This window comes from Micromonospora sp. HB375 (genome assembly GCF_017872985.1).
Lineage (GTDB): Bacteria > Actinomycetota > Actinomycetes > Mycobacteriales > Micromonosporaceae > Micromonospora > Micromonospora chalcea.
This window is the reverse complement of record NZ_JAGGJO010000001.1, coordinates 1816433-2710000: the sequence shown is the minus strand read 5'-3', so window position 1 is coordinate 2710000 and position 893568 is coordinate 1816433. Positions and strand designations below refer to the sequence as shown.

The window sequence follows — 893568 nt, the reverse complement described above, 5'->3', positions numbered from 1 at the left end:
GCTCTCCTTCGGGTCACCGATCTGGCCGGTGGCGCCGCCGACCAGCAGCAGCGGACGGTGCCCGGCGAGCTGGAGCCGGCGCGCGGTGAGGACCTGCATGAGGTGGCCGACGTGCAGGCTCGGGGCGGTCGGGTCGAAGCCCACATAGAACGTGGCCTGCCCGGCTCCGAGCAGGTCGCGCAGCTCGTCGAGGCCGGTCGAGTCCTGGATCAGGCCCCGCCACAGCAGGTCGTCGGTCAGGGAGTCCCGCCCCTGCGGGAGGTTGCTGTCGGTCACGGTCACCGATTCTCCCCCATTACCGGACCCGGGCCGTACCGGGTTTGCCGAGGTGCGGCCGACTAGGCTGGCGGCGCCGTCGAACGCGAGGAGGAACCGCGGTGGACATGCCGAACCTGACCGGTGGCTTCGTGGCCCTGCTTGGCCTGACGTTCGACGAGGTCAGCGGGGACCGGGTGGTGATCCGGTGGAAGGTGCGCCCGGAGCTGCACCAGCCGTACGGGATCCAGCACGGTGGCGTCTACTGCTCGGTGGTCGAGACGGCGGCCAGCATCGGCGGCGCGCTCTGGCTTGGCGACAAGGGCAACGTGGTCGGGGTGTCGAACCAGACCGACTTCCTGCGCGCGGTGCGCGACGGCGAGCTGACCGCCGTCGGCACGCCCGTGCACCGGGGCCGCAGCCAGCAGCTCTGGCTCGTGGAGATCACCGACGCGGACGGCCGGCTGGTGGCCCGCGGCCAGGTGCGCCTGCAAAACCTGACCGCCTCCTGACGCATTCGCCCGAAACCGGGCACTGACGCCGATATCGTCGCCTCGGTGAGATCGTCCGCTCCCGAACCGACGTGAGGAAGCTGTTCGCCGCCACGCTCGGCGTGCTGTCGGCCGTCGGCGGCTTCGTCGACATCGGTGACCTGGTGGCGGCCAGTCAGGCCGGCGCGCTGTTCGGCATGGCCCACACCTGGGTGCTGCTGGCCGGCGTGGTCGGCATCTGCGCGTACGCGGAAATGGCCGGCCGGATCGCGGCGGTGAGCGGGCGGGCGGTCTTCGACCTGGTCCGGGAGCGGCTCGGGCCGCGTGTGGCGCTGCTCAACCTGGTCGCGTCGTGGCTGGTCACGGTGGTCACGCTCGCCGCGGAGCTGGGCGGGGTGGCGCTGGCGCTGCAACTGGCCACCCGGGTGAGTCACCTGTTCTGGGTGCCGCTCGCCGCGCTGGCCGTCTGGCTGGTGCTGTGGCGGCTGCGCTTCGAGCTGATGGAACGGATCTTCGGCCTCGCCGGGCTGGCGCTGCTGGTGTTCGCGGTCGCGCTGGTGGCGCTGCCGACCGACTGGCCGGAACTAGGACAGGGCGCGTGGCAGATCAGCGCGGCCGGGCACGGCTGGCCGCTGTACTGGTTCGTGGCGGTGGCACTGTTCGCCTCGACGGTGAGCCCGTACGAGGTGTTCTTCTTCTCCTCCGGCGGCGTCGAGGAGCGCTGGAGCGCGGCGGACCTGGCGCGGGCCCGGTCGAACGTGCTGATCGGCTTTCCGGTGGGTGGGTTCCTGGCGTTGTCGCTGGTGGCCGTGGCGACGGTGGCCTACCACCCGTCCGGGGTGTCGCTCAGTACGCTCGACGAGGTGGCGCGGCCGGTGGCCACGGCGCTCGGTGGCGCCGGCCTGGCCACCGCCGTGCTGGCGTTCTTCGCGGTGACGTTCGGCGCGGCGCTGGAGACGGGCCTGTCGGCGGCGTACGCGGCGGCGCAGTACTTCGGCTGGCAGTGGGGCAAGCGTGTCCGCCCCCGGGAGGCGGCCCGGTTCCACAGCGTCCTGCTGGTCGGTCTGCTGCTCGGCGTGGTGATGCTGATGACGACCGTGGACCCGGTGCGGCTGACCGAGTACATGCTGGTGCTGAGCGCTGTGGTGCTGCCGCTGACGTACCTGCCGATCCTGGTGGTCGCGAACGACAGGGGGTACCTCGGCGACCGGGTCAACGGGCGCTGGATGAACCTGCTCGGCGCGGTGTTCCTGCTGCTCATCGTCGCGGCGTCGGTGGCCGCGATCCCACTGGCGATCATGACGGGGATGGGTCCATGAGGGTTCAGCTGGCCAAGCGGCTGCTCGACCGGCAGATCGTCGACGTGGACGGGCGGCTGGTCGGGCGGGTCGACGACATCGCGTTCGCCGTCGACGACGAGGGTTTCCCGTACGTGGACAGCCTGCTCACCGGGCAGGGCGCGCTCGGGGAGCGGATCGGCGGGCGGGTCGGTCGGCTGCTGGTGGCGGTGGCGGACCGGTTCACCGACGACCCGCCGGTGCCGCCGTTGCGCGTACCGCTGTCGCAGGTCGCCCACGTGGACAGCGCGGTGCGGCTGCGCTGCCGGGCGGCGGACCTGCCGCCGTCGCCGGTGGAGGCGTGGCTGCGCCGGCACCTGATCGAGCACATTCCCGGGTCCGGCCGTGCGAGCGGGTGAGCTGCTCGGCCGTACCGCCTACGACCTGCACGGGCGGCGGCTGGGCCGGGTGGTGGACGTGGTGGTGCGCGGCGGGTGGCCGCCGGACCGGCTGCGGATCACCGACGTGATCGTCGCCGGGCACTGGTGGACCCGGGTGATCAGCCGCCTGATCGGCCCGGAGCTGCACCCGTCCGGGCCGTGGCTGCTGCGGATGGTGGCCCGGCTGGTCGGGCGGAGCACCCGTCAGCTGCCCGCCGACGCGGTGCAGCTGCTTCCGCCGGTGCCCGGCTTCCCGTTCGGCCCGCCGACCGGACGCCGCTGAGGCCCGAGTTGCCGGACGCCGTCCGTCAGCGGCGCGCTTCGTCGAGTTCCGGGGCGTCGGCCGGCTCGCCGGCGTCGTCCGCGGCGTCGTCGTCCGGGGAGTCGTCGCCGCGGCCGCGCCGGCGGACCCGCACCTCGGTGATGGCCCGCTGGTCGACGTCGGCCACCGCCAGCTCCCAGCCGTCGACGGTGACCTGCTCCCCCGCCACCGTCGGAATGTGCCCGAGGCAGATCAGCACCAGCCCGGCGACGGTGGTGTAGTCGCCCGCCGGCCGGTTCGGCAGCTCCACGCCCAGGTCGGTCAGGTCGTGCACCGGGAACGTGCCGGGCAGCACCAGCGTGCCGTCCGGCTCGGTGCGCACGGAACGCAGGTCGCGGTCGGTCTCGTCGTAGATCTCGCCGACGATCTCCTCGAGGATGTCCTCCAGCGTGACGATCCCGTCGACCGCGCCGCGCTCGTCGACCACGAGCGCGATGTGCTGGCGTTCGGCCTTGAACTGGCGCAGCGCGTCGACCACCGGCAGCGAGTCGGGCAGCAGCATGGGCGGGCGGGCGATCTCGTCGACCGGCCGGTCGTCGGAGACGCCGACCAGGTCACGCAGGTGGATGACGCCGACCGCGTCGTCCAGGCCGCCGTGGCGGACCACCGGCGCCCGGGAGTGGCCGGTCGCCGCCAGGACCAGCCGCGCGGCCTCGGCGGTGGTGCCGCTGTCGAGCGTGAAGACCTGCAACCGGGGTACGAGCACAGCCCGCAACTGCCGGTCCGCGATCTCCACCGCACCGGCGATGATCGTGCGCTGTTCCTTGGTGAAGCCGTGGTTGCCGGCCACGATGTCGCGCAGCTCGTCCGGGCCGATCTCGTCCGGCTCGGCCTTCGGGTCCAGGCCGAACAGGCGTACCACCAGGTCGGTGGTGGCGCCCAGCAGCCAGACGGCGGGCCGGGTGATGCTGGAGAGCAGGTCCAGCGGGCGGGCCACCAGCAGCGCCCACCGCTCGGCCGACTGCATCGCGATCCGCTTCGGGGCCAGCTCGCCGAAGACCAGCGTGACGAACGTGAGCACCAGCGTTACCGCGACGATGGCGACGGTCTCGGCGGCGTTGCCGAACACGCTGAGCAGCGGCACCAGCGGCCGGGCCAGCGAGACCGCGGCGGCGGCGGACGCGAGGAACCCGGCGAGCGTGATGCCGATCTGGATCGTGGCCAGGAACCGGTTCGGATCCTTTGCCAGGCGGGCCAGTGTCCGTCCGCCCCGGCCGCTGCGCTCCAGCCGCTGCACCTGGCTGTCCCGCAGGGACACCAGGGCCATCTCGCTGCCGGCGAACGCCGCGTTGAGGATCACCAGCACACCGACCAGGGCCAGCTGGCTCCAGTAGCTCTGCACGACCGGTTATCTCCCTCGACCCGATCCGGGCCGGCCGACGGCCGACCCGCCGGCCGGCAGATCCGGTCGGCGTGGCCCCTCTGTGCCCCGCGGGCCCGCCGCTGAATCATGACCGGCCCCGGTGTCACCCGCCGGGGGCGGGGTTCAGGCCGGTACGGGCAGGTCGAGCACGTACGCGCCGCCCTCGGGCCGGAATCCGAGCCGGTGGTAGTAGGGGGCGACCATGCCGGGCGGGCTGACCACGCGGCGGAAGCCCCGGTCGGTGAACAGCCGGCTGCGCCGGTAGACGAACTCGCCCGGGGTGAAGTCCCGGAACGGCGGGGTCACGTAGTCCAGGTCGATCTGGGCCACGCCGCCCGGTTCGGCGTGCGAGAGCATCACGCCGACCACCTCGTCGGCGCGTACCACCAGGAACGCCGAGCGGTCGTCGGCGTCGGCGTCCCAGCGGAAGCCGGGGTTGAAGCGGGCGATGTCGGCGGCGTGCACCCGCAGCGTGTGCGCCAGGAAGGCGTCGCCGGTGCCCACCTCGACCACCTGGTAGGTCTGCTCGTCGTGCCGGGTGGCCAGCAGCTTGCGCAGGTACCAGACGTTGATCACGGCGAGCACCACGTTCAGCCCCACCATCGGCCAGACCTGCACGGCGGTGTTGTAGCCGATCAGGATGAGGCAGCCGACCAGGTTGAGCGCGCGCAGCCGCAGGATCCGGGTCTGCAGCAGGGACCAGACCAGCAGCGCGGAGCCGGCCCAGCCGACGAGTTCCAGCCAGTTCACCCGGGGAGACTAGCGGTCTGCCTGGTCAGGCCCCTCGGCGGGCAGCTCCAGCACGTACTCCTCGACCTCGGCGCCGCGCGCCGGGGCGTACCCGGAGTCCTCACCGACCACGACGAAGCCGCACTTGCGCAGCACCGCCAGCGAGGCGGCGTTGTCCTTCGCGGCGCGGGCGTGCAGCGGCCGGTGCGGCACCTCGCGCAGCAGCGCGCGCAGCGCCGCGGTGGCGTGGCCGCGCCCCCAGTACGCCGCGTCGATCCAGTAGCTGACCTCGGTCTGCTCGCCGACCGGGAACGCCGCCACCCGCCCGACCAGCCGGCCGTCGACGGTGACCGCGCGGTTCACGATGCGCGCGTCGGCGCGGATGCGCGCCCAGTGCGCCTCGAACGCGGCCCGGTCGGACGGATCCTTCGGGCCGAACGCGGCCATCCAGTTCGCCTGCGGGTCCTGCTCGTGGGCGAAGAAGGCGGGCAGGTCGTCGTCGCGCACCGGGCGGAGCAGCACCTCGTTCGTCACGGCCGGAACGATACGGGCCCCCTCCGACACGGTCGGGACCTCCGGCCCGGTGTGTGTCCCGTCCGGCCCTGCCGCACGGCCGGCCGGCCCGGTTACCAAGGAGGTGCAACGACGCAGTCGAGGAGGCCGGACCATGTCGAAGTACGTCTACGACTTCATCGAGGGTGACCGCAGCCAGGCCGACCTGCTCGGCGGCAAGGGCGCCAACCTCGCCGAGATGACCCGGCTCGGGTTGCCGGTGCCGCCCGGGTTCACCGTCACCACCGACGCGTGCCGGGCGTACCTGGCCACCGGGGCGCCGCCGGCCGGGCTGTACGAGGAGATAAACGCGCACCTGCGGGAGGTGGAGGCGCGGCTGGACCGGTGGCTGGGTGACCCGCATGACCCGCTGCTGCTGGCGGTGCGCTCCGGCGGGCGGTACTCGATGCCGGGGATGATGGAGACGATCCTCGACATCGGGCTCAACGACACCACCGTGGCGGGGCTGGCCGCCCGCACCGGCGACGAGCGGTTCGCGTGGGACTCGTACCGGCGGCTGATCCAGATGTTCGGCCGCACCGTGCACGGCATTCCGGGCGACGAGTTCGAGCACGAGCTGGCCGCGCTGCGGGCCACCGCCGGTCCGGGTGGGCCGGGCGCCGGGCAGCTGCGCGACCTGGTCGACACGTACAAGAAGATCTTCGCCCGGCACGTCGGGCACGACTTCCCGCAGGCCCCGCACGAGCAGCTGTTCCTGGCCGTGCGCGCGGTGTTCGAGTCCTGGCACTCGGAGCGGGCCCGGATCTACCGGCGGCAGGAGCGCATCCCGGACGACCTGGGCACCGCCGTCAACGTGATGGCGATGGTGTTCGGCAACCTCGGCCCGGACTCCGGCACCGGGGTGGCGTTCACCCGCGACCCGGCCACCGGCGCACCCGGCGTGTACGGCGACTACCTGAGCGACGCGCAGGGCGAGGACGTGGTGGCGGGCATCCGCAACACGGTGCCGCTGACCGAGCTGGCGAACCTCGACCCGGTGAGCTTCCACCGGCTGCGGGAGATCATGGCGACGCTGGAGCGGCACTACCGCGACCTGTGCGACGTCGAGTTCACCATCGAACGCGGGAAGCTGTGGATGCTCCAGACCCGGGTCGGCAAGCGCACCGCGGCGGCGGCGTTCGTGATCGCCGCGCAGCTGGCCGAGGAAGGGCTGATCACGGCCGACGAGGCGCTCACCCGGGTCACCGGCGCGCAGCTCGCCCAGCTGATGTTCCCGGCCTTCGACGTCGCCGGCGCGCCCGAGCCGCTCGCCGTCGGCGTCGGCGCCTCCCCCGGCGCCGCGGTCGGGCGGGTGGTCTTCGACTCGGCCGCCGCGGCGGCGTCCACCGGGCCGGTGATCCTGGTCCGGCCGGAGACCAACCCGGACGACCTGCCCGGCATGATCGCCGCGGTCGGGGTGCTCACCTCGCGCGGTGGGAAGACGTCGCACGCCGCCGTGGTGGCCCGCGGCATGGGCCGGACCTGCGTCTGCGGGGCCGAGGCGCTGACCATCGACGTGGAGCGCGGCGAGTTCACGGTGGGCGAGCAGGTGGTGCGCGCCGGCGAGGTGATCTCGATCGACGGCACCAGCGGGCGGATCTGGCGCGGCGAGGTGCCGGTGCAGCCGTCCCCGGTGGCCCGGTACCTGACCGGTGAGCTGCGGCCGGAGGCCGACCCGCTGGTCGCCGCCGTGCACCGGCTGCTCGGGCACGCCGACGCGGTACGCACGCTCGGCGTCCACGCCAACGCCGACACCCCGGACGACGCGCGCCGGGCCCGTGAGCTGGGCGCCAAAGGGATCGGTCTGTGCCGCACCGAGCACATGTTCCTCGGCGAGCGCCGGGAACTGGTCGAGCGGCTGATCCTGGCCGACGGTCCGGCCGAGGTCGGCGCGGCGCTGGACGCGCTGCTGCCGTTGCAGCGGGCCGACTTCGTCGGGCTGCTCACCGCGATGGACGGGCTTCCGGTCACGGTGCGGCTGCTCGACCCGCCGCTGCACGAGTTCCTGCCTCCGCTCGCCGAGCTGACCGCCCGGGTGGCGGGCGCGCAGGCGCGCGGCGAGGAACCGGGCCACGACGGCGTGCTGCTGGCGGCGGTACGGCGGATGCACGAGACGAACCCGATGCTGGGGCTGCGCGGCGTGCGGCTCGGGCTGGTGGTGCCGGGTCTGTTCGCGATGCAGGTGCGGGCGCTGGCCGAGGCGGCCGCGCAGCGGGTCCGGGCCGGCGGTGACCCGCGCCCGGAGATCATGGTGCCGCTGGTCGGTGACGTGCGGGAACTCGCCGCGGTGGCGGACGAGGCACGGCGGGTCCTGGCCGGGGTGCCTGACGCGCCGGAGATCCCGATCGGCACCATGATCGAGACGCCCCGGGCGGCGCTGACCGCCGGGGACATCGCCGCCGAGGCGCGCTTCTTCTCCTTCGGCACCAACGACCTGACGCAGATGACCTGGGCGTTCTCCCGGGACGACGTGGAGGGGGCGTTCTTCTCCACGTACCTGGAACGGGGGATCTTCCCGGTGTCGCCGTTCGAGAGCATCGACGCCACCGGCGTGGGGCGGCTGGTCCGCCTCGCCGTCGCCGAGGGGCGGGCGGCCCGGCCGGACCTGACCGTCGGGGTGTGCGGCGAGCACGGCGGCGACCCGGACTCGATCGGGTTCTTCGCCGCGGCCGGGCTCGACTACGTCTCCTGCTCGCCGTACCGGGTGCCGGTGGCGCGGCTGGCCGCCGGCCGGGCCGCCGTCGAGGCCCGTACCGAGAAGTCCGACTCCCGCTAGGAGGGCAGCGTCATGACCGCCATCTTCAACCCGACCGGTCCGGCGGTCGCGCCGGTCCCCCGGCCGGCGCCACCGCAGGCCGCGCCTCCGCCCGCGACGCCCACCCCCACCCCGGCCGGGCCGGTCGGCCCGGTGCTGGAGCTGCCCGGGGACGCCGCGCTGGTGCCGGTGAACCGCGACGGCCGTCCGGTCGGCGTGTTCGTCGCGGCCGGTGGCCGGGTCCGCTACCGGCGCGTGGTCGAACCGGACCAGCTCGTCGCCGCGGCCACCGGCGCGTTCGCGGTGGCCGCGCTCACCGCCGCCGTGGCGGTGTGGTCGCGGCGCCGTCCGCCGTCGGTCGGCACCGTCACCATGGGGCCGGGCGGCTGGGTCAGCCTGCGCGGCCTGCCGGCGCCCCGGCTGCGCCCGGACGACCGGCCATGGTGGGCGCGCGTGCTGCGGGCCCGCCGCCTCGTCGTCGACAGCTGAGCACCCAGGGGTACGGCCGCCGGTACGTCACCGGCGGCCGTACCGCCGTTCTCCCGTCGGCTCTCGGCGGAGGGGCCGTTGGTCCCGGGTCACGGCGGTCCTGCGCCCCTGCCCGGCGGCGCCCGGACCGACGACGCTGAGGGTGAGAACGAGACCGAGGGAGGCCCCCGATGCGCGCCAGTGTCGTCACCGCGTTCGACCGTCCGATGGAGATCACCGAGCGTCCCGTGCCGGAGGTCGGCCCGGGCGAGATCCTGGTCCGCGTCGAAGCCAGCGGACTCTGCCACACCGACATCCACGCCGCCCGCGGCGAGTGGCCGGTGAAGCCCACCCCGCCGTTCGTACCCGGTCACGAGGGCGTCGGCCTGGTCGAGCAGGTCGGCCCCGGCGTCACCGAGCACGCCGTCGGCGACCGGGTCGCGCTGCCCTGGCTCGGCTGGGCCTGCGGCACCTGCGCGTACTGCGTGACCGGCTGGGAGACGCTGTGCGAGTCGCAGCGCAACACCGGTTACAGCATCGACGGCGCGCACGCCGAGTACGCGGTGGCCTCGGCCCGCTACGCGGTCCGCGTGCCCGACGGCGTGGACCCGTTCGAGGCCGCGCCGCTGACCTGCGCGGGCGTCACCACGTACAAGGCCGTCAAGGTCGCCGGGGTACGGCCGGGCGAGCGGGTCGCGATCTTCGGCATCGGCGGTCTGGGTCACCTCGCCCAGCAGTACGCGCAGATCTTCGGCGCCGAGACGGTCGCGGTGGACGTGACCGCCGAGAAGCTGGAGCTGGCCACCTCGCTGGGCGCCGCGCACACTGTCGACGCCGCCACCACCGACCCGGTCGAGCGGATCACCGCGCTGGGCGGCGTGGACGTGGCGATCGTGCTGGCCGCCAGCCCCCGGGTGATCGAGCAGGCGCACCGCTCGCTGCGCCGTGGCGGCCGTCTGGTGCTGGTGTCGCTGCCCGCCGACAACGCGATCACCCTGCCCGTCTTCGAGACGGTGCTCAAGGGCATCACGGTGCTCGGCTCGATCGTCGGCACCCGCGCCGACCTGGCCGAGGTCTTCGCGCTGCACGCCGCCGGCCGCACCCGGGTCGTCTACGAGACCCGCAAGCTGGACGACATCAACGACGCGGTGGACGACGTCCTCGCCGGCCGGGTCGCCGCCCGGCTCGTGCTCCAGCCCTGACCCCCGCCCCCGGTCCCCGCACCCGCGGGGACCGGGGACACCGACGCCCGGAGAGGGACCGACATGACCGCCACCGAACCCCTGGCCCCCTGGCGCGGATTCCACGCCGGCGCGTGGCAGGAGACAGTCGACGTGGCCGACTTCGTCCGCCACAACCACGAGCCGTACACCGGGGACGCCTCGTTCCTGACCGGGCCGACGCCGCGCACGCTCGCGGTGTGGGACCGGCTGCGGGACATGTTCCCGGAGGAGCGGCGCCGCGGCGTGTACGACGTCGACGCGGCCACCCCGTCGACGATCACCTCGCACGCGCCCGGGTACATCGACCGGGAGCGGGAGCTGATCGTCGGGTTGCAGACCGACGCGCCGCTGCGGCGGGCGATCATGCCGGCCGGCGGGCTGCGGATGGTGGAGACGGCGCTGCGCGCGTACGGGCGTGAGCCGGACCCGCGCGTGCACGAGATCTTCACCCGGTACCGCCGCACGCACAACGACGCGGTGTTCGACGCGTACCCGGAGACCGTGCTCGCGGCCCGGCGCTCGCACATCATCACCGGCCTGCCCGACGCGTACGGACGCGGACGGATCATCGGCGACTACCGCCGGGTGGCGCTGTACGGCGTGGACCGGCTGATCGAGGAACGCCGCGCGCTCAAGGCGGCGCTGGACGACCGGCGCAGCACCGACGACGTGATCCGCGACCGGGAGGAACTGGCCGAGCAGATCCGCGCGCTCGGCGAGCTGAAGGAGATGGCCGCCTCGTACGGCTTCGACATCTCCCGCCCGGCCGTCACCGGCGCGCAGGCGATCCAGTGGCTCTACTTCGCCTACCTGGCCGCCACGAAGGAGCAGAACGGCGCCGCCATGTCGCTCGGCCGCACCGCCGGGTTCCTCGACGCCTACCTGCGGCGGGACATCGCCGAGGGGCGGCTGGACGAGAGCGGCGCGCAGGAGCTGATCGACGACTTCGTGATCAAGCTGCGGATCATCCGCTTCCTGCGCACCCCCGAGTACGACCAGCTCTTCTCCGGCGACCCCACCTGGGTCACCGAGTCGCTCGGCGGGATGGGCGCGGACGGCCGGCCGCTGGTCACCCGCACCACGTTCCGCTACCTGCAGACGCTGTACAACCTCGGCCCGGCGCCGGAGCCGAACCTGACGGTGCTCTGGTCGCCGCGGCTGCCCGAGGGGTTCAAGCGGTTCTGCGCCCAGGTGTCGCTGGACACCAGCGCCATCCAGTACGAGAACGACGAGCTGATCCGCCCGGCGTACGACGACGACACCGCGATCGCCTGCTGCGTGTCGGCCATGCGGGTCGGCCGGGACATGCAGTTCTTCGGCGCCCGGGCGAACCTGGCGAAGGCGCTGCTGTACGCGATCAACGGCGGCCGCGACGAGCTGTCCGGCGCGCAGGTCGCCCCGCCGGCCGCGCCGGTCGGCGGCGAGACGCTCGACTACGACGAGGTGCTGGCCGCGTACGACCGCACGCTGGACTGGCTGGCGCAGACGTACGTGGACGCGCTGAACGTGATCCACCACCAGCACGACAGGTACGCCTACGAGCGGCTGGAGATGGCGCTGCACGACCACCCGGTGCGCCGCTTCATGGCCACCGGCATCGCCGGCCTGTCGGTCGCCGTGGACAGCCTGTCGGCCATCCGGTACGGCCGGGTCAAGGTGCTGCGCGACGAGTCCGGGCTGGCGGTCGACTACGCGGTCGAGGGCGAGTTCCCGACGTACGGCAACGACGACGACCGGGCCGACGAGATCGCGGTGTGGCTGGTCGAGACGTTCGCGGAGAAGCTGCGCCGGCAGCGCACGTACCGCGACGCGGAGCTGACCATGTCGGTGCTCACCATCACCTCGAACGTGGTGTACGGCAAGCACACCGGCAACACGCCGGACGGGCGGCGCGCCGGTGAGCCGTTCGCGCCGGGGGCGAACCCGATGAACGGGCGGGACACGCACGGCCTGGTCGCGTCCGCGCTGTCGGTGGCGAAGCTGCCGTACGACGCGGCCCGCGACGGCATCTCGCTGACCGGCACCGTCACGCCGGACGGCCTGGGCCACACCCGCGACGAGCGGATCGCGAACCTGGCCGGGGTGCTCGACGGCTACGCCGACGCCGGCGGGTTCCACCTCAACGTCAACGTGCTGGACCGGGCCACGCTGCTGGACGCGATGGCGCACCCGGAGCGGTACCCGCAGCTCACCGTCCGGGTCTCCGGGTACGCGGTGAACTTCGTGCGGCTCACGCCGGAGCAGCAGCGCGACGTGGTGTCGCGGACCTTCCACGGGTCGCTGTGAACGGCCGCCCGCCCGCGCCGCCGCAGGTGACTGCGGCGGCGCCGGGGTGCGTCACCGGCGCGGTGCACTCCTGGGACACCTCGGTCGGGGTGGACGGGCCGGGCACCCGGTTCGTGGTCTTCCTGGCCGGTTGCCCGCTGCGCTGCCGCTACTGCCACAGCCCGGACACCTGGTACGGCCGCAGCGGCCGCCGCCGCAGCGTGGACGAGATGGTCGCGCTCGCCGGCCGGTACCGCCGGTTCATCCAGGTGGCCGGGGGCGGCGTCACGGTGAGCGGCGGGGAGCCGCTGCTGCAACCGGCGTTCACCCGGGAGCTGCTGCGGCGCTGTCACGTCGACCTGGGCCTGCACACCGCGCTGGACACCTCCGGCTTCCTCGGCGTCCGCGCCGACGACACGCTTCTGGACGCCACCGACCTGGTGCTGCTCGACGTGAAGGCGGGCAACCGGCAGACGTACCGCCGGGTCACCGGCACCGGCCGGCTCGCGCCGACGTTGCGGTTCGCGCAACGGCTGGCCGACCGGGGTACGCCGATGTGGATCCGGTACGTGCTGGTGCCCGGCCTGACCGACGCGGTCGACGAGGTGGAGCGGGTGGCCGACATCGCGGCCGGGCTGGCCACGCTGCAGCGCGTGGAGGTGCTGCCGTTCCACCGGCTCGGTGCGCACAAGTACGCCGAGCTGGGGCTGACGTTCCCGCTGGCGGACACCGAGCCGCCGGACGCCGACCTGCTGACCCGGGTACGCGGTCAGTTCGCCGCCCGGGGTCTCACCGTCACCTGACCGCGCGCCGGTTCAGCTGGCTGCGGCCGTCGGGTAGCCGTAGAGGTCGAGCAGCCGGACCCGGGACGCCTGGAGGCGGTCCACCACCACGCTCATGAACCGGCTGGTGAGCTGGCGGCCGAGCGTGTCGTCGGACTCCATCAGCCGGCGTACCCCGTCGGCGTCGAGTTCGACGGCGGTGCTGCGCTGGGTGGCGACCGCGCCGAACTGCCAGCGGTACGGCGGGAACAGCCAGGACCAGCCGAGCACGCCGCCCGGGCCGATCGTCTCGATGCCCACGTCGCCGCGGCCCGGCACCGGGAAGTCGAGCGCCACCTGGCCGCCGCGGACGAGCCAGAACCGGTCGGCCGGCGCGCCGGCGCGGAACAGCCGGTGCCCGGGGTGCCAGACCACCGGGCGGGCGTACCCGGTGAGCCGGGGCAGCCACTCGTCGGGCAGCCCGGCCAGGAAGGGGTGGACGCGGAGCATTTCCAGCGGGGTCATCGCGCCTCCAGGATCGACAGGAGGGAGCACTGGTTCCCATTCCACCTCGCGAACGGCCCGGCCGGTAGGGGCCGATGGTCCCGGCCGTGCCGGGCGGATCGACTCTGCCCAGGTGGGGGCCGTCGGCGCAGGCTGAGGGGGAACCGAAGGAGGACGTGATGACCGACAGGACCGGTGCCCCCGTCGTGGTGGGCGTGGACGGCTCCCCGTCCGCGCTGGACGCGGTACGGCTGGCCGCACGAGAGGCGGTGCTGCGGCACCGGCCGCTGCGGGTGGTGAACGCCTTCCTGTGGCCGCTGGTCGGCACGCCGCTGGGCATGGTCGCCCCGGTGCTGCCCGACATCGAGCTGCGCCAGGAGGCCGAGAAGCTGGTCGAGGAGGCGGTGGACGAGGCCCGCAAGGTCGACGCGGAGCTGGCGGTGACCGGCGCGGTGGTCGACGGCGGGCCGGTCGCGGTGCTGCTGCGGGAGAGCCGCGACGCCGCGCTGCTCGTGCTGGGCCACCGGGGCCTGGGCGGCTTCGCCGAACTCCTGGTCGGCTCGGCGGCGGTGCAGCTCTCCGCCCGCGCGGACTGCCCGGTGCTCGTCGCCCGGGGCGAGGCCCGCGCCGACGGCCCGGTGGTGGTCGGCGTGGACGGGTCCGCGCTGTCCGACGAGGCGGTCGGGTTCGCGTTCGCCGAGGCCGCGGCGCGCGACGCCGAGCTGGTGGTGGTGCACACCTGGCTGTACCCGCAGCCGGTGAGCTACCGCGAGGCGTTCGGCGACGTCCTGCCGCTGGCGTACGAGCCGGAGCAGTTGCGCGCCGACGAGCAGCGGGTGCTGGCCGAGGCGGTCGCCGGCTGGACCGAGCGCTACCCGGAGGTCACGGTGCGGCCGAAGCTGGTCGCCGCCGCCACGCCGGCCCGGGTGCTGGTCGAGGAGTCCGTCGGGGCGCAGCTGACGGTGGTCGGCGCGCACGGGCGGGGTAGCCTCGGCTCGCTGCTGCTCGGCTCGGTCAGCCACGCCGTGCTGCACCACTGCTACAGCCCGCTGGCCGTCGTCCGGCACCGCGGGGGCCGGGAACGCTGACCCCGGTTCGGCGGTCCCGGCGCCGCCGGGACCGCCACAATGGCCTGAGCCGACCGGAGGGAACAGACCTGATGAACCGACCCGTCGTGGTGGGAGTGGACGGATCGCCGTCCAGCCTGGCCGCCGCCGACCTGGCTGCCGCGACCGCCGTGGCACGTTCCCGGCCGCTGGTGCTGGTGCACGGCTACCTGCACCCGCTCGGCTACGGCGTGCCGCTCAACCCGTACGACCTGGGGGTGCCGGCGCCCACCGCGGAGGCGGAGAAGATGCTCGAGTCGGTCGCCGCCGACCTGACCGAGCGGCACCCGGGCCTGCGGGTGCAGGTGCGCCAGGTGGCCGGCGGTCCGGGCGCGACGATGGTCGAGGAGTCCCGCCGCGCCGAGCTGGTCGTGGTGGGCAGCCGGGGCGTGGGCGGTTTCGCCGGCCTGCTGCTCGGCTCGGTCAGCGGGCAGCTCGCGCAGCACGGGCACTGCCCGGTGCTGATCGTCCGCCCGGAGGAGCAGCCGATTCCGGTGGACGGGCCGGTGCTGGTCGGCGTGGACGGCTCCGACTCGGCCGCGTACGCGATCGAGCTGGCTGCCGACGAGGCCGAGCGGCGCGACGCGGAGCTGGTGCTGATGCACGTCCGGTCGCCGGAACGCGGCGCGGTGGCGCCCGAGGTCGCGGCGGAGGCGTCCACCGCCGAGCGGGCCGAGGCGGCGGGACTGCTGGCCGAGGCCGCGGACCGGGTCCGGTCGGCGCATCCGGGCCTGCGGGTGACGGAGCGGTCCGTCACCTCCCCCTCGCCGGAGACCGCGCTCGTCGAGGCCAGCGGCGAGGCGGCGCTCGTGGTGGTCGGCTCCCGGGGCCGGGGCGGCTTCGTCGGGCTGCTGCTCGGCTCGGTCAGCCAGGCAATGGTGCAGCACTCCCACTGCCCGGTGCTCGTCGCCCACCGGCCCGAGCCGGCCGACGACTGAGCCGCCTCGCGGGCGGCGGCCCCGCGCCGGCCCGGAGTCCGCCAGGCTGCTTCGGCCCGGTCGTGCATGGCCCTACGCTCGCGTGATCGATGTGGGCGTCTACGGCCGGGTGCTTCGTGGCGCGAGCGTCAGACGCCGCGGCGTCAGGCCGGGTCGCGGCCGGCGAGCAGGTCGGCGAAGTCGGTGGTGAGCGCGAACGGGTCGGCCGGGCCGGTCGCGGGCGGGCGGCGGTCCACCTGCTCGGCCAGCTCGCCGGCGGCCCGGCGGATCCGGGACCGCAACGCGCTGTCCCCGTCGTCACCGGCCCAGTCCTCCGGCGCGGCGAACACCGCCGTGGGCAGCGTCGCCGCCCGCAGGTACGTGAACATCGGCCGGACCGCGTGCTCCAGCGCGAGGGAGTGCCGGGCGGTGCCGCCGGTCGCCCCGATCAGCACCGGCTTGCCCGCGAGCGTGTCCCGGTCGATCACGTCGAAGAACGACTTGAACAGCCCGTTGTAGGACGCGTTGAAGATCGGCGTCACCGCGATCAGCGCGTCGGCGGCCGCCACGGCGTCGAGTGTCTGTCGCAGCGCGGCCGGCGCGAAGCCGGTGAGCAGGTGGTTCACCACGTCGTGGGCGTGCTCGCGCAGCTCCACGGTGCGCAGCTCCACCGTCGCGCCGCGCCCGGCCAGCTCGTCGCGGGCGGCCGCGGCGAGCTGGTCGGCGAGCAGGCGGGTGGACGACGGCTGGGCGAGCCCGGCCGAGACGACCGCCAGGGTACGACGGGTCATCGCTGCTCCCCGTCGGCCGGCGCGGCGTCGCGGGCGGCCAGCAGGCCGGCGTGGGTGGGCGCCTCGGGCACGTGCGCGGGACGCAGCGAGTCGAACTCCTTGCGCAGCACCGGGACCACCTCCTCGCCCAGCAGGTCGAGCTGCTCCAGCACCGTCTTCAGCGGCAGGCCGGCGTGGTCGATCAGGAACAGCTGCCGCTGGTAGTCGCCGACGTACTCGCGGAAGCCCAGCGTCCGGTCGATGACCTGCTGCGGGCTGCCCACCGTCAGCGGCGTCTCGCGGGTGAACTCCTCCAGCGACGGGCCGTGCCCGTAGACCGGGGCGTTGTCGAAGTAGGGGCGGAACTCGCGTACCGCGTCCTGGGAGTTGCGGCGCATGAAGGAGTAGATCCGTGACTCTGCATGAAAAGAAGCCCCACGGGCCAACATGCAAAGAAGTAGCCCTAGAGAATCTAGAACAGAGAAGTATCAGAGATTCGACCTACCGGAATTACCTACAGACACTAAAAGCCCTTGATTTGGAAGATGTTCCTTTCTCCGAAGCTTCGATCAGGTTCGTATCTCGCAGACTGCAAAGGATTCTGACCGAATCCACACGGCGTAAGCATGCAACTAATATCCGCTCCATGCTTGGCATCAAAGTTCCTTTGCCAAGAGCCAAGAGCAAGGCTTATGAGCTTCCCGACTTCCAAGAGGTTGTAGAAGCCTTCCGAGACAGCCGTTATGAGTTGCAGGCATTCTCTTCTCTGTTTGCCGGTATGAGGCTAGGGGAAGCCTGCGTACGGCAGAAGATTAAAGGAACAACAATCCTGATCGACAAGCAACGGACGCCAGATCACCAAATCCTTCCGGCAAAGTCATCAGGGCCGGTAATCGTTCCGTCTTGGTTTGCCGACATGTACCGAGAGGCAGACGACTTCTCCAAGCATCACGCGACGATTCATACCGGCATCAAACGCCGATCCCTTTACATGCTTGGCACGGAGCTTTCTCCGCACATGCTGCGTCATCTGTTTGCCTGTCATCTGGTAGACAACGGAGCTACGCCTAAGCAACTGCAAATGCAGATGCGGCATACAAAGGTGGAAACCTCGCTAACGTTCTACACACACGCAAGACAGCGGGATCTTTCGGATTTGATGAACAGGCTTGGCAACTGATATGGCAAAGCATCAGAGGGTATACGTTAATAAGCCGATGCTAGAAGCCCTTAAAAAGATGATGCTTCGTCAGGACTCTTGCCCTGTCTGCTCGGAAGCCCTAGACATGCATTCCTGGTTTCAGTTCACCAACACAGGAGAGCTAGCGGATTGCAGCAATTCTAAATAGCTATCTTCTTAGAGAATGCCCCGGCATTAGTCCGGGGCTTCTTTATGCCCTAACCGCCATTGCGCTAAGCGCTAAATCCTCTGATCCGTCATTAGTTCTCTATTTCTTGGTTAGCCGCACATTCGCGGCAATTAAACAACCAAAAGGAGGAACAATGATTATCAGATCAGAAAAGGTAGAGCCATTCGATAACCGCTATCGGAAGTGTGCCGATTGTGGGTTAACCCTTCACGTCTATCAGTACCCCTATGCGGACAGCAGCAGAACCGAACGGGATTACTCCTGCTGTCTGTCATGCCGGTATGAGCGTGCACTAGGGAGCGCACCTCGCAATCGGCCCTCAGAAGCCCGTAGAAGGGTTGGGGAGCATGGGGGGTAGTCCTACCCACCCTAGGCACTCTCAGCCTCTCCTAGGCTGTCTCTGGCTACCTCTCCCGAGGCGAGGATGTCTAGACCAGGAGGAAAGCTGCCCACAAGCGTCGGAGCTAGATCACTGGCACCAGGAGCAGCGTCACCGATCCGGCGGACATGAAGCGGATAGCGGTATTGGAACATCTCTGCCTCATAGCCGTAGCAATCTTTATGAAGCTGTGCATACAAGCGCTGCTCATAGTCAGAGGCATTAGCTACGTAGCCCGGGATCGCATGATCCCTATGCATCATCAGATGCGAGTATTCAATATCGCTCCATCTAGGCTTCTCCAAAATCATGGCAAGGCTCTTTAGACCCTTGGAGATATACGATGCCCCGTTAGGGATTTCCTTAACCGGGATACCGTCACGGTAATGCGACAGCAGGGCTTCCCGTTCACTGTCTCTCATCCTGTTATCGGCTAACGCTCGCAGGATCATCGGGTTAACGTTCGGCCATGCTTCAAGCTGAGTCTGTGCGTACCCCTTTAGTGCCGACTCCTTTTCGGCAGTCGAAATCCCTAACTTCTCCACCTCTGCGTTTACTCGCCTAGCTACTTCTAGCTTGAGATACTTTAGTGCGCTGTAATGCTTAGTCCTGTCGGGATACTTCCGACTGTAGTAATCCTCGCCTGCAATGCTCGCCTGTTCGGCGTGATGTTCGGCAATAGCTTCAGGATGCCAGTACGTACGATTCCCTTCCGTGTATTCCATCATCTGACGCTTAACGAGGTAATGAAGCTGTGCCTTGTCGGCACCTAATCGGTACCTAAAAAGTTCGGCAGAAATCATGTTGTCTAACCATGGGCCGATAGGCTCACCAGAAACTAGGCTCTGTTCATCTAACTGCATTACTCTCTCCAATAATCTCGTCTAATAGGTGTAGCGGCATACACAGGTAGCAGAACAGGGAATCCTCATGGAACAGGAAAGCTCCGAAGCTTTCCCTGCATCCTTCACACGTCCTGTATTCCTGCCGTTCGTCTTCACTCATCTTTTCTCTCCTAGATTTTCTGCATAGAAAAAGCCGGAAACCCTCTGAGGATTCCGGCTGATGTTGGGTTGTATGACGGGAGGCTTTTCCCGCCTCTCACGTATGAAGTAATAACTTGCCTAGACCTAGAGGATGCCTCTGTGACTAGCGTCACATACCTCTGCCCTGTGTCCTACCCTTCCGGAAGGTTGCACGCCTTATAAAGGGTGAGGGCAAAAGAAAGTTTCCAAACCTTCAAAGAAAATACTAAAACAAACAAATAATAGGCAACCCAAGAAAAAGGGTTGCCCTAGAAGATTAAACAAAACCGAAATCTACTTCGGCATGAGTATGTCTAAGAAGAATTTAGAGATTCTTCTCTTGGATAGTTGTTAGAGATAATGGCGTCTGCGACGCCAGGAGTATCTAGACTTCTGACTTTCAGATGCCGGTATTCCCTTTCATTCCTACCGGCAATAACTTCCCTAGAAATTCTCTGATTCTTTTAGAGGGAAAGCTCCCTTACGGTCGCAGGGTTCTACTTCTGAAATTCAGATGCCGATAAAGGCAGGGCTTGCCCTGCCCTATGGGGTTCCCGTCCTTCATTTCATTCTGCCGGAATCCCCTCCCTTTCTTCTGCCGATACCTGCACAGCTTCGGCTGTGCCTAAGAGTGTGTTCCGCTGTTACTGATGAGTAACTTATTTAGCCGAAAGAGACAGCTATGTCTAAACGATCGATCCTCAGAGATTACAGCTCAGCCCGAATCTCCACTAGAACTGCCGTTGATTGCCCTAAGTGTGGAGCACCGGCAGGAAAGCACTGCATGGGAGTGAATCAGCTTAGGAAGCGAAACCATCGGGAGAGATATCTCAGCCGCTAGCCGTATGTCCTAGATCCTGAAAACTCGCCCGCCTTATAGAGGGTGAGAGATTCAAACAGCTACCAAGGAAACCCACCATGATTGTTTACGCTATCGAACTAATCCCAGGACACGCCGAGATCGGCGTTACAGACAACCTTGCAAGCGTGGTTGATCGTGTCCGTAACGAAGTCTCTTCTACTCGTCCTAGACGTATCTATACCGATGACTTACCGGAAGCTCAGGCTTCCGAGGCTTTACGCCGGTTAGAAGCCGTAGCACAGGAGCATGGTTATCGTGCTACTTCCGGCCCATCCGCAGGGCCTAATCGCTGGTGCGTCGACATGATTGCCCTTCACACCTTCTACCGTCGGCTAGTTCCATGCCAGATGTTCGGAGCTAACCCGTGGGACAGTTTCGGCAACAAGCTTCCCGGGGTGCCCGAGAGGGAATGGGTTCCCTCCGTCCTCTGATTTGTCGGAGGCTAGTAATACAGATGTGAACGAGGTTAATCGTTCTTATCTCCTAAAGATGTTCTTGTAATGCCGGGGGTTGGCTTTCTTTTCCCACAAAGCTTTCGCTTTGCCTTACAGGCGAACGTTAGTTCGTGGTTCCTTTCACCAACCCCCCTTTAAACGTCCCGCAGGGCCTTTAAACCTGTGGTTTAGTTTCCGCCGAGTAAGCCCGGCGGATTAGAAGCCATGTAGACGGCTTCTCTCATGTAAGAAGTATTAGTATCGGAGATTGGGTCGGAGCGGCAGCCCGGCCCTTTCTCATTTCTTTCTCTTTTCGTCATTAACACAGTTAACCCTAATGGGCAAAGCAAGCAGCCTGAAAGGCTTAGAGACACTACGTGTCTTGCCTACGGCTCTAAGGGCTTTAGCCCTCTTTGCTTTGTGACCCACCTAATCCCTAAAGGGGGTTTGAAATGCACGACAGAATCGGTCCGTACCAGACTCCCGAGAGGGGAACCGATAATTACCTCAGACGTCTATATGTTCTAAAGGGCAATGGCGGAAGAGTCTCTATCGGTACGTGTGGGATTGATGAGATGGTAGACATTCTCAAGTCAACCTTCAGAGACAACGGCATGCACGAGACTGACTACTTCCTTTCGACTCCTGTTACCGACTCCCCTTCATACCTTGAAGAACTCCGTAGATACTGCGCAGAGCATGGCGAGGAAATCTCGCCCAACGTTTATGAAGCCGACTTTTTACAGGTCACGCTGTTTGCTAATTCTCTTATTCCTGGGGGTTGGCTATGAGCGCTCCAAAGGTTCCTCTCCCCGGGCCTGTTCCTAGCCCGGAGCAGATCCAGCAAAACCGCCTCCTGTAGTTCAGGGCAACGCCATTAATCCCTAGTCAGCGTTCCTGCTGGGGCAGTAACTACATAGCGGGGATGCTTGGGTTTACCCCGCCTAGCGACAAGCCCTCCCCCCTGGTGCTGACGCACAACCAGACCACACACCAACCAACACGCCTAGCACGTACGGCTAGCGTGCCTGAGAGCGCTTCTAACGGCCGTAGCGCTCTCTTCCCTGGTCCTGGTCTAGACGCAGCCTTTCAGGCTGTCTGAGGCTATCCGCAGAAGATCACAGATAAACACAAAGAATGATCACATAGAGCTAATGAGTTACGCATATAGTGGCGAATTCATTAGACAATAAACAAAACACGTCTGATGATCTCTCGTTTATATGTCTCATTGCATGAGCGTTCGGCATAAAGAATGTGCATTCTTTATTGCGTGGCTGAGTATGTGCGTGCATTCCTTCGGAGTTATTCCTGTGCGTGATGATGCATGGGTATAGGGGGGCAACCCCCTAGCGCTTTCTTCCCGCCCGGTGAAGGGGCTGCGGTTGGGTTTGCGTACGGCCTAGGGATAACGGGCCGTGCGGTGCAATTCCTGTCCTCTGAGCCTGAAACCAGGCTATCCAATCCGGCAATATCAGGAGGTGAAGTAATGGTGTCTCGGATCGCAGATCCTTTAGGGCAAAGCCCGCTAGACGCCCATAAGATCACGTCGTATGTGATTGCCGATTATTCAGGACTGGATTTTGATGCTGTCTTCTTTCAGCTAAAGCCGATCCTAGAAGAGTCTCAGGACGTAATGGATTCGATCGGTAAGCCCGTCGGCATGGCGCGGAAGATTTGCCACGTGATTTGCAGTCAGCAGAGGGCAGAGCTGTTGCACTCTCAGGATCAGTATTACTACCGGAAGTCTGAGGTTGCAGGGTTACTTGATTCTGTCTTCTCGGGACCGCTGGATGAGTCCGATATTCCAGATGACTACGAATCACTTCTAAAAGGCTCTGACGCTATGGATATGGCAGCCGATATCAAGGCTGCCTTTAGACAGCTACCTCTGCGCTATCGCGCGGCAATCTATAAGCAGTATGCGCTAGGCGAGAAGCCTGCTAATGCATCTTATGAGCGGAGGATTGTTGACAAGGCTGTTACCGCTCTGGTCGACACCATGAACGGAACGCCATACGTTCCGGCCCGTAAGCCCTACAGAAAGAAGAACTCATGAGGACTATCTACTTTCGTTGTGCCGATACGGCTAAGCCGTTAGCGGCTTTGCAGGTAGACGACAAGACTTTTAATGATGAGACTATCGATATCTTTACCGGACCAATGGCAAACGCAAAGGTTCATGGACGCCTAGAAGGCGTTACTCGCGTGCAAGTGGCAGAGTCGAGCGACGAATCTTGCAAGTTTGATGATCTGGACTGGATCGACCTACCAAGTTCTTACCTGTAGGCAATTCCTCTCTCTAATCGCTTTTACTGGCCGCGTCGGCAAAATCGTAGATTTTTAATGACCGAATGGTCAGGCCGGCTGAACTCTAGGTGACGGCTGGAAATCAAGCTTCCCTCTAATGCAGAGGGGTCGGCAACACAGTTGCCTCTAGGTCTTATGACCGTTAGGGAGTCCTGGCGACTCCCCTTTTCTACGCCATAGGCAGACGGGTCTTTTGGATCAGTCAACCCATCCTGTCTAAGGCAAAAGCATGTTCTTCCCGAATCTCGAAGATTCATAGCGAAGAAAACTCCTGGTGAGTAATCGACGGCATGGCTCTGTTCTTTGCCGTGCCGAAAAAGAAACTTTCGATTACTACATTAAGGATTTACACAAATGGCATATCTAAATGATTCACAGATGGTTAGCCGTTCTCAGAATACGGCAATTGAAATGCCGGAGCGCGTTGCTAACGATGTTGTTAAGGCTGCGGCTTCTGAGTCGGTTGTAATGCGCCTAGCGCGTAAGGTTCCGATGACTAGCAAGAAGTCTCGTCAGCCTCTAATCGCCGGTCTTCCCGAGGCGTATTGGGTTGATGGTGACACTGGTCTAAAGCAGACCACTACCGTTAAGTTCGATGGTGTCGAGCTGACTGCGGAAGCGCTTGCGACTCTGGTTATCGTTCCGGATGAGTTCTTTGATGACTCTCAGATCCCGATTTGGGAAGAGGTTAAGCCTCTTGTTGCTGAGGCAATGGGACGCAAGATTGATAACGCTGCTCTGTTCGGCGTGAACAAGCCTGCTTCCTGGAACACCTCGGTTTACGCATCCGCCGCCGCTGCTGGTAACTACGTCGAGCGTCCGGTTTCTAACCCGGATGACTTCGGAAAGCTAGTCGCAGATGCGGCAAAGCTAGTTGTTGCCGATGGTTTCTCAGTTAACGCTTTCGCTGTTCGCAACGGTCTAAAGTGGGACCTGCTTGGCGAGCGTGACGCTAATGGCGGACCGCTGTTCACTACCCTTGTCGGCGAGGATGGCGGAGACGGTCTTTACGGTCTTCCGGCTGTTGAAAGCACTAATGGTGCATGGGATCAGGACGTTTCCGTGATTGCCGGTGATTGGAACAAGGCACTTCTAGGCGTACGCCAGGACGTGACTTACACCGTTCACACCGACGCGGTTGTGACTGACAACAACGGTGCGGTTATCTTCAACGCGATGCAGCAGGACTCCAAGATTCTCCGTGTAGTTATGCGTGTTGGTTTTGGTATCGCAAACCCTGCGACTTACCAGAACACCACTACTGCCCGCTCTCCGTTCGCTCTGGTTGCTGCGGACAACACCGTAGGTAGCTAAGCCTTTCGAAGCCCTTAAAGGCTTCTAATGTTTCCTCGCTCCTGAGGTTTCGTTTGCAAAACACCCATATAAAAAAGACCCTCTCTCTAAAGTTCCAAGGAAAAAGCTTCGTGCCTAATCCAAGGTTCTCTAGGGAGAGGGTTCTTTTTTTTGTGCTCTTACCCAGCGGTTCGCTTTAACTCCAAATCTCGACGGGCCTTCCCATCGAAACGCTCAGCCGGTCTAGCCATGCGTCGAGATGATCCTCTGTCGTTTTGATGATCTGGGAAGCGTCTGAGTTGACCAGGATGACGAAATCAGGAGTAAAGAATGCGTGCCCTACGGCAACACCAGAAGAATGCAACACGAGAGACACGGGAGCGGTCCCGACTAGAACCGTGTCTAGATCATCAGTCTTCATAATGCCGCTCCCCTCTGTTGCGCCGGAAGGCGTGGCTAGCTCTCCACTCCGCAGCAGGCGTCATCAGCGGAGTCGTACGGATGATCTGTGTCGGCTCATCGAAGATCCTTCTGCCTGCCGTCGCACCGCCTCTGTGCGGGTAGTACGTAGCTGCCCTAGCCACCGGCACCTCCTGGTGCTGTTGACGGCGCAGAAGCCCTCTCAGCCGGTTTAGAAGCCCTCTCAGCTTCACTAGCCCTCACCCCTCCGTGTGGTTCCTGCCCTGACAGACGCCACCCTAGTAGCAGTGTTGACAGAGTGAGCAGTGTTGACACAAGAGACATTGCGGACAGTGCCGGATATAGGGAGTGATCTAATTTCCGTATGGAGGGATACGTACCGGCTTACCGCCGGATCATTAATTCAATCCGCTCAAGTGTTGAGTCCGGTCAGTTGAAAACCGGTGACAAGCTTCCTTCACTGCCTGAAATCGCGGATCAGTTCGACTGTTCTGTAGGGACGGCTCGCCGTGCGCTAGAGCGTTTGATGGTTTCCGGTGAGGTAGAAGGTAGGCAGGGTGTCGGCTACTTCATTACAGGCAAGAAGCCATAACGACAGAGGCACGAAAAAAGCCGGGGGTACCCTGAGGTACCTCCCGGTTATGTTCTCTCGTTACAGAGGCTCTGAAAGCCCTCTAAATAACTCCTAGGCAGACGCCTACTCTTCTTCATCCTTAACAACGATGAGATTTCCGTTAGCAGGGTTGTAGTAGATAGAGCAGACACCAGGAATCTCCCTGACTTCGTAGTCACTCATCTTCTTGTCACCATGCTTGGCTAAGAACTCGTCTGGACTCATCACACTTACTCGTAACATTGTTTTCTCCAATCAGTTAGCTAGCGCATATGCGCTTTGGTTTATCAAAATCATTGCTGGCACGAATGGCCATTTATCAGACTTGCCGAGATTGCAGCTAGCGCAAGACGGTCTGAGGTTTGCCAGGATATGAGCACCACCCTTAGATAAGGGCTTTACGTGGTCGATATGCTCCCAGGGTGCAACCCTGCAAATCCAGCACTTACCGCCGTAGTAGGCAATTCTCTGCTCTAGCTGTTCCTGCGTATGCCCTAGATAGAGGGCTTCCCGCTGAAGCGCCATGCGCTTGCGATTCCACTCTCTCCGCTTGTCTGGATTCGTTTCTTGGTAGTCTCGGACTTTTGCAATGCGGGCACTCCTATTCTTTGCATATGACACCCTACAGAACTCCCGGGCACGTGGCCGGTTCCTTTCTTTCGACTCTCTAGATGAAGCGTTCTTGCAGGTCCGGCAATAAGCAGCCATTCCGTCATTACGGCTCTTGTTCCTGCCAAAGTTTTCTACCGGTAGTACCTGACTGCATCTAGGGCAATACTTTCCCTCCATATTGTTTTACCCTCTGTTCAAGATCAACTTTTGCTCAAAAAAAATCCCGGGATTATTCCCGGGTTATCGGTACTGCTGTTTGGTTAGCTGACTTCCCTACGGATTAACTCGATTTGCTTACTTAGCCGGTCAATCCTGGCTTGGTAGTTCGCTCTGTCTCGTTCGCTATCCATGTCATAGAAACCAAGCGCTCTTTCTTTCTCAACTCCCCTGATCCGTTCCTGTAGAACGGCAATCCTCGCTTCTGGCGATTCCTCATGCCTGACTTCTGCTAGGAGCGTGTCTAGGTGACTTCTAGCCCTGTCGTAAGCCTCCTGAGGTACGGCATCAAAAACCCACATGGAAACCTGTAGCTGTAAAACGGCCTTGTGTGTGCCGCCTAGCTTTCCCTTGCCCGCTAGATATTCGGAGTCTCTGAAGAACTGATCTCGCAAGGGTTCTCTTTCTTCCCTGTGTTCATCTGTAGCCGTAGCAATCATCGGGAAGGCTCTGATGATTTCTGGGGTATCCATATCAGCAGTACCACTTATGAGAACACTTCTTAGGCCGTGGATCATGCTTCTTGACGTCTGTATCCGGCATGTCGATATCCGACGTAGGTTCGTCGGTCACAACCACAACGGGCGGAGCCTTGCGAGGTTCAGCACCAGGACTAGCTAGGCAGCTTCCAACCCCGAAACAAGCTAGGACTACGGCAATGATGATTAACGGAAGAAAGCCAGTCTTCTTCTTTGCCATGATTCTTTCTCTCCTGTCTTTTATGCATAGTGCATAGAAAAAGCCCCAGGGCCTAGCCCCAGGGCTTTACTAGTTGATTGCTGGATACGACTGCATGCGCAGTCGGCTATTTGATTAGAAAACTTCTGCCGACTCTCTCGGCTCTATCCATGACATGACAGGCTCACCGGCAATGTCAGTCACGGTTAGCTCTACCAGGCTTGTTCCGTCCGGAGTCTCTTTTACGATCTCTTCTGAGGTGATCTGAGCGAACGGGAAAGAGCATCCGCAGGGAAAAACGATTTCCTCATAGCTCCTAACAAGCCTGCCGTTTATCTCGGCGTATTCAGTTCTGATCGTGTAGCCGGTCACGGCCTGGTCGTGTTGGTTGCAGTGGATCATGTCTGCCCTTCCGGGCCGTGCCTCCCCAGGGGCACCAGGTAGCAACCCTACTGAGGTAGCTCTCAGGCAGCGCTCATGCGCTAGAACCGTTGCTGTGTAAGGGTTTCAGGGCTACAGGGCTTGCTGAGCAGCCCTGCTGATGGTGCGTGCCACACAGTATGCCTAGGGGTCCAACAAAAAAGGACTCCTTCCATTTGAAGGAATCCCGAGCCCCTAATCCTTATCCCTGATTCTTTTTGGTACTTCTTTATTCAGATTTGACAGGTGTGATATTATGCGCCTGTCATTGAGTAGATCCAAAACTCCGGGAACTCTAGGTGAGTGTCCGTTAATTGGGGCGGAACTCGCGTACCGCGTCCTGGGAGTTGCGGCGCATGAATACCTGCCCGCCGAGGCCGACGATGGCCTGGTCGGGTGAGCCGTGGCCGTAGTGCGCGAACCGCTCCCGGTAGAGGCCGACCATCCGCTGGGTGTGCTCCTTGGGCCAGAAGATGTGGTTGGCGAAGAAGCCGTCGCCGTAGTACGCGGCCTGTTCGGCGATCTCCGGGCTGCGGATCGAGCCGTGCCAGACGAACGGCGGCACGCCGTCGAGCGGGCGCGGGGTCGAGGTGAACGCCTGCAGCGGCGTACGGAACCGGCCCTTCCAGTCGACCACGTCCTCGCGCCAGAGCCGGCGCAGCAGGTCGTAGTTCTCGATGGCCAGGGGGATGCCGTTGCGGATGTCCTGGCCGAACCACGGGTAGACGGGCCCGGTGTTGCCGCGCCCCATCATCAGGTCCACCCGGCCGTCGGCGAGGTGCTGCAGCATCGCGTAGTCCTCGGCGATCTTCACCGGGTCGTTGGTGGTGATCAGCGTGGTCGCGGTGGACAGCAGCAGCCGTTCGGTGCGCGCGGCGATCCAGCCGAGCATGGTGGTCGGCGACGACGGCACGAACGGCGGATTGTGGTGCTCGCCGGTGGCGAAGACGTCCAGGCCGACCTCCTCGGCCTTGAGCGCGATGGCGGTCATGGCCTTGATCCGCTCACGCTCGGACGGCAGTCGCCCGTTTGTCGGGTCGGGGGTGACGTCACCGACGGTGAAGACTCCGAACTGCATGACCAGCTCCTCGCGTGGGGTCCGGACCGGTCGGCCCGGGATCGCTCCTCACAACATATTTGACGAGTCAACTATTCCGGTGGCCGCCCGCCCCGGCGTGGCCCGGATCACGCGCCTCCCACCGACTACCCTTGCCGCGATGACGTACCCCTGGCTCTCCGCGCCCGCCGCGCAGATCGCGCAGACCGCGCGGACGCTGCTCGGCTGGACCGTGTCGGCCGACGGCGTCACGGTACGCCTCACCGAGGTGGAGGCGTACGCGGGCACCGGCGAGGACCCGGCGTCGCACGCCCACCGCGGGCCGACGCCGCGCAACCAGGTCATGTTCGGGCCCGCCGGGCACGTCTACGTGTACTTCGTGTTCGGCATGCACTGGTGCGCGAACATCGTCTGCGGGCGCGACGGCGAGGCGGCGGCGGTGCTGCTGCGCGCGGGCGAGGTGGTCGGCGGCGTCGAGACCGCCCGCGAGCGCAGGCCGCGCGCCGCCGACCGGGATCTGGCCCGCGGGCCGGCCCGGCTGGTCACCGCGCTCGGGATCGGGCGGGACGCGAACGGCACCTCGGCTATCGACGGCAGCGGCCCGCTGCTGCTGACGCCACCGGCGATCCCGGTCGACCCGGCGCACATCGTCGCCGGGCCGCGTGTCGGGGTCGCCGCCGCGCACGACCTGCCGTGGCGGTTCTGGCTGGCGGACGAGCCGAGCGTGAGCGTCTACCGGCGGCACACCCCGCGTCGCCGGCCCGCTCCGGCCGCCCCGGTGCGGAACTCGCCGGCCTGAATCGGCCGTTCCGGGCAACCCGGGACACCCCGCGGCGCGTCTGTGGTGGCATGACGCGCCGACCCTTCACCATGCGTTGAGGTCACGGTGTTTTACACGAAGAGCTTTCAACGGGGTGTTGACAACGGGCCATTCTTGGGTGTGGGATGGACGACATGGTCACCGTGGACAACGACCCGTTCACCGCTCCGGATGCTGCCCAGGCACGGGCGCACCGCAACTACGCGGCGCTGCTGCGGATCGCCGAGCGGCACGCCGGCACCAACTCCCGCCGCCGTCGCTACGCCCACCCCGACGTGCCGGACGCCTACGAGGCGGCCACGCTGGTGATGGCGCTCGCCGGGGGCGCCGAGCTGGACGAGGGTGAGGAGCCGGTCGACCAGGCCGACCTGATGGCCGCGCTGACGCTCATCCCGCACGTGCGCTCCGAGGTGGACGCACTGGAGGCCGGGCTGCTCCAGGTGGCCCGCGGCCGGGGCATGACCTGGCAGGCGATCGCCTTCGGGCTGGGGCTGGGCAGCGCCCAGGCGGCCCGGCAGCGCTACGAGCGGCTCACCGTCCGCACCGGCACCGGCGACTGACCGGCGGCGCGCACTGTCACAGCCGCGGGCAAGACTGTGCCCGACGACGGCACGGGGAGGACGCGATGACGCGCGAGGAGATGCTCGCCTACTGCCTGGCCAAGCCGGGAGCCTGGCTCGACCGGCCGTGGGAGGGCGACGAGGTGGTGAAGGTGGGCAGCCGGATCTTCGCGTTCCTCGGCTCGCCCGACGGTGAGGCGCGGGTCGGGGTGAAGTGCGGGGCGTCCCGCGAGGTGGCCGACGAGTGGCTGCACCGGTTCCCGGCCGACGCGCGCCCCTCCCCCTACATCGGCCGGTCGGGCTGGAACACGCTGCGGCTCTCCGGCGGCATCCCCGACGACGAGCTGGTCGAGGCGGTCGACGGGTCGTACGACGCGGTGGTGGCGAAGCTCCCCAAGCGCGAGCGCCCCACCGGTTGACCGGTGTGATCCGGGGGCAGGCGGGTGCCTGCCCCCGGATCAGCCGCAGGTCAGCGGGGGACGACCCGCTCGGCGGCCCACTCGCGCCAGCCGGTCAGCTTGTCCGCCGCGGCGGCGAGCTGGTCGGCGACCGGGCCGGGCCCGGTGGAGCCGGGCGTGATGCGGGCGGCCAGCGCCGAACGCACCGACAGCACGTCGCGCACCGACGGGTCCAGGTGCTCGCTGACGGCGGCCAGGTCGGCGTCGGACACCTCGTCCAGCGCGCAGTCCCGGGCCGCGCAGAGCGCCACCAGCTTGCCGGTGATCTCGTGCGCGTCGCGGAACGGCACGTTGCGCCGGACCAGCCAGTCGGCGACCTCGGTGGCGAGCGAGAAACCCGACGGGGCGCTCGCCACCAGCCGGTCCACCCGGACCGTCATCGTGGAGATCATCCCGGCCAGCGCGGGCAGCAGCAGCTCCAGCGTGTCGACCGCGTCGAACGCCGGCTCCTTGTCCTCCTGCATGTCCCGGTCGTACGTCATGGGCAGGCCCTTGAGCATGGTGAGCACGCTCATCAGGCCGCCGACCAGGCGGCCGGACTTGCCCCGGGCCAGCTCGGCGATGTCCGCGTTCTTCTTCTGCGGCATGATCGACGAGCCGGTGGCAAACGCGTCGTCCAGCTCGACCCAGCCGAACTCCTGCGACGTCCAGAGCACCACCTCCTCGCCGAGGCGGGACAGGTGCACGCCGATCATCGCGGTGACGAACAGGAACTCGGCGACGAAGTCGCGGTCCGCGACCGCGTCCATCGAGTTGGCGAACGAGGTACGAAAGCCCAGCTCCTTGGCGACCGCCACCGGGTCCAGCGGCAGCCCCGACCCGGCCAGCGCGCCCGCGCCGAGCGGGCTGATCGCGGTCCGCTCGTCCCAGTCCCGCATCCGCTCCAGGTCGCGCAGCAGCGGCTGCACGTGGGCCAGCAGCCAGTGCCCGAACGTCACCGGCTGGGCGTGCTGCAGGTGCGTCATGCCCGGCGCGGCGGTGTCCACGTGCCGCTCCGCCTGCTCGACGAGGGCCTCGGCCAGCTCGACCAGCCGGGCCGCCACCCCGCGGGCGTGGTCACGCAGGTAGAGCCGCAGGTCGGTGGCCACCTGGTCGTTGCGGGACCGGCCGGCGCGCAGCTTGCCGCCGAGGCTGCCCAGCCGCTCCAGCAGGCCACGCTCCAGCGCGGTGTGCACGTCCTCGTCGTCGACGGTCGGGCGGAACGCGCCGGAGGCGCACGCCGCCTCCAGGTCGTCCAGCGCGGCAAGCATCCGGCCCAGTTCGTCCGGGTCGAGCAGGCCGGCGCCGGCCAGGACCCGGGCGTGCGCGCGGGAACCGGCGATGTCGTACGGGGCGAGGCGCCAGTCGAACTGGACACTCACCGACAGCCGCGCGAGCGCCTCGGCGGGGCCGCCGGCGAACCGGCCGCCCCAGAGGCTCGTCCGGTTGGCGGGGGCGCTGTTCTCGGTCAGGCTCTTGTCGTCCACCCCACCCATTGTGGTGCCCCCCATCAGACTCCTCCCATCCGGGCGTCCCGCGCCGCCGCCATCCGGCTGGGCAGGCCCCACAACTGCACGAAACCCTTCGCCAGCGACTGGTCGAACGTGTCACCGGTGTCGTACGTGGCGAGGCCGAAGTCGTACAGGCTCGCCTCGGAACGCCGGCCGGTCACCACGGCCCGGCCGCCGTGCAGCCGCAGCCGCACCTCGCCGCAGACGTGCCGCTGCGCGTCGTCGATGAACGCGTCCAGCGACCGCTTCAGCGGCGAGAACCAGAGCCCGTCGTAGACCAGCTCACCCCAGCGCTGGTCGACGCCGCGCTTGAACCGGGCCAGGTCCCGCTCGACTGTCACCGCCTCCAGCTCCTGGTGGGCGGTGATCAGCGCGACCGCGCCGGGTGCCTCGTACACCTCGCGGCTCTTGATGCCGACCAGCCGGTCCTCGACCATGTCGAGCCGGCCCACGCCGTGCGCCCCGGCGCGCCGGTTCAGCTCCCGGATCGCCTCGTACGGGGTGACCGTCTCGCCGTCGATCGCGACCGGGACGCCGGCGTCGAACGTGAGCACCACGTCGTCCGGGTCGCGTTCCGACGCCGGGTCGACGGTGTACGCGTAGAGGTCCTCGACCGGGGCGTTCCAGATGTCCTCCAGGAAGCCGGTCTCCACCGCGCGGCCCCACAGGTTCTGGTCGATCGAGTACGGCGACTTCGCCGACACGTCGATCGGCAGCCCCTTCTCCTCGGCGAACGCGATCGCCTTGTCCCGGGTCCAGGCGAAGTCCCGGGCCGGCGCGATCACCTTCAGGTCGGGCGCGAGCGCGCCCAGGCCGACCTCGAAGCGGACCTGGTCGTTGCCCTTGCCGGTGCAGCCGTGCGACACGATCGTGCCGCCGTGGGCGCGCGCCGCGGCGACCAGGTGCTTGACGATCAGCGGCCGGGACAGCGCGGACACCAGCGGGTACCGGTCCATGTAGAGGGCGTTGGCCCGGATGGCCGGCAGGCAGTAGTCGGCGGCGAACTCGTCGCGCGCGTCCACCACCTCGGCCTCGACCGCGCCGCAGTCGAGCGCGCGCTGCCGGATCACGGCCATGTCCTCGCCGCCCTGGCCGACGTCGACCGCCACCGCGATGATCTCCGCGCCGGTCTGCTCGGCCAGGTACGGAATGGCGACCGAGGTGTCCAGGCCCCCGGAGTACGCCAGCACGACCCGCTCGGTCACGTCGTGCTCCCTTCGACTGTGTCGTCCCGGCGGGCCCAGGCGGCGAGCCGCTCACCCAGCGCCGCCCCGCCGTCGGCCTCCCGGGCCACGACGAGGATGGTGTCGTCGCCGGCGATGGTGCCGACGATCTCGGTGAGGCCGGCCCGGTCCAGCGCGCTGGCGAGGTACTGGGCCGCGCCCGGCGGGGTGCGCAGCACCGCGATGTTGCCGCTGGAGTCGACGCCGTTGAGCAGCTCACGCAGCAGCCGGACCAGCCGGGCCGGCGCGCCCTCGGCGTCGCGCAGCGGCCGGTGCCCGTCCTCCGGGATCAGGTAGACGCCCCGCCCGTCACCGCCGCGCGCGGTCACCGCCCCCAGTTCCTTCAGGTCCCGCGACAGCGTGGCCTGGGTGACCTGGATGCCGTCCCCGGCGAGCAGGTCGGCCAGCTCGGTCTGCGAGTGGATCGGGGTGTCGCGGATCAGCTCGACGATGCGGGCGTGCCGCGCGGCGCGGGTCAGCGGAGCGGTCATGCGGATTCCTCCAGGAGAAACGTCAGCAGCGCCTTCTGGGCGTGCAGCCGATTCTCCGCCTGGTCGAACACCGCGCTGTGCGGGCCGTCGAGCGCCTCGTCGGTGATCTCCTCGCCCCGGTGGGCGGGCAGGCAGTGCAGCACGATCACGTCGGCGTCGGCGTGGCCGAGCAGCGCGGCGTTGACCTGGTACGGCAGGAACGGCGTGATCCGGTCCAGCCCGTCGGTCTCCTGTCCCATCGACGTCCAGGTGTCGGTGGCGACGACGTGCGCGCCGCGTACCGCCTCGGCCGGGTCGGTGAGCACCTGGACCGAGCCGCCGGTGGTGGCGGCGATCTTCTCCGCGCGGGCCACGATCTCCGGGTCCGGCTGGAACCCGGCCGGACCGGCGATCCGCACGTGCATCCCGGCGGTCGCGCCGGCCAGCAGGTACGAGTGGGCCATGTTGTTCGCCGCGTCGCCCACGTACGCGAGGATCCGCCCGGCGGTGCCGCCGAAGCGCTCGCGCACGGTGAGCAGGTCGGCCAGCATCTGGCAGGGGTGGTACGTGTCGGTGAGCGCGTTGACCACCGGCACCGTGGCGTGCTCGGCGACCTCGGCGATCCGGTCGTCGCCGTGGGTGCGCAGCACGATCGCGGCGACGTAGCGGGACAGCACCCGGCCGGCGTCGGCGAGCGTCTCGCCGCGGCCGAAGTGGGTGACCTGGGTGTCCACCACCAGCGGATGCCCGCCCAGTTCGGCGATGCCCACGTCGAACGAGATCCGGGTCCGCAGGCTCTGCTTGTCGAACAGCACCGCCACCGACTTCGGTCCGGCCAGCGGCTGGTGGCCGTACCGGTCGGTCTTCATCCGGGCGGCGAGGTCGAGCACGGCGGCCTGCTCGGCGGGCGTGAGGTCGTCGTCGCGCAGGAAGTGGCGGATCATGCGGGAGCCTCCGTCGGGGTCGTGGCGTCGGACGCGGCGTCGTCGGCGGTCGCTGCGGCGTCGGTGGAAGGGTGCGGCGCGGCGGCGGGCAGCGCGGCGGGCAGCGCGGCGACGAAGGCGTCGGCCTGCGCCACGGTGAGGATCAGCGGCGGGGCGAGCCGGATCACGTCCGGCTGCACCGGGTTCACCAGGAAACCCGCGTCGCGCAGCGCTGCCGCCGCGGCGGCGGAGACCGGCTGGTCGAGCACGATGCCGAGCAGCAGCCCGGCGCCGCGCACCTCGCGTACCAGCGGGTGACCGAGCGCCTCGACGCCGCGCCGCAGCCGCTCGCCGACGCGCTTGACGTGGTCGAGCAGGCCCTCGTGCGCGATCGTGGAGACGACCGCGAGCGCGGCGGCGCAGCTGATCGGGTTGCCGCCGAACGTGGTGCCGTGCGAGCCGGGGGTGAGCAGGTCGGCGGCCCGGCCGAAGGCCAGGCAGGCGCCCAGTGGCAGGCCGCCGCCGAGGCCCTTGGCGAGCGTGATGACGTCCGGCTCGACGCCGTCGGCCTGGTGGGCGAACCAGTGGCCGGTCCGGCCGATGCCGGTCTGCACCTCGTCCAGCACCAGCAGCGCGCCGTGCGCGGCGGTTATCCGCCGGGCCGCGGCGAGGTAGCCGGGCGGCGGGACGACCACGCCGTTCTCGCCCTGGATCGGCTCGATGATCAGCATGGCGGTGTCGTCGGTGACCGCCTCGGCCAGCGCGTCGGCGTCGCCGAACGGCACGTGCGTCACGTCGCCTGGTAGCGGGCGGAACGGGTCGGCCTTGGCGGGCTGCCCGGTCAGCGCCAGCGCGCCCATGGTCCGGCCGTGGAAGCCGCCGTGGGTGGCGACCACGTGCCGGCGGCCGGTGAGCCGGGACAGTTTGAACGCCGCCTCGTTGGCCTCCGCGCCGGAGTTGGCGAAGAACACCCGGCCGGGGCGGCCGGCCAGCGCCAGCAGCAGCTCGGCCAGCGCCACCGGCGGCTCGGCGACGAACAGGTTCGACACGTGCCCGAGCGTCGCGACCTGCTTGCTGACGGCGGCCACCACCGCCGGGTGGGCGTGGCCGAGCGCGTTGACGGCGATGCCGCCGAGCAGGTCGACGTACTCCCGGCCGGTCTCGTCGGTCACGACGGCGCCGGAGCCGGAGACGAGCGCCAGCGGCGGCGTGCCGTAGTTGTCCATCATGGTGGCGTTCCACCGCTGCACCAGCGTGCTCATGAGTCGATCACCATGGTTCCGAAGCCCTCCGACGTGAACACTTCCAGCAGCGTGGAGTGGGCGACCCGGCCGTCGACGACGTGCGCGGCGGGCACTCCCCCGCGCACCGCCCGCAGGCAGGCCTCCATCTTCGGGACCATGCCCGACTCCAGGGACGGCAGCAGCTTCGCCAGGTCGTCCGCGGTGATCTCGCTGACCAGGCTGGACGTGTCCGGCCAGTCGGCGTAAAGGCCCGGGACGTCGGTCAGCACGACCAGCTTGCGGGCGTCCAGCGCCACCGCGAGCGCGGCGGCGGCGGTGTCCGCGTTGAGGTTGTGCAGCACCCCGTCGGCGTCCGGCGCGACTGTCGAGATGACCGGGATCCGGCCGGCGGCGATCAGGTCGGTGACCGCCGAGACGTTCACCGACTCCACGTCGCCCACCTGGCCCACGTCGACCGCTTCGCCGTCCACGTACGCGGGACGGCGCACGGCGGTGAACAGCCCGGCGTCCTCGCCGGAGAGGCCGACCGCGTACGGGCCGTGCGCGTTGATCAGCCCGACCAGTTCCCGGCCGACCTGGCCGACCAGGACCATCCGGACCACGTCCATCGCCTCCGGGGTGGTGACCCGCAGGCCGCCCCGGAACTCGCTGGCGATGCCCAGCCGGCCGAGCATGGCGGAGATCTGCGGGCCGCCGCCGTGCACCACCACCGGCTTCAGGCCGGCGTAGCGCAGGAACACCATGTCGGCGGCAAACGCCCGCTGCAGTTCCGGGTCGACCATGGCGTTGCCGCCGTACTTGACCACGACGGTGGCGCCGGAGAAGCGGGCCAGCCAGGGCAGCGCCTCGATCAGCGTGGCGGCCTTGGCCTGGGCCCGGGTGAGGTCAGCACTCAAGTTCATGTGGAATAGGCCGAGTTCTCGTGTACGTACGCGTGGGACAGGTCGTTGGTCCAGATGGTGGCGGTGTCGACGCCGGCGTGCAGGTCGATCCGGACGGTGACGCCGCGGCCGGTGAGGTCCACCTTGGCGCGGTCCTCGGCGGCGGCGCCGCCCCGGCACACCCAGATGCCGTTGACCGCGACGTCGACGCCGTCCGGCTCGAACACGGCGGTGGTGGTGCCGACCGCGGCGAGGATGCGGCCCCAGTTCGGGTCGTTGCCGAACAGCGCGGTCTTGACCAGGTTGTTGCGGGCCACCGTACGGCCCACCTCGACCGCGTCGTCCTCGCTGGCCGCGCCGACCACCTCGATCGCGACCTCCTTGGTCGCGCCCTCGGCGTCGGCCAGGAGCTGCTGGGCCAGGTCGTGGCAGGCGGCGGTGACCGCGGCGGTCAGCTCCTCGGCGGTCGGCTCGATCCCGGACGCGCCGCTTGCCAGCAGCAGCACCGTGTCATTCGTGGACATGCAGCCGTCGGAGTCGATCCGGTCGAACGTGATCCGGGTGGCGGCGCGCAGCGCGGCGTCCAGGGCGTCCGGCCCGGCCACCGCGTCGGTGGTGAGCACGCAGAGCATGGTGGCCATGGCCGGGGCGAGCATGCCCGCGCCCTTGGCCATGCCGCCGACGGTCCAGCCCGTACCCTGCGCCACTGTCGTCTTGGGCCGGGTGTCGGTGGTCATGATGGCCTCGGCGGCCGCCGGGCCGCCGTCGCGGGACAGGCCGCGCACCGCGTCGCGTACGCCGGGAAGCAGCTTGTCCATCGGCAGCCGCTCGCCGATCAGGCCGGTCGAGCAGACCGCGACCTCGCCCGCGCCGACGATGAGCCGCGCGTTCGCCGCGGTGATCGCGGCGGCGGTGTGCTCGGCGGTGGCGTGGGTGTCCTGGAACCCGGCCGGGCCGGTGCAGGCGTTCGCGCCGCCGGAGTTGAGCACTACGGCGCGCACGACGCCGCCGTGCACGACCTGCTGGCTCCAGAGCACCGGCGCGGCCTTGACCCGGTTGGCGGTGAAGACACCGGCGACACCGGCGTCCGGGCCGTCGTTGATCACGAGGGCGACGTCGGGCGCGCCGGAGGACTTCAGCCCGGCCGCGACACCTGCGGCGCGGAACCCACGGGGGACGGTGACGCTCACGGGGCCACTCCAAACACGGACAGACCGGTGGTCTCCGGGAGACCCACCATCAGGTTGGCGTTCTGCACGGCCTGGCCGGCCGCGCCCTTGCCCAGGTTGTCGATCGCGCTGACCACGATCACCCGCCCCGAGTCGACGTCCACGGTCGCCTGGAGGTGGCAGGCGTTCGAGCCGGCGGTGGCGGCGGTGTGCGGCCACGCGCCCTCGGGCAGCACGTGCACGAACGGCGCGTCGGCGTAGGCGGCGGCCAGCACCGCGCGCGGGTCGGCGTCGCCGGTGGGCACGGCGGTGACGGTGGCCAGGATCCCCCGGGGCATCGGCGCGAGCACCGGGGTGAAGGACAGGCCGGTCGCGCCGGTGGCCTGCTTGATCTCCGGCACGTGCTGGTGCGCGCCCACCTTGTAGGGCGACAGGTCGCCCATCACCTCGCTGCCGAGCAGGTGGGTCTTGGCGGCCCGGCCCGCGCCGGAGGTGCCGGAGGCGGCGACCACCACCACGTCGTCGGGGCGTACCGCGCCGGCCGCGATCAGCGGCGCCAGCGCCAGCGTGGTCGCCACCGCGTAGCAGCCGGTGCTGGCCACCCGCGACGCGGCGGCGATCTCGGCCCGCTGGCCGGGCAGCTCGGGCAGCCCGTAGGTCCAGGCGCCGGCGTGCTCCCCGCCGTAGTAGCGGGACCAGGCGCCGGCGTCACGCAGCCGGTGGTCCGCGCCCAGGTCGACCACCTTGACCGTGTCGGGCAGCGCCGCGGCGAGCGCCGCGGACTGCCCGTGCGGCAGGGCCAGGAAGACCAGGTCCGCGTCGGCCAGGGTCGCCGGTTCGGTCGCGGCGAAGACCAGGTCCAGGCCGGCGAGCTGCGGGTGTACGGCGGTGACCGGCTGACCGGCCTGGGTGTGCGCGGTGGCGGCGATCAGCTCGAACTCGGGGTGACCGGCGAGCAGGCGCAGCAGTTCGCCCCCGGCGTATCCACTCGCCCCGGCCACCACTGTTCGAATGCCCATACCCACCTCCGCATGACTATGCAGAGAAGGGTACCGGTCGGGGCGACCTCATCGCAAGGTCATACGGCGCGCTGCATAGCCATGAGACGACGTTCACGGGCGGCTCGCGTGCGCGCGGTGTTAAAAGGGGCCCCCTCCTCTACCGGAGGCGTTAAGAGGGGGCCCCTCCTTTCAGGCGCCGCGCAGGGTGGCGCCGAAGCGCTCGGCGGCGACAGCGACCGCCGCGTCGCGCGCCGCCACCGCCTCCTCGCCCGCCAGGGTCCGGTCCGGGGCGCGGAACGTCAGCTTGTACGCCAGCGACTTGCGCCCCTCGCCGAGCTGCTCGGAGGTGTAGACGTCGAACAGGCGGACGTCCTCCAGCAGCGCGCCCGCGCCCTCGACCAGCGCCGCCCGCACCTCGGCGGCCGGCACCGCGTCGTCCACCACGAGCGCCACGTCGATCAGCGCCGGCGGGAACGTGGAGATGGTCGGGCCGGCCACCAGGGGGGCGGCGGGCAGCGCGTCCAGGTCCAGCTCCATGGCGCTGGTACGCCGGGGCAGCTCCAGCGCGGCCAGCACGGCCGGGTGCAGCTCACCGGCGTGGCCGACGACCACGTCGTCCACCACCAGTTCGGCGCAGCGGCCCGGGTGCCAGGGCGCACGCTCCCCGGCCCGTACCGTCACCCGGTCGGCGGGGATCCCGGCGGCGTCGAGCACGGCCCGGCCCGCCTCGATCGCGTCGGCCCAGCCGGCCGCGCGGCCCGCGCCCCACCAGCCGGCCGGCTCGATCTCACCGGTCAGCGCCACCGCGACGTGCCGCGGCTGGGCGGGCACCACCGCGTCGGCGGCGGCGAACTCCTCGTCGGTGGGCCGCCGGTCCACGCCCATCGCGGGCGGGGCGCCAGCGCCGGGGCGCGGGTGGAAGACGGTGCCGATCTCGTAGATCGCCACGTCCCGCTGGCCCCGTCCGACGTTGCGCCTGACGATGCCGAGCAGCGGGCCGAGCAGCGTGGTGCGCAGCAGCGGCTCCTCCTCCGACAGCGGGTTCGCCAGGCGTACCGCGGGGCGGCGCGGGTCGTCGGCGGGCAGGCCGAGCTGGTCGACCAGTTCCGGCGCGACGAACGGCTGCGCCAGCACCTCGACGTAGCCGCGCTCGGCGAGCGAGCGGGCGACGGCCCGGCGGCGCTGCTGCTGCCAGGTCAGGCCCCGGCCGGGCGGCGCGGTGGGCAGCACCGACGGCACCCGGTCGTAGCCGTCGAGGCGTACCACCTCCTCCACCAGGTCGGCCGGGTCGGTCAGGTCGGGCCGCCAGCTCGGCGGCGTCACGGTCAGCACCTCACCCGCGCCGGAGCCGACCCCGGCCGTGCCCGGGTCCTCGGCGAGCCGGTCCGCGCCGCGCGTGACTGTGCAACCGACCTGCTCCAGCAGCTCCACCACGCGGTCCGGCGAGTAGGACACGCCGACCCGCCGCGACGGCAGGTCCACCGGCAGCGTCACCGGCGTACGCGGCGCGACGTGGTCGATGTCGAGCACCTCCTCGCCTGCGGTACCGCCGGCGAGGTCGGTGAGCAGCCGGACCGCCTTCTCCAGCGCGACCAGCGGCAGCGCCGGGTCGACGCCCCGCTCCCACCGCTTCGCCGCCTCGCTGAACAGCTTGTGCCGCCGCGCGGTACGGCCGACCGTCGCCGGATCCCAGTGCGCCGCCTCGAACAGCACGTTCGTGGTGGAGGCGAGCACCTCGCTGGTCTCACCGCCCATCACCGCCGCCAGCGAGATCGGACCCGTGTCGTCGCAGATCACCAGGTCCTCGGCGGACAGCGTCCGGCTCACCCCGTCCAGCGTGGTCAGCTTCTCCCCCGCCTCGGCGCGGCGCACCACGAGCGGCCCGGCGATCCGGTCCGCGTCGAAGGCGTGCATCGGCTGGCCGAGTTCGAGCATCAGGTAGTTGGTGATGTCGACCGCGAGCGAGATGCTGCGCACGCCGGCCACGGTGAGCCGCTGCCGCATCCAGCCCGGCGTCTCCACAGTCGGGTCGACGCCGCGCACCATCCGCGCCGCGAACCGGTCGCAGCCGACCGGGTCACGGACCTCCACCGGGTACGCGGGCTCGGCGGTCGCGCCGGGCGCGGGCGCGTCGGCCGGGTCACGGAACGGCACGCCGAGCGCGTGCGACAGCTCCCGGGCGATGCCGCGCACGCTCAGCGCGTACCCGCGGTCCGGGGTGATCTCCATCTCGACCACGACGTCGTCCAGGCCGACGACGGGCCGGGCGTCGTCGCCGGGCTGGGCCTTGACGTCCTCGGGCAGCACGACGATGCCGGAGTGGTCGTCGCCCAGCCCCAGCTCCTGCGCCGAGCAGATCATGCCGTGGGAGTTGCGCCCGTACGTCTTGCGCGCGCCGATCGCGAACCCGCCGGGCAGCACGCCGCCGGGGAGGATCACCACTACCTTGTCGCCCTGGGCGAAGTTACGCGCCCCGCAGACGATCTCCTGCGGCTCGCCGGTGCCGTTCGCGGCCCCGACATCGACCCGGCAGAAGCGGATCGGCTTCTTGAAGCCGGTCAGCTCCTCGATCTCCAGGACCTCGCCGACGACCAGCGGGCCGCTCACCGACTCGCGCAGGTCCACCACGGACTCGACCTCGATGCCGAGGTCGACCAGCGCCTGCTCCAGGTCGCCGGTGGGCAGATCGGCCGGCAGGTCGACGTACTCCCGCAGCCAACTGACAGAAACTCGCATGACTGTTAAACCACCGTTCCCGTAGCTCAGGCGCCGAACGCGCGGGTGAACCGCACGTCGCCCTCGGCCATGTCCCGCATGTCGCTGACGCCGTGCCGGACCATCACGGTCCGGTCGATGCCCATGCCGAACGCGAATCCGGAGTAGACCTCCGGGTCGATGCCGCAGGCGCGCAGCACCCGCGGGTTGACCATGCCGCAGCCGCCCCACTCGACCCACTGCGGACCGTCCCGGTGCTCCGGGAACCAGACGTCGAACTCGGCCGACGGCTCGGTGAACGGGAAGTAGTGCGGCCGCCAGCGGGTCTTCGCGCCCTCGCCGAACATGGCCCGGGCGAAGTGGTCGAGCGTGCCGCGCAGGTGCGCCATGGTGATGCCCTTGTCCACCACCAGGCCCTCGACCTGGTGGAAGACCGGCGCGTGGGTGGCGTCCAGCTCGTCGGTGCGGTAGACCCGGCCGGGCACCACCACGTAGATGGGCGGCTTGCGGCTGAGCATGGTGCGCGCCTGCACCGGCGAGGTGTGGGTGCGCAGCACCAGGCCCGAGCCCTCGGGTGCGATGTGGAACGTGTCCATCAGACCGCGCGCCGGGTGGTCGGCCGGGATGTTCAGCGCGTCGAAGTTGGTCCACTCCAGCTCGACCTCGGGGCCCTCGGCCACCTCGTAGCCCATGCCGATGAACAGGTCGCTGATCTGCTCCATCAGCACGCTCAGCGGGTGGCGGGCGCCGCGCGGCCGGCGGTCGTACGGCAGGGTCACGTCGACCCGTTCCTCGACCAGCACCCGCTCCGCCTGCTCGCGCTCCAGGATCTCCTGCCGGGCGGCGTACGCGCTCTCGATGGCCCGGCGGGCCTCGTTGACCCGCTTGCCGGCGTCGGCCTTCGCGGCCGGCGGCAGCGCGCCGATCTCCCGGCGGGCGAGCGACACCGGGGACCGGTCACCGAGGTGCGCGGGGCGCAGCGCGGCGAGCGCGTCCGGGTCGGTGGCGTCGGCGAACGCCTTCTCGGCGTCGGCCACTGCCCCGGCCAGGGCGTCCGGGTCGAGCAGGGCGACCTGCTTCGGGTCGTACGGATCGTTGCGGTAGCTCATGGTGAACGGGCACTCCCTCACGGCGGCGCCGACCCTCGCGGGTGGCTAGGCGAGTCTACGGACGCGCGGCTTCGCCGCAGCCCGCCGGTGGGGAGTCGTGCAGGGGGAAGGTCAGGCCCGCCGCCCGCCGACACCGGCGGGCTGGCTAAACGAACGCCGTGGCGCGTTCATGACGAGGCGGACTCCCCTGCTGTCTCTCGCGCGCCCCGGGGGACACGCAGTGCTCTGGCGGAAGAATACAGGCAGACGGCGGCCGCCGCAGCCAGGTTCAGGCTCTCCGCGCGCCCGTGCAGCGGCACCCGGACCCGGGCGTCGGCGGCGGCGGTCAGCTCGTCGGGCAGGCCGTGCGCCTCCGATCCGAACAGCCACGCTGTCGGCGCGGCCAGCCTTCCCGCGTCGGCGAGGTCGTCCAGGTCGCTGTCGCCGTACCCGGTGGTGGCGAAGATCTTCAGGCCGGCGGTCCGCAGCGCCTCGACGGTCGCGAGCGGGTCGGCGGCGCGCACCACGTCGACGTGGAAGAGGCTGCCGGCGGAGGCCCGCACGCACTTGCCGTTGTAGGGGTCGACCGCCTCGCCCGCGAACACCACGGCGCCCGCGCCCGCCGCGTCGGCGGTGCGCAGCACGGTGCCGGCGTTGCCCGGGTCGCGGATTCCGGCGAGCACGGCGACCAGGCGCGGCCCGCGCGCCAGTGCCTGCTCCAGGGGTACGTCGAGGTGCCGGCAGAGGGCCACCAGGCCCTGCGGGGCGACGGTCTCGGCGAGCGCGACCAGCGCGTCGTCCGTCACCTCGGAGACCGGCACGTCGGCCCGGGCGGCGGTGGCGGCGAGGTCGGCGTACCTGTCGAGCGCCGCCGGGGTGCCGAACAGCTCGACCACCGTGCCGGCGCGGGCGAGCGCCTCCCGGACCGCCTGCGGCCCCTCGGCCAGGAACCGGCCGGCCTGGTCGCGGTCGCGCCGGCGATGCAGCCGGCGGGCCGCCACGACCCTGGGGGTACGCGGGGTGAACGGTCCGGGAACGGCGTCGAGGCGCCTCCCCTGCGACGGTGACTGCATGGGAGACGCCTCGATCTGCCGTACGGGGTGGGTCAGGCGGCCTGAGCCGCGGCGCCACCGGTGCCCTCGGCCGCCACGGCGGCGCGGGCCAGCTCGACGATCGCCGCGAACGAGGCGGCGTCGTTGACGGCCATGTCGGCCAGGATCTTCCGGTCGACCTCGATGCCGGCCAGGCGCAGGCCCTGGATCAGCCGGTTGTAGGTCAGGCCGTTGGCCCGGGCGCCGGCGTTGATCCGCTGGATCCAGAGCTGCCGGAAGTCGCCCTTGCGGTCGCGACGGTCCCGGTAGGAGTACTGCATCGAGTGCAGCACCTGCTCCTTGGCCTTGCGGTACAGCCGGGAGCGCTGACCGCGGTAACCGCTCGCGGTCTCCAGCAGGGTACGACGCTTCTTCTGGGCGTTCACAGCCCGCTTGACGCGTGCCATCTCAACTCCTTCTTCGGTTCAGGTGGCTCGCGTCAGCGGCCGAGCAGCTTCTTGATGCGCTTGACGTCGGCCTTGGCCAGCTCGACGGTGCCGGTCAGCCGACGGGTCTGGGTGCTGGGCTTCTTCTCCAGGTTGTGGCGAAGGCCGGCCTGCTGGGCAACGATCTTGCCCTTGCCGGTCACCTTGACCCGCTTGCCCATACCCGTGTGGCTCTTCATCTTCGGCATTGGAACGTCTTCTCCCCTGTTACTGGCCGCTGGTCTCAGCGGTCGTACCGGTCTCGCCGGCTGCTGCGGTGTCGCCGGCCGCCGGGGTCTCGCCGGCCGGAGCGGCCGGTTCCTCCGCGGCCCGGTCGCGCGGTCCACCGCGGGACGCCGTGGCGGCGACCGCGGAGGCCTTGACGGCCCGGTGCGGAGCGAGAACCATGATCATGTTTCGGCCGTCCTGCTTCGGCGCGGCCTCGACGTATCCCAGGTCCGTGATCTCGGACTCGAGCCGGCGCAGGAGCCGGTAACCCAGCTCCGGGCGGCTCTGCTCCCGACCGCGGAACATGATCGTCACCTTGACCTTGTCGCCGGCCTTGAGGAACCGCACCACGTGACCCTTCTTGGTCTCGTAGTCGTGCGGGTCGATCTTCGGCCGGAGCTTCATCTCCTTGATGACGGTCTGCTGCTGGTTACGCCGCGCTTCGCGCGCCTTGAGTGCGCTCTCGTACTTGAACTTGCCGAAGTCCATGAGCTTGCACACCGGCGGGCGCGCCATCGGCGCAACCTCGACCAGGTCCAGGTCGACGTCCGCGGCCAGCTGCAGGGCGCGCTCAAGCGGGACGATGCCCACCTGCTCACCCTCAGGGCCGACCAGTCGGACCTCACGTGCCCGGATCTGCTCGTTCACGCGTGGTTCGACGCTGATGGGGCCTCCTCGAGTCGAGTCTCCTACGGTGCCGACTCCGCGGGCTCCCGGGCGGGAGCCGACCCGGAAAGCAGAAGGCCCCGGCATATGCCAGGGCCCACTCGACCGGTCGGCACGATCACAGGATCGCGCATCCGGCGCCGGGACGTGCCCGAAACCGGGGACCGGACCCGGCCACCGTGGCGGCGACTCGGGTGGGAGCGGGCGCTCCGCTTCACGACCGCCCGCGCGTCAGGGACGGGGGCAGTCTGGTCGACTCCGCAACACTACACCCTCGGCCCAGGCCCGCCCAAACCGGGCTCGCTGGTCAGCGGGGTGCCGACTGGCCGGCGGACAGCGCCGCCAGGTGCGCCTGGTGCAGCCGGCGCAACGCGCGGACCGCCTCGACCGCGCTCTCCTTGTCGGCGGCCTGCAACGCGACCATCGGGAGCAGGTCGTCGTCGTGCAGCTCCAGGCTGGCCCACGGGGCGCCCCGGTCGAACCGGACCCCGCGGATCACCTCCCACGGCAGCTCGTACGAGCTGAACACGTTGCGCACCCGGACGCCCTTGGCGTCGGCGACCACGCGCGGGCGGGTGAACAGCAGGAAGCCGAGCGCACCGAACACGCCCAGGCCGATCATGGCGAACTGGTCGCCGCGCTGGAACGTGCCGTAGCCGTTGCCGGTGGCGCCCGTCAGCGACGTCGCGACGAGGCTGAACACGACGAACAGCGTGACGGCCGACACCCAGCACACGACCCGGACGCGGCGGGGTCGCACGGTCACCACGGAATCGCTCACCCGACCAGTCTGCCATCCGGTTCGCGCGCATCTTCGGCCGCCACACGGTCCGGGCCGCGCCGGCGCAGGCTGGTGACCACCACGGCGAGCAGCGTGAGCAGGGCGCCGGCCAGCACCGGCAGCCGCACGCCGGGCCCGCCGGGCAGGACCAGGTCCAGCAGCAGCGCGCCACCGAGCTGCCCGGCCACCAGCGCCAGGCCGGTGCGCAGCACCCCGGCGGCGCGTACGCCGACCAGCAGGGAGAGCACGATGCCGACGCCGAGCAGGCCGCCGACGTAGAGCCACCACTGGCCGGGCCAGCGGGGCTGGCTCGCGAGCGCGCCGGTCAGCGCCGCCACCGCGCCGATCACCACGGTGCTGACCGCGAAGTTGACGGCGAGCCCGGCGGCCGGGCCCACGGTGGCGGCGACCCGGCCGTTGAGCGCGGACTGCGTCGCCACCGCCAGCCCGCCCAGGACGCAGAGCAGCACCAGCCCGACCGCCAGTTCGCCGACCGGGCGGCCGAGCTGGGCGAGGGCGACCGCGCCGACGCCGAGCACCGCCCCGCCGACGCGGGGCACGGTGAGCGGCATTCGCCCGGTCGCGGCCAGCCCGGCCCGGTCCACCGCCAGGCCGCCGAGGCTGCCACCGGCCACCTGGGCGATGGTGAACACCGCCACCCCGAGCACGGGCACCACCACCGGCGCGACCAGCACGATCACCGCGCCGCCCACCCCGCCCAGGTAGGTCCACCAGGGCAGCCCGGAGCGGCGCAACGCGGCCAGCCCGGCGCGCATCGACGGCAGCGCCACGATCCCGGCCAGCACCAGCAGGCAGCCGCCGAGGTTGTTGACGACCGCGCCGAGGACCGGGGCGCCGGTCCGCTCCCCCATCTCGGCGTTGACCACGCCCTGGGCGGCGGAGGCCACGCCACCGGCCACGACCACCGCGAGCGCGGCCGGGAGCGGCAGCGGCCTCACAGGCGGCAGGCGTGGATGTTGGTGACCAGGATCGCGCGGGCGCCCAGCTCGTACAGCTCGTCCATGATCCGGTGCACGTCGTCGCGGAGCACCATCGCCTGCACCGCGACCCAGCCCTCCCGGTGCAGCGGCGAGACCGTCGGCGACTCGATGCCGGGGGTCAGCGAGCTGGCCCGGTCGAGCAGGCCGGCCGGCACGTCGTAGGCGAGCATCACGTAGCGCCGGGCGACCAGGACGCCGTGCAGCCGGCGCAGCAGCTGCTCGTGCTGGGTGCCGCCGGGCGTGCCGGCGCGGCGGACCAGCACCGCCGAGGAACGCAGCAGCGGCTCGCCGAACACCACCAGGCCGGCCTGGCGCAGCGTCGCGCCGGTCTCCACCACGTCGGCGACCACGTCGGCCACGCCGAGGCGGATGGCGTTCTCCACCGCGCCGTCCAGGCGGATCACGTCGGCCTTGACGCCCAGCTCGGCCAGGTGCCGCTCGACCAGACCCGGGTACGCGGTGGCGATCCGGTGCCCGCCCAGATCCCGGACGTCGTCCACGTCCTGCGGGCGGGCGGCGAACCGGAAGGTGGCCTGGGCGAAGGCGAGGTCCACCACCTCCTCGGCCGGAGCGCCGGAGTCGATCAGCAGGTCCCGCCCGGTGATGCCGACGTCGAGGTCACCGGAGCCGACGTAGGTGGCGATGTCCTTGGGGCGCAGGTAGAAGAACTCGATGTCGTTGGGCTCGTCCCGGCAGACCAGGTCCTTCGGGTCGGTGCGCTGGCGGTAGCCCGCCTCGCGCAGCATCTGGGCCGCCTTCTCGGCCAGGGCGCCCTTGTTGGGTACTGCGACACGCAGCATGGGAGTGCTCCTTCGTTCGATCGGATGATCAGCGGACGGGCACTCACAGATGTCGGTAGACGTCCTTCAGTTCCAGACCGGTCGCGAGCATCAGCACCTGCGCCTGGTAGAGCAGCTGGGAGATCTCCTCGGCGGCCCGCTCCGGGCCCTCGTGCTCGGCGGCCATCCACGACTCGGCCGCCTCCTCGACGACCTTCTTGCCGATGAAGTGCACGCCCTTCGCGAGCGCGTCGACCGTGCCCGAGCCCGGGGTGCCGGCGGCGGCCTTGGCCTGCAGCTCGGCGAACAACTCCTCGAACGTCTTCACGGAAGGCGATTCTTCCAGCCGCTGCTGGTGACGGGCCGGGTGGGTCAGGCGAAGCCGACGCGGTGGGCGGACTGGGCGTCCAGGCCGCGAATCGCGAGGGCGGCGTCCAGCGCGGCCACCGTCGCCGACCAGCCCTTGTCCTCGGCCGAGCCGGGCAGCCCGGCCCGGTCCCGGGCCTGCTCGACGGTGTCCACCGTCAGCACCCCGTGCGCCACCGGCTTGCCCTCGTCCAGCGCCACCCGGGTCAGCCCCTCGGTGACCGACTGGCAGACGTAGTCGAAATGCGCCGTCGCGCCGCGTACCACGACGCCGAGCGCGACCACCACGTCGAAGCGGCGGGCCATCGCCTGGGCCACCACCGGCAGCTCCACCGAGCCTGCCACCCGGGCCACCACGGCCCGCGCCCCGCACGCCTGCGCGGCGGCCACCGCCCGCTCGGTCATGTGGTCGGTCAGCTCGCCGTGCCAGCGGGCGGCCACCACGCCGACAGTCATGCCGGCGGCGTCCACCGCGCTCACGCCCGGCTCCCCGAAACCCGCCATCGCCCTACGCTCCGATCTCGTCACCGGCGACCGGGCGGCCCATCGGCGCCTCGGTCACCTCGTCCAGTCCGTCCAGCAGGTGACCCATCCGGTCCCGCTTGGTGCGCAGGTAGCGCACGTTCTCCGGGTTGGACCGCACGGGCAGCCCCTCCCGGCCGGTCACGGTGAGCCCGTACCCCTCCAGCCCGGCCCGCTTGGCCGGGTTGTTCGTCAGCAGCCGCATCGAGCGGACGCCCAGGTCGTAGAGGATCTGCGCGCCGGTGCCGTAGTCGCGGGCATCGGCCGGCAGGCCCAGGTCGAGGTTCGCGTCCACCGTGTCGCGGCCCTGGTCCTGGAGCTGGTACGCCTGCAGCTTGTGCAGCAGGCCGATGCCCCGGCCCTCGTGCCCGCGCACGTAGAGGACCACGCCGCGGCCCTCGGCCGCGACCCGGGCCAGCGCGGCCTGCAACTGCGGCCCGCAGTCGCAGCGCAGCGAGCCGAACACGTCGCCGGTGAGGCACTCGGAGTGCACCCGCACCAGCACTTCCCGCCCGTCGCCGAGGTCGCCCATGACCAGCGCGACGTGCTCGGCCGGGTCGTGCTCGGCGCGGTAGCCGAGCGCCTTGAACACGCCGTACGGGGTGGGCATGCGGGCCTCGGCGGCCAGCTCGACCTGCTTCTCGGTACGCCGCCGGTAGGCGATCAGGTCCGCGATGGTGACCAGCGTGAGGCCGTGCTCGGCGCAGAACTTCTCCAGGTCCGGCAGGCGCATCATGGTGCCGTCGTCGTTCACCAGCTCGCACAGCACCCCGGCCGGGCGCAGCCCGGCCATCCGGGTCAGGTCCACCGCCGCCTCGGTGTGCCCGGGTCGGCGCAGCACCCCGCCGGCGCGGGCGCGCAGCGGCACCACGTGGCCGGGCCGGGCCAGGTCGGTCGGGTCGGTGGCGGCGTCGGCGAGCAGCCGGATGGTGTGCGACCGGTCGGCGGCCGAGATGCCGGTGCTGACGCCCTCCCGGGCGTCCACCGTCACGGTGTACGCGGTGCCGCGCCGGTCCTGGTTGGTGTGGTGCATCGGCGGCAGGTCCAGCCGGTCGCACTCGTCCTCGGTCAGCGGCACGCAGATGTAGCCGGAGGTGTAGCGGACCATGAACGCGACCAGCTCCGGGGTGGCCAGCTCGGCCGCGAAGATCAGGTCGCCCTCGTTCTCGCGGTCCTCGTCGTCGACCACGACCACGGGGCGCCCGGCGGCGATGTCCGCCACCGCCTGCTCGATCGATCCGAAAGTGGTCATGCCACTGCCTCCGAGTACGTCGCCGGGATCGGGGCGGGCGCGGTCGCGACGGCCCGGGAGGTGCGCCACCAGCTGTACAGGCCGGCCGCGCAGAACGCGCCGTAGACCAGGTACATGGCGGCCGACGGGTAGAAGCCGCCGCGCAGCAGCAGCGGTACGCCGACCGCGTCGACGGCGATCCAGATCAGCCAGAACTCGACCCAGCCGCGGGCCATGCCGTACGTGGCGAGCAGGCTGCCGACCAGGATCCAGGCATCAGGCAGCGGCCCCCACGAGCCCAGCGCGGCGAGCACCGGGTACGCGGCGGCGGTGCCGACGACGGCGGCCACGAGCAGGCCGAGCCGCTCCGGCCAGGTGGCCCAGCGCGGCACCACGGCCGGCTCGTCCCCGCCACCGGCACGCCGGTTGCGCGACCAGCGCCACCAGCCGTACACGCTGACGGCGAAGAAGAAGACCTGCCGGCCGGCCTGGCCGTAGAGGTCGTGCGCCTGCGGGGTGACGAAGACGCCGCCGAGGAACACGGTGAGCAGCAGCGCGTTGCCGATCATGCCGACCGGCCAGGCCCACACCACCCGGCGCAGCCCGAGCAGCGCCGAGGCGAGCCCGAAGCCGTTGCCGACGATCTCCCGGACCAGCACCGGCGAGCCGGCCACGTGCACCTGGGCGTCGAGCAGCCAGCCGAGCGGGCCCATCACCGCACGCTTCCCGCGCCGCGGTCGCCGAGCAGCCGTTCGACGTACTTGGCCAGCACGTCGACCTCCAGGTTGACCGGGTCGCCGACCTGCTTCGTGCCGAGCACGGTGAGCTTGAGCGTGGTGGGGATCAGGCCGACCGAGAACCAGTCGTCGCCCGCCTCGGCGACGGTCAGCGACACGCCGTCGACGGTGATCGAGCCCTTCTCCACCACGTACCGGGCCAGCCCGTCGGGCAGCCGGAACCGGACGGTCTCCCACTGCGCGGCCGGCTCCCGGGCGACGATCTCGCCGACGCCGTCGACGTGGCCCTGCACCAGGTGCCCGCCGAGGCGGCTGTTGAGCGCGGCGGCGCGTTCCAGGTTGACCGGGTCGCCGGGGCGCAGCGCCCCCAGCGCGGTGCGGCGCAGCGTCTCGCCCATCACGTCGGCGGTGAACACACCGCCGTCGACGTCGACAACGGTCAGGCAGACGCCGTTCACCGCGATGGAGTCGCCGTGCCGGGCGTCCGAGGTGACGAGCGGGCCACGGATGGCGACCAGGGCGGAGTCGTCGCCGGTCTCGGTGCTCCGGACGATCTCGCCCAGTTCCTCGACGATGCCGGTGAACATGTCAGGCCTCCCTCTTCCGGGGCAGCGCGGTGATCCGCAGGTCGGGACCGACCCGCGTAACGTCGGTGATCTCCAGATCGATGGCGTCGGCGATGGTGCTCACGCCGGCGTCGAGCAGCGCGGTCGGTCCGGCGCCGAGCAGCTTCGGCGCGACGTACCCGACGATCTTGTCGACCAGGCCGGCGGCGAGGAACGCGCCGGCCAGCGTCGGCCCGCCCTCCAGCAACGCGGCCCGCACGCCGCGGTGGTGCAGCTCCGCGAGCAGCGCCGCCAGGTCGACCCGGCCGTCCGGCCCGGCGCCGACCTCCGCGGCGGTGGCCACCCAGGTGCGGGCGGCGCCGTCGCGGACCCGGGCCTCGGCCGGGGTACGCCCCGAGCTGTCCACCACGACCCGCAGCGGCTGCCGGATGGCCATGGTTCCGTCGCGCAGGTTGCGGGCGGTGAGCCGGGGGTCGTCGGTGAGCACGGTGCCCACCCCGGCGAGCACCGCGTCAACGGTGCCGCGCAGCGCGTGCACGTCGATCCGGGCCGCCTCGGAGGTGATCCACATGCTGGTGCCGTCGGCGGCGGCCGAGCGCCCGTCGAGCGTGGCCGCGTACTTCCAGATCAGGTACGGCCAGCCCCGGCGCATCGAGGTGAGCCAGGCGACGTTGCCGGCCTCGGCCTCCTGGGCGCGTACCCCGAGGGTCACCTGGACCCCGGCGGCGCGCAGCGTGGCCGCGCCGCCGGAGGCGACCGGGTTGGGGTCGGGCACGGCGACCACGACGCGGGCCACCCCGGCGGCGATGAGCGCGTGGCTGCAGGGGCCGGTGCGGCCGGTGTGGTCGCAGGGCTCCAGGGTGACCACAGCGGTGCCGCCGCGGGCGCGGGCGCCGGCCTGGGCCAGCGCGACGATCTCGGCGTGCGGGCCGCCGGCGTAGGCGTGGAAGCCCTCGCCGACGACCTCGCCGTCGGTGTCGAGCAGCACGCAGCCGACGACCGGGTTGGGGCTGGTGGCGCCGAGGCCGCGCGCGGCCAGTTCGATGGCACGACGCATCGCCTCGTCGACGGAGACGCTCGCCATGGCCGTCTGTCCTCCCGCTCGCCGGTCGCGCGCGGGCGGGTTCGGGAGCAGCGGCCACAAAGCCGCGGACACGCGGCGGCGGAGAACCCGGGGACGGCGTCGCCGACCCCGGGGAGCCCACGCGGCGGCTGAGGGTGCTCAGCGGCCGGCAGGGGCCTCCCCCGTTCCGCGCGCTGTCTCCCATCCGGACTGTCTGGGGGCGGACGAGCCGCACCCCAACCGTCGGCCCCGGATTCTCACCAGGTCCACCGTCCGGCCGAAGCCGTCCGGGTCGCGGGCTTACCACGGTCGGACCGTGGATCACCGCCGGTTCGGAATTTCACCGAGCCCCGCCAGCGCGTGGTGGGTATACGGGAAGTCTTACACGTTCCGGCCGGGTGCGCGCCACAGAGGCGAGCTACCTCACAGGAGCGCTCAGGTGACGCCGCGCCGGCGGTCCACCGCCACGTACGAGCCGGGCTGGCTCTTGGCCACCGTCTTCATCTCCGAGGCCACCGCGATGGCCTCCAGCGGGTCGGTGAACCGCTTGCCGGAATCGGACAGCGACACCCCGATGGAGAGCGTGACGAGCGCGGCGCGGCGGATGTTGCCGCGCCGGTCCTTCAGCTCGACGAAGCCGCGTTCCCGGTCGGTGGCGTCGTAGAGCGCGTCCGCGGCCTTCTCGAAGTCGACAACGGCCCGGCTGGTCAGCGGCCGGACCTGGCTGGGCGCGCAGACGATCACGAAGTCGTCGCCGCCGACGTGCCCGAGGAACGCCGGCGGCAGCCCGATCGACACCACCGCCCGGTGCAGGCTGCGGGCCAGCGCCGAGATGAACTCGTCGCCGCGCACGAAGCCGTACCGGTCGTTGACGCTCTTGAACCGGTCGATGTCGATGTAGCCCACGGCGTAGTCGACGCCGTTGCGGACCCGGTCGCTGATCTCCCGCCGGATCCGGCTGTTGCCGGGCAGGCCGGTCAGCGGCGAGACCTCGCGGAACTCCTTGTTGCGCCGCAGCGTGGAGTTGACCCGGGCCACCAGCTCCAGCGTGTCGAACGGCTTGACCAGGTAGTCGTCGGCGCCGACGCTGAGCCCGTTGACCTTGTCCTGGGTCATCCCCTTGGCGGTCAGCATGATCACCGGCAGCGCGGAGGTCATCGGGTCGGCGCGCAGCCGCCGGGTCAGCTCCAGGCCGTCGACGCGCGGCATCATCAGGTCCACCACCGCCAGGTCGGGCCGCTGCCGCTCGATGATCTCCAGCGCCTCCTGGCCGTCACTGGCGTGCAGCACCTCGAAACCGTGCAGGCGCAGGTTGAACTCGACGAAGCGGGCGATGTCCTCGTCGTCGTCGACGACCAGGATGACGTCGGGGCGCTCGCCGGCCGCGTCCATCTCAGGCCCCGGTCATCGCACGTTCCGCCAGGCCCCGCAGGCGGCGTACCGCCTCCGCGGGATCGTCGGCGCCGTAGACGGCGGTGCCCGCGACGAACGCGTCGGCCCCGGCCGCGGCGGCCTGCTCGATGGTGTCCGCGGCGATGCCGCCGTCGACCTCGATGCGCAGCTCCAGGTGGCCGCTGTCGACGTGCCGGCGGGCGGCGCGCACCTTGTCCAGCAGCTGCGGCAGGAACCGCTGGCCGCCGAAACCGGCCTTGATCGTCATGATCAGCAGCGTGTCGAAGCTCGGCAGCAGCTCCAGGTACGGCTCGATCGGGGTGTCCCGGTCGATCGCCAGGCCCGCCTTCGCCCCGGCCGAGCGCAGATCCTTGGCCAGCGCCACCGGGTCGTCGCACGCCTCGGCGTGGAACGTGACGTTGTACGCCCCGGCGTCGGCGTACCCGGGCGCCCAGCGGCGCGGATCGGTGATCATCAGATGCACGTCGAACGGAATCTCGGTCACGGCGCGCAGGCTCTGCACCACCGGCAGCCCGATGGTCAGGTTGGGCACGAAGTGGTTGTCCATGACGTCGACGTGCAGCCAGTCGGCGGCGGGCTCCACGGCACGGACCTCGTCGGCGAGGCGGGCGAAATCGGCGGCCAGGATGCTCGGCGCGACGATCGGCGGCGGTACGGTCACCGGGCCAGTGTACGAACGCGGTGATCCGGAGGTCGCGGCACGGCTCCCGGAGCGACAGGTGGTGAGCCTTCCGTCACCCGTGGTGCATCATCGGGCCGTCCGGAGCGGAAAACGGCACGAATAGTCGTCGGTGACTAGCCGATCGATTGAAAGATGACGAAACTCCTACAGGGACGGTCACGTATGCTGCACGCCCGGGCGCGGGGGACGCCGGTCGGGCCTATGGCGACTGGCTGCCATCTCTCCCGGAAGGGGCGGACGATGCGACGGTGGCTCCACGTGCTCGCGCTGGCCGGCGCCGCGACTGCGATGCTCGCCGGCTGCGCTCAGACACACCGGGCCGACGGCGACCTGATCGACGACTGGGCGGCGCTGCCGGCGCCGCGGCTGTTCGTACCGGCGACAGACGCGTGCCTGCCCCGGCTCACCACGGTGGTGGCCGCCGCCACGTACGAGACCGTCGACTGCGCGGGCAGCCACCTGGCCGAGACGGTGCACGTCGGCACGTTCACCGGGCCGGAGACGCTCGGCGACCGCCCGGAGCCGGGCACCCCGGCGCTGCGGACCGCGCGCGCCGAGTGCGACCGGAGCGCCCGGGAGATGATCGGCGGGGACTGGCACGCCGCCCGGCTCACGCTGAACATCGCGCTGCCGACTGTGGCCGCCTGGGGCGCCGGCGCGCGCTGGTTCCGCTGCGACCTGGCCGAGACCGACAGCATCGACAACACCCGTCCGATCAACCGGGTCGGCAGCCTGCGCGGCGCGCTCGTCGGCGACAACCCGCTCGTGCACAGGTGCTTCGACCCGAAGCTGATCGGCAAGAACCTCAACTACATGGCCCCGGTGCTCTGCACCGAGCCGCACCGCGCAGAGTTCGTCGGCGTGTACGAGGAACGCGACATGAGCTGGGCGGAGTTCACCAAGGGCGCGCCCGCCACGCACCGGCGCTGCATGACGCTGATCGCCCAGTTCGCCGAGGTGCCGGACAACGCCGAGCTGCCGTACCGGGCCGGGTCCATCTACTACCCACCGTCGCAGCGGGAGTGGGAGGAGGGCGACCGGGGGGTGCGCTGTTTCCTGTGGAGCGACGACCGCAAGCTCAACCGATCGGTGCGCGGCGCCGGTCCTGAGGGGCTCCCGGTGACCTGATCGGCTGCCGTATGCTGCACCGCCGAGGCGTACCGGGGGGCCGGTCGGCTCCGGACGCACGGGGAGGTCGGTCGCGATGCGGCGTTTGTGGGTGGCGGTCACCGTGTCAACGGTGGCGGCGCTGGCGCTCGGCGGCTGCGCCGCGCCGGCCGGAGTGGACCGCGACCTGACCGACGACTGGCCCGCGTTCGCCGCGCCGGTCGGCTTCGTGCCGAGCACCGGCGCCTGTCACCCCACCGTCGCCGACGTCGGCTACCTCAGCGGCTACCAGCCGGTCGACTGCGCCGCCACCCACCGCGCCGAGACGCTGCACGTCGGCACGATGAGCGGCCCGGAGGCGGAGCGCTCCGCCCCGCCGCGCACCGGCTCGGCCGGCATGCGCGCCGCGCACGGCGACTGCGCCCGCCAGGTCACCCAGGCCCTCGGCGGGGACTGGCGCTCCGGGCGGCTGCGGCTGTCGGTGGTCTTCCCCTCGGCGCTCGCCTGGTCCGGCGGGGCCCGCTGGTACCGCTGTGACGTCGCCGAGGTGACCGATCTGGACCAGGGCGACGTGGCCGAGCGCACCGGCAGCCTGCGGGGCGCGCTGAAGCCCGGCTCGAAGCTGGCGCTGGGCTGCTTCAACCCGAAGATGAGCAAGGACGACGTGCAGGAGATGCGGCCGGTGGCCTGCACCGCGAAGCACCACGCCGAGTTCGTCGGCGTCTACCAGGCTCCGGACATCAGCTACGCCGAGTTCGAGCGCACCCCGCTGCGTACGCACAAGGCGTGCCGCGGGCTGATCGCCAAGTACGCGAAGCTGCCCGACGACGGCAACATGCAGTACCGGGCCGGCACCATCATCTACCACCCGTACGCGGAGCAGTGGCGCGACGGCGACCGGGGCGTGCAGTGCTTCCTCTGGGTCTCCGACCGGACGCTGACCCGCTCGGTGAAGGGCGCGGGCGCCAAGGCGCTGCCGATCACCTGAGCCACGGGCGGGGCGGGCCGGCGCCCACCCCGCCCGTGTCCGCTCAGCCGACCTGCAGCGTCACGTCGTCCACGACGAAGCTGGTCTGCAACGAGGAGTCCTCGACCCCGGTCCACTTCAGCGTGACCGTCTGCCCGGCGTACGCGGCCAGGTTGAAGGTGCGCTGGGTGTAGCCGGTGGCCTTGTTCAGGTTCGAGTACGTGGCCAGCGTGGTCGAGCCGACCTGCACGGTGAGCTTGTCGTACGCGGTCGAGCTGGTCGTCTCGGCCGAGTCGATGTGCAGCCAGAACGAGAACGTGTAGCTGCTGCACCCGGACGGCAGCGTGACCGACTGGGACAGCGTGTCGGTACGCGAGGAGCCGTACCCGTTCAGCCACGCCTTGTACGACCCGGTGCGGGCCGCCTGGCTGGAGCTGTTGGTGATCACGCCGGAGCTGGCCGTCCACGGCGTGGTGCCGGACTCGAAGCTGCTGTTGCCGATGAGCTGGCCGCCGGTGCAGCCGCCGCTCCCGCCGGTCACGGTGATCGTGTAGCTGGCGGTGCGGGTGGCCGAGCCGGTGCCGGTCACGGTGAGCGTGAACGTGCCGGTGGTGGCCGTCGACGAGGCGCTGACGGTCATGGTGGACGAGCCGCCCGAGGTGACCGAGGACGGGCTGAAGCTCACCGACACGCCGCTCGGGGCGCCACTGGCGGACAGCGCCACGGTCTGCGCGCTGCCGGAGGTGGTGGCGGTGCTGACGGTGGCGGTGGTGGAGCCGCCCCGGGCGACGCTGCCGGAGGTGGGGCTCACCGAGACGGAGAAGTCGTTGGCGGGTGTGCCGCCGCCGACCGCGAGCGCCCAGATCGTGTACGCGACGCCGTCCGCGGCCCGGTTCAGGATGGTCGTGTTGATGTTGCTGGTGTTGTCGCAGGAGCGGTGGTAGCAGCCGTCGTACGCCGCGCCGGCGGTGCCGCCCCACTTGCCGGCCTGCGCCGACGTCTTGGTGTAGCTGGCGCCCGCCGCGTAGCCGGAGGTCTGGATGCCGGCGTTGGCGAACGAGTAGTCGTCGGAGCGGCCCTGACCCTCGGTGTTCTCCTCCGGCGAGATGCCGAACGAGTCCCAGTACGCCTTCAGCGGCGCCGCGGTGGCCGAGGTGATCCGGTTGATGAAGTAGCCGCCGTTCGGCGAGCCGACCATGTCGAAGTTGTAGTAGCCCTTGATGTAGCCGCGCTGGGTGGAGCTGAGCTGGTTGACGTAGTGCTTGGAGCCCTGCAGGCCCTGCTCCTCGCCGTTCCACCAGGCGAACCGGACTCGCTTGGTCATGGTCGGGTTCTGCGCGGCCAGCACCAGCGCGTTCTCCAGCAGCACCGACGAGCCGGAGGCGTTGTCGTTGATGCCCGGCCCGGCGGCCACGCCGTCCAGGTGCGCGCCGAACATGACGACCTGGTCCGACGGGCCCTGCGGCCACTCGGCGATCAGGTTGTTGCCCGGGTAGGTGCAGGTGGAGCAGTTCTGCTCGGTGACCGTGTAGCCGGCCGCCTGGAGCTTGCCCTTCACGTAGTTGACCGACGCGGTGTAGCCGGCCGAGCCGGCGCGCCGGTTGCCGCCGTTGCTGGTGGCGATGGAGTTGAACTGGGTGAGGTGGGCCTGGATGTTGCTGAGGGAGACGTCCGGCGCGGCGAGCGCGGCGACGGCCGGGGCGGGGGCGGCGGCCGGCGCGGGCGCGGCGGAGGCGGTGCCGGCCAGGCTCGCCGTCGTCAGGGTGGCGACGAGGGCGAGCGCGAGGCTCGTGGTCGGCGTTCTGCGTCTCATGGAGACTCCTCGTGGGGGTTCGGCGGGCGGGGTGCCGGGACCGGTGGTCGAAACAGTTACATGCATCGATCGGACAGTCAACGGGCTGTCACATCCCACCGGCCCCCTCCCCCCACCGGGATGCCGCACACGCTCCATCGCTCCCCATTTCTCCGCATGACGAGCAAGGAGTTCGTGTCCGGGCACGGCGGACACGAACTCCTTGGTCGACTGCGAGAGGTGGGTCAGTTCCGGCGCAGGACCGCCAGGAACATGGCGTCGGTGCCGTGACGGTGCGGCCACAGCTGCACCGTGGGGCCGTCCCCCAGGCCCGGCATGCCGGCCGGCAGCAGCGGCCGCGCGTCGACGAAATCGACGCCGAGGCCGCAGCGCCGGGCCGCCTCGGTCACCGTCACGTGCGTCTCCACCACGTGCGGCGAACACGTCACGTACGCAACCAGGCCACCCGGCCGGGCCGCCCGCAACGCGGCGGTCAGCAGCTCACGCTGCAACCGGGTCAGCGGCGGCAGGTCCGACGGCTGGCGACGCCATCGCGCCTCCGGCCGGCGGCGCAGCGCGCCCAGCCCGGTGCACGGCGCGTCGACGAGCACCCGGTCGAAGTGCCCCTCCGGCAGCTTCGGGTCGCTGCCCACGCTGCGCCCGTCGGTGTTCAGCACGGTCACCGGCAGCCCACGGGTGGCCTGCTCCACCAGCCGCGCCCGGTGCTCGGCCACCTCGACCGCCGTCAGCCGCGCGCCCCGCGTCGCGGCCAGCGCGCCGAGCAGACCGGACTTGCCGCCCGGGCCGGCGCACAGATCCAGCCACCGGCCGTCCGGGCCGTCCAGCGGCGCCGCCGCCAGCGCGTCCGCCACCAGCTGGGAGCCCTCGTCCTGCACGTGCGCGCGGCCGTCGGCCACCGCCGCCAGGTCGCCCGGCGCGCCGCCGGGCAGATAGACCGCGTACGGCGAGAACGCGCCGGGCGCGCCGCCCACCTCGTCGGCCAGCGCCACCGGGTCGGCCAGGCCCGGCCGGGCGCACAGGTGCACCGGCGGGCGCTCGTTGTCCTCGATGAGCAGCCGGGTCGTCTCGCCCATGTCGCCGCCGAGCGCCTCGGCGAACGACCGCACGATCCACTGCGGATGGCTGTACGCCAGCGCGAGGTGCCCGACCGGGTCGGTCTCCTGCGCCGGGGCGAGCTTGGCCACCCAGGCGTCGGCGTCCCGGCTGGTGATCTCCCGCAGCACCGCGTTGGCGAACCCGGTCGCGCCCGGCCCCACCGACCGGACCAGGTCCACGGTGGACGACACCGCGGCGTGCGCGGGCACCCGCATGTGCAGGATCTGGTACGCCCCGAGCCGCAGCGCGTCGCGCACCGGCGGGTCGATGCGCTGCACGTCCCGCCCGGCCGCGTCGGTCACGATCGCGTCGAGCGTGCCGGTGTGCCGCAGCGTGCCGTAGGTCAGCTCGGTGGCGAACGCGGCGTCCCGGCCGGTCAGCCCCGCCTCGCGCAGCATCGCCGGGAGCACCAGGTTGGCGTACGCGTCGTCGCGGTGCACCGCCGCGATCGCCTCGTAGGCGACCTGCCGGGGCAGGTCCACGGCCGGACGGACGGGACGCCCGCCCCGTCGGTCGCCACCGAACCGGTCCCCGCCGCGCCGGTCGCCGCCGGGCCGCTCGGAGCGCTGCCGGTCGGAACGCTGCCGGTCGCCGAACCGCTCGTCGCCGCGCTGACGCTCGCCACCAGGCCGGTCACCGGCGCGCTGGCGGTCGCCGTACCCCCGCTGACGCTCGCCCTCGACGGGCCGGTCCGGACGCGACGGCCCCGTCACGCGAACACCTCGCCGGCGGTGACCCGGGCGCCGCGCGCCCAGTCGCCGGCGGGCATGGCCTTCTTGCCTGCGGCGCGCACCTCGCCGAGGCGCACCGGCGTGGTGGCGGTGCCGACGAGCACACCGGACTTCGCCACGTGCAGCTCCCCCGGCTTCAGCTCCGGGCCGTCGGCCACCGGCGTGACCGGACCGAGCTTGACCCGGTCGTCGCGGAACGTCGTCCACGGGCCGGGCGCGGGAGTGCAGGCGCGGACGCGCCGGTCCACCGCGAACGCGGGGTCGCCCCAGCGGACCCGGGCGTCCTCGACCGTCAGCTTCGGTGCGAGCGAGACGCCGTCGACCGGCTGCGGCACGGCGCGGGCGGTGCCGGCGCCGATCGCGTCGAGCACCGCGACCAGCAGCCCGGCGCCGGAGTGCGCGAGCCGCTCCAGCAGGTCGCCGGAGGTGTCGGCGGGGCGGATCTCGTCGGTGACCGTGCCGTAGACCGGGCCGGTGTCCAGCCCCTCCTCCAGCTCGAAGACGCTGGCCCCGGTCACCTCGTCGCCGTGCAGCACGGCGTGCTGCACCGGCGCGGCGCCGCGCCAGGCGGGCAGCAGCGAGAAGTGCAGGTTGATCCAGCCGTGCCGGGGGATCTCCAGCGCCACCGGCGGCACCAGCGCGCCGTAGGCGACCACCGGTACGCAGTCCGGCGCCAGCTCGCGCAGCCGGTCGAGGAACTCCGGCTCGCGCGGGCGGGCCGGGGTGAGCACCTCGACGCCGTGCGCGTCGGCCCACGCCCCGACGGGCGAGCGGACCAGCCCCCGGCCGCGCCCGGCCGGGGCGTCGGGGCGGGTGACCACGGCGAGCAGCTCGTGCCCGGAGGCGGCGATCGCGTCCAGGGCCGGTACCGCGACGGCCGGCGTGCCAGCGAAGACCAGGCGCATCCGGGTCACCGCCCCAGGCCGAACGGGTTGCCGGCGGCGTGCGGGCTGAGCTTGACCGTGGGCGGGGCGGCCTGGTCGTACCACTCGGCCTGCCGGATCGCCTTCATGGCCTCCTTGCGGCCGGCCGGGTCGAGCCGGTCGACGAAGAGCACGCCGTCGAGATGGTCGGTCTCGTGCTGCACGCAGCGGGCCATCAGGCCGGTGCCGACGATCTGCAACGGGTCGCCGTAGCCGTTGAAGCCCTTGGCGATCACGTTCTGCCGGCGCTTGGTGTCGAAGTAGAGCCCGGGGATGGACAGGCAGCCCTCCGGGCCGTCCTGCTCCTCTTCGTCGGGGAACTCCAGCACCGGGTTGACCAGGTGGCCGAGGACGTCGTCGACGTCGAAGGTGAACACCCGCAGGCCCACCCCGAGCTGCGGCGCGGCGAGGCCGGCGCCGCTCTGCTCGCGCATCGTGTCGGTCAGGTCGGCGATCAGCTTGCGCAGCTCGGCGTCGAAGTCGACGACCGGGTCGGCCGGCGTGCGCAGCACCGGATCGCCGAACAGACGGATGGGCTGGACGGTCACTCGGCGTGGCTCCTTGTCTGGGTCGAACGATGCGCGTCCAGTCTACGGAGTCGGCCCGGCCGCCCCGGGTGGCGTACCGGGAACGGTGACCGGGGACGCCTCCCGGCCGACGCGCACCGGCAGCGTGGCGTGACCACGAAGCGTGAGCCGGACGCGCCGCTCGGGCCGGCCCGCCACGGCGAGGCCGGGCAGCCGGCGCAGCAGCAGCGGGAACGCCACCTGCGCCTCCAGCCGGGCCAGCGCCGCGCCGAGGCAGTAGTGCGGCCCGGCGCCGAAGGACAGCGGGTGGACCTGCGGACGCCACGGGTCGAAGCGCGCCGGCTCCGGATAGCGGCGCGGATCACGGTTGGCCGCGCCGAGCATCACGATCACCCAGCTCTCCGGCGGCAGGTCGACGTCGCCGTACCGGGCCGGCGCGGTGCTCATCCGGGACGTGAGCTGCACCGGCGAGTCGTAGCGCAGCAGCTCGTCGACGTACCCGGGGGCGAACTCCGGGTGCTCGGCCAGCGTCGCCGCCGCGCGCGGGTGCTCCAGCAGCGCCACCAGGCCGTTGCCGAGCAGGTTGGTGGTGGTCTCGAAGCCGGCCACCAGCAGCACGATCAGGTTGGCCAGCAACTCGTCGCCGGAGAGCCGGTCACCGCCGTCGTGCGCCTGCACCAGCGCGCTGGTCAGGTCGTCGGCCGGCGCCCGGCGGCGCGCCGACACCAGCTCGGTGAAGTAGGCGCGCAACTCGCTCGCGCCCCGGTCGGCGACCGCCAGCTCCTCTTCGGTGATCTCCGGTTCCAGCACGCCGGTCAGGTCGGTGGCCCAGCGCCGGAACAACGGCCGGTCCGCCGCCGGCACGCCGAGCAGCGCGCAGATCACCCCGACCGGCAGCGGGTACGCGAACCCGGCCATGAAGTCGACCGGCCCCTCGGCGGCGAGCATCGCGTCGACCAGCTCGTCGGCCTGCGCCCGCACCACGTCGTGCATGGCGGCGATCCGGCGCGGGGTGAACGCGCCCGCCGCCAGCCGCCGCATCCGGCTGTGGTCGGGCGGGTTGGTGCGCAGCATCGACCGGGAGATCGACAGAATCGCCGGGCTCTGCCGCCAGCCGGGCATGAACTGGTCGCGCAGCGCGTCGTCCAGCACCCCGAACCGGGCGTCGCGCAGGATCGCGTCGGCCTCGGCGTACCCGGTGACCACGAAGAAGACCGGGCCGGCCTGGACCACCGGGCCGTGTGCGCGCAGCAGCTCGTACGTCGGGTAGGGGTCGACACGACCCTCGGGGGACATCAGCAGCGCGAGCACGTCGGCAGGATCCACGGTCCGCCTCCCCAGGCGTCGGAGACCCCCATCATGCTCCGCGCCGCCCGAGGGTGGTCAACCCGTCACGGCGAGACGGCGGTATCCACCGCGGTCAGGCGCCCGCGCCCGGCTCCCCGGCCAGCACCGGGCCGCCGTCGAGCAGCGCGTGCTCGGGCAGCGGCAGCGTGATGCCGTGGGCGTCCTCCCAGTCGTGGATCAGCCCCGGCCGGGCCTGCGTGGTGAAGAAGTCGACGGCGCTCATCCCGCCGACCACCGGCTCGTCCACCTCGGCGACCAGCCGGGCGGGGACCATCGGCAGGCCGGCGCGCACCGCCGAGCTGAGCCGCCGGTGCCCGTCGACGACGAAGAAGTACTCGCCGGTGTAGCCGATGCTCAGCGGCTCCGGCTCCTCGCCGCTCTCGGCCAGCTCGGCGGCGAGGTCGGCGTCCCACAGGCCCCGCAGCGCGGACACGTCCTCGGTGGGGTAGACCCGGGTCGGGTCGAGCAGCAGCAGCGGCTGACCGGCGCGCAGCACGTCCGCGCCGAGGCGGCCCTCGTAGACGTCGATGACGTGCTGGATGACCTGCTCCGGGTTGGCCCGGGTGGTGTCGCAGATCAGGTCGTAGTTGCGCAGGCGGGCCTTGTCGACGCCGTAGCGGACGATGAACCGGCCCCGCTCGCTCTCGCTGCGCTCGCGCAGCTTGGTCCGCGCCTCCTCCAGCGAGGTGTAGCTCTCGGCCGGGCCGGACGGGCGGGCCAGCACGCGCCGGGCCGCCTCGGTCGGCTCGGTGATCATGTGCACCTTGAGCGCGTCGGTGAAGAAGTGCCAGGCCAGGCGGGAGTCCATGACCAGCGACTCGCCGGAGGCGGCGATGTCGCGCTGGAGCTGGTCGACGTAGCCGTCGACCGCCTGGTCCAGCTCGGCGTGCAGGTTGAGCTGCAGAGCGGTCATCTGCCGCTCCTGGGCCATCTGGCGGTAGAGGTCGCCGACGCTGACCCGGCGCAGCCCCAGCCGCTTGGCGATCTCGACGGACACGGTGCTCTTGCCACTGCCGAGGTCACCGTTGAAGACGATCGACTGACGAACGGTCACGACTGGTCCACCCCTGCTCACCGGCTGACTGACGACATCGAGTGTCGGCCCGACGTGCTCTGGCACCCGCCGCGCCGCGTCCCGCGCGGGGAAACCGCGCGGCTGGGCATGACGGGCGATGCTATCACCGCCCGCTACCCAATTGCCGGACCAGGTGTGCGGCAAACCCCAGCTCACGACCGTGCGCGAGGGGCCGCGTGCGCAGTGTCACGCGGCGGCGGCCGGTCAGAACAGCACGAGCGGATCGACCTGCAGGCGTACCGGATCGGCCGCCTTGCGGGCGCTGCGCTGGCCGGCGGCGGCGTGCAGCGCCTCGGCCAGCGCGGCGGCCCGGGACCGGGGCACCCGCACGAGCATCCGCTCCCGGCCCTCGTCGGCCGGCACCGGCCCCAGCACCTCGGCGCCGTCCGGCAGCCGGGCGCCGTCCAGCAGGTCACTGACCGCCTCGGCGACGCCGGTGACGCTCGCCATCCGCACCGCCGGGGGGAAGCCCAGCTCGCGCCGCTCGGCCAGCTCGCGGGCGGCGAACCAGGCGGAGTCCCAGCGCAGCAACGCCTGCACCGGCGCGAGCGCGCCGTCCGCGACCACCACCACCCGCCCGCCGGCCGTACCGGGCCGGGCCAGCGCGGCGGCGGCCATCCACCGCCGCAGCGCCTCCTCACCGGCCCGCAGGTCGGCCCGGGTCAGCAGCGCCCACGAGTCGAGCAGCAACACCGCGCCGTAGCCGCCGTCGGCCACCGGCTCGGCGCCCGGCGTGGCGATCACCAGCCCGGCCCCGCCCGGCACCGTGGCGAGCACCTCCTCCCGCCCCGAGGTCCGCACCGGCACGCCCGGGAACGCCCGGCCCAGCTCCTCGGCCGTGCGCCGGGCGCCGGTGACCGAGGCGCGCAGCCGCCGCCCACCGCACTCCGGGCAGGCGTACGCGGCGGCCACCCGGCCGCACCAGCGGCAGGCGGGCGTGCCCTGCGCCGAGGGCAGCGCGAGCGGCCCGGCGCAGTGCGGGCAGCGGGCCGGGGTCCGGCAGTCGGCGCAGGCCACCGACGGCACGTAACCCCGGCGCGGCACCTGCACCAGCACCGGCAGGTCCGCGCGCAGCGCGTCCCGGGCGCTGGTCCAGGCCAGGCTCGGCAGCCGCGCCGAGGCCGCGCCGGGATCGCGGGCCAGTTGCGGGTCGTCGCCGGTGGGCGCCATGGCCGGGGTACGCGCGCGCACCACCGCCCGGTCGGCCACCACCTCCCGGGCCCAGGACGTCTCCACCAGCAGCTGCGCCTCGGCGCTGCGGGCGTACCCGCCGACCAGGGCGGCGGCGTCGCCGAGCTGCGCCCGGGTGAGCAGCACGTCCCGGGCGTGCGGGTAGGGCGCGCGGGGCTCGGCGTGCAGGTCGTCGCCGTCGTCCCAGATCGCCACCAGGCCGAGCCGCTCCACCGGGGCGAACATGGCCGCCCGGGTGCCGATCACCACTGCCACGTCGCCGCGCCGGGCCGCCAGGAACGCCCGGTAGCGGCGGGCCGGGCCGTCGGCGGCGGTGAGGCGCACGTGCCGCCCCGCGCCGAGCACGGCGGTCAGGGCGGCGTCGAGCCGGTCCAGGTCACGGGCGTCGGCCACCACGACCACTGCGCCCCGGCCACCGGCCACGGTGGCGGCCACTGCGTCGGCGTACCGGCCGGCCCAGTCCTCCCCCGGCAGCGCCGACCAGACCGCGCGGGCGGGCCGGCCGTCGGTGAGCGCCCGCAGCAGCGCCGGCCCGGCCGGGTAGTCCCGCCAGCCGCGCGGGTCCACCTCCGCCCGGCCACCCGGCCTGGCGTCCGCGTCCGCGGGCGCGTCGGGGTCGGCGGGCGCGTCCGCGTCGGCGGTGACGGCCTTCTCGGCGCGGGCGTGCCGGGGCGGCACCGCCAGCCTCAGCACGTCGGCGAGGCTGCCCGCGTACCGGTCGGCGACCGCGCGGGCCAGCCGGGCCACCTCCGGGGAGAGCACCGGCACCGGCGAGACGACCTTCTCCAGGTACGCCAGTTTCGGGTGCGCGGAGGACTCGGCGCGCTCCAGCAGCCAGCCGTCGACCAGCTGCCCGGCGAAGCGCACCTTCACCCGTACCCCCGGTTGCGCCTCGGCGTCGAGCGCCGCCGGCACCAGGTAGTCGAACGGGCGGTCCAGGTGCGGCAGGGGCACGTCCACGCAGACGCGCGCGACCGGCGACCCCTGCGCGGGTCGCCGGTCGCGGCGCGTGGCGGCGGTCAGGCTCCCGCGGCCGACTTGAGGTCGGCGGCCCGGTCGGTGCCCTCCCAGGTCAGGTCCGGCAGCTCCCGGCCGAAGTGGCCGTACGCGGCGGTCTGCTGGTAGATCGGGCGGAGCAGGTGCAGGTCCCGGATGATGGCGGCCGGGCGCAGGTCGAACACCTCGGCGACGGCCTTCTCGATCGAGGCGACCGGCACCGTCTCGGTGCCGAACGTCTCGATGAACAGGCTCACCGGGTGGGCCTTGCCGATCGCGTACGCGACCTGGGCCTCGCACCGCTCGGCCAGCCCGGCGGCGACCACGTTCTTGGCCACCCAGCGCATCGCGTACGCGGCAGAGCGGTCGACCTTCGAGGGGTCCTTGCCGGAGAACGCGCCGCCGCCGTGGCGCGCGTACCCGCCGTAGGTGTCCACGATGATCTTCCGGCCGGTCAGGCCGGCGTCACCCATCGGGCCGCCGATCTCAAAGCGCCCGGTCGGGTTGACCAGCAGCCGGTAGCCCTCGGTCTCCAGGCCGAGGCCCTCCAGCTCCGGGGTGATGACGTGGTCCCGGATGTCCGGGGTGAGCAGCGACTCCAGCGAGATGTCGGCCGCGTGCTGGCTGGACACGACGACGGTGTTGAGCCGGACCGGGCGCAGCCCGTCGTACTCGATGGTCACCTGGGTCTTGCCGTCCGGCCGCAGGTAGGGGATGGTGCCGTCCTTGCGGACCGTGGCGAGCCGGCGCGCCAGCCGGTGCGCCAGCGCGATCGGCAGCGGCATCAGCTCGGGCGTCTCGGAGCAGGCGAAGCCGAACATCATGCCCTGGTCACCGGCGCCCTGCGCGTCCAGCGCGCTCTCCGATCCGCCGGTACGCAGCTCGAAGGCGTTGTCGACGCCCTGGGCGATGTCCGGCGACTGGGCGCCGATGGACACGCTGACGCCGCAGGACGCGCCGTCGAAGCCCTTCTTCGACGAGTCGTAGCCGATGCCGAGGATGGTCTCCCGGACGATGGTGGGGATGTCGGCGTACGCCTTCGTGGTCACCTCACCGGCCACGTGCACCTGACCGGTGGTGATCAGCGTCTCCACCGCGACCCGGCTGTGCGGGTCCTGGGCGAGCAGCGCGTCGAGAATGCCGTCACTGATCTGGTCGGCGATCTTGTCCGGGTGGCCCTCCGTGACCGATTCGGACGTGAAGAGACGTGTCACGGCACTCCTAAGCATGTGAAGACTTTTAAAGGTCGCTCGGCGGCAGTTTAGCCATCCTCGTTCCGCCGCGACCCCCTGAACGCGGGCCGACCAACCGTCAGGAACGTGACGGCAACCGCGGACAGACGAGGTCCCAGACGGCGTCGGCCAGGGCCTCCTTGGGCTGCTCGGCCAGCCGGTGCACGGCGCCGTCGGCGCCGATCACGGTGGCCGCGTTGGTGTCGGCGCCGAAGACCTTGTCCACGCCGACCTCGTTGACGACGATCATGTCGGCTCCCTTGCGGGCCAGTTTGGCCCGGCCGTTGGCCTCCGCGTCGTCGGTCTCCGCGGCGAAGATCACCAGCACCTGGCCGGGGCGGCGGACGCGACCCAGCTCGGCGGCGATGTCCGGGTTGGTGACCAGCTCGATGGTCGGCGCGACACCGTCGTCCGACTTCTTGATCTTCCCGGTGGCGTAGCTGGCCGGCCGGAAGTCGGCGGGCGCGGCGGCCATCACCACGGCGTCCGCGTCGACGGCCGCCGCCAGCGTCGCCGTGCGCAGCTCCTCGGTGGTGCCCACCCGGACCAGGTCCACCCCGGCCGGGTCGGCCAGCGCCACGTTCGCCGCGACCAGCGTCACCCGGGCGCCCCGGGCCACGGCGGCGCGGGCGAACGCGTACCCCTGCTTGCCGGAGGACCGGTTGCCCAGGAACCGGACCGGGTCCAGCGGCTCGCGGGTGCCCCCGGCGGTGACCACCACGTGCCGGCCGGCCAGGTCGGCCTCGGCCTCGACGCCGCGGGCCAGGGCCCGGCGGGCCACCGCGAAGATCTCCGCCGGGTCGGGCAGCCGGCCCTTGCCGGTGTCCCGCCCGGTGAGCCGCCCCACGGCCGGCTCGATCACCCGGACGCCGCGCGAGCGCAGCGTGGCCACGTTCGCCACGGTCGCCGGGTGCTCCCACATCTCGGTGTGCATGGCCGGCGCCAGCAGCACCGGGCAGCGCGCGGTCAGCAGCGTGTTTGTGAGCAGGTCGTCGGCGAGGCCGTGGGCGGCCTTGGCGAGCAGGTCAGCGGTGGCCGGGGCGACCACGACCAGGTCGGCGTGCTGCCCGAGCCGCACGTGCGGCACCTCGTGCACGTCGGACCAGACGTCGTCGGCCACCGGCTGGCCGGACAGGGCCGCCCAGGTCGGCGCCCCGACGAAACGGAGCGCCGAGGCGGTCGGCACCACCCGGACCCGGTGACCCGACTCGGTGAAGAGCCGGAGCAGCTCACACGCCTTGTAGGCGGCGATGCCGCCGCCGACCCCGAGGACGATCTCGGCGGGCATCGGCGCGGGCGCGGTTACGGCTGGTCGGTCGGCTCAGCGGTGAGCAGGCCCGCGTTGATCTCGCGCATGGCGATGGAGAGCGGCTTCTCCTGCGGGGTGGTCTCCACCAGCGGGCCGACGTACTCCAGCAGGCCCTCACCGAGCTGGCTGTAGTAGGCGTTGACCTGACGGGCGCGCTTGGCGGCGAAGATGACCAGCGCGTACTTCGAGGTGGTCTTCTCGAGCAGCTCGTCGATCGGCGGGTTGGTGATGCCCTCGGGGTTGGTGGCGATGGATCCCACGAATTATACCTCTGCGTCTCGTGCGCCGCCCGCGGGCGGTCGGGCCGGAGCCAGGAAGGACGAACCGAGCAATCCTACCAGCTCCGCCGCGGCGCGCTCGGTGTGGTCGTGTGCCACGGCGTGGGCGAAGAGGGCCGCGACGTCCGGGTCGGCCCGGTACGCCGGCGGCGCGAGCAGCACCAGCCGGGCGCCGGGCGCCGCCGCCCGTACCGCGAGCGCGCCACCCAGGTCCAGCGGCAGCAGCACCGGCCGGCCCGCGGCGAGCCGCGCCCGTACCTCGGCCCGGGGCACCCCCCGGCGGTACGGCCCGATCCGGCACCACTCCAGCAGTTCCCCGGCGGCGATCAGCTGGTCGAAGGCGGGCGCGTCGAGGAAGACGCGGTCCACGCCGTCCCGCTCGTCGGGGCGCGGCGGCCGGGTGGTGGCGACCACCGGCACCCAGACAGACGCAAGGCGCGCCCGGACCGCCTCGACCACACTGCTCCGGCCGGCCCCGGAGGGACCGGACAGGACAGTGAGCCGAGCCGCCGAGCGCGCCTCGTCATCCGTGCTCACCGCTTGTTTCTACACGGCGGGCCGTTCAGTTCGCGGCGAACTCCCCGAGCAGAGCCTTGCGCTGCTGCTCGCCGAGGCCGCGCAGGCGACGGCTGTCCGCGATCTTGAGCTTCTCCATGATCTGGGTGGCCCGGATCTTGCCGATGCCCGGCATCGCCTGGAGCACGGCCGAAACCTTCAGCTTGCCCACGACGTCGTCGGACTCGGCCCGCTCGAGGACGGTGGCGAGGGTGGTCTTGCCCTGCTTGAGCTGCTCCTTCAGCTCAGCGCGGGCCTTGCGGATCTCCGCGGCCTTCTCCAGCGCGGCAGCGCGCTGTTCGGGGGTCAGTGACGGGAGCGGCACCAGTTCTCCTCAGGTCCCTAGTACGGCGGGCGGAGCGCCCCACCGCATCTGTGAAACGTGGTGTCGCTGGCAACCAAAGGGGTCCGTGGTTCCCAGCGCGGGGAAAACTAGCGGTCAACGGAGATTTCGGCAACGTGGGCGCGCGATGATCAACGGAAAGTGACCGAGCCGTCAGTCAGCCTACGGCGTCCAGGGCACTCCGGCACTCGGCCAGCGCCCGCTCGGCGGCGGCGCGCAGAGCGTCCGGGTCCGGTCCCGCGCCGAGCACCTCCCGGGAGTACGACGGGAGCACCGACGGCAGCGCGGCGCCGAAGACGGTGCGCAACCCGGCGGGCGTGCCGCCCTGCGCGCCCAGGCCCGGAGCGAGCAGCGGACCGTTCACCGAGCCGAGGTCGTGACCGGTCTCGCCGACCGTCGCGCCGACCACCAAACCGAAGCTTCCGAGCGGCTCCGCACCCCGGTTGAGCTGGGAAATCTCGTCGATCACGGTCTGCGCGACGGTGCGCCCGTCGGCCCCGACGGCACGCTGCACGGAGGCGCCCTCCGGGTTCGAGGTGAGGGCCAGGACGAAGACCCCGCCACCGTGCTCGGCTGCGGTGGAGAACATCGGCGCGAGTGAACCTACTCCCAGGTAGGGGCTCGCGGTCACCGCATCGACATACATCGGGCTGGATGGATCGAGGTACGCCGACGCGTACGCGGCCACCGTCGAGCCGATGTCGCCGCGCTTCACGTCAAGCAGAACGAGCGCTCCCAGATCTCGCAACTGTCGGATAGTTGACTCAAGCACCCCGACGCCGCGCGAGCCGAAGCGCTCGAAGAACGCCGACTGCGGCTTGACCACGGCCACCCGGTCCCCGATCGCCTCCACCACGGTGCGGCAGAACCGGTCGAGTCCGTCGACGTCGTCGGTCAGCCCCCAGTCGGCCAGCAACCCGGGGTGCGGATCGATCCCCACGCACAGCGGCCCTCGCTCCGCCACGGCCCGGTGCAGTCGGGCGCCGAACGTCTCCATCGCGTCTCTCCTCTCCCCGCGGCCCCGGGCCGCCTGGGCGTGTCCGGCGACGGCCTTCCCGTCGCGCCCTGTCGAACTCGGCCGGGCTCAGCCGGCCTTCACCGCCGCGGCCACCCCGGCCGCGATCCGCGCCACGTCCGCGGCGTCGCAGACGTACGGCGGCATGGTGTAGACGAGATCCCGGAACGGGCGCAGCCACACCCCCTGCGCCACCGCGGCGGCGGTCGCCCGGGGCAGGTCCACCTCGTGGTCGAGCTGCACCACCCCGATCGCGCCGAGCACCCGTACGTCGGCCACGCCGGGCGCGCCGCGCAACGGCGCCAGGCCGGCCCGCAGGCCCTCGGCGATCCCCGCCACCCGGCCGGCCCAGTCCCCGGCCCGCAGAAGCTCCAGGGAGGCGTTGGCGACCGCGCAGGCGAGCGGGTTGCCCATGAACGTCGGTCCGTGCGCCAGCACCCCGTCGGCGGAGATCGCCCGCGCCACCTCGGGCGTGCAGAGCGCCGCGGCCAGCGTCAGGTACCCGCCGGTGAGCGCCTTGCCGACGCAGAGCACGTCCGGGGCCACCCCGGCGTGCTCGGCGGCGAACATCTTCCCGGTCCGGCCGAAGCCGGTGGCGATCTCGTCGAAGACCAGCAGGATGCCGTGCTTCCGGGTCACCTCGCGCAGCACGCGCAGATAGTGCGGGTGGTGGAACCGCATCCCGCCGGCGCCCTGGACCACCGGCTCGACGATCACCGCGGCCAGCTCGTCGGCGTGCCGCTCCACGGCGTCCACCAGAGCCGCCTCGTACGCCGGGTCGGGCGGCGCGTCGAAGCCGGACGGCGGCGCCGGCGCGAACACCTGCCGGGGCAGCACGTCGCCCCAGAGGTGGTGCATGCCGCCCTCCGGGTCGCAGACGCTCATCGGATGGAACGTGTCACCGTGGTAGCCGCCCCGCCAGGTGCCCAGCCGGCGGCGCTGCGGGCGTCCCCGCGCCCGCTGGTACTGCAGGCACATCTTCACCGCGACCTCGACGCTCACCGAGCCGGAGTCGGCCAGGAAGACGTGTTCCAGGCCGTCCGGGGTCAGCTCGACGAGCGTGCGCGCCAGGCGTACCGCCGGCTCGTGGGTGAGCCCGCCGAACATCACGTGGCTCATCCGCCCGAGCTGGCCGGTCACCGCGGCGTCGAGCGCCGGGTGCCGGTAGCCGTGGATCGCCGCCCACCACGACGACATGCCGTCGACCAGCTCCCGCCCGTCCGCCAGCCGCAGCCGCACCCCTTGCGCGCTGTCCACGACGTACGGCGCGCCGGCGGAGGGCATCGCGGCGTACGGATGCCACACGTGCCGCCGGTCCGCGTCCAGAATCTCCTCAGGCGTCACGTCTCCTCCTTCACCCCTCCCCGCCGCCCCCTCTCTTCCCCCGCGATCTTGCGGTTGCTGCCCCTGCCGCGCCCGGAATGAGGGGGTGTGCCGGGGCCGCGAGTGCAAGATCGCGGGGAAGAGAGGGGTGGGTCAGGGGTGGGTGGTCCGGGTTATGGCTCTCGTCAGGGCGGGGCCGCGGTAGATGAAGCCGGTGTAGAGCTGGACCAGGGACGCGCCGGCGTCGAACATGCGCGTCGCGTCGTCCGGGTCGAGGATGCCGCCGACGCCGATCACCGGCAGCCGCCCGCCGGTCTCCCGGTGCACGAAGGCGACCATCTCCCGGGCCCGTACGGTCAGCGGCCGGCCGGACAGGCCGCCCGTCTCCGCGCCGCGCGCCCGGTCGGCCGGGGCCAGCCCGTCCCGGGCGAGCGTGGTGTTGGTGGCGATGACCCCGGCGGCGCCCCGGTCGAGGCAGACCTCCAGCAGCTCGGCCACGGCCGGCTCGGTGAGGTCCGGGGCGATCTTCACCAGCACCGGCTTCTCCCCCACCAGCGCGGCCAGCAGCGCGTCCAGGTGGGACCGGTCCTGAAGCGAGCGCAGCCCCGGGGTGTTCGGTGAGGACACGTTCACGGCGAAGTAGTCACCGTGTCCCTTGAGCGCCCGGTAGGAGTCGAGATAGTCCTCGACCGCCTGATCCAACGGGGTCACCTTGGACTTGCCGAGCGAGATGCCCAGCGGTACGCCGAGCGGGCGCGGCAACGCCGCCAGCCGGTCGGCGAGGGCCGCCGCGCCCGCGTTGTTGAAGCCCATCCGGTTGATCACCGCTTCGCTGTCGCGCAGCCGGAACAGCCGGGGCCGGGGATTGCCCGGCTGGGCGTGCGCGGTCACGGTGCCGACCTCGACGAAGCCGAAGCCGAGCGCTGGCCAGGCGGGCAACGCGAGTCCGTTCTTGTCCATCCCGGCGGCCAGCCCGACCGGGTTGGGGAAGCGCACCCCGAACACGGTGCGCGGCGCGGACCGGAAGTACGCCCGTCGCAGCGCCGCGAGAACGGCCGGCTGCCGCGACACCGCCGCGAGCCGTTCCAGGGTCCACTCGTGCGCCCCCTCGGCGTCCCCGCCCGCGAGCGAGAACAGCCGGGGCCGCACCACCTTCTCGAAGATCACGCCCCGGCCCCCCGCCCGCTCTCCCCGTTGATCATGAGGTTGACGGCGGATTTGGAGATCCACATCGCCGCCAACCTCATGATCGGCGCGGTCAGGCGCGGGGTCACTCGCCCGCCCGGAGGGCGGCGTGCAGGTCCTGCAGGGGGCGGACCTTCAGGTCGCCCCGGATGCGGGCCTCGATGCCCATGACCGCGGCTGCGGCGCCGGGGACCGTTGTCACGCAGGGGATGTCGACGCTCACCGCGGCGCTGCGGATCTCGTACCCGTCCGAGCGGGCGCTCGCGCCGGAGCCCTGCGGCGTGTTCACCACCAGCGCCACGTCCCCGCCGAGGATCAGCGAGACCGCGTCCGCACCCTCACCCGACTCGTAGTGCTTGCGGATCTGCTCGCAGGCGATGCCGTGCCGGCGCAGCACCTCGGCCGTGCCGGTGGTGGCCACGATCTCGAAGCCCAGGTCGGCCAGGCGCTTGATCGGGAAGATCATGCCGCGCTTGTCCCGGTTGGCGACCGAGACGAAGATCTTCCCGGCGGTGGGCAGCGACCCGTACGCGGCAGCCTGCGACTTGGCGAACGCCTGCCCGAAGCCGGTGTCGATGCCCATCACCTCGCCGGTGGACTTCATCTCCGGGCCGAGCAGCACGTCGATGCCCTTGCCGGAGGGGGTGCGGAACCGCTTGAACGGCAGCACCGCCTCCTTGACCGCGATCGGCGCGTCGGCCGGCATGGTGCCGCCGTCGCCGGTGGGCGGCAGCATCCCCTCGTCGCGCAGCTGCGCGATGGTGGCGCCGAGCGCGATCCGGGCCGCCGCCTTGGCCAGCGGCACCGCCGTGGCCTTCGAGACGAACGGCACAGTACGGGAGGCACGCGGGTTGGCCTCCAGCACGTAGAGCATGTCGCCCTGCAGCGCGTACTGGACGTTGAGCAGGCCGCGCACCCCGACGCCGCGGGCGATCTCCTCGGTGTAACGGCGCACCTGGGCCAGGTGCGAGCCGGCCAGGGTGATCGGCGGCAGCGCGCAGGACGAGTCGCCGGAGTGGATGCCGGCCTCCTCGATGTGCTCCATCACGCCGCCCAGGTAGACGTCGCCGTCGGCGTCCACGAGCGCGTCCACGTCGATCTCGATGGCGTCGTCCAGGAACCGGTCCACCAGCACCGGGCGGTCCGGCGAGATGGCGGTGGCCCGGCCGATGTAGTCGCGCAGCGTAGCGTCGTCGTACACGATCTCCATGCCGCGCCCGCCGAGCACGTACGAAGGACGGACCAGCACCGGGTACCCGATCTCGTCGGCGATCGCCTTCGCCTCGTCGTACGAGGTGGCCATGCCGTGCGCGGGCGCGCGCAGCCCGGCCCGGGACAGCACCGCGCCGAACGCGCCGCGCTCCTCGGCCAGGTGGATCGACTCCGGGGAGGTCCCGACGATCGGCACCCCGGCGTTCTTGAGCCGCTGGGCCAGGCCGAGCGGCGTCTGCCCGCCGAGCTGGACGATCACCCCGATCACGCCGGGGCCGCCGGCGGCCTTGCCGGAGGAGTCCTCGGCGTGCCAGACCTCCAGCACGTCCTCGAACGTCAGCGGCTCGAAGTAGAGCCGGTCGGCGGTGTCGTAGTCGGTGGAGACGGTCTCCGGGTTGCAGTTGACCATCACCGTCTCGTAGTCCACGGCCCGGAGCGCCTGGACCGCGTGCACGCACGAGTAGTCGAACTCGATGCCCTGACCGATCCGGTTCGGCCCGGAGCCCAGGATCAGCACCTTCGGCCGCGCCGAGGGCGCCACCTCGGTCTCCGAGTCGTAGGTCGAGTAGTGGTACGGCGTGGTCGCCTCGAACTCGGCCGCGCAGGTGTCCACCGTCTTGTAGACCGGCCGTACGCCGAGCCGGTGGCGCAGCGTGCGGACGCCGTCCTCGGCGGCCAGCTCGGGACGCAGCGCGGCGAGTTGCCGGTCGGACAGGCCGGCGCGCTTGGCCCGGCGCAGCAGACCGGCGTCGAGCACCGGCGCGGCCACGATCTCGGCGCGCAGCTCGACCAGCGAGGCGATCTGGTCCAGGAACCACGGGTCCATGCCGCCGGACGCCTCGGACACCTCGGCGATCGACGCGCCCAGGCGCAGCGCCCGCTCGACGGTGTAGAGCCGGCCGTCGTGCGGCGTCCGCAGCGCCGCGAGGGTGTTCTCCAACGTGGCGCCGTCCGGGTCCGGAGTGGTCCAGAAGCCCGACGCCTTGGTTTCCATCGAGCGCATCGCCTTGTTCAGCGCCTCGGTGAAGTTGCGGCCCAGGCTCATCGCCTCGCCCACCGACTTCATGGTGGTGGTCAGCTCCGGGTCGGCGCCGGGGAACTTCTCGAACGCGAACCGGGGGATCTTCACCACCACGTAGTCGAGCGTCGGCTCGAACGCCGCAGGCGTCTTGAGCGTGATGTCGTTCGGGATCTCGTCCAGCGTGTAGCCGATGGCCAGCTTCGCGGCGATCTTCGCGATCGGGAAGCCGGTGGCCTTCGACGCCAGCGCCGAGGAACGCGACACCCGGGGGTTCATCTCGATCACGACGATCCGGCCGTCGGCCGGGTTGACCGCGAACTGGATGTTGCAGCCGCCGGTGTCCACCCCGACCTCGCGCAGCACCGCGATGCCGAGGTCACGCAGCCGCTGGTACTCCCGGTCGGTGAGCGTCATCGACGGCGCGACGGTGACGCTGTCGCCGGTGTGCACGCCCATCGGGTCGACGTTCTCGATCGAGCAGACCACCACCACGTTGTCGTGGCGGTCGCGCATCAGTTCGAGCTCGTACTCCTTCCAGCCGAGCACGCTCTCCTCGATGAGCACCTCGTGCACCGGGCTGGCCGCGAGGCCCGAGCCGGCGATGCGCTCCAGGTCCTCGTCGGTGTGCGCCATGCCGGAACCGAGGCCGCCCATCGTGAACGACGGCCGGATGACCACCGGCAGGCCCAGCTCGGCGACCGTCTCGCGGACCTCGTCCATCGAGTGGCAGACCCGCGAGCGCGGCACCAGCGCGGACGGATCCTCCAGGCCCAGCCGTACGCCGGCCTTCGCGACGATCTCCTTGAACAGCTGCCGGTCCTCGCCCCGGTTGATCGCCTCGATGTTCGCGCCGATCAGCTCGACGCCGTACTTCTCCAGCACGCCGGCCTCGTGCAGCGCGACGGCGGTGTTCAGCGCGGTCTGCCCGCCCAGCGTCGGCAGCAGCGCGTCGGGGCGCTCCTTGGCGATGACCAGCTCGACGAACTCCGGGGTGATCGGCTCGACGTACGTGGCGTCGGCGAACTCCGGGTCGGTCATGATCGTCGCCGGGTTGGAGTTGACCAGGCTGACCCGGATCCCCTCGCTGCGCAGCACCCGGCAGGCCTGGGTGCCGGAGTAGTCGAACTCGCAGGCCTGTCCGATCACGATCGGCCCGGAGCCGATCACCAGGACGTGCTTGAGGTCGGTCCGCTTAGGCATTCTTGCGCCCCTCGATCAGCTCTGCGAAACGGTCGAAGAGGTAGTCCGCGTCGTGCGGGCCGGCCGCCGCCTCCGGGTGGTACTGGACGGTGAAAGCGGGGATGTCGACGCCCCGCAGCCCCTCGACCACGTTGTCATTGAGGCAGACGTGTGACACCTGGACACCGCCGAACTCGGTCTGGATCACCTGATCCGGCACCACCGCGCCAGCCCCGGCGCCCGGCACCTGCACCGCGAAGCCGTGGTTGTGGCTGGTCACCTCGACCTTGCCGGTGGCCCGGTCGAGCACCGGCTGGTTGATGCCGCGGTGGCCGTACCCCAGCTTGTAGGTGCCGAAGCCGAGCGCCCGGCCGAGGATCTGGCTGCCGAAGCAGATGCCGAACAGCGGGATCCGCCGGGCCAGCACCTCCCGGGCCAGCGCCACCGGACCGTCGGCGGTCGCCGGGTCGCCCGGGCCGGGCGAGAAGAAGACCGCGTCCGCGCCGGTGGCGAGCAGGTCCTCGATCGTCGACCCGGCGGGCAGCACGTGGGTGGTGACGCCGCGGGCGGCGAGCCGGCGCGGCACGTTGCGCTTGATGCCCAGGTCCACCGCGGCCACCGTGAACCGGTGCTCGCCCTCCGCCTCGACCACGTACGGCTTGGCGGTGGTCACCTCGTCGGACAGGTTCGCGCCGACCATCTGCGGCGAACGGCGCACCCGCTCCAGCAGCGCGGCCGGGTCGTCCTCGACGCTGGAGATGCCGACCCGCATCGCGCCGCGCTCGCGCAGGTGCCGGGTCAGCGCCCGGGTGTCCACCCCGCTGATGCCGACGACGCCCTCGGCGGCGAGCCGGTCCTCCAGCCCGCCGTCGGCGCGCCAGTTGGAGCTGATCCGGGCCGGGTCACGCACCACGTACCCGGCCACCCAGATCCGGTCGGACTCGTCGTCCTCACCGTTGACGCCGGTGTTGCCGATGTGCGGCGCGGTCTGCACCACCACCTGCCGGTGGTACGAGGGGTCGGTGAGCGTCTCCTGGTAGCCGGTCATGCCGGTGTTGAAGACCGCCTCGCCGAAGGTCTCCCCGACGCTGCCGTACGCCTCGCCGTGGAACGTGCGCCCGTCCTCGAGGACGAGAATCGCAGGACGTCTCTTCACTTAACTGCCTTTCCGTCCAGGACCGTCGGCTCGCCGCGCAGGAAGGTCGCCACGATGCGACCCGGCAGCGTCATGCGGGCGTACGGGGTGTTACGACTACGGCTGGCCAGCTCCGCCGGTTCGATGACGCGGCGGGCGGCGGGGTCGACAAGGGTCAGGTTGGCCGGCACGCCGGGCGCCGGGTCGACGCCGTGCCCGGTCAGCCCGGCGATGCGGGCCGGCGTGCGGGACATCCGCTCGGCGATCAGGTCCCAGCGGGGGCCGAACACGTCGAGCGCGATGGACAGGGCGGTCTCCAGGCCGAGCATGCCCGGCCGGGCGTACGCCCACTCGCACTCCTTGTCCTCCACGGCGTGCGGGGCGTGGTCGGTGGCGATGATGTCGATCACGCCCTCGGCCAGCGCCTCCCGCAGCGCGGCGATGTCCGCGGCGGTGCGCAGCGGCGGGTTGACCTTGAAGACCGGGTCGTAGCTCTCCGCCTTGGCGTCGGTCAGCAGCAGGTGGTGCGGCGTCACCTCGGCGGTGACCCGTACCCCGCGCGCCTTGGCCTGGCGCAGCACCTCGACGCTGCCGGCGGTGGAGACGTGGCAGACGTGCAGGCGGCTGCCCACGTGCTCGGCCAGCAGCACGTCCCGGGCGATGATCGCCTCCTCGGCGACGGCCGGCCAGCCGGTCAGCCCGAGGCGGGTGGACACCTCGCCCTCGTGCATCTGCGCGCCCTCGGTCAGCCGGGGCTCCTCGGCGTGCTGGGCGATCACGCCGTCGAACGCCTTGACGTACTCCAGCGCCCGGCGCATCAGCCGCGGGTCGGCCACGCAGTGCCCGTCGTCGGAGAAGATCCGCACCCCGGCGGCGGAGTCGGCCATCGCGCCCAGCTCGGCCAGGCGCTCGCCGGCCAGCCCGACGGTGACCGCGCCGATCGGCTGCACGTCGACCAGGCCGGCCTCCCGGCCGAGCCGCCACACCTGCTCGACCACGCCGGCGGTGTCGGCGACCGGCGAGGTGTTCGCCATCGCGCACACCGCCGTGTAGCCGCCGAGCGCCGCGGCCCGGGAACCGGACTCGACGGTCTCGGCGTCCTCCCGGCCGGGCTCGCGCAGGTGGGTGTGCAGGTCGACCAGGCCGGGCAGCGCGACCAGGCCGGTCGCGTCGACGACCGTGGCGTCGTCGGCGGCGAGTCCGTCGCCGACGGCGGCCACCACGCCGTCGCGGATGAGCAGGTCGGTCGGCTCGCCGCCGACCACACTGACGTTAGTGATGAGGTACGCGGTCACCGGTTGTTCCCTCCGAGCAGCAGGTAGAGCACGGCCATCCGCACGGAGACCCCGTTGGCGACCTGTTCGACGATGGTGGAGCGGGGCGAGTCGGCCACCTCGGGCGTGATCTCCATCCCCCGGTTCATCGGCCCGGGGTGCATGACGATCGCGTGCTCGGGCAGCCGGCGCATGCGCGGCCCGTCGAGCCCGTAGCGGCGGGCGTACTCGCGGGCCGACGGGAAGTAGGAGTCACCCATCCGTTCGCGCTGCACCCGCAGCATCATCACCACGTCCACATCTGGGAGAACGGCGTCGAGGTCGTAACAGACGTCGGTGCCGGGGGCCAGGGCGGCGGCGATGTCGACCGGGATGAGCGTGGGCGGGCCGATCAGGGTGACCTTCGCGCCGAGCGTGGACAGCAGCAGCACGTTGGAGCGGGCCACCCGGGAGTGCAGCACGTCGCCGACGATCGCCACGTGCAGGCCGTCGAGCCGGCCCAGCCGGGACCGCATCGTGTACGCGTCGAGCAGCGCCTGGGTGGGGTGCTCGTGGGTGCCGTCACCGGCGTTGACCACCGACCCGTCGACCCACTCGGCCAGCCGGTGCGGCGCGCCCGAGGCGGGGTGCCGGACGACCACCGCGTCCGCGCCCATCGCCTGGAGCGTCAGAGCCGTGTCCTTCAGGCTCTCCCCCTTGGCCACGCTGGAACCCTTGGCAGAGAAGTTGATCACGTCGGCGCTGAGCCGCTTGGCGGCCGCCTCGAACGAGATCCGGGTCCGGGTGGAGTCCTCGTAGAAGAGGTTCACCACGGTGCGCCCGCGCAGCGCGGGCAGCTTCTTGACCTCGCGCCCGGCCACCGTCGCCATCTCCGCGGCGGTGTCCAGGACCAGGGTGGCGGTGGCGGCGTCCAGGTCGGCGCCGGAGAGCAGGTGCCGGATCATGCGGGAGAGCCTCCGTACAGCCGTACCTCGTCGGCGCCGTCGGTCTCGGCGAGGGTGACCTTCACGTTCTCGGCCAGCGCGGTGGGGATGTTCTTGCCGACGTAGTCGGCGCGGATCGGGAGCTGACGGTGACCGCGGTCGACCAGGACGGCGAGTTGCACCGAGGCCGGGCGGCCGACGTCGCTGAGCGCGTCGAGCGCGGCCCGTACGGTGCGGCCGGAGAACAGCACGTCGTCGACGAGGATCACCCGCTTGCCGTCGATCCCGCCGGACGGCAGGTCGGTCGGGCCGACCGCGCGGGTGGCGTGCCGGCGCAGGTCGTCGCGGTAGAGCGTGATGTCGAGCACGCCGACCGGGACGGTGACGTCCTCGAACGTGCTGATCCGGTCCGCGAGGCGGCGGGACAGCGGCACACCGCGGGTGGGGATGCCGAGCAGCACGGTGTCGGCGGCGCCCTGGGTCTTCTCCAGGATCTGGTGGGCGATGCGGTCGACCACCCGCGACACGTCCGCAGCGGCGAGGATCACCTTCACCGAGGGTTGTCGCGGCGGTGACGAATGGGCAGCCGGTGGGTAGGCCACGGCGGACCTCCTTCCCCGCCTCACGGGACGGGTCGTTAAAGGACGTCTGGGTCGGCTCCGGGGGCCCGCGCGGGGCCCGGACCGGGGCTTCACGCCACGTTACCAGCGGTCACCGGGCCGCCCGCCGCCGGTACTGACCTGCTGGTCAGCCCGGAGAAATGGGGACAAGCCACACGAGCGTCCTAGACGTCGTGGACAGCAACACTTGACCGCGTGTCGCAATCCCCGTACCGTCACGCTCCGTAGCGATAGCTGGGAGAACCCCGAGCAGCACTGGGAGTGTCCGAATGCCCTCTGAATACGCCAAGTCGCTGGGCGCCCGCCTGCGCTCCATCCGCCAGCAGCAGGGCCTGTCCCTGCAGGGGGTGGAGGAGAAGTCGAACGGGCGGTGGAAGGCCGTGGTGGTCGGCTCGTACGAGCGCGGCGACCGCGCCGTCACCGTGTCCCGCCTGGCGGAACTGGCCGACTTCTACCGCGTTCCCGTCTCGGAGCTGCTGCCCGACGGCAGCGGGGTGCGTCACGAGCCCACCAGCAAGATCGTGCTGGACCTGGAGCGGCTCTACGACGAGGCCTCCGAGGACCTGGCCTACGTCGCCCGCTACGCGCGCGCCATCCAGCAGCAGCGCGGCGACTACAACGGCCGGGTGCTCTCCATCCGCGCCGACGACCTGCGCGCCCTCGCGATCGTCTACGACGCCTCACCGTCGGGGCTGATCGAGCGGCTGACCGAGCACGGCGTGCTGGTCGCCGACCCGCGGGCGTTCTTCGCGTCCTGACATCCGCGTACGAGAAGGGCCCGTGCCGTCCGGCACGGGCCCTTTCGTCGTCGGAGCGCGGGGCTCAGCGGCTGGCGTACTCGGCGATCCGGCCGAGAATGCCGTTGAGGAACCGGGGCGAGTCGTCCGTCGACATCTGCCGGGCCAGCTCCACCGCCTCGCTGATCGCCACCGCGTCGTCGATCTCGTCGACGTAGAGCAGTTCGTACACGGCGATCCGGGCCAGGTTGCGGTCGACCACCGGCATCCGGTCCAGCGTCCACCCCTCGGCGTAGCTGGCGATCGTCTCGTCGATCCGGTCGAGGTGCGCCGCCACGCCCTCGACCAGCCCGACCGCGTAGCCGAGGTGGTCGGGGCGCGGCTGCTCGATCCGCTCCAGGTAGCCGGCGAGCACCTCGACCGGCGGGCGGTCCCGCAGGTCGGCCTCGAAGAGCACGTCCAGCGCCCGCTTGCGCGCCTTGCGACGCGCGGGCATCTGCTGCTTGGGACCCTCGGCCATCAGGCTCGGCCGAGGTAACGGCCGTCGCGGGTGTCGACCTTGATCTTCTCACCGGTGGTGATGAACAGCGGCACCTGCACTGTGGCGCCGGTCTCGACGGTGGCCGGCTTGTTGCCGCCGGTCGACCGGTCGCCCTGCAGGCCCGGCTCGGTGTAGGTGACCTCGAGCACGACCGAGGTCGGCAGCTCGATGTACAGCGGCACGCTCTCGTGGGTGGCGACGGTCGCCTCGGCCTCGGGGAGGAGGTAGTTGGCGGCCTCGCCGACGGTGCCGCCGGGGACGGTGATCTGGTCGAACGTCTCCAGATCCATGAAGACGTAGTCCTCGCCGTCGGCGTACAGGTACTGCATGGTGCGCTTGTCCACGGTCGCGGTCTCGACCTTGGTGCCCGCGTTGAAGGTCTTGTCGACCACCTTGCCGGACAGCACGTTCTTCAGCGTGGTGCGCACGAAGGCACCACCCTTACCGGGCTTGACGTGCTGGAACTCGACGACGGCCCACAGCTCGCCGTCCAGGTTGAGTACCAGGCCGTTCTTCAGGTCGTTGGTGGTGGCCATTTCCTGCCTTGATCATCAATTGGCGGACAGACCGTCCAAGTCTACTCGCCCTGTCGAATCGGACTCGCACGCTGAGCCAGATGCTGCAGCGCCAGCCGGTAGCCGTCCACGCCCAGCCCGCAGATCACCCCGGTCGCCACCGCGGAGACCACCGAGTGGCGCCGGAACTCCTCCCGGGCGTGGATGTTGGAGATGTGCACCTCGACCAGCGGGCCGCGCAGCATCGCGCAGGCGTCCCGCACCGCTACCGAGTAGTGCGTCCAGGCCGCCGGGTTGAGCACCACCGCCGCCTCCTCGTCGGCCGCCGCGTGCAGCCAGGCCAGCATCTCGTGCTCGGCGTCGGTCTGCCGGACCACCACGTCCAGCCCCAACTCCCGGCCGTGCCGCTCGCAGTCGGCCACCAGCTGGGCGTAGCTGGTCACCCCGTACACGTCGACCTGGCGGGTGCCGAGCCGGCCCAGGTTCGGCCCGTTGAGCACGTACACCCTCATGAGCTGATCTCCGCGTACGCGGCGGCGAGCAGGTCGTCCGGCGGCGCCTCCAGGATCGCCGGGCGGGCGATCCCGTCGAGCACCACGAACCGCAGCCGGCTGCCCCGGGCCTTCTTGTCCACCCGCATCGCGGCCAGCAGTTCCGGCCAGGCGTCGGCCCGGTAGCCGGTGGGCAGGTCGAGCGCGGTCAGCACCCGGCGATGCCGCTCGGCGTCGGCCGCGTCGAGCCGGCCGGCGAGCCGCGCGAGAGTGGCCGCGTAGACCAGGCCGACCGACACCGCGTGACCGTGCCGCCAGCGGTACCCCTCCACCTTCTCGATCGCGTGGGCGAGGGTGTGCCCGTAGTTGAGCACCTCGCGTACCCCGGATTCGCGCAGGTCACCGGCGACCACGTCGGCCTTCACGCGGACCGCGCGCTCGACCAGTTCCCGCAGCACCGGCCCGGCCGGGTCGAGCGCGGCGGCCGGGTCCCGCTCGACCAGGTCGAGGATGACCGGGTCGGCGATGAACCCGCACTTGACCACCTCGGCCATGCCGGCGGCCAGGTCGGCCGGGGGCAGGCTGTCCAGCGTCGCCAGGTCGGCCAGCACGCCGGCCGGCGGGTGGAACGCGCCGACCAGGTTCTTGCCGGCGGCGGTGTTGATGCCGGTCTTGCCGCCCACCGCGGCGTCGACCATGCCGAGCAGCGACGTCGCGACCGGCACCCAGCGCACGCCGCGCAGCCAGGTCGCGGCGACGAAACCGGCCAGGTCGGTGACCGCGCCGCCGCCCACCCCGACCACCGCGTCGGTACGGGTGAACCCGGCGTCGCCGAGCCGCTCCCAGCAGGCCGCCGCCACGTCGACGTGCTTGCCCGCCTCGGCGTCCGGCACCTCGATCAGCAGCGGCGTCACGCCGCCCTCGCGGACCGCGTCGGCGAGCCGGTCGGCGAGCGCCTTGAGCGGCGGCGCGTGCAGGAAGGCCACCCGCTCGGCGCCCGCCAGCAGCACCGGCGGCGGGTCCAGCAGGTCACGTCCCACCAGCACGTCGTACGGCCGCTCGCCGCCGACCGGGATCCGGGTCACCTCGTCCATCGCGGGCAGCCTAGTCCAGCGCGCCGCCCCCGCGCGGCCGTTGTCCACTGGCTGGGTGTTTGTCCGGCCACATCGCGGGTAGGGCGGCCGGAATGAGTGAGACGACGGCACACGCGACCCGACCGGAGTCCGCGACGAGCATCCGGCTGCCCGCCACGATCCTCGGCGTCGGGCTCGGCGGCTTCGTCGACGGCATCGTCCTGCACCAGGTCCTGCAGTGGCACCACATGCTCAGCAGCACCGGCAGCGACCGGATCGGCGTCCGCGAGTACCCGGTGGACACCGTGCCCGGGTTGCAGATGAACACGCTCTGGGACGGCCTGTTCCACGTGGTCACCTGGGTGGCGGTGCTGACCGGCCTGGCCCTGCTCTACTCCCGGGTCACACACTCGCGGGGCCGGCTGTGGCGCTCGCCGATGCTGTGGGGCTGGGCGCTGATCGGCTGGGGCCTGTTCAACCTGGTCGAGGGCGTCGTCGACCACCACCTGCTCGGCATCCACCACGTCCGCGGCGGCCCGAACCAGCTCTGGTGGGACCTCGGGTTCCTCGCGCTCGGCGTGGTGCTGATCGCTGTCGGCTGGACGATCCAGCGCCGGGCCCGCGCGGTGGACCTCTGCGCGCCGGAGCGCCGGTGAGCCTGGCTCACGCCGGGCACGCCGGCGGCGGCTTCCCGGCGATCGCGCTGATCCCGGCGGCGCTGTTCTGGGCGTACCTGGCCGCCGCGCTGCGGCTGCGGGACCCGGGCGGGCCCGGCTGGCCGCACGCCCGGACGGCGAGCTTCGGGCTGGGCGCGCTGCTGCTGGCGGGCGGGCTGGCGTGGCCGGCCGGCGACTTCGTCGGGCACATGTGGCAGCACCTGCTGATCGGCATGCTCGCGCCGCTGGCGCTGGTGCTCGGCGCCCCGGTCACGCTGCTGCTGCGCACGCTGGACCGGCGTACCGGCCGGGCACTGGTCCATCTGCTGCGGCATCCGACAGCACGGGTGCTCGGCCACCCGGTGACCGGCCTGCTGCTCACCGCGGGCGGGCTGTGGCTGCTCTACCTCACCCCGCTGTACCGGGCCACGCTGGACAGCCCGGCCCTGCACACGCTGGTGAACGTGCACTTCCTGCTCAGCGGCTGCCTGTTCGCCTGGTCGATCGCCGGTCCCGACCCGGGCCCGCACCGCCCGCGCGTACCGGTGCGGCTGGTGGTGATCGGGTTCGGGGTGGCCGCGCACGCCACCATCGCCCAACTGCTCTACGCCGGGCTGTTCGTGGACGTGCCGGCGACCGCCGCCGAGCTGCGGGCCGGCGCCACGCTCATGTACTACCTCGGTGACCTGGCCGAGATCGCGCTGGCGCTGGCGCTGCTCGCCACCTGGCGACCGGAGCGGAGCCCTCGCCGCAGGGCGGCCGGGGCCGTTGCGGCAAATACCTGACCGGCCCCTCCCGACACGTTTCCCACGCACCCATGGCGTTCCACCCACCGACGCCATCGACGCCGGCTGGAACGCCACGGGTGCCATAACGCTCGGGAGACACCCACGGCGTTCCACCCACCAACGTCATCCACGCCGGGTGGAACGTCATGGGTGCCACGACACCCCGGAGACACCCACCGCGTTCCACCGAGGGCGGGAGCCGGGCGCGGCAGTGCGGTTGTCAGGGCTTGAGCAGCGCGGCGATCTCCGCAGCCAACTCCTCCGGCGTACGCCCGTCCGTCACCACGGTCGCGGTCGCCACCTCGGCGTAGAGCGGGCGGCGCTGGTCCATCAGATGCTTGAGCGTGGCGCGCGGGTTCAGCGCGAGCAACGGACGCCCGGCGCCCAGACCGACCCGCTTGACCGCGTCCGGCAGCTCCACCGACAGGTGCACCACGGTGTGGCCGATCAGCGCGGCCCGGTTCTCCTCGGCCAGCACCGCGCCGCCGCCGATCGCGAGCACGCCCGCGTGCGACGCGAGCGCCGCCGCCACGGCGGCCCGTTCGAGGGTACGGAAGTGCTCCTCCCCCTCGTCCACGAAGATCTCCGGAATGGGCTTGCCGGCGAGGTTCTCGATGTCGGCGTCGGTGTCCCGGAAGTCGACGCCGAGCGCCTCGGCCAGCGCCGTGCCGACAGTGGTCTTGCCGGCACCGGGCGCACCGACCAGCACGCAGATCGGCCGGGTGCTCATCGTTGCCACCTCTCGTTCGCGACTGCGGGACTCCGCTGCGCTGCGTTCCTCGCGCTCACCGGATCACCAAGCTGTCGAGGTAACCGGTCAGGTTGCGGCGCATCTCGGCGACCGAGTCGCCGCCGAACTTCTCCACCGCCGCCTCGGCCAGCACGAGCGCGACCATCGCCTCGGCCACCACCGCAGCCGCCGGCACCGCGCACACGTCGGAGCGCTGGTTGATCGCGGTGGCCGGCTCGCCCGTGGTCACGTCGATCGTGGCCAGGGCCCGGTTCAGCGACGAGATGGGCTTCATGGCCGCCTTCACCCGCAGCGGCTCACCGGTGGTGATGCCACCCTCCAGGCCACCGGCCCGGTCGGTGATCCGCCGCACGCCGGTGGCGGTGGGCACGATCTCGTCGTGCGCCTCCGAGCCGCGCGAGCGGGCCTGCTGCCAGCCGTCGCCGATCTCCACGCCCTTGATCGCCTGGATCGACATGAGCGCGGTGGCGAGGCGCGCGTCGAGCTTGCGGTCCCACTGCACGTGGCTGCCCAGGCCCGGCGGCACCCCGTACGCGAGCACCTCGACCACGCCACCGAGCGTGTCGGCGGCCTTCTTCGCGGCGTCGACCTCGGCGACCATCCGGGCGCTGGCCTCGGCGTCGAGGCAGCGCAGCGGGTCGGCGTCGATGCGGGCGGCGTCCTCCGGGGTGGGCCGCAGGCCTGGCTTGACCGCCACCGGGCCCAGCTCGACCACGTGGGAGACGATCTCGACGCCGAGCGCCTGACGCACCAGCGCCTTGGCGACGGTGCCCACCGCGACCCGGGCGGCGGTCTCCCGGGCGCTGGCGCGCTCCAGGATCGGCCGGGCGTCGGTGTGCCCGTACTTCTGCATGCCGGCCAGGTCGGCGTGACCCGGGCGGGGACGGGTCAGCGGCGCGTTGCGGGCCTGGCTCGCCAGCTCCTCCGGGTCGACCGGGTCGGCGGCCATCACGGTGCGCCACTTGGGCCACTCGGAGTTGCCGACCCGGATCGCGACCGGGCTGCCGAGCGTCACGCCGTGCCGGAGCCCGCCGATGATCTCGACCTCGTCCTGCTCGAACGACATCCGGGCACCCCGGCCGTAGCCGAGCCGGCGCCGGGCCAGCTCGCCGGAGATCTCCGCCGTGGTCACCTCGATGCCGGCGGGTACGCCCTCCAGCATCGCGACGAGGGCGGGTCCGTGCGATTCACCTGCAGTCAGCCAGCGCAACACGACGGTCAGTGTGTCACGCCCGGTGGTCACCGGCGTACGCCGCCCGGCGCATCCCGCCCACCGGACAGGCCGCCTCCGCGCCGATCTGCCGCCTCGTGGGGCGAGGCGTTAACAAGGGGCCCTTCCTCTACCGGAGGAGTTAATAAGGGGCCCTTCCTTACACCGGCAGGGCAGCGCGCATCGCGGCGCGTGGGGCGGTGACGCCGGTGAAGTGCTCGAACTGGCCGTACGCCTGGGCCAGCAGCAGGTCCAGCCCGGAGACCACCCGGCACCCGGCTGTCAGCGCCGCCGCCGCGAGCGGCGTGGGCCACGGATCGTAGACGACGTCGAAGAAGACCGACTCCGGTCGCCAGTCGAAGTTGTCGGCGAGCGGGTCGGCCACGCCCTTCGGCACCGTGGAGATCACCAGGTCGGCGCGGGCGTGCGCGGGCGCGCCGTCCCACTCGGCCCCGGCCAGCGGCACGCCGGCCGCCGCCGCGACCGGGCGCAGCTCGTCGACCGCCTCCGGGCGGCGGGCCACCACAGTCACCTCGGCCGCCCCGATCCGGGCTGCCGCCGCGATGGCCGCCCGGGCGGTGCCACCGGCGCCGAGCACGGTGACGACCGCCCCGGCGACGCAGCCCGCGCCGGTGAGCACCTCGACCATGCCGGTGACGTCGGTGTTGTCCGCGTACCAGGTGCCGTCGGCGCGTCGTACCAGCGTGTTGGCGGCGCCGACGGCGGCGGCGGCCGGTGAGACCTCGTCGGCCAGCGCGAGCGCCGCCTCCTTGCCCGGCATGGTCACCGACAGCCCGGCCCATTCCGGGCCGAGGCCCGCGACCAGGCCGGGCAGGTCGTCGGCGCCGGCTTCGATCTGGGTGTACGACCAGCCGCTCAGCCCGGCCGCCGCGTACCCGGCGGTGTGGATCACCGGGGAGAGCGAGTGGGCGATCGGCTTGCCGACCACCGCGGCGCGGCGGGGATCGGCCATCAGATGATCCCGGCCTCGCGCGCCTTCTGCTCGTTGCGTTGGTGCTCGGCGTAGGTCTCGGCGAACGCGGAGCGCCCGTCCTTGCTGATCGCCACGAAGAAGAGCCACTTGCCCGGCGGCGGGCTGAGCGCGCCCTGCAGGGCGTCCTTGCCCGGGTTGTTGATCGGGGTGGGGATCAGGCCGCGCAGCTTGCGGTTGTACGGGTTCTTCGGGTCGTCCAGCTCGGCGGCGGTCATGTCCTTCGACGCCTTGGTCGGCCGCCCGGTCAACTCCAGGTAGTAGTTGACGGTGACGTCCATCTCCAGACAGCCGCAGTCGAAGTTGCCCTTGTAGACCCGGTTGTAGGCGACCTGAGCGACCTTGCCCAGGTCGACCTTGTTGCCGGCCTCGGCCTGCGCGAGCGAGGCGACGATCAGCGCCTCGTACGGGGTGATGCCACCGCGGTCCTGCTGCACCTTCTCGGCGTACTGCATGTTCGAGGTGACGGTGAGGAAGTTGTTCACCATCAGCTTGAGCACCGTCTCGGCGGTGGCCTTCGGCGGGATCTCGTAGGTGTCGGGGAACAGGAAGCCCTCGATCGACGGCTTGACCTTCTTGCCGTCGGAGCGCTTGAACCACCAGTCCGGTACGCCGAGCGCCTCCGGATCCTTCGCCGCCGCCTCGAAGTCCTTGACCGGGATGTCGGTCTTCTCGGAGAGCCGCTTGTAGACCGTCTTCGCGGTGAGCCCCTCGGGAATGGTGATCCCGTTCACGATCCGGTTCTTCAGGTCCAGCATCGCCGCGACCGCCGCGTCGCCGCTCATCTGCTTGCGCAGCTTGTACGTGCCGGGCTGGATGTTCTTGCTGCGCGAGTTCTCCTCGGCGGCCTCGATGAACGCCTTGGTGCTCTTCACCACGTCGGCGGCGACGAGCGCGTCGGCCATGTCGGCGAGCAGCGCGCCCTGCTTGATCTCGACGGTCACCTCGCCGGTGCCGGAGCCGTCGTAGTCGGGGGTGACGAAGTAGTTCTGGACCCGGTCGAAGCCGTAGAACGCGCCGCCGCCGATGCCGCCCAGCAGGATCAGCGCGAGCGCGAGGGCGAGCAGGGTCTTGCCCCGGCCGCCGCCGGACTTGCCCTGCCGTCGGCGTACCGCGCCGCGCCGGTGCCGGCCCTTCTCCCCCCTGTCCTGCTCGTCGAAGCCCAGATCAAGGTCGTCGATCATTGCGTCCGCCTCCGCTGTGCGTCCAGCCAGCTCTGCAGAATCTCCACCGCGGCGGCCTGGTCGACCACCGCCCGTTGGCGCTTTCCCCGGACGCCCCGTTCGGCCAGCCTACGACTCGCGACGACGGTAGACATCCTCTCGTCCGTCAGCGTCACCGGAATCGGCCTCATTACATCAGCCAATCGGCTGGCATAGGCTGATACGTTCACCGCTGCGGGGCCGTGCTTTCCGGCGAGGTTGACCGGTAGCCCGACGACGATTCCCACCGCCTCGTGCTCGGCGGCGAGCCGGACCAGCTCGGCCATGTCGGCGGGCACCGCGTCCGGTTCGGCGGTCAGGTCGCGGGCCAACGTGACCAGGGGCGTGGCGAGGATGCCGTGCGGATCACATCGGGCCACACCCACCCGGACCTGGCCCACGTCGACGCCCAGCCGGACGCCACGGGACAGCTCGGCCACTATCGGACACCTCCCCGCCGGTACGGGCCAGGGCGGACCGGGTGGTCCGCCCTGGCGTCGATCGGTGCGCTCATGCCGTATCGCCAGGCATGCGCTCACGGCCCTCGCTCCGCTCGGTGCGTTCACTCATGCCGTACCGGCGACCGCCTGCTCGACGGTGACCAGCAGGTTCGGCGCCTCCGCCGCGGGCAGGCCGCCGCCCTGGGCCAGGTCGTCGCTGCCGCCGCCCCGGCCGGAGAACGCCGCCTTCACGAGGTCCTTCGCGCTCAGGCTCCGCCCCCGGGCGGCCTGGTTGACGGCCACCACCAGGGACGCCTTGCCGTTGGCCCGGGCCGCCACCGCGACCACCGCCGGGCGGGCCGGGTCGATCCGGCCCCGGATCTCCTGGGCGAGGGTCCGCACGTCGTTCGCAGCCGCGCCCTCCGGCGCCTCGGTGCCGACGTACGCGACGCCGCGCACGTCCTTGGCCTGCGCGGCCAGGGCGCCGGCCCCGCCGAGCACGAGCTGGGCGCGCAGCTTCTCCAGCTCCTTCTCCGCGTCGCGAAGCTGGGTGACGGTCTGCTCCACCCGGTCGGCGACCTGCTCCCCCGGCACCCGGAACAGCTCCGCCAGCCGGGACACCAGCAGGTGCTCGCGGGCCAGGAAGCCGAACGCGTCCATGCCGACGAGCGCCTCGATCCGGCGTACCCCGGAGCCCACCGACGCCTCGGAGAGGATCTTCACCAGGCCGAGCTGGGCAGAGCGGGCCACGTGCGTGCCGCCGCACAACTCCCGGGCGTAGTCGCCGACCTCGACGACCCGGACCCGCTCGCCGTACTTCTCGCCGAACAGGGCCATCGCCCCGATCCGGCGCGCCTCCTCCTGGCTGGTGACGAACGCGTGCACTTCCAGGTCGGCCAGCAGCACCTCGTTGACCTGCTGCTCCACGTCGTGCAGCACGCTCGGCGCCACACCCGTCGGGGTGTTGAAGTCGAACCGCAGCCGGCCCGGCGCGTTCAGCGAACCCGCCTGGGTGGCCGACTCGCCGAGGAAGTTGCGCATCGTCTGGTGCACCAGGTGCGTCGCGGTGTGCGAGCGGGAGATCGCCCGGCGGCGGGACACGTCGATCTCGGCGTACCCGGTCTCCCCGGAGCGCACCTCGCCGCGCACCACCTTGGCCCGGTGCACGATCAGGCCGGGCACCGGCTGCTGCACGTCGAAGACCTCGACCTGGCCGCCGCCGACGGTGATGAGCCCCTGGTCGGGCTGCTGCCCGCCGCCCTCGGCGTAGAACGGGGTGGTGTCGAGCACCAGCTCGATCGTGTCGCCCTCGACCGCGGCGGAGATCGCGGCGCCACCGGACAGCAGCGCGCGGACCCGCGACTCACGGCTCAGCTCGGTGTAGCCGGTGAACTCCACCGGCCCGCCGCCGTCGAGCACCGACCGGTACGCCGACACGTCGGTGTGCCCGGTCTTGCGCGCCTGCGCGTCGGCCTTGGCCCGGCTGCGCTGGTCGGCCATCAGCCGGCGGAAGCCCTCCGCGTCGACCTGCAGCCCCTGCTCGGCCGCGATCTCCAGGGTCAGGTCGATCGGGAAGCCGTACGTGTCGTGCAGCTGGAACGCCTTGTCACCGGAGAGCGCCGCCTTGCCGGCCGACTTGGTCTCCGCGATCGCGGTGTCCAGGATCGTGGTGCCGGCGCGCAGCGTGGCCAGGAACGCGTCCTCCTCGGCGTACGCGTACTGGGAGATCCGGCCGAAGTCCTCGGCCAGCTCCGGGTACGACGGCGCCATGCAGTCGCGGGCCACCGGCAGCAGCTCCGGCAGCGCCCGGTCCTGGTAGCCCAGCAGCCGCACCGCCCGGATCGCCCGCCGCATGATCCGGCGCAGCACGTAGCCCCGGCCCTCGTTCGACGGGGTCACGCCGTCGCCGATGAGCATCAGCGAGGTGCGCACGTGGTCGGCGATGACCCGCAGCCGTACGTCGTCCGGGTGCGACTCGTTCGCCGCGTGACCGGAGTGCACGCCGTAGCGCTTGCCGGTCAGCTCGGCGGCCTTGTCGAGGATCGGGCGGACCTCGTCGATCTCGTAGAGGTTGTCCACGCCCTGCAGCAGCGAGGCCATCCGCTCCAGGCCCATGCCGGTGTCGATGTTCTTCGCCGGCAGGTCACCGAGGATCGGGAAGTCCTCCTTGCCGGTGCCCGGGCCGCGCTCGAACTGCATGAAGACGAGGTTCCAGAACTCCAGGTAACGGTCCTCGTCGACCTCCGGACCGCCCTCGCGGCCGTAGGCCGGGCCGCGGTCGTAGTACAGCTCGGAGCACGGGCCGCACGGGCCGGGGATGCCCATCGACCAGAAGTTGTCGGCCTTGCCGCGGCGCACGATCCGCTCGGCCGGCACGCCGGTGGCGCGCCAGATGTCGTACGCCTCGTCGTCGTCCAGGTAGACCGTGGCCCAGATCCGCTCCGGGTCCAGCCCGAAACCGCCCGCCTCGACCGACTTCGTCGCCAGGTCCCAGGCGAGCGGGATCGCCCCGGACTTGAAGTAGTCACCGAAGGAGAAGTTGCCGTTCATCTGGAAGAACGTGCCGTGCCGGCTGGTCTTGCCGACCTCGTCGATGTCAGGCGTACGGATGCACTTCTGCACGCTCGTCGCCCGCGCGTACGGCGGGGTCTGCTGGCCCAGGAAGTAGGGCACGAACTGCACCATGCCCGCGTTGATGAACAGCAGGTTCGGGTCGCTGATGGCGGGCAGCGGAGCGGACGGAACCACGGTGTGCCCGTTCGCCTCGAAGTGGGCGAGGAACCGCCGCTTGATCTCCGCCGTCTTCATCGCTGGTGGTCCTCCGGGAAAATCTCTCGGTCGCCGATCCGCGGGTCCTCCCGCAGCTCGGCGAACTGGTCGTCGTACACCTCGCCGCGGGCGAAGGCCTCGTGGATCTCCTGCTCACGCTCGGCCATGCCGACCCGGACGTCGTCCACGAACGCCCGCAGCGACTCGACCAGACCGCCGGCGGACTCGGACAGCCCGCTGGCGATGCCGGCCGGGGTGTACGCCTGCGCGGTCCGGGTGGCCTTGCGCACCACCAGGACGCCCACGGCCAGCCCGATGCCCAGCCAGAACAACCGCCTCATGCTCTCATCCTCCCGCGTACGCCGGTCGGGGTGTCAGCGGTTGCCGCGCTTGGCGGCGCGACGCTGCTGCTTGATGGTGTCGCGCACCTCGCGCTCGGTCTCGGCGTGCCGGCGCGCGGAGGCGGCGCGGCGCACGCCGTACCCGAACGCGGCCACCTTCACCAGCGGATTCGCGGCGGCGGCCGAGACCACGGTGGCCAGGTTCGCCACGTTCGCGGTGACGTTCTGCGCGTGGCTGGTCATGGTGTCCACCTTGGCGAGCTGCAGGTTCACCCCGTCCAGCGAGGTCTGCACCTGCTCCAGCGCCACGTTGACGTTCTTCACCGTGGTGTTCACGTCCCCGAGCAGCGGCGCGGTGCGGTCGTTGAGCTCGTTGATCATGCGGGTCGTCGCGTCCACGGTGTGCCGCAGCCGCAGGATCGGCACCGCCAGCACGAGCACCAGCATCAGGAACGCGCCGGCCAGGACCAGCCAAGCGACCTCGCTACCGTTCACGCGCACGTCCTCCTCAAGCAGTGTCCCGGAACCCGACGCCCCGGAACGCGCGACCGTACCTACCCACTTCGCGCCACGCCGACCCGGTCACCGGGCGCGGACGGGCGTGCCAGCCCCAGACCCTACCGTCCGTGATGAAAGTCGGCTCACGACGGTGAGGGAGTCGCCTCGCCCAGCGGGTCGTCGGTCAGCGTCGGGAACGGATCCTCACCGGTGAGTGACGGATCGGTGGTCGGCGTCGGCCCGGTGCGCTCGTCGTCGATCGCGTTGCGCACCTTCACCGACACCAACGAGCCGGTGCACGTCGCCGCTGCGGGCGCGGCCGGCGCGGAGGGCGCGGGCGCACCGTCGATCGGCGGCGGCGTGCAGGCCGGGTCGCGTACCCACAGGTCAAGCGTGAGTTCGTCGCGACGCCAGCAGGTGTAGCTGCCCTCGACCTTCTCCTCCGGGCAGCGTTCGACGCTCCACCGCCGCCAGCCGTCCTTGGCCAGCGCCTGCTCGTAGACGGCGACCGTCTGCTCCCATCCCTGCTCCGACTCGACCGCGCGTTCCCGCAGCCGGCAGTCCTGCAGGCACCAGCGGCTGCCGCTGACGTTGTCGACTGTCTTCTTCTCGGCCCAGGCGGGCACGTCGAGCGCGTCGAGGGTGTCGAAGACCGGATCGCGGCTGAGCGTCCGCATGCCGAAGTAGAGCGGTACCGCGCCCAGCAGCAGGAGGCTCACCAGCGCGAGGACACCCATCCGCAGGCGGCGCCGCTCGCGCATCTGCCGCCGCAGCTCGGACCGGGCGCCGCGCAGGCCACCGGCCTCCGCGTCGGTCTCGTCCACGCCGGGACCGGCGGGTCGCGGCGCGGGCATGCCGTCCGCGCCGGGCCGTGGCCCGGCAGCCTCCCCCGGGGGTACGACAGCAGCCGCCCGCGCCACCGCCGGAGCGCCCGGAGGCGGTGCCATGCCGGCCGGGTTGCCCGGTCCGCTGCGGTCCGGCTCCGGTCCGGGGCCGGTCGCCCGTCCGGTGGTCCGCTCGTCCGGTCCGACCGGTCGCGCCACACCGGCCGCCGCGCGGGCGGCAGGCGCCGGTCCGGCGGCCGCGCCCCGGGCGCCGGGCGCCACCGGTGGACGGGGTGTGCCACCGGGCGGAGGGGTCTCACCGGGCCGGACCGGGCCGGACCCGCCGGGCCCCTGCCGGGGCGGATGCGGGCCGGGACCGATACGGCCACCGTCGCCGCCGGGCGGACCGGCCGGACGCGGCGGGCCACCACCGGGACGGCCACCACCGATCGGCACACCACCCGTGCGCTCGACGTCGCTCTGCGGGCCGCCACCGGGTGGTACGCCGGGACGGGCGGCGCCCCGGGCCGGGCCGGGACGGGCGGGGTTCGCGGCCGGGGCGGGCATCGGAGGACCCGCCGGGGGCGCGATCGGGCCGGACTGATCGGGCCGGACCGGTGCAGCCGGAGGGCCTGCCGCCGCGCCACGCGCCGGCCCACCCGGCCCGGTCGGACCGGGCCGCCGCGACGGCGTACCCGGATCGGCCGGTTCGGGGCGGACCGGTGGGACGGCGGCGCCGGTACGGCCGGTCGGCTCGTCGGCCGGGCGGCGGGTCACCGGCATGGCGGGGTCGGTGTGTGGCGCGCGACCGGCCTGCCGCAACCATTCGCCCGGCCGCTGCGGGCGCGGGTCGCCGGTGTCGTCAGGCGCCGCGCGACGTCCGGGCCGCGCCGCCTCGGCCGCGGCGCCGGGTTCGGCCGGCCCGTCGGGAGCGGCCCTCCGGCCACCCGGCGCGGCGCGGCGCGGCGCGTTCGCCGGGCCGCCGGACACGGGCGCGCCGGGCAGGTCCGGCGCGTTTCCGCTGCGCGGCACCACCGGCGGGCGGTCCGGTTCCGGGGCGGCCCGGCGGCCACCCGCCGGGGGCACGACGCCCTCCGGCGCGGCGCGGCGACCGGCGCCGGAGACGGGGCGGGTGCCGGGCGGAACGTCGTCCGGCCGGGCACGACGGCCCGCGCCCGACACGGGCCGGACGCCGGGCGCTACGTCGTCCGGTCGCGCGCGACGGGGCCCGCCGGAGACCGGCTGGACGCCGGCGGTGTCGTCGGGCCGGGCCCGGCGGCCGCCGGGCGGCGAGGTGACGGGCGGGTTGGCCGCGGCCTGGTGCGCGCCCTCCGGCACGCCGGCGCCGTGCCGGCCGCGCGGTGTCGGGGGCCGGTGCTCGCCGTCGACGGGCGGGCGGCCCGGCTCGGCGGGTACCCGGCCGGGTGGCGGCCCGGCGGGCGCGCCGGGCGGCGGCGAGACGCCGGTGACCGGCGGCTGCTGGCCAGTGGGGCCGTCCGCGCCCCGGCGGGCGGGTGCTCCCGCCGGACGACGGGCCTCGGGCACGCCGGGCCAGGGACCGTCGACGGGCGGGCGCGGCGCGCCGGCCTCGGGACCGCCGGGGCGCACCGGCGGCGCGGCCGGGCCGAGCTGGTCGGGACCGCGCCGGGTCACCGGAGGACGCGGACCGGGCCGGCCGCCGGGCATCGGGGGCGGCGCGTCAGCCGGGCGGCCGGGTGGCATCTCCGGACCGGGCCGGGCGGCGCCCGCGTCCGCTGCGGAACGCCCGGCGACAGGTGGTACGTCCGCGCCGGGCCGGACGTGACCGGGCCCGGCCGGTCCTCCGCGGCCCACGCCCGGCGGGGACGCCGGGCCGCCACGACCGGAAACGGGCGGTTGCGTCGGGTCGGTGCGGCCGTCCGGCACCGGCCCGGCCGGTTGGGGACGGCCGGGGGGCGGGGCGGCGGGAGACGACGGACCGGGCCGGGCGGACGACGGAGGCGCCGCCGGGCCGGGCCGACCGGAGACGGGTGGCTGCGGACCCGGGTGACCGGACGCGGGCGGCTGCGGGCCCGGGTGACCGGACGCGGGCGGCTGCGGACCCGGCCGGCCGGGTGGTTGCGGGCCCGGCGCCGGGGGCCGCGGAGCGGACCGGGCGGGCATCCCCGGCCCGGCGGCGGGCGGAGGCATGCCGGGCCCGGCGGCCGGGCCCGGTGCTGCTCCCGGCCGGCCCGGCGCGGGCGCGGAGGAATCCCCCTCCGGTCCGAGTTCGCCGCCCTGCTGCTTGGCGGTACGCAGATCGTCGATCCAGCCGAGTTCCTCGCCGACGACGGTCGGGTCGAGCTCGGGCTCGGCCCGGCCGCGTCCCCACCGGCGGCCCTTGGCCCGCGGATCGCGCCGCTCGTCGGGGCCGTCCGCCGGCCGCTCCGGACCACGCGCCATCACTACTGACCCCCCTCGGCGGCGTCGCTGCCGCCCTCACTCGCCCCGCTGGCCTGCTCGCCGCCACCCACCCGGGCCCCGTTCACGGCGGCCGGGGCGCCGGCCTCCGCCCGGGTCGCCGGTGCCGGCAGCCCACGGACGATCCGGCGCAGCAGCGGCAGCCGGGTGGCCACCGCCCGCTCCGCGCCGTGCCCACTGGGCTGGTAGTAGTCGGTCCCGACGAGGTCGTCCGGAGCGTACTGCTGGGTGACCACCCCCCGGTGGTCGTCGTGCGGGTAGCGGTAGCCGGCCCCGTGCCCGAGTCCGCGCGCGCCGGAGTAGTGGGCGTCGCGCAGCCCGCGCGGCACCGGGCCGCCACGACCGGCGCGTACGTCGGCGACAGCGGCGCCGATCGCGGCGGTGGCCGAGTTCGACTTCGGCGCGGTGGCCAGGTGGATGACCGCCTGGGCCAGGTTGAGCTGCGCCTCCGGCAGGCCCACGTACTCGACCGCGTGGGCGGCGGCGGTGGCCACCGTCAGCGCGGTGGGATCGGCCATGCCGACGTCCTCGCTGGCGAAGATCACCAGCCGGCGGGCGATGAACCGGGCGTCCTCGCCGGCCACCAGCATCCGGGCCAGCCAGTGCAGCGCCGCGTCCACGTCGGAGCCGCGCATGCTCTTGATGAACGCGCTGGTCACGTCGTAGTGCGCGTCGCCGTCGCGGTCGTAGCGCACCGCCGCCACGTCGACCGCCTGCTCCGCCACGGCCAGGTCGATCCGGCCGGCGCCGAGCGCGGTCGCGGTGGCCGCCGCCGCCTCCAGCGCGGTGAGCGCCTTGCGTACGTCGCCCCCGGCGAGCCGGACCAGGTGGTCCTCCGCCTCCTCGGCCAGCACCAGCGCGCCGCCGAGGCCGCGCTCGTCGGCGACCGCGCGGCGCAGCAGCCCGCGTACGTCGTCGTCGTCGAGGGCCTGAAGGGTGAGCAGCACGCACCGCGACAACAAGGGCGAGATGACCGAGAAGTACGGGTTCTCCGTGGTCGCCGCCAGCAGCGTGACAGTACGGTCCTCGACGGCGGCGAGAAGCGAGTCCTGCTGGGTCTTGCTGAACCGGTGCACCTCGTCGATGAACAGCACCGTCGGCGGGCCGCCGGAACGCCGCTGCCGCCGCGCGGTCTCGATCACCGCGCGGACGTCCTTCACGCCGGCGGTCAGCGCGGACATCGCCACGAACCGCCGGTCGGTGGCCCGGGCCACGAGATGCGCGATCGTGGTCTTGCCGCTGCCCGGCGGCCCCCAGAGGATGACCGACATCGGCGCCGCGCCCTCGACCAGCTGACGCAGCGGCGCGCCCGGTGCGAGCAGGTGCTCCTGCCCGACCAGCTCGTCGATGCCGGCCGGCCGCATCCGCACCGGCAGGGGCGAGTCCGCCCGGGCGTCGGTGAAGCCGTCGGCGCCGCCCGCGCCCGCGGGTGCTCCGGCGGGCTCGCCGAGGGTGAAGAGGGCGTCCGATTCCATCACGAGAACAGTACCGGGCCGGGCCGACGGCGCCGGAATCGCGCCGCCGACCCGACCCGGGTGGTCGTTTCCGGTCAGCCGCGACCCGGCCGCCGGCCCCGGTACCAGCGGCCGCCACCGCCGCCGCGCGGGCCGGAGCCGACGCCGGCCAGGTAGAGCGAGAGCAGCAGGAAGCCGATGAGCATGAGCGTCGAGGTGCTGAACAGATCGGGCGCGCCGAGGTCGGTGTTCATGAAGTCGAGCAGCAGCGCGAAACCGAACACGATGGCCGCGAGAATGGCGAGCATGTCGTTCCTCCGGTGGGGGTTCCCAGCAGGTCGGCGACGGATGTACCCAATCGGTCTGTTCGTCAATCTCCACCCTGGAACAGGAGATGGCCGTCCTCCGATACGGGCTGCGGGTGCTCGTAGGCTGGCGCAATGATCACTGTCGACGAGGCGCTGACCGGGCGCGGGGCGCTGCTCGCCGCGGCCGGCGACCACCCGTACGCCCGGCACGCGCTGCGGGACGACCAGGCCGTACGCGGATGGCGGCACGGCGGCGCGGTCGGGTGGCTGCTCCCGCCGGGCGAGTGGTCGGCCGGCGGGGCGGTCGGCGCCCCCGGCCCGGCGATCGACGTCTTCGCCGCCCACCGGGCGGACGGGACGCTGCGAGCCGGTCAGTCGATCAACCTGCCCCACGCCGACCCGGACGAGGTGGCCGCGCGGCTGCCGGTGGCCCGGCTGATCGAGTGGGACTTCCTCTGGACCACCGCGCCGCCGCCGCACCAGCCGGAGCAGGAGCGGGTGGAGCGGCTCACCGCTGCCGACCACCCCGCCCTGACCGCGCTGATCGAGGAGGCGTTTCCGAGCACCACCTCCCGGCCGGGCGAGCCGGGCATCGTCGACTGGTACGGGATCCGCGACGGGGACCGCCTGCTCGCCTGCGGCGCGGATCGCAGCCGCGCCGACATCGGCTTCCTGGCCGGGTTGACCGTCGCGCCCGGGCTTCGCGGCCGGGGGCTGGGCGCGGCGCTGACCGCCGGCATGACTGACGCCCTGTTCGCCCGGTACGACACGGTGGCGCTGGGCGTCTACCCGGACAACCTGGGCGCGATCCGGCTCTACCGGCGGCTCGGCTTCACCGCCACCGAACGCCGCACCTCGATCAAGCTGGCCTGACGCTGCCGGCACCCGGCCAGGGCTGCGATCGGAAGTGGGCGCGTCGAACCGGTGAGTGGAACGTCATGGGTGTCAAACGGGAGCCGAGACACCCATGACGTTCCACCCGCGGGGCGGTGACCCGCACGGCGATGCCGGGAACGTTGCTGCCGACAACGCCGGCACCACTCGGCCGCCGCCGGGCGACGCCCGCCGTCGGGACGCCGGGACGCCGGGACGGCCCAACCACTGCCGGGCGACGCCCGCAGGACTCAGTCGCGGCCGGGTGACGCCGGCACGACCACCGGCCCGGGCCCGCCAGTGACGGCAGCCGCGTCCGCGCCGACGGCGGCGCCACGGTCCGCCGCGTCGAGGGGCGGCTCGGACGCCAGGCCGGCGTGGCCGGGGCCGCCGCCCGTCACCTCCGGCGTCACGTCGACCGCCGAGGGGGTACGGCGGGCGGCGCGCCAGGCCGGCAGGTAGAGCGGCGCGGCCACGGCGAGCACCACCCCGCCGACGATCATGGCGGTGCTGACGCTCGTGGCGTCGGCCAGCGCGGTGAGCGTGACCGCGCCGAGCGCGCCGGCCGGCTGGCCGGCCATCGAGTTGAGCGACAGCACGCTGGTGCGGTACGGCCCGTCGACCTGCCGGTGCAGCAGTCCCATGTGCAGCGGGTTCGACGCGCCGTGCACGGTGTAGCAGGCCAGGTACGCGATGAGGATGCCGACCGGCCCGGCCAGCAGGCCCATGCCGACCACTGTGACGCCCTGGAGGATCCGCATCAGCGCGGCGGCCGGGGCGGCGCCGAGGCGGCGCAGCAGGAACGGGGTGAGCGCGGCGCCGGCGGCGTTCGCGAGCCAGGCCGCCGTACCGGCGGGGCCGAGCAGCGCCGCGGCGCGGGCCGGGTCGTCGAGCACCTCGGCGAGGCGTACCGGCAGCAGCGACTCGAAGGTGACCATGCCGAAGCCCCAGAACAGCTCGACGGCGACCAGGGCCGCCAGCACCCGGTTTCGGCGCAGCAGCCCGACGGCCTGCCCGACCATCCGGGGCGCGTCGACCACGGAGGCGCGCAGCGCGGCCGGGCCGGACGCGGGCCGCCGCTCGGCCATCAGCGCGAGCAGCGCCACGATGGACACGGCCTGGAGCACGGCGGCGACGATCACCGGCAGCGCGAGGGCGCTGACCGGGCCGACCGGGCCGAGCGCGACGAGGCCGCCGCTGAGCAGGGCGCCGGCGCCGATGGCGACACCGATCACGGTGCCGGCCCAGCCGAGGCCGCGTTCGTACTCGGCTTTCGGGTCGGCGGCGAGCGTGGCGTCGACGTACCAGGATTCCATCGGGCCGCTGTCGAGCGCCCGGTAGACGCCCTGCAGCGCCCAGACCAGGAAGAACATCCAGAACGAGTCGGCCACCGCCATCAGCGCCAGCGAGCCGAGGCCGATGGCCCAGGCGGCGACCAGCACGGGTTTGCGGCCGAGCGCGTCGGCGAAGCCGCCGGTGGGCAGTTCCAGCGCCAGCACGACGAGGCCCTGCGCGGTGGCGACCAGGCCGATCTGGGACAGCGTGAGGCCGCGCTCCTGCATCAGCAGGACCATCACGGGCATGAGCAGGCCGCTCGGTAGCCAGCGCAGGCCGTACAGCGTGAGGTAGCGGATCCGGATCTGGCGTACGGACAGCGCGGTCACGGCTTCTCCTCGGCGGGTGGCGGGGTGGACCGGGGGAACGCCGCGTCCATCGGGAGGGCGGCGAGGTAGAGCTGCACCGTCTCGGCGTCGGGGTCGTCCGGGTCGGTCTCGTCGCGGTGCCGCTCGAAGACCGCGAAGACCTCCTCCTGGATCGCCTTGAGGCGGTCCACCGGAATCCGCATGAAGAAGTCGCCCATGCCGAACGCGTCACGCCAGGCCGGCGACCACCGGTGCCGCTGGGCGAACCAGCGTTCGGCGTGCCCGGCGAAGAAGCGGACGTAGTCCGCCTCGACCCACTCGATGGCCGCCCGCGAGTCGGGGTCGTCGTCGAAGTCGCTGGACTCCCAGCTGGTGACGTCGTGCGCGGCCCGCCAGTAGCGCTGCCGGCCGGTGCCGAGGCTCGGGTCCTCGACCACGAGGCCGACCTCGGCGAGTTGGCGCAGGTGGTAACTGGTCGCGCCGCTGTTGGTGCCGAGCGCCTCGGCGAGGGTGGTGGCGGTGGCCGGGCCCACCACGCGCAGCGCCCCGATCAGCCGCATGCGCAGCGGCTGGGCCAGCGCGCGGACCTGACGGTGGTCGATGCGTACGGTGCGCTTCTTCTCCTCCATGAGATGCACAATATCTGTGCACACTTTCCATGCACAAGATGCTTGCAAAGAATCTGTGCAACTAGCCGTACAGCTCGGTGATCCCCCGCAGCCGGGTCCGCAGCAGGCCCGCGGCGCGGGTGGAGTCCAGCACCACCTCGCCCGGTCGGCGCAGCCCGGCGGCGGCGATCGTGGTCGTCCGCAGCCCGCCCGTATCCACCCCGTCGTGCCGGGCCACCAGCAGCCCCAGCTCGGCGCGGCTCACCGCGTCCGGCCCGGCCACGTTCAGCAGCCCGGCATAGTCGCCCGGCACCAGCTCCAGCACCGCGCCGGCGAGGTCGGCGACGTGCACCGGGCAGCGCAGCTCGTCGGTGAACAGCGTGGCCCGCCCCGCGAGCGCCTCCCGGCAGAGCTGGATCTGCTTGCTGCCCTCCCCCACGATCAGCGAGGTACGCACCAGCGCCGCGCCCGGATCGACCGCCCGCACCGCCGTCTCCGCCGCCGCCTTCGCCGCCCCGTACGCGTGCAGCGGCGTGGGCACGTCCTCGTCCGCGTACGGCGCAGGCCGCCCGGCGTGCAGCGCGTCGCTGGACAGGTGCACCAGCCGGGCGCCCACCTCGGCGGCGGCTACCGCGATGTGGGCCGCCCCGTCCGCCGTGACCGCCCAGTCGTCGTACCGGTAGGGGGTGGCGACGACCGCGTCGGGGCGTACCCGGGTCAGCAGCTCCCGCACGGCGGCGCGGTCGGTCACGTCGAGCCGGTGCGGCGCGACGCCGGGCACCGCGACGGCGGCGCGGTGGTACGTGCCGGCGACCCGGTGCCCGGCGGCGACCGCCTGCCGGCACACCTCGGCGCCGAGGAAGCCGCTGGCTCCCACCACGAGCAGGTTCATGTCGTCTCCCCCGAAGATCGAAAAAGGCCCGCGTCATCATGACGCGGGCCAGTTCCGGAAAGCGAGGATCAGACGGGGTCGGCCACCGGGGCGGCCGGGCCGGCGGTGCCGGCGTGCGCACCGGCCGGGGCCTTCGGCTTGGCGTCGATGCCGGCCTCGGCGCGCTGCTGCCCGGTGATCGGGGTGGGCGCGCCGGTCAGCGGGTCGAAGCCGCCGCGGGTCTTCGGGAACGCGATGACCTCGCGGATCGAGTCGGCGCCGGCCAGCAGCATGCAGACCCGGTCCCAGCCGAACGCGATGCCGCCGTGCGGCGGGGCGCCGTACTTGAACGCCTCCAGCAGGAAGCCGAACTTGTCCTGCGCCTCGTCGGCGGTGATGCCGAGCAGGTCGAACACCCGCTGCTGCACGTCGCCGCGATGGATACGGATCGAGCCGCCGCCGATCTCGTTGCCGTTGCAGACGATGTCGTACGCGTACGCCAGCGCCCGGTCCGGCGCGTCCTCGAACCGGTCCACCCACTCGGCGTTCGGCGAGGTGAACGGGTGGTGCACGGCGGTCCAGCCGCCCTCGTCGGTGCGTTCGAACATCGGCGCGTCCACGACCCAGCAGAACGCCCAGGCGCTCTCGTCGATCAGGTTCGACCGCTTGGCGATCTCGATCCGGGCCGCGCCGAGCAGCTCCTGCGCCTCGCGGGTGTTCGTGCTCGCGGCGAAGAAGATCGCGTCGCCGGGCTTCGCGCCGACCGCGTCGGCCAGGCCGGACAGGTGCGCCTCGGACAGGTTCTTCGCCACCGGGCCGCGCGGCTCGCCGGTCTCGGCGTCCAGCACCACGTACGCCAGGCCGCGCGCGCCGCGCGCCTTGGCCCAGTCCTGCCAGCCGTCCAGCTCCTTGCGGGTCTGCGCCGCGCCGCCGGGCATGACCACAGCGCCCACGTAGCCGCCCGCGTCGATCGCGCCGGCGAACACCCGGAACTCGGTGCCGCGCAGGTACTCGGTCAGCTCGGTCAGCTCCACGCCGTAACGCAGGTCCGGCTTGTCCGAGCCGTAGCGGGACATGGCGTCGTGCCAGGTGATGCGTGGGATCGGCCGGGCGATCTCGTAGCCGGCGAGGTCCTTCCACAGCGCCGAGACGATCGCCTCGCCGAGGTCGATCACGTCGTCCTCGGTGACGAACGACATCTCGATGTCGAGCTGGGTGAACTCCGGCTGCCGGTCGGCACGGAAGTCCTCGTCGCGGTAGCAGCGGGCGATCTGGTAGTACCGCTCCATGCCGCCGACCATGAGCAGCTGCTTGAACAGCTGCGGCGACTGCGGCAGCGCGTACCAGCTGCCCGGCTGCAGCCGCACCGGCACCAGGAAGTCGCGCGCGCCCTCCGGGGTGGAGCGGGTGAGCGTCGGCGTCTCGATCTCCAGGAAGTCCCGCTCGTGCAGCACGCCACGGGCGATCTGGTTGGCCCGCGAGCGCAGCCGCATGGCCTTCGCCGGGCCGCCCCGGCGCAGGTCCAGGTAGCGGTACTTGAGCCGGATGTCGTCGCCGGCCTCGATCTGGTCGTCCACCGGCAGCGGCAGCGGCGCGGCCTCGGAGAGCACCTCCAGCGCGGACGCGGTCACCTCGACCTCGCCGGTGGGCAGGTCGGGGTTCTCGTTGCCCTCGGGGCGGCGGGTCACCTCGCCGGTGACCTTGACGCAGAACTCGTTGCGCAGCGCGTGCGCGTCCTCCTCGCGGAAGACCACCTGCACGACACCGGAGGCGTCCCGCAGGTCGACGAAGATGACACCGCCGTGGTCGCGCCGGCGGGCCACCCACCCGGCGAGCGTCACCGTCGAGCCGGCGTCCGCGGCGCGCAGGCTTCCGGCATTGTGGGTACGGATCACGGCTGGCGTCTCCTCAATCTGGTCCACTCACTGCTCCCCCGCATTCTGTCAGGGCGGGCGGGCCCGCTCCCGGGCACCCGTCGAGCCGGTCCGCCCCGGCGGTGGCGAAAGCGCCGTGCGGGCCGGGTCCGGCGGTCTACCGTGGCCGGGTGCGTGCCGTACCGAGCTGGGCCGTCGTCACCGCGGCCGCCGCGCCCGCGCTGCTGGTGGCGGGCTGGACGGTCGCGGGCGCCCGCCAGGGGCCGGGGTACGACCCGGTGCGGGACACGATCAGCGAGCTGGCCGGCGAGGGCGCGACCGATCCGTGGCTGATGGGTGGCGCGCTGGTGCTGCTCGGCTGCTGCTACGCCGCCACCGCCGCCGCGCTGCACGCCGCCGGGCTGCCCAGCCGCTTCCTGCTCGCGGTCGGCGGGGTGGCCACCGTCGCGCTGGTCGCGTTCCCCCGTCCGCAGGTTGGTGGCTCCCCGGCGCACGGCGTGGTCGCGACGGTGGCGGTGCTCGCGTTGTCGCTGTGGCCGGCCGGGACGGCGCTGCGGCTGCCCCGCAGAGTCCCGCGCGAGGTGGCCGCCTCCCCGGCCGGCACGCCGCCGTGGGCGTTCCGCCGGCCGGTGGCGCTGGCCGTGACGGCGGCGCTGCTGGCGTTGTTCGGCTGGTCGGTGGCGGAGGTGACCGGCGGCTCCCGGACCGGGCTGGCCGAGCGGGTGGCAGCGCTCGCGGTGACGCTCTGGCCGCTGGCGGCGGTGCTGTCGGCGCGGCGGGCCCACCGGCACTGGACGGCCCGGCCGTCGGACCCGCCCCGCCCGGACGGGCCGCCGATCGGCCCGGGCCGTCTTGGAGCGGGCGCCTGAGCGGGTACGCGGAACGGGCCGCCGGTCGCCCGGCGGCCCGTTGGATGCGATGCGTGGATCAGAAGACGCTCACGCCGTAGACGCTGAGCGGCTCGGTGACCGGCTGGAAGTAGGTGGTACCGCCGGAGGAGCAGTTGCCGCTGCCGCCGGAGGTGAGGCCCAGGGCGGTGGTGCCGGCGAACAGCGAGCCGCCGCTGTCGCCCGGCTCGGCGCAGACGGTGGTGCGGATGAGACCGGAGACGCTGCCCTCGGCGTAGTTCACGGTCGCGTTGAGCGCGGTCACGCTGCCGCTCTTCACGCCGGTGGTGCTGCCGGAACGGCGGACGGACTGGCCGACGTAGGCGTTGCCGGCCGAGGTGATGTCCTGGGTGCTGCCGTTGTAGAGCGAGACGTTACCGGCCGCGTTGGCCGAGTTGCTGTGCCGGACGATGCCGTAGTCGTTGCCCGGGAAGCTGGTGCCGGTCCGGGTGCCGAGCACGGTGGTACGGCTGGAGTTGGAGTACCAGGTCGAGCCGATGTTGGTGCAGTGCCCGGCGGTGAGGAAGTAGTACGTCGAGCCGCTGCGCACGTTGAAGCCGAGCGAGCAGCGTCCGCCGCCGGCGTAGATGGCCTGGCCGCCGGAGATCCGGGTGCTCAGCACGCCCGCCTCGGCCTCGATGCGGATCGCGCCGTTGTGCCGGGCGGCGGCCGCCTTGACCCGCTCCAGCTTGGCGCCGGTGACGGTGCTGTCGACGGAGACGACGACCTGGTTCGTGGCCGGGTCGGTCCACCAGGCGGTGCCGGGGATCTTGGCGGAGCGCTCCAGCTCGCCGGTGGCGGCGTTCAGCTTGTCCGCGCCGCGCGCCACGATCTTCGGGATGGCGCCGGCGTCGCGCACCTGGCGAGCGGTCGCGGTGTCGGTCACCGTGACGATCATCTTGCCGCTGGCGTCGGCGTACGTGCCGGCCGCGCGGGCGCCGAGCTTCTCGACGAGGGTGGCGGCGGCGTCCGGCGAGAGGGCCGCGGGGGCGGCCTGCGCGGGGGCGCTGAGCAGCGAGCCGGTGACCAGGGTGCCGGCAACGGCGACTGCGGCGGCGCGGCGGAGCGTGGACCTCGTGGGTCGCATGTAACAACCTCCGAATGGGGGTGAACGGGCGCTGTCATGGGGGCGCGCCCGAGGACAACCCGGGCGACCTGGGGAAACCGCCCGGGTGCCCAAAGTATTCACACATTTAAGATCGTAAACAAGACATGGCTTTGCCCGGATTCGCACCAGCGCCCGATGTAACGCCCCAGCAACAACATCGACTCAAGGTGTCAGAGCCGGGGATCGACCCACGTCGACGTGCTGGGGGCAGGCGCGGCGAACGGTCAGGCGCGCGGGGCGGTCAGGCGCGGCGGTGGGCGCCGGGGCCGGGACGGGGCAGCACGTCGCGCGCCTCGGCGATCTCGTGCCCCTCGGCGCAGCGCAGCTCGACCCGGACCTCGGCGCCACAGTCACGATGCGCCACGCTCAGCGGGGAGCCCTCCGGGTCGGCCAGGTAACGGTCACCCCAGCCGAGCACGGCGACGAGCACCGGCCACAGGTCCAGCCCCATCTCGGTGAGCCGGTACTCGTGACGCGGCCGGCTGCCCGGCTCCCGGTACGGCTCGCGACGCAGCACCCCGCGCTCGACGAGCATGGCGAGCCGGTTGGTCAGCACCTGGCGCGGGATGCCGGTACGCACCCGCATGTCGTCGAAGCGGCGTACGCCGTTGAAGACCTCGCGCAGCACGACCAGGGTCCACCGCTCGCCGAGGACCTCCATGGCGCGCGCGATGGTGCAGTTCTCCACCGACCAGTCCAGTGCCGCGGGTCTCATCCGACCAGGCTAGGTCTGATTGACAGACTCAGCAACGCGCTGCCAGGCTGAGTCCATGACGCAGACGCAGGAACGCTCGCGCACGTTCACCTGGTCCGACCCGGCCGCCGGGGCCGCCCACCTGGGCCGGCGCAGCGGCCTGGAACTGATGCGGGCGATGATCGCCGGCGAGCTGGCCGCCCCGCCGATCATGCACCTGATCGACATGTCCCGGATGGAGGCCGAAGAGGGGCGCGTCGCGGTCGAGCTGCTGCCGCAGGAGTTCCACTACAACCCGCTCGGCACGGTGCACGGCGGCGTCCTCTCCACGCTGCTGGACACCGCCGCGGCCTGCGCCGTGCACACCACGCTGCCGCCCGGGGTCGGCTACACGTCGCTCGACCTCAACGTGAAGTTCCTGCGCCCGGTAACAGTCGACACCGGCACGCTGCGCTGCGAGGGCACTGTGCTCCAGCGGGGCCGCCGCACCGCCCTGGCCGAGGCCCGCCTCACCGACCCCGCCGACCGCCTGGTGGCCCACGCCACCTCAACCTGCCTGATCTTCCCCCTCCCCTGACCACCGCACCCCGCGCCCCCGCCGCGCCCGGCGATCTTGCGGTTGCGGCCCCCGCAGCGCCGGTTTCGCGGCATTCGCGGGGGCCGTGAGTGCAAGATCGCGCGGGAGAGAGGGGGGCGGGGTCAGCGGGTTGCGGCCAGGCGGGCTGCTCGGGCTGCGCGCTTCTCCTCGAAGCGGGACGCCTGGGTCTCCAGCATGTCCAGGTGGGCGGCGATCTGGTCGCGGGCGGCCTCGCCGTCGGCGTTCAGGCCGGTCACGTCGAACAGGTTCCACTGACGCAGCACCGGCATCACCACCTCGTCACGGTGCTGGCGCAGGTCGTAGATGCCGGCCAGCGCGATCGCCACCGACTTGCGGGCGAAGCCGTCGATGCCCACGCCCGGCATCTGGAAGTTGGCCAGCACGTCGGCGACCGCCCGCATGGCCTGCGACGGGGCCAGCTCGAACGCCGCGCCGAGCAGGTTGCGGTAGAAGACCATGTGCAGGTTCTCGTCCGCCGCCACCCGGGCCAGCAGCGCCTCGCACGTCGGGTCGCCGGTGGCCCGGCCGGTGTTGCGGTGCGAGATGCGGGTCGCCAGCTCCTGGAACGACACGTACGCCAGCGAGTGCAGCATCTCCTGGTCGTGGACGTTCTGGTAGCCCGCCGACATGTGCACCATGCGGGCCCGCTCCAGCGCCACCGGGTCCACCGCCCGGGTCACCGTCAGGTAGTCGCGGATCGCCGTGCCGTGCCGCCCCTCCTCGGCGGTCCACCGGTGCACCCAGGTGCCCCACGCGCCGTCGCGCCCGAACAGGGTGGCGATCTCGTGGTGGTACGAGGGCAGGTTGTCCTCGGTGAGCAGGTTGACGATCAGCGCCGTCCGGGCCACGTCGGGCAGCGTCGAGTCCTCCGGCGACCAGGCCTCGCCGCCCAGCGGGCCGTCGAAGGTGCGGCCCTCGCTCCACGGCACGTACTCGTGCGGGAACCACTCCTTGGCCAGCGACAGGTGGCGGTCGAGGTTCTTCTCGACCACCGGCTCGAGTTCGGTGAGCAGAGCGGTCTGGCTGAGCACGGTCACGACGTTCTCCCTACGGTGGCGTAACTTACGCCACCGTAGGTCCAAACGCCTTCAGACGCCAGTGCCGGCCGGGCCGACCAGCGGCTTCAGGTCCGCCCGGGGCGGCGTCCACTCGCCCGCCGAAGCGGCCACCTGCTCACCGGAACGGATGTCCTTGACCTCGTCGCCGTCCGCGCCGGGGAACCAGACGTACGGGATGCCGCGCCGCTCGGCGTACCGGATCTGCTTGCCGAACTTGGCCGCCGACGGGGACACCTCGGTCGGCACACCGCGCGACCGCAGCGCCGCCGCGACCGCGTCACTGGCCGCCCGGTCCTCCTCGGCGGTGACCGCCACCAGCACACAGGTCGGCACCGAACGGGACACCGACAGCGCCTCGGCGCCGAAGAGCAGGCCGAGCAGCCGGGTCACCCCGATCGAGATGCCCACCCCGGGGAACCGGACGTTGCCGGAACTGGCCAGGTTGTCGTACCGGCCGCCGGAGCAGATCGACCCGAACCGCTCGTAGCCGATCATCTGCGTCTCGTAGACCGTACCCGTGTAGTAGTCCAGGCCCCGCGCGATGCGCAGGTCGGCCACGCAGAGGCCGGGCGCGTGCGCGGCGGCGGTCTCCACCACGGCGGCCAGCTCCGCGACGCCCTCGTCCAGCAGCGGATCGCTCACCCCGAGGCCGCGCACCGCGTCGGCGAAGGAGGCGTCCGGCGCGGAGATCTCGGCCAGCGACAGCACGGCCTTGGCCTGCGCCTCACTCGCCCCGGCGGTGCTCGCCAGCAGCTCCGTCACCCCGGCCGGGCCGATCTTGTCGAGCTTGTCCACGGCGCGCAGCGCCGCCTCCGTGTCGGTCAGCCCGATGCCCCGGTAGAAGCCCTCGCAGATCTTGCGGTTGTTGACCTGGATACGCACCGGCGGGATCGGCAGCGACCGCAGCGCGTCACCGATGACCAGCGGCATCTCCGCCTCGTAGTGCGCCGGCAGCGTGTCCCGGTCGACGATGTCGATGTCGGCCTGGAGGAACTCCCGGTAGCGGCCCTCCTGCGGGCGCTCACCCCGCCACACCTTCTGGATCTGGTAGCGGCGGAACGGGAACTGCAGCTTGCCGGCGTTCTCCAGCACGTAGCGGGCGAACGGCACGGTCAGGTCGAAGTGCAGGCCGAGCGCGTCGTCACCGGCCGGCCCGTCGGCGTCGGCCTGCAACCGGCGCAGCAGGTACACCTCCTTGGAGGTCTCCCCCTTGCGCAGGAGCTGGTCCAGCGGCTCCACCGAGCGGGTCTCCAGCGGCGCGAAGCCGTACAGCTCGAACGTGGCGCGGATCCGGTCGAGCACGAACTGCTCGATCATCCGCTGCGCCGGCGTCCACTCGGGGAAGCCGGAAATGGGCGTGGGCTTGCTCATCACGAACTCCTTGAGAACCCGCGCGGGCGCGGGTGAGGGTCTAGAGGCCTCGGGTGGGCGCGGCCGGGCGCGCGCCGCCGGTGCCCGCCACCTCGACGAGGTACGGGTTGGTCGCGCGCTCGCGGCCGATAGTGGTCGCGGGGCCGTGGCCGGGCAGGACGACTGTGTCGTCGGCCAGCGGGAGCACCTTGTCCCGCAGGCTGGACAGCATCCGGGGCATGCTGCCGCCCGGCAGGTCGGTACGGCCGATCGAGCCGGCGAACAGCACGTCACCGGAGAGGCAGATCTGCTCCGCCTCCCAGGGCGAGCCGGCGCCGGGCAACCGGAACAGCACCGACCCGCCGGTATGGCCGGGGGCGTGGTCGACGGTGATCTCCAACCCGGCCAGCGACAGCGTCGCGCCGTCGGTCAGCTCGGCCACGTCGTCCGGCTCGGCGTACGGCAGCCGGCCGCCGAACAGCTGGGTCAGGTCCATCGACAGCGCCTTGCTCGGGTCGGCCAGCAGCTCCCGGTCGTCCGGGTGGACGTAGGCGGGGATGCCCCGCGCGCCGCAGACCGGGGCGACGGAGAACGTGTGGTCCAGGTGGCCGTGGGTGAGCAGCACGGCGGCCGGGTGCAGGCGATGCTCGGCGAGCACGGCGTCGAGCCGGTCGAGCACCCCGATGCCGGGGTCGACCACCACGCACTGCTCCCCCGGAGCGGTCGCCACCACGTAGCAGTTGGTGCCGAAGGCGTCCGCGGGAAAGCCGGCCACGAGCACGTCGCTCCCCTTTCCGTCCGGTCGTCGTCTGCTTGCAGCCTAGTCGTAGCGGCGAGCGAGTTCCGCCCGCCACCGGGCCCGTCCGCCCCGGCCGGGCTGAGATGACGGGACCTCGTACACGACATTCACAGTCGCTACCCGTACACTCTGGCGGGCGTGTGGCGTGGCGCACCCCGACCGGAACGGCGGCCGGCGCCCGGCGCCGGCGGCGATTCAGGCAGAGGAAGGGGAGCGCACGTGGCTTCCAGCAGGGACCGGCAGCGCAAACTGGCGCGGGCCAAGCTCGACCGGCAGCTCGCCCGGCGGGCGGCGGCCGCGAAGCGCCGCCGGCAGATCCGGGCCGGTGTGGGCGCCGCGGTGGTGCTCGTGCTGATCGTGGCCGGTTCCGCCTGGGCGCTCGGCGCGTTCGACTCGGAGCCGGAGAAGCAGGCCGCCGAGGACGTCTGCCTCTGGACCGCGCAGGACGGCGCCGTCAACACCAACCTCAAGGACGTCGGCGAGCCGCCCACCACGGGCCTGCCCACCTCGGGCACCCGGCCGATGACGATCACCACCAACCAGGGTGGCCCGATCACCGTCGAGCTGGACCAGACCGACGCGCCGTGCGGCGCGGCGAGCCTGAGCTACCTGGCCGGCCGCTCGTTCTTCGACAACACCACGTGCCACGAGATCACCGCCGAGGGCGCGCTGCGCTGCGGCGACCCGACCGGCACCGGGCTCGGCGGACCGACCTACTCGTTCTTCGACGAGAACCTGCCGGCCGCGCCGGAGCCCAGCCCGTCGGCCTCCCCGGCCCCGGGGCAGCCGGCGACGTACCCGAAGGGCACGGTCGCCATGATCGGCACCCCGCCGGGTAGCAACGGCAGCCAGTTCCTGATCTTCTTCAAGGACGCCAGCCCGGAGAAGCCGGCCTACTCCGTGGTCGGCAAGGTCACCGGCGGGCTCGACGTGGTGGAGAAGATCGGCGCCATGCCGACGGAGGACAATGGCAACGGCGCCAAGGTCAAGCCCAAGACGCAGATCCTGGTGCAGAGCGTCACCGTCGGCGAGCCGGGCGCGGCTCCGGCCGACAGTCCCGCGCCCTCGCCGAGCGCCAGCGCGGGCTGACCGACCCAGAGCCGGCGGCAGCCCGCCGGCTCACCCACACGTGACCGGCGGCGCGCGCGCCGACCCCAAACGCAGCAGGTGAGGAGTGACCGTGACGTCCACCAGAGACCGCCAGCGCGCGGCGGCGCGGGCCAAGCTCGAGCGGGAGATGGCGGAGCGCGCCGGCAAGGCCCGCAAGCGCCGGCAGACCCAGGCGATCGTCGGCGCCGCGGCCGTGCTGGTGCTCGTCGTTGCCGGCACGGTGTGGCTGGCCACCTCGCTCGGCGGCGACGACGACGAGCAGACGGGCGGCACGACCACTGCCGACGCCGTGCAGTGCGCGTACACGGAGGTGCCCAAGGAGGGCCGGCCGCCGCAGATCAAGGACGTCGGGCTGCCGCCGACCCAGCAGGCCGGCAAGGGCTCCCAGACGATGACCATCGACACCAACCTGGGCCCGATCACCGCCAAGATCGACCGTGCCGCCGTGCCCTGCACCGCGGGCAGCTTCACGCACCTCGCCAGCAAGGGCTTCTTCGACAACACCAAGTGCCACCGCCTGGTGACCGAGGGCATCAAGGTGCTCCAGTGCGGCGACCCGAGCGCCACCGGCAAGGGCTGGCGGGACACCGACGGCACCGGCGGGCCCAGCTACAACCTGGCCGAGGAGAACCTCCCCACCAACAAGCGCCCGCCGTACCCGGAGGGTGTCATCGCGATGGCCAACTCCGGGCAGCCGGGCAGCACCGGCAGCCAGTTCTTCATCGTGTACGGCGACTCGCCGCTCGACCCGAACTACACGGTGCTGGGCACCATCACCGGTGGCATGGACGTGGTGAAGCAGGTCGCCGCGGCCGGTGACGACGGCGCGTTCGCCAAGCAGGCCGGCGGTGGTCACCCGAAGAAGGAGATCACCATGACCAAGGTGACGATGAGCCCGGTCGAGGGCGGCTGACCGCACCGGTACGACGACGAAGCGCCCGCCGGCTGATCGCAGCCGGCGGGCGCTTTCGCGTACGTGGTGGCTCAGGCCCCGGAGGTGACCCGGTACGCGTCGAACACGCCGTCGACCTTGCGGACCGCGGCCAGCAGGTGGCCCAGGTGCTTCGGGTCGGCCATCTCGAAGCTGAACCGGCTCACCGCCACCCGGTCCCGCGTGGTGGTGACGGTCGCGGAGAGGATGTTCACCCGCTCCTCGGACAGCACCCGGGTCACGTCGGCGAGCAGCTTGTGCCGATCCAGCGCCTCGACCTGGATGGCGACCAGGAACGTGGACGCCGAGGTGAGCTTCCAGCTGACCTCGACCACCCGCTCGGGCTGGGCGCGCAGGTCCTCGGCGTTGGCGCAGTCGTCCCGGTGCACGCTGACCCCGCCGGAGCGGGTGACGAAACCGAACACCGAGTCCGGCGGCACCGGCGTGCAGCAGCGGGCCAGCTTGATCCAGACGTCGCTGACGCCGCGGACCACCACGCCGGGGTCGGCGCTGCTCTGCCGGCTGCGCGGCGGCCGGGTGGCGACGGCGGTCTCGGCGATGTCCTCCGCCGCGCCCTCCTCGCCGCCGTAGGAGGCCATCAGCTTCTGCACGACCGACTGCGCGGAGACCTGGCTGTCGCCGACCGCCGCGTACAGCGAGGCCACGTCGGCGAGGTGCAGGTCCCGCGCGATCGCCATCAGCGCGTCCGAGGTGAGCATCCGCTGCAGCGGCATGCCCTGCTTGCGCATCGCCTTGACGATCGCGTCCTTGCCGGCCTCGATCGCCTCCTCGCGCCGCTCCTTGTTGAAGTACTGGCGGATCTTCGTACGCGCGCGCGGGCTCTTCACGAAGCCGAGCCAGTCCTGGGTGGGGCCGGCCGTGTCGGACTTCGACGTGAAGATCTCGATCACGTCGCCGTTGGAGAGCGTCGACTCCAGCGGCACCAGCTTGCCGTTCACCCGCGCGCCGATGCACTTGTGCCCGACCTCGGTGTGCACCGCGTACGCGAAGTCCACCGGCGTCGACCCGGTCGGCAGCGGGATGACGTCGCCCTTGGGGGTGAAGACGTACACCTCCTGGCTGGACAGGTCGAACCGCAGCGCGTCCAGGAACTCGCTCGGGTCCGCCGCCTCGCGCTGCCAGTCCAGCAGCTGCCGCAGCCAGGTCATCTCGTCGATGTGCGCCGGCGGGCCCACCACCGGCGTGCCCTTGTGCTCCTTGTACTTCCAGTGCGCGGCGATGCCGAACTCGGCCGTGCGGTGCATCGCGTACGTGCGGATCTGCATCTCCACCGGCTTGCCGGTGGGCCCGATGACAGTCGTGTGCAGCGACTGGTACATGTTGAACTTGGGCATGGCGATGTAGTCCTTGAACCGGCCCGGCACCGGCTGCCAGTTGGCGTGGATGACTCCCAGCGCCGCGTAGCAGTCGCGCACCGTGTCGACCAGGATCCGCACACCCACCAGGTCGTAGATGTCGTTGAAGTCGCGCCCCCGCACGATCATCTTCTGGTAGATCGAGTAGAGGTGCTTGGGCCGCCCGGTCGTCTCCGCCTTGATCTTGGCGGCCTTCAGGTCGGTGGACACCTTCTGGGTCACCTGGCGCAGCAGCGCCTCGCGCTGCGGCTGGTGCTCCCCGATCAGCCGGTTGATCTCCTCGAACCGCTTCGGGAACAGCGTGCCGAAGGCGAGATCCTCCAGCTCCCACTTGATCGTGTTCATACCGAGGCGGTGCGCCAGCGGCGCCAGGATCTCCAGCGTCTCCTTGGCCTTCTGCTCCTGCTTGGGGCGCGGCAGGAAGGTCAGGGTCCGCATGTTGTGCAGCCGGTCGGCCAGCTTGATCACCAGGACCCGGGGGTCCTTCGCCATCGCGACGACCATCTTGCGGATGGTCTCGGCCTTGGCCGCGTCGCCGAGCTTGACCTTGTCGAGCTTGGTGACGCCGTCGACGAGCAGCGCGACCTCGCCGCCGAAGTCGGCGCGCATCGCGTCGAGCGTGTATTCGGTGTCCTCGATGGTGTCGTGCAGCAGCGCCGCGACCAGCGTGGTGGTGTCCATGCCCAGGTTCGCCAGGATGGTCGCCACCGCGAGCGGGTGCGTGATGTAGGGGTCGCCGGACTTGCGGTACTGCCCCGAATGCCACCGCGCGGCCGTGTCGAAGGCGCGCTGCAGCAGCCGCGCGTCGGCCTTGGGGTGGTTCTCCCGGTGCGTCGCGATCAGCGGCTCCAGCACCTCACTGACCTGCGATGTCTGCCAGGGCGCGTTGAACCGGGCCAGCCGGGCGCGTACCCGCCGGCCGGTGGGCGCGTTGGAGAGCGCGAACCCGCCGCTGGTCGCCGCGTCGGCGGCAGCCTCGGTCGGGAACGGCACCACGACCGCCCCGCCGTCGGCCGTCGCGTCGGGCGCGCCGCCGGTGGCGCCGGTCGCCCGGGCCTGCGGGTTGCCGCTGCGCTCGGTCACCGAGCCGTCCGCGTCGCCTGTCGGGTGCACCGTGCCCTCCACCGGAGGGACGACATCGTGGGACACCGGCCTCCTCACCGCTCGCCGGGATGCGCCGGCCGTTCGGCCGACGTCTGGTTCAACCGGCCCGGGGGCCGGTGTTGTTCCGCGCGGTCACCGGGGCCGGGCCCCGGCGCCTTCGCCGCCCCGGACACCTCGGCCGGGTCGGGCAAAGCGCAATGCTACCCGTACGCAGGGTACGCCACCGCTCCCCCGGACGGTCGGCGCCGACCGGCCCGACGGCCGGGGCCGGGTCAAACGGTCAACAGGGCGTGGACCGGACGCGGCGCGAGCCGCTTGCGGCCTTCCAGGAAGCCCAGCTCCAGCAGCACGGTGAACCCGGTCACCGTGCCACCGGCCCGCTCCACCAGGTCCAGCGTCGCCTCGGCGGTGCCGCCGGTGGCGAGCACGTCGTCGAGCACCAGCACGCGGTGGCCGGCGGTGAAGGCGTCCTGGTGCACCTCCAGCGTCGCCTCGCCGTACTCCAGCGCGTAGGAGGCGGAGTGCGTGGCCCGGGGCAGCTTGCCGGCCTTGCGCACCGGCACCACGCCGACCCCGGTGGCGTACGCGACGGCCGCGGCGAGCACGAACCCACGCGCCTCGATACCGGCGACGGCGTCGAACGAGTCGCGCCCGTGGTACGCGATGATGCCGTCGATCACCTCACGGAACGCCGTACCGTCGGCGAACAGCGGCATCAGGTCCTTGAACACGACACCCGGCTTGGGGAAGTCCGGCACGTCCAGCAACCGGCTGGCGACGAGCTGGGCGACCTCCGGGCCGCTGTCTCCGCGTACGCCCGTGGTGTGGGTCTCCGTCACAGTGCGTCCCATGTCCTCTCGAAACGACGACGGCGTCCGTCATGCCGTGACATCAGCATGACGGACGCCGTCGTCGCGACTACGTCCGGGCCCGTGGTTCAGCGGCGCTTGCCGCCGGGCCGGTTGCCGCCACCCCCGGCGGGCCGCCCGCCGCGGGCGCCGCTGGGACGCTTGCCGGCCGGGCGGGCGCCGACCTTGGGGGCGGCGCCGGCGAGCGCGGCGGCCTCCGGGTCGATCGGCGCGTCGGCGTCGGCAGCCGGGGCGGCGCGCGAGGCGCCCTTCGGCGTGATCTCGCCCCGGGCCAGCGCGGCCCGGCGCGACAGCACCCGCTTGTTGTGCGCGCTGATCCGCGGGTCCATGTTCTTCAGCAGCACCAACAGCGGGGTGGCCAGCACGATCGAGGTCAGGAACGCCACCGCCATACCGACGAACAGCACCAGGCCGAGGTCCTTCAGCGTGCCCGCGCCGAGCAGGCCGGCGCCGATGAAGAGCAGGCCGCCGACCGGCAGCAGCGCCACCACCGAGGTGTTCAGCGACCGCATGAGGCTCTGGTTGAGCGCCAGGTTGGACGCCTCGCCGTAGGTGACGTTGTTGTTCGCGGTGATGCCGCGTGTGTTCTCCTGCACCTTGTCGAAGACCACCACCACGTCGTAGAGCGCGAAGCCCAGGATCGTGAGGAAGCCGATGATCGTCGACGGGGTGACCTCGAAGCCGACCAGCGAGTAGATGCCGGCGGTGAGGACCAGGTTGGTCAGCAGCGAGGTGATCGCCGCGACCGCCATCCGCCACTCGAAGCGCAGCACCAGGTAGATCGACACCACCGCGATGAAGATCAGCAGACCGAGGAAGGCGCGGGAGGTGACCTGGCTGCCCCACGCCTCGGAGACCTGGCTGCCGCTGATCTGGTCGGCCTGGATGCCGAACTCCTCCGCCATCGCGGCCTTGGCCGCGTTGGCCTGCTCGGCGCTGAGCTGCCCGGTGCGCATCTCGTAGAACTCGCCGCTGGTGCTGCCGACCTTCTGCGCGCTCACCACCTCGACGCCGGGCGCCTCGTCGGCCAGCACTTCGTCGACGGTCTGCTCGGCCCGGTCCAGCGTGCCGACGCTGGCCGGCACCTGGAACGTGTTGCCGCCGGCGAACTCGATGCCGAGCTTGAAGCCGCTGATCGCGAAGCTGAGCACCGCGATCAGGACGAGGACGCCCGCCACGCCGAACCACAGGTTGCGGCGGCCGACGATGTTGAGATCCGCCTCGCCCCGGTAGAGCCGGGCGGCCAGACCGTTCTTAGCCATCTCAGGCCTCCTTGACACGCGGGTTGCGGGCGGTGCCCGACTCGGCCGACCGGGCCGGCAGAGCCCGGCCCAGACCGCTGACCCGCGGCGACAGGAACGCCCGGGTGCGGGCGAACATCGTCATGATCGGGTGGCGGAAGAGGAACACGACGACCAGGTCGAGCACTGTCGCCAGGCCGAGCGCGAAGGCGAAGCCCTTCACCGCGCCGACCGACACGATGTAGAGCACCACCGCCGACATCAGCGTGATCGCGTTCGCCGAGATGATCGTCCGGCGGGCCCGGATCCAGGCGCGCGGCACCGCGCTGCGTGGGCTGCGGCCCTCCCGGATCTCGTCCTTCAATCGTTCGAAGTAGATGACGAACGAGTCCGCCGCGACGCCCAGTGAGACGATCATGCCGGCGATGCCGGCGAGCGTGAGCGTGAAGCCGATCGAACGGCCGAGCACCACGAGCGCGCCGAAGACCAGCAGCGCGGAGAGCACCAGGCTCAGGAAGATGACCGAGCCGAGCAGCCGGTAGTAGAAGAACGAGTAGATGATGACCAGCAGCATGCCGATGCCGGCGGCCAGCAGACCCGCCTTGAGGTGGCTGTCGCCGAGCGTCGCGGTGACGTTCTGCTGCTCCTGCGGCTCGAACGTGACCGGCAGCGCGCCGTAGCGGAGCTGGCTGGCGAGCGCGTTCGCGGTCTTGTTGTCGAAGCTGCCGGTGATCTGCGAGTCACCGGTCAGCACGCCCTGGATCTCCGGGGACGAGACGATCTCGTTGTCCAGGACCACGGCGACCCGGCACTTGCCGTCCTGACCGAGCGCGGTCTGGTCGCAGGCCTGGCCCTCGTTGTTGAACGCCTCGCGGGTCAGCGCGGTCCACTTCTCCTGGCCCTTGCCGGTGAAGTTGAGGCTGACCACCCAGGAGCTGGTCTGGTCGAGCTGGGCGGAGGCGTTCTTGACGTCGGTGCCGAGCACCTTCGCCACGTCGAGGAGGTATTTCGCGCCGGACTCGCAGGCGACCGCCTTCTGCTTCTCGTCCTTGATCGAGGCGGCCGGGCGCTTGTCGAGCTGGGCGCAGGTGATGGTCGGGACGTTGAACTGCATCTCGACCGGCAGGACCGCGACCTCCTGCGGAGTGAGCGTGCCGAACGGCTTGAGCTTGTCGGCGAGCGTCGGGTCGGTGGTGAGGTCGGCCGGGGCCTGCAGGCCCGAGGCGGCGGCCCAGGCGGCCGCGCCGACCTTCTGCTCGACGGCCTTGCGCTGCTGCTCGATGCTCTGCGGCACCGGCTCGGCGCTGGCGCTGGCGCTGGGGGACGCGGCGCTCGGCGAGGCCGACGGGGTGGCCGAGGCGCTGGCGCTCGGGTTCGGGGCCATGCCGCCCTGTCCGCCGGCGCTCGGCGACCCGCTGACCTTGGGGCTCGTGGTCGCCTGCGGCGACGCGCTGCCCGACGGCGCCGGGCTGGCGGTACCGGACGGAGCGACGCTCGGGGTCGGCGCGGGCGCGGCGGCGGCGCCGCTGCCGTCGGTGGCCTTGAGGACCTTGCGGAAGCGCAGCTCGGCGGCGCTGCCCACGTCGGTCAGGTCCCGGTTCTGGCCGGGCAGGGAGATGACGATGTTGCGGTTGCCCTCGGTGACCACCTCGGCCTCGGCCACGCCGTAGGCGTTGACCCGGCTCTCGATGATCTGGCGCGCCTCCTCGAGGTTGCCGGCGGTCGGCGGCTTGCCGTCCACGGTGTTTGTGGCCTCGAGCGTCAGCCGGGTGCCGCCGACGAGGTCCAGGCCGAGCCGGGGCTCCAGCCGGTCCTTCCAGCCACCGCTGGCGCCGCCCGAGAAGAACACCAAAAGATAGAGGACGACGAAGATGAGCCCGAGCACGGCGAGCTGCCGTCCGGGCCGCATCTGTCCCTGAGGTGGTGCCACGGCTGTCCTGTCTCCCTGTACGGTCGCGCCGCTTCCGCGGCGGCGACAACTGTCGGGCCGGGGGTGTCCGCCCGACTGCTCCGGCGGATCGGCACCGGCCGACGGCACGCCGACCGGGGCACGGCGCGGGGGCGCCGCACGGCCTGGCCGGGTGCCGGCGCCGGGCGCCGACCCCAACTATCCACTTGTACCGATGATTCCGCTGCCCCGTCCGGGGCGGCAGTCACTCCTTGACCGGCTCGGCTTCCTCGCTGATCGTCTCGGCGGCCGGCGCCTCGGCGCGCTTGATCACGCGGGCCACGGCGGGGCGGGCATACCGGGTCTGCACCCCCGGGGCCACCTCCAGCAGGACGGTCTCGTCCTCGACCGCGGTGACAGTGCCGTGCAGGCCGCCGATGGTGACCACCTCGTCGCCCGGGGCCAGGGCGGACTGCATCTGCTCGGCCTCGCGGCGGCGCTTCTGCTGCGGTCGGATCATCATGAAGTACATGACGACGAAGAGCAGAGCGATCATCAGGATCGGCGTCAGACCGCCGGCTCCCCCGCCACTCGCTGCTGCGTAAAGCACGGTGTAGACCTTCCGGTTGGCCTCCGTCCCGGCGCCGGAGGGCGCCGCAGCGGAAGCGGATTTTCACGTCCTGTACAAACCGCGGCGAAGTCTAGTCCCTGCTCCTGAGAAGACCGAATGCGGCACAGATCACGAACGGATCACGGCTGGTCGGTCTGTACCGAGAAGAGATCGGGCCCCGAAGAGGTATCCGCACCAAATGTACCATTCGGCGGGTTGCGGCCCAGATGCCGCCAAGCGGCCTCCGTCGCCACCCGCCCCCGCGGCGTACGCGCCAGCAGGCCGGCCCGCACCAGGAACGGCTCGCAGACCTCCTCGACCGTGTCCGGCTGCTCCCCCACCGCGACCGCCAGCGTGGACAGGCCCACCGGGCCGCCCCGGAACGAGTCGACGAGCGCGGTCAGCACCGCCCGGTCGAGCCGGTCCAGGCCGAGCGCGTCCACGTCGTAGACGGTCAGCGCGGCCCGGGCGGTCTCCAGCGTGACCACGCCGTCGGCCCGCACCTCGGCGTAGTCGCGCACCCGGCGCAGCAGCCGGTTGGCGATACGCGGGGTGCCGCGGGACCGGCCGGCGATCTCCGCCGCGCCGTCAGCGGTGATCGGCACGCCGAGGATCCGGGCCGACCGGTGCAGCAGCGTCTCCAGGTCGGCCGGGGCGTAGAAGTCGAGGTGCGCGACGAAGCCGAAGCGGTCGCGCATCGGCCCGGTCAGCAGGCCGGACCGGGTGGTGGCGCCGACCAGCGTGAACGGCTCCACGTCGAGTGGGATGGCCGTCGCGCCCGGGCCCTTGCCGACCACCACGTCGACGCGGAAGTCCTCCATGGCGCTGTAGAGCAGTTCCTCGGCCGGCTTGGCGATCCGGTGGATCTCGTCGATGAACAGCACGTCGCCCTCGGCGAGGCTGGTCAGGATCGCGGCCAGGTCGCCGGAGCGCTCGATGGCCGGGCCGCTGGTCACCCGGATCCCCGCGCCCAGCTCGGCGGCGACGATGTTGGCCAGGCTGGTCTTGCCCAGGCCGGGCGGACCGGACAGCAGGATGTGGTCCGGCGGCGAGCCACGCCGCATCGCGCCCTGCAGCAGCAGGTCGAGCTGGTCCCGGACGCGGTCCTGGGCGATGAACTCGGCCAGCCGCTTCGGCCGGACGCTCGCCTCCGCGTCCCGCTCGGCGTCGTCGACGTACGCCGAGACCAGGTTCTCCCCGCTCATCGGGTCCGGCCCAGGAGGCGGATCGCCTGCTTGAGCAGGACCGGCACCGGCGGCGTCTCACCGTCCACGGTCTCCGCCACCGCGGCCACCGCCTGCTCGGCCTGGGCGGCCGTCCAGCCCAGCCCGACGAGGGCCTGGCGGACCTGCTCCGGCCAGGCGCCGGCGGTCACCCCGGCCGCGCCGTCGGCGCCCACCGGCACCGGGCCGATCCGGTCGCGCAACTCCAGCACCAGCCGCTCGGCGCCCTTCTTGCCGATGCCCGGCACCCGGGTCAGCGCCGCGGTGTCGGCGTTGGCGATGGCCTTGCGGACCGCATCCGGCGTGTGCACGGCGAGCACCGCCTGGGCCAGCCGGGGACCGACCCCGCTGGCGGTCTGGAGCAGCTCGAACAGCTGCTTGGCGTCGTCGTCGGCGAAGCCGTAGAGGGTGAGCGAGTCCTCCCGGACGACCAGGCTGGTCGCCAGCCGGGCCGGCTGGCCCACGCGCAGCTCGGCGATCGTGCCGGGGGCGCACTGCACGGCCAGGCCGATGCCGCCCACCTCCACCACCGCGTGATCCGGGCCGGTGGCGGTCACCGTGCCGCGTACGCTCGCGATCATCGCGTCCCTCCTCGTCGGGCCCGCTGCGCGGCCTCGGCCAGCTTGGACCGGGTGCCGCCGCGCCACACGTGACAGATGGCCAGCGCCAGCGCGTCGGCGGCGTCGGCCGGTTTCGGCGGCTCGGGCAGCCGCAGCAGCCGGGTGACCATCGCCGTCATCTGCGCCTTGTCGGCCTGGCCGGAGCCGGTCACCGCCGCCTTCACCTCGCTCGGCGTGTACGTCGTCACCGGCAGCCCGGCCCGGGCCCCGGCGAGCACCGCGACGCCGCTGGCCTGCGCGGTGCCCATCACGGTGCGGACGTTGTGCTGGCTGAACACGCGCTCCACGGCGACCGCGTCCGGGCGGTGCTCGGCGACCAGGTCGGTGAGCGAGCGGTCCAGGTGCAGCAGGCGCAGCGGCAGGTCGTCGGCCGGGTCGGTGTAGACCACGTAGTAGGCCACGAGCGTGCAGGGGCGGCCCGGCACGCCCTCGACCACGCCGACCCCGCACCGGGTCAGCCCCGGGTCGACGCCCAGCACGCGCACGCCGCCTCCTCCCCGAGCCGCCAGCAGTACGTGTGTTCGACACACCCTACTGGTGCCCGCCGACGGCGGGTCGGCCGGACACGCCGGGCGCGGCCGGTGACGCGGCGCACCACACACCCGGGCGGTGGAGTATGTGTCGCCGCCCCATGTGCCAGGGGGCACCCGGCTCGTACGTTCATGCGCCATGACGGCAGAACCCGTGGTGGTCCCCCACGTCGTACACGTCGACCTGACCGGCCGTACCGCGCTGGTCACCGGCGGCGGCAGCGGCATCGGACGCGCCTGCGCCCTGCGCCTGGCGGCGGCCGGCGCGACAGTGGTGGTGCTGGACCGCGACGAGGCGGCGGCCGGGGCGGTGGCCGCCGAGGCCGGTGGCCGGGCGGTCGGGATCGACCTCGCCGACCCGGCGGCGGTGGACCGCCTCGACGTCGACGCCGACATCGTGGTCAACAACGCCGGCCTGCAGCACGTCTCGCCGGTGCAGGACTTCCCGGTCGAGCGCTTCGAGTACATCCAGCGGGTGATGGTCGAGGCGCCGTTCCTGCTCGTGCGCCGGGCGCTGCCCCGGATGTACGCGAACGGCTGGGGCCGGATCGTCAACATCTCCTCGGTGCACGGGCTGCGCGCCTCGCCGTTCAAGGCCGCGTACGTCTCGGCCAAGCACGCGCTGGAGGGCCTGTCCAAGGTGGTCGCGCTGGAGGGCGCCGCGCACGGCGTCACCGCCAACTGCATCAACCCGGCGTACGTGCGGACCGCGCTGGTGGAGAGCCAGATCGCCGACCAGGCGGCCACGCACGGCATCGGCGAGGACGAGGTGGTCGAGAAGATCATGCTGGCCCGGGCGGCGATCAAGCGGCTGATCGAGCCGGAGGAGGTGGCCGAGCTGCTGGCGTACCTGTGCTCCCCGCCGGCCGCGTTCCTCACCGGCGCCTCGATCGCCCTCGACGGGGGCTGGACGGCGAACTAGTGGCGCCGCGCACAATGTCGGTCATGTCGTCGCCGGTGGAGTTCCTGGAGTTGCTGGCGCGCGAGGCCGCGGCGGTCGAGTTCGAGGGTCCGCTGGTGGCCGCGCGCGCCGCCGGGCTGCCCGCCGACCGGCTGGCCGAGCTGGAGCAGGCGAAGGTGGTGGCGCTGCGGGTACGGGCGCTGCTGGCCCGGCGGCGGCGCCGGGAGACCGAGCTGTCCGGCCTGTACGACACCGCGAGCGACCTGGCCGGGCTGCGCGACCTGGACGACGTGCTGCACGCGATCGTGCACCGGGCGCGGATCCTGCTCGGCACCGACGTGGCGTACATGACGCTCAACGACGAGGAGCGCGGCGACACGTACATGCGGGTGACCGACGGCTCGATCTCGGCCCGGTTCCAGCGGCTGCGGCTGGAGCTGGGCGACGGCCTGGGCGGCCTGGTGGCGCAGACCGGCACGCCGTACGTCACCTCGAACTACCAGGAGGACGAGCGGTTCCGGCACACCGGGGAGATCGACGGCGGGGTGGGCGAGGAGGGCCTGGTGGCCATCCTGGGCGTGCCGCTGCGGCTGGGCTCCAGCGTGATCGGCGTGCTGTACGCGGCGAACCGCTCGGCCCGGCCGTTCGCCCGCGAGGAGGTGTCGCTGCTGGTGTCGCTGGCGGCGCACGCGGCGGTGGCGATCGACACCGCGCGGCTGCTGGCCGAGACGCGGGCGGCGCTGGCCGAGCTGTCGGCGGCGAACAGCACGATCCGGGCGCACAGCAGCTCGGTGGAGCGCGCCGCCGCCGCGCACGACCGGATGACCGCGCTGGTGGTGCGCGGCGGCGGGATGGAGGACGTGGCCGCGGCGGTCACCGAGGTTCTCGGCGGCGCGCTGCTGGCGCTTGATGCCGAGGGCCGGCGGCTGGCCCGGGTGGGCGAGATCGAGGAGCCGGACCGGGCGGACATCGTGGAGGCGGTCGCCGCGTCGCGTACCGAGGGGCGCAGCGTGCGCCGGGGTCCGCTCTGGTACGCCGCGGTGGTGGCCGGCGCGGAGAACCTGGGCGCGCTGGTGCTGCGCCCGGACGACGAGCTGGTCGACGCCGACCAGCGCATCCTGGAGCGGGCCGCGCTGGTGACCGCGTTGCTGCTGCTGTTCCGCCGCACGGTGGCCGAGGCGGAGGGGCGCGTGCGCGGCGAGCTGCTGGACGACCTGATCGCCCGGCCGCTGCGCGACGCGGACGCGCTGCGGGCGCGGGCCCGCCGCATCGGGGTGGACCTGGACGCGCCGCACGTGCTGGTGGCGGTCGGCGACGACGCGTTCGCCGAGACCGGCTCGGCCCGGCAGCGGGTGCTGTCCTGGGCCACCACGTACGCCTCGACCCGGGGCGGCCTGGCGGCGGCGCGCGACGGGCGGGTGGTGCTGATGCTGCCGGGCCGGGACGCGGGCGGCGCGGCCCGGGCGGTGGCCCGGGACCTGTCGCGGGTGACCGGGCGGCCGGTGACGGCGGGGGCGAGCGGCCCCTCGACCGGGCCGGCGTCGCTCGCAGTCACGTTCGCCGAGGCGGAGCGCTGCCTGTCCGCGCTGGGCGCGCTGGGGCGGGCCGGGCAGGGGGCGAGCACCGCCGAGCTGGGCTTCGTCGGGCTGCTGCTGGGCGCGGTGGGCGACGCCGGGGACCGGGACGTGGCCGGGTTCCTCACCGCGACAGTGGGTCCGGTGGTGGACTACGACGCCCGGCGGGGCACGGCGCTGGTGAAGACGCTGGAGGCGTACTTCGGGGTGGGCGGCAGCCTGGCCCGGGCCGCCGAGCAGCTGCACGTGCACGTGAACACGGTCACCCAGCGGCTGGAACGGGTCGGGCAGCTGCTCGGCGCGGACTGGCAGCGCCCGGATCGGGCGCTGGAGGTGCAGCTCGCGCTGCGCCTGCACCGGCTGCGCACGCCCACTCGCTGAGCGGCCGGGCACTGCGACCCGGTCTCAGCGGACGCGCAGGCCGTCCAGGACGGTGTCCACGATCCGCTCGGGCACCACCCGCTCGTCCCCGGCGTGCCAGTGCAGCATCCGCTGGGTGAGCATCGGCGCGGTGAGCAGCGCCATGGTCACCTCGATGTCGATGTCGGCGCGGAGTTCGCCGCGCTCGATCGCGCGGCGCAGCACCTCGCGCAACGCCTCGCGGCGCGGCTCGACGATCGCCTCGTACGCCTGCCGGTGCGCCGAGCTGCGGTTCACCTCGGGCACCAGGCACGGCATGATCTTGCGGGCCCGGGGGTCGGCGTGCTGGCCGACGGCGCCGACGAGCAGCACCAGGTCGTCGCGGACGGAACGGCCGGCGCAGTGGGGCGCGGGCCCCTTGAGCGTGCGCAGCGCGTCCAGCAGCAGCGCGTCCTTACCCGGCCAGCGGCGGTAGATGGTGGCCTTGCCGACTCCGGCGCGGGCCGCGATCGCCTCGATGCTCAGCGACTCGACGCTGTTGCCCTCGGCCAGCAGGTCGAGTGTGGCGTCCACGATCGCCTCGTCCGCGCGGGTGCTCCGCGGTCGTCCGGGCGACCGCGGAGCATCCGCCGTGGAAGTCATGTCAGACATTGTCCACGAACCTACGCGGCCCCGGCCAGCTCCCGGTCCGTGGCGGGGGTCGCACCACCGGCGGCGGCGACCGGCCGGCCGGGCATCCAGCGCAGCACGATGACGAGGCCGAGCGCGGCCACCACCGCCGAGACGCCGGCGGCCCAGTGCATGGCCGAGACGAAGGAGTCGTTCGCCGCGTCGATGAGTCGCGGCGCGGCCGGGCCGAGCCGGTCGGCGACCGCGTACGCCCCGGAGACCGACTCGCGGGCCGCGTCGCGTACCGGCGCGGGCAGGGCGGCCACCGCCGGGGCGACCTGGTCGCGGTAGACGGCGGAGAGCACCGAGCCGAGCACCGCCACGCCGAGCGCGCCGGCGACCTGCCGCACGGTGTTGCTGACCGCCGACCCGACACCGGCCTTCTCCCGGGGCAGCGACGACATGATCGACTCGGTGGCCGGGGGCATGATGTTGGCCATGCCGGCGCCCTGGAGGAAGCCGAGCGCCGAGAAGATCCAGATCGGGGTGTCCGCGTCGATGAAGACGAACGCGCCCAGCGCGGTGGCGGTGAGCAGCAGTCCGACCGCCGCCACCGACCGGCCGCCGTAGCGGCGGACCATCGCCGCGCTGCGCGGGGCGAAGATCAGCTGGGCCACCGCGAACGGCAGGAACAGCAGGCCGCTCTCCAGCGGGCTGTAGCCGCGGACCAGCTGCAGGTAGAACGCGCCGAAGAACATCACGCCCATGGCGGCGAAGAAGACCAGCCCGACCAGCGCCACCGGGGCGGCGAAGCGGGGCACCCGGAACAGCCGTACGTCCAGCGACGGGTGGTCGCTGCGCAGCTCGTGGGCGATGAACCAGCCGAGCACCGCGAGACCGCCCAGCACCGCTACCCACACCTGCGGCCGGTCGAAGCCGTGCTCGCCGCCGTCGATGATGCCGTACGTGAGCGCGACCAGGCCGACCACCGACAGCAGCACTCCGGGCACGTCGACCCGGCCGGGCTTCGGGTCGCGGGACTCCGGCACCAGGGCCGCGACCAGCACCACGCCGAGCGCCACCACCGGCACGTTGATCAGGAAGACCGAGCCCCACCAGAAGCGCTCCAGCAGCGCGCCGCCGAGCACCGGGCCGATCGCCACGCCGAGGCCGACCGCGCCGGCCCAGACGCCGATCGCCTTGGCCCGCTCACGCGGGTCGAAGACGTTGGAGATGATCGAGAGCGTCACCGGCATGATGGCCGCGCCGCCGACGCCCATGAGCGCGCGGGCCGCGATGAGCTGGGCCGGGTCCTGCGCGTACGCGGACAGCAGCGAGGCCAGCCCGAACAGCGCCAGGCCCAGGATCAGGAAGCGGCGGCGGCCGAGCCGGTCACCGAGCACGCCGAAGGTGAACAGCAGCCCGGCGAAGACGAGCGTGTAGGAGTTGATCGCCCATTCCAGCTCGCCCTGGGTGGCGCCGAGGCCGTGCACCGGGTCGGCGAGGGTGCGCAGCGCGACGTTGAGGATGGTGTTGTCGAGGACGACCACGAGGAGGCTGATCACCAGCACCCCGAGGATCGCCCACCTCCTCGGGTGTCCGGTGTTCCCGTGTGGCTCCACTGCAGGTTCTCCCCCCGGCTCCCCCGCGTCGAAATACGATACGGGTCAGACTCGTAACGGTGACGAGCGTAGGCGCGAGGATTTCGATACGGAACCGGTTCGTATCGAATGTGTGCCAGGTCACTTCTCGGCGTCAGGCGGCGCTACGCAGGCAGGCCAGCGTGGCCTCGCCGAGCGTGGTGAGGCGCTGCGGCACGGCCGAGGTGGGCGGGAACGGCTCGATCCAACCCGGGCCGGCGGCGAGCACCCGTACCCCCGGCAGGTCCCGCCGCAGCCGGACCAGGCGGTACGCGCGGCCGGTCACCGGGGTCTGCGACCAGACCACCACCACCCGCGGACGGACCCGCGCCGCCGCGCTGGCCAGCGCCGACCAGGGCAGGGCCGGGCCGAGGTGCAGCGCGCCGCGCCCGCGCTCGCGCAGCGCCGCGGCGAGCGCGTGCAGCCCGAGGCAGTGTGTCTCGTGCTCGGCGCCGGCCAGCAGCACGCCCTGGGCGGGCAGCGGCCGGGTCGGCTCGCGGCCGAACACGTCCAGCCCGACCCGCAGCCCCTCGGAGAGGGCGTGCTCCATCGCGATCTCGGCGGCGCTGTCGCCGCGCAGCGAGCCGAGCAGCGGCAGGCAGACCTGTTCCCAGGCGGGCACCACGCCGGCCTCGGCGGCCAGGTCGAGCAGCAGCCCGGCGACCTGGTTGTCGTCCAGGTCCTCGGCGGCGGCGGTCAGCCGTTTGCGGGCCGTCTCGGCGGCCCCGGCCGGCATGTTCTCGGTCAGCAACGGACGTACCCCCGGGTAGCTCTCCTACCCAGGGGTTCGCTCGCACCGGCCGATCCGGATGCGCCGACGGCGGATCCGGATCGGCCGGTCAGTCCGGGAAGGTCACCACCCAGCGGGCGCCCTCGCCACGGGACAGCCGCGAGAGTGCCTCGGGCGCCTCCGCCAGCGGCACCGTGCCGCTCACCAGCGGGCCGAGGTCGAGATCACCGGCGGCGAGCGCGGCGGCCAGCTCCGGCACCTCCCGGTCCGGGTCGGTCGAGCCGTACACCGAGGAGCGCAGCGTGCGGGCGGAGTGGAAGATGTCCAGCGCGGAGAGGCTGAGCATGTCGTCCTTGCCGCCCATGCCGACCACTGTGACCGCTCCCCCGCGCCGCGTCGCCCGCCAGGCGGCGCGGATGGTGGCGGACCGGCCGACGCACTCGAAGGCGTGGTCCACGCCGCGCCCGTCGGTGCGCGCCCGGATCTGCTTGCCCAGCGTGTCGTCGGAGCGCAGGAAGTCGGTGGCCCCGGCCGCGAGCGCCAGGTCCCGCTTGGCCTCCACCACGTCGACGGCGAGGATCGGCGACGCGCCGGCCCGCCGCGCGGCGGTCAGCACGGCCAGGCCCACCCCGCCGAGCCCGATCACCGCTACCGACTCGCCGGGCGCGACCCGCGCGGTGTTGCGGACCGCGCCGACGCCGGTGAGCACCGCGCAGCCCAGCACCGCGGCCTGCTCCGGCGGCAGCCCGGCCGGCACCGGTACGGCGGCGCGCTGCGGCACCACCACCTCCTCGGCGAGCGCGCCGAGCCCGAGCGTGACCGCGAGGGGCTCACCGGCGGCCGTCTCACCCCGGGGTGTCGACGGGTTGGGATTGGCCGCGCAGAGCCACGGCTCACCGTGCCGGCAGTGCCAGCAGTCCCGGCAGGCCGGCGCCCAGTTGAGCACCACTGGCGTGCCGACCGCGATCGTCGTGTCCGGCCCGGCCTCGGCCACCACGCCGGTCGCCTCATGGCCCAGCACCAGCGGGTACGCGGGCGCCAGCGTGCCGTCCACCATGGCCAGGTCGGAGTGGCAGATGCCGGCGGCGCGGATGCGTACCCGCAGCTCGCCCGGGCCGGGCGCGGGCAGGCGTACCTCCTCGACCGCCGGGGTCTCGCCCCGGCCGCGTACCACCAGCGCCCTCACCGCTGGATCGCCTTCAGCTCGGTGAACTCCTCCACGCCGTACGCGCCCAGTTCCCGGCCGAGGCCGGACTGCTTGTAGCCGCCGAACGGGGCGAGCGGGTTGAACGCGCCGCCGTTGACGTCCACCTGACCGGTACGCATCCGCCGGGCCACCGCCAGCGCCGCGTCGGGGTCGGCGGACCAGACCGCGCCGGCCAGCCCGTACCGGGAGTTGTTGGCGATGGCGACCGCCTCGTCGGTGTCGGCGAACGGGATCACCGCGAGCACCGGGCCGAACACCTCCTCCTGGGCGAGCGCGCTGTCCGGGTGCACGTCGGCGAAGACGGTGGGCGCGACGAAGTGCCCCTGCGGCGGCAGCGGCGCGTCCGGTCCGCCGGCGACGAGCCGGGCGCCGTCGGCGAGCGCCCGGTCCACGTGGTCGCGTACCCGCCGGGCCTGCGCGGCGGAGGCGAGCGGGCCCAGCCGGGTGGCCGGGTCGAAGGGGTCGCCGAGCCGGTAGCCGGCCACCGCCGCCGCGACCAGGTCCAGGGCCTCGTCGTAGCGGTCGCGGTGTACGAGCATCCGGGTCCAGGCGGTGCAGGTCTGCCCGGAGTTGAGCAGCGCGTTGCCGACGCCGACCTTGACCGCGGTGGGCAGATCGGCGTCGGCCAGGACGATGTTCGCGGACTTGCCGCCGAGTTCCAGCGACACCCGGGCGATCCGCTCGGCGGCCAGGTGGGCGATGCGCCGGCCGGTGGCGGTGGAGCCGGTGAACGAGACCAGGTCGACGTCGGGGTGCGCGGCCAGCGCCTCGCCGACCACCGGGCCGGTGCCGGGCACCAGGTTCACCACGCCGGGCGGCAGGCCGGCGTCGGTGATCGCGTCGAACAGCAGGTACGCGGTGAGCGGCGTCAACTCGCTGGGCTTGAGCACCACTGTGCACCCGGCGGCGAGCGCGGGCGCGACCTTCGCGACCACCTGGTGCAGCGGGTAGTTCCACGGGGTGATCGCGCCGACCACCCCGACCGGCTCGCGGACGACGAGCGAGTTGCCGACCGTGTGCTCGGCGGCCGGGCGGGCGGCCAGGTCGACCATGCTCCGCAGCACTTTGAGCGGCAGCCCGGCCTGGACGCGGGTGGCGAGCTTGAGCGGGGTACCCAGCTCGGTGGCCACGGTGCGGGCGATCTCGTCGGCGCGCGCGGCGAGCGCGGTGTGCAGCCGGTCCAGGTGCGCGGCCCGCTGCTCGGGGGCGGTTGCGGCCCAGCCGGGGAACGCGGCGCGGGCGGCGGCGACCGCGCGGTCCACGTCGGCCGGCGTACCGGCCGGCACCTCGCCGATGATGCTCGCGGTGGCCGGGTTCTCCACCGGGACGGTGTCGTCCGACGACGGGTCGGCCCAGTCACCGGCGATGTGCAGGTGGCGGCGCGTCAGCAGGGCGGGCGGGGCGGCGGCGAGATCCATGGCGTCCTTCGGGGGCGGCGGTGGAAACTAGCGGTGGGAGTTTGGACGCTACTCCGGACCGCCGACCCGTTCCAGCGGGGCGACGGTGGCCGCGTACTCGGCGGCGAGGCCGTGCAGCAGCGCGTCCAGGCCGAGCGCGAACGCCCCCTCGTCCACGCTGCGCTGGTGGCCGGCGAGGCGGTGCGCCTGGTTGAGGTGCGGGTGCGCGGCGTAGAGCGAGGGGTCCTCGACGAAGCCGCGGGCGAACGAGCCGAGCGCGGACCCGGCCACGAAGTAGCGCATCGCGGCCCCGATGTGGGTGGCCCGCGCGGGCGGCCAGCCGGCCCGGACCAGCGCGCCGTAGACCGCGTCGGCCATGGCGAGCGCGGCCGGACGGCGGCCCGGCCCCTGCGCCAGGTACGGCACGATGTTCGGGTGCGCGGCCAGCGCGGCCCGGTACGAGCGCGCCCAGCGGCCGAGCGCGTCGAGCCACTCGTACTCGTCGAAGACGCCGATGTCCACGGTCGCCGCGACGCCGTCGGCCACCGCGTCGAGGATCTCCTCCTTGGTGGCGAAGTGGTTGTAGAGCGAGGGGCCGCGTACGCCCAGCGCGGCGGCGAGCCGCCGGGTGGAGAGCGCGTCCAGCCCGTCGGCGTCGATCAGCGCCAGCGCGGTCTCGACGATCCGGTCGCGGGTGAGCAGGGCCTGTCGGGGTCGGGGCACCTGATCATCATCCTCCTTTCGACATCGGGTCTGGACGCGGGAAAACTTCCAGCGCTAGTTTATAGCCAGTCGACCTGAGGGGGAACCGTGGACTTCGCACTGTCCGACGAGGAACGCGCGATCCGGGACACCGTTCGCACGTTCGTCACCCGCGAGGTGATGCCGCTGGAGGCGGAGGTGCTGCGCCGCGAGCGCGCCCACCAGCCCGGCCTCGACCGCTCCGAGCTGCGCGAACTGCAGCTCAAGGCGAAGAAGTTCGGCTTCTGGGGGCTGGCCACCCCGGAGGAGTACGGCGGCATGGCGCTGCCGGCGGTCATGCAGTCGCTGATCTGGACCGAGCTGGGCCGCACCTTCGTGCCGTTCCGGTTCGGCGGCGAAGCCGACAACATCCTGTTCCACGCCACCGAGGAGCAGAAGCGCGAGTTCCTCATCCCCACCATCGAGGGGGAACGGATCTCCTGCTTCGCCATCACCGAGCCCGGCGCGGGCTCCGACGCGGCGAACATCAAGCTGCGCGCCCGCCGCGACGGCGACGACTGGATCCTCGACGGCGAGAAGACGTTCATCACCAACGGCAACGACGCCGACTTCGCCATCGTGGTCGCCGTGACCGACCCGGAGAAGGGCGCCCGCCGCGGCGGCGCCACCGCCTTCCTGGTGGACCGCGCGATGGGCTGGCGCTCGGAGTTCATCCAGACCATGGGCGAGGGCGGCCCGGCCTCGCTGATCTTCGACGGCGTACGGGTGCCGCACCGCAACATCCTCGGCGAGATCGGGCAGGGCTTCACGCTCGGCATGGAGTGGATCGGCAAGGGCCGCTACACCATCCCGTCGCACGCCGTCGGCATCGCCGAACGAGTCCTCCAGATGGCGATCGACCACGCCAACACGCGGGAGACGTTCGGCGCGCCGATCGCCACCAACCAGGCCATCCAGTGGATGATCGCCGACTCGGAGACCGAACTGGAGGCGGCCCGCTGGCTGATCCTGCGCTCGGCCTGGACGGTCGACCAGGGCCTCGACCCCCGGCACGCCTCCTCGATGGGCAAGCTCTACGGCGCCGGCATGGTCAACCGGGTGGTGGACCGGGCGCTGCAGATCCACGGCGGCATGGGCTACACCCGCGAGCTGCCGATCGAACGCTGGTACCGGCAGGTCCGGCTGTACCGGATCTTCGAGGGCACCGACGAGATGCAGCGGCTGATCATCTCCCGGGACCTGCTACGCGGCTACACGAAGATCGGCGGCCACCTGGCCTGAGTGGCCTGGGCGGCCTGAGTGGCCTGGGCGGTCGCCGGGCGGAGCCGTCAGCCGGTCAGCGCCTCGACCGCCCGGTCCACGTCCTCCTCGGTCGTGTACAGGTGGAACGAGGCGCGGACCCGGCCCGCCCGGACCGCCGCGCGCACCCCGGCGCGGGCCAGCCGTTCCTGCGCGTCCGGCACGTCCACGGAGACGATCGCGCTGTCGCCGGGCGGGCGGCCCAGCCCGGTCAGGAACCGGTTGGCCAGCCCCACGTCGTACGCGCGCACCTCCTCCGGATCGAGGTCGGCGAGCAGCTCCAGCGCGGGCGCGGCCCCGACGTAGCACAGCCAGGACGGGGAGATGTCGAAGCGCCGGGCGTCGTCGGCCAGGCGCAGCGGCAGTCCGTAGTAGGAGGCGTGCGGGTCCTTGCCCGCGAACCACCCGGCCGCGTCCGGGCGAATCCGCTCGCGCAGCTCCGGCGCCAGGTAGGCGAAGGCCGCGCCGCGCGGCGCCATCAACCACTTGTACGCACCGACCACCACCGCGTCCGCCCGGTCCGCGGCGAACGGCAGCCACCCGCACGCCTGCGTGGCGTCGACCACCACGACGGCGCCGTGCGCGCGGGCCGCCGCGACGATCTCGTCGTACGGGGCCACGACGCCGTCGGCGGACTGCACCACGCTGAACGCCACCAGGTCGGTGCCGGCGTCGATCGCGTCGACCAGGCCGGCCAGCGGCACGGTGCGGACCCGCACCCCGCGCTCCTGCTGGACGAGCCAGGGGAACAGGATCGAGGTGAACTCGCTCTCGGGCACCACCACAGTCGCACCCTCCGGCAGGCTCGCCGCGATCGGCGCGACCAGCTGCGACACGGCGGAACCGATGCTCACGTCGGCGGCGTCCACGCCGGTCAGCCGGGCGAACGCGGCCCGGGACCGGTCCACCGACTCGTCCCACACCTCGAACGACACCCGTCCGCCCCGCCAGTCGGCGAGCACCCGCTGCACGGCGTCCCACACCGGCTCGGGCGGCAGCCCGTAGGTGGCGGTGTTCAACCAGCCCGGTTCCGGCTGCCACAACTTCCGTGCCTGCTCCAGCTCCATGCCCCCGACGCTAACCACCCCCACCCCACCCCCGACACCACCAATCCCACCCCCGTGGCCCCCGCACCGCCCACCCCGCCCGCCCCCGCCCCCGCCCCCGCGCGGCCCGCCCGACCCCGGCGATCTTGCACTTTCGGCCCCGGCGAATCGGGGCAAACAGGCCCTCGGTGGGGCCGAAGCTGCAAGATCGCGGCAGAACGAGGGCGTTGGGGACGGCGAGATGTACAAAATCGCGCGGCGGAACGAGGGCGAGGGGCGGAACGTGCAAGATCACGGGGCCAGGCGGGAGCACCAACGCGCCAACTCCCCGTCCCGTCGATCATGAAGTTGGCGGCGACAAATCGGACGTCAGGTGCCGTCAACTTCATGATCGACGCGGTGGGGTGGGGAGGGTCAGGGGGGTGGGGGGAGGTCGGGGAGTGCGGCAGTGAGCTCCTCGCGGACCCGGGGCAGGGGCCAGGTGGCCAGGTCTCGCAGGGAGTGGTGGCGGCGCAGGTGTCGTACCACGGTCAGGCCGACCAGGTAGCCGCACCGCTTGGGCAGGCCGTCGGCCAGCGGCGAGTCCCGCATCAGGAAGTACGGGGCGTGGTGCTCGACGTCGGTGGCGTCGAAGTCGGCGCGGACCCGGCGCAGGATCTCCGGCCACCGGCGGCGGCACTCGTCGAGCCACTGCCGGTGGCCGGGCCGGCCGAACCAGAGGTACTCCTCGTCCGGCCGCCCGGGGTCCAGCTCCGCCGTCACCTGGGTGGCGAGCCCTTCGGTGAACAGGGCGTTCGCCACCCCGTACTCGGGCCAGTCGCGGATCGCGGCGCCGCGGTCGTGCACCACGTGCGCGGCCTCGTGCCGCACCAGCAGGTCGAGATCCTCGGGCGGGCCGAGCTGTTCCACGGCGAGGAAGAGCGCGTACCTGCCGTTCAGCTCACCGGCCCAGCCGTTGGCCCGGTTGCGCCCGACCAGCACCACGCACTCGACCGGCCCGCCGTCGCCGGACCAGCCCAGCGCGTCCGCCACCGCCGCGACGCCGCCGGGCAGCAGCGCGCGTACCGTCTCGGCTCGTGCCGCCAGCTCGGTGGCGCGGTCGCGGAGCCCGTCCAGGGCGGCGGCCACGCCGGCGGCGTCGGACCAGCCGCCGTCGCGGCGCAGCGCCCGGACCACGTCCGGGTGCCCGGCCAGGTAGCGGGAGGTCCACGGCTCCGGCGGGCCGGACCGTTCGGCGCAGGCCAGGAAGTCGGGCACCAGGTCACGGACGAGCAGCAGGTCGGTGGGCGGCATCCGCACGATGCTGCCCGGCCGCGGCGCGGCGGGCAAGACCGCGACGGTACGGGGACAGCTCCGCATCTGAAGGAAGTCTTCACGAAACCGCCCTTCGACGCAAGGTATCGACATAGACGAACGTCACGCTATAAGGTGCGGCGAACCGACGACGGGAGCCAGTCGCCCCATGCAGTCGACGAGGAGTGACGTGACAGTTCGGAGACCCTCGCGCCGGGTGAGCCACCTGCTCGGCGGCGCCGTGATCCTCATGATCGGCCTGACCGGCCAGCCGGCCCACGCCGCGCCTGCGCACGGCGCTCAGCCGCTCGCCGCGCCACCGCTCGCCGCGGCCTTCGACCGGGCCGCCGCCGGCTCCGACGTGCCGCGCGACCTGCTCGCCGCGCTCGGGTACGCCGAGACTCGCCTGGACGGTCACGGCGGGCAGCCCAGCGCCTCCGGCGGATACGGCGTGATGCACCTGACCAGCAACCCGAAGGTACGGACGCTGGACGAGGCCGCACGCCGGACCCGGCTGGACCGGGCCGAGCTGCGTACCCGGGACGCGGCGAACGTGGCCGGCGCGGCGGCCGTGCTGCGCTCCTACGCCGACGAGGCCGGGCTGACCGCGGCGCAGCGCGACGACGTCAACCAGTGGTACGTCCCGATCGCCCGCTACGGCGGCTCGACGGACGCGGCCACCGCCCGGCTGTACGCGGACGCCGTGTACGACCTGCTCGCCCGGGGCTTCATCGCTACCACCGCCGGCGGCGAGGTCAGCGTGGACGGCCGTCCGGTCGCGCCGCAGCGGGGCCGGTACGCCGACGTGGCGCCGCTGGGCACCGGCGACTTCGGCACCCTGAGCACCGACTACGGCCCGGCCGCATGGGTGCCCGCCAACTCGTCCAACTACACGGTCTCCAGCCGCGAGTCGGCGTACCCGATCAACTACATCGTCATCCACACCATGCAGGGCAGCTACGCCGGCTCGATCAGCTGGTTCCAGAACGCCGCCGCCGGCACCAGCGCGCACTACCTGCTCCGCTCCTCCGACGGCGCGGTGACCCAGATGGTGCGGGACAAGGACATCGCCTGGCACGCCGGCAACTGGACCTACAACACCCAGTCGATCGGCATCGAGCACGAGGGGTACGTCGACAACGCCTCCTGGTACACCGACGCGATGTACCGGTCGTCGGCGGCGCTGACCCGGTACCTGTGCGACAAGTACGGCATCCCGAAGACCCGCACCAACATCATCGGGCACAACCAGGTGCCGGGCGCCACGCACACCGACCCGGGGTCGAACTGGAACTGGACCTACTACATGCAGCTCGTCACCGGCGGCACCACTCCCCCGCCGACCGCCTGGTCGACGATCGTGGACAACACCACCGCCGGCCGGTTCACCGCGAGCGCCAACTGGGGCACCTCGACGTACTCGGCGCAGCGCTACGGTGCCGACTACCGGTACGCCAACCCCGTCGCGGCCAGCGACACCGCCTGGTACAAGGTGAACATCCCGGCGACGGCCACCTACCGGGTGGAGGTCTGGTATCCGGCCGTCGCCGGCTACAACACCTCCACGCCGTACATCGTCGCGACGACGAGCGGCAACCAGACGGTAGCGGTGAACCAGGGCGCCAACGGCGGTGCGTGGCGGTCACTGGGCACCTTCACCCTGGCCGCCGGTGACGCCGACAAGGTCGGTGTCAGCAGGTGGTCCGGCAGCACCGGGTACGTGATCGCCGACGCCGTCCGCGTCACCCGCGTCTAGCCGGCACGTCCCCGCTCGGCCCGGTCAGCTCACGTTGGCCGGGCCGAGCACGCTCTTCAGGTCACCCATCAACGCAGTGGTCGGCGCGACCCGGAACGGGCCGAGGCGCAGCGTGGTGACCTTGCCGCCGTTGAGCAGCTTGACGTGCACCTCGGTGTCGCCGGGATGCAGCACCAGCGTCTCCTTGAGCCGTTCCACCAGCGGCGGCGTGCAGCGGTGCACCGGGATGGTGAGCGTGACCGGCTTGTTCGCCGGGTTGCTGGTGACGTCCGGCATGGACATGTCCATCGCCATGATGCGCGGGGTGTCGTCGCGCCGGTCCACCCGGCCCTTGACCACCACGATCGCGTCCTCGGCGATGTACTGGCCGATCACCTCGTACGTGTTCGGGAAGAACAGCGTCTCCACGCCGCCGGCCAGGTCCTCCAGGGTGGCCGACGCCCACGCCCGGCCCTGCTTGGTGACCCGGCGCTGCACGCCGGAGAGGATGCCGGCCAGGGTGACCACCGCGCCGTCGGGCACCGTGCCCTCCTCCGACAGCGCGGCGATGGTGGTGTCCGCCGCCGCGCCGAGCACGTGTTCCAGACCGAACAGCGGGTGGTCGGAGACGTACAGGCCGAGCATCTCGCGCTCGAACGCGAGCTTGTCGCGCTTGTCCCACTCCCCCTCGCCGATGACCGGCATGACGGTGGTGGTGCCGCCGGTCTCGGACTCGCCGAAGCCCGCGCCGAACAGGTCGTACTGGCCGACCGCCTCCTTGCGCTTGACGTCGGCGTACGCGTCGATGGCGTCGGCGTGCACTGCGAGCAGGCCCTTGCGCGGGTGGCCGAGCGCGTCGAACGCCCCGGCCTTGATCAGCGATTCGATTGTCTTCTTGTTGCAGACCACGGCGTCGACCTTGGACAGGAAGTCGTAGAAGTCGGCGTAGTCGCCCTTCTCCTCGCGGCACCGCATGATCGAGGCGACCACGTTCGCGCCGACGTTGCGTACCGCGCCGAGACCGAAGCGGATCTCCTCGCCGACCGGGGTGAACGGCCCGGCCGAGGTGTTGACGTCCGGCGGCAGCACCTGGATGCGCATCCGGCGGCACTCGGACAGGTACATCGCCATCTTGTCCTTGTCGTCACCGACGGAGGTGAGCAGGGCGGCCATGTACTCGGCCGGGTAGTGCGCCTTGAGGTACGCGGTCCAGTAGGAGACCAGGCCGTACGCGGCGGAGTGGGCCTTGTTGAAGGCGTAGCCGGCGAACGGCACCAGCACGTCCCACACGGCCTGGATGGCCTCGTCGGAGTAGCCGCGCTCGCGGCAGCCGTCCCGGAACGGGATGAACTCCTTGTCCAGGATCTCCTTCTTCTTCTTGCCCATCGCCCGGCGCAGCAGGTCGGCCTGGCCGAGCGTGTAGCCGGCGAGGATCTGCGCGGCGCGCTGCACCTGCTCCTGGTAGACGATCAGGCCGTAGGTGGGCGCGAGGATCTCGCGCAGCGGCTCCTCCAGCTCCGGGTGGATCGGGGTGATCTCCTGGAGGCCGTTCTTGCGCAGCGCGTAGTTGGTGTGCGAGTCCACGCCCATCGGGCCGGGCCGGTAGAGCGCCAGGACGGCGGAGATGTCCTCGAAGTTGTCCGGCTTCATCAGCCGCAGCAGCGAGCGCATCGGCCCGCCGTCGAGCTGGAACACGCCGAGCGTGTCGCCGCGGGCCAGCAGCTCGTACGCCTGCTTGTCATCAAGCGGCAGGCCGAGCAGGTCCAGCTCCCGGCCGTGGTTGAGCTGGATGTTCTTCACCGCGTCGTCGATGATCGTCAGGTTGCGCAGGCCGAGGAAGTCCATCTTCAGCAGCCCGAGCGACTCGCAGGTCGGGTAGTCGAACTGCGTGATGATGACGCCGTCGGAGTCGCGCCGCATGAGCGGGATGTGCTCGATGATCGGCTCGGCGGACATGATGACGCCGGCGGCGTGCACACCTGTCTGCCGGATCAGGCCCTCGATGCCCTTGGCGGTCTCGATGACCTTCTTGACGTCCGGGTCGGACTCGTAGAGGCCACGGATCTCGCCCGCCTCGGCGTAGCGGGGGTGCTTCGGGTCGAAGATGCCGGACAGCGGGATGTCCTTGCCCATCACCGCCGGGGGCATGGCCTTGGTGATCCGGTCGCCGACCGCGTACGGGTAGCCGAGCACCCGGGCCGAGTCCTTGATCGCGGCCTTCGCCTTGATCGTGCCGAACGTGGCGATCTGCGCGACCTTGTCCTCGCCCCACTTGTCGGTCACGTACTTGATGACCTCACCGCGCCGGCGCTCGTCGAAGTCGATGTCGACATCGGGCATGGAGACGCGCTCGGGGTTGAGGAACCGCTCGAAGATCAGGCCGTGCGGGATCGGGTCGAGGTCGGTGATGCCGAGCGCGTACGCCACGAGCGAGCCGGCCGCCGAGCCACGCCCGGGGCCGACCGCGATGCCCTGGCTCTTGGCCCACTGGATGAAGTCGGCGACCACGAGGAAGTACGACGGGAAGCCCATCTGGATGATGACGCCCAGCTCGTACTCGGCCTGGACGACGTGGCCCTCGGGGATGCCGTTGGGGAAGCGGCGCTTCAGCCCGGCGAACGTCTCCTTGCGGAACCAGGACTCCTCGGTCTCGCCCTCGGGGATCGGGAACCGCGGCATCAGGTTGTGGAACGTGAACATGCCGGCCGGGTCGACCTTCTCGGCCACCAGCAGCGTGTTGCGGCAGCCCTGCTGCCACAGCTCGGATGAGTCGACCGCGCGCATCTGGTCGGCGGACTTGACGAAGTAGCCGCCGCCCTCGAAGCGGAACCGGTTGGGGTCGGCGACGTTGCTGCCGGTCTGTACGCAGAGCAGCACGTCGTGCGCCTCGGCCTGCGCCTCGTGGGTGTAGTGCGAGTCGTTCGTGACCACCGGCGGGATGTCGAGCTTGCGGGCGATCTCGGTGAGCCCCTCGCGGACCCGACGCTCGATGTCGAGGCCGTGGTCCATGATCTCCAGGAAGTAGTTGTCCTTGCCGAAGATGTCCTGGTACGCGGCGGCGACCTTGAGCGCCTCGTCGAACTGGCCGAGCCGCAGCCGGGTCTGCACCGCGCCGGACGGGCAGCCGGTGGTGGCCATGATGCCCTGGGCGTGCTCGGCGATCAGCTCCATGTCCATCCGGGGCCACTTCACGTAGTGGCCCTCCATGGAGGCGCGGGAGTTGAGCTTGAACAGGTTGTGCAGGCCGTCGCGGTTCTTCGCCCACATGGTCATGTGGGTGATCGCGCCGTTGCCGGAGACGTCGTCGCTCTTCTGCTCGGGGCGCCCCCACTTGACCCGGGCCTTGTGGAAGCGCGACTCCGGCGCGACGTACGCCTCGACGCCGAGGATGGGCTTGACCCCGGCGTCCATGGCCTGCTTGTAGAAGTCGTTCGCGCCGTGCATGTTGCCGTGGTCGGTGATCGCCACCGCCGGCATGCCGAGCCGCGCCGCCTCGGCGAAGAGGTCCTTGAGCCGGGCCGCCCCGTCGAGCATCGAGTACTCGGTGTGTACGTGCAGATGCGCGAACGAATCGCCCATGCGTGGCGCCCCCCGGGTTGTGGATCAAGCTGCGTCGGAGTCGACCGACCCACCCTACCGAGGTGATCGTGCGGGCTCCACCGTCCGCGCCGAGGGTGGCCCGGGTCTCTCCGGCGGGCCGGTGTGCGGCACGCGATGTTCTTCTCTATTGCAATGGTGTGTGGCACACACTATCGTGTTGGACATGGTCAGCGAAGAGGTCCTCCGGACCCACCTCCAGGAGCTACGGCGCGGCACTGTCGTGGTGGCCAGCCTGGTCGCCCTGCGCCGCCCCGACTACGGATACGCCCTGCTGCAACGGCTGGCCGCGCACGGCTTCGCGGTCGACGCCAACACGCTCTACCCGCTGCTGCGCCGGCTGGAGGACCAGGGCCTGCTGACCAGCGAGTGGAACACCGAGGAGAGCCGGCCGCGCAAGTTCTACCGGACCAGCGACGACGGCGAGGCCGTCCTGAACCGCCTGCTCGACGACATGACCGCGGTGCGGGCGTCCGTCACCGACCTGATCGAAGGAGCGGAACGATGAGTTCCCTGACCGACCGTTACGTCGCCGCCACCATGCGGGCCGTGCCCGCGCAGCGCCGCCTGGAACTCGCCGAGGAACTGCGCGGCTCCATCGCCGACATGATCGACGACCGGACCTCGGGCGGGCAGGACCACGCCTCCGCCGAGCGGGAGGTGCTCACCGAGCTGGGCCACCCGGAGAAGCTCGCGGCCCGCTACAGCGACCGCACGCTGCAACTCATCGGCCCGCGCTACTACCTGACCTGGTGGCGGCTGCTGCGGCTGTTGCTCACCTGGATCCCGGCGATCGTCGGCGTGCTCTCCGGCCTCACCAAGGCGCTCGTCGACGGCGAGCCGGGCGCGGCGATCGGCACGGCGGTCGTGGCCGCGATGCAGACCGCGGTGCAGATCGCGTTCTGGGTGACGCTGGTGTTCGCCGTGCTGGAACGCACCCGCACGCCGCTCGGCCTGCCCGAGTGGACAGTCGAACAGCTTCCCGAGGAGACCCGGGAACGGCAGATCAGCCACTCCGACAGCATCGCCTCGGTGGTGTTCCTGCTCGCCACCATCGGCCTCCTGATCGGCCAGCACTTCCAGCGCTGGACCACCGACGACGGCACCCGGCTGCCGGCGCTCGACCCGGCGCTCTGGAGCTTCTGGCTGCCCGCCCTGATCGTGGTGCTGCTGGCCACCGTCGGCCTGGAGATCGCCAAGTACCGGTCCGGCCGGTGGACCTGGCCGCTGGTGGCGGTCAACGCGGTGCTCAACGTCGCCTTCGCCGCCCCGGTGCTCTGGCTGCTCGCCACCGACCGGCTGCTCAACCCGGAGCTGGTCGAGCGGTTCGCCTGGCTGCGCGACGGCGGCACCGTCGAGTTCGCCCGGGTGGCGGGCGCGGTGGTCGTGCTGGTCGCGATCTGGGACGTGATCGACAGCGCGGTCAAGGCCGCCCGCGCCACCTGAGCCACGCCCGGCCCGGCACGCCCCGTCGAGGGCGTGCCGGGCCCTTCCGGGTACGCGGGCAGTCAGGCCGCCGCCCGCCACTCCCGGGCCAGCAGCGCGTAGACCACCTCGTCGGTCCACTCCCCCTTGACGAACTCGTTCTCCCGCAGGTGCGCCTCCCGGCGCATGCCGAGCCGCTCCAGCAACCGGGCCGAGGCGGTGTTGCGGGCGTCCAGCCGGCCGACGATCCGGTGCAGGCCCAGCCCGTCGAAGCCGATCCGCAGCAGTTCCCGGGCCGCCTCGGTGACGTACCCGCGGCCGGTGTGCGCGGGATGCGCCACGTACCCGATCTCGCCCTGCCGGTGCTCCCCGCTGGTCCAGCTCAGCAGCACGTCGCCGACGAACTCGCCGGTGTCCGCGACCGTCACGGCGAGGTTGAGCACGTCGCCGGGGGCGCGCAGCGCGGTCCGCCGGACCAGCCGCTCGATCGCGGCCCGGGCGGCGCCGTCGTCGTACGGCTCGTGGTAGAGGTAGCGGGTGACCTCCGGGCGGCCCCGGTAGTCCCGGACCACGGCGAGGTCGGCGGCGGTGAAGGCGCGCAGCAGCAGACGCTCGGTACGCAACGGCAGATCAGGCACGAACACCCCGGCAGGCTACGTCGGCACTGTCGTCCGGCCCACCCGATTACGCCCCGGCCACCGCGACGGCCCGGTCGGTGGCATGGTCGTACGGTGAGCACCGCACCCACCACCGCCTGGCGCCGGCCGGCTCCCACGGCGGCGCAGTTCCGCGCCGACCTCTGGGTCGGGCTCGCGGTCACCGTGCTGGCCCTGTTCGAGCTGACCCTGGCGTACAGCACCGGGGCGTTCCTGCTCGGGCCGCCGCCGAGCGTCGCCGAGCAGGTCTGGTGGACCGTCGCGGTGACCGCCCCGCTGGCCGTACGGCGGCGCTGGCCCGCCACCGTCGCGGTGATCGTGGCCGTCGCCTTCGTCGCCGGGCAGGCCCGGGCGGTCCCGCTGGCCCAGATCCCGTCGGGCGCGCTGTTCGCCGCCCTGTTCACGCTCGGCGCGTGGGGCACCGACCGGCGGCTGGCCGGGCGGCTGCGGGCCGGCATCATCGTCGCGATGTTCGCGTGGCTCTGGCTGTCCCTCGCGTTGCGGGCCGACCAGATCTCCGCTGCCTCCTTCGCCGACGCCGCCGGCCCGGTGCCGCCGGTTCTCGCCGCAGTGGTGAACGGTGTGCTCTACAACGTGCTGTTCTTCGGCTTCGCCTACTACTCCGGGCAGACCGCCTGGGTGGCCGCGCGCCGCCGGCACGAGCTACGCGAACAGGCCGAGCAGCTGCGCCGCTCCCAGGCGGAGGCGCGCGAGCGCGCGGTGATGGGCGAGCGGGTCCGCATCGCCCGCGAACTGCACGACGTGGTCGCCCACCACGTGTCGGTGATGGGCGTGCAGGCCGCCGCGTGCCGGCGCGTGTTCGACCGGGACCGGGACAAGGCGCGTACCGCGCTGGCCGCCATCGAGCAGACGGCCCGCACCTCCGTCGACGAGCTGCGCCGGATGCTCGGCGTGCTGCGCGACCCGGACGCCGCGGCCGGCGCGGTCACCGCGCCGGAGGACACCGCCGGCATCGACCAGGTCCGCGCGCTCGTCGACCGGGCCCGGGAGACCGGGCTACGGGCCGACCTCGGGGTGTACGGGGAGCCGGTGCCGCTGCCGCGCTCGGTGTCGCAGGCCGCGTACCGGATCGTCCAGGAGGCGGTGACGAACGTGGTCAAGCACGCCCACGCCACCACGCTGGACGTGCGCATCCGCTATCTGGCGAGGGAGTTGGAGATCGACGTGAGCGACGACGGGCAGGGCGGCGCGCCGGCGGCCGGGACCGGGCTCGGCCTGATCGGCATGCGGGAGCGGGTCGCCGCCCACGGCGGTGAGGTGGAGGCCGGGCCGCGCCCCGGCGGCGGGTTCCGGGTCCGGGCCCGCATGCCGCTGCCGGTCGAGGCCGCCGGGCGGGCGGCGTGAACGCGCCGGTACGGGTGCTGCTCGTCGACGACCAGCACCTGGTCCGGACCGGTTTCCGGGTCATCCTGGAGGTCGAGGACGACATCGAGGTGGTCGGCGAGGCCGCCGACGGGCAGCGCGCCGTGTCGATGGCGTCCGCGCTGCGGCCGGACGTGGTGCTGATGGACGTGGAGATGCCGGTGCTCGACGGGCTGGAGGCCACGCGCCGGATCACCGCCGACTCGACGCCGGGCGGCCCGGCGGTGCTGATCCTCACCACGTTCGACCGGGACGACTACCTGTTCGCGGCGCTGCGCGCCGGGGCGAGCGGCTTCCTGCTGAAGAACGGCACCCCGGAGGACCTGGTCGAGGCGGTGCGGGTGGTGGCGCGCGGCGAAGGGCTGATCGCGCCGGCGCTGACCCGGCGGGTGATCTCCACGTTCGCCCGGCCCGGCGGGGCGCCGCCGGACCCCCGGCACGACGCGGCGACGGCGGACCTGACCCCGCGCGAGCGGGAGGTGCTGGAGCTGGTCGCGAGCGGCGCCAGCAACGCCGAGATCGCGGACGTGCTGCGCGTCGGCGAGGCGACGGTGAAGACCCACGTCAGCCGCGTCCTGGCCAAGCTGGGGCTGCGTGACCGGGTGCAGGCGGTGGTGTTCGCGTACGAGCACGGGGTGGTCCGGCCCGGCGGATGACGCCGATCCGCCGCAGGGCGGACCACGTGATCGTTCCGCGGTGGGACGACGGGTGCGGGCGCCGGCCGTAGCGTCGGGATCATGACCAGCGTGCTCCGCCTCGACGGCGTCGACCGCAGCTTCGGCGGCCGTCAGGTGCTCAAAGACGTCTCCTTCGACGTGACCGCCGGGCGCATGACCGGGTTCGTCGGCGGCAACGGCGCCGGCAAGACCACCACCATGCGCATCATCCTCGGCGTGCTCGCCCCGGACGCCGGGCAGGTCACCTGGCGGGGACACCGGCTCACCCGGGAGGACCGGGCCCGGTTCGGCTACATGCCCGAGGAACGCGGCCTCTACCCGAAGATGACGCCCCGCGAGCAGGTGGTCCACCTCGGCCGCCTGTACGGGCTGGACGCCGCCGGGGCGCGCCGCCGCACCGACGCGCTGCTGGAGCGGGTCGGTCTCGGCGAGCGGGCCGACGACCTGCTGGAGACGCTGTCGCTGGGCAACCAGCAGCGCGCGCAGATCGCCGCCGCGCTGGTGCACGACCCGGAGGTGCTGATCCTGGACGAGCCGTTCTCCGGGCTCGACCCGCTCGCCGTCGACATGGTGGTCGCGGTGCTGCGGGAACGTGCCGCCGCCGGAGCGCCGGTGCTGTTCTCCAGCCACCAGCTCGACGTGGTGGAGCGGCTCTGCGACGACCTGGTGCTCATCGCCGGCGGGACGATCCGGGCCGCCGGCGCCCGCGAGGAGCTGCGCGCCGCGTACACGTTGCCCCGGTTCTCGCTCGTGGTGGACGGCGACGCCGGCTGGCTGCGGGACCAGCCCGGCGTGCGGCTGGTCGACCTCGACGGCGCGCGCGCCGTGTTCGAGGTGGACCCGCCCGCCGACGACCAGGCGGTGCTGCGCGCGGCGCTGGAACGCGGCCCGGTACGCGCGTTCGGCCCGGTCACCCCGTCCCTCGCCGAGATCTTCCGAGAGGTCAACCAGTGAACACGTTCCAGGCCACCCGGCTGGTCGCGGCCCGCGAGATCAAGGTCAAGGTCCGCGACAAGACGTTCCTCTACAGCACGCTGATCTTCCTGCTGCTCGCCGTCGTGGCCACCGTGGTGCCGGCGATGCTGAGCAGCGGCCCGTCCACGGTGGCGGTGACCGCGGCCGGCGCCGAACCGCTGCGCGCGGCCGGGCTGGACGTCCTGCTGGTCGCCGACGACGGCGCCGCCGAGCAGGCGGTACGCGACGGCGACGCGGACGCCGCGGTGGTGGCCGGTCCGGTGGTGGTCGCCGACGAGCGGGCCCCGGACGACGTGGTCGCCGCGCTCAGCGCGGCCCCGCAGGTGAAGCTGCTGGACCCGGACGCGGTGGATCCACTCGTCGCGTACCTGGTGCCGTTCGCCTTCGCGTTCGTCTTCTTCTTCATGTCCCAGACGTTCGGGTTGCAGATCGCGCAGAGCGTCACCGAGGAGAAGCAGACCCGGATCGTGGAGATCCTGGTGGCCGCCGTGCCGGCCCGGGCGCTGCTGGCCGGCAAGATCCTCGCCGCGGGCGCGCTGGCGCTGGGGCAGATCACGCTGATCGCGGCGGTCGCGCTGATCGGGATGCGCCTGACCGACGGCGGTGACCTGCTGGGCCTGATCGCGCCCGCGATCGGCTGGTTCGTGCCGTTCTTCCTGTGCGGCTTCCTGCTGCTGGCGGCGATGTGGGCGGCGGCCGGTGCGCTGGTGAACCGGCAGGAGGACATCGCCGGGGCGTCCACCCCGGTGCAGCTCGCCGTGATGGCGCCGTTCTTCGCGGTGGTGTTCCTCAACGACAACGCCACCGCGATGCGGGTCCTGTCGTACCTGCCGATCTCCGCGCCCACAGCGATGCCGGTACGGCTGTTCACCGGTGACGCGGCGACGTGGGAGCCGTTCGTGTCGCTGGCGCTGCTGCTGCTCGCGGCGGCCGGGTTCCTGCTCGCCGGGGCCCGGGTCTACGAGGGCTCGCTGCTGCGCACCAACGGGCGGACCTCGGTGCGGGCGGCGTGGCGGCAGCGCGAGCCGATCGGCTGACGACGGCATACGCCGAGCGCCGGCCACCCCGCAGCGGGGAGCCGGCGCTCGGCACGTCGGACCGGGGTCAGCCGACCGCGGCCATCACCTCGTCGGACACGTCGAAGTTGGCGTAGACGTTCTGCACGTCGTCGCAGTCCTCCAGCACGTCGATCAGCTTGAAGATCTTGCGCGCGCCCTCCTCGTCCAGCGGCACGTTCACGCTGGGGATGAGGGAGGACTCGGCCGACTCGTACTCGATGCCGGCGTCCTGCAGCGCGGTGCGGACCGCGATCAGGTCGCCCGGCTCGGACACCACCTCGTACGCCTCGCCGAGGTCGTTGACCTCCTCCGCGCCCGCGTCGAGCACTGCCATCATCACGTCGTCCTCGGTCGTGCCGCCCTTGGGGACGATCACCACGCCCTTGCGGGAGAACATGTACGACACCGAGCCGGCGTCGGCCAGCGAGCCGCCGTTGCGGGTCAGCGCGGTGCGCACCTCGGTGGCGGCACGGTTGCGGTTGTCGGTGAGGCACTCGATCAGCATCGCCACGCCGTTCGGGCCGTAACCCTCGTACATGATCGTCTGCCAGTCGGCGCCGCCGGCCTCCAGGCCGGAGCCGCGCTTGACCGCGCGGTCGATGTTGTCGTTCGGGACCGAGTTCTTCTTCGCCTTCTGGATGGCGTCGTAGAGAGTCGGGTTGCCGGCCGGGTCACCACCGCCGGTACGGGCGGCCACCTCGACGTTCTTGATCAGCTTGGCGAACATCTTGCCGCGCTTGGCGTCGATGACCGCCTTCTTGTGCTTGGTCGTCGCCCACTTTGAGTGGCCGGACATCTGTTACCTCCGTTGCTACCCGCCGTCTGCATCGACCGCACCACACGCCCCGCTCCCCCGCCGGCGCACGCCGACGCCGAGGTGCCGTGATCTCTGCTGGGAGCCGCGGCGGGCTGATGGCCCTGCCGAATCTCGGCAATCCTACCGGCGGGGGCCGGGTCACTGTCACGCGCCGCACGGCAGCGGCCCGCCCCGAGCCGCCCGAACCGGCACAATCAGGGACGGACCGGCCGCTCAGCGGCTCGCCCGGACCAGTTCCACGAAGTGGCGGTGCAGGCGCAGGTCGCCGGTCAGCTCCGGGTGGAACGAGGTGGCCAGCAGGTTGCCCTGCCGTACCGCGACGATCCGGTCCGCGGCCGGGCCGTCTGTCACCCGGCCGAGCACCTCGACGTCGGGGCCGACGCGCTCGACCCAGGGCGCCCTGATGAACACGGCGTGGAACGGGCCGCCGTCGACGCCGGTGAGCGCCACCGGCGCCTCGAACGAGTCGACCTGACGGCCGAACGCGTTGCGCCGCACCGTCATGTCGACGCCGGCGAAGCCGCGCTGGTCGGGGCGGCCGTCCAGCACCTCGACGGCCAGCATGATCATGCCGGCGCAGGAGCCGTAGACCGGCATGCCGGCGGCGATCCGCTTGTCGATCGGCTCGCGCATCTCGAAGATGTCCACCAGCTTGCTGATCGTGGTCGACTCGCCGCCGGGCACCACCAGGCCGTCGACCGCGTCCAGCTCGCCGGGGCGCCGCACCGGCCGGGCGTCGGCGCCCGCGCCGGTCAGCGCCGCGACGTGCTCGCGTACGTCGCCCTGCAGCGCGAGCACGCCGATCACCGGTACGGTCACGCCGCTCCTCCCGGGGTGTTAACAAGGGGCCCCGCCTCTACCGGAGGCGTTAACAGGGGGCCCTTCCTTTCGCTCACCAGCCGCGCTCGGCGAGGCGGTGCGGCTGCGGGATCTCGTCGACGTTGATGCCGACCATCGCCTCGCCCAGCCCGCGCGACACCTTGGCGAGCACGTCCGGGTCGTCGTGGAACGTGGTCGCCTTGACGATCGCGGCGGCCCGCTGCGCCGGGTTGCCGGACTTGAAGATGCCCGAGCCGACGAAGACGCCCTCCGCGCCGAGCTGCATCATCATGGCCGCGTCGGCGGGGGTCGCGATGCCGCCCGCGGTGAACAGCACGACCGGCAGCTTGCCCTGCTCGGCGACCTCCTTGACCAGCTCGTACGGGGCCTGCAGCTCCTTGGCCGCCACGTACAGCTCGTCGTCGGGCAGCGACTGGAGCCGGCGGATCTCCTGCCGGATCTTGCGCATGTGGGTGGTGGCGTTGGAGACGTCACCGGTGCCCGCCTCACCCTTCGAGCGGATCATCGCGGCGCCCTCGGTGATCCGGCGCAGCGCCTCGCCCAGGTTCGTCGCGCCGCACACGAACGGGACGGTGAACGCCCACTTGTCGATGTGGTTGGCGTAGTCGGCCGGGGTCAGCACCTCGGACTCGTCGACGTAGTCGACGCCGAGCGCCTGGAGGATCTGCGCCTCGACGAAGTGGCCGATCCGGGCCTTGGCCATCACCGGGATCGAGACGGCGGAGATGATGCCGTCGATCATGTCCGGGTCGCTCATCCGGGACACCCCGCCCTGCGCGCGGATGTCGGCCGGCACCCGCTCCAGCGCCATCACAGCCACCGCGCCGGCGTCCTCGGCGATCTTCGCCTGCTCGGGGGTGACCACGTCCATGATCACACCGCCCTTGAGCATCTCGGCCATGCCGCGCTTGACGCGGGCGGTGCCGACGGCGGTGGCGGGGGTCGGGGCTGCGGACTCAGACACGGGACATCGCTCCTCGGCGTGCTCGGGAGGTGACTGCGCAGGAATGCTACGACCGTCGCGACGCCGCTCCGAGCGCCAATCGAACCCCCGGTGGCCTGCCGTGTGGCCCCGGTCACGACCGGCGGTCAGCCAGTGGTCACGTCCGCCGGGGAGGCCAGCGTGGGATCGTCGATGTCGAAGTAGCGGGGCCACTCCCGCCCCCGCCCCATCCGGAACAGCCGCACCACCGGGCGGCTGCGCGCCGATCGGGCGTCCCGGACCAGGTCGGTGTGCACCTGCCGGGCCAGCGCCAGCCGGCGGCTCGCCGCGATCACCGCCGCGCAGCCCGGGTCGTCCGGATCCAGCCGCACCGCCCGCAACTGCCGGGTCAGGTCGTTCTCGGCCGCCTCGCGCTCCTCCGGGGCGGCGTCGAGCGCGATCCGGGCGGCGGCGTACAGCTCCACGCCGTACCGCTGCTCGGCCAGGACCGCGGCGGCGGCCGCGCGGCGCAGCAGGTGCGCCTCCAGCGCGCGGGCCGCCGAGTCCGCGCGGACCTGCAGCCGCTGCACCCGGCCGGAGGTCCAGATCAGGTACGCCGAGACCAGCCCGAGCACACCGACCGCGCCCACCACCCACCACATGCCCGGCATCGTAGTGCTGCTCCTCATCCCGCCCGCCCGGCGCGGGGCACCGGTCGACGCGCTCGTCACAGCGGCCGCAGCGGCCACCCCGGTCAGCCCAGTCCCGCCCACTCCTGGTCCATGACCCGGCCGTCGGTGGCCTCGATCGCGGCTGCGTATACCTCCAGAACACGGCGGGCAACCACGGGCCAGTCGAAATTCGCCACCACCTGGTCGCCGCAGGCGGTCAGCCCGGCGCGGCGGCCGGCGTCGTCGAGCAGCTCGGACAGCGCGCCGCCCAGCGCCGCCGCGTCGCCGGTCGGGAACAGCTGTCCGGCCCGGCCGCCGTCGAGCACCCGGCGGAACGCGTCCAGGTCGCTGGCGACCACAGTCGTCCCGGCGGCCAGCGCCTCGGTGAGGATCATCCCGAAGGATTCCCCGCCGGTGTTCGGTGCGACGTAGAGGTGCACGCTGCGCAACATGCGTGCCTTGTCCGCCTCGGAGACCAGGCCGAGGAACGTGACCCGGTCGCGCAGGGCGGCCGGGAACCGCCCGTACAGCTCGTCGGCGTCGCCCGGCCCGGCGACCAGCAGGCGCAGCCCGGGGCGGTGCGGCGCGAGCGCGACGAACGCGTCCCGCAGGATCGGGAAGCCCTTGCGCGGCTCGGTGAACCGGCCCAGGAAACCCAGCGTGCCGCCGGTGCCCGGCGCGCACTCCCCCGGCCAGCCGGGCAGCGGCGGCACCCCGGCGAACTTCGCCACCGCCACCCCGTTGGGGATCTCCACCGCGCCGCCGTCCATGTGCTCGACCTGCACCTTGCGGGCCAGCGCGCTCACCGCGATCCGGGCGGTGATCCGCTCCAGCACGATCTGCAGCGCGCCCTGCGCGGCCGACAGCACCCGGGAACGGGTCATCGCGGTGTGGAACGTGGCCACCACCGGGCCGCGGGCGCAGAGCACGGCCAGCATCGACAGGCTCGGCGTGAGCGGCTCGTGCACGTGCAGCACGTCGAAGTCGCCCCGGGTGATCCAACGCCGCACCCGGGCGGTGGAGACCGGGCCGAACGCGATCCGGGCCACCGAACCGTTGTACGGCAGCGGCACCGCCCGCCCGGCCGACACCACGTACGGCGGCAGCGCCGAGTCCTCGTCGGCCGGCGCCAGCACGCTCACCTCGTGGCCGAGCCCGAGCAGCGCCTCGGCCAGGTCCATGACGTGGTTCTGCACCCCGCCCGGCACGTCGAACGAGTACGGGCACACGATGCCGATACGCACTGCGCCCTCCCCCTAGACCGTCCCGGTGGTGGCCGGCGGCGCCGCCGACGTGGGCGTACCGTCCCGGCCCTGGTCCAGCCACATCCGCTGCAACATGTGCCAGTCTTGCGGATGCCGGGCGATGCCCGCCGCCAGACCGTCGGCAATCCGCTGCGTCACCGCGCGGACCCGCTCGTCCAGCGGGGCGCTGTCCGGGTCCGGCAGCGGCAGCGGGCCGTCGATCGACGCGCACGCCGCGTCCGGCTCGTACCACATCGAGGCCACGTAGAGCGGCGCGCCGGTGCGGATCGCCAGCAGCGCCGGCCCGGCCGGCATCCGGGTCCGGCCGCCGAAGAAGTCGACCTCCACGCCCCGGGCCGACAGGTCCCGGTCGGCCAGCAGCGGCACCACGTAGCCGGCGCGCAGGCGGTCCACCAGCACGTCGAACGCGGGACGCGGGCCGCCGGTGTTGGGCAGGATCTCCATGCCCAGCCCTTCCCGGAACCCGACGAACCGCTCGTAGACGCCGTCCGGGAGCCGCTCGGCCACCGTGGTCATCGGCCAGCCGGTGGCCGCCACCCAGGCGCCGGCCGCGTCCCAGTTGCCGGCGTGCGGCAGCGCCACCACCGCGCCCCGCCCGGCCGCCACGTCGGCGGCGAGCAGTTCCTGCCCGTCCAGGCGGAACCCGGCGAGGATCTGCGCCCGGCTCAGGCCGGGCAGCCGGAACGCCTCCATCCAGTACCGGGCGTACGAGCGCAAGCCCTCGCGCACCAGCGCGTCCAGCTCCGCGTCGGGCAGTTCCGGGCCGACCACCCGGCGCAGGTTGGCGCGCAGCCGGCGCGTACCCCCGCCGTCCTTGCGGTGGGCGCGGTCGGCGCCCGCCCGGAAGGCCGCGGCCGCGACGGGCCGGGGCAGCGCCCGGATCAGGCGCCAGCCCGCGACGAAGCCCGCCTCGGTGAGGTTCACTCGACGCCGACCCGCTGGGCCTGGCGGTACACGTGGGCCATCCGCTGCCCGACGGTGAAGATCGAGACGGCGGCGAGCAGCCAGAGCGCGATCTCCAGCGCCAGCGGTACGCCAAGACCGGTGAGCAGGCCGCCGACGCCGACGATGAGCAGCCGCTCGGTGCGTTCGGCGATGCCCACGTTGCAGGTCATCCCGAGGCCCTCGGCGCGGGCCTTGACGTAGGAGACCAGCCCGCCCGCGGCCAGGCAGATCAGCGCCGCCGCCACGCCCGAGTAGTCGTGCTCGGTGGCCAGCCAGTACGCGACCGCGCCGAACACCGCGCTGTCGGCGACCCGGTCCATGCTCGAGTCGAGGAACGCCCCGAACCGGGTGGACCCGCCGCTCATCCGCGCCATCGTGCCGTCGAGCAGGTCGGTGAGGGCGAAGACCGTGACGATCAGCGCGCCGGCGACCAGATGGCCGCGCGCGCCGAAGCCGAGCGCGCCGACGAGCACGCCGACGGTGCCGGTCACGGTGACCGCGTTGGGGGACACGCCCGCACGCAGCAGCGCACGGGCGATCGGCTCCACGACGCGGGTCATGCCCGCGCGGGCCGTCACTTGGAAGATCTTCGCCATGGCGGTCCCACGATAACGGCCCGCAACCGCCGGGGACACAGCCGGGCACACGACCCGCCCGACGGCCCTTGTGCCCGCACTCGCGCGGGTGTGAGATCGAGCCAGGAGGTGAGCCAGTTCACCGGATCACCGGTCCGCGTTCCCGGCCAGCAGGAGATCACCGGAAGATATCGCCGCGGCGCCCGTCCCGGGTCCGCTCCCCCGTCGCCCGCGGCGGTCGCCACCACCACCGGTTGAGGGAGGTGCGCCGCGATGGCGCAGAAGAACGAGAAGGGTGTCACCGGCGGCGCGCCGGTGGTGACCGAGCCCGGCAGGGTTCGCAACGTGGTGCTCGTCGGGCACTCCGGCGCCGGCAAGACGACTCTCGTCGAGGCGCTGCTGGCCGCCAGCGGCACGATCGGCCGGGCCGGCGCCGTCACCGAGGGCACCACCGTCTGCGACCACGACCCCGCCGCCGTACGGCAGCAGCGCTCGGTCAGCCTGGCCTGCGCGCCGCTGGTGCACCGCGACGTCAAGGTCAACCTGCTGGACACGCCGGGCTACGGCGACTTCGTCGGCGAGCTGCGCGCCGGGCTGCGCGCCGCCGACGCGGCGCTGTTCGTGGTCTCCGCCGTCGACGGCATGGACGCCGCCACGGCCGCCCTGTGGGAGGAGTGCGCCGCCGTCGACATGCCCCGCGCGGTGGCGGTCTCCCGGCTGGACCACCCGCGGGCCGACTTCGACGAGGCGGTGGCGCTGTGCCAGCGCGTCTTCGGCGACAACGTGCTCCCGCTCTACCTGCCGATGCTCGGCGACGACGGCGAGTCGGTGGCCGGCCTGATGGGCCTGATCACCCGCCGGGTGTACGACTACTCGGCCGGGCTGCCGCCGGAGGTACGCGAGCCGGACCCGGAGCACCTGCCGGCCATCCAGGAGTCCCGCAACGAGCTGATCGAGGGGATCATCGCGGAGAGCGAGGACGAGACCCTCATGGACCGCTACCTCGGCGGCGAGGAGATCGACCCCGAGGTGCTCATCACCGACCTGGAGACCGCTGTGGCCCGCGGCCACTTCTACCCGGTGGTGCCGGTCTGCGCGGAGACCGGCGTGGGCCTGGACGCGCTGCTCGACGGCCTGGTCGCGGCGTTCCCGTCGCCGCTGGAGCACGACCTGCCGCCGGTCACCGGCGTGGACGGCTCGCCCCGCCCGCCGCTGACCTGCGACCCGGACGGCCCGCTCGTCGCCGAGGTGGTCAAGACGACAGTCGACAGGCACGTCGGGCGGGTCTCGCTGGTGCGCGTCTTCTCCGGCACGCTCCGCCCCGACCAGGTCATCCACGTGTCCGGTCACGGCATGGCCGAGCGCGGCCACCCCGACCACGACGCCGACGAGCGGGTCGGCCACGTCTACACCCCGCTGGGCGCGACGCTGCGCGAGGTGGCCGCCTGCGTCGCCGGTGACCTGTGCGCGATCACCAAGTCGGGCAGCGCGGAGACCGGCGACACCATCTCGGCCAAGGACGACCCGCTGCTGGTCGCGCCCTGGGAGATGCCCGAGCCGCTGCTGCCGGTGGCGATCGTGGCGCGCAGCCGGGCCGACGAGGATGCGCTGGCCCGCAACCTGTCCCGGCTGGTCGCCGGTGACCCGACGCTGCGGCTGGAACGCAACGCGGAGACCCACCAGCTGGTGCTGTGGTGCATGGGCGAGGCGCACGCCGACGTGGTGCTCGACCGGCTGCGCGGCGGCGGCGTCGAGCTGGACACCGAACCGGTCCGGGTGCCGCTGCGCGAGACGTTCGGCGCCGCCGCGCGCGGGCACGGCCGGCACGTCAAGCAGTCCGGCGGCCACGGTCAGTACGCGGTCTGCGACATCGAGGTGGAGCCGCTGCCCCGGGGCGCCGGCTTCGAGTTCGTCGACCGGGTGGTCGGCGGCGCGGTCCCGCACAACTACATCCCGTCGGTGGAGAAGGGTGTACGGGCGCAGATGGAACGCGGTCTGGTCGCCGGCTACCCGGTGGTGGACCTGCGGGTGACGCTCGTGGACGGGAAGGCGCACAGCGTCGACTCCTCCGACGCCGCGTTCCAGACCGCCGGCGCGCTGGCGCTGCGTGACGCCGCCGAGAAGGGCCAGCCGACCCTGCTGGAGCCGGTCGACGAGATCACCGTGCGGGTGCCGGACTCGTCGGTCGGCGCGGTGATGGGCGACCTGTCCGGGCGGCGTGGCCGGGTGCTCGGCACCGAGCCGGACCCGGACGCCGAGGGCCGCACGCTGGTCCGCGCCGAGGTGCCCGCCACGGAGCTGCTGCGGTACGCGGTGGAGCTGCGCTCGATGACCGCCGGCACGGGAACGTTCCGCCGCGAGTTCGCCCGCCACGACCCCATGCCCGCCCACCTGGCCGACCAGGCCCGCAAGGAGTCCACCTCCCACTGACCCCGCCCGCCCCGCCCACCCGCCGCGGGGTCAGGGGCGGACGGCGGGGACCGGGGGCATCGGCCAGTGGGGGCGGTCGGCGTCCCGGAGGGCTGCCGAGCGTACCGCCGCCAGCTGCCGCTCCACCTCGGCGAAGTGGTCCGGGGCGAGCGGACCCCAGCTCAGCGCTGCCGCGTTCTCCTCGACCTGGGCGACGGTACGGGCGCCGGGGATCGGCACCGCGCGGCCGCTGCGCGCCCAGATCCACCCGATCGCCCCCTGGGCGAGGGTACGGCCGTCGGCGGTCAACGCGTCGCGTACGGCGGCGACCCGGCGCAGCCACTCCGGGGCGGGCCGGCCGCTGCGGAACCACTCCAGCCAGGTCGGCCCGAGTCCGCGTACGTCGTCGCGGGGCAGCGTCGACTCCGGCGTGTACTTGCCGGTGAGCAGCCCCATCCCGAGCGGTCCCCGGGCCAGGCTGGCCAGGTCGTGCTTGTCGCAGGCGTCGAGCATGGCCGGGGCGTCGCGGAGCACCGACAGCGCGTGCTGCACGGCGGCGGCGCCCCGGGCGACCTGGGCGAACGCGGCGGCCCGGTCGGCCCGGTCGGTACTCCAGCCGTACGCCCGGATCAGGCCGTCGTCCATCAGGTCGTCGAGCGTGCCGATGAGCGCCTCGGCCCGGGGCAGCGGCAGGTCACCGAGGTGCAGCTGATAAAGGTCGATGTGGTCGGTGCCCAGCCGGCGCAGCGAGTCGGTCACCGCCCGGCGCAGGTAGTGCGGCGAGGCGTTCTCCCCGGTGGCCTGCCGGGCGCTCTCGTCGAACGTGTAGCCGAACTTCGTGGCGATCACGGCCTCGCCGCGCCGCCCGGCGAGCGCCCGGCCGAGCACCCGCTCGCCGTGCCCGGCGCCGTACGTGTCGGCGGTGTCGAACAGCGTGACACCGAGGTCGAGCGCGCGGCGGATCGCGCGTACCGACTCGTCGTCGTCGACCTGGCCCCAGCCCAGCGGGCGGGCGCCCTCGGCCCAGGGGCCGCCGATGGCCCAGCACCCCATACCGAGGGCGCTCACCTCGATGCCGCTGCGCCCCAACTGTCGCTTGTCGACTGCCACCGCCGCATCCTGTCATCTTCCCGGCGATCGCGGGCCGGTTCGTAGCCGAAGAGTCCGGGCGCGATCACTCCGCGTGACGCCAGGCGGCGAACAGTCGCGGTGAACGCGATATGCCTGAGAGTCATGAATATGCCTCTGAGGCATATCGGTCCGAGGTCATCCCTCCCGATCCGGCTCTGCGGAGGAACGCCGCCGCCCGGCGAGCCGTCAGCGCGCGTAGACCAGCAGCACCGGCTCGTCCTGGCCCGGCCAGGAGCCGGTGAGCCCACCGGAGCCCGGCACCTCGGCCGGTACGGGCCGCCGGACCACCGCCAGCTCGACGTCCCCCACCCGGACCACCGTCACGCCGCCGTCACCCGAGCCGGTCGAAACCGAACCAGCCGACACCGAACCAGCCGACACCGAACCAGTCGAAGCCGGACCGGTCGGCACCGGGCGGCCGGTCCGGCTCCCGGTCAGCGTCATGCTCGCCGGCCGCATCTCACGCTTGCCGTCGACCTCGAAATACTCCTCGGCCTGGCCGGCGTCGGCGAGCACTGCGGCAGCAAGCAGCGGCGGGTACACCGGGTCGCCGCAGGCGTCGTACACCCAGCGGCGGCCGAGCACCGAGTGCTCGACGAGACCCACGAAGAAGTCGTCCGCCCCGGCCAGCGGCGCGCCCCGGTAGGTCAGCGGCACCTGGAGCACCGGGCCGTCACCGGCGCGCACGAGAAGCGTCTCGACGCCCACCTCACCGGCCGGATCGTCGAACCGGTACGCCGCGACGCGGCTGACCTCCGCGCCCGCCTCCCCGGCGAACCAGGACCGGCCGGGCAGCCAGGGTACGAGCAGCTCCAGTTTCGAGGGGCGCAGTTCCGCGCGGTGCAGGAGAGCCATGCGCAAGATCGTACTGTCGGAACGGGCCGGCGTCAGGCCGCCGCCCACGCCTTGGCGAGCAGCTCCCGGGTGTCGGCGAGCAGTTGCGGCAGCACCTTCGTCCGGCCGATCACCGGCATGAAGTTGGCGTCGCCGCCCCAGCGCGGCACCACGTGCTGGTGCAGGTGCGCGGCGATGCCCGCGCCCGCCACGCCACCCTGGTTCATGCCCAGGTTGAAGCCGTGCGCGCTGGAGACGTGCCGGACCACCCGCATGGCAGCCTTGGTGAACGCGGCCAGCTCGACCGTCTCCGGCTCGTCCAGCTCGGTGTAGTCGGCCACGTGCCGGTAGGGGCAGACCAGCAGGTGCCCGGGGTTGTACGGGTAGAGGTTGAGCACCGCGAAGACGTGCTCGCCCCGGGCCACCACCAGGGACTCCTCGGCCGGCAGCCCGGGCGCGAGGCAGAACGGGCAGCCGGCCGGCTTCTCGTACCCGCCCTCGGGCCGGTCCTCGCCGGAGATGTAGGTCATCCGGTGCGGCGTCCAGAGCCGGTCCAGCCCGTCCGCCAGACCGTTGTCGCCGCCGTACCCGGTGTCCCGCTCCGCCCCTGTCACACCGGCGATCCTACGATCCGGCCCGCTCGGCGGCAGGACCGGCGTTGGTGCGCGACTCCACCACCTCGCGCACGTGCGCGACCGCCTCGTCGATCGGCACGCCGTTGCGCTGCGAGCCGTCCCGGTAGCGGAACGAGACGGTGCCGGCGGCCACGTCGTCGTCCCCGGCGATCACCATGAACGGGATCTTCTGCTGCTGCGCGTTGCGGATCTTCTTCTGCATCCGGTCGTCGCCCAGGTCCACCTCGGCCCGGACGCCGTGCCGGCGCAGCGTCGCGGCGAAGTCGACCAGGTAGTCGCCGTGCTCCTCGCGGATCGGGATGCCGACCACCTGCACCGGCGCCAGCCAGGCCGGGAACGCGCCCGCGTAGTGCTCGGTGAGCACGCCGATGAACCGCTCGATCGACCCGAACTTGGCGCAGTGGATCATCACCGGCTGCTGCCGGGTGCCGTCGGCCGCCTGGTACTCCAGCCCGAAGCCCTTCGGCTGGTTGAAGTCGTATTGAATCGTCGACATCTGCCAGGTCCGGCCGATGGCGTCCTTGGCCTGCACGGAGATCTTCGGGCCGTAGAACGCCGCGCCGCCCGGGTCCGGCACCAGCTCCAGCCCGGTCTCCAGCGCGCACTGCTCCAGCACGGCGGTGGCGGTCGCCCAGTCCTCGTCGGACCCGACGAACTTGTCCGGCTTCGAGTCGTCGCGGGTGGACAGCTCCAGGTAGAAGTCGTCGATGCCGAAGTCGCGCAGCAGGCTGAGCACGAAGCCGAGCAGGTGCTTGATCTCCGACGGCGCCTGCTCGCGGGTGCAGTAGGAGTGCGAGTCGTCCTGGGTGAATCCGCGCACCCGGGTCAGGCCGTGGATGACGCCCGACTTCTCGTACCGGTAGACCGTGCCGAACTCGAACAGCCGCAGCGGCAGCTGCCGGTAGGACCGCCCGCGCGACCGGTAGATCAGGTTGTGCATCGGGCAGTTCATGGCCTTGAGGTAGTAGTCGCTGCCCTCCATCTCCATCGGCGGGAACATCGTGTCCTTGTAGTAGGGCAGGTGTCCCGACGTGTGGAAGAGACCTTCCTTGGAGATGTGCGGCGTACCGACGTAGTCGAAGCCCTCCTCGACGTGCCGCGCCCGGACGTAGTCCTCCATCACCCGCTTGAGCACGCCACCCTTGGGGTGGAAGACCGGCAGGCCGGAGCCGATCTCGTCGGGGAAGCTGAACAGGTCGAGGTCCGCGCCGAGCTTGCGGTGGTCGCGGCGGGCGGCCTCCTCCAGGAGCTTCAGGTACGCCTTGAGCTCGTCGCGGGTCGGCCACGCGGTGCCGTACACGCGCTGCAGCTGCGGGTTTTTCTCCGACCCGCGCCAGTACGCGGCGGCCGAGCGCATCAGCTTGAACGCGCCGATCAGCCGGGTGTTCGGCAGGTGCGGGCCGCGGCACAGGTCCGACCAGCAGACCTTGTCCTCGTTCGCGGCGAGGTTGTCGTAGATGGTCAGCTCGCCGCCGCCCACCTCCATCACCTCGGAGGAGTCCAGCCCCTCCCCCTTGACCTCGATCAGCTCCAGCTTGAACGGCTCGGCGGCCAGCTCGGACCGCGCCTCGTCCAGGTCGGCGAACCGGCGGCGGCGGAACCGCTGGCCGGACTTGACGATCTCCTGCATGCGCTTCTCGAGCTTGGCCAGGTCGTCCGGCTGGAACGGCTTGTCGACGCCGAAGTCGTAGTAGAAGCCGTTCTCGATCGGCGGGCCGATGCCGAGCTTCGCCTCCGGGAAGACGTCCTGCACCGCCTGGGCCAGCACGTGCGCGGTGGAGTGGCGCAGCACGTTCAGCCCGTCCGGGCTGTCCAGCGCGACGGGCTCGACCGCGACCTCCTCGGCCGGACGCCAGTCCAGGTCGCGCAGCTGGCCCTGCGGATCGCGGACCACCACGATCGCCTTCGGCCCGCTCATCGGCAGGCCGGCCGCGGCCACCGCGTCGGCCGCCGTGGTCCCGGCGGCGACGACGACGGGGTCGGCCACGACGGGGGTACGGGGTGCGGACACGGTGACTCCTAGTCGTCGACGGTACGGATCGGCCGGTGACCGGCCCCTGCGATGCTATCGGTCGCCCCGAGGCGTGCCGTCGCCGACGCCGCTGCCCGCCGGCAACGAGTTCGGCCCGCGTTGAACCTTTTCGCCCCGCCGCCCGAACTACCAGGTGGGGCCGGAGCCGGACCGGCCCCGGTCGAGATGGATGGGGGCCACGATGAGGATGATTCGTCAGGGCCGGTGGGCGGCGGCGCTGCTGGCCGCCGCGCTCGCCGGAGCGGTGAGCTGGCCGGGCGCGGCGAGCGCGGCCGGGGTCACGGTCACGACCTCACCCGCCGAGGTACGCCAGGGCGACGCGATCCAGCTGTCTGTGGTGGTGCCGGCGGACCGCCCCGGCACCCGCACCACGAAGATCGAACTGACCATGCCCCCGGACGCCCCGATCGGCGAGGTGTACCCGCTGTCGGTGCCGGACTGGGCGCCGACCATCACCACCCGCACCCTGGACCAGCCGGTCCCCGGCATGCACGCGGCCGAACTGAACCAGGTGACCCATTCGGTGACCTGGCTGCGGGTGCCCGGCACCGGCGCCGGAGCGGCCCGGCTGCCGCTCGGCATGGGTCCGATGCCCGCCACCGACCGGCTCACGTTCACAGTGGCCCAGACGTACGCCGACGGCACCGTCGTGCAGTGGGCCGACCCGGCGGGCGGCAAGCACCCGGCGCCGACCGTCGACCTGCTGCCGCCGCTGCCGGGCACCATGACGCACAACGGCGACCCCGGCGCGAACGGCGGCGCGCACGGCGGTCACGGCGCGGCGGGCGGAGCCCAGGGCGGGGTGCAGGGCGGTGCTCAGAACGGTGCCCCGAACGGCGCGCCGACGGCCGGCACGGCCGACGACGGGCCGAGCGCGGACCTGCTGCTCGGCGGCGGCCTGCTCGCCGGACTGGCCGGCGGCGCGGCGATCGGCTGGCTGCTCAGCCGCCGCCGGCGCGACGCCATGACCCTGCCGCTCGACGACACCACCGCGGCCCCCGAGCGCCGCACACCTCCCGACGCCACCGCGACCCAAGACAGCGTGCCCCGCGTCGGCAACGCAGCCCTTGAGAGCGCGACCTCCGAAGCCGTCACCGCCGGCACCGCCTCCACGCGCCCCTGACCGCCGCCCGCCCAGCAAGCGGGAGCACCGATGCGAGACCACAGTAGATCTTGGTACGGAACGGCCCCCAGGAGGGCCGTTCCGTACCAAGATCTCGGACTCCTACGGCGGCGGACCGCGAGCGCGGGTGCGGGTGGGACGGGTCAGGCGGGGGTGGTGACCCAGCCGGGAAGGGGCTCGCGCGCGGTCAGCCAGTCCTGCGGCACGCCGCCGGGCCCGCCGACCCCGGTGTACGCGGCAACGATCCCGCCCACGATCGCGGCTGTGGTGTCCACGTCGCCGCCCGCCTCCACGCAGACGCGGATCGCGGCGGGATAGTCGTGCAGCAGCGTGGCCGCCACCCAGAGCGTGAACGGCACGGTGTCCTGCGCGGTGACCCGGGATCCGTTGCCGAGCGCGTCGGCCGCCTCGGCGGCGGGACGACCGAGCAGCGTGGCGGCCCGGCGTACCCCCTGGTGCACCTCCCCGGCCGGGTCGAGCGCCCCGGCGACGGCGCTGAGCAGCCGGGCCGGCTCGGGCCGGCCGCCGTCGAGGCGGGCGCGGGCGGCGAGCGAGGCGGCCACCGCGACCGCCACCGCGCCGGCGACGCCCTCCGGGTGGGCGTGGGTCACCTCGGCCGACGCCCGGGCCTGCTCGGCGGCGCGCCGGGTGGAGTCGGCGTGCCAGGCGCCGAGCGGCGCGACCCGCATGGCCGCGCCGTTGCCGCAGGAGCCCTGCCCGTCGAACGCGGACGCGGCGGCCACCGGCCACGGCGTGCCGGTACGGATCAGCCGCAGCACCCTCACCGCGCCCGGCCCGTACCCCCGGTAGGGCTCGCAGCGCTGCGCGAACGCCAACGCCAGCCGGTCCCTGTCGATCCGTGCCCCGGCAGCCAGTTCGGCCACCACCGAGCAGGCCATCTCGGTGTCGTCGGTCCACTCCCACGGCGGGGCGGGCAGCCGGCCGGCGGCGAGGTCGTCCGGGCGCCGGCCGGGAACGAAGAACTGGGAGCCGAGGGCGTCGCCCACCGACAGGCCGGCCAGCGCGTCGCGGGCGAGCGTGAGGCGGGTGTCGGGGAAGAGCGTGAACGTCATCGCCGTCCCAGCTTGCCCGCTTCGCCGGACCGCCGCAACGCGACCGGCTTGCCACGACGAGTACGGTGCTGACGTGGCAACCGTCCTGCTGGTCGAAGACGACCACGTCGTGCGCGGCGCCATGCTGCGGTCGCTCACCGACCGGGGGCACGCGGTGCACGCCGTCGGCACCGCGCTCGACGCGCTGCGCCGGGTCGCCGCCGAGACACCGGATTTGGTGGTGCTCGATCTCGGTCTGCCCGACCTGGACGGCTCGGACGCGCTGCGCATGCTGCGCGGCATCACCGACGTGCCGATCATCATCGCCACCGCCCGCGACGACGAGCAGTCCGTGGTGCGTCTGCTGCGCGCCGGGGCGGACGACTACATGGTCAAGCCGTTCACCGGCGCGCACCTGGACGCCCGGATCACCACTGTGCTGCGGCGGGCCGGGCGGGCCAGCCGTACCGTCGCGCCGGCCGTGCACACGGTCGGCGGCCTGCGGGTCGACGTGGGTGAGCGCAGCGCGGTGCTGGACGGGGAGCCGCTGGCGCTGACCCGCAAGGAATTCGACCTGCTGGCGTATCTCGCCGCGCGTCCCGGCCGGGTAGTGTCCCGGCGGGAACTCTTGGAGGAGGTATGGCGGCAGCCATCGGTCGGCGAGGACCAGACCATCGACGTGCACCTGTACTGGCTCCGCCGCAAAATGGGCGAGTCCGCGGCGAAGCCGCGCTACCTGCGCACCGTGCGGGGGGTCGGCTTCCGGCTGGTGGCGCCGGACTGAGGCTGACGCTGGCCGGGCTCACCGCCGGCATGTGCGGCCTGATCGCGCTCGCCTTCCTCGTCCCGCTCGGGCTCACCCTCGCCGACCGGGCCCGGGAGGCGGAACTGGCCGACGCCGCGCGTCGCGCCGCGCTGGTGACCGGGGCCCTGGCGGTGAGCACCGACACCGCTGCTGTCGAGCGGGCGGTGGCCGCCGCGGCGGGCGACGACCCGGCGCTGCGCCCGGTGGTGCACGGCATCGGGGCGGACGAGTCCGCCGGCCGGGCCGACGCGGCAGCGCTCGCCGACGCCGCCGCGCAGCGGCGTTCGGTGGTGACCGAGGTGGACGGCGGGGTGCTGCGGCTGGACCCGGTGGTGCTCGGCGAGCGGGTCGCCGTGGTGGAGGTCTTCGTACCCGACGAGGCGCTCGACGAGGGCGGGGGCCGCTGGCTGTTGCTGCTCGGGATTGCGCTGGCGCTGGTCGGCGCGGCGGTGGTGGTGGTCGACCGGGTGGCGGCCCGGGCCGTGGACGCCACCGGCGACCTGGTCAAGGCGGCGCTCGCGGTGGGTGACGGCGAGCTGGGGGTACGGGTCGAGCCGACCGGACCGCGCGAGCTGGCCGAGGCCGGGCACGCGTTCAACCGGATGACGGAACGGCTGGTCGCGTTGCGTGCCGACGAGCACGAGCTGGTCGCCGACCTGTCGCACCGGCTGCGGACGCCGTTGACCGCGCTGCGGCTGGACGCCGAGGCGCTGGAGTCCGACGACACGAGCATCGGCACGTTCAGTGAGGCGGAGCTGGACCGGCGGCGTGGCATCCGGCGTATCCGGCAGGCGATCGTCACGCTGGAGGGCGAGGTCGACCAGCTGATCAAGACGACCCGCAAGGCGGTGAGCCAGGAGTCGGCGCCGGCGTCGTGCGACGTCAGCGAGGTGGTGCGGGACCGGATGGTGTTCTGGTCGGCGCTGGCCGGGGACCAGAACCGCCCGCACCGGGTGGTCGGTGCGCAGTTGCGCATCCCGGCGCCGGTGCCGCGCGCCGAGCTGGCCGCCGCGCTGGACGCGGTGATCGGCAACGTGTTCCGGTACACGCCGCAGGGCACCGCGTTCGAGGTGGCGGTGAGCCGCCGGGACGGCTGGGTGGCGATCCGGATCGACGACGCCGGGCCGGGCATCCCGAACCCGGACCGGGCGCTGCGCCGGGGCGAGAGCGACCAGGGCTCCACCGGGCTCGGGCTGGACATCGCCAAACGGGTCGCGTTGCAGGCCAACGGTTCGGTGAGCATCGACCGGGCCCGGCTGGGCGGGGCCAGCGTGGTCATGTTGCTGGCCGACCCGGACGCGGCGCCCCGGCCGGTGAACCGGTTCGGGCTGGTCGGACGGATGGCCCGGGACGCCCGCGAGCCGCGTGCCGGGCGGCGCTGGCCGCGTCCGCGCTGACGCCTTGACTGTGGGCCGGCGCAAGTTCTCCTTAAAGGTGGTTTAACGACGGCCGGGAAACCGCCGTGAACTGCCAGGATTACCGACAGAACCCATCAGTTCCGTCGGCCGGGACGCCCCGTAACACCTTTCGGCCGACGGATCGGTGCGCGCGGCGGGAGTTCGGTCCCCCCACACCTCGCTCCCGTCGCGCGCTCTCCCGTCGTTCCGGGCGAGGTGACCGTCATGACGCCGACCGTCGGCCGTCTGCTCCGCTGGGCCGCCGTGATCGGCCTGGGCATCGCCCTCACGCTCGCCTTCTGGCAGGACCCGGTGCTCGCCCACGGCCCGGTCCGGCCAGCGGCTGTCGCATCAGGTCCGGCCGCCGCGCTGTCCGCGCTGGCCCTGGCCGGGGTGATGCTGACCGCGCGGCGTCGGCCGCCCCGGGGCTCCCGGCGGCCGACGCCGGTACGGCCGCTCAGCGTGCCGCGCTCGCCCGGTACGCGTCGATCTCGGCGCTGATCCGGGCCTGCTCGGCCGGGGGCAGGAACGCAGCGGCGACCGCGTCGCGGGCCAGCGCGGCGACGCCGTCCGGGCCGAGTCGCAGCAGCCGGGCGGCCACCGCGTACTCGTCGTTGAGCGTGGTGCCGAACATCGGCGGGTCGTCGGAGTTGATGCTGACCGGCACGCCGGCCTCGACGATCCGGGGCAGCGGGTGCGCGTCGATGCTCGGCACGGCCCGGGTGCGCACGTTGGAGGTCGGGGAGATCTCCAGCGGGATCCGCCGCTCGGCCAGGTAGGTCAGCAGCGCCGGGTCCTGCACGGCGGAGATGCCGTGGCCGATCCGCTCGGCGCCCAGTTCGCGCAGCGCGTCCCAGATCGTCTCCGGGCCGGTGGTCTCACCGGCGTGCGGCACCGAGCGCAGCCCGGCCGCCCGCGCCTGGTCGAAGTACGGCTTGAACTGCGGCCGGGGCACGCCGATCTCGGGGCCACCGAGGCCGAAGCTGATCAGCCCGTCGGGTCGTTCGTCGAGCGCGATCCGCAGCGTCTGCTCGGCGGCGGGCAGGCCGGCCTCGCCGGGGATGTCGAAGCACCAGCGCAGCGCGATGCCGAAGTCGGCCTCGGCGCGTTTGCGGGCGTCCTCGATGGCCTCGCAGAACGCCGGCGCCGGGATGCCCCGGTTCACGTGCGAGTACGGCGTGACGGTCAGCTCGGCGTACCGGACCTGCTGGCGGGCCAGTTCCCGGGCGACCTCGTGGGTGAGCAGCCAGACGTCGTCGGCGTCGCGGATGAGGTCCACCACGCTGAGGTAGACCTCGATGAAGTGGGCGAAGTCGCGGAACGCGAAGTAGTCGGCGAGCGCCTCCGGGTCGGCCGGCACCGGGCTGCGCCCCTCGTGCCGGGCGGCCAGCTCGGCGACGATCCGGGGCGAGGCGGAGCCGACGTGGTGCACGTGCAGCTCCACCTTTGGTAGTCCGGCGATGAAGGTGGGCAGGTCGGTCACGAGTTCTCCTCTGCGCGGGCGCCGGTGCGGGCCACCATGAAGATCCGGCGGAACGGGAAGTACACCTGACCCTGCCGCACCGGGTACGCCTGCGCGAGCCGTACCCCCAGCTCGGCGCGGAAGGCGGCCCAGCCGGCGGCGTCCAGCGCGGCGCGGACCGGGCGCAGCGCCGTGCCCTCCATCCAGGCCAGCACCGGGTGGTCGGCGCCGGTGGCGGGCAGCAGATGCACGTACGTAGTCTCCCAGGCGTCGACCGCGCAGCCCGCGCCGGTCAGCAGCGTGGCGTAGCCGACGGGTTCGTCGACTGGCGCCTCGCGCAGCTTGCCGGCGAGCGCGTCGCGCCACGGTTCCCGCGCGGCGACGGAGCGCAGCAGCCGGTGCGACGGCGCGTCGAAGTTGCCCGGCACCTGGAACGCCATCCAGGCGCCCGCCGGCAGTGCGTGCGCCCAGCGACGGAGCAGGTCGCGGTGTTCCGGCACCCACTGGAGCACGGCGTTGCCGACCAGCACGTCGACGTCGGGCTCGGGCCGCCAGTCGCGGACGTCGGCGACGGCGTAGCCGACCGGTCCACTCTCGGCGCTCGCCCGGGCGATCATCTCCGGGGAGGAGTCGAGGCCGGTGACGCGGCTGCCGGGCCAGCGGCCGGCGAGCGTGGCGGTGAGCGTGCCGGGGCCGCAGCCGAGGTCGACCACGGCACGCGGGTACTCGGCGCCGACCCGGGCCAGCAGGTCGTGGAACGGCCGGGAGCGCTCGTCGCCGTAGCGCAGGTAGGTGCGCGGATCCCACATGACAGCCTCCAAACCGTACGTACGTCTTGTTAGACCGTACGGCCCGCCGCGCGCCACGGCAAGCGGCTCACTAGGCTCGACCGGGTGGAACAGCGCAGCTTCGACCGGCTCGGCCGGCACGTCGGCATCATCGGACTCGGCGCGTGGCAGCTCGGCGCGGACTGGGGCGAGGTCAGCGAGGACGCGGCGCTCGCCGTGCTCGCCGCGGCCGTCGACGCGGGCGTCACCTTCCTGGACACCGCCGACGTGTACGGCGACGGCCGCAGCGAGGCGCTGATCGGCCGGTTCCTGCGCTCCCGCCCCGGACACGGGCTCACCGTGGCCACCAAGATGGGCCGACGGGTGGAGCAGACGCCGGAGGCGTACACACTCGACAACTTCCGGGCCTGGACCGACAGGTCCCGCGCCAACCTCGGCGTCGACACGCTCGACCTGGTGCAGCTGCACTGCCCGCCCACCGCCGTCTTCGCCGACGACCGGGTCTTCGACGCCCTCGACACGCTCGTCGCCGAGGGGCGCGTGGCCGGGTACGGCGTCAGCGTGGAGACCTGCGACCAGGCGCTCACCGCCATCGCCCGGCCCGGGGTGGCGAGCGTGCAGATCATCCTCAACGCGGTCCGGCACAAGCCGCTGGAGCAGGTGCTGCCGGCCGCCGCTGCCGCCGGGGTCGGGATCATCGCCCGGGTGCCGCTGGCCAGCGGCCTGCTCTCCGGCCGCTACGACGAGAACACCACGTTCCCGGCGGACGACCACCGCACGTTCAACCGGCACGGTGAGTCGTTCGACGTCGGCGAGACGTTCTCCGGCGTCGACTACGACCTGGGCCTGGCCGCGGTGCGCCGGCTCGCGCCGCTGGTCGGCGACGACCGCACGATGGCGCAGTTCGCGCTGCGCTGGATCCTCGACCAGCCGGGCGTGACGGTGGTGATCCCCGGCGCCCGCTCCCCCGAGCAGGCGCGGCGCAACGCGGAGGCAGCCGGCCAGCCGGCACTGACCGACGTGGAGCTGGCCGCGGTGCGGGCCGCCTACGACGAGCTGATCCGCCCGCAGGTGCACGACCGGTGGTGAGCCGGCCGGTCGGCGCGGCGTCGCCGGCCGCCCGCGCCGCCGGGCATGCTGGAGCGGAACTGTCGTCGTCGGAGGGGGAACGATGAGGGGCTGGTTCCGGCTCACAGTGGGGCTGCTCGCCGTGGTGCTGGGTGCGCTGTGGACGGTGCTCGGGCTCGGGTATGTCGAGGGCAGCGCGCTGAGCGACGAGCGGCTCTGGGCGTACGTGGGCGCGGTGCTGATCCTGATCGGACTCGTCGGGCTGTGGTGGGGCATGCGTGCCCGCCGCTGAGGCGCCGGGCAAGGCGAAGCCCCGCCTCCCGTACGGGATGCGGGGCTTCCGGCACCGGCCGGCGCGGCCGGTGCGGTCAGCTCAGATGGGGCGGACCTGCTCGGCCTGCGGACCCTTCTGACCCTGGGCGATCTCGAACTCCACCCGCTGGTTCTCCTCCAGCGTGCGGTAGCCGCTGGTCTGGATGGCCGAGAAGTGGACGAACACGTCAGCACCCCCGCCGTCGACGGTGATGAAGCCGAAGCCCTTGTCAGCGTTGAACCACTTCACGGTTCCCTGCGCCATGTGTATCTCCTTCTAAAACTGGCGGCCGAGCACGCCGTGCGGCCGATTGGCCGTTTTCGAGCAGCGGCGCCTGAGGCGGCCCCCAGTACCGGAGACTTCTCTCAACCCACGCGTCTCTCAACAGCGTGAGACAGCAAACCACGTACGCAAAAACTTCGCACAGCCTAGCGGACGAAATTCTCCGACATGTGACCTGAAGGTCGCGCCGACGCCGCTGCGCGGCCCCGCCGGAGCCATGCGAAAGGCCCCTTTCCCGCGCTCGGGAAAGGGGCCTTTCCGGCCTTTCGTCAGTCCGGCCAGCGACCGGTCAACCGGCGCACGCCCACCGCTCCACCTCTGTCGACGGCGGCCCGCACCACCGAGAAGATGGCGCCCTGCAGGGCCGCGGCGGCGAGCACCTCGCCCCAGCGGCGGTCCTCGTCGGTGGCGCTCGGCGCCTCGCCGTCGCCCGCTGTCAACTTCCAGACCTGGCGGAAGATCACGCCGGCGACGGTACCGGCGGCCAGGCCGAGCAGCACCCCCACCGGTTTGTACGCCGCCTTGCCGATCTTCCCGCTCACCTGCGCCTCCCTCGGACGATCGCCAGCACCACCACCGTCACCAGGGCCCCGGCCGCGACGGCCGCCCACGGCAACGGGTTACGCCCGACCGCCTCACCCTTCTCGTACGCCTGCGCCCGGACCAGCCGGGCCCGCTCCGCCGCCCGCCCGCGCACCCGGGCCGCGGTCAGCGACGCCTGCTCGCGCATCCGCGCCTTCGCCGCCTCGGCGGAGTGCCGCACCAGCGCCTTCGGGTCGGCCCTGGCCGCGAGCAGCTCCATCGTCTCACCGAGTTCCACCCGGGTCCGGCGGATCTCCTCCCGGAGCGCCGCCACGTCCCCGGTTCCGTTGCCGGTCATGCCCGTCTCCCGTCCTTCACCGCGGCGGTGACCGTGTCGACGTCCGCCCGCACGCTACGGACGGCCGCCTCGGGCACCGGCGGGACGGCACGGCTGACCTGCTTCTTGCCCACGAGCGCCAGGATCCCGGCGAGCAGGAACAACGCCACCGCCACGATCAGGGCCGCCAGCCACGCCGGCATGACCAGCGCCAGCAGCAGGATCACGGTGGCGACCAGGGCGCCGGCGCCGTAGAGCGCCATCACCCCGCCGCCGCCGAACAGACCGATCCCGATCCCGGCGTGCTTGCCCTTCTGGGTCAGTTCCGCCCGGGCCAGCGCCAGCTCGTCCCGTACCAGACGGGTGACCTGCTCGGTGGCGCGCTGGACCAGTTCCGCGGTGGACGGCTCGTTCCCGGTCCGGGACGTGCTGCGACTCGCGACGTCAGCCATGCTGTCCTCCTTTCGTCATCACCGCGCTGTATGCCCGGAGTCGCCGCCCGTCAATCCTGCGCGGCGCGGCCGGTCCGCCCGGCCGCGCGCCGCCGGAACCCGGCGCCGTGAGCGCCGGATCCGGGGCGTGCGCACCACGTCCCCCGCAACCGTCCGGCCAAACCCGTCCGGCCGGAAAGCCGCCCGAACGCGGGAACCCCCGGCGCCGTGGGCAGCCGGGGTCCCCGATCGGGGGTACGGGGTCAGCGACGCGCCTCGGCGTGGTCCTCGCGGCCCACGAACACCTCGCTGCGCGCCTCGCCGTCGTCGCTGCCGCCGAAGACCCGCGCGTCGTCGGGCGCCTCGGTGCCGGCCGGGCGGCGGACCGGGCGGCGCGGCTGCGCCGCCTGCCAGGGCAGGGGGCCGGTGGCGTCGCCCACCTCGGCGCGCAGCCGGGGCAGGGCGGTCGGGCGCTGGTCGCGTACCCAGGTCACCAGGTGCTCACGGACCAGGCAGCGCAGGTCCCACAGGCTGCCCGCGTCGGCGGCGCTGACCAGCGCGCGGACCTTGACCATGCCGCCGGTCGCGTCGGTCACCTGGAGCACGCAGACCCGCCCGTCCCACAGCTCGGTGCCCTCGCACAGGCGGCGCAGCTCCTCCCGCATCGCCTGCACCGGGATGGCCCAGTCCAGGTCGAACTCGGCGGTGCCGAGCACCGCCGCCTCGGTCCGGGTCCAGTTCTGGAACGGCCGGCTGGTGAAGTACGAGGTGGGCAGGATCAGGCGGCGGTCGTCCCAGACCTGCACCACCACGTAGCTGAGCGTCAGCTCCTCGATCCGGCCCCACTCGCCCTCGACCACCACCACGTCGTCGAGCCGCACCGCGTCGCTGAACGCGAGCTGGAGACCGGCGAAGACGTTGCCGAGCAGGCTCTGCGCGGCCAGCGCGGCGACCGCGGCGATCACACCGGCGGAGGTCAGCACACCCGCGCCGACGCCGCGTACGGCCGGGAACGTCATCAGCATGACGCCGACGGTGAGGATCACGATCACCGCGATGGTCAGCCGGCGCAGCAGCACCACCTGGGTACGCACCCGGCGGGCGTGCCGGTTGTTCGGCACGTCCACCCGGAACCGGGCCAGCGCGGTGTCCTCCGCCACCACCAGCAGCGAGGCCACCAGCCAGGCGGTGGCGGCGATCATCGCCAGCACGAGCGTGTGCAGGACGAACTGCCGCCACGGGCTGCCGACCGCGTACAGGGTGGTGAACCGCACCGCGATCTGCACCGCGACCACTGTGGCGGCCACCTGGAACGCGCGGTGCGCGTGCTCGGTCAGCTCGGTCATCAGCAGCGAGCGGCGGCCCAGCCGGCGGGTGACCCGGTGCACCACCTGGGCCAGCACCAACGCGATCGCCGCCGCGGCGAGCGCGGCGGCGATGGTCACGACGTAACTCTGCACGAACTCTCTCTCCCTCCGACCGGGCGGAATCGGGCGCAAAGGCCCAATGGTGCCCGGCGGCCCGGGTATCGACCAGGATCAGACCTTGCGGTACCGGGACTGGAAGAAGCAGTAGACGCCGAACGCGGCGATGCCCAGCGCCATGAGCGCCAGCAGCCACGGCCCGTACGACTGGTCGCGCAGCGTCCGCAGCGCGGCGTCCAGGCCACGCGCCTTCTCCGGGTCGTAGTTGACCGCGGCGACCACGACGAGCACGCCGGCGATGGCGAACACGGTGCCCCGGGAGGCGTACCCGGCCATGCCGAGACGGCGGGTGAGCTGGCGGGTCTTCGGGCTCATCTCGCCGGTCTTGAGGTTGCGCTCGAACTTCTTCTTCAGGCCGTAGATCACCATGCCGACGCCGAGCGCGGCGAGCGCAAGTCCGGCCAGCCCGACCAGCCACCGGCCGCCGTCGGAGGCCATCAGCTTCTCGGAGAACTGCTGCTGCTGGTCCGAGGCGTTGGCGCTGGCGTCCTGGAAGACCTTGATCGCGGTCCAGCCCAGCCAGACGAACACGACGACCCGGACCGCCGAGGCGATCCGTTCGAACGTGCGTTCCTTGCCGGTCCGGGAGACGTGGCCGGAGATCGCCTCGAAGGCCTGCCAGATCGCCATGGCGAACAGGCCGACCGCCATCGCGATCAGGAGGAACTTCCCGAGCGGCTGTTCACCGAGGGTGCGCAGCGCGCCGTTCTGGTTCCCCTCCTCGCCGGACTTGCCGAAGGCGATCTGCAGCGCCAGCCAGGCGAGGAGAAGGTGCACGATTCCGTATCCGATGAAGCCGCCACGGGTCAACAGTTCGAGCCACCGGCTGTTTCGAGCCTGGGCGGCGGTGGCTCCGGCATTCCGGGTGAGAGACATGAGCCCTCAATCTCCCGGCGGGCGATTTTCCAAACGTCCGCGCCCGCCGGGAGCGGCCGAAACGGATCAGCCGGCGAGGTCGCGGGCGACCCGCAGCACCACCTGCTGGTCGGTGACGCTGTCCAGGCTGACCTGGAAGCCGGCGACCTCGGTGGCCTGCTGGCCCACGGTCAGGGAGAGCTGTTCCCCGGCCACCTCGACGGTGACCTGGTCGCCCTGGGCGCCGACGAGCTTCGCCTCGACGCCGAGGATCCGGGCGCTGGCTTCCACGCCGCGGTCGAAGGTGATCGTGCAGGCGTCGAGGCCGCAGTCGGTCTCGGCACCTTCGGAGCTGCATCCGGCGAGCAGCGCGGCGCCGAGGGCGAGGCCGGCGAGCAGACCGGCGGCACGGCGGGCGGGGGCGGAGGTGGCGCGTCGGATCGTCACCCGCCCAAGGATAGGCGGACTGCGCCAGCGCGCCGTCGCGCCCGGGGCCCGCGACGGCACGCCGGGCGGGGCGTCCGGGGTGCGCGCTAGGGTGCCGGAATGGCTTTCGACGTCGCCCGGGTCCGGGCCGCCTACCCCGCCCTGGCCGAGGGATTCGCCCACTTCGACGGCGCCGGGGGCACCCAGACCGCGGCCGGCGTGATCGAGGCGGTGACCGGCGCCATGCGCGCCGCCACCGGCAACCGCAGCGCCGCTTTCGTACCCGGCCGCCGGGCGCTGGAGCTGGTCGCCGGGGCGCGGGCGGCGGTCGCCGACCTGCTCGGCGCGCAGCCGTCGGGCGTGGTGCTCGGTCCGAGCGCGACCGCGCTGACGTACACCCTGGCCCGCACGCTCGGCGCCGGCTGGCGGCCGGGCGACGAGGTGGTGGTGTCCCGGCTGGACCACGACGCGAACGTCCGGCCCTGGGTGCAGGCCGCGCAGGCGGCCGGCGCCACGGTGCGCTGGGCCGAGTTCGATCCGGTGAGCGGCGAGCTGCCCGCCGGCCAGTACGCCGACCTGGTCACCGAGCGGACCCGGCTGGTCGCGGTGACCGCCGGCAGCAACGCGATCGGCACCGTGCCGGACGTGGCGGCGATCGCCAAGACCGCGCACGCGGCCGGCGCGCTGGTGTGCGTGGACGGCGTGCACTCGGTGCCGCACGGCCCGACCGATCTGGCCTCGCTCGGCGCGGACTTCCTGGTGACCAGCGCGTACAAGTGGTCCGGGCCGCACCTCGCGGCGATGGTGGCCGACCCGGCGCGCTGGGAGGCGCTGCGCCCGGCGAAGCTGCTTCCCTCCGCCGATTCGGTGCCGGACCGGTTCGAGTACGGCACGCCGAGCTTCCCGCTGCTGGCCGGGGTGACCGCCGCGGTGGACCACCTGGCCGGCCTGGATCCGGCCGCGACCGGCGACCGGCGGGAGCGGGTACGCGCCGGGCTGGCCGCCGCGCAGGCGCACGAGGAGGCGGTCTTCGAGCGGCTGCTCGCCGGGCTGACCGGCCGGTCGTTCGTGACCGTCTACGGCGCACCGGCCCGGCGCTGCCCGACGGTGTCGTTCCGGGTGGCCGGCCTGGCCCCGGCGCAGACGGCGGCGGCGCTGGGCGAGGCGGGGCTGTGCCTGTCGCACGGCGACTACTACGCCTACGAGTACTTCCGCACGATGGGCCTGCGCGCCGACGGCGGCGCGGTCCGGGCCAGCGTCTACCACTACAACACGGTCGAGGAGGTGGACCGGCTGCTGACCGAACTGGACCGGCTGGCCGGCCCCGGAGGGAGAATGGCCCGGTGAGCTTTCAGGTCGAGGACAACCCCGCCAAGCGTCGCTTCGAGATCCTGGTGGACGACGCGCTGGCCGGGTTCGCCGCGTACACCCCCGGCGACGGGGTGCTGGTCTTCACGCACACCGAGGTCGACGACCGGTTCCAGGGTCAGGGCGTCGGCGCGGCGCTGGTCCGGGGCGCGCTGGACGAGGTCCGCGCCCGGGGCGGCCGGATCGTGCCGAGCTGCCCGTTCGTGGCCGCGTTCGTCAAGCGTCACCCCGAGTACGCCGACCTGGTGGCCGACCCGGCGTGAGGCCCGGGCCGGCCGGGGGACCTCCCCGCCCGGCCGGCCCGGGAGTCAGCGGGCGCCGCTGAGCACCTCGGCGGCGGCGCGGGCCGCGGCGGCGGTGGCGCCGTGGGTGGCCAGGTGCACCGCGCCGGTGACCAGCTCGGGCACGCCCAGTTCGACCACCACCGCGTCCGGGCGCGCGGCGAGCGCCCGGCGCACCGCGTCCCGCATCCAGTCGTGCCGGTGCAGGTCGCGCACCACCAGCACGAGCGGCCGTCCGGCCGGCAGGTCGCCCGGGTCGGCCGGTACGGCGTCGGCGGCGTAGCGGGCGGTCGTGGTGCCCGGCGCCAGGCTGGCCAGGGGCGCGGCGATCCCCCACGGCGTCTCCTCGCCGATGGCGATGTTGCGCGGCGGCGCGAACTCCACCACGTGCGCCGGCCCGGCCAGCGGCAGCAGCGCGGCATCGCCGCTGACCCGGACCGCCCGGCGGGCGGCGGCCAGCCCGATCGGTGAGCCGTCGGCCGGTGGCGTGCCGGCGACCCGGCGGGCGCGGGCGGCGACGCTCCAGGCGGCGAGCTGACCGACGCGCTTGGCCGCCTCGGCGAGCCGCTCCTCGGGCAGCTGGCCGCTGATCACCGCGGCGACGATCGCGTCGCGCAGCTCGCGGGCGTCGGCCTCGGTGGCCCGTTCCCCGCCCACGCAGATCGCGTCCGCGCCGGCCACGAGCGCGCGTACCGCGGCGCCGGTGAAGCCGTACCGGTCGGCCACCGCCCGCATCTCCACCGCGTCGGTGACCACCACGCCGCCGAAGCCCATCTCCTCGCGCAGCAGCCCGCCCAGCACGCGCGGGCTGAGCGTGGCGGGCAGCTCCGGGTCCAGCGCCGGCACCAGCAGGTGGCCGGTCATCACCGCCTGCGCCCCGGCGGCCACGGCGGCCCGGAACGGGGCCAGCTCGACCGCGTCGAGGCGGGCCCGGTCGCCGCCGATGCGGGGCAGGTCGTGGTGCGAGTCGACCCGGGTGTCGCCGTGTCCGGGGAAGTGCTTGGCGCAGGCGGCGACGCCGCCGGACTGCAGGCCGCGTACCCAGGCGGCGGTGTGCCGGGCGACCAGGTCCGGGTCGGCGCCGAACGCGCGCACCCCGATCACCGGGTTGGCCGGGTTGGAGTTGACGTCGGCGTCCGGGGCGTAGTCCAGAGTGACGCCGACGGCTGCCAGTTCGGCGCCGAGGTCGCGGGCGACCTCCTCGGTCAGCGCCGGGTCGTCGATCGCGCCGAGCGCGTAGTTGCCGGGCCGGGAGCTGCCCCGGGCGGACTCGATCCGGGTGACGTCGCCGGCCTCCTCGTCGATCGCCACGATGACGTCCGGCCGCTCGGCCCGCAGGTTCGCGGTGAGCGTGGCGACCTGCTCGTGGTCGACGACGTTGCGGGCGAACAGGACGACCGAGCCGAGCCCTTCGCCGAGCCAGCGGCACACCCACGGCGGCGGCGTGGTGCCGACGAACCCCGGTTGCAGGACGGCGGCGGCGAGCGCCGCCAGATCTCCGGTCGATCCCTCGGTCCGCTCGCTCATGTGCTGTCGTACCCCCGTCTCCCCCACGGACCCGCCGGGGCCGGCGGGTGCTGACATGGTCACACCGCGCAGCTAAATAGTCAACAATCCTTACTGTTAGGCGGTGGCGTCCCGCGACCTCCCGTGGGAGAGTTCCCACATGTCCGCCCTGCCGCTCGCCGACGCCACCAGCGCCGCCGACATCCCCGGCGTACGGCTGCTCGGCCTGATCGTCGGCGGCCTGTTCCTGCTGATCGCCATCCGCGCCATGTTCCGCCGCTGATCCGCACCGGGCGGGTGAGCGGCGCAGGCGGTTTCGCGCGGGATCGCCGGGGGTAGCTGAGGCGCTTGATGAAACTGACCACTCACTCCTCCAGCCTGCGCCGGGCGGCACGGAACCTGTTCGGCTGGACCGCGCTGCGGCCCAACCAGCTCGCCGCCATGCGCGCCGTGATGAAGCGCCGCGACGCGCTGGTGGTGCTGCCCACCGGCGCCGGGAAGTCGGCGATCTACCAGATCCCGGCCAGCCTGATCCCCGGCCCCACGGTGGTGATCTCCCCGCTGCTGGCGTTGCAGCAGGACCAGATCGCCGCGCTCAACGAACGGCAGCGTCCGGAACTGCGCGCGGTACGGATCAGCTCGGACGAGAGCGCCGCCCAGCAGGCCGAGGCGATCGAGGACATCCGGGCCGGGCGGGCGGAGTTCCTGTTCATCACGCCGGAGGCGCTGAGCAACCCGGACCGGCTCGCCGAGGTCCGGGAGCTGAAGCCGGCGCTGGTGGCGATCGACGAGGCGCACTGCATCTCGGCGTGGGGCCACGACTTCCGCCCGGACTACCTGGCGCTGGGCCACCTGATCGACGGCCTGGGCCGCCCGCCGGTGGTGGCGCTCACCGCCACCGCCTCCCCGCCGGTACGCGACGACATCATCGCCCGGCTGCGGCTGCGCGAGCCCGAGGTGGTGGTCTCCGGGCTGGACCGGCCCAACCTCTTCCTCGAGGTGGCCCACTGCCCCACCGACGACTACCGGTGGCGGCGGCTGATCGCGCTGCTGCGCGACGACGAGCGGCCCGGCATCATCTACGTGCCGACCCGGCGGGCGGCCGAGGAGCTGGCCGAGCGGCTCACCGGCGCCGGTTTCCCGGCCGAGTTCTACCACGGCGGCATGCCCACCGCGGCCCGGCACGAGCTGCACGAGGCGTTCCTCGCCGACCGGGTGCCGATCATGGTGGCCACGTCGGCGTTCGGCATGGGCATCGACAAGCCGAACATCGCCTGGGTGGTGCACATGGCGCTGCCCGACTCGCCGGACAGCTACTTCCAGGAGATCGGCCGCGCCGGGCGCGACGGCTCACCGGCCCGGGTGCTGCTGCTGTGGCGCGCCGAGGACGTCGGCCTGCAGCGCTACTTCAGCGGCGGGCTGCCGGACGAAAAGGAGCTGACCGAGCTGGCCGCGGTGCTGCGCGGCAAGGCCCGCAACCGCAAGGAGCTGCGCGAGCTGACCGGGCTCGGCCCGCGCAAACTGGGCCAGTACCTGTCCCTGCTGGAGCAGGTCGGCGCCGCCGAGCCACGCGCCCGGCAGCGCATCGGCGCGCCCCGGTACGCCCCGGCGGCCGCCGAGTCCGGCCGGGCCGCGCTGGCCGAGGCGGAACGGCAGCAGACGGTGACCCGGTCGCGTACCGACATGATGCGCGCGTTCGCCGAGACCACCGGGTGCCGGGGCCAGGCCCTGCTGGCGTACTTCGGCGAGCAGATGCACGAGGTCTGCGGGCACTGCGACAACTGCCACGCCGGCACCAGCGTGGCCGGAGACGGCGCGGTCGGGCCGTTCCCCGTGCACAGCCAGGTGCGCCACCCGGAGTGGGGCGCCGGCCTGGTGCTCAGCTACGAGGAGGACCGGATGACTGTGCTCTTCGACGAGGTCGGTTACAAGACGCTCTCCGTGCCCGTGGTGTCCGAACAGGGACTGCTGGAACTCGACTAGCCTGACCCGGGCGCCGCGGCGGCGCCCGTCGACGAACGACGACCACGGCGAAAGGGGCCTGATCGTGATCGAGCAGCCGGCGTACACCCGGTTCGGCGTCTCCGACGAGGAGTGGGGGCTGCTGGTGGGGCTGCCGCAGTCGGTGCTCACCGCGGCGGCCGCCGCCGAGTCCGACGGCACCCGCCGCACCATGGCCGAGAACGCCGCCGGGCTGCAGACCATCGCCGCCGGCCGCGAGTCGGCGAGCCCGCTCGTCGCGGCGGTGGCCGGCGAGATCGTCGACCGGGTCGGCGACCCGGAGACCGGCGCGGAGCTTCCGGTGCTCACGCCGGAGGACCCGAAGGCGATGATCGAGGACGTGCTGGCCCGGGCCGGCCAGGCCGCCGCCCTGCTCGCCGCCCGGGTGGACGAGGGTCAGGCCGGGGCGTACCGGCACTGGCTGGTGGACATCGCCGAGCAGGTGGTGGGCGCGGCCTCCACCGGCGGCATCCTGGGCCTCGGCGGCGACACGGTGACCGACTCGGAGCGGCGGTTCCGGGACCGGCTGGCCCAGGTGCTGAACGACTGAACGGACTGCTAACAGAAGGCTCCCCGGTCCGTCAATGACGGACGTCACGGCCCCACGGGTGTCGCTTTTCGGCCCCGTGGGGCGTCCTGGTTCTAGCAGGTGTGACGAACCACGGGGGTCGGTTGATGGACGGGAAGCTGCGCCGGCAGGTGCTCGACACGGAGGATCTGCCACCACGCGAGCGCTTCGGCATGTGGCTGGACATGATGGCCAGCACCCCGACGCCACTGCGGGTGCACACCGCGCACGCCGACGACTTCGTCGCGCGGGCCGAGTTCGTCGAGCTGGGCCGGATGCGGCTCATCCGCTACCGCTACCCGTCGGTGGACTGCGTCCGCACCTCGAAGCTGATCCAGCGCTCCGACCCGGACTACTACCTGCTCGCGCTCACGCTCACCGGGACCAGCCAGGCCGACCAGGCGGGGCAGCGGGCCTGCTGCCGCCCCGGCGACCTCACCTTCTACGACTGCTCCCGCCCGCACGAGGTCAGCCACCACGCCGACCCGGCCGGGCCCGCGTACGCCCGCTCGATCGTGGCCCTGATGCCGTACGACGCGCTGCCGCTGCCGCGCCGCCGTCTCGCTCCCCTGTTCGCCGGGCGGATGTCCGGCTCCGAGGGCGTCGGCGGCCTGCTCGCCGACTTCCTCGTCCGGATCACCGCGCACCCCGAGCAGTACCACGCCGCCGACGCCGAGCGGCTGGGCGGGATCGGCCTGGACCTGGTCGCCACGCTGCTCGGCCGCAACCTGGTCTCCGAGGAGGCGGTCCCCACCGAGATCCGGCGGCGCGCCCTGCTCGCCCAGGTGCGCTCGTACGTGGAACAGCACCTCGGGGACGCCTCGCTGGACCCGGGCCGGATCGCCGACGCGCACCACATCTCGGTGCGCTCGCTGCACCGGCTCTTCGAGGACGAGGAGACCACCGTCGCGGCGTACATCAGGGACGAGCGGCTGGCCCGGTGCCGGCGCGACCTCGCCGACCCGGCGCTGAGCGACCGCTCGATCCAGCTCATCGCCGCCCGCTGGGGCTTCCGGGACAAGGCACACTTCAGCCGCGCCTTCCGGGCCGCGCACGCGGAGACACCGCAGGCATTCCGGGCCCGTCATCTGGAACCGGCACGGATCGTCAACACCACGGCATCCGCAGTCAACTCGGCGCGGACATACTGAACGCAGGGCTGAGACCGCTCCCAGCGGCGGCCCACTGGTATCGGGGGGCCGTGGCGTGGCGTCCGCGGCGGCCCGGCCGCGGGCGGCCGCCCCGGTGGCGGTCTCCCCGCATCCGCGCCGGACGAGGTTTCCGGCCCCGTCGCGCTTCCCCCCAGGACCGACGGGGCCGGTCAGCCGGCCTCCTCCTCCAGCAGCGCCAGCACCGACTTCTCCACCGCCTCGCGCGGCATCTCCGGCTGCACCGGCGCCAGCACCCCGTCGTGGTAGAGGTCGACCACCCGCGGGTCCACGTAGGAGGCCCGCGCCACCGTCGGGGTGTTGCCGAGCAACTCGGCCACCGACCGCATCACCCCGGCCACCGCCCGCCTGCGGGCGGTAGCGGAGCGCTGCGGGCCCACTGTCGCCAGCTCGGCCGCCGCCAGCACGGTGGCGTGCCAGGTACGGAAGTCCTTCGCGGTCATCTCCCCGCCGCTGGCGTCGCGCAGGTAGTCGTTCACCTCGTCGCTGCGCACGTCGCGCCAGGACCGGCCGTCCCAGTAGCCGAACAGCCGCTCCTGGGCCCGCCGCCGCCGGCGCAGGTTGAGCAGCACCCGGCACAGCTCCGCGTCCTCGATCCGGCGGACCTGCTCGATGCCGCCCTTGGCGGGGAACTCGAACACCACGCACCCGCCCCGGGAGCGGGTGTGCTCGGGGCGCAGCGTGGCCACCCCGAAGGTCGGGTCGTCGCCGGTGGCGTACTGGTCGCTGCCGACCCGGAAGGCGCCCATGTCGAGCAGCCGGGCGACGGTGGCGAGCACCCGCTCCCGGCGCAGGCCGCGCAGCGCCAGGTCCTGCGTGACCCGGTCCCGTAGCGCGGGCAGCCGGTGGGCCACCTCCAGCACGTGGTCGAACTTCGCCTCGTCGCGCTTGCGCCGCCAGCCCGGGTGGTAGAGGTACTGCTTGCGGCCCGCCGCGTCGATGCCGGTGGCCTGGATGTGACCGTTCGGGTACGGCGAGATCCACACGTCCTGCCAGGCGGGCGGGATGACCAGCTCGCGCAGCCGGGCCAGCTCCCCGGCGTCGCGCACCGGCTCGCCGGCCGGGTCGAGGAACAGCCAGCCCTTGCCGCGTCGCCGGCGCGCGTACCCCGGCCGGCCCGGATCGCTACGCCGCAACCGCACCGGAAACCCGTTCCACGTCGGCCACCGCGGCCACCACCTCGTCGATCCCGATGGCATTCAATGTCGGGTGGCTTCCTACCCCGCGTGACCCGGTCGAATCCGGGTTGACGTGCGTGGGCTCGATCGCACCGAGGGCGCGGTGGCGAGGCCGGTCCGCCGGTGGCCCCCAGTGCGCCGCCTGCACCGGCCCGAACAGCACCACCGAGGCGGTGCCGTAGCCGGTGGCCAGGTGCGCCACGCCGGTGTCCCCGCTGACCACCAGCCGCGCGCCCGCGACGAGCGCGGCCAGCTCGGCCAGCCCGGTCCGGCCGGCCAGCACCGCCTCCGGCGGCAGCCCCCCGTCGCGGGCGACCCGCTCGGCCAGCGCCCGCTCGCCGGCAGATCCGGTCACCGCCACCCGGTGACCGCGCGCGGTCAGCTCCCGGGCCAGCCCGGCGAACCGCCGCGCCGGCCAGCGCTTCGCCGGGATCTTGCTGCCCGGGTGCAGCAGCGTCAACCCGGCCGGTACGCCGCCCGCCGCCGGACGGCGCAGCGCGAGGTCTCCCGGGTCGGCCGGCAGGCCGTACGCGTGCAGCAGGCGGCACCAGCGGCGCACCTCGTGCTCGTCGTCGTCCCAGGCCGGGCCGTCCGGGTGCCCGGCGTCCGGGTTGCGGTGGGCGAGCAGCCGGCCGGGGCGTACCGCGGCCAGCGCCCGGTGCGACTGCGGCCCCCGGCCGTGCAGGTTGACCGCCACCTCCGGCGGCGGTCCGGTCCACGCGATCCGGTCCGGTCCGGTGGTGGGCAGTACCCGGTCGACCGCCCCGGTCAGCTCCGCCAGCGGCGCCAGCCAGTCCGGCGCGGCGAGCACCAGTTCCCGGCCCGGCAGGCCGGCGCGCAGGCCACGCAACGCCGGCACGGCGGTGACCAGGTCGCCGACGCCGAGCGCCCGCAGCACCAGGATCACGGGTACGAGGACTCCTGCGCGGCGCACACCACCATCTCGCGTACCGCGCAGCCGGCCGGCTGGGAGAGTGCGAACATGACCGCGGCGGCGGTGTCGGACGGCTCGTTGAGCACCGCGTCCGGGCCGGGGCGGTACTGCGCGTCCCGCTCGTCGAAGAACGCGGTCCGCATCCCGCCCGGGATCAGCAGCGTCACGCCCACAGTGCCGGCCAGCTCGGCGGCGAGCGCCCGGGTGAAGCCCACCACCCCGAACTTCGCCGCGCAGTACGCCGTCGCGTCGCTCACCGCCTTCACGCCCAGCGTCGAGGCCACCGTGACGATGTTGCCGCGGGACGCCTCCAGCCAGGGCAGCGCGGCCCGGATCACCGCGGCCGTGGCGAGCAGGTCCACAGTGACGATCCGTTCCCAGGTCTCCGCCGGGATGTCGGCCAGCTTCCCCGGCACGTCCATGCCGGCGGCGGTGACCACGGCGTCCAGCCCGCCGGAGCGTTCCGCGAGATCGCGCGTGGCGGCCTCGGCGGCTCGGGTGTCGGCCAGGTCGCACTCGGCCCAGGGCACACCGTCGGCGGGACGCTGCCGGTCCAGCACCAGCGGGCGTCCACCGGAGCGGGCCACCGCGGCGACCACCGCCGCGCCGAGCCCGCTCGACCCGCCGGTGACCAGGACCGCGGGCCCGGCGCCGGGAGCGGGGGCGTTCATGCCGCCGCCCGCGCGACCGCGCCGGATCGGATGCGTCGCTCGTTCATCGTGCTCCCTTCGCCGTGGACCGGACCACCGTCTGCGCGACGGCCTCCGCCGGGTCGAGCGTCGTGGCCGGCCAGCCGCCGCTGCCCCGTCCCGCCCGCGCGGCAGCGATCATGTCGGTGGTCGAGCGCCCGTCGAGGTACGGCACCACCACCGTGTGCCCGCCCCAGCGGGCCAGGATCTCCGACTCGGGCAACGTCTCGGCGCCGCCGCCGCTGGCGTAGTCGCCGCCCTTGACCCAGATGTCCGGACGCAGCCAGGACAGCGCCGCCTCCGGGGTCGGCTCGTCGAAGATCAGCACCGCGTCGACGCAGCCGAGCGCGGCGAGCAGCCGGCCCCGGTCGCCCTGCGGCACGACCGGGCGCTCCGGTCCCTTGAGCCCGGCCACGCTGGCGTCGGAGTTGAGGCAGACCACCAGGCAGTCGCCGAGTTGCCGGGCCGCCTGGAGCGTCGCCACGTGCCCGGCGTGCAGCAGGTCGAAGCAGCCGCCGGTGGCGACCACGGTGCCGCCGGCCGCGCGTACCCGGGCCACCACCTCACCGGCCGCCCCGGCGCCGACCCGGTCGCCGCCGCCGGTGACCACCGCCGGGGCCACCGCCCGTACCGGGGCCGGCAGCGCGGCGGCCACGCCACCCCCGGCCACGTACGCGGACGCCTGCGCGACCGCCTCCTGCACCGCCTCGGAGACCAGCGCCCCACGGGCCAGCGCGAGCGTCGCGGTGGACGCGAAGCGGTCCCCCGCCCCGCAGGTGTCCCCCTCGGCCGGTGGCGCCGGCACCACCAGGGGCGTGGATCCGGCGTGACAGAGCAACGCGCCGTCCCCGCCGAGCGTCACCGCGACCGCGCGCGCCTGCCAGCGCCGGCGCAGCGCCTGCGCGCTGCGGGACGCGGCCGCGAGGCGGGACCCGCCCGGCGGCGTCTTGGCCAGGTCGCGGGCCTCCGGCTCGTTCGGAGTCGCCAGGTGCACCCCGGGTACGGCGGCCGGACCGCGCGGATGCGGGTCCCAGACCACCGGCGCCCGGGTGGCGGCCAGCGCGGCGCGCAGCGCGGGATGCCCGGCCACGCCCCGGCCGTAGTCGCTCACCAGCACGGCGGACGCGTCGGCGATCAGCCGCAGCACGGCGTCGCTCGGCTGACCGGGCACACCGGCCGCGCCGCCCCGGTCGTGGCGCAGCAGCACCCGGCCGCGTACCCGCAGCCGGACCTTCTCCGGGGTGGCACCGGCCAGCGGCAGCGCGTACAACCGCACCCCCGCGGCGGCGAGCAGCGTGCCGATCCGGGCCCCGCCGGCGTCGTCGGCGACCGCGGTGACGAGCGCGACCTCGGCGCCCTGAGCGGCCGCGAACACCGCGGCCAGGCCGGCGCCGCCGGGACGGTCGACGGAGGAGGTCTCGTCCAGCACCGGCACCGGGGAGTCCGGGCAGAGCCGGTTCACCAGACCCTCGACGTCGCGGTCCAGCAGCGTGTCCCCGAGCACCACCACCGGCCCCCTCATGCCCGGCCTCCCGGTCCGGCGGGCGCCGCCGGGTCCGGGTCGCCGAGCACCACCTCGACGCCGGTACGCACCGGTTCGGCCGGCGCCGGGGCGGCGAGGGCCGCCGGCAGCGCCCGTTCGACGTACTCGCAGAGCACGTGCGAGGCCACCAGATGCAGCTCCTGCACCACCTGCCCGTCCGGCGAGTCGATCGCCAGGTGCTCGTGGCAGAGGTCGGCGAGGGGGTTGGGCGCGGGGCCGGTGAAGGCCCAGGTGCGCAGGCCGGTCTGGTGGGCGGCGTGGGCGGCGGTGAGGAGGTTGGTGCTGGTGCCGCTGGTGGTGAGGAGCAGGAGGATGTCGTGGGGTCGGCCGTGGGCGCGTACCTGTCGGGCGAAGGTTTCGTCGTAGCCGTAGTCGTTGGCGATGGCGGTGAGGGCGCTGGTTTCGGCGTGGAGGGCGATGGCGGACAGGGGTTGGCGGTCGTGGCGGAGTTTGCCGACGAGTTCGGCGGTGAGGTGCTGGGCTTCGGCGGCGCTGCCGCCGTTGCCGGCCACCAGCAGCCGCCCGCCGGCGGCGAGCCGCTGCGCCAGATCCTCACCCCAGCGGGCCAGCATCCGCTCCGACTCCCGCAGCGGCAGCAGCGCGGCGGCCAGCAGCGCCAGGTGGTCCTCCAGCAGCGTGCCGCCGGCGGCCGGCGGGGTCGCCGTCATCAGGCGACCACCCGGGTGGGACGGCCGACGCTGGCCACCTCGCCGTACAACTCGGTGAGGCGGTCGGCGGTGGTGGCCCACGAGTAACGGGTGCGGGCCCGTTCCAGCGCCGCGGTGGCGTAGGCGAACCGGCGGATCCGGTCACCGAGCAGACCCCGGATCGCCGCGCCGAGCGCCGCCGGATCGCGGGCCGGCACCAGGTCGCCGGTGCGGCCGGGCACCACCGTGTCGATGAGCCCGCCGACCGCGGTGCCGACCACCGGCACGCCGCACGCCATCGCCTCCAGCGGGGTGAGCCCGAACGGCTCGTACCAGGGTGCGGCGACGAGCACGTCGGCGGACCGGTACCAGCGGCCCATCTCCTCCCGGGGGACCGCGCCGACCAGCCGCACCCGGTCGGCGACGCCGAGCGAGCGGGCCAGCGTCCGCAGGCGCAGCGCGTACGGGTCGGTCTCCAGCAGTCCGGCCGGCGGGCCGCCGACCACCACGCACTCGGCGTCCGGCACCTCGGCGACGGCCCGGATGACGTCCTGGAAGCCCTTGCGCTCGACCAGCCGGCCGACGGTGAGGATGCGGGCCCGGCCGCCGTCACGGTCGGCGACCGGGCCGAGCGGGGCGAACGTGGACAGGTTCACCCCCGACGGCACGACTGTCATCCGGGAGCGGGGCACACCCATCCGGACCAGCTCGGCGACCTCGTCCTGGCACTGGGCGACCACCCGGTCCACCGAGCGGCCCAGCTTCCGCTCGTGCTCGACCCGGCCCGGCGGGCTGGTGTCCTGCGCGCCCTGGTGGCGGCGCTTGACGGTGCCGAGCGCGTGGTAGGTCTGCACCACCGGCACGCCCGCGCGGCGGGCCGCGGCGAGCCCGGCCAGCCCGCTCATCCAGAAGTGCGCGTGCACCACCTCGGGCTGCCAGTCGCCGGTGCGCCACCGGTCGGCCAGCCAGTTGCCGAACGCCGGCATGTACGGCAGCAGGTCGTCCTTGGCCACCGGCTCGGCCGGCCCGGCCGGTACGTGCACCACCTCGTACCCGTCCGGAGCACGCACGCTCACCGGCAGGTCCACCGCGTCGAGCCGGGTGTAGACCCGTACGTCGTGACCGGCGGCCGCGAGCGCGGCGGAGAGCTCCGCGACATGCGTGTTCTGGCCACCGGCGTCCTCCCCGCCGAGGACGGCGAGCGGGCTGGCGTGCTCCGAGATCATCGCGATGCGCATACTTCCTCCTCCAGCAGCCGGTCCCAGTCGGCGAGGAAACGCTCCAGGCCGTAGCGGCCCCGGGCGGCGGCCCGCGCCGCGGCGCCCGCCCGGCGGGCGGACTCCCTGTCGTCCAGCAGGCCACGGGCGGCCTCGACGAGCGTGTCGACCCGGGTGGACAGCGCGCCCGCCTCCGGCGGGACGGCTTCCACCGCTTCGGTGGTGGCCAGCGCCACCACCGGCATGCCCATGGTCATGGCCTCGACGAGGCTGAGGCCCAGTGAGGTCCAGCGGCACAGGTGCAGGTAGGCGCGCCGTTTGGCGAGTTCGGCGTGCATGGCGTGCTGGGGTACGTCGTCGTGGCTGGTCAGCCGGTCCTCGGGCAGTCCGAGGTGGGCGGCGAGACCGGCCACCTTCATGCCGTAGACGTCGAGCGGGGCGAGCGCGGCGAACCGGGCGAGCAGGTCGGTGCCGGTGACGCGCCAGCGGCGTACCGGCTCGTTGATGACCACGGCGAGGCGGTCGAGTTCGCCGGTCCATTCGACGGCGGGCGGTACGACGCCGTGGTCGACCACCGTGGTGCGGGTGCCGCCGTTGTCCCAGAACAGCTCGTTGAACGCGGTGACGTGGGTGAGCAGCAGGTCGTCGCGGTCGGCCATGGGATGACGGGTGTTCGGCACGTCGCCTTTCGGCGTGTTGTGCTCGACGTAGATCGCCGGGACGTCGCGTCCGGGGCGGCGGCCGAGCCACTCGGCGGCCAGGTCGAGTTCCTCCGGGCGCTGCAGGATCACCAGGTCCACGTCGGCGCCGCGCAGGTCTTGCGGCGTGACCTCGACCGCGCTGTCCGGCCACGGGTAGGTGCGCGCCCGGCCCAGCCCGTACGGGCTCCGGTCCGGCGTGACCGGCACCAGGTAGCGGTGCTTGCCGTGCACGAAGGACGTCGTCCACGACCCGTGGACGTGCCACAGCAGGATGTTCATCCGACCACCCCGCCCGCCACCGGCGCCGGCACGCCGAGCAGCCGCAACGCCTCCAGCACCCGGCCCGGCTCGACCGCCGACAAGCACGGGTGACCGGGCACCGGGCAGACGGTGGCGCGGGTGTCCCGGCAGGGCGCCGCCGCGTCACCGAGGCGCACTGTCGGCACCCGGTAGGGCCCCCACTGCCCGAACGGCACCGTGGGCGCGAACAGGCTCACCACCGGCACGCCGAGCGCGGCGGCCAGGTGCGCGGGGCCGGTGTTGCCGACCACCAGCGCGCCGGCGCCGGCGACCACAGCGGCCAGCTCCGCCAGCCCGGTACGCCCGCCGAGGTCGACGCCGCCCGCCGCCGCGACCCGGGCGGTCAGCTCCCGCTCGTCCGGCCCGCCGGTGACCACCACCCGGTGACCGGCCGCGCCGAGCACCCGGACCACTCGCGTGGCCAGTTCCTCCGGGCAGGCGCGGGTCTCCACCGAGGACCCGGGATGCAGCACCACGTAGCCGGGCGCCCCGGCCTCGGCCGCGGGTGGCGGAAGCCGGTCGGAGCGGATGCGCAGGGCGGGTTCGTCGTGGCCGGGCAGCGCGAATCCGGCGGCGGCGGCGAGGGACAGGGCGCGTTCCGGTTCGGGTACGCCGGCCGGGACGCGGTGGCGCACGTCGAGCAGGCTGCCCGGGTAGTCATCGCTGATCGCGCTGATCCGGGGCACCCCGGCCAGGCGCAGCAGCAGCGCCAGCGGCAGCGCGGACTGGTGGAAGGAGGTGAAGACGACGGCTTCGTCGGCGCGTACGGCCGCGAGCCGGTCGGTGAGCGCGCGCATGTCACCCGGGTCGACGGGCGGGGCGGGCGCGTCGATCCACGGCAGCGGCGCTTCGATGATCTCGTCCACGCCGGGCAGCAGTTCGGCCGCCGCCCGGCCGCGTGGCCCGCACAGCAGCACCACCCGCTGCGCGCCGGCCGCCACCGCGCGGATGCCGGGACCGGTCACCAGCACGTCACCGGCGGCGTCGCTGCGGACGACGAGGACCGTGCCCCGGCGGTTACGGCCCGCGCGTTGCGGCGCGGCCGTGAGGCGCATCCTGGCCAGCACTGTGCTCACCGCGTCCGGCAGGTCGGCGGCAACTGTGGGCGCGGCGGCCACCTCGGCAGCCCGGGTGGCCGGCGTGGGCACCATGATCGTGGCAGCGCCGGCCGCCGCGGCGGCGGCCGTGTCCGCGCCGATGTCGCCGATCAGCACGCACCGGGTCGGCGTGGTGCCGAGCGCGCGGGCTGCCTCGTGTACGAGCCCGGGCGCCGGCTTGCGGCAGGCGCACCCGTCGGCTTCCGCGTGCGGGCAGATCGCCCAGTGGTCGAAGGGCCCGAGCAGTTCCTCCACCCGGGCGTTGACCAGCCTCAGCTCGTCCGCGGTGAAGCAGCCGCGGGCCAGGCCGGACTGGTTCGTCACCACGGCGAGCCGCAACCCGGCCGCCCGCAACCGGTCCAGCGCCTCCCGGGCGCCCGGCACCGGCCGTACCTTCTCCGGGTCGCCGTTGTACGGCACGTCCTCGATCAGCGTGCCGTCCCGGTCCAGCAGCACCGCGTCGTAGAGGCCGGACGGGAACCGGTCAGCACCCGGGTCAACCCGGGCTGACCTGCACTGATCCCGCTCCTGGTCCCGTCGCACGGGCGGCGGGTTCCCGAGCCCCCGAGGAGTAAACGTCGACGTCGGCGCCAGGCGCGCCCCGCCGGTGCCGGCGCACACGTTGCCACGACCGTTCCGGTCCGGCGATACCCGCCGCCCCCGAGAAGCTAACCCGCATCGCCGTTAGCGGCGGCCCGGGGCGGGGTACCGGTTGGTGATGGCGGTTGTGGAGAAAGTGATCGACGCACCTCCGGAGCAGGTCTTCGAGGTGCTCGCGGACGGGTGGACGTACAGCGACTGGGTGGTGGGCACCGTGCACGTGCGGGACGTGGACGACACGTGGCCCCGGGTCGGCAGCAACCTGCACCACCGGGCCGGGCCCTGGCCGTTCTCGCTGCAGGACAAGTCCACCGTGCTGGAGTGCCAGGCGCCGCACCGGCTCGTGCTGCGCGCCGGGTTGTGGCCGGCCGGCGAGGCGACAGTGGCGTTCGCTCTGGAACCGCTGGAGGACGGCCGGACCCGGGTGACCATCGGCGAGGACTTCGCCGCCGGGCCGCTGCGGTGGGTCCGGACCAAGCTCAACGACCTGGTGCTGCATCTTCGCAACCGGGAGACGCTGGCCCGGCTGTCCGACATCGCGACCCGGCAGAAGCCGGAGCGGGATCGATCCCTCGGCGGGGCGTCTGTGCGGCCGCCGCACGGCCCACTGGATACCCTCTCAGATGAACCTGTCCGCTGACCGAGGATGTCCGTGATGATCGAACCCGTGCAGTTACCCTCCCCGTGGGGGGATGCGCGCCTGACCGTCGTCGTTCCGACCTACAACGAGGCGGGCAACCTCCCGGTGCTGGTCGAGCGCCTGCTCGCGCTGCCTCTGCCGGGGCTGAAGGTGCTGGTCGCGGACGACAACTCCCCGGACGGCACCGGTGAGGTCGCCGACAAGCTGGCCATCGAGCACCCGGACCGGGTGACGGTGGTGCACCGCCCGGGCAAGGAGGGCCTCGGCCGGGCGTACGTGGACGGCATCGGCCGGGCGCTCGACGACGGCGCGGACTTCGTCGCCCAGATGGACGCCGACCTGTCGCACCCGCCGGAGGCGCTGCCCGGCATGCTCGGCGCGCTGCTGTCCACGCAGGCTTCGGTGGTCATCGGCTCGCGGTACGTGCCCGGCGGTGAGCTGGACGAGAACTGGCCGCTGTACCGGCGCGCGCTCAGCGGCTGGGCCAACCTGTACGTGCACACGCTGCTGCGCGTGCGCATCCGTGACCTGACCGCCGGCTTCAAGATCTGGCAGGCCGAGGCGCTGCGCGCGATCGGGCTGGACCGGGTCCAGTCGAACGGCTACAGCTTCCAGGTGGAGATGCACTACCTCGCCACCAAGCTGGGCCACACCATCCTGGAGGTGCCGATCCGCTTCGAGGAGCGCCGCGACGGCGACTCGAAGATGACCACCGCCACCAAGATCGAGAGCGCGTTGATGCCGTTCAAGCTGCGCAGCCGGCACCGCAACCTCGACTCCTGATCCGCCCTGCCCTGCCGCGCGCCCGCAACGCGCCCTCACGCCGCTGTCACGGCGCGTGAGGGCGCGCTCGCCCCGCCATGTCCCGCACCCCGCGCCTTTGCTCTGCCGCCACCGGCGCAGCACCGCGTTGACCTGGGGCGCTCTCCCGGCGCCACGGCCCCACCCAGGCGCAATCAAGCACGCTGCGTAACCAACGCCGCATGCCTCACCGCTCCACCCCGCCACCCCGCCACCCCGCCACCCCGCCACCCCGCCACAGGCGCGATCTTGCAGTTTGGTGCCCGGCAAAGCCTGGCAAAACCGGCATCCCTCGGGCGCCAACTGCAAGATCACGCGGGACGGTGCCGCTTCCCGCCCTCATCTCGCCAAGTGAGATCAGCAACCCGCATCCCGGGAACTGGCGCAGATCTTGGTACGAAACGGCCCTCATGGGGGCCGTTTCGTACCAAGATCTGCGGGCCGCGCCTGTGCCCGGTGACGTACTGACTGCGGTTAGGTGCCTGATCGTCGCGCGGGTGTGTCAAGGGAGTGTTCGGCCAGCCTGCCCGTGCCGGGTCGCCGTGTTCCGAGGGGCGAGACCGCCAGGCCGCCCCTCGCCAGCCGCCACGCCGCACGCCCACCCGCCTGTCGGTGGGCGAGCTTCCGGTGCCAGGCGTCCTGCGGTTGGCGGAGTCGGGCGGTCAGCCGCAATGGGTGCGACCGGAGGTCAGCCAGGGCGAGCGGACGTCGGCGGAGGTCAGCCGCAGCGGGTGCGCTGACGCGGGCCGGACCCCACTGCCGCGAGGGCGCGGAGGACGGCAGCGGCGAGGGTGGTGCCGCGCAGACGCGGTCAGCGGTAGACGGCGCGGTGGGCGGCGGCGATCGTGCGGGCGTACACCGCGCCGGTGACGGCCCGGTCGCGGGCCAGCGCGGCCCGCGCCGCGTTCGCCCCCGGCGCGCCGTGCACACCGCCGCCGGGGTGGGCGGAGGCGCTGGCCAGGTAGAGCCGGTCCACCGGGGTGTCGGCGCGGCCCAGGCCGGGGATCGGCCGCAGGAACAACTGCTGGTACGCGGCGGCAGTGCCACCGCCGAGCGCGCCGCCCACCAGGCTCGGCTCGGCGGCCTCCAGGTCGGCCGGGGCGGCCACGTGCCGCCCGACGACCGAGGCCCGGAAGCCCGGCGCCGCCTCCTCCAGCACCTCCTCCATCCGCTCCACGTGCCCCGCGACGTCCTCGGCCCGCCAGTCCCGGCGGAACGGCAGGTGCGTGTAGGACCAGAGCGACTCGGTGCCCGGCGGCGAGTGGCTCGGGTCGGCCACCGACATCTGCCCGACCAGCAGGAACGGGTCCCGGGGCAGTTCGCCGCGGGCCAGTTCGGCCGCGTACGTGGTGAGCCCGTCGAGGTCCGCGCCCAGGTGCACGGTGCCGGCGCCGGCCAGTTCCCGGTTCTTCCACGGCACCGGCGCGGACAGCGCCCAGTCGACCTTGAGCGTGGAGCCGTCCCACTTGAAGTGCGCCAGGTCCTCGACCATCCGGGGCGGCAGCGCCGCCGCGCCGACCAGGTCGAGGAAGAGCGCCGGCGCGGGCACGTCGGCGAGCACCGCGCGGCGGGCCCGCCAGGAGGTTCCCCCGGCGGTACGGACGCCCATCGCGCGGCCCCGGGCGGTGAGCACCCGCTCGACCCGGGCGCCGTACTCGATCCGCCCGCCCCGCTCGACCAGCCGGGCCACCAGCGCGTCGGTGATCCGCTGGGCGCCGCCGACCGGCACCGGCCAGCCCACCTGCTGGCCGAGCATGGCGAGCAGCCAGCCGTACACGCCGGAGCCGGCCTCCTCCGGGGACAGGTCGGTGTGCAGGGCGCAGCCGGCCAGCAGGACCGTGCCGCCCTCGCCCTCAAACAGTTCCGCGCCGAGCTTGCGGACGGGCAGCAGGAGGCGGCGGGCCAGACGGAGCGCGCCACCGACCCGGAGTTGCCGCAGCAGGCCCAGCCCGCCGCGTACCGGCGGGAACGGGGTGGTGATGGTCTGCAGCATCGGCTCGGCCACCTGGCGCCAGTCGGCGTACGCGTGCCGCCAGCGCTCCCCGTCGCCGGGCGCGAACGCCTCCAGCGAGGCCGCTGTGGTGTCCAGGTCGCGGTTGACCACGGCGGCCCGGCCGTCCGGAAGCAGGTGCGCCAGCACGTCCGGGGCGTGCGTCCAGGACAGACCGTGCCGTTCCAGGCTCAGCCCGTCCAGGACCGGAGATGCGTACCCGAGCGGGTAGAAGGAGCTGTAGAGGTCGCTGAGGTAACCGGGCGCTGTCACGTACGCGGAGCGGACGGCCCCACCGGGCGCCTCGGTGGCCTCCAGGACGGTGACGTCCCAGCCGGCGTCCACCAGCAGGTTCGCGGCCACCAGCCCGTTGTGCCCGGCTCCGATGACGACGGCGTCGGCGGTCGAGGTCATCGGATCCGCCTACCCGGCCGGTCACCGGGCGAAACGCGTTTGCCCGGCCCAGGCCGGGGCAAGCAGGGCCGCATGTACACGGTTGCGCAGCTCATAGGTGGAGTGTGGGGTGCCGGCGGCGAGGGCGGCGAGCTTGTCGTCCACGATCCGGCGGACGGGTCGCCGGTGACCCGGACGCCGGTGGCGACCGCCGACGAGGTGGCCAAGGCGGTGGAGGCGGCCCGGGGCGTGGCGGCGGAATGGGCCGCGACCCCGACCGCGGAGCGGGCCGCGGCGCTGCACCGGGCCGCGGACGCGGTCGAGGCGGCGGCCGGAGAGCTGGCCGAGGCGACCACCGCGGAGATGGGCAAGCCCCTGGAGGACGCGCGGGGCGGGGTGGCGGCGGGCATCGGCACGCTGCGACAGTACGCCGAACTGGCGCCGGTCCGGGGCGGCCGGACGCTGCACGGCGCGCACGACGCGCTGGACTTCATGGCCCCCGAGCCACGCGGCGTGGTCGCCGCGATCACCCCGTGGAACGACCCGGTGGCGGTGTCGTGCGGCCTGCTCGGCGCGGCCCTGGTCACCGGCAACGTGGTGGTCCACAAGCCGAGCGAGCGTACCCCGGCCACCGGCTGGCTGCTCGCCCGCGCGCTGGACTCGGCGTTGCCGGCCGGGGTGCTGTCGCTGCTCAGCGGCGGCGGCGAGGTGGGGGCCGCGCTGTCCGGGCAGGACGTCGACGTCGTCGCCCACGTCGGTTCCACTGCGACCGGCCGGGCGATCGCCGCCGCGGGCGCCCGTACCGGCGCGAAGGTGCTGCTGGAGAACGGCGGCAGCGACCCGCTGGTGGTGGACGCGGACGTCGACCCGGTCTGGGCGGCCGAGCAGGCGGCGCTCGGGTGCTTCGCCAACGCCGGTCAGATCTGCGTTGCGGTGGAACGCGTCTACGTGCACCGGGACGTCGCCGAGGGCTTCCTGGACGCGCTCGTGGCGCGCGCCGAGGCGCTCACCGTGGGCCCCGGCCGTGACCCGGAAACGCAGCTCGGCCCGCTGGTGGACCGGCGGCACCGGGACCACGTGCACGGTCAGGTGACGGCCGCGCTCGCCGACGGCGCCCGGGTACGCGCCGGCGGTGTGCTGCCGGAGGGGCCGGGCGCGTTCTACCCGGCGACAGTGGTCGAGGGGTGCCGGCACGACATGGCGCTGGTCCGCGAGGAGACGTTCGGGCCGGTCGCCGCGGTGGTGGTGGTCGACTCGTTCAGCGAGGGGCTGCGCTGCGCGGCCGACTCCCCGTACGGCCTGGCCGCCACCGTGCTGACCGGCTCGATGAGCCACGCCCAGCGCGCCTGGCGGGAACTGCCGGTCGGCACCGTGAAGATCAATTCGGTGTTCGGCGGGGCACCGGGGGGCGCGGCCCAGCCGCGCCGGGGCAGCGGTCAGGGCTTCGGGTACGGCCCGGAACTGCTGGACGAGTTCAGCACCGTCAAGGCGGTGCACCTTCAGGCGCCGGGCGGCGGCCACTGGTGAGATGGCACGACACGAGCCCGGGACCGAGGCGGTCCCGGGCTCGACGCGTACCCCCAGGGGTCAGCGACCCCCGCGGGCCTTGCGGGTCGCGTTGTTGTTGGCCTTCTCGATCGCCTTGACCAGTTCCGGCTTGGTCATCCGGGACCGGCCGCGCACGTCCAGTTTCTTCGCCACCTCCATGAGGTGGTCCTTGCTGGCGTTCGCGTCCACCCCGCCGGCCGTCGGCGCGCGCCGGGCCGGGCCGCCGCCTTCGGCCTGCTCGTCGCTGGGCCCCTTGCGGCCCTTGGGCTCCCAGTGGTCGCCCACCTTCTCGAACTCGTGCTTGACCGCGGCGAAGGCGGTGCGGTGCGCCCGCTCCCCCTCGCCGTACGTCTCGACCGCCGAGTCGTGCGTCTTCTCCCAGGTCCGCTGCGCCTTCGCCGGGGAGCGCCGCAGCGTGCTGGGCAGTACCTCGCGCCCGGGCATCTCGTCCTCCTCCTGGAGTCTCGATCGGCTGCCTGGTGTGGTTCCCTCCCGTCCGGCGGGCAAACCGGCGCCCCGGTTTGTCGATTTCCCCCCGGGGGTACCGCCCCGCCACGCCCGGTGGCGGAGCCTGGAGGAGGCGGACATGACCGTGACGACACCACAGACGGTCGGCGGCCGGACGCGGTCCCGTCTCCCCCGCCGGATCCGCCAGCTCAACTGGCGTACCTGGCGGGGCGTGCTGGTGCGCAGCGGCAAGGGTTTCGTCACCGACAACTGCGCCGACTGGGCGGCGGCGCTCACCTACTACGGGGTGCTGGCGCTGTTCCCGTCCACGATCGTGGTGGTGGCGCTGGTCGGCCTGGTCTCCGACGGCCCGCGCACCGTCGACACCGTGATCGACCTGGCCGGGGAGATCGGCGCCGGCTCGGTGGTCGGCAACGACGCGTTCGTGGGTGTGGTGCGCAACGTGGTCGAGCAGCAGGGCTCGGCGAAGGTGCTGCTCAGCTTCGGTCTGCTCGGCGCGCTCTGGTCCGCGTCCGGGTTCATCGGCGCGTTTACCCGCGCCTCCAACGCGATCTACGGGGTGCGGGAGGGCCGTCCGTTCTACCGCCTGCGCCCGTTGCAGATCGGCATGGCCGCGGTGACGATCGTGCTGCTCGCGGTGGTGGCCACCGGGTTGATCGTCAGCGGCCCGGTCACCGACGCGGTGGGTGACCTGCTGCACGCCGGCGCGGTGGCCCGCACCACGTGGTCGGTGGCGAAGTGGCCGCTGCTCGCCGTGGTCGCCATGACGCTGCTGTCGCTGCTGTTCTGGATCGCGCCGAACGTGCAGCAGCCGCGGTTCCGCTGGCTCACCCCGGGCGGCGCGCTGGCGCTCGTGGCCTGGGTGCTCGCGTCCTTCGGCTTCGGCCTGTACGTGGCCAACTTCGGCTCGTACGACGTCACCTACGGCAGTCTCGGCGCGGTCATCGCGTTCCTGGTGTGGCTCTACCTGTCCAACTGCGCGTTGATGCTCGGCGTGCAGGTCAACGCCGAGCTGCAGCGCGGGCGGGCGATGCAGGCCGGGGTCGAGGAGCCGGACGACCCGGTGCTGCCGCCGCGCGCCCCGGCCGACGACGAGAAGGCGGACGGGCAGCGGCCGGCCGACCGGTTGCCGCCCGGATGACCGGCTCTCCCGGCCGGCGCCGGTTTACCGGCGGTCCCCCGGGGCATCTCCCAAGGCATGGAACGTGGCAGCAGCAAGCACTCGCCCAGGGTCGACGACCAGATGAGCAGCGAGGTCAGCGGTCTCGTCCAGAGCGCCGGCACCGGCGGTTCGCGGGCCGAGGAGTTCCGGATCCCGGAGCCCGCCGGCGAGGACCAGCCGGAGGCCACCACGGCGCCGGCCGGGGAGCTGCGCAGCGGCACGCCGCAGGGCATGAGCTCCGAGGACGTCGAGGCGCGCAGCCGTCTGGGGCGGTTCATCACGATGACCGCCCTGCCCGGCGACCGGGAGGCGCTGCTGGCGAACGCGCGGGAGAACGAGGCGCCGACGGACATCGTCGCCGCTCTGGAGACCCTGCCCGCGGACGCCCACTACCAGACGATCTCCGAGGTGTGGGCCGCACTCGGGCACAGGAACGAGACGACGCGCTGGTGAGCGGGCCGGCCCACGGCCCGTACGAGACACACACCGGCGGAACAGGAGGAACCCCGACATGAGTGGCGTTACCGAGCACGTGGACGTGGACGTCCCGATCCGGACCGCGTACGACCAGTGGACCCAGTTCGAGGAGTTCCCCCACTTCATGGACGGCGTGCAGGAGGTGCGGCAGCTCTCCGACACGATGACCCACTGGACCGTCGAGATCGCGGGCGTGAAGCGCGAGTTCGACGCCGAGATCACCGAGCAGCTGCCGGACGAGCGGGTGGCCTGGCGCTCCACCGGGGGCACCCAGCAGGCGGGCGTGGTGACCTTCCACCGCCTCGACGAGGGGCACACCCGGGTCACGCTGCAGATGGAGTTCGAGCCGCACGGCGCGGTCGAGCAGGCCGGCGACAAGCTCGGCGTGGTCGACCGGCGCGCCAAGGGCGACCTGGAGCGGTTCAAGCAGTTCATCGAGCGGCGCGGTCAGGAGACGGGCGCCTGGCGCGGTGCGGTCGACCGGCCCATCCCCTGAGGCAACCTCCCCCGCCCTCAGCGGTCCAACGCGGCAGCCAGCGCCTCGGGCCGGCTGAGGGCCAGCAGATGCCCGCCGGGCAGGCGCTCGGGCGTGACGCCGAGCCGCTGATGGGCCACCCGGGTCTGGAACTCGGCCGGGAAGAACCTGTCCGCGCCGCCGCTCAGGACCTCGGTCGGCACGTCGGGCCACGCATCAAGCGGCCAGGGCTGCGCGAACGGCGTGCCCGACTGCGGTGACCCACCCGCCATGGCCTGGTCGGTGATGTCCTGCGGCACGTCGTGGAAGAAGTACACCAGCGGATCGAACGGCCCGTCGGGAGAGCGGCCCTCGCGCCTGTCGCACTCCCGGCGGGCCTGGTCCTGCCCGGTGTTGGTCCACCAGTCGCCGCCGGTCTCACCGGGCGCCGGGATCATCGCGTTGACCAGGACCAGCCGTGAGACCGGCAGCCGACTGCAGACCAGTGGCGCGGTCAGGCCGCCCATCGACTGGGCCACCACCACCAGGTCCCCGCGGTCACCGGCCGCCTCGACCACTGTTTCCGCGTACTCCGGCAGTCCCGCGCTGTCGTCCGCGGCCGGGAGGTCGACGGCGATCGCCTCGTGGCCGCGCTGCTCCAGCAGGGGAACCAGGCGGTGCCAGTACCAGGCGTCGCCGCCGGCTCCCGGGATCAGGATGCACGTCGTCACGGTGCGAATTTAGCACCAGAGAGTGCTGTAGCGATACCATCAGCGGATGGCGCGCGCATACGACGATCCCTGCGGTCTGGCCCGGGCGCTCAACCTGGTCGGCGACAGATGGGCGTTGCTGATCGTCCGTGAGTTGCTGCTCGGACCGAAGCGCTTCACCGACCTGCGGCGCGGCCTGCCCGGCGCCAGTCAGAGCATGCTCACCGCCCGGCTCGCCGAGTTGGAGGAGGCGGGAGTGGTGCGCCGGCGGCGTCTCGGGCCACCGGCGGGCGTCCGGGCGTACGAGCTGACCGAATGGGGGCGGGACCTCGAACCCGCCCTGCTGGGGCTGGCCAGGTGGGGCAGCCGGGGTCCGCTGACCTCGTCGGCGCAGCTGAGCGTCGACGCGCTGGCCCTCGCCATGAAGACCACCTTCGACCCGGCCGCGGCGCGCGACTTCGCCGTACGGTGTCAGCTTCTTCTCGACGGCGACAGCCTGCTCGTCACCGTCGAGGACGGACGCGTCGACGTGGTACGCGCCGACGCCGCCGATCCCGACCTGGTGATCCGGGCCGGCGCCGGGACCTTCCGCTCGCTCATCTTCGGTGGCGTGCCGTTGCATGCCGCCGACGTCGCCGTCCGGGGCGACGGCGAGGTCGCGGCCCGCCTGCTGCGGCTGTTCCGGCGCCCCACGCCGGCCAATGGCCCACAGTGACGAAGCGAATGCTTTCAGCTACCTCTCAGGTGGCGTTGGTAGTCTCCCGGCGCGGCGTGATCCATTATGGACGCCGTTGATCTCGTTGCGGCACAAGGGTTCCAGGTGAATCTCTCCCCGGATCCCGGGTGCCGCACGTCCGGTGGCCGTCAAGGGAGATGTTCGTGGTGTTCAAGAGGATGCTGGGCGCGTTCGGGGTGGGCGGCCCCGCTGTCGACACGGTCCTGGCCAATCCGGGTACCCGCCCGGGGCTGATGCTGGGCGGGCAGGTGAACCTGACCGGCGGCAGCCACGACGTGGAGATCGACCACATCACCGTCGGGCTGGTCACCCGGGTGGAGATGGAGGGCGCCGAGCAGGAGTACGACGCACTCGTGGAGTTCCACCGGGTCCAGGTCGCCGGCGGTCTGCGCCTGTCCGAGGGACAGCAGATGTCGCTGCCGTTCCAGGTGGCGATGCCGTGGGAGGCGCCGGTGACCGACCTGTACGGGCAGCGCCTGCACGGCATGACGATGGGACTGCGCACCGAGGTGGCGATCCGCGGCGCCGTGGACAAGGGCGACCTCGACCCGGTGTACGTGCACCCGCTGCCGGTGCAGGAACGCATCCTGGAGGGCTTCGGCCGGCTCGGATTCCAGTTCAAGGGCGCCGACCTGGAACGCGGGCACATCTCGGGCCTGCGCCAGAGCCTGCCGTTCTACCAGGAGATCGAGTACTACGCCGCCCCGCAGTACGCCCACGCCGTCAACGAGGTCGAGCTGACCTTCGTCGCGAACGAGTACGGCGTCGACGTCGTGCTGGAGTTCGACAAGCGCGGTGGCCTGTTCTCCGGCGGCCATGACTCCTTCGGCCGCTACCACGTCGCGCACACCGACGCCGACCAGGTCGACTGGGCCGCTCAGGTCGACGCGTGGGTCCGCCAGGCCCTCGACGGCTACCAGAGCATGCACGCCGGCCACGGCTACGGGCAGCCCGCCTACGGCGCGCCCGGCTACGGACAGCCCGCCTACGGCGCGCCCGGCTACGGGCACGCCGCGTACGGCCACCACAAGGAGGAGCACCACGAGCGGCACGGCGGCCCGGGCATGGGTGCCGTCGCCGCGGGCGTGGTCGGCGGCGCCGCGCTCGGCTTCGCCGGCGGGATGCTCGCCGACGAGGTGTTCGACTCCTTCGGCGACGACGAGGGCGACGACGAGGAGTGAGCCCCGGGGATCCACAGTGGATCTCTTGTACCGCTTCATGATCTAATTCCGTCAGGTTTGTCCGCAACCGGTCGGATTGCCCGACCGGAAGTCGAAGGAGTGTGCATGCCCGTCACCGCCGACCTCACCAAGCTGGTCGACAAGGCCTACCAGGACAAGACCCTCACCGAGATCGTCGACGCCCCGGTGTCCGCCCTCGCCGGGGTCAGCGACGGCGACGCCAAGCTGCTCAAGGACGCCTTCAACATCACCACCGTCGGCGACCTCGGCCGCAACCCGTACTTCCGCACCGCCAACGCCCTGGTGGCCCTCACCGGCGCCAAGTAGCGCCATCGCCGATGCCCGGTGGCCCGGGAAGCGTTCCGGGCCACCGGGCATCGGGATCGAAACGAGCCGGGACCGCGGCTGTCGCCGTGCCCGGCCGTTTGCGATCATCCGGTCCGGGTACCGCAGGGGAATGACCGACAACGACCGCCACGTGTGGCGCGACGAGGACCGCACTCCCCTGCACGAGCTGGACCAGGCCATCGCCCGGTCGGCCACGGACGGCCAGGGCGACGACGTCACCGCCAACGACGCCGGCGAGGAGGCCGCGTTCGGGCACGGCCCGGAGGCGGTGGACCGGGGCGCCGGCCCGGAGGCCGAGCGGCGCGAGATGACCGATGCGGACCGGGCCTACCGGCCGTCGACGATCGGGCGGACCGGCCCGGACAGCATGTGATCCCCGGACGGCTGCGGGCACCCGCGCCGATGCCCGTGGCCGCCGGATTCATGCTCGGCCGATACGACAAAAAGTGCGGTACGGACAGCCAGGAAAACGGACAGCCCATCCAGAATCGGCCGAACGGCTGACGGCACTCCCCCTGTCGCGCGCAAGACTTTCGGGATGCAACAGGGCTCCGGTTTCCTCTCCAACCGTCAGCGCAAGCTCGCTTGGCTGGGCTTCCTGCTCGCCTCGATCCAGGCTCCGGTCTCCGCCCGGTTCACCGAGGACAGCTCCTGGCTGTTCAGCCTGGTGGTCGCGCTGATGGTCGCGACCGTGATCATCGCCGACGACGGCGCGCGCCGCCGTCCGGCCGACGCCCGCTCCTCCGACTGAGTCAGCGTGTGCCCGGGCGCGCCTCGTGCCCCGGCATCCCCCGGCTGCGGCGGCGTTCCTTCATCTCGGCCTCGTAGAGGTGCCGCCGGCCCTCGACCAGCTCGTCGCGGGCCTGCCGGTCCAGCTCCCGGAAGAGCGCGTAGTACCCGTCGTCGAAGTCCTCGACGATCTGGAACGTCCACCGCCCGGCGATGACGTTGCGCCCGAGCAGCTCCCGGTCGATCCGCTCGGCCAGGCCCGGGTGCCCGGCGCGGCGGAACATCTCCACGGCGTCGTCGAGCATCAGATCGGCGTGGCCGATCAGCTGATGCAGCTCGTAGAGGTGCCCGCGTGCCCGCTCGACGCACTCCAGGGCCTCGCTGAGCCTGCCCAGCGCCTCGACCGTGGCGTCACTCACCCCGTCGGGGCGGCGGTGCGCCCGGTCCGGGCCGTCGGCCAGATGTCCCATGGTGTCCCTCCGTGGGGCTGCTGCGTGCTCCTCGTGCCGGACTTCTGCCCCCGCACGGGCGACTCAATCCCCGCGGACGACGTGGCCGCTCTCCCGGACGACCCCGCAGTCCGCCGGTCGGCCGAGGTCGGTCCGCACCGGGCGGCGTTAGCCTCGGACACCATGCGCGTGCCGAACAACCGGGTCGCGACCCGCTCCGCGGCAGTGGCCGCGCGGTCGACCCTCACCACGCTGACCGCCGCCGTCGGCACCGCCGGCCTCGCCGCGGCCCACGCGAGCCCCGGGCTGCTCGCCGAGGTCGACCAGCACGCCGCCGGGGTACGCGACAGCCTCCACGGCGACCGCCACCCGCTCACCGTGGCGGCGCTCGCCGGATACGCCGAGGGGCTGCGCGACGCGGCGGCGGAGCACGGCTGGACGCCGCCGGCCGAGCCGGTGGACTGGTCCGCGCCGGACTGGGTGCTCACCCGCCTGCTGGCGGTCTGCCTGCTGGCCCGCGGACTCGACCCGCGTCACCTGGCCTGACCGGCAGCCGGCCGGACCCGGACACGGTTTCGGGGCGCCCGCCACCATCCCGCGGACACCCCGTCACCCGTTGCCGTCAGCCTCCCGGCCGGCGGAACTGCTGCGTCTCGTCGCCCATCTCGCCGGAGCGGTACGTACCCGCGCCCGACATCGACGACTGCGGCGCGGCCGGCGTCGGCTGCCCGCCCCGGTCGGCCATCTTGCGTTCGTAGTCGCCCCGGCCGGCCTGCTGCGCCTGCCGCTGCTGCCGGATCGCCCGGGACTCCTCGGCGGCCCGGTGCAGCCAGCCGTCCCAGCGGTCCTGCATCGGCTTGACCAGACCACCACCGACACCGACGATCAGGATGCCGGCCACGGTGGCGAGGAAGGCCACGAGCACCGGTGTGGTCACCGTGGTGGCGATACCCACCTGGTTCAGCGCGGCGATGATGCCGAGCGCCAGGATGAAGATCGCTGTCACGTCGGCCAGCACCCGGCCGTACGAGAGCCCGCCGAGCGCGCCGGAGACCAGGTCCCGGACGGCGTTGGCGATGGCGGCGGCGATCACCACGATCACGATCGCCACGAAGGCTCTCGGCAGCCAGGACACCACCCCGCGGATCAGGTCGCTGATCGCGTTCGGCCCCCACACCCCGAAGGCGAACTGCAGGGTGAACAGCAGGACCGCGTAGTAGGCCAGTTTGGCCAGGATGTCGCTGGCGTCGTACTTGGTGCGTTCCAGGGCCCGTTTGATACCGCCCCGTTCCACGGCGCGGTCGAACCCGACCCGTTCCAGTGCCGCGTCCACGATTTTGAGTACGGCTCTAGCGATGAGCCAACCCACGACGAGAATCGCGATGAACGCGATCGCCCGCGGTACGAAGAGCAGCACCGACCTCCAGAAGTCGGTCCAGGCCGCACCGATGTCGACCTGCCCGACCGCGAGGGTTTTCGGCATGATGTCCCTCCTGTCGCGTGAACTGCGCCGCCCGCATACCCGGTGACCTGGGCAGCACTCCGAGCCGGACCGGGCCAATTTCCCGACATGGGTGATCGAACCGGCCGTGACCTGCCCGAACGTCCGCGCCGCCGGAAGCCGGGACCCGCCACGAACGCATGATCGGAACCAGCCCGCCACGCTCCGGTTAGGCTGCGGTCATGCCAGGCACCGTCGGTCGGGTTCCCACACCGCCCGCCCCCGCACCGGGAGCGCCCGCCGATCCCGTCGTCCACGGGCCGCCCGCGCAGACCGGTCATCCGTGGGCCGGCACGCCGCTGGGCGCACCGCAGGGCTGGGATCCGGCGGTACGCGCCGTGATGGACGTGGTGCTCGCCTCCCCGGTGCCGATGGCGCTGCTCCTCGGCGACGACCTCGTCGTCTTCTACAACGACGGGTACGCCGAGCTGATCGGCGACCGGCACCCGCACGCGCTGGGCCGGCCGGCGGCCGAGGCGTTCGCCGAGGTGTGGCGTGATCCCGGCGCCGGCGAGGCGCTGGAGCGCGTCTACCGGCACGGTGAGCCGTTCCTGCAGCGGGAGGCGGTGCTGCCCGCCGACCGGCAGGGTCCGGCCGAGCCGGCCGTGTTCACCCGCGGGCACTGCGCGGTACGCGACTCCACCGGCCGGATCGTCGGCGTGCTCACCGTCTCGGCGCAGACCACCCAGCTGACCCAGCAGTTGCAGAGCCTGAGCGACTTCGCGGCGGCGCTGTCCGGCACGCTCACCCTGGACGACGTGGCCCGGGTGACGCTGCGCTACTGCCTGCACTCCTTCGACGCGGACCGGGTGTCGTTCGCGGTGGACGAGGGCAGCGCCTGGCGGTTGGTCCGCCGCATCCGCGGCGAACTGCTCGACGAGGCCGACGAGCGGCTGCCCCCGCTGTGGCGGCGGATGTCCGCCGAGTCGGCGCTGCCGGCGGTGGTGTCCGCGCGCAGCGGCGTGGCCTCGTTCACCGCCGACGGCCAGCCGCTGCGCGGCGTCGCGGCGGACCGGCACGACGAGAAGATCCGCGCGCTGGCGGCGCTGCCGCTGCGCACGAGTGTGGTCCGTGGCTCGCTCACCATCGGTTACCGGGAGCCGCGTCCGTGGTCCCCCGCGGAACGGGCGCTGCTCGCCGCGTCGGCGGAGCTGGTCGGCCAGGCCGCCGAGCGGGCCCGCCGCTTCGAGACCCAGCACGGCACCGCCCAGATGCTGCAACGCAGCATGCTGCCGGAGCGGCTGCCGGACCTGCCCCGGCTGCGTATCGCCGCCCGGTACGACCCGGGCGTGGACGGCAACGCCGCCGGCGGCGACTTCTACGACGCGTTCCTGCTGCCCACCGGCGCGCTCGGGGTGGTGCTGGGCGACGTGGCCGGGCACGACGTGCAGGCCGCCGCCCGGATGGGCCAGGTGCGCGCCGCGCTGCGCGCGCTCGCCCTGGTCGACCCTCGCCCGGACGCGGTGCTCGACGGTCTGGACCGGCTGGTCGCCAGCCTCGGCGTCGAGGGCGGCACCCAGGAGCTGTTCGTCACAGTGGTGTTCGGCGTGATCGACGCGGACCGGGAACTGGTCACGCTGGCCAGCGCCGGGCATCCCGCGCCGCTGATCCGGCGCGCCGGACCCGACGCGGCGGTGGCCGAGTTCGTCGACGTGCCGCCCGCTCCTCCGCTGGGCCTGGGCGGGCGGGCGCGTACCGCCACCGTGCCGTTCCGCCCCGGTGACACCCTGCTGCTCTACAGCGACGGCGTGGTGGAGCGCCGCTGGCAGGACGTGGCCGCCGGGATGGCGGGGCTGGGCGCGGCGGTGACGGGAGCGGCCGGCGGGGACCCGCGCGCGCTGTGCGCTGTCGCGACCGCCGCGGTGCCGGGCGCCACCGAGGACGACGTGGCGGTGCTCGCGGTGGAGTACGCGGTCCGGCCGAGCCGGTCGGCGAGCATGGAGGTGCCGGCCGAGCCGACCGCGCCGAGCCGGGTCCGGCACTGGATGACTGCGCAGCTCACCGAGTGGCAGGTGCCCGAGGCGGTGATCGGCGCGGCGGTGCTGTGCACGAGCGAGCTGACCACGAACGCGCTGCTGCACGCCGGCACCGCCGCCCGGGTCGAGGTCGACCTGTCCGCGGAGCGGCTGCTGGTGTCGGTGGCCGACTCGGGCACCCGGGGTCAGGTGACCCGCGCCCAGACCGACACGCTCAGCAGCCGGGGCCGTGGGCTCGGCCTGATCGAGGAGCTGAGCGACGCCTGGGGGACCGACCCGACCGTACGCGGATCGACTGTGTGGTTCGAGATCCTCATCCCGGCGGACGGACCGCGCGTCGGCGACGCCCCGGCCGGGTAGGAGCCGGACATGACCGACGACAAGCGCCGCGGTGTCCTCTTCGACGTGGACGGCACCCTGGTCGACACCACGTACCTGCACACGGTGAGCTGGTGGGAGGCGCTGCGCCAGGCCGACCACCGGGTGCCGATGGCGCGGATCCACAGGTCCATCGGCATGGGCTCGGACAAGCTCCTCGACCACCTGCTCGGCGCGGAGCGCGACCGGGACGCCGACGGCCGGCTGCGCGACGCCCACGACGCGCTCTACGGCGAGTACTGGGAGCGCCTCACGCCACTGCCCGGGGCGCGGGAGCTGCTGCGCGCCTGCGCGGAGCGCGGGCTGCGGGTGGTGCTCGCGACCTCGGCCGCCGAACACGAGGTGACCGCGCTACGGGCCGCGCTGGACGCCGACGACGTGATCGACTCGGTCACCTCGTCGGCCGACGCGCGGGAGAGCAAGCCGGCGCCGGACATCCTGGTCGCCGCGCTGGAGCAGTCGGGGCTGGCCGCCGAGCGGGTGGTGTTCGTCGGCGACTCGGTCTGGGACGTCGCCGCCGCCGGCAAGCTCGACATCCCCTGCATCGGGCTGACCTGCGGCGGCACCGGCCGCGCGGAGCTGGCCGGCGCGGGCGCGGTCGCGGTGTACGACGACCCGGCCGCGCTGCTGGACGCCCTGTCCGACAGCGCCATCGCCTCGCTCGGCTGAGCGGCGGTCAACCGGCGGGCGCGCGCAGGCTTAGCCGGGTCCGCTTCGGGGCACTGCTGGACTCCACCGCCCGGCCGCCGGGCGTCGGAAGGGTGGTGCCGTGGAACCGGTCGATGTCGCGTTCGCTCTGCTGGGCGTCGGTGCGCTGCTGGCCGGGGTGCTGCCCCGGGTGCTGGAGCGACGGCCGCTGTCGATGCCGATCGCGTTCCTCGGGCTCGGCATGCTCGTCTTCGTGCTGCCCACCGGTCTGCCCACACCGGATCCGCTGCGTTGGCCGGAGCTGACCACCCACCTCACCGAGGTCGGCGTGATCGTCGCGCTGATGGGCGCCGGCCTGAAGATCGACCGTCCGTTGAGCTGGGCCCGCTGGTCGTCGACGTGGCGGCTGCTGGCGATCGCCATGCCGCTGTGCATCGCCGCGGTGGCGCTGCTCGGCTGGTGGTGGGCCGGGCTGGTGCCGGCCGCGGCGCTGCTGCTCGGCGCGGCGCTCGCGCCCACCGACCCGGTGCTCGCCTCCGACGTGCAGGTGGGCGAACCGACCGATGTGGAGGACTCCGAGGACGAGGTGCGCTTCGCGCTCACCTCGGAGGCGGGCCTGAACGACGGGCTGGCCTTCCCGTTCGTGTACGCGGCCATCGCGATCGCCACCACCGGGCTCGCGCCGTCCGGCTGGCTCGGCGAGTGGTTCGCGGTGGACGTGCTCTACAAGCTCGCCGCCGGGGTGGGCGGCGGGCTGCTCGTCGGCTGGCTGCTCGGCAAGCTGTTCTTCCGCGCCCCGAGCAAGCTGCGGCTGGCCCGGCACTCCGAGGGGTTCCTCGCGCTGGCCGCGACGTTCCTCGCGTACGGGCTGGTCGAGGTGATCGGCGGGTACGGCTTCCTGGCCGTGTTCGTGGCCGCCCGGGCGATCCGGGCCGCCGAGCGCACCCACGAGTTCCACTCCGTGCTGCACGACTTCGCCGAGCAGGTGGAGCGGCTGCTCACCGTGCTGTTGCTGCTGCTGTTCGGCGGCGCGGTGATCGGCGGGCTGCTCGCGCCGCTGACCTGGCCGGCCGCGCTGGCCGGGTTGGCCCTGGTGCTGGTGATCCGGCCGCTGGCCGGGTGGCTGTCGCTGCGCGGCGCGCCCGGCAAGCCGGCCGAGCACTGGGTGATCTCGCTGTTCGGCATCCGCGGCGTCGGCTCGTTCTACTACCTGGCGTACGCCACCAGCAAGACCGACTTCCCGCAGGCGGAGCTGGTCTGGGCCACAGTCGGTCTCGTGGTGGTGGTCTCGGTGGTGGCGCACGGGATCGCCGCGACACCGGTCATGCAGTTGCTGGACCGGGAGGGTGAACGCACCGGCGAGGACACGCGGGCCGGGTCGGCGGCTCAGCCGGTGGGCGCCACCGGCTGAGCGCGCCCCGGTTCAGCCCAGCCGGGCGGCGAGCGCGCGGCCGAGGTCCCGGCCGGAGCGCCAGGCGGTCTGCACGCGCGGGCGGCCGAACGCGTCGCCGGCCAGGCCGATGCCGTCGTCGTCCAGGTGGAACGTGGCATCCCCGGCGTGCGCGGCCGGGGTCGCGTACGTCCAGCGGTGCACGTGGGTCGACAGCGCCGGCTCGGGCAGCCCGAGCAGGTCGCGTACCGCCTGCTCGATCGCCTCGCGGGCGGCGGTGGGCTGGAGCAGGTGCCGGGCGGCGAACCCGGCGGTGGTGTGCGCTACGAGCACCGGCGCGCCGTCGCCGCGCCGGTCGCCGTCGTCGCAGACCAGGCTGAGCACCGGGTGGTCGTTGACGAACGCGCCCCGGAAGTCCGCCCAGCGGCGGGCCGGGAAGTGCAGCACCCCGGTCAACGCGGACGACCACCGCTGCGCGGCCACCGCCCGGGTCGCCTCGGCCAGCGCCGGGTCCAGCAGCAGCGCGGCCTGCGGGCCGGGCATGGCGAGCACCACCGCCTCGGCCTCGGCGCCGTCGGCCCGGGGGCCCGGCTCGACTGTCATCACCAGCCGGTTGTGGGTCACCGGAAGGTCGCCGGCCAGGTGTTCGACGAGCGAGCGCAGCCCGCGTGGGGCGGCCCACCGCATCGGGCCGGTGACCTGCTCGCGTCCGCCCGGCCCGTACGCGGCGAGCGTGTCGGTCCACTCCCGCGCCAGCCCGGCCGCCCGCCACCGGTCCACCACGGCGGCGAAGTCCGGGTCGTCGACGGTGAAGTACGCGGCGCCCAGGTCGGCCGGGCGGCCGTCGAAACGCTTGCTGGCCATCCGCCCGCCGGTGACCCGGGCGCGCTCGCGCAGCCGTACCGGGATCCCGGCCCGCGCCAACTCGGTCGCGCACGCCACTCCGGCGATGCCCGCGCCGACCACCACCACGCCCGCCCGGTCCGTCGTCACCAGGTGATCGTAGGCGGCGGCCGGCATGAACCCGGCGGCCCGGGGGTAGTGGAACACCTGTTCGAGGAGAGGTGATGAGCATGGCCGACCGCGCCAGCACCAACGGCAGGAACGTGAACCCGGACGCCGCCGTCAAGGACCCGGACGACTGGGTCACCGGCGACGAGCCGCCCACCGCCGCCCAGGAGTCGTACCTGCACACGCTGGCGCAGGAGGCGGGCGAGCCGGTGCCGGAGGGCCTGACCAAGGCCGAGGCGTCCCGGCGGATCGACGAGTTGCAGGCGGAGACCGGCCGGGGCCGCTGAGCGGTCAGCGCGGGGGCAGGCGGTGCAGCTCGACCCGGTCGAGCCGCCCCGCCGCCACCCGCGCAGTCAGGTACGTCGCGTGCGGCTGCGCCCGCCGGTCGGTCGGCGAGCCGGGGTTGAGCAGCCGCAGGCCGCCCGGGGCGACGCTGTCCCAGGGGATGTGCGAGTGCCCGAAGACGAGCAGGTCGCAGTCGCCGTACGCGGCGGCGCAGCGCTCCTCGCGGCGGGCCTTCGGGCCGGTCTCGTGCACCACGGCGACGCGCAGGCCGTCCAGCTCGACCCGGGCCACCTCGGGCAGCCGGGCGCGCAGCTCCGGCCCGTCGTTGTTGCCGTACACGCCGACCAGCCGGCGCGACCGCGCCTCCAGCGCGTCCAGCAGCGCCACGTCCACCCAGTCCCCGGCGTGCACCACGACATCCGCGGCCTCCACGGCCGCCCACAGCGGCCCCGGAAGATCCCGCGCCCGCTTGGGCACGTGCGTGTCCGCCATGATCACCAGCTCCACCCCCTCATCCTCCCCCACCCCCCTCTTTCCCGCGCCGATCATGAGGTTGGCGGCACTCGGGGAGATCGACTACGCCGTCAACTTCATGATCAACGCGGAGAGGCGGCGCGGGCGGCGGCGTCGGTGATGCGGCCGGCGGCGGTGATCAGGCCGATGTGCGAGTACGCCTGCGGGAAGTTGCCCATCTGCTCGCCGGTGCCCGGGTCGATCTGCTCGGCGTACAGGCCGAGGTCGTTGGTGCGGGCCGCCAGGCGTTCGAACAGCCGCCGCGCCCGGTCCAGTTCCCCCGCCTCGGCCAGGCCGGCGGCCAGCCAGAACGAGCAGATCACGAACCCGGCCGGGTCGCCGTCGAAGCGGCGCAGCAGCCCGTCGCGCGACAGCCGCCGCTCCAGCAGGTCCATCGTGGCGCGCATCCGCCGGTCGCCCGCCGGCAGGAAGCCGACCAGCGGCATGACCAGCACCGAGGCGTCCAGGTCGTCGGAGCCGAACGCACCGGTGTACGCGCCGACCCGCTCGTTCCAGCCCCGGGCGAGCACCGCCGCCCGCACCTCGTCGCGCGCGGCGGCCCAGCGGGCCACGTCGGCCGGCTCGCCGATGCGCGAGCCGAACCGGACCGCCCGGTCCAGCGCGGTCCAGCACTCCACCTTGGAGGAGACGTAGTGCCGCTGCGGGCCGCGCGCCTCCCACATCCCGGCGTCGGGCCGGTGCCAGCCGCGCTCGGCCTGGTCGGCGAGCGTACGCAGCAGGTCACGCACCTCCGGTGACATGGGGTCGAGGTAGTAGCGCATCAGCCAGGCCGCATCCAGCACCTCGCCCAGCACGTCGTTCTGCCGCTGCCGCCAGGCGTCGTTGCCGACGAGCACCGGCCGGCTGCCGGCGTACCCGGCGAGGTGGTCGAGGTCGTGCTCGGTCAGGTCCCGCTCCCCCTCGACGCCGTACATGATCGGCACCGGCTCGTCACCGATCCGGCCCATCGCCCGCGCCACCCAGGTGAACTGCCGGTCCGCCTCGTCCGGGCAGGCGGCCCGCCAGAGCGCCTGGAGGGTGAGGCTGAAGTCGCGCAGCCAGACGTAGCGGTAGTCGTAGTTGCGGTCGCCGCCGAGCCGCTCCGGCACCGAGGTGGTGGCCGCCGCGACGACGGCGCCGCTGGGCGCGTACGTCATGCCCTGCACCGCGAGCGCGCTGCGCCGCACCTCGTCGCGGTACTCGCCCTGGTAGTCGTGCAGCGCCGACCAGGACCGCCACCCGGCCACCGTCTCGGCGATCACCTCGGCGGCGTCGGGCAGCGCCGGTTCGGCGCCGGCGTACGTCGGGGCGTACCCGAGGGTGAAGCGGTGCGTGCTGCCGGCGCGGGCGGTGAACCGCCCGGTGGCGGCTCCCCCGGCGATGGTGAGCGGGACGTCGGCGCGCAACTCCAGGCGGCAGGCGCCGGCGGTGGCGCGGATCACGCCGTCGCGTTCGGTCAGGTAGGCGCCGACGCGGCCGTACTCGAAGCGGGGCGCGTAGTCGACGCGCATCGTCACCTCGCCGGTGAGCCCTTCCACCAGCCGGGCCAGCACCCGCGGCGAGCGCATCCCGATGTCGTGACCGCGCGCGCCGGGCTCCAGCGCCAGCGCGTCGGTGACGGCCACCGTGCCGGTCGCGGTGGCGAAGACGGTACGCAGCACGAGCGCGTCGTCCAGGTAGGAGCGCGTGCTCGTCGACTCCCCCTCCGGGCGGATGCTCCAGTGCCCGGCGTCCTCGTCGAGCAGGCGGCCGAACACCGACGGCGCGTCGAACCGGGGCGGGCACCACCAGTCGACCGAGCCGTCGCGATCGACCAGGGCCGCGCTGCGCCCGTCGGCGAGGAAGCCGTGCTCGCTGATGTGTCGGGTCGGCACGGGTGTGGCTACCCGGCGCGGGGCGTCGGCATGCCTCGCCACATCGGTCCGGGCCGGTGCGTTACCGCTGCCCGGCGACGGGAACGCGGCGGGTTGACGAAGGAGGATGCTCATGACCAGACCCTCGACTCCGACCACGGCCTGGCAACCCGGCATGCCGGGCAGCGACAACCTCCCGTCCGGCCCGGGCGGTCGCCCGACGCCGCCGAGCGGGGACGGGCACGGACCGCAGGCCGGTTCGGCGACCGTCACAATCGGCTCGTACCCGGACTATCCGTCCGCCCAGCGGGTGGTGGACTATCTGGCCGACAACCGGTTCCCGGTGGAACGTACCTCGATCGTCGGTACGGACCTCACGCTCGTGGAGACCGTGATGGGACGGCTCACCACGGGCCGGGCGGCCCTGCTCGGGGCCGGCACCGGCGCCTGGTTCGGTTTGTTCATCGGGTTGCTCTTCGGCATCTTCACCGCCGGCAACTGGCTCGCGGTGATCCTGGTCGGCCTGGTGATCGGCGCGATCTGGGGTGCCGTGTTCGGCGCTGTCGCGCACGCGATGAGCGGCGGTCAGCGTGACTTCACGTCGGCCAGTTCGCTGCGGGCCGCCCAGTACGCGGTGACGGTGGACGCGGAGATGGCCGGGCAGGCCCAGCAGCTGCTCAGCCGGATGCACCTGACACCGACGGGCGCCACCGCCCGCTGACCGGCAGGGCGATGAGGGGAGGGCCGGGCGGCCCTCCCCTCATTCGTGGTACGCGCGCTCGCCGGCGCGCAGCGGCACGTCCACCCGGTTCTCCGGCGGGGCCAGCGGGCAGGCCCACCTGTCGTCGTAGGCGCAGCTGGGGTTGTAGAGGTAGTTGGCGTCCAGCCGGACCCGGTCGCCGGGCAGCACGGTCAGGCCGCGGCCGAACGTGCCCTTCACCGTGTCGGTGAGATACCGGCCCCCGCCGTACGACCCGTCGCCGCAGGTGGCGTCCCGTACCGGCAGGAAGAGTCCGCCCCCGTACGCCTCGATCCACCAGAGCGTGAGCGGTCCCCACGGCGTGTCGGCGACGGCCACCCGCCGGTACGCGACCACGCCGTCCGGGCCGCCGGTGTCGATGCGCAGCTCGCCGGAGGTGGCGCGCAGCGGCGCCTCGACCACTGCCGACGGGTCGGGCGGGCACCAGCGCAGTCCGGTGAAGCCGGGCCGGTCGGCGGGCGGCACCGGGCTGCTGGGGTGGGTGCGGAACAGCTCGTCGCGGGCGGCCCGGAAGCCGGCCAGGTCGAGGTCGGACAGGTAGAGCGCCGCCACCCGCTCCCGCCAGTCGAGCAGGTCGAGATCGTCCATTCCCCGACCCTAGCCGGGCGGCCCGTTCAGGTTTTAAGAAGCCCCCTAAGGCGCGCTGGTCCGCGCAAGCCAGGGCCACTTGTTTAAATTTTAAATAGTGCTACTCTCGGAGCCATGACGGAGAGCCTGGACGCCGAGCGGATGGCCTGCTGGCGCGCGTACATCGAGTCGAGCCAGCGGCTGTTCACCCGGCTCGAGGACGACCTGCGCGCCGACAGCGACCTGAGCTTCGCCGACTACCACGTGCTGGTGCTGCTCTCCGAGGCGCCCGGCCAGCGGCTGCGCATGGGGGAGCTGGCCGACCGGCTGGTGTTCTCGCCGAGCCGGCTGACCTACCAGATCACCACGATGCGCAAGCGCGGACTGGTGGCGAAGGAGGCGTGTCCGGCCGACCGGCGCGGCAGCGAGGCAGTGCTCACCGCGGCCGGCCTGTTCGCCCTTCGCGAGGCCGCGCCGCACCACCTGCGCTCCGTGCGCGCCCACCTGATCGACGACCTCGACGACGCCGAGGTCGCCTGCCTCACCCGGGTCTTCGAGCGGCTCGGCCGGCGCCTGCGCGCCGACCGCACCGCGTCGTCCGTCCCGGCCGACAAGTAAGGAGCCCCGCGATGCCCGCGATCACCGTCGACGACGTCCTCGTCCTGCCCCGCCTGCCGAAGCTCGGCGAGGCCACCGAATACCGCTCCGTCCGCCGGGTCACCACTGCCCCCAGCGGGTACGAGGGCGAGGGTTTCCCGGTCCGCCGGGCCTTCGCCGGCGTGCCGATGACCGAGCTGGACCCGTTCATCCACCTCGACCAGATGGGCGAGGTCGACTACGCGCCGGGCGAGCCGAAGGGTACCTCCTGGCACCCGCACCGCGGCTTCGAGACGGTGACCTACATGATCGACGGGATCATGGACCACCAGGACTCGACCGGTGGCGGCGGCACCATCACCGACGGCGACACTCAATGGATGACGGCCGGAAGTGGCCTGCTGCACATCGAGGCGCCGCCGGAGCACCTGGTGACGAGCGGCGGGCTGTTCCACGGCCTGCAGCTCTGGGTCAACCTGCCCAGCATCGCCAAGATGAGCGCGCCCCGCTACCAGGACATCCGCGGCCGGGAGTCGGCGCTGCTCACCACGCCCGACGGCGGCGGCCTGATCCGGGTCATCGCCGGGGAGGTCGCCGGGCACCAGGGTCCCGGCTCGACGCACACGCCGATCACCATCGCGCACGTCACGTTGCAGCCCGGCGCCGAGCTGAGCCTGCCGTGGCGGTCGGACTTCAACGCGCTGGTGTACGTGCTGGCCGGCCGCGGCACCGTCGGCACCGACCGGCGGCCGATCCACCTCGGCCAGCTCGCCGTGCACGGGCCCGGCGAGGCGCTGCGGATCACCGCCGACCGGACGCAGGACTCCAACGCCCCGGCGCTGGAGCTGTACCTGATGGGCGGCCAGCCGATCCGCGAGCCGGTGGCACACTACGGCCCATTCGTGATGAACACCCGCGCCGAGCTGATCCAGGCGGTCGAGGACTTCCAGGCCGGCCGGCTCGGGGTGATCCCGACCGGGCGGGTGCCGCACAGCGACGGCCAGGGCGACCGGCCCTGACCTGCCACGGGCGCCCCGGTCCGCCGGGGCGCCCGGCCGCGGTCTCAGGAGACGGCGAAGATCCCGGCCACGCCGAGGATCACCATCAACAGGACCGCCACCAGCGCACCCCGCTCCCCCTCCACCGCCTGGTCGCGGTCGTCGGTCACGGTGTTCGTCGTCTCGGCGGGCATGTCGGTGCCTCCTCGGTGTCGCGATCCAGGGGTCCGGCGTACCCCTGGCGCGCGGCACCCACGCGACCTGCTGCTCGCCGTGCGGGGTCCTGCCGGGGGTCCTACCGTGTGAGGACGTCGTCGACCTCGGGGGTGGAACGTGACTCTGCGGGACTGGTTCCTCACCGCACAGGAACGCGCCAACCCGGGGTCTGAGTTACCCGTCTGGACCGATGGAAACCTCGCCGAGCCGTTGATTCACGGAGCCGCGTACTTCGACCGCCTGGTCAGCGAGGTGGAATCGCTCACCGCGGGCGATCATCTGTTCTTCACCGACTGGCGCGGCGACCCGGACGAGCGGATGCGCCCGGACGGCCCGACGGTGGCGCAGTTGTTCGCGCGGGCCGCCCAGCGCGGGGTGATCGTCAAGGGCCTGGTCTGGCGCTCCCACCTCGACACGCTGTCCTACAGCGAGGCGGAGAACCGCGACCTCAGCGAGGCGATCCGGGCGGCCGGCGGCGAGGTGCTGCTCGACCAGCGGGTCCGGCGCGGTGGCTCGCACCACCAGAAGCTGGTGGTGCTGCGCCATCCGGGCGACCCGAGCCGGGACATCGCGTTCGCCGGCGGCATCGACCTGTGCCACAGCCGCCGCGACGACGCCGGCCACGCCGGCGACCCGCAGCCGATCGGCATGTCCCCCCGGTACGGCCCCACGCCGCCCTGGCACGACGTGCAGCTCGCGGTGCGCGGGCCGGTCGTCGGCGCGCTCGACACCACGTTCCGGGAGCGGTGGACCGACCCGATGCCGCTGGACTCGGAGAACCCGATGGCCTACCTGCGGGACCGGCTGCGCGGTTCCGACCTGCGCCCGGACCCGCTGCCCGAACAGCCCGCCGACCCGCCGCCCTGCGGGCCGCACCACGTGCAGGTGCTGCGCACCTACCCGGCGGTGCGGCCCCGCTACTCGTTCGCCCCGGACGGCGAGCGCACCGTGGCCCGCGGCTACACCAAGGCGGTACGCCGGGCCCGGCGGCTGATCTACCTGGAGGACCAGTACCTCTGGTCGACCGAGGTGGCCGAGCTGTTCGCGCAGGCGCTGCACGAGCATCCGGACCTGCACCTGGTGGCGGTCGTGCCCCGGCACCCGGACGTGGACGGCCGGCTCGCGCTGCCGCCGAACATGGTGGGCCGGGAGCAGGCGCTGTCGCTGTGCCACCGGGCCGCGCCGGAGCGGGTGCACGTGTTCGACGTGGAGAACCACGACGGCACGCCGGTCTACGTGCACGCCAAGATCTGCGTGGTGGACGACGTGTGGGCCAGCGTGGGCAGCGACAACTTCAACCGCCGCTCCTGGACGCACGACAGCGAGCTGTCCTGCGCGGTGCTCGACGACACCCGCGACACCCGCGCGCCGGCCGACCCGGCCGGGATGGGCGACGGCGCCCGGGTGTTCGCCCGCGACCTGCGGCTGCGACTGTGGCGCGAGCACCTGGACCGTGATCCCGGCGGCACGCAGGACGACGACCTGCTGGACCCGGCGGACGCGGTGGCCGCGATCACCGCGGCGGCCGACGAGCTGGACCGCTGGCACGCCGGGGGCCGGGCCGGTCCCCGCCCGCCGGGCCGGTTGCGGCCGCACCGCCCGGAGCGGCTGCCCTGGCGTACGCGGCTCTGGGCGCTGCCCGCGTACCGGCTGGTCTACGACCCGGACGGCAGGCCGCTGCGCGCCCGGCGGGCCGGCACCTGGTGACGGTCGCTCACCTCGTCGGGCACGTTCGGGCGGGCCGGATAGGCGAACGAGACCCGGGGCGAGTAGAAGCCCCAGCACACGTGCAGCGGGTTGGCCGGCCGCAGCGCGTGGACCGGATGCTCCGGCGCCGGGAACTCCACCGACTCGACCTCGAACGGTGACACCGGCTCGGCCACGTACGGGTAGTCGGTGACGATCAGCTCGCCGTCGCGGCCGGTGAGGTAGCGGTGGTGGCCGTTGTGGACCTCGGTGCCGGTGTGCCCGACCCGGGCGGTGACCCGGATCAGCACCGTGCCGTCGGCGGCCCGGGTCTCGGCGGTGAGCCGGTCGCCCCGCAGGTCCAGGCGCGTCTCCCCGGCGGCGGCGGGCGCGCCCCGTGCGGCGGCGTACCGCCGGACCCGCTCGCTGGAGGAGAAGTAGTGGGTCCACCAGCCACCCGGCGTCCCGCCGTCGGGCGGATCCATGTCCGTCAGTGAGACACCCAGGTAGGTGAGCGAGTACGCGCCGAAGCCGGAGGTCTGTGTCTCGTCGTCGACCACGTACTGGTTGACGAAGACCTGACGCTGCGGGTGCGGACGCAGACCGGCGGGCAGCAGGGTCTCGACCACGCCGGGATCCGCCGGGAGCCAGCTGAACAGCAGCGTCCGGGCGTTGATGACGAGTTGCGGCGCGGCGGGATCCAGCACGGTGCCTCCGTTGACGTGTCGCTACGGACGGTACGGGCGGTCCCGTCGGCGGGACAACGACAGAAAGGCGACACTTCGCCCACCTGTCGGATTCCGCGTTGACCGATCGGGGCGCGCTATGCCCGGAAAAACGAGGTCCATACCCCGCCACACCTTAAGTACATCGTACTTTCGGCTAGATTTCGGCAGCACGATCGGGCTATGGTGGCTCCCGAACGTACTACCGTCACCTAAACCTGAGCGTCACGTCTTTTTTCTTCCGCGGACGAGGTGCAGGGAGGACCACCCATGACCGCCCACACGATCAGCGCCCCGGCGACCACGCCGGCCGGCTCCGCGAAGCTCGACCCCCGCTCGCTCACCGACAGCGCCGCCGACCTGCTCGCCGCCATGGCCGCGCTGCCGGCCGGCCACCCCTCGCGGCCCGCGCTGCGCGACCGCGCCATCGAGGCGTGGCTGCCGCTGGCGAACCACCTGGCCCACCGCTACAGCGGCCGCGGCGAACCGAACGACGACCTGGCGCAGACCGCCGCGATCGGCCTGATCAAGGCGATCGACAAGTTCGACCCGTCGCGCGGCGTCGACTTCGCCGGCTACGCGATCCCCACCATCATCGGTGAGCTCAAGCGCCACTTCCGCGACCGCACCTGGGACATCCGCGTCCCCCGCCGGTTGCAGGAGCTGCGCCTGGCGATCTCCGACGCCAACAGCACGCTGCTCCAGACGCTCGGCCGCTCGCCGACGGTCGCCGACATCGCCGCCCACCTCAAGCTCACCGAGGAAGAGGTCCTCGAAGGCCTGGAGGGCGCCCGCGCCTACAACGCGGTGTCGCTGTCCACGCCGACCGGCGACGGCGAGCGGGCCACCGAGCTGGGCGACCTGCTCGGCGGCGAGGACGGCGAGTTCGAGCTGGCCGAGACGCGCGTCGCCCTCGGCCCGGCGCTGGCCACGCTCGACCAGCGCGAGCAGAAGATCCTCACGCTGCGCTTCTACGGCAACCTGACCCAGTCGCAGATCGCCGAGCAGATCGGCGTCTCGCAGATGCACGTGTCCCGGCTGCTGGCCCGGGCCCTGACCAAGCTGCGCGGTCAGCTCGACGGAACGTACTAGCAGGTGGCGGCGGCCGGGTCGGCGGACCCGGCGCAGCGGTCCACCCGGCCCGGTCGGCGGTGCGCCGGCCGGGCCGTTCCGTGTCCGCCCACCGGGGCCGGTGCGACAGCCCGCCGGGGGCGGGTGCGAGAGTGGGTCGGTGCTCGCCGACGTCGCCCTCGACCTGCCGGTCCGGCCGGTGCTGCCGGCACTCGTCGAAGCGCTGCGCGACCGGGGCGCCGCCGTGCTGGTGGCGCCGCCGGGCACCGGCAAGACCACCACCGCGCCACTCGCGGTCGCCGACGCCGTCGCCGGACGGGTGGTGATCGCCCAGCCCCGGCGGGTCGCCGCACGCGCCGCCGCGCACCGGATGGCCGCGCTGCTCGGCGAACGGGTCGGCGACCGGATCGGCTACGCGGTGCGCGGCGAGCGCCGGGCCGGGCCGCGTACCCGGATCGAGGTGGTCACCACCGGTCTGCTGGTGCGCCGTCTGCACCACGACCCGGAGCTGCCCGGCGTGGACGCGGTGCTGCTCGACGAATGCCACGAACGGCAGCTCGACGCCGACCTGGCGCTGGCGTTCAGCGTCGAGGCGCGCGGCACGCTGCGCCCGGACCTCTGGCTGCTGGCCATGTCGGCCACCCCGCAGGCGGACCGCTTCGCCGCGCTGCTCGGCGCGGGCGACCCCGCCCCCGTGGTACGCGCCGAGGCCGCCCTGCACCCGGTCGAGCGGGTGTGGGCGCCGCCGCCGCGCCCGGTGACGCCACCCGGCGGTGGCCGGGTCGATCCCGCGCTGCTGGACCACGTGGCCGCCACGGTCCGCCGGGCGCTGCGCGAACGCGAGGGCGACGTGCTGGTCTTCCTGCCCGGCGCGGGTGAGATCGGCGCCGTCGCGCGCCGCCTGGCCGACCTGCGCGACGTCACGGTGCTGCCGTTGCACGGACGGCTGCCCGGCCCGGCCCAGGACGCGGCGCTCACCCCCGCCGCCGGGCGGCGCGTGGTCCTCGCGACGGCGGTGGCGGAGAGCAGCCTGACCGTGCCGGGCGTCCGGGTCGTGGTGGACGCCGGCCTGAGCCGGGTGCCCCGCACCGACCTGGCCCGAGGGCTGGGTTCGCTGGTGACGGTGCCGGTGTCCCGGGCGGCGGCGACGCAGCGGGCGGGCCGGGCCGGGCGGGAGGCGCCGGGCGCGGTCTACCGCTGCTGGTCCGAGGCGGCACACGAGCGGCTCGCCCCGCAGCCCGAGCCGGACATCGCCACCGCCGACCTGACCGGGTTCGCGCTGGAGCTGGCGGCCTGGGGCACCCCGGACGGCGCCGGCCTGGCGCTGCCCGATCCGCCGCCACCGGCCGCGCTGGCCGTCGCGCGGGAGACCCTGGGCACGCTCGGCGCGGTGGACGACGACGGCCGGATCACCGCGCGCGGCCGGGCGGTCGCGGCGGCGGGCACGCATCCCCGGCTGGCGCGGGCTCTGCTGGACGGCGCGCCCCGGGTCGGCCCGGACCGGGCCGCCGAGGTGGTGGCGATCCTCGGCGAGGACACGCTGGGCGGGACGGGGGACGACCTGCCCGCCCGCTGGCGGCGGCTGCGCGACGGCGTCGACCCGGCCGCCACCGCGCGCTGGCGCACCGAGGTACGCCGCCTGCGCGCCGCTCTGCCCGCCGACGACGCCGAACGGGAGCGCCTGCCCGACGATCTGGCCGCGGGGCTGATCGCCGGACTCGCGTACCCGGAACGGCTGGCCCGGACGCGGCGGCCGGGCGGGTCCGCGTACCTGATGGCCGGCGGGACCGCCGCGGAGCTGACGCCCGGGTCGGGGCTGGCCGGAGCGGCGTGGCTGGCCGTCGCGGTGGCCGACCGCTCCCCCGGCGCGCCGGCCGCGCGGGTACGGCTGGCCGCGCCGATCGACGAGGCGACCGCCCGGGAGGCCGGGGCGGCGCTGCTATGTTCCGGGCGGGAGGTGGCCTGGACCGGCGGCGACGTGGTGGCCCGGGAGGTGGACCGGCTCGGCGCGATCGAGCTGCGCGAGCGGCAACTGACCGCGCCGGAACCGGAGCTGGTCGCGGCGGCGCTGCTGGACGGGCTGCGGCAGGAGGGGCCGGGACTGCTGCGCTGGACGCCGGAGGCGACCGGGCTGCGCCGCCGGATGGCGTTCTGCCGCCAGGCGCTCGGCGGGGACTGGCCGGACGTCTCCGACGCGGCGCTGCTCGACCGCGCCCCCGACTGGCTCGCGCCGGAGCTGGTCCGCGCCCGCCGCCGGGCCGACCTGAGCCGGGTGGACGTGGTGGCGGCGCTGCGCCGGCTGCTGGACTGGCGGCAGGCCGCCCGGCTGGACGAGCTGGCCCCGGAACGGCTCGCGGTGCCCAGCGGGTCGCGGGTACGTGTCGACTACGCCGATCCGGGCGCGCCGGTGCTGGCGGTGAAGCTCCAGGAGACGTTCGGCTGGCGGGACGTGCCGCGCATCGCCGACGGGCGGGTGCCGGTACTGCTGCACCTGCTCTCCCCCGCCGGGCGGCCGGTGGCGGTCACCGCCGACCTGGCGTCGTTCTGGCGCACCGGCTATCCGCAGGTGCGGGCGGAGCTGCGGGGCCGCTACCCGCGTCACCCATGGCCGGAGGACCCGACCACCGCCGAGCCGACCCGCCGGGCCGCTCCGCGCCGCCGGTGAGGGCTACTCCTCGACGACGTCGGCGATCACGACGGTGATGTTGTCCGGGCCGCCGGCCCGCAACGCCAGGTCGATCAGCCGGGCCGCGCAGGCGTCCCGCTCCATCTGCTCGTTGAGGACCTCGGTGAGCGTGTCCGCGCGGACGACGTTGGAGAGGCCGTCGCTGCACAGCAGCCAGCGGTCGCCCGCGCGGGGCACCATCGTCGCGTACGACGGGGAGACCTGGTCGCCCTGCAACGCCTGGGTGACCACGGCCCGCCGGGGGTGGCTGCTGGCCTGCTCGGCGGTGATCACGCCCTGGTCGACGAGCATCTGCACGAACGTGTCGTCGCGGGTGACCTGCTTGAGCACGCCCTCGCGGAACAGGTAGGCGCGGGAGTCGCCGACGTGCGCCAGCGCCAGGCAGCTGCCGGTACGGGCGAACAGCAGCGCGGTGAGCGTGGTCCCCATGCCCTGACGTTCCGGGTCCTCCTCCACCGCCTGGCGGATCCGCGCGGTGGCCAGCTCGATCGCGCCCTGGAGCGCGGCGACGAGCGCGTCCTCCGGCGTCTCCACGTCCAGCGGGGCGATCGCGTCGATCGCGATACGGCTGGCCAGGTCGCCGGCCGCCATGCCGCCCATGCCGTCGGCCACCGCGACCAGCCAGGGGCCCGCGTGCTGCGCGTCCTGGTTGCCGCTGCGGATCAGCCCACGGTCGCTCGCTCCGACGGAACGAAGCTTCAGGGTCATGGGTCGCAGCCTGCCAGGTCGAGGGCTCGGTTGTCTGTAGGAGATCACCGACATCGTACGTGGCGCGCCGGACCCCTCCGCGAGCGGGCGCTCGGCCGAGCATCGGGCCGGATCGATTGACAGCGACGGAACGCGGTGGAAACATCGGCCTGATATTGGGAGCGCTCCCAGTTCCCGGTCTCCCCCACCACCCCCGAGCACGGAAGGAACCTCCGTGACCCGATCCCGACGTCGGCTCGCCGCGCTCGCGGCCACCACGCTGGCGCTCACCGGCCTCACCGCCGGCCCGGCCCTTGCCGAGGTGCCGCCGGACGCCCCCGAACAACTCCGCAACGGCGACTTCAGCGCCGGTGTCTCCCCCTGGTTCTCCTACGGCACCGGCGACCTCGCTGTCGTCGACGGCCGGCTCTGCACCACCGTCGCGGCCGGCACCGCCAACCCGTGGGACGCCGGCATCGGCCAGGACGCGGTGCCGCTGATGCAGGGCGCCGAGTACGAGCTGTCCTTCGACGTCTCCGCCACCCCGGGCGCGGCCGTCAAGGCGGTGCTGCAGCTCGGCAGCGCCCCCTACACCACGTACGCGAGCGTCGACGCCACCGCCACCGGCACCTCGAAGCGCGTCACCACCACGTTCACCTCCCCGGCCGAGAACCCCACCGCCCAGCTGATCTTCCAGGTCGGCGGCAGCGCCGAGGCGCAGACGTTCTGCCTGGACAACGTGTCGCTGCGCGGCGGGGAGCCGGCGCCGCCGTACGAGCCGGACACCGGGCCCCGGGTCCGGGTCAACCAGGTCGGCTACCTGCCCGGCGGGCCGAAGCACGCGACTGTGGTCACCGAGGCCACCGACGCGCTGCCCTGGCAGCTGAAGTCGGGCAGCGGCGCGGTGGTCGCCAGCGGGAAGACCACGCCGCGCGGCACCGACGCCGCCTCCGGGCAGAACGTGCAGACCGTCGACTTCTCCGCGTACCGCAAGCCGGGCACCGGCTACACGCTCACCGTCGACGGCGAGACCAGCCACCCGTTCGACATCTCCGGCGCGCTCTACGACCGGCTGCGCGCCGACTCGCTGCAGTTCTTCTACGCCCAGCGCAGCGGCATCGAGATCGACGGCGACCTGATCGGCGAGGAGTACGCCCGCCCGGCCGGCCACCTCGGCGTCGCGCCGAACCAGGGCGACACCGACGTGCCGTGCCAGGCCGGCGTCTGCGACTACTCGCTGGACGTGCGCGGCGGCTGGTACGACGCGGGCGACCACGGCAAGTACGTGGTCAACGGCGGCATCGCCACCTACCAGCTCCTGAGCACCTTCGAGCGGACCAAGACCGCCGAGACCGCCGACGGCGGCGCCGCCCTGGGCGACTCCACGCTGCGGCTGCCCGAGCGCGGCAACGACGTGCCGGACGTGCTCGACGAGGCCCGCTGGGAGCTGGAGTTCCTGCTGCGCATGCAGGTGCCGGCCGGCAAGCCGCTGGCCGGGATGGTCCACCACAAGATCCACGACCGGAACTGGACCGGCCTGCCGCTGCAGCCCCAGGACGACCCGGAGCCGCGTGAGCTGCACGCGCCGTCCACCGCCGCCACGCTGAACCTGGCCGCCGTCGCCGCGCAGTGCCAGCGGCTGTACGCCCCGTACGACGCCGCCTTCGCCGCGCGCTGCGGCACCGCCGCGAAGACCGCGTACGCGGCGGCCAAGGAGCACCCGGCGATCTACGCCTCGGCCAGCGACGGCACCGGCGGCGGCGCGTACGACGACTCCAACGTCAGCGACGAGTTCTACTGGGCCGCGGTCGAGCTGTGGCTGACCACCGGCGACAAGGCGTACCTGGCCGACGTCACCGGCTCGCCGCTGCACACCGCCGACGTGTTCGCCCCGAACGGCGCGTTCGGCTGGCAGAGCGTGGCCGCGCTGGGCCGCCTGGACCTGGCCACCGTGCCGAACACGCTGCCCGCCGCGGAGAAGACCCGGATCCGCGAGTCGATCACCGCCGCCGCCGACAGCTACCTGGCCACGATCGCCGGTCAGGCGTACGGGCTGCCGTTCCCGGGCAGCGCCGACGCGTACGTCTGGGGCAGCAACAGCAACCTGGTGAACAACGCGATCGTGCTGGCCACCGCGTTCGACCTGAGCCGGGACGCGAAGTACCGGGACGGCGCGGTGCAGGCCGCCGACTACCTGTTCGGCCGCAACGCGCTGAACATGTCGTACGTGACCGGGTGGGGCGAGCAGCACGCCCGCAACCAGCACAGCCGGATCTTCGGCCACCAGCTGAACCCGGACCTGCCGCGCCCGCCGGCCGGCTCGCTCGCCGGTGGCCCGAACGCCGCGCTGCAGGACCCGTTCGCGGCGAACCTGCTCGCCGGATGCGCGCCGATGTTCTGCTACGTCGACGACATCAACTCGTACGCGACGAACGAGGTGGCGATCAACTGGAACTCGGCGCTGGCGTGGCTCGCGTCGTTCCTGGCCGACCAGGGTGACGCCGGCGCGGTGCCGGCGCCGTCCTGCGCGGTCACCTACACCACGCACGGGAGCTGGCCGTCCGGCTTCACCACCCAGGTGACGGTGCGCAACACCGGCACGACGGCGGTGAACGGGTGGAGCCTGCGGTGGGCGTTCCTCGGCGACCAGAAGGTGGACCACGCCTGGTCGGCGCAGCTCGGCCAGAGCGGCGCCACGGTCACCGCGAAGAACCTGTCCTGGAACGCGAAGCTGGCGCCGGGCGCGTCCACCACGTTCGGCTTCAACGGCACCGCGTCCCGGTTCCCGAACCCGGATCCGGGGCTGGTCACCCTGAACGGGAAGGCCTGCACGGTCTCCTGACCGAGCTGACCGGACGCCATCGCAGGACCGGGTACGGTCCTGCGATGGCGTACCTCTTCCTGCTCGGCGCGATCACCGCCGAGGTGATCGGCACCAGCCTGCTCAAGGCCACAGACGGTTTCACCCGGCTCTGGCCCACACTGGGCCTGGCGGTGGCGTACCTGTCCGCGTTCGGGCTGCTCTCGCTGGCGGTGAAGGACATCCCGGTCGGCGTCGCGTACGCCGTCTGGTCCGGCCTCGGCACCGCCGCCATCATGGCGATCGGCGCGGCGTTCCTGGGCGAGCCGCTGAGCGTGGCGAAGGTGATCGGAGCGGGGCTGGTGATCGCCGGGGTGGTGGTGCTCAACCTCGGCGGCGCGCACTGAGCGCCACCCGGCTCAGGCCGCCGCGCGCAGCAGCCGGAGCTGCCCGATCTCGGCCACGTTCTTCATCAGCTCGGCGTTCACCCACGCGGCCAGGTGCGTCACGGTGAGACCGGCGTCGGCGGGCCAGGGGTACGCGGACGGCCGGTCCAGGTCGGCCTCGGTCAGCCCGTCCAGCGTGTCCGTCCACTCCGACCGCAGCTCCCGCAGCCAGGCGACCGTCTCCGCGCCCGGTCCGGGCCAGCGGATGTCGTCGCGTTCCCGCGCCGGCCGCTGCCGCACGTGGTCGGCCGCGACCGACCACCACCAGCCGATGTGCCAGGTCAGCCACGCGATCGTGGGCACCGGCACCGGGTCCGGCTCGGTGTCGGCCCAGTCGGGACGCCACCCGCCGCCCGGGCCGGGGCGCATGGTCCAGCACAGCGCGGCCGGCTCCCAGAGGAAATCCGCCGGCTCCAGCCGGTCGAAGTGGTACTCGGCGAGCGCCCAGGTCAGGTCGAACTGCCGGCGCAGCAGGGCGGTCACGGAGGCGGGCACCGCGCGATCGTGGCACGGCAGGCGCCCGCGGTCGACCGGTTAACCCGCCGCGCGGGGTCGGCGTGCTGCCCTGGGTCGCCGTGTCGTCCCGGAAGAGAAGGGTTTCCCCTCCGGCGTTATGCCTCTCAGGCATATTCATGACTGAGAGGCATAGCGCTCAGAGCTCATCCTTCCAGCGGTGCCTGCCGACCGCGCGTCACCCCGCTTACGAGAATCCGGTGGACTCGCACACGCACGTGCGCGACCGTGACCTTCGTGGGCGGCGACGCGGAACGTCGGGTGTGGGCGGCAATGCCAGCCGGTAGCCGCAAGGCGCTCGCCGCGCTCCCGGCGGCGGACCTGCGAACACTGCTTCTCGGCGTCGCCCGGGACCGCGCCGGGGCCGTCCGTCCGGCGCAGGTGCTGCGGCGCTGGCAGGAGGACCGGTTCGTCCGGCCGTCCGCGGCCGACCCCCGTGCGCTGTCCCGGGTGGAGGGGCGGATCTGGTCGTTGTTACCGCCGGACGTGGCAGGGGTGGAGTTGTCGCCGGTGGCGCCACTCGGCACCTGCGCCGCCGTCGCACCGGTCAGCCAGCACCGGATCGTCTCCACGATGCGCGGCACGGAGGTGGTCAGCGACCCGACGAACGCCCTGGCGGTGGAAGCTGCGGCGCGCCGCAGCCAGGCCGACGAGGTGCACCTGGCCGCGATGCACAGGGTGCTGCGGGCACAGGACTTCGGTCCTGACGCCTCGGCCCACTTCCGGCTCTGCGCGCTCGTCTCCACCGCGCGGGACACCGGTTCGGGGCGCACCGAGGCCCGGCTGCTTCTTCGGCATCTCACCTTCTGGCGCACCGTGCTGGCCGAGCTGGCCCCGGCGGCCGCACCGCGATTGCACGTCACGGCCCTGGACCCGATCGTCGGCGAACGGCTCCACGACACCGTCCGGCCCGCGTTCGGCGACAGCCTTGTTTCCCTGCACGACGAGCCGGAGCGAAAACGCGGTCGCGGCTACTACCGGGGCGCCGCGCTGCGCGTCTCGCTGCACGACGACAAGCGGGATGTCGGTGACGGCGGCTTCACCGACTGGACCGCCCGACTGCTCGGCGACGCCAAGGAGCGCTGCCTGATCTCCTGCCTGGCGACCGAACGCCTCGCCGACTTGACACCTTGGTCCGACGGAGGCCGCTGAACGGCGCGCTCACCGGAGCGCGGGGATTGATCCGCGGGGTGAGCGGCATCGCTTTGTCCAGGGCAACGCGACAGCCGACCCGCGCCTAGCGTCGACCTCATGGCCCCGGCCGGACCTCGCTGATGGGACGCATCGCGCCGCTCCCGCCGCCCAGGGCGGTGGCTGGCCGGCGGCGCGCTCTACCTGGCCCGGAACGTGGGACTGGCTCGTACGAGACGGACGGGGTGGCGATCAACCGGAACGTGGCAACGCCCCGATGCCCGGTCGACGGATCAACCGCTCAGTCGGGTAGGCGTGCGGGGACGGGGCGGCGCATCGCGATCCGCTCGGCCGGGTCGAGGCCCAGCGCCGCCTCGGCGGCCAGCAGCTCGATCAGGCCGGGCGTCAACTCCGCGCCGCTCAGCTCGCGGAATCCGCACCGCACGTAGTAGGGCCCGTTCCACGGCACCGAGCGGAACGTGGTCAGCGTCAACGCCGGCAACCCCTGCGACGACGCCCACACCGCCACCCGGTCGAGCAGACGCCGCCCGATGCCACGGCGGGCGTACGCCGGATCGACGCTGAGCTGCTGCACGTGCGCCGCGCCGTCGACCAGATCGGCGAGCACGAACGCGATCGGCCGGTCGGCCGGGTCGGTCGCCACCCACAGCCGGCCGGCGCGCTGCCCGGCGGCCAGCGCCTCCACCGGCAGCGGCGGCATGTCGGCCACCAGGGTCATGCCGATCTCCCGGAACGGGGTGCCGGAAGCCACCTCGATCCGCTGCACCTCGGTCAGTTCCTCGGCCCTGGCGATCCTGCTGCGCTCCACGGCGCCGACCCTGGCAGAGCGGGGACTGGCAGGCGAGGGATTTCCCGCACCGCGCTCGCTCCGGATGTTTCGGCGGTGACCGGCGGCGGCGACGCCCGGCGGGCTCGCGGTGTGACAGGCGTCGCCCCGAGCGGGGCTCCGGGCCAGCCGGAACAGTCCTAGCGTCGACCCCATGGCCCTCGCCGGACCCCGCTGATGGGACGCGTCTCGCCGCTCCCGCCGCCCGGGCCGCTGCGCACCCTCGCGTACGCCACGCTGGTCAACACGGTCGGCGCGGGGCTGTGGCTGGCGGGCGGGGCGCTCTACCTGACCCGGGACGTGGGCCTCTCCGCCACCTCGGTGGGCGCCGGGCTCACCGTCGCCGGGCTGGTCGGGCTCAGCGCGAGCGTGCCGCTTGGCGCGCTGGCCGACAGGTCGGATCCGCGTACGCTCCGGGCCGTCCTCCAGGTGGGCCAGGCGGTCGCCGCGCTCGCGTACCTGCTGGTCGGCTCGTTCCCGGCGTTCCTGGCGGTGGCGGTGCCGGAGGCGCTGCTCGCGACCGGCAACCTGGCGGTACGGGCGGCGCTCGTGGCCGCGGTGGGCGGCCCGGACGGCCGGGTGCACGCCTTCGCCACGCTGCGCGCGGTGGCGAACCTGGGCATCACCGTCGGTACCGCGCTGGCCGGGATCGCGCTCGCGGTGGACACGCACCGGGCCTACCAGGTGCTCGTGGTCGGCAACGCGGCCACCTACCTGCTCTCGGCGGCACTGCTGCTGCGCCTGCCGCCGCAGCCGGCCGCCGACGCGCGCCGGGCCACGGCGGCGAGACCGGCACCCGACGCGGAGACGACGCCCGGAGCGATGACGACCGGCGGTGGCACCCGACGCGGACCGGGCGCGCGGCGGCGCGGCGGACCGCTGCGGGACGGACGATTCCTCGCGGTCAGCGGCGCGTCGGCGGTGCTGAGCACGCACGTGACGGTGCTCGTGCTCGTCGTACCGCTGTGGACCGTGGACCGGGCCGGCGCGCCGCCACCCGTGGTGTCGGCGGTGCTGCTGGCAAACACGGTGCTCACCGTGCTGCTCGCGGTCCGGCTGAGCCGGGGCGCCGAGCGGGCCGCGCCGGCCGCGCGGAAGCTGCGCCGGGCCGGGCTCGTGCTCGCGGCGGCCACACCGCTGTACGCGGCGACAGCCGCCATGCCGGTGCTCCCGGCGGTCGTCCTGCTGCTCGTCGCGACGGCGGTGTGGACGGTGGGCGACCTGTGGCACGGCGCGGCCGGGGCGGGCCTCGCCTACGACCTGGCCCCGCCCGGCGCGATCGGGGCCTACCAGGGCGCGGACGGCCTGCTCGCCGGGTTGGCCCAGGCGCTCGGCCGGGGCCTGCTCACGCTGCTGGTGCTCGGCAGCGGTCCGGTCGGCTGGCTGGTGCTCGGCGTGGTCTTCGCCGCCGCGGGGCTGGCCGCCCCGGCGCTGACCCGCCGGGCGGTGGCGCACCGGCCGGCGCCACGGGCGCGACCCGTCGGCGTGCCCGGCTGAGCGCGGTGTAGCAGCATGGCGGGATGACCGACCAGTCCTCCCTCACCATCCGCCCCGGCGGACCCGGCGACGCGCCCACGCTGCTGCGGCTGCTCGACAGCGCCACCGCCTGGCTGGCCGAACGCGGGCGTACCGACCAGTGGGGCACCGAGCCGGCGTCGATCGACCCGCGCCGCATCGCCCAGGCCGAGGAGTGGGCGGCCGGGGACGGCCTGTACCTGGCCGAGATCGACGCGACGGTGGCGGGCGCGCTGGTGGTGGGCGCGGCGACGGACTACGTGCCGCCGGCCACCGAACCGGAGCTGTACGTGAACCTGCTGGTCACCGACCGGGCGTACGCGGGGCGCGGGGTCGGTGCGGCGCTGCTGGCGTACGCGGCGGAGCTGGCCCGCGAACGCGGCGTGGGCCTGCTGCGGGTGGACTGCTTCCGCAGCCCCGACCGGGCGCTCGTCCGGTTCTACGAGAGCTGCGGGTTCACCGCCACCGAGCCGTTCACCGTGGAGCGGCCGGGCCGCCCGACGTGGACCGGGCAGGTGCTGGAGCGACGGGTCGGCTGAGTCAGCCGATCTCCTCGTCCACGAAGCACCAGCGCCACGACTCCCCCGGCTGGACCGACCGCATCACCGGATGCCCGGCCGACTCGAAGTGCTTCGTGGCGTGCTGGTACGGCGACGAGTCGCAGCAGCCCACGTGCCCGCAGGTCAGGCAGGCGCGCAGGTGCACCCAGTCCGGGTTGCCGATCGCCACGCAGTCCGGGCACTCGGTGGTGGTGGCGGGCTCGGCCGTGCCCGCCTCGGCCAGGTGCCGGCAGCTCATTCGACGACCTCCTGTCGCAGCAGTGACTCCTCCAGATCCAGGTCACGATAGGCGCGGGTGAGCACCTCCTCCGGGATCTGGCCGGAGTCGCGGGCGGCCCGGAACACCTCCCGCTCGGCGTCGATCATCTCCTGTCGCAGGCGCGCGTACGCCTGGGAGGGGGTTTCCCGTTCGGTGCCGCCGAGCCGTTCCCAGGCCAGGTTGGCCCGGGTGGTGGTCAGCCCGCGCAGGCGTTCCACCACCGCTTCCGGCGCGCCCTCGGCCAGTTCGTCGAGGCGTTCCCGGGCCGCCCGGCTGGCCCGCTGCTGCACCCCGGCGGCGGACAGCGCGTCCTGTACCGGGTCGTCCGGCGGCAGCCGCAGCCGCCGGGCCAGCCACGGCAGCGTGGCGCCCTGCCCGACCAGCGTCGCCACGATCACCGCGAACGCCAGCCAGATCAGCAGCGCGCGCGGGTACGGCGTGTCGCCGGCGAGGGTGAGCGGCAGACCCAGCGCGGCGGCCAGCGTCACCACGCCGCGCATGCCGGCCCAGCCGATGACGACCGGGAACTGCACCGGCGGCGCGGGATCGCGCCGGCGTACCCGCGGCACCAGCCGGGCCAGGTAGGTGGCCGGGAAGACCCAGACGAACCGGGCCAGGAAGACGGCGGCCAGCACCGCGGCGGTGATCGCGGCGATCGAGCCGAGCGGCTCCTCCAGGTCGCGTACCACCTCCGGCAGCTGCAGGCCCACCAGCAGGAACACCAGTCCTTCGAGGAGAAACCGGATCAGCCGCCAGAACGCCGTCACCTGCAGGCGGGAGGCGGCCGACATGAGCGTCGGCAGCTTGTGCCCGATGCCGAGGCCGGTCACCACCACCGCGACCACCCCGGAGGCGTGGATCTCCTCGGCGGCGAACACCACGGCGAACGGCACGATCAGCGACAGCGCGTTGTCCAGCACCGGGTCGGTGGCGCGTTTGTGCAGGAAGCCGAAGACCACCACGCCGAGCAGGCCGACCAGGACGCCGCCTCCGGCCGCGACCACCACCTCCCGGGCCACGTCGCCGAACCCGACGCCGCCGGTGGTGGCGGTCGCCGCGACGATCGCGACCCGCAGCAGCACCAGCGCGGTGGCGTCGTTGACCAGGCTCTCGCCCTCCAGGATGGTGACGATCCGCCGGGGCAGGCCGACCCGGCGGGCCACCGCGGTGGCGGCGACCGCGTCCGGCGGCGCCACCACCGCGCCCAGCGCCAGGCAGATCGCGTACGGCAGCTGGGGCAGGAACCAGTGCACGACGGTGCCCACCACGAACGCGGTGAAGATGACCAGCCCGACGGCGAGCAGCAGGATCGGCCGCAGGTTGAGCCGGAACGCCGGCACCGACGTCTCCACCGCCGCCACGTACAGCAGCGGCGGCAGGATGCCCACCAGCACCAGGTCCGGGTCCAGCCGCACGTGCGGGAAGAACGGCAGGAAGGACAGCGCGAGACCGAGCACCACGAGCAGGATCGGCGCGAGCAGGCCGAGCTTGCGGGCCAGCGCCGCGCCGAACGTGGCGATGGCCAGGAAGACCACTACCTCGAACAGAGCATCCACGAGCGTCGAGCCTATGCGCCGCGGCGTCGATGTGTGATCAGGCGGCGGAGCGCAGCTTCGGCAGCACCTCCGCGCCGAACGTGTCGATGAACGCGCGCTGCTCCTGCCCGACGTGGTGCAGCGCGATCTGGTCGAAGCCCAGCGCCACGTACTCCTCCAGCCAGCCGATGTGCCGGCCCAGGTCGGCGGAGACGTTCACGGTCTCGGCGACCGTCGACATCGGCACGTCGGCGCTCGCCACGTCGAAGTGCTCGGGGGTCTCCAGGTCCCAGCACACCGGCGGCGCGAACACGTTGCTGCGCCACTGGTCGTACGCGATCACCTCGGCCTCGGCCTGCTCGGGCGCCCAGCTCACGTGCACCTGCAGGTGCAGCGGGCCGCGTCCGCCCGCGCCCCGGTAGGCGTCGATCATCCGGCGCAGGTGCTCGACCGGCGCGTTGACGGTGATCAGCCCGTCCGCCCACTCGGCGCACCAGCGTGCGGTGGCGACGCTGACCGCGGCGCCGACCAGCGCGGGCGGCTCCTCCGGCCGGGTCCACAGCTTCGCCCGGTCCACTGTGACGAGGCCGTCGTGGCTGACCTCCTCGCCGGCCAGCAGCGCCCGGATCACGTCGACGCACTCGCGCAGCCGCGCGGAGCGGACGTCCTTGCGCGGCCAGACCTCGCCGGTGATGTGCTCGTTCGCCGCCTCGCCGGTGCCCAGCGCGGCCCAGAACCGGCCCGGGTACATGGCGCCGAGCGTGCCGATGGCCTGCGCGATGATCGCCGGGTGGTAGCGCTGGCCGGGCGCGTTCACCACGCCGAAGGACAGGTTCGTGGCCTGGAGCGCGGACCCGAGCCAGGACCAGGCGAACCCGGACTGGCCCTGCCGCTCGCTCCACGGCGAGAAGTGGTCGGAGCACATGGCCGCGTCGAAGCCGGCGCGCTCGGCGTGGATCACCGCCTCCAGCAGCCGGGCCGGGTGGATCTGCTCGTGGGATGCGTGGAAGCCGAACGCCGTCATGGTGGGCACTCCTACCCGTGACGGCGTCCGGCCAATCGCGTCTACTCGGAGTGCGCGCCGGCGCCCGCGCCGGCCTGGCCCTCGCCGATCCACACGGTCTTGGTGTTGCAGAACTCGCGCATGCCGGCGGCGGACAGCTCGCGGCCGTACCCGGAGTTCTTCACGCCGCCGAACGGCAGCTCCGGATAGGACGTGGTCATCCCGTTGACGAACACGTTGCCGGCGTCAAGGTCGACGGCGAAGCGCTCCTGCTCGGCCGGGTCGTTGGTCCAGGCGTTGGAGCCGAGGCCGAAGCTGGTGCCGTTGGCCACTTCGATCGCCTCGTCGTACGAGCCGACCCGGTAGAGCCCGGCGACCGGCCCGAACACCTCCTCGGACCACATCCGCATCTCCGGGCGCAGGTCGGTGACCACGGTCGGCGGGTAGTACCAGCCGTCGCCGGCCGGCTTCTCACCGCCGCAGAGCACCGTCGCGCCCTGGTCCACCGCGTCGGTGACCTGGGCGTGCACCTCGTCGCGGCCACGCTCGCTGGCCAGCGGGCCGACGTCGGTGCCGTCGTCCATCGGGTCGCCGACGCGCAGCGCCGCCATCCGGGCGGCGAACTTCTCGGCGAACGCGTCGAACACGTCGGTGTGCACGATGAACCGCTTCGCGGCGATGCAGGACTGACCGTTGTTCTGGCAGCGGGCGGTGGTGGCCACCTCGGCGGCGGTGTCCAGGTCGGCCGAGGGCATCACCACGAACGGGTCGCTGCCGCCCAGCTCCAGCACCGTCTTCTTGATCTCCCGCCCGGCGATCTGGGCGATGGACCGGCCGGCCGGCTCGCTGCCGGTGAGCGTGGCGGCGCGTACCCGGGGGTCGCTGAGGATCCGGTCGACCGAGTCGGAGCCGACCAGCAGCGTGGTGAACGCGCCCTCGGGGAACCCGGCCCGCCGGAACAGGTCCTCCAGGTAGAGCGCGGTCTGCGGCACGTTCGAGGCGTGCTTGAGCAGGCCGGTGTTGCCCGCCATCAGGGCCGGGGCGGCGAAGCGCATGACCTGCCACAGCGGGAAGTTCCACGGCATCACCGCGAGCACCGGGCCGATCGGCTGGTAGCGCACGTACGCCCGCCTGGCCTTGACCGCGACGGCGTCGGCCGGCTCGTCGGCGAGCATCGCCGGCGCGTTGTCGGCGTAGAAGCGGCAGGCGGCGGCGCACTTGGTGACCTCCGCCTTCGCGGCGGCGTACGTCTTGCCCATCTCGGTGGTCATCAGCCGGGCCGTCTCGTCGCGCTCGGCGTCGAGCCGGTCGGCGGCGGCGGTGAGCCACCGGGCCCGCTGCGCGATGGTGGTCTCACGCAACTGCCGGAAGGCCAGGTCGGCCCGCTCGATCGCGGCGTCGATCTGCTCGTCCGACATCGCGTCGTACGTCTTGAGCACCTGTCCGGTGGCGGGATTGGTGGTGGCGATGGGCATGTCGTCCTCCTGTCACTCGAACAGCGAGTGCCGCACGCCCGGCTCCTCCCGGCGGCGCGCGGCGCGGCGGCGCTGAATCACGACCAGGTCGACCACCGCCACCACGGCGAGCAGCGCGCAGACCACGCCCAGCCAGGCGATGCCGGCGGCGAATGCGAGCACCGCGAAGACGGTCATCACGACCAGACCGAACGTCGCCAGCACGAGCCGCAGGTTCAGGGCGCTGTTCGCGTGGCCGACCGTGCCGCGGGCGCGCCGGGGTTGTGATCGGGTCATTCCTGGGGCCTACCCCGGCACGGGCGGGGATAACCGGCCGGCGCGGGAACGCCGGTGATCCGGGACACCCGGCGGGCGGTCGCCGGATGCGCGCTGCGGGCGGGTGCGTTACTTCGGGGTGCCGGTTTCCGGCGGAGATCCCGCGGGCCGGTGGAGAGGATGGCATGACCACGACGCAGGCCGTACCCGTGACCGTCGCCGTGTCCCGGCGCGCCGACCCCGCGCGTACCGACGAGGTGGTGGCGTGGATGCGGGCCGGTACGGCGCTCGCGGAGAGCTTCCCGGGCTTCCTCGGCGCCGGTTTCGTCCGCAGCGCCCCCGGTTCCGGCGAGTGGCACGTGATGTACCGCTTCGCCGACGCGGACACGCTGCGCGGCTGGGAGGACTCGCCGCAGCGGCGCTGGTGGCTCAGCTCGGCGCAGGGCATCGTCGAGCACACCCGGGTCGAGCGGCGCACCGGCATCGAGGGCTGGTTCGACCCGCCGGTGGACCACGTGGTCGAGACGTTCGGCGAGCCGGAGCCGGCCGCGCCGCCGCGCTGGAAGCAGGCGGTCACGATCTGGCTGGCGTTCTTCCCGCTGAGCCTGGCCGCCACGCTGCTGACCGCCCGGTTCCTCGCCGACGTGCCGCTGGCCGGGCGGACGCTGCTGATGACGCTCGTGCTCACCCCGCTGATGACCTACCTGGTGCTGCCCCGGATCACCCGCCTGCTGCACCGGTGGCTGCACGGCCGGCCTGCGCCGACCCGACAGATGTGAACGACAGTGGTCTATGCCTGATAGCCGACAGAACCGCTTCCGGGACCCCGCCGGGGCATAGGGTCGACGCGCCCGTTGCCGCCGCCCGACGGGGGAACCCATGCCTCGACGCTGGATCGCCGCGCTGGCCTGCCTGGCGGCGCTCGTCGCGCTCGCCTGTGACGGCTCCGGCGAGGCGTCGCCCCGGCCCTCCGGCACGCCCCGCCCCGGCGAGCCCCGGGTGCTGGTCGCGCTCGGCGACTCGGTCAGCACCGGCTACGGCTCCTGCCTGGTGCTGGTGAGCTGCGAACGCAACTCCTGGTCGACCGGGGACGGCCTGCGGGTGGAGAGCGTCTACCGGCGGCTGCGCGCCGACGCGCCGGGGCTGCGGGCGTACAACCGGGCCGTGCCCGGGGCCCGCGCGTCCGCGCTGACCGGCCAGGCCCGGTCGGCGGTACGCGACAAGGCCGACCTGGTCACCGTGCTGATCGGCGCGAACGACGCCTGCCGGGGCGACGTCGACGACATGACGCCCGTCGCCACGTTCCGCGATCAGGTCGACGCGGCGCTCGGCGTGTTGCGCGAGGGCCGGCCGAAGGCCCGGGTGCTGATGGTCAGCATCCCGGACCTGCACCGGCTCTGGCAGATCGGGCACACCGAGCCCCGCGCCGTGCGGGCCTGGTCGCGTGGCGTCTGCCCGGCGCTGCTCGCAGACGCCACGTCGACCGCGCCCGCCGCGGTGGCCCGCCGGGCCCGCGTCCGGGACCGGATCGAGGCGTACGACGGACAACTGCGTGCCGCCTGCCGGGCGTACGGGTCACGCTGCCGCTGGGACGGCGGCGCGGTGCACCGTCACCGCTTCACGCTGGACCAGGTGAACGCGCTGGACTGGTTCCACCCGAACGCGGCCGGGCAGGGCCGGCTGGCCGAGGTGGCCTGGAACGCGTCCGGCTGGGCGAGCTGACCGGCGCGGGCCGGACGGACGGGCCCGGGGCCGAGGAGGGTCAGGGCTGACGCGGGCCGGGAAGCGGCCGGGGACCACCGGCCCGGTAGAGGGCGCGCGTACGGTCGGCCAGTTCCTTCGTGGCCGACGAGTTGGCCCAGGTGCCGAGCACGATCGCGGCGCCCGGCACGACCTTGGCGAACATCCGCTTGGCGGCGCGTACCCCGGCCATCCGGGCCAGCCGGACACCGAGCTGGAGCATCACCCGGCCCAGCGCCCGATCGGCGGCAGAGCCGAACAACGCGCCGGCCCGCTCCCGGCCGGCGGCCACCCCGAGCGCCAGGCGGGCGGTCTGGGCGGCCTTGTGCACCCGCTGGAGCACCAGCAGATCGGTGGCCCGGTCGACGTGCGTCGGGTCGGCGCCGTACGCGGCCGCCACGTGCAGCACCAGCCGGGCCTGGGTCCAGGCCAGCACGCCCACGTCGATCACCGCGCCGGGCAGCCCGGCGGCGCCGGAGACCGCGCCGGAGAGCCGGGCGTGGTTGACGAACTTGCGGACCGCCTGGTCCGCCAGCTGCTCGGGCGGCGCGTCCGGCCGCAGGGCGCGTTCCCGGGCCGCCCACTGCGCGGCCTCCGGCCCGAGCCGGCGTACCGCCTCCAGGGCCAGGTGCTCCGGGGCGTACTGCGGGTCCTCCCGCATCCGGTCCCAGAGCTTGGCCGGTGGCGCCTCGGGCGCGTCCACCGGCGGGGCGGGGGCGGCGGGGACGGCGTCGGGCTCCCCGACGGGGGCGGGGTCGGTCACGAAGGGCTCCGGGGGCTCGTGCGGCGGGGGTGACGCGGGTCAGCGCCGGCGCGACTGCAGCCGGGTCGCGATCTGCCGCAGCCGGGCCTGGTTCTCCGGCTTGGACATCTCACGCCGGCCGCGGTCGACCAACTGCTGGCCCCGCGGCGACCGCAGGAAGGCGGTGATCCGTTGCATCAGCGACATGGTGTCCTCCGTCCCGCGGTCCCCTTCATGTGTACCTGGGACCGGCAAGCCCCGTGATACCCGAATCGACCCTTCGGCAACCACTCGTCCGGCTCAGCCCAGGATCTCGGCCACCACCTCGCCGGCCCGCCACTCGTGCTGGGCGTACGCGTCCGGGAACGCCGAGATCTGCACCGCCTGGGCGGCCACCGACAGCGGCAGGTCCTGCCAGCCGGGGATCTCCTCCAACGCGGACAGGAACGCCTTCGTCGCGTACTCCGGGTCCATGAGCTGCTCGACCGTGCCCCAGCCGCTGCTCGGCCGCTGCTGGAACAGCCCGACCGAGTCGTGGTCCCAGCCGATGGCCTGGTGCGGGTAGTTCTGCGACTCGGGCAGCACGCCGCTGGCGTAGTTGAGCAGCGTGCTCTCCTGCATCGCGGTCGCCACCGCGATGACCAGGGCCCGGCGCGGCACGCCCATCTCCTTGCCGGCCTGCACGATCTTCTTGGCGTTGTTCATCTGGGTCCGGTCCAGGCCGGCGACCGGGACGATCTGCCGGACCGTCTTCGTGGGCTTCGGCTTGGGCTTGGCGGTCGCCTTCGGGCTCGCCGGCGCGGACGGGGCGGCGGTGGTCGGCGCGGTGGTCGGGCGGGCGCTCGCGCGGGAGGCGACGTCGGCCTCCGCGCGCTCGGCGACCTCCGCCGAGGGCGCCGGGGCGGCGGCGCGCTCCGGCGCGCCGAAGCCGGCCTGGCTGACGCCGACCAGGCCGAGGCAGCAGGCCGCGCCGGTGGCGACCGCGAGCCTGGTCCGGCCGGGCCGGGGGTTCATGGGGGCCCAGAAGCGGGTACGCCGGAAGAGTCCCTGGAGCCTCGTCGAACGGTTGGTGGAGGGGGTATCGTCCGAACGGTCAGCCGGGCGGCCGGGGCCGAACGGGTCGTCGAGGGTGCCGTCGCTACGCATCCGACGAGGCTAGGCAGGGCAAACCGGGATCACCCAGGCCTGTCGAGTGGCCCTCGCCACACTTCGGCCGACCCGGGCCGGACACTCGCGGCCTGCCGCGCCCAGCCGACGACAGACCTCGGGAACCCGGCGAATCACCCGCCGGCCACGCGCCGAAACTCTCCCGGCACGAACCTCGTAGATGTCCCGGTCCCGCCCGGTGATCGACTAACTCGTCCGTTCGGACGATCCGGATGTCGGCCGCCGGACCGGGGCGTAGCCGAATCGTGATCACCATCCGGGCATCAGAGGTGTCCGTAACGGAATGGACCACACCCCCCGGTACGTTTGCCGAACCGGGGAGACCGCACGTTCGGCGCTCCCCCGTACGCGTCGACAGGGAGGACCCCACCGGTGCTCGATCCACACGAGCTCTACGAACTCACCGACGAGCTGCCCGAGCTCGGCCAGCCGGTGCTGATCCAGGCGCTCACCGGCTTCGTCGACGCCGGCAACGCCACCCGGCTCGCCCGGGAACAGCTGCTCACCTCGCTCGACGCCCGGACGGTCGCCCGCTTCGACGTCGACCAGATCTTCGACTACCGCTCGCGCCGCCCGGTGATGACGTTCGTCGAGGACCACTGGGCCGACTACGACGCCCCGGCGCTGGAGCTGCACCTCCTGCGCGACGACGACGAGACCCCGTTCCTGCTGCTCACCGGCCCCGAGCCGGACCTGCAGTGGGAGCGTTTCGTGGCCGCCGTCGCCGGCCTCTGCGCCCGCCTCGACGTCCGGCTCACCGTCGGGCTCAACTCGATCCCGATGGCGGTGCCGCACACCCGGCCCAGCGGCGTCACCGCGCACGCCACGCGCAAGGACCTGATCGCCGGCCACGAGCCGTGGCTGCAGAAGGTGCAGGTGCCGGCCAGCGTCGGTCACCTGCTGGAGTACCGCCTCGGCGAGCAGGGCCGCGACGCCCTCGGGTTCGCCGCGCACGTGCCGCACTACGTGGCCCAGGCCGAGTACCCGGCCGCCGCCGAGGCGCTGCTGTCCGCCGTGTCCCGCAGCACCGGCCTGCTGCTGCCGGTCGAGGACCTGCGCACCGCCGCCGAGGCGGTCCGGGTGGAGATCGACCGCCAGGTCACCCAGACCGAGGAGGCGGCCACGCTGGTGCAGGCGCTGGAGGAGCAGTACGACGCGTTCGCCCGCGGCCGGGGCGAGAAGAGCCTGCTCGCCGGCGAGACCGGTCCGCTGCCCACGGCCGACGAGCTCGGCGCCGAGCTGGAGCGCTTCCTGGCCGAGCAGACCCGCCCCGGCGACACCCCGGAGCGCTGAGGCGGCGGGACGGGCGGCGATGCGGCAGGCTGGGGCCATGCGCCTGGCGACCTGGAACGTCAACTCGGTGAAGGCCCGCCTGCCCCGGCTGCTCGACTGGCTGGCCACCACGAAACCCGACGTCGTGTGCCTGCAGGAGACCAAGTGCCCCGACGGGGCGTTCCCGGTCGCCGAGGTGGGCGAGCTGGGCTACGAGGTGGCCAGCCACAGCGACGGCCGGTGGAACGGTGTCGCCGTCCTGTCCCGGGTCGGGCTCGCCGACGTGGCGGTCGGCTTCCCGGGCGAGCCCGGCTTCCCCGAGCCCGAGGCCCGCGCCATCTCGGCCACCTGCGACGGGCTGCGGGTCTGGTCGGTGTACGTGCCGAACGGCCGCACGCCGGACGACCCGCACTACGCGTACAAGCTGGCCTGGTTCGCGGCGCTGCGCGACGCCCTGGAACCGGAGGTCGCCGGGCCCCTGCCGGTGGCCGTCTGCGGCGACTTCAACGTCGCGCCCACCGACGCCGACGTCTGGGACCCCGCGCTGTTCGCCACCTCCACCCACGTCACCCCGGCCGAACGGGCCGCCCTGGCCGCGCTGCGTGACCTCGGGCTGGAGGACGTGGTGCCGACGCCGATGAAGGGGCCGCACCCGTTCACGTACTGGGACTACCGGGCCGGGATGTTCCACCAGAACAAGGGCATGCGGATCGACCTGGTGTACGCGAGCGCGCCGTTCGCCCGCGCGGTCCGCTCCGCGTACGTGGATCGGGAGGCCCGCAAGGGCAAGGGTCCCTCGGACCACGCCCCGGTGGTGGTCGACGCCGACCTGACGCCGGCCGTCGAGACGTTCTGAGTCCGAGGCTCGTTAGGGTGGACGTATGGCAGTCGTGAAGATCAACGCGATCGACGTCCCGCCCGGCGCCGGCGAGGAGCTGGAGAAGCGGTTCGCGGCCCGGGCCGGCGCGGTGGAGAACTCCCCCGGCTTCCTCGGCTTCGAGCTGCTGCGCCCGGTCGCCGGGGAGAGCCGCTACTTCGTGTACACCCGCTGGGAGAGCGAGGAGGCGTACCAGGCGTGGGCGCAGGGCCCGTCCCGGGCCGCGCACGCCGAGGGCGGCGAGCCGCGCAAGCCGGTCGCCACCGGCGCGAACCTGCTGGAGTTCGAGGTCGTCCAGCAGGTCCCCGCCAAGCCCTGACCCCTCCCCATCCCCCTTCTCCGTCGATCATGAAGTTAGCGGCGCTCGACGTCCGTTTTGTCACCGCCAACCTCATGATCGACCGGGGCGGTGGCCCGTCAGGATGCCAGGGACGCGAAGACGATCACGTTGTCCTGGTAGCCGGTGCGGCCGCCGACCCACTCGCCGCCGCAGGTGATCAGGCGCAGCTCGGCCGGACCTGAGTCGCCGTAGACCCGCGCGGCGGGCAGGTTCGACTTGTCGAAGTACTCGACGCTGTCCACCTTGAACGTCACCACGCTGCGGTCCGCGCGGGTCACCTGGATCCGGGCGCCCGGTTTGAGCGAGCGCAGCCGGTAGAACACGGCCGGGCCGCTCTTGGTGTCGACGTGGCCCACGATGATCGCCCGACCCGGGTCGCCGGGCACCGCTCCCCTGTCGTACCAGCCGGTCTGGTCGTGCTCGGTCAGCGGCGGTACGTCCACCGAGCCGTCCTTCGCCTGCCCGACCGGGGTGACCGGCGCGTTGACCTTGATGGCCGGCACCGCCAGGCGTACCGGCCGGCTCGCCGGCTTCCGGGCCGGAGCGGCAGCGCTCGCCGGGGCCGCCGCCGCGCCCGAACCGCCCGATCCGCTCGACTCGGTCGACGCGTCGGCGAAGTCGAACGGCCCGGCCGTGCGCCCCAGCCCGGCCCCGGTGGCGAACACACCGACCAGCACCAGAACCACTGCCAGCGGCTTCGACCAGGAGCCCCGGCCCCGGTCCCGCCCGCCCGGCGATGCCGGTGGCGGCCCGGCGGGGCGTGGGCGCAGGGCCGGCGGATCGGCCGACGGCGGATACCACGGTCGCGACGCGGCGGGCGGCGGCATCCACGGCCGCGCCCCGGAGACCGGCACGGCAGACGACCCGGTCCCGGCGGACGATCCGGTCCCGGCGGACGGACCTGTTTCGGCGGCAGACCCACTCCCCGAGCGCGGGCCGGTCCGGGGCGCGGCGGCCGGATCAGCCCTGGAGAACCGGGCGGCGTCGGCGGGCGGCCCGGCCCGGGACGGCCGGGCCGAGCCCGTGGGCGGCGCGGCGGGCGGGGGCAGAGCCACGAACGGCCAGCCGGAGCGCCGGGATGCGGCGGGCGGCGGGACGAAGTGCTCGGCCATGGCGGGCCTCAGCGTCCGGCGGCGCCACGGGCGTGGCGGCGGGACGCGGCCACACCGAGCCCGGCGCCGACCATGGTCACTGCCAGTCCGACCGGCACCAGCAGGCCGCCGAGGCCGGGACCGGCCGTGCCGCCGAACCCGGTCGCCGGGCCGCGGCTGGGCAGGTGACTGGGCGGGTGGGTCGGCTGCCGGGTGGGCTGCCCCTGCTTGACCACCTGGAGCATGGTGGAGGCGGTCTCCCCGCCCGGGCACTCCAGCTTGACCCGGTAGTTGCCGGGCCGGGTGCGCTCGTGCACCATCGGCGTGGCGGTGAGCAGGCCGCGCTGCGGCTGCACCTGGATCTTGCCGAACGCGTCCGAGGTGACGATCGCCGGCACGGTGTTGTTCCGGCAGCTCGCCCGGATGCCGACCAGGTAGCCGGGCGACACGGTGCCCGGGGTGACCTCCACGAAGATCACGTCGGCCGGGGGCTGTTCCGGCACCGGCTCGGCGGCGCGCGGCGCGGCCTGGGCGGGCAGCGCGCCGACCAGCGGGGCGGCGCACGCGGCGACCGCGACCAGCAGCGCCTCACGTACCCTGAACGACCCCATGACCCCTCCCGGCGTACGGGATGAATCCTCTCACCCCCGGCCGCACATCACATCCGATCCGGGCTAGGCTCGGCTCGTTGTGACCCTCACCGACCTTCCCGCCGCCCGCATCCGCACCTTCCATCCGCGTCGCGGGCGGATGAGCGACCGGCAGCGCGACGCGCTGGACCGGCTCTGGCCCGCGTACGGCCTCAGGATCGCCGCCCTCGACGGGCCGTGCGATCCGGCGGCGCTGTTCGGACGGCGGGCGCCGCTGGTGCTGGAGATCGGCTCCGGCATGGGCGACGCCACCGCCGCCATGGCGGCGGCCGACCGGGACCGACACTATCTGGCGGTCGAGGTCCATACGCCGGGAATCGCCAACCTGCTCGACCTGGTGGAACGCCACGGTCTGGACAACGTACGGGTGGCCGAGGGCGACGCCCTGGACCTGGTCCGGGCCATGCCGGAGGGCTGCCTGGACGCGGTGCACGTCTTCTTCCCGGACCCGTGGCCGAAGACACGCCACCACAAGCGGCGGATCATTCAGCCGGCGCACGTGGCGCTGCTGCGGTCCCGGCTGGCGCCGGGCGGCACGTTGCACTGCGCGACGGACTGGGCCGAGTACGCCGGGTCGATGCGCGAGACGCTCACCGCCGACCCGGAGCTGGTCGACGTACACGGCGGCTACGCGCCGCGTCCGGCGCACCGGCCGGTGACGAAGTTCGAGCGCCGCGCGCTGACCGCGGGCCGGGAGGTCTTCGACCTGATCCACCGGCGGCGCTGAACCCGTTGCGCTGAACCCGGTTGGCGCGGCGCGGTGTGATCCAGGCACGATGGGAGCCGCCATGACTCTCACCGCCGCGCTGCCGAAGACCGCCGATCCCGACACCCTCTACGACGCGTTCGCCTCCTGGGCGTCCGAGCGCGGCCTGAATCTCTATCCCCATCAGGAGGAGGCGGTCATCGAGATCGTCTCCGGCGCGAACGTGATCATGAATACGCCGACCGGCTCGGGCAAGAGCCTGGTGGCGATCGCGGCGCACTTCGCCGCGCTGGCCGACGATCGCACGACCTTCTACACCGCGCCGATCAAGGCGCTGGTCTCGGAGAAGTTCTTCGCGCTCTGCGAGGTCTTCGGCGCCGAGAACGTCGGCATGCTCACCGGCGACGCCAGCGTCAACGCGGACGCCCCGATCATCTGCTGCACCGCGGAGATCCTGGCCAACCTGGCGCTGCGCGAGGGCCGCCGCGCCGACGTCGGCCAGGTGGTCATGGACGAGTTCCACTTCTACGCCGAGCCGGACCGGGGCTGGGCGTGGCAGGTGCCGCTGATCGAGCTGCCGCAGGCCCAGTTCGTGCTGATGTCGGCCACGCTCGGCGACACCACCCGCTTCGTCGACGACCTGAGCCGGCGCACCGGGCGGCCGACCGCCGTCGTCCGCTCGGCCGAGCGGCCGGTCCCGCTCCTCTTCTCGTACGCGACCACGCCGCTGCACGAGACGCTCGAGGAGCTGCTGGAGACCAAGCAGGCCCCGGTGTACGTGGTGCATTTCACCCAGGCCGCCGCGCTGGAACGCGCCCAGGCGCTGATGAGCGTGAACGTCTGCACCCGCGCCGAGAAGGACATGATCGCGCAGGCGATCGGCAACTTCCGGTTCACCTCCGGCTTCGGCAAGACGCTGTCCCGGCTGGTCCGGCACGGCATCGGCGTGCACCACGCCGGCATGCTCCCGAAGTACCGCCGCCTGGTCGAGACGCTCGCCCAGGCCGGCCTGCTCAAGGTCATCTGCGGTACGGACACGCTCGGCGTCGGCATCAACGTGCCGATCCGTACCGTGCTGTTCACCGGCCTCTCGAAGTACGACGGGGTGCGGACGCGCCTGCTGAAGGCCCGCGAGTTCCACCAGATCGCCGGCCGGGCCGGGCGGGCCGGATTCGACACGCTGGGCCGGGTCGTGGTGCAGGCCCCCGAGCACGTGATCGAGAACGAGAAGGCCCTCGCGAAGGCCGGTGACGACCCGAAGAAGCGCCGCAAGGTGGTGAAGAAGAAGCCGCCGGAGGGCTCGATCGGCTGGGGTGAGCCGACGTTCCAGCGCCTGGTCGAGGCCGAGCCGGAGCCGCTCACGTCCAGCTTCCAGGTCAGCCACTCGATGCTGCTCAACGTGATCGGCCGCCCCGGCGACGCGTTCGCCTCGATGCGGCACCTGCTCACCGACAACCACGAGGACCCGGCCGCGCAGCGCCGGCACATCCGCCGGGCCATCGCCATCTACCGCGCGCTGCGCGCCGGCGGCGTGGTCGAGGAGCTGCCCGAGCCGGACGAGACCGGCCGCCGGGTACGCCTCACCGTCGACCTCCAGCTCGACTTCGCGCTCAACCAGCCGCTGTCACCGCTGGCGCTGGCCACCGTGGAACTGCTCGACCGGGAGTCGCCGTCGTACGCGCTCGACGTGCTCAGTGTGATCGAGTCGATCCTGGACGACCCGCGCCAGGTGCTGTCCGCGCAGCAGTTCAAGGCCCGCGGCGAGGCGGTCGCCGCGATGAAGGCCGAAGGCATCGAGTACGAGGCACGCCTCGAACTGCTCGACGAGGTGACCTGGCCCAAGCCGCTGGCGGAGCTGCTGGAGTCCGCGTACGAGATGTACCGGCAGGGCCACCCCTGGGTCGCCGACCACCAGCTCTCCCCCAAGTCGGTGGTCCGCGACATGTACGAGCGGGCCATGACGTTCCCCGAGTACGTCCAGTTCTACGGGCTGTCCCGTTCCGAGGGGCTGGTGCTGCGCTATCTCGCCGACGCGTACAAGACGCTGCGGCAGACCGTCCCCGAGGACGCGAAGACCGAGGAGCTGGTCGACCTCATCGAGTGGCTGGGCGAGCTGGTCCGCCAGGTCGACTCCAGCCTGATCGACGAGTGGGAGCGGCTGCGCAACCCGTCCGACGTGGCCGAGGTGGCCGCCTCGCTGGACGACCGGCCGCCGGCGGTCACCCGCAACGCGCGGGCGTTCCGGGTGCTGGTGCGCAACGCGATGTTCCGTCGCGTCGAGCTGGCCGCGCTGCGCCGCTGGGACCTGCTCGGCGAGCTGGACGCCGGCGACGGCTGGAACGCCGACGCCTGGGCCGACGCGCTGGAGCCGTACTTCGAGACGTACGACGCGATCGGGGTGGGGCCGGACGCGCGCGGGCCGGCGCTGCTGATGATCGAGCAGGGCCGCGAGAAGTGGACCGTACGGCAGATCCTGGACGACCCGGACGGCGACCACGACTGGGGCATCAGCGCCGAGATCGACCTCGCCGCCTCGGACGAGATCGGCGCGGCGGCGGTCCGGATCACCGACGTCGGCCAGCTGTAGGACTACGCGAAAAAGGGCCGCCCGGGATGTCCGGGCGGCCCTTTTCGTGCCCTGGGCGATTGTCAGACCCGTCGATTAGAATGTATGTACTAATCGAGCTGTTGACCTGGGAGGATGCTCGTGACTGCGCCCACCTCCGCGACCCCTGTCACCCCCTACGCCACCCTCCTCGGATTCACCCGGTACGTCGACCGCACCGGGCCCACCAAGGCCACCTTCGTCGGCGGGCTGCGCCGGCAGCGGGCCAGCCGGCACGGCTTCAACCCGCACGGCCAGTTCGTCAAGGCGCTCAAGGCCGACGTCGCGTTCCACACCGGCGGCACCCACCTCGCGCAGGTCGCCGATCTGGTCAAGCCGCGCTGGCGCCCGCTCTACGAGGCGCTGGTGCCGGGCGCGACCCGCTGGCTGCAGTCGCTGGGCGAGCCGGCCGGCGTCGACCTGGCGCAGACCCGCGACGCGCTGGCGATGCTGGGTGACCTGCCCGTGAAGATCAACCCGCAGTTCGGTGTGCGGTACGCCGACGGCCGGGCCGAGGCGATCCGGCTGCACTTCGACGAGGCGCCGCCGAGCGAGGAGGCGACGCTGGCCACGCTGCACCTGATGGCCCGGCACATGGACGCGGTGCTGCCGCACGCCGAGCCAGTCCTGGTCGACGTGCGGCGCGGCGAGGCGCATCGGATGCCCGCCGACGTCAAGCCCGAGCAGATCGAGCAGTGGCTGGCCGGTGAGGCGGCCGCGTTCCGCGCCATCTGGTCCACCGCCGCCTGACCGACCGATCCGATCCGGCTCACCGCCGCCCCACCGAACGGCCGTCCCGCACCCGGGACGGCCGTTCGGCGTGCTGCGCCCGGGGCGACCGACCGGGCCGGAGCAGCCGCTGCGGCGGGGCGACACCGTCCCTCGTATGCGCTTTCCCCTCCGTGCTCAGGTTAGTGGCATATGTGAGTAGTAGTCGGGAACAACCCGCCTGACTCCGCCTCGCCCCCGCCGGTCGTCGTCTCGTCCCGCCGCCCGTCGTCCGTCGAGGAGCACCAGTGGTAACAAACGACTCGCCTGTCGTACCCCCACTGCGGACCGCCCCCGCCCCGCGCCCGGTACGCGGACGCCTCATCCTGCTCGGGCCCGCGTTCGTAGCGGCGGTCGCCTACGTCGACCCCGGCAACTTCGCCACCAACTCCACCGCCGGGGCCCGGTACGGATATCTGCTGGTCTGGGTGGTGGTGGCGGCGAACCTGGCCGCCATGCTGGTGCAGACGCTCACCGCCAAGCTCGGCCTGGCCACCGGGCGCAGCCTGCCCGAACTGTGCCGGGAGCACCTGCCCCGGCCGCTGAACCGGGTCATGTGGGCGCAGGCCGAACTGGTCGCCATGGCCACCGACCTGGCCGAGGTGATCGGCGGGGCGGTCGCGCTGTACCTGCTGTTCGGCGTCCCGCTGCTGCCCGGCGGCCTGATCGTCGGCGCCGCCTCGTTCGCCATCCTGGCGCTGCGCTCCAGAGGTTTCCGGACGTTCGAGATCGCCATCGCGGTGCTGCTCGGGGTGATCGTGCTGGCGTTCGCGGTCAACCTGGTCACCGCGCAGCCGGACGTGTCCGACGCCGCGGCCGGCCTGCTGCCCCGCATGCAGGGCACCGACAGCATGCTGCTCGCCGCCGGCATCCTCGGCGCGACGGTGATGCCGCACGTCATCTACGTGCACTCGGCGCTGACGCCGAACCGCCTGCCCGCCGAGGGCGAGGCGCAGCGACGGGTGATCGCCAAGGGCCTGCGGGTCGACGTGCTGATCGCGCTCGGCGTCGCCGGGGCGGTCAACCTGGCCATGCTGCTGGTGGCGGCGAGCAGCTTCCACGGCACGTCGATCCCGGGCACCGACACCCTCGAAGGCGTGCACGCCGGGCTCGCCACCACGCTCGGTACGGCCGCGGCGGTCGGCTTCGCGGTCGCGCTGCTCCTGTCCGGCCTCGCCTCCACGAGCGTCGGCACGTACGCCGGCGAGATCATCATGCAGGGCTTCCTGCGCCGCCGGATCCCGCTGCTGATCCGCCGGATGATCACGCTGCTGCCCGCGCTGGCGGTGCTCGCGATCGGCGTCGACCCGACCCGGGCGCTGGTGCTGTCGCAGGTGGTGCTGAGCTTCGGCATCCCGTTCGCGCTGATCCCGGTGGTGATGTTCACCCGGCGCCGGGACCTGATGGGCAGCCTGGTCAACCGGCGGGCCACCACTGCGGCGGCGGTGGCGATCACGGCGTTCGTGGTGGCGCTCAACGCGTTCCTGCTCTGGCAGGTGGCCGCCTGAAACACGCCAGCGCCCGTCCGGCCCCGTGCGGCTGGACGGGCGCTGGTGATCGGGACTCAGGCGGCCAGGTACTTCTCCAGGTCGTCCAGGATCTTGTTGGCGGCGCCCACGCCGATGCCGGTCATCCAGATCTCGTCGGAGACCACGTGCGCCTTGCCGGCCTTGACCGCGGACAGGCCCTTCCACAGCGTGCCGCCGGTGACCTTGGCCTGCTCGGCGGCGGCCTTCTCGCCGTACGCGGTCACGAACACCACGTCGCCGTCGGCCTCGGCGATGCGCTCCGGGCTGACCCGGTCCATCCGCTTGTCCTCCTTGCCGGCGAGCATCTGCCGCTCGGGGCGGCCCAGGCCGGTGTCGCCGACGACGATGCCGGAGAACGAGTCCGGCCCGTACAGGCGGATCTCGGTCGGCATGAAGCGCACGATGGAGACCTTGCGGGACGCGGCGTCGCCGAGCTTCGCGCCGAAGTCCTTCGCCCGCTTCTCGTACTCGGCCAGCAGGTCCTTGGCCTGCTGCTCCTTGCCCAGCGCCGCGCCGTCGAGGAGGAAGTTCTCCTTCCAGGTGATGCCGACCTTCTCGGTGAAGACGGTCGGGGCGATCTTGGACAGCTCGTCGTAGAACTTCTCCTGGCGGAACTTGCTGCCCAGGATGAGGTCCGGGTTGAGCGCGTTGATCGCCTCCAGGTCCGGCTCGGTGAGCACGCCGACCTCGGTGATGCCGGCGAGCTTGTCCGCGCCGAAGTAGGTGGGCCAGCTCTTCGCCTCACCGGCGGTGGCCGCGCCGACCGGGGTGACGCCGAGCGACAGCGCGGTGTCGATCTTGTCGGTGTCGAGCACGACCACGCGCTTCGGCTCGGCGGGCACCTTCGTGGTGCCCATGGCGTGGGTGATCTCCCGGGTCTCCCCGGTGCCGGCGCCGCCGACGGGATCGCTCTCCCCGCAGGCGGTGAGACCGACGCCGAGGGCGAGCGCGGCGGTGAGTGCGACGGCGAGACGACGCATGGTGTTCCTTTCGGTGGTGCGGGTCGGCGCGCTCAGGCGTCGCCGACGGGGACGCCGGCCGTGGCCGGCGTGGCGGCCGGAACGGCCGAGGTCTGGGTGAGGGCCGGCACCACGAGCGGGGCGCCGCTGACCGGGCAGGGCACGACCACGCAGTCCAGCCCGAACACGTCGCGGACCAGGTCGGCGGTGAGGATCTCGCGCGGCTCGCCGGCGGCGACCACCGCGCCGTCGCGCATGGCGATCAGGTGACCGGCGTACCGGGCCGCCTGGTTGAGGTCGTGCAGCACGGCCACCACGGTCCGGCCCCGCTCGGCGCGCAGCCGGTGCAGCAGGTCCAGCACCTCCACCTGGTGGGCCAGGTCGAGGTACGTGGTGGGCTCGTCCAGTAGCAGCGCGTCGGTGTCCTGGGCCAGCGTCATGGCGATCCACACCCGCTGGCGCTGGCCGCCGGAGAGCGTGTCCACCGCCCGGTCGGCCAGCCCGGCGACATCGGCCAGCCGCATGGCTTCCTCGACCGCCCGGCCGTCCTCGGTCGACCACTGCCGCCACCAGCGCTGGTAGGGCTGCCGGCCGCGCCCGACCAGGTCGGCCACGGTGATCCCCTCGGGCACCAGCGGGCTCTGCGGCAGCACGCCGAGCCGCCGGGCCACGTCCCGGGTGGGCAGGTCCCGGATCGCCGCGCCGTCGAGCAGCACCGCGCCCCGCCGGGGCGTGAGCAGCCGGGCCATGGTGCGCAGCAGCGTCGACTTGCCGCAGGCGTTCGGGCCGACGATCACGGTGAACGTGTCGGCCGGCAGGTCGAGGTCCAGTCCGTCCAGCACGGTCCGGCCCTCGTAGCCGACGACCAGGTCGCGGGTGGACAGCAGCGCGGTCACGAGCGCCTCCCTCGGGTGCGCAGCAGCACGAAGATCAGGTACGGCCCGCCGATCGCCGCGGTCAGCACGCCGGCCGGCAGTTGGGTGGGCGCCAGCAGCCGCCGGGCGCCCAGGTCGGCGAGCACCAGCAGCAACGCGCCCAGCAGCGCGGCGCAGAGCAGCGGCGGTCGCTCGGTCCGGGCCAGCCGGCGGGCCACCTGCGGGGCGACGAGCGCCACGAAGTCCACCGCGCCCACCTGGGCGGTGACCATCGCGGCGGCCAGCACGCCGGTGCCGGCCAGGCCGATGCGCCGGGCCACCGGCCGCAGGCCGATCCCCCGCGCGGTGTCGTCGTCGAGCGTGCTGCTGCGTAGCGCCCAGCCGGCCCAGAGGAGCACCGGCAGCAGCCCGGCGAGCGTGCCGGCGATCCAGGCCGCCTCGCTCCACCCCTTGCCGGCGAGCGTGCCGATGAGCCAGATCTGCGCGCGCAGCCCGTCGATCGGGTCGGCGGTGAGCATGACGACCTCGATCAGCGCCCGGAACGCGAACGCCACCGCCACGCCGGCGAGCACGAACCGCTGGGCGGCCAGGCCGTGCCGGGCGCCGAGCGCGAACACCAGTACCGCCGCGGCCAGGCCGCCGAGCAGCGCCGCCGGCGCCACCAGCACCGCCGCCGCCCCGCTGGTCAGCGCGATCGTGGCGGCCAGCCCGGCGCCCTGGGTGACGCCGATGACGTCGGGGCTGGCCAGGGGGTTGCGGGCCACGCTCTGGATCAGCGTGCCGGCCACGCCGAAGGCCGCACCGGCGACCGCCGCGAGGACGGCGCGGGGCAGTCGCAGGTCGCGCACCACGAGGTCGTACGGGGTGCCCGCGCCGGAGAGCGACCGCACCACGTCGACGGGGGCCACGTACGGCGTCCCCAGCGACAGGCTGACCACCACCGCGAGGCAGAGCAGCACGAACAGCACCAGCGCCAGAACGACAGGACGCCACCGGAACGGCACCACCACCGCCGCCCCGACCCGCAGAACCCCGCGCCCGGCCCCCAGCGGCCCACGTCGTTGATCTTGCACTTGCTGCCCCGACCGCGCCGGGATCGCCCCTTTCGCCGGGGCGGCAAGTGCAAGATCGCGGGAGTCTGTGCAGGGGACCGGGGTGGTCATGTCGTCACCGTTTTGGCTCGGTGGACCAGGTAGGCCAGCAGCGGGGCGCCGAGCAGGGCGGTGATGATGCCCGCGGGGATCTCGCCGGGCGGGGCGACCAGGCGGCCCGTCACGTCGGCCGCCAGCACCAGCGCGGGGCCGAGCAGCGCGGCGACCAGCAGCGTCCACCTGTGGTCGGCGCCCACGAGCGCCCGGGCCAGGTGCGGCACCGCCAGCCCGACGAACGCGATCGGCCCGGCTGCGGCCACCGCGGCGCCGGTGAGCAGCACGCCACCGCCGCCGGCGGCGAGCCGGACCAGGGCGACCCGGTGGCCGAGCCCCCGGGCCACGTCGTCGCCGAGGGCGAGCGCGTCCAGGCCACGGGCGGCCAGCAGGGCCAGCAGCACGCCGGCCGCCACGAACGGGAGCACCTGACCGGCGACGCCGACGCCCCGGCCGGTCAGCCCGCCGACCACCCAGAAGCGGTACTCCTCGAACGTGCGGGCGTCGATGCTGAGCAGCGCGTACACGATGGCGCCGAGACCGGCGTCGAGGGCCGCGCCGACGAGCGCGAGGGTGACCGGGCTGGCGCCGTCGCGGGCGCGGTTGGCGACCGCGAACACGAGCAGCCCGGTGAGCAGCGCGCCGGCGATGCCGAACCAGACGTACCCGGCGAGCGTGCCGACCCCGAACACGGCGATGGCCAGCACCACGCCGAACGAGGCTCCGGCGCTGATGCCGAGGATGCGCGGCTCGGCCAGCGGATTGCGGGTTACCGCCTGGAACAGCACCCCGGCCAGCGCCAGCGCGAGGCCGACGACCAGCCCGAGGACGGTACGCGGCAGCCGCAGTTCCCGGACCACGGTGGTGGCGTCGCCGCCGTCCGGAGAGACGAGCGCGTGCCACACCTGGTCGACGGGGAAATGACGGCTGCCGAGCGCGAGACTGGCCAGCAGCGCCAGCAGGAGCAGGAGCGCCGCCGCCACGGTGACCGCGACGCGGCGGACGGTGCCGCGGCGGACGGGAGCCCCGGCCCGCGCGGGCCGGACGGCGACGGTGGTCACGGGGTGGCACGCCTTCCGGTTAGGTACGCCTCACCTTAGCTGACCTGGTAAGGCGCACCTAACCCGCCGGTGTCGATGCCCGGCAACCCCTAGCCTGAGGACATGCGATTCGACAGGCACACGGTGGTGCTCCTGGTCCGCCCGGACGACGCGCCGGACCTGCCGCAGGACGCGCTCGACCGGATCCAGGACGCCCACCTGGCCCACCAGGCCGGGCTGGTGGAGCAGGGCGCGGTGCTCGCGGCCGGGCCGTTCCTGGACGGCGACGACGGACGCGTCCGCGGTTTCGTGGTGCTGTCGGTGGACCCGCAGATGGCCCGCGAGCTGTACGCGAACGACCCGGCGGTCCGCGCGGGCCGGCTCGTCGCGCAGGTCAGCAGCTGGATGGTGCCGGAGGGGCAGGTCCGCTTCGAGCAGGTGCCGGTGCCCCGCTCGATGTTGGAGGCCGCGGCCGGCGACTGAGCGTCGTGCTCGGCCGGGGCGCGGGTCAGTCCTCGGCGGCCTGCCGGACGCCCGGCACCACCGGGGTCGGCCACAGCGGGGCACGCGGCCCGGCCGGCACCTCGACCTGCTGGTCGGACCAGACGTACGTCTCGGGCAGCAGGTCGGCGATCGGGACCGCGCGCAGCCCGTCGGGCGGGCCGACGATCACCTTGATCGCCGGGAAGTAGTCGAGCAGCACCTGACGGCAGCGCCCGCACGGCGGGATGACGCCCCGGCCCCGGTCCCCCACCGCGACGATCGTCTCCAGCTCGCCGGCGCCCTGGGTCGCGGCGGCCCCGATCGCCACCACCTCGGCGCACGGGCCGCCGGTGAAGTGGTAGACGTTGACGCCGCTGAACACCCGGCCGTCGGTGCTGCGTACGGCGGCGGCAACGGTGTGGTTGTCGCTGCGGCAGCGCAGCTTCGCCACGGCGGTGGCGGCCTGCACGAGCGCCCGGTCGGTGTCCCGCATGATCATCCCCGCCCCTCGTCGGCCCCGTCGGCCCCCGTCGGCGGCAACTTTATCCCCGCCGGGCGGCCCGCCGGTGACGGCGCGCCCGTCGCCGGTAACCCGGGGGCGGTCCGCCGCGCGGCTGCCTATCCTTGGCGACGACATGCAGAAGCCAGCCGTACCCGCCGCCCCTGACACCGCCCGCGACCTGCACCGCCGCCTCGCCCCGCTGATGTTCCGCGACCAGCGCCGCCTCCAGCGGCGGCTCGACGGCGTGCGGCGGCTGCGTGACCCGCAGCGGCGGGACGCGGCGCTGGCCGAGATCACGGCCGAGGTGACCCGGGCGGAGGCCCGGCTGGAGTCGCGTCGCGCGGCCGTGCCGGCGATCACCTATCCGGCGCAGTTGCCGGTGAGTGAGCGCAAGGACGACATCGCCGCCGCGATCCGCGACCACCAGGTGGTGATCGTGGCGGGTGAGACCGGCTCCGGCAAGACCACCCAGCTCCCCAAGATCTGCCTGGAGCTGGGGCGCGGGATCACCGGCCTGATCGGGCACACCCAGCCCCGCCGGCTGGCGGCCCGTACGGTCGCCGACCGGATCGCCGACGAGCTCGGCACCGAGCTGGGCGACGTGGTCGGCTACAAGGTGCGCTTCACCGACCAGGTGGGCGAGAACAGCCTGGTCAAGCTGATGACCGACGGCATCCTGCTGGCCGAGTTGCAGACCGACCGGATGCTGCGGCAGTACGACACGCTGATCATCGACGAGGCACACGAGCGCAGCCTCAACATCGACTTCATCCTCGGTTACCTCAGGCAGCTCCTGCCCCGCCGGCCCGACCTCAAGGTGGTCATCACCTCGGCGACCATCGAGACCGACCGGTTCGCGAAGCACTTCGCCGACGCCGAGGGCAACCCGGCGCCGGTGGTCGAGGTGTCCGGACGCACCTATCCGGTGGAGGTCCGCTACCGGCCGCTGGTCGAGGTGACCGAGGCCGAGGAGGAGGACGAGGCCGACGAGGAGAACGTCCGGGACCAGATCCAGGCCATCGGCGACGCGGTCGAGGAGCTGGCCGCCGAGGGGCCGGGCGACATCCTGGTGTTCCTCAGCGGCGAGCGGGAGATCCGCGACACCGCCGACGCGCTGGGCAAGCTGGTCCAGAAGAAGCGGTCGCTGCTCGGCGCCGAGATCCTGCCGCTGTACGCCCGGCTGTCCACCGCCGAGCAGCACCGGGTCTTCGCCGCGCACTCCAACCGCCGGGTGGTGCTGGCCACCAACGTCGCGGAGACCTCGCTGACCGTGCCGGGCATCAAGTACGTGGTGGACCCGGGCACCGCCCGGATCTCCCGCTACTCCAGCCGGCTGAAGGTGCAGCGGCTGCCGATCGAGCCGGTCTCGCAGGCCAGCGCCAACCAGCGCAAGGGCCGCTGCGGGCGTACCTCGGACGGCATCTGCATCCGCCTCTACGACGAGCAGGACTTCGACTCCCGCCCCGAGTTCACCGACCCGGAGATCCTGCGCACCAACCTGGCCTCGGTCATCCTGCAGATGACGGCGATCGGGCTCGGCGACGTCGCCGCGTTCCCGTTCATCGACCCGCCGGACCGGCGCAACATCACCGACGGCGTGAACCTGCTGCACGAGCTGGGCGCGCTCGACCCGGCCGAGACCGACCCGGCGAAACGGCTCACCGCGCTGGGCCGGCGGCTGGCACAGCTCCCGGTCGACCCCCGGCTGGCCCGGATGGTCCTGGAGGGCGAACGCAACGGCTGCGCCACCGAGGTGGTGGTGATCGCCGCCGCGCTGTCCATCCAGGACCCGCGCGAACGCCCGGCCGACAAGCAGGCCCAGGCCGACCAGGCGCACGCCCGGTTCGCCGACAAGGAATCCGACTTCGTCGCGTACCTGAACCTGTGGCGCTACCTGCGGGAGAAGCAGCGGGAGCTGTCCTCCAGCGCGTTCCGCCGGATGTGCAAGGCCGAATACCTCAACTACCTCCGGGTACGGGAGTGGCAGGACATCGTCAGCCAGTTGCGCCAGGTGCTGCGAACCTCGGACAAGGGTGAGGGCCGGCGCGGCGCCGGCGCCGACCTGCCGGAGGAGATCGACACCCCGAAGGTGCACCAGTCGCTGCTGCCCGGCCTGCTGTCGCACCTCGGCCTCAAGGACGCGCAGAAGCACGAATACCTGGGCGCGCGGGGCGCGAAGTTCGGGATCTTCCCCGGGTCGGCGCTGTTCAAGAAGCCGCCGCGCTGGGTGATGGCCGCCGAGCTGGTGGAGACGTCCCGGCTGTGGGGGCGGGTGGCCGGGCGGGTCGAGCCCGAGTGGGTCGAGCCGCTGGCCCAGCACCTGGTCAAGCGCAGCTACAGCGAGCCGCACTGGGAGAAGAAGCAGGCCGCGGTGATGGCCTACGAGAAGGTCACGCTGTACGGCATCCCGCTCGTCACCTCGCGCAAGGTGAACTTCGGGCGGATCGACCCGGTGCTCAGCCGGGAGCTGTTCATCAGGCACGCCCTGGTGGAGGGCGACTGGCAGACCCACCACCACTTCTGGCGGGACAACCAGAAGCTGCTGACCGAGATCGAGGAGCTGGAGAACCGGGCCCGGCGCCGCGACATCCTGGTCGACGACGAGACCATCTTCGCCTTCTACGACCAGCGCATCCCCGCCGACGTGGTCTCCGGCCGGCACTTCGACTCGTGGTGGAAGAAGACCCGCCGGGAGCGGCCGGACCTGCTCACGTTCACCCGCGAGCTGCTCGTCAACGACGGCCGGGGCGGGGTGGACGAGGAGGACTTCCCGGACGAGTGGCGGGCCGACGGCGTGACGCTGCCGCTGACGTACACGTTCGACCCGACCGCGCCGACCGACGGCGTCACTGTGGACATCCCGCTGCCGCTGCTCAACCAGGTGCCGGCGGAGAGCTTCGACTGGCAGGTGCCCGGGCTGCGCGAGGAGCTGGTGATCGCGCTGATCCGGTCGCTGCCCAAGCCGGTGCGGCGCAACTTCGTGCCGGTGCCCGACTACGCGCGCGCCGCGCTGGCCGCGATCACGCCGGGCGAGGAGCCGCTGCTGGCCGCGCTGACCCGGCAGCTGCGCCGGATGACCGGCGTGACAGTGCCGCCGGACGCCTGGGACCCGGGGAAGCTGCCGCCGCACCTGCGGGTCACGTTCCGGGTGCTCGGCGAGGACGACAAACCGGTCGCCGAGGGCAAGGACCTGCCGGCGCTGCAACGCGAGCTGCGCCAGGAGGTACGGCAGGTCGTGGCCGCCGCCGCGCCGGACGTGGCCCGTTCCGGGCTGACCGAGTGGTCGATCGGCGCGCTGCCGCGCACCATCGAGCAGGTCCGCGCCGGCTTCGCGGTGACCGCGTACCCGGCGCTGGTGGACGAGGGCGCCACCGTCGGGGTGAAGGTGTTCGACTCGGCCGCCGAGCAGGAGGCCGCGCACTGGGCGGGCACCCGGCGGCTGCTGCGGCTGACGCTGCCGTCGCCGGCGAAGTTCCTCCAGGGGCGGCTGAGCAACGAGGCGAAGCTGGCGCTGTCCCGCAACCCGCACGGCAGCGTGCCGGAGCTGATCGAGGACGCGGCCGGGGCGGCGATCGACAAGCTGATCGGCGACGCGGGCGGCCCGGCCTGGGACGCCGAGGGCTTCGCCGCGCTGCGCGACAAGGTGCGGGCCGACCTGGTGGACACCGTGGTCGAGGTGATGGACCGGGTCCGCCGGGTGCTGGCCGCCGCGTACACGGTGGAGCAGCGGCTCGGCGCGACCCGCAACTTGGCGGTGGTGGCCGCGCTGGCCGACATCCGTGCCCAGCTCACCGGCCTGGTGCACAAGGGCTTCATCACCGAGACCGGCTACGCGCGCCTGCCCGACCTGCTGCGCTACCTGACCGCGATCGAGCGGCGGCTGGACCGGCTGCCCGGCAACCCGCAGCGCGACAAACAGCAGCAGGACCGGATCGCGGTGGTGCAGAAGGAGTACCAGGACATGCTCGCCGCGCTGCCCCCGCCGCGGCGCGCGACCCCGGCGGCCCGCCAGATCCGCTGGATGATCGAGGAGCTGCGGGTGAACGTGTTCGCCCAGGCCCTCGGCACCCCCTACCCGGTCTCCGAGCAGCGCATCTACCGGGCCATGGACGACGCCGAGGGCCGCTGATCCGCCGCGCCGGCCGACGCCGGCGCGGCGGTCCGGTCAGCGGCGGATCACCGCGCCGAAGCCGAGCCAGCGACCGGCGTACGGCCCCTCCACGAGGCGGACGTGCTCGCGGCCGTTGAGCACCGAGCGGCCGTCGATGGCCACCGCGTCACCGACCCGGTAGGTGGTGGGCACCGACTTCATCAGCCCGGCGGCGTCGATCGAGTACGCCGGTGGCGCGTCGACGGCTATCGTGCCGGGCCGGTGCAGCTTGTAGCCGAACCCGGCGCAGATGCCGACCTGGTACCGGTAGGGCGAGTACTCCTGCACGTAGTAGCCGGCCAGGGTGCCGGCGGTGATCGCGTACCAGATCCCGGTCTGCCGCATGATCTTCACGCGGTCGCCGGAGGGCGCGGCGCTGGCGCGGGCCAGCGTCATCTTCGTCCGCGCGGTCACCGTGCCGGCGCTGTTGAACTTGTACGCGGTGTGCGTGCCGGAGGAGAACCGGATGTTGCCCTTCACGCCGTAGGGCGGGTAGTCGGTGTACCAGAGGTCGGCGAGCTGGGCCAGGTACGTGTCACCGGTGATGGCGTACTGCTGGACGAACTGGAACATGTGGGTGGAGTGGTACTGGCCGGCGTCGATGCCGTGGGTCAGGCAGTAGCGGCTGCGCCAGTGCCGCACCCGGGTCTTCTCCCACACGTCCCGGTAGGTGGTGATCGCGCCCTGCAGCATGAGTTTGGCGTCGGCGTTGCGGGTGAGCACCCAGTAGTCGTAGAGGCCGTACGCGGAGAACATGTGCCCGTTGTAGGTGCGGTCGCCGCGGACCGCCTTCGGGTGCGGGTACTCCTCCAGCCACAGCAGACCGTCCACCACGTACACGCCCCACGGCTGGCCGGCCACCGCGGGCAGCAGGTACGAGGCGAAGGTGGCGTCCGCGGCGCCCTTCCACTTCGTCTCGCCGGTGCGCTGGTAGAGCCGGGTGAACAGGCTCAGCGCCTGCCCCTGGGCCATCATCGAGTACCAGGGCGCCGGGTAGAGGTCGGGGCCGCCGTGCAGCCGGTGGTCGAACGGGTACGGATAGAACCACGCGCCGGAGCGCAGGGTGCGGCGGTCGATCAGGCGCTGCGCCTGCCGCTTCGCCCGGTCCAGGTATGTCAGGTTCCCGGTGATCCGGTGGGCCTCCATCAGGTGCAGGCCGTACTGCGCCTGCGCGACCGGGTGGTCGTAGAGCCGGCCGCCGAGGCGCACCATGCGCACCCCGGTGGAGTCGTGCACGCCGGGATCGACGAGCGGGACCGGCGAGGTCATGTGGTAGGGCTCGATGCCGATCGGCAGTTCCCGGATCTCGAAGTCGTCGTACCGGAACTGGAACGGCACCGACGCCGCGTCGGCGTACCGGCGGGTCGGTCCGCCGACCCGGCCGGCGCCCGGCGTGGACGCCGCGCGCGGGGCGAGCCGGGGCACGTCGCGGGCCGGGATCGCGGACAGGTTCGGCAGTGGCTCGACCGGCCCCGGCGGGCCGATCTCCAGGGCCGGGTCGATGACCGGGTCCGCCGGCACCAGGAGCGAGGTCGCCGGGGACGCCGCGGCCCAGGCGGCGCCGCCGCCGAGCAGCGGGACCGAGGCGGCGGCCAGGGAGCCGGCGACGACGGCGCGCCGGCTCAGCGCGGGTGTCGGGCCGGCGGCCCCGGACGGGTCTTGATGGCGCATGCGAACCTCCCGTGTCTTCACATGCTGGGCATCAGCCTTCCCATGCTGTTCCGGTCGGCCGGGACGAGCAAGGACATTCGTCGCGACATGTCGGAGATCCGTCAAATGGCGGCAAGCGGCTCGACACCGGCGGGGAGCTGGTCGGCGGCGGTGGCATCGTGGACGTACTCCAGGAGGATGCGGCGCAGCTCGCGCCCGGCATGGGTGGGGACCACGTCGCGGCGGCGGGCCACCGCGATGGTCCGGCGGACTCCGGGCGGCACGAGCCGGGTGACCCGGATGCCGGCGCGGCGGGCCACCACGATGCCCGGCACCAGCGCGACGCCGAGCCCGGCCTCGACGAAGCTGAGCACCGCGTCCATCTCTCCGCCGTCGACGGACAGGGTCGGCTCGAACCCGGCCGCCCGGCACGCCTGGAGCGTGGCGTCGCGCAGGTCGTAGCCCTCGCGGAACATGACCAGCGGCTGGTCGCGCAGGTCGGTGATGCGCAGCTCCCCGGCTTCCGAGGCGCCCGGCAGCGGGTCGACCGAGGCGACCACCAGGCTCTCGCGCAGGATCGGGTCGGCGCGCAGCCCCGGGTCGGTGCCGGCCGACGGCATGATGATCAGGGCGAGGTCGAGGTCGCCGCGGAGCAGGTCCCGGACGAGGTCCTGCGAGCCGCCCTCCTCCACGCGCAGGTCGATCGTGGGGTGCGCGTCGCGGAACCGGCGCAGCACCGGCGGGGCGAGCGAGGTGGCCAGGCTGGGCGTGGCGCCGAGCCGGACCCGACCCCGGCGCAGCCCCACCAGTTCCTGCACCTCGCGGGTGGCGGTCTCCACGTCGGCGAGGATCCGCTTGGCCAGCGGCAGCAGCACCTCGCCGGCCGCGGTGAGGGTGATGTTGCCCCTTACCCGTTCGAACAGCGGGGCCCCCAGGTCGGCCTCCAGCGCGTGAATTTGCTTACTCAACGAGGGCTGGGTTATGCCGACAAGATCGGCCGCCTGGGTGAAATGTCGTACTTCGGCGACCGCCACGAAGTACCGAAGCTGATGGAGCTGCATCTACATAGCCTACGGCTATCAACGCTGCGATTTCGATGCATTGGACGCCTGATCGAAGTGCTCCTAGCGTCGTTCGCGTGGTAATCACGAAAACTCGGTCGCCCATCCGCTCCAATGTCGGCCTCAAGGCCGTCATGGCGGTGACGGGCATCATTCTGGTGCTGTTCCTGATCGCGCACATGCTCGGCAACCTGAAGATCTTCACGGGCGAGACCTCGTTCGACCACTACGCGCACTGGCTGCGCGACATCGGCACGCCACTGCTGCCGACGACGTGGTTCCTGTGGATCCAGCGCACCGTGCTCACCGTCGCCGTGCTGGGGCACATCGGCGCGGCCACGCTGCTCGCGATGCGGTCCCGGGCCGCCCGCCCGGTGCGGTACGCGCACCGCCGCAAGATCCACGTGAACTACGCGGCCCGCACGATGCGCTGGGGTGGTGTGATCATCCTGCTCTTCGTGATCTACCACATCCTCGACCTGACCACGGGTCACCTGAACCCGCAGGGCGACCCGGCCAACCCGTACGGCAACGTCGTCGCCGACTTCGCGCCGGAGCGGTGGTACGTCACGCTCTTCTACACCCTCGCGCTGGTGACCCTCGGCTTCCACCTGCGCCACGGCGCGTTCAGCGCGTTCCGCAGCCTCGGCCAGCAGACCCCGAAGGGCGAGCGCCGGGCCAGGATCGCCGCGCTCGTCTTCGCCGTCGCCCTCGTCGGCGGCTACCTGCTGGTCCCGTTCGCCGTGATCACCGGATTGGTGTCCTGACATGGATCTGTACCGCGAAGGCGACCCGATCGCCGACACCCGGGCCCCGGACGGCCCGATCGAGACGCGGTGGGAGCGCCACCGCTTCGAGATGAAGCTGGTCAACCCGGCCAACCGCCGCAAGATGACGGTGATCGTGGTCGGCACCGGCCTGGCCGGCGGTTCCGCCGCCGCCACGCTGGCCGAGCAGGGCTACCAGGTGCGGTCCTACTGCTACCAGGACAGCCCGCGCCGGGCCCACTCGATCGCCGCGCAGGGCGGCATCAACGCCGCCAAGAACTACCGCAACGACGGCGACTCGGTGCACCGCCTCTTCTACGACACGGTCAAGGGCGGCGACTTCCGCTCCCGCGAGTCGAACGTGCACCGGCTGGCCGAGGTGTCGGTCAACATCATCGACCAGTGCGTGGCCCAGGGCGTGCCGTTCGCCCGCGAGTACGGCGGCCTGCTGGACACCCGCTCCTTCGGCGGCGCGCAGGTGCAGCGCACCTTCTACGCCCGGGGCCAGACGGGCCAGCAGCTGCTGCTCGGCGCGTACCAGGCGCTGGAGCGGCAGATCGGCCTGGGCAACGTGGAGATGAACGCCCGCCACGAGATGCTCGAACTGGTGATCGTCGACGGCCGGGCGCGCGGCATCGTGGTCCGCGACATGGTCACCGGCGAGATCAGCACCGAGATGGCCGACGCGGTGGTGCTCGCCACCGGCGGCTACGGCAACGTCTTCTACCTCTCCACGAACGCCAAGGGCTGCAACGTCACCGCCTCCTGGCGGGCGCACCGCAAGGGCGCGTACTTCGCCAACCCCTGCTACACGCAGATCCACCCGACCTGCATCCCGGTCTCCGGCGACCACCAGTCGAAGCTGACCCTGATGAGCGAGTCGCTGCGCAACGACGGCCGGGTGTGGGTGCCCAAGGCCAAGGGCGACCAGCGCAGCCCGCGGGAGATCCCCGAGGACGAGCGGGACTACTACCTGGAGCGGATCTACCCGTCCTTCGGCAACCTGGTCCCCCGCGACATCGCCTCCCGCGCCGCGAAGAACGTCTGTGACGAGGGACGCGGCGTCGGCCCGACCGGCCTCGGCGTCTACCTCGACTTCGCCGACGCGATCAACCGGCTCGGCCGCAAGGCCATCGAGGCCAAGTACGGCAACCTCTTCGAGATGTACGAGCGGATCACCGGCGAGGACCCGTACGAGGTCCCGATGCGGATCTACCCCGCCGTGCACTACACGATGGGTGGCCTCTGGGTCGACTACGACCTGCAGTCGAGCATCCCCGGCCTGTTCGTGATCGGTGAGGCCAACTTCTCCGACCACGGCGCGAACCGGCTCGGCGCCTCGGCGCTGATGCAGGGCCTCGCGGACGGCTACTTCGTGCTGCCGAACACGCTCGCCAACTACCTGGCCTCCTCCGGCCCGCTGGACAAGGTCGACGCGAGCCACCCCGAGGCGGTCGCGGCGCGTACCGACGTCGAGGACCGGATCAAGCGGCTGCTCGCGATCAACGGCGACCGCACCGTGGACTCGTTCCACCGTGAGCTGGGCCAGATCATGTGGGAGCACTGCGGCATGGAGCGCTCCGAGGCCGGGCTGCGCAAGGCGATCGACGAGATCCGCGCGCTGCGCGAGCAGTTCTGGCAGCGGGTGCGCGTGCCGGGCGACGGCGAGGGGCTCAACCAGTCGCTGGAGAAGGCCGGCCGGGTGGCCGACTTCTTCGAGCTGGCCGAGCTGATGTGCATCGACGCGCTGCACCGCGAGGAGTCCTGCGGCGGTCACTTCCGGGCCGAGCACCAGACGCCCGACGGCGAGGCGCAGCGCGACGACGACCGGTTCGCGTACGTGGCGGCCTGGGAGTACACCGGCACCGGTGAGCCCGTGCTGCACAAGGAAGACCTGACCTTCGAATACGTCCACCCCACGCAGCGGAGCTACAAGTGAACCTGACCCTGCGCATCTGGCGCCAGCACGGCCCCGAGGACAAGGGTCGGATGGTGACCTACCCGGTGCAGGACGTGTCCCCGGACATGTCCTTCCTGGAGATGCTCGACGTGCTCAACGAGCGGCTGATCCTCGACGGCGAGGAACCGGTCGCGTTCGACCACGACTGCCGCGAGGGCATCTGCGGCATGTGCAGCCTCATGATCAACGGTGAGGCGCACGGCCCGCAGCGCGGCACCACCGCCTGCCAGCTGCACATGCGGCAGTTCTCCGACGGCGACACGATCGACATCGAGCCGTGGCGGGCCCGGGCCTTCCCGGTCGTCAAGGACCTGGTGGTCAACCGCAACGCGTTCGACCAGATCATCGCCGCCGGCGGCTACGTCACCGCGCCGACCGGCAGCGCACCGGAGGCGCACTCGGTGCCGGTGCCGAAGGCCGACGCCGACGCCGCGTTCGAGTCGGCCGCCTGCATCGGCTGCGGCGCCTGCGTGGCGGCCTGCCCGAACGGCTCCGGCATGCTGTTCACCGCCGCGAAGATCACCCAGCTCTCGCTGCTGCCGCAGGGCCAGCCGGAGCGCTACACCCGGGTGATCGGCATGGTGGACGCGCACGACGAGGCCGGCTTCGGCGGCTGCACGAACATCGGCGAGTGCGCGGCGGCCTGCCCGAAGGGCATCCCGCTGAACACCATCGGCCGGCTCAACCGGGACTACCTGAAGGCGACCGCCAAGCGCGCCGGCTCCTGACCGGACACGGCACGACCCACGCGACCGCCGCACCCGCATCCAGGGGTGCGGCGGTCGCGCTCGTACGGGGGCCGCCGCCGATTCAAGCCGCCTCTCGCGGGTAGCAGTCCGATGGACGGCACCGGAGAGGGGACATACAGGCATGAAGGCACTGACCTGGCACGGCAAGCGGGACGTTCGCGTCGAGGACGTCCCGGACCCCCGGATCGAGGAGCCGACCGACGCGATCGTCCGGATCACCTCGACCGCCATCTGCGGTTCCGACCTGCACCTGTACGAGGTGCTCGGGCCGTACCTGAAGCCCGGCGACGTCCTCGGGCACGAGCCGATGGGCATCGTCGAGGAGGTCGGGCCCGGGGTGACCCGGCTCAAGAAGGGCGACCGGGTGGTCGTCCCGTTCAACATCTCCTGCGGCTCGTGCTGGATGTGCGAGCGGCAGCTCTACGCCCAGTGCGAGACCACGCAGGTCAAGAGCCAGGGCAAGGGCGCGTCCCTGTTCGGCTACACCTCGCTGTACGGCTCGATCCCCGGCGGCCAGGCCGAGTACCTGCGCGTGCCGCAGGCCCAGTTCGGCCCGATCACGATCCCGGACACCGGCCCGGACGAGCGCTGGCTCTACCTCTCCGACATCCTGCCCACCGCCTGGCAGGCGGTGAAGTACGCGGACGTCCCGCCCGGCGGCACGCTCGCCGTGTTCGGGCTCGGCCCGGTCGGGCAGTTCAGCGCCCGGATCGGCCGCCACCTCGGCGCGGGCCGGGTGATCGGGCTGGACCTGGTCCCCGAGCGGCTGGAGATGGCCCGCCGGCACGGCATCGAGGTGCTCGACGTCAGCCAGCTCGACGACGTGCCCGGCACGCTCATCGACCTGGTCGACGGGCGCGGCCCGGACGCGGTGATCGACGCGGTCGGCATGGAGGCGCACGGCGCGCCGCTGGGCAAGATGGCCCAGACCGCCGCCGGGCTGCTGCCGGACAAGCTGGCCCAGGCGATGACCGACAAGGCCGGCGTGGACCGGCTCGTGGTGCTGCACGCCGCGCTCAAGGCGGTACGGCGCGGCGGCACCGTGTCGATCTCCGGCGTGTACGGCGGCGAGCAGGACCCGATGCCGCTGATGGAGATGTTCGACAGGGGCATCCAGCTGCGCATGGGCCAGTGCCACGTACGCCGCTGGGTCGACGAGATCATCCCGCTGCTGGAGCGCGACGACGACCCGCTGGGCGTCGAGGACCTGCGGACCCACCGGCTGCCGCTGACCGACGCGCCGCGGGCGTACGAGATGTTCCAGAAGAAGGAGGACGGCTGCGTCAAGGTCGTGCTCGCGCCGTGACCCGGACGGTGGTCGTCACCGGCGCGACCAGCGGGATCGGCCGGGCGACCGCCCTGGAGCTGGCGGGCCGCGGGGACCGGCTGGTCCTCGCGGCCCGCTCCCCCGCCACGCTCGACGAGGTGCGCGACGAGTGCCGGGCCGCGGGCGCGCGGGCGATCGCCGTACCGATGGACGTGACCGAGCCCGGCGCGGTGGCCGCGCTGGCCGACGCGGCGCAGGCCGAGTACGGCCGCGTCGACGCCTGGGTGCACACCGCCGCGGTGATGTCCTACGGCCGTTTCGACGAGACGCCGGTCGAGGTGTTCGAGCAGGTGGTCCGCACCGACCTGCTGGCCGCCGCGGCGGTGGCCCGGGAGGCGCTGCTCCGGTTCCGGGCCGGCGGCGGCACGCTCGTGCTCACCGGCTCGGTGCTCGGGCACATCACCGCGCCCTACATGAGCGGCTACGTGGCCGCCAAGTGGGGCCTGCAAGGGCTGGCCCGCACGCTCCAGCAGGAGGCACGGGAGACGCCGGGCGTCGCGATCTGCCTGGTCAACCCGGGCAGCGTGGACACACCCGTCTACCGGCAGGCGGCCAACTACCTCGGCCGGGTCGGCCGTCCGCCGCCGCCGATCGCCTCGCCCGAACGGGTGGCGCGGGCCATCGCGCACTGTCTCGACCGGCCGCGCCGCGAGGTGTCGGTGGGGCGGCTCAACGTGGTCATGCGCTTCGGCTTCACCGCCCTGCCCGGGGTGTACGACGCGCTGGTCGGACCGCTGATGCGCCGGGCCGGGCTGACCCGGCAGCCGATCGCCGCCCACCGGGGCATCGTGTTCACGCCGAACCCGGCCGGTGAGGCGGTCCGGGGCGGGTGGCTGCCGGAGGTGTCCCAGGTGGTCCGGGCCGTGGGCGGACGCGCGGCGACTGTGGCGTCCGCGGTACGCCGCCGGCTGCCCTGACCGTGGCGTGGGTGGCCGGCGTGCGGGCGGACCGGGACGACTGTGGTTACCGTGTACGGCGGGACACGGCGGAGGGACGAGTATGCGGGAAGCAACGGGGCAGGAGCCGGACCGGACGCGCGGCGGGCGGGTGTGGACGCTCGCCGGGCTGGCCGCCGTCGCCGGGCTGGCCTGGGCGGCGCGGGACGTACCGGCGCAGCTCGGCGGACGGCTCACCGGCGCCCGGGCGGAACGGGCGGCCCGGTCACCGCGCTTCCGCGACGGCACCTTCCACAACCCGGCCGGCGCCAGCGCCACGATGGTCGCCGACCCGGGCCGCAACCTGCTCCGGGAGCTGGTCTTCGGCAAGCAGAAGCGGCGGCCGGGCAGCCCGGTGCCGCTGCTGCGCCCCGGCGCCGCGCCGGCCGCCGACCCGGCCCGCGAGCTGAACGTCGTCTGGTACGGCCACGCCTCCACGCTCGTCGAGATCGAGGGGCAGCGGGTGCTGCTCGACCCGGTGTGGAGCGACAGGTGCTCCCCGTCCGGGCTGGTCGGCCCGCGGCGCATCCACGAGCCGCCGGTCCGCCTCACCGACCTGCCCCCGCTCGACGCGGTGCTGATCTCACACGACCACTACGATCACCTCGACATGGAGACCGTCCGCACGCTGGCCGATCTCCAGTCCGCACCGTTCGTGGTGCCGCTCGGCGTCGGCGCCCACCTGGCCCGCTGGGGCGTACCCGAGCACCGGATCGTCGAGCTGGACTGGTCGGAGAGCCACCGGGCCGGCGGGCTTACGCTCACCGCCACCGCCGCGCAGCACTTCTCCGGGCGCGGACTGCGCCGCGACGGCACGCTGTGGAGCTCCTGGACGATCACCGGTACGCACCGGAAGGTCTTCTACACCGGCGACTCCGGCTACTTCGACGGATACGCCGCGATCGGCGCCGAGCACGGCCCGTTCGACGTGACGCTGATGCAGATCGGCGCGTACGACAGGGCGTGGCCGCACATCCACATGTTCCCGGAGGAGGCGGTCGCCGCCCACCTCGACGTACGCGGCGGACTGCTGGTGCCGGTGCACTGGGGCACGTTCAACCTGGCCCTGCACGACTGGTCCGAGCCGGTGGACCGGCTCTGGGCCGAGGCGAAGGCGCGCGACGTGCGGCTCGCAGTGCCGCGCCCCGGTGAGCGGGTGGTCGTGGACGAGCCGCCGGCGGTCGACGGCTGGTGGCAGTCGGTCGCCTGAGCCACGCCGAAAAATTCGGACAAGGCAATCTTCTGCGCATATTTGCGTACTCTGTTCGCTGACGAGTCAGCGGCCGGAGGACAGCATGCAGGTTCGCCTCTCCCCAGGCGTGGAAGAGCCCCGCACACCCACACCGCAGGCAGGCGTCGCCGCCACCGTCAAACGGGGTGTCGACGTCGTCGTCTCGGCGACCGCCCTGCTGGTGACGGCACCGATCCTGGCCGCGGTGGCGGTCGCGGTGCTGCTCGGCATGGGCCGCCCGGTCCTCTTCCGCCAGCAGCGCATCGGCCGGTACGGCGGGGAGTTCACCATCCTGAAGTTCCGGTCCATGGCGGGCGGCGGCGACGGCTTCTCCCCCGGCGACGACCAGGCACGGCTGACGCCCCTGGGGCGTTGGCTGCGGGCCACCAGCCTGGACGAGTTGCCCAGCCTCTGGAACATCCTGCGCGGCGACATGAGCCTGGTCGGCCCGCGCCCGTTCCCGACCAGCTACCGCGACCTCTACACGCCGGAGCAGTTCCGCCGGCACGACGTCCGGCCCGGCCTCACCGGGCTCGCGCAGGTCAACGGCCGCAACGAACTGGGCTGGGCGGAGCGTTTCGCCTACGACCTGCGCTACGTGGAGCACTGGAGCCTGCGGCTGGACGCCCGCATCCTGGCCCGGACCGCAGTCGCGGTGCTGCGGCGGCAGGGCATCAGCGCGCCCGGCGCCGCCACCGCGCACGAGTTCCGTGGCACCGCCGCGGAGGATCCGGTGGCGGCGACAGCGGGAAGCGGGTCCCGGTGACCCTCGACCTCGTCGTCGTCGGGTGCGGCGGCCACGGCCGGGAGATCGCCCAGATCGTGGCGGCGGTCAACGAGTCCGCCGCTCGACCGCCGTGGCGGCTGGCCGGCTTCGTCGACGACAACCCGTCCGAGCGGAACCGCAAACGCGCCGAGTCGTGTGGCGCGCCGTACCTGGGGACCGTGGCGGCGCTCGGGCAACTACCACCGCAGACCCACGTCGTCCTCGGCCTGGGCGACCCACGTGTCCGGCAGAAGGTGGGCGCGCGGGTCGACACGTACGGCAGGCCGGCGGCGAGTCTCGTCCACCCGGACGCCACCGTCGGCCCGGACCTGGTGTCGGCCGAGGGCCTGGTGGTGTTCGCCGGTGGCCGGATCACCACCAACGTCACCGCCGGGCGGCACCTGCACGTCAACCAGAACGCCACACTCGCGCACGACTGCGTGGTCGGCGACTACGTCTCCCTGCACCCGCTCGCGGCCGTGTCGGGCGACTGCCGCCTCGACACCGCCGCGCTGATCGGAGCGGGCGCGGTGGTGCTCCCCGGCCTGCGGGTCGGCGCCGGTGCGACGGTCGGCGCCGGCGCGTGCGTGGTGCGCGACGTGCCGCCGGAGATCGTGGTCAAGGGAGTACCGGCCCGCTGAGCGGTCCTCAGAGCACGAAGGCGTCGGTCCAGAGCGCGCCGGAACGGCCCGACAGCGCGTCCAGCATGGCCACCGCCTGACCGTCGGTGAGCTGCGCGACGAAGTCGACGATCGCCCGGCCCCGGGCCCGGCCGATCCGGTCCGGGGTACGCGGGTGCAGCTCCGCCTCGGCTAGCTCCACCAGGTCGTGCAGCCGTCGCGGCAGCCGGGACTCCTCGTCCGGGTCCAGCAGCCACTCCCAGAGCGCCTCCACCAGCGTGCCCAGCAGCCGGGCCTGGCCGCGCTGGTGCAGCGCCAGGTCCGGGCGGGCCAGCACGAACCGGTGGTGCACGAACTTGAGCACCTGCACCTCGTGCCACTGCGCCTTGGCCAGCAGCACGTACCCGGAGCGGACGTGCGGGTCCGGGGTCACCGTGATGGCGTCCACGAAGCGGGTGGACCAGCGGGCGGAGAACCGGGCGACGTACTGCTCCGCCTCGATCGAGCCGTCGAACGGCAGCGCCAGCAGCCCCTCCACCAGCTCCTCGCGGACGTGTTCGACTGCGGCGGCGAACGCCTCGTCGTCGGCGATCCAGCCGTCTTTGCGGTGCAGTTGCCGGCGCAGCCGCTCGATCGCCGCGCCGGGGCGCCGGCCCGCCGCATCCAGCGCGGACGCGGTGATCGACCGCAGGTGCCCGCACTCGCGCTGCCAGGCCATCAGCTCGGCCGCCACCGCGCCCTGCTGGAGCACCCCGACGCGGTAGAAGTCCTCCACGTCGTGGATCGCGTACGCGATGTCGTCGGCGGTGTCCATCACCGACGCCTCGGGCGTCTGCTGCCAGTCCGGGATGCGGCCGGCGAACGGCTCCCGCGCCTGACGCAGGTCGTCCAGCTCGGTGCGATAAGCGCCGAACTTCACCGACCCGCTCTCCGGGTCCTCCGGCGGGGCCGCCGCGCCGCGGGGCGCCGGGTCGAGGTGCCGGGGGTGCGGGTCGGGATGGTCCAGCCGGGTCCACGGGTACTTCAGCATGGCGGCCCGGACCGCCGCGGTCAGGTCCAGCCCGGTGGTCGCCGCGCCGCGGATCTCGGTGCTGGTGACGATCCGGTACGACTGGGCGTTGCCCTCGAAGCCGTCGGCCAGCCCGAGCCGCTGCCGGGCCAGCCGGTCCAGCACCCGCTCCCCCAGGTGCCCGAACGGCGGGTGGCCGAGGTCGTGCGCGAGCGCGGCGGCCTCCACCACCTCCGGGTCGCAGCCGCCGAGCTTGTCCAGCAGGTCCCGGTACGCCGGGTCGGCCATGAGCCGCTCGGCGATCGCCCGGGCCACCTGGGCGACCTTCAGGCTGTGGGTGAGCCGGTTGTGCACCAGAAGCCCCGACCCGCCGGGACTGATCACCTGGGTGACACCGTTCAGCCGGGCGAAGAACGGCGAGCCGACGATCCGGTCCCGGTCGGCCCGGAACGGGCCGGCCGCCAGGTCGCCGAGCGCCCGGGCGCTGCCCCCGAAGAGCCGCCGGGCCCGCGGATCCGCAGGTGCCTCCATGATCGCCACGCTAGCGCAGCGACTCGCCCGGCGCGCCGCGACCTGTGTCTAGGGCAGCGGGGGCGCGTCCCCCAGCACCAGCCCGGGGGCCGCCGGCAGCCAGTAGCCCAGGTAGGTGCCGGCGGTGACCTGGTAGCTCAGGCGGCCGTTCACCCAGGCACTGGCCCCCATCGGCGCGCCCGAGGTGCGCGGGAAGGTGACGGTCTTGGACCCGACCACCTGCCACCTGCTGTCGTAGGCGTATCCGGTGTAGGTGCCGGGCTCCACGGTCAGCAACCGGGTGGGCGCGTACGTGTGCTGGACGAACTTCCCGGCGAGCCACCGGTTCGCGGCGTCCTCCGCGACGAACATGCCGGCGAACACGCCGTTGGCCATGCGGTAGTAGACGCCCCGGCCGGTCACCCGGACGCGCTGGTCGGCGGTGGCGGTGGAGAAGCGGATCAGATTGATCGACTTCTGCGCGACGATCCGGCCGGCCGCATCGAACTGGTAGGCGACGTGGGAGCCGGGACCGAACCACACGATGCCGTCGACCGGTGGGTACGGATAGTCGGCGCGCAGCACGTCGGCGTACGCGGCGAACACGCCGGCATGGGTCAGCTGGTGCAGCGAGAGCATCTGCTGGGTGTGCACCTGGTGGTAGCTCGGGTAGGAACGCGCGCAGCCGACCGAGTACCGGCTGGCCCACTGCGGGATGCGCAATATGGCCGGCACGTACCGCCGCACCGTCGTGGCCGTCCCGTCCATCAGGCTCACCGCCCGGCTGTCCCGGGTGATCCGCCAGTAGTCGTACACGCCGTAGAACGCGTAGATCATGCCGTTGAGGACCCGTTCCCCGCGCACCCCCGGGCTGTCCGGGTATTCCTCCAGCCACAGGTAGCCGTCCGCGTCGGTCCAGCTGACCCAGGGCACGCCGAGCTGCGGTTCGAGCGTGAGGCTGAGGAACGTGCGGTCCGCCGCCGTACGCCACGTGGCGTCGCCGGTCACCTCGTACAGCCGGACGAACAGGCTGAGCAGCTCCCCCTGCGCCATGGCGCTGTACCAGGGCGCCTGGAGCACCAGCCCGGTGCACCGGGGCAGGTCGAAGGGGTACGAGTACCACCACGCCCCGCGGGACTCCACCTTGCGGTCCAGGTTCCGCCGGGCCTGCGCGATCGCCCGGTCCAGGAAGAAGCGGTCACCGGTGACCTGGTAGGCGTTGAGGTTGTCCAGCCCCCAGTCGGCCTGGACCACCGGGTGGTCGTAGAGGACGCCCTGCCAGTTGAAGAGCCGCACCCCGGAGGCGTCGTGCGCCAGCGGGTCGGTCCGCGGGACTGTCATCTGCCGCGAGGTCGGTGAGACCGAGCCGGGCAGCAGGCGCGGCAGGTAGCCGTCCCGGGCGTACGCGCTGAGCGTCGCGCTCCGCTCGGGGAGGGCGGCCGCCGCGCCGGTCACCGGCGTCCCCGCCAGGCCGAGGGCGAGCACCGCGGCCACCGGCGCGCGCCAGGACAGGCGGATCCTCATGGGACCTCCAAGGTCGGGATTGTGCCTCCCATCCCAGCAACCTCTTGTCGCTTTTGCCACCCTCGTTTCATCATGCGTGGAATAGACGCACATAACATGAATACTTCTGACTGTCAGGGATCCTCCGCCGGACGCGGACGGGCGCGGACGCCGGCGTCGCACCGGGACGGCAGAATGCACGGGAACCCACCCGAGAAGGCGGATCAGATCGTGACCCAGTCAGTGCACCAGCGGATCGCCGAGGAACTCGGCGTCGCCGAACGTCAGGTGCGGGCAGCAGTCGAGCTGCTCGACGGCGGCGCCACAGTGCCGTTCATCGCCCGCTACCGCAAGGAGGCCACCGGCCTGCTCGACGACGCGCAGCTGCGCACACTGGAGGAGCGCCTGCGCTACCTGCGCGAGCTGGACGAGCGGCGCGCGGCGGTGCTGGAGTCGATCCGCAGCCAGGGCAAGCTCGACGAGGCGCTGGAGGCGCAGATCCTCGCCGCCGACTCGAAGTCGCGCCTGGAGGACATCTACCTGCCCTACAAGCCGAAGCGGCGCACCCGCGCGCAGATCGCCCGCGAGGCCGGGCTGGAGCCGCTCGCGGACACGCTGCTCGCCGACCCGGCGCAGGACCCGAAGGCGGTAGCCGCCGGGTTCGCCGACCCGGACAAGGGCGTCGCGGACGCCGCCGCCGCGCTGGACGGCGCGCGGGCCATCCTGATCGAGCGCTTCGCCGAGGACGCCGACCTGATCGGCACGCTGCGCGAGCAGATGTGGTCGCGGGGCCGGCTGGTCTCCCGGGTACGCGAGGGTCAGGAAACCGCCGGGGCGAAGTTCGCCGACTACTTCGACTTCGCCGAGCCGTACCCGAAGCTGCCCTCGCACCGCATCCTCGCCATGTTCCGGGGCGAGAAGGAGGGCGTGCTGGAGCTGACCATGGATCCGGAGGCCGACGGGGACGCCGACGCGAACCCGGGCCCCAGCCGGTACGAGGCCGCCGTGGCGGGACGCTTCGGCGTCAGCGACCAGGGACGGCCCGCCGACAAGTGGCTGGCCGACACGGTGCGCTGGGCCTGGCGTACCCGGATCCTCATCCACCTCGGCGCGGACCTGCGGATGCGGCTGTGGCAGGCGGCCGAGGAGGAGGCCGTGCGGGTCTTCGCCACCAACCTGCGTGACCTGCTGCTGGCGGCGCCGGCCGGCGCGCGTCCCACCATGGGTCTGGACCCGGGCCTGCGCACCGGTGTGAAGGTGGCGGTGGTCGACGCCACCGGCAAGGTGGTCGCCACCGACACGATCTACCCGCACGAGCCGCGCCGGCAGTGGGACGCCTCGCTGCACACGCTCGCCACGCTCGCCGCCGCGCACGGCGTCGAGCTGGTCGCGATCGGCAACGGCACCGCCAGCCGGGAGACCGACAAGCTCGCCGCCGACCTGATCAAGCAGCACCCGGAGCTGAAGCTGACCAAGGTGGTGGTCTCCGAGGCGGGCGCGTCGGTCTACTCCGCCTCCGCGTACGCCTCGCAGGAGCTGCCCGGTCTGGACGTCTCGCTGCGCGGCGCGGTGTCGATCGCCCGCCGCCTCCAGGACCCGCTGGCCGAGCTGGTGAAGATCGACCCGCGGTCGATCGGCGTCGGGCAGTACCAGCACGACCTGTCCGAGGTGAAGCTGTCCCGCTCGCTCGACGCGGTGGTCGAGGACTGCGTCAACGCCGTCGGCGTGGACGTCAACACCGCCTCCGCGCCACTGCTCACCCGGGTCTCCGGCATCGGCGCCGGGCTGGCCGAGAACATCGTGCTGCACCGCGACGCCAACGGGCCGTTCCGCACCCGCGCCGAGTTGAAGAAGGTGCCCCGGCTCGGGCCGAAGGCGTTCGAACAGTGCGCGGGCTTCCTGCGCATCCCCGGCGGCGACGACCCGCTGGACTCCTCCAGCGTGCACCCCGAGGCGTACCCGGTGGTGCGTCGCATCCTCTCCTCCACCGGGCAGGACCTGCGCGCGCTGATCGGGAAGTCGGCGATCCTGCGCGGCCTGCGCGCGACCGACTTCGTCGACGACACGTTCGGCCTGCCCACCGTCACCGACATCCTGGCCGAGCTGGAGAAGCCGGGCCGCGACCCGCGCCCCGAGTTCCGCACCGCCACGTTCGTCGAGGGCGTGGAGAAGATCAGCGACCTGACGCCGGGCATGGTGCTCGAGGGCGTGGTCACGAACGTGGCCGCGTTCGGCGCGTTCGTCGACGTGGGCGTGCACCAGGACGGTCTGGTGCACGTCTCTGCCATGTCGCACACGTTCGTCAAGGACCCGCGCGACGTGGTGAAGTCCGGCGACGTGGTGAAGGTCCGGGTGCTCGACGTGGACGTGCCGCGCAAGCGGATCTCGCTGACGCTGCGGCTGGACGACGAGGCGCCGGCCGGCGGCGGGCGCCCGGCGGGCGGCGACGGCCGACGGGACCGGGGCGGTCAGGGCGGCGGGCCACGCGGCGGCGGCCAGGGACGCATCGGCGGCCAGCAGAACGGGCAGCGCGGTGGTGGCCAGCAGGGCGGCCAGCGCGGCGGCTCGGGCGGCGGGCAGAGCGGAGGCGGCCAACGCGGCGGCTCGGGCGGCGGCGGGCAACGCGGTGGCGGGCAGGGCGGCGGGTCGCGCGGTGGCCAGCAGCAGCGGCCCGGGCGCGGTGGCGGCGCCCCGCTCAACGACGCCATGGCGGAGGCGCTGCGCCGCGCCGGCCTGGCCTGACACGTCCCGCTGCCGGGCCGAGGTCACGAACGCCTCAGCCCGGCAGCCCCGCCGGGGAACAGCGACGCGCCGGCCCGTGTCGCGGTCAGGCGCCCCGGCAGGGCGACGGCCGCGGGGACGGGCCGAGGCACCGGCATCACACCCTTGATCAACACAATCTCGCCGAGGTGGTGGCATCAGAGGCTCCGCGACACCACCACTTCGGCGAGCTGGAGTTGATCACACCGGGCAGCGCGCCGGGATAGGGACGGGTCGCGCCTGCCGGAGCCGCGAACACCACTCACCAGGCGCGTTGTTGACCAAGGAGTTCGTGGCCTGTTCGGGGCGTTCGACTGACACAAACCCCTTGATCACCGCAGCCTCGGCGGTGCGCGCGCCGGGCCCGACGGCCTGTGCGCCGGGCGGGGCCGGTTCCGCGTACCCTCGCGGTCGTGGGCGGTGAGGACGACGAGCGGTGGCGGGAGCGGCGACGCCACGCGGTGCGGGCGCACGCGGAGGCCGCCGCCCGCGAACGCGAGGCCGAGCAGGCGGAGGCCGCGGAGCTGGTGGCCCGGTTCGCCGCCGAGGCGCTGCGGCGCGGGCTGCGCGCCGGCCGGCTGACCGCGACCGGGCACGACGGGCGCGGTCGCTACCGCACGCGGATCACCGGCTGGTACGTGGACCGGGCGCACAGCCGCGCGGTGGACACCGACGGGCGTTTCTACCTGCTCACCGTGCCGCCGGGCCTGCGGGCGCGGCTGCTCGGGGCGGACCCGCCGCCCAGCGTGCCGCCGCTCGTGGTCGGCCGAGGCGGCCGGGACGGCGAGTCGGTGCCGCTGGCGACCCTGCTCAGCCGTCGTCTCGACGCGGGCGACGACTGGCGCTGACCGGGGCCGGACGCCGGTCTGCCCGCTGCCGGGGCACCGCGTGCGCGGCCCGCCGGGCGACGTGCCGCCACCAGCACAGCTGGACCACGAGCGTGAGCAGCCCGGCGAGCACGATCGCGGCCAGGTTGATCACCAGTTGGAGGGCGGAGCCGACGGCCTCGTGCCACACACCGTACGCGGACGCGACGGCCACGTTCGCCGCCGCCGGCACGGTGGTCACCGAGATCAGCACACCCACGAGCGAGCCGGACTTCTTCGAGGTCAGTGACAGCATGCCGGCCACGCCGGCGAGCAGGCCCACCACCCAGGACAACGCGTCCGGCCGCCAGATGAAGTCGGTCATCGGCCGTTCCGCCAGCAGCATGTCCCGGCCGACCAGGCCGGCCGCGGTGAGCGCCCAGGTGCTCAGCACGGTGGCCGCCATGGCGACGAGGAAACCGACCGTCAGCGCCTTGACCGAGCGGCCGACCACGCGCGGCTGACGTCGCAGCAGCGCCACGCAGAGCGCGGCGAGCGGGCCGAACTCCGGGCCGACCACCATCGCGCCGACGATCAGGATGGGCTGGTCCAGCAGCACGCCGATCCCGGCGATCATGGTGGCCACCACGATCAGGGCGAGGAACGTGCCGGTGAGCACCGTCTGCTCGCCGGTCTTCGCGGCGATCTCGTCCCACACCACGGCGTCCTCCCCGTGGCCGGGGGCTTCTTCGGCGGCCCGGTCGGCCGCCTCGGACAGGGTCAGCTCGACGTCGTCGGCGGCGATCGCCCCGCGCGCCTCGACGCCGAGTTCCTGGAGCCGGCTCAGTACGCCGTCGGCGCTCTCCCGGACCACGTCGCAGGTGACGTAGTCACCCGCGGGCTGGCGGGCGGCGCCGGGCAGCACCACGAGGTGCGTGACGCCGGGGTCGGCGGCCAGCAGCTCCACGACCGCCGACGACTGGTCGCGCGGCGCGATCACCCTCAGGTGCAGCACTCGGGACTCCCGGATCGTTGATTCCTGGCGGGCCGCCGAACTCTACTCGTTCCCGGGCTCAGCGGTTCCCGGCTCGACGGCGTCGCGCGGCACGATCGTGTGCTTTTCGGCACGAACACGGCGTACGCCATCACTCCTTGCCGGTTGTCCCGTTTTACCGTCCGTGACCCTTCGCTGCCACGACCGTGATCCCGCTGCGGGGACGGAGGCTCGATGACCGGCCGGATCTACCTTTCTCCGCCCGATGTCGGGCCCCTGGAGGAGTCCTACGTGCTCCGCGCGATCCGCTCCGGTTGGGTCGCGCCGCTCGGCCCCGAGGTGGAGGCGTTCGAGCGGGAGGTCGCGGACCGCGTCGGGACGGCCGGCGCGCTGGCCCTGAACTCCGGCACGTCCGCGCTGCACCTCGCCCTGCTCGCCCTGGGGGCCGGGCCGGGAAGCGTGGTGGTAGCGCCGACGATGACGTTCGCGGCCACCGCCAACGCCGCGGTCTACACCGGCGCCGAACCCGTCTTCGTCGACTGCGACCCGGCGACCGGAAACATGGACGTGGCAGCGCTCGCCGAGATGCTCGGCGTGCTGCGCCGATCCGGCGAGAAGGTCGCCGCGGTACTGATCGCGGACATGTTCGGCACCTGCGCCGACTACGACGCGCTGCTGCCGGTGTGCGAGGCGGCGGGCGTACCGGTGGTCGAGGATGCCGCGCAGGCGCTCGGCGCGACCTACCGCGGGCGTCCGGCCGCCTCCTTCGGGCGGCTCAGCGCGCTGTCGTTCAACGGCAACAAGATCATCACAACGTCCGGTGGGGGCATGCTGCTCTCCGACGACGAGGCGTTGCTGGCCCGCTGCCGGCACCTGGCCACCCAGGCGCGCGAGCCCGTGCCGCACTACGAGCACGTCGACGTGGGCTACAACTACCGGCTCAGCAATCTGCTCGCCGCCCTCGGCCGCGCCCAGCTGCACCGGCTGGACGGGATGATGCGCCGGCGCCGCCTGGTGCGCGAACGGTACGCCAAGCTGTTCTCCGGCGTGCCCGGGGTCCGCCTGCTCGGGGACGGGGACGAAGGCTCGAACTGCTGGCTGACCAGCATCGTGGTCGACCCCGAACGGACCGGGTGGTCGGCGGCGCAACTCGGGGCCCACCTGGCCGCGCGGGACATCGAGACCCGGCACGTGTGGAAGCCGATGCACCGGCAGCCGGTCTTCTCCGGATGCCGGTCGGTTGTGACGGGCGCCTCGGACCGCCTGTTCGCCCAGGGCCTCACGCTACCCAGCGGCTCCGTCCTGGACGACGGCCGTCTGGCGCGGGTCATCGGCGCCGTCGAGCAGTTCCTGGACGCCCGGTGACGGCCGGCGCGGGCACGCGCCCGCTGCGGATCGCCGTCCTGCTCAAGACCGACCAGGGTGGACTCTGGATCGTCCCGCAGGTGGAGGAACTCCGCCGCCGCGGGCACGAGGTCGTGGCGATCCTGCCGCGCGAGACCGGGCGGCTCACGGGGGAGCTGCGGCGGCGAGGTGTCGAGGTGCACGACTCGCCGTTCGACTTCCGCTTCCGGCCGCGCCCGTCGACGCTGCGGGACCTGTGGCGGCTGCGCCGCCTGATCGGCCGGATCCGCCCGGACGTCCTGAAGTACCACCTGTACGCGTCAGCGCTCGCCGCCCGCTTCGCGAGCCTACGCATGCCGCTGCGGCGGGTGCACATGGTGGCCGGGCCGCTGTACCTGGAGTCTCCGCTGATCAAGCTGGTCGAGCGGGTGTTGTGGCGGCTCGACCACGTCACCATCTGCGGCACCGGCCACACCTCCGGCCTCTACGGCGCGCTCGGATGTCCCGCGCCCCGGCGCCCGGTGGTCACCTACGGCGCCCGGACCGCGCACTTCGCCGACCTGGAGGGCTCGACCGGCCGGCGAGAGGTACGGGCGAAGGCGCGCGCCGAACTCGGCATCGAGGAGGACGCATTCGTCGTCATCATGGTCGCCTACGTCTATCCACCCCGGAAGCTGGTCCACCAGGGCCGCGGCATCAAGGGACACGACGTGCTGCTGGCGGCGTGGCGCGAGTTCCGCGCCGCCCACCCGGACGCCCGGCTGCTCCTGGTGGGCGCCGGTTTCTCGGCGGCCGGCGAGGCGCACCGCCGCGAGTTGATCGGGCGTTTCGGGGTCGATCGCGATCCGAGCGTGACGTGGTTGACGTCGGTGTCGGACGTCCGGGCCTGCTACCGCGCCGCCGACGTGAGCGTCAGTCCCTCGCTGTCCGAGGGACACGGCGCCGCCTGTGAGGCGGGAGCCACCGGGGTGCCCAGCATCGTCAGCGACGCCGGCGGTCTGCCCGAGACGGTCGACGAGACGACCGGCTGGGTGGTGCCGCGCAACGACGTGGCCGCGCTGGTCGCCGGACTGGAGCAGGCCCACCGGGAGTTCACCGACGGACGGCTCCGCCTGCGCGGTGAGCGGGCCCAGCAGTTCGCCCTGCGGCACTTCGACAACCAGGTGGCGGCCGCCGACGTCGCCGACGTGGTGGAGGCCGTCTGCCGCACCGGTGGGAGATCCTGATGCGGGTCGTGGTGACGTCCGAGTCGCGCTTCACCCGGACTCCCGACGGCGCGGTGTGGGTCGAGGCCGGGCCGGACAACTCGATCTGGCGACGCTACCTGGTCGCCTTCGACCGGGTGCGCGTCGCCGCCCGGGTCCGGGACGTCGACCGACGGCCGGAGGCCGCGGCCCGGGTCGACGGGGACGGCGTCGAGGTGTGGGCGTTGCCGTACTACGTCGGGCCCCGGGGTTACCTGCTCGGGCGGCGGGCGATCGCCGCGGCGGTGAGCGCCGCTGCGGAACCAGCGGACGCCGTGGTGCTCCGGGTACCGTCACCGATCGGCTCACTGCTGGCCCGGGCGCGTAGCCGGGCGCGGCTCCCGTACGCGCTCGAAGTGATCGGCGATCCGTACGACGTGCTCGCCCCGGGAGTCGTCCGGCATCCGCTGCGGCCGCTGCTGCGCACGCTGTCCACCCGGACGCTGCGCGGGCAGTGCCGCGAGGCCGCCGCGGTGGCGTACGAGACGGAACGGCGCCTGCAACGCCGGTATCCCACGTTGCCGACCACGCCCACGGCCGGCATCTCCAGCGTCGACCTGCCGCCGGCGGCGTTCGTGCCGCGGGCCCGGCCGGTCCGGCGGCTCCCGGACGAGGCGACAGTGGTTTCCGTCGGCTCGCTCGAACAGCTCTACAAGGGGATCGACACGCTCGTCTCCGCGTTGGCGCTGATGCCCGCCGACGGTCCCCGGGCTCGGCTCGTGCATGTCGGCGTGGGCGCCTACCGCCCCCACCTGGAGCGGTTGGCCGACCGGTCGGGAGTGGCCGACCGGGTGAGGTTCACCGGTCCGCTGCCCGACGCCGACGCGGTCCGCCGCCAACTGGACGCGGCCGACCTGTTCGTGATGCCGTCCCGCACCGAGGGCCTGCCCCGGGCGCTCATCGAGGCGATGGCCCGGGCGCTCCCGGCGATCGGTTCGACCGCCGGGGGCATCCCGGAGTTGCTCGATCCGGAGTGCCTGGTTCCACCCGACGACCCGGCCGCTCTGGCCGGCGCCGTCACCGCGATGCTGGCCGACCCGCGCCGGCTCGCGGACGCCTCGGCCCGCAACCTGCGCCGGGCCCACGACTTCTCCGCCGAGACGCTGGACGCCCGCCGGGCGTCGTTCTACCGGACCGTCGCCGAGACCGCCGCCGGCCGGGTGGGCGGGCGGGTACCGGCCCCGCTTCCGTCCCGGCGCTGACGTCCGGTGCCCCGCGCCTGATGATGCGGGGCGCCGGACGTCAGCGGACGGGACGACGAGCAGGCTCGCCCGGTCCGGCGGCGTCCCGGAGGATGTCGAGGTAGCGGCCGAGCTGATCCTCCCGGAACAGTCCGTCCAGCGCGGTGGCCGGCACGGCCGGCACCCGCCCGGTCCGCTCCTTCACGGCCAGCCACTCCCGCAACTGGGACGCGATCGCGGCCGGTTCGTTCGCCACGACGCCCGCGCCGCGTTCGCGCAGCAGGCGTGCGGCCACGCCGTTCTCGTAACCGAGCAGCAGGACGGGGCGGCGGGCCTGGAGATAGTCGAAGATCTTGCCGGTCATCGTGCCGGCGTCCCGCGGATCGTTCCACATGAGCAGGACCAGCGCGTCCGCGTCGGCCTGGATCCGCCACGACTTCTCCGGCGAGACCGGGCCGAGCAGCGTGACGGAGTCGGCCACGCCGGCCCGCTCTGCGGCGGCGCGGGTGATGCCGTGGTCCTCCCCCGCGAAGATCACATGCACCCGAGCGGCGTCCGCGCCGAGCAGGGCGATCGCGTCGACGAGCGGGCCCGGGTCACGCCTGCCCGGATAGATGTAACCGGTGTGTGCGAGCGTCAGAGTGGCCGCCGACGCATCGACGCCGGCGGGAGTCGCGGCGGACTCCGCCGGCACCGGCCGACGGTCGATGCCGTTCATCACCACATGCGTCCGCACCCCGAACGTGTGGTGGATCGTGTCGGCCAGCGGCTCCGAGACCGTCACGCACGCCGCGACCGTCCGCAGCACTCGCCGCTCCAGCCTCTTGTCGACCGCTCGGCGTAGCGCTGTCCGGACCCAGTGGTCGTTGCCGACCGACCACAGATCCCGGTAGTCCGCGACCCAGGGCGCCCGGAACCGCCGGGCGAGCGTCGCGGCCACCACGAACCCGGAGAAGGGCGGGCCGGACGCCAGGATGACGTCCGGGCGCCAGCCCGCGGCGGCCCGGTCGAAGGTGCGCGCCGGTGGACGGATCCAGTTGAGCTGCGGGTCCGGCAGCAACAGCTCCATGCCGACCTTCACCAGGAGGCGATCTGCGCCGGCGCGGATCCGCCGGAGCCGGGATGGCGACGCTGTTCCGCCGACGGTCACCGCACCGCCCCCGCCTCGGCCGGGCCGTGGCAGCCGTGGTGACGGCGCGACCCGGATCAGGCGTTCCTCGGGCACCGGGACGGGAACCGTGCCCTGGTTCGCCCCGACCGCTGTCAGTACCCGGACGTCCCACCCCTGTCGTGCCGCGAACGCCGCGAGGGCCGCGGGACGACGGGCGCCGACGGTCTCCGCCGGTGGGAAGTGGTACGAGACGATCAGCAGGCGCGGTGCCGGCTCCGGATGCAGGTCGTTCGTCATGCAGGGATAAACGATTTCTTCCCGGACAAGAAATGATGAAAGGTGTCGAACGCCTCACCCGTGCGACACGAGTTGCGGCGCGGGGCGGGGACGACCGCGGTCCCGGCCGGCCGCCGTCACGACCCGCAGCGACATCAGCCACCCGACGCCGTACGCCAGCGCGCCGGACACCCCGAACGCCCACACCGCGGTCAGCGGTGACCCGTCGACCAGAGCCACCACGGACACGGCTCCCGCCACCAGCGCGACGCGGCCCGCGTCCCAGGCGAGCTGAAGACCCTGTCGTTCGAACACGACAAGCGTCTGCGACAGCGGAGAGACCACAAGTTGCGCCGCCATGAAGACGGCCAGGGCCTGGGCATAGGCGCCGCTGCTGTGCCACTGCGCGCCGAAGACCAGGCTGAAGGCCGCGGGCGCGCCGACCACCACGAGGAGCGCGCCGGGACCGGCGACCAGCGCCAGCCTCCGGCTGGCGCGCAGAAACGCGCGCCGGCCGCTCCGGGGCTGCTCCCTGGCGATCCGGGCGATCTCCCCCAGGTAGACCTGGGCCACCGCGGACGCCACGAGCGCGGCGGGCATGGCGAGCACCCGCTGGGTCAGTCCCAGCCAGCCGGCCACCGCCGAGCCGTACCAGTAGGCGATGAGCAGCACCGGCAACTGCGTGCCGAGGACGTTGAGCAGACCGGACGGGGCCAGGAGGAACGGGAACCGCCGGTACCGGCGTGCGACCGCCAGCAGGCGTGGCGGCCGCCGGCCGGCCCGGGCGGTCGCGCCGCGCCGACGGGCGTCCCGGAGCAGGACCGCGGCGGCCGCGACCTGACCGAACCCGAAGCCGAGCGCCAGGCCACCGGGGCGAAGTCCCGCCACTCCGGCCACGATCTGGGTGACCACCACCGCCACGGACTGGAAGAGGTTGCGCCGGCCGATCGCGCCGTAACGACGGTGCCGCACCGCGAACTGGTTCAGCACGAGGACGACACCCATCGCGGCGGCGGAGGGCGGCACCACCCAGAGCCAGCGGGCCAGTTCGGGCTGACCGAACCAGAGCGCCGCCCGGTCCCCCACCAGCAGGACGACCGCCGATGCCAGGATCGCCGTGCCGGCGGCCGCGACGAGGCCGAGCCGCACCAGCGCGCGTGCGTCCTCCTCCCGCTCGGGAAGCGGAACGGCCATCTCGAACCGGAGCGCGGCCACCGTGCCCACTGTGAGCACGAGCGCGGCGACCACGGCGAGCACGCCGAAGTCAGCCGGGCGGTAGAGCCTCGCGAGCAACGGGACCGCGGCCAGCGCCAGCAGTTGACCGCCGGCCGACCCGGCGGCGATGCCGAGCACTCCGCGCCGCCCGCTCGACATGGCGAGCCGCGCCCGCCACCTCACCCAGCGACCCCCGGGCGGTCGACCGGCCGCGCCCGCCCGCCGCGAGCCCGCACCCCGGCGGGCAGTGTCGCCCCGGCCAGCACGAGCACGCCGAGGGCCAACGCGGCGAAGAGCGGACGACCGGCGTTCACGTCCCCGGACGTCGACACCGCCACCACGTTGAAGGCCAGCACGGCCAGGACGAACCCAGCCACCGGATCACGCCTGGTCGCGCGCCAGAGCCCCGCCGCGACGACCACGGTGGCCAGGATGAAGGCCCCGCCCACCAGCCAGCCCGCCTCGGCCGGCAGCTCCAGCCACAGGTTGTGCGGATAGTTGTGCACGAGCATGCCGGAGTAGTCGCCCCAGTTGCCGTAGCCGACGCCGCCCGGATTCTCGGCGATCATCGGCACGCTGACCTCCCGCATCTCCGCTCGGGCGGTGCCGAACATCTCCTCGCTCGGATCGACCAGGAGCGCGTACACCCGGGGCGGCAGCAGCGACGGCAGGGCGAGGACGGCGAGCACCAGGCCGCCCATCAGGCCCAGACCTACCCACTCACGCCGGCCCCGCCGGATCTTCAGGCGGAACCCGGCCAGCACCAGGACGAAGAGGGCCACCACAGTGGCCAGCAGCGGTCCCCGGGAGCCGGTCGCCAGAAGACCGAGGCCGAGCAGCACCGCCAGGCCCGCCGCCCACCACGCCGGCACCCGTTTGCGCAGATAGAGCCAGGTGAGAGCGACGAGCGCACCGCCGATTGCCCGGGCCAGCCAGATCGGGTTGGAGCCGAAGCCGTCGGCCCGGCCGTCCTGCGGATCACCGTTGAGCGTGGCGATCGCGAGCACCACCCCCGACAGGACGAAGACGGCGGCGAACATCTCGACGTCACGCCGCCCGCGCAGCACCGCCACCGCCGCCGTGGCGAACACGGTCAGCGTCATGAGCAGCAGGAACTTCTGCCGGCCGTAGTCCGTCTCCGGCGGGTGCAGGATTCCCGGCAAGGCGAGGACGCCGAAGACCACGAGGGTCCAGAAGATCACTGTCCGGGACCGCGAGGCCGGACGGAGCAGCTCGTGCAGGAGCAACGGGACCGCGAGCACCACCGCGGCGATCAGGAACCCGCGGCCGACCATGCGCGGGAACTGGTCGAAGTTGAGCACCAGCACCACGGCGGTGGCGCGCAGCACCGTCGATACGACACCACCCGTGCGCCGTACCGGTGTCTCCGGTCCGGCGGGCCCACCGGGGCCGCGGACCGTGCCGATCGCCGACGACCGGCGGCTGTCCTGCATCACCATCACGTTCGAGCCTCCTGCGGCACCGAGCTTGGAACCCGTCACACCGCCCGGTCGGAGCGGTAACGCGCGAGATTGGCCGGATCGAGGAACCACTCGACTGTCGCCTTCAGCCCCTCGTCGATGCTCGTGACGGGCTGCCACCCGGTCCGCGACCGGAGCAGGCCGGCGTCGCCGAGCAGGCGTTCCACCTCGGACTCCGCCGGGCGGAGCCGGGACTCGGTGACCACCACCTCCGGCTGGGCGCCGAACATCGCGGCGATCTTGCGGACCAGGTCGCCGACCGAGGTCTCCCGGCCCGTCGCGGCCTGGAACACGCCGCCCACCACAGCGTCGTCGGGTGCCGTGCCGACGGCCTGGAACGCGGCCACGGTGTCCGTCACGTAGAGGAGGTCCCGGGTGGTACGCAGCGCGCCCAGCCGGATCACCCCGTCCTCCTTCGCCAGCTGGCTGATGATGGTGGGGATGACCGCCCGGGTGGACTGCCGGGGGCCGTACGTGTTGAACGGCCGCAGCGTGACCACCGGCAGGCCGAAACTGAGGTGGTAGCTCTCGGCCAGCTTGTCCGCGCCGATCTTGGAGGCGGAGTACGGCGACTGCCCGCGCAACCGGTGCTGCTCGGTCATCGGGACCGTGGTGGCCGTCCCGTACACCTCGCTCGTGGAGGTGACCACGACCCGGCCGACACCGGCCGTCCGCGCGCTCTCCAGCACGTTGAGCGTGCCGGTGATGTTGGTGTCCACGTAGGACTGCGGCGCGAGATACGAGTACGGGATGCCACCCAGCGCGGCCAGGTGATAGACGGTGGAGGCGCCGTCGACAAGCCGCTGCACCATCCCCCGGTCGCGGATGTCCCCCGCGACGACCTCGACGCCGGCCAACTGGTCCGGGCCGAAGGTGTCCAGCCAGCCGTGCGATCCGGCGCCGTTGTAGCGCACGAGGGCGCGTACCGGGTGGCCCGCGGCGACGAGGGCCTCCACCAGATGGGAGCCGATGAAGCCACCGGCTCCGGTCACCACCACCGGCCCGTCGGACGACTGTGCGGTCATGATTCGCTCCTCCTCTTCACCGGTCCGGCCGTACCGGTACCGGGTCGGCTCAACGAGCCGGCGCAGCCGCCGGAGCCGCCTGGCTCCACAGCGCGCCGACCGAGTCGTACAGGTCGTGTTCGGGCGTCCACCCCAGGACCGAGGCGGCCCGGCCGACGTCGGCGCGCATCCAGCCCACGTCGGCGGAGCGCGGGGACGGCGCATGGTCCTCCCGGACGCGGACCGGCCGGCCGGCCGCCGTGACCAGCAGGTGGACGGCGTCGCGCACCGGCACCGCCCGGCCGCTCGCCACGTTGAGGACACGGGCTCGCGGCGCCGTGACGGTCGCCGCCCGCCCGACCGCGGCGGCCACGTCCCGCACGTCCACGAAGTCCCGGTACGCGTCCAGCGGGCCGGTGCGCAGGTCCTCGCCGGGCGCGAGGCGCGACAGCAGCGCCGCCACCCGGCCGAGCAGCGTCGTGCGGGGCATGCCGGGGCCGACGGGGTTGAACACCCGAAGCACTACCGCGTCCACCCGGCCGGCTGCGGCCGACAGCTCCGTGAGGCGGGTCGCCGCGGCCTGACTCACGCCGTAGGCACTGACCGGCGCCGCTGGCAGGTCCTCGGCGGCCGCGGCGCCGAACGGAACGGGACCGTACTCGGCGGCGGAGCCGAGGCGGACCAGGCGGGCGCGGGGCGCGGCGACGGCGACGGCGTCGACCAGCTTGGCGGTCACCAGCGTGTTGGCCCGGACGAGGTCCTCGGCGGTGCCGCTCACCGCGCCGGCACAGTTGACCACCGCATCCGGCCGGACCGTGTCGAGCAGCGCACGCAGCGTCTCCGGCGCCGCGGTGACCAGGTCGCACTCGTCGCGCGACGGGCACGTGAGGTCCGCCGTGGCGGCCAGCTCCCGTCGTACGTGCGCGCCGATGAAGCCGGAGGCGCCGAAGAGGAGTACGCGCATCATGCCCCGGCCGGGGTGCCGGCGGGCAGGAGCAGGTCCCGGACCTCGGCGAAGCACCGGTTGGCCTCGTCGTAGTCCTCGGGGCGGCCGATGTCCAGCCAGTAGCCGTCGAACTCGTAGCCGGCCGGTGGTTCGCCCCGCCCCAGCAGGTCGAGCACCAGCTGGTCGAACCCGAACGGCTGCCCGACCGGGTAGCGGGCGATGGTGCTGCGGGAGAGTCCGTAGACGCCCATGCTCACCCGGTAGTGCAGGACCGGCTTCTCGGAGAAAGATGTGATCTTGTCGCCGGCCAGTTCAAGAACCCCGAAGTCGATCTTGACGGTACGCCGGTAGGTGGCCACCGTCAGCGGCGCGCCCGAGCGGGCGTGGGTGGCCAGGAGGTCGGCGTAGTCGAGGTCGGTGAGCACGTCGCCGTTCATCACCAGGAAGTGCTCGGGCAGGCGGTGCCGGATGCCGAAGAGCGGGCCGATGGTCGACAGCGGCCGGTCCTCCTCGACGTAGTCGACCGCCAGGCCGAACCGGGAGCCGTCACCGACGAAGGCCCGGATCAACGCGCCCAGGTGGTTGATCGCCAGGGTGACGTGGGTGAAGCCGCGATCGGCGAGCTGCCGCAGGACGATCTCGAGGATCGCGTAGCTCTCGCCGATGGGCACGAGCGGCTTGGGCAGGGTGGAGGTGTAGGGACGCAGCCGTACTCCCGCGCCGCCCGCCATGATCACGACATGCATCGACTCTCCACTCGTTCCCCCGCCCTACCTCGCGTCCAACGAACCGAACCCACCCGGGGGTACGGAAATCACCTGTTCGGGGGCGTTTCCCCGGCTTCGCGCCCGCGGGTGGGCCCGCCGCCGCGCGTCGCTGTGATGAGCTGTACCGGTGGCGGGAGATGTGCTGGGGCTGGTGCTGCACCCCACCCGGGACGTCTCCGAGGTGGTGCGGATCATCGTGGACTGGGCGGCCCGGCACCGGATCACCCTCGCCGTACGCGCCGAGGACCGTACGCGCGTGCCGGCCGCGGTGGAGGCGGTCGCCGCGGACGAGCTGGCCGACCGCTGCGCCGCGCTGATCAGCATCGGCGGCGACGGCACCATGCTGGGCGCGCTGCGGATGGCCGTACGCGACCCGAAGCCGGTGCTCGGCGTCCACCTGGGCCGGGTCGGCTTCCTGGTCGAGGTGGAGCCGCCGGACCTGCCCCGGGCGCTGGAGCGGCTGGTGGAGCACGACTTCACAGTCGAGTCGCACGCCTGCCTGGCCTGCGACGTCTGCGGTGACGACGTGGTGGCGTTCAACGACATCGCCCTGGTCCGGCAGCCCGGCGCCGGGTTCGTCACGGCCACGCTGGCGGTGGACGGCCAGCGGTACGGCTACTACCGCTGCGACGCGCTGGTGGTGAGCACGCCGACCGGCTCGACCGCGTACAGCTATGCCGCGGGCGGGCCGTTGATCTCACCGGCCACGGAGGCGATGGTGGTGACGCCATCGGCGCCGATGGCCGGGATCTCCCGCTCGGTGCTGCTCTCCGCGCACGAGACGGTGCACCTGGAGCTGCGCGCGGACTCGGCGCCGGTGGCGGTGGAGATGGACGGGCTGCTGATCCGGCAGGCGGCGACCGAGGGCTCGGTGCACATCCGGTACGTCAAGGACGCCGGCCGGGTGGTCCGCCTCGACCCGCGCCGCTACCAGGAGCGCAACCAGCTCAAGTTGAGCCTGCTGGACCTGCCGCTGCTGCCGGACCAGCTGCGCGAGCTGTTGCCGGACGGGTTGCGGGAGCAGCTCAACCGCCGGGAGCTGCCCCCGCCCCGGTGACCGTCAGGACGCCCCGAGCACCCCGTCGACGAGCGCCTTGGCCTCCTCCTGGATCCGGGCCAGGTGCTCCGGACCCTGGAACGACTCGGCGTAGATCTTGTAGACGTCCTCGGTGCCGGACGGGCGGGCGGCGAACCAGCCCGACTCGGTGGTCACCTTGAGGCCGCCGATCGCGGCGCCGTTGCCGGGCGCGGTGGTGAGGATCGCGGTGATCGGCTCACCGGCTAGCTCGGTGGCGGTGACCTGCTCCGGCGACAGCTTGGCCAGGACCGCCTTCTCCTCGCGCCCGGCCGGGGCATCGATGCGGGCGTACGCGGGCGCGCCGAAGCGGTCGGCCAGCTCGGCCCAGTGCTCGCTGGGCGTACGCCCGGTGGTGGCGATGATCTCGGCGGCGAGCAGGCAGAGCAGGATGCCGTCCTTGTCGGTGGTCCAGGTGCCGCCGTCGCGGCGCAGGAACGACGCGCCGGCGCTCTCCTCGCCGCCGAAACCGACGGCGCCGTCGAGCAGGCCGGGCACGAACCACTTGAACCCGACCGGCACCTCCAGCAGCGGGCGGCCGAGGTCGGCCGCGACCCGGTCGATCATCGAGGAGGAGACGAGCGTCTTGCCCACCGCCGCGGCCGGGCCCCACTGCTCCCGGGTACGGAACAGGTGGCCGATCGCCACGGCCAGGTAGTGGTTGGGGTTCATCAGGCCGCCATCGGGCGTGACGATGCCGTGCCGGTCGGCGTCGGCGTCGTTGCCGGTGGAGACCGCGTAGTCGCTCCGGGCGGCGATCAGCGAGGCCATCGCGTTCGGTGACGAGCAGTCCATCCGGATCTTGCCGTCGCCGTCGAGCGTCATGAACCGCCACGTCGGGTCCACCAGCGGGTTGATCACCGTCAGGTCGAGGCGGTGCCGGTCGGCGATCTCCCCCCAGTACGCCACGCTCGCCCCGCCCATCGGGTCCGCGCCGATGCGCACCCCGGCGTCGCGGATCGCGTCGATGTCCAGCGCGGCGGGCAGGTCGTCGACGTACCGGGCGAGGAAGTCGTACCCCCCGGTGGTGTCGGCGGCGCGCGCCCGCGCGTACGGGATGCGTCTCACCTCCTTGAGCCCGGCGGCGAGGATCGCGTTCGCGCGGTCCTGGATCCACTTCGTGGCGTCGGTGTCGGCGGGCCCGCCGTGCGTGGGGTTGTACTTGAAGCCGCCGTCGGACGGCGGGTTGTGCGACGGGGTGATCACGATGCCGTCGGCGAGGCCGCTGGTGCGGCCCCGGTTGTGGGTGAGGATGGCGTGCGAGACGGCGGGCGTCGGGGTGTAGCCGTCGCGGCTGTCGCGCAGCACGGTGACGCCGTTGGCGGCGAGCACCTCCAGCGCGTCGGCCTCGGCCGGCGCGGAGAGCGCGTGGGTGTCCCGGCCGAGGAACAGCGGCCCGTCGAGGCCCTGCTCACGCCGGTAGTCGCAGAGCGCCTGGGTGACGGCGACGATGTGGTCGGAGTTGAACGCGTGGCGCAGGCTGGACCCGCGGTGCCCGGAGGTGCCGAAGGAGACCTGCTGCGCCGGGTCGTCCGGGTCCGGGTGCTCGGCGTAGTAGGCGGTGACCAGCCGGGGCACGTCGACCAGATCGTCGGGCTGCGCGGGCTGGCCGGCACGGGGGTGGGCCACTGCGGGATCCTCCTCGGGTTGCGGTGGTGCTGCTCAGGGCTCGACGCGCTGGCCCTTGCCGATCACGACGATGCCGTTGTCGGACACGGTGTAGCGCTGGCGGTCCTTCTCCAGGTCGACGCCGATCTCGGCGCCCTCCGGGACGTGGACGTTCTTGTCCAGGATCGCGCGCCGGACGACCGCGTGGCGGCCGATCTGGACACCCTCCATCAGCACGGCGCCGTCGACGTGCGCCCACGAGTGGACCTTCACCTTCGGCGACACGATCGAGTTCTCCACCAGCGAGCCGGAGATCACCGAGCCGGGTGACACCATCGAGCTGACCGCGCGGCCGACCCGCTCGCCCCAGGCGTGCACGAACTTGGCCGGCGGGTACGGCGGCTGCTCGGTGTAGATCGGCCACTCGAAGTTGTAGAGGTTGAACACCGGGTGCACGTTGATCAGATCCATGTGCGCGTCGTAGAACGAGTCGAGCGTCCCCACGTCCCGCCAGTAGCCGCGGTCCCGGTCGGTGCTGCCCGGCACCTCGTTGTCCTTGAAGTCGTAGACGTTCGCCTCGCCGCGCTCGACCAGCATCGGGATGATGCTGCCGCCCATGTCGTGCTTGCTGGTCTTGTCCGCCGCGTCGCGCTCGACCGCCTCGCACAGCGCCTTCGTGGTGAACACGTAGTTGCCCATCGAGGCGTAGATCTGGTCCGGCGCGTCGGGCAGCCCCACCGCGTCGGTGGGCTTCTCCCGGAACGCGCGGATGCGCTTGCCGTCCTCGCCGACCTCGATCACGCCGAACTGGTCGGCCATCGACAGCGGCTGCCGGATGCCGGCGACCGTCACCCCGGCGCCGGAGGCGATGTGGTCGTCGACCATCTGCCGGGGGTCCATCCGGTAGATGTGGTCGGCGCCGAAGACGATCACGTAGTCGGGCTGCTCGTCGTTGATCAGGTTGAAGCTCTGGTAGATCGCGTCGGCCGAGCCGGCGAACCACCACGGGCCGCGGCGCTGCTGCGCCGGCACCGGCGTGACGTAGTTGCCGAGCAGCGTCGACATCCGCCAGGTCTTGGTGATGTGCCGGTCCAGCGAGTGCGACTTGTACTGGGTCAGCACGACGATCTTGAGGAAGCCGGCGTTCGCCAGGTTGGACAGGACGAAGTCGACCATGCGGTACATCCCGCCGAAGGGGACGGCGGGCTTCGCCCGGTCGGTCGTCAGGGGCATCAGGCGCTTGCCCTCCCCGCCGGCCAGGACGATCGCGAGCACCTTGGCAGCCATGCTCAGACGCTAACGACCCGGAACCGACTTCACCACTCGGACGCCCACACTTGCGCACCGCGTGCGACACGCCGCTCTGCACTAGGGTGCGGGCATGGCACCGATGCGCGTCGACCTGCTCACCCGCGAGTACCCGCCGGAGGTGTACGGCGGCGCCGGCGTGCACGTGGAATACCTCGCCCGCGAGCTGCGCCGGCTCGCCGACGTGCGGGTGCACTGCTTCGGCGCGCCGCGCGACGAGCCCGGCGTCACCGCGTACGCGGAGCCGGCCGCGTTGGCCGGCGCGAACGCCGCGCTGCGGGTCATGGGCGTCGACCTGGAGATGGCCGCCGGCACGGCCGGCACCGACGTGGTGCACAGCCACACCTGGTACGCGAACCTGGCCGGGCACACCGCGAAGCTGCTGCACGGGGTGCCGCACGTGGTCACCGCGCACAGTCTGGAGCCGCTGCGCCCGTGGAAGGCCGAGCAGCTCGGCGGCGGGTACGCGCTCTCCTCCTGGTGTGAGCGGACCGCGTTCGAGGCCGCCGACGCGATCATCGCGGTGAGCGCGGGCATGCGCCGCGACGTGCTCACCGCGTACCCGGCGGTTAACCCGGACCGGGTCCGCGTGGTCTACAACGGCATCGACACCGCGCAGTACGCCCCGGACCGGAACACCGACGTGCTCGACCGGCTCGGCATCGACCCGTCCCGGCCCAGCGTGGTCTACGTCGGGCGGATCACCAAGCAGAAGGGCCTGCCGTACCTGCTGCGCGCCGCCCGCGAGCTGCCCGCCGACGTCCAGCTGGTGCTGCTGGCCGGCGCACCTGACACGCCGGAGATCGGCGCGGAGGTCGAGGAGCTGGCCGCCGAGCTGCGCGCGAAGCGGTCGGGGGTCGTCTGGGTGGCGGCGATGCTGCCCAAGCACGAGGTGATCCAGGTGCTCACCCACGCCACGATCTTCGTCTGCCCGTCCGTGTACGAGCCGATGGGCATCGTCAACCTGGAGGCGATGGCCTGCGAGACGGCGGTGGTGGCGACCGCCACGGGCGGCATCCCGGAGGTGGTGGCAGACGGCGAGACCGGGCTGCTGGTGCCGATCGAGCAGGCCGGCGACGGCTCCGGCACGCCGCTGGACCCGGAGCGTTTCGTGGCCGACCTGGCCGCGCGCATGAACGAGCTGCTGGCCGACCCGGAGCGGATCGCCGCGTTCGGGGCGGCGGGGCGGCGGCGGGCCGTGGAGCACTTCTCCTGGGACGCGATCGCCCGCCAGACGCTCGAGGTGTACCGCTCGGTGGGCGTGTAAGGAAGGGCCCCTTCTTAACGCCTGCGGTAGAGGAAGGGCCCCTTCTCAACAGCCCGCCCCTCGCGGTCGGCGGCGGATACAGTCCCCGGATGCCGGATGCGATCTTCGCCCATCCTCGGCTCGCGCCGGTCTACGACGCGTTCGACGGCGACCGGGACGACCTGGACGCGTACCTCGCGATCGCCGACGAGCTGGACGCGCGCGTGGTGCTCGACCTCGGCTGCGGCACCGGGAACCTGGTCCTGCTGCTCGCCCGGCACGGCCGTACCGTCGTGGGGGTCGACCCGGCCAGGGCGTCCCTCGCCGTCGCCCGGTCGAAGGACCGCGAAGGCCGCGTGCGCTGGGTGCACGGCGACGCCACGACGCTGCCACCGCTGCGCGCCGACCTGGCCGTGATGACCGGCAACGTGGCGCAGGTGTTCTGCGCCGACGACGACTGGGCGCGCACCCTGCGGGGCGTCCACGCGGCGCTGCGGCCCGGCGGGCATCTCGTGTTCGAGACGCGGCGTCCCGAGCGCCGCGCGTGGGAGGAGTGGGCGGCGGACACCGCGCCGGTGACCCGGGACGTGCCGGGCGTCGGGCCGGTGGAACGACGTCTCGAGGTCACCGCTGTGGACCTGCCGTTCGTGTCCTTCCGGTTCACGTACCGGTTCCCGGCCGACGGCGCCGTCGTCACGTCGGACTCGACGCTGCGGTTCCGCGACCGGGACGAGGTCGAGGCGAGCCTGGCGGCCGCCGGCTACCGGGTGCTCGACGTGCGGGACGCGCCCGACCGCGCCGGCCGGGAGTTCGTCTTCGTCGCCCAGCGGTCGACCTGAACGTCGCCGTCGGCGGGCCAGAGCGCCCGCAGCCCGCCGACCCTGTGCCCGAGGCGCGGAAAGAGGCCGTTCGTGGCACGGGGCCGGCCGCCGGAAGTCCGCCACCCGTTCGGTGGAACGCCATGGGTGCCTCAGCGCCCTTTTGACACCCATAGCGTTCCACTCACCGCAGCCCACGCTCGTTCGGTGGAACGGCACGGGTGCCTCACCGGCACGAACTCGACGCCCTCGTGAGCGGGTTGAGGGCTCAGGTGAAGTCGCCGAGCGCGAGAGGATCTCGCGCAGTAGGTTGAGCGGGTGACTGGACGGTTCCCGATCGAAGACGTCTCCCCCGTCGTCTCCTGCGGTCGCTACCCGGCCAAGGCGGTGGTCGGCGAGGTCGTGCCGGTGTCGGCGCGGGCCTACCGCGAGGGCCACGACGCGCTCGGGTGCAACGTGGTCTGGCTCGGCCCGGACGGCGCGGCCCGCCCGTTCACCCGGATGCGCCCGGGCGAGCCCGGCCAGGACCGCTGGCACGCCACCATCCGCCCGGACGCGGTGGGCCTGTGGCGCTTCGCCGTGGAGGCGTTCCAGGATCCGTACTTAACCTGGCAGAACGCGGTCACCAAGAAGCTCGCCGCCGGCCAGGGCCCGGCCGAGCTGGCGAACGACCTGGCCGAGGGCGTACGGGTGCTGACCGCCGCGCTGGAGCTGGTGCCGAAGGCCGACCGGGATCGCGTACGCGAAGCCGCGCGGGCCCTGGCCGACGACGAGCGGGACCTGCCGCGGCGGGTGAGCGCGGCGCTGGACCTGGCCGACCTGCTCTGGGAGCACCCGGTGCGCGAGCTGGTCACCACCGGCGAGGAGCGCACGCTCTGGGTGGACCGGCCCCGGGCGCTCTTCTCCGCCTGGTACGAGTTCTTCCCCCGCTCCGAGGGCGCGGTCCCGGCCACCGTCGACGCGCCCGCCCGTTCCGGCACGTTCGCCACCGCCATGGAGCGGCTGCCGGGCGTCGCGGCGATGGGTTTCGACGTGCTCTACCTGCCGCCGATCCACCCGATCGGCCGGGTCAACCGCAAGGGCCGCAACAACGCGCTCACCGCCGGGCCGGACGACGTGGGCTCGCCGTGGGCGATCGGCGCGGCCGAGGGCGGCCACGACGCCATCCACCCCGACCTGGGTACGCCTGAAGACTTCCGCGACTTCGTCGCGGCCGCCGCCGAGCAGGGGCTGGAGGTGGCGATGGACCTGGCGTTGCAGTGCGCGCCGGACCACCCGTGGGTCACCGAGCACCCGGAGTGGTTCACCACCCGCGCCGACGGCAGCATCGCGTACGCGGAGAACCCGCCGAAGAAGTACCAGGACATCTATCCGCTGAACTTCGACAACGACCCCGAGGGCATCCGGGCCGAGGTGCTGCGGGTGGTGCTGCACTGGGTCGGCGAGGGCATCCGGATCTTCCGGGTGGACAACCCGCACACCAAGCCGTTCGACTTCTGGCACTGGCTGATCGCCGAGGTCAAGAAGGTCGACCCGGACGTGCTGTTCCTGGCCGAGGCGTTCACCCGGCCGGCGATCATGCACGGGCTCGGCAAGATCGGCTTCACCCAGTCGTACACCTATTTCACCTGGCGCACGACGGCGGCCGAGATGCGGGAGTACTGCGAGGAGCTGGTCGCCTCGGTCGACTGGATGCGGCCGAACTTCTGGCCGAACACGCCGGACATCCTGCACTCGTCGTTGCAGCACGGCGGCCCGCCGATGTTCAAGATCCGGGCGGTGCTGGCCGCGCTGCTGTCCCCCTCCTGGGGCATGTACGCGGGGTTCGAGCTGTTCGAGCACGTGGCCCGGCCGGGCGCCGAGGAGTACCTGGACAACGAGAAGTACGAGCTGCGGCCCCGGGACTGGGACGCCGCGCTGGCGCAGGGCCGGTCGCTGGCGCCGTTCATCACCACGCTGAACCGGGTACGCCGGGACAACCCCGCCCTGCACCAGCTGCGCAACCTGCGATTCCACGACATCGACAACCCGGCGCTGCTGTGCTGGTCGAAGCACGACCTCCAGACCGGCAACACGGTGATCGTGGTCTGCTCGTTCGACTCCCGCGAGGTGCAGTGGGGCAACGCCACGCTCGACATGCCGGCGCTCGGGCTGGACTGGCACGAGCGGTTCACCGTGCGCGACGAGCTGACCGGCGCCGAGTACGACTGGGGGCAGCGCAACGCGGTACGCCTCGACCCGTACCTGCAACCCGCGCACGTGCTCACCGTGCGCCGCCCGGCCGCACCGGCCCCCGCCGAACCGGAGCAGCCGGCCGCACCAGACCTGACAGTCGAAGACGTACCCGCCGACCTCTCCGGCGGCACCGCCCCGACCGCACCGGCCGACAAGGACGACGCCCGATGGACCAGCTGATCACCGGCGAGGTACACGACCCGCACGCCGTGCTCGGCGCGCACCCGGCCGGCGGGAGCACCACGATCCGGACGCTGCGCCGGGGCGCCGGCGAGGTGACGCTGCTCGTCGCCGGCGAGGCGCACCCGATGAAGCGGGTGCACGACGCCGGTGTCTTCGAGGCGGTGCTCCCCGGCGAGGTGCTCGACTACCGGGTCGAGGTGGACGGCACGACGCACGACGACCCGTACCGTTATCCGCCCACGCTCGGCGACCTCGACCTGCACCTGATCGGCGAGGGCCGGCACGAGCGGCTCTGGGCGGCGCTCGGCGCCCGGGTCTTCGACGAGGGCGTCGCGTTCACCGTCTGGGCGCCGAACGCCCGCGCGGTGCGGCTGATCGGCGACGTCACCGGCTGGGCGCCGGACGACGGCTGGCCGATGCGGTCGCTCGGGTCCAGCGGCGTGTGGGAGATCTTCGTGCCCGGCCTGCCGGTGGGCACCCGCTACAAGTACCGCATCCTGGGCGCCGACGGCAGGTGGCGGGACAAGGCCGACCCGATGGCCGCGCGCACCGAGGTGCCGCCGGCCACCGCGTCGGTGGTGCACGAGTCACGGTACGAGTGGGGCGACGCGGACTGGCTCGCGCGCCGGTCGCGGCAGGCGCCGCACCAGGAGCCGATGAGCGTGTACGAGGTGCACCTGGGCTCGTGGCGGCCCGGCCTGGGCTACCGGGAGCTGGCCGAGCAGCTCACCGCGTACGTGCTGGAGATGGGCTTCACCCACGTGGAGTTCCTGCCGGTGATGGAGCACCCGTTCGGCGGCTCGTGGGGTTACCAGGTCACCGGCTACTACGCGCCGACCGCCCGGTTCGGCGACCCGGACGACTTCCGCCACCTGGTGGACCGGCTGCACGCCGCCGGCATCGGCGTGCTCCTGGACTGGGTGCCGGCGCACTTCCCCAAGGACGAGTGGGCGCTCGCGCGCTTCGACGGCACCCCGCTGTACGAGCACCCCGACCCGCGTCGCGGCGAGCACCCCGACTGGGGCACGTACGTCTTCGACTTCGGCCGCAACGAGGTCCGCAACTTCCTGGTCGCCAACGCGCTGTACTGGCTCGACGAGTTCCACATCGACGGGCTGCGCGTGGACGCGGTGGCCTCGATGCTCTACCTGGACTACTCCCGTTCCGACGGGCAGTGGGCGCCGAACGTGCACGGCGGCCGGGAGAACCTGGAGGCGATCGCGTTCCTCCAGGAGGTCAACGCCACCGTCTACCGGCACCACCCGGGCGTGCTGATGATCGCCGAGGAGTCGACCGCCTGGCCCGGCGTCACGAAGCCCACCTCCGAGGGCGGGCTCGGGTTCGGGTTCAAGTGGAACATGGGCTGGATGCACGACACCCTGCTCTACACCTCGAAGGACCCGATCTACCGGCAGCACCACCACCATCAGCTCACGTTCTCGCTGGCGTACGCGTGGAGTGAGAACTACGTGCTGCCGATCAGCCACGACGAGGTGGTGCACGGCAAGGGCTCCCTGGCCGGCAAGATGCCCGGCGACACGTGGCAGCGGCTGGCGACGGTGCGGGCGCTGCTGGCGTACATGTGGGCGCATCCGGGCAAGCAGTTGCTCTTCATGGGCTGCGAGCTGGCCGACGACAGGGAGTGGAGCGAGGAGCGCGGCCTCGACTGGTACCTCACCCACGACCCGGCCCGCGCCGGTGTGCAGCGGCTGGTCGCCGACCTGAACCGCGTCTACCGGGCCAGCCCGGCGCTCTGGGCGCAGGACACCGACCCGGCCGGCTTCCGCTGGATCGCCGGGGACGACGTCGCCAACAACGCGGTGTCGTTCATCCGGATCGCCCCGGACGGGCAGACGCTGGTGTGCGTGGCGAACTTCTCCGCGCTGCCGCTGGACGACTACCGGATCGGCCTGCCGGCGGCCGGTACGTGGGCCGAGGCGCTGAACACCGACGCCCACCACTACGGCGGTTCCGGCGTGGGCAACCTGGGCGAGGTGCACGCGGAGAACGTGCCGTGGCACGGCCTGCCCGCGTCGGTCTCTCTGCGGGTCCCGCCGCTGGGCGTGCTCTGGCTCCTACCCGCAACTGCCTGAGTGCGAGTACCGCCAGAACAGCCACGGCGGCCGGCACTGAGACAGCGTCTTCGGTTGGGCGGGTTGGTTCAGCGCTCGTTCTGTTCCTGGAAGTCGATGATCGCTTCGCCATTGTCTCGAGCCCAGTCGGTCAGAACCTTGATCGGCTCGACCAGGGTCTGCCCGAGTGGAGTGAGGCTGTACTCGACGCGTGGGGGTGCCTCGGCGTAGGCGTGGCGTTCGACCAGGCCGTATGCCTGCAGGCGGCGCAGGGTCTGGGTGAGGACCTTGTGGGAGATGCCGCCGATGAGGTGGGCCAGCTCGCCGGGGCGCCGGGGTTGCAGGCTGAGTGCGAACAGCACGATCACCGCCCACTTCTCGGTGATGATCTCGACGGCCAGGCGGGTGGGGCAATCGGCGAGGAAGACCGGGCCCGGGGTGTCGTGCACAAAGTCGAAAGGTACCAGCGGGTTCCTATCGGCTCCGTAGCGTCTTGCGGCGAAGCCCTTCAGGAACGCAAGGAGCCATTCATGCCACGAGTAGTCGTGTTCGACGAGACCGGCGGTCCGGACGTTCTGCGCGTCGTCGACGAGCCGGTCGTCGAGCCCGCGGCCGGCGAGGTACGCGTACGGATCGAGGCCTTCGCGGTCAACCCGCTCGACCAGATGGTCCGGGCCGGGCAGTCCCCGCGGCCCGTGCCGTTGCCGCACGCGCGGCTGGGCGTCGAGGGGACCGGTGTGATCGACGCGCTCGGGTCCGGGGTGACCGGGCTGGCCGTCGGCGACCCGGTCATCCTCGGTGCGATACCCGACTTCGAGACCAGGGGTGCGTACGCCGAGTACACAGTGCTGCCGGCCGACCGGGTCGTGCCACGGCCCGCCGGGCTGGAGCCCGTCGCTGCGGCGGCGCTCTGGGTGTCGTACTTCACCGCCTACGGCGCGCTGGTGGACAGAGCCGGGATGCGGCCCGGGGACCAGGTCCTGATCACCGCGGCGTCGGGCGGTGTCGGGCGGGCCGCGATCCAGATCGCCAACCAGATCGGCGCCGTGCCGATCGCGGTCACCCGGCAGAGCGCCAAAGTGGAGAGCCTGTTGGCCGCCGGAGCCGCCGCGGTGATCGCCACCGACCGGGAGGACATCGGGGAGGCCACCCGGCGGCACACCGGTGGGGTGGGCGCCGACATCATCCTGGACGCTGTCATGGGCCCGGGCCTGGCCGAGCTGTCGCTGGCTGCGAAGCTCGGCGGCACCCTGGCCACGGTGGGCTGGCTGGACCCGCGCCCGGCGTCGTTCCCGGCGAATCCGTCACTGACCATCTATCGCTACATGAGTTTTGCGGACATGGTCGACCCGGTGACCGCCCGGCGCGTCGCCGCGTTCCTGGCCGCTGGTGTCCGCACCGGCGTGCTGCAACCGATGGTGGACCGGGTGTTCACGTTGAACGACATCGTCGAGGCGCACCGGTACCTGGAGAAGGGAACGGCGACGGGCAAGATCGTGGTGACGCCGTGACAGTCGGCCGCCGATCATGAGGTTGACGGCAGTTGTTGATCTCTACAAGGCGGTCAACCTCATGATCGACGCGAAGAGGAGGGGCCGGCGGTCAGACCAGGTCGGCTTCTCGGAGGAGCTTCCAGAGGCCGGCGCCGTCGGGGGCGCTCAGCCACTTCTGGCCGACCGGGCCGGACGACGGCCGTCCGGCGGGGGCGGGCAGGCTGCCGGCCAGCACCGACTGGGTCGGCGACAGCTGCCGGATCGCCACCCCTGCTACGTGGTCCGGGTGCGCGGCGGCGAACTCCCGGTAGATCTCCGGGTCGTGCTGCCCGTCGTCGCCGATCAGCAGCCACCGCACCTCGGGGAACTCCCGGGACAGCCGGGCCAGCGTGGCCCGCTTGTGCTCCCGGCCGCTGCGGAACCACCGGTCGGCGGTCGGCCCCCAGTCGGTGAGCAGCAGCGGCCCGGCCGGGTAGAGGTGGCGGGACAGGAACCGGGTGAGCGTCGGCGCGACGTTCCAGGCGCCGGTGGACAGGTAGAACACCGGCGCGCCCGGGTGGGCGGTGGCCAGCCGCTCGTACAGCACCGCCATGCCCGGCACCGCCGTGCGGGCGTGCTCGTCCAGCACGAACGTGTTCCACGCGGCCAGCAGCGGCCGGGGCAGCGCGGTCACCATGACGGTGTCGTCGATGTCGGAGAGGATGCCGAACCGGACGGCCGGGTCGAGCACGCGGACCAGCGCCTCCACCGGTTCGGCGTCGGCGACGCTGAGGCGTACGCAGCCCCAGCCGGGGGTGAAGTCGGCCTCGATCACGGTGTCGACGAACCCGCTGCGGTCGGCGGTCACCTCCTGGCGCACGCCGTCGGCCTCGATGGTCACCCGGATGTGCTTGGCGGGCAGCGTGGCGAAGCTGCGCCAGCCCCGCACCTTGTCCAGGCGGCCCCGCCGCCGGGTGTCCGGGCGGCCCAGCAGCACCCGGCAGAGCACCCGCGCCCAGCCCGGGGCGCCGTAGCCCGCGTACGCGATGATGTTGGGCTGCCACCCGGTGCGCCGCAACCGGCGCTCGACCAGGCCGTGCACGGCGTCCTCGAAGCGCGCGGCGCGGTGCAGTCGCGGTACGGCAAGCTGGTCCGGTGGTGTGGGTGGCACGCTGCAACACTGCCACACCCGGCCGGGCCCGGCCACGCGAGTGATCCACACCGATCGGCCCTCGGAGCCGCGTTCCGCCGTGACAGACTGCGGTCGGGGCGACGACGGGGGCGTTGGTCGTGTCGACGACGAAGCGGGACCGGGTGCGGCCGCGTCCGGACGCGCCGGCGCTGGTGGCGTTGCTGCTCGGTGTGGCCGGAGTCGGCTACCGCCTGGTGCTGACGCTGCTCACGGTGCCCGCGTCGAACAGCGACGAGGCCACGTTCGGGCTGGCCGCGCTGCACATCGCCGAGCGCGGTGAGCGGCCGGTCTTCCTCTACGGCCAGCGCTACATGGGCGTGCTGGAGTCCTACCTGGCCGCGCCGCTGGTCGGCTGGGCCGGGCCGAGCTGGCCGGTGCTGCGGCTGCCGCTGCTCGCGCTGTTCGCGGTGTTCCTGTGGCTGGCGTACCGGCTGACCCGCCGCCTGTTCTCCCCCTGGCTGGCGGTCGTCGTGGTGGGCCTGCTGGCGCTCGGCTCGGAGCGGGTGGTCCGCGACCAGCTCACAGTGGTCGGCGGCCGTCCCGAGGTGAAGCCGGCGGTGCTGGCGATGCTGCTGCTCGCGGTCGCGCTCGGCGAGGAGCGGGTCCGGCACCGCTGGCTGGCCACCGGCGCGTTCGGGCTGCTCGCCGGGCTGGCGCTCTGGTCGGACTGGCTGATCGCGCCGTACCTGCTGGTGGCGGGCGTGGTGCTGGTCCTGGCCATGCCCCGGGAGCTGATCGGCTGGCCGGGCGTGCTGCTGGTGGCGGGCTTCGCCGCCGGGATCGCGCCGATGGTGAAGGACAACATCGTCGCGCCGGCCGGACAGGACTCGCTGTCGGTGTTCCGGGAGATCAGCACCAAGGAGGGCGTCGCGCCGTCGCTCGCCGAACGGCTGCGCGGCGGACTGCTGGAGGGGGTGCCGCTGGCGTCGGGCATGTGCCCGATGGACGGCTGCGCGCGCTGGGCGCAGTGGTTCGGCGTGCTCTACCCGGTGCTGCTGGTGGCCGCCGCGGCGCTCGGGCTGGTCGCGTACCGCCGGGCCGCCGACCACGCCGCGCGGGTCCGGGCCGCGGCGATCCTCGCGCTGGTAGTGGGCGCGGCGTTGACCCTGCTGGCGTACGTGCGCAGCCCGCTCGCCGCGACCGACCCGCTGAGCAACTCCAGGTACCTGTCGGTGCTGCAGATCTCGCTGCCGGCCGTGCTGTGGCCGCTCTGGCTGGCCGCCGCGCACGCGCTGCGCAGAACCGCCGGTCCGGCCGCCCGGTTCGGCGGCGCCACGGCGGCGGTGGTGCTGGCCGGGCTGACCGCCGCCACGGTCGCCGGGACCGTGGCGTTCCTGCCCGGCGTGCCGGGCGTACGGGACGAGGAGCGCACGGCCCGCCGCCTGGCCGACACGGTGCGGGACGCCGGTCTGCACGAGGTGTACGGGGACTACTGGACCTGCAACCGGCTGATCTTCAACACCGGGGAGACGGTCGCGTGCGGCGTGCTCGACGGGGCGCTCACGCCCGGGCAGAACCGCTATCCGGCGTACTGGCAGCGGGTGGCGCGCGCGCAACGGCCCGGGTACGTGCTGGACGTCGGCTCCCCCGCCGAGCGCACGCTGCGGCGGCTGCTTGGTGACCGCGCCGACGCGGCGGTGGTGGCCGAGGTGGGCGGCAGTCGCGTGTACCACCCCGACCGTGCCGTGCGGCCGTGGCGCTGAGCCCGGCCCGTACGCTGTGCCGGTGCTCATCCTGCTGCCCCCGTCGGAGGGGAAGGCCGAGGCCGGCACCGGCCGCCGGCTGGACCTGTCCCGGCTGTCCCTGACCGAGCTGAGCCCGGCCCGGGAGGCGGTGCTGACCGCGCTCGTCGACCTGTGCGCCGGGCCGGACGAGGCGGCGGCCCTGGCCGCGCTGGGCCTCACCGAGGGGCAGCGCGGCGAGCTGCGCCGCAACGCCCGGCTGCGGGAGGCGGCGACCGCCCCGGCCGGGCGGCTCTACACCGGCGTGCTCTACGAGGCGCTGGGCCTGGACACACTGCCCCCCGACGCGCAGCGGGCGGCCCGCCGCCAGGTGCTGATCAGCTCCGGGCTGTGGGGCGCGGTACGCCTCGCCGACCGGATCCCGCCGTACCGCTGCCCGATCGGGGCGCGGCTGCCCGGGCTCGGGGCGCTGTCGGCGTACTGGCGTGGCGCGCTCGGGCCGGTGCTGGAGCCCGCCGCCGGACGCGGCCCGGTGCTGGACCTGCGCTCCGGCGCGTACGCGGCCACCTGGACGCCGCGCGGCGCGCTCGCCGAGCGGACGGTGACGGTGCGGGTGCTGCACGAGCGGACCGTGGACGGCACGCCGACCCGGTCGGTGGTGAGCCACTTCAACAAGGCGACGAAGGGGCGGCTGGTGCGGGATCTGCTGCTCGCCGACGCCCGGCCGCGTACCGCCGACGCGCTGGTGGGGGCGCTGCGGGAGCTGAAGTACACGGTCGAGGAGGCGCCCCGGGCGGCCGGGCGGCCCCGGCAGGTCGACCTGGTGGTCACCGAACTCTGACCGGCGGGCTTCCCGCAAATTTTGCTCAAGGCTCGGCCGCATCGGTTCCCGACCCGGCCGTTGGCGGCAACGGTAGAGGTACCCCGACTCTGACCGAGGAGCTGCGCCGATGCTCGCCGAGCCCACCTCGCTGCTCGACCGCCCCCGCCCGTCCCCGCCGCTGGACTGGCTGACCCTGACCGACGCCTTCGAGATCGCCTGCATGGTGCGCTGCACGCCGCCGCCGGCCGCCGACGTACGCCGCCTGGACCCCGGACCGCACCGGGGCGGGATCGCCGAGTTCAACCGCGAGGACGCGGCGCACCGGATGCGGCAGCTGCTGGGTCGACTCGACGTGCCGGTGCAGCACGAACTGACCACCGGTGGCCTGCGCCGCCGCTACGAGCTGCACCGGCTGGCGGTGCCGCCGCAGCACCGGGCGGCGTACGCGAATCTGCTCACCACCGGCTGGCGGCAGGGCCGCCGGGAGCTGCTCGGCGGGCCGTTCCCGGGCGCCTCGGCGGCGCGGCGGCTCTGGCGGCCCCGGCTGGCGGCGGCGGCCTGGCGGGCGGCGCTGCTCGCCGGCGGCCGGCACGTACGCCGGCACTGCCTCGGCATCCGGCTGGCCGACCGTGACCTGGCCGCGGTGCTGGTCCGCAGCGCGGCGCTGCTGGAGGTGCCGGCGGCGTTGCGGCCGGGCGCGGGCTGCTTCCTGGTGATCGTGCCCAACGGGGAGCACCGGACCCGGATCACCGAGAGCGCGGAGCTGGCCGCCGCCGGCTGACCGGCCCGGCGGCGGGCTTGCGCGGCGGCGGGTGTACGGCGCAGAGTGCAGCCCGTGAGCCGACACTGGCCTGTGCGCGCCGCCGCCCCGCTCGTGCTGGTGCTGCTGCTCGTCTCCGGCCTGGCCGGATGCCGGGACGAGCCGGCCGAGCCGACCCGGATCCGCATCGCCACCGGCAGCCCGACCGCCGTCTACCACGCCTTCGGCCAGTCGCTCGCCGCCGTGCTCAACCGGGAGCTACCCGGGGTACGGGCCGAGGTGGTGGTCACCGCCGCCTCGGCGCAGAACGTCCGGCTGGTCGGGTCCGGCGCGGCGGAACTGGGCTTCACCCAGGCCGACGTGCTCCCGGCACGTGAACCCGAGCATCCGTCCGTGCTCGCCGTGGCCCGCGTCTACGACGACCTGCTGCACCTGGTCACCCGCGCCGGCGGCCCGATCCGCACGCTCGCCGACCTGCGCGGCCGGCGGGTCTCGGTGGGCGCCGACGGGTCCGGCACCGAGATCACCGCCACCCGCCTGCTGGAGGTGGCCCAGCTCGACGGCGACCGGATCCGCCAGGAGCACCTCGGGCTGGACGACTCGATGGCCGCGCTGCGGGAGGACCGGATCGACGCGTTCTTCTTCTCCGGCGGACTGCCCGTACGCGGCGTCGCCGACCTGGCGGAGCGGACCTCGCTGCGGATCGTGGACCTGGGCGAGTGGACCGAGGCGCTGCGCCGCGGGTACGGGCAGGTCTACGTGACCCGGGACATCCCCCGCTCCATGTACCAGGCGGAGCCGGTCAGCACGGTGGCGAACCCGAACTACCTGATCGTCCGCGCCGACCTGCCCGCCGCGCTGGTGCGCGACGTGACCCGGCTGCTGATGGAGCGCCGGGCGGAACTGGCCGCCGCGCACCCGGCGGCGGGACGGATGAGCCAGCGGTCGGCGATCGTCACCACCCCGCTGCCGCTGCACCCGGGCGCGGCGCAGTGGTACCGCGCCGCGAAGCCCTGAGCCCGCGCGCGGTCAGCGGGTGGCCGGCTCGCCGTCGTGTCGCGGGCCCACCGGCTCGGCGGTCTCGGCCTCCCCGCCGGCCTCACCCGGATCGTCGGCGGGCGCCGGGAACCACAACTCGGCGACCAGGCCCCGGGGCTCGCCCCGGCGCATGGTGAGCCGGCCGTCCGAGGCGTCCACGAGCACCGCCGCGATGGTCAGCCCGAGTCCCGCGCCGTCCACGTTCTGCACGTCCGGCGCCCGCCAGAACCGTTCGGTGGCCTGGTCGAGCTGGCTGGCCGTCATGCCCGGGCCGGTGTCCCGGACGGTGAGCGTCGTACCGCCCTCGGCGGCGCGGACCGTCACCGTCACCTCTCCCCCGGCCCCGCTGAACTTCACCGCGTTGTCGATCAGGGCGTCCAGCGCCTGGTCGATGGCGGTGGGTACGGTGCGGGCGTACACCGGCTCGCCGTCCGCGTCCAGGCGCAGCGCGACGTCGCAGTGCCGGGCCAGCGGCAGCCAGGCGGACACCCGGGACGCGGCGGTGGCGGCGGCGTCCACGGTGACCCGCTGGTTCTCCTCCCGCTCGGCGCGGGCCAGGGTCAGCAGCGCGTCGAGCACGGTGGCCAGCCGGTCGGTCTCCTCCAGCGCCAGCCGGTGCTCGGCCCGCCCGTCCGCGTCGCTGAGGCTGGGACCCAGTTCCTCGACCCGCAGCCGCAGCGCGGTGAGCGGGTTGCGGAGCTGGTGGCTGGCGTGCGCGACGAAGGCGCGCTGCCGGTCCATCACGTCGGAGACCGCGTCGGCCATGTCGTTGAAGCTCGTCGCGAGCCGGCGCAGCTCGGGTGGGCCGAGCCGGGGGCGCACCCGCGCGGTCCGGCGGCCCTCGGCGATCTCGTGGGTCACCGCGTCCAGCTCGGTGACCGGGCGCAGGACCCAGCCGGCCAGCCCGAACGCGGTCGAGACGCAGGCCAGCACCGCGAGCAGGCCGATGCCGGCCAGCAGCAGCCACCACGCGCTGACGGTGCGGCGCACCCCGTCCGCCGGGCTGGTGGTCACCACCGCGCCGAGCACCTCGCCGCCGTCGTTGATCGGCACGGCCGTCACCACCGGCCCGCCGTCCCACGGCCAGACCGACTCGGGGCCGCTGAACTGCTGCCCGGACAGCGCGGTGTCGAGCGCCGCGCCGGTGCCCGCGCCCGGCTCCCAGGCCGACGAGGCGGCCACGGTACGGCGCTCCCGGTCCACCACCGCGGCACCGATGCCGTAGAGGGCGTCGTAGGCGGCCAGTTCCCCGTCGAGCGGACCGGGGCTGCCGCCGCGCAGCGCCGGGCCGGCGAGCGAGGCGAACCGGGTGGCGTCGGCGAGGCGGTCGGCGCGTACCCGGTCGGTCTCCCGGGAGGCCAGCGTGAACGCCAGCGGCGTCTCCAGGGCGATCAGGACGAGCACCATCAGCAGCAGGTAGCTGATCACCAGTCGGCGCCGCACGGGCCCCTCCTCACGCGCCGCGGAGCCGGTAACCGACCCCGCGCACGGTCTCCACCAGCGTCGCGTCGCCGAGCTTGCCGCGCAGCGACCCGACGTGCACCTCCACGGTGTGCCGGTCGGCCCAGGTGGTGCCCCACACGTCGAGCAGGATCCGCTCGCGCGGCACCGCCACCCCCGGCTGGCGGGCCAGCGAGAGCAGGATGTCGAACTCCTTGCGGGTGAGCGACACGTCCCGGCCGTCCACGCTCACCGTCCGGCCGCCGACGTCGATGCGCACCGGCCCGGCCTCGATGAGGTGACGCTCCGGGACGGTGTGCGCGGCGCGGCGCAGCACCGCCTCGATCCGCGCCTGCAACTCCACCATCGAGAACGGCTTGACCACGTAGTCGTCGGCGCCCAGCCGCAGGCCCAGCACCCGGTCGCGTTCCTCGCCACGGGCGGTCACCGCGATGATGCCGAGCTGGCTGCTGCGGCGGCGCAGCTCGCGGCACACCTCGGTGCCGTCGCCGTCGGGCAGCGTCAGGTCGAGCAGCACCAGGTCGCAGGGGGCGGCGGAGAGCGCCGCGGCGACTGTGGCGGCGTGTTCCACCTGGTAGCCGCGCCGGGTCAGCGCGGACGACAGCGCGGCGGCGACCCGACGGTCGTCCTCGACCAGGAGGATCCGCACCCGTTCCTCCCTCCGCTCGACGTGTGCCCTGCGAATGGTGGCAGACGCGCCGCCGGGACGCGAGGCCGCTCTAGGCTGCTGGCGTGATCTACAAGATTCTCTCCGACGACGAGTGGGCGCGGGCACGGGCGGACGGGCGGTTCGCCGGCACCGCGATGGACCGGCAGGACGGCTACGTCCACCTGTCCGCCGCCGAACAGGTGGTGGAGACCGCGCGGAGGTTCTTCGCCGGGGTCACCGGCCTGACCGTGCTCGCGGTGGACGAGTCCCGGCTCGGCGACGCGCTGCGCTGGGAGGAGTCCCGCGGCGGCGCGCTGTTCCCGCACCTGTACGCCGCGCTGCCGGTGGACGCTGTCGTCGCCGCGCATCCGCTGCCGGCCGACCGGCCCGCCGCCGACGCGGTGGCCGAACTGCTCGGGTGAGCGCTCGTTATGCTGCGTCGAGCCCGCCCGACGGCGCGACGCGCCCTGCCACGATGCGAGTTGAGATGACTGACAGCAACGACCGGTCCGCCTCCGTCTTCGTCCACCCGACGGCCGACGTGGAGGACGGCGCCAAGGTCGGCGACGGCACCAAGGTCTGGCACCTGGCGCACATCCGGTCGAGCGCGCAGGTCGGCGCCGGCTGCGTGATCGGCCGCAACGTCTACGTCGACGCGGGCGTCACGGTGGGCGACCTGGTGAAGATCCAGAACAACGTCTCGGTCTACCAGGGCGTGACCATCGAGGACGAGGTGTTCGTGGGTCCCTGCGCCGTGTTCACCAACGACTTCCGCCCGCGCGCACAGAATCCGGACTGGACGATCACGCCGACGCTGATCCGGCGTGGCGCCTCGATCGGCGCGAACGCCACGCTCGTCTGCGGCATCGAGGTGGGCGAGTACGCGATGATCGCCGCCGGTTCGGTGGTGACCCGCGACGTCAAGCCGTACCAGCTGGTGGCCGGCAACCCGGCCCGGCCGAAGGGCTGGGTCGACGCCAAGGGCGAGGTCGTCTCCCGCGACGTCGACAACCCGCCGCACCAGGGCTGACCAGGCGACGAGGGGCGACGACCAGGCCGGTCGTCGCCCCCGTCACGGTTACGCCTCAGCCGCAGAGCCGGCCGATCTCGTCCCGGAAGCGGTCCATCGGGTTCGACCCGGCCGGGCCGAGCAGGTACTCCTTCAGCTCCCGTCGCGCCCCGGTCATCGGGTCGTCGCCGGACCGCGTCACGTCGAGGATCTTCGCCAGCTCGCCGCAGTCCGCCGAGAGCAGGTACGCCGCGCGCGCGGTCGGGAACTGCCGGCGGAACTCGTCCTCGGACAGACCGGCCGGGTTCGCCACCACGTACGGCCGCTCGCTCTGCACGAAGTCGGAGACCACGCTGGACACGTCGCTGACCAGCAGGTCGGTGACGTTGAAGCAGTCGAACAGCCCCGGCGTGCGGCCGGTGACCACCAGGTGCGCGGTCCCGTCCAGCGAGGACGGATCGGTGTCGCCGCCGGCCGCCTTGATCCGGCCCACGATGCGCTCGTGCACGGCCCGCGCCTTCGCCGACCGGCTGCCGGTCAGCGGGTGCGGCTTGTAGATCACCCGCACGTCACCGGCGGCGAGCAGGCCGGAGACGATCCGCTCCCCCATCAGCACCAGCGAGGTGTGGTACGGGTCGTCGTCGAGCCAGCCCTCCCAGGTGGGCGCGTAGAGCACGGTGAAGCGGTGGTCGGCGGCGCCGGAGCCGAACGTGTGCACCCCGGCGAGCTGCGGCCGGCCGACCTCCACGATGTCGCGGTCCAGCACGCCGACGTCGGCGCGCGCGTACCGCTCCCGCCCGGCCGGCCCGGCCACCCAGACCTCGTCGTACACCTTGCTGTACGGATTCACGCTCGCCTGCTTGTCGCTGTCGCCGTGGCCGACGAAGACGTGCTTGACGCCCGGTTCCCGCAGCAGGTGGATGTTGGCGCCGACGTTCGCGGCGTACAGCGCCACGCGCAGCGAGCTGAGGTCGAGGTTCATGAAGTCGACGCCGGCCGGCACGCAGATGACCGGCAGCCGGGTGTCGGCGAGCTGCTCGAACGCGTCAGCGGCGCGCAGCAGAACCACCGCGCGGCGACCGGTCGCCTCCACCGGCGCGAGCCACATGTTGGCCTGGTAGACGTCCTTGGCCGGGCCGGCGAAGTAGAGCGCGACCTCGGGCCGTTCCCGGGCCATCCAGTCGTGCACGGCCGGCAGCACGCCCGGCTGGCTGCCCCGGCCGCGCAGCGCGGTCAGCGCCAGCACCGCGGCGGTGACCAGGCCGACGGCGAGCGTCACCAGGCCGGTGACCACCACCGGGGCGACCCGGTCGAGCGCGGCGGCCACCACCGCCGCCGGCACCAGCAGCACGTTGAGCAGCGGCATGTTCAGCCCAGCCAGCCACCGCGCCCAGGCCGGCGGCACCGGGACGCGCCGCAGCGCGCCGAGGTCGATGTTGCGGGTGTACGCCGGGGGGTCGACCCGCCCGTCGATCACCTTCGTCACCGCGTTCGTGGCTACCGCAACGGTCCAGAGCGCGGCGGGCAGCAGCAGCACCGCGATCGTGCCGGCCACGCCGGGGCGGGCCGAGACGACCACCAGCAGGACCACCGACAGATCCCGCACCAGCCGCCGGAAGGTCTCGCCGAGCCCGGCCTTGTCGAGCAGTTCGGCGGTCGGAGTGTGCCGCCCGGCCAGAGCCAGTTCACCGGCGAAGGCGACCACGGCGGCCACCGCGAACGGCACCACCAGGCCGAGTACTCCGGAGAGGACCATGACCGCGTAGCCGAGGAGCGTCGCGCCCACCGCGGCGAGACCCTGCTGGCTGCGAATTCTGCTCAACAACGACACGCTCCCTGTCTGCCCCGACGTCGGCCAGGTTCGATTCGGACCGCTGCGACCCTAAACGGGTCACATGACACAAGTATTGCCGGGGTGTCCGGCAGGTGAACGGCGGACGCCGATCGGCTGGTGGCGACACGCGACGGGCCCCGGCCGTGATCACGGCCGGGGCCCGGTACGCGCGTGTGCGGTCAGCCTCCGATGACCACCCGGCGCACGCCGGTCCAGCGCTCCGGGTCGGTGACCCGCCGGCCGTCCACGAGCACCGTCACGCCGGGCAGGTCGGCCGGGGAGAGCGTGCGGTACTCCGCGTGGTCGGCCTGGATCACCGCGGCGCCGAGCGGCTCGCCGTCGTAGCCGGGCAGGCCGTGCGCGGCAAGCTCCTCGTTGCTGTACATCGGGTCCGACACGTACGGCACCGCGCCCCGGCGGCGCAGCGCCTCGACGGTCGGGAAGACGCCGGAGAAGGCGGTCTCCTTGACGCCACCGCGGTAGGCGGCGCCGAGCACCAGCACGCCGACCCCGGTCAGGTCGCCGTACGCGGCGGCGAGCAGGTCGACCGCGTACTCCGGCATGGCCGCGTTGGCCTCGCGGGCCGAGCGCACCACGGTGGCGGCCGGGTCGTTCCACAGGTACATCCGCGGGTAGATCGGGATGCAGTGGCCGCCGACCGCGATGCCCGGCGAGTGGATGTGGCTGTACGGCTGCGTGTTGCACGCCTCGATGACCTTGGTGACGTCCACGCCCACGGTGTCGGCGAAGCGGGCGAACTGGTTCGCCAGGCCGATGTTCACGTCCCGGTAGGTCGTCTCGGCGAGCTTGGCCAGCTCGGACGCCTCGGCCGAGCCGAGGTCCCACACGCCGTTGGGGCGGTCCAGGTCGGGCCGCTCGTCGAAGTCGAGCACCGCCTCGTAGAACCGGACGCCGTGCGCGGCCGACGTCTCGTCGATGCCGCCGACCAGCTTCGGGTAGCGGCGCAGGTCGGCGAAGACCCGGCCGGTGAGCACCCGCTCGGGGCTGAACACGAGGTGGAAGTCGGTGCCGGCGGTGAGGCCGGAACCCTCGGCGAGCATCGGCGCCCAGCGGTCGCGGGTGGTGCCGACCGGCAGCGTGGTCTCGTAGCTGACCAGCGTGCCCGGCTTCAGCCCACGGGCGATGGCCCGGGTGGCGTCGTCCATCCAGCCGAAGTCCGGCACGCCCTCGGCGTCCACGAACAGCGGCACGACCACGACGACCGCCTCCGACTCGGCGACCGCGGCGGCGGTGTCGGTGGTGGCCGACAGCAGGCCGGCGGCGACCGTCTCCTTCAGCTTGACGTCCAGGTCGGCCTCGCCCGGGAAGGGCACCGCACCGTCGTTCACCAGCTGGACGACCCGCTCGGAGACGTCGGCGCCGATCACCCGGTGCCCCTTGGACGCGAACTGCACGGCCAGCGGCAGACCGATCTTGCCGAGCGCGACGACGCAGATGTTCATGAACTACTTTCCTCCTCGGGGGAGCCGGCGCCGAAGACGGGCCGCGACCCGGCGAAGCGTCACCGGCCAGACGGTGAACGCCAAGTGACCTTTGTGGTTGTTGTTGATCGTGACCAGATGCAGTCGGGTGCCGTCGCGGTACACCACCCGGTGGATCAGCGGCGGCCGGAACCCCCGCACCGGGACGGCGGCGCTGTCCGCCACCCGGACCCGGACCGCCCGGGTCGTTCCCGCCGGACCGAGGTCGGCGGCCAGATCCGGGAGCCGGAACGTGGCCTCCACAGTCGTGCCCATCGGGTCGGCCGGCAGCAGCCGCACGGCGGCCTCCGCCTCACCCACCCGCACGGACATGTCCCCGCCGACCAGGTCGGCGAGATCCGGCCGGGGACTGCGGGCGAGGATCTGCACCCGCCGGTCACCGTCGGGCCCGGTCACCGAGCGTACCGAAACCGCGGTCAGCGCGGCGAGCCACCGGCTCGCCGCCGGCTCCAACTCGTACCATTCGTCACTCAGGCCACCCGCCTCACCGAAGCCCGGGAACGCGGCGAACCAGCGCTGGTCGCGGACCACCGTCGAGGGCAGGCCGTCGGCGGCGGTCAGCCGGATGATCGCCACCAGGTCCTCCGGCCGGCCGTACGCGGCCGTGCCGACGAGCACGCGGGTGGCCGCGTCGAGCCGGTCGCGGATGCCGTCGGTGAGGTACTCCCGGACCAGCTTGCCGACCCGCGACCGGACCTGCTCCCGGGTCTCGGCGTCGAGCTTGAGGTAGTCGGGGCGGAACAGCTTCGCGATCTCCCAGGCGAAGTGGCGCCGCAGCACCGCGTCGCGCCGCTGCCCCGGTTCCACCATGTCGGCCACGAACCGGACGATGCGCTCCACGCACTCCAGCCGGGCGAGATGGTCGCTGCGGTAGGTGATGTTCGTAGAGTTGAGGCGCTTGACCGCGAAGTAGTAGTCGTAGTCGGCGAGCACCGAGATGCGGGCCGCCCGCAGGCACGCCTCCAACGTGAACGGCTGATCGCTGCCGACCGCCATGTCCTCCGGGAAGCGCAGGTGGTGACGCTCGATCAGGTCCCGCCGGAACAGCTTCGTGTTCGACAGCGAGAACGGCAGCGGCGAGTCGAACAGGTCGATGTCGGACCGGGTCCGGTCGTAGATCTCCTGGTGCACGTAGCGCTTGTTCACGCCGACCATGCGGCCGAGCACCACGTCCGAGCCCCACCGGTCGGCCGCCGACACCAGCCGCTCCAGCGCCTCGCGGCCCAGGTGGTCGTCGGCCCCGATGAAGAACACGTACCGGCCGGTGGCCAGGTCCAGCGCCCGGTTGCTGGGGGCGGCCGGCCCGCCGGAGTTGGGCTGGTGCACCACCCTCAGGACCGAGGGGTACGCCGCCGCGAACCGCTCCAGCTCCGCGCCGCTGCCGTCGGTGGAGCCGTCGTCGACCGCGACGATCTGCAGCCGGTCGTGCCCGATCGTCTGGTTGACGAGCGACTCGAGGCAGGTGGTGAGGTCCGGCATGGTGTTGTACACCGCGACGACGACCGTGACGTCCGGTCGGCTCACCGCCCGGCCGCCGTCCGGGCCGAGGTGTCGATCGTGACGGCGCCCCGTGCCGCGGCTGCCGCCCCCAGGTCCGCCGCAGAGACCGCCCCGTCAGAACCCATGCCCGTCCGTCTCCGTGTCAACCACTGTCGCACGTGCGACCCGAGCGAGTGTACGACAAGCGCGGCGCGGGAGGCCGATGCCCGGCCGTGCCGGGAAGCCGGTGTCGCCGTTGCTACCCTGCACCCGGCTCCCGGGCGAGCGCTCCCGCCGGTCGCCGACGCCCCGGACGCCGACGCCGGGGGCGAAGATCACTCGGACAGGACCACGCATGACCGCACCGACGCGCGGCCAACAGCCGCCCGCGGAGACGGTTTCCCAGCACCGGGCCTCCTTCGGGCACCGGCTGGCGACCGCCTTCCGCAACGCCCTGCCCGCGCTCGTCGGCTACGTCGCCGTGCGAGCGGTGGGGCTGGTCACGCTCTGGCTCTGGGCCCGCGCCACCGGGGCCCGGCCGGCCGCGCTGCTCACCGGGTCCGACGGCGTGTGGTACCTGCGGATCGCGCGCGACGGCTACGACGGCTACGCCCGGGTCCAGAGCGACATGGCCTTCTTCCCGCTCTATCCCCGCCTGGTCGGGGCGCTGGAGCCGTTGACCCCGCTCGGCGCGCGCGCCACCGCGCTGGCGGTCGCCGCGGTTGCCGCGCTCGCCGCCGCCTGGGGTCTGTTCGCGGTCGGCGAGCGGCTGTACGACCGCCGCGTCGGCATCCTGCTCGCCGTGCTCTGGGGCGTGCTGCCGCACAGCATCGTGCAGAACATGAGCTACAGCGAGGGGATCTTCACCGCGTTCGCCGCCTGGTCCCTGTACGCGCTGCTGCGCCGCTCGTGGCTGCTCGCCGCCGTGCTCAGCCTGTGCGCCGGACTGACCCGGCCGACCGGCTCCGCGTTGCTCGCCGTGGTCTGTCTCGCGGCGCTGATCGCGGCGCTGCGCCGCCGCGACGGCTGGCGCCCGTGGGCCGCGCTGGTGATCGCGCCGGCCGGCTGGGTCGGGTACCTGGCCTGGGTGGGTTGGCAGACCGGGCGGCCGGACGGCTGGTTCCACATCCAGGACGCCGGCTGGGGCACCACCTTCGACTTCGGCGCCGACACGGTCCGGGTGGCGCAGCGCGTACTGGCGCAGCCCACGGCGCTGACCATGTACGTGGTGACGCTCGTGGTGCTGATCGCGCTGGCGCTGTTCGTGCTCAGCGCCCTCGACCGGCAGCCCTGGCAGCTCCTGCTCTACAGCGGCCTGATCCTGCTCACCACGCTCGGCGCGGCCGGCTACTACCACGCGAAGGCGCGCTTCCTGCTGCCCGCGTTCCCGCTCCTGCTGCCGGTCGCCGTCGCGCTGGCCCGGGCCGGCTGGGCCCGGGCCGTCACCGTGCTGACCCCGCTGCTGATCGTCTCCGCCTACTTCGGCGGCTACGTCCTGATCATCTGGAACCGGTCGCCGTAGGCGCGCCGCTCAGTTGCTGAACGGCCGCACGTCCCAGAGCCACACGTCGTCGACCTGGCGGCCCGGCCCGTACAGGGCGTCGAGCACCACGCGCAGGTCTTCCTGCCGGCGGTGCTTGGGCAGCGCCACCGCGTCCGCACGCCAGTAGCGGGCGTCGGCGCGGGCCTGGGCGACCTCAGCCGGCGTCACGTCGGTGCCGCGCTTGCCCTCCGCGACCAGCGTGAGCAGCTTCGCCGTCGGCTGCGGCTCGACGCCCCACCGCCCGGTCGGGTCGTCCTTGGACGTAGGGGCGAGGAAGTAGCCCTGCGGGACCGCGAACTCGGCCAGCGCCGCCGAGCCCCAGTAGACCGAGGTCATGTTCGCCACCGGCACCGGCACCAGGGTGCGGCCGGGGGCCACGTGGTCACGCCAGGTGCCGGCGGTGACGAAGTCCGGCACCGCGGGACGGCCCTGGGCCGGCAGCGGGGTGGGCAGGATCGGCACCAGCGCGGCAGCCACCGCGACGACAGCGATCCGGGCCGGCAGCCGGTCCCCGTCACGCGCGAGACTCGCCACCCGGTCCAGAGCCAGCGCCAGCAGGACACCCACGGCCATGGTGGTGATGAACCCGAAGCGGGCCACCACCACGGCGTCGAAGACCGGAAGGTGCTGCAGCAACGCGAACGGCGCCGGGATCGTGGTCCGCTCGGTGCCCCACGTCCAGGTGGTGCCCATCGACAGCAGCGCGCACACCACGGCGACCAGGGTCAGCACCCGGACGGTGACCTCCCTGCGCAGCCACCACGCGGCGGCGACCGCCACCACCACCAGCGACCAGCCGAAGAAGCTGACCTGCTCGGTGGTGTTCGGGCCCCACCCGCCGGCGCTGGTCGGGCTGCCGGCGATCGACTCGGTCGCGTAGCGCACGTAGGAGCCGAGCTTCAGGGCGTAGACGTCGGGGCCGCCGGGGTGCCCCATCCGGTGCTGCGGCCCGAAGAACTGCATCCACAGCGGGTACGCGGTGACGACAGCGACCAGCGCGCCGGCCACCCCCAGCCCGCCCAGCAGCCGGGGGGCGCGCCGCAACGCGACCTTCGGCGCCAGCGCGAGATGGGCCAGCGCGGCGAGCAGGCAGCCGAGCGCGAGCAGGAAGAGGATCTCCACGCTGATGAAGAACTGTGCCGCGATCAGCGCGCCGAGCACCAGCCCGTCCCGCAGCACCCGGCCGCCCCGGGCCAGCGCCAGCACCCGCCAGCCGATCAGCGGCACCAGCCACTGCGCGGTCATGTGCGGGTGCCCGTTGCTGTGCGACACCAACGCCGGCGCGAACGCGCAGAACAGGCCGCCGACGAACGCGGCGGCACGGGACCGCACCACGTGCCGGGACAGCACGTGGTACCAGGCGTAGCCGGTGCCGACCAGGTTGAGCGTCATCAGCAGCACGTACGCCGTCGGGGCGCCGAACAGCAGCGTCACCGGCGACAGCAGGATCCCGGGCAGCTGCATGCCGACGTTGGTCATCAGGTTCACGCCGTCGGGGGCGTTCTGCGCGGTGGTGAAGAACGGGTTCTCCAGGTGCCGGACCGCGTGCGCCGCGTACGCCAGCATCCACTCGTTGAATCCCTGGTCGTCCGGGCGGCTGCCGAGCAGGCGTCCGTCCGGGTTGCGCCACCCGCGGGCGGTCACCAGGAGCGCCCAGGCCAGGTAGACCGCCGCGACGACGCCGTCCCACCGGCTCCACCGCCGGACCGGCCGCTCGCCGGTCCCGTCGCCGGCCTCGGTGCGGCCGCCGTCGTCCGTCCCGGTCTCCGCCGGCTCCGGCGCCCGGCGGACCTCCGTGTCGCCGGGCGAGGTGTCGCCGGGAGTGGCCGCAGCGGGGTCGGTGGGACGGGTGTCCGGAACGGTCATGAGGCAGGAGTTTACGGCTGCGCGGCGTCGTCGCCCGGCACCCCCCGGGCCGCCCGCCCGGCGCGTCTCCACGGCCTGGTCAGCGCCGCGTCGAGCGCCGCCACGGCCAGCACCACCAGGCTGATCCGCAGGTAGATCGCCTCCTGGATGCCGAACCGGCTGTACTCCCCGGCGGACAGCATGAGGCTGGCGAGCACACTGACCAGGCTCACCACCACACCGAGCACGCCGGCCAGGACGAGCCACGGCCGCCGGCGGACCGCGCCGGTGAGCACGCACGCCAGCACTGTCGCCACGACGGCGCCGGCGAGCAGAGGAAGCACCAGGTCGCGGCGCGGGTACCAGACCCTCTCGACCGCGTCCGGCAGCATCGACACCGGGCGGCCGTACGTGTGCAACTCGGTGCTGCCCAGCGCCATCGGCAGGATCCGGCCGACCATGATCTCGCGGTAGTGATCCGGCTCGGCCATCGCGTACCGGAAGCCGATTGCCATCTCGTGCTCCTCGGCCCACCGCTGCAGTTCGGGGCAGTTCGCGTACGCCTCGGAGAACTTGCGGACGTTCCACCGCCGGACCAGGCTCGGGTCCTCGATCGCCACGCACCGCGGCATGCCGAGCTCGCGGTGGTAGACCTGCCGAATCTCCGGGTCGCGCTGCACCTCGACCATCAGCCGGTAGAGGAACGTCTCGTCGGTCTGCGAGCGGCCCGACGCGCTCCACCTGGCGAACGTCTCGTCGGTGGGACCGAGCAGCGCCGCGTTCCAGCCCAGCCCGGCGCCGATCGCGACCAGCGCCACCACCGCCGCCCAGCGGTGCGGGCGGCTGCGCCACGCCAGCACCGCCAGCACCGCCGGCACCAGCGCGATGAACAGCAGCATGTCCTGCCGGACGAACATCCACCACACGGTCACCACGACCGTGGCGGCGAGCAGCGGCCACGAGCGCCGGCGTACCCAGAGCACCAGCAGGCCGAACGCGAGCAGGCCGAGGCTGATGGAGAGCGACTCGGCGGTCAGCGTGTGGTCCCACACGTAGACCGCGCGGGTCAGCGCCAGCACGAACAGCGCGACCCCGGCGCAGACCCGGGCGGTCGTGCCGCGCAGCATCGTCCAGAGCGCCAGCACGAGCACCACCCACGCCGCGGTGCTGATCAGGGCCTGCGCCCACGCGCGGGCCGGATCGCTGCCGGCGAGCGTGTAGAGCAGCGGCGTGCCCCACAGTCGCGGCGCGTGCCCGGTGAAGGAGAGCGTCGCGGTCGGGTTCGGCCCGTCGAGCAGCCCGGCGTACGACCGGGTGTCGAAGGTGCGGAACGCCTCGGCCCGCGCGGCGATACTCAGCCGCGCGGCGACGAACGCGACGACCAGGCCCGCGAGCACGAGCTGCGCGGGGCGCGGCCGGGGACGCGGCCGCCGGGCGGCGGGCGGCTCAGCCGGCTCCTGCGGGCGCTCTTGAACGACCGACGACTCGACCATGACGGGATTTCCTCGCGCTCGTGCCGGCCTTGTCGGCGTCCAGAAGCGGAATGCCCCGATGTTAGCCTGGATCGCCCGCGTGGGGGTTCCCCTCACCGGCCGGCGCAGCCGGTTCCGCGGGGCGCCCACGGACGCCGCCCCGGTCGGACGGACAGTCAATCGGAGGGATCACCCACATGAAGGTCGTCAGCATCGTTGGCGCCCGGCCCCAGCTGGTCAAACTCGCACCGATCGCCGCGGCGTTCGCCGCCACGGAGCACGAGCACGTCATCGTGCACACCGGGCAGCACTACGACGCCGACCTCTCCGACGTCTTCTTCTCCGGGCTCGGCATCCCCGACCCGGACGTGCACCTGGGCATCGGTTCCGGCAGCCACGGCGTGCAGACCGGCAAGACGCTGGCCGCCCTCGATCCGGTGCTCGCGGCCGAACGACCCGACTGGGTGCTGGTGTACGGCGACACCAACTCCACGCTGGCCGGCGCGCTGTCCGCGGTGAAGATGCACCTGCCGGTGGCCCACCTGGAGGCGGGGCTGCGTTCGTTCAACCGCCGGATGCCGGAGGAGCACAACCGCGTCCTCACCGACCACTGCGCCGACCTGCTGCTGGCGCCCACCGAGGAGGCGGTGCGCCACCTGTCCGCCGAGGGCCTGGCCGCCCGTTCCGTGCTGGTCGGCGACGTGATGGTCGACGTGTGCCTGCGGGTCCGTGACGCCGTGCTGGCCGGTGACCAGCCGCGTCCCGAGCTGCCGGCCGGCATCGACCCGGACGCCCCGTACCTGCTGGCCACGCTGCACCGGGCGGAGAACACCGACGACCCGGAGCGGCTGGCTGCGCTGGTGGGCGCGCTCGCCGAGCTGCCGGTGCCGGTCGCCCTGCTGGCGCACCCGCGCCTGCTGGCCCGCGCCGAGGAGCACGGCATCAAGCTGGGTGGCGGCGCGCTGCACGTGGGCCGGCCGCTGCCGTACGGCGGCATGGTGGCCGCGGTGCTCGGCTCCGTCGGTGTGGTGACCGACTCGGGCGGCCTGCAGAAGGAGGCGTACCTGCTGGACCGGCCCTGCACCACGCTGCGCCCGGAGACGGAGTGGGTGGAGACCCTCGCGGACGACTGGAACCGGCTGGTTCCGGACCCGTCCGCGCTGGGTGCCGACGGCTGGGTGCGGACCGCCACCCGGCCCCGGCCGGCCGCCGCGCGGGGCAACCCGTACGGTGACGGCCGCGCGGCCGAGAACGTGGTCCGGGTGCTCGCCGAGCACGCCCGCTGAAATCGGACCGGCCCGCCGGGCGCCGTCGCGATCGACGGTGCCGGCGGGCCGCTTCACGTGGTGCGGCAGGCGGCGTCAGGCCGCCGCGGTGAGCTGCGCCAACGGGGGCGGGTCGAGCGAGGTGGTGGCGACCACGTTCGGGAAGCGGCGGGCCAGCCGCCAGCCGAGCGTGATGGACAGCGCGTCGGAGGCCACGATCAGGTCGACCGGGTCGCGCTCCAGGTCCAGTTCGGACAGCCGCTTGTCGGCCAGCCGGGACAGCACCAGCGGGCGCACGTTCGAGTAGGCCTTCATGAACACTCGCTTGTGGAACGCCCGGCTCAGGCGCTCCTGCCGCCGGCTGAGGCCGCTCGCCGTGCCGCCGCCGGCCAGCCGGCTCAGCCCGCGTGCCACCCGCCGGGGCCCGCTGGTGACCACGATCCGTTCGGTACGCAGCAGCGGATGCCGCTTCTCGGCGGCGCCGAGGGTGAACAGCCGCACGTTGGGCCGGCCGGCCAGGTCCGCCCAGTTGGTGTCGCTGAGGACCACCACGTCCAGCCGGGCGCCCTCGTCGAGGAGCCGCTCGGCCAGCGCCACGACCTTCTCGTGCGGTTTGTGGTTGAACGCCAGCAGCAGCGCCCGCGGCGTGCGGGACGCGCCCGCGGTGGGCGGCTGGTTGCCGGCTGCGTCGTCGAACGTCACGATGCGATCCTTCCCGCCTCGATCTTGCGCCGCACCATCGAGCGCAGCCTGGCCTCCAGCGGCGCCGTGACCGCCTGCCGGGTGAACGTGTCGGCGTGCGCGCGCGCCTCGGCACGCTGCTTCGCCGACATGTCCCGGGCCGCCTTGCCGGCGGCGATCATCGACTCGGCGATGTCGTGCACGTCGAGGCTCTCCGGGTTGAACCAGAGGGGATAGCCGGCCAGCACGTCCTGCGCGGCGATGCCGGGCGCGTGCACCGAGACGATCGGGCTGCCGCTCGCCATGTACTCGAAGATCTTCCCGGAGGTGACGTACCGCGCGCCGCCGGCCAGGAAGACCAGCACGTCGCTGTCCTGGTAGACCTTGCCGACCTCGGTCTTGGAGACCGGGCCCCGGTAGTGGATGCCGTACTCGGGCAGCGCGTGCCCCTGCTCGCCCTCGACCAGGCCGAGCCGCGCGATGAGGTCGGTCTTACCCTGCTTGAAGTAGCCGAGGTGACCGTGGATGTTCAGCTCCGCGTCGGCCAGGTCGGGATGCCGCCGGGCGATCTGGAACGCCTCGGCCATCTGCTCCACCGGCTGGGTGCTGTTCATGGTGCCGAGGAAGGAGAAGCGCAGCGGGCGGTCACGGTCCGACTCGGACGGCGGCGTGGGCGCGTCGAGCTGGGTCAGCAGATCCGGGTCCCAGCCGTTGGGGACCACCATCATCCGGTCCGCGGCGTTCGGGTAGCGGTCGGCGTACCAGGCCAGCAGCGGCTGGTTGACGAAGATCGAGGCGGAGGCGTCGCGCAGGATCCGGCGCTCCCAGCGCCAGGCGGGGTGGCCCGGCTCGTACCCCGGCTCCTCGGTGAACATGTTGAGCGTCCAGGCGTCGCGGTAGTCGACGGCGAACGGCACGCCGGTGGCCTTGTGGATCATCCAGGCGGCGGCGAACGAGGCGAACGGGTTGCCGGTCGCGAGCACCACGTCGAAGCGCCGCCGGGCGTGCATCCGCAGCGCCTTGCGCACCGACGCCAGCGCCCAGGACAGGTAGTGCTCGGGGAAGAACTTCTTCAACCCGAAGTTGTAGAGGTTGCGGGCCAGGATCGGCGACATGCCCCGGAACCGGCCGTAGGCGTGCAGGTCACGTTCCCAGGCGAAGTGGCTGATGTTGGGCCGCTCCACCTGGACCGACGGGTGCACGGTCTCGGCCAGCTGCTCGTCGACCGAGCCGATCACGCGGTGCAGGAACGACAGCGGCGACGCGAAGGCGGTCACGTCCCAACCGTGCTCGGCCAGGTAGTTCGCGGTGGCCCGGGCCCGGTACACGCCGCTGGCCCGCGACGGCGGAAAGTAGAAGGACAGGTACAGGATGCGCGGTCGGCGCGTCGGGCGCGTCATGGATTGTCCCCCTGGGCGGAATCCGGGTCGGGTCGGTTCTGGCCATCGGTCGCCACTCCAGAGTAGTCGTAACTGAAGCAGACTCTCGGGCTCGCGTGACCGCGTCGGCGCTCCAGCAGGCGCACCGCGTACGGCATCGCCACCGGATCGGTGACGACGAGCACATCCACCGTGGGACGCGCGCAGGCCCGGGCGAGAAGCCGGTCACGCTGGTCGCCGCGCATCCGCACGAACGCCCGGTGCGCCGGGTCGGCGAGGCGCCGCTGGAACGCCCGCTCGGCCCGCTTCGACACCTTCCGCAGCGGACCGCGGCCGATGGTCCGCAGCAGCTTGCGGGGCGCCTTGTACAGCGCCGCCTGTTCGACCCGGTCGGCCGGCAGCCGACGTTGCAGGGCGGCCAGGTCGATCACCCGCACGCCGGTGGCGAACGTCTCACGACTCCAGGGGCCCATCTTGTCGACCACCACGGTGGCGGCGCCCCCGTCGGCGATCACCTGGCGGGACTCCTCCACGACCGCGCGCCGCCGGACCGACCCGACGGACAGGAAAAGGACGTGCATCTCACTCCATCAGCTGCGGCGCCCGGCGTCAGACCGCCGGGTCGGCCTCGTCGGAGAACCACAGGCGGCGGTGCGTCTCGGCGACGGCGGCGTAGCCGTACCGGTCGGCGAGCGCCTTACGGGCGTGGGCCGGTTCGAGGTCGTCGGGGAACCGGGACCGCAGCCGCCGGTATCCGGCGACGATCGTCTCCGGGTCGTCTGTCACGTCGATCATCTGACCGGCGGCGTCCTCGATGCCGGCCAGCGTCCGCTCCGGACCGCCGCAGCGGGTGACCAGGACGGGCAGCCCGGCCGCGATCGCCTCGATGACCGCCACCCCGAACGTCTCGCGGCGGCTCGGGTGCACCAGCAGGTCGTGCTCCCGCATCAGCTCCAGCGCCCGCTCGGGCGGGACCGCCCCGGTGAACGTGACCGCGTCGGCCACCCCGAGCTCGGCCGCCCGGGCGGTCAGGCTCGCCAGCAGCGCGCCCTCCCCCACCAGCGTCAGCGTCAGTGCCGGGTCGTCCTGCCGGCACCGCGCGAACGCCTCCAGCAGCAGCGGTACGCCTTTGAGCTCGGAGAGCGCGCCGACGAACAGCCACCGGCGCAGCGCGGTGATCGGCGTCGGGCGGGGCCGGTCGAAGGAGATCGGGTTGGCGATCGCGCCGATCCGGTCCGCGTGGTGCGGGAACGCCTCGACCAGCGGGGCCCGGACGCCCTCGCCCACGGCGAGGAAACCGGCGCACCGGTCGAGCACCTCGTCGTACATCTCCCGGCCGCGGGCGGTCTCGAGCACCTTGTCCAGGAAGCTGGCGTGCTCGGTCACGTAGACCCGGGTGTCCGGGCCGGCGTTGCGGATCGCCGCCCAGCCGCTGGGCAGCCCGACGTGGGCGTGCACGACCGGTGCGGTGAGCGGACGGCCGCCGAGGGCCGCGCGCAGCGCCTCGTCGTGCCGGTCGGCGATCTCCGCGTGCCCCAGCCCGCGGGGCACCGGCACCGGGACGTAGACCAGGTCGGCGCCGCCGACGGTCGGGGTGCGGTGCCGGGCGTGGCCGAGCAGGACGCGGTGGGCGTCCTTGACCCGGCGCTCAGCCGCCGGATCGAGGGCGGCCACCCAGGCGTCGCAGTGATAGACGGTCATCCGGTCGGAAACCGGTGCGGTCGCGTCGACCATCGCCTGGACGAACGAGCCGCGGAAGGGCAGTTCGCGGGTCGGGAACCAGGGCGTGAGGACGACGACGTCCCGTGCTGAAGTTGCCGGCACCCGAACCTTCCTCGCCGCAAGTAGGGACCGCGCCACGTTAACATGCACGAACCGCGCTCGCCGACCACGCGGGTCGGCGTTGCGGCGCCAGCCTCCGCGATCGGAAGGACCCAGCCCAGATGGGCAGCAAGCTCGCAGCCGGCGTGCTCCGTCGCGTCACCGCTCCCCGGGTGGTGCGTCACCGCGCGGCGGCCCGTCTGATCCACGGCCTGGCGGCCGCGCCGCTGCTGCCGGCCGGCGCGCGGTCGTCGCTGGCCCGCCGCCTGCGCGCCGGCATGGTCCGGGCCGGCTGGCCGGCGGCGGAGTCCCGGGCCGCGCTGGTCGCGGTGGCCGGTGGCGTGGGCCCGGCCGCCCGTGCCGACCTGCTCGCGCAGGAGGCCGCCGACGAGATCGCCGAGGGACGCACCCCGGCCCACCTGACTGCCGCCGTCGAGGCCGACCTGGCCGAGGCGGACCGGGCGTACGCCCGGGGTGACGGCGAGGCGGCGGCCCGGCGGCTGCACCGGGTGCTGCACACCCAGTTCCACCGGGTGATCCACTTCGACCAGCTCGACTCGCCGCTGGCGGACGATCCGGCGGCGTTCCTCGCGCCGCTGCACGGCAGCGCCGTGGGTCGGGCGCTGCTGACGCCGCGCGGCCGCCGGCAGCCGGCCGCGCCGCCGCCGACGGACCGGCCGCAACGGGTGCTGCTGCTGCTCAACGGAAGCGCGCACTTCGTGCAGGCGATCCGGGAGCGCTACGCCGCCCACCCCGATGTGGAGCTGCGTTACGTGCGGCTGGACGACGACCCGGTGGCCGGGCCGCTGATCCGGCAGTCCAGGCGCATGACCGCCGAGGCGCTGCTGCGCGACACCGAGTACGGCAGGCAGGTCGAGGCCTGGCTGCGCCCGCACCTGGACTGGGCCGACACGGTGTTCGTCGACTGGGCCGTGGCGACCGCTGTGATGGTCGGCCTGGTCGACCCCGGCGACACCCGGGTGGTGGTCCGGCTGCACAGCTACGAGGCGTTCGGCAGGTGGCCGAACCTGATCGACTTCAGCCGGGTGGACGACGTGGTCTTCGTCTCCGAGCACCTGCGTGACTTCACGCTCCGGGTGGCGCCCGGGCTCACCGGCGCGCACGCGCCGCGTACCCACGTGTTGTGCAACGCGATGGACCTGGCGCCGTTCGCGCGGCCGAAGGACTCCGCGGCCCGGTTCACGCTCGGCCTGGTGGGCACCAGCGCGGTCGCCAAGGACCCGCGGTGGGCGATCGAGGTGCTGCGGCTGCTGCGCGCCGCCGACGAGCGGTACCGCCTGCTGCTGGTCGGCGGGAGCATCGACACCGGGATGAGCCGGGCGGCGCGCGACTACGCGGCGGCGCTGGAGACGGAGCTGGCCGAGCTGGCGCCCTCCGGCGCGGTGACCCGGCTCGGCCACACCGACGACGTGCCGGGTGTGCTGACCGGCATCGGCGTGGTGCTCAGCAGCTCGGTGCGGGAGAGCTTCCACTGTGCCGTGGTGGAGGGCGCCGCGAGCGGGGCGGTGCCGGTGGTGCGGGACTGGCCGTTCTTCGCCGGCGGGGAACACGGCGCGCGTACCGTCTTCCCGGCCGACTGGGTGGTCGCGACGCCGGCCGAGGCCGCCGCCCGCGTCCGTGCGGTCACCGCGGACGAGCAGGTCTGGCGGGCCGCCGGCGAGGCCGCGGCCAAGCACGCCTCGGCCACCTGGGACTGGTCGGTGAACGCGGCGTGCTTCGACCGTCTGCTGGGGATCGACTGACCGGGCCGGCCGGGCGTCGGTGACGCCCGGCCGGGCCGGTGTCAGGCCGGGGTCGGCTGCAGGCCGCGCCCGTCCCGGTCGGCGGCGGCCGGGCCCACGGCCACGGTACGGCCGTCGGACGCGGACTCCAGCAGGGCGGCGGCGACCTGGACGGTACGCAGGCCCTGCCGCAGGGTGACGATGTCGCTCTGCTTGCCCTCCACCGCGTCGCGGAACCGCTCGTGCTCGACCAGCAGCGGCTCCCGCTTCGGGATGGCGTAACGGACCATGTCGCCCTCGGCCACGCCGCGGAACGCGCGCAGCGCCTCCCACTCGGTGTCGATGGCGGCGTTGGCGTAGAAGGTGAGGTCGGCGGTGAGCGTGTCGGCCACGAAGCAACCCTTGTCGCCGGTGACGACGGTGGACCGCTCCTTGAGCGGGCTCAGCCAGTTGACCAGGTGGTTGACCATGGTGCCGTCGGCGAGCTGGCCGACGACGGCGACCATGTCCTCGTGCAGCCGGCCGCTGCGCGAGACCGTGCGGGCGGAGACCGAGGTGTACTCCTGGCCGGTCACCCACGCGGTGAGGTCGATGTCGTGGGTGGCCAGGTCCATCACCACGCCGACGTCGGCGATCCGGTGCGGGAACGGGCCCTGGCGCCGGGTGACGACCTGGAACACCTCGCCCAGCTCCCCGGCCTCCAGGCGGGTGCGCAGGCTCTGCAGCGCCGGGTTGTAGCGCTCGATGTGGCCGACGCCGGCGACCAGGCCGGCGGCCTCGAACGCCTCGACCAGCCGGGTCGCCGCGTCGACGGACTGCGCGAGGGGCTTCTCGATCAGCGCACAGACGCCGTTGGCGGCCAGCTCCATGCCGATCGGCTCGTGCAGCGCCGTCGGGCAGGCCACCACCGCGTAGTCGACGCCGAGGGCGAGCAGGTCGCTCAGCTCGGGTACGACGGGCGCGCGCAGCGTCCCGGTCACGTCGCCGGCCGGGTCGACTACGCCGACCAGCTCGACGCCGTCGAGGTTGGACAGCACCCGGGCGTGGTTGCGCCCCATGGCGCCGAGGCCGATCAGACCGGCGCGCAGCTTGCGACCTTCACTCACTGAGCTGTCCTTCGTTCGCGACTGCGGGGCTCGCAAACCCGACTCACTCCTCGCGCTCACCGGGCACCACCGGCCAGGTTCGCGCCCTCGGCGATCCGCTCCAGGTCGGCCTGGCTCAGCGACGGGTGCACCGGCAGCGAGACGACCTCGGCGGCGGCCCGCTCGGTCTCCGGCAGGTCCCACGCGCCCGGCTTGCCGTCCACGAGGTACGGCTTGAGCCGGTGGATCGGAGTCGGGTAGTAGACCGCGTTGCCGATGCCCAGCTCGGTGAGGCGGGCCTGGGCGGCGTCCCGGTTGCCGGTGACGCGCACGGTGTACTGGTGGTAGACGTGCCGGGCACCGTCGGCGACCGGCGGGGTGACCATGCCGGTGATCGCCGAGTCGAGGAACTTGGCGTTGGCGCGGCGCTGCTCGGTCCACTCGCCGAGCTGGGTGAGCTGCACCCGGCCGATGGCGGCGGCCACGTCCGTCATCCGCATGTTGGCGCCGACGATCTCGTTGGCGTACCGCTGCTCCATGCCCTGGTTGCGCAGCAGCCGCAGGGTACGGGCCAGCTCGGCGTCGGCGGTGCTGATCATGCCGCCCTCCAGGGCGTGCATGTTCTTCGTCGGGTAGAAGCTGAAGCAGCCGGCGGTGCCGAACGCGCCGACCGGGGTGCCGTTCAGCTCGGCGCCGTGCGCCTGCGCGGCGTCCTCGACCACGGCGAGGCCGTGCTGCTGCGCGATCGTCATGATCCGGTCCATCGCGGCCGGGTGGCCGTAGAGGTGTACCGGCATGATCGCGACGGTCTTCGGCGTGACGGCGGCGGCGACCGCCTCCGGGTCGACGCAGAAGCTGCCCGGCTCGATGTCCACGAAGACCGGCTCGGCGCCGACCAGCCGCACCGCGTTGGCGCTCGCGGCGAAGGAGAACGAGGGCACGATGATCTCGTCGCCCGGGCCGAAGCCGAGCGCCATCAGCGTCAGCTGCAGCGCGGAGGTGCCGGAGTTGACGGCGACGCAGTGCCGGCCGCCGACCAGGTCGCCGAACTCCTCCTCGAACGCCGCGACCTCGGGGCCCTGCACGACCCGGCCGCTCCGCAGCACCCGGACGGCCGCCTCGATCTCGGCCTCGCCGATGATCGGCCGTGCGGGGGGAATGAACTCTGGATGCGGCCCGGCCATGGGGCTTCCTCCTGTCGACACGTGGTTCATGGGAGACATTTCGGGGGATGCTACCGCTCTGTCAGGAAAACAATCGGGTCGCGCTGATTGTCCGACTGGATGTGACGTTCTGTTCATGATCGACGACGGCCCTCCGGGGGCGACCCGGGTCAGACTTCCACCTCGTCGCGCACAGGCCCCACGCATGCTACCCGCAGGGCGGCGACGATCGCGGCCGCCATCCGGGGCACCTCGGCGGGCTCCAGCGGGGCCCGGGAGATCGCCATCCGCCAGTACACCGGCCCCACGATGAGATCGACGGCGGCGCGCCGGTCGGTGTCCGGGGACAGCTCGCCGCGCTCGACCGCCCGGCCGATCAGGATCCGCCCCACCGCCTGCTGGTAGTCGTCCAGGGCGGCCTGCAGCTTCTCCGCGATCTGCGGGTTGCGGGCCGCCTCGGCCAGCAGGTCCGGGATGATCTGCGCGGCCAGCCGGTGACGCAGCGCACGCGCCATCACGTGCAGCAGGATCTCCAGGTCACCGAGCAGGCTGCCGGTGTCCAGCAGCGGGATGTTGCGGCCCGCCACGGCGGAGACCATGTCCAGCACCAGGTCGAGCTTGGACCGCCAGCGGCGGTAGATGGCGGTCTTGCTCACACCGGCCCGGCGGGCCACCGCCTCGATGGAGAGGCGACCGTAGCCGACCTCGGCCAACTCCTGCATCACGGCGGTACGGATGGCGCTGGTGATCTCCCCGCGCAGCACCGCCGCGCCGGCCGGGGCACGCCTCTTCTCGGTCGTCACGTGGAACAATGTAGCGCAACGACGGTACGGTTGCGTCCCGACGTTCGGTGGACTACCTTCCATTCAGCAGCGAGGCGGCTCCTCCCCGCCGGGCCACGCTGGATCTGTTCACCGCACTGCTCCCCATCAGCACGAAAGATCGGAGCGCCTGATCATGGCCAACACCGCGGTGGCCGACCCCGAATCCGGACTGAGCCGGGCCGAACTGGCCCGGCGGTACGGGTTGCGGGTCGCCGGGGAACGACCACCACTGGGCGAGTACACCCGCCGGTTGTGGGCGTACCGGCACTTCATGACCGCGTACTCGCGGGCGAAGGTCGCGTCCTCGCTGAGCAACACCCAGCTCGGGCAGCTCTGGCAGGTGCTGACACCGCTCACCAACGCGGCGGTCTACTTCCTGATCTTCGGCGTGATCCTGTCGCAGAACCGGAACGTGTCGAACTTCATCGCGTACCTGTGCACCGGCGTGTTCATCTTCATGTTCACCCAGACCGCGGTGTCGAACGGCACCAGCGCGATCACCGGCAACCTGGGCCTGATCCGGGCGCTCCAGTTCCCCCGGGCCGCGCTGCCGATCACGGTCACGCTGGTGCAGCTCCAGCAGCTGCTCATGTCGATGGTGGTGCTGGGCGCGATCGTGCTGTTCACCGGCGAGCCGGTGACCTGGCGCTGGCTGCTGCTCGCCCCGACGCTGCTGCTCCAGACGGTCTTCAACATCGGCCTCACCATGATCATGGCCCGGATCGGCTCCAAGATCACCGACCTCAAGCAGATCATGCCGTTCGTGATGCGCACCTGGCTGTACGCCTCCGGCGTGCTCTACCCGGTGGCGCTGTTCCGCCAGCACCTGCCGCACTGGGCCGCGAGCCTCCTGGAGTGGAACCCGCCGCTGGTCTTCATCGAGCTGGCCCGCTTCTCGCTGCTCAACTCCCACCAGCCCGATCTGGTCAGCTCGCCGCCGAAGCTCTGGGCGCTGGGCCTGTTCTGGGCGGTCGTCATGGGCATCGGCGGGTTCGTCTACTTCTGGCGCGGAGAGAAGGAGTACGGCCGTGGCTGAGCAGACCCTGCCGCTGAACGCCGGTCCCGTGATCGACTCGGGTCGCGTGCCCACAGTCGTGGTGGACGACGTGCACGTGATCTATCGGATCCACAAGGGCGCGAGCGGCGGCACCACACCGGTCTCCGCGCTCAAGCGGATCGTCTCGCGCACCAAGGCGCCGAACATCCGCGAGGTGCACGCGGTCAAGGGCGTGAGCTTCACCGCGTACCAGGGTGAGGCGATCGGCCTGATCGGCAGCAACGGCTCCGGCAAGTCGACGCTGCTGCGGGCCATCGCCGGGCTGCTCCCGCCGGCCCGCGGCGCGGTCTACACCCAGGGCCAGCCGTCCCTGCTGGGCGTCAACGCCGCGCTGCTCAACGACCTGTCCGGCGAGCGCAACGTGGTGCTCGGCTGCCTCGCCATGGGCATGCAACCGGATCAGGTCAAGAAGATCGCCCCGGAGATCATCGAGTTCTCCGGCATCAACGAGCGCGGCGACTTCGCCTCGCTGCCGATGCGCACGTACTCCTCCGGCATGGGCGCCCGGCTGCGCTTCGCCATCTCGTCGGCGAAGAAGCACGACGTGCTGCTCATCGACGAGGCGCTGGCCACCGGTGACCGCAAGTTCCGGGTCCGCAGCGAACAGCGGGTCCGCGAGCTGCGCGACAGCGCCGGCACCGTGTTCCTGGTCAGCCACTCCATCGGCTCGATCCGGGACACCTGCGAGCGGACCATCTGGCTGGAGGGCGGCGTCCTGAGGATGGACGGCCCCACCAAGGAGGTCTGCGACGCGTACGAGGGCCAGAAGTAGCCCGCCGGAGCGCACCGGTCCCGGGATCGCCCGGATCGGTGCGCTCCGCCGTCCGCGTTAAGGTTTTCGGATCCATCCCCTTTCACCCAGAGTGAGGTACGGCAATGACGCAGGACCACACCACCGCACCGGACGCCGCGCCGGCGAGCCCGGCACCCTGGCGACCCGCGCGTACGGTGGCCGTGATCCTCGCCGGGGGGACCGGCACGCGCCTCGGGCTGGGCATCCCGAAGCAGCTCCTCAAGATCGCCGGTAAGCCGATCATCGAGCACACCCTGGCCGTCTTCGAGGCCGCGCCGGAGATCGACGAGATCATCGTGCTGATGGCCACCGGTCACGTCGACGACGCGCGGCGCATCGTCGCCGACGCCGGCTTCCGCAAGGTCACCAAGGTGATCGAGGGCGGCGAGACCCGCAACGACACCACCCGGATCGCGCTCGACGCGGTCGGCGAGGGCGACGTCAACATCCTCTTCCACGACGCGGTACGCCCGCTGGTCAGCGCCCGGATCGTGCGCGAGTGCGTGAACGCGCTCTGGACGTACTCGGCCGTCGACGTGGCCATCCCGTCCGCCGACACGATCATCCAGGTCGACGCGGACGACTGCATCACCGACATCCCGGTCCGCTCCCGGCTGCGCCGCGGCCAGACCCCGCAGGCGTTCCGCTCCGGCACCATCCGCGAGGCGTACCGCCGCGCCGAGGGCGACCCCGACTTCGCCGCCACCGACGACTGCGGCGTGGTGCTGCGCTACCTGCCCGGCACGCCGATCAAGGTGATCGACGGCTCGGACGAGAACATCAAGGTCACCCACCCGGTCGACGTGCACCTGGCCGACAAGCTGTTCCAGCTCGCCGCCGCCCAGGCGCCCCGGCTGACCCACCGCGGCTACGCCGAGGAGCTGACCGGCCGGACCATCGTGGTCTTCGGCGGCAGCTACGGCATCGGCCACGACCTCGCCGAGCTGGCCCGCGGCTACGGCGCGCAGGTCTTCCCGTTCAGCCGCTCCACCACCGGCACCCACGTCGAGCGCGCCGAGGACGTCACCGCCGCGCTGAAGACCGCGTTCGAGGCCACCGGCCGGATCGACCACGTGGTGGTCACCGCCGGCATCCTGGAGAAGGGCGCGCTCGCCGAGATGGACTCCGAGACGATGGACCGTCTCCTGCACGTCAACTTCGTCGGCCCGGTCACCATCGCGCGCCAGTCGCTGCCGTACCTGCAGCAGACCAAGGGCCAGCTGCTGCTCTACACGTCCAGCTCGTACACCCGGGGCCGGGCCCGCTACGCGCTCTACTCGGCCACCAAGGCAGCGCTGGTCAACCTCACCCAGGCGCTCGCCGACGAGTGGGCCGAGTTCGGCGTACGGGTCAACTGCGTCAACCCGGAGCGCACCGCCACCCCGATGCGGACGCGGGCGTTCGGCGAGGAGCCGGAGCACACGCTGCTCTCCTCCGAGGCGGTCGCGCAGGCGTCCCTGGACGTGCTGATCTCCGAACTGACCGGCCAGGTGGTCGACGTGCGCCGGTCCCCCGGCGAGCAGGTCGCCGCCGTACCGGCGCAGCCCGGCGCCGACCGGTCCGAGCTGTCCACCGGCGCCTGAGACCGACGGGACGTGCCAGATGCGTGGTGACCTGGTCCGCAAGTTGCTCGCCCGAGTACTGACCACCGGGCTGGCGGTGCTGGCCTTCCTGGTCGTGGCGCTCACCGGCGCCACCGGCTGGGGCCTGGCCCTGGCCGTCGCGGCGCTCGCCGCCACCGCCTGGGAACGCCGGGTCCGGCCGTCCGCCGACGGTCTCGCCGAGACGGTGCTCGTCGCCGCCGGCATCCTCGTCGGCTACGCCCGGCGCCTCGACGACGGCTTCGACCCGGCCCTCGCGGCCACCGCGCTGGTCCTGCTCGGCCTGGTGCTGCTGGTCGGCCCGCTGCGGCAGGCCGGCGCGCTGGAGATCCGGGCGGCGAACCTTCCGGTACGCACGTGGACGCCGCTGGTCGCCGCCCGGCTCGGTGACGCGCTGCTGGTGCTGCTCGCCGTGGTGGCGCTCGCCGCCGCGCTGGCGCTGCCCGCCTTCACGGCGCTCGCCGCCGCGCTGCTCGTCGGCGCCGGCTGCGGGGCGGTCGCGCTCGACCTCGCCCGGCGCCGGTTCCGGCCGCCCGCCGGCGGGGGCCCGGTCGGCCGCGCGCTGCGCCGCCACCAGCCCGAGTTCGTGCTGCACTTCTCCGCGCCGCCCGGCTCCGAGTACCAGGTCACCATGTGGCTGCCGTACCTGGAACGGATCGGCCGCCCGTTCATGGTGGTGCTGCGCGAGCCGGAGCTCCTGCCGGCCGTCGCCGCCGCCACCCGCGCCCCGGTGGTCCTCTGCCCCACCCTGAAGGCGCTCGACGAGGCGCTGGTGCCCAGCCTGCGCGTCGCCTTCTACGTCAACCACGGCGCGAAGAACGCCCACCTGATCCGGTTCAACCAGCTCACCCACGTGCAGCTGCACCACGGCGACAGCGACAAGGCCCCGAGCGCCAACCCGGTCTCGGCCATCTTCGACAAGATCTTCGTGGCCGGGCAGGCCGCGATCGACAGGTACGCCCGCGCCGGCGTGGAGATCCCCGCCGACAAGTTCGTCGTGGTCGGCCGGCCCCAGGTCGAGGCCATCGAGGTACGCCGGGAGCCGGTCGCCGCGTCGGCGCACCCGACGGTCCTCTACACCCCAACGTGGACCGGGCACCACGCCGACGCCAACTACTGCTCGCTGCCGGTGGCCGAGACGCTGATCCGCCGGCTGATCGACCGCGGGGCGGCGGTGATCCTGCGCGCCCACCCGTACACCGACAAGAACCCGGCCTCGGCCCGCCAGCTCGCCCGGCTCACCGAGCTGCTCGCCGCCGACCGGGCCAAGACCGGCCGCCCGCACCTGTTCGGCGCCGCCGCGGCCCGCGAGCTGACGCTCACCGAGTGCGTCAACCGCGCCGACGCGCTGGTCTCCGACGTCTCCGGCGTCATCTCCGACTGGCTCTACTCCGGCAAGCCGTACGCGGTCACCGACACCGGCGCCGACGGCGAGCACTTCGTCGAGCGGTTCCCGCTCGCGGCGTCCGGCTACGTGCTGCGGCGCGACATGTCCAACGTGGACCAGGTGATCACCGACCTGCTCGACGCCGACCCGAAGGCCGCGCAGCGCTGGGCGGCGCGCACCCGCTACCTGGGCGACTTCCCCGCCGACGCCTACGCCGAGGCGTTCCTCGCCGCCGCCCGCCGAGAGCTGGAGGCCGACTGGGCGGTCCCGGCGCAGCGCGCCGTCGTGTAGGCCCCGCTCTACAGGTACGCGTCGAGCAGGGCGAGCACGGCGGCCGGGTCCTCGACGTGCGCGTTGTGGCCCAGGCCGGGCAGGGTGGCCACCGGCACGCCCAGCTCCTTGAGCTGCGCGTCGCTCACCATCGGGTCCTGCTCGCCGCGGGCCAGCAGCACCGGCACGCCGGTCGCGGCCAGCTGGGCGGGCAGCCGAGGCTCGCCGACCGCGAACGCGGCCGGGTCCATCGCCAGCCGCCAGCGGCCGTCGACCCGCCGCAGCCCCGCCTCCACCACCGGGTGGTCCGGGGCGAACAGCCCGGCCAGCCCCGAGACGCGCAGGTAGCGGCGGGCCGCCTCGTCCCGGGTGGCGAACCAGGTGACCGGCCGGGCGGCCAGCTCGCTCGCCTTCGCCAGCTCGGCCGGGGACCAGACCGCCTTGATGCCGAGCCCCACCACCGCGTCCACCGGAAGAGCCCGCTGCCGGGCCGCGAGCGCCAGCGCCACCACCCCGCCGAGCGAGTGCCCGAGCAGCACCAGCCGGTCGTGCGGGCCCAGCCGGAGCGGACCGAGCCCGTCCGCGACGCGCTGGGCCAGGGCGTCGAACGAGTAGCCGTCGAGCGGCGGCGACCAGCCGTGGCCGGCCAGGTCGGGGGCGAGCCAGCGCCCGGGCCAGCGGCGCTCCAGCAGTGGCGCCCAGGGCAGCCACACCTCGCCGGTGGCGCCCATGCCGTGCAGGAGAATCAGGTGCCGGTTCCCCGTCGCATCGCCCATTGGCGCAGTCTGCCACCGCCCGCCCCGGACACGCGAGACCGAACCCGCCCCGCCCAAACCGCCCGCCCTCGCCCTCGCCGCCGATCTTGGAGTTGTGGTGCCTCCCATAGCGGGGCGAGCCGGGCATACCAGGCGCCACAAGTCCAAGATCGGCGCGCCGAGAGGGCGGCGGGCGAGGGGCGGGCGGGGACGGGGAAGGCCGGCGCCCCGGGACGGGGTGCCGGCCTTCGCAGGGTGCGGGGCGGTCAGGCGGAGTAGCCGCGGCTGGCGATCCAGTGCGCCAGGTCGATCGTGGTGAGCCAGTACGACGGCAGCGACGGGTCGGCCGAGTCGGCGATCCGGACGGTCCGGCCGTCGTCCTTGTAGCCGATCACCGCGACGTAGTGGCCGCCGGGGAACGAGTGCCAGCCGCCGTTGGTGTCGGTGGCGGTGCCGGCGACGTTCGCGACGACCCCCCGGCCGTTGCTGATCGCCTCGACCACGTCGGCCTGGAGCCGGTCCATCTGGGCCGGGCTGGCCGAGCCGGGAATCATCCGGGTCCGGTACGGGTTGCCCTTGACCTGCTGGTTGAGCACGCGCGTGGTGTCCTCGGCCGAGTTGGTGCCCATCTCGGTGGTGCCGAGCGGGCCGGCGAGGGCGTCCTGGCTGCGCTCGATGCCGGTGGCGCTGAGCGCGTTGCGCACGGCGGCCGGGCCGCAGTAGTAGTAGTTGATCTGCGCCTGGTAGTCGTAGTCCAGCGTCTTGCTCGACGGCGGCTTCGGCGCGGCCTTGGTGACGTCCGGGTCCGCCGCGGCCTTCTTCGCCGACGGGGAGGCGCTGGGCGACTTGCTGGGCTCGGCGCTCGGCGACGCCGGCGGGACGCCGATACGCGCCTCGCTGCGGCTGGCGGGCTCGCCGAGCCGTGCGCCGAGTTCGGCGACCGAGGCGGTGTTCTCCTGCTGGACCGGGGCGTCCTCACCGGCGGCGAGGGCGGTGCCGGCGCCGGCGGCCAGCACGAGCGCCGCGGCCGATCCGGCGATGATCTGGTACGGGCGTTCGGTGGCGATCCGCCGCAGCTGACGCTTCAGGTGGTGCTTCACGAAATCCTCCACGGGGGGCGTGATCGGCACACGCCGGCCCGGCACGTGGCGGGGTTCACACGTGCTGGCAGGCCGGATGGGCCGGGGGAACGGGTACGCCCGCGATGCCGGGCGCCCAGGGGCGGTTTGCCGGTCGCGTCAGGCGAGCGCGGGTACCGCGGAGCCGTGGAGGCGGGGGGACGATCGAGGGGTGGGCACGAGGATGGGACTCCTTCCGTGGCCGCCGACCGGGTTAGCTGACGGATTCGGGCGGGAAGTACGCCCTACCGCGGCAGTGGCCGCGGATTCACCCCGATGGTGCTCATGGTTCCCCGGTTCGTGATGACACGATTAGGCGGGTCGGCGCGGCGTCGCCTTCTGCGATCGGGTACCGCACCGGACGCGCCGACACTACCGGCGGGTACTGCCCCTGCCAAGCGCTCCCACCTGCGTAAACATGATCCCCGGTAACGGATTTCGGAACAGCCGGTTACTCACTTCACTCAATGGGACAAGCGGTGGTGACGGCGCCCGGGAGGCGAAAAGGGGACAGACGGCGGGCGCGTGACCGGCAATGGCGCGGCTCATTGGCCTGTTCTGCGCTCCACGCCCGTTTCGGCGCCGGGGGTGAGCCGGCTCACCACATTCCGGGTAACAATTCGGTCGCCTCAGCCGACCCGGGCCGGACGCCAGCGGGCGTTGCGGACGGACGCGCCGACCGGCAGGGGGATCGTCGCCACGCCGCGGGACACCGGGGCGGGCCGCACCGCCAGGGTGGCCGCGTACGCCTCGGCGGCGAGCGTACGGGCGGCCTCGGCGGCCAGTTCGGCGTCCCGCCACGCCTGCCGCTCCCGCTCGGCGGCGCTCTCCCAGCCGGTCCGGCGCCGGTCCCGTACGGCCCGGGCCAGCACGATCTCCTGCTCGGCCGGGTGCCGGCGCGGGTCCCACCCGTTGCGGCGCGCCAGCACGTCGGCGAGTTGCCGGGCGGACAGGTCGCCGCGCCAGTGCGCCGTCATGGCGGCGTGGTGCAGCCAGCGCTCCCGGGCCGCGTACTCCGCCGGGGTGCGCGGGGTGCGCGGGGCGGCCAGCGCGGCGGCCCCGGCCAGGCGGCGGGCGGCGCTGTCCGCCTCGTCGTACGCGGTCCAGGCGCGTTCCGCCTCGTCCTGCGCGGCCAGCCACCGTTCCCGGCGGCGACGGGCCGTCTGGGCGGCCCCGGCGGCGGCCACCGCCACCTCCTCGGCGTACCGGACGAGGTCGTCGCGGCGCGCGGCGTCCTGGTCCACCGGATCGGCGGCTACCTCGGCGACGCCGTCGCGCTCGGGCCGGGCCACCAGCGCGGCGAGCAGGCCGAACGCGAGCAGCATCAGGAAGGACCAGATGGCGGCGGCCTCGGGGACCGCGGTGAGGAAGTGGTAGAGAGCGGTCTGCGACATGGTCGGCACCTCACGGGAAGAACCTGGCGGGAGACTCCGCACGGCCGGTCGGGGCGCGGCGCGGGGGCGCCGGGCCGGCGAAGGGCGGGTGCGGGATGACGTTCGGTGGGTGCGGTGACGGGCGCGGCCCGTGGGCGGATCAGCGGGCGGGCGGGGCCCGCAGGCCGACCGGCGCGGTGATCCGGCCGGCCGGGACCGGCTGCGGGTCGTTCGGGAGCGTGTCGGTGGCCCGTGCGGCGGGCGCGGGTGCGCCGTCGGGACGGGCCTGCCGCTCGGCGGCGCGGTCGGATTCCGGTCGCGGGGCGGTCGGCGTGCTCACGTACGCCGGGCCGGCTGGCGCGGCCGGGGCGGCGGCGGCCGGCAGCGTGGCCGCGCCGAACGAACAGGCGACGACCACGGCGAGACTGGCGAGCATCCGGGCGGTCCAGCGCGCCACCCACCACACGGGGCAGGTGAGCGCGATCGGAAGCACGGGTACAAATTACCGCCGAAGCCCCAGTGACGCACCGCCGCACGGCGTGTCGCGGACCGACCGGCCGTCGTGTGCGCGTGTCAGTCCGGGCGACGCCGCCCGGCGTACTCGATGTCCTCGGCCGGACCGGAGACGGACCGCGCGCCGCCGTCGGCGGCCGCGCCCTCGGCGGGCCCGCGTGGAGCCGGCACGGCCGGTGCGCGCGACGCCGCGCGGGCCCGGCGGGTCGGGCCGAGCAGGCGCATCATCGGCACCTCCACCCAGCGGTGCAGCGCGGCGGCCAGCGCGAGCGTGAGCACCAGGAAGCCGAGCACCGCCAGCGGCCCCCGCCAGCCGGGCAGGCCGGTCCCCCAGTCCCCGGTCAGCCGCAGCACGGTGACCATGACCAGCACGTGCACCAGGTAGAAGGCGAACGAGACCTCACCGAGCCAGATCATCGGCCGGGACCGCCAGGGGGTGGGCCGGCCGTGCACGTCGGCGTCCGCCGCCGCGGCGATGACCAGCAGGTACGCCACGGCGAGCAGCGCCGCCCAGAACTCGGCCGGGATCCACAGCGCGGCGACCACCCAGGTGGTGACGAACAGGCCGGTGGCGACCGCGAGGTTCGGTCCGCGCCAGCGGTGGCGGCGCATCAGCTCGGCGGCGGCCACCCCCATCCAGAACTCCAGCGACCGGGTCACCGGGAAGATCTGGGTGAACCACCACCGCTGCTCCTCCGGCACGAGCTGCTGGCCCGGCCACAGCGCCAGGATGAGCAGCGGCGCCGCGACCAGCACGGTCCGGAGCACCCCGGTACGGGCCCGGCGCAGCCACGGCACCACCAGCGGCAGGCACAGGTAGAACGCCAGCTCGCAGGAGAGCGACCAGCTCACGTTGTTGACGCTGTAGAAGTAGCCGTTCAGCGGGATCCACGCCTGGACCAGGAAGAAGTTGCCGATCGCCGCCCACGGCAGGACCGGGTCGGCGAACCAGGCCGCGACCGCCAGCGCCGCCACGAACGTCACCACGTGGTTCGGGTAGATCTTGGCGAGCCGGCGGCGCAGGAACGTCCACGCCCGCTCCCCGTCCCGGTACGACCAGACCAGGACGAACCCGCTGAGGATGAAGAAGAACTCGACGCCGGACAGGCCGAGGCTGAACGCCTTGTCCACCACCGCCTTCAGGTGCGGCTCGGCGACGATCCCCATGGTCCCGGCGTGGAAACCGAAGACCAGCAGCGCGGCGATCCACCGCAATCCGGTCAGCGACGGCAGGCGCGGGGCACGGGTGACAGTCGGCGCGCTGGTCATTCCGGGCACCCTACCCCGGAGTACCGGGACGTTCCCGGCGAGCCGACGGCCGCCGGGTCACCCAGGGACGGCGGATAGGATTTCCGTTCCTGCACGCGCGGGCGACGCCCGCCGGCACGCCGTGCCGTACGGAAGGTGAGCGAACCGGATGCACCAGCGGATCCTGCTCCGCGCCCGCAAGGGCCCGTTCGACGTCCTCACGCCGGAGGAGACGTTCGCCGGCAACTGGATCGGGGACAACAGCGGAAACCTGGTCTTCAGCCACGCCGCGCACAAGCTGCTGGCCACCTCCGCGGCGGAGATCACCGCGACCCGCACCCCGGCCGACCCGCGCCTCGCCGACGAGATCAACGAGCGGTACGACGTGTTCGTCGTACCGCTGGCGAACGCCTTCCGTCGCAGCTTCGTGCACCGCCTCGCCCCGCTGACCCGGCTGATCGAACGGCTGAAGATCCCGGTGGTGGTGCTCGGTGTCGGCGTGCAGACGAACGTCGACGGCGACCGCGAGTACCTGCGCCCGATCGACGAGCCGGTGCGCGCGTTCTGCAAGGCCGTGCTGGACCGGTCGCACAGCATCGGCGTACGCGGCGAGGTGACCGCGAGCTACCTGAACACGCTCGGCTTCTCCGATGTGGAGCAGATCGGCTGCCCGTCGATGTTCCTGCACGGCGACACGTTCCAGCTGGCGAAGAAGCAGCCGGAGCTGACCGCCGAGTCGAAGGTCGCGCTCACCATCTCGCCGTACGTCCGCTCGATGGCCTCGGTGGTCCGCCACCACCACGAGCGCTACCCGAACCTGTGCTACGTGCCCCAGGACCTGCGGACGCTCGGCACCCTGCTCTACGGCGACGCGCCCGAGCACCGCGGCCAGAGCAGCGACATCCCGCTGCACACCTCGCACCCACTGTTCGTCGAGGACAAGGTGCGCATGTTCGTCGACCCGTGGACCTGGATGGACCACCTCTCCGGGTACGACTTCGCGTTCGGCACCCGCATCCACGGCACCATCACCGCGCTCGTCGCCGGCACGCCCGGCTACCTGTTCGCGCACGATTCGCGCACGCTGGAACTGGCCCGCTACTTCGACATCCCGCACCGGATCATGCGCGACGTGCCGGCCGACGTGGACGCCGCCGACCTCTACGCCGAGGCCGACTACACCGCGCTCACCGAGGGCCACAAGGCCCGCTTCGAGACCATCACCGCGTTCCTGCGCAAGCACGACCTCGGCATCTCGTTCGACGACGACGACAGCGCCGCCCGCTTCGACCAGCGGGTCCGCGAGACGGTGTTCCCGCCGGCCGTCCGGCCCGCTGCCGCCACCCCGCCGGCCGAGCTGCTGACCCGCATCGAGCGGCTGCGCGACGAGAACGCCAAGCTCACCGGGACCATCGACGCGCTGCGCTCGCAGCAGCTCCGGGAGCGGATCAAGCAGGCCGTCCCGGGCAAGGTCCGCCGGATGCTGCGGCGCTGATCGTCGTACGCCTGTTCTAAGCAGGGTACGATCGGCGGCGTGCCCGACGTCGCGTACCAGCCTTCGATGCTCGACCTGGCCGAGCAGGGCCCGACCCTGGGCCCGCTCGCCGGGGCGGTGCGCCGCCACGAGCTGAGCCGGGGCGCCTGGGTCGACCACCTGCCCGGCTGGGTCCGGGGCTCCGACGCGGTGCTCGACACGCTGCGCCACGACGTGCCCTGGCGGGCCGAACGCCGCACCATGTACGACACCGCTGTCGACGTGCCCCGGCTGCTCTGCTGGTACGCCGCCGGCCGGCCGCTGCCGCACCCGGTGCTCACCGCGGCCCGCGACGCGCTCACCCGGCACTACGCGCCCGAGCTGGGCGAGCCGTTCGTCACCGCCGGCATGTGCCTCTACCGCGACGGGCGCGACAGCGTGGCCTGGCACGGCGACACGCTGGGCCGCTCCGCGCACACCGACACCATGGTGGCGATCGTCTCGTTCGGCTCCCCGCGCGCGCTGCTGCTCCGCCCTCGCGGCGGAGGCGGCGGCAGCCTGCGGTTCCCGCTCGGCCACGGCGACCTCGTGGTGATGGGCGGCTCCTGCCAGCGCACCTGGGAACACGCGGTACCGAAGACCACCCGCCCGGTCGGCCCCCGCGTCAGCGTCCAGTTCCGTCCCACCGGCGTCGCCTGAGCCCGGGCCGGGCCCACATCGCCGCTGGGCACGTGCTAGAAACAACTCCCAGGGTCGATCACGCCCCCGTCACCCGATGACGCGAAGGGCGACCGATGACCCAGTCCCCCACCTCCCGCTGGTCCCCGTGGACGCTGCACGGCGACGGCCGCCAGGTACGCCCCGGCGACGTGGTCGCGCCCGACGAACGGCTCTCCTGGCCGCGCACCGTCGGCGTGGGCGTGCAGCACGTGGTCGCCATGTTCGGCGCCACCTTCACCGTCCCGCTGATCACCGGCTTCCCGCCCGCCACCACGCTGCTCTTCTCCGGGCTCGGCACACTGCTGTTCCTGCTGATCACCGGCAACCGGCTGCCCTCGTACCTCGGCTCGTCGTTCGCGTTCATCGCGCCGGTGCTCGCCGCGAAGACCGACGGCGGCATCGGCGCGGCCCTCGGCGGCATCGTCGTCGCGGGCGTCGCGCTCGCGCTCGTCGGCGTGGTGGTGCAGGTGGCCGGCTCCCGCTGGATCGACGCGCTGATGCCGCCCGTGGTCACCGGCGCGATCGTCATGCTGATCGGCCTCAACCTCGCGCCGGTGGCCTGGGACGGCGGCGGCGCCGGCACCGGCGTGAAGGCGCAGCCGCTGATCGCCGTGGTCACGCTCGTCGCGATCCTGCTCACCACTGTGCTGTTCCGGGGCTTCGTGGCGCGGCTGTCGATCCTCGTCGGCGTGGTGGTCGGCTGGGTGCTCGCCGCGCTGACCGGCAACCTCGACCAGCAGGCCGTACGCGGGCTGCGGCAGGCCGCCTGGGTCGGCTTCCCCGAGTTCCACACGCCGAGCTTCGACGCGCGCGCCGTCGTGCTGGTCATCCCGGTGATCCTGGTGCTGATCGCGGAGAACGCCGGGCACGTCAAGGCGGTCGCCGCGATGACCGGCCGCAACCTCGACCGCGACATGGGCCGGGCGCTGCTCGGTGACGGCGTCGCCACGGTGCTGGCCGGCTCCGGGGGCGGTTCCGGCACCACCACGTACGCGGAGAACATCGGCGTGATGGCGGCGACCCGCGTCTACTCCACCGCCGCGTACTGGATCGCCGGCGGCACGGCGATCCTGCTCGGCCTGTGCCCGAAGTTCGGCGCGCTGATCCTCACCGTCCCGGCCGGCGTGCTCGGCGGCGCCACCACCGCGCTGTACGGCCTGATCGCCATCCTGGGCGCCCGGATCTGGATCGAGAGCCGGGTCGACTTCCACGACCCGATCAACCTGTTCACCGCGGCGGTGGCGGTGATCATCGGCGCCGCCAACTACACGCTGACCGCCGGTGACCTGTCGTTCAACGGCATCGCGCTGGGCACGGCGGCCGCCCTGATCATCTACCACGGCATGCGCCTGATCGCGCGGCTGCGCGGCACCACGCCCGAGTCCCGCCAGTCCCCCGACCCCGAACTCTGACCCCGCCCACCCCTCCTCCCCTTCCGCCCGGCCCGGCTTCGTTGATCATGAAGTTAGCGGCGCAAATTGTCCGACTCACACCCGCCAACTTCATGATCAACGGACCATTTTGCGCGCGATTGAGGCCGGCCCACGCGAGCGGGACACCCAGAGGGCCCGAAGTGCAAGATCGCGCGGGTGCCCCAGCGGCCCGACGCCCTCGCAGCCAGGGCCAGCCAGCCCTCAACCACGTCGATCATGAGGTTAGCGGCGCCCGGTGTCCGTTTTGTCGCCGCTAACCTCATGATCGACCGTGCAGGGCCGAGGTCTTCCGCCAAAACACCCGGAATGTGCCCCATTACCCTAGGGCAGCCCTGCCCCCGGAGCGCCCGGGCGCGTTGATCAAGGAGTTTAGGGACTGCAGAGAGCGCGAAAAGGCCGCAAACTCCTTGATCAACGCGCGATGGGGGTGCAGCCGGGCACACGAGCGCACGGATCCCGTCAGCAGCTCCGGGTGCCCGGTCCGCTGACGCGCTCACCTCGGTGATCAAGGAGTTTAGGGACTGCAGAGGACGCGAAGAGTCCGCAAACTCCTTGATCAACGCGTCGGGGCGGGAGGGGGCGGTCTCCCGCCGCCCTCCCCCAGCCGGCTCGTCAGTCGCGGTCGATGTGGTGACCCACCACCGTCGGGCCCAGCATCACGGCGAAACCGGAGCCGTCCCGTCGCGGATCGGCCGGCGGCAGGTCCACCGGGTCGCCGGTGGCGGTCGCGCCCACCGGCCGCGGGCCGATCCAGGCCACCGACAGCTCCACCTCACCCTTGAGGAACCGCTGCGCGCGCACGCCGCCGGTCGCCCTGCCCTTCGCCGGGTATGCCTTGAACGGCGTCACCTTCACCGTGGCGCCGGTCGAGGTGACAACCATCGGCTCACCGTGCGCCGTGTCGTCGGTGCGGATCGCGCCGAAGAACACCGCCCGCGCCCCGGCGGGCAGGTTGATGCCGGCCATGCCGCCACCCTTGAGCCCCTGCGGGCGCACCACCGAGGCGGCGAAGCGCAGCAGCGACGCCTCCGAGGAGACGAACGCCAGTGTCTCGGCGCCGTCGGTCAGCCAGGTCGCGCCGATGACCTCGTCGCCGTCCCGCAACGAGATCACCTCGAACTCGTCGGAGCGGACCGGCCAGTCCGGCGCGCACACCTTGACCACGCCGGCCCGGGTGCCGAGCGCCAGCCCGGGGGACCCCTGCGCGGACGACCCCAGCGGGGCCAGCCCGACGACCGTCTCGCCCGGCTCCAGCGGCACCAGTTCCGCAGCCGACATGCCGCCACGCAGCGACACCGTGCCGGACTGCTCCGGCAGCACCGGCAACGGCAACACGTCGATCTTGAAGGCGCGACCGGCGCTGGTCACCAGCAGCACCCGGCCCCGCGCGGTGGAGTGCACGATCGCGCGTACCGCGTCGTGCTTGACCCGGCCGCTGCGCCGGCGCGCCTCGGCGGCCTCCTCCGACTCGGCCGCGGTCCGCGCCACCAGCCCGGTGGCGGAGAGGATCACCTGGCACGGGTCGTCGGCCACCTCCAGCGGGCCGGCCGGCACCGAGGCGGCGAGCACCTCCTTGAGGTCGCCGTCGACGAGCGTGGTGCGCCGCGGCGCGCCGAACTGCTTGACCACGGCGGCCAGTTCGTCGGAGACGACCTTCCGAAGCACCTTGTCATCGTCCAGGATCTTCGACAGCTCGGCGATCTCGCCGCGCAGCTTCTCCTGCTCGGCCTCCAGCTCCAGCCGGTCGTACTTGGTCAGGCGGCGCAGCGGAGTGTCCAGGATGTAGCTCGCCTGGATCTCGGAGAGCTTGAACTTCTGCATCAGGCCGTCCTTGGCGGCCTGGGCGTCCTCGCTGGCGCGGATCAGCTTGACCACCCGGTCGATGTCGAGCAGGGCGATCAGCAGGCCGTCGACCAGGTGCAGGCGTTCCTCCCGCTTGCGCTTGCGGTACGCGCTGCGCCGGGTCACCACCTCGTAGCGGTGCGCCAGGAACACGTCGAGCAGTTCCTTGAGCCCGAGCGTGCGCGGCTGCCCGTCCACGAGCACCAGGTTGTTCACGCCGAAGGACTGCTCCAACGGGGTGAGCCGGTAGAGGTCGGCCAGCAGCGCCTGCGGGTTCACGCCGACCTTGCACTCCACCACCAGCCGGGTGCCGTTCTCCCGGTCGGTGAGGTCCTTGACGTCGGCGATGCCGGTCAGCCGCTTGGTCTTGTTCACCTCGTTGGTGATGGCCGCGATGACCTTCTCGGCGCCGACGCCGTACGGCAGCTCGGTGACGGTGATGGCCTGCCGGCCGCGGCTGCCCTCCAGCGGGCCGATCTCCACCCGCCCGCGCATGCGCACCACGCCGCGCCCGGTCTCGTACGCACGGCGCACCTCGTCCAGGCCGAGCAGCAGCCCGCCGGTCGGCAAGTCGGGGCCGGGGACGAACTCCATGAGCTTGTCCAGCGTGGCGTCCGGGTGGTTGATCAGCCAGCGGGCGGCCTGGACGACCTCGCCGAGGTTGTGCGGGATCATGTTGGTGGCCATGCCGACCGCGATGCCGGACGCGCCGTTGACGAGCAGGTTCGGGAACGCCGCCGGCAGCACCGTGGGCTGGGTCAGCGAGCCGTCGTAGTTCGGCTCGACGTCGACGGTGTCCTCACCCAGTTCGCCGGTGAGCAGCATCGCCTCCCGGGACATCCGGGCCTCGGTGTTGTGGTTGACGAAGCCACCGGCCAGGAAGGAGTGGTCGGCGGATTCCACTCGAACGGAATAGACCTCCGCCGGCTCGTCGGGCGAGACCGCGACGACCTTCTCGTACCGATAGCCCGCATCCATCACGGGCAGGATCGTGGCAAGGATCTCGGTGTCCTTGATGCGGTCGATGATGCGGAGTCGTTCGGTTTCCCACCGCTCGACACGATCGAAGTTGTGGCTGGTGAGCCACTTGCGTCCGCTGCCCCGACGATCGAAGTCGATGCTGCTGCGCACGTAGTCGGCCACAAAGGGGACGTGGTCCTGACTAAGCCGATGCGGGCGCAGCGGCGCATGCCGCAGCATCTTGGCCAGCACCGCCTGCTTGGTACGGAGGAAGCCGACACGAGTTGCGAAAGCCCTGATGTTTCGCGTCCCGGAAACCACCAGGCGGTGCTCCACCGAGCCACTGGGCCGGGTGTAGTGGCGTCGACAGGCGATCACGCCGAACTCCGCGAGCAGTTCCTGGACCTCCCGAGTCAGACGCTCGCTGTAGCTGGTGTACTGGATGGTGAAGCTGCTGTTGGCGACGCGGACTCCGCCGTCGCCTTCGAAGAGGGCCATCAGGAAGGCCCGCTTGATGCCCCACCCCCCTGCCCAGACGAACTCCGGCACGAACTTGTCCCTCGCCTGGTGACCGATCAGCTCGGCGAGTGGGCTCGCCCGGAAGGCTTCCATCCCGCCGGCGACGTCCTGGACGTCAAGTTCGTGTATGCGGCGACGGTCTCGGCGCGTGTGCCGGTCGCTGACGTAGCGTCGTCCACCCACGACCTGGTCGTAGGCATGCAGGACCTCGCCGAAGAAATGCTCATCGGTATTGCTGAATCCTGCCCGCGACTCGCTCGCGAAGCCTTCAGAGACCCAGGCGCCACCGAGCACGCCGAGCATGTATTCGCGAGCGGTGGGGACGACCTGCTTCCATGCGTTCCGCGCGATACAGACCACCGAGCCCGGCGTCACCTCGTCGAGCCGACGCCACTGGAAGACAGGGACACCCACCGGAGCTTCGAGGCAGAGAACCAGATGATTCTCACTACCACGGAGGGAGAATCCGGTCTCAGTCGTGATCCGGAGCGTCGGGTGGACGCCCGAGTTGAAGACCTTGTTGACGCGAACCGCTTTGCCGTCCTTGTCGAGGACTTCGAAATCGGCCTCCGCCTCGCTGTTCGGCGGCAGGTCGACCACATCACCGATCCGTGGGCTGCTGCCATCGGCCAGGCGGATCCGGGTGTCACCCACGACGCAGTAGCGCGCCGCTGCCGGGCCGTCGTCCGGCGAGCCGAAGTTGCCGTGCCCGTCGATGAGCGGGACGTTGAGCGAGAAGTCCTGTGCCAGCCGCACCATCGCGTCGTAGATCGCAGTGTCGCCGTGCGGATGGTACTTTCCCATCACATCCCCGACAATTCGGGCACTCTTGACGTGGCCGCGGTCCGGCCGGTGGCCCTGCTCGTACATCGACCACAGGATCCGCCGGTGCACCGGCTTGAGCCCGTCGCGCGCGTCGGGCAGCGCGCGGGAGTGGATGACCGAGAACGCGTACTCCAGGTAGGAGTCCGAGACCTCGGTGACCAGCGGGTTGTCGAAGACGCGAGCGCCGGCCTGGTCGAAGGCGGCCAGATCCGCCTTCGCGCGGTCGTCCTTGCGGCGTGCCATGGTGCGGTTTCCTTCCGAGACGAACCCGTTGGTCAGGCGTCGATGGCGTCGCGGTCGACCCGGTCGGCGGAGTCGATCAGCCAGTTGCGGCGGGGCTCGACCTTCTCCCCCATGAGCAGTTCGAGGATCCGCTCGGCGGCGTCGACGTCGTCGAGCGTGATGCGGCGGACCGCCCGGGTGGCCGGGTTCATGGTGGTCTCCCACAGCTCGTCGGCGTCCATCTCACCGAGGCCCTTGAAGCGCGGGATCGGCGTGACGATCTGCTTGCCGGCCTTCTCCAGCTTGCGGACCGTCGCCTCCATCTCCGCCTGGGTGTAGGTGTAGACGGTCTGCGGGTTGCGCCCCTTCGTGGTGATCTTGTGCAGGGGCGGCATCGCCGCGAAGAGCCGCCCGGCCTCGATCAGCGGCCGCATGTAGCGGGCGAACAGCGTGATCAGCAGGGTACGGATGTGCGCGCCGTCGACGTCCGCGTCGGCCATGATGAGGACCCGGCCGTAGCGCAGGGAGGACAGGTCGAACGTGCGGCCGGAGCCGGCGCCGAGCACCTGCACGATCGCGGCGCACTCGGCGTTGTCCAGCACCTGCTGGAGGTTGGCCTTCTGCACGTTGAGGATCTTGCCGCGGATCGGCAGCAGCGCCTGGTATTCGGAGGACCGCGCGAGGCGCCCTGTACCGAGGGCGCTGTCCCCCTCCACGATGAACAGTTCGCTTCTCTCGATGCCCGCGGCCCGGCAGTCGACGAGCTTGGCCGGCATGGCCGCGCCCTCCAGCGCGGTCTTGCGGCGGGCTGCGTCCTTCTGCTGCTTCTGGGTGAGCCGTACCCGGGCCGCGTCGACGATCTTCTGGAGCACCGTCCGGGCCTCGGCCTTGGTGCGCCGGTCGTCCAGCCAGCTCTTGAGGTGCGCCTCGATCAGGCCCTGGAGCACCTTGGTGATGCCGGCGGTGGACAGTTCGTCCTTGGTCTGCGAGGTGAACTGCGGCTCCGGGATGCGCACGTGCACCACGGCGGTCATGCCCTCCAGGACGTCGTCCAGGGTGGGCGCGTCCTCCTTGGGCTTGAGCAGGCCGCGGGCGTTGCGGGCGGCGTCGGCGAGGGTACGCGCCAGCGCCCGCTCGAAGCCCTTGCGGTGGGTGCCGCCGTGGGCGTTGCGGATGGTGTTGGTGAAGCACTCGACGGTGCGCTCGTAGCCGGTGCCCCAGCGGAACGCCACCTCGACCTCGGCGCGGCGCTGCACGTTGGACTGCATGACGCCGTTGGCGTCGGCGGCGTTCTCCCGGTAGGTGCCCTCGCCGGTGACCAGCAGCGTGCCGGAGACCGGACGGTCGCCGGCCGGGGCGAGGTATTCCACCATGTCGGTCAGGCCGTTGGGGAAGTGGAAGCGTTCCTCGACCGGCTCCTCGCCGGTCTCGTCGCGCAGCCGGTAGGCCACGCCGGGGACGAGGAAGGCGGTGTTGCGCAGCTTGAGCCGGACCGCCTCGGTGTCGAGCGCGGCGCCGGTCTCGAAGTAGCGGGGGTCGTGCCACCAGCGGATCGAGGTGCCGGTGCGCTGGCCGCGCTTCATCGCGCCGACGATCTGCAGGCCGGGACCGGGGGTGAACGGCGCGTCGGGGCCGGCTCCGTCGAAGACGCCCGGCACGCCGTGGCGGAACGACATCGCGTGGATCTTGCCGCCGCGCCGGACGGTGACGTCGAAGCGGCGGGACAGGGCGTTGACCGCGGAGGCGCCGACGCCGTGCAGGCCGCCGGAGGTCTTGTAGCCGGAGCCACCGAACTTGCCGCCCGCGTGCAGGCGGGTGAGCACCAGCTCGACGCCGGAGATGCCGGACTTGGCGTGCACGTCGGTGGGGATGCCGCGGCCGTCGTCGTCGACCTGGACCGAGCCGTCGGCGTGCAGGATCACGTCGACAGTGGTGGCGTGACCCGCGACACCCTCGTCGGTCGAGTTGTCGAGGATCTCGTTGACGAGGTGACCCACGCCACGGCTGTCGGTCGAGCCGATGTACATGCCGGGGCGTTTGCGGACGGCGTCGAGGCCCTCCAGGTGCGTCAGGTCGTCGGCCCCGTAGAGGGTCTCAGGCTGTGCGGTCAACTGGTCGTACTCCCAGGTCTCGGCGGTGTGGTGCCGTTCACCGTGTGACTCCCCCACGATGATCGCCGGGCGCGGCGCGCCGGAGCGAGCCTAGCCGGATGCCCTGACAGGTCGGCGGTACCGGGGCGGTGCGTTGCGCGATCGGCCTCGCGGCCGGGTCCGCGCCGCCGCCGCGTACGGCGGTCCGGCGGGCGGACGGGGCGTCCAGGCGGCACAACGATCCGCACGCCCGATGTCTTCCCCGGCGACCCGTCACAGGTGTCAGGGCATTGACGCCCGTCACACGCGCGTGATCTGATCGCCATCCCAAAGAATCTTTCACGTTTCGATGTCTGGGAGGTCGGGCATGTCCGTGTTCCGTCGTTCCGCGCTCGCGGCGGCGCTGGCGCTCGCCGCGGTGGCGTTACCCGCCGCCGCGGCGCCCGCCCAGCCGGCTGCCGCCGCGCTGCCCACCGCCGCGGTGGCGCTGGGAGACAGCTTCATCAGCGGCGAGGGCGCCGGGGCGTACGCGCCGGTGGTGGACGTCAACGGGGTGGCCCAGGGCTTCCCCGGCTGGTCCGCCGCCAACGCCAACGCCTACTTCTGCCACCGATCGCCGAACGCCTCGCTGTTCCAGGCGAACCTGCCCGGCATCTCCGCGCGGTTCAACCTGGCCTGCTCGGGCGGCCAGCCGTACGACATCGCGAACGCCTCGTCGACGCGGGCCAAGGGACGGCAGGTGGCCGCCCAGCTCGACCAGCTCCGGTCGGTGGCCCGGACCCACGACATCGACCTGGTGCTCGTCGGCCTCGGCTCGAACAACAGCTCGTTCACCTTCGGCAGCGTGGCGGAGAAGTGCGCCAACCGGTTCATCGCCGACGCCTGGACCGGCTGGTGGGAGTTCTGGGCGTACCTGGGCGGGCCGGTGGAGCAGAAGCCGTGCACCGACGCCGACCTGGGCACCGCCGCGCAGTTCGCCGCCGCCACCGCGGAGACCACCACGGCGCTGCGGCAACTGCTCACCACGCTGGACGAGATCGACGCCGACGGCCAGCACCGGGTGGTGTTCCAGGACTACACCAACCCGCTGCCGTTCGAGCTGGAGCAGAGCTACTGGACCGAGGACAGCCGGGACGACACCCGGGACAAGTTCCGCGCGCTGGGCGCCGAGCGGTACGCGGCCGGGTGCCCGATCCACCGGGCCAGCCTGGCGCCCGGGCACCGTTTCTCGCAGGGGCTCGGCACGCTGGTCAGCTCGGTGCGCGGCACGCTCGCCAACGAGTTCCCGCAGGACGACCTGGTCTACCTGAACGTGCAGCGCGCGTTCGACGGGGCCCGGCTCTGCGAGTCGACCGGTAGCCCGGGCAACGCCCTGGCCACGCCGATCCGGCTGATGGACGGCCCGACCGGCACGTTCGTCACCAGTCTCTCCGGGTTCGACAAGCTCGACATTCAGCGGATCGCCAACGCCTGCGGCACGTACTTCCAGACCTGCCAGGAGTCGTGGCACCCGAACGCCGCCGGGCACAAGGTGCTCGGCCGGTGCCTGGCCGGGGCGGCGGCCACCGGCGCCCGTACCGTCTCCTGCGTCCGCGCCCCGGACGGCACGGTGAATGTGAGCTGAGCACGCCGGACCGGGCCGGGACGAACCGGCCCGGTCCGGCGTCAGGCCCGGATCGCGGCGCCGAGCACGTGCGGCGAGGCCGGGGCCGGCAGCCCGGTCGGCGGGAAGCGGAAGCGGTCCAGCGCGGTCACCTCGAAACCGGCGGCGCGGATCGCGGCCACCGTGTCCCGGGCGGTGTGGCAGCCGGCGCAGAACAGCGGCCAGAGCGTGGCGTCGGCCAGGCGCTGGGCCCGGCGCAGGCCGGGCGTGGCGGCCACCACGTGTTCGTAGAAGCGCAGCTCGCCGCCGGGCCGCAGCACCCGCCGCGCCTCGCGCAGCGCGACCGCCTGGTCCGGCACCGAGCAGAGCACCAGCGACACCACCACCGCGTCGGCGGCGCCGTCGGCGACCGGCAGTTCCTCGGCCAGCCCGGCGGCGACGGTGACCGGGACCGGGGCGCCCGGCGCGGCGGCGTGGGCCAGCGCGCGCAGGTGGGGTTCCGGCTCGACGGCGAGCACGCCGGTCACGCTCGCCGGGTAGTGCGCGAGGTTGCGCCCGTTGCCGGCGCCGACCTCGACCACCCGGCCGCGCAGCCCGGCGGCCAGGCGGGCCCGGTGCCCGGCCACGCCGGCCTGGTCCATGGCGACGCTGGCGCGGGCGAAGAGCCGGGCGAAGATCGGATGGGAGACGGCCATCAGCGACCGGCCGGTGGCGCGCCGAGGCTGAGCAGGAGCGGGCCGGCGGATCCGTCGACCAGGTCGCCGAGGCGTACGCCGTCGAGCACGGCGAGGAAGGCGGCCTGGGCGCGGCGCAGCTCGCCGCGCAGCCGGCACTCCGCGATGAGCGGGCAGACCGGCTGCGCGCAGTTGACCACCTCGCCGTCGCCCTCGAAGGCGCGGACCACCTGGCCGACGGTGAGGTCACCGGCGTGTTCGGCGAAGGCGACGCCGCCGGAGCGGCCTCTGATGGTGACCAGGACGCCGATGCGTTGCAGCCGCTGCACCACCTTGGCGACGTGGCTGTGGGGCAGCGCGAGCCGGGTGGCGAGTTCGTCGACTGTGGCCCGGACCGGGGACGCGGCGGTGAGCATGGCGATCCGCAGCGCCATGTCTGTCGACCGGTTGAGCCTCACGCACCGACCCTAGCCATTCGGTGCCCTCGGCGACACAGGCAGATTCACGGTGACCCATGCCACCGCACTCCCGGGACCTTCGACCCTAAAAGAGGAATCCAGAAATCCTGTTTCGTGGGGATCGACCTGTTCGAGCCCCGGAAGGAGATTCGGTAGTGCTCACGGAATCCTCAGCAGCGATCGTGACCGGCACCCTGCCCGTCGTGCGGGCACACGGCGAGGCCATCACCGGCCGCTTCTACCAGCGGATGTTCGACGCCCACCCGGACCTGCTGGACCTGTTCAACCGGGGCAACCAGGCCACCGGCGCGCAGAAGGCCGCGCTCGCCTCGGCGGTGGTCGCGTACGCGGCGCACCTGACCGGCGACGGCGGCATGCCGTGGGGGCCGGTCCTGGACCGGATCGCGCACAAGCACGCCTCCCTCGGCATCACCGCCACCCAGTACCCGATCGTCGGCCGGCACCTGCTCGCCGCCGTCGCCGAGGTGCTCGGCGACGGCGTCACCCCGGAGGTGGCCGCCGCCTGGGACGAGGTCTACTGGCTGCTGGCCTGCGAGCTGATCGCCCGCGAGGCGCGGCTCTACGCGGACGCCGGCGTACCGGAGGGCGGTCCGGTGTGGCGGGACTGGCGGGTCACCGGCCGGACCCGGGAGAGCGCCGACGTCGTCTCGCTCACCCTCGCGCCGGCCGGCGGCGGCGCCGCGCCCGGCTTCACCCCCGGCCGGTACGTCTCGGTCGCCGTCGACCTGGACGGCGGCCGGGGACAGCAGATCCGCCAGTACAGCCTCTCCGGCCGTCCCGGCGCCGACCAGTGGCGGATCACCGTGAAGCGGGTACGCGGCGAGGGCGGCGCGCCCGACGGAATGGTCTCCGGTCACCTGCACGACCGGGTCGCGGTCGGCGACACGCTGCGACTGAGCCCGGCGTTCGGCGAGGTTGACGCGGCCGGCGGCGACGGGCCGCTGCTGCTGGTCAGCGCCGGGATCGGGCTCACCCCGGCGATGGCGGCGCTGGCCCACCTGGCCGACCGGGATCCGGGACGCCGGGTGACGCTGGCGCACGCCGACCGCGCCGCCGAGGCGCACGCGCTGCGCCACGAACTGCCCGCGCTGCAGCAGCGGCTGCCGAACCTGGTCCTCCACCTCTGGTATCTCGACGCCGCCGGGGCCGACCTGCCCGGCCTGAAGGCCGAGGTGTCCGCCGGACTGATCGACCCGGACCGGCTCGCGCTGCCCGCCGGGGTGACCGCGCACCTGTGCGGCCCGGTGGCGTTCATGAACCTGGTCCGGGCCAACCTGCTGCGCCGGGGCGTGCCGGGCGAGCGGATCGCCTACGAGGTGTTCGGCCCGGGGATGCTGCCGGGCTGACGCCCGGCGGCGAAACAGGACCTCCGTGGACCCGTTCTTCGGTACGGGGGCACGCGTCGACGCCCTGGCCAGGGCCGCGAGCCTCCACAGCGGAGCGGGCGGCGCGCGGAGAAGTCGACGATCTCCTGGTTAGGGGCGCAAGCCGAGGGTACGGGTGCCTCCATGCGCGTCCCCGGCATCAACGCGATCTTCCGGCCCCCACGGAAGCGGTGGACGCCGTCCCACCGGAAGCCGGGGCGCCGGCCACCCGCGTCGACACGCTCGTGGAGGCGGCGCGCCGGCTGACCGAGGGCGCCGACGCCGCGTACCGACTCGGCGCACGGGCACGCGAGGTGGCGAGGAAGCGGTCCGGTCCGGACCGATTCCTCGCCGACTGGGACCGGATCCTGGAGGACGAGAACATGCGCATCGCGATGATTTCCCAGCACGCCAGCCCGCTCGCCGCGCCCGGCGCGGAGGACGCGGGCGGCCAGAACACGCATGTGGCGGAACTCGCGTCCGCGCTCACCGTCGCCGGCCACGACGTCCGCGTCTACACCCGTCGTGACTCCCCCGCGCTGCCCGAGGCGGTCGACGCGCCCGACGGCTATCAGGTGTGCCACGTGCCGGCCGGTCCCGCGCGGCGGGTGCCGAAGGCCGACCTGCTGCCGCACACGGGCGAGTTCGGGGGCCGGCTGGCCGACACCTGGCGGCGCGGCGGCTGGACCCCGGACGTGGCGCACGCGCACTTCTGGACGAGCGGGCTGGCCACCGTGCACGCGAGCCGTCGCACCGGCGTGCCGACCGTGTTGACGTACCACTCGCTCGGCACGGTCAAGCGTCGCCACCAGGGCGTGCCGGACACCGGTCCACCGGGGCGCGCCGGTTACGAGCGGGCGCTCGGCAGGGCCGTGGACCGGGTCGTCGTGCAGTGCTCCGACGAGGTCGCCGAACTGGTCCGGATGGGCGTACCCCGGTCCCGGATGGCCCTCGTGCCGTCCGGCGTCAACGAGGCGGTGTTCCGCCCGGACGGCCCGGTCGCGCCCCGCGACCCGGCCCGCCCGCGCATCCTCACCGTCGGGCGGATGGTCGAACGCAAGGGCTTCCTGGACGTGGTCCGGGCGCTACCAGCGGTGCCGGACGCGGAGTGCGTGGTGGTCGGCGGCCCGCCGGCCCACCTGCTGCCCGCCGACACGTTCGCCCGCCGGCTGTCCGCGCTCGCCGACTCGTGCGGCGTGGCCGACCGGGTACGGCTGCTCGGCGGCGTGCCGCGCGAGGAGATGGCCGCCTGGTACCGGTCGGCGGACGTGCTCGTGGCCGCACCCTGGTACGAGCCGTTCGGGCTCACCCCGCTGGAGGGCATGGCCTGCGGTGTGCCGGTGATCGGCACGAACGTGGGCGGCATCGCCGACAGCGTGGTGGACGGGCTCACCGGCGACCTGGTGCCGCCGCGTGACCCCCGCGCGCTGGGCACCGCGCTGCGGCGGCTGCTCGGCGACAACGTGCGCCGGTTCGCGTACGCCACCGCCGCGCTCGACCGCGTCCGCAGCCGGTACTCCTGGAGGCGCTGCGCGGAGCAGCTCGTCGCCGTCTACGGCGCGCTGACCACCGCGGCCCGGCCCGCACCGGCGGTGGCGTGAGGCGACCCCTTGCTACCCACCGGTAGGGTTCGGGCCGTACCCTGATCCGGGTGAGCGGGGACTACATCCAGGAGTTCGTGGACGTCGACGGCGCGCGCCTCGGCGTGCAGGTCTACCCGGAGCCGGCCGGTCCGCCCGGCGCGCCGGTGGTGCTGATCTGGCCCGCGATGGGTGTGCGCGCCCGCTACTACCGGCCGTTCGCCGCCGCGCTGCGCGAGGCCGGGCTGGCGGTGATCGTGGCCGACCTGCGCGGCACCGGCGAGAGCACCCCCGCGCCGTCGCGCGCCTGCCGGTACGGCTACCAGGAGATGGCCGCCGACGTCGGCGCCGTGCTCGACGCGCTCAAGCCCCGGCTGGACGGCCGCACCCGGCTGCTGCTCGGGCACTCCCTGGGCGGTCAGGTGGCGGTGCTGCACCAGGCGCTGGACGACGACGACCGGGTGGACGGGCTGGCCCTGGTGGCGGTGGGGCTGCCGTGGTGGCGGACGTACCCGGGTCTGCGCGGGTGGGGCGTGCTGCCGTACACCCAGGGGATCGCCGCGACGGCGCGGCTGCTCGGCGTCTGGCCCGGCTGGGGTTTCGGCGGCCGGCAGGCCGCCGGCGTGATCCGGGACTGGGCGCACACCGCCCGCACCGGCCGGTTCCCGGCGCTGGACGGGGTGGACACGGAGGCCGCCGTGCGGCGGATCCGCACGCCGGTGCTCGCGGTCAGCGTCGACGACGACCAGTACACGCCGCACGAGACGCTCGACCACCTCTGCGGGAAGCTGGCCGGCGCACCGGTGACGCGGCACCGCTACACGGTCGCCGAGGCGGGCGCGCCGCTCGACCACTTCACCTGGGTACGCGCGTCGGCGCCGCTGGCCGCCCGGATCGCCGCGTTCGCGGGCACGCTCCCCCGCCGCTGAGCCGAGCCGGCACGCTCCCCGCCGGTGAGCCACGCCCGGGCGTGAGTCGCCCGATCGTGGGTATGCCGCACCGCCCGAACACGGCGGAGGGGGATCTGATGTCAGAACGGCACACCACGCTGCGCTCGATGCACGACCTGGGCCTGGCGGCCTGGTTCGGCGGTTCCCTGATGGGGGCGCTGGGCGTGAACGGCGCGGCGGCGCGGATCAACGACACGACCGAACGGCTGCCGGTGGCCTCGGCCGGGTGGGCGCGGTGGACGCCGGTCAACGCGGCGGCGATCGGGGCGCACCTGGCCGGCGCGGTCGGTGAGCTGGTCACCGAGAGCCCGCGGATGGCCCGCCAGGCGGGCGTGGGGAAGATGAGCGCGGTGAAGACCGCGCTGACGGTCGGCGCGCTGGCGGTGACCGGTTACAGCCGGTTGGTCGGCAGGCGGCTGGAGCGGGCCGGCGGACCGCCGGTCGAGGGGACCACCGAGCCGAACCACCACACCCCGGCGAACGTCGCCGCCAGCCAGCGGCAGATGAAGCTGCTCCAGTGGGCGGTGCCGGCGATGACCGGCGCGCTGGTAGTGGTGTCGGCGTACATGGGCGAGCAGCAGAAGCCGGGCCAGGTGTTCCGGGGCATGCTGGACCGCGCGGGCGGGCTGATGGCCGCGCCGAAGAACATCGGCAAGGTCGCCGCCGTGGGCGCGGCCGGCCGTCACCTGGTCGGGGCGACCCGCTGACCACCGCGCGGCCGACGACCCACATCGGGGTGGGTCGCCGGCCGCGCGGTGCACCGGGACCGGACCGGCCACGCCGGTGGCCAGCAGCCAAGGTGAGGTGACCATGACCAGCAGGGACCGCCCGGGTACGGGCGACGGGCGCGGGCCGGAGTCGGCCGCGCCGTGGGGCAGCACCGGCGGCTTCGACGCCGACCCGCCGTGGGGCGCGGGCGACGACGACCCGATGGACGAGGGCAGCGAGGAGACGGCGGTGCCCGAGGGACGGCTCGGTGAACGCCGGGCGGCCGGGGCCGGACCGGGCGGCCCGAAGACGGGCCGGCACGGGTTCGGGACCATGGAACCGACCCGGACGCCGGAGGCCGGGCCGGGCGCGCCGCCGGACCCGGCCCCGTCGGCGCGGACGTTCCCGGACGACCGCGCGGACGGCGACCTCGGCGACAACGCGCTGGAGGAGGCGACCGGGATGCGTCCGGAGACGCGTCAGTGAGAGCTCAGGAGCCGGTGCCGTCCTCGTCCGGGCTGCCGAGCGCGGACGGCTCGTTGTCCGGCACCGGTGACTCGGCCACCGGGTGCCCGGTGTCGTCGACCAGGCTCGGCGCCATGCTGCCGCCGTGCGCCTCCTCGGCCTCCCGGGTCGCCCGCGGGTCCCGCTCGTCCTCGTCGCGCCGCTTCTCCACCGATCCCCCTTCGCGGTCGTCCACGAACCCGGCGGTACCCGCGAGGAAGCCGGGAAAACCTCAGGCGCGCGCGGCGGCGGGCGCGACGCCGAGCAGGTCGGCCAGGCTCGCGGCGTCGCGCTGGGCCTGGTCGCCGCAGCAGTTGTTCATCAGCACGTGCAGTTCGGCGCACTGGTCGGCCAGCTCGCGCAGCAGCACCGACCAGTGCCGCAGCTCCCGCTCGCCGTAGGCGTAGCGGAACCGCTCCTGCTTGTCGCCGCTCTCCCAGGCCGTGCTGTGCCCGTGGAACCGGATCACGGCCAGATCGGTGGTGGCGACCAGGACCGGCGGCACCGAGGAGACGTGCCCCTGCGGCATGTCCACGCAGGCGTACCCGAGGTCGTGCTCGCGCAGGAACGTCACCGTCTCGGCCATCGCGTCCCCGTCGAACCAGGAGGAGTGCCGCAGCTCGACGGTGACCGGCCAGGGCCGGCAGCGGCGCGCGGCGTCCAGGATCCGCCGCCGGGCCGCGTCGCCGCGGGCCAGCCACGGCGGGAACTGCAACAGCACGGCGCCGAGCCGGTCGGCCGCCGCGAGCGGCGCCAGCGCCGCGTGGAACCGGACCCACAACTCGTCGTACGCCCCGGCGGGCAGGTCGCGCCAGCGGATCCGGTTCGGGCCGCCGGCCGGGCGCAGATCCTTCGGCAGCGCGTCGATCGGGGTGTGGTGGCCGGTGAACAGGCGGAACGCCTTGACGTCGAAGGTGAATCCGTCCGGCGTCGCGGCCGCCCAGCCCGCCGTGGTCTCCGGCGCCGGCACCGCGTAGTACGACGTGTCCACCTCGACCAGTCCGAAGCGCTCGGCGTAGAAACCCAGCCGGCCGGCGGGCGTGTTGACGCCGCGCGGATACCACCCGGAGCGGACCAGCATCTGGTCGGCCCAGGAGGACGTGCCCACCTTGATGACACCCATGTAATTCAGTTCACCGCGACCGCCGGACATCGGCAACCGGAGATGCCGTGCGGGCCGTGACCGGCACCGGGGTGACCGGCCTCACCGGCGTTCCGCCGCGCCGAAGTGTGACGCGGGGCCGGGTGGCGGCGCTGAGGGTCACGAGATGGACGCATCCGGCCTGGACCAGGAAACCGTCGAGCGGCTGCTCGCCGGCCGCCCCGGCGACACGTCGTCCGCTCCGCCGGGGCTGGTGGCTGTACTGGCCGCGGTCCGGACCGCGCCCGGCACGGGCGAACTCGACGGGGAGGCGGCAGCCGTCGCGGGGTTCCGGGAGGCCCGGCGGGCACGCCGTCGCCGCCGCGTCCGCTTCGGCGTCCGGGTGGCCGTGTCCGCGCTCGCCGCGTCCCTCACCGGCGGCGTCGCGCTCGCCGCGACCGGGAACCTGCCGCACGTCGCGCGCCCGGCGGCGACGCCGGTCGACGCCGCGCCGCCCGTGCCGTCGGCCCGCCCCGCCCTGCCGGCCCTCTCACCGGCTACCCGGGCGGCGCAGCAGTCCGCGCCGCCCGGACTCTGCGTCGCGTACCGGGCCCTCGCCGAAGCGGACCGGGGACGCGCTCTGGAGACACCCGCGTTCAGCGACCTCGTCGCCGCGGCCGGGGGCCACGAGCGCGTGCCGGACTACTGCGCCGCGCTGCTGGGCGACGACGACCCGCCGGGGAAGGCCGACGGCGGGCGGGGCGGCGGCAGATCCGCTCATCCGGTCCAGCCGTCGGTCGGGCCGCCGGGGGCGGACGTCCTCCCGCCGGGGCAGGCGAAGCGGCCCGATGGCACCCCGCCCGGGCGGCGTACCGGCTGACGACCGGCTGGTAACTTGTGCCTCCGTGACCCCCCGGCGTCGCCGACCGGCGATCCTTCTCCGCCTCGCAGTGGTGCTCGCCGTGCTGGCCGGCATCGTGCTCACCGCGCTCGGCCCGGCCACGCTGACCGGCCTGCTGCCGTACTTCACCATCCAGAGCAACATGGCTGTCGGCGTCCTCGCCGGCTACGCCGCCTGGTGCGCGCTGCGCGGCCGGCCGGAGCCGCCGAGCGTCCTCAAGGGAGCGGTGACCCTCTACATCACCATCACCGGCACGGTCTACCACCTGGTGCTGGCCAACCCGGCCAGCCCGTTCGCCATGGCGCAGCCGGACCGGCAACCGGGCGAGTGGTGGGGCAACCAGTTCCTGCACACGGTGGTGCCGCTGCTGGCGATCGCCGACTGGGCGCTGTTCGACAGACGTGGCCGGTTGCGCCCGCGCTACGCCGCCTGGTGGCTGGCGTTCCCGCTGGCGTATCTCGGGTTCGCGCTGGTACGCGGACTGGTGGTGGACCGCTACCCGTACCCGTTCCTGGACGCGGGCCAACTCGGGCTACGACGGCGTGACGGTGAGCGCGATCGGGTTCGCCCTCGCGTTCTGGCTGCTGGGACTGCTGTTCGTGGGCGTGGACCGGCTGCTCGCCCGGGCCGGGACGGCGCAGTCCCCGCCGTCCGCGCCCGCGTCGGCCGACCCGCCGACGCCGGTCCGGCCCGCCTCGCGGGAACCCACCGGCTCGGGCTGACGGACGCCGGGCGGGTCAAGCGGCCCGCCGGGCGTCCACGCCCGCCCGCAGCCGCCGGCTCGTGCCGCGCTCCCGGCCGTAGGCGTCGGCCCGTCCCCACCGGCCCGGCACGTCCAGCAGCTCGATCCGCCCGTAACCGGCCGGGACCGCCGGGTTCACCAGCAGGTTGGGGCCGCAGGGGCGCAGCCCCAGCATGGTCGAGAGCAGCATCAGCAGGCCCCCGGCGGCCCACGACTGCGGCCGCCCGGCATCCGGCATCTGCACCGGGTATTTGGTGACCCCGCGGGGGTAGCCGGCGAAGGCCTCCGGGATCGAGCCGCCGAGCGTCTCCGCCGCCGCGAACATGCCGGCGGCGATGTCGCCCGCCTCCGCCTCGTAGCCGTACCGCCGCAGGCCCGCCGCGACTATCGCGTTGTCCCACGGCCAGACCGCGCCGAGATGCGCGCCCACCGGGTTGTACGGCGTCTGCCCCTGGGCGTAGGTGCGGATGCCCCAGCCGGAGTACAGGTCCGGCCCGCGCAGGTGCCCGGCCAGCGAGTCGGCGCGTTCCGGCTCGACGATGCCGCTCCACAGCAGGTGGCCGAGGTGGGAGGTGAGCGCGTCGACGGGCTCGCCGTCCGGGGTGAGGGCCAGCGCGTAGTAGCCCCGGTTCGGCAGCCAGAAGTCCCTGTCGAACCGCTCCCGCAGCCGTGCCGCGTCGGCCTCCAGCCGGTCGGCGTAGCCCGGGTCGCCCCAGAACTCCCGCGCCAGCCGGGCGCCGCGGATCCGCGCGTCGTACGCGTACCCCTGAAGCTCACAGGTGGCGCGCGGGTACGGCGGCACGACGCCGTGCCGGTCGACCACCGAGTCCGGGGAGTTGCGCCAGGTCTGGTTGGCCACTCCGCTCGCCGTGTTGCGCGGGTGGTAACGCAGGTAGCCGTCGCCGCACAGGTCGCCGTAGCGGGTCAGCCAGTCCAGCGCCATCCGGGCCGGATGACGCAGCTCGTGGATCAGGTCGACGTCACCGGTCCAGCGCTCGTACTCGTCGAGCAGGATCACGAACAGCGGCGTGGTGTCGGCCGCGCCGTAGTAGAGCGCGGTGGGCTGCTCGTCGAACGCGGCCGCCTCGCCGTACCGCAGCTCGGCGAGGATCTTGCCGGGCTCCTCCTCGCGCAGGTCGTCGAGCCGGCCGCCCTGCAGCATCGCCAGCATGTGCAGCGTGGCCGGGGTCAGCTCGGGCGTGAACGGGAGCGTCTGGAGGCAGGTGATCAGCGCGTCCCGCCCGTACAGCGTCATCGCCCAGGGCAGCCCGCCGACCGGTACCCGGTCGACGTACGCCAGCGGCGTGTACCGCAGCGCGGCCAGGTCGTTCAGCGCCTGCCGGTAGGCGGCGGTCAGCGCCGGGCGGTCGGAGACCAGTTGCGGGGCCTGGTCGAGCCACCGCCGCAGGTCGTCGCGCATGTCCTGCCGGACCTGCTGCCGGTGGGAGTCGATGCTCGCCCGCAGGTCCCGCCCCCGGGCCCCCTTGATGATCATCTCGACGTGCAGGTCGACGTGCCACGCGCCCTGCGGCTCGACGCGGATCCGGAAGGTCATCCCGCTCCGGTCCACCTGCGCCGGGGCCGAGCTGGAGACGCACGTCCCCCGGGAGAACCGCCCGCGCTCGTACCGGATCCACAACCGCTGCCCGGCCGGATCGGGGACGATCGTCGGCCGGCGCGGGCCGGGACGCAGGATCTCCGACGTGTCGGCGAAGTCGCTGCCCATCTCCAGCCGCACCGTGTACTCGGCGGGCTCGGGTGAGTGGTTGAGCACCGTGATGCTCTCGTGGTACGCCTCGTCGATGAGGCGGTGCCGGATCACCGACACGTCGGCGTCCACATAGTGGCTGGCTGCGCCGGGCACCAGCACGAAACGGGTCTCGAAGTAGGTCAGGTCGTCGCGGGACAACGCGTTCAGCCGCTCGCCGTCGACGGTGAGCACCCAGTGGCTCAGGAACCGGGTGTCGAAGGAGAAGAGACCGATCGGCGCGCTGGGGTCGATCTCCATGTCGCCCTGCGCGTCACTGACCGCAAAGGCGTTTCCGGCGAGGACGTGGACCAGCTCCTGCTTCATCGGGCCACCGCCTGCCCGGCCGCCTCCCGGGGATGCCGGGCGTCCGGGTGCCCGGGGAAGATCCGGCGCAGCACCATCAGCAGCTTGAGGTCGCCCTCGACGGCGATGTCGTTGCGCAGCAGCGCGGCGGCCGGATGCAGGAGGCCCGCCGCCATCCGGTCGAACACCTCCCGGTCCGCGCGGACCACCAGGTCGGCGTCCGCGGAGAGCCGGTCCACCCGGACGTCCTGACGGTCGACGGTCAGGTACCAGTGCTCGGTGCGGCCGTCGTCGTGCAGGTCCAGGCGAATGGTGCCGCAGGTGGTCTCGGGCAGGTCGGGGTTCCGGCCGGCGGCGGCCCGGGTCAGGTGTTCCGCGGCCGAGACGCTCATCGGGCCTCCTCGTCGGTCGTCGCGGCCACCCGCCTGACGGCGCCGCCCGTGCCGCGAGGATCCCCCCGCCCCGGGTGAGGCGAACTCACCCGGTCCGGGTGAGCCGCGGCGGTGACCCGGCAGCGGCCGGACGGGCCCGCTGGGACGGGGCCGGGCGGCGCTCAGCCCAGGATGAGCCCGCGCACGTAGGCGGCTTGGCCGACGTGCTGGAAGTCGTCGTCGAGCACGCTCACCAGCCGCACCCCGAGCGTCACCGGCGGATCCCAGTTCTCGTCCACCACCCGGTCCAGGTCGGCCGGGCGCAGCCCGCGCAGGTAGTCCAGGCTCCGGTCCACCACCGCCCGGTGGTAGTCCAGCAGCACGCCGCCGTTCTCCGGGCGTACCGCGGCGATCTGCTCCGGGCCGTGCCCGAAGCCGGTGTCGGCGCGGTCGGGCCGCAGACCGCACCGCGCCGCCCAGTCGCCGCCGGCCCAGAGCTGTGGCTCGCCCATCACGTCGGCGACGTGGTCGTCCTGGATCCGGGTCAGGTGCCAGACCAGCCAGCCGACCGGGTTCGCCCCGTCGGCCGGCGCCCGCCGCAGCTGGGCCGCGTCGAGCCCGTCGAGCGCCCCGGCGACCAGATCGGGCAACCGCCCGTACGCCTCGATCAGCACATCCGTCGCGTCCACGCGCACCTCACTCCCCTGCCGTCTCGTGCGTCTTCCCGGGCAGTACCGCCCAGCGTGCCCGGCAAACCTCGTCGCGGGACCCGACATCTACTGTGATCGGGTGGTCGCGGCGCTGGAGCTGTATCTCGACACCGACGCCACCCGGCGGATCCGGGTGCTGTGGGACCTGCTCGAGTCCGACGGGGTGCCGAGCCTGCGGTCACTGCTGGCGCAGCGGCACCGCCCGCACGTCTCGCTCGCGGTGGCGCCCCGCCTGGACCCGCACCGCGTCGCCGAGGCACTCGCCGGAACCGTGGTGGCCGCGCCGCTACGGCTGGAGTTCCAGCACGCCGGGCAGTTCGTCGGCCGGGTGCTCTGGCTCGGTCTCGCGCCGACGCCCGAGCTGCTGGCGCACCACGCCGAGGTGCACGACCGGCTGGCCCGGGCCGGCGTCGAGGTGGTGGAGCACTACCGGCCGGGACGCTGGGTGCCGCACTGCACGCTGTCCATGCGGGTGCCGAACCCGCTGATGGGGGCGGCGGTGCGCCGGTGCCTGGAGGTGCTGCCGCTGACCGCGACGGTGGTCGGCGCGGCGGTGGCCGACCACGCCCGAGACATCTCCCACCCCCTCCCCTGACGCACTCTCCCACCAAGATCGACACCATCTCGGCGAGCTGGCCGCATCAGACCACCGTTGATGCAGCCACCTCCCCGAACTGGTGTCGATCATCGGGGTCGACCGCGCGCGGCGGCCAGCACAGCTACGCGGACAACAACCAGACCGCACCAACCAGACCGGAGCGCAGCCCACCTCCGACAACTCCACCGACCTGCCGGATCCACGGAACATGATCCACACCAGCTCGGCGAAGTGGCGGCATCCCGATCCAAGATCGACACCAGGTCGGGGAAGTGGGGGCATCAGACCACCGTTGATGCAGCCACCTCCCCGAACCGGTGTCGATCTTGGGCGGGTCACTGCGGGGTGAGGTCGAGGAGGAACGTCGGGTGGTCCGGCTGTGGGCACGGGTCGCCCCGACGACCGAGCCGCTCGCAGGCGCTGTGGCCGATGCTGCGGGACATGGGCGTCGGCGACTCACCGCCGCAGGTCCACCGACGCGCACCGCACCGTACGCCTGCACGCCGGTACGGCGTTCCGGACCGGCGACGTGACGGGGTGGGCCGTTCCTTTTTCACGGCGGTGCGCCGCCGGGCCGGCGGCCGGGCGGTTCTGCAGGCCGGTACGCGCGTTCCCCGCACAGTGCCCGACATCGGTTCAGGATGCGGGCGCGACAGCGTGGCGGGACCGGGTTTCGCGCCATCTGCGGCTGCCCTGACGATCGCGGCAAAACCGACGCAAGCTGGTAAAAGCGCAGGTCAGAGCCATTCTGGCCACCCGAGGACGTGCGGCTGGAGCGGCAGCGAAACACGTCGAAGGAGAGCCTCATGGCCGCACCCGTCGTCCGTTCCGTCACCCCCGACCAGACCGTCCTGCTGCCCGGGCAGTCGACCACCGTACGGGTCGACGCCTACCACCCCGACTCGCGGCTGCTGACGCTCGCCGGCCGGGTCAGCGACCCCACCGGCGTCACCTGGGACAGCCCGGTCCGGGTGGATCTGAGCGTGCCACTGACCGTCCAGCTCGCCAGCGCGTCGCCGGGGGTGACGGTCACACCCAGCAGCGCCGAACCGGGCCGCTTCACAGTCACCGTGCTGGCCGGCCGGGGCACGGTGACGCTGACCGCGACGGCGCGTGACGGCGCCGGCCGCACCGGCACGGGCACCACCACGCTGACCGTGCCGCTGCTGGTCGGGATGAGCGCCGAGAAGGGCGCGCGGACCCAGCGGGCGGTGGCCGACTACCCGGGCATCCGTTACATGCGCGACTTCGGCACTGACGGTCCGGACGCGGACACGCTGCCGGAGCTGCCCGCGCTCAACGCCGGCAAGTTCGCCGACGCGCCGTCGGCCGTCATGCACGTCAGCTGGAAGGACGACGTCGAGCAGTTGGCGAGCTGGCTCGACGGCGTGAGCCGCCCGATCTACCTGACCTGGTACCACGAGCCGATGGGCGACGTGGCGCCGGCGACGTACCGGGCGACGGCGAGCCGGGTGACCCAGATCGTGGCCGCGCACCGCAACCGGCGGTGGGTGCTCGGGCACGGCCCGATCGTGACCCGCTACTGGCTGGACGAGGGACGCGGCAACCCGACCGACTGGGGTTATCCGGGCATGACCCACTACGGCGTGGACTGCTACTCGCGGGACACGGCCGCGTACTGGCCCGCCTCGCGGATGTTCGGGGTGGCCTTCGGCAAGGTGCGCGCCGCGTACCCGGGCATCCGGCTGCTGGTCCCCGAGTACGGGCTGACCCGCGTCGCCACCGACACCACCGGCGCGGGCCGGGCGCGCACGATCCGGGACCACGTCACCTGGCTGCGCCAGCAGAACGACGTGGACGCGATCGCGTACTGGAACAACTGGGCCGAGTTCGAGCTGGGCGACCCGCCGCCGGAGGCCACGGCCTGGCGCGATCTCCAGGTGGGCCCGGCATAGACTGGGCCGATGAGGCGGAGTCGGTGACCAGCGGGAGCGTGTCGTACCCGGGCTACACCCATGGCTGCCTCGCCTACGACGACCCGGCCGCGCTGCGCGCGCTGACGGTCGAGCAGGTCAGCGCCGGTCTCGCCGCCGGTGAGCAGGTCTGGGTGGTCTGTCCGGAGGATCGTGCCACTGTCACCGGCTGGCTGGCCTCGGTTCCCGGTCTCGACGCCGCGCGCCGGCGGGACGCGCTACGGCTGGTTCCCGTCGGCGAGGCGTACCGGCACGACGAGATCGTCGACCCCAACCGGCAGGTCGGGGCGTACGTGCGGGCCACCACCGAGGCGCTGACCGCCGGGCACACCGGCCTGCGGGTGCTGGCCGAGGCGACGAGCTTGGTCCGCACCCCGGCCCAGCGGGACGCCTTCGCCCGTTACGAGCACCGCATCGACCACTGGATGCGGCACCGGCCGATGTCGGCGATCTGCGCCTACGACCGCCGGCAGCTCGGCGACGCGGCAATCGCCGAGCTGGCCTGCCTGCACCCGGTGACGAACGCGGACGTGCTGTTCCGGCTGCACGCCGGCGACGGCGACTCGGTGGTGGCGCTGGCCGGCGAGCTGGACCCGACCAACCACCGGGACTTCGCCGCCGCGCTGGAGCGGGCCGACCCGCGGCCGGTGGCGGGCCGGGTCGTGTTCGACGCCGCCGAGCTGCGTTTCGTGGATCACCGCAGCCTGCTGCACCTGCGTGACCACGCCCGCCGCCACGACGCCGTCGCGGTGCTGCGCACCCCGCACCGGACCCCGGCCCGGCTGGTCGAGCTGCTCGGCCTGACCGGGGTACGGGTGGAGGTGCTCGGATGAGGAGCGGCGCGGCCTCCGGTCACGTGGGCTACTTCCACGAGGCGTTCGTCTACGACTCCGACGAGGAGCTGCTGGCGGTGGCGCTGCCGTTCCTGCTGGACGGGGTCGCGGCCGGCGAGCCGACGGCGGTGAATCTGGACGAGCGCAACGCGGAGCTGGTGCGCCGGGCGCTGCCCACCGGCGCCGAGGTCACGTTCCTGCCGGTCGGGGACCTCTACGCCCGGCCCAGCGTCGCGCTGCGCTCCTACCGGGAACTGCTCGCGTCTTACGTGGCGGCGGGCGCGGCGCAGATCCGGATGGTCGGCCAGCTGCCGCCGGTGCTGCTCGGCTCGACCTGGGACTGGTGGGCCCGCTACGAGTCGGCCATCAACCACGTCTACGACGACTTCCCGCTCTGGGGCATCTGCGCCTACGACCGCCGCAGCACCCCGTCGCACGTGCTGGCGGACGTGGCGCGTACCCACCCCCGGGTGGCGCGGCCGGACGGCGGGCACGAGACGGCCGATCTCTACACCGACCCGATGAGCTACCTGACCGAGCCCCGCCCGGTGCCGCTGGACCCGGTGCAGCGGACGACGCCGCTGGTCGAGCTGATCGACCCGACGCCGGCCCGGGCCCGGGCGGAGGTGCGCGCCGCCGACGACGGCCTGCTCGCGCCGGACAGCGCCGACGGGCTGGTCATCGCGGTGAGCGAGGTGGTGAGCAACGCGCTGCGGCACGGCGAGCCGCCGGTGCGGATGCGGCTGTGGCGCGCGCCCGACCGGATCGTGGTCACCGTCCACGACCGGGGCCCCGGGCCGAAGGATCCGTACGCCGGACTGTTGCCGGCCGGCGACGGCTCCGACGGCGGGTTGGGTCTCTGGATCAGCCACCAGAGTTGCGACCACGTGACGCACCACCGCGACGCGGGCGGCTTCACCATCCGTCTGACGGCGGGGAACCCGCACTTCCCGGTCTGACCGCGACGCCGGTCGGCCGGGCAGGGGCGGGGCGGGGCGAGACGCGCGCGCGGACGCGGTACCGTAGCGCCTCATCGTGCCCTGCGGGGCGGTCATCCGCCGGCCTGGCGCTGGCGAACCGACGGAGGATGGCGCATGTCCAACGGCGACGATCCGTTCGCACCCCACGACGACGTGTCCGCGCGCCCGCGCTTCGATCCGGCGCTGCGCGGCTACGACAAACGTCAGGTGGACCGGTACGTCGAGCAGGTCGACGCCGAGGTCAGCGCGCTCACCGCCGCGCGGGACCGGGCGTACGCGCAGGTGCGTGACCTGACCGCGCAGGCGCAGCGGGCGCAGGCCGAGGCGGCCGAGTTGCGCGAGCGTCCGGCGGCGGCGGTGGACCGGGCGTCCTTCCGGGACCTCGGCCCGATGGTCGACCAGATCCTGGACCTGGCCGAGAAGCAGGCCGGGCAGATCACCGACGTGGCCACCCGGCGCGCGGAGGAGTTCCAGGCGCAGGCGGAGAAGCTGCTGGCCGCGGCGCAGGAGCAGGCCGCTCGGGAGCGGCGCGAGCTGGACGAGGAACTGTCCGCGCGCCGGGCCGAGCAGGAGCGGGTGGACGAGGAGCGGCTGGCCGCGGCGCAGGCGGAGCTGGCCGCCGTGCGGGAGCTGGCGGAGAAGCTGCGCGTCGAGGGGCAGGCCGCGCACGACCGGGCCCAGCAGGAGGCGAAGCGGATCACCGAGCAGAGCGCGCAGCAGGTCGAGCAGGCGCGTTCGGCGTCCGAGGCGCTGGTGAAGGCCGCGCGGACGCAGATTCAGCAGGAGGTCCAGGCCAACCGCAGCAAGGCCCAGCAGGAGCTGGCCCAGTGGCAGGCCACGATGGCCAAGGAGCTGGACGAGCGGCGGGCCGCCGCCGAGCAGGAGCTGGCCGACCGGGCCGCCGCCGCGGAGAAGGACATCGCCGCGCTGGTCGCCGAGGCGCAGCAGTACGCCACGGAGGTCCGGGAGCGGGCCGACGAGGAGACGACGGCGCACCAGGAGCAGCTCGTCGGCGTGCAGCGGGAGATCCAGCAGCGGCAGGAGACGCTGACCGGGCTCAAGGCGGAGCTGGAGACGGTCTCCCGGAAGCTGGAGGAGACCCGCCGGGAGATCGGCACGATCGAGCGCAGCGGCGCGGAGCTGGAGGAGCGGCTGGTCGGCGTACGCCGGGAGCTGGCCGCCGAGAGCAGGCGGCTCGACGAGGCGCGGCGCGCGGCGGACCTGGCCGAGCAGCACGCCAAGGAGACCCGGGCCCGGGTGCAGCGGGAGGCCAAGCGGGTCGCCGACCTCGCCGCGGCGGCGGTCATGGCGGCGGCTGCGGGCGGCGGGGAGACCGCCGAGTACCCGCAGGTGTCGGCGCGTCCGGCGGTCACCGTCGCGCCCGACGCGGCGCCGCGGACCGGGGACGGGCGGACCGAGCCGGACGCGGCCGAGCCGGAGCAGCCCGTCGTGGAGCCGTTCGTCGAGCGGCTGGACGGGCCGAGCTTCGACGCGTTCGCGGTCCGCACGCCGGCTCCGCGCGGCGCGCCCGAGGTGGAGACCACGGGTACGGACAACGGCGTGCCGGCTACCGCCTGAGCGATCGGCGCCACCGGTCCGGGCCGGGCCGGTGGCGCCGCATCTTGCCCATCGACCTTGCTCTATGCAAATATTTGGATCGATCTGCTGGTGCATCTCGATCTTTATTCGGGGGTTGACGGGTATGCGGAAGATCTCCTCCATCGGCGCCGCCGTCGTCCTGACCGTCGCCACGGCGGGCGCCGTGGTGACCGGTACGGCCGGACCGGCGAGCGCCGGGTGCAGCCACTCGCACTCCAACGTCGACAGCAAGTTCGGCCAGCTGTTCAACGCGACGAACGTCAACATCCGCACCGGCCCGCACACCACCTGCGCCTCGCTCGGGTACGGGCAGCTCAACCACAACGTCGACTTCCACTGCTTCGCCAGCGGCGACCGGGTCACCGCCAACGGCAAGACCACCTACACGTGGACGTACCTGCGGGACGTCACCACAGGTGTCTCCGGCTGGGTCGCCGACGCGCTGCTGGACAACCTCGGCGGCAACGTCGCCTGCTGAAGACGGGCAGGTCGAGCCGTACGTCACCCACCGGATCCCGGTCGGTGACGGCCACGTCCTGTACGTGGAGGAGGTGGGCCGGCCGGACGGCGTACCCGTGGTGTTCCTGCACGGCGGGCCCGGCGGCGGGCTGGTGCCGGCCGCGCGCCGGTTCTTCGATCCGGAGCGCTACCGGGCCGTGCTGTTCGACCAGCGGGGGGCCGGCCGCAGCACCCCGCACGGCGAGGTGCGCGCCAACACCACCTGGCATCTGGTGGACGACCTGGAGACGATCCGGCGGCGGCTGGGCATCGGCTCGTGGCTGGTGTTCGGCGGGTCGTGGGGCACCACGCTCGGCCTGGCGTACGCGCAGGCGCACCCGCAGCGGGTCACCGGCCTGGTCCTGCGCGGCGTGCTGCTCCTGCGCCGCGCCGAGCGGGACTGGTTCTACCAGGGCGGACTGCGGCATCTCCAGCCCGAGGAGTGGGAACGGTTCGTCGCCCCGGTCCCGCCGGGCGAGCGCGACGACGTGCTGGCCGCGTACCACAGGCGGCTGCACGGCCCGGACGAGGCGCAGGCCCGGGTCTGGGCGCGGGCCTGGGGACGCTGGGAGGCGGTCAACTCGTCGCTGTGCCCCGACCCGGAGCTGCTCGCCCACTTCACCGCCGACGAGCACGCGCTGCCGGTGGCCCGGATCCTGTCGCACTACGCCGTGCACGGCGGCTTCCTCACCGAGGGCCAGCTGCTCGACGGCGTGGACCGGATCCGCCACCTGCCCGCGGTGATCGTCAACGGCCGGTACGACCTGTGCTGCCCGCCGGTGTCCGCGTACGACCTGGCCCGCCGGTGGCCGGAGGCGACGTTGCGGATCGTGCCCGGTGCCGGGCACTCCGCGGCCGAGCCGGCGATCGCCCGCGAGGTGCTGCGCGCGCTCGACGAGGTGACCGCGAGGGTCGAGAGCCCGGCCGGCGAGCCTGGTCATCCGGAAGCGCCGCTGGCAGGATCGGCCGGGTGACGGGTGGGCTGTACGCGGTCAGCGACCTCCATGTGTCGTACGCGGAGAACCGCGCGGTGGTGGACGGCCTGCGACCGGAGACGGCGGACGACTGGCTGATCGTGGCCGGCGACGTGGGCGAGGTCTTCGCCGACATCGAGCGGACGCTGCGGCTGCTGCGCGACCGGTTCGCGACAGTGGTGTGGGCGCCGGGCAACCACGAGCTGTGGACCCACCCCAACGACCCGGTGACGTTGCGCGGGGTGGCCCGCTACGACGCCCTCGTCGCGATGTGCCGCGAGCTGGGCGTGCTGACCCCGGAGGACGAGTACGCGGTGTGGCGGGGCGACGGCGGCCCGGTCACCGTGGCGCCGCTGTTCGTGCTCTACGACTACTCGTTCCGCGCGCCCGGCACCACCACCAAGGAGGAGTCGCTGCGCGGGGCGTACGACGCCGGTGTGGTGTGCACCGACGAGATGCTGCTGCACCCCGACCCGTACCCGGATCGGGAGTCCTGGTGCGCGGCGCGGCTGGAGCAGACGCGGCGGCGGCTGGAGGCCACCGACCCGGCGCTGCCGACGGTGCTGGTCAGCCACTGGCCGCTGGTGCGCCAGCCCACCGAGGTGCTCTGGTTCCCGGAGTTCGCGCAGTGGTGCGGCACCGACCGGACGGCCGACTGGCACGTCCGGCACCGCGCCGCCGTCGCCGTCTACGGCCACCTGCACATCCCGCGCACCACCCACTACGACGGGGTGCGGTTCGAGGAGGTGTCGCTGGGCTACCCGCGCGAGTGGCGGCGTCGCGGCGACGAGCCGGCGCCGATGAAGCGGATCCTCTGACGTCCTGGACGGCCGCTGGCTGCTCACCGGTGGGCTGCTGCTCACCGGCGTGACGGTGCCACGCCGGTCCTGACCAGTGATTCCGCGATTGTTCCGGTTTGCCCGCCCTCAGCTGGGGTACGGCCGAAGGGGCCTGGACATTTAGCTGTAGGAGGACAGGTCCTGATGGAATCCAGCAAGCCCGCCCAGATCGTCAAGGGTGTCGTCGAAGCCGCCGTCGAGAAGGTCGGCGACGCGCTGACTCCGGACGTGCCGGGCGCTCCCGGCAGCGCGCCACCACCGCTGGAGGAGCCGACCACGCCGCACGGGCCGCTGCCGCCCAAGGCCGAGCAGGGCGCGCCGGACACCCGGACCCCGACCGGCGCCGAGACCGGCGTACCGAAGATCGCCGAGGGGCAGCAGGGCGCGTACCTCACCACCGCCAACGGCGCCCGGCTGCGCGACACCGACCACTCGCTCAAGGCCGGTCCGCGCGGCCCGGTCCTGCTCCAGGACCACCACCTGCGGGAGAAGATCACCCACTTCGACCACGAGCGGATCCCGGAGCGGGTGGTGCACGCCCGGGGCGCGGGCGCGCACGGCACGTTCGTCGCCAACGGCGCCGCCGAGAAGGTCACCCGCGCCGGTTTCCTCAAGCAGGGGCGCGAGACGCCGGTGTTCGTCCGCTTCTCCACCGTGCTGGGCTCGCGCGGGTCGGCCGACACGGTCCGCGACACCCGCGGCTTCGCCACCAAGTTCTACACCGACGAGGGCACGTTCGACCTGGTCGGCAACAACATGCCGGTGTTCTTCATCCAGGACGCGATCAAGTTCCCGGACGTCATCCACGCCGGCAAGCCGCACCCGGACCGGGAGATCCCGCAGGCGCAGAGCGCGCACGACACGTTCTGGGACTTCGTCTCGCTGCACACCGAGGCCCAGCACCACACCATCTGGAACATGTCCGACCGGGGCATCCCGCGGTCCTACCGGACCATGGAGGGCTTCGGCGTGCACACGTTCCGCCTGGTCGACGAGGCCGGCGCGACCGTGCTGGCCAAGTTCCACTGGAAGCCGAAGCTCGGCGTGCACTCCCTCACCTGGGAAGAGGCCCAGATGATCAGCGGCATGGACCCGGACTTCCACCGCCGCGACCTGTACGACGCCATCGAGGCCGGCGCGTTCCCCGAGTGGGAGCTGGGCATCCAGGTCTTCCCGGACACCCCGGAGGAGACGTTCGCCGGGATCGACCTGCTCGACCCGACGAAGATCGTGCCGGAGGAGCTGGCGCCGGTGCAGGCGATCGGCACCCTCACCCTCAACAAGACGCCGCGCAACTTCTTCGCCGAGACCGAGCAGGTGGCGTTCCACGTCGGACACCTGCCGCCGGGCATCGACGTCACGAACGACCCGCTGATGCAGGGCCGCCTCTTCTCGTACGTGGACACGCAGCTCACCCGCCTGGGCGGGCCGAACTTCACCCAGATCCCGATCAACCGGCCGCACGCCGACGTCAACGACATGCTGCGGGACGGCTTCCACCAGCACGCGGTGCACGCGGGCGTGGCGCCGTACCGGCCGAACTCGCTCGACGGCGGCAACCCGTTCCCGGCCGGCGACCGGGAGCACGCGTTCGTGGACACGCCGGTGACGGTGGCCGAGGCGCCGAAGGTGCGGGCCGCGCCGGCTTCCTTCGACGACCACTACAGCCAGGTACGCCTGTTCTGGCAGAGCATGTCGCCGGTGGAGAAGGAGCACATCATCCGAGCGTACACGTTCGAGCTGGGCAAGTGCTACCACCAGGCGATCAAGGAGCGGCAGCTCCAGTGCCTGGCCAACGTCGACCCGGTGCTGTGCGAGCAGGTCGCGACCGGTCTGGGCCTGCCGGTGCCGCAGCCCACCGTGCCGCTCGCCGAGGTGCAGCCCAGCCCGGCGCTGTCCCAGGTGGGCCGGGAGTGGCCGGCCGACGGCCGGATGGTCGGCATCGTGGTCGACGCCCAGGCCGACCTGGGCGACGTGCACGAGGTACGCCGGGAGGTGTTCGCCGCCGGCATGGTGCCGCTGCTGATCGCCGCGCACGGCGGCACCGTCGACGGGCTGCCGGTGCAGCGCACGTTCGCCACCGGCCGCTCGGTCGAGTTCGACGCGGTGCTGCTGGCCGGCGCACCGGCCCCGGCGCCGGACGCGCTGCCGGCCCGCGACGCCAAGGCCGGCGCGGCGGGCTCGGCCACCGTCGACCCGCGGGTGCTGCTGCTGGTCGAGGAGGCGTGGCGGCACGCGAAGGTGATCGGCGCCTGGGGCGCGGGCGCCGAGGTGCTGAACCAGGCCGGTGTCACCGGCACGCCGGGCGTGGTCACCGGTGGCTCCGGCGCCGAGGTGCTCGCCGAGGCGCAGCGGCTGATGGCGGCCCACCGGGTCTGGGAGAGGTTCCCGGCCTCGGTCGCCTGACCTCGAAGTCGCGCGTGGGGCGGTCCCGGACGGGGCCGCCCCACACTGTGCGTACGGCCCGCCCGGCGGGGACCGGCCTCACCAGCGGTTGCGGGCCTCCTCGGCCCAGCCGACCAGGCCGTCCAGATCCACGCGCCCGCCGTCGTCGGTAGCGGCCCAACCGGTGAAGTGCCCGAAGCACTGGTGCGTCTCCCCGGCCAGCACGAGCAGGTTGGTACGCGCCACCCGCTCGTGGAACGGGTGGAACGTGACGTCCACCCGGTCGCCGGTGATCCGCCACGGCCGCAGCCAGTCGGCGCGGTCGTACTCCCAGGTCAGGTCCGCGCCGATCTTGTGCAGCCGCCCGTCGACGAAGACCGCGTTCTCGGTCGAGCCGGTGCCGTCGGTCCACTTGCCGCCGAGCTGGATCGACCGGCCCGGACCGCTGCCGGCCGCCCAGTTCCACCGCACCGCGTACCGCCACTTGCCCCGGCCGTGGTCGAGCGCCGCGTACGACCCCTCCCCCACCGGGTACGCCGTGCCGTCCACGGTGATCGTGCCGTGCACCGGACGGCCGATGTCCTTGACCGTGTACTGGAACCGGCGGGTGCTCCACGGCACCACCACGCCGAGCGACTCGTGGCCGGGCGGCAACGGCACGGTCAGGTCCACCTCGACGCCGGGCGCGCTGGCGCGCAGCGTACTGCCGTCGGGGCCCTGGTCCACGGCGATGGTGAGGTTCCCGCCGCGGGCCCGGACCGGGCCGTCGCCGCTGACCGGCGGCAGCACGGTGCCCCGGGCGAACGGCACCACCGCCTCCGCCGTGGTCTCCCGGCCGGTGCTCCGGTCGAGCAGGTAGAGGCTCTGCACCCCGGCGTAGTCCAGTGACGACGCGACCAGGCCGAGGATGTGCGTCGGCGTGACCACGCCCCAGTGCTCCCACCGCTTGGCCCGGCCCCAGCCGCGCAGGTTCGCCCGGTGCAGCGGCCGGCGGCTCCAGCCGACCGCGTCCGGGTTCAGCCGCCCGTCCGGCCGGCACAGGTCGACCGGCTCGGTGATCTCCCGCTCATGCGTCATCGCCGCAGGCTACCGGCGGCGACGCGGGCCCGGCGGGCGGTCTCGTCAGCCGTCCCGCCGGGCCGTCACGTCAGCGGCCCTGCTTGGCGCGGCAGATCTCCACCGGCACCGCCGGGGCGCCGTCGACCGGCGCCGGGTCCTCCGGGGTGGGCGCGATGCCGCCGGCCGAGATCCGGTCCAGCGTGGCCAGCCCGGCCGCGTCGACCTGACCGAACACCGTGTAGTTGGGGCGCAGCGCCGAGTCGGCCTGGACCAGGAAGAACTGGCTGCCGTTGGTGTCCGGGCCGGCGTTGGCCATGGCCAGCGTGCCGCGCGCGTACAGGCGGCGTACGCCGGTCGGGTCGGTCGGCGCGGGCGGCAGGTCGGTGGGCAGCTCGTCGCGGTAGCGGTAGCCCGGGCCGCCCTCGCCGGTGCCGGACGGGTCGCCGCACTGCAGCACGGTCAGCGTCGGGTACGCGGTGAGCCGGTGGCAGGGCGTCCGGTCGTAGAAGCGCTTACGGACCAGGTGCAGGAAGCTCTGCACCGTGCACGGCGCCTGCTCGCGGTCCAGCGTCAGCCCGATCGGCCCCTGGTTGGTGCGCAGCGTGACCCGCACGGTGCCCCGGTCCGGCGTGCGGCGCGGGTCCGGCGGCAGCGACACCGGACGGGCGGCCGGCTCGTCCGGCGTGGGCGTGTACGCGCACGGCCCCTTCGTCGGCGCCGGGTCGGCGGCGGGCGCCGCGGTCGCGGCGACACCAGCGGCGGCGACGATCGTCGCGGCGGCCACGCTCACCCCGGCGAGGCGGGCCAGCAGGGGTAATGCGGCGTGCGTTCGGGTTTCGCTCGACACGGTGGTCCTCCCTGGACTCGTGGTACCAGAACGACCGGAGTCTATGGATCGGGTGGGGTGATGTCGACGCGCACGCCTCACGGGTCGCCGGGAAAGTCGGTTGCCCGCCCGCGCCACCTCCGCGAGGCTGAGCGGCATGACGTTCTGACGGATCACACCCCGCCCGCAGGCGCCTCCTCGCCGCCTGCCGTTCCCCGGCCTCTCTCTTTCCGCAGAAACGAGCGTCTGTGTCCGCGTACCCCGCCGGGCGGGCCGTCGTGCCCGCCACCGTCTCCGTCTTCTCCTCCCCCGGCAGCTGGATCGAGTCCGCCGCGCTCGACCAGTGCCGTCAGGTCGCCGCCCTGGACGGCATGGCGCACGTCGCCGCCATGCCCGACCTGCACCCCGGCAAGGGCGCGCCGATCGGCGCGGCGATGTCCTCCACGGTGCTGTATCCGTTCCTGGTCGGCTCCGACATCGGGTGCGGCATCGCGGTGTTCCCGATCGCGCTGCGCCGGGTCGTACCGGAACGGCTCGCGGCCCGGTTCCCCGACCTGGACCGGGCGCTCGACCCGGACGCCGACGACCCGGCCTGGTCGGTGCTGGACGGCGACATCCCGGCCGGTCACCTCGACGGGCTCGGCACCGTCGGGCGCGGCAACCACTTCGTCGAGCTGGCCCGCGTCGGGCCGATCCTCGCGGCGGAGCACGCCACGCGGCTCGGGCTGGACGCCGGTGACCTGGTGCTCGTGGTGCACTCCGGATCACGTGGGCTGGGCGAACGGATCCTGCGCGAGCACACCGAGACGCACGGCGCCGGTCCCGCGCCCGACCCGGACGCCTACCTGGCCCGGCACGACGCGGCCGTGCGGTGGGGGTCGCTCAACCGGCGGCTGCTGGCCGCGCGGGTCGCGTACGCGCTCGGCGCCGAACCCACCGAGCCGGTCGTCGACCAGTGCCACAACCTGGTCGAGATCCGCGACGGGCGCTACCTGCACCGCAAGGGCGCGGCGCCGGGCGACGGGCGGGACGTGCTGATCGCCGGCACCCGTGGCACGCCCTCCTATCTGGTGGCCGCGCACGCCGGGCCGGACGCCGGCTACTCGGTGGCGCATGGCGCCGGGCGCAAGATGTCCCGCGCCGACGCGCTGCGCCGGGGCCGGGCCAAGCACACCGTCGAGGAGCTGCGGCGTACGCCGGTCGGCTCGATAGTGGTGTGCGGCGACCGGCAGCTGCTGTTCGAGGAGGCGCCCACCGCGTACAAGCGCATCGAGCAGGTCGTCGGCGACCTGGTGACGCACGACCTCGCCACCCCGGTCACCACGACGGTTCCGCTCGTCACCTACAAGACGCCGGACGTGGGCCGCAAGGGCCGCCGGTGACCGAGCTGCTGCTGTCCGCCGGACGCGGACCCGCCGAGTGCGCGTGGGCGCTCGCCCGGCTGCTGTCCCGTCTGGAGGCCGAGGCGGCCCGGCGGGGCCTGCGTACCGCGCGGGTCGAGACGGTGCCCGGCGACCGGGCCGGCACCTACCGGTCGGTGCTGGTCCGGATCAGCGGCGCCGGGGCGGAGGCGTTCGCGGCCGGGTGGACCGGCACGCTCTGCTGGCAGGCGCCCAGCCCGTACCGGACCGGCCACGGGCGCAAGAACTGGTACGTCACCGCGCGCCCGTGCCGGACCGACGTTGTGGTCACGCCGTTCCACGAGGCGGACGTCGAGTTCGTGCCGTGCCGCACCGGCGGGCCGGGCGGTCAGCACCGCAACAAGGCCAGCACCGCCGTCCGGGCCACGCACCGCCCGTCCGGCCGGACCGTGGTGGTGGACACCGAACGGCACCTGCACCTCAACCGCCGGATCGCGGTCGAGCTGCTGCGGCAGCGGATCGCCGCCGACGACGAGGCGGCCCGGCGCGCGGGCGTCGACGCCCGCTGGCGGATCCACGACGACCTCGTGCGCGGCGACCCGGTACGGGTGGAGCGGCCCTGACGCGGCCCGATCCGACGTCGCTGACCGGCCCGGCTACCGTGGTCGCGGCGACCGGGCGGCCCCGGCCCGCCGCGGCGCGAGCGCGAGGAGGACGGATGCGACGGAGAAGGACCGGTCTGACGGCGGCGCTGGCGACAGGGGTTCTCTCGCTCGCCGCCTGCGGCGGGGATGCCGGTACCGATCCCGAGACCTACCTCCGCGACGCGATGCGCGAGGCCGTGTCCGTCAAGCAGGAGACCGGGCAGTTCCCCCGGGGCGTGAGCGACCTGTCGGTCGGGGACTACGACGGCGTCGGCGTCGTCACGTTCGTCACCGACAACGACGCGTCGGCGCTCTGCGTGCAGCTGTCCGTGCCGGACGCCAAGCGCAGCGTGTACTCCTCCGACCCGGGGCAGGTCACCGACGGCGCCTGCGACATGGACCGCGTCCGGTGAGCCCGCTCGTGCGGCGCTTCCGCGCCGTGGTCGCCATGTGGATCTTCGTCGGCGCGGGCGGGTTCCTGCTGGCCGGGTTCCTCGGCCTGGCCCTGCTGACCCAGACGGGTCCGTTCGCGGCCGCGTCGACCTTCTCCGCCGCCGCCGAGTTCGCCCCCGGCGCCGAGATCAAGGTGCGGGACACCGGCGTACGCCCCGGCAACATCCTGATCCTCGCCACCCCGGCCACAGTCGACCCCGCCACCGTGCGGTGCACCGCGAAGAGCCGGGTCTACTCCACCGGCGAGCAGCGGACCAGGGAGCTGACCGGGGCCCGGCCCGAGGGGACCGCGGCGGTGATGCGCGACCGCGGCGACCCGCGGCAGTTCACTCCGGTGCTGGCCACCGACGGCATCGGCTGGATGGGCACCGACTTCGTGAGCTGCACCGGCGCCGGCGCGGAGGCGTTCGCGCTGACCACCGCCGAGGGCATCCAGAGCGACCGGTTCCGGCTCGGCGCCGGACTGCTGCTCATGCTGCTCGCCCCGGTGCTCGCCGGGCTCGGCTGCCTCGCGCTGTACTTCACCCGGAAATGGAACCGGGAGGCGGCGCTGCGCGGCGACTCGACGAGCTGGCCCTACCGGTGACCGGGCTGCGCCTGCACGTCGGCTGTGCCATGTGGACGCACAGGTCCTGGTCCGGCCGCTTCCTGCCGCATCCGCTGCCCGCGCACGAGCGGCTGCGCGCGTACGCCGGGTGGTGCGACGCCGTGGAGGGCAACACCACGTTCTACGCGACCCCGGCCCGGGAGACGGTGGCGTCCTGGGCCGAGCAGACCGGCCCGGCCTTCCGTTTCCTGCCGAAGCTGCCGAAGGCGGTGACGCACGAGCACCGGCTCACCGGCGGCGAGGCGGCGCTGCGCGCGTTCCTGCACGCGATGGAGCCGCTCGGGCCCCGGGCGGACGCGCTCTGGGTCCAGCTGCCCGGCTCGTTCGGCCCCGGCGACGTGCCCGACCTGGACCGGTTCCTGCGCACGCTGCCCGACACCCACAGGTACGCCGTCGAGGTCCGCCACCCCGCCTTCTTCACCGAGGACGGCGCGGTACGCGCGCTGGAGGCCACGCTGCACCGGCACGGCGCGGAGTGGGTGCCGTTCGACACCACCGCGTTCTTCCGTACGCCGCCCACCAGCGACGCGGAGCGGGAGGCGTGGACGCGCAAACCGCGCCTACCGCTGCGTACCCGGGCGCTGACCGACCGGCCGATCGTGCGCTACCTGGGCCGCGACGACCCGGCCCGCACGGTCGAGGGCTGGCAGCCGTGGCTGGACGTGGTCACCGGCTGGCTGCGGGAGGGCCGCTCGCCGACGGTGTTCGTGCACACACCGGACAACGCGGACGCGCCCGAGCTGGCCCGCCGCTTCCACGACCAGGTCCGCGAGCGGGTGCCCGGGCTCGCGCCGTTGCCGGAGCCGGAGCCGGTCGGCCCGGCCACGCTGTTCTGAGCGCCGCCGTGGGTCCGCCTGCGCGGCCGGGCTGCGCGTGCCCGGCCGCGCGGACCCGGACCTCAGCCCGGCCGGCCGCCCTCCGGCGGGGGCAGGCGGTCGTCGTACACGCCGGAGCGGCCCGCGTACCGCTCGCCACGCAGGAACGGCAGCGGGTTCGGGGTGCAGCCGTGCAGGCCGAGCGTCTGCTGCTGCATCACCGGCGCCGGGCGGCCCCGCCCCGGGCAGCGCTCGTGCCCGTGACCCAGGCGGTGGCCGACCTCGTGGTTGACCACGTACCGGCGGTACGCGGCGAGGTCGCTGCCGTACGCGGGCGCGCCGAGCACCCAGCGGGCCACGTTCACCACCACCCGGTTCCCGTTGCGGCAGGACGTGTACCGGTCCAGCCCGTCCCCGCACAGGTCGTCGCGCGTGCCGGGGGTGGCGAGGTAGACGGTGAAGTCGGCGGGCCCGTCGGCGCCGACGCGACGCAGGGCGATCCGCCCGTCGGTCGTCCAGCCACCCGGGCCGGCGAGGATGCCGGTGACCTGCGCCCCGAAGTCGGCCGCTGGCAGACCCGTGATGTCGCGCTCCACCGCCACCCGGTAGCGCAGCAGCCGGCCCGTACCCCCTGTGGTGGCCGGCTCGGCGGCGGCGAACCGCCACCGGTTGCCGCCCTCGGCGGGATAGCCGATCCGCGCCGGCCGGGGCCGGACGGGCGCCGCCGCCGACGCGGCCGGCGCGGCAGCGGACGGCCCGGCCGGCTCGGACGGCGCGACTGCGGGCTGGTCGGCCACTGCCGGTGTGCAGCCGGCCAGCGCCACCGCCAGCGCGAACACCGCCGCGCCGCCGCGTGTCCGGTCCACGGTCCTGGTCATCTCGTCTCCCCTCGGTGCCCGGTCGGGGGCACGGGGATGAGGACGGGTGGCCCGTCGCGAAAGTTGGTGCGGCGGGGACTCAACCTTTTCCGCTGCCCGCACGTCCCTACCGGGGTGAGAGGTGCAGAGGACCGGCATGGCCCGGGGTGACGCGGAGTTCGTCGAGTTCGCGCGGGCGTGCTCCGGGCGGCTGACGCACGCCGCCTTCCTCATGACCGGCAACCACCACCACGCCGAGGACGCCGCGCAGACCGCGCTCGTGCGCACGTACGCGTCCTGGTCCCGGATCCGCAACGGCGACCCGTACGGCTACGCCCGGTCGGTGCTGGTGAACCACCTCGTCGACACCTGGCGGCGGCCGATCCGCGAGTACCCGAGCGACGACCTCCCGGAGCGAAGCGGCGGCGACCTGGCCGAGGAGGTGGCGACGCGGCGGTGGCTGGTCACCGCGCTCGGCACGCTCACCGCGCGGGAACGTGCCGTCGTCGTCCTGCGTCACTACTTCGACCTGCCGGAGGCCCAGGTGGCCCGCGAACTCGACGTGTCCGTCGGCACCGTCAAGAGCACCTCGTCCCGGGCGCTGGAGAAGCTGCGTACCGCCGGCCTGTCCGCGCCCCGACCGCAGGAGACGTGCCGGTGACCGAGATGGACGAGCTGCGCCGGGCCATGCGGGCGACCGAGCGGGCCGGTGGTCTGGACCTCGACGACATCATGCGCCGGGGGCGGCGGCTGCGCCGGAGGCGGCGGGCCGGCGCAGCCGTGGCGGCGATGACGGCGGTGCTCGCCGTGGCGTTCGGCGTCGAGGCCGTGGCGACGCGGCCCGGCCCGCCGAACCTCCCGGGTGGGGAGCCGGCCGCCACCGCGTCCGCCGGCCCTCCAGCGCCCACGCCGACGGCCGCGCCGGCCCCGACCCAGTCGCCGCTACAACCGCTCGGGACCGTCGTGGACAGCGGCATCCGGTACGGCGCCGAGGCGCGCGTGTTCTTCATGGTCCCGATCGACGTGCCGGAACTGCCGCGTGTGACGATCGGCCTGGTCGCCGGCCGCCGCGCGCCGGACGGCCACCTGACCTCCGACTTCCTGCTCAACGACGTGTCCGGCAGCGACCGCCGGGCCGGGTTCCACGAGATCGGGTACGACCAGCAGCGGGCGCCCACCGACACGTCGATACCGACGTTCGGCTACTTCGTCGGGCCGGCGGCCCGCATCGTCGGGACAGTCGACGGCCGGCAGGTCGAGGCGAAGCTGGCCAGGTGGAGCGAGGACCCCCAGGTGGTGATCTTCTGGTTCGACCCGAAGACCCTGACTCCGGGAACCCGCCTGGACGGCATCATCGCCCGAGACCCCCAGGGCCACCGCCTGTAACCCACCCGCCCGCTCCCTCCCCCGCGTCTTGTGCGTTGATCAAGGAGTTTGCGGACTGGCACCGCCCCGACAAGGACACAAACTCCTTGATCACCGGGAAGGGAGGGGCCGGGCGTGAGAGCCCATCCCGCCCCGAGCTCCCTGGTTCGCCGACTCGAGCCGCCCCGCGCGCCCTCCCTCGCCTCGGCGCCCCGAGCCACCCGTAGATCTTGGTACGAAACGGCCCCCATGGGGGCGCTCTCGTACCAAGATCTACGACTGCTCCCGGGATACGGACCACGGATCTCGGGTCATGGGAGACCCGACGCGCCTGGGACGGGCAGGCGAGGCTGGCACCGGCCCTCGCCGGCGATCTTGCACTTTCCGCCCGGTCAGATGGGGCATTCAGGACATCTACCGGCCCGCAAGTGCAAGATCGCGGGAGCGGGGAGGGGGCGGGAGGGGGCGCGGGGTGGGGGTGTGAGGATCGGGGGCATGCGTGCTGTGGTGTTTGAGCGGTTCGGGGTGCGGCCGGAGGTTTGCCGGGTGGATGATCCGGTGCCGGCGGCGGACGGGGTGGTCGTCCGGGTCGGCGCGACCGGCCTGTGCCGCAGCGACTGGCACGGCTGGCAGGGCCACGACCCGGACATCCGTCTGCCGCACGTGCCGGGGCACGAGTTCGCCGGCGTCGTCGTGGCGGCCGGCGCGGACGTACGCGGCTGGCGGCCCGGCGACCGGGTCACCGCGCCGTTCGTCTGCGCGTGCGGGCGGTGCCCGTCGTGTCTCGCGGGCGACCAGCAGGTCTGCGAGCGGCAGACGCAGCCGGGCTTCACCGGCTGGGGCTCGTTCGCCGAGCTGGTCGCGGTACGGCACGCCGACGTGAACCTGGTCCGGCTGCCGGACGAGCTGGACGAGGCGGCCGCCGCCGCGCTCGGCTGCCGGTTCGCCACCGCGTTCCGGGCCGTGATCGCGCAGGGCCGGGTGGCCGCCGGTGAGTGGGTGGCGGTGCACGGCTGCGGCGGCGTCGGCCTGTCCGCCGTGATGATCGCGGCGGCGAGCGGGGCGCGGGTGGTGGCGGTGGACGTGTCGCCCGCCGCGCTGGAACTGGCCCGCCGCAGCGGCGCCGCTGTCTGCGTGGACGCGAGCACGCTGGGCGGTCCCGCCGAGGTGGCCGCCGCGATCCGGGACGCCACCGGCGGGGGCGCGCACCTGTCGCTGGACGCGCTGGGCGCTCACGCCACCTGCGTGGCGTCGATCGAGGGCCTGCGCCGGCGCGGCCGGCACGTGCAGGTCGGGCTGCTGCCCGCCGCGCAGGGACGCCCGGCGCTGCCGATGGACCTGGTGATCGCGTACGAGCTGGAGCTGCTCGGCAGCCACGGCATGCCGGCCCACGCGTACCCGGAGATGCTGCGGCTGGTCACCGCCGGGGTGCTGCGCCCGGCCGACCTGGTCACCCGCACCATCGACCTGGACGCCGCGCCGGACGCGCTGGCCACCATGGACCGGCCGGCCGTCGCCGGGATGTGCCTGATCCAGCCCTGAGAACGGGCACGGGCCGGCCCGGCGCCGGGAGACCCGGCGCGGACCGGCCCGCGAGGCCGTCCGGTCAGTCGGTGACGGTCACCGTGACGGTACGAGGCGGCTGCTGGTACTGCCCCCGGTTGTCCATACCGCGGATCGTCACCGTGTACGTGCCGGCCGGGATCACCGGCGACGTGTACGCGAAGTTCGACCCCGGCGAGCCCGGGCTGGTGAGGAACGTGGCGATCCACGGCCAACTGCTCGGCGCGCCCGCCCGGCCGAACGTGCCGGCCGAGTTCATGCCCTGCCCGGCGCTGTTGCCGATCTGCACCTCGACCTTCTGCATCCCGCCGTCGTCCACGGCCCGGCCGGTGATCACGATCCGGCCGCCGGTGTACGCCTGTCCCTCGACCGGCGTGATGCTCGGCTCCAGCGTCGGGTCGGTGTCACCCGGGTAGACCAGGTAGCGGGCGGTCGCGCCGCTTGTCGAGTTGTCCTGCTGGCCGGCGGTGTCCACGGCCCACGCCTCGACGCTGTACGTGCCCCGGGTGGGCAGGTCGATCGAGAGCGTGAACGCGGTGCTGGTCGCGCCGGGCGAGGCGAGCGTCGCGTCGACAGTGGCGAACGCGGCGGCCATGGTGCCGTTTGGCTGCACGTACCGGCCGGTGTCCAGGTCGCGCAGCGCGATCCGGACCGCCCGTACCCCCTTGTCGTCGGTGGCGGTGCCGGCCAGGTCCAGGTGCAGCTGGTCGATGTCCTGGTTGGTGCCGGTGAAGCTGAGCAACCCGTTGGGGAAGGCGTCGCCGGGCACCTGAGCGGTGACGGTGAGCCGGCCCATGTTGTTGCTGGAGGTGGTCAGGCCGAGCTTGTCGGTGGCGCGTACCCGGAAGTCGTAGACGCCCGGGGTCAGCGGCACGGTGGTGAACGACCAGTCGAACGTCGCGGCGTCGAGGTTGGCCGGGGAGATCCGATGGTAGCCGGCGACCGAGTCGGCGCCCCACGTGCCGTCGCTGGCCAGCGCCTCGCGGGTGGTGTTGTTGCGCAGGTAGATCTCCACCGACTTGAGCGCGTCGTCGTCGTTCGCCGTACCGGCGAACGTGATCGTGCCGCCGGGCGCGACGGTGAGCGGCGCCGGGTTGCCCGGCGGGGTCATCGCCACCGGCGAGGTGATCGCCACGGTCGGCGGTACGCCGTTGGCGGAGACGGTCCAGTCGCGGGTGTCGCCGCGCAGGTCGCTCTGCCCGGTGGTGTCGACGGCGGTGGCGGTCATCTTCCACTGCCCCTCGGTGGGCAGCGTGACCTCGTACTGCCAGGTGGTGGACGTCGCGCCGATCACGTCCGGCTCGCCGCGGAACGTGTTGTAGACGGCGGCGACGGTGCCGTCGTCCTGCAGGTACCTGTTGTCCGGCGTGCGGAACGAGTAGATCAGCGAGTTGACACCCTTGTCGTCGGTGGCGGTGCCGGAGGCCACGAACGTCTGCGTGGCGAGCAGGCCGGCCGACGGTGAGCTGATCCGGGTCGACGGCGGCAGGTCGTCGAAGCGGAACGTCTCGATCTTCTTGACCGCCTTTGTGGTGTCGCCGGCACCGTTGCGGTCGAACGTCTTGGCCTGCAACTGGTAGACGCCGGCCGGCAGCGTCACCGGCAGGCTCCACGTGGTGGAGGTGGCGTTCGGCGCGGCGAGCGTCGTGTTGATCGCCTTGAACGCGCCCCAGGTGGTCATGTCGGCCTGGAGGTACTTGCCACTGTTGCGGTCCTGGATCTCCAGCTGGACGCGGGCCACTCCGGCGGGGGCGAGCGCCTGGCCGCTGATGGTGAACTCCTCGCCGGCCGGCTTCACCGCGCCCTCGATCGGCGTGGTGACTGTGGTGTCCAGCGGCGCGGGCGCGGGTTCCTTGGAGAGGTCGAAGAAGGCCACCCGGCCGGTGGTCTTGCCGCCCTTGACGTTGCCGTCACCGCCGACGAGCAGGCCGCGCGAGGTGGCGAGCATCGCCTTCTCGCCCTCGTACGAGTTGGAGCCGGGGTTCCACTCCAGCGCGGTGCCGGTGAGCGGGTCCAGCGCGCCGAGGTGGTCGCGGCGGACCACCTGGTCGCCGAGGCCGTAGCCGCTGAGTCCCTGGCCGGTGCCGTAGCCGACGTTGTCCAGGCCGGGCCACGGCACGTTCGACGTGGGCGACTCCTGCCAGCTGAAGTGCCCGCCGACGTAGACGGCGGTGTCGGTGATCGCGACCGAGTAGATGCTGTCGAAGTGCCGGGAGATCCAGAGCGGCTCGACGTGGTCGTTCCCGGTCAGCGGGTACGCGATGGCGGTGTCGTTGATCGGCGGCCGGTCGCCGCCGGAGCCGCTGGTGACCACGAAGTACGAGTCGTCCGGCGCGATGTCACCGGCGAAGACGCGCTGGATGCCGCCGACGAAGGAGAGGTTGTCCTCCCACAGCCGGGTACGCCAGGGCAGCAGCGCCTTGCTGGCCGTACCGATCAGGGCCACGCCGTAGCGGTCCTGGCCGGCGATCTGGCGGCCGGTGTGCACGACGAGCAGCTTGCTGCGGTCGTGGGTGAGCTTGAGCTGCTGCACGGTGAGCATGCCGCCGACGCCGATGCCGCCGGTGAGCGGCAGGTTGAAGCCGGTGTCGACGGCGCCCGTGGTGGGGTTGAGGGCGGCCAGGCCGCTGCGGCTGACCCCGTTGACGGTCGCGAACTGACCGCCGACGTAGACCGCGTTGCCGCTCACCGCGAGCGCGGTGGCCCGCGCGTTGGCGGTGGCGGTGAACGCGGCGATCGGCGCGCCGGTGGTCGGGTTCAGCCGGGCGATCTTGCGCTTGGTGACGCCGTTGATCGTGTTGAACGTGCCGGCGATGTAGAGCGACGAGCCGTCCGGTGACGCCTCCACCGCGGCGACCGCCCCGTCGATGACCGGCTTGAACGCGGTGTCCACCTTGCCGGTGTCCAGGTTGTACGACGCCAGGGACTTCTGCGCGATCGCGGACCCGCCGACGTTCGCGATCGAGGTGAACGTGCCGGCGATGAAGACCCGGTTGCCGATCACCTCGATGTCGGTGATCTCGCCGTTGGTGATCCGCGGCGTGTCGGTGCGGGGCGTGGTCGGCATCAGCCGGGTGTCCCCGGGGGTGACCAGCGCCCGGGTGGCGGTGGTACGCGCGGCGCCGAGCGCGGCGCTGCTCCCGGTCGCCTGGGCGCCGGTCCGGCCGGCCGCGCCGGCGTCCCGCACGACGACGGTGCCGGCGAGCGCCGGTACGCCCACCACCACGACCGCGCCGGCGGCGATGACCGCCACCGCGCGACTCCAAACTCGCATCGAGATGACTCTCCCTGTCCGCCGGGACGGCCCCCCTCGGGTGATTCCCGGGTCCCTCCGTCCGCGTGCCGGACGCCACCGTAGGAGGCAAAGACATTTCGCGATACGTGCCGCACCGGTAATCGACCGGTCGCCATCAATTCCGGCCACACCGGCAGGCCCGCTCCTCCGATCGGGTCACCCGTGCCGCCGTCCGGCCGCCGCGGCGTTCAGTCGCCCCGCACCCGGGGGTGGCGGTGGTCGGTGAGCCGCAGGCCGACACCGCGTACCGCCGCGATGGTGACGCCGGTGCCCAGCTCGTCGAGCTTGCGTCGCAACCGCTTCACCAGGGACTGCACGTCGGCCCGGCCGTGCGTCGGCGCGTCGCGCCAGACCGCCCGGTGCAGCTCGGCGTAGCTCCACACCCGTACCGGCTCGGCGGTCAGGCAGGTCAGCAGGTCGCGCTCCAGCCGGGTCAGGGCGGTCTCGCGGTCGCCCCACCGGGCGGTGGAGCGCGCTGCGTCGATCACCAGCGCGCCGTCCGGCGCGGGCTTCGGCTCGGGTACGGGCGGACCCGGCGCGCCGGCCGGGTCCGGCGCGTCCGCTGTGATCAACTCGCGCAGCTCGTCCAGATCGGCGACCATCAACAGTGGCGCGACGCCGTCGAGCAGCTCGGTCAGCCGCAGCCGTTCGGCCGGGGACGACGTCACGCCGATGACGAGCGAGAAGGGCCGCTCCGGCGGCTCGGTGCCGGAGTTCGCCGCGTTCGTGCCGTCAGTCGTCACCGCGCCCCACCGTGACAAAAACTGTCAACAAGCCATCCGGTCCGGGGGCCTGTTGGTGACATGTTGCTCACGTACGGTCATTGATCGTTCCCTCATGTCGATCATAGTGTCCATTCAGGTGACCGGCGTAGACCCGCACGGACACCTAGGGGGCCTGGGGGGTTCTGGTAATACCGGTGCGACCAGTCGGGAGAGCGCGTCTCCTGGCCCTTCTGCCATGGCTCGATCATCAGCGGGTCATCGGAACAGGAGGCAGCACCGATGCTGAGACGTCCACACAGATGGGGCCCGGCCCGGCGGCTGGTGAGCGCGGGCGCCGCCCTGGTGCTCGCCGCGACCGCGCTGGCCGCCACCGGCACTGGAGCACAGGCCGGCACGGCTACCGGCGCGTCGGCCGGCGACAAGATCCGCCCCGAACTCACCCGGCAGCTGGAGGGCAAGAGCGAGGGCGACTTCTGGATCCACTTCTCGGGCAAGGCGGACCTGGGCAAGGCCGCCGCGATCAAGGACTGGAACGAGCGCGGCGCCGCCGTCGCGGCGGCGCTGAAGAAGACCGCCGCGGAGAGCCAGGCCAAGATCCGCGCCGAGCTGGACCGCTCGGGCACGAAGTACCAGAGCTTCTGGGCCACCAACGCCATCAAGGTCACCGACGGCTCGCTGACCATGGCGCAGAATTTCGCCGCCCACTCCGAGGTGGACGGCCTGTACGCGCCGATCGAGTACAAGCTCCCCGAGACCACCCCGGGCACCGACGAGAAGTCGGCGAACGCGCTGGAGTGGGGCATCGCCAACATCAACGCCGACGACGTCTGGTCCCAGTACGGCGTCAAGGGCGCCGGCATCACGGTGGCCAGCATCGACAGCGGCGTCCAGTTCGACCACCCGGCGCTGGTGAACTCGTACCGCGGCAACAACGGTGACGGCACCTTCGACCACAACTACAACTGGTTCGACGCGGCCGACGAGTGCGCCACCGCCCCGTGCGACTCCGACGGCCACGGCACGCACACCATGGGCACCATGGCCGGCGCCGACGGGGCCAACCAGATCGGTGTCGCCCCCGAGGTCAAGTGGATCGCCGCGAACGGGTGCTGCCCGTCCGACGCCGCGCTGGTCTCCTCCGGCCAGTGGATGCTGGAGCCCACCGACCTCAACGGGCAGAACCCGGACGCCAGCAAGCGGCCGAACATCATCAACAACTCGTGGGGCACCAGGACGCCGTCGAACGAGCCGTTCATGGAGGACGTCACGAACGCCTGGACCGCGTCCGGCATCTTCGGCGTCTGGTCCAACGGCAACAACGGCCCGTCCTGCCAGACCAGCGGCTCGCCGGGCAGCCTGGCCAGCAACTACTCGGCCGGCGCGTACGACGTCAACAACAACATCGCCAGCTTCTCGTCCCGGGGCACCGGGCAGAACGGCGAGATCAAGCCGAACATCTCGGCGCCCGGCGTCAACGTGCGCTCCAGCGTGCCGACCAACTCGTACGCCAGCATCAGCGGCACCTCGATGGCGGCGCCGCACCTGGCCGGCGCGATCGCGCTGCTCTGGTCGGCGGCGCCCACCCTGGTCGGCGACGTCCCGGCGACCCGCGCGCTGCTCGACGACGCGGCGATCGACAAGGGTGACACCCAGTGCGGCGGCACCACCGACGACAACAACGTCTACGGCGAGGGCCGGCTGGACGCGCTCGCGCTGCTCGCCGCCGCCCCGATCGGGGACAACGGCACGCTGGCCGGCAAGGTCACCGACGCCGCCACCGGCGCGGGCATCGCCGGCGCCACCGTCACGCTGTCCGGCGCGGCGGACCGCACGCTGACCACCGGCGCCGACGGCACGTACTCCTCGCTGCTGCCGGCCGGCGACTACCAGGTCGTCGTCTCCACCTTCGGGTACGCCACGCGCACGCTGTCCGCGACCGTCACCGCGAACACGACCACCACGCTTGACGTCGCGCTCACCGCGGTGCCGAGCGTGACGGTCAGCGGGCAGGTCACCGACGGGTCCGGGCACGGCTGGCCGCTGTACGCGAAGGTGAGCGTCGAGGGCACGCCGATCTCCGACTACACCACGCCCACCACCGGCCGCTACAGCCTGTCGCTGCCGTCCGGGGCGACCTACCGGCTCACTGTCGAGCCGCAGTACGCCGGCTACCTGACCACCACCAAGGAGGTCACCGTCGGCTCGGGCAACGCCGTCGCCAACATCGCGGTGCAGGCGAACCCGGAGGCGTGCACCACCGCCCCCGGCTACACCGTCAGCTCCGACGGCGAGTACGAGACGTTCGACGGCACCGGCGTGCCGGACGGCTGGACCGTGGTGGACAACGCCGGCACCGGCCAGGTCTGGGAGTTCACCGACGCCGGTGAGCGCGGCAACCTGACCGGCGGCAGCGGCAACTTCGCCATCATCGACAGCGACAACTACGGCAGCGGCGGGCAGCAGGACACCTCGCTGGTCAGCCCGGTCGTCGACCTCACCGGCGTGACCACGCCGGTGATCCGGTTCAACCAGGACTACAACTGGCTCAACAGCGACCGCGCGGACGTCGACCTGAGCCTCGACGGCGGCACCACGTGGAGCAACGTGCTCCGGCAGGCCGCCGACGTGCGCGGCCCGCGGGTGACCGAGGTGCCGATCCCGCAGGCGGCCGGTCAGTCGCAGGTGCGGGTGCGCTTCCACTACTACGAGGCCAGCTGGGAATGGTGGTGGCAGGTCGACAACGTCCTCATCGGCAGCACGCTCGTCTGCAAGCCGGTCAAGGGCGGCCTGGTGCTCGGCCACGTCCGCGACAAGAACGACAACAGCTACGTCAACGGCGCCACGGTGACCAGCAAGGACCGCCCGGCGGAGAAGGCCACCACGGTGGCCACGCCTGACGACACCGAACTGCCCGACGGCTTCTACTGGATGTTCTCGTCGCTGACCGGCAAGCACCCGTTCACCGCCGGCGCGGGCAACTACGTGAGCCAGACCAAGCAGGTCACGGTCGAGGAGGACTGGGCTACCGCGGCCAACTTCCAGCTCGCCGCCGGCCGGCTGTCGGTGAAGCCGGCCTCGATCACCGGCACGGTCCGGATGCCCAGCGGGAAGGTCAGCAAGACGTTCACCGTGACCAACACCGGCGGGGCGCCGGTCAACGCCGAGTTCAGCGAACGCGACGGCGGGTTCGTGCTGCAACGGGCCGACGGTTCCCAGTTGTCCCAGCAGGCGCTGCTCGGCTCGACCGGCGCGCCGGTCCAGCGGCTGACCGCCGCGACGTCGTTCGCGGCCCGCTCGTCCGGCAAGTCGTCCACCGCGATCGGCGCGGCGGCGGCCCCGCAGGCGGACCCGTGGACCACCATCCCGGGCTACCCGTCGAACGTGATGGACAACCGGGTCGTCAGCGTCGACGGCAAGGTCTACTCCATCGCCGGTGGCGACGGCACCACGTCGAGCGCCAAGAACTACCGGTACGACCCGATCGCCCAGGCGTGGACCGGCATCGCCGACCTGCCCGGCGCGCGTAACGCCATGACGGTCGGCGTGCTCGACGGGAAGATCGTCGCCACCGGTGGCTGGGGTGCCGCCGGACCGGACGCCGCCACCTTCTCGTACGACCCGGCGGCGAACACCTGGACCCGCAAGGCCGACAACCCGGCGCCGCGCTCGGCGGCTGGCCAGGCGGTCGCGGACGGCAAGTTGTACGCGATCGGCGGCTGCACCACCGCGAGCTGCACGCCGATGTCCAACTCGGTGGTCCGCTACGACCCGGGTGCGGACGCCTGGGAGACGCTGCCCGCGTACCCGAAGTCGGTGGCGTTCCTGTCCTGCGGCGGGATCGACGGCACCGTCTACTGCACCGGCGGCAACGACGGCACCACGTCGCAGAAGGCCGGGTACGCCTTCGACCCGTCCGCGAACGCCTGGACCGCCATCCCGGACGCGCCGGCCGACAGCTGGGCCTCCTCGTACGCGGTGGCGAACGGCAAGCTGCTGGTCGTCGGCGGGTCGCAGGGCGGCGCCATCACCAACGCCGGCTTCGCCTTCGACCCGGCGACCAACTCGTGGGCGAACCTGCCCAACGCCAACACCCCCCGTTACCGGGGCGGCGCGGCCTGCGGGTTCTACAAGATCGGCGGCTCGTCGGGCAGCTTCACGGCCACCAAGGACAGCGAGGTCCTGCCCGGCTTCTCCGAGTGCTCGGAGGCCGCCGCCGACGTGAGCTGGCTGACCGTCGACAAGTCGAAGGTCACGCTGGCGCCCGGTGAGAAGGTCACCGTCACCCTCACGATGACGGCGAACGTCGACCAGCCGGGCACGTACTCGGCGTCGGTGGCGATCAAGGAGGACACCCCGTACACCGTGGAGCCGGTGGCGGTGACCATGATCGCGCAGCCGCCGAACACCTGGGGCAAGCTGTCCGGCACGGTCTCCGGCAAGAGCTGCCAGGGCGCGACGGCGCCGCTGGCGGGCGTGACCGTGCAGGTCGACTCCTGGGCGAACTCCTACACCTTCACCACCGACGCCCAGGGCCGGTACGCCTACTGGATGGACCGGCGCAACAACCCGCTCACGTTGATCGTCGCGAAGGACGGCTGGAAGCCCCAGACGCGCCAAACGAAGATCAACAGCAGCACGCCCACGGTGGAGGACTTCACCCTCTCCCCCACCCGCTGCTGACCCGAAACACACATGAGTCGGCCCGCCCGGTGCCCCGCACCGGGCGGGCCGCCCCACGCCACCCCCCCTCTCCCCCGCGATCTTGCACTTACCGCCCGGGCAAGGCGCACAAAAGCCCCACCCGAGGGGCCGCAAGTGCAAGATCAGCGGCGCGAGCCACGGGCGGGGCGCGGGCAGGGTGGGGGAGGGCGGGGTCAGGGTGGGGTCAGGCGGAAGCCGACGCCTCGGACGGCGTGGATGGTGGCGGGGACGTTGAGGCGGGCGAGCTTGCGCCGGATGCGGCGTACCACCGAGTGCATGTCCGAGCCCCGCCCCAGGTGGTCGTTGCCCCAGACCGCGCGGTGCAGCCGGGCGTACGTCCACACCTGACCGGGCGTGCCGGCCAGGCAGACCAGCAGGTCGTGCTCCAGCGGCGTCAACCCGACCTCGCGCTCCCGCCAGCGCAGCACCCGCCGGTCGGAGTCGACACCCAGCTCCAGCCCGGACGACGGGACGGAGGACGCGCCGGACGACGGAGCGGGCGACTCACCGGCGGGTTGCGGCCGGGACGGCGGCGGGCCGGACGGACGACGGACCAGGTCGAGGAAGCGGCGGGCCTGGTGGACGCTGGAGACGATCAGGAACGCCTCGGTGCCGCCGAGCAACTGAGCAAGCTGCCGTCGCTCGGCCGACGAGGACGCGACGCCGATGACCAAGGACGGCATCCCTGTCATCCGTTCCCACCTTTCCGGCAGGTTGAACCGCAACGCCGGGTGATCGCCAGGCACGACGATGCGGGGGCACCTGGCTTGCGGAGTTCGACCCGAGGGGTGCGGGGAGCTGCGGTTTCGTGAGGCTTCGGGGTGAACTACCGGGATCATATAGCCGAGCACCGATGATTGGTATAGCAGTTAACGTCGATGTAACTGCACGCGGTTCGGCACGCGCGTACCGATGAGAGCCGGGACGTACGCCGGTCCAATGCGTGTGATCACGCACATGCTCTCCCTGGCCGGCGGGACGCCGACCCGCGCGGACATCGCCGCCCGCTGCGCCGAACTGGCCGAGGCGCTGCGCGGCCGAGACCGGGGCGTGGTGGTGTGCGACGTGTCCGCTGTCGCCGCGCCCGACCTGGTCACGGTCGAGGTGCTGGCGCGGCTGCGCCTGACCGCGCGCCGCTTCGGCTGGGGGCTGGAGGTACGCGGGGCGGGCGACGACCTACGCGAGCTGGCCGGCCTGCTCGGGCTGGCCGGCGCCCTCCTCCAGCCGGTCGGGCAGCCCGAACAGCGGGAACAGGCGGTCGACGTCGAGGAAGTTGTTGAGCGACGTGATCCGGCCGCCGGAGACGCCGATGACGATCAGCGCCCACGGCACATGTCCTGAGCCGTCGGGGTCACGCCGGTAGTGCCCGAACGCGGGCATTCCGTTGGCGGCCGTCGGCACCAGCCGGGACCCGCGGCAGCCGCTGCCGGTGCCGGCCATCCAGTCCGCGATGTGCGCGGGGCCGCGCAGCCACAGCGGCAGCGGCGGCATCGACAGCGTCGCGTCCTCGTGCAGCAGCGCGGTCAGCGCCGTCAGGTCGTACGCCTCGAACGCGCGCACGTAGCGGGCGAGCAGCGCCTGCTGCTCCTCGTCGAGCGGACGGCGCGCGTCGGCCTCGGTGTCGGCCGAGGCGATCGTGGCCCGCGCCCGCTGCAGCGCGCTGTTGACGCTCGCCACCGACGTGTCCAGCAGATCGGCGACCTCCTGGGCGGACCAGGCGAGCACCTCGCGCAGGATCAGCACGGCCCGCTGCTTCGGCGGCAGGTGCTGCAACGCCGCGACGAACGCCAGCCGCACCGACTCGCGGCCGGCGACCACCTCGGCCGGGTCGGCGACCTCGGGCAGCACCCGGTCGTCGGGCGCCGGGCCGACCCAGATCTGCTCCGGGCGCGGCTCGCCGGGATGGGTGGCCGTGCCGACGCCCGCCGGGCCGAGGTCCATCGGCCGGACCCGGCGCTGCGCGCTGGTGGCCATGCTGAGGCAGACGTTCGTGGCGATCCGGTAGAGCCAGGTCCGCAGCGCGGACCGCCCCTCGAACTTGTCGAAGTTGCGCCAGGCCCGGACGAAGGTGTCCTGCACCGCGTCCTCGGCTTCGAAGGCCGAACCCAGCATCCGGTAGCAGTAGCCGGTCAGCTCCGACCGGTACGCCTCTAGTTGTGCCTCGACGGGAACGCTCGCCACCTCGCTCACCCGGCTGAAACTAGCCCACATGCTGCATGAACGCGAGTACCCCGGGCGCGCGGCGATGAGTACGCCCCGTTCGCCCGGTCCACCGGTGGTCAGGTCAGCACATCCGAGGAGCACCGATGACCACCACGCAGCGCGACGAGACCCACGCCCCCGGGCGGTACGCCGACGTCAACGGCGTACGCCTCTACCACGAGACACACGGCAGCGGACGGCCGATGATCCTGCTGCACGGCGGCCTCACCTCGGGCGAGATGTTCGCGCCGATCCTGCCCGTGCTCACCGCGAAACACCAGGTCGTCGTGGTGGACCTGCAGGGGCACGGCCGCACCGCCGACGTGGACCGGCCGCTCGACATGGCGTTGATGGCCGACGACGTCGCCGCGCTGATCGACCACCTCGGGCTGGACCGGCCGGACGTGGTCGGCTTCTCCCTCGGCGGCGGCGTCGCCCTGCACGTCGGTTTCCGGCACCCGGAGAAGATCGGCCGGCTGGTCGCCGCGTCCGCGCACATCCGCCGCGACGCCGTCTACCCGGACATGCTGGCGCAGCAGGGCCAGGTCAACGGCGCGGCGGCCGAGTACCTGAAGGACACCCCGATGTACGAGCTGTACCAGCGGGTCGCGCCGCGTCCGGAGGACTTCCCCCGACTGCTCGACAAGATCGGCGAGGCGATGCGGAAGGACTTCGACCTCGCCGACCAGGTGCGTGCCCTGCGGGTGCCGACGCTCGTGGTCGCCGCCGACGCCGACATGGCCCCGCCGAGCCACTTCGTGGAGGTGTTCGAGCTGCTCGACGGCGGCCGGCGCGACGGCGGCTGGACCGGCGAGGGCCGCCCGGCGGGCGGGCACGCGCTGGCGATCCTGCCCGGCCTGACCCACTACGACATCGACCAGTCGCCGCTGTTCGCCGCGGTCACCCTGGACTTCCTCGACCGGGACCGCTGACCCGCGCGTGTGCCGCGTCCCGTACCGGGGTACCGCTTCCGGAGGAACACCGGTGAGGAGGACGAGATGACCGACCCCAGGTACGCACCGATCGGGCTGGCCACCGCCGGGCAACTGGTCCCCGACGACGGACAGACCGGCGGCGGTGAGGTCGTCGGCGCCGACGACGCGGCTGCCGACGCCGCCCGGGCCGGCGCCGACGTGGACCTGTCCGGGGCCGACCGCGACAGCGACGGCACCCCGGTGGGCGCCGCCGACGCCGAGGCCGACCGGCGGCGCGCCGCCGGCGAGTGACGCTCTCCGCCCCGCCGCCCGCACGAGGTGGCGGGGCGGAGCCGTCCCTCACCGGTCGACCGGCAGTTCGACGTCGGGCAGGTGCCCGAGCGCCCGGATCGCGGTGACGGCGGCGTACCCGTCGGCCAGCCAGGCGATGTCGGTGCCGGGGACCGCGCGGACCGCGTTCTCCTCCACCGCCGTACGCACGAACCCCTCGCCACGCTCGGCGACGGACACCTGCACCTGACCGAACGGCGCGAGTGTCGCCTGCCGCAGCCCGGCCACCTGATCGGCCGGCAGGTCGGGCACGTTGAGGTTGAGCACCGTGCCCGGGTCCGCCTCGGCCAGCCAGGGCAGCAGCGTCGCGGCCAGCTCGGCGGCGGTCGCCCAGTGGCGGGACTCGTCGTCCACGCTGTCCAGCACCGCTATCGCCGCGCCACCGCTGCCCGCGCTCGCCGCCGCCGGGGTGAGCACGTCGAGCGACACGGCCAGCGCGCGGATGCCGTTGTTGCCCGCGGTCAGAGCCGCGCCGACGGTGCCGGAGTGCAGGACCGCGTGGCCGGCGTTGGCGCCCCGGTTGATGCCGGACAGCAGCAGGTCCGGCACCGGCCCGAACACGCCGAGCCCGGCCAGCACCGCGATGTACGCGGGTGAGGCCGCCACCGCGTACGCGGGCACGTCGGGCAGGCCGTCCAGCTCCGTCTCGCCGAACACCAGCCGCCCGTCCTCGGTCACCGCGGACAGCGCCGCGCTCATCCCGCTCGCCTCGTGCCGCGGCGCGGCGACCACCACGTCCAACCCACGTTCGTACGCGGCCCGGGCCAGCGCGCGGATGCCGGGGGCGTGCACGCCGTCGTCGTTCGTCACCAGCACCCGGGGTGGCCGGTCAGCCGTCATCGTCGCCACCGTCTAGCGGGGTCAGCCGCACCCGGCCGGCCAGTTCCCGTACCGCCTCGGCCCGGCCGGTGCCCAGCCCGTGCCGGGTCACGTTGAGCGCGCCCGCGGCGGCGCCGACGTGCAGCGCCTCCCGCATGTCGCCGCCCCGGGCCAGCACCGCCGCCACCCCGGCGGTCATCGAGTCACCGGCGCCCCGGTGGTCGGCCAGCTCCAGCGGCGGGGCGTGCACCAGCAGCGCCTCGCCGTCCTCCGGCAGCGCCAGCGCGGGCTCCCCGGCCCGGCTGATCAGCACCGTCCGCGCGCCCCGATCCTGGCAGCGCCGGCCGGCGTCGCGCAGCGCCTCCACGCTGTCGTCCTTGGCCAGGCCGTCGTCGAGCAGTTCCTCGTGGCTGACCTTCAGCACGCTCACCCCGCCGTCGAGCACCGCCTCCAGGTACGGCCCGGACAGGTCGGCCACCACGGTTCCGCCGTTTGCGCTCAGGTCGGCGGCGAGCCGCCGGTAGATGTCCGGGTCCACCACACCCGGGTCGGCCGGTCCGCTGAGCACGCTCACCGGGGCACGCAGCCCTTCGGTGAGCGTCACCGTGTACAGCTCGTCGATGTCGTGCCGCACCATCGGCACGCCCGGGTTCTCGGCGATCTCGGTCCGCTCGCCGTCCCGCCGGTCGTGCACGTACCAGCCGGTGCCGGACTCGCGCCGCACCATCCGTACCGTGACGTCCTCGTCGTCGAGCAGCTTGCGGACCGCGTCGCCGACCTCGCCGCCGAGGCCCACGCACATGGTCACCGGCACGCCGAGCGCGGCGATCATCCGGCTCTGCCACACGCCCTGCCCGCCCGGGTGCAGATGCAGCTCGGTCGCTTCGCCCTGCTGCTCGATCGTCACCGTCAACAGCGGGGCCGGGGCGAACACCATCACCTTCTGATCCATCCGCCAGTGTTGCCCGCTGACCGGCCCCGGTAATCCCCCAGGTCAGCGCGGGCGCGCGACGGCGCGGCGACGCCGCAGGTACGGCAGCGCGAACAGGTAGAGGCCGCTGATCAGGAGCAGGGCGAGCGGCAGCAGCGGCACGTAGGAGACCCACACGATCGGGTCCTTCTGCGCCAGCGCCACGAAGGTGATCACGACGGTCACGGTGAAGGCGACAGAGAGCCAGCGGTGCAGTTGGCGGATGCGCGTATCCATTGATGCCTACCTCCCGGCGGTGGCCTCCCCGGCGGGGAGGCCCGTGCCGGAAACGCTAGGTCGGGGCGCCCGCCCAGGGCTTCTCGATTCCTGACCGGTCCGCGCCGCCGCGCGCACGGGACCCTTTGCCCGGCCGCCCTACCCTGCCGACAAGAGCAGCCGAGCCACGGGGGGCAGGCATGCAGATCATCGAACACAGCGTCATCGGCACCCGCTCGGCCGTGCTCCGGCTACGCCGGCCCGGCAGCCGGTCGGAGTTCCTGGTGTTCCCGATGCTCCACGTGGCGAGCCCGGCGTTCTACGCAGCGGTCACGAAGCGGCTCCGCGAATGCGACCTGCTCGTCGTCGAGGGCGTCAGCGGCCGGTCGGTGGTCGGCTCGGCGTTGACACTCACCTACCGGGCCATGCCGGCCAACCGGCGCTCCGGCCTGGTGACGGACCCCATTCCGTACGCGTCTCTCGGCGTCGAGGTGCTCAACCCGGACGTGTCGGCGGCGGAGTTCACCGAGGGCTGGCGGGCGATGCCGCTGCGGTACCGCCTCCAGATGTGGCTGGTGATCCCGTTCGTGACGGTGATGCAGTTCTTCGGCGGCACCCGACGTCTGCTCTCACCGGAGATCGAGGTGAACGACCTGCCGTCGGCCACCGACGAGCGGTACGCCGACCACGAGTTCACCGAGCACGCCGAGCGCGCGTTCGGCGGCGAACGCGACGAGCGGCTGCTCGCCGCGTTGTCCGAGCTGATCCGTACCCGGTCCTCCGAGCGCATCGACGTGGCGGTCGTGTACGGCGCCGGGCACGTGCCGGCGATCGTGCGCGGGCTCTTCGAGCTGCACGGATACCGGCCTCGCGCAGCCGAATGGCTCACCGTTCTGGAGCGGTGAGCCGGACGCTCAATCGGCGGCCAGCTCCGGCCGGTGCTCCTTGATCCACTCCTGGACGTCCGACTTCAACCAGACCTTGCCCTGCACGAGGTCGGCCACCGGCTCCGGGAAGTTGCGGTTACTGGTGATCACGTAGACCCGCTGCTTGCTGATGCCGCCCAGCATCACGCGAATCTCGGCTGCGCCCACCAGCTCCATACGCCGGACGCTAGACAGTTGACCTGGCTCCTTGACTCGGGTCAACGCCTCGGTCACCGTATGGGGTCTGCCGACATCCTCGCCGCCGGGCCGCCCGCCCAGAACGATCCGGCCGCACGTGGCGATCCGGCCGCTGTGGCTCTGCCGGGTCTGCGCCGGCCCGTGGCCGTGCCAGCCCGCGCGCCTGTTGTTGCTGCTGGAATACCGGCGGGACCGGGTGGCGCTGTCGATCTACATGGCGACATGCCTGTTCGACGCCGCCGCCGACCTGCTGAGACTCAACCCCGATCCGGGCCCACGTCCCGACGAACTGTTCCAGCGGTTCGTCGCGTGGACGAGGCACACCTGAGCGGACAGGTCACTCTCGTCCCGCCGGGCCCGCTGACCAGTCGTCCACCCGCATCCGCGACGGCGACCTCGCTGTCTCAGAGCGCCGCACGAACCCGGCGACGGCGAGCGCGCTCATCGTGGTGGCCACGGCAGCGGCCAGCACCAGGAGGGTGGTCTCCACCTGCACCGTACGCATGTACTCGCCGCCGTTCGCGGTGGCCGACGCGTAGCGCACGGCCGCGAGCGGGTTGAGCAGCACCGCGGCGATGCCGGCGGTCCAGGCCGCCCTCGGTAGCCGCTCGTCGCCGGGACTGACGGTCCGCCGGGCGGCCCAGCAGCCGAGGGCCGCGAACGTGACGAGCAGCGTGACCGGCAGCAGCCAGAGCACGGCGGGCAGCAGGTCGCGGAGGGGCACCACGGCGTCGAGCAGCTCCATCGGGAAACTGGCGCCGTCGTGGGTCACCACGCCGATCCGGTGGCGGTAGGCCGCGAGCGCGACCAGCGTGCAGCCGATGTGGACGGCGATCAGGGCGACGAGGGCGGACAGTGCGGCGCGGCGGGCGGACACCGGGCCGAGGCTACCGCCCGCGCGCTCCGGCGGGGGGCCGCCCGCACCGCGCGGTCAGACACTCAGGGCGAGATCGGCGACCTCGGCCGCGCAGCCCCAGGACAGCGTCACCCCGGCGCCGCCGTGGCCGTACGCGTGCACCAGCCGCCCGTCCGCCGGGTCGATCTCGACCCGGGGGCCGCCGTGCCGGGCCGGCCGCAGCCCGATCCGCTCCCCCAGCACCGGCGCGTCCGCGAGTTGCGGCACCAGCGCCACGCACCGGCGGCGGATCGCCGCCGCCTCCTCCGGGTCGGGGCGGGTGTGCCACACCCCCGCCTCGTAGGTGCCGCCGAGCACCACGTCGTGGCGGCGCGGATGCACGTACGTGATGCCGGCCGGGTCGCCCTCGTCGCGTACCGAGACGGTCAGGCCGGGGTTCGCCACCAGCACGACGTGCCCGCGCGCCGGGTACGCGGCCGGGTCGGCGGCGAGCCGCCCGGCGGCCAGGCCGGTCGCGTTCACCACGACCGGCGCGACCTCGTACGCCTCGGCGAGCGTGCCCAGCGCACGGCGGACGACCCGGCCGCCGCCCGACTCCAGGCGCTCCCGCAGCCAGCTGAGGTACGGGGTCATCTCCACCGACGGGGCGGTGAACCGCAGCAGCGCGGTGTACGGCGGCTCCGCCGGCTCGGCCGTCAGGTCGCCGCAGGCATCGGCCCACCAGGGCGGCCCGGCGTAGCGGTGGCGCAACCACATCCGGGTGGGCCGGTCGACCACCCCCGGCACGCCGTCGGCCGCCTGGCGGCGCAGCTCGGCGTGGGTGTCCCGGGCCCAGCGCAGCACCCGTGGGTCCTCGTCGGTGTGGCTCGGGTACCAGACGGCGGCGGCCACGGTGGACACCGTGTCGGCCGGGTCGTGGGCGGTCAGCACGGTGACCCGGGCACCCCGCCGCTGGAGCGTGAGCGCTGTCGTCAGCCCGACGACCCCGCCGCCGACCACCACCACGTCCGCCTCGGTCATGTTCCGCTCCCGTCGCCCGTACCCGTGTGTTCCTGCCGATGGTGGCCGCCCGGACGCCCGGTGTCCAAGACGGATCGGGCGGCGCACGGGACAAATCGCTTTGTCCGTCTCGGTTACGCTCGTGGCGTTTGGCCTTGGGGAGGTCTCATGAGTGCGGATCCTTCGATGAGCGGCGACTTCACCCGCATGCTCGACGCGACGATGGCGGCACTTCGGACGGTGGGTCCGCCGCCGGCGGACGAGCCGGAGACACCGGCGGTCGGCGAGGCCGCCGACGGGCAGGTCCGCGCCGAGATGGGACGCGACGGCAAGCTCCACGCGCTGCACGTCGAGCCGCGGCTGATGCGGCTCGGCTCCGAGGAGCTGACCGCGCACATCGTCAGCGCGGTGAACGCGGCGATCGACGGGCTGCGTACCGGCGAGAATCCGCAGGTCGCGGACATGTCGCAGTTGCGGGAGCAGTTGCAGGAGGTACGGGACACCGCCGTTCCCCGCCTCGGGTCGTTCCTCGATGCGCTGACCGAGGCGCAGGAGCGGATGGCACGCGGCGGGCAGCGATGAGCGGCGGCGGCTTCGAGGTGCACCCGCCGCTGATCCGGGCCGCCGGGCGGGGCGTCACCGACGCGGCCAAGCGGTTCACCGGCGAGCTGGAGGCGTTCGAGGCACGGATGCAGGGCTACGGCGAGCCGTGGGGCGCCGACGACATCGGGTCGCTCATCGGCATCGCCTACACCGAGGTGGCGAACTACATCTTCGACTGCGTCGGCATGGCCGCCGACGAGTTCACCGCAGCCGGCGCCGACATCGCCGGGATGGCCGACTCGTACGAGCGGGTCGACGAGGACGGCGCGGGCGCCATGCGTTCGCTGGCCGGCGGGCTGGGCTGAGCCGTGGGACTGCAACTACCGGGTGAGCTGGTCACCGCGCTCGGCTGGATCGGCTACACCTGGCCGGCCGCCGACGAGGAGAAGCTCTTCGAGATGGGCCAGGCGTGGCTGGAGTTCGGCGGCCGGATCGGGGCGGCGGCCGGCGCGGCGGACGCGGCTGCCGCGCAGGTGTGGACGCAGAACGTCGGTCCGGCGATCGCGGCGTTCCAGAAGTGGTGGGGCGGGGAGCAGAACGGGCCGGTCGTGCTGCACGACAGCATGCCCGCGGCGATGCTGCTCGGCGCCGGGCTGATCATCTGCGCGGCGATCGTCCTGGCGCTGAAGATCGCGGTGATCGTGCAGCTCGCCATCCTCGCGTTCGAGGTCGCCCAGGCGATCGCCACCGCCGTGGTCACGTTCGGCGCCTCGCTGGCCGAGATCCCGATCTTCCAGATCATCACCCGGGAGATCGTCGGCGCGCTCATCGACCAGGTCATCGGAAGACTGCTCGATGCCTAGCCCGAGGCGCGGCCGGGGCGCCGCCGCGAAACCGGCGGCCGGCAAGATCGTCCGCAAGGCGGTCGAGAAGCTGGAGAAGCCGATCGTCCGGGTCACCGGGCCCAACCGGAGCCTGCCGACGAAGGTCGTCCGGGTGCAGCGCCGGGACTTCCACGCCACCGCCCAGTTCCGGCGCAAGATGGCCGCGCTGAAGAAGCTCAGCGACGACGGCAAGCTCTACAAGGCCACCAACCCGGTGGCCCGCGACAAGAACCTCACCGACGGGTACAAGGACCGGATCCGCCAGAAGATCTGGGACAAGTACTGGCCGCACGACAAGGACCTCGCCAACCGGCTCAGTCAACGGCTCAGCGACTACCACCCCGACCACGTGTGGGAACTGCAGCTCGGCGGGCCGGACACCGTCGACAACCTCAAGCTGCTGCATGGTAGAACCAACACGGACATCGGCTCCCAGATCTGGGGGCAGATCCAGAATCTGCCGGACGGAACCCCGATCCGAATAGAGGTAGTGGATTGACTTCCGATCTCGCGCAGCTTCTCGCCGAACTCCGCGCCGACCTGGCCGCGGACGAGCCGGCCAGTCTCGCGTACGGGCAGATCGGCGACCCGGCCGACGAGGGCGACGTGCCGGCGGAGCTGCCGGACGTCGTCCGCGAGTTCCTGCTCGTGGCCGACGGGCTGCGGGCCGGCGCGTTCGAGCTGGCCTCGACCGGCCGGCTGCCCGGTGTCCAGTACTTCCTCGACTACGCGCCCGACTTCTCCCCCATCGGCCAGGACAAGGGCGGCTGGCTGGTCGTCGGCACACGCAGCGACGAGCCGATCTTCCTGGAGCGCGCCACCGGCGCGGTCTGGTACTTCCCGCCGACCGGCACCGAGTGGTTCATGGGCGACAGTTTCGAGGAACTGGCGCCCGACCTCGACTCGTTCGTGCACTACTACGTGCTCGGCCCCGGCTACGCCGAGCTGGTCACCGACGACGACGGGTGGTACGCGTTCCTCGACCGGCAGGGCCTGCTCGACGAGGCCGAAGCCGAGGACGAGGACGAGGCGCAGCCGTGACAGTCACCCGCGAGCAGCTCACCGCGCTGTGGGGTGAGCGGGGCGTCATCTACTTCCCCGACCAGCGTTTCGACGCGATCCTCGGGCCGCTCGGGCCGGAGGTGTTCCCGCCCGACGGCACGCTTCCGGTCGAGGTGCCGATCCTGTTCACAGTGGACGTCTCGGTCCCCGACGTCGAGCTGTTCTCCACGCTGTCGATCGAGCTGGGCGACCAGGGCCCCCGCCCGTACGTCGTGCTGGGCGCCTCGCCGGAGGACCCGGCGCTGCTGTTCTGCCTGGACGCGGGCACCGGCGCGGTGATCCTGCTCGACCTGGAGACACCGAACCTGGAGACGGTGAACAGCACGTTCGCCGCGTTCGTGGAGTTCCTCTACCGGCTCGGCCAGCTCATCGCCACCGACCCCGGCGGGCGGGAGCGGGCCGCGCGGGCGGCGGCGATCCGCGACGACCTGCGTCCGGTCGACCCGGTCGCGTTCGCCGAGCCGGAGTCGTGGTGGAACATGGCCTTCGACGAGCTGGAGTCGACCGCCTGAGGTCAACCGGCCGCCGGTGCGGCCCGGTCCGCGCCGGTCAGCCCGGCGACGAGCAGCAGGTACGCGGCCAACTCCACCGCCACCGTCAACGCCGCCACCGGTTGCGGCATCGCCAAGGTGGGCGGGATGGCGTACCAGGCGAACAGGGCGGTGCCGTCAGCCGAGACCGGCAGGTGCACGGCCTCGATGCCCGCGTCGAGCAGCGGCAACGCGAGCACCGCCAGCAGTGCCGCGCCGGTCGCGGCGAGCCGTCGGCCCCGCCCGGCCAGCAGCACGGCGAGCGCCAGCGCGGCGAGTGCGAGCGCCAGCGGCGGCAGCACCGCGAGGACGAGCGCGGGCACGACGTCGGCCTGGTCGTACCCCGAACCGTCCGCCCGGGTCAGCGTGGTCTCGGTGCGGATCTCCAGGCCCGGGGTGACGGCGGCGACGGCGACGCCGATGTCGGTGACCCGGACTGCCGCGTACCCGACGACGGGTGCGGCGGCGACCGCGGCGGCGATCAGGTGCCGGCGCCGTCCACGGCCCCGGCAGGCGACCAGCAGCACCGCCACTGCGACAAGCGCCGCCCAGCTCCCGGCGAGCGCCGCGTCGAAGCCGGCCGTCCGGTCGACGGCGCTGTCGCCGCTGCCGTACACCGTCCAGCCGAAGTCCCCCGCGCGCGGCCCGGCCAGCATGGTGCGGACCGCGTCCACGATCAGCGGTGCGAGCGCCGCCGGCACCGCCCAGCGCGGGGCGGGCAGTCCGGCGGCGACGGCGTACGCCAGTAGCAGCGCCAGGCTCAGCACCTCCGCGCCGCGCCAGAGCGGTGCGGCCACCAGGACGCCGACGACGTGGGCGACGGCGGCCACGGCCGCAGGGATCAGCAGCAGCGGAGCACGACGCACCGGCGGATCCTTTCACGGCACACCGGGCCGCCACCGCCCCGTGATCGTCAGCTGCCGGCCGGCACCTGGTCCTTGATGTCGTCGTACCCGGCCGCGCCCGGCGCCGGCGCCGGGGTGTAGATCACCCGGATCACGCCGGTCGGGTACGCCTCCGTCGCGGCCACCCGCAGGTGGTACGGCGCGTCGCCCTCGTCGAACAGCCGGCGGCCCTTGCGGGCGGCGACCGGGTGCACCAGCAGCCGCAGCTCGTCCACCAGGCCCGCGGCGAGCAGTTGCTGCACCACCGAGATCGAGCCGGGAATGAGGATGCCCTTGATGCCGGCGTCGGCCTTGAGCGCGCGCACGGCGTCGGTCAGGTCGCCCTGGATCAGCTCCGAGTTGCGCCAGGAGAACTCCAGCGGCTGGCGGGACACGACGACCTTGCGCATGTCGCCGAGCTGCTTGGCGAACGGCGCGTCCTCACCGCCGGCCGCCTCCCGGTCCGGCCAGGCGCCGGCGAAGCTGTCGTACGTCTCCCGGCCGATCAGCAGCACGTCGGAGGTGTCGTAGTCCTCGGTGACGGCGCGGCCCATGTTGTCGTCGAAGTACGGGAAGTGCCAGTCGGGGTCGATCTCGGCGACACCGTCGGCCGAGATGAACAGCGTGGAGATGACTTTGGCCATCGCGGTGCTCCTTCTCAGGTGGGTTCGACGGGTAGACCGCCGCACCGTGTCAAACTCATCGGCCCGCGACGACGTCACCGGGGTCGGAACGTGAAATCCGGCGGAGCGCCCTCGCCCGCCCGGCGCCGCCAGCGGGTCAGCCCGGGGTGAGGACGCAGAACTCGTTGCCCTCCGGGTCGACCAGCACCCGCCACGGGATGTCGGCCCCGCCCAGGTCCGCGTCGGTGGCGCCGAGCGTCCGCAGGCGGGCGGTCTCGGCGTCCAGGTCGTCCGACGGGTACGGGCGGACGTCGAGGTGGACGCGGTTCCATCCGGTCTTCGCGTCGGCGCTGCGGGCGAACCGCAGGTAGGGCCCGACGCCCTGAGCGGAGCGCAACACCGCCTGCTGGTCGGTCACCTCGTGCACGGTCCAGTCGGTGGCCCGGCCCCAGAAGCCGGCCATGGCGCGCGGGTCGGCGCAGTCGACAACCACCTCGCCGATCGGCCCGGTGTCCGCGCGCCGCGGGTCCGGCTCCCGTACGCAGAACTCGTTGCCCTCCGGGTCCGCCAGGACCGTCCACGGCACGTCGCCCTGGCCCACGTCTGCGGGGGTGGCGCCGAGCGCGGTCAGGCGCGCGACCAGCTCCGTGTGGTGCGCGGGCGAGGTGGTCGCGAGGTCGACGTGGACGCGGTTCTTCGCCGTCTTGGGCTCGGTGGAGACGACGAGGTCGACGTAGAGGGCGCGGGGGTCCGGGTAGGTGAGGCCCGCGGGTTCGAGGTTGGTCACGCCGGGCCCCTCGCTGGACATCTCCCAGCCGAGCACCTCCGCCCAGAAGCCGCCAAGCGCCACCTCGTCGTGTGCCTTCATGTTGATCTGTACGAGCCGGGTTGCCATGGCCGCGATGGTAGGTGCCGCGCCGGGTCGCCGTGGTCCCGGCAGGTGGTCAGGAATCGAGAAGCGGGCGCCCACCGCCGGGCCATAGCGTTGCTGCCAGGCGGTCGGCACCACGCGGACCGCGAGTCACGAGGGGGGATCGAGATGTCCGACGGGTTCACTGCCGAGGAACGCGCCGCGATGAAGGAGCGCGCGGCCGAGCTGCGCGCCGAGGGCAGGAAGGGCGCGAAGAAGGCCGACGACCTGCAGGCGGTGCTCGACCGGATCGCGCAGATGGCGCCGGAGGACCGCGAGCTGGCCGAGCGCGTGCACATGACGATCATGTCCGCCGCGCCGGAGCTGGCGCCGAAGACCTGGTACGGCATGCCCGCGTACGCCAACGCCGCCGGCAAGATCGTCGTGTTCTTCCAGGACGCGGGGAAGTTCAAGTACCGCTACTCGACGGTGGGCTTCCAGGAGGCGGCGAACCTCGACGACGGCGACATGTGGCCGGCGTCGTTCGCGCTGGTGCGGTGGAGCCCGGAGGTGGAGAAGAAGCTCGCCGAGCTGGTGCGTACCGCCGTGTCCTGACCGTGCCGTCAGGCGGACGGCGCGGCGCCGAGGGCGAGCGCGGCGGCGTCGCGGGCGCAGCCCCAGGACAGCATCACGCCGTTGCCCGCGTGGCCGTAGTTGTGCACGACGAGCGCGTCGCCGCGCCGCTGCGCCGCCACGCGCGGCGCCGCCCGGCCGGGACGCAGCCCGACTGTGTGTTCGAGGACCTCGGCGGCGGCCAGGGCGGGTTCGATCGCGACGCACCGGGCGAGGACGTCGGCCTCCTCGGCCGGATCGGGGGTGGTGTCGTCGCTGCGTCGCTGGCCGCCGCCGAGCACCACGTGGTCGCCGTGCGGGAAGATCGACGCCCAGGCCGGCGCCATCGGCGCCTCCATGAAGAACCGTTCCAGGCCGGGGTTGCGCACCACGATCCGGGGGCCGCGCACCGGGTACAGGCCGGTGTCGCCGGTCAGGGCCCGCGCCGCCAGCCCGGCGCAGTTGACCACCACCGGGGCCAGCGTCGCCGCCTCGTCCAGCGAGCCGACCGGCTCCTGGCGCACCTCGCCGCCGCCGTCGCGGAGTCGCTCCAGGAGGTACGCGAGGTAGACCGGCATGTCGACCAGCGGCAGGCGGACGGTGAACGCGGTGCCGAAGCCGGCCGGCCGCTCGTCGTCGCCGAGCTGCCGGAAGCCCGGCGTCTGCTCGGCGTACGGGGGCGTCGCCCCGGCCGGCCGGGCGGCGAGCGTGCCGTCGCGCCACACCACGCCCGGCATGGGCTCGGCGCCGAGCACCCGCAGCGTCTCGTCGGTCCAGGCGCGTTGCGGGTCGCCGGGTGGCGACAGGTTCGGGCCGACGAGCGCCGACGCCAGCGCCGAGGTGGTGCGGGCGGGCGGAGCCGCCGTGCGGACGAGCACCCGGGCGCCGCTCTCGGCCAGCCGGATGCCGGTGCTGAGCCCGCTCACGCCGGCTCCGAGGACGACGACGTCCGGATGTGCGGTCATGGCGGGCCCCCATCGCGTCGCGGCTGCGGTCGCCCGCCCATTCTGCCCGGCGATCCCGCTCCCGTTTGCCCCGTCCGGCCGCCGTCAGTCGCTCAGCGCTGCCAGGAGTCGAGGCCGCGGACCGCGGCGGCGGCGATGTCGTCGGACAGGCCGGGGTCGTTGCTGGTGCCCTCCCAGCCCTGGTCGTGCACGACGGTGACCGCGTCGGCGACCCGGATCACGATGATCTGGCTGGTGGCCTGCCCTTCGGCCGGGCTGCCGTCGAGGCCGGTAGCCGGTCGCGTCACCGTCACCAGCAGGGCTTCGTCGCCGGTCCGGGTCATCGGCTCGGACCGGACGGTGACGGTGCCGCCCGACTCCTGGAACGACCGGCAGGACTCCATCGCCCCGCGGACCCGGCGCAGGTAGTCGGCGGCGCCGGTGCCCTCGAACGCGAAGACGGTCTGGTGCAGCGTGCCGAAGGGGACGTTCTCCGGCGGGTCCGTCGGCTTCTTGTAGGCGCTCGTCATGGCGGCGCTCGCGGTGACCGACCGTCCGCCGCTGCGGAACTCCTGGTCGCACAACTCGGGCAGCGCGTCGGTGACCTCCATCGGCTGCGCCTCGGTCTTGCGTAGCTCCGGCGGCAGGTCGGCGAAGGCGGACGTCGGGATCGTCACGCGCCCGCCGGACGACTGCGACGTCTCCGGCGTCGCGGGGGCGGTGGCCGAGGTCGCGCTCGGGTCCGCGGCGCCGCCGTCGTCCCCACCGCCGTCGCCGCACGCGCCGGCCAGCAGCGCGGTGACGAGCAGGGGTACGCCAAGCATCCGCCTACGGCGACTCGGTGTCCTCATGTCGACCTCCGTCCCGTGCCCGTCCCGACGACGTTCCCGATGCCACGCCGCCCGAAACGGCGTGCCAGTCCCCTGCTCCCCCAACTGCCGGGCGCCCCGTGGCGTTCCGGCGCGCAGCCACCTCTTGACATGTCGTTAGGCACCTGACAATGTTGTCAGGTGCCTAACGACATGAACGCCTACGAGCTGGCCGCTCCGGGCGTCTGGGCGAAGAAATACTTCCTCGCCAGCCGGGCCCTGATGGAGTCCGTGCTGCGCCCCTACGATCTCGGGAACACCCAGTGGTACGTGTTGTACCGGCTGAGTGAGGGCCGGCCGGTCGGCCAGCGCACCCTCACCCGCGAACTGGAGGTCGAACGGGCGACCCTCAGCGCGGTGATCGCGGCGCTCGTCCGCAAAGGCCTGATCGAACAGGTGCCCGACCCGGACGACCAGCGTCAGAAACAGCTGCACATCACGCCGGCCGGCGTGAACCTGTGGAACTCGCTCCCCGATCCGATGGCGTTGATCGCGGAGGTCGCCTTCGGCGGGGTCGACCCCGCGGACATCGAGACCATGAATCGCGTCCTCAGCGGCGCGACCAGACGACTGATCGACTACCGGAAGGAGCACGGGTCATGACCGTTCTCGTGACCGGCGGAACGGGCCTGGTCGGCCCCCGCCTGCTCGGGCGACTCACCGCGGCGGGTATCGAGTGCCGCGCCCTCGTCCGTCCCGGAAAAGCAGTGCCCGACGGCGTACGGCGCGTCGAGGGTGACGTCCTCAGCCCCGAATCCCTGCCGGCAGCCGTGGAAGCGGTCACCGCGGTCATCCACCTGGCCGCCGTCTTCCGCACCCGCGACGACGAGCAGATCTGGGCCGTCAACCGTGACGGCACCCGCAACCTGATCGCCGCCGTCGAGAAGCACGCGCCGCAGGCCCGGTTCCTGCTGGCCAGCACCTCCCACGTCTACGGCGCCGTCAGCACGCACCCCGGGCGTGAGGACGACCCCGTCGCGCCGACGCTGGCCTACCCCGCCAGCAAGATCGAAGCCGAGCAGCTGCTTCGCGCCAGCGGGCTCACCTGGGGCATCCTGCGCCTTCCCTTCATCTACGGCGACCGGGACGGGCACCTCGAATCGTTGCCCGAACTCGCGGCCGGCATGGGGTGGCACCCGGCACAGAGGCTGAGCGTCTGCCACCACGCCGACATCGCCACGGCGTTCGCACTGGCCCTCACGGGCGCGTTCGACAACCGCACCGTCAACATCGCCGACGAGTCGCCCCTGAGCATCTACGAGATGTCCCAGCTCGTCGGCTACTCCTACGGCTCCTCCGCCGAACCGCTCCGTCAGCCGTGGCGGGGGCAGATGGACATCACCCTCGCCCGCAGCCTCGGCTTCACACCGACGATCAGCACCATCTACGAGGCCGTCCGCAGCGGCGCGCTCTGACCCGGCGCGAGCATAAACAAAGGGTTGTTTGCGCAAACCTGTGTTTGCGCTAGCGTGAGGGCATGCGCTCCGATCCGGACCTCGATCTCGCCTTCGCCGCGCTCGGCGACCCGGTCCGCCGCGCCCTGGTGACCCGCCTCGCGCGCGGGGAGGCCACCGTGGGCGAGCTGGGTGAGCCGTTCGACCTGACGCCGCAGGCGATCTCCCACCACGTCGGCGTGCTGCGCCGGTGCGGGCTGGTCGAGCAGCGGCGGGAGGGCACCCGGCGACCCTGCCGGCTGCGCGTCGACCAGCTCACCCGGCTCGGCTCGTGGATCGACGAGCAACGCCGCGCCTGGGACGACCGTCTCGACGCGCTGGAGACGCACCTCTCCGACCCGGAGGCGACCCGGTGAGGACGCGCGTCGAACGGCACGGCGACGAGCTGATCGCCCGGCGGCACCTGCCCGCCGCGCCGGACCGGGTCTGGGCGGCCTTCACCTCGCCGGCGAGCATCGCCGCGTTCTGGGGCGGGTCGCACGCCGACGTGCCGCCGGACTCGGTCACCGTCGACCTGCGGCCGGGCGGGGAGTTCGTCCTCGACACACGCGCGCCCGACGGCCGGACCGGGCGGCTCCGGTTCGTCTACGTCAGCGTGGACCCGCCGCGCGAGCTGGTCTTCGACGAGCCGGTCTCCGGCCTGCGTACGACCGTCACGCTCCGGCCCGCGCGCGACGGCACCGACCTGACGGTGCACCAGCGCAAGCTTCCGCCCGAGTTGCGTACCGACCAGGCCGCGGACGGGCTCGCCTCGATCCTCGACGCGCTCGCCGCCCACCTCCGACATCACGACGATGGAGACGACAGTGCCCCGAGCAACCCAGCGTGACCTGGTCGCGGAATACTTCGCCGGCTTCCGGGCGAGCGACCACGAGCGCATCCTCGCCACCCTCACCGACGACGTGGAGTGGGTCATCCACGGCCACCGCACCACCCGCGGCCGGGCCGAGTTCGACGGCGAGATCGAGAACCCTGCGTTCACCGGCAGTCCACGGCTCGACGTCGAGCGCGTGATCGAGGACGGGCCGGTCGTCGTGGTCACCGGCGAGGGCCGGGGCGCCACCGTCGCGCACGGGCCGTTCCGCTTCGCCTTCAACGACCTGTTCACGTTCCGGGACGGGCTCATCGCCCGCGTCGACTCCTACGTCGTCCCGCTGCCCGGGGCGTGAGCGCCGCCTGACGCCCCGGTGAAGGCCCGCCGGTACGCCGACGGCGAGGTCCGCATCGCGGCGGTGAAGTGGTGCCGGAACGTCACCGCCGTCTCGAACCCCACAGTGGCGGCGACCTCCTCGATCGGCGCGCTCGTCGTCTCCAGCAGCGGCAGGCTGGCCTGGACGCGCCGGTCGATCAGCCAGCGGATCGGCGTGGTGCCGGTGGCCCGCGCGAAGTGCCGCAGGTACGTGCGGGGCGACATGTGCGCCTGCCGGGCCAGCCGGGCCACGGTGATCTCGGCGGTCAGGTTCGCCAGCGCCCACGACATGCTCGCGGCGAGCCGGTCGTCGCCGGGGTCGGCCGGGACCGGCGCCTCGACGAACTGCGCCTGGCCGCCGTCGCGGTGCGGCGGCACGACCAGCCGGCGGGCGACCGCGTTGGCGATCGTCGGGCCGTGGTCGCGGCGTACCAGGTGGACGCAGAGGTCGAGACCGGCCGCGCTGCCGGCGCCGGTGAGGACGTCCCCGTGGTCCACGTACAGCACGTCCGGGTCGACGCGTACCGCCGGGTGCCGCCGGGCGAGCAGGTCGGCGTACCGCCAGTGGGTGGTGGCCCGGCGGCCGTCGAGCAGGCCCGCGCCGGCCAGGGCGAACGCGCCCGAGCAGATCGACACGATCCGGGCGCCCCGCCGGTGCGCGGCACGCAACGCGGCGGTCAGCCGGGGCGACGGGTCGGCGTGCACGTCGGCGACGCCGGGCACGATCAGCGTGCCGGCGCCGGCGAACACGTCGAGGCCGTGGTCGGTGTGCAGCGTGGCGCCGCCGACCAGCCGCACCGCGCCGGGTGTCTCCGCGCAGACGGTCAGCTCGTACCAGGGCACGTCGAACTCCGGGCGGGGCAGGCCGAAGACCTCGGTGACGATCCCGGTCTCGAACACCGACATGCCCTCGTACGCAAGCACCGACACGGTGGCACGGTTCATGGCGGGATGTTAGCGAAGGGCGGCGCTCACGCCACTGGGGCCACCGGACGGCGGTCGGCACGATGGGTGCCATGTCGAACGTCCTGCGCATTCCCGCCGCCCGCCCCGCCGACGCCGTCGCCCACTACGCGGCCCGGCTCTCCTTCCAGGCCGACGTCAGCGACGTGCACGCCGATCTGGAAGCGGGCGTGACCGGCCTGGTCGTGGTCGACTCGCGCAGCCTCGCGGCGTGGCGGCAGGGGCACATCCCCGGTGCCGTCCACCTGCCCACCGCGCAGATCGCCGACCGGGCCGCCGAGCTGATCCCGGCGGACGCCACGGTGGTCACCTACTGCTGGGGACCGGGCTGCGACGGCGCCACCCGTGCGGCGCTGGAGTTCGCCCGGCTCGGCCGGCCGGTCAAGGAGATGATCGGCGGATACGAGTACTGGGTGCGGGAGGGCTTCCCGGTACGCACCGACGCGGGGCTCGTCCGCCGGCCCGCCGACGACCTCACCGCGCCGGCCGGGGCGTCGTGCGGCTGCTGAGGGCGTGTCGGTTCCGTACAAGACACCGGGTGGCGGGCGTTCCTAGCATTGCCGCATGCGTGATCTTGTCTACACCGGATTCATGTCGCTCGACGGCGTGGTGGACTCCCCCGGCGGCGGCCCGGGCGAGGACCACCGCAGCGGCGGCTGGGTCGTCAAGGACGTCGAGTTCCTGCCCGAGGCGTTCTCCCTCAAGGGCGAGGAGCTGGAGCAGACCACGGCGCTGATGTTCGGGCGGCGCAGCTACGAGGCGTTCGCGCCGACCTGGCGCGACTCCGAGGACCACGCCGCCTACCGGGACCTGCCGAAGTACGTGGTGTCGTCCAGCCTGCCCGACGACGCGCTGGTCGACGGCTGGGGACCGACGACGATCCTGCGCTCCACCGCCGACGTGGCCGCGCTCAAGCGGGGCGACGGCGGCGACATCTTCATCCACGGCAGCGCGGAACTCGCCCGCCGTCTCGCCGAGGCGGACCTGATCGAGCGGTACCACCTGCTCGTCTTCCCGGTGCTGCTCGGCGCCGGCAAGGGCCTGTTCACCCGGGCGGACCGGGACCGGCAGACGCTGCGGCTGCGCGACAGCGCCGCCTACCCCAACGGCGTCGTCAAGCTGATCTACGACGTGACCCGCTGAGCCGGGTCCAGCGCGATCGCGCCACCGGCGCCCGCGCGCAGCTCACCGGCCGTCCGTCCGACGTACCGGCGCAGCGCGCGGGCCAGGTGCGGCTCGTCCACGTACCCGAAGGTGGTGACCGCGTCGGCGGGCGGGCCGCCCGCGGCCAGCAGCACGGCGGCCCGGCGCGCTCGGTCGATCTGCCGCACCGCGCCCCGGGTCAGCCCGGTCGCCGCCCGGAAGCGGCGTTCGAGGGTACGCGGTGACGCCGGTGGACGGCCGCCGCGCAGGGTCTCGGTGACGAGCGGGTCGCGGACCACCACGCCGGCCCGGACCAGCCGCTCGACCAGGGCCTCGGCGTCGTCCGGGCCGGGTGTCTCCCACCAACCGCCGTCGAGGCGGAACGTCCGGCGGCTCACGTCGGGCAGCTCGGCGCCGCTGTCCACAAGCTCAGGCGTGGGTACGAGCCGCAGCGAGGTGCCGACCGCGAACTCGATACCGACGAAGCTCGCGCCCTCGGGCACCGGCGCGGCGCCGGTGGCGGTCTCGGGGCCGGAGACGGCCGCGTAGGAGCGCCCGTCGCGCTGCCAGAACACGAGCCCCCAGCACGGCGTCGCCACCGAGGTCATCTCGTCGACCCGGTCGCTGACGCAGGTCCACACGGTGTCGATCCAGGCCGAGTCGGACGCGCGCGTGGTGAACCGCAGCTCCACGGCAGGAGCATACGGCGACCACGGGGTACGAGTAGTCGGGCGCCCGGGGAACGGCCGTTTTGGCTCTCCGACTCAGTCGCGCAAACCCATCGCCCGGCGGATCGGCTCGGCCATCGTCGGATCTGCCAACCTCATGACGCTGATGAAGCCGTTCCAGGTGGTCGCGCCGACGATCACACGCTCGTCCAGCGCCATCATGACGAAGCCGGGTCGCCCCGAAGGGCCTCCCAGGACACCCCAGTCCACGCCCTTGCCGATGACGTCCCATGCGTCGCGCAGCCGCACCCGGGCCCAGTGCGGCCTCGCTGACGGCTCTCCGTCGACCGGCCCGACCGAGACGAGAAAGCACCCCTCTTCGTCGAACAACCGGCCCGTGTACGCGAAGTCCCACCACGCCGCGTTGGCGCCCTCGATCAGGCGGGAGTCGTCGAACATGAACTCGACCTCCTCCCTGCCGTCCTCGGTGGAGCAGGCGGAGAGCATCCAGGCCGCGAAGGCCGGGAGCCCGGCGGAGTCCCAGTGGAAGTCGACCACCTCCACCCCGGCGGTATCCAGGGAGGCAATGATCATCCCCCGGTTCGGCATGCTTCTCACCCAGCCTTGTCGCCCGCACTACCGGGCGGCGGACTCCTGCCCGTTGCGCTCGTCGTCCCGGGCGGGGTAGCCGAGGATCTCCGCGAGGTCACCGGCCGCCTTCGTGTACGCGGCGTAGATGTCGTCGTCGAAGTGGTTACGCCAGTCGCCGGACGCGCCCTTGCGGTAGTGGGAGATCCGCCCGGGGGTCTCCTTCGACTTCTTCATCTTGGTGAAGCTGTAGCGGGCCAGCAGGGCCTCCAGCTCGGCCGACGGCAGCGTGATGCCGCAGTGCCGCAGGAGCTGGTCGACCTCGTCGGCCTGCCGCTCGCCGGTCAGGTCCTCGTAGCGGAACAGCCGGAACGTCTCGTCGCTCGGTGCGACCGCCCAGGAGCGCATCTGCCCGAACTGCTTCTTGTCGCGCAGGCGGTCGATGACGTAGAGCATGCCCTCCTTCTTCGGCAGTTCCTGGAGGGCCTTGCGCGCCTGCGGGATGTCGCCCATGGGGGCGTGCGAGTTGCGCAGCGAGAAGTAGCTGGACACGACGACGTCGCGCGGGTCGCGGATCACGAAGAACGCGCGGTATCTGCCGGCCTTGGGCACCGCCTCGAACCGCTTGTGGGAGAGGAAGATCGCCAGGCCGACGCGGCCGGCCGGCACCGGCGCGGTCGCGCCGCCGGAGTAGAAGCGCGGGTCGTAGGGCAGCAGCCCGCAGTGGCGGTAGACAGCCGGGTCACTGAACAACGCCTTGATCCACTGGCTGCCGGTCTTGCGGACGGTGCAGTGGAAGATGTTGTCGAACTCGCTGCGGGCCGCCACCGGAACGGTGAGTCGCATACGGGCGTTGCGCGCTTCCATCTGCGCCCGCCGGGCCTTGACGCGCAGAGAATTCGGCGAATTGTGCTTGGCGAATTCAACGGCCCGATTAATCATTTCCCAACCTCATCCGGACCCCGCGGAGCAGGGGCAGCACGAACACCTTTCCGCACGCCACGCAGGTGAAATCCGCAGACCTCGCCTGCTCCGCCCCGCGCCCCGACGCGCCGCTAGGAATATCCCCGACGGTCCGATTAATGTCAATCCCGGCCTGCTGGGAGAACGCTGAAAATCTACAATTTCTCTAGGAATTGCGGAATAAGGGCGAGGGTCAGGTCGCGGCGCGCAACACGTCCGCCATCGTCTGCTCATCGCGACGGCGGCCCGACCCGGCGGCCCTCGCCGGGCGCGGCGACCTGGCCGGGCGGGCTGTTCGCGGTGACGCTCGTGGCGCACGGGTCGGAGTTCGGCTGGAGGACGCCGTGGCGGGACCTGCTGACCGGGTTGCGCCGTCACCCGGACGCCGACGTGCGGGAGGCGGCGTACACGCTCGACATGAGCTGACCAGGCCGGACGTCGCCCTATGCTCGGGGCGTGACGCTTCAGCGGATGGACCACGTCAGCGTCGTGGTGGACGACCTGCCGGCCGCGATCGCCTTCTTCACCGAACTCGGCATGGAGGTGGAGGGCGAGATGCCGGTCGAGGGGGCCTGGGTGGACCGGGTCAACGGCATGGACGGCGTGCGTGTCGACATCGCGATGATGCGCACCCCGGACGGCCACGGCAAGCTCGAACTGACGCGGTTCCGGGCGCCGGCACTCGTCGCCGCCGAACCGCCGGCCGCGCCGCCGAACACGCTCGGGCTGCGGTCGGTCATGTTCGCCGTCGACGACGTCGACGACACGGTGGCCCGGCTGCGGGCCCACGGCGGTGAGCTGATCGGTGAGGTGGCGGACTACGGGGACATCTACCGGCTCTGCTACCTGCGCGGCCCCGCGGGCGTCATCGTGGCGCTGGCCGAGCAGCTGAGCTGACGCCTACCCCGCGTCGACCGGGGCCAGCACCGTCATCGCCTCGCGTTCGCGTACGGCCAGGTCGGCGAGGACCGCCGACGCGCGGGTCAGGTGGACCGCGTCGCCGGTCCGCCCGGCGGTGGCGATGTGGTCGGCGACGGCGGTCCACAGCGGCGCGATGTCGGCGTACATCAGCTGCGCCCGGCGCAGGTGGGCGTCGCCGGTGACGGTGGCGGCCTCGGCGAGGAAGTCCCGGTACATGGCGCGGAACAGCGCGCCGCCGGTGCCGCCGCGTTCCATCAGCGTCGCGGCGAGCGGCAGGTCGCGGGCCGGGTCGGCGGCGCGGTCCAGCCAGCGGGTCACCCGGGCGGCGGCGGTGGCGATCCCCCGGTGGCCGAGGTTGGCGATCGGCGGGTCGAGGAACGCCCCGGCGTTGGCGCGAACCGCCGCGCGGATCGCCGTGCCCAGGTCCGGCGGACCGCCGGGCGCGGTGAGCGTGTACGACAGGTGGCGCGCGGTCATCGGCCCCCGCGCGGCACGGGCCCGGGCCAGGCTGTCCAGCGTGGTGGTCACCGCGCCGCCCTGCTGGGCGGTGTCGACCAGGTAGGCGTGGGTGTCGTCGTAGCCATAGATCGCGACGGTGTGCCCACCGAAGTGGACCCGGGTGGTGAAGTAGTCCAGGTGGTACGAGTCCAGTTGCAGGCCGACCGGCTGCCCGGCGTCCAGCGCGTCGGTGACGTCGCGCCACGCCTTCGCCGCCGACGTCGTCTCCCGTACCCGAAGGTCCAGGCCGAGGCGGTCGGCGGCGGCGCGGGTCACGCACAGCGGCTTGGTGCGCCCGCCGAGGAACGGCACGTCCATGCTCTTGGCGTCCCAGTAGACGAAGCCGAGCCCCTCGCCGAGGCCGAACAGCATGGGCTCGGAGAGGTCCAGGCCCGCGTGCCGGGTCAGCACGCCGAGCGTGGTGGTCTCGCAGTGCACCCCGGGGCGAGGCGTCACGCCACTCAGGATCACGTAGCCTCCTGTTCCGCCGGCACGGCTGCGGCGTTCGCGCCGGGCGGGGACAGCAGCGGGCGCAGCGGCCCGTCGCCGGGGACGCCGGGCATCCGGCGGGCCACCCCGGCGAGCAGGTCGGCGGCCTGGACGCGCGGGTCGTCGCGCGAGTCGGTCATCACCAGCCCGGCCAGCGGCGACGGGCCGGCCGGGTCGCCCGCGGCCAGCGCCGCCTGGAGGCGGCGGAGCCGGTCCTCGGTGAGCGCGCTCTGCTCGTCGTGGATCACCAGCACCCGCCGCCGGCCGGCGCTCCAGTGCAGGACGGTCTCGGCCAGCGCCGGCAGCAGCGGCTCCAGCGGCGGCGGGATCGTCCGGTCGCCCGCGTACAACCGGGCCTGCACCGCTGCCACCCGGGCCGGGTCGAGCGCGTCGAGGACCGCGCCGGCCCGCGTGTCGTCGACGTGGCGCCGCAGCACGTCGCGCGCGGCGAAGAACCGCTCGACGCTCCGGTCGTCGGCCCGGTCCCGCCGCTTGGTGCGCAGCATCTCGACCACTGCGGCGAGGAAGGCCGCCCAGTCGGGCCCGGCCGCCCGCCCGGCCCGGTGCAGCGCCGCCGCGGCCGGACGCCGGTCACCGGCGAGGCGGGTGCCCGCCGCGTACGAGGGCTCGGCCAGCAGCAGGTCGACGACCCGGGTGGCGAGGAAGAACTCCTTGTCGACGAGGTGCACGTGCGCCCGGCCGCGCAGCGCGGACAGGAACCACTGCACCGCCTCGGCGGCTTCGCGGCGGCGCAGGAACTGCCGGGACTTGACCTCGTCGGGCGAGAACCGGAACCCGGACCGCAGCGTACGGATCAGCTCGGCGGCCTCGTCGCGGCCCAGGTCGACACTGGCGTGGACGATCACCGGGGTGGCCGGGTCGAGCAGGTTGGTGCCGGAGAAGCCGGACTCGTCGCAGGCGATCTCCCGCACCGTGCCGGTCAGCGCCTCGCCGGGTGGCAGCCCGCCCTGAAGCGGCAGCCTCGCACCCGTCGAACCGGCCATGCCGACATGCTCGCCGACCGGGCGTGCCGGGGCCAGCCGATTCGGCGACGCCGGGACGGGAGCAGCGCGGTCGGCGGCGTCGAGCGCCTCCCGGAACGTCTCCCGATCCACGGCGGGACCGTACGCCGGCCCACCGACAAGCTGTCAGCGGCCGTGTCAGCGCCGTGTCAGGGCGGTGGCGGTACGGCCGCCCATGGTGGTCGCATGACGAGTTCAGCGATAGCGGTCTCCGGGCTGCGCAAGGCGTACAAGGACAAGGTGGTGCTCGACGGCATCGACCTGGACGTCCCCGCCGGCACGGTCTTCTCCCTCCTCGGCCCGAACGGTGCCGGCAAGACCACGACCGTGAACATCCTGACCACGCTGATCCGCGCCGACGCCGGATCGGTGCGGGTCGCCGGGCACGACGTGGTCACCGAGGCCACGGCGGTACGCGCGGCGATCGGCGTGACCGGGCAGTTCGCGGCGGTGGACGAACTGCTCACCGGGCGGGAGAACCTGCAACTGATGGTCGACCTCGGGCCGCGCAACCGGGTGACCGGCAAGCGGGTCGTCGCCGAACTGCTGGAACGGTTCGACCTGGTCGAGGCCGCCGACAAGCTGGTGTCGACGTACTCCGGGGGCATGCGCCGCAAACTGGACCTCGCGATGACGCTGGTCGGCGAGCCGCGGATCATCTTCCTGGACGAGCCGACGACCGGACTGGACCCGCGCAGCCGCCGCACCATGTGGTCGATCATCAGGGAGCTGGTCGCCGGCGGCGTGACAGTCTTCCTCACCACCCAGTACCTCGACGAGGCCGACCGCCTCGCCGACCGGATCGCGGTGCTCGACCAGGGCCGGCTGGTCGCCCAGGGCACGCCGGAGGAGCTGAAGCGCCGGATCCCCGGCACGCACGTGCGGTTGCGGTTCGGCACCGGCGCCGAACTGGACGCGGCGGCGCTGGTGCTGCCCGAGGCGGTACGCGACGAGGAGGCGCTGGCCCTGCGCGTGCCCACCGACGGCGGAACGGCGGCGCTGCGCGCCCTGCTCGACCGGCTCGACGCGCACGCGATCAGCGCCGACGACCTGTCCGTGCAGTCTCCCGACCTCGACGACGTCTTCCTGGCCCTGACCGGCCGTACCCCGGAGGTGGCCGCCAAATGAGCCGCAACCATTCGGTCGTCATGCTGCGCCGCAACCTGACGCACCTGCGCCGCAACCCGACCTCGGTGTTCAACGCCGTGCTGATGCCGATCATCGTGATGCTGATGTTCGTGTACATGCTCGGCGACGCGTTCTCCGTCGGCGTCGACTACGTCGACTACGCGACGCCGGGCCTGATGCTGCTGGCGGTCTGCTACGGCCTCGGCGGCACCGCGACGTCGGTGAACTCCGACATGACGAAGGGCATCATCAACCGGTTCAAGGTCATGCACGTCTCTCGGGGCGCGGTGCTGACCGGCCACGTCGTCGCCACCGTGCTGACGAACGTCCTCGCGGTAGCGGCCCTGGTCGGGGTGGCGTTCCTGCTCGGCTTCCGCCCGGCCGGCGAGCCGCTGCACTGGCTCGGCGCGGCCGGCGTGGTGGTGCTGCTCAGCGTCGCGGTCAGCTGGTTCACCGTCGCGCTGGGCCTGTTCGCCAAGTCGCCGGAGTCGGCGGGCATGGCCTCCGTGCCGCTGATCCTGCTGCCGTTCTTCAGCAGCGCGATCGTGCCCGCCGACAAGATGGGGCCGGGCCTGCGGCAGTTCGCCGAGTACCAGCCGTTCACGCCGATCATCGAGACGCTGCGCGGCCTGCTCGAGGGCGCGCCGTCGGCCGGTGACGTGATCCCCGCGCTCGCCTGGTGCGCCGGCATCGCGGTGGTCGGCTACCTGTGGGCGCGGTCCACGTTCACGAAGCGAGCGTGACCTCGACCAAGTGCTCCCAGCCGGTCTCCCGGCCCTGTGCGACCGCCTCGGCGAACCCCGCGTCGCCGAGGCGGTCGCGCGCCGCCGCCTCGATCCGGGGCACGTCGGGGTGGGTGCGGTCGGGCTGGCCGCGTACCGCGGTGGCGGCGCCGAGCAGCCGCGCCGCCTGGTCCGGCCGGTCCAGCCGCACCGCCAGGTCCGCGACACCGACGAGCACCTGCGCGGTCAGCGGCGCGTAGCCCCCCTCGCGCGCCGCGCGGCACGCCGCCGCCCGATGGGTACGCGACAGCTCGACGTCCTCGGCCAGGTAACCCAGCAGATCCTGGGTGCCCGCCCGGACACTGGCCAGGTCCGCCTCGTCGCCGAGCAGCGCCGACACGGACCGCAGCTGCGCGTACGCCTCGTCCGCGTCACCGTCGTGGCGGGCCAGGTACGCCCGGACCAGCGCCAGTTCGGCCAGCGCCCCCGGCCAGGCGACCCCGGCGGCGAGCCGGTACGCCTCGGCCAGCGCGTCGGCGCTCGCCGCCTCGTCGCCGCCCAGCCGGTACAGCCAGGACAGCCGTGCCCGCATCCGGATCACGTCCTCGACGGCGCCGACCTCGGTGACCGCCGTGACCGCCTGCTCGTAGTAGTCGCAGGCGGCGGCGACGTCACCGCGCACGGCGATCAGCTCGGCCAGTTCGCTGAGCGCGAACGAGATCCCGAAGCGTTCGCCCACCGCCCGGAACTCGGCGAGCGCCTGCCGCAGGCACGCCTCCGCCTGCGCCGCCTCCATGCCGAGGATGACCCGCAGCTTGCCCAGGTGCAGCCGGGCCAGCGCGCGTACCCACGGATCGTCGTGGTCGAGCAGCGACTCCCAGGCGGGCAGCAGCGCGTCCGGTTCCCGCAGCATCCGCTCCATCGGCACGACCAGGGCCAGCTCCGGGTGGCCGCCGCGACCCTCCCCGCTCAGCCGGTACGCCTTGTGGATCCACTCGGCCGCGTGCTGCGCGTCGCCCGGCCCGGAGCTGAGGAACAGCACCACCAGTCCGTACACCACGGCCCGGGTGTCGTCGGGCACGTCGCCGGGCGCCTCGGTGGCCGCGATGATCAGTTCCATGCCCTCGGTGCGGTGTCCGCCGAGCCACCAGTACCAGCCGGCGCCGGCGGCGAGCCGCATCGCCTCGGGTCCCTCACCCGCGGCGAGCGCGCCACGCATCGCGGCGGTGATGTTGTCGTGTTCGGCGTCCAGCCGGGCGAGCCAGGTGAGCTGGTCGGCGCGGCGCAGCCGCGGCTCGGCGGTCTCGGCCAGCGCGGTGAAGTACGCCAGGTGCGCGCGTCGCGCGGTGTCCGCCTCCCCCGCCTCGGCGAGCCGCTGCGCGGCGTACTCCTTGATCGTGCCGAGCATCCGGTAGCGTGGCGCGACGTCGCCGGCGGCGACCAGCAGCGACTTCTCGGTCAGCGCGGTGAGCAGGTCGAGCACGTCGCCCGGCGCGACGGTGCCGCCGGCGCAGACCCGCTCGGCCGCGTCCAGGCCCGCCCCGCCGGAGAACACCGACAGCCGGCGCAGCACCGCGCGTTCGGCGTCGCTGAGCAGTTCCCAGCTCCAGTCGACCATTGCGCGCAGCGTCCGGTGCCGGGGCAGGGCGGTCCGGCTGCCGCCGGTGAGCAGCCGGAACCGGTCGTCGAGCCGGGTGGCGAGCTGGTCGACGGACATGGCGCGCAACCGTGCCGCCGCCAGCTCGATGGCCAGCGGCATGCCGTCGAGCGCGCGGCAGATCCGCGCCATGGTCGCCGACGTGTGGCCGTCGTACGCCAGGTCGCGGCGGACGGCGGCGGCCCGGTCCCGCAGCAGGCGCACGGCGGGCGACGACTCGACCTCGGCGGCAGTGGCGTCGCCGCCGGGCAGGCCCAGCGGCGCGACCGGCCACAACGCCTCCCCGGTGATGCCCAGCGGCTCCCGGCTGGTGGCCAGGATCCGCAGCCGCCGGCACTCGCCGAGCAGCCGGTACGCCAGCGCCGCCGCCGCCTCGACGACGTGTTCGCAGTTGTCCAGGATCAGCAGCATCTCCCGGTCCCGGATCGCCGCCACCAGCCGGTCGACCGGTTCCGCGCTGCCCGCGTCGCCGAGCAGCGCGTCCCGCAGGCCGAGCCCGGAGATCGTCGCCTGCACCACGTCCCCGTCGGCGCTGACGGCCGCGAACTCCACCAGCCACACGCCGTCCGGCAGGTCGCCGGTCAACCGGCGCCCGGTCTCGGTGGCCAGCCTGGTCTTCCCGGATCCGCCCGGGCCGGTGAGCGTGGTGAGCCGGTGCTCGGCCACCAGCGCACCGACCGCGGCGAGATCGGCGTCCCGCCCGACGAAGCTGGTCAGCTCGGCGCGCAGGTTGGTCCGGCGGGTGTCCTCCCGGCGTACCGTCTCGCCGCGCAGCAGCGCGACGTGCAGCGCCGACAGTTCCGGGGACGGGTCGGCGCCCAAGGCGTCGGCGAGCGCGTCGGCGGTGCGCCGGTAGACGAGCAGCGCCTCGGTGTCCCGGCCGGCCGCGACGAGCGCGCGCATCAGCGCCATGGCGAGCCGCTCGCGCACCGGATGGGCGGCCACCAGGTCGGTCAGCTCCGGGATCAGGTCGGGCCCGGTCTCCGCGTCGTACCGGTCCTCGGTTGCGGTCAGGCGCAGCCGTTCCAGCCGGGTGGCCGCCGCGTCGAGCGCCGGGCTGTCGGGCAGGCCGATGTCGCGCAGCGCGTCGCCGCGCCACAGGCCCAGCGCCTCGCGCAGCAGCCGGACCCGCTGCGGTCCGTCGCCGTCGCGGGCCCGCAGCAGCAGGCGTTCGAACCGTACGGCGTCGACGGCGTCGGGCTCGACGGCGAGCCGGTAGCCGTCGGGCAACCCGTCGACGACGCCCGCCGGCAGCGCCTTGCGCAGCCGGGAGACGAGGCGTTGCAGCGCGTTGGCGGCGTCGGCGGGCGGGTGCTCGCCCCAGATCCAGTCGACGAGCGTCGCCTTCGGAACCACCCGGCCGGGCTGGAGCGCGAGGGCGGCCAGCAGCCCGCGCAGCCGCGCGCCCGGCACATCGGCCGGGACGCCGCCGTCCGTGGTGACCTGGAACGGCCCGAGCAACCCGATCTGCACCCGCCGATCCTGCCACGCCCGGCGATTCGATCCGGTCCGCCGGGCGCGGGGGTCAGGTGGCCAGGCGCAGGTGCCGGCGCTGCCGCACCGCGGCGGCCCTCACCTGGTACGGGGCATCCCCGGGCGGCGGATCCTGATAAGTTGCGCGCTCCGCACGGGTTCGACGGGGGAATGCGCATGTCCGACACGGGGGCCGGATCCGATCAGGGAGCGGCGGGGGGCGCGGAACAGCGGGCCGAGACCGCCTGGATGCCGCCGGCCGGCGAGCCGTCGGCCGATCCCGGCCCGCCAACGCCGCCCACTGCGGCTCCAGGTTACGAGCCGCCCACGGCCGCTGTGGGTTACGGGCCGCCCACTGCGGGCCCGTCGTACGGACCGGCCACGCCGTACGGGCCGTACCCGCCGCCCGGTCCGCCGTCGACCGGCCGCAACCGTGGTCTGGTCATTGCCGTCGCGGCGCTGAGCGTGTTGCTGCTGGTGGCGTGCTCGGGCCTGGTCGGCGGCGCGTTCCTGCTGCGGTCCTCCGAGCGCCGGGCCGCCGAGCCGGAGCCGATCGCGCCGCCGGTGACGCCCTGGCGGTCGTCCGGCACGACGCCCACTCCGGGTGCGACAACGAGCGTGGAGCCCTCGACGCGCGGGCCGCAGCCCAGCGACTTCCCGGCGGCGCAGATCTCCGACCTCAACGACGTGTGCGACGGGGTCCTCTACTTTCCGCAGTCGCCGAAGCGCACCGGAGCGGCGCCGCACCCGGTGGCGCTGCTCGTCGGCACCGACGTGGGCACGCGGCGCCACGACCGGGTCTACTACTACGACGAGGGCCTGTCGAAGCGGGTGGAGCGGACATGGGCGTCGGAGGACCCGAAGGCCGTGCAGATGGTCGCCTGCCTGGACCGCACCAGCACCGGCGCGACGATCCGCAAGTGCCGCTACGACGACCCGAAGCCGGACACGCTGACGCTGCTCAAGGCCACATACCGCCTGCGGGTGTACGAGGTGGCGACCGGCCGCCGGCTGCTGGACAAGACCATGGGCGGCGACGACCAGCAGTGCCCGTATGTGGTTCTGTACGGACCGGACAAGAAGATCTATGCCGAGGTCAGCCACCGGTCGCTGCTGTCCGCGCTGCGCAACCTGGTCAAGCGGTAGGCCGCGTGCCCGGCCCGATCACGGGCCGGGCACGCGGTCACCGGTGGCCCGGCCGGTCAGCGGAAGGCCGCGTGACCGGTGAGCGTCTGCCCGATGATGAGCTGGTGCACCTCGGAGGTGCCCTCGTAGGTGAGCACCGACTCCAGGTTGTTCGCGTGCCGCAGCACCGGGTAGTCGAGCGTGATGCCGGCCGCGCCGAGGATCGTCCGGCACTCGCGGGCGATGGCGATGGCCTCCCGCACGCTGTTGAGCTTGCCCAGGCTGATCTGCCGGTGGTCCAGCGTGCCGGCGTCCTTCAGCGTGCCGATCTGCATCGCCAGCAGCATGCCCTTGCCCAGTTCCAGGGCCATGTCGGCGAGCTTGAGCTGGGTGGCCTGGTACGCGGCGAGCGGCTTGTCGAAGATCTGCCGGCTGCGGGCGTACGCCACTGTGGTCTGCAGGCAGTCGTGCGCGGCGCCGAGCGCGCCGAAGACGATGCCGAAGCGGGCCTCGTTGAGGCAGGTCAGCGGCCCGGACAGGCCGGCCGCGCCGGGCAGCATCGCGTCGGCGGGCAGCCGGACGTCGTCGAGGACCAGCTCTGAGGTCACCGACGCGCGCAGGGAGAGTTTGCGGGTGATCTCCGGCGCGGTGAACCCGGGCGTGCCGGCCGGTACGACGAAGCCGCGGATGCCCTCGTCGGTACGCGCCCAGACGACGGCGACGTCCGCGACCGAACCGTTGGTGATCCACATCTTGGTGCCGTTGAGCACCCAGTCGCCGCCGTCGCGGCGGGCCCGGGTGAGCATGCCGGCCGGGTCCGAGCCGAAGTCCGGTTCGGTCAGCCCGAAGCAGCCGATCGCCTCGCCGGCGGCCATCCGGGGCAGCCACTCGCGCTTCTGCTCCTCGGAGCCGAACCGCCAGATCGCGTACATGGCCAGCGAGCCCTGCACCGAGACCAGGGACCGCAGGCCCGAGTCGCCCGCCTCCAGTTCGAAACAGGCGAGGCCGTACGCGACGGCCGAGGTGCCGGCGCAGCCGTAGCCCTCCAGGTGCATCCCGAGCACGCCGAGTTCACCGAGTTCCCGGGCCAGTTCCCGTACCGGCAGCCGGCCCGCCTCGTACCAGCCGGCGATCTCCGGCCGGATCCGCCGGTCCACGAAGCCGCGCACGGCGGCCTGGAGTTCCCGGGTGTCGTCGTCGACGAGCGTGTCCACACCGAAGTAGTCGAGGGCGGACGCGGGGACGGTCAGTGTCACGTACGGGTTCCTTCCAGGTGGGCGAGGACGCCGCGCGCCACGGCGACGGCCATCGCGTCGAGCGCGTCGGTGGTCATCGCCGCCATGTGCGGGGTGGCGAGGACGCGGGGGTGGTGCAGCATCGGGTCGTCGGCGGCGGGCGGTTCGGGCGCGAACACGTCGACCGCGTAGCCGCGCAGCCGGCCGGCGTCGAGCGCGGCGAGCACCGCCGCGCCGTCGACCACGCCGGCCCGCGCGGTGTTGACGAGCAGCGCGTGCGGCCGCATCCGGGCCAGCGCGGCGGCGCCGATCAGGCCGGTGGTCTGCGGCGTCTGGGGCACGTGCAGGCTGACCACGTCCGATTCGGCGAGCAGCCGGTCCAGGTCCACCAGGTGTACGCCGTCCGGCGGCTCGGTGACCGCCACGTCGTACCCGAGGACCGTCATGCCCATCCCGCGGGCGCGGGCGGCGACGCCCCGGCCGATCGCGCCGAGGCCGACGAGTCCCAGCGTGCGGCCGGTGAGCATGGTGCCGGTCAGTCCGGCGGCGACGACCGAGCCGGGCAGTGACCGGCCGGGCGGGAAGCCGCCGGCGGCCAGCGTGGCCACGGCGGGGGTGAGCTGACGGGCGAGCGCGAGCGCGGCCAGCACGACGAACTCGGCCACCGACTCGGCGTTGGCGCCGGGCGTGCCGACGACCGGGACGCCGAGCCGTTGCGCGGCGGCCAGGTCGATGCCGTCCAGCCCGGCGCCGTGCCGCCCGACGACCTTGAGCCGGGGGGCGGACTCCAGCATCGCGGCGGTCACCGGTGAGGAGCGCACCACGAGCGCGTCGGCGGTGGCGAGCGGCCCGGCGGCGAGCGCGGCGGGGTCGGTGAGGTGGGCGACGCGTACCTCACCGGCGGCGTGCAGCAGCCGCATCCCGGCCTCGGCGATGGGCTCGGTGAGCAGGATCTGCGGGGACATTGCCGTCCTTACCAGCCGGTGTAGCAGGTCACCGGCACGCTGTAGAAGTCGCGGGCGTAGCCGCCCTGCTCGCGGGGGCCGTGGTTGGACGCCCCGGTGCCGCCGAACGGCAGGTGCAGTTCGGTGCCGGCGGTGGGCAGGTTGACGGTGACGATGCCGGCGCGGGCGTCGCGCTTGAACCGTTCGGCAGCAGACAGGGAGGTGGTGACGATCCCGGCGGACAGCCCGTAGTCGGTGTCGTTGGCCAGCTCGATCGCCTCGTCGAGGTTCTCGGCGCGGATCACGCAGGACACCGGGCCGAAGATCTCCTCCCGGGCCACCCGCATGTCGTTGTGCGCGCCGACGAGCAGGGTGGGCCGCATGAACTGCCCGTCGTGCGTACCGCCGGCCGCCACCGCCGCGCCCTCGTCGCGTCCGATCCGGACGTAGTCGAGGTTCTGGTCGAGCTGGCCGGCGCTGACCACCGGGCCGAGCTGGCTGTCCGGGTCGAGCGGGTCGCCGACCCGCAGCGCCTGCGTCGCCTCGGCCAGCGCCGCGACGAACCGGTCGTGGATGCCGGCCGTCACGATCAGCCGGCTGGACGCGGTGCAGCGCTGGCCGGTGCTGAAGAAGCTGCCGTCCAGCGCGCAGCGCACCGCCACGTCCAGGTCGGCGTCGTCGCAGATTACGAGCGGGTTCTTGCCGCCCATCTCCAGCTGGAACCGCTTGTTGCCGTGGGCGATGCAGCGCTGGGCGACGTGCGCGCCGGTGCGGGTGCCGCCGGTGAACGAGATGCCGTCGAGGCCGTCGCTGGTGAGCAGTTCCTCCCCGACCACCGAGCCGGCGCCGACGACCAGGTTGAACACGCCGGGCGGGACACCGGCGCCGGCGATGATCCGGGCGAGCTCCCCGGCGCTGGCGGGTACCAGCTCGGCGGGTTTGAGCACGACGGTGTTGCCGTACGCGAGCGCCGGCGCGACCTTCCACGCCGGAATCGCCAGCGGGTAGTTCCACGGCGTGATGATCCCGACCGCGCCCAGTGGACGGCGGCGGACCTCGGCGTGCACGTTCGGGCGGGTGGAGGCGTAGACCTCACCGGTGGGCTGGAGCAGCTGGTGGGCGTAGTAGCGGAACGTCTGGCCGGCGCGGACGACCTCGCCGCGGGCCTCGGCGAGCAGCTTGCCCTCCTCGCGGGCGAGCAGCGTGGCGAGGTCGTCGGCGCGGTCCAGGATGGTGGCGCCGATCCGGTCCAGCATCCGCATCCGGTCGCCGACGGGCAGCTTCGCCCATCCGGGACCGGCCCGGCGGGCCGCATCGACCGCCGCGCGGGCGGTGTCCCGGTCGGCGACCGCGTACTCGCTGACGACCTCGCCGGGGCGGGCCGGGTTGAGGTTCGGCCGGCGTTCGCCGTCGACCCACTCGCCGTCGACCAGGTTGCGGTGGTACGGAACGGACACGTCTACCGCCCCGCGCCGGCGGCGGCGAGCGGCTCGCCCCGCGGGTCGGTGTTCTCCGGGAAGTGGCAGGCGACCTGGTGCCCGGCGCCGGTGAGCTTCGGCGTCTCGGTCGCGCAGATGTCCTGCGCCTTCCAGCAGCGGGTCCGGAAGCGGCAGCCGGACGGCGGGTTCAGCGGGCTGGGCACGTCACCGCTGAGGATCACCCGCCGGCGCTCGGTCTCGACCAGGGGGTCGGGGATCGGCACCGCCGAAAGCAGGGCCTGGGTGTACGGGTGGCGCGGCCGGTCGTACATGTCCTCGCACTCCCCCACCTCCACGACCGAGCCGAGGTACATCACCGCGATGCGGTCGCAGAGGTGCCGGACGACGGCCAGGTCGTGGGCGATGAACATCATGGTCAGGCCCAGTTCCTCCTGGAGTTCCTCCAGCAGGTTGACGATCTGCGCCTGCACCGAGACGTCGAGCGCGGAGACCGGCTCGTCGGCGACGATGAACTGCGGGTTGCTGACCAGGGCGCGCGCGATGCCCACGCGCTGGCGCTGGCCACCGGAGAACTCGTGCGGGTACCTGTCGTGCCACTTCTCGCTGAGCCCGACCATCTGCATGGTCTGCAGCGCCTTGGCCCGCCGCCCGGCCGCCGGCAGGTCGGAGTGCACGAGCAGCGGCTCCTCGATCAGCTCGCCGACGGTCATCCGGGGGTTCAGCGAGGCGAACGGGTCCTGGAAGATCATCTGCATCTGCCGGCGCATGGCCCGCATCCGCCGCCGGTCCAGCGTGGTCAGTTCGGTGCCGTCGAACGTGACGGTGCCCTGGCTGGGCTTGAGCAGCTGGAGAATGGCGCGGCCGGTGGTGGACTTGCCGCAGCCGGACTCACCGACCACGCCGATGATCTCGCCGCGCCGGACGTCGAGGTCCACGCCGGAGACCGCGCGCAGCCGGGCCGGCAGCATCGAGCCGCGTACCGGCACCTTGAAGTCGACGGCCAGGTCACGCACGCGCAGCAGCGGGTCCGGGGCGGTGTCGGGGGCAGGGGTCGTCATCAGCGCACCTCCGCGCTCTGGTCGGCGAAGCGGTCCTCGGTGGTCAGCCAGCCGCCCTGGTCCGCCGGGCGCATGCCCCAGCAGCGGGTGAGCTGGTCGCGGGCCGGGACGGTGGTCAGGCCGGGCGCCTTGTCCTGGCAGACGTCGCGGGCGTGGACGCAGCGCGGCGCGAAGCGGCAGCCGGGTGGGATCTCCGACAGCTCCGGCGGGCGGCCGGCGATCGGGCGCAGCTTGCCGCCGCGGGCCTGGTCGAGGCGGGGCACCGAGCCGAGCAGACCCCAGGTGTACGGCATCTGCGGCTGGTGGAACAGGTCGACGGTCCCGGCGCGCTCGACGATCTGGCCGGCGTACATGACGTTGACGCGCTCGGCCATGCCGGCGACCACGCCGAGGTCGTGCGTGATGAACAGGACCGCGGTGCGCGTCTCCAGGGCCAGTTCCCGCAGCAGGTCCAGCACCTGCGCCTGGATGGTGACGTCGAGCGCGGTGGTGATCTCGTCGGCGAGGATCAGCCGCGGCCGGCAGGAGAGCGCCATGGCGATCATGACGCGCTGGCGCATGCCGCCGGAGAGCTGGTGCGGGTACGAGCTGAGCCGGGTCTCCGCCGCCGGGATCCGCACCATGTCCAGCAGCTCGACCGCCCGCTTGCGCGCGGCCCGGCGGCTCATCCCGAGGTGCAGTTCCAGCGCCTCGGTCATCTGCCGGCCCACGGTCAGCACCGGGTTCAGCGAGGTCATCGGATCCTGGAAGATCATCGAGATGCCCTTGCCGCGCACCGCGCGCAGGTCCCGCGCGGACAGTCGCAGCAGGTCCCGTCCCTCGAAGAGCACCTGGCCACCGGTCACCTGGCCGGCCGGCGGCACGATCAGGCCCATGATGGACTGAGCGGTCGCCGACTTCCCGCAGCCGGACTCGCCGACGAGGGCGACCATCTCCCCTGCGTCGACAGTGAACGACACCCCGTCCACCGCCGTCACCGAGCCCCGCGCGCCGCGGAATTCGGTGCGCAGATCCCGGACCTCCAACAAGGCCATCGATCCCCCTGAGTTAAACTCCCGAACGCCACCATTCGTCATCCGGGAGTGTTGCACAGACGATGTTCGTCGTCTAGGCTCCCGGCAGCGACGAATTCCGTCACTAAGAGTTGGAGCGAGATGGCATCCAAGAGCTCGATCGAGAAAGATCGCAGCATCATCCGGGAGCTCGTTCAGGATCCACGGCAGACGAACGTCGCGCTGGCGGCGAAGGTCGGCCTCTCCGAGGGATCCGTACGACGCCGGGTGGAACGGCTTGTCACCGAGGGTCAGCTGCAGTTCGCCGCGATTCCCAGCGCCGCCTTCATGGGGCGGCCGGTGCACACGCTGTTCGAGATCCAGAGCGCTCCGGGTGCCACAGAAAGGCTCATCGACAAGCTCGCCGGGATGCCGGAGATCGCGTACGTCTACCACGTGACCGGCCAGTTCGACATCATCGCCGTCGGCTACTTCGCCTCCAGCAACGCCATGCGGCGGTTCTGGACGGAGCGGCTGGGCAACCTCGACGGGGTGATGGAGAGCCGGTCGGTGATGGTGCTACGGGTCGCCAAGCGCGCGCACGAATGGGCGCGCGACATCGCCGTCACGGGGGACGAGGAAGCCGGCTGGGACGCGGAAGCCGACCCCGGCACACCCGGCGCTGACACCTGACCGACCGGAGAAACCCGCAATGCTGCGCATCACGTTGACCCGTCTCTTATCGGTTATTCCAGTCCTTTTCGGGATCTCGGTGATCTCATTCCTGGTCATCCGCATGATCCCCGGCGACGTGATCAGCTCGATCATGGGTCAGGACTTCGGCGACCCCGCGATCGAGGCGGAGATGCGCCGCTACTTCGGGCTCGACATGCCCGTGTACGAGCAGTTCCTGAGGTGGCTCGGCGCCCTGGTCCAGGGCGACTTCGGCACCTCGATGCGCACCGGCCAGCCGGTGCTCGAAGAGATCATGCAGCGCCTTCCGTCCACGCTGCTGCTGGCCGTGTCGGCGCTGCTGGTCTCGATCCTCATCTCCATCCCGCTCGGCGTGCTCAGCGCCACCAAGCGCAACGGGCTGCTGGACGCCACCACCCGGGTCGGCTCGCTGGTCGGGCTGTCGCTGCCGAACTTCTGGCTCGGCATCCTGCTGGTGTACGTCTTCTCGGTGTCGCTGGGCTGGCTGCCGTCCCAGGGCGCGGGTGAGGGTGAGGGCTTCTGGGGCACCCTGAAGCACCTCATCCTCCCCGCCGTGACGCTCGGCTCCAGCCTCGCCGCGATCAGCATGCGGATGACCCGCTCCAGCATGCTGGAGGTGCTCAACCAGGACTACGTACGCACCGCCCGGTCCAAGGGCCTCGGCGAGCGCGTGGTCATGACCCGGCACGCGCTGCGCAACTCGCTGATCCCGGTCGTGACGGTGCTGGGCATCCAGGCCGGCGCGCTGCTGGGCGGCACCGTCATCGTCGAGCAGGTGTTCGCCTGGCCGGGCCTGGGGACGATGGTCATCCGCGGCATCTCCCAGCGCGACTACCCGGTCGTCCAGGGCACCCTGCTCTTCCTGGCCTTCTTCTACGTCGTCGTCAACTTCCTCGTAGACCTCATCTACACCTACCTGGATCCGAGGTTGCGCAGTGGTCACTGACACCGCCCCCGACCGCCGCCCCGCCGAGGCGGCGTCCACTCGCCGGACCCCCCGCAGCCTGGAGTTGCTACGCCTGATCTGGCGCGACCGGGTGGGCGCCATCGGCCTGGTCATCGTGGTGCTGATGGTCGGCGCGGCGGCGCTGGCCCCGCTCATCGCCCCGTACGACCCGACCGCCATGTCCAACCAGCGGCTCGCCGCGCCCGGCGGCGACTTCCTGCTCGGCGCCGACGAGGCCGGCCGCGACCTGCTCAGCCGCGCCCTGTACGGCGCACGCACCTCGCTGACGGTCAGCCTGATCGTGGTGACCTGCGCGGGCGCGATCGGCGTCCTGCTCGGACTGCTCGCCGGCTTCTACCGGGGCTTCCTCGACGCGATCATCACCCCGGCCACCGACATCATGTTCGCCTTCCCCACGCTGCTGCTCGCGCTGGCGGTCGTCGCCGCCCGGGGCCCCGGCACCGAGAACCTGATCCTGGCCCTGATCCTCGTGTTCATCCCGAGCTTCGCCCGGGTCGTACGCGGCACGGCGATGTCGGTGCGCCGCGAGCCGTACGTGGAGTCCGGCCAGGCGGTCGGGCTCACCAACGCCCGGCTGATCTTCAAGTACATCCTGCCCAACTCGGTCGCCCCGATCGCGGTGCAGTTCACCACGAGCCTGGCCACCGCCATCCTGGTCGAGGCGTCCCTGGGCTACCTCGGGCTCGGCGTGCAGCCGCCCCAGCCGTCCTGGGGGTCGATGCTCTCCAGCGGCAAGGCGTTCATGGAGATGTCGATCTGGCCGTCGGTCGTCCCCGGCGTCTGCATCATGATCGCGGTGCTGGGCTTCAACCTGCTGGGCGACACCCTCCGCGACGTGCTCGACCCGCGACTGCGCGGCCGTTCCAGCCGCTGACCCCTCGCACCCCCGGCAAGGAGCAACGTGGAAACCATCGACGAACACCTGGTTCGTCAACTGTCGGAATGGTCGGCGGGCGCCGCGGCGCCCGCCGACCCGTCGCCGGACGTCGAGATCGACGCCGGCCTGCTGCTCGACTACTTCGACGCCCAGATCCAGAGCCGCCACCTCGACCTCGCGTTGCGCTGGCTGCAGTCGAAACGGGAGGGCTTCTACACGATCGGATCCAGCGGCCACGAGAGCAACGCCGCCGTCGCGCTGGCGCTGCGGCCGACCGATCCGGCGCTGCTGCACTACCGGTCCGGCGGCTTCTACGCCGCCCGGGCCGGGCAGGTCCCCGGCTCCACCCCGATCACCGACGTGCTGCACTCCGCCGCCGCGTCCCGGCGGGACCCGATCTCCGGCGGCCGGCACAAGGTGTTCGGGCACCGGGCGCTGAACGTCATCCCGCAGACCTCGACGATCGCCTCGCACCTGCCCCGCGCGATGGGCATGGCGTTCGCGCTGGAGCGGGGCGTCGGCGACACCGGTTACCCGGCCGACGCGGTGGTGGTGTGCAGCTTCGGCGACGCCTCGGCCAACCACTCCACCGCGGCGGGCGCGCTGAACGCCGTCGGGTGGGCCGCCCACCAGGGGCTCGGGATGCCGGTGCTGTTCGTCTGCGAGGACAACGGCATCGGCATCAGCACCCGGTCCCCGCACGGCTGGGTGGACCGGATGCTGTCCGCGCTACCAGCCCTGGACTACACCGCCGTCGACGGCGCCGATCCCGCGCGGCTGCTCGCCGTCGCGGGCGAGGTGGCCGATCGGGTACGCGCCGGACGCCGTCCCGCCGTGCTGCACCTGCGCACGGTCCGGTTCATGGGCCACGCCGGCTCCGACGCCGAGCTGGCGTACCGGTCCCGGTCGGAGATCCTCGCCGACTACGCCCGCGACCCGCTGCTGGCCACGGCGGCGGTGCTGGCCCGGCGCGGCATCCTCGCCCCGGCCGAGAGCCTGGCCCGCTACGAGCAGACCCGCAAGCTGGTCATGGACCAGGCCGAGGCGATGCTCGGGCGGGTCGAGCGGCTGCCCGACGCGGCGGCGGTGACCGCTCCGCTGACCGAACGCCGGACCGACCGGGTCAGCGCGGCCGCCGGACGGGCCGGCGCCGGACGGGAGAAGGTGTTCGGCGGCCGGCTCCCCGAGTCGCGCGGGCCGCTCACGCTCGCCCAGTCGGTCAACGCCGCGCTGCACGACGCGCTGCTCACCTGGCCGCAGGCGCAGGTCTTCGGCGAGGACGTGGCCCGCAAGGGCGGCGTCTACGGCGCCACCCGCGGGCTGCGCAAGGCGTTCGGCGCGAACCGCGTGTTCGACACGCTGCTGGACGAGCAGACCATCCTCGGGGTGGCGCTCGGCGGCGCGCTGGCCGGCACGCTGCCGATCCCGGAGATCCAGTACCTCGCCTACCTGCACAACGCCGAGGACCAGCTGCGCGGCGAGGCCGCGTCGCTGCGGTTCTTCTCCGACGGGCAGTACGGCAACGGCATGGTGGTCCGGATCGCCGGGCTGGCGTACCAGAAGGGGTTCGGCGGGCACTTCCACAACGACAACTCGGTGGCGGTGCTGCGGGACATCCCCGGCCTGGCGCTGGCTGTCGCCTCCCACCCGGCCACCGCGCCGGCGCTGCTGCGGCAGTGCCTCGCGCTGGCCGAGCAGGAGAAGCGGGTCTGCGTGTTCCTGGAGCCGATCGCGCTCTACCACACCCGTGACCTGCACAGCGACGGCGACGGCAGCTGGCTGGCCCGGTACGCCCCGCCGGACGAGTGGGCGGCCACCGAGGCGCCGCTCGGACAGGTCCGGACCGTACGCGACGGCGACGACCTGGCGCTCGTCACGTTCGGCAACGGCGTGCCGATGAGCCTGCGGGTGGCCGAGACGCTGGCCGCCGAGCGGGGCGCCGGCACCCGCGTCGTGGACCTGCAGTGGCTCGCGCCGCTGCCGGCCGCGAGCATGCTCGCCGCGCTCGACGGCGTACCCCGGGTGCTGGTGGTGGACGAGACCCGCGCCGGCGGCGGCGTCTCCGAGGCGGTGGTGGCCGCCCTGGTCGACGCCGGTTACCCGGGGCGGATCTCCCGCGTCAACAGCGTCGACAGCTACGTCCCGCTGGGCCCGGCGGCCGACCACGTCCTGCTCGGTGAACACGACGTGCTGACTGCGGCCCGCGCGCTGCTCGACTGACGTACGGCACGACGAAGGCGGCCCACCGGATCGATCCGGTGGGCCGCCTCTCGTTCGGCCGCCTCAGTACCCCAGGTCGGGCTGCCGCTTCAGGCCGGCCAGCTGCTCGCCGGCCAGGTAACGCTCCAGGTTGACGCAGAAGTCGGCGTAGAGCCGCTGGAGGTTGCCGGTGCCGCGGAACGACGTGTGCGGGGTGATGGTGGTGTTCGGCAGGTCCCACAGCCGGTGGTCGGCCGGCAGCGGCTCCTCCTCGAACACGTCCAGCACCGCGCCGGCGATCCGGCCGGACCGCATCGCGTCGACCAGGGCGTCCTCCACCACGAGCGCGCCCCGCCCGACGTTCACCAGCACCGCCGACTCCTTCATCGCCGCGAAGTGCTCGGCGTCGAAGAAGTAGCGGTTCTCGGTGGTCAGCGGCATGGCCAGGACCACCGAGTCGGCCTCCGGCAGCACGGCCATGTGCTCGGCGTACGGGATCACCCGGTCGAAGCCCTCGGCCGGAGTGCCGGAGCGGTTCACCCCGATCACGTCGACGCCGAGCGCGCGGGCCCGCCAGGCCACCTCGCCGCCGATGCCGCCGGTGCCGAAGACGAGCATCGTGCTGCCGATGAAGTCCCGGCCGGTGATCCGCACCCACTCCCGGCGCTCCTGCGCCTCCCGGTGCTCCGGGAACGCGCGGAAGCGCATCAGCACCGCGCCGATGGCGTACTCGGCGATCGGCACGTTGTAGGAGTTGGGCGACCGGGTGTAGAGCAGCCCTTCGGCGAGGCGGCGCTGCATCAGCTCGCCGCCCACCCAGTCGAACCCGGCCGCGGTGATCTGCACCCACCGCAGCCGGTCGCACTTGGCCAGCAGCTCGTCGAAGGTGTCCTCGTTCATCGCGCTGCGCAGGATCACCTCGGCGTCGAGCCACTCGTCGCGTACCGGCTCACCGTCCGGTACCGGGCTGAACCGGCACTGCGGGAACCGCTCCCGCAGTTGCGGGAGCAGGTCCGACAGGTTGGGGGTGAGCAGGATGTGCGGTCCCGCGGCGGCGCCGGTCACGAGGACTCCTGCGCACGCTTCCGGTTGTTGTACGTCACGCCGCCCTTGGCCCAGTTGTCGTACGACACCTCGTAGAGCAGGACGTGGGTGTTCTCGCGCGGCGAGCCGTACTTGACCAGCACGTCGGTCAGGTCGGCGATCATCGCTTCCTTGGTGGCCTGGTCCCGCTTGCCGATCTCGGCACGGATGATTGCCATCTCAGTTCTCCTTGCTCGTGGTCGCGAAGTCCGGGTTGCGCTCGTACTCGGCCTTGACGGCCAGGTACGCGAAGGCGTGCGTGACGCGGGTCTTCAGCACCCCGTCGAACACCTCACGCGCCTTGTCGACGTCACCGTTGTAGTAGTGCCAGTTACCGAGGCCGTACCCCTGGGTGACGGTCTTGAGGCTGTTGCCGTCGCACATCGCCCACAGCTCGTCCGGGCCGATCTCGCCGGTGTAGAGCTTCATCCGGCCCTCGTAGCCGACCAGGTGCGGCTCGTCGACCAGGTCGACAGTGCGGAACCGGTCGAGCACCTCCTCGGCCTCGGCGGTCCGGCCGAGGCGCCGCAGCGCCATGTACTGCCAGTCCTGCGACGCGACCAGGCCCTCCTGGTGCCGGGACGCCTTCTCCGACTCGGCGAAGCTGGGCAGGCAGCCCTCCAGGTCACCGGCGAGGTACTGGGCGACGCCCAGGTGGTACCAGACGGAGGCGTGCAGCGTGGTGTTGTAGCGGCCGAGGATCTCCGGGTTCGCGGCGGCGTCGGTGTTGCTGAGGTGCTGCGGGCGCACGTCCTCGGGCCGGCCGAGGATCAGGCTGACGACGTCCTTCTCCACCTCCGGCTGGTACATCTCGTACTCGTCCTCGACGCCGGCGAGCTGGTCGGCGGCGGCGCGCAGGTCCGCGATCGCGCCGGCGTAGTCACTGATGGAGATCCGCCGGTGGCCGCGGAAACGCAGCAGGCGCGGGCTGTCCGGTTCCAGTTCGAGCGCCTCGGTGAGCAGCGCCACGGACTCCTCGTGCTTGCCGAGGTAGCCCTTCAGCCGGGCGGCGATGACGTAGCGATGGGTCAGGGGTACGGCCGTCATGGATTGCCTTTCGTCGCGGTGCGGCGGAGGGGACGCCGTGGGCCGGCGTCCCCTCCGCGACTCGTCAGCGGTCGAGCCAGAGGTGCCGGTAGAAGCGGTAGGTCGGCGTGGGGTCACCCCGGTAACCCATGACGTCCTTCTGCACGACGTCGAAGTCGGCGTTCAGGAAGGTCATGGCCACCGGGCCCCGCTCGGCCAGGATCTTCTCGGCCTGCTGGTAGAGCTGGGCGCGCTTGTCCTTGTCCAGCTCGGAGCGGGCCTTGACGATCAGGTCCTCGTACTCCGGGTCGGACCAGTTGCCGTAGTTCAGGCCGCCGCCCTTGAGGAAGCTGGCGGTGAACCGCTCGTCCGGGTCGTAGGTCAGGCCGAAGCCGGACTGGTACATGTCGAAGTCCCCGGACTTCGTCTTGGTGTCGGCGATGGTGGACTCCACCGACTCCAGCGTCACCTTGATGCCGATCTTGGCGAGCTGCTGCTGCTCCACCTCCGCCGAGCGCACCTGGAACGCCGAGGTGGCGATCACCATGAGCTTGGCGTCGAAGCCGTTCGGGTAACCCGCCTCGGCCAGCAGCGCCTTGGCCTTCTCGATGTCGGGCTTGCCGTACACCGGCTCCTTCAGCGCGCCGAAGCGGTCCGGCGGCAGGTAGCCGGCGTTGAGCGCGGTGCCGAAGCCGGAGTTGGCGACGTTCAGGATCTCCTGCCGGTCCAGCGCCAGGTAGATGGCCTGCCGGACCTTGACGTTGTCGTACGGCGCCTTCGAGGTGTTCAGCCGCAGGTGCAGCGACAGCGAGCCGGAGCCGCCGTACCACTTGAGCTTCTCGTCGCGCTTGAGCGCGTCGATGAACTCCGGCGCGGGCCGCCACAGGAAGTCGACGGTGCCGCTGCGCACGGCGGCGGCGCGGGCGTTGTCGTCCGGGTTGAACGTGAAGTCCAGCCCGTCCAGGTACGGAACCCCGGACTCCCAGTACTTGTCGTGCTTGTCCAGCTTGATGGCCTGGCCGGTGGTCCGGGCGGCGAGCTTGAACGGCCCGCTGCCGCCGTCGACGCTGCCGTTGAGGTCGCCCTGCTTCTCGACCACGGTCCGGTCGACGATCGACGACGCGGCGGTGGACAGCAGGGTCAGGATGGCGGCGTTGGGCTTGGCCAGCTTCATCACGACGGTGCGCTCGTCGGGCGCCTCGACCGAGGTGATGCCCTCGTAGCTGCGGGCGCGCGGCGCCCGGGTGGCCGGGTCCTTGATCCGCTCGATCGAGTACTTCACGTCGGCGGCGGTCACCTTGCGGCCGCTGTGGAAGTACGCGTTGTCGCGCAGCTTGAACGTCACGGTCTGGCCGTCCGCGCTCAGCTCCCACGACTCGGCGATCGCCGGCTTGATCTCGCCCCGGTACGACTGCACGAGCGACTCGTAGATCTGCTCGTTGATGACGAAGGCCGAGGTCTCCGACATCCGGTGCGGGTCGAGTTCGTTGGCGTCCAGCCGGATCATGATCCGCAGGCGGCCACCGGACTTCGGCGTGCCGGCGGCCTGCGTCTCGTCCTCGAGCTTGACGTTGCTGGTGAGGCCGTCGCTGGCGTTGCCACCGGACTTGCCCGACGGCGGCTCGCCGCCTCCGCAGCCGGCCGCGAGCGTCGTCACGACGCCCACCGCCAGCGCTCTCATCAGAATTCGGGTACGCATCAGTCTCCTTGGCAGTGTCACGATTAGCGCTTCATCGCGCGGCCGGCTTCCATGCCTCCCCATAGACCCGAAGCCAGTTGCCGCCGAGGATCTTGATCACGTCCTCCGGCGAGAATCCGCCGGCCAGAAGCGCCTCGGTGATGTTGGGGAAGTCCGCGGCGTCGTCCATGCCGATCGCCCGGCGCTCCTCCCATCCGAAGTCACCGAGCAGGTTCTGGTGCTCCTTCGAGTTCGCCTGCGCGATGCTCTTGAGCTGCGCGATCCGCATCTCCTCGGTCCACGTCTCGTCGTAGTCGGTGGCGACGGCGACGTGGTCGACGCCGGCCACCTCCACCACACGGCAGACGTGCTCCACGAAGCGGGTCAGGTCCGGACGACGGGACGGGTCCTCCGGGTGGTACAGGAACCCCGACAGGGTGGTGATGCCCATGACGCCGCCCTGCTCGGCGAGGCGCCGCAGGTATCCGTCCGACTTGGCGCGGATGTGCGGCGACAGCGCGTCGCAGAAGGCGTGCGTGACGACGACCGGCTTGTCCGAGGCGTCCATCGCGTCCAGGCCGGTGCGCTCGCCGCTGTGCGAGACGTCGACCAGCACGCCCAGCTCGTTCATCGCCTTGACGAAGGCGCGGCCCCGGTGCGTCAGCCCCGAGTCGGTGTCCTCGCCGCAGCCCGCGCCGAGCAGGTTCTGCCGCTGGTAGGTCAGCTGAAGGATGCGGACGCCCAGGTCGTGGAACGTGCCGAGCAGGTCGAGGTCACCCCCGATCATCTCGGTGTCCTGCGGGCCGAGGATGACGGCCTCCTTGCCCTCGGCCTTGGCCCGGTGGATGTCGTCCACGGTCAGGGCGAGCAGCACCTCGTCCGGGTGTGCGTCGATCCACCTGCGGCAGCGGTTGACCTCGCGCAGGGCGGTGACGGTGTCCGCGTACGGCCGGGTGACCGTGTGGTTGACCGCGGTGACGCCTCCTCGCCGGATCCGGTCGAGGTGGGCGTCGCTCAGCTCGATGACCGTGCTTCCGTCCACCACTGTTGCGGCGGCGTGCAGGTCGGCGGCGGAACGAACGGGTTGGGCGGTGGCGGCAGTCTTCACGTCATCTCCAGATCATCGGAAGATGCCGAGACTCTACGAGCCACGCCAGTTGTTGTCCATGAAATCTCAGCAACTCGTCGGTAGATAGCTTTGAACCGACGAATTTCGTCGTTATAGCTCTAGCAAACCGATCGAGGGCGCCCGTCCGGCGCGAATCCACCAAAGCGCTAGAAGACCCTTATGGACGACAAGTAGGCACAGTCGCGACGGGCACTCGTGCCGGAGCGCGCACAGTGGACCGCAGCGGATGGCCGGCCGTACGACTGCGAACAGACGATCGCGCTGGACGCGACGGTGCCGGCACCACGGCTTCGCCGCCGCGGCGGACCGGAAATGCCGGCGCTCCACCCCTCGCACAAGTGCGGGCATGTTCGATAGGATCGAACATCCCGGGCGGATCCCCCCGCCACCGCAACAGGAGGTCCCCGTGCGGTCCATGGACAGTCAGCCGCCGTCGGAGCAGGCCGCCTCCGGCGGCCCCGCGGACGAGAGCACCCCGGCGGGGGTGGTCGGCGCCCGGATCCGGCGCTACCGCAAGGAGCGCGGGCTCACCCTGCGCGGCCTCGCCTCCCGCTCCGGCCTGTCGATCGGCTTCCTGTCCCAGGTCGAGCGCGGCATCTCCTCGATCGGCCTGACCGCGCTGGGCAGCGTCGCCAAGGCCCTCGACAAGTCGGTGGCCGACTTCTTCGACGCCGGCAACGGCACGTCCGACAGCAACGTCTCCCAGCTTCCCCGGCACTTCACGCTGACCAGGGCGGAGACGTCGGCAACGCAGTACGTGTCGGGGCAGCAGACCTACCGCATGCTCTCCGACCGGGGGCCGGACCTGGTGCTGGAGCCGATGCTCGTGCACATCGCGCCGGGCGGGCGGCGGGAGAACGCGTACGGCCACCGGGGCGAGGAGTTCGCCTACGTCATCTCCGGCGAGCTGCTCTACGAGGTCGAGGGCGTGGAGCACCGGCTGTGCCCGGGCGACAGCGTGCACCTGCGCTCGTCGGTGCCGCACCAGATGTACAACGACACCGACTCGGTCACCACAGTGGTCTCGGTGGTCACGCCCCGGCTGTTCTGACCGGCGCCACCAACCGCCCTCCGTGTTCACCTACGTGAACTCGGAGGGCGATTCGGTTGCGGGCGCGACGTCACCTACCGAGGCGGGCGTCCACTGCCGTCATGGTGTCCCGCCAGATGTCCGACGCCGGGTCGATGACGGCGAAGTGGTCCCCCGGCTGTTCCAGGTGGCGGATCTCGTCGCCCGCGGCTGCCGCCGCCGCGGCGTAACGCCGGTTGGCGTCGACGAGGTCGAGACTGTCCGCGGTCCCCTGCACGAGCAGCGTGGGCACCCCTGTCGGCAGCCGCAGCATCGGGTCGCTCTCGGCGTACCGGCGCGGGGCCGTGGCCGGTGAGCCGCCCAGCGCCGCGGCGATCGCGCCGTCACCGAGGAAGCGCCGCTCGCCCTCGGTGAGGTCGAGCACCCCGGCCAGCGACACCGCGAGCGCGACGCGCGGACCGCCCGTACGCGTGGCAAGGTCCGCCGCGGCGCGCAGCGCGAGCTGCCCGCCGGCCGAGTGGCCGAAGACGACGATCCGGTCCAGGTCCAGCGGCCGGTCGGCGGCGAGGTCCCGCAGCGCGGTGAGGCCGGCTTCGACGTCCTCCGTGGTGGCGTCCCAGCCGTGCCGGTCCGGGCGCCGGTACTCCAGGTTCCAGGATGCCCAGCCGCGGGCGGCCAGGTCGACGGCGAGCGCGTCCATCAGGTCCGCGCCCCAGACCGACCGCCAGAATCCGCCGTGCAGCAGCACCGCGACCGGCGCCGGCCCGGTGTGCGGGTCCGACGGCAGCCGCAGGTCACCCCACTGCTCCGGGCCGGGACCGTAGGCGATCCGATCGGCCGGCGCGCGGAAGCGGTGCACGGCGTGCCGGATCGCCCAGGTCACGCCCCACAGTCCCCGGCCGGCCAGGTGGACCGCGCCGGGGACCGGCGTCTCCACGGTGAGGTCGTACCAGACCGCGTGCGGCGGCTGCGCGCCGATCAGGGCGCGGGCCGGTGTGGTGGGGCCGGGCAGCACCACAGTCGGGCCCTGCGCCGCGGCGAGCAGCGAGCGCAGCTCGTCGGTCGAGGCGGCGGTGACGACCGTGCCGGTGCTGTCCAGCTCGGCGCTGCTGCTGGCGACGAGCGACGCCAGCAGTTCGGTGTCGGCCACCAGGCCGGGGCCGACCACGACGGTGAGCCGCACGGCGCTCACCTGCGCAGCAGGGGCAGGACGGCGGAGCCGAGCAGGTCCACGCCGCGCTCGTCGGTCAGGCCGTGCGGCGTACCGAACTCGACCCGGCGCACGCCCGCGTCGATGAGCGCCTGGGCCTGCGCGGCGACCTGCTCCGGGGTGCCGGAGAAGGCGAACCGGTCCAGCACGTCGTCCGGGATCAACCGGCCCGCCGCCTCGTCCTCGCCCGCGTCGACCAGGTCGCCGACGCGCTTCACCAGGTCGTCGGGGAGCACGACGGTCGGGTCCAGCTCCGCCACCACGGCCAGGTACATGGCCACCTCGGTACGGGCCTTGGCGCGGGCGGCCGCGCCGTCGGTGTCGACGACTGTCACCGCGCCGAGCACGATGCCGACGTCCGCGACGTCGCGCCCGGCCTTCTCCGCGCCGGTCCGCAGCCGCTCGCGGATCACCGGGACCATGTCCGGGTTGGCGCTGCCGCCCACCTTGATCTCGTCGGCGATCCGGCCGGCCAGCGCCGCGCCCTGCGGACCCCACGCGCCCAGGAGCAGCGGCGGGTCGGGCCGCTGCACGTCGTAGCGCAGCGCGGTGCCGGCCTCCAGCGAGAAGACCTTTCCGGTGAAGCCGCTGCGGTCGCCGCGCAGCAGGCGGTAGACGACCTGGACGGCCTCCTCGATGGTGGTCAGCGGCCGCGGCTGCGGCAGGCCGACCGAACCCAGCCAGGTCCCCCGGGCCAGGCCGAGGTAGGCCCGCCCGTGCGAGGCCAGGTCCAGGGCGGCGAGCTGACCGGCGATCTCGTACGGCGCCATCGAGTACGGGTTCAGGCAGGCCGCGCCGAGGCGTACCCGCTCGGTCGCCTGAGCCATCTCCAGCAGCGGGAAGATCGGCGGCTGGTACATCAGGTCGCCGAAGACGGTGAGCACGTCGAAGCCGTGCGCCTCGGCGGCGCGGGCCAGCCGGGCGTACGCGCCGGCCGGCTTGTCGCTCTGCAGGCCGAGTCCGATCTCGACGGTCATGTCAGGTCCGCCGAGTTCATCGTGCGCCGGCAGGTCCGTTCCACCTTCATGACGAGCCGCTCCTCCGGGTCGGGGCAGATGAAGTGGGAGTCCTGGGCCAGCCAGTCCCCCGGCGCCAGGTCACGCTGCTTGGCGGCGAGGAAGGGCAGCACGGACGCGAGCGCGTACACGCAGAAGTGCTTGCCCTCGGGCAGCCGCAGGTGGGCGCTGTTGGTCAGCTCGAAGGAGTCGCCCACGGCCATGCCGCACACCGACCGGCCCTCGATCCGGTCGACTGTCACCTTCAGGTCGTAGATCTCCATGTCGCCGTCGGCGGTGTCGCTCACGGCCCCTCCCCTTCGTCGATCCGTACGATGATCTTGCCGGTGGTCCGGCGTTCGGCCAGCTCGGTGAGCGCCGCGGGCGTCTCGTCCAGCGACACGACGCGGCTGACCGGCGGCCGGACCGCGCCGGAGGCGCACATGTCGAACAGTTCCTGGTAGGCGGCCTCGACCGCGGACGGGCGCTGCCACGGGTACTGCGAGCCCCAGGACAGGCCGACCAGCGTCGCGTTCGCCGCCATCAGCCGCAGCGGATCGACGGGCGGCGGCGCGCCACCGGCAGCGCCCACCGCGACCAGGCGGCCCTCGAAGGCGAGGCACTCCCAGGAGCGGGCGAACACGTCGCCGCCCACCGGGTCCACCACGACGTCCACGCCCCGCCCGCCGGTGGCCTCCCGCACGGCGGCCACGAAGTCCTCCGCCGTGTAGTCGATCGCCACCTCGGCGCCCTGGTCGCGGCAGATCGCCGTCTTGACCGGGCCGCCGGCGGTGGCGAGGACCCGGGCGCCGCGGGCGACCGCGAGCTGGATGACGGAGATGCCGACACCTCCCGCGCCGGCGTGCACCAGCACCGTCTGCCCGGCGGTGACGCCCGCCCGCTCCAGCGCGAACCACGCGGTCTGATAGGTGACCGGCAACGCCGCCGCGGTGACCGGGTCGACTGTGGACGGCCGCGGCACCACCACCGCGGCGTCCACTGTGACTGTGGTGCCGAGCGCGCCGCGCGGCAGCGCCGGGCAGGCCAGCACCTCCTGACCCAGCAGGTGCCCGGCCCCGTCGCCGGCGGCGACGACCCGCCCGGCCGCCTCCACCCCCGGCGTCATCGGCGGATCCGGACGCACCGGGTACTCGCCCCGGCAGAGCATGACGTCCAGGAAGTTCAGCCCGACCGTACGGACGGCGAGCCGCACCTGGCCGGGGCCGGGCGGCGGGTCGTCGGGCAGCTCGGCGACCGACAGCACGTCCGCCGGTTCACCGGTCCGCCCGGCGACCAGCCGCCGGATCATGCCGCGCCCACCGGTTCCCGGACCAGCTCGGCGTGGTGGTGCACGATCACCCAGCGGCCGTCGACCCGGCGCACCACGTCGGTGACCCGGGTGATCTCCGGCTCGTCGTCCGGGCCGAGCTGCGCGACCAGCTCGTACCGGGCCACGCCGAAGTCGTCCCACACGTCGATGCGCTTGCCCCGCGCGGCGAGCACCGCCAGCCGGGGCCGCTGACCGGCGGCGTCCCGCTGGGCGCGGTACTCGTCCAGCTCGGCCCGGGTCCGCAGCGGTCCCGGCAGGTGCGTCTCCCAGGTGGTCACCTCGGGGTCCAGGTGCGTGTCGAACCGCTGCTGGTCCCCGGCGAGGAACGCGTCGTACATGTCGTCGATGCCGGCGGCGATCTCCGCCGCGCCTGCCTGCGCGAAGGTCATCGCGTCTCCTCCTGGTTGCGGTCGTCGCGGGCGATCTGCCCGCCCTTCATCACCCACCGCACGTCCCGGAAGGCCGAGGTGTCGGCCAGCGGGTCGGCGTCCGTCGCGATCAGGTCGGCCAGCTTGCCGACCTCGACGGTGCCGAGGTCGGACTCCGCGCCGAGCCAACGGATCGGGCCGAGCGTGCCGGCGTGGATGGCCCGGGCGGCGCCGATCCGCTCGGACATGTACTCCAGCTCCCGGATCGAGGCGGTGGTGCCCTCGAACTCCCAGAACGGGGGCATGTCGCTGCCGAGCAGGACCTCCACCCCGGCGGCGATCGCCATGTCGAAGCTCTCCAGGTGCCGGGGGCCGGCGCCGAGCGAGCGGCACTGCATCCACTCCGGCACGCCCAGCTCGTCGAAGAACTCCTTGCAGCGGGTCACCAGCAGCGTCGGCACGAGCGCCGTGCCGCGCTCGGCCATCCGCGCCGCGACCTGCGGGGTGAGCTGGTAGCCGTGCTCCACGCAGTCCAGTCCCAGCTCGACCGCCGCGCCGATCACGTCGGCGGGCCCGGCGTGCGCGGTCACCTTGCGGCCCCACGCGTGCGCCGTCTCGATCACCGCCGTCATCTCGTCGGCGAACAACTGGGGCGTGTGGATGCTCTCGTGCTCACCGGCGATGCCGCCCGAGATCATCACCTTGATCAGGTCCGCGCCGGCCTTGATCTGGCTGCGCACGCCGTGGCGGAAGCCCACCGGGCCGTCGCACTCGAGCGTGTCGTTGCTCTCGTGCCCGTGCCCGCCGGTGCACACCAGCGCCCGGCCCGCGGTGTAGATGCGCGGACCGGGGACCCGCCCGGCGTTGATCGCCCGCCGCAGCGCGAAGTCCGCGTGGTCCTTCTCCGCGACGCAGCGCACGGTGGTCACGCCGGAGTGCAGCGTGCGCCGCGCCCCGTCGGCCATGTAGTGGGCGAGGTCGTACGCGCCCATCCCCTTGACGCCCTCGCCGGCGGAGCCGGGCAGCGACAACGAGAAGTGGGTGTGCATGTTGACCAGGCCGGGCGTCACGTAGGCACCGTCGAGGTCCACCTCGGTCAGCCGGCCGGCGGCCCGCGCCTGCTCGGCCACCTCGGCGTACGGCCCGACGGCGGCGATCCGGTCACCCCGGACCCACACCCCGGCGCCGGTCACCGGCGCCATGCCGTCCACCACGCGGGCGTCGAGCACTGTGCAGTTGCCGAGCAGCGTGCTCGGCTGCTCGGGCGAATAGGCGGCACTCACGCGATCACTCCATAAACGTCTCGGGCGGCCCGCGCGGAGACGTAGCCCTCGGCCACGTCCCGTCGCACCGCCTCCGGATCCCGACTCCCCGGGTCGCCGTGCCCGCCGCCACCGGCGGTCAGCAACGTCACCCGATCCCCCACCGCCACCGCGGTACGCCGTGTGCTCACCCGGTGCTCCCGGTCCGTGCCCGGGAAGACGATCACCTGGTTCGGCTCCGGCTGTGCGCCGCCGGCCAGCGCCCACGGCGCGCTCTTCGTCTTCTTGATCACGGTCAGGAACTCGCCGGGCGTCACGAACCGGATGTCCCGCCGCAGGCCGCAGCCGCCCCGGAACCGGCCCGCGCCACCGGAGTCGGTACGGATCTCCACCCGCTCGAAGAACATTCCCGTCTTCGACTCCAGCACCTCGACGGGCGTGTTGCGCGCCTGGGTCTGGCACAGGTGGTTCGCCGGCCCGATCCCGTCGTGCCCGGGCGTGCCGCCCCAGCCGACCGGGTCGTTGTTGCTGACCGCGAACATGTCGCCGGTGTCCGGGTGCCGGCCGACCATCATGAACCCGGGCACGTCGCCGCCGGAGGAGGCGGCCAGCCGGTCCGGCATGCCCTGGGCCAGCGCCTTGAGGATCAGCTCCAGTGCGACGGTGCCGGTCCACTGGGTGAACGTGGCGGCCGGGTACTGCGCGTGGAACAGCGTGCCGGGCTCGGCGCGTACCCGAAGGGGCGCGAAGTGCCCGGCGTTGGTCTGCTCGTGCGGCGTGGTGACGCCCTTGAACGCGACCCGGCAGGTGGCGATGGTGGCGCCCAGCGGCAGGTTCACCGGCCCGGGCACCGCCGGCGACGAGCCGGCGAAGTCCACTGTGAACTCGCCGTCGGCGACGGTGACGGTGACCCGCATGAGGATCGGGTCGTCGCTGACGCCGTCGTCGTCGAGCCAGTCCTCGGCGGTCCAGCTGCCCTGCGGCAGCGCGGCCACCGCCTCCCCGGCGCGCTGCGCGGCGACGTCGATCACCCGGTCGATCACCGCGTCGACCACTGCGGGGCCGTAGTCGCGGTACAGCTCGGTCACCCGCCGCTCGCCGGTACGCAGCGCGGCGATCTGCGCGTTGAGGTCACCGATGACCAGTTCCGGCATCCGCGAGTTGAAGCGGATCAGCTCGTGGATCTCGCGCACCGGCTCGCCCCGGTCGTACACCTTCGTGCCGGGGAAGATGATCCCCTCCTGGTGCATGTCCGTGGAGTCGAGCACGTACCCGGGGTCCTTGGCGCCCAGGTCCATCCAGTGCGCCCGGATACACAGGAAACCGATCAGCTCCTCGCTGCCGGGCAGGACGACCGGCGCGAACATCGTCGCGTCGTACGTGTGCGCCGCGTTCCAGTACGGGTAGTTCAGCAGCACCACGTCGCCGCGGCGCAGGTTCTCCCGGCCGACGTACTCCACGCCCTTGCGCAGCGAGTAGTCGTTGGCGCCGAGGAAGCGGGACAGCCCCGTGGACTCCGCGACCAGCCGCAGCTGCCGGTCGTAGATGGAGATGCCGAAGTCGTACACCTCGTAGATCACCGGGTTGAACGCGGTGCGCACGAGCGCGGCCCGCATCTCCTCGGCGGCCGAGGCGAGATGGCTGCGGACGACCTCGACGGTTGCCCCGTCGACCGTCGGCTCACCCATCGACGTCCACTCCGTAGACGTCCCGGGCGGCCTCCCGGGAGACGTAGCCCTCGGCCACGTCCCGCCGTACCGCCTCCGGGTCGCGGCTGCGCGGGTCGCCGTGCCCGCCGCCACCGGCGGTCAGCAGCGTGACCCGGTCGCCCGCGGCCACCACGGTGCGCTTGGTGCTCACCCGGTGCTCGCGGTCGGTGCCCGGGAAGACGACCACCTGGTTCGGCTCCGGCTGCTCGCCGCCGGCCAGCGCCCACGGCGCGCTCTTGGTCTTCTTGATCACGGTCAGGAACTCACCGGGCGTCACGAACCGGATGTCGCGGCGCAGGCCGCAGCCGCCCCGGAACCGGCCCGCGCCACCGGAGTCGGCGCGGATCTCCCAGCGCTCGAAGAACATCCCGGTCTTGGCCTCCATGACCTCGATCGGGGTACCCCGGCCGGTGCTGCCGGAGACGTGCGTGGCGGCGTCCATGCCGTCGTGCGTCGCGGTGCCGCCCCAGCCCACCAGGTCGTTGTTGCTGACCGCGAACATCTTCCCGGTGTCCGGGTGCAGGCCGACCATCATGAAGCCGGGCACGTCGCCGCCGGAGGAGGCGGGCAGCAGGTCCGGCATGCCCTGGGCCAGCGCCTTGAGGATCAGCTCCACCGCGACGATGCCGGTCCAGAGCGTGAACGTGGGCTGCGGGTAGACGGCGTGGAACAGGCTGCCCGGCTCGGCCCGCACCTCCAGCGGAGCCACGGTGCCGGCGTTCGACGGCTCGTCCCGCGACGTCAGCGACTTCAGCACGACCTTGCAGATCGCCTCGGTCGCGCCGAACGGCATGTTGATCGGGCCGCGGGTGGCCGGGGCCGAGCCGGCGAAGTCGACGATGAAGCGCCCGTCGTCGATGGTGACGGTGACGCGCATCTTCACCGGGTCGTCGGTGATGCCGTCGTCGTCCACCCAGTCCTCGGCGGTCCAGGTGCCCTGCGGCAGCGTCGCCAGCGCCGCGCGGGCGCGGGCCTCACCGTCGGCGATGATCCGGTCGATCGCCTGGTCCACGGTGTCCCGGCCGAACTTCTCGATGATCTCCAGCATCCGGCGCTCGCCGGTGCGCAGCGCGGCGATCTGCGCGTGCAGGTCACCGAGCACCGCGTCGGGCATCCGCGAGTTGAAGCGGATCAGCTCGTGGATCTCGCGCACCGGCTCGCCCCGGGACACGACCTTGGTGCCCGGGAAGATCAGCCCCTCCTGGTGCATGTCGGTCGAGTCCAGCACGTAGCCCGGGTCCTTGGCGCCCAGGTCCATCCAGTGCGCGCGGACGCAGAGGAAGCCGACCAGGTCGCCGTCCGCGTCCGGGTCCGCCTCGTCCGGCCGGAACACCGGGGCGAACAGCGTCGCGTCGTACGCGTGCGCCGCGTTCCAGTACGGGTAGTTGAGCAGCACCACGTCGCCGCGGTGCAGGTTCTCCCGGCCCACGTACTCCACGCCCTTGCGCAGCGAGAAGTCGTTCGCGCCGAGGAAGAACGTCAACCCGGTGGCCTCGGCGACCAGCCGCAGGTCGGCGTCGTACATCGACAGGCCGAAGTCGTGCACCTCGTAGATGACCGGGTTGAACGAGGTACGGATGAGGGTGGCCCGCATCTCCTCCGCGGCCGACAGCAGATAGCTGCGGACGACCTCGACCTGGGCTCCGTCCAGCGTGGTCATGCGGCTTCCTCCAGGGTGACGAGCAGGTATCCGTGGTCGTCGACGGTGACCCGCTGGCCGCTGGGCACCACAGTGGTGGAGGTGCCCTCGTCGATCAGCGCCGGTCCGTCGAAGGTGTCGCCCGGCTCCAGGCGGGCCCGGTCGTAGACCGCGAACGGCACCACCGCGTGCTGCCCGAAGTCGTAGGCGTCGCGGTGCGTCAGCAGCGCCTGCGACGGGTCGCCGTCGCCACGCGGCAGGGTCTGCAGCTCGGGCCGGTCGGTGCGCCCGATGCCGCGCACCCGCAGGTTGAGGATCTGCAGCGGGTTGCCCATGGTGTGGCCGTACCGGGCGCGGTGCGTCTCGTCGAACGCGGCGCGGATCGCGTCGCGGTCCAGCTCGCGCCCGACGGTGACCATCAGGCTGTGCTCCTGGCCCAGGTAGCGCAGCTCGAACTGCCGCTCCAGCACCGCCTCGCCGACCGGCACGCCCTGCGCCACCAGCGACGCGACCGCCTCGGCCTCGACGGCCTTGAACAGCTGCTCCAGCTCCGCCAGGTCGGCGTCGTCGAGCGTGGCCATCACGGTACGGCTGAAGTCGTTGACGATGTCGGCGGAGAGCATGCCCCAGGCGGAGAAGCCGGACGGCGCGAACGGCACGATGACCTCGCCGATGCCCATCTCGCGGGCCAGCAGCGGGGCCAGCAGCGGCCCGGCGCCGCCGAACGCGAGCAGCGCGAACTGCCGGGGGTCGTGACCCCGCTCGACGGTGATCTGGCGGACCGCGCCGACGGTGCGGGCCAGCAGCACGTCGAACACGCCGGCGGCCGCGTTCTCCACGGTGAGGCCGAGCGGCTCGGCGAGTTGCTCCTGAATTGCGGCGCGCGCCTCGGCGTCGCGCAGGCCCATGGTGCCGGCGAGGAAGCGCTCCGGGTCCATGTAGCCGAGCACCACCGCGGCGTCGGTGACCGTCGGCTTGGTGCCGCCCCGGCCGTAGCAGACCGGGCCGGGGTCGGCGCCGGCGCTCTGCGGGCCGACCTTGAGCAGGCCGTGGTCGAGCCAGGCGATCGAGCCGCCGCCGGCGCCGATGGTGCGGATGTCGTACGTGGGGATGAGCAGCGGGAAGTGCTCCAGCTGGGCCTCGTACGCGGCGACCGGGTTGCCGCGCTCGATCACGCAGGCGTCCAGCGAGGTGCCGCCGATGTCGAACGTGAGCACGTTGTCCCGGCCCAGCTCGGAGGCGACGTACGCGGCGCCGACGATGCCGCCGGCCGGTCCGGACAGCACGGTGTGCGTGGGGGCGGTCTTGGCGACCGCGCTGGTCATCGAGCCGCCGCCGGAGCGCATGATCAGGAAGCGCCCGGCGAAGCCGCGCTCGGCCAGGCCGGACTCCAGCTCGTCGACGTACCGCTCGAAGATCGGCCGGATGTACGCCTCCAGCACCGTGGTGCTGGTCCGCTCGTACTCCCGGTACTCGCGCACGATGTCCGTCGACAGCGACAGGCTGACGTCGGGGAACTCCTCGTGGATGAGGCGCGCGGCCTCCCGCTCGTGGCTCGGGTCGAGGAACGAGTACAGGAAGCAGATGGCGATCGAGGTGACCTGCTGGTCCACCACGAGCGTGCGCGCGGCCGCCCGGACGCTGTCCGGGTCCAGCGGCTCCACCACCCGGCCGCGGTAGTCGAGCCGGCCCCGCACCCCGGCGGTGAAGCGGCGCTGCACCAGGCTCTCCGGCCGCTGGTACTGGAAGTCGTACATGTGGTCGGAGGGCACGTTGCCGCGCCCGATCAGGAAGATGTCCCGGAAGCCCTCGTTGGTGATGATGCCGGTACGGCCACCGCGGCGCTCCAGCACCGCGTTGAGGCCGAGCGTGGTGCCGTGGATGAACAGCTCCACCTCGGACAGGTCGGTGCCGAGCGCGCTGATCGCGTTGAGGACACCGTCCGCGGGCCGGGCCGGGGTCGTCGCCGCCTTGCGGAAGCGGACCCGGTTGGTGCGCGTGTCGAGTTCCATGGCGTCCACGAAGGTCCCGCCGATGTCGACGGCGAGCCGGATGGGGCGACGGGTCATGGCGTGACAGCCTGCCTTCCGATGAGGGCGGGAAGCTCGGGAACGCGCCAGCAGGCGGCCCGGCTCTCGCCGTACGACTGAAGCTCCTGCTGCTCCGATCGGCACCGGTCGGTGACGAACGGGCACCGGGCGGCCAACGGGCACCCGGTTGCGGCGTCGGCTTCCTCCAGGTCCTTGACCAGCTCGACGGCCTCGCCGTCGGACCCGGCCGTCCCGCCGAGGCGGGGGGCGCTGCCCAGCAGCGCGCGGGTGTACGGGTGCCGGGGCGTGTCGAAGACGACGTCCACCGGCCCCTCCTCGACCACCCGGCCGAGGTAGAGCACCACGACGCGGTCGGCGAAACCGCGCACCGTGGCCAGGTCGTGGGAGATGAACACCGAGGCGCGGTCGGCGTCGGCGGCCACGTCGGCGATCACGTCGAGGATCTGCGCCTGGACGGTGACGTCCAGGGCCGAGGTGGGCTCGTCGAAGACGATCAGGTCCGGCTCGCCGACCAGCGCGCGGGCGATGCCGATGCGCTGGGCCTGGCCGCCGGACAGCTCGTGCGGGTACCGCTGCAGGATCGAGCGGTCCAGCTCCATCCGGTCCAGCACGGCGGCGACGCGCGCGGCGCGGTCCGCCGGGGACAGGCCCGCGGCCCGCAGCGGCTCGGCGATGGAGTCGCCGACGGTGCGGCGCGGGCTCAGCGAGCCGATCGGGTCCTGGAACACCAGCTGGGCGCGGGTGCGGGCCCGGCGCAGCGCCCGGCCGCGTGGGCGGGGCCGGCCCGGCTGCTTGACCAGGGCCTGACCGGCGACTGTGACGGTGCCGGACGTGGGCGCGACCAGGCCCATCACGAGCTTCGCGAGGGTGCTCTTGCCGCAGCCGCTCTCGCCCACCACGCCCAGCGTCTCACCCGGTGCGAGCCGCAGCGTGACGCCACGCAGCGCGTGGTGACCGCCGGAGCCGAACCGGCTGCGGTAGACGACGTGGGCGTCCTCGATCTCCAGCACGGCGGGCTTCGGGTCCGCAGCCGCCGGCTGGGCGCCGCCCGCGTCCGGTGTGTGCGACGTGGACGGCAGGTCGGCGTCGAGCGGCCGGGTCTGCGGGTGGAAGCAGGCCAGCGACCATTCGCGGCCGCCGGGAATCGGCTGGGTGCCGGGCCGCCGGGACGAGCAGGTGCGGTCGGCGTGCGCGCAGCGGGCGACGAACGGGCAGTTCTCCGGCGCCTGGGTGAGCAGGGGCATGGCGCCGGGGGTGGCGACGACCGGCCGGCCGCCGACGTCCGGCACCGACCGCAGCAGCGCCCGGGTGTACGGGTGCGCGGGCTCCCGCAGCACCTGCGCGGCCGGGCCGCTCTCCACCACCGTGCCGGCGTAGAGCACCACCACCCGGTCGCAGACCTCGGCGATCGAGGCGAGGTCGTGGGAGATCAGCAGCACGCCCCGGCCGTCGGTGTCGGCGGCGTGCCGGAACTGGCGCAGGATCTCCCGGGTCAGCGTCACGTCCAGGCCGGTGGTCGGCTCGTCGGCGATCAGCAGGTCCGGCGCGCAGCCGGTGGCCAGCGAGATCATCACCCGCTGGGCCATGCCGCCGGACAGCTCGTGGGCGTACGCGTCGAGCCGCCGCTGCGGGCTGCGGATGCCGACCGCCTCGAACAGCTCGCGCGCCGCCTCCCGGGCCCGGTCGCCGGACATGTCCTGGTGGGTGGCGAGCCGGTCGACGAGCTGCTTGCCGATGGTGCGGGTGGGGCTGAGCGCGCCGCGCGGGTTCTGGAAGCAGATCGCCACGCCGCGTCCGCGGTGTGCGGCGAGCGCGGCGTCGTCCATGCGCAGCACGTCCGAGTCGCCGAAGCGCACCCGGCCGGTGGCGTGCGAGCCGCCGGGCAGCAGCCCGACGATGGCGCGGGCCACCATGCTCTTGCCGCCGCCGCTCTCCCCGACCAGGCCGACGACCTCACCGGGGCGTACGGCGAAGGTGACGCCGCTGAGCGCGGCCACCTGCCGGCCGGGTCGCCGGATGGTCACCGAGAGGTTCTCGATCGACAGCATGGTCACCGCCGCTTCGCGTTGGCGCGGTCCTGCAGGCCTTCGCCGAGCAGGCTGAACCCGAGGACGCAGACGAACAGGGCCAGGCCGGGTGGGACGGAGGTCCACCAGCGGCCACCGACCACGTCCGCGGCGCCCAGGCTGATCATGGCCCCCCACTCCGCCTCGGGGATGCTCACGCCCAGGCCGAGGAAGGAGAGCCCGGCCAGGGTGAGCATCGCCCAGCCGCAGTTCAGCGGCGCGATCACCCGGACCGGGGTGAGGCTGTTGGGCAGCAGGTGCCGCCAGAGCACGCCCACCGGCGACGCCCCGGAGGTGATGGCGGCGTCCACGAACGGCAGTTCCCGCAGCGACCGCACCTCGGCGCGGACCAGCCGGGCGTACGCCGGCGCGTTCACGGCCGCGATCGTGATGATCAGGTTGATCGTGCCGTTGCCGAGCAGGGCGGCGACCGCCAGCGCCAGGATGAACGTGGGGAACGACTGGAAGATGTCGACCACCCGCATCAGCACGTCGTCGAGCCAGCCGCCGAAGTAGCCGGCGACCAGGCCGAGCAGCGTGCCCACGACCACCGCGAGCGCCACCGCGGCCAGGGCGATGCCCAGGTCGAGCCGGGCGGCGTAGAGCACCCGGCTCCAGATGTCCATGCCGTTGCCGTCGGTGCCGAGCAGGTGGTTGCCGCCCGGCGCCACCAGGGTGTTCGCCGGGTCGATCTCGGTCTCGCCCCACGGGCTCAGCAGCGGCGCGAACACCGCCACCAGCGCCACCACCGACAGGATGGTCGCACCGACGATGATCATGCGGCGGGCGAACCGGCTGTCCCGGTCGCCGCCGGCGACGACCACCGGCGTCTGTGCGGAGTCGCCGCTGACGGCGGCGCGCAACTCGGCCATCAGAGCCTCACTCTCGGGTCGAGGATCGCGTGGACCACGTCGGCGATGAGGAACACCAGCACGTAGCACAACGCGATGACCAGCACCGACGCCTGAACCACCGGGTAGTCCCGGTAGAGCAGGCCGCGCAGGGCCCACTGGCCGAAGCCCTGCCACGAGTACACGTACTCGACGAGCACGGTGGAGCCGATCGCCGTGCCGAAGACCAGCGCCGCCAATGACGGCAGCCGGACCAGCGTCGCCCGCAGCAGGTAGCCGTAGTGCAGCGTGCGGTCGCGCAGCCCGTGCGCCTTCGCCGCGGCGTACGACTCCGAGTGCAGCACCTCCAGCGCGGAGGCCCGGACGCTGCGCAGCAGCGGCGCGACCACGCCGACCACCAGGGTCAGCACGGGCAGCACCAGGTACGCCGCGGCGGAGGCGATCGCCGGGCCGTTGGCGGTGAGCACGGCGTCGACGAGATCGGCCCCGGTGAGCGGGGTCAGGTTCGTGTCCGGGTCGACCCGCCCGTTCGGCGCCGGGAACCAGCCGAGGATGCTGTAGCCGACCAGCACCAGCACCAGGCCGAGCCAGAACTCGGGGATCGAGTTGCCGACCAGGGCGAACATCCGCACGCTGTGGTCACCGACCCGGTTGGCCCGTTTGGCCGACCGGATGCCCAGGACCGTCGCCACGACGAGCGCGATGCTCACGGCGATGACGACGAGTTCCAGGGTGGGCCCCACCCGGAGCGCCATCTCCGATCCCACGGAGTTGCCGCTCTGGATGGAGGTCCCGAAGTCACCGGTGACCAGTCCCCTGAGGTAGTCGAGGAACTGCTGCCACAGCGACTGGTCCAGCCCGAAGCGGGCCCGGGCGGCGGCGGCGTCCTCCTCGGTGGCGTTCTGCCCCAGGATGCTGCGGACGGGGTCGCCCGGCAGCACCCGGACCAGGAGGAACGCCAGGACGACCACTCCGAGCAGAACGGGGATCAGCTGGAGCAGTCGCCTGACGACGAAGCGGAAGATTCGCATGGGCGGTTGACGTTCCTAGGCCGACGCGCTCAGGTAGCGCAGGCGGGCGAGGCCGTCCATCGGCTGCACCCAGCCGGCGACGGACTCCCGGACGGGCAGGTTGAAGTTGGGCTGGCAGATGACCACCCACGGCACGTCGGCGGCGAGGATCTCCTGGACCCGCTTCCAGAGCGCGTTGCGGGCGGCCGTGTCGACGGTGGTGTGCGACTTCTCGTAGATCTGCTCGATCTCCGGGTTGCTGTAGTTGGAGTAGTTGAGGTTGGCGCCCTTGACGAAGCTCGTCGCCAGCATGTACTCGACGTCGTCCACCCAGAGCTGCCCGGAGGTGATCTGCAGCGGGATGTTCTTCTTGGTCCGCCGCTCACCCAGGGTGGCCGGGTCCAGCGGGGTCAGCTTGAGCCGGATGCCCGCCTTCGCCGCCTCGCTCTGCACCTGGACGGCGATCTTCTGCTGCTCCTCGTTGTCGGCCTCGAAGACCAGCTCGGAGTCGAGCGACGACCGGCCGGCGGCGGCCATGGCGGCCTTCGCCTTGTCCAGGTCGTAGGTGAACGGGTAGCCGCTCTCGTCGTAGCCGGGCATGTCCAGCGGGACCGGGCTCTTGGCCGCGCGGGCGTCGCCGCCGTACACGTTGTTGATGATCTGCTCGTAGGGCACCGCGTACGCGAGCGCCTTGCGCACGTTCACGTCGTTGAACGGCGCGGCGGTCACCGACATCTGGATCGCGACCTGGCGGTTGCTGGCGGCCGAGATGACCTTGATGCCCGGGGCCTTCTTGAGGTCCTGGATGTCGCGCTGGCTGATGCCCAGCGCGATGTCGATGTCGCCGGCCTGCAGCTGCAGCCGCTGGTTGGACGCGGCCGGCACGACCGAGATCCGGATGGTCGGCGTCTTGGCCGGGTCCGGGCCCGGGTAGTCGGTGTTCGCGCTGAGTTCGATCTCCTGGCCCTGGGTGGCCTTGGCGACGTTGAAGTAGCCGCCGGTCGGCGGGTTCTTCGCGAACCACTCCTTGGCCCAGGGGTCGCTGGAGCTGGCGCGCTTCTTCGCCTCGACCGAGTCGAAGACGTACAGCGAGATCGCCTGGATCTGCCGGGTGAGCGCGCTGGGGAAGGCCTGGTGGAACTCCACCGTGTAGTCGTCGACGACCTTGACCTGGTCGGCGCTGGTCAGGCCGATGGTGCGGTAGACGCCGGCGACGTTGGCCTGGGCGGCGAACGCGCGGTCCTTCGACCACTTCACGTCCGCGGCCTTCATCTCGTTGCCGCTGGCGAACTTCACGCCGCGGCGCAGCTTGAGCGTCCACACCTTCTGTTCGGCGTCGGGCTCGAAGGACTCGGCGAACGTGGGGGTGATGTTCTGGGTGTCGAGGATCTGGCTGCCGCCGGCGTTGGTGACGCCGTAGTCGATCAGGTATGGGAAGACGTTCTTGTAGAGCATCAGCGCGGTCAGGTCGAAGCCGACGAAGTCCTGGTCCCAGCTCGACAGGTAGCTGGAGACGGCGATGCGCAGCGTCTTGGCGGCGGCGCCGCCGGACTTGCCGTCGGTGGACTTGTTGCCGCTGTCCGCGGCGCAGGCGCTGGTGGCGAGCAGGAGCGCGACGCCACCCCCAAGCTGCAGGACGCCGCGGCGGGAGAGCGCGGGCGAGGAGGCGCCCGGACGGGGTGAACGAGCCATGAGAAGTCCTCCTAGAAGCACGAGGCAGATGGCCCGAGCAGCGGACCTATCAGGAGTTCTACCGGATTTAGCAGCAGTGAACAATAGGGTGAACGGCGTTCACTGAGCCCTCATGGACTCGGCTTGATAACGCTCCCGAACTGCGAGACAACGCACGAAGCCGCGTTCACACAAGTTCACACGACCGTTACGCACGAGCCGTCCGCCATCGGCGTTGATCATGGAGTGCCGCCCCGCGAACCGGACGCGGAACGCCGATGACCCCGGGAGGGACACCCGGGGTCATCGTGCGCGCGGCCGGCCGCGCGGTTCAGGGGCGGGCGGTCTCCTCGGAGACGCCGGTGATCATCGAGACGATCTCGTTGCGGCTGGTCCCGGTGATGCCGCGGACGCCGACCTGGCGTCCCCGGCGCAGCACCGCCACCCGGTCCGCGATCCGGAACACCTGGTCCAGGTTGTGGCTGACGACGAGCACGGCGGCGCCCCGCTCCCGCAGCTTCAGGATCAGCTCCTCCACCTTGGCGGTCTCGGCCACGCCCAGCGCCGCTGTCGGCTCGTCCATCAGCACCAGGCCGCTGGCCCAGTGGGTGGCGCGGCAGATCGCCACCGCCTGCCGCTGGCCGCCGGACAGGTCCCGGATCGTCGCCTTCGCGCTGGGGATGCGCACGTCCAGCGCGTCCACCAGATCCTGGGTCTCCCGGGCCATCCGGCGCCGGTCGAGCAGGCGCAGCGGGCCACGGGTGAGTTCCCGACCCAGGAACATGTTCATGTAGACCGGCTGCGAGTCGGCCAGGGCCAGGTCCTGGTAGACCACCTCGACCCCCTGCCGGCGGGCGTCGGAGGCGTCCCGGAACGTCACCGGCCGCCCGTGCATCTCCAGCTCACCCTCGGTCGGCTGGTACACGCCGGAGATGATCTTCACGAGGGTGGACTTGCCGGCGCCGTTGTCGCCGACCAGGGCGGTGATCTCCCCGGCGGCCAGTTCCAGGTCGAAGCGCTCGATCGCCACGACGCCGCCGAACTGCTTGCGGATGCCGCGCAACCGCAGCGCCGGGGCGCCCGCCCGGGTCGCGTCGTCCTTGTGGGTGACGGTGCTCATCATGCCCTCCCTGCGCGGCGAGCCGCCTGGATGCCGGGGCCGTCGCCCGCGGCGGTGTCCTCCAACCCGATCGGCGCCGAGCCGTCGGCGGCGTACACCCCGGCCACGGCCGGCGCGCCGGACCGGATGCCGGTCACGCCGGCGGTCAGCGCCCGGGTGACGAACGCCTGCGGCCGGAAGCCGAACAGGACCGTGTCACCCGGGGCGCACCCCGGCGCCGCGCTGACGTCGGCCATCGCGTAGTAGTCGATCGCCTCCGGCGCGGGCATCTCCACGTCGACCAGGTACGCGTCGTCGAGACCACCGCCCCGGGGCACGATCAGCGCCCGGGTGCCGCCCAGGCCGAGCACCGGGTCGACGTAGAGGCCGCCACCGAAGACGTACGCCCGACCGTCCCACAGGTGCGACACCTCGCTGACGTAGAGCACGGCGGGCTCCTCGACCAGGTCGGTCACCGCGTGCCAGGGCGTCGTGCCGGTGAGCCCGTGGCCGGGCTCGACCTGCGTCACGCCGGCCTCGGCCAGCGTGGCCAGGATCGCCGCCGACGTCGTACCCGGGGCGTTGATCTCGACGTGCGACCGCCCGGCGGCGCGCAGCGCGGCGGCGGCGCGTCGCAGGGTGCCGAGGTTGGGCGTCGGCACGACCCGTCCGGCGGCCGTGTCGAACAACTGGGTCGGGAAGCTGGTGACACCCGCGAACCGGGCGCCGGGAAGGGCGTCGAGCCGGTCGGCGACCGCGACGATCTCGTCGGCCGCCCAGCCGCCCTCATGGCCCCGGTAGAAGCGGTCGCCGGGCGCGGCGATCCGGGCGAGCAGCGCCTGCTCCCGCCCGGCCGCCGCGCTCGCGCCCGCCGCCTCGGCGGCCTTGGCGTCGTTGAAGACCGTCCAGTACGCGGGCGCGAGCGCGGCGGCGACCGCCGCCTCGTGCCGGGGGATCTGCACCAGGTGACCGAGGTGACCGATGCCGAGCCCGCCGTGCCGGTCGGCGAGCGCGCACTGGAGGTCGACGCCGACCGCCTCGGTGATGCCCGCGTCGCGGACCGTCCGGCAGAAGTCGGGGTTGCGCCCGACCTGCTTGGTCATCGCGTAGACCGACAGACCGAAGCGGTCGGCCTCGCGGCGGATGGCGGCGGCGTTCGCCGCGACCGTGTCGAGGTCCAGCGCGTAGGAGTTCGCCGGCAGGTCACCGCTGTCGTGCAGGTGCGCGGCGGCGGCGAGCAGGCCCGGATTGCGGCGTCGCAGCAGGTCCAGAAACATGCGGTTGCTTCCTTCCGGGTCAGCTTCGCCGCTCGCGCAGCGAGAGGGAGACGGCCACCAGGATGATCGCGCCGCGCGCCATCATCTGCTGGGACACGGACAGGCCGGCCAGGATCAGGCCGTTGTTGAGCATGCCCATCAGCAGGCTGCCCAGCACCGCGCCGACGATCGAGCCCTTGCCGCCGAAGAGGCTGGTGCCGCCCACGATCACGGCGGCGATCACGGACATCAGGTCGGCCTCGCCGAGGGTGTACCGGGCGCCCTGGAGGCGTCCGGCGTACAGCAGCCCGGCCAGGGCGGCGCACATCGCGCTGCCCATCAGCACCATGATCTTGACGCGGATCACCTTGATGCCGCTGACCCGGGCCGCCGCCACGTTGTCGCCGATGGCGAGCGTGTGCGCGCCGTACCGGGTCTGGCGCAGCACCAGGTACCCGACCACCGCCGCCGCCACCGACCAGAGCACCAGCCCGGGGATGCCGAGGATCTCGCCCTGGCCGAAGAAGGAGAGGAACGCGTCGTTGCTGACCGGCACCGACTGCAGGCCGGTGACCTCGCGGGCCAGGCCCGCCACCGCGCCCATGGTGGCGAGCGTGACCAGGAAGGAGGGCAGCCGGACCAGGGTGACGAAGACGCCGTTCACCAGGCCGACCGCCGCGCCGGCGGCGAGACCGGCGGCCACGCCGAGCAGCATGCTGTCGGTCTCCCGCAGCGTCACCGCGCCGACCAGCGCGGAGAGCGCGACGACCGAGCCGATCGACAGGTCGATCTCGCCGGCGGCCAGCACGAAGACCAGCCCGACCGCCATGATCGTGATGGGCGCGGTCTGGATGACGATGTTTGTGAGGTTGCTCGTGGTCAGGAAGCCGTTGCTGCCCTGGGTGACGGCGAAGAACAGGAACACGACCGCGAAGCCGATGTAGACCACGTAGTCGCGCCAGTTGATCCGGCGCCAGGCCGGGGCGGCGCTGGTCTTCACCGCCGCATCGGTGTGGGTCATCTATCGTCCCTCCGCTGTCTGGAAAGAGGTGGTCGTGCCGTCGTGGACGCCGGCCTCCCGGCGGGCCACCGCGACGGCGCCGAGCAGGCCGGCCCGGTCGCCGAGCAGGCTGGTCTTGATCAACGGAACGCCCGTGCTCAGCGCGGCGACCCAGCGCCGGACCGGCTCGACGAGCTCGGTCCGGGAGCCGATGCCGCCGCCCAGGATCACCGCCTCCGGGTCCAGGACGGCGGTGACCGCGACGACCGCCAGGGCGATCAGCCGGGCCTCCTCGTCGATGGCCGCCAGCGCGACCGGATCGCCGGCGGCGGCCCGGTCGAAGACGTCGGGCACACTCGCCTGCTCGCCGGACACCGCCCGGTACCGGGCGGCGAGGGCGGCGCCGGCGACGGCCTCCTCCAGCGCGCCCTTCACCTGGTTGCCCGGGTCGAACGGGTCGGTGCCCAGCGGCAGGTAGGAGATCTCCCCCGCCGCGCCGCGCGCGCCCCGGACCAGCTCACCGTTCAGCACGATGCCCATGCCGACTCCGGTGCCGACCGCCACGAACACGAAGTGCCGGTGGGTACGCCCGCTGCCCAGCCACCGCTCCCCGGCGGCGGCCATGTTGACGTCGTTGTCCAGCACGACCGGGTGCCCCAGGCGGCGGGTCAGCTCGGCCCGCACGTCGAGCGCCTCGAGGTCGGAGACGTTCGGCGACAGCTCGATCGCGCCGGTCGCCGGGTCGGGCACGCCGGGCAGGCCGATCGCGCTGGCCCGCACGTCGGACCAGTCGACGCCGGCCCGGGCGGCCAGTTGGCGCAGCAGCGTGTCGATCTGCGCGGCCACCGCCGTGCCGCCCCGGGGGTCGGTCGGCTGCACCTGCTCGCTCACGACGAGACCGTCGAGGTCGGCCAGCGCGGCCCGCAGCTTGGTGCCGCCGAGGTCGACGCCGGCGACGTAGCCGGACGGACGCGGATGCGCGGCCATCAGCCGACCGTCAGGAGTCGGGCCGGGTTGGCCGCCAGCATCTGGTCGATCGCCTCCGGCGGCACACCGAGGCGGGTGAGACCCGGCACGATCTCCCGGCCGAGGTAGGAGTAGCCGAGCCGGCCGTGCGTACGCGGGTTCAGGTACGCCTCCGCGCCGGTCAGGTCCATCGAGAGCAGGATCCGGTCGGCGTAGCCGTCGCGGACCAGCCCGGCGAGCATGTCGAGCCGGGCGCGGTCGGGCCGGTGGTACGCCCGCTTGCCGAACTCGCCCTCCGGCGGGTTCTCCGGCAGCGGGGCGAGCACGAAGTCCCAGAACTGCTTGCCGAGCGTGTCGAAGGCGATGTTGACGCCGGTGGCCAGCACCGCCCGCAGGTAGTCCGGGTCGGGGTTGATGTCCAGGTGGCCGATGACGACGCGGGAGGGGTCCATCTTCTCCTCGCGCAGGATCTCGACCTGCTCCAGCGCCATGGTGCCGTGCGTGGTGTGCGTGTTCAGCGCCAGGCCGGTGGCGACGGCGGCGCGGGCGGCGGCACGCAGGCACTTCTCCTCGTGCGCGGTGATCTCGTTCAGCCCGGTGGCCTGCTCGCCGAAGATGCCGACCTTGATCCCGGTGTCCCCGACACCGACGGTGGCGTCGGCGACGAAGCGTTCCCGCATCTCGTCGACGCTCGCGCGCAGCGCCCAGCCGGGCGAGTACGGCTCCAGGTAGATCGCCGATCCGGCGACCACGTGCAGGCCGGTACGCAGTGCCACCTCGCGCAGCAGCGTCACGTCGTGACCGACCACCTCGTACGGGGACAGGTCCACGATCGTGCCGAAGCCCAGCTCGGGCAGGTCGCGTACCGCCCCGGCGGCGAGGTCCGCCCGGTCGTCGGCGGCGCCACCGGACAGCCACGGCCCGGGCACCAGCGCGCCGAGGTGCTCGTGACTCAGCACCCGGCCGAGCGACTCGGGAGGCACCGGTCCGAGGACTGTCTGGACGTACCCCATGTGCTTCTTCCTCTCGTCTCGCGGTGCTCGCGCACCCGGCGGTGGGCCGGGTCGCGCCCGGCGAGGTCCGGGGCCCGTTCGGGGAGGCCCCGGACCTCGCCGCCCGGCGTCAGTTGCCGAGCACCTCGGCCGGGGGCTCCTGGCCGTAGTCGTCGCGCCAGGCGTCGGCGATGTTGTCCTTGGTCGCGGCCATCGGCGATCCGACGACCAGCTCCGGGGCCTTCTTGCCGAGCAGGCCGTACGCGGCGACGACGCCCAGGTTCTGGCCGAGCCGGGTCGAGCCGTTGGCGACGATGCCGGCGACGTTGCCGCCCTTGACCATGTCGGCGGCGAGGTTCGCCTCCAGGTCGTTCGTGACGATCTTGACGTCGGTGCGGCCCTGCTGCCGGGTCGCGGCGAGCACGCCCTCGGCGGCGGTGGCCCAGGCGACGTAGACGCCCTTGAGGTCGGCGTGGCGGGTCAGCATCGCGGTGGCGATGTCCTCGGTGCGCGCCGGGTCGGAGAACCCGGCCTCCTCGACGATCTCGATGTCCGGGTAGAGGTAGCCCAGCCAGTCCTTGAACGCCTTGTCCCGCTGGTTGGTGAACCAGAAGTCGGCGTCGTGGTAGACGTAGCCGACCTTGCCCTTGCCGCCGAGCGCCTTGCCGAGCATCTCCGCGTTGGCCTTGCCGAACGCGGTCAGGTCGGCGGTGACGATGCCGACGATCTGCTGCCCGGACTTGTAGTCCTTCGGCGGGGTGGTCATCACGACGAGCTTGACGCCGGCGTCCACGGCGGGCTTGAAGGCGGCGGCCGCCGCGGTCGGGTCGACGGCGATGGTGACGATCAGGTCGGGCTTGAGCGCCAGCACGGTCTGCACGTTGTTGGCCTGCCGGGCGGCGTCGAACTCGGCGCTGGTGCTGGCGAGCACCTTGATGCCGAGCTGGTCGAACTCCTTGCGGACGCCGGACTCGACGGCCTTGGTCAGCGCGGAGCCCTCGTGCCAGACGAAGGCGGCGGAGTAGTTGCCGTCCTTGACCTTCTGCCGCTCCTCGTCGGTCAGCGAGAGCTGGTCGGCGGCGGTCGGCGTCTCGCCGCCGGGGCCGACGAACGACAGGCTGGGTTCGGTACGCGGGCCGCTCGACGCGCCGCCGCTCCCGGAGGTCTCGTTCGAGCAGGCGCCGACCATGAGCGCCAGGGCGCAGAGCGCGCCGAGGGCGGCGCCACGTCTACGGCTGAGAATCATTGCTCTTCCCTTCACAGCAACGGGGTCCGGAACCGGGATTCCGGACTGACACGGGGGTCCGATGCGACCGGCACGGCGCGTACGGGGGCACGCGCCGCCTCCCTGGGGCCGGCAACCTCTATTTCCGTTCAGGGTGAAAGTATTATCGCGGTCATCACAGTCCGTCAAGAGCGCTGGTCAGAGATTCGACCCACTCGGTTCAACCGTCACCACCGGCCTCACCTCGGAATTCAGTGGGATCCGTCGCCCGGGTGCGGGCCGGAAGACCACATGGTCCGGGTGGTTGCTCATCCAGCGGCGTGGCTTTAACATTCGGGCGGAAAGAAAATCGGCGGAGGTGGGCGTGGAATCTCGAGCACCACGGGCGGCGAACCGGTCCACAGTGCTGGCCCACGTGCTGACCCACGGCCCGGTGAGCCGCACGGCCATCGGCCACGAGACCGACCTCTCCCCCGCCACCGTGTCGCGGATCGTGGAACAGCTGCTCGACGAGGGGCTGCTGACCGAGACCGACGGCGCACCCACCACCAACCGGGGCCGCCGGGCGACCCAGGTCGCGATCGCCGCCGGACGCGGCGTGGTCTGCGGCGTCGACGTCGGCGGCTCCAACGTCCGGCTGGTGGTCGCCGATCTCGCCGCCCGGCCGCTGACCGGCCGGACCGTGCCCACACCCGCCGACTACGACGCGCCCCGGCTGGCCCAGTGGCTGGCCGACCTGATCATGCGGACCGTCGGCGCCGACCGGGAGCGGCTCGACTGCGTAGCGGTGGGCCTGCCCGGCGCCGTCCGGCAGGGAGACCGCGCCGTCTCCAACGCCCCGAACCTGCCCCAGGTGGAGGACCCGCTGTTCCTGCGGCTGCTGGAGAAGCACCTGGGCGCCGCGGTCGAGGTCGACAACGACTCCAACTACGCGCTGCTCGGGGAGCTGCGCTTCGGCGCCGCCCGGGACGCGCAGACAGCGGTGATGCTCACCATCGGGGCCGGACTCGGCGCCGGCGTCGCCATCGACCGCCGGCTGTTCCGGGGCCGCAGCGGCCTGGTCGGCGAGTTCGGCCACCTGCCGGCCGGCCCGCTCGGCGCGCCGCTCGAACGGATCATCAGCGGGTCCGGCATCCTCGCCCGCGCCCGCGAACTCGGCCTGTCGTTCGACAACGCGGCCGACGTGTTCCGCTCGGCCGACCCGCGACTGGCGCCGGTCAGGCAGTACGTCGAGCAGGCGCTGCTGGTGGTCCTCACCGCGGCGGTGGTCGCCTACGAACCGGAGGTGATCGTCCTCGGCGGCGGCGTCTCCCACGCGCTCACACCCGACCTGGTCCGGCTACGCGGCCGGCTGCACGAGATCGTGCCGGCCGCCGAGGCGGCAGTGCACGGCGCGGAACTCGGTGACCTCTCCGGCGCGCTGGGCGCCGTGGTCGCGGCGCTGCACACCGCGTACCGGCGGCTCGGGCTCGCCGAGGCGGACCTCGCCCGCGTTCCCCAGCCGGACGCCCTCGCCGGCTGCGACCTGCCGGCCCTGGCCGACCACGCCTGAGCAGGCGGCAGCGTCCCCGCCGGGCGCTGCTGTGAGCGTTCACCCGGCGGCCGGCCCGCTCCTTCTCCGGAACCGACCGGTTGAACATGTTATCGATAACCTGCTATGTTCCGGCACGGGAGCGAAGGGCACGCTCCCGTCACCCCCGCAATCGGCACGGCGCACGAGGGTCCCCTCGCCGTCCGGCCGATCGGTGACCAGTCCGGGCCGCTCCGCCGATGCACGCCGACGCAGGCGGCCACCGGACGACTTCGGCCCAGCCGCACGCACGGCTCCGCGCCCTCTTCGCAGGCGACGTCGGCATCGACGGACGGCCCGGCCTGCACCACCACCCAGGGCAAGGAGTCCAGCAATGGCGAAACGAACATCCCTTCTCACCTCCGTCGCCGCCGCGGCCGTGCTCCTCGCGGCGGCGGCCGGCGGCGCGCTCAGCGCCGACCTCGGCGAGACGGCGCAGGCGTCGACAAACGGCACGCTCGCGGCGACCGCCGGCTGCGGCAAGGCGCCGACGCTGTCCAGCGGCACGCGCACCATCTCCAGCGGCGGGCAGAACCGCAGCTACATCCTGCGCATCCCGGACGGGTACGACCGCAACCACCCGTACCGGCTGATCTTCGGGTTCCACTGGCTGAACGGCTCGGCCAACAACGTCGCCTCGGCCGGCTACTACGGCCTGCTGCCGCTGTCGAACAACAGCACGATCTTCGTCGCGCCGCAGGGCATCGACAACGGCTGGGCCAACACCAACGGCCGGGACCTGACGCTGTTCGACGACATCTCCCGGCAGATCGAGAACGACCTCTGCGTCGACACGTCCCAGCGGTTCGCGCTCGGCTGGAGCTACGGCGGGGCGATGAGCTACGCGGTGGCCTGCGCCCGGCCCAACGTCGTCCGCGCGGTCACCGTCATCTCCGGCGCGAACCTGAGCGGCTGCAACGGCGGCACCCAGCCGGTCGCCTACTTCGGCATCCACGGCATCTACGACAGCGTGCTGAACATCTCCATGGGCCGGTCACTGCGCGACACGTTCGTCCGGAACAACGGCTGCACCGCGCAGAGCCCGCGCGAGCCGAGCCGGGGCAGCCTCACCCACATCACCACCACGTACTCCGGCTGCCGCGAGGGCTACCCGGTGCAGTGGGCCGCGTTCGACGGCGACCACACCCCCAGCCCGGTCGACGGGTCGTCCAGCCCGAACGACTCCCGGACCTGGACCTCGGGGGAGATCTGGCGGTTCTTCAGCCAGTTCGCGTCCACCACGCCGCCGACCACGGCGCCGCCGACCTCCGTGCCGCCGACCACGCCGCCGGTGACCACCGCACCGCCCACGACTCCGCCGGTCACGACCCCGCCGCCTGGTGAGCCGGGCGCCTGCACCGCGACCTACCGGACCGTGAACACCTGGCCGGGCGGCTTCCAGGCCGAGGTCACCGTGGCCAACAACGGCGCCACCACGCTCAACGGCTGGACCGTACGCCTGACCCTGGCCTCCGGCCAGGCGATCAGCAGCCTCTGGAACGGCGTCAACACGGGCACCTCCGGCTCGGTGTCGGTCCGCAACGCCGACTACAACGGCACGGTCGGCGCGAACGGCTCGACCACGTTCGGGTTCACCGCCACCGGAAACGGGGCCACCGCGCCCAGCGGAGTCAGCTGCACCAGTCCCTGATCTCCGTACCGCCGAACCCCCGCACGGGGAGCCGGGCCGTGGGTGGCACGCCGCCGCCCTCGGCCCGGCACCGCCGGGACAACTGAGGTCCCGCCGGACGCCGGGATGTGCTCTAATTAACTCTGGTCGATGTTCGCGCTAACATTTACGACCCCACAGGCCACCACCACCGACATGTCGGGGCCGCCGCTACACCACTGTTAGCGCTTACACCGACGGCCATCCACAACTCGCGAGGCACCGTGCCGGACGGTCGGGTGCTCGCGCGTATCCGAGGAGCCGTCATGGTGATCCCCCGTCCCCGGTCCATCCGATCCGGACCACCGCGTATGACCATCTCCGCCCTGGTGCTCGTCCTGGCCGTCGCCGGCGCCGCCGTGGCCGCGCAGACCCGAAGCGCCGTGGCCGCCCCCGGGCCCGGCTCCATCGTGGGCGTGCAGTCCGGCCGCTGCGTCGACGTCCCCAACGGCAGCACCACGAACGGCACCCAGGTCCAGCTGTACGACTGCACCGGCGGCACGCCGCAGAGCTGGACGTACACGTCGGCGAAGCAGCTCACGGTGTACGGCAACAAATGCCTGGACGCCAACGGCCAGGGCACCAGCCCGGGCACGACGGTGATCATCTGGGACTGCAACGGCCAGGCCAACCAGCAGTGGAACATCACCTCGGCCGGCACCGTCACCGGTCAGCAGTCCGGGCTGTGCCTGGACGCGACGAACGCGGGCACCGCCAACGGCACCAGGATCATCCTGTGGACCTGCAACGGACAGGCAAACCAGCGGTGGAACGTCTCGACCACACCGTCGTCACCGCCGCCCACCTCGACGCCGCCGCCCGGCGGCCGGCCGTGCGACATCTACGCCGCGGGCGGCACCCCGTGCGTCGCGGCGCACAGCACCACCCGGGCGCTGTTCTCGGCGTACGGCGGCAACCTCTACCAGGTCCGCCGCTCCTCGGACAACGCCACCCGCAACATCGGACTGGTGAGCGCGGGCGGCTACGCCGACGCCGCTGCGCAGGACGCGTTCTGCTCCGGTACGAGCTGCGTGATCACCGCCGTGTTCGACCAGTCGGGACGCGGTAACGACCTGTGGTACCAGGGCTCCGCGCAGGTCCCCGGCTCCACCTCCAGCCGGCCCGCGAACGCGACGAGCGAGTCGCTGACGGTCGGCGGCGCCCGGGCGTATTCCCTCTACATCAACCCTGGGAACAGCTACTGGCGGGACGGCCACCTGACCGGCGTCCCCACCGGCTCCGCCCCCGAGGGCATGTACATGGTGACCAGCGGCACCCACGTCAACAGCGGCTGCTGCTTCGACTACGGCAACAGCGAGACCACCCGCAGCGCCGACGCGGCGGGGGCGATGGACGCGATCAACTTCAGCACCAGTTGCTGGTTCGGCGGCTGCTCCGGCAGCGGCCCCTGGGTGCAGGCCGACCTGGAGTGGGGTCTCTACCCGGGCGGCAGCCAGTCCTGGAACCCGAACCAGCGGGCGTTCACCAACCGGTTCGTCACCGCCACCCTGAAGAACAACGGCACCTCGCGGTTCGCCATCAAGGGCAGCAACGCCCAGTCCGGCGGCCTCTACACGCTCTACGACGGGTCGCTGCCGGCCGGTTACAGCCCGATGCGTAAGCAGGGCGCGATCATCCTGGGCAGCGGCGGCGACTGCTGCAAGCCCGGCGGCGGCGCGAACCTCAGCGCCGGCACCTTCTACGAGGGCGCCATGGTCGCGGGCTATCCGTCCGACGCGACCGAGAACGCCGTCCAGGCCGACATCGTCGCCGCCGGCTACCGCTGACCGGCGAGCCACTCGGCGACCACACTCCGCATCTCCCGAAAGGACTCGTCATGTCCGAGCCGAGATGGATACGCCGACTGCTGGCGGCGTTCGCCGTCACCGTCCTGGCCGCCGCCGGCGGCCTGATCCTCACCGCCGGCCCCGCACAGGCCGCCACCTCGATCACCGTCAACGGCGCCTCCGGCGGCCAGACGTTCGACGGGGTCGGCGCGGTCAGCGGCGGCGGCGGCAACAGCCGGCTGCTGATCGACTATCCGGAGCCGCAGCGCGGGCAGATCCTGGACTACCTGTTCAAGCCCGGATACGGCGCCGCGCTGCAGATCCTCAAGGTCGAGATGGGCGGCGACACCAACTCCACCAGCGGGTCCGAGCCGAGTCACGAGCACGTCCGGGGCGATCTCAACTGCAACCGCGGCTACCAGTGGTGGATCATGGAGCAGGCCAAGGCCCGCAACCCCGCCATCAAGCTGGCGGCCCTGCCGTGGGGCGCTCCCGGGTGGATCGGCAACGGCAACTTCATGTCCCAGGACATGATCAACTACTTCGTGGACTGGCTGGGCTGCGCGCGGCAGCACAACCTGACCATGGACTACATCACCGCCGCCCAGAACGAGAAGCGGACGGACGCGAACTGGACCATCAGCCTGCGCCAGGCGCTGAACGCCAACGGCTACAGCGGCGTGAAGATCATCTACGGGGACGACTACCCCGGTAGCTGGGGCCCGGCCAACGCCGTCGCCGGCAACGCCACGCTGCGCAACAGCATCGACGTGCTCAGCGGCCACTACCCGTGCGGCTACCTCAGCGCGCAGACCACCTGCACCGTGTCCTCGACAGCCACCTCCACCGGCAAGACGCTGTGGAACAGCGAGGGCGGCTCGCAGGACTACAACGACGGCGCCAAGCCGCTGGCCCGCGGCATCAACCGCGGCTACATCGACGGCCGGATGGTCGCCTACCTCAACTGGGACCTGATCGCCGCCATCACGCCGAACCTGCCCTGGTCCACGGTCGGGCTGATCCTGGCCAACCAGCCCTGGTCCGGCTGGTACTCGGTCGGCAAGAACACCTGGGCGCTGGCCCACACCACCCAGTTCACCGCACCCGGCTGGCGCTACCTGGACTCGGCCTCGGGCTACCTGGGCGGCAACCGCAACAACGGCAGCTACGTGTCGCTGCGCTCGCCCACCACCGGCGACTACAGCACCGTCATCGAGACCATGGACGCCACCGCGGCCCAGCAGGTCACCATGACCGTCACCGGCGGGCTGTCCACCGGCCAGGCGCACATCTGGGCCACGAACCTGAACTCGACAAACCCGAACGACTTCTTCGTCCGCACCGCGGACGTCACCCCGTCGGGCGGGTCGTTCACGTTCACCGCCCAGCCCGGCCACCTCTACACCGTCACCACCACGACCGGGCAGGGCAAGGGCACCGCCACCAGCCCGGCGCAGGGCTCGCTGGGCCTGCCGTACCGCGACGACTTCGACAGCTACGCCAGCGGGCGGTTCCCGAAGTACCTCCAGGACATGCAGGGCGCGTTCGAGATCGTCGGCTGCGGCGGCGGCCGGTCCGGCATGTGCCTGCGCCAGATGTCCGCGCAGGCGCCCATCACCTGGAAGACCCTCGCCGACCCGGCGACCTACGGCGGGAACCTGAGCTGGGGCAACTACACGGTCTCCGCCGACGTCCTGCTCGAACAGTCCGGCTACGCCCAGATCCAGGGCCGCGTCGGCAGCACCAACCTGGACCCGATCGGCCGCTACAACGCCTACTTCCTGCGGGTCACCGACGCCGGCGCGTGGTCCATCCTGCGCAACAACACCGCCGGGCAGCTCACCACGCTGCGCAGCGGGAACGTCGCGGCGCTCGGCACCAACCGCTGGCACAGCCTCGCGCTGGGCTTCGCCGGCACCACCATCACCGCCACCATCGACGGCGCCACCGTCGGCACGGCCACCGACTCCACCTTCGGCTCCGGCCAGGTCGGCTTCGGCACCAGCCAGGGCGAGACCGCGCAGTTCGACAACCTGTCGGTGGTCGCCGGCCCGGGTGGCAACCCCGGCGGTACGAGCGGCGCGTGGCTCAACCCCAACTCCAGCCGCTGCCTCGACGTGCCGAACCAGTCCCAGACCAACGGCACCCAGGTGACGTTGTGGGAGTGCAACGGCGGGACCAACCAGCAGTGGACGGCGACGTCGAGCCGGCAACTCCAGGTGTACGGGAGCAAGTGCCTGGACGCCGAGGGGCAGGGCACCTCGTCCGGCACCCGGGTGATCATCTGGGACTGCAACGGCGGCGCCAACCAGCAGTGGAACGTCAACACCGACGGCACGATCACCGGCGTCCAGTCCGGACTGTGCCTGAGCCCGAACGGCGGCGGGACCGGCAACGGCACCTCGATCATCCTGTCCGCCTGCACCGGCGCGAACAGCCAGAAGTGGAGCCGGGCGTGACGGCCCGACCCTCGCCGACCACACCATCCGCCGCGGCGCGGCCTACCCCGGGAGATGACCTGTGACGTCAACGCTATGGAGAACCGACCGCCGGACCAGACGATGGCTCGCTCTGGCGGTGACCATGCTCGCCCTGCTCGGGCTGGCCCCGGCCATCGCCGGCGGGCTGAGCCCGACCGCCGCCCGGGCGGACAACCCGATCGTGCAGACCATCTACACGGCCGACCCGGCCCCGCTCGTGTACAACAACCGGGTCTACCTGTACACCGGCCACGACGAGGACAACTCGACCTGGTTCACCATGAAGGAGTGGCGGGTCTACTCGTCCGACGACATGGTGAACTGGACCGACCACGGATCGCCGCTCAGCCTCGCCACGTTCAGCTGGGCCAAGCAGGACGCGTGGGCCGGCCAGGCGGTCCACCGCAACGGCAAGTTCTACTGGTACGTGCCGATGGTCGTGCGGGCCACCGGCCAGATGGGCATCGGGGTGGCGGTGGCGGACAGCCCCACCGGGCCGTTCCGGGACGCCATCGGGCGCCCGCTGGTGAGCAACGGTGAGATCGACCCGACCGTGTTCATCGACGACGACGGCCAGGCGTACCTGTACTGGGGCAACCCCCGCCTGTGGTACGTCAAGCTGAACGCGGACATGATCTCGTACTCGGGCAGCCCGACCCAGATCCCGCTGACCGCGGCGGGTTTCGGCGCACGGACCGGTGACGCGAACCGGCCGACCCTCTACGAGGAGGGTCCGTGGGTGTACAAGCGCAACGGCCTCTACTACATGGTCTTCGCGGCCAAGTGCTGCTCGGAGTTCATCGCCTACTCCACCGCGCCCGGGCCGCTGGGGCCGTGGACGTACCGCGGCACCGTCATGCCCACCCAGGGCAGCAGCTTCACCAACCACCCCGGCATCACCGACTACAAGGGCGGCTCGTACTTCTTCTACCACAACGGCGCGCTGCCCGGCGGCGGCGGTTTCACCAGGTCGGTGGCGGTGGAGAAGTTCTCCTACGGCGCTGACGGCTCGATCCCGACGATCAACATGACCACCACCGGCGCGCCGCAGATCGGCACGCTCAACCCGTACATCCGGCAGGAGGCCGAGACGAGCGCCTGGGCGTCCGGCGTGGAGACCGAGCCGGCCAGCGGCGGCGGGATGAACGTCGGCTTCATCGACAACGGCGACTACCTCAAGATCAAGGGCGTCGCCTTCGGGTCCGGCGCGACCTCGTACACCGCCCGGGTGGCCTCCGCGGGCAGCGGCGGCACCATCGAGCTGCGGCTGGACGGCACCAGCGGCCCGGTAGTGGGCACCTGCCGGGTGTCCGGCACCGGCGGCTGGCAGACCTGGGCCGACACGACCTGCGCGGTCAGCGGCGCCACCGGCACCCACGACCTCTACCTGCGGTTCACCGGCGGCAGCGGCTCGCTGTTCAACATCGACCACTGGCGGTTCACCCCCGCCGGGAGCACGCCGCCGCCCACCGACCCGCCGACCACCACGCCGCCGCCGATCGATCCCCCGCCGACCACTGCGCCGCCCACCACGCCGCCGGGCGGTGGCGCCTGCACCGCCACCTACCGCACCACGAACTCCTGGTCGGGCGGCTTCCAGGCCGAGGTGACAGTCACGGCCGGCACCGCGGCGCTCAACGGGTGGTCGGTGCGGTGGAACCTGGCCGGTGGCCAGAGCATCAGCCAGGTCTGGAGCGGCACGCTGAGCACCAGCGGCTCCACCGCGACCGTCAGCAACGCCGCGTACAACGGCTCCGTGCCCGCGTCCGGCTCCACCACGTTCGGCTTCATCGCCAACGGCTCGCCGACCACCCCGTCCCTGACCTGCACCACCCCGTGAAAGGAGCACACATGCGTACCACTGTGCGGAGATGGCTCACCGCGGGCGCCGCGCTCGCCGTGCTGGCCGCCGGTGTGCTGACGGCGACCGGACCGGCGGCCGCCGAGTCCAACGGCGGCACCCGCGTGATGCCGCTCGGTGACTCCATCACCGAGGGCACCCAGGTGCCGGGCGGCTACCGGATCGGCCTGTGGCAGCGGCTGGCCGGCGGCGGCTACCGGGTCGACCTGGTCGGCTCCCAGTTCAACGGGCCGGGCAACCTCGGCGACCACGACCACGAGGGCCACCCCGGCTGGCGCATCGACCAGATCGACGCCAACATCACCGGCTGGCTGAACGCCTACCAGCCGCGCACCGTCCTGCTGCACATCGGCACCAACGACATCCTGCAGAACTACAACGTCTCCACCGCGCCGAACCGGCTCTCCTCGCTCATCGACCGCATCACCAACACCGCGCCGAACGCGGACGTGTTCGTCGCGCAGATCATCCCGCTCGCCAACTCCGGCCAGGCGGCGGCGGTACGCACGTTCAACGCCGCGCTGCCCGGCATCGTGCAGTCGAAGGTGAACGCCGGCAAGCGCGTCCACCTGGTCGACCAGTACTCGGCGCTGACCACCGCCGACCTGATCGACGGCATCCACCCGACCGCCACCGGCTACGACAAGATGGCGGCGGTCTGGTACCGGGCGTTGCAGTCGGTGTCCGGCAGCATCGGCACCCCCGGCAGCGGCGGCGGCACGTACCAGAACGTGCAGCTCGTCGGCGCCGGCTCCGGCCGGTGCCTGGACGTGCCGAACGGCAGCACCACGAACGGCACCGCGGTGCAGCTGTACGACTGCTGGGGCGGCACCATGCAGCGCTGGACCTACACCTCGGACAAGCAGTTGCAGGTGCTCGGCAACAAGTGCCTCGACGCCAGCGGACGGGGCACCGCGAACGGCACCAGCGTGATCATCTGGGACTGCAACGGCCAGCCCAACCAGCAGTGGAACCTCAACGCCAACGGCACGATCAGCGGCGTCCAGTCCGGGCGCTGCCTGGACGCGGCGGGCTACGGCACCGCCAACGGGACGAGGATCAACCTCTGGGACTGCCACGGCGGCACCAACCAGCAGTGGAGCGCGCGAGCCTGACCGGCGTGCGACGGGCTCCCCGGCGGACGCCGCCGGGGAGCCCGTCCGGGCGGCGCCCGCCGCATGACCAGCGGCGGGCCCGGCGGGTACGTAGAGTGAGAGCCATGTCGAAGCCGCCGCTGCCCGAGCCCGCCGTCGCCATGCTGGGCAAGCCGAATCCCGCCGTCATCGCCACGCTTCGCGACGGCCAGCCGGTGTCCGCGGCCACCTGGTACCTCTGGGAGGACGGCCGCGTCCTGGTGAACATGGACGAGGGCCGCCGCCGGCTGGCACACCTGCGCAGCGATCCCCGGGTCTCCCTGACCGTGCTGGACGAGGGGAACTGGTACACCCACGTCAGCCTGATCGGGCGGGTGGTCGAGCTGCGCGACGACGAGGGCCTGGCGGACATCGACCGGATCTCGCAGCACTACACCGGGCGGCCGTACCCCCGGCGGGACCGCAAGCGGGTCAGCGCGTGGATCGAGATCGAGCGCTGGCACGGGTGGGGCGCGCACAAGGACAACAGCCAGACCGGCTGACGGCGCCCCCACGATGTCCGACCCATGCGGAAGAGTGTCGGGCATGAGTGAGCCGTACGACCCGAAGGCAGCGCTGCACCACTACCTGCGCGCGATCCGGGAGAATCTGATCTGGAAGCTCGACGGGCTGAGCGAACGCGAGGCCCGGCTTCCCCGCACCGCGACCGGCAACAACCTGCTGGGGGTGCTCAAGCACTGCCTGAACGTCGAGGCCGGCTACTTCGGGCCGACGTTCGGCCGCGAGTTCCCCACACCGGCGGAGCTGGTCGCCACCGAGACGTTCGACGCCGACCCGCAGGCCGACTGGTACGCCCGCGAGGACGAGACCAAGGACGGGCTGATCGACCTGTACCGCCGCGTCGCGGCGTTCGCGGACGAGACGATCGACATGCTGCCGCTGGACGCGCCGGGGCGGGTGCCGTGGTGGCTGCCCGGCCGGCAGGACGTGACGCTGCACCAGGTCCTCGTGCACGTCTGCGTCGACCTGGCCCGGCACGCCGGGCACGCCGACATCCTGCGCGAGCAGCACGACGCCGCGATCGGGCTGGGGCGGGAGAACCGGAACGTCCCCGAGGGCTACGACTGGCCGGCGTACGTCGACCGGCTGTCGGCGCTCGCCGACCGGTTCGCGTAGGCGGTTTTCCGGTAATGCGGCCGGAAGTTTCAACCACATTTCGGACAGTGGATCGACAGGACCAGCAGCATCGTGAAGCATCTATCCCATGAAGATCCGGCCCGCCGTCGCCCCGCCGACCGCTGAGGACACCGGTCCCGAGCAGCCTCCCGCCGACCGGCCCTCGGACGACCGCCCCTCCGACGAACGGCCTGTGGACGGCAGACGCCGATGGCGGCCGAACCCGGAGTGGACGCTGGCGATCCTGGGCAGCCTGCTGCTGGCGGTGGTGCTGACCTGGCCGACGATGCGGCACCCGGCGACCACCATCCCCGGCGACCTGGGCGACCCCACGTTGCAGGCGTGGCAGGTCGCCTGGTCGGGGCACGCCCTGCTCAACGACCCGGCCAACCTCTGGCACTCGAACACGTTCTTCCCGGAGCGCTACACCTACGCCTACAGCGACACGCTGCTCGGCTACGCGCCGTTCGGGATGGTCGGCTCCGGCTTCGAGGCCGCCGTGATCCGCTACAACGTGCTCTACGTGCTGCTGCACGCGCTGGCGTTCCTCGGGGCGTACGCGCTGGCCCGGCAGCTCGGCGCGAACCGCTGGGGCGGCGCGGTCGCCGGGATCGCGTGGGCGTACGCGCCCTGGCGGCTGGCGCACTCCGGCCACCTGAACATCCTGTCCAGCGGCGGGATCGCGCTGGCCCTGGCGATGCTGGCCCGGGGTCACGGCTGGTCGCTGCGCCACGGCTACCGGCCGGAGCGCCGCCGTCCCGGCTGGGCGGTGGCCGGGTGGCTCGTCGCCGCCTGGCAGGTCACGCTCGGCTTCGGCATCGGGCTGCCGCTCGTCTACTTCCTGCTGGCCGCCGTGCTGGTGGCGGCCGGCTGCTACGGCTGGTCCTGGTGGCGCAAGCGGGAGCGTCCGCCGTTCGGCCGCCGGCTGCTGATCGCGGACCTGGCCGGCGGCGCCGTGTTCGGCGCCGTGACGCTGCTGCTCGGCCTGGTCTACCTGCGCGTCGTCGACCTCAACCCGCAGGCCGTCCGCTCGCTGGACTGGACCAAGATGTTCTCCCCTCCGCTGATCGGGTTCATCACCGCGCCCGGCGACTCGTGGCTGTGGGGGGAACGGCACGCCGCCGCCCGGGAGCAGCTGACCTGGCCGCCGGAGATGGCGCTGCTGCCCGGGATGACGCTGATCGGGCTGGCCGCGGCGGGGCTGTTCGTCTCGTCGTTCCCGGTGCGGCACCGGGTCGCGCTGGGGCTCGGCGTGGTCGGCACTGTGCTGCTCGGTCTGGGCGCCACCCTCGGCGGGGACGGCGACCCCGGCTATCTGACGCTGTCCACGCTCCTGCCCGGCTGGGACGCGCTGCGCACGCCGGGCCGGATGATGCACTGGACCAGCCTGCTGCTGGCGGTGCTGGCCGCCGGGCTGGTCACGGCGCTCGCCGAGTCCTGGCACCGGCCCTCGGCCCACCGCTGGTCCCGGGCCGTGGCGCCGCTGGTCCTGCTGGTGCCGCTCGCGCTGGTGACGCTGGAGGGCGTCAACCGCACGCCGCACCCGGTCGTGCCGACGCCGCCGGCCGCGATGCGTACCGCGCCGGAGCCGATGCTGGTGCTGCCCGCCGGCGGGATCGGCGACCTGAACTACATGCTCTGGTCCACCGACGGGTTCCCCCGGATCACCAACGGGCTCGGCGGTTTCGAGCCGGTCACCCAGGCGCAGACCCGGGTCGCCGTGGCGACGTTCCCCGACGCGGGCAGCGTGGCGTACCTGCGCGGCATCGGCGTCCGGTCGGTCGTCGCGGTGCCGAGCCGCGCGGCGGGCACGCCGTGGGAGGGCATCGAGAACCGGCCCGTCGACGGATTGGGCATCACCCGGGAGGACCTCGATGGCACGCTCGTCTACCGGCTCTGACGCCGGCGGCGCCGGAGGCCCGCGCCCGGGCGCCGGGCCGGGCGGGACGACGCCGATGCGGCTGTCGGTGGTGGTGCCCTGCTTCAACGAGGAAGAGTCGGTGGAGCGGCTGCACGAGATGCTCAGCACCGCGCTCGCCGAGCTGCCCGACGTGGACGTCGAGGTGGTGTACGTCGACGACGGCAGCGAGGACGGCACGCTCGCGGCGCTGCGCCGGCTCGCCGCCGCCGACCCGACGGTCTGCTACACGTCGCTGAGCCGCAACTTCGGCAAGGAGGCGGCCATGCTCGCCGGGCTGCACCGGGCCACCGGCGACGCGGTCGTCATCATGGACGCCGACCTGCAGCATCCGCCGCGCCTGCTGCCCGAGATGGTCGCGCTCTACCGCCAGGGCTTCGACCAGGTGATCGCCCGCCGCGACCGGCGCGGCGACCGGTTCATCCGGATGGTCGCCTCACGCTCGTTCTACCGCCTGGTCAACTGGTGGATAGACGTCCGCCTGCTGGACGGCGCGGGTGACTTCCGCCTGCTGTCCCGGCTCGCGGTGAACGCGATCCTGGCGATGCCCGAGTACAACCGCTTCTCCAAGGGCCTGTTCTCGTGGATCGGCTTCCGCACCGTGGTGGTGGCGCACCGCAACGAGAGCAGGCAGGCGGGGCGGAGCCGGTGGACGTTCGGCAAGCTGTTCAACTACGCGTTCGACGGTCTGCTGTCGTTCAACAACCGGCCGCTGCGCCTGGCGATCTACGGCGGGCTCTTCCTCACGCTCATCGCGGTGGGCTACATGGCGTGGGTGGTCGCCGACGCCGTGGAGAAGGGCATCGACGTGCCCGGTTACACCACCATCATCGTCAGCGTGATCGGCCTCGGCGGGATTCAGATGATGATCCTGGGCGTGATCGGCGAGTACATCGGCCGGATCTACTACGAGACCAAACGCCGGCCGCACTATCTGGTGCAGGAGACCGAACGTCCGGTCCCGGAGACCGGCGGCCCGCCCCGGCTGCCGAACCAGCGCGCCGCGTGGTCCACCGACCGCGGTCCACGTGCGGCGCCGGCTTGGGAGGATCCGTCCCGAGATGCCTCCCGGCGTCACGGGGGCGGGGAATCGATGAGCGGCGACACCGGCTGAACGACGGCGATCGGTGAGCGCCGATCAGCGCACCATTGTTCTCTTTTCGCAGGTGGCGGGGGGTTGCTATCGTCGCCCGCGACGCCGGAGAACGGCGCCGAGGAAAGGGTTGCGATGGGGCTGATGGACAAGCTCCGGGGCGAGCTCATCGACATCGTCGAGTGGCTGGACGACAGCCGGGACACGATCGTCTGGCGGTTCCCCCGGTATCAGAACGAGATCAAGATGGGCGCCAAGCTGGTCGTCCGGGAGTCCCAGACGGCGGTGTTCGTCAACGAGGGGAAGATCGCCGACGTCTTCCCGCCGGGAACGTACACGCTGGAGACCCGCAACCTGCCGATCCTGTCCACCCTGAAGGGCTGGAAGTACGGCTTCAACTCGCCGTTCAAGGCCGAGGTGTACTTCGTCAACACCCGGCAGTTCACGGACATGAAGTGGGGCACCCAGAACCCGGTGATCCTGCGCGACGCCGAGTTCGGCGTGGTCCGGGTGCGGGCGTTCGGCGCCTTCGCGGCGCGGGTGGTCGACCCGGCGCAGCTGCTGCGTGAGCTGGTCGGCACCGACCCGCAGTTCCGCACCGAGGAGGTGCAGGAGTACCTGCGGCAGCTGATCGTGGGCCGTCTCGGCGGCGCGCTGGCCACGGCGGGCGTGCCGCTGCTGGACCTCGCCGCGCACCAGGACGCGATCGGCCGGCGGCTGGCCGCCGTGCTGACCGAGGAACTGGCCGAGGTCGGTATCGCGATCCCCAAGTTCGTCATCGAGAACGTGTCGGTGCCGCCGGAGGTCGAGCAGGCGCTGGACAAGCGGACCAGCATGGGCGCGGTCGGCGACCTGGACCGCTACACCCGCTTCCAGGCCGCGAACGCGATGGAGGCCGCGGCGAACAACCCGGGCGGCGAGGCGGGCGCGGGCATCGGCCTGGGCCTGGGCATGGCGATGGGCCAGCAGATGGCCCGGACGATGGGCGGCGGCGGGGCCACGCAGCCGGCGCCGGCCCCCGCGCAGCCGTCGGCCGCGCAGCCGGGCGCCGCCGAGCCGCCGCCGCTGCCGGGCCAGGCCCAGTGGTACGTCGGCGTCGGTGGCCAGCGGCAGGGCCCGTACGACCTCGGCGGGCTGGCCGAGCAGGCGGGCGCCGGCGCGCTCGGCCCGGACACGCTGGTCTGGCGTGCCGGGATGGCGCAGTGGCAGCCCGCCGGACAGGTGCCGGAGCTGGCGTCGGTGCTGGCCAGCGTCCCGCCGCCGCTGCCGCCGCAATGAACGCACGTCAGCGGGTGAGTCGTCCCCGCACCGGGCAGGTGCCGGCATGAGCGACACGACTGTCTCCCCGCCCTCGTACCGGTGCGGGGGTTGCGGGGCCAGGGTGGAGTTCGCGCCGGGCACGACGACGCTCAGTTGCCCGTACTGCGGGCACCGGCAGGAGATCGCCGGCGCGGGCCGCGAGGTGCGCGAGCACGCGTACGCGGATCTCGCGTCGCTGCCCCGCAAGCCGGTGGCGAGCGTCGGGGCGCACACGTTCGTCTGCCCGGGCTGCGGGGCCCGGACGGAGAGCGACGTGCTGGCGCAGCGCTGCCAGTTCTGCGCCACGCCGCTGGTGGCCGACGCCGCGGCGGGCGAGCTGATCGCGCCGGAGGCGGTGCTGCCGTTCGCGGTGGACCGCAACGGCGTACGGACGGCGCTGGGCCAGTGGTGCCGCAGCCGCTGGTTCGCGCCGGGGAGCCTGAAGAAGGTCAGCGAGGCGGAGACGCTGAAGGGCACGTACCTGCCGCACTGGACGTTCGACGCGCGGACCGTGTCGGACTACCGGGGTCAGCGGGGCGAGTACTACTACGTCACCGAGACGTACACGGTGACCGTCGACGGCAAGCAGGAGACGCGGACCCGGCAGGTGCGGCACACCCGGTGGCATCCGGCCGCCGGCACCGTCAGCCGGGACTTCGACGACGTGCTGGTGCCCGCCACCACCCACCTGCCCACCGAGCAGCTGGACAAGCTGGCGCCGTGGCCGCTGACCGAGGCGGCCGCGTACCACGGCGACTACCTGGCCGGATACCAGGCGCTGCGGTACGACACCGAGCCCGAGGCGGGCCTGACCGAGGCGAAGGCGCGGATGGCGCCGGTCATCGAGGGGGACTGCCGGTCGGACATCGGCGGTGACGAGCAACGGGTGTCCGCAGTGGACACCACGTACTCCGACGTGTCGTACAAGCTGATCCTGCTGCCGGTGTGGATCGCCGCGTACCTGCACGCCGGCCGCTCGTACCAGGTGCTGGTGAACGCGCGCACCGGCGAGGTGATCGGTGAGCGACCGTACAGCGCCGCGAAGATCGCGGCGGCGGTGTTCGCCGCGCTGGTGCTCGTCGCCGTAGTGGTGGCGCTCATGATGAACCGTTAGCGTCGCCGCGCTGTCGTACGCCCACGGGCCACCGGTATCCGTTACCGGTGGCCCGTGCGCATCGCGCGAGGAGTCTGACCGAGCGGCCGATTCGCCGCCGCGCCCATCCGCCGCAGAGTGAGGGAACGACCACCGGCCGAGCGGCGGAGGGCAGCCCCGATGGACTCACTGCGCAAGACGTCGCTGGTCGCGGGCGGGTTCTACCTGCTCACCTTCGTCTCGATCCCGACCCTCACGCTGTACGCCCCGATACGCGAGGCGGACTACATACTCGGCGGCACGCCGGACACCCCGGTCGTCGTCGGCGGCGTCCTGGAGGTGATCGTCGCCCTCGCCTGCATCGGCACCGCGATCGCGCTGCACCCGGTGCTCAAGCGGCAGGGTGAGGCGCGTGCGCTGGGCTTCGTCGCCGCCCGCGTGCTGGAGGCCGCCGGCATCTTCATCGGCGTCGCGAGCATCCTGACCCTGGTCGCCCTGCGGCGGGCCGGCGCCGAACCGGACGCGCTGGTCACCGGCCGGACACTCGTCGCCTTCTACGACTCGGTGTTCCTGCTCAGCCAGGCGCTCCTCCCGGCCGTGAACGCCCTGCTGCTGGGCTCCCTGCTCTACCAGTCCCGCCTGGTGCCGCGCATCCTGCCGGTGCTCGGGCTCGCCGGGGCGCCGCTGCTCGTCGCCTCCGATCTGGGCACGCTGTTCGGCGCCTGGGACCGGCTGTCCCCGGTGGCGGCGGTCGCCGCGCTGCCCATCGCGGTGTGGGAGTTCTCGCTCGGCGTCTACCTGGTCGTCAAGGGCTTCAAGCCGGTCACGGACGGCACGGTCGCGCCCCGGCCGGTCCAGGACGCCACCGTCTGAGCCGGTCAGGCCCGCGCGCCGCCGTCGACCCGCAGCACCGTACCGGTGACGAAGGAGGCGCGGTCGCTGAGCAGCCACGCGGCGGCCTGGGCGATCTCGTCGGGTTCGGCGGCCCGGCGCAACGGGCTGGCGGCGGCGAGCCGCTCGATGATCCCGGGTGACTCCGCGTCCCAGGCGCGCATCATCTCGGTGAGCGTGCTGCCCGGGGCGATCGCGTTGACCCGGATGCCCTCCGGGCCGTAGGTGATCGCCGCGGATTCGGTGAGGCTGTTCACCGCGCGCTTCATCGCGCCGTACGCGGGCAGCGCGGGGTTGCCCATCAGGCTGCCGACGCTGGAGTTGTTCACGATCGCGCCGGTGCCGGCGGTGGCCCGGATCGCGGCGACCTCGGCGACCATGGCGAGCCACGGTCCCTTGAGGTTGACGGTGTAGAGGTGGTCGAAGTCCTCTTCGCGCACCTGGTCCATCGGTCCGGGCGGCACGATCGTCGCGCCGTTGTTGAAGGCGACGTCGAGGCGGCCGTACACCTCGACGACGCGGTCCACGGCGGCGCGCACGCTCGCCGCGTCGGCCAGGTCGCAGACGACGTACTCGGCGGTGCCGCCGGCGGCCCGGACCTGTTCGGTGACCGCCTTCAACTGTTCCTCGGTCCGGGCGGCGAGCAGCACCCGGGCGCCCTCGGCGGCGAACAGCCGGGCCGCCGCGGCGCCGATGCCCCGCCCGGCGCCGGTGATGAACGCGACCTTGTCTGCGAGCAGGCCCTCAGTGGTTCGTGTGGTGTCCATGCGGCAAGCCTGCGGCCGGGCGCGGAGCCCATCCAGGCACCGGCGGTACCTGGCTACCAGCCGCCGCGCACGGGCACACTGGGGTCGTGGACCGACGTGAGCTGGCAGTGTTCCTGCGCAGCAGGCGGGAGCGGATCGCCCCGGCCGACGTGGGCCTGCCCGCCGGGCGGCGTCGTCGCACCCCGGGGCTGCGCCGCGAGGAGGCGGCGCGGCTGGCGTTCATCTCGACCGAGTACTACACCCGGCTGGAGCAGGGCCGGGCTCCGCGTCCGTCGCGGGAGGTGCTGGCCGGGCTGGCCCGCGCGCTGCGGCTGTCCGACGCCGAACGCGACCACCTCCACCACCTGGCCGGGGAGCCGCCCGCGCCGCCGCCCGGGCCACCCCGGGAGGTACGGCAGAGCGTGCTGGACCTGCTGCACCGGCTGCCGCAGGCGGCGGCGTTCGTGACCTCGGCGACGTTCGAGGTGATCGCCTGGAACGACCTCGCGGCGGCGCTCATGGAGGACTTCTCCGCGGTGTCCCGGCGGGATCGCAACCTGGTCCGTCGGGCGTTCCTCGGCCCGCACCTGATGTACGGCGTGTCGGACGCGAGCGAGTTCGCCCGCCACTCGGTCGGGCGGCTGCGCGCCGCCGCGGCCCGCTATCCGGACGACCCGGAGATGGCCGCGCTGATAGCGGACCTGCTCGCCGGCAGCGCGGAGTTCGCCCGCCTGTGGGCCTCCCACGACGTCGGCGGCGCGCGGACGCTGTGCAAGACGTTCCGGCACCCGCTGGTCGGGCCGGTGACTGTGAACTGCGACGTCCTCGACATCACCGACCGCGACCAGCAGGTGGTCATCTACACCGCCACGCCCGGCTCGCCCTCGGAGGAGGCGCTGCGGCTGCTCTCCGTGATCGGCACCCAGCGCATGACCGCCGAGCGCTGACCCCGCGCCGAGCCGGCCCTCCACGGGCCGCACCGGCTCGGGGCAACGGGCCTATCTCGGCGAGAATGCGGGATGCGCGTTCCGAATAGCGAGATGCGGGAAGATCTTGGTACGAGAGCGCCCCTACAGGGGCCGTTTCGTACCAAGATCTGGCCGTCGGGCTGCCGAACCACCCCGGTCCGGCTACGTCACCGGGACGAGATGGTGGGCGGCGGGTGGCGGGTGGTGGATCAGCAGCCGATGCGGGTGGCGCCCATCGCCACGTCGTCGTACCAGAGGGTGTCGGCCCCGCCGCCGTAGCTCTCCCAGCCCAGCTTCAGGTCGGTGAGCTGCGGTCGCCAGGTGCGGTTGTACCACTGGCCGTCGATGTCGTGCGTCGGTACGCCGTCGGCGGTCAGCCCGGTGACTGCGACGCCGTCCAGCCAGGTGCGGAGCTGACCGGCCGAGCCGTCCACCATGAACTCCAGGCAGGCCCAGCGGTTGGTGGGCAGCGGCACGCTCTGCGCCACCCCGGCCGGGCTCTGCTCGGGCAGCGTGGCGTCGTCGGAGGCGCGGTTCCACTGCAGGGCGCCGTTCTGGCCGCCCAGCCGCAGGTCGCGGTTGCCGTCGGCGGCGTCGGACATGGTGATCATCGTGGTGTGGTCGGTGGGCTGGGCGGTGGTGTGCCGCACCCAGATCCGGGCGTACCTGACGCTGCCCAGGGCGCTGAGGTTCTTCGTGGTCCGCACGAAGACGTGGTTGCAGTAGCCGGCGGCGCCGTTGATCCGGATCGCGCGGCTGCCGCTGTGCGTGGTGGACGTGTCGATGGTGGCCGTGCCGGCGCCGGAGCAGTCCGGGCTCACCACGCTCCAGTCGCCGGACGGCGTCGAGCCGGTCTGGTTCTCGAAGCCGTCGCAGAGCACCGCCCCGGCGCATCCGCTCGGCGGCGGGGTGGTCGGCGGCGCGGTGGTCGGCGGCGCCGTGGTGGGCGGAGCGGTGGTCGGGGGCGCGGTGGTCGGCGGGGCGGTGGTGGGTGGGGCGGTCGTCGGCGGGGCGGTCGTCGGAACCGCGGTGGTGGGCACCACTGTCGGCGACGGCGCGGCGCCGTTGCACGGCACGCCGTTGAGCGTGAACCCGCCCGGCGCGCCGCCGGCGGCGCTGAACGTGCCCTGCACGCCGAACTCGGTGGAACCGCCCGCCGGGATGCCGCCGTTGTACGACATGTTGCGGGCGGTGACCGTCGCGCCGGACTGGCTGACGGTGGCGTTCCAGCCGTTCGTGACGCGCTCGTCGCCGGCGTACGTCCAGGTGACCGTCCAGTCGGAGACGGCGGTGTCGCCGGGTGAGACCTTGACGCTCGCGGTGAACCCGCCGGGCCACTGGTTGGGTGTGTAGTCGACCCGGCAGCCCTGTGCCGCCGTTGCCGGGCCGGCGAGCAGGGCCGTCGCGGTGGCCGCCACGACGGCGGCCAGCGCGGTCACCGCCGCCAGGGCCGGGCCGGAACGGGTACGGAGAATCGTCATGGGAAGTCCTTCTGCGTCGGGCGGCGCGACGCGACGACGCGCGTCCGGACGGACGGCGGCGCGGCGACGCGCTCGGGTGGCGGCGCGTCGATGCGCCACTGTGAGAAGTCGGTGCGTACGACCGACGTGCCCGGCTCGGGACAAACCTGTCAGCCGCCGGCGGCCCGGTCGTGCGGACCTCGGCGGCGCCCGCCCTCAATCTATTGAGCGACGCCAATCAATTCAAGCGCGCCCCGGCGCGGCAGCAGTCTTCTTCCCGATTGCTCTGTTGCGCGGCGACGGCGCTGGTCGGCCGCCCGGCCGCCACGCGGGCCCTGTGCCGGGGCGGCACGCGGCACTAGTCTCCTCACCGCAACCCCCGGGCCGCCGCGCCACCGGCGCGGACGGCGGCACCCCGGCGACCGGAGGCGCGTGTGCCCGACGAGATCGACGACTCCTTCCTCGCTCTTCCGCTGGCCCGCCTCGCCGACGCCGCCCTGTCCCGGGCCCGGCAGCGGGGCGCGCGATACGCCGTGCTGCGGGTGCAGCGGGTCCGCTCCGGGCGCACCGTCGTACACGACGGGGCGCTGCGGGCGAGCGAGGAGGAGACCGAGACCGGCCTGGCGGTACGGGTGCTGCACCGGGGCGCGTGGGGCTTCGCCGCCACGCCCGAGCTGACGCCGGAGGCGGCGGTACGCGCCTGCGACGACGCGCTGGCGCTGGCCCGGGCCTGCGCCGACGTCGGCGGCGCGCCCGTCGCGCTCGCGCCCGAGCCCGCGTACCCGGCGGCGACCTGGCGCTCGCCGTACCGGATCAACCCGTTCGAGGTGCCGGAGAGCGAACGGGTGGAGCTGCTGAGCCACTGGTGCGCCGGGCTGCAGGCACACGAGTCGGTGGCGCACGTGCTGGCCCGCGCCACCGCCGCCCAGGAGAACACGTACTACGCCGACCTGGACGGCACCCGCGTCACCCAGCAGCGCGTCCGGGTGCACCCGCAGGTGCTGGCGGTGGGCCGGCGCCCGCGCGACGGCGGCGTCCAGACGCTGCGCACCGTCGGCCCGCCGGTGGCCCGCGGCTGGGAGTACCTGCACGGCGAGGGCTGGGACTGGGCCGGCGAGCTGGCCGAACTGCCGGCGCTGCTGGCCGAGAAGACGCAGGCGCCGGCGGTGCGGCCGGGCCGGTACGACCTGGTGATCGACCCGTCGCAGCTCTGGCTCACCATCCACGAGTCGGTCGGGCACGCCACCGAGTACGACCGGGCCCTGGGCCACGAGATGTCGTACGCGGGCGGCACCTTCGCCACGCCCGACGCCGCCGGGCGGCTCCGGTACGGCTCGGCGCTGATGAGCGTGGACGCCGACCGGTCGGCCCCGCACGGGCTGGCCACGGTCGGGTTCGACGACGAGGGGGTGGCCGCGCAGTCCTGGCCGCTGATCGAGGCGGGTGTGCTCGTCGGGTTCCAGCACGACCGGGCCTCGGCCGCGCGGGCCGGCCTGCCGCGCTCCGCCGGCTGCGCGTACGCCGAGTCGTACCGGCACACGCCGATGGCCCGGATGCCGAACGTGTCGCTGCGCCCGGCGGTGGACGGGCCGGACACCGCGGCCCTGATCGCGGGCGTGACGGACGGCTTCTACCTGGCCGGCTCGGACAGCTGGTCGATCGACATGCGGCGGCGGCAGTTCCAGTTCACCGCCCAGCGCTGGCACCGCATCCGCAACGGGCGGCTGGCCGGGCAGGTGTCCGGCGCCGCGTACCAGGCGGAGACCACCGCGTTCTGGTCCGCGCTGTGCGGGCTGGGCGGGGAGGGCACGTGGCTGCTCTCCGGCGCCGACATGTGCGGCAAGGGTCAGCCGGTGCAGGCGGCAGCGGCCAGCCACGGCTGCCCGTCCGCGGTGTTCCGTGGCATCGACGTCGTCGACACCGGAGGGCGGGACGGGTGAGCGGGATCCAGGACGCCCTGGAAGCGGCGCTGCGGCACCGGCGTGACGCCGACGAGCTGCTGCTGATCGCGGACGAGACGGCCGCCGCGCACCTGCGCTGGGCGGGCGACGCGCTGACCACGAACGGCAGCGTCCGGTCCCGCCGGGTGACAGCGGTGGCGGTACGCGACGGCGCGGCCGGCGTACACGTGGGGCTGGTCGGACACGGCGGCGCGCTCGGCGACGCGCTGCCCGGCCTGGTCCGCGCGGCCGAGCGGGCCGCCCGCGACGCGCCGCCCGCCGCCGACGCGGCGCGGCTGCCCGAGCCGTGGCGGACGCCGTCCTGGGCGGAACCGCCCGGCGGCACCTCGGTCGACGCGTTCGGAGACGTGCTGCCCGGCCTGGCCGACGCGTTCGCGGCGGCCGGGCAGCGGCGGCTCTACGGCTACACCGAGCACCGGGTGGTCACCACCTACCTCGCCGCGTCGACCGGCGCCCGCCTGCGGCACGCGCAGTCCACCGGCCTGTTCGACCTGAGCGTGCGCGACGGCGACGACTCGACGTGGGCCGGTGTGACGGCGCCCGACCTGACCGGACTGGACGTGCCGGCGCTCGCCGCCGAGCTGTCCGCCACGCTGGCGCGGCCCGGCCGCCGGGTCGAGCTGCCGCCGGGACGGTACGAGGTGCTGCTCACCCCGAACTGCGTGGCCGACCTGATGCTCCACCTCTACCTGGCCGCCGGGGCGCGCGGCGCGCTGGACGGGCGTACCGCGTTCAGCCGCCCGGACGGCCGGCTGCCGCTCGGCGAGCGCCTCACCGCGTTGCCGCTGACGCTGCGCAGCGACCCGGACCATCCGCTGCTGCCCTGCGCCCCGTTCACGGTCAGCCGGGGCACCGACGACCTGACCGCAGTGGTCGACAACGGGCTGCCGCTGCGGCCGACCCGCTGGATCGACGAGGGTGTGCTGACCGCGCTCGTGCAGACCCGGCACACCGCCGAGCAGACCGGCGCGCCGCTCACCCCGATGGTGGACAACCTGGTGCTGGAGGGCGGGCCGGACGCGCCGACGCTGCCCGAGATGGTGCGCTCCACCCGGCGCGGCCTGCTGCTCACCTCGCTGTGGTACCTGCGCGACGTCGACCCGGCGTCGCTGCTGCTGACCGGCCTCACCCGCGACGGCGTGCGGCTGGTGGAGGACGGCGAGATCGTCGGCACTGTGCACAACTTCCGGTTCAACGAGAGCCCGCTGTCGCTGCTGGCCCGGGCCACCGAGGCCGGGCGGCCGGTGCCGGCGCTGCCCCGGGAGTGGGGCGACTACTTCACCCGGATGGTGATGCCGCCGCTGCGGGTGCCCGACTTCCTGATGTCGGCGGTCAGCCCGGCGACGTGAACAGCGCGGCGAACCGGTCCAGGGTGCGCCGGTCGTACACGAGCTGTTTCTGCGGCGGGTACGGACGCCGTGGCGGCGGCACGTACCCGGGCTCGCCGCGCCGGGGCAGCGTCCCGTCCGGGCGGCGCAGGTGCGGCCCGTGGAAGAACCAGCAGAGCTGGCCGACCAGCTCGGCGAAGACCAGCGGGTGCAGGTCGGGCGGGTACATCGCGAGGTGGCAGCGGGTGGCCCGGAACTCGCCGCGCGGCCCGAACGTGTTGCCGAACAGGACGTGTCCGAAGACGTCGTGCACCGCCCGGAAGATGTCGTTGTGCAGCAGTTCCTCCCCGCCGGCCCGGACTCCGGCGGGGGCGCGCAGCGGATGGTCGCCGTCCGCGCCGGCCGGCCCGTGCCCGTGGCGGGTGAGGAAGACGTGCAGCAGGCCGGTGGCGCGGACCCGCGCGACCAGGTCCCGCGAGTCCCGGTACGGCTGCCCCGGCCCGGTCCACGGCAGCACCCGGATGCCCGCCTCGCCGATCAGCCGGAACTGCCGCAGGTTCTCCGCGGCCAGCCGGGCGTACCCGCGGGCCGTGCCGGCGGTGACCATCGGGGCGGCGTCGTAGCGGTCGGCCACCTCCCGGCAGAAGTCCTCGTCCAGGCGCAGCGGCTCGGCGGCCAGCCGGTCCAGCCGGACGGCGGGCACGCCCGCGCGCGCCGCTGCCCGGTCGGCGTGGGCCTGGGCCAGCTCGCCGAGACGTACGGTGAGACGGTGGTCGTCGCCGCTCATCGGCCCGGGCGTCAGTCCTCCCCCAGCCACAGGTTGGTCAGGTCGCCGTTGAGCACCGGGTACGGCAGCCAGTTGCGCACCCGGTGCCCGCGCAGCCAGTACTGGTGGGCGAAGAGGATCGGCACCACCGCGCAGTCGCGCAGCACCTCCCGCTCGGCGGCCCGCCAGTGCTCGTTCGCGGCCCTCTCGTCGGCGCAGCTCAGCGCCGCGTCGATGTGCTCGTTGACGACCTCGTTGTGGTAGTGGCCGAAGTTCGACCCCCAGTCGTCGTTGCCGGAGACGCCGGAGCTGTCGAAGAGGGCCTGGAGGTAGACGCGGGCGTTGTTGCCGTGCCAGTCCGGCTCCCAGCCGGACAGCGCCACGTCCCAGCGGCCCTCGCGGGCGCCGTCGGCCCGGCCCAGGTATGTGCCGAACAGCTCGGTGATGCCGGCCGGGACGAGGTCGAGGGTGATGCCGGCCCGGGCGGCGGCGGACCGGACCACCCGCGCGGTCTCCGGGTGGATGTCCCGGTCCCGGTAGACCAGCTTCAACGTGAGCCCGTCGGGGTAGCCGGCGTCGGCGAGCAGCCGGCGGGCCAGCTCCGGGTCGCCGGCGCCGTCGTTCGCCGCGTACGGCGCGAACGGCCGGTGCGCGCGGCACAGCGGCGGCAGGATCTGCTCGGCGATGTCGTTGAGGCGACGCCCGCCCCAGACCTCGGCCACGGCGGTCTTGTCGATCGCGTACTGCAACGCCTCCCGGACCTCCCGGCGGCCCAGCGCACCGCCCTCGTTCGGGCTGAGCACGTTGATCACCAGGTACGGGCTGAACAGACCGGCCGGGCAGACCTCCAGCCGGGGGTCCCCGGCGGCGAACATCTCCGGCAGCCGCTCGGTCAGCGGCTGGATGTCCCACAACATGTCGGCGTCACCGAGGATCACCATGTCGTGGCAGGTCTTCTCGTCCAGCCCCTGCCGCACCTCGATGCGGTCCACGTGGGCGGCACGGACCGGGTCGGTGGCCGGGTCCCAGGTGCGGCTGCGCTCCAGCGTGATCAGCCGGTCCGGCTCGTAGGCGGTGATCCGGTACGGCCCGATCGAGCCGAGTCGCTGGTCCAGCTCGGGGCTGCCGGGCACGAACCAGAGGTACTCCTCCGGCGCCGGGGAGGCGAACGGCAACGCCAGGAGGTTGAGGAAGTCGGAGGTGGGGCGGCGGGTGGTCAGCTCCACCGTCCGGTCGTCGAGCACCCGCAGCCCGGGCACCTCGGCGGCCTCCAGGTAGGGCGCCACCACGTTGAGGTCGCGGGGCAGGGTGAGCAGGTCGTCGCGGAACTCGGCGAGCCCTTCGACGGTGCTCAGGTAGTAGGGCAGGCCAGGGCTGGGCGCCATCGGGTGGGCCAGCCGCTTGATGCCGCGTACCACGTCGGCGGCGGTCAACGGCCGGGGTCCGTTGGGCAGGTCCCAGCGCAGCCCGTCGCGCAGCGTGAACCGGTAGCGGCGGCCCTCGGCGTCGTACGGCCCGTCCGCCGCCACCGCCAGGTCCGGCACCAGGTCCCCGGCCCGCCGGTGGTCGCGGGTCGACGGGTAGGTGACCAGCTGCCGGGTGTACGCGCGGACTATCCCCCGGGTCACCGTGTGGTACGCCAGCGCCGGGTCGAGGTGGTCGACGTCGCCCGCGCCGACCAGGGTGAGCGTGCCGCCGCGGCGCGGGCCGTCCGCGCCGGGGATCAGTCCGAGGTCCGTCGATGCGTCTGCCGTGGTCATGCGGACTCCTCCAGCCAGAGGTTGGACAGGTCGAACCAGCGGTCCACCGTGGGCATGGCGATCGCGTTGCGGACCCGCCGGCCCTTGCGGTGCGGGATGGTCGGGGCGTGCACGAGGATCGGCACGATCGCGGCGTCCCGCATGACGCACAGGTCGACCTGGTGCCACAGTTCGGTGGCGCGGGCCCGGTCGGTGGCGCCGAGCGCCTCCTCGATCAGCCGGTCGACCTCCGGATTGCTGTAACCGCCGTAGTTGCTGGTGCCGCGGGACGTGTTGGTCTGGAACATCGGCTGGACGTAGGTGCGCCCGTTCGGGCCGAACCAGTCGGGCGTCCAGGACGGGGCGGAGATGTCCCAGGCGCCGGCGCGGGCGTTGGCCGGGTCGCGCAGGAACTGGTAGTACTCGGCGTGGCCGAGCGAGACCAGACGGACGCTGATGCCGCCCTTCTCCAGGTCGGCGGCGTAGGAGCGGGCCACCTCCGGGTTGGCGTCCACGTCCCGGTGCACGGCGGTGAGGGTGAGCCCGTCCGGGTAGCCCGCCTCGGCCAGCAGCGCCCGGCAGCGCTCCGGGTCGCCCCGGTCCCCCGGTGTCGGGTACAGGTTGAAGTCGACGTGCCCGTCGTTGCCGGGCGGGATCGCCGTGTGCCCGGACAACATCACCGTCCCGGCCTCCAGGCCGTGGTAGATCTCGGCGATCGCCGCCTTGTCTATCGCGTACGCGATGGCCTGGCGCACCTTGAGCTTGCTCATCGCCCGGTCGGCGTTCGGGCTGAGCAGGTTGAACACCAGGTACGGGTTGAGCGCGTAGCCGAGGTCGTTGCCCGGGTCGGTGGGCGCCACGTCGTACGGCTCGGTGATCGGTGACGCCCAGGACAGGTCGGCGCGGCCACTGTCGATCACCTCCCCCACCTGCTGCGGGCTGGCGATCTCCATGGTCACCTCGACCCCGTCCAGGTACTGCTGGCGCACCGGGTCGGACGCCTTGCGCCACACCGGGTTGCGGTCCAGCCGCACCGACTCGCCGTGGGCGTAGTGGGTGATCCGGTACGGCCCGTTGGAGCGCACCCGCCGCCGGAACTCCGCGCTGTCGGGCAGCACCTCGTCGTACTCGACCGGGGCGGCGGAGGCGCACTGCAGCGCCAGGATGTGCAGGAAGTCCACCGCCGGGCGGATCAGGTCGAAGACGATCGTCCGGTCGTCGACCGCGCGGACGCCGGCGATCTCGTGGTTGTTCTGGAACGCGGCCAGCTCGGCGGCGGCCGGCTCGGCCGAGGTGATCGCGGCGGCGTACGCGTCGCAGTACTCGGCCATACCCCGGATGGTGCTGGTGAAGTAGCCGATCCCGCCGGCCTGCAACACCGGGTTGGCCATCCGCTTGAAGCCGCGCACGAAGTCCCCGGCGGTCACCTCGCGGGGCGGGTCGGTGTCCCAGTACACGCCGGGGCGCAGCCGGATCGTGTAGCGGGTGTGGTCGGCGCTGATGCCGCCGTTGTCCACTGTCGGCACCGCCTCGGCCACGTCGGGCACGGGCGTGACGGCCGACGGGTCGCGCAGGTCGGCGACCGGCCGGTAGGTGAACAGCTGGCGGGCGAAGAGCCGGATGATCTGCCCGCCGAGCATGTAGTAGGCGCAGGCCGGATCGAGATGGTCCATGCTGCCGGGCCCGTAGAGCCGCAGGATTCCCCCGTACCGGGGCTGGCCGCCGTTCATCGACACACACCTTTCGTCGTCTCTGCGGTCCCCGCCACGTCGGCGCGCAGCTGCGACGGCAGCAGCGGCTCCCGCAGCAGCGTGTCGAAGCGGTCGGCGAGGCTGGTGTCCGGCTCGCGGGCGGCCAGCCAGGCGTCGACCAGCCGGCCGCCCTCGGAGTAGGTGACTGAGTACGCGCGCCACAGCGGGTCGGCGGCGAACGTGACCATCTGCTCGGCCCGGTCGGGTGGCAGCAGCATCCACCGCCGCAGGTAGGCAAGTGCCTCCGCCCGGTCGCCGCCCTCGTCGTGCAGGAGCAGGGCGGCGTCGATGCGGGCCGGCAGCAGGCGCACGATCAGGCCGCGCATCCGCTCGACCCGCTCGCCCTCGACGTGGACGCCCTCCCCGGCCAGGATGCCGGCGGTCCACTCGCCCCAGCCGGGGCCGAGCACCGCGTCGACCGCCGCCTCGGCCAGGCCCTCGGTGACCAGGCACCGGGGTGTGTCGACCAGGGCGATGGTGTGCTCGTCCTGGCCGCCGTCGCGGACCAGGCCGGCCTCCTTCAGGCAGTGCTCGGTGTGGTGGCCGGGGTACGACTCGTGCGCCACGATGATCGGCAGCGCGGCCACCGACCGGCCGCTCGCCGCGTTCAGCGCCACGGCGGAGCGGAAGCCGCCCAGGTAGCTGTTGTACGCGTTCCACGGCGCGTCCCGGACCACCGTGTACTCGACACGCTCGGTCCCGGGCAGGCCGAACCGGTCCCGGGTCCGCTCGCGCAGCGCGTCGGAGACCGCCTGCACGCAGCGGTGCAGCCGTTCCGGCGGGACGGTGTTGCGCCGGTAGAACTCCTCCACCCGGTCCACGAGCGGTCCCGGCCCGGGCAGCAGCGCGTCGATCTCGTCGTGCACCGCCGCGTACCGCTCCGGCGGGGTGCGGGTCACGTCGACGTCGTAACAGGCGCGCACCTCCTCCCGGAACGACATCGGCGTGCCGGCGAGCCGGTCGGCGACCGCGCGCAGCGCGGCGAGCTGGGCGGTGAGGTACCGGCGGCGGGCCGGTTCGAGGTCGCTGTCGTCGAGGGCGGCGAGCGTCCGGCCGGCCTGGCGGGACAGCTCGCGGGGGTCGGGCGGCGGTTCGGCGGCGACCTGGTCGCGCAGCGCCGGGTCACCGTAGTAGCAGTCGACGAGCCCGTCGACCAGCCGGCCGAGGCGCAGGCCGAGCAGCAGGTAGTCGCGGACCAGCGGGTTCACTCGTCCACCCCCGGGCGTGCGGCGGTCAGGTCCACCGCGTACCCCTGCGGGGGCAGCGGCGTGATCCCGTCGACCCGGTCCGGTCGCCTCGGCGCGGCCACCGGCGCCCGGTGCAGGATCGGCACCACCGCCACGTCGGCGACCGCGCGCTCCGCGGCGGCCCGCCAGGCGGCGTCGGCCCGCCACGGCTCCGGCGCGTCGAGCGCCCGCTCGATCAGCGCGTCCACCTCGGGTGCGGCGTAGCCGCCGTGGTTGGCGCCGCCGGGCACCGGGGTCGCCTGGAGCATCGCCTGCGCGAAGACCCGCCCGTTGTGCTCCAGCCAGTCGGGTACGCGCGCCGCCACCGCGAGCTGCCAGCCGCCGGCGGTGGCGGGGGCGCGCAGCGCCTCGGTGTACGCGGCGTCGGCGAGCCCGACCGCCCGGGTCGGCAGGCCGGCCCGGGTGAGGTCGCTCGCGCAGGCGTGCGCCACCTCGGGTCCGAGGCCGGAGTGCGGGTGGATCAGGACCAGCGGCGTGCCGTCGGCGTGGCCCGCCGAGGCGAGCAGTTCACGGGCCCGCGCCGGATCACCGGTGGGGTACGGATCGGCCGTGTCGTGCCCGGCGTTGCCCGGCGGGATCAGCGAGCCCGCGATCCGTACCGGCACGCCGGGGCGGTGCCGCCGGTACAGGTCGGCCACCGCGGCCTTGTCCACGGCGAGCGCCACGGCCTGCCGTACCCGGGGGTCGGCCCAGACCGGGTCGCGCAGGTTGAGCAGGAGGTACGGGTCGAGCGCCCAGCCGAGCGCGCCGTCGCCGTCGACCGGCTCGGCGGCCGGCAGCCCGCCGACTGCGGGCGCGACCGGCACCTCGGCCGGCGCGTCGGTGGGCTCCGCGTCGGCGCGGCCGGCGCCGTCGCTCAGGCGCAGCTCCACCCGGTCGGCCTCGGCCCGCCGGTACGGGTCGGCGGCGGGCTCCCAGGCCGGGTTGCGGACCAGTTCGACCCATTCGCCGGGCCGGTGCCGCCGCACCCGGTACGGCCCGTTGGCGCGCAGGTGGGCGGCGGCCTCGGGGCTGCCGGGGACGAACGCGTCGTGCTCGACGGGCACCGCCGACGCCGCGGGCAGCGCGAGCATGTGCACGAAGTCCAGCGCCGGCCGGGCCAGCTCGATGACGAGCGTCTCGTCGTCGAGCGCGAAGACGCCGGGGATCTCGTGCGCGTTCTGGTACGCGGCCAGCGTCGCCGCGTCCCCGGCCCGGTGGGTGGCCTCCGCCGCCCAGGCGGTGGCGAAGTCGGCGAGGCCGCGCACGGTGCTCGCGAAGTACGCGAGCGACGGTGAGGGCCGGACCGGGTTGCACATCCGTTTGAAGCCGCGGACCACGTCGTGCGCGGTGACCGGACGCCGGTCGGGGGTGTCCCAGCGGACGCCGGGGCGCATGTGGAACACGTAGCTGCGGTGGCTGGCGCCGAGCCCGGCGTTCCAGGTGGAGGGGACCTCCAGGGCGAGGTCGGGCACCGGCGTGACGGCCTGCCAGTCGCGGACGTCCCGGGCGGTCTGCCAGGTGACGAGCTGCCGGGTGTGCAGCCGGACGAACGGGGCCGCCGACGCGGGGGCGCAGCTGGGGTCCAGCGGTGCGGCGTCGGTGGGCGCGACCACCCGCAGCACGCCGCCGCGCCGCCGCGCGGTGGCCGGCTCCGGCCGGTACGGGGCGACGGTCATGACAGCTCCCGGACGAGGTCGGCGATGGCGTCGACGGCGAGGTCGACCTCCTCGGCGGTGTTGTAGAGGTGGGTGCAGATCCGGGCGGCGTAGTGCTGGTGCGGTGAGCCGGCGACGTCGAACTCGGTCCACCGGGTCCAGATCCGGTGCCGGCTCTCCAGCTCGTCGACGAGGCGGGCGAATTTGGTGATGTTCCAGCCGTCGGCCCGGTCGGGGAACGGGTTGAACGCCACCAGCGGCGCGGTCAGCCGGTCGTCGGTGAGCGGTGAGTACAGCGACTCGACGCCGAACCGCTCGACGATCCGGGCGCGGGTGTGCGCGCCGAGCGCCACCGCGTGCCGCTCGATCCGGTCCCGGCCGATGCGGTCCCACAGCTCGCACGCCTTCGCCAGGGCGGCGCCCCGGGCGATGCTGGCACTGCCGGCGCTCTGCAGGTAGTCGCCCATGTTGTAGCTCTCCACCCGGGTGGTGGTACGCGGTGGCGGGGCGCCCATCATCGGGTACCAGGTGGAGATGACCGGCCAGAACGTCGGCAGCGGCAGCGGGTTGTGCTCGGGGTGGACCTTGTTGCGGACGTAGAGCAGCCCGGTGCCGAGCGGCCCGCACTGGAACTTCGAGCCGGAGCAGGTGACGAAGTCGGGTCCGAGCGCGCGCAGGTCGGTGTCGAACAGGCCGGGCAGCAGCGCGCCGTCGACCACTGTGGTCAGGCCGTGTTGCTGGGCCAGGTCGCAGAGCTGGCGCACCGGCATCCGGGTGCCGGTGAACAGCGTGACGGCGGCGAACGCCAGCACCTTCGTCCGCGGCGTGATCGCCCGGGCGAACATGTCGACGATCTCCTCGGCGGTGACGTCCGGCCCGACCGGCGGGGTCAGCACGGTGAGCGTGATCCGGTGCCGGTTGCGCAGCAGGTTGAAGTTGGACAGCACCGAGTAGCACTCGTGGCTGGTGGTGATGACCTCGTCGCCCTCGTGCAGGTCGAGCCCGTTGATGACGCGGGCCACCCCCTCGGTGGCGTTGTGGCAGATCACCATCTCGTCCTGGTCGACGCCGAACGCCCGGCCGATGGCGGCGCGGTGCTCGGGGTACATGCCGGGCGGGTAGACGTTGCGCAGTCCGCCGTTCCACTCCCGGGTCACCCGGTCGTTGACATCCAGCACCTCGTACGGCATCACGCCGATGGTGCCGGTGTTGAGGTGGACCGCGTCGGGCTCCATCGCGAACAGCGACCGCAGCTCCGCGAAGGAAGCGGCGCGCAGCGGGTCGGCCGGTGCGGGCGGCCCGCCGGTGCGGGAGGCCGTCGTGGTCGCGGGGTCGTCGGTCACGCTGACGCGCATGGCGTCCCTCCTGTCAGGAGCTGGCACCCGCCAGCGAATTTACCATATGATTCTCAAGTAAATAGTCGTCCCGCTGCCCGCCCCGTCCGACCGCGCCGGGCTCTCCGGCGCGTCCCACCGCAGAGCAGGGAGAAGCGATGATCGCGTGCCACACCGGCGGTTGGCCGGACACCGAAGATCCTCAGCGGACGGAGCCGGCTGCCTCCGGCTGCTCGTGCGGCTGCGCCGGCCGCTGCCGGCCGCCGTCCGCCGGCGCCGGCGGTGAGCGCGACCGCCGGCAGGAGCAGTTCGACGCGCGCGACCGGGTGCCCTGACGCCGGGCGGGTGGGGGCGGCCGGGCCGCCGCCCCCACCGGGCCGGTCAGCCGCCGAGCACGTCCGGCAGCCGGACCGCCTTGAACCGCCGGTCGGCGAAGTCGCAGTACCAGACCAGCTCGCCGTCCCAGGCCAGCCCGGTCGGATGCCCCGGCAGCCGCACCGTGGCGACCAGCCGGCCCGACTCCGCCTCGACCGCGTGCAGCAGGCCGTCCTCGAACTCGGCGTAGAGCACGTGACCCTCGGCGTACGTGAGGCCCGAGGGCGACCCCACGACCGGGTGCTCCCGCTGCACCGTCATGGTCTCGAAGTCCCGTAGCTGGATCACCGCGGGCGCGCGCAGGCAGAGCCAAACGCCCTCGGGCCCGGTCTCCATGCCGGTGACCCGGCCGTTGGAGGGCCGTACCGGCTTCGACCCGACGGTCTGGCCGGTGGCCGGGTCGATCAGCAGGATCCGCTTCGGCCGGCCGCCGATCTGGCACAGTTTTCCGTCCGCGTATCCCAGGTCGGCCCGCACGTCCGGGTACGCGAAGGACCGGCGTACCGCGCCGTCCGCCGGGTCGATCGCGAAGATCCGCGCGGCGTCCTGGTCGGAGTGCCAGAGCCAGGTGCCGTCCCAGGTCAGGCCGCACATGTAGCCGGCCGGGCCGGGCAGGCTGCGCACCACCTCGACGGGCGGTGCGATCGTCGAGCCGCTCACCGTCTCGTTCTCCCTTCGTTGGCTGACCCGGCCCGCGCCGGGCCGGCGGACCTGCGGGCGGCGTCAGTCGACGACCGCCACCGGGGCGTTCAGCCGGGCCGTCAGCGCGGCGATGTGCGCCGGCGACGCGCCGCAGCACCCGCCGGCCACGGCGAGCCGGTACTCCACCGCCCAGCCGGCGACCAGGTCGCCGAACTCGGCGGGGTCGAGCAGCGGGCGCGGCCCGGGCGCGCCGTCGCGGCGGTCCTCCAGGTTCGGGTACGCGCCGATCGGGCCGTCGTCGGCGTCGCGCAGCGCCCGCAGGCACCGCTCGGTCGCCTCCGGGGCGGTGCAGTTGACAAGCACCACCTCGGCCCCGGCGGCGCGCACCGCGCGGGCGGCGTCCACCAGGGAGTCGCCGGACAGCAGCCGGCCCTGGTCGTCGCAGACGAAGGCGGCCCAGGCCCGGGCGCCCACCTCGCGTACCTGCTCCACCGCGATGCGTGCCTCGCGGGCGGTGTTCATGGTCTCCACCAGCACCAGCTCCACCCCGGCCCGGACCAGCTCCACGGCCAGCCAGCGGTGCTCCTCACGCAGCTCGTCGTCGGCCGGCACCAGGTCCGGCCGGTAGCAGTCCTCCACCGGAGCCATCGACGCGGCGATCCGGGTGCCGGGCGCGCCGGCCGTGTTGCGGGCGGCGAGCGCGACGCCGACGGCCGCGTGCACCATCCAGCCGAGGCCGGCGTCCTCCAGTCCGGCGCGGCGCAGCGCCCGCAGGTTGCAGCGCAGCGTGTTCGCCGTGAGCACCTGCGCCCCGGCGGTCAGGAACCGCTCGTGGACGTCGCGCAGCACGCGCCGCCGGCTGTCCGCCAGCAACGCCGCGGTGCCCCACCACGGGGGCTGGTACGGCAGCCCGGCGCGCTGCAACTCGGTGGCGAGTCCTCCGTCGAGCACCACCGGGGCGCCGCCGGTCGTGAATGCGGACATGTCTCCTCCTTCGCGGGGCGGTAATGCCGGTCAGCGGGTCAGGCGCCGTCACGCAGCGCGGTGACCAGGTCCTCGACCAGGTCGGCCGGGTCCTCGATGCCGGGTGAGATCCGGATCAGCCGGTCGGTCAACCCGAGACGCCGGCGTACCTCGGGCGGCACCGGGCGGTGGGTCATCAGCGCCGGGCACTCGATCAGGGAGCGGACGCCGCCGAGGCTGACCGCGGCGGTGAACAGGCGTACCCGGTCGAGCAGCTTGGCCGGGTCGCCGCGGTACTCGAAGGCGGCGAGCGCGCCGGGCGCGGTCATCTGCCGGGCCGCCACCGCGTGCTGCGGATGCGTGGGCAGGCCCGGATAGCTGACCGTCGCGACGCTCGGCTCGGCCAGCAGCGCCGCCACCACCGCGCGGGTGTTCTCCACCTGCCGGGCGGTGCGCAGGGACAGCGTCTTCAGGCCGCGGTGGGTGAGATAGCAGTCGAAGCCGCCGGGGGCGTTGCCGGCCACCGTGCGGTAGGCCAGGAACCGCCGGTGCAGCTCCTCGTCCTGGTAGACGAGCGCGCCGCCGAGCACGTCGAGATGACCGGCGACGGACTTGGTGGTGCTGTAGAGCGTGATGTCCGCGCCGTGCGCGAGCGGTCGTTGCAGCACCGGCCCGGCCAGCGTGTTGTCCACCACCACCAGGGCGCCGTGCCGGTGCGCGAGGTCGGACACCGCGGCGATGTCGGCGACCTTGAGCAGCGGGTTGGTGGGCGTCTCCAGCCACGCCATGGCCAGCTCGGGACCGCATTCGGACAGCGCGCGGTCCCGCTCGGCCGGGTCGGCGAAGTCCACCGGCCGGACCGTCACGCCGCGCTCGGCGGCGGCGGCGAGCAGCTGGTGGGTGCCGCCGTACACGTCGTCGGAGGCGAGCACCAGCCGGCCCGGCGGCACCAGCGACAGCGCCGTCGTGGCGGCGGCCTGCCCGCTGGTGTAGACGGTTGCGTGCCGGGCGTCCTCCAGCGCGGCGAGGCACTCCTCCAGCGCCTCCCGGTTGGGCTGCTCGCCCCGGGCGTAGAAGTAGCGCGGCGGGTCCTGGGCGGTGCGGTCGTAGGTGGTGGCGAGGTGGATCGGCGGCACCACGTCGCCGGTGCCGGGCACTGGTCGCTGGCCGACGTGCACCAGCCGGGTGTCGAACCTCATGACGCTCCCTTCCGGGCGCTGCTCAGAGGAACCGGACGTCGGGGTGGTCGGCGGTCCAGGGACCCGGTCGTACGCCGGCGAGCAACTCGCCGACGAGGTCGATCTCGGCGGTGGTGTTGTAGACGCCGAAGGAGAGCCGGACCGTGCCGAGCAGGCCCATCTCGTCGAGGAAGGTGCTGGCGCAGTGCACGCCGCAGCGCACCGCCACGCCGTGCCGGTCCAGGTGCGCCCCGACGTCGTACGGGTGGATGCCCTCGACCACGAACGAGACGATGCCGCTGGGGTCGGCGGCCGGGTCACCGACCACCCGCACCCGGTCGATCGCGGCGAGCACGTCGACGGCGTGCCGGACCAGCGCCCGGTCGTGCCGGCGGATCGCGTCCCAGCCGAGGTCGCGCAGGTAGTCCAGGGCGGCGGCCAGCCCGACCGCGCCGGCCACGTGCGGCGTGCCGGCCTCCCACCGGGCCGGCCCGTCGAGGTAGCGGACCGGCTGGTCGGCCGCGACGCCCTTCACGGTGCCGCCGCCCACCTGGTACGGGGGCAGCCCGGCGAGCAGGTCCCGGCGGCCGTGCAGCACGCCGACGCCCATCGGCCCGTACGCCTTGTGCCCGGAGAAGCAGTAGAAGTCGGCGTCGAGGTCGCGCACGTCGACCGGCCGGTGCGGTACGGCCTGGGCGCCGTCGACCACCACCAGCGCGCCGGCCCGGCGGGCGGCGGCGGTCATCTCCCGTACCGGGTTGACGGTGCCGAGCACGTTCGAGACGTGGGTGACCGCCACCAGCGCGGTGTCCGGGCCGAGCGCGGCGGCGAACCGGTCGGCCCCGACCCGCCCGTCCGGTCCGGCCGGCACCACTGTGAGCGTGGCGCCCGTACGGTCGCAGAGCCGGCGCCACGGCAGCAGGTTGCTGTTGTGCTCCATGCCGGTCACCACGACCCGCCGGCCCGGCCCGGCCACCCGTTGCCCGGCGGTGTCCGCGACCAGGTTGACCGCGGCGGTGGTGCCGGCGGTGAAGAGCACCTCCTCCGGCTGCGCCGCGCCGATCGCCCGCGCGACGCTCTCGCGGGCCTGCTCGTACCGCTCGGTGGACTCCAGGCCGAGCCGGTGGTAGCCGCGCCCGACGTTGCTGTTCGCCCCGGTGTAGTAGTCGGTCATCGCGTCCAGGACGACGCGGGGCTTCTGCGTGGTGGCGGCGTTGTCCAGGTAGGCGACGAGGTCGCCGGCCCGGCGGGCCAGCAGGGGGAAGTCGTCCCGTACCGCCCTGGGCAGCGCCTCCGGATCGTGTCGCACCGTGTCCGTCATGCCGGCTCCTGTCGCTTGACGGCCGGTCGTCGGTGCCGGCGTACGCGCCGCGCGGGGTCGCCCCCGCGACGCGCACGGACGCCGTCAGGCGCTCGGGCGACGGAGGGCGGACCGGTCGTCCCCGTGGGACCACAGTGCTCGGGAGGTGCCGCACGGGCGCGGCGTGCCGGACGACGACGGGCCCCGACGAACGCCGAGGCTAGTTCAGAATAATATAGTGATCCGGTCCCGTCACCCCCTGGCGCGGGTCAGTGACCGGAGGTCGTCTGAGCGGCGGGCGCGGCGCCGGCGTCCAGGCCGAGCAGCTCGCAGCAGCGCAGCACCGCGTCGATGTCGCCCTCCAGCTTGAGCTGCCCGCCGACCATCGCCATCAGCGGCGTGACCCGCCCGGCGCCGATGCGCACGAACGTGGCCGCGTCGGTGGTCGCCACCATCGTCGGGTCGTCGGACGGCCCCTTCGCCACGCGCGGCACCCCGCCGGCGACGTCGATGCGGAAGACCTCGTCGTCGACCTGGAACTGGTAGCTCTCGTCGATCGGGGAGATCTTGTCCCACTGGAACATCGCTTCCACGGCGAGGAAGCCCCAGTGCGGGCGGACCGTGTCCTCGGCGTTCAGGTCACCGACGAACTCCAGGCCCCAGTGCGCGAGCCCGAGCACCATCGGCCGCAGCGCCTGCCCGGTCGGGGTCAGCTCGTAGGAGAGCCGGCCGCCGGTGCCGTGCACGTCGACCTGCCGCAGCACGCCCGAGTCGACGAGGAACTTGAGCCGGTCGGCGAGCAGGTTCGTGCCGATGCCGGGCAGGTCCGCGAGCAGTTCGCTGTAGCGCCGGGGACCCATCAGCAGCTCCCTGATGATCAGCAGCGTCCAGCGTTCGCCCAGCACGTCGAGCGCGGACGCGAGCCCGCAGTACTGGTGGTAGGAGCGCTTGCCGGCGAGGCCAGTCTGTGCCATTCCGCTATCGTATATTTTAGTCGGCTGTTTGCGCAGGTGGGGCCGCGCTGTCGAAGCGACCGGCCAGGCCCGGCGGACCGTTCGGCCAGCGGTCAGGCGGCGGCCCGGCGGCCGAAGAGCCCCCGCATCAGCACCGGCTTGGCCAGCTCCTGGAAGTCGAGGTCGGGGTCGAGCTCGCGTACCGTCCCCTCGATCACCAGCAGCGACAGCAGCGGGAAGATGAGTTCCGGCGCGGCGTGCACGCCGTAGCGGCGTTGCAGGTCGAACATCTCCGCGGCGAACGCGATCAGGCTGAACTCCCGGGCCGGCAGCCCGTGGCTGCGCTCCACCAGGTCGGCCATCCGGACCAGGAACGTCTCCACGTCGGCGTCCGGCCGCAGGCCGGTGCCGCTGCGCACCACGATCTCGGCGCAGTACCGGCCGCGCCCGATCGACATGTTCATGAAGAACTCCGCGAACAGCCGGCGCAGCTCCTCGGTGAGCTGCACGCTGAACCCGGCGTCGAGCACCACCACCTGGGCGCCCCGGGTGAAGTAGAGGTTGCCCGGGTGCATGTCGCAGTGGACGAATCCGTCCACGAAGAGCATGTGGTAGATCGCTGTCATCGCGGAGGCGGCGAACCGCTTTCGCACGGCGGCCGACATCGACCGCGCCACGTCCACGTCGAGGTCCGGCATGAACTCCATGACCAGGCAGCGCGGCCGGCAGGCGTCGTCGCGTACGCCGGGCACCCGGACCCGGGGCACCACGGCGAGGTTCTCCTTGAGCCGGCGCAGGTTCTCCGCCTCCCGGGCGAAGTCGAGCTGGCCGAACACCGCTCCGCACATGTTCTCGACCACCTCCCGCACCGGGACGCCGCGCAGCATCGGCAGCCGGGCCATCACCCGGGCGCCGTGCCGCATCAGCGCGAGGTCGAGGGCCATCGTCGACTCGATGCCGGGACGGCGCAGCTTGAGCGCCACCTCGGCGCCGTCGGGCATCCGGCCGCGGTAGACGCAGGCCACGCTGCCGCTGGCCACCGGCGTCGGGTCGATCTCCGCGAACTCCGCGGGCGCCTCGCTGCCGTACGCCTCGGCCAGCGCCCGGCTGGTCTGCTCGGGGGTCATCGGGTCGACCCGGTCCTGGAGCACCGACAGCTCGTCGCAGAGCGCGGCCGGCAGCACGTCGCGCCGGGTGCCGAGCACCTGCCCGGCCTTGACGAACGTCGGGCCGAGCCGCATCAGCAACGTGGTGAGACGGCGGTACAGCAGCCGGCGGGCCGCCGCCCGGTCACCTCGGACCGCCTTGACCAGCGCCGCCGGCAGCACCGGCAGCAGGTGGGCGGCGCCGACCGCGCCGATCCGGGTCGAGCGGGCCAGCAGAGCGCGCGTGGTCGCCATGGACGTCAACCCTTCGTGATGCCCGGCACCTCGATCGCCCGGAGCTGCAGGGTGGTGAAGTCGCAGTACCAGATGCGGCGGCCGTCCCAGGTGATGCCGGTCGGGTTGCCCGCGACCGAGTAGGCGGCCACCTCCCGGCGGGCCGCCACGTCGTACAGGTTGATGGTGGCCGCGTCGCGGTCGGAGTAGACGAGGTAGCTGTCGGAGACGGTCAGGCCGGCGATCGGCTGCCGGACCGGGAACGTGTCGATCAGCCCGAAACCGTCCGGGTCACGCAGGTCGACCTGGCGCAGGTCCTCGTAGCCCAGCCAGAGCCCGTGCCGGGTCGCCTCCAGCCCGCACAGCACGTTGCCGGGACGCGGGTTGCCGAACTCGCCGAGCAGCTCGCCGTCCTCGGGATCGACCAGCCGCAGCACGCGGTCGTCGCCCGCCACCTGCAGCAGCCGCCCGCCGATCGTGGTCAGGTCGGTGCGCACGCCGGGGCAGTCGAGCCGGCGGACCACCTTGCCGCTGATCGGGTCCAGGGAGGCGATCTGGCTGGAGACCGCCTCGGAGAACCAGAGGCACTCCGCGGACCAGGTCAGGCCGCAGAGCTTGAGAGCGCCACGGACGGGAATGTCGCGGACGGTACCCACCGCGAAGGGCATCAGGACCTCCTCTGCCGGGACAGGCCGCACTCCAGCCGCCAGCCGGTCACGGCGCGGACGTCGCGCCGGGCCGGCCGGCGCAGGGCGACGGACAGCTCGTCGCCCTCGGCCACGTCGGTGTGCCGCAGCGGCCACACCCAGACCGCCCAGTTGCATCCGGGGTACGACGGGAAGTTCGACAGCGTCACGTCGTCGGTGAAGTCGGCGGTGAAGAAGCCGAGCACGGCGTGCAGCCTCCCCGGCGCGATGACCGGCAGCCGCTGCCGCAGCGTCTGCCGGGACGGCGACCGGCCGTCGAGCGCCTGGTCGAGCACCACTGTGGGCTCGGTCAGCAGCTTCGGCGGACGCTGGAAGAAGTGCAGCTGGGCCGCCGGGGCCACGAGCTCCTGCACCGGGTCGAGCCGGTAGCCGTAGAAGTCGCCGCCCCACAGCCCCCAGCCCTCGTCGGCGAACTCGGCCGCGGCCAGCCAGGTCCGCAGCCGCCGGGGCACCACCCGGCCGCCGGGGCGCAGGTGGCGACGGGCGATCACGTGCAGCACCTCGGCCATCTCCTCCTCCGGGCCGAGGTTTCCCATCATCTCGGAGACCAGCACGTCCGCCTTGCGGGGCAGCCGGACCGTACGGGCGTCGCCGGTGACCAGGGTGAGCCGTCCCTTGAGGTCGTTGGCCTCGATGATGCGGGCCGCCGCCGCGGCGGTGGCCGGGTCGGCCTCGACCGCGTACACGTGCTCGGCGCCGTGCCGCAGCGCCAGCAGGGAGAGCGCGAGCAGCCCCGCGCCCACGTCGACCACCACGTCGCCGGGGGTGACGGCCTCCTCCAGCGCCCTGTCGTACGCCCGCAGCCGGGGCGCGTCGCCGAGCATCATCTGGTGCATGAGCAGCAGCCGCTGGTCCACGCGGTACCCCCTGAGCGCGCGTCCCTCCCGACCGCCGTAGCAGCCGGGAGGGACATCGTGACGGTACGTTGCTATTGGTTTTACTAGTAGAACCTCTGGCCGGCAGGCCCGTCAAGCGGACCCGTCGGTCAGGCGTTCACCGCGGCGTGCTCGCCGACCAGCGCGTCCCGCATCACCAGGTTGACGCCGGTGAGGCGAGCCTTCGGCTGCTCGTCCACGGTGACCAGGGCGGTGTCCGAGCCGTCCAGCTTGAGCTCGGTGCCGGTGGCCTCCATGCCGCGCATCTTGCCGTTGACGTGCACGGAGTTGGCGGCGTAGAGCGTCTCGTGCGGCGTGACCAGCTCGAACTCGGCGTCGATGTGCAGGTCGCCGGGGAACTTGAGCCGGCTAAGGCTGTCCTCGTTGCCCTCGCCCAGCGTGCCGCCGGAGACCCGCGGCCAGCTCGCCCGCAGCATGACCCGGCCACCCAGCTCCGGGCTGTGTCCGACGACCGCGACGCGGGCCAGCTGGGCGAGCACGCCCGGGCCCTCGTCGTGCTTGTCCGGGCCGAAGAGCAGCACCTCGGCACCGGCCGCCTTGCGGTAGTCCCCGGCCAGGTCGACCCGCACCGTCTTGCCGTTGACCTCGACCTCGATCTGCCCCTCCAGCGAGGTCTGCATGATCATGGACGGGTCGACCAGCATGGACATGCACGGGCCGGCGCTGGGCGCGAAGAACAGGTTCGGCGTGATCCCGACCGGCTGGTTCTCGTCGTTGGCCGGGTACCACGCCTCCGGCAGCGTGGTGCCCTTGACGACGTTCGGCGCGGCCATCACGTCGAAGGGACCGTCACCGCGCGGCTTGCCCAGGTAGGGCCCGGTCAGCGGCTTCTTGAACGGCGGGACGCTGTCGACCACGCCGTAGATGTCGATGACGTTGCGGTGGGCGAGCCGCAGCGTGCTCGACTCCAGGATGCCGAAGCGGCGGATGTAGAACTCGGCCGGGAAGTTCTTGCCCGGCACGATCTGCCGCACGTGCCCGCTGTTGGGCAGGAACGGGTTGGACAGGACCTGGATGCGGTCGTCCAACTCGTAGCTGAACCCCTTGATGCCCACCTCGGGCGCGCTGATCAGCTCGGTGGCGAACTGCGCGTAGCCGTTCTCGTCGACCTTGTGCTCGAAGCCCGGCATGGGCCACTTGTTGAGCTGCACGAAGCCGGACAGGTTGATCGTCTCGCGGCGGCCCGAGTAGTAGTCCTCGCCGAAGACCACGGTTGCCGCGGCGAGGATGTGCGGGCGGATCGGCTTGGGTTCGAGGTTCAGGGACTCGTAGGTCTCTCTGGTGCTCAAGCCAGACACCTCCAATGTCTGTCGGCAGGGGTCAGCGGCGGTCTGAGGGCCGCTGGTGGACCGGACCCGACCGGTCCCGCCGAACTTCAAGCTATGTGTTTTTAAAGCGTGCTGTCAATGCCTGAAGCATCGTCAGGTGTCATCGGCCTCCAGAACGCGACGGCCCGCTCCCCCGGCGGGGAGCGGGCCGTCGCGGCGGCCGCCGGTCAGTCCGGCACGGCCGCCGCGCCGGCCGGCAGCAACGGCCGGGACAGCGGCAGGGGCAGTTCGGCGGCGGGACTCGTCACGGCCCCCGGGGTGCCCGTCTCCAGCGCCAGCCGGCGCAGCAGGCCGAGCATCCGGTACCGGCCGCCGGTCGTCCCGACCGGCATCACCAGGGACTTGTCCACCAGGGCGGCGAGCACCACCCGCACGTCCGTGGGCCCGGACGGATGGGGCCGCCAGAACCGCTGGGCGGCCGCCAGGTCGAACACCCCCGGCAGCAACGCGACGCGCTGGAACAGACAACGCTCGGCCACGTCGAGGCGCTGGACGCTACGGTCGAGCATCGCCCGCAGCGACGTGTGGCGTGACTCCGGTCCGGCGGCGGGCGGGCGCAGTCCGTCCAGCGGTCCCTCCAGCTTGCGCAGCACCCCGTCCAGACTCTCGGTGGCCAGGCACGCCGCCGCCATCTCCAGGGCCAGCGGCAGGCCGTCGAGCCGGCGGCAGATCTCCACCGCGACCTCCGCGTCCCGCCGGTCGAGGCGGAACCCGGGGCGGGCCTGGGCCGCCCGTTCGGCGAGCAGCGCGACCGCCGGATTGGACAGGACCGACGGCCATCCGCCCGGCTGCGGCACCGGGAGCGGATGCAGGCGCTGGACCCGCTCGTACGGCAGCCCGAGCGGCTGACGCGAGCCGGTCAGCACCGCCACGTCCGGGCACGCCAGCAACAGCCGGTCGGCGACCACCGCACACGCGTCGACCAGGTGCTCGGCGTTGTCCAGCACCACGAGTGTCGGCTGGTCGCGCAGCAGTTCGACCGGATCCTCGGCGCCGTTGCCCCCGAGCATCCGGGCCAGTCGGCGTTCCAGCTGCCGCCGGTCACTGAGATCGAGCGTGTCCACCGTCAGGACCCCGCCGGTGAAGACGCGGGCGGCCTGGTGGGCGGCGCGCAGGGTCACCGCCGACTTGCCACAGCCGGGCGCGCCGGTGACGGTCACCGCGCGGTACTTCGCCAGCAGGGCCGCCAGGTCGGCGATGTCCCCGGCCCGCCAGTGCAGCGGCCCGGAGATCGGCCCGCAGCCGGGCCTGCGCCTTGCGGCCGGCACCGCCGGCGCCGGCCGGGGCACCGGTGGACGGCCGGCCGGGCGCACCAGCGCCCGGTGCACCGCCCGCAGTTCCTCCCCCGGGTCGACGCCCAGTTCGGTACGGAGCCGCTCGGTGATGTCGGCGTACCGGTGCAGGGCCACGGTCCGGTGCCCGCTGCTGCCGAGCACGGCCAGATAGTCGGCCTGGATCGCCTCGTGCAGGGGTTCCAGCCGGGCCAGCCGGGTGGCGGTGTCGAGCACCGCTGCGGCGCGTCCCAGCCGCAGCCCCAGACCGACGTAGCTGTGCGAGGTCGCCACCCAGGCCGCACCCAGGGCCTCCACCTCGATGTTGTCGTGCAGCAGCGAGCGCAGCTCACCGAGGGTCGGGCTGCGCCACAGGTCCAGCGCCTGCCCGAGCAGGTGGAACGCCTCCTCACGGCAGCCCTCGCCGATCCGCTTCTCGGCCTCGGCGACACAGCGGCGGAACCGCGCGACGTCCGTCTCGACGGTCTCGGCGCGCAGCGAGTACCCGGTGACGGTCGAGGCGATGACCCGTACCCGGCGCCGCGGCGGATGCTCCGGTTCGAGGACCTGGCGCAGCCGGGCCACGTACGTGTGCACGAGCGACCGGGCGCTCGGCGGGACTACGCCGCCCCAGACCGCCTCCTCCACCTCGCTCACCGGGACGCTGTCGCCCAGGCGTAACGCCAGAAGCGAGAGCACCGCCCGCTGCTTGGCCGGTCCGGGCTCCACCGGATGCCCCTTCCGCCGCACGCGCAGCGGACCCAACAGGTCGACCCGGTAACAGGCGCGACTCTCCATCATCTATCCCCCCAGGCTCAGCGTGAGCCCGAGACTGGCACATCCGGTTACCACGTCGCCACACTCAGCTATTGCTCAGGAAACTCGGCAGGCCAGGCCGCCAACCCGCCCGAGCAGCGTGATCACCGCCCGGGACGTGCGTAAAGGCCGCCGGGCGGAACGACGACGGCGGGGAGTTCTTTTTCATATGGCGAAGCTATTGATAGAAGTTGCGGGCCGTGCCGGGTTGCGTGACCCGGTTCCGACGAAGGCCCACCCTGAAAGGGATGCCGCCCACCTGGAGGCCCGTGTCGCGCATCCAGGATAGACAGAATGCTATATGAAATCTTAGTATTCTGGTGGCCGGATGACTCAGGTGAGGAGCACGAGGGCATGTTCGAGCGGTTCACCGACCGAGCGCGACGGGTTGTCGTCCTGGCCCAGGAAGAGGCCCGGATGCTCAACCACAACTACATCGGTACGGAGCACATCCTGCTGGGCCTGATCCATGAGGGTGAGGGTGTCGCGGCGAAGGCCCTGGAGAGCCTCGGCATCTCCCTGGAGGGCGTGCGTCAGCAGGTCGAGGAGATCATCGGCCAGGGTCAGCAGGCGCCGAGCGGGCACATCCCGTTCACGCCGCGGGCGAAGAAGGTGCTGGAGCTGTCGCTGCGCGAGGCGCTGCAGCTGGGCCACAACTACATCGGCACGGAGCACATCCTGTTGGGCCTGATCCGTGAGGGTGAGGGCGTCGCCGCCCAGGTCCTGGTGAAGCTGGGCGCTGACCTGAACCGGGTGCGTCAGCAGGTGATCCAGCTGCTCTCCGGCTACCAGGGTAAGGAGCCGGCCGCCGCCGGTGCGGCGCCGGGTGAGGCCGCGCCGTCGACCAGTCTGGTGCTGGACCAGTTCGGCCGGAACCTGACCCAGGCTGCCCGGGAGGGCAAGCTCGACCCGGTGATCGGGCGGGAGAAGGAGATCGAGCGGGTCATGCAGGTGCTGTCCCGCCGCACGAAGAACAACCCGGTGCTGATCGGCGAGCCCGGCGTCGGCAAGACCGCCGTGGTGGAGGGCCTGTCGCAGAAGATCATCAAGGGTGAGGTGCCGGAGACGCTGAAGGACAAGCAGCTCTACACGCTCGACCTCGGTGCGCTGGTCGCCGGTTCCCGCTACCGCGGTGATTTCGAGGAGCGTCTGAAGAAGGTGCTCAAGGAGATCCGCACCCGCGGCGACATCATCCTGTTCATCGACGAGATCCACACGCTCGTCGGTGCGGGCGCGGCCGAGGGCGCGATCGACGCCGCCAGCATTTTGAAGCCGATGCTGGCCCGTGGTGAGCTGCAGACCATCGGCGCCACCACGCTCGACGAGTACCGCAAGCATTTGGAGAAGGACGCCGCTCTGGAGCGTCGTTTCCAGCCGATCCAGGTGGGTGAGCCGTCGCTGGCGCACACCATCGAGATTTTGAAGGGTCTGCGGGACCGGTACGAGGCGCACCACCGCGTCTCCATCACCGACGCCGCCCTGGTCGCCGCCGCGACGCTGGCCGACCGGTACATCTCCGACCGGTTCCTGCCGGACAAGGCGATCGACCTGATCGACGAGGCGGGCGCTCGGATGCGGATCCGCCGGATGACCGCGCCGCCGGACCTGCGCGACTTCGACGAGCGGATCGCGCAGGTGCGCCGCGACAAGGAGTCCGCGATCGACGCGCAGGACTTCGAGCGGGCCGCGCAGCTGCGGGACACCGAGAAGCAGCTGCTCGGGCAGAAGGCGCAGCGGGAGAAGGAGTGGAAGGCCGGTGACCTGGACGTCGTCAGTGAGGTCGACGACGAGCAGATCGCCGAGGTCCTCGGCAACTGGACCGGCATCCCGGTCTACAAGCTGACCGAGGAGGAGACCTCGCGCCTGCTGCGCATGGAAGACGAGCTGCACAAGCGCGTCATCGGCCAGGAAGACGCGGTCAAGGCGGTCTCGAAGGCGATCCGGCGTACCCGGGCCGGGTTGAAGGACCCGAAGCGGCCGTCCGGGTCGTTCATCTTCGCCGGCCCGTCCGGCGTCGGTAAGACCGAGCTGTCCAAGGCCCTGGCGGAGTTCCTGTTCGGGTCCGAGGACGCGCTGATCCAGCTGGACATGTCGGAGTTCCACGACCGGTACACCGTGTCCCGGCTCGTCGGTGCCCCGCCCGGGTATGTCGGCTACGACGAGGGTGGGCAGCTGACCGAGAAGGTGCGTCGCCGGCCGTTCTCCGTGGTGTTGTTCGACGAGATCGAGAAGGCCCACCCGGACGTGTTCAACACGCTCCTGCAGATCCTGGAGGACGGGCGCCTCACCGACGGTCAGGGCCGGATCGTGGACTTCAAGAACACGGTCATCATCCTGACCACCAACCTCGGTACGCGTGACGTCGCCAAGGCGGTGTCGCTGGGCTTCCAGGCGTCGGAGGACTCCGAGTCGAACTACGACCGGATGAAGCAGAAGGTCAACGACGAACTCAAGCAGCACTTCCGGCCCGAGTTCCTCAACCGGATCGACGACACCATCGTCTTCCACCAGCTGCGCGAGACCGAGATCCTCTCCATCGTCGACATCATGATCCAGCGCATCGAGACCCAGCTGCGCAACAAGGACATGGGCCTGGAGCTGACCGACAACGCGAAGAAGTACCTCGCGAAGAAGGGCTTCGACCCGGTGCTGGGCGCGCGGCCACTGCGTCGCACGATCCAGCGCGACATCGAGGACAACCTGTCCGAGCGGATCCTGTTCAACGAACTGCACCCCGGCCAGATCGTCGTCGTGGACTGCGAGGGCGACCCCGACGACACCGACACGTCCACACTCGTCTTCCGGGCCGGCAAGCCGGTGCCGACGGGTCAGCCGTAGGCCCGCCGGCCCACCGCCATCAGATGATCACGCGTCGCGTCGTCGCAGAGCGCCCCGGCCACCCCGGCGGCGTACGCCCGCTCGGGCCCGAGCCCGAGACGCGCCGCCAACTCGTGCTCACGGCCCAGATCGGTACCGAACATCGCCGGGTCGTCGGTCCCGACCGAGCAGCGCAGACCGGCGGCGACGAGGCGGGGCAACGGATGCGCGGCCTCGGACTCCACCACCCGGGTCCGCAGGTTCGACGTGGGGCACACGTCCAGCACCACACCCCGGTCCCGCAGCTCGGCGAGCAGGTCGTCGTCCTCGGCGGCCCGGATGCCGTGCCGGATCCGGGCCGGAGCCAGCTCCAGCAGGTCGCGTACCGAATCCGGCCCGCCCGCCTCGCCGCCGTGCGGGACGAACGCCAGACCGCCGTCGCGGGCGATCGCCACCGCCCGGGCGAACGCCTTCGCCGGCGCGGCCAGCTCCGGCCCGCCCAGACCGAACCCGACCACGCCCCGGTCCCGGTACCGCACGGCCTGGCGGGCGCACTCCTCCGCGTCCGCCGGCGGCAACTCGCGGTCCACGTCGGGCGTCAGCAACACCCGTACGCCGTGCCGCTCGTACGCCTCGGCCGCGCCGTCGGCGTACCCCTCGAAGATGTCCGCCCAGCCGACGCCCCGGCGCACCCGCTCGGCCGGCGAGAAGATGCCCTCCAGGTAGACAGCGCCGTGCGTGGCCGCCTCGGCGGCGTACGCCACCACGATGCGCCGGAAGTCGTCGGCCGTACGCAGGCAGTTGGTGGTCAACACCCAGGTGCGGACGAAGTGGTCGAAGTCGGTGAACTCGTAGAGCTGACGCAGACCCTCGACCGTCTCCGCGGGCAGCCGCTGACCGTTGCGGCGGGCGATGACCAGGAGCGTCTCCGGCCGCACCGTCCCTTCGAAGTGGACGTGCAGCTCGATCTTCGGGGCCGGCACGGCCATCAGGCGGTTCGGAGCGCGCGCCGCTCGGCCATCACCGGCGTCCGCCCCCGCCAGCCGGCCTGCGACACGCCCAGCAGCCAGCGCAGCGGCGTGGCCGAGAGCAACGGCGGATCGGTGACCCGCACCTGCCGCACCGGCACCGTGAGCGTGGCCCGCGCGACGGTGATGCGCTGGGCGCTGCCCGTCTCGGCCGGTATCCGCAGGTCCGCGTCGCCGATCAGGAAGCTGTCCGGCGCGCCGTCGACGAGCGCCGAGGTGGCGTCCCGGTCCGGGCGCAGCAGCAGGACCCGGGCGCGGTGCTCGCCCGGCGGCACGGTGGCGGGCAGCGCGGCCGGCAGTGGACGCGGCGCGGCCGTCCACCATTCGTTGCGCCCCCCGTCGTGGGGCGCCACCGCGGCGAGCAGCAGCCCCGGCAGGTCCACGGTGTCGAGGTGCATCAGCGCCCGGGGGCCCTGGCCGGCGACTATCGCGCGGCTGCGGATCACCGGCAGCAGCGCCGCCACCGACACGCCCGCCAACTGCCGGGCGAGCTGGCGGAACCGCTCCGGGGGCAGACTCACCCAGCGCCGGAACTGGGTGGTGAACGTGCCGACGCTGGAGTACCCGACCTGGGCGCTGATCGCCGTGACGGTGAGCGAGGAACGCAGCAGCAGCCGTCGCGCCTCGGCCATCCGCAGGGCGGCCAGGAAACGTGCCGGTGTCATCGAGGTGGCCTGCTTGAACACGCGATGGAAATAGAAGGGGCTGAACGGGGCAAGGCGCGCCAGCGTTTCCAGCGGCAACGGCCTGCCGAGCTCTCTTTTCATGTGCTCAATCACCCGGACAATGGCGGCCGACCGGCCGTCATGTTCCTTGCAGTCGGCACCTGAAAACTGCCCCATGGCCCCTCCATCGCTACCCGGAAACCGTGACCAATAGTGCTGTGCGGCTCTTGAACGAGTCTTGATTTGCCGCACGCGGGCCGCTCGGGCGCCCTCGGCGGCAGGCGATACGTGCTGGCCGGAGCCGGTGCGGGACCCACTTCCAGGCTTGCGCGCACCCGGCTCCGCGCGCCCGCCGAAGCGGTGCCGACGGTCACCTGAGGCAACACAGCAACCTGCGAGAAGACAGTCGCCGAGGCGTTCCGCGAGTATTGGCCAGAGCGGGCACGCCAATCGAAGAACTTCTCTGCAGGCGAGCAGGATCCGCACGCGTACACCCACGGCGAATTGGACTTGCCATGGCCCGAATATTGTTGGCACTGCGACAACGAATCCTGACGCCGGATAAGCGCGAGGCGTTGTTTGACACACGCGGCTTCCATGTCAAGAACGACGCCGCGCGGCAGGCCCTGGAAAGCGCCGGGCAGAGTTTCATCGGCGGTTTCGGTGACGCCGCCGGGGCGCCGGAGCCCCGGGCCGCCGAGGAACTGCTGGAAAGCCGGCCGGCGCCGCTGCGCGGCTTCGCCTACGAGGGCGCCGCGATGGCGTACGCCCTGATGGACGGCCTCCGCCCCGGCGGCGGCCGGGGCATGGCGCGGTTCCTGGCCGGGCGCGGCGACGCGCACGTCTACATGGCCCACGTGGGCGCCGGCTGGGCCATGGCCCGGCTGCCCCGCTGGCGCCGGCCGGCGATCCTCCCGCCCGACCCGCTGCTGCGCTGGCTCGCCCTCGACGGCTACGGCTTCCACCAGGCCTACTTCCACACTGGCCGGTACGTCCACGCACGGCACCGCGACCCGGCGCACATCTGGCCGGCGGAGCTGCGGCACTACGCGCCGCACGCGGTGGACCAGGGCATCGGCCGGGCGCTGTGGTTCGTCGCCGGCGCCGACCCGGCCGAACTGGTCCGGCTGCTCCACCGGTTCCCCGCCGACCGGCACTCCGACCTGTGGAGCGGGGTCGGCCTGGCCGCCAGCTACGCCGGTGGCGCCGATCTGACGGAACTGCGAACGCTGCGCGAGGCGGCCGGCGAGCACCGGGCGGCGCTCGGCCAGGGCGCCGCGTTCGCGGCCAAGGCCCGGATGCGGGCCGGACACGTGCCGACGCACACCGCTGTCGCGGTCGGCGCGTTCTGCGTCACCAGCATCGAGCAGGCCGCCGCGATCACCGATGCCGCCCTGACCGATCTGACCGACTCGGCGTCGCTGCCCGCCTTCGCGGTGTGGCGTCAGCGGATCGCCGACCATCTCGTACTGCTGGGGAGGTGCTGACCGGGTGTCCATGATCCTGGGTTGGGGCCGACGTCATCTCGCCGGGCTGACCGCCCTGCTGCTGATCGTCGGCCTGTTCCTGATCGCCGAGCCGGCCACTGCTACCGACGAGGAACGGCGACGGGTGGCCGCGGGCTACCGGTTCACGCCGCTGTCGATCGCGATCCCGGGTGGTCTGCCGCAGCAGAGCATCCGCCGGGTCAACAAGGAGTACACGCACATCGACGCGTGGATCTCGTCGGTGGGCGCCGGGGTCGCCATGAACGACATCGACGGCGACGGCCTGGCCAACGACCTCTGCGTCACCGACCCGCGGATCGACCGGGTGGTGGTCACGCCGACGCCCGGGGCGCGCCAGGAGCGGTACCAGCCGTTCGTGCTCGACCCGGCGCCGCTGCCGATGGGGCCGCACATGGCGCCGATGGGCTGCGCGCCCGGCGATTTCAACGAGGACGGCCGCACCGACCTGCTGGTCTACTGGTGGGGCCGGACACCGGTGATCTTCCTGGCCCGCCCGGACGCCACCGGTCTGTCCGCGGCGGCGTTCCAGCCGGTCGAGCTGGTCCCCCGGCCCGCCGCCGCCGACGGCGGCTACACCGGGCCGCGGTGGAACACCAACACGGTGAGCGTGGCGGACTTCGACGGCGACGGTCACGAGGACGTGTTCGTCGGCAACTACTTCCCCGACGGCCCGGTGCTCGACCACACGGTCAGCGGCGGCGTGGCGATGAACAGGTCCATGTCGGCCGCGTACAACGGCGGGCGCGACCATGTCCTGCGCTGGACCGGCGCGACCGCCGACAGCGTCACCTTCGCCGACGTGCCGGACCTCTTCGACGACGACGTCTCCCGCGGCTGGGCACTCGCGTCGACCGCCACCGACCTCGACGGCGACCTGCTGCCCGAGCTGTACGTGGCGAACGACTTCGGCCCCGACCGGCTGCTGCACAACCGCTCCACGCCGGGCCGGGTGCGGCTGGCCCTGGTCGAGGGCGAGGGCAGCCGGCTCACCGTGCCCAAGTCGAAGATCCTCGGGCACGACTCCTTCAAGGGCATGGGCGTGGACGTCGGCGACCTGGACGGCGACGGCCTCTACGACATGTACGTCGGCAACATCACCACCTCGTTCGGCATCCAGGAGAGCAACTTCGCCTTCGTCAACCAGGCCCGGGACACCGACGACCTGCGGCAGCGGCTCGCCGACGGGCGGGCGCCGTTCGTCGACCGCAGCGCCCCGCTCAACCTCGCCTGGAGCGGCTGGAGCTGGGACGTCAAGATCGCCGACCTGACCAACAGCGGCCGGCCCGACATCGTGCAGACCAGCGGCTTCGTCAAGGGCGAGGTGAACCGGTGGGCGCAGCTGCAGGAGCTGGCCACCGCCAACGACACGCTGCTGGAGCACACCTCGGCGTGGCCACGGGTCCGGCAGGGCGACGACATCGCCGGCGGGCAGCCGCTGCGCCTGCACGCCCGGATGCCCGGCGGCGCCTACGCCGACATCGCCGGCCAGCTCGGCCTGGCGGTGCCCATCCCGACCCGGGGCATCGCGCTCGGCGACGCCGACGGCGACGGCCGGCTGGACATGGCGGTGGCCCGGCAGTGGGACGCGCCGGTGTTCTACCGCAACGACAGCCCCGGCACCGGATCGCAGCTGTCCCTGAAGCTGAACCGGCCGCCGGCCGGCGACGCCGCCACCGGCTCCCCGGTGATCGGCGCGGACGTCACCGTCCGCACCCCGGACGGCCGTGTGCTGCGCGGCCGGGTCGACGGCGGCAGCGGCCACTCCGGCCGGCGCAGCTTCGAGGTGCACATCGGCCTCGGCGACGTCACCGGGCCGGTCCAGGTCGACCTGGCCTGGCGGGACCGCACCGGCGCGCCACGCGCGCAGACGGTGACGCTCACCCCCGGCCGGCACGCGCTCACCCTCGGCACCCAGGCACAGGAGGCGAGTTCATGACGAAGCCACGCGACCCGCGAGTGACAGCGCTGCGCCGCTTCGCGATCTCGATCACCGTCCTCAACATCCTCGGCTACACGGTCCTCGGCTTCGAGCAGCCCGCGCTCTGGCCGGTGTATGCCGTGCTCACCGCGTACGCCGCCGAGCTGCTACTGGAGGCGGTGGGCGCCCGGGGTGAGGGCCGCGCCCCCCGGTACGCCGGCGGCGTGCGCAACCTGGTCGAGTTCCTCTTCCCCGCGCACATCACCGCGCTGGCGGTGAACATGCTGCTCTACACCAACGACCGGGTGCTGGTGATGCTCTTCGGCGTGCTGGTGGCGATCAGCGGCAAGTGGCTGCTGCGGGCGCCGGTCAACGGGCGGCTGCGGCACTTCATGAACCCGTCGAACTTCGGCATCGCGATCGTGCTGCTGCTGTTCCCGTGGGTCTCCATCGCGCCGCCGTACCACTTCACCGAGAACCTCTCCGGCCCCGCCGACTGGGCGATCGTGGCCGTGATCCTCGTCCTGGGCACGATGCTCAACGCGAAGCTCACCCGCCGGATGTGGCTGATCGCCGGCTGGCTGTCGATCTTCGTGGTGCAGTCGGTGGTCCGGGGCCTGGTGCTGGACACGTCGATCGTGGCCGCGCTGGCCACCATGACCGGTACCGCGTTCGTCCTGTTCACCAACTACATGATCACCGATCCGGGCACCACGCCGAGCCGGCCGGCCGCCCAGTTCGCGTTCGGTGGCGGCGTGGCGCTGGTGTACGGCGTGCTGACCGGCGCCTCGGTGACGTACGGGCTCTTCTTCGCCACCGCGATCGTCTGCCTGGTCCGCGGCACCTTCCTCTGGTCGCTGCACGCCTCGCGCCGCGAGCAGCGGCGCCGCGAGCAGGACCAACCCGTCTCGCCCGCAACGCCCGGGACACCGGCCACCGCCGGTCCCGTCTCCGCGGACAACGGCAAGCGGCCCGTGCCCGCCTGATCCGCGAATCGCACAACCCCAGGAGTGACGACATGAGCAGAATCGCGGTCGTCGGCATGAGCTGCCGCTACCCGGAAGCCGATTCGGTGGCCGACCTGTGGCGCAACGCCCTCAGCGGACGGCGCGCGTTCCGCCGGCTGCCGCCGGAGCGGATGAGCCTGGAGGACTACTGGGACGCCGACCCGGCCACCCCGGACCGGTTCTACAACCGGCACGCCGCCGTCATCGAGGGGTACACGTTCGACCGGATCCGGCACCGGATCGCCGGCAGCACCTACCGCTCCACCGACCTCACCCACTGGCTGGCGCTGGACGTGGCCGGCGAGGCGCTCGCCGACGCCGGCTGGCCGGACGGCGCCGGGCTGCCCCGGGACCGTACCGCCGTGGTGGTCGGCAACACCCTCACCGGCGAGTTCTCCCGCGCCAACGTGCTGCGGCTGCGCTGGCCGTACGTGCGCCGGGTGCTGGCCGCCGGGCTGCAGGAGCAGGGGTGGCCCGACCGGCGGATCGCGGAGTTCCTGGCGGTGACCGAGGAGCGGTACAAGAGCCCGTTCCCGCCGATCGACGAGGACACGCTCGCCGGTGGTCTCTCCAACACCATCGCCGGGCGGATCTGCAACCACTTCGACCTCGGTGGCGGCGGCTGGACGGTGGACGCCGCCTGCGCCTCCAGCCTGCTGTCCGTGGTCACCGCCGCGCGCGCCCTGGCCGACGGCGAGGTCGACGTGGCGGTGGCGGGCGGGGTGGACCTGTCCATCGACCCGTTCGAGATGGTCGGCTTCGCCAAGGCCGGCGCGCTGGCCCGCGACGAGATGCGGGTGTACGACGAGCGGTCGCAGGGCTTCTGGCCGGGCGAGGGCTGCGGCATGGTCGTGCTGATGCGTCACGACGACGCGGTGGCGCAGGGGCGCGTCGTGCACGCGACGATCGCCGGCTGGGGTGTCTCCTCCGACGGGCGCGGCGGGATGACCCGGCCCGAGGCGCACGGCTACCGGCTGGCGCTGGACCGGGCGTACCAGCGGGCCGGCTTCGGCATCGGCACGGTCCCGCTCTTCGAGGGGCACGGCACCGGCACCGCCGTCGGCGACGCCACCGAGCTGCGGGCCCTCTCCGCCGCCCGGCGCGACGCCGGGGCCACCGACCCGGCCGCCATCGGCTCGATCAAGGCGCTCATCGGGCACACCAAGGCCGCCGCCGGGGTCGCCGGGCTGATCAAGGCGACCATGGCGTTGCGGCACGCCATCGTCCCGCCCACCGCCGGGTGCGCCCGTCCCCGCGCGGAGCTGACCGCCGCGGACCGTACGCTGCGCGCCGCGCCGGTGGCCGAGCCGTGGCCGGACGGGGCGCCGCTGCGCGCCGGGGTCACCGCGATGGGCTTCGGCGGGATCAACACCCACCTGGTGCTGGAGGCCGGCCCGTCCGCCGTGCCGGAGCGTGTCCGGCGGCAGCAGCTGCGGCTGGCCCGGCACACCCAGGACGCCGAGCTGCTGCTGCTCGACGCGGCCGACCCGGTGGCGCTGCGGGAACGGGTGGTCGCGCTGCTCGATCCGCTGGCCCGGCTGTCGTATGGCGAGCTGACCGACCTGGCCGGCGCCCTGGCCGGTGAGGTACGCGACCGGGCGATGCGGCTGGCGGTGGTCGCCGCCTCCCCCGCCGAGGCGGTGGACCGGTTCGAGCGTGCCCTGGCGGCGCTCGACCGGGGCGAGGAGGAGTTGTTCGCCGACGGGCTGGCGTTGCGGCGCACGCTGCGGCCGGCCCGGCTCGGGTTCCTCTTCCCCGGTCAGGGCTCCGGCCGCGGCGTCGACGGCGGCGCGCTGGCCCGGCGCTTCCCGGCCGCCGCCGAGGTGCACCGCCTGGCGGCGCTGCCCGCCGACGCGGACCCGGTGGCCACGGAGGTGGCCCAGCCGCGCATCGCCGCGGGTTCCCTGGCCGGTCTGCGGGTGCTCACCGAACTGGGCGTCGAGGCGCGGGTGGCGGTCGGGCACAGCCTCGGCGAGATCACCGCGCTGCACTGGGCCGGCACCGTCGACGCGGAGGCGCTGCTGCGGATCGCCGCGGCGCGCGGCGCGGTCATGGCCGGCTGCCGGGAACCGGGGACCATGGCCGGCATCGCCGCCGACGACACCGTCACCGCCCGGCTGATCGGCGCCGAACCGGTGGTGGTGGCCGGCTACAACGGGCCCCGGCAAACCGTGGTCGCCGGTCCGTCCGACGCGGTCCGGCGGGTGTGCGAGCGGGCCACCGACGCCGGTGTGCACTGGGCGGACCTAGCCGTCTCGCACGCGTTCCACTCCCCGCTGATGGCGTCGGCCGCCCGCGAGTTCGGCGACTGGCTGGAAGGGGTCCGCCTGGCCCCGCCGCGCCGGCCGGTGGTCTCCACCGTCACCGGCGCGGAGCTGACCTCCGGCACCGACCTGGCGGCGCTGCTGCGCCGGCAGATCACCGAACCGGTGCGCTTCGCCGCGGCGGTCACCGAGGCCGGCCGGCGGGTGGACGCGCTGGTCGAGGTCGGTCCCGGCCAGGTGCTCGCCCGGATGGCCCGGGAACTGGTCGACGTGCCGGTGTTCGCCACCGGCACGGACGCGCCGACGCTCGCCGGGTTCCTCGGCACTGTCGGCGCGCTCTGGACGCTGGGCGCGCCCGTGGACCACGCCGCGCTGGTCAGCGACCGTCCGATCCGTCCGCTCGACCTGGCCGCGCGGCGGCGCTTCTTCGCCAACCCGTGCGAGGCCGCGCCCGCCGTGGCCGTGGCGGCGGCGTCCCCGACCGGGGCCACCCCGCAGGCCGCGGGCGGGCCGGTGACCGTCGACGAGACGGCCCCGGCCGGAGGCGGACCGGCGGCCGACCCGCTGGCGGTGCTGCGCCGGCTGGCCGCGTCCCGCGCGGAGCTGCCGCCCGAGAGCGTCGGCGCGGACACCCGGCTCCTCGACGGTCTGCACCTCAGCTCGATCGCGGTGGGACAGCTGGTGAACGAGGCCGCCCGGGAACTGGGCCTGCCCGCGGTGCAGGCGCCGACGAACTTCGCCACCGCCACGCTGCGGGAGATCGCCGACGCGCTGCGGGAACTGGACCCGGCCGCCCCGCCCGCCGACCGGCGGGTGGACGGCGTCGCCCCGTGGGTGCGCGGTTTCACAGTCGAGCTGGTCGAGGAACCGGTGGAGCCGGCCGGCGCCGGCCCCGGCGGCCCGGGTGCCTGGCAGTGGTACGCGCCGGCCGGGCACCCGTACGCGGAGGCGCTGCGCGACGCGCTCGCCGGTGCGGGCGTCGGCGGCGGCGTGCTGCTCTGCCCGGGCGAGGAGGTGGACCTGGACCTGGACCTCGCGTTGCGCGCCGTCCAGGCGGCGGTGGCCCAGCCTCCGGGTGCCCGCCTGGTGGTCGTCCAGCACGGCCGGGGCGTCGCCGGGCTGGCCCGTACCGCCCGGCTGGAGGGCTCGGGTCTGCACGTGACGCTGGTCGAGGCGGCCCCGGCCGACGACCTGGTGGACCGGGTGGTGCGCGAGGTGGCGGCCACCGACGGGTACGCCGAGTCGCACCTCGGCCCGGACGGCCGGCGGCGGGTCCCCCTGCTGCGGCCGCTGCCGCCGCCCGGCCCGGCACGCCCGGGTCCGGCCGGTCCGCCGCTGCGGCCGGACGACGTCCTGCTGGTGACCGGCGGCGGGAAGGGCATCACCGCCGAGTGCGCGCTCGCCGTGGCCCGGGACACCGGGGCGCGGCTGGCCCTGCTCGGCCGGGCCGACCCGGCCGCGGACCCGGAGCTGGCCGCGAACCTGACCCGGATGCGGGAGGCGGGGGTGCGCCTGCGGTACGTGCGCGCCGACGTCACCGACCCGGAGGCGGTACGCGCCGCGGTGGCGCAGGTACGCGCGCACCTGGGCCCGGTCGCCGGGGTCCTGCACGGCGCCGGGGTCAACCGGCCGGCCGCCCTCGGCGCGCTGGACCCGGACACCCTGCGCGCCACGCTGGCGCCAAAGGTGGACGGCCTGGCCAACGTCCTCGCCGCGGTAGAGCCGGACGAGCTGCGGCTGCTGGTGACGTTCGGCAGCGTGATCGGGCGCGGCGGCCTGCCCGGGGAGGCGCACTACGCGCTGGCCAACGACTGGCTGGCCCGGCTGACCGCCGAGGCCGGCCGGCGCTTCACCGGATGCCGCGCCGTCTGTCTGGAATGGTCGGTCTGGTCCGGCGTCGGCATGGGTGAACGGCTCTCCGCCGTCGAGTCGCTGCTGCGCGCCGGCATCACCCCCATCCCGCCGGACGAGGGCGTCCGGCTGCTGCGCCAGGTGCTGGCGCTGCCCCGGCTGCCCGCCTCGGTGGTGGTCACCGGCCGCACCGACGGGCTGGACACGCTGCGGCACGAGCGGCGGGAGCTGCCGCTGCTGCGCTTCCTGGAACGTCCGCTGGTGCAGTACGACGGCGTGGAGCTGGTGGTCGAGGCGGACCTGTCGGCCGAGAGCGACCCGTACCTCGCCGAGCACGACCTGGACGGCAACCTCCTGCTGCCCGCGGTGCTCGGCATGGAGGCGATGGCGCAGGTGGCCACCGCGCTCGCCGGCGCCACCGGCGTGCCCGTGCTGACCGGCGTCAGCTTCCCCCGGCCCGTGGTGGTGGCCCGCGGCGGGCGCGTCACCGTCCGGATCGCCGCGGTGCAGGCCGAGGCGGGCGTGGTGGAGGTGGCGATCCGCAGCGACGAGACGGGCTTCGCGGCCGACCACTTCCGGGGCACCGTCCGCTTCGAGCCGGACGAGGGCGACCGGGAGGCGCCGGGCGTGACCGGCGGGCTGCCGCCGGTGCCGCTGGAGCCGGGCCGGGACCTCTACGGTGACCTGCTCTTCCAGGGCGACCGGTTCCGCCGGCTGGTGCGCTACCACCGGGTCGCGTCCCGGCGGGCCGAGGCGGACGTCGCCACCACCGAGGACATGCGCTGGTTCCACGCGTTCCTGCCGCAGCGGCTGCTGCTCGGCGACGCGGGCGCGCGGGACGCCTTCCTGCACGGCATCCAGGTCTGCGTGCCGGACGCGACGCTGCTGCCGATCGCGGTGGACCGGGTGGAGCCGGCCGGGCCGAAGCTCGCCGCCACCGAGCAGGTCCGCTTCGTGGCGGTGGAGCGGGAGCACCGCGACGACACCTACCGGTACGACGTGACGGTCCTCGGCGCGGCCGGGACGGTGGTGGAACGCTGGCTCGGTCTGCGCCTGCGCGCGGTGCGCCACCGCCCGGCCGCCCTGCCGTGGCCGCCGGCGCTGCTCGGACCGGCGCTGGAGCGGCGGCTGGCCCGGCTGCTCGACGCCGACCTGGCGGTGGTGGTGGAACCGCGTCCGGACCGGACCGGCGGAGCACGCCGGGAGGTCACCGCCGTCGCCGTCGGACGGGCCGTGGGACGGCCGGTACGGCTGCGGTACCGGCCGGACGGGCGGCCCGAGGAGGTCAACGGCCGGCACGTCTCCGCCGCCCACAGCGAGGTCGCCAGCCTGCTGGTGGCCGGCGCCGGGCCGCTCGCCTGCGACCTGGAGGTGGTCCGGCCCCGGCCCGCCGAGGTGTGGGCCGACCTGCTCGGCCGGCACGCCGGGCTGGCCGGGCAGATCGCCGCCGACCTCGGCGAGGACGCCGACGTCGCCGCCACCCGGGTCTGGTGCGCCAAGGAGTGCCTGGTCAAGGCGGGGCTGCCGGTGGACGCCCCGCTGACGGTGGCCGGCGGCGACGGCGAGTGGGTGCTGGTGCGCAGCGGCCGGGTCACGGTGGCCACCGGCCCGGTCCGTCTGACCGGCGAGCCACAGCCGGTGGTCGTCGCCGTCCTCACCGCGACGGGGGTGTGACATGTCCGCCTGGTACGAGTACCGCCACGTGGTCGGGTTCGAGGAGACGAACCTCGTCGGCAACGTCTACTACGTCAACTACCTGCGCTGGCAGGGCCGCTGCCGGGAGATGTTCCTGCGCGAGCACGCCCCGGCGGTGGTCGACGACCTACGCGCCGGGTTGAAGCTGTTCACGCTGCGGGTGGACTGCGAGTACCTCGCCGAGCTCGACGCGTTCGACGAGCTGCGCATCCGGATGAGCCTGACCGAGCTGACCCAGACGCAGCTCGGCCTGGCCTTCGACTACCTGCGCGACGGCCCGGGCGGGCTGGTCCCGGTGGCCCGGGGCCACCAGCGGATCGCCTGCATGCGGGAGGTCGCGGGGCAGGTGGTGCCGACCCGCGTGCCGACGCCGCTGGTGCGGGCGCTGGCGCCGTACCGGGCGGCCGAGGGGGTGGCCGGCCGTGCCTGAGCGCGCCGTGGACACGCCGCCGGCCACCGCCGCGCTGCGTACGGTGCTCGGCGAGTTCGTCACCGGCGTCACGGTGCTGACGGTCGGTGGTCCGCTGCCGCACGGGATGACGGCGAACTCGTTCACCTCGGTCTCGCTGGACCCGCCGCTGGTGCTGCTCTGCGTGAGCCGGGACAGCCTGATGTCCGCCTGCCTGTCCGACGCGGACGGGTTCGGCATCTCCGTCCTGGCCGGGGGGCAGGAGCGCCTGGCCCGGCACTTCGCCGACCGGCGCCGGCGGCCCGGGCGCGCGCAGTTCGCCGCTGTCGGCTGGTCGCCGGGCGAGCGGACCGGCGCGCCGCTGCTGCACGGGGCGCTGGCCTGGCTGGAGTGCCGGCCGTGGCGCTGCCACGACGGCGGCGACCACGTGATCGTGGTGGGCCGGCTGGTGGCCGCGCGCACGGCTGCCGACAGCGACGCCCTGATCTTCCGGCGAGGCCGGTTCGACAGGTACGGGAACTCCCACCCGGCCGCCGGCCGCCGGCACGTCCAACCGCTCCTGAAGGAGGCGCAGTGACCCTGTCGGACAAGCGCGACGCGGGCGCTTCGGGGCTCGATCTGAACGGCAGCCGGCACCGGGCGGCCCTGCAGATCTTCCTCGTCGTCGTCATCGCCCACTGGGCCGAGCACCTGGTGCAGGCCGCGCAGATCTGGGTGTTCGGCTGGTCCCGGCCGGAGGCCCGGGGCGTACTCGGCATGCCGTTCCCGTGGCTGGTGGAGAGCGAGTGGCTGCACTACGGGTACGCGCTGGTCATGCTCGCCGGTTTCTGGCTGCTGCGCGGCGGCTTCGTCGGCCGCGCCCGGACCTGGTGGATGGCGGCGCTGCTGATCCAGGTGTGGCACCACCTGGAGCACCTGCTGCTGCTGGTGCAGTCGCTGACCGGCAGCAACCTGGCCGGGCAGCCGGTGCCGACGAGCCTGCTGCAACTGGTGGCGCCCCGGGTGGAGCTGCACCTGTTCTACAACGCGGTGGTGTTCCTGCCGATGGTGGTGGCGATGTACCTGCACCGCACGCCGCTCGCCGACGAACTGGCCCGGATGCGGTGCAGTTGCCGCCGGGTGGCCGAAGTCCGGTGAGGCGCGGGCCGGGGCTGAGGTGGCTGGCGGCGGGTCTGCTCACGCTGCTCGCGCTCGGCCTGGCCGGGCTGACCCTGGCGGCGCAGCTGCGGCCGGCGCGGTTGGTGACCACCGACCCGCCGGCCGGCGCCCGGCTGACCACGGCGCCGGCGGCGGTGACGCTCACCTTCAACGGCCCGCTCGACGCCGAGCGGACCCATGTCTGGTTGATCGGCCCGGGCGGCGCGTTCGGCGCGACGGGCGCGCCGCGCTACCGCGACAACGGCGTCGAGGTGCCGGTGACGGTCGTGGGTGACGGGCGCTACCGGGTCGGCTACCACGCCCAGCTCGCCACCGGGCAGACCGCCACCGGCGTGGTCCCGTTCACCGTCGCCGCCGGGCTCGGCGCGCCGCCGCGGGCCGCCCCGGCCGCGTCCCCGCCGGCCACCGCGCCGCCGGACGGGTCCGCCGGGGGCGGCCACCACGGGGGTACGGGCGGAGCGGCCGGCCTGGCCCTGCTGCTGGCGCCGGTGGTCACCGGAGCGGTCCTGCTCGTGCTGATGGCGCGGGGACGGCGTGACCGGCCCGCCGGCGGCACGCCCTCGTCGGCCGGTCCGGGGCCGGGCGGGCGACGGCGGGCCTGGGTGCTGCGGGAGCCGGAGGACGCCGGCGACCGGCCTGCCGACCGCGAACCGGCCCGGCCGGGCGGGTGACCTGACGGACCACAGGAGGGAAAGCGATGTCCGTATCGACAGATGCCGCCGCGGTGAAGGCCGAACAGCGGCGGACCTGGGACGCCGTCAGCGACGGCTGGACCCGCGAGTGGGAGACCTTCGAGCGGGGCGGCGCGGCGCTCACCGCGCGGCTGCTGGCCCTGGGTGGCGTACGGCCGGGGCACCGTGTCCTGGACGTCGCGACCGGTCCGGGGGAGCCGGCGCTCAGCGCCGCCGACATCGTCGGCCCGGCCGGCACGGTCACCGGCGTCGACCTCTCCCCCGCCATGCTCGCCGTGGCCCGCCGCCGGGCCGAGGGCCGGCGCAACGTCAACTTCCTCGTCGCCGACCTGGAGACGGTGGAGCTGCCGCCGCACGCGTTCGACGTGGTGCTCAGCCGGCTCGGCCTGATGTTCGCCGTCGACCCCGGCGCCGCGTTCGGCCGGATCGCTCGGCTGCTCGTCCCGGGCGGCGTGCTCGCCGCGGCGGTGTGGGCGCCACCGCCGCGGGTGCCGCTGATGTCGCTCGGGTACGGCGTGCTCGCGCGCCGGCTGGACCTGCCGTCCGGGCCACCGGACGCCCCCGGCCCGTACCGCCTGTGCGATCCGGAGGCGCTGGCGGCCGGGCTGACCGACGCCGGCCTGCGGGACGTGACAGTCGAGGAGTACCCGGTCCCGTTCCGGTTCCACGACCCGGCCGAGTACGCGCGGTTCACCCGGGCGGTGGCGCCGCCACCGGTACGCCGCCGGGTCGAGGCGCTCGATCCGGCCGGGCGGGACGCGCTCTGGGCGGAGGTGGCCGCCGCCGCCGAGGGACGCGCCGGCTCGGACGGACTGGTCGACCTGACCTCGACCGCGCTCACCGTCCGCGCGGTCGCCCCGGCCTGACCTCCATCCATCGCTACGAAAGGACCGAGATGACCACCGAACTGCAACGCCGCAAGCTGGAGAAGGTCTTCGCCTCGTACGACGCCGACGGGGACGGCGTCATCGACGGGCTGGACATCACCGCGATGGCCCAGATCTGGTGCGACACGTACGGCGTGGCGCCGTACTCGCCGGGCTGGCGGCGGATCCACGGCGCGGCGGCCCGGATGTGGCGCGGTATGCGCGGCAGCGACGGGCCCGACGGCGAGAAGCGGGTGACGGTCGCCGAGTGGGTGGCGTGGGCCGACAAGCCGGAGTTCCCGGAGTTCGTGACGAACGCGGCGGTGCCGTTCAGCCTGGCCGTGTTCGACGTGGCCGACGCGGACCGGGACGGGCGCATCAACCACGCGGAGATGTTCGCGGCGCAGAGCAAGAGCGGCATGCGCTCGGAGGACACGCAACGGATCTTCGACCGGCTCGACACCGACCGGGACGGCTACCTCACCAGCGAGGAGTACGGCCGGGCGGCGCACGAGTTCTACCTCAGCGCCGACCCGGACGCGCCGGGCAACGTGATCGCCGGGGAGCTCTGAGCGGCCGGACGCCCGGCCGCCGGTCCGTGTGGGCCGGTGGCCGGGCGTCGGTCGTTCAGCGGGTACGGCGGCGCGCGGTCATCGGCAGCGCGTCGACGGGCATGGTCATGGCCGGCACGGGCTTCGGCTCGTGGCCGGGCACCGGCTCCAGCCGCCAGCGGGCGGCGATGCTGGCCAGCGAGACGATCATCTCGGTCCAGGCGAACTGGTCGCCGATGCAGCCGTGCACGCCGGTGGCGAACGGCATGAACGCGCCGCGGGGCAGCGTCCGGGCCCGTTCCGGCAGCCACCGGTCCGGGTCGAAGAGCTCGGGCTCGGGGTAGATGCGCGGGTTGTGGTGCACGGCGTGGAAGCTGTAGAGCACGTCCGAGCCGGCCGGGATCAGGTAGCCGCCCAGTTCGGCGTCGCGGGCGGTGACCCGGTTGTTGAACAGGCCCTGGGTGCGCAGCCGTAGCGTCTCGGAGAGCACCTGGCGGGTGTACTCCAGCGCCGGCACGTCGGCGTAGCCGGCGGCCCGTCCGTCGAGCACCCGGTCGACCTCGGCGTGCAGCCGCCGCTGCACCTCGGGGTCCGCGCCGACGTGGTGCAGCGCCCAGCAGAGCGTGTTGGCGATGGTGTTGCTGCCGGCGATGAAGAACGTCATCACCTCGTCGTGGACCTGCTCGTCGCTCATCGCGGGCCGGCCGTCCTCGTCGCGGGCGAAGAGCATCATCGACAGCAGGTCGCCGTGGTCGGTGCCGGCCGCGCGGTACTCGGCGATGACCCGGCGGATGGTCGCCCGCAGGTACTCGGCCGCGGCGTCGTAGTCGCGGTTGGCCTGGGTGGGCAGGCGGGTCAGCACGCCCGTCACGTCGGTGATCCGGCGGAACAGTCCGCCCAGGACGGTGGTGGTCGCGGCCATGAACCGGGCTCGGTCCAGGCTTCGGTCACCGGCGAAGACGACCTCGACGACGTTGGTGAGGGCCAGCTCGTCCATCTCCTTCTCGACCGCGAGGCGCTGGCCGTCGCGCCAGGAGTCGAGCTTGCCGGCGACCGTCCGGCTCATCAGCTCGGTGTAGTGGATGACCTTGTTGCGGTGGAAGGCGGGCTGGATCAGCGCCCGCTGCCGGCGGTGGAACTCGCCCTCGGAGATGCCCAGGCCGTTGCCGAACATGGACCGGAAGCGCTCGGTCATCGGGCCGCCCCGGACGAAGGTGTCGCCGTCGCGCAGCAGCTCCCGCATCAGGGTCGGGTCGTTCACCACGTACGCCGGGCGCTTGCCGAGCGCGATGGTGACGACCGGCTCGCCGGACTGGAGTTCGAGCAGGAACTCGGCGGGTCGTCGTTTCATCTGCAGGCCGTGCCCGAGCACGGGCAGGCGGCCGGGCGCCGACGCGGGTGTGCGCAGGGTGGTGGTCATGGTGCGTTCCCTCGGTGTCGGGCCGCGCGGCTCGCCGCGTCGGCGGTGACGGGCCGGTCCGTCGTGCGGCGGCGGCCCGGTCGGGATCAGCGGGAGAGCAGCGCGCCGGTGGACGCGGGCCGCCCGGCGGCGTGCCAGACCCGCGACGAGCCGATGGTCTGGCCGTTGGCCAGGTCCTGAAGGGTGATCTGGACCCGCCAGGGGTCGAACTGGAGCACCTCGAAGCCGGCGTCGGCGGGGCCGTCGGGCCAGACCGCGTACGGGTCGAAGCCGCGCTGGGTCGCCTCGGCGGCGACGAGGTCCCAGACGTGGCGTTTGGTGTCGCCCGGCTCCAGCCAGGTGGCGCGGCAGTCGACGAAGACGGCGTCGTGCGCGGGTGTCCAGTAGCTGCACGAGACGTACGGGTTGCGGGCCAGGTGGGCGGTCTTGACCGGGGTGCGGGAGGTGCTGACCCAGCCGGTCGGGCCGGCGTCGCCGACCTCCCAGGAGACGTGCATGATCCGGCTGCGCGGCCGGTCGCGTCCGTCCACAGTGGCGACGGTGCACCAGCCGATCTCGGTGGTGAGCCGCAGGAAGTCGTCACGGAGGTCGGCGAAGTCGCCGACCGGGGTGCTGAACGTGGAAGGCTCCATGCCGAGATGGTAGATCCGCGCGAGCGCAGTTTGCTATATGATTCTCAATTCTTGCGGTGCCCGCTTCGGAGCGTCACCAGGCCCGCAGGATCGTGCGCAGCGCGTCGATCACCCGGGCCTGGACACCCTCGTCCAGCGACGGGTACATCGGCAGCGAGAAGATCTCCCCGGCCAGCCGCTCGGTGACCGGCAGTGACCCCTCGGTGTAGCCGAGGTGGGCGAAGCCGCGCATGGTGTGCACCGGCCAGCGGTAGCTGACGTTCAGCTCGATGCCGTGGCGGCGCAGCGCCGCCAGGATCTCGTCGCGCCGCGGGTGCCGCACCACGTAGAGGTAGTAGACGTGCTCGTTGCCGGGCGCGGTGACCGGCAGGCCCAGGCCGGTGCCGGCGAGCCCCTCGTCGTAGCGGCGGGCGATCGCGCGGCGGGCGGCGACGTAGCGGTCCAGCCGCCGCAGCTTGCGGCGCAGGATCTCCGCCTGCACCTCGTCCAGGCGGCTGTTGCGGCCGGGCGTCTCCTCGACGTAGTAGCGGTCCTCCATCCCGTAGTACCGCAGCCGGCGCAGGCGCCGCTCCACGTCCGGGTCGGCGGTGATCGTCGCGCCGCCGTCGCCGTACGCGCCGAGCACCTTGGTCGGATAGAAGGAGAAGGCGGCGGCGTCACCGAGCGACCCGGCCACGCGGCCGTGGTGGCGCGCGCCGTGCGCCTGCGCGCAGTCCTCCAGCACCGCGAGGCCGTGCGCGGCGGCGAGCGCCCGCAGCGGCGCCATCTCGACGCACTGCCCGTAGAGGTGCACCGGGAGCAGCACCCGGGTACGCGGCGTGATCACGTCGGCGACCCGGTCGACGCGCATCAGGCAGGTCGCCTCGTCCACGTCGACGAAGACCGGCACCGCGCCCACCGCGTCGATGGCGAGCACGGTCGGCGCGGCCGTGTTGGCGACGGTGACCACCTCGTCGCCGGGGCGTACGCCCAGCGCCCAGAGGGCCAGCGAGATGGCGTCGGTGCCGTTGGCCACCCCGACGCAGTGCGGCACGCCGTGGTAGGCGGCGAACTCCCGCTCGAAGCCGCGCACGCTCTCACCGAGCACCAGCCGGCCGGAGGAGAAGACCTGGTCCACCGCGCCGAGGACGTCCTCCCGCTCGCTCTCGTACTCGGCCAGGTAGTTCCAGACTCCGACGGTCATGGCGGCGGACCTCCCCGGGAGCGTCGTCGCCGCGGCGCCTCACCCCGGCATCACCACCCCGCATCCTAGTCGCCGCCCCCTCGGCTAGCTACACGTTCGTCAACCGACGTCGGTACCGGCGGCTCCCGGCCACTGGCCCGAACGGACGGAATCACCGTCGCCGCGACGCCGTCGCCGCGGACTTGGCACCAACCCTGCGGGGCGCGCGAACAGCCTTTCCCGGCAAGCCCTCAGGACCGAGCTGACCTGCCCCGACATCGGCCACTGTCGACCACCTCGGCACCTCCGGCAATCGATGGAAATTGCGCGCAGTGGATCTCCCTGCAGTCGACTTCCCGTCAATTGACAGTTGCAATTCGGATAGTAGGCTCGCTGCCGCGGGCGCCGCTCCCCGGCACTTCTCCGTCCCCCTCGACCGCGACGCCTGGCATGTTCCGGCCTCAATCCCGCACGTGACCAGGAGGACGTCCATGCCCCGTCCACAACTGCGCGGTCCGCTCCGGCGGGCCGCCCACATCGGAGTGATCGCGCTCGTCGCCGTCAGCAGCGGCCTGGTGCCACCCCCGGCCGCGGCCGGGGCGTCCGTGCGACGGGTAACCTCCACAGTGACCGGCAGCGACGGCCAGCCGTACCGGATCACCAACCACCTCACCCGCACGGCTCAGGCCGCCGAGCGTCCCGGCGCGCCCGCCCGCCAGTGGCTGCTGGTCTGGACCGGTGACGCCGCGCCCGGCCCCGACGGCAGGCCCGACCCCGACTTCCTCGCCGTCGTGGACGCCACCCCCGGCTCCCCCGACTACGGCCGGGTGGCGAACACCGTCACCGTCGACTCGGTCTTCGGCAACGAGCCGCACCACATGCAGTACACCTGGCGCAAGGGCGACAAGGTGTACGCGGGCGGCCTGCTCAGCGACACCGTCTACGTCTTCGACGTCAGCCGGCTGCCCCGGGTCTCGCTCAGCGGCGTGACGCTGCCGCACGACACCCCGTGCGGCTCGGTGCCGGACGCGTTCACGGTCCTGCGCGACGGCACCGCGTACGGGTCGTACATGGGCGGGCCCGACGTCGCCGGGCCCTGCACCTACTCCGACGGGCAGACCCGCGTCGGCAACGGCTTCGCCGGCTCCCCCGGCGAGGTGGTCCGGCTCGGCCCCGACGGCCGGGTGCTGGCCGAGATGCCGGCGGCGAAGAAGACCGCCGAGGACCCGGTCTCCTGCCCCAACCAGCCGGCGCTGCCGGTGCCGACCTGCGCCAACCCGCACGGCATCGCGCTGCGCGAGGACCTGAACCGGCTGGTCACCAGCGACTTCGTCGAGGTGCGGCACGTCGTCGCCGGCCTGGTGACCGACCCCAACCTGCAGCGCCGCACGGTCCGCACGTACGACATCAGCGACCGGAACCGGCCCCGCCTGCTCTCCCTGTCCTACCTGCCCGACGGGCCCCGGGTCGACGACGAGTACAGCCGCGAGGGTCTGCTGGCCATGGAGCCCGCGGTGACGCACCAGCCCCGGCACAAGGGAGCGTTCGTGGCCACCGGGATGGGCGCGGTCTACTACACGCCGGACATCACCAAGCGGGAGCTGACCTGGCGGCAGGTGTTCGACGACGCGACCGCCTTCCGCCGTATCTACCCGCGCGACACCCCGACCAGCGCGGCCGACGGCGGCAGCTGGCTGATGGTGAGCCCGGACGACCGTTTCCTGTTCCACACGGTGATGTTCGGCGGCAACAACTCACCGGCCGTCAACGCCGAGTCCGGCATGGTGTACGTGCTGGACATCCGCCGGCTCCTCGCCGCCGGCAGCCGGACCTCGTGCCGGATCGACACGATCGCGGAGACCGTACGCGGCGGTGCCGAGCCGGACTGTCCCGCTCTGGTCAGCGCGCTGCCCATCGTGGACACCACACTCGGTGGGCCGCACTGGGGCGCGATGGACACGTTCCGGCCGGTGGCGGGCGGGAAGCACTTCCGCCAGACCGACCAGGTCTCCCGGGTGGTCACCTCGAACTACTTCGTGGCGCCCACCGGACTCGACGGTGACGCCCGGATCTGCATGGCGCTGGTCGACCCGGCGGGCCGGCTCACCGAGGACCGCGCGTTCCGCGACGAGCACACCGGCCGGCGCTGCGTGAGCTTCGACCGGACGAGCTGGCCGCACGGCGACACCGGCAAGGCGAATCCGCACGGGCTGCTCTTCGCGGTGGCCGACGCGCAACTGCGCTGACCGCAACCGGCGGCGGGCGGCGACGAGCCGCCCGCCGCCGGGCTCACACCGCCGCGGTCAGCCGGGGCACCACCTCGGCCGGGGACGGCAGCGCCGCGATCTCGGCCCGCACCTCGCCGGTCACCCGGCCCAGCTCCGCGTCGGTGAGCAGCCGGCCGATCGCGGCGGCGTCCAGCTCGTCCACCGAGCCCAGCACGTGCGCCAGCCCCCGGGCGCGCAGCAGCTCGCCGGTGACCAGCTCGTCCGGCGAGCCGGGCAGCACCAGCTGGCGGACGCCGAGCGCGGCGCAGGTCAGCGTCGTGCCGTCGCCGCCGTGGTGGATCGCGGCGGCGCAGCCGCGCAGCAACTGGTTCAGCGGCACCCAGCCGGTGGTCCGCACGTTCGGCGGCAGGTCGGGCGGAGCGGCCGACTCCCCGATCGCCAGCACGAACTCGGCGTCCAGCCCGGGCGCGGCGGCGAGCACCCGCGCGATGCCGGCGGCGAACCGGTCCGGCCCGCCGAGCGTGCCGAACGTGACGGCGATCCGGGGCCGCGCGACCGGCTCCCGCAGCCACTCGGGCAGCACCCCGCCGCCGTTGTACGGCACGTAGCGCATGGAGATGTCGGCCGGTCCGCCCTCGACCAGGCTGGGCGGGGCGATGTCGACGGTCCGGATGCCCTCGGGCAGTGTCACCCCGTGCCGGCGCATCGCCACCGCGCCGGGCAGCTCGCGCAGCAGGTCGGGGGTGAACCGGGCCAGCCCGAGGCTGTGCGCCACCGCCGGCACCTTCAGCCGGGCGGCGACGACCGGGCCGACCGCGAAGATCGGGTCGTACACCACAAGGTCCGGCTGGACCCACTCGCCGAGCGCGACGTGGGCGTCGACGAACGGATCCCAGGCCGAGACGATGTACGGCTTGCGTTCCTCCATCTCCGCGATCGGGTCGGCGCCGATCGGCTCGAAGAGGCGCGGCACGTCGCGGATGAACTGCGCCTGCATGTCCGAGGTGGTGCGTCCGGGCACCGCGTCCAGGACCGGCAGCCCGGCCCGGGCCACCGCCAGCGCGTCACCGGCGGTGACGAAGACGACCTCGTGCCCGGCGGCGCGGAACGCCCACCCGAGCGGTACCAGCGGGAACGCGTGGCCGATGGCCGGACCCGGCATGAACAGTACGCGCATGACTCCTGCCCTCCCTGTCGTCGCGGCGGCACGGCCGACGCCGTACCGCCGAGCCGGTGACGCCGGTCGCGCCACCTGTCGATTCCCCGCCGGCGCTACGGCGCCCGCTGACGCGGCGGCCCCGCCGCCGCCGGCTCCCCGTCGCCGGAGTAGCGGCGCAGCTCGTCGTGCCAGAAGTCGGTGACCGCCCGGCGCAGGTCGCGGCGCGGCCGCCAGCCGAGGGCCGCCGCGGCGGGCGCCGGGTCGACGCACGACCACCGGGTCCCGGCCCGCCAGCCGGCCGGGCCGGCACGCTCCACCACTGTCGCCTGCACCCCGCTGACCTGCACCAGGAGCCGGACCAGCGTCCGCACCGGCACCGCCTCGCCGCGGCCGATGTCGAGGACGCGGCCGGTCACCGGGCGCCCGGCGGCGGCCAGCACGGCCTCGGCGGCGTCCCGGACGTCGACGAAGTCACGCCGGGCCTCCAGCGGGGCGAGCGTCACCCGCGCGGCGACGCCGGCCCGCGCGGCCGGCGCCAGCGCGGCGGCGACCCGGCCCAGCAGGCTGGTCGCGGGCAGCCCCGGGCCGAGCGCGTTCACCAGCCGCAGCACCACCGCGTCGACCTCACCGGCGTCGGCTGCCGCCAGTACGGCCCGGGTCGCGGCCAGTTTCGCCCGGCCGTACGCGGTGTCCGGCGCGGGCGTACCGCGCGGATCGGCCGGCGCGACCGGCTGCCCGTACTCCAGCACCGAGCCGAGATGGACCAGCCGGGGGCGGCAGGCGGCGCGGCGCAGCGCGTCGAGCAGCAGCGCGCTGAGCCGGGTGCAGCGCTCCGCCATCCGGCCGGGGTCCAGTCCCCAGCTGCTGCCGGTGGAGTCGACCACGGCGACCGGGTCCTCGGCGTCCAGCAGCCGCGCCAGCGTCCCCGGACCGGTGCCGCCGAGGTCGAGCGCGGTGAACCGGTGCCGGTCGCCGGCCGGGGCGCGGCGGGCCACCGTGAGCACGTCGTGGCCGGCGTCGGCGAAGGCGTCCGCGACATGGGCGCCGACGAACCCGGTGCCGCCGAGCACGACCACGCGTGGCCGGTCGCCGGTCACCGCGCACCTGCGGGCCGGGCGATCCACAGACCCCACCGGAACGGCGGCGCCGTGACGTGCGCGGCGGCGAGCCCGGCCCGGGCGAACGCGGCGGCGAAGTGCTGCGGCCGGAACAGCGTCAGATCGGTCGTCGCGGTGTCGTGCCGGATGCCGGCCTCCGGGTCGGCGTACGCCTGGTGCACTGTCATCCGGATCCGGTCGCGCGCGTCGTCGAGCCACGTCGAGTGGGACAGCCGGACCACCACCCGGTCCTGCTCCTGCACCATGTCGCGGGCCACGTAGCCGGGGACGAACGTCTCCGGCGTGTACCAGGGCTCGACCGCCAGCACGCCGCCCGGCGTCAGGTGGGCGGCCAGCCGCGCGACGGTCCGGTCCAGTTCGGCGGCGCCGCGCAGGTGCGGCACCGCGAAGAGGCAGACCACCACGTCGAAGGTGTCGGCCAGATCCAGGTCGCGCATGTCGCCCTCGTGCAGGGCCACGTCCGGCACCCGGGCGCCGGCTCGGGCCAGCATCTCCGCGGACAGGTCCACGCCGGTCACCGGGGCGAAGTGGGTCCGCAGGTGCTCCAGGTGCAGCCCGGTGCCGCAGGCCACGTCGAGCAGCGAGGCGGCGGCCGGGTTCCGGCGCCGGACCGTCCGGGCGAGCGTGGCGGCCTCGGCGATGTGGTCGCGGCCCCGGTGCCGCATCACCAGGTCGTAGATCTCCGGGTATCCGGCGCGGTAGAAGCCGCGCGCCACCGATGCCGTCACCGTACGCGCACGGTGGGCACGTAGTGGATCCACCGGCCGCCGGCGGCCCGGAAGCCGGTCTCCTTCGCCATGATCTCCTCGGCGTGGTTCCAGGCGAAGAGCACCGCGTAGTCCGGGTAGGGGTCGGCGAATGCCTCGGGCGGGCGGACCGGGATGTGCGCGCCCGGGGTCAGCCGGCCCTGCTTGGCCGGAGTGGTGTCGCAGACGTACGAGATCAGCTCCGGCCCGAGCCCGCAGTAGTTGGTGACGGTGGCGCTCTTCGCGGTGGCCCCGTAGGCCGCGACGGTGCGGCCCTCCTCTCTCAGCGAGCGCAGCAGCGCGACCAGCTCGGACCGGGTACGCGCGACGGCGGCGGCGAACCGGCGCAGCGCCGCCTCCCCGGTCACTCCCTGCTCCCGTTCCTGGCGCAGCAGGTCGGCGACGGCCGGGGACGGGGTACGCGCCCCGGCGCGGGCGAGCGTGTAGCGCACCTCGCCGCCGTGCACCGGGAGCCGCCGCACGTCCACGAGCTCCAGCCCGAAGCGGGCCGCGGCGGCCCGTACCGAGTGGGCGGTGAAGTAGTAGAAGTGCTCGTCGTAGATCTGGTCGAAGGCGGTCCGGGCGAGGATGTCGCCGAGGTACGGGTCCTCGAAGACGAGGACGCCGCCGGGGGCGAGCAGCAGCCGCGCGCCGCGCAGCACCGAGTCCAGGTAGGGCAGGTGGCAGATCGTGTTGGCGGCGTAGATGACGTCGGCCGGCCCGTCGGTGGCGAGCACGTCGGCGGCGGTCTCCTCCTCGAAGAAGTCGGTACGCACCCGTACGCCCTGCCCACGGGCCAGCTCGGCCACCCCGGCGGACGGCTCGAAGCCGAGGTGGCGTACGCCGGCCGCGGCCACGGTCCGCAGCATCACCCCGTCGTTGCAGCCCAGCTCGACGCAGAACGCGCCGGGCCGGGTCAGCTCGGTGGCGAGCAGTTCCCGGCCGGTGCCGGTGAAGTGCGCGCGCATCACCGACGACAGCGACGAGCGGTACGGGTAGTCGTGGTGGAACATCCGCTCGCGCGGCACCTCCTCGACGAGCTGGACCATCGTGCAGTCGGCGCACCGGCCCACCGCGAGGCGGTAGAAGAACTCGCCGTCGAGGTCGGCCGGGCGGAGGAACGCGTCGGAGAGGGGCTGGCGGCCGAGGTCGAGCATCTCGGTCACCGGGCCGCCGCAGATCCGGCAGCCGGTGACGGCGGGGGCGGTCATCTGCCTGCTCCTTCCGGTCACCGGTGCCGGGCGGGTCAGCGCGGCTTGTGGGCGGCGATGACGACGCAGCCGACCTTGGTCCGCAGGACGTCGAGCACGGCCGGCATCTCGGCGAGGAAGGCGTCGATCTTCTCGGCGCCGTGCGCGGCGGCGAGCGTGTCGCGCCGCTGCTGCACCCGCTCGTGGTACGCGGGGAACGAACGGCTGATCTTGTCGCCGCAGCTGAGGAACTCGTCCACCACGAATCCGGCGTCGCGGACCAGGTCGAACGCGGCCATCGGCGGGCCGGGCGGGGCGAGGGTGAAGTCGGTGAGGATCTGCCGGTCCCGCTCGGTGAGCGGGGCGTCCTCGGCGAGGTCGGTGAGCACGAGCCGGCCGCCGGGCTTGAGTACGCGGCGGATCTCGGCGAGCCACTGCCGGCGGTCCTGCGCGTGCACCAGGGACTCGAAGGCGAGCACCTTGTCGAAGGAGGCGTCCGGGTAGCTCAGTGCGGCGGCGTCGCCGAGCTCGAAGCGGACCTGGCCGCGCAGCCCGGACTCGTTGACCCGTTCCCGGGCCCGCTTGAGGTGCTCGGCGCTGTTGGTGATGCCGGTGATGTCGGCGTCGCTGCGCTGGCCGAGCCGGATGGCCGGCTCGCCGGCACCGCAGCCGACGTCCAGCAGCCGATCGCCGGGGCGCAGGCCGAGGCGGTCGCCGACGATGTCGGTGAACCGGTTGATTGCCTCCAGGAAGGGCGTGCGGTCGTCGTCGTCCTCCCACCATCCGAAGTGGATGTTTCCGCCGAGCACCTCGACGGCCCAGGCGCCGTCGTCGTAGATCTCCGCTACCTCGTCGATTTCGGTCAGCTCGCGTGTGGACACGTCCGCTCCTCCACTCTCGGCGGCAAGTTGCTGCTTGAGAATGTTATAGCTATCGACCGACGGGTGTCCATGCGACGATCACGTGGTGGCGGAACGCGCGCGACGCGCGGATCAAGAGGCGTGACCGGAGCGAAACGTCCTGCTACTATATGTTTGTGAACACAATGTCGCGTACGGCTGGGTTGTCCGCACAGCAGACCGACACTCCCGCCATCGAGATCACACGATTGCGCAAATCCTACGGCGAGGTGCGCGCGCTCGACGGGATCGATCTGCGCGTGTCGGCCGGAAGCGTGTTCGGCGTGCTCGGCCCCAACGGCGCCGGGAAGACGACGATCGTCCGCACCCTCGCCACGCTCGTCCCGCCCGACAGCGGCGAGGTCCGCGTGCTCGGCCACGACGTGGTGCGCGAGGCCGGGGCGATCCGCGACCGGATCGGGCTGACCGGGCAATACTCGTCGGTCGACGAGGAACTGTCCGGCCGGGACAATCTCGTCCTGCTCTCCCGGCTACGCGGCTTCTCCTGGAGCGCGGCCCGCCGCCGCGCCGAGGAGCTGCTCGCCACGTTCGGCCTGGAGGAGGCCGCCGCCCGGCTGGTGCGGACCTACTCCGGCGGCATGCGCCGTCGGCTCGACATCGCCAGCAGCATGATCGTGACACCCGACCTGATGTTCCTCGACGAGCCGACCACCGGGCTGGACCCGCACAGCCGCAACCAGGTGTGGGAACTCGTCCGGGGCATGGTCGGCGAGGGCGCCACCGTCCTGCTCACCACGCAGTATCTCGACGAGGCCGACCAGCTCGCCGACCGGATCGCGGTCGTCGACCACGGCCGGGTCATCGCCGAGGGCACGCCGGTGGAGCTGAAGCGGTCGATCGGTGCGAGCGTGCTGCGGGTGCGGTTGCGCGACGCCGGGCAGCGGGAGACGGCAGAGCGGATGCTGGCGGAGGCGCTGGGCACGGCGGTGCACGCCGGCGCCGACCGGATGGAGCTGACCGCGCAGGTCGCGGCCGAGGAGGAGGCCACCCGGGCGCTGGCCGCCCTCACCGGGGCCGGCGTCGGCCTGGCCGAGTACGCCTTCGGCCACGCCACCCTGGACCAGGTGTTCCTCGCCCTCACCGGGCACCGGGCGGACGGCTCGCGGACCGAGACCGAGGAGGCGGCGTGAGCAGCATGGTGGAGACCGGCACCGGCCGTGGCGCCTCGGCGCCGTCCGCGGCGCGGCCGGCACGTCCCGGCGCGCTGTCGTCCACGCTGACCTTCGCGTGGCGGGCGGTGCAGAAGGTGCGCCGGGACCCGACGCAGATCCTCGAGGCGCTCGGCGTGCCGGTCATGTTCACGCTCGTCTTCGGCTTCCTGTTCGGCGGCGCGCTGGCCGGTTCGACGTCGAGCTACATGCAGTTCTACATCCCGGGCATCGTGGTGTTCACCGGGATCATGATCAGCATGCGGATCGGCGCGGTGGTCAACCTGGACAACTCCCGGGAGGTGACCGACCGCTTCCGCGCGCTGGCCATCTGGCGGCCCGCCGCGATCGTCGGCACCCTGCTCGGCAACAACGTGCTCTACGTCGTCGGCTGCGCGGTCGCCGTGGCGGTCGGGCTCGCGGTCGGCTTCCGGCCCGACGGTGGCGTGCTCGGCGTCCTCGCCACGATCCTGATCACCCTGGTCTTCGTCTTCTCCTTCTCCTGGGTGTACGTGGTCTTCGGGCTCGCCCTGAAGTCACCGACCGCCGCCCTGAGCGCCTGCCAGGCGATCGTCTTCCCGGTGTCGTTCGTCAGCAACTTCTTCGTGCCGCAGGAGACGCTTCCCGGCTGGCTGCAGGCCGTGGTCGGCCTGAACCCGTTCGCGTTGACGGTCACCGCCGCGCGCGGCCTGGCCCACGGCACGGCGACCGCCGGTGAGGTAGGCGCGGCGCTGGTCGGCTGCGCGGCGCTGGTGGCCGTCTTCGCCCCGCTCTCCATGTTCCTGTACCGCCGGCGGGCCTGACCCCGCCACCGTTTGTACGCAGTGCCGATGACACGAGAAGGGAACACGGCTACCCCGTGGACAGCGACCGTTTGACTCAACCGCCTGCCGTCACCGCGCAGATGCTCATCCGCAGGCCCGCCGCCGAGGTCTTCGAGGCGTTCGCGGACCCGGCGGTGACCACGAAGTTCTGGTTCACCAAGAGCAGCGGCCGGCTCGAACCCGGCGCCACCGTCACCTGGGACTGGGAGATGTACGGCGTCTCCACCGTCGTCACGGTCAAGGACGTCGAGAAGAACAGCCGCATCCTGGCCGAGTGGGACCCGGAGTCCCCCACCCAGCTCGAATGGCGGTTCCTGCCGGGCGAGGGTGACACGACGCTGGTCCGGGTCACCGAGACCGGCTTCGCCGGCAGCGCCGACCAGGCCGTGGCGAAGGCGATCGACTCGATGGGCGGGTTCACCATGGTGCTCTGCGCCTGCAAGGCGCTGCTGGAGCAGGGTGTGCTGCTCAACGCGGTCGGCGACGCCCACCCGACCGGCTTCGGCGACTGACCGCCGTCGCGGCGGGCGGACCGGGCGTGACCCGGTCCGCCCGCTCAGCCGGCGTCCAGCAGCCCGCGCAGGCAGGCGATCAGGCTGCGGGCCGAGACGTTCACGTAGTTGCTGTGCCGCAGCAGTTCCGAGAGCTGGTGCAGCGTCACCCAGCGGTACTGGTCGCTCTCCAGGTCGACGTCGTCGGTCTCCACCACCAGATAGCTGCTACGAGCCCGGTAGAGCCGTCCGCCCTCCTCGGAGAGGAGCGCGCGGAACCGGACCCGCTCCGGCGGCGCGCCGAGCACCTGGTCCAGGAAGGGCGGACGCGCGGCGGCGGGCAGGTAGTCGAGCGTGGCGGGCGTGCACTGGACCGTCGGCGCCAGTTCCACCACGTCGACGAAGCCCGGTTCGACCCGGGCGTGCGCCAGCACGTGCAGCACACCGTCGAGACGGGTGGCCAGGAACGCCACCACCCCCTGGCCGCAGGGCCGCAGCATCGGCTGCGACCAGCTCGCCACCTCGCGCCCCTCGGCGTCCACGTCCACGCCGATGACCTCGAAGAACAGCCCACTGTCGTGTCGCAGAGAGACCTCGCCGAGATGCCACGCCGCCTGTCCGCGCAGCGCCGTCCGGTCGGCGTCCACCTCGGTCCGGCTGCGGACGTCGGTGATCCAGTGCAGCAGCTCGCCGGTGTGGTGCCGGCTGCCCGGCCCGGGCCGGCAGGAGCGGCGCAGCGCGGCCGTGAAGGCGTCCCCGGCCGGGCCGGCCGCCCGGGCCGTCAGCTCCGCCGGCAGGCACGAGAGCACGGTACGGATGTCCATGTTGACCAGGTCGTCGTGGCGCAGGAGCCGGTGCAGCTGGGCGAGGCTGAGCCAGCGGAACCCGGGCGGCGGCACGATGTCCTCGTCGGTGAGGACCACCATGTTGCGGTTGCGTTTGCGCAGGAACCAGGACCCGTGCTCGGACTGGCGGACGTCCACGAGCACCCGGCGCGGGTCCGGGTCGCGGAAGTGGTGCAGGAACGGCACCGGGCGGCCGCCGTGCACGCCGGTCCAGTTGCTCCGGGTGGCCTGGACGGTGGGCGCGAGCTGGTGGCCGTCCTGGTTGCCGGGCTCCGCCTTGGCCTGCACCAGCACCCGCAGCGTGTCGCCGTCGCGGCGGGCGAGCAGCCCGAGGATGCCCACCTCCGGCTGGTGCAGCACCGGCTGGTCCCAGCGGGGCACGGCCGCGCCCGGCACCTCGACGGAGAGCCCTTCCACCCGGAAGAACCGGCCGCTGCGGTGGGCCAGGACTCCGGTGTCGGCGTCCTGGCGCCAGCCGCGCAGGCCGGCCAGGGGCACGACGTCCACACGCATCGGGGCCTGGCGGCGCCAGTCGGCGAGCCACTCGTGGATGTCGGCGTCGGGGTCGGCGGTGGCGAACCGGCCGTGCTGCGGCAGCCCTGGTGGCGCGGTCGTCTCCGTCACGCGCGTACCCCCTTTGTCGACACCTACCCGTTGATCACTTCTATATCCTATAGCGAACGGCCGGCGTTAGCGCGGGTCGAGGAAGGACGAGAGGATGACCGAGGACGCGAGCGCGCCGGCGCTGCCGATGTGGCCGGACGGCGCCGACGCCGGATATGTGGCCGCGCGGCTGCGCCTCGCCGAGGCCGAACGCCGCCTGTGTGACCAGATCGAACAGGTCGCCGCCGCCCGGCGGGAGCTGCCGCTCGGCGCGCCGGTGGCCGACGTCGCGCTCACCGAGGGACCGGCCGACCTGACCGCGCCCGGCCCGTTGCACCCCGTCCGGCTGTCCGCGCTCTTCGGCGCGCACCGCACGCTCCTCGTCTACCACCTGATGTTCCACCCGGACGCCGACGCCGCCTGCCCGATGTGCTCGATGTGGGTGGACGGGTTCCACGGCGTCGCCCACCACCTCCAGCAGCACACCGCGTTCGTGGTGGTCGGCAAGGCCCCGGCGGAGAAGCTGCGCGCCTGGGGCGCCCGGCGCGGCTGGGCCGGCCTGCGGCTGCTCTCCAGCCACGGCACCGACTTCAACGCCGACCTGCGCGCCGAGCACCCGAACGGCGACCAGCGCCCGATGGTCAGCGTGCTGGTCCGCGACGGCGACGGCGTCCGGCACTTCTACAGCCAGCCGGCCAACTTCGTCGACGGCACCGAGCGCGGCATCGACCTGCTCTCCCCGGTGTGGAACGTGCTCGACCTGCTGCCGCGGGGCCGCGGCGACTGGTACGCCGCCAACACGTATCCCCCGGTTACCGACCCGGCCGATCGACCCGTGTGACAGCCGAGGAGACACGAGTGCCCGACCGCACCGCGACACCGCGTACCGCCGACGGTCGCCGGGGCGTACCCCGATCGGCCGGACGGCTCACCGGCGCGGCCCTCGCCGCAGTGGCGGCCACGCTGCTGGCGGCGGGGCCGGCCCACGCCGCGGACGGCGGCGGCGTCGCGCCGGCCGCCACCGGGTTCGCCGCGCTGCTCGCCCTCGCCGCGACGGCCACCACGGCCGGGCTTGTGCTGCTGCGACCGCTCGCCGCCCCGGCGCCCCGCCGCCTCACCGCCCCGGCGGTGACCGCCGCCGTCGCGCACCTGCTCACCCTCGGCCTGGGCGGGGACGCCCCCGCCGCCGGAACGCTCGTGCTCGCGGCGGCCTGCCTCGCCCTGCCCGGGTGCGCCGGGCGGCGCGCGGTCGGCGTACCCCTGGCTCTGCTCGTGTCCGCCGGGGCCGGCCTGCTGGCGCTGCCCACCGCGACAGTCGCGGAGGCGACGGCCGCCGCCGGGCACGGGCTCGCCGCCGCGGTGCTGCTGGGCGGCGTCGCCACAGTGCTCGGCGCGGACTCGGCCCGGCGGCGCGTCGCCCACCGGGCGGCGCCCTGGATGCTCGCCGCCGTCACCGCCGAGGCGGCGGCCGGCGCGGTGCGGCTCGGTACCGACCACGCCGCCCTCGGCCCGGAAGGCCCCGGATGGGCCGGCCCGGCGCGCTGGGTCTGCCTTGCGGTTGCCGTGGCCGGAGCCGTGGGCCTGGGCGCCGGCCTGCGACGCCGACGGCAGCCGGACCGGGCGTTGCTGCGGGGACAGGCGGTCGTGCTGCCCGCGGTCGTCATCGTCGCCGCCACCGCGACCGCCGTGGCGCTGCCCGCGCCGCCCGGCCGCCCCGGCGCGCCGCTGCTGGTCGCAGTGGACAACGGCGGCCGGGGCCTCCCGCTGGTGGTGGCACCGCAGCGGTCCGGCTGGAACCTCGTGCACGTCGGCGCGGAGGGAGTCTCGGTCGGGACGCGGGCGGACCGCCTCTCCCCCGCCGTCCGGCTGCCCGGTGCCACCAACGGCTGGGCCCTCGTACACCTTCCGCCCGGCCCGAGCCGGCTGCACGTCGCGTACGGCGGACGCCAGGCCGTGATACGGCTGGACGCCGGGGCGGCCGACGCGCCCGGTCCCGACCTGCGCGGTCCGGACGGGCCGGAGTGCGTCAGCGCGGCCCTCGGCGTGCTCCTGCGGGACGACCCGCAGCCGCTGTCGCGCTGCCCCGCGGACGCCCTCACCTCCGGTGACCGCGAGGACCTCGACGCCACAGTCGCCTTCCTCGCGCCCCGGGCCGAGGGCGCCCTCAGCGTCGTGGGCGACTCCTCGGCCCGCTCCGTCGCGGCGGTCGCCGCCGTCACCGACGCCGCGCGCCGCGCCGGACTGCGTGTCGTACCCCCGGGGTCCGGACGGCATCCGACGCTCGTGGTCACCGGCTGGGCCGGGGCGGAGGCGGCGCTGCGCGACGCCGCGCGGGGGCCGGGCGCGGCGGCCGGCACCTATCTGGCGCCCTGGCTGCTCACCGCCGCGGTGCTGCGCCCCGCGACCGGGCAGATGCTCGCGCTCCGGTTCGACCCGCGCGCGGAGCCGGTGTCCCGGTACGTCGCGGAGCTGGCCCGCCGTTTCCCCGGCGAACCCGCCACCGTCTCCGGCTACCTGGCCTGGCAGGGCGGCGCGCCCGCCGGGCCGGCCCGGATGTACGCGGCGGCCGCGGTCTCGCTGCCCGGCCCGGTGGCGCACGGCGGGCACGGCCGGTCCGGCTTCCTGCCCGGCGGCACGGTGACCGCGGTGACCGGCCCGCTCGGCTGAGCCGCGAGCGCGCTACCGCCCGGGCGGACTCCCGATGATCTTCGGACCGTCCTCGGCGGTGCGTCGCAAGTCCTGGTGGTAGTACGCCCGGAGTCCGGCCCGGGCGGCCGCCGGGGCCCCGAGCCAGCGGAGCAGGTTGCGGCCGTCACTGCGGGGCGAACTCCCCGGAACGAGGTTGCCCAGGCCGAGCAGCGCTCCGACGAACGCGGCGCTGAACAGCGCCAGGCGCGTCGACACCGTTGCCGTGTGCGTCGCCACGACGACGAGCGCCGCGGCGGCGCCCAGGTTCGCCACCGGGCCGCCGAGATGGAACAGCGCCATCCGCAGCGGCAACGCCGGCATCGACGCCGACGGCCGGACCGACACCTCGTTGCGCCATCCGGTGAAGGGCGCGATGTGGACCGCGACGACCGGCAGGCGCAGCAGCTTCGCCGCGACGAGGTGGCCGCCCTCGTGCAGGGCGAGGTGCAGCCACAACGACAGGCAGGTGAGGCCGGCGGCTGCGATCGCACCCGTCAGGGACTCGGTGACGAGCAGCGCGAGCGCCATCGTCTCCACCGCCAGCAGCAGAGACGCGGCGACGAGCCGGCGGCGCAGCTTCACCGGGCGATGGTACGGCCTGATCGACCCATTGGGCGGCCCCGGAAATCGGATGCCTGGCCCGATCCATGATCAGCAGAATGAGGGCGTCCACCGGCGACGGGAGGTGACCGGCATGCCAGAGAGGCGTTAGTCCCGCGCATGGTGCGCGGGCGGCCGGAAGGGCGGTCGTCACATGGCCCGTACCGACATCCACCGACCCGAGCGTGTGCAGCAGCGGGATCCGTACCTGCGCCGCTGGTTCACCGACATCCACCGACACCACCGGGGCGCCTGCGATCTGGCCGAGTTCCTCGCCTCGCCCGAGTGGATCCGCACCCGCTGCCACCGCGAGGTGTCGGCGCAGGCGCCCAACCTCTGCGGCTGCCGGCTCTGCACCTTCCAGGCCTGCCGCAGGCTCGGCCGCCGCCAGGAGCGCGTCGCCTGGCGTTCGATCCGCCGCCGACTGCTCGCCGAGCACCGGGGCGGCGAGCGCGATCTCGACGTGCCCCCGATCCGCGGCAAGGCCTGGTAGCGGTCCGCCGGATCACCGATGAGTTCACATGTCCTGTCCGGTCTCAGCTGGTGCATCCGTTCGGATGCACCAGCTGATTCTTCAGGAGGACGAGAGCCATGAGCGTTGTCGACACCACTCCCCCGCCCGTCGCCCGTGGGCTGCACCGCACGCTGTGGGTGCTCCAGGGCTTCCTCGGCGTCTTCTTCATCGTCGCCTCGGCCGGCCCCAAGTTGTTCGGCGAGACGAACACCGTCCAGTCCTTCGAGGACATGGGCGCCGCGCCCTGGTTCCGCTACTTCATCGGCCTGGTGGAGCTGGCCGGTGGCATCGGGCTGCTGGTGCCGCGGCTCGCCGGCCTGGCCGCCGTCGGGCTGGCGCTGCTCATGGTCGGCGCCGCCATCACCCAGGCGTTCATCCTGGACGGCGGCGCGCTGGTCATCACCCCGGTGGTGCTGTTCTTCCTGTTCGTGTTCATCGCCTGGGGCCGGCGCGACTCGATAGGCCGCCTCTTCAGGCGATGAGCAGGCGGGTGCACCCGGGGTGCGGCCGGCGGCCGGTCACGGCGTCCAGCGCACCCCCGGGTTCACCCGCCCGGACCAGTCGAAGACGGCCATGTTGTCCCAGCCGTTCCCGGTGCCGTTGATGTTCGCCGGGTCCCAGCCGTTGCCGGGGACGGCGTACCAGGTCGGCTCCCAGTAGAAGACCCCGATGGCGCCGGCGTTGCGGGCGGTGTTCTGGACCCAGTCGAACTGCTGGGCCTGCCCGGCCCAGGTCGCGCTGATGCCGTCGCAGGTGACGTCGCCGATGACGTTCGGCTGGCCGTCCGCGTCGTCCCGGGTGAACGGGTACGCGGTCTCCACGATCACCACCGGCTTCCCGTAGCGGTTCCGCAGGTCGACGATGTTGTTGTAGAGGTTCGCCAGGCTGCCGTGCCACATGCAGTAGTACGACAGCGCGGTCATGTCCCACTGCACGCCCTGGGCGCGGATGCCGTCGTAGAACCAGCGGGCGTTGGCGTTGCTGTCGGCGTTGGCGGTGTGGATCATGACCGGGATGCCGCCGCCGCAGGCCTTCACCGCGTTGTAGCCCTGCTTCAGCAGGCCGGCCAGCGGGGCGAAGTCGTTGTTGACGACCTTCCCCTCGTTCCACAGCATCCCGACGTTGATCTCGTTGCCGATCTGCACGCTGTCCGGCAGCGTGCCCTGCCCGCGCAGGGCGGCGCAGACGTCGTACGTGAAGGCGTACACGTCGTTGCGCAGCTGGTTCAGGCTGTGGCCGGCCCAGGCGGCCGGCTTGTACTGCTTGCCGGGGTCGGCCCAGGTGTCGGAGTAGTGGAAGTCGATGAGGACCTTGAGGCCCTTCGTCTTGGCCGCTCTCGCCTGGACCAGCACCTTGCTCTTGTTGTTGTAGCCGCTGGCCGGGTTGTTCCAGACGCGCAGCCGGACGTAGTTGACGCCGGCGGACCTGAGGATGTCCAGCGGGTCACGGGCGACCCCGCCCGCGTCGTAGTACTTCGCCCCCAGGTCCAGGCTGCGCTGCAACGACGAGACGTCCGCGCCCCGCATGCTCAGCGTGTTCGCGGCGGCGACGGGCGCCGGCGTACCCCCGATCGTGGTGGTGAGGGCGAGGACGACGGCCGTGACGGCCCCGGCCAGGGCGCGGCGGCGGTGGCGTGTGGTCACAGGACTTCCTCTCAGCCGACTGTGCAGGGGGCGCCGTTGAGCGAGAAGCCGGTCGGCGGCGCGTCGCTGGCGCCCCACCGTCCCTGGAAGCCGAAGGTCGCGGATCCGTCCGGGGCGATGACGCGGTTCCAGTCGACGTTGCGGGCGGTCACCGTGGCGCCGGCCTGCCCGACCGTGGCGTTCCACGCGTTGGTGATCTGCTGGTCGCCGGGGAAGCCGAACGTGACGATCCAGCCGTCGACCGCCGCCGTCCCGGTGTTCTGGACCGTCACCGTGGCCACGAAGCCGCCGGCCCACTCGGACTGGTTCCGGTAGGTCACCCGGCAGGTCGAGGGCGGCGGTGGTGGCGGAGTGGTCGTCGTGGGCACGGTGACGGTGTTGGAGGCGATCGACACGTTGCCGGCGGCGTCCCGGGCCCGCACGTAGTACAGGGTGCGCAGCGGCGTCGACGGGGGCAGCGGCCCGGTGTACGTGGTCCCCGGCACGGTGGCGACGAGCGTCGAGGTGAACCAGCCGTCGAACCGGTAGACGTTGTACCCGAGCACGCCGACGTTGTCGGTCGACGGTGCCCAGGACAGCGTGGCGGTGGAGCCGGTCACCTCGCCGACTGTGAGGTTCTGCGGCGCGCTCGGCGGGGTGGTGTCCGGGCCGGTGTCGGTCACCGGGGTGACCACAGTCAGCGCGTCGGTGGCGGCCGAGCGGCGGCCGTCGCCGTCGCGGGCCGACACCCGGAACGAGTACTGCCGGCCCGGCTGGATGTAGTTGGTGATCGTGGTGGTGGTGACGTCGCCGAGGCTGAGGCTGTAGATCACGTCGTCGAACGCCTGGTAGTAGGTGATGTCGTACCCGACGACCGGGCAGCAGCCGCGCGTGGCGGCCGTCCAGGTGAGGGTGACCGAGGTGGTCCGCACCTGGGTGGCGGTCAGGTTCGTGGGCGGGCTCGGCGGGAACGGCGTGGTACTGGGCGTGCTGGGCGTTGACGTGGGCGGCGAGACGGTCCCGGTCGGGTCCGCGACGGGCGCCGCGGCCCCGCCGGGCGCCGGTGCGACAGCGGGGTACGCGGCGCCGGCGCCCGCCGGCGGCACCGCGGTCAGGGCGGTGCCGAGCACCGCCGTGGACACCACGACGGCCGCCGGCAGACCCGGCCGCAGACGGCGCAGAAGTGAGGACGAGGAGACGGCAGCCATACGCCGACGATGCCGCCAACGCATCGATGATCGCCAACGTATCCCACGCCTCGGTCGGGACGGCAACCCGGCGACCAAGGCACCACCTTTGCCTGATTCGTCGTTTTGCGCCGCCTATCTGAGCAATCAGCCACAATCGGAGAGACAGGGTGAGCCGCTGCGGAACGGCCACCGCACACACGAAGGCTGGACGGGAATCGGCGATGGCCACCTTCGAGTACCGCTGCCCGCAGGACGGCAGCTTCGACGTCGTGATGCCCGTCGGCACCGCGGGCCCGTCGACGAGCTGCCCCCGATGTGACGGCCCGGCGACCCGGGTGTTCTCCGCGCCCCGGCTCACCCGCACGCCGGCGGCGCTGCGCGAGGCCATCGACCGGACCGAACGCAGCGCGGAACAGCCGGCGGTGGTCGGGCAGGTGCCCGGCCGTCGCCCGGCGCGCCGCTCGACGAACCCGGCCCACGCCCGCCTGCCCCGATGGTGACCACGAGAAGGGCTCAAGACCGTGCCTGAACTGCTGTTCCCCCTCGACTCCACGAAGAGGTTCACCGACCAGGAGAAGGTCGGGCACAACCGCTGGCATCCCGACATCCCGCCCGTGGCGACGGTACGGCCCGGACAGTCGTTCCGCGTCCACTGCCGCGAGTGGTTCGACGGCGCGATCCACAACGACGACTCCGCCGAGGACATCCGGGACGCTCCGCTGACCCGGGTCCACGCGCTCAGCGGCCCGTTCGCCGTCGAGGGCGCCGAGCCGGGCGACCTGCTCATGGTCGACATCCTCGACATGGGCCCGATCCCGCAGGAGTCCGGTCCGCTGGCCGGTCAGGGCTGGGGTTACACGGGCATCTTCCCCACCGGCAACGGCGGCGGCTTCCTCACCGAACAGTTCCCCGACGCGTACAAGGCGGTCTGGGACTTCACCGGCCGCAAGGCCACCTCCCGGCACATCCCCGGGGTCTCGTTCACCGGGATCGCCCACCCGGGACTGATGGGCACCGCCCCGTCCGCGTCGCTGCTCGCGACCTGGAACCAGCGGGAGGGGGCGCTGATCGCCACCGCACCCGACCGGGTGCCGCCCCTGGCCCTGCCCCCCGAGCCGCAGGACGCGATCCTCGGCAGCCTCACCGGCGCCGACTTCGACCGGGTGGCCGCGGAGGCGGCGCGAACCGCGCCGCCTCGGGAGAACGGCGGGAACCAGGACATCAAGAACTTCACCGTCGGCAGCCGGGTCTTCTACCCCGTGTACGTGCCGGGAGCCAACCTGTCCCTCGGCGACCTGCACTTCTCCCAGGGCGACGGAGAGATCACCTTCTGCGGCGCCATCGAGATGGGCGGCTTCGTCGACCTGCACGTCGACCTGATCAAGAACGGCATGCAGACGTACGGCGTCGCCGAGAACACGATCTTCATGCCGGGTGACACGCCGCCGCAGTACTCCCAGTGGCTGGCCTTCTCCGGGCTCTCGGTCACCCTCGACGGCGAACAGCGGTACCTCGACTCGCAGCTCGCCTACCAGCGCGCGTGCCTGCACGCCATCGACTACCTGACCCGCTTCGGCTACCAGCCGGAACAGGCGTACCTGCTGCTCGGCGCCGCACCGATCGAGGGCCGGCTCTCCGGCGTGGTGGACATCCCCAACTCCTGCGCGACCGTCTACCTGCCCACCGAGATCTTCGACTTCGACATCCGGCCCTCGGCCGCCGGTCCGACCCGGATCGACCCGGGCAAGGGCGCCCCGAAAGCCACCATGCCGTGAGCAGGTGACCCTCGTGCAGAAGTCATCCCTGACCGCACTGGCCCGCGAACAGCTCAAGCTCGCGCACGCCTCCTCCAGCGGCCGCAGCAGCTCCACCGTCTACGGCGGCCACGAGCACAGGCTCCGCCAGACGGTGATCGCGCTGACCGCCGGGCAGATGCTCGGCGAGCACGAGAACCCCGGCGAGGCCACCGTCCACGTGCTGCACGGCCGGGTCCGGCTCGGCGCCGGCGAGACGTCCTGGGACGGCGCACCCGGCGATCTGCTGATCGTGCCGGACCGCCGGCACACGCTGGAGGCGCTCGAGGACTCGGCGGTGCTGCTCACCGTCGCCAAGCGCTGACCGGCGAACCCGCCGTCCCCGCTGACCAGTACAGGCGGTCAGCGCTCCCGGATAATCGCTGTTACGTTGTCGTCGATGGACACCGATGATCACCCCACGGGGAACGGCGGCGCGGATCTCCCCGGCGTCGAAGCTCTACGCGCCGCCGAACGGCGTCTTCAACGTGCTCAACTGTCCTCCGACGTCGCGGCGCTGGATCGGTTGATCGATGACCGGCTCGTGTTCACCGGGCCGGACGGCCGCCTCTACTCCAAGCAGGACGACCTGCACGTGCACCGATCCGGGCAGCAGACGATGACCCGGGTGGACGAGGAGCACCTGGCGGTCCTCGTGGCCGGCGGCACCGGTGTGACGTGGTTCCTCGGCACCGTGGAGGGCACCCTCGCCGGCGAGCCGTTTCTCGCCCGGGTCCGCTACACGCGCACATGGATCCTCGACAAAAACGAGGGGTGGCGCCTGCTCGCGGCACACGTCGGTCCGGCCGACTGAGGCTGCCGTCAGGTCGCGGCGAGCGCCTTGGTGATGTTCCACTCGGCCAGGTCGAGCATCCACTTCCGGTCCGGGAAGTCGGTGTCCGCGATCCGCAGTGGCCCTTCGATCAAGGACAACGTCTGCGCGTACCGGTAGAGCTCCAGCCGGTGGGGATCGAGATCGACCGGACGCAGCGCCGAATACGCTTCGCCGAAGCGCATCTGCAGCCAGGCATGATCCCATTCGACATCGAAGTACGTCAGCCCCTCGAAATCGATCATGACGGCCTCGCCGGCCGGCGTGACGAGCACGTGATCCGGGCCGAGTTCACCGTGCACCAGCCCGTACTCCACGCGCGGGGTGACCGCGCTCCTGAGGTGGCGTACGTGGGCGGTGATCCGGTGATGGGCGTCGGCCAGCCGGGCGTCGCGGGCCGCTGCCGCGTCGAGGTGGCCGAGCGCCCGGTCGACGACAACGTCCTCCGTGCGCCGCGTCTGGGACGCCTCACCTCGCGCGACGGCCGCGACCTTGCCGTAGTGCGGTCCGAAGGCGGTGTGCATCCGGCGCAGGGCGTCACCGAGCGCGGCCAGCGGGGCGGCGGCGGTGGCCGGATCGTGTTCCAGCACCGCCTCCAGCCGCAGCGCGCCGGCGTCTTCGACAAGCGCGATGTCGGCCTCGAGGTAGCGGCCGTCCCGGTCGATCATCATAAGATGCGGGACACGCACTCCTGCCGCGGTGAGCGCCGCGTGACCGGCGGCGAAGAGATCCGCGCCCGACGCATCGGTGAACGGGTCGTCCGGGACGGTCGGTGACGGGGGCCAGTAGTTCTCGTCCGCGGCCCACACGTACAGCATCACTGTTGTCCGGTCGTCCAGCCGGAGCCGGTAGACGCCCTTCTTGGTGCCGCCCGTCAGCCGGTCCAGGGCAACGAGCCGCCGGTCGGAGCCGAACTGGTCCGACACGAGGTCGTGCAGATCGTCCGGCTGCAGGAAGGTCCGCGTCATGGCCGCCTCTCGTCAGATCGAGGCAGCCAGGCTGCCAGGCCGGGGCAGCGGCACACAACCGAGTTGACGCAGCGGACTTCGCGGACCGGCCCGCCCCGGCGCTGACCGTGTTCGCGCTGCTGATGCAGGTCGGCTTCATCGGTGGTGCCACCGAGCAGCCGGCGCTTCCGCAGATGTTGGAGCCGTCCGGCGGCAGGCCAGGCGGTGGCTGCGGGGATCCGCCCCGGCCGGCAGCTGGTGGACAGGACATGCCCAGGGTGTAGGCCGTCATGGACAACGAGCCGTAGGCGTAGCCGTCGACGAGGACCTCGGTGTCGGGGATGTCTCGCCCGGATCGGAGATCGAGTCTGCAGCCTGCCCATTCGGGCGGCTGCCGAGTGACTCCTTGCGATGGAATCATGATCAGGTGACGCCCTTCCACATCGATGTGCCCGAAGCCGTCCTGGACGACCTGCGGGCTCGGCTCTCGCGGACAAGGCTCGCGCCGGCCGCCCCAGGAGAGCCGTGGGCCGCCGGCACCGACCCTGGGTACCTGGCAGGTCTGGTGCGGTACTGGCTCGACGGATTCGACTGGCGTGCGGTCGAGCGTGCCCTCAATCGGCACCCTCAGTTCGTCACCACGGTCCGGGGCACGCCGGTCCACTTCGTTCATGTCCGCTCGGCATCGCCCGACGCCACGGCGCTGATCCTGACCCATGGCTGGCCCAGCACGTACACGGAGATGCTGCCCCTGGTGTCCCGGCTCGCAGACTTCGACCTCGTCATACCGAGCCTGCCGGGCTTCGTCTTCTCCGGACCACTCGCCGAGGGCCCGACGACCGAGGCGGCTGTCGCGGACGTGTGGGCTGAGCTGATGACCCGTCTGGGCTACGACCGCTTCGGCGCCTACGGTGGCGACATCGGGTCCGGCGTGTCGACGTGGCTCGGCGCCCGCCACGCAGATCGGGTCATCGGGGTCTTCTCGCAGCACATCAAGTTCCCGCCGGCGGACCGCAGGGGCGACCTCAGCCCAGCCGAGGAGGCGTTCGTCGCCATGCTCGACGCGAAGGCCCAGGATGACTGGGGCTACGGAATCATCCAGGAGACACGGCCCGACACCCTTGCGGCCGCGCTGAGCGACTCGCCGTCCGGACTGGCCGCATGGATCATCGAGAAGTACCAGCGCTGGAGCGACTGCGGCGGCGACATCTCCCGCCGGTTCGGCTTCGACGAACTGCTGACCACCGTGATGCTGTACTGGGTCACCAACTGCATCGGCACGTCCTTCCGGCCCTACCGTGACGACCGCCTGGCCCCACCACTGCCGATCGTCGCCGTGCCCGCCGGTATCACGGTCAGCGTGGAGGACGCTGGCCTGCCCCGGTCGTTCGCCGAACGCACCTACGCCAACCTCACCCACTGGCGCGAGCCCACCGTCGGCGGCCACTTCTTCGCCCAGGAAGAGCCCGACCTGCTCGCTGCCGACCTGCGCGCCTTCTTCAGCGCGCTGCGGTGATCCAGTAGCTCAACCGGCGGCACCGCCGACCCGGACCGGTACCTGGTGGTGCCAGCTGGCGCGCCGCAGGAGCCGGGTGGCCGCGATCGTCGCCGCCCACGTCGACCAGCTACCCGCCCGCCGCTCGGAGATGGCGCGCGGGCATGCTGCGGCAGCCGGCGCGGAAACGACCAAAGAGGCCGCCGCCTCCGTCCGCCCGAAGGCAGGTGGAGGCGGCGGCCTCATGGCGTACGGGGTTATCAGGAGCGTCACGCTGAAGCTCCTGCGTGGACACATGATCGACCAGACGCAATTTCCGCACTGAGGAGCTTCCTGCTGCCTCGTCCTGTCCAGTTGTCGCGCACGGGCGAAGGACCTGAATCTTGACTAAGGGAACCCGGCCTCGTACAGTGTCCAGACATCCAAAAATTTAAGACTATGTCTCTCAACGGGGGTTGGGTGTTCCATGGCTCGAAAAGAAGGCCGTAGTAGGTCAGTTGGCACCGTAATCGCATTAACCGCTTTGATGCCTGCGGTCGCTTTGATGCCGACGACGCCGTCGTTCGCTGCCGAGATTCCATGCAGCTCAACCTTGTCACCAAGCGAGATCAAGTCGGTCGGCACTTCTTGCCAATTGGCTTCGGACACCGTCGTCCGAGTCGCCGAGGGTCTCGAGGTTGCAGTTCCGGAGCCAGGCATGGTCGCCATCGTGCAGGTTCTGCGGACGCCCGGCTCGACGGGCCCGAGCGCTGCTTCTGTCTATCGGGCGACCGACGGTCAGCTGGCGTTGCAGATCGACGAGACGCCCGCGCTTGGATCCACTGCCACAGCGGGCGCTCTCAAGCGCATCCTCGCCAAACGCGCAGAACCAGCCACCAAGCACCCAGAACCAGCCGGGGCAGCGAAGACTCAGTCATCTGGGCTCGCAGCTGTGCCTGCGTACTGCGGAAGCTCCTACGAATACAACTTCAGCGGCGGCGTATGGCAGCAATCTGTGTTTCCGTGGACCTACAACAGCCGGTCGCAGCCGGCCTCGGACGCGCTTCAAGCCATCAAGTACGGCTTCCAATTCATAACTGACACTTCTTCCGCATGCGGCACGTACTACACGTTCGCCTTCGCCGACTATCGAGGGTCAACCACCCGCTACACGTGGGGAACGAGGGACAACGGAAATGTAGTCGGATGGGCCGGATTTGATCCGGACATCTTGGGAGCCACCTACTCGTGGGTCGACGGCTCCGGCCTCAGGGTAGAGGTCGACATAGCATTCAACAACCGGGTCACGAACTGGTTCACCGGCCTTTCCGGGACTGTCCCTGCGGGGCGTTTCGACCTCATCTCCGTTGCCACGCATGAGGCTGGGCACGGCTTTGGCTTGGCGCACTACACGGGCAGCTCTTATCCGGTGATGTTCCCGACGCTCGGCACGGGAGTGAATAAGCGAGTCAAGCGGAGCGGTGATCTTACCGGGATGGGCACCTTGTACTGACAGGCAAGCCGTAGTACTCCGGCGTCGCTCGACTTCGGCGTTGGGTGTGGCGAGCCATGAGGACGGCCACCGCACGTTCATCGATGGTCTGAGGACCGCCGATGAACGTGCGGTGGCCGTGTGCCACAGTCGGCTACAGATCCCTGCCGGCCGCCGTTGTGGACCACCCGCGAGTTGGTCAGGCTCGGGTGCGCTGCCGCTGCCGGGTCGACACGACCGCGACGACAGCCATCAGGACCGCGACGACCAGGGACGGCAGGGCGTCCGGCCGGCGCAGCAACTCCCCCGTCAACCCGCTGTTGTCCAACTGGTGGAGCGTACCCAGCAGGAGGGTGGGGACGACGGCGATCAGCAGCCGCTGGTCGGCCGTGGCCACCCACAGGAATGCGGCAATCCCGGCGACGACCATGACGGCGACGACGATCCGCGGACCGGCGTCGGCCATGCGGAGGCCGCCCGCGGGGATGAGATGCAGGGCGAGGATGCCGGCGGTGACCAGGACGGCGTTGGCCCGGGGCGCCGGCGGCACGTCCGCCGGACGCCGCAGCCCCAGCACGATCAGCGGCGTGGCGACGACCGGCGCCCACCACTGCGGCAGGCCGTTGAGGAACAGGTACTGCGAGATCACGGTCGGCACCACCGCCGCGGTCACCGCCAGAACGGCGGCGGTACGGGCGCGGCCCGCGACGAGCGCCACCAGCGCGGCGATCAGCACGATCTCGTGGATGCCCTGATTCCGCAGGACGGTCAGAGGGTCCGAGAGTCCGCCGAACTGGAACGCCTCGACGATGTCGTCCAGGCCGATGAGGACACCCAGCGCCAGCACCGCGAGGGCGCCGAGGTGGATGCCCTGCCAGAACAGCACGGCGGTGGGCCGGGGCGCGGTGCCGCCGCCGTACACCCGCAGGCCGCCCCGGACGAGCGAGGCAGCCTCCCGGGCGCTGGGCCAGCGGCGGGTGGTGGGTTCGTCGCCGATCAGCGTGTCGATCAGCTCGTCGGCGCGTTCGCGGCGGTAGTCGGCGGGGTAGGCCCGCAGCAGCATCCGGTAGCGCTTCTCCAGGACATCGGAACTCATGCTGGTCTGATCCTCGCGGTAGAAGGGTGACGGGCACTTGCCTGCGATTGGACCCGGCGCGGCAGGCGATCCATGACCACCCGGGCGGCCTGGGCGAGCCGGTCGGCCTCTTCGGTGAGTACGAGACAGCCCTCGTCGGTGAGCCGGTAGTAGCGACGGGCACGCCCGTTGACGATCTCCTCACCGTCGGCGGTGACGAGGCCCTCGCCGAGCAGCCGGTCGATCACGGAGTACAGCGACCCGGCGGCGAGGGTCACCCGCCCGTCGGACAGCTCTTTGACCCGCTTGATCACGGCATAGCCGTGGAGCGGCCCGCCGAGCAGAGCGGCGAGGACGAAGTACGACGGTTCCCGTAGCGCGGGACGCGAAGCCGATCCCATGAGCCGAATATACAACCAACTTGAGTATCCGTCCAAGGTGACTGTTCACAGTGACCCTTGCCCAAATTATCTTAATGATTAAGGTAATTGCATGAGCACATCGACGGACTTCTCGGTGGCGATCGCCGGCGCCGGCCTCTCCGGCCTCTGCCTCGCCCAGTACCTGACGCGCGCCGGCATCGACGTGCACGTCTACGAGCGGGACCCGGGCCCCTTCATCCGGCGGCAGGGTTACCGGATCATTCTCGACCGGTACGGGCTGGAGGCGCTTCGCGAGAGCCTGCCCCGCTCGCTCTACCACCTGGCGCTGGCCACCGGCGACGAGCCCGGCGGTCACCTGCGCTTCACCAACAGCCGGCTGCGGGACGCCTTCACCATCACGTTCAAGGACGAGCCGGGCGCGACCCGCCAGGTCGACCGGCTGACCCTGCGGTCGATCCTGCAGTCCGGGTTGAACGGGCGCATCCACTACGGCAAGGACGCCGTCGCGGTGGAGAGCGGCGGCCCGGCAGGGCTTCGACTGCGGTTCTCCGACGGCGAGGCCGCCGCGGCAACCGTCGTGGTGGGCGCGGACGGCGTCGGCTCGGCCCTGCGACCGCAGCTCATGCCGGACGCGGACCCGGCGAACACCTCGATGGCGGGGATCTACGGCCGCTCTCCCCTGCTGCGTAACGGCGAGAGCGTCATCCCCGACGCACTGCGTACCAGCGGGGTCCTGGCCATCGCCGACCGGCCCGGCAGCGCCTTCTTCTTCACCTCCATGCGGTTCGGCGAGAGCCCGCAGGCGGCGTTCGCACGCCTGGCCCCGGGCAACTACGCGCCCAGCGGCGACGACTACGTCATGTGGGGCCTGCTGCTCCGGCAGGAGGAACTGCCGGCCGACGTCCGCGGGAACCTGCTGGCGCTGTGGAAACTGGCCGACCGATTGAGTACGGACTTCCATCCGCTCATCCGGCGCCTGGTCGACACCGCCGAGCTGGACGCCACGGTGCTCAACCTCTTCGCCACCGGCCGACGGCCGCACCGGTGGGCGGTGCCACGGGCCACGATGATGGGTGACGCCGTACACGTCATGCCACCGTTCGGCGCCCACGGCGGCAACACCGCGCTCCGCGACGCCGCCCTGCTCGGCCGCCGGCTGGTCGAGGCGCGGGCGGGCGCCACCTCGGCGGAGGAGGCGATCGCCGCCTACCAGGACGAGATGACGGACTACGCCTTCCGCGCCGTCGACACCGCCTCCGGGCTGATGCGCCGCCTCACCGGGGGCGCGGCCGCGCCACACTGGGTGCTGACCCGCGTGCTACCTCGGCTGCACCGGGTCACCGTGCCGGAGGCATGATTGCCCGCATGTCCCACGATCCGGCCCGCGCCTCCGCGATCACCGACCTCATGCGCGCCGGGCGGGAGACGTCGCGGCTGTCCATGGTGTTCCGGTACGCCATCGCGGAGCGGCTGGGCCTCGCCGTGAGCGACCTGGAGTGCCTGGACTACCTGGCGGACATCGGCTCCGCCACCGCGGGGCAGATCGCCGAGCGGACCAGCCTCACCACCGGTGCGGTCACCAGCATGCTCCGCCGGCTCCAGCAGGCCGGTTACGTGACGGCCGAGCGCGACCCGGCAGACCGGCGGCGGGTCGTCGTCACCATACGGCCGGAGCGGATCGCCGACCTGGAGCGGCCGTACGAGCGTTTCGCCGAGCGGGCGGAACGGCTCGTCGAGGGCTACAGCGCCGAGGAGGTCCGGCTGCTGGTCCGGCACCACGACCGCCTGCAGGCAATGTACCTCGCCGAGTTGGACCACCTCCGCGACGGCGACACCGAGTAGCCCGGCCGTCGCCCGTGACGACGGCGCGCCGATGGGCTCCCTTGGGAAGTCGTCCAACCTGCCGGGGAGCGGCAGTCATTCCCTGTGAGGTGGGACGCTCTCCATTTGATTGCCGACGTAGACCTCCACCAACTCCCCCACCGTCCGGGGGAAGATCTCGTCCTCCAACGCGAGGAAGGGATCAAATCCCATCGACTGTTCGAGCCGCGTAACGAGGACGGCGAAGGCGAGACTGTCCAAGCCGCTGTCGGCCAGGCCGCTCTGCAGGCTGACGTCGCCGTCCTCGCCCCCTTCCTCTTTGATCAGCTTGACCACTTCACGAAGAACGATCTCCGCTACACGTTCCCGCTCGAGCACTGCGCCACCTTCCCTACGTGTTTGTCCGTCCACATTTCCGGTCCGGGCCTCATGCGGTGGAGCCGCCGTCCACGGTGATCAGCGTTCCGGTCACACCGGCGGCATCCGGGGAAAGAAGGTAGGTCACTGCGGCGGCTACTTCGTCGAGACGTGCGAACCGGCCGATCGGACTGCGCCCCTTGATGCGCGCCTGGCTCTCCGCCCCCAGGGCGCCGGTCATCTCGGTGTCAAGGAAGCCCGGCGCCACCGCATTGACCGTCACGCCGCGCCGCCCTACGTCGCGGGCCAGCGAACGGGTGAACCCCTCCAAACCCGCTTTCGCCGCCCCGTAGACGGACAGACCGCGGAATCCCGTCGAGGCAACGATCGAGGAGACGTTGACCACGCGTCCCCGGCCCGCTGAGATCATCGAGCGGACAAGATGCTTCGTCAGAACCATCGGCGACACAAGGTCGAGTTGCACTGTTTCCCAGATGGTTCTGTCCTTCACCAGCGGCAGGAGACCGTCGGTGCCGCGAGCGGCGTTGTTCACCAGCGCGTAGGGGGCGCCGTGCGCCTCCACGATTGCGCGTGCCAGGCCGGGCAAGGACTCCAGATCACTCAGGTCGGCACGGACGTGGACATAGCCCGGACCCACCTCCTCCGGCTCGACCTCGCGGCGGGCCAGGCCCACCACCCGGTATCCGTCGCTGCCGAGCCGCCGGGCCACCGCCCGCCCCAGGCCACTGCTGGTTCCGGTCACTACCGCATACGGACAGTCGCCGCGGGATTCCGCCTCGTTCACGCTCTGCTGACCTTTCCGGTGGGCGACAAGAAGAACTCGGTTACCGCGGTGATCGAGGCGGGAGTATGCGACCGGGGCAGATGGTCGGCGACGAATGACCGCAGGGCCGACTGCAGTTCGTCGGGGTCGAGCCCACTGCCGAGAGGCGAAGGCACAACCCGGGCGGTCAGGATCCAGCCCGTGATCGGGCTGCGCCTGGGCGTCACCACGGCATCATGTACTGCGGGATGCCGCCGGATCAGCTCCTCGACCCGCTCCGGCGAGACCTTGTCCCCTCCGACGTTCACCGTCTGCGACTTCCGGCCGACGAAGTAGACCCGGTCACCGCGAGGCTCGACGAGGTCGCCCGTGCAGACGAATCCGTCCGGCTGCGCCGTGCTGCTTCCCGGCGCCCGGACGAACAGGACGCCGTCGCGGATCTCCAGTGCCACACGGCCGGGAGCCGGCTCGAGAAGATGCCGGGGGAAACCTTCCCTGCCGTCGCTCACCGAGAAGGCGGCACCGGCCTCGGTGGACGCGTAGACATGCGTGACGCGCGCATCGAACCGCCGCCGCAACGCATTGATCAGCGACTGTGTCGCGATCTCACCACCCAGCGTGATCTGTTGCAGCCGGAGGTCGTCACAGGCCCTGCTGCGCAGAATCATCCGCCACATCGTCGGGGTCGCGGACAGTGCGTCGACGCCGGCTCCGGCGAACAGCTGGAGGCGCTCGTCGAGCCCGGCGGCGTGGTGGGCGTCCACCAGGGTGTCGCCGTGGATCGCCTGGAGGACGACCTGGATGCCCGCCATCCGGGTAGGAGAGAACAGGAGACCCCACCGCCGCTGCTCGCGGTCGCCGGGATTCCGCGCCGGGCGTACCGGGCGAATCCGCCGCGTCAGCGAGTCGAGACTGTGGTCGGTCGGGGTGGGCGTCCCCGTCGTGCCTGAGGAGAAGACACGCCAAAGGGTACGCATTTCGGTGCTCGCGTCCCCGGCCGACAGTTCGCCGTGGGATGCGTGGCCGGCAGCTGGGGCATCATCCCCGGCCTCGCGCAGGACCACCGCCTCCGCCGAGCCTACGGTCGGACTCAGGTCACCCACGAACTCGACCCGGGCGGCCCAGCCCTCGAGTGCGACGATGGCTGAGGCGACCAGGCGGGAACTCTGCCCCACCAGGGCCACGGTCGCACCCCGGGGTACGCGACGTCGCAGGCCGAGAACGTCAGCGTGCAGGTCGTGCGAGGTGAGCGGCGGAGACCGGCCGTCGATGACGACCGGACGACCGACGGCAGCGGCCCCCGCTCGGCCGCGCGTCCCGTCATGGTCTGCGACTTCCCCCTCAGGACCGTTCATCCTGCTCCCTCACTGCACCGCGGGCCCGGCGCCCGACCGGGGCGGATCGACCGGAGCGTGAACTCGTAGAAAATCCTGCCGTCTTCGGTGACGCACGGATGAGCCGCGAACATGCCCTCGCGACTCGCGCGACGTAGCACCCGGTTACTGCCGGACCCGCAGCAGAACGCCTTGTACTCGGGCGTGAAGAAGAGGTCGGACAACAGGGCCATGGCCGGGTCGAGAATCTTGACCTCCCCGTCGGTGTCCACGAGCCGTACCCAGGAATGCAGGCCCAGGCGTGCGCCTCCGAAGATGTAGCCCGACTCCTGCTCGGCCGCCACACCACGGTCCAGCAGTTCAGACATCAGTACCTGACACAGCGAGTCGCAGTCGCCGACGCCCCGGTGCCTGGTGCCGGCGACATCGGAGGACAGGGTCATGGGTGTGAAGTGGAAGCGGTACCGCCGCAGCAGGTCGTCCCAGACCTCCCGCACCCTCGGGTCTCGCACCGTGGCGGTGTTCCCGGTCAGTTCGACCCTGCCGCGCCACTCCGCCCTGCCGGCCTGGATCTCTTCATGCTGCCACTGCACGTCCGGTAGGACAGGCGCGCTCCACTCGGACGACGGGCAGTGCTCCGCGCGGGGACACTGGGCCCAGCCGACGATCTCGTAGGCCCGCGCGGAGACCCAGTCCGCGCCGTACGACTTCAGCATCCTCGCGAAGAAGATCATGATCCGCTCCGGACTGCTGCGTCCGGTGCCGCTGAGCAGGCCCACGTTCCACACGTCGCAGTAGTCGTGTCGGCCGTCCTCCTCCACGAGGCCGGCGGCAACCAGTTGCGCCAGTTCCTCAGGCGTACACCGCAAGGTGTCCAGCGCCTCGGCCCTGCTGATCCACACCCGGTGCTCGGGTGGAGTCGGCACGACGTCCCGCAGCCCTCCGAGGAGACTCATCCGAGGGCTCCGAGAGACTGGACGACGGAATCGGCGTGGCGGCCGATGTGTTCGCACATCAGTGACCGGAGCTTTCATATCGTGAGAGCCCGTACCGGAAGACGGTCGTCCCGATCCACAGGCAGTAGATGGCGACGACCGGCGTCAGCAGCCCCAGCCAACGAGCCGGCCCGTGCGCGAGGACAGCCGCGGCGGGGAAGAAGCTCATGAACGCATAGGGCAGGACGACGGTAAGGGTGATCCGGACCCCAAGGCCGTAGATGGTGACCGGAAAACGAGCCAGTTCCCCGAAGCTGTGCATGGAGAACGCGAACATGGAGTACGGGGAACGCAACCAGAAGGCGGCGCAGTTCGTGAGGAGGTTGAGCCCGATCTTCACACCGGCCGCCGCGACCACGAGCAGCAGCCCGAGCGCGACGCGACCGACGTTCCAACTGACGTCGACGTGCCGCACCGCGGCGATCAGCAGACCGGTGCCGAGGACGAGATTGCCCAGTCCGTTCATTCCCACCGCGGAGCTGAGCACCTGGAGGACCGGTGGATAGGGCCGCAACAGCATCGCGTCCAGCTGTCCGAAGTTGACAGTCACCGCGAGAGTCCAGGCTCCCTGCGCGACCAGCACGCTCAGCCCTTCCGCGACGACCACCAGCGCGTAGATGAGCACGACTTCCCAGAACTGCCAGCCGTTGATCTCCGGGATGCTCCGGAAGATCGCCCACAGGAAGACCACGCCGACGGCCTGCACGAGAACTGCCGACAGGCTCATGATCCAGAAGTCGGCCTCGTACTGGAGAGTGGCGCGCACCTGGGCACCGAGCAGACGGCGGTAGAGCCACAGCGCTCGTCGTACTTCAGCCACCATGGACCGTCAGCTTCCGAGCGGCGGCCGACCACATCAACCGCGCCAGCCACCACAGCGCGACCGCCCAGGCCGCCTGCACCAGCACGGCGGTCGTCGCGTCGCTGCCGTCCAGTGAGCCGGTGTAGAGCAGCGCCGGGGTCGACGCCATTCCGACGAACGGCAGGTACGTGGCGATGACCCGCATCCACTCGGGCAGGAAGGCCAGCGGTACGAGTGCCCCGGAGAACAGCGTGATCAGGGCGATCCGGGCGGCCTGCACACCCACGTAGTTCTGTGTCCAGAAGACGAGCAGACCGCTCAGGTACACGATTCCGAACCGCAGGGGCAGCACCAGCAAGGCGGACAGGATGAACAGCGGCAAGGTGTCCCGGTCCGGCGGCGACATGCCGCCGAAGATCGCGGCGGCTGCCAGGACGACCACGATCGCCGTGCCGGCTTCGTAGACGGCGAACCCGACGCTCTCGGCCAGGCGCGACCACTGGTAGTCGACCGGCCGAACCAGGTCCATGGCCACGTCGCCCTGCTGGATGCGGTTGGCCATTCGATAGTCGGTATAGCTGGACACCAGCGAACCGACGACGAACGCCACCAACAGGTACGCCTTCATCTGCGGCCAGTCGAATCCTTGCCGAGGGCCGGCGGCGAGTGCCGAGCGCCACAGGTACAGCATGGACAGGACGCCGAACGCCGAGGCCAGCATGCCGAAGAGGAAGCTCGTCTGATAGGCGAGAAGGCTCTTCAGCGCCATCCGGGCCATGCTCCGATAGGCACGTATCCGGCGTGATCGGGTATCAGCCGGCAACGGCACCGCACCGGCGGTCACGAATGTCATGACACGGTCTCCCGATCGACCCCGCCGCCGGGCTCGGGCCGCAACTGCCCCGCGTACACCTTCCGGACGACCGTCTCGATGGCCGGCTCGTCGATGTGCATGTCGACGATCTCCGCCTCGGCGAGCACTGCCGCCAGCACCTCTCGCGCGCCGAGCGTCATCCGGTCGAAGGTGACCGTGAGCTCGCGGTCGTCCGACCCCGCGCGGACCTGAGCGCCCGGCAGTCGCGCGGCGATCCGATCGACGCCCGCCAAGCCGGCGGCCAGCTCGAAGGACATCGACCGCTCGCGGACATGGGTGTCCTTCACCGACTGCAGGTCACCGTCGTACACCACACGTCCCGCGTCGATGATCACGATGCGCCGGCAGATGTCCTCGATGTCGGCGAGGTCGTGGGTGGTGAGCATGACCGTCGTCCCGTCCGCCACCAGCCGACGCACGAAGGAACGCACCCGGTCCTTCACCGCGATGTCCAAGCCGATCGTCGGCTCGTCCAGGTAGACGATCCGCGGTTCGTGGAGCAGCGCCGCGGCGAGGTCGGCCCGCATGCGTTGCCCCAGCGACAACTTACGGGCGACCACCGGGAGAAGGTCGGCCAAGCCGAGGACGTCGTCGAGGCGGGCCAGTGTCTCCCGGTACCGCGCGGCGCCCAGACCGTGCATGTCCCGCAGCAGTTCGAGCGAGTCACGTACGGGCAGGTCCCACCACAGCTGCGTTCGCTGCCCGAAGACGACGCCGACGCGTCGCGCGTTCTCCACCCTCGCCCGGTACGGCACCAAGCCGTCGACGAGGACCTGTCCAGCGGTCGGGACCAGGATCCCGGAAAGCATCTTCACCGTGGTGGACTTGCCGGCGCCGTTCGGACCGACGTAGGCCACTGCCTCGCCCTGTGCCACAGACAGATCGATGCCGTCCACAGCGACGTGCTCGGAGAATCTACGCTGGAGCAGGTGCCGGAGGGAACCGCGTAGCCCCGGCGCCTTCTCCGGCTTGCGGAAGACCTTACGCAGTCCTGCGACTTGGATCAATGTCACCGGACGAGCATGCACCATTTCCATCGCCGCGCCAACCACCTTGCCCCGCACGGATGCCAGCGATAGCCTTCGACGCAAGCCTCTCTCTGAATCGAATTGTTTTCGGTGTCCTGTTCAACGGAGAAGATGTCACTGCGGGACGGAGAAAAATTGGAAATTCGTTTTCGTGCGCCGTCCGGGCGAACCGCCGATCTGACCTGGGGACAGCAGAGGATGGCGCAACTGATGGCGGATCTCCAGCCGAACAACGCCTCACTCAACCTCAAGTTCGCTCACCGGATCAAGCCGGGTCTGAAAGCCGACGAGGTCGCGTCCGCCATCAGAGGAATGGTCGAGGCCTGCGAGTCCGCGCGAACCCTGTTCGAGCCGGACGCGCCCTCCGCACAGCAAAGGGTCACAACCGAGGGAGTCCTGCACGTCGCGGTGATCACCGCCGTGACAGCCACCTTCACATCGGCTCTCGAATCGGCAGCCGAGCTGGCGGGCACCCCGTTCGGGGCCGACGACCTCCCCGTTCGCGTGGGCATCCTGACCGATCGGAGTGGCCCGGCCTTCGTCCTGCTGGCCATCAACCATCTCGCGTCGGACTACCTCGGCGCTCACTGGATGACCTGGCACCTCCGCCACGTCCTCCAGGCTGACTTCTCCGCCGGCGAGCCGTCGGCGATCCACCCCGTCGATGTCAGCCACTGGGAGAGCAGTGAGGCCGGCCGGCGGGAAGGGGCCCGTGCGCTGCTCCGGCACGAACGGAGCCTTGCACGCATGCCTCAGAGCATGCTGCCCCGGCTCCCGGTCGAGCCGTTGCATCCCCGCTATCGGTACGTGGTGATGCAGACGTCAGCCGGCGCGTGGTGCCTGAGTCACCTGGCCAAGCGGCACGGGGTCAGCGAGACGGCGGTCGGCCACGCGGCCCTCTCCCTCGTGCTGGCCCACGTCAGCGGGCTGAGCCGGGCCCACCTCCAGGTGTGCGTCAGCAACCGGGCCGGTCGGGACACGGCTGCCGTGGTGGGTTGCCTCACCCAGGACGTTCCCACCTGCGTGGCGATCGACGACGCCGACTTCGACGCACTGCTGCGGCGATCCGCCGGCGCCATCCACCACGCGACACTGACCGGGCGCTTCCCGCACCGAGGCCTGATGGAGGTGCGCGAGCGCGTCGAGAAGCGGCGCGGCTTCCCGCTGGATCTCTCCTACTGGCTCAACAGCCGACTGTTCGTGCCGCTCCCCGCGGAGGCACCGAACGCCGCGCGGATACGGGAGGAAGCGGCCAGGACCTCCGTCCGGTGGCTGGGCGGCGACCAGTGCAGCACGAGCACCCTCTTCTGCTACCTGGACCGCCGCGACGACATACTCGAAGTGCTGATGCTCGTCGACACCGCCTATGTCGCTCCCGCCGAGGCGGAGCAGTGGTTGCGTGCGTTCGAGTCGATTCTCGTCACCGCGGTCCTGCGACCGGAGCTCAGCGCGGACGCTCTCGTCGCGGAGACCGGCGTCGTGTCGTTCCGCGCGACGGACGACTGGGTCAAGATCGACCACAGCTGGATCCACCTACCCACCACGGCGGCACGCCTGCATGCGGCGCTTCCGGGCATGACCCTACGACTTGCGGTTGAGACTCCCGGTGGTGAGGCTTCCCTGGTGGCGATGGTGGCCAGTCCTCGGAGCGGCCGCGAGACCAGCGCTCCTTCCGACGCCGTTGTCGTCGAGGCGCTTCGTGGCTGCCGGGTCGGCATGCGCCCGCACCGGTTCGTCTCGAGGGCAGGGGATGTACAGGACTGATCAGCGACGTGGACCGCCTCGCGGCCCGGGTGCCCGGGCACGCGACGACAGCAGGCCACAGTCGCTCTCGAACCGGTAGGCGGCGCCCAGGTCGCCATGGCCCTCTCACTCCCGGAAGTTACGGAAAGGCACCGAGAATCCCGGCGCGGCATTGATGCGGTTCCGCAGCTGCGCACGCGACACCGGGTCGCACGGCATGCCACCCGCGACCGCGTAGGTGACCCCCTGCCCTACACCACAGCGAGACCGACCGCCAAGCAGGGAAAAGAGCGTCGACGCATTGAATCCGAGAAATTTCCGGGTGCCACGGGGCACCTGTGCAAGCGGTCAGAAGCTACAGTTGCACATGCCGCGGGCCGCCAGAGCACTCAGGATCGGCCCATTACCAGCAGCATCACCGGAGCCCGAAATTTCCGACAAGTTGTTCTCTGATTTATCGGACCGGTTCCACTCACGAGAGGCGACGACTGAGCCCACGAAGAGCCGGTCAGCGAGGCATCAGCAGCTGTTCACGGGGAGGACAGGTTGATCGACGCCAACGATCCGCTGCAGGTTGTGGAGAGCTGGACCGAAGGAAGCCAGCAGGAGGCCGTATCGGTACCGATCCGGTCGCTCCTGCCCGGTCAGGGCCCCCGCCGGCACGGGGTCGACGAGACGCACGTACAGCTGTTGGCCCAGTCCGAACTCCAGCACCCGCCGATCCTGGTGCAGCGCAGCACCATGCGCGTCATCGACGGGATGCATCGTCTGCAGGCGGCACTGCTCCGTGGTGCGGACTCGATTCACGCGCTGATGCTCGACGACGACGACCAGATGGCCTTCCTGCGCAGCGTCACGAGCAACATCAAGCACGGCCTGCCGCTGACCCTGGCCGACCGCCGGGCGGCGGCCGAACGTCTGCTGGAGATGTTCGCGCATTGGTCGGACCGGTCACTCGGCCGCGCCACCGGGCTGTCGGCCAAGACGATCAGCACATTGAGGCAGCGCAGCGGCCAGCCGATGCCGGCCGAGCGGACCGGCCGGGACGGACGGGTCCGGCCGACAGACGCCGACGCCGGCCGGAAAGCTGTCGTCGCGCTCCTGGCCGAACGACCTGATGCTTCGCTGCGGGAAATCGCCCGGTTGGCGGGCGTCTCACCGAACACGGTCCGCACCATACGCCGCAAGCAGAACGAAGGTGCGGCGGGTTCACCGTCGCCGGCACGGGCACTGTCCGCGGTCAAGGAGGCGCCCGGCGCGCCCGAGCCGAGCCGGGACGTCACCGCGTTGGCGCTGGAGAACCTCGCCAAGGATCCGTCCGTGCGCTACACCGAGGCCGGGCGCACCCTGCTGCGCATGCTGCATCAACAACTCAGCCTCGTCTCCGACCACGACATCATCAACGCTCTTCCACCGCACTGCCTCCCGCTGGTGGCCCGCCTCAGTCGCGGACTGTCGCAGCAGTGGGAGCAACTCTCCGCGCGAGCGGCGATCCGCGTCCAGACCGAGGTGGGTTGAGCGGCCAAACCCGCCGACCGTCCACACGCTGCGATCGTCCGCCCCACCGCACCTCAGCCTTGGCACTTCTTCGGCCACTGCCCGGCGCCGGGCGGTGGCCGGACGCTCGCTCGTCGCGTCGACGTCGAGGCGCAAATATGTCCGGAAGAGCCAGGACTCCGCCCGCCGCAGCTGCACTCATTGACATAGCTAAATAGCCCTGTAATGCTTTTTGCATGATGACAACCACCGCGCAGGAAATGTCCGCGCAAAACGCAGAGGTCTCCCTCAACGAGACCGCCGAGGAATCGTCCATCGACAACATCGAGGGTCTCTTCGAGGAGGTCGACCTCTTCTCGACGGCCCTCATCCAGGGCGGCTGCACCGGCGGCTTCACGTCCCTGTGATCCAACTGTCGCGTGCTAACCGGCCGTCTTTCGGCCGGTTAGCACGCGCTTTCCTGTCATCGGGCAGCCGTATCCGGGAACGCCGACAGGATGTCAATCATTCAGGTTGTCCAGAAAGTCAACCGGTCGGAGCGTACAAGAGATAGGACCCTGCTTTGGAGACGCTAGCTGAGGCTGCCGCAGAAAACGGCACCGACGCCCGTTCCGCAACGTATCGCGCGCACCCTCTTGTGCGCATCGAGCCGGCGGCCAGTGACCTGTGGCTCATCAGCCGAGACGACAGGTTGAACGGACACAAGGTTCCCGCGTCGGCTGCGGGTCTGCTCGTTGCCGCCTTCGCTCCGGGAACCATCTATTCCCTGTCGGAGCCGATCATGGCGGCGATCGGCTCCGTGCGCAGGGCCGAGCTGATCGCCGAGTGGCTGGTCGCCCACGAGTACCTGGTGCGCGATGACGACGCCGAGGCGATCAAGACGCGGCGGTGGCTGGAGTCGTGGGCCGAGAATGGATGGCGGGCCGCCTCCCGCTATCACGCGCGTACTTACGGATACCCCTTCGAGTTCTACGAGGCTGACGGCAACTCCGCGGAGGACGTACGCCGGATGGTCGCGTACAACGCGCAGCAGCCCGACGTCGATCGGGCCCGGCCCCGGCTGCATGACCAGGAGAAGGTGTACGCACTGCCGGACCCCGCCCCGGAGTTGTTCCCCGCGACCGCTTCGGCGGCGACGAACCTTGCGGTAGCGGCGCAGCCGCTGGACTACGACCGCCTTGCGTCGCTGCTCTCCCTGCTGACCCGACCGATTCGTCAGGCCAGGATGCCGTTCGCGGAATCGGCCAACCTGCTGCGGAAGACGAGCCCTTCCGGCGGTAGTCGCCATCCGACGGAGTTCTCCGTCGTCACGCATGCCGTCGACGGGATCGACGACGGTGTCTACCAAGTCGCGACCGTCGACGGTGCGCTGGACCGCATGGATCACCTCGACGCCTCGTCACGCGACCTGGCGGACCTGTCGGGTATCGCCGACGACAACCGCCCCTACGCACTCATATTCTTCAACTCCTATTTCGCCCGGAACCGCTACCGCTACCGGGAACCAAGGACCTTCCGGACGGTGCACATGGATGTGGGCCACCTCATGGGTACTGCCGAGTACCTGAGCCGCGCGAACGGTTGGGCGGTCCGGCATGCCCAGCACCTCGACGGCAAAAAGGTCGCGGACGCGCTCGGCACCGACCACCGCGTCGAGGCGACAATCGCAGCGACTCTCGTACACGCAGCCGATCAGCCTGCAGAAAGCCGGGATTGATGTCCACGACATGGTCGCCACTCCTCGTCATCCGACCCGACCGGGACGCCGCCGTTCTCGAAGACTCCCAGTCGGCGCAGTCGGTCCGCTTCGACGCCGCCGAACTCGCCCGGAAAATCGTGTCGGACGCCCCCGAGGTCGGGGCCCGCGAACTGTCTCCGTCCGACGACCTCGATTCGATCTCGACCGATTGGGTCACGAACGGGTGGCGTCCGAGCCTCGACTACTTCAACTGGTCCGAGCAGATCTCGGAGAGCAGGCGGGAGGCCCGGTATCCGGCCCGCGGCAGTCAGGCTCAGCCGACGCGTCCAGCGACGTCGACGCCGCAGTGGAACTGGGCAGAAGAAGGCACTACGGCCGGCACCGGCGGGGTCAGCGTCGGTGAACTGCTGGTACGACGACGCACGGCCCGCCAATTCGAGCCGGAGCCCTTGTCGCGGGAGACCGTCGCCGCCATCTTCCGCTGCTTCTCCGCGCTCATGGCACCCTTCGAGCCGTCCGGCTCGCTGGCAGGCGTGCGTATGGCCGCCGTCGTGTACGCGATCAACGGCGTCGATTCGGGCATCTGGGCTCTCGACCTCGCCGGCGAGCGAGCCGATCAGCTGACCTCCGGCAGCTTCCGCCAGGAGATGGCCGATCTGATGTGCGGCATGCAGGCACCCATGACGGCAAGTGCCACGATCGTGCTGATCGTCGACTTCCCCCGCCGCCAGGAAATGTTCCCCTACGAGAGGGCCTTGCGCGAACTGTACGTCGAGGTAGGTCGAGTCGCGCAGAAATTCATCATCGCGGCGGAGTCGTACGACTGCGGCGCGCTGATCACCCCGGCGACAAACGACAACGTGCTGGCGGAGTTGCTCGGGCTCTCGGATGACGAGGCACCGGTCTACACCATCACCTTCGGTCGGAAGACCAGCAGGAAAGGCTGACCCACAAAAAATGGCACTCACCGCTGCGGTCGTCCGCGATGATTGGAAATGCCTCCGATTCACGAGCCCTTTCGACGGGCTCTTCGGCTCTGTCGTCGAGGCGGACGACGACGTGCTCGGCGTCGCGTGGGATCTTGACCCCGCACGGGCGGACGAGAGAGCACTGGGTGAGGCTGTCGAGCGCGCCGCGCTGCACGAGCCAGCCCTCGCACCTGTGCGTGCGTCCGCGAACGAGCTCGGCTCGAAGGCCATCCGTCTCGACGACCGGGCGACCTTCAGCCCGGAACAGTGCTCGCAAGAGCCGCTGCTCCGCCCGTTCGCATGGAACGCGCACTCCCAGAACACCTGGGTGACGATGCAGTCTCCGGACGGCGAGGTGTTCGTACCCGCCGACGTCGAGCGGATGCGGGTCCACGACTCGGATCCGACCCGCGTCAAACCGATGACCTCGATCGGCGCCGCGTGCGGGGTCGACTGGGACACGGCCCTCACCCGCGCGCTCACTGAGGTCGTGGAACGGCACGCCGTTGCGGCGGCCGTCTACTCCGGGCACCGCGCGGCCCGAGTCCGTCCCGGCGACGACCGGTACTCCGTTCACGACATCGCGGAAATTCTCGGCGGTGCGGCTGACGTGGTCGTCGGGCTGCTGCCCGGCAGCCATTTCGGATTGCAGGTCGCGCTGGCCGCCATCGTCGGCACCCGCGACGGACTGCCGGAGGTGGCCTTCGGGTCGGCCGCCCATGCGGACGCGGCGGACGCGATCCGCTCAGCGGCGATCGAAGCGGTGCACATCTTTCACCTCGGCTGGCGTCTGCTCCGCCGGGGAGACCCCGAGGAGCGGCCGGTGGGCATCAACACCCGGGCGCTGTGGTGGGCGAGGCACGGGCGCGCCCACCTGGGCGACTACTTCGTCGACCAGGTGGCCGAAGCCCAGGGCACGACCTCGGGCGGACGTACCTGGACCGAGATCGGCGATGCCATCTCCGCAGAGGGGTTCCGCTGGGCGTACAGCGACATCACCCCGGCATGGGCCGCCGGCGCCGTGGTCGCTCGCGCGGTGGTCCCTGCCCTGCTCCATCTCCAGATCAATCCGTTCCCGCTGCTTTACGCTCCGCGCTTCCCGTCCGAGGTAGAGGCGTTCCTCCGTCGCTCGGGTGGCGGGGTGAACAATGACCATCCGTTTGTCTAGTCCAGGAACTCCGGCGGAACCGGTGCCCCCGGTCGTCGAGGAGCGCCAGATCGCCGACGCGCCGTTCACCGGCGGCGGGGTGCCTGGCGCGTCGCGGCATGGCGGAGGCCGGCCGGTGCTGCCGACCGATCAGGCCGTCGTCGTCTTCGAGTCGGGTGGGTGGCGGTCATATCCCACGTCCGGCAGTGATCGGGCACCGTGGCAGCAGCACGGATGGGGCGCCGCCTTCGACCTCGTCAGCGACGCGATGAGGAACGGCTCGTCGCCGCGCACGCTGTCGATGCCCGAGGCGCTTCCCGACCCGTCGAACATGGGAGCGGTGGTCGAGCACTACCCGCCTGTCGTGAGCGGGGCACGTCTGTCGCCCGCAGAACTCTTCGGCGCGGTGGGTCGGTGCCGCCGGCGGTATGCGGCGAAGGGGGTCGGGTTCCACGTCGCGGTTGTCGACGCCGGCGAACTGGGTCCCGGGTGGTACAGCCCGGACGGGACCCTGCTGATCCCGAGAAGCCGGCACGACCTCGGCGAGGAGTTGTCCTACCTTCTTCCGGTCGCGTACGGCCGGGCGGAGTTCGACGTCGGCGCATCGGTCGTCGTATCAGTGTCCGTCGACGCCGAGCGGGGCGCTGCCGACGAGTACATGGAGCAACTCTGGATCGGAGGACTCGCGATAGGCGAGCTCGAAGGGTACGGCTCGGACCTGGGATGGGCGACGCGCGGCAACTATGCGGTGCTCGCCGGATTCCATGACGTCGTCGGGCTGGACTCCGGCAGACAGTTGGCTGTCGGTGCTGTCTGCTGGGCAGGGCTGTGACATGGGAGCCGCGTACACGTGGGCTGCGGGAACGACCATGGAGAACGAGGGCTCCGACACCATCCGGATCAGCGCACCGGCGCTGGGCCGGTCGTGGCGCCTGGGCGCGGGCCGCGTCGAGCGGCTTCTGCACCAGGTCGTCGCCGAGGAGTTCGATGACCCGGCCGTACAGCAGTTGATCCGCCTCGGTCTCCTGGTCGAACGCGAAGGTGCCGACGGCACGTCGTGGGGGCCGGTGCGCCGCTACCACGCCTGGAGCGGAATCGATCATTTTCGCGACGGAGCGGATTCGACTGGTGGCCTCCGGGCATCGGCGCTGCGGCTGTTCTCGCAAGACGACCTCGATGCCCTGCGCGAGCCGGCTGTCCCCCAGGGTCGCCGGGAGCAGATTCCCGAACCGTGGGCGGCGGTGGTCTGGACCGCTCTCACCCGGGTGCGCGCCAATCGCCGGCGGTTGCGCGAGGCGGTGCACCCGGCCGAGCTGCTCTACAGCTACGGAGCGGCCCACGGGCTACTGATCGTGTCGCGCGTGGACGGTCGCGTCCTGGTCACTGTGGCCGACCCCGCCTCGTACGGTTCAGGAGTCCGCCTGGCGTCCATGGACGCCGCGGCGGATCCGCGACTTGACGTCCTGGCTCCCCTCGCCATCGGGGTCTTCGGCGATCTCGCCGCCTACCGGAGACGCTATCGCCACGAAAAGGCGTTCCGCGGCTTCCTCGTCGACGGCGGACGGCTGAGCGCGGAAGTCGCTCGCGCTCTTCGGGCGAAGGGCGTCAGCTCGACCACCCGCACGGGCTTCACCGACCCCGCTCTTCTGTCAGCGCTCGGCCTCCAGCCGTTCGTCCATCACCTCGCGGCTGCCTACGTCGCGGACGAGGAGGGCGCCGGCCACCGATACGTCGCGACCCGGGTGGCACCGTGACGACGAGAGGGGCAGGTGGCGCGACGGACCGTTGCACGGGGACGTTCGGGCTGCTCGAGCGCGTCGCCGGGGAGGTTCCCGACCGCCTCGCGCTGGTCGAACCGTTCGTGCGTGGTCTCACCTTCGCGGAGTGGTTGCACGACTCGGTGGCGCTGGCCGCGCGCCTTTCCGAGGCAGGGATCACCAGTGGCATGCGTGTCGGTCTGCTGTTCGACCGCAGGCACTGGATCGATCTGTGCGTCGCCTACTTCGCGGTGCAACGGCTGGGCGCGGTCACTGTCACCGTCTCGGCGGGAGCTCCGGCGTCCGTCCGCGACTTCATCACCCAGGACGCCGGCATCTCCGCATGGATCGCTGCGGACCCGTCGCCGGTGGGGAACGGCCCGGGCGGCGATCCGTATCAGGTTCTTCCGGTCGAGCCTCCGCGCTGTGGGGACCGGGTTCCCCCGCCGGCGACGACCCGCCCCGAGCAGACGGCCGACATCCTCTACACGTCCGGCACGACCGGCCTGCCCAAGGCGGTCGTGACGCCGCACGCGCTCTTCACGGAGGTCTACGCCCGCCCGCCGTCCGCTCACGGCGGCATCGGCCCGCCGATCCTGCACGCCTTCCCGATCGGTACGGCGGCCGCGCTCATGATGTTGTACGCCCCGTTCCAGGGCATCGACGGGCCCGGGCTCACGCATCCCATCACCAGGGCGGTCGCGGCGCTGCCGGAGTTCAACACCAATGACGTGTGCAAGGCGGTCGCCGACTGTCAGGTCACCCTGTTGTTCCTGACGCCTGCCATGCTGGCACATCTCACGACGCTCACCTCGTCGCAACGTGAGATGCTCGCGTCTCTGGAGGTAATCCACTGCGGTTCGGCGCCGCTGAATCCGGCTCATGTGGAACGAATCCGCCGGATGCTGCCGTCCGTTCGGGTGGTCAACGCGTACGGAACCACCGAGGCTTGGCCCGCGATGGTGGAGATGCCGTCAGCGGGCGCGGATCCCGATGTCGTCGGGAGACCGGCACGAGGCACCCGGATCCGCATCAGGAGCCTGGAGACGGGGCTCGTCGTCGGCCCGGGCGTCCACGGCCGCGTGGAGATGTCCTGTCCGCGGTTCCGCGGACGCCGCTCCTACCTGCACGACTCAGTGCCCTCGAAAACCTTCCTTCCGGACGGCTGGACGGCGACCGGAGACATCGGTCATCTCGACGAGGAGGGCAACCTGCATCTGAGCGACCGCGTCTCTGACGTCCTCAACGTCGGCGGGGAGAAGCTCTCGGCACGCCCGGTCGAGATCGCCCTCCTCTCGCACCCGATGGTCGAGGCCGCGGCCGTGCTCGGACTCCCGCATCCCCGGCTGGGTGAGTACGTCGCCGCGGTCGTGGTGCTCCGGCCGGGCCGGACGAGCCTGGACGACATTCGCGTGCACCTGCTCGAGCGTCTGCCACCGAAGCAGATACCGCGCCGCGTGTTCGCTGTCGGATCGATGCCCGCGACCGAGAACGGCAAGATCCTGAAGAACGATTTAAAGAATTCGATCGCGCGCGGCGAGGGCACGCTTTCGGAGCTTCGCTGAGGAGAGCGACGTGGATTCGTCTGAGGTACTCGAAACAGTTAGCGGATTCTGGCGGGAACTGCTGGAGACGGATGCGGTGGACGTCGACCACGATTTCATCGCGGCGGGTGGAGACTCCCTCCTCGCAGTGGAGCTGTTGGCGCGGCTGGAAGGAACCTTCCCCGACGCCGGCTTCGACGACCCCGCGAACGTCGGCTGGCTGACGATACGAGCGACCGCCGAACAGATAGTGGCGAGGAGTTCCACCCGGTCGGCGATCGATGCCGGCTCCGGCGACTGAGCCGAGGCCGGTGCGCGCATGCCGCCGACCACTCACCTGACGGGGAAGGGAGCGCTGTGGACGATGCGCGACGTGCTGACGGCCCCGGTGGCTGACGGAAGAGGTGAACGGTGACAGCCGCGAAGCAGAAGCCCGTGTCCCGCGACCGCTGCGGCGGCGACCGTCACGTCGACATGCGGGCGGTGATGGGTGCGTTCGCCACGGGCGTCACGGTGGTGACGTCCGGGCGGGAACTCCCGCACGGCATGACCGCCAACGCGTTCACGTCGGTCTCGCTCGACCCGGCGATGGTGTTGGTGTGCGTGAAGCAGTCCGCCGCGATGCACAGCACAATTCTGGCGAACGGGATGTTCGCGGTGTCGATCCTCGCCGCAGGACAGGAAGAACTGGCGCGCTACTTCGCCAGTCCCAGCCGGCCGCGCGACGAGCGGGAGTTCCGTACCGTCGATTTCCGGCCCGGCGAGCACACCGGCTCCCCCATCATCGAGGGCAACCTCGGCTGGGTGGAGTGCGAGCTCGCCGCCGTGTACGAGGGCGGTGACCACTCCATATTCCTCGGCTCGGTGCTGGACATCGGCCACGGCGACCGCACCGACGCACTGGTGTTCCACACCGGGCGGTTCAGTGTTCTGGCCACGGACGTCCACGGGGTTCGCTGACCCGCCGCTCGGCCCGCCGCCGGCCGATACGAAGGGCCGGGGCCACGACGCACGGCCGAACGGGCGGCGTGCTCGTGGCCCCGGAGCTCCTCATGCCTTACGCAGCCAGAACGTCAGGCCGAGCGTCTCGTCGGTGAAGGACGTCGCGTCTGCCCACGTCGGCCGCCCGAGGGTGAAGTCCGTCGCGAGCACCTCGTCGGCCACCAGCTTCTGATGCTCCGTCAACGCCGTCAGGGTGTCAGCGGTCGCCTCGTAGCGGAGTTCGATGCGATCGGCGACCTCCAGGCCGGTGGACTTGCGGGCCTCCTGGATCTGGCGGATCACGTCCCGCGCGATCCCGGCGAGGCGGAGTTCCGGCGTGATGTCCAGATCCAGCGCCACCGTCGCACCTGCGTCGTTGGCGACCGCCCATCCGGCGCGTGGAGTCTCGGTGATGACGACCTCGTCCACCGTGACGACCACCGCCTCACCGTCCACGTCGACGGTCGCCTCACCTCTCGTACGGAGGGCGTTGGCGAGGGCGGTCGGCTCGGCCGCCATAATCGCTGCGGCGACGCCTTGGACCGCCTTGCCGAACCTCTTGCCCAGGGGGCGGAAGTTCGCCTTCACCGTCGTGTCCACGAGTGAACCGCTGGTGGCCGTGATGGGTGCCACCGAGACGACATTGAGCTCCGACGCGATCTCGGCGAGGAGTTCCGCCGGCAGGTCGGCGAAACCTGCCGCGGACACGACCGCGCGGGACAGCGGCTGGCGCGTCCTGATGCCGGAGTCGGCGCGGGCGGAGCGGCCGAGTTCGACGAGCCGACGCACGAGAAGCATCTGCGCCGACAGTTCCGGGTCGATCAGGGACAGGTCGCCGGTGGGGTATGCGGCGAGGTGCACGGACTCCGCCGCACCGGGCGTGACCGGAACCACCAGGTCCTGCCATACCCGCTCGGTCACAAACGGTGTGATCGGCGCGAGGAGGAGCGTCAGGGTGGACAACGTCTCGTGGAGCGTGGCCAGGGCGGCCGGGTCGCCGTGCCAGAAACGCCGGCGGCTGCGGCGAACGTACCAGTTGGAAAGATCGTCGATGAACGTGGACAGCAGCCGGCCGGCCTCGTGGGTGTCGAAGCGCTCCATCGCGGCGTCCACGTCGCGTACCAGGCTGTTGAGCTCCGACAACAGCCATCGGTCCAGCAGCGGGCGGCTACGGGGCGCGGGATCTGCCGCCGACGGCGACCAGCCGGCGGCACGGCCGTACAGCGCCCCGAAGGACACGGTGTTCCAGTAGGTCAGAAGAGTCTTGCGGACGACTTCCTGAAGCGTGTTGTGCCCGACGCGCCGGGCTGACCACGGGGAACCGACAGCGGCCATGAACCAGCGCACCGCGTCGGCACCGTGCTCGTCCATCAGCGGGATGGGTTCGAGGATGTTCCCCAGGTGTTTCGACATCTTGCGGCCGTCCTCGGCGAGGATGTGGCCCAGGCAGACGACCGTTTCGTAGGCCGACTTGTCGAAGATGAGGGTGCCCACCGCCATGAGGGTGTAGAACCATCCCCTGGTCTGGTCGATCGCCTCCGAGATGAAGTTCGCCGGGTACCGCTTCTCGAAGAGTTCGACGTTCTTGTGCGGATACCCGAATTGCGCGAAAGGCATCGAGCCCGAGTCGTACCACGCGTCGATGACTTCGGGCACCCGGCGCGCGGTGGCGCCGCATCGGCAGTCGAAGGTGACGTCATCGATATAGGGACGGTGGGGATCCAGCTCGGACAGGTCGGTCCCGGCCAGCTCGCTCAGCTCGGCCAGCGAGCCGACGCAGGTCAGGTGGTTGTCCGGGCAGCGCCAGATAGGCAACGGCGTGCCCCAGTACCGACTGCGGGACAACGCCCAGTCGACGTTGTTGTTCAGCCAGTCCCCGTAGCGGCCGTACTTGATGTTCTGCGGCTGCCAGGTCGTCGCCTCGTTCTCGCGCAGCAGCGCTTCCCGGATGGCCGTGGTGCGGATGTACCAGGACGGCTGCGCGTAGTACAACAGCGCCGTGTGACAACGCCAGCAGTGCGGGTAGCTGTGCTCGTACGCCTCCTCGCGGAAGAGCAGTCCACGCTCGGCGAGATCCGCCACCAGGACCGCGTCGGCACTCTTGAAGAACGTGCCGCCGACGAGCGCGAGGTCGGACTGGAACGTGCCGTCCGGACGGACGGGGTTGACCATCGGAAGACCATACGCACGGCACGCGGCGAGGTCGTCAGCGCCGAATGCCGGCGCCTGGTGCACCAGGCCGGTGCCGTCCTCGGTCGTCACGTACGTCCCGAGGATGACGAAGTTCGCGTCCTCGACCTGGACCAGGTCGAATGGCCGCCGGTAGGTCCAGCGTTCCATGTCCTTGCCACTGAAGGAGTCGCCGACGACGGTCCATCCCTCACCGAGTGCGCTGCCCGCCAGCGCCTCCGCGACAACGAGCTGCTCCTGGCCGTCGGTCATTACGACGTAGGTGACGTCGGGATTGACCGCGACCGCGACGTTGGAGACCAGCGTCCATGGGGTCGTGGTCCACACGAGCAGGGAAGCCTGGCCCGCCAGGGGGCCCGAGGTGAGTGGGAACCGCACGAACACCGACGGGTCGGTGACCACCTCGTACCCCTGGGCGAGCTCGTGATCGGACAGCCCCGTCCCGCAACGAGGACACCAGGGCGCCACGCGGAAGTCCTCGACGAGCAGCCCTTTTTCGAAGATCTGCTTCAGCGACCACCACACCGACTCGATGTATTCCGGGTCCATCGTCCGGTAGGCGTCGTCCATATCGACCCAGTAGCCCATGCGTTCGGTCAGCCGGGCGAACTCGTCGGTATGCCGGGTCACCGACTCGCGGCACCGGGCGTTGAACTCCGCGATACCGAAGGCCTCGATGTCGCGCTTACCGGAAAAGCCGAGTTCGCGCTCGACAGCCAGTTCCACCGGAAGTCCGTGGCAGTCCCAGCCGGCCTTCCGCGCGACATGGAAGCCCTTCATCGTCTTGTACCGGGGAAAGACGTCCTTGAACACTCTGGCTTCGATGTGGTGCGCCCCTGGCATACCGTTCGCCGTTGGGGGCCCCTCGTAGAAGACCCATTCCGGCCGCCCCTGCGATCTTTCCAGGCTGAGGGCGAAGACCTTACGATCACTCCAGAATTTGAGGATGCCGTGATCGATATCGGGAAAGCTCGCCTGCGCGGGCACAGCGCGGTACATGGATCCTCCAACGAAGCGGTTACCGAACTTCGGTGGAGGGACGAGGCCCGGGCCCCGCGGTACCACCCTCCTTGGCCACAGCGCGCGGCCCTCTCGTTAAGTTGTGGTCGGGTCTACTCGGCGTGACGCCTTTCTTCCGACGGCTCCAGGGTGATCTTCCCGCTGCGCACACCCCCGGGCTTCCACCATCCCCGGGTCTCTGCTGGCTGCGTGCAGTGGTACTCGTCCCTATCGACGCCTTTCCGGGCCAGTGTAGCCCATCGCGCCGTTCGGCCGATGGCGGCGGCAAGGAGGATGACGGACGCGAAAGTGGGTGGTGAACGTGCCTCACAGGCACGGCGCGCATCAACTGCCGACAGGTCGCACACCCTCGTGAACAAGCCACCCGAACGCTACGATCGGCGTCAATCTCAGCAATCAGTCGACGACGTCGAGGTGACCGCCCTTGTTCACGCCAGCTCAGCTAGGTCTGGACGATCCCGCTCGCTACGTCGAGGCAGAGGAACGGTTTTCCCGGACCGCTTCGGAATGCGCCGCTTCCGCGAATGTCGCCGGGGAGGGGCGAGCACTGCTCAACACGGCGTGGGCGGTGGAGAAGCAGGGCAGAGGGGCGGAGGCAATCAAGCTGGCGGAGACAGCGAGACATCTTCTCCGTGATTCGGAGGCCCTGTCGGCTCTCGCCGCATGTTGCCACTCCATCGGCGTATGGCGGTTTCACCACTTCGACGACGATCCGCCCGTGAACGACTTCCGCGAGGCGATCCAGGTGCGCCTCGGCACCGGAGATCTGATGGCTGCCGCCCAGTCGTGGCACAACATGGGATACGTCCAGTTGGCATCCGGTGACGTCGCGGGCGCCTGGTCCTCGTACGAGCACGCGACAGATCTCCTCCGTCAGGTTCGCGACGGCGGCGACACCGAACTCGCCTCGAAGGCGTTCCGCCAGTTCGGTTTCATCCTGTCGCACCAGGCGTTCGCTGCCGCACGTCACGACTCGGCCCGCGCCGCCCTTCAAGCGACAGGACGATACTTCGACCACGTTCGACTTACCGGCGCCCACCGTGAGCCGGTCTACGCCTACCTCGCGCCGGGAATCGCCCTAGCCGCTTCCCGCGAGGTGCCCGAGGACGAGGCGAACGCGCTCGAGGCGCTGGTGGGCATCGCTCCAGACCCGGAGTCATGGCTGCTCGCTGCCGTCCGTCAGGCGACCGACGCCATGACGTCGCCTGTGGATACGGGCACCGGCCGGCACGCCTACCTGGGCGCCCGGATCCTCGCGCTGGCAGAGCTGGCGCGCTGGCACCACATGGCCGGCCGCGGCCGGGAGGCGGACGAACTGGTGGACCTGGCCGTGAATCTGTCGCGCGCGCGGGGATGGCACGGAGAGGCAGTGCGCGCTGCCCGCGTCTTCGAAGGATCGTCGTGACGGCCACGCCGACCGCGGATTTCACCATTGCCGGCTGCACCGTCATCGATCCGGATTCCGGCACCACCACCCTCGGCTCGTTGTCGATCATCTCCGGTTCAGTCAGCACACGCACCACCGCAGATGCCGATCTCCCACACCTCGACGGCACCGGTTTGTTCGCCGTTCCCGGGCTCATCGACATGCACGTCCACGCGACCAGCGATCCTCATGGCCGGACCGCGTCGAGCTGGTCGGACATCTCGGCCACCACCATGACGCTGACGGCTGTCGCGAATCTGGCGACCGCGCTGCGCAGTGGGATCACGACGGTCCGCGACCTGGGTGCTCCGCGTGACCTCGGGTACTCCATCCGCAACGCCTGGGCCCGGGACTTGTTCGTCGGGGCCAGGCCGTTCGTCGCCGGTCCGGTCATCACCGCAGTCGGCGGGCACGGAAGCTGGCTCGGTGTCGAATCCGAAGGAGCCGGATCCATCGGCGCGCTCGTGCGTCGAAACGCCGCCGACGGCGCGGATGTGATCAAGCTGGTGATGCGCAGCGCGGCGCGCCGGATGGAACTCCGGCCGGAGGAACTGAGGGAGGCGGTCGCCGAGGCCCGTTGGCTGGACATCCCCGTAGCCGTACACGCGAACTTCTCGGAGCGTTCGATCGACGCGGCCGTGGAAGCCGGCTGCGACACCTTGGAGCACGGCTTCGCGATATCGGAGGCCGCTGCCGGTGCGATGTCGAAACAAGGCACCGCCCTCTGCTCCACCGCTGTAGCGCTCCAATCGATAGTGAGGCGGCCGCAGCTCTGGATCCGGCAGGGAGGCAAAAGTCTGGTGGAGATGGCCGTCAGGCAACTCCCGGAGGCACGACGCAGCTTCGAGCGAGCTCTGGCGGCCGGCGTCACACTCATCGCGGGGACGGACGCCGGAGCCGCCGGGGTGGGTTTCGACTCCCTGCCGTCCGAGCTGGAGGCCATGGTTGACTGGGGCGCCTCCCCGCACGAAGCGCTCGCGGCGGCGACGTGCAGGGCAGCCGAGGCCCTCCGTCGTCCGGATCTGGGCTCCCTGTGCGACGGCACGATGGCAGACGTCGTTCTGCTCCGCGCGAATCCGCTCGTCGACATATCCGCGTGCAGAGAGGTCGAAGCCGTGATCCAGGCCGGGCGTCTCGTTCGCCTGGACACACTGTCGCGGCTACACGGAATGGCGGTGTCCTCCGCTCCGGGCACAGTCCTTCCGCCCATCGGGTCGACCTCATGAGGCGCTGGGCCCCGGCAGCGGGGTGGAGCATCGAACCGGACGCCGACGGCCTCGCGTTGACCCACAGCGGCCGCCGGATGACCGTCCGCATGCCGCCCGAGGTCGGCAGGGAGATCGTCGCGGCCGTCGGCGGGCTGTCGTCCGCCCGGGAGCTCACCTCGCGAGGTGGCGAGGAGCTGGCCAAACTCGACGCCCGCGGCGTCCTCGGCGTAGAAGTCGTCCATGAACAGCACGTACTCGCGCGGCATGAACCGGGCACCCGCCGGGTCCGCCACTCCCCGCCGTCGCCGTACGTGCGGCCGGTTCGCGCCCTTCCGTCGGCCCACATGCGCTTCGGTCCCGACGGGCCGGAACTGGCCGGCGGGAACTCGGCAGATCGCGTCGTCCTGACCTCGACATGGGCCGTCGAGTTCGCCGCACGTCTGATCGCACGGGCGGATGTCGAGGTCGACTCTGCCCCGGAGAGCGAACTGCTCGACCTGCTGAGCCGGGCCGGCCTGTTGGTCACCGGGCGGAACCAGCATTCGGAGGAGTGGGAGTTTCACGACTCGCTCTTCCACGGGGCGACGCGCCTGGACACGAGCTTCGGGCTGTACGGTGCCAAGATCGGAACAACTCACTGGGAGATCGACAACCCGGTCAGGCGCCCGATGACAGCGGAGCGCATCGCTCTCGGCCACGACGACCGCTCACAGGAGGGCATGACGCTCCAGGAGGCGATTTCCGCCAGGTCATCGCTGCGCGACCATGGCGGTCCGCCCATCGGGAGCGCGGAGATCAGCGCCGTCCTCGATGCGTCACTTCGGATTCGCCGCTTGGAGCGTACCGTCGCGAGCGAGCGAGCGTGGCGTTCGATGCCGACCGGCGGGGCGCTGTCGGGGCTGTCCGCCGTCGTCATCGCGGCTTCGGCCCATGACCTGGAACGCGGGGCATATGAATACGACGCCGTGAGCCACGAACTCGCGCCGGCGTCAGGACCCGCGCCGGCGATCGACCGGTGGTTGGGCCTCGCCCATCGATTGACGGGCATCCCGCACACGTCGATTCAGGCGATGGTGCTGTTCGTGCTCGACTACGCCCGCCCCGCCCGTTCCTACGACTCCATAGTCTATGCGACCGCGTTGAAAGAGGTAGGTGCCGCGCTCCAGGCCATGGCCCTGGTGAGCGCCGATCGAGGGCTGTCCTTCTGCCCGATGGGTGGCGGCTTCGCGACGACCGCGGGACTGGGAGAGGGCATCCGAACCGGCGCCGTCATCGGTGAGGCAGTGCTGGGGCGGCCAAAAGGGACCGAACGAGCCGGCGAATGACGCCCCGGGAAGACCGGGCGTTCATTCGCCGGGCCGGGAGTCGGTCATCGGCGGAACGGCCCGGCTTCCCTGCGCGACGTCATCGATCACGACACGTGAGCCTGCCGTCCTGCGGCGAACGGAGCAGCCCTCCGACCGTCACCACGGCGGGGCTGGCGCGTACGCTGTAGCGTCGATGGCATGAGAACGATGCTGGTGTCGCTCGCGGTGATCGTGGTGGTGGTGCTCGCGCTCGTCGTCTTCGTCGCCCGCCGCGACCGGACGAGGCACCCGTCGGACGAGGATCCGGCCGCGGTTCGCCAGGCCGGCGCCGACCAGCACCGGCACGACGCACAGCGGCAGATCGCGTCGGGCCTCGCCGAGCGGCACCGCAACCCGCCGAGCACGTAGGCACGACCGGCGGTGCGGGCCGGTTTATCGGTGGCCCCGCGGCGACCCACCGTGCAGGATCACCCGGTGGTCCCACCCGACACGGTTCTCTCCGACCTCCGCGAGGCGTGGCGCCGCACGCTGACGGACGACCTTCTCGGCCTGTACCTGCACGGGTCGCTCGTGGCAGGCGACTTCGACATGAACCGCAGCGACCTCGACCTGCTCGCGGTGCTCGCGAGTGACCCGGACGGGAAGCTCCTCGGCGTCCTCGCCGAACTGCACGCGGACCTCGACCGGCGGCACCCGCTGTGGGCCGGCCGGATCGAGGTGGAATACGTGTCACTGGACGCGGTACGCCTCGTTCCCGGCCGGGACCACGTGATCGCCCGGATCAGTCCCGGGGAGTCGTTGCACCTGCTGCCCGCCACCACCCACCGCGTCGTGACCTGGGCCGCCGTGCACGACTACGGCCGTACGCTGCTGGGACCGCCGGCCGGCGAGCTGCTGCCCGCCGTCGAACCCGGCCTCGTGCGCGCCGCCCTGCGGGACCACGTGCGCGACTGGCCGGACTGGGTGCTCGACATGACCCCACCCGGAGCCCAGTCGTACGCGGTGCTCACGCTCTGCCGCGCCTACCAGCGCCTGTGCGACGGGCGGCAACTGTCCAAGCGGCAGGCCGCCCAGCAGACCGCCGGCGACCTGCCGCGATGGGCGGACCTGATCGTCTGGGCGCGCGACTGGTGGTACGACTCCGGCCACGACAGCGATCCCGGTCGGTTCGACGAGGTCCGGGCGTTCGTGCACGAGGTCAGCGCCACCGTCCTGGCCGAGGAACGCAAGGCGGAAGCAGCCGGCGGACACCTGTAGTTCGACGCCCTGACGATCAGGCTGCCGCACGTCCCGATGGACCTACTCCTTCAGGCCGATGTTGTCGATCGGCGGAGCGCCGAGCAGCCGCCGGACGGGCCACACCGTGCTCACCAGCGCCAGCAGTGCCGTACCGCCGAGCACCGCCGCCCACCCGAGCGGCGGCACGTACGGGATCGGGCTGCCGGTCAGTCCGTTGACGATCGCGGCCAGCGTCAGCACCGCGATCGTCGCGCCGATCAGCACCGCGGTGCCGAGCAACCCGGCCTGTTCGGCCCGGACCATTCCGCGGATCTGACGGCGGGTGACCCCGACGAGTTGCAGCAACGCCAGCTCGCGGCGGCGGGCCAGCGCCGCCATCACCATCGTGGTGGCCGCCGCCAGCGCCGCGTACCCGACCATCACGCCGATCAGCAGCCGGTTCAGCCAGGCGCCGAGCGCCAGATCGGTGCTGAGCAGGCGCGTACGGGTGGCGGCGTCGAGAATCTCGGTGCCGGGCCGCGCCGCCGCCCACGTGGCCAACGCGGTGCCGGCGTCCGGGCCGCCGCGGACCAGCACCTCGTCGACGGTGTTCGCCGCGGTGTGCCCGGCGACCGTCTCGGCGGCCACCGTGACGTCGCCGAAGCCGAGGCCACGGTCGTAGATCGCGATCACGTCCAACGTGACCGGGGCGCCGTCGCCCAGCCAGAGTTCCGCCTTGTCGCCGACGTCCCAGCCGGACGAGGACGCCTGCATCGTGGACAGTGCGACGGTACCGGCGCGCAGGTCAGCCAGGGCGCCCTTGCGCACGGTGAGGTCCATCGTCGACGTGAGGCCCTCCGGGTCGACCGCTTGCGCGCCGACCGGCTCGATGCCGCCGAGCGCCCGCACCACGACCTGGGTGCGGCGTACCCCGGTGGCAGCCTGCACCCCGGCCAGCTCGCGGATCTCCCGGGCCGCGTCCGCCGGCAGTCCGCCCGGAGCGGTGAGCACCCGCTCGGCGAGCGTTCCGGCGCTGCTCTGCGTGGCGGTCTGCCGTTCCAGGTTGTCCTGCAGGAACCAGACCGAGCCGCCGAACCCGACGGACAGCACGAGGGCGGTCAGGACGGTGGCCATGCCCTGCGCGTTGGCCCGCAGGTTGGCTGCGGCCAGGTAGCCGCCGGCCCGCCAGATGCGCGGCAGCACCGGGGTGAGCAGGCGTGCCGCGTAGGCGTTGATCATCGGTGCGAGCAGCGCCACCGCGATGACGAACAGGTAGAGCATGCCGACCGCGCCGGCCAACGCCCCGGCCGACCCGGCGCCGCCGAGCGTGAACGCCCCGGCGCTGCCGGCCGCCATCAGCGTCAGCACGCCGGCGATCATCCGTGCCGGGCCGCTGCGCCGGGGCTCGACGGCGATCTCGCCGAGCGCCTCGATCGGCTTGATGGCGGTGACCCGGCGCGCGGCGATCAGCGCGGCGACCACCGCCACCAGGACGGCCGTACCGATGGCGGCCGGCACCGCGAACAGACCGCCCGCCATCGGGAAGCCGGCCGGCACGAACCCGCGCCCGACCAGTTCGCCGTGCACCCAGCGGGCCGCCAGCAGGCCGGCCGGGCCGCCGATCGCGGAGCCGGCCAGGGCGAGCAGCGCGGCCTCGGCGACAAGCATGCGGCGCACCTGCCCCGGCGTGGCGGCGACCGCGCGCAGCAACGCCAGGTCACGTCGACGGTGCCGGACGGACAGCCCGATGGTGCCGGCCACCACGAACACGATCAGCAGGACGACGTACCCGCCGAAGGCCGCCCCGGCCCCGACCAGCAGGCTCTGGGCGGCCAGGTTCTCCGACTGCTCGGCTTTCCCGCGGTCCTTTCCGGCGTACGTCGTGGCGCCGGCCGCCGACGCGATCTCGCGCACCGCGCCGAGGTCGGCGCCGGGCGCCATCCGTACGCCGATCGCGTCCACCCGGCCCGGGTGGGCGGACAGGCGCGCGGCCTGCGCGTCGGTGAAGAACACCGCCGCCGTACCGGTCTCGGCGGTTCCGCTCACCCGGTACGACCGGTTGATTCCGCCGACGACCAGCTCGATGGAGTCGCCGGGCGACACCCCGAGCCGGGTGTCGGCCACCACCTCGTCGTCGGTCCGGGGCGCGGCGCCCGCGGCGAGGCGACGACCGGTGAAGACGTACGTGTCCCAGCCGTGTCCCACGGCTGCGGGTGAGCCGATCGGCACCCGGTCGTCGCCGGTGACGGCCACGACGCCCGGCACCCGGCGGATCCGGTCCACCAGGTCGGCGTCCACGGTGCCGCCCTCGGGCAGCGCCACGGTACTCGTGGTGGTGTCACCGTCGAACTCCCGGAACGTGTGGCTGATCGTGCGGTTGGCGACGACCACGTCGGCACTCGCCCAGAGCCGCGGCTCTGGGCGGAACCGCAGCCCCGATTCGACGAGCGTGCCCATCGCCACCAGGATCAGCACGCCGACGATCAGGGCCAGCAGGGTCGCGGCGGCGGGGCCGGTGCGGTGCCGCAGCAGGCGGGCGGCGAGGCCGGTCATCGGAGGACCCGCCCGTCCAGCGACGCCAGGTGCTCGGCGATCCGGACGGCGCCGAGCTGCGGGAGGTCGGCGACCATCGCGCCGTCGGCCAGCACGAGGACCCGGTCCGCGTACGACGCGGCGATCGGATCGTGGGTCACCATCACCACCGTCTGCCCGTGTTCGTCCACGACCGCGCGTAACAGCGTCAGCACCTCCGTCGCGGTACGCGAGTCGAGGGCGCCGGTGGGCTCGTCCGAGAAGATGACCTCGGGGCGGGTGGCCAGCGCCCGGGCGATCGCCACCCGCTGCTGCTGGCCGCCGGAGAGCGCCGCCGGCCGGTGGTGCAGCCGGTCGGCGAGGCCGACCCGCTCGACCACATGGGTCAGCCAGGCCCGGTCCGGACGGACGCCGGCCAGACGCAGGGGCAGCACGATGTTCTCCTCGACGGTGAGCGCGCCGATCAGGTTGAACGCCTGGAAGACGAACCCGATCCGGGTACGCCGCAGCTCGGTCAGGCGCGTCTCGGACAGCCCGGACAGGTCGGTGCCGCCGAGGACCACCCGGCCGTTCGTGGGGCGGTCGAGCCCGGCCGCGATCTGCAGCAGCGTGCTCTTGCCGGAGCCCGACGGTCCCATCACCGCGGTGAAGGTTCCCCGGCCGAAGCTGACGTCGACGCCCGCGAGCGCGGTCACCTGGTTGCGGCCGGCGCCGTACACGCGGGTGAGTTGTTCGACGCGTACCGCCGGTTCGACGGTCTGTCCCATTCTGGTGGCCTCTCTCCGTGTGCTCGGCAGGAACTGCGCGCACCAGAAACGCTATTGAGCTGGGGGAACGGCGACCATCCAGCGGGCTGCCCAGTCCGGGTACAGCAGGCACCACCTCCGACCCGTATCTCAGCGGGCCGGTGCCGGAAGGTGGAGGCGGCCGTCGTGGACCTCGGCGATCTGGTCGACGGTGGTGAGGTTCGTGCGGTCGTGGGTGACCAGGACGGTGGCGGTGGTCTGCTGGTGGGTGAGGCGGGTGATCAGGTCGATGACGGCGGCGCCGCGTTCGTGGTCGAGGGCGCTGGTGGGTTCGTCGACGAGCAGGACTGTGGGGTCGTTCATCAGGGCGCGGGCGATGTTGACGCGCTGGCGCTGGCCGCCGGAGAGCTGGTGCGGCCGGCGGTCGGCCTGACCGGCGAGGCCGACCGCGTCGAGGAGTTCCACGGCGCGGGTACGGGCTCCGGCCGGTGGACGGCCGTCGATCTGGGCCATCACCTGGAGCTGCTCGGCGGCGGTGAGGGAGGGCAGCAGGTTGGGCTGCTGGAAGACGATGCCGATCTTGTGGCGGCGCAGGTCGGCGAGTTCGCCCCGCGTCATTCCGGTGGTGGGGGTGCCGTCGATGGTGACGGTGCCGGAGTCGGGGGTGATGAGGGTCGCGGCGACCGCGAGGAGGCTGGACTTGCCGGAGCCGGAGGGGCCGATCACGGCGGTCAGGCTGCCCTTGGGTACGTCAAGGGTGACGCGGTCGAGGGCGGTCAGGCGGCCCTCGCCGTCGGGGTAGGTGAGGGTGACGTCGGTCAGGTTCAGGCTCATCGGGCGCTCCCCAGGGCGGTCAGCGGGTCGACGGAGGTGATGCGGCGGATGGCCAGAGCGGCGCCGAGGGCGCCGAGGACGACGATCACGGCCGCGGGAAGGAGGACGGTCACCGGGGTGAGGAGGAACGGCACCGTGGACCCGGCGACGAGGGCGCCGAGCGCGGCGGCGATGCCGGTGCCGAGCAGGGTGCCGCCGGTGAGCAGGACGACGGCTTGTCCGAGGGCGTCCTTGAGGAGGTTGGCGGTGGGGGCGCCGAGTGCCTTGAGCACTGCGACGTCGCCGCTGCGCTGGATGGTCCAGACGGTGAAGAAGGCACCGATGACGAGGGCGGAGATGGCGAACAGGAAGCCGCGCATCAGCTGCAGGGAGCCGTTCTCGGAGGTGTAGGAGCCGATCGCGGACAGCGAGTCGGCCACGGAGACCGTCCTGGTGCCCGCCTGCCGGTCGGTGGCTCCCAGGTCGGCGTCCGCGGTGGTGGTGAGGGCGACGACGGTGGCCGTCTGGCTGCCGTCACCGGTGCCGGTGGGAGGCGCGCTCTTCTGCCACACGTCCAGGCTGATCCACACCACGGGGGTGTGGCTGAAGGAGGCGTCGCCGCGTACGGCCGCCACTGTCAGTTGCTGCCCGGCCAGGGTGACGGAGTCGCCGGCCCGCACACCGAGGTCGTCGGCGGCCTTGGTGGACAGCACCGCCGAGCGGTCGTCGATCCGGCCGCTGTCGGGGGCCAGGCGGGAGCCGGGCCGGACGCCGAAGGCGGAGACCCCGACGCTCCGGTTTCCGGCGGTGGCCCTGGTCGTGGTGATGCCCAGCGGTTCGGCGCCGGTCACTCCGGGGGCCTCGGCCCACTGCTGCCACTGCCGCTCGGTGACAGTGGAGTTGGAGTAGGACACGTCCTGGCCGTCGCCGGGCGCCTGGAAGGCGATCCTGTCGGCGGGCAGGCCGGTGATGGCGGAAATGTTCTGCCGGCCCAGTCCGGCCGTCAGCCCGGACAGCAGCCCGACCAGCAGGGTGATCAGCACGATGACGGTCCCCATCAGGGCGAAGCGCCCCTTGGCGAACTTCAGGTCTCTCCAGGCGACGAACACGGCAGTGGCCTGTCCTTTCGGGCGGTGGAACGGTATGCATCCACGATCGCGGCCGGCGCCGGTGTGCGCGTCTGGCGTGGGACAGCACTTCGCGGGCCGAAAGGCGGCGCCCGGGTTCTAACTTTCGATAGAGGCCCCCGGGGCGCCGGCGTCGGTAACGTGGGACGCACTGTGAGCACCGCTGCCCCTGCCCTGACCCCGACCACCCGAGCCCTGGCCTGGTGCCTGCACCTGCTGATCATCGGCCTGCTCGTCCTGGCCGCGGGCCGGGCGGTGGCCGACGACCGGCCGCACGCCGGATCGATCGTGGCGGTGGCGGTGGCGTGCGGTCTGGCGTACGCCGTCGGGCCGCTCCTCCCCCGCATCCGGCGCTCGCGGCGGGCCGCCGCGTGGTGGCTGGCCGCTGTCGGCGCCGTGTGGCTGGTGTTGCTGGGCCTGTCCCCCGACGCGATCTGGGTGGCGTTCCCGCTGTACTTCCTCCAGCTCCACCTGTTGCCGCGCCGCGCCGGCCTGACCGCCGTGATCGTCACCGCCGTGGCGGCCGTCGCCGGGTTCGGCGCCCACACCGGCTCCTTCACCCCGGCCACGGTGATCGGTCCCGCGCTCGGCGCCGCCGTCGCCGTCGGGGTGGTGTGGGGATACCAGGCCCTGTACCGGGAGAGCGAACAGCGCCGGCAGCTGATCGAGGAACTCACCGCCACCCGGGCCGACCTGGCCCGGGCCGAGCACACCGCCGGCGTACTCGCCGAGCGCGAGCGTCTGGCCCGCGAGATCCACGACACCCTCGCCCAGGGCCTGTCCAGCATCCAGCTGCTGCTGCGCGCCGCCGAGCGCGCCCTGCCCGGCCGACCCGACGCCGCCTCCGGTCACGTCGACGCGGCCCGTCAGGTCGCCGTGGACAACCTCGCCGAGGCCCGCCGCTTCGTCGCCGCGCTCACCCCGCCCACCCTGGAAGGCACCACCCTGGCCGGGGCCCTGGAACGCCTGTGCAGCACCACCAGCGCCCGCCACCGCCTCACCGCCCGCTTCCACCTCACCGGCGACCCCGTGTCGCTGCCGACCGCCCACGAGGTGGCGCTCCTGCGTATCGCCCAGTCCACAGTCGCGAACACGGTCCGCCACGCCCGGGCCACGACGGCCGAGGTCACCCTCAGCTATCTCGGCGACCGCATCGCCCTGCACGTCGTCGACGACGGGCGCGGCTTCGACCCGGAACAGCTGCCCGCTCCCGACGTCGACGGCGGCGGCTTCGGCCTGGCGGCCATGCGCGCCCGCATGGCCGCCCTCGGCGGCACCCTGGCCGTCGCGTCCGCGCCCGGCCGGGGCACCGCCCTGACCGCCGAGCTTCCCCTCGCCCCGACCACCAGGACCGAGCCCGAGGGCCGACCGTGACCGACGACGTTCCCATCCGCCTCCTCCTGGCCGACGACCACCCGGTCGTACGGGCCGGACTGCGCGCCGTGCTGGAAACCGAACCCGACCTGGTCGTCGTGGCCGAAGCCGCCACCGCCGAGGAGGCCGTCACCCGCGCCGCCGCGGGCGACATCGACGTCGTGCTGATGGACCTGCAGTTCGGCAAGGGCATGGGCGGCGCCGAAGCGACCGCACGGATCACCGCCGGCCCGGAAGCGCCGCGCGTGCTGATCGTCACCACGTACGACTCCGACGCCGACACCCTGCCCGCCATCGAGGCGGGCGCCACCGGCTACCTCCTCAAGGACGCCCCACCCGAGGACCTGGCCGCCGCCGTCCGCACCGCCGCCGCCGGACGCACCACGCTGGCGCCCACCGTCGCGAACCGGTTGATGAACCGCCTGCGTACGCCGGGCACCGCCCTGACCCGGCGCGAGACCGAGGTCCTCGCCCTGGTCGCCGACGGTCTGTCGAACCACAGCATCGGCGCCCGCCTGCACCTGACCGAGGGCACCGTCAAGTCCCACCTGGCCCGCATCTACGCCAAGCTCGGCGTCGAGTCGCGTACCGCCGCCGTCGCCACCGCCACCGAACTCGGCCTCATCCGCCGCTGACCCCGGGCAGGTGCGGGTCGTCGGCCGCGCCGGCTACCGGCGTCAGCGATTGAGCAGGTCACAGCCGGGGTAGTGGGCCTCCTCGCGGAAGATCAATCGGCGGCCGGGTCCCGGCCTGTCCGGCGAGAGGGGTACGACCGGTGCGGAGCTGGGTACGCGACGCCGTCGCGCGGTTACGCGGCGACGGGATGACAGTGGTCGAGCTGACCGCCGCCGCTGTGGTCGCGTGGATCGTGGCGGCGGTGGTGATCCGTCACCCGGATCCGTTCTTCGCGCCGACCGCCGCGCTCGTCGTGCTCGGCGAGTCCCGCGGGCGACGGCTGCGGCAGACCGTCGAGATCCTGCTCGCCGTGGCAGCCGCCGTGCTCGTCGCGGAGCTGCTGGTGTACGCGCTGGGCCCGGGCACCGAGACGGTCCTGCTGGTGCTGCTGCTGACCACCACGACGCTCGTGGTGATCGGGGCCCGCCGTGCCCTGGTCGTGCAGGCCACCGTCTCGGCCATGTACCTGGTCGTGGTCTCCGCGCCGAACGGGACGCTGATGCCGTTCCGCTTCGTCGACGCGCTCATCGGCGGCGCCGTGGCGCTCGCCGCCAGCCAGCTGATGGCCGCCCGTGACCCGCTGGCACCACTGGTGGCCCAGGCCCGGCGCAGCTACACCGACCTGGCCGACCTGCTCGACCAGGTCAACGCGGCGCTGCGTGGCTGCGACGAGGACGCCGCCCGCGCCGCGCTGGACCGGGCGCGGCAGGTGGACGACTGCGTCGCCGAGATGCAGGCCGCCGTGCTCGCCACCGGCGAGACGCTGCGGCTGGGACTGCGCCGGCGGCACCTGGGCAAGCTCGTCGAGGTGGAGGCCACGCTGCGGCAGCTCGACTACGCCGCCCGCAACATCCGGGTGCTGGCCCGGGCCGGCGTGACCCTGACCCGCCGGCACACCGCCACGCCGCCGGAGCTGGCCGCCGCGATCGGCGCGCTGACCTCCGCCGTACGGTCGGCTGGTGAGGCCATGGCCCACGACCTCACCGGCGCCGACGCCGACCGGCACGCGCAGCGGGCCGACGCGGCGGCGCTGGAGGCGGTCCGGATCGCCGCGGGCCTGCTGCGGACCGATCCGCCGCTGCCGGTCACCATGATCGTCGGGCAGATCCGGGCGACCGCCATCGACCTGCTGCGCGGTGTCGGCCACGACGACGTGACGGTGCTGGACCGGGTGGACGAGGCGCTCGGCCTGAGCCGGGGGTGACACGTTCGCCGCTGGTCCGCTCAGTGGTGGTGGATCGGGGTGTCGAGGTCCGTCAGCCGCCGGCCGGACCCTCCGGCGGCCAGGGCGACGAACTCGGCGGCGATCGCCACGGCGGTCTCCTCCGGCGTCCGCGCCCTAAGGTCGAGTCCGATCGGTGAGGAGAGCCGGGCGAGGGCGGCCTCGTCCACGCCCGCCTCGCGCAGGCGGCGCAGCCGGTCGGTATGGGTGCGGCGGCTGCCCATCGCGCCGATGTAGCGGGCCCGGGTGCGCAGGGCGACCTCCAGCAGCGGGACGTCGAACTTCGGGTCGTGGGTGAGGACGCAGAGCACGGTGCGCTCGTCGACGGCCGTCGACTCCAGGTATTTGTGCGGCCACTGCACGACGAGGTCGTCGGCGTCGGGGAAGCGCTTGCGGGTGGCGAACACCGGCCGGGCGTCGCACACCGTGACGTGGTAGCCGAGGAAGCGGCCGATCCGGGCCACCGCGACGGCGAAGTCGATCGCGCCGAACACGATCATCCGTGGTGGCGGCAGGTACGACTGCACGAACACGGACAACTCGTCGTGCCGCTGCTGCCCGCGCGTACCGAGTCGAACGGTTCCGGTGGTGCCGAGGGCCAGCATCCCCTCGGCCTGCTGCGTCACCGCGCGGTCCAGGTCGGCGTCGCCGAGGGTGCCGGCCACCCGGTCGGGCCAGACCACCATCTGGGCCATTCCGGCGGACGCCGTCGCCACCGGCGTACCCGCGCGGATCGCGGCGAGCACCGCGTCGGGCTCGGTCAGCACGACGTCCGGCTGCACCAGGACCTCGATGGTGCCGCCGCAGGTCAGGCCCACCTCGAAGGCGTCGTCGTCGCCGACGCCGTACGTCTCGGTGCGCACCTGTCCGGTCCGTATCGCCTCCCGGCACAGCTCGTACACCGCGCCCTCGACGCACCCTCCGGAGATGCTGCCGACGACCTCACCGTCGGCGCAGACCGCCATGGCCGCGCCCGGCGGTCTGGGCGCCGACTTCCAGGTCCGCACCACTGTCGCGACGGCGAACCGGACGCCGGCGGCGCGCCACGCGCTCAACCCGTCGACGATGTCTCGCATTGCCGCACGATCCGTGAGCAGCAGCGGCACCGTCAACGCCGACCTAAGGACTTGCTTAGGTCGGCGTTGACTTCCGCGGGCACCGGCACCACATTGACGACTTCCGGAGGTGCGATATGCAGGTGCCGGCCCCGTTCGAGTACGAACGAGCAACCAGTGTGGACCACGCCATCAGCCTGATGGAACGGCTGGGCAGCACGTCACGGCTGATCGCCGGCGGGCACAGCCTGCTGCCGATGATGAAGCTGCGGCTGGCCAGTTTCGACTATCTCATCGACATCAACGATCTCCACGACGAGCTCGGCTACATCGAGGCGGGCCCGGACGAGCTACGCATCGGTGCGCTGACCCGGCATCGGGAGCTGCTGGAGTCCGCCACCCTGACGGCGGCCTTCCCGATCTTCGCCGACGCCGAACGGGTGATCGCCGATCCGGTGGTGCGCAACCGGGGCACACTGGGCGGCTCCCTGTGCCAGGCGGACCCGTCGGAGGACCTGTCCGCGGTCTGCACCGCCCTGGACGCGAGCTGCGTGATCCGTGGGCCCGGCGGCGCCGAACGGGTGGTGTCCATGGAGGAGTTCCACGTCGGGCCGTACGAGACGGCCGTCGGCGACGGGGAGATCCTGGTCGAGGTCCGGCTGCCGGTGCGGCCCGGCTGCGGCAGCGCCTACGAGAAGGTGGAACGCCGGGCCGGCGACTGGGCGGTGGTCTCGGCCGGCGCCGCGGTCTGGCTCGACGGCGACGTGATCTCCGACGCCCGGGTCGGGCTGGCCGCCGTAGGCCCGAACACCACAGGTATCCCGGAGGTCTCGGCGGCGCTGCGCGGGCAGACACCCAGCGAGAGCCTCTTCGCGCAGGCCGGCGCGATCGCCGCGCGCAGCTGCGATCCGGCCACCGATCAGCGGGGCAGCGCGGACTACAAGCGGCACCTGGCCGACGAGCTGACCAGACGGACCCTGCGCCGGGCCGTGGAACGGGCGAGGAGCTGAGCATGCAGGTCACCATGACCGTCAACGACGTCGAGGTCACCCGGGAGATCGAGGGTCGCCTGCTGCTTGTGCACTTCCTGCGCGACGTGCTGGGCCTGACCGGCACGCACTCGGGCTGCGACACCAGCAACTGCGGCACCTGCGTCGTCTGGCTCGACGGCGAACCGGTGAAGTCGTGCACCGTGCTGGCCGCGATGGCCGGCGGCCACCAGGTGCGTACCGTCGAGGGCCTGGCCAAGGGCGCGGAGCTCGACCCGGTCCAGCAGGGCTTCATGCAGTGCCACGGCCTGCAGTGCGGCTTCTGCACGCCCGGCATGATGATGACCGCTCGGGCGCTGCTCAACCGCAACCCGGACCCGACCGAGGCGGAGATCCGCGAAGCGATCTCCGGCCAGATCTGCCGCTGCACCGGCTACGCCACCATCGTGCGCTCGGTGCGCTGGGCCGCCGTGCACGAGGCGAACGCGGCCGCCGCGGTCACCGAGACCACCGAATCACCCGAAGCCGGCGAGATCGACAACGCCGGCCGGCCCGCCGGGAGCGTCGTATGACGACTGTGCACGAGCGCGTGGACACCTTCCACGACAACGACCAGAAGCCGGTGGGCTACGGCCGGATGCTGCGGAAAGAGGATCCGCGCTTCGTGCGCGGCCGGGGCCGGTTCGTCGACGACGTCCGGCTGCCCGGGCTGCTGCACCTGGCCATCCTCCGCTCGCCGGTGGCCCACGCGCGGATCCTGAGCATCGACACGAGCGCCGCCGAGGCATCCCCCGGCGTCAAGGCGGTAGTGACCGGGGCGATGCTGGCCGAGCAGGGTCTGGCCTGGATGCCGACGCTCTCCAACGACGTGCAGGCCGTCCTCGCCACCGACAAGGTGCGCTTCCAGGGCCAGGAGGTGGCGTTCGTCGTCGCCGAGGACCCGTACGCGGCGCGGGACGCGCTGGAGCTGATCGACGTCGAGTACGACGTCCTCGACCCGGTCGTCGACGCCCGCCGCGCGCTGGAACCGGACGCCCCGGTGATCCGCGACGACCTGGAGGGCAAGACCGACAACCACTGCTTCGACTGGGAGACCGGCGACGAGGCGGCCACCGCGGCGGTGTTCGCCCGGGCGGACGTCGTGGTCACCCAGGACCTGGTCTATCCGCGGGTGCACCCGGCGCCGATGGAGACGTGCGGCGCGGTCGCCGACTTCGACGCCGTCGAGGGCAAGCTGCGCCTCTGGTCCACCACGCAGGCGCCGCACGCGCACCGCACCCTCTACGCCCTGGTGGCGGGCATCCCCGAGCACAAGATCCAGGTGATCTCGCCGGACATCGGCGGTGGCTTCGGCAACAAGGTGCCGATCTATCCGGGGTACGTCTGCGCGATCGTCGCGTCGATCGTCACCGGGAAGCCGGTGAAGTGGATGGAGGACCGCTTCGAGAACCTGATCAGCACCGGCTTCGCCCGCGACTACATCATGCGTGGTGAGATCGCGGCGACCCGGGACGGCCGGATCCTGGCCATCCGCACCAACGTCCTCGCCGACCACGGCGCCTTCAACGGCACCGCCGCGCCGGTGAAGTACCCGGCTGGTTTCTTCGGCGTCTTCACCGGCAGCTACGACATCGAGGCCGCGTACTGCAAGATGACGGCGGTCTTCACCAACAAGGCGCCCGGCGGTGTGGCGTACGCCTGTTCGTTCCGCATCACCGAGGCCGTCTACCTCGTCGAGCGGATCGTCGACTGCCTCGCCGACGAACTGGGCATGGACCCGGCCGAGCTGCGGCTGAAGAACTTCATCCGGCCGGAGCAGTTCCCGTACACGACGAAGACGGGCTGGGTGTACGACTCCGGCGACTACGAGCCGACGATGCGGCTGGCGATGGAGATGGCCGGCTACGCCGACCTGCGGCGCGAGCAGCAGGAGAAGCGGGCCCGGGGCGAGCTGATGGGCATCGGCATCGCGTTCTTCACCGAGGCCGTCGGCGCCGGGCCGCGCAAGAACATGGACATCCTCGGCCTGGGCATGGCCGACGGTTGCGAGTTGCGCGTGCACCCGACCGGCAAGGCGGTGGTCCGGCTCAGCGTGCAGTCCCAGGGTCAGGGGCACGAGACGACGTTCGCGCAGATCGTCGCGGAGGAGATCGGCATTCCGCCGCACGACATCGACGTGCTGCACGGCGACACCGACAACACGCCGTTCGGCCTCGGCACGTACGGCAGCCGATCCACCCCCGTCTCCGGCGCCGCGGCGGCCCTGGTGGCCCGCAAGGTCCGCGACAAGGCCCGGATCATCGCCTCCGGCATGCTGGAGGTCTCGGTCGCCGACCTGGAGTGGGACAAGGGTTCCTTCCGGGTCAAGGGCGATCCGGGTAAGAGCGTGACGATCCAGGACATCGCGATGCGGGCCCACGGCGCCGGTGACCTGCCCGAGGGCGTCGAGGGCGGGTTGGAGGCGCAGATCTGCTACAACCCGTCGAACCTGACGTATCCGCACGGGGCGTACATCTGCGTGGTGGACATCGACCCCGGCACCGCGCAGGTCAAGGTGCGGCGGTTCATCGCCGTCGACGACTGCGGCACCCGGATCAACCCCATGATCATCGAGGGGCAGGTGCACGGCGGGCTGGCCGACGGGGTCGGCATGGCCCTGATGGAGATGATCGCGTTCGACGAGGACGGCAACTGCCTCGGCGCGTCGCTGATGGACTACCTGCTGCCCACCGCGCTGGAGGTGCCCGACTGGGAGACCGGCTTCACCGTCACCCCGTCCCCGCACCACCCGATCGGCGCGAAGGGTGTGGGCGAGTCCGCCACCGTCGGCTCCCCGCCCGCGATCGTCAACGCGATCGTCGACGCGCTCGAACCCTTCGGCGTACGGCATGCCGACATGCCGTTGACGCCGTCGCGCGTCTGGGACGCGATGCGCGGCAACGCCCGTCCGCCGATCTAGGGGAGGTGGCCATGACGACTATCGCCCGCCGTACGCAGGATCTGACCGTCTCGCGCGCGCCGTTCGTGCACGCCACGGTGGTCCGGGCGCAGGACCCGACGTCGGCCCGGCCCGGCGACGACGCGGTGATCCTGCCCGACGGCACCATCGAGGGTTTCGTCGGCGGGGTGTGCGCCGAGAACTCGGTGCGGGCGGCCGCCCTGGACACCCTCCGCGACGGCAAGGCGCTGCTGCTGCGGGTCCTGCCGGACGGCACGCCCGCCTTTCCCGAGACGCCGGGGGCACGGGTCGTGGTCAACCCGTGCCACTCGGGCGGGGCGCTGGAGATCTTCCTGCGCCCGGTGCTACCGGTACCCGTGCTGGGTCTGGTGGGCGACACGCCGATCAGCGCGGCGGTGGCCACCCTGGCGGCCTTCCTCGACTTCGAGGTGGCCATGTCCGGCGACTACGCCGGCGCGACAGCGGTCGTGGTGGCCAGCCTCGGCAAGGGCGAGCAGGACGCCATCCGCGCCGCGCTGGATGCCGGCGTGGGGCACATCGCGCTGGTCGCCAGCCGAAAGCGCGGGGCGGCGGTGCTCGACGAACTGGCGCTGTCCGACGCGGAGCGCGCCCGGGTCCGGACCCCGGCCGGGCTGGAGATCGGGGCGCGCTCACCACAGGAGATCGCACTGTCGATCATGGCCGAGGTGGTGCGGGCGCTGCGGGTGGACGGCCTCGCCTCCTCCCCCGCACCACCCGCGGCGCTCCCCCAGCAAGCAGTCGACCCGGTGTGCGGAATGACAGTCCTGATCGGACCGGACACCCCGCACGTGCGGATCGACGGCACCGACCACTGGTTCTGCTGCCCCGGCTGCCTCGACCGGCACGTGGCGGCGTAGCCGTGTTCGTGACCGGCCTGGTTCTGGCCGCCGGGGCCTCGGTACGCCTCGGCGAGGCCAAGCAGCTGCTGCCGTACCGCGGGCGGACGCTGCTCGACGCCACCCTCGACCTGGCCCGTTCGTGCGCCTTCGACCAGTTGCTGGTGACCCTCGGTGGCGCCGCCGACCTGGTCCGCGAACGGGTGGACCTGACCGGGGTCCGGGTCGTCGAGAACGCCGAGTTCAGCACTGGTTGCGGATCGTCGGTCCGCGCCGCGGCGCAGGCGGTGGACCCGCGCGCCGACGGGCTCGTGCTCCTGCTCGGCGACCAACCAGGCGTACGGGCCGCCGACGTACGCCGGGTCGTGGCGGCGACCACCCCGCTCGCGGTGTGCCGGTACGCCGACGGTCTGGGGCACCCGTTCTGGTTCGCCCGCGACGTCCTGCCGGAGCTGCGTGTCCTGCACGGGGACAAGGCGGTGTGGAAGCTGCTGCACTCCGGCCGGTACCCGGTCACGGAGATACCTGTGGACGGGCCGGCGCCGATCGACGTGGACACCCGCGCGGACTACCGGCGGCTACTCTCGGGCGAGGCGCGGTGAAGGACCCCCTGGCCGTTCGGCGCCGGCTCGATGCCGTCGACTACCTGGCCGACGACGGCATGGCGATGGCCGTCTTCCTCGCGCTCAAGCTGGGCAAGCCGCTGCTGCTCGAGGGCGAGCCCGGCGTCGGCAAGACGGCGGCGGCGAAGGCGCTGGCGCGGGCGCTGGACACGACGCTGATCCGGCTGCAGTGCTACGAGGGCCTGACCCCCGGCGAGGCGCTGTACGAATGGAACTACCAGCGGCAGTTGCTCGCCATCCGGCTGGCCGAGGCCCGGCACGCCTCGCTCACCGACGCCGACCTGTTCGCCGCGGAGTTCCTGCAGGAACGGCCGATCCTGCGGGCGGTACGCCACCCGGGGCCGGTCCCGCCGGTGCTGCTGATCGACGAGATCGACCGGGCCGACGACGAGTTCGAGGCGCTGCTGTTCGAGTTCCTCGGCGAGTCCGGGATCACCATCCCCGAGCTGGGCACGTTCACCGCGACCACGCCGCCGATCGTGGTGCTCACCTCCAACCGCAGCCGCGACCTGCACGACGCGCTGCGCCGCCGCTGCCTGTACCACTGGATCGACTTTCCGCAGATGGACCGGGCCACCGAGATCGTCCGGCGGGCCGTGCCGGGCGCCACCGAAGGGCTGATCCGCACGGCGACCGCCTTCGTCGGCGACGTACGTGCCCTCGGCCTGGACAAGGCGCCCGGCATGGCCGAGGCCATCGACTGGGTCGCCGCGCTGTCAGTGCTCGGCGCCGCCGACCTCTCCGCCGCCGACGTCGTCCGGACCATCGGCACCATCGCCAAGACCCCCGACGACCGCGCCGCCGTCGCCGCCGCGCTCGGCGCACACCAGGAGAGGCCGGCATGAAGATCACCAACGAGTTCACCGTCGACATTCCGATCGCGCAGGCGTGGGCGATCCTCACCGACCTGGAGGGCGTCGCGCCGTGCCTGCCGGGCGCCCAGTTGACCGGCGTCGACGGCGACGTCCACCAGGGCACGGTGAAGGTCAAGGTCGGCCCGGTCGTCTCCGAGTTCGCCGGCACCGCACGTTTCGTCGAGAAGGACGAGGAGCGCTACCGGGGGGTGATCGAGGCGAAGGGCCGCGACCGGCGGTCGGCGGCGAACGCGTCCGCCCTGGTCACCGCCGAGCTGCGGCCGGACGGTCAGCGCACAGTCGTCAACGTGGACACCGATCTGAAGATCTCGGGGCGGCTGGCCCAGTTCGGCAGCGGCATGATCAAGGAGGTGTCCGGCAAGCTGCTCGCCCAGTTCGTCGCCAACCTCGAAGCGAGGCTGGCGGCAGAGGAGACCGGCGACCCGCACGCGGCCACCGCGCCTGACGCATCCGAGCCCGCGCCGGCCGTCGCCGCCACGCCCGACCGCGCCACGTCCGCCGCGACCGGGCCCGACGCCTCCACGGCCCTGCCCCGTACCCTCGCGGCCGACGCGGACGCCACCCCGTCCGGGACCACCGTGGCCGGCACCCCCGTGGCCGTCTCGGCGCCCACCGGTCGACCGGATGCCGACGCCGACGCCGAACCGAAGACGCTGGACCTGCTCGACATCGCCGGTGGGGCCGTCGTCAAGCGCCTCGTGCCGGTGCTCGTCGGGATCGTCGTCGTCGGTGGGATGATCGCCTGGTGGGTCGCCCGCCGGTGAGCGGCGGTCTGCTGCGCGGCGTCGACCGCGCGGCGTTCGCGACGGCGTTCGCCGACCGGTTGCGGCGGGCCGGCGTACCCGCCGGGCTCACCGAGGCCGGTGACTTCGTCCGGGCGCTCGGCGTGTGGACGCCCGGGGAGACGACCGCGCTCTACTGGGCCGCCCGGATCAGCTTCGTGCGGCGGCACGCCGACCTCGCCGCCTTCGACCGCGTCTTCGCCGCTGTCTTCGCCGACGCGCCGCCGCTGCCGCTCACCCGGTCCGCGGCCCCGCCGGGCGCTCGTGACGACGTGCACCTGCCGGTGCCCGCCGACACCGACGACATCGGCGACGGTGGTGGGCTGCCGTGGGCGACGTTGCCGGCGCCCGTCGCCGAGGCGGAGCCCTCCGACGCCGGGGTGCGGCTGCCCGAGCGACGGCCCAGCGCCCTCGCCGGGCTCGCCGACCGGCCGTTCGAGGACCTCGACGCCGCCCAGCTCGCGCTGCTCGGCGACGCCTTGCGCGAGGCCGTCGCCCGCTGGCCGTCCCGGCGGACCAGGCGGCACGCCGTCGGTCCGGCCGGGCGGCGGGTCGCGCTGCGTCCGACGATCGCCCGGGCCCGTCGCACCGCGTGGGAGCCCGTCGAGGTCGTCCGCGAGCGACAGGTACGCCGACCACGCCGGGTGGTGCTGCTGTGCGACCTCAGCGAGTCGATGCGGGCCCAGGCCCACGCGTACCTGCACCTGCTGCGGGCCTTCGCGGTGAGCACCGACGCGGAGGTGTTCGCCTTCGCCACGACGCTCACCCGGCTCACCGTCGCGCTGCGGCACACGTCGGCGTCCGCGGCGATCGCGCACGCCGGCGCCGCCGTGACCGACCGGTTCGGGGGTACGCGCATCGCGACGAACCTGCGGGCACTGCTCGCGTCCCCGCACGGCGACGCGGTTCGCGGGGCGGTGGTGCTGATCGGCTCGGACGGCTGGGACAGCGACCCCCCGGACGAACTCGCCGCCGTGATGGCACGGCTGAGCCGCCGCGCCCACCGGATCGTCTGGCTGAACCCACGTGCCGGCGCCCCCGGCTTCGCTCCCCTGGTGGCGGGCATGGCCGCGGCCCTGCCCTACTGTGACCGGCTGCTGCCGGCCGCGACGTTCCGGGACCTGCTGGACGCCGCCGGTCAGCTCCAGAGCGTCACGTGCACCGAGGGCCGGAAGCGGTTCACCGCGACGCCCACGCCGCGCATCATCGCCTGAATCGCCCGGGGCGTCGACGCGAAGCGGCACAGTTCCGCTGCCACGGACGGTGTGCCGGGGGTGACGAGCACCAGCGAATGCCACACCGCCTCGGCCTTGGCGTGCGGCCCGGACAACGCCACGAGCTGGCCGCTGCGGAGATCCGGCGCGACGGTGAACGACAGCGCGGGCGCGATCCCCCGGCCGCGCTGCGCCTCACCCAGCGCCGCCGCGTGGCTCTGGAAGATCTGCTGCCGCTCCTCGGGTACGCCGAGCCGGCGCAGCATCGCCGGGACAGCGCCCACGGTGTCGGTAGCCGAAGGGCCGAGCAGCCAGGTCTGATCACGCAGCTGCCCCGGCGAGGCCGGCACACCGGACAGCGGATGATCCGGGCCGAGGACAGTCACCAGCCGGTAGTTCATCATCGGCCGGCCGGAGATCGCCGGATCAGCCACCGGCGGCAGCGGCCCCATCGCGACGTCCGCGGCCCGGGTCAGCAGCAGCGACTCGAAGGAGCCGGGGTCGCAGACGCTCAGCTCGATGTCGAGGTCGGCGGCGCGTCTGGCGAACAGCTCGATCAGTCTCGGCGCGGCGAACTCGGCGAACTCGCTGGAGGCGGCGACCCGCAGCATCCGGCGGCCGTGCGCCGCCGAACTGACCTCCAGGACCGTACGGTCCTGCAGGCCCAGCATCTCGGCCGCGCGGCTGGCGAGCCGCAGCCCGCCGGGGGTGAAGGCCAGCCCCGCCGCCGTCCGGGTGAACAACTGGTCTCCGAACTCCCGCCGGAGCTGGCCGATGAGCAGCGAGACCGCCGACTCGGAGACCTCCAGTTGCGCGGCGGCCTGCTTGACGGATCCCAGCCGGACGACAGCGACGTAGGCCCGTAGCTGCGTCGGAGTCATCGGCGTCGACCCGCCCTTCTGCTGCGCCGTGGACTGCTGCGGGCAGCCCGCGGTGTACCCCGATCATTCCCCGCCGATTGCCTCGTCGCCAGGGACAGCGCCTCCGGAGCGATCCGGCCGGTACGCGGGGTGAGTGCCCGATCAGGCGTCGGTGTCGGTGAGCAGCCGGGCGGCCAGGGCGCGTATCTCGTTCTTGAGTTCGTCCGGGCGCTCGATCGTGAACGACCAGCCGAGCCCGGCGAGCATCTGTGCCGCGCCGTCGAGCCGTTCCGCTCGGGCGGTGAGGCGCACTCCGCCGGGAACCTCGGTGAGCGTGCCGACCGAGGGCGGGATCCGTCGCTGCGCCTGCTCCGGGCTGGTATGCAGCACCACGGAGATGTCGTGCGCGTACGGCACTGCTGCCAGCCCGGTGAGTACCTGCGTGGTGGGATCGAAGCCGGCCGGGATGTCGAACCTGCCCGGGGTGGGGCGGGCGGTCCCGATGCGGTCGAGCCGGAACGTCCGTACGGCCCGGCGGTTGTGGTCGTGGCCGGTGACGTACCACCGGCCGGCGTGGAAGACCAGCCCGTACGGGTCGAGTCGGCGCTCGCCGGCCTCGCCACGCCAGGTGGTGTAGGTGATGTCCACCGGTTGCTGATGCCGGGCCGCTTCCGCGAGCACCAGCAGCACCTCGATGCCGGGCGGGGCGGACTTCCGGACCCGTGCGGTGAAGTCCACGGTCTCCAGCAGCGAATCGATCCGCCGGGCGAGAACCGCCGGCAACACCCGGCGGATCTTCGCGGTCGCGCTCTCGGCGGCCGCGCCTTCGGCGGTGACCAGCCCGGCCCGGCGGGCGGCGACGAGCCCGAGCATGACGGCGACCGCCTCCTCGTCGGTGAGCATGAGTGGCGGCAGCTTGTATCCGGGCGCGAGCCGGTATCCGCCGTAGCGGCCGCGCCGGGCCTCGACCGGGATGCCCAGGTCGGCGAGGTGCGCGGCGTAGCGGCGGACCGTGCGCTCGTCGACGCCCAGCCGACCGGCCAGGTCGGCGACGGTGAAGCCGCCGCCGGCCTGGAGGATCTCCAGCAACGCCAGTACGCGCGCGGTCGGCCGGGTCACGAATCCCCACTTCCAATCCGGGCGGAACCTGTCCGGTATTGATCGTAGCGTGTCAGGCATGACGACCTTCGTACTGGTTCCCGGGTTCTGGCTCGGCGCATGGGCCTGGCGCCCGGTCACCGCCGCCCTGCGCGGGCACGGCCACGAGGTGTACCCGCTGAGCCTGACCGGTCTGGGCGAGCGCGCCCACCTGGCCCGCCCGGACACCGACCTCGACGTCCACGTCACCGACGTGGTCAACCTGCTGCGCTACGAGGACCTGCACGACGTGGTGCTCGTCGGGCACAGCTACGCCGGCGCGGTCGTGACGACCGCCGTTGCCGACCGCATGACCGACCGCATCGCCCAACTGGTCTTCGTCGACACCGGCCCGCTGCCCGACGGGGCGGCGAACGAGGACTTCAGCCCGCCCCCGGAGCGTGACCGCAACGCGGCGATGGTGGCCGAACACGGCGACGGCTGGCGGCTGCCACCCCCGCCGTGGGCCGGGCTGGCGGCGAGCGCAGCAGACGTGGATGAGTCGGTCGTCGCGTTGCTCGATGAGCGGTCGGTGGCCCAGCCGTGGGCGACTGCCACCACCCCGGTGCGGCTCACCGGCGCGTGGGAGAAGCTGCCCCGCCTCGGCGTGCTGTCGAGCTTCACCGCCGAGCAGGCACGCGAGATGGCCGCCACCGTGCCGCTGTGCCGGCACATGGCCGGCGATTCGTGGCGGTACGAGGAACTGCCGACATGGCACTGGCCGATGCTCAGCCGACCGGCCGAGCTGGCCCGGATCCTGCACGAAGCCAGGCCGACGGTGTAGCCCGCGGTGCCCGGGCGACCGCGCCCCAGGTCACCCGGGCACAAACATGGGGAACCATCGAACACAGCCGGTGCTCAGATGTTGGAGCCGTCCGGCGGCAGCCCGGGCGGTGGCTGCGGGGATCCGCCCCGGCCGGCAGCCGGTGGACAGGACATGCCCAGGGTGTAGGCCGTCATGGACAACGAGCCGTAGGCGTAGCCGTCGACGAGGACCTCGGTGTCGGGAGTGTCCATGGCGGCGGCCAGACCGGCGAGATACAACGCCGGGATGAAGTGATCCGGTGTCGGTACCGCACGGCGGAAGTCCCCGTGCGCGTCGAGGGTCGCGTACTCGCCCGGATCGGTCAACATCCGGGCCTTGGCGTCCTCGTCGAAGCGTCGCGCCCAGTCGAAGCCGTCGTCGGTCAGCGTCCAGTCCATGCCGCGCAGGTTGTGCACGACGTTGCCGCTCGCCACGATCAGCACGCCGCGCCGACGCAGTGGAGCGAGCCGGGCGCCGAGTTGAAGGTGGTAGTCCATCGGCTTGTCGGCGTTGATGCTGAGCTGGACGACGGGAATCGTCGCGTCCGGAAAGGCGTGCATCAGCACCGACCAGGTGCCATGGTCGATGCCCCAGCTGTCGACGTCCGCCCCGACCCAGGTCGGATGGACGACGTCACTGACCTCCTCAGCCAACTCGGGCAGCCCCGGTGCCGGGTACTGCACCTCGAACAGCTCCTGCGGAAACCCGTAGAAGTCGTGGATGGTCCTCGGCCGGGGCATCGCGGTGACGGCCGTGGCGTTGATGTACCAATGGGCGCTGACCACCAGGATCGCGCGGGGACGCGGAACCGCGGCGCCGAAGGCTCTCCACGCGGAGGTGTACCGGTTGACCTCGAGGGCGTTCATCGGGTTGCCGTGGCCCAGGAACGCCGCGGGCATCAACACATCCCGGGCCGGATGTACGTCTGAAGGCACGTGGACTTCCCTCCGTGGAGGACCGGATCGTACGGCGCGGCCCGCCGGACCTGAATGTCACGATAGTGCCGACCGCGACGTGACGTGGGGTGATCAGGCGGTCGGATGGGAGAGCGCCACGGCGATGGCTGGTCCGATCGCGACGCTGAGCAGATAGGCGAGGTTGAACAGACCCAGTGCTTCGGCCCGGTGGGAGCCGGATACGACGCCGGCCGCGTGCAGGGCGAGTACGCCTTGGCCGGTCGCGGCGGCCAAGGAACCGAGCGTCATCGCCGCAAGCAGCAGCGGTACAGCGGTGGTGACCGTCGCCAGCAGCAGCGCGGCGGCGCCGGTGAGGAGCAACATGGCGACCGCGACGCGGCGTGGCACTCGCACGGATGCCGCGACCAGGAACCCGGAGCAGATGCCGCCGATCAGGTACGGCGCCAGCAGCACGAGCCCGCTCTGGGTGCCTGCCCATCCCGCGTGCTGTCGCAGCAGGTCCGGCGCGGCGTAGAGCAGGGCGAAGTTCCCCGCACCCAGCGCGAAGGCCAGCGCGCACGCCGCGAGGAACCGGCCGTTCCGTGCCACCGCAGCAGGCAGGAAGCCGTCCGGGCGGACCTTGGTCCAGGCCACCAGCAGAGGCAGCAGCACGACGGTGGCCGGGCCGGCCACCAGCGGCCGGTGCGGAATGAGGACGGCTGCGGTGACCAGCATGGCCAGGATGGTCATCCCGAAGAAGTCGAACGGCGCCGGCGCCGCGTCCGGTGCGGTGGTGCCGCGGCGAGTCGCGGGCACGGCGAGCACCGCCAGCAGCGGCAACGCCAGCGCCGCCTGCCACGAGGAGAGGTCGGCGATCAGTGCGCCGGTCAGCGGACCGGTGGCCCCGACGACCGCCAGCGACGCGGCGACCACGCCCATCTGCCGGGCCGAGTCGGCCAGTTTCATCGCGGTCACGGTGAGGCCGGCAGACCCCAGTCCCTGCACCGCCGCACCGGCCACCATCGCCGACACGCTCGGGATCAGCACGAGGATGAGCGTCCCCGCTGCCACCAGCGCGGACGCGACGGTCAGGGCCGCTCGTACGCCGCGACGGGCGAGCAGCGCCGCCAACAGCGGCGTCCCCAACGCGATCCCCCAGCCGAAGGCGGTCACACCGGCGGCCGCGGCCTGTTCCCCGCCACCCGTCGCGCGCGCCAGGTCGTCGAGCAGCAGTGCCGGTGCGGCAATCCCGAACGACAGCGGACCGGCCAGCAGGGCGAGCCAGGGTGTGGCCACCCGCCCCGGTGCGAGTTGCCTGTCGCGGCGAGCGGCTCGGCGCCGCTGTAGCTGATCCATGTCGTTCCTCCGGTGTCGGCTCGGTTCAGCCTTCCCGGGGCTCCTTACCGTCGGCTGATGGCCGGCTGACGTACGCGTCGGTGACCCCGCGCCGCTTCCCGCCGAGCAGACCGACGGCCGGCGGACCTTCGCGGGACGGGACAGCCGGCTGGCTAGTGTGAAGCGATGAGGTTCGGAGTGCTGGGCGACGTTGCGGTGTGGACGTCGGACGGCACACCTGTCGCCGTGCCCGGCCTCAAAGTGCGTGGTCTGCTGGCTGACCTGCTGGTTCACGAGGGGCGCCCGGTGACCGCCGACCGGCTGATCGAAGATCTCTGGGGTGACGAGGCGCCGGGCAACGCGCTCGGGGCGCTCCAGACCAAGGTGTCGCAGTTGCGGCGTGCCCTGGAGGCGGGCGAGGCGGGTGGCCGTGCGCTGGTCGAGTCCGGTGAGGCCGGCTACCGGCTGCGGACGTCGTCGGAATCGGTCGACGCCGGTCGCTTCGCCGCTCTGTTGCTACGTTCGGGCGCGCAGCGGGAGCCCGCTGTGCGGGCGGCGACGCTGACGGAGGCTCTGTCGCTGTGGCGCGGTTCCCCGTACGCCGACTTCAGTGACGAGCGATTCGTCCGCCAGGCGGTCGATCGGCTCAACGACCAGCGCCTGACCGCGCTGGAGGAACTGGCCGAGGCCCGGCTCGATCTTGGCCAGCACCACCTGCTCGCCGGGGAACTGACCGACCTGGTCGCAGGCCACCCGTGGCGTGAGCGACTACGGGCCGCGCACCTGCGCGCCCTGTACGGCTCGGGACGGCAGCATGAGGCGCTGTTCGCCTACGAGCAGTTCCGTCGGCAGGCGCGCGACGAACTCGGTGTCGATCCCGGCAGAGAGTTGGTCGAGCTGCACGGGGCGATCCTGCGCCAGGATCCCGCCCTCCAGCCGCCGGCACCGGCGTCGGCTCCGGCCCGAACCAACCTGCCGGCGCCTCTGTCGCCCGGTCCGTACGGCGGACTGATCGGGCGCGACGCGGCCGTCGAGGCGGTACGGGAACGGCTGACGAACGAGCGGCTGGTGACCCTGACCGGTCTGGGTGGGGTGGGAAAGAGCAGGTTGGCGATCGAGGCCGCTCGGGTGCTGGGTGACACGTTCCCCGCTGGAGTGTGGCTCGTCGAGCTGGCCGGCCGGCCGTACAGCGGCGACCACGCGACCCGCACCGAGATCGTCGACATGGTGGCGGCGACGCTCGAGATCCGAGACGACAGTCCGCCCGGCCTGCCCGGTGATCGACCACCCCGCGAGCCGATGGACCGGCTGGTCGCCGCGCTGCGAGGTCGGCGGATGCTGTTGCTGCTCGACAACTGCGAACACGTGGTGGCGTCAGTCGCTCAACTGACCGAGGAACTTCTCGGCGCCGCGGCCGACCTGCGCATCCTGGCGACGAGCCGCGAACCGCTCGGGATCCCCGGCGAAGTCGTCATTCCGGTGCCGCCGCTGGCCCTGCCGGAGCCCGGAGCCGGCGCGCGGCAGATCACCGAGGCTCCGGCGGTTCGGCTCTTCGTAGCCCGCGCCCGCGCCACCGAGCCGGGGTTCACCGTCGATCAGCGGAACACGGACGCGGTCGCCGTCATCTGCCGGCGGCTCGACGGCGTACCGCTGGCGCTGGAACTGGCCGCGTCCCGTCTGGCCGTTCTCGACCCGGACGAGCTGGCGGCACGGCTCGACGATCGCTTCCGGCTGCTGTCATCCGGCCGGCGCACCGCGCCCCCGCGTCAGCAGGGACTTCGCGCCGTGATCGACTGGAGTTGGGAGTTGCTGGCGCCTCCCGAACGCGCGGTGCTGCGCCGGCTCGCGGTCTTCGCCGACGGCGCCACCCTGGCCGCCGCCGAGCAGGTGTGCGCTGGCGGCCAGGTGGCAGCGGACGAGGTCCTCGATGTGCTGGCACGCCTGATCGACCGGTCGCTGGTCATGGTGCGGCACGGTGAGAGTCCGCGACGCTTTCGGCTGCCGGAGACGGTGGCTGCCTACGGTCTGGAACAGCTCGACAGCGCCGCCGAGCTGCCCGCAACTCGTCGCCGTTACGTCACGTGTTTCGCCCGTCTCGCCGAGCAGGCCGCCGGGCGGCTACGTGGTCACGATCAGAGCCGCGCGCTACGCGAGCTGGACGCCGAGAACGCGAACTTCCGGGCGGCGCTCGACGTCGCCGCCACTGACGGTCAGGCCCGCGTGGGCCTGGCGCTCGCCACCTCGTTGTCCTGGTACCGGCTGCTCCGGGGTCGGTTCGGAGAGGTGAGCCGGTCACTGCGAACGGCGCTGGACATCGTCCCGAGGAGCGAGGTCGACGTCGCACCGGACGGCCTGCGGCGGCATGCGGAGATGTGGCTGACCGCTCTCGCCACCCGGGACGGCGATCCGACCGCTCCCCGGCAGCGGATCCTGGAGAGCTACCAGGACCACGAGGGGCCGGAGAAGGCGTTCGCGCAGTGGTTGTTCGCCTCCATGATGCTCGGCTCCGGAGATCCGGGCGCGGCGGCCGTCCTGGTCGACGCGGCGCTGGCGGCGTTCCGCGCCGGCGGGGACCGGTGGGGCATCGCTGCCGCCTGCGCCATCCGAGCGGACCTCGCGCTCGTACTCCGCAGCGACCTGCCCGCGGCGCAGCGTGACTGCGAGACCAGCCGGGCGCTGTTCGAGCAACTGGGCGACCGCTGGGGCCAAGTACATCCGACGAGCCTGTTGGGAACCCTGGCCGAGATCCACGGCGACTACGATCGCGCCGCCACACGCTACCGGGAGGCGTTGCGCATCGCCGAACACCTGCGGCTGTGGACGTCGGTGTCCCGGCAGCTGGCATGCATCGGCCGGCTCGCCATTTTGAGAGGCGACCTCGACGAGGCCGTCGTCAGTCACGACCGCGCGCTACAGGTGGCCCAGGAACAGTCGAGCTCCTCCGCCGTCGCCTTCGCCGGCACGGGCCTGGCGATGATCGCGCGACGGCGGGGCGACCTCGACGCCGCCGAGACCCGGCAGCGGGACCTGCTCGACTGGAACCGCCGTGCCGGCTTCCTGCCGGGCTGCGCGCTCGCGCTGGCCGAGTTGGGGTTCATCGCGGAGCACCGCGGTGATGCTGTCCTCGCCGAGCGCCACCACCGTGAGTCGCTCGACGCGGCGCGCGCCACCGGTGATCAACGGGCGGTCGCCCTGGCTCTCGAGGGCCTGGCCGGGGCCATCAGCCTCGGCGGTGACAGTCGGCCCGCCGCGCGGCTGCTCGCCGCGGCACGGACGCTGCGCGAGGCCGCCGGCGCGCCGCTGCCTCCCAGCGAGCAACACGACGTCCAGCGCATCACCGCCCGCCTCCGGGAGGCGCTCGGCAGCGACGAACTCGCTGCCGAGATGAGCCGCGGCGCACAGCTCGACCTCGACGAACAGCCGTTCAGCGGCGTCGGTAAGGGGGTGGTCAGCGAACGGTAAGCCTGCTCGGCACGGTTGACCGAGTACCGAGCCGACCCAGGAGGCAGCATGCATACCGATGCCAGGATCGCCGTCATCTACTACTCCGCCACCGGCACCGTGCACCGGCTCGCGCAGGCATTTGTCGACGGAGCCGCGGACGCCGGCGCGGAGGTCCGCCTGCGCCGGGTGGCAGAGTTGGCGCCGGAGCACGTCATTGATGCCAAGCCGCAGTGGCGAGCCCACCTCGACGCCACTGGCGACATTCCGGTCGCCACCCTGGACGACCTCCGGTGGGCCAACGGGTACGCCTTCGGCACGCCGACCCGTTTCGGGAACATCTGCGCTCAGCTGCGCCAGTTTCTCGACACCACGACCGGCCCATGGCAGGCGGAGGAACTGGCCGACAAGCCGGCGACCGGTTTCACCGCCAGCTACGAGGAACACGGCGGCCAAGAGGCGACTCTGCTCAGCCTCTACCAGACCTTCCACCACTGGGGGTCGATCATCCTGCCTACGGGCTACCTGAACTACGACACCGCTCACGTCGCCGGCGGAAACCCGTACGGCGTCAGCCAGGTGGAGAGCCGCGCCAGCCGGGATCCCGAGTACGCCAGAGCTGTCCTCGAGACGGCCTGCTTCCAGGGCGCACGCCTGACCCGGATGGCAGCCGCTCTCGCCGCCGCCCGCGCGGACAGCAAGCTCGGGTAGGAGCCCGGCGGCGGGAGCAGTACGACACCGGGACGGAATCGTGAGTAGACGCGCGGGTCATGTCGAACATCGGCAGAAGGTGTACGGGGTGTCCGCGCTCAACCCGGTCACGTCATCGGGCACCTTTCGGGGCATGCGCCGAAGGCGATCGTGGGGAACTGATGCGGGGCGCCGCTTCCTCGCCTAAGCTGCATCCGAATACATCGATACTAATCGATAGCAGGTGTCGGCGGCCGGGGCCGGTCCAGGCAGCCACGGGCCTCGCATTCACCGACCCCGATTGGAGTACCCGATGACCTGGCGTCCAACCATCGCCGCACTCACCGGCCTGTGCCTCGCGCTCACCACCGCACCAGGCCCCGCCGGCGCCGCGCCCCCGGCACCTCGGCGCGCCGCTCATGTGAACGTTCACACCTACCCGCTCGCCGGGCCGCCCGGCGCGCCCCCCGGGGTCTGCCCGGCCGGCACCGGGTACGGCCCGCCGCTGCCGGCCGGCTCCGTGTCCGCGACGAAGATCCAGGGCGGGTTCTCGTTCCTCGAAGGACCGGTCTGGATCGCCGACGGCGGCTACCTGCTGATGTCCGACATGGCCGCGGGCACCGGGCCGTACAACGTGCAGCCCTCCACGATCCGCCGGTTCACCCCGCCTTCGACCTTCGACACCTTCATCGCCGACTCCGGCAGCAACGGCCTGGCACTCAGCCCCGACGCCCAGCAGATCATCGCCGCCACCCACGACCAGCGGAACGTCTCCACGTACCGGCTGAGCGACCGGACCCGCAGCACCGTCGCCGCCGACTACCAGGGCCGGGCGTTCAACTCACCGAACGACGTCACGGTCCGCTCCGACGGTGTCGTCTACTTCACCGACCCCAACTTCCAGCGCGGCAACCGACCCGACCAGATGAGCGGACGTACCAGTGTCTTCCGCGTCTCCGGCGGCCAGGTCTCGCTGGTGGACGACCGGCTGCGGCAACCCAACGGCATCGCGCTCTCCCCGGACGGCGGCACCCTCTACGTGGGTGCCTACTCCGAGAACAAGATCTACAAGTACGTCGTCCAGCCCGACGGCAGCACCGGCGCCCGCAGCGTCTTCGTCAACTACCTCGGCGGTCCCGACGGCGTCACCGTCGACTGCGCCGGCAACGTGTACTGGGCCTCCGGCTCGGACGGGCTGATCCACGTCTACTCGCCCTCAGGCGCGCAGCTCGGCACGATCCGCTCCGGCGGCGCCGGCACCACGAACGTGGCGTTCGGCGGACCCGACCGGCAGACCCTCTACATCACCTCCGGCCGGACGAACGACTCCGGCCTGTACAGCATCCGGCTCAACGTCCCCGGCTACCCGTACTGACCAAGAACCCCGGGAAGGAAAGCACCCGTGCGGACCCATCCTCACCAGCTCCGACACCGCGTACCGCTCGCCCTGCTGATCTGCGCCGGCACCGTCCTGGCCGGCGTACCCGCAAACGCCGCGGCGGCCGCGCCGGCGGCCGGCAGCCGGCCGGCGGCCCGGCTCGCCGCCGACACCAGCCCGCCCACCCGGCCGACCGGCCTGCGCAGCAGCCGGCTGACCTGCCAGTCCGTCACGCTTTCCTGGTACGCGTCCCGGGACAACGTCGGCGTCGCCTTCTACGACATCTACCACGACGGCCAGCTCGTCACCTCGGTCTCGGGACGGACGCTGACCGCCACGCTCAGCGTCGTGCAGGGTGTCACCTGGGGCTGGTACGTCAACGCCCGCGACGCCGCCGGCAACGTCTCGCAGGCCAGCTCCACGCTCTCGGTCACCCCGCCGTTCTGCCAGCAGGACACGACTCCGCCCAGCACGCCGACCAACCTGGCCGCGACGGTGAACGGCACAGCCGTGACCCTCACCTGGTCGGCCTCCACCGACAACGTCGCGGTCACCGGCTACACGATCCTGCGCAACGGTACGGCCGTCGGCTCCACCACCGGCACCGGCGGCAACCCACCGGCGACCACGTTCACCGACACCGGGCTGACGCCCGACACCGACTACCGGTACACGGTGACCGCCCGCGACGCCCAGGGCAATGTCTCGGGGACGAGCGCCGCGGTCACCGCGCACACCGGCACGGGGTGCACGAGCCCGGTGTGCGGCGCCACGGTGGTCACCACCGAGAAGGACCTGCCCTGGGGCCTTGTGCAACTGCCCGACGGCACGGTCCTCTACGGCCGGCGCGACCTGTTCGACATCGTCGCCATGAACCCGGACGGCACCGACAAACGCAGCATCGGCACCGTGCCGAACGTGGCCGGCACCAGCGGCGAGGGCGGCGTGCTCGGGCTGGCCGTCTCGGCCACCTTCACCACCGACCGCTGGCTGTACATCTACCACACCACCACGACCGACAACCGGATCGTGCGCATCCGCTACGACGGCACGCTGCAGACCGGCACCAGGCAGGTGCTCGTCACCGGGATCCCGCGCAACAAGTACCACAACGGCGGCCGGCTGCGCTTCGGCCCCGACGGCAAGCTCTACGCCGCCACCGGCGACGGACAGAACCCCGACGTGGCCCAGGACACCAACAATCTCGGCGGCAAGGTGCTGCGGCTCAACCCCGACGGCACGGTGCCGGCGGACAACCCCTTCGGCAACCACGTGTGGAGCTACGGCCACCGCAACCCGCAGGGCCTCGCCTTCGACTCCCAGGGCCGGCTCTTCGAGCAGGAGTTCGGCAACAACGTCATGGACGAGACCAACATCATCGTCAAGGGCGGCAACTACGGCTGGCCCGCCTGCGAAGGCACCTCCGGTGACTGCGCCAACCCGAGCTTCAGGGCCCCGATCCGGACGTACCCGGTGGCCGAGGCCTCGTGCAGCGGCATCGCGATCGTCCGGGACGTGCTCTACATCGCCTGCCTGCGTGGCAACCGGATGTACCGTGCGGAGATCAGCGGCGACACGCTCACCAACGTCCAGCAGTATTTCGTCGGGACGTACTTCCGGCTGCGCACCGTCGAACCGACCCTCGACGGCAACCTGTGGCTGACCACGAGCACCGGCGGGGACAAGGACAGCACCCCGAACAACAGCAACGAGAAGATCCTCAAGGTGACCCTCGGCGGGGCGGCGTCCAGCCCCACGAGCTGAGGGCGAGCCGGGAATCCGGCACCGCCGGCCCCGGAGGGTGCCCGCGTCGCGCGGGCACCCTCCGAGCGGTCCGGGCCAGTACTGCAGCGGACCGCCGCCGGAGTGTCGACGAGGTGGCAAGTCAGGTGACGCCGACGTTCAGGTAGAAGTGGCCGAGCTTGAGCGACAGAGAGGCGCCTCCGAAGTGGTGAATGACCAGGGCCAACAGGATGACGATCAAGATGCAGACGACGAGCCAGATCAGGGACCACACGAACCTCGGGATCCCGTAGCGACCGACGCGAGCCATTAGGCTCGCCCCCTCGGCGGTGGCGCTGCAGCAGGTGCCGCCACGCATGGCCTTGTCGGCTGTCGATAACTGCGCCCGACGCTAGCGGACGTCTCCATACCCCCTCCTTCATCGAGGTGTCCGCGAAACTTCCCTACCGAGGCTCGCGTCAAACTGGGACAGAGCTTGGCGTCCCGCGCATGGGCGAGGTCTCTTGCCGAACGGGCGGCGCTACGCCTGAGGGGTCCAAGTCTGATACGGCCAGGTGCCGGCGGCACGGGCCCGATCCACCAGCTCGGGCGCCCGGGTGCTGACCTCGATGGCGAGCTGTCCTGCGTATCCGGCCATCGCTTCCGGGTACGTCCGTAAGGCAACCAGCAGCCGCCCAGCTGCGCTGAGACGTTCGACGGCGATTCGCCAGTCCTGACGGTCGACGGCGAGCGCGGCGGTGAGCAGCAGTGTGTTCGCGTACTCCCAGGCTGCGCGCTGGTCCAGCACGGCCAGCTCATGACGGATCGCGTAGGCATGTTCGGCCAGGGGCGCCGCCGTCGCTGTCTGCCGGCGTTCGAGCAGCGCGGAGGCGAGATTGTGCAGGGCCGTGCCGAGGATTCGGCGCAGCCGTGGGTAGGCCGCCTCCGCGTCCGCGCAGCGGTCGATGACCTCCGACAGCAGCATGATCTGGTCTTCGTGACGTCCGGTGGCTTCCGCGACGACGGCGGCGTCGACCATGTGGGTGACCGCGTCAGCCAGCGCCTCCCGCTCGGTGGTGGTCCCGCGTAGCAGGCCCTCGTGCCGCCGGACGGCAACGACCACGGACAGCCAGGCAAGGTCCCAGGCGTCGTCGCAGTGGCCGATCCGGTGCCGGAGCATCGCCCGCTGGTAGAGGGCTGCGGACCAGAGGCGCCGGACGTCCCGCCGGGCCGGGTCCGACGTCGCCCCGTCGTACAGGCTCAACTCGTCGGCGAGCTCGGCGAGGACGCGGTCGGCTTCGATGATCTGATCCGCGTCGGCCAGAGAGATACCTTGATCGAGCCGGGCGGCACAATCGGCGATCACCGACGGGTCAGCGGGCGGGCGGTTGCCGGGTGCACGGCCGGTCACCCGCGACTCCGCCGCCAGCCGAGCCGCGAACCCGCCGGCGGTAACGCCGGATGGTGCGGGCTGGGCCAGCAGATCCAGGTAGGAGCGGCGGACCCGCCATGCGCCCGAGTCGGGCACCACCAGGTTTTCCGGCGCGGCTTGTTGCAGCTGCGCCAGCGACGCCTCGGTCCGTTCTAGTCGCTTCTGCGCTCCGGAACCCTGGAACATCTGTTCCAGTGAGTACTGTTCAGTCAGCGCCACCCGCATCAGGTCCGGCCGCCCCAGAGCGCTGGCGACCCGCGCGAAGATTCCAAGGGCGTCCGCCAGGTCGATCACGGCGGCCGCTTCGCCGGTGTCGCGGGCGAGCCCACGCTGCAGGTCGACCATCTCGGCGGCCAACGGTCCCAGGACGGATGGGTCCGTCTCGAGTCTCAGGGTGACCAGCCCAGTCAGTGCCGCGGTCCGAGCGCGGCGGGCGTCGAGGCCGTCGGCGGGCCGGGGCGCGACCAACCGCCACACCCGTTCGACGACATCGCGCCCGCGATCGACGAGCCCGATGCCGGCCAGGATCTGCCCCGCCTGCACGGTGCGGACCACGGCGTCGGCATGCCAGTCCGGATCGGAGAGCAGATCGCCGGCGAGCGCGATGACCTCCTCGGCCTGTTCCCGCAGATCAGTGACGTCACCGCCATCGGCGAGCCGTTCCTGAGAGAGGTTCAGAGTGGCGCGGCCGAGAGCATGCAGCAGACGCCCCGGATCGCCCAGACCACGGGCAGCGGCAACCGCCCGCTCAACGGCCGCCCGGGTGTCCGGGCCGAGACCGGCCCGCGCGGTGATCTCGTCGGCGGCGCTGAGCAGGCGATCGACCTCGGCAGGTTCGCTCATCACACCTCCAGTGCTGGACGACGAGTTGCCGTGACCAGCTGTGTGCCCGCACTGAGCACGTCGCGATCCGCTCTCATCCACCAGTGACGTGACACGCCGTGAGGGCATGTCGCACTTCTACCAGGAGCCAGAGGAAAGAAGAAGAAGGTCGATACGGTCTCGCGGATGCCATGAAGTTCTGCGAAGACGCAGATATAACGACATTCGACGCAATCGCAACGCCGATCCGCGCGTACAAGGCGGCGCTCATTCCCAGAAACACTGCGTCGCCGGTCCCCACGCATCCGCTCATCGGCCCCCTGTACGTCGTGCGTCAGATACCGTGGCCGCTTAGCCAAGCCGTCTTACGTTGACGCCAACGCCCGCTCAGCGACCGCTGGGCTCAACTGCTCCCGATCCGCTCCCACGGCCCGTTGCCTCGACCGGTGACGATCACGTCGGCGCCCCGCCAGCAGCGGCATGTATCCGCAGCAGGTGGCGGGCGGGCGTCTCGCGGCCGGTGTGGGAGTCGGGCGCCGCGTGCGCCGCAGGTGCCGGCGGTTCGGCCGCGACGGACCGGCCGGTCGGGCCACCCATGACGCCCAGCGCAGCCGCCGCCACGACGGTACGCAGGACGGCCCGCCACCTCGATCTTCGGCTCCGGAGCACCGACTCCACCGCAGCCGGTGAACGCCTCGCAAAACCCATGAAAATCCTGGTCTCTCGCCGGAAGTTGTTACCTGAACAGCACGGTGACATCCGGGACGGTTCGATCGAGACATCCGACCGGCACTTGACGGCATCCCGTGCCGCCGGCGCTTACCTCAGGCACCAATTCTGCGGCGCTGTCCGATCCTTTAAGGCTGCGCTGAAAGGAATTGCCGCGGCGCGTCGACGGAATTCACGATGCCTGTCGTACACATGTGCACTGCGGACGAAGGGAAGGAATCGTGCCTACCGATCGTCCTGACGTCGAGACGCCAACAGTCGGCGGCCTCGTCCGGCGAACCCTCCTCGGCGCGCTCGGTGCCGGTGTTGGGGCGGCAACCGTCCTGGCCACGCCACAACCCGCACGCGCCGGCGCCGCGACGTCCGACCGTGCCCCGGCTCCACGGACGTTAGCGACAAGGCCGCTGCGGAGCGGAACCGTTCGGCCTGGGTTCGACGCCCAGGTCGTTGCCCTGCGGTCGCCGGCCGGCTCGACGGCACGGTGGCGCTCCGCCGACCGGTCGGGGGCGTGGAGCCGGTGGGCCTCGGTGCCCGGCGGCTGCCCGGCCGGCGCGGGCGACGCCGCGCCCGCGACCGAGCAACTGGCCTTCGTCACCGTACCCAACGCTCCGGCCGTCGACCTCGACCTGCCGACCGGCAGCCGGGCGGTCGTCCTCAACGGCACCGACGGCCCGGCCCTGCGGCCCGCGTCCGCCGAGGTGTCAGAACGCTCCCGGCTGGCGGGGCTGCCCTTCCTGAGCCGTGCCGCCTGGGGCGCCGACGAGTCACTGCGGTTCGACGCCGCCGGCGTGGAAAAGTACCCACCCACGTTCTGGCCGGTGCAGACGTTCACCGTTCACCACACCGCCACCGGCAACGACGATCCTGATCCGGCTGCGCGGATGCGCGCCATATACCGCTACCAGGCGATCGACCTCGGCTACGGCGACTTCGGCTACCACTTCCTCGTCGACGAGGCAGGCCGGGTCTACGAAGGCCGGCGCTCCGGCGGGGACGTGCTGCCCGGTTTCGACCCGGCCGGTTGGATGGTGAACGGCTCGCACGTGGGCGGCTACAACGCGGGGAACGTGGGTGTCGTCCTGCTCGGGACCTTCGTGGCGCGCGAACCGACGGCGGCTGCGCGGCGCAGCCTCACCCTGTTGCTCGCCGCCCTGACCGGTTGGTGCCACGTCGATCCGCTGGCCAGCGTGACCTACGTCAATCCGATAAGCGGCCTCCGCCGCAGCGTACCCGCGATCGCGGGGCATCAGGACTGGGGGCCGACGGAGTGCCCGGGCGGAGTGCTCAGCGGGATACTGGGCGACCTGCGCCAGGAGATCGCGGCCGTGCTGGCCGACCCGCGTCGCTCCGCGTTCGTCGGCTGACGGCGGTGCCAGCGACCGCCGTGCGGCAACGCCAGCGAACCGGAGACGCGCCCGAGGTGACGTTTCGTGGCACGGTACCGAGACAATCACCTCGAAGGTAAACGAAGCGCGAATCGCACCCTGCGGTACGACAGTGGCGCGCTCCGATATTCCAAGGCTAAACTGCCGCGAGCTCACGGCATTTACATGCGTCTTCGGGAGCCTCGTTGCGCATCTATTTTACGGCGGAGGATCTCGGGCGGGTCCGCGTGGCCGCAGCACCCGATCCGATGTGGGAGACGGTCTTCAGCGTGTTCCGCCTCGACCGCCCGGGGCCGGCGGCGACCTTCGGGCGCTGGCGCCGGCGGGCCGTGCCAGCCATGCGACCCGCCGATCTGGAGATGCTCCGGCCCCTGGTGAACGGTGCCTACTATCCGGATTTCCTGACCCCGGCCGAAGGTGGGCTCGGTCTGCCGCACGCGATCGAGGCCCTGCTACGCACTCCGACGGCCCGGCTCCGCGCCGAAATGGAGCAGCTCGCCCGCCTTGGTGGGCCGCTGCCGTCCTGGATGCGGCGCCTCGCCGATGGCGACGGCGAGGTGCTCGGCCGCCTGGCCGGCGCGATGCGGTCACAGTTCGCGGTCGCGGTCGCCCCGTTCTGGGCAGAGGCACGGGCGCACGTGGACGCCGACCGGGCACGGCGGGCGCGGGTGCTGCTGGAGCACGGCGGTGAAGGGCTGCTGAAGAGCTTCCGGCCGATGATGCGCTGGGAGCCGCCGGCGCTCGTGGTCGATGTGCCGTCCACCCAGTCGATCCACCTCAACGGCCGCGGGCTGCTGCTCGTGCCGTCCTACCTGTCCTGGAAGACTCCCGACACGCTACGGGACCCGACCCTCACGCCGGTGCTGGTGTATCCGGTCGAACACGACCTGACCCGGCACCTGGACGCGGCGCGGCCCTCCGGGCCGGGCACCCTCGCCGCCCTCATCGGGCCGACCCGCGCGGACGTGCTGGAGGCCATAGGCGATGGCCGAACCACCTCCGAGCTGGCCAGACGCGTCGGAGTGAGCGCGGCATCGATCAGCCAGCACACCGCCGTGCTGCGCGACGCCCGGCTGATCAGGACCACCCGCATCGGCAAGGCGGTGCTGCACACGATCACCCCACTCGGCGCGGCGATGCTCGACGACCCCCCGCGTCGACGCGCGCCGATCGACGTCGACGCAGGTCCTGCGGCGTAGACTCCGCCCCCGCCGGTCACCGGGCGCGGACGTCCGTCGTTGAACGGTGCCGGCGCCGCCCGGGCGACGGCGGCCCCGGCACCGGAGTGTCGGGCTGATGCCGGTTGAGTGCCTCGATTCACGAAGTGACCGATGACAATGTTTTCTGCGGGCTGACCGGCCCCGAAGCAAGGCGATGATCGCCAAGACCATTGGACGTGGACTGGTCGGCCGGTCACGAAGGCGCTTGTCGTCGTCGCGGAACTGTGACCGTTCCGGTGGCCGCGCCGGCTACGGCACCGAGACCCGGGGCATCGTCTCGAACCTTCACTGGGCTATTGACCTTGCCGTCTGACGCATCCGAGACGCGCCGCGCATACCATTCGCGCTCGGGTTAAAGGTGTGGTCTGCCGCCGGCGTCCAGCCAGAACATGGTCCCTCCATTGTCTGCACTACGCCCGTAATGGACGGAGACCCGTGAAGATAGGAATGTTATTGACGCCTGGCAAGGCGGTGGTGGCCGCCGTGGCCGCCGTTGCGCTGCTTTCCGGCCCGGCACTGTCGGCAGTGGCCCGGGCCGAACCGGCGACGCCCCCGCCATCCGCGCCGGCGGCAACGGCAGCCCCGGCGGGCCCGGCCGGGCCTGCCGATCGCGTCGCACCCGGCGACCGGGACAGGATCCTGCCCAAGGGGTGGCGCGGCTCCGCGGACCGGGTCTGGACGACCTCCGGCGACGCCAACGGCTTCCACATTCTCACCGCCACGGCGGCCACCGGCTACACCTGGGAGACCACGGCCAGCCTCGCCGAGCCGGGCTTCGACGTCGACCTGTGGATCGGCAACGCCTGCGTGACCGGCTCGGGTCGCCGGCTGGTCGTGGTGTACGCACCCCGCACCTTCACCAACAAGGCGGAGCTGTTCGACCGCGGCGGGTTCACCGCGGTCGTCGACCTGAAGACGCGCCAGGTGACCAAGCTGCCGGTGCAGTCGTCGCTCGCCTACTTCAACCCCGGTTGTGGCGCGGGCGAGCAGGCGGTGCTCTCCCAACTCGGCGGTGAGAACCGCGAGGACCCGACGTCCGCCGCGCCGCGGAGCCGGCTGTTCACCGTGGATGCAGCGGCACGCACGCTGTCCAAGCCGATCCTGCTGAACACCGAGTTGAGCTCCCCCGTACCGGTCAAGGACGGCATCGTCGCGGCGGCCGCCGGCGGGCTGGTCTCGGTGGCGAGGACCGGCAAGGTGACCCGGTCCGTCGCGGCGACCGGGGTGCCATTCCGGCTGGCGCCCGACGCAGCCGGCGGCGTCATCTTCATGGACTCCGACGGCCAGCAGACCCGGGTGAAGCGGGCGGTCGGCCGGTCCGTGCGGGAGCTCGCGCGCGGCCACTCGGCCGATGTCGGCCTGGCCCGCGGTGACGGCGGCCGGACCTTCATCACCGGACGGCCGGCGCACATGTCCGCGCTGCCCGCCGCCGTGCGCCGGATCGCCGTTCCCCGCGACAGTGAGCTGTCCACCCGCGGCGAACTGGCGCTCACCCAGGTCAAGGCGGCCGGCACGGGCGACCCGCGAACCCAGGGCGGCGACCCGAGCGTGGCCCGCAACGTCGCTGTCACGGCGACGGTGACCAGGACCGGCAGGTCGCTCACCTTCGAGGTGAGCCCCGAGGTGGTCGGGCCAGAGGCGATCGCCGGCCGAGCCACCCATCCGAAGCTCGGCGCCGCGGCCGCAGCCACCATGCCCCGCTCCCGGATCGCGGCCGATGCCTCGGAAGAACCGGTCGAGGCGGACCGCTACTGCTCGGTGCCGCGCAACGACCCGGCGAACCAGGCCGTGCAGCCGAAGCCGCGCAACGTCGAGTGGGCGGTCGACCAGGCGGTCTTCGGCCGGCTCAATGACGCGGCCTCGCGCCCGGCGAACTGGAAGGGCTACGGCATGCCGGCGTACGAGCCGCAGACGCTGTTCCCGGCGCCACCACTGGCCGGCGGCGGCCGGGTGCCGGCGCAGATCATGCTGGGCATCATCACCCAGGAGTCCAACATGTGGCAGGCGTCGAAGTTCGCGCTGCCCGGCGTGCCGGCGAACCCATTGATGGGCAACTACTACGGGCGCGACATCTACAACGCCACCTCGCTGGACGACTGGGACATCGACTGGACGAAGGCCGACTGCGGCTACGGGCTCACCCAGGCGACCGACGGCATGCGCCTGGCGGGCCACGAGAAGACCGACGCCAACGGCAACAAGGTCGAGGTCTCGCTGCCGTTCCAGACCCAGCGGGCGGTCGCGCTCGACTTCACCGCGAACATCGCGTACGGGTTGAAGATCTTGCAGGAGAAGTGGAACCAGACCTACGCGGCAGGGCTGCGGGTGCACAACGCCGATCCGTCCGCGCTGGAGAACTGGTTCTACGCGGTGTGGGCGTACAACTCGGGCTTCTACCCGAAGAGGAACGACGCCGACCCATGGGGCGTCGGGTGGCTCAACAACCCGATCAACCCCAGGTACGACCCGCTCCGGCACCCGTTCATGACCTCGTACGACGACGCTCGCACACCGCAGAACTGGCCGTACCCGGAGAAGGTGCTCGGCTGGGCCGGCAATCCGATCTCCGCGACCGAGTCGCCGGGCGTCGAGCGGCCCGGCTTCAACTACGCCTGGTGGAACCTGAGCGAGGACAAGCCCAAGGTCAAGCCCCCGCTGAAGACCTTCTGTGACAGCACCAACCAATGCGATCCGTACGCCTCCGTGCAGCCGAACGATCCGGACGTCAGCAGCGAGAAGCCCGGTCCGTGTCTGCACAAGAACACCACGGGCCTGTACGACCTGAGGTGCTGGGCCCACTCCGCAGTCGGGTGGAAGGCGCCGCCGGGAGTCGTCTGCGACACCTGCGGCCACGAGCAGATCCGGTTCGACCCGGGCTACCCGTGGTGCACGACAGCCGGCCAGACGGCCTGCGAGAGCGACGGCATCAGCTACCCGCCGCACTGCCAGGACAGCGGCGGTGACCTCGCCGCCGGTGCCAAGGTGGTCGACAACGTTCCGCTCGGCTCGCCCTCGCCGCGGTCATGCCCCAGACAGCTGCAGAACCAGGGTACGTTCCGGCTCTCCTTCACGGGGGTGGCCAACGGCACCTACCCGTCCAAGATCGATTTCCACCAGGTCGGCGGCGGATACGGCGGCCACTACTGGCGAGCCAGCACCCGGACCCCGGCAGCCCAGGGCGGAAACCTCAAGGTCACTGGCACCTGGCGGCTAAACGACACCGGCACCGGCTGGCGGCGGGTCCAGGTGTTCGTGCCCGAGTTCGGCGCCTGGACGCAACAGGCGAAGTACACGATCGATCTGGGTAACGGCGAAACCCGGTACCGGGTGATCAACCAGACCTGGCAGCAGAACAAGTGGGTCGACCTGGGCACCTTCAACTTCCGGGGCCAGCCCTCGGTCTCGCTTACCACCGTGGCCAAGGACGGCACCGGAGACGACAGCATCATTTTCGACGCGGTGGCGTTCAGCTGGCCCAGCCCGTCGCCACCCGGCGTGCCCGAAGAGGTCGGCGGCATGCCCCGATACGTCGCGCTGGGCGACTCCTACTCGTCGGGCGAGGGCGTGGCGCCGTACGACCGCAACAGCGACCTCAGGCGAACCAACGGCACGAAGGGCTCCAACGTCGACGCCTGCCACCGGTCGACGGCCGGCGCGTACCCCCGCCTGGTGCATGATCCCGGCCGCGACTTCGTCCGGGACTTCCCGAACGACCACTACACCATCGAACAGATGTCGACGAAGTACAGCTGGGGCAGCTTCGGCTTCATCGCCTGCTCGGGCGCGACGACCGCGGCCGTCACCCGCGACGCGGTCAACGTTCCGCCGGCCGCCTCCGACACGGCGGGACACACCGACTGGGGACAGGTGGTCGACCGCTGGGGCGAGCTGACCCAGGTGGAGCAGGGCTGGCTGGACCCGGAGACCACGCACGTGTCGATCTCGATCGGCGGCAACGACGCCCGGTTCTCCGACGTGCTCACCGGGTGCATCGCCACTCTCAACGACTGCTCTGGGCCGAACTACCGGCTGACCCGGTCGAACGGGGTCGTCGATCCCGAACCGCTGCGCGACTACCAGACAAAGATCATTCGGGACTGGCTGCCGGCAAAGCTGAAGGCCACCTACCGGGCGATCCACACTGCCGCCCCGAACGCCCAGATCTTCGTCGTGGGCTACCCGCAGATGTTCCCCAACGAGGAAGGCAACAACGCCTGCTACAACATCAGCTCGCAGGCCCGGCTGTTCCTCAACGCGATGGCTGGTCGGATCTCCATCGCCATCGCGCGGGTCGTCGACGACCTGCGCGCCGAGGGCGTGGACATCCGCTACATCCACACCACGGCAGCGATCAGCGTCGGCAACAGCGGACAGAAGAAGTGGGCGTGCGGTGGCGACGACGGCTACCGGTGGCTGAACGCGGTCACCTCGACGTCCACCGACGGCAGCGGGGAGAAGACGCCGGGCACCGGCACCTTCCACCCGACCGCCCGCGGCCAGCAGGGCTTCGCCGACCTGCTCACCGCGGCCTTCGCGGACGCCCGGCGCCCGCGGGCGGACGACGTGGCGGCGATCAAGAAACGCATCCTCGACTATTCGGCGAAGCGCGCGCCGACCGACGACAAGGGCAGGTGGATCGTCACCGACCAACAGGCGAAACTCGCCGCCGAACGCTGCCTCGACCTGACCCGGCGCGGCGGGATCGTCGGCAACCCCTGCCTGTCCAAACCGATCTTGTTCCCCACCGCCTTCGACGCCCGCGGGGCAGCCCGCAACGACGACGCCGCGATCGACGCCAACCCGCCCTGGGTGCAGCTGCGCTACGTCAACGGCTCGACGGAGAAGCCCAAGGTGCTCAAGTCCCGTAGCTGGTTCATGAACGCACCGTACGGCCAGACCTCCTGCCCGACGACGCGGCCCGAAGACCAGTGCGACGAATATCCGTTCTACACCTCCGAGGAGGGTGGCGCCTGGGACTTCTTCACCGGCGGGGAGAATTCTCCGCTGAGCACCCGGCTGCTAATGATCCCCGCGGCCGAGAACCGGGCGGAGGGCAGCATGGTCGGTGCGATGTACAGCCACCAGGACTGCCGGATGCAGACCGGCACCTACGAACACATCGTCGGTAGCCCCGGCTATCAGAACCAGTTGCTGACCAGCGGCACGGAGTATCTGACCGTACCGCTGACCGACGAGGCGGCGTTCGTGGGCCAGAAAACCATGTACGTCTGCTGAACCGAGGCCCCGGCCGCCGTCAGGTGGCCGGGGCCCATCCCACCGGCTTATCCGCCGCGGGCCTGCGCGACCGTCGCCCGGCATCGGCATCGGCCCTCGCGACTCCGGATCCTCGGCAAGGGCACCGGCAGCCTCGGTCCACCCGAGCCGGGTGACCCCAGAACGACAGGCGGTACGGACGGCCTGAGGACCGGTGTCGGCGACGAGCAAGGTCGCAGGGTCCCAACCGCGCTCCTACGCGTACTCATATCCAGGTTTCCGCTTGCTTCGACCGTCGCCGGCCGTCACGACACCGCCAGCCGCACCTTGAAGGCAAGCCTGAAACGTCTGGCCGGCGCCTGCCGGGGCGTCTCAGGATGGCGTCATACGCGGTGCCGAGGCCCGCACCGTCCCGACCCGAGATGGAGTGCCGAAGATGCGTACCCGAAAGGTTTTCAAAGCCATTGCCGCCTGCCTCGTCGTGTTGGCGACCGTGTTCGCCATGCCCACGCCCGCCAGCGCAGCGGTCAACACGTACATCAGCGTGCTGCCGCAGAACGGCCCCAAGATGGTGCTCGACGTGCTGAACGGCAATGCCGCGAACGGGACCCCGGTCCAGTTGTGGCGACTGAACTACAACACCCAGCAGTACTGGACCATCCACCACGTCGCCTACTACAACGGCTTCGATGTCTACGAGTTCCACAGCAACATCGCCGACAAATGTCTCGACATGGCCACCGACGGTTCCGTGGGCAATGGCACCCGCGTGCAGACTTGGTCGTGCAGCCACGCGTCCAACCAGAGGTGGTACGCGGAGCCCGTCCAGGAGAACGCGAACTGGCGCCCGCTCCACAACATGCGGAACAAGGAGCTGTGCCTCGACGTCCTCAACGCTCAGTACAGCGACGGCGCGAGGCTGCAGGTCTTCACGTGCAACAACAAATGGAACCAGCGCTTCAACGTCTACTGACGAAGCCACTCCATATGAGGTCGGGCCCGAGGCGCATCAGCGGCCTCGGGCCTGTCTCGCTAACGGCACCTCTCTGTGTCAAGGCGTCGGCAGCAGAGGGGTTCCCCGTTCGCTGGTAATAGTCACGGCCCGGGGTCGCTCGTTGGCTGTTGCCATGGCGTGCGGGGCGTAGTTCAGATGCCGGTCGCCGGCGCGCGAAAGGCGGTGGCGTTGGACGTCACCGGATGATCCCCGCCGACGGGGCGTGCCTCGAGCGTCACACCGGGACCTGGGCGAGGTCGCGGCCGGCGGTGGCTCGAACGGCCCGGGGCCAGGTCCATGCGGTGCGCAGGATGAAGGCCAGGAGCAGCAGTTCGAGCCCGATGGAGAAGCCGTAGAAGTAGAGGTAGGCCCAGGACTCGCCGTCCGCGTTGTACGCCGTGACGGGGATGTAGAGCGTTGCCACGACGAGGTTGGTGGCGCGGTTGACACGGGCGGGGAGCGTCGTGGAGAGCAGGATCATGAGGATCGGGACGGCCATGAGTGTGAGCGCGAGGGCGACGAAGGTCGGGCCCGTGTCGAACCCGTGCACGGCGCCGGCCAGGATGTCGTCGATGAAGCCGGGCTTGTACAGGGCGAGGTAGTCGACGTAAATGTAGAGGAACATGAAGCTGGCCCAGGCCGCGGCGAGCTTCGCCTGGACCGGGAGGTGCGCTTCCTGGAGCGCACCGGCCCGTCTGTCGGTTCTGGTCATCACGTCTCCTGTCTGCTGGCGTCAGCCGGGTCGGCTCACTCGATGTCTCCACACTGACCAGCGTCGGCGGGCGTCACATCCGCTTGCGGGCTCGGGCTGTCCTGGCCCCGGGCGCGGGAAACTCGCCGTACTTTCGGCTGATCCGCCCGAGGGGCGGCCCCCTTACGTTCTCGGAAAAGGGGGAAGCATGCTTGCTGGGATCTGGGCTGAGCCTCGCCCCACAGGTGCGCCGGTACGTCTGTGGCGGGACTGGGCGCTGTCCTCGGCTCTTGTCGTGATCTCGGTCGTCGAGATGCTGCTGCGCGACGACAGGGCATGGGCGCCGCTGCTGGTCGGTGTCAGCGTCGTGGTCGCGGCGTGCCTGCTGTATCGACGCACGCGACCGCTGGCCGCGGTAAGCGTTGCCTTCGGAGCCGTTCTCCTCTTCGACATCGCGAGGATCGCGGTCATCGACGCCACCGGTCTGCTGGGCATCGCAGGGCTGCTCGTGTTGCCCTACGCCCTGCTGCGCTGGGGAGCAGGTCGTGAGGCTGCCCTCGGACTCGGCATCATCCTCATCTGGCTACCCGTCACCCTCGTCGCGGAGTCGACCTCACCCGCGGAGAAGGTCGCCGGTTACGGCTTCTTCCTGTGCTCTGCCGCGCTCGGAGCGGCAGTGCGCTACCGCACCAGAAGCCACGAGCGCGACGTCGAGCAGGTCCGGCTCCACCAGCGCAACGAACTCGCCCGCGAGCTGCACGACACGGTCGGCCATCACGTCTCGGCCATCGCCGTCCAGGCACAGGCAGGTCGCGCGCTGGCCGCCGCAGATCCGGAGCGCGCGCTGGCCACCCTGGTCACCATCGAGGAAGAGGCGTCCCGGACGCTCAGGGAGATGCGAGCCCTCGTGGGCGTGCTGCGCGACGGTACGGACGCCGATCTCACCCCTCGGCGAGGAGTGGCGGACATCGAGCGACTCACTCGTCCCGGCGGCGAGGTGCTGGGCGTCCGCGTGCAGGTCTCCGGTGACGCCGAGGCCGTTGAGCCGGCAGTCGGCACCGCCCTCTACCTGATCGCCGCCGAGGCGGTCACCAACGCGACCCGCCACGCCCGCGGCGCCACCGGAGTCACCGTCGACGTCACCGCATCCCGCGACCAGGTGCACCTGCGGGTACGCGATGACGGCGAGGCGACCACGACCAGCTCTTCGCACGCCGGCTACGGGCTGCGCGGCATGGCCGAGCGGGCGAGCCTGCTCGGCGGCACCCTCCGGGCGGGACCTGCCGCGGACGGCGGCTGGAGCGTCGACGCCTCGCTGCCTCGGACAGCGCGCACGTCATGACCATCCGCGTGCTGGTCGCTGACGACCAGGACATCGTCAGGGCAGGGCTCTGCATGATCCTGAACGCCCAACCGGGCATCGCCGTCGTCGGCGACGCCGCCGACGGCCGCCGGGCGATCTCCATGGCCCGTTCGCTGCGTCCCGATGTGTGCCTGCTGGACATCCGCATGCCCGAGGTCGACGGGATCGAAGCCACCCGCCGGCTCGCCGGGGCCGACGTCGCCGATCCTCTGGCCGTCGTCGTCATCACCACCTTCGACCTCGATGAGTACATCTACGGCGCGCTCAAGGCAGGCGCCCGCGGCTTCCTCCTCAAGGACGCCGGCGCCGAGATGCTCACCCAGGCCGTCCATGCCGCGGCCCGCGGCGACGCCCTGATCGCACCGAACATCACCGCGAGGCTCCTGTCCTCCTTCGCGAACAGCCGCCCGCGCTCGGTGCCACCTGAGCCTGTCGAGCCGCTGACCGCTCGCGAAGAACAGGTTCTGCTGGCTGCCGCTCGCGGGCGGACCAACAGCGAGATCGGCGATGAGCTGTCCATCAGCCTCAGCACCGTCAAGACCCACATCGCCGCCCTGATGCGCAAGCTCAACGCCCGCAACCGCGTCGAGATCGTGATGTGGGCCTACGAGACACGCCGCGTCGGCACCTGACCGACGCCCGCAGGCCCGGGTCGCGGAACCAACGCCGACCGCTTCGGTGTGAGCTGTCGGCACCAGTTCGACGGCACCACTCGCCCGGATGCCACGGCCTGCGCCCCGAGCGCAACCGCTTCGTCCGGCTGACCGGCGGCGACGAGAGCAAGTCCGAGGTCGAGGCCGCGCTCTCCCGTCACCGCGCGGATCCAGATCGGCCAGTACGGCCCGCGCCACCTGCGGCAAATTCGCCGCCAATCAAGGTCACGAGCAGCTCGCAGCTGAGCAGCCGCAGCATTTCGCTGCCGCAGGTCGATGTGAACCGTGGCCCGCAGCACCGCCGACCAACCGCCGGCAACCAACAGCCGACGCTGTTGAGCAACTGTTACCCGTCAGTGCAGCAACCGCACCACATAGGAGAGGTGCCGTCGCACCAACGGCAACAGATCCGCCGGGGCCATTGTCGGATAGGAGCTGGCGAGGTCGTCGACGCCCTGCTCGATCCGTTCGAGCATGTCGTTGCTGACATCACTGGCGGCGACTCTCGCCCGCAACTCGCCTGCCTCGACCGGCATGGTCGATCGGCGCATCCACCTGCCGAGCGAGCACTCCCCCGGCGTCAGGGATCCGGTCCAGGTGGCGGGCTGTGTCGACCGTCGGAGCTTTTAGCCCTGCCCTCCAACTTTGTGGAGATGGCTCTTGCTCCGGTGAGCGAGTTGCCCGAGAGACCGAAGCGACAGGCCACGCCGCTCCCGGCTCAAGGGGCCTGGCGAATCAGCCGGCCGCCACCCCATCGACGGTACCTAGACTCTTCACACGTGGATCTCCCATGCTCCTCACTTCTCGGTGAAGTGGCCTTGGACCTACCCCGGTCGACCTCGGACTCGTCACCGGTTCACCCCACTGACGCAGTGTGACGCGCGGGGCGGGGCGTGGGGTTCGGCCCGGCTGACTTTCCGCCCCGGCGCCGTGGGCAGCCGGGGTGGTCGCTTCATCCGTAATCGCATCGACGGCGACAGGTGCGGGCGGCACCTGCGCCGGGATGAAGACCTCGTCCACCTGGTCGAACTTCCAGCGGAACAGCGCTCGCCCGGCGACCGCGTCGAGTAGTGAAGGGCGGGCCGGCCCACAGCCGGTCCCGATGACCTCAGGCCGGCTCGTCCGGGAACCAGCCGGCCCGGCCGAGGGCACCCGGCAGGCTGGCCTTGCCGAGCCGGTCACCGATCCAGGCCGCCGTCTCGATCACCGCACGCGGGTCGAGGCCGGTCTGGTGGCCGGAGCGGTGCAGGGCGTAGACCAGGTCCTCCGTGGCGACGTTGCCGGTGGCCGCCGGGGCGAAGGGGCAGCCACCGATGCCGCCGACGCTCGCGTCGAGCACGCTCACGCCGGCCTCGACAGCAGCCAGAGCGTTGGCGATTGCGGTGTTGCGGGTGTCATGCAGGTGCAGGCGCAGCGGTACGCCCGGCGCGGCCGCGCCGGCTGCGGCCACCAGGTGCCGCACCTGGGCGGGCACTCCCACACCGATGGTGTCGGCCAGAGCGATCTCGTCCGGCTCGCCCTCAGCGAGCCGGGCGACGAGCTCACCGACCGTCGACGGGGCGACGTCGCCCTCGAAAGGGCAGCCGAACGCCGCAGCGACGGTGACGCTGGCCCGACGGCCGGCGGCGTGGGCGGCTGCGGCAATGTCGGACCAGGCCTGGACCATGGTGTCGACCGAGGCGCCCTGGTTTCGCCGGCTGAACGTCTCGGTGGCGACCACGACGCAGTTCACCTCGTCCACCCCGGCGGCGAGGGCACGGTCGAGCCCGCGTCGGTTGAGCACCAGACCGATGTACGATACGTCGCTGCGGCGCGGCACCTCGGCCATGACGGCTTCCGCGTCGGCCATCTGGGGCACCCGGTCGGCGCGGACGAACGACACCGCCTCGACCCGCCGCGCTCCGGCCTCGACGCAGCGCCGGATCAGCTCGATCTTGCTCGCTGTCGGGAGGACCTCGGACTCGTTCTGCAACCCGTCCCGGGGGGACACTTCCACCACGCGCACCATCATCTGTATACAATCTCAGAGCGGCAGGCGGTCGGCAAGGTACCGGTCGCGACATCGCTTCAGACCACGGAGGCACGGGTGACCAATGCCGGGCAGGACGCCTACGAGGCGTTGCGGAGCGCGATCCTGAACGGATCCATCCGCCCGGGGGAGCGGCTGGGCGAGGTGGAGTTGTCCTCGCAGTTCGGGGTGAGTCGGACCCCGATCCGGGAGGCCCTGCGCCGGCTCACCGCCGAGGGCCTGGTCGTCTTCCAGCCCAACCGGGGGGCCCGGGTGGCCGAGTGGTCGCTCAGCGATCTGGAGGACACCTACGAGATCCGGGCCCGGCTGGAGAGCTACGGCGCGGCCCTGGCCGCCCAGCGCATCGACGCCGACTGCCTGCCGAGGCTGAGCCTGCTCTGCGACGAGATGGATCAGCGGGCGCAGCGGATGACCCCGCAGGATCTGGACGACATCGCCGACCTCAACGCCGAACTGCACGGTCTGGTCATCGGCGCTGCCGACAGCCCTCGACTGACCTCCCTGCTCTCGGCGGTGGTGGAGGTCCCGCTCGTGGTTCGGGCGTTCCGTCTCTACACCCCGGAAGCGCTGGCCCGCAGCATGGCCCACCACCGTGACCTGGTGGCAGCCCTCCGCGCCCGCGACGCCGAATGGGCGTCGAGCACGATGCGCGCGCACGTGCTGGCCGCCCGGCGAGTGCTGCTGGACGCCATGTCCGACAACCCGGATCTCTGAGCGCTCGGGGCGCGCCGTTCCGACCGCGGTCCAGCCTCCGGGCCCGGTGGCCCGGAGGCTGGACGGGCCTCCGGGCCCGGTCAGCTCCCGGGTGCGCCCGGCTTGATGCAGGCCACCGCGCGGTCGGCGTCGAAGGGGGTCAGGCGCACCTCGTTTTGTACACACCGGTCCTCGCCGACCGGGCACCGACCGTAGAGGACGCAGCCGCTCACCTTCTCCGTCGGGCTCACCGGGTCGCCGACCAGGCGGGCCGGCGGCAGCTCCTGGTCGGGGTCGACGGGCAGCGCTGCGGCCAGCAGAGCGCGCGTGTAGGGGTGCTGCGGGTCGGCGAACACCCGCTCCGACGGGCCGGTCTCCACCACCCGTCCCCGGTACATGACCGCGATCCGGTCGCTGACGTAGCGAACGGTGTGGATGTCATGGGAGATGAACAGATACCCCATGCCGAGTTCGGTCTGCAGGTCGGCCAGGAGTTGCAGGATCTGGGCGCGGACCGACAGGTCGAGCGAGGAGGTGGGTTCGTCGAGGACGATCAGGGAGGGCTCGGTGACGATGGCCCGCGCGATGCCGACCCGTTGCTGCTGTCCCCCGCTGAGTTCACCGGGAAATCGGCGGGCCATCTCGGGTGCCAGCCCCACCTGCTCGATGACCCTGGCGACCCGGCTCCGGCGGTCGGCCGCCGGGGTCTTCGGCTGGTGGATGGCGAGTGGCTCGCCGACGATGTCGGCCACCCGCATACGCGGGTTCAGCGACTCGAACGGTTCCTGAAAGATGATCTGCGCCTTGGCGCGCAGCTGGCGCAGTCCGGCTGCGGGCAGCGCGAGCATGTCGGTGCCCTGGAAGTGCACCGAGCCCCGGGTCGGCTCGATCAGGCGTAGGGCCAGCCGGCCCAACGTCGACTTGCCCGACCCGCTCTCGCCGATGACGGCCAGTGTCTCGCCGGCGTTCACGGTCAGCGACACGTCGTCGAGGGCGTAGACCGTGGTGGTCCCGCCGACGGAGAACTCCTTGCTGACGTTGGTCAGCTCCAGCAGGCTCACCGAGCGGCCTCCCTCTCCTGCGACAGGTGACACCAGTACGTCCGGCCCGACGCAGAGGTCGTCGGCTCCGGGAACACCTGCCCGCAGGGCTCGAAGGCGTGCGGGCAGCGGGCCTGGAAGGGGCAGCCGGCCGGATAGTCGACGAGATCCGGCAGCCTCCCGGTGAGGTGCACCAACGGATGGCCCGGCCGGGGAACGGCCCGGACCAGCGCCTGCGTGTACGGGTGCTGCGGGCTGGTGAGCACGTCACGGACCGAGCCGTGCTCGATCACCTTGCCGGCATACATCACGACCACCCGGTCGCAGTACTGGGCCACCACGCCGAGGTCGTGGGTGACCAGCAGCATCGAACGGCCGTGCTGCTGGACCAGGCCCCGGATGAGGTCGAGGATCTGCCGTTGCACGGTCAGGTCGAGGCCCGTGGTCGGCTCGTCGGCGATGACGAAGGCCGGGTTGAGCAGCATGGCCATGGCGATGACGACGCGCTGGGCCATCCCGCCGCTGAGCTGGTGGGCGTAACCGTCGAGGACCCGGTCCGGGCCCGCGATGCCGACGTCGGCCAGCGCGTCGCGGGCCCGGTCCCGGGCGATGGCGTCGGAGCGGATGCCGTGCGCAGCGAGGATGTTGGCGAACTGCCGGTGGATGCGCATCACCGGATTCAGCGCGCTGAACGGGTTCTGCGCGATGAAGCCGATCTCGGCGCCGCGCAGCCGGCGCAGTTCGGCCGCACGCAGACCGAGCAGGTCGACCCCGTTGAATCGGGCGGTGCCCTCGACCACCCGCCCCGGGGGACGGACCAGGCCGAGAATCGACCGGATCGTCACCGACTTGCCGCATCCGCTTTCGCCGACCACACCGACGATCTCGGCCCGGTCGACGTGGAAGTCGACGCCGTTGACCGCGTGTACCAGCCCGTCGGGGGTGTCGAAGCGGGTGGTGAGGCCGCTGACCTCCAGCAGGCGGGGCTCCCGGTCCGCGCCCTGGCCGGTGTTGGTGGGGCGGCTCAGCGCCTGGCGGGGGGCGCTCATCGCTGCCTCGCCCGTCCGAAGGAGTCCTGCAGCTCGTCGCTGATGGCGTTGAAGCAGAGCACGGTCAGGAAGATGGCGAGTCCGGGGAAGACCGATACCCACCACTGGCCGGTCGTCATGTTCTGCGCTCCTGTCTGGATCATCGCTCCCCAGCTGGCGTCGGCGGCGTTGATGCCGATGCCGAGGAAGGACAGCGAGGCGATCACCACGATCGAGTGGGCCACCGCCAGCGACGCCTGGGCCAGGATGATGCCGGTCATGTTCGGCAGCACGTGACGGAACATGACCCGCGGCCCGGTCGCGCCGATGGCGTGGGCGGCCTCGACGTAGCGGCTCTCCCGGATGGTCAGCCCTTCGCTGCGGACCAGACGGACGAACCGGGGGACGTTGATGATGGCGATGGCCACCACGACGTTCTCGATGTTGTTGCCCATCAGGGCGACCAGTGCGATGGCCAGGACCAGCAGGGGGAAGGCCTGGAAGACGTCCAGCGCGCGGACCACGCGCTCTCCCCACGGCCCTCGGTGCAGGGCGGCCAGCCCGAGCAGTACGCCGACCACCAGCGAGATCAGCATGCCGGCGAGGGCCAGCGGGATGTCCACTCCGGCCGAGGCCACCAGGCGGCTGAAGACGTCGATGCCGAACTTGTCGGTGCCCATCCAGTGCTCGCCGTCGGGTGCGGCGAGGGTGTCGGGCAGCGGCTCGGCCGGGTCGTAGGGCAGCGGCGCGAGGTAGGCCGCCGCCAGCATGCCGGCGAGGATGCCGCTGGGCACCCACAGGCGCAGGCGGCGACGACCACGGCGGGGCTTGCGGCCCTTCGGCGCGGTGACCGTGGTGGGATCGGCGGCCAAGGTTTCAGTCATAGCGCACCCTCGGATCGAGCACCGCGACCAGGATGTCCAGTGCGGTGAAGGCCAACAGGGTTCCCAGGCCGGCGGCGAGGATGAAGCCCTGCACGGCCGGCATGTCGAGCTGGAGGATGGAGTCGATCGCCCACTCCCCGAAGCCACCCCACGAGAAGATCGTCTCGATGATCGCCGCACCGCCGAGCAGAGCGGCCAGCAGGATGCCGCCGTAGGTGAGGATCGGGGTGCGGGCCTGACGGAAGGCGTAGGCCAGCACGGTCCGCTCGGGCAGACCGCAGGCCCGGGCGAATTCGACCTGCTTGGACTCCAGGGCGGGCACCAGCGAGGCGTAGGTGCTGCGGGCGAAGTACGCCGAGTAGTAGATGCCCAGGGTCAGCACCGGCAGCATCGAGTGCGCCACCGCCGAACGGAAAACCGTCATGTCACCGGCGATCAGCGAGTCGACCAGCAGTGCCCCGGTCACCGCCGGCGGCGGCTCGTCCATCAGACCGAGCCGGCCGACCGGGGCGGGAGCCCACCCGGCGAGATAGAAGCAGAGGTAGATCAACAGGAGGGCGAGGAAGAAGTCGGGGATCGACTGGAAGGTGGTGACCACAAATCGGGAGCCCCGGTCGGCCAGCCTGCCCTTGTGGTACGCGCCCAGGGTGCCCAGGCCCACACCGAGCACCGCGGCCACGATGAGCGAGAGGATCACCAACTCCAGGGTGGCCGGGGCGAAGCGCAGGATCTCCGACAGGATCGGCCGGTCGGTGTAGTAGGACGATCCGAGGTCGCCGCGGACCAGGCCGCCGAGGTAGTCGACGAACCGCTCCCACAGTGGCCGGTCCAGACCGAGACGTCGCTCGATCTCGGCCAGTTCCTCCGGGCCGGCGGCCGGCCCGGCGATGACCCCGACCGGGTTGCCCGGCAACGCGTTGACCAGGAGGAAGGCCAGCACGACGACCGAGAGCAGCCCCACGGGCAGGAAGAGCACCCGCCGTCGGGCGTAGCCGAGGACCCGCATCACAAACCTCCCGGTCCGAGCAGCGCCGTGGCTTCGTCCAGAGCCAGCACTTCGGCGTACTTGGCGCCGAGGTCGAACAGGGCGGCCTGGTGCGGTCGCGGGTCGCGGTCCAGGCATGCCTCGGCGACGACGAGGGGGACGAAGCCGTGCTGCAGGGCGTCCACCGCACTGGCCCGGACACAGCCGCTGGTCGACGCGCCGCCGATGACGAGGGCGTCCACCCCCAGGACACGCAGGGTGCTGGCCAGGCTGGTGCCGAAGAAGGCGCTGGCGTACTGCTTGGTCACCACCGTCTCGCCGGGCGCCGGGGCCAGGCTCGGCGGGGCGTCGGCGAACGCGCTGCCGTGTTCGAAGACCCGCAGGGCGGGCACCTTGCGGGCGAAGAGGCCACCGTCTGCCCCGCCCGGGCTCAGTTCCACCCGGGTGTGGATCACCGGCACGCCGTGGCGGCGCGCGGTGTCGAGCAGTGCGGCGCAGGCCCGCAGGGCCGGTGGGTCGGTGTCGCCGGCGTAGAGCGGTGAGGCCGGGTCGAGGTAGGCCCGGACGAGGTCGACCAGGAGCAGAGCTCGACGTGATCCGCGACCCAGGTCCCCGCCGAAGCCGGCCCTGCGGTAATCGCCCTGGAGGTCATCCACCGTGTCCACCCCTAGATGACGCCGCTGGTTCGCAGCGCGTCGATCTCGGCGGACTCCAACCCGACGATGTCGGTGAGCACCTCGTCGGTGTGTTCCCCGAGCCGCGGCCCGGCCCACTTGATCCGCCCCGGGGTCGCCGACAGTCTCGGTACGACGTTCTGCATGGGGAACTCGCCGAACTCGGGGTGGGCGACCCGGACGATGGCTTCCCGGGCGGCGAAGTGCTCGTCCTCCAGCATCTCCGGGGCGCGGTAGACCCGGCCGACCGGGACGTCGTGCTTGACCATCGTGGCCATCAGGTGCTCGGTGTCGTGCTGCGCCGACCAGGTCGCGATGATGGCGTCCAGTTCGACCTGGTGGCGGCCCCGGGCGGAGTGCGTGGCGAAGCGCTCGTCGGTGCCGAGTTCGGCCATCTCCATGGCTGCGGCCAGCCGCCGGAAGACGGTGTCCTGGTTGGCCGCGATGAGCACCAGCCCGTCGTCGCGTGTGGGATAGACGTTGGAGGGGGCGATGTTGGGCAGGATGGCACCGGTGCGTTCGCGCACGTGACCGGCCAGGGCGTACTCCGGCAGCAGCGACTCCATCATCGCCAGCACCGCCTCGTAGATCGCCGAGTCGACCATCTGGCCCCGGCCGGTGCGGTCGCGGACCCGCAGCGCGAGCAGGGCCCCCAGGGCGGCGAAGGTGCCGGCCAGGGAGTCGCCGAGGCTGATGCCGACCCGGCTGGGCGGCGTCTGCGGGTCGCCGACGACGTAGCGCAGGCCACCCATGGCCTCGCCGACGGAGCCGTAGCCGGGGCGGGCGGAGTAGGGACCGTTCTGACCGAAGCCGGAGACCTGGACCATGACCAGCCCGGGATTGGTTTCGGACATCTGCTCGTAGCCCAGGCCCCAGCGCTGCATGGTGCCGGGCCGGAAGTTCTCCACCACCACGTCGCACTGGGCGATCAGCCGCTGGGCCACCGATTGGCCCTCGGGGGTGCGCAGGTCCACGGTGATGGACTTCTTGTTGCGCGCCACGATCGGCCACCACAGCGACTTGCCGTACGGCTTCTCCCGGCCCCACTCGCGCATCGGGTCGCCCTGGCGCGGGGGTTCGCACTTGATGACCTCGGCGCCGAAGTCGGCCAGGAGTTGGCTGCAGAACGGCCCCGCGAGCAGGGAGCCGAACTCGACCACGCGTACGCCGTGCAGCGGTCCCTCATGGTGCAGATCGCTAGACATGAACACCTCTCATAGCAGCCACTCAGTGGTCGTTGTATACAACAGGGAGTCGGGACTCGCTGTCAACAGCAGTTTGGGCCGATCAGCCGCGCGCACCGCGCTCACATTCCCACATTCCTGCATACAGAAGTGGTCCGGACGGCCCCGACGCCTGTCACGCCCGTGCGCCCAGCCGACGGCCGAGCAGCCGCCCGAACGCCAGCGCCGGCGTCACCGCCATCCCCCCGCAGAACGCCGCGCCACTGGTGGCCCCCATGCCGATGGCCTCACCGACGGCGTGCAGCCCGGGCACTATTGCGCCACCGGGCCGCCGGACCCGCAATTCGGTGTCCACATCCAGTCCGCCGAAGCTGCACAGCAGCGCGGCCACCGAGCGAAGCGCGTAGTAGGGCGGCCGGACCAGGGGATGCGCGGGAGCCCGGCGGCCCAGCGGGTCCACCCCTTGCCGCACCGCGAGGTTGTAGGACCGCACGGTGTCGACCAGCCCTTGCGCGTCGATGCCCGCCCGGCGGGCCAGTCCAGGAAGGTCGTCGGCGACCCAGGCCACGTCCCCCCGCTGCGCCTCGACCCGGAACCGCTCGTGCCCCCAGGCCGGTACCAGAGGCGGCCCCGCCGCCAGGGCTTCGGAGTCGCAGACGATCCAGAACTCGCCCCCCGGCTGCTCCTGCACGGCCCGCTCGTGTCCGGTGACGTCGTCGAGGTCCTCGGCGACGAACCGTTGCCCGGCCGCGTTGACCCAGATCTCGCGGGGCGGGCGCTCGACCGGTGCGAGGTGCGCCAACTCCGACCAGAAGTCCACCCGCCCCGGCTGGGAGCGGCGTTCGAGCAGGCCGAGCCGGGGCGTGTGCAGATCAGCGAAGCGGACCTCGGCCCCCAGGGGCCTGGCCATCTCGATCGCGGCGCCGGTGGAGGTCGGCACCGCGTTGGTCACCAGCCGAGGGCCGCCCGGGGTCAGCGCGCGGAACAGCTCCGGGTTGGCGCCGTACCCGCCGCAGGCCAGCACCGTGACCCCGGCGCGGACCTCGCGGGGGCCCTCGGGGGTGTCCAGGAGCGCGCCGGTGACCGTGCCTGCGGCGCTGGTCAGCCGGGTGGCCCGCGAGCGCAGCCGCAGGGCGACCCGGCCCGCGGCCACCTGCTTGTCCAGCAGTGGACGCAGCGTCTCTCGGATCGACCGACCGTGCCCGATCCCCCAGTAGGTCCGCGGCCGGGAGTACGGGGAGTGCCCGTGGTAGACCACAGGTGTGCCCGGGGCGAACGGGAAACCATGCTCGTCGAGCCAGTCCACGACGCCGGCCGCCTCGTCGACCGCCAGCCGGATCAGCGCCGGGTCGCCGCGGTGATGACCGATGCGCAGTACGTCGGCGTAGTGCCGGTCCGGGTCGTCGTCGATACCCGCCTGGCGCTGCCGGCGGGTGCCCGCGGCGCTCATGTGCCCGGCCGAGACGCTCAGCGTGCCACCGATGTCGGTGCCCCCGTCGACCAGCTCGACGCGGAGCCCGGCCCGCGCCGCCTCGATCGCGCAGGGCAGGCCGGCGGTGCCGGCCCCGATCACCAGCAGGTCGACCTCGCCGCTCATCGCGCGCTTGCCCGGTCGGATCCCAGCCGTCCCGTGGTGACGAAGGACGACAGCACCGCGGCGAACTCCTCGGGCACCCGCCAGGGCAACTGGCCGGTGGTGTCGGTCAGCCGCACGGCGACGGCGTCCGGACGGATTGCCTGCGCCAACGCGTCGCCGTCGGCCAACATGTCCCGGGCGGCGGTCAGCAGCAGCACCGGGCAGGGCAGGGCGCGCAGCGGCTCGGTCGGGTCGTAGGCGAACGCGGCCCGGTAGGCCCAGTTGTACCGTTCGAAGACCGAGGCGATGTTGGCCACCGCGAGGTTCACCAACTCCGGAGGCCCCTCCCAGATGTCGAGGTAGCGGGCCCAGAGATCCTGCAGGTGCCGGCCGACCGGGTCGATCGGCTTGTCCGGCGCCCAGGAGGCGCCAAGGCGCTCCCGCTCGGCCTGGTCCAGCACCAGCCCCGACAGGATGGCGTGAGTGACCCGGTCCGGCCCGGCGAGTTGGGCGACCGCCAGGGCCAGCGAGGCTCCGGTGTGCTGTCCGGCGACGGCGAACTCGGTGATACCGAGGGCGTCGACGGCGTCGAGCAGCAGGCGGGCGTAGCCGGGGATCTCCAGTGGGTCGCGGGGCGGGTCGGACAGCCCGTACCCGGGGGTGTCGAAGGCGAAGGCGCGCAGTGTGCGGCCGAGGGCGGGCAGGGCCGGGGCGAAGACGTTCGATGCCTGCGGCGACTCGTGGAACAGCACCAGGGCAGGCCCGCCGGTGCCGGCGGTGCGGTAGTGGATTTGCCCGCCGGGCGGGCCGACGTATCCGCGCATGTCACTTCCCTCGGGCTCGGGGGGCGGGGGGTTCGGGTGGTGGCTCGTACGGCCCGGCGGCGGGCGGACGCCGTTTCGGGGCGGTCGAGCGCGCGGCGCGCCGGGTGGGGCTCCCGCCGGCCTTTTCGGCCGATCGGCGGGCGGGCACGGTGGGCGGCGGCGCCGCGGCGGGTCCGGGCTCCAACTCGGCCCCGCCTGCGACGGACGGTGGAGCGGTGGCCGGTGGCTTCGGCGCCCCGCCTGTCCGGGGCTCGCGCAGCAGGTCCGTCGGCACGGTCGGTCGACCGATCACGGTCGTCACGACAGTCCCGCCGATCGCAGCCACGGCCTGCCGGGCGCTCTCCACCGCGGACGTGACCGAGGCCATGTCGCCGACGAGGGAGACCGTGACAATTCCATCGCCGATGCGTTGCACGCCGATCAGCCGTACCTCGGCCGCCTTGCCCATCACGTCGACGGCGACGATCGAGGCGGTCAGCCCTTGTGTCTCGACCATGCCGAGCGCACCCGCATCCCACAGATCCACGTCAGTCCTTCACGTAGTTGAGCCACGCCTCGGTCTCCAGCCGGTCGACGATCGCGACGATGCTGGAGTCCACGGGCGCCTGACCGGGTTGCCGCAGCGCCAGCCGCGCGGCGCCACCCGTGGCGACCAGGACGACCTCTCCCCTGCCGGCGCCGACGGTGTCGACGGCGACGTAGGGCTCCCCGGCGGGCGCATCGCCCAGCGGCGCGACGACGAGCAGCTTGGCCCCGGTCAGCGCCTCCGACTTGACGGTGCTGACCACCGAGCCGATCACGCGGGCGACACGCATGCCGACACCACCTCGTTTCTCTAGCGTCGGTGCGACCAGGGCTTCGTCTCGAACGCTCGACGGACCGCGTCGCGCGCCGCCTCCACCTCCGAGTGCAGTCCGGAGATCCACAACCTGCCGAACTGGCCCACGCCCCGGACGTCGATGATCTTCACACTGGCGGACTTCTCCACCTCGTTGCCGACAGCGGAGATGTAGGCGGCGGGCTGACACTCGACCACCAGCATCGACTCGCCGGCCACCAGCAGGGAGCCCTTGCGGGAACGGTTGACCAGCTGCGCCTGGTAGGCGTCGATGTTGGAGACGACCTTCGCCGAGACCAGCTCCGCCGGCTGCGCGTCGGCCTCGGTGATCCCGAGCAGGTCCAGGATGGTCTGACCGGCCTGGCGCACCGCGTCCTGCGACATCGAGTGCAACTCGGTCATGCCGTACTGCCGCTCGACGACCTGAGAGCCGGGGCGCACCCCGGTGGCCTTGACGGCGGCGTCGACCAGGGCGTACACGTCGCTGCCCGGGGAGATCTCCAGGTAGAGCTCGGACATGCCCTCGACCACCGGGTCACCCGACATCACGCTGCCGAGCAGGGCGGCCATCTGCGGTTGGAGTCGGTCGACGAACGCGAAGGTACGCAACTCGACATCGTTGTGGGCCATGTCAGCGCCGGCCCACGAGCAGCGCGAGGGTGCCGCTGCTGCGCCGCTCACCGCTCTGCAGCACCCGGCCGGTGGGGGTGGAGACCTCCTCGACGCACTCCCGCTTGCAGGACAGTTCGGTGCAGTCGCCGGTGAATCCGGCGTCCCGGGCGGCCTGGACCAGGTCCATGTCCCGCATCGGGCCCCAGAACGGCTCGTTGTTGTTCCAGGTGTCCCAGTCGATGAGGAACTGCACCAGCGGGTCCAACCCGGCGTAGCCCGGGAAATCCGCGTGGATCATCATCCCGCCCGGGGCGAGCAGCCGGTGGCATTCCCGCAGGACGGCGCGGACCGCCTCCGGTGGCATCTCGTGCAGCAGGATGTGCGAGACGACCAGGTCGAAGTGCCCCGACGGGAAGCCCGTGTCCTCGCCGTTGCGCTGCGCGAAGTGCACCTTGCGGCCCAGGGACTCCGCCCGGCCGTGGGCGTAGCGCAACAGAGCGGCACCGACGTCGATGCCGTGCACCTCCGCCTCCGGATAGGCGTCGACGTAGGGCAGCGTGGAGTTGCCGACTCCGCAGCCGATCTCCAGGATCCGCCTGGGGCGGAAGTCCTTGTGCACGGTCTTGAGGTAGTTGTTCACCACCGACTGGCCGTAGTCGTCGTTGAGCTCGCCCATCTGGCCCATGGCGTAGACGTAGACGCCGCGGTCGTAGAGCGCCCCGGCGGTGACGTCGCCGGGGACGTACTCGCCCCGGTAGCCGCCGGGCATGGCGTGGATGTCGATGCCCCAGAAATACCAGGGCAGGACGAAGTCGGGATCCAGCTCCAGCGAGCCGAGGGTACGGCCGGTCCGTTCCGCCCTGGCCCGCAGGTCGTCCAGTTGCCGGCCGATGCTGTCGGCCACCACGTTCCAGAGCAGGTCCTGGCTCGCCCGCCGCACCGAACTCCAGAGCTGGTAGTACGGCTCGGGCTCCATCGCCCGGCGGACCGTCTCCCGGTCCCGGGGCGGGACGCCCATCTCCTGCTGGTACCTGGGCAGGACGCGGTGCGCGTACAGCTCCCGTACCCCCGGGGTCACCTCGGTGGAGATGTGCGACTTCAGGGCCCGGACGAACGTCTCCCGGGCCAGTTCGTCGTGGTTCTCCGTCGGCAACAGGCCGTGTCGCTGCTGCTGTTTCACTTGTCCTCCCCCACCTGTGCGAAGGCCCGCCGGATGACCTCCCGGTAGGACTCCGGGGTCTCCTCCCGCACGATCTCCTCACGCCACTCGTAGAAGACCCGCAGCACCCGGGCGACGAACGCCGCCGCCTCGGCGTCTCTGGTCTCGGCGTCCTCGGCGGAGAGCGTGAAGCCGTCCACCGCGCCCCCCTCCACAACCCGCCGGTCGGCCAGCAGTTGTTCCAGGGTCATCACCCGCTCACGCAGCACCCACACCTCCGAGGTGAGGGTCACCATCGTCGAGACCAGGGCCTCCATGCCCGGCTCAGCGAAGAACTGAGGGCGGGCGCCCTTGGCCTTCTTGGGCAGCAACTGTCCGGGCAGCGGTTGGGCCTGCTCGGGGCTGCCCACCCCGGGCCCGCCGTAGGCGCCGAGCGCCCGCAGCGTCTCGGTGGCGACAGTGGAGGCGTCCGCGTCGGGGTTGGCCGACACGACCGCGGCGGCGATGGTACGGATGGTCCGCTCCGCCTCCTCCGCGGCCTCGCAGCCACACGAGCAGCCGTCGGCGTCGTCGCAGCCGCCCTGGGGCTCGCCCCCGCCGGGGCCGGCCCCGGCGGGGGCGGCCGGCGTCGGTGCCGCCGACCCGCGCCGGACGTCGATGCCCAGCCCTTGGGCGATGTCCTGGGCGTGCGGGGAGATCAGGTCGCCCGGGCCCAGCAGGACTTCGCGCGGTCCGTCCGACCGGGCGATGTCTTCGATATCGACTGCAGTCCACACCCGACTCATGTCTCAGCTCCTTCGATGAGCACGCGGGCTCCGGTCAGGACTTCGTTCCGCCTCGACTCGAACCGGTCGGCAGGATCGCCTCGACCTCGTTGTGCGGGCGCGGGATGACGTGCACCGAGACGACCTCACCGAGCCGGGAGGCGCTGGCCGCACCGGCGTCGGTGGCGGCCTTGACCGCGCCGACGTCGCCACGGACGACGACGGTGACCAGGCCACCGCCGATGTACTCGGTGCCCACCAGGACGACCGTGGCGGCCTTGACCATGGCGTCGGCGGCCTCGACCGCCGCGACCAGGCCCCGGGTCTCGATCATGCCCAGCGCGGACATCTGCAGGTCAGCCATGACAGTTCTCCTTTGCGAGTTGGTTGGCGTGCGGGTGCCCGCCGTTGCCCAGGACCGTGGTGGTCTGGAAGTGGGGTGGTCTCATCGCACGGTCACCTGCCGAGCGATGTGGTGCACGAGCGCCTCCAGCGGGGACTGCGCCGGTCGCTGGGCGCGGGCGGGCCGGTCGCTGCCGCCTGCGGGCCCGGCGTCGCGATGGCGGGCCGGCGTCGCACCGGGCCGTGGGCCGGGAGGCGCCGGCTCCGGCCGCGCCCCGGCGCCCGCCGGTTCCCGGGGTGGGGTCAGTCCGGTCTCGGCGAGGCAGCGCGCCCGGAGTTCCTCCACGGTGCCGCCCCGGTTGAAGCGGGGCAGGTCGCCTCGGCCGGCGGCGAGTTCCGCGCGCCGGGTCCGGGTGCGCTCGGCATCGACCCGGCCGTCGACCAGGACCACTCCGTAGCGCCGGGCGCCGTCGACGGTGACCAGGCCCCGCTCGACGTCGTGGCGGACCTGCTCCGGGTCGCGCTCGAGCGGGTCGCCCCAACCGCCGCCGCCCCAGGTGACGAAGTGCAGCAGGTCGCCGGGACGGACCGCGACGTGGTCACACTTGGCCGGTACCACCTGCCGGGAGCCGTCGGCGCGTTCCAGGATCTTCGTGCCGCGTTCGCCGGGCTCGCCGCCGAGCACGCCCCAGGGTTTGGTGAACCATCTGTCGTCGTGGATCGAGACCTCACCCGGTTCCAGGAACCGGTAGCCGACCCGGATGCCGTTGCCGCCCCGGTGCCTACCGATGCCCCCGGAGTCGGGGACCGTCTCGTAGGACTCGATACGCAGCGGGTAGTAGGCCTCCAGGTACTCGTTGGGCACGTTGGTGAACGAGGGCCACATGGAGTGCCCGTCGAACCCGTCACCGACCGGTCGGGCGGGCACACCGCCGAAACCGATCTGGTAGAGCTGGAACCACTTGCCGTGCCGATCCAGGCCGGAGTACATCAGGTGCGGGCTGGAGGAGAACCCGGCGGCGGCGAGGAAGTCCGGCTGACACTGCCCCAGCAGTCCGGCGAGCACGTCGAAGAGCCGACCCAGGGCGTGGGTACGACAGGAGACGGCCGCCGGGCGCCGGGGCTTGAGCAGGCTGCCCTCGGGGATGCGGACGTCGACCAGGGGGTAGAACCCGTCGTTGAAGAGGATCATCGGGTCCACGGCCATGATGGTGTAGACCCCGAAGAACATCCGTAGGACGTTCTCGTTGAGCAGGAAGTTGATCGACCCCTCGGCCTGCTCGCTGGTACCGGTGAAGTCCAGCACCACCCGGTCGCCCTCGCGCCACAGCGAGCAGCGGATGCGGAACGGTCCCTCGCCGCGTCCGTCGTCGTCGACGAAGTCCTCGAAGGTGACCGGCTGCTCGGGCACGACCTGGCGGAACAGCTTCGCCATCGCCTGCCGGTTGCGCTCCAGCAGCAGCTCCAGGGTGGACAGGTAGGTGTCAGCGCCGAAGCGCTCGCAGAGCTCACGGACCCGGGTCTCGGCGGTGCGGCAGGAGGCCAGGACCGCGTTCAGGTCGGCGCGGTTCCAGCTCGGCAGGCGCACCTGGTTGAGCACGGTGTCCAGGAGCTGTTGGTCGAGGGTGCCGCCGCGGAACAACTTCACCGGCGGGACGATGACGCCCTCCTCGTGGATGGACACCGCGTCGGTGGGCAGGCTGCCGGGCACCTTCCCGCCGACGTCGCTCATGTGACCGAACATCGCCGCCCAGCCGACCAGCGCCTTCTCGAAGTAGATCGGCAGCAGCACCAGCCAGTCGTTGGCGTGGCTGATGGCGCCGTCACAGGCGTACGGGTCGGAGGTGAAGAAGACGTCGCCCTCCTCGACCGTGCCGTCGTATGCGGAGAGGAAGCCGTCGATGAAGGAGCCGAACTGTCCGGCGACCATGCGCCCGCGCCGGTCGGCGATCAACGGGAAGGCGTCGTGCTGCTCGCGGATGCCCGGTGACATCGCGGTACGCATCACCACCGCGTCCATCTCGAAACGGGCGTTACGCAACGCGTTCTCGACGATGTCGAGCACCGCGGTCTCGACCTCGACGCCACGCTCCGGGCGTACTGTCTCGACGATGACCGCACTCATCGGTTCCCTCCCTGCTCGGCGGGCAGGATGAGCAGGTTGCCCAGCCTGTCGACGCGCGCGACACAGCCCGGCAGGACCAGGCTGGTGGAATCCATCTCGACCACGATCGCCGGCCCGGACAGCTCGTTGCCGGCCCGCAGGGCGGTGCGGTCGTAGAGGGTGGCCTCCTGCCAGCCGCCGTCGACGTAGACCTGCTGACGGCCGACGATCGCCTGCGCGGCGTCGCGGTCACCGGATTCGATTTCGACCGGGGTGATCCGTTCGGCGTGGGAGACCCCGACCGCCCGGATGTTGACGACCTCGTGCCGCTCATCCAGTGCGAAGCCGAACAGGCGCTGGTGGGCCTCGTCGAAGCCGCTGCGCAGGCCGGGGATCACAGCCATGCCTCGGCCCGCGTCGACCTCGACGGAGACCTCGAAGCCCTGGCCGTGGTAGCGGACGTCGGCCTCGTATCGCACCGACCGGGCGTCGCCTGGCACCCCGGCCCGGTCGAACTCGGTGTCGATCTGGGCGGCGAGGTCGGTGAACTCGCGCCGCAGCAGTTCCTCGTCGACGTCGTCGAGAGGGCGCACCAGGGACCGGTTGGCCTCGGCCCGCACACCTGTCGAAGCGTCACCGTAGGCGCAGAGCACCCCGGGCGACTGCGGGATCACCACCGGCCAGGAGCCGAGAAGCTTGGCGAGCGCGTTGACGTGCAACGGGCCGGCGCCGCCGAAGCCGAACAGCGCGAAGCGCCGGGGGTCGTAGCCGCGCTGCACCGAGACCAGCCGCAGCGCGCCGAGCATGTTCTCGTTGACGATGTCGATGATCGCGGCGGCGGCGGCCTCCACCGACACCCCCAGCCTGCTCGCAACGGTGCCGACCGCCGTGCGGGCCTTCTCCACGTCCAGCGGCATGGCGCCGCCGAGCAGGGCGTGCGGCAGGTAGCCGAGCACGACGTTGGCGTCGGTGACGGTGGGCAGTTCGCCGCCGCGTCCGTAGGTCGCCGGACCGGGCAGGGCACCCGCGCTGGCCGGGCCCACCCGCAACGCACCGGTCAGCTCGGGGACGTGGGCGATGGAGCCGCCGCCGGCGCCCACGGTCTGTACGTCGATCGACGGGGCGCGGACGGCGAGGTCGGCCACGGTCGTCTCGCGCCGGATGGCCGGGGTGCCGTTCTCGATCAGCGCTACGTCGGTGGAGGTACCCCCCATGTCCAGGGTGAGCAGGTCCGGGTGGCCGGCGGCCGGGCCCAGCGCCACGGCGGCGGCGACCCCGCCGGCGGGTCCGCTCATCAGCAGGCTGACCGGGATGTCCTCGGCCCGCTCGAAGGTCATCAGTCCGCCGTCGGAGCGCAGCACGCGGCGCTCGCCCAGGAGTCCCTCGGCGACCAGTTTCGCGCTGAGGTTGCTCAGGTAGGAGCTGACGCCGGGGCGGACGTAGGCGTTGGCGACGGTGGTCAGGGTCCGCTCGTACTCCCCGAGCTCGGGCAGGACCCCGGCGGAGGTGGAGACCGGCACACCAGGGGCCTCGGCGGCGGCGATCTCGGCGGCCCGCTGTTCGTGGGCGGGGTTGGCGTAGGAGTTGACGAAGCCGATGGCGAGGGCGTCCACGCCCTGGTCGACCAGCTGGCGGACCGCGCCCCGCACGGCCGCCTCGTCGAGGGGCTCGACCTGCTCGCCTCGGGCGTCCATGCGGCCCCGGACCTCGCGGACGTCTTCGAGCGCGACCATCTCGGCCGGCCGGTCCCAGACGATCCAGCCGCCCAGGCCGCCGGGAACGAACGAGCGGGCGATGTGCAGGATCTGCCGGTAGCCGACGGTCACCACCAGGCCCACCCGGGCGCCCCGGCGTTCCAGGACGGCGTTGGTGGCCACCGTCGTGCCGTGCAGGAACTGGCGGACGTCCGCGGCGCGGGCCCGGGCGTCGGTCAGCACCTGGGTTACGCCCTCGATGACGCCGACGGACTGGTCCTGAGGCGTCGAGGGCACCTTGGTCCGTCGGGTCTTCCCGGTCGCCTCCTCGATCAGAAGAACGTCCGTGAACGTGCCACCGACATCGACTCCTAGGCGGTACATCAGTGCACATCCTGCTTTCTCGAGTGCCGGCTCTTCTCGGGTTGCCGTTCTGCGTCGTCGCTGCGTGGTCCCCGGCCCCTGGGGTGCTGCCCACCGGGGCCGGGGATCACCGCGCCGGTGGGACGCCGGCGAGGTCAGGAGCCGCTGATGTCGTAATAGTTGACGTGGCCCTGGGAATAGCTGACGAACCCGGTCACGCCCTTCTTGAAGACGTAGTACTTCTGGGAATCGACCAGCGGGATGGCCGGCATGTCACCCACCAGGAAGTCGTTGACCTGCTTGATCAACGCGTCGCGGTCGGGACCCGGCTGGGTTTCCAGGATCTTCCGGGAGAGGTCGTCGAGGGTCGGCGAGCTGTAGTTCTGCAGGTTGGTCAGCCCACCCGTGGAGTAGAAGACCTGCAGGTAGTAGGCGGGGTCGGGCACCAGCGGGGTGCTGGTGGCCAGCCAGCTCTGCAGCTTGCCTTCACGCTTGGCGGTGTCGAAGTCCGCGCCGGAGGCGACGTTGTTGAGCTTGACCTGGATGCCCACCTTGGCCAGTTGCGAGCGCAGCAGGACGGCGACCTGCTCGCTGTGCGCTCCGACGTTGGCCGCGTTGTAGGCCAACTCCATCGGGAAGCCGTTTGGCAGGCCGGCCTCGGCCAGCAGTTGCTTGGCCCGGTCGAGGTTCTGGGCGAAGGGCTGGCTGGCCGCCGGGGCACCGAAGTCGTCGTGGATGAAGTCGTTCGAGGGCGCCGAGTAGCCCTGGTACGCGGAGTCGACGATCGCCTTGCGGTCGACGGCGTAGGAGATGGCCTCGCGGACCCGCTTGTCGTCGAAGGGCTTGGCCTTGAGGTTGGGCACCAGCACGTCGATGTTCGGGTAGAGCACACGCTCCAGCCGGGCCTGGTCGCTCTCCTCCAGCGAGGAGAGCTGGTCGAACGTCATCGCGGTGGCGACGTCGACCTGCCCGCTCTGGGCCAGCTGGAGCCGGTTGGAGGTGTCGGGGACGGCGCGGACCACCACGTCGGTGACCTTGGGCTTCCCGCGGAAGTAGTTCTCGTTGGCGGTGAGCCGGACCTCCTTGCCGGGGTCGAACGAGCGCACCTGGTACGCGCCGAAGGTGGCGGTGTTCTCCCCGAGCCACTTGTAGGCGTACGGATCGTCGGCGGTGGCGTGCTTCTTGGCCTCCACCGAGTCGTAGATGGTCATGAAGAAGGTGCTCAGGATCGACACGCTCACCGCGTTGGGCTTGGCGACGTTGATCGTGAACTTCTTGTCGTCCGTGACGGTGATCGGGTTGGCGGTGTCCCAGCCGCCGACGCCCATGAGGATCTTGGCGATCGGCACGCCGGTGCTGTTCACCATCCGGTCCACCGACCACTTCACGTCTTGCGAGGTGATCGGGTTGCCGAACTGGCTCTTGGCCTCGCGCAGCGTGAACGACATCTTCCTGCCGCCGTCGTCAAGCGTCCAGGACTCGGCGAGCTCGGGCTCGATCTGGTCCGGCGTCTGAAGTTTGGTAGCGCCGGCCTCGGGCTTCTTGAAGCGCACCAGGGTCCCGGCGGTGTTGGGGAGCAGGTCGATCGAGATGAAGCCCTGGTAGCGCTCGGAGTCGAGACTCGACAGCACCCCGGGCGCGGCGATGGTCAGCGCCTGGCCGGTGCCGGCGTCAGACTTCCCCGCATCGTCGGCGCCGCAGGCCGCGAGCGACACGCTCGCCACGGCGAGCACTGCCACGGCTCGCACCCGCACGGAACGTATTCCCATGCCGACACCTCCAAAATTGTGTGCAAGCTTGAATAGGTCTAGCGCAACAACCCAGGTAGGGCGACTAACACGAGCGATGCTTGTATACAAACTTGACCCTGTCAAGGCTCCGAGCAGTCAGATCCCGCAGCCAGCCGCGTCGACACTCACGCCCGGCGACGGGCCAGGAACCGACCGGCGTCCTGCCGGCCGACAAATCGTCCACGCTGGGCGATCAGCTCCCCGCGCAGATAAACCGCTTCGACCCGGCCGGGCACGTGCCACCGCTCGAACGGCGTGTAGTCACAGTTCTGCGTCATCGTCCGGGCGAGCACCACGGAGGCCGCCTCCGGGTCGAGCACGACCAGGTCGGCGTCGGCGCCCCGCCTGATGACCCCTTTTGTCGGGTACAGCCCGAACCGGCGGGCCGGCTCGGTGCAGGCCACCTCGACGAAGCGCGACAGACTCAGCCGCCCGGGGCGTACACCGTGGCCGTAGAGCAGGGGAACCCGGTGTTCGATGCCCGGCGCTCCGTTCGGGATCCGGCGAAAGTCCTCGGCTCCCAGGCTCTTCTGCCCGGACATGCAGAACGGGCAGTGATCCGAGCTGACGACACCGAGGATGCCTTCCCGCAGCCCTTGCCAGAGCGCCTCCCGGTGCTCGGCGGTGCGCAGCGGCGGGCTGACGACGTACTTGGCCGCCTCGAACCCGGGCTGGTGGTAGAGGTCGGCGTCGAGCAGGAGGTAGTGGGTGCACGTCTCGCCCGCGACCGGGCGGCCGGCCCGCTGGGCCTCGGCCACGGCGGCGACCGCCCCGGCGGTGGACAGGTGCACGAAGTACAGCGGGGCGTCGGCCAGGTCGGCGAGCGCGATCGCGCGGCGTACCGCCTCCACCTCGGTCTCGGGTGGCCGCGACAGCAGGTGCGCCAGCGGTCCGGTGCGGCCGGCCCGAACCAGCCGCTCGGCGAGGACGTCGATGACGTGACCGTTCTCGGCGTGCACGCAGAGTGTGGCGCCCAGGCGGGACGACTCGGTGAGGATGGAGAAGAGCTCTCCGTCGTCGAGCATGGCCAGCCCCTTGTAGGCCATGAACACCTTGAAGCTGGTCACGCCGTCGGCCACCACAAGCGCCATGTCAGCCACCATGCCCGGGTAGGGCGAAGTGACAGCCAGGTGGAAGCTGAAGTCGATGGCGGAACGACCGTTCGCCCGCCCGGCCCACCGGGCCAGCACCTCCGGCAGACGCTCACCGGCGCGCTGAAAGGCGTAGTCGACATACGTCGTGGTGCCGCCGACGGCAGCGGCCCGGCTGGCCGAGGCGTGGTCGTCGGAGGTGACCGTCCCCATGAAGGGCGTACCCATATGTGTATGCACATCGACGCCACCCGGAATGATGATCTTTCCTCGGGCGTCGACCTTCTCGACATCAGCCGATGGCGGAATCCGGCCGACACTTTCGATGCGGCCGGAGTCAACGAGCACGTCAGCGCGGTGGACACCGTCCTCGGCGACCACCGTGCCTCCGACAAGACCAATCCTTCGGGGCATCTCTTCCCCGTTCGCTGCAGATGAGGAAACGCGAGTGACAGGCGGGCTAGGCAGTGGACCGTATACAACTCGACGGGACGGCACAAGGAGTCGACTCAACCCCGACCCGACGCCGACCACCGGGAGGCAACTCCTGCCCGCAAGCCAGCCTTAGGCATTTTGCATACATTATGCCTCGATGAGGTCAGCGGCGGCGGCCGACTTTGCTGCTCAGACCCGAGTATTCACGACGACGCCCTAGACGAGCTGCGCCAGATTACATACAGTCTGGCGCAACCTGAAGGAGGTCGCCATGGCTCATTCCGGCAAGCGACGGGTCACCATCGAACAGGTACCCCAGCGGGTGTGGCGGGCATCGGGCCTGCCCTTCGGCCTACTCGTGCGGCAGATCAACGCCGACCCGGAGACCGGCGCGCAGACGCTCGTCGTCGACGTTCCACCCGGCTGGCAGATGCCCGAGCACTGGAACAGCGCCGACATCGAACTCCTGGTCCGCGACGGCGACCTGAGCATCGCCGGACGCCAGTGCCGGCGCGGGCACTACCTCTTCCTGCCCTCCGGCACCGAGATCGGCCCGGTCTCCTCGACCGAAGGCGCCACGTTGATCTTCTGGACGGACTCGCCGTTCGAGGTCCGCACTGACGAACGACCCCCGCCGTCGAAACCGCTCGGAGAGACCGTCGACCTGTTCGACCCGGCCAACTGGCGACCCGTCCAGGAGGCTTTCGCGGGAGTGACCGACACCAGCAGTCACGGCGACCTCGATGTGCCCACGCAGTGCATCCGGTTGCGCAAGGTGGAGGAGACCGGCAAGGACACCATCCTGTTCGTCCTGCCACGCAACTTCGCCAAGACCGCGTTGGAGTTCCACCACAGCACCGAGGAGATCTTCTTCCTCGGCGGCTGGTGCGCCACCGACCCGGAGCACGTCTACCGTGCCGGTGAGTACCTGTGCTGGGAGCCGGGCGTCATCCACGGCGTCGTGACCGGCTGGGAGGCCATTTGCCTGTCCAAGCATCACGGACCGCTGACCAGCCCACAGATCCCCCTCGGGGCGACAAGCGTGGACGCCGAGCGGTGACAGCATTGCCCGGCCGTGGACGCCGGATCGCCGCCGGGGACGCCGGGGCGGGCGCCGTACGCCCGGCGTTCGTCGTGCACCGCGACGAACTCGCCTACGAGCTGATCTCCAGCCTCAACCACAACACCGACGACGAAGGGCTGGTGCATCGCCTCGTCGACCGGCAGCTCACCGGCGACCCGGACTGCGAGTTCCTCAATGGGGTCTACCGCATGGAGCCCAGGATGACCCACCCGCTGCACCTGCACGCCGACTCGGCCGAGTTCTACTACGTGCTGTCCGGCACCGCGCTGTTCCGAGTGGCCGACGAGGAATTCGAGGCGGGCCCGGGCACCGCGATGTACATCCCCGCCGGTGTCGCCCACGCCATCACCACCGGCGGCGAGCACGCCATGGAGTTGCTCTACTCCTTCAGCACCCCGGACCTCAACGAGATCTGCACCAGGTGGCTGTAGCCGCCGACTGCGGATCGGCTCCCCCTGCCTACGTCCACCACTAAGGGACGCTGCAGAAGTAGAGCTCATCCGTCAGCATGCCGAGCGAACCGGTGACCGGCGTCGACGTCCAGCCGCCAGGGCCGTTCGCGTACAGAGTGAAGGTGCCGGTGCCGACAGCCAGCAGCGCGCCGGGAACGACGATCGAGGTGTCGTTTGGGCCGAGAGTGCCGCCTCCGGAGAAGCCGTCGCTCAGGGACCAGGTGAAGCCACTGCGGGCCAGGCCACCGGCGGGCAGGTTCCAGGTGAAGGTGGGCGGGGTGAGCTGGCCCGCAGTGCACGCCAGGTCGGTCGGTGGGTCGACCGTGCCGGCGGCGAGGGCAGTGCTGCCGTACTCGGTGTCGTTCCAGGCGGCCAGCGTCGACTGGGCAGGTGCGAGCGCCATGACATGGATCCAGAGCGAGAGGGCGAGGACACCCGCGAGCCGGCGTCGCCGGGCGTGGCTCTTACGTCGCCCGCTCGGCGTAGCGGGGATCCCTACGCGCCTCACGGCTGTTCCTGCCTGATCCGGTTCCTGCGCGTGGTGCCCACGAGCAGCAGACCGACGAGCAGGGCGCCCGCACCGGCGAGCATCGGCGTCCGCAGGTCGGTGCCGGTGCGTGGCAGCGTGTCGACCTTGCCGCCTGTCGCCGCCTTGTCGCCGAGCCCGGTCGCCGTGAGGATCAGGTCGGCCGAGCCCGCGGCCGTGGAGTTCGGGAGCAGGCTCGCGGTGACGAGTACCCAACGCTGTTCGTCGGAGCGCATCGTGCTGATGGGGACCGGGCGTTCGGCCAGTCTGGTGGCGGGGCCCTCGGCGAGAACCTGCTCTCCCCGCCCGCCGGGACAGGCGCCGTTCACCCAGCGGATGGCGCAGACGGCGGCCATGACCTGGAGTCCGTTCGGCGAGACCACGAGCGGGCCCAGCGCCGACAGCGTGATTGTCACCGTGCCCGGGTGCGGGGCGTGCGCGGTGACGCCCACCTGCCACGGCACCGGCTCCTTCGGTGTCATCGATGTCATGCGGGCCTCGTCGCGGATCGATATCAGGGTGAGGTACCTGCCCCGGATGACGTCCTCAGTCGGTTCTGCCCGTGCCTGACCGGGCGTGGCCAGGACCGCGGCGGCGACGCCCGGCAGCACGGCCACCATGACGAACAACCGCCGGGCGGTCGATTCGACGTGCGCCGCTGTCCGGCCCGGCGGGGCGCCGGCCTCGGGACCTGTTCCCGCCTCGTCAGGCGTCGGAGGGCCTGTTCGCCGTCGGCGCCACGCCGTACGCCGCCGGGTCGGCGGTTCCGTGGCGCGCGGCCAGAACGCCCAGGTGACGATCACGGCGGTCCCGACCGTGATCGCACTGGTCGCGTACGGGTTCGACACGGCCCGCACCGTGTACCCGAGCCCGGGCACCGACCAGGTGACGAGCCGTACGCGGGTCACCGCGTACGGCGCGGAGTCGTTGGAGTCGTTCGCGTCCCCGCGCAGGGTGAGCAGACGGGTGGGCCCGCCACCGTCGGCGATCTGAACGACCCGGTGGGTGATCGGTGGAAGCGGCGTGCGGTCGACGGTGACCACGTCGCCCACCTCGACCTCGGACGCGGGGATCTCACGCACCACCGCCAGCGACCCGGCGGGAATGGTGGGGCTCATCGATCCGGTCTTGAACAGGATGAGTGAGATGTCGAAGAAGAACGCCAGCGGGACGAGGACGACGCACACCGTCCCGCCGACGGCGAGCAGGGTCAGTGCCAGGTCTCCGACGCGGGCGATGACGCCTCGCCCTCGACGTGCTCGTCTCATCATGTGCAGGACCCTTACGTAGATGTGGCGGTGAATTCCCAGGTGACGGTGGCGCTCGTGCCCTGGTACGAGTTGTCTGCGCCGGCCTCGATCCGCACCTCGAAGCAGAACCGCACCTCTGGCGTCGCGCCGTCGGGAGTGGTGAGGACGGACGACACCGGTGAGCCTGGAACCGAGGTGACGTCCAGGTAGCCGGGGCCGGCGATCCACGTCGGCGCACCGGTGAAGGCGGTGGCGGAACAGGCGCTACCGGTGTCCGGGGTACGCACCGCGCGGTATTCGAGCACCGGAAGCAGGGCCCCGGAGCTGTCCGAGGAGCTCGTCAGCGCGACCGTACCGTCGACATTCGTCATCGTGGTCGTGCGGATGTCGATCCAGGCGTACGACGAGTCCGTGGGGGACATCGCGGTCGCGTTGAACGCCAGTGTCGCGGCGTTTCCCACCGGAGTGTGGCTTGCCCAGGCACTGGACGCGGTCTGCGACTCGGTACCGAAGACGCTTGCGGTGAACGACCCGGTGCCGTACTCGCTGTCGGTCCACGCCGCGAGCGTGGACGTCGTGCCCACGCCGAGGACGAGGGCGGCAGCGAGTACGGCACGGGTCCGGAGGAGCCGTGGTGATCCGGCCGGCACCCGGCGGTTGACCACGGCTGCCACCTACACGGACTCGGCGAGGAGCTGCCAGGTCTCCGTGACCGACGAGCCCTGCACCAGAGCGGCGTCCGCCGTCACGACGAAGCACAGGTACGCCGGAGCGCCAGGCGTCGTGGGAGGAGTGCCCTGCGTCAGGTTGAACGGCACCGCGCCGGCCACCGAGTCGAGCGCCGTGCCCTGCGCCACGATCCAGGTCGGGCTCGTGGGGGTCGCGCTGCAGTCCGCGAAGGTCGGCACGGTCGCGATCCCGTAGGTGAGCCCGGTGAAGGCGGGCAGGTCGGGAGTGGCCGAGCCCACCGTGACTGTCGCGTCATACGTGGTGGCTGCGGTCAGGCGGACGGCGAACGGTGCCGCGACCACGTCGCCGGGGCTGATGTTGTCGAAGCCGGTGCTGAAGGCCAGCGCCGCCGCCGTGCCGGACGTGGAGTGCTCCGCGTAGGTGGTGTCGTCCGTGCTGCCCTCGATGCTGAAGGAGCCGGCGGTGAACGTCCCCGTGGCGTACTCCGAGTCGTTCCAGGCGGCGAGGGAGATCGTCGCGCCGACGCCGAGGGCGAGCCCTCCGGCCAGGACGGCCTTGAGCTTGCGACGCCTTCCCGGGCTGCTCGATCCGCCCGATGTCAATCTTGTCGATCCAAACAACGTGTCCTCCTCGTGCGACGCTGTGGGCTGGCCTGGGGCCGGTGACAGCCGCGCGGTGGCGGTCCGGCCGGCTGGTGCCGTCGTGGAACCGCCGTGCGAACGGGATGACCCGGCTGGGCTGTCACGCAAGGAACACGATAGATCTCAAACCAGACAAAGCGGGCGAAAGCATCCAAATCACCTGGCGAACCGGGCCATGTTGGCCCGACGCGCGGCGCTGCACCTGGCCCCCGCCTTCCGGGCGGAACCTCATTGCGGTTCCCCTCGTAGCGTGGAGGCCAGAGCTTGAGGGATAGAGGTTCATGGCTGAGCCGAGACGCTAGTTCGATTCGGAGTTCCGGGCGGGCGCGGTGCCCTCTTCGGTGTGAACTGTCGGCGGCGGGCGAAAGGCCGGCCGGATCAGGCTCGACGCGAGGTCAGGGGGCCTGGTGAGGGCTCGTCTCGACCGGGTTCGGCTGGCACGGTTGCTGCACCTCCCTGCTGCACTACCGGCATGAGGTGGCCGCTTTCCCTGGTCCAGCCGAGGAAACGGCGGTGCAGCACGCCGGCCGGCATCCAGGGCATGTCCTCGGTGGCCTGGACGAGGTAGGCACCAAGGTAGAGGGCCAGCGACACCGGCGCATCCATGAACTCCGCCCGCAGCTCCCGCTTCCGGGTCGGGCAGGGCCAGGGCAGGTCGCAGCCACCGCAGCTCCAGACCGGCATGACCGGGCCGTGGGTCGTCACCGCACACCCTCCAGGAACCGCGCGGTGATCGCCCGCGCCTGCCGGCTGGTCGCCCATTCCACCTGCCAACAGGGGTACGGAGTCAGCCGCGCCCACCACGCCCGGCACCCGGCACACATGCCGTCGAGCCCTAGAATGTGTACCGCGAGGATCGCCTGTTCCTGCCCGCCGGTCACTGCTCGCCCTCCTGTGGCCAGTGGCCACGATTGATCGGTATCCGGTGCCGAGCGCGGCAGGGCAGGTCGGACCCACAGCGGCAGATACGCCGCCAGAGCCGCCACGACCACACCGGCCGGTGCCTGCGAGCAAGGGTCAGCGCGGTGGCAGAAAGGTATTCGTCATACGAGACGCGCCGCACGGACCCTCCCTCGCTCACGAACGAGGGCGGTCTCCTGCCCCCGAATCTGAGGGGGACGCGGCGACCAGGCGATACCCGCACCGCCCGCCGCATCCCGTAAGCAGGACGCTACGGTCGGTCGCGAGGCGGAACGGGTAGGGTTCCTACCCCTGGATCACGAGAGCAGCCCGACCTTGACCGCGAGGTCACGGGCGTCGTCACGGGTGGAGCGTGGGCCGTCGAGCAGGTCCAACGTGATCTGGCGGGCGTACCCGTTGAAGCGGATCGTCTCGGGGGCCGCCTCGTACGCCTGCCGCAGGGTCTTCACGGCCGCTTCCTTGTCGTCCTTGCCGTAGTGCGCCCGCGCGACCTCGATGAGATGGCGTGCCCGGCGCGGTCTCGACGGGATGGCCGCCGAGTCGTGGCGGCGTGCCTGGCGTACCGCTTCCCCGGACTTCTGCAACTCCACGGCCACTGTCACCGCGTGGGCGCCCATGATGACCCGGGAGAACGACGTCTGCGGCTGATAGAAGCCCTCCGGCAGACGCTGCGCCACCAGGTTTGCACGATCCCAGTACCGCCAGGCCCGGCCTTCCTCGCCGGCACGCGCGGCGGTGTAGGCGGCCTCGAAGTTGAGCGCACCCCACAACGCCAGCAGATTCGTGCCCGCGTCGGCCGCCCTCGGCTCCAGAGCCGACAGGACGTCGTGCGTTACCGCCATGGCGGTGTCCCAGTCCCCCGCGTCCCGATGCACCTGACACAGGAACCATGCCGCGAGGGCCACCGCCTCCGGGTCACCGGAGTCCTGCGCCGCCACCATCGCCCGGTCCGCGACCCGCCACAACAACTCGGCAGCCGGCTGGTACGCAAGGAACATCTGCGTCAGCCCGAACGTCTCCGCCAACAGCGACTGTGCATGCCGACGCTCAACGCCCTCATACAGCAGCGCGGCGCGCTGCACGTCGTGCAGAAGTCTCGGCAGCAGCCCACCGAGCACCGTCCGGTGATCCGACGCCTGATGACGCGCCCGCCACGCCACCGCAAGCCGCTCACGCAAACCGGCCAACGACTCCGGCTCAGCATCGTCAGCGAGCACGACACGGTTCACGGCGTCCCGCACCGACGCCAGCCCCGGGTGTTCCGGCCCGTTCACCACAGCGGACCGGTCGCTCAACTCGCCGGCCAGGGCAGACACGTCGACCTTGAGCGCACGCGCGATGCGATCCAGCATGTGAATGCGCGGAGGCAGGATCCGATCGGTCTCCACCGCCTTGACCCACTCGGCACTGCGACCGACCAGCCCACCCAGCACCGCGCGAGTCTTCCCGGACCGCTCCCGGTAGACCTTCAGCCGCTGCCCGAACGTCAGCTCCGGCAAGGATTCCATCCCGGACCTCCTCAAAGCGCGGGACGCGCCACCGGCCTCTCAGCCGCCGTGGCACCAACGCTACCGCCTAGGTGCGGCCGCATAACCCCACACACTGGCATGCTGTCCGGCTCCATCGTGCTGGCTCAGACCGGCTGACCAGGAGTCGGGCCAAGACGAGCGGTTCCACGTACGAACTGCGGGAGCACTTCGGCGCCTCTCTGTGTCAAGAGGGAGTCCCGAAGGAAGTGTTGGCGTCGTGGAGCAGGGTTCGATAGACCACGTCCGCGAGGCGGCGCTTCAAGCGGCGTAGCGTCTCGGTGGCTCTTCCCGGCATGTCGTTTGCGCTGGTAGGGCGAACGACGTCGCCGGAGGAGACTTCGATCGGGGCGACGCCGGCAAAGGACGCGAAGTGCGCTGAGGAGGCGAACCGGCTGACCGAGCCGGTGCGCGCGAGCACAATGGCGGCGACGATGTCGCCGACGCCGTAGAGGCGGGTCGGAGTGCTGCCGGCTGCGGCGACGGCAGCGGTGATGGCGTCACCGGCCGCGCTGATGCGCCGGTCCGGGCGCCGGATCTCGGCGACGAGGTCGACCGCGATCTGGCGCTGCGTGCGGGCCAGCATCTCGCGGGGACGCACGCACGGTTCGCAGCAGGGCCGCGGCGCTGTCAGCCGTGAGGTTGGCTGCGCCACCGGCGGGCAGCAACTGAGCGAGCAAGACGTGCAGCCGGTTAACGGTCTGAGTGCGGGTGCGCACCAGGTCCTCCCGGTGCTCGGTCAACGCCCACAGCGCCGCTGTGGTCTGGTCTGTCTCGACGCTACGCAGGCCTTGCGCGGTCAGCGCGGCGACCGCAACGGAGACGGCGTCCGCCCCGGTCGGTCTTACGGTTGTGGCCGGTGGACAACAGGCGCACCCGGGCAGCGAGTTTGGCCGGCACATCGACCGCCTGGACGTCATCGGCTGCCAGCCGCGTCACCAGCGGCGCACCCAGTCCACCAGCACCCTCGATCGCCCACACAGCACGAGGAAATCGGCGGGCGAAGCTGCGTAGTTGCCGGTAGCCGTCACGATTAACCTCTACACGCACCACAGGCACCACCCGCTGGGAGCTGTCCACCGCCGCCGCGGTCCAACTCGCCTTATGCGGATCGACGCCGATAACGACCTTGCCAGCCATCCGTATCCTCTCCTCGTCCACAACCTGTGACGAGCGAGGAGGGCACACTGACTTTCAGCACCACAGGCCCTTCTCAAACCACTCCCCGCCAGCGGCGATGGCCGGGACGCAGGCCGAAGAAAAGCCAGCCCACAGGCGGCAGGTGTGCAGCGAGCGACCCCGACCACCGCCTCGAAGATCCTGGCTGCAGACCGCGATCTCCGGCCACCATGAAACAAGTCGGTGTGAATGTTGATCGCGCCTGTCACCGGTTCACAACCGACACCGCGAGCTGACGTCGCGCGTGCTCCAAGCGTCGTCGGCGGTCGCCCCGTGATGGATGGCCACGGGAATTCTGCCGACTCTTTGCTGACACAGCGAAGAGCGGTCGAGCCCCGGCCGCACTAGGAAATGCCGCTGTCCAATTCTGCGGCTGCTTTCCGTGCCCGGCGCGGCCGAATGGTGCTCGCGGCCGTAGCAGAACTCCATGGCATGGAGCTGCCACCCACACTACGCACGAACCACTCAACGTCCCGCCGCTGTTGCACGCTGAGAAACCTGTCCGCGTCCTCCTCAGTAAAGGTTTTCAGGGCATGCCTCAACCATTTCGGAAGGTAACCATTCAGACCCTCCGAGCCTTGATGGGTTCGGACTTCCGACAGAATCACAGCAGATGCCAAGCTTGCATCCCTCCGCGCATGGGCAACCCTGAGTAGAGCGAGAAGGCAGGAAGGCCTATAGTAAAGCTGGTATATGGCAGGAGATGACGCCATAGCCCGCGCAATCACGCCGCCGGCAGTCCTGCCCCCCACTGAGCTGACTGAATAGGCGGCCAAGTACAACCCGAACGACATCCCTTGAGCAAGTCTATGTGAACTCGCACCAGTCAGGGCGGCGTCGACAACCGACCTAAGTCGCCGGCGAGTCGGAGACTGGCGGCTTCGCCTCAATAGAGCGCATACGAGATCGATCAATGAGTCTTGGGGAACGTGATCCAGACTCTCCCAAGACTCCAGCTTACCCGCCAAATTCTCGTCTGCCTGCTCTATTGCCTCGGCTCCTGAAGCATCACAAAGAAGGAAGAGCTCGACGCTAGCCTCGCAGCTCAATCTTGCCCGGACCACCTTCTTCAGCAAGCTATTAACGATAAGACTCAAGGGGGTATCTACATGCTGCACGCGGAGTTGACGAAGAATAGGGGCCAGAAAAGGCCTGCTAGAGTCGAAATCCAATTCACGCAGGTTGCGGGCGACGGCATCGAGCCAACGCGGCTCGAACTCTGACTTTGCGGAGACCACAACGTTTGCCTCATACCGGGAGAGGGTAGCTAGCCAACTGGTGCCATCTGGTCCCATTACGTGAGTATCACGTAGAACGCTCCCGGATAGCTTCTCGGACAAGATAACTTCGTAGGCGGCGAGCAGTGCCATCGGAAGCGGGCCCTGTCTACGCAGCCGGGCGTCGAGTACACGCATACGGGTGATTTCAAGCCAAGCGCCCCCCGGGGTGGTACCACTTTTCGCAGCCCTCGCGGAAGTCACCAAACTCAGATCCGCGCCCAGCTTCAGCTGATCCGTCCTCAGAGCGGAGATCTGTCTCGCGGATAGCCCATGTGCATCGGCGACCGCAAGAGCCGCTACTACATGGCTGACATCGTCGGCTAGCGCGAAAGACAGATTCGCCATCGCTTCAAGCTTCGATCTACTCGACGGTGATCCAAGACGCTCCCTAGCCGCGACGATAACGCGGTCAGACTGAGCCGTGCAGGCGATAATCGCAGCCACCCCGAGAAGCTCATCCAAAGAGAACCAAGATCGCCAGATATTAACCAAACTTATCCATGAGGTTTCATCGCTGGCAGGATCCGAATTTGTACTCTTAATCGTAAATTCATAACCATCCTTCGATATTAGAGCACCGAGCAGAACAAGGTTTAGGCTATATACGGCGAGGTGCCCAAGGTGACTGAAAGCGCCGAACGGAGCGTCGTGAATCTCGGCAGTAAACCAGCTCGGCGGCATCCTATTAATTACCTCGAAGAGCTGCCTGTCGATGATCAATCGAAGGCATTTGATCATCTCGTCTCTGGGCAGACCGTCTGCTTCGAGGCGGTGGGGAAGCCATTCCCTCATCATCTCGAATACAACTGGCCGCGTGTGGAGGCCGGTAAAGGACAAACATCCGAACCAAAAGTCGTGAGGCCTAGCGAGTTGCTCTCGCAGCTTTATCTCTAGGATCTCGGCCGAGTTGAAGGCTGAGGTAACCTGGGCTTCCTGCAGGAGTCTGCGGAGGATGAAGTCTGCGGCAAGGAACTCTCCAAAGGTGTTGTGCAGGAACTCGAATGCCGCCTGCACGCCCTGAGATGCGTCGTCCGGGTCTCCGGATTTACTTTTGGACTCGTGAATGAAGAAGAAGCTGCCCAGCAGAAGATCCGCTTGGGAAAGAAGTGCTCCGCTCATCGAAAGCACTTCCCGCCCCTCAGCAAAGTAGCTGATATCTGCCTCTAACTCGCTACGATGAGTATGCACGGTACGCCGGTTAAACATGCCAATGGCAGCGACCCCAAGCCTGGAGAGGTCGGCTTCAACGAGCTTCTTGCGCTCGTCGGGCCGCAGAGCCTTGAACAGTAGGCCGGCTTCTCCTTTGCTTCTTTCTCGCTCAATGAACCGACAGAGAAGGCTGTAATACAGCATCGTTTGGTCGAGGTCCGAATTGCCTAGCTCATTCTCACGAGAATCGTAGATGGCAAGCATGAGGAGCAATAGTGGCTGCTCTGCCAGGTGGAGAAGCCGACTGCCATCGGGGATGCTGAAGGATTTAACTCCACTGCCTGCGAAGTAGGCCGCGTTTGTCCTATTCCAAACTGATATCCACTTCTCCCGCCTAGATCGATCGAACTCCATCAGCCTTACGATCGTGGAGCCCAGCGGGATTGAGGCTTTGTCTATCAGCGTGATTCGGCTCGTTACTATGATCCGGACAGGACGCCTCATGAGCGCTTCGCGAGTCTGGAACCTCTGCACCGATTCCAGGTAGCTCGCGAACACCTTGCCTGTCGACTGCAAAAGTTCGTCGTACCCATCGAGAATGATTAAAGGTGGACTGTCGACCAGCCTGGACGAGTATGCGCTCCAGTTGATATCGCGGCCAGTGTCTGCCCTAATTTGATTTTCTATCTGGCTCTGAATGTCGGTATCAGGATCAATGTCGCGCAACTCAATGCGCACGGTGTTGAACGCGGGCGGAAGAAGACGTGCCGCGATCAGCTCCGTAAGCAGTGATTTCCCTGAGCCAGGATGCCCTAGGACGATCAGCGGCGACTGCGTGCTGTATGGCGACGAGAAGTAGCGGACGAGAAAGCTACCCAGGTCGTCCTTTGAGGGCAAACCTGACCAGGTCTGCTCGTCCTCCAGATTGCACTTCGAGTCAAGATACCGAACCGTCTTATAAGACTGGGGAACGAAAGCATCGGCCTTCGTCGGATATGTCAGAACCGGCGCATCGTTTGCTTCAGCGTAAACATCATTGATTACTCGTGCTGACACAGCTTCTTCGTGGACGAGAGCAAGCTCTTGCGCAACTTGCTCCAGTTCAGTGTGACTCTGCGCGCGGCTGTCTGAAATTGCCCTAATGGCCTCAGCGAGCCCTCGCATGCCTAGGTCGATGCCAGACGATGTCTGTTGGACGAGAGCAACGTGGGCGATTACGTCTTCCGCAGCGCCTGCCACCATCTCCTGCGTCTTCTGATGCTCATAAAGTGTCGCCCAGCCGAAAAAGTCTTTGAAGTCAAGCATAAGGTCAAGATACTGGGCAAAATAGTACTGTACGGCAAGATTTGGGAGGTTCTCAAAAGCTTCTTTCAGCTTTTTATCCTTCTTGCGCTTACCCCAAGATTCGAGCTCCATAAGCACGCGCATAAGATTCTTCGCCATGATGCCATAGGCCTGAAGGCGGGCATCTGCCTCTGCTTGGAAGGTTGCCGCAGGATGCGGTAGTGATACGGGCGGCAGGCTTCCGTAATCTCGTACATCAACTTCATCACTGACATCTTCGATCAGCACAGGCATGGAACTCGACTCACTGGAGCGGTAAAGAATTAGTTTACGCTCGCCAGACGTCAATCCGAGCTCATTGAATGCGTTACCCAAAGAATCAGAAGCCGCACTAAAGAAGGCGGTGTAGGTTATCAACCAATGCGCCGACGCAAGCGATTGGCTACGCGACAGGAAGTCCTCTCCTGAGCCTGCCACCTTCCGCGCTAAATCAGAGACGGTTTTCACCATATCGCTCTTCATGTCGAATAACGCCAAGAGCGGAACGGCAGCCTGCCCAAGAACTGCTGGAGAGAGGATTAAACCAACAGAGAAAAGCTTATCCACGAAGTTTATAAGCGGAGTTTCGCCACTGGCGCTCTTCACAATTTCGCGAACCATTGCGAAATCCGCGCCAATGTCCTTTACCTTTGCCACTGCAGGGCCCCTCGTTAAGGCTGAACCGGTGGAGAGATTCTTCCAGTAACCTTTTGTCACCACAAGGTCACAGCTTCTGTCCGATGGCTGGCCTCAACGAGAACAAGAGCGCCGTGCCCCGTCCTCGGTTGCCATCCCGATGCTCCTGTGGAGGTCAAGGGGTGAGGGCGGTGAAGTCGGCGCGTAGGGCGGTGTAGACGTCGCGGACGATGTAGCGCTTGAGGCAGCGGAGGATCTCTTGTTTGCTGAGGCCTTCGGTGATGCGTCGTTGCTGGTAGGCGCGGGTGCGTGGGTCATAGCGCAGGCGGCAGAGGGCGATGATGTGCAGGGCGTGGTTGGCGCCGCGGTCGCCTCCTCGGTGGAGGCGATGGCGGCGCACTCGTCCGGAGCTGGCGGGGACGGGTGCGGCTCCGCAGAGGTGGGCCAGGGCGGCTTCTGATCGGAGGCGGTCGGGGTTGTCGCCGGCGGTGGTGAGTAGTTGGGCTGCGACGTCGGTGCCGACACCGAACAGAGCGCTGGTGCGGGGTGCGGCCTGGCGGACCAGGGGTGCCAGCTGCCGGTCGAGGGTGGTGATCTCCTCGGTCAGGGCAGTGACCCGTCGGGCGAGTCCGGTGAGGGCGGTAGCGGTGGCCTGTTCGGGGTCGTTGAGATGCTCCGGGTCGATGTAGTGCGGCGCAGCGGCTGACCAGGAGGGCAGCGCTGAGCTTGGTCAACTGGGCTCGCAGACTTTCGGGGGCGGCGGCGACCAGGCCGCGCATCTGGTTGAGGGCGTCGGTGCGGGCCTTGACGGCTCCTTGGCGAGCCACTCGCGGGGCATGCCTGGGTCGGTGGCTGGCGGGATAGCATCCCCCCACCTCAAAACCACCCACCCGCCGGAAGCGTTCGGCAACTCCATCTCGGAGTCGTCTGGCCCCCGCCGGAGGCGCAGCTCTGACCCCGCCCATGCCTCACCCCCACCCCTCCCATCACCTTCCCCTCCTTCGGACTCCAGCGGCCAACCGCGGTCGTTCGGCAACTCGTCCACCCCGCGGCGACCCGGTCTTCGTGTGTCTCCGGACCGCCGGGAACGAAGCGGAGGGGAACTGGCGTCGGTGAGGCGGCCGAGCCGACCCGCTGGCACGACTGCAGATGCGGCTCATGCCTTGGCAAAGGGTTCGGCTGACCGTCCGCTGACGCCGCTGCTGTACGCAAGCAGAAAGGCCACCTCCCGAAGCCGGGAAGTGGCCTTTGACCTGCGTGGGCGATACTGGGATCGAACCAGTGACCTCTTCGGTGTGAAGCAGGACGCCGCACCGACTCTGACCTGCAACAACGAGAACCTGCAAGTCATTGTGGGTGCAGTTGAGCGCCGTTCAGTGCGGTTGGCGGCTGTTCAATGCCGTTCACTGCATCCGTCTGCTCCCAGCCTGCTCCCCCAATCTCCGGGCTCCGGGCCCCGCGCATCTTGTCGGCGGTCGCGGTCCATATCGCGCAGGACGGTGCCCGGGTTGATACTGGACGCGCGGTGCCGAGTCCTCAGCTGTGGCGCGGTTGCCGCCTCGATTGCACCGGGTCCCTCAGCTCCCAGACCGCTCCCTCCGGGCAATGGCCAGCCAGGCGCACCCGCTTAAACGGCACCCCAGCTCGCGCATGCCGAATCGCACGCCGAGTGTTGTTGCTGTGCCGAGTCCCTCGTCGACCGTTTGCGCTAGAGCTGTCGCCTGCAAGTTCTGAGCACGTCGGCCAGCGGGGCCGTCCGCGACCTTGGGCTACTGTCCGCGCCCGAGCCTGGCGACCCGCCTCGTCTGGACCGATTGCTGCAGCCGTCTACGTCGGTAGCCGTCACTGTCGAGAGCCGGCCAGGGCAACCAACGGGCACTCAACGACGTACGCCCGCTTTCCAGCTCGCGAGGTCCGCAAGCAGCTCCTCGTAGCGTTCTGATGCGAGAACCGTGCCGCCGTCGCGAAGGCGGTTTACGCCAGCGCGGCGCCTCCGGACCGGGGTCCGAACCTTTGTCCCGTCGCACAGCTGCAACCACAGCCGCTCCTGCACCAGCCAATCGGGACCGCTGTGGAACCCTCGAACCTGCTCCCACACGATCGTGCGCGTCCGCCACAGCCAGCGCACCCGAACCCCCGATCGACTGACCACGAGCGCAGTACGGTGAAACCGCCATGCGAAGGTGAGCCATACCGTCGCGAATCCAGCGAATGCCAACACCGCAGCCAACCGAACCTGCTGCCAGTGAGCGGCCGCCTGAAAAGCAACAAACGCGAAGAGCAACGTACCGAGCACCGCCAGTGTGCCGGTGAAGAGCCGCATCGGATCTTCATACGGCCGGGTCCAGGACAACACGTCGTCATCATGACAGCCCAATCCAGCCGCCCGACGCCTGACCGATACCGGCGCTCGCGCCGCCAGCAGGCCAAGGTTGACCGGAATCACCATGCCATCGGGGCTTGAACCCAGCAACGTCGGTTTGAAGCCGAGGTGGACTTACCACCAAGATTCACCTCGCCTGCGACGGCCTCGGCCGGACCCTGGCGTTTGTGCTCTCTGGGGCAACGTCGACGACTGAGGTGGTTGCAGTTGACGACCCCGCCCTCCTGGGGAGCGGGGCGCTGTCCGGCCCGCCACGTCACCGGACCTCGATACCGTCGCCGGCTTCGCCCGCGGGTCCGCCGGGCTGGTCCGCCACCAGGGCACCGAGCAGCACCTCGACACCTGGATCAACCGCGCCCGCCACGCCGGATGCCCCGAATCCCGCGGCTTCGCCACCCGCCTGGATCACCGCAACACCCTCCGACAGCTCTCGGCGCCTGCTCCGCCAGCGAAACCGGATGGCGACGTGTGGCGGTGCCCGCGCATCATGACCAGGTGAACGCCCGACGAGCGATCGCTCTGATCGATGACCTTCGGTCATTCGTCGATAGCCGCCGCGCGGAGGTGGCCCGTACGAGCGCTGCCGGAGTCGAGCTTCTTACCCGCTACCGAGATGGTCGGCTGGACGAGCTGTGGCTGGACCACGACCTGGGCGGCGACGACACCATCTGGCCAGTGGTAGAGGTCCTGGAACAGGCCGCCTTCGACGACCGCCCCTTCAACATCGGTGTGGTCGTCGTCCATTCCGCCAACCCGGGCGGTGCCGCGAGAATCGCGCTTGTCCTGAGGCGCTGGGGTTACCGGGTCCACGTCGCGTCGGGTTGCTCAGACGTCGGCTACGACAAAGGTCCTCCCGCGAGCTGATCGATCCGGCCACGCCGTCACGTACAGTCGTTCTTCGCCTGTGGCGGATCCGGAACACTTATCGAGCCTTGGATCTCAGCTACCGACACATCCAACCTGCGTGCCGGGTGACGCGGGCAGCACCGCGGTCGACGCACAGTTCGCTGGTCTCGTGATCGATCCAGTAGCTCTGCCCGGTGCCGATGAACGTGGGCTGCCGCAGGTAGAACCAGCAACCCACCACGTTAACGAGGATCAGCCGGCCGGCGTCCACGGCCGCCCCGGCGGCAAACCCACCTGGGGTCCACCCGCTCACGCCGCCCTGCAACGCCTCACCGCCACAATCCACTGACTCCGCGATCGCCTCGGGGTCGAACAGACGGCATGATCAACCACCCTCACATCGGCGGGGCGCGCACGCCCGACTCAGCGCACGTGCACGACGAGGGCTCGACTTGCGGCCAGAAGAGCGCGCCATGCCTGGCCCGGGTCCCCGACGGCATCAGCCGGACCACAATCATGCACACTGGTCACCAGAACAGCCCTTGGCTATTGGTGTTCTTCCCTAGACAAGAAGATCATCGACCAAGGGCTGTTCCGTGATCGTTCGGGGTACCCGCGGGACCTCAGGGGGTTAAAGATCAAGTTAGCGCTTCTCGAAGTAGCAGCCGACGCCGATCGAAACAACCGTACCCTTACCATCCAAGACAGCCGCCGCCTGCTGAGCATTTAGATCGTAGTTGTCAACCACCACCCTTTGAGACAACCGCGATACTACCGCAAAGCATTTGCCCCCGCCTACTCCAGAGAAGCCCACGTGTCCAATTTCCTGAAATAGCGAGCTTCCTTTATCTTCAATCAAGGGCGGTTCGATGCGAGCGTCGCGCGGGAGCACGATAGCAGCTTTTATATCCGCCTGAGAAGGGCCATAATAATAGTCCGTTTGAGATGGACGATCACTGGTCCCTTCGCAGCACATTGAAGACGTCTTGGCAAAGCCCTGCACGTAAACCTGAAGTGCAGACTCCTTGGTAGCTTTCTCGGCAGCGGAGGGTAGCAGCCAGGCCCGACCGAGGAAGACCGCCACGGAGGCAACCACCAGGAAAGCCAAGAGGGCAACAAGCACCCATCGCCCACGATTCATCGACATATGAAGTACCCCGACTTGCAGAACAAATTGTCAGCTCGCGCAAAGTTTTCATTATACCTGCCGATATAATCGGTGTCCATAGTCGACCCGCTCGCGGCGCTTTTCATGTTCACCGAACCGGCATTGTAGCCATAGGCCGCCATCTGGTCTTGACGGAAATTTCCACTAGCGTTCGCACTCCCCCCCTCCGGTAAAGTCTTCATGAGATCGCCAAGCAGCAAGGCCGTCGCGAGAAACGCAAGGTCGTCGTCGCCTTTCAGGTCAGACCATTCCGATCCACTCAACTCAGAGTGACGGCCGGCGAGTTCATTGAAGGTCGGCTCCTTCATCTGACCAATACCAATCGACGGCCCCATGCCATTCTTCCACTTGCCAGTGGCCTTCCACCAAATCGACTTCAAGAAGTCGCCCTCCATGCGCCACCCGGCACCATACTTGTACCACAAGCGACTCTCGGTCAGGATGATCGCCAGCAGAACTCGAGGATCGATTTTCGCCCGCCAGGCAGCCGCAATGATTGAATCCGAAAACATACCAATTCCCGCCAGGTCGTCCGTCCACTGACCTGTCTCTGAATTGCTACAAGGCACATTTGGATTGCGATCATCACACCCTTCCGGAAATGACTTAACTCGAGTTACGGGCCTGGATATTCTTTTGGAACCGGAGCACATCGGCCAACAAGCTTTGCGATCCTTTGCCTTTCTCGCACGATTACCCTTCTCGTCACCCATCCGGTAGTCAGGACAACTCGCCACTGTAAGGCAGTCCGGGTCGATGAGGCCCGAGGGGTCGCTTGAGGTTGCCGGGTTGTGGTGGGCGTAGGCATACCCATTCCACTGCTGCGGGTCTCTCGGGTTCAAGACCGGATCAACGCTGATAAAGCGGCCAATACTAGTGTCATATTCGCGTGCGCCGAGGTGCGTGAGGCCGGTGTTGTCTTTGGTTCCGCCGACGAAGCCTTTGTCCATGGTGGTAGGCCAGGTGCCGGTGGTGGTGCCGCGTTCGGTGCCGAAGGGGTGGCTGCGGCGCCGGCTGGCGGTGAGGTCGGTGCTGGTGATGGTGGTTTCGGCGGTGCCGTGGTGGTCGCTGGCGATCCAGTGGAGGGTGCCGGTGGAGGTGCGGGTGGCAATGGTGCCGCCGGGGCCGGTGTAGTAGCGGGTTGCGGTGGCGGCACCAGAAGTTGGTTTGCGGACCTCGGTCCCGCCGGGGAGGTAGAGGGTGGCGCCGGTGGGGTCTTTGCGGATGAGGCGATTGCCGTCGGCGTCGTAGAGGTAGCTGGTGGTGCCGGTGGTGTCTTGGGTGGTGGCGAGGTGGTTTTCCGGGTCCCAGGTGAGGGTTTGGGTCCCGGTGGGACCGGGTCGGGTTTTGGTGTTGCCGGTTTCGTCGTAGGTATAGGTGGCGGTGGTGGTGTTGGCGCCGCTGTTGGTGATGGTGGTGACGGCGTGGGGATGCGTGCCGGGCGCGCCGCCTTGTGCGGGGTAAGTGTAGGTGCGGGTGAGTGGGGTGGCGGTGTGTTGGGTTTCGGTGGCGCGGTTGTCGGTGCCGGGTTGGTAGGTGTAGCTGTGCCAGTAGGGCGCGGGTCCGCCGAGGTTGGCGGTGGTGCGTGAGGCGGGGGCGCAGTCGGCGTTGGTGGGGGTCCATGCCTCGGTGAGGCGGCGGAGGTAGTCGTAGGTGTAGCACTGGGTGTCGGTGCTACCGCCGGCGGGTGTGTCGTTGATTTTGGTGAGGTTGCCGGCGTTGTCGTAGGTGTAGCCGAGGTTGAAGATTTCTGGTTTGAGGGTGGGGATGGCGGAGGTGTTGGTGACGCGGCCGGTGTTCTCGTCGATGGTGCTGGTGATCTGGACCTGTTTGCCGACCTGGCCGAGGGTCTGCTGGGTGATCTGTCCGAGCTTGTTGTAGGTGATGGCGGTGTAGATCTGCGCTGCGGAGACGAGGCCGGTGATTTGGCCGATGTCGTTGTAGCCGTGAGCCACCTTTTCCTTGGCCAGGCCGGCGGCGGCGGGGTGTTCGACGTTGGTTACCTGGCCGTTGGGCCGGTACGCGGTGGCGTACTGGTAGCTGCAGGGGGTGAGGGTTCCGGAGGCGCAGAGGCCGCCTTCACTCGGAGGGATGGTGACCTGGGTGGTGAGGGGGCGGCCGGCGGGGTCGAGGGTGAGGGTTTCGTTGGTGTAGGCGTTGGTGCTGCCGGCGGGTTCGTAGCGGGTGGAGCTGGTGAGCTTGCCGATGCCGTAGGTCAGGGTGTCGTAGACCCACTTGGCTCGAATCGGGCCGGTAATGGAGCCGTCGCGGATGGTGGTCTTCCGGCCGAGGTCGTCGTAGGTGTAGGCGAGGATCGTCTGGCGGTGATCCTTGGTGGTGGTGAGCTGTCCGGCGGCGTCGTAGGTGTAGGTGGTGGTGCCGCGGTCGGGGTCGTCGTCGCGGATCTTGCGGCCGCGTTGGTCGTAGGTGTATCGCCAGGTGTTCGTCGCCGGGTCGATGAGTGAGGCGAGTTCGTCGCGGTCGGTGTAGGTGTAGCGGGCCTGCTCGAAGGTGGCGGCGGTGTCGCTGCCGACGTCGGCCGGGTTCTTGTACTGGCGCAGCGCGGTGGTGCGGCCGCGGGCGTCGGTGATCGTGGTGGTGGCGACTCCGCCGAGCGGTGGGGTGACGCTGGTCTTCTCGCCCTGATAGCGGGTAGTCGTGCGCCACTTTTCGTTGGTGGTCTCGTTGACGCCGACCTTGAAGATGGCATCGGTGAGGCGTCCGGCGCCGTCGTAGACGTTTTGGGTCAGGGCGGGCACGGCGGGGGTGCCGGCGCCGCCGTAGACGGTGGTGTCGGGGGCGGTGTTGGTTTTGTCGTAGTAGGGGGCGGTGAACCAGTCGAGCAGGCCGCGGGAGTCGTAGACGGTGTCGGTGAGTGTCCGTCCGCCGCCGGGTGCCTGAGTCTGCACTTGGCGGGCGCGCAGCAGGCCGTCGTAGAGGGTGATCGAGGTGGCGTAGTTGCTGGTGCCGAGCGGATTGTGGGTCTTGGTGGTGACGGCGGTGGCGGCGGTGTTGCGCAGCAGGTAGGTGTACTCGGTGCTCGGCGCGTTGGGATAGGTGGCCTTGTCGCGTCCGGGTAGCCACACCTTGGTGAGGTGGCCGAGTCCGTCGTAGGCGAGGTCGGTGCGGATGCCGTTCGCATCGACGATGGCGGTGGGCAGGTTCCACGCCGGGGCGTAGCTGGTGGTGGTGGTCTGATCGAGGGCGTTCTTGACCGAGACGCTGGTCACCGGGCCGGTGGCGGGGGTGTAGGTCGTAGCGGTCTTGCGGTCGAGAGCGTCGTAGCTGTCTTTTACCCGGCCGTAGGAGTCGTAGGTCCAGCGGCCGGTAGTGATCCAGGTGGGCGTGGTGCCGCTCCACCGGTCGATGGCCTCGGTTTTGGCGACGTTGCCGTAGACGGGGAGATCGGTGTCCCAGTTGTTGGCGGCGTTGTCGTAGGTGGTGCGGGTCGACGACAGCATGTCGGCGGGCAGCGTGGGGGTGGCGGCGCAGTCGACGCCGACGGCTTCGGTGCGCTTGGGTAGGCCGAGTAGCCAGGTGGATGGGTTGCGGGCGTACCAGGTGCGGGTGCAGCGGTCGTCCGCGGTGGTGGATTCGTCGCCGAGGTCGTCGACCTGGGTGGGCAGGTTGTCGCTGTTGTAGCTGGTGACGGTCTTGGTCCAGCGGGTGGCGCCGGTGGACAGCTTGAGCCGGCTGCGGGTGGTGCCGGTGTTGGTCATCCAGGCTTTGAGGTTGCCGGAGCTGGCGGTGGGGCCTTGCTTGACCGGGGTGGTGATGGTGCCGGAGATCCAGCTGCCGCCCACGCCGAGAAGGGTCGTTTCCTCGCGGATCATGCCGGCGTAGGCGTCGTGGTCCTCAACCGTGCCGTTCTGGGAGTCGGTGATCCACACATCGCGGGTGCCGGTGGGCTGTTTGTCGTCGTCCATGCCCCGGAAGTAGAGGTACTCGGTGGCGGACTGGACGCCGGATTCCAGGCCGGTGCGCACGCGGATCTTTCCCCAGCCGCGGAACTCGCTCCAGGTGCGCTTCTTCTCGTCGGTGAGCTCGGAGTTGTCGTAGTGCCAGGCGGGGGTGTCGAGGTAGTCGTAATTAATCTGTTCGTGGGTGAAGCCGCCGGTGTTGTCGTAGACGTCGATGCGGTCGACGCGGTACTTGTGGAACCAGTCCAGGGTGGGCTCTTCGCCCTTGGGCCCGTAGTACTGCGGGAAGCAGCGCTTGGTGTTGCTCGCCACGGCCGGCGTGTTGCCCCGCGTGCACTCGGGTTTTGAGTAGGTGATTCCGTACTGCGCGCCGGATTCGGTGGTCACGGTGTTGATGCGGTAACGGAACAGGTTGGAGCGTCCGTCGGCCGGCCCGTCCACGCGGTTGGCGAGGGGGTCGGCGCCGGGGTCGAAGACGATCTCGGGGACGGTGGCTTCGGCGCCGCCGGCGGTGGTGACCTTGCCGGTGCGGGTGATGCCCTTCAGCCACATCGGTGACGCGCCCACGTCACCGGACTGCAGGTAGGTGTGGCGCAGGGAGATCTCGTCGACGGTGCTGTAGGTGGCGCCGGTGCCGGACTGCACCTGTGTGGTGATCATGTTGAGTCGCTGGTTGGTCCAGAACGTCGGCGACAGTTGCTCGGTGCACGGCGCGGCGGTGCAGTACTGGTCCCAGGGGGTGTCGGGCCAGGACGCCTGGATGGCGGTGCTGCCCGACCAGCAGGAGCTGACACAGCGGTCGTCGTGGTCGAAGAGCACACGGGCGGCGGCGTAGGTGGTGACGGGTGCGTCGGTGCGGTTGCCGTATTCGACCTTGGTGAGGTAGCCGCCGCGGTCGTAGGTGGTGCGCTTGTTCTTGTCGCCTTCGCGGCCGTAGGCGCCGGGCTCCTTGCCGTAGAAATAGGTGATCGTGTTGCCGTGGGTGTCCACGACGTAGTCGAGGTTCCACCGCCAGGCTTCGGTGGCGCGGGATGCGGCGAATCCGCTGGTGTTGTAGCCGGGCTCGTCGGGGTGGTTGCCGTAGACGGGCACGGTCCAGGTGGAGTTCGTGGTCGTGGCGCCGGAGCTGCCACCGCCGCCGTGGTTGCGGCCGAAGTAGTACTGGGTGCCATCAGGTGTGGTCATCTTCCAGTACTCGTTGTTGTTGTCGTCGTTGCTGGTGTCGGTGGCCAGCTCGATCTTCGACCCGTCGTCGGTGACGCCCTTCCAAGTGTTGCCGCTGGACTTCACCAGTTCGGTGGCCTGGCCGTTGAGCGAGACGGTGGCATTGCCCTCCGGCTTGTACCAGCACAGGTCACCGCCGGACACGCTGCCGTTGTTGGCGTTCTTACCGCGGATCGGATCCTTGTCGTCGGCGCAGGCCTTGAACTTGCGTTCGATGTAGCCGGGCCACATGCTCCACCCGTCACCGATCCATGAACCCTGCGTGTTCGTGCCGCCGGTGAGTCCGTCCACCGCCGCCGACGAGTAGGACATGCTCAGGGCCGGCGCCAGGCCGCCGGGCACCGGCGGGACACTGACCGGGTACGACCAGGAGAACGCCCCGGTCTGCTCGGAGACCTGCCACGTGCTCGCCGCTGACAACGACGTCGCGGAGTAGTCACCGTTGTCGCCCGAGGCACCGGCTGCCAGCGCCACCCGCGCTGATGGTGACAGCGTGACGGTGGCGCTGACCGTCTTGGCGGCGGCGTCGTTGGTGCTGGGCAGCGGCGTACCGTCGGGCAGGGACACCAGCCGCAGCCGCGACGCCCAGTCACCGCCGCGATCGGCGGCGACATCACGGTAGGACACCGTCAGATCGACAGCGCCGCCGTCTCGGCGGCCGTCGGCGCGTCGCACGTCGAGCACGAGCCCCGACACCCCGGCGCTACGGGCGGCGGCCTTGTCCGCCAGGCTGACCGTCACTTGGCCGACCGCTTCCTCACCAGCGGCGGAGGCCCGTGCGCGTCCCGCGTGCGGGCTGACCCAGACCGGCAGCGCGCCGGCGCGCTGCCGGACTCCGGTGGTGAGGTCGACGGTCGCCGTGCCCGCCTGCGGCCAGCGAGCCGCCGTGCCCGCGGCGCGGACCTCACGCGCTCCGGCGGTCCAGGAGGGCCGCACCGTGTGCTTGAGCGGCTTGACCGCCACTCCCGTGACGTCCTTCGGCTTGGGAGGCTTCCACGGCGCCGCGCCTGCCGCATCAGCCGGGACCTGGGCGGTGGTCACCGCCATGATGATGGCCATCATCGCGGCGATCGGGGTGCGCGCCTGCGACAGCCGGCGTCGGGAGGCCGCTCGGAGAGCGGATGGGGAGGAGGTCACGGACGGTCCTTCCTGCGATGACCGGGCAGACGCGGGAAACCAGAGCGGATCACTGGAAAGCGAACTGGAGGACGTCGAATTCGTCCCACACGTACTGGCTGGCGTAGACGTGGTCGACATCGCCCAGCCACCGCTCCGTGCCGGTGAATCCACCGCCGAGCGTGAGCGGGCCGATCGCCGACCAGCCACCCACATAGGCGGCGGTGGCCTTCGTGCCGCCGATGAAATCGGGGCCGTTGACGTAAAGGGTGATCAGGCCGTTGGTGGGGTCCACCGAGCCGACGAGGCTGACCCAGTCCCCCGGGGCGACGTAATCGCCGGTGCACGCTCCTGTACGGCCGCTGGTCACCGAATCGCTGGTCGCGACCGTGAAGCACCACGCCGGATCGGGTGTGCCGTCGCCGGTGACGTCGCGGTCGGTGCGGTAGCCGAGAGTGAACATGCTCGTCGCCACCCCGTTCTGCGCCACCGCGGTGTGTGGCGCGGCCAGCGCCGTGTCGTCGGGGATCCTGACCCACGCGGCGACGGTGAAGCCGCTGACCGCGGAGGTGTTGAGCACCGGTGAGGCGGTGGTGAACACGCCGGTCCCGTCCAGGGTCGCCGCTGCCGCGTCAACCCGCCCCGGACGGGTGTGCGGGTCGGTGGTCCCGCTGTAGACGGCGGGGAAGCCCGCCGGAACCGAGGCGGCGTCCTTGCCCTGGTCGTCGTCGAAGGTCCAGGCCCAGGAGTTACTGCTCGGGGTGACCAGGAACTCGTAGACCCGGGGGTCGGAGGTGGCGCCGGCGGCGTTGCGGGACTGCACCTGCAACACGTTGAGCCCGTCACGCACCGGGGTGATCGACTCGACGGTGCTCGTGCCGGTCACCTCCCGCAGCGACAGGTCGTCCCAGAACACGGTCTTTCCCGAGCCCGGGGTCATGCCGTTGTAGAGGCGCACGAACGCCTCCGTCGCGGTGGACGGGACGGTGACCACGATCGACAGTTTCTGCCACGTGTCGGTCGCGGTCGGGCGGTTCGAGGCGAGGGTGGTGTAGCTGCCGGCGTTCATGTAGATCGGGACGATCGCCAACCCTCGCCAGTCGGTGACGGTCAGGCCCGTCGACGCCGGCACGTAGATCCACCCGGTGACCAGATAGCGTTTGCCGGGTTGCATGCCCAGCCGCAGACCGCCGTTGTCCCCGCCGACCGTGGCGTAGGTGAACGGCGCTCCCGCCGTGCCGCCGGTGGCCGTCGGGGTGATCTGCAGCGAGTCGGAGCTGTTGTGACCACGCGCTGTGGAACGGGCGATTGTGGCGTAGCCGCCGGCGGTGAAGCCGGTCAGGTTCGACGACACCTGTTGCTGGTTGGCGGTCAACTTCTCCGCCTGCGGGGCGCCGGCCGCCACCGTCACCGCGTTGCCCTGGTTGACCGAGTAGATGTACTCGCTGACGTCGCTGGCCGACCCCGGTCCGAAGGTGAACGAACCGGCCTGACCGGGGCCGCCGTTCCACGTGCCGGTGTCCTTCGGTGGATAGGTGGTCGCCGACACCGACGGCAGTGACGGATCCTGCGTGTTGACGGTGAACTGGAACCAACCCGTGGTGTCGCTGCACGTGGTCGCGTCGCAGGCTCGCACCCGCCAGAAGTAGACCCCGTCCGGCAGCGTCTTGCCCGACAAGGGCACGACCTTCCATGGCCTGGCCGTGCCTGACGCGACGCCGGTGACCGCCGTGCCGGACTTCGCCATCAACGTGCCCTTGGTGCTGTTGAACACCGCGTACTCCGCCCGCAGGGTGCCCCCGTCCGGGTCTGACACGGTGGCCGTGAGCTGTGGTGTCCCCGAGCGCACCACCGCCGGCGAACTACACGCCGAGTAGCAGGAATCGATCTTCGGACCGGTGGGCACGTTCGGCGTCCGGTTGTACACCAACGTCACGTACGGGGTGTTCGCCGACGCCTCCGACGAGTTGAACTTCTTCCAGCCGGCGCTGCTGGACTCGCTCGACGCCCGCAGCCCGATCAGCGCCCACTGCTGCTCCACCGAGTCGAAGGCGGCTTGGAAGGACTTCTTCACCGACACCGACACCCAGCCGTCGGCGCATCCCCCGTAGCCCTTGGTACCGGTGGAGGTGCCATCACGTTCCAGCCACGATGGCTGGTTCCCCCAGCGAGCTGACGAGTCAGCCCAACTGACCAGCCACGACTCCCAACCCGCCGGAGTGCAGGAGTAGGAGTGGTAGTTCCACAGGAACAGCTCCGCGCTGATCACCTGCGCGCCGTCGAGGCCACCCAGCCGCTGGAAGTTCATCAGCGTCCGCGCCTTACATCCCGAAGGGCAGCCCTCGTTCGCGTCGACGACGTACCCCAACTTCAGGGTCGTGTCGCCGGACTTGTCGGTATTCGCGATCGTGTCCTGCACATACCCGTCGAACGCCGGCCCCAGATTCACCGACGGATCGATCGTCACCGGGTACGTCACCTTCGGATCCTGATAGAAGACCGGGTCCGGAGTCATCACCAGATCGACGCCGCGACCGGTCGCCACCGCCGCGACCTTGACGTCCGCCCGGTGCTGCGGCTCGCCAGAGGACAACGTCCGCGCGTCCCACATCTCACCCTGCGACACCGTCACCGGCGCGCCACCGGCAGCCGTCACCGCCGAGCGCGCCGCCGCCGCACCAGCACCCACCGACCACGGCAGACTGATCGACGAGACAGACGCAGCCGCCGCCGGCGTCTTCACCCGGAACGAGTACGCGAAACCAGACCGGCGCGCCTCGACCATCAGATCGACGCCCGGCTTCACCTCGGCATAGGTGGCCGTCGTGCCGTCAAGGGTCGGCTCCGGCAACACACCACGCCACCCCAACGCCACCCGAGAGGCACCACTACCGGCCGCCACCAGCGCATCCGCATCCGCGGACCGCGCACCCGACAACCACAACCCACGCGCGTCCAACCTCGGAGCGACACTGCCGTCCGAACGCCGCTGCAACGCCAGGTCGAGATCCGCCCACTGCCCCGCGGCGTTCCTGGCCCGCACCGGCGCCGCAGACAACTCCGCGCGCACGGTTCCGTCCGGCTGCGCCCACGACCGCGACACCTCCGTCGTCGCGTCCGACACCAGCACCGGCTTACGGCTGCGATACGCCAACCGCATCGCCGACGCCTCATCCGCCGCCTGCAGCACACCGCTCTGCGCAGAGGCCGCCGCGGCGGAGCCGGCCTCCGCCGTCGCCGCCGACTGGTCGAAGATCACCGGCCCCGCAGATGTCGCCGCCAGAACAGCCGCCATCACCAGAGACGCACGTCTCCCAGCGAAGACACGCGCACGCGTACTGAACCGCCACCGCAACACATCGCCCCCCGTGATCATGCCGACCGGCGACGCAGACGCTAGAGATCGGCACCAGTCTCTGTAAAGAGCGGTTACAACTTGCCACCACGAAACGCCTATAAATACTCAGAACCACACGCCCTCCGGGGATGTCATGACATGACGTAACGAAGCAAGCGCCGACTGAAGCGCGATCGGCTCATCCCTCGACGCCGGCAGGATTCTGACAACCACCGGCACCGCGCCCACTGCCCACGATGAACCGGCACTCGGCGCCCTCCGGCTGCGATAGCCGTTCGGACCACTGTTCCGCTTATTCACGGCGGCGCAGCCACGGCACGGGCCCAGTCGCGTCGATGCTTGGCCGAACACCAACCGGACGCGGCCTCGCCCGACCACTTCAGCCCCACCGAAGGGGTCACCGCCCAGGAAGGCCTGACCAGATGGCTGCCAGTGGGACTCGAGTCTCAAGTGCCGGAATCCCTACCAACTCCCCGCCGTGGCGGATCTAGAGCCGCACGTCGATGCAGGATCGCCCCGGCGACCGGCGTCGGCGAGCCCAGGACGACAAGCCGACAACAGGCAGGCGGGGAGCAACCGGCGATGACCAATTCGGAGTTCTCTGGGAGGTCATACCTACTCGCTCGCTCACATCGTCGCAGGCCACGGCGTTGTTATCCGCTCGACGCCAGTGAGCACTTCGGACGCGCTGACCACTTCGCCAACCTGCACCCAGTCTGCACCCACCGGAAGGCCCGAACCGCGTTGCCGGAGAGGTCTGACCGGCAAGAAGATCACACGCCCTTGCTCGCCCTCTTCGCGCCGCTTGGCGCACCCGGCTCGGCTTCGACAGTTACTCCCTCACGAAGCCCCGCCGCCACTTCCCGTCTTCGCACCGCCTACCGGTGCCGTATCCCCATCACCAGCAGGACAACGCAGGCCACAGCGGTCAGACCACCACTGCCAGGCAACGCATGACGCCGCGCGTAGCACGTCGACCAGCGAGCCGTATGCTCTCCGCGCAGCAGCTGGCCTGTCCCCGATCAACCACGGACGTGACTGCAATGGCTAGGACTGAATCTCGGTGGCTCCCGACCACCACCATTGCCTCGCTGGTTGGAGCGGCCACCCTGTTACTGAGCACCGCATGTACCTCTCAGCCAACCACCACGCCGACCCAGACAATGTCCTCCCCTGCGGCCCGCAAGCTGCGTGCCCCGGAAACCCTGCTCGGCCTACCGAAGAGCATGGACCGGGAAGGGATCGGATTGGCCCAACGGCACCTGGACAAGCTCAAGCGGGAAGTCGGCCAACCAACCAGCGCCATCGGCTGGCCCTACGCGAACAAGGGACCGGACGCCGACGCTGTCTTGATCAGCGGCGCATCCGGCACCATCACCGATCAGCAGGGGGCCATCGAGCGCGCGCTGCAGCCGTACCGCATCGACTCCCACGAGGCGGTCGACGCCGGGGAACTGGGCGGCACCGCACGGTGCGGCCGTGGCCGACCCGACGAAGTCTTCCTAATCGTTTGTGCCTGGGCCGACGATCAGACGCTGGGCGTCGTAGTTTTCCTCTCGTCCCGACCGCAGGCCGACCGCACCACCCAATTTCTCGAAGTACGCAAGGCCGTCACGGAACCCTCCGCGTAAGCCACCCCGCAAACGCAGCCGGCGCCGGCAGCCAGTACTAACCTGCACCAACTCTCGGCCGATACCGATGCTGATGCGGCGGAGCAAGGGCTGCAGGTGCGCCAAGGCGTAGCCGCTACGAATAGCTCCAGGCTCTGCTCGCCAAGGGACAGAGCCTCCGGAAGGTCACCCGAGGACTCGGCCTGGCACAAGCGGGTGCTTCGATCACACGACCGGACCCGAGCAGACAGCCCCACGGCCAGCGGGCCCAGGGCGACGTCGGTTCCTTCGACCGCCCAAAGTCGCCGTGTGCCACGTTACCCCGACGTTGTGGCGGCAGGCCCGGGAGGACACCGGGAACGACTACAGACTCCAGCGTGACCAACTCGCATCCCCAAGCCGGCTCTTCGGAGAAGTCACTTCCCGGACCCGCCGAGACCCAGCTTAGAACCCCGCTCCCTGCGATGTCTTGACACAGAGGGGAGCCATGAGCGGACGTCGTCGGCCTGCGAAATCGAGCCACGGGTGCTGAAGCTTTCGGGCACGCCGAAGAGGTCACCGCCCAGGAAGCGCTGGTCAGCGCGTTGCTGGTGGGATTCGAGTCTCAGCCCTCGGAATCACATCGACGCGAGCACGGCGCGAGCCAGAGCCATACGTCGATACGGCAGGGCCCTCTCGACCGGCGCCAACGGATCCCCGACGGCAGTCGGCACCAGCAGGAAGGGGAACAGCGCACCCTGACCACTTCGGAGTTCTCTGGGAGGTCACGCCCAACCACTCGCCTGTATCGCCGGAGGTCAGGGCACCCGATTCGGCGCGGTCTCGATGAGCACTTCGGGCGCGGTGACCACTTCGCCAACGTGCACCCAATCTGCACCCACCTGCAAGGCATGAATGCTTCCGAGGACCTTACTTCCTTGACCTGCAGATACTCCCCTACCAGGCGACATAGAGTGCCGTTGACTGCTGTTCAGTGCCGTCACCGCCGCGCAGGCCAAAAGGGGGCACCGAATCCGATGACGGCCTCATCCCTCTCACCCTCGGCGAGGTCCGCCGTCTGCTGGCACGCCTGATCACCACCGTCCGCCCCTTCGACCACATCCATCGATGGTCACGATGGCGACGCCGACACCAATACCGCGCCAGAACAGCCCACTAACAGCGAAGACTCCGGCTCCACCAGGTGCGGCTGGAGTACTAGAGCGTCGCCGCCTGGCAGGTCAGTCTCGGCTTCGGCATCGGGCTGCGACTCGTCTACTTCTTGCTGGCCACGGTGCTGGTGACGGCCGCTTGCTACCGCTGGTCCTGGTGCCACAGGCGGGAATGCCCGCCGTTCGGCCGGCGGCTACTGCTCGCGGATCTGGCAGGCGGCACGGTGCCGGTGCTGCTCGGGCTGGTCTAGACGGTGAGCCAGTGTTCCTGAAGGGCCTCAACTGGCACGAGGAGACCGCCTGCAACGGCCGGTCGATGACCGGGAACGTCCAGCGGAGCCAGCTTCCGTTCGGTGGGGCGGGCCTGCGCGGCGGCGGGGACCACGATGGCCACCGTCAGCGCGGTCAGTACCGTGGCGGTGAGGGCGAGGGCATGGCGGAATCTTCGCGAGTGTCGTCTTTCGACATGCGGCCGGAAGCGGCGGGGTCGCCGGCGATCCACGGGATCGTGAGGTACTTTTGCGAACACCGTTCCAGGCACGGCTTGAGCAGTCTTGCCCGAACCTGGAATCCCGCCGCGGCGCCTACCAGTCGGCGGGGAGGGCGACGTACGTCGTTTCGAGGTACTCCTCGATCCCCTCGAAGCCACCCTCGCGGCCGAATCCCGACGCCTTCACCCCACCGAAGGGGGCGGCGGCGTTGGAGATGAGGCCGCTGTTGATGCCGACCATGCCGCACTCCAGCGACTCCGCCATCCGGATCGCGCGGGACAGGTCGCGGGTATAGACGTAGGCGGCCAGGCCGTACTCGGTCGCGTTGGCCCGGGCGACGGCCTCCTCCTCGCTGGTGAAGGTGATGATCGGAGCGACTGGACCGAAGATCTCCCGGCTGTTGATCTCCGACTCCGGCTGCACGTCGATCAGAACGGTGGGGCGGTAGAAGAAGCCCGGCCCGTCCGGCGCGGTGCCACCGGTGAGCACGCGGGCACCGTCGTGGACGGCGTCCGCGACGAGCTGGTGGACCGACCGAACGGCCTTCTCCTCGATGAGCGGGCCGACATCGACGCCAGCGTCCTGCCCACGGCCGACGACGAGTTTCCCCATCCGGGTGGCGAGCTTCTCGGCAAACTCCTGCGCCACGTCGGCGTGCACGAGGAAGCGGTTGGCGGCGGTACAGGCCTCGCCCATGTTGCGCATCTTCGCGACCATCGCGCCCTCGACGGCGGCATCGACGTCGGCGTCTTCGAAGAGGATGAACGGGGCGTTGCCGCCGAGTTCCATGCTGACCCGCTGCAACTGGTCCGCGGACTGCTTCACCAACTGGCGGCCCACCGCTGTGGATCCGGTGAAGGACACCTTGCGGAGCCGATCGTCAGCCATGAGGGCCTTCGAGATGTCGGCCGCGTGGGTCGTCGGGATCACGTTGAGGACGCCGTCGGGCAGGCCGGCCTCGGCGAGGATGCCCGCCAGCGCCAGCATGGCCAGCGGGGTGAGCTCGGCCGGCTTGACGACCATGGTGCAGCCGGCCGCGACGGCCGGACCGATCTTGCGCGTACCCATGGCGAGCGGGAAGTTCCAGGGCGTGAGGAAGAGGCACGGACCGACGGGTTTCTTGACGGTCAGCAGCCGGGAGGCGCCGGCGGGGTTCTGCATCCACCGGCCGTGGATTCGCACGGCCTCCTCGGAGAACCACCGGAAGAACTCGTTGCCGTAAGCCACCTCGCCCTTCGCCTCCGCGACGGTCTTGCCCATCTCGAGGCTCATCAGTTCGGCCAGGTCGTCGGCGCGCGCGTTGATCAGCTCGAACGCTCGGCGCAGGATCTCACTGCGATGGCGGGGCGCCGTACGCGCCCAGCCGGCCTGCGCGGCGACGGCTGCGTCGAGCGCATCCATCGCGTCGTCGACCGTTGCGTCCGCGACGTGCGCGAGCACCGAGCCGTCGGCCGGGTCGTGGACGGCGAACGTCCCGCCGCCCTCCGCCTCGTGCCAGCTACCGCCGATGAAGAGACCCTTCTGGTCCGGACCGAGGACGTCACGAGCGCTCATTGGACCTCCCGCAGGTGCACCGAGATCGACTGGACTTCCGTCATGCCCAGGAGCGCCTCACGCACCCCGAGACGACCCGATCCGCTGTCCGACCCCGGCCAGCCGCCGAACGGCATGTGCAACTCCCAGTAGTTGCTCGTGTCGTTCAGCACCACCTGGCCGTTGTTCAGGCGTTCGGCGAGCCGGATGGCCCGCGGGTAGTTCTCACTGAAGATCGCCGACGACAGCCCGAACCGGCTCATGGCCGCGGTCGCCAGTACGTCGGCGTCACCGTCGACCCGGATGACCGCCGCCAGCGGCCCGAAGGTCTCCTCGATGTTGACCCGGGCGTGCCGCGGCACCCCTGCGAGCACGGCCGGCGGCCGGAACAGGTCCGTGGCGGCCCCGGGAACGGATCCGTCGCCGAAGGCCAGGGTTGCGCCACCAGCGAGCGACTCGTCGATGTGGGCCTGGGTCTGGTCGTACACCGCGCGGGTGTGGCAGGGGCCCATGGTGGTGGCAGCCGCCAGGGGTGGCCCTACGACAACCCGTGCGGCCTCCACCGCGAGCGCGGCGACGAAGTCGTCGTAGACGCTGCTCTCGCACAGGATCCGGCCGGCGGCCGCGCACGACTGCCCGCTGTTCGCGTAGGCGGCCGCGGCGGACTGCTGCGCCGCGAGGGCGATGTCCGCCTCCCGCAGGACGATGACCGGACCGTTCCCGCCCAGTTCCAGGATCTTCCGCTTGTCGTACGCGATCCGGGCGATCTCGGCGCCGACGGCGCTCGAACCGGTGAAGCCGACGCCGATCGCCAGCCGGTGGGTGACCATCGTGCGGCCCAGCTCGGGCCGGCGTCCGGTCAGGAGGTTCACGATGCCCATCGGTACCTCCGCGGCCTCGATGCACCGCGCGAGCAGTACCGCGGTCCCCGCCGTCGTGGGAGCCGGCTTCCAGACGACCGTGTTCCCGGAGGCGATTGCCGGTCCCAGGTACTCGACCGGGATGTTCAGCGGGAAGTTCCAGGGGGTGATGACGGCGTAGACCCCGCACGGGCGGCGGTGGGTGAAGACTCGCTTGCGAGTGTCGTGCGTCGGGATCGTGTCGCCGCGCAGTGCGCGCGCCTCCTGGGCCGCGAGTCGGAAACCCTCCACCGCGGAGCCTGCCTCACCGAGCGCCTCCGCCAGCGGCTTGCCCTGCTCAAGGGAGATCGCGCGGGCGAGCGGTTCCCGCCGCGCCTCAAGCTGGTCGGCGATGCGTTCGCACCAGTCGGCGCGCTGGTAGGGCGAGACGCCCTGGTGTCGCTCGAATGCCGCCTGGGCTGCGGCGAACGCGTCGTCCACATCGGTGTCGACCGCCTCGGCGAGATTCCAGAGCACCTCGCCGGTCGCCGGGCTCGTCACGGTGAACCGGTCCGTCCCGGACGACGGCCGCCAGGTGCCGCCGATAAAGAGGCCCGTGACGTCTGCGACCGTGTTGCTCATGTTCATCTGCTTTCCTGCCTCGATGCCTGCTGTTGTCATCGGGTTCGCGCCCGGACGGGCAGGCGTTCGACGTCGCCGCCGCTGATCAGCAGGAAGTGGGAGAAGAGGTACGTCGCCGAGCAGCAGTGGTTGCTGACGATCTGTATCTGGTCACCGACCCGGGGCGGATCGGCATGGTCGGGTGACGACCACACCAGCACGGACGCCTCCTCGCTGACCCGCTCGACGACGAGCCCGCGGTATCCGAGGGCGATCCCGTATCCGACGGTGAGGGGAGACATGACCTCCTTCGGAAGCGCCTTCGAACCGGCGTCGATGACGATGCGTCCGTCAGCGGGGGCGCTCATCACCGTCGCACAGACGGTCTGGGCGCAGTCGGCGAGCGTGGCGGCGCCCAACGCGACCTGGGTGGCGTCGTTGAAGATGTACGTTCCGGGACGGATCTCGGTGATGCCCGGAATCGCCGCGACCGTCGCCGCGCTCGGCGTGGAGCCGATACTGACCACCGGCACCTCCCGGCCCGCCCGGCGGAGCAGTTCCGTGGTGTGCAGGACCAGTTCGGTCTCGGCGCGACTCACCGTTGCGACGTCACGGGCGTCCTCCACCGCGTAGGAACGCCCGTTGAAGGCCATCAGCCCGGCGAAGCTGGCGTGTGAATAGCGCTGGGCGTCGAGTAGCTCCGAGACGGTGGCCTCCCCGGCGCCGGAGCCGAATCGCGCAAAGCCGGCGTCCACTTCCCAGTAGTATCGGATCGGGCGGCTGACGGCGCGAGCGACGTCGTTGATCGCCGCGACGGCGTCGACGCTGTCCGCGCTGACGATGACGTCCGCCGCACGGGCCAGCGAGGCAAGCGTCCGCTGCCGCGCCGCGCCGATCGGCGGGCAGGCGATGAACACGTCGCGGTGACCGGCACCGACGAAATACTCGGCCTCCTGGTAGGTGGCGACTGTGAGCCCCTGGGCACCGGCGTCGCGTTGCCAGCCGGCCAGCACCTCCGACTTGTGTGTCTTGGCGTGTGGCCGCAGGTTGACGCCGTGCTCGCCGGCTAGGGCCGCGTAGGTGGCGACGTTGCGTCGGGCGATGTCCGCGTGGACGATCAACGCGGGGGTTGCGATCTCGCCGCTCACGCGTCCCAACGACTCCACCTGGGGCGGCTGCCCGGATGTGGTGACGGCTGCGGAGTTGGGCATCGGGTCCTTCTTTCCGTGCGTGGTCACGGCCGGCGGACAAGGACGTCACCGGCGAGCGCCGCGGAGGGCGTCTGCCGATTGACAGTGACCGCGCCGTTGACGATCACCATCTCGATGCCGTCCGCGAGCAGATCGGGCTCGTCGTGGGTGGCGCGGTCGCGGACGGCCGCCGGATTGAACAGCACAAGGTCCGCGCAGCGGCCCCCCTGGATCGCGCCGCGATCTCGCAGACCGAAGCGCTGAGCGGGAAGGGACGTCATCCGGCGGATCGCCTCGACGAGATCGAGCGGTCCGCCGGGCCGGACATACCGCCCCAGCACTCGCGGGAAGGTGCCGAACATGCGCGGATGCGTCCGGCCGCGCGGGTTGGGGAGGCCGTCGGAGCCGATCATGGCGAGCGGGCTCGCGAGGGCGGCGGCGACCGTGTCCGGGGACATCATCTCGATCACCGCGGTCACCGAGCCGTCGCGTTCGGCGATCCGGGTGACGGCCTGCTCCTGCGTGGTTCCCCACTCCTCGGCGAGATCGGCGAGATATCGACCCTCCAACTCCGGCAGCTCTGGAGCGGAGATGACGCGCACCGCCCGTGGGTCGGTGGCTGAACTCGTCGCGGCCCGTAGCGCTGGCTCCAGCGCTGTCGACCCCGAGGTGTAGGGATAGACGTCGAAGGTCACCGGGACGCCGGCCTCGGCGGCGGCGTGAATGTCGTCGAGTGCCCTGCGCATCCGGCCGATCCCGTCCAGCCCGGTGGTCTTCAGGTGACTGACGTGAACCTGGCATCCGGTGCTGCGCCCCAACGCGAGGACTTCGGAGATGCTCTCCAGCACGCGGGCGCCCTCGTCGCGGATGTGTGACGCGTATATTGCGCCCCGGGCGGCAAGAACCGCACACAGCCGCTCCAGTTCTCGGGTCTGCGCGTAGCGGCCCGGGTGGTAGACAAGTCCCGTCGACATGCCGACTGCACCCGCTTCCAGCGCCGCGGTGAGCAGTTCGCACATGGCGTCGATCTCCGCATCGTCGGCTGCCCGGGTCGCATCGCCCATCGCCGCGAGCCGCAGCGCACCGTGCGGGACGAGTCCCGCACGGTTCAGCGCACTGGGCGACTCGCGCAGAAGCCGCAGATACTCGCCGTACCCGGCGGGCTGCTTCGCGATCACGTAACCCAGGACCGCTGCAAACTCGCCGGCAAGGTGCCGGCCGAGCGCCGGACTGTGCGGCGCGATGCCGATCCCGCAGTTGCCGAGGACGACGGTGGTGACGCCCTGGCTCGTCTTGCAGAGCATCGTCGGATCCATCAGCACGGCGGCGTCGTCGTGTGTGTGTACGTCGATGAAGCCGGGAGACAGGATGCGCCCGTGCCCGTCGATCACATGGGGGCCGACGCCACCGGTCGCCGGTGACGAGGACGGGGCGTCGTCCGGGTCGGTGACCGCGGCGATGCGCCCGTCGACGACCAGGACATTGCGTCGCCGGACGGGCGTCCCCAGTCCGTCCACCACGCCGACGTTGGAGATGAACAGTGAGTCGGGCGTGCTCACCAGGAGGTCCAGCCGCCGTCGACTCGCAGCTCGGTGCCCGTCACGAAGCTCGCGGCGTCCGAGAGGAGGAAGAGAGTCGCGTCGGCGATCTCCTCGGGTCTGCCGAACCGCCCCATCGGCGTCTGTGCGGACAGCGCCCGCACCGTGGCCTCGTCCAAGGGTGCCCGGTCGTCGATGGTGATCATGCCAGGAGACAGGGTGTTGACCCGGATCTGCATCGGCGCAGCCGCGATTGCGAGTTCGCGTGACACCTGTAGCAATGCGCCCTTCGACGCCGAGTACGCGACGGCCCGAACCGGTCCCTGGTCCGTCTCCGCCGGGTAGGCCGTGTAGTAGGCGTTGTTCAGCCCCACCGAGGAGTAGACCGAGCCGATGTTGACCACCGCCCCTCCACCACCGTGGCGCATGATCGGCATCAGCGCGAACGATAGAAAGGCTGCGGCTTCCACGTTCAGGGCGAAGGTCTGACGCCAGCGCTTTAGATCCTGTGCGAACAGGCCGGCGGCGTACGAGCCACCCGCGTTGTTCACGAGCGCCGAGAGGCGCAGGCCGCTGGCGCGGACAGCCCGCTCGATCGCCTCCCGACCGTCGGTGGCCGTCACGTCGGCGGGCACCACGACGGCCTCGCCGCCGGCCTCCGCTATCAGACCGGCGGTATTGGCCAACCGCTCGGCTCGGCGCCCCACCAGCAGGCAGGCGTAGTCGGCGCGGGCGAGCCGGCAGGCGATCGCCTGCCCGATGCCGGAGCCGGCGCCGGTGATCACGGCGAGCTGTCCGGTGCTCACGCGGAATCCGGTGTCGTCGTCGGGTCCACCGGGTCACTCGGCGAGTCGCCCCGGGGGGTTTCGGCGAAGCGGCGGAGCACATTCTCGGTGACCCGGGAGACGGAGTTGTCGTAGCCGTGGGCGGACAGGCAGGCCCGCCAGCAAATGGCGCCCGCCGCGAACACGGCACCGCCGGCGGGGTATTCGAGGTAGGCCATGTCCGACCGGGCGAAGCGATGCGGTCGTCCCGGGACCTGCGGGTCGGCGGTGGACGCGCCGTCGCGGCCCTGGACGTACCAGAGCTGGTCGTCGAGCATTGCCCGGTGCGACTGGTTGAACCGGTTCGACGAGGCGAGGACGAGTGTCGTCGCCGGCGACCCGAGCTCCGTGTCGACCCGGTCGAACTCGTAGCCGGCGGCGCCCCACCTGACCTGGAGCGACGGCACGTCGCCGATGAGCTCGTCCGCACCCAGGCCGGCGAACACGAACTGGACGCGAGGGTCGTGGGAGTCGGGCATGCGCTGGTAGGGCGAACCACGGTCGAAGCCCGCACCGGCGGTTCCCATTCCGACCAGCGCGTGGGGTCCGCGGCCGCGATTGCGCCAGGTCCCGCCCTGCTCACCGGTGGTGCTGTGGCGACGTTCCGCGGGGGGCGACTCGAACGGCCAGCTGGTGCCCCAACGACGCACCTCGACGACGTGCGGCCGGTGCGGGTCCACGGAGACGACGCCGTAGAAGCTGTTGCCACCGAGGTACATGAGCCTGCCGCCCCCTTCCAGATAGGCGGAGAGGCCATCCATCATGGCCGTCGTCCAGTACTCGTGGTGCGAGCTGGAGATCACCACGTGGTACCGCTCAAGCAACGCGGCGCCTTCGGCGTGGAGGTCGTGGTCGGTGAGGTAGTCGACCTGGATTCCCCGTTGCTCCAGCCAGTCGACCAGGTATAGGTCGGCCCCCAACCGCACCGGAACGCCCATCGTGCGGTACCGGAACTTCGGCCGCAGGTTCAGGATCGGCTTCAGCTGCGACGCGTAGCAGACGCCCGACCCGTCGGCGTGGACGTCGTACGGGCCGTAGAGCGAGTTCTCGTCGATGTATTCGAAGACCTCGCGGAACAGCGACGGGTCGGCGAGCGGGTGCGTCAGCCCGTTGCCGACGAATCCGCTGTCCTCCCGCCACACACCCTTGCCGAGGTCGGTGAAGTTCTCGTAGACGAGGTAGGACATCGTCGAGATCAGCACCGCGATCCGGCTGTGCGCCACGCCGGATGAAGGTCGCACCACGAAGGGGATGTGGTCTTCGTCCTCCCCGGCCCGGAGCCACGCGGCATAGATGCCGCTGGGCAGGTCCGCCGGCACGGTGAACTCGAACTGCACGGGCCAACCGGCGTCGTCGAGGTCGTCCCGGTGGAAGTGGACAGCGCCGTACTCGGCGGGAGCCAGGCGGAAGTCGGTCTCCCCACCGGTGTGGTTGTAACCGGTGACCGCCCGGGTCGGCATGTTCACCAGGCGCCCGTGCCGGCCGTGTCGGGAGGCGTCGTACATCAGGTCGGTATGGACGTCCCGGCTCAGATCCCAGGCCGCCACGACGTCGGGGTCGGCGATGACCGCGTCCGGATCGGTCACGAGCTGCTCGATGTCGTCGGCGGCGACAACGCGGTCGAGCAGGCGTGGCCGGTCCAGGCGACCGTCGAGGTGGCGCGCCGTCGCGCCGTTGCCGTCCGCGGTCGCGGCGAGCAGCAGAGGCGCTTCCGTACGCGGTTCGCCGCCGCTGACGGCGAACACGCGGTGAGGAACGAGCACCGCGCCGGGAAGCTGCCGGACCGGACGGCACCACGCCGTGATCTGCGCCCCGGCGAGGCTCACTCCCACGTGGTACCAGTGCCACCGGGACAACGGCGGGCTGATCCGGTGGCGTTGGGGAACGCCGCCCTGGCCGATAACCGCCTCGAGGCAACCGTCGTCGTCGAGCGCGAGGGCCCATCCCGGTCCGCCCTCGTACGGCGTCCCTCGGCTGGCGATGACCTGCTCCCCCACCGCGGGATTCGTCGGTTGGAGGAACGTGGCGAAGGTGAAGCCGGGCCGGTCGGCGGGGGGCGCGGGTAGCTCGACCCGGGCGTACGAGCCGGTGTGGATCGACTCGCGCCGGCCGGGCCGTCGTCCGTCGATCGACGACGGGACCACCTCCTGGCGGAAGCCCGGCCCGGCGGGGTTCGTGTCCCCGTGGATCAGGCGGACCAGGCGGGTCTCGTAGTCGTCGTAGTCGCAGCTGACCATGAACTTGACCGTGTCCCCGGGACCGGCATTGAGACGGTCGCTGTAGCCGAGCAGACGGAGCATGGGTGCCGCCCTCAGCTCTGGGCTCGCGCGACGGCGGCTTCGAACGCCTCGACGAATCCTCGGGCGCCCTCCGCTGTCCGCGACGGGTGGATGGACAGGCGGATGAAGGGCCTGCCCCGCAGCACCCCGTAGCTGTGTCCCCAGCCGGCCTCCAACAGGTTCTCGTGAACGCGTTCCAGGTCGATCGAGGAGGAGACGAAGCCGACGACGGAGATGAACTTCGGCGCGGCCAACGACATCCCGGGGATGGCGGTCACCCCGTCGACGATGGTGTCGCGCAGCGCCAGCACGTGCCGAGTCGACTCCAGGTATCCCTCCCAGCCGAGATTGCGCAGCGCGGCCCAGGCGGCCGCCGCCCGGCTTCCCGGCTTGGTGGAGGAGGTGGTGTGGATGAGCGTCCGCTCGGTCGGAATCGCCTCGAACAGTTCGGCGTCCCGCGCGAGGAAGAAGCCGGTCGAGATCGGGAGGAGCCCCAGCTTGTGCCCGTCCGTCGAGATGGAGCTGACGCCGGGCAGCGAGAGGTCGAACCGCGGCACGTCGTAGCCGAGCTCCCGCATGAACGGGATGATGAAACCGCCGAATGCGGCGTCGACGTGGAGATAGAGCCCCTTGCGCCAGGCGAGGTCGGCGAATGCCTCGACCGGATCCATCGTGCCGAAGTTGCCCGCGGGGGCAGAGCAGGCGAGCCCGACCGTCCGCGGGGTGATGGCACGCTCGACGTCGGCGATGTCCGGCTGGAGGGTGTGGTCGTCGACGTCCACCTCCACCAGGTGAATGCCCATCAGCTCGGCGCCCAGCCGGAAGCTGAAGTGGATGGTGACCGGGACGATGAACTCCGGCGCGTCGCGCTTCCCGTTGTTCCTGGCCAGGCGCAGTGCGGCGAGGTTCGACTCGGTGCCACCGGTGGTGATGAAACCCGGCGCGTCCGGCTTTCCCAACAGGCCGGCCATCATGGCGACGGCCTCGCGCTCCATGGAGAGCGTCCCTGTCTCGGAGTGGGCCCATTCGACGAAGAACTCGCCGACCGCCAACTCCTCGACCTTGCGGGTGATCGCGGCCGGCATACCCGAGTAGCTGATGGCGAAGTTGCGGTCGTGACCGTAGTTGTTGCGGCCGAACCGCTCCGTCACCTCGGCGAGCACGTCCGCCTCGGCGATTCCCTGGGTGGGCAGTGCCGCGATCGCTACGGGTGGGACGTCGATGTGACTGGCTGGTAGATCAAACTCCGCTGCGACCATGCCTCAGACCTTACGAGCGGCGTCGTCCGCCGCGGGTGGGCAACCGCACATTGTTCGACCCCGGGATGACTGCACGCGCATGCGTGGAGCGGACCGGTGTTCGGCCGGGATGTCACGAGGCGCGGGCGACGCCGTCGGACGTGGCGGCGAACTCCGCCGGGTGCGTCTCCTGCAGCCTGGCCAGCGCGGTGACGACGTGCGCCAGGTCGGCCGGGGACGCCAGCGATCGTCCGATGACCGTCTCGATCCGGTCCAGGCGCTTGCGGACGGTGTTCCGGTGCAGGAACTTCCGGGTCGCGATCTCCCCGATCGACCCGTCGAAGCGCACGTAGGCGGACAACGTGTCGAGCAGTTGGCGTCGGACGTCGGCGGGCAGCTCGATGATCGGGCCCAGAACCTCGGCGACGAAGGCGTCCGAGACGACCGGGTCCGACTGCATCAACACGCTGAGCCATCGGTCCGACAGGTAGCGGATCCCGGCTGACTCCGTCGGCCACGACTCCGCGACGACACGCGCCAGGTGCAGACCTCGGCGCAGCTCACCGAGGTCTCCGCGCACCTCGGCGACGCCGAAACGCCCGCGATCGAGGCCGGACAGCAACTCGCGGATCTCGCCGGGCCTGAGCGCCGAGGCGTCCAGGACACCGCTGATCGCATCGAGGGATCCGCCGACGAAGCCGCCGACGCGGCGTTGCGCGAGGCGGGACACCAGCCGCCGCAGTGCCAGCCCCTCGTCCTCGGGCAGGCTGCCGGTCAGCACGATGAAGGTGCCGGCCTGGGGCAGCCCGAGGGCCCGGCCGCACCGCATCTGCACCGATATCGCGCCGGCCCCGTGCTCGAGCAGTTCGACGAACGCCATCTCGCGCGCGTCGGCCCGGCCGTCGATGTTCTCGCGCTGCCGCTCGCGGTACGCGTTGGCGACCTCCTCGGCGATCGACTCGACGATGCTCCAGACCTGCATGCACCCGTCGACCAACGCCTCACCGTCGCTCAGGTTCTCGTCCCTCGCCCGCTGGACGATGGCGGGCCACAGCACGCCGAAGTCGAGACGGAACGCGTGCTGGACCGCCGCGAGCGGGATCTCCTGGTCAGCGCGCAGCCTGCCGATGTCCACCGGCGCCGTCGCCGCAAACTCCGGCGCCGGGACGCCGGCGAGCCGCGCCAGCGAGAGCGTGAGGGTGCTTCGAGTGGCCCGACTGACCTCGCCGATGACGACTCCGGACGCCGCGTACACCGGTTCCATCTCGAAGATCTGCCGGGTCGAGACCTCCTGAAGCCGGTCGACGACGCCGTCCTCGAGCAGCCGGCGGGCCACCCAGGAGATCACCGCGTCCGGTGATTCGCACGTCCGTTCAGGCTGCGGCACGCGTGAATCTTAACGATGTCGGTGCCTTCTGCGGCAAGCCCCACAACCAGATATCTCCGAGCCGCTTTCAGGTCGCCGGCCGTTCACCAGTCCTCGGTCAGGATCGAGTCGAGGGTGTCGACGAGGATCTGGACATGACGCTTGCCGAAGATCAGCGGCGGCTTGATCTTCAAGATGTTGCCGAACCGACCGTTCGGGTAGATGAGGACGCCCTCTTCCCGCATGCGCTCGCTGACGTAGCGAGCCTCGGCGGCGGCCGGCTGCTTGGTCGCGCGGTCCTGGACCAGCTCGATGCCGGCGTAGACGCCTTCGCCGCGGACGTCCCCGATCAGGGCGTGCCGATCTGCCAAGCCACGGAGTTCGGACAGGAGATGTGCGCCCGTCGACGCCGCGCGCTCGACGAGCCCGTCGCGTTCGATGACGTCGAGCACCGCCAGACCCGCCGCGCAGCAGACCGGGTTACCGGCGAAGGTGTTGAAGTACCGCATACCCCGGTCGAACTCGTCGGCGATCTCCCTGGTGGTGGCGACCGCCGCTATCGGCATGCCGTTGCCGAGCGGTTTTCCCAGCGTCACGATGTCAGGAACAGCCCCGTGCGCCTCGAAACCCCACATCGTCCCGAGCCGTCCGATGCCGATCTGCACCTCGTCGGAGACGCAGAGCCCACCCGCCGTCCGTACCGCCTCGAACGCCGACGCGAGGTAGGTCGGCGGCAACGTGATCTGCCCGCCGGAGCCGATCAGGGCCTCGGTGAAGAAGGCAGCGGGGGCGCGCCCCTCGGCGCTCAGCCGTCGCGCCACGAGGTCGACGTCGGCGGCGTACTTCTGGGCCGCGAGCGGGTCGTCGTATCCGTACGGCCCGCGATAGCGATCAGGTTGCAGCACCACGTGCGTCGTGTCGGGTCGCCCGCCGCCGCCGGGACCGTCGTACCGGTCGGGGCTGATCCCCAGCACCGCGGTGGTGTTGCCGTGATAGGCACCGTCCACGACCATCACGTCGGTCCGGCCGGTGACCTGCCGCGCCATCCGCAGCGCGAGGTCGTTGGCTTCGCTGCCGGTACAGACGAAATACACCACCGCCAGCGGATCGGGCAGCAGGTTGGCCAGTCGTTCGGCGTATCGGCCGTACTCGGCGTACACGAATCGGCTGTTGGTGTTGAGGCGACGGACCTGACGGGAGACCGCGTCGGCGACGGTGGGGTCCGCGTGGCCGACGTGGGTGACGTTGTTGATCGCGTCCAGGTAGGCCAGGCCCTCAGTGTCACTCATCCATACGCCCTGGCTGCTGACGAGCGTCATCGGATCGTCGAAGTAGTACCGCTGGGCCCGGCCGGTGTACTTCTCGCGGACGGCGACCGCGTCCCGCGGGGGGTGGTCGTCGACCACGGCGCCGGAGGCAGGTCGCAGCGGCGACGGGCTCAGTGCCGCCCACACCGTCCGCAGCCAGGGCTGCACCCGGGCCGGAACCCGGGAAACGAGATCCGCTTCGAGCAGGACGGTGAGGCGAAACGACGCACGGTCGGTCTTCTCGTCCAGGCCGACACTCGCGACCTCTCCGACGGGACTGTCGTCACCGATCCGGGTGCCGGCGACAACGACGGGGGCGATATCCCGCCACACGGACCAGTACGGTGCCGAGCTGCCGTCGTGGCGAATGATGACCGTTTGTTCGTGGGAGTCAGCCGTTTCCACCAGGCCGCCGACCGGGGTGACGATCCGGGTCACGTCGGTGGGCTCGATCTCGATGCCAAGTTCGAGGGTGGCCGGTTGCGGGTCGGCCCGGTTCGGCGCCGGCGTACCCACCGGTGCGAGCGCGGGACGCGACGCGTCGCCGGTGAGCCGCGCGCCGAAGGTGGCCGCGACCTCCGTACGGGCGGCGGCGCCCCTCGGCCACGGGTCGAGGCCGGCCGCCTCGCGGAAGGTGGCTTCGGCCAGGGTCGACGGGACATCGCCGAGCATCGCCAGGAGATCCCACGAGTGCCGCGACCGGGCCCGCCCGTAGTCGACCGTCTCTTCCGCGGCGACGCGTCGGGTCCACGTCGTGGCGTTCACGCAGAGCCGGGCAGCCGCGAGTGGATAGATCACCCCGATCTCGTCCGGATCCAGCCGCGTCGTACGCGCGTACCCCCGCACGACCTCGGTGGCCGCGCGCAGCGGGTCACCGACCCCGAGCATGGCGTAGGCAACGGCCACGGAGAGCTCCGCGATCCGTGCCGTGTGCATCGCGTCGCCGACGTCCACCACGCCGCTCACCCGGTGGTGTCCGTGCGCGTCCCGACCGACGAGGATGTTGAAGTCGTTCAGGTCGTTGTGCACCACCGACTTCGGCAGCGACCGGATCCGGCCCCGGAGCGCCGCGTAGCGGGTCATCGCCTGGGTCACCAGGGCGACCCGGTCCGGGTCGGTGATGTGGTCCAGGCAGGAGGCGACCGCCTCGTCGGCACGGGTCAGGTCCCAGTGATGGCTCCTGACGGCCGGCGGTGGTGCCACGTCGTTGAGCGCCGTGACCAGCGTCGCCGCCGTCGCGCCGATCTCCTGGAGCAGTCTCGGTGGTCGCCTGTTGAGCGAGCTGAGCAGGCGGCCGGGAAGCCAGGACAGCACCTGGATGTGGTTGAGACGCCCGTCGCGGCGGAGGACACCGAGCGACTCGCCGCCGAGGGTGGGCCGCGGTCGAGGCACGGCCACGCCGATGGCCGACTCGCCCAGGTGCCGCAGCAGTTCCCCGCGCCAGGTGATTTCCACGGGATCCGCGGCGTCGCTGAAAACCTTGACGACATAGCGATTGCCGTCGTCAGCCTCGACCAACACGTTCTGGTCGATCTCGCCGCCGAGTTCCGAGATCTGTGCCACAGCAAGCCCGTAGCTCTCCTGGAGAACCTCGCGGAGTTCGGTGCAGGAGACCTCCGGTGCACCGTCGCTGATTCTCTGGAAGGCCGTTTCGAGGAATGGCCCGGTTCGGGACGGGGGGATGTTCACGCATCTGCCTTTGAACGGAGTTTAAGGTCGCGAATGCTGTACGAGCCCGTGAGTCGCTCGGGCGGCGCGGGCGCCCTGATCGCGAGCGCATCCCTAACCCTGCCGGTGCGACGGCGCATAGACGATGGGCACACGCCCTGACTTCCAGAATGGCGGATGTGCACGTTCGAGCGTCGGGGTCACCGCTCCTTGAGCGGGGAAACCGGCTGCTGCTCGGCGGTGGGGCCGATCGGCAGGTCGTGGGTCGGGTCCGACGGCACGTACCCGGATGCTCCCTGGGTCGACACACCGCGTCGGCGCCGCCGGCTCCCGATTCGCTGCAGGTCGGCGAGGGCGCGGGCGCGGGGATCGACGAGTACGCGAAGCCCGTCCCCGGCGAGGCTCAGGGCGGCAACAGCGATCACGATCGCCAGGCCCGGCGCGATCATGTACCACGGTGCGATCTCGAACGACGATTTCGCGTCGGCGACCATGTTTCCCCATGTCGGCGTCGGTGGTGCGATGCCGAGTCCGAGAAAGCCCAGTGCCGCGTCGGACAGCAGTGCCGAGGCGTAGACGAAGGTCGCCTGCACCACGATCGCGGGGAAGGCGTTCGGAGCAACGTGGCGGAGCAGAATCTTCACACCGCGAACGCCCGATGCCTTGGCGGCGGCGACGTAGCCGGTTCTGGCGAGAACGATTGTCCGGCTGCGGACGACGCGGGCGACGAGCGGCGTGTAGACGGCCGTCAGGGCGATGAGGATCCCGACCCCACTGGGGACCTTGTCGTTCAGCCCGACCGCGATGGCGATCGCCAGGATGATCACGGGGAACGACTGGAGCGCGTCGATGACCCGCAGCAGAACACCGGCCGACCGTTCGTAGAAGCCGGCGACCAGTCCGATGACCGACCCCAGGAGGAGCGCCGAGACCGTCACGGCGGCGCCGAGGCCGAGCGAGACGCGTCCCGCGGACACGACCCTGCTCAGGACGTCACGGCCGTAGTCGTCGGTGCCCAACCAGTGCGCCCCGGACGGCGCCTGCAGCTTTTCGGCGAGCTGCTGCGTGTTCGGCGGCTGCAGGAACAGTGGTCCGAAGGCCGACAACAGGATCAGTACGACGATCAGCCCGGTCCACAGGCACAGTCCTGGGCTTCTCCGCCAGTAGCTGGCGAGCTTCGATCGCAGTGGGCGTACTCCGATCCGCGTCATCTGCTCGACCTCACTCTCGGGTCCAGGACCGCATACAGCAGGTCGACAGTCAGATTTACCAGGATCGTGACCACCACCGTGAACAGGGTGATGCCCAGGACCAAGTTGTAGTCACGCGACCCGATGGCGGAGTTGAGCAGGTATCCCAGACCAGGAATCGAGAAGATCGTCTCAAGGATGATCACGCCGCCGAGCATGTGACTGAAGTTCGAGCCGAGCACCGTCAGCGTGGGCAGGAACCCGTTCCGCAGCAGGTGCCGATACATGACGTCGCGTTCGGTGCCGCCTTTGGCTCGCGCCGTCCGTGCGTACGCGTTGAGCAGTTCGCCGGCCAGGGACTCGCGCAGGGTGAGCACGAGCAGGGGAACCTGGTAGGCCAGCAACACCACCACGGCCAGGAACACGTGGTGGGTGAACGACCACAGGTCCTCGGTGGGAGCGACGTAGCCACTCACCGGGAACGCTCTGATCCTGACGGCGAAGAACAGGACGAGGACGAGCGCGAGCCAGAAGCCGGGAACGGCGAGCAGCGCCGAACTGAGGAAAAGCAGGACCCGCGACAGGAGCGCGCTGGGGTGCGACACCGTGCGAACGGCGAGGGGGACGGCGAGCAGGACGCTCAGCACCATCGCGATGGCTGCGACCAGCAGGGTGGGAACCATGAAGTCCGCGATCGCGCTTGCGACTCCCCTGGACTGGGACAGGGAGAAGCCCAGATCGCCGTGGAGCGCGTTCCAGAGCCAGGAGCCGTACTGCTCCCAGACCGGCTTGCCGAACCCCAACTGACGGTTCAGCTGCTCGATGGACTCCAGCGGGGCGTTCGTGCCGAGGATCGCGATGGCCGGGCTTCCCGGAATGGCGTGCAGCAGGAAGAACATCACGCTGGCTACGATGAATACCGTGATCACCATGTCACGAGCACGGCGTAGAACTACCAAGATTTCAGCCATCCCTCGGTCGGAGGTGGGGGCCGCGTCGTGCCTTGACGCGGCCCCCACCCATTCAGCGGCTAACCACTAAGCGATGCATTCCAGAGGATGTTCGTGTACGAGCTGCCCGTCACCAGCTTCTTGGAGTGCGGGTTGACGTCGCTGACCTGCCCGAGGATGAGGGCCGGCATCGTGTCGTAGAACAACTGCTGCAGTTGGTCGACGTACTGGAGCGCCTCGGTCTGGTCCTTTGCCGCCACATACTTCGTGAGCAGTCCGTCGATGCCGGTCTTGTACTCCGGCGTCGGAAAGGCACCGTACGGTTCGAGGCTGCCGTTGAACCACTCCATCTGGGTCGCATTGCCGTACGAGGCGAGGCAGAAGGTCGTCATCAGGTCCCACGAACCCGGGTCATCGATCGACTTGCCCACCATGGAGGGGTAGTCCAGCACCTCGATGTCCGCCTTCACCCCGATCGCTGAGAGCTGCCCCTGGATCGCCACCGCCCACTGGTACATGTAAGGGTAGGTCTTGGTCGTGAGGATCCTGATCGGCCGGGTGAGACCGGCCGAGGCGAAGAAGGACTTCGCCTTCTCGGTGTCCTGCTCGGCCCAGCGGTCCAGTCCTGCCTTGGAGTGAAGGTCGGGCACGCTCGGCGACACCAGCGCTCCAGTGAGCGGGGACCACAGCTTCTCCGGACCGAACATCGCCTTGGCGATCGCCTGCTTGTCGATCGCCGCATTGAGGGCCTGCCGCGCCGGCAGCGAGTGGAACACCGATCCCTGCCGACCGTTGAAGAACAGGACATTGAGGTTCCGGTCGACCGCGGGCTCGACGGCGAACGACCTATCGTTCGCCAGTGACTGCATCTGGTCGGTGTCGATCGTCTGGACCCAGTCGTACTGACCGGTCTTCAGACTGTTCAGGCGCTGCTGACTGTCGGCGACGAAGCTGTACACGATCTTGTCCGCGTAGGCGTTCTTGGCACCGGCGCGACCGCTCGGGTCCTCGGTCCGGCTCTGGTAGCCGTCGAAGCGGGCCAGGGTCAGGTTTCGCCCGGGGTTGTAGCTCTCCACCGTGTACGGGCCGGTGCCGACGATCTGGCCGGGTGCGATCGGCTTGTCACCGGCCGCCTTGGCGGTCGCCGCCGGGATGACGACGAACGGGCCCTGGATCCACGCCAGATCGGAGACCAGCGTGGAGCGCACCGACGTCAGGGTGATGACGAACGTCGAGTCGTCGGCCGCCTCGGAGGACTTGACCTGCGCCCTGACGTTCTTGCTGTTCGGGGACACGGCGAGCCAGCGATCGAAGCTGGCCTTCACGTCCGTGGCCGTCATCGTCGACCCGTCGTGGAACTTGACACCGGTACGCAGCTTGACGGTGTAGGTCAGTCCGTCGTCGGAGACGGTGTGGGAATCGGCGAGCATCGGCTGGGGGCGCAGTTCGGCATCGAGTGCGAACAGGCTCTCGAACACGTGCTGCATCGTGATCCGGGTGAGCCCACCGGCCATGCTCATGTCCAGCGTCTGGGGGTCACCGCCGAGCGCGGCGCGAATGGTGCCACCCCGCTTCGGTTCCCCGGTGGCCGTCCCGCTGCCCCCCGACTCCGAGGACGATCCCCCGCAGCCGGCAACCGCCGTGATGCTCATGACCACGAGAGCGGCGGTGCACCACCGAAATAGTCGTTTCATATGTAGACCTGCCCTTTGAGTAGTCACTTGCGACTGTGGTCTGACGGCGCATGCTGGCGAGATTTCGAAAGCTGATCTGTGACCTGGTTGCCGGCTCCGTCGGGCCGGGCATTATTTGTTATACGTGTGTGGACGACACCGCGCGGATGGGCGTGAGCCCCCGATCCTGGCACCGAAGTTGTGCGCGTTCACTCGGTGGCGTGGAACGCGCCCGCATTCGCCACCGACGGGGCGAACGGGTCGGGGTTCGCCGCCATGAGCGCCCGCGTGTACTCGTGCCGCGGTGGCGCTGACGCGGCCGTCGGGTCCAGGACTTCGACGAGCTCGCCACGCAACATGACCCCGATGCGATCGGCCACAGACGTCACGAGGCTCAGGTTGTGGGTGATGAAGATGTAGGTCAAGTCGAACTCGCGCTGCAGGTCCAGCAGCAGATTCATGACCTGACCCTGTACCGATACGTCCAGCGCGCTTGTCGGCTCGTCGGCGACGATCACGCTCGGCTGCGGCGCGACCGCCCGCGCGATCACGACCCGCTGGCGCTGGCCACCGGACAGTTCCGACGGATATCTCTTCTCCGCGTCCCGCGGCAGTCCGACATCGTCGAGAAGCTTACGGACGCGCTTCTGGATCGCGGCGCGATTCAATTCGGTCAGTGCCCGGATCGGCTCCGCAATGGACTCACCGATCGTTCTCCGCGGATCGAGACTGCCGCTCGGGTTCTGGAAAATCATCTGGACCTCGCGTCGGAGCTCGCGCTCGGCCGCCAGCCCTCGCCGATGCGACAGGTCGTGGCCGGCGACGGACAGAAGCGAGCCGGGATCGGCGCGCTCCAGGTCGACGATCAACTTGCCCAGTGTGGTCTTCCCCGAGCCCGTCTCGCCCACGATGCCGAAGAACTCGCCGCGGTGGATGGTCAGGGTCAGGTCCTGGACCGCGCGGTGCGCGGAGGCGAGGCGGCCCTGCGTCGGCACGCCGTGCTCGTGGATCGAATGATAATCCTTCTGCCGGGTGACGCCGTACGTTCTGTTGACGCCCTTCAGCTCGACGACGGGCTCTCGTCTCGCGGCGGCGTCGACCGGAGTGTTGCCGCCGTCGGCGGTGTAGCCGGTGAGACGGTTGACCGCCTCGTCGGTCCAGTGCGTGACCGGCGCCCACGCTCGGACCATGTGGGTCCGGTCCGGCGACCAGACCATCGGTGGCGGCTCAGTCAGATCACGTTCGGTGGCGAGCGCATTACGTGGAGCGAACCGGTCGCCCTTGGGCATTTTCCCGGGCTGCGGGGTCTGACCCGGAATGGTGCGCATCCGCCCGACCAGGCGTGTATTGGGACGTGGTACGCACTCCAGCAGGGCCTTGGTGTACGCGTGCTGGGGCGCTCGGAGCATCACCTCCCTCGGGCCGACCTCCAGGACCTGTCCGGCGTAGATCACCGCGATCCGGTCCGCGATGACGGACGCCACCCCCATGTCGTGGGTGACCAGAACGCAGGCGATGCCGCGGTCGCGTTGAAGCCGCCGGATCAGCTTGAGGATCTCGGCCTGAACCGTGACGTCCAGTGCCGTGGTCGGCTCGTCCGCGACGAGCAGATCGGGCTCACCGATCAATGCCATCGCGATCATGACCCGCTGCTGCATGCCACCGGAGAGCTGATGCGGGTAGAGCGGCAGCACTCGTTCGTCCAGGCCGACGTCGCGCAGCAGGCCGACCGCTGCGCTCAGGCCATCGCCCCGCCGGCTGTCACGCCGCCCCCGCACGCTGCGCATGTCGTGCGACAGCGCGTACGCCTCGGCGAGCTGGTGGGCGACGGTCTTGGTGGGGTTGAGGGCGTCCTGCGCCTCCTGGAACACCACGCCGACGCGTCGACCCCGGATCCGCGACATCTGACGTTGGCTCAGCCGGAGGAGCTCGTGCTCGCCGAGGCGGGCGCTGCCGAGCAGGTCGATCGGCGACGTGAACTCCATGAGGCGCAGCGCCGCCATCATGGTCACACTCTTACCGCTGCCCGACTCACCGACCACGCACAGGATCTCGCCGGCCGCGACGGACAGCGACACCGCATCCGTGAGCCCGAGCTGGCCGCCCTCCACGGAGAGATTCACCGTGAGATCCGACAGTTCGAAGATGGTCACGAAACTCCCTCCACAGGGCTACCTACTGTTACACAGCGTGAGCGAATGTCAATAGCTGCGGGTGAGGGTTCCTCACCATGCCGGGTCGGCCTGGTCGCAGCCCGGTCGGATGCCGACGCGGACGAGAATGACGAGGTGGAACGCGTTGACGAGCATGAGCGGGCCAGCGCCGCATCGGGCATGCTCGACCGCCGAGGCAAGCCCGGAGCCTTCCCCCGGGGCAGCTCTATGATCTTGATGTAGTAACGGAAGGTAGCGAAGAGAGTCGATCGGTCCAGGCGGTCGGGCCCGAACGGCCTGTGCACGACTTCGAGCAGTGCTCGCACAGCGTAGGACAACATCGGAACCGGGCCGGCGCGACGACTGCACAGTCGAAGATCCGCAGATGAGGGCCCGTGCACACTTGCCCGCGCCCCGGTGTCAGTTCTGGCCGTACCGGGTCACGAGGTCGAGTGCGACACGCACGATCGAGTCGGTGTCGATCCCGTGGTGGCGGTAGGTGGCGTACAGGTCGCCGGACTGCCCGAAGCTGGTCACGCCCAGGTGCGCTGACGGGACGCGGTTGATTGCGGCGAGGTGGGCCTGCGTGTGCGGGTGCCCGTCGAGCACCGTGATCATGGGGCGGGCACGGTCCGGCGGGAACACGGCGTCGAGGATCCAGTCCGGCGCCTCGGCCAGACCGGCGCGGGCCTGTACGGCCTGGAAGAGAAGGTCCGGACTCGTCACGACGACGACGTCCGCGGTCACTCCCGTCTCGGCGAGGCGATCGACGGCCTGGCACGCCTCGGTGACCATGGCTCCCATCGCGCAGATCGTGAGCGCCGGACGGTCGGCGCGGCGCAGCAGGTACGCCCCGGCGACGACATGGCGCCGGCGACGCTCGCGCGCGGCGGGATCGGACGGGATCTCGGCCATCGTCTGGTCGACGGGGCGCGTGGAGAGCCGCAGGTAGGCGGACCTGCCACCGGGACGGCCGAGTTGGCTCATCGCCGCGAGCAGGATCCACTCGGTGTCGATCGCGAACGCCGGTTCGTAGGCCACGACCCCCGGCTGCTCGACGCCGATCGACGGCGTCTTGATCGACTGATGGGCCCCACCCTCGGCGGCCAGGGTGACCCCGGACGGCGTCCCGACCAGAATGGACTGGCCGCCGGCGTAGACGCCGAACGACCACGGTTCGAGGGCACGTTCGACGAACGGATCGTACAGAATCCCGACCGGGATCAGCGGCTGTCCCCAGCGGCTCCACGTAGCGCCCAGCTCCCCCATGGCGCCCACCAGGTTGACCTCGGCGATCCCGAGTTCGACATGCTGCCCGGTCGGCCGCTCGCGCCAGTGCAGGATCGTCTCGGCGTCGTCGGCGAACCAGTCGGTGCCCTCATCGGGCGACCACACCCCGACCTTGTTGACCCAACCACCCAGGTTGGTGCTGGAGCTGACGTCCGGGCTGATCGTGACGATCCGGCGTCCCACGTCCGGGGCGGCGCGCAGGGTGTCGAGCAACGCGCGGCCGAGGGCCGCCTGGGTGGTGGCGACCCCGCCCGGAGTACGGCCGAAGTCGGTCGGTACGTCGTAGGTCGGCAGCGACGGTACGGGGGCACGCCGCAGCCGCGCCGCAGTCTCCGCGCACACGAGCGCCTCGGCGCTGCCGGCCGGGAAACCCGCCCAGCGATCGTCCATGCTCACGCCCAGCCGATCCGCGAGTTCGGCGAGCTGCGGACCGGTGAGCAGAGCCGAGTGGTTCTGCGGGTGGCCCTCCGTCGCCAGGCCGTACCCCTTGATGGTGTAGGCGAAGATGACCGTCGGCCGCGTGTCGTCGATGCCGCGGAAGGCCCGGTCCAGGGCCCGCAGGTCGTGCCCACCCAGGTTGCGCAGCGCGGCGAGCAGCACCTCGTCCGGGACGGTCCCGATGAGCCGCCGGACGGCGTCCGCGTCACCGCCGTTCCCGGGTAACCGCTCGCGCACCTGCGCCGCCGGGAGGCGCAGCAGTCGCTGGTACTCCCCGTTGCTCATCTCGTCGATGCGGCGGCGGAGCGCGTCCCCTCCCGGCCGGTCGAACAGCGCCGTCAACCGGTGGCCGTACGGGACCATGATCGTCTGCCAGCCGGCCGCCTCGAACATGCGCTCCAGGCGGCGTACCCGCAGACCGGGCACGATCCGGTCGAGCGACTGCCGGTTGACATCCACGATCCAGACGACCTCGCCCAACTCGGCCACCATGGGGTCGACGACCGCCTCCCAACAGGCACCCTCGTCGAGTTCGGCGTCCCCGATCAACGAGTACTGACGCCCGGAGCCGGCCGGGCCGAAATGCCCGGCGACGTAGCGGCGCGCCAGCGCGCCCCAGACCGGAGCCGTCGCGCCGAGCCCGACAGACCCGGTGGAATAGTCCGGAGCATCGGGATCCTTTGAGCGACTCGGATAGGCCTGCAGGCCACCGAACTCCCGCAGCCGGCTGAGGTACGGCCGGTCGAGCTCGCCGAGAAGATATTTGATCGCGTGCAGCACCGGTGAGGCATGCGGTTTGACCGACACCCGATCCTCCGGCCCCAGGTGCGAGAACCACAACGCCGTCATGACCGACGTTATCGATGCGCTTGACGCCTGGTGCCCGCCGACCTTCGGCCCCGCCGGATCGGCACGAAGCCGGTTGGCGTGATCGACCATCGCGGTGGACAGCCACAGAATCCGTTCCTCGATGGCACGAAGAACAGCGAACCGCGGCTCTTCCCCGCTCTCGATGTCGTCGGGCCATACGACGGAGGTAGTCATCCACAACCCTTCCTGATGGCACGCGTTTGCCAACATGGTGCGGCCAGGGGCGTACGAATGCGCAAGATGCAACAATGAATCTGAGCAATCTGCGCAACTGCCGTCCTGGTCCACCCTCGGGAGATGAGCAAAATGGCCGCCCTCGACCAACTCGACGCCCAACTGCTGCTGGCCCTCGCCGAACACCCCCGCGCAACCACACTCGCCCTGGCGCAGACGACCGGCGCGGCACGCAACACCGTCCAGGCCCGCCTCAACCGGTTCGAGACCGGCGGCATCCTGCGCTCGTTTGAGCGCCGGATCGACCCCGCCGCGCTCGGCTACCCCATGACCGCGTTCATCTCCATCACCGTGCACCAGCAGAGCCTCGACCAGGTCGGGGACGCACTCGCCCGGATACCCGAAGTCCTGGAGGTCTTCGGCCTCAGCGGAACCGTCGACCTGCTCGCCCGCGTGGTCGCGCGCGACGCCGATGACCTCTACCGCATCGCCGGACAGATCCTCGCCACACCCGGCATCGAACGAACCGAAGCCGCGCTCGCCATGCGCCACATGGTCGACTACCGCGTCTCACCCCTACTGACCCGGGTCGTCAGGTGACGCCGAGATCGGCAGACACCGCGTGACGCCTCGTCGCGTGTCGCTGTCCGGGATGGGTACATGTGCACCATGACGAAGCTCGGGCGTGCCGTGGCAGTCCCCGTTCGACGCGCCGCGGCGACTGCTGGCTCCGCCGGGTTGGACCGTTCAAGTGTGGGCCCGGGTGCCCGGTGTCCGGCTGCTGGCCTGGACCCCGGACGAGCGGTTGCTGGTCTCGCGGCCCCGGGCCGGTGACATCGTCGAGCTGGTGCCGGCAGGAGACGATGCCCCGCCAACCCAGCGCGACCTCGTCACCGGGCTGCACCAGCCGCACGGCTCGCTACAGTAGCGCGCGACGCCCCGGGCAGGACGGGGCTTGTAAGGACCAGGTCCAACGGCCCTGACTGCTCGAACTGGTGCGCGCGGCCGCACGAACGGTCCCCGCCGTGCCGCAGCCGATGCGCGCGTTCTTCGCGGCATGAGTGGATGTTCTCGCCGTTTCAGGCGCCAGCAACGTAGACCAGCGGACGGTACGGTCGCACGTCGTGGGAGATTCACCGTTCGGCGTACGGTTGTGGCGCCTGTTGTCGCAGCGGCGACCTACGTTCGACACATCAATCGAGCAGATGCGGGCCGCCCTGACCCGGGAGGCAGGTGTCCCGAGTGATGAGCTCGCCGCGGTCATCGACAACAATGCTGCGCCGAGACCAGACCTCGTCCGGAAACTGGCACCGGCACTCCGGATCCATACCGCCGACCTCTTCGTCATCGCTGGGATGCCAGTGCCGGATGACCTGGCCTCGGCCTGGCCAACGTCGCCGTGGAATGTGGGTTCGGTCGTCCGACACGCCGCCCGGATGGACGGGGACCAGCGGAGTCGGTTGGAGGCGCTGGTCAGGTCCCTGCCCGTGCAGCCGCCGGATGGGTCCCAGCCAGCCGACGACTACCCGGACACCCCTGGAGCTCTGCTGTTGCGCCTGCTGCGCAACCGCAACATTCGCCCACGCAACGCACAGATCCTCCAGGTTGTTGGAGATGGTCCGTACGTCTCCGACTCCACGGTGGCGATGCTGGGCCCAGGCAAGGTGGTCATCACCCCGCAGTACGTGACGGCGTTCGCGCACCTGCTCGGCTATCCGCCCGGCGACATGGTCGCGCTGACCGGGATCGGGCCGGTCGTCGAGGACGCGCGGGTACATCCAGCGAGCGCGGAGATCGCCGCGCTGGCCTGGCGCGCCCGGCTGCTCAGCAGTAAGCAGTTGAGCCAAGTGATTGAGACGGCCGATGCTATACGGCACGCCTGAATCCCCGCTGTGGACGCCCTCAACCTAACCTAACTCCACATCGACGCCGGCTGTCTGCGGCATGAGAGCGCCTGCGTGGCATGATCACGTCATCGGGTAAGTCCGTGCGGCAGACCGCTGAAAACTCGCTCGAAATCCGCCGTCATGGGCTTCCGACGTTGAAGCGGAACTCAGACCGGCCACCTCGCGACCTGCGTCAGCTCTACAGCGTGCTGGTCACGTCGCATCTCAGCTCGACGTCATTGGTGGCTGATTGCCGACCTTTTCACGCTGTTCTGCGCCCTGCGTGTGCCCGCGCCCAGGTGGTGGCGCTTCCTCCATCGGCGGATACCTGCCCTAGACATACCCCCGCCCACCGCGCCAAAAATGAACTCATTGAACGGTCCTGGCTGGTCGATGTATCTCATGGCTACCAGGAGCCCGGTCCCGCCACCATCACGCCTGCGGCCGCCAGCATGACGCACAGAAGGAGGCGGGCATGCATGTCACCCAGTAGAGCAGCCCGTCACAGCTCCCGCCAGCTCACACACGCGGTTGAGGAAGGCGGTTGCGCCCGCCCGGACGCCGGTCCCCTACCAGGACATACGCCCGATGCTCCAATCAGCCGCGGCCATGATCATCCCGCGCAAGATAGCTGTTGCGGCGTGCGATGAGGCGTTGCAGGTACGGACGCAGGATGACGCTGGCCACGAGACCACCAACCGGTCCCATCGGCGCAGTGAAGTCGATGACGTCGCGCATGAGGGTTGCCGAGGAGTCAGCCGGGTTCGGCCTGAAGCTGTGCTCGTGGTGCCATCGGCCGAAGTGCCTGGCCTCCAACGTGACGGCATCGCCGGCCTTCAACCGGCCGGTCGCTATACCGCCGACTGCCCGTTCGGCACTACTTCCCATGGACTCGGTGTGCATGTCGACATCGAGGCAAACGTCAAAGACGGTTTCCGGGACTGCCTGAACGACCGTAGTCAGCTCGATGCGCGGCATTCAGCCGCCGTAGGCCCCTGGCCGCGCCACGAGCGCAGCAGATTGAGCACTTGGCCGCCAGGTAATCAACACGGCTCGCTGACCTGCATTGCCCGGTTCGTTCAGGCTGCGAAGCCTTCCCACTGGCATCCGTAGACGTCCACCACCGCTCGTACCCGTGGTCACCCAGATAGTCACTCAGCATCGATGCCGTGACACGATCGATCATGCTCGTGCCTGCTTGCCGATTCTCCGTCCCGCTGTCATCGAGGAGCCGCCGATGAGTCCGCTTGGCAGCCTCATATGCATCGGCTTGCTCAACCTTGCAGCATCACTGGCCCTGCTCTGGGTCTGTATCCGCGTCCCTGAAAGCATCCAGCGATTGCGGCACCGTCTGGCCCGGAAGCGATCCTGCCGGCTACGAGATCATCCGTTGCTGCAGGCTCCGCCGGAGGTGGATCGCAGAGAAGAGACTCTATGGCGACCTGATCTCTACGACTAACGGTCAAGCTCGGTCGACGCCCGCGCGTCACGACGTGCGGGCGAAGCGGCGGTCGTGCACTACGGCATGCCCCGCAAGTGAGTGGACAGAAACCGCTGGTTCGGCGACGGGCGACCACGCTACGGTTCGCGGGTGAGCATGCCGCCCGGCGCGACGAGGCAATCGTTCGCGGGTCGCGATCTTCGGCACCGCACCCTCGATAGGCACTCGTTCACGTTGTGTGACTTCCGTGGCACCGACCTTCGAGGCGCGTCCCTTCGCGGTGCCAGCTTCGCCGGCTGCGATCTGCGCGACGCCGACCTGCGCGACACCGACCTGTCCTACGCCCGTTTCAGCTACGTCATGACGCACGATCCGGAGTACGGACGCACAGACGTCACCGGGGCACGGTGGAACGGAGCCAACCTTCGAGGCGTCACCGCCGAGCGCGTCATCGGGTGGACGCACGATCTCTCGCAATCCGCGGATACGTCCGGCTGACGTTGGACCAACCGACCTGGCACCGCGTTCACCCGCCTGTCCGCGCTACCCCAGCTAGTCACCTGCACCCGCCCCAGCCGCGACGAGCGCCGCACTGGAGGACGCCGCTTACCACGCCGGTGACCGGGCCGTCCTGCGCCACGTCGGGCACCGCCGGCCAATCAGCATGCCCGCACGTCCTGGCGGTCCACCGGACAGAGCAGCTGCCCTGGGCCACCGCTTCGATCAACAACTAGCGAAAGACGGAGGCTAACAGCGGTAGGTGCGGTCGCACCTGCGAATCTCTACCAGCTCCGCCATGGCAGATTTAGCGCGCCTCGGCGATGCAGGATCGTCCCGGCGACTGGAGTCGGGCCGGGCCACGAACCAGTTCAACTGCAACGTTGCGGCGTATCCGTCTCGTCCGGCGGCTCTGGCTAATTCCGGGATGGCAGTGGTGCGACCGGGCGGACCGCGGTGAACTGATCGTGCTCATACCGGGTGGCGGCGAGCAGCAGCAGCCATTCGTCGCAGCCCTGCCATGGGTAGAGGTCGGCGGCACCGCCGCGTACGGCCCTGGGCCCGTCACCGGTACGTGGGCGGGCATCCGCCGGGGCGCCCACGAAATCGGGAATCCACACGTCGGCGCAGATCTCGGCTGCCGAGCCCATCGCGGCCAGCCCGAACGCGTTCTCAGCGGCGGCTGTCCGCCGCTCATCGCCAAAGTCGTCGAGCAGTTGGTCCTCGCCGGGTTTCTCGTCGCCGCGGAAGGTCAAGGTGGTGGTGCCGGCTCGGGCTGCGTACTCCCACTCGGCCTCGCTGGGCAGCCGGAACGGCAGCGCGTCGAGCAGCTCGTCCAGGTCGCCCTCGAGCCGGGCCGTGCCGGAGTCCGCGTTGGCGTAGTCGTCCTCGTACTCGGGCAACCAGTGCTGGACCTGCGCGACCGTCAACGGGTGCCGAGCAATCAGGAACGGTTCGACCCGCACCTCACGTACCGGCTGGGCGTCCCCGGCATCGGCGAAGAACGACTCAAGAGTGTCCTCTACTCCCCCACTGCGCTCGATCGCACGCACCGCCGCCAGTTCCGCCTCGGACAGACCCATGCGAAAGGTCCCGCCCGGCACCGCCCGAAAGACCACGCCGGACGGGACATGCCGCCAGGCCGGCCGCCCGGCCACGATCTCTTCGGTCCACACGACGCCGAACGCTAGCAGCCCAGGCGCCACCAACCACACGGCCTCGGATGAGTACGAGCAGGCATGCCGCATCGACCGGACATGCGACCGCTACGCGTCTACGTCGACCAACTCATGGCAGGCAGGCAACATCCACCGCAACGTGCTCGGCTCTACACTGTCGCCGCCCACCTGTCCGGACTTCTCGGCGCGCTCGCCTTGGACCTCGGCGTGTTCGGCTTGGCGCACGCCTACGCCGCCGAAGCGTTCGACCTCGCGGAGGCCGCCCAGCAGCCCGAGGTGCAAGCCTGGACGCGGGCCACGCAAAGCCTGATCGCTTTCTACACCGGCGACTATCACGATGCGCTGGCCTACGCCCAGGACGGTCTGCAGCGCAGCGGCACCGGCGAACACCGCATCCGACTAACGATCAACGGGCAGGCCCGGGCACTCGCCCGCCTCGGTGACCGGTACGGCGTCGACCGCGCCGTGGACCGCGCATTCACCATGCTGTCCGACCGCCCGGCCAGCTCGGAGGTCAGCGCGAGTCTTGCCCTCGGGCCGTACTGCCAGGCAAGGACTGCGGCCAATGCGGCGACCGCCTACCTGGCGCTCGGCCGCACCGCAGGGGTCACCAGTCACCTCGCCATCGCCATCACGGCATTCGACACCGCAGAGCTCGCCGGCCCGCGAGCACTAAGCCGCCTAGACCTGGCCACTGCACACCTGCACGCCAGCGACCCCGATCCGGAGCAGGCCGCCGTGCTGGCAGAGGAAGCGCTCGCCCTCACCGCGGACCAGCGCTTCGAGTCGGTCCATCAACGAACCCGCCAGTTCCTCACAACCGCCCAGCCGTTCGCCCATCACCCGGCGTTGCGGCACGTCGCCGACATGCTCGTCGACCGCACACAGGTCGGTACCGCCGCCCGGCCCGCTCTACCATCGCTGCCATGAACAGCCGGGAGCTGGCCAACCTGCACGAGCGTTGGACCGCCTACCAGAACCTGCCCGAACTCACCAACCACTGGTACTGGCGCCCGGGCTGGCGAGCCGGCCGTCAGTTTTACACATGGCACCTCACCTTCGAACGTCAGCCTGAACTCCATCGCCTCGTCACCGACCTGCAACGCCAACTCACTTTGCCCGGACTAGACTTGGTGCCGCTCGACGGGCTGCACCTGACCATGCAAGGGCTCGGCTTCACCGACGAGGTCAACAACAGCGACATCGAGGCGATCGTCGCCGAAACCCAGCAACGCTGCACCAAACTGCCGCCTCTGGAGCTATCACTTTGCCCGGTCGACCCCGACGCGGAAGGAGTCGGCTTACTCGTGCGTCCCTGGCACCGCGTCGAACAACTCCGCACCACCATCCGCGAGGCCATCGGCGCGGTATGGCAGACCGTGCCGGAGGCCGCCGAAGGTTTCCGCCCCCACGTCACGATCGCCTACAGCGGCTCACAAGCACCGGCCGAACCGATCCGCGACCGCCTCAACGACCTCCGCCACCAGCAACCCGCCCGGGTTACCATCCGACAGGCAACGCTGATCGCGCTGCGCCGAGAACACCGCACCTACCAGTGGGCAACCGTGGCTGCCGCGCCCCTCACCGGACAGTGACCTGACTGACCAAGTCGTGACTATCGTCCTCGGCCTACTATCCGCCGGTCTGCCCCTGACGAGCCCCCTGCCGGGCTGTGCCCGATCGGCCTCCTTCTGAGCCTCGCCGTCCGGCGACGCGACGTGATCGAAGACTCGCCGCGCTTCGGTGTCAAACGCGATCGCGCCGGCTTGGTCGCCGCGCCCCGCCGCGACGTTGCGCGCCGGGCAATGAGGGCTTGGACGCGGCCGAGCGAGGGCCGGTCGGACAGGGTAGTACTCCAGCCGAGCCTGATGGAGTCGGAGTCTTCGCTGGTAGTGGGCCCTCCTGGCGCGGTACTGGTGTCGGCGTCGCCAACGTGACCATTGATGGATGTGGTCGAACGGTCGGGCGGCGGTGATCAGGTGTGCCAGGAGACGTCGGACCTCGCCGAGGGTGAGGGCATGAGGCCGTCGCCGGATTCGGTCAACCATCGGTGCCTTACCGATGTCTGTGGTCTGCGGGACAACGTGATCGGGGATGGTGCACCGGCGAGAAGGTCGACCAGCAGGGCCCGCCGCTGTATCAGCGGGGCGTCGAGCAGCGGCAACCCGGGCGGCGCGCTGAGCAGGTCGAAAGACGACGTAGTGGGCTGGGTTCCGGCGAGTCATGATCAGCAGCAGCGCGAAGTTCGTGCGTTCCCACTCCCAGACGACCAGCTCGCCGTCCAGGACCACCCTCGGCGGCACGGCAGCACGGATGGCTCGGGTGATGACCGGGAAGTACGTGGTGAGGTTGTGGCCAGCGCGGGACTGGACGTACACGCGGTCCGCGGTACGGAAGGCCAGCTTGTAGCGTCAGATGCCGCTGCTCCATGTCGTTGGTGTGGGTGACCGCACAGGGTCGCATTAGCGTCACGCGCGACGCTGCTTCGACGGCCACGCCTCGATCCTCGCGCTGCGGAGGACCAGCCAGCAGCCAGCCCTCGGAGTGTCCGGACATGTCGGTGAGCGGTCGCACAAGGGATGGGGCATCGGTTGTACGCTAGGGCGACGCGGGGCAGCGGTGGTGAAGCGGAGCTCGGCGGCTTGGCCGCGCAGTTCAAGGCTGGTCCTCGTACTCCGCCGCCGGCTCCCCTTGAGGGAGAGGCTCTCGCGCTCGCACTGGATCGCCGTTGTCTGTCCGCTGCCATTCCCGGCCGTTGAAATCGAAAAAGCGCAACGTAAGGGAGATGTCCGGCAGGAAGTTGTCGATCCCCATGCGGGTCAGCGGTGTAGGCGGAAGCAGCGCGTCGGGCAGTTCGAAAATCCGTGACCCCCCGCAGCTATCGTGCGGTTCAAGGATCTCCGCCACGAAAATCACCCAGACGTTGCGCGCGCGGGGGCACCGAGCCACCGCCATGACACGACGCGCTGGCTGTGGGCCGTAGTTGGTCACCTGGAAGTCAATCGAGAGGCGCGCGCCTCCACTCGGACTGCGCCACATCGTCCCGAACAGAGATGAGTATTGGACCGCGCGGGCTCCGACCCGCTCAGCCTCGACGCGAGCATCCCTGGCTTGCTGCCGCTCGTGCACCAGCAACCAACCTGCCGCCACCGCTGCCACAGCGCCAGCCAGCACGCCGGCCAAGCTTCCCCACCCCTGCATCCAGTCGGTTATCTTTGGCGGCTCCGTGCCGGGCGGTGGCTCGTACGTCACCGAAAGGCGAACGGCGATGACCGAAAGGGCGGTGAGCAAGCATACAGCGAAGACGGCCAGCAGCCAGGGCAGCCATGACTTTCGTTTCGGCTCCACCGACAGCAGGTTACCGACCTGGATCAATGATCCGGCATCGACCGCAGCGCGGCCTTGGCCGCGGCGAGTGCCGGAGTCCTGGATGGAGATCGCACTCACCGGCCCGGCCTCGACCCTTCGCTTGTAAGCTCTGCGCGCTGTGTCCGGCGAGGTTCGTCCACGTCCGTAACCTCGGGCAGCTGGTCGCGGCCCCTAGCCGACGCTGTTTCGTCCCGTGGGAGGTCGGGGTCGCCGTTGGCCTGATACAGCGCTCGGTCAACGTCGCGGAGGGACTTGCCGGTTCGGTCGCTGACGGCGCGGCACGCGAACAAGTAAGGCAGCCAAGTCAACCGGTCCTGGGACCCCGGCGGCACGTCGTTGTGGCCGATGGCCCTGATGGACTTAACAGCACGCACGTCGAGCACAGTCCATCGGAGCGGGTCCATCGTCATCAGGAGTGCGCTGCCGAGGGCGGGGCCGACCCGGCTGATCGCTTGTATCACGCTCATCGCTGCGCCGTCGTCAACGCATGCGCGGGCGGCAGCGGTGACGTCCAGGATGGCTTGGTCCCGTTCCTGGGCGAGACCTGCCCGAGCTCGTGCCCGGCGATGGGCCATGTTGCCGAACTTCCAGTCGATGACCATGAGCAATGCAGAGCGATCGAGAACTGTCGCTCCATGAAGCGGAGCAAGCACCTTGTCGTACTGAGCGGGGTAGCGCTGAGCCCACGCCGTTACCCAACGTGTGAGGTCGCCATCGTCGTCCACCGGCAGCAGCATATTGCGTCGTCCACGGGCTGCAGCATCGGTCGGGTGCCTGCAGCACTGCGCATGCCCACCGAGCCGGGGGTCTCGCACGTCGCCGTCGAGTAGGCCCGCCGGCTCAAACGACTCCCAACCCTGCTATCGCAGTCACCGGCGTCCGCGCCGTCGTACTGCTGCCACTTCATCGGCAGCCGCACCAACAGCGGCGGCCAGGACATCCTGGGGCAGCTCGCCGCCGTCACCGCGGAGGCCGCCGTCGAAGTCGCCTGCCTCAGGACTAGGCGGTCCTAGACAGGACGCCTGCGTCCAGGCGTCCCACCGAGAATATCGGCCGGCCGAGCACCGAAGTTCTCCTGGCCGACGACGCGGAAGCCGCACTGCCTGAAGAACATGATTCTCGCCGTCGGATCCGATGAGACGTCAATCGTGCTCGCAACGAAGGTGCAGCCACGCTCGACCGCTTCTGCTGCGTACGCCGAGATCAAGGCACTGCCGACACCCGCGTGCCGCACCGCCGAGTGCACGTGAATCCGATCAAGGAAGGCGTGCGGTGCGACTGGCAACTCGTACGACTCGAACGCCCCGCTCTCAGCGACGTTGGAATCAAACGATCCGGTCAGCATCCCCTCGATCGCGCCACCATGCACTGCCACGAACGTCGTGTAGAGGCTGCTCGGACGCCTGTGGCGCAACAGCACGTCGGGCGCTACATCGCCCGAGTCCTCGAGCATCCGACACATCGCCGGACGATCGACCTCCTCCAAGAACTCGATGCGAAGGGTATCCACCCTCCCAGCTCAACACACGAAGCGACGCTCGGCGGCCGCGGGTCAGGACAGTTGCGTCGCCGCCGCCGATACCAGGCAATAGAGTCTTGCCTCTATATAATGACCGCTACGACTACCATGCGAACCGCAACGCACAGGTCGACTGCATGATCACGTTCAATGGTGGGCGATATTGGGATCGAACCAGTGACCTCTTCGGCGTGAACATTGAGCCGTTTTCATCCTGAGTAGCGGCTGGTCTCGACGCGGTGCAGGACGAGGATGGCCTGCACGATCGCCGTAGCGCGGCGGGGACAGCAACGCAGCTTGGTCAGGATCTTCCAGGTCTTCAGCGTGGCGATGGCTCGTTCGCCGCGGGCGCGGAGCCGGGCATGACCACGGTTGACGGCCCGCTGGCGGCGGGACAGCTTCGGTCGGTAGCGGTGGCGCTTGAACGGCGTGCGCACGCTTCCGCCGGCTCCCTGATAGCCCTTGTCCGCGAAGGTCAGCACGTTTGCGCTGGTCAGCGCGTCGATCAGGCCGTGGGTGCGTGCGGCGGTGAGGTCGTGGACCGCGCCGGGCAGCGCGGCCGACGCCCAGACCAACCGCCCGGCCGGGTCGGCCAGGACCTGCACGTTCGCCCCGTGGCGCTTGTGCTTACCGGAGTAGTAGGGCCGCTGGTCAGCGACCCGGTCGATGGGAATCAGCGTGCCGTCGAGGATCGCGTACGCCAACCGGGCAGCCCGACGCATGGCGGCGGTGAGGTCGTCGGCGCAGGCGGCGAGCAGGTCGACGGCCTCGCGTAGGTACCGCCACACGGTGGCCACCGACACGGCGAAGCCGGCCGCGAGGCGGGTGAGGGTGTCGCCGTTGCGCAGATGGGCCAGGGCCATCAGCGCCTGCTGCTGCGCAGGCAGCCTCCGCCAGCGGCCGTCGAGCGCACGTCGGCGGTCGCGGATCAGCTCGGTCAGGCGGGTCAGGCTGCGCGTGGACAGCGGGATGCTGGCAGGATAGGTCAGCAACGAAGCTCCCGTGCTGGTGCAGTGCGTCTTGGTCGACTGCTGTCCTACCGGGAGCTTCGTCCTATCCGGACAATCGACACGCCGCCCCCGCCTACCTGGTCAACCGCCCTTGATCACGATGAAAAGAGCTCAATCTCTACTGTCGCGCCGTGGATGTGGACTGGAACGCAGAGCTGGTCGACCAACTTGAGTGGCACTGGCGGCATCAGCTTCGGCCACGGCTGGACGGGCTGACCGATGACGAGTATTTCTGGCAGCCGGTCCCGGGCTCCTGGACCCTCAGCCGACGCGGCCAGAGTTCTGCGCCGATCTCGATCGGCGTAGGCGAATTCACCTTGGACTACGCCAGCACGCCACACGACCGGGCGCCGGTCACCACGATCGCCTGGCGGCTGGCGCACCTCATTGACGTGTTCGGGCCACCGACCGCACCCCACTTCGACGGCTCGCTTGCTCGTCACCGGGCCGTCGCCTACCCGGGCACCGCCGAGGCAGCACTGCGACAGCTCGACGACGGGCACGATGCGTGGATCCGCGATGTCCGCCACCTCGGCACAGCCGGATTAGCTCAGCCCCAAGGCGCCATCTCACCGCCGGAGTACGCGGATGCACCGATGGCGAAGCTCGTCCTGCACGTACACCGCGAGGTCATTCACCACGGCGCCGAGATATCGCTGCTGCGGGACCTCTATCTATGGAAAGGCAGCGGAGGTCACCTCTGACGTCCCGTGGTCGTTCCAATCTGGTGCACGCTCATGCCGCTGATTAGGCGCGGCATGTCTGAGCTTGTCGGGTCGACAAGCGCGCCGTGGGAGCGGATCGGGAGCAGCTGAGGCCTAACGGTTGCTGAGCGGGCGTTGGCGTCACTAGGACGGCTTGAGCAAGCGGCCACAGTCTGACGAACGACGTGCAGGACGGTCCGGCACAGCCTGGAGGCATCAACCCGGTCGCGGGCCCGTGATCGGGGGAGCACGTTGGGAGCAACAGGGTGCCCTGAACGGCGCTGAACCACACCGAACGGCATTTGATCGCACCCAACTGCACCCACCCCTGCCTGGGGCTTCGCGTTTCCCCAGGTCAAAGTCCGTGCGGCGTCCTGCTTCACACCGAAGAGGTCACTGGTTCGATCCCAGTATCGCCCACGCAGGTCAAAGGCCACTTCCCGGCTTCGGGAGGTGGCCTTTCTGCTTGCGTACAGCAGCGGCGTCAGCAGATGGTCAGCGAACTCTTCGCCAAGGCGTAAGCCGCATCTGGAGTCATGCCAGCGGGTCGGCTCGGCCGTCTCGCCGACGCCAGTTCCCTCCGCTTCAGAATCGTCGCAGGCCCTGATGCGCTGTGGGCAGCGGCTACGGAGCTGCGGCTACGTAGCAATGGGCGGTCGATGACCTCCGCTTTGCCCTTCGCTTCCGTGCCGATTGTCTAGTCCCATCACATGCTTGGCCGACCCGTCTCAGCGCATGGTTTACACATCGACTAGTGCCTCGTCATGCAGCCTTGAACGGGTAATCCGGGTGGCGGATCTTGGATCCGGTGGCGAATCCGGTTTTCGGTCGGGCGCGTTGGTTGCGCCAGCGGATGTAGTCGCCGATGGCGGTGTCCTGTTCGGCGTGGCTGCGGTGGTCGGTGCCGTTGAGAGCGAAGTACCGCACGGCGGCGAACTCGGCCTCGATCCAGTTGAGCCAGGACGCGTAGGTCGGTAGGAACACCAGGTCGACCTGGATGGCCGCGCACCAGGCGCGGACCTCGGGGTGCTTGTGCGGGGAGAAGTTGTCCACGATCAGGTGGAGCCGCTGGTCGGGCCAGCGGCGGCGCAGGGTCTTGAGGAAGGACAGGAATTCGCGCCAGCGTTTGCGGTCACGGATGCGGTAGTGCAGGCGGCCCGGTGGCCAAATCGAGGGCGGCGATCATGTGCCGTACTCCCTGGTCACGGGTGTAGGTGGCCCGCAGCCGCACGGGCTGGCCCTGCGGGCGCCAGGCGTGGCCGGGGCGGGGTTGCAGGTTCAGCGGCCCGAACTCGTCCACACACAGGACCCGACCGTCGGCGGGAGGGTCGTCGTAGAGGTCCAGGATCCGGCGCATCTTCGACGTGAAGTCCGGGTCGGTGCTGGCCTTCCACGTCTTGGTGGCCTGCCAGGAGACCCCACGCTCGCGCAGGACCCGACGGATCGTCTCCACGCTGATGGTGCTCACGTAGCCGACGTCGATCAGGTAGTCGCGCAGCTTGGCAAGCGACCAGCAGGAGAACGGTTTGCCGAGGAAACGGGGGTCGCACCGGGCGATGACGCAGATCCAGTCGCGGGTCTGCTCATCGATCCGTCTCGGTGCGCCCCCGCTCCATTTTGGGTCCAGCGCGTCAAACCCCCGCTCGTTGAACGCGTGGATCACGTCGCGGACGTAGTCCTCACTGCTCTTGAGCGGGTGAGCGATATCCGGGGCCGGCTGCCCCTGGGCGGACATCAGCACCACGATCGCCCGGCGTAGCTTCACCGGGTCCTTCGCCGTTCGGCTGATCCGCTGCAACCGCTGCCCCTCAGCCATCGACACCTGCCGGACGAACACTTCCGGGCGTCGACCCACCCGGCACCACCTCCCATCAAGCGCTGGGAGACAGCCTGCCCGACACACCCTCAAAGCCGACGGATTACACGATCAACGTTCAAAGACGCGGCACCCTAGGAGGTGGGCAAGGGGCGCTGACCCTGCTGGCTCACGGCCCAGGGCGGCGTCCAGTTGGTGAGGCGGCATACCTCATCGAACGGTTCGCGAACCACCCAGAGCAGGCCGCCAGGCGCGTACAGGTCGTTTACCCGAATACCAAGAAGATCTTCGGGCGTTATCGCGGTCTCTGGAAGGCCCATGTCTTGGCGGGCAGCTAACACGAACTCCGCGTACAGCCGCAGGAAGACCGGAGCGGGCGCGTTAGTGTAAGACGCTTGCATGAAGTTCCGGAACGCTCGGAGCGCCTCGTCGGAGACGTAGATGCTTGCCCAAGCCGCGAAGTGCTGGAGACGCTCGGGAAGGTCGTCCTCCAGTTCTGCAACCCTCCGCCTGTCCAGCATCTTGGCGATCGTCTCGATCATCGGCTTGTAGATTTCGTACTTGCGGTCCGAAATTCGGGACTCAAGATCCCGGATCCGTTGCGCCTTGTTGTCGCTCGTCTTCAGTGTCCGGGCGTACAGGCCGGCAACGATCGCCGCGATCACGGCGGCGAGGCCGGGGATGGAGGCCACGGCGAACACTTGCCAGAGTGGCTGTCCCGATGGATCTGACGCAGCGGCAAGAAGCATGGGACCGACGGTAAGCGATCGGCACACGCCGCAAGCTGCCTGCCAGTGAGCGGAGGGGGCGTGCAGCGAACGTGCGACGAACGGCGGTGATCACGGGCTAGGTGCGGTAAATCACGGCCAACGGCGACGAGCGCGGCTGACGCACAAACAGCGAGCCCTTTTCATCCTGTGTAGCAGTTGGCTTCGACGTGGTGCAGGACGAGGATGGCCTGCACGATCGCGGTGGCGCGGTGCGGGCAGCAGCGCAGCTTGGCAGGATCTTCCAGGTCTTGAGCGTGGCGATGGCTCGTTCGCCACGAGCGCGGATTCTCGCGTGCGCCCGGTTGACCGCCTTCTGTCGGCGCGACAGCTTCGGTCGGAAGCGGCGCCGTTTGAACGGGGTGCGCACGCTGCCCCGAGCGCCCTGGTAGCCCCTGTCGGCGAAGGTCATCACGTCTGAGCTGGTAAGCGCGTCGATGATGCCGTGGCTGCGGGCGGCGGTGAGGTCGTGCGCCGATCCCGGTAGTGCCGGTGAGGCCCAGACGAGCCGGCCGGCGGCGTCGGCGATGACCTGCACGTTCACGCCATGGCGCTTGTGCTTGCCGGAGTAGTAAGGCCTCTGGTCGGCGATCCGGTCGATCGGGATCAGCGTGCCGTCCAGGATCGCGTACGCCAGGCGTCGGATGCGCCGCATCGCCGCGGTCAGGTCCTCGGCCACCGCGGCGAGTAGGGCGATCACTTCCTGCACGTAGCGCCAGGCGGTGGTGACACCGACGGCGAATCCGGCGGCGAGCCGGGTGTAGGTGTCACCGTTGCGCAGGTGGGCCAAGGCGAGTAGCGCCTGGGCCTGGCGTGAGGCGCCGCCACCGGGATCGATGCTGGTTACGGTGCGCTCGGATGCAGTCGGCGAGGTGGTTCAGCGCGCGGCTGTACAGCGGGATCGTGGAGGGGTAAGACAGCACAGGCGAGGCTCCCGGTCGGGGCATCGGATCTTGGTCGACTGCTGTCTTACCTGGAGCCTCGCCTTCATCGATCTCCGGGTTCGCCGTGCCTGCCCTGAGCTGCAAGTTCAGGTTGAATACGGCTCAGCAAGATCCCCACCGACGTTTCCGCTGGTGGGGATCTTTGTAGCCCGGCGAAAGGCTATGTGGCCAGGGGCGGGGTCGAACCGATTTTCAGTCGCTCTTACCAAGTGAGCTACTTCGCAAGGGCCTTACTCGCCAGCGAATCGCGTGAGCCGTGAAAGCAGGGTTTCAGGAGCCGATCAGCCTGCTGACGACAGGGTAGGCCCCGAGGCCTACAGCGATCGGAGCAACAGCGCCCGGATCGAGGTGGACGAGGGTTGCGATGCCTGCGCAGGCTGCGATGCAGGCGACCGTGCGGAGGCGGATGGGTACTGGTTCCGCGGTTGGTTGTGTGGTTGTAGTGCGCGTACTTGTCGGTACGCTTGCCATGAGGCCCTCCTTGCTGATGGATGACGGTGGGCTGAGAGCGGCGCCCGGGTCCAGCCGGTGCGCCGCTCGCTTTTGGGTGTCGGTGCCGCGCCGTTGTTTGCAATCGTGCAGGACGTTCTAGCCGCGCAGCAACGTCACGTAGCGACGTTGTACAGCCCTGTTATCCCAAGCTGTGATACAAGTCTTGACGGTCAATTTGACGCATGCATAACCTCTTTCCCAGGTCAACCCTGCCCCTTGATATCGATAAGGTGCGATGTCTGATCATAACGGACAAAGTCGCCACACTTTTTAGGTGGCTCTAGCGGCTTCCGCTCCTTATGTCGCCCAGTGATGCAGATCACGCTATTGATTTGGTCTGATCGGCGCCCCACTGTTTGGCCGTTGGAAGCGCGGAACCGGACGCGGTCGGCCGAGAATCAGCACGGTTGATCGCTGCGTCAGTAGTGTTGGCAAGCAATCCGGCGTTGTCCTGCGCCCGAGACGAAGGCCGGTGCAGCCATCCGTGCAACCGAGCCCGCCGACGAAGCCGGCCCGAGGCTGACGGCGGGCGACGCGGCGAGCAGGCTGGCGACGGTCACCGACGCCAGACGATAAGAGTCTTGATCTTTGCGAGATCGGGGCTACGTCAGCAGGAAGTCAGCAAGACGAGGCGCACTACCTAATGGCGGGCGACCCACGACGGCGTCCGGCCAGCAGTCGATGGCACGGGGCGACATCGGCCGAGCCTCGACCAGTGGGTAGATCAATGAGCTCTTTTCATCGTGATCAAGGGCGGTTGACCAGGTAGGCGGGGGCGGCGTGTCGATTGTCCGGATAGGACGAAGCTCCCGGTAGGACAGCAGTCGACCAAGACGCACTGCACCAGCACGGGAGCTTCGTTGCTGACCTATCCTGCCAGCATCCCGCTGTCCACGCGCAGCCTGACCCGCCTGACCGAGCTGATCCGCGACCGCCGACGTGCGCTCGACGGCCGCTGGCGGAGGCTGCCTGCGCAGCAGCAGGCGCTGATGGCCCTGGCCCATCTGCGCAACGGCGACACCCTCACCCGCCTCGCGGCCGGCTTCGCCGTGTCGGTGGCCACCGTGTGGCGGTACCTACGCGAGGCCGTCGACCTGCTCGCCGCCTGCGCCGACGACCTCACCGCCGCCATGCGTCGGGCTGCCCGGTTGGCGTACGCGATCCTCGACGGCACGCTGATTCCCATCGACCGGGTCGCTGACCAGCGGCCCTACTACTCCGGTAAGCACAAGCGCCACGGGGCGAACGTGCAGGTCCTGGCCGACCCGGCCGGGCGGTTGGTCTGGGCGTCGGCCGCGCTGCCCGGCGCGGTCCACGACCTCACCGCCGCACGCACCCACGGCCTGATCGACGCGCTGACCAGCGCAAACGTGCTGACCTTCGCGGACAAGGGCTATCAGGGAGCCGGCGGAAGCGTGCGCACGCCGTTCAAGCGCCACCGCTACCGACCGAAGCTGTCCCGCCGCCAGCGGGCCGTCAACCGTGGTCATGCCCGGCTCCGCGCCCGCGGCGAACGAGCCATCGCCACGCTGAAGACCTGGAAGATCCTGACCAAGCTGCGTTGCTGTCCCCGCCGCGCTACGGCGATCGTGCAGGCCATCCTCGTCCTGCACCGCGCCGAGACCAACCGCTACACAGGATGAAAACGGCTCATTGACAGGCGACCCGATCAAACCTACGACGAGACCCTCAGGGCTCCGAAGTAACCTACAAGGGCGCACCTTCCCGCTCCGGAGCAGCCGCGGACAGCCGCGACCAGCGGATTGCGGCAGATCGGGACACCTGGCCGGCCGCTGGTGTCTGTAGACGGTAGTGGCCTGCTCAGCGGGACTGGGCGTCGTCTTGCAAGCCGGCCGCTCGGCGCCAGCGGGTGACTTCGGCCTCGTGCGAACCGGTAGCGGTCGCGGCCGCGACTGCTGCCGGATCCGCCCCGCCGATCAGTAGGGCCAGGGGCCAGGCCGGCACTCCCCCCGCGCCGTCATAAGCGGTCCAGGTCCACGGGCCATCGAAGCGCCATGCACGACCAGCGGCATCGGCAACATCATCGCCGACCTCCAGGAAGGCATACGGCCTGAAGAGCAGTTCGAGCGTGAACGGAACACCGCCATCGGGCTCGATGCTCGTGCCCTGGAACTCCGCTGCCACATCCGGAGCCTCACCGGCGCGTAGGACGAGCAGACTCAGGCTCGGGCGGGGCAACCAGCCCGTCTCCTGCGGTGGTTCGTACTCGTGAACCTCGATGACGTGGATGATCCGCGCCGGGATGCCGACCCGGCAGGTATCGCCGGGGGCGAGGCGGGGCGAGGCCGGGTCGGTCATGTACAGCTCGTCCGGATCGGCGCGGCCCAGGGCCACCTCTCCGTTCCAGCGCACGCCTTCCGCGTCCGGGTCAATCTCCCACCACGGCCAGCGGACGCTGACGTACGCCTCGTCGACGCCGGTGACGACCGTCGGCGTGAACGGGCAGGAGATCCGCAGCACGTCCCCGACGCGGTAGATCATGCGCGGCAGACTAGCGCGCGACGCTCCGGGCAGGACGGGGCTTGTGGAGGGACCAGGTCAAACGGCCCCTGACTGCTCGAACTGGTGCGCGCGGCCGCACGAACGGTCCCCGCCGTGCCGCAGCCGATGCGCGCGTTCTTCGCGGCATGAGCGGATGTTCTCGCCGTTTCAGGCGCCAGCAACGTAGACCAGCGGACGGTACGGTCGCACGTCGTGGGAGATTCACCGTTCGGCGTGCGGTTGTGGCGCCTGTTGTCGCAGCGGCGACCTACGTTCGACACGTCGATCGAGCAGATACGGGCCGCAGCGACCCGCCCTTCGCGGGTTGGCGTCCGTCAGGCATCGCCGTAGCCGACGAGCCAGATCTCCTTGTCCTTCACCGGCGACCGATGCCGGCGGGGCTCCGCTCGACCCAATCAGGCTCTGGATGTCCGCCTCGAGTCGGGTCAGGTAGCGGGCAATGGCCAGGTACCCGTCGACGCGCGGCATCAGTGGCGTCCAGCTCGCCGCCTCGCACGTCGACACCGGTGCCGCCGATGCTCGCGACCGCGGTCGCCATGTAGTCGGAAATTCGCCTCGGTGATTTTGTCGCAGTCGAGGTGCAGGGGAATAGCCAGGAGCCCCGCGAGGCCCATCTCGGGATTGGTGTCTAGTGCCTTGACCACGAACGTTCGCGGTGTTGAGCGGACGGTAGCCTCGGCGCGGTGGTGGAGGATGACTTCATGATCGGGCTGAGCCGGGACGAGGCGTTGGTGTTCTCGGACTGGCTTCATCGGATGATGGGCACTGCCGATTTCGACGAGTTGGTCGATCGTGACCGGGCGGTGTGGTCACCGCTGTATCGCATCTCGGGTGCGCTGGAGACCTCGCTGGTGGAGGTGTTCGGGCCGGACTACCCGGTCCGGCTGCAGGAGGCGAGGCAGCGGTTACTGGATGCGCTTGGCGAGGTGGGGCGGCCAACCGGCGCGTGACGCTCAGGCAGCACGTGTGGTCGGCTGTCGCCAGACTTGTTGGCGTTCGCTGCGAATACGGGCGCGCTCGCGGCGTTGGGCGGCCATAACGTCGGGGTGGCGTGCGTTGGCGTTTCGCCAGCGCAGGTAGGCCTGCAGTTTGCGGGTCAGGGCGGTGTGATTCGGGTGGTCGGAGCCGGCGATCACGAAGGTCCGCAGCGGGCCGAACTGCGCTTCGATCGGGTTGGCCCAGGACGCATACGTCGGGGTGAAGCACAGTTCGACCTTGTTCCGAGCCGCCCACGCCCGGATCTTGGTGCCCTTGTGCGCGGACAGGTTGTCGAGGATGACGTAGATCCGCGCCCCGTCCGGACGTGCGGCCCGGATCGATTTGAGCGCGGCCAGGGTGTTCGTGGCGCTCTTGCGGACGTCTGACCACACCCCAAAGTTGGTCGTCACCGACGCTGTAGCAGCCGTGAAACTGCCGGACCCCATGCAATTTGTGGTAGTTCGCCGGCAGCCGCTGCGGATGCCCTGACGGCGCCCACCCGGCACCGGCCTGCGGACGGATGACCAGTGGCCCGAACTCGTCTAAGGCGAACACCCGCTGCGGGAAATGCGCGGTGACGTACTCGATGCGGGCCAGCTTGACATCCCGGTCGGGGTCGGTGGACTCCTTCCACGTCTTCGTCCGCTGGAACGTGATCCTGTGCTGATGCAGGATCTGTCGCAGCCGCTCCCGGCCGATCCGAACTCGGCGGGCGGCATGGCCGTTGAGGTAGTCGGCGAGCTTCCGCACTCTCCAGCGGGTGAACGGCCGCCCCAGTGCTTCCGGGCGGGCGCTGGCCGTCTCGACGATGAACGCTTCGTCATCGTCGCTGATCAGGCGGGGACGGCCACCCGCCCACTGAGGGTCCAGGCTGACCATGCCCATCTCGTTGAACCGGTGAATGACCTGCCGAACCGTGTCCTCATCCGCCTGCACCAGCCGGGCGATCGCCGGCGCGGTGTTCCCACCGGCTGAAGCGAGCACGACCATGGCCCGCCGTAATCGGACTGCCGAGCCGGTACCACGACGGGTGATCCTCAGCAGCTGCTGACCCTCCTGGTCGCTGAGCCGCCGGACACGCACGGGTTCTGCCACCGCCACAGCCTGATGGCCGCGATGCCGTCCGGCAGCCAGGCCGGACGGCGTGTCATCGAACACCGCGAACCTTCGTGGTCAGAGCACTAGCTACATACCGGCATGAACGGGCCGTGGGTGGTCACCGCGCAGTGATCGCCCGCGCCTGTCGGCTGATCGCCCATCCACCTACCAGCAGGGGTACGGCGTGAATCGCGCCCACCACGCCCGGCACCCGGCACGTGCCGTCGAGCCCGCGGGCGTGCACCGGGGGGATCGCCTGTTCCTGCCGTGTGCTCACCGCTCGCCCTCCCGTGGCCAGTGTCTACGATTGATCGGAATCCGGCGCCGGACACGGCACGGCAGGCGGGCTCCGCAGCGGCAGGCACGCCGCCAGAGCAGCCACGACCCCGCACTGGCACGAAGCGGCAGGGCCAGCCACGGACAGCCAGTACGCGTCACATAAAGAATCGCCACGAAGATTGCCGTATCGGATGCGACGGTGACCGCCCCCGACGTCGCCCTCGCAACCGGCGTGAGCAGCGGCGCGATCAACGCCCAGCGCACATAAGGCAGATCACCTAGATACCGCCGACACCGCCTGTTCCGCTCCCGCCACACCCGCTGCGAAGGATAACGACGGCAGCAACAGACTGCGTATCAACGGTCAGGTGCAACGTCATCAGAAAGCCCTCGGTTTGGAAGCGGTCGAGTCGATTTCAAACTTCTTCGGCGCGGTTGACCTGCTCCTGCAACATGATCATGGGAGCAAGGCGTGGTCGGACAGCCCTTTCATTCAAGGCATCAACCCCCGCGTTGACCGCAGTGCCGACGAAAGGTACGGGCAGAAACCCGGTCAATATATCCGTCGCTAAGCTGATTCCATGCATAGTGCGGGCCAGGCGCCGATCCCGTCGCCGCTCGGCGACTCGATACCCCTTTAGGGCCTTCGCGAATTCCCTGCTGTAAGTATCGCGAAAACTGCTGTCGATTTCCTCTTGATACTTGGTCTTCGTTGGCGAAATCTCGGCAGAAGATCCCGCTTCCAGGAAGTCGTGATTTAGTGCCTCTATTATCCGAGCAACTAATTGTCGGAACTTGAGGGCATACGTCTCGCTGGCAATCTGAGCGAATTTTTCATCGTCGATGGCAGTTAAGTGCTCCTCAGATATTCGTAGCGCCCGAGTAACCGAGAGCTCAACGAGCCGGGAGGTCATGGTCCGGTTGGAAGCAGTAGAAATGGAGAGGTCGCGGAACGCGCGTACCTAGCTCCTGGGCCCCGGTAGCGAAGAAGGCCACATTTATGCGACGCGCCAGACGGTCGGCAATCGCTTTTTTGCTCTCATCCACACTGAGTGGATTGAGAACTTCGGTCCGGATCCTGCCCAGCGGTGATGCCCCGGCCGCGACACATTCGACGATCCTAGTCTTGACGTCGTCGGCCAGGTCGGGCTCGTCGGCAAGAATCGCGTGGACGGCTATTAGAAACTGCTTACCGAGACCGGTTCTGTCGGGCCGCCCGAGGCGAAGGACCTGATACGGGTTTTGCTGGAAGAACTCCGCGCGCTTTTTAATTCCGTCGATGTCGGATGGATCAATCGGTCGGGACTGAAAGAAAGCCGGCCGTTCGTCGCCCTGCCTCCGGTAGGCGCGCTCCCACTTGACTGAATGATTCTCCAAGTCATCGTCATCGCCACGCATCACCGGCAAGATGAAACCCAGCCGGAGCAGGTCTCGATTGCGAGCGATGGCTTCGTACATCGCTGGCTCTTCGAAGACATTGCCCGGATGGACGAGCACGTGCGAGGAAAAGAGAATCGAGGAACGAATTTTTCGTGACAGGAAATCGCTGTCTGAAGTGCGGTGCTGGGACGTCATTCCGCCCTCGATCAGGTAGACTCCACTTGGGCCGTCAAGGCTTGAATGAGCTCTCGTTACGGGCATCGGCTTCGTTCATCCGATCTCATCTGTCGGCTTCGCTATAACGCCGATGGTAAGGATGGAGTCAAGCCCGGGCTAGTTATAATCCCATCGAAGTCCGCAAGTCGGAGTGTCGTGAACGTCGTTCGTCAGAGACCGTGGCCGTTTGCCCGGAGCCCTCCAATCTGACGTCAGCGGCCGTTGGCTCGGCTGCTCCCGACCCGCCCCCACGGCCTACTCGTCAACCATCGTGCTTACACATGCCGAGCCTCGGGCCCATCCGAGGAAGCGATGGTGCAGGTGGCCGGCGGGAACATGGGAGGTCCTGGGCGGCGTCGACGAGCTGGGCGGCGAGGTAGAGGCCCAGCGACACGGGGGCGCGATCATCTTCGGCTCGCAATTCGCGTCCTCGGGTTTGGCATGGCCACTCTCCCGCACAGCCGCCGCAGTTCCAGGTCGGTTTGATCGGTTGGTGGGTGGTCATCGCGGGCCGTTCTGGTTAGTACTCCAACGTCACTCCGCTTGTCTGCGCTGGTAGTGGGATCGACGGGCTCGGGGCCTGGGATGTTCGCCGCCAGAGCGACCTGTGCAGGGTGTGCGCTGGTGGTGGTGCTGTGGCGAGGACGAACGCGTTGAGGAGGCGGCGGATCTCAACGAAGATCAACGCGATGATCTCCGCATCAGCGTTGGGCTGCTGCGCGGTGGCGGCGAGGATGGTCAGGACTGAACCGGTGGGGGTCACCGGAATCTTGAAGGACGAGGAAGGCCCGGTCAGGTGTTAAGGGCTGGTTCCGAGCAGGTGCAGGAGCGCCGGCCTGCCGGTGGCACGCAATGCAGTCCTGTGACCGCGATCGGTGTGGTTCTCAGCCGATGGCGCCTTCGATCTTGTCGGTCAGCTCGAGGATGTCCGGAACGGCGTTCAACACGGTTACCTCGACCAAGGCGCCATCGCGGCCGTACCGGCGGCGGTACTCGGCGTAGGGGTAGTCGGCGATCGGCAGCCAGGATCGATGCCCCCGCAGGGGGTGGTTCTTCTGCGTCACGGCCCCGGAGTTGAGCCGGCAGAGTTCGATTCGTGGGCCATGTCGCTCGACAAGGGCGCGGGTGTCGACGTGCAGGACCACTTGGTCCTCGGTGCGGTACTCCTTCGCTTGACGCAGCCGGTCCAGCCGCTCAGCGCTGGCCCAGAAGAAGACCCGGGAGTTGATGGCCGCGAGGTACTCGGTCAGCGATGAGTTTGGATCAATCTTCTCCGCGACGAATTTCATCGGCTTCTGATCGCGGATCACGGCAGGCGGCAGGCCGGGCGCGCGCAGAACGGTGGACTGCTTGCGAGGGGCGCTCAGTAGTCGGTCACGCTCGGCGGCGTCGAGGTCGAACAAATCGATCAGTTGCTGCGTGGACAGAAGACCGTGTCGTTGCACCGATGGCCACGCGGTCGCCGACATCGTGTGGAAGACCTGCGGATGGCGCGCGATCAGTTCCTCGACGTCCATGACGGTCATCATGTCGGACGTTTGCGACTACGGGCCATCAGGGATCCGGCCGACGTCCTCCCCTCACCTGGTCGACGGATGGCCTGCAGCGCTGGCGCTCCTCGGCGCTACGCGCGTACGCCTGTCGAGACAACCCCACCCTTCGTAGTGACCGGATCGCGGCAGATTCGGATGCTGCTACAGCACGGTTGTCCGACTGTCCCCAATATCGCCTACGACGAGCATGAGCTGCAGCGGTAGCTCATTGTCGTAGTGGCCGACCTCGACGATGATGCCGCGGTCGCCAACATGCCAGACGTCGACCTCGCAGAACCAGCCGGCCAAGTAGTCGAAGAGCAAGCTGCCTGGCTCGTCATGCGGCGGATTGCCAGAGACGTACGGCATGAGATCTTTCGGCTGCGGCGACCCATACCGGATGGTGATGGCCTGCGCAAAGCGATCACGGTCCGCCTCGAACTCGGCGCAACGAGGTTCGTAGATCTCATCGCGAGTCTGGCAGTCCCAGAAGTCCTCGCTCACCCGCAGATCGACGTGATGCACGTCAGCGTCAGCCGGCAACTGCCTCACGAGAAGGTCGTCGAGCACCGAAAGCCATTGATCCACGGCAGCGACCTTACGCCTTCGGACCCATGGAAGGGTCTTGAAACTTGGAGCCCTCGACCTCGGCAGGCAGACCGTTCCGCTGGCGGAGCCGCTACGGATGGTAAGTGACACCGGCCAGCCCAGGCCCGCTCGGCGGCAGATCCGGACGGCGGATGAGGGGCGGCGAGTTGAGGGATGATGCGCCGATGGATGATCACCAGAGCTGCCGTCTTTCCGTCAGCGACGGCGAGCTGGAGCTTGCCGGCCCGCCAGCTGCCCTCCGTGCCCTCGGCCGGCTGCTACGGCAACATGCTGGGCATTTCGAGGTAGCGATCACGGGCGGGGTCGTCGCCCAGGAGAGGACCACCGGCCCACTGCTTGTCAGTCTGCAAGGCGAGACCACGCTGCATTTCTCCGGTGGCCGCGAGTATTTCGACATCATCTGGGATGCACTCGATGGTGTGGCCGAGCAAGCCGAGACCGCCGATGACCGGGCAGTCCACCGCCATCAGCACATCGAGTACCTTCCTGGGGACGACTACCGGTCGCCAGGCTCAGTCCCATTGATCATCGTGGCCGACTGGCCAGATGTTCCGCAGCAGACAATGCACTGATCTCGGCATGAGCGGACGTCGTCGGCCTATGAAGCGGAGCCGCCGGTGCTGACGCTTTTGGGCGCGCCGAAGATGTCACCGCCCAGGAAGCCCTGGTCAGATGGCTGCCAGTGGGATTCGAGTCTCAACTGCCGGAATCCCTACCAACTCCGCCGTCGCGGATCTAGAGCCGCACGTCGATGCAGGATCGTCCCGGCGACTGGCGTCAGCGAGCCCAGGACGACGAAGCCAACAGCAGGCAGGCGGGAAGCAACCGGAGATGACCACTTCGGGGTTCTCTAGGAGGTCACGCCGGAACCGCTTGCCACATCACCGCAGGTGAAAGCCCTCGGCTCTGCCCGGTGTCGGTGGGCACTTCGGGCGCGGTGACCACTTCGCCAACCTGCACCCAATCTGCACCCACCTGCAAGGCCAGGCCATCCAGCAGCTCCTTACCGCCGCGACCTGCGCACACTCTCCCGCCAGGCAACATAGAGCTATGTCGAACATTAGCTAGAAACGCCGAGCACTCCGCGGGAAACAGGACGGCACACCGAGTCTGACCTGCGAAAACGCGAAGCCGCAGGCAGGGGTGGGTGCAGTTAGGTGCGACCAGCTGCCGTTCGGTGCGATTCCGGGCCCTTCGGTGCACCCTGCTGCTCCCAACCTGCTCCCCCCGACCAGGGGCTCGCGACCGGGCTGCTGCGTCCAGCCAGCGTCGAACCGTCCTGCACGTCGTCCGTCAGACACTGTCGACACTTGCCCGAGCCGTCCTGGCTGACGCCGACGCCAGGTCAGCGACCGGTGGCTCAGCTGCTCCCGATCCACTCCCACGGTCCGGTTGTCAACCCGACATGCTCAGGTATGCTGCGGCCTATCAGCGGCGTAACAGTGCGTACAGGTACATTCGCTGGGACCGCCCCAGACGGCCTACTTCGATCCCCTGTCGTTCCGCCATATGATGTTTTTATCACCGGCGAGGTTGTCTCCCGCAATTCTCACATCCCCGAAATTCGTGATGCCGTTGATGGAAATTGCAGGAACTTCAATCGCGCGCTGCCGCAACTCTCGCTCCGCGCGGTGCCGCAAGAAAAATGCGAAGTACGGGTCGGATATATGTACGATTGACAGCGTAGTGTCGTAGTCGACCACCGGCTCACCCTCTAGGTGCTCCCTCGATATACGCGCCAACTCCTCTAGAACGCGAGTAACTTCATTACGCTGAGGTGGATCGGCTTCCATTGAATCCCGAAGGGAGTTCCGAAGCTCTTCGTATGTCAGGCTGGTTAGAGGTCCCGTCTTCCCAATTGCCAGCAAGACAGCACCATAGATGTCAACGACGAGGCCGTTCCGCATGGGCCGCAGCTTCCGATCCGTCCGCTGACGCGGGCCGCGTACTAGAACGTCAAAAGCACTCTTCGATGCCTCCAACGCCCTCTCTTCAAAGAAGATGGACCAAGAGGGCCGTTGAAGTGCAGTAGCTGGGTCCGCCTTACGACGAATTCCGTTGTATTTACATACATGCAAACAGAATTCCTGCATAAGATGTGGACTCGCGAAACTCTCCGACGCAAGGCGTGTCGCAATCTCGGCACCCTCGTCGACCGCCCCCAGGGCCGTGAACCCACGCTGAGCAATTTCCATCAGCTCGTCGTTTGACCAAAAGCCTACTGAAAGATGCTGGACCCGTCCGGTCATCTCCTTCTCGACCCGGACCACATCATACGCGCGATGCGGGACCGCGATTACGATGACCGGCACGCCGTCGAAAATCAAGTCCTTTAGGGCACGAACTATTTCTAGCTGGACACTTGTTGCTATATAGTGGAAGTCGTCGATGACCAAAACGTGACGCGTCGTGGCTAACGCGCGCTTGGCCGCCCTGCCTGTTGGCCGCTCTCGGGCCAATTTGTCGGTATGAGTCGCGGACATGGTTTCTTGACCTTGTCTTTGCCCCGCAATGAACCCCTTAATTCCCATTTCCAGGCCTGTGGTTCTGCCCGCCGAAGCGCCGTCTTGCCTTGTCGTTTCATGGGTTGTATTGACGGCGAGCTCGTCCGCGATTATCGCCCATAGGTCGGAGAGGGTCCGAATATCACCGCCAGCAACCCAAATGCTCGACTCCTTAGCGAGGGCGCGCCGCACAAGTACTGTTTTACCTGTCTTGGTCGGCCCCGAGACTGACAAGATCTTATGTCGCTCGTCGAGGTAGTCCGCCACCTTTTCCTCGAGGTGCAAACTGGGGCGGGGATTGTATGTGACTCGTGGCATCCCGCCTGCGACGAAGACGTCACCCAGGCGAACTCTGACCTGCCGCTCCATCTCGCAAGCATAGCCATCACCGTGACCGGCGCGAGGTGTCAGATTTTAGGCAGAATTTTGATTTCAATATACCATGAGCCGCGATCCTTGGTTTTGGGAGAGTTACTCACGTCGGCGTGTGCGGACGTCGCCCCTGAAGCGGAGTCACGGTTCTGACGCTTTTCGGGTCCGCCGAAGAGGAAGCCCTGCTCAGAGGTTTGCCGGTGGGATGCGGGTCTCAACTCGCGGGATCCATACCGACGCCGCCACGACAGCCCCCAGAGCCATGCATCGGTGCGGCATCGCTATCGTGATCGACGTTGGCCGGCCCCAGGCCGACAGCCGGCGCCAGCCAGGCGGGGAGCAGCGAACCCTGACCACTTCGGTCCGCTCTGGGAGGTCACGCCGGCCCGCTTGCCCACATCACCGCAGGTCAGAGCCCCTCGGCTCTGCCCGGTGTCGGTGAGCACTTCGGGCGCGGTGACCACTTCGCCAACCTGCACCCAATCTGCTCCCACTTGCAAGGCCAGGTGATTCAGCAGCTCCTTACCGCCGTGACCTGCGCACACTCCCCTACCAGGGGACATAGAGTGCTGTCGACTGATGCGCAAAACCGCGCAGCACTCCGTGTGAAGCAGGACGCCGCGCGGACTTTGACCTGCGGAAACGCAAAGCTGCAGGCAGGGGTGGGTGCAGTTGGGTGCGGTCAGATGCCGTTCGGTGCGGTTCGGCGCCGTTCAGGACGCCCTGTTGCTCCCAACCTGCTCCCCCGATCAGGGGCCCGCGACCGGGTTGATGCCTCCAGGCTGCCGGACCGTCCTGCACGTCGTTCGTCAGACGCCGTGGCCGCTTGCCCAAGCCGTCCTTGTGACGCCAACGCCCGCTCAGCAACCGTTGGGCTCAACTGCTCCCGATCCGCTCCCACGGCCCCAGTTGTCAACCCGACAAGCTCAGACTTGCCGAGCCTTATCAGCGGCAGATCAGTGCGGCTCCGCCTGCCGGCTGCGCGAGGCGGTTTCGTAAACCGTTCGGGCTAAGGTAGCCCGGTTCCTTCGACGTATGTCACGCTCCGGCGGTGACGATCACCAGGCCGACGGTTGCCGGAGCGGTCGTTGCCCTCACTGGGCACGGCCTTGCTGTTGGGTTCACGATTGCCCTGGCCACCGCCGCTGGTGGCGGCCCGAATTCGGACTTGGATGCCGGTGGGAGATTCGCGGCGCTCTTCTTCGGCGTACTCACGTACGGCATTGCGCAGCTGGTGTTGCTGGGCAGCTGCTTCGCGCTGTCCGGACGGCTCGGCCGTGGGTCATCGTCTGGCCTCGCGGCTGGCTGGATATTGGGACTGGCCGCGGGCCTGTACTACTTGTGCGGCGGGTTCGGTACCTAACGAACGCGCGGCAGCCCCGCCTGCTCACTGCACGGGCCGCTCGTCACGCGCCGTGACGCCCGGTCGGCGGCATGAGCGGATACTCGACGAGACGACAAGCAAGCCGCGTCGGCCACGAAGGGACGAGCGTGCAGGACGACTATCCGGCGACGGTTCGGGTCCGCGGTCTCGTTGTTCCTGACCTGCTACTCGTTCTCCTGCGGGAGGGCAGGTGGAACCATCCGGGCGAGCCTGCTGTCGCTCGGGTCTTGCCCTGGTTCCACGATCCGCTGGACTTTCTCGGCAGCATCGAGCAGATGGAGCGGGAGTCACAGTCGCTCGACCGCCTGATCCAGGATGACGAAACGGCGGAGCTGTTCCGATGCGCGCGAGAACCGACGGCAACCGGTGCGGTCGAACTCCCGTGGCTTGACGTTGACCGCGCCTTCTTCATCGCCGTGGCGCAGTACGCCGGTGACGACACCGCGATTGCGCTCGACTACCGAACGAGTTCGGCTGATCCACGAGTCGTTGCCAGCGATGTTTGGACCAGCTCTGCGCCTTACGCCTGGCGAACGGTCTCGGAAACCTTCTCCGAGTTCGTAGCCGAGCTGCGCCTCGACGGAGCGGACGCCGAGCCGGCGGCCGGCTGAACGTGGACAACGTTGGGCACCCGCAAACGCGCGGCGGGAATGAGAGCGACGAAGAGGGTTTCGCCGTCTACCGTCGCAGGCGATGACGCACGAAGAATCCGCACTGGTCAGCGACCGATGGTCGCGACTCGCAGCGGAACTTGCCGGCGCGCTTTGCGAAGCAGACGAGGACGACCCGGCGGGGCAGGTCGCCGACCTCCGAATCCTCCAGCAGTGTGACTGCCGCGACGCCTTCTGCCAGAGCTTCTACACGCAGCCTCCACCGGACGGCGCCTACGGCCCCGGCCACCGAAACGTCGGGCTCAGCCTGGACCGGCCGGGAATGCTCGTCCTCGATGTGGTCGACGACCTGATCATGTACGTCGAAGTCATCGACCGGCGACCCCTCAGCTGACACTTCGTGATCCCTGGCGCAACAGGCCCCGTAACCGCGCCTTATACGCGGCAGATCAGTGCGTTCGATCTGGGCGAGGCTCATCCGTCCCTGTCAGCGGTCCCGGACGGTTTCCCTGTCCGAATCGGCCCCTTCCGCCGGTCGCTCTTTCGCTCCGCGTACAAGGGCGCTCTTCTTGATGTCCGGCGCCGGTGGCAGGTCAGCGGCTGAGCGTGATCCAGTAGCGGCGGACCCGGACGTGCCCGGTGTCGAGGATTCCCTGGAGCACGCCGCCCTGGCTTTCGATGGTGCGTGCCGAGGCGAGGTTGTCCTCCAGGCAGGGGATGAGCACCCGGTGCAGACCCAGCACGGTGCGGGCCTCGCGGAGCATCTCGCCCAGGGCCCAGCTCGCCAGGCCGCGCCGGCGGGCGGAGGGACGTACGCCGTAGCCGATCTGGCCCAGGTCGTCGTCCTGCCAGTGCTGCATCGCGATCCCCCCGAGCACCTGCCCGTCCTCGAGGATCCATCGGCAGGAGGCGTGCCTCTCGTCGGGGCATGGCGCCCCGGCCCCGTGGTCGAGCCGGACACGTCGCCGCACCCAGTCGGCGAAGCCGTCGGGCGAGTCCAGGTCGTCTTCGGGGCCGATGCCGAAGCCGTCCTCGTGCAGACCGGGTCCCCAGTCGTCGCGGCAGTCCTGGAAGGCGGCATACAGGCTGCTGGTGGGCGATATCAGAGTTGGCATGCGGGCCAGCGTAGCCACGGTCGAGGCCTCCGACGATCCCCTCGAATCCGCTGTGGACCAGGCTCTCTCGGCCGCCTCTGCTGTCGGCGAGGCTGTTCGTTCAGGGGAGTACGTGTGTGCCCGCCCGGGCGACCATCGAGGGCCTCAGGGTGGGTAGCTAACTACTTGCGAGGCAGCACGCCCTCACCCGCGAGGGCTCAGCATAGCGAGGTGAGTGATATGCGTCACAAAGTGGTCGCGACACCGTCGGCGGGCGTCGCAGCAACACTGCTTTCACTCGCGTGTTCGGCGCTCCCCCACTGGGAACCACTGGCGGAGATCGGCCGGTTCCCCTGCCTCGCAGTTCCGCGGCCCGATCGGGCGAGCCGAGGAGACACACACCAGCGAGCAGGCCGTCGCCGACGACGTGACTGACCTCGCCGGCTAACCACCGACGCTCAGCGGCATGACCGCGCGCCCGCAGCACAACGTCTAGGGTGTCGCCGTGATCCCCTCGGATTGGTCGGATGTACCCGATCGCCTGGCCAGACTGTCGACGCACCCGTCTGCCAGCATGGTCTTCGGAGCCAACGGCCATCAGTGGCGACGCGAGCCTCCTCTGACCACGGATGAGCTGGCCGAGCTGGAATCACAGCTAGATGTCGAGCTACCCGCCGAGTACCGTTCCTTCCTCCTACAGGTCAGTCGCGGGGGTGCAGGCCCGGCGTACGGCCTCTTTCCCGCTCAACGGGTAGACGACCGCTGGCGTTGGGAAGGCGACGGTGCCGAACTCACCGACCTGAAGACGTTGAGCCGGCCGTTCCCGCACACCGATGCATTCAACCCCGCAGACGACCTGCCCGATCCCCCTGGCAAGGCGGACTTCGACTCCGAAGACAAGTTCAACAAGGCTGAAGACGCCTACTGGCAGCAGCACGAAGCTGTCGTCTTCTCGCCCGAACACTCCATCGGGCTGCTCTACCTCTGTCACCTCGGCTGCGCCTACCGCGAAGCCCTCGTCATCACCGGACCAACTCGCGGTCAGATGTGGGGCGACGACACCGCCAGCGACGGCGGGTTCCTGCCTCTGCACGAGCCCGACGGGAGCCCGACAGGCTTCACGCGCTGGTACCGAGGATGGCTCGAACAGGCCGAGAAGCAAACCCAGTCCCGATAAAGCCGGAACGCTCTGCAGCACGGAAGGCGGCCAGAAGCGGACGTGCCGGGAGTACTCTTTCCGCCATCCCGAATCGCTTCTACCGCCGTCGCTGGGCGGAGAACCGATGCGGGGAGTCCGCTGGCTGGGGCCACTCGGTCTGGTACTTCGAAGTGAGCGAGGGCCGCGGCTTGGCTCAGCCGGCCAGCCTCCGCCGGTGCCTGTGGCCGGGCACTGCGGTGATCAGCAGCCCGCCGACGACGGCAGCCGCGCCGAGGTAGGCCAGCGGCCGGAAGAGCATGAACGTATACCCGATCCAGGCCGGTCCTGCCGGCTGGTGCGGGGCAAAGTAGCTGGCGGCCAGCGCCAGGGCGCTCAGCGCGGTAGCGGGGAAGAGAGCGAGCAGTCCTACGCCGGCTACGACCACCGTGAGGGCCATCCGCGTTGGAGTGGCTTCCTGAATCCGCCGGAACGCCCAGGCCGCCATCAACCAACCGGCGGCAGCGCCGGCGATTAGCCCGGCCGTGGTCAGTGGGAGCACGGCGGCGGGCGTCGTACGGCTGACGGCTACTTGCAACCCATTGTGGGATTCGTCGAGGGCGCCCTCAGAGAAAACCTCCACCAGCCACCCATCCCGATAGACCGCTGACTCCGGACAGCAACCGGACAGATTCGTTTTGGCTGGCCGCCAACCGGCCGCCCGCATGCGTTGATCTGCCCCGTCAACCAACTGGCGCACCGGCCTGTCGTTGGGGTAGGTGAACTGGAAGAAGACCTTCCCCGCCCGGTACTCGTCGGTTCCGCCTATCAGGTACACCCATCGCGGATCGGTGTATTCGGGGTTGTCGTCGTAAATGAAGTCCCACCGTTGCGGCTCCGCCGATGTCCCCGGCGGTAACGCCGGCTCGACCATCCGCAGCGCGTCGGCGTTGCTCGGCAAGGGTTGCGCGGTCTGCCAACCCAGGTAGCCGCCGAGCGCGCCGAGTGCCACGGCCGTGACTATGGCAGCGCAGATCACGCCGACTATTCCGGCTGCTCCCCAGACCCGGAATCGGAATCGGAGACCACCGGTAAGCAGGTCGACGGCTTCGGCGCGGGTCGGCCAGGCCCTGTCGACTGGAGCGGCGTCCAGCAGTGTCGTCACGATCTCGGCGCCGCGTCGGCGTCGGTAGGACCGCGGGTAGGCCAGCAGCAGCCGTCGGTAGCGGCGGGTGAGCTTCACCCGAACGCGTTGTTCTGGCATCTGGACTCCTTGCCGTTACGTGAGCACTGCCGATCAGAGGGATCAGGACGGAAGGAGCCCGGGCCGCGATGTCCACCCGGCTAGACGCTTGACGGCGACCTCTGCATTGCTGCGTAGCCGGGCAGTCTCCTGCCGCAGCGCGGCACCGCCCTGTTCGGTCAGCCGGTAGTAGCGCCGCACCCGACCATCGACCGTCTCCTCGCGGTCGATGGCGATCAGCCCTTCGGCGGTCAAGCGGTCCAACGCCGCGTACAGCGTGCCGGCGCTCAGCTTCACCCGCCCCTCGGACAGGACCGCCACCTGGCGCATCACGCCGTATCCGTGCAACGGCGGACCGGCCAACGCGGCGAGGGTCAAGAAGGTGGGTTCCCGCATGGTCACACCGGCAATATACAGATGATCGATACAACCGAACATATCTAGCTGGCCACAGCAACCGATCCCAGCGAGCACGGTCGACTACGGACAAGGCCCTGGCCTGTGCTTTGCGCGCCTTCTTCCTGCTGAAGCCCGGCGTGGCGGCGTGCCTGCCGTGCACCGTGATGGGGCAGTTTCGGGCCGTGCCGCCCCTGAACAACAACGGTTTCCGGCGAGTGTGAGTAAGCCACTCGTGATGTCGCTCGGCATGAAGCCAGCCGATCATGGCTGGTCGATACAGACCAGTGCGACAGTCGTCGACGGCGGTCGGCCTGCTGGGTGAACCGGCGGCGCTGCAGAAACTACTGTTGTTCCGCATGAGCCACGCCGAGGTCGAGATCACTGCGGAGTTGGTCGCGGATCTGGTGCGTGACCAGCACCCCGACCTCGCCGATCGCCCGGTCCGGCTGGGCGCGCGTGGGTGGGACAACCAGTTGTGGCGGCTCGGTGACGACCTGGCCGTTCGGCTTCCCTGGGCGACCGCATCCGCGGACGCGCTGCTGCGCAAGGAGTACTCCTGGCTACCGGGGCTTGCCCCTCGTCTTCCGCTGCCGGTCCCCGTCCCGCAGCGACTCTCCGAACCGTCCGAACGGTTCCCTCGGCCGTGGCTCATCACCACCTGGGTGGCGGGCACGCCCGCCGACCGCGCCCCTGTCACGCGAGCCGCCGACTCGGCCACATCCTTGGCCACTTTCCTGACGGCTCTTCATCAACCCGCCCGCAGCGGCGCGCCCGCAGGCCGGGACCGCGGCGGGCCACTGGCCGACTTAACCGGCGGATTCGCCAAGGCGCTCACCTCCGCCATCGAACGAGGACTGATCGACGACCCGGACGCCGTCCGAGCCATCTGGCACGACGCGGTCACCGCGCCTCAATGGACAGGCCCGGCGCTATGGCTGCACGCCGACCTGCACCCCGCCAACGTGCTGACCGCCGGCGGCGCCATCTGCGGCGTGATCGACTTCGGTGACCTCTGCGCGGGCGACCCGGCGTACGACCTCGCCGCCGTGTGGCTCCTGCTACCCGAGGGCAGCACCGACCACTTCTACGCGGCCTACCAGCCCGCAGCGGACACCGCCACCATGCGCCGCGCCCGCGGATGGGCGATCGCACGCGCCCTCGGCGGCATCCTCATCGGCGACGCCGGCGTCCACGGCCGCCCCGGCGGCAAACCCACCTGGGGTCCACCCGCTCACGCCGCCCTGCAACGCCTCACCGCCACAATCCACTGACTCCGCGATCGCCTCGAGGTCGAACAGACGGCATGATCAACCACCCTCACATCGGCGGGGCGCGCACGCCCGGCTCAGCGCACGTGCACGACGAGGGCTCGACTTGCGGCCAGAAGAGCGCGCCACGCCTGGCCCGGCGAACTCGATGGCCCGACCGTTACGCCAGACGTCAAGATGCGTTTGTGGCCCATGATCCGTTGCTCACTCGCGCTCGAGCGGCCTGGGTCGACATGGCTGGCGTTCCGACGGCCTTCCACGACGAAGGCGGCGTCGAGGTAGCCGTCTCGACCAGCTCCCTGCTCTGCCCACCCGGCTGGGTTGGCATCGTCGCGTTGGGCGACACCGCCATCATCACCGCGCCGACAGGCAGCCAGGCCGCAACGGTACGCACAATGCTGCATGACATGCCCCTCGAGACACTGACCGACAGTGACCGGCTGCGCGCCATCCTTCCCATCGACGAGGTGCTGGGGCCGGCAAGCCTGGCGTACCTCGACGAGGGCGACTTCCAGCCAGCCGGACCCAATGACGTGGAAGTGGTCCTCGCCGGTCACGACGATCTCGCCACACTCCTGGCATCGGTAACGAAAGACGAAGCCGACGAATGCGGATTAGCCGACATCACCTCCCCCGCGTTCGTGGTCCGCCACGGCAAGCACGTCGTCGCAGCCGCCAGCTACCGCCGCTGGCCAGGCCTGCTGGCCCACATCGGCGTACTGACGAAGCCGGATCAACGCGCCCGCGGACTGGCGCGTGCCGCTGCCTCCGCAGCAGCTGCGGAGGCAATAGCGAACCGTCTGCTACCGCAGTGGCGGGCTCGACCGGAGCCCTCACGCCGAGTGGCGCGCGCGCTGGGGTTCCGCCAGCTCGGCGCCCAACTGAGCATCCGTCTCAAGACCTGAACCCACAACGCGCCATACCACGACCTTGCCAACGGCCATACCCAGCACTGAACCGCCCCGGATGTTGCAGAGCCCGTCGGCCATCCGATACCGAACCGCAGACGCTTCGGGCACGCCGAAGAGGTCGCCGCCCAGGAAGCGCTGGTCCGCGCGCTGCTCGTGGGATTCGAGTCTCAGCCCCCGGAATCACATCGACGCGAGCACGGCGCAAGACAGAGCCATGCGTCGATACGGCAGGCCCTCTCGACCGGCGTCAGCGGGTCCCGGCGGCAGCCGGCACCAGCAGGACGAGGAGCAGCGAACCCTGACCACTTCGGTCTTCTCTGGGAGGTTACGCCGCATCGCTCGACCGCATCACCGCAGGTCAAAGCGTTTCGCCCGGCGCCGTGCATGTGAGCACTTCGGACTCGTTGATCTCTTCGCCAACGTGCGCCCAATCTGCTCCTACTGGCCAGGCCAGCCCGTCCAGAAGCTCCTTACCGCGGCGACCTGCGCATACACCCCCGGCCAGGCAACATAGAGAGCCATCGACTGCCACCCAGAACGGCGGAGCACTCCACGTGAAGCAGAACGCTGCACCGACTCTGACCTGCGGAAACGAGAAGCCGCAGGCAGGGGTGGGTGCAGTTGCGCACCGTTGGGTGCCGTTCGGTGCGGTTGAGGGCCGTTCAGTGCACCCTTTTGCTCCCAACCTGCTCCCCGATCCCGGGCCCGTGACCGGGTTGCTGCAGCCAGGCTGGAACGGCGTCCTACAAGTCGTTCGTCAGAGATCGTGGCCGCTTACCCGAGCGGCCTTGGCTGGCGTCGGCGCCTGGCCAGCGACCGTGAGGCTCAGTCGCTCCTGACCCCCGCTCCTACGGTCCGCTCGTCAACCGGACGTGCTCAGGAATGCCGCGCCTTATCAGCGGCATGAGCGGATGCGGCGTCGGCTACCTCGGGAGGTGTTCGACCGCAGCCGCAGGCACAGTCGCGACTATATAATCCTCGGTCAGATCCGACTGCACGTCGATCATCGGGCCTCGGCCGGCGTAGCGTACGGTGAAGCTGATCTGCCGGAGCCACGTCTCGTCGTATCTCGAGAGAGCTTCCGGCAGTGCGCCCACGAGTCGGACCTCGTCGCCCGGCTTGAACGGAGCGTCTGCCGGGGCCTCGGTGCGGAGGACGGCCGAGATCGCGTGGATGAGGGACTCCAGCGGTTCAGTGTCTGCGCCGTAGTGGACGAGATGGCCGGCGTGGCCGAAAATTTGCTCGGCCTCGGCTCTGCTCAGATCGGCGAGCGCCTCGGCCGCGCCGCCGGACAGGGCCTGCCCCTCCGACAGGGCAAGTTGCGCAGCCAGCGCTGAAAGCAGCCGATCGATGACACCATCTGTAACGTCGGCCTCTACCACCCGGTGAGGATACGGCGAACAGCGGCACTTCTGTCGACCGGTATACGACGGGGCGCCGACATCCGCTCATCGGCATGAGCGGACGTCGTCGGCCTATGAAGCGGAGCCACCGGTGCTGACGCTTTCGGGCGCGCCGAAGATGTCACCGCCCAGGAAGCCCTGGTCAGATGGCTGCCAGTGGGATTCGAGTCTCAACTGCGGGAAGCCCCACCAACTCCGCTATGGCGGGTCTAGAGCCGCACGCCGATGCTGGTTCGTCGCGGCGACTGGCTTCGGCGGGGCGGGCGGCGGGCCCGGGACGACAAGACGGCAGTAGGCAGGCGGAGAGCAGCCAAGGCTGACCACTTCGGTGTTCTCTGGGAAGTCACGCCTATCCAGTCGTCTGTACCGCCGCAGGTCAGAGCACCCGACTCGGCGCGATCTCGATGAGCACTTCGGGCGCGGTGACCACTTCGCCAACGTGCACCCAATCTGCACCCACCTGCAAGGCATCAACGCTTCCGAGGGCCTTACTGATTTGACCTGCAGACACTCTCCTACCAGGAGACATAGAGTGCCGTTGACTGCTGTTCAGTGCCGTTGAGTGCAGTTGTGTGAAGCAGGACGCCGCACCGACTCTGACCTGCGGAAACGAGAAGCCGCAGGCAGGGGTGGGTGCAGTTGCGCACCGTTGGGTGCCGTTCGGTGCGGTTGAGGGCCGTTCAGTGCACCCTGTTGCTCCCAACCTGCTCCCCCAATCCCGGGCCCGTGACCGGGTTGCTGCAGCCAGGCTGGAACGGGCGTCCTACAGGTCGTTCGTCAGAGATCGTGGCCGCTTGCCCGAGCGGCCTTGGCTGGCGTCGGCGCCGGTTAGCCGCGCCCCGCGTACCGCTCAGACCACCGCGGGCTGGGCTCGGTCGCCACCCTGCCGACCAGCACGATCCGCTGCGGGTCGAGCAGGAGGCAGCACGTGACGAGCCAACGGGCCAGTTCGTCGACGCGCTGGCGAAACTGCTCGCCGGGCGTCCAGATCGCCTCGGTCGTGACCAGCGAGCCGTACACCGGTTACCGGATCGAGGTCAAGATCCCGTTCAGCGTGCTGCCCGACAACATCTACTCCGGAGGACGGGGGCGCGCCGGTCAGAGCGTCGCAAGCACCCCGGCCAGAACGACCAGGCAGCACCCGATCTCGATCATCCCGACCTGCACAGGGCGGAGCCGGCGTGCCGGCAGCAGCGCGGCCCGGAGCAGGAGCAGCAGGAAGACCGGACCGAGCAGCACATCCAGCAGCCAGACCACGGCGGCCAGGGCGAGCACGTGGTATCCGATGGAGAGACGGAGGAAGCGACTGTCACCGCGTTGCCGGATCATCGTCTTGACACAGAGGACAGTGCCGAACAAGTAGAGCAGGAGCACTGCGAAGGCCGGGGCGACCCGGGTGACGGACACACCGGCGATGGTCGCCGCGACGAAGACCAGCAGGCAGCTCTGCGCCACCGAGGCCAAGTCGTTGAGCAGTGCCCGTTCCCGGCGATGCCAGGCGTATCCGGCGTTGACCGCCAGCAGCGCGGCGTAGCCCGGGGCGTACCAGAGGACGGCGGGCCGGGCGAGCGCCACAGTCGCCGCGAGCGGCGCCGCCAACAGGCCGTACACCAGCAGCTGGGGGGTAAAGCGGCTCGGCCGACGGCTCTTGATCGCCTGGAAGGCGTAATACGACAGCAGGTAGCCGGTCAGCCAGGCGCCGAGCAGCGGCAGGTGCGGCCAGCGCGGGCCGGCCAAGGCCACCCCCACGGTGTACGGCAGCAGGAGCATCGCCCACGCGCCGTGCTGGGGTGGGACGAACTGGCGCACGCGGCGGCGGCGCGTTACCGGGCGGTCGGCTACGACAGCGGTGTTCATGGTGGTCACCGGACCTCGAACAGGCCACGGGCGCCGCGCTCGGCGTCGACCATGGCGTGACTGACGAACGGGTAGTGCCCGGCTGCGGGGAAGACCGTCTCCACGAAGCCGCCGCCGGCCGGGGTGAGGGACAGCACCTGTGCTCCACCGGGGTCGGTCGGCCGGTTCTCCCAGTGCCCCTCCCGGTAGACGGTGTCGAACTGGGCGCCGACGATGTGGAACGAGCTGTCTCGGTTGGGGCCGGCGTCGAGCAACCAGACTCGGACCCGTTCACCGGCCCGGGCGGGCAGCGGACGGTGCGCGTACTGGGCGGGGTAGCCGTTGAAGACGACGGCGTCGGGGCGCTCCGCCTGCATCGCGGCCAGGTCGCCGGGCTCGCCGTCCGGGCCGAGGTAGAGCTCGGACTGGACGAGCACGAACTCGCGATCGACGCGGGGCAGGTCGGGCGGGTCGACGATGACCGCACCGTACATCCCGTTGCCGATGTGGTGCAGCATCGGCATGGTCGAGCAGTGGTACATCCAGATGCCGGCGCGGGTCGCGGTGAACCGGTAGGTCAGCCGCTGCCCGGGGTCGATCGGGCGCATCACCTCGTCCGGGGCGACGGCACCGGCGTGGAAGTCGATGCCGTGGTCCAGGGTGCCGTCGTTGACCAGGGTGATCTCGAAGGTGTCGCCGACTCGGCCGCGCAACACCGGGCCGGGCACGGTTCCGTCGAAGGTCCACAGCCGCTGCCGTACCCCGGGCGCGACCTCCCGGACGACTTCCCGGACGTGCAGCTCACGCCGGTGCAGCCGGCCGGGCGGCACGGGCGGAGCGGTGGCGTCCCGGGCGACGAAGGCCGCGCCAGGGTCGGCCATGGCATCGAGGCGCGGCCTCGTTCCCTCCGTCGCCGCGGCCGTCCCTGTCGGAGCGGCCACAGTGGCCCCCGTCGGGACGATCCGCAGTGTCATGCCGGCCTGCCGGTGGGCGGGCAGGGAGCACCAGCCCTCCACCGTCGCCCCGATCACGCCGGCGTCCAGCCGGGCGTCGCCGCCCCGCGTCAGCAGCGGTGTCTTCGCCCCGGAGGCCAGGACGAGGTCGTGGCGGCGGTTGTCCCGGTTGGTCAGCTCGATGACCAGTCGATCACCCCGGGGCACGTCGATCCGGTCGGGGTGGAAACGCATGCCGTCGGCGACCACGGTGACCGTGGTGGTGTGCCCGGTCGGGGTGACGGCGGTGGCGGCGGCGGGGACGGGCGCGTCACCGGAGACGCGTTGGGCGGCGACCCCGACGAGGACGGCGACGAGGACGAGGGCGAGACCCGCGGCTGCTCCGCCGAGCGGGCGGGGCACGGGGGCGTCGGTGCGCGCGGACACGGGTTACCTCCGGGCGGTGAGCAGGACCCGCACGGCCGGCACGAGGAACTGCACCAGCGCGGCGAGGATCAGCAGTGAGGTGGTGATGCGGACGAACGGCGGGGTGGGCAGGACGAGGACCAGCAGGGCGGCGTTGGTCATCGCGACGCGCTGCGGGCCGTGCCGCTCCAGCAGCGCGGCGCGGCGGCGCACCGGCGCGGGTCCGCCGCCGAGCACCACGGGCAGCAGGTGGGTCAGGGCTCCGACGAGGACCTGGGCGACGAAGCCGACCAGCAGCGGGAGCAGCACCGCACCGAAGCGGTCGGCCGCGCCGGCCGGGTCCGCAGCGGGCAGCAGCGTCGCGGCGTCCACAGCGAGAGCGACCATCAGCCAGCCGCCGGCCGCGGCGAGCGACCAGGACGCGAACGCGTACGGGGGGCGAGTGCGCGCGACGGCCAGCGCGGGGCGCAGGGCGACCAGCGCGCCGAGGGCGAACAGGCTCAGCCCGGCCGCGGTGACGAGCCGCCACCAGGCGAGCAGGCCGACGCCCAGCAGGACCAGTCCGGTCGTCGCCACCGGCAGCGCGACGGTGGCGGCTCGGACCGCACCGTCGGCCATCCGGGTACGCAGCACGGTGGGCCAGAGTGTCAGCAGTGTCCCGAGGACGGTCAGCGTCACCCAACCGAGCAGGTTCACGTGGGCGTGGAACAGCAGCAGCCGGGGGCGCAGCGGGTCGTCGATCACCAGCATCCCGGCGCCGACCGGCACGCCGGCGAGCAGGGCCACGGTCGCCGCCAGGTAGTAGCGGACCGTGACGGAGAACCGGGCCGGCAGGGCGCGGCGCAGCCGGCGGGTGAGCGCGACGAGGTGGGCGGTCACCGCGACGAAGACCAGCGTGGCGCCCGCCACGCCCAGCCAGGGGCGGTCGGCCGTGCCGCCGGTCAGGACCGCCAGGACGCCCACGTTGAGCGCGGCCAGCCGGGCCGCCTCGGCGCGGCGGCGGTCCGGGGCGGGAGCACGCAGCACGGCGGCGGCGAAGTGGGCGCTCCACACCACGACGGCGTTGCTGACCGCACCGAGCAGCAGCAGGTGGATGGCCGTCCAGTGCCACGCGGGGAGGAACGGATGGACGAAGGCGAGCACGACCAGCCCGGCCAGGTAGGCCAACGGCAGCGCAGCGACCCGGCGGTGCCAGCCGGCCCGCCGAAGGCCCGCCGCCACGGCCGGAGCGGTCACCGGGCCGGGGGCCGGGGCGGCGGGACCGGCCGACGCGACTGCCGAGACGGTCGGCCCGGGCCTCGGGCCCGAGGGCGCGGTCGGGGCGGAGTCGCCGCGGGTGCCGGCCATCACCGCACCGCCGGCACGACCGGCGGGACGACCGCCGTCCGGGTCCGCCGCCGGGCGGCGCGGACCAACGCGGCCACCACTCCGCCGACGAAACCGAGCACCGCCAGGACGTTGCCGACGCCGCCCCAGCGCCACCCGGCCGGCACGCCGAGCACGTCGCCGACCAGGACCCGGATCGTCAGGGTGGTGTGCAGCAGGGCGAGCGGGGCGTACAGCCACGGTCCGTAGGGCAGTGGGCGGCGAAGCACAGCCGGCAGGATCACTGGAGCGTGCGCGAAGATCATCGACATGGTGAAGCCCAGGAAGACCAGGTGCAGGGTGGCGTCGTAACGGGAGCCGCCGGTGACCGGCCCGGCGCCGGCCCACAGCAGGCCGGCCAGCGCCAGCCAGGCGTACCCGGTGAGCAGGCCGACCGCGACGTAGCGGGGGAGGCCGACGGCGCGCACCGTGCGGCGGGCGACGTCGCAGACCACCAGCCAGGCCACCGTCGCGAGCAGGCCGACCCCGAAGAGGTACGCCCCGACGGCCGGCCAGAGCGCGGCGGCGGTGGCGCCGGCGGTCAGCGTGCCGAGGGCGGCGAGGAACCAGCCGACGCCGTGCCGGGGCAGCGTGAGGTGAGCGAGTTCCAGACGCTCCCCGGCGATGGTGGCCACCACGAAGGTGGCCAGCCAGGGCACGATCTCCGGCACGCTGAGGCCGGCGAGCCAGAGCAGGGTAGCGGCGTACCAGCTCAGCGCGCCGGTGACCTGGGCCAGCAGCGCCGGGCCGGGCTGCCGCCACCACAGCCGCTGGTAGATCAGCAGCAGCAGCACCGAGGCGAGCATGAGCAGCAGCCGGCCGGGCAGGCTCGGCCCGGTCAGCACCAGCAGCACCGCCCCGGCGCCGGAGCAGGCGGGTGCGAGCAGGGCCCACCGGGTGCCGAGGGCCACCGCGCGTTCCAGCGCCACCAGGGTGCCGACGAAGCCCAGCACCATCAGCGGGCCGTGCACCTGCTCCAGTGGGACGTGAGGCGCGGGCATCGGCAGGCCGAGCAGCAGCAGGGCGGCGTAGAGACCGCTCACCAGGGCGAAGCCGCCCGCGGCGAGGACGGGGAGACGCCATCGTACGGCGACCGGCCGTGGGTTCATGCCGGCTCTTCGGTGATGTTCGGCAGGGCCAGCCGCACCACGCAGGCGTCGGGTGCGCCGAAGGGTTCGAGCACGGCGCCGGCCGGTGAGGCACCGGCGTGTTCGAGCGTGCCGCGGACCACGCCGACGTGCAGGGCGCAGATCGCGTCGGGGTTGCGGTTGACCAGTTCCAGGAAGGGACAGGTGTGCAGGTGGATCTCGGTCGCCCCGTCGGCCGTCCGGTGTCGGCGGGGATTGAAGCCCAGCCCGCGCAGGACGTCGAGCAGCGTCTCGACGGGCTCCCTGCCGGGCGGGGTGGCGGCGGCGAGGTGGCGTCCCCAGGCCTGGCCGGCGCGGGTGGCCTCCGCCCGGACGTCTCCGTGGCCACGCCGCGACAGGTGGTCGAGCAGGGCGGCGGCGAGTGCCCGGTAGGGCGCGGGGGCCGGGGCCTCCGCGACGGCCCGGTAGCGCCACGCCGGCCGTCCGGGCTGGCCCCCACTGGCCCGCGCCTTGACCAACAGTCCGGCGTCGACCAGGCGGTCGAGGTGGGCGCGGGCGGTGGACAGGTGCAGGCCCGTCCGTTCCCCCACCTCGGCGATCGTCATGCCGACGCCGGCGGCGCGCACGAACTCCAGGATCGAGGCCCGGCTGGCGGTGCCGAGGGCCCGGTGGCGTTGCGGGTCGATGGTCTCGCCGGCCGGCCCTGTTCTCGGGGTTTCCACGTTAGATAACGTTACAACGTCGTTCACCCGCAAAACCCTGGAGGGCTCCATGTCCGCCTCACGCTCCCCGGCCGACCACGAGGCCGCGCAGGCCGTCGTCCGGCACCACGCCCAGCTCGCCGCCGACCTCGACCGGCACGTCGGAAACCTGCTGACCGCGGCCGACCAGGGTGACGCCGCCGGGGCGCTCCGGCACCGCGACGAACTGCTCCGATGGCTCCGCGACGAACTGCTGCCGCACGCGCACGCCGAGGAGGAATCCCTCTACGCCGCCGCCGGTGAGCGGGCCGAGGGTGAGCTGCTGGTCCGGGGCATGCTCGACGAGCACCAGGCGATCACCGGCCTGGTCGCCGAGCTGGAGACCGGCAACCGGCCGGTACGCCTCGCCGGCACCGCGCGCGCCCTCGCCGCGCTCCTCGCCGTCCACCTGGCCAAGGAGAACGACCTGGTCGTCCCGCTGCTGGTGGACGCGGCCGACGTCTCGCTGGCGAAGTTGCTGGAGGGGATGCATGATCTGCTCGGCTCCTCGGAAGGCTCGAAAGGCGGCGGTTGCGGCGGGGGTGGCTGCGGCTGCGGTGGTGACCGGGCACCGGCCGACGCGGCGGCACCGACCCTGACCATCGATCCCCGGCTGGACGTCCGGCAGCTCCCGCACGACCAGCGCCACGCGCGGGTGCAGGCGGCGCTGGAGGCGCTGCCGGCCGGTGGAGCGCTGGTGCTGGTCGCCCCGCACGCACCCCGCCCGCTGCTGGCCGAGGTCGCAGCCCGCTACGGCGACGGCATGACCAGCGAGTGGCTGCAGGACGGGCCGGACGTGTGGCAGATCCGGCTCTCCCGCCGGCCGTTGACGGTCTGAGCAGTCTGTCGGTGCCAGGGCGGCGGGGGTCAGGGCCCGCCGTCCCGGCGTACCGGGCCGTCCGGCCCTGCTGACGGAGGTTGCCGGTACGCACGATGGAGTCGCCCACCCTCGTGGTCAGGAGACGAAGTGTGCAACTACTGCGGCTGTCGGGAGTTCCCGCTGATCGGCCGGCTCTCGGCCGAGCACGAGGCGATCGCGAACGCGGCCGGCCTGCTGCGCGGCGCGGTGCGGGCCGGCGGCCCGGACGCTCTGGTGGCGCTGGACGCGCTGCTGGCGCTGCTGATGCCGCACACCGCCACCGAGGAGGACGGCCTCTTCGAGGAGCTGCGGGCCGAGGGCAGCCTGGCCGAGGCGGTGGCGAAGCTCTGCGCGGAGCACGACGACATCCACGGCGTGCTCGGCGGCGTCGACCGGGCCGCCCCGGACTGGCCCGCGGTGCTGGCCGCCCTGGACCGGCTCCACCGGCACATCGACAACGAGGAGCACGGTCTCTTCCCGGCCGCGGTGATCGCGCTGCCGATCCCGGCCTGGGACCGGATCACCCCGGCGGAGGCGGCGGCCGGGTGAGCCGGCCCGGATGCCGGCCGCTGCCGACGCCGCCCCGCGGCTACCGGCGGTGCGCCTCGGTGGTCTTGACCGGCACGGTCTCGCGGAGGTCGTAGAGGGCGTCGAGCACGTCCTCGGTCTGCCCGCGTCGAGGCCGCCCAGCGCGGCGCCCCACCCGACCGGCACCAGGAAGAACACGCTCCACAGTGGCCCCCGGTCCCGGACCTGCCCGGCGAGCGCCTCGCGGGTGAGGGTGGGCGTCCCGGACGGTGACGCCGAGACGGCCGGGCCCCGCTCCGTGCCCTGCCGGTGACCGCCCGACCGGGCCCGAAGTCCCGCCGCGAACCCGCAGATTCAAAGCCGATGATCTCGGGACCTTCGGCCCGGTTTCCCGAGGTTGTACGTCGGCACCATGGCCATTACGCCCTCGCTCGGGGTTGCACTCCGGCGCATCTGTCGAGAACGTGGGGCAGTACGGCCATCTATCGAAGGAATGAGGCGTATGTCGCGAGCCACCGATAGTGCGGGGCGGGCGCTGCTGGCGGTGGGCGGCCTGGTACGCCGGGCCGAGGTCTCCGCCGACCGCAGGACATTGCACCAGATCGGCGGCCGGGAGGCGGACGCCTTCTACCGGGATCGCTGGTCCTACGACAAGGTGGTGCGCTCCACACACGGAGTGAACTGCACCGGCTCGTGCTCCTGGAAGGTGTACGTCAAGGACGGCATCATCACCTGGGAGCAGCAGCAGACCGACTACCCGAGCGTCGGACCGGACCGGCCTGAGTACGAGCCTCGGGGCTGCCCCCGGGGTGCCGCCTTCTCCTGGTACACCTACTCCCCCACCCGGGTCCGCTACCCGTACGCGCGGGGCGTGCTGGTGGAGATGTACCGGGAGGCCAGGGGCCGCCTCGGTGATCCGGTGGCCGCGTGGGCGGACATCCAGGCCGACCCGGAACGACGCCGCCGCTACCAGAAGGCCCGCGGCAAGGGCGGCCTGGTGCGGATCACCTGGGACGAGGCCCAGGAGATGGTCGCCGCCGCGCACGTGCACGCGATCGCCGAGTACGGCCCGGACCGGGTCGCCGGCTTCTCCCCCATCCCGGCCATGTCGATGGTGTCGCACGCCGTCGGCGCCCGGTTCCTGTCCCTGCTCGGCGGCTCGATGCTGTCGTTCTACGACTGGTACGCCGACCTGCCGGTGGCCTCCCCGCAGGTCTTCGGCGACCAGACCGACGTGCCCGAGTCCGGGGACTGGTGGGACGCCTCCTACTTCGTCATGTGGGGCTCCAACGTCCCGGTGACCCGCACGCCGGACGCACACTGGATGGCCGAGGCGCGCTACCGGGGGCAGAAGGTCGTGGTGGTCAGCCCCGACTTCGCCGACAACGTCAAGTTCGCCGACGAGTGGATGCCCGCCCAGCCGGGCACCGACGGCGCCCTGGCGATGGCGATGGGGCACGTCATCCTCAAGGAGTTCTTCGTCGACCAGCGCACCCCGCGCTTCGTCGACTACGTCCGCAGGTTCACCGACCTGCCGTTCCTGGTCACCCTGGAGCCGGGTGCCGACGGGGCGTACCGGCCGGGCAAGTTCCTCACCGCCGACGACCTGGGCGAGACGGACAAGGAGGCGGCCTTCCGGACGGTGCTCTGGGACTCGGCCACCGACGCTCCCGCCGTGCCGCGGGGCAGCCTCGGCCACCGTTGGGGCGAGCAGCAGGGCCAGTGGAACCTGGACCTGGGCGACCTGGAGCCGGCGCTGACCTGCCTCGGGGCGGGCGACGCGGTGGAGGTGGAGCTGCCTCGGTTCGACACCGACACCCCGCAGACGCTGCGCCGGGGCGTGCCGACCCGCACGGTGCGGGGCCAGTTGGTGACCAGCGTCTTCGACCTGGTGCTGGCCCAGTACGGGGTGGGCCGCGACGGCCTGCCGGGCCAGTGGCCGACCGGGTACGACGACGTCGAGGCGCCGTACACGCCGGCGTGGCAGGAGCCGGTCACCGGCGTGCCGGCGGCGCAGGTGGCCCGGGTGGCGCGGGAGTTCGCCGACAACGCGGACCGCTCCGGCGGACGGTCGATGATCCTGCTCGGCGCCGGCACGAACCACTGGTTCCACTCCGACGCCACCTACCGGGCGATTCTGGCGCTGGTCACCCTCACCGGCTGCCAGGGGGTCAACGGCGGCGGTTGGGCGCACTACGTGGGGCAGGAGAAGTGCCGCCCGGCGACCGGCTGGGCGCAGCTCGCGTTCGGCCTGGACTGGGTCCGCCCGCCCCGGCAGATGATCGGCACCGCCTTCTGGTACGTGCACACCGACCAGTGGCGCTACGACACCTACTCCGCCGATGTGGTCTCCTCCCCCACCGGTACCGGCGCGTTCGCCGGCAAGCACACCATGGACCTGCTGGCCCAGTCGGCCCGCTCGGGGTGGATGCCGTCGATGCCCACCTTCGACCGCAGCCCGCTCGACCTGGCCGACGAGGCCCTCGCCGCCCGGCCGGACGACCCGGCGGGCTGGGTGGCCGAGCGGCTCGGCGAGGGCGACGTGACGTTCGCCTGCACCGACCCGGACGCGCCGGAGAACTGGCCACGGGTGCTGACCGTATGGCGGGCCAACCTGCTCGGCTCGTCGGCCAAGGGCAATGAGTACTTCCTGCGGCACCTGCTCGGCACCGACGCGAACCTGCGCGCCGAGGAGGCGCCGGAGGAGTTGCGGCCCAAGGACGTGACCTGGCGGGAGGAGGCCCCGGAGGGCAAGCTCGACCTGCTGCTGAGCCTGGACTTCCGGATGACCTCCACGACGCTCTTCTCCGACATCGTGCTGCCCGCTGCCACCTGGTACGAGAAGCACGACTTGAGCAGTACCGACATGCACCCGTTCGTGCACGCCTTCACCCCGGCGATCAACCCGCCGTGGCAGACCCGGACCGACTTCGACGCCTTCCACGGCATCGCGAAGGCGTTCTCCACTCTCGCCGGGCCGCGGCTGGGCGTACGCAAGGACCTGGTCGCGGCGCCGCTGCTGCACGACACCCCGGACGCGATGGCGACCCCGCACGGCCGGGTCCGCGACTGGGCGGCGACCGGGGAGACCCCGGTGCCGGGCCGGACCATGCCGAAACTGGTGGTGGTCGAGCGGGACTACGGCGCGATCGCCGACAAGATGGCCGCGCTCGGGCCGCTGATGGACACCCTCGGCACCACCGGCAAGGGCTTCTCGGTCGACGTGCGGCCGGAGGTCGAGTATCTGCGCCGCAAGAACGGTGAGGTGCGCGGCGGCGCCGCGGACGGGCGGCCGTCGCTGGCGAAGGACACGCACGCCTGCGAGGCGATCCTGGCGCTGTCGGGCACCACCAACGGGCGGGTCGCCACCGCGGGCTTCCGGGACGTGGAGAAGCGCACCGGGGTACGCCTGGCGGACCTGGCGGCCGAGCACGAGGGCAAGCAGATCACCTTCGCCGACACCCAGTCCCGCCCGGTGCCGGTGATCACCAGCCCGGAGTGGTCGGGCAGCGAGCACGGCGGCCGCCGCTACTCCCCGTTCACCATCAACACCGAGCGGCTCAAGCCCTGGCACACGCTCACCGGCCGGCAGCACTTCTTCCTCGACCACGACTGGATGCACGAGGCCGGCGAGGCGCTGCCGATCTTCCGGCCGCCGTTGGACATGCACAAGCTCTTCGGCGAACCGCGACTCGGCCGCAACGGGGAGCTGGAGATCACCGTCCGCTACCTCACCCCGCACTCGAAATGGTCCATCCACTCCGAGTACCAGGACAACCTGATCATGCTCACGCTGTCCCGGGGCGGACCGACGATGTGGATAAGCGAGGCCGACGCGGCGAAGATCGGCGTCCGGGACAACGAGTGGATCGAGGCGGTCAACCGCAACGGCGTGGTGGTCTGCCGGGCCGTGGTGACGCACAAGATGCCCGAGGGCACGGTCTACATGTACCACGCCCAGGAACGGGTGATCGACGTGCCCAAGTCGGAGACCAACGGCCGGCGCGGCGGCATCCACAACTCGCTGACCCGGCTGCTGGTCAAGCCCACCCACCTCATCGGCGGGTACGCGCAGCTGTCCTTCGCGTTCAACTACCTCGGCCCGACCGGCAACCAACGCGACGAGGTCACCGTGATCCGCCGCCGTTCCCAGGAGGTGCAGTACTGATGCGGGTCATGGCACAGATGGCGATGGTGATGAACCTCGACAAGTGCATCGGCTGCCACACCTGCTCGGTCACCTGCAAGCAGGCGTGGACCAACCGCTCCGGCGTCGAGTACGTCTGGTTCAACAACGTGGAGACCCGCCCCGGGCAGGGCTACCCGCGCACCTACGAGAACCAGGAGCGCTGGCAGGGCGGCTGGGTGCGGACCCGCTCCGGCAAGCTCAAGCCACGCTCCGGTGGCCGGGTGAAGAAGATGTTCAGCATCTTCGCCAACCCGAAGCTGCCATCCATGCAGGACTACTACGAGCCGTGGACGTACGACTACGAGCACCTGATCAACGCGCCGGTCGGCGAGGACACCCCGGTGGCCCGGCCGAAGTCGCTGCTCACCGGCCAGGATACGAAGATCACCTGGAGCGCCAACTGGGACGACTCGCTCGCCGGCGGCAACGAGATCGCCGCCGGTGACCCGGTGCTGGCGAAGGTCTCCGGCCAGGTGAAGCAGGAGTTCGAGAAGACCTTCATGTTCTTCCTGCCGCGCATCTGTGAGCACTGCCTCAACCCGTCCTGCGCTGCCTCCTGCCCGTCGGGGGCGATCTACAAGCGGGCCGAGGACGGCATCGTGCTGGTCGACCAGGACCGCTGCCGGGGCTGGCGGATGTGCGTGACCGGCTGCCCCTACAAGAAGGTCTACTTCAACCACCGCACCGGCAAGGCCGAGAAGTGCACCTTCTGCTTCCCGCGCATCGAGATCGGCCAGCCCACCATCTGCTCCGAGACCTGCGTGGGGCGGCTGCGCTACCTCGGGCTGATGCTCTACGACGCCGACCGCGTCGCCGAGGCCGCCGCCATCGCCGACGAACACGACCTGTACGACGCGCAGCGGTCGGTCTTCCTCGACCCGCACGACCCGGCCGTGGTCGACGCCGCCCGCGAGGCCGGCATCCCGGACGACTGGATCGACTCCGCGCAGCGCTCGCCGATCTGGGACCTGATCATGCGCTACGAGGTGGCGCTGCCGCTGCACCCGGAGTACCGGACCATGCCGATGGTCTGGTATATCCCGCCGCTGTCGCCGGTGGCCGACGTGCTGCGCGAGACCGGCCACGACGCGGAGGAGGCCGGCAACCTCTTCGGGGCCATCGACGCGCTGCGGATCCCGGTGGAGTACCTCGCCGAGCTCTTCACGGCCGGCGACCCGGAGCCGGTGCGCGGGGTGCTGAACCGGCTCGCCGCGATGCGCGCCTACCAGCGCCGGATCAACCTGGGCGAGGAGCGCGACGAGTCCATCGCCGCCGCGGTCGGCATGACCGGCGCGGAGATGGACGAGATGTACCGGCTGCTCGCCATCGCCAAGTACGAGCAGCGGTACGTCATCCCCGCCGCGCACGCCGAGGACGCGCACCGGCTGGAGAAGATCGCCACCGAGTGCAGCCTCGATTACGAGGGCGGCCCCGGGATGGGCGGCGGCGGCCCGTACGGCCAGGGGCCCTTCGGGGAGTCCTCCGGCACGCCGGTGCCGGTCCAGGTGGAGACCTTCCACATGCTGCGCGACCGGCAGACCGCGGAGGGCTTCACCGATCCGGGCGACGAACCCCGCCGGGTCAACCTGCTCAACTGGGACGGCAAGGGCAGCCCGAAGGGCCTCTTCCCGCCCCGCAGCCACGAATCCGCACCCGTCGACGGAGGTAACCGGTGAGCCAGCCGACCTGGCGGGCGGTGGCCGCCCGCGCGGCGTCCCTGCTGCTGCGCTATCCCGAAGAGGAAGTCCTCGCCGCGCTGCCCACCGTGCGGGCCGCGCTCGCCGGCCTGCCGGCCGAGGTCGCCCGGCCGCTGCGCGAGGTGGTCGCCCACCGGGAAGTCGCCGCGCCGGTCGACCTGCGGACCGCCTACGTGGAGGTGTTCGACTTCCGGCGCCGCTGCTGCCTGCACCTGACCTACTACACCTGCGGCGACACCCGTCGCCGGGGTGAGGCGCTGGTCGACTTCGCCGCCGCGTACAAGGCGGCCGGACTGACCGTCGTCGACGGCGAGCTGCCCGACTTCCTGCCCGCTGTCCTCGACCTGGCCGCCGCCGACGAGGACGGGTGGCGGCTGCTGCGGGAGAACCGCGTCGGCCTCGACCTGCTGGTCGAGGCGCTGGCGCGGGAGAAGTCGGTGTACCGGCAGGCCGTCGCCGCCGTCCGGGAGATGCTGCCGCCCGCCCAGCCCGGGGACATCGCCGCCGCCGCCCGGCTGGCCCGCATCGGGCCGCCGGTGGAGCAGGTCGGACTCGAACCATTCGGACTGGTCGACACGACTGGAGGACGCCGATGAACATCCTGCTGTGGGTGGTGTACCCGTACCTGTCGATCGCGATCCTCGTCGGCGGCCTGATCTGGCGCCACCGCTACGACAAGTTCGGCTGGACGACCCGATCCTCCCAGCTCTACGAGAGCAGCATCCTGCGGTGGGGCAGCCCACTGTTCCACTTCGGAGTACTCATGGTCCTGATCGGACACATCGGTGGCCTGTTGGTCCCGAAGTCCTGGACCGAGGCGGTCGGCGTCACCGAGCACACCTACCACCTCATGGCCGTGTTCATCGGCACGGTAGCCGGCTTCTGCACCCTGATCGGGCTGGGCATCCTGATCGCCCGCCGCCGGTTGACCGGGCCGGTCTTCGCCGCCACCACCCGCAACGACAAGGCGATGTACGTGGTGCTGGCGGGGGTGATCGTGCTGGGCCTCTGGGCCACGGTGCGGGCCAACGTCGCTGGCCCCGGCTACGACTACCGGGAGACCATCTCCCCGTGGTTCCGGTCGCTGTTCTACCTCCGCCCGGATCCGGGGATCATGGCCGACGTCCCGGTGGGCTTCCAGATCCACATCCTGGCCGCCTTCGCGCTCTTCGCGTTCTGGCCGTTCACCCGCCTCGTCCATGCGTTCAGCGCCCCGGTCGGCTATGCCACCCGCCCCTACGTCGTCTATCGCAGCCGCGACGACCGGCCCGGACTGCGGCCGACCCGCCCCGGATGGGAGGGGCCGCCCCGGCTGCCCACCCCGCGCGGCGGTCGGACCCGCTCGCGCCGGTGACCACCGCCGCCTCGACCGCCCGGAGACCACCACCGGCTGCCTCCGGGCGGACGGCAGCCCGACGTCCCGGCAGGGAGGAACCACCGGTGACCATCGCACCGCACCACACCGACAGTCACCATTCGTCCCGACCCGCGACGGAGTGGGCCGCGGCGCGGGCGCTGGCCCACCGGCTCCCCGCTCCCCTGCCCGCGGAGTCGGTACCGCTGGCCTCCGCCGCCGGCCGGACCCTCGCGGCGCCACTGGTCGCGGCGGTCCCGCTGCCCGGGTTCGACAACTCCGCGATGGACGGATACGCGGTGCGCGGTCCGGGCCCGTGGCGGGTGGTCGGCCGGATCCTGGCCGGACGCACCCACGCCGTCGCGCCCCTGGTCGAGGGGACCGCCGTAGAGGTGGCCACCGGCGCTCCCGTCCCGGCCCGGGCGGACCGGGTCGTGCCCTACGAGATCGCCGACCGGATCGGTGACGTCCTGCGGGCGGTGCCGGGCGACCGTCGGCACATCCGGAGCGCGGGCGAGTACGCCGCCCGCGGTCAGGAACTGGTGCCGACGGGTTCGCCGGTCACGCCGGCGGTGCTGGGGCTGGCCGCGAGCGTCGGCCTCGACCACCTCACCGTCCGGGCCCGACCCCGGGCCCGCCTGGTGATCAGCGGCGACGAGGTGATCCACGCCGGCCGTCCCCCGTGGGGCAGGGTCCGGGACGCGATCGGCCCGATGCTGACCCCGCTGCTGTCCGCCTGGGGAGCGGACCTCCTGGGTCCTCGAATGATCGGCGACCAGCCCGACTGGTTCGCCGAGGCGATCGCGGACAGCACGCGAGAGGCAGACGTGACGGTCGTCTGCGGGGCGTCCTCCGTCGGCCCGGCGGACGGGCTGCACGCGTCGCTGCGGCACCTCGGGGCCGTGGCGCACGTGGACGGGGTGCGGTGCCGGCCCGGGCACCCACAGGTCCTGGCCCAGGCCGGGGCCCAGTGGATCGTCGGCCTGCCGGGCAACCCGTACGCGGCGCTGGTCGCCGCGCTCACCCTGATCGACCCGCTGCTCACCGGGCTGGCCGGACGGCCGCCGGCCGATCTGGACACCGCCGTCCTCACCGATCCGTTGCGCCTCGACGAGCGGAACACCCGGATCGTGCCGGTCCGGCGCGGCGCGCGGGGCGTGCGGCTGGTCGACGGGGCGCACCCGGGATACCTGGGCGCGGCGGCGGACGCCGACGCGCTGGCCGTGGTGCCGCCCGGTTGGCGTCCCGGCACCCCGGTCGGTCTGCTCACCCTGCCGTGACAGGTGGGGACGTCCTCCTGGCCGGGTCTTCCGGCCCTGCCGGGGTGGGTTGGCTCGAGCGAGGCTCGTACCGGTGAAGCGGACCGCCGCATTCCCCTTTGACGCCGCGACAGCAGCACGACGATCCTGACGGAGTTGAACGATGACCAGCATCCGTGACCAAGCCGGGTCCACCGCCCCGGTCGGGCGTCCCGAGGCCACCTCCGGCGCCGCCCTCCAGCTAGCCGTGGCCACCCTCGGCTTCCTGGTGAACTTCTGGGCATGGGCCCTGCTCGGTCCGCTGGGCCCCGGCATCAAGGAACGGCTGGGGCTCGGCTTCGCCGCGCAGTCCCTGCTCGTCGCGGTGCCGGTGATCGTGGGCTCGCTGGGCCGCATCCCGGTCGGCGCGCTCACCGACCGGTACGGGGCCCGGGTAGTCTTCCCGCTGGTCACCGTCGCCACCATCGTGCCGGTGCTGACCCTCACCACGGTCTCCTCCTACCCGGCGCTGATCGTGACCGGCTTCTTCCTCGGCATCGGCGGCACCGCCTTCGCCGTCGGCGTCCCGCTGGTGTCCGGCTGGTATCCGCCGGCCCGGCGCGGCTTCGCCATCGGCGTGTTCGGTGTCGGCATGGGTGGCACCGCGATCGCCAACTTCACCACCGTCCGGCTGGCCGACACCTACGGGGAGCGGGCCCCGTTCCTGCTGGTCGCGGCGATCCTGGCGGCGTACGCGGTGCTGTCGTTCTTGCTGCTGCGCGACGCGCCGGGCCCGGCCCGGCCCACCGGGTCGGCCTGGCAGCGGCTCGCCGGCGTCGCCCGGCTGACCGTCACCTGGCAGCTGTGCTTCCTGTACGCGGTCGGGTTCGGCGGGTTCGTGGCCTTCAGCGTGTACCTGCCGGCGTACCTGCGCACCGCCTACGGGCTCAATGCCGCGGACGGTGCGCTCCGGACCGCCGGGTTCGTCGTGCTCGCCGTGCTGGCCCGCCCGGCGGGCGGCTGGCTCTCCGACCGGCTGCACCCCGTGCCGGTGCTGGTGTGGTGCTTCGCCGGGGTGGCCGGGTTCGCCGTCGTGCAGGCCTTCCAGCCGGCCCTGATGCCGGTCGCCACGGTCGCGCTGCTCGGCATGGCGGTGCTGCTCGGCGCAGCCAGCGGCGCGGTGTTCGCCTTGGTCGGCAAGGTCGCCCCCGCCGACCAGGTGGGCGCGGTCACCGGGCTGGTCGGGGCCGCCGGCGGGCTCGGCGGGTTCGTGCCACCTCTGGTCATGGGCTGGGTGTACGGGTCGCAGGGCTCCTACGCCATCGGGCTGATGCTGCTCTCCGACGTGGCGCTGGCCGCCGCGGTGTTCACCGCGGTAAAGATGGGAGGCCTGGCCCGCCGCGCCGGTTGACGGTCTCGGTGCGGGCTGACCGGTGCCGGGTCTGGCCACTGACCGCTTCGTCAGGGCCGGGTCCGTCGAATGAACGGTGTGACCCGGGTCGTCGACGACGTGGCCATGGCCCACACCGGGCATCATGTGCTGGAACCCGCAACCCGTACGTCTTCCGCGGCCTCATCTACTGCGCCGCCTGCGACCGTCGCATGCAGGGCCAGTACAACCACGGCGACGCCTACTACCGCTGCCGCTTCCCGCAGGAGTACGCCCTCGCCAACCAGATCCCCCATCCCCGCAACGCACATCGGCGGACAACCCTTGCGTAACGGCTTCCAATGGGCCGACCTGACCAGCTGATCCCGATCGCCCTCACCACGCCGACGCTGTCGGTCGATGCACTGGAGCGTACGGTCGCGGGCATCGGCTCCGCCGCGGCCCGCGCCGTCAGCCGGACGGAGACGGCGTGGCGGCCTCCGAAGCAGGGCGAGTTCCCGGCCATTTCGTCCGGGAACTGGCCGGTCTGCGCGGACGAGCCCGAGGGCGAGGTCGGCCAGCAGGTCCCGCCTGCGACGGCCTCCTGGTCATGTCTGCTGGGCCGGGCGCGGGGTACGACCAGAGCCGGCCCGCCTCGGTTCAGGCCGCCACAGCCAGGAGCGAAACTGAGCCGTTCCCACTCCCGGCCCCGCGGGCACGGCAAGCCCGAGGGGGACGCCAGCAGGCTGCGACCCACCGGCCGCCGCCCGGTAGATGTCGAGACGATACCCACTGGGTAGGCTCCGAAATCGGCGCGGTGGTTGACAGTGGCACTGAGGGACAGGGCCGCCGTCAGCAGGGATGAAGGGCGGGCCCCGGGGGGGCGGCCTTGTTCTCAGGGTTGGCTCGACGGGACCGGAGCGGATGCAACTGTGAAAGGCAACCAGCGGGCTGGCGATGCGAGCGCTGCCGCATCCACGCTGGACCTGAACCCGCTTCAGAGTCGGCAGAGCCTACGCGAGGACGTAGCGCACGCCCTGCGCGCGGCTATCGTGGCTGGCAGCTTGAGGCCGGATTCGACCTACTCCGTCCCGATGCTGGCCGGACGCTTCGGCGTCTCGCCCACGCCGGTTCGCGAAGCGATCCTCGACCTGGCCAAGGAGGGCTTGGTCTCGATCGTCAAGAACAAGGGATTCCGCGTCAAGGCCCTCAGCGAGCGGGATCTGGACGAGATCACTCAGATTCGGGAGCTTCTCGAGATTCCGGTGGTGGCCGACCAGACGGGCAGACTGTCGGAACCGCAGGTGCGGGAACTGCGGAGGTTGGCGGACAACATCGTTTCTGCTGCGGGACGTGGGGACCTGGTGGCGTACATCGAATCGGACAACGCCTTCCACCTGACACTGTTGCGTGCCGCCGGGAATCAACGGCTGGTCGAGACGGTTGCCGACCTGCGCAATCACACCCGTTTGTACGGTCTCGACGCACTGGTGGAGAGTGGAGGTCTGGTCGACTCCGCGAACGAGCATCTCGAGTTGATCGAGCTCATCGCCGGGGGTGACCGTGAGGCCGTGGTCGGCCTGATGCGACACCACTTGCGGCACGTCCGGGGCATCTGGGCGGCCCGTCGTGAAGACTAGGACCACCGTGCTCTGTTAGCACGTCCGCCATGCTGGCTGCCGCCCCCGGCCGCCAGCATGGCACCTCGGGGCCACACCTACTGTGCTCGCCGGCAGCAGCCGGCCCGTCATCGCATGCGGTCACGCCCTCAGCACGTCATCGACTGACCTCGAACGCGCCAGGGCCGGGCCGATTCACCTCTTGACGGGGCGGGCGCAGCCACTATGGTGCTATGTAACATATTACTGATGGAGGCCGCATGGAAATGGCGCCGTGGCGTGGGGTTCTCGTAGCGACCGCTCTACGGTTCCACGCCGACCAGGGCATCGATTTCGGTGCTTACGCTGCACATGTCGGGTGGCTCGCTGACAACGGCTGCCATGGCGTTGTCCCCAACGGTTCCCTCGGTGAATACCAGGCGCTCAGCAGCGAGGAACGGGCTTCGGTGGTGCGAACGGCGGTGCAAGCCGCCCCTGATGGGTTCGCCGTCGTACCAGGCGTCTCGGCCTACGGTGCCGACGAGGCACGGCGCTGGGCCGAGCAGGCTGCGGAGGAAGGCTGCCCGGCCGTCATGTTGCTGCCACCGACGGCGTACCGCGCTGACGAGGCAGCAGTGCTGGCCCACTACCGGGAGGTGGCGAAGGCAGGTCTACCGATCGTCGCCTACAACAATCCGATGGACACGAGGGTGGACCTGACACCCGACCTGCTGCGGCGTCTACACGACGAAGGTTTGATCGTCGCGGTCAAGGAGTTCAGCGGCGACGTCCGCCGGGCGTACCAGATCGCCGAGACGGCGCCTGGTCTCGACATCCTCGCCGGCGCGGACGACGTCGCGCTCGAATTCCTGATCGCGGGCGCAGTGGGATGGATTGGCGGTTACCAGAACGCCATTCCGGCAAGCTGCGTTCGCCTTTACGAGGCCGCGACGGCGGGTGATCTCAGGACGGCCGTCCTCCTCTACCGGGCACTGCATCCGCTGCTCCGTTGGGATTCGCGCACTGAGTTCGTTCAGGCGATCAAGCTTTCCATGGATGTAGCCGGTCGTCCCGGCGGCTTCACGCGCCAGCCGCGCCAGCCACTGGCCTCCACCGACGCCGCGGTCATCCGCACCACGACCGAACGGCTGCTCGCGGCAGGGCACCGCTGATGCGCAGTAGCCGCCTCATTCACGTCGTCGACTCCCACACGGAGGGAATGCCCACCCGGGTGGTGACCGGAGGCGCGCCGCTCCTGCCGGGCGACACCATGGCGCAACGTCGGGAGTACCTGACGAACCACCGCGATGACCTGCGCACGTTTCTGATGTACGAGCCGCGCGGGCACTCCGCCATGTCGGGTGCGATCCTCCAGCCGCCCACCCGCCCGGACGCCGATGTCGGTGTGGTCTTCATCGAGGTGTCGGGGTGCCTGCCGATGTGCGGACACGGTGCGATCGGTGTGGCTACCGTACTGGCAGAGACCGGGATGGTGCCGGTCACCGAGCCGGTGACCACGATCCGCCTCGATACGCCGGCCGGACTGGTGGTGGCGTCTGTCAAGGTCGAGCAGGGTCGCGCCACCGCTGTCACCATCCAGAACGTTCCTTCCTTCCTGGTGGAACAGGACGCGCTGGTCGACGTCCCCGGCTACGGCCACGTCCGTTACGACCTCGCGTTCGGCGGCAACTTCTATGCGATCGTCGACCTGCCCGAGCTGGGCCTGCGACTGGATCGCACGGACAAACAACGGCTGCTGGAGGTGGGCCTCAGTGTCATGAGAGGCGTGAACGACACCGCCCGGCCCGTGCACCCCGAACAGCCGCACATCTCCGGATGCCACCACGTCTACCTGGCCGCGCAAGGGGCGACCGCCCGGTTGTCACGCCACGCCATGGCCATCCATCCCGGCTGGTTCGACCGATCCCCTTGCGGCACCGGCACGTCGGCGAGGATGGCGCAGCTGCACGCCCGCGGGTTGCTTCCCCTCGGACAGGAATTCGTCAACGAGTCCATCATCGGCAGCCGGTTCTCCGGTCGGCTGGTCGATACGACCACCGTCGCCGGTCGGCCAGCGGTGGTGCCGACAGTTACCGGGCGGGCGTGGCTTACCGGTACCGCCCAGTTCTTCCTCGACCCCGAGGATCCTTTCCCGGCGGGATTCATGTTGTGAGTCTCATTCAGAGCCGTTCTCCTCAGAAGCCGGACGATGTCGTCGCGGAGCGTGCCCCGGTCACTCCTGATCGGGTGCGGAAGCTCGCCGATTCGGTCCGTGTCGCGCAGGACGCCTGGCGCCGTCGGGATCCCTCCGGCCGCGCCGCCGCCCTGAGCGGGGCGGCGGACCGGCTGCGGGCTCGGGCCGGTGAAGCGGCTGCCCTGATCGTCCGTGAGGTGGGCAAGCCGGTCGTGGAGGCGAACGCCGAGGTCAGCCGGGCCGCTGCGATCCTCGACTACTACGCACAGTCCTGCTTCGCGGCGATCGGCGACCTGCTGGCGCCGACGCTGCCGGCGAATCAGCCGGGACTGCTGTTCACCGAACGTCGGCCGCGGGGCGTGGCTGGTCTGATCACGCCGTGGAACTTTCCACTGGCCATCCCCCTGTGGAAGGCCGCACCGGCCCTCGCCACTGGTAACGGAGTGCTGCTCAAGCCGTCACCCGAGGCGCTGGCTTGCGGCGAGTTGGTGGCGGGCCTGTTCGACGGGCTGCTGCCCGACGATCTGCTCCATGTCGTGCCGGGAGGGGCGGACACCGGACAGGCCGTCGTCGAAGCGGCTGACGTCGTGTCCTTCACCGGCTCCGCGACGGTCGGCAGGGGTGTCGCCGCCGCCGCCGTTCGCGCCGGGCTGCCGGTTCAGGCGGAGATGGGCGGACAGAACGCCGCGGTCGTGCTGCCGGACGCCGACCCTGCCACCACTGCCACGATGCTGGCAGGTGCCGCCATGGGATATGCGGGCCAGAAGTGCACCGCGACCCGGCGGATCATCGTGGTGGGCGATGCCACCGCGCTCACCGAAGCCCTGGTGGCCGCGGTGGCGGGGCTACGCGTCGGCGACCCGGCCGATGCCGGCGTCGCAGTCGGTCCCGTCATCACCGACGCCGCGCGCCGTCGAGTTCTGGACGGCGTCGCGGCAGCCCGCGCGGCAGGAGGCCGGGTTCTCACCCGTCTCACGTCCCCGGGTGACGGCCTCTATGTGGCGCCGGTGCTGCTCGATTCGGTCGACCCCGGCCATCCGGTCGCGTGCGAGGAGACGTTCGGCCCGCTGGCCAGCATCTTCACCGTGCCGGACCTGCCCGCCGCGGCCGCTCTGGTCAACCATGTTCGGTACGGGCTGGTGACGTCCGTCCACGGCCGCGACATCGGCCGGTTGTTCGAGGTGGTCCGGGCCGTCGACACCGGTCTCATCCGGGTCAACACGCCCACTACCGGAGTCGATTTCCATGCGCCGTTCGGCGGGGAGAAGGCGTCCAGCCAGGGCCCTCGAGAACAGGGCACAGCTGCACTGGACTTCTACACCTCGTTGCGCACCATCACCCTCTGCACTCCCCCACCCAACCCCGCCGAGGAGGCCGCATGAAACGGGTCGACCTGCACACCGGTAGTCATGATCTGCCGGTCAGCCCCGCGCTGGAGAAGTTCATGCTCTCCGGGTGGGCGGACAGCGAGCAGTACGTCACACAGGTCGACGAGGTCGCCGGCTGGGCCGCGGCACGCCGGAGACAGCTGCACGGCCGTTTCTCCGGGGAACGGCTCGTCGTCCCGGCCGGAAGCTTCAAGAGGCGTTCCAACGACCAGCACTATCGGTTCCGCCCGCATTCTGCCTATGTCTGGCTGACCGGCGACCAGTCCTCAGACGGGGTCCTGGTCATCGAGCCGGACGGCGAGGAGATGCTCTATCTTCGCCCCCGATCCGACCGGAGCACGCCCGAGTTCTTCCGTGACCGGATGTACGGGGAACTGTGGGCCGGACGCCGGCCCACCTTGGGAGAGAGCCGTCGGCGGCTGGCTGTGACGACCCGTCATCTGGCCGAGCTGGAATCGGTTCTGTCCGGGCGGGGCGTTCCGACCCGCGTGCTGCGTGGAGTCGACGTGCACGTGGATGGGCTGACGGCCGACGCCGCGGGGCCGGGCGACCTGGAGTTCGCCGCGGTACTGGATGAGATGCGGCTGGTCAAGGACGACTGGGAGATCGGCCAGCTGGAAGAGGCGGTAGCCATCACCACCCGCGGTTTCGAGGACATGGTGCGTGCCTTGCCGATGGCGAAGCGTACGTCCGAGCGTTACCTGGAGGGGGTGTTCTGGCAGCGAGCCCGCCTGGAGGGCAACGACGTCGGATACCACTCGATCGTGGCCGCCGGTGCGCACGCCGCCACCTTGCACTGGATCGACAACGACGGCGCGGTCCGCGACGGGGACCTGCTGCTGCTCGACGCCGGTGCCGAGACGAGGTCGCTCTACACGGCAGACATCACTCGTGTTCTACCGGTGTCCGGCCGGTTCAGTCCGCTGCAACGCGATCTTTACGAGTTGTGCCTGAAGGCGAACGACGCAGCTCTGGACTGCCTCAAGCCGGGCGCCGACTGGCGTGCGTTCCATCAGGCGGCGATGACCGTGCTGGCGTACGGCCTCGCCGACCTGGGCGTGCTGCCTGTGTCGCCGGAACGCGCCTTGACCGAGGAGTCCGGGCTCTACCGGCGGTGGACGCTGTGTGGATCAGGCCACATGCTCGGTCTGGACGTCCACGACTGCGCGGCTGCCCGCGCTGACAGCTACCTGCACGGACGGCTGGCTGCCGGCCAGGTTCTCACTGTCGAGCCCGGCCTCTACTTCCAGCCTGACGACGAGTTGGTTCCGGCTGAGCTGCGCGGAATCGGGATTCGGATCGAGGAGGACGTTCTCGTCACCGACAACGGCTGTCGAGTCCTCTCCTCCGGGCTACCTCGACGTCCCGACGAGATCGAGGCATGGATGCACCGGGTGTCGTCGTGATCGACGCCGGCGCCGACGTGGTGGTGATAGGCGCCGGGATGACCGGTGCCGCCTGCGCCTACTACGCCGCCCGGGCCGGCCTGACGGTGACAGTGGTGGACCGGGCGGGCGTCGCGTCCGGCACCACCGGGGCCGGCGAAGGCAACATCCTCCTGTCCGACAAATCACCCGGACCGGAACTCAGCCTGGCGCTTCATTCCGTCGCGCTGTGGCGCGAACTGGGCGAGACGGTGGGCGATGCGCAGATCGAACTGGAGCGTAAGGGCGGACTGGTGGTGGCGGCCTCGGCGACAGAGCACGACACGCTGTCGGCGTTCGCGGACCGCCAGCGTGCTGCGGGCATCGAGGCGCACGCCGTCGCCTCGCATGAGTTGCCCGGCTACGAGCCGCACCTGTCCCCCCATCTCGTCGGTGCGGTGCACTATCCCCAGGACATGCAGGTCCAGCCCATGCTCGCCGCCGCACACCTGCTCCGTGCGGCCCGGGCAACGGTACTGACCGGCGCCTGCGTCGTCGGCCTGCTCCGGGACGGCACCGGGGGGATTCGAGCTGTGCGGACTGATCATGGCGTGCTGTCAGCGACCAGGGTGGTGAACGCCGCCGGCGTATGGGCTGGCAGAGTCGCCGCGTTGGCGGGCGTCGAACTGCCGATCCTGCCTCGACGTGGCTTCGTCCTGGTCACCCAGCCGCTGCCAGAGCTCGTGCGGCACAAGGTCTACGCCGCCGGCTACGTTGCGAACGTCGAGCGCAGCACCGCTGGGCTGGAGATCTCCCCGGTGGTGGAGGGGACTCGCGCCGGCACGATCCTGATCGGGTCCAGCCGGGAGCATGTCGGCTTCGACCCGGCCATGTCTCTGCCGGCGCTCAGAGGGCTCGCAGCGGCTGCGATACGCCTGTTCCCGATCCTGGCCGGCGTCTCCGCGATCCGCGCCTACCGGGGTTTCCGGCCGTACAGTCCGGACCACCTGCCGATCATCGGCGCGGACAAGAACGTGCCGGGGCTCTACCATGCCACCGGCCACGAGGGCGCCGGTATCGGCCTCGCCCCGGCGACCGGGCACGCCATCGCGGCACTGCTGACCGACCGCCGCCCGCATGTAGATCTACGACCGTTCGCACCGGAGCGTCACCATGTTCACCTTTGACGGCCGCTCGATCCCTCACGACGGGCGGCAGAGCGTAGCCGCGGCTCTTCTGGCCGCCGGGATCCGATCCTGGCGGAGCACACGCGTCGAAGGGCGACCCCGGGGGGTCTTCTGCGGCATCGGCGTGTGCTTCGACTGTCTCGTCACGGTCAACGGTGTGCCGTCGCAGCGGGCCTGTCTGGTGGTCGCCCGCAGCGGTGACGTGATCGAACCTCAGGACGAGCGGCGGGAGAGGACATGAGCACGTACGACCTGGTGGTGATCGGTGCAGGACCGGCCGGTCTGGCCGCGGCGGTCACGGCGGCCGATGCCGGCTGCCGGGTGGCCGTCCTGGATGCCGGGCCGCGTCCCGGCGGACAGTACTGGCGGCACCGATCCGGAGCGGATGCCCACAGCCACACGGACTGGGCGGTCTTCGCCGGTCTGCGCGCACGGTTCGACCAGCTCCATCACCACCCCGACGCGGCACTGTGGTTCGTCGAGTCTCGCCCGGACGACGTCGGTCCGCAGTTCGCCGTCCACACGCACTCCACGGTCGTGTACGGCCGGCGACTCGTCATCGCCACCGGAGCTCATGACCGGGTTGTCCCTTTTCCAGGTTGGGATCTGCCGGGGGTGGTCACCGCAGGTGGAGCTCAGGCCCTGCTGAAGGGTCAAGGGGTGGTGTTCGCGCGACGCGTCGTCGTCGGGGGTACCGGACCGTTTCTGTTGCCGGTCGCGACCGGCTTGGCCGACGCCGGCGCCACGGTGGTCGGCGTGTACGAGGCGAACGACCCTGTCCGGTACGCACGGCATGTCGGTGCGGTTCTCGGCGCAGCGAGCAAGTTGACCGAGGCAGGCCGGTACGGCTGGCGCATGCTGCGCCGTCGGGTGCCGTATCGGCGGCGTACGGCTGTGGTGGCCGCGCACGGCGACGAGCAGCTGACCGGGGTGACGGTGGCGGCGATCAGCCCGCTGGGCTCGGTGGTGCCCGGCAGCGAGAGACACGTCGGCTGCGACGGTCTCGCCGTCGGCTTCGGCTTCACCCCGCAGGTGGAGGTGGCTGTCGCCCTGGGATGCGAGACATTCATGGACCGCGACGGCAGTCTCGTGGTGAGGATCGGGCCGGATCAAGCGACCTCGGTACCGGGCGTGTATGCAGCGGGCGAGGTGACCGGCGTCGGCGGGGCGAAGCTGGCGCTCGTGGAAGGGCACCTCGCCGGGGACGCGATCGCCCGGTCTCTCGGTCGTGCGGAGCCGCTGCGTGCGGGTGAGCGCAGCCGGCTGCTACGGATCCGGCGTCGACTGCGTCGTTTCGCGGCGGCTCTGCACGCGGTTCATCCCGTGCCGGCGTTCTGGCCCGACCTGTGTGACGACCAGACGCTCGTCTGTCGGTGCGAGGAGGTGTCGGCAGGCGCTGTTCGGCAGGCGGTGCGTGAACTGTCCGCGAGCGATGCCCGGGGCACGAAGCTGTTGACCCGCGCCGGCATGGGCTGGTGCCAGGGGCGAACATGTGGTTACGCCACAGCATGCCTCACCGCCCGAGAAGCGGGACGGCCGGTGAGTTCGGTGGATCTTCAGGGACATGCGTCTCGTACGCTGATGCAGCCGATCACGCTTGCCGACCTCGCCGGCGACGACTGATCTCGCGCACGACGAATCACGGCCGGCGCGGAGGTGCCCTCAGCATTCGATGACGTTGACGGCGAGGCCGCCCCGCGCGGTCTCCTTGTACTTGACCTTCATGTCCGCGCCGGTCTCCCGCATGGTCTTGATGACCTTGTCCAACGACACGTGGTGCACCCCGTCGCCCCGCAACGCCAGCCGGGCCGCGGTGATCGCCTTGATGCTCGCCACCGCGTTGCGCTCGATGCACGGAATCTGCACCAGGCCACCCACCGGATCGCAGGTCAGCCCCAGGTTGTGCTCCATGCCGATCTCGGCGGCGTTCTCCACCTGCTCCGGCGTACCGCCGAGCGCCTCGGCCAGCCCGGCCGCCGCCATCGAGCACGCCGAACCCACCTCACCCTGACAGCCCACCTCCGCACCGGAGATCGACGCGTTCTCCTTGAACAGCACACCGATCGCGCCCGCCGCCAGCAGGAACCGCACCACCCCCTCCTCGGACGCCCCCGGCACGAACCGGGTGTAGTAGTGCAGCACGGCCGGGATGATCCCGGCAGCCCCGTTCGTCGGCGCGGTGACCACCCGCCCACCCGCCGCGTTCTCCTCGTTGACCGCCAGCGCGAACAACGTCACCCAGTCCATCGCACGCAGCGGATCCTGGGCGCCGGTCTCCGCCTCCAGGCCGCGCCGCATCTCCGCCGCGCGCCGCCGGACCTTCAACCCACCCGGCAGTACGCCGTCACGCGTGCAGCCGCTCTCCACGCACTCGCGCATCACCCGCCAGATCTCCAGCAACCCCGCCCGCACGTCCGCCTCGCTACGCCAGGACACCTCGTTGGCGAGCATCACCTCACTGATCGACAGACCGGTCCCGGAGGTGACCTTGAGCAGTTCCGCGCCGGTGAGGAAGGGGTGCTTCACACGGGTGCTGTCCGCCTTGATCCGGTCCGCCCCGGCCGCCGCCTCGTCCACCACGAACCCGCCACCCACCGAGTAGTACGTGCGCGTCCGCACCTCGTTCCCGGCCACGTCGTACGCCGCGAACGTCATCCCGTTCGGGTGGTACGGCAACGACCGCCGACGGTGCAGCACCAGATCCGCGTCCGGGTCGAAGTCGACCCCCTGACTGCCGAACAGGTCCAGCCGCCGCTGACTACGGATCCGCTCCACCCGCGGCCCCACCGAGTCGGTATCGACGGTCTCCGGAACCTCACCCTCCAGCCCCAACAGCACCGCCCGGTCACTGCCATGCCCATGCCCGGTCGCACCGAGCGAGCCGAACAACTCCGCCCGTACGCGCGCCACGTCGGCCAGCTGCCCGTCGGCCTTCAAACCCGCCACGAACGTACGAGCCGCCCGCATCGGCCCGACCGTGTGCGAGCTGGACGGCCCGATACCGACACTGAAAAGATCGAAAACACTGATCATCGCGCGCATGCTCCTGTCATCGCCATGGACGACGGTCTTCGGTTCCGCGTGACCGCCCATGGCTGCCTGGTCCGCGGCGAACGATGCCGGAAGCTCCGCGTCGCGCTCAGTCGGCGGCGCCAGGCTTGAAGGATCGAGCCAGGAGGAGCAGGTTCGCGGGCTTCTCGGCAAGCCTGCGGGTGAAATATGCGTACCAGTCCTGTCCATACGGCAGATACACCCGCACGCGGTACCCCTCCCCCGCAAGCCGCCTCTGCTCGTTGGCGCGGATGCCGTACAGCATCTGGACCTCGAAATCGGTGGTGCTCCGGCCACCGGCGCGGGCGAGCCCGATGGCGCTGTCGATCAGGCGGGGATCGTGGGTCGCCACCATGGGATAGCCCTGGCCCTGCATCAGGATCCGCAGGCACCTGTCGAATGCCTCGTCGATCTGACGCCGTCGCGTATATGCCACTGACGCCGGCTCCGCGTAGGCTCCCTTGACCAGGCGCACCCGGCTCCCTGCGTACGCGAGGCGCTGGCAGTCCGCCGGGGTACGGTGCAGGCACGCCTGCAGCGCCACGCCCACCCAGGGAAATTCGGTACGCAGTTCGTCCAGCACGGACAGCGTCAGCTCAACCGTGGTGTGATCCTCCATGTCGAGGGTCACCGTGGCGCCGGCGGCAGCCGCAGCGGCACAGATGTCGCGCGTCAGCCGATACGCGTGTCGGCGACCGTCGTGGGGCAGCGCGCTACCGAGCGCCGACAGTTTCACCGACACCTCGGACGTACCGGGCATCCGCATCTCGGAGAGCAGGCTGAGATACGCGTCGCGTACGGCGGCAGCCTGCTCGACTGTCGTCGTTCCTTCGCCGAGATGGTCGATCGTCACCCGCATCCCGGATTCGACGATGCGCCGCGCCACTGCGATCGCCTCATCGTTCACCTCGCCGGCAACGAACCGTTGCACCACACCCCGGGTCAGGGGGGATCCGGCGACGATTCTCCGGAGTCGGTGACTGCCGGCCGCCAACAGCAACAGCTTGTTCGGCAATTGGGGTCCTTTCTCGGGGCTGCCGTCGCCCTCAGGCAGCAGAGCGTGACGAAGCGATCTACCACCCGCGGAAGCTCGGGTTCCCCGTACGGTCAGGAGGTGTGGCCGGGATGGAGGGGGTGCCGATCGACGAGGCGAGCCACCCGCGTGCGTAGCGACGTGTCAGCCTCCCTGGCGGTCAGAGCAGCGGCGATGATGTCGGCCACCTCCATGAAGTCCGCTTCGGAGAACCCTCGGGTGGCGAGACCGGAGGTGCCGATCCGTAGCCCGGAGGTGACCATCGGCGGGCGGGGGTCGAACGGCACGGCGTTACGGTTGACGGTGATCCCGACGCCTTGCAGCAGCCGCTCCGCCTGCGCGCCATCGAGATCCGCGTGGCTCAGGTCGACCAGCACCAGGTGCACGTCGGTGCCTCCGCTGACCACCCGGATGCCGGCCTTCGCGACCTCGGCGGCGCAGAGACGATCAGCAACGATCTTCGCTCCGGTCAGGGCTCGCCGCTGCTGATCCTGGAACTGTGGTTCTCCGGCGATCCGAAAGGCCACCGCCTTCGCGGCCACGACATGCGCCAGCGGACCACCTTGCTGGCCTGGGAAGACCGCCGAGTCCAGCCTCCGCGCGAGATCGGTGTACGCGCTGAGGATGGCGCCGCCCCGAGGGCCGCCGAGGGTCTTGTGCGTGGTCAGGGTGACGACATGGGCGTGAGGCACCGGGTTGGGATGCAGGCTGGCCGCGACCAGCCCGGCGAAATGGGCCATGTCTACGAGCAGGTATGCACCCACCTGATCGGCGATCCGCCGGAATCGGGCGAAGTCGAGCGTTCGAGGGTAGGCCGACCAACCGGCGATGAGCAGCTTCGGCCGATGCTCGCGCGCCAGTTCTTGGACCTCATCCATGTCGATCAGGTGGTTCTCGGCGCCTACCCGATAGCTCACGGCCCGGTACAGCCGCCCCGAATAGTTGATGCGCATGCCATGGGTCAGATGACCGCCGTGAGCGAGGTCGAGCCCGAGGATGGTGTCACCCGGCTGGATCAGAGCAGCCATCACGGCGGCGTTCGCCTGCGATCCGGAATGCGGCTGCACGTTCGCGTAGGTGGCGCCGAACAGCCGCTTGGCCCGGTCGATCGCCAGGAGCTCGATGTCGTCGACATGCTCGCATCCGCTGTAGTAGCGCCGCCCCGGGTAGCCCTCCGCGTACTTGTTGGTGAGGGCCGATCCCTGCGCCTGGAGGATGGCTCGGGGCGCGAGATTCTCGGAGGCGATCATGCCCAAGGTCTCGTGCTGCCGGCGTAGCTCCCGGCCGATCGCCTCGGCGACGGCGGGGTCGAGGTCGGCCAGATCATCGTCGATGGCTGCCATCGGGGCCTACCGCGACTCGTCGGAGAAGGCGCGGTACTCGTCCGGCGACATCAGGGAAGGCACCTGCGCCAACCGGACCCGCAGGAGCCAGCCTTTGCCGTACGGATCGGCGCCGATCAGGCCCGGATCGGCGATGACCGCCTCGTTGACGGCGACGACCTCTCCACTGACCGGGAGGTACAGCTCCGCGACCGACTTCGTGGATTCGACCTCTCCACACACGTCACCGGCAGTGAGCTGGCTCCCCGGCTCGGGCAGTTCCACGTAGATGACATCACCGAGCGCTTCGGCGGCGAAAGCGGTGATGCCCACTTCGGCCGGCTGAACCGAGTCGTTGACCCACTCGTGGTTGGGGCTGTACTTCAGGTGTTCCGGTACGTTCATGACGCTGAACCCTCGCAAGGAATGGCCGCGGATCACCGCGGACGACGGTAGAACGGAAGAGGGACGATCTCGACCGGCTCGGTGGTCCCCCGGACCTGCACGGCCAGCCGGATGCTGTCGCCAGTGCCGGCACGGATGCTGGCCATCGCGATCGGCCGCTTGAATGTGGGTGAAGGGGCGCCGCTGGTGATGAGGCCGACCGGATCAGCGCCGTGGCCGTCGTCGGTCAGCGTCACCACCTGCTGGCCCGCTCGGGGAATTCTCTGCCCGGACGCGACGAGGCCGACAAGCCGACGGGTGACACCGCTCTTGTGGGCCTCGGCCAGTGCGGCTCGTCCGACGAAGTCGCCTGGTTTGACGAAGGACACCACCCGCCCCAGCCCGGCATAGAACGGGGTGACGTCACGGCCGATCTCTGCGCCGTACAACGGCATTCCAGCCTCGATGCGGAGGGTGTCGCGGCACGCCAGCCCCGTGGGCGTCAAGCCGTGACGCCGACCGGCCACAAGCGCTGCTTCCCACGTGCGGACCGCGTCTTCGGCGTGTACGAGCAGTTCGAAGCCGTCTTCGCCGGTGTAGCCGGTACGAGCGACGACGGCTGGACGACCGTCGATATCCAGTAGCGCTGCGGTGTAGTAGCGAAGTCGGGTGAGTCCCGTACCGGTCAGGGCTTCCACGATGGGGGCGGCGCTCGGCCCCTGCACCGCGATGATCGCCCGCTCGTTCGTGCGGTCGGCGGCCCAGGCCGCGTAGTCCGCACAACGGGTCCTGATGGCCTCATAGACGACGCGTGTGTTGATGGCGTTGACGACCAGCAGGTACCGGTGCGATGCGAGGCGATAGGCAACGAGGTCGTCCAGCACCCCGCCGGCGGCGTCGCAGAGCATGGTGTAGCGCGCGCCGCCGATCGGTACGGCAGACAGATGTCCGACCAGAGCGTAGTCCAGCGCTGTCGGGGCCTCCGGCCCCGTCACCTCGAGCTGACCCATGTGGCTGAGATCGAAGAGGCCGGCCTGTTCGCGTACGGCGCGGTGCTCAGCGAGCTCGCTTCCGTAGCGGAGCGGCATCCGCCAGCCGCTGAAGTCGGTGAATCGAGCTCCGTGTTCTATGTGCGATGCATGCAGAGGTGAGCGGAGCAGAGCCGCAGGGTCCTGGTGCACGGGGGCGCTCCTCGTCCCGACGCACGCGGCGTCGATCGGTCGGTTGCCTCCCGCTCTGTCATTGACCTGAGAGCTTCACCGCTGCGTCAGCGGCTTGCACCGTGGGTGAGACGACGGTCGTCTGCTTTCCAGAGTTACCTCGCCTGCACGGTAATGGGGCCTGAGAGTTTCTTGGGAGTTTGCTCCTTCGGCGCTCCGAATGAACGGAGTCTCTCCCGTGCAGGTTCGAATGGTGTCTATGTAGTTGTGAGTCATTCGCAGGTTAGGTGACCGCACATACCGCGTCAACATCATCCTGCCCATAGCTGACGCCTATATATCGCGTCGGATCGCTACGACGCTGCCGGATGGGCGTGGGGATTGGCCCGCCACCATCGGGCGAAGGCAGCGTTGTCGTTCACGTGATCCAGGTAGGCCCGGGTGATGGCCTGGAACAGGGCGCTGCTCTCTGCATGGGTCAGCGCATCGCGCCGCCAGACGACCACCAGCCTGGCCAGCAACTGCGGCTCCCCGCGCAGCGGCAGCACCCGAGTCCCGGCGGCCGGGGCCCAGGTCGGGTCGACCAGCCGGACACCGTCTCCGGCGGCCACCAGTGGGTGCGCGGCGCCACTCGGCGCTTCGTACCGGATCTTCGGCTCGAAACCTGCGGCGCGGCAGGCCCGTCGCAGCGAGGCGAGTGAGCCGTCGTCCGGCCCCGGCGGGCACACCCACGATTCGTTTCTCAGGTCGGCCAGCCGCACCTGCTCGTGGTGGGACTGCGGGTGGGAGGCGGACATGGCGACAAAGATCGGGTAACGGGGGATCAGCGGCCGGCTGGTGAGCGTGGGACCGATCGGCAGCTCGAAGCCCTCAAGGATGCCCAGCAACGCGGCATCCAACTGGCCTCGGGTGAGTGCCTCCACCAACAGGCGCGAGGACGGCTCGATCTGCAGCGCGATCTCCGGATCCGGGAACGCTTCCGCGACATGGCGTACGAGACTGCCCGCGCAGGCGATGTGGACGGTGCCGAGTCGGAGCAGGCCCGGAATGGGGTGCCGGTCGCCGAAGTCCTCGACGAGCGCGTCGACCTCGGCCAGCACGACGCGGGCGCGCTGGAGCACCTGCTTGCCGAGTTCGGTCGGTTGCATACCGGTACGGCTTCGGACGAACAGCGGCCCACCGACCGTCTTCTCGATCCGATGCACCTGGGCCGTCAGCGCGGGCTGCGACAGGCCCAGGCGGGCGGCGGCGCCGGTCACGCTTCCGGCCTCGGCGATGGCACTGATCGCCCGCAGGTGGCGCACATCGATGCCCATGACCGAGATTATGCACGCGACCGCAGGCAGTGCGGCGGCCACAGGCCAGGCGGGCGCGCCGCCCGGCGACTCTCGCCGGGCGGCGCGCTCATACCCATCACATGTGGTTCAGTAGCGCGTGCTCACCGTGGCGCCAGAGCAGGCGGTCTTCCCGTAGAGGCTGATGTAGTGGTACCCGGCGGCCGGGCTGGGGACGGCCAGCGACTCGGTGTTGCCGGCCCCGGCGGAGGAGCGGGTGGCGTTGCTGGTGGTGGCCCAGCTCGACGGACTGTAGTAGAGATCGCAGTTGCCCGTGCCGCCGGCTACGGCAATGGTCAGGGTGCTGACGCCGGCGGGCAGGTAGATGTACAGGTAGTCGTAGTTGCCCGCGGTCGCGGAGCGTCCACTGCGCTGGCAGTTGCGGTCGAGGGTCCGTGTGTCGGTGCCGCTGCATTCCGGCACGGTGGTGCCGCCGCCCGTCGTGACCGAGATCGTCTGGGACGATCTCGCGGTCGCTCCCTGGTTGTCGGTGACCGTCAGTGAGACGGTGTAGGTGCCGGCCGTAGCGTAGGTCTTGCTGGGGTTGACGGCCGACGAGGTGCTCCCGTCCCCGAAGGTCCACTGCCGGGAGGCGATGCTGCCGTCGGCGTCCGTGGACCGGTCGGTGAAGGTGGCGGTGAGCCCACTGGTCGTCACGGTGAACGAGGCGGACGGGGGCTGGTTGGTCGGGGGCGGCGTGGTGCTCCCGCCGCAATCCCCTGCCGCGCAGCGCGTCAGCCAGGCGTCGAAGTCCGCGTCGTAGCGCGAGCCAATGGTGCTGGTGAGGTACGTGCGGGCGGCGTTGAATGCCCCCGATCGGTAGTATCCGAGCACTGTCGTCATGTCCGGCCGATGGGACTGCATCATGTACCGCACGGCCAGGTAGCCCCAGTTGTAGATGCGCGTCTGGTCGTTGTTGTAGGTGGTGTCGAACAACGTACGCAGCGCATAGGTGTGGTTGCCCGCCTGGTTCTGGGCGCTGGTGTAGGTGACGTTCCGGTAGGAGTAGGAGACGTACTCGGCGAAGCCTTCGATCCACCAGATGGTCGGTGTGGTGATGTTGGCGCTGAAGTCGCCGTACATGTTGAACCGGCCATCGAGGTAGTGGGTGTACTCGTGGTTGAGGTTCCAGATCTGGAAGGCCGGCCGGACCCACTCGGCTTCGTAGGCGATGAACCTTGCCTGGTTGTTGGGGTCTGACGGGTTGCCCTCCAGGTACATACCGCCGTTGTTCGTGTCGATGCCGTAGATGGCGCCCGCGTAGGTCTGGTAGTCGGTGCTCGAGTTGAAGACGACCACCTCGATGTCGGTGTTGACATCGCCTGCCACCGGCCCGCTGTCTGCGACCAGGCTGTGGAAGTAGGCGTCCTGACCCTTCAGGCTGGTGCAGGACTGGCTCAGTTCAGCCGAGGTCATGTCCTGCGCGACGATCTTGATCGACGGACTGCATGTGTAGTTGATCGTCAGGACAGAGCTGGTCAGCTGGGCGGAGAGGTTGCAGGTGGTGTAGTAGGAGCAGTTGGCGACGTCGTATGCCTGGGTCATCTCTGCGACGCCGACCCAGAGCGGTGCCGTCGGGCCGGTCATGTTGCTTCGCGAGAGAAGCGCCGACGCCATCGGCCGCACGATGGGACTGAGTGGGGCGTGCTGCAGGAATCGTCCGAGTTCCCGGCCCGCGTTCGACGTGAGGTAGCCGTTGTCGGTGCCGAGGAGACCGGCGTGGGTGTTGGCGAAGTTGTACAGGTTGTCGAGCACGGTGCGGTCGGCCTGCACGGCGGAGACGAACGCGGGCACCTGGTGGCCTCGGAACAGCACCGTGTAGACGTTGTTGACCGCGTTGAGCATGTACCAGGACGAGGTGTACGACGAGTTGAAGCCGGTCAGGAGCCGGTTCACCACGAACAGGTATCGGGCGTTCTCCTGTGCGCTGTCGATGAGCGTCACCGCCTCCGCCAGGGTCTCACCGTTGGCGTCGGTCACGTCCCAGGCGCGTGGGTTCGCGAAGAAGGCGTCGAGCGCTGAGCGGATCGCGGTCTGCAGTGCCGGCCCGTAGGTTCCGACGCTCGTGTCGTACCACTGCACGTAGTAGCCGGCCCGCAGGTAGAGAACGAGCTGGGGCATGCCGGTGGAGGGGTTACCCGGGTAGCCGGGCGAGCCGTCGCGCACCGCGTACGCGACGCTTGCCATCTGCGCCTCGCGGAAGGCGTTGTAGGCATCGCTGCCGGAGAGGCTGAAGAGGCTGTTGATGCAGTCGACCGTGGATCCCTTGATCTGGCTGACCAGCGCCGACCCCGTTCGGCTGGTGAAGTCTGCGGTGCTGCAGGCGGCAGCGGCGGCGCGAGACCCGGCGTCCGACGGCCGAGCGCGTCGCTTCGGGGTTGCCGGGCGGTCGTAGTCGACACGGGCGGCGTCCTTCGCGGCCGGCTGCGGCGGGCGCTTGTGTACGGGGAGCGCCTGCTCGCTCACATGGTCTACCCGGTCCTTGCCCCGAACAGTCGCATCGCCCGCTGCCGGCGGTGCCGCATCGGCCTTCCTGGCCTGCTGCCCGGGTGGCACGGGCCTCGCCGAGTTCGCGGCGGCCGGCGGCGCGATGACGCCGCAGGCGAGCGTCAGCGCGGTGAGCGCGCCGAACAGCTGACCTAGTCTTCGCCGCAATGGGTGTCCAGACATGCTCTCTCCTCATGGGCGAGGGTGTGATCCAGCAAAGGCGCTGACGCACTTCGATGGATGCTTGGGGGGTGGACGCTAGCCAGGCGGTTCCGGCGGCCACAACGAGTCCACAGCGGGCGGTCAGGGTGGCCCGCCTGGGCCTTACCGGAACCTGTGAGCGATGCGTCGAGGGTCGTCGGATCGATCAGGCGACGTGATGGACAGATGACATGAAAGCGGGCGGTCCGGTCGTGCGATCGTCCAGGTGTTCACGATTCAGACACCGGACGGCAACCATGGCGACCATCTTGCTCATCGACGAGGACCATCGCTATCGGCGGCTACTCGGCGATCAGTTGACGCGCTTCGGTCATCTGGTCACCGAGATCGCCCTCCATGAGAGCGGGCGGACGTTGTCCGACCTGACCTGCCACACCCACCGGAGGCCGGATGTCGTGATCGTGGACCCGGTCGTGCCGGCGGTGGACGGGCTGCTGCTGATGCGCCTGCTTTGTGTCGCGTCCCGCCGCCCGGTTCTGGCACACAGCATCAGGAGTATCGATGATGACGTCGTCCGCATGCTGCGCGCCGGCGCAGACGGATTCCTGCCGAAGCCGTGTCCACCCGCGGTGGTTGACGCCTCCGTCCGCGCTCTGCTGCGCCGGGTTCCGCCGGCACCGCCTCCGGCGCCGTCCGAGGTCGGCGCTCTTCGCATCGATGTGGCAGGTCGCAGCGTCTCAGTGGACGGACGACCCGTGGCGCTGACACGTACCGAGTTCGAGCTTCTCGCCTATCTTGCGGAGCACCCCGGCCGGGTGGTGCCACGGTCGCAGCTCCGGACGAGGATCCGCGCGGAGGGCCTGCCGTCGGCGGCGTCCCTCGACGTCCTGCTGTCCCGTCTGCGGCGCAAGCTGGGCGAGCGCTCGACAGGCACGAAATACCTGCACACCGCTCGGGGGCGGGGAGTCTCGTTGCGACCGGTTCCGGCGCGGGAGCAGATCACGCAGACATCCGGGAGCGATGCGGCGCGTTGATCGCCGATCGTTCTGGGCCGCGCCGCGGCGCACTTCATGGAGGACCGCGATGCGTTGCGGCAAGGGACGTGGTCCGGCGGGCCGTTACCAGACGAAGCAGCATGACGAGGGACGAGTGTGATGTCATGGGGAAGATCGGTCATCGGCCCGCCGAGCGACAACTCGCTTACACGTTCGGGGGTCGGATACCAGTCGCGCATCTGCGCTCCGGTGACGTGCTGGAGGTGTACACCGAGGACTGCTTCGGTGGCCGGCTTCGCAGTGTGTCCGACCTGTCGTCCTGGATGTTGGAGACGCCGCATCTGAATCCGGTCTCCGGACCCTTCCTGATCGAGGAGGCCGAGCCCGGTGACACACTCGCCATCCACATCGTCTCGATCGTTCCCGCGCGAGACTGGGGGGTGTCGTCCACGCCTCCACACATCGGCGCGCTCGGATCCGGTGTGCGAGCGCTCGCGCTTGGCGCACCGGTCGAGGCGCGGGTCTGGTTCTACGAGATAGATCGTCGGGCTGGAACGGTCCGGTTCCAGTCGACGAGAACGGACCATGCGGTGGACCTGCCGCTGGAGCCGACTATCGGCACCATCGGCGTGTCTCCCGGGAGACTCGAGGCTCGGTCCACCATGGTGCCTGACTTCTACGGCGGGAAGCTCGACATCCCCGAGGCGCGTGCGGGCGCGACCCTGTACCTGGGTGTCAACGTTCACGGGGCGATGCTTGCGCTCGGTGACGGCTACGCTCGCCAGGGGCACGGCCAGGCCTGTCCCGCCGGTGTGGCGATCGCTACCGTCACCACTGTCGCCATTGAGGTGATCAAGGGATGGCAAACCAGTTGGCCACGGTTGGAGACCGACCTCGATCTCATGTCGATCGGCTGCGCCCGTCCTCTCGATGACGCCTATCGAATAGCTCACCAGGATCTGGTGAGCTGGGTCGGATCCTTGGCGGGGCTGGAGATGCTGGACGCTCATCAGCTCGTCTCGCAGGCAGGGCGGTCGGCCCTCGGCAACGTGCGCGACGCGAACTACACGCTTCTCGCCGCGATCGGGAGACGGCTGGTCCCCCATCCTGCTGCCGCGTACGACGACGCACACGATCGGCTCAAGCGGACCGCCGCCTCGGCGGGATAGCGGTCGTCGATCCCTCCGCGCACCGGGGCGTGCTTGCTGGTCGATGAGAGTGCTGTTCGTCGTCGCGAGGCGCCGTCAGACAAGCTGATGGGTGCCTCGACCAGCGCGGCTGGAAAACGGGGCTCTCCATCGCGAACGTCGAGTAGGTGCCGAGGATAACCTCGAAGAGGCGGTCGGCCTGTTCGGCACTCATGCGACGGCGATGCCACCAGAGCGTGAGGTGCATGCGCAGCGGTTCCCCGGCGAGGGGAACGACTGCGACTCCCGGACCGCCATGGGAGGTCGGCTCCACCAGCTGAACGGCGCGTCCGGAGCCGACGAGCTGCCGCCCGCCGCCGCTGGGCACGTCGAACTGGATTCGCGGGGTGAAGCCTGCCTTGCGGGCCGCCTGCCAGAAGGCGGACAGGGAACCGTCCTCTCCGCCGGGCGGCCTGATCCATGCCTCTTCTTTGAGCCCTTCCAGGGGGATCTCCCGAAGACCCGCCGCCCGGTGGGCGCTGGAGACAGCGACGTACACCGGGATTGCCGACGCGAGCACCCGCTCACCTAGTTCCTGCGGGAGTGGAATTTGATGGGACTCCGCAATCGCCAGCACTGCCACATCGAGGTCGCCGTGCACCAGTCGCTGGGCGAGCCTCAGGCTGGACGGCTCGACGCACATGGAGAAGGAGATATCCGGGAAGCTCGTCTCCAGACAATGAAACAGAGACGAGACGCACTCCATGTGCACCGATCCAAATCGGATCGTGCCCGCCGGGCCGGCGATACTTCCCCCCAACGCGTCCATTTCGGCGACCAATAGGCGGGCTCGTTGGAGGAACTGCTCTCCGAAGGTGGTGGATCGAGCGCCACCGCGCCCGCGCTGGAATATCTGATGACCGACCATCCGTTCGACACGCTGAAGCAGGGTCGTGACGGAGGGCTGCGAGATCCCCAGTCTGGATGCTGCTTTCGAGATGCTTCCGGTATCGGCGATCGCGCAAACGACTCTCAGATGCCGGATTTCCAGATCCATGCGTGCACCCTATCCATCCGGGTTCAGGCCGGGTAGTCGCTACTCCCCCGTCCTCGCGCGAGGGCATGTCGTCAAGAAAGCGTCGCAGTCTCGGTGGCAATGGCGGGCGGAAGCTTCGCGAGCATTCATGAACCGTCATTGGGCTCGGGGTGGTGACCCGGCGGCTACGGCTCACTGGGGAGAGGCCAGCGGGACGGCCCCGCTGCTCGAGATATCCGTCGTGGTGTCGCGGCCTTCACCGCGAGGACCGGGCAGGAGACCCGGAGCAGGATCTCCTGTGCGTCGAGCCCAGGATCAGCTTGCCGATCGGGCTTCGATGCCGGATTCCGATGACTACCAACGACACGTCCTGCGCCTCGGCGAGATCGGCTATCTCCTCGGCGGCGTCCCGACCCTGCATGAGCTGCCTGATCGCGAACGGTACCCCGGACGCGGTCAGCTCGCGGGTCACCGCGTCCAGTTCGGGCTGCTGGGCGAAGCAGGGATCGACGTAGGCATCTCCCCGCGAGGTGTTCACCACGAGCACCGGCTCGTCGCGGAATCGCGCTTGTCCGATCGCGGCCTGCAGGGCCGCCATTCCCATCGGGGATGGAACGTATCCCACCAGAACGGTCACTCTGTCACCATCCTTGCACGCCGGCGGAGGACGAACCGCCGGACCAACGGCCAGAAGAGCACCACCAGCACTGTGGTGTAGATCAGACCCGACACCCAGCCGCCCAGCAGCCCGTGCCACTCTCCACCGGACAGCTGCAACGCCCGGCGGCCCTGCAGTTCGGCGCGCGGAGCCAGGATCACCCCGACTATCAGCGGCAGGATCGGCAGCCCGAACCGGCGCAGGCCGAAGCCGAGCAGGCCGAGTACGAGCAGGAGGAACAGGTCGAACGGCTGTGCGTTGACGGCGTACGCGCCCATCGACGCGAAGAAGAGGATGCCGGCGTAGAGATACGGTCGAGGAATCCGAAGCAGCCGCGCCCAGGCGGGCGCGAGCGGGAGATTCAGCACCAGCAGCAGCAGATTCCCGACGAAGAGGCTGGCGATGAGCGTCCAGACCAGACCCGACTCCCGCTCGAAGAGCAGCGGGCCGGGTTGGATGCCGTACTGCTCGAAGGCGGCCAGCATCACCGCGGCGGTGGCGTTGGTGGGCAGGCCGATGGCGAGCATCGGTACCAGCGTGCCGGCGGCGGACGCGTTGTTGGCCGCCTCGGGGCCGGCAACGCCTTCGATCGCTCCCCGACCGAACTCGTCCCGGTGCTTGGACAGCTTCTTCTCGGTGGCATACGACAGGAACGTGGGTATCTCAGCGCCGCCCGCGGGTAGCGCCCCGAACGGGAATCCGTAAGCGGTGCCGCGCAGCCAGGGCTTCCAGGACCGGCGCCAGTCGTCGCGGCCCATCCACGGCCGGCCGACCGGGATCACCTCGGCCGGACGGCGTCGGAGATGCGCGGCGATCCAGAGTGCTTCGCCCACGGCGAAGATCCCGACAGCCACCACAACCACGTCGATGCCGTCTGCGAGCTGCGGCACACCGAAGGTGAGCCGCTGTTGACCGGTCACCCTGTCGATCCCCACCACTCCGATGACCAGGCCGATCAGCAGCGAGGCGAAACCGCGTATCCGGGAGGCGCCCAGCACCGAGGTGACGGCGACGAACGACAGCAGCATCAGGGCGAAGTAGTCCGGCGCGCCGAGGCTGACCGCGAACCGGACCACCGGCGGGGTGATGACCACAAGCAGCAGGGTGGCGATGGTTCCGGCGACGAACGACCCGATCGCGGCGGTGGCCAGCGCCTGCGCTGCCCGGCCGGCCTTGGCCATCTTGTTGCCCTCGATCGCGGTCACCACCGACGAGGACTCACCGGGAGTGTTGAGCAGGATCGACGTGGTCGATCCGCCGTACATTCCGCCGTAGAAGATGCCGGCGAACATGATGAAGGCCTGCGTGGGCTCCATGCCGTACGTCACCGGCAGCAGCAGCGCCACTGTCATCGCGGGGCCGATGCCCGGTAGTACACCGACCGCAGTGCCGATGGTGACACCGAGAAGCGCGATGAGCAGGTTCATCGGCGTCGCCACGTGGGCGAACCCGTAGAGAAGCGAATGGAGGTTCTGCATCTACAGGATTCCTCGCAGCACGCCAGCGGGCAGGTTGATGCCGAGCCCGATGGCGAATGTGTAGAACGTGATGAGCGAGAGCCCCACGGCGATCAGCAGGTTCCGGACGTGGTCGCGGCTGCCGAGCGCGAACGCCGTACCCCAGAAGAGCAACGTGCCACTGATCACCCAGCCGAGTGGCTCGATCAACACTGCGTTGGTCAGGAACGCCGCGACGAGAAGCAGGACGGTGCGCCAGTCGATAGGGGTGGCCAGGTCGACGTCCTCGCCGGCCTCCGGCTCACCGACGCCGCCACGGGCCACATCCACGGCGTAGACCACCGCGACGACCATGAGCAGCGTTCCGAGCAGGATCGGCACCGGCCGTGGGCCGAGCGGGTCGGTGCTGCTCACCGCCTGACCGATCTGGGTGGCGTCGACGACAACCATGATCCCGACCAGCGCCAGGAAGACGCAGACGACGTACTGTGCGCGGTCCGGCTTCGACGCATCCGCTGCGGAACGCGGAGCGTCGGCCGCTCGTACCGCGTCCGACGGCTCGGGCGCGGGCTGGATCGGGATGTCAGACAACGCCGGGAACCGAGACGGCGAACCGCCGTCCCGATCCGATCGGCTCGGCCGGCCGGTCATGCCAGGCCGAGCTGCTTGAGCAGGTCAGCCACCGACTTGTCCTGCTGGGTGAGGAAGGCGGCGAACTGATCGCCTGTGACGAACGCGTCGGTCCAGCCCCGCTTGGTGAGCTCGGTCTTCCACTCGGCGGAGTCGTGCATCCTGGTCAACGCATCGATCCACAGCTTCTTGTCGGCGTCGCTGATGCCGGGTGGTGCGACGATGCCCCGCCAGTTGGTGAAGACGAGGTCGATACCTGCGGACTTCAGGGTCGGTACCTCCGGAAGCGCGTCGACAGGCGCTTCGCTGGTCACCGCGAGAACCCGGAGCTGCCCGGCCTCGACCTGATCGAGGAACTCCCCGAACCCACTTGCGCCGAAGGCCACCTTGCCTCCGAGCAGGGCTGGCAGCAGCTCGCCTCCGCCGTCGTACGAGATGTAGTTGACCTGTCGCGGGTCGATGCCGATGGTCTTGGCCAATTGCATCGGCAGCAGGTGGTCGGGGCCGCCGGGAGACGAGCCGCCGCCGACAGCGAGGCCCTCCGGGTTGGCCTTCCAGGCCGTGACCAAGTCGTTGATCGTCCGGTACGGCGAGTTCTTCGGCACGACGACCGCGCCTGCTTCCTCGATCATTTTGGCCAGCGGGGTGGTATCGGTCAGTGTGGCCGACGACTTCGAGGTGTACGAGGCGCCGACCACCCCCAGCCCCATCTGCATCGCGAGCTTGCCGTTGCCCTTCTCGTTCACGATGCGCTGCAGTCCGACCGTGCCGCCCGCTCCGGGCAGGTTGAACACCTGCACGCCAGCGGCGATCTTGGCATCCTCCATCACCTTCGCCGCCGTGCGGGCCGTGGTGTCGTATCCACCACCGGGGCTGTTCGGCACCATGATGCGTAGACCGGTGATCGGCTTGCCGTCGCCGCCGGCGCCCGCCTCGCCCTCTTCTGCCGTGGCGCCGCAGCCCACCAGGGCAAGCGCCATGGTTGCGGAGACGCCCATGAGTAGCGCTTTTCTTCTGGTTGCCATCAGGTTTCTCTTCCGTTTCGATTCAGACCGGCGGCAAGATGATGACCCCGACGCAGGGTCCCCGTCTGCCTTGTGTCACCAGCGGAAGTTGAGGTCTTTGTGGTCGCGGTCATGCCTCGGCGTCGTACGCTCGCCGGGCAGTTGCTCGCTCTCCAACTCGCGATCATTGTCGTGGTGCTCGCAGCGGTGGCGGCCGTGTCGCTGGCGCAGTCGGCGGCCACCTTCAACCGGGTCGAAGGCCGCCGTGTTGCTGCCCTCGGCGAACAACTCGCCGGGAACCCGCTGCTACGGGACCGCCTCGACCGGCCGGCGCCCGGGGAGACGATCGCGTCCCTGGTGCAGAACCTGCCGGTTCAGGCGAACGTGACCACCGTCAGCGTCGCCGATGACAGCGGACGGATAGTCACCTCCACCAACCCGACGCTGGTGGGCAGCCTCATGGTGCTCGGTGATCCGAGGGTCGCCGGCGGTCGGAGCTGGTTCGGTGAGCTGGCGGTGGGCGGGGCACGCGAGCTGGTGGCGCAGGTGCCGGTCCTGGGCGACCGCAAGAAGGAGAACCTCGGGCGGCATCTGGGCGTGGTGATGGTCGGCGAGGCACTTCCGTCCTGGTGGCAACGGCTGGTCGGCGCTTCGTCCTACCTCTTCACCTACCTCGGCATAGCCAGCGCCCTCGGAGTGCTCGGATCATGGCTGCTGGCCCGGCGCATCAAGCGGCAGACCCTCGGCCTCGAACCGCGGGAGATCGCCGGTCTGGCAGAGCACCGGGAAGCGCTGCTGCACGGCCTAGCCGAAGGGGTCATCGCGCTCGATCCGCAACACCGGGTCACGCTGGTCAACTCTGTCGGCCGCCGATTGCTCGACCTGCCCGAACATTGCCTCGGCCGCAGCCTGTCGGAGCTACGGATCGAGGGCCGGCTACGCGACGTACTCACGGGGGCGGGCAGCGCGCGGGAGACGCGGGACCAGGTCGTGGTGCGGGGCGGCCGGGTGCTCGTGATGAGCCGGATGAGGGTGAACAAGGACGGCCGGCGGCTCGGCTCGGTCACCACACTGCGGGACCGGACCGAGCTGGCCCGCCTGGAGCAGGAGATCGGTTCCTTTCGCAGTACCACTGAGTCGCTGCGCGCACAGACACACGAGTTCGCGAATCAGCTGCACACCATCTCCGGGCTGATCCAGATCGGTGAGCACGAGGAGGTGGTCCGGTATGTCGAGGCGCTCAGCCGGCATCGCGCCTCCCTGGACCTCGCGGTGACGAGCCGGATCCACGACACTGCGGTGGCAGCTCTGCTCACGGCCAAATCGGCGGTCGCCGCCGAGCGCCGCGTGGAACTGCGGATCTCTGAGCGGACCAGGTTGGGCCGGCTGGACATGGCGGTATCAGCCGATGTGGGTACGGTGTTGGGCAACCTCGTGGACAACGCCGTCGAAGCCGTCGCAGGAGGCCGGAATGTCTCCCCCGCGGACTCGGGCGCCTGCCCGGACATCAACGGCAGGCCGGGCGCCGGAAACCAGTGGGTAGAAGTCGAGTTGCGTCAGGATTCCGCATCGATCGAAATCGTCGTCCGCGACTCGGGGCCGGGGATCGCTCCCCGACTGGCGCAGGAAGTGTTCGCCCACGGTTTCACGACGAAAGCGGCAGAGGGCGGTGAACGGGGTATCGGCCTCGCGCTCACCCGCATGGTCTGTCACCGCCGCGGTGGTGAGGTCGCAGTGACGAACACCGAGGAGGGCGCGATGTTCACCGCGCGAATGTCGGTAGCGCCGCTGGAGGCAGGGCCGTGATCGACGTGCTGATCGTTGATGATGACTTCAGGGTGGCCCGGATCCATCGCGGTTTCGTCGAACGGCTCGAAGACTTCCGGGTCGTGGCAACCGCGAGCACCGGGGAAGAGGCAATCGCCGCGGTGGAGCAGTTGCGCCCAGACCTGGTGCTGCTCGACTTGCACCTTCCGGACATGTTCGGCCTCGACGTGGTCGCCAGGCTGCACACCGCCGGGCATGACTGCGATGTCCTCGTTATCAGCGCTGCCCGGGAGAGCGACAATGTACGCCGGGCGGTGCGGTACGGCGCGGTCAACTACCTTCTCAAACCATTCAGCTTCGAGGAACTGCGGGGCAGGCTCGAGCAGTATGCCGCGCGGCGCAGCACTCTCTCGAAGAGCATGGTCTGCGACCAGGGGGATATCGACCGGGCGCTCACGTCGAGCAGCCCGATCACCGGCTCGTCCGCTCTCCCCCGCGGCCTCAGCCCAGAGACTGCCGGACTGGTGGAGGAGATCCTCCGGAAGCAAGCGGGAACCCTCTCCGCCGCCGAGTGTGCGCATCAGATCGGCATCTCCCGAGTCAGTGCCCGCCGTTACCTCGAACACTTCGCCGTAGTCGGCCGGGCCGCAGTAACACTCAGGTACGGAAACACCGGACGGCCGGAACGCCGTTACCGCTGGACGGTCCGTTCTGGATCTTGAAAGGTCAACTCGTTCATTGCAACTCGGCCTGTCAGCGTGGTCGTCACCGTTAATCACCGCGGGCCCGGGTGATGGGGCATTTCGATGAGGTGGGTTGTCCGCGCGGTGGGCGAGTGTGAGGCGGTACGGCGGCAGGCGGTTGGCGTGCTTCGCCGCCGGGGGTCGGTTCCGGAGATCACGGCCGTGCTGCGACCCGCCTGTGGTGCAGCAGGGCGACCTCGGTCAGCTGGGCTCCGACGTCGGTGACCAGCAGGCTGCCGGCTGCTCCCGAGCCGATCGCGGCGGCGCGCACGGTGTCGATGAACACCAGGCGGGAGGGTGCGAGGACCGTCTCGACGACGCGGCGCATCACGGTCTGGTCGTGTTCGCCGGCTAGGACCGGGCGGCAGGCCGCGACGACACCGCCGGAGGCACCGGTTCGCTGAAAAGGCGGATCAAGTGGGACAGCAGGATCACGCAGCCGTCGGCGTCGACGATACAGCCGCGCCGGATCAGAGAACCGGCGGAGGTAGACGCGTCCCCGCACGGCGCGCTGATGGTGCCGCGGTGCGCCGCCCAGACGCCGATCGAGCTGCTGCCGAGGCCAATCGCGACCGCGGTCTGCGGGGCAGAGCGACACATACCGGCAGCGCGCTGGTCGGACGAGAGGACGTTCGCGGGCACGGTTACACCGATCACTTCCATTGAGCCATTTTCATCGTGACGGCGCAGGTCACGGGCGGTGTGGGAGGCCGCTGTCCAGGTAGGACGAGGCTCCCGGTAAGACAGCAATCGACCAAGATCAGATGCCCCAACCGGGAGCCTCGCTGTGCTGTCTTACCCTGCCGCGATTCCGTTGTCCACCCGCAGCCTGAACCACCTCGCCGCCCTCATCCGAACCCGCCGCCAGCAGCAACGGTCTCGGTGGCGACGCCTCGACCCCGGCCGGCAAGCCCTGCTCGCCCTGGCCCACCTGCGCAACGGCGACACCTACACCCGCCTGGCCGCCGGATTCGACATCGGCGTCACGACCGCCTGGCGTTATGTCCGCGAGGCCATCGACCTGCTCGCCGCGACCGCCGACGACCTGGCCACGGCCATGACCAGGATCCGTCTGCTCGCCTACGCAATCCTCGACGGCACCCTGATCCCGATCGACCGGGTCGCCAACCAGAAGCCGTACTACTCCGGAAAACACAAGCGTCACGGCGTGAACGTGCAGGTCATCGCCGACGCGGCCGGGCGTCTCGTCTGGGCCTCGGCCGCGCTGCCCGCCTCGACGCACGACCTGACCGCCGCCCGCACCCACGGCATCATCGACGCCCTGGCCAGCACCGACGTGATGACCTTCGCGGACAAGGGCTATCAAGGCGCCCCCGGCAGCGTGCGCACCCCGTTCAAGCGGCGCCGCTTCCGGCCGAAGCTGTCACGCCGGCAGAAGGCCGTCAACCGAGCGCACGCGAAGATCCGCGCCCGCGGCGAACGCGCGATCGCCACCCTCAAGACCTGGAAAATCCTGGTCAAGCTGCGCTGCTGCCCACGCCGAGCGACCGCGATCGTGCAGGCCATCCTCGTCCTGCACCGCGTCGAAGCCGACCGCTACGCAGGATGAAAATGGCTCATTGATACAAGCGTTTACCGAATCCCGTCGTCGCCGCTGAACAGCTCAGTGAAAGCGGTCGGATCCGGCGCAACTTCGTCGCGCTCGTTGCCGATGCCCGGCAACCGGCCCGCGGTCACTGGCTGCGGTGCGGGCCGGATGACCGAGACCTCGGTCGACCGCTTGAGTGCTGTCGTGGCCCTTCCTGTTCTGGACGGCTATGGTGGCCGACATGGATGACGGGCGCGGCTTCGGGGGCGTCGGCCGGCGAGTTGCGGTGCCGACGTTGCTCGTCTGGGCTGTGCTGGTGTTGGTCGTGTCCACCGCCCGGGACATCGGGTTGTGCATCGTCTTCCGGCTGACCCGCTGTGCGGTCCCGGGCTGTGTACCGGCGTGGTCGGCGGACCGGGCCCCGCCGACGTGGACGCTCACCGCCTGAAGCCGCCCGTTGCGCGGCGTCGGACACGACGCTGCCCCTTGGCTGGGAGCACCATGCCAACCTTCATTCATGACTTTCGCTTCTGCATGCCCATTGACCTGCCGGCGACGTCGCTTCCCTTCGTTAGCCCTCGACACCTGGTCCCCGACGTACCCGGGTGGACGACATGCTGACCGCCGGCGCCTACGCTCGTCCGGGCGTACAGTCGTGCCTTGCCCTTGACCTCGGAACGTCCACCGTCCGGCTGTGGACGCCGCAGGCTGGAACGGTGATCACTGAACCGACGGTGCTCTGCCGCCCCAGCACCGACCGGCACGTGGCCGGACGAGCCGCGCTGACCGCTCAGACCCGCGGTGTGACCGCCACGTGGCCGGTGCGCAACGGCGTGGTGCGCGACTTCTTCGCCTGCGTGCACCTGCTCCGGTTGCTGACCGCCGATCTCCGCCTACCTTCCGACACCGCCTATCCCGTACTGGTCGGTGTGCCGGCGACCGCGACCCTGCGCCAGCGCAACGTGCTTGTCGCCGCGGTCCGCCGTGCCGTCGGTGGACGGGTCAATGCAGTGGAGGAGCCACTCGCGGCTGCTCTGGCCTGCCGTCCTGACCCGGGCGGTGACGTGGTCGTGGTGGACATCGGATCCGGACGTACCGAAGTGGCACGCATCTGTGACCGCAGCATCGTCGCGGCGGAGCGTGTCGATGACGCCGGATCCGTCGACCGGATCCCGGCGATCGCCGACTGTGTGCGCCGTCTCGACCGTCCGCGGGGTGGTCAGCGGCGGCTGCTGCTCACCGGTGGTGGTGCGACCGCCGCCGGAGCCGCCGCGAGGTTGGCCGCGCTGACCGGCCGCTCCATCACGATGCCCGCCGAACCGCCGCTGGCCACGCTCACCGGCCTGCGCCGGCTACTCACGAGCTGACGTGGGCCGGTCCCGCATCCGTATCCACTTCCCGGCCGCGGTTGCGGTCATCTTCTTCCGGAGTTTGTCATGGACGTCGAATTCACACCGCTGCCGGGCATCGGAGAGTGCCACGCATTCACCACCGTCACCGGTCATCGGGTCGGCGTTGTCACCCACTACGCCGGCGGTCGACGCGAGCTGATCCACGGCGTCAGCGACGATCCCGATGCCACCTGCAGCCTGACCCTTTCGCGTAGCGAGGCGATCGCGTTGGCGGGACTGCTGGGCATCCTGGACGTCATCGACGTGGATGTCACAACCACTCGGCAGCCCCGCCATCCGGCTGCCGGGTGACGGGGCTGAGTGCTGCCATGATCAGCGGCCGCGCCGGCGACGAGGCCGGCGCGGCCGCTGCCGCGGCATTCCGTCAGCCCTTGTGTTTCTGCTGGAAGGGGACGCAGAACCGGGTATGCGGTAGCACTTCGAGCCGTTCGGCGGGGATGAGGCCGCCGCATTTTTCGCAGCGGCCGTAGCTGCCCTCGGCGATGCGTCGCAGCGCACCGGTGACCTGTTCGAGGTTGTGCCGGGTGGCCGTCACCAGTGCCGCCCGGTTGTGTGCTTCGCCGGGGTCGCCGGTGTCGGCCGAAATCTCCGTCAGTTCCTTGAGCCGGTCGTCTGGGCGGCGAAGTCCTCGCTCAGCGACGCACGGAGGCCGGCGAGCCAGCCCTGATCGGATACTTCGATGTCGACGCTCATGTACCGCTTTTTGGTCGGGAGGCCGAAAGTGCTTCGGGAAGCAAGAGGGCGGAAGCTCGAACGGCTTCGCCCTGGCGATCGGTGGGTGTCGTGAACTACCTCGCTCGCCGTGGGTCTCGACCCGACGGCTGCGGGCTGCGTTGCCCAGTCGCCGTCCTGCTCGAGGAGCAACCGTCGGAAACTGCGGCGATCGGCCGCGGGGCCGTGAGATGGACAGCTTTGAACGCCGCCAACGCAGTGACGGTGTGCGAGCGAGAGCTCGCCACCAGCATCGGACCACCTTGAATTGATCGTTCCGGACGTTCGGCAGGGGCTTCGGCAGCGCTGACGCACCCGCTAGCGCAGCGGGTCGAACGGCGCCAGCTCCGCGGGCACCTCACCCTTGAGCACCGCTTGGGCCACCAACTGTCCGGTGATCGGCCCCAGGACGATGCCCCACATGCCATGGCCACCGGCGACGAACACCCGCGGCGCGGCGGTCGCGCCGATCAACGGCAGGCCGTCAGGAGTGCACGGCCGGGAACCGACCCACTCGTCGCGACGGTCATCAAGGTTCACCCCGTTGAGCAACGGCCGCACCGCGTCGACGACGGCGGTGATGCGTCGCGGGTCCAACTCGTCGGCGGGCCGGCGGAACTCCATCATCCCGGCTACCCGCAACCGGCTGCCCAACGGAGTACAGGCGACCCGCTGCGCCGGGAAGTACAGCGGGCCGGCGGGCATCCGTTCGACAGGCACGCTGAAGCTGTAGCCGCGCCCGGCCTGCACCGGGCGACGTACGCCGAAGCGTGCCGCCAGCTCACCGAAGGCCGCTCCGGTGGCGATGACCACAGCGTCATGGCGGCGCTGCTGCCCGAATGGGCCGGTGACGCGGACGTCCGTGGTTGCCGGCTGCAGACCGGTCACCTCGCTGTTGTCGAGGATGCGGCCGCCGCGGGCCCGGACCGCATCCGCCAGCGACGGGATGAACTCGGAAGGGTTCAGGTACCGCTGCCCGAAAATCTGGACGGCGGCACCGACCCGGTCGCTCAGAACGGGCTCCATCGATCGGACCACCTGTCCGGTCACCGGGCGGAAGGTGACGTCCTGACCGGCGTCGCCCATCTGTTCCAGCTCGTCCAGCAGCCCACGGCTGTCACGCTCGCGGGCGAAGCAGGCCAGGAAGGGTTCCGCCGGCGTCGTCACGGCGCTCACACCGCCGGCCGCGAGGGCATCGAAGGCATCCAGGCAGCGCTCGTTGAGGGGGACGTAGGCGGCCATGCCCCGTCGCCACCGCCGGGCGGTGCTGTAGAACACGAACGACAGCAGGAAACGCCACAGGTCACGGTCGGCCCGCAGCGGCAGGTACACCGGGGATCGGGCGCTGAGCACCGCGCGTAGACCGTAACGCAGCACCGCAGGTTCCGGCAGTGGGGCGGTCAGCCCCGGGGTCAGCCAGCCGGCGTTGCCCCACGACGAGCCGGCGCCAGCGTGATGACGCTCGTAGACCGTCACCCGTGCGCCGGCTTCCTGCAGGAACCAGGCCGTGGACAAGCCGACCATGCCCGCTCCGATCACCGCGACGTCACACGGTGAGCCGCGCACGAACGCGGGAGTGCCTGTCACGCCGAGCTCGTCAGACATACCACTCCTCTGCTGCGCTGTGCCGTCTCGACAGCCGTTGGGTAGCTGGGCGCGCCATCCGGGCCTGCTTTCCGGCCATGATCGCCTGGTCACCGCATACCGGGCCAGGGCTGTGGCCGGTCAGCTGATGCGTCACACCTTGCCGACGCTCGGAAACCAACAGGCGACGGCAGCGCGACGGCAATCTCGCCCAGCCCGGGCCCGTTGTCGCTGACCTGGCAGGTCAGCACGTCGTGGTGCTGCCACAGACGCACCTCGCCGCCGCCCCCGCCCAGACCACGCACTCCATCAACATTGGTCGATAGCTGCGGGCCTGGTCGAACAAGCGGCCGTCACCGGCGAATCATCGGGGTTAGGAGTTCTAAGTGAGTGTTTGAGATTCCGGCTCAGGTGTGGGTTGCCTGGGCCGGTTTCGTGTGTCGGGCCAGGCGGGTGACCATGACGTGGATCATGGCCCAGGTGACGAAGGCGGCGTGGCTTGTGGGTAGGTGTTCGTAGTCGCGGACGCAGCGGCGTTTCTTGCTGATCCAGGCGAAGGTGCGTTCGACGACCCAGCGTCGGGGCAGCACGACGAAGGTGTGTTGTCCGGGGAGTTTGTGGACCAGGTGCACGGTGAGGTCGAGGGCGTGGCGGGCCCAGGTGCTCAGGGTGCCGATGTAGCCGCCGTCTGCCCAGAGCAGGCGTAGGCGGGGGTGGAACAGCCGGGTGCGCCAGAGCAGGTCACGGGCGATGGTGCGGTCGTTGACGTGCGCGCCGGTGATCATGACGGCCAGGAGCAGGCCCATGGTGTCCACGACGATGTGGCGTTTACGGCCGTTGACCTTCTTCGCGACGTCGAAACCGCGGCTGTGTCGGGGCACGGTGTCCGCGGCGCGCACCGACTGAGAATCGATCGCTCCGGCGCTGGGATGCGCGTGCCGTCCGGCGGCGGTACGGCACTGCTCCCGCAACCGGTCGTGCAGACGCATCAACGTGTGGTCATCGCGCCATCGAGCGAACCACCAGTACACCGTCCCCGGGGGCGGGAACTCCCGCGGCAGGGCCCGCCACGGACAACCGGTGCAGGCCACATACAAGATCGCCGTGACGATTGCCCGCATCGGATGCGACGGCGGCCGCCCCCGCCGACCGACCGACACCGGCGTGACCAACGGCGCGATCAACGCCCACTGCGCATCGGTCAGATCACTGGGATACCGCCGCCGCACCGCCCGTTCCCGTTCCCGCCGCACCCGCTGCGACGGATAACGGCGGGGCGACGCGGACGGCGTGACAGTGATCGGGTACAACGTCATCAGAAGGCCCTCGGTATGGAAACGGTTGGCTCGACACCACCGGACCTACCGAGGGCCTTCCCTCACCTCAACCCGACACGCCGCCGCACCCCAAATCTCAAACACTCACTAAAAGCTGGCCGGCCGACCGGTCATGGCAGACGGCGCCTACCGCGGCAATCCTGAGGTAATCATCCCGTACCGCAAGCCCGCTGACGGCAGTGATCTGCCCGAGTGGAAGGCGGACCTGAACAAGCAGGATCGCTCGGTCCGAGCGCAGGTCGAACACGCCCTGGCCCGCATGAAATGCTTCAAGATCCTGCGCGACTACCGCCGCGCCGCCCACACATTGGCCGACACCGCATCCGGCATCGCCCACCTCCACAACATCATCCTGGCCGGCTGATCCAGGAACCGTTGCGCGGCAACGCCATCACCGAGTTACGAGACATCCTTAGACGCACTCACATGTCGCAACGGGGCACCCTGCGATTAGCAGGTCGACTCGGGCAGCGGGCTTCGAGCGCCGGGTCACATCACGACGCGGACACCAGGCCAGCGTTCGGTGGGGCGGTGGCGGGCGAGTCGCCGCCGGGAGATCTCCGCGCTGGCCCTGGCCGGGTTGCGCCGCCACACCCCATCGAGCAGATCGTCGGGGCCGTGGGGCGCGCATACCGTGATCTGGTCATGCGCGTCGAGGCGTACGGCCACGGCGGTGGCGTACTCGGGCCAGGTGGCAATGGCATCGGCGACGGTCCGCAACGGCGCCACCGGACCTCCGCCGAACTTGGCCGGGTACCAGGTGTGCACCGCGGCCTGGTTTTTGCCTCCCACGGCGGATTCGGCTAGCGCGGATGATCACGGGCGACCTCCTCGCCACCCGAGCCCCGGGCGGCGGCGCCGCGTGCCGCGGCCGCCGGGGGACTTCGGCCGGTCGCGATGTACGCCCGGCGATCGGCCGTCTCGTGACACGCTGCCGTGGGGACGACCCGGACGGGAGCGGAAGTAATGACCATCGGTATCGCGGTGAACGGCAGCTGATGGGCCGAGCGGTGATCATGCTGGCCGCGGTGGCGGCGGCCGTGCTGGTGGACGTGCTCAGCGGCGTACTCGTCAACCGGATCGCCCATGGTCGCTACAAATGGCTGCTGGCGCCGCTGCGCCAGGCCTGCCGCCGCCCGACGACCGCCGTTCTGCTACTCGCTGGCCTCTACGCCGCGCTGCCGGGAGGGCCGGGCCGGTGGCTGCGCGAGGGCCGGCACGCCATCCTGTTGCTGCTGATCGGCAGCGTCGCCTTGCTGGTGGTCAGGGCGCTGCACGTCGCCGAGTTCGTGGCGTTCAGCCGGCTGCCGGCCGGGGTGATGGCCGGCCGTCGGATCCGCCGCACCCGCACCCAGATCCGGCCGGTGCGACGGTTGACCTCGACGGCGGTCACGATCGTCGCGATCGGTCTGATCATGACCACCTTCGAGCCGATACGCCTGTTCGGCATCTCGGTGCTCACCTCGGCCGGTGTGATCGGCGCCGTGATCGGCCTGTCCGCCCGGACCGCGCTAGGCAATGCCTTCGCCGGCATCCAGGTCGCCTTCGCGGACGGCCTCTACATCGGTGACGTGCTCGTCATCGACGGCGAGTGGGGTCGCGTCGAGGAGGTGAAACTGACTAACGTGGTGATCCGGCTCTGGGACGACCGCCGGCTCATCCTGCCCACGACCTACTTCACCGAGCGCCCGTTCCAGAACTGGACGCGACACGAGACCCGGGTGGTCGGCAAGGTCCAGATCCACGTCGACCACACCGCCAACCTGGACGACCTGCGCGTCGAGGCGCAGCGCCTGATCGAGGCGTCGCCGCTGTGGGACCGGCATCAGTGGGTGCTTCAGATGGTCGATGCCAACCCGCAGACCGTCGTCATCCAGATCCAGGCGTCCGCCGCCGACGGGCCGAGCGCCTGGGACCTCCGCTGCGACCTGCGCGAGGCGATGGTTCGCTACCTGCGGGAGAAGCACCCGCAGTGGCTGCCCCGCACCCGCAGCGAGTACAAGCCCTGATTCCGCGCCCGGGATGCGGCATTCGCGTTGCCGACCAGCAGCCGGGCCGTTAAACCACCATAGGGCTGACACGCAACGAAGGTGGGGAACCCGATGCTGGTTGACCTGCTCGCCCAGGACGCCGCCCCGGGAGACCTCATGGCGGCGCGGGTGCAGATGGCCCTGTCCCTGGGCTGGCACATCGTGATCGCCTCGTTCGGCGTCGGCATGCCGGCGGTCACCGTCTTCGCCGAGTGGCGCGGTCTGCGCACCGGGGACCCGACCTTCACCCGGCTGGCGCACCGCTGGGCCAAGGCGATGGGCGTGCTGTTCGCGGTCGGCGCGGTGTCGGGGACCATCCTGTCGTTCGAGATGGGGCTGCTCTGGCCCGGCCTGATGGGCCGCTTCGGCGACGTGATCGGCCTGCCGTTCGCGATGGAGGGCATCGCGTTCTTCGTCGAGGCCATCTTCGTCGGGATCTACCTGTACGCCTGGGACCGGGTGCCACCCCGGGTGCACCTGCTCTCCGGACTGCCGGTCTGTGTCGCGGGCGTGGCGTCCGCGTTCTTCGTGGTGTCGGCAAACGCCTGGATGAACCAGCCCCGCGGCTTCGACCTGGTCTCCGGCGAGGTCACCGACGTCAGGCCGTGGCAGGCGATGTTCAACCCGGCGACGCCGCCGCAGACCCTGCACATGATCGTCGCAGCGTTCATGGTGACCGGCTTCGGCATCGCCAGCGTCTACGCGGTGGCCCTGCTGCGCGGCCGCCGGGACCGCTACCACCGGCTCGGCTTCGCCATCCCGTTCACCGTAGCTGCGGTGCTCTCCCCGGTGCAGGTCGTGGTCGGCGACTGGGCGGCGCACTTCGTCGCGGAGTACCAGCCCACCAAGCTCGCCGCGATGGAGGGGCTGGCCCGCACCGAGGCCGGCGCGCCGCTCTCGCTCGGCGGCGTCTACGTCGACGGGGAACTGCGGTACGCAGTCGAGGTGCCCAACGCCCTGTCGCTGCTGGCCAGGTGGGATCCGGACGCCGTGGTCATGGGCCTGGACCAGGTGCCCGACGATCAGGAGCCACCGGTGACGGTGGTCAAGTGGGCGTTCCAGCTGATGGTGGCCATCGGCTTCGGGCTGGTAGCGCTTTCCGCCTGGTGGGCGCTTGCGTGGTGGCGGCGTCGGGGTCCGCCGCGCTCGCCGTGGTTCCTGCGGGCCGCCGCCCTGTCCGGGGTCGCCGCCGCCGTCGCGGTCGAGGCCGGCTGGGTCGTCACCGAGGTCGGGCGGCAACCCTGGATCGTGTACGGCGTGCTGCGCACCGCCGAGGCGGTAAATCCGGCGCCGGGCCTGGCCACCGGCCTGGCCCTGGTCACCGCCGTCTACGCGGTGCTCACCGTCGCCACCGTCGCGGTTCTGTGGCGGATGGCCTGCCACCGCGACGAGCCGGTCGCTCCGCAGGAGGGCGTACCCGAACCGGTGGACAGCGGCCGATGACCGTCGTCGACGTCCTGCTCGGGGTGCTGCTGGCCGGTCTGACGCTCTACACCCTGCTCGCCGGCGCGGACTTCGGCGCCGGGATCTGGGACCTCCTCGCCGGCGGGGCGCGCCGCGGCGCAGCCCGCCGGGAACTGATCGCGCACTCGATCGGCCCGGTGTGGGAGGCCAACCACGTCTGGCTGATCCTGGTGATCACCCTGTTCTGGACCACCTTTCCGCCCGCGTTCGCCGCGTTCGCCTCCACCCTTTACATCCCGCTGACCCTGGCCGCGCTGGGCATCATCGGTCGTGGCGCGGCCTTCGCCTTCCGCAAGGCCAGTCACACCCTCACCGAGCAACGCCTCTACGGCGCCACCTTCGCGCTCTCCTCGGTGGCCACCCCTTTCTTCCTCGGCTCGATCGTCGGCGCAGTCGCCTCCGGTCGCGTCCCGCCCGGCATCGCCGAGGGTGACATCTGGCGCAGCTGGCTCAATCCCACCTCCATCTACGGGGGACTGCTCGCGATCGGCGTGTGCGCGTACCTCGCCGCGGTCTACCTCATCCACGACGCGCGCCGCGCCGGTGCCGCCGACCTGGTGGCCCAGTTCCGCCGCCGCGCCCTGGTCACCGGCATAGTGGTGGGCGTCGGCGCGGCGGCCGGGCTGGCCGTCGTCGCCGCCGACGCGCCGGACCTTTTCGCCGATCTTCGGGGCCGGGCGCTCGCCCTGGTGCTGCTCTCGTTCGCCGCGGGGCTCGGGTCGCTGGTGCTGATCGCCACCGGCCGCTACCGGGCGGTGCGGGTGACCGCGGCCCTCGCGGTCGCGGCCGTCCTCTGGGCCTGGGGCGCCGCCCAGTACCCAGACCTGCTGCCGCCCGACCTGACCGTCACCGAGGCGGCCGGTGATCCCACCGTGCTCGCCACGGTGCTCGCCGTCCTCGCGGTCGGAGCGCTGCTGCTGGCGCCCTCCCTGCTCTGGCTGTTCGGCATCTTCCAGCGCTCCAAGCCGGCCGCCGGCAACCCACCGCCCCGGTGACGCTCACCCGGGCGGGCAGCCTGTGGGCGGCGCTGGCGGCGGCGGTGGCGCTGGGAGCCCTGCACCTTCTCGCGCCGGCCATCCGCCGGAGACTGCCGGTGCCCACCCACGCGGCGACGTCCCTCGGTGGCGGCATCGCCGCCGCGTACGTGTTCCTCTACCTGCTGCCGCGCCTCGCGGAGGGCAACCAGGCGGTGGCCCACGTCCTGGAGGAGGAGATCAGGCCCACCCCGGCCCGCGGATTCGTGCTGTTCCTCGTCGCGCTGGTCGGCTTCTTCACGTTCTACGCCCTGGAACGTGTCACCCACCGCTCGCAGCAGCGCCGGCAAGAGGCCACCCGGCTGGTCTTCGGGTTCCAGCTCGGCTTCTTCGCCCTGTACAGCGGCCTGATCACGTACACCCTGGCGACTAAGCTGGACGCGGGGCTCGGGCCGGCGGTGCTGTTCGCCGTCGCCATGGGGCTGCACGTGCTGGCCACCGACGGCGTCCTGGCCGAGCACTTCCCGGTCAGCCTCACCACCGGGTGGCGCCTCGTCCTGGTCGCCGGCGCCGCCGGCGGCTGGGTGACCGCGGTCGCCGTCCAGCCCACCGGCGTGCTGATGAACGTGCTCACCGCCTTCCTGGGTGGCGGGATCCTGCTCAACATTTTCGTCGACGAACTGGCCCCCGAAAGGCACTCCAGCTTCACCTGGTTCACCATCGGCCTGGCCGCCTACTCCGGCCTGCTCGCCTTCGCGACCTTCACCACCGACGTCGGCGCTGCCTGAGGACGATCACCGGCCGCCTCCAGATGGCCAGCCGGTGATGGCGGCCGGTTGTCAGCGACTGGCCGTCACGTCGACCGTTCCGGCGCTCACGGTGCCATCGTTCAGTGGGGTGCAGCGGATGCCGCCCGTGCGGCGCAGCGCCTTCTACGCATTGGGGGCCGATGGCGACGTCCTTCAGGCACAGGGGGTTGGCCGGGCGGTTGTTCCGCAGGCTGACCGGCCTGCGCCGGCGTCGTCGTCAAGCCCTCCCAGCACGGCCGCGGTTTGGATGATCTGCTGCAACAACTCGCCGGGGTGGAGCCCCCGGGACACACCGCGACGGCTCGCCGAGCTGCTCGTCGGGTGTCACGTGCCAGCCGGTACGGCGGCGGGCCGGACCGAGAGGTCGAGCTCGCCGCCGACGACGTTGACCTCGATGGTGTCGCCCGGATTCGCCCCGTCATCGAGCAGCAGGGTCGACAGCCGGTCTTCCAACTCGCGCTGGATGCTGCGCCGCAGTGGCCGCGCCCCGTACTCGGGCTGGTAGCCCCGGTTGGCCAGCCACTGCGTGGCGTCCGGGCTGATCTCGAGGTTGATGTTCTGTGCGTGCAACCGACGGCGGGTGCGGTCCAGCAGCAGGCCGGTGATCTCAAGGAGCTGGTCCCGGTCCAGGCCGGTGAAGACGATGATCTCGTCGATCCGGTTGAGGAATTCCGGCCGGAACCGCTGCCCCAGCAGCCCCATCAGTTCCTCGCGCTGGTCGTTGACCGGACGCCCTGCCGCCTGCGCGGCCAGAATGCGGTCCGCGCCGATGTTGCTCGTCATGATCAGGATGGTGTTGCTGAAATCGACCGTGCGGCCCTGCGCGTCGGTGAGGCGACCGTCGTCGAGCACCTGCAGCAGTGCGTTGAACACATCCGCATGCGCCTTCTCCACCTCGTCGAAGAGCAGCACCGAGTATGGCCGGCGCCGGACCGCCTCGGTGAGCTGACCGGCCTCCTCGTACCCGACGTAGCCCGGGGGCGCTCCGACCAGCCGGCTGACCGTGTGCTGCTCCTGGAACTCGCTCATGTCGAAGCGGATCATGCTGGACTCGTCGCCGAAGAGCGCCGCGGCGAGGGCTCTGGCCAGTTCGGTCTTGCCGACGCCGGTGGGTCCGAGGAAGAGGAACGACCCGTCGGGTCGCTGGGGGTCACTCAGCCCGGAACGCGATCGGCGTACGGCGGCCGCCACAGCCCGTACGGCCTCGTGCTGGCCGACCACGCGCTCGTGCAGTTGCTCCTCGATGCGCCTCAGCCTCTGCTTCTCCACCTCCGTGAGCTGGGTGACGGGAACACCGGTACGGCGGCTGACCACCTCGGCGATGTCGCTCATATGCACCTCGGGCACCGGAGGCGTGCCCTCCTGCGCCGCCGCCAGGTCCCGCTCGGCCGCACCGATCTCGGCTTTCAGCGCACCCGCGCGTTGATAATCCTCGTTCGCCACCGCGCTGTCCTTCTCCCGGCGCAGCTGGGACAGCCGCTTCTCGATCTCCTTCTTGTCCGGAGCGGGTGTGCGGGAACGAAGCCGGACCCGGGCCCCCGCCTGGTCGAGCAGGTCGATGGCCTTGTCCGGCAGAAACCGGTCGGTGATGTAGCGGTGGGACAGTTCAGCGGCGGCGTCCAGCGCTTCGTCCGTGTAGCGCACCTGATGGTGCGCCTCGTACCGGTCACGTATGCCCTTGAGGATCGCGACGGTGTCCTCCACGCTCGGCTCCGACACCAGGATCGGCTGGAACCGGCGCTCCAGCGCAGGATCCTTCTCGATGTAGCGACGGTACTCGTTCAGTGTCGTCGCACCGACCACGTGCAGTTCGCCGCGGGCCAGGGCGGGCTTGAGCATGTTGCCGGCATCCATCGCCCCCTCGCCACCGCCGCCCGCGCCGACAACGGTGTGCAGTTCGTCGATGAAGAGGATCAGCCCGTCCTCGCCCGACGTCACCTCCTGGATCACGTTCTTCAGGCGCTCTTCGAACTCACCGCGGTACTTGGTGCCCGCCACCATCCCGGACAGGTCGAGTGCGACCACACGCCGGTTGGCCAGGGTTTCGGGCACCTCGTCGTTGACGATGCGCTGCGCGATGCCCTCGACGATCGCCGTCTTGCCGACGCCCGGCTCGCCGGTGAGCACCGGATTGTTCTTCGTACGCCGGGAGAGCACTTCGATCGTGTCGTCGATCTCGTCATCACGGCCGACGACCGGATCGAGCCGACCGGCCCGGGCGTCCTCGGTGAGGTCCCGCCCGTACTGGTCAAGGGTGGGGGTGCTGCTGGCCCCGCGCCCGTCGGCACCGCCCGCCGGCGGCGTGGGCCCGGTGACGGCCCCACCGAGCGCCCGCAACGCCCGGCCCGCGGTCGTCTCCGGGTTCGCGGCGATGCCGAGCAGGAGGTGTTCGGGGCCGATGTACGTCGCGCCGGACCGTCGCGACTCGCGGTGCGCGTCGAGCAGGGCGCGCTTCGCCGCCGGCGCGAGCGGAGGCGTGTCCTCGCGTGGCCTGCCCTTGGGGACGGCCGACTCTATCTGGCGGGCCAGGTCGTCGGGGTCGGCGCCGCTCGCGCCGAGCATCCGGCGGGTGGGGTCGGCCTGGGCTGCGGCCCACAGCAGGTGCTCGACATTGAGGTACGGGCTGCCCCACTCCGTAGCCTGCTCGGCTGCCCGTTGCAGCAGTTGCCGCGACTCGGTGGAGAGCAGCCGGGACAGGTCGACCCGCTCCACCGGACGTCCCGCGAACGGATCTCCCCCGAAGAACCGACTGATCAAGTCGTCCAAGGAGCCGCCAGGGATGCGGAACGCGTCGAGCGACATCTCATACCCTTTCTGCCGGTGGGGTGGGTCCTCGGCACAGGCCCACCTGAACGCTACGCACCTTTCGCCCACAGAGTTGGCCTTATGGGTTTCTGGGGAGGCCAGGGTTTGTACTCGCTGCGGGTGCAGGGCAGCCACTGAGGGTGGTTGTCGCGGAGGTCGCACCGGAGCGTCCCAGGCGCTGGGCCCCGTCGGCGCCTGCGGCCTGCCCACCATCGGATCGGCGCCTTGACCGGCAGGCCGGGAGGCGCGGGACCCCGGTACCCGCGGACCCTGCGGTCTGCCCTCACGAGCGCTGCGTTGTTACCGGTGGACTTGACCCAGGCGTCCGGCAGGCGTCCGAGTTTGGCCATCGGCGGGGGACCGACTTGCGCTCAGTGTTCCGACAGCACCACGCTCTCCGCCGTCTTGCGCCCCAGACATCTCCGCCGAGTTCGGGCGGCGAAGGCGTGATCGAAAGGCGGCGGTGTACTTGCGGTCGCGGATGAGGAACCCTCCCCGCAGCACACCGGCCACCCCGCCCCACCCTCGATGCGGCCCGATCCGGTGATGGCTCCGGGTTTCCGCTGGCCGGCCCGGTTGATCCGGAACGCTGAACGGGTGGAGCAGCGATCGGGACGTGCGCCGGGACGCCTGCTGTCCGTCAGGCGTGCGCTGTGGTCGTTGGCCGCCGGTGTCGTCGCCGGCACGGCCACCGCGCTCGTCGGGGCGTCGGAGCTGACGCCGCTGGTGGTCTGGACGATCGCGGCGGGCACGATCCTCGTTTGGGTGTGGCGGGCCTGCTGGTCGGCGAGCCCGAAGCGTACCGAGCAGCTTGCCGAGGCGGAGCAGCACTCCCGTTCCACCGACTCGGCGATCCTGATCGCGTCCGTTGCCAGTCTCGCCGCCGTGGCCGAGGCGCTCGTGCGCGCCTCGAACCAGCATGACGCAGTGGCAGTCACGCTGGTGATCCTCAGCGTCATCGCGGTGGTCCTGGCGTGGGCGCTGGTGAACACGGTCTTCGCGTTGAAGTACGCCCGGCTGTGCTACCGCGACGACGGCGGTGGCATCGACTTCAAGCGGGAAGATCCACCGGCGTACGCCGACTTCGCGTACATCGCCTTCACGGTCGGCATGTCCTATGCCCCGGGCGAGAACGAACGACGAGTAACCACATGCGCCGGATCGCGCTCGGGCACGCACTGCTCTCGTACACCTTCGGAACCGGCATCCTGGCCGTCGCCGTTAACCTGGTCACCAACCTTGGTCAGTCATGACCCACGAGCGTTAGAAGCAGGACTGTCTCGCTACAGATCTTGAAAGGCCAGGTTTGTCCGCTGTGGCTCGGTGTGTCGGCGTGAGCTTCGCCGATGATCGTTGTATGAACCGCCCCGGGTTTGATAGCGGCTAGATGGGTTGGGACTTCGGCTGGTCCAGCCGGTGTTCGGTGGGATCGTAGAGGGCTTCGAAGGCGGCTGGTGGTAGGTCCGCCGCGCCGCTGTGCGGGCGGCGGTGGTTGTACCAGTCGACGTATTCCAAGGTGGCGATCTCGACGTGGTCGCAGGTCCGCCACGGCCCCCGCGGTTTGATCAGTTCGGTCTTGAACAGGCCGATCGTCGACTCGGCCAGAGCGTTATCGTAGGCATCGCCGACCGAGCCCACCGAGGGATCGACGCCGGCGGCGGCGAGGCGTTCGGTGAACGCGATCGACGTGTACTGGCTACCAGCGTCGTTGTGATGCACTAGCCCGGCCAGATCCGTGGCGCCCTGGCGGCCGCGGGCCCAGATCGCCATCTCCAGGGCGTCCAGCACGAGGCTGGTCTTCATGCTGGTCGCGGCCCGCCAGCCGACGATGCGGCGGGAGTAGGCGTCGATGACGAACGCGACGTAGACCATCCCAGACCAGGTGGGCACGTAGGTGAAGTCGGCGACCCACAGCCGGTTCGGGCGCTTCGGTGGTGAACCGGCGTTGCACCAGGTCCGCCGGCCGCATGGCGTGTTCGCCGCCGATCGTGGTGCGTCGGGTCTTGCCCCGCACCACTCCGCGCAAGCCGAGCTGGCGCATGAGCCGCTCGACGGTGCACCGGGCCACCGAGATGCCTTCTCGGTTGAGGGTCAGCCACACCTTCCGAGCCCCGTAGACGCCGTAGTTCGCCGCGTGCACCCGTCGAATCTCGCCGGCGAGCCAGGCATCGCGGCGCGTCCGGGTCGAGGGCATGCGCCGGCAGGCAGCCCGGTAGGTGCTGGCCGCGATCTGCCAGCCGTGCTCGCGCAGGACACGGCAGATCGGCTCGACGCCGAACACCTGCTTGTGCTCGTCGATGAACCTCACGAGCGTGGCTGTGGCCGGTCGAGCTCGGCCGCGAAGAAAGCCGACGCCGCCTTGAGGATCTCGTTTGCCCGGCGCAGTTCGGCATTCTCCCGGCGCAGCCGCTTCAACTCGGCCGACTCGTCCGTGCTCACTCCGGACCGCTGGCCGGCGTCGATCTCGGCCTGGCGGACCCACTTGCGCAGCGTTTCGGCGGTTCCGATGCCCAGCTTGTGGGCGACGGCGTCGATCGCCGCGTGCTCCGACTCGTAGTTCGGCCGCACCTCAGCGACCATCCGCACCGCTCGCTCACGCAACTCACGCGGATAAGGGGAAGGGCGTGACATGGCTCGATCCTCCACAAGAGGTCGGGCAGCTATCAAACCCGGGGCGGTTCAAGCCTTGTTTACGAAGTATGGCGATCCTCAGTCTGCCGCCCATGGTCAGCCCGGCGGCGTGGGTGCCTCAGCAGGCTTCCCGGCTGCCCGGCGTGCGTCGGCGACGGCGATCGCGAGCAGCACCACGGCCACTACGGTGACCACCACCAGCGGCGGGGCGAAGGCCAGCGGCACGGCGAGCAGCAGCAGGGCAGCAATGCCGAGCAGCCGGGGCCGGGACACGCGGGAGAAGACCACCCACTCCAGCAGCGTGCGGCCCGCCACGAACAGAGCCGGGCCGCCGAGCATCAACGCAAGCCAAGACTTGAACGTGTGGCCGGTGGGGTGCTTCTGCACCAGTTCATTGCCGATGGCGGCGGCGGCAACCCCGAGGATCATGAGCAGATGAGCGCTGCCGGCTACTCGGCCCAGCCTGGCGGGATTGGCCGCCGACTTGACCGCCGATCCGAACACCTCGCCCGCCCTGTAGAAGTAGATACGCCACAGCAGCACAGCGGTGATGAACGCGATCACCAGCCCAAACGTCTGCGGAAAGCGCAGGCTCCCGGACGCCTCGGTGTAGGCGATCCCGACCGCGAGGATCGTCTCCCCGAGCGCAATCAGCACCAACTGTTGATACCGATCAGCGAGATGCCCGGCAGCGGCCTCCCAAGCCAAGATGCGCTCTGGCTTTTGCCACGGCACCCACCAGCCCAGCCGCGCCGATCCGTACTCGATGACGATCGCGAGCGACCAAAGCAGCATCCTGGCCGTATCGTGGGCGACGGCACCGAGCAGCCACGCCACGGCGGACACGCAGAACCAAACCAGGATTCCCCAATAGAGGCGCTGTAACCAATGTGACCGCAACGCCACAGCAACCACCAGCGCCCGGCCGGCCTGGAGCGCGACGTAGACGCCGGCGAACATCCACGCACTGCCGCCGAACGCCTTCGGCGTGACGACGCCCAGGAGCAACACACCGAAGGCTGTCACCAGCACCATGACCTGCACCGCCAGGCGGCGGGGCTCGAAGCGCGCCGTGCTGTAAGCCGTCATTGACCAGACCCACATCAGCGGCAGGATCAGCAGCAGTGCCTGCAGTAGGCTCGCCCACCGCCCTGCACTAGAGGGGGAAGACGCCAGCTGCGACGTGCTGGTAGCCACCACCCGGTTGAGAGCAAAGACCAGCACAAGATCGAAAAAGAGTTCGACAAAACTCGCTTCCTGCTTGCTCCACTCCCCCCGGAGGAGCCTCACCCCCAAACCCCTGGCCGCACCAGCACCTTCCATGCGAGCCATTCAATGCCGAAATGCCGCCGCGCGTCGGACGATTGCGGGTATCTGAGGACTCATTCCTGAGCACGGCCCTCGGCTGGCCTAAAACTGGCTGGCCGGCGTCCCCGCCTAGCCGGCATGTGGACAGGATGATCACAGGCAAGAGCGAGAGGATGACCTCCTCATCGGACGGCTGCAGACCTTCCAGCCTCCCTGTCTCCGGAGGCTGGTAGCCCCTGTGGTGCCCGACGTAAGCTCACGCGGGCCGAGCGACGGGGGTTAGGAGTCGTACGCCCAATTCGTGGCCGTACCGTTCAATTTCAGCCGCACTCTCCTGCTTCTGGACGAGGTTGGCGTGTAGATACTGCACACACTGGGCCTCACCCATAATAATCGCCCAATCAAAAAGGGTCTTGTGTGCCGCAATGGTGAGGTATAGGAACCGAATCAGAGTATCGACTGCGAATTGATCAACGAGGTCGACTGAGGGGTTTGTGCGTACGAAGCTTTCAAATCGCCCATACATGCCTTCAACAGTGTCGGACCGGGTTGAAAGCGGGGAGGTGCCGAATGCCTTGGCGCAGGAGTTGATGTTGTGATTCCACTGCACACATTCCTGTTGCTTGCGCCGTACGATCTGCCCGAGATCGTCACTAACTCGATGGGCCAAGAAGTCGAGTACCCGCCGCCCGGATATCTCCATTTCACCTAGTATGCCTAGCTCATATATGAACAGGTCACGCGTCGTATTAATCGCCATGTGCTCCTCCTGACCTCGCTGGCGAGCCGCCACGGCCTACCCGTTCAGAAACCACCAAAACGCGGCAGGCAAGCCAGCAGGAAGGGTGTAAATTTGCGCATGTCGAACGAGAGGCCGAGAAGGATGAATGAGCCATCCCTGTCTGCCATCGACCCGCCCCTCCTGGGGAGCGAGCCGCCGCCCGGCCCGCCACGTCAAGCGGGCCTTGACGCGCGTACGGACGCTGTCGGAACAGACTGAGTCGGCTCTCGTGTCACGGACCGCGCCCCCGGCGGACATCGCCACAGTGGCGCAGTTGACCCAACCTTGCCCGGCACGGACCCGGCTTCCGGGGTCGGAGCTGACCACCAGCGGCCACCCCTCCCCCTCCCAGGTGAGCAGTTGACCTGACCCTGCACGGCTGCGAAGCCGGCTCCTGGACGACCGACATGCCTTCGCGCGGACACCGCCCCCAAGCTTGGAGCTTGCCGCGCGGACCCGACGCGCCCTCCCTTCGCCGCGCTGCTCAGGCGCGGCGCGGCCGGCTGCCGGCGAGAACCCCCACCACTCTCCCCGCTATCCCGTCTGTGGCGGCTCCGGGGCTCCCCGCTGTCCGCGCCAGCCGCCGGGCGTCAGGCGTGACGGCCGCAGAGCGACAGCGGCAGCGGCCGGCGCGCGCCCAGGCGGCGGCGCGTGCGGCCCGTTGCGGGCCGCCTTGAAGACGTACAGAAACTTTGAACAGCCTCGTCGGGACATCGTCGGGACATCGTTGTCGGGACATCGTCGGCACGTCGTCGGCACGTCGGCACGTCGGCACGTCTGTCCGACTCCGGTTGATGCGTTGCACGGTGGCTTCACTTGATGGGTGACACTCCGCCGAGTGCTGGTGGAGTTGAGTGTGACCGGGCAGCGCTATCGCGCAGTGCTGGAAGTTGAAGCTGGCCTGTCCGTGACGGAGGTCGCCGAACGCTTCGGCGTCTCGCGCCGGTGGGTGTGATCACCGGCGTTCTCGGCGCCCCGTACCTCATCTATCTGCTCGTCCGCACGAACCGCGCGGGAGGCTCGCTGTGACCACCGACCATTCACTGGCGGTCGAGAAACTGACCGTCGGCTAGGGCGGCCGCGTCGTCATCGAATCACTCGATCTGCTCGTCCCGCCCGGCCGGATCACCGCGATCGTCGGTGCCAACGCGTGCGGGGAATCGACGCTGCTGCGGTCGATGTCGCGGCTACTCGCCCCGCGAACCGGCCACGTCATGCTGGACGGCCGCGAAGTACACAGGATGCCGGCCAAGGAGCTGGCCCGAACGCTCGGCCTGCTCCCCCAGTCACCGATCGCGCCCGAGGGCATCGCCGTGGCCGACCTGGTCGGCCGGGGCCGCAACCCGCACCAACGCCTGCTGTCACGATGGAGCAGGGACGACGACCGGGCGGTGGCCGCCGCCCTCGACGCCACCCACATCGCCGACCTGGCCGACCGGTCGATCGACGAGCTCTCCGGGGGGCAGCGTCAACGGGTGTGGATCGCCATGGCGCTGGCCCAGCAGACCGAGCTGCTGCTACTCGACGAGCCGACCACCTTTCTCGACGTCAGCCACCAGGTCGAGGTGTTGGACCTGCTCACCGACCTGAACCTCACTCGCGGCACCACGATCGTGATGGTCCTGCACGATCTGAACATGGCGGCCCGCTACGCAGATCACCTCATCGCCCTCGCCGACGGCGGCCTGCACGCAGCAGGTGCGCCGACCGATGTGCTGACCGAGGACTGCGTCCGCGCCGTCTTCGGCCTGGACAGCCAGGTCATCCCGATCCGGTCTCCGGCAAGCCGCTGATGCTACCGATGGGCCGTCACCACATCCGGGCCGCGCAGTCGTAGGCCGACAGCGGCGCATCTCCACGTCCTGCGTTACGCCCCGGCGTCCTGCCGCGTCGCGCCGGCACCAGTTACGACACCCCATAAGATGGTTCACCTCAGCGAGGGTGATCGACTACGGTACGGGTTCGGTCGAGCGGGTAGGTGATCGGCATGGACTCAGTGCGGATGCCCTTCGGCGGTGGTGCGGACAGCGCGCCGGTCCGCCGGGCCGTCCGGGAGGTCCTCGTCGGCTGGCAGGCCACGCACGTCACCGACGACGCGCTCACCGTCATCACGGAACTCGTGCACAACGTCATCAGGCACACCGGTGCCGGGGGCAGGGTCGAGTTGACCCGCAGTCGGACGCGATCCGGATCGAGGTTTTCGACGACTCCGATCGACCACTGCGTCGCTTCGAGCCGGACCCGCACCGCATCGGCGGTCGTGGCCTGCTGATCGTCGACGCGATGGCGCGCAACTGGGGCACGAGAACCACCCCGCACGGCGAGCCCGGCAAAGTGGTCTGGGCGGAGATCTCCCTCGACCGGTCCGCCTGACCGCCCCTCACCGCGAGGCCCGGCCTGCCTCACCTGGCCGGCACCGCACCGCCACCGGCCGCACCGATGACTCGTCCCGGCGGGCCCGTGGCCTGGAGAGGCGCCCCACGGGCGGGCGAGGCGACGCTGTCCTACCCGGCTCGTGCGGGCAGGTGATAATCGACAGGTTTACACAACAGGTGGATGGTGCATCGTGTCGGCGTCACCGTCCGCGTGACGGTCGCGGCCGGAGAGAGGATCTGTCGTGATCAGTGACGCCGACCTGCCGACGGTGCCGCCCACCGGCATGCCGTCGGGGCTGGCGAATCCGGCGTCGTCGCCGACAACCGCGGAGCCGGCGGTCCTTCTCATCGAGGATGACCCCGGTGATGCGTTGCTCACCCGGGAGCTGCTGAGCGACAGCGGAATCAGCAACCGGTTCACCCAGGCGAGCAGCCTGAAAGAGGCCGCGGCCGCGCCGACGACGCCGGACTGCGTGCTGCTCGACCTGCACCTGCCCGACTGCCAGGGGCTGGAGGCGCTCGGCCGGGTGCTGCACCGATGGCCGGACGCGGCAGTGGTGGTGCTCACCGGCCTGGACGACGCGGCCACCAGAACGGCGGCTGTCGCCGCCGGAGCACAGGACTACCTGGTCAAGGGTCACATCGACGGCGCGCTCCTGGGCCGCACGATCCAGTACGCCATTCAGCGCCGACGGGCCGTGGTGACGGAGCGGCAGCTACGCGACAGCCGGATGCAGGCCAGCGAGAACACGCGGCTGCAACGGGGCCTGCTCCCTACGCCACTGGTCACCGACCCCGCGCTGGCGGTCGTCAGCAGATACGTGCCGGGACGGGGACGGTCACTGCTCGGCGGTGACTTCTTCGACCTGGTGCAGGACGAGGATCACACGCTCCACGCCGTCATCGGTGACGTCTGCGGCAACGGTCCGGATGAGGCAGCCATCGGCGTCGGCCTACGCGTCGGGTGGCGCACCCTCACCCTGGCCGGGGTGGAGAAGGCCGCCCGGATGCGGCTGCTGGAGCAGGTGCTCGTCGCCGAGCGGCCACGTGAGTCGATGTTCGCGACCGCCTGCACCATCCGCGTCGTCCCAGACCGCTCGCAGGTGATCATCGTGAGCGCCGGTCACCCCGCGCCACTGGTGATCACGCCCGGCTCGGCCGACCCCGCGCCGATCCGCCACCATCTCGGGCTGGGCATGTTCCCCGGGCGAGGTCGCTGGCAGGAGTCGGTCGTCACGCTCCCGGCGGGCGCAGGTCTGCTGCTGTACACCGACGGCGTCTACGAGGGGTTCAGCGAGGACGGAACCCGCCTCGGCGAGGAACGCTTCATAGAACTCGCCGCCACGCTGAGCACCGTCACGGAACCGGGCGACTTTCTCACCGCCCTGCTCGACAAGATCAGACGCAGCGACGACGGCCGGCACAGCGATGACACGGCCCTGCTCTACCTGACCTGGCCCGCCGGGGCGGACGCCGCGCCGATCGGCCCTGATCGGTGAAGGGCGCGGGCGCAGCCCACACTGCTCTGCTCAGACCTCGGTGAGCTGGCCGCGCAGCTTGGTCAGGGCGCGGGCGAGCAGCCGGGACACGTGCATCTGGGAGACACCGACCCGGGCGGCGATCTCGCTCTGGGTCAGGTTGCCGTAGAAGCGCAGCGTGAGGATCTTCTGCTCACGCTCGTCGAGCGTGGCGAGCGCCGGGCCCAGCGAGGCGCGCAGGTCGGCCAGCTCGTACTCGTTGTCCTCGGTGCCGAGCGTGTCGCCCAGCTCGGTGGCGCTGTCGCCGTCGCCGATCGGGGTGGACAGCGAGACCGCGTTGTACGCGCGGGCGCCCTCCAGGCCCTCCAGCACCTCTTCCTCGGTGACGTCGAGGTGGGCGGCGATGTCGGCGACGGTCGGGGCCCGGTTGAGCGTCTGGGTCAGCGTGCTGTTGGCCTCGGAGATGCGCAGCCGCAGCTCCTGGAGGCGGCGCGGAACCCGGATGTTCCAGGTGCGGTCGCGGAAGTGCCGCTTGATCTCGCCGAGGATCGTCGGGATGGCGAAGCCGGCGAAGTCGACGCCGCGCGAGGCGTCGAACCGGTCGACCGCCTTGATCAGGCCGAGCGCGGCGGTCTGGGCCAGGTCGCCGGCCGGCTCGCCGCGCCCGCTGTAGCGGGCGGCCAGGTGGTTCGCCAGCGGCAGCCACGCCTCGATGACCTGGTTACGCAGGCCGGCCCGCTGCGGGTGGTCGGCGGGCAGCGTGGCGAGCGCCGCGATCAGCTCACTGGCGCGGCTCTCCTCACCGGTCTGCGGCGCGCGCTGCACCTCGGTCGCGGTCGATGCCATGGTCATCGTGGTCATGCTGCCCTTCCCCGCCTTCGTGCGAACTGGCGCCCCAAGCACAGATGGTGAACGAACCATAGACGACACGGCAGCAAGAATCAACCGATCAGCTGATGTACAAAACCTGCCATAAGCATCAAAGCGGATTTCCCCCACCGGCGGCGCCTCACGAGTTCACAGATTGACCGCTTCGCGCCTCAACTGCCCGCTCCGGCGGCGAATCTGGTCAGCAGACGGGCGAACTGGTGCTTCTCCTCGGTCGTGAAGCCTGCCGTCGCCGCACGCAGACGGGCGTGCCGGAACGTCCGGGCCCGCTCGTGCAGGGCGACGCCGTCGGGGGTGAGGCGCACCAGACTCTGCCGAGCGTCGACCCGACCCGCCAACCGCACCACCACGCCGCAGGTCTCGGCGCGACCGACCAGGCGACTGGCAGTCGAAGGTGCAACCTCCAACGCGGTGGCGATCTGACCGACGGATGCCTCTCCGGCCGGCTCCGCTGCGATCGCCGTGACCACCAGCAGAGTGGACAGGTCGACGGATCGATTGTCGTGCTCGAGGGCCGCCGGTGTCCGGAAGAAACGGCGCAGCCGGAGCAGCGCCTCGTCGACCGCTACGAGATCCGGGTCTTCAGCCGGACGAGAGGACATGTGTGTGCGATACACACGTTGGACCGAGGAGGTGCGCGATGGATCGGATTCTCGTGACCGGTGCTACCGGCACTGTGGGATCGGTGGTGGTGCGGCACCTTCGGGCGGCCGACGTCGCGGCTGCCGCGGCGTCGGCGCATCCGCCCGCCGTTCGCGCACCGTGAGCGCCACCACTGGACAACCAGGAGCCCGTCATGAACATCGCCCTCATCGGCGGCACCGGACGCACCAACCGGCTGGTGCTGGACGTCCTCACCGATCGCGGCCACCGGGTCACAGTTCTGGTTCGGGATCCTGGCAGGCTCGGCCGCGCCGCCGACGACGCCGACGCGCGGGTGATTCGCGGGGACGTGCGCGACGTCGAGGCACTCCGGCGGCTCGTCGACGGCTGCGACGTGGTCATCTCCGCGCTCGGGCCGACCGACAAGGAGGCCGATCTGCACACCGACGCCGCGAGAGCACTGGTTGACGTCATGCGGGACGCCGGCGTGAACCGCTTCGTCGGCATCAGTGGCGCCGGTGTCGACGTGCCGGGTGACCGCAAGTCCCGCCGCGACAAGGTCATCAGCTGGTTGATCAACAAGCTCGGCGGCCCACTCGTCGCGGACAAGCCCGCCGAGCTCGCCGTATGGCGGGCCAGCGCCCTGGACTGGACCCTCGTCCGGCTGCCCCGCCTGACGGACGGCCCGGCGACGGGCCGAGTCGAGCACCATGCGAGCGAATCGACGAGCCAGACCAGCACCCGACCGTTCGACTACATCCATCGATGGTCACGATGGCGACGACGACACCAGTACCGCGCCAGAACAGCCCACTACCAGCGAAGACTCCAACTTCACCAGGTGCGGCTGGAGTACTAGGCCAGGTGGCCTTGCTGGCGGGTCCTGTGGGCCAGAGGGTGCGCCGGCGATCCTCTACCGTTCGATCGAGCGGGCCGTCAAGGTTTCAGCCCGCTCAGGGCGTTCGCGTGCAGGACCCTCAGACGAGAGGCATTGCGGACCGGAACGTCCCGGAGTGGGCCGACGCCGCGTACGAGCTGGCCGCGCTGCTCGACGTCGATGACCTGCTCGTCTTCATCCCAGGGACGATCGCCGTCGTGTGTGCCGTTCTCCTCACCGGCGACCGGGCACTAGACAGGGTTATCCGCATCGCGGCGCGTTCTGATGGCAGCAGTGGAACCGACGACGGCTAATCCTCAAGTCTGATTGGGCGCACGGCGTCGAACATCAATCATCCTGGAATACTGTCACCTGTTGCCGCCGCGGGCGGGGCATGTTCTGCCGCGACAACTCGTAGGCCCGGTTTACAGGCACAGCCACACAGACGCGATCTTCGCTGACACACACTTAACGAAGATTACGTCGAGGTATCCCAACACTCTCTGAGCCAGGTTCGCTGGGCCTGAGCCGCCCCGGGTTATGTGGAGACGGCTCTACAAGATCCGGGGCGGTTCATCCGCCGCATCGGGCCTGCCCGAGCTCGGCGGTGACGCTGCGGTTGCCCGCTGGGTTCCGCCTCCGGGCGGAACCCAGCGGACCGTCATGCCGGTTGGGACTGGACGGTGTTGGCCAAGAGTAAGGACAGCTCCCGGACCAGGTCGTCCATCGACTGGCGGCTCTGCGCCTTGACCAGGCCCAGAGCGAGATCGGCCAGGAGGTAGAAGCCGAGGGTGCGGGACTGCTCGGAGCCGAACGCCGACATCAGTTCCTCCGCGCCCGCGAGGTCACCGCGATGCTTGGCCGCGATGACCCCGGCGGCGCGTTGGACGATCTCGGCCGCCTCGGGGGTGTACCCGGTCATCCCGATCAGATCTTCGGGGTGGCGGCGCGGGCGGCGTCGAAGCGGGAGATGACGTCGGTCCAGTTGACCAGGTTCCACAGCCGGTCCACGTAGTCCGGGCGGACGTTGCGGTACTGCAGGTAGTAGGCGTGCTCCCAGGCGTCGAACACCAGGATCGGGGTTGAGCCCTGCCCGACGTTGGCTGGCGCAACCAATTAGACGCGCCCGTACTGAAACGGTCGCCGACATCCGATCATCAACGGATCACTACGCGATCTACTTACTCCGCGTGGAGCACGGCCGCTACAACGGCGATTGTAGTGAAGGAAGGCTCGGCGCAAGGCGTTAGAGCGGCACGCACAGTAACGGGTTGCGGCCAACGATCGCAGGAGTGCGTTCACGGCTGGGTGATCATCGGTGGGTCAAAGGATGTGATTCTCAGGATCGCCGCTCGAGGCTGCCGGCCCGGCGCAACAAATACGTGTCCATGACCCAGCCGCGGCTCTGTTTCGCCGCCGTCCGCCGGGACCAGATTCGGTCGGCGACCTCGTCAAGGTTGCCGGCCACCAGTTGCTCGTCGGACGAGCCGAGGTTCGCGCCCCACCAGATCCGCCAGGCCGACAGTTCGGGGAGCTGGCGACAGGTCAATGCCCCGTCGAGCAGGACGACGAGGTTGTCGTGTGTCGCCGCGTCGTGGAGCAGGCGGCGGCCGGTCGTGATGGTGATCGGGCCGCCGATTGTGTTGAGGACGAGCCGGTGGTGTGCCGCCAGCAGTTGGATGCTGCTGAGGCCGGGTACGACGTCCACGGTGATGTCGACCCGTGCGCGTTCGGCGATGCGGTCGGCCACACGGATCGCCGAGTCGTACAGGGCCGGATCGCCCCAGACGAGCACTGCGGCGTCTCCCGGGTTGTCCAGCAATGCCTGCTCGAACGCCTCGGCCCGTGCCTCGTGCCAGTCGCGTACCGCGCCGGTGTAGTCGGCCGGGCCGGCACGGTCGCGTTCCGGGTCGGGTACGTGCACGAGCCGCCAGGCGCCGGTGACGTGCCGGGCGCAGATCGCCTCGCGCATCGCGATGAGGTCGGCCGTGCCCGGGTGCTGTCCGGTCTTGTCGGCGACGAGGAAGTAGTCGGCCTCGTTGAGTGCCCGGACGGCCTGGGCCGTGACCAGTTCGGGGTCGCCCGGGCCGAGGCCGACCAGGGTGAGGCGCCGTGTCACGCCTGATCCTCCAGGTCTCCCTCGACCTCGAGGTACACGCGGGCCATCTCCGCCATGACCTCGGCGTCCGGTTCGGCCCACAGTCCACGGTCGGCGGCCTCGTTCAGCCGTTCCACGATGCCGCGCAGTGCCCAGGGGTTCGCGCGGCGCATGAACTGCTGGTTCGTCTCGTCGAGGACGTATTCGCGGGCCAGTGACTCGTACATCCAGTCGTGGACGACACCGGCGGTGGCGTCGAAGCCGTAGAGGTAGTCCACGGTGGCGGCGAGCTCGAACGCTCCCTTGTAGCCGTGGCGCTGCATCGCCGCGATCCAGCGCGGGTTGACCACCCGCGAGCGGAAGACGCGGTTGGTCTCTTCCTGCAGGCTGCGGGTGCGTACGGCGTCGGGCGTGGTGGAGTCACCGACGTACGCCCTGGGTTCGGCGCCGGTCAGCGCGCGGACCGTGGCGATCATGCCGCCGTGGTATTGGAAGTAGTCGTCGGAGTCGGCGATGTCGTGCTCGCGGGAGTCGATGTTCTTCGCGGCGACGGCGATGCGCCGGTAGTTGGTTCGCATGTCGTCGGTTGCCGCGATGCCGTCGAGGCCGCGGCCGTAGGCGAAGCCGCCCCAGGCGGTGTAGACGGCGGCCAGGTCGGCGTCGTCGCGCCAGGTGCCGGACTCGACGACCTGGAGGATGCCGGCGCCGTACGATCCGGGCTTCGAACCGAAGATCCGCGTGGTGGCCCGCCGCTGGTCGCCGTGCTCGGCGAGGTCGTGGCGGGTGTGTGCCCGCACGTAGTTGCGCTCATCGGGTTCGTCGAGCCCGGCGACGAGCTGCACGGCGTCGTCGAGGAGTTCGATGACGTGCGGGAAGGCGTCGCGGAAGAATCCCGAGATGCGCACGGTAACGTCGATGCGGGGCCGGCCGAGTTCGTCGAGGCCGATCACCTCCAGGCCGTTGACCCGGCGTGAGGCCGTGTCCCAGATGGGGCGTACGCCCAGCAGCGCCAGCACCTCGGCGATGTCATCGCCGGAGGTGCGCATCGCGGAGGTGCCCCACACGGAGAGGCCGACCGATCGGGGATGCTCGCCGGTTTCGGCGAAATGCCGGGCGACGAGGGACTCGGCCATCGCCTGTCCCGTTTCCCAGGCCAGACGGGACGGAACGGCCCGCGGGTCGACGGTGTAGAAGTTACGGCCGGTCGGCAGGACGTTGACCAGTCCGCGCAGCGGGGAGCCGGAGGGCCCGGCCGGGACGAAACCGCCGTCGAGCGCGTGCAGGACGTTGGTCAGTTCGTCGGTGGTGGCGGCCAGTCGCGGCACGACCTGCTCGGCGGCGAAGCGCAGGACGTCGCGTACCACCGGGTCGTCGTGCAGCGCGTCGATCGCGTCAGCCTGCCAGCTGGCCTTCTCCATCGCCTCGATCAGGGCACGGGCCTGCGCTTCCACGGCGTCGACGTCGGCCGCCGGGGCGTCCTCGGCAAGACCCAGCGCGGCGCGCAGGCCGGGCAGTGCCCGGTTCTGTCCGCCCCAGACCTGTGTCGCGCGGAGCACGGCGAGCACCAGGTTGACGCGTGCCTGTCCGGTCGGCGCCTGGCCGAGCACGTGCAATCCGTCGCGGATCTGTACGTCCTTGATCTCGCACAGCCAGCCGTCGACGTGCAGCAGGAAGTCGTCGAACTCCTCGTCGCCGGGCCGTTCGTCCAGGCCGAGGTCGCGATGCATTTGTGCGGACTGCATCAGCGTCCAGATCTGCTGGCGGACCGCGGGCAGCTTTGCCGGGTCCATCGCGGCGATGTTGGCGTGCTCGTCGAGCAGTTGCTCCAGCTTGGCGATGTCGCCGTAGCTTTCGGCGCGTGCCATCGGCGGCACCAGGTGGTCGACGATGGTGGCGTGCGCGCGGCGCTTGGCTTGGGCACCCTCGCCAGGATCGTTGACCAGGAACGGATAGATCAACGGCATGCTGCCGATTGCCGCGTCCGTGGCGCAGGCGGCTGAGAGCGCGGCGTTCTTCCCCGGCAGCCACTCCATCGAGCCGTGTTTGCCGAGGTGCACCACCGCGTCGGCGCCGAAGCCGTGTTCGAGCCAGCGGTACGCGGCCAGGTAGTGGTGCGACGGAGGCATGGCCGGGTCGTGGTAGATCGCGACCGGGTTCTCGCCGAAGCCACGCGGGGGCTGGATGAGGATGACGACGTTACCGGCGCGCAGGGTGGCCAGCACGATGTCGCCGTCGTCGTCGACGAAAAGCGAGCCGGGAGCCTCGCCCCAGGTCTCGGCCATGGCGTCGCGCAGCGCGGCGGGCAATCCGGCAGTCCAGCGCCGGTAGTCGTCCCGGCTGACACGCACGTGCGACTCGCTGAGCTGAGCCTGCGTGAGCCACTCCTCGTCCTGCCCACCGGCGGCGATCAAAGCGTGGATGAGCGCGTTGCCGGCCGTCGTGTCGGCATCCTCTCCCTCGACCGGGAGCAGCGGGTCGAGCCCGGGAATTGCGCCGGGTGCGCCGAGGTCGTAGCCGGCATCTCGCATCGCGCGCAGCAATCGGATCGCCGACACGGGCGTATCGAGGCCGACGGCGTTGCCGATGCGGCTGTGCTTGGTCGGGTAGGCCGACAGGACGAGGGCCACCTTGCGCTCGGCGGGCGGGACATACCGCAGTCGGGCGTGGTTGACGGCGATGCCCGCGACGCGGGTGCATCGCTCAGGGTCGGTCACGTAGCGGGGCAGGCCGTCGGCGTCGACCTCCTTGAATGAGAACGGGACGGTGATGAGGCGGCCGTCGAACTCGGGGATGGCGATCTGGGTCGCGGAGTCGAGCGGGGTGACGCCTTCGTCGGACGCCTCCCACTCGGCTCTGCCGGACGTGAGCGCCAGAGCCTGCAGCACGGGGATGTCGAGGGCGCGCAGCCGTTCGACGTCCCAGGACTCGTCGTCGCCGCCGGCGCTCGCGGTGGCGGGCCGGGCGCCGCCGGCGGCCAGGACCGTGACGACGATCGCGTCCAGGGTGGCGAGTTCGGCGTACAACTCCTCGGGCGCCGCCCGCAGTGACGAGACGTAGATCGGTACGCCGGCGGCCACGCCGGTGGTGTCGATGGCATCGGCGAGTTCGTGGGCGAACGCGTTGTTGCCGCTCACCTCGTGGGCCCGGTAGTACAGGACTCCGACGCGGGGCCGGGCGTCCGGGGCCGGCTGCCGGCTGACTCCCCACTCGGGCAGCACGGCCGGCGGTTCGAAGCCTTCGCCGGTCAGCAGCACGGTGTCGGACAGGAAGGCGTGCAGTTGGCGCAGGTTCTCCGCGCCGCCCTCGGCGAGGTAGCGGTGCGCCTCGGCGCAGACGCCGATCGGGACGGTCGACAGCCCCATCAACGCGGCGTTCGGCGTCCGTTCCCCACCGAGCACGACCAGGGGACGGCCGGTGCCGCGGATCAGCGCGGCGAGGTCGCGTACGTCCTCGGGCGAGCCGAGCACCCGCAGAACGACCACTTCGGCCTCGGTGGTCAGGGTGTCGCGGCGCTCGCCGGTGAGCCGGGCAGGGTTGGCCCAGGACCAGTCCGCGTTGCTGGCCCGCGCCGAGAGCAGGTCGGTGTCCGAGGTGGACAGCAGGGCGATACGTGTCATGTTTCTCCTTCGGTGACACGGGAGCCGAGGCGCAGGTCGCCGACCGGACGGCCGGCGCGTAGGTGCTCGCCGACGAGGCGTGCCGCGTCGCCGGGTCGCACCGGCCCGTACCAGGTGCCGTCGGGGTGCACGACGGCGACTGGTCCGTGGTTGCACGGGAACAGGCAGCCGGTCTGGGCCATGAGGACGTCGGCGTCGGTGAGCTGCTGCTCGACGAGCGCGCCCACGATCGCGCGATAGGTCTCGTCCGCGCCGCGGGCACTGCAGCGCGGGCCGCGGCACAGCAGTAGATGATGGCGGTACGGCGGCAGGGTGTCCCAGGCCGGTGAGGTGAGTGGCGCCTCGTGCCCGGTGATCGCGCGCTCGCCGAACCGGATGACCGGCGGGTCGATCTGCTGACGGTGCCAGTGGCCGGCCACGCGTCCCACCCACGAACGGGCGAAAGTCAGGTCGTCGGTGCTCACCGGTTCCAGGCGAACCTCCCGGGCGCCCTCGGCGTGCAGCAGGTCGAGCACATGGGTCAGCGTCGGCTCGCCGGCTTGCAGGAAGGCCAGTCGGGCGCCGGCTGCCTCGGCCTGCCCGCGTAGCACCGGCGACGCGGCGTCCGTCAGTGCGGTCGCGACGTGAACGAGGACGCTCACGGGGTCAGGAGCCGGTGATCCGGTGCGATCGGGACACGGGGTCTTCTTTCGTCCGGGGCCTGTGCGCGAGGCCTGGATGGGCACGTGTCGCAGACGGATCTGCGGCCAGCAGGTCTTCGGACTCGGGATCAACCGGACGGGGCGCCTTCCCAGACCGTGGGTCCAGTGGCGTCGTGCCCCGCCCGTCACCCTCACCGCTGCGCGTCAGTCCCGGATTCGCACCGGGTTCCCTGGCTCATGGCTGAGTTTGACTGGCATCACGACGGTAGCACCGACAGCCGGTGTCGCCGGGGACGGGCTCTGGCACCATGTCGCCGTGACCGAGAGGACCCGCCGCGACCTGTGTCCCGGCCTGCTGCGCCCATGGATCGCCGACGACGGCGCGCTCGTGCGGGTGCGCGTCCCCGGCGGGATCGTGCCGACTGCGGCGCTGTGCGCACTCGTGGAGGTGGCCCGTGCGCACGGCGACGGCGCGGTCCACCTGACCAGCCGCGCCAACCTGCAGGTGCGCGGTCTCGAGCACGACGATGGGCGGCTGCCCGAGACCGTCGTCGCCGACGTCATCGCGACCGGGCTCGTACCGTCCACGTCGCACGAGCTGGTCCGCAACATCCTCGCCTCACCGCTGACCGGACGCAGTGGCGGCCGGGCCGATCTACACCCGGTCGTCGCCGGACTCGACGCACGGCTGCGCGCCGAGCCCCGGCTCACCGCGCTGACCGGACGGTTCCTGTTCGTGCTTGACGACGGCCGCGGTGATCTGGTCAGCCGTGACTTGGACCTGGGGTTGGTGGCGCTCGACTCGGACACCGCGCAGCTACGCGCCGGAACCTCGGCGTGGGGGCCAGTCATCCGGCTGGACGAGGCCGCCGCGGCGCTGACCGGGCTCGCCGTACGCTTCGCCGGGCTCGCGGGTGACCGGCCTGACTCACCCTGGCACGTCGACGAGCTGCCCGGCGCCGGCGCCGCGCTGCTGGGCACCGTACTCGACCGTGCCGAGCGGACCCGGGTGAGCACACCTCCACCCGCGCTGGGCAGGATCGTTCAGGATGACGGCCGCGTCACCGCGCACCTCGCGGCTTCCGGCGGCCGAGTGGACGCTCCCCTGCTGGAGGAGATCCGCGCGCTCGGCGCCGGCGAGATCGTCGTCACCCCGTACCGCACCCTGCTCGTCCCCGATCTGGAGAACGCATGAGTCTCACCACACCGGCACGCCGCTACGACTACGTCACCGACGGCGCGGCGATCTACGACGCCTCGTTCGCCACCATCCGTGCCGAGGCCGATCTTTCGGGTGTGCCGGCCGACGCCGAGAAGGTCGCGGTGCGGATGATCCACGCATGCGGCCAGACCGACCTCACCCGCAACCTGGTGATCCACCCCGGCCTGGTGGCCGCCGCCCGCGGGGCGCTGGAGGCGGGGGCGCCGATCCTGACCGACGCGCACATGGTCGCCGCCGGCGTTACCCGCGCCCGCCTGCCCCGTGACAACGAGGTCCGCTGCTTTCTGCACGAACCCGAGGTCCCGGCGCTTGCCCACCGGTGGGCAACGACCCGGTCGGCGGCGGCGGTGTCGCTGTGGACCGACCACCTCGCCGGCGCGGTCGTCGCCTTCGGCAACGCCCCCACGGCCCTGTTCCACCTGCTGGAGATGCTGCGCGACGGCGCGCCACGACCAGCTGCGATCATCGGTACGCCGGTGGGATTCATCGGCGCCGCCGAGTCCAAGCAGGCGCTCATCGACCTCGCCACCGACGCCCCCGGCCTCGACGTGCCCTATCTCGTGGTGACCGGGCGCCGGGGCGGCTCGGCGATGGCCGCCTCCGCGCTCAACGCCCTCGCCCGGGAGGCGGAGTGACCGGGCGGCTGTCCGGCGTCGGGGTCGGCCCGGGTGATCCCGAACTGATCACGCTCAAAGCCGCCCGGCTGATCGGCGCGGCCCAGGTCATCGCCTACCACCAGGGTGTCGGCAAACAGTCCAACGCGCGCCGCATCGCTGCCGGGCTGTTCCCGGACGACGTGATCGAGGAGGCGCTGGTCTATCCGGTGACGACCCAGAGCACCGAGCACCCGGGCGGGTACGCCGGGGCGATGGCCGACTTCTACGCCGAAGCCGCCGAGCGGCTGCGGGCCCACCTTCGTGCGGGCCGCGACGTGGTCGTGCTGGCCGAGGGCGACCCGATGCTCTACGGCTCGTTCATGTACCTGCACGACCGGCTCGCCGGCGAGTTCGACACGCAGGTCGTCGCCGGTGTGCCCGCCTTCGCCGCCGCCACCGCCACCACCGCCCTGCCGCTGGTCCGGCAGACCGACGTGCTGACCGTGCTGCCGGGAACGTTGCCCGAGCCCGAGCTGGCCCGGCGTCTCGCCGACACCGACGGGGCGGTGATCATGAAGCTGGGCCGGACGTTCACCAAGGTCCGCTCGGCGCTCGAGCAGGCCGGGCGCGTCGAGGGCTCCTGGTACGTCGAACGGGCGTCGATGACCGCCGAGCGGGTACTGCCTGTCGCCGACGTGGACCCCGCCACGGTGCCGTACTTCTCGATCGTGCTGGTCCCCGGCGACACCCGGCCCGGAGTGGCCCGTTACGACCTCCCGGCCACCAGGGTCACCGAACCTTATCCCGGTGCCGAGGTCGTCGTCGTGGGCCTCGGCCCCGGTCCCGATCGGTGGCTCTCCCCCGAGGCGTCGCAGGTGCTCGCCGAGGCCGGCCACGTCGTCGGCTACGGCCCGTACGTCCAGCGCGTCGCGCAGCGCCCCGGACTCGTCCGCCACGCCTCCGGCAACACGGTCGAGCTCGAGCGGGCCCGGCAGGCGCTCGAACTGGCGCTCGCCGGTGAGCGCGTCGCGGTCGTCTCCGGCGGTGACGCGGGCGTCTTCGGCATGGCGTCGGCGGTGTTCGAGGCCGCGGAGGACCCCCGCTACGCCGGCGTCGCCATCCGTGTCGTACCCGGGATCTCCGCCGTCCAGGCGGTCGCGGCGCGCGCGGGCGCGCCGATCGGGGCCGATTTCGCGGTGATGAGCCTGTCGGACCGGCTCAAGCCGTGGGAGGTCGTGGTCAAGCGGCTGCGCGCTGTCGCCGAGGCGGATTTGGTGCTGGCCCTCTACAACCCGCGCTCACGCTCACGCACCGAACAGGTCGCGCAGGCCCGGGCCGTGCTGCTGGAGCACAAGTCCCCCCGGACGGTCGTGGTCGTGGGCCGCGACATCGGCCGGGCCGGGGAGAGTCTCACCGTCACCTCGCTCGGCGAACTGGACCCCGGCAGCATCGACATGAAATGCCTGTTGATCATCGGCGCCTCGGCGACGCGAGTCACCGCGGCCGGACGTGTCTGGAGCCCGCGCTTCGTGCCCTGATCAGCCGCGCACGCGGCGCTCGCGACCGGCCGAGTAGAGGAACGACTCGCCGCCACGGACGTCCCCGGCCAGCGCCGGGCCGACCAGGATGACCGCTGCCTGTCGCAGACCGGCCTGCTCGACCCGGCCGCCGATGTCGGCCAGCGTGCCGCGCAGGATGAGCTCCTGCGGCTGCGACACCCGGTGCACCACGACTATGGGGCAGTCGTGGCCGTAGTAGCCGGCCAGTTCGGCGGCCAGCTCGCGGGTACGCGTGACCGCCAGGTGCAGGGCGAGCGTCGCGCCGGTCGCGGCGAACGCGGCGAGCTTCTCTCCCGACGGCATGACCGTGGACCGGGCCTGCGCGCGGGTGAGCACGACCGACTGGGCCAGCTCCGGGACGGTCAGCTCGGCGCCGACGGCGGCGGCAGCAGCCGCATAGGCCGGCACGCCGGGCGTGACGTCCCACGGGACCCGGGCGGCGTCGAGCCGGCGTGCCTGCTCGTGCACCGCCGAGTACAGCGACGGGTCACCGGAGCACAGCCGTACGACCTCGGACCCGTCGGCGTGTGCCTGGACCAGGTGCGTGGTGATCTGGTCCAGGTCGAGGTGCTGGGTGTCGATCAGCCGGGCGTCGTCACGGCAGTGCTCCAGCACCTCGGCGTCGAGGTACGTGCCCGGGTACAGGCACACGTCGGCGGACTCGAGCAGGCGTACCGCGCGGAGGGTGAGCAGGTCGGCGGCGCCGGGCCCGGCCCCGACGAAATGGACGGTCATGAATCTCCCTTGACGATGGACCACTGGCTGACTGCCCGTGCGGGCGTCCAGCCGGTGAAGCCGCCGAGCGGTTCGGCGCGTTCGACGTGCAGGCGGACGAGTTCACCGCCGCGCCGGCTGTGCTGCTTCAGCAGCACCGCCTCGGTCTCGGCGGTGACACCGTGCACGACGAGCCGTCCACCGGCGCCGAGCGCATCCCAGCAGGTGTCCAGCACGCCGGGGACGGTGGCCCCGCCGCCGACGAACACCGCGTCGGGACGGTCCAGGCCGGACAGGGCCCCGGGCGCCGAACCCTCGACCAGACACAGACCCGGCACGCCGAGGGCAGCGGCGTTGCGGTGCACCAGCGCGGCCCGGTCGGAGCGGGGCTCCACCGCGATCGTCCGTGCCGTCGGCCAGGCCCGCATCCACTCCACACCGATCGAGCCGCTGCCGGCGCCGACGTCCCACAGCAGCTGACCGGGCGCGGGCGCGAGCCGGGCCAGGGCACTGGCCCGCAGGTCACGTTTGGTGATCTGCCCGCCGTGCTCGAACGCGTCGTCGGGCAACACGCCGCCCGAGGCCCAGCCCGGACCGGCACCGCGAGCTTCGACAGCGAGAACGTTCAACCGCGGCACGTCGTTCAGGTCCCACCCGGCCGCGGTGGTCGCGGTACACGACTCACCGGCGGCACCGAGGTCACCGAGCACGACCAGCCTGGACTGCCCCCAACCGAGCCCGGTCAGCACCGCGGCCACGGCCGCGGGTGTCGTCTCGTCGCTGGACAGCACGAGCAGCCGGCGCCCGGCCGAGAGCGCAGGCACGATCAGCCGTAGGTCCCGGCCGACCAGGCTGACCGTGGTGACGGACTCGGCCGGCCATCCGAGACGTGCTCGGGCGAGGGCTACCGAGGAGACCCCGGGCACGATCGTCACGCGCTCCGGGCCCAGGACGTCCAGCAGCGTCGTGCCGATACCCGACACGAGCGGGTCGCCGGAGGCCAGCACGACAACCGGCCCTCGCGCGGAGGCGAGCACACCTGGCAGATTGTCCCGCAGCGGCGACGGCCACGCCACGCGCTGCTGGCCGTCGACGGGCGGCACCGCCTCGAGGTGCCGCCGCCCGCCGAGCAGCGTCGCGGCCGCCCGCACCAGCGCCCGGGACGGCTCCGGCAGACCCACCCACCCGTCAGCCCCGATCCCCACCACGGTCACCCGCTCCTCCATGGAGATGCACCCTAGCCGCCCACCGGCCCTTGCCCCGGCCACCGGGGCGTCTATGGTGATGCACAGGTTCGAGGTGCCCCACGACCGTGGTCGCGGGGAGAATCTGGGAAGCCGGTGAGAATCCGGCACAGGGCCCGCTGCGGTGATCCAGGCATTGACCTGGGAAGTCCGAAGACCGGCCTCGATCCGATCCACGGCGCATGCCGCGTCGTGGACCGCCATGGCAGATCGAGCGGGAGCCCTACATGCCAGCGCAGTACCCCTTTTGTGCCGTCGTCGGCGCCGACGACATGACTCTCGCCCTCACCCTGGTCGCGATCGATCCGCTCATCGGCGGTGTCCTGATCCGCGGGGAGAAGGGCACTGCCAAGACCACTACCGTGCGCGGCCTCGCCGAGGTGCTCCCGGCGGTACGGGTCTATGCGGGCGACCGGTTCTCCATCGACCCGGACGATCCCTCGGCGGTCTGCCCCGACGGGCCGTTCGACGTGCCCACGCCCGTCGTCGAACGGCCGGTACGCCTCGTCGAACTACCCGTCGGAGCCGGCGACGACCGGGTGACCGGATCGCTGAAGCTCGATGCCGCGCTGCGAGACGGCGTCGTCGCGTTCGAGCCTGGCCTGCTGGCCCGGGCCCATCGTGGCCTGCTGTACGTCGACGAGGTCAACCTGCTGCCGGACCACCTGGTCGACCTGCTGCTCGACGCCGCGGCGACCGGCCGGGTCAGCGTCGAACGCGACGGTGTCTCGGTCGAGCATGCCTCCCGGTTCGTGTTGATCGGCACGATGAACCCGGAGGAGGGCGAACTGCGCCCGCAGCTGCTCGACCGGTTCGGCCTGACGGTCGAGGTCGCCGCCCCGCGTGACCCCGTCCTGCGGGTGCAGGCGGTCCGCCGCCGGCTCGCATTCGACGCCGACCCGGAGGGCTTCGCCACACGCTGGGCCGGCGAGCAGGAAGCCCTGCGCACCCGGCTGGCCGCCGCCCGGCGCTCGCTGGCCGGTGTCGTGCTCGACGACGAGACGCTGACCAGGATCGCCGAGCTGTGCGCCGCGTTCGACGTGGACGGCCTGCGTGCGGACCTCGTCACCGCTCGCGCCGCCGCGGCGCACGCGGCCTGGCGGGGACGTACGCGAGTGACACTCGAGGACATCCGCATCGCCGCCCGTCTCGCGCTGCCGCACCGCCGCCGCCGCAACCCCTTCGACGAGCCCGGCCTGGACCAGGACCGCCTGGACGACCTACTCGGCCACAACGACCCCGACCCCGGACCCGACGGTCCCGGCGGCGGTCTGCCCGACGACACCGGGCACGACGGATCGGCCGGGGACGTGCCCGGCTCTCCCGGCGAGAGCCCGCCCGTACCGGAGCCCGAACGGCAGGCCGCCACATCGATGGCATCCGCGGGCGAGCCCGCACGTGCCCGCTTGCTGGTCGTGAAAGGAACCGGCGACGGTCAGGCCGGCCGGCGGTCCCGGGCACGAACACCGCAGGGCCGTGTCGCCGGGCAGCGGCGGCGCACGTCCGGCGACGGCCGGCTGCACCTGCCGGGCACCATCACCGCGGCGGCGCCGCATCAGCATTCCCGGGGTGGCTTGACCGGCGGTCGCGGCCTCGCGCTCGTGCCCGGCGACCTGCGCCGGGCCGAGACCGTCGGGCGCGAGTCGAACCTCGTGCTGCTGTGCGTGGACGCGTCCGGTTCGATGGCGGCCCGCCGCCGCATGGAGCAGGTCAAGACCGCTGTGCTGTCGCTGCTGCTGGACGCCTACCGCCGCCGGGACAAGGTCGCACTGGTGACGTTCCGCCGGCACACCGCCGAGGTCGTCCTGCCACCGACCGGCTCGGTCGACGTCGCCTCCCGCCGCCTGGCCGACCTACCGGCCGGTGGCCGGACCCCGCTCGCGGAGGGCCTGGAACGCAGTGGGGAGGTGCTGCGCCGGGAGGCGCTGCGCGACCCGTCCCGCCGGCCCCTGCTCGTCGTGGTGACCGACGGCCGCGCCACCTCCGGCCCGGACCCGCTGGGTCGTGCCCACCGCGCCGCCGCCGCGCTCGCCACCAGCGGTGTCCAGGTCGTCGTCGTGGACTGCGAGACCGGACGATTCCGGCTCGGCCTCGCCGCCCGGCTTGCCACTCATCTGAGGGCCGAGCACGTGCCGCTCGGTGAAGTGACCGCCGACGGGCTCACCGGGGTCGTTCGCACGGCGACCGCTCCGCGGGCGGGGGTGGCCTGATGCCGCAGGGTAAGCCGCTCACCGTCCCGGACGACGGCAGCACCACCCGCCAGCGGCGCAACCGGCCGCTGCTGATGGTCCACACCGGAAACGGCAAGGGCAAGTCGACCGCCGCCTTCGGTATCGCGATGCGCGCTTGGAACCAGGGCTGGGACATCGGGGTGTTCCAGTTCGTGAAGTCGGCCAAGTGGCGCATCGGGGAGCAGACCGTCCTGGAGAGGCTCGGGCTGCTGCACGAGCAGACCGGCGAAGGCGGGCCAGTCGAGTGGCACAAAATGGGCTCCGGATGGTCCTGGAGCCGTAAGAGCGGCACCGAGGCGGACCACGCCGCGGACGCCGCCGAGGGCTGGGCGGAGGTGAAGCGCCGTATCCAGGCGGAACGGCACCAGCTCTACATCCTGGACGAGTTCACCTATCCGATGCAGTGGGGCTGGGTCGACGTCGGCGACGTCGTGGAGACACTGGTCCACCGTCCCGGCCGTCAGCACGTGATCGTCACCGGGCGCCGGGCCGACCACCGGCTGATCGAGGCAGCCGATCTGGTGACCGAGATGCAGCACGTCAAGCACCCGATGGACGTCGGCCAGAAGGGCCAACGAGGCATCGAATGGTGAGCCTTCCGCGGCTGATCGTCGCGGCGCCGGCCTCCGGCCACGGCAAGACCACGGTCGCGACCGGGCTCATGGCCGCGCTGGCCGCGCGCGGGCACACCGTGTCGGGGCACAAGGTGGGGCCCGACTACATCGACCCCGGCTACCACGCGCTGGCCACCGGACGCCCCGGCCGCAACCTCGACCCGCACCTGACCGACCCCTCACTCGTGATCCCGCTGCTGCTGCACGGCGCACGCGACGCGGACATCGCCATCGTCGAAGGGGTCATGGGCCTGTTCGACGGCCGCATCGGCGGCGACGGTTTCGCCTCTACCGCGCACCTCGCGGCCCTGACCGCCACCCCGATCCTGCTGGTCGTGGACGTCTCGCACACCTCGCGCAGCGTAGGGGCCGTCGTGCACGGAATGGGCACGTTCGAGGCCGGCGTCACCGTCGCGGGTGTCGTGCTCAACAAAGCCGGGTCCGCCCGCCACGCCGCCGAGGCGGCCCGGGCGGTGGAATCCACCGGCGTACCGGTGCTCGGGATCCTGCACCGCGACCAGGGTGTCAGCGCCCCGTCGCGCCACCTCGGGCTCGTGCCGGCAGCCGAACGTGAGGAGGCCGCCGCCGCCCTGGACGTGCTGGCCGAGCAGATCGCCCGCCACGTGGACCTCGATGCGGTGCTGCAGGTGGCACGCACCGCACCCGATCTGGACGCCCAGCCATGGGATCCCGCCGCGCACGTCCGGCGGCTGGGCGCCGGATCACCGGTGGTTGCGGTCGCGGCCGGGCGTGCCTTCACCTTCCGGTACGCCGAGACGACCGAGCTGCTGCAGGCGGCGGGCTGCACCGTCGTTCCGTTCGACCCGGCCCGCGACCAGCGGCTTCCCGCCGGGACACGCGGGTTGTACCTCGGTGGGGGGTTCCCCGAGGTACACGCGTCCACGCTGAGCGCCAACACGACGCTGCGCCACGAACTGCGCCAGGCCGTCCTCGACGGCGTCCCCACCGTCGCCGAGTGCGCCGGCCTGCTGTATCTGTGCCGCTCCGTCGACGGCCATCCCATGGTCGGGGCGCTCGACGCCGAAGCCGTCATGACGCCGCGCCTCACCCTCGCGTACCACCGTGCCGCACTCGGCTCGGACCAGCTGCTCGGCGAGCGGGGAACCGCTGCCACCGGCCACGAATTCCACCGCACCACCGTCACACCCGGTCACGGCGAGCACCCCGCCTGGCGCATCGAGGGCCGCAATGCCGGATTCGCCTCCCCCAGCCTCAGCGCGTCCTATCTGCACGTGCATTGGGCTGGGCAACCGCATCTGGCCCAGTCGTTCACCGAGGCCGTACACCGGACGGCTGTCTCCTCAGCACGTTAGGAATCACCGTCACATGCAGCTGAACCTCACCGGCCGTAGCGTGCTCGTCCTCGACGGGAGCGCACCCGCCGCCGTCACGGTCAGTGCGCTGCTGCACAGGCGCGCCCTGGTCACCGTCGCCGCGCCGGCCGTGTGCGCCGCGCTGGAGGACCTCGCCCTCCGCGGGCGCCTGACCTGGGTCACCACCCCGGTCGACGAGAGCCGGTTCGACGTCGTGCTGCGTACCGTCGCACCCTCGGAGGCCGGGGCGCCGGCAGCGGTCCGAACGGCCGGACACGTCACGCTGGTCGGCGCCGGCCCGGGCGATCCAGGGCTGGTCACCGTCGCCGGACGCGCGGCCGTCAAGCAGGCCGACGTGATCCTCACCGACCGGCTCGCCCCGTGGGAGGCCCTGAAGTGGGCGCGCCCGGATGCCGAGATCATCGACGTCACCAAGATCCCGTACGGGCGGAGCACGAGCCAGGAACAGATCAACGCGCTGCTTGTCGAGCACGCCCGCGCCGGACGGCACGTTGTGCGGTTCAAGGGCGGCGACTCGTACGTCTTCGGCCGCGGCTTCGAGGAAGTCACCGCGTGCGCCGAAGCCGGCGTCCCCACCACCGTGATACCCGGCGTGACCTCCAGCATCGCGGCCCCGGAGCTGGCCGGCATCCCGGTCACCCACCGCGGACTCGTGCAAGGCTTCACCGTCATCTCCGGCCACGTACCGCCCGGCCATCCCGACTCGTCGATCGACTACGCCGCCCTCGCCCGCACCGGCACCACCCTCGTGGTGCTGATGGGCATGCGCAACCTCGCGGCCATCGCCGACGCGCTCGTCGCCGCCGGTCTCGACCGGAACACACCATGCGCCGTCGTCGCGGACGCCGCCTCGGCCGGCCAGCGGGTGCTGCGCAGTACCCTCGCCGACGTCGTCGCCGACACCGCCGAGGCCGGCATCGGCGCGCCCGCCGTAACGGTGATCGGCCACGTCGTCGCCCTCGGACCGGCCGCCGTGCAGGCAGTCGCGACAGCGTCGCGTTGCTCCGATACCTGATATGGTCGTGCCACCCTGCTGAAGGAAGCCGGTGTGAATCCGGCGCAGTCGCGCTACTGTGACGCCGCTCGCGGCGAAGCCAGACCCTCCAGCCAGGTCGACCACCCATCGACGGGACGCAGCATCCCAAGGAGTGTCATGCCTCAGGCGACCACGGCCATTCCGGCCGTTCTTCCCACCATTCCCGTTCGCGCGCTCGCCCCCTGGGCGCTGTTCTTCGCGCTGGTCACCGCCGTCGTCCTGTATTTCGTGGGCGCCGAGCAGGGAGCTTTCTCCGTCTTCGAGGGCACCTTCATCCACGAGCTGACGCACGACGCACGGCACGTGCTGGGCTTCCCCTGCCACTGACACCACGCCACGCGGCAGTCCGCCCGGCCCGGCCGGAGTTTTCGTCTTTCCTCGTCACCGGCGCTGCGGGCGTTTCGTGCTGCCCGCGGCCGGCTCCCGAACGGACCCTTGATGACCCCTCGCACTTTTCTCGTTCACGGGCTGTTGGCCGGGCTCATCGCCGGTTTCGCGGCCTTCCTCGTCTCCTACGTCGTCGCCGAACCCCAGGTCGATGCAGCCATCGCCCTGGAGGAAGCCGGTGCCGCCGAGCACCCGCACGACAATGCCACCGCCGAGCAGTCTCACAGCCACGATGAGGAGGAGGCCGAAGTCTCGCGTGGCACCCAGTCCACCGGGGGCCTGGCACTGGGCACCATCCTGGTAGGCGTCGTCCTCGGTGGAGCGACCGCGCTCGCTGCCGCCTTCGCCGCCGGGCGTCTGGGCTCCCTGTCCGCACGGGCCAGCACCGCGGTGGTCGCCGCCGTCGGTTTCGTCGCCACCGCCCTCGTGCCGTTCCTCAAGTACCCCGCCACACCACCGGCGGTCGGCTCCGGTGACACGATCAACGAGCGGACCGCGCTGTACTTCGGGTTCTGGGCACTGAGCCTGGCCGCCGCGATCGGCGCCGTGGTCCTGGCCCGGCGTCTGCTGCCCCAGCTGGGCGCATACTCGGCGGTGCTGGCCGGTGCCGGCGCCTATCTCGTGGTCGTCGTGGTCGCCGGGGCTCTGCTGCCGACGGTCAACGAGGTCGGCGGCTTCCCGGCCGACACACTCTGGTACTTCCGCATCTCGTCGATCACGACCCTGGCCGCGACTTGGGCGGTCCTGGGTGCAGTGCTGACCGGTCTGGTCGGACGCGACGCGGACCGTGCCGCCGAGCGGCTGCGCCGCCAGGAGCTGGCGGCCACGCTCTGAACCTTCCCGGCTGAACCTCGCGTCAGGGTGCGGGCAACGCCCGCACCCACGCCAGGGCGGCGTCCACGTCACGGACCAGCGGCACTCCGGCCGGCGGCCCGGCGCGGCGCACGATCACGACCGGCATCGCCCGCTCGGCGGCGACCTCCAGCTTCGCGACCGTGTGGTCACCGCCGGAGTCCTTGGTAACTAGAACGTCCGTGCCCGCCATCACCTCCCGCTCGTGCGCGAGGGTGTAGGGACCGCGGCTGCGCAGCAGCTTCCACGACACCGGCAGGACGATGTCGGGCTCGTCCACCACGCGAACCAGGCACGCGTGCCGGCGCAACGGTTCGACGAAGTGCGCCAGCGACTGCCGTCCGACGGTGAGGAACGGCCGGTCGCCCAGACCGGCCGCCACCCGGGCAGCTTCACTGTGGTCACCGGCCCAGTACCAGGCCGACGCCTCGGGGCGAGCGGCCCAGCCGGGCCGTTCCAAACGGAGCAGGGGAACCCCGGCGGCCGGGCACGCCGCCGCCGCGTTGGCGCTGATCTTCTCCGCGAACGGGTGCGTCGCGTCGACCACGGCACGCACCCGGGTCTCCGCCAGGTACGCGGCCAGTCCTGCGATCCCGCCGAAGCCACCGACGCGGACCTGCCCCACCGGCAGCCGGGGACGCGCGACCCGCCCCGCCAGTGAGGTCACGACCACGGCACCGTCGTCGACGAGCGAGGCCGCCAGCGCGCGGGCCTCGCCCGTCCCACCGAGCACGAGAATCCTCACGCGTAGGGTCCGATCACCGGCGCCGCGGGAGCGCCCCGCTCGGCTAGGTTCAGCAGCGCGTCGACCTCCAGGTGTTTCTCCGCCAGGTCGGCGAGCAGATCCAGCCGGGCCTGCCGGGCCGGCTCTGCGCCCGCCGCCAGCGCCTGCACCCACTGAGCATGGCCGATCTCCGCCCCACCCGCACACGCCATCGAATTGTTCGCCATGTTCCGTGCCTTGAACGGAGCGACCCGAACACCGCGCCGTGCGAACGCCCGGCACAACGCGGTCGTCACCCGGCTCTTGCCCGCGTCCGACGTCGTGCCCGCCACCATGAGCCGCCCGGTTCGGCGAGCCTGTCCTTCCACCGCCCCAGTATCGCCTGCTGTCCATCCGCCGGACCGCCGGGCTCGGCGTGGGCGAGGTCCAGCCCGGGCTGGTGTCCGACGCTGCCCACCACTTCGGCCATCAGCAACGTGACCTCATGGACGAGTTCGTCCATGCTCTGCCCTGTCTGTGACTGGACCAGGGCCAAGGGCGAGTTCGGCGAGCAGCATGAAACCCGGGTGCGCACGGTCTCGTCGCCGATGGCGCCCAGCAGTTCCTCGGCGCCGGCGAAGGCACCGCGGTGTCTGGCCGCAATGACTCCCGCCGCCTGCTGCGCCGCGAGGAACGCCGGCCCAGCGCCGGCCTCGGTCATCGTGCCAGGATGATCGGGTTGCCGGCGCGGGGCGCGTCGAACCGCCGGGTCACGTCCGACCAGTGAACCGGTGGCCGCGTCGAGCGCCGCGTGCAGCAAACGGTTTCGCGCCGTCGAGGAAACACCTGTGCACGAATACGCCCAGACGCGCGGCCATCTGCTCGGCGAGCTGGTGGATCGTGTCGTGGCCAGCGTGGTGGGTGACCGACCGGGCACCGGCAGCACGTGCCGGGTCATGACGGCGGCCGGAACTCAATGACGGTCCGCCCGTCGTGAACCCGCACGTCTGCGTCGACGCCGTACACGTCGGCGAGCAGCGCCGGGGTGAGCACCCGTGCGGGTGGTCCCGCGGCGACGACCCGGCCGTGGTGCAGCACGACGACGGTGTCGCAGAACATGACGGCCAGGTTGAGGTCGTGCAGCGCGGCGAGGGCGGTGACCTGCGATCGGCGGACCAGGTGCAGCAGCTGAAGCTGGTGGCCGATGTCGAGGTGGTTGGTGGGTTCGTCGAGCAGCAGCAGTTCCGGCTCCTGGGCCAGCGCGCGGGCGAGCTGGACGCGCTGGCGTTCCCCACCGGACAGGGTCTGCCACTTACGGTCGGCGAACCCGGCCAGGTCGACCCGGCCCAGTGCCTCGACCGCGGCGGCATGGTCGCTGCCGGTGTCGGACCAGCGGGTCCGGCGGTGCGGGATGCGGCCGAGCAGGACCACGTCGCGGACGGTCAGGTCGAGGTCGGTCTCGGCGTGCTGGGCCAGCAACGCGATGCGCCGGGCCAGGGCAAGGCGCCGCAGCCGAGTCACGTCGTCGCCTGCGAGTGTGATGTTGCCGGTATCCGGGCGCACCAGGGCGGCGACGGCCCGCAGCAGGGTGGTCTTGCCGGAGCCGTTCGGGCCGAGCAGCCCGACCAGGCTGCCCGCCGGGACGGTGCCGGTGACGTGGTCGAGGATGCGGGCGGCGGGCACCGCCCACGAGACGTCGGAGATCTGAAGCATCAGCCGCGTACCTCCCGGCGGCGCAGGATCAGGAAGAACGCCGGCACCCCGACCAGTGCCGTCAGCACCCCGACCGGCAGCTCACGCGGTTCGAAGACGGTGCGGGCGGCGGTGTCGACCCAGGTCAGGAAGATGGCGCCGGCGAGCACGGCGACCGGTAGCAGCCGCCGGTGGTCCGGTCCGGTGATCAGGCGGGCGGCGTGCGGGAGGATCAGCCCGGCGAACCCGATCGCGCCGCTGACCGCGACCAGCACGGCGGTCAGCAGGGCGGTGCCGACCAGCAGCAGCCACCGCAGCCGGTTCACCTCGACGCCGAGGCTCGCGGCGGCCTCCTCACCGAAGGCGAAGGCGTTGAGGGTACGGGCGTGCCAGCCGACCACCGCCAGCACCACGACCAGCACCGGTACCGCCCAGCCCAGGGCCGTCCAGTCGGCGCGGGCCATTGACCCGGACAGCCAGAACGTGATGCTCTGCGTGGCGTGCGGGTCGGCCACCCAGATGATCACGAAAGAGGTCAGTGCCGCGCACAGTTGTCCCACCGCGACCCCGGTCAGCACCACGCGCGTCGGCGACAATGCCCCGAACCTCCCGGCCAGGCCCACGACCAGCAGGAACGCGACAAGGGCGCCGAGGAAGGCGCCGCCGGTCAGCGCGGCTACGCCACTACCGATGCCGGCCACGACCACCAGGACCGCGCCCAGCGACGCCCCTGAGGAGACCCCGAGCAGGTACGGGTCCGCCAGGGGATTGCGGGTGACGGTCTGCATGACCGCACCGGCCGCGGCCAGGCCCGCCCCCACCGTGGCGGCGCCGAGAACCCGGGGCAAACGTAGGTCCCAGACGATGTGGTCGCGCAGCAGCGGCACGTCCGAGTTCGCGAGTCCCAGGTGGCCGGCGACGACCGTCCACACCGTCCCGACAGTCAGGTCGGCCGGGCCGATGGTGACCGCGACGGCCACCGACAGCACCAGACCGGCGACCAGAGCCAGCACGAGCGCGGCCAGGCCGACCGCCCGCACCGGGCGGTGGGTGCGCACCGGGGCGGGCCGGGTGGTGACGGCGGTCAGCTCGGGACCCCGGACGGCAGCGCGGCGATGCCCTGGGCGAGGGCTTCGACGCCGAGGACGTTGCGGACACCGGCCGTGGTTGACGAGAACGGGATCACCACGTACCACTGCTGTTTGACCGCGGGCAGGTCCTTGAGGGTGCGGTGCCCGGCGAGGAAGGTCTTCTTCTGCGCGGCGGGATCCCAGCTCGCGTCGACGAGCACGATGACCTCGGGGTTGCGGTCGGTGACGGTCTCCCAGCTTGTGTCGCCCCAGCTGCCGGTGAGGTCGGCGAAGGCGTTGGTGACCCCGGCCGCCGACATGATCATGTTGGGGGCGCCGCAGCAGGCGCCGACGCTCGGGGCGTCGCTGCCGCCGTCCCACCACATGACCTTCACGTTGCGGGCGGTGCCTGCGGCCGTGGCGATGCGGCCCTCGTGGTCGGCGATCAGCTTCTCGCCGCGGTCGCTCACCCCGAAGATCGCCGCGAGCTCGCGGATCTCGGTGAACACGTCGCCGATGGCGAGCTTCGCCTGCCGGGTCTGCGCCGGGCACCCGGCAGGGGAGATGTAGGTGCCGACGCCGAGTTTCTGCCAGTCGGCGCGGTCACCGACCCCCTCGTCACCGAACGCGCTGTTGTACGACGCGTACACGAAATCGGGTTCAGCCTCGAGCAGCTTCTCCTTGGTCGGGTACTCCTTGGCCAGCACCGGGATCTTCGCGTAGGCGTCCGCGTAGGCGGGCAGGATCGCGTCGTCGAGGTAGGCCGTGCCGATCATCCGATCTTGCAGGCCCAGGGCCAGCATGATCTCCGTGGCGGCCTGGTTCATGGTGACGACCCGCATCGGTGGCGCCGCGATGGTCACCGGGGTGCCGCAGTTGGTCACCGCGACCGGTCCAGCGGACACCGCCGGTGGTGCGGCAGCAGGCTTGGCATCGGCGCCGCAGCCGGTGAGCAGCACAGTGGACAGCAACAACGGCGCGGCAACGCGCCAGGGCATGGGGAACCGCACAGCGGGACCGCCTTCCAACACCTCGTGGACGGGGACGAACGTGCCGTGGCCGGTCTCCTGGCTGACGGGACAAGCAACCGCCGGCCGGCCTTCCCAGGCATCTCTGCCCAGTGACCTCGCGAAACGACGAGGGCCGACGGTCTCCCGATCACAGTGGCGAGGGCCGCGCCGGCATCACACCGGCTTCCCGAACACCACGGCGTCCCCACCATAACGGCCCGCGCTCGCCGCGGATCCGGTCCGGGCACCCGCTGTGGGAAATCCGACGCGCCGGACCGGCCTCGGCGTGGCTGTCGGCCCGCAACCCATCCGGCTCCTTTCTCGTGCGCGGTGGCTGGGCGAGGGCACGTGATCGACAGTGAGCGCCGTGGCTGAGGCTGAGCAGCAATACGTGAGCGCAGGTGCGAGGCCACGTCCGCCGGCGACCGGCTCCTCGGTCGTGGGCATGAGGCCGGCGATGCAGACGTCGAAGAGCTCGACGAGCGAGCACGGTACTTCGCGATCTGGATCGCCATCCGACCTGCGTTGCCGACGGCGCCGAGGACAAGGACGCGCTGGCCCGCGGTGAAGTTGATGCGGCGCGTCAGCGCGATCCAGGATGACATCGCCCGGGTTCATGGCGGTGGCGATCCGCACCGGGTCCACGCCGTCGGGTAGAACCACGCTGCGCGAGGGTCGATCAGGGTGCGTTCGGCGAAGGTTCCAAGGGGCGTATCGTGCAGGACCACGCAGCGGACGTTGCCCTTCTCGTCGCGTACCACGCCGTCCACGCCGGGGACGAGCGGGAAGATGTTGTTGCTGGTCCCCGGCGATCGGCATCTGGGCGGCGACCAGTGCGCTGGGCTTCGCCGCCGGGCCACCAATCGGCGGACTCGTCCTGGCTCACCTGCCCTGGGGTGCAATCTTCCTGGTGAACGTCCCGATCGTGGTGATCTGCCTGCTCGCCGGCCGGCTACTGGTCCCGGAATCGCGGGACCCGGCCGGTGGACGCCTCGACCTGGGCGGGGCGACGCTGTCCACCGCCGGCCTGACCGCGATCGTCTCCCCGGGTTCCGCCCACGTCCCCGCCGGTCAGGTGGCCAGGCGCAGGTGACGCCGCTGCCGCAGCCGCACCGCGACAGCCCGCCACGACCAGCAACGTGAGCGCGGCAGCGAAGGCCAGCCCGTCGGTCAGGCCTGCCTCCAGCTCGCGCAACGTGGTGGAGCGGTAGGTGGACGGCGAGCGACGCCGGTCCCGATCCGGGCCGGCGTCGCTCGCCGTCGGGCTCAGAGTGTGGTTTCGCTGGTGAGGCCGAAGTAGTCGTGCCATTTGGTGCTGGGGGCGAAGGTGGTGCCGGTGGAGAGTGCGACGTAGATGTCGTTTGTGGTGCTTTTGGTGAAGACGATGAGGTCGTCTTTGCCGTCGCCGTTGGTGTCGGCGAGGTAGGGGAACTCGCCGGTTAGGCAGAAGAAGTCGTGCCACTTGATCGTGGTTCCGGCGAAGGTGGTGCCGGTGGAGGTGGCGGCGTAGACGTCGGCGTCGGTGTTGCAGGTGAAGGTGACGATGTCATCCTTGCCGTCGCCGTTGATGTCGCCCACCCGGGGCTGCTCGGCGCCGACGGCGAACAGGTCGTGCCATTTCTGCGGTGCCCCGAAGCCGTTGCCGGTGGACAGGGCGACGATGACGTCGGCGGCGGTGGCGGGGCCTTGGGTGAAGGTGATGAGGTCGTCGCGGCCGTCGCCGTTGACGTCGCCGAGGGCGGGGAACTCCCCGGCGATGGAGAAGTAGTCGTGCCATTTCACGGCGGTGCCGGTGAAGGAGGTGCCGGTGGACAGGGCGACGTAGACGTCGGCGTCGGTGTCGTGGGTGAAGGTGATGATGTCGTCGCGGCCGTCGCCGTTGACGTCGCCGACGGCGGGGACTTCGGTGCCGGGGGCGAACCAGTCGTGCCATTTCGCGGATGCGGCGAAGGATGTGCCGGTGGACAGGGCGACGTGGACGTCGGCGGTGGTGCCGTGGGTGAACACGATGGCGTCGTCGCGTCCGTCGCCGTTGACGTCGCCGGTCAGGGGGGTCTCTCCGGGCAGGGCGAACCAGTCGTGCCACTTCACCGACGTGCCCGCGAACGACGAACCCGTCGACGTGGCCACATACGCGTCGGCCAGCGCACCGTGGGTGAACGCGACCACGTCGTCCCGGCCGTCACCGGTGAAATCCGTCGGCGAACCACCGAAATAGCGGGCGGTCGGGCCCCCGCCACCCTGGTTCACCAGCGAGAGGTAGTAGTTCCAGTTCCAGTTCGGTCCCGGGTCGGTGTGGTCGTTACCCGGGATCTCGTTGTGCCCCTTGATGCCGGTGCGGTTCTTCGGGATGCCGTACTTGTCGCACAGGTAGCGGGTCAGCGCGGCCGAGGAACGGTACATCGCGTCGGTGAACCAGGCCGGGTTGTCGACGTACCCCTCGTGCTCGATGCCGACGCCGTACGCGTTGCCGGACCGGGCGTGGTACGCGGTGTCGCCCTCGCGGACCATCTGGGTGATCTCGCCGTTGCTGGACTTCACCACGTAGTGGGCGCTGACGCCGGACGACGGGCTCTGGAACCAGCTGACCGTCCCGGCGTACGAGCCCTGGGTGACGTGGAGGATCACAGTGGTGATCCGGCTGGACCGCCCGATGCCGTAGTTCGCGCCGTTCGCGGCGACCCACCGCGCCGCCGGATACTCCGGCACGGCTGCGAGCGTACGGGGCGCCGTGCCGGCGGGGGGAACCGCGGCGTAGCGGCCGCGCTCCGGCTCGACCCGGTACGCCCGGACCGGCACCGCGCCTGGGATGCCCTGCTGCACCAGCTCGTAGATCCCGTCCGCGTACAGGCGGGCGGTGGCGTCGTCGGCCGCGCCGCCGTACCGCGCCACCACCGGATACCAGGCGGTGACCCGGTCCCGGTCCCGCGCGGTCAGCCCCTCGGCGTCGGCCAGCTCGCGCAGCACTGCCGCGCCGCCGCGGATGTTCGCCGGCGTGACGGTCTTCAGACGCGCGACCGGCTCACCGGTCAACGCCGCCGCCCGTTCCAGGCTGTGCCGGACCGGGTTGCTCACCAGGTGCATCACCCCGTAGCCGTTGGCCTGGCTCGGCTCGCCGCCGTGCCCGTCCAGGCGGGACTCGCCGTAGCCGACCGCTACCAGGACGTCCCGGGGCACGTCGTACTCCTGCGCCGCCCGCACGAAGGCGGCGTCCAGCGCGGTACGGCCCGGCGGCGTCGCGGACACCGGCGCGGGCTGCACCGCGACCGCGCCGGCGAGCGCCGCCACCAGCAGGGCGACGCCGGCGCGCCGCCGTCTCCGTCGTGTTCCGGCCACGGGGGCCTCCCATCCTGGCGTCACAGCGTCACCTCACCGGTGAGGCCGAAGTAGTCGTGCCATTTGCTGCTGGCACCGAACGTGGTGCCGGTGGACAGGGCCACGTAGACGTCGTTCGTGGCGCCCTTGGTGAAGACGATGAGGTCGTCCCTGCCGTCGCCGTTGGCGTCGCCCAGGTAGGGAAACTCGCCCGGTAGGCAGAAGAAGTCGTGCCACTTGACTGTGGTGCCGGCGAAACCGGTGCCGGTGGAGGTGGCGGCGTACACGTCGGCGTCGGCGTTGCAGGTGAACGTGACGACGTCGTCCTTGCCGTCGCCGTTGACGTCCCCCACCCGTGGCTGCTCGGCACCCACGGCGAACAGGTCGTGCCACTTCTGCGGCGCCCCGAACGACGTGCCGGTGGACAGCGCCACGATCACGTCCGCCGCCGACGCGGGGCCCTGGGTGAAGGTGATGATGTCGTCGCGGCCGTCGCCGTTGACGTCGCCCAGCGCGGGGAACTCCCCGGCGATGGAGAAGTAGTCGTGCCACTTCACCGCCGTGCCCGAGAACGACGACCCGGTTGACAACGCCACGTAGACGTCCGCCGTCGCGTTGTGCGTGAACGCGACGATGTCGTCCCTGCCGTCGCCGTTGACGTCACCGACGGCGGCGATCTCCGCGCCGGGGGCGAACCAGTCGTGCCACCGGCCCGGCGACGCGAACGCCGACCCGTTCGACAGCGCCACGTACACGTCGCCGGTGTTGCCGTGCGCGAACGTGACGATGTCGTCGCGGCCGTCACCGTTGACGTCGCCCGTCGACGCGGTCTCCCCGCCGATGGAGAAGAAGTCGTTCCACTTCACCGACGTTCCGGCGAAGCCGGTTCCGGTCGACGTGCTCGCGTACACGTCGGCGGAGGCGTTCTGGGTGAAGGTGAGGATGTCGTCGCGGCCGTCACCGTTCACGTCCGTCGACGAGCCGCCTGCCATGCCGTGGGTACGCGCCGCCTGGTTGAGCAGCGTGCGCGCGGTCCCCGCCACCTGGTCGTACCGGTCGGGGAAGCCCGATCGCTGGACGCACTGGGCGACCTGGCCCGCCGTGTAGCCGGGGTTGTTGCGGTCGCAGGTGATCGCACGCGTGACGTACTGCGTGGTGGCGTAGACCGGGTCCATGATCTGCTCCGGCGTGCCCCAGCCGTAGTCCCAGCGCTGCTGGAACACGCCCAGGCTGGACTTGTCGCCGCAGGGCAGGTTGTTCATGTGGGACTCGACCCAGCCCGCCTCGAAGGTGGAGAGCATGACCTTGTCGTTGACGTTGTACGACCGGGCCACCCGGTAGACGATCACGGTGACGGCGGGGTCGTGGGTGGCCGGGACGGACGGGCAGGCGAGCGTGCCGATCGGTACGGCGGCGGCCGGCGCGCCGGCCGCGCCGGCCGCCGTGACGGTGCAGAGCGCGACAAGCATCGCCAGCAGATTTCGTCTCACCGTGCTCCTCGGGGGTGGGGGTGACCAGCGGCACCGGGCGAGAAATCGATTGCTGACGAGTCTCGTAGTCACCCACATCGATGTCAATAGCGGCGGCGGGACGCGATCGACCCGGTCGGAAATCGATTGCTGGACGGGTATAGGATTCCGTGCGATCTCCCGCGGTGGCGGTCTCACTCCGGTACGTCACCATCCGACGGGGGCCGGGCCGGAGCGCCCGGGCGACGACGACGGGAGCGCGATGACGACCATCTACGACGTGGCGCGTCGCGCGGGAGTGTCGCCGGCGACCGTCTCCCGCGTCCTCAACGGGCGTGCCTCGGTCGACCCGGACATGGCCGCCCGGGTACGGCAGGCCGCGCAGGACCTCGACTACCGCCCGAACGCCGTCGCGCGCAGCCTGCGCCGCAGCCGGACCAGCCTCTGGGCGGTCATCATCTCCGACATCGGGAACCCGTTCTTCACCTCGATGGTGCGCGGTGTCGAGGACGTCGCGCAGGAGGCCGGCTTCTCGGTCGTGCTCTGCAACGGCGACGAGGATCCGGAGAAGGAGGCCCGCTACGTGGCGGCGGCCCTGGCCGAGCGGATGGCCGGGGTGATCATCTCCTCGTCCGGGCGGCCGGCCCTGATCAGCCGCCTGGTGCAGGCCCGCATCCCGGTCGTGGCGATCGACAGGCAACCACGCGGCGTCGAGGTGGACACCGTGCTGGTGGACAACACCCACGGCGCCGAGCAGGCGACCGCCCATCTGGTGGGCAGCGGCTACCGGCGGATCGCCTGCATCACCGGCCCACGCCGGATCTCCACCGCCATGCAGCGGCTGCGGGGCTACCAGCGGGCGCTGAAGGCGAGCGGACGCCAGACCACCGAGGACCTGATCCGGTACGCGGACTTCCGCGAGGAGGGCGGCTACCGCGCGATGGCCTCCCTGCTGGAGACCGCCGAGCCGCCGGACGCGGTGTTCGCGGCGAACAACCTGATGACTGTGGGCGCCCTCGAGTGCCTCGTGGACAACGGCATCGGCGTGCCCGACCCGTTCGGCATCGTCGGGTTCGACGACATCCCCTGGGCGCACCTGGTCCGGCCCTCGCTGAGCACCGTCGCGCAGCCCACCTACGACCTGGGGCGCACCGCGGCCACGCTGCTGGTCGAGCGGATCGCCGACCCGGCCAAGGCACCCTCGACAGTGGTGCTCCACACCGAGCTGCGGGTACGCGACAGCTCGGCACCGTCGGCCGGCCGGCAGGGCCACGCGGTGGGCCGTGCCCGGTCGCGCGGCACTGCCGCCGGCTCGCTCAGATCGTGACGTCCCCGCACAGGTGCACCCGTACGCCCAGCTCGGCGAAGAGGGCGGCCTTGACCCGTAGCGCGCGGTCGGCGGTGCCGGCGTCTGGCGCGTAGACCACGTTGACGTGGTTGGCCTTGTGCCGGGCCATCAACTGGTCGCGGCCCACGCCGTGCAACACGGCGTGCATGATCGGCCATTGCGGTGTGGTGGCGTCCAGCCGCCGCCGGGTCTCCGCCTCGGGCAGCGCCACCACCGTGCCGCGCCCGAGGTCGACGTGCAGGCCGCCGTCCATCACGAACACGCGCGACCAGACGATCTCCCCCGGCTTCGACACGCCGCTGAGCGTGCCGCCGCCGAGCGGGAAGTACATCGGCGGCTGACGCATGCTGTATGACCTGTCGTAGCCGCCGTTGTGCGACGCGGGCACCGCACCGGAGATCTCGAAGACCCAGACGAAGTGCTCGCCGTACTGCTGCCCCCAGCGGATGTCGTGCAGCGTCGTCGCCGGGTCCAGGCCCATCGCGGTCCAGATCCGGTTGGTGACCAGCGAGTCCACGGCGACGCCCTCGTCGACCTCGTTGAAGTGCGGCAGCGCGACGCCCGGGTACAGCTCCCGGGAGCCGTCCCGGCTGGTCACCGGGGGGCGTTCGACGTTGTTCAGCAGCCCCTCGGCCAGGTCGCTGGCCGGCACGGTGTCCTTGAGCCCCTGCTGGTACTGGATCCCGACGGCGTCCAGGCCGAAGTCGTCGGCGATGCGCAGCGCGGCGACGTACATGCGGCACTGGCTGAGCAGTTGGGCGTACGTCAGCTCGGTGGCCTCGTCGGTGCCGGTGTGGAACGTCATCCCGGCCGCCTCCAGCCAGGCCAGCACCGCCCGCGCCTCGGTGTCGCGCACCCGCGCCATCTCCGCCACCAGCGCGCTCTGCGACAGGCGTTCCTTGAAGACGCCGAGCGGGTTGAGCAGCTCGTCGTCGATGATGGCGTTGTACATGCCCATGCAGCCCTCGTCGAAGACGCCGATGACGGCCCGCTCGGAGACGAGCTGCCGGGCCAGCGCCACGCCGAGTTCGACCTCCTCGTCCGGCCGCAGCACAGGCAGCGGGCGTACGTGGCTCTCGTCGTGCGTCACCCGGCCAGTCTCCAGCCACTTCTTCAGGCCGTCGCGCGCCCACTCGTCGGTGAAGTCCTCGCTCCACAGCGTCGAGTACCGCACGCCCGCCTTGGTGAGGCTGCCGGCGAGGTTGAGCAGGCCCACCAGGCCGGGGTACTCGCCGCTCCAGTTCGCCACCAGCAGGATCGGCCCGCGGTGGGCGCGCAGCCCGGCCAGCACGTGGTGGCTGTACTGCCAGACCGCCTCCACCACGACGAGCGGCACGTCGGCCGGGATGCTCCGGAAGACCTCGATCCCGGCGCGCTGGCTGTCGATGAAGCCGTGTCTTTTGCCCGGGTCGACGTCGTGACCGCGCCGGACGTGCCAGCCGAGCGCGGTGACCGCGGCGGTGAGGTCGGCTTCGAGCTGCCGCTGGGTGGGCCAGCAGGTGACGTTCGCGCTCAGCCGCAGGTCACCGCTGGCGACTGTGTAGACGGTGCGGGGCGGGGCGGCCGGGCGCTCGACCGGCACGGGCAGTGTGTAACGGGTCACGGGGCAGCTCCCTCGGCGGGCGGACGGTGGGTGGAGCGGAACGCGCCCGGCAGGCGTTCCTGCCGGGCAGCAAGGGCGTGAACCACAGATCGGCTACCGGCGTACAGCTCGCGGTAGAGCCGGTACAGCTCGTCGTAGTCGGCGGCGGGTTCGGGTCGTGGCCGCCGCACCCCGGCGATCGGGTTCCACGTCTCGATCGAGACGTCCATCACGGTCCGGGCGGCCAGAAAGGCGCCGCCGTAGCTGGCGCCGATGGTCTGCGCCGGGATCTGCTGTTCCCGGCCGGTGATGTCGGAGACGATCTGGGTCCAGAGCCCGCCCCGGGTGCCGCCGCCGACCGCGACGATCCGGCGGATGTCGCCGCCGGCCGCCTCGATCGTCTCGATGTTGTGCCGTACCGCCAGCCCGGTCGCCTCCAGCGCCGCCCGGTAGATGTCGCCGGGGCCGTGCGAAAGGGTGAGACCGGCGATCAGGCCGCGGGCCCGGGGATCGAGGATCGGCGTGCGTTCCCCGGCGAAGAACGGCAGCATCAGCAACCCGCGGGCACCGGCGCCGGAGCGTTCGGCGAGGCGGAGCAGCTCGGTGTGGTCGGTGCCCGCCACCAGGTCGCGTAGCCAGCCGGTGATCGCGCCGGAGGTCGCCATCCCGCCGGCCAGGTTGCGGGTGCCCGGCAGCGCGCCGACGGTGCCCCACAGCGACGGGCTGGTCAGCCGGTGCGGCACGGTGTGCACGAGGAACATGGTGGTGCCGTACATGAGCATCAGGTCGCCCACGCCCTGCGCACCCACGCTCAACGCCTCCGACCAGGCGTCAATCGTGCCCGCCACCACCGGAACGCCCTCCGGCAGGCCGGTCTCGGCGGCGGCCCCGGCCGTCACCTCACCGGCCACGTCGCCGGGCCAGCACAGTGGCGGAAGCTCCAGTCCGGGTGCGAACGGGTCGATCCACGGCCGGTACCAGTCCTGGGCCTCGGTGTCGTAGAACGGCGTGCACTGGCTTGCCGAGTGGTGATCGAGCAGGTAGCGACCGGTGAGCCGGTAGGCCAGCCACGAACTGGGCATGAACAGCCGGCGGGCACGGGCGAACAGTTCCGGTTCGGTGTCGGCCACCCACGCGATCTTCGGGCCCGCCGCCTGGCTGGACAGCGCCGACCCGCACCGCTGGATGATCTCGTCGGCGCCGAACCGCTCGTTCATCCGCTCGATCTGCTCCCCGGCGCGGGTATCCACGCCGTAGAGGACGGCCGGGCGCAGTGGAGTGCCGCCGGCGTCGGTGAGCAGCACGCACGGACCCATGCCGCTCACCCCGACCGCGCACACCCGGACGTCACCCGGAGCCAGCAGATCCCGGCTGAGGGCGACGAACTCCCGCCACCAGATCCGGCCGTCCATCTCGACCCGGCCAGGGCCGGGCCGGTCGACCCGGTGCTCCAGGACCCGGGCCCGGACCAACCGCCCGTCGGGGTCGACGAGAACCCCCTTGCTGCTCGACGTGCCAATGTCCACGCCGAGCACCACCGGCGCCGCCCGCCGCACGCTCGCGCTGCGCATCCCGGCCCCCGCGCTCAGAGGCCACCGAGCTTCGCGTACGCCTCGGCGGCGTTCTCCCTGGTGATCCGCATGGTGCCCAGCGTGGTGGTACGCGGGACGTCCTCGGCGCAGTCGACGAGGATCTTCCGGGCCAGCTCGACCGCCTCCCGGCCGCCGGTGGCGTACTGGAACGTGGCGGCGAGGCGGCCCTGCTCGACGGCCTTGATCCCGCCGGAGGGCACCGGCAGCGCGTCGATGCCGGTGAACTTGATCCGCTGCGCCTTGCCCGCCGACTTCGCGGCGAGGTAGGCGCCCTCGGCCATCGGGTCGTTGTGCGCGTAGATCGCGGACACGTCCGGGTGGGCCTTGATCAGCGCGTCCGCCACCGACTGTCCCTTCTCCCGCAGCCAGTCGCCGGGCTGGGAGGCGACGATCTGGATCTTCGGGTTGGCGGCGATGCCGTCGCGGAAGCCCTGCGCGCGCTCGGCGGCGGGGGTCGAGCCGGGCAGCCCGGCGATCTCGATCACCTTGCCGCCGTCGGGCAGCAGCGTCGTGGCGTAGAACTCGCCGGCCGCCTTGCCGATCGCCACGTTGTCGCCACCGATGAACGCGGTGTACGCCTCCCCCTCGACCTTGCGGTCCAGCACGATCACCGGCACGCCCTGGTCGTACGCCTTCTTCACCACAGCGGTGAGCGGCTTGGCCTCGTTCGGCGAGATGATCAGCAGGTTGATCTTCTGGGTGAGGAAGTTCTCCACGTCGGCGACCTGCTTGCTGTTGTCCTGGGCGGCGTCGGAGACCACGACGCGGAAGCCGGGCACCGACTTCGCCGCCGTCTGCACGTCGTTGTTCATCACCTGCCGGTACGGCTCGGCGTTGTTGGCCTGGGACATGCCGATCAGGAAGTCCTTGCCGGCGCCGCAGGCGCGGGCCCGCCCGGCGTCGTCGGACGGCTTCTCGACGTTGCACCCCGTCGTGATCGCCAGCGCGCCGGTGACCAGCAGCGCGAGCAGTGTGGTTCGCTTGTCCATCGGGTGGCTCCTCGGAGTCGGTTCGGTCAGGCGATGCCGCGGCGCAGCTTCTGCAGCGCCGCCGCGAGCACGATCACCAGTCCTTTGATCAGCAGCTGGACGTTGGCGTCGATGTTGTTGAGCGCGAGGATGTTGTTGAGGATGCCGAGCAGCAGCGCGCCGGCCAGGGTGCCGCCCATCGAGCCGGAGCCGCCGGCCAGGCTGGTGCCGCCGATGACGACAGCGGCGATCGCGTCCAGCTCGTATCCGGCGCCGTCGTTCGGGCTGCCCTGGTTGAGCTGTCCCGCGTGCACCACTCCGGCCACCGCCGCCAGGAGGCCGGCGACGGCGAACACGGCGACCTTGACCCGCGTCACCGGCACACCGGAGAGCCGGGCCGCCTTCTCGTTGCCGCCGATCGCGTAGACGTGCCGGGCGAACGCCGTCGTCCGCAGCACCACCACAGCGGCCACCCCGATCAGGACGAACAGCACCGCCGGCACCGGGAACACGCCGTTTATCGAGCCGTTCAGCAGTTCGAAGGCGGGCGGCGCCTCCTGGGGTCCGTCGCCGTAGGCGATCGGGATACCGAGGCCGCCGGACCAGATCCGGGCGATGCCCCGGGCGACCTGGAGACCGGCCAGTGTCACGATGAACGACTGGATGCCGAGGCGGGCCACGGCGTACCCCTGGAGCGCGCCGAACAGCACGCCGATCGCGAGCACGGCGGCGACGGCGGGCAGGATGCCGAGTCCGGAGTCGACCATGAGCGTCGCGGTGCCGACGGCCGACAGGCCGAGGATCGCCCCGACCGACAGGTCGATGCCGCCCAGCAGGACGACGAACGTCATCCCGATCGCGATGATGCCGATCTCCGACACCGCGCGGACGATGTTCCCCAGGTTGCCGGCGGTGAGGAAGAGGATCTCGCCGTCGCGGCGCGGTGAGGCGAGGATCGCCACGACGAAGATCACGAGCAGCGCGAAGAGACTCTGCACCGCGAAGAGCCGGTCGGCGAGTTCCCGGCGGCTGCGCGGCCGACGCAGCCAGTGGGCCGTCGCGCCGCGCAGTCCGGCCGTACCGGCGGCGGGCAGCGCCCCGGTCACGGCCGGCTCGGGCGGCGGCACTCGGGTGTCGGTCATCGGTCGTCCCTTCCGGCGGCCGGGCCGCCCATCGCCGCCGCGAGGATGTCCTCGCCGGTGCAGCCGCCGGTGGCGAGGTCGGCCACGGCCCGGCCACGGCGCAGCACCACCACCCGGTCGCAGACGCCGAGCAGCTCGGGCAGTTCCGAGGAGGCGAGCAGGATGCCCATGCCGTCGCCGGCGAGCCGGCGCAGCAGCCGGTAGATCTCCGCCTTCGCCCCGATGTCGACGCCGCGGGTCGGCTCGTCCAGCAGGAGCAGCCGCGGCTCGGTGAGCAGGTGCCGGGCGAAGACGACCTTCTGCTGGTTGCCGCCGGAGAGCGCGCCGACCGGCGTGGCCGCCGCCGCCGTCTTGATCGCCAGGTCGGTGACCGACCGCGCGACGGCCGCCCGCTCCCGGCCGCGGCTGACGAACCCGGCCGAGGTCAGCCTGGACAGGGCGGCCAGCACGATGCTCCGGCCGACCGGGTGTTCCAGGACGAGCGCGGAGCGGCGCCGGTCCTCGGGCACGAAGCCGACGCCGGCACGCAGCGCCGCGCGGGGCCGGCGCGGCGCGTACGGGCGGCCGGCCAGCAGGACCGTGCCGGTGCGGCGGCCCGCGGGCCCGGCGCCGAACAGGGTCTCCAGCAGTTCGGTACGTCCGGCGCCCATCAGCCCGGCCAGGCCGACGATCTCGCCGGCCCGCACGGTCAGGCTGACGCCGTCCGGCTCGCAGCGGCCGGGCCGGGGCGTCCGGGGCCGCACGGCCAGGTCGGTGACACGCAGCAGCGGGCCGCCGCCGGCGGATCCGGGCGGCGGGCCGGGAGCGCCGGCCGTGTCCGCCGGGGCGGGCTCGAACAGCGACGCGGCCCGGCCGCCGACCATCATCGCCACGATCCGCCGCCGGTCCATCCGGCCGGCCGGTACGACACCGGCGACGGAACCGTTGCGCAGCACCGTCGCGCGGTCCGCGACGACCTCGATCTCCTCCATCCGGTGGGAGATGTAGACGACGCCGACGCCCCGGCGGCGCAGGCCGCCGATTGTGGTGAACAGCCGCCGTACCTCCCCGTCGGCGAGCGCGGCCGTCGGCTCGTCCATGACGAGTACGCGGGCGTCCAGGGCGAGCGCCTTGGCGATCTCGACGAGTTGCTGCTCGCCGACGCGCAGCGAGCCCACCGGGCGGCGCGGGTCGATGTCTGCGCCGAGCCGGTCCAGGTGCTCGCGCGCGGTGCGGCCCGCGGCCCGCCGGTCGACTGTGCGCAGCCGGGTCCGGGGCTCCCGCCCGAGCACGAGGTTGTCGGCCACCGAGAGAGCGGGCACCAGGTCGAGTTCCTGGTGGATGGTCGCGATCCCGGCGGCCTGGGCGGCGGCCGGGCCGGTGAACCGTACCGGCGTCCCGTCGACTGCGACTTCTCCGTCGTAGTCGGTGATCACGCCGGAGAGGATGTTGATCAGGGTGGACTTGCCCGCGCCGTTCTCGCCCAGCAGCGCGTGCACCTCGCCCGCCCGTACGTCGAAGTCGACGCCGTCGAGGGCCGTCACGCCGCCGAACCGCTTGGCCACTCCGGTTGCCGCGACCACCACCCGGCCGCTCGGGCCGGGCGCGTCGCGGGTGTCCACGCCGGTCACGGGATCGCGTTGATCGCGGTGTGCGCGGCGTCGGCGAACTGCACGTCCCGCCGGACCCCGCTCGCGGTCAGACGCCAGGTGCCGCCCGCGTACTGGCCCGGTGCCCAGGACAGGCCGCCGGAGCGCCACAGCGGCTGCCAGGCCGCCATCGCGTGGCCGGCGTCGTACCAGGTGTTGTCGCCGCGCCAGGCCGATCCCCACCGGTGCGCCGCGACCACCGAGAGCCCGTCGCCGGTGCTCATCGTCCAGCGGGGCATGCCGGTGACGTCACCTGTCGGCCGCGCCTCCACCGCCGGGTCGCCGACCAGCGGGGACGCGCCGTCGATGTTGAACGCCACCTCCCACACCGCTGCGGTCGGCCACCCGTTCACCGACCAGGTGACGTCGCTCTGCAACCCGGGGCCGGTCCACCGGGGCGTCACGGTGAGCAGCCAGTCGGCGGTGACCGGCTCGTCGCCGAACGGGATGCCGACCAGGTTGATCCGGGAGCCGTCGGCGGACACGTCGACCCGGGCCGGCGCTCCGGCCCGGTCGGTCACGTCGAACCGGCCGACGGCGAGGTACGGCCCGGTGCCCCGGTGCGACGAGTCGAGCGCGGGACGGTGATTGCCGGCCCCGGCCGGGTCGACGGCCAGCTCGGCGATCCGGGCGCTGGGCCAGGTGCGCACGTCGGCGCGCAGGAAACCGGTGGTCACCGTCCAGCCGCGCGCCACCACGCCGGTCGACCAGGTCAGCGGCGCCAGCCAGAGCCCGCCCTGACCCCAGCCGGCGTGGGTCAGGTACCAGTTCGAGCCGTCCACCACGACCTCGGCGGCGTGCGCGTCCAGCACCGTCACCTTCTCCGCGCCGTTGAAGCGCAGCGGGTCGCGGCTGCGGTAGACGGCCGTGCGCCGGTACGCGGCGCCGTAGTCGGTGCCGTCGCAGCAGACGAACAGGTACCACCACTCCCCCCGGCGCACCACGAACGGCGACTCCGTCTGCCCGCCCGCCCGGCCGGTGTGCGGCGAGGTGTACGCGATCGCGCGGCCGCTCCACGAGCGCAGGTCGGTGCTGGTCCGGTACGCCACGACATGGTTGCCGCCGGACGGGCTCGACGTGGCCGTGTAGTACATGACCCAGCGGTCGCCGACCCGGGTCACCATCGGGTCGCGGCCCTCCCACCCGTCGGTGAACAGCGGGTTGGCGGAGCTTCGGGTCCAGGTGAACAGGTCGGTCGAGGTGGCCAGGTGCATGCGGTACCGGGCGTAGTCCGGGTTACCGGCCGCGTAGAACATGTGGTAGACGCCGTTGTGGTGGACGACGTGCGGGGCCCAGATCCACTGCTCCCCGGCCCCGGGGTCGGCGGCCAGCGCCACCGGCCGTTTCGTCCACGGGCCGGTCGGGGTGGGCGCGGTGGCGTGCCCGAAGACCTTCTCGTCCTGCGGCGCACCGGGTTCGGCGTGGGTGATGCCGAACAGGTGCCACACGCCGGTCTGCTCGTGCCGCACCAGCGTGTGGTCGTTGTAGTACCAGGTCGTCGACTCCCCGGCGCTCGGGTCGTAGACGCGTGTGGACGCGCCCCGCGCCGGTGTCTCACCGAGCGTCTCGTACGGCGTGGTGGTGACCGCCGCGAGCGGGCCGACGCGACGCAGCGTCACCGTGTCCAGCCCGGCGAAGAAGCCGGTGGAGGACGCGGACCGGCCGGTCACCGTGACGGTGAGGCGGTGGGTGCCGGCCGTCAGCGACGCCGAGCCCAGCGGCACCGCGCCGGTGCGCTGCACCGCGCCCGCGTACCCGTCGAAGAGCTGGCCGACCGCCACCCCGTCGACGGCGAAGCGCAGCGTGCCGTAGTCGCCGGCCCGGGTGAGGACCGCGCCGAGGTCGTACTGCCCGGCCGGCACCGACGGCAGCGCGAGCGTCACCGCGTCACCGGCGCGGGCGCCCCGGAACCACAGTTGCCGTCCGCCGGACCAGCTCACCCCGCAGCAGTCGGCCTGCGCGCCGACCGGCGCGGTGGCGGAGACGACGGCGAGCGACTCGGCCTCGAACCGGACCGGGTCGTCGGCCGCTGCCGGTCCGGCCGGGACCGCCACCAGGGCCACCCCGAGCAGGAGCGCCGCGAGGGCACGCCGGGCGCGCATCACGACACGCTCGGGCGGGGCAGGTCGGTGCCGGGGGCGAACCGGTCGTGCCAGCGGTTGCCCGGTGGCCCGAATCCACCGCCGGTGGAGAGCGAGACGAACACGTCGGCGGTCAGGCCCCTGGTGAACGCGACCACGTCGGCCCGGCCGTCGCCGTTGAAGTCCCCCACCCCGGGCAGCTCGTCGCCGAAGGCGAAGTGGTCGTGCCACTTCCAGGAGTTCTGCACGAAGCGGCCCCCGTCGGAGAGCGACACGAACACGTCGCCGGTCGTACCCCTGGTGAACGTCACGATGTCGTCCCGCCCGTCCCCGTCCACGTCGCCCACCGCCGGCAGCTCGTCGCCGGTGGCGAAGCTGTCGTGCCACTTCCAGCCGTCCTCCACGAAGCGGGTGCCGTCGGAGAGCGACACGAACACGTCGCCGGTCGTACCCCTGGTGAACGTCACGATGTCGTCCCGCCCGTCCCCGTCCACGTCGCCCACCGCCGGGAACTCGTCGCCGAGCGCGAAGTGGTCGTGCCACTTGACGCCGGGTCCGAAGCCGGAGCCGGTGGAGAGCGCCACGTAGACGTCGGCGGCGGCGCCGCGGGTGAAGGTGATGATGTCGGCGCGGCCGTCGCCGTTGACGTCGCCGACCGCCGGGATCTCGGCGCCGACGGCGAAGAAGTCGTGCCACTTGACGCCCGCGGAGTAGCCGGAGCCGGTGGAGAGCCCGACGTAGACGTCGGCGCTGTCGCCACGGGTGAACGTGATGACGTCCGCGCGGCCGTCGCCGTTGACGTCGCCGGTGAGCGGCACCTCCGCGCCGATCGCGAAGAAGTCGTTCCAGGGCCGGCTGTCCGGCACGAACCGGGTGCCGTCGGAGAGCGACGTGAACACGTCGGCGCCGGCGCCGCGGGTGAAGTCGACGGCGTCGTCGCGGCGGTCGCCGTTGGCGTCGCTGGTGTTGCGGGTACGGGTGGTGGCCGACACCTCGGCCGAGGGCGCGGCGGCGTTGCCCGACCCGTCGACAGCAACGACCCGGTAGTAGCGGGTCTGCGCGGCCGGCAGCGGACCGTGCCGGAACGTGGTGGCACGTGTGGTGCCGACCAGGTTGGCGGCGGTGATCGCCACCCCCGGGTTCCGGGACGCGTAGACGCGGTAGGAGACCACGCCGACGTCGTCGGCGGAGGGGGACCAGGTCAGGCCCAGCGCGTGCACGCGCCCGCCGGCCAGGGCGAGACCGGCGACCGGGGCCGGGGCGACGGTGTCGGTGAACGGCGCGATCATGCTGTCGGCCAGGTATCGGGCGGCGGTCCAGGCCGGCGCGCCGCTCGCCGGGGTGAGCTGGACGGTCACCGCCGAGCGGCCCGCCGTCAGCGCCGCGGGCAGCACGAACTCGTCGGCCAGCCAGCGCTGCCTGTCGTTGCCCAGCGGCTGGAGCCACACCCCGGCCGGTGTGCCGTCCACCGACACGGCCGCCTGCTGGTAGCCACCGGCCTGGTCACCGTGGCGGCGCAGCCGTACCCCCTGGTTGGCCGGGTCGATCGCCAGCCGGAAGCGGACCGGGGCGGTGGTGGCGCGGACCTGGCCGGTCTGCGGGACGTTGTCGTCGTCGCCCTCGAAGGCGGCGGTGAGCGCGGTCTGGGTCGCCGCGGAGTCGGTGTACGCGTGCGCGGCGCGGCTGGCGGCGTCGCCGGTGACGACGGCGTCGGTCCGGCGCGTGGTGACGGTGCGCTGGGTGTAGAGGAACGCGGTCGAGGCGTACTCGGCGGGCATGTCGTTGGCCGGTCCGTGCTCGATGCCGAAGCGCAGCGCGGTGCCGTACGCCACCGCGTCGCCGATCATCAGCCGGTAGGCGGCGTCGCACTCGTCGGCGCATCCGCCGCCGCGGACCAGGTGCGCGGTGTTGCCGGTGAAGACGCCGCTGTACTCGCCGCGGTTGAAGTACCAGCCCGACTCGTAGAAGTCCTCGGTGCCGGTGCCGTAGATCTGCGGCGTGGGCGAGCCGTCCACGTGCACCCGCTCGTCGCCCTCCAGGTAGTTGCGGGTGTTGCCGCCGATGATGTGGCCCCGCATGGTCTGCGAGACGCCGACGAACCGGCCCCGGCCGGACTGGTCGGCGATGATCCAGTCGGTGCCGCCGACCGTCTCGGCGCGGCGTGACTGGGTGGTGAAGGAGCCGGCGTTGCCGTCGGCGGCGAGCCGGGACGTCCACTCGGCGCCGGGCGCCGACGTCACCTCGACCTCGACGCCGCCGACTGTGGCGCCTGTCGTGTTGACGAGCGTCAGTGCGGCGGCGGTGCGGAACGGCATCGGCCACCATGCGCTGTACCAGCCGCCGGGCGCGGAGTCCATGGCGAACATCAGCGACCGTACGGTGCGCTCGCCCAGCCCGGCGCCGAAGAACTCCCCGATCGGGCTGTCCACTGTCGTACGTCCGTCGAACGTCATCCGCAGCCGCAGCCCGGCGAGCGTCGGCGCCCCGGCCGCGGCGTCCGGTACGCGCAGCCGCAGCGCGGTGATCGCGCGTGGCCCGGTCAGGGCGGCCAGTGACACCTGCCCCTGCGCCGGGGCGGTGACGGTGACGCGCGTGGTGGAGGCGCCGGCCTGGGCGGGCTTCGGGTCGCGGGTGCCGGCGGCGCGCAGCAGCGTGACCACGTCGGTGGCCGGGTCGGCCGGATCGAACCGGGGCACCCCTGCCGCGTCGGTGAAGGTCCGGTAGGTGACGTGGTGGAACAGCGGGTTGTTCTGGGTGGTGATCCGCATGGACTCCCGGTAGGGCATGGGCACCTTGACGGTGACGCCGCCGGACGTCTGGTCGGCGTTGCTCACGAGCGGCGCGACGAACGGGCTGCCGAGCCGCCCGTCCACCAGATCCTGGAGGTCGGCCTGGACGACCACGACGCCGTCGAGTTCGACGCGGATCCAGCCGGTGGCGCGGACGTTTCCGTCGTCGCGGGTGAACCAGATCGACTGCACCTCGCCCGGACCGCGTGCCTCGGCGATCACACATCCCCCACTCCGACGCAGACACGACCAGGTGCCGACGAAGCCGTCGTCGTTGGAGCCGTCGCGGCCGAAGCTGGAGAACTGGTGGGTACGGGTGCCGGCGGCCAGCTCCGGCAGGCGGTCGAGCCGGCGGTAGGCGTCCCAGCCGATCGGTCCCTTGTCGTCGGCGACGGCGGGAGCGGGAGCGGACGCCGACGTGGCGGCCGGCGCGGCGGCGGACGAGGTCGCGGGCACGGCAACGGCCAGCAGCGCGGCTGCTGCGGCGCCGGCCCAACGGCCGATGCGAAGCCTCATCGGTGTCCCTTCCGAGCAGCCGTAGGAGTCTGAGAAATCGATTGCTGGCGAGTTAACTTCGAGGCTTCCACGGTTGTCAATACTTGCGCCCGGCTTTCCCTCCGGGGCAGGAATCTTCGCGGCGGGTCGGCCTGCACGCCGCGCAGCCAGGCCGGGCGGAAGCGACGCTGAAGGAAGTTTTCCGCCGGCACTCACCACCCCGTCGGGTATTGACAGGCTCCGAAGTCTGCGGTTTCACTTCTCCTCAGCGCCACCGTCCCGCCGATCGGGACGCCAGCCGCCCCTCTCTCCGACGCGAACTGTCAGGGCCCGCCCATCGGCGACACCGGCCCCTGGCTCGACACGCCCACGCGCCGCTCCGACAGTGCATCCCTCTTCCGACGAGGAGTCACCGCATGCCCAGATTCCCGACGAGTCCCGCCCGGCGGGCCCTCGTCGCGCTGCTCACCCTGGCCGCGGCCACCCTCACCGCGGTGACGGTCGCCCCGTCACCGGCACTCGCCGCGCCCACCTTCAAGGCACCGTTCCCCTGCGGGCAGCGGTGGACGTACAGCCACCACAGCGCCGAGGTGCGGCAGGCGCTGGACTTCGTCCGCGCCGACGGCGGTGTCACAGGCGGTACGCCCCAGGTGGCGTCCGCCGCCGGAGTGGCCCGGCGCTACTCGCAGCCCAGCGGCGCCGGCAACTACATCGTCATCGACCACGGCGGCGGGTGGACCACCTACTACTTCCACCTCAGCGCCTACTCGGTGCCCGACGGCGCCTACGTGCAGCAGGGGCAGCAGATCGGGATCACCGGCAGCACCGGCAACTCCTCCGGCGCGCACGTGCACTACGAGCAGCTCTACAACGGCGTCGGCCAGGTCATCTCGATCAACGGCGTCTCGCTCGCGCCGTATCCCGGCCAGTACAACCAGCGGTTCCTGGTCAGCGACAACTGCGGCACGCCACCGCCGCCGCCCGCGCCCCGCTATTTCGGTGGTTCGCCGACGGATTTCACCGGTGACGGCCGGGATGACGTGGTCGCGTTCACCCACGGTTCGCTGGCCGACGCGTATGTGGCCACGTCGACGGGTTCGTCGTTCGCGGGCACGTCGGTGAAGTGGCACGACTGGTTCGCCCTGCCCGGAGAGACCCCCCTGACCGGAGACGTCAACGGCGACGGACGCGACGACGCCATCGTGTTCACCCACGGCACCACCGCCGACGTCCACGTCGCCCTGTCCACCGGCACATCCTTCACCACATCCCAGAAATGGCACGACTGGTTCGCCCCCGGCACCGAAATCCCCGCCGTCGGCGACGTCAACGGCGACGGCCGCGACGACATCATCACCTTCACCCACGACACCAACGCCGACGTCTACGTCGCCCTGTCCACCGGCACCTCCTTCACCGGCACCGCCGTGAAATGGCACGACTACTTCTCCATCACCGGGGAGTTCCCCGCCCTCGGCGACGTCAACGGCGACGGCCGCGACGACATCATCACCTTCACCCAAGGCCCCGCCACCGCCGCCGACGTCATCGTCGCCCTCTCCACCGGCACCACCTTCGGCCCACCCCAGAAATGGCACGACCTGTTCGCCGTCGGCACCGAACAACCCCGCGTCGGAGACATCAACGGCGACGGCAAGGATGACATCGTCACCTTCACCTGCAACACCGACGCCGACGTCTACGCCGCCACCTCCACCGGCACCACCTTCACCGGCACCACCATCAAATGGCACGACTTCTTCTGCCTAACCGGCGAGTTCCCCTACCTCGCCGACGCCAACGGCGACGGCAAAGACGACCTCATCGTCTTCACCAAAGGCACCACCAACGACATCTACGTCGCACTCTCCACCGGCACCACATTCGCCCCCAGCACCAAATGGCACGACTACTTCGGCCTCACCAGCGAAACCACACTCTGAGCCCCAGGAGGAACCATGCCGCACGACCGGAACATCTCCCCCACCGTGAGCCGCCGGCGGCTGCTCACCGGCGCCGCCGCGGTCGCGGCGACCGGCGCCCTCGCCGGCGCCTTCACCGCGCCGTCCGCGGCCAGTGCAGCCGTCAACGGGTACGGCCTGCGCATCGTCGACCGCAACGAGAACGGCGGCCGGTTGCAGTACTACCGTTTCGCCACCGACGCGATCGAGTGGGATCCGGCGGTGAACGTGCTGCTGCCCGACGGCTACCACACCAGCCGCAAGCGTTACCCGGTGTTGTATCTGCTGCACGGCGGCAACGCGGACTTCCGCACGTTCCACCTCCAGGACAACATCATCAACCTCACCGCGGGCCGCGAGATCATCGTCGTCATGCCGGACGCCTCCACTGGCTGGTACAGCAACCCGGTCAGCACCAATGTCGGGCCGCGCAACTGGGAGACGTTCCACATCGCCCAGTTGCTCCCCTGGATCGAGGCCAACTTCCGCACATTCCCCGAGTACAACGGCCGCGCCGTGGCCGGCTTCTCGATGGGCGGCTTCGGGGCCCTCAAGTACACGGCGAAGTACTACGGCCACTTCTGCTCGGTCAGCTCCCACTCCGGGCCAGCCAGCCTGCGCCGCGACTTCGGCCTGGTCGTGCACTGGGCGAACATCACCTCGGCCGCGCTCGACCTCGGCGGCGGCACAGTGTACGGCGCGCCCCTGTGGGACGAGGCACGGGTCAGCGCGGACAACCCGATGGAGCGCATCGAGAGCTACCGCAACAAGCGGATCTTCCTGGCGGCCGGCACGTCACCCGACCCGGTCAACTGGTTCGACTCGGTCAACGAGGGCCAGGTACTGGCGGGCCAGCGCGAGTTCCGGCGAGCGCTCAGCCGGGCTGGCATCCCGCACGAGTGGCGCGAGGTGCCGGGCGGCCACTACTTCCGCCACGAACTGTTCGTCCAGGACCTCGCCGGCATGCTCGGCCGGCTGCGCCGCGCCGGCTGACCCACCGGACCTGCGGCGCGTGGCAGGCCGCCACCAATCCGGCGACGGCCTGCCACGCCCGGTCGGCGGACCGCACGCCGCGCGTCCAAGGGGGCTCAGCCCGATCATGAAGTCATCCTCCGCCACCGCGCCGAGGCTACCGACCGCTCAACACGCCTTCTCGACACGGCGGGCCGGGTCGAGAAGTTCCGCGCCAAGTACGCCCGTCGCGAGCCCCGGGAGCCGCGCTGACCGAGGCGCGCATGCTGCTGCGCGCCGGGTACGCGATGCGCGGCGTCCGTCCGTCCACGACGAGGTTGCTGGTCGAGATCGTGGAGAGGTATCCCCGCCCCTGGTACGTGGTCGCGGCTGACGCGACGCCGGCTGGATACTGCCCAGGTGCGGGCTCAGCGGCCGGGACCACCCAGGTCGAGCCGGTCCTCGCGCACCCGGTCGGCCAACTCCAACTTCGTCCGGGTCGGGCGGCCCACCTCGGCATACTTGCGTTTGACCCGTTCCAGATACTCGCGCGCGGTCCCGTAGGCCACGCCCGCGCGGCGCGCGGCGGCCGCCAGGGTGGCCCCGGAGGCGTACGCGGTGAGCACCGCGCGCTCCTGCGGGGACAGCCGCGGCCGGTCGGCGCGGGCGTCGCGGCTGAGTACGAACGCGAGTTCCGGACTGATCGCCGACCCGCCGGACGCCACCTCGCGGATCGCCTCCACCAGCACGTCCAGGGGATGGCTCTTGGTGAGGTAGCCGGCCGCCCCGGCACCGATCGTGGCCAGCACGCCGTCGGCGTCGGGGACCGCCGAGACGACCAGCACCCGCCCGCCGCCGGCCCGGACACGCGCCACGTTGTCCGCCGGGTCGGATCCGTCGCGCAGGTTGAGATCGAGCAGGACCACCCGGGGCGCGTCCGCACCGCCGAGTCGGTCGAGATAGCCGTCGACCGTGGCGGCGACCTGCACCAGGCGGACGTCCTCGACCGGTGCCAGCCAGGTACGCAGCCCGTCGAGCAGCATCCGGTCGTCGTCGATCGCGGCGACAGTGATCATCCGGCCCTCTCACCCAGCCGCCGACGTCCACGCGCCGGGCGGCCAGCTCATCTCGACGGTGGTGCCCTGACCTGCTCCGCTGTCCACCAGCACCTCGCCGCCGGCCTCACCGATCCGCGCGCGCACCGACCGGGACAACCCTAGCCCTGGCCGGATCCGGTCCGGGTCGAAGCCGCGCCCGCGGTCCGCCACCGTGACCCGCAGCCTCGCCGGGTCCGGGTCGTCCGTCCCCGCCGCCGGGCCGGCCACCGTCACCAAGGCGGTCGAGGTGCCGCTGTGCCGGATCACGTTGTTGAGCGCCTCCCGGACCGCGCCGGTGAGCGCTCGCACCACGGCCGGCGGCACGTCCGGCGGGACGTCGGTGACCCGCAGGTGCACCCGCAGGCCGGTCGGCGCCAACTCCCGGATGACCGTGGTGAGCTCGCCGACCAGCCGCATTCCGACCGCGGAACCGGCGGACGCGATCAGGCCACGCAGATGGTCGGCGTCAGCGGCGAGTCGACGCCGCACCACCGGATCACCGGTGTCGACCGCGCCACGGGCGACCGCGTCCAGCGTGGACAGCACGGTGTCGTGCAACATGCGGTGCTGCTGTGCCACCTCCGAGGCGTAGGCGGCGTGCGCCGCGATCCGCTGCCCTGCCTCGGCCAACGCCGCCTCCGCCTTCACCGCCCGTACGGTCGCCCGGTCGGCGCGCAGTGCGGCCTGCCGCAGGGCACCGACCACCAGGCCGGCGGCCGCCGGCACACCCACCAGTGCCAGCAGGTTCCCCGCCGCCCCGGACAGCGCCGCCGGACCCAGGGAGACCGTGGCGTGCACCCCGAGCAGGTAGCCGACCGCCAGCGCGGCGTACCAGGCGAGGGCCTGACGACGCGACAGTGCCAGCGCGACGGTCAGGCCCGCGCCGATCGCGGCCGGCAGGGCCGGATGGCTGAACCCGGTGCCGTGGCCCGGCCGGGTGAGCAGGCCGCCGGCCACGAGGGCGACCAGCGCCACCGTCGCGTCCAGCCCGGCGACCCCCCGGCCCACCGCGCCCTGTCCGTGGACCCACACCAGCACGCCGACCACCGCGAGAGTCTGGACCGCGTACACCGTCACCGCCGCCGGCACCGACCGCAGTCCGGCCGTGCCGCCGGTGAGGACCGCGACCGGCCAGGCGGCGACCTGGCAGATCCGCACCACGACGAACAGCCCGATCAGGCCGGTGGTCAGCGGAATCGCCGGGGAAGGGCCGGGACCGGAGCGGGAAGCGGGCGGAGCGACGGCGGCCGTGGCAGTCATGGCACTCAGCATGCCGGACCGGGCCGGACCGCTGTCGGCAGGACTGCCGACAGCAGTTCGTCCGTCGTGCGGGGGTGCGACCGCACCAGGCATGATCGGGACGGCTCCACCGAATCCTGGTACGACCGGAAGGACAGGCAGATGAGATGTCTCCAGCGGAAGCTACCCGCGCTGGCCGGGATCGCGCTGCTGATCGCGGCGCCCGGTTGCGGCAACCCGGCCGTGCCGGTGAGCGGACCGGACAGCGCCACCCCCACGAGCACGGCTGCCCCGGCGAGCCTGCCGGGCAGCGACCAGGGCGACCGGGTCGAGGTGGACGGCCGGACTGTCGCCGGGGTGGCACCGGGGCTCGGGTTCCCCGCCGGCAGCAAGGTCGACACCGCGTTCGGCGACCCTGGCTCGGCCACGGTGATCCTCACCGCTCCTCCGCCCGAGCAGGTGCTCGCCCACTACCGCCAGGCGGGCCCGCCGGCCGGATACCCGGTGGGCACCGACACCGGTCAGACTCTGTACCTCGACGGACGCGGGTGGACCGTCGAGGTCATCGCCACCTCGCGCGACACCACAGTCACGTTCGCCCGCAACCGGCCGGCCGAGCAGTCGACCGCGCCGCCACAGGCGGAGGAGCCGGCGCTGACCGGCCGGGATCTGGGCGTGACGAACCTGCCGTTCAACTTCCGGTTCCCGCCGGGCAGCCAGGTGCGCGACCTCTCCGACACCGCCGCCGGCGCCCGGCTCACCCTGGTCGAGCCCGACCCTCAGCGGGTACTCGCGTTCTACCGCACCGCCCTGCCCCAGGGATTCTTCGACGTCACGGGCGACCGCACGACCGGCGGGACCACCATCATCACGTTCGAGAAGGACGACGGTGAGTGGACCGGCACCATCGAGGCTACGGACGACCGGGTCACCGTCAGCACGGTCCATCGTCGATAGGACGACCCTTCCGGCGGCCGGCACGTTCCCGTCCGACGGGCTTCGACGACGAACCGGGGCGGTGAAGGGCAACCGTCGGTGGCGTCAGCTGCGGGGGCCCGGACCGGCCACCTGCGTACCCTGGTCGCGCCGTACCCATCTGGCATCCTTCCGGGACACCCTGCGATCGACGAGCGCCAGCACCGTTGCGGGCCGGGCGAGGGCGAGGGCGGTTGGTCGAGCCGATGCTCATGCTCTGGCCTGCGAACGATGGCGTCGCCAGACGGCAACAACCCCCCGATGTGAGCCCGATCATCGATGCACGAGCACCCTATCCGACTGGGGAGTCGAGGAGAACTGGAGCGCTCCGGGTACGCGCTGCCCTCGAACCGGCGGCGTTCGCCACCGGTCTGGGTGTCGTGACCGCACCGCACGGCCGGCGCGTCCCGGCCGGACGGGGCAGGTCCGGCCGGGGGTCACCACGGGTTCGCCGGCGCCACCAGCAGCAGGCCGGTCGCGGGCAGCCCGGTGGTACCGCCCGTGGTACGGCCCGCCGTTGTCGCGCCGGCCTGCCGGGGCCGGTTGGCCTCACCCGGCTCGACGGCGTGCCCACGCTCGTCGTCTTCTGATCGTCCGCGGCCGTGGGCCGCTCTGCCTGCTCGGCTCCCCGCTCGCGCCTGTCCAACGTGTGTCATGCCGACTCGACTGTGAGGATGATCGGGTGCTGCCCGGTGCTCGGGTCTGACTCCTCCTCCTGGTCGCCGCCCTGACCGGCCTGGCGTACACCATCACCCCACAGCTGGACCAGGCCCTCTACGGCGACCAGCTGGCCGTGGCCGCCGTCGGCGACCAGCCGACGACCCTCGCCCAACAGGTCACCGCCGCACGGGCCGCGCACCCCGACGGCACCATCGCCACCGTGGCGCCCGGCACCGGCGACCGGACCACCCGGGTGGTGTTCTCGCTCGAGAAACTCGGCGACAAGCAGCACACCGTCTACGTCGACCCGTACACCGGCGAGGTCACCGGGCAGCTCACCACCTGGTTCGGCTCCACCCCGGCCACCACCTGGCTCGACGACCTGCACCGCAATCTGCACCTCGGTGAGATCGGCCGGCACTACTCGGAAATCGCCGCCAGTTGGCTGTGGGTCCTCGTGCTCGGCGGCGTCATCCTGTGGTGGCGCCGTCGCAGCGCCACCCGCGCCCGGACGACACACCTGCTCATACCGGACCTGAGCGCCCGCAAGGGAGTCCGGCGTACGCGGGGCTGGCACGCCACCACCGGTGTCTGGCTCGCGGTCGGCCTGCTGTTCCTCTCCGCCACCGGCTTGACCTGGTCCCGGTACGCCGGCGCGAATTTCGGCGCCGGCCTGGACGTCCTGCGCGCCGGCACTCCGGAACTGTCCACCACCCTCGACGGCGTGCCCCCGCCCGCTAGTGGTGGTGGGCACCAGCACGGTGGGGCGGTGACCGGCACGGCGGACAATCCGGCGTCCTTCGACATCGTCCTGGCCTCCGCGCGCGGCGCCGGACTCTCGGGGCCGGTGGAGATCAGCCCTGCCGCGGAGTCCGGCCAGGCATGGACCGTCGCCCAGGTCGACAACACCTGGCCGGTCGCGAAGGACCGGATCTCTGTGGACCCCACCACCGGCGGGGTCACCGACCGCAGCGACTTCGCCGACTGGCCGCTCCTCGCGCGGCTCAGCAGCCTCGGCATTCAAGCCCACATGGGAATCCTGTTCGGCCCGGTCAATCAGATCCTGCTCGCCGCGCTCGCTCTCGGCCTGCTCTGCGTCATCGTCTGGGGCTACCGCATGTGGTGGCAGCGCCGCCCCACCCGCGCCGGTCGCCGCGCACCGCTCGGCGCGCCGCCCGCCCGAGGTGGGGTCCGCGGGCTTCCGTGGTGGGCGCTGCCGCTCGGTGGACCGGTCACCGTGGCACTCGGTTGGGCACTGCCCTGGTTCGGCGTCACTCTGCTCGGCTTCCTCTTCATCGACATCGCCCTCGGCATGCTCACCCGTCGGCGCGGTCGGCCGATACCCGTCTCACCCGCCCCCGGCCGGTAGCTGACCCCGCACAGCTGTCCGGCCGCCACCGCTGCGGGGCGGCCGGACAGCGGTGGTCGCGTGTCGGTCAGCGGGGCCGGGAGCCGGTCACCGGCGGAATGGCCCGGTGATCTCCGAACCGCTCTGTCCGGTGGTCCGCACGAAGACCGAGATCTTGTCGTCGGGCGTGATCATGCAGATCTCCATGTTCCGGCAGTAACAGCAGGGGTCGGCGCGGCACGGACTGCCCGATCCCTCCGGGCGTGCAGGACCCCTTCGGCGGCTCGGTGCGGGCGACAGCGCCGGACGTGACGGTCCACGCCGTCGTGGTCGTGCCGTTCTCGGCCGTCGGCCGGTAGCGCCCAGACTCGACGGGGAGTTCATAGGTGGCACCGCGAATCCGGCTCCTGCCGCGCCGGCCCTAACCTCGACGAGCACCAGCGCCCGAAGGCCCGGTGAGCACCTGGCCCAGCCAGAGCAGGTCCACCTCGCGGCTGATCAGCAGGGGCGCCGCCACCCCGCCCGCGCCCGAGCCGGCCACATCGCAGCCTTTCCCCGGCTGCATCGGTGGACGGCCTGCCGACCCACCGCACACGTACGGCCAAATCTCGCCCTGCCCAGCCTGACCGTTTTCAAGGGCGGAAAGGAGGTTTTACGCTCTCAGATCGATCGGGTTGAGATATAGCACATTGTCGTTTGCCGTTGCATAATGTCCGCTGCACGCATGGTCGCACCATCGGTTTCCGATGCAGCGACGTCGACCGAAGGGAACCGATTCCGTGAAGCAGGGCCACTCACCTGTGCTGCCTGGCGACGGCGCCACGGACTATGCGCGCTACATGCGACTGAACACGCTGCTCGCCCTGCAACGGCGGCCGGACGAGATGATGCACCGCGACGAGTTGCTCTTCCAGGTGGTGCACCAGTCCACCGAGTTGTGGCTGAAGCTCGTCGCCGCCGAGTTGGCCGAGGCGGTCACCCGGCTGCGCGTCGGCGAGCTGGCGGTGACCGAGTCGCTGCTAACTCGGGCGACGTTGGGGATCCGGCTGGTCACCGACCAGCTGGAGATGTTCCGGCACCTGTCCCCGGCCGACTTCCAGGCCATGCAACCGGCGCTGGGTAAGGGATCCGGGGCCGAGTCACCCGGATGGCGGCAGGTCCACGCTATGAGCCGGCAGCTCGGCCGGGCGTTCGCCGAGCACCTCGAAGTCCGAGGAATTGAACCGGCCGCACTGGGTCGGCCGGATCCCGCCGACCCCGTCCAGCGGCTCGCCGAGGCGCTCATAGAGTGGGACGAGCGGGTGTCGCTGTGGCGTATGCGGCACTACCGGGTCGCTCTGCGCGTCGGGGGCCACGATCCCGGCGGCGCCGAGGCGACGATGCTCGCCAAGCTCGTCGGGCACCGGTTCTTCCCTGCACTGTGGCGGGCCCGCCTGAAGCCCTCCGACGGATCCGCTAACGAATCACAGGCCGACCAACGTTGACAATCCTCGTTCACCAGTAATTGTCAATTTTTCCTCACCCACCTGCGTAGCGACCGAAATGTCGAGGTGCGGTTTCGTGCGCGAACTGACGAGTTGGCTGTCCGGCGGCGGTCAGACCTGCCGTTTTCCGTACTCCGCCGTGCTGGCGGAGTTTCACCGGGTCGGTAAACACTTCGTCGAAAAGGAAGTGCTGGCTTTGCTCGACCAGGCCCGTACGCAGCTGACGGTGCCGGCGACCGCGCGGGAGCCGCAGGCCCGGCTGCTGGGTGACTTCCTCGACGTCGCGCTCGATAAGTGGGACGGCCGGTACGACTACCGCAGCTATCTTGCGCTGCGGCTGCTCCGGCTGCCCGGCGGGGGCGACGTCGCCGGCCCGTTCGGTGCGCGACGGGACCGGGACCGGCTCCTCGTTCGCCTGGTCGCCGACGTGCTGGCCTTCGAGTTGACCGCCGCCTCCGGTGCCACCGACCTGCTGCCCGAGCGGCGCCCGAGCCGGGACGTGGTGTCCAAGCGCTACCGGCTCGGCGTGCGGGCCGTGTCACCCGCTCTCGCCCGGCTGGGCATCGCCGGGATGGTCCCCGGCCGGGAAGCTGTGGCGACCCCGGACGAGCTGCGGGCCGTCGCCGCCGACGCTGATCCCGCCGGCGAGTTGGTCCTGCGGCTGAGCATGCTGCCGGTCCATGTGTCGCACGACGAGTACCTGTTCATCCGGGTGCTCCAGTCGTACGAATGTCTCTTCGCGGGGGTCGCCGAGGAGTTGCGCGCCACCGTCGCCGCCCTGACCGCCGGCCAGGCGGGGCGGGCGGCCGCACGGCTGGTGTACGCCCGACAGCAGCTCACCGCCGCCGGGCCGCTGTTCGCGCTGCTGGCGACGATGCAGCCGGAGGCGTTCCGGACGTTCCGGGAGTACACCGCGGGGGCCAGCGCCATCCAGTCCCGCTCCTACAAGCTCATGGAGTCGCTGTGCCGCACACCCGAGGGGTCGCGGTTGGATTCGGCCGCGTACCACCAGGTCCCGGAGGTGCGCGAGCTGGTGCACGCCGGCCAGCCGTCGATCGACGACGCGTTCCGGGCGGCGGTGCGTGACGGCCTGCTCGCCGCGCCCGAAGGCGGGCGGGTCGAGGAGGAGATGCGGTCGTTCGCCGCCGCGGTATTCCAGTGGCGGCGCACGCACTACCGGCTCGCGACCCGGATGCTCGGCCCGCGGGCCGGCACCGGCTACACGGAGGGCACGCCCTATCTGGCCGCCGTCCGATCCATCCCGGTCTTCACCTCCGTCGCCTGCGAGCCCCGCCCCCCGTCCCCCGTCCCCTATCGAGCCGACCAGAGGCAGCCCTGAGTGAGCCCACCGCACCGGAACTCCGACCTCGATACGCCCGAGTGCCTCGACGCCAGCGCGCACGCCGCGCTGCGCGCCGAGTTCCCCGTGCTGAGCACCGGCGTCTACCTGAACAACAACTCGACGGGCGCGGTGCCGCGGGGCGCGGAACAGGTGCTCACCGGCTACTGGCGGACGCTGCGGAACTGGCGGGACGAGGTCTGGCAGGACTGGCACGCCGGCCTCGACCGGTACGCCGACTCCGTCGCCGCGTTCATCGGCGCACCGGCGGGCAGCGTGGTCACCGACGCGAACCTGAGCACGCTGCTCGCCCGGGTGGCGTCCTGTTTCGACTATCGTCCGCCGCGGAACCGGATCGTCGCCACCGATCTGGAGTATCCGACGGTGCCGTTCATCTGGAACGCGTTCCGTCGGTACGGCGCCCGGCTCGACGTGGTCGGCTCGGGCGGCCCGCGGTTCGACGAGGAGGGCGTCGAGGCACGGATCGACGAACGCACGCTGCTGGTGTGCATCCCGCACGCCAGCTTTTCCTCGGGGGCCACCGTCGACCTGCCCCGGCTGGTGTGGCGCGCCCACGACGTCGGCGCGCTGGTGGTCGTTGATGCCTTCCAGAGCGTAGGGGTCATGCCGATGGACGTGACGGCGCTCGGCGTCGACGTGGTTCTCGGCGGCGCGCACAAGTGGCTCTGCGGAGTCGGCACTGCCTTCCTCTACGTACGCCCGGGTCTGGTGCCGCAGCTAGAGCCGGCGGCGACCGGCTGGCAGGCCGGTGACCGGGCCTTCACATTCCAGCCGTCGACAGGCTGGGCCGGCGGGGCCCGACGGTTCGCCGGCGGGACGCCGTTCCCCCTGACCTCGTTGATCTCCCAGGTCGGCCTGGATCTGCTGGCCGGGGTGGGTGCCGGCGCGATTCGGAGGCACTCGCTCGCCTGCACCCAGCGGATCCTGGAGCGGGCCGCGGCGGCTGGCATCGACGTGGTCAGCCCGACCGAGCCGCACCGGCGCGGTGGCGTCGTGTGCCTGGACGTCGCCGACGGCGAGGCGGTCAAGCGGCGGCTGGTCGCGCGCGACATGGTCTGCAGCTGGCGGGGCTACCTGCGGGTCGGCCCGCACGTCTACAACACCCTCGACGAGATCGACACGTTCATGGACGCCCTGGAAGAGGAGCTGGAACGGTGAAGGTCACGCTGTCCTCACGCGCGCTGATGAGTCTGCTCGCCAACGGGCCGAAGGCCATGGACGTGCTGGAAACCGCGCTCGGCACGGGTCTGCTCGACGCCTTGGAGCCCGGGCCGGCGAGCCTCGGTGAGCTGGCCGCCCGTTTCGACGTGCGGCCGCTGCGGCTCTACAAGTTCCTCGACTGCTTGGAAAGCCTCGGTGTCGTTGAGCGCAGCGAGCCAGGTGACGACATCGCGATGGCAACGTACCGTGCGGTACCCGGCCTCCGGGATGCCGTCATGGCGGTCGTCGGCCCCGGTGCTGTCGAACGTGACCGGGACCGTTACCCCTGGCGGTTGCTGCACGGCCGGCTGGCCGAGAGCCTGCGCGGCGAGGTGAGCATGAGCGACGACGACTTCGCCTGGCCTCCGAAGACCGACGAACAGACCGCCGACTTCGAGCGCAGCATGGCCGTCGGTCTCGGTCCGGTGATCGAGACGATGCATCGCAACGCCAGCCGGCTGTGGTCGGACCGGCGCCGTCTGCTGGACATCGGCGGGGGTGACGGCACGCTCGCCGCGCACATCCTCGACGACGTGCCTGGGTTACGGATCGACGTGTACAACCTGCCGGCCGTGGCTCCGCTGGTGGAGGCGACCCGGACCCGCACCGGGCATGTCGACAGGCTGGGTTTCGTCGGCGGCGACTTCTTCGCCGAGCCGCTGCCCTCGGGCTACGACGCCATGGCGTTCGTCCGGGTGCTGCACGATTGGCCGAACGACGTCGCCCGCCGGCTGGTCGAGAAGGCGTACGCGGCCCTCGAACCGGGCGGGCTGCTGGTGATCTGCGAGGAGTTCCGCACCCCAGACCGCCTGGCGATGCAGTTCTTCTGGAGCTACTTCCTCATCGGGGTCGACAGTTGCGTCAGTCGGCTGCGGGAGGTGGAGTTCTACACCAGTCTGCTCAAGGAGGTCGGCTTCGACCGGGTGGCCGTGCTGCCCGGCGGCTGGGAGCTGGTCTGCGGGCACAAACCGGTGGCCGAAGCGTGACCCGCCCAGCCGGCGTGACGGTGCGGGCGTGGCCGCACCCGCCGCAAGTCGTCCCGGGCTCACCGTTGCCGGCCGGCGCGCCCGTCCCTGCGGCCGTGACGGCCGATCCGTCCGCCGCATCGGCGCGGAGCTCGGTGTAGCGCACCGCCCACCGTTTCGCCGTCGGTCAGACACGTCCAAGCGCTGTGCGGCACCAGCGACTCCGGCGATACACCTAGGTGAGCGCGTGCACCAGTGCGGTCGCCGCTCCGGCCAGGAGGGCCACACCTGTGCCGGCACCGACGACGGCGCTGGGGGTGAAGTCGCACCGTCGGGCGACAGGGACGCTGACGAGCGCGACCAGGGTGACGAGCGCGGCCCAGATCGCGAGGGCCGGATACCCCAGAAGCGGCGCTAGGGGGAAGAAGTGCAGGCCGACTATCAGGGCGATCCAAACCGGAACCAGGGAGGTGCGGCCGGCGCGCCGGAGCCAGATCGCGCCGACGGCACAGAGGACCACCTCGATCAGGACGATCACCCCGAAGACCGGCCCCGTCCTCTCGTCCACGGAACTGCCCTTGTCCCAGGTGCGTGCGGTGACGATGCCGCCGATGATCGCTGCGACCAGAGACAACACCGAACCGATGCCGAGCCACGGACGCCACGCCTTGGGCGGTGCCTCCTGCGCCCAGCCGAACCAGACGATCCCGAAGACCCCGAAAATCGCGGCGGTGGCCGCGGCGTTGGCCGCGAATTCAGCATCCATCGGCGCAGTCTAGTGCCCCGTCTTTGAACGTTGATCGTGCAATCCATCGGTTCTGAGGACGGATCGGGCAGGCTGTCTCCCAGCACTCGTCAGGGGAGGTGGTGGCCGGTGGGTAGACGGCCGGAGGTGTTCGTCCGGCAGGTGTCGATGGCCGAGGGTCAACGGTTGCAGCGGATCACCCGCACGGCGAAGGACCCGGTGAAGCTGCGTAGGGCGATCGTGGTGCTGATGTCCGCCCAGGGCCAGCCGGCCCCGGACATCGCCCACCTGCTCAAGGCCACCGAGGACTACGTGCGGGACGTGATCCACGCGTTCAACGAGCGGGGGTTCGACGCGCTGGACCCAAAATGGAACGGGGGCGCACCGAGACGGATCGATGAGCAGACCCGTGACTGGATCTGCGTCATCGCCCGGTGCGACCCCCGGTTCCTCGGCCGACCGTTCTCGTGCTGGTCCCTGGCCAAGCTGCGCGACTACCTGATCGACGCCGGCTACGTGGCGACGATCAGCGCCGAGACCATTCGGCGGATCCTGCACGAGCGTGGCGTGTCGTGGCAGGCAACCAAGACGTGGAAGGCCAGCAACGACCCCGACTTCACGTACAGGACGCTGCACCGACTCTGACCTGCGGAAACGAGAAGATGCAGGCAGGGATGGGTGCAGTTGCATGCGGTCGGGTGCCGTTCGGTGCGGTTGACGGCCGTTCAGTGCACCCTGTTGCTCCCAACCTGCTCCCCCGATCCCGGGCCCGTGACCGGGCTGCCGCAGCCAGGGCGAGACGGGCCGTCCTACAGGTCGTTCGTCAGATACCGTGGCCGCTTACCCGAGCGGCCCTGGCTGGCGTCGGCGCCTGGCCAGCCACCGTGGGCTCAGTCGCTCCCGACCCCCTCTCACAGCCCGCTCATCAACCGCACATGCTCAGGAATGCCACCCCCTATCAGCGGCAGACCCGAATGCCAGCGCCTGCCACCGACGATGCCGCTGATGATGGGGGTCGTACAGAAAGTCAGGGACCTTGTCGGAACCCTAGCTCAGGTCAAGACATCCGCAGGGTGTACCGGCATACTTGCCTGATGTCGAGGACCGCGGCCCACCGACGGGCAACTGCGGCACTAGTCGCTCTCTCCGTGCTGGTTGCCGCAGCGCTGGCGATTGTCACGAACTATGCCACCGAGTTGCAGCCTTCCTGGCTCAAGGATCGCCCAGCGGCAACCTGGAGTGTTCTGCTGGTTCTTGTCGTCCTGAGCGCGTGGCTGACAATGAGCTTAGCAAATACCGACGGATCCGCAGGCGGGGCACCGAAGCGCCAGTGGCTAATATTTCACCACCGCAACGCGCGATTGGTGCGCTGTCTCGCTTGCGGCAAGGACCGCATCGGGACCCTCCAGGCGGGTGAGAGTGGTTCCTGGAAATGCGAGAAATGCGGACGAACGTCGATCGTCAGCGTGGATTCGTCAGCACGGCTGACGATCGAGACTTCTGCCTACGGCAAGGTCCGAATCACGCAGCGGGCCTCGTTCCGCGGCCTGCTGACCAAGGTCTATCAGACCGAAGTGCTGGAGCAGCCGGATTCGATAGCTAACGCCCATCGCGACGCCGCCGACAGACCAGGCGCAACATCCATCAGCCTCGCTATCGATGGGATGTACAAACGCGAGTTCCGGACGGCCTTCGTTAGAGGGCTGCTGCGCGACCGCAGGAGGAGCGTTGTCCTCTGGAGCGTCGCCCTTGCCTTCCTAGTACCGTGGGGACGGCCGCATAGCCTGCTGGAGTTCTCCTGGCACGTGGCGCTGGGCTTCGGGGTCTGTGTCGTCCTTGGTTTCGGCCGCCTCTGGCTTGCTGGCCGGCACACCTTCAACCGATGGACGCGTTCCAGGGAAGCCCTGTACTGCTGGCTTCAGCGCCCCGAGGGCCTCGCCTTGGCCGTGGTGATGGGACCATCTCCCTGGCACTTCGAGGCGCTTCGTGTTCTTGGCGGCCGGGAGGCTCGGATGCTGAGCGTCGAGCTCATGATTGACGTATGCCGTTACGCTGACCGTAACGAACTGACGCTATCAATTCACGCCAGTGACCCGGATTGGCTGATCGAAGAAATGCGATTCAAGCGAGTACCCGAACAGTTAAAGCCTGGCTTCACCACCTTGGCAAGGGAGCCATCCAGCAAAGTGCCGGGATCGAGGGACGGCCGCTCGAAGAAAAAACGAGCGAAAGGATCAAGGTAGGAAGCCAACGGCCACGTCCGGCAGGGTGACCATCTGCCGCAACGGTGCGATATTCGACTGAAAACATGCCATCTTGATTCATTGACACAGTCATGCGGATCTCGGCGAAACCGATCCGCCCGTCTTCCGACACCCGGCCGGTCGTGAACGCGTCGGTCACGGCCACGACGTGCTCTACCCTCCGCCAGTCGCGCAAGCGTCGCCTCGACGCTGCGCCCGGGGCTTCGTGGGGTGGCGATCAGATGCCTTCCTCGGTCACCTCGATGCCGTACGCCTCGGCCCACTGGACGATCTCGGACTGGCGGCTGGAATTCCAGTAACTTCGGCGGATCCGACCGTCCCGCGTCAGCTGGCCCATCTCCGGTACGCCGAACGCCTGGCCCAGCTCGTCCAGCAGCAGTGCCGCAGCTTCGATGAGAGCTGGGCCGGGCTGCGCCAGGTCGTCGACGGCGGCAGCGGCTTCGGCCGGGTCGACCCTGACCTGGTACTGCTCGCCAGTGCGGGTCTCCCCCATGCCGTAGAAGCGGGTGTGGCCGATCGTGGTTGGCCGCGATTCTCCAACCGGATGCAGCTGGGCCCGGATCAGGGCGGTGCCGCCGGCTGCGGCCCGGTCGCGAGCGTGCCGACCGAGCTGGAGAAGTCCGGAAACGATACCTGCGGCGATCCCCTCGTCGGTGACCACTTGGCGCCCAGAGTCGTCAGGCTCGCCCCCGCGCTGCGCCGTAGCTCTCCGCGACCCTAGGTTGGAGACCCCCAACGCGAAGGCCCCGGAGCCGTCCGTGTGCAGCTCCAGCGAGACGAACCGGGACTCGGCTGCGTAGTTGCTCGTCCCGTCAGCCAGGAGTCGCCGGCGTCCGACACGCGTCCGGTTGATCCCGACGCCCTCGTTGGTGATAGTCGGCCTGCGCCTGATCTCCATCTCCCAGGCCTTGAACGCGTCCTGGACGATCATGTCGCCGGGCAGGTCGGGCACCAGCGACACAATCACCCAGGCGTAGTTGTCGTCGATGGCGAGCCTGCTGATCGCCTCCCGCTCGACCTCGACGATCCGCTGGCCCTGCCGCTGCGCGCTGGCGAACCGGTTGCGATAGGCGGTGGCGACCTCGGGCTCGGACAGGTAGCGAGTCGTGGCACCGTTGCGTACGGGGAAGCGTAGGCCGTCGTTGATCAGCACGGCGTGCGGTGCGCCAGGGCTGCGGGGTACTGCCACGACGATAAAGCCCTGCTGGGTGTCGTCGTCGCCGGCGCCGGTTGCCGGCTCGGGCACGGTGAGGATATCTACTACCGGCATCGGCGCGACGAGCGACGCGATCGACTGGCGCATCCGGGCCACCTCGGCATCGGAGATGGCGACACCCGGCGCCTTCGTGGCACGGGCTTGGTCGTCCTCCTCGACTCCCAGGATAATTACCCCTCCCCCGGTGTTTGCCAGGGCGGCGACATCTCCTGCGAGCGCCCGCTTCTCCTGGTCCTTCCCGCCGTACAGCGTCTGCTTGAAGTCCAGGTCGAAGGCTTCCTGCACGCCGGCGGTCACCAGCGCGTGGATGTGGTGCGAGGCGAGGGTGTCCAGCGCCGTGCCGAAGATGGACTCTAGGCGCCGAGATCGAAGGGCAACCATGTGTACTTCCTGCCGGGGAGGAGGTTAGAGGACTGCGAGCTATTCTGCCTGGCGCGACCACCTCCGACCCGCACCTTGCCGCGCTGGCCGGCGAGTAAGGGCCGTTCAGTCGGTGCGGCCCGGAAGCACATCGAGCTCCGCCAGATTCCTCCGCTGGCCGCCTAATCTCACCGGGCCGTCGCCGATCGGCTGGAACGGCGCGACGTGTAGGAGACAGGGGCGTGAATAGGGGGAACGTGTCGAGGCTCGAGCGGTCGCCGCGCCGGTGGCGGGGACTGGCAGCGGCTGTCGCTGTCGCCGGCGGGGCGGGACTGGTTGCCGCTCACAGCCCGGCCTGGGCGGTGGGAATCGGAATGGCTGCCGCCGTACTCGCCGCAGCCGCCGAGGTTTTGCGCCGGTAGGCCGCCGCAATGCACCTCGGAAGCGCCAACTGGGTGGAACGGTCAGCTCAGCGGGCGAGCCTGGCGACTTTCCGCATTCCGCACGTGGCGTGCGGTACGGCTCCCAGTGAGGCAGGTCCTCATCGGCGGCACCCGGCCGGCAAGCCGCCTCGTGATCGACGCTGCCCTCCCTTCGCCCGGGTGCCATACTCGGCGACGTGAGCTCGCCGGTGGAAACCTTCGCCGGACTGCTCGATCGCTCCATCCGAGATCGCCGCCCTGGCCATCGACGCTCGGGCCGCCAGTGCTGACGCCTTCGGAAACGCCGAAGTGGTCTCCGTTGAGGAAGCCATGTTCACAGCGTTGCTCGCGGGATCCGGTCTCGGCGGGCGGGAATCCAGACCGACGCCACCAGGATGCAAAGCCAGAGCCGCAGATCGATGCCGCCCGGTCTCGTGATTGGCGTCTCGACGGGCCTCAGGTCGATAGCGGGCACCAGCCAGGCAGGGAGCAGGGAACCCTGACCACTTCGGTCTTCTCTGGGAGGTCACGCTAGGCGCTTGCCCACATCGCCGCAGGTGAAGCCATCCGCTCTTCCCGGCATGGGTGAGCACTTCGGGTGCGGTGACCACTTCGACAACCTGCACCCAATCTGCACCCACCTGTAAGGTGCGAGCCGCCATAAGCCCTTTACCGGCCTGACCTGCGGACACTCCCCCACCAGGCGATATTGAGTGCCGTTGACTGCTGTTCGCTGCCGTTGAGTGCAGTTGTGTGAAACAGGACGCCGCACCGACTCTTACCTGCAAAAACGAGAAGTCGCAGGAAGGGGTGGGTGCCGTTGCGCGCCGTTAGTTGCCGTTCGGTGCAGTTGAAGGCCGTTCAGTGCACCCTGTTGCTCCCAACCTGCTCCCCCGATCCCGGGCTCGTGATCGGGCTGATAGCGGCAGGCTGAACTGAACGGTCCCGCAGGTTGTTCAGCAACGGCTCGTGGCGGTTGCCCCAGCGGCCTGGCCTGGGCGGCGGCGTCCGACCAGCGACCGCTGACCTCAAGCGTTCCCGACCTGCTCCCATTGCCTTACCTTCACCGACCGCCCCCACCGATGGCGCGTCTCGTCAGCGGCACGACAGTGCGCCAAGGCGATCGAACGAGGAAGGAAACCGGTCAACGCCTCCAGGACAAGGTTGAGACACTATGGCGTATGCCTCCTCCGCGCCGGAACCACACTGTTCCGCAACTCTGGCTCAACGCTTTCGCCGTGCGGCCGGACCTGCTCGATGGCGTCGGTCATGCCCTCTAGACCGCCGGAGCAGACCATGAACACGTCCTCGGCACCGCGGCGCATCCGTCGGTGCCACATCGATTGCGCACCGCCCGGGCGCCGGGCGGAATCGAGACGAGACCGGGGAGCTAGACAGATGCCTTCCTGGAGGCCGCGTTGGCGAGCCATGCCCCTGCTGCTGCTCGCGCTGGTTGCCAGCTGCGCGGACCGCAATCCCGCCGAAGAGGCGATATACGGCTCGGCCGATGTCCTATCCCGTGAGGTGGAGGGCGTGCCGGCGTTCCACCGCGGGCAGTTGGGCACGGCCGGGGTCAGCTACCTCCGGGGTGGAATCGAGCGCAGTGGAGACGAGGTCCTGGACTCCGAGATCTCCTCCGGCGAGGAGACGGCCGGTCAGGTCCTCGGCTGGATCGATGCTCGATTCACTCGGCAAGCCCAAGGCGGCTTCCTCGCCAAGGAGGACTTCACCGCGACTCTGTGCCTGCGATTCGAGGTCCGGCACGACTCGACGGGCGGATCGGTCTCGTACCACGAGAAGCCATGCCCCTGACCTGAAAGCGACCCTGAAACCCGCCCTACCTGCCTCGGTCTTGCCTCCCACTCAGCACGCCTCTCGGCTTTCGCCTCGGCCACAGAGAACGCTCAACAGAAGCTGAAGACAGCGTGCCGCGACCTGCTAGGCGAAGAACCCTGGTCCTGACCACGCGGCCGTGCCGTGTCCTGTACCGCGGAACCTTCACGCCCCGGGCTTAATCGCTGGCGGCCTCGGCTCGAACGTGCAACCTGCGCCGCGCAGCGACGTCGGCTCAGTAGTGGGCGTGGACCTACGTCACCGGATGCCCCAGGACGTCACCATCGGCGGCCAGTTCGTCATCGCTGAGGGGTCCCAGTCATGCCGGGCCCAGTTCCGCCATAGGCCAAGACAGCGCCCACGACGGGCCGGTAGTGGCCGCCTATTCGGCTACGCAACGAGAGTGCCGCGAGCCGATCAGCTCGCTGTAGCCTGTCAGGTCACGTCGCATCTCAGCTCGACGTCGCTGGTGACTGGTGGATGGTGGCCGAGGTTTCACGCTGTCTCGTGCCCTGCGCGGCCCTGATGCCCAAGCGGTGGCGCCTCCATCGGCGGATACCTGCCCCGGACATACCCCCGCCCGACACGCCAAGAATCAACTCATTGAACGGTCCTGGCTGGTCGATGCACCTCAAGGCGACCAGGAGGCCGGTCCCTGCCACCATCACGCCTGCGGCCGCCAGCATGACGTACATAGGGAGGCGGGCATGCATGTCACCCAGTAGAGCAGCCCGTCACAGCTCCCGCCAGCTCGCAGACACTGATCTATCGATCGAACCTTCCGGATGCCGCCGACGTGGCAGTCCACGAGCCAGCCACTCCGCTTCCCTTCCTGCAGGCTCCCAAAACGGCTCCCACCAGTACCCCACCGTTCAGCCGCAAGCGCAGATCGCTGCAGACCCTTATAACTCTACGAGCTGTGCACCTCGGGCTAACGACACATCCAACCTGCGTGCCGGGTCACGCGGGCATGCCGGGTAACGCGATCATCACCGCGGTCGACGCAGAGATCGTTCGTCTCGTGATCGATCCAATAGGTCTGTCCAGCGCCGATGAACGTAGGCTGTCGCAGGTAGAACCAGTGATTCACCACGTCAACGAGGATCAGCCGGTCCGCAGTCGCACACTCGACCATCTCACGTCCCCTTCAAGCCATCGCGCCGCGCCGGCTCGGGTCAGCGTACGCCGAGCCACGGTCCCCGAGGTAAACGCTCCCTCATCGTCTATCGATCATCGGCATGCCCGTACCCGGCTTCGAGACACTGCCTATTCCCGCAACGCCCTACATGACCTCCGCCTTAGCCTGGGTCAGGCTCTGGCGGTATTCGAGCGCCTCGGGGACCTCGTCGTACTGCAGCAGGCTGCCGGCCAGCTCGAGCAGGTGTTCCTTGGCCTCTTGTGGCGTGGCGTAGAAGAACTCGCGTCGCTGGTTGACGAGGTTGACTCGGCGGTCGGCCAGGCGGGCGTGCATCTTGGCTTCGATGCCGACGGCGTCGTCGGAGAAGAACAGGGCGTGCACGTCGAAGTTGAAAGGCACGGAGGCATCGCTGAGTTCCTTCACCCGGTCGAGCGGGTCGAGGCGCCGGGTCATGCCGACCTTCACCATCTTCTCCCCGAACGCTCCCAGGTTAGAGATGACGTACACGTAGCCGGCGCGCACGTTGGCGGCCCGGTAGTCCACGTCCTCGATCGCGGTATCGATCTGCGCCAGCCGCTCCTGCATCTGCGCGGCGCCGTCAACATCACCCTTGGCCTGCAGCGCGGCCAGGGCGTTGGCGTAGTGCTGACGCTCCTTGTCCAGACGAGCGCGCTCACGTTCGATCTCCTGCTGAACCCGTCGCTCCTCCCGCAGCCGCGCCTTCTCCCCCCGCTCCCGCCCCTTCTCCTCGGCAACCTTCGCCAGATAGTCAGCCGTAAGCTCCAACTCGCGAACCCGCAGCCGGTGGTAGGCCTCCGAGATGCGGATGTGCATCGTCTTGCCCAGCTTGGCGATAATCGCCGCTACCTTGCCCAGACGCTCCACGGCCGAGTCGAGCTTGTAGGGCTTCAGACCACGGACAAGGTTGTCCGCCTCAGCGTTGTAGGCCCGCAGCATCAGCTTGGAGAAGTCCCGCACCATCACCCGCCCCTCAGCCGCGGACCCGTTCACCGTCCAGCCAGTCGCGGCCAGGACCGCCCCACCTTCCCGCTTGGTCATGCTCTTGATCTGGGCCTGCAGCCCAGCCAGAGCAGCCTGGTAGGCGACCGCATCCGACAGCGGATGCCGATACTCGTAGACGCCGGCCTCCTGCAGCAGCGCCGTCTCCTCAGTCACCACGACCTGCTGACGAAGCTCACGCAACCGGCGATCCAGATCAGCCTTCTGCCCCTGAGCCGCCGCAGCCTGCTCCGCGATCTCCCGCCTCAACCGCTCTCGATACTGCTCCAGCTCGACCGCCGGGAGCACACCAAGACGGTTCATCTCCCCACGGAGCCGCTCCAGCTCCGCCCGCAGCTGCGTCACCTCCGCAGCCAACTCCCGCGCTTTGCCACGGGCCCCGAACAGCGGAATCTCAGACTCATCAGCACGTGGAATCGGGACCGACGCAGGCACGGATGCGGCCGCTCCAGGTGGGGCGGGCGGCTGCTGCGGCGCGACCGGAACCGCCGGCGGCGCTTCGGCAACCCACAGCTGCCACCCCGGCGGCGGAGGCCCCCACGCCGGATCCGGCTTCCACCCAGGACCAGGCACCCAACCCGCCGGCGGCGTCGGCCAATTCGGCGGAGCATTAAAACGGTACGCCACAGATCAATCCCCCACGTGTCACCCATGAACCGCTGACGCTAGCCCCGCAACCACATCTCAACATCGATCACACAGGCAACAAGTCCCACCGACAGGACCCGCCCAGGTGCCCATCCGCTCACCAACAGTCAGGTACCCGACTCAGAAGCGACGCTCCGAACAGGACCCCCAACCGGTAGCCGTAGCCGGGCCAGCGATCGCCCAGGCGCGGGCGCGTTGCTGTCAGCACTGGTGCCATTCGGCGAGAGGACCCGCGCAGGCCCTGCTCCCACGGCGAGTGCCGCAACCTCGGCTATGCCGCCTGGGCGAGGCGTAGATGTGCAGCAGTCCGGTAGCGATCGTTATCCACTGACTCGGACCGACTGCCTACGCCGAGACTCGAACCCTGGCCCCTTCTCGTCGGCCGTTCGCACCGATTCAGTTGACGAACACTGGTAGAGGCCCCGGGGCCTGGCGTCGCACATGATCAGAAAGCGCGCGTGAGGGCCGGCCGGAATCAGCACCAAGACGGCTGACAGCTTTTGCGCCTCTCGGCCAGATGATCGGCGTCGGTCCGCCACTCAGCCGGCGTCGGCACCGACGAGAGCTCGTCGCCGACCGAATGGACCATGTCTACGGAAAGTGTGCATGCGATAGCTTTCCGCTGCACCCTTCCTATCCCTCTAGAGAGGCACGCGGAATGGACCCCCTCACGATTGGCTTCGCGGTAGTAGCTCTTCTCGGCGCCAAGGCGACCGAGGAGTTCGGTACCCAGGCCGGATCCGCGGCATGGCAGGCCGTCCACCGGTTGGGTGAGCTCGTCCGGTCGCGGGTATCGCCGGACGGCGTGCGGGCCGTGGATGCAGTCGCCACCGACGACACTCCGCACCCCCTGGACGGCCTCGCGGAGGAGGTGGCGACGATCGTCGCTACGGACGCGGGATTCAAGGACGCGGTGGAGAAGATGGTGCGAAACGCCGAGCAGGACCGGCGGCTGGCGAACATCGTCGCGGTCGCCCGGGACCATGCCAAACAGATTAACCAGTCCGGCACCATTGGGACGATCAACATGTGAGGTTGAAGTCACCGTGACAACCGGCGATCGTCAATACATCGACGCCGCGGCTACGCATAACGCGCGGCAGGTCAATGTTGTCGGCGAGGTCCACGCCATCAACTTCCCCTCGTCTGATCCGACGCTCGAACGGCTCAGGTCGCAGATCGGCAGCGCTATCAGCGTCCAGTACAATGCCCTGACCAATCGCGGCCTCCTCAGCGTCCCGTGGGTCCAACAGGAAGGGCGCGTGGACGTTCCGCGGCCGGCCCTAAACGACGAGACGGCGCTGGTCAACTTCGTCGCGAATGGGGGCAGTCTCCTCATCTTCGGTGAGTCCCAGTCCGGCAAGACCACCCTGGCAACCCGGCTGGCTGTAGAACTCGCTCGTGACGATCAACGGCTCCCGGTCATGTTTCCGCTGGCCAGGTGGCCTGCCGGCCGGGTCCGGCTGAGAGAATGGATGATCGATGTCATCCGGGGCGACTACGGCGTCAACGACGGGCCGGGCCTAGAGGTGGCCCGACACGCTCTCCACAGCGGCATGCTCGTCCCGATCTTTGACGGGTTCGATGAAATCGAGGACAGCAGGCGTGCGGCGGCGGTCCAGGAGATCGACTTCTTCTGGCGGGGCCGGTCGGCGGTGCTCACCAGTATCCCGGAGCACAATGGCGCAGGACCTCGGGCCGCCCTGCGTTACGCCGAAAGCATCGTGCTGGCGCCGATCGCACCTGGTGAGGTCGGCCGCTATCTGCGGGACGAAGCGCGGTCTTCGGACCCGACGCAATGGGATGACGTCCTGCGCCGACTGACATCGGATGCCCAGTCCCCCCTGGGCATCGCGCTCTCCTCGCCGCTGATGAGCTGGCTTGCCAAGAGCATCTACGACCCGGCCGAGTCCGACCGTCCATCTACGGCACACCCTGGCCCAATGGAGTTGTTACGGACGGACCTTGCCACCAGCGAGGCGGTCGAGGAGCACCTGCTTGGCAGTCTTGTCCGCTCGGTCTTTCCGAGGACCGCCTTGAGCTGGCGCGCTTCGGACTCACCTGCCGACATCTTCACGGTGCCAGATGCCGAGCGATGGTTGCACCATCTGAGTCGCTACTCGGGTGTCATCGGATTCTGGGAAATTGCACGACATGCGCCGCTGAATTTGCTGGCAGTGCTCCCAGCAGCGACCATTGGTGCGCTGCTCGGCACCGCCGGGCGCATCGTCCCCCTGGCTGTGGCGCCGGCGTTTCTCGTCATCTGGGCCGGCCTCTTCTTCGGCTTCGGCTTCGCGCGCGGCTATGCCATCGGACGAGCGACCGATGGCGAGGACCTAGGCCGGCCGGGCTACGAACTCGACGTCGACCAACGCAGGCGTCTGGCCACCTCTCCTCGACGCACGCGCCAGCGGCGGCGGATCCAGAAAGACGGTGACCTGCGATACCACACCCGGCGGCTGGTCGCGGCACTGCCGTTCGTGGCTGTGTCCTATAGCGGCTGTCTGGTGGCCGTCTCTATAGCCGACGACCAGCCAGCGTGGCTGCTAGGTCAGCAGCCGGCCGGGTTCTGGACCGGGGTGGTCTTGGCCACCGTTGCCGCGCCCACGGTTGCCTTCGTTGGCGCGCTAGTGGCCGCCCACGTGCTGAGGGCAAAACCCGAGCTGGACTCCACCACCGGCGCACGAGCCGCCGACCCGTTGGGAGCCATCCACGGCGACCGCCGGTCGGGGATCGGACTGCTGGTGCTAGCGACCATCACCCTCAGCGTCGGCTACCTGGTATATGACGCCGTCGCGCTGCCCGACGAGGCGCGTTGGGGGCTCCTGGCCGCGCCGATGGGTGGGCTGATTGCGATGACGTACTGGAACGTCTGGGTCCGCTACAAGGCCGCCCACATCTGGTTGGCCTCCTTCAACCGCCTGCCATGGCGGCTCGTGACGTTCCTTCGCGCGTGCCACAACGGGGGCATCCTCCGCAAGCGCGGCAACTACTACGACTTCCGCCATCAACGGTTGCGCCAGCGGCTGGCGAGGGAAACGCCCCATGCCTGGTGAACGATGGCCGATGGTGTGAAATAGTGAACATGGAGTTCCACGTCCTCGCCGGCACACTAGGCTTGACGCTCGACGACGTCAGCCACCTTCTCGTACCCGGTCGGGGGCGCGCAGCTTCCGGTATCGAGCTCACGCCCGGAGGCATCGACCGCGTGCGGACGGCTGCTCTCCTGTACCAGGTGGTCGCGGTTCGGGGCGGCCGGATCGTATGTTCGGGTTACAAGTCCCCTGCAGACAACGGCGGACGGCCCTGGTCGCCGCCCGACTGCCCACAGGAGTCGTTCCTCGGGGTTCCCGAAGCGGACCTCATGCGGCGTGAACTCCTACGGATGGGTGTGCCCGAGCTGGCGGTAAGGGTCGAGCGACACTCGATCGACACCGTGACCAACTTCTTGCGATCGGAACTCGAGGGCCACTTCGGCGACGGTGCGCCGGTAGCGATCGTGGCGCAGCGGGGACATCTGCGCCGGATGTTGTCGATCATCGCGCCCCGCACCCTCCGGCGACCCTACCTTGGGGTGGTGGTTCCAGAACCAGAAGTGACATCGGAAAGCCGGGTGGCCGGGCTCGTGAGTCAGCTCGTGCTCGCCGGACTGCCGCAGGAGCCGGAGCGGGCGGTGCGCATTGCAACTGATCGTGCGACGCGCCTCTGGCGGGTGGTGCGCGCAGCCGGCGTACGCAATTATCCGTGAGCTGACTCCGAGCCGTGGATAGCGCATCCAACAACAGCTGTACGCCCCCGAGCCGCGTTGGCGACGCCAGATGTAGCGTTCCAGGTTCTGTCCCACGGCGAAAGAGCGGGCTGTCGCGGCCGGCACTGGGAGCCGCTCGGCGTAGCGCGATATCGGCTCATCCAAGCCCGCGGGCTGCGGCGGGCGGCGATGGCGCTCGCGGTGGTACGAGGCGGCCAGTTCGCACAGGTGCGGCTGCCTCGGCTGACCAACTCGGCGTGTATGAAGGGCTGATCATGGCATCGGCCCCAGGCACGGCTAGCCGGTGTACGGGTAGATCATTTTGGGAGGCCGTTCTCCCGCGCGAAGTAGGCCGCGGCCCGGCGCGGGATCTCGTTTTCCACCTCCAGGCGCCGCTTCTCCTTGCGCAGCGCCGCGAGCTCTTTGCGCTCGTCGCTCGTCAGGCCCTCGCACGTGCCGTCGTCGGTGTCGGCCTGGGTCAGCCAGTTGCGCAGGCACGACTCGGAGATCCGAGATCCTTGGCGATCTCCCGGGTCGGCTGGTTTCGCAGCCGGGCCAACTCGACGGCGCGCTGACGAAACTCCGGCGGGTGTGGTGCGGGCATCCGAACTCCTCCCTCGGTGCCACGGTCGGTCGCCGGTCGCGAGGTGCCCGGTTAACTTCGCTGTGCCCCTTCACACTTCGCGATACTCGGCCTCAGCCTCGGAGTAACGGCCCTGGCTATTTAAACGTTGGCGAGCCCGAGTGCGCAGGGTGTCAGGGTGCTCCGCACCGAGGACCCGCGTCTGGACGGCAAGCACTTCTCGGTACTCGATCTCAGCTTCGGCGTGACGGCCCTGACCATCCAAAACGTTGGCCAACCCGTAGCGGGTGCCTAGGGTGTCAGGGTGCTCCGCACCGAGGACCCGGGTGAAGGCAGCCAACACCTCGCGATACTCGATCTCAGCCTCGGCATAACGGCCCTGACTATCCAAAACGTTAGCGAGCCCGTAGCGGGCGCCTAGGGCGTGAGGGTGCTCCGCACCGAGGACCCGCGTCTGGATGGCAAGCACTTCTCGGTACTCGATCTCAGCTTCGGCGTGACGGCCCTGACCATCCAAAACGTTAGCGAGCCCGTGGCGAGGGCCCGGGGTGTCAGGGTGCTCCGCACCGAGGACCCGGGTGAGTGCGACCAACACTTCGCGATACTCGATCTCAGCCTCGGCATAACGGCCCTGACTATCCAAAACGTTGGCTAACCCGTGGCGGAGGCGCAGGGTGTCGGGATGCTCCGCACCGAGAACCCGGGTGAAGGCAGCCAACACTTCGCGATACTCGATCTCAGCCTCGGCATAACGGCCCTGACCATCCAAAACGTTGGCCAACCCGTAGCGGGTGCGCAGGGTATCAGGATGCTCCGCACCGAGGACCCGCGTCTGGATGGCAAGCACTTCGCGATACTCGATCTCAGCCTCGGCGTAACGGCCCTGTCTATGCAAAACGGTGGCGAACCCGAGGTGGGGGCGCAGGGTGTCGGGATGCTCCGCACCGAGAACCCGGGTGAAGGCAGCCAACACCTCGCGATACTCGATCTCAGCCTCGGCATAACGGCCCTGACTATCCAAAACGTTGGCCAAGCCGTGGCGGAGGCGCAGGGTGTCGGGATGCTCCGCACCGAGAACCCGGCTGGAGGCAACCAACACCTCGCAGTACTCGATCTCAGCCTCGGCATAACGGCCCTGACTATCCAAAACGTTGGCCAACCCGTAGCGGGTGCGCAGGGTATCAGGATGCTCCGCACCGAGGACCCGCGTCTGGATGGCAAGCACTTCGCGATACTCGATCTCAGCCTCGGCGTAACGGCCCTGACTGTGCAAGGCGCTGGCGAGGGTGTGGCGGACCTGCAGAGTGTGTAGATCGTTTGTATCAACATCTGGATGATCAAGGTAAAGGCGCAGGAAGCATCTTGTGGTGGCGGCCAACACGTGTTGCTTCATGGGGGCGGGGATCAGGTCGTACAGCTGCTGAATCTGCGCGGCGGTCAGCGCATGTGTGCTATCGGCCGCCAAGTACCCCGCGATTAACGCGTCGAAGGGTGTTTGCATCTGGCTCGCCACCCTGATTGCCGCGGTGAGCATTGGTACCGGATCATGGCGCAACAGCATGGCAACAGCCGGCAGTGCGGCACTCGTGTGGGCCGACGCTCGACTAAGCAGGGTCAGGACCCGCCTAGCGCGGCTCTGGTCACCGCTCGTGGCCCCGCTCAAGACCGCAGCCATGGTCGGGGTGCCGATAAGCAGGTCGGTGACATAGCGTTCCAGCAACACCGCTGGTAGGCGCGGCGCCAGCCAGTCCGGCTCCTGCTGTCGGTACAGCCCACGCAGCCACTCAGCCAGCCGCCCTGCCTCCCTATCCGGTTCACCTGCGCGGACAAGCCCTGGCAACCGAGCCAGCATCTGCCGCGCCGTCGCCGCATCCGGCGCACCGACTAGCGCTGCCAGCGCCACCGCCTGCCCGAACACTTCCTGCGGTAAAGCGTTGACTCCTGCCCCCCGGGCCGTCGCTAGCCACCGTTTCTGCTCCACCGCAAACACTCCGGCCACGGTCGCAGCAGCATCGACCTGCCCGCTCGCGGCCGTCACTGCGGCCCACGCCGCGCCGGCATGCAACAACGCGATTGATGGCGGTGGCAGCACCGGCACCCAGACCGCCGTCGGCACCGGCTCCCCCTTCGGGGTGAAGTGTCGAAGCGCCTGGGCAAACATCTGGCGCTGCGCCTTCTCGTCACCCACTATGGGCGGCACCGTCACCTGAGCCCGGAACGGCAGCTCCGACACCACATCACTCGACAACCCCCGCCGGATCACCGGCCACCACACTGCATCGACCCGGCTGGCCACTACCAGTCGGACCTCTGACGCAGCAAGCGTCGCCCATGCGGTCACTGCCGCCGTCACATCATCGCGCGTCTCGGCATCGTCCAATACCAACACCACCGAACCACCCAGACCCGCAGCCGCCGCTACCGCTTCCGCTCCACACCCCCGCCGAGCCCATCCCCACCGAGCAGCACTCCGACCCGCCGCCTCCACCAGCAGTCGCGTCTTGCCCACCCCCGCCGGCCCGTCGACGTAAAGCACTCGCTCCACTACGTCGCCCTGGCCGTCCGCCCAGCGCAAGATCCGCCGCAGCAGTGGATCGTGCAACACGCTGTAGGGGACCAATGCCCGGCCGGCCGACAGCAACGCCAGCACAGCGGCGTCGTCGACGCCAGCTCGATCTCCGCCCTCTACGCTGGCCAGTGTCACCGCCCGCCACGCAGCCTCCCGCGCCAAGAGCTCACCCCGGCGCTGCCACAACACGCCCCCATACAGACCAGCGGCACCAGACACTGCACCCAAGGCCGCAGCCACAAACCACGGCACAAAGTTCGCCAATGCGGCCGTCACGCCAGCCGCAACCAGCAAACCGGCGCCCACCACCATCAGGCCCCGCCGCCCCAGCCGATCAGGGCCCCGACCAACAGCCACAACAACCTCCCCGCAGCAAACCGCCAATCGATACACTGCGCCTCACCGCCCCGGCAAACATCCATCAACAGAGCAGACATTCACAACCAGCAGTGAACGCCGCGGCCTTCCGGACATGCCTGTGAGTACCAGCGGCTATATCAGCCACCGTCTGATCCGTAGACCTTGTAAAGGCGTTCGGGTGAGGGTAGTGCTCGAGGTCAGCGGGGCCTGGTGAGCCGCTCCTCTGACAGTCGCGGTCGGCGTCTTGGCTCTGTGGCCGCGGTCATTTAGGAGGGTCAGTGCTCCGAGGCCGGGCAGTGTGTCGCCTTGGCGGCGTGATCAGGCGACCGGTCGGAGGTGCCGTAGCGTGCTGTTGGGGCGGTCGGGTTGGGTTGTCTCCCAGCGTTTCTGCAGCGCGTCGACAAGGTTGGTGATCATGGGTTCGGTGACGTGGCTGTAGATGCCTCTGACTCCGGCGAGGCGGTGGCCGAGCCGCCGGGCCTGGGCGATCTCGGGGATGCCGTCTTCGATGAGCCAGGTTTTGTGGGTGTGGCGTAGGTCGTGGAAGTGCATGCCGGGCAGGATCGGCGGGATGTCTCGTTGGGGGTCGCCGGTGAGGGCGGGGGTCCAGGCGCGGCGGTTGAAGTTGGAGCGGCGTTGGTGGTGGCCGCGGGCGCCGGGGAAGACGGTGTGGTGGGGGTGTTCGGCGAGGTGGGTGGCGAGGAGGTTGGTGAGGAAGCGGGGTAGTCGGATGTGGCGGACGGAGTCGTTGGTTTTGGGTGGGCCGAGGTACAGCTTGCCTTCGACTTCGTGCAGGGCGCCGGTGTCGGGGTGGACGTAGATGCTGCCGAGGGTGAGGTCGAGGTTGTCTCGGTGCAGGCCGGCGAGTTCGCCCCAGCGCATGCCGGTGTAGGCGGCGGTGAGGATCATGAGGCCGTCGGATGGGCGGGTTTGGCGGGCGACGATGGCGGCGACTTGTTCGGCGGTGGCGTGGGGTCGTTCGGCGCGGATGCCTTTGGGGATGCGGATTCCTCGGCAGGGGTTGAAGGGGATCCGGCGGTCTTCGACGGCTTCTTGCAGAACCATCGACAGGACCATGATCACGTCGGCGACGGATCGGGGTGCGAGGCGTTTGCCGAGGGCGACGGCGAGGGTCTTGATGTGTTGGCGGCGGATGTCGACCAGGGGCAGGGGGCCGAGGGTGGGCAGGATGTGCAGTCGTAGGTGGCTGCGGTAGGCGGCCCAGGTCGCGGGGGACGCCTGGTGGGTGGACTCCCAGATGGGCACCCATTCGGCGAGGGGGATCCGTCCGCCGCGGGGGTCGATGAAGGTGTCGCGGGCGACTTCGACGTCGATTTCTTTGGCGCGGATGACGGCGTCGGCGCGCCGGTCATGGGTCGAGTCGGTGGTGACGGTGCCGTCGGTCATGCGGAGGCGGACGCGGAACTTCATGCCGCGTTGTTCCACCCAGGCCATGGGTTACTCCATTCGGTGCGGGTGCGGTGCGTCGGTGATGGACGCGTGACTTCGCGGGTTGGGTCAAGTCGGCGCTGGCGGGTGGCGGCGCCGGTGGGTGCGCCGGCCGGTGGCCGGTTCGGCGGAGGCGGCGATGAGGGCGGCGAGGTCGGCGGCGGAGAAGCGCAGGTGTTTGCCGAGGAAGGTGCAGGGGATTTGGCGGCGCCCGGCGCGGCGGCGTAGCCAGGATTCCGGGATGCGCAGCAGCGCTGCGGCTTCGGCTGGTGTGTAGAGGCGGGGTTCCTGCTCGTCGTGGTGTCCTGTCGCGTGGGCGGGTGTGGGTGACGGCGGTGGGCGTCGTCGGGGGCGGTGCGGGTTGTCGCGCACGGTGGGCTCCTCGCAGGCGCGGGTGGGGCGGGCTCTTCGCGGGCGGATGCCTGGTCGGCTTGCGAAGAGCCCGCGGGTGGTCAGTGGTGGCGGCACAGCAGAAGGCGCAGGGCGGTCGCCGCTTGGGCGGGGACGACGCCGTTGCCAAGGACGCGCAACGCGCCGGTGCGTGGGAGATCGAGGGTGGGGTCGGTGACCCAGTTGGCGGGTAGGCCCATGAGCCATTCCACGAACGGCGGTGCGAGCACGGGCTTGCCGTGCTGGCCGGGTTGGGTGGGCGCGGGAACGGGACGGCCGATCAGAAGCTCCCAGCGTGCGATCGCCGGGGCGTAGATCTGCCACGTGGTCTCGTCGGGTCTTCCGAGCGCGTCGCTGCTGAGCTGGGCGGGGGCGGTGCGTAGGTCGGGGTCCTCGTCGCCATGGTGGCCGGCGCTTCCCGTGTAGGAGGTTCGGGGCTTCGATAGGCCAGGCACCAGAGACGGCAGGGGGACGTCCTCGTGGGAGCCACATTGTCCGGGGCAATCCTTCTGCCTGTCCGTCACGCGCGGCGTGGGGAGGAGCACCTGTGACAGCGGCGGTCGGAAACCGTCACCTGCGCGGCGGCCGGGGGTGCCGGTGTCGCTCGCGGGTGGGGTCGGCAACAGCTGGTGGCGGATGCCGCTCGAGGCGACGACGTCGGGCAGACCGCGCTGGTGCCCGGGTCCTTTGCCGTCACGGGCACAGGGCGTCGGCAGCGTTCGTATCTCTTCTCCCCTCTCCGGTGGTGGCGAGCAGGAACAGCCGGTCCCGTCGATGCGGGGCGCCGATGTCGGATGCGCGTAGGCATAGCCAGCTCGTGTCGTACCCGAGCGCGGCCAGGTCGGCGTGGACGACGTCGAGTCCGCGTGTGCGGAGGGCGGCGACGTTTTCCACAAAGACGACGGGCGGTCGAAGAGCGCGAACAGCGTGAGCGACGCTTGTCCACAGGTTGCTGTGGACACCGGTGATGCCGGCGCGTTTGCCGGCGTTGGAGATGTCTTGGCAGGGGAAGCCTGCGGTGAGGATGTCGACGGGTGGCACGTCGGTCCAGTCGATGGTGCGGATGTCCCCGAGGTTGGGCACGTCGGGCCAGTGGTGGGCGCAGACGGTGGCGGCATGCCGGTCGGTTTCGGCGTACCAGGTGAGCTGGCCGCCGAGCACCAGCTCGACGGCCATGTCGAGGCCGCCGTATCCGGTGCACAGGGATCCGATGCGCGGTGCGGGTCGGTGGTCAATCACGCACCTCCGCCGCGTCGAACTGCGAGGGCTCACCGCGCGCGGCCAACAGCAGACGGCAGCAGCTGTACAGTCCCGCCGCGCGACTCGGGTGGCGGTGGGTAGGCCTACTCACGCGACCATCCCTCCCCCGAGGGTGTCCTTCAGGCTCTCTGAACGCGAGTCGGTCTGGCTCTTGCTGAACACGAGGACGTCCTCGTGTGCGATCAGGTGCATGGGGGTGCCGGCCGCCCGGGCCTTGCGGACGGCCTGGAGTTGGAAGAACGACGGCCGGGCGACGAGCCCGCCGTCGCGGATGGCGGCGAGCAGTGCCACGCACCGGTCGACGGGGGTGAGGCCGGCGCGGATTCCGGCGCCGATGACGGCCGAGGGGAGGTCGACGAGTTCGCCGTGCTTGCGCCACGGGCGGGCGGTCACGACGACGACCCCGCCGGGGCGCAGGAGGGTGTGGCAGCCGGTGAGGATCTGGGCGAACCCGTCGGCGAGGCCGGTGAGGTCGCGGTAGGCGAGGTTTCCGCGGTCGGTGCCGTCGTTGTAGGCGTTGTCGAACTTGGCCACGCCGTCGGTGCCGGGCCGGACGAGGCCGTGCACGGTCGGTCCGTACGGCGGCGAGGTTACGACGAGGGCGATCTGCCCGGTCAGGGCCGCGGGTACGAGCGAGAGGATGCTGGTGGCGTCGCCGCGGATGACGCCGGCCCGGCCGGTCGCGCCCTGGGTGTGGGCGTGTTTGATGTTGGCGTCGGCGATGTCGGACCAGCGGGACTCGTACTCCACGCCGATCGCGTCGCGGCCGGCGTGGATGGCCTCGACGAGGGTGGTGCCGATCCCGCACATCGGGTCGAGCACCAGGTCCCCCGGTTGGGTGTAGGCGGTGACGGCGTGCGCGGCGATCGCGGGGAGCATCCGCGCCGGGTGTTGCACGGACTCGCGGACGTACCGGCCTCGGCGCTGGACCGGTCCGGTGGCCTGGGCCGTCGCCCACACCGTCAGGCCCTCAGCGCCAGCAGCAGCCCGATGGCCTCCGATCGGGTCGATGGTGGCGGCGGTCGGTGTGCTCTGCTCGTTGGGGTCGCCGGCGGTGTCTGCGTGGTGCTTAGCCACGGCGACCACCGCCCTCGCGCCCGCCTCGTCCACGCGGGGCGCGGCTCTGGGATCGGCTGAAGACCATCAGGTCCGCGTGGATGCGCAGGTGCGCCATCTGCCACCGCTGGTCGGTGGTGGTGAGGGTGAGTAGTTCCTCGTCGGTGACGTGGTAGACGAAGGCGTCGCCGTCGGTGTCGGCGGTGACGGCGACGAGGTGCTGCAGGTAGCCCAGTCCGACGCTGGCGGCGGCCTGGACCATGCCGGAGAAGTCTTCCGGGCTGGCGGTGGTGCCGGTCGGGACGGTGACGACGAGGATCAGGCAGCCGCCCGGTTGCAGCAGGGCGGCGCAGGCGGTCAGCAGCCACGCCAGCCGGACCCGGTTGGCGGCGGCGTGCTCGTGCAGGGGCCAGCAGGCGACCACGAGACTGGTCGCCTGCTGCAGGGAGCCGCCGGGTGGTGGGTCGGCCGCCGTGCCGGTCGGCGGGTGCAGCTGCGGGTCGGTGAGATCGTCACCGAACCAGGCGCCCATCTCGGGCAGGTCGTCCTCCTCCCCCGGTTCCGCGCCGCCGCCGGTGGTGCCGGCGGGCGGGGCCGCGGTGGCCGGGCCGATGATCAGGCTGCACGCGTCGGTGAACCACGCCGGGTGGTGACGGCGCGCTCCGGCCACGCAGGCCTGGGTGAGGGCGTGGTCGCCGGTAACGTCGACGACCGCCTCGCCGGGGCGGCTGTAGGCGGCGATGAGGCGGCCGGCCAGTCGGGCGCCGATGCTGCGTCCGGCGTCGCCCGGGATACGGGCGGTGCGCCAGACGGTGAGCGGTACCGGCGGGTCGCCGGCAACCAGGTCGATCGCGGTGGGGTCGACCTCGGCCAGCGGGCCGGTGTCGGCGGTGGGGTCGGGATGCGGGTTGTGGTGCTGCGGCGTGTGCTCGCTCATGTGGTGTCGGCTCCGCGCCGCGCCGTGGTGCGCTGACACCCTCAAACCGGTGTTTGTGAGCTGTGGCGAACACCTGCCCCTCTCACGGTGATCTCACGAATCTTTGACAGCCGGTTCCCGTCCGCTTGGCTGTCCTGGGGCTCCGGGATGTTCACGCGGGCGCCGGCTCCATGGGTCGGATCACTATCGGGAGGCTGCCAGAGCCGTCGATCGTTCCAGTTTTGTCAGCCGCCCAGTGTCACGGCCACCTCGGCCACACCAGCGGCGTACGCCAATGACACGGGGTGCTGGCCGGCATTGTCAGACCGCTGTCCGCTTCGCCGGACAGCAGCGGCGTCACCGGGGGCACCGGCTCCGGGATCTGTCATTCGGACGGCGGCTCGTCAGACCGTCACGGCCCGGCGGACGGACGCTGTCAGCCGGGGCATGCCGGCGCACCCCACGCCCCGTGGACGCCGACAGGCGGGGCGTCCAGCCGATCGCGGTCTGTCACTGTTCGCTGTCCAGCGCTGTGAGACGGGCTGGGAGGCGTCGTCGGACCCGCGCCGCGGTGGCGCGTCCTCTCCCCCGGCCGCGGCTGCGGAGCGTGTCCGTCCGTCTCTGGTCGTGTCAGCGCGAAGGTCAGCGTGGCGTATCAGAACGGTGGACGTCGACGTCGACGTCGACGTCGACGTCGGTCGTCGGTGAGCGGTGGTGTCGCGAGAGGCGACTGATGGCGTCGACCCGGTGTCCATGTCGGCCAGCCTGCGTTGTCAGGGGGCCGTGAGGCCGGGGTGGCGCAATGGCGGTCAGGCGTGCCGGCTGCTGCTCCGGCCCGTCCCGACATTCGTCTCTGACATGGGAGTTCCTGACATGACCTCCTCCGCCACCGGCTGGCCCGATTCGCCTCTGGACGCCGTGGACACCGCGTTCGCCGACCTGACCTGCGACCCCGACCCGTTGTCCCTGGACCTCGATTCGCTTGTCGGGCAGCTCGGTGATGACACCGGTCTGCCCGGGGGTGTCATCGCGCTGCCGGCGTTGCGGCAGTGGCTGCTGGAGCATCCCCGCGCCTACAGGGTGCGGGACGTGGTGTGGCGTGAGCTGATCTTGCGCGCCCGCCTCGATGGGCCGGCCTGGGTCATCGCCGCGGTCGCCCTGGCGATGCCGGCGCTGCGCCGCTATGCCGGCCGGCTGCATACCGGCTGGGCCGGCGACGCCTACGACCTGGACGCCGAGATCCTCACCGGTTTCCTGACCGCGCTGCGCGACCGGGTTGACCTGGCCCGCCCGGCGCCGTACGCGGCGTTGTGCATGGCCGCGTGGCGGGCCGGCCATGAACTGCGGCAGCGTGCTGGCGTCGAGGCCGTGCCGGTGGACGACCTCGATCACGTCACCGGCCCGCGTACTCCGAGGCGGCCCTACGGGCATCCGGACCTCCTCGTGCGCCGCGCCGTCGAGGTGGGCATCGTCGATGAGTGCGATGAGCAGCCCTACATCGACCTGCGGCTGGGCCGGCGGGCCATCGAACCCATCGCCGCCCGGCTCGGCGTGGAGGTCGACACGCTGCGGCGGCGCGTCGAGCGCATCGACGTGCGCATCGCCGAAGCGCTCGCCGCCGGGCTTCTCACCGAGGTGATCTCATCGCGGGTGCAGGAGGACCTCGCCGCGGCGGCCGAGCGACGCCAGCACATTCGGGCCGCCCGCGGCGCCGGTCCGCGACCGGCCGCGGCGCGGGTGAGGCTGGCAGCCGCCTGAGGGGCCATCCCCCGTTGAGCGCCCCGACGCGGGCCCGGCCATCTGGTCGGGTCCGCGACCGTGTGCGGCGACCCTGCCGTGCCGCAGCGGCCGCCGGCTCCCACCCCGGGTACGGCGGCGAACCGCCGTGAACCGCTGCGGGGCGGGATGTCGGGACTCTCACCACGGCGCCCAGGGGATGTCGAGGAGGCGGCTGTGAGGCTCCGGCACCAACGCCGACAGACGGTTCCGTCACCAGCGGCATGCTCGTCCGGAAAGGCGTTCCGGCCAGGGTCGCTAGAGGTTTGTGAGGTCGTGTCGGAGCGCTGTGGGACCGGCAGGTGTTCGCCAGGGCTCACAAACGCCGGTTTGAGGGTGCGGAACTCCTCCGGCGCCACCACGGCGTCATGCGGAGGTTTGGTTTCGCCCGCCGTCGGGCCGGGACATAGGGCTGACACGGGACCGGGTGCCTCGGGTGCCGCGCCACGTTGATGCGCTGACACCTCATCGATCGCCGCTGACCCGAACGGGAGGACGAGCTCCTCCCGAGGTTCACCGCGCTCCCCTGTCCGGCATGTGTCTCCCGCGCCCGGCGGCGGCACCCCGACCGCCGTTTCGACTATTCGCGCCGGCCGTGAGCCGGTGCGGGAGGTGCAGCCACCCATGTTCCCCACGTTGTGGGCACGGTCTCGTGCTCTGACCATCGTGCTGTCCACGCTTCGCCGCGTCGCCCGGGTCGCCGCGCCCGCCGCGGCTGCCCTCGGGATGCTGGCCGTGCCCGCCGTCGCCTACGGCGACGCCGGTGAGCCGGTCATCCTGGCCGTCAACGACCTGCCCACCGTCATCGCCAACCTGCAGGCCTGGGTGATGGGCATCCTGGCCGCCGTCGCCACCCTGTTCCTGGTCCTGGCCGGGGTGTACTGGGCCACCGCCGGCGGCGACCCCGTCCAGGTCGACAAGGCCAAGGGCGCGTTGAAGAACGCGCTGATCGGCTACGGCCTGGCCGTGCTCGCGCCCGTCCTGCTGAGGGTCGTTCAGGGAATCGTCGGAGGCTGACGATGGCCTGGGCGCTCAACCAGATCCTCGACTGGTTCGCCGGTCTGCTGCTGGATTGCCTGAACGGGCTCATCACCGCGATCACCCGCGCGCTGCTGATCACCCCGGACGTCACCGCGCTGCCGCAGGTGCAGGCCCTGACCGGACGGTCGGTCTGGGTCGTCGACACCGTCTTCGTCCTGGCGTTCGTCACCGCTGGTGTTCTCACCATGGTCGCCGGCGGTGACGAACGCGCCCGCTACACCGTCAAGGATCTCCTGCCGCGGTGCGTGGTCGGGTTCGTCACCGCCCACTTCTCGCAGCTGATCGCCGGCACGCTGATCGAGGTCGCGAACGCGTTCACCACCGCCCTGACCGCGCAGGACTTCAACGGTGACGGGGCCCTCGACGCCGTCAAGACCCACCTGATGGCCGCGCGGGACCAGAGCGCCGGTCTGCTGTTCGTCGTCTGCCTGGCGATCATCGTTGTCCTGCTCGCCGCCACCGCTTGCAGTGTGATCGTCCGCTTCGCGGTCGCGCTGGTGCTCACCGCGGTCGCGCCGATCGCCCTCGCGTGCCACGCCCTGCCGCAAACCGACGGCGTGGCCCGCCTGTGGTGGCGGTCGTACGTCGCCATGCTGGCCATCCCGGTGGTGCAGGCGTTCGTGCTGTTCGCCGGCCAGTGGATGCTGCTGGACACCAGCGCCATGCTGCCGCTGCTGGGCCTGCCGGTCGAACCAGGCGGGACGCTCAACCTGTTCGTCGTGATGGTCCTGCTGTGGACCACGGTCAAGGTGCCGGCGCTGATGCACCGCTACGCCACCAGCGGCGCAGGCGGGCGTGGCGGCAATCCGCTCGGCGCGGTCGTGCGGGTCGTCGTGGTGCAGCAACTCACCCGCGGGCTGCGCACCCCCGGCCTTGGGGCGGTGCGCCGATGAACCGCGACCACCGCGACGAACAGCCCGTCACCGCCCGCATGCCCGCCGATGTGGACGCGCCGGACAAGGTGCTCTACGGGCTGACGTTCCGGCAACTGGCGATCGTGGCGGTGGCCGCCATCGCCTTCTATGGCGGCGGGAAGGCCCTGCACACCGTCGTGCCCGCACCGGTGCTGCTCGGCGCGGGCGTCGTGCTCGGCGGCCTGGTGTTCGGCCTCGCTGTCGGCCGCCGCGACGGACTGCCCATGGACGTGTGGCTGGCCTGCGCGGTACGCCACTGGCGGGCGCCGCGCGCGTTGTCCACCACCGACACCACCGCGACAACACCCGACTGGGTACAGGCCCCGACGTCGACGGTGACACTGCCGGCCCCGCTGAGATTGCCTGCCGACGCCATCGACGACCGCGGGGAGATCAGCCTCGGCGCGGTGAAGGCGGCCATGGTCGCGGCGACCAGCGTCAACCTCGCGTTGCGCACCGCCGACGAGCAAGCTGCCCTGGTCGACACGTTCGGCCGGTGGCTCAACAGCCTGTCCACGCCGACGCAGATCGTGGTGTCGGCGCAGCCGGTCGACCTGCACTCCGCCGCCCACACCGTCGCCCAGGCGGCGGACGCCCTGCCGCACCCGGCTCTCGCGGACGCGGCGGCCGACCACGCCCGGTTCCTCGACGACCTCGCGCAGCGGCGGGATCCGTTGCGCCGGCAGGTCCTCATCGTCACCCGCACCACCCGCGGCGAACGGGGCGAGCACGCGGCCCGGCGCCGCGCCGACCAGACGGTCCAATCGCTGTCCGGGCTGGGCGTCACCACCCGCGCGTTGGACGGCCACGCCGCGACCGCCGCCCTGGCCGCCGCGGCCGACCCGTACCGGCCGCCCCGCCCCGGCGGACTCGCCGCCCCCCACACCACCATCACCGGACCTCCAGTCAGGAGGCCACGCACCAGGAGGACATCGTGATCTTCGTCAGGCGCCGACGCGCCCCGCACGACGACAACCCCAGCGCCAGCCCGCCGTCCGCAGGACTGGCGGCGGCGGTGGCACCGGCTTCGGTGGAGGTCACGCCCCGGTTCCTGCGAGTCGGAGACGGCTACGCCGCCACGCTGGTGGTGACCGGGTATCCGGCCGAGGTCGGGCCGGCGTGGCTGGAGCCGCTGCTGTCCTGGCCGGGCCGCCTCGACCTCGCGTTGCACATCGACCCGATCCCCGCCCCGGTGGCGGCGTCCCGGCTGCGCAACCAGCGCGCCCGCTTCGAATCGTCCCGGCGGGCCGATGCCGAGAAAGGGAAGTTGGCCGACCCGTACGTGGAGGCCGCCGCCGACGACGCCGCCGACCTCGCCGAACGCCTCGCCCGCGGGGCGGCGAAGCTGTTCCGCGTCGGCCTGTACCTGACCGTGCACGCCCGCACCGAAGCCGAACTCCTCGACGCGTGTGCGCAGGTGAAGGCCGCCGCCGCGTCCACCCTGATCGAGGTGCAGCCCGCGACGTGGCGGCACCTGCCCGGCTGGACCACCACCCTGCCGCTTGCGACCGACAGCCTGCAGATGCGCCGCACCATGGACACCCAAGCCCTGGCGGCCGCGTTCCCCCTCGCGTCGGCGGACCTGCCCGCGCCGCTGCCCGGCGACCCGGCCACCACCGGCGGGGTGCTGTACGGGGTCAACCCGGACTCCCAGGGCATCGTCTGGTGGGACCGGTGGGCGCAGGAGAACCACAACAGCGTGATCCTGGCCCGATCCGGCGCCGGCAAGTCCTACTTCGTCAAACTCGACATCCTCCGCCAGCTCTATCAGGGGGTGCAGGTCGCCGTCGTCGACCCCGAGGACGAATACCTCCGCCTCGCGGACGCGGTCGGCGGGACCATCGTGCGGCTCGGCGCACCCGGCGTGAAGATCAACCCCCTGGATCTGCCGGCCGGAGACGGCCGCCCGGACGTGCTCACCCGCCGCGGCCTGTTCCTCCACACGTTGATCAGCGTCCTATTGGGACAGGTGCCGCCACCCGCAGAGCGCGCCGCCCTGGACCGGGCGATCCTGCAGGTGTACCGGCAGGCGGGCATCACCGCCGATCCGGCCACCCACCATCGGCCCGCTCCCCTGTTGAAGGATCTGGCCGCGACACTGCGGGCCGACGGCAACCCGGCCGCCCACGAGTTGGCCGCCCGGCTGGCGCCGTGGGTGGCCGGTTCGTTCTCCGACCTGTTCGACGCACCGACCACGACCCGCCCGGACGGGCACCTCGTGGTCTGGAGCCTGCGGCACCTGCCGGACGAACTGCGCACCGTCGGCACCCTGCTCGCGCTGGACGAGATCTGGCGACAGGTCGACCTCCCACCCCAATATCGGCGGCGGCCCCGCGAAGGATCCCGCCCGCAGGGCCGGCGGCTGGTGGTGGTGGATGAGGCGTGGCTGCTGATGCGCGACGGGGAAGGCGCCCGGTTCCTGTTCAAGATGAGCAAGGCCGGCCGCAAGCGCAATGCCGGCCTGTCGGTCATCACTCAGGACGTCGCCGACGTGCTCGGCACCGACCTCGGCCACGCCGTCGTGTCGAATGCGGCCACGCAGGTGCTGCTCAAGCAGGCCCCGCAGGCCATCGACCAGGTCGCCGACGCGTTCGGACTGACCGCGGGCGAGCGGCGGATGCTGCTGTCGGCCCGGGTCGGGCACGGTCTGCTGATCTCCGGCACGAACCGGACCGCGTTCGAGTCGATCTCCTCGCAGGCCGAACATCTTCTCGCGACCACCACACCGTCCGACCTCGCCGACCTCGACGACGGGGAGGAGGACCTGTGACACCGTCCCTTGTCGCATCGCCGGTACCGGCGCCCAGTCCTTCCGGGCCGGGCGGCGGAGTCATTGCCCCGCCGAGCGCGCCCACGCGCTGGGTTCTGCACGCCGCCGATTGGGTGGTAGACCGGCCGTGGCTGCTCGGTGTCGCCGCCGCCCTGCTGGTCGCGTCCGTCGCCGGGCGCAACCTGCTCGACGGGTGGCGGCACCGCCGCCACGCCGACCGGGCCCGCCTCGTCACGGTCGCCCCACCACCGGAGGTCGACCCGCACAGCGCCGCCGCGCTGTGGGCGAACCTGCACGGCACGCTCACCCCGTCGCGCCGACGGCGGCTGCTGTACGGCAGTCCGCACGTGGTGTGGCAGTACACCTGGACCGGCCGGCAGCTCCTCATCTCGATCTGGGTGCCCGGCACAGTGCCGGCCGGGGCGGTCGAGGCCGCCGTGCGGGCCGCCTGGCCCGGCGCCACCTGCACCACCGACGACCAGGCGCTACCGCCGATCCCACTGGACGTGCCGGCCGCCGTCGGCGGGCACCTCCTGCCGACGGCGGCCGAGTGGCTACCGATCAACACCGACCACGACAACGACCCATTACGAGCGCTGATGTCCGCCGGCTCGCAGCTCAAATCGGACGAGTACGCCTGCGTGCAGATCCTCGCCCGCCCCGCCACCCCACGCCGGGCCGCACGCGCCCGCCGCACCGCCGGCCGGCTCCGCGACGGCAAGACGGCCGTACCGGGCATCGATCCCGCCGCGCCGCTGCTGTGGCTGATCGAGGCGTTTCTTCCCGGCCGCACCACCACCGCCCGCAGCGGCGGCCGGCCGGCCGGCCGCCGGGATCCCGGTGTGGAGCGGGACGTGCGGGCGATCCTCGACAAGACCGCCCAGCCGCTGTGGACGATCGGTATCCGCTACGCCGTCGCGAAGAACAACCACCGTGGTGGGTCCCGGCCGCAGGCCAGGCTGCGGGGCATCGCGGACGCGGTCGCCTCGTCGTTCGCCGTGTACGCCGGCCGCAACCGCCTTGCGCACCGGGCGCGGATGGCGCGACCGGTGGCCGTGCTGGCGATACGGCGGCTCGGATCAGGGTTCCTGGCCTCCACCCCCGAACTGGCCGTCCTGGCCGCGCTGCCGCGGGATCTGGCCGTGCCGGGGCTGGATCGGGCGCGGGCGAAGTCGATGCCCGCCCCAGTGGCGGTACCGACCGGCGGCCGAGGCACGAAGGTTCTGGGTGACGCCGAAGTCGGTGGCCACGCGGTGGCCCTGTCCGTGGCGGATGCGCGGTATCACCTGCATGTGGTCGGATCGACGGGCTCCGGAAAGACCACCCTGCTGGTCAACATGGCCGTCGAGGACATCAAAGCCGGCCGGGGCACCGTCGTCATCGACCCGCACGGCGACATGGTCCTCGACATCCTCGACCGGCTCCCCGCCAGCGTCGCCGGGCGGGTGGTGCTGTTCGACCCCGACCAGCCCAACCCGCCCACCCTCAACCCGCTGTCCGGCGACGACCCGGACCTGGTCGTCGACAACCTCGTGTCGATCTTCGGGAACATCTTCGCCAAGGCGTGGGGGCCGCGGATGGACGACGTCATGCGGGTGGCCTGCCTGACCCTGCTGCGGCACGCCAACGTCACCCTCCAGCACATCCCGCCCCTGCTCAACTCCGCCCAGTTCAGAAGCGCGATGACCGTCGGCCTGGACGACCCGGCCGGCCTGTCCGGGTTCTGGCAGTGGTACGACCAGCTCAACCCGGCCCTACGCTCCCAGGTCATCGGCCCCGTCCTCGCGCGGTTGCGGGCGTTCCTGCTGCGGGACTTCGTCAAGCGCACCATGCGCTACCCCCGCTCCAGCTTCGACATGGGCAAGGTCCTCGACGGCGGTGCCCTCCTCGTCAGAATCCCGAAAGGCCAGCTCGGCGAGGACACCAGCAAGCTGCTTGGCTCCCTCGTGCTGGCCCAGGTGTGGCAGGCCGCCACCGCCCGCGCCAGCGTGCCCGCCCACAGACGCCGGGACGCCACGCTGATCATCGACGAGTGTCAGAACTTCCTGACCCTCGCCAACAGTCTCGACTCGATGTTGGCGGAAGCGCGCAAGTACCGGCTGTCGATGGTTCTCGCGCACCAGGACCTGGCCCAGTTCCCGAAGGACCTCCTCGCCGCCGCGTCGGCCAACGCCCGCAACAAGCTGTACTTCTCCGTCGCCCCGGAGGACGCCCGTGTCCTCGCCCGACATACCCTGCCCGAGCTCGACGAGCACGACCTGACGCACCTGGACGCCTACACCGCTGTCGGGCGGCTCGTCGTCGGTGGGCGGCAGACGCCGGCGTTCACCCTCAGGACCCGGCCGCCGAAGCCGGTCGTGGGTGAGGCGACGGCGATCCGTCAGGCCGCGGCGGAGGCGGTTCCGGCGCAGGACACCAGCGCGATCGACGACCTCGTCGACCGGTTCTCGGCCCGACCCGACGACAACCGCCGGTCCCGTGGCAAGAGCGCTCCGAAGGCGAACACCTGAACGCCGCAGGACGGTTGAAGCAAGATCGACGGAGCGGTCGACCGAGGTTGACCGAGTCCCGGTCGCCCCTTCCGTGCGGGCTTCACCAGCCCTTCACCACCGATCATCACACCGCACTGACAGATCCGGCCGTCCGGGTCTGTCAGTGCCGCTCACCGGCCGTGTCCAGCCTCCGGTGACCATCTCACCGAACTCAGACACCCTCCCTCGGAGGGACTCCTCTTCCGCTTGGAGCATCCACCGTGTCCACCAACAACTCCGTCTCCCGCTCGGCTTCTGCCTCTTCCTCCGGCTCTTCGCCTGGTTCCCGTTCGTCGTCTCGTCTTGCTCGTCTTGACCGGCTTCGTCGTCTTACCGTCCGTGATCATCAGCTGTTGCGGTGGCTCGCCGAGCACTACGTGCTGTCCACCGACCAGATCACTACGGCGCTGTTCCCATCGCGTCGCTCGGCCCGGCTCCGACTCGCCCAGTTGCACCAGATGGAGGCGGTCAGCCGGTTCGTCGACGTCACCACCGGCAGCGGCCAGTACCTCTACACCCTCGGCCCGCTCGGCACCGTGGTCCACCCCTCCCAGTTCAACGACCCGAACCACGCAGGCGTCCGCGCTCCCCGGACCAGCATCGACCGCACCGAACGCATCATCGGCAGCCGCCGCCTGCCCCACCTGCTCGGCACCAACCAGCTGTTCATCGACCTGCTCGGCTACGCCCGCACCGACGAAAACGCCCGGCTGGCGCGGTGGTGGTCCGAACAGCACACCACCGCCGCCTTCGCCGCCGCCTCCTACGCCGCCGGCAGCGGCACCGGTGTCCAGCCCGACGGGCACGGCATTTGGCACGCCGGAGGGCGCACCGTCGGGTTCTTCCTCGAACACGACAATGGCACCGAACCCCTCGGTACCGTGCTGCGGAAGCTGCGCGCCTACGAGCAGCTCGCCCGCTACGGGCCCCGCTACCCGGTGCTGCTGCGCGTCCCCGGCCGCCGCCGCGAGCAGCACCTCCTCGACGCCCTCGCCGGGGTGCCCACCGCCATGCCCGTGGCCACCGGCCTTCACGGCGAGCACCCCGCCGGGCCTGCCTGGACGTTGACCACCGACCCCGGGCCGCGCCGCTGGCTGCACGAACTGCCGTCCGACCACGGCCCGGACAACCCGTCCACCAACCCGCACCGCTTCCCCGACGCCGACCCCAGCGGCCCCGACCCGGAGCCCTGACATTCACCTTCACCGCACGCGCAGGGGAGCCGTCCACTGTCGTGGGCGGCTGTGAGACCGACCGGATCTCACAGCCTCGCCGTCCCTTGCCCGAGGAATCGGGCGGTCGTCTGACAGTGCAGGTCGACGGCACTACTGACGATCATGACGGCGGCCGGCGCTGACAGATCCGGCCGCTACCTTCATCGGCACCACCTTCACCCATATATCGCTCCACCCGGTCCGGTCCCGCCTCGGGAACCACCGCCGCACCTCACGGTGCGCTCTGCCCACCCGCCCTTGTCGGCCGGTCGGCGCCCGCGCCGCGCGGCGACCCCCAGGTCGCACCGCACCACCCCGCACCATCCCGCTCCACCAGCAGCCACTCTGCTGCGCCCATCCCCTGTTCGTCCCGTGAGTCGACTCATGTACCCGGTGGGCCGGCCGCTTCCGCGCGCCCGACAACGCGCCCTACCGAAGGAGGAACCCCAGATGACCGCAACCAACGGTGCCGCGACTCCGCTGAGCCGCTTCGGCACCCGCGTGCCGACGGTGACGCCCCGCCCGGGCCGCAAGCTCACCCCTGCGGCCACCACCGCCGCCACCACGGCACCCACCAGCCCGGTGGTCACGCAGACCGCGACGATCAACACCATGATCGTCTGCCTGCCCGACGGACTGCCGTCGCAGGCCCTGACCGCCACCCAGCTCGACCGGCACTTCGGCGTGTCCGGCACCCTGCAGCCCCGCTTCTGGGCCATCCCAGACATGTGGCTGTGGCAGCGACGCGACCTGGTCGCACCTCGCAAGGGACGTCCGGTGTACTGCGCCGGCGGACCGGTCAAGCTGCTCGACCTCGCCGCCGTGCGCCACGCCGCCGGCGTCGGCGCCGGCATCCGCCATCAACTGTGGCAGCGGGTCGTGCACGGCACCCGGCCGGCCGCCCCGTGGCCGACCCTGCTGGCCCGTCACCTGGCGGATCCCGCCCGCTACCCGCGCGAGCGGGCCGAGGCGGACTTCCACCAGCAACCCCGCGTCAACGCGATGCGGATGCACAACGCGGCCAGCTACGGCGCCGCCCACCTTGCCGTGGGTGAGCTGGAGATGTTCCAGGCAGGCCCGATGGCCTACCAGCACTACAGCGCCACCACCGCCGTCTGTGGCGACGCCCTGCTCACGCCGGACGGGCACAAGCTCGCACCCGCGAGCGACGCCCTCACCCACCGGGTGACCTACCTCGAGCAGGCGATGCGGTACCTCGACAGCGTCGAGACCGACCAGCGGCTGCTCGCCGTCGCCCTGTAACACCACCGCACCGGAACCGGTCGGGCACCGCCACCCATCCCCCCTCTTCCCTGGGGATCGGCGGCGGCCCGACCGGCTCCACCCCCCTTCCCAACCGCGCCGCGCCGGCCCTGGCAGCAGACAGCGAGCTCTACCAGCCGCACCCATGAGCCCCGCCGGCCTGCGACGCACACCCCTAACCCGACCAGCGCGGCGAGACCACCGTGGCAGGTCATCGCCTGTCGGGGTACTCGCCGACACCGCCACCCGAACCTCAGCTCCACCTGGCACTCGCGCTCGATCCGGATTTCCGGTCCGACGCCGGACGTCGCCGCAGCGGGTGTGAGCACTCTGCCGCCCGCGCACGGCCCGGCGCCCCGGGCTGGGGCGCCCCGCAAGCCCGGCCGGCGAACGGCCGACCTTTCCCTCTTCCCCCATCAGGAGGTTCCTTCGCCATGTCCGACCGACTGTGGTTCCGCGTCGACGACGTCCTACCCCTCGCCGAACACGTCGCCGCCACCCGCGCGCACCTGAAGAGCCGGCAGCAGTACCGGGCCGGTGTCCCGGACCAGGCCGCGCTCATCTGGTCCCACGACGCCGACGGTGACTGGTTGTCCTCCAACGGCGTCCCCCGCTGGTACGACACCGACGGCGCCGACCACCGCGTCCGCGCCGAAACCTGGACCCACACCGCCACCGGCGCCACCGGCAACCCGATCCCTACCGACGACGGACACGGATTCCTGCCCCTGCACACCGA

The 893568-nt window shown here is 71.6% G+C and carries 785 protein-coding genes, 25 pseudogenes and 7 riboswitches (2 of these 817 only partly in view); of the genes and pseudogenes, 356 read left to right on the top strand and 454 right to left on the bottom strand.

All coding sequences use genetic code 11. The annotated features are described in order from the left end of the window. A protein-coding gene (gene tyrS, locus J3R08_RS12635) for a tyrosine--tRNA ligase (RefSeq protein ID WP_166456428.1) crosses the window boundary here: on the bottom strand, positions 1–276 show its 5' end (the start). It extends 1008 nt beyond the left edge of the window; the window shows 276 of its 1284 coding nt (coding positions 1–276); its start codon is at positions 274–276; its stop codon lies beyond the left edge, outside the window. 101 nt (positions 277–377) lie between these two features. Here tyrS and J3R08_RS12630 point away from each other — a divergent pair, with 101 nt between their 5' ends. The 4 genes from J3R08_RS12630 (at position 378) to J3R08_RS12615 (ending at position 2746) form a co-directional block, all read left to right on the top strand. Next, the gene (locus tag J3R08_RS12630; protein WP_043324903.1) at positions 378–767 is read left to right on the top strand and encodes a PaaI family thioesterase; all 390 of its coding nucleotides are present in this window, start codon (positions 378–380) and stop codon (positions 765–767) included. Positions 768–838: 71 nt separating this feature from the next. Continuing rightward, positions 839–2065: an NRAMP family divalent metal transporter gene (locus J3R08_RS12625; protein WP_043324904.1), complete on the top strand. Its 1227-nt coding sequence runs from the start codon at positions 839–841 to the stop codon at positions 2063–2065. Beyond that, entirely contained in the window at positions 2062–2442 is a 381-nt protein-coding gene (locus J3R08_RS12620) for a hypothetical protein (RefSeq protein WP_043324905.1), read from the top strand. Before J3R08_RS12625 ends, J3R08_RS12620 begins: the two co-directional genes overlap by 4 nt. Beyond that, on the top strand, positions 2429–2746 hold the full coding sequence (locus J3R08_RS12615; RefSeq protein ID WP_064448481.1) for a hypothetical protein: 318 nt from the start codon (positions 2429–2431) through the stop codon (positions 2744–2746). Before J3R08_RS12620 ends, J3R08_RS12615 begins: the two co-directional genes overlap by 14 nt. Before the next feature lie 25 nt (positions 2747–2771). Here J3R08_RS12615 and J3R08_RS12610 read toward each other — a convergent pair whose 3' ends face one another. The 3 genes from J3R08_RS12610 to J3R08_RS12600 form a co-directional block, all read right to left on the bottom strand. Continuing rightward, entirely contained in the window at positions 2772–4127 is a 1356-nt protein-coding gene (locus J3R08_RS12610) for a hemolysin family protein (protein ID WP_043324907.1), read from the bottom strand. 144 nt (positions 4128–4271) lie between these two features. After that, on the bottom strand, positions 4272–4898 hold the full coding sequence (locus J3R08_RS12605; RefSeq protein WP_043324908.1) for a hypothetical protein: 627 nt from the start codon (positions 4896–4898) through the stop codon (positions 4272–4274). Positions 4899–4907: 9 nt separating this feature from the next. Further along, complete coding sequence (locus J3R08_RS12600; protein ID WP_113973125.1) at positions 4908–5411, bottom strand: GNAT family N-acetyltransferase; 504 nt, start codon at positions 5409–5411, stop codon at positions 4908–4910. 133 nt (positions 5412–5544) lie between these two features. Here J3R08_RS12600 and ppdK point away from each other — a divergent pair, with 133 nt between their 5' ends. The 5 genes from ppdK (at position 5545) to pflA (ending at position 12943) form a co-directional block, all read left to right on the top strand. Further along, positions 5545–8205: a pyruvate, phosphate dikinase gene (gene ppdK, locus J3R08_RS12595; RefSeq protein ID WP_064448483.1), complete on the top strand. Its 2661-nt coding sequence runs from the start codon at positions 5545–5547 to the stop codon at positions 8203–8205. 12 nt (positions 8206–8217) lie between these two features. Beyond that, positions 8218–8673, top strand: coding sequence for a hypothetical protein (locus J3R08_RS12590; protein ID WP_064448484.1), 456 nt, complete (start codon positions 8218–8220; stop codon positions 8671–8673). 170 nt (positions 8674–8843) lie between these two features. Then, the gene (adhP, locus tag J3R08_RS12585) at positions 8844–9854 is read left to right on the top strand and encodes an alcohol dehydrogenase AdhP (RefSeq protein WP_064448485.1); all 1011 of its coding nucleotides are present in this window, start codon (positions 8844–8846) and stop codon (positions 9852–9854) included. Positions 9855–9917: 63 nt separating this feature from the next. Then, entirely contained in the window at positions 9918–12161 is a 2244-nt protein-coding gene (gene pflB, locus J3R08_RS12580; protein ID WP_064448486.1) for a formate C-acetyltransferase, read from the top strand. Next, positions 12158–12943 (top strand): pyruvate formate-lyase-activating protein, encoded by a 786-nt coding sequence (gene pflA / locus J3R08_RS12575; protein WP_209961208.1) that lies wholly within the window; start codon positions 12158–12160, stop codon positions 12941–12943. The genes pflB and pflA overlap by 4 nt, the downstream gene beginning before the upstream one ends. 12 nt (positions 12944–12955) lie before the next feature. Here the strand turns inward: pflA and J3R08_RS12570 are convergent, their stop codons facing one another. Beyond that, entirely contained in the window at positions 12956–13426 is a 471-nt protein-coding gene (locus J3R08_RS12570) for a cyclic nucleotide-binding domain-containing protein (RefSeq protein WP_043324912.1), read from the bottom strand. Between the two features lie 158 nt (positions 13427–13584). Here J3R08_RS12570 and J3R08_RS12565 point away from each other — a divergent pair, with 158 nt between their 5' ends. After that, positions 13585–14493: a universal stress protein gene (locus J3R08_RS12565; RefSeq protein WP_209961206.1), complete on the top strand. Its 909-nt coding sequence runs from the start codon at positions 13585–13587 to the stop codon at positions 14491–14493. A 71-nt stretch (positions 14494–14564) separates the two neighbouring features. Beyond that, positions 14565–15449 (top strand): universal stress protein, encoded by an 885-nt coding sequence (locus tag J3R08_RS12560; protein ID WP_064448488.1) that lies wholly within the window; start codon positions 14565–14567, stop codon positions 15447–15449. A gap of 143 nt (positions 15450–15592) precedes the next feature. On the opposite strand, the gene J3R08_RS12555 is transcribed toward J3R08_RS12560, so the two are convergent. Together J3R08_RS12555 and J3R08_RS12550 are read right to left on the bottom strand one after the other, a co-directional pair. Further along, positions 15593–16219, bottom strand: a complete 627-nt coding sequence (locus J3R08_RS12555; RefSeq protein ID WP_209961204.1) for a CE1759 family FMN reductase — start codon at positions 16217–16219, stop codon at positions 15593–15595. Continuing rightward, positions 16216–16599 (bottom strand): annotated as a pseudogene (locus J3R08_RS12550) (5,10-methylene tetrahydromethanopterin reductase); the annotation flags it as partial. The pseudogene J3R08_RS12550 and the gene J3R08_RS12555, both read right to left, overlap by 4 nt. A gap of 11 nt (positions 16600–16610) precedes the next feature. Between J3R08_RS12550 and J3R08_RS12545 the strand changes: the two are divergent. Beyond that, complete coding sequence (locus J3R08_RS12545; RefSeq protein ID WP_209961202.1) at positions 16611–17378, top strand: tyrosine-type recombinase/integrase; 768 nt, start codon at positions 16611–16613, stop codon at positions 17376–17378. Between the two features lie 559 nt (positions 17379–17937). Here J3R08_RS12545 and J3R08_RS12540 read toward each other — a convergent pair. After that, the gene (locus J3R08_RS12540; RefSeq protein WP_209961200.1) at positions 17938–18810 is read right to left on the bottom strand and encodes a hypothetical protein; all 873 of its coding nucleotides are present in this window, start codon (positions 18808–18810) and stop codon (positions 17938–17940) included. 2947 nt (positions 18811–21757) lie between these two features. Here J3R08_RS12540 and J3R08_RS12535 point away from each other — a divergent pair. The 3 genes from J3R08_RS12535 to J3R08_RS32855 all read left to right on the top strand — a co-directional run bounded on the left by J3R08_RS12535 (position 21758) and on the right by J3R08_RS32855 (position 24883). Continuing rightward, positions 21758–22327, top strand: a complete 570-nt coding sequence (locus J3R08_RS12535) for a hypothetical protein (protein WP_209961198.1) — start codon at positions 21758–21760, stop codon at positions 22325–22327. Positions 22328–22932: 605 nt separating this feature from the next. Then, positions 22933–23892 (top strand): phage major capsid protein, encoded by a 960-nt coding sequence (locus tag J3R08_RS12530; RefSeq protein ID WP_209961196.1) that lies wholly within the window; start codon positions 22933–22935, stop codon positions 23890–23892. A 763-nt stretch (positions 23893–24655) separates the two neighbouring features. Next, positions 24656–24883, top strand: coding sequence for a GntR family transcriptional regulator (locus J3R08_RS32855; RefSeq protein WP_145755138.1), 228 nt, complete (start codon positions 24656–24658; stop codon positions 24881–24883). A 276-nt stretch (positions 24884–25159) separates the two neighbouring features. Here the strand turns inward: J3R08_RS32855 and J3R08_RS32850 are convergent, their stop codons facing one another. The 4 genes and pseudogenes from J3R08_RS32850 to J3R08_RS12505 form a co-directional block, all read right to left on the bottom strand. Beyond that, positions 25160–25429, bottom strand: coding sequence for an HNH endonuclease signature motif containing protein (locus tag J3R08_RS32850; RefSeq protein ID WP_209961193.1), 270 nt, complete (start codon positions 25427–25429; stop codon positions 25160–25162). A gap of 347 nt (positions 25430–25776) precedes the next feature. Then, on the bottom strand, positions 25777–26250 hold the full coding sequence (locus J3R08_RS12515) for a hypothetical protein (RefSeq protein WP_209961190.1): 474 nt from the start codon (positions 26248–26250) through the stop codon (positions 25777–25779). Positions 26251–26545: 295 nt separating this feature from the next. After that, on the bottom strand, positions 26546–26782 hold the full coding sequence (locus J3R08_RS12510) for a hypothetical protein (RefSeq protein WP_209961188.1): 237 nt from the start codon (positions 26780–26782) through the stop codon (positions 26546–26548). Between the two features lie 364 nt (positions 26783–27146). After that, a pseudogene (locus J3R08_RS12505) lies at positions 27147–27908 on the bottom strand (CE1758 family FMN-dependent luciferase-like monooxygenase); the annotation flags it as partial. A gap of 139 nt (positions 27909–28047) precedes the next feature. On the opposite strand from J3R08_RS12505, the gene J3R08_RS12500 reads away from it, so the two are divergent. The 3 genes from J3R08_RS12500 (at position 28048) to J3R08_RS12490 (ending at position 29686) form a co-directional block, all read left to right on the top strand. After that, on the top strand, positions 28048–28686 hold the full coding sequence (locus J3R08_RS12500; protein ID WP_209961186.1) for a DNA-3-methyladenine glycosylase: 639 nt from the start codon (positions 28048–28050) through the stop codon (positions 28684–28686). Positions 28687–28832: 146 nt separating this feature from the next. Beyond that, positions 28833–29267 (top strand): hypothetical protein, encoded by a 435-nt coding sequence (locus J3R08_RS12495; RefSeq protein ID WP_030502457.1) that lies wholly within the window; start codon positions 28833–28835, stop codon positions 29265–29267. A 65-nt stretch (positions 29268–29332) separates the two neighbouring features. Further along, positions 29333–29686, top strand: a complete 354-nt coding sequence (locus J3R08_RS12490; RefSeq protein WP_043324918.1) for an MmcQ/YjbR family DNA-binding protein — start codon at positions 29333–29335, stop codon at positions 29684–29686. 50 nt (positions 29687–29736) lie between these two features. Here the strand turns inward: J3R08_RS12490 and argH are convergent, their stop codons facing one another. The 25 genes from argH to rpe form a co-directional block, all read right to left on the bottom strand. After that, complete coding sequence (argH, locus tag J3R08_RS12485; RefSeq protein WP_030271078.1) at positions 29737–31200, bottom strand: argininosuccinate lyase; 1464 nt, start codon at positions 31198–31200, stop codon at positions 29737–29739. A gap of 14 nt (positions 31201–31214) precedes the next feature. Beyond that, positions 31215–32420, bottom strand: a complete 1206-nt coding sequence (locus tag J3R08_RS12480) for an argininosuccinate synthase (RefSeq protein WP_209961184.1) — start codon at positions 32418–32420, stop codon at positions 31215–31217. Beyond that, a complete protein-coding gene (locus J3R08_RS12475) occupies positions 32417–32929 on the bottom strand; it encodes an arginine repressor (RefSeq protein WP_043324920.1) in 513 nt (170 codons plus the stop codon). The genes J3R08_RS12480 and J3R08_RS12475 overlap by 4 nt, the downstream gene beginning before the upstream one ends. After that, complete coding sequence (gene argF, locus J3R08_RS12470; protein WP_209961183.1) at positions 32926–33852, bottom strand: ornithine carbamoyltransferase; 927 nt, start codon at positions 33850–33852, stop codon at positions 32926–32928. Before argF ends, J3R08_RS12475 begins: the two co-directional genes overlap by 4 nt. Further along, positions 33849–35093, bottom strand: coding sequence for an acetylornithine transaminase (locus J3R08_RS12465; protein ID WP_043324922.1), 1245 nt, complete (start codon positions 35091–35093; stop codon positions 33849–33851). The genes argF and J3R08_RS12465 overlap by 4 nt, the downstream gene beginning before the upstream one ends. Continuing rightward, the gene (gene argB / locus J3R08_RS12460; protein WP_043324923.1) at positions 35090–35977 is read right to left on the bottom strand and encodes an acetylglutamate kinase; all 888 of its coding nucleotides are present in this window, start codon (positions 35975–35977) and stop codon (positions 35090–35092) included. The genes J3R08_RS12465 and argB overlap by 4 nt, the downstream gene beginning before the upstream one ends. After that, positions 35974–37146 (bottom strand): bifunctional glutamate N-acetyltransferase/amino-acid acetyltransferase ArgJ, encoded by a 1173-nt coding sequence (gene argJ / locus J3R08_RS12455; protein ID WP_113973129.1) that lies wholly within the window; start codon positions 37144–37146, stop codon positions 35974–35976. The genes argB and argJ overlap by 4 nt, the downstream gene beginning before the upstream one ends. Continuing rightward, on the bottom strand, positions 37143–38144 hold the full coding sequence (argC, locus tag J3R08_RS12450; protein WP_166456318.1) for an N-acetyl-gamma-glutamyl-phosphate reductase: 1002 nt from the start codon (positions 38142–38144) through the stop codon (positions 37143–37145). Before argC ends, argJ begins: the two co-directional genes overlap by 4 nt. Before the next feature lie 171 nt (positions 38145–38315). Continuing rightward, positions 38316–40862, bottom strand: coding sequence for a phenylalanine--tRNA ligase subunit beta (gene pheT, locus J3R08_RS12445; RefSeq protein WP_209961181.1), 2547 nt, complete (start codon positions 40860–40862; stop codon positions 38316–38318). 26 nt (positions 40863–40888) lie between these two features. Next, positions 40889–41950, bottom strand: coding sequence for a phenylalanine--tRNA ligase subunit alpha (pheS, locus tag J3R08_RS12440; RefSeq protein ID WP_209961179.1), 1062 nt, complete (start codon positions 41948–41950; stop codon positions 40889–40891). Positions 41951–42117: 167 nt separating this feature from the next. Next, a complete protein-coding gene (locus tag J3R08_RS12435; RefSeq protein WP_174534494.1) occupies positions 42118–43002 on the bottom strand; it encodes an RNA methyltransferase in 885 nt (294 codons plus the stop codon). 32 nt (positions 43003–43034) lie between these two features. After that, a complete protein-coding gene (gene rplT, locus J3R08_RS12430) occupies positions 43035–43427 on the bottom strand; it encodes a 50S ribosomal protein L20 (RefSeq protein ID WP_043324928.1) in 393 nt (130 codons plus the stop codon). A gap of 32 nt (positions 43428–43459) precedes the next feature. After that, the gene (rpmI, locus tag J3R08_RS12425; protein ID WP_026267805.1) at positions 43460–43654 is read right to left on the bottom strand and encodes a 50S ribosomal protein L35; all 195 of its coding nucleotides are present in this window, start codon (positions 43652–43654) and stop codon (positions 43460–43462) included. Between the two features lie 19 nt (positions 43655–43673). Further along, positions 43674–44321 carry a translation initiation factor IF-3 gene (gene infC / locus J3R08_RS12420; RefSeq protein WP_043324929.1) on the bottom strand — a complete coding sequence of 216 codons (648 nt, stop codon included), beginning with the start codon at positions 44319–44321 and terminating at the stop codon, positions 43674–43676. A gap of 325 nt (positions 44322–44646) precedes the next feature. After that, positions 44647–45120 carry a PH domain-containing protein gene (locus tag J3R08_RS12415; RefSeq protein WP_030502474.1) on the bottom strand — a complete coding sequence of 158 codons (474 nt, stop codon included), beginning with the start codon at positions 45118–45120 and terminating at the stop codon, positions 44647–44649. Further along, positions 45117–46079, bottom strand: coding sequence for a DMT family transporter (locus J3R08_RS12410; RefSeq protein ID WP_069087685.1), 963 nt, complete (start codon positions 46077–46079; stop codon positions 45117–45119). The genes J3R08_RS12415 and J3R08_RS12410 overlap by 4 nt, the downstream gene beginning before the upstream one ends. Then, a complete protein-coding gene (gene hisG / locus J3R08_RS12405; protein WP_043324931.1) occupies positions 46076–46921 on the bottom strand; it encodes an ATP phosphoribosyltransferase in 846 nt (281 codons plus the stop codon). Before hisG ends, J3R08_RS12410 begins: the two co-directional genes overlap by 4 nt. Before the next feature lie 43 nt (positions 46922–46964). After that, complete coding sequence (locus J3R08_RS12400; protein ID WP_197494977.1) at positions 46965–47246, bottom strand: phosphoribosyl-ATP diphosphatase; 282 nt, start codon at positions 47244–47246, stop codon at positions 46965–46967. A 26-nt stretch (positions 47247–47272) separates the two neighbouring features. Continuing rightward, positions 47273–47770 carry a 6,7-dimethyl-8-ribityllumazine synthase gene (ribH, locus tag J3R08_RS12395; RefSeq protein ID WP_043324935.1) on the bottom strand — a complete coding sequence of 166 codons (498 nt, stop codon included), beginning with the start codon at positions 47768–47770 and terminating at the stop codon, positions 47273–47275. Positions 47771–47774: 4 nt separating this feature from the next. Next, positions 47775–49040 (bottom strand): bifunctional 3,4-dihydroxy-2-butanone-4-phosphate synthase/GTP cyclohydrolase II, encoded by a 1266-nt coding sequence (locus J3R08_RS12390; RefSeq protein ID WP_069087684.1) that lies wholly within the window; start codon positions 49038–49040, stop codon positions 47775–47777. Then, positions 49037–49732, bottom strand: coding sequence for a nicotinamide riboside transporter PnuC (gene pnuC, locus J3R08_RS12385; protein ID WP_030502479.1), 696 nt, complete (start codon positions 49730–49732; stop codon positions 49037–49039). Before pnuC ends, J3R08_RS12390 begins: the two co-directional genes overlap by 4 nt. Continuing rightward, positions 49732–50343, bottom strand: a complete 612-nt coding sequence (locus tag J3R08_RS12380; protein WP_064448497.1) for a riboflavin synthase — start codon at positions 50341–50343, stop codon at positions 49732–49734. Before J3R08_RS12380 ends, pnuC begins: the two co-directional genes overlap by 1 nt. A 1-nt stretch (position 50344) precedes the next feature. Then, on the bottom strand, positions 50345–51406 hold the full coding sequence (ribD, locus tag J3R08_RS12375) for a bifunctional diaminohydroxyphosphoribosylaminopyrimidine deaminase/5-amino-6-(5-phosphoribosylamino)uracil reductase RibD (protein WP_166456321.1): 1062 nt from the start codon (positions 51404–51406) through the stop codon (positions 50345–50347). A 168-nt stretch (positions 51407–51574) separates the two neighbouring features. Continuing rightward, a riboswitch (FMN riboswitch) is annotated at positions 51575–51747 on the bottom strand. 73 nt (positions 51748–51820) lie between these two features. Further along, a complete protein-coding gene (locus tag J3R08_RS12370; protein WP_043324938.1) occupies positions 51821–52777 on the bottom strand; it encodes a response regulator in 957 nt (318 codons plus the stop codon). Position 52778: 1 nt separating this feature from the next. Beyond that, positions 52779–53459: a ribulose-phosphate 3-epimerase gene (rpe, locus tag J3R08_RS12365; RefSeq protein WP_043324939.1), complete on the bottom strand. Its 681-nt coding sequence runs from the start codon at positions 53457–53459 to the stop codon at positions 52779–52781. A gap of 261 nt (positions 53460–53720) precedes the next feature. Here rpe and J3R08_RS12360 point away from each other — a divergent pair, with 261 nt between their 5' ends. Next, positions 53721–54608, top strand: a complete 888-nt coding sequence (locus J3R08_RS12360) for a septum formation family protein (RefSeq protein ID WP_209961176.1) — start codon at positions 53721–53723, stop codon at positions 54606–54608. A 76-nt stretch (positions 54609–54684) separates the two neighbouring features. Next, positions 54685–55575: a septum formation family protein gene (locus J3R08_RS12355; protein ID WP_043324941.1), complete on the top strand. Its 891-nt coding sequence runs from the start codon at positions 54685–54687 to the stop codon at positions 55573–55575. Between the two features lie 43 nt (positions 55576–55618). Here the strand turns inward: J3R08_RS12355 and J3R08_RS12350 are convergent, their stop codons facing one another. From J3R08_RS12350 to pyrR, 20 genes are all read right to left on the bottom strand, one after another. After that, a complete protein-coding gene (locus J3R08_RS12350; protein ID WP_209961174.1) occupies positions 55619–57367 on the bottom strand; it encodes a M28 family peptidase in 1749 nt (582 codons plus the stop codon). A gap of 224 nt (positions 57368–57591) precedes the next feature. Continuing rightward, the gene (locus J3R08_RS12345; protein ID WP_209961172.1) at positions 57592–59175 is read right to left on the bottom strand and encodes an RsmB/NOP family class I SAM-dependent RNA methyltransferase; all 1584 of its coding nucleotides are present in this window, start codon (positions 59173–59175) and stop codon (positions 57592–57594) included. Further along, a complete protein-coding gene (gene fmt / locus J3R08_RS12340; RefSeq protein ID WP_209961170.1) occupies positions 59172–60098 on the bottom strand; it encodes a methionyl-tRNA formyltransferase in 927 nt (308 codons plus the stop codon). The genes J3R08_RS12345 and fmt overlap by 4 nt, the downstream gene beginning before the upstream one ends. A 5-nt stretch (positions 60099–60103) precedes the next feature. Continuing rightward, entirely contained in the window at positions 60104–60664 is a 561-nt protein-coding gene (def, locus tag J3R08_RS12335; protein WP_043324943.1) for a peptide deformylase, read from the bottom strand. Between the two features lie 42 nt (positions 60665–60706). Next, complete coding sequence (locus J3R08_RS12330; protein WP_245255236.1) at positions 60707–61939, bottom strand: cytochrome P450; 1233 nt, start codon at positions 61937–61939, stop codon at positions 60707–60709. A gap of 124 nt (positions 61940–62063) precedes the next feature. Next, positions 62064–63044, bottom strand: coding sequence for an AAA family ATPase (locus J3R08_RS12325; RefSeq protein WP_113973136.1), 981 nt, complete (start codon positions 63042–63044; stop codon positions 62064–62066). A 225-nt stretch (positions 63045–63269) separates the two neighbouring features. Beyond that, positions 63270–65216: a primosomal protein N' gene (locus tag J3R08_RS12320; protein ID WP_209961166.1), complete on the bottom strand. Its 1947-nt coding sequence runs from the start codon at positions 65214–65216 to the stop codon at positions 63270–63272. A gap of 59 nt (positions 65217–65275) precedes the next feature. After that, entirely contained in the window at positions 65276–66481 is a 1206-nt protein-coding gene (metK, locus tag J3R08_RS12315; RefSeq protein WP_030502493.1) for a methionine adenosyltransferase, read from the bottom strand. 82 nt (positions 66482–66563) lie between these two features. Continuing rightward, positions 66564–67772, bottom strand: coding sequence for a bifunctional phosphopantothenoylcysteine decarboxylase/phosphopantothenate--cysteine ligase CoaBC (gene coaBC, locus J3R08_RS12310; protein ID WP_209961165.1), 1209 nt, complete (start codon positions 67770–67772; stop codon positions 66564–66566). Positions 67773–67786: 14 nt separating this feature from the next. Continuing rightward, positions 67787–68053: a DNA-directed RNA polymerase subunit omega gene (gene rpoZ / locus J3R08_RS12305; RefSeq protein WP_013285517.1), complete on the bottom strand. Its 267-nt coding sequence runs from the start codon at positions 68051–68053 to the stop codon at positions 67787–67789. Between the two features lie 3 nt (positions 68054–68056). Further along, on the bottom strand, positions 68057–68608 hold the full coding sequence (locus tag J3R08_RS12300) for a guanylate kinase (RefSeq protein ID WP_064448505.1): 552 nt from the start codon (positions 68606–68608) through the stop codon (positions 68057–68059). Positions 68609–68633: 25 nt separating this feature from the next. Continuing rightward, complete coding sequence (mihF, locus tag J3R08_RS12295) at positions 68634–68951, bottom strand: integration host factor, actinobacterial type (RefSeq protein ID WP_013285515.1); 318 nt, start codon at positions 68949–68951, stop codon at positions 68634–68636. Between the two features lie 175 nt (positions 68952–69126). Next, the gene (pyrF, locus tag J3R08_RS12290) at positions 69127–69966 is read right to left on the bottom strand and encodes an orotidine-5'-phosphate decarboxylase (RefSeq protein WP_043324947.1); all 840 of its coding nucleotides are present in this window, start codon (positions 69964–69966) and stop codon (positions 69127–69129) included. Positions 69967–70053: 87 nt separating this feature from the next. After that, positions 70054–71328, bottom strand: a complete 1275-nt coding sequence (locus tag J3R08_RS12285; RefSeq protein WP_069087676.1) for an adenosylmethionine--8-amino-7-oxononanoate transaminase — start codon at positions 71326–71328, stop codon at positions 70054–70056. Positions 71329–71460: 132 nt separating this feature from the next. Continuing rightward, positions 71461–72474 (bottom strand): quinone-dependent dihydroorotate dehydrogenase, encoded by a 1014-nt coding sequence (locus J3R08_RS12280; protein ID WP_043324949.1) that lies wholly within the window; start codon positions 72472–72474, stop codon positions 71461–71463. A gap of 103 nt (positions 72475–72577) precedes the next feature. After that, positions 72578–75925: a carbamoyl-phosphate synthase large subunit gene (gene carB / locus J3R08_RS12275; RefSeq protein ID WP_043324950.1), complete on the bottom strand. Its 3348-nt coding sequence runs from the start codon at positions 75923–75925 to the stop codon at positions 72578–72580. Continuing rightward, positions 75918–77060 (bottom strand): glutamine-hydrolyzing carbamoyl-phosphate synthase small subunit, encoded by a 1143-nt coding sequence (gene carA, locus J3R08_RS12270; RefSeq protein ID WP_043324951.1) that lies wholly within the window; start codon positions 77058–77060, stop codon positions 75918–75920. Before carA ends, carB begins: the two co-directional genes overlap by 8 nt. Continuing rightward, positions 77057–78334 carry a dihydroorotase gene (locus J3R08_RS12265; RefSeq protein WP_113973141.1) on the bottom strand — a complete coding sequence of 426 codons (1278 nt, stop codon included), beginning with the start codon at positions 78332–78334 and terminating at the stop codon, positions 77057–77059. Before J3R08_RS12265 ends, carA begins: the two co-directional genes overlap by 4 nt. Then, a complete protein-coding gene (locus tag J3R08_RS12260) occupies positions 78331–79257 on the bottom strand; it encodes an aspartate carbamoyltransferase catalytic subunit (RefSeq protein ID WP_030502502.1) in 927 nt (308 codons plus the stop codon). Before J3R08_RS12260 ends, J3R08_RS12265 begins: the two co-directional genes overlap by 4 nt. Beyond that, complete coding sequence (gene pyrR / locus J3R08_RS12255) at positions 79254–79838, bottom strand: bifunctional pyr operon transcriptional regulator/uracil phosphoribosyltransferase PyrR (RefSeq protein ID WP_043324953.1); 585 nt, start codon at positions 79836–79838, stop codon at positions 79254–79256. The genes J3R08_RS12260 and pyrR overlap by 4 nt, the downstream gene beginning before the upstream one ends. Before the next feature lie 287 nt (positions 79839–80125). Here pyrR and J3R08_RS12250 point away from each other — a divergent pair, with 287 nt between their 5' ends. Next, on the top strand, positions 80126–80614 hold the full coding sequence (locus J3R08_RS12250) for a transcriptional regulator (protein WP_013285505.1): 489 nt from the start codon (positions 80126–80128) through the stop codon (positions 80612–80614). 64 nt (positions 80615–80678) lie between these two features. Here J3R08_RS12250 and nusB read toward each other — a convergent pair whose 3' ends face one another. From nusB to aroB, 4 genes are read right to left on the bottom strand one after another with little or no spacing between them, the layout of a single operon-like run. Continuing rightward, positions 80679–81089 carry a transcription antitermination factor NusB gene (nusB, locus tag J3R08_RS12245; RefSeq protein WP_174534511.1) on the bottom strand — a complete coding sequence of 137 codons (411 nt, stop codon included), beginning with the start codon at positions 81087–81089 and terminating at the stop codon, positions 80679–80681. Between the two features lie 23 nt (positions 81090–81112). Beyond that, positions 81113–81670, bottom strand: a complete 558-nt coding sequence (gene efp, locus J3R08_RS12240) for an elongation factor P (protein ID WP_013285503.1) — start codon at positions 81668–81670, stop codon at positions 81113–81115. Between the two features lie 41 nt (positions 81671–81711). Continuing rightward, positions 81712–82161, bottom strand: a complete 450-nt coding sequence (gene aroQ, locus J3R08_RS12235) for a type II 3-dehydroquinate dehydratase (RefSeq protein ID WP_043324954.1) — start codon at positions 82159–82161, stop codon at positions 81712–81714. After that, positions 82158–83234: a 3-dehydroquinate synthase gene (gene aroB, locus J3R08_RS12230; protein ID WP_043324955.1), complete on the bottom strand. Its 1077-nt coding sequence runs from the start codon at positions 83232–83234 to the stop codon at positions 82158–82160. The genes aroQ and aroB overlap by 4 nt, the downstream gene beginning before the upstream one ends. A 92-nt stretch (positions 83235–83326) precedes the next feature. Between aroB and J3R08_RS12225 the strand changes: the two genes are divergently transcribed. Next, positions 83327–83869: a DUF2243 domain-containing protein gene (locus J3R08_RS12225; protein ID WP_043324956.1), complete on the top strand. Its 543-nt coding sequence runs from the start codon at positions 83327–83329 to the stop codon at positions 83867–83869. Next, positions 83866–84654, top strand: coding sequence for a cytochrome c oxidase assembly protein (locus tag J3R08_RS12220; RefSeq protein ID WP_209961162.1), 789 nt, complete (start codon positions 83866–83868; stop codon positions 84652–84654). The genes J3R08_RS12225 and J3R08_RS12220 overlap by 4 nt, the downstream gene beginning before the upstream one ends. Positions 84655–84877: 223 nt before the next feature. On the opposite strand, the gene J3R08_RS12215 is transcribed toward J3R08_RS12220, so the two are convergent. The 11 genes from J3R08_RS12215 to J3R08_RS12165 form a co-directional block, all read right to left on the bottom strand. Beyond that, entirely contained in the window at positions 84878–85387 is a 510-nt protein-coding gene (locus J3R08_RS12215) for a shikimate kinase (RefSeq protein WP_043324958.1), read from the bottom strand. 55 nt (positions 85388–85442) lie between these two features. Continuing rightward, complete coding sequence (gene aroC, locus J3R08_RS12210; RefSeq protein ID WP_209964180.1) at positions 85443–86621, bottom strand: chorismate synthase; 1179 nt, start codon at positions 86619–86621, stop codon at positions 85443–85445. A gap of 157 nt (positions 86622–86778) precedes the next feature. Next, positions 86779–87591, bottom strand: a complete 813-nt coding sequence (locus J3R08_RS12205; RefSeq protein WP_064448514.1) for a shikimate dehydrogenase — start codon at positions 87589–87591, stop codon at positions 86779–86781. Beyond that, entirely contained in the window at positions 87591–88793 is a 1203-nt protein-coding gene (gene mltG / locus J3R08_RS12200; RefSeq protein WP_043324960.1) for an endolytic transglycosylase MltG, read from the bottom strand. Before mltG ends, J3R08_RS12205 begins: the two co-directional genes overlap by 1 nt. Next, positions 88790–89251, bottom strand: coding sequence for a Holliday junction resolvase RuvX (gene ruvX, locus J3R08_RS12195; RefSeq protein ID WP_043324961.1), 462 nt, complete (start codon positions 89249–89251; stop codon positions 88790–88792). The genes mltG and ruvX overlap by 4 nt, the downstream gene beginning before the upstream one ends. 126 nt (positions 89252–89377) lie before the next feature. Further along, positions 89378–92059 (bottom strand): alanine--tRNA ligase, encoded by a 2682-nt coding sequence (gene alaS / locus J3R08_RS12190; RefSeq protein ID WP_064448515.1) that lies wholly within the window; start codon positions 92057–92059, stop codon positions 89378–89380. Next, positions 92056–92361, bottom strand: a complete 306-nt coding sequence (locus tag J3R08_RS12185) for a hypothetical protein (RefSeq protein WP_013285491.1) — start codon at positions 92359–92361, stop codon at positions 92056–92058. The genes alaS and J3R08_RS12185 overlap by 4 nt, the downstream gene beginning before the upstream one ends. A gap of 33 nt (positions 92362–92394) precedes the next feature. Next, entirely contained in the window at positions 92395–92856 is a 462-nt protein-coding gene (locus tag J3R08_RS12180) for a DUF948 domain-containing protein (protein WP_043324962.1), read from the bottom strand. A gap of 146 nt (positions 92857–93002) precedes the next feature. Further along, the gene (locus J3R08_RS12175) at positions 93003–93620 is read right to left on the bottom strand and encodes a hypothetical protein (RefSeq protein ID WP_043330338.1); all 618 of its coding nucleotides are present in this window, start codon (positions 93618–93620) and stop codon (positions 93003–93005) included. A gap of 2486 nt (positions 93621–96106) precedes the next feature. Next, the gene (locus tag J3R08_RS12170) at positions 96107–97597 is read right to left on the bottom strand and encodes a replication-associated recombination protein A (RefSeq protein ID WP_104115173.1); all 1491 of its coding nucleotides are present in this window, start codon (positions 97595–97597) and stop codon (positions 96107–96109) included. Between the two features lie 74 nt (positions 97598–97671). Next, positions 97672–97884 (bottom strand): hypothetical protein, encoded by a 213-nt coding sequence (locus J3R08_RS12165; RefSeq protein ID WP_018785054.1) that lies wholly within the window; start codon positions 97882–97884, stop codon positions 97672–97674. Between the two features lie 132 nt (positions 97885–98016). Here J3R08_RS12165 and J3R08_RS12160 point away from each other — a divergent pair, with 132 nt between their 5' ends. Beyond that, positions 98017–98757, top strand: a complete 741-nt coding sequence (locus J3R08_RS12160) for a GNAT family N-acetyltransferase (RefSeq protein ID WP_209961160.1) — start codon at positions 98017–98019, stop codon at positions 98755–98757. A gap of 251 nt (positions 98758–99008) precedes the next feature. On the opposite strand, the gene J3R08_RS12155 is transcribed toward J3R08_RS12160, so the two are convergent. The 4 genes from J3R08_RS12155 to aspS form a co-directional block, all read right to left on the bottom strand. Then, complete coding sequence (locus tag J3R08_RS12155; RefSeq protein WP_064448518.1) at positions 99009–100421, bottom strand: MFS transporter; 1413 nt, start codon at positions 100419–100421, stop codon at positions 99009–99011. Then, positions 100418–101029, bottom strand: a complete 612-nt coding sequence (locus J3R08_RS12150) for a helix-turn-helix transcriptional regulator (protein ID WP_166456338.1) — start codon at positions 101027–101029, stop codon at positions 100418–100420. The genes J3R08_RS12155 and J3R08_RS12150 overlap by 4 nt, the downstream gene beginning before the upstream one ends. A 61-nt stretch (positions 101030–101090) precedes the next feature. Then, positions 101091–101900, bottom strand: a complete 810-nt coding sequence (locus J3R08_RS12145; RefSeq protein ID WP_113973148.1) for a sugar nucleotide-binding protein — start codon at positions 101898–101900, stop codon at positions 101091–101093. 68 nt (positions 101901–101968) lie between these two features. Further along, positions 101969–103774 carry an aspartate--tRNA ligase gene (aspS, locus tag J3R08_RS12140; protein WP_209964178.1) on the bottom strand — a complete coding sequence of 602 codons (1806 nt, stop codon included), beginning with the start codon at positions 103772–103774 and terminating at the stop codon, positions 101969–101971. Positions 103775–103923: 149 nt separating this feature from the next. On the opposite strand from aspS, the gene J3R08_RS12135 reads away from it, so the two are divergent. After that, positions 103924–104622, top strand: coding sequence for a DUF998 domain-containing protein (locus tag J3R08_RS12135; protein ID WP_069087702.1), 699 nt, complete (start codon positions 103924–103926; stop codon positions 104620–104622). Between the two features lie 58 nt (positions 104623–104680). Here J3R08_RS12135 and J3R08_RS12130 read toward each other — a convergent pair whose 3' ends face one another. Both J3R08_RS12130 and J3R08_RS12125 read right to left on the bottom strand, forming a co-directional pair. Further along, positions 104681–105727 carry a S1 family peptidase gene (locus tag J3R08_RS12130; RefSeq protein ID WP_209961158.1) on the bottom strand — a complete coding sequence of 349 codons (1047 nt, stop codon included), beginning with the start codon at positions 105725–105727 and terminating at the stop codon, positions 104681–104683. A gap of 262 nt (positions 105728–105989) precedes the next feature. Then, positions 105990–106463: a helix-turn-helix domain-containing protein gene (locus J3R08_RS12125; RefSeq protein ID WP_209961157.1), complete on the bottom strand. Its 474-nt coding sequence runs from the start codon at positions 106461–106463 to the stop codon at positions 105990–105992. 55 nt (positions 106464–106518) lie between these two features. On the opposite strand from J3R08_RS12125, the gene J3R08_RS12120 reads away from it, so the two are divergent. Beyond that, entirely contained in the window at positions 106519–107019 is a 501-nt protein-coding gene (locus J3R08_RS12120; protein ID WP_064448524.1) for a PaaI family thioesterase, read from the top strand. A 122-nt stretch (positions 107020–107141) separates the two neighbouring features. Here J3R08_RS12120 and J3R08_RS12115 read toward each other — a convergent pair whose 3' ends face one another. The 3 genes from J3R08_RS12115 to J3R08_RS12105 are packed head-to-tail and all read right to left on the bottom strand — an operon-like array spanning position 107142 to position 110229. Then, positions 107142–108077, bottom strand: a complete 936-nt coding sequence (locus J3R08_RS12115) for an acyl-ACP desaturase (protein ID WP_043324971.1) — start codon at positions 108075–108077, stop codon at positions 107142–107144. 51 nt (positions 108078–108128) lie between these two features. Then, positions 108129–109469, bottom strand: a complete 1341-nt coding sequence (gene hisS, locus J3R08_RS12110; protein ID WP_113973154.1) for a histidine--tRNA ligase — start codon at positions 109467–109469, stop codon at positions 108129–108131. 40 nt (positions 109470–109509) lie between these two features. After that, positions 109510–110229, bottom strand: a complete 720-nt coding sequence (locus J3R08_RS12105) for an MBL fold metallo-hydrolase (protein ID WP_030502528.1) — start codon at positions 110227–110229, stop codon at positions 109510–109512. A gap of 237 nt (positions 110230–110466) precedes the next feature. On the opposite strand from J3R08_RS12105, the gene J3R08_RS12100 reads away from it, so the two are divergent. Both J3R08_RS12100 and J3R08_RS12095 read left to right on the top strand, forming a co-directional pair. Then, complete coding sequence (locus J3R08_RS12100) at positions 110467–111336, top strand: peptidylprolyl isomerase (protein WP_104115185.1); 870 nt, start codon at positions 110467–110469, stop codon at positions 111334–111336. A 91-nt stretch (positions 111337–111427) separates the two neighbouring features. After that, positions 111428–112270, top strand: coding sequence for a peptidylprolyl isomerase (locus J3R08_RS12095; protein WP_043330340.1), 843 nt, complete (start codon positions 111428–111430; stop codon positions 112268–112270). Positions 112271–112341: 71 nt separating this feature from the next. Here the strand turns inward: J3R08_RS12095 and J3R08_RS12090 are convergent, their stop codons facing one another. From J3R08_RS12090 to ruvC, 8 genes are all read right to left on the bottom strand, one after another. Then, positions 112342–114813, bottom strand: a complete 2472-nt coding sequence (locus tag J3R08_RS12090; RefSeq protein WP_043324973.1) for a bifunctional (p)ppGpp synthetase/guanosine-3',5'-bis(diphosphate) 3'-pyrophosphohydrolase — start codon at positions 114811–114813, stop codon at positions 112342–112344. 227 nt (positions 114814–115040) lie between these two features. Continuing rightward, positions 115041–115607 (bottom strand): adenine phosphoribosyltransferase, encoded by a 567-nt coding sequence (locus J3R08_RS12085; protein WP_043324974.1) that lies wholly within the window; start codon positions 115605–115607, stop codon positions 115041–115043. A 98-nt stretch (positions 115608–115705) separates the two neighbouring features. Further along, entirely contained in the window at positions 115706–116899 is a 1194-nt protein-coding gene (gene secF, locus J3R08_RS12080) for a protein translocase subunit SecF (protein WP_043324975.1), read from the bottom strand. Between the two features lies 1 nt (position 116900). Then, a complete protein-coding gene (gene secD, locus J3R08_RS12075; protein ID WP_176722758.1) occupies positions 116901–118808 on the bottom strand; it encodes a protein translocase subunit SecD in 1908 nt (635 codons plus the stop codon). A 223-nt stretch (positions 118809–119031) separates the two neighbouring features. Next, complete coding sequence (gene yajC, locus J3R08_RS12070) at positions 119032–119376, bottom strand: preprotein translocase subunit YajC (protein WP_036343450.1); 345 nt, start codon at positions 119374–119376, stop codon at positions 119032–119034. Positions 119377–119516: 140 nt separating this feature from the next. Then, on the bottom strand, positions 119517–120581 hold the full coding sequence (gene ruvB / locus J3R08_RS12065; RefSeq protein WP_064448528.1) for a Holliday junction branch migration DNA helicase RuvB: 1065 nt from the start codon (positions 120579–120581) through the stop codon (positions 119517–119519). Next, the gene (gene ruvA, locus J3R08_RS12060) at positions 120578–121180 is read right to left on the bottom strand and encodes a Holliday junction branch migration protein RuvA (protein ID WP_043324978.1); all 603 of its coding nucleotides are present in this window, start codon (positions 121178–121180) and stop codon (positions 120578–120580) included. Before ruvA ends, ruvB begins: the two co-directional genes overlap by 4 nt. Then, positions 121177–121704: a crossover junction endodeoxyribonuclease RuvC gene (gene ruvC, locus J3R08_RS12055; RefSeq protein WP_030502538.1), complete on the bottom strand. Its 528-nt coding sequence runs from the start codon at positions 121702–121704 to the stop codon at positions 121177–121179. The genes ruvA and ruvC overlap by 4 nt, the downstream gene beginning before the upstream one ends. A 184-nt stretch (positions 121705–121888) precedes the next feature. On the opposite strand from ruvC, the gene J3R08_RS12050 reads away from it, so the two are divergent. Continuing rightward, a complete protein-coding gene (locus J3R08_RS12050) occupies positions 121889–122671 on the top strand; it encodes a 3-hydroxybutyrate dehydrogenase (RefSeq protein WP_030502539.1) in 783 nt (260 codons plus the stop codon). A gap of 14 nt (positions 122672–122685) precedes the next feature. Continuing rightward, on the top strand, positions 122686–124605 hold the full coding sequence (locus J3R08_RS12045) for a helix-turn-helix domain-containing protein (RefSeq protein ID WP_209964175.1): 1920 nt from the start codon (positions 122686–122688) through the stop codon (positions 124603–124605). Positions 124606–124629: 24 nt separating this feature from the next. On the opposite strand, the gene J3R08_RS12040 is transcribed toward J3R08_RS12045, so the two are convergent. The 6 genes from J3R08_RS12040 to J3R08_RS12015 all read right to left on the bottom strand — a co-directional run bounded on the left by J3R08_RS12040 (position 124630) and on the right by J3R08_RS12015 (position 130890). Beyond that, positions 124630–125235 (bottom strand): TetR/AcrR family transcriptional regulator, encoded by a 606-nt coding sequence (locus J3R08_RS12040; protein WP_030502541.1) that lies wholly within the window; start codon positions 125233–125235, stop codon positions 124630–124632. A gap of 11 nt (positions 125236–125246) precedes the next feature. Then, positions 125247–126815 (bottom strand): MFS transporter, encoded by a 1569-nt coding sequence (locus J3R08_RS12035; RefSeq protein WP_043324981.1) that lies wholly within the window; start codon positions 126813–126815, stop codon positions 125247–125249. A 133-nt stretch (positions 126816–126948) separates the two neighbouring features. Continuing rightward, positions 126949–127584: a transcriptional regulator gene (locus J3R08_RS12030; RefSeq protein WP_223201133.1), complete on the bottom strand. Its 636-nt coding sequence runs from the start codon at positions 127582–127584 to the stop codon at positions 126949–126951. Between the two features lie 88 nt (positions 127585–127672). Next, positions 127673–128749 carry an alcohol dehydrogenase catalytic domain-containing protein gene (locus tag J3R08_RS12025; RefSeq protein ID WP_231915646.1) on the bottom strand — a complete coding sequence of 359 codons (1077 nt, stop codon included), beginning with the start codon at positions 128747–128749 and terminating at the stop codon, positions 127673–127675. Beyond that, on the bottom strand, positions 128746–130188 hold the full coding sequence (locus J3R08_RS12020) for an aldehyde dehydrogenase family protein (RefSeq protein WP_064448532.1): 1443 nt from the start codon (positions 130186–130188) through the stop codon (positions 128746–128748). The genes J3R08_RS12025 and J3R08_RS12020 overlap by 4 nt, the downstream gene beginning before the upstream one ends. 48 nt (positions 130189–130236) lie before the next feature. Continuing rightward, entirely contained in the window at positions 130237–130890 is a 654-nt protein-coding gene (locus J3R08_RS12015) for a TetR/AcrR family transcriptional regulator (protein ID WP_043324983.1), read from the bottom strand. An 87-nt stretch (positions 130891–130977) separates the two neighbouring features. Between J3R08_RS12015 and J3R08_RS12010 the strand changes: the two genes are divergently transcribed. Further along, positions 130978–132150, top strand: coding sequence for an acyl-CoA dehydrogenase family protein (locus tag J3R08_RS12010; RefSeq protein WP_043324984.1), 1173 nt, complete (start codon positions 130978–130980; stop codon positions 132148–132150). 47 nt (positions 132151–132197) lie between these two features. On the opposite strand, the gene J3R08_RS12005 is transcribed toward J3R08_RS12010, so the two are convergent. Continuing rightward, on the bottom strand, positions 132198–133235 hold the full coding sequence (locus J3R08_RS12005) for an aminotransferase class V-fold PLP-dependent enzyme (RefSeq protein WP_069087659.1): 1038 nt from the start codon (positions 133233–133235) through the stop codon (positions 132198–132200). Between the two features lie 393 nt (positions 133236–133628). Further along, positions 133629–134543, bottom strand: a complete 915-nt coding sequence (locus J3R08_RS12000; protein WP_245254724.1) for a hypothetical protein — start codon at positions 134541–134543, stop codon at positions 133629–133631. A gap of 769 nt (positions 134544–135312) precedes the next feature. Between J3R08_RS12000 and J3R08_RS32845 the strand changes: the two genes are divergently transcribed. After that, complete coding sequence (locus J3R08_RS32845) at positions 135313–136263, top strand: N-acetylmuramoyl-L-alanine amidase (RefSeq protein ID WP_374102406.1); 951 nt, start codon at positions 135313–135315, stop codon at positions 136261–136263. A gap of 24 nt (positions 136264–136287) precedes the next feature. Here the strand turns inward: J3R08_RS32845 and dnaE are convergent, their stop codons facing one another. Beyond that, positions 136288–139821, bottom strand: a complete 3534-nt coding sequence (dnaE, locus tag J3R08_RS11990; RefSeq protein WP_209961154.1) for a DNA polymerase III subunit alpha — start codon at positions 139819–139821, stop codon at positions 136288–136290. Between the two features lie 184 nt (positions 139822–140005). On the opposite strand from dnaE, the gene J3R08_RS11985 reads away from it, so the two are divergent. Both J3R08_RS11985 and J3R08_RS11980 read left to right on the top strand, forming a co-directional pair. Next, entirely contained in the window at positions 140006–140347 is a 342-nt protein-coding gene (locus J3R08_RS11985; protein WP_073827635.1) for a PadR family transcriptional regulator, read from the top strand. Continuing rightward, on the top strand, positions 140344–141285 hold the full coding sequence (locus J3R08_RS11980; RefSeq protein ID WP_209961151.1) for a permease prefix domain 1-containing protein: 942 nt from the start codon (positions 140344–140346) through the stop codon (positions 141283–141285). Before J3R08_RS11985 ends, J3R08_RS11980 begins: the two co-directional genes overlap by 4 nt. A gap of 62 nt (positions 141286–141347) precedes the next feature. Here the strand turns inward: J3R08_RS11980 and J3R08_RS11975 are convergent, their stop codons facing one another. Further along, entirely contained in the window at positions 141348–141908 is a 561-nt protein-coding gene (locus tag J3R08_RS11975) for a GNAT family N-acetyltransferase (RefSeq protein ID WP_209961148.1), read from the bottom strand. 87 nt (positions 141909–141995) lie between these two features. Between J3R08_RS11975 and J3R08_RS11970 the strand changes: the two genes are divergently transcribed. From J3R08_RS11970 to J3R08_RS11955, 4 genes are all read left to right on the top strand, one after another. Then, positions 141996–143285 (top strand): sensor histidine kinase, encoded by a 1290-nt coding sequence (locus J3R08_RS11970; RefSeq protein WP_043324994.1) that lies wholly within the window; start codon positions 141996–141998, stop codon positions 143283–143285. After that, complete coding sequence (locus J3R08_RS11965; protein ID WP_104115898.1) at positions 143282–143959, top strand: response regulator transcription factor; 678 nt, start codon at positions 143282–143284, stop codon at positions 143957–143959. Before J3R08_RS11970 ends, J3R08_RS11965 begins: the two co-directional genes overlap by 4 nt. A gap of 81 nt (positions 143960–144040) precedes the next feature. Beyond that, positions 144041–144934, top strand: coding sequence for an ABC transporter ATP-binding protein (locus J3R08_RS11960; RefSeq protein WP_043324996.1), 894 nt, complete (start codon positions 144041–144043; stop codon positions 144932–144934). After that, positions 144931–145992 carry an ABC transporter permease gene (locus tag J3R08_RS11955; protein ID WP_113973161.1) on the top strand — a complete coding sequence of 354 codons (1062 nt, stop codon included), beginning with the start codon at positions 144931–144933 and terminating at the stop codon, positions 145990–145992. Before J3R08_RS11960 ends, J3R08_RS11955 begins: the two co-directional genes overlap by 4 nt. 67 nt (positions 145993–146059) lie before the next feature. On the opposite strand, the gene J3R08_RS11950 is transcribed toward J3R08_RS11955, so the two are convergent. The 7 genes from J3R08_RS11950 to pgsA all read right to left on the bottom strand — a co-directional run bounded on the left by J3R08_RS11950 (position 146060) and on the right by pgsA (position 152069). Further along, on the bottom strand, positions 146060–146809 hold the full coding sequence (locus J3R08_RS11950) for a YebC/PmpR family DNA-binding transcriptional regulator (RefSeq protein ID WP_043324998.1): 750 nt from the start codon (positions 146807–146809) through the stop codon (positions 146060–146062). Between the two features lie 234 nt (positions 146810–147043). Next, a complete protein-coding gene (gene pdxT / locus J3R08_RS11945; RefSeq protein WP_043324999.1) occupies positions 147044–147649 on the bottom strand; it encodes a pyridoxal 5'-phosphate synthase glutaminase subunit PdxT in 606 nt (201 codons plus the stop codon). A gap of 73 nt (positions 147650–147722) precedes the next feature. Beyond that, on the bottom strand, positions 147723–148634 hold the full coding sequence (pdxS, locus tag J3R08_RS11940; protein ID WP_043325000.1) for a pyridoxal 5'-phosphate synthase lyase subunit PdxS: 912 nt from the start codon (positions 148632–148634) through the stop codon (positions 147723–147725). A gap of 125 nt (positions 148635–148759) precedes the next feature. Continuing rightward, complete coding sequence (locus J3R08_RS11935) at positions 148760–149263, bottom strand: hypothetical protein (RefSeq protein WP_043325001.1); 504 nt, start codon at positions 149261–149263, stop codon at positions 148760–148762. Positions 149264–149346: 83 nt separating this feature from the next. Continuing rightward, the gene (locus J3R08_RS11930; protein ID WP_043325002.1) at positions 149347–150507 is read right to left on the bottom strand and encodes a glycosyltransferase family 4 protein; all 1161 of its coding nucleotides are present in this window, start codon (positions 150505–150507) and stop codon (positions 149347–149349) included. A gap of 12 nt (positions 150508–150519) precedes the next feature. Then, entirely contained in the window at positions 150520–151452 is a 933-nt protein-coding gene (locus J3R08_RS11925; RefSeq protein ID WP_064448893.1) for a phosphatidylinositol mannoside acyltransferase, read from the bottom strand. Further along, positions 151449–152069 (bottom strand): phosphatidylinositol phosphate synthase, encoded by a 621-nt coding sequence (pgsA, locus tag J3R08_RS11920; RefSeq protein ID WP_069087653.1) that lies wholly within the window; start codon positions 152067–152069, stop codon positions 151449–151451. The genes J3R08_RS11925 and pgsA overlap by 4 nt, the downstream gene beginning before the upstream one ends. Positions 152070–152321: 252 nt before the next feature. On the opposite strand from pgsA, the gene J3R08_RS11915 reads away from it, so the two are divergent. Next, the gene (locus J3R08_RS11915) at positions 152322–154478 is read left to right on the top strand and encodes an elongation factor G-like protein EF-G2 (RefSeq protein WP_064448894.1); all 2157 of its coding nucleotides are present in this window, start codon (positions 152322–152324) and stop codon (positions 154476–154478) included. A 30-nt stretch (positions 154479–154508) separates the two neighbouring features. Here J3R08_RS11915 and J3R08_RS11910 read toward each other — a convergent pair whose 3' ends face one another. The 4 genes from J3R08_RS11910 to thrS form a co-directional block, all read right to left on the bottom strand. Then, positions 154509–155510 carry an aldo/keto reductase gene (locus J3R08_RS11910; RefSeq protein WP_176722759.1) on the bottom strand — a complete coding sequence of 334 codons (1002 nt, stop codon included), beginning with the start codon at positions 155508–155510 and terminating at the stop codon, positions 154509–154511. 264 nt (positions 155511–155774) lie between these two features. Next, positions 155775–156443, bottom strand: a complete 669-nt coding sequence (locus J3R08_RS11905) for a hypothetical protein (RefSeq protein WP_209961146.1) — start codon at positions 156441–156443, stop codon at positions 155775–155777. Positions 156444–156475: 32 nt separating this feature from the next. Further along, complete coding sequence (locus J3R08_RS11900; protein ID WP_043325006.1) at positions 156476–157036, bottom strand: HIT domain-containing protein; 561 nt, start codon at positions 157034–157036, stop codon at positions 156476–156478. Between the two features lie 10 nt (positions 157037–157046). Further along, positions 157047–159068 carry a threonine--tRNA ligase gene (thrS, locus tag J3R08_RS11895; RefSeq protein ID WP_209961143.1) on the bottom strand — a complete coding sequence of 674 codons (2022 nt, stop codon included), beginning with the start codon at positions 159066–159068 and terminating at the stop codon, positions 157047–157049. Between the two features lie 202 nt (positions 159069–159270). Here thrS and J3R08_RS11890 point away from each other — a divergent pair, with 202 nt between their 5' ends. After that, the gene (locus J3R08_RS11890; protein WP_209961141.1) at positions 159271–160212 is read left to right on the top strand and encodes a DUF1775 domain-containing protein; all 942 of its coding nucleotides are present in this window, start codon (positions 159271–159273) and stop codon (positions 160210–160212) included. A gap of 143 nt (positions 160213–160355) precedes the next feature. Here the strand turns inward: J3R08_RS11890 and J3R08_RS11885 are convergent, their stop codons facing one another. Further along, on the bottom strand, positions 160356–161285 hold the full coding sequence (locus J3R08_RS11885; RefSeq protein ID WP_064448738.1) for an ADP-ribosylglycohydrolase family protein: 930 nt from the start codon (positions 161283–161285) through the stop codon (positions 160356–160358). A 73-nt stretch (positions 161286–161358) separates the two neighbouring features. Here J3R08_RS11885 and J3R08_RS11880 point away from each other — a divergent pair, with 73 nt between their 5' ends. The 3 genes from J3R08_RS11880 (at position 161359) to J3R08_RS11870 (ending at position 163967) form a co-directional block, all read left to right on the top strand. Next, positions 161359–162048: a response regulator transcription factor gene (locus J3R08_RS11880; RefSeq protein ID WP_064448739.1), complete on the top strand. Its 690-nt coding sequence runs from the start codon at positions 161359–161361 to the stop codon at positions 162046–162048. A gap of 29 nt (positions 162049–162077) precedes the next feature. Further along, the gene (locus J3R08_RS11875) at positions 162078–163466 is read left to right on the top strand and encodes a HAMP domain-containing sensor histidine kinase (RefSeq protein WP_176722905.1); all 1389 of its coding nucleotides are present in this window, start codon (positions 162078–162080) and stop codon (positions 163464–163466) included. Positions 163467–163691: 225 nt separating this feature from the next. Further along, positions 163692–163967 (top strand): hypothetical protein, encoded by a 276-nt coding sequence (locus J3R08_RS11870; protein WP_113973165.1) that lies wholly within the window; start codon positions 163692–163694, stop codon positions 163965–163967. Here J3R08_RS11870 and J3R08_RS11865 read toward each other — a convergent pair. Both J3R08_RS11865 and J3R08_RS11860 read right to left on the bottom strand, forming a co-directional pair. Further along, positions 163924–164949, bottom strand: coding sequence for an adenosine deaminase (locus J3R08_RS11865; protein ID WP_043325009.1), 1026 nt, complete (start codon positions 164947–164949; stop codon positions 163924–163926). The two genes, J3R08_RS11870 and J3R08_RS11865, sit on opposite strands and share 44 nt — an antisense overlap. Then, positions 164946–165737, bottom strand: coding sequence for a trans-aconitate 2-methyltransferase (locus J3R08_RS11860; RefSeq protein ID WP_209961139.1), 792 nt, complete (start codon positions 165735–165737; stop codon positions 164946–164948). The genes J3R08_RS11865 and J3R08_RS11860 overlap by 4 nt, the downstream gene beginning before the upstream one ends. Positions 165738–165821: 84 nt before the next feature. On the opposite strand from J3R08_RS11860, the gene J3R08_RS11855 reads away from it, so the two are divergent. Together J3R08_RS11855 and J3R08_RS11850 are read left to right on the top strand one after the other, a co-directional pair. Continuing rightward, positions 165822–166805, top strand: coding sequence for an aldo/keto reductase (locus J3R08_RS11855; protein WP_064448742.1), 984 nt, complete (start codon positions 165822–165824; stop codon positions 166803–166805). Positions 166806–166887: 82 nt separating this feature from the next. After that, on the top strand, positions 166888–167076 hold the full coding sequence (locus J3R08_RS11850; protein ID WP_043325011.1) for a hypothetical protein: 189 nt from the start codon (positions 166888–166890) through the stop codon (positions 167074–167076). Positions 167077–167157: 81 nt separating this feature from the next. Here J3R08_RS11850 and J3R08_RS11845 read toward each other — a convergent pair whose 3' ends face one another. From J3R08_RS11845 to J3R08_RS11815, 7 genes are all read right to left on the bottom strand, one after another. Continuing rightward, on the bottom strand, positions 167158–167361 hold the full coding sequence (locus tag J3R08_RS11845; RefSeq protein WP_007075740.1) for a cold-shock protein: 204 nt from the start codon (positions 167359–167361) through the stop codon (positions 167158–167160). Positions 167362–167648: 287 nt separating this feature from the next. After that, on the bottom strand, positions 167649–167921 hold the full coding sequence (locus J3R08_RS11840) for a DUF4235 domain-containing protein (RefSeq protein WP_043325012.1): 273 nt from the start codon (positions 167919–167921) through the stop codon (positions 167649–167651). After that, positions 167918–168259 (bottom strand): DUF3618 domain-containing protein, encoded by a 342-nt coding sequence (locus J3R08_RS11835; RefSeq protein ID WP_043325013.1) that lies wholly within the window; start codon positions 168257–168259, stop codon positions 167918–167920. The genes J3R08_RS11840 and J3R08_RS11835 overlap by 4 nt, the downstream gene beginning before the upstream one ends. Further along, positions 168256–168690: a phage holin family protein gene (locus J3R08_RS11830; protein ID WP_043325014.1), complete on the bottom strand. Its 435-nt coding sequence runs from the start codon at positions 168688–168690 to the stop codon at positions 168256–168258. The genes J3R08_RS11835 and J3R08_RS11830 overlap by 4 nt, the downstream gene beginning before the upstream one ends. Before the next feature lie 242 nt (positions 168691–168932). Beyond that, a complete protein-coding gene (locus J3R08_RS11825; protein WP_043325015.1) occupies positions 168933–170129 on the bottom strand; it encodes a mechanosensitive ion channel family protein in 1197 nt (398 codons plus the stop codon). Positions 170130–170207: 78 nt separating this feature from the next. Beyond that, positions 170208–171029, bottom strand: coding sequence for a DUF1206 domain-containing protein (locus J3R08_RS11820; RefSeq protein ID WP_043325016.1), 822 nt, complete (start codon positions 171027–171029; stop codon positions 170208–170210). Between the two features lie 66 nt (positions 171030–171095). Continuing rightward, a complete protein-coding gene (locus J3R08_RS11815; protein ID WP_030499883.1) occupies positions 171096–171455 on the bottom strand; it encodes a hypothetical protein in 360 nt (119 codons plus the stop codon). Between the two features lie 99 nt (positions 171456–171554). On the opposite strand from J3R08_RS11815, the gene J3R08_RS11810 reads away from it, so the two are divergent. Both J3R08_RS11810 and J3R08_RS11805 read left to right on the top strand, forming a co-directional pair. Further along, a complete protein-coding gene (locus tag J3R08_RS11810; RefSeq protein WP_209961137.1) occupies positions 171555–172781 on the top strand; it encodes a cysteine desulfurase-like protein in 1227 nt (408 codons plus the stop codon). Further along, a complete protein-coding gene (locus tag J3R08_RS11805; RefSeq protein ID WP_064448745.1) occupies positions 172778–173065 on the top strand; it encodes a GNAT family N-acetyltransferase in 288 nt (95 codons plus the stop codon). The genes J3R08_RS11810 and J3R08_RS11805 overlap by 4 nt, the downstream gene beginning before the upstream one ends. A gap of 45 nt (positions 173066–173110) precedes the next feature. Here J3R08_RS11805 and J3R08_RS11800 read toward each other — a convergent pair whose 3' ends face one another. Beyond that, complete coding sequence (locus J3R08_RS11800) at positions 173111–174610, bottom strand: glycoside hydrolase family 3 protein (RefSeq protein ID WP_069089896.1); 1500 nt, start codon at positions 174608–174610, stop codon at positions 173111–173113. A 139-nt stretch (positions 174611–174749) separates the two neighbouring features. Here J3R08_RS11800 and J3R08_RS32400 point away from each other — a divergent pair, with 139 nt between their 5' ends. The 4 genes from J3R08_RS32400 to J3R08_RS11785 all read left to right on the top strand — a co-directional run bounded on the left by J3R08_RS32400 (position 174750) and on the right by J3R08_RS11785 (position 178309). Continuing rightward, a complete protein-coding gene (locus J3R08_RS32400) occupies positions 174750–174872 on the top strand; it encodes a hypothetical protein (protein WP_255358596.1) in 123 nt (40 codons plus the stop codon). Positions 174873–174940: 68 nt separating this feature from the next. Further along, positions 174941–176572, top strand: coding sequence for an ATP-dependent DNA helicase RecQ (locus J3R08_RS11795; protein WP_064448747.1), 1632 nt, complete (start codon positions 174941–174943; stop codon positions 176570–176572). Between the two features lie 64 nt (positions 176573–176636). Continuing rightward, complete coding sequence (locus J3R08_RS11790) at positions 176637–177140, top strand: hypothetical protein (RefSeq protein WP_064448748.1); 504 nt, start codon at positions 176637–176639, stop codon at positions 177138–177140. Positions 177141–177265: 125 nt separating this feature from the next. After that, entirely contained in the window at positions 177266–178309 is a 1044-nt protein-coding gene (locus J3R08_RS11785; protein WP_043325022.1) for a helix-turn-helix domain-containing protein, read from the top strand. Positions 178310–178479: 170 nt separating this feature from the next. Here the strand turns inward: J3R08_RS11785 and J3R08_RS11780 are convergent, their stop codons facing one another. The 8 genes from J3R08_RS11780 to J3R08_RS11745 are packed head-to-tail and all read right to left on the bottom strand — an operon-like array spanning position 178480 to position 187176. Continuing rightward, complete coding sequence (locus tag J3R08_RS11780) at positions 178480–179469, bottom strand: DNA topoisomerase IB (protein WP_069089898.1); 990 nt, start codon at positions 179467–179469, stop codon at positions 178480–178482. Next, a complete protein-coding gene (locus tag J3R08_RS11775) occupies positions 179453–180412 on the bottom strand; it encodes a glycosyltransferase family 9 protein (RefSeq protein WP_209961136.1) in 960 nt (319 codons plus the stop codon). Before J3R08_RS11775 ends, J3R08_RS11780 begins: the two co-directional genes overlap by 17 nt. After that, the gene (locus tag J3R08_RS11770; RefSeq protein ID WP_043325024.1) at positions 180409–181110 is read right to left on the bottom strand and encodes an SDR family oxidoreductase; all 702 of its coding nucleotides are present in this window, start codon (positions 181108–181110) and stop codon (positions 180409–180411) included. The genes J3R08_RS11775 and J3R08_RS11770 overlap by 4 nt, the downstream gene beginning before the upstream one ends. A 43-nt stretch (positions 181111–181153) precedes the next feature. Beyond that, a complete protein-coding gene (locus J3R08_RS11765; RefSeq protein WP_104115452.1) occupies positions 181154–182650 on the bottom strand; it encodes a PfkB family carbohydrate kinase in 1497 nt (498 codons plus the stop codon). Next, positions 182647–183339: an SIS domain-containing protein gene (locus J3R08_RS11760; RefSeq protein WP_043325027.1), complete on the bottom strand. Its 693-nt coding sequence runs from the start codon at positions 183337–183339 to the stop codon at positions 182647–182649. The genes J3R08_RS11765 and J3R08_RS11760 overlap by 4 nt, the downstream gene beginning before the upstream one ends. Continuing rightward, the gene (locus J3R08_RS11755; RefSeq protein WP_043325028.1) at positions 183339–184556 is read right to left on the bottom strand and encodes a glycosyltransferase; all 1218 of its coding nucleotides are present in this window, start codon (positions 184554–184556) and stop codon (positions 183339–183341) included. Before J3R08_RS11755 ends, J3R08_RS11760 begins: the two co-directional genes overlap by 1 nt. Further along, a complete protein-coding gene (locus J3R08_RS11750) occupies positions 184541–185515 on the bottom strand; it encodes a glycosyltransferase (protein WP_209961133.1) in 975 nt (324 codons plus the stop codon). The genes J3R08_RS11755 and J3R08_RS11750 overlap by 16 nt, the downstream gene beginning before the upstream one ends. Then, a complete protein-coding gene (locus J3R08_RS11745; protein WP_113973171.1) occupies positions 185512–187176 on the bottom strand; it encodes an HAD-IIIA family hydrolase in 1665 nt (554 codons plus the stop codon). The genes J3R08_RS11750 and J3R08_RS11745 overlap by 4 nt, the downstream gene beginning before the upstream one ends. A gap of 175 nt (positions 187177–187351) precedes the next feature. Here J3R08_RS11745 and J3R08_RS11740 point away from each other — a divergent pair, with 175 nt between their 5' ends. Continuing rightward, on the top strand, positions 187352–187873 hold the full coding sequence (locus J3R08_RS11740) for an SRPBCC family protein (protein WP_307189071.1): 522 nt from the start codon (positions 187352–187354) through the stop codon (positions 187871–187873). A gap of 15 nt (positions 187874–187888) precedes the next feature. Next, positions 187889–188656, top strand: coding sequence for a polyprenol monophosphomannose synthase (locus tag J3R08_RS11735; RefSeq protein WP_043325031.1), 768 nt, complete (start codon positions 187889–187891; stop codon positions 188654–188656). Between the two features lie 829 nt (positions 188657–189485). On the opposite strand, the gene J3R08_RS11730 is transcribed toward J3R08_RS11735, so the two are convergent. Next, positions 189486–191078 (bottom strand): NAD(P)/FAD-dependent oxidoreductase, encoded by a 1593-nt coding sequence (locus J3R08_RS11730; RefSeq protein ID WP_209961131.1) that lies wholly within the window; start codon positions 191076–191078, stop codon positions 189486–189488. Between the two features lie 72 nt (positions 191079–191150). On the opposite strand from J3R08_RS11730, the gene J3R08_RS11725 reads away from it, so the two are divergent. Continuing rightward, entirely contained in the window at positions 191151–192584 is a 1434-nt protein-coding gene (locus J3R08_RS11725; protein ID WP_064448757.1) for an aldehyde dehydrogenase, read from the top strand. Between the two features lie 60 nt (positions 192585–192644). Here the strand turns inward: J3R08_RS11725 and J3R08_RS11720 are convergent, their stop codons facing one another. Further along, entirely contained in the window at positions 192645–193049 is a 405-nt protein-coding gene (locus tag J3R08_RS11720; RefSeq protein ID WP_043325033.1) for a ChaB family protein, read from the bottom strand. Positions 193050–193191: 142 nt separating this feature from the next. Here J3R08_RS11720 and J3R08_RS11715 point away from each other — a divergent pair, with 142 nt between their 5' ends. Genes J3R08_RS11715 through J3R08_RS11705 form a run of 3 tightly spaced genes read left to right on the top strand, consistent with a single transcriptional unit; the run spans position 193192 to position 195208 of the window. Next, the gene (locus J3R08_RS11715; RefSeq protein WP_064448758.1) at positions 193192–194214 is read left to right on the top strand and encodes a YihY/virulence factor BrkB family protein; all 1023 of its coding nucleotides are present in this window, start codon (positions 193192–193194) and stop codon (positions 194212–194214) included. Between the two features lie 57 nt (positions 194215–194271). Next, the gene (locus tag J3R08_RS11710; RefSeq protein ID WP_043325035.1) at positions 194272–194688 is read left to right on the top strand and encodes a DUF2795 domain-containing protein; all 417 of its coding nucleotides are present in this window, start codon (positions 194272–194274) and stop codon (positions 194686–194688) included. 58 nt (positions 194689–194746) lie between these two features. Beyond that, positions 194747–195208: an SRPBCC family protein gene (locus J3R08_RS11705; RefSeq protein ID WP_030499861.1), complete on the top strand. Its 462-nt coding sequence runs from the start codon at positions 194747–194749 to the stop codon at positions 195206–195208. 17 nt (positions 195209–195225) lie between these two features. On the opposite strand, the gene J3R08_RS11700 is transcribed toward J3R08_RS11705, so the two are convergent. Beyond that, positions 195226–195897, bottom strand: a complete 672-nt coding sequence (locus tag J3R08_RS11700; protein ID WP_209961128.1) for an alpha/beta fold hydrolase — start codon at positions 195895–195897, stop codon at positions 195226–195228. Positions 195898–195943: 46 nt separating this feature from the next. Between J3R08_RS11700 and J3R08_RS11695 the strand changes: the two genes are divergently transcribed. The 5 genes from J3R08_RS11695 to J3R08_RS11675 all read left to right on the top strand — a co-directional run bounded on the left by J3R08_RS11695 (position 195944) and on the right by J3R08_RS11675 (position 198892). Next, on the top strand, positions 195944–196591 hold the full coding sequence (locus J3R08_RS11695; RefSeq protein WP_209961126.1) for a helix-turn-helix domain-containing protein: 648 nt from the start codon (positions 195944–195946) through the stop codon (positions 196589–196591). Between the two features lie 164 nt (positions 196592–196755). Then, a complete protein-coding gene (locus tag J3R08_RS11690; RefSeq protein WP_209961124.1) occupies positions 196756–197793 on the top strand; it encodes a sporulation protein in 1038 nt (345 codons plus the stop codon). A gap of 105 nt (positions 197794–197898) precedes the next feature. Continuing rightward, positions 197899–198120: a hypothetical protein gene (locus J3R08_RS11685; protein ID WP_018788305.1), complete on the top strand. Its 222-nt coding sequence runs from the start codon at positions 197899–197901 to the stop codon at positions 198118–198120. 130 nt (positions 198121–198250) lie between these two features. Further along, positions 198251–198514, top strand: a complete 264-nt coding sequence (locus tag J3R08_RS11680) for a hypothetical protein (RefSeq protein ID WP_030270328.1) — start codon at positions 198251–198253, stop codon at positions 198512–198514. A gap of 165 nt (positions 198515–198679) precedes the next feature. Beyond that, complete coding sequence (locus J3R08_RS11675; protein WP_209961122.1) at positions 198680–198892, top strand: hypothetical protein; 213 nt, start codon at positions 198680–198682, stop codon at positions 198890–198892. 1 nt (position 198893) lies between these two features. On the opposite strand, the gene J3R08_RS11670 is transcribed toward J3R08_RS11675, so the two are convergent. After that, a complete protein-coding gene (locus J3R08_RS11670; RefSeq protein ID WP_030499855.1) occupies positions 198894–199340 on the bottom strand; it encodes a hypothetical protein in 447 nt (148 codons plus the stop codon). A gap of 162 nt (positions 199341–199502) precedes the next feature. Between J3R08_RS11670 and J3R08_RS11665 the strand changes: the two genes are divergently transcribed. Continuing rightward, positions 199503–199865 (top strand): DUF6401 family natural product biosynthesis protein, encoded by a 363-nt coding sequence (locus J3R08_RS11665; protein WP_209961120.1) that lies wholly within the window; start codon positions 199503–199505, stop codon positions 199863–199865. A gap of 76 nt (positions 199866–199941) precedes the next feature. Here the strand turns inward: J3R08_RS11665 and J3R08_RS11660 are convergent, their stop codons facing one another. Beyond that, entirely contained in the window at positions 199942–200802 is an 861-nt protein-coding gene (locus tag J3R08_RS11660) for a hypothetical protein (RefSeq protein ID WP_043325037.1), read from the bottom strand. Positions 200803–201002: 200 nt separating this feature from the next. Here J3R08_RS11660 and J3R08_RS11655 point away from each other — a divergent pair, with 200 nt between their 5' ends. From J3R08_RS11655 to J3R08_RS11645, 3 genes are all read left to right on the top strand, one after another. Continuing rightward, complete coding sequence (locus tag J3R08_RS11655; protein WP_043325038.1) at positions 201003–203156, top strand: SpoIIE family protein phosphatase; 2154 nt, start codon at positions 201003–201005, stop codon at positions 203154–203156. A 9-nt stretch (positions 203157–203165) separates the two neighbouring features. Next, the gene (locus J3R08_RS11650; RefSeq protein WP_043325039.1) at positions 203166–203843 is read left to right on the top strand and encodes an HAD family hydrolase; all 678 of its coding nucleotides are present in this window, start codon (positions 203166–203168) and stop codon (positions 203841–203843) included. 100 nt (positions 203844–203943) lie between these two features. Beyond that, positions 203944–205233, top strand: a complete 1290-nt coding sequence (locus tag J3R08_RS11645) for a sodium:proton antiporter (RefSeq protein ID WP_043325040.1) — start codon at positions 203944–203946, stop codon at positions 205231–205233. Between the two features lie 12 nt (positions 205234–205245). Here J3R08_RS11645 and J3R08_RS11640 read toward each other — a convergent pair whose 3' ends face one another. Then, positions 205246–206184, bottom strand: coding sequence for an NAD(P)/FAD-dependent oxidoreductase (locus tag J3R08_RS11640; protein WP_043330356.1), 939 nt, complete (start codon positions 206182–206184; stop codon positions 205246–205248). A gap of 101 nt (positions 206185–206285) precedes the next feature. On the opposite strand from J3R08_RS11640, the gene J3R08_RS11635 reads away from it, so the two are divergent. Continuing rightward, positions 206286–206510 carry a DUF3072 domain-containing protein gene (locus J3R08_RS11635; protein ID WP_043330357.1) on the top strand — a complete coding sequence of 75 codons (225 nt, stop codon included), beginning with the start codon at positions 206286–206288 and terminating at the stop codon, positions 206508–206510. A gap of 4 nt (positions 206511–206514) precedes the next feature. Here J3R08_RS11635 and J3R08_RS11630 read toward each other — a convergent pair whose 3' ends face one another. Together J3R08_RS11630 and J3R08_RS11625 are read right to left on the bottom strand one after the other, a co-directional pair. Further along, on the bottom strand, positions 206515–207015 hold the full coding sequence (locus J3R08_RS11630; RefSeq protein WP_209961118.1) for a metallophosphoesterase: 501 nt from the start codon (positions 207013–207015) through the stop codon (positions 206515–206517). Positions 207016–207104: 89 nt separating this feature from the next. Beyond that, the gene (locus J3R08_RS11625; RefSeq protein ID WP_209961115.1) at positions 207105–208895 is read right to left on the bottom strand and encodes a glycoside hydrolase family 15 protein; all 1791 of its coding nucleotides are present in this window, start codon (positions 208893–208895) and stop codon (positions 207105–207107) included. A gap of 112 nt (positions 208896–209007) precedes the next feature. On the opposite strand from J3R08_RS11625, the gene J3R08_RS11620 reads away from it, so the two are divergent. Further along, on the top strand, positions 209008–209595 hold the full coding sequence (locus J3R08_RS11620; RefSeq protein ID WP_043325043.1) for a general stress protein: 588 nt from the start codon (positions 209008–209010) through the stop codon (positions 209593–209595). Between the two features lie 39 nt (positions 209596–209634). Here J3R08_RS11620 and J3R08_RS11615 read toward each other — a convergent pair whose 3' ends face one another. Continuing rightward, entirely contained in the window at positions 209635–210222 is a 588-nt protein-coding gene (locus tag J3R08_RS11615; RefSeq protein ID WP_209961114.1) for a DUF1684 domain-containing protein, read from the bottom strand. A gap of 114 nt (positions 210223–210336) precedes the next feature. Here J3R08_RS11615 and J3R08_RS11610 point away from each other — a divergent pair, with 114 nt between their 5' ends. Together J3R08_RS11610 and J3R08_RS11605 are read left to right on the top strand one after the other, a co-directional pair. Continuing rightward, complete coding sequence (locus J3R08_RS11610) at positions 210337–210819, top strand: MarR family winged helix-turn-helix transcriptional regulator (RefSeq protein WP_043325045.1); 483 nt, start codon at positions 210337–210339, stop codon at positions 210817–210819. 11 nt (positions 210820–210830) lie between these two features. After that, positions 210831–211817, top strand: a complete 987-nt coding sequence (locus tag J3R08_RS11605) for a pirin family protein (RefSeq protein WP_209961111.1) — start codon at positions 210831–210833, stop codon at positions 211815–211817. Between the two features lie 44 nt (positions 211818–211861). Here J3R08_RS11605 and J3R08_RS32395 read toward each other — a convergent pair whose 3' ends face one another. After that, entirely contained in the window at positions 211862–211990 is a 129-nt protein-coding gene (locus J3R08_RS32395; protein WP_255292629.1) for a hypothetical protein, read from the bottom strand. 139 nt (positions 211991–212129) lie between these two features. Between J3R08_RS32395 and J3R08_RS11600 the strand changes: the two genes are divergently transcribed. Then, positions 212130–213719 (top strand): phospholipase D-like domain-containing protein, encoded by a 1590-nt coding sequence (locus J3R08_RS11600; protein WP_187694324.1) that lies wholly within the window; start codon positions 212130–212132, stop codon positions 213717–213719. Here J3R08_RS11600 and J3R08_RS11595 read toward each other — a convergent pair. Next, positions 213668–214405 (bottom strand): hypothetical protein, encoded by a 738-nt coding sequence (locus J3R08_RS11595; protein ID WP_209961110.1) that lies wholly within the window; start codon positions 214403–214405, stop codon positions 213668–213670. The genes J3R08_RS11600 and J3R08_RS11595 overlap by 52 nt on opposite strands. Positions 214406–214693: 288 nt before the next feature. Here J3R08_RS11595 and J3R08_RS11590 point away from each other — a divergent pair, with 288 nt between their 5' ends. Continuing rightward, positions 214694–215515 carry a SigB/SigF/SigG family RNA polymerase sigma factor gene (locus J3R08_RS11590; RefSeq protein WP_043325049.1) on the top strand — a complete coding sequence of 274 codons (822 nt, stop codon included), beginning with the start codon at positions 214694–214696 and terminating at the stop codon, positions 215513–215515. A 139-nt stretch (positions 215516–215654) separates the two neighbouring features. After that, positions 215655–218159: an ATP-dependent helicase HrpB gene (hrpB, locus tag J3R08_RS11585; protein ID WP_209961108.1), complete on the top strand. Its 2505-nt coding sequence runs from the start codon at positions 215655–215657 to the stop codon at positions 218157–218159. Positions 218160–218162: 3 nt separating this feature from the next. On the opposite strand, the gene J3R08_RS11580 is transcribed toward hrpB, so the two are convergent. Then, on the bottom strand, positions 218163–218888 hold the full coding sequence (locus J3R08_RS11580; RefSeq protein WP_043325052.1) for a PP2C family serine/threonine-protein phosphatase: 726 nt from the start codon (positions 218886–218888) through the stop codon (positions 218163–218165). Positions 218889–219102: 214 nt separating this feature from the next. On the opposite strand from J3R08_RS11580, the gene J3R08_RS11575 reads away from it, so the two are divergent. Together J3R08_RS11575 and J3R08_RS11570 are read left to right on the top strand one after the other, a co-directional pair. Further along, positions 219103–221709 (top strand): glycoside hydrolase family 9 protein, encoded by a 2607-nt coding sequence (locus tag J3R08_RS11575; RefSeq protein WP_209961106.1) that lies wholly within the window; start codon positions 219103–219105, stop codon positions 221707–221709. Positions 221710–221753: 44 nt separating this feature from the next. Further along, a complete protein-coding gene (locus J3R08_RS11570) occupies positions 221754–222074 on the top strand; it encodes a multidrug efflux SMR transporter (protein WP_043325054.1) in 321 nt (106 codons plus the stop codon). Between the two features lie 12 nt (positions 222075–222086). Here J3R08_RS11570 and J3R08_RS11565 read toward each other — a convergent pair whose 3' ends face one another. Beyond that, on the bottom strand, positions 222087–222608 hold the full coding sequence (locus tag J3R08_RS11565) for a DinB family protein (protein ID WP_209961104.1): 522 nt from the start codon (positions 222606–222608) through the stop codon (positions 222087–222089). Between the two features lie 291 nt (positions 222609–222899). Between J3R08_RS11565 and J3R08_RS11560 the strand changes: the two genes are divergently transcribed. Next, complete coding sequence (locus tag J3R08_RS11560) at positions 222900–223778, top strand: hypothetical protein (RefSeq protein WP_064447551.1); 879 nt, start codon at positions 222900–222902, stop codon at positions 223776–223778. 280 nt (positions 223779–224058) lie between these two features. On the opposite strand, the gene J3R08_RS11555 is transcribed toward J3R08_RS11560, so the two are convergent. After that, the gene (locus J3R08_RS11555; protein WP_231915570.1) at positions 224059–224586 is read right to left on the bottom strand and encodes a GNAT family N-acetyltransferase; all 528 of its coding nucleotides are present in this window, start codon (positions 224584–224586) and stop codon (positions 224059–224061) included. Positions 224587–224781: 195 nt separating this feature from the next. Between J3R08_RS11555 and J3R08_RS11550 the strand changes: the two genes are divergently transcribed. Together J3R08_RS11550 and J3R08_RS11545 are read left to right on the top strand one after the other, a co-directional pair. Continuing rightward, positions 224782–226101 (top strand): MFS transporter, encoded by a 1320-nt coding sequence (locus tag J3R08_RS11550; protein ID WP_083297123.1) that lies wholly within the window; start codon positions 224782–224784, stop codon positions 226099–226101. Positions 226102–226124: 23 nt separating this feature from the next. Then, the gene (locus tag J3R08_RS11545; RefSeq protein WP_209961102.1) at positions 226125–226658 is read left to right on the top strand and encodes a GNAT family N-acetyltransferase; all 534 of its coding nucleotides are present in this window, start codon (positions 226125–226127) and stop codon (positions 226656–226658) included. A 1-nt stretch (position 226659) separates the two neighbouring features. Here the strand turns inward: J3R08_RS11545 and J3R08_RS11540 are convergent, their stop codons facing one another. From J3R08_RS11540 to J3R08_RS11520, 5 genes are read right to left on the bottom strand one after another with little or no spacing between them, the layout of a single operon-like run. Beyond that, on the bottom strand, positions 226660–226917 hold the full coding sequence (locus tag J3R08_RS11540) for a UBP-type zinc finger domain-containing protein (protein WP_043325056.1): 258 nt from the start codon (positions 226915–226917) through the stop codon (positions 226660–226662). Further along, the gene (locus J3R08_RS11535; RefSeq protein ID WP_209961100.1) at positions 226914–228494 is read right to left on the bottom strand and encodes a Na+/H+ antiporter; all 1581 of its coding nucleotides are present in this window, start codon (positions 228492–228494) and stop codon (positions 226914–226916) included. The genes J3R08_RS11540 and J3R08_RS11535 overlap by 4 nt, the downstream gene beginning before the upstream one ends. Before the next feature lie 37 nt (positions 228495–228531). Beyond that, a complete protein-coding gene (locus tag J3R08_RS11530; protein ID WP_280841759.1) occupies positions 228532–229506 on the bottom strand; it encodes a TIGR03885 family FMN-dependent LLM class oxidoreductase in 975 nt (324 codons plus the stop codon). A 32-nt stretch (positions 229507–229538) separates the two neighbouring features. Beyond that, positions 229539–230951 (bottom strand): NADP-dependent succinic semialdehyde dehydrogenase, encoded by a 1413-nt coding sequence (locus J3R08_RS11525; RefSeq protein ID WP_209961095.1) that lies wholly within the window; start codon positions 230949–230951, stop codon positions 229539–229541. A gap of 12 nt (positions 230952–230963) precedes the next feature. After that, on the bottom strand, positions 230964–231227 hold the full coding sequence (locus tag J3R08_RS11520; protein ID WP_043325060.1) for a DUF6343 family protein: 264 nt from the start codon (positions 231225–231227) through the stop codon (positions 230964–230966). 164 nt (positions 231228–231391) lie between these two features. Here J3R08_RS11520 and J3R08_RS11515 point away from each other — a divergent pair, with 164 nt between their 5' ends. Together J3R08_RS11515 and J3R08_RS11510 are read left to right on the top strand one after the other, a co-directional pair. After that, entirely contained in the window at positions 231392–231985 is a 594-nt protein-coding gene (locus J3R08_RS11515) for an antibiotic biosynthesis monooxygenase (protein WP_043325061.1), read from the top strand. A gap of 100 nt (positions 231986–232085) precedes the next feature. Then, entirely contained in the window at positions 232086–232928 is an 843-nt protein-coding gene (locus J3R08_RS11510; protein WP_209961093.1) for a GDSL-type esterase/lipase family protein, read from the top strand. Between the two features lie 40 nt (positions 232929–232968). Here J3R08_RS11510 and J3R08_RS11505 read toward each other — a convergent pair whose 3' ends face one another. The 3 genes from J3R08_RS11505 to J3R08_RS11495 all read right to left on the bottom strand — a co-directional run bounded on the left by J3R08_RS11505 (position 232969) and on the right by J3R08_RS11495 (position 234834). Beyond that, the gene (locus J3R08_RS11505; protein ID WP_064447511.1) at positions 232969–233709 is read right to left on the bottom strand and encodes an EcsC family protein; all 741 of its coding nucleotides are present in this window, start codon (positions 233707–233709) and stop codon (positions 232969–232971) included. Positions 233710–233748: 39 nt separating this feature from the next. Then, positions 233749–233895, bottom strand: coding sequence for a hypothetical protein (locus tag J3R08_RS11500; protein ID WP_166456378.1), 147 nt, complete (start codon positions 233893–233895; stop codon positions 233749–233751). A 93-nt stretch (positions 233896–233988) separates the two neighbouring features. Next, positions 233989–234834 carry a peptidase M23 gene (locus J3R08_RS11495; protein WP_209961091.1) on the bottom strand — a complete coding sequence of 282 codons (846 nt, stop codon included), beginning with the start codon at positions 234832–234834 and terminating at the stop codon, positions 233989–233991. 393 nt (positions 234835–235227) lie between these two features. Here J3R08_RS11495 and J3R08_RS11490 point away from each other — a divergent pair, with 393 nt between their 5' ends. From J3R08_RS11490 to J3R08_RS11480, 3 genes are read left to right on the top strand one after another with little or no spacing between them, the layout of a single operon-like run. Continuing rightward, positions 235228–236148 carry a proteasome assembly chaperone family protein gene (locus J3R08_RS11490; RefSeq protein ID WP_209961089.1) on the top strand — a complete coding sequence of 307 codons (921 nt, stop codon included), beginning with the start codon at positions 235228–235230 and terminating at the stop codon, positions 236146–236148. A gap of 37 nt (positions 236149–236185) precedes the next feature. Then, positions 236186–236983: an exodeoxyribonuclease III gene (locus J3R08_RS11485; RefSeq protein WP_043325066.1), complete on the top strand. Its 798-nt coding sequence runs from the start codon at positions 236186–236188 to the stop codon at positions 236981–236983. A 25-nt stretch (positions 236984–237008) separates the two neighbouring features. Further along, a complete protein-coding gene (locus tag J3R08_RS11480; RefSeq protein ID WP_043325067.1) occupies positions 237009–237323 on the top strand; it encodes an antibiotic biosynthesis monooxygenase in 315 nt (104 codons plus the stop codon). A gap of 98 nt (positions 237324–237421) precedes the next feature. Here the strand turns inward: J3R08_RS11480 and J3R08_RS11475 are convergent, their stop codons facing one another. Continuing rightward, the gene (locus J3R08_RS11475) at positions 237422–238171 is read right to left on the bottom strand and encodes a class F sortase (RefSeq protein ID WP_370446798.1); all 750 of its coding nucleotides are present in this window, start codon (positions 238169–238171) and stop codon (positions 237422–237424) included. 293 nt (positions 238172–238464) lie between these two features. Further along, a complete protein-coding gene (locus tag J3R08_RS11470; protein WP_043325069.1) occupies positions 238465–239046 on the bottom strand; it encodes a hypothetical protein in 582 nt (193 codons plus the stop codon). 79 nt (positions 239047–239125) lie between these two features. On the opposite strand from J3R08_RS11470, the gene trmB reads away from it, so the two are divergent. The 4 genes from trmB to J3R08_RS11450 all read left to right on the top strand — a co-directional run bounded on the left by trmB (position 239126) and on the right by J3R08_RS11450 (position 244672). Then, positions 239126–239812 (top strand): tRNA (guanosine(46)-N7)-methyltransferase TrmB, encoded by a 687-nt coding sequence (gene trmB / locus J3R08_RS11465; protein ID WP_043325070.1) that lies wholly within the window; start codon positions 239126–239128, stop codon positions 239810–239812. 61 nt (positions 239813–239873) lie between these two features. Next, on the top strand, positions 239874–242378 hold the full coding sequence (locus J3R08_RS11460; RefSeq protein WP_064447507.1) for an RNA helicase: 2505 nt from the start codon (positions 239874–239876) through the stop codon (positions 242376–242378). Positions 242379–242498: 120 nt separating this feature from the next. After that, complete coding sequence (locus tag J3R08_RS11455; protein WP_043325072.1) at positions 242499–243146, top strand: hypothetical protein; 648 nt, start codon at positions 242499–242501, stop codon at positions 243144–243146. Positions 243147–243412: 266 nt separating this feature from the next. Continuing rightward, positions 243413–244672 (top strand): Nramp family divalent metal transporter, encoded by a 1260-nt coding sequence (locus tag J3R08_RS11450; protein ID WP_209961087.1) that lies wholly within the window; start codon positions 243413–243415, stop codon positions 244670–244672. Between the two features lie 56 nt (positions 244673–244728). On the opposite strand, the gene J3R08_RS11445 is transcribed toward J3R08_RS11450, so the two are convergent. The 4 genes from J3R08_RS11445 to J3R08_RS11430 form a co-directional block, all read right to left on the bottom strand. Further along, positions 244729–245673 (bottom strand): ABC transporter substrate-binding protein, encoded by a 945-nt coding sequence (locus J3R08_RS11445; RefSeq protein ID WP_043325074.1) that lies wholly within the window; start codon positions 245671–245673, stop codon positions 244729–244731. 32 nt (positions 245674–245705) lie between these two features. Further along, entirely contained in the window at positions 245706–246548 is an 843-nt protein-coding gene (locus J3R08_RS11440) for an ABC transporter ATP-binding protein (RefSeq protein WP_113973193.1), read from the bottom strand. Then, positions 246545–247534 carry an iron chelate uptake ABC transporter family permease subunit gene (locus J3R08_RS11435; protein ID WP_280841758.1) on the bottom strand — a complete coding sequence of 330 codons (990 nt, stop codon included), beginning with the start codon at positions 247532–247534 and terminating at the stop codon, positions 246545–246547. The genes J3R08_RS11440 and J3R08_RS11435 overlap by 4 nt, the downstream gene beginning before the upstream one ends. 152 nt (positions 247535–247686) lie before the next feature. Next, positions 247687–248733 (bottom strand): iron ABC transporter permease, encoded by a 1047-nt coding sequence (locus J3R08_RS11430; RefSeq protein ID WP_104113626.1) that lies wholly within the window; start codon positions 248731–248733, stop codon positions 247687–247689. 102 nt (positions 248734–248835) lie between these two features. Between J3R08_RS11430 and J3R08_RS11425 the strand changes: the two genes are divergently transcribed. Beyond that, the gene (locus tag J3R08_RS11425) at positions 248836–249195 is read left to right on the top strand and encodes a YciI family protein (RefSeq protein ID WP_013285335.1); all 360 of its coding nucleotides are present in this window, start codon (positions 248836–248838) and stop codon (positions 249193–249195) included. A 25-nt stretch (positions 249196–249220) separates the two neighbouring features. On the opposite strand, the gene J3R08_RS11420 is transcribed toward J3R08_RS11425, so the two are convergent. Next, positions 249221–249688 (bottom strand): cytidine deaminase, encoded by a 468-nt coding sequence (locus tag J3R08_RS11420; RefSeq protein WP_244206091.1) that lies wholly within the window; start codon positions 249686–249688, stop codon positions 249221–249223. Positions 249689–249830: 142 nt separating this feature from the next. On the opposite strand from J3R08_RS11420, the gene hrpA reads away from it, so the two are divergent. After that, positions 249831–253826 (top strand): ATP-dependent RNA helicase HrpA, encoded by a 3996-nt coding sequence (gene hrpA / locus J3R08_RS11415; RefSeq protein WP_209961086.1) that lies wholly within the window; start codon positions 249831–249833, stop codon positions 253824–253826. 36 nt (positions 253827–253862) lie between these two features. Here the strand turns inward: hrpA and J3R08_RS11410 are convergent, their stop codons facing one another. Both J3R08_RS11410 and J3R08_RS11405 read right to left on the bottom strand, forming a co-directional pair. Further along, positions 253863–255518 (bottom strand): D-glucuronyl C5-epimerase family protein, encoded by a 1656-nt coding sequence (locus tag J3R08_RS11410; RefSeq protein WP_209961084.1) that lies wholly within the window; start codon positions 255516–255518, stop codon positions 253863–253865. Between the two features lie 101 nt (positions 255519–255619). Continuing rightward, positions 255620–256558: a LysR family transcriptional regulator gene (locus J3R08_RS11405; protein WP_043325079.1), complete on the bottom strand. Its 939-nt coding sequence runs from the start codon at positions 256556–256558 to the stop codon at positions 255620–255622. Positions 256559–256593: 35 nt separating this feature from the next. On the opposite strand from J3R08_RS11405, the gene J3R08_RS11400 reads away from it, so the two are divergent. From J3R08_RS11400 to J3R08_RS11365, 8 genes are all read left to right on the top strand, one after another. Next, complete coding sequence (locus tag J3R08_RS11400) at positions 256594–257325, top strand: succinate dehydrogenase cytochrome b subunit (protein ID WP_176722908.1); 732 nt, start codon at positions 256594–256596, stop codon at positions 257323–257325. 1 nt (position 257326) lies between these two features. Beyond that, complete coding sequence (locus tag J3R08_RS11395; protein ID WP_043325081.1) at positions 257327–259264, top strand: fumarate reductase/succinate dehydrogenase flavoprotein subunit; 1938 nt, start codon at positions 257327–257329, stop codon at positions 259262–259264. Continuing rightward, the gene (locus J3R08_RS11390; protein WP_030499798.1) at positions 259261–260013 is read left to right on the top strand and encodes a succinate dehydrogenase/fumarate reductase iron-sulfur subunit; all 753 of its coding nucleotides are present in this window, start codon (positions 259261–259263) and stop codon (positions 260011–260013) included. Before J3R08_RS11395 ends, J3R08_RS11390 begins: the two co-directional genes overlap by 4 nt. A gap of 142 nt (positions 260014–260155) precedes the next feature. Further along, complete coding sequence (locus J3R08_RS11385) at positions 260156–261340, top strand: zinc-dependent alcohol dehydrogenase (RefSeq protein ID WP_043325082.1); 1185 nt, start codon at positions 260156–260158, stop codon at positions 261338–261340. Beyond that, the gene (locus J3R08_RS11380; RefSeq protein ID WP_209961082.1) at positions 261337–262278 is read left to right on the top strand and encodes an SDR family NAD(P)-dependent oxidoreductase; all 942 of its coding nucleotides are present in this window, start codon (positions 261337–261339) and stop codon (positions 262276–262278) included. The genes J3R08_RS11385 and J3R08_RS11380 overlap by 4 nt, the downstream gene beginning before the upstream one ends. 82 nt (positions 262279–262360) lie before the next feature. Further along, on the top strand, positions 262361–263506 hold the full coding sequence (locus J3R08_RS11375) for an MBL fold metallo-hydrolase (protein WP_209961080.1): 1146 nt from the start codon (positions 262361–262363) through the stop codon (positions 263504–263506). Between the two features lie 85 nt (positions 263507–263591). Then, positions 263592–264293 carry a sugar transferase gene (locus J3R08_RS11370; protein ID WP_205796923.1) on the top strand — a complete coding sequence of 234 codons (702 nt, stop codon included), beginning with the start codon at positions 263592–263594 and terminating at the stop codon, positions 264291–264293. Then, entirely contained in the window at positions 264290–264934 is a 645-nt protein-coding gene (locus tag J3R08_RS11365; RefSeq protein WP_064447495.1) for a NeuD/PglB/VioB family sugar acetyltransferase, read from the top strand. Before J3R08_RS11370 ends, J3R08_RS11365 begins: the two co-directional genes overlap by 4 nt. Positions 264935–264941: 7 nt before the next feature. On the opposite strand, the gene J3R08_RS11360 is transcribed toward J3R08_RS11365, so the two are convergent. Both J3R08_RS11360 and J3R08_RS11355 read right to left on the bottom strand, forming a co-directional pair. Beyond that, on the bottom strand, positions 264942–266453 hold the full coding sequence (locus J3R08_RS11360; RefSeq protein ID WP_113973408.1) for a deoxyguanosinetriphosphate triphosphohydrolase family protein: 1512 nt from the start codon (positions 266451–266453) through the stop codon (positions 264942–264944). Between the two features lie 48 nt (positions 266454–266501). Continuing rightward, a complete protein-coding gene (locus J3R08_RS11355; RefSeq protein WP_209961077.1) occupies positions 266502–267956 on the bottom strand; it encodes a D-glucuronyl C5-epimerase family protein in 1455 nt (484 codons plus the stop codon). A 210-nt stretch (positions 267957–268166) separates the two neighbouring features. On the opposite strand from J3R08_RS11355, the gene J3R08_RS11350 reads away from it, so the two are divergent. Continuing rightward, positions 268167–270677 (top strand): Tex family protein, encoded by a 2511-nt coding sequence (locus tag J3R08_RS11350; RefSeq protein WP_209961075.1) that lies wholly within the window; start codon positions 268167–268169, stop codon positions 270675–270677. A 431-nt stretch (positions 270678–271108) separates the two neighbouring features. Next, positions 271109–271543 carry a hypothetical protein gene (locus tag J3R08_RS11345; RefSeq protein WP_209961073.1) on the top strand — a complete coding sequence of 145 codons (435 nt, stop codon included), beginning with the start codon at positions 271109–271111 and terminating at the stop codon, positions 271541–271543. Here the strand turns inward: J3R08_RS11345 and J3R08_RS11340 are convergent. Then, on the bottom strand, positions 271506–272516 hold the full coding sequence (locus J3R08_RS11340; protein ID WP_209961071.1) for a DUF389 domain-containing protein: 1011 nt from the start codon (positions 272514–272516) through the stop codon (positions 271506–271508). The two genes, J3R08_RS11345 and J3R08_RS11340, sit on opposite strands and share 38 nt — an antisense overlap. A gap of 213 nt (positions 272517–272729) precedes the next feature. On the opposite strand from J3R08_RS11340, the gene J3R08_RS11335 reads away from it, so the two are divergent. From J3R08_RS11335 to J3R08_RS11325, 3 genes are read left to right on the top strand one after another with little or no spacing between them, the layout of a single operon-like run. Beyond that, a complete protein-coding gene (locus J3R08_RS11335; RefSeq protein ID WP_209961069.1) occupies positions 272730–273860 on the top strand; it encodes a DegT/DnrJ/EryC1/StrS aminotransferase family protein in 1131 nt (376 codons plus the stop codon). After that, positions 273857–275065 (top strand): glycosyltransferase family 4 protein, encoded by a 1209-nt coding sequence (locus J3R08_RS11330; RefSeq protein WP_209961067.1) that lies wholly within the window; start codon positions 273857–273859, stop codon positions 275063–275065. Before J3R08_RS11335 ends, J3R08_RS11330 begins: the two co-directional genes overlap by 4 nt. Next, positions 275065–276285 (top strand): glycosyltransferase, encoded by a 1221-nt coding sequence (locus J3R08_RS11325; RefSeq protein ID WP_209961065.1) that lies wholly within the window; start codon positions 275065–275067, stop codon positions 276283–276285. Before J3R08_RS11330 ends, J3R08_RS11325 begins: the two co-directional genes overlap by 1 nt. 40 nt (positions 276286–276325) lie before the next feature. Here the strand turns inward: J3R08_RS11325 and J3R08_RS11320 are convergent, their stop codons facing one another. The 6 genes from J3R08_RS11320 to J3R08_RS11295 are packed head-to-tail and all read right to left on the bottom strand — an operon-like array spanning position 276326 to position 283043. Then, entirely contained in the window at positions 276326–277672 is a 1347-nt protein-coding gene (locus tag J3R08_RS11320) for a glycosyltransferase (RefSeq protein WP_209961063.1), read from the bottom strand. Positions 277673–277726: 54 nt separating this feature from the next. After that, on the bottom strand, positions 277727–279049 hold the full coding sequence (locus J3R08_RS11315; RefSeq protein ID WP_209961060.1) for a lipopolysaccharide biosynthesis protein: 1323 nt from the start codon (positions 279047–279049) through the stop codon (positions 277727–277729). Then, positions 279046–280326, bottom strand: a complete 1281-nt coding sequence (locus J3R08_RS11310) for an O-antigen ligase (RefSeq protein ID WP_209961058.1) — start codon at positions 280324–280326, stop codon at positions 279046–279048. The genes J3R08_RS11315 and J3R08_RS11310 overlap by 4 nt, the downstream gene beginning before the upstream one ends. A 38-nt stretch (positions 280327–280364) precedes the next feature. After that, positions 280365–281372: an SDR family NAD(P)-dependent oxidoreductase gene (locus tag J3R08_RS11305; RefSeq protein WP_069089944.1), complete on the bottom strand. Its 1008-nt coding sequence runs from the start codon at positions 281370–281372 to the stop codon at positions 280365–280367. A gap of 49 nt (positions 281373–281421) precedes the next feature. Further along, positions 281422–282318, bottom strand: a complete 897-nt coding sequence (locus J3R08_RS11300) for an NAD(P)-dependent oxidoreductase (RefSeq protein WP_209961056.1) — start codon at positions 282316–282318, stop codon at positions 281422–281424. Beyond that, positions 282315–283043: a sugar phosphate nucleotidyltransferase gene (locus tag J3R08_RS11295; RefSeq protein WP_069089945.1), complete on the bottom strand. Its 729-nt coding sequence runs from the start codon at positions 283041–283043 to the stop codon at positions 282315–282317. The genes J3R08_RS11300 and J3R08_RS11295 overlap by 4 nt, the downstream gene beginning before the upstream one ends. Before the next feature lie 148 nt (positions 283044–283191). On the opposite strand from J3R08_RS11295, the gene J3R08_RS11290 reads away from it, so the two are divergent. Then, a complete protein-coding gene (locus tag J3R08_RS11290; protein WP_043325094.1) occupies positions 283192–284121 on the top strand; it encodes an NAD(+)/NADH kinase in 930 nt (309 codons plus the stop codon). A 3-nt stretch (positions 284122–284124) separates the two neighbouring features. Here the strand turns inward: J3R08_RS11290 and pgm are convergent, their stop codons facing one another. Next, complete coding sequence (gene pgm / locus J3R08_RS11285) at positions 284125–285768, bottom strand: phosphoglucomutase (alpha-D-glucose-1,6-bisphosphate-dependent) (RefSeq protein ID WP_209961053.1); 1644 nt, start codon at positions 285766–285768, stop codon at positions 284125–284127. A 33-nt stretch (positions 285769–285801) separates the two neighbouring features. After that, complete coding sequence (gene glgC / locus J3R08_RS11280; RefSeq protein WP_043325096.1) at positions 285802–287034, bottom strand: glucose-1-phosphate adenylyltransferase; 1233 nt, start codon at positions 287032–287034, stop codon at positions 285802–285804. 94 nt (positions 287035–287128) lie between these two features. Between glgC and glgA the strand changes: the two genes are divergently transcribed. From glgA to glgB, 4 genes are all read left to right on the top strand, one after another. Further along, the gene (gene glgA, locus J3R08_RS11275; protein ID WP_064447489.1) at positions 287129–288322 is read left to right on the top strand and encodes a glycogen synthase; all 1194 of its coding nucleotides are present in this window, start codon (positions 287129–287131) and stop codon (positions 288320–288322) included. An 89-nt stretch (positions 288323–288411) separates the two neighbouring features. Beyond that, on the top strand, positions 288412–289140 hold the full coding sequence (locus J3R08_RS11270; protein ID WP_064447488.1) for a class I SAM-dependent methyltransferase: 729 nt from the start codon (positions 288412–288414) through the stop codon (positions 289138–289140). Positions 289141–289437: 297 nt separating this feature from the next. After that, positions 289438–291534 (top strand): alpha-1,4-glucan--maltose-1-phosphate maltosyltransferase, encoded by a 2097-nt coding sequence (locus J3R08_RS11265; protein ID WP_209961051.1) that lies wholly within the window; start codon positions 289438–289440, stop codon positions 291532–291534. Further along, positions 291522–293630 carry a 1,4-alpha-glucan branching protein GlgB gene (gene glgB / locus J3R08_RS11260; protein WP_209961049.1) on the top strand — a complete coding sequence of 703 codons (2109 nt, stop codon included), beginning with the start codon at positions 291522–291524 and terminating at the stop codon, positions 293628–293630. The genes J3R08_RS11265 and glgB overlap by 13 nt, the downstream gene beginning before the upstream one ends. A 68-nt stretch (positions 293631–293698) precedes the next feature. Here the strand turns inward: glgB and J3R08_RS11255 are convergent, their stop codons facing one another. Beyond that, positions 293699–294058, bottom strand: a complete 360-nt coding sequence (locus J3R08_RS11255) for a helix-turn-helix domain-containing protein (RefSeq protein ID WP_043325101.1) — start codon at positions 294056–294058, stop codon at positions 293699–293701. An 81-nt stretch (positions 294059–294139) separates the two neighbouring features. On the opposite strand from J3R08_RS11255, the gene J3R08_RS11250 reads away from it, so the two are divergent. Next, positions 294140–295120, top strand: a complete 981-nt coding sequence (locus J3R08_RS11250; RefSeq protein ID WP_064447484.1) for a zinc-dependent alcohol dehydrogenase family protein — start codon at positions 294140–294142, stop codon at positions 295118–295120. Between the two features lie 91 nt (positions 295121–295211). Here the strand turns inward: J3R08_RS11250 and J3R08_RS11245 are convergent, their stop codons facing one another. Beyond that, the gene (locus tag J3R08_RS11245) at positions 295212–296252 is read right to left on the bottom strand and encodes an App1 family protein (protein ID WP_043330371.1); all 1041 of its coding nucleotides are present in this window, start codon (positions 296250–296252) and stop codon (positions 295212–295214) included. A gap of 119 nt (positions 296253–296371) precedes the next feature. On the opposite strand from J3R08_RS11245, the gene J3R08_RS11240 reads away from it, so the two are divergent. From J3R08_RS11240 to J3R08_RS11225, 4 genes are all read left to right on the top strand, one after another. Further along, positions 296372–297976 carry a hypothetical protein gene (locus J3R08_RS11240; RefSeq protein ID WP_209961047.1) on the top strand — a complete coding sequence of 535 codons (1605 nt, stop codon included), beginning with the start codon at positions 296372–296374 and terminating at the stop codon, positions 297974–297976. 16 nt (positions 297977–297992) lie between these two features. Beyond that, complete coding sequence (yaaA, locus tag J3R08_RS11235) at positions 297993–298796, top strand: peroxide stress protein YaaA (RefSeq protein WP_209964167.1); 804 nt, start codon at positions 297993–297995, stop codon at positions 298794–298796. Between the two features lie 109 nt (positions 298797–298905). Further along, complete coding sequence (locus J3R08_RS11230; protein ID WP_030499746.1) at positions 298906–299559, top strand: hypothetical protein; 654 nt, start codon at positions 298906–298908, stop codon at positions 299557–299559. Between the two features lie 54 nt (positions 299560–299613). Then, on the top strand, positions 299614–300555 hold the full coding sequence (locus tag J3R08_RS11225) for a TAXI family TRAP transporter solute-binding subunit (protein WP_082931063.1): 942 nt from the start codon (positions 299614–299616) through the stop codon (positions 300553–300555). A 12-nt stretch (positions 300556–300567) separates the two neighbouring features. Here J3R08_RS11225 and J3R08_RS11220 read toward each other — a convergent pair whose 3' ends face one another. Both J3R08_RS11220 and J3R08_RS11215 read right to left on the bottom strand, forming a co-directional pair. Further along, complete coding sequence (locus J3R08_RS11220) at positions 300568–302019, bottom strand: HAMP domain-containing sensor histidine kinase (RefSeq protein WP_064447481.1); 1452 nt, start codon at positions 302017–302019, stop codon at positions 300568–300570. A gap of 10 nt (positions 302020–302029) precedes the next feature. After that, on the bottom strand, positions 302030–302686 hold the full coding sequence (locus J3R08_RS11215; RefSeq protein ID WP_043325105.1) for a response regulator transcription factor: 657 nt from the start codon (positions 302684–302686) through the stop codon (positions 302030–302032). A gap of 83 nt (positions 302687–302769) precedes the next feature. Between J3R08_RS11215 and J3R08_RS11210 the strand changes: the two genes are divergently transcribed. Both J3R08_RS11210 and J3R08_RS11205 read left to right on the top strand, forming a co-directional pair. After that, a complete protein-coding gene (locus tag J3R08_RS11210) occupies positions 302770–303108 on the top strand; it encodes a DUF952 domain-containing protein (RefSeq protein WP_209961045.1) in 339 nt (112 codons plus the stop codon). A 65-nt stretch (positions 303109–303173) separates the two neighbouring features. Next, positions 303174–303716: an acyltransferase gene (locus tag J3R08_RS11205; RefSeq protein ID WP_030499741.1), complete on the top strand. Its 543-nt coding sequence runs from the start codon at positions 303174–303176 to the stop codon at positions 303714–303716. A gap of 55 nt (positions 303717–303771) precedes the next feature. On the opposite strand, the gene J3R08_RS11200 is transcribed toward J3R08_RS11205, so the two are convergent. From J3R08_RS11200 to J3R08_RS11190, 3 genes are all read right to left on the bottom strand, one after another. Then, the gene (locus J3R08_RS11200; protein WP_209961043.1) at positions 303772–305520 is read right to left on the bottom strand and encodes a CDP-glycerol glycerophosphotransferase family protein; all 1749 of its coding nucleotides are present in this window, start codon (positions 305518–305520) and stop codon (positions 303772–303774) included. A 188-nt stretch (positions 305521–305708) separates the two neighbouring features. Continuing rightward, complete coding sequence (locus J3R08_RS11195) at positions 305709–306992, bottom strand: nucleotide sugar dehydrogenase (RefSeq protein ID WP_166456404.1); 1284 nt, start codon at positions 306990–306992, stop codon at positions 305709–305711. Between the two features lie 3 nt (positions 306993–306995). Then, on the bottom strand, positions 306996–308555 hold the full coding sequence (locus tag J3R08_RS11190) for a glycosyltransferase (protein WP_209961041.1): 1560 nt from the start codon (positions 308553–308555) through the stop codon (positions 306996–306998). Between the two features lie 310 nt (positions 308556–308865). Here J3R08_RS11190 and J3R08_RS11185 point away from each other — a divergent pair, with 310 nt between their 5' ends. Then, positions 308866–310032, top strand: a complete 1167-nt coding sequence (locus J3R08_RS11185; protein WP_245254719.1) for a hypothetical protein — start codon at positions 308866–308868, stop codon at positions 310030–310032. Between the two features lie 9 nt (positions 310033–310041). Here the strand turns inward: J3R08_RS11185 and J3R08_RS11180 are convergent, their stop codons facing one another. Both J3R08_RS11180 and J3R08_RS11175 read right to left on the bottom strand, forming a co-directional pair. After that, positions 310042–311919 carry a hypothetical protein gene (locus J3R08_RS11180; protein WP_064447478.1) on the bottom strand — a complete coding sequence of 626 codons (1878 nt, stop codon included), beginning with the start codon at positions 311917–311919 and terminating at the stop codon, positions 310042–310044. Between the two features lie 11 nt (positions 311920–311930). Then, entirely contained in the window at positions 311931–313391 is a 1461-nt protein-coding gene (locus tag J3R08_RS11175; RefSeq protein WP_064447477.1) for a hypothetical protein, read from the bottom strand. A gap of 176 nt (positions 313392–313567) precedes the next feature. On the opposite strand from J3R08_RS11175, the gene wecB reads away from it, so the two are divergent. Next, positions 313568–314656: a non-hydrolyzing UDP-N-acetylglucosamine 2-epimerase gene (wecB, locus tag J3R08_RS11170; protein WP_043325111.1), complete on the top strand. Its 1089-nt coding sequence runs from the start codon at positions 313568–313570 to the stop codon at positions 314654–314656. Positions 314657–314731: 75 nt separating this feature from the next. On the opposite strand, the gene J3R08_RS11165 is transcribed toward wecB, so the two are convergent. Genes J3R08_RS11165 through J3R08_RS11150 form a run of 4 tightly spaced genes read right to left on the bottom strand, consistent with a single transcriptional unit; the run spans position 314732 to position 318519 of the window. Next, on the bottom strand, positions 314732–315337 hold the full coding sequence (locus J3R08_RS11165) for a hypothetical protein (protein ID WP_064447476.1): 606 nt from the start codon (positions 315335–315337) through the stop codon (positions 314732–314734). Next, on the bottom strand, positions 315334–316716 hold the full coding sequence (locus tag J3R08_RS11160) for a glycosyltransferase (protein WP_030499733.1): 1383 nt from the start codon (positions 316714–316716) through the stop codon (positions 315334–315336). The genes J3R08_RS11165 and J3R08_RS11160 overlap by 4 nt, the downstream gene beginning before the upstream one ends. Then, positions 316713–317276: a hypothetical protein gene (locus J3R08_RS11155; RefSeq protein WP_051611092.1), complete on the bottom strand. Its 564-nt coding sequence runs from the start codon at positions 317274–317276 to the stop codon at positions 316713–316715. The genes J3R08_RS11160 and J3R08_RS11155 overlap by 4 nt, the downstream gene beginning before the upstream one ends. A 28-nt stretch (positions 317277–317304) precedes the next feature. After that, positions 317305–318519, bottom strand: coding sequence for a glycosyltransferase (locus J3R08_RS11150; RefSeq protein WP_223201138.1), 1215 nt, complete (start codon positions 318517–318519; stop codon positions 317305–317307). Positions 318520–318638: 119 nt separating this feature from the next. Between J3R08_RS11150 and J3R08_RS11145 the strand changes: the two genes are divergently transcribed. Next, positions 318639–320279, top strand: coding sequence for a glycosyltransferase (locus J3R08_RS11145; protein ID WP_064447475.1), 1641 nt, complete (start codon positions 318639–318641; stop codon positions 320277–320279). Between the two features lie 41 nt (positions 320280–320320). Here J3R08_RS11145 and J3R08_RS11140 read toward each other — a convergent pair whose 3' ends face one another. The 3 genes from J3R08_RS11140 to J3R08_RS11130 all read right to left on the bottom strand — a co-directional run bounded on the left by J3R08_RS11140 (position 320321) and on the right by J3R08_RS11130 (position 323309). Next, positions 320321–321364 (bottom strand): Gfo/Idh/MocA family protein, encoded by a 1044-nt coding sequence (locus J3R08_RS11140; RefSeq protein WP_043325113.1) that lies wholly within the window; start codon positions 321362–321364, stop codon positions 320321–320323. A gap of 56 nt (positions 321365–321420) precedes the next feature. Then, positions 321421–322527, bottom strand: coding sequence for a DegT/DnrJ/EryC1/StrS aminotransferase family protein (locus J3R08_RS11135; protein ID WP_043325114.1), 1107 nt, complete (start codon positions 322525–322527; stop codon positions 321421–321423). 149 nt (positions 322528–322676) lie between these two features. Further along, positions 322677–323309 carry a TetR/AcrR family transcriptional regulator gene (locus J3R08_RS11130; RefSeq protein ID WP_043325115.1) on the bottom strand — a complete coding sequence of 211 codons (633 nt, stop codon included), beginning with the start codon at positions 323307–323309 and terminating at the stop codon, positions 322677–322679. A 154-nt stretch (positions 323310–323463) separates the two neighbouring features. On the opposite strand from J3R08_RS11130, the gene J3R08_RS11125 reads away from it, so the two are divergent. The 4 genes from J3R08_RS11125 to J3R08_RS11110 all read left to right on the top strand — a co-directional run bounded on the left by J3R08_RS11125 (position 323464) and on the right by J3R08_RS11110 (position 328459). After that, positions 323464–324366, top strand: coding sequence for an ABC transporter permease (locus tag J3R08_RS11125; protein WP_043325116.1), 903 nt, complete (start codon positions 323464–323466; stop codon positions 324364–324366). Further along, a complete protein-coding gene (locus tag J3R08_RS11120; protein ID WP_030499725.1) occupies positions 324359–325159 on the top strand; it encodes an ABC transporter ATP-binding protein in 801 nt (266 codons plus the stop codon). Before J3R08_RS11125 ends, J3R08_RS11120 begins: the two co-directional genes overlap by 8 nt. A 104-nt stretch (positions 325160–325263) precedes the next feature. Continuing rightward, entirely contained in the window at positions 325264–326763 is a 1500-nt protein-coding gene (locus tag J3R08_RS11115; protein WP_043325117.1) for a bifunctional cytidylyltransferase/SDR family oxidoreductase, read from the top strand. Positions 326764–326782: 19 nt separating this feature from the next. Beyond that, complete coding sequence (locus J3R08_RS11110) at positions 326783–328459, top strand: CDP-glycerol glycerophosphotransferase family protein (RefSeq protein WP_064447474.1); 1677 nt, start codon at positions 326783–326785, stop codon at positions 328457–328459. A gap of 8 nt (positions 328460–328467) precedes the next feature. On the opposite strand, the gene J3R08_RS11105 is transcribed toward J3R08_RS11110, so the two are convergent. The 5 genes from J3R08_RS11105 to J3R08_RS11085 all read right to left on the bottom strand — a co-directional run bounded on the left by J3R08_RS11105 (position 328468) and on the right by J3R08_RS11085 (position 333466). After that, positions 328468–329214, bottom strand: coding sequence for an alpha/beta fold hydrolase (locus J3R08_RS11105; protein WP_069089958.1), 747 nt, complete (start codon positions 329212–329214; stop codon positions 328468–328470). Positions 329215–329459: 245 nt separating this feature from the next. After that, entirely contained in the window at positions 329460–330293 is an 834-nt protein-coding gene (locus J3R08_RS11100) for a C39 family peptidase (protein ID WP_064447544.1), read from the bottom strand. Between the two features lie 206 nt (positions 330294–330499). Then, positions 330500–330640, bottom strand: a riboswitch (cyclic di-AMP (ydaO/yuaA leader). A gap of 300 nt (positions 330641–330940) precedes the next feature. Beyond that, positions 330941–331705 carry a hypothetical protein gene (locus J3R08_RS11095; RefSeq protein ID WP_064447543.1) on the bottom strand — a complete coding sequence of 255 codons (765 nt, stop codon included), beginning with the start codon at positions 331703–331705 and terminating at the stop codon, positions 330941–330943. A gap of 139 nt (positions 331706–331844) precedes the next feature. After that, a complete protein-coding gene (locus tag J3R08_RS11090; protein WP_064447472.1) occupies positions 331845–332177 on the bottom strand; it encodes a hypothetical protein in 333 nt (110 codons plus the stop codon). Between the two features lie 80 nt (positions 332178–332257). Continuing rightward, positions 332258–333466 (bottom strand): acyltransferase, encoded by a 1209-nt coding sequence (locus tag J3R08_RS11085; RefSeq protein ID WP_209961040.1) that lies wholly within the window; start codon positions 333464–333466, stop codon positions 332258–332260. Positions 333467–333614: 148 nt separating this feature from the next. Between J3R08_RS11085 and J3R08_RS11080 the strand changes: the two genes are divergently transcribed. From J3R08_RS11080 to J3R08_RS11070, 3 genes are all read left to right on the top strand, one after another. Continuing rightward, positions 333615–334940 carry a polysaccharide pyruvyl transferase family protein gene (locus J3R08_RS11080; RefSeq protein WP_043325122.1) on the top strand — a complete coding sequence of 442 codons (1326 nt, stop codon included), beginning with the start codon at positions 333615–333617 and terminating at the stop codon, positions 334938–334940. 66 nt (positions 334941–335006) lie between these two features. Continuing rightward, positions 335007–335618, top strand: a complete 612-nt coding sequence (locus J3R08_RS11075) for an alpha-ketoglutarate-dependent dioxygenase AlkB (RefSeq protein ID WP_064447542.1) — start codon at positions 335007–335009, stop codon at positions 335616–335618. A gap of 95 nt (positions 335619–335713) precedes the next feature. Beyond that, positions 335714–337051 (top strand): uracil-xanthine permease family protein, encoded by a 1338-nt coding sequence (locus J3R08_RS11070; protein WP_043325123.1) that lies wholly within the window; start codon positions 335714–335716, stop codon positions 337049–337051. A 633-nt stretch (positions 337052–337684) separates the two neighbouring features. On the opposite strand, the pseudogene J3R08_RS32710 reads toward J3R08_RS11070, so the two are convergent. The 4 genes and pseudogenes from J3R08_RS32710 to J3R08_RS11060 form a co-directional block, all read right to left on the bottom strand. Next, positions 337685–339766, bottom strand: a pseudogene (locus tag J3R08_RS32710) (DNA gyrase subunit A); the annotation flags it as partial. A 393-nt stretch (positions 339767–340159) separates the two neighbouring features. After that, positions 340160–340753, bottom strand: a pseudogene (locus J3R08_RS32705) (LAGLIDADG family homing endonuclease); the annotation flags it as partial. Positions 340754–340834: 81 nt separating this feature from the next. Then, positions 340835–341461 (bottom strand): annotated as a pseudogene (locus J3R08_RS32700) (DNA gyrase subunit A); the annotation flags it as partial. A 32-nt stretch (positions 341462–341493) separates the two neighbouring features. Further along, positions 341494–343608 carry a type IIA DNA topoisomerase subunit B gene (locus J3R08_RS11060; protein WP_176722910.1) on the bottom strand — a complete coding sequence of 705 codons (2115 nt, stop codon included), beginning with the start codon at positions 343606–343608 and terminating at the stop codon, positions 341494–341496. A 289-nt stretch (positions 343609–343897) separates the two neighbouring features. Here J3R08_RS11060 and J3R08_RS11055 point away from each other — a divergent pair, with 289 nt between their 5' ends. Further along, positions 343898–345154 (top strand): hypothetical protein, encoded by a 1257-nt coding sequence (locus tag J3R08_RS11055; protein ID WP_043325125.1) that lies wholly within the window; start codon positions 343898–343900, stop codon positions 345152–345154. A gap of 41 nt (positions 345155–345195) precedes the next feature. Here the strand turns inward: J3R08_RS11055 and J3R08_RS11050 are convergent, their stop codons facing one another. Then, on the bottom strand, positions 345196–345828 hold the full coding sequence (locus J3R08_RS11050; RefSeq protein WP_209961038.1) for a class I SAM-dependent methyltransferase: 633 nt from the start codon (positions 345826–345828) through the stop codon (positions 345196–345198). Continuing rightward, positions 345828–346265 (bottom strand): Rrf2 family transcriptional regulator, encoded by a 438-nt coding sequence (locus J3R08_RS11045; RefSeq protein ID WP_209961036.1) that lies wholly within the window; start codon positions 346263–346265, stop codon positions 345828–345830. The genes J3R08_RS11050 and J3R08_RS11045 overlap by 1 nt, the downstream gene beginning before the upstream one ends. Positions 346266–346420: 155 nt before the next feature. Here J3R08_RS11045 and J3R08_RS11040 point away from each other — a divergent pair, with 155 nt between their 5' ends. The 5 genes from J3R08_RS11040 (at position 346421) to J3R08_RS11020 (ending at position 351374) form a co-directional block, all read left to right on the top strand. Further along, the gene (locus J3R08_RS11040; protein WP_280841757.1) at positions 346421–347632 is read left to right on the top strand and encodes a globin domain-containing protein; all 1212 of its coding nucleotides are present in this window, start codon (positions 346421–346423) and stop codon (positions 347630–347632) included. Between the two features lie 401 nt (positions 347633–348033). Then, positions 348034–349251, top strand: coding sequence for a glycosyltransferase (locus J3R08_RS11035; RefSeq protein ID WP_064447541.1), 1218 nt, complete (start codon positions 348034–348036; stop codon positions 349249–349251). Between the two features lie 50 nt (positions 349252–349301). Next, positions 349302–350159, top strand: a complete 858-nt coding sequence (locus J3R08_RS11030) for an alpha/beta fold hydrolase (protein WP_069089962.1) — start codon at positions 349302–349304, stop codon at positions 350157–350159. Between the two features lie 98 nt (positions 350160–350257). Next, positions 350258–350887: a hypothetical protein gene (locus J3R08_RS11025; protein ID WP_043330386.1), complete on the top strand. Its 630-nt coding sequence runs from the start codon at positions 350258–350260 to the stop codon at positions 350885–350887. 103 nt (positions 350888–350990) lie between these two features. After that, on the top strand, positions 350991–351374 hold the full coding sequence (locus J3R08_RS11020) for a hypothetical protein (RefSeq protein WP_209961034.1): 384 nt from the start codon (positions 350991–350993) through the stop codon (positions 351372–351374). A 4-nt stretch (positions 351375–351378) separates the two neighbouring features. Here J3R08_RS11020 and J3R08_RS11015 read toward each other — a convergent pair whose 3' ends face one another. Both J3R08_RS11015 and J3R08_RS11010 read right to left on the bottom strand, forming a co-directional pair. Beyond that, a complete protein-coding gene (locus tag J3R08_RS11015) occupies positions 351379–351588 on the bottom strand; it encodes a GTPase activator (RefSeq protein ID WP_069089963.1) in 210 nt (69 codons plus the stop codon). A 36-nt stretch (positions 351589–351624) separates the two neighbouring features. Next, entirely contained in the window at positions 351625–352515 is an 891-nt protein-coding gene (locus tag J3R08_RS11010; RefSeq protein WP_113973228.1) for a DUF72 domain-containing protein, read from the bottom strand. 145 nt (positions 352516–352660) lie between these two features. Between J3R08_RS11010 and J3R08_RS11005 the strand changes: the two genes are divergently transcribed. The 3 genes and pseudogenes from J3R08_RS11005 to J3R08_RS32010 all read left to right on the top strand — a co-directional run bounded on the left by J3R08_RS11005 (position 352661) and on the right by J3R08_RS32010 (position 354096). Beyond that, the gene (locus J3R08_RS11005) at positions 352661–353353 is read left to right on the top strand and encodes a hypothetical protein (protein ID WP_209961032.1); all 693 of its coding nucleotides are present in this window, start codon (positions 352661–352663) and stop codon (positions 353351–353353) included. After that, positions 353322–353852 (top strand): annotated as a pseudogene (locus J3R08_RS32695) (Pr6Pr family membrane protein); the annotation flags it as partial. The gene J3R08_RS11005 and the pseudogene J3R08_RS32695, both read left to right, overlap by 32 nt. Before the next feature lie 70 nt (positions 353853–353922). After that, positions 353923–354096, top strand: coding sequence for a hypothetical protein (locus J3R08_RS32010; RefSeq protein ID WP_245255793.1), 174 nt, complete (start codon positions 353923–353925; stop codon positions 354094–354096). A 15-nt stretch (positions 354097–354111) separates the two neighbouring features. On the opposite strand, the gene J3R08_RS10995 is transcribed toward J3R08_RS32010, so the two are convergent. The 3 genes from J3R08_RS10995 to J3R08_RS10985 form a co-directional block, all read right to left on the bottom strand. Beyond that, positions 354112–356190 (bottom strand): glycogen debranching N-terminal domain-containing protein, encoded by a 2079-nt coding sequence (locus J3R08_RS10995; RefSeq protein WP_209961031.1) that lies wholly within the window; start codon positions 356188–356190, stop codon positions 354112–354114. Next, positions 356187–356561: an SCP2 sterol-binding domain-containing protein gene (locus J3R08_RS10990; RefSeq protein ID WP_064447459.1), complete on the bottom strand. Its 375-nt coding sequence runs from the start codon at positions 356559–356561 to the stop codon at positions 356187–356189. Before J3R08_RS10990 ends, J3R08_RS10995 begins: the two co-directional genes overlap by 4 nt. A gap of 161 nt (positions 356562–356722) precedes the next feature. Further along, positions 356723–357229 (bottom strand): DinB family protein, encoded by a 507-nt coding sequence (locus tag J3R08_RS10985; protein WP_043330388.1) that lies wholly within the window; start codon positions 357227–357229, stop codon positions 356723–356725. Positions 357230–357329: 100 nt separating this feature from the next. On the opposite strand from J3R08_RS10985, the gene J3R08_RS10980 reads away from it, so the two are divergent. The 9 genes from J3R08_RS10980 (at position 357330) to J3R08_RS10940 (ending at position 367911) form a co-directional block, all read left to right on the top strand. Then, positions 357330–357845, top strand: a complete 516-nt coding sequence (locus J3R08_RS10980; RefSeq protein ID WP_043325134.1) for a 2'-5' RNA ligase family protein — start codon at positions 357330–357332, stop codon at positions 357843–357845. An 809-nt stretch (positions 357846–358654) separates the two neighbouring features. Beyond that, on the top strand, positions 358655–359764 hold the full coding sequence (locus tag J3R08_RS10975; protein WP_043330389.1) for a hypothetical protein: 1110 nt from the start codon (positions 358655–358657) through the stop codon (positions 359762–359764). A 23-nt stretch (positions 359765–359787) separates the two neighbouring features. Then, positions 359788–360615: an MEDS domain-containing protein gene (locus tag J3R08_RS10970; RefSeq protein WP_043325135.1), complete on the top strand. Its 828-nt coding sequence runs from the start codon at positions 359788–359790 to the stop codon at positions 360613–360615. Next, positions 360612–361574: an anti-sigma factor RsbA family regulatory protein gene (locus J3R08_RS10965; RefSeq protein WP_043325136.1), complete on the top strand. Its 963-nt coding sequence runs from the start codon at positions 360612–360614 to the stop codon at positions 361572–361574. Before J3R08_RS10970 ends, J3R08_RS10965 begins: the two co-directional genes overlap by 4 nt. 135 nt (positions 361575–361709) lie before the next feature. After that, positions 361710–363173, top strand: coding sequence for a hypothetical protein (locus tag J3R08_RS10960; RefSeq protein ID WP_209961029.1), 1464 nt, complete (start codon positions 361710–361712; stop codon positions 363171–363173). Positions 363174–363297: 124 nt separating this feature from the next. Beyond that, positions 363298–363672, top strand: coding sequence for a hypothetical protein (locus J3R08_RS10955; RefSeq protein ID WP_104115104.1), 375 nt, complete (start codon positions 363298–363300; stop codon positions 363670–363672). Positions 363673–363736: 64 nt separating this feature from the next. After that, positions 363737–364666 carry a prolyl aminopeptidase gene (gene pip, locus J3R08_RS10950; protein ID WP_374102379.1) on the top strand — a complete coding sequence of 310 codons (930 nt, stop codon included), beginning with the start codon at positions 363737–363739 and terminating at the stop codon, positions 364664–364666. Continuing rightward, complete coding sequence (locus J3R08_RS10945; protein WP_209961027.1) at positions 364663–365484, top strand: metallophosphoesterase; 822 nt, start codon at positions 364663–364665, stop codon at positions 365482–365484. Before pip ends, J3R08_RS10945 begins: the two co-directional genes overlap by 4 nt. A gap of 165 nt (positions 365485–365649) precedes the next feature. Continuing rightward, positions 365650–367911 (top strand): catalase, encoded by a 2262-nt coding sequence (locus tag J3R08_RS10940; RefSeq protein WP_209961025.1) that lies wholly within the window; start codon positions 365650–365652, stop codon positions 367909–367911. Between the two features lie 78 nt (positions 367912–367989). Here J3R08_RS10940 and J3R08_RS10935 read toward each other — a convergent pair whose 3' ends face one another. Next, positions 367990–368967 carry a DUF2804 domain-containing protein gene (locus tag J3R08_RS10935; protein ID WP_069089969.1) on the bottom strand — a complete coding sequence of 326 codons (978 nt, stop codon included), beginning with the start codon at positions 368965–368967 and terminating at the stop codon, positions 367990–367992. Between the two features lie 70 nt (positions 368968–369037). Further along, a complete protein-coding gene (locus J3R08_RS10930; RefSeq protein ID WP_043325141.1) occupies positions 369038–369796 on the bottom strand; it encodes a peptidylprolyl isomerase in 759 nt (252 codons plus the stop codon). Between the two features lie 227 nt (positions 369797–370023). Here J3R08_RS10930 and J3R08_RS10925 point away from each other — a divergent pair, with 227 nt between their 5' ends. The 5 genes from J3R08_RS10925 (at position 370024) to J3R08_RS10905 (ending at position 373676) form a co-directional block, all read left to right on the top strand. Beyond that, positions 370024–371157: an RNA ligase RtcB family protein gene (locus tag J3R08_RS10925; protein WP_209961024.1), complete on the top strand. Its 1134-nt coding sequence runs from the start codon at positions 370024–370026 to the stop codon at positions 371155–371157. Further along, the gene (gene prfH, locus J3R08_RS10920) at positions 371154–371759 is read left to right on the top strand and encodes a peptide chain release factor H (RefSeq protein WP_209961022.1); all 606 of its coding nucleotides are present in this window, start codon (positions 371154–371156) and stop codon (positions 371757–371759) included. The genes J3R08_RS10925 and prfH overlap by 4 nt, the downstream gene beginning before the upstream one ends. Before the next feature lie 95 nt (positions 371760–371854). Continuing rightward, positions 371855–372193, top strand: a complete 339-nt coding sequence (locus J3R08_RS10915; protein ID WP_116962586.1) for a hypothetical protein — start codon at positions 371855–371857, stop codon at positions 372191–372193. After that, complete coding sequence (locus tag J3R08_RS10910) at positions 372190–372819, top strand: hypothetical protein (RefSeq protein WP_209964526.1); 630 nt, start codon at positions 372190–372192, stop codon at positions 372817–372819. Before J3R08_RS10915 ends, J3R08_RS10910 begins: the two co-directional genes overlap by 4 nt. A gap of 29 nt (positions 372820–372848) precedes the next feature. Further along, the gene (locus tag J3R08_RS10905) at positions 372849–373676 is read left to right on the top strand and encodes a DUF72 domain-containing protein (protein ID WP_209964155.1); all 828 of its coding nucleotides are present in this window, start codon (positions 372849–372851) and stop codon (positions 373674–373676) included. Positions 373677–373738: 62 nt separating this feature from the next. Here J3R08_RS10905 and J3R08_RS10900 read toward each other — a convergent pair whose 3' ends face one another. Beyond that, on the bottom strand, positions 373739–374533 hold the full coding sequence (locus tag J3R08_RS10900; RefSeq protein ID WP_209961020.1) for a DUF3152 domain-containing protein: 795 nt from the start codon (positions 374531–374533) through the stop codon (positions 373739–373741). A gap of 136 nt (positions 374534–374669) precedes the next feature. On the opposite strand from J3R08_RS10900, the gene J3R08_RS10895 reads away from it, so the two are divergent. The 3 genes from J3R08_RS10895 (at position 374670) to J3R08_RS10885 (ending at position 377419) form a co-directional block, all read left to right on the top strand. Beyond that, positions 374670–375173: a SigE family RNA polymerase sigma factor gene (locus J3R08_RS10895; RefSeq protein ID WP_043325145.1), complete on the top strand. Its 504-nt coding sequence runs from the start codon at positions 374670–374672 to the stop codon at positions 375171–375173. Between the two features lie 5 nt (positions 375174–375178). Continuing rightward, positions 375179–375898 (top strand): hypothetical protein, encoded by a 720-nt coding sequence (locus J3R08_RS10890; RefSeq protein WP_245255188.1) that lies wholly within the window; start codon positions 375179–375181, stop codon positions 375896–375898. A 525-nt stretch (positions 375899–376423) separates the two neighbouring features. Continuing rightward, positions 376424–377419 carry a zinc-dependent alcohol dehydrogenase family protein gene (locus J3R08_RS10885; protein WP_280841755.1) on the top strand — a complete coding sequence of 332 codons (996 nt, stop codon included), beginning with the start codon at positions 376424–376426 and terminating at the stop codon, positions 377417–377419. 64 nt (positions 377420–377483) lie between these two features. On the opposite strand, the gene J3R08_RS10880 is transcribed toward J3R08_RS10885, so the two are convergent. Beyond that, the gene (locus tag J3R08_RS10880; RefSeq protein ID WP_209961015.1) at positions 377484–380714 is read right to left on the bottom strand and encodes an Ig-like domain-containing protein; all 3231 of its coding nucleotides are present in this window, start codon (positions 380712–380714) and stop codon (positions 377484–377486) included. A 209-nt stretch (positions 380715–380923) separates the two neighbouring features. Beyond that, positions 380924–381478, bottom strand: a complete 555-nt coding sequence (locus J3R08_RS10875; RefSeq protein ID WP_064447446.1) for a winged helix-turn-helix domain-containing protein — start codon at positions 381476–381478, stop codon at positions 380924–380926. A gap of 261 nt (positions 381479–381739) precedes the next feature. Here J3R08_RS10875 and J3R08_RS10870 point away from each other — a divergent pair, with 261 nt between their 5' ends. Then, positions 381740–386140: a S8 family serine peptidase gene (locus J3R08_RS10870; protein ID WP_209961013.1), complete on the top strand. Its 4401-nt coding sequence runs from the start codon at positions 381740–381742 to the stop codon at positions 386138–386140. Between the two features lie 194 nt (positions 386141–386334). Here the strand turns inward: J3R08_RS10870 and J3R08_RS10865 are convergent, their stop codons facing one another. Further along, complete coding sequence (locus tag J3R08_RS10865) at positions 386335–386853, bottom strand: winged helix-turn-helix domain-containing protein (RefSeq protein WP_064447537.1); 519 nt, start codon at positions 386851–386853, stop codon at positions 386335–386337. A gap of 220 nt (positions 386854–387073) precedes the next feature. Between J3R08_RS10865 and J3R08_RS32005 the strand changes: the two are divergent. Then, positions 387074–387307 (top strand): annotated as a pseudogene (locus tag J3R08_RS32005) (hypothetical protein); the annotation flags it as partial. Positions 387308–387337: 30 nt separating this feature from the next. Here J3R08_RS32005 and J3R08_RS10860 read toward each other — a convergent pair. Further along, the gene (locus J3R08_RS10860; RefSeq protein ID WP_043325152.1) at positions 387338–388372 is read right to left on the bottom strand and encodes a sigma-70 family RNA polymerase sigma factor; all 1035 of its coding nucleotides are present in this window, start codon (positions 388370–388372) and stop codon (positions 387338–387340) included. Positions 388373–388467: 95 nt separating this feature from the next. Between J3R08_RS10860 and J3R08_RS10855 the strand changes: the two genes are divergently transcribed. Next, positions 388468–389295, top strand: a complete 828-nt coding sequence (locus tag J3R08_RS10855; protein WP_187693329.1) for an alpha/beta fold hydrolase — start codon at positions 388468–388470, stop codon at positions 389293–389295. A gap of 66 nt (positions 389296–389361) precedes the next feature. Then, positions 389362–389589 (top strand): hypothetical protein, encoded by a 228-nt coding sequence (locus tag J3R08_RS10850; RefSeq protein ID WP_043330397.1) that lies wholly within the window; start codon positions 389362–389364, stop codon positions 389587–389589. Between the two features lie 48 nt (positions 389590–389637). Here the strand turns inward: J3R08_RS10850 and surE are convergent, their stop codons facing one another. From surE to J3R08_RS10835, 3 genes are read right to left on the bottom strand one after another with little or no spacing between them, the layout of a single operon-like run. Next, entirely contained in the window at positions 389638–390468 is an 831-nt protein-coding gene (gene surE / locus J3R08_RS10845) for a 5'/3'-nucleotidase SurE (protein ID WP_069090042.1), read from the bottom strand. After that, complete coding sequence (locus J3R08_RS10840; RefSeq protein ID WP_245254718.1) at positions 390458–391399, bottom strand: 1-phosphofructokinase family hexose kinase; 942 nt, start codon at positions 391397–391399, stop codon at positions 390458–390460. The genes surE and J3R08_RS10840 overlap by 11 nt, the downstream gene beginning before the upstream one ends. A 42-nt stretch (positions 391400–391441) precedes the next feature. After that, positions 391442–391654 (bottom strand): hypothetical protein, encoded by a 213-nt coding sequence (locus J3R08_RS10835; protein WP_043325155.1) that lies wholly within the window; start codon positions 391652–391654, stop codon positions 391442–391444. A 179-nt stretch (positions 391655–391833) separates the two neighbouring features. Between J3R08_RS10835 and J3R08_RS10830 the strand changes: the two genes are divergently transcribed. Then, positions 391834–392538, top strand: a complete 705-nt coding sequence (locus J3R08_RS10830; protein WP_209961010.1) for a hypothetical protein — start codon at positions 391834–391836, stop codon at positions 392536–392538. Positions 392539–392547: 9 nt separating this feature from the next. Here J3R08_RS10830 and J3R08_RS10825 read toward each other — a convergent pair whose 3' ends face one another. Then, complete coding sequence (locus J3R08_RS10825) at positions 392548–392736, bottom strand: hypothetical protein (RefSeq protein WP_043325157.1); 189 nt, start codon at positions 392734–392736, stop codon at positions 392548–392550. A 118-nt stretch (positions 392737–392854) separates the two neighbouring features. Between J3R08_RS10825 and J3R08_RS10820 the strand changes: the two genes are divergently transcribed. Beyond that, a complete protein-coding gene (locus J3R08_RS10820; RefSeq protein ID WP_209961009.1) occupies positions 392855–393085 on the top strand; it encodes a hypothetical protein in 231 nt (76 codons plus the stop codon). Between the two features lie 9 nt (positions 393086–393094). On the opposite strand, the gene J3R08_RS10815 is transcribed toward J3R08_RS10820, so the two are convergent. Together J3R08_RS10815 and J3R08_RS10810 are read right to left on the bottom strand one after the other, a co-directional pair. Continuing rightward, on the bottom strand, positions 393095–393634 hold the full coding sequence (locus J3R08_RS10815) for a hypothetical protein (protein WP_209961007.1): 540 nt from the start codon (positions 393632–393634) through the stop codon (positions 393095–393097). A gap of 54 nt (positions 393635–393688) precedes the next feature. Next, complete coding sequence (locus J3R08_RS10810) at positions 393689–394633, bottom strand: FAD-dependent oxidoreductase (RefSeq protein WP_209961005.1); 945 nt, start codon at positions 394631–394633, stop codon at positions 393689–393691. A gap of 147 nt (positions 394634–394780) precedes the next feature. On the opposite strand from J3R08_RS10810, the gene J3R08_RS10805 reads away from it, so the two are divergent. The 6 genes from J3R08_RS10805 to J3R08_RS10780 are packed head-to-tail and all read left to right on the top strand — an operon-like array spanning position 394781 to position 397613. Next, positions 394781–395194 carry a YbaB/EbfC family nucleoid-associated protein gene (locus J3R08_RS10805; protein WP_043325160.1) on the top strand — a complete coding sequence of 138 codons (414 nt, stop codon included), beginning with the start codon at positions 394781–394783 and terminating at the stop codon, positions 395192–395194. Continuing rightward, positions 395191–395520 (top strand): hypothetical protein, encoded by a 330-nt coding sequence (locus J3R08_RS10800; RefSeq protein WP_043325161.1) that lies wholly within the window; start codon positions 395191–395193, stop codon positions 395518–395520. Before J3R08_RS10805 ends, J3R08_RS10800 begins: the two co-directional genes overlap by 4 nt. Before the next feature lie 3 nt (positions 395521–395523). Further along, positions 395524–396018 (top strand): hypothetical protein, encoded by a 495-nt coding sequence (locus J3R08_RS10795; RefSeq protein ID WP_043325162.1) that lies wholly within the window; start codon positions 395524–395526, stop codon positions 396016–396018. After that, entirely contained in the window at positions 396011–396538 is a 528-nt protein-coding gene (locus tag J3R08_RS10790) for a hypothetical protein (protein ID WP_043325163.1), read from the top strand. The genes J3R08_RS10795 and J3R08_RS10790 overlap by 8 nt, the downstream gene beginning before the upstream one ends. Further along, complete coding sequence (locus tag J3R08_RS10785) at positions 396535–397080, top strand: SUKH-4 family immunity protein (protein ID WP_069089981.1); 546 nt, start codon at positions 396535–396537, stop codon at positions 397078–397080. Before J3R08_RS10790 ends, J3R08_RS10785 begins: the two co-directional genes overlap by 4 nt. Then, complete coding sequence (locus J3R08_RS10780) at positions 397077–397613, top strand: SUKH-4 family immunity protein (protein ID WP_209961002.1); 537 nt, start codon at positions 397077–397079, stop codon at positions 397611–397613. Before J3R08_RS10785 ends, J3R08_RS10780 begins: the two co-directional genes overlap by 4 nt. Positions 397614–397615: 2 nt before the next feature. Here the strand turns inward: J3R08_RS10780 and J3R08_RS10775 are convergent, their stop codons facing one another. The 3 genes from J3R08_RS10775 to J3R08_RS10765 form a co-directional block, all read right to left on the bottom strand. After that, entirely contained in the window at positions 397616–398497 is an 882-nt protein-coding gene (locus J3R08_RS10775) for a hypothetical protein (RefSeq protein ID WP_209961001.1), read from the bottom strand. Between the two features lie 47 nt (positions 398498–398544). Further along, positions 398545–399159, bottom strand: a complete 615-nt coding sequence (locus J3R08_RS10770; protein ID WP_069089984.1) for a dihydrofolate reductase family protein — start codon at positions 399157–399159, stop codon at positions 398545–398547. A gap of 136 nt (positions 399160–399295) precedes the next feature. Then, positions 399296–400033 carry a VOC family protein gene (locus J3R08_RS10765; RefSeq protein ID WP_209960999.1) on the bottom strand — a complete coding sequence of 246 codons (738 nt, stop codon included), beginning with the start codon at positions 400031–400033 and terminating at the stop codon, positions 399296–399298. A 144-nt stretch (positions 400034–400177) separates the two neighbouring features. Here J3R08_RS10765 and J3R08_RS10760 point away from each other — a divergent pair, with 144 nt between their 5' ends. Next, positions 400178–400603: an iron chaperone gene (locus J3R08_RS10760; RefSeq protein ID WP_043325168.1), complete on the top strand. Its 426-nt coding sequence runs from the start codon at positions 400178–400180 to the stop codon at positions 400601–400603. 8 nt (positions 400604–400611) lie between these two features. On the opposite strand, the gene J3R08_RS10755 is transcribed toward J3R08_RS10760, so the two are convergent. Both J3R08_RS10755 and J3R08_RS10750 read right to left on the bottom strand, forming a co-directional pair. Next, entirely contained in the window at positions 400612–401565 is a 954-nt protein-coding gene (locus J3R08_RS10755; protein ID WP_069089986.1) for an FAD-dependent oxidoreductase, read from the bottom strand. A gap of 92 nt (positions 401566–401657) precedes the next feature. After that, a complete protein-coding gene (locus tag J3R08_RS10750; protein WP_113973250.1) occupies positions 401658–402368 on the bottom strand; it encodes a hypothetical protein in 711 nt (236 codons plus the stop codon). A 198-nt stretch (positions 402369–402566) separates the two neighbouring features. On the opposite strand from J3R08_RS10750, the gene J3R08_RS10745 reads away from it, so the two are divergent. The 5 genes from J3R08_RS10745 (at position 402567) to J3R08_RS10725 (ending at position 405036) form a co-directional block, all read left to right on the top strand. Then, positions 402567–403016 carry a MarR family winged helix-turn-helix transcriptional regulator gene (locus J3R08_RS10745; RefSeq protein WP_043325171.1) on the top strand — a complete coding sequence of 150 codons (450 nt, stop codon included), beginning with the start codon at positions 402567–402569 and terminating at the stop codon, positions 403014–403016. Then, positions 403013–403828: an NAD(P)-dependent oxidoreductase gene (locus tag J3R08_RS10740; RefSeq protein WP_209960997.1), complete on the top strand. Its 816-nt coding sequence runs from the start codon at positions 403013–403015 to the stop codon at positions 403826–403828. Before J3R08_RS10745 ends, J3R08_RS10740 begins: the two co-directional genes overlap by 4 nt. Before the next feature lie 62 nt (positions 403829–403890). Further along, the gene (locus J3R08_RS10735) at positions 403891–404223 is read left to right on the top strand and encodes a helix-turn-helix transcriptional regulator (RefSeq protein ID WP_064447430.1); all 333 of its coding nucleotides are present in this window, start codon (positions 403891–403893) and stop codon (positions 404221–404223) included. After that, positions 404220–404696 (top strand): SRPBCC domain-containing protein, encoded by a 477-nt coding sequence (locus J3R08_RS10730; RefSeq protein WP_069089989.1) that lies wholly within the window; start codon positions 404220–404222, stop codon positions 404694–404696. Before J3R08_RS10735 ends, J3R08_RS10730 begins: the two co-directional genes overlap by 4 nt. Beyond that, the gene (locus tag J3R08_RS10725; protein ID WP_043325175.1) at positions 404674–405036 is read left to right on the top strand and encodes a nuclear transport factor 2 family protein; all 363 of its coding nucleotides are present in this window, start codon (positions 404674–404676) and stop codon (positions 405034–405036) included. The genes J3R08_RS10730 and J3R08_RS10725 overlap by 23 nt, the downstream gene beginning before the upstream one ends. Here J3R08_RS10725 and ftrA read toward each other — a convergent pair. Continuing rightward, positions 405009–406001, bottom strand: coding sequence for a transcriptional regulator FtrA (gene ftrA, locus J3R08_RS10720; RefSeq protein WP_113973254.1), 993 nt, complete (start codon positions 405999–406001; stop codon positions 405009–405011). The two genes, J3R08_RS10725 and ftrA, sit on opposite strands and share 28 nt — an antisense overlap. Before the next feature lie 62 nt (positions 406002–406063). Between ftrA and J3R08_RS10715 the strand changes: the two genes are divergently transcribed. Together J3R08_RS10715 and J3R08_RS10710 are read left to right on the top strand one after the other, a co-directional pair. Continuing rightward, complete coding sequence (locus J3R08_RS10715; RefSeq protein WP_043325177.1) at positions 406064–406528, top strand: rhodanese-like domain-containing protein; 465 nt, start codon at positions 406064–406066, stop codon at positions 406526–406528. Between the two features lie 55 nt (positions 406529–406583). Further along, positions 406584–407162, top strand: a complete 579-nt coding sequence (locus J3R08_RS10710) for a dihydrofolate reductase family protein (RefSeq protein ID WP_043325178.1) — start codon at positions 406584–406586, stop codon at positions 407160–407162. Here the strand turns inward: J3R08_RS10710 and J3R08_RS10705 are convergent. From J3R08_RS10705 to J3R08_RS10695, 3 genes are all read right to left on the bottom strand, one after another. Then, the gene (locus tag J3R08_RS10705; RefSeq protein WP_043325179.1) at positions 407144–407854 is read right to left on the bottom strand and encodes a helix-turn-helix domain-containing protein; all 711 of its coding nucleotides are present in this window, start codon (positions 407852–407854) and stop codon (positions 407144–407146) included. The genes J3R08_RS10710 and J3R08_RS10705 overlap by 19 nt on opposite strands. A 72-nt stretch (positions 407855–407926) precedes the next feature. Then, complete coding sequence (locus tag J3R08_RS10700) at positions 407927–408439, bottom strand: hypothetical protein (protein ID WP_245254717.1); 513 nt, start codon at positions 408437–408439, stop codon at positions 407927–407929. 27 nt (positions 408440–408466) lie between these two features. Further along, positions 408467–409360 carry a sulfotransferase domain-containing protein gene (locus J3R08_RS10695; RefSeq protein ID WP_209960995.1) on the bottom strand — a complete coding sequence of 298 codons (894 nt, stop codon included), beginning with the start codon at positions 409358–409360 and terminating at the stop codon, positions 408467–408469. Positions 409361–409852: 492 nt separating this feature from the next. Between J3R08_RS10695 and J3R08_RS10690 the strand changes: the two genes are divergently transcribed. After that, a complete protein-coding gene (locus J3R08_RS10690) occupies positions 409853–410278 on the top strand; it encodes a VOC family protein (RefSeq protein WP_209964151.1) in 426 nt (141 codons plus the stop codon). 3 nt (positions 410279–410281) lie between these two features. On the opposite strand, the gene J3R08_RS10685 is transcribed toward J3R08_RS10690, so the two are convergent. Both J3R08_RS10685 and J3R08_RS10680 read right to left on the bottom strand, forming a co-directional pair. Then, on the bottom strand, positions 410282–411256 hold the full coding sequence (locus J3R08_RS10685) for a BtrH N-terminal domain-containing protein (RefSeq protein ID WP_280841754.1): 975 nt from the start codon (positions 411254–411256) through the stop codon (positions 410282–410284). Positions 411257–411267: 11 nt separating this feature from the next. Further along, positions 411268–412404, bottom strand: a complete 1137-nt coding sequence (locus tag J3R08_RS10680) for a DUF3800 domain-containing protein (RefSeq protein WP_280841753.1) — start codon at positions 412402–412404, stop codon at positions 411268–411270. Between the two features lie 93 nt (positions 412405–412497). Here J3R08_RS10680 and J3R08_RS10675 point away from each other — a divergent pair, with 93 nt between their 5' ends. Both J3R08_RS10675 and J3R08_RS10670 read left to right on the top strand, forming a co-directional pair. Further along, positions 412498–413439: an ATP-binding cassette domain-containing protein gene (locus J3R08_RS10675; protein WP_064447420.1), complete on the top strand. Its 942-nt coding sequence runs from the start codon at positions 412498–412500 to the stop codon at positions 413437–413439. Beyond that, the gene (locus tag J3R08_RS10670) at positions 413436–414182 is read left to right on the top strand and encodes an ABC transporter permease (RefSeq protein ID WP_064447419.1); all 747 of its coding nucleotides are present in this window, start codon (positions 413436–413438) and stop codon (positions 414180–414182) included. The genes J3R08_RS10675 and J3R08_RS10670 overlap by 4 nt, the downstream gene beginning before the upstream one ends. Here the strand turns inward: J3R08_RS10670 and J3R08_RS10665 are convergent. Beyond that, a complete protein-coding gene (locus J3R08_RS10665) occupies positions 414166–417291 on the bottom strand; it encodes a BTAD domain-containing putative transcriptional regulator (RefSeq protein ID WP_209960991.1) in 3126 nt (1041 codons plus the stop codon). The two genes, J3R08_RS10670 and J3R08_RS10665, sit on opposite strands and share 17 nt — an antisense overlap. Before the next feature lie 177 nt (positions 417292–417468). On the opposite strand from J3R08_RS10665, the gene J3R08_RS10660 reads away from it, so the two are divergent. Next, positions 417469–418437, top strand: a complete 969-nt coding sequence (locus tag J3R08_RS10660; RefSeq protein ID WP_209960989.1) for a hypothetical protein — start codon at positions 417469–417471, stop codon at positions 418435–418437. Positions 418438–418493: 56 nt separating this feature from the next. Here J3R08_RS10660 and J3R08_RS10655 read toward each other — a convergent pair whose 3' ends face one another. The 5 genes from J3R08_RS10655 to J3R08_RS10635 are packed head-to-tail and all read right to left on the bottom strand — an operon-like array spanning position 418494 to position 424126. Then, a complete protein-coding gene (locus J3R08_RS10655; protein ID WP_373888009.1) occupies positions 418494–419630 on the bottom strand; it encodes an acyl-CoA dehydrogenase family protein in 1137 nt (378 codons plus the stop codon). Between the two features lie 38 nt (positions 419631–419668). Then, positions 419669–420616 carry a hydroxyacid dehydrogenase gene (locus J3R08_RS10650; RefSeq protein WP_209960987.1) on the bottom strand — a complete coding sequence of 316 codons (948 nt, stop codon included), beginning with the start codon at positions 420614–420616 and terminating at the stop codon, positions 419669–419671. A gap of 8 nt (positions 420617–420624) precedes the next feature. Further along, entirely contained in the window at positions 420625–422052 is a 1428-nt protein-coding gene (locus J3R08_RS10645) for an aldehyde dehydrogenase family protein (RefSeq protein ID WP_209960985.1), read from the bottom strand. Positions 422053–422054: 2 nt separating this feature from the next. Beyond that, positions 422055–423092, bottom strand: a complete 1038-nt coding sequence (locus J3R08_RS10640; RefSeq protein WP_043325187.1) for an ABC transporter ATP-binding protein — start codon at positions 423090–423092, stop codon at positions 422055–422057. Further along, positions 423092–424126: an ABC transporter ATP-binding protein gene (locus J3R08_RS10635; protein WP_209960983.1), complete on the bottom strand. Its 1035-nt coding sequence runs from the start codon at positions 424124–424126 to the stop codon at positions 423092–423094. Before J3R08_RS10635 ends, J3R08_RS10640 begins: the two co-directional genes overlap by 1 nt. Positions 424127–424246: 120 nt before the next feature. On the opposite strand from J3R08_RS10635, the gene J3R08_RS10630 reads away from it, so the two are divergent. Genes J3R08_RS10630 through J3R08_RS10615 form a run of 4 tightly spaced genes read left to right on the top strand, consistent with a single transcriptional unit; the run spans position 424247 to position 428862 of the window. Continuing rightward, on the top strand, positions 424247–424777 hold the full coding sequence (locus J3R08_RS10630; protein ID WP_030499629.1) for an Lrp/AsnC family transcriptional regulator: 531 nt from the start codon (positions 424247–424249) through the stop codon (positions 424775–424777). Between the two features lie 19 nt (positions 424778–424796). Then, a complete protein-coding gene (gene nikB / locus J3R08_RS10625) occupies positions 424797–425744 on the top strand; it encodes a nickel ABC transporter permease (RefSeq protein ID WP_030499628.1) in 948 nt (315 codons plus the stop codon). Continuing rightward, positions 425734–426639, top strand: coding sequence for an ABC transporter permease (locus tag J3R08_RS10620; protein WP_274477921.1), 906 nt, complete (start codon positions 425734–425736; stop codon positions 426637–426639). The genes nikB and J3R08_RS10620 overlap by 11 nt, the downstream gene beginning before the upstream one ends. Before the next feature lie 36 nt (positions 426640–426675). Further along, positions 426676–428862: a thiamine pyrophosphate-dependent enzyme gene (locus J3R08_RS10615; RefSeq protein WP_374102405.1), complete on the top strand. Its 2187-nt coding sequence runs from the start codon at positions 426676–426678 to the stop codon at positions 428860–428862. A gap of 63 nt (positions 428863–428925) precedes the next feature. Here the strand turns inward: J3R08_RS10615 and J3R08_RS32690 are convergent, their stop codons facing one another. From J3R08_RS32690 to J3R08_RS10590, 5 genes are all read right to left on the bottom strand, one after another. Further along, positions 428926–429906 carry a D-2-hydroxyacid dehydrogenase gene (locus J3R08_RS32690; RefSeq protein ID WP_064447412.1) on the bottom strand — a complete coding sequence of 327 codons (981 nt, stop codon included), beginning with the start codon at positions 429904–429906 and terminating at the stop codon, positions 428926–428928. Further along, the gene (locus J3R08_RS10605) at positions 429903–430103 is read right to left on the bottom strand and encodes a tautomerase family protein (RefSeq protein ID WP_018786431.1); all 201 of its coding nucleotides are present in this window, start codon (positions 430101–430103) and stop codon (positions 429903–429905) included. Before J3R08_RS10605 ends, J3R08_RS32690 begins: the two co-directional genes overlap by 4 nt. 1 nt (position 430104) lies before the next feature. Further along, entirely contained in the window at positions 430105–430971 is an 867-nt protein-coding gene (locus J3R08_RS10600) for a tetratricopeptide repeat protein (protein WP_209960979.1), read from the bottom strand. A 64-nt stretch (positions 430972–431035) separates the two neighbouring features. Then, positions 431036–432649, bottom strand: coding sequence for an ABC transporter substrate-binding protein (locus J3R08_RS10595; protein ID WP_158559980.1), 1614 nt, complete (start codon positions 432647–432649; stop codon positions 431036–431038). A 31-nt stretch (positions 432650–432680) separates the two neighbouring features. Further along, a complete protein-coding gene (locus J3R08_RS10590; protein ID WP_043325193.1) occupies positions 432681–433736 on the bottom strand; it encodes a dipeptidase in 1056 nt (351 codons plus the stop codon). Positions 433737–434172: 436 nt separating this feature from the next. Here J3R08_RS10590 and J3R08_RS10585 point away from each other — a divergent pair, with 436 nt between their 5' ends. Beyond that, positions 434173–434808, top strand: coding sequence for a helix-turn-helix domain-containing protein (locus J3R08_RS10585; RefSeq protein WP_245255176.1), 636 nt, complete (start codon positions 434173–434175; stop codon positions 434806–434808). Between the two features lie 70 nt (positions 434809–434878). Here J3R08_RS10585 and J3R08_RS10580 read toward each other — a convergent pair whose 3' ends face one another. The 19 genes from J3R08_RS10580 to J3R08_RS10490 all read right to left on the bottom strand — a co-directional run bounded on the left by J3R08_RS10580 (position 434879) and on the right by J3R08_RS10490 (position 457508). After that, positions 434879–435970 (bottom strand): alpha/beta hydrolase, encoded by a 1092-nt coding sequence (locus tag J3R08_RS10580; protein ID WP_280841902.1) that lies wholly within the window; start codon positions 435968–435970, stop codon positions 434879–434881. A 5-nt stretch (positions 435971–435975) separates the two neighbouring features. Then, positions 435976–436974, bottom strand: coding sequence for an LLM class flavin-dependent oxidoreductase (locus J3R08_RS10575; RefSeq protein WP_043325196.1), 999 nt, complete (start codon positions 436972–436974; stop codon positions 435976–435978). Next, a complete protein-coding gene (locus J3R08_RS10570; protein ID WP_043325197.1) occupies positions 436971–437300 on the bottom strand; it encodes a TIGR04076 family protein in 330 nt (109 codons plus the stop codon). The genes J3R08_RS10575 and J3R08_RS10570 overlap by 4 nt, the downstream gene beginning before the upstream one ends. Then, positions 437297–438301, bottom strand: coding sequence for a zinc-binding dehydrogenase (locus J3R08_RS10565; RefSeq protein ID WP_064447408.1), 1005 nt, complete (start codon positions 438299–438301; stop codon positions 437297–437299). Before J3R08_RS10565 ends, J3R08_RS10570 begins: the two co-directional genes overlap by 4 nt. Next, a complete protein-coding gene (locus J3R08_RS10560) occupies positions 438298–438711 on the bottom strand; it encodes a nuclear transport factor 2 family protein (protein ID WP_064447407.1) in 414 nt (137 codons plus the stop codon). The genes J3R08_RS10565 and J3R08_RS10560 overlap by 4 nt, the downstream gene beginning before the upstream one ends. Continuing rightward, a complete protein-coding gene (locus J3R08_RS10555; protein ID WP_043325200.1) occupies positions 438708–439973 on the bottom strand; it encodes an amidohydrolase family protein in 1266 nt (421 codons plus the stop codon). The genes J3R08_RS10560 and J3R08_RS10555 overlap by 4 nt, the downstream gene beginning before the upstream one ends. Further along, complete coding sequence (locus J3R08_RS10550; protein WP_209960974.1) at positions 439970–441640, bottom strand: hydantoinase B/oxoprolinase family protein; 1671 nt, start codon at positions 441638–441640, stop codon at positions 439970–439972. Before J3R08_RS10550 ends, J3R08_RS10555 begins: the two co-directional genes overlap by 4 nt. Continuing rightward, positions 441633–443321: a hydantoinase B/oxoprolinase family protein gene (locus J3R08_RS10545; protein WP_043325202.1), complete on the bottom strand. Its 1689-nt coding sequence runs from the start codon at positions 443319–443321 to the stop codon at positions 441633–441635. Before J3R08_RS10545 ends, J3R08_RS10550 begins: the two co-directional genes overlap by 8 nt. Next, on the bottom strand, positions 443318–445369 hold the full coding sequence (locus J3R08_RS10540) for a hydantoinase/oxoprolinase family protein (protein WP_209960972.1): 2052 nt from the start codon (positions 445367–445369) through the stop codon (positions 443318–443320). Before J3R08_RS10540 ends, J3R08_RS10545 begins: the two co-directional genes overlap by 4 nt. After that, positions 445366–447399 carry a dipeptide ABC transporter ATP-binding protein gene (locus J3R08_RS10535; RefSeq protein ID WP_209964144.1) on the bottom strand — a complete coding sequence of 678 codons (2034 nt, stop codon included), beginning with the start codon at positions 447397–447399 and terminating at the stop codon, positions 445366–445368. The genes J3R08_RS10540 and J3R08_RS10535 overlap by 4 nt, the downstream gene beginning before the upstream one ends. A 2-nt stretch (positions 447400–447401) precedes the next feature. Next, positions 447402–448289, bottom strand: a complete 888-nt coding sequence (locus tag J3R08_RS10530) for an ABC transporter permease (RefSeq protein WP_064447403.1) — start codon at positions 448287–448289, stop codon at positions 447402–447404. Next, positions 448289–449299 (bottom strand): ABC transporter permease, encoded by a 1011-nt coding sequence (locus J3R08_RS10525; protein WP_209960970.1) that lies wholly within the window; start codon positions 449297–449299, stop codon positions 448289–448291. Before J3R08_RS10525 ends, J3R08_RS10530 begins: the two co-directional genes overlap by 1 nt. A 15-nt stretch (positions 449300–449314) precedes the next feature. After that, positions 449315–450970, bottom strand: coding sequence for an ABC transporter substrate-binding protein (locus J3R08_RS10520; RefSeq protein WP_043325206.1), 1656 nt, complete (start codon positions 450968–450970; stop codon positions 449315–449317). 310 nt (positions 450971–451280) lie between these two features. Further along, positions 451281–452069, bottom strand: a complete 789-nt coding sequence (locus tag J3R08_RS10515; RefSeq protein ID WP_209960968.1) for an ATP-binding cassette domain-containing protein — start codon at positions 452067–452069, stop codon at positions 451281–451283. Further along, on the bottom strand, positions 452069–453325 hold the full coding sequence (locus J3R08_RS10510; RefSeq protein WP_209960966.1) for an alanine racemase: 1257 nt from the start codon (positions 453323–453325) through the stop codon (positions 452069–452071). The genes J3R08_RS10515 and J3R08_RS10510 overlap by 1 nt, the downstream gene beginning before the upstream one ends. A 19-nt stretch (positions 453326–453344) precedes the next feature. Then, complete coding sequence (locus tag J3R08_RS10505) at positions 453345–454325, bottom strand: ABC transporter permease (protein WP_030499606.1); 981 nt, start codon at positions 454323–454325, stop codon at positions 453345–453347. Beyond that, positions 454326–455291: an ROK family protein gene (locus tag J3R08_RS10500; RefSeq protein ID WP_187692474.1), complete on the bottom strand. Its 966-nt coding sequence runs from the start codon at positions 455289–455291 to the stop codon at positions 454326–454328. It abuts the gene before it with no gap. Further along, positions 455291–456283: a phosphotriesterase gene (locus J3R08_RS10495; protein ID WP_209960962.1), complete on the bottom strand. Its 993-nt coding sequence runs from the start codon at positions 456281–456283 to the stop codon at positions 455291–455293. Before J3R08_RS10495 ends, J3R08_RS10500 begins: the two co-directional genes overlap by 1 nt. 109 nt (positions 456284–456392) lie before the next feature. Then, complete coding sequence (locus J3R08_RS10490) at positions 456393–457508, bottom strand: substrate-binding domain-containing protein (protein WP_043325211.1); 1116 nt, start codon at positions 457506–457508, stop codon at positions 456393–456395. A 343-nt stretch (positions 457509–457851) separates the two neighbouring features. Between J3R08_RS10490 and J3R08_RS10485 the strand changes: the two genes are divergently transcribed. From J3R08_RS10485 to J3R08_RS10425, 13 genes are all read left to right on the top strand, one after another. Then, positions 457852–459039, top strand: coding sequence for an ROK family transcriptional regulator (locus J3R08_RS10485; protein ID WP_064447530.1), 1188 nt, complete (start codon positions 457852–457854; stop codon positions 459037–459039). A 352-nt stretch (positions 459040–459391) separates the two neighbouring features. Further along, the gene (locus tag J3R08_RS10480; protein ID WP_064447398.1) at positions 459392–460708 is read left to right on the top strand and encodes a cellulose binding domain-containing protein; all 1317 of its coding nucleotides are present in this window, start codon (positions 459392–459394) and stop codon (positions 460706–460708) included. A 329-nt stretch (positions 460709–461037) separates the two neighbouring features. Beyond that, positions 461038–462513 (top strand): arabinofuranosidase catalytic domain-containing protein, encoded by a 1476-nt coding sequence (locus tag J3R08_RS10475; protein WP_043325214.1) that lies wholly within the window; start codon positions 461038–461040, stop codon positions 462511–462513. Between the two features lie 50 nt (positions 462514–462563). After that, positions 462564–464972 carry a ricin-type beta-trefoil lectin domain protein gene (locus tag J3R08_RS10470; protein WP_069090013.1) on the top strand — a complete coding sequence of 803 codons (2409 nt, stop codon included), beginning with the start codon at positions 462564–462566 and terminating at the stop codon, positions 464970–464972. 124 nt (positions 464973–465096) lie between these two features. Beyond that, entirely contained in the window at positions 465097–466833 is a 1737-nt protein-coding gene (locus tag J3R08_RS10465; RefSeq protein WP_209964141.1) for a family 43 glycosylhydrolase, read from the top strand. Between the two features lie 11 nt (positions 466834–466844). Further along, positions 466845–467969, top strand: coding sequence for an RICIN domain-containing protein (locus J3R08_RS10460; RefSeq protein ID WP_043325219.1), 1125 nt, complete (start codon positions 466845–466847; stop codon positions 467967–467969). A gap of 104 nt (positions 467970–468073) precedes the next feature. Then, positions 468074–468490: a PPOX class F420-dependent oxidoreductase gene (locus tag J3R08_RS10455; protein WP_030499597.1), complete on the top strand. Its 417-nt coding sequence runs from the start codon at positions 468074–468076 to the stop codon at positions 468488–468490. Between the two features lie 43 nt (positions 468491–468533). Next, positions 468534–469124: a DinB family protein gene (locus tag J3R08_RS10450; RefSeq protein WP_209960959.1), complete on the top strand. Its 591-nt coding sequence runs from the start codon at positions 468534–468536 to the stop codon at positions 469122–469124. 88 nt (positions 469125–469212) lie between these two features. Further along, complete coding sequence (locus J3R08_RS10445; RefSeq protein ID WP_166457554.1) at positions 469213–471024, top strand: hypothetical protein; 1812 nt, start codon at positions 469213–469215, stop codon at positions 471022–471024. 55 nt (positions 471025–471079) lie between these two features. After that, entirely contained in the window at positions 471080–472156 is a 1077-nt protein-coding gene (locus J3R08_RS10440) for a glycosyltransferase family 2 protein (protein WP_223201151.1), read from the top strand. Between the two features lie 114 nt (positions 472157–472270). Next, positions 472271–473413, top strand: coding sequence for an SPFH domain-containing protein (locus tag J3R08_RS10435; RefSeq protein WP_030499593.1), 1143 nt, complete (start codon positions 472271–472273; stop codon positions 473411–473413). Between the two features lie 46 nt (positions 473414–473459). Next, the gene (locus tag J3R08_RS10430) at positions 473460–474548 is read left to right on the top strand and encodes a hypothetical protein (RefSeq protein ID WP_043325226.1); all 1089 of its coding nucleotides are present in this window, start codon (positions 473460–473462) and stop codon (positions 474546–474548) included. A 159-nt stretch (positions 474549–474707) separates the two neighbouring features. Further along, a complete protein-coding gene (locus tag J3R08_RS10425; protein WP_069090016.1) occupies positions 474708–475400 on the top strand; it encodes a DUF4386 domain-containing protein in 693 nt (230 codons plus the stop codon). 5 nt (positions 475401–475405) lie between these two features. On the opposite strand, the gene J3R08_RS10420 is transcribed toward J3R08_RS10425, so the two are convergent. Then, positions 475406–476185, bottom strand: a complete 780-nt coding sequence (locus J3R08_RS10420; RefSeq protein ID WP_043325228.1) for an SDR family NAD(P)-dependent oxidoreductase — start codon at positions 476183–476185, stop codon at positions 475406–475408. An 86-nt stretch (positions 476186–476271) separates the two neighbouring features. Here J3R08_RS10420 and J3R08_RS10415 point away from each other — a divergent pair, with 86 nt between their 5' ends. Continuing rightward, positions 476272–477111 carry a helix-turn-helix transcriptional regulator gene (locus tag J3R08_RS10415; RefSeq protein WP_064447392.1) on the top strand — a complete coding sequence of 280 codons (840 nt, stop codon included), beginning with the start codon at positions 476272–476274 and terminating at the stop codon, positions 477109–477111. 230 nt (positions 477112–477341) lie between these two features. Here the strand turns inward: J3R08_RS10415 and J3R08_RS10410 are convergent, their stop codons facing one another. Next, positions 477342–478613: a cellulose-binding domain-containing protein gene (locus J3R08_RS10410; protein ID WP_209960956.1), complete on the bottom strand. Its 1272-nt coding sequence runs from the start codon at positions 478611–478613 to the stop codon at positions 477342–477344. Positions 478614–479026: 413 nt separating this feature from the next. On the opposite strand from J3R08_RS10410, the gene J3R08_RS10405 reads away from it, so the two are divergent. Then, entirely contained in the window at positions 479027–480532 is a 1506-nt protein-coding gene (locus J3R08_RS10405; protein ID WP_209960954.1) for a TldD/PmbA family protein, read from the top strand. Then, positions 480529–481902 carry a metallopeptidase TldD-related protein gene (locus J3R08_RS10400; RefSeq protein ID WP_209960952.1) on the top strand — a complete coding sequence of 458 codons (1374 nt, stop codon included), beginning with the start codon at positions 480529–480531 and terminating at the stop codon, positions 481900–481902. The genes J3R08_RS10405 and J3R08_RS10400 overlap by 4 nt, the downstream gene beginning before the upstream one ends. Here J3R08_RS10400 and J3R08_RS10395 read toward each other — a convergent pair. From J3R08_RS10395 to J3R08_RS10370, 6 genes are read right to left on the bottom strand one after another with little or no spacing between them, the layout of a single operon-like run. After that, positions 481886–482668 carry a hypothetical protein gene (locus tag J3R08_RS10395; RefSeq protein ID WP_064447388.1) on the bottom strand — a complete coding sequence of 261 codons (783 nt, stop codon included), beginning with the start codon at positions 482666–482668 and terminating at the stop codon, positions 481886–481888. The genes J3R08_RS10400 and J3R08_RS10395 overlap by 17 nt on opposite strands. A gap of 11 nt (positions 482669–482679) precedes the next feature. Beyond that, complete coding sequence (locus J3R08_RS10390) at positions 482680–484407, bottom strand: ABC transporter substrate-binding protein (RefSeq protein ID WP_113973290.1); 1728 nt, start codon at positions 484405–484407, stop codon at positions 482680–482682. Continuing rightward, a complete protein-coding gene (locus J3R08_RS10385; protein ID WP_043325235.1) occupies positions 484404–486116 on the bottom strand; it encodes an ABC transporter substrate-binding protein in 1713 nt (570 codons plus the stop codon). Before J3R08_RS10385 ends, J3R08_RS10390 begins: the two co-directional genes overlap by 4 nt. Continuing rightward, positions 486113–487345: a hypothetical protein gene (locus tag J3R08_RS10380; RefSeq protein WP_043325237.1), complete on the bottom strand. Its 1233-nt coding sequence runs from the start codon at positions 487343–487345 to the stop codon at positions 486113–486115. The genes J3R08_RS10385 and J3R08_RS10380 overlap by 4 nt, the downstream gene beginning before the upstream one ends. Beyond that, entirely contained in the window at positions 487342–489042 is a 1701-nt protein-coding gene (locus J3R08_RS10375) for an ABC transporter substrate-binding protein (protein ID WP_069090020.1), read from the bottom strand. The genes J3R08_RS10380 and J3R08_RS10375 overlap by 4 nt, the downstream gene beginning before the upstream one ends. Next, positions 489039–490376, bottom strand: coding sequence for an aminotransferase class V-fold PLP-dependent enzyme (locus J3R08_RS10370; protein WP_064447385.1), 1338 nt, complete (start codon positions 490374–490376; stop codon positions 489039–489041). Before J3R08_RS10370 ends, J3R08_RS10375 begins: the two co-directional genes overlap by 4 nt. Before the next feature lie 137 nt (positions 490377–490513). Here J3R08_RS10370 and J3R08_RS10365 point away from each other — a divergent pair, with 137 nt between their 5' ends. Further along, on the top strand, positions 490514–490690 hold the full coding sequence (locus tag J3R08_RS10365) for a hypothetical protein (protein ID WP_209960950.1): 177 nt from the start codon (positions 490514–490516) through the stop codon (positions 490688–490690). Between the two features lie 46 nt (positions 490691–490736). Here J3R08_RS10365 and J3R08_RS10360 read toward each other — a convergent pair whose 3' ends face one another. The 10 genes from J3R08_RS10360 to J3R08_RS10315 all read right to left on the bottom strand — a co-directional run bounded on the left by J3R08_RS10360 (position 490737) and on the right by J3R08_RS10315 (position 502145). Further along, positions 490737–491390, bottom strand: a complete 654-nt coding sequence (locus J3R08_RS10360) for a hypothetical protein (protein WP_064447384.1) — start codon at positions 491388–491390, stop codon at positions 490737–490739. Between the two features lie 63 nt (positions 491391–491453). Then, a complete protein-coding gene (locus J3R08_RS10355; RefSeq protein WP_187692300.1) occupies positions 491454–492356 on the bottom strand; it encodes a homocysteine S-methyltransferase family protein in 903 nt (300 codons plus the stop codon). Between the two features lie 38 nt (positions 492357–492394). After that, positions 492395–493534 carry a PLP-dependent aspartate aminotransferase family protein gene (locus J3R08_RS10350; protein WP_187692301.1) on the bottom strand — a complete coding sequence of 380 codons (1140 nt, stop codon included), beginning with the start codon at positions 493532–493534 and terminating at the stop codon, positions 492395–492397. A 22-nt stretch (positions 493535–493556) separates the two neighbouring features. After that, a complete protein-coding gene (locus tag J3R08_RS10345; protein ID WP_209960948.1) occupies positions 493557–494834 on the bottom strand; it encodes an aminotransferase class V-fold PLP-dependent enzyme in 1278 nt (425 codons plus the stop codon). 248 nt (positions 494835–495082) lie between these two features. Beyond that, positions 495083–495787 (bottom strand): winged helix-turn-helix transcriptional regulator, encoded by a 705-nt coding sequence (locus J3R08_RS10340; RefSeq protein WP_209960946.1) that lies wholly within the window; start codon positions 495785–495787, stop codon positions 495083–495085. 92 nt (positions 495788–495879) lie between these two features. Next, positions 495880–497166 carry an AarF/ABC1/UbiB kinase family protein gene (locus J3R08_RS10335; protein ID WP_069090021.1) on the bottom strand — a complete coding sequence of 429 codons (1287 nt, stop codon included), beginning with the start codon at positions 497164–497166 and terminating at the stop codon, positions 495880–495882. Between the two features lie 5 nt (positions 497167–497171). After that, on the bottom strand, positions 497172–497813 hold the full coding sequence (locus J3R08_RS10330) for a hypothetical protein (protein ID WP_043325250.1): 642 nt from the start codon (positions 497811–497813) through the stop codon (positions 497172–497174). Continuing rightward, positions 497813–498709 (bottom strand): 50S ribosomal protein L11 methyltransferase, encoded by an 897-nt coding sequence (locus J3R08_RS10325; RefSeq protein ID WP_043325252.1) that lies wholly within the window; start codon positions 498707–498709, stop codon positions 497813–497815. The genes J3R08_RS10330 and J3R08_RS10325 overlap by 1 nt, the downstream gene beginning before the upstream one ends. A gap of 128 nt (positions 498710–498837) precedes the next feature. Continuing rightward, on the bottom strand, positions 498838–500037 hold the full coding sequence (locus tag J3R08_RS10320) for a DUF6004 family protein (protein WP_030499571.1): 1200 nt from the start codon (positions 500035–500037) through the stop codon (positions 498838–498840). Between the two features lie 206 nt (positions 500038–500243). Beyond that, complete coding sequence (locus J3R08_RS10315; protein WP_223201159.1) at positions 500244–502145, bottom strand: BTAD domain-containing putative transcriptional regulator; 1902 nt, start codon at positions 502143–502145, stop codon at positions 500244–500246. 372 nt (positions 502146–502517) lie between these two features. Here J3R08_RS10315 and J3R08_RS10310 point away from each other — a divergent pair, with 372 nt between their 5' ends. After that, positions 502518–505001 (top strand): ATP-dependent Clp protease ATP-binding subunit, encoded by a 2484-nt coding sequence (locus tag J3R08_RS10310; RefSeq protein WP_209960944.1) that lies wholly within the window; start codon positions 502518–502520, stop codon positions 504999–505001. Here J3R08_RS10310 and add read toward each other — a convergent pair. Together add and J3R08_RS10300 are read right to left on the bottom strand one after the other, a co-directional pair. After that, the gene (gene add, locus J3R08_RS10305; RefSeq protein ID WP_199496029.1) at positions 504992–505969 is read right to left on the bottom strand and encodes an adenosine deaminase; all 978 of its coding nucleotides are present in this window, start codon (positions 505967–505969) and stop codon (positions 504992–504994) included. The two genes, J3R08_RS10310 and add, sit on opposite strands and share 10 nt — an antisense overlap. Continuing rightward, on the bottom strand, positions 505969–506775 hold the full coding sequence (locus tag J3R08_RS10300; RefSeq protein WP_223201160.1) for an AraC family transcriptional regulator: 807 nt from the start codon (positions 506773–506775) through the stop codon (positions 505969–505971). Before J3R08_RS10300 ends, add begins: the two co-directional genes overlap by 1 nt. A 413-nt stretch (positions 506776–507188) precedes the next feature. Here J3R08_RS10300 and J3R08_RS10295 point away from each other — a divergent pair, with 413 nt between their 5' ends. From J3R08_RS10295 to J3R08_RS10250, 10 genes are read left to right on the top strand one after another with little or no spacing between them, the layout of a single operon-like run. Further along, positions 507189–508160: a DUF1702 family protein gene (locus J3R08_RS10295; RefSeq protein ID WP_064447377.1), complete on the top strand. Its 972-nt coding sequence runs from the start codon at positions 507189–507191 to the stop codon at positions 508158–508160. 4 nt (positions 508161–508164) lie between these two features. Beyond that, positions 508165–510117 carry a CRTAC1 family protein gene (locus J3R08_RS10290; RefSeq protein ID WP_043325262.1) on the top strand — a complete coding sequence of 651 codons (1953 nt, stop codon included), beginning with the start codon at positions 508165–508167 and terminating at the stop codon, positions 510115–510117. Next, a complete protein-coding gene (locus J3R08_RS10285) occupies positions 510114–511085 on the top strand; it encodes a hypothetical protein (RefSeq protein WP_043325264.1) in 972 nt (323 codons plus the stop codon). Before J3R08_RS10290 ends, J3R08_RS10285 begins: the two co-directional genes overlap by 4 nt. A gap of 32 nt (positions 511086–511117) precedes the next feature. After that, positions 511118–516895, top strand: a complete 5778-nt coding sequence (locus J3R08_RS10280; protein ID WP_209960942.1) for an SDR family NAD(P)-dependent oxidoreductase — start codon at positions 511118–511120, stop codon at positions 516893–516895. Between the two features lies 1 nt (position 516896). Next, positions 516897–517346, top strand: coding sequence for a thioesterase family protein (locus J3R08_RS10275; RefSeq protein ID WP_030503316.1), 450 nt, complete (start codon positions 516897–516899; stop codon positions 517344–517346). Continuing rightward, complete coding sequence (locus J3R08_RS10270) at positions 517339–517902, top strand: flavin reductase family protein (RefSeq protein WP_280841836.1); 564 nt, start codon at positions 517339–517341, stop codon at positions 517900–517902. The genes J3R08_RS10275 and J3R08_RS10270 overlap by 8 nt, the downstream gene beginning before the upstream one ends. Beyond that, positions 517899–518462, top strand: a complete 564-nt coding sequence (locus J3R08_RS10265; protein WP_051611104.1) for a hypothetical protein — start codon at positions 517899–517901, stop codon at positions 518460–518462. Before J3R08_RS10270 ends, J3R08_RS10265 begins: the two co-directional genes overlap by 4 nt. Continuing rightward, positions 518459–519154 carry a copper resistance CopC family protein gene (locus tag J3R08_RS10260; protein WP_064447373.1) on the top strand — a complete coding sequence of 232 codons (696 nt, stop codon included), beginning with the start codon at positions 518459–518461 and terminating at the stop codon, positions 519152–519154. Before J3R08_RS10265 ends, J3R08_RS10260 begins: the two co-directional genes overlap by 4 nt. Positions 519155–519180: 26 nt before the next feature. After that, positions 519181–520041 carry a class I SAM-dependent methyltransferase gene (locus tag J3R08_RS10255; RefSeq protein WP_209960939.1) on the top strand — a complete coding sequence of 287 codons (861 nt, stop codon included), beginning with the start codon at positions 519181–519183 and terminating at the stop codon, positions 520039–520041. 29 nt (positions 520042–520070) lie between these two features. Next, a complete protein-coding gene (locus J3R08_RS10250) occupies positions 520071–520613 on the top strand; it encodes an EF-hand domain-containing protein (RefSeq protein WP_030503321.1) in 543 nt (180 codons plus the stop codon). A gap of 55 nt (positions 520614–520668) precedes the next feature. Here J3R08_RS10250 and J3R08_RS10245 read toward each other — a convergent pair whose 3' ends face one another. From J3R08_RS10245 to J3R08_RS10235, 3 genes are all read right to left on the bottom strand, one after another. Next, positions 520669–522012, bottom strand: coding sequence for a cytochrome P450 (locus J3R08_RS10245; protein ID WP_209960936.1), 1344 nt, complete (start codon positions 522010–522012; stop codon positions 520669–520671). 86 nt (positions 522013–522098) lie between these two features. Further along, positions 522099–522644 (bottom strand): pyridoxamine 5'-phosphate oxidase family protein, encoded by a 546-nt coding sequence (locus tag J3R08_RS10240; protein WP_030503323.1) that lies wholly within the window; start codon positions 522642–522644, stop codon positions 522099–522101. Between the two features lie 73 nt (positions 522645–522717). Next, complete coding sequence (locus J3R08_RS10235) at positions 522718–523827, bottom strand: DegT/DnrJ/EryC1/StrS aminotransferase family protein (RefSeq protein ID WP_209960934.1); 1110 nt, start codon at positions 523825–523827, stop codon at positions 522718–522720. Positions 523828–524297: 470 nt separating this feature from the next. Between J3R08_RS10235 and J3R08_RS10230 the strand changes: the two genes are divergently transcribed. Further along, positions 524298–526052, top strand: a complete 1755-nt coding sequence (locus tag J3R08_RS10230) for a hypothetical protein (RefSeq protein ID WP_209960933.1) — start codon at positions 524298–524300, stop codon at positions 526050–526052. Between the two features lie 43 nt (positions 526053–526095). Here J3R08_RS10230 and J3R08_RS10225 read toward each other — a convergent pair whose 3' ends face one another. From J3R08_RS10225 to J3R08_RS10205, 5 genes are all read right to left on the bottom strand, one after another. Next, the gene (locus tag J3R08_RS10225) at positions 526096–527211 is read right to left on the bottom strand and encodes a nucleotide disphospho-sugar-binding domain-containing protein (RefSeq protein WP_064447369.1); all 1116 of its coding nucleotides are present in this window, start codon (positions 527209–527211) and stop codon (positions 526096–526098) included. Positions 527212–527306: 95 nt separating this feature from the next. Further along, on the bottom strand, positions 527307–528290 hold the full coding sequence (locus tag J3R08_RS10220; protein ID WP_209960931.1) for an NAD(P)-dependent oxidoreductase: 984 nt from the start codon (positions 528288–528290) through the stop codon (positions 527307–527309). Next, the gene (locus J3R08_RS10215) at positions 528287–529039 is read right to left on the bottom strand and encodes a trans-aconitate 2-methyltransferase (protein WP_233514704.1); all 753 of its coding nucleotides are present in this window, start codon (positions 529037–529039) and stop codon (positions 528287–528289) included. Before J3R08_RS10215 ends, J3R08_RS10220 begins: the two co-directional genes overlap by 4 nt. Continuing rightward, entirely contained in the window at positions 529036–530268 is a 1233-nt protein-coding gene (locus J3R08_RS10210) for a class I SAM-dependent methyltransferase (RefSeq protein ID WP_209960929.1), read from the bottom strand. Before J3R08_RS10210 ends, J3R08_RS10215 begins: the two co-directional genes overlap by 4 nt. Positions 530269–530303: 35 nt before the next feature. Then, positions 530304–531128, bottom strand: a complete 825-nt coding sequence (locus tag J3R08_RS10205) for a cyclopropane-fatty-acyl-phospholipid synthase family protein (RefSeq protein ID WP_043325280.1) — start codon at positions 531126–531128, stop codon at positions 530304–530306. A gap of 164 nt (positions 531129–531292) precedes the next feature. Between J3R08_RS10205 and J3R08_RS10200 the strand changes: the two genes are divergently transcribed. From J3R08_RS10200 to J3R08_RS10190, 3 genes are all read left to right on the top strand, one after another. Beyond that, complete coding sequence (locus tag J3R08_RS10200; RefSeq protein WP_051611109.1) at positions 531293–532297, top strand: ATP-binding cassette domain-containing protein; 1005 nt, start codon at positions 531293–531295, stop codon at positions 532295–532297. A gap of 5 nt (positions 532298–532302) precedes the next feature. Beyond that, on the top strand, positions 532303–533118 hold the full coding sequence (locus J3R08_RS10195; protein WP_205798118.1) for an ABC transporter permease: 816 nt from the start codon (positions 532303–532305) through the stop codon (positions 533116–533118). A 101-nt stretch (positions 533119–533219) separates the two neighbouring features. After that, positions 533220–533651, top strand: coding sequence for an SRPBCC family protein (locus J3R08_RS10190; protein WP_176722772.1), 432 nt, complete (start codon positions 533220–533222; stop codon positions 533649–533651). Positions 533652–533695: 44 nt separating this feature from the next. On the opposite strand, the gene J3R08_RS10185 is transcribed toward J3R08_RS10190, so the two are convergent. Continuing rightward, a complete protein-coding gene (locus J3R08_RS10185) occupies positions 533696–535099 on the bottom strand; it encodes an NDP-hexose 2,3-dehydratase family protein (protein WP_064447364.1) in 1404 nt (467 codons plus the stop codon). Positions 535100–535193: 94 nt separating this feature from the next. Here J3R08_RS10185 and J3R08_RS10180 point away from each other — a divergent pair, with 94 nt between their 5' ends. Together J3R08_RS10180 and J3R08_RS10175 are read left to right on the top strand one after the other, a co-directional pair. Continuing rightward, positions 535194–535919, top strand: coding sequence for a DUF899 family protein (locus J3R08_RS10180; protein ID WP_209960927.1), 726 nt, complete (start codon positions 535194–535196; stop codon positions 535917–535919). Between the two features lie 17 nt (positions 535920–535936). Next, a complete protein-coding gene (locus J3R08_RS10175; protein WP_209960925.1) occupies positions 535937–537745 on the top strand; it encodes a hypothetical protein in 1809 nt (602 codons plus the stop codon). Positions 537746–537757: 12 nt separating this feature from the next. On the opposite strand, the gene J3R08_RS10170 is transcribed toward J3R08_RS10175, so the two are convergent. Further along, positions 537758–538348: a hypothetical protein gene (locus J3R08_RS10170; RefSeq protein ID WP_245254716.1), complete on the bottom strand. Its 591-nt coding sequence runs from the start codon at positions 538346–538348 to the stop codon at positions 537758–537760. Positions 538349–538520: 172 nt separating this feature from the next. Between J3R08_RS10170 and J3R08_RS10165 the strand changes: the two genes are divergently transcribed. Both J3R08_RS10165 and J3R08_RS10160 read left to right on the top strand, forming a co-directional pair. Beyond that, positions 538521–538859, top strand: a complete 339-nt coding sequence (locus tag J3R08_RS10165; RefSeq protein ID WP_209960923.1) for a hypothetical protein — start codon at positions 538521–538523, stop codon at positions 538857–538859. Positions 538860–538957: 98 nt separating this feature from the next. Continuing rightward, positions 538958–539362, top strand: coding sequence for a DoxX family protein (locus J3R08_RS10160; RefSeq protein ID WP_043325293.1), 405 nt, complete (start codon positions 538958–538960; stop codon positions 539360–539362). A 36-nt stretch (positions 539363–539398) separates the two neighbouring features. Here J3R08_RS10160 and J3R08_RS10155 read toward each other — a convergent pair whose 3' ends face one another. Continuing rightward, positions 539399–540523: a glycosyl hydrolase 53 family protein gene (locus J3R08_RS10155; RefSeq protein WP_209960921.1), complete on the bottom strand. Its 1125-nt coding sequence runs from the start codon at positions 540521–540523 to the stop codon at positions 539399–539401. Between the two features lie 11 nt (positions 540524–540534). Further along, positions 540535–541710: a cellulose binding domain-containing protein gene (locus J3R08_RS10150; RefSeq protein ID WP_209960919.1), complete on the bottom strand. Its 1176-nt coding sequence runs from the start codon at positions 541708–541710 to the stop codon at positions 540535–540537. A 203-nt stretch (positions 541711–541913) separates the two neighbouring features. Between J3R08_RS10150 and J3R08_RS10145 the strand changes: the two genes are divergently transcribed. From J3R08_RS10145 to J3R08_RS10130, 4 genes are all read left to right on the top strand, one after another. After that, the gene (locus J3R08_RS10145) at positions 541914–542192 is read left to right on the top strand and encodes a zinc ribbon domain-containing protein (RefSeq protein ID WP_043325298.1); all 279 of its coding nucleotides are present in this window, start codon (positions 541914–541916) and stop codon (positions 542190–542192) included. 21 nt (positions 542193–542213) lie between these two features. Further along, on the top strand, positions 542214–543467 hold the full coding sequence (gene fmdA, locus J3R08_RS10140) for a formamidase (protein ID WP_043325299.1): 1254 nt from the start codon (positions 542214–542216) through the stop codon (positions 543465–543467). Positions 543468–543480: 13 nt separating this feature from the next. After that, positions 543481–543810: a cupin domain-containing protein gene (locus J3R08_RS10135; protein WP_209960917.1), complete on the top strand. Its 330-nt coding sequence runs from the start codon at positions 543481–543483 to the stop codon at positions 543808–543810. 75 nt (positions 543811–543885) lie between these two features. Further along, the gene (locus J3R08_RS10130; protein ID WP_209964135.1) at positions 543886–544299 is read left to right on the top strand and encodes a nuclear transport factor 2 family protein; all 414 of its coding nucleotides are present in this window, start codon (positions 543886–543888) and stop codon (positions 544297–544299) included. Positions 544300–544307: 8 nt separating this feature from the next. On the opposite strand, the gene J3R08_RS10125 is transcribed toward J3R08_RS10130, so the two are convergent. Continuing rightward, on the bottom strand, positions 544308–545285 hold the full coding sequence (locus J3R08_RS10125; RefSeq protein ID WP_209960915.1) for a phosphotransferase family protein: 978 nt from the start codon (positions 545283–545285) through the stop codon (positions 544308–544310). A 406-nt stretch (positions 545286–545691) separates the two neighbouring features. On the opposite strand from J3R08_RS10125, the gene J3R08_RS10120 reads away from it, so the two are divergent. The 3 genes from J3R08_RS10120 (at position 545692) to J3R08_RS10110 (ending at position 548251) form a co-directional block, all read left to right on the top strand. Continuing rightward, positions 545692–546780 (top strand): epoxide hydrolase family protein, encoded by a 1089-nt coding sequence (locus J3R08_RS10120; protein ID WP_043325304.1) that lies wholly within the window; start codon positions 545692–545694, stop codon positions 546778–546780. Between the two features lie 76 nt (positions 546781–546856). Further along, the gene (locus J3R08_RS10115; protein ID WP_209960913.1) at positions 546857–547084 is read left to right on the top strand and encodes a hypothetical protein; all 228 of its coding nucleotides are present in this window, start codon (positions 546857–546859) and stop codon (positions 547082–547084) included. A 372-nt stretch (positions 547085–547456) separates the two neighbouring features. Continuing rightward, positions 547457–548251, top strand: coding sequence for a matrixin family metalloprotease (locus J3R08_RS10110; protein WP_147265144.1), 795 nt, complete (start codon positions 547457–547459; stop codon positions 548249–548251). 178 nt (positions 548252–548429) lie between these two features. Here the strand turns inward: J3R08_RS10110 and J3R08_RS10105 are convergent, their stop codons facing one another. Together J3R08_RS10105 and J3R08_RS10100 are read right to left on the bottom strand one after the other, a co-directional pair. Continuing rightward, positions 548430–549326: a hypothetical protein gene (locus J3R08_RS10105; RefSeq protein ID WP_209960911.1), complete on the bottom strand. Its 897-nt coding sequence runs from the start codon at positions 549324–549326 to the stop codon at positions 548430–548432. Then, complete coding sequence (locus J3R08_RS10100) at positions 549323–549706, bottom strand: PadR family transcriptional regulator (RefSeq protein WP_043325311.1); 384 nt, start codon at positions 549704–549706, stop codon at positions 549323–549325. Before J3R08_RS10100 ends, J3R08_RS10105 begins: the two co-directional genes overlap by 4 nt. A gap of 91 nt (positions 549707–549797) precedes the next feature. Between J3R08_RS10100 and J3R08_RS10095 the strand changes: the two genes are divergently transcribed. Then, complete coding sequence (locus J3R08_RS10095) at positions 549798–551045, top strand: NAD(P)/FAD-dependent oxidoreductase (protein WP_043325312.1); 1248 nt, start codon at positions 549798–549800, stop codon at positions 551043–551045. Positions 551046–551053: 8 nt separating this feature from the next. Then, entirely contained in the window at positions 551054–551530 is a 477-nt protein-coding gene (locus J3R08_RS10090; protein WP_231915556.1) for a MarR family transcriptional regulator, read from the top strand. Between the two features lie 75 nt (positions 551531–551605). Here the strand turns inward: J3R08_RS10090 and J3R08_RS10085 are convergent, their stop codons facing one another. The 7 genes from J3R08_RS10085 to J3R08_RS10055 all read right to left on the bottom strand — a co-directional run bounded on the left by J3R08_RS10085 (position 551606) and on the right by J3R08_RS10055 (position 557719). Next, positions 551606–551887, bottom strand: a complete 282-nt coding sequence (locus tag J3R08_RS10085; protein ID WP_209960909.1) for a phosphopantetheine-binding protein — start codon at positions 551885–551887, stop codon at positions 551606–551608. A 49-nt stretch (positions 551888–551936) separates the two neighbouring features. Further along, positions 551937–552671 (bottom strand): SDR family NAD(P)-dependent oxidoreductase, encoded by a 735-nt coding sequence (locus J3R08_RS10080; RefSeq protein WP_069087888.1) that lies wholly within the window; start codon positions 552669–552671, stop codon positions 551937–551939. After that, complete coding sequence (locus J3R08_RS10075; RefSeq protein ID WP_209960907.1) at positions 552668–553834, bottom strand: AMP-binding protein; 1167 nt, start codon at positions 553832–553834, stop codon at positions 552668–552670. The genes J3R08_RS10080 and J3R08_RS10075 overlap by 4 nt, the downstream gene beginning before the upstream one ends. Positions 553835–554001: 167 nt before the next feature. Then, positions 554002–554886 (bottom strand): hypothetical protein, encoded by an 885-nt coding sequence (locus tag J3R08_RS10070; protein WP_104114715.1) that lies wholly within the window; start codon positions 554884–554886, stop codon positions 554002–554004. A 112-nt stretch (positions 554887–554998) separates the two neighbouring features. Continuing rightward, entirely contained in the window at positions 554999–555802 is an 804-nt protein-coding gene (locus J3R08_RS10065) for an ABC transporter permease (protein WP_166457141.1), read from the bottom strand. Further along, entirely contained in the window at positions 555792–556625 is an 834-nt protein-coding gene (locus J3R08_RS10060; protein WP_274477875.1) for an ABC-2 family transporter protein, read from the bottom strand. Before J3R08_RS10060 ends, J3R08_RS10065 begins: the two co-directional genes overlap by 11 nt. Positions 556626–556630: 5 nt before the next feature. Further along, positions 556631–557719: an ATP-binding cassette domain-containing protein gene (locus J3R08_RS10055; protein ID WP_280841839.1), complete on the bottom strand. Its 1089-nt coding sequence runs from the start codon at positions 557717–557719 to the stop codon at positions 556631–556633. 75 nt (positions 557720–557794) lie between these two features. On the opposite strand from J3R08_RS10055, the gene J3R08_RS10050 reads away from it, so the two are divergent. From J3R08_RS10050 to J3R08_RS10000, 11 genes are all read left to right on the top strand, one after another. After that, a complete protein-coding gene (locus tag J3R08_RS10050; RefSeq protein ID WP_209960905.1) occupies positions 557795–559447 on the top strand; it encodes a condensation domain-containing protein in 1653 nt (550 codons plus the stop codon). A 525-nt stretch (positions 559448–559972) separates the two neighbouring features. After that, positions 559973–560944, top strand: coding sequence for a ParB/RepB/Spo0J family partition protein (locus tag J3R08_RS10045; protein WP_083296958.1), 972 nt, complete (start codon positions 559973–559975; stop codon positions 560942–560944). A 215-nt stretch (positions 560945–561159) separates the two neighbouring features. Continuing rightward, complete coding sequence (locus J3R08_RS10040; RefSeq protein WP_157539106.1) at positions 561160–561330, top strand: hypothetical protein; 171 nt, start codon at positions 561160–561162, stop codon at positions 561328–561330. A gap of 155 nt (positions 561331–561485) precedes the next feature. After that, positions 561486–562640 (top strand): nitroreductase family protein, encoded by a 1155-nt coding sequence (locus J3R08_RS10035; RefSeq protein WP_124778785.1) that lies wholly within the window; start codon positions 561486–561488, stop codon positions 562638–562640. Continuing rightward, positions 562640–563569 (top strand): nitroreductase family protein, encoded by a 930-nt coding sequence (locus tag J3R08_RS10030; protein ID WP_069087895.1) that lies wholly within the window; start codon positions 562640–562642, stop codon positions 563567–563569. The genes J3R08_RS10035 and J3R08_RS10030 overlap by 1 nt, the downstream gene beginning before the upstream one ends. A gap of 10 nt (positions 563570–563579) precedes the next feature. After that, positions 563580–564758, top strand: coding sequence for a YcaO-like family protein (locus tag J3R08_RS10025; RefSeq protein WP_209960903.1), 1179 nt, complete (start codon positions 563580–563582; stop codon positions 564756–564758). Further along, a complete protein-coding gene (locus J3R08_RS10020; protein ID WP_209960901.1) occupies positions 564739–565569 on the top strand; it encodes a hypothetical protein in 831 nt (276 codons plus the stop codon). Before J3R08_RS10025 ends, J3R08_RS10020 begins: the two co-directional genes overlap by 20 nt. Positions 565570–565606: 37 nt before the next feature. Beyond that, complete coding sequence (locus J3R08_RS10015; protein WP_209960898.1) at positions 565607–566491, top strand: hypothetical protein; 885 nt, start codon at positions 565607–565609, stop codon at positions 566489–566491. Beyond that, entirely contained in the window at positions 566488–568059 is a 1572-nt protein-coding gene (locus tag J3R08_RS10010; protein ID WP_209960896.1) for a class I adenylate-forming enzyme family protein, read from the top strand. Before J3R08_RS10015 ends, J3R08_RS10010 begins: the two co-directional genes overlap by 4 nt. Positions 568060–568069: 10 nt before the next feature. Next, a complete protein-coding gene (locus tag J3R08_RS10005) occupies positions 568070–568339 on the top strand; it encodes a phosphopantetheine-binding protein (RefSeq protein WP_069087898.1) in 270 nt (89 codons plus the stop codon). Between the two features lie 173 nt (positions 568340–568512). Beyond that, a complete protein-coding gene (locus J3R08_RS10000) occupies positions 568513–568998 on the top strand; it encodes a flavin reductase family protein (RefSeq protein WP_043330434.1) in 486 nt (161 codons plus the stop codon). A gap of 90 nt (positions 568999–569088) precedes the next feature. Here the strand turns inward: J3R08_RS10000 and ileS are convergent, their stop codons facing one another. Beyond that, a complete protein-coding gene (gene ileS / locus J3R08_RS09995; RefSeq protein ID WP_104114725.1) occupies positions 569089–572208 on the bottom strand; it encodes an isoleucine--tRNA ligase in 3120 nt (1039 codons plus the stop codon). 445 nt (positions 572209–572653) lie between these two features. On the opposite strand from ileS, the gene J3R08_RS09990 reads away from it, so the two are divergent. From J3R08_RS09990 to J3R08_RS09970, 5 genes are all read left to right on the top strand, one after another. Then, the gene (locus tag J3R08_RS09990; protein ID WP_209960895.1) at positions 572654–573634 is read left to right on the top strand and encodes a hypothetical protein; all 981 of its coding nucleotides are present in this window, start codon (positions 572654–572656) and stop codon (positions 573632–573634) included. After that, complete coding sequence (locus J3R08_RS09985) at positions 573631–574881, top strand: amidohydrolase family protein (RefSeq protein ID WP_209960892.1); 1251 nt, start codon at positions 573631–573633, stop codon at positions 574879–574881. The genes J3R08_RS09990 and J3R08_RS09985 overlap by 4 nt, the downstream gene beginning before the upstream one ends. Before the next feature lie 77 nt (positions 574882–574958). Further along, positions 574959–576188, top strand: coding sequence for a nitroreductase family protein (locus J3R08_RS09980; protein WP_209960889.1), 1230 nt, complete (start codon positions 574959–574961; stop codon positions 576186–576188). 180 nt (positions 576189–576368) lie between these two features. After that, a complete protein-coding gene (locus tag J3R08_RS09975; protein WP_209960885.1) occupies positions 576369–576578 on the top strand; it encodes a hypothetical protein in 210 nt (69 codons plus the stop codon). Between the two features lie 66 nt (positions 576579–576644). Further along, positions 576645–577427, top strand: a complete 783-nt coding sequence (locus J3R08_RS09970) for an aminoglycoside adenylyltransferase domain-containing protein (RefSeq protein WP_209960883.1) — start codon at positions 576645–576647, stop codon at positions 577425–577427. Positions 577428–577469: 42 nt separating this feature from the next. Here the strand turns inward: J3R08_RS09970 and J3R08_RS09965 are convergent, their stop codons facing one another. The 4 genes from J3R08_RS09965 to J3R08_RS09950 form a co-directional block, all read right to left on the bottom strand. After that, a complete protein-coding gene (locus J3R08_RS09965; protein ID WP_209960882.1) occupies positions 577470–579941 on the bottom strand; it encodes an ABC transporter permease in 2472 nt (823 codons plus the stop codon). Next, positions 579938–580687, bottom strand: coding sequence for an ABC transporter ATP-binding protein (locus tag J3R08_RS09960; RefSeq protein WP_064447331.1), 750 nt, complete (start codon positions 580685–580687; stop codon positions 579938–579940). Before J3R08_RS09960 ends, J3R08_RS09965 begins: the two co-directional genes overlap by 4 nt. 129 nt (positions 580688–580816) lie before the next feature. Further along, the gene (locus J3R08_RS09955) at positions 580817–581500 is read right to left on the bottom strand and encodes an ABC transporter ATP-binding protein (protein ID WP_209960880.1); all 684 of its coding nucleotides are present in this window, start codon (positions 581498–581500) and stop codon (positions 580817–580819) included. After that, a complete protein-coding gene (locus J3R08_RS09950; protein WP_209960879.1) occupies positions 581497–582588 on the bottom strand; it encodes an FtsX-like permease family protein in 1092 nt (363 codons plus the stop codon). Before J3R08_RS09950 ends, J3R08_RS09955 begins: the two co-directional genes overlap by 4 nt. Positions 582589–582759: 171 nt before the next feature. Here J3R08_RS09950 and J3R08_RS09945 point away from each other — a divergent pair, with 171 nt between their 5' ends. From J3R08_RS09945 to J3R08_RS09935, 3 genes are all read left to right on the top strand, one after another. Next, complete coding sequence (locus tag J3R08_RS09945) at positions 582760–583980, top strand: sensor histidine kinase (RefSeq protein WP_209960877.1); 1221 nt, start codon at positions 582760–582762, stop codon at positions 583978–583980. Further along, positions 583977–584615 (top strand): response regulator transcription factor, encoded by a 639-nt coding sequence (locus tag J3R08_RS09940; protein WP_043325350.1) that lies wholly within the window; start codon positions 583977–583979, stop codon positions 584613–584615. Before J3R08_RS09945 ends, J3R08_RS09940 begins: the two co-directional genes overlap by 4 nt. Positions 584616–584755: 140 nt before the next feature. Then, a complete protein-coding gene (locus J3R08_RS09935; RefSeq protein WP_043325352.1) occupies positions 584756–585859 on the top strand; it encodes an FUSC family protein in 1104 nt (367 codons plus the stop codon). Between the two features lie 20 nt (positions 585860–585879). Here the strand turns inward: J3R08_RS09935 and J3R08_RS09930 are convergent, their stop codons facing one another. After that, the gene (locus tag J3R08_RS09930) at positions 585880–586953 is read right to left on the bottom strand and encodes an XdhC family protein (protein ID WP_209960875.1); all 1074 of its coding nucleotides are present in this window, start codon (positions 586951–586953) and stop codon (positions 585880–585882) included. 116 nt (positions 586954–587069) lie between these two features. Here J3R08_RS09930 and J3R08_RS09925 point away from each other — a divergent pair, with 116 nt between their 5' ends. From J3R08_RS09925 to J3R08_RS09890, 8 genes are read left to right on the top strand one after another with little or no spacing between them, the layout of a single operon-like run. Continuing rightward, positions 587070–587942 (top strand): xanthine dehydrogenase family protein subunit M, encoded by an 873-nt coding sequence (locus J3R08_RS09925; protein ID WP_209960873.1) that lies wholly within the window; start codon positions 587070–587072, stop codon positions 587940–587942. 2 nt (positions 587943–587944) lie between these two features. Continuing rightward, positions 587945–588493, top strand: a complete 549-nt coding sequence (locus J3R08_RS09920; RefSeq protein WP_043325358.1) for a (2Fe-2S)-binding protein — start codon at positions 587945–587947, stop codon at positions 588491–588493. Further along, entirely contained in the window at positions 588490–590880 is a 2391-nt protein-coding gene (locus tag J3R08_RS09915; RefSeq protein ID WP_209960871.1) for an aerobic carbon-monoxide dehydrogenase large subunit, read from the top strand. Before J3R08_RS09920 ends, J3R08_RS09915 begins: the two co-directional genes overlap by 4 nt. A gap of 11 nt (positions 590881–590891) precedes the next feature. Beyond that, the gene (locus J3R08_RS09910) at positions 590892–591758 is read left to right on the top strand and encodes an XdhC family protein (protein WP_209960869.1); all 867 of its coding nucleotides are present in this window, start codon (positions 590892–590894) and stop codon (positions 591756–591758) included. Between the two features lie 8 nt (positions 591759–591766). Next, entirely contained in the window at positions 591767–592339 is a 573-nt protein-coding gene (locus J3R08_RS09905; protein WP_280841840.1) for a nucleotidyltransferase family protein, read from the top strand. Then, the gene (locus J3R08_RS09900; protein WP_166457117.1) at positions 592336–593205 is read left to right on the top strand and encodes a MoxR family ATPase; all 870 of its coding nucleotides are present in this window, start codon (positions 592336–592338) and stop codon (positions 593203–593205) included. Before J3R08_RS09905 ends, J3R08_RS09900 begins: the two co-directional genes overlap by 4 nt. Beyond that, positions 593202–593999: an SRPBCC family protein gene (locus tag J3R08_RS09895; RefSeq protein WP_209960865.1), complete on the top strand. Its 798-nt coding sequence runs from the start codon at positions 593202–593204 to the stop codon at positions 593997–593999. The genes J3R08_RS09900 and J3R08_RS09895 overlap by 4 nt, the downstream gene beginning before the upstream one ends. Then, positions 593981–595231: a VWA domain-containing protein gene (locus tag J3R08_RS09890; RefSeq protein WP_280841841.1), complete on the top strand. Its 1251-nt coding sequence runs from the start codon at positions 593981–593983 to the stop codon at positions 595229–595231. Before J3R08_RS09895 ends, J3R08_RS09890 begins: the two co-directional genes overlap by 19 nt. Here the strand turns inward: J3R08_RS09890 and J3R08_RS09885 are convergent. Together J3R08_RS09885 and J3R08_RS09880 are read right to left on the bottom strand one after the other, a co-directional pair. Beyond that, positions 595156–596112, bottom strand: coding sequence for a LysR family transcriptional regulator (locus tag J3R08_RS09885; protein ID WP_209960864.1), 957 nt, complete (start codon positions 596110–596112; stop codon positions 595156–595158). The genes J3R08_RS09890 and J3R08_RS09885 overlap by 76 nt on opposite strands. A gap of 141 nt (positions 596113–596253) precedes the next feature. Continuing rightward, positions 596254–597210 carry a YafY family protein gene (locus J3R08_RS09880; protein WP_209960862.1) on the bottom strand — a complete coding sequence of 319 codons (957 nt, stop codon included), beginning with the start codon at positions 597208–597210 and terminating at the stop codon, positions 596254–596256. A gap of 58 nt (positions 597211–597268) precedes the next feature. Here J3R08_RS09880 and J3R08_RS09875 point away from each other — a divergent pair, with 58 nt between their 5' ends. Further along, positions 597269–598012: an alpha/beta fold hydrolase gene (locus J3R08_RS09875; RefSeq protein ID WP_064447317.1), complete on the top strand. Its 744-nt coding sequence runs from the start codon at positions 597269–597271 to the stop codon at positions 598010–598012. A gap of 74 nt (positions 598013–598086) precedes the next feature. On the opposite strand, the gene ygiD is transcribed toward J3R08_RS09875, so the two are convergent. After that, positions 598087–598932 (bottom strand): 4,5-DOPA dioxygenase extradiol, encoded by an 846-nt coding sequence (ygiD, locus tag J3R08_RS09870; protein ID WP_043325374.1) that lies wholly within the window; start codon positions 598930–598932, stop codon positions 598087–598089. A 129-nt stretch (positions 598933–599061) separates the two neighbouring features. Further along, positions 599062–600285, bottom strand: a complete 1224-nt coding sequence (locus J3R08_RS09865) for an MFS transporter (protein WP_166457115.1) — start codon at positions 600283–600285, stop codon at positions 599062–599064. Between the two features lie 165 nt (positions 600286–600450). Here J3R08_RS09865 and J3R08_RS09860 point away from each other — a divergent pair, with 165 nt between their 5' ends. From J3R08_RS09860 to J3R08_RS09845, 4 genes are all read left to right on the top strand, one after another. Then, complete coding sequence (locus J3R08_RS09860) at positions 600451–603726, top strand: BTAD domain-containing putative transcriptional regulator (RefSeq protein ID WP_245254714.1); 3276 nt, start codon at positions 600451–600453, stop codon at positions 603724–603726. Positions 603727–603774: 48 nt separating this feature from the next. Further along, positions 603775–604416 (top strand): NAD(P)H:quinone oxidoreductase, encoded by a 642-nt coding sequence (wrbA, locus tag J3R08_RS09855; RefSeq protein ID WP_043325380.1) that lies wholly within the window; start codon positions 603775–603777, stop codon positions 604414–604416. 292 nt (positions 604417–604708) lie between these two features. Further along, complete coding sequence (locus J3R08_RS09850) at positions 604709–605770, top strand: SMP-30/gluconolactonase/LRE family protein (RefSeq protein WP_209960860.1); 1062 nt, start codon at positions 604709–604711, stop codon at positions 605768–605770. A gap of 27 nt (positions 605771–605797) precedes the next feature. After that, positions 605798–607537: a PQQ-dependent sugar dehydrogenase gene (locus J3R08_RS09845; RefSeq protein ID WP_280841842.1), complete on the top strand. Its 1740-nt coding sequence runs from the start codon at positions 605798–605800 to the stop codon at positions 607535–607537. Between the two features lie 121 nt (positions 607538–607658). Here the strand turns inward: J3R08_RS09845 and J3R08_RS09840 are convergent, their stop codons facing one another. Further along, positions 607659–607874, bottom strand: coding sequence for a hypothetical protein (locus tag J3R08_RS09840; protein WP_064447312.1), 216 nt, complete (start codon positions 607872–607874; stop codon positions 607659–607661). 162 nt (positions 607875–608036) lie between these two features. After that, complete coding sequence (locus J3R08_RS09835; protein ID WP_209960858.1) at positions 608037–609770, bottom strand: hypothetical protein; 1734 nt, start codon at positions 609768–609770, stop codon at positions 608037–608039. 1235 nt (positions 609771–611005) lie between these two features. Here J3R08_RS09835 and J3R08_RS09830 point away from each other — a divergent pair. From J3R08_RS09830 to J3R08_RS09815, 4 genes are all read left to right on the top strand, one after another. Further along, positions 611006–611842 (top strand): N-acetylmuramoyl-L-alanine amidase, encoded by an 837-nt coding sequence (locus tag J3R08_RS09830; protein ID WP_209960855.1) that lies wholly within the window; start codon positions 611006–611008, stop codon positions 611840–611842. A gap of 206 nt (positions 611843–612048) precedes the next feature. Beyond that, positions 612049–613062 (top strand): helix-turn-helix transcriptional regulator, encoded by a 1014-nt coding sequence (locus tag J3R08_RS09825; RefSeq protein WP_245254712.1) that lies wholly within the window; start codon positions 612049–612051, stop codon positions 613060–613062. 456 nt (positions 613063–613518) lie between these two features. Next, positions 613519–618318 carry a GDSL-type esterase/lipase family protein gene (locus tag J3R08_RS32685; RefSeq protein WP_209960852.1) on the top strand — a complete coding sequence of 1600 codons (4800 nt, stop codon included), beginning with the start codon at positions 613519–613521 and terminating at the stop codon, positions 618316–618318. Between the two features lie 415 nt (positions 618319–618733). After that, the gene (locus J3R08_RS09815; RefSeq protein WP_209960850.1) at positions 618734–619270 is read left to right on the top strand and encodes an RICIN domain-containing protein; all 537 of its coding nucleotides are present in this window, start codon (positions 618734–618736) and stop codon (positions 619268–619270) included. A 256-nt stretch (positions 619271–619526) separates the two neighbouring features. Here the strand turns inward: J3R08_RS09815 and J3R08_RS09810 are convergent, their stop codons facing one another. Continuing rightward, positions 619527–620003, bottom strand: coding sequence for a DUF6326 family protein (locus J3R08_RS09810; protein ID WP_209960849.1), 477 nt, complete (start codon positions 620001–620003; stop codon positions 619527–619529). Between the two features lie 292 nt (positions 620004–620295). On the opposite strand from J3R08_RS09810, the gene J3R08_RS09805 reads away from it, so the two are divergent. Further along, a complete protein-coding gene (locus J3R08_RS09805; protein ID WP_245254711.1) occupies positions 620296–621324 on the top strand; it encodes a sensor histidine kinase in 1029 nt (342 codons plus the stop codon). Next, positions 621321–621977: a response regulator transcription factor gene (locus J3R08_RS09800; protein ID WP_209960845.1), complete on the top strand. Its 657-nt coding sequence runs from the start codon at positions 621321–621323 to the stop codon at positions 621975–621977. Before J3R08_RS09805 ends, J3R08_RS09800 begins: the two co-directional genes overlap by 4 nt. A 56-nt stretch (positions 621978–622033) precedes the next feature. Here the strand turns inward: J3R08_RS09800 and J3R08_RS09795 are convergent. Both J3R08_RS09795 and J3R08_RS09790 read right to left on the bottom strand, forming a co-directional pair. Then, positions 622034–622753, bottom strand: a pseudogene (locus tag J3R08_RS09795) (hypothetical protein); the annotation flags it as partial. Between the two features lie 353 nt (positions 622754–623106). Next, positions 623107–624006, bottom strand: a complete 900-nt coding sequence (locus J3R08_RS09790) for a hydroxymethylglutaryl-CoA lyase (protein WP_245255153.1) — start codon at positions 624004–624006, stop codon at positions 623107–623109. 78 nt (positions 624007–624084) lie between these two features. Between J3R08_RS09790 and J3R08_RS09785 the strand changes: the two genes are divergently transcribed. After that, a complete protein-coding gene (locus tag J3R08_RS09785) occupies positions 624085–624741 on the top strand; it encodes a GntR family transcriptional regulator (protein ID WP_043325395.1) in 657 nt (218 codons plus the stop codon). An 80-nt stretch (positions 624742–624821) separates the two neighbouring features. Here J3R08_RS09785 and J3R08_RS09780 read toward each other — a convergent pair whose 3' ends face one another. From J3R08_RS09780 to hydA, 18 genes are all read right to left on the bottom strand, one after another. After that, positions 624822–625781, bottom strand: coding sequence for an ABC transporter ATP-binding protein (locus J3R08_RS09780; RefSeq protein WP_209960843.1), 960 nt, complete (start codon positions 625779–625781; stop codon positions 624822–624824). Continuing rightward, positions 625778–626809 (bottom strand): ABC transporter ATP-binding protein, encoded by a 1032-nt coding sequence (locus tag J3R08_RS09775; protein WP_104114752.1) that lies wholly within the window; start codon positions 626807–626809, stop codon positions 625778–625780. The genes J3R08_RS09780 and J3R08_RS09775 overlap by 4 nt, the downstream gene beginning before the upstream one ends. Continuing rightward, positions 626806–627672 carry an ABC transporter permease gene (locus J3R08_RS09770; protein ID WP_073827217.1) on the bottom strand — a complete coding sequence of 289 codons (867 nt, stop codon included), beginning with the start codon at positions 627670–627672 and terminating at the stop codon, positions 626806–626808. Before J3R08_RS09770 ends, J3R08_RS09775 begins: the two co-directional genes overlap by 4 nt. After that, entirely contained in the window at positions 627665–628678 is a 1014-nt protein-coding gene (locus J3R08_RS09765) for an ABC transporter permease (RefSeq protein WP_043325400.1), read from the bottom strand. The genes J3R08_RS09770 and J3R08_RS09765 overlap by 8 nt, the downstream gene beginning before the upstream one ends. Continuing rightward, positions 628678–629313, bottom strand: a complete 636-nt coding sequence (locus J3R08_RS09760) for an isochorismatase family protein (RefSeq protein WP_043330441.1) — start codon at positions 629311–629313, stop codon at positions 628678–628680. The genes J3R08_RS09765 and J3R08_RS09760 overlap by 1 nt, the downstream gene beginning before the upstream one ends. 11 nt (positions 629314–629324) lie before the next feature. Continuing rightward, positions 629325–630536 carry a CaiB/BaiF CoA-transferase family protein gene (locus J3R08_RS09755; protein WP_209960841.1) on the bottom strand — a complete coding sequence of 404 codons (1212 nt, stop codon included), beginning with the start codon at positions 630534–630536 and terminating at the stop codon, positions 629325–629327. Positions 630537–630690: 154 nt separating this feature from the next. Beyond that, positions 630691–632112 carry an FAD-dependent oxidoreductase gene (locus J3R08_RS09750; protein ID WP_043325401.1) on the bottom strand — a complete coding sequence of 474 codons (1422 nt, stop codon included), beginning with the start codon at positions 632110–632112 and terminating at the stop codon, positions 630691–630693. Next, positions 632109–632915 carry an alpha/beta fold hydrolase gene (locus J3R08_RS09745; protein ID WP_209960839.1) on the bottom strand — a complete coding sequence of 269 codons (807 nt, stop codon included), beginning with the start codon at positions 632913–632915 and terminating at the stop codon, positions 632109–632111. The genes J3R08_RS09750 and J3R08_RS09745 overlap by 4 nt, the downstream gene beginning before the upstream one ends. A gap of 1 nt (position 632916) precedes the next feature. Then, positions 632917–633441 carry a BMC domain-containing protein gene (locus tag J3R08_RS09740; protein WP_280841844.1) on the bottom strand — a complete coding sequence of 175 codons (525 nt, stop codon included), beginning with the start codon at positions 633439–633441 and terminating at the stop codon, positions 632917–632919. 1 nt (position 633442) lies between these two features. Then, positions 633443–633730 carry a EutN/CcmL family microcompartment protein gene (locus tag J3R08_RS09735; RefSeq protein ID WP_043325403.1) on the bottom strand — a complete coding sequence of 96 codons (288 nt, stop codon included), beginning with the start codon at positions 633728–633730 and terminating at the stop codon, positions 633443–633445. A gap of 20 nt (positions 633731–633750) precedes the next feature. Beyond that, on the bottom strand, positions 633751–634383 hold the full coding sequence (locus J3R08_RS09730; RefSeq protein ID WP_043325405.1) for a hypothetical protein: 633 nt from the start codon (positions 634381–634383) through the stop codon (positions 633751–633753). A gap of 1 nt (position 634384) precedes the next feature. Then, positions 634385–635545, bottom strand: coding sequence for a class I SAM-dependent methyltransferase (locus J3R08_RS32680; RefSeq protein WP_051611136.1), 1161 nt, complete (start codon positions 635543–635545; stop codon positions 634385–634387). After that, positions 635542–636309, bottom strand: coding sequence for a hypothetical protein (locus J3R08_RS09720; protein ID WP_209960837.1), 768 nt, complete (start codon positions 636307–636309; stop codon positions 635542–635544). Before J3R08_RS09720 ends, J3R08_RS32680 begins: the two co-directional genes overlap by 4 nt. A gap of 34 nt (positions 636310–636343) precedes the next feature. Continuing rightward, positions 636344–636643 (bottom strand): ethanolamine utilization microcompartment protein EutM, encoded by a 300-nt coding sequence (gene eutM / locus J3R08_RS09715; protein ID WP_104114777.1) that lies wholly within the window; start codon positions 636641–636643, stop codon positions 636344–636346. Positions 636644–636733: 90 nt separating this feature from the next. Beyond that, on the bottom strand, positions 636734–638755 hold the full coding sequence (locus J3R08_RS09710; RefSeq protein WP_084789485.1) for a hydantoinase B/oxoprolinase family protein: 2022 nt from the start codon (positions 638753–638755) through the stop codon (positions 636734–636736). Next, positions 638752–640812, bottom strand: coding sequence for a hydantoinase/oxoprolinase family protein (locus J3R08_RS09705; RefSeq protein ID WP_209960835.1), 2061 nt, complete (start codon positions 640810–640812; stop codon positions 638752–638754). The genes J3R08_RS09710 and J3R08_RS09705 overlap by 4 nt, the downstream gene beginning before the upstream one ends. Before the next feature lie 134 nt (positions 640813–640946). Next, entirely contained in the window at positions 640947–642539 is a 1593-nt protein-coding gene (locus tag J3R08_RS09700; RefSeq protein ID WP_166457107.1) for an ABC transporter substrate-binding protein, read from the bottom strand. Between the two features lie 167 nt (positions 642540–642706). Then, positions 642707–644086, bottom strand: a complete 1380-nt coding sequence (gene hydA / locus J3R08_RS09695) for a dihydropyrimidinase (RefSeq protein WP_245254710.1) — start codon at positions 644084–644086, stop codon at positions 642707–642709. 292 nt (positions 644087–644378) lie between these two features. Between hydA and J3R08_RS09690 the strand changes: the two genes are divergently transcribed. Both J3R08_RS09690 and J3R08_RS09685 read left to right on the top strand, forming a co-directional pair. Beyond that, positions 644379–645167, top strand: coding sequence for a cupin domain-containing protein (locus J3R08_RS09690; protein ID WP_043325411.1), 789 nt, complete (start codon positions 644379–644381; stop codon positions 645165–645167). Then, on the top strand, positions 645164–645622 hold the full coding sequence (locus tag J3R08_RS09685) for a dimethylsulfonioproprionate lyase family protein (RefSeq protein ID WP_209960831.1): 459 nt from the start codon (positions 645164–645166) through the stop codon (positions 645620–645622). Before J3R08_RS09690 ends, J3R08_RS09685 begins: the two co-directional genes overlap by 4 nt. Positions 645623–645662: 40 nt before the next feature. Here J3R08_RS09685 and J3R08_RS09680 read toward each other — a convergent pair whose 3' ends face one another. The 14 genes from J3R08_RS09680 to J3R08_RS09620 form a co-directional block, all read right to left on the bottom strand. Further along, a complete protein-coding gene (locus J3R08_RS09680; RefSeq protein WP_187692762.1) occupies positions 645663–646046 on the bottom strand; it encodes a hypothetical protein in 384 nt (127 codons plus the stop codon). 101 nt (positions 646047–646147) lie between these two features. Further along, the gene (locus J3R08_RS09675) at positions 646148–647440 is read right to left on the bottom strand and encodes a signal peptidase I (protein WP_209960829.1); all 1293 of its coding nucleotides are present in this window, start codon (positions 647438–647440) and stop codon (positions 646148–646150) included. 11 nt (positions 647441–647451) lie between these two features. Beyond that, on the bottom strand, positions 647452–648069 hold the full coding sequence (locus J3R08_RS09670) for a SipW-dependent-type signal peptide-containing protein (protein WP_280841850.1): 618 nt from the start codon (positions 648067–648069) through the stop codon (positions 647452–647454). Positions 648070–648093: 24 nt separating this feature from the next. Then, a complete protein-coding gene (locus J3R08_RS09665; RefSeq protein ID WP_209960825.1) occupies positions 648094–648711 on the bottom strand; it encodes a SipW-dependent-type signal peptide-containing protein in 618 nt (205 codons plus the stop codon). 417 nt (positions 648712–649128) lie between these two features. Next, positions 649129–649455 carry a hypothetical protein gene (locus J3R08_RS09660; RefSeq protein ID WP_209960823.1) on the bottom strand — a complete coding sequence of 109 codons (327 nt, stop codon included), beginning with the start codon at positions 649453–649455 and terminating at the stop codon, positions 649129–649131. Next, a complete protein-coding gene (locus tag J3R08_RS32675) occupies positions 649452–649790 on the bottom strand; it encodes a hypothetical protein (RefSeq protein WP_280841851.1) in 339 nt (112 codons plus the stop codon). The genes J3R08_RS09660 and J3R08_RS32675 overlap by 4 nt, the downstream gene beginning before the upstream one ends. A gap of 177 nt (positions 649791–649967) precedes the next feature. Continuing rightward, the gene (locus tag J3R08_RS09655; protein WP_209964115.1) at positions 649968–651179 is read right to left on the bottom strand and encodes a helix-turn-helix transcriptional regulator; all 1212 of its coding nucleotides are present in this window, start codon (positions 651177–651179) and stop codon (positions 649968–649970) included. Positions 651180–651384: 205 nt separating this feature from the next. Further along, on the bottom strand, positions 651385–651798 hold the full coding sequence (locus J3R08_RS09650) for a transposase (protein WP_209960821.1): 414 nt from the start codon (positions 651796–651798) through the stop codon (positions 651385–651387). After that, a complete protein-coding gene (locus J3R08_RS32840) occupies positions 651698–651985 on the bottom strand; it encodes a hypothetical protein (RefSeq protein WP_374102404.1) in 288 nt (95 codons plus the stop codon). Before J3R08_RS32840 ends, J3R08_RS09650 begins: the two co-directional genes overlap by 101 nt. After that, entirely contained in the window at positions 651978–652337 is a 360-nt protein-coding gene (locus J3R08_RS31985) for a transposase (RefSeq protein WP_245254709.1), read from the bottom strand. The genes J3R08_RS32840 and J3R08_RS31985 overlap by 8 nt, the downstream gene beginning before the upstream one ends. Positions 652338–652720: 383 nt before the next feature. Further along, complete coding sequence (locus J3R08_RS09640) at positions 652721–656785, bottom strand: NACHT domain-containing NTPase (RefSeq protein WP_209960817.1); 4065 nt, start codon at positions 656783–656785, stop codon at positions 652721–652723. 154 nt (positions 656786–656939) lie between these two features. Next, the gene (locus tag J3R08_RS09635; RefSeq protein ID WP_374102403.1) at positions 656940–657296 is read right to left on the bottom strand and encodes an IS110 family transposase; all 357 of its coding nucleotides are present in this window, start codon (positions 657294–657296) and stop codon (positions 656940–656942) included. Between the two features lie 1347 nt (positions 657297–658643). Then, positions 658644–659213: a hypothetical protein gene (locus J3R08_RS09630; RefSeq protein ID WP_245254708.1), complete on the bottom strand. Its 570-nt coding sequence runs from the start codon at positions 659211–659213 to the stop codon at positions 658644–658646. A 190-nt stretch (positions 659214–659403) separates the two neighbouring features. Next, positions 659404–659556 (bottom strand): hypothetical protein, encoded by a 153-nt coding sequence (locus J3R08_RS09620; protein ID WP_209960815.1) that lies wholly within the window; start codon positions 659554–659556, stop codon positions 659404–659406. Positions 659557–659642: 86 nt separating this feature from the next. On the opposite strand from J3R08_RS09620, the gene J3R08_RS09615 reads away from it, so the two are divergent. Continuing rightward, positions 659643–660011, top strand: coding sequence for a cyclic-phosphate processing receiver domain-containing protein (locus J3R08_RS09615; RefSeq protein ID WP_209960812.1), 369 nt, complete (start codon positions 659643–659645; stop codon positions 660009–660011). A gap of 625 nt (positions 660012–660636) precedes the next feature. Here the strand turns inward: J3R08_RS09615 and J3R08_RS09610 are convergent. Genes J3R08_RS09610 through J3R08_RS09600 form a run of 3 tightly spaced genes read right to left on the bottom strand, consistent with a single transcriptional unit; the run spans position 660637 to position 670272 of the window. After that, on the bottom strand, positions 660637–661077 hold the full coding sequence (locus J3R08_RS09610; protein WP_209960810.1) for a hypothetical protein: 441 nt from the start codon (positions 661075–661077) through the stop codon (positions 660637–660639). Between the two features lie 53 nt (positions 661078–661130). Beyond that, positions 661131–667442, bottom strand: a complete 6312-nt coding sequence (locus tag J3R08_RS32390; RefSeq protein WP_209960809.1) for an RHS repeat-associated core domain-containing protein — start codon at positions 667440–667442, stop codon at positions 661131–661133. 49 nt (positions 667443–667491) lie between these two features. Continuing rightward, positions 667492–670272 carry a DNRLRE domain-containing protein gene (locus J3R08_RS09600; RefSeq protein WP_209960808.1) on the bottom strand — a complete coding sequence of 927 codons (2781 nt, stop codon included), beginning with the start codon at positions 670270–670272 and terminating at the stop codon, positions 667492–667494. Between the two features lie 1670 nt (positions 670273–671942). On the opposite strand from J3R08_RS09600, the gene J3R08_RS09595 reads away from it, so the two are divergent. Both J3R08_RS09595 and J3R08_RS31970 read left to right on the top strand, forming a co-directional pair. Then, positions 671943–672410 (top strand): hypothetical protein, encoded by a 468-nt coding sequence (locus J3R08_RS09595; protein ID WP_209960807.1) that lies wholly within the window; start codon positions 671943–671945, stop codon positions 672408–672410. A gap of 1183 nt (positions 672411–673593) precedes the next feature. Further along, positions 673594–673788, top strand: a pseudogene (locus tag J3R08_RS31970) (hypothetical protein); the annotation flags it as partial. Positions 673789–674124: 336 nt separating this feature from the next. Here the strand turns inward: J3R08_RS31970 and J3R08_RS09590 are convergent. The 14 genes from J3R08_RS09590 to J3R08_RS09525 form a co-directional block, all read right to left on the bottom strand. Then, positions 674125–675585 (bottom strand): NAD-dependent succinate-semialdehyde dehydrogenase, encoded by a 1461-nt coding sequence (locus J3R08_RS09590; RefSeq protein WP_209960806.1) that lies wholly within the window; start codon positions 675583–675585, stop codon positions 674125–674127. Continuing rightward, positions 675582–677045: an aldehyde dehydrogenase gene (locus tag J3R08_RS09585; RefSeq protein WP_209960805.1), complete on the bottom strand. Its 1464-nt coding sequence runs from the start codon at positions 677043–677045 to the stop codon at positions 675582–675584. Before J3R08_RS09585 ends, J3R08_RS09590 begins: the two co-directional genes overlap by 4 nt. 35 nt (positions 677046–677080) lie before the next feature. Further along, positions 677081–678235: an alanine racemase gene (locus J3R08_RS09580; protein ID WP_209960804.1), complete on the bottom strand. Its 1155-nt coding sequence runs from the start codon at positions 678233–678235 to the stop codon at positions 677081–677083. A 23-nt stretch (positions 678236–678258) separates the two neighbouring features. Further along, positions 678259–679773, bottom strand: coding sequence for an amidohydrolase family protein (locus tag J3R08_RS09575; protein ID WP_209960803.1), 1515 nt, complete (start codon positions 679771–679773; stop codon positions 678259–678261). Then, complete coding sequence (locus J3R08_RS09570; RefSeq protein WP_209960802.1) at positions 679770–680558, bottom strand: SDR family NAD(P)-dependent oxidoreductase; 789 nt, start codon at positions 680556–680558, stop codon at positions 679770–679772. The genes J3R08_RS09575 and J3R08_RS09570 overlap by 4 nt, the downstream gene beginning before the upstream one ends. Next, on the bottom strand, positions 680555–682876 hold the full coding sequence (locus J3R08_RS09565) for a N,N-dimethylformamidase beta subunit family domain-containing protein (protein ID WP_209960800.1): 2322 nt from the start codon (positions 682874–682876) through the stop codon (positions 680555–680557). The genes J3R08_RS09570 and J3R08_RS09565 overlap by 4 nt, the downstream gene beginning before the upstream one ends. A gap of 11 nt (positions 682877–682887) precedes the next feature. Further along, a complete protein-coding gene (locus J3R08_RS09560) occupies positions 682888–684114 on the bottom strand; it encodes an aminotransferase class I/II-fold pyridoxal phosphate-dependent enzyme (protein WP_209960798.1) in 1227 nt (408 codons plus the stop codon). Positions 684115–684226: 112 nt separating this feature from the next. Beyond that, positions 684227–685480 (bottom strand): CdaR family transcriptional regulator, encoded by a 1254-nt coding sequence (locus J3R08_RS32670; RefSeq protein ID WP_209960796.1) that lies wholly within the window; start codon positions 685478–685480, stop codon positions 684227–684229. 83 nt (positions 685481–685563) lie between these two features. Beyond that, positions 685564–688329 carry an aminotransferase class III-fold pyridoxal phosphate-dependent enzyme gene (locus tag J3R08_RS32665; RefSeq protein WP_209960793.1) on the bottom strand — a complete coding sequence of 922 codons (2766 nt, stop codon included), beginning with the start codon at positions 688327–688329 and terminating at the stop codon, positions 685564–685566. Between the two features lie 305 nt (positions 688330–688634). After that, positions 688635–689645, bottom strand: a complete 1011-nt coding sequence (locus J3R08_RS09545; protein ID WP_209960791.1) for an ABC transporter permease — start codon at positions 689643–689645, stop codon at positions 688635–688637. Next, the gene (locus tag J3R08_RS09540) at positions 689642–690595 is read right to left on the bottom strand and encodes an ABC transporter permease (protein ID WP_280841846.1); all 954 of its coding nucleotides are present in this window, start codon (positions 690593–690595) and stop codon (positions 689642–689644) included. Before J3R08_RS09540 ends, J3R08_RS09545 begins: the two co-directional genes overlap by 4 nt. 59 nt (positions 690596–690654) lie before the next feature. Further along, entirely contained in the window at positions 690655–692226 is a 1572-nt protein-coding gene (locus J3R08_RS09535) for an ABC transporter substrate-binding protein (protein WP_209960787.1), read from the bottom strand. Positions 692227–692456: 230 nt separating this feature from the next. Next, positions 692457–694400 carry an ABC transporter ATP-binding protein gene (locus tag J3R08_RS09530; protein ID WP_209960786.1) on the bottom strand — a complete coding sequence of 648 codons (1944 nt, stop codon included), beginning with the start codon at positions 694398–694400 and terminating at the stop codon, positions 692457–692459. 420 nt (positions 694401–694820) lie between these two features. Beyond that, positions 694821–697286 carry a pyruvate dehydrogenase gene (locus tag J3R08_RS09525; protein ID WP_280841847.1) on the bottom strand — a complete coding sequence of 822 codons (2466 nt, stop codon included), beginning with the start codon at positions 697284–697286 and terminating at the stop codon, positions 694821–694823. Positions 697287–697295: 9 nt separating this feature from the next. On the opposite strand from J3R08_RS09525, the gene J3R08_RS09520 reads away from it, so the two are divergent. From J3R08_RS09520 to J3R08_RS09510, 3 genes are all read left to right on the top strand, one after another. Further along, entirely contained in the window at positions 697296–697772 is a 477-nt protein-coding gene (locus J3R08_RS09520; RefSeq protein ID WP_209960783.1) for an Lrp/AsnC family transcriptional regulator, read from the top strand. An 85-nt stretch (positions 697773–697857) separates the two neighbouring features. Next, positions 697858–698100: a hypothetical protein gene (locus tag J3R08_RS09515; RefSeq protein ID WP_209960781.1), complete on the top strand. Its 243-nt coding sequence runs from the start codon at positions 697858–697860 to the stop codon at positions 698098–698100. Positions 698101–698296: 196 nt separating this feature from the next. After that, positions 698297–699055, top strand: a complete 759-nt coding sequence (locus tag J3R08_RS09510; RefSeq protein WP_209960780.1) for an XRE family transcriptional regulator — start codon at positions 698297–698299, stop codon at positions 699053–699055. Positions 699056–699655: 600 nt separating this feature from the next. On the opposite strand, the gene J3R08_RS09505 is transcribed toward J3R08_RS09510, so the two are convergent. Continuing rightward, positions 699656–700036: a cyclase gene (locus tag J3R08_RS09505; protein ID WP_209960777.1), complete on the bottom strand. Its 381-nt coding sequence runs from the start codon at positions 700034–700036 to the stop codon at positions 699656–699658. Positions 700037–700655: 619 nt separating this feature from the next. Between J3R08_RS09505 and J3R08_RS09500 the strand changes: the two genes are divergently transcribed. Continuing rightward, complete coding sequence (locus J3R08_RS09500) at positions 700656–700997, top strand: pentapeptide repeat-containing protein (RefSeq protein WP_209964106.1); 342 nt, start codon at positions 700656–700658, stop codon at positions 700995–700997. A gap of 416 nt (positions 700998–701413) precedes the next feature. On the opposite strand, the gene J3R08_RS09495 is transcribed toward J3R08_RS09500, so the two are convergent. Then, positions 701414–702172 (bottom strand): SUMF1/EgtB/PvdO family nonheme iron enzyme, encoded by a 759-nt coding sequence (locus tag J3R08_RS09495; protein ID WP_209960775.1) that lies wholly within the window; start codon positions 702170–702172, stop codon positions 701414–701416. Positions 702173–702253: 81 nt separating this feature from the next. On the opposite strand from J3R08_RS09495, the pseudogene J3R08_RS32660 reads away from it, so the two are divergent. Further along, positions 702254–702463, top strand: a pseudogene (locus J3R08_RS32660) (XRE family transcriptional regulator); the annotation flags it as partial. 638 nt (positions 702464–703101) lie between these two features. Next, complete coding sequence (locus J3R08_RS09485) at positions 703102–703770, top strand: 2'-5' RNA ligase family protein (protein WP_209960773.1); 669 nt, start codon at positions 703102–703104, stop codon at positions 703768–703770. A gap of 87 nt (positions 703771–703857) precedes the next feature. Here the strand turns inward: J3R08_RS09485 and J3R08_RS31960 are convergent. From J3R08_RS31960 to J3R08_RS09455, 6 genes and pseudogenes are all read right to left on the bottom strand, one after another. Beyond that, positions 703858–704021 (bottom strand): annotated as a pseudogene (locus J3R08_RS31960) (XRE family transcriptional regulator); the annotation flags it as partial. A 424-nt stretch (positions 704022–704445) separates the two neighbouring features. After that, a pseudogene (locus J3R08_RS31955) lies at positions 704446–704553 on the bottom strand (ATP-dependent DNA ligase); the annotation flags it as partial. A 277-nt stretch (positions 704554–704830) separates the two neighbouring features. Further along, on the bottom strand, positions 704831–705622 hold the full coding sequence (locus J3R08_RS09470) for a hypothetical protein (RefSeq protein WP_209960770.1): 792 nt from the start codon (positions 705620–705622) through the stop codon (positions 704831–704833). Then, positions 705619–706269, bottom strand: a complete 651-nt coding sequence (locus tag J3R08_RS09465) for a hypothetical protein (protein WP_209960768.1) — start codon at positions 706267–706269, stop codon at positions 705619–705621. Before J3R08_RS09465 ends, J3R08_RS09470 begins: the two co-directional genes overlap by 4 nt. A 284-nt stretch (positions 706270–706553) precedes the next feature. Further along, on the bottom strand, positions 706554–707030 hold the full coding sequence (locus J3R08_RS09460) for a GNAT family N-acetyltransferase (protein ID WP_209960766.1): 477 nt from the start codon (positions 707028–707030) through the stop codon (positions 706554–706556). A gap of 242 nt (positions 707031–707272) precedes the next feature. Then, the gene (locus J3R08_RS09455; protein ID WP_209960764.1) at positions 707273–708055 is read right to left on the bottom strand and encodes a transposase family protein; all 783 of its coding nucleotides are present in this window, start codon (positions 708053–708055) and stop codon (positions 707273–707275) included. Between the two features lie 155 nt (positions 708056–708210). Between J3R08_RS09455 and J3R08_RS09450 the strand changes: the two genes are divergently transcribed. Continuing rightward, positions 708211–708777 (top strand): DinB family protein, encoded by a 567-nt coding sequence (locus J3R08_RS09450; protein WP_374102402.1) that lies wholly within the window; start codon positions 708211–708213, stop codon positions 708775–708777. A 762-nt stretch (positions 708778–709539) separates the two neighbouring features. Here J3R08_RS09450 and J3R08_RS31950 read toward each other — a convergent pair. The 4 genes and pseudogenes from J3R08_RS31950 to J3R08_RS09435 form a co-directional block, all read right to left on the bottom strand. Then, the gene (locus J3R08_RS31950; protein WP_245255139.1) at positions 709540–709836 is read right to left on the bottom strand and encodes a transposase; all 297 of its coding nucleotides are present in this window, start codon (positions 709834–709836) and stop codon (positions 709540–709542) included. 73 nt (positions 709837–709909) lie between these two features. Then, positions 709910–710632 carry an IS630 family transposase gene (locus J3R08_RS31945; protein ID WP_280841917.1) on the bottom strand — a complete coding sequence of 241 codons (723 nt, stop codon included), beginning with the start codon at positions 710630–710632 and terminating at the stop codon, positions 709910–709912. A 95-nt stretch (positions 710633–710727) separates the two neighbouring features. Continuing rightward, a complete protein-coding gene (locus J3R08_RS09440; RefSeq protein ID WP_209960759.1) occupies positions 710728–711342 on the bottom strand; it encodes a hypothetical protein in 615 nt (204 codons plus the stop codon). Between the two features lie 161 nt (positions 711343–711503). Continuing rightward, positions 711504–712283 (bottom strand): annotated as a pseudogene (locus J3R08_RS09435) (transposase family protein). 1373 nt (positions 712284–713656) lie between these two features. On the opposite strand from J3R08_RS09435, the gene J3R08_RS09430 reads away from it, so the two are divergent. Then, positions 713657–714439, top strand: a complete 783-nt coding sequence (locus J3R08_RS09430; protein ID WP_209960757.1) for a transposase family protein — start codon at positions 713657–713659, stop codon at positions 714437–714439. Positions 714440–714617: 178 nt separating this feature from the next. Here the strand turns inward: J3R08_RS09430 and J3R08_RS09425 are convergent, their stop codons facing one another. Beyond that, on the bottom strand, positions 714618–715298 hold the full coding sequence (locus J3R08_RS09425) for a hypothetical protein (protein ID WP_209960755.1): 681 nt from the start codon (positions 715296–715298) through the stop codon (positions 714618–714620). Positions 715299–716002: 704 nt separating this feature from the next. Between J3R08_RS09425 and J3R08_RS09420 the strand changes: the two genes are divergently transcribed. Then, positions 716003–716269, top strand: coding sequence for a hypothetical protein (locus J3R08_RS09420; RefSeq protein WP_307849380.1), 267 nt, complete (start codon positions 716003–716005; stop codon positions 716267–716269). Positions 716270–716272: 3 nt separating this feature from the next. Here the strand turns inward: J3R08_RS09420 and J3R08_RS31940 are convergent, their stop codons facing one another. The 8 genes and pseudogenes from J3R08_RS31940 to J3R08_RS09385 all read right to left on the bottom strand — a co-directional run bounded on the left by J3R08_RS31940 (position 716273) and on the right by J3R08_RS09385 (position 721390). Continuing rightward, the gene (locus tag J3R08_RS31940; RefSeq protein ID WP_245254691.1) at positions 716273–716743 is read right to left on the bottom strand and encodes a transposase; all 471 of its coding nucleotides are present in this window, start codon (positions 716741–716743) and stop codon (positions 716273–716275) included. Between the two features lie 283 nt (positions 716744–717026). Next, positions 717027–717287, bottom strand: a pseudogene (locus tag J3R08_RS31935) (transposase); the annotation flags it as partial. Between the two features lie 226 nt (positions 717288–717513). Further along, a pseudogene (locus J3R08_RS32835) lies at positions 717514–717819 on the bottom strand (hypothetical protein). Between the two features lie 11 nt (positions 717820–717830). Beyond that, positions 717831–717938, bottom strand: a pseudogene (locus J3R08_RS32830) (hypothetical protein); the annotation flags it as partial. A gap of 152 nt (positions 717939–718090) precedes the next feature. Continuing rightward, positions 718091–718588: a hypothetical protein gene (locus J3R08_RS09400; protein ID WP_209960751.1), complete on the bottom strand. Its 498-nt coding sequence runs from the start codon at positions 718586–718588 to the stop codon at positions 718091–718093. Continuing rightward, positions 718569–719249 (bottom strand): hypothetical protein, encoded by a 681-nt coding sequence (locus tag J3R08_RS09395; RefSeq protein WP_209960749.1) that lies wholly within the window; start codon positions 719247–719249, stop codon positions 718569–718571. Before J3R08_RS09395 ends, J3R08_RS09400 begins: the two co-directional genes overlap by 20 nt. 905 nt (positions 719250–720154) lie before the next feature. Beyond that, on the bottom strand, positions 720155–720787 hold the full coding sequence (locus J3R08_RS09390; RefSeq protein ID WP_209960747.1) for a hypothetical protein: 633 nt from the start codon (positions 720785–720787) through the stop codon (positions 720155–720157). 177 nt (positions 720788–720964) lie between these two features. Continuing rightward, positions 720965–721390 (bottom strand): hypothetical protein, encoded by a 426-nt coding sequence (locus J3R08_RS09385; protein ID WP_209960745.1) that lies wholly within the window; start codon positions 721388–721390, stop codon positions 720965–720967. Between the two features lie 185 nt (positions 721391–721575). On the opposite strand from J3R08_RS09385, the gene J3R08_RS09380 reads away from it, so the two are divergent. Further along, on the top strand, positions 721576–721983 hold the full coding sequence (locus J3R08_RS09380; RefSeq protein WP_209960743.1) for a hypothetical protein: 408 nt from the start codon (positions 721576–721578) through the stop codon (positions 721981–721983). Between the two features lie 909 nt (positions 721984–722892). On the opposite strand, the gene J3R08_RS09375 is transcribed toward J3R08_RS09380, so the two are convergent. Next, a complete protein-coding gene (locus tag J3R08_RS09375; RefSeq protein ID WP_209960741.1) occupies positions 722893–724284 on the bottom strand; it encodes an AAA family ATPase in 1392 nt (463 codons plus the stop codon). Positions 724285–725338: 1054 nt separating this feature from the next. Here J3R08_RS09375 and J3R08_RS09370 point away from each other — a divergent pair. The 3 genes from J3R08_RS09370 to J3R08_RS09360 all read left to right on the top strand — a co-directional run bounded on the left by J3R08_RS09370 (position 725339) and on the right by J3R08_RS09360 (position 726676). Next, on the top strand, positions 725339–725650 hold the full coding sequence (locus J3R08_RS09370; RefSeq protein WP_209960739.1) for a hypothetical protein: 312 nt from the start codon (positions 725339–725341) through the stop codon (positions 725648–725650). Between the two features lie 128 nt (positions 725651–725778). Next, positions 725779–726282 (top strand): hypothetical protein, encoded by a 504-nt coding sequence (locus J3R08_RS09365; protein ID WP_209964518.1) that lies wholly within the window; start codon positions 725779–725781, stop codon positions 726280–726282. A gap of 82 nt (positions 726283–726364) precedes the next feature. After that, complete coding sequence (locus tag J3R08_RS09360) at positions 726365–726676, top strand: hypothetical protein (RefSeq protein WP_209960737.1); 312 nt, start codon at positions 726365–726367, stop codon at positions 726674–726676. Between the two features lie 199 nt (positions 726677–726875). On the opposite strand, the gene J3R08_RS09355 is transcribed toward J3R08_RS09360, so the two are convergent. Next, positions 726876–727397, bottom strand: a complete 522-nt coding sequence (locus tag J3R08_RS09355; RefSeq protein ID WP_209960736.1) for a GNAT family N-acetyltransferase — start codon at positions 727395–727397, stop codon at positions 726876–726878. A 484-nt stretch (positions 727398–727881) separates the two neighbouring features. Here J3R08_RS09355 and J3R08_RS09350 point away from each other — a divergent pair, with 484 nt between their 5' ends. Continuing rightward, positions 727882–728553 carry an SMI1/KNR4 family protein gene (locus tag J3R08_RS09350; protein WP_280841878.1) on the top strand — a complete coding sequence of 224 codons (672 nt, stop codon included), beginning with the start codon at positions 727882–727884 and terminating at the stop codon, positions 728551–728553. Between the two features lie 175 nt (positions 728554–728728). Here J3R08_RS09350 and J3R08_RS09345 read toward each other — a convergent pair whose 3' ends face one another. Both J3R08_RS09345 and J3R08_RS09340 read right to left on the bottom strand, forming a co-directional pair. Next, entirely contained in the window at positions 728729–729775 is a 1047-nt protein-coding gene (locus tag J3R08_RS09345) for a hypothetical protein (protein WP_209960734.1), read from the bottom strand. A gap of 42 nt (positions 729776–729817) precedes the next feature. After that, a complete protein-coding gene (locus J3R08_RS09340) occupies positions 729818–730150 on the bottom strand; it encodes a PadR family transcriptional regulator (protein WP_047893845.1) in 333 nt (110 codons plus the stop codon). Positions 730151–730509: 359 nt separating this feature from the next. Between J3R08_RS09340 and J3R08_RS09335 the strand changes: the two genes are divergently transcribed. After that, entirely contained in the window at positions 730510–731424 is a 915-nt protein-coding gene (locus tag J3R08_RS09335) for an aminoglycoside phosphotransferase family protein (protein ID WP_209960732.1), read from the top strand. Positions 731425–731606: 182 nt separating this feature from the next. Continuing rightward, positions 731607–732326 carry a GNAT family N-acetyltransferase gene (locus tag J3R08_RS09330; RefSeq protein WP_209960730.1) on the top strand — a complete coding sequence of 240 codons (720 nt, stop codon included), beginning with the start codon at positions 731607–731609 and terminating at the stop codon, positions 732324–732326. Between the two features lie 929 nt (positions 732327–733255). On the opposite strand, the gene J3R08_RS09325 is transcribed toward J3R08_RS09330, so the two are convergent. From J3R08_RS09325 to J3R08_RS09295, 7 genes are all read right to left on the bottom strand, one after another. Beyond that, positions 733256–733714, bottom strand: coding sequence for a hypothetical protein (locus J3R08_RS09325; RefSeq protein ID WP_280841877.1), 459 nt, complete (start codon positions 733712–733714; stop codon positions 733256–733258). Between the two features lie 849 nt (positions 733715–734563). Next, positions 734564–734755 carry a hypothetical protein gene (locus tag J3R08_RS31930; protein WP_245254705.1) on the bottom strand — a complete coding sequence of 64 codons (192 nt, stop codon included), beginning with the start codon at positions 734753–734755 and terminating at the stop codon, positions 734564–734566. Between the two features lie 78 nt (positions 734756–734833). Beyond that, positions 734834–735592 (bottom strand): YwiC-like family protein, encoded by a 759-nt coding sequence (locus tag J3R08_RS09315; protein ID WP_064447519.1) that lies wholly within the window; start codon positions 735590–735592, stop codon positions 734834–734836. Between the two features lie 5 nt (positions 735593–735597). Beyond that, positions 735598–736950: a multicopper oxidase domain-containing protein gene (locus J3R08_RS32655; RefSeq protein WP_209960729.1), complete on the bottom strand. Its 1353-nt coding sequence runs from the start codon at positions 736948–736950 to the stop codon at positions 735598–735600. A 3-nt stretch (positions 736951–736953) separates the two neighbouring features. Beyond that, positions 736954–738276 carry a hypothetical protein gene (locus tag J3R08_RS09305; RefSeq protein WP_209960728.1) on the bottom strand — a complete coding sequence of 441 codons (1323 nt, stop codon included), beginning with the start codon at positions 738274–738276 and terminating at the stop codon, positions 736954–736956. Continuing rightward, positions 738276–739403 (bottom strand): hypothetical protein, encoded by a 1128-nt coding sequence (locus J3R08_RS09300; protein WP_209960727.1) that lies wholly within the window; start codon positions 739401–739403, stop codon positions 738276–738278. Before J3R08_RS09300 ends, J3R08_RS09305 begins: the two co-directional genes overlap by 1 nt. Beyond that, positions 739400–740155 (bottom strand): helix-turn-helix domain-containing protein, encoded by a 756-nt coding sequence (locus tag J3R08_RS09295; RefSeq protein ID WP_245254704.1) that lies wholly within the window; start codon positions 740153–740155, stop codon positions 739400–739402. The genes J3R08_RS09300 and J3R08_RS09295 overlap by 4 nt, the downstream gene beginning before the upstream one ends. On the opposite strand from J3R08_RS09295, the gene J3R08_RS09290 reads away from it, so the two are divergent. Further along, complete coding sequence (locus J3R08_RS09290; protein WP_209960726.1) at positions 740154–740960, top strand: DUF2249 domain-containing protein; 807 nt, start codon at positions 740154–740156, stop codon at positions 740958–740960. The two genes, J3R08_RS09295 and J3R08_RS09290, sit on opposite strands and share 2 nt — an antisense overlap. A gap of 129 nt (positions 740961–741089) precedes the next feature. Further along, positions 741090–741530, top strand: coding sequence for a hemerythrin domain-containing protein (locus J3R08_RS09285; RefSeq protein WP_064447300.1), 441 nt, complete (start codon positions 741090–741092; stop codon positions 741528–741530). Between the two features lie 49 nt (positions 741531–741579). Here J3R08_RS09285 and J3R08_RS09280 read toward each other — a convergent pair. After that, positions 741580–741818 (bottom strand): annotated as a pseudogene (locus J3R08_RS09280) (radical SAM/SPASM domain-containing protein); the annotation flags it as partial. Positions 741819–742011: 193 nt separating this feature from the next. On the opposite strand from J3R08_RS09280, the gene J3R08_RS09275 reads away from it, so the two are divergent. The 15 genes from J3R08_RS09275 to J3R08_RS09210 all read left to right on the top strand — a co-directional run bounded on the left by J3R08_RS09275 (position 742012) and on the right by J3R08_RS09210 (position 760710). Continuing rightward, on the top strand, positions 742012–745677 hold the full coding sequence (locus J3R08_RS09275; protein WP_209960725.1) for a nitrate reductase subunit alpha: 3666 nt from the start codon (positions 742012–742014) through the stop codon (positions 745675–745677). Beyond that, positions 745677–747374, top strand: a complete 1698-nt coding sequence (narH, locus tag J3R08_RS09270; protein WP_209960724.1) for a nitrate reductase subunit beta — start codon at positions 745677–745679, stop codon at positions 747372–747374. The genes J3R08_RS09275 and narH overlap by 1 nt, the downstream gene beginning before the upstream one ends. Continuing rightward, positions 747371–747991 carry a nitrate reductase molybdenum cofactor assembly chaperone gene (gene narJ / locus J3R08_RS09265; protein ID WP_209960722.1) on the top strand — a complete coding sequence of 207 codons (621 nt, stop codon included), beginning with the start codon at positions 747371–747373 and terminating at the stop codon, positions 747989–747991. The genes narH and narJ overlap by 4 nt, the downstream gene beginning before the upstream one ends. Then, positions 747988–748749 carry a respiratory nitrate reductase subunit gamma gene (gene narI, locus J3R08_RS09260; RefSeq protein ID WP_135240896.1) on the top strand — a complete coding sequence of 254 codons (762 nt, stop codon included), beginning with the start codon at positions 747988–747990 and terminating at the stop codon, positions 748747–748749. The genes narJ and narI overlap by 4 nt, the downstream gene beginning before the upstream one ends. Before the next feature lie 86 nt (positions 748750–748835). Continuing rightward, positions 748836–750029, top strand: a complete 1194-nt coding sequence (locus J3R08_RS09255; protein WP_280841876.1) for a molybdopterin molybdotransferase MoeA — start codon at positions 748836–748838, stop codon at positions 750027–750029. Between the two features lie 142 nt (positions 750030–750171). Continuing rightward, positions 750172–751398: a nitrate/nitrite transporter gene (locus J3R08_RS09250; protein WP_245254702.1), complete on the top strand. Its 1227-nt coding sequence runs from the start codon at positions 750172–750174 to the stop codon at positions 751396–751398. Between the two features lie 8 nt (positions 751399–751406). Then, entirely contained in the window at positions 751407–751709 is a 303-nt protein-coding gene (locus J3R08_RS32825; protein WP_348531783.1) for a zinc ribbon domain-containing protein, read from the top strand. 579 nt (positions 751710–752288) lie between these two features. Next, a complete protein-coding gene (locus J3R08_RS09245; RefSeq protein ID WP_083664649.1) occupies positions 752289–752996 on the top strand; it encodes a GntR family transcriptional regulator in 708 nt (235 codons plus the stop codon). A gap of 239 nt (positions 752997–753235) precedes the next feature. Beyond that, positions 753236–754126 carry a dihydrodipicolinate synthase family protein gene (locus J3R08_RS09240; RefSeq protein ID WP_209960720.1) on the top strand — a complete coding sequence of 297 codons (891 nt, stop codon included), beginning with the start codon at positions 753236–753238 and terminating at the stop codon, positions 754124–754126. Then, the gene (locus tag J3R08_RS09235) at positions 754126–755127 is read left to right on the top strand and encodes a proline racemase family protein (protein WP_209960719.1); all 1002 of its coding nucleotides are present in this window, start codon (positions 754126–754128) and stop codon (positions 755125–755127) included. Before J3R08_RS09240 ends, J3R08_RS09235 begins: the two co-directional genes overlap by 1 nt. After that, on the top strand, positions 755124–756530 hold the full coding sequence (locus J3R08_RS09230; protein WP_073827200.1) for an aldehyde dehydrogenase: 1407 nt from the start codon (positions 755124–755126) through the stop codon (positions 756528–756530). Before J3R08_RS09235 ends, J3R08_RS09230 begins: the two co-directional genes overlap by 4 nt. Next, the gene (locus J3R08_RS09225) at positions 756527–757942 is read left to right on the top strand and encodes an aminopeptidase P family protein (RefSeq protein WP_043325422.1); all 1416 of its coding nucleotides are present in this window, start codon (positions 756527–756529) and stop codon (positions 757940–757942) included. Before J3R08_RS09230 ends, J3R08_RS09225 begins: the two co-directional genes overlap by 4 nt. Continuing rightward, positions 757918–759087, top strand: coding sequence for an FAD-binding oxidoreductase (locus J3R08_RS09220; protein ID WP_245254700.1), 1170 nt, complete (start codon positions 757918–757920; stop codon positions 759085–759087). The genes J3R08_RS09225 and J3R08_RS09220 overlap by 25 nt, the downstream gene beginning before the upstream one ends. Beyond that, positions 759074–759328 (top strand): (2Fe-2S)-binding protein, encoded by a 255-nt coding sequence (locus tag J3R08_RS09215; RefSeq protein ID WP_073827198.1) that lies wholly within the window; start codon positions 759074–759076, stop codon positions 759326–759328. Before J3R08_RS09220 ends, J3R08_RS09215 begins: the two co-directional genes overlap by 14 nt. Then, positions 759325–760710, top strand: coding sequence for an NAD(P)/FAD-dependent oxidoreductase (locus J3R08_RS09210; RefSeq protein ID WP_209960717.1), 1386 nt, complete (start codon positions 759325–759327; stop codon positions 760708–760710). Before J3R08_RS09215 ends, J3R08_RS09210 begins: the two co-directional genes overlap by 4 nt. Before the next feature lie 39 nt (positions 760711–760749). On the opposite strand, the gene J3R08_RS09205 is transcribed toward J3R08_RS09210, so the two are convergent. From J3R08_RS09205 to J3R08_RS09175, 7 genes are all read right to left on the bottom strand, one after another. Next, on the bottom strand, positions 760750–762120 hold the full coding sequence (locus J3R08_RS09205; protein WP_209960715.1) for an L-serine ammonia-lyase: 1371 nt from the start codon (positions 762118–762120) through the stop codon (positions 760750–760752). A 106-nt stretch (positions 762121–762226) separates the two neighbouring features. Next, complete coding sequence (locus J3R08_RS09200) at positions 762227–763153, bottom strand: proline dehydrogenase family protein (protein ID WP_073827196.1); 927 nt, start codon at positions 763151–763153, stop codon at positions 762227–762229. Positions 763154–763245: 92 nt separating this feature from the next. Next, positions 763246–764514, bottom strand: a complete 1269-nt coding sequence (gene glyA, locus J3R08_RS09195; RefSeq protein WP_073827195.1) for a serine hydroxymethyltransferase — start codon at positions 764512–764514, stop codon at positions 763246–763248. A 6-nt stretch (positions 764515–764520) separates the two neighbouring features. Further along, positions 764521–764898, bottom strand: a complete 378-nt coding sequence (gene gcvH / locus J3R08_RS09190) for a glycine cleavage system protein GcvH (RefSeq protein WP_064447286.1) — start codon at positions 764896–764898, stop codon at positions 764521–764523. Positions 764899–764930: 32 nt separating this feature from the next. Beyond that, a complete protein-coding gene (gcvT, locus tag J3R08_RS09185; RefSeq protein ID WP_209960713.1) occupies positions 764931–766058 on the bottom strand; it encodes a glycine cleavage system aminomethyltransferase GcvT in 1128 nt (375 codons plus the stop codon). 138 nt (positions 766059–766196) lie between these two features. Next, a riboswitch (glycine riboswitch) is annotated at positions 766197–766286 on the bottom strand. 104 nt (positions 766287–766390) lie between these two features. Next, positions 766391–767353: a LysR family transcriptional regulator gene (locus tag J3R08_RS09180; protein WP_043325432.1), complete on the bottom strand. Its 963-nt coding sequence runs from the start codon at positions 767351–767353 to the stop codon at positions 766391–766393. A gap of 108 nt (positions 767354–767461) precedes the next feature. After that, on the bottom strand, positions 767462–770041 hold the full coding sequence (locus tag J3R08_RS09175) for a collagenase (RefSeq protein WP_043325434.1): 2580 nt from the start codon (positions 770039–770041) through the stop codon (positions 767462–767464). Positions 770042–770316: 275 nt separating this feature from the next. On the opposite strand from J3R08_RS09175, the gene J3R08_RS09170 reads away from it, so the two are divergent. Beyond that, complete coding sequence (locus tag J3R08_RS09170) at positions 770317–771054, top strand: response regulator transcription factor (RefSeq protein WP_051611145.1); 738 nt, start codon at positions 770317–770319, stop codon at positions 771052–771054. Between the two features lie 101 nt (positions 771055–771155). Next, positions 771156–772184, top strand: coding sequence for an acetamidase/formamidase family protein (locus J3R08_RS09165; protein WP_223201178.1), 1029 nt, complete (start codon positions 771156–771158; stop codon positions 772182–772184). Here J3R08_RS09165 and J3R08_RS09160 read toward each other — a convergent pair. The 5 genes from J3R08_RS09160 to J3R08_RS09140 all read right to left on the bottom strand — a co-directional run bounded on the left by J3R08_RS09160 (position 772156) and on the right by J3R08_RS09140 (position 776948). Then, complete coding sequence (locus tag J3R08_RS09160) at positions 772156–773199, bottom strand: LysR family transcriptional regulator (protein WP_209960711.1); 1044 nt, start codon at positions 773197–773199, stop codon at positions 772156–772158. The genes J3R08_RS09165 and J3R08_RS09160 overlap by 29 nt on opposite strands. Before the next feature lie 235 nt (positions 773200–773434). After that, on the bottom strand, positions 773435–773815 hold the full coding sequence (locus tag J3R08_RS09155) for a universal stress protein (RefSeq protein WP_280841875.1): 381 nt from the start codon (positions 773813–773815) through the stop codon (positions 773435–773437). After that, complete coding sequence (locus J3R08_RS09150) at positions 773812–775314, bottom strand: tripartite tricarboxylate transporter permease (RefSeq protein ID WP_209960709.1); 1503 nt, start codon at positions 775312–775314, stop codon at positions 773812–773814. The genes J3R08_RS09155 and J3R08_RS09150 overlap by 4 nt, the downstream gene beginning before the upstream one ends. Next, positions 775315–775944: a tripartite tricarboxylate transporter TctB family protein gene (locus tag J3R08_RS09145; protein ID WP_043325441.1), complete on the bottom strand. Its 630-nt coding sequence runs from the start codon at positions 775942–775944 to the stop codon at positions 775315–775317. Further along, positions 775941–776948 carry a tripartite tricarboxylate transporter substrate binding protein gene (locus tag J3R08_RS09140; RefSeq protein WP_043325442.1) on the bottom strand — a complete coding sequence of 336 codons (1008 nt, stop codon included), beginning with the start codon at positions 776946–776948 and terminating at the stop codon, positions 775941–775943. Before J3R08_RS09140 ends, J3R08_RS09145 begins: the two co-directional genes overlap by 4 nt. 141 nt (positions 776949–777089) lie before the next feature. Between J3R08_RS09140 and J3R08_RS09135 the strand changes: the two genes are divergently transcribed. Both J3R08_RS09135 and J3R08_RS09130 read left to right on the top strand, forming a co-directional pair. Beyond that, positions 777090–778733, top strand: coding sequence for an ATP-binding protein (locus J3R08_RS09135; RefSeq protein WP_225319627.1), 1644 nt, complete (start codon positions 777090–777092; stop codon positions 778731–778733). Next, complete coding sequence (locus J3R08_RS09130; RefSeq protein WP_043325443.1) at positions 778730–779416, top strand: response regulator; 687 nt, start codon at positions 778730–778732, stop codon at positions 779414–779416. The genes J3R08_RS09135 and J3R08_RS09130 overlap by 4 nt, the downstream gene beginning before the upstream one ends. 175 nt (positions 779417–779591) lie before the next feature. Here the strand turns inward: J3R08_RS09130 and J3R08_RS09125 are convergent, their stop codons facing one another. After that, entirely contained in the window at positions 779592–779765 is a 174-nt protein-coding gene (locus J3R08_RS09125) for a hypothetical protein (RefSeq protein ID WP_157539094.1), read from the bottom strand. Positions 779766–779788: 23 nt separating this feature from the next. Next, positions 779789–780100, bottom strand: a complete 312-nt coding sequence (locus tag J3R08_RS09120; protein WP_051611147.1) for a hypothetical protein — start codon at positions 780098–780100, stop codon at positions 779789–779791. A gap of 124 nt (positions 780101–780224) precedes the next feature. Between J3R08_RS09120 and J3R08_RS09115 the strand changes: the two genes are divergently transcribed. The 4 genes from J3R08_RS09115 to J3R08_RS09100 all read left to right on the top strand — a co-directional run bounded on the left by J3R08_RS09115 (position 780225) and on the right by J3R08_RS09100 (position 782689). Next, positions 780225–781007: an IS5/IS1182 family transposase gene (locus tag J3R08_RS09115; RefSeq protein ID WP_013283918.1), complete on the top strand. Its 783-nt coding sequence runs from the start codon at positions 780225–780227 to the stop codon at positions 781005–781007. Between the two features lie 220 nt (positions 781008–781227). After that, positions 781228–781434 (top strand): hypothetical protein, encoded by a 207-nt coding sequence (locus J3R08_RS09110; protein ID WP_223201179.1) that lies wholly within the window; start codon positions 781228–781230, stop codon positions 781432–781434. A gap of 166 nt (positions 781435–781600) precedes the next feature. Next, positions 781601–782353 carry a rod shape-determining protein gene (locus J3R08_RS09105; RefSeq protein WP_148062122.1) on the top strand — a complete coding sequence of 251 codons (753 nt, stop codon included), beginning with the start codon at positions 781601–781603 and terminating at the stop codon, positions 782351–782353. 69 nt (positions 782354–782422) lie between these two features. Continuing rightward, a complete protein-coding gene (locus tag J3R08_RS09100; protein WP_030274987.1) occupies positions 782423–782689 on the top strand; it encodes a hypothetical protein in 267 nt (88 codons plus the stop codon). A gap of 73 nt (positions 782690–782762) precedes the next feature. Here J3R08_RS09100 and J3R08_RS31920 read toward each other — a convergent pair whose 3' ends face one another. The 3 genes from J3R08_RS31920 to J3R08_RS09085 form a co-directional block, all read right to left on the bottom strand. Then, entirely contained in the window at positions 782763–782933 is a 171-nt protein-coding gene (locus J3R08_RS31920; protein ID WP_223201180.1) for a TraR/DksA C4-type zinc finger protein, read from the bottom strand. A gap of 494 nt (positions 782934–783427) precedes the next feature. Beyond that, on the bottom strand, positions 783428–784648 hold the full coding sequence (locus J3R08_RS09090; protein WP_218128569.1) for an FAD-binding oxidoreductase: 1221 nt from the start codon (positions 784646–784648) through the stop codon (positions 783428–783430). A 452-nt stretch (positions 784649–785100) separates the two neighbouring features. After that, complete coding sequence (locus J3R08_RS09085; RefSeq protein ID WP_198033294.1) at positions 785101–786009, bottom strand: IS5 family transposase; 909 nt, start codon at positions 786007–786009, stop codon at positions 785101–785103. Positions 786010–786124: 115 nt separating this feature from the next. Here J3R08_RS09085 and J3R08_RS09080 point away from each other — a divergent pair. Further along, positions 786125–786394 (top strand): annotated as a pseudogene (locus J3R08_RS09080) (transposase family protein); the annotation flags it as partial. Positions 786395–786519: 125 nt separating this feature from the next. On the opposite strand, the gene J3R08_RS09075 reads toward J3R08_RS09080, so the two are convergent. Next, the gene (locus J3R08_RS09075; protein ID WP_082931039.1) at positions 786520–786822 is read right to left on the bottom strand and encodes a nucleotidyltransferase family protein; all 303 of its coding nucleotides are present in this window, start codon (positions 786820–786822) and stop codon (positions 786520–786522) included. 20 nt (positions 786823–786842) lie between these two features. On the opposite strand from J3R08_RS09075, the gene J3R08_RS09070 reads away from it, so the two are divergent. From J3R08_RS09070 to J3R08_RS09055, 4 genes are all read left to right on the top strand, one after another. Then, the gene (locus J3R08_RS09070; RefSeq protein ID WP_245254699.1) at positions 786843–788039 is read left to right on the top strand and encodes a mechanosensitive ion channel family protein; all 1197 of its coding nucleotides are present in this window, start codon (positions 786843–786845) and stop codon (positions 788037–788039) included. Positions 788040–788132: 93 nt separating this feature from the next. Further along, complete coding sequence (locus J3R08_RS09065; protein ID WP_124779049.1) at positions 788133–789503, top strand: cytochrome ubiquinol oxidase subunit I; 1371 nt, start codon at positions 788133–788135, stop codon at positions 789501–789503. Beyond that, entirely contained in the window at positions 789500–790519 is a 1020-nt protein-coding gene (locus J3R08_RS09060; protein WP_030275000.1) for a cytochrome d ubiquinol oxidase subunit II, read from the top strand. The genes J3R08_RS09065 and J3R08_RS09060 overlap by 4 nt, the downstream gene beginning before the upstream one ends. Next, entirely contained in the window at positions 790516–791286 is a 771-nt protein-coding gene (locus J3R08_RS09055; protein ID WP_043325455.1) for a hypothetical protein, read from the top strand. The genes J3R08_RS09060 and J3R08_RS09055 overlap by 4 nt, the downstream gene beginning before the upstream one ends. Positions 791287–791631: 345 nt before the next feature. On the opposite strand, the gene J3R08_RS09050 is transcribed toward J3R08_RS09055, so the two are convergent. Further along, a complete protein-coding gene (locus J3R08_RS09050) occupies positions 791632–794109 on the bottom strand; it encodes an ATP-dependent Clp protease ATP-binding subunit (protein WP_069088804.1) in 2478 nt (825 codons plus the stop codon). Positions 794110–794709: 600 nt separating this feature from the next. On the opposite strand from J3R08_RS09050, the gene J3R08_RS09045 reads away from it, so the two are divergent. Continuing rightward, the gene (locus J3R08_RS09045; RefSeq protein WP_198937459.1) at positions 794710–795408 is read left to right on the top strand and encodes a DUF1345 domain-containing protein; all 699 of its coding nucleotides are present in this window, start codon (positions 794710–794712) and stop codon (positions 795406–795408) included. A gap of 87 nt (positions 795409–795495) precedes the next feature. Here the strand turns inward: J3R08_RS09045 and J3R08_RS09040 are convergent. The 3 genes and pseudogenes from J3R08_RS09040 to J3R08_RS09030 form a co-directional block, all read right to left on the bottom strand. Then, positions 795496–796743, bottom strand: a pseudogene (locus J3R08_RS09040) (IS3 family transposase). Between the two features lie 96 nt (positions 796744–796839). Then, entirely contained in the window at positions 796840–798033 is a 1194-nt protein-coding gene (locus tag J3R08_RS09035) for a low temperature requirement protein A (RefSeq protein ID WP_158070659.1), read from the bottom strand. A gap of 274 nt (positions 798034–798307) precedes the next feature. Then, positions 798308–798811 (bottom strand): DUF892 family protein, encoded by a 504-nt coding sequence (locus J3R08_RS09030; RefSeq protein WP_116507033.1) that lies wholly within the window; start codon positions 798809–798811, stop codon positions 798308–798310. 862 nt (positions 798812–799673) lie between these two features. Between J3R08_RS09030 and J3R08_RS09025 the strand changes: the two are divergent. The 4 genes and pseudogenes from J3R08_RS09025 to J3R08_RS09010 form a co-directional block, all read left to right on the top strand. Beyond that, positions 799674–799784: pseudogene (locus J3R08_RS09025) on the top strand (helix-turn-helix domain-containing protein); the annotation flags it as partial. A 136-nt stretch (positions 799785–799920) separates the two neighbouring features. Next, positions 799921–800669, top strand: a pseudogene (locus tag J3R08_RS09020) (ABC transporter ATP-binding protein). 141 nt (positions 800670–800810) lie between these two features. Next, positions 800811–801104: a hypothetical protein gene (locus tag J3R08_RS09015; protein WP_030275400.1), complete on the top strand. Its 294-nt coding sequence runs from the start codon at positions 800811–800813 to the stop codon at positions 801102–801104. A 345-nt stretch (positions 801105–801449) separates the two neighbouring features. Beyond that, positions 801450–802706: a PP2C family protein-serine/threonine phosphatase gene (locus tag J3R08_RS09010; RefSeq protein WP_051611149.1), complete on the top strand. Its 1257-nt coding sequence runs from the start codon at positions 801450–801452 to the stop codon at positions 802704–802706. 30 nt (positions 802707–802736) lie between these two features. Here J3R08_RS09010 and J3R08_RS09005 read toward each other — a convergent pair whose 3' ends face one another. Then, a complete protein-coding gene (locus tag J3R08_RS09005) occupies positions 802737–803546 on the bottom strand; it encodes a SigB/SigF/SigG family RNA polymerase sigma factor (protein ID WP_069088806.1) in 810 nt (269 codons plus the stop codon). 179 nt (positions 803547–803725) lie between these two features. After that, entirely contained in the window at positions 803726–804175 is a 450-nt protein-coding gene (locus J3R08_RS09000; protein ID WP_051611151.1) for a MarR family winged helix-turn-helix transcriptional regulator, read from the bottom strand. A 194-nt stretch (positions 804176–804369) separates the two neighbouring features. Here J3R08_RS09000 and J3R08_RS08995 point away from each other — a divergent pair, with 194 nt between their 5' ends. Together J3R08_RS08995 and J3R08_RS08990 are read left to right on the top strand one after the other, a co-directional pair. Then, positions 804370–805035, top strand: a complete 666-nt coding sequence (locus J3R08_RS08995; RefSeq protein WP_052166232.1) for an NAD(P)-dependent oxidoreductase — start codon at positions 804370–804372, stop codon at positions 805033–805035. A gap of 107 nt (positions 805036–805142) precedes the next feature. After that, positions 805143–805367, top strand: a complete 225-nt coding sequence (locus J3R08_RS08990; RefSeq protein ID WP_043325461.1) for a hypothetical protein — start codon at positions 805143–805145, stop codon at positions 805365–805367. A 347-nt stretch (positions 805368–805714) separates the two neighbouring features. Here the strand turns inward: J3R08_RS08990 and J3R08_RS08985 are convergent, their stop codons facing one another. The 5 genes and pseudogenes from J3R08_RS08985 to J3R08_RS08965 all read right to left on the bottom strand — a co-directional run bounded on the left by J3R08_RS08985 (position 805715) and on the right by J3R08_RS08965 (position 811409). Next, on the bottom strand, positions 805715–805975 hold the full coding sequence (locus J3R08_RS08985) for a hypothetical protein (RefSeq protein ID WP_030275063.1): 261 nt from the start codon (positions 805973–805975) through the stop codon (positions 805715–805717). Between the two features lie 5 nt (positions 805976–805980). Beyond that, a pseudogene (locus J3R08_RS08980) lies at positions 805981–806142 on the bottom strand (Fe-Mn family superoxide dismutase); the annotation flags it as partial. 250 nt (positions 806143–806392) lie between these two features. Continuing rightward, on the bottom strand, positions 806393–807172 hold the full coding sequence (gene cobF, locus J3R08_RS08975; RefSeq protein ID WP_030275065.1) for a precorrin-6A synthase (deacetylating): 780 nt from the start codon (positions 807170–807172) through the stop codon (positions 806393–806395). After that, the gene (gene cobN / locus J3R08_RS08970; RefSeq protein ID WP_073827193.1) at positions 807169–810768 is read right to left on the bottom strand and encodes a cobaltochelatase subunit CobN; all 3600 of its coding nucleotides are present in this window, start codon (positions 810766–810768) and stop codon (positions 807169–807171) included. The genes cobF and cobN overlap by 4 nt, the downstream gene beginning before the upstream one ends. Then, positions 810765–811409 carry a ferredoxin gene (locus tag J3R08_RS08965; RefSeq protein ID WP_013476143.1) on the bottom strand — a complete coding sequence of 215 codons (645 nt, stop codon included), beginning with the start codon at positions 811407–811409 and terminating at the stop codon, positions 810765–810767. The genes cobN and J3R08_RS08965 overlap by 4 nt, the downstream gene beginning before the upstream one ends. Positions 811410–811498: 89 nt before the next feature. Further along, a riboswitch (cobalamin riboswitch) is annotated at positions 811499–811680 on the bottom strand. Positions 811681–811725: 45 nt separating this feature from the next. On the opposite strand from J3R08_RS08965, the gene J3R08_RS08960 reads away from it, so the two are divergent. The 3 genes from J3R08_RS08960 to J3R08_RS08950 are packed head-to-tail and all read left to right on the top strand — an operon-like array spanning position 811726 to position 814765. Then, positions 811726–812604 (top strand): sulfite reductase subunit beta, encoded by an 879-nt coding sequence (locus J3R08_RS08960; RefSeq protein WP_043325467.1) that lies wholly within the window; start codon positions 811726–811728, stop codon positions 812602–812604. Further along, positions 812601–813266: a precorrin-8X methylmutase gene (locus J3R08_RS08955; protein WP_013476141.1), complete on the top strand. Its 666-nt coding sequence runs from the start codon at positions 812601–812603 to the stop codon at positions 813264–813266. Before J3R08_RS08960 ends, J3R08_RS08955 begins: the two co-directional genes overlap by 4 nt. Next, positions 813263–814765, top strand: coding sequence for a precorrin-2 C(20)-methyltransferase (locus J3R08_RS08950; protein WP_013476140.1), 1503 nt, complete (start codon positions 813263–813265; stop codon positions 814763–814765). Before J3R08_RS08955 ends, J3R08_RS08950 begins: the two co-directional genes overlap by 4 nt. On the opposite strand, the gene J3R08_RS08945 is transcribed toward J3R08_RS08950, so the two are convergent. Next, positions 814766–815521, bottom strand: coding sequence for a cobalt-precorrin-4/precorrin-4 C(11)-methyltransferase (locus tag J3R08_RS08945; RefSeq protein ID WP_013476139.1), 756 nt, complete (start codon positions 815519–815521; stop codon positions 814766–814768). Further along, positions 815518–816726: a bifunctional cobalt-precorrin-7 (C(5))-methyltransferase/cobalt-precorrin-6B (C(15))-methyltransferase gene (locus tag J3R08_RS08940; protein WP_064448784.1), complete on the bottom strand. Its 1209-nt coding sequence runs from the start codon at positions 816724–816726 to the stop codon at positions 815518–815520. Before J3R08_RS08940 ends, J3R08_RS08945 begins: the two co-directional genes overlap by 4 nt. A gap of 54 nt (positions 816727–816780) precedes the next feature. After that, positions 816781–816925, top strand: a riboswitch (cobalamin riboswitch). Between the two features lie 46 nt (positions 816926–816971). On the opposite strand from J3R08_RS08940, the gene J3R08_RS08935 reads away from it, so the two are divergent. The 6 genes from J3R08_RS08935 (at position 816972) to J3R08_RS08910 (ending at position 823201) form a co-directional block, all read left to right on the top strand. Next, the gene (locus tag J3R08_RS08935) at positions 816972–818954 is read left to right on the top strand and encodes a magnesium chelatase subunit D family protein (protein ID WP_013476137.1); all 1983 of its coding nucleotides are present in this window, start codon (positions 816972–816974) and stop codon (positions 818952–818954) included. Next, positions 818954–819568, top strand: a complete 615-nt coding sequence (gene cobO, locus J3R08_RS08930; protein WP_069088809.1) for a cob(I)yrinic acid a,c-diamide adenosyltransferase — start codon at positions 818954–818956, stop codon at positions 819566–819568. Before J3R08_RS08935 ends, cobO begins: the two co-directional genes overlap by 1 nt. Then, on the top strand, positions 819562–820923 hold the full coding sequence (locus J3R08_RS08925; RefSeq protein WP_069088810.1) for a cobyrinate a,c-diamide synthase: 1362 nt from the start codon (positions 819562–819564) through the stop codon (positions 820921–820923). Before cobO ends, J3R08_RS08925 begins: the two co-directional genes overlap by 7 nt. Before the next feature lie 13 nt (positions 820924–820936). Continuing rightward, a complete protein-coding gene (gene cobA / locus J3R08_RS08920; protein WP_069088811.1) occupies positions 820937–821959 on the top strand; it encodes a uroporphyrinogen-III C-methyltransferase in 1023 nt (340 codons plus the stop codon). After that, positions 821959–822099, top strand: a riboswitch (adenosylcobalamin (AdoCbl) riboswitch). Its footprint overlaps the gene before it by 1 nt. Then, positions 822098–822307, top strand: coding sequence for a CbtB-domain containing protein (locus tag J3R08_RS08915; protein ID WP_013476133.1), 210 nt, complete (start codon positions 822098–822100; stop codon positions 822305–822307). It overlaps the preceding riboswitch by 2 nt. A 111-nt stretch (positions 822308–822418) precedes the next feature. Continuing rightward, entirely contained in the window at positions 822419–823201 is a 783-nt protein-coding gene (locus J3R08_RS08910; protein WP_069088812.1) for a CbtA family protein, read from the top strand. 22 nt (positions 823202–823223) lie between these two features. Here J3R08_RS08910 and J3R08_RS08905 read toward each other — a convergent pair whose 3' ends face one another. The 6 genes and pseudogenes from J3R08_RS08905 to J3R08_RS08880 form a co-directional block, all read right to left on the bottom strand. Further along, entirely contained in the window at positions 823224–823952 is a 729-nt protein-coding gene (locus tag J3R08_RS08905) for a cobalt-precorrin-6A reductase (protein ID WP_013476131.1), read from the bottom strand. 131 nt (positions 823953–824083) lie between these two features. Continuing rightward, positions 824084–824278: pseudogene (locus tag J3R08_RS31915) on the bottom strand (cobyric acid synthase CobQ); the annotation flags it as partial. Continuing rightward, a complete protein-coding gene (locus J3R08_RS31910) occupies positions 824236–824643 on the bottom strand; it encodes a hypothetical protein (protein WP_069088813.1) in 408 nt (135 codons plus the stop codon). The pseudogene J3R08_RS31915 and the gene J3R08_RS31910, both read right to left, overlap by 43 nt. A gap of 233 nt (positions 824644–824876) precedes the next feature. Further along, complete coding sequence (locus tag J3R08_RS08890) at positions 824877–825635, bottom strand: ABC transporter ATP-binding protein (RefSeq protein WP_030275086.1); 759 nt, start codon at positions 825633–825635, stop codon at positions 824877–824879. Further along, complete coding sequence (locus J3R08_RS08885; RefSeq protein ID WP_030275088.1) at positions 825635–826654, bottom strand: iron ABC transporter permease; 1020 nt, start codon at positions 826652–826654, stop codon at positions 825635–825637. The genes J3R08_RS08890 and J3R08_RS08885 overlap by 1 nt, the downstream gene beginning before the upstream one ends. 44 nt (positions 826655–826698) lie before the next feature. Beyond that, positions 826699–827682, bottom strand: coding sequence for an ABC transporter substrate-binding protein (locus J3R08_RS08880; RefSeq protein ID WP_069088814.1), 984 nt, complete (start codon positions 827680–827682; stop codon positions 826699–826701). A 41-nt stretch (positions 827683–827723) separates the two neighbouring features. Further along, positions 827724–827908, bottom strand: a riboswitch (cobalamin riboswitch). Positions 827909–828496: 588 nt separating this feature from the next. Between J3R08_RS08880 and J3R08_RS08875 the strand changes: the two are divergent. Next, positions 828497–828736: pseudogene (locus J3R08_RS08875) on the top strand (MFS transporter); the annotation flags it as partial. Positions 828737–828960: 224 nt separating this feature from the next. Here the strand turns inward: J3R08_RS08875 and J3R08_RS08870 are convergent. Beyond that, the gene (locus J3R08_RS08870) at positions 828961–831030 is read right to left on the bottom strand and encodes an N-acetylmuramoyl-L-alanine amidase (protein ID WP_073827191.1); all 2070 of its coding nucleotides are present in this window, start codon (positions 831028–831030) and stop codon (positions 828961–828963) included. Between the two features lie 20 nt (positions 831031–831050). Beyond that, the gene (locus J3R08_RS08865) at positions 831051–832499 is read right to left on the bottom strand and encodes an FG-GAP-like repeat-containing protein (RefSeq protein WP_069089292.1); all 1449 of its coding nucleotides are present in this window, start codon (positions 832497–832499) and stop codon (positions 831051–831053) included. A gap of 241 nt (positions 832500–832740) precedes the next feature. Here J3R08_RS08865 and J3R08_RS08860 point away from each other — a divergent pair, with 241 nt between their 5' ends. Continuing rightward, positions 832741–833805: a LacI family DNA-binding transcriptional regulator gene (locus J3R08_RS08860; protein ID WP_013476124.1), complete on the top strand. Its 1065-nt coding sequence runs from the start codon at positions 832741–832743 to the stop codon at positions 833803–833805. Here J3R08_RS08860 and J3R08_RS08855 read toward each other — a convergent pair. The 7 genes from J3R08_RS08855 to J3R08_RS08825 are packed head-to-tail and all read right to left on the bottom strand — an operon-like array spanning position 833795 to position 846124. Next, complete coding sequence (locus J3R08_RS08855; protein ID WP_043325476.1) at positions 833795–835429, bottom strand: fucose isomerase; 1635 nt, start codon at positions 835427–835429, stop codon at positions 833795–833797. The genes J3R08_RS08860 and J3R08_RS08855 overlap by 11 nt on opposite strands. Continuing rightward, complete coding sequence (locus J3R08_RS08850) at positions 835426–836979, bottom strand: FGGY-family carbohydrate kinase (protein WP_051611156.1); 1554 nt, start codon at positions 836977–836979, stop codon at positions 835426–835428. The genes J3R08_RS08855 and J3R08_RS08850 overlap by 4 nt, the downstream gene beginning before the upstream one ends. A 14-nt stretch (positions 836980–836993) precedes the next feature. Then, entirely contained in the window at positions 836994–837989 is a 996-nt protein-coding gene (locus J3R08_RS08845; protein ID WP_209960707.1) for a substrate-binding domain-containing protein, read from the bottom strand. Positions 837990–838015: 26 nt separating this feature from the next. Beyond that, a complete protein-coding gene (locus J3R08_RS08840) occupies positions 838016–839110 on the bottom strand; it encodes an ABC transporter permease (RefSeq protein ID WP_043325477.1) in 1095 nt (364 codons plus the stop codon). After that, positions 839107–840720, bottom strand: a complete 1614-nt coding sequence (locus J3R08_RS08835; protein ID WP_209960705.1) for a sugar ABC transporter ATP-binding protein — start codon at positions 840718–840720, stop codon at positions 839107–839109. Before J3R08_RS08835 ends, J3R08_RS08840 begins: the two co-directional genes overlap by 4 nt. Further along, complete coding sequence (locus J3R08_RS08830) at positions 840717–842840, bottom strand: family 43 glycosylhydrolase (RefSeq protein WP_043325478.1); 2124 nt, start codon at positions 842838–842840, stop codon at positions 840717–840719. Before J3R08_RS08830 ends, J3R08_RS08835 begins: the two co-directional genes overlap by 4 nt. Then, the gene (locus J3R08_RS08825) at positions 842840–846124 is read right to left on the bottom strand and encodes a DUF2961 domain-containing protein (RefSeq protein WP_084789495.1); all 3285 of its coding nucleotides are present in this window, start codon (positions 846122–846124) and stop codon (positions 842840–842842) included. The genes J3R08_RS08830 and J3R08_RS08825 overlap by 1 nt, the downstream gene beginning before the upstream one ends. A 395-nt stretch (positions 846125–846519) precedes the next feature. Here J3R08_RS08825 and J3R08_RS08820 point away from each other — a divergent pair, with 395 nt between their 5' ends. From J3R08_RS08820 to J3R08_RS32650, 3 genes and pseudogenes are all read left to right on the top strand, one after another. Then, positions 846520–848046 (top strand): VCBS repeat domain-containing M23 family metallopeptidase, encoded by a 1527-nt coding sequence (locus J3R08_RS08820; protein WP_209960702.1) that lies wholly within the window; start codon positions 846520–846522, stop codon positions 848044–848046. A gap of 15 nt (positions 848047–848061) precedes the next feature. Continuing rightward, positions 848062–849057 carry an alpha/beta hydrolase family protein gene (locus J3R08_RS08815; RefSeq protein ID WP_043325481.1) on the top strand — a complete coding sequence of 332 codons (996 nt, stop codon included), beginning with the start codon at positions 848062–848064 and terminating at the stop codon, positions 849055–849057. A 153-nt stretch (positions 849058–849210) separates the two neighbouring features. Next, positions 849211–849288, top strand: a pseudogene (locus tag J3R08_RS32650) (50S ribosomal protein L31); the annotation flags it as partial. 155 nt (positions 849289–849443) lie between these two features. On the opposite strand, the gene J3R08_RS08810 reads toward J3R08_RS32650, so the two are convergent. After that, positions 849444–850091, bottom strand: coding sequence for a response regulator (locus J3R08_RS08810; RefSeq protein ID WP_069089884.1), 648 nt, complete (start codon positions 850089–850091; stop codon positions 849444–849446). 9 nt (positions 850092–850100) lie between these two features. Then, positions 850101–851372 carry a sensor histidine kinase gene (locus tag J3R08_RS08805; RefSeq protein ID WP_041784246.1) on the bottom strand — a complete coding sequence of 424 codons (1272 nt, stop codon included), beginning with the start codon at positions 851370–851372 and terminating at the stop codon, positions 850101–850103. 141 nt (positions 851373–851513) lie between these two features. Between J3R08_RS08805 and J3R08_RS08800 the strand changes: the two genes are divergently transcribed. From J3R08_RS08800 to J3R08_RS08775, 6 genes are all read left to right on the top strand, one after another. Next, entirely contained in the window at positions 851514–852308 is a 795-nt protein-coding gene (locus J3R08_RS08800; RefSeq protein WP_209960700.1) for a hypothetical protein, read from the top strand. A 733-nt stretch (positions 852309–853041) separates the two neighbouring features. Further along, positions 853042–854355, top strand: a complete 1314-nt coding sequence (locus tag J3R08_RS08795) for a PepSY domain-containing protein (protein ID WP_209964090.1) — start codon at positions 853042–853044, stop codon at positions 854353–854355. A gap of 758 nt (positions 854356–855113) precedes the next feature. Beyond that, the gene (locus J3R08_RS08790) at positions 855114–855818 is read left to right on the top strand and encodes a tryptophan 2,3-dioxygenase family protein (protein WP_209960697.1); all 705 of its coding nucleotides are present in this window, start codon (positions 855114–855116) and stop codon (positions 855816–855818) included. Between the two features lie 58 nt (positions 855819–855876). Next, complete coding sequence (locus J3R08_RS08785) at positions 855877–857157, top strand: tryptophan 2,3-dioxygenase family protein (RefSeq protein ID WP_245254694.1); 1281 nt, start codon at positions 855877–855879, stop codon at positions 857155–857157. Continuing rightward, entirely contained in the window at positions 857158–858336 is a 1179-nt protein-coding gene (locus tag J3R08_RS08780) for an aminotransferase class V-fold PLP-dependent enzyme (protein WP_209960692.1), read from the top strand. Further along, on the top strand, positions 858333–859364 hold the full coding sequence (locus tag J3R08_RS08775; protein WP_209960690.1) for a methyltransferase: 1032 nt from the start codon (positions 858333–858335) through the stop codon (positions 859362–859364). The genes J3R08_RS08780 and J3R08_RS08775 overlap by 4 nt, the downstream gene beginning before the upstream one ends. 214 nt (positions 859365–859578) lie before the next feature. On the opposite strand, the gene J3R08_RS08770 is transcribed toward J3R08_RS08775, so the two are convergent. Then, positions 859579–860109, bottom strand: coding sequence for a hypothetical protein (locus J3R08_RS08770; protein ID WP_047890634.1), 531 nt, complete (start codon positions 860107–860109; stop codon positions 859579–859581). Between the two features lie 108 nt (positions 860110–860217). Here J3R08_RS08770 and J3R08_RS08765 point away from each other — a divergent pair, with 108 nt between their 5' ends. Together J3R08_RS08765 and J3R08_RS08760 are read left to right on the top strand one after the other, a co-directional pair. Continuing rightward, a complete protein-coding gene (locus tag J3R08_RS08765; RefSeq protein WP_082931185.1) occupies positions 860218–860733 on the top strand; it encodes a helix-turn-helix domain-containing protein in 516 nt (171 codons plus the stop codon). Positions 860734–861236: 503 nt separating this feature from the next. Beyond that, a complete protein-coding gene (locus J3R08_RS08760) occupies positions 861237–862331 on the top strand; it encodes a hypothetical protein (RefSeq protein WP_157539195.1) in 1095 nt (364 codons plus the stop codon). A 238-nt stretch (positions 862332–862569) separates the two neighbouring features. On the opposite strand, the gene J3R08_RS08755 is transcribed toward J3R08_RS08760, so the two are convergent. Continuing rightward, positions 862570–863949 carry a helix-turn-helix domain-containing protein gene (locus J3R08_RS08755; protein ID WP_064448773.1) on the bottom strand — a complete coding sequence of 460 codons (1380 nt, stop codon included), beginning with the start codon at positions 863947–863949 and terminating at the stop codon, positions 862570–862572. Between the two features lie 1829 nt (positions 863950–865778). Between J3R08_RS08755 and J3R08_RS08750 the strand changes: the two genes are divergently transcribed. Continuing rightward, on the top strand, positions 865779–866162 hold the full coding sequence (locus tag J3R08_RS08750) for a hypothetical protein (RefSeq protein WP_209960688.1): 384 nt from the start codon (positions 865779–865781) through the stop codon (positions 866160–866162). 1303 nt (positions 866163–867465) lie between these two features. Here the strand turns inward: J3R08_RS08750 and J3R08_RS08745 are convergent. After that, positions 867466–868686, bottom strand: coding sequence for a DUF4041 domain-containing protein (locus J3R08_RS08745; protein ID WP_280841873.1), 1221 nt, complete (start codon positions 868684–868686; stop codon positions 867466–867468). 961 nt (positions 868687–869647) lie between these two features. On the opposite strand from J3R08_RS08745, the gene J3R08_RS08740 reads away from it, so the two are divergent. From J3R08_RS08740 to J3R08_RS08730, 3 genes are read left to right on the top strand one after another with little or no spacing between them, the layout of a single operon-like run. Beyond that, positions 869648–870022 carry a hypothetical protein gene (locus J3R08_RS08740; RefSeq protein ID WP_209960685.1) on the top strand — a complete coding sequence of 125 codons (375 nt, stop codon included), beginning with the start codon at positions 869648–869650 and terminating at the stop codon, positions 870020–870022. Between the two features lie 13 nt (positions 870023–870035). After that, positions 870036–872045 (top strand): hypothetical protein, encoded by a 2010-nt coding sequence (locus J3R08_RS08735; RefSeq protein ID WP_209960683.1) that lies wholly within the window; start codon positions 870036–870038, stop codon positions 872043–872045. Positions 872046–872074: 29 nt separating this feature from the next. After that, positions 872075–872737 carry a YdcF family protein gene (locus J3R08_RS08730; RefSeq protein ID WP_209960682.1) on the top strand — a complete coding sequence of 221 codons (663 nt, stop codon included), beginning with the start codon at positions 872075–872077 and terminating at the stop codon, positions 872735–872737. A 674-nt stretch (positions 872738–873411) separates the two neighbouring features. Here the strand turns inward: J3R08_RS08730 and J3R08_RS08725 are convergent. From J3R08_RS08725 to J3R08_RS08695, 7 genes are all read right to left on the bottom strand, one after another. Continuing rightward, positions 873412–875970, bottom strand: coding sequence for a tetratricopeptide repeat protein (locus tag J3R08_RS08725; protein ID WP_209960679.1), 2559 nt, complete (start codon positions 875968–875970; stop codon positions 873412–873414). Between the two features lie 597 nt (positions 875971–876567). Next, entirely contained in the window at positions 876568–877704 is a 1137-nt protein-coding gene (locus tag J3R08_RS08720) for a site-specific integrase (RefSeq protein WP_209960677.1), read from the bottom strand. Positions 877705–877767: 63 nt separating this feature from the next. Then, positions 877768–878070 carry a helix-turn-helix domain-containing protein gene (locus J3R08_RS32645; RefSeq protein WP_209960675.1) on the bottom strand — a complete coding sequence of 101 codons (303 nt, stop codon included), beginning with the start codon at positions 878068–878070 and terminating at the stop codon, positions 877768–877770. 80 nt (positions 878071–878150) lie between these two features. Further along, positions 878151–878633, bottom strand: coding sequence for a hypothetical protein (locus J3R08_RS32640; protein WP_280841872.1), 483 nt, complete (start codon positions 878631–878633; stop codon positions 878151–878153). Positions 878634–878781: 148 nt separating this feature from the next. Beyond that, positions 878782–879327 (bottom strand): DNA cytosine methyltransferase, encoded by a 546-nt coding sequence (locus tag J3R08_RS08705; protein ID WP_069089489.1) that lies wholly within the window; start codon positions 879325–879327, stop codon positions 878782–878784. A gap of 108 nt (positions 879328–879435) precedes the next feature. After that, the gene (locus J3R08_RS08700) at positions 879436–880434 is read right to left on the bottom strand and encodes a TRM11 family methyltransferase (RefSeq protein WP_209960674.1); all 999 of its coding nucleotides are present in this window, start codon (positions 880432–880434) and stop codon (positions 879436–879438) included. Then, positions 880418–881341 carry a hypothetical protein gene (locus J3R08_RS08695; protein ID WP_209960672.1) on the bottom strand — a complete coding sequence of 308 codons (924 nt, stop codon included), beginning with the start codon at positions 881339–881341 and terminating at the stop codon, positions 880418–880420. Before J3R08_RS08695 ends, J3R08_RS08700 begins: the two co-directional genes overlap by 17 nt. A gap of 852 nt (positions 881342–882193) precedes the next feature. Between J3R08_RS08695 and J3R08_RS08690 the strand changes: the two genes are divergently transcribed. From J3R08_RS08690 to J3R08_RS08650, 9 genes are all read left to right on the top strand, one after another. Beyond that, entirely contained in the window at positions 882194–883078 is an 885-nt protein-coding gene (locus tag J3R08_RS08690; RefSeq protein ID WP_209964081.1) for a hypothetical protein, read from the top strand. 642 nt (positions 883079–883720) lie between these two features. Next, a complete protein-coding gene (locus J3R08_RS08685) occupies positions 883721–884113 on the top strand; it encodes a pilin (RefSeq protein WP_209960670.1) in 393 nt (130 codons plus the stop codon). A 2-nt stretch (positions 884114–884115) separates the two neighbouring features. Continuing rightward, complete coding sequence (locus tag J3R08_RS08680) at positions 884116–885030, top strand: conjugal transfer protein TrbL family protein (RefSeq protein ID WP_209960668.1); 915 nt, start codon at positions 884116–884118, stop codon at positions 885028–885030. Continuing rightward, entirely contained in the window at positions 885027–885989 is a 963-nt protein-coding gene (locus J3R08_RS08675; protein WP_209960666.1) for a PrgI family protein, read from the top strand. The genes J3R08_RS08680 and J3R08_RS08675 overlap by 4 nt, the downstream gene beginning before the upstream one ends. Continuing rightward, a complete protein-coding gene (locus tag J3R08_RS08670) occupies positions 885986–887821 on the top strand; it encodes an ATP-binding protein (protein WP_209960664.1) in 1836 nt (611 codons plus the stop codon). The genes J3R08_RS08675 and J3R08_RS08670 overlap by 4 nt, the downstream gene beginning before the upstream one ends. After that, positions 887818–890331, top strand: coding sequence for a type IV secretory system conjugative DNA transfer family protein (locus tag J3R08_RS08665; RefSeq protein ID WP_209960662.1), 2514 nt, complete (start codon positions 887818–887820; stop codon positions 890329–890331). Before J3R08_RS08670 ends, J3R08_RS08665 begins: the two co-directional genes overlap by 4 nt. 374 nt (positions 890332–890705) lie before the next feature. Next, a complete protein-coding gene (locus tag J3R08_RS08660; RefSeq protein ID WP_209960660.1) occupies positions 890706–891545 on the top strand; it encodes a replication-relaxation family protein in 840 nt (279 codons plus the stop codon). Positions 891546–892016: 471 nt separating this feature from the next. Beyond that, entirely contained in the window at positions 892017–892829 is an 813-nt protein-coding gene (locus J3R08_RS08655; protein WP_209960658.1) for a hypothetical protein, read from the top strand. 434 nt (positions 892830–893263) lie between these two features. After that, positions 893264–893568 carry the start of a hypothetical protein gene (locus J3R08_RS08650; RefSeq protein WP_209960656.1) on the top strand. Its footprint extends 532 nt past the window's final position, so 305 of the gene's 837 nt are visible here — the first part of the coding sequence; the start codon lies at positions 893264–893266; its stop codon lies beyond the right edge, outside the window.

Bases quoted from the DNA above. Each gene is read 5' to 3' on its own strand.
- J3R08_RS09745 (WP_209960839.1), bottom strand. From the start codon at position 632,915: ATGCGCGGATACGTCGGCCCGCCCGGCGGGCAAATCCACTACCGCACC.
- J3R08_RS10540 (WP_209960972.1), bottom strand. From the start codon at position 445,369: ATGACCCGTCGCCCCATCCGGCTCGCCGTCGACATCGGCGGGACCTTC.
- J3R08_RS10810 (WP_209961005.1), bottom strand. From the start codon at position 394,633: ATGACCGAGGCGGACGTGGTGGTGGTCGGCGGCGGGGTCGTCGGGCTG.
- fmt (WP_209961170.1), bottom strand. From the start codon at position 60,098: ATGCGCCTGGTCTTCGCTGGCACGCCGGCCGTCGCGGTACCGGCCCTG.
- J3R08_RS11070 (WP_043325123.1), top strand. From the start codon at position 335,714: ATGACCCAGTCCCCCACCTCCCGCTGGTCCCCGTGGACGCTGCACGGC.
- J3R08_RS10300 (WP_223201160.1), bottom strand. From the start codon at position 506,775: ATGAAAAGAGAGCTCGGCAGGCCGTTGCCGCTGGAAACGCTGGCGCGC.
- J3R08_RS11915 (WP_064448894.1), top strand. From the start codon at position 152,322: ATGGCGCAGAAGAACGAGAAGGGTGTCACCGGCGGCGCGCCGGTGGTG.
- J3R08_RS09070 (WP_245254699.1), top strand. From the start codon at position 786,843: ATGATCACGGGCGACCTCCTCGCCACCCGAGCCCCGGGCGGCGGCGCC.
- J3R08_RS11560 (WP_064447551.1), top strand. From the start codon at position 222,900: ATGCCAGCCGGTAGCCGCAAGGCGCTCGCCGCGCTCCCGGCGGCGGAC.
- J3R08_RS31940 (WP_245254691.1), bottom strand. From the start codon at position 716,743: ATGGGGTCCGGCAGTTTCACGGCTGCTACAGCGTCGGTGACGACCAAC.
- efp (WP_013285503.1), bottom strand. From the start codon at position 81,670: ATGGCCACCACCAACGACCTGAAGAACGGCCTGGTACTCAACCTGGAC.
- J3R08_RS10965 (WP_043325136.1), top strand. From the start codon at position 360,612: ATGAGGAGCGGCGCGGCCTCCGGTCACGTGGGCTACTTCCACGAGGCG.
- J3R08_RS12050 (WP_030502539.1), top strand. From the start codon at position 121,889: ATGACGGCAGAACCCGTGGTGGTCCCCCACGTCGTACACGTCGACCTG.
- J3R08_RS09315 (WP_064447519.1), bottom strand. From the start codon at position 735,592: ATGAACACCGCTGTCGTAGCCGACCGCCCGGTAACGCGCCGCCGCCGC.
- J3R08_RS10425 (WP_069090016.1), top strand. From the start codon at position 474,708: ATGGACTCACTGCGCAAGACGTCGCTGGTCGCGGGCGGGTTCTACCTG.
- J3R08_RS09865 (WP_166457115.1), bottom strand. From the start codon at position 600,285: ATGGATCAGCTACAGCGGCGCCGAGCCGCTCGCCGCGACAGGCAACTC.
- J3R08_RS10195 (WP_205798118.1), top strand. From the start codon at position 532,303: ATGGTGGAGACCGGCACCGGCCGTGGCGCCTCGGCGCCGTCCGCGGCG.
- J3R08_RS09100 (WP_030274987.1), top strand. From the start codon at position 782,423: ATGGACGTCGAATTCACACCGCTGCCGGGCATCGGAGAGTGCCACGCA.
- J3R08_RS12215 (WP_043324958.1), bottom strand. From the start codon at position 85,387: ATGAGCACCCGGCCGATCTGCGTGCTGGTCGGTGCGCCCGGTGCCGGC.
- J3R08_RS11830 (WP_043325014.1), bottom strand. From the start codon at position 168,690: ATGGCTGACGTCGCGAGTCGCAGCACGTCCCGGACCGGGAACGAGCCG.
- J3R08_RS10525 (WP_209960970.1), bottom strand. From the start codon at position 449,299: ATGCGAATCTTCCGCTTCGTCGTCAGGCGACTGCTCCAGCTGATCCCC.
- J3R08_RS09835 (WP_209960858.1), bottom strand. From the start codon at position 609,770: ATGAGCGAACCTGCCGAGGTCGATCGCCTGCTCAGCGCCGCCGACGAG.
- J3R08_RS09425 (WP_209960755.1), bottom strand. From the start codon at position 715,298: ATGATCTACCGCGTCGGGGACGTGCTGCGGATCTCCTGCCCGTTCACG.
- J3R08_RS11885 (WP_064448738.1), bottom strand. From the start codon at position 161,285: ATGACGTTCACGCTCTTCCCCGACACCCGCCTCACGCTCGCCCGCGAC.
- J3R08_RS10840 (WP_245254718.1), bottom strand. From the start codon at position 391,399: ATGGATCAGAAGGTGATGGTGTTCGCCCCGGCCCCGCTGTTGACGGTG.
- J3R08_RS10355 (WP_187692300.1), bottom strand. From the start codon at position 492,356: ATGTCCGCATTCACGACCGGCGGCGCCCCGGTGGTGCTCGACGGAGGA.
- J3R08_RS10430 (WP_043325226.1), top strand. From the start codon at position 473,460: ATGAGCGACACGACTGTCTCCCCGCCCTCGTACCGGTGCGGGGGTTGC.
- J3R08_RS10550 (WP_209960974.1), bottom strand. From the start codon at position 441,640: ATGGGTGAGCCGACGGTCGACGGGGCAACCGTCGAGGTCGTCCGCAGC.
- J3R08_RS10050 (WP_209960905.1), top strand. From the start codon at position 557,795: ATGTCACTGCGGGACGGAGAAAAATTGGAAATTCGTTTTCGTGCGCCG.
- J3R08_RS08820 (WP_209960702.1), top strand. From the start codon at position 846,520: ATGCCCAGATTCCCGACGAGTCCCGCCCGGCGGGCCCTCGTCGCGCTG.
- cobO (WP_069088809.1), top strand. From the start codon at position 818,954: ATGCCGCAGGGTAAGCCGCTCACCGTCCCGGACGACGGCAGCACCACC.
- J3R08_RS09680 (WP_187692762.1), bottom strand. From the start codon at position 646,046: ATGGCGCTCGCACCTGCCCAGTCGACGCTGGCCGCCTGGAACGACACC.
- J3R08_RS09895 (WP_209960865.1), top strand. From the start codon at position 593,202: ATGAAGATCACCAACGAGTTCACCGTCGACATTCCGATCGCGCAGGCG.
- J3R08_RS09395 (WP_209960749.1), bottom strand. From the start codon at position 719,249: ATGACGTCCCAGCACCGCACTTCAGACAGCGATTTCCTGTCACGAAAA.
- J3R08_RS09340 (WP_047893845.1), bottom strand. From the start codon at position 730,150: ATGCGGGAACCCACCTTCTTGACCCTCGCCGCGTTGGCCGGTCCGCCG.
- J3R08_RS09750 (WP_043325401.1), bottom strand. From the start codon at position 632,112: ATGAGCGGCGAGGTCGACCTGCTGGTGATCGGGGCCGGCACCGCCGGC.
- J3R08_RS09765 (WP_043325400.1), bottom strand. From the start codon at position 628,678: ATGCGGGTCCTCGGCTACGCCCGACGGCGGGTGCTCTTCCTGCCCGTG.
- J3R08_RS11820 (WP_043325016.1), bottom strand. From the start codon at position 171,029: ATGTCTCTCACCCGGAATGCCGGAGCCACCGCCGCCCAGGCTCGAAAC.
- J3R08_RS09380 (WP_209960743.1), top strand. From the start codon at position 721,576: ATGGATGATCACCAGAGCTGCCGTCTTTCCGTCAGCGACGGCGAGCTG.
- J3R08_RS12490 (WP_043324918.1), top strand. From the start codon at position 29,333: ATGACGCGCGAGGAGATGCTCGCCTACTGCCTGGCCAAGCCGGGAGCC.
- J3R08_RS12555 (WP_209961204.1), bottom strand. From the start codon at position 16,219: ATGACCCGTCGTACCCTGGCGGTCGTCTCGGCCGGGCTCGCCCAGCCG.
- J3R08_RS09210 (WP_209960717.1), top strand. From the start codon at position 759,325: ATGAGCACGTACGACCTGGTGGTGATCGGTGCAGGACCGGCCGGTCTG.
- pheS (WP_209961179.1), bottom strand. From the start codon at position 41,950: ATGAGCTACCGCAACGATCCGTACGACCCGAAGCAGGTCGCCCTGCTC.
- J3R08_RS08880 (WP_069088814.1), bottom strand. From the start codon at position 827,682: ATGCCCTGGCGCGTTGCCGCGCCGTTGTTGCTGTCCACTGTGCTGCTC.
- J3R08_RS11310 (WP_209961058.1), bottom strand. From the start codon at position 280,326: ATGGTGATGCAGGACAGCCGCCGGTCGTCGGCGATCGGCACGGTCCGC.
- J3R08_RS11005 (WP_209961032.1), top strand. From the start codon at position 352,661: ATGGACGCATCCGGCCTGGACCAGGAAACCGTCGAGCGGCTGCTCGCC.
- J3R08_RS11910 (WP_176722759.1), bottom strand. From the start codon at position 155,510: ATGGGGTGCTGGGCCATCGGCGGCCCCTGGGCCGAGGGCGCCCGCCCG.
- J3R08_RS08955 (WP_013476141.1), top strand. From the start codon at position 812,601: ATGAGTCTCACCACACCGGCACGCCGCTACGACTACGTCACCGACGGC.
- J3R08_RS10535 (WP_209964144.1), bottom strand. From the start codon at position 447,399: ATGCTGTCGATCGAGAACCTCTCGGTGACCATCCGGCGACCCGGCCGG.
- J3R08_RS10660 (WP_209960989.1), top strand. From the start codon at position 417,469: ATGTCCGACACGGGGGCCGGATCCGATCAGGGAGCGGCGGGGGGCGCG.
- J3R08_RS08910 (WP_069088812.1), top strand. From the start codon at position 822,419: ATGACCCCTCGCACTTTTCTCGTTCACGGGCTGTTGGCCGGGCTCATC.
- J3R08_RS09505 (WP_209960777.1), bottom strand. From the start codon at position 700,036: ATGCCGCGCATCGAGCTGACTACGGTCGTTCAGGCAGTCCCGGAAACC.
- J3R08_RS10190 (WP_176722772.1), top strand. From the start codon at position 533,220: ATGCTCATCCGCAGGCCCGCCGCCGAGGTCTTCGAGGCGTTCGCGGAC.
- J3R08_RS10480 (WP_064447398.1), top strand. From the start codon at position 459,392: ATGGCGAAACGAACATCCCTTCTCACCTCCGTCGCCGCCGCGGCCGTG.
- J3R08_RS10280 (WP_209960942.1), top strand. From the start codon at position 511,118: ATGAGCAGAATCGCGGTCGTCGGCATGAGCTGCCGCTACCCGGAAGCC.
- J3R08_RS10545 (WP_043325202.1), bottom strand. From the start codon at position 443,321: ATGACCACGCTGGACGGAGCCCAGGTCGAGGTCGTCCGCAGCTATCTG.
- J3R08_RS12590 (WP_064448484.1), top strand. From the start codon at position 8,218: ATGACCGCCATCTTCAACCCGACCGGTCCGGCGGTCGCGCCGGTCCCC.
- argB (WP_043324923.1), bottom strand. From the start codon at position 35,977: ATGAACTTGAGTGCTGACCTCACCCGGGCCCAGGCCAAGGCCGCCACG.
- J3R08_RS12515 (WP_209961190.1), bottom strand. From the start codon at position 26,250: ATGATCCACGGCCTAAGAAGTGTTCTCATAAGTGGTACTGCTGATATG.
- J3R08_RS12390 (WP_069087684.1), bottom strand. From the start codon at position 49,040: ATGACCACTTTCGGATCGATCGAGCAGGCGGTGGCGGACATCGCCGCC.
- J3R08_RS09810 (WP_209960849.1), bottom strand. From the start codon at position 620,003: ATGACCAGAACCGACAGACGGGCCGGTGCGCTCCAGGAAGCGCACCTC.
- J3R08_RS10065 (WP_166457141.1), bottom strand. From the start codon at position 555,802: ATGGTGGCTGAAGTACGACGAGCGCTGTGGCTCTACCGCCGTCTGCTC.
- J3R08_RS11325 (WP_209961065.1), top strand. From the start codon at position 275,065: ATGCGGGTCGTGGTGACGTCCGAGTCGCGCTTCACCCGGACTCCCGAC.
- J3R08_RS10600 (WP_209960979.1), bottom strand. From the start codon at position 430,971: ATGACGGCCGTACCCCTGACCCATCGCTACGTCATCGCCGCCCGGCTG.
- pnuC (WP_030502479.1), bottom strand. From the start codon at position 49,732: ATGGGCCCGCTCGGCTGGCTGCTCGACGCCCAGGTGCACGTGGCCGGC.
- J3R08_RS10455 (WP_030499597.1), top strand. From the start codon at position 468,074: ATGTCGAAGCCGCCGCTGCCCGAGCCCGCCGTCGCCATGCTGGGCAAG.
- J3R08_RS10180 (WP_209960927.1), top strand. From the start codon at position 535,194: ATGACCGAGGACGCGAGCGCGCCGGCGCTGCCGATGTGGCCGGACGGC.
- J3R08_RS10145 (WP_043325298.1), top strand. From the start codon at position 541,914: ATGGCCACCTTCGAGTACCGCTGCCCGCAGGACGGCAGCTTCGACGTC.
- J3R08_RS12145 (WP_113973148.1), bottom strand. From the start codon at position 101,900: ATGAACCTGCTCGTGGTGGGAGCCAGCGGCTTCCTCGGCGCCGAGGTG.
- J3R08_RS09860 (WP_245254714.1), top strand. From the start codon at position 600,451: ATGAGGTTCGGAGTGCTGGGCGACGTTGCGGTGTGGACGTCGGACGGC.
- J3R08_RS12330 (WP_245255236.1), bottom strand. From the start codon at position 61,939: ATGTCCCCCGAGGGTCGTGTCGACCCCTACCCGACGTACGAGCTGCTG.
- J3R08_RS09005 (WP_069088806.1), bottom strand. From the start codon at position 803,546: ATGACCACGATGACCATGGCATCGACCGCGACCGAGGTGCAGCGCGCG.
- ftrA (WP_113973254.1), bottom strand. From the start codon at position 406,001: ATGAACCGTGCCACCGTGTCGGTGCTTGCGTACGAGGGCATGTCGGTG.
- J3R08_RS11270 (WP_064447488.1), top strand. From the start codon at position 288,412: ATGCCGGATGCGATCTTCGCCCATCCTCGGCTCGCGCCGGTCTACGAC.
- J3R08_RS08675 (WP_209960666.1), top strand. From the start codon at position 885,027: ATGAACCGCGACCACCGCGACGAACAGCCCGTCACCGCCCGCATGCCC.
- J3R08_RS11010 (WP_113973228.1), bottom strand. From the start codon at position 352,515: ATGGGTGTCATCAAGGTGGGCACGTCCTCCTGGGCCGACCAGATGCTG.
- J3R08_RS11025 (WP_043330386.1), top strand. From the start codon at position 350,258: ATGTCAGAACGGCACACCACGCTGCGCTCGATGCACGACCTGGGCCTG.
- J3R08_RS09910 (WP_209960869.1), top strand. From the start codon at position 590,892: ATGACGACTATCGCCCGCCGTACGCAGGATCTGACCGTCTCGCGCGCG.
- J3R08_RS11160 (WP_030499733.1), bottom strand. From the start codon at position 316,716: ATGACGCGCCCGACGCGCCGACCGCGCATCCTGTACCTGTCCTTCTAC.
- wecB (WP_043325111.1), top strand. From the start codon at position 313,568: ATGAAGGTCGTCAGCATCGTTGGCGCCCGGCCCCAGCTGGTCAAACTC.
- J3R08_RS09655 (WP_209964115.1), bottom strand. From the start codon at position 651,179: ATGGAATCCTTGCCGGAGCTGACGTTCGGGCAGCGGCTGAAGGTCTAC.
- J3R08_RS10295 (WP_064447377.1), top strand. From the start codon at position 507,189: ATGGCCCGAATATTGTTGGCACTGCGACAACGAATCCTGACGCCGGAT.
- J3R08_RS09085 (WP_198033294.1), bottom strand. From the start codon at position 786,009: ATGACGTTGTACCCGATCACTGTCACGCCGTCCGCGTCGCCCCGCCGT.
- glgA (WP_064447489.1), top strand. From the start codon at position 287,129: ATGGCACCGATGCGCGTCGACCTGCTCACCCGCGAGTACCCGCCGGAG.
- J3R08_RS11985 (WP_073827635.1), top strand. From the start codon at position 140,006: ATGGTCAGCGAAGAGGTCCTCCGGACCCACCTCCAGGAGCTACGGCGC.
- J3R08_RS09720 (WP_209960837.1), bottom strand. From the start codon at position 636,309: ATGAGTCGGGTGTGGACTGCAGTCGATATCGAAGACATCGCCCGGTCG.
- J3R08_RS08890 (WP_030275086.1), bottom strand. From the start codon at position 825,635: ATGCTTCAGATCTCCGACGTCTCGTGGGCGGTGCCCGCCGCCCGCATC.
- J3R08_RS08755 (WP_064448773.1), bottom strand. From the start codon at position 863,949: ATGGTTGCCCTTCGATCTCGGCGCCTAGAGTCCATCTTCGGCACGGCG.
- J3R08_RS11905 (WP_209961146.1), bottom strand. From the start codon at position 156,443: ATGGCTCTCCTGCACCGCGCGGAACTGCGCCCCTCGAAACTGGAGCTG.
- ygiD (WP_043325374.1), bottom strand. From the start codon at position 598,932: ATGCCCGCGGCGTTCCTGGGCCACGGCAACCCGATGAACGCCCTCGAG.
- J3R08_RS11635 (WP_043330357.1), top strand. From the start codon at position 206,286: ATGGCCGACCGCGCCAGCACCAACGGCAGGAACGTGAACCCGGACGCC.
- J3R08_RS10765 (WP_209960999.1), bottom strand. From the start codon at position 400,033: ATGGCAACCCGGCTCGTACAGATCAACATGAAGGCACACGACGAGGTG.
- J3R08_RS10210 (WP_209960929.1), bottom strand. From the start codon at position 530,268: ATGACCGCCCCCGCCGTCACCGGCTGCCGGATCTGCGGCGGCCCGGTG.
- J3R08_RS10860 (WP_043325152.1), bottom strand. From the start codon at position 388,372: ATGTGGGCTAGTTTCAGCCGGGTGAGCGAGGTGGCGAGCGTTCCCGTC.
- J3R08_RS10745 (WP_043325171.1), top strand. From the start codon at position 402,567: ATGAACGCCTACGAGCTGGCCGCTCCGGGCGTCTGGGCGAAGAAATAC.
- add (WP_199496029.1), bottom strand. From the start codon at position 505,969: ATGGCCGTGCCGGCCCCGAAGATCGAGCTGCACGTCCACTTCGAAGGG.
- J3R08_RS08680 (WP_209960668.1), top strand. From the start codon at position 884,116: ATGGCCTGGGCGCTCAACCAGATCCTCGACTGGTTCGCCGGTCTGCTG.
- J3R08_RS10095 (WP_043325312.1), top strand. From the start codon at position 549,798: ATGAGCACATCGACGGACTTCTCGGTGGCGATCGCCGGCGCCGGCCTC.
- J3R08_RS10125 (WP_209960915.1), bottom strand. From the start codon at position 545,285: ATGACGCGGACCTTCCTGCAGCCGGACGATCTGCACGACCTCGTGTCG.
- J3R08_RS09565 (WP_209960800.1), bottom strand. From the start codon at position 682,876: ATGCTCCGTCTGCTCGGCTACAGCGACCGTCTCAATGCCGGTCCCGGG.
- J3R08_RS11370 (WP_205796923.1), top strand. From the start codon at position 263,592: ATGCAGGTTCGCCTCTCCCCAGGCGTGGAAGAGCCCCGCACACCCACA.
- J3R08_RS10520 (WP_043325206.1), bottom strand. From the start codon at position 450,970: ATGGCTCGTTCACCCCGTCCGGGCGCCTCCTCGCCCGCGCTCTCCCGC.
- J3R08_RS09585 (WP_209960805.1), bottom strand. From the start codon at position 677,045: ATGAGCAACACGGTCGCAGACGTCACGGGCCTCTTTATCGGCGGCACC.
- J3R08_RS11675 (WP_209961122.1), top strand. From the start codon at position 198,680: ATGCAACAGGGCTCCGGTTTCCTCTCCAACCGTCAGCGCAAGCTCGCT.
- J3R08_RS11570 (WP_043325054.1), top strand. From the start codon at position 221,754: ATGGCGTACCTCTTCCTGCTCGGCGCGATCACCGCCGAGGTGATCGGC.
- J3R08_RS10475 (WP_043325214.1), top strand. From the start codon at position 461,038: ATGACCATCTCCGCCCTGGTGCTCGTCCTGGCCGTCGCCGGCGCCGCC.
- J3R08_RS08810 (WP_069089884.1), bottom strand. From the start codon at position 850,091: ATGATCACTGTCGCCGCGATCGACGACGACCGGATGCTGCTCGACGGG.
- J3R08_RS09955 (WP_209960880.1), bottom strand. From the start codon at position 581,500: ATGAGCCTGAACCTGACCGACGTCACCCTCACCTACCCCGACGGCGAG.
- J3R08_RS09235 (WP_209960719.1), top strand. From the start codon at position 754,126: ATGCGCAGTAGCCGCCTCATTCACGTCGTCGACTCCCACACGGAGGGA.
- narH (WP_209960724.1), top strand. From the start codon at position 745,677: ATGCGGGTCATGGCACAGATGGCGATGGTGATGAACCTCGACAAGTGC.
- pgsA (WP_069087653.1), bottom strand. From the start codon at position 152,069: ATGGCGAAGATCTTCCAAGTGACGGCCCGCGCGGGCATGACCCGCGTC.
- J3R08_RS10690 (WP_209964151.1), top strand. From the start codon at position 409,853: ATGGACCACGTCAGCGTCGTGGTGGACGACCTGCCGGCCGCGATCGCC.
- J3R08_RS08945 (WP_013476139.1), bottom strand. From the start codon at position 815,521: ATGACCGTCCATTTCGTCGGGGCCGGGCCCGGCGCCGCCGACCTGCTC.
- J3R08_RS11320 (WP_209961063.1), bottom strand. From the start codon at position 277,672: ATGACGAACGACCTGCATCCGGAGCCGGCACCGCGCCTGCTGATCGTC.
- J3R08_RS12185 (WP_013285491.1), bottom strand. From the start codon at position 92,361: ATGAGGCGGTTGTTCTGGCTGGGCATCGGGCTGGCCGTGGGCGTCCTG.
- J3R08_RS09735 (WP_043325403.1), bottom strand. From the start codon at position 633,730: ATGCGTGTCGCCCGCGTGATCGGCTCGGTGGTCAGCACCGTCAAGTCG.
- J3R08_RS09920 (WP_043325358.1), top strand. From the start codon at position 587,945: ATGCAGGTCACCATGACCGTCAACGACGTCGAGGTCACCCGGGAGATC.
- J3R08_RS11710 (WP_043325035.1), top strand. From the start codon at position 194,272: ATGGAACGTGGCAGCAGCAAGCACTCGCCCAGGGTCGACGACCAGATG.
- J3R08_RS11795 (WP_064448747.1), top strand. From the start codon at position 174,941: ATGAAACTGACCACTCACTCCTCCAGCCTGCGCCGGGCGGCACGGAAC.
- J3R08_RS10585 (WP_245255176.1), top strand. From the start codon at position 434,173: ATGGACAGTCAGCCGCCGTCGGAGCAGGCCGCCTCCGGCGGCCCCGCG.
- J3R08_RS08845 (WP_209960707.1), bottom strand. From the start codon at position 837,989: ATGGACAAGCGAACCACACTGCTCGCGCTGCTGGTCACCGGCGCGCTG.
- wrbA (WP_043325380.1), top strand. From the start codon at position 603,775: ATGCATACCGATGCCAGGATCGCCGTCATCTACTACTCCGCCACCGGC.
- J3R08_RS09580 (WP_209960804.1), bottom strand. From the start codon at position 678,235: ATGCCCAACTCCGCAGCCGTCACCACATCCGGGCAGCCGCCCCAGGTG.
- J3R08_RS31985 (WP_245254709.1), bottom strand. From the start codon at position 652,337: ATGGCTGGCAAGGTCGTTATCGGCGTCGATCCGCATAAGGCGAGTTGG.
- J3R08_RS08690 (WP_209964081.1), top strand. From the start codon at position 882,194: ATGACCTCCTCCGCCACCGGCTGGCCCGATTCGCCTCTGGACGCCGTG.
- J3R08_RS10090 (WP_231915556.1), top strand. From the start codon at position 551,054: ATGTCCCACGATCCGGCCCGCGCCTCCGCGATCACCGACCTCATGCGC.
- J3R08_RS09590 (WP_209960806.1), bottom strand. From the start codon at position 675,585: ATGAGCGCTCGTGACGTCCTCGGTCCGGACCAGAAGGGTCTCTTCATC.
- glgB (WP_209961049.1), top strand. From the start codon at position 291,522: ATGGACCAGCTGATCACCGGCGAGGTACACGACCCGCACGCCGTGCTC.
- J3R08_RS11680 (WP_030270328.1), top strand. From the start codon at position 198,251: ATGACCGACAACGACCGCCACGTGTGGCGCGACGAGGACCGCACTCCC.
- J3R08_RS09560 (WP_209960798.1), bottom strand. From the start codon at position 684,114: ATGGTCGCAGCGGAGTTTGATCTACCAGCCAGTCACATCGACGTCCCA.
- J3R08_RS10390 (WP_113973290.1), bottom strand. From the start codon at position 484,407: ATGACCACGGCAGACGCATCGACGGACCTCGGACTGATCCCCGGCGCG.
- J3R08_RS10285 (WP_043325264.1), top strand. From the start codon at position 510,114: ATGACGAAGCCACGCGACCCGCGAGTGACAGCGCTGCGCCGCTTCGCG.
- J3R08_RS09675 (WP_209960829.1), bottom strand. From the start codon at position 647,440: ATGATGAGACGAGCACGTCGAGGGCGAGGCGTCATCGCCCGCGTCGGA.
- J3R08_RS08815 (WP_043325481.1), top strand. From the start codon at position 848,062: ATGCCGCACGACCGGAACATCTCCCCCACCGTGAGCCGCCGGCGGCTG.
- J3R08_RS10900 (WP_209961020.1), bottom strand. From the start codon at position 374,533: ATGACCAGGACCGTGGACCGGACACGCGGCGGCGCGGCGGTGTTCGCG.
- ribD (WP_166456321.1), bottom strand. From the start codon at position 51,406: ATGGCGAGCGTCTCCGTCGACGAGGCGATGCGTCGTGCCATCGAACTG.
- J3R08_RS10880 (WP_209961015.1), bottom strand. From the start codon at position 380,714: ATGCGAGTTTGGAGTCGCGCGGTGGCGGTCATCGCCGCCGGCGCGGTC.
- J3R08_RS10650 (WP_209960987.1), bottom strand. From the start codon at position 420,616: ATGTCCCCGCAGATCCTGCTCACCGAGCCCATCGCCGAGGCCGGGATG.
- J3R08_RS10225 (WP_064447369.1), bottom strand. From the start codon at position 527,211: ATGCGCGTACTGTTCATGCCGGGTCCGGCCATCGGCCACGCGTTCCCG.
- J3R08_RS12130 (WP_209961158.1), bottom strand. From the start codon at position 105,727: ATGCGACCCACGAGGTCCACGCTCCGCCGCGCCGCCGCAGTCGCCGTT.
- J3R08_RS08785 (WP_245254694.1), top strand. From the start codon at position 855,877: ATGTCGAGGTGCGGTTTCGTGCGCGAACTGACGAGTTGGCTGTCCGGC.
- J3R08_RS09545 (WP_209960791.1), bottom strand. From the start codon at position 689,645: ATGACGCGGATCGGAGTACGCCCACTGCGATCGAAGCTCGCCAGCTAC.
- J3R08_RS11385 (WP_043325082.1), top strand. From the start codon at position 260,156: ATGAAGGCACTGACCTGGCACGGCAAGCGGGACGTTCGCGTCGAGGAC.
- J3R08_RS08935 (WP_013476137.1), top strand. From the start codon at position 816,972: ATGCCAGCGCAGTACCCCTTTTGTGCCGTCGTCGGCGCCGACGACATG.
- J3R08_RS11080 (WP_043325122.1), top strand. From the start codon at position 333,615: ATGCACCAGCGGATCCTGCTCCGCGCCCGCAAGGGCCCGTTCGACGTC.
- rplT (WP_043324928.1), bottom strand. From the start codon at position 43,427: ATGGCACGCGTCAAGCGGGCTGTGAACGCCCAGAAGAAGCGTCGTACC.
- hrpA (WP_209961086.1), top strand. From the start codon at position 249,831: ATGCAGAAGCCAGCCGTACCCGCCGCCCCTGACACCGCCCGCGACCTG.
- J3R08_RS10310 (WP_209960944.1), top strand. From the start codon at position 502,518: ATGTTCGAGCGGTTCACCGACCGAGCGCGACGGGTTGTCGTCCTGGCC.
- J3R08_RS09815 (WP_209960850.1), top strand. From the start codon at position 618,734: ATGCGTACCCGAAAGGTTTTCAAAGCCATTGCCGCCTGCCTCGTCGTG.
- J3R08_RS08915 (WP_013476133.1), top strand. From the start codon at position 822,098: ATGCCTCAGGCGACCACGGCCATTCCGGCCGTTCTTCCCACCATTCCC.
- J3R08_RS11705 (WP_030499861.1), top strand. From the start codon at position 194,747: ATGAGTGGCGTTACCGAGCACGTGGACGTGGACGTCCCGATCCGGACC.
- J3R08_RS11305 (WP_069089944.1), bottom strand. From the start codon at position 281,372: ATGACCGCACAGTCGTCCGACGGGCCGGTGGTGGTGACCGGAGCCGGT.
- J3R08_RS09050 (WP_069088804.1), bottom strand. From the start codon at position 794,109: ATGTCGCTCGACGCGTTCCGCATCCCTGGCGGCTCCTTGGACGACTTG.
- J3R08_RS11425 (WP_013285335.1), top strand. From the start codon at position 248,836: ATGCGATTCGACAGGCACACGGTGGTGCTCCTGGTCCGCCCGGACGAC.
- J3R08_RS12535 (WP_209961198.1), top strand. From the start codon at position 21,758: ATGGTGTCTCGGATCGCAGATCCTTTAGGGCAAAGCCCGCTAGACGCC.
- J3R08_RS09250 (WP_245254702.1), top strand. From the start codon at position 750,172: ATGACCAGCATCCGTGACCAAGCCGGGTCCACCGCCCCGGTCGGGCGT.
- J3R08_RS10695 (WP_209960995.1), bottom strand. From the start codon at position 409,360: ATGATTAATCGGGCCGTTGAATTCGCCAAGCACAATTCGCCGAATTCT.
- J3R08_RS11410 (WP_209961084.1), bottom strand. From the start codon at position 255,518: ATGCGCCATCAAGACCCGTCCGGGGCCGCCGGCCCGACACCCGCGCTG.
- J3R08_RS09240 (WP_209960720.1), top strand. From the start codon at position 753,236: ATGGAAATGGCGCCGTGGCGTGGGGTTCTCGTAGCGACCGCTCTACGG.
- J3R08_RS10715 (WP_043325177.1), top strand. From the start codon at position 406,064: ATGGGTGCCATGTCGAACGTCCTGCGCATTCCCGCCGCCCGCCCCGCC.
- hydA (WP_245254710.1), bottom strand. From the start codon at position 644,086: ATGCCCCGAAGGATTGGTCTTGTCGGAGGCACGGTGGTCGCCGAGGAC.
- J3R08_RS12175 (WP_043330338.1), bottom strand. From the start codon at position 93,620: ATGCGCGAGCGGCGCCGCCTGCGGATGGGTGTCCTCGCGCTGGTGAGC.
- J3R08_RS10000 (WP_043330434.1), top strand. From the start codon at position 568,513: ATGCGGGCGGTGATGGGTGCGTTCGCCACGGGCGTCACGGTGGTGACG.
- J3R08_RS12205 (WP_064448514.1), bottom strand. From the start codon at position 87,591: ATGGCCGATCCCCGCCGCGCCGCGGTGGTCGGCAAGCCGATCGCCCAC.
- J3R08_RS11870 (WP_113973165.1), top strand. From the start codon at position 163,692: ATGACGCCGACCGTCGGCCGTCTGCTCCGCTGGGCCGCCGTGATCGGC.
- J3R08_RS10470 (WP_069090013.1), top strand. From the start codon at position 462,564: ATGTCCGAGCCGAGATGGATACGCCGACTGCTGGCGGCGTTCGCCGTC.
- J3R08_RS11205 (WP_030499741.1), top strand. From the start codon at position 303,174: ATGACTGACAGCAACGACCGGTCCGCCTCCGTCTTCGTCCACCCGACG.
- J3R08_RS09500 (WP_209964106.1), top strand. From the start codon at position 700,656: ATGCCGCCCGGCGCGACGAGGCAATCGTTCGCGGGTCGCGATCTTCGG.
- J3R08_RS11145 (WP_064447475.1), top strand. From the start codon at position 318,639: ATGGGCAGCAAGCTCGCAGCCGGCGTGCTCCGTCGCGTCACCGCTCCC.
- J3R08_RS10395 (WP_064447388.1), bottom strand. From the start codon at position 482,668: ATGAGCGGCGACGACCACCGTCTCACCGTACGTCTCGGCGAGCTGGCC.
- J3R08_RS09120 (WP_051611147.1), bottom strand. From the start codon at position 780,100: ATGGAAGTGATCGGTGTAACCGTGCCCGCGAACGTCCTCTCGTCCGAC.
- J3R08_RS11665 (WP_209961120.1), top strand. From the start codon at position 199,503: ATGCGCGTGCCGAACAACCGGGTCGCGACCCGCTCCGCGGCAGTGGCC.
- J3R08_RS09915 (WP_209960871.1), top strand. From the start codon at position 588,490: ATGACGACTGTGCACGAGCGCGTGGACACCTTCCACGACAACGACCAG.
- J3R08_RS10500 (WP_187692474.1), bottom strand. From the start codon at position 455,291: ATGGCCGCGCATCCGCGTCCGTCCGGCTACGTCGCCGGCGTCGACCTC.
- J3R08_RS10130 (WP_209964135.1), top strand. From the start codon at position 543,886: ATGGACACCGATGATCACCCCACGGGGAACGGCGGCGCGGATCTCCCC.
- J3R08_RS11750 (WP_209961133.1), bottom strand. From the start codon at position 185,515: ATGAACATCCTGCTGTGGCACGTCCACGGGTCGTGGACGACGTCCTTC.
- J3R08_RS08655 (WP_209960658.1), top strand. From the start codon at position 892,017: ATGACCGCAACCAACGGTGCCGCGACTCCGCTGAGCCGCTTCGGCACC.
- J3R08_RS10770 (WP_069089984.1), bottom strand. From the start codon at position 399,159: ATGGCCAAAGTCATCTCCACGCTGTTCATCTCGGCCGACGGTGTCGCC.
- ileS (WP_104114725.1), bottom strand. From the start codon at position 572,208: ATGTACCGCGCTGTGCCCGCGCAGGCGAGCTTTCCCGATATCGATCAC.
- J3R08_RS09730 (WP_043325405.1), bottom strand. From the start codon at position 634,383: ATGGCCCACAACGATGTCGAGTTGCGTACCTTCGCGTTCGTCGACCGA.
- J3R08_RS10995 (WP_209961031.1), bottom strand. From the start codon at position 356,190: ATGAAGCAGGAGCTGGTCCACGTCCTCGCCGGAAACGCCTTTGCGGTC.
- J3R08_RS12570 (WP_043324912.1), bottom strand. From the start codon at position 13,426: ATGACCCCGCTGGAAATGCTCCGCGTCCACCCCTTCCTGGCCGGGCTG.
- J3R08_RS10630 (WP_030499629.1), top strand. From the start codon at position 424,247: ATGGCATCCAAGAGCTCGATCGAGAAAGATCGCAGCATCATCCGGGAG.
- J3R08_RS09335 (WP_209960732.1), top strand. From the start codon at position 730,510: ATGAGCCACGCCGAGGTCGAGATCACTGCGGAGTTGGTCGCGGATCTG.
- J3R08_RS11185 (WP_245254719.1), top strand. From the start codon at position 308,866: ATGACCGCACCGACGCGCGGCCAACAGCCGCCCGCGGAGACGGTTTCC.
- J3R08_RS11860 (WP_209961139.1), bottom strand. From the start codon at position 165,737: ATGTGGGATCCGCGCACCTACCTGCGCTACGGCGACGAGCGCTCCCGG.
- J3R08_RS09790 (WP_245255153.1), bottom strand. From the start codon at position 624,006: ATGGTGCGCGTGGTGGAAGTGTCCCCCCGGGACGGGTTGCAGAACGAG.
- argH (WP_030271078.1), bottom strand. From the start codon at position 31,200: ATGGGTGGGGTGGACGACAAGAGCCTGACCGAGAACAGCGCCCCCGCC.
- J3R08_RS10710 (WP_043325178.1), top strand. From the start codon at position 406,584: ATGCGTGATCTTGTCTACACCGGATTCATGTCGCTCGACGGCGTGGTG.
- glyA (WP_073827195.1), bottom strand. From the start codon at position 764,514: ATGGCAGCCATCGACGATGATCTGGCCGACCTCGACCCCGCCGTCGCC.
- J3R08_RS10020 (WP_209960901.1), top strand. From the start codon at position 564,739: ATGACCATCCGTTTGTCTAGTCCAGGAACTCCGGCGGAACCGGTGCCC.
- J3R08_RS10375 (WP_069090020.1), bottom strand. From the start codon at position 489,042: ATGACCGTCGCCCCGTACCGGCCGGAGCCGGCCACCGCGCGGCGGCGC.
- carB (WP_043324950.1), bottom strand. From the start codon at position 75,925: ATGCCTAAGCGGACCGACCTCAAGCACGTCCTGGTGATCGGCTCCGGG.
- nusB (WP_174534511.1), bottom strand. From the start codon at position 81,089: ATGCCCGCGCGTCGCAAGGCGCGCAAGCGGGCGCTGGACGTGCTCTTC.
- aroQ (WP_043324954.1), bottom strand. From the start codon at position 82,161: ATGAGGGTGTACGTGCTCAACGGGCCGAACCTGGGCCGGCTCGGCACC.
- J3R08_RS11845 (WP_007075740.1), bottom strand. From the start codon at position 167,361: ATGGCGCAGGGAACCGTGAAGTGGTTCAACGCTGACAAGGGCTTCGGC.
- J3R08_RS10420 (WP_043325228.1), bottom strand. From the start codon at position 476,185: ATGGACACCACACGAACCACTGAGGGCCTGCTCGCAGACAAGGTCGCG.
- J3R08_RS09875 (WP_064447317.1), top strand. From the start codon at position 597,269: ATGACGACCTTCGTACTGGTTCCCGGGTTCTGGCTCGGCGCATGGGCC.
- J3R08_RS10160 (WP_043325293.1), top strand. From the start codon at position 538,958: ATGAGCGTTGTCGACACCACTCCCCCGCCCGTCGCCCGTGGGCTGCAC.
- J3R08_RS11980 (WP_209961151.1), top strand. From the start codon at position 140,344: ATGAGTTCCCTGACCGACCGTTACGTCGCCGCCACCATGCGGGCCGTG.
- J3R08_RS10350 (WP_187692301.1), bottom strand. From the start codon at position 493,534: ATGAGGTTCGACACCCGGCTGGTGCACGTCGGCCAGCGACCAGTGCCC.
- J3R08_RS11950 (WP_043324998.1), bottom strand. From the start codon at position 146,809: ATGTCCGGCCACTCAAAGTGGGCGACGACCAAGCACAAGAAGGCGGTC.
- J3R08_RS09930 (WP_209960875.1), bottom strand. From the start codon at position 586,953: ATGCGAGACATCGTCGACGGGTTGAGCGCGTGGCGCGCCGCCGGCGTC.
- J3R08_RS10240 (WP_030503323.1), bottom strand. From the start codon at position 522,644: ATGGAGCCTTCCACGTTCAGCACCCCGGTCGGCGACTTCGCCGACCTC.
- J3R08_RS10235 (WP_209960934.1), bottom strand. From the start codon at position 523,827: ATGACCGTCGGAGTCTGGAACTACCTGGCCGAGTACGAGAGCGAGCGG.
- J3R08_RS11460 (WP_064447507.1), top strand. From the start codon at position 239,874: ATGACTCTCACCGCCGCGCTGCCGAAGACCGCCGATCCCGACACCCTC.
- J3R08_RS11355 (WP_209961077.1), bottom strand. From the start codon at position 267,956: ATGAGGATCCGCCTGTCCTGGCGCGCGCCGGTGGCCGCGGTGCTCGCC.
- J3R08_RS09520 (WP_209960783.1), top strand. From the start codon at position 697,296: ATGAGCAAAATGGCCGCCCTCGACCAACTCGACGCCCAACTGCTGCTG.
- rpmI (WP_026267805.1), bottom strand. From the start codon at position 43,654: ATGCCGAAGATGAAGAGCCACACGGGTATGGGCAAGCGGGTCAAGGTG.
- J3R08_RS09980 (WP_209960889.1), top strand. From the start codon at position 574,959: ATGACCGTCCGCATGCCGCCCGAGGTCGGCAGGGAGATCGTCGCGGCC.
- J3R08_RS11195 (WP_166456404.1), bottom strand. From the start codon at position 306,992: ATGAACATCTGCGTCGTCGCGCTCGGCAAGATCGGTCTGCCGCTGGCC.
- J3R08_RS10340 (WP_209960946.1), bottom strand. From the start codon at position 495,787: ATGGCACAGACTGGCCTCGCCGGCAAGCGCTCCTACCACCAGTACTGC.
- J3R08_RS10935 (WP_069089969.1), bottom strand. From the start codon at position 368,967: ATGACGCATGAGCGGGAGATCACCGAGCCGGTCGACCTGTGCCGGCCG.
- J3R08_RS10670 (WP_064447419.1), top strand. From the start codon at position 413,436: ATGAGCCGCAACCATTCGGTCGTCATGCTGCGCCGCAACCTGACGCAC.
- J3R08_RS08940 (WP_064448784.1), bottom strand. From the start codon at position 816,726: ATGGAGGAGCGGGTGACCGTGGTGGGGATCGGGGCTGACGGGTGGGTG.
- J3R08_RS12540 (WP_209961200.1), bottom strand. From the start codon at position 18,810: ATGCAGTTAGATGAACAGAGCCTAGTTTCTGGTGAGCCTATCGGCCCA.
- mltG (WP_043324960.1), bottom strand. From the start codon at position 88,793: ATGATCGACGACCTTGATCTGGGCTTCGACGAGCAGGACAGGGGGGAG.
- J3R08_RS10465 (WP_209964141.1), top strand. From the start codon at position 465,097: ATGCTCGCCCTGCTCGGGCTGGCCCCGGCCATCGCCGGCGGGCTGAGC.
- J3R08_RS11740 (WP_307189071.1), top strand. From the start codon at position 187,352: ATGGCGGTTGTGGAGAAAGTGATCGACGCACCTCCGGAGCAGGTCTTC.
- J3R08_RS09000 (WP_051611151.1), bottom strand. From the start codon at position 804,175: ATGTCCTCTCGTCCGGCTGAAGACCCGGATCTCGTAGCGGTCGACGAG.
- J3R08_RS10460 (WP_043325219.1), top strand. From the start codon at position 466,845: ATGCGTACCACTGTGCGGAGATGGCTCACCGCGGGCGCCGCGCTCGCC.
- J3R08_RS08830 (WP_043325478.1), bottom strand. From the start codon at position 842,840: ATGCGCGCCCGGCGTGCCCTCGCGGCGCTCCTGCTCGGGGTGGCCCTG.
- J3R08_RS09965 (WP_209960882.1), bottom strand. From the start codon at position 579,941: ATGACCGGCCTCGCCGCCCGCCTGCTGCGGCACCGCACCGGCCCCGCC.
- J3R08_RS10790 (WP_043325163.1), top strand. From the start codon at position 396,011: ATGCCTAGCCCGAGGCGCGGCCGGGGCGCCGCCGCGAAACCGGCGGCC.
- J3R08_RS10635 (WP_209960983.1), bottom strand. From the start codon at position 424,126: ATGGCCTTGTTGGAGGTCCGGGATCTGCGCACCGAATTCCGCGGCGCG.
- J3R08_RS10530 (WP_064447403.1), bottom strand. From the start codon at position 448,289: ATGGCCGAGTTGCGCGCCGCCGTCAGCGGCGACTCCGCACAGACGCCG.
- J3R08_RS11500 (WP_166456378.1), bottom strand. From the start codon at position 233,895: ATGTCGCTGATGCAACGGATCACCGCCTTCCTGCGGTCGCCGCGGGGC.
- J3R08_RS11250 (WP_064447484.1), top strand. From the start codon at position 294,140: ATGCCACGAGTAGTCGTGTTCGACGAGACCGGCGGTCCGGACGTTCTG.
- ribH (WP_043324935.1), bottom strand. From the start codon at position 47,770: ATGGCGGGTTTCGGGGAGCCGGGCGTGAGCGCGGTGGACGCCGCCGGC.
- J3R08_RS10370 (WP_064447385.1), bottom strand. From the start codon at position 490,376: ATGCGCGTCAGCGTGACCGACGACCCCGCGACCACGACGGCCTCCCGC.
- J3R08_RS08995 (WP_052166232.1), top strand. From the start codon at position 804,370: ATGAACATCGCCCTCATCGGCGGCACCGGACGCACCAACCGGCTGGTG.
- hisS (WP_113973154.1), bottom strand. From the start codon at position 109,469: ATGAGCAAGCCCACGCCCATTTCCGGCTTCCCCGAGTGGACGCCGGCG.
- J3R08_RS09390 (WP_209960747.1), bottom strand. From the start codon at position 720,787: ATGGACGTCGAGGAACTGATCGCGCGCCATCCGCAGGTCTTCCACACG.
- J3R08_RS12005 (WP_069087659.1), bottom strand. From the start codon at position 133,235: ATGGAGCTGGAGCAGGCACGGAAGTTGTGGCAGCCGGAACCGGGCTGG.
- J3R08_RS09690 (WP_043325411.1), top strand. From the start codon at position 644,379: ATGGCTCATTCCGGCAAGCGACGGGTCACCATCGAACAGGTACCCCAG.
- J3R08_RS09305 (WP_209960728.1), bottom strand. From the start codon at position 738,276: ATGGCCGGCACCCGCGGCGACTCCGCCCCGACCGCGCCCTCGGGCCCG.
- J3R08_RS10830 (WP_209961010.1), top strand. From the start codon at position 391,834: ATGCAGATCATCGAACACAGCGTCATCGGCACCCGCTCGGCCGTGCTC.
- ruvB (WP_064448528.1), bottom strand. From the start codon at position 120,581: ATGAGCGGGGAGAACCTGGTCTCGGCGTACGTCGACGACGCCGAGCGG.
- J3R08_RS11770 (WP_043325024.1), bottom strand. From the start codon at position 181,110: ATGAACGCCCCCGCTCCCGGCGCCGGGCCCGCGGTCCTGGTCACCGGC.
- pflB (WP_064448486.1), top strand. From the start codon at position 9,918: ATGACCGCCACCGAACCCCTGGCCCCCTGGCGCGGATTCCACGCCGGC.
- J3R08_RS10800 (WP_043325161.1), top strand. From the start codon at position 395,191: ATGAGCGGCGGCGGCTTCGAGGTGCACCCGCCGCTGATCCGGGCCGCC.
- J3R08_RS10230 (WP_209960933.1), top strand. From the start codon at position 524,298: ATGCCCCGTCCACAACTGCGCGGTCCGCTCCGGCGGGCCGCCCACATC.
- J3R08_RS11360 (WP_113973408.1), bottom strand. From the start codon at position 266,453: ATGGAGGCACCTGCGGATCCGCGGGCCCGGCGGCTCTTCGGGGGCAGC.
- J3R08_RS10905 (WP_209964155.1), top strand. From the start codon at position 372,849: ATGTGGACGCACAGGTCCTGGTCCGGCCGCTTCCTGCCGCATCCGCTG.
- J3R08_RS10335 (WP_069090021.1), bottom strand. From the start codon at position 497,166: ATGGCGACCACGCGCGCTCTGCTGGCCCGCTCGACCCGGATCGGCGCG.
- J3R08_RS10515 (WP_209960968.1), bottom strand. From the start codon at position 452,069: ATGAGCACCGTCACCCACAAGGACGACGCGACCCGGGCGGGCGCCCCG.
- J3R08_RS12260 (WP_030502502.1), bottom strand. From the start codon at position 79,257: ATGATCCGGCACCTGCTCTCCGGCGCCGACCTGGACGCCGCCACCGCC.
- J3R08_RS09150 (WP_209960709.1), bottom strand. From the start codon at position 775,314: ATGCAGAACCTCCATTCGCTTCTCTACGGGTTCGCCCACGTGGCGACG.
- J3R08_RS09360 (WP_209960737.1), top strand. From the start codon at position 726,365: ATGACGCACGAAGAATCCGCACTGGTCAGCGACCGATGGTCGCGACTC.
- J3R08_RS12565 (WP_209961206.1), top strand. From the start codon at position 13,585: ATGACCGACAGGACCGGTGCCCCCGTCGTGGTGGGCGTGGACGGCTCC.
- J3R08_RS09110 (WP_223201179.1), top strand. From the start codon at position 781,228: ATGGATGACGGGCGCGGCTTCGGGGGCGTCGGCCGGCGAGTTGCGGTG.
- J3R08_RS09770 (WP_073827217.1), bottom strand. From the start codon at position 627,672: ATGACTGAAACCTTGGCCGCCGATCCCACCACGGTCACCGCGCCGAAG.
- J3R08_RS08730 (WP_209960682.1), top strand. From the start codon at position 872,075: ATGGAGTTCCACGTCCTCGCCGGCACACTAGGCTTGACGCTCGACGAC.
- J3R08_RS10450 (WP_209960959.1), top strand. From the start codon at position 468,534: ATGAGTGAGCCGTACGACCCGAAGGCAGCGCTGCACCACTACCTGCGC.
- J3R08_RS10440 (WP_223201151.1), top strand. From the start codon at position 471,080: ATGCGGCTGTCGGTGGTGGTGCCCTGCTTCAACGAGGAAGAGTCGGTG.
- gcvH (WP_064447286.1), bottom strand. From the start codon at position 764,898: ATGAACGTACCGGAACACCTGAAGTACAGCCCCAACCACGAGTGGGTC.
- J3R08_RS09170 (WP_051611145.1), top strand. From the start codon at position 770,317: ATGGCGACCATCTTGCTCATCGACGAGGACCATCGCTATCGGCGGCTA.
- J3R08_RS11115 (WP_043325117.1), top strand. From the start codon at position 325,264: ATGACGCAGGACCACACCACCGCACCGGACGCCGCGCCGGCGAGCCCG.
- metK (WP_030502493.1), bottom strand. From the start codon at position 66,481: ATGCTTAGGAGTGCCGTGACACGTCTCTTCACGTCCGAATCGGTCACG.
- J3R08_RS09225 (WP_043325422.1), top strand. From the start codon at position 756,527: ATGAAACGGGTCGACCTGCACACCGGTAGTCATGATCTGCCGGTCAGC.
- J3R08_RS10345 (WP_209960948.1), bottom strand. From the start codon at position 494,834: ATGACGGACACGGTGCGACACGATCCGGAGGCGCTGCCCAGGGCGGTA.
- J3R08_RS12560 (WP_064448488.1), top strand. From the start codon at position 14,565: ATGAACCGACCCGTCGTGGTGGGAGTGGACGGATCGCCGTCCAGCCTG.
- J3R08_RS11755 (WP_043325028.1), bottom strand. From the start codon at position 184,556: ATGCGCATCGCGATGATCTCGGAGCACGCCAGCCCGCTCGCCGTCCTC.
- J3R08_RS09850 (WP_209960860.1), top strand. From the start codon at position 604,709: ATGACCTGGCGTCCAACCATCGCCGCACTCACCGGCCTGTGCCTCGCG.
- J3R08_RS09595 (WP_209960807.1), top strand. From the start codon at position 671,943: ATGTCCTCCCCTGCGGCCCGCAAGCTGCGTGCCCCGGAAACCCTGCTC.
- J3R08_RS11800 (WP_069089896.1), bottom strand. From the start codon at position 174,610: ATGAGCGAGCGGACCGAGGGATCGACCGGAGATCTGGCGGCGCTCGCC.
- J3R08_RS11405 (WP_043325079.1), bottom strand. From the start codon at position 256,558: ATGCAGCTCCATCAGCTTCGGTACTTCGTGGCGGTCGCCGAAGTACGA.
- J3R08_RS08750 (WP_209960688.1), top strand. From the start codon at position 865,779: ATGCCCCTGCTGCTGCTCGCGCTGGTTGCCAGCTGCGCGGACCGCAAT.
- J3R08_RS11550 (WP_083297123.1), top strand. From the start codon at position 224,782: ATGGGACGCGTCTCGCCGCTCCCGCCGCCCGGGCCGCTGCGCACCCTC.
- J3R08_RS09805 (WP_245254711.1), top strand. From the start codon at position 620,296: ATGCTGCTGCGCGACGACAGGGCATGGGCGCCGCTGCTGGTCGGTGTC.
- J3R08_RS12495 (WP_030502457.1), top strand. From the start codon at position 28,833: ATGGACGACATGGTCACCGTGGACAACGACCCGTTCACCGCTCCGGAT.
- pheT (WP_209961181.1), bottom strand. From the start codon at position 40,862: ATGCGAGTTTCTGTCAGTTGGCTGCGGGAGTACGTCGACCTGCCGGCC.
- J3R08_RS11670 (WP_030499855.1), bottom strand. From the start codon at position 199,340: ATGGGACATCTGGCCGACGGCCCGGACCGGGCGCACCGCCGCCCCGAC.
- J3R08_RS11540 (WP_043325056.1), bottom strand. From the start codon at position 226,917: ATGAGCTGCCGGCACCTGGCCGAGGCGGGCACGGCCGAGCCCGCCACC.
- J3R08_RS10855 (WP_187693329.1), top strand. From the start codon at position 388,468: ATGACCACCACGCAGCGCGACGAGACCCACGCCCCCGGGCGGTACGCC.
- J3R08_RS10750 (WP_113973250.1), bottom strand. From the start codon at position 402,368: ATGCTTGGCGTACCCCTGCTCGTCACCGCGCTGCTGGCCGGCGCGTGC.
- J3R08_RS10150 (WP_209960919.1), bottom strand. From the start codon at position 541,710: ATGGCTGCCGTCTCCTCGTCCTCACTTCTGCGCCGTCTGCGGCCGGGT.
- pyrF (WP_043324947.1), bottom strand. From the start codon at position 69,966: ATGGAGACGTTCGGCGCCCGACTGCACCGGGCCGTGGCGGAGCGAGGG.
- J3R08_RS08850 (WP_051611156.1), bottom strand. From the start codon at position 836,979: ATGCGCAGCGCGAGCGTGCGGCGGGCGGCGCCGGTGGTGCTCGGCGTG.
- J3R08_RS11180 (WP_064447478.1), bottom strand. From the start codon at position 311,919: ATGACCGTTCCGGACACCCGTCCCACCGACCCCGCTGCGGCCACTCCC.
- J3R08_RS10200 (WP_051611109.1), top strand. From the start codon at position 531,293: ATGTCGCGTACGGCTGGGTTGTCCGCACAGCAGACCGACACTCCCGCC.
- J3R08_RS10040 (WP_157539106.1), top strand. From the start codon at position 561,160: ATGATGACAACCACCGCGCAGGAAATGTCCGCGCAAAACGCAGAGGTC.
- adhP (WP_064448485.1), top strand. From the start codon at position 8,844: ATGCGCGCCAGTGTCGTCACCGCGTTCGACCGTCCGATGGAGATCACC.
- J3R08_RS10490 (WP_043325211.1), bottom strand. From the start codon at position 457,508: ATGATTCTCAGCCGTAGACGTGGCGCCGCCCTCGGCGCGCTCTGCGCC.
- J3R08_RS11590 (WP_043325049.1), top strand. From the start codon at position 214,694: ATGACCGCCCACACGATCAGCGCCCCGGCGACCACGCCGGCCGGCTCC.
- J3R08_RS09485 (WP_209960773.1), top strand. From the start codon at position 703,102: ATGAACAGCCGGGAGCTGGCCAACCTGCACGAGCGTTGGACCGCCTAC.
- J3R08_RS10825 (WP_043325157.1), bottom strand. From the start codon at position 392,736: ATGGAGCTGGTGGGCGCAGCCGAGATTCGCGTGATGCTGGGCGGCATC.
- J3R08_RS10735 (WP_064447430.1), top strand. From the start codon at position 403,891: ATGCGCTCCGATCCGGACCTCGATCTCGCCTTCGCCGCGCTCGGCGAC.
- J3R08_RS09205 (WP_209960715.1), bottom strand. From the start codon at position 762,120: ATGATCAGTGTTTTCGATCTTTTCAGTGTCGGTATCGGGCCGTCCAGC.
- J3R08_RS09355 (WP_209960736.1), bottom strand. From the start codon at position 727,397: ATGCCAACTCTGATATCGCCCACCAGCAGCCTGTATGCCGCCTTCCAG.
- J3R08_RS09885 (WP_209960864.1), bottom strand. From the start codon at position 596,112: ATGACTCCGACGCAGCTACGGGCCTACGTCGCTGTCGTCCGGCTGGGA.
- J3R08_RS11515 (WP_043325061.1), top strand. From the start codon at position 231,392: ATGACCACGACGCAGGCCGTACCCGTGACCGTCGCCGTGTCCCGGCGC.
- J3R08_RS12350 (WP_209961174.1), bottom strand. From the start codon at position 57,367: ATGAGACGCAGAACGCCGACCACGAGCCTCGCGCTCGCCCTCGTCGCC.
- J3R08_RS11580 (WP_043325052.1), bottom strand. From the start codon at position 218,888: ATGACCCTGAAGCTTCGTTCCGTCGGAGCGAGCGACCGTGGGCTGATC.
- J3R08_RS32855 (WP_145755138.1), top strand. From the start codon at position 24,656: ATGGAGGGATACGTACCGGCTTACCGCCGGATCATTAATTCAATCCGC.
- J3R08_RS10505 (WP_030499606.1), bottom strand. From the start codon at position 454,325: ATGACCCACACCGATGCGGCGGTGAAGACCAGCGCCGCCCCGGCCTGG.
- J3R08_RS11615 (WP_209961114.1), bottom strand. From the start codon at position 210,222: ATGGACGATCTCGACCTGCTCGACTGGCGGGAGCGGGTGGCGGCGCTC.
- alaS (WP_064448515.1), bottom strand. From the start codon at position 92,059: ATGAAGACGGCGGAGATCAAGCGGCGGTTCCTCGCCCACTTCGAGGCG.
- J3R08_RS11480 (WP_043325067.1), top strand. From the start codon at position 237,009: ATGGCAGTCGTGAAGATCAACGCGATCGACGTCCCGCCCGGCGCCGGC.
- J3R08_RS32400 (WP_255358596.1), top strand. From the start codon at position 174,750: ATGTCCGCCCTGCCGCTCGCCGACGCCACCAGCGCCGCCGACATCCCC.
- J3R08_RS11395 (WP_043325081.1), top strand. From the start codon at position 257,327: ATGGATCTGTACCGCGAAGGCGACCCGATCGCCGACACCCGGGCCCCG.
- nikB (WP_030499628.1), top strand. From the start codon at position 424,797: ATGCTGCGCATCACGTTGACCCGTCTCTTATCGGTTATTCCAGTCCTT.
- J3R08_RS10850 (WP_043330397.1), top strand. From the start codon at position 389,362: ATGACCGACCCCAGGTACGCACCGATCGGGCTGGCCACCGCCGGGCAA.
- J3R08_RS31910 (WP_069088813.1), bottom strand. From the start codon at position 824,643: ATGACCGAGGCCGGCGCTGGGCCGGCGTTCCTCGCGGCGCAGCAGGCG.
- J3R08_RS11375 (WP_209961080.1), top strand. From the start codon at position 262,361: ATGCGGGAAGCAACGGGGCAGGAGCCGGACCGGACGCGCGGCGGGCGG.
- J3R08_RS11020 (WP_209961034.1), top strand. From the start codon at position 350,991: ATGACCAGCAGGGACCGCCCGGGTACGGGCGACGGGCGCGGGCCGGAG.
- J3R08_RS11760 (WP_043325027.1), bottom strand. From the start codon at position 183,339: ATGACGGCGACCCCGCCGGCCGCCGGCGGCACGCTGCTGGAGGACCAC.
- J3R08_RS11035 (WP_064447541.1), top strand. From the start codon at position 348,034: ATGCGCATCGCGATGATTTCCCAGCACGCCAGCCCGCTCGCCGCGCCC.
- J3R08_RS12150 (WP_166456338.1), bottom strand. From the start codon at position 101,029: ATGGAGGAGAAGAAGCGCACCGTACGCATCGACCACCGTCAGGTCCGC.
- J3R08_RS11610 (WP_043325045.1), top strand. From the start codon at position 210,337: ATGACGGAGAGCCTGGACGCCGAGCGGATGGCCTGCTGGCGCGCGTAC.
- J3R08_RS11835 (WP_043325013.1), bottom strand. From the start codon at position 168,259: ATGACCGGCAACGGAACCGGGGACGTGGCGGCGCTCCGGGAGGAGATC.
- J3R08_RS10940 (WP_209961025.1), top strand. From the start codon at position 365,650: ATGGAATCCAGCAAGCCCGCCCAGATCGTCAAGGGTGTCGTCGAAGCC.
- J3R08_RS11420 (WP_244206091.1), bottom strand. From the start codon at position 249,688: ATGCGGGACACCGACCGGGCGCTCGTGCAGGCCGCCACCGCCGTGGCG.
- J3R08_RS10755 (WP_069089986.1), bottom strand. From the start codon at position 401,565: ATGACCGCACATCCGGACGTCGTCGTCCTCGGAGCCGGCGTGAGCGGG.
- J3R08_RS10915 (WP_116962586.1), top strand. From the start codon at position 371,855: ATGCGACGGAGAAGGACCGGTCTGACGGCGGCGCTGGCGACAGGGGTT.
- J3R08_RS32850 (WP_209961193.1), bottom strand. From the start codon at position 25,429: ATGGCGCTTCAGCGGGAAGCCCTCTATCTAGGGCATACGCAGGAACAG.
- J3R08_RS11735 (WP_043325031.1), top strand. From the start codon at position 187,889: ATGATCGAACCCGTGCAGTTACCCTCCCCGTGGGGGGATGCGCGCCTG.
- J3R08_RS11075 (WP_064447542.1), top strand. From the start codon at position 335,007: ATGCTCGACCTGGCCGAGCAGGGCCCGACCCTGGGCCCGCTCGCCGGG.
- J3R08_RS10245 (WP_209960936.1), bottom strand. From the start codon at position 522,012: ATGACCACCACCCTGCGCACACCCGCGTCGGCGCCCGGCCGCCTGCCC.
- J3R08_RS12370 (WP_043324938.1), bottom strand. From the start codon at position 52,777: ATGGACGCGGCCGGCGAGCGCCCCGACGTCATCCTGGTCGTCGACGAC.
- J3R08_RS10510 (WP_209960966.1), bottom strand. From the start codon at position 453,325: ATGTTTCTGGACCTGCTGCGACGCCGCAATCCGGGCCTGCTCGCCGCC.
- J3R08_RS10275 (WP_030503316.1), top strand. From the start codon at position 516,897: ATGTCCGCCTGGTACGAGTACCGCCACGTGGTCGGGTTCGAGGAGACG.
- J3R08_RS11105 (WP_069089958.1), bottom strand. From the start codon at position 329,214: ATGGGCGATGCGACGGGGAACCGGCACCTGATTCTCCTGCACGGCATG.
- hisG (WP_043324931.1), bottom strand. From the start codon at position 46,921: ATGCTGCGTGTCGCAGTACCCAACAAGGGCGCCCTGGCCGAGAAGGCG.
- J3R08_RS11470 (WP_043325069.1), bottom strand. From the start codon at position 239,046: ATGGGGTCGTTCAGGGTACGTGAGGCGCTGCTGGTCGCGGTCGCCGCG.
- J3R08_RS11725 (WP_064448757.1), top strand. From the start codon at position 191,151: ATGTACACGGTTGCGCAGCTCATAGGTGGAGTGTGGGGTGCCGGCGGC.
- J3R08_RS09630 (WP_245254708.1), bottom strand. From the start codon at position 659,213: ATGGTGATTCCGGTCAACCTTGGCCTGCTGGCGGCGCGAGCGCCGGTA.
- J3R08_RS11445 (WP_043325074.1), bottom strand. From the start codon at position 245,673: ATGCGTCGTCTCGCCGTCGCACTCACCGCCGCGCTCGCCCTCGGCGTC.
- J3R08_RS10960 (WP_209961029.1), top strand. From the start codon at position 361,710: ATGTCCAACGGCGACGATCCGTTCGCACCCCACGACGACGTGTCCGCG.
- J3R08_RS11400 (WP_176722908.1), top strand. From the start codon at position 256,594: ATGCATTGGACGCCTGATCGAAGTGCTCCTAGCGTCGTTCGCGTGGTA.
- J3R08_RS12500 (WP_209961186.1), top strand. From the start codon at position 28,048: ATGACGTACCCCTGGCTCTCCGCGCCCGCCGCGCAGATCGCGCAGACC.
- J3R08_RS11850 (WP_043325011.1), top strand. From the start codon at position 166,888: ATGAGGGGCTGGTTCCGGCTCACAGTGGGGCTGCTCGCCGTGGTGCTG.
- J3R08_RS11155 (WP_051611092.1), bottom strand. From the start codon at position 317,276: ATGCACGTCCTTTTCCTGTCCGTCGGGTCGGTCCGGCGGCGCGCGGTC.
- J3R08_RS11055 (WP_043325125.1), top strand. From the start codon at position 343,898: ATGTCCGTGTTCCGTCGTTCCGCGCTCGCGGCGGCGCTGGCGCTCGCC.
- J3R08_RS10165 (WP_209960923.1), top strand. From the start codon at position 538,521: ATGGCCCGTACCGACATCCACCGACCCGAGCGTGTGCAGCAGCGGGAT.
- J3R08_RS11620 (WP_043325043.1), top strand. From the start codon at position 209,008: ATGACCAGACCCTCGACTCCGACCACGGCCTGGCAACCCGGCATGCCG.
- aroB (WP_043324955.1), bottom strand. From the start codon at position 83,234: ATGGACGAGGTGACCCGGATCCCGGTCGGCGGCGAGCGGCCGTACGAC.
- J3R08_RS09295 (WP_245254704.1), bottom strand. From the start codon at position 740,155: ATGGAGCCCTCCAGGGTTTTGCGGGTGAACGACGTTGTAACGTTATCT.
- J3R08_RS09400 (WP_209960751.1), bottom strand. From the start codon at position 718,588: ATGACCTCCCGGCTCGTTGAGCTCTCGGTTACTCGGGCGCTACGAATA.
- J3R08_RS09710 (WP_084789485.1), bottom strand. From the start codon at position 638,755: ATGAGTGCGGTCATCGTCGAGACAGTACGCCCGGAGCGTGGCGTCGAG.
- J3R08_RS12475 (WP_043324920.1), bottom strand. From the start codon at position 32,929: ATGACCGCTCCGCTGACCCGCGCCGCGCGGCACGCCCGCATCGTCGAG.
- J3R08_RS08740 (WP_209960685.1), top strand. From the start codon at position 869,648: ATGGACCCCCTCACGATTGGCTTCGCGGTAGTAGCTCTTCTCGGCGCC.
- J3R08_RS11810 (WP_209961137.1), top strand. From the start codon at position 171,555: ATGGCTTTCGACGTCGCCCGGGTCCGGGCCGCCTACCCCGCCCTGGCC.
- J3R08_RS09535 (WP_209960787.1), bottom strand. From the start codon at position 692,226: ATGAGCATCACGGCGGTTGCCGGCTGCGGGGGATCGTCCTCGGAGTCG.
- J3R08_RS12045 (WP_209964175.1), top strand. From the start codon at position 122,686: ATGTCGGTCATGTCGTCGCCGGTGGAGTTCCTGGAGTTGCTGGCGCGC.
- ppdK (WP_064448483.1), top strand. From the start codon at position 5,545: ATGTCGAAGTACGTCTACGACTTCATCGAGGGTGACCGCAGCCAGGCC.
- ruvA (WP_043324978.1), bottom strand. From the start codon at position 121,180: ATGATCGCGAGCGTACGCGGCACGGTGACCGCCACCGGCCCGGATCAC.
- J3R08_RS10495 (WP_209960962.1), bottom strand. From the start codon at position 456,283: ATGGGGTACGTCCAGACAGTCCTCGGACCGGTGCCTCCCGAGTCGCTC.
- J3R08_RS08805 (WP_041784246.1), bottom strand. From the start codon at position 851,372: ATGACTGCCACGGCCGCCGTCGCTCCGCCCGCTTCCCGCTCCGGTCCC.
- J3R08_RS09300 (WP_209960727.1), bottom strand. From the start codon at position 739,403: ATGAACCCACGGCCGGTCGCCGTACGATGGCGTCTCCCCGTCCTCGCC.
- J3R08_RS10030 (WP_069087895.1), top strand. From the start codon at position 562,640: ATGTCCACGACATGGTCGCCACTCCTCGTCATCCGACCCGACCGGGAC.
- J3R08_RS11095 (WP_064447543.1), bottom strand. From the start codon at position 331,705: ATGTCGCAGACCGCTCTCTACCACTTCCTCACCGCGGTCCCCGAGGCC.
- J3R08_RS10565 (WP_064447408.1), bottom strand. From the start codon at position 438,301: ATGATCCGGCGGCTGGTCGCCGGGCGGACCGGTGAACCGGCGGACGTG.
- argC (WP_166456318.1), bottom strand. From the start codon at position 38,144: ATGGGCATTCGAACAGTGGTGGCCGGGGCGAGTGGATACGCCGGGGGC.
- J3R08_RS10865 (WP_064447537.1), bottom strand. From the start codon at position 386,853: ATGACAGGGATGCCGTCCTTGGTCATCGGCGTCGCGTCCTCGTCGGCC.
- J3R08_RS08685 (WP_209960670.1), top strand. From the start codon at position 883,721: ATGTTCCCCACGTTGTGGGCACGGTCTCGTGCTCTGACCATCGTGCTG.
- J3R08_RS10015 (WP_209960898.1), top strand. From the start codon at position 565,607: ATGGAGAACGAGGGCTCCGACACCATCCGGATCAGCGCACCGGCGCTG.
- J3R08_RS09065 (WP_124779049.1), top strand. From the start codon at position 788,133: ATGCTGGTTGACCTGCTCGCCCAGGACGCCGCCCCGGGAGACCTCATG.
- J3R08_RS09975 (WP_209960885.1), top strand. From the start codon at position 576,369: ATGAGAACGATGCTGGTGTCGCTCGCGGTGATCGTGGTGGTGGTGCTC.
- secF (WP_043324975.1), bottom strand. From the start codon at position 116,899: ATGGCTAAGAACGGTCTGGCCGCCCGGCTCTACCGGGGCGAGGCGGAT.
- J3R08_RS08840 (WP_043325477.1), bottom strand. From the start codon at position 839,110: ATGACCGACACCCGAGTGCCGCCGCCCGAGCCGGCCGTGACCGGGGCG.
- J3R08_RS11050 (WP_209961038.1), bottom strand. From the start codon at position 345,828: ATGGCCGTCTCCCATCCGATCTTCGCCCGGCTCTTCGCCCGCGCCAGC.
- J3R08_RS09105 (WP_148062122.1), top strand. From the start codon at position 781,601: ATGCTGACCGCCGGCGCCTACGCTCGTCCGGGCGTACAGTCGTGCCTT.
- J3R08_RS08825 (WP_084789495.1), bottom strand. From the start codon at position 846,124: ATGAGGCTTCGCATCGGCCGTTGGGCCGGCGCCGCAGCAGCCGCGCTG.
- argF (WP_209961183.1), bottom strand. From the start codon at position 33,852: ATGATCCGCCACTTCCTGCGCGACGACGACCTCACGCCCGCCGAGCAG.
- glgC (WP_043325096.1), bottom strand. From the start codon at position 287,034: ATGGCTGCCAAGGTGCTCGCGATCGTCCTGGCCGGCGGGGAGGGCAAG.
- J3R08_RS12435 (WP_174534494.1), bottom strand. From the start codon at position 43,002: ATGCAGTCACCGTCGCAGGGGAGGCGCCTCGACGCCGTTCCCGGACCG.
- J3R08_RS11730 (WP_209961131.1), bottom strand. From the start codon at position 191,078: ATGACCTCGACCGCCGACGCCGTCGTCATCGGAGCCGGGCACAACGGG.
- J3R08_RS12620 (WP_043324905.1), top strand. From the start codon at position 2,062: ATGAGGGTTCAGCTGGCCAAGCGGCTGCTCGACCGGCAGATCGTCGAC.
- J3R08_RS09345 (WP_209960734.1), bottom strand. From the start codon at position 729,775: ATGCCAGAACAACGCGTTCGGGTGAAGCTCACCCGCCGCTACCGACGG.
- J3R08_RS09775 (WP_104114752.1), bottom strand. From the start codon at position 626,809: ATGAGCGCCCCCCGCCAGGCGCTGAGCCGCCCCACCAACACCGGCCAG.
- J3R08_RS11495 (WP_209961091.1), bottom strand. From the start codon at position 234,834: ATGCGTAGCGACGGCACCCTCGACGACCCGTTCGGCCCCGGCCGCCCG.
- J3R08_RS11695 (WP_209961126.1), top strand. From the start codon at position 195,944: ATGGCGCGCGCATACGACGATCCCTGCGGTCTGGCCCGGGCGCTCAAC.
- J3R08_RS08800 (WP_209960700.1), top strand. From the start codon at position 851,514: ATGAGATGTCTCCAGCGGAAGCTACCCGCGCTGGCCGGGATCGCGCTG.
- J3R08_RS10700 (WP_245254717.1), bottom strand. From the start codon at position 408,439: ATGCCGAACCGGGGGATGATCATTGCCTCCCTGGATACCGCCGGGGTG.
- J3R08_RS09275 (WP_209960725.1), top strand. From the start codon at position 742,012: ATGTCGCGAGCCACCGATAGTGCGGGGCGGGCGCTGCTGGCGGTGGGC.
- J3R08_RS10105 (WP_209960911.1), bottom strand. From the start codon at position 549,326: ATGAGTTCCGATGTCCTGGAGAAGCGCTACCGGATGCTGCTGCGGGCC.
- J3R08_RS09165 (WP_223201178.1), top strand. From the start codon at position 771,156: ATGACGAGGGACGAGTGTGATGTCATGGGGAAGATCGGTCATCGGCCC.
- J3R08_RS12125 (WP_209961157.1), bottom strand. From the start codon at position 106,463: ATGAGACCCGCGGCACTGGACTGGTCGGTGGAGAACTGCACCATCGCG.
- J3R08_RS32395 (WP_255292629.1), bottom strand. From the start codon at position 211,990: ATGCCCGCCGAGACGACGAACACCGTGACCGACGACCGCGACCAGGCG.
- J3R08_RS10560 (WP_064447407.1), bottom strand. From the start codon at position 438,711: ATGACCTTCGCGCAGGCAGGCGCGGCGGAGATCGCCGCCGGCATCGAC.
- J3R08_RS11605 (WP_209961111.1), top strand. From the start codon at position 210,831: ATGCCCGCGATCACCGTCGACGACGTCCTCGTCCTGCCCCGCCTGCCG.
- J3R08_RS10110 (WP_147265144.1), top strand. From the start codon at position 547,457: ATGGTCGCCATCGTGCAGGTTCTGCGGACGCCCGGCTCGACGGGCCCG.
- J3R08_RS10640 (WP_043325187.1), bottom strand. From the start codon at position 423,092: ATGACGACCCCTGCCCCCGACACCGCCCCGGACCCGCTGCTGCGCGTG.
- J3R08_RS11765 (WP_104115452.1), bottom strand. From the start codon at position 182,650: ATGAGGGGGCCGGTGGTGGTGCTCGGGGACACGCTGCTGGACCGCGAC.
- surE (WP_069090042.1), bottom strand. From the start codon at position 390,468: ATGACGGCTGACCGGCCACCCCGGGTGCTGGTGACGAACGACGACGGC.
- J3R08_RS08770 (WP_047890634.1), bottom strand. From the start codon at position 860,109: ATGGATGCTGAATTCGCGGCCAACGCCGCGGCCACCGCCGCGATTTTC.
- J3R08_RS12225 (WP_043324956.1), top strand. From the start codon at position 83,327: ATGAGTGAGACGACGGCACACGCGACCCGACCGGAGTCCGCGACGAGC.
- J3R08_RS10250 (WP_030503321.1), top strand. From the start codon at position 520,071: ATGACCACCGAACTGCAACGCCGCAAGCTGGAGAAGGTCTTCGCCTCG.
- J3R08_RS10255 (WP_209960939.1), top strand. From the start codon at position 519,181: ATGTCCGTATCGACAGATGCCGCCGCGGTGAAGGCCGAACAGCGGCGG.
- J3R08_RS10595 (WP_158559980.1), bottom strand. From the start codon at position 432,649: ATGCGTACCCGAATTCTGATGAGAGCGCTGGCGGTGGGCGTCGTGACG.
- J3R08_RS11335 (WP_209961069.1), top strand. From the start codon at position 272,730: ATGACCGGCCGGATCTACCTTTCTCCGCCCGATGTCGGGCCCCTGGAG.
- J3R08_RS12250 (WP_013285505.1), top strand. From the start codon at position 80,126: ATGCCCTCTGAATACGCCAAGTCGCTGGGCGCCCGCCTGCGCTCCATC.
- J3R08_RS08925 (WP_069088810.1), top strand. From the start codon at position 819,562: ATGGTGAGCCTTCCGCGGCTGATCGTCGCGGCGCCGGCCTCCGGCCAC.
- J3R08_RS10100 (WP_043325311.1), bottom strand. From the start codon at position 549,706: ATGGGATCGGCTTCGCGTCCCGCGCTACGGGAACCGTCGTACTTCGTC.
- J3R08_RS11935 (WP_043325001.1), bottom strand. From the start codon at position 149,263: ATGCCGGGCATGTGGTGGGTGGTGGGCGCGGTCGGTGTGCTCGGGCTG.
- J3R08_RS11520 (WP_043325060.1), bottom strand. From the start codon at position 231,227: ATGACCCGATCACAACCCCGGCGCGCCCGCGGCACGGTCGGCCACGCG.
- J3R08_RS09215 (WP_073827198.1), top strand. From the start codon at position 759,074: ATGTTCACCTTTGACGGCCGCTCGATCCCTCACGACGGGCGGCAGAGC.
- J3R08_RS10740 (WP_209960997.1), top strand. From the start codon at position 403,013: ATGACCGTTCTCGTGACCGGCGGAACGGGCCTGGTCGGCCCCCGCCTG.
- cobN (WP_073827193.1), bottom strand. From the start codon at position 810,768: ATGACACGTATCGCCCTGCTGTCCACCTCGGACACCGACCTGCTCTCG.
- J3R08_RS11715 (WP_064448758.1), top strand. From the start codon at position 193,192: ATGACCGTGACGACACCACAGACGGTCGGCGGCCGGACGCGGTCCCGT.
- J3R08_RS09540 (WP_280841846.1), bottom strand. From the start codon at position 690,595: ATGGCTGAAATCTTGGTAGTTCTACGCCGTGCTCGTGACATGGTGATC.
- J3R08_RS10435 (WP_030499593.1), top strand. From the start codon at position 472,271: ATGGGGCTGATGGACAAGCTCCGGGGCGAGCTCATCGACATCGTCGAG.
- J3R08_RS12165 (WP_018785054.1), bottom strand. From the start codon at position 97,884: ATGCTCGCCATTCTCGCGGCCATCGTGTTCGGTTTCGCGCTGCTGCTC.
- J3R08_RS10870 (WP_209961013.1), top strand. From the start codon at position 381,740: ATGCTGAGACGTCCACACAGATGGGGCCCGGCCCGGCGGCTGGTGAGC.
- J3R08_RS11875 (WP_176722905.1), top strand. From the start codon at position 162,078: ATGTGCGGCCTGATCGCGCTCGCCTTCCTCGTCCCGCTCGGGCTCACC.
- J3R08_RS09800 (WP_209960845.1), top strand. From the start codon at position 621,321: ATGACCATCCGCGTGCTGGTCGCTGACGACCAGGACATCGTCAGGGCA.
- J3R08_RS09175 (WP_043325434.1), bottom strand. From the start codon at position 770,041: ATGTCTGGACACCCATTGCGGCGAAGACTAGGTCAGCTGTTCGGCGCG.
- J3R08_RS09060 (WP_030275000.1), top strand. From the start codon at position 789,500: ATGACCGTCGTCGACGTCCTGCTCGGGGTGCTGCTGGCCGGTCTGACG.
- J3R08_RS09290 (WP_209960726.1), top strand. From the start codon at position 740,154: ATGTCCGCCTCACGCTCCCCGGCCGACCACGAGGCCGCGCAGGCCGTC.
- J3R08_RS10835 (WP_043325155.1), bottom strand. From the start codon at position 391,654: ATGGATACGCGCATCCGCCAACTGCACCGCTGGCTCTCTGTCGCCTTC.
- J3R08_RS08985 (WP_030275063.1), bottom strand. From the start codon at position 805,975: ATGACCGGGTACACCCCCGAGGCGGCCGAGATCGTCCAACGCGCCGCC.
- J3R08_RS12465 (WP_043324922.1), bottom strand. From the start codon at position 35,093: ATGAGCACGCTGGTGCAGCGGTGGAACGCCACCATGATGGACAACTAC.
- J3R08_RS09705 (WP_209960835.1), bottom strand. From the start codon at position 640,812: ATGTACCGCCTAGGAGTCGATGTCGGTGGCACGTTCACGGACGTTCTT.
- J3R08_RS11110 (WP_064447474.1), top strand. From the start codon at position 326,783: ATGCGTGGTGACCTGGTCCGCAAGTTGCTCGCCCGAGTACTGACCACC.
- coaBC (WP_209961165.1), bottom strand. From the start codon at position 67,772: ATGCCCGCCGAGATCGTCCTCGGGGTCGGCGGCGGCATCGCCGCCTAC.
- J3R08_RS09220 (WP_245254700.1), top strand. From the start codon at position 757,918: ATGGATGCACCGGGTGTCGTCGTGATCGACGCCGGCGCCGACGTGGTG.
- J3R08_RS10895 (WP_043325145.1), top strand. From the start codon at position 374,670: ATGGCCCGGGGTGACGCGGAGTTCGTCGAGTTCGCGCGGGCGTGCTCC.
- J3R08_RS10955 (WP_104115104.1), top strand. From the start codon at position 363,298: ATGCGGAAGATCTCCTCCATCGGCGCCGCCGTCGTCCTGACCGTCGCC.
- J3R08_RS11475 (WP_370446798.1), bottom strand. From the start codon at position 238,171: ATGCCGCCGCCCGCCGCGTCGCGACCGTGGTATCCGCCGTCGGCCGAT.
- J3R08_RS10890 (WP_245255188.1), top strand. From the start codon at position 375,179: ATGGACGAGCTGCGCCGGGCCATGCGGGCGACCGAGCGGGCCGGTGGT.
- J3R08_RS12040 (WP_030502541.1), bottom strand. From the start codon at position 125,235: ATGTCTGACATGACTTCCACGGCGGATGCTCCGCGGTCGCCCGGACGA.
- J3R08_RS10330 (WP_043325250.1), bottom strand. From the start codon at position 497,813: ATGCCCTTCGCGGTGGGTACCGTCCGCGACATTCCCGTCCGTGGCGCT.
- J3R08_RS09440 (WP_209960759.1), bottom strand. From the start codon at position 711,342: ATGCTTCTTGCCGCTGCGTCAGATCCATCGGGACAGCCACTCTGGCAA.
- J3R08_RS12170 (WP_104115173.1), bottom strand. From the start codon at position 97,597: ATGGAATCGGACGCCCTCTTCACCCTCGGCGAGCCCGCCGGAGCACCC.
- J3R08_RS11785 (WP_043325022.1), top strand. From the start codon at position 177,266: ATGGACGGGAAGCTGCGCCGGCAGGTGCTCGACACGGAGGATCTGCCA.
- J3R08_RS11660 (WP_043325037.1), bottom strand. From the start codon at position 200,802: ATGCCGAAAACCCTCGCGGTCGGGCAGGTCGACATCGGTGCGGCCTGG.
- J3R08_RS11655 (WP_043325038.1), top strand. From the start codon at position 201,003: ATGCCAGGCACCGTCGGTCGGGTTCCCACACCGCCCGCCCCCGCACCG.
- J3R08_RS09960 (WP_064447331.1), bottom strand. From the start codon at position 580,687: ATGGGACAGACCGTCGAACCGGCGGTACGCGTCGAACAACTCACCCGC.
- J3R08_RS10365 (WP_209960950.1), top strand. From the start codon at position 490,514: ATGATCGCGTGCCACACCGGCGGTTGGCCGGACACCGAAGATCCTCAG.
- J3R08_RS10575 (WP_043325196.1), bottom strand. From the start codon at position 436,974: ATGACCGTCGAGATCGGACTCGGCCTGCAGAGCGACAAGCCGGCCGGC.
- J3R08_RS11300 (WP_209961056.1), bottom strand. From the start codon at position 282,318: ATGATGCGCGTACTCCTCTTCGGCGCCTCCGGCTTCATCGGCGCGCAC.
- J3R08_RS10315 (WP_223201159.1), bottom strand. From the start codon at position 502,145: ATGGAGAGTCGCGCCTGTTACCGGGTCGACCTGTTGGGTCCGCTGCGC.
- J3R08_RS10025 (WP_209960903.1), top strand. From the start codon at position 563,580: ATGGCACTCACCGCTGCGGTCGTCCGCGATGATTGGAAATGCCTCCGA.
- J3R08_RS08860 (WP_013476124.1), top strand. From the start codon at position 832,741: ATGACGACCATCTACGACGTGGCGCGTCGCGCGGGAGTGTCGCCGGCG.
- dnaE (WP_209961154.1), bottom strand. From the start codon at position 139,821: ATGGGCGATTCGTTCGCGCATCTGCACGTACACACCGAGTACTCGATG.
- J3R08_RS10990 (WP_064447459.1), bottom strand. From the start codon at position 356,561: ATGAGCGTCTCGGCCGCGGAACACCTGACCCGGGCCGCCGCCGGCCGG.
- J3R08_RS09140 (WP_043325442.1), bottom strand. From the start codon at position 776,948: ATGGCAACCAGAAGAAAAGCGCTACTCATGGGCGTCTCCGCAACCATG.
- J3R08_RS11485 (WP_043325066.1), top strand. From the start codon at position 236,186: ATGCGCCTGGCGACCTGGAACGTCAACTCGGTGAAGGCCCGCCTGCCC.
- J3R08_RS11650 (WP_043325039.1), top strand. From the start codon at position 203,166: ATGACCGACGACAAGCGCCGCGGTGTCCTCTTCGACGTGGACGGCACC.
- narI (WP_135240896.1), top strand. From the start codon at position 747,988: ATGAACATCCTGCTGTGGGTGGTGTACCCGTACCTGTCGATCGCGATC.
- J3R08_RS12360 (WP_209961176.1), top strand. From the start codon at position 53,721: ATGCGACGGTGGCTCCACGTGCTCGCGCTGGCCGGCGCCGCGACTGCG.
- J3R08_RS11230 (WP_030499746.1), top strand. From the start codon at position 298,906: ATGCTCGCCGAGCCCACCTCGCTGCTCGACCGCCCCCGCCCGTCCCCG.
- J3R08_RS12160 (WP_209961160.1), top strand. From the start codon at position 98,017: ATGATCACTGTCGACGAGGCGCTGACCGGGCGCGGGGCGCTGCTCGCC.
- J3R08_RS11525 (WP_209961095.1), bottom strand. From the start codon at position 230,951: ATGCCCATCGCCACCACCAATCCCGCCACCGGACAGGTGCTCAAGACG.
- J3R08_RS12355 (WP_043324941.1), top strand. From the start codon at position 54,685: ATGCGGCGTTTGTGGGTGGCGGTCACCGTGTCAACGGTGGCGGCGCTG.
- cobA (WP_069088811.1), top strand. From the start codon at position 820,937: ATGCAGCTGAACCTCACCGGCCGTAGCGTGCTCGTCCTCGACGGGAGC.
- J3R08_RS11685 (WP_018788305.1), top strand. From the start codon at position 197,899: ATGCCCGTCACCGCCGACCTCACCAAGCTGGTCGACAAGGCCTACCAG.
- J3R08_RS09840 (WP_064447312.1), bottom strand. From the start codon at position 607,874: ATGCGTGGCGGCACCTGCTGCAGCGCCACCGCCGAGGGGGCGAGCCTA.
- J3R08_RS10805 (WP_043325160.1), top strand. From the start codon at position 394,781: ATGAGTGCGGATCCTTCGATGAGCGGCGACTTCACCCGCATGCTCGAC.
- J3R08_RS11175 (WP_064447477.1), bottom strand. From the start codon at position 313,391: ATGGTCGAGTCGTCGGTCGTTCAAGAGCGCCCGCAGGAGCCGGCTGAG.
- J3R08_RS09375 (WP_209960741.1), bottom strand. From the start codon at position 724,284: ATGGAGCGGCAGGTCAGAGTTCGCCTGGGTGACGTCTTCGTCGCAGGC.
- J3R08_RS12530 (WP_209961196.1), top strand. From the start codon at position 22,933: ATGGCATATCTAAATGATTCACAGATGGTTAGCCGTTCTCAGAATACG.
- J3R08_RS10605 (WP_018786431.1), bottom strand. From the start codon at position 430,103: ATGGCAATCATCCGTGCCGAGATCGGCAAGCGGGACCAGGCCACCAAG.
- J3R08_RS10445 (WP_166457554.1), top strand. From the start codon at position 469,213: ATGAAGATCCGGCCCGCCGTCGCCCCGCCGACCGCTGAGGACACCGGT.
- J3R08_RS11295 (WP_069089945.1), bottom strand. From the start codon at position 283,043: ATGCATGTCGTGATCATGGCGGGCGGCGCGGGAGTACGGCTGCGTCCC.
- J3R08_RS10410 (WP_209960956.1), bottom strand. From the start codon at position 478,613: ATGACGATTCTCCGTACCCGTTCCGGCCCGGCCCTGGCGGCGGTGACC.
- J3R08_RS09145 (WP_043325441.1), bottom strand. From the start codon at position 775,944: ATGACCGGCCGGCCGAGCCGATCGGATCGGGACGGCGGTTCGCCGTCT.
- J3R08_RS11960 (WP_043324996.1), top strand. From the start codon at position 144,041: ATGACCAGCGTGCTCCGCCTCGACGGCGTCGACCGCAGCTTCGGCGGC.
- J3R08_RS11890 (WP_209961141.1), top strand. From the start codon at position 159,271: ATGAGGATGATTCGTCAGGGCCGGTGGGCGGCGGCGCTGCTGGCCGCC.
- J3R08_RS09755 (WP_209960841.1), bottom strand. From the start codon at position 630,536: ATGTCTAGCGATCTGCACCATGAGGGACCGCTGCACGGCGTACGCGTG.
- J3R08_RS08695 (WP_209960672.1), bottom strand. From the start codon at position 881,341: ATGAGCGAGCACACGCCGCAGCACCACAACCCGCATCCCGACCCCACC.
- J3R08_RS09030 (WP_116507033.1), bottom strand. From the start codon at position 798,811: ATGGCGATTAATACGACGCGTGACCTGTTCATATATGAGCTAGGCATA.
- J3R08_RS08720 (WP_209960677.1), bottom strand. From the start codon at position 877,704: ATGGCCTGGGTGGAACAACGCGGCATGAAGTTCCGCGTCCGCCTCCGC.
- J3R08_RS11720 (WP_043325033.1), bottom strand. From the start codon at position 193,049: ATGCCCGGGCGCGAGGTACTGCCCAGCACGCTGCGGCGCTCCCCGGCG.
- J3R08_RS09125 (WP_157539094.1), bottom strand. From the start codon at position 779,765: ATGCGCCGCGTCGTCGAGACGGTCCTCGCACCCTCCCGCCTGGTGTTC.
- J3R08_RS12020 (WP_064448532.1), bottom strand. From the start codon at position 130,188: ATGGATCTCGCCGCCGCCCCGCCCGCCCTGCTGACGCGCCGCCACCTG.
- J3R08_RS10385 (WP_043325235.1), bottom strand. From the start codon at position 486,116: ATGAACGGCGGCCAGCCCCGGTACGGGGGAATCCTGCGGCTCTACGGG.
- J3R08_RS10760 (WP_043325168.1), top strand. From the start codon at position 400,178: ATGTCCGACGGGTTCACTGCCGAGGAACGCGCCGCGATGAAGGAGCGC.
- J3R08_RS09180 (WP_043325432.1), bottom strand. From the start codon at position 767,353: ATGGGCATCGATGTGCGCCACCTGCGGGCGATCAGTGCCATCGCCGAG.
- J3R08_RS11125 (WP_043325116.1), top strand. From the start codon at position 323,464: ATGGCCAACACCGCGGTGGCCGACCCCGAATCCGGACTGAGCCGGGCC.
- J3R08_RS09925 (WP_209960873.1), top strand. From the start codon at position 587,070: ATGCAGGTGCCGGCCCCGTTCGAGTACGAACGAGCAACCAGTGTGGAC.
- J3R08_RS11510 (WP_209961093.1), top strand. From the start codon at position 232,086: ATGCCTCGACGCTGGATCGCCGCGCTGGCCTGCCTGGCGGCGCTCGTC.
- J3R08_RS12120 (WP_064448524.1), top strand. From the start codon at position 106,519: ATGACGCAGACGCAGGAACGCTCGCGCACGTTCACCTGGTCCGACCCG.
- J3R08_RS09160 (WP_209960711.1), bottom strand. From the start codon at position 773,199: ATGGATCTGGAAATCCGGCATCTGAGAGTCGTTTGCGCGATCGCCGAT.
- J3R08_RS11085 (WP_209961040.1), bottom strand. From the start codon at position 333,466: ATGACCAGCGCGCCGACTGTCACCCGTGCCCCGCGCCTGCCGTCGCTG.
- J3R08_RS11135 (WP_043325114.1), bottom strand. From the start codon at position 322,527: ATGGCCGGGCCGCATCCAGAGTTCATTCCCCCCGCACGGCCGATCATC.
- J3R08_RS12380 (WP_064448497.1), bottom strand. From the start codon at position 50,343: ATGTTCACCGGCATCGTCGAGGAACTGGGCGAGATCGTCCGGAGCACC.
- J3R08_RS11545 (WP_209961102.1), top strand. From the start codon at position 226,125: ATGACCGACCAGTCCTCCCTCACCATCCGCCCCGGCGGACCCGGCGAC.
- J3R08_RS10975 (WP_043330389.1), top strand. From the start codon at position 358,655: ATGGCCGCACCCGTCGTCCGTTCCGTCACCCCCGACCAGACCGTCCTG.
- J3R08_RS10675 (WP_064447420.1), top strand. From the start codon at position 412,498: ATGACGAGTTCAGCGATAGCGGTCTCCGGGCTGCGCAAGGCGTACAAG.